The sequence below is a fragment of the Streptomyces sp. NPDC002181 genome (genome assembly GCF_042890485.1).
Classification (GTDB): Bacteria; Actinomycetota; Actinomycetes; order Streptomycetales; family Streptomycetaceae; genus Streptomyces.
Genome location: NZ_JBIASC010000001.1, coordinates 399379 through 1297767, shown reverse-complemented (window position 1 = coordinate 1297767; position 898389 = coordinate 399379). Strand labels below are relative to the sequence as shown.

At 71.9% G+C, this 898389-nt stretch carries 848 protein-coding genes, 6 tRNA genes, 4 pseudogenes and 2 riboswitches (2 of these 860 cut by a window edge); of the genes and pseudogenes, 523 read left to right on the top strand and 335 right to left on the bottom strand.

Annotated elements, in window-relative coordinates:
• Positions 1-1204, top strand: partial view of an acetyl-CoA carboxylase biotin carboxylase subunit family protein gene (locus tag ACFYXV_RS06045; protein ID WP_389382084.1) — the 3' portion only. The gene continues 137 nt to the left of window position 1, outside the view; the window shows 1204 of its 1341 coding nt (coding positions 138-1341); its start codon lies beyond the left edge, outside the window; the stop codon is at positions 1202-1204.
• 70 nt (positions 1205-1274) lie between these two features.
• A complete protein-coding gene (locus ACFYXV_RS06040) occupies positions 1275-2474 on the top strand; it encodes an MFS transporter (protein WP_389382083.1) in 1200 nt (399 codons plus the stop codon).
• A 78-nt stretch (positions 2475-2552) separates the two neighbouring features.
• Here the strand turns inward: ACFYXV_RS06040 and ACFYXV_RS06035 are convergent, their stop codons facing one another.
• Complete coding sequence (locus tag ACFYXV_RS06035; RefSeq protein ID WP_385471765.1) at positions 2553-3734, bottom strand: IS701 family transposase; 1182 nt, start codon at positions 3732-3734, stop codon at positions 2553-2555.
• A 509-nt stretch (positions 3735-4243) separates the two neighbouring features.
• Between ACFYXV_RS06035 and ACFYXV_RS06030 the strand changes: the two genes are divergently transcribed.
• Positions 4244-7189 (top strand): BTAD domain-containing putative transcriptional regulator, encoded by a 2946-nt coding sequence (locus tag ACFYXV_RS06030; protein WP_385471768.1) that lies wholly within the window; start codon positions 4244-4246, stop codon positions 7187-7189.
• A gap of 94 nt (positions 7190-7283) precedes the next feature.
• Here the strand turns inward: ACFYXV_RS06030 and ACFYXV_RS06025 are convergent, their stop codons facing one another.
• The 8 genes from ACFYXV_RS06025 to ACFYXV_RS05990 form a co-directional block, all read right to left on the bottom strand.
• Complete coding sequence (locus ACFYXV_RS06025; protein WP_383349335.1) at positions 7284-7472, bottom strand: hypothetical protein; 189 nt, start codon at positions 7470-7472, stop codon at positions 7284-7286.
• A gap of 212 nt (positions 7473-7684) precedes the next feature.
• Complete coding sequence (locus tag ACFYXV_RS06020; RefSeq protein ID WP_385471771.1) at positions 7685-9298, bottom strand: FAD-dependent monooxygenase; 1614 nt, start codon at positions 9296-9298, stop codon at positions 7685-7687.
• A gap of 16 nt (positions 9299-9314) precedes the next feature.
• Positions 9315-10139, bottom strand: a complete 825-nt coding sequence (locus tag ACFYXV_RS06015) for an arylamine N-acetyltransferase (protein WP_383349341.1) — start codon at positions 10137-10139, stop codon at positions 9315-9317.
• A 73-nt stretch (positions 10140-10212) separates the two neighbouring features.
• Positions 10213-11235, bottom strand: coding sequence for a 3-oxoacyl-ACP synthase III family protein (locus ACFYXV_RS06010; protein WP_383349344.1), 1023 nt, complete (start codon positions 11233-11235; stop codon positions 10213-10215).
• 131 nt (positions 11236-11366) lie between these two features.
• Positions 11367-13268 carry an anthranilate synthase family protein gene (locus tag ACFYXV_RS06005; RefSeq protein WP_389382081.1) on the bottom strand — a complete coding sequence of 634 codons (1902 nt, stop codon included), beginning with the start codon at positions 13266-13268 and terminating at the stop codon, positions 11367-11369.
• Positions 13265-13888 (bottom strand): isochorismatase family protein, encoded by a 624-nt coding sequence (locus ACFYXV_RS06000; protein WP_385471777.1) that lies wholly within the window; start codon positions 13886-13888, stop codon positions 13265-13267. Before ACFYXV_RS06000 ends, ACFYXV_RS06005 begins: the two co-directional genes overlap by 4 nt.
• Positions 13889-13957: 69 nt before the next feature.
• Positions 13958-14728, bottom strand: a complete 771-nt coding sequence (locus ACFYXV_RS05995; protein ID WP_383349353.1) for a 2,3-dihydro-2,3-dihydroxybenzoate dehydrogenase — start codon at positions 14726-14728, stop codon at positions 13958-13960.
• Positions 14729-14747: 19 nt separating this feature from the next.
• Entirely contained in the window at positions 14748-15920 is a 1173-nt protein-coding gene (locus ACFYXV_RS05990) for a 3-deoxy-7-phosphoheptulonate synthase (RefSeq protein ID WP_385471781.1), read from the bottom strand.
• 225 nt (positions 15921-16145) lie between these two features.
• Between ACFYXV_RS05990 and ACFYXV_RS05985 the strand changes: the two genes are divergently transcribed.
• The 9 genes from ACFYXV_RS05985 to ACFYXV_RS05945 all read left to right on the top strand — a co-directional run bounded on the left by ACFYXV_RS05985 (position 16146) and on the right by ACFYXV_RS05945 (position 29414).
• A complete protein-coding gene (locus ACFYXV_RS05985) occupies positions 16146-17126 on the top strand; it encodes an NADPH:quinone reductase (protein WP_389382080.1) in 981 nt (326 codons plus the stop codon).
• Between the two features lie 162 nt (positions 17127-17288).
• Positions 17289-17831: an SRPBCC family protein gene (locus ACFYXV_RS05980; RefSeq protein ID WP_048477423.1), complete on the top strand. Its 543-nt coding sequence runs from the start codon at positions 17289-17291 to the stop codon at positions 17829-17831.
• Positions 17832-17928: 97 nt separating this feature from the next.
• On the top strand, positions 17929-19551 hold the full coding sequence (locus tag ACFYXV_RS05975; RefSeq protein WP_385471787.1) for an AMP-binding protein: 1623 nt from the start codon (positions 17929-17931) through the stop codon (positions 19549-19551).
• Between the two features lie 92 nt (positions 19552-19643).
• Positions 19644-21632: an FAD/NAD(P)-binding protein gene (locus ACFYXV_RS05970; RefSeq protein WP_385471789.1), complete on the top strand. Its 1989-nt coding sequence runs from the start codon at positions 19644-19646 to the stop codon at positions 21630-21632.
• Between the two features lie 17 nt (positions 21633-21649).
• Complete coding sequence (pcaB, locus tag ACFYXV_RS05965) at positions 21650-23059, top strand: 3-carboxy-cis,cis-muconate cycloisomerase (protein ID WP_389382079.1); 1410 nt, start codon at positions 21650-21652, stop codon at positions 23057-23059.
• 23 nt (positions 23060-23082) lie between these two features.
• Positions 23083-24489 carry an MFS transporter gene (locus ACFYXV_RS05960; RefSeq protein ID WP_385471794.1) on the top strand — a complete coding sequence of 469 codons (1407 nt, stop codon included), beginning with the start codon at positions 23083-23085 and terminating at the stop codon, positions 24487-24489.
• Positions 24482-26719, top strand: coding sequence for a molybdopterin oxidoreductase family protein (locus tag ACFYXV_RS05955; RefSeq protein ID WP_389382078.1), 2238 nt, complete (start codon positions 24482-24484; stop codon positions 26717-26719). The genes ACFYXV_RS05960 and ACFYXV_RS05955 overlap by 8 nt, the downstream gene beginning before the upstream one ends.
• Positions 26716-28164: an FAD-dependent oxidoreductase gene (locus ACFYXV_RS05950; RefSeq protein WP_389382077.1), complete on the top strand. Its 1449-nt coding sequence runs from the start codon at positions 26716-26718 to the stop codon at positions 28162-28164. Before ACFYXV_RS05955 ends, ACFYXV_RS05950 begins: the two co-directional genes overlap by 4 nt.
• A gap of 38 nt (positions 28165-28202) precedes the next feature.
• Positions 28203-29414, top strand: coding sequence for an NAD(P)/FAD-dependent oxidoreductase (locus ACFYXV_RS05945; RefSeq protein WP_385471803.1), 1212 nt, complete (start codon positions 28203-28205; stop codon positions 29412-29414).
• Between the two features lie 188 nt (positions 29415-29602).
• On the opposite strand, the gene ACFYXV_RS05940 is transcribed toward ACFYXV_RS05945, so the two are convergent.
• From ACFYXV_RS05940 to ACFYXV_RS05895, 10 genes are all read right to left on the bottom strand, one after another.
• Positions 29603-31063, bottom strand: coding sequence for an MFS transporter (locus ACFYXV_RS05940; RefSeq protein ID WP_385476297.1), 1461 nt, complete (start codon positions 31061-31063; stop codon positions 29603-29605).
• A 96-nt stretch (positions 31064-31159) separates the two neighbouring features.
• On the bottom strand, positions 31160-32740 hold the full coding sequence (locus ACFYXV_RS05935; protein ID WP_383344464.1) for a class I adenylate-forming enzyme family protein: 1581 nt from the start codon (positions 32738-32740) through the stop codon (positions 31160-31162).
• A 200-nt stretch (positions 32741-32940) separates the two neighbouring features.
• The gene (locus ACFYXV_RS05930) at positions 32941-33588 is read right to left on the bottom strand and encodes an NAD(P)H-dependent oxidoreductase (protein ID WP_048477414.1); all 648 of its coding nucleotides are present in this window, start codon (positions 33586-33588) and stop codon (positions 32941-32943) included.
• 31 nt (positions 33589-33619) lie between these two features.
• A complete protein-coding gene (locus ACFYXV_RS05925) occupies positions 33620-34015 on the bottom strand; it encodes a YybH family protein (protein ID WP_383344458.1) in 396 nt (131 codons plus the stop codon).
• A gap of 173 nt (positions 34016-34188) precedes the next feature.
• The gene (locus ACFYXV_RS05920; protein WP_385476300.1) at positions 34189-34992 is read right to left on the bottom strand and encodes an arylamine N-acetyltransferase; all 804 of its coding nucleotides are present in this window, start codon (positions 34990-34992) and stop codon (positions 34189-34191) included.
• Complete coding sequence (locus ACFYXV_RS05915) at positions 34989-35603, bottom strand: NAD(P)H-dependent oxidoreductase (RefSeq protein ID WP_383344452.1); 615 nt, start codon at positions 35601-35603, stop codon at positions 34989-34991. The genes ACFYXV_RS05920 and ACFYXV_RS05915 overlap by 4 nt, the downstream gene beginning before the upstream one ends.
• Positions 35604-35712: 109 nt before the next feature.
• Entirely contained in the window at positions 35713-36996 is a 1284-nt protein-coding gene (locus ACFYXV_RS05910) for an MFS transporter (RefSeq protein ID WP_383502481.1), read from the bottom strand.
• A gap of 74 nt (positions 36997-37070) precedes the next feature.
• Positions 37071-37652 carry an NADPH-dependent FMN reductase gene (locus tag ACFYXV_RS05905; RefSeq protein ID WP_385476303.1) on the bottom strand — a complete coding sequence of 194 codons (582 nt, stop codon included), beginning with the start codon at positions 37650-37652 and terminating at the stop codon, positions 37071-37073.
• 87 nt (positions 37653-37739) lie between these two features.
• Positions 37740-38213: a deaminase gene (locus ACFYXV_RS05900; RefSeq protein ID WP_385476305.1), complete on the bottom strand. Its 474-nt coding sequence runs from the start codon at positions 38211-38213 to the stop codon at positions 37740-37742.
• Positions 38210-38899, bottom strand: coding sequence for a RibD family protein (locus ACFYXV_RS05895; RefSeq protein ID WP_389382076.1), 690 nt, complete (start codon positions 38897-38899; stop codon positions 38210-38212). Before ACFYXV_RS05895 ends, ACFYXV_RS05900 begins: the two co-directional genes overlap by 4 nt.
• 235 nt (positions 38900-39134) lie before the next feature.
• Here ACFYXV_RS05895 and ACFYXV_RS05890 point away from each other — a divergent pair, with 235 nt between their 5' ends.
• The gene (locus tag ACFYXV_RS05890; protein ID WP_389382075.1) at positions 39135-40664 is read left to right on the top strand and encodes an FAD-binding oxidoreductase; all 1530 of its coding nucleotides are present in this window, start codon (positions 39135-39137) and stop codon (positions 40662-40664) included.
• 206 nt (positions 40665-40870) lie between these two features.
• On the opposite strand, the gene ACFYXV_RS05885 is transcribed toward ACFYXV_RS05890, so the two are convergent.
• Positions 40871-41620, bottom strand: coding sequence for a hypothetical protein (locus ACFYXV_RS05885; protein WP_389382074.1), 750 nt, complete (start codon positions 41618-41620; stop codon positions 40871-40873).
• Between the two features lie 473 nt (positions 41621-42093).
• On the bottom strand, positions 42094-42579 hold the full coding sequence (locus ACFYXV_RS05880; RefSeq protein ID WP_385476313.1) for a fibronectin type III domain-containing protein: 486 nt from the start codon (positions 42577-42579) through the stop codon (positions 42094-42096).
• A gap of 139 nt (positions 42580-42718) precedes the next feature.
• Between ACFYXV_RS05880 and ACFYXV_RS05875 the strand changes: the two genes are divergently transcribed.
• Together ACFYXV_RS05875 and ACFYXV_RS05870 are read left to right on the top strand one after the other, a co-directional pair.
• Positions 42719-43015 (top strand): hypothetical protein, encoded by a 297-nt coding sequence (locus ACFYXV_RS05875; RefSeq protein ID WP_389382073.1) that lies wholly within the window; start codon positions 42719-42721, stop codon positions 43013-43015.
• Positions 43016-43407: 392 nt separating this feature from the next.
• Positions 43408-43680, top strand: a complete 273-nt coding sequence (locus tag ACFYXV_RS05870) for a DUF1876 domain-containing protein (RefSeq protein WP_030864490.1) — start codon at positions 43408-43410, stop codon at positions 43678-43680.
• Between the two features lie 134 nt (positions 43681-43814).
• On the opposite strand, the gene argS is transcribed toward ACFYXV_RS05870, so the two are convergent.
• On the bottom strand, positions 43815-45575 hold the full coding sequence (argS, locus tag ACFYXV_RS05865) for an arginine--tRNA ligase (RefSeq protein WP_385476316.1): 1761 nt from the start codon (positions 45573-45575) through the stop codon (positions 43815-43817).
• Positions 45576-45726: 151 nt separating this feature from the next.
• Between argS and ACFYXV_RS05860 the strand changes: the two genes are divergently transcribed.
• Both ACFYXV_RS05860 and lysS read left to right on the top strand, forming a co-directional pair.
• Positions 45727-46269, top strand: coding sequence for a hypothetical protein (locus tag ACFYXV_RS05860; protein WP_385476318.1), 543 nt, complete (start codon positions 45727-45729; stop codon positions 46267-46269).
• Between the two features lie 74 nt (positions 46270-46343).
• Positions 46344-48083 (top strand): lysine--tRNA ligase, encoded by a 1740-nt coding sequence (gene lysS, locus ACFYXV_RS05855; protein WP_385476320.1) that lies wholly within the window; start codon positions 46344-46346, stop codon positions 48081-48083.
• Positions 48084-48186: 103 nt separating this feature from the next.
• Here lysS and ACFYXV_RS05850 read toward each other — a convergent pair whose 3' ends face one another.
• The 3 genes from ACFYXV_RS05850 to ACFYXV_RS05840 all read right to left on the bottom strand — a co-directional run bounded on the left by ACFYXV_RS05850 (position 48187) and on the right by ACFYXV_RS05840 (position 51668).
• The gene (locus tag ACFYXV_RS05850) at positions 48187-49725 is read right to left on the bottom strand and encodes a DUF2637 domain-containing protein (protein ID WP_389382072.1); all 1539 of its coding nucleotides are present in this window, start codon (positions 49723-49725) and stop codon (positions 48187-48189) included.
• A gap of 128 nt (positions 49726-49853) precedes the next feature.
• Complete coding sequence (locus tag ACFYXV_RS05845; RefSeq protein ID WP_385467293.1) at positions 49854-50630, bottom strand: DUF3558 family protein; 777 nt, start codon at positions 50628-50630, stop codon at positions 49854-49856.
• Between the two features lie 189 nt (positions 50631-50819).
• Positions 50820-51668, bottom strand: a complete 849-nt coding sequence (locus ACFYXV_RS05840) for a DUF3558 domain-containing protein (protein ID WP_389382071.1) — start codon at positions 51666-51668, stop codon at positions 50820-50822.
• 175 nt (positions 51669-51843) lie between these two features.
• Between ACFYXV_RS05840 and ACFYXV_RS05835 the strand changes: the two genes are divergently transcribed.
• From ACFYXV_RS05835 to ACFYXV_RS05825, 3 genes are all read left to right on the top strand, one after another.
• Positions 51844-53037, top strand: a complete 1194-nt coding sequence (locus tag ACFYXV_RS05835) for an RtcB family protein (RefSeq protein ID WP_389382070.1) — start codon at positions 51844-51846, stop codon at positions 53035-53037.
• Between the two features lie 181 nt (positions 53038-53218).
• A complete protein-coding gene (locus ACFYXV_RS05830; protein ID WP_389382069.1) occupies positions 53219-54274 on the top strand; it encodes an MBL fold metallo-hydrolase in 1056 nt (351 codons plus the stop codon).
• Positions 54275-54306: 32 nt separating this feature from the next.
• Positions 54307-54987, top strand: coding sequence for a polysaccharide deacetylase family protein (locus ACFYXV_RS05825; RefSeq protein ID WP_389382068.1), 681 nt, complete (start codon positions 54307-54309; stop codon positions 54985-54987).
• A gap of 19 nt (positions 54988-55006) precedes the next feature.
• Here the strand turns inward: ACFYXV_RS05825 and ACFYXV_RS05820 are convergent, their stop codons facing one another.
• Positions 55007-55771: an SDR family NAD(P)-dependent oxidoreductase gene (locus ACFYXV_RS05820; RefSeq protein ID WP_385467308.1), complete on the bottom strand. Its 765-nt coding sequence runs from the start codon at positions 55769-55771 to the stop codon at positions 55007-55009.
• An 89-nt stretch (positions 55772-55860) separates the two neighbouring features.
• Complete coding sequence (locus ACFYXV_RS05815; protein WP_385467311.1) at positions 55861-56196, bottom strand: YnfA family protein; 336 nt, start codon at positions 56194-56196, stop codon at positions 55861-55863.
• A 122-nt stretch (positions 56197-56318) separates the two neighbouring features.
• Here ACFYXV_RS05815 and ACFYXV_RS05810 point away from each other — a divergent pair, with 122 nt between their 5' ends.
• Positions 56319-56825, top strand: coding sequence for a hypothetical protein (locus ACFYXV_RS05810; RefSeq protein WP_385467314.1), 507 nt, complete (start codon positions 56319-56321; stop codon positions 56823-56825).
• A 53-nt stretch (positions 56826-56878) separates the two neighbouring features.
• Here the strand turns inward: ACFYXV_RS05810 and ACFYXV_RS05805 are convergent, their stop codons facing one another.
• Together ACFYXV_RS05805 and ACFYXV_RS05800 are read right to left on the bottom strand one after the other, a co-directional pair.
• Complete coding sequence (locus ACFYXV_RS05805; protein ID WP_389382067.1) at positions 56879-57619, bottom strand: Mut7-C RNAse domain-containing protein; 741 nt, start codon at positions 57617-57619, stop codon at positions 56879-56881.
• Positions 57620-57698: 79 nt separating this feature from the next.
• The gene (locus ACFYXV_RS05800) at positions 57699-58115 is read right to left on the bottom strand and encodes a winged helix-turn-helix transcriptional regulator (protein ID WP_383344396.1); all 417 of its coding nucleotides are present in this window, start codon (positions 58113-58115) and stop codon (positions 57699-57701) included.
• Positions 58116-58281: 166 nt separating this feature from the next.
• On the opposite strand from ACFYXV_RS05800, the gene ACFYXV_RS05795 reads away from it, so the two are divergent.
• Positions 58282-59181 (top strand): NADP-dependent oxidoreductase, encoded by a 900-nt coding sequence (locus ACFYXV_RS05795; RefSeq protein ID WP_389382128.1) that lies wholly within the window; start codon positions 58282-58284, stop codon positions 59179-59181.
• A 52-nt stretch (positions 59182-59233) separates the two neighbouring features.
• Here ACFYXV_RS05795 and ACFYXV_RS05790 read toward each other — a convergent pair whose 3' ends face one another.
• From ACFYXV_RS05790 to ACFYXV_RS05780, 3 genes are all read right to left on the bottom strand, one after another.
• Positions 59234-59827, bottom strand: a complete 594-nt coding sequence (locus ACFYXV_RS05790) for a disulfide bond formation protein B (RefSeq protein WP_385467320.1) — start codon at positions 59825-59827, stop codon at positions 59234-59236.
• Positions 59828-59840: 13 nt separating this feature from the next.
• Complete coding sequence (locus ACFYXV_RS05785; protein WP_383344390.1) at positions 59841-60002, bottom strand: hypothetical protein; 162 nt, start codon at positions 60000-60002, stop codon at positions 59841-59843.
• A gap of 105 nt (positions 60003-60107) precedes the next feature.
• Positions 60108-61223: a TDT family transporter gene (locus ACFYXV_RS05780; protein ID WP_385467323.1), complete on the bottom strand. Its 1116-nt coding sequence runs from the start codon at positions 61221-61223 to the stop codon at positions 60108-60110.
• Positions 61224-61317: 94 nt separating this feature from the next.
• On the opposite strand from ACFYXV_RS05780, the gene ACFYXV_RS05775 reads away from it, so the two are divergent.
• From ACFYXV_RS05775 to ACFYXV_RS05765, 3 genes are all read left to right on the top strand, one after another.
• Positions 61318-62799, top strand: coding sequence for an FAD-binding oxidoreductase (locus ACFYXV_RS05775; protein ID WP_389382066.1), 1482 nt, complete (start codon positions 61318-61320; stop codon positions 62797-62799).
• A gap of 135 nt (positions 62800-62934) precedes the next feature.
• Positions 62935-63948, top strand: coding sequence for a serine hydrolase domain-containing protein (locus ACFYXV_RS05770; RefSeq protein ID WP_389382064.1), 1014 nt, complete (start codon positions 62935-62937; stop codon positions 63946-63948).
• Positions 63949-64175: 227 nt separating this feature from the next.
• Entirely contained in the window at positions 64176-65444 is a 1269-nt protein-coding gene (locus ACFYXV_RS05765; RefSeq protein WP_385467332.1) for an ATP-binding protein, read from the top strand.
• A gap of 45 nt (positions 65445-65489) precedes the next feature.
• On the opposite strand, the gene ACFYXV_RS05760 is transcribed toward ACFYXV_RS05765, so the two are convergent.
• Positions 65490-65756, bottom strand: a complete 267-nt coding sequence (locus ACFYXV_RS05760) for a hypothetical protein (protein ID WP_385467334.1) — start codon at positions 65754-65756, stop codon at positions 65490-65492.
• A 503-nt stretch (positions 65757-66259) separates the two neighbouring features.
• On the opposite strand from ACFYXV_RS05760, the gene ACFYXV_RS05755 reads away from it, so the two are divergent.
• Positions 66260-66757, top strand: a complete 498-nt coding sequence (locus ACFYXV_RS05755) for a DUF5994 family protein (protein ID WP_389382063.1) — start codon at positions 66260-66262, stop codon at positions 66755-66757.
• A 37-nt stretch (positions 66758-66794) separates the two neighbouring features.
• Here the strand turns inward: ACFYXV_RS05755 and ACFYXV_RS05750 are convergent, their stop codons facing one another.
• A complete protein-coding gene (locus tag ACFYXV_RS05750) occupies positions 66795-67232 on the bottom strand; it encodes a hypothetical protein (RefSeq protein ID WP_030161262.1) in 438 nt (145 codons plus the stop codon).
• A gap of 305 nt (positions 67233-67537) precedes the next feature.
• Here ACFYXV_RS05750 and hemL point away from each other — a divergent pair, with 305 nt between their 5' ends.
• From hemL to ACFYXV_RS05710, 8 genes are all read left to right on the top strand, one after another.
• On the top strand, positions 67538-68872 hold the full coding sequence (gene hemL / locus ACFYXV_RS05745) for a glutamate-1-semialdehyde 2,1-aminomutase (RefSeq protein WP_385467340.1): 1335 nt from the start codon (positions 67538-67540) through the stop codon (positions 68870-68872).
• Positions 68869-69543: a histidine phosphatase family protein gene (locus tag ACFYXV_RS05740; protein WP_385467343.1), complete on the top strand. Its 675-nt coding sequence runs from the start codon at positions 68869-68871 to the stop codon at positions 69541-69543. The genes hemL and ACFYXV_RS05740 overlap by 4 nt, the downstream gene beginning before the upstream one ends.
• Before the next feature lie 75 nt (positions 69544-69618).
• On the top strand, positions 69619-70860 hold the full coding sequence (locus ACFYXV_RS05735; RefSeq protein ID WP_385467346.1) for a hypothetical protein: 1242 nt from the start codon (positions 69619-69621) through the stop codon (positions 70858-70860).
• Between the two features lie 66 nt (positions 70861-70926).
• Positions 70927-71520 carry a TlpA family protein disulfide reductase gene (locus ACFYXV_RS05730; protein ID WP_385467349.1) on the top strand — a complete coding sequence of 198 codons (594 nt, stop codon included), beginning with the start codon at positions 70927-70929 and terminating at the stop codon, positions 71518-71520.
• A 76-nt stretch (positions 71521-71596) separates the two neighbouring features.
• The gene (locus ACFYXV_RS05725) at positions 71597-72304 is read left to right on the top strand and encodes a cytochrome c biogenesis CcdA family protein (protein WP_383493184.1); all 708 of its coding nucleotides are present in this window, start codon (positions 71597-71599) and stop codon (positions 72302-72304) included.
• 13 nt (positions 72305-72317) lie between these two features.
• Positions 72318-74033: a cytochrome c biogenesis protein ResB gene (locus ACFYXV_RS05720; RefSeq protein WP_389382062.1), complete on the top strand. Its 1716-nt coding sequence runs from the start codon at positions 72318-72320 to the stop codon at positions 74031-74033.
• On the top strand, positions 74030-75115 hold the full coding sequence (ccsB, locus tag ACFYXV_RS05715; protein ID WP_385467355.1) for a c-type cytochrome biogenesis protein CcsB: 1086 nt from the start codon (positions 74030-74032) through the stop codon (positions 75113-75115). Before ACFYXV_RS05720 ends, ccsB begins: the two co-directional genes overlap by 4 nt.
• 56 nt (positions 75116-75171) lie before the next feature.
• A complete protein-coding gene (locus tag ACFYXV_RS05710) occupies positions 75172-75681 on the top strand; it encodes an SRPBCC domain-containing protein (RefSeq protein ID WP_389382061.1) in 510 nt (169 codons plus the stop codon).
• Here ACFYXV_RS05710 and ACFYXV_RS05705 read toward each other — a convergent pair.
• Entirely contained in the window at positions 75657-76127 is a 471-nt protein-coding gene (locus ACFYXV_RS05705) for a hypothetical protein (protein WP_383344357.1), read from the bottom strand. The genes ACFYXV_RS05710 and ACFYXV_RS05705 overlap by 25 nt on opposite strands.
• A 34-nt stretch (positions 76128-76161) precedes the next feature.
• Between ACFYXV_RS05705 and ACFYXV_RS05700 the strand changes: the two genes are divergently transcribed.
• Positions 76162-76560 (top strand): cupin domain-containing protein, encoded by a 399-nt coding sequence (locus ACFYXV_RS05700; RefSeq protein ID WP_389382060.1) that lies wholly within the window; start codon positions 76162-76164, stop codon positions 76558-76560.
• Positions 76561-76569: 9 nt separating this feature from the next.
• On the opposite strand, the gene ACFYXV_RS05695 is transcribed toward ACFYXV_RS05700, so the two are convergent.
• On the bottom strand, positions 76570-76860 hold the full coding sequence (locus ACFYXV_RS05695) for a PLD nuclease N-terminal domain-containing protein (protein WP_383344348.1): 291 nt from the start codon (positions 76858-76860) through the stop codon (positions 76570-76572).
• 90 nt (positions 76861-76950) lie between these two features.
• Between ACFYXV_RS05695 and ACFYXV_RS05690 the strand changes: the two genes are divergently transcribed.
• The 3 genes from ACFYXV_RS05690 to mqnP are packed head-to-tail and all read left to right on the top strand — an operon-like array spanning position 76951 to position 79801.
• Complete coding sequence (locus ACFYXV_RS05690; protein WP_383344345.1) at positions 76951-78408, top strand: menaquinone biosynthesis decarboxylase; 1458 nt, start codon at positions 76951-76953, stop codon at positions 78406-78408.
• Positions 78405-78881 carry a hypothetical protein gene (locus tag ACFYXV_RS05685; protein WP_389382059.1) on the top strand — a complete coding sequence of 159 codons (477 nt, stop codon included), beginning with the start codon at positions 78405-78407 and terminating at the stop codon, positions 78879-78881. The genes ACFYXV_RS05690 and ACFYXV_RS05685 overlap by 4 nt, the downstream gene beginning before the upstream one ends.
• Positions 78878-79801 (top strand): menaquinone biosynthesis prenyltransferase MqnP, encoded by a 924-nt coding sequence (gene mqnP, locus ACFYXV_RS05680; RefSeq protein ID WP_385467367.1) that lies wholly within the window; start codon positions 78878-78880, stop codon positions 79799-79801. The genes ACFYXV_RS05685 and mqnP overlap by 4 nt, the downstream gene beginning before the upstream one ends.
• Positions 79802-79805: 4 nt before the next feature.
• Here the strand turns inward: mqnP and ACFYXV_RS05675 are convergent, their stop codons facing one another.
• On the bottom strand, positions 79806-80417 hold the full coding sequence (locus tag ACFYXV_RS05675; RefSeq protein WP_389382058.1) for a rhomboid family intramembrane serine protease: 612 nt from the start codon (positions 80415-80417) through the stop codon (positions 79806-79808).
• 77 nt (positions 80418-80494) lie between these two features.
• On the opposite strand from ACFYXV_RS05675, the gene ACFYXV_RS05670 reads away from it, so the two are divergent.
• Positions 80495-81178: a UbiX family flavin prenyltransferase gene (locus ACFYXV_RS05670; RefSeq protein ID WP_385467370.1), complete on the top strand. Its 684-nt coding sequence runs from the start codon at positions 80495-80497 to the stop codon at positions 81176-81178.
• Here ACFYXV_RS05670 and ACFYXV_RS05665 read toward each other — a convergent pair whose 3' ends face one another.
• Positions 81179-81313 (bottom strand): hypothetical protein, encoded by a 135-nt coding sequence (locus tag ACFYXV_RS05665; protein ID WP_383344330.1) that lies wholly within the window; start codon positions 81311-81313, stop codon positions 81179-81181.
• A gap of 138 nt (positions 81314-81451) precedes the next feature.
• Between ACFYXV_RS05665 and ACFYXV_RS05660 the strand changes: the two genes are divergently transcribed.
• From ACFYXV_RS05660 to ACFYXV_RS05640, 5 genes are all read left to right on the top strand, one after another.
• The gene (locus ACFYXV_RS05660) at positions 81452-81907 is read left to right on the top strand and encodes an Lrp/AsnC family transcriptional regulator (RefSeq protein ID WP_030161227.1); all 456 of its coding nucleotides are present in this window, start codon (positions 81452-81454) and stop codon (positions 81905-81907) included.
• Positions 81908-81979: 72 nt separating this feature from the next.
• Positions 81980-83143, top strand: a complete 1164-nt coding sequence (gene mqnE, locus ACFYXV_RS05655) for an aminofutalosine synthase MqnE (RefSeq protein WP_048474516.1) — start codon at positions 81980-81982, stop codon at positions 83141-83143.
• Between the two features lie 94 nt (positions 83144-83237).
• A complete protein-coding gene (locus ACFYXV_RS05650) occupies positions 83238-83762 on the top strand; it encodes a GNAT family N-acetyltransferase (RefSeq protein ID WP_385467375.1) in 525 nt (174 codons plus the stop codon).
• Between the two features lie 158 nt (positions 83763-83920).
• Entirely contained in the window at positions 83921-84187 is a 267-nt protein-coding gene (locus tag ACFYXV_RS05645; RefSeq protein WP_048474625.1) for a DUF4229 domain-containing protein, read from the top strand.
• Positions 84188-84533: 346 nt separating this feature from the next.
• A complete protein-coding gene (locus tag ACFYXV_RS05640; RefSeq protein ID WP_385467378.1) occupies positions 84534-85853 on the top strand; it encodes a dicarboxylate/amino acid:cation symporter in 1320 nt (439 codons plus the stop codon).
• 54 nt (positions 85854-85907) lie between these two features.
• Here the strand turns inward: ACFYXV_RS05640 and ACFYXV_RS05635 are convergent, their stop codons facing one another.
• Positions 85908-86228: a hypothetical protein gene (locus ACFYXV_RS05635; protein ID WP_389382057.1), complete on the bottom strand. Its 321-nt coding sequence runs from the start codon at positions 86226-86228 to the stop codon at positions 85908-85910.
• 137 nt (positions 86229-86365) lie between these two features.
• On the opposite strand from ACFYXV_RS05635, the gene ACFYXV_RS05630 reads away from it, so the two are divergent.
• Positions 86366-86764 carry a peptidoglycan-binding domain-containing protein gene (locus ACFYXV_RS05630; protein ID WP_389382056.1) on the top strand — a complete coding sequence of 133 codons (399 nt, stop codon included), beginning with the start codon at positions 86366-86368 and terminating at the stop codon, positions 86762-86764.
• A 4-nt stretch (positions 86765-86768) separates the two neighbouring features.
• On the opposite strand, the gene ACFYXV_RS05625 is transcribed toward ACFYXV_RS05630, so the two are convergent.
• Complete coding sequence (locus ACFYXV_RS05625; RefSeq protein ID WP_385467385.1) at positions 86769-87017, bottom strand: DUF397 domain-containing protein; 249 nt, start codon at positions 87015-87017, stop codon at positions 86769-86771.
• Positions 87014-87874, bottom strand: a complete 861-nt coding sequence (locus ACFYXV_RS05620) for a helix-turn-helix domain-containing protein (RefSeq protein ID WP_385467388.1) — start codon at positions 87872-87874, stop codon at positions 87014-87016. Before ACFYXV_RS05620 ends, ACFYXV_RS05625 begins: the two co-directional genes overlap by 4 nt.
• Before the next feature lie 155 nt (positions 87875-88029).
• Between ACFYXV_RS05620 and ACFYXV_RS05615 the strand changes: the two genes are divergently transcribed.
• From ACFYXV_RS05615 to ACFYXV_RS05605, 3 genes are all read left to right on the top strand, one after another.
• Positions 88030-88470, top strand: a complete 441-nt coding sequence (locus ACFYXV_RS05615; RefSeq protein ID WP_385467391.1) for an ATP-binding protein — start codon at positions 88030-88032, stop codon at positions 88468-88470.
• 179 nt (positions 88471-88649) lie between these two features.
• Positions 88650-88958: a hypothetical protein gene (locus ACFYXV_RS05610; RefSeq protein ID WP_389382055.1), complete on the top strand. Its 309-nt coding sequence runs from the start codon at positions 88650-88652 to the stop codon at positions 88956-88958.
• A 437-nt stretch (positions 88959-89395) separates the two neighbouring features.
• A complete protein-coding gene (locus ACFYXV_RS05605) occupies positions 89396-90157 on the top strand; it encodes a helix-turn-helix domain-containing protein (protein ID WP_385467397.1) in 762 nt (253 codons plus the stop codon).
• A 90-nt stretch (positions 90158-90247) separates the two neighbouring features.
• Here the strand turns inward: ACFYXV_RS05605 and ACFYXV_RS05600 are convergent, their stop codons facing one another.
• From ACFYXV_RS05600 to ACFYXV_RS05590, 3 genes are all read right to left on the bottom strand, one after another.
• Positions 90248-91303, bottom strand: coding sequence for a hypothetical protein (locus ACFYXV_RS05600; protein ID WP_385467400.1), 1056 nt, complete (start codon positions 91301-91303; stop codon positions 90248-90250).
• A 194-nt stretch (positions 91304-91497) separates the two neighbouring features.
• Positions 91498-92721, bottom strand: a complete 1224-nt coding sequence (locus ACFYXV_RS05595; protein WP_389382054.1) for a serine hydrolase domain-containing protein — start codon at positions 92719-92721, stop codon at positions 91498-91500.
• Between the two features lie 120 nt (positions 92722-92841).
• Positions 92842-94461 carry an ABC-F family ATP-binding cassette domain-containing protein gene (locus tag ACFYXV_RS05590; protein WP_383344292.1) on the bottom strand — a complete coding sequence of 540 codons (1620 nt, stop codon included), beginning with the start codon at positions 94459-94461 and terminating at the stop codon, positions 92842-92844.
• Positions 94462-94670: 209 nt separating this feature from the next.
• Between ACFYXV_RS05590 and ACFYXV_RS05585 the strand changes: the two genes are divergently transcribed.
• Positions 94671-96530: an AMP-dependent synthetase/ligase gene (locus ACFYXV_RS05585; RefSeq protein ID WP_389382126.1), complete on the top strand. Its 1860-nt coding sequence runs from the start codon at positions 94671-94673 to the stop codon at positions 96528-96530.
• Between the two features lie 63 nt (positions 96531-96593).
• Here ACFYXV_RS05585 and ACFYXV_RS05580 read toward each other — a convergent pair whose 3' ends face one another.
• Positions 96594-97022, bottom strand: coding sequence for a heme-binding protein (locus tag ACFYXV_RS05580; protein WP_385467409.1), 429 nt, complete (start codon positions 97020-97022; stop codon positions 96594-96596).
• Between the two features lie 124 nt (positions 97023-97146).
• Between ACFYXV_RS05580 and ACFYXV_RS05575 the strand changes: the two genes are divergently transcribed.
• Complete coding sequence (locus ACFYXV_RS05575) at positions 97147-97578, top strand: MarR family winged helix-turn-helix transcriptional regulator (protein ID WP_385467412.1); 432 nt, start codon at positions 97147-97149, stop codon at positions 97576-97578.
• A 25-nt stretch (positions 97579-97603) separates the two neighbouring features.
• Here ACFYXV_RS05575 and ACFYXV_RS05570 read toward each other — a convergent pair whose 3' ends face one another.
• Positions 97604-98761: a lipase family protein gene (locus ACFYXV_RS05570; RefSeq protein ID WP_389382053.1), complete on the bottom strand. Its 1158-nt coding sequence runs from the start codon at positions 98759-98761 to the stop codon at positions 97604-97606.
• Positions 98762-98971: 210 nt separating this feature from the next.
• Between ACFYXV_RS05570 and ACFYXV_RS05565 the strand changes: the two genes are divergently transcribed.
• Complete coding sequence (locus ACFYXV_RS05565) at positions 98972-101512, top strand: DUF6185 family protein (RefSeq protein ID WP_389382052.1); 2541 nt, start codon at positions 98972-98974, stop codon at positions 101510-101512.
• 28 nt (positions 101513-101540) lie between these two features.
• Here the strand turns inward: ACFYXV_RS05565 and ACFYXV_RS05560 are convergent, their stop codons facing one another.
• Positions 101541-102551, bottom strand: a complete 1011-nt coding sequence (locus tag ACFYXV_RS05560; RefSeq protein ID WP_385467422.1) for an AraC family transcriptional regulator — start codon at positions 102549-102551, stop codon at positions 101541-101543.
• A 147-nt stretch (positions 102552-102698) separates the two neighbouring features.
• Between ACFYXV_RS05560 and ACFYXV_RS05555 the strand changes: the two are divergent.
• Positions 102699-104462, top strand: a pseudogene (locus ACFYXV_RS05555) (AMP-dependent synthetase/ligase).
• Positions 104463-104553: 91 nt separating this feature from the next.
• Positions 104554-105033 carry a hypothetical protein gene (locus tag ACFYXV_RS05550; protein WP_389382051.1) on the top strand — a complete coding sequence of 160 codons (480 nt, stop codon included), beginning with the start codon at positions 104554-104556 and terminating at the stop codon, positions 105031-105033.
• Positions 105034-105062: 29 nt separating this feature from the next.
• On the opposite strand, the gene ACFYXV_RS05545 is transcribed toward ACFYXV_RS05550, so the two are convergent.
• Positions 105063-105536, bottom strand: a complete 474-nt coding sequence (locus ACFYXV_RS05545; protein ID WP_385467430.1) for a carboxymuconolactone decarboxylase family protein — start codon at positions 105534-105536, stop codon at positions 105063-105065.
• Between the two features lie 259 nt (positions 105537-105795).
• Here ACFYXV_RS05545 and ACFYXV_RS05540 point away from each other — a divergent pair, with 259 nt between their 5' ends.
• Positions 105796-106650 (top strand): helix-turn-helix domain-containing protein, encoded by an 855-nt coding sequence (locus ACFYXV_RS05540; RefSeq protein ID WP_385467433.1) that lies wholly within the window; start codon positions 105796-105798, stop codon positions 106648-106650.
• Positions 106651-106694: 44 nt separating this feature from the next.
• Here the strand turns inward: ACFYXV_RS05540 and ACFYXV_RS05535 are convergent, their stop codons facing one another.
• Both ACFYXV_RS05535 and ACFYXV_RS05530 read right to left on the bottom strand, forming a co-directional pair.
• Positions 106695-107171: an SRPBCC domain-containing protein gene (locus ACFYXV_RS05535; protein ID WP_385467436.1), complete on the bottom strand. Its 477-nt coding sequence runs from the start codon at positions 107169-107171 to the stop codon at positions 106695-106697.
• Between the two features lie 59 nt (positions 107172-107230).
• Entirely contained in the window at positions 107231-108025 is a 795-nt protein-coding gene (locus ACFYXV_RS05530) for a thioredoxin domain-containing protein (RefSeq protein WP_389382050.1), read from the bottom strand.
• A gap of 236 nt (positions 108026-108261) precedes the next feature.
• Between ACFYXV_RS05530 and ACFYXV_RS05525 the strand changes: the two genes are divergently transcribed.
• Positions 108262-109950, top strand: a complete 1689-nt coding sequence (locus ACFYXV_RS05525; RefSeq protein ID WP_389382049.1) for a lytic transglycosylase domain-containing protein — start codon at positions 108262-108264, stop codon at positions 109948-109950.
• Between the two features lie 191 nt (positions 109951-110141).
• Here the strand turns inward: ACFYXV_RS05525 and ACFYXV_RS05520 are convergent, their stop codons facing one another.
• On the bottom strand, positions 110142-110345 hold the full coding sequence (locus ACFYXV_RS05520) for a cold-shock protein (protein ID WP_030162033.1): 204 nt from the start codon (positions 110343-110345) through the stop codon (positions 110142-110144).
• A gap of 237 nt (positions 110346-110582) precedes the next feature.
• On the opposite strand from ACFYXV_RS05520, the gene ACFYXV_RS05515 reads away from it, so the two are divergent.
• The 5 genes from ACFYXV_RS05515 (at position 110583) to ACFYXV_RS05495 (ending at position 115705) form a co-directional block, all read left to right on the top strand.
• Positions 110583-111446, top strand: coding sequence for a menaquinone biosynthetic enzyme MqnA/MqnD family protein (locus tag ACFYXV_RS05515; RefSeq protein ID WP_383344259.1), 864 nt, complete (start codon positions 110583-110585; stop codon positions 111444-111446).
• Between the two features lie 233 nt (positions 111447-111679).
• Positions 111680-113464, top strand: a complete 1785-nt coding sequence (locus ACFYXV_RS05510; protein ID WP_389382048.1) for a serine/threonine-protein kinase — start codon at positions 111680-111682, stop codon at positions 113462-113464.
• A 72-nt stretch (positions 113465-113536) separates the two neighbouring features.
• Positions 113537-114736, top strand: coding sequence for a cyclic dehypoxanthinyl futalosine synthase (gene mqnC / locus ACFYXV_RS05505; protein WP_376018699.1), 1200 nt, complete (start codon positions 113537-113539; stop codon positions 114734-114736).
• A 7-nt stretch (positions 114737-114743) separates the two neighbouring features.
• Positions 114744-115388: a hypothetical protein gene (locus ACFYXV_RS05500; protein WP_389382047.1), complete on the top strand. Its 645-nt coding sequence runs from the start codon at positions 114744-114746 to the stop codon at positions 115386-115388.
• A gap of 59 nt (positions 115389-115447) precedes the next feature.
• Complete coding sequence (locus tag ACFYXV_RS05495) at positions 115448-115705, top strand: hypothetical protein (RefSeq protein ID WP_385467454.1); 258 nt, start codon at positions 115448-115450, stop codon at positions 115703-115705.
• Here the strand turns inward: ACFYXV_RS05495 and ACFYXV_RS05490 are convergent.
• Together ACFYXV_RS05490 and ACFYXV_RS05485 are read right to left on the bottom strand one after the other, a co-directional pair.
• Positions 115674-116003: a response regulator transcription factor gene (locus ACFYXV_RS05490; protein ID WP_385467457.1), complete on the bottom strand. Its 330-nt coding sequence runs from the start codon at positions 116001-116003 to the stop codon at positions 115674-115676. The genes ACFYXV_RS05495 and ACFYXV_RS05490 overlap by 32 nt on opposite strands.
• 69 nt (positions 116004-116072) lie before the next feature.
• Complete coding sequence (locus ACFYXV_RS05485) at positions 116073-116999, bottom strand: DUF3152 domain-containing protein (RefSeq protein ID WP_385467459.1); 927 nt, start codon at positions 116997-116999, stop codon at positions 116073-116075.
• A gap of 199 nt (positions 117000-117198) precedes the next feature.
• Between ACFYXV_RS05485 and ACFYXV_RS05480 the strand changes: the two genes are divergently transcribed.
• From ACFYXV_RS05480 to ACFYXV_RS05470, 3 genes are all read left to right on the top strand, one after another.
• A complete protein-coding gene (locus tag ACFYXV_RS05480) occupies positions 117199-117894 on the top strand; it encodes a demethylmenaquinone methyltransferase (protein WP_383344241.1) in 696 nt (231 codons plus the stop codon).
• Positions 117895-117907: 13 nt separating this feature from the next.
• On the top strand, positions 117908-118819 hold the full coding sequence (locus ACFYXV_RS05475) for a glutaminase (RefSeq protein ID WP_389382046.1): 912 nt from the start codon (positions 117908-117910) through the stop codon (positions 118817-118819).
• A 178-nt stretch (positions 118820-118997) separates the two neighbouring features.
• Positions 118998-120140 carry a hypothetical protein gene (locus tag ACFYXV_RS05470; protein WP_389382045.1) on the top strand — a complete coding sequence of 381 codons (1143 nt, stop codon included), beginning with the start codon at positions 118998-119000 and terminating at the stop codon, positions 120138-120140.
• A gap of 59 nt (positions 120141-120199) precedes the next feature.
• Here the strand turns inward: ACFYXV_RS05470 and ACFYXV_RS05465 are convergent, their stop codons facing one another.
• A complete protein-coding gene (locus tag ACFYXV_RS05465; RefSeq protein ID WP_389382044.1) occupies positions 120200-120736 on the bottom strand; it encodes a GNAT family N-acetyltransferase in 537 nt (178 codons plus the stop codon).
• 98 nt (positions 120737-120834) lie between these two features.
• On the opposite strand from ACFYXV_RS05465, the gene ACFYXV_RS05460 reads away from it, so the two are divergent.
• Positions 120835-122118, top strand: coding sequence for a geranylgeranyl reductase family protein (locus ACFYXV_RS05460; protein ID WP_389382043.1), 1284 nt, complete (start codon positions 120835-120837; stop codon positions 122116-122118).
• Positions 122119-122170: 52 nt separating this feature from the next.
• Here ACFYXV_RS05460 and ACFYXV_RS05455 read toward each other — a convergent pair whose 3' ends face one another.
• A complete protein-coding gene (locus ACFYXV_RS05455) occupies positions 122171-122479 on the bottom strand; it encodes a hypothetical protein (protein ID WP_389382042.1) in 309 nt (102 codons plus the stop codon).
• 214 nt (positions 122480-122693) lie between these two features.
• Positions 122694-123533 carry a C40 family peptidase gene (locus ACFYXV_RS05450; RefSeq protein WP_389382041.1) on the bottom strand — a complete coding sequence of 280 codons (840 nt, stop codon included), beginning with the start codon at positions 123531-123533 and terminating at the stop codon, positions 122694-122696.
• Positions 123534-124291: 758 nt separating this feature from the next.
• Here ACFYXV_RS05450 and ACFYXV_RS05445 point away from each other — a divergent pair.
• From ACFYXV_RS05445 to ACFYXV_RS05350, 20 genes are all read left to right on the top strand, one after another.
• The gene (locus ACFYXV_RS05445; protein WP_099890003.1) at positions 124292-124651 is read left to right on the top strand and encodes an NADH-quinone oxidoreductase subunit A; all 360 of its coding nucleotides are present in this window, start codon (positions 124292-124294) and stop codon (positions 124649-124651) included.
• 15 nt (positions 124652-124666) lie between these two features.
• On the top strand, positions 124667-125221 hold the full coding sequence (locus ACFYXV_RS05440) for an NADH-quinone oxidoreductase subunit B family protein (protein WP_030028258.1): 555 nt from the start codon (positions 124667-124669) through the stop codon (positions 125219-125221).
• Entirely contained in the window at positions 125218-125937 is a 720-nt protein-coding gene (locus ACFYXV_RS05435) for an NADH-quinone oxidoreductase subunit C (protein ID WP_385467479.1), read from the top strand. The genes ACFYXV_RS05440 and ACFYXV_RS05435 overlap by 4 nt, the downstream gene beginning before the upstream one ends.
• Positions 125937-127301 (top strand): NADH-quinone oxidoreductase subunit D, encoded by a 1365-nt coding sequence (locus ACFYXV_RS05430; RefSeq protein WP_385467482.1) that lies wholly within the window; start codon positions 125937-125939, stop codon positions 127299-127301. The genes ACFYXV_RS05435 and ACFYXV_RS05430 overlap by 1 nt, the downstream gene beginning before the upstream one ends.
• Positions 127298-128062, top strand: coding sequence for an NADH-quinone oxidoreductase subunit NuoE (nuoE, locus tag ACFYXV_RS05425; RefSeq protein WP_385467485.1), 765 nt, complete (start codon positions 127298-127300; stop codon positions 128060-128062). Before ACFYXV_RS05430 ends, nuoE begins: the two co-directional genes overlap by 4 nt.
• On the top strand, positions 128062-129408 hold the full coding sequence (gene nuoF / locus ACFYXV_RS05420; protein WP_385467488.1) for an NADH-quinone oxidoreductase subunit NuoF: 1347 nt from the start codon (positions 128062-128064) through the stop codon (positions 129406-129408). Before nuoE ends, nuoF begins: the two co-directional genes overlap by 1 nt.
• Entirely contained in the window at positions 129405-131912 is a 2508-nt protein-coding gene (locus ACFYXV_RS05415) for an NADH-quinone oxidoreductase subunit G (protein WP_389382040.1), read from the top strand. The genes nuoF and ACFYXV_RS05415 overlap by 4 nt, the downstream gene beginning before the upstream one ends.
• Positions 131909-133279, top strand: coding sequence for an NADH-quinone oxidoreductase subunit NuoH (gene nuoH, locus ACFYXV_RS05410; protein ID WP_385467494.1), 1371 nt, complete (start codon positions 131909-131911; stop codon positions 133277-133279). Before ACFYXV_RS05415 ends, nuoH begins: the two co-directional genes overlap by 4 nt.
• Positions 133272-133880, top strand: a complete 609-nt coding sequence (gene nuoI, locus ACFYXV_RS05405; RefSeq protein WP_037846403.1) for an NADH-quinone oxidoreductase subunit NuoI — start codon at positions 133272-133274, stop codon at positions 133878-133880. Before nuoH ends, nuoI begins: the two co-directional genes overlap by 8 nt.
• Positions 133877-134686, top strand: a complete 810-nt coding sequence (locus ACFYXV_RS05400; protein ID WP_389382039.1) for an NADH-quinone oxidoreductase subunit J — start codon at positions 133877-133879, stop codon at positions 134684-134686. The genes nuoI and ACFYXV_RS05400 overlap by 4 nt, the downstream gene beginning before the upstream one ends.
• On the top strand, positions 134683-134982 hold the full coding sequence (gene nuoK / locus ACFYXV_RS05395; RefSeq protein ID WP_048474479.1) for an NADH-quinone oxidoreductase subunit NuoK: 300 nt from the start codon (positions 134683-134685) through the stop codon (positions 134980-134982). The genes ACFYXV_RS05400 and nuoK (ACFYXV_RS05395) overlap by 4 nt, the downstream gene beginning before the upstream one ends.
• Before the next feature lie 12 nt (positions 134983-134994).
• Positions 134995-136890, top strand: coding sequence for an NADH-quinone oxidoreductase subunit L (gene nuoL / locus ACFYXV_RS05390; RefSeq protein ID WP_385467502.1), 1896 nt, complete (start codon positions 134995-134997; stop codon positions 136888-136890).
• 1 nt (position 136891) lies between these two features.
• Positions 136892-138484: an NADH-quinone oxidoreductase subunit M gene (locus ACFYXV_RS05385; RefSeq protein WP_389382038.1), complete on the top strand. Its 1593-nt coding sequence runs from the start codon at positions 136892-136894 to the stop codon at positions 138482-138484.
• Positions 138485-138489: 5 nt separating this feature from the next.
• Positions 138490-140136: an NADH-quinone oxidoreductase subunit NuoN gene (gene nuoN, locus ACFYXV_RS05380; protein WP_385467536.1), complete on the top strand. Its 1647-nt coding sequence runs from the start codon at positions 138490-138492 to the stop codon at positions 140134-140136.
• Between the two features lie 132 nt (positions 140137-140268).
• A complete protein-coding gene (locus ACFYXV_RS05375; protein ID WP_389382037.1) occupies positions 140269-140658 on the top strand; it encodes a WXG100 family type VII secretion target in 390 nt (129 codons plus the stop codon).
• Positions 140659-140681: 23 nt separating this feature from the next.
• Complete coding sequence (locus ACFYXV_RS05370) at positions 140682-140987, top strand: WXG100 family type VII secretion target (protein ID WP_134072122.1); 306 nt, start codon at positions 140682-140684, stop codon at positions 140985-140987.
• The gene (locus ACFYXV_RS05365; RefSeq protein ID WP_389382036.1) at positions 140987-142771 is read left to right on the top strand and encodes an RNase A-like domain-containing protein; all 1785 of its coding nucleotides are present in this window, start codon (positions 140987-140989) and stop codon (positions 142769-142771) included. Before ACFYXV_RS05370 ends, ACFYXV_RS05365 begins: the two co-directional genes overlap by 1 nt.
• 17 nt (positions 142772-142788) lie before the next feature.
• Positions 142789-143379, top strand: coding sequence for a hypothetical protein (locus ACFYXV_RS05360; protein WP_389382035.1), 591 nt, complete (start codon positions 142789-142791; stop codon positions 143377-143379).
• 32 nt (positions 143380-143411) lie between these two features.
• Positions 143412-143711, top strand: coding sequence for an RNase A-like domain-containing protein (locus tag ACFYXV_RS05355; protein WP_385467517.1), 300 nt, complete (start codon positions 143412-143414; stop codon positions 143709-143711).
• Positions 143712-143723: 12 nt separating this feature from the next.
• Positions 143724-144380, top strand: a complete 657-nt coding sequence (locus ACFYXV_RS05350; RefSeq protein ID WP_385467520.1) for a contact-dependent growth inhibition system immunity protein — start codon at positions 143724-143726, stop codon at positions 144378-144380.
• Positions 144381-144409: 29 nt separating this feature from the next.
• Here ACFYXV_RS05350 and ACFYXV_RS05345 read toward each other — a convergent pair.
• The 8 genes and pseudogenes from ACFYXV_RS05345 to fahA form a co-directional block, all read right to left on the bottom strand.
• A pseudogene (locus tag ACFYXV_RS05345) lies at positions 144410-145009 on the bottom strand (Uma2 family endonuclease); the annotation flags it as partial.
• A 105-nt stretch (positions 145010-145114) separates the two neighbouring features.
• On the bottom strand, positions 145115-147823 hold the full coding sequence (locus ACFYXV_RS05340; RefSeq protein WP_389382033.1) for a fumarate reductase/succinate dehydrogenase flavoprotein subunit: 2709 nt from the start codon (positions 147821-147823) through the stop codon (positions 145115-145117).
• A gap of 22 nt (positions 147824-147845) precedes the next feature.
• Complete coding sequence (locus ACFYXV_RS05335) at positions 147846-148610, bottom strand: ABC transporter ATP-binding protein (RefSeq protein WP_385472680.1); 765 nt, start codon at positions 148608-148610, stop codon at positions 147846-147848.
• Between the two features lie 83 nt (positions 148611-148693).
• Positions 148694-149530, bottom strand: coding sequence for an ABC transporter permease (locus tag ACFYXV_RS05330; protein ID WP_389382032.1), 837 nt, complete (start codon positions 149528-149530; stop codon positions 148694-148696).
• Positions 149527-150888, bottom strand: coding sequence for an ABC transporter substrate-binding protein (locus ACFYXV_RS05325; protein WP_389382031.1), 1362 nt, complete (start codon positions 150886-150888; stop codon positions 149527-149529). The genes ACFYXV_RS05330 and ACFYXV_RS05325 overlap by 4 nt, the downstream gene beginning before the upstream one ends.
• 14 nt (positions 150889-150902) lie before the next feature.
• On the bottom strand, positions 150903-151130 hold the full coding sequence (locus ACFYXV_RS05320) for a ferredoxin family protein (RefSeq protein ID WP_109778462.1): 228 nt from the start codon (positions 151128-151130) through the stop codon (positions 150903-150905).
• Between the two features lie 40 nt (positions 151131-151170).
• Entirely contained in the window at positions 151171-151941 is a 771-nt protein-coding gene (locus ACFYXV_RS05315; protein ID WP_385472671.1) for a GntR family transcriptional regulator, read from the bottom strand.
• Between the two features lie 151 nt (positions 151942-152092).
• Positions 152093-153331, bottom strand: a complete 1239-nt coding sequence (gene fahA / locus ACFYXV_RS05310; protein WP_389382030.1) for a fumarylacetoacetase — start codon at positions 153329-153331, stop codon at positions 152093-152095.
• 140 nt (positions 153332-153471) lie between these two features.
• Here fahA and ACFYXV_RS05305 point away from each other — a divergent pair, with 140 nt between their 5' ends.
• The gene (locus ACFYXV_RS05305; protein ID WP_385472665.1) at positions 153472-154293 is read left to right on the top strand and encodes an HAD family hydrolase; all 822 of its coding nucleotides are present in this window, start codon (positions 153472-153474) and stop codon (positions 154291-154293) included.
• 53 nt (positions 154294-154346) lie between these two features.
• Here ACFYXV_RS05305 and ACFYXV_RS05300 read toward each other — a convergent pair whose 3' ends face one another.
• Entirely contained in the window at positions 154347-156359 is a 2013-nt protein-coding gene (locus ACFYXV_RS05300) for a CocE/NonD family hydrolase (protein WP_385472662.1), read from the bottom strand.
• Positions 156360-156380: 21 nt separating this feature from the next.
• Positions 156381-157907, bottom strand: a complete 1527-nt coding sequence (locus ACFYXV_RS05295) for a peptide MFS transporter (RefSeq protein ID WP_385472659.1) — start codon at positions 157905-157907, stop codon at positions 156381-156383.
• A 190-nt stretch (positions 157908-158097) separates the two neighbouring features.
• Between ACFYXV_RS05295 and ACFYXV_RS05290 the strand changes: the two genes are divergently transcribed.
• The 4 genes from ACFYXV_RS05290 to ACFYXV_RS05275 all read left to right on the top strand — a co-directional run bounded on the left by ACFYXV_RS05290 (position 158098) and on the right by ACFYXV_RS05275 (position 161252).
• The gene (locus ACFYXV_RS05290; protein WP_383344141.1) at positions 158098-159108 is read left to right on the top strand and encodes a polyprenyl synthetase family protein; all 1011 of its coding nucleotides are present in this window, start codon (positions 158098-158100) and stop codon (positions 159106-159108) included.
• A gap of 236 nt (positions 159109-159344) precedes the next feature.
• Positions 159345-160547 carry an outer membrane lipoprotein carrier protein LolA gene (locus tag ACFYXV_RS05285; RefSeq protein WP_389382029.1) on the top strand — a complete coding sequence of 401 codons (1203 nt, stop codon included), beginning with the start codon at positions 159345-159347 and terminating at the stop codon, positions 160545-160547.
• A gap of 109 nt (positions 160548-160656) precedes the next feature.
• The gene (locus ACFYXV_RS05280) at positions 160657-160860 is read left to right on the top strand and encodes a ribbon-helix-helix domain-containing protein (RefSeq protein WP_225884906.1); all 204 of its coding nucleotides are present in this window, start codon (positions 160657-160659) and stop codon (positions 160858-160860) included.
• A complete protein-coding gene (locus tag ACFYXV_RS05275; protein WP_383344135.1) occupies positions 160857-161252 on the top strand; it encodes a hypothetical protein in 396 nt (131 codons plus the stop codon). Before ACFYXV_RS05280 ends, ACFYXV_RS05275 begins: the two co-directional genes overlap by 4 nt.
• 46 nt (positions 161253-161298) lie before the next feature.
• Here ACFYXV_RS05275 and ACFYXV_RS05270 read toward each other — a convergent pair whose 3' ends face one another.
• The 3 genes from ACFYXV_RS05270 to ACFYXV_RS05260 form a co-directional block, all read right to left on the bottom strand.
• On the bottom strand, positions 161299-162615 hold the full coding sequence (locus tag ACFYXV_RS05270; RefSeq protein ID WP_385472651.1) for a M28 family metallopeptidase: 1317 nt from the start codon (positions 162613-162615) through the stop codon (positions 161299-161301).
• Positions 162616-162828: 213 nt separating this feature from the next.
• Complete coding sequence (gene rarD / locus ACFYXV_RS05265; protein ID WP_389382125.1) at positions 162829-163797, bottom strand: EamA family transporter RarD; 969 nt, start codon at positions 163795-163797, stop codon at positions 162829-162831.
• A 173-nt stretch (positions 163798-163970) separates the two neighbouring features.
• The gene (locus ACFYXV_RS05260; RefSeq protein ID WP_389382028.1) at positions 163971-164825 is read right to left on the bottom strand and encodes an NAD(P)H-binding protein; all 855 of its coding nucleotides are present in this window, start codon (positions 164823-164825) and stop codon (positions 163971-163973) included.
• Positions 164826-164988: 163 nt separating this feature from the next.
• On the opposite strand from ACFYXV_RS05260, the gene ACFYXV_RS05255 reads away from it, so the two are divergent.
• Positions 164989-165327 (top strand): winged helix-turn-helix transcriptional regulator, encoded by a 339-nt coding sequence (locus ACFYXV_RS05255; RefSeq protein WP_389382124.1) that lies wholly within the window; start codon positions 164989-164991, stop codon positions 165325-165327.
• A 35-nt stretch (positions 165328-165362) separates the two neighbouring features.
• Here ACFYXV_RS05255 and ACFYXV_RS05250 read toward each other — a convergent pair whose 3' ends face one another.
• From ACFYXV_RS05250 to ACFYXV_RS05230, 5 genes are all read right to left on the bottom strand, one after another.
• A complete protein-coding gene (locus tag ACFYXV_RS05250; RefSeq protein WP_385472698.1) occupies positions 165363-166421 on the bottom strand; it encodes a 2-oxoacid:ferredoxin oxidoreductase subunit beta in 1059 nt (352 codons plus the stop codon).
• A 1-nt stretch (position 166422) separates the two neighbouring features.
• Positions 166423-168366 (bottom strand): 2-oxoacid:acceptor oxidoreductase subunit alpha, encoded by a 1944-nt coding sequence (locus tag ACFYXV_RS05245; RefSeq protein WP_389382027.1) that lies wholly within the window; start codon positions 168364-168366, stop codon positions 166423-166425.
• A 280-nt stretch (positions 168367-168646) separates the two neighbouring features.
• On the bottom strand, positions 168647-169306 hold the full coding sequence (locus ACFYXV_RS05240) for a LuxR C-terminal-related transcriptional regulator (protein WP_385472695.1): 660 nt from the start codon (positions 169304-169306) through the stop codon (positions 168647-168649).
• Positions 169307-169454: 148 nt separating this feature from the next.
• Positions 169455-170738, bottom strand: coding sequence for a sensor histidine kinase (locus ACFYXV_RS05235; RefSeq protein WP_385472644.1), 1284 nt, complete (start codon positions 170736-170738; stop codon positions 169455-169457).
• 183 nt (positions 170739-170921) lie between these two features.
• Positions 170922-172121 (bottom strand): sensor histidine kinase, encoded by a 1200-nt coding sequence (locus ACFYXV_RS05230; protein WP_389382026.1) that lies wholly within the window; start codon positions 172119-172121, stop codon positions 170922-170924.
• A gap of 148 nt (positions 172122-172269) precedes the next feature.
• On the opposite strand from ACFYXV_RS05230, the gene ACFYXV_RS05225 reads away from it, so the two are divergent.
• The 13 genes from ACFYXV_RS05225 (at position 172270) to ACFYXV_RS05165 (ending at position 184753) form a co-directional block, all read left to right on the top strand.
• A complete protein-coding gene (locus ACFYXV_RS05225) occupies positions 172270-172677 on the top strand; it encodes an NADH-quinone oxidoreductase subunit A (protein ID WP_099889977.1) in 408 nt (135 codons plus the stop codon).
• On the top strand, positions 172668-173270 hold the full coding sequence (locus tag ACFYXV_RS05220) for an NADH-quinone oxidoreductase subunit B family protein (protein WP_366100306.1): 603 nt from the start codon (positions 172668-172670) through the stop codon (positions 173268-173270). The genes ACFYXV_RS05225 and ACFYXV_RS05220 overlap by 10 nt, the downstream gene beginning before the upstream one ends.
• Positions 173267-174463, top strand: coding sequence for an NADH-quinone oxidoreductase subunit C (locus ACFYXV_RS05215; protein WP_389382025.1), 1197 nt, complete (start codon positions 173267-173269; stop codon positions 174461-174463). The genes ACFYXV_RS05220 and ACFYXV_RS05215 overlap by 4 nt, the downstream gene beginning before the upstream one ends.
• Positions 174460-175419: a complex I subunit 1 family protein gene (locus tag ACFYXV_RS05210; RefSeq protein WP_099889974.1), complete on the top strand. Its 960-nt coding sequence runs from the start codon at positions 174460-174462 to the stop codon at positions 175417-175419. Before ACFYXV_RS05215 ends, ACFYXV_RS05210 begins: the two co-directional genes overlap by 4 nt.
• Positions 175416-176042: a NuoI/complex I 23 kDa subunit family protein gene (locus ACFYXV_RS05205; RefSeq protein WP_389382123.1), complete on the top strand. Its 627-nt coding sequence runs from the start codon at positions 175416-175418 to the stop codon at positions 176040-176042. Before ACFYXV_RS05210 ends, ACFYXV_RS05205 begins: the two co-directional genes overlap by 4 nt.
• A 5-nt stretch (positions 176043-176047) precedes the next feature.
• Positions 176048-176644 carry an NADH-quinone oxidoreductase subunit J gene (locus tag ACFYXV_RS05200; protein ID WP_389382122.1) on the top strand — a complete coding sequence of 199 codons (597 nt, stop codon included), beginning with the start codon at positions 176048-176050 and terminating at the stop codon, positions 176642-176644.
• Positions 176644-177009, top strand: coding sequence for an NADH-quinone oxidoreductase subunit NuoK (gene nuoK, locus ACFYXV_RS05195; RefSeq protein ID WP_385472627.1), 366 nt, complete (start codon positions 176644-176646; stop codon positions 177007-177009). The genes ACFYXV_RS05200 and nuoK (ACFYXV_RS05195) overlap by 1 nt, the downstream gene beginning before the upstream one ends.
• A complete protein-coding gene (locus tag ACFYXV_RS05190) occupies positions 177006-179063 on the top strand; it encodes an NADH-quinone oxidoreductase subunit L (protein WP_389382024.1) in 2058 nt (685 codons plus the stop codon). The genes nuoK (ACFYXV_RS05195) and ACFYXV_RS05190 overlap by 4 nt, the downstream gene beginning before the upstream one ends.
• Positions 179064-179101: 38 nt before the next feature.
• On the top strand, positions 179102-180685 hold the full coding sequence (locus ACFYXV_RS05185; RefSeq protein ID WP_389382121.1) for a NuoM family protein: 1584 nt from the start codon (positions 179102-179104) through the stop codon (positions 180683-180685).
• Entirely contained in the window at positions 180682-182247 is a 1566-nt protein-coding gene (locus ACFYXV_RS05180) for an NADH-quinone oxidoreductase subunit N (RefSeq protein WP_389382023.1), read from the top strand. Before ACFYXV_RS05185 ends, ACFYXV_RS05180 begins: the two co-directional genes overlap by 4 nt.
• A 257-nt stretch (positions 182248-182504) precedes the next feature.
• Entirely contained in the window at positions 182505-183368 is an 864-nt protein-coding gene (htpX, locus tag ACFYXV_RS05175; protein ID WP_383340325.1) for a zinc metalloprotease HtpX, read from the top strand.
• A complete protein-coding gene (locus tag ACFYXV_RS05170; RefSeq protein ID WP_383340327.1) occupies positions 183365-183757 on the top strand; it encodes a YccF domain-containing protein in 393 nt (130 codons plus the stop codon). The genes htpX and ACFYXV_RS05170 overlap by 4 nt, the downstream gene beginning before the upstream one ends.
• A 57-nt stretch (positions 183758-183814) precedes the next feature.
• The gene (locus tag ACFYXV_RS05165; protein WP_385472689.1) at positions 183815-184753 is read left to right on the top strand and encodes a glycosyltransferase family 2 protein; all 939 of its coding nucleotides are present in this window, start codon (positions 183815-183817) and stop codon (positions 184751-184753) included.
• 178 nt (positions 184754-184931) lie between these two features.
• On the opposite strand, the gene ACFYXV_RS05160 is transcribed toward ACFYXV_RS05165, so the two are convergent.
• The 3 genes from ACFYXV_RS05160 to ACFYXV_RS05150 all read right to left on the bottom strand — a co-directional run bounded on the left by ACFYXV_RS05160 (position 184932) and on the right by ACFYXV_RS05150 (position 188336).
• The gene (locus tag ACFYXV_RS05160) at positions 184932-186179 is read right to left on the bottom strand and encodes an APC family permease (protein ID WP_385472615.1); all 1248 of its coding nucleotides are present in this window, start codon (positions 186177-186179) and stop codon (positions 184932-184934) included.
• Between the two features lie 19 nt (positions 186180-186198).
• Positions 186199-187626: a SulP family inorganic anion transporter gene (locus ACFYXV_RS05155; RefSeq protein WP_385472611.1), complete on the bottom strand. Its 1428-nt coding sequence runs from the start codon at positions 187624-187626 to the stop codon at positions 186199-186201.
• Positions 187627-187847: 221 nt separating this feature from the next.
• Positions 187848-188336 (bottom strand): YajQ family cyclic di-GMP-binding protein, encoded by a 489-nt coding sequence (locus tag ACFYXV_RS05150; protein ID WP_030163016.1) that lies wholly within the window; start codon positions 188334-188336, stop codon positions 187848-187850.
• 198 nt (positions 188337-188534) lie between these two features.
• Here ACFYXV_RS05150 and ACFYXV_RS05145 point away from each other — a divergent pair.
• Positions 188535-188616: transfer RNA gene (locus ACFYXV_RS05145), tRNA-Tyr, on the top strand.
• 103 nt (positions 188617-188719) lie between these two features.
• Positions 188720-189157: a DUF3574 domain-containing protein gene (locus tag ACFYXV_RS05140; protein ID WP_383499528.1), complete on the top strand. Its 438-nt coding sequence runs from the start codon at positions 188720-188722 to the stop codon at positions 189155-189157.
• A 33-nt stretch (positions 189158-189190) separates the two neighbouring features.
• On the opposite strand, the gene ACFYXV_RS05135 is transcribed toward ACFYXV_RS05140, so the two are convergent.
• Positions 189191-189847 carry an SDR family oxidoreductase gene (locus ACFYXV_RS05135; RefSeq protein ID WP_389382021.1) on the bottom strand — a complete coding sequence of 219 codons (657 nt, stop codon included), beginning with the start codon at positions 189845-189847 and terminating at the stop codon, positions 189191-189193.
• A gap of 67 nt (positions 189848-189914) precedes the next feature.
• Entirely contained in the window at positions 189915-191225 is a 1311-nt protein-coding gene (locus ACFYXV_RS05130) for an amidohydrolase family protein (RefSeq protein WP_385472604.1), read from the bottom strand.
• A 453-nt stretch (positions 191226-191678) separates the two neighbouring features.
• Between ACFYXV_RS05130 and ACFYXV_RS05125 the strand changes: the two genes are divergently transcribed.
• From ACFYXV_RS05125 to ACFYXV_RS05105, 5 genes are all read left to right on the top strand, one after another.
• Positions 191679-191751, top strand: a tRNA-Thr gene (locus ACFYXV_RS05125).
• A gap of 48 nt (positions 191752-191799) precedes the next feature.
• Positions 191800-191872, top strand: a tRNA-Met gene (locus tag ACFYXV_RS05120).
• Between the two features lie 89 nt (positions 191873-191961).
• Positions 191962-192126 (top strand): 50S ribosomal protein L33, encoded by a 165-nt coding sequence (rpmG, locus tag ACFYXV_RS05115; protein WP_007265873.1) that lies wholly within the window; start codon positions 191962-191964, stop codon positions 192124-192126.
• A gap of 140 nt (positions 192127-192266) precedes the next feature.
• Entirely contained in the window at positions 192267-192719 is a 453-nt protein-coding gene (locus ACFYXV_RS05110; RefSeq protein ID WP_266626489.1) for a MaoC family dehydratase N-terminal domain-containing protein, read from the top strand.
• 1 nt (position 192720) lies between these two features.
• Positions 192721-193149, top strand: a complete 429-nt coding sequence (locus ACFYXV_RS05105) for a MaoC family dehydratase (protein ID WP_385472600.1) — start codon at positions 192721-192723, stop codon at positions 193147-193149.
• Between the two features lie 74 nt (positions 193150-193223).
• Here ACFYXV_RS05105 and ACFYXV_RS05100 read toward each other — a convergent pair whose 3' ends face one another.
• Both ACFYXV_RS05100 and ACFYXV_RS05095 read right to left on the bottom strand, forming a co-directional pair.
• Positions 193224-194144 carry an RNA polymerase sigma-70 factor gene (locus ACFYXV_RS05100; RefSeq protein WP_389382020.1) on the bottom strand — a complete coding sequence of 307 codons (921 nt, stop codon included), beginning with the start codon at positions 194142-194144 and terminating at the stop codon, positions 193224-193226.
• The gene (locus ACFYXV_RS05095) at positions 194141-195433 is read right to left on the bottom strand and encodes an NAD(P)/FAD-dependent oxidoreductase (RefSeq protein ID WP_389382019.1); all 1293 of its coding nucleotides are present in this window, start codon (positions 195431-195433) and stop codon (positions 194141-194143) included. Before ACFYXV_RS05095 ends, ACFYXV_RS05100 begins: the two co-directional genes overlap by 4 nt.
• A gap of 204 nt (positions 195434-195637) precedes the next feature.
• Here ACFYXV_RS05095 and ACFYXV_RS05090 point away from each other — a divergent pair, with 204 nt between their 5' ends.
• The 5 genes from ACFYXV_RS05090 to ACFYXV_RS05070 all read left to right on the top strand — a co-directional run bounded on the left by ACFYXV_RS05090 (position 195638) and on the right by ACFYXV_RS05070 (position 199898).
• The gene (locus ACFYXV_RS05090) at positions 195638-196216 is read left to right on the top strand and encodes a TetR/AcrR family transcriptional regulator (RefSeq protein ID WP_383340401.1); all 579 of its coding nucleotides are present in this window, start codon (positions 195638-195640) and stop codon (positions 196214-196216) included.
• A gap of 206 nt (positions 196217-196422) precedes the next feature.
• Positions 196423-197862, top strand: coding sequence for a DHA2 family efflux MFS transporter permease subunit (locus tag ACFYXV_RS05085; RefSeq protein WP_389382120.1), 1440 nt, complete (start codon positions 196423-196425; stop codon positions 197860-197862).
• 69 nt (positions 197863-197931) lie between these two features.
• Positions 197932-198342 (top strand): DUF3291 domain-containing protein, encoded by a 411-nt coding sequence (locus ACFYXV_RS05080; protein ID WP_389382018.1) that lies wholly within the window; start codon positions 197932-197934, stop codon positions 198340-198342.
• Positions 198339-199466, top strand: coding sequence for a UDP-N-acetylmuramate dehydrogenase (locus ACFYXV_RS05075; RefSeq protein WP_389382017.1), 1128 nt, complete (start codon positions 198339-198341; stop codon positions 199464-199466). Before ACFYXV_RS05080 ends, ACFYXV_RS05075 begins: the two co-directional genes overlap by 4 nt.
• Positions 199467-199481: 15 nt before the next feature.
• Positions 199482-199898: a hypothetical protein gene (locus tag ACFYXV_RS05070; protein WP_385472584.1), complete on the top strand. Its 417-nt coding sequence runs from the start codon at positions 199482-199484 to the stop codon at positions 199896-199898.
• Between the two features lie 21 nt (positions 199899-199919).
• Here ACFYXV_RS05070 and ACFYXV_RS05065 read toward each other — a convergent pair whose 3' ends face one another.
• Together ACFYXV_RS05065 and ACFYXV_RS05060 are read right to left on the bottom strand one after the other, a co-directional pair.
• Positions 199920-200939 (bottom strand): adenosine deaminase, encoded by a 1020-nt coding sequence (locus ACFYXV_RS05065; RefSeq protein ID WP_385472581.1) that lies wholly within the window; start codon positions 200937-200939, stop codon positions 199920-199922.
• 132 nt (positions 200940-201071) lie between these two features.
• Entirely contained in the window at positions 201072-202298 is a 1227-nt protein-coding gene (locus ACFYXV_RS05060; protein WP_053687955.1) for a pyridoxal phosphate-dependent aminotransferase, read from the bottom strand.
• A gap of 219 nt (positions 202299-202517) precedes the next feature.
• Here ACFYXV_RS05060 and ACFYXV_RS05055 point away from each other — a divergent pair.
• The 11 genes from ACFYXV_RS05055 to ACFYXV_RS05005 all read left to right on the top strand — a co-directional run bounded on the left by ACFYXV_RS05055 (position 202518) and on the right by ACFYXV_RS05005 (position 216961).
• Positions 202518-202590 (top strand) — tRNA-Trp (locus ACFYXV_RS05055).
• Between the two features lie 105 nt (positions 202591-202695).
• Positions 202696-202977, top strand: coding sequence for a preprotein translocase subunit SecE (gene secE, locus ACFYXV_RS05050; protein ID WP_030154653.1), 282 nt, complete (start codon positions 202696-202698; stop codon positions 202975-202977).
• 84 nt (positions 202978-203061) lie between these two features.
• Positions 203062-204003 carry a transcription termination/antitermination protein NusG gene (gene nusG, locus ACFYXV_RS05045; RefSeq protein WP_389382016.1) on the top strand — a complete coding sequence of 314 codons (942 nt, stop codon included), beginning with the start codon at positions 203062-203064 and terminating at the stop codon, positions 204001-204003.
• Between the two features lie 168 nt (positions 204004-204171).
• The gene (gene rplK / locus ACFYXV_RS05040; RefSeq protein ID WP_030154660.1) at positions 204172-204606 is read left to right on the top strand and encodes a 50S ribosomal protein L11; all 435 of its coding nucleotides are present in this window, start codon (positions 204172-204174) and stop codon (positions 204604-204606) included.
• Positions 204607-204695: 89 nt separating this feature from the next.
• Entirely contained in the window at positions 204696-205424 is a 729-nt protein-coding gene (gene rplA, locus ACFYXV_RS05035) for a 50S ribosomal protein L1 (protein WP_030154662.1), read from the top strand.
• A 192-nt stretch (positions 205425-205616) separates the two neighbouring features.
• A complete protein-coding gene (locus ACFYXV_RS05030; RefSeq protein WP_389382015.1) occupies positions 205617-206591 on the top strand; it encodes a hypothetical protein in 975 nt (324 codons plus the stop codon).
• Between the two features lie 82 nt (positions 206592-206673).
• Positions 206674-207564, top strand: coding sequence for a hypothetical protein (locus tag ACFYXV_RS05025; RefSeq protein ID WP_389382014.1), 891 nt, complete (start codon positions 206674-206676; stop codon positions 207562-207564).
• 284 nt (positions 207565-207848) lie between these two features.
• On the top strand, positions 207849-208379 hold the full coding sequence (gene rplJ, locus ACFYXV_RS05020) for a 50S ribosomal protein L10 (RefSeq protein WP_099889951.1): 531 nt from the start codon (positions 207849-207851) through the stop codon (positions 208377-208379).
• A 111-nt stretch (positions 208380-208490) separates the two neighbouring features.
• Positions 208491-208874 (top strand): 50S ribosomal protein L7/L12, encoded by a 384-nt coding sequence (gene rplL, locus ACFYXV_RS05015; RefSeq protein ID WP_099889950.1) that lies wholly within the window; start codon positions 208491-208493, stop codon positions 208872-208874.
• Between the two features lie 607 nt (positions 208875-209481).
• Positions 209482-212964, top strand: a complete 3483-nt coding sequence (rpoB, locus tag ACFYXV_RS05010; RefSeq protein ID WP_048474780.1) for a DNA-directed RNA polymerase subunit beta — start codon at positions 209482-209484, stop codon at positions 212962-212964.
• 97 nt (positions 212965-213061) lie between these two features.
• Positions 213062-216961, top strand: coding sequence for a DNA-directed RNA polymerase subunit beta' (locus ACFYXV_RS05005; RefSeq protein ID WP_030154672.1), 3900 nt, complete (start codon positions 213062-213064; stop codon positions 216959-216961).
• Positions 216962-217072: 111 nt separating this feature from the next.
• On the opposite strand, the gene ACFYXV_RS05000 is transcribed toward ACFYXV_RS05005, so the two are convergent.
• Positions 217073-219562 carry a YfhO family protein gene (locus tag ACFYXV_RS05000; protein ID WP_389382013.1) on the bottom strand — a complete coding sequence of 830 codons (2490 nt, stop codon included), beginning with the start codon at positions 219560-219562 and terminating at the stop codon, positions 217073-217075.
• 487 nt (positions 219563-220049) lie between these two features.
• Between ACFYXV_RS05000 and rpsL the strand changes: the two genes are divergently transcribed.
• From rpsL to tuf, 4 genes are all read left to right on the top strand, one after another.
• Positions 220050-220421, top strand: coding sequence for a 30S ribosomal protein S12 (rpsL, locus tag ACFYXV_RS04995; RefSeq protein ID WP_007265893.1), 372 nt, complete (start codon positions 220050-220052; stop codon positions 220419-220421).
• 2 nt (positions 220422-220423) lie between these two features.
• Positions 220424-220894 (top strand): 30S ribosomal protein S7, encoded by a 471-nt coding sequence (gene rpsG / locus ACFYXV_RS04990; RefSeq protein ID WP_007265894.1) that lies wholly within the window; start codon positions 220424-220426, stop codon positions 220892-220894.
• A gap of 39 nt (positions 220895-220933) precedes the next feature.
• Positions 220934-223066 carry an elongation factor G gene (gene fusA / locus ACFYXV_RS04985; protein ID WP_385467950.1) on the top strand — a complete coding sequence of 711 codons (2133 nt, stop codon included), beginning with the start codon at positions 220934-220936 and terminating at the stop codon, positions 223064-223066.
• Between the two features lie 148 nt (positions 223067-223214).
• Complete coding sequence (tuf, locus tag ACFYXV_RS04980; RefSeq protein WP_366100273.1) at positions 223215-224408, top strand: elongation factor Tu; 1194 nt, start codon at positions 223215-223217, stop codon at positions 224406-224408.
• A gap of 220 nt (positions 224409-224628) precedes the next feature.
• Here the strand turns inward: tuf and rfbC are convergent, their stop codons facing one another.
• Both rfbC and rfbA read right to left on the bottom strand, forming a co-directional pair.
• Complete coding sequence (gene rfbC, locus ACFYXV_RS04975) at positions 224629-225231, bottom strand: dTDP-4-dehydrorhamnose 3,5-epimerase (protein WP_359172095.1); 603 nt, start codon at positions 225229-225231, stop codon at positions 224629-224631.
• Positions 225228-226103, bottom strand: a complete 876-nt coding sequence (rfbA, locus tag ACFYXV_RS04970; protein WP_359172098.1) for a glucose-1-phosphate thymidylyltransferase RfbA — start codon at positions 226101-226103, stop codon at positions 225228-225230. The genes rfbC and rfbA overlap by 4 nt, the downstream gene beginning before the upstream one ends.
• An 83-nt stretch (positions 226104-226186) precedes the next feature.
• Between rfbA and rfbB the strand changes: the two genes are divergently transcribed.
• From rfbB to glmM, 45 genes are all read left to right on the top strand, one after another.
• The gene (gene rfbB, locus ACFYXV_RS04965; RefSeq protein ID WP_385467955.1) at positions 226187-227164 is read left to right on the top strand and encodes a dTDP-glucose 4,6-dehydratase; all 978 of its coding nucleotides are present in this window, start codon (positions 226187-226189) and stop codon (positions 227162-227164) included.
• Between the two features lie 47 nt (positions 227165-227211).
• Complete coding sequence (rfbD, locus tag ACFYXV_RS04960) at positions 227212-228108, top strand: dTDP-4-dehydrorhamnose reductase (protein WP_389382119.1); 897 nt, start codon at positions 227212-227214, stop codon at positions 228106-228108.
• On the top strand, positions 228105-229436 hold the full coding sequence (locus tag ACFYXV_RS04955; RefSeq protein WP_385467958.1) for a lipopolysaccharide biosynthesis protein: 1332 nt from the start codon (positions 228105-228107) through the stop codon (positions 229434-229436). The genes rfbD and ACFYXV_RS04955 overlap by 4 nt, the downstream gene beginning before the upstream one ends.
• Positions 229437-229510: 74 nt before the next feature.
• Entirely contained in the window at positions 229511-230197 is a 687-nt protein-coding gene (locus ACFYXV_RS04950; RefSeq protein WP_366100269.1) for a glycosyltransferase family 2 protein, read from the top strand.
• Positions 230197-230631 (top strand): DUF2304 domain-containing protein, encoded by a 435-nt coding sequence (locus ACFYXV_RS04945; RefSeq protein WP_385467962.1) that lies wholly within the window; start codon positions 230197-230199, stop codon positions 230629-230631. Before ACFYXV_RS04950 ends, ACFYXV_RS04945 begins: the two co-directional genes overlap by 1 nt.
• Before the next feature lie 6 nt (positions 230632-230637).
• The gene (locus ACFYXV_RS04940) at positions 230638-231543 is read left to right on the top strand and encodes a glycosyltransferase family 2 protein (RefSeq protein ID WP_389382012.1); all 906 of its coding nucleotides are present in this window, start codon (positions 230638-230640) and stop codon (positions 231541-231543) included.
• A 70-nt stretch (positions 231544-231613) separates the two neighbouring features.
• On the top strand, positions 231614-233572 hold the full coding sequence (locus ACFYXV_RS04935) for a hypothetical protein (RefSeq protein ID WP_385467967.1): 1959 nt from the start codon (positions 231614-231616) through the stop codon (positions 233570-233572).
• Positions 233573-233729: 157 nt separating this feature from the next.
• Entirely contained in the window at positions 233730-236375 is a 2646-nt protein-coding gene (locus ACFYXV_RS04930; protein WP_389382011.1) for an N-acetylmuramoyl-L-alanine amidase, read from the top strand.
• Between the two features lie 66 nt (positions 236376-236441).
• A complete protein-coding gene (locus tag ACFYXV_RS04925; protein WP_389382010.1) occupies positions 236442-237572 on the top strand; it encodes a hypothetical protein in 1131 nt (376 codons plus the stop codon).
• 487 nt (positions 237573-238059) lie between these two features.
• Positions 238060-238368, top strand: a complete 309-nt coding sequence (gene rpsJ / locus ACFYXV_RS04920) for a 30S ribosomal protein S10 (RefSeq protein WP_003948644.1) — start codon at positions 238060-238062, stop codon at positions 238366-238368.
• A 14-nt stretch (positions 238369-238382) separates the two neighbouring features.
• Complete coding sequence (rplC, locus tag ACFYXV_RS04915; RefSeq protein ID WP_008739720.1) at positions 238383-239027, top strand: 50S ribosomal protein L3; 645 nt, start codon at positions 238383-238385, stop codon at positions 239025-239027.
• Positions 239028-239032: 5 nt separating this feature from the next.
• A complete protein-coding gene (gene rplD / locus ACFYXV_RS04910) occupies positions 239033-239683 on the top strand; it encodes a 50S ribosomal protein L4 (protein ID WP_030026322.1) in 651 nt (216 codons plus the stop codon).
• Positions 239683-240006, top strand: coding sequence for a 50S ribosomal protein L23 (rplW, locus tag ACFYXV_RS04905; RefSeq protein WP_030154694.1), 324 nt, complete (start codon positions 239683-239685; stop codon positions 240004-240006). Before rplD ends, rplW begins: the two co-directional genes overlap by 1 nt.
• A gap of 39 nt (positions 240007-240045) precedes the next feature.
• Complete coding sequence (gene rplB / locus ACFYXV_RS04900) at positions 240046-240882, top strand: 50S ribosomal protein L2 (RefSeq protein WP_030298213.1); 837 nt, start codon at positions 240046-240048, stop codon at positions 240880-240882.
• A 12-nt stretch (positions 240883-240894) separates the two neighbouring features.
• A complete protein-coding gene (gene rpsS / locus ACFYXV_RS04895) occupies positions 240895-241176 on the top strand; it encodes a 30S ribosomal protein S19 (protein ID WP_030154697.1) in 282 nt (93 codons plus the stop codon).
• A gap of 43 nt (positions 241177-241219) precedes the next feature.
• Complete coding sequence (rplV, locus tag ACFYXV_RS04890; RefSeq protein WP_007265904.1) at positions 241220-241567, top strand: 50S ribosomal protein L22; 348 nt, start codon at positions 241220-241222, stop codon at positions 241565-241567.
• Positions 241567-242406, top strand: a complete 840-nt coding sequence (gene rpsC, locus ACFYXV_RS04885) for a 30S ribosomal protein S3 (protein WP_007265905.1) — start codon at positions 241567-241569, stop codon at positions 242404-242406. The genes rplV and rpsC overlap by 1 nt, the downstream gene beginning before the upstream one ends.
• A 5-nt stretch (positions 242407-242411) precedes the next feature.
• Positions 242412-242831, top strand: coding sequence for a 50S ribosomal protein L16 (gene rplP / locus ACFYXV_RS04880; protein ID WP_030026326.1), 420 nt, complete (start codon positions 242412-242414; stop codon positions 242829-242831).
• Positions 242831-243055 (top strand): 50S ribosomal protein L29, encoded by a 225-nt coding sequence (gene rpmC / locus ACFYXV_RS04875; RefSeq protein WP_008739703.1) that lies wholly within the window; start codon positions 242831-242833, stop codon positions 243053-243055. Before rplP ends, rpmC begins: the two co-directional genes overlap by 1 nt.
• Positions 243055-243336 carry a 30S ribosomal protein S17 gene (gene rpsQ, locus ACFYXV_RS04870; RefSeq protein ID WP_030026328.1) on the top strand — a complete coding sequence of 94 codons (282 nt, stop codon included), beginning with the start codon at positions 243055-243057 and terminating at the stop codon, positions 243334-243336. The genes rpmC and rpsQ overlap by 1 nt, the downstream gene beginning before the upstream one ends.
• 105 nt (positions 243337-243441) lie before the next feature.
• Positions 243442-243810 carry a 50S ribosomal protein L14 gene (rplN, locus tag ACFYXV_RS04865; protein ID WP_003956455.1) on the top strand — a complete coding sequence of 123 codons (369 nt, stop codon included), beginning with the start codon at positions 243442-243444 and terminating at the stop codon, positions 243808-243810.
• 2 nt (positions 243811-243812) lie between these two features.
• Positions 243813-244136, top strand: coding sequence for a 50S ribosomal protein L24 (gene rplX, locus ACFYXV_RS04860; RefSeq protein ID WP_030154701.1), 324 nt, complete (start codon positions 243813-243815; stop codon positions 244134-244136).
• Positions 244136-244687, top strand: a complete 552-nt coding sequence (gene rplE / locus ACFYXV_RS04855; protein WP_030154702.1) for a 50S ribosomal protein L5 — start codon at positions 244136-244138, stop codon at positions 244685-244687. Before rplX ends, rplE begins: the two co-directional genes overlap by 1 nt.
• 5 nt (positions 244688-244692) lie before the next feature.
• Positions 244693-244878, top strand: a complete 186-nt coding sequence (locus ACFYXV_RS04850) for a type Z 30S ribosomal protein S14 (protein ID WP_003956452.1) — start codon at positions 244693-244695, stop codon at positions 244876-244878.
• A gap of 223 nt (positions 244879-245101) precedes the next feature.
• Complete coding sequence (gene rpsH / locus ACFYXV_RS04845; RefSeq protein ID WP_007265911.1) at positions 245102-245500, top strand: 30S ribosomal protein S8; 399 nt, start codon at positions 245102-245104, stop codon at positions 245498-245500.
• A 20-nt stretch (positions 245501-245520) separates the two neighbouring features.
• Positions 245521-246060, top strand: coding sequence for a 50S ribosomal protein L6 (gene rplF / locus ACFYXV_RS04840; RefSeq protein WP_030154703.1), 540 nt, complete (start codon positions 245521-245523; stop codon positions 246058-246060).
• Positions 246061-246062: 2 nt separating this feature from the next.
• Positions 246063-246446 (top strand): 50S ribosomal protein L18, encoded by a 384-nt coding sequence (rplR, locus tag ACFYXV_RS04835; RefSeq protein ID WP_030008471.1) that lies wholly within the window; start codon positions 246063-246065, stop codon positions 246444-246446.
• 45 nt (positions 246447-246491) lie between these two features.
• A complete protein-coding gene (gene rpsE / locus ACFYXV_RS04830; RefSeq protein ID WP_030864431.1) occupies positions 246492-247094 on the top strand; it encodes a 30S ribosomal protein S5 in 603 nt (200 codons plus the stop codon).
• The gene (gene rpmD, locus ACFYXV_RS04825; RefSeq protein ID WP_005313525.1) at positions 247094-247276 is read left to right on the top strand and encodes a 50S ribosomal protein L30; all 183 of its coding nucleotides are present in this window, start codon (positions 247094-247096) and stop codon (positions 247274-247276) included. The genes rpsE and rpmD overlap by 1 nt, the downstream gene beginning before the upstream one ends.
• Positions 247277-247278: 2 nt before the next feature.
• Complete coding sequence (gene rplO, locus ACFYXV_RS04820) at positions 247279-247734, top strand: 50S ribosomal protein L15 (RefSeq protein ID WP_030154704.1); 456 nt, start codon at positions 247279-247281, stop codon at positions 247732-247734.
• Between the two features lie 188 nt (positions 247735-247922).
• On the top strand, positions 247923-249236 hold the full coding sequence (gene secY, locus ACFYXV_RS04815; RefSeq protein ID WP_030154705.1) for a preprotein translocase subunit SecY: 1314 nt from the start codon (positions 247923-247925) through the stop codon (positions 249234-249236).
• Positions 249236-249883: an adenylate kinase gene (locus ACFYXV_RS04810; protein WP_383340480.1), complete on the top strand. Its 648-nt coding sequence runs from the start codon at positions 249236-249238 to the stop codon at positions 249881-249883. Before secY ends, ACFYXV_RS04810 begins: the two co-directional genes overlap by 1 nt.
• Before the next feature lie 93 nt (positions 249884-249976).
• Positions 249977-250813: a type I methionyl aminopeptidase gene (map, locus tag ACFYXV_RS04805; RefSeq protein WP_030154708.1), complete on the top strand. Its 837-nt coding sequence runs from the start codon at positions 249977-249979 to the stop codon at positions 250811-250813.
• Between the two features lie 141 nt (positions 250814-250954).
• Positions 250955-251176, top strand: a complete 222-nt coding sequence (gene infA / locus ACFYXV_RS04800) for a translation initiation factor IF-1 (RefSeq protein ID WP_003956442.1) — start codon at positions 250955-250957, stop codon at positions 251174-251176.
• 73 nt (positions 251177-251249) lie between these two features.
• Positions 251250-251363, top strand: a complete 114-nt coding sequence (gene rpmJ / locus ACFYXV_RS04795) for a 50S ribosomal protein L36 (RefSeq protein WP_003956441.1) — start codon at positions 251250-251252, stop codon at positions 251361-251363.
• A 199-nt stretch (positions 251364-251562) separates the two neighbouring features.
• Positions 251563-251943, top strand: a complete 381-nt coding sequence (gene rpsM, locus ACFYXV_RS04790) for a 30S ribosomal protein S13 (protein WP_007265919.1) — start codon at positions 251563-251565, stop codon at positions 251941-251943.
• Between the two features lie 54 nt (positions 251944-251997).
• Complete coding sequence (rpsK, locus tag ACFYXV_RS04785; protein WP_003956432.1) at positions 251998-252402, top strand: 30S ribosomal protein S11; 405 nt, start codon at positions 251998-252000, stop codon at positions 252400-252402.
• 142 nt (positions 252403-252544) lie between these two features.
• Complete coding sequence (locus tag ACFYXV_RS04780; protein WP_007265920.1) at positions 252545-253567, top strand: DNA-directed RNA polymerase subunit alpha; 1023 nt, start codon at positions 252545-252547, stop codon at positions 253565-253567.
• An 84-nt stretch (positions 253568-253651) separates the two neighbouring features.
• Positions 253652-254119, top strand: a complete 468-nt coding sequence (gene rplQ, locus ACFYXV_RS04775; protein ID WP_030298228.1) for a 50S ribosomal protein L17 — start codon at positions 253652-253654, stop codon at positions 254117-254119.
• 112 nt (positions 254120-254231) lie between these two features.
• Positions 254232-255083 (top strand): tRNA pseudouridine(38-40) synthase TruA, encoded by an 852-nt coding sequence (truA, locus tag ACFYXV_RS04770; protein WP_389382009.1) that lies wholly within the window; start codon positions 254232-254234, stop codon positions 255081-255083.
• Between the two features lie 61 nt (positions 255084-255144).
• A complete protein-coding gene (locus ACFYXV_RS04765) occupies positions 255145-256764 on the top strand; it encodes an ABC-F family ATP-binding cassette domain-containing protein (protein ID WP_385467990.1) in 1620 nt (539 codons plus the stop codon).
• 40 nt (positions 256765-256804) lie between these two features.
• A complete protein-coding gene (locus ACFYXV_RS04760; RefSeq protein ID WP_385835698.1) occupies positions 256805-258088 on the top strand; it encodes a glycosyltransferase family 87 protein in 1284 nt (427 codons plus the stop codon).
• 232 nt (positions 258089-258320) lie between these two features.
• Positions 258321-258764, top strand: a complete 444-nt coding sequence (rplM, locus tag ACFYXV_RS04755; RefSeq protein ID WP_030154717.1) for a 50S ribosomal protein L13 — start codon at positions 258321-258323, stop codon at positions 258762-258764.
• Between the two features lie 42 nt (positions 258765-258806).
• Positions 258807-259322, top strand: a complete 516-nt coding sequence (rpsI, locus tag ACFYXV_RS04750; RefSeq protein ID WP_030154718.1) for a 30S ribosomal protein S9 — start codon at positions 258807-258809, stop codon at positions 259320-259322.
• A 134-nt stretch (positions 259323-259456) separates the two neighbouring features.
• The gene (glmM, locus tag ACFYXV_RS04745) at positions 259457-260815 is read left to right on the top strand and encodes a phosphoglucosamine mutase (RefSeq protein ID WP_383503074.1); all 1359 of its coding nucleotides are present in this window, start codon (positions 259457-259459) and stop codon (positions 260813-260815) included.
• Between the two features lie 69 nt (positions 260816-260884).
• On the opposite strand, the gene ACFYXV_RS04740 is transcribed toward glmM, so the two are convergent.
• Both ACFYXV_RS04740 and coaA read right to left on the bottom strand, forming a co-directional pair.
• Complete coding sequence (locus ACFYXV_RS04740) at positions 260885-261835, bottom strand: DUF389 domain-containing protein (protein WP_385467998.1); 951 nt, start codon at positions 261833-261835, stop codon at positions 260885-260887.
• Between the two features lie 24 nt (positions 261836-261859).
• Positions 261860-262852, bottom strand: coding sequence for a type I pantothenate kinase (gene coaA / locus ACFYXV_RS04735; protein ID WP_385468001.1), 993 nt, complete (start codon positions 262850-262852; stop codon positions 261860-261862).
• A 222-nt stretch (positions 262853-263074) separates the two neighbouring features.
• Here coaA and ACFYXV_RS04730 point away from each other — a divergent pair, with 222 nt between their 5' ends.
• The 8 genes from ACFYXV_RS04730 to ACFYXV_RS04695 all read left to right on the top strand — a co-directional run bounded on the left by ACFYXV_RS04730 (position 263075) and on the right by ACFYXV_RS04695 (position 270983).
• Positions 263075-263845 carry a hypothetical protein gene (locus tag ACFYXV_RS04730; protein ID WP_389382008.1) on the top strand — a complete coding sequence of 257 codons (771 nt, stop codon included), beginning with the start codon at positions 263075-263077 and terminating at the stop codon, positions 263843-263845.
• Between the two features lie 119 nt (positions 263846-263964).
• Positions 263965-265812 (top strand): glutamine--fructose-6-phosphate transaminase (isomerizing), encoded by a 1848-nt coding sequence (glmS, locus tag ACFYXV_RS04725; protein WP_385468007.1) that lies wholly within the window; start codon positions 263965-263967, stop codon positions 265810-265812.
• Positions 265813-265883: 71 nt separating this feature from the next.
• Complete coding sequence (locus ACFYXV_RS04720; protein ID WP_048476529.1) at positions 265884-266255, top strand: holo-ACP synthase; 372 nt, start codon at positions 265884-265886, stop codon at positions 266253-266255.
• A gap of 26 nt (positions 266256-266281) precedes the next feature.
• A complete protein-coding gene (locus ACFYXV_RS04715) occupies positions 266282-267715 on the top strand; it encodes an NAD(P)H-hydrate dehydratase (RefSeq protein WP_385468010.1) in 1434 nt (477 codons plus the stop codon).
• Positions 267716-267804: 89 nt separating this feature from the next.
• Complete coding sequence (alr, locus tag ACFYXV_RS04710; RefSeq protein WP_389382007.1) at positions 267805-268941, top strand: alanine racemase; 1137 nt, start codon at positions 267805-267807, stop codon at positions 268939-268941.
• 18 nt (positions 268942-268959) lie between these two features.
• Complete coding sequence (locus ACFYXV_RS04705; protein WP_385468016.1) at positions 268960-270168, top strand: alpha/beta fold hydrolase; 1209 nt, start codon at positions 268960-268962, stop codon at positions 270166-270168.
• Positions 270104-270664, top strand: a complete 561-nt coding sequence (tsaE, locus tag ACFYXV_RS04700; protein ID WP_385468019.1) for a tRNA (adenosine(37)-N6)-threonylcarbamoyltransferase complex ATPase subunit type 1 TsaE — start codon at positions 270104-270106, stop codon at positions 270662-270664. Before ACFYXV_RS04705 ends, tsaE begins: the two co-directional genes overlap by 65 nt.
• A 142-nt stretch (positions 270665-270806) precedes the next feature.
• Positions 270807-270983 carry a hypothetical protein gene (locus tag ACFYXV_RS04695; protein ID WP_385468022.1) on the top strand — a complete coding sequence of 59 codons (177 nt, stop codon included), beginning with the start codon at positions 270807-270809 and terminating at the stop codon, positions 270981-270983.
• A gap of 46 nt (positions 270984-271029) precedes the next feature.
• On the opposite strand, the gene ACFYXV_RS04690 is transcribed toward ACFYXV_RS04695, so the two are convergent.
• Positions 271030-271590, bottom strand: coding sequence for a hypothetical protein (locus tag ACFYXV_RS04690; protein WP_385468025.1), 561 nt, complete (start codon positions 271588-271590; stop codon positions 271030-271032).
• Between the two features lie 165 nt (positions 271591-271755).
• Between ACFYXV_RS04690 and tsaB the strand changes: the two genes are divergently transcribed.
• The 5 genes from tsaB to ACFYXV_RS04665 all read left to right on the top strand — a co-directional run bounded on the left by tsaB (position 271756) and on the right by ACFYXV_RS04665 (position 275037).
• Positions 271756-272418, top strand: a complete 663-nt coding sequence (gene tsaB, locus ACFYXV_RS04685) for a tRNA (adenosine(37)-N6)-threonylcarbamoyltransferase complex dimerization subunit type 1 TsaB (RefSeq protein WP_383340526.1) — start codon at positions 271756-271758, stop codon at positions 272416-272418.
• 35 nt (positions 272419-272453) lie between these two features.
• On the top strand, positions 272454-272936 hold the full coding sequence (gene rimI, locus ACFYXV_RS04680) for a ribosomal protein S18-alanine N-acetyltransferase (RefSeq protein ID WP_385468089.1): 483 nt from the start codon (positions 272454-272456) through the stop codon (positions 272934-272936).
• Positions 272929-274071: a tRNA (adenosine(37)-N6)-threonylcarbamoyltransferase complex transferase subunit TsaD gene (gene tsaD, locus ACFYXV_RS04675; protein ID WP_389382006.1), complete on the top strand. Its 1143-nt coding sequence runs from the start codon at positions 272929-272931 to the stop codon at positions 274069-274071. Before rimI ends, tsaD begins: the two co-directional genes overlap by 8 nt.
• Positions 274071-274343, top strand: coding sequence for a hypothetical protein (locus tag ACFYXV_RS04670; protein ID WP_385468032.1), 273 nt, complete (start codon positions 274071-274073; stop codon positions 274341-274343). The genes tsaD and ACFYXV_RS04670 overlap by 1 nt, the downstream gene beginning before the upstream one ends.
• 64 nt (positions 274344-274407) lie before the next feature.
• A complete protein-coding gene (locus tag ACFYXV_RS04665) occupies positions 274408-275037 on the top strand; it encodes a hypothetical protein (RefSeq protein WP_383340535.1) in 630 nt (209 codons plus the stop codon).
• Here the strand turns inward: ACFYXV_RS04665 and ACFYXV_RS04660 are convergent.
• The gene (locus ACFYXV_RS04660; RefSeq protein WP_385468035.1) at positions 275024-276202 is read right to left on the bottom strand and encodes a methyltransferase domain-containing protein; all 1179 of its coding nucleotides are present in this window, start codon (positions 276200-276202) and stop codon (positions 275024-275026) included. The genes ACFYXV_RS04665 and ACFYXV_RS04660 overlap by 14 nt on opposite strands.
• A 149-nt stretch (positions 276203-276351) precedes the next feature.
• Here ACFYXV_RS04660 and ACFYXV_RS04655 point away from each other — a divergent pair, with 149 nt between their 5' ends.
• The gene (locus tag ACFYXV_RS04655) at positions 276352-277269 is read left to right on the top strand and encodes a polysaccharide deacetylase family protein (protein ID WP_389382003.1); all 918 of its coding nucleotides are present in this window, start codon (positions 276352-276354) and stop codon (positions 277267-277269) included.
• Between the two features lie 14 nt (positions 277270-277283).
• A complete protein-coding gene (locus ACFYXV_RS04650) occupies positions 277284-278129 on the top strand; it encodes a polysaccharide deacetylase family protein (protein WP_385468038.1) in 846 nt (281 codons plus the stop codon).
• Between the two features lie 41 nt (positions 278130-278170).
• On the opposite strand, the gene ACFYXV_RS04645 is transcribed toward ACFYXV_RS04650, so the two are convergent.
• From ACFYXV_RS04645 to ACFYXV_RS04630, 4 genes are all read right to left on the bottom strand, one after another.
• A complete protein-coding gene (locus tag ACFYXV_RS04645; protein WP_389382002.1) occupies positions 278171-279604 on the bottom strand; it encodes an FtsW/RodA/SpoVE family cell cycle protein in 1434 nt (477 codons plus the stop codon).
• Positions 279592-280833: an LCP family protein gene (locus ACFYXV_RS04640; RefSeq protein ID WP_389382001.1), complete on the bottom strand. Its 1242-nt coding sequence runs from the start codon at positions 280831-280833 to the stop codon at positions 279592-279594. Before ACFYXV_RS04640 ends, ACFYXV_RS04645 begins: the two co-directional genes overlap by 13 nt.
• Before the next feature lie 65 nt (positions 280834-280898).
• The gene (locus tag ACFYXV_RS04635) at positions 280899-282338 is read right to left on the bottom strand and encodes a sensor histidine kinase (protein ID WP_389382000.1); all 1440 of its coding nucleotides are present in this window, start codon (positions 282336-282338) and stop codon (positions 280899-280901) included.
• Positions 282331-283017 (bottom strand): response regulator transcription factor, encoded by a 687-nt coding sequence (locus ACFYXV_RS04630; RefSeq protein ID WP_385468050.1) that lies wholly within the window; start codon positions 283015-283017, stop codon positions 282331-282333. The genes ACFYXV_RS04635 and ACFYXV_RS04630 overlap by 8 nt, the downstream gene beginning before the upstream one ends.
• Positions 283018-283295: 278 nt before the next feature.
• Here ACFYXV_RS04630 and groES point away from each other — a divergent pair, with 278 nt between their 5' ends.
• Together groES and groL are read left to right on the top strand one after the other, a co-directional pair.
• Complete coding sequence (gene groES / locus ACFYXV_RS04625; RefSeq protein ID WP_356215148.1) at positions 283296-283604, top strand: co-chaperone GroES; 309 nt, start codon at positions 283296-283298, stop codon at positions 283602-283604.
• 116 nt (positions 283605-283720) lie between these two features.
• The gene (gene groL, locus ACFYXV_RS04620; RefSeq protein ID WP_385468054.1) at positions 283721-285349 is read left to right on the top strand and encodes a chaperonin GroEL; all 1629 of its coding nucleotides are present in this window, start codon (positions 283721-283723) and stop codon (positions 285347-285349) included.
• A gap of 110 nt (positions 285350-285459) precedes the next feature.
• Here the strand turns inward: groL and ACFYXV_RS04615 are convergent, their stop codons facing one another.
• The 3 genes from ACFYXV_RS04615 to ACFYXV_RS04605 all read right to left on the bottom strand — a co-directional run bounded on the left by ACFYXV_RS04615 (position 285460) and on the right by ACFYXV_RS04605 (position 287826).
• The gene (locus ACFYXV_RS04615) at positions 285460-286149 is read right to left on the bottom strand and encodes an ester cyclase (RefSeq protein WP_385468057.1); all 690 of its coding nucleotides are present in this window, start codon (positions 286147-286149) and stop codon (positions 285460-285462) included.
• A gap of 94 nt (positions 286150-286243) precedes the next feature.
• Positions 286244-287017, bottom strand: a complete 774-nt coding sequence (locus tag ACFYXV_RS04610) for an SDR family NAD(P)-dependent oxidoreductase (protein ID WP_383340565.1) — start codon at positions 287015-287017, stop codon at positions 286244-286246.
• 137 nt (positions 287018-287154) lie between these two features.
• The gene (locus ACFYXV_RS04605; protein WP_385468092.1) at positions 287155-287826 is read right to left on the bottom strand and encodes an MOSC domain-containing protein; all 672 of its coding nucleotides are present in this window, start codon (positions 287824-287826) and stop codon (positions 287155-287157) included.
• Positions 287827-288003: 177 nt separating this feature from the next.
• On the opposite strand from ACFYXV_RS04605, the gene ACFYXV_RS04600 reads away from it, so the two are divergent.
• Positions 288004-288921 carry a LysR family transcriptional regulator gene (locus ACFYXV_RS04600; RefSeq protein WP_385468060.1) on the top strand — a complete coding sequence of 306 codons (918 nt, stop codon included), beginning with the start codon at positions 288004-288006 and terminating at the stop codon, positions 288919-288921.
• Between the two features lie 108 nt (positions 288922-289029).
• Here ACFYXV_RS04600 and ACFYXV_RS04595 read toward each other — a convergent pair whose 3' ends face one another.
• A complete protein-coding gene (locus tag ACFYXV_RS04595) occupies positions 289030-289356 on the bottom strand; it encodes a WhiB family transcriptional regulator (RefSeq protein WP_030864318.1) in 327 nt (108 codons plus the stop codon).
• 379 nt (positions 289357-289735) lie between these two features.
• On the opposite strand from ACFYXV_RS04595, the gene ACFYXV_RS04590 reads away from it, so the two are divergent.
• The 4 genes from ACFYXV_RS04590 (at position 289736) to ACFYXV_RS04575 (ending at position 294367) form a co-directional block, all read left to right on the top strand.
• Entirely contained in the window at positions 289736-290347 is a 612-nt protein-coding gene (locus tag ACFYXV_RS04590) for a response regulator transcription factor (RefSeq protein WP_003948568.1), read from the top strand.
• 489 nt (positions 290348-290836) lie between these two features.
• A complete protein-coding gene (locus tag ACFYXV_RS04585; protein ID WP_030864315.1) occupies positions 290837-291466 on the top strand; it encodes a sigma-70 family RNA polymerase sigma factor in 630 nt (209 codons plus the stop codon).
• Between the two features lie 129 nt (positions 291467-291595).
• Positions 291596-293095: an IMP dehydrogenase gene (guaB, locus tag ACFYXV_RS04580; RefSeq protein ID WP_319727518.1), complete on the top strand. Its 1500-nt coding sequence runs from the start codon at positions 291596-291598 to the stop codon at positions 293093-293095.
• A 147-nt stretch (positions 293096-293242) separates the two neighbouring features.
• Positions 293243-294367, top strand: a complete 1125-nt coding sequence (locus ACFYXV_RS04575; protein WP_383340573.1) for a GuaB3 family IMP dehydrogenase-related protein — start codon at positions 293243-293245, stop codon at positions 294365-294367.
• 80 nt (positions 294368-294447) lie between these two features.
• Here ACFYXV_RS04575 and ACFYXV_RS04570 read toward each other — a convergent pair whose 3' ends face one another.
• Positions 294448-294951: a hypothetical protein gene (locus ACFYXV_RS04570; RefSeq protein WP_389381999.1), complete on the bottom strand. Its 504-nt coding sequence runs from the start codon at positions 294949-294951 to the stop codon at positions 294448-294450.
• A gap of 140 nt (positions 294952-295091) precedes the next feature.
• A complete protein-coding gene (locus tag ACFYXV_RS04565; protein ID WP_385468069.1) occupies positions 295092-296387 on the bottom strand; it encodes a nucleotide sugar dehydrogenase in 1296 nt (431 codons plus the stop codon).
• A gap of 260 nt (positions 296388-296647) precedes the next feature.
• On the opposite strand from ACFYXV_RS04565, the gene ACFYXV_RS04560 reads away from it, so the two are divergent.
• The 7 genes from ACFYXV_RS04560 (at position 296648) to ACFYXV_RS04530 (ending at position 311021) form a co-directional block, all read left to right on the top strand.
• Entirely contained in the window at positions 296648-298354 is a 1707-nt protein-coding gene (locus ACFYXV_RS04560; RefSeq protein ID WP_385468072.1) for a glycerol-3-phosphate dehydrogenase/oxidase, read from the top strand.
• A 134-nt stretch (positions 298355-298488) separates the two neighbouring features.
• Positions 298489-300948 (top strand): serine/threonine-protein kinase, encoded by a 2460-nt coding sequence (locus ACFYXV_RS04555; RefSeq protein WP_389381998.1) that lies wholly within the window; start codon positions 298489-298491, stop codon positions 300946-300948.
• 143 nt (positions 300949-301091) lie between these two features.
• Positions 301092-303815 (top strand): serine/threonine protein kinase, encoded by a 2724-nt coding sequence (locus ACFYXV_RS04550; RefSeq protein ID WP_389381997.1) that lies wholly within the window; start codon positions 301092-301094, stop codon positions 303813-303815.
• 124 nt (positions 303816-303939) lie between these two features.
• Positions 303940-305568: a serine/threonine-protein kinase gene (locus ACFYXV_RS04545; RefSeq protein WP_389381996.1), complete on the top strand. Its 1629-nt coding sequence runs from the start codon at positions 303940-303942 to the stop codon at positions 305566-305568.
• A gap of 93 nt (positions 305569-305661) precedes the next feature.
• Entirely contained in the window at positions 305662-307290 is a 1629-nt protein-coding gene (locus ACFYXV_RS04540; RefSeq protein WP_383498164.1) for a succinic semialdehyde dehydrogenase, read from the top strand.
• Between the two features lie 26 nt (positions 307291-307316).
• The gene (locus tag ACFYXV_RS04535; protein ID WP_385468083.1) at positions 307317-309149 is read left to right on the top strand and encodes a GMC oxidoreductase; all 1833 of its coding nucleotides are present in this window, start codon (positions 307317-307319) and stop codon (positions 309147-309149) included.
• 192 nt (positions 309150-309341) lie between these two features.
• The gene (locus ACFYXV_RS04530) at positions 309342-311021 is read left to right on the top strand and encodes a peptidase (protein WP_389381995.1); all 1680 of its coding nucleotides are present in this window, start codon (positions 309342-309344) and stop codon (positions 311019-311021) included.
• A 305-nt stretch (positions 311022-311326) separates the two neighbouring features.
• Here ACFYXV_RS04530 and ACFYXV_RS04525 read toward each other — a convergent pair whose 3' ends face one another.
• Positions 311327-311587 carry a chorismate mutase gene (locus ACFYXV_RS04525; RefSeq protein ID WP_048478461.1) on the bottom strand — a complete coding sequence of 87 codons (261 nt, stop codon included), beginning with the start codon at positions 311585-311587 and terminating at the stop codon, positions 311327-311329.
• A gap of 316 nt (positions 311588-311903) precedes the next feature.
• Here ACFYXV_RS04525 and guaA point away from each other — a divergent pair, with 316 nt between their 5' ends.
• The 4 genes from guaA to ACFYXV_RS04505 all read left to right on the top strand — a co-directional run bounded on the left by guaA (position 311904) and on the right by ACFYXV_RS04505 (position 316383).
• Complete coding sequence (gene guaA / locus ACFYXV_RS04520; RefSeq protein ID WP_389381994.1) at positions 311904-313496, top strand: glutamine-hydrolyzing GMP synthase; 1593 nt, start codon at positions 311904-311906, stop codon at positions 313494-313496.
• Between the two features lie 123 nt (positions 313497-313619).
• Entirely contained in the window at positions 313620-314411 is a 792-nt protein-coding gene (locus ACFYXV_RS04515) for a class II aldolase/adducin family protein (protein ID WP_389381992.1), read from the top strand.
• A 153-nt stretch (positions 314412-314564) separates the two neighbouring features.
• Complete coding sequence (locus tag ACFYXV_RS04510; RefSeq protein WP_385476270.1) at positions 314565-315815, top strand: hypothetical protein; 1251 nt, start codon at positions 314565-314567, stop codon at positions 315813-315815.
• 103 nt (positions 315816-315918) lie between these two features.
• Positions 315919-316383 (top strand): TQO small subunit DoxD, encoded by a 465-nt coding sequence (locus ACFYXV_RS04505; RefSeq protein WP_389382118.1) that lies wholly within the window; start codon positions 315919-315921, stop codon positions 316381-316383.
• Here ACFYXV_RS04505 and ACFYXV_RS04500 read toward each other — a convergent pair.
• Both ACFYXV_RS04500 and ACFYXV_RS04495 read right to left on the bottom strand, forming a co-directional pair.
• On the bottom strand, positions 316329-316553 hold the full coding sequence (locus ACFYXV_RS04500) for a hypothetical protein (protein ID WP_389381991.1): 225 nt from the start codon (positions 316551-316553) through the stop codon (positions 316329-316331). The genes ACFYXV_RS04505 and ACFYXV_RS04500 overlap by 55 nt on opposite strands.
• Entirely contained in the window at positions 316540-317889 is a 1350-nt protein-coding gene (locus ACFYXV_RS04495; RefSeq protein ID WP_389381990.1) for a PspC domain-containing protein, read from the bottom strand. The genes ACFYXV_RS04500 and ACFYXV_RS04495 overlap by 14 nt, the downstream gene beginning before the upstream one ends.
• 131 nt (positions 317890-318020) lie before the next feature.
• Between ACFYXV_RS04495 and ACFYXV_RS04490 the strand changes: the two genes are divergently transcribed.
• Genes ACFYXV_RS04490 through ACFYXV_RS04480 form a run of 3 tightly spaced genes read left to right on the top strand, consistent with a single transcriptional unit; the run spans position 318021 to position 321190 of the window.
• A complete protein-coding gene (locus ACFYXV_RS04490) occupies positions 318021-319316 on the top strand; it encodes a PspC domain-containing protein (protein ID WP_385476256.1) in 1296 nt (431 codons plus the stop codon).
• A complete protein-coding gene (locus ACFYXV_RS04485; RefSeq protein ID WP_383340625.1) occupies positions 319313-320017 on the top strand; it encodes a LuxR C-terminal-related transcriptional regulator in 705 nt (234 codons plus the stop codon). The genes ACFYXV_RS04490 and ACFYXV_RS04485 overlap by 4 nt, the downstream gene beginning before the upstream one ends.
• Positions 320018-320077: 60 nt before the next feature.
• Entirely contained in the window at positions 320078-321190 is a 1113-nt protein-coding gene (locus ACFYXV_RS04480) for an alpha/beta hydrolase (protein WP_385476254.1), read from the top strand.
• Between the two features lie 18 nt (positions 321191-321208).
• Here the strand turns inward: ACFYXV_RS04480 and ACFYXV_RS04475 are convergent, their stop codons facing one another.
• On the bottom strand, positions 321209-322276 hold the full coding sequence (locus tag ACFYXV_RS04475; protein WP_389381989.1) for an NlpC/P60 family protein: 1068 nt from the start codon (positions 322274-322276) through the stop codon (positions 321209-321211).
• A 148-nt stretch (positions 322277-322424) separates the two neighbouring features.
• Positions 322425-322778, bottom strand: a complete 354-nt coding sequence (locus ACFYXV_RS04470; RefSeq protein WP_383340634.1) for a hypothetical protein — start codon at positions 322776-322778, stop codon at positions 322425-322427.
• A 101-nt stretch (positions 322779-322879) separates the two neighbouring features.
• On the opposite strand from ACFYXV_RS04470, the gene ACFYXV_RS04465 reads away from it, so the two are divergent.
• Together ACFYXV_RS04465 and pcrA are read left to right on the top strand one after the other, a co-directional pair.
• Positions 322880-323227 (top strand): ArsR/SmtB family transcription factor, encoded by a 348-nt coding sequence (locus ACFYXV_RS04465; protein WP_389381988.1) that lies wholly within the window; start codon positions 322880-322882, stop codon positions 323225-323227.
• The gene (pcrA, locus tag ACFYXV_RS04460) at positions 323211-325697 is read left to right on the top strand and encodes a DNA helicase PcrA (RefSeq protein ID WP_385476246.1); all 2487 of its coding nucleotides are present in this window, start codon (positions 323211-323213) and stop codon (positions 325695-325697) included. Before ACFYXV_RS04465 ends, pcrA begins: the two co-directional genes overlap by 17 nt.
• 73 nt (positions 325698-325770) lie before the next feature.
• Here the strand turns inward: pcrA and ACFYXV_RS04455 are convergent, their stop codons facing one another.
• Both ACFYXV_RS04455 and ACFYXV_RS04450 read right to left on the bottom strand, forming a co-directional pair.
• On the bottom strand, positions 325771-327282 hold the full coding sequence (locus ACFYXV_RS04455) for a M23 family metallopeptidase (protein WP_389381987.1): 1512 nt from the start codon (positions 327280-327282) through the stop codon (positions 325771-325773).
• A gap of 222 nt (positions 327283-327504) precedes the next feature.
• Positions 327505-328290, bottom strand: a complete 786-nt coding sequence (locus ACFYXV_RS04450; protein ID WP_385476242.1) for an esterase/lipase family protein — start codon at positions 328288-328290, stop codon at positions 327505-327507.
• Positions 328291-328547: 257 nt separating this feature from the next.
• Between ACFYXV_RS04450 and ACFYXV_RS04445 the strand changes: the two genes are divergently transcribed.
• On the top strand, positions 328548-328949 hold the full coding sequence (locus ACFYXV_RS04445; protein WP_048478446.1) for a cobalamin B12-binding domain-containing protein: 402 nt from the start codon (positions 328548-328550) through the stop codon (positions 328947-328949).
• Positions 328950-329072: 123 nt separating this feature from the next.
• Here ACFYXV_RS04445 and ACFYXV_RS04440 read toward each other — a convergent pair whose 3' ends face one another.
• Positions 329073-330692: a DUF5691 domain-containing protein gene (locus tag ACFYXV_RS04440; RefSeq protein ID WP_389381986.1), complete on the bottom strand. Its 1620-nt coding sequence runs from the start codon at positions 330690-330692 to the stop codon at positions 329073-329075.
• A 224-nt stretch (positions 330693-330916) separates the two neighbouring features.
• Entirely contained in the window at positions 330917-332260 is a 1344-nt protein-coding gene (locus ACFYXV_RS04435; protein ID WP_385477337.1) for an SWIM zinc finger family protein, read from the bottom strand.
• Between the two features lie 134 nt (positions 332261-332394).
• Between ACFYXV_RS04435 and ACFYXV_RS04430 the strand changes: the two genes are divergently transcribed.
• The 5 genes from ACFYXV_RS04430 (at position 332395) to sucD (ending at position 339483) form a co-directional block, all read left to right on the top strand.
• Positions 332395-333501: an AAA family ATPase gene (locus ACFYXV_RS04430; protein ID WP_389381985.1), complete on the top strand. Its 1107-nt coding sequence runs from the start codon at positions 332395-332397 to the stop codon at positions 333499-333501.
• Complete coding sequence (locus tag ACFYXV_RS04425) at positions 333498-335750, top strand: DUF5682 family protein (protein WP_389381984.1); 2253 nt, start codon at positions 333498-333500, stop codon at positions 335748-335750. Before ACFYXV_RS04430 ends, ACFYXV_RS04425 begins: the two co-directional genes overlap by 4 nt.
• An 86-nt stretch (positions 335751-335836) precedes the next feature.
• Positions 335837-337030 (top strand): VWA domain-containing protein, encoded by a 1194-nt coding sequence (locus ACFYXV_RS04420; RefSeq protein WP_389381983.1) that lies wholly within the window; start codon positions 335837-335839, stop codon positions 337028-337030.
• 362 nt (positions 337031-337392) lie between these two features.
• Positions 337393-338571, top strand: a complete 1179-nt coding sequence (gene sucC / locus ACFYXV_RS04415; RefSeq protein ID WP_030290619.1) for an ADP-forming succinate--CoA ligase subunit beta — start codon at positions 337393-337395, stop codon at positions 338569-338571.
• 21 nt (positions 338572-338592) lie between these two features.
• Positions 338593-339483, top strand: a complete 891-nt coding sequence (gene sucD / locus ACFYXV_RS04410) for a succinate--CoA ligase subunit alpha (protein ID WP_030864229.1) — start codon at positions 338593-338595, stop codon at positions 339481-339483.
• 92 nt (positions 339484-339575) lie between these two features.
• Here the strand turns inward: sucD and ACFYXV_RS04405 are convergent, their stop codons facing one another.
• Both ACFYXV_RS04405 and ACFYXV_RS04400 read right to left on the bottom strand, forming a co-directional pair.
• On the bottom strand, positions 339576-340775 hold the full coding sequence (locus tag ACFYXV_RS04405) for a DNA-directed RNA polymerase sigma-70 factor (protein ID WP_389382131.1): 1200 nt from the start codon (positions 340773-340775) through the stop codon (positions 339576-339578).
• 264 nt (positions 340776-341039) lie between these two features.
• Positions 341040-341216 (bottom strand): annotated as a pseudogene (locus ACFYXV_RS04400) (helix-turn-helix domain-containing protein); the annotation flags it as partial.
• A gap of 123 nt (positions 341217-341339) precedes the next feature.
• On the opposite strand from ACFYXV_RS04400, the gene ACFYXV_RS04395 reads away from it, so the two are divergent.
• Positions 341340-342956 carry a DUF6350 family protein gene (locus ACFYXV_RS04395; RefSeq protein WP_389381982.1) on the top strand — a complete coding sequence of 539 codons (1617 nt, stop codon included), beginning with the start codon at positions 341340-341342 and terminating at the stop codon, positions 342954-342956.
• Between the two features lie 49 nt (positions 342957-343005).
• Here the strand turns inward: ACFYXV_RS04395 and ACFYXV_RS04390 are convergent, their stop codons facing one another.
• Positions 343006-343608 carry a hypothetical protein gene (locus ACFYXV_RS04390; protein ID WP_389381980.1) on the bottom strand — a complete coding sequence of 201 codons (603 nt, stop codon included), beginning with the start codon at positions 343606-343608 and terminating at the stop codon, positions 343006-343008.
• Between the two features lie 282 nt (positions 343609-343890).
• On the opposite strand from ACFYXV_RS04390, the gene purN reads away from it, so the two are divergent.
• Both purN and purH read left to right on the top strand, forming a co-directional pair.
• Complete coding sequence (gene purN / locus ACFYXV_RS04385; protein ID WP_389381979.1) at positions 343891-344514, top strand: phosphoribosylglycinamide formyltransferase; 624 nt, start codon at positions 343891-343893, stop codon at positions 344512-344514.
• The gene (gene purH, locus ACFYXV_RS04380) at positions 344511-346100 is read left to right on the top strand and encodes a bifunctional phosphoribosylaminoimidazolecarboxamide formyltransferase/IMP cyclohydrolase (RefSeq protein ID WP_385475337.1); all 1590 of its coding nucleotides are present in this window, start codon (positions 344511-344513) and stop codon (positions 346098-346100) included. Before purN ends, purH begins: the two co-directional genes overlap by 4 nt.
• Positions 346101-346188: 88 nt before the next feature.
• Here purH and ACFYXV_RS04375 read toward each other — a convergent pair whose 3' ends face one another.
• Entirely contained in the window at positions 346189-346875 is a 687-nt protein-coding gene (locus tag ACFYXV_RS04375; protein ID WP_385475335.1) for a hypothetical protein, read from the bottom strand.
• Between the two features lie 292 nt (positions 346876-347167).
• Between ACFYXV_RS04375 and ACFYXV_RS04370 the strand changes: the two genes are divergently transcribed.
• From ACFYXV_RS04370 to ACFYXV_RS04345, 6 genes are all read left to right on the top strand, one after another.
• Complete coding sequence (locus ACFYXV_RS04370) at positions 347168-348031, top strand: bifunctional methylenetetrahydrofolate dehydrogenase/methenyltetrahydrofolate cyclohydrolase (protein ID WP_383340685.1); 864 nt, start codon at positions 347168-347170, stop codon at positions 348029-348031.
• On the top strand, positions 348021-348629 hold the full coding sequence (locus ACFYXV_RS04365) for a DUF3017 domain-containing protein (RefSeq protein ID WP_389381978.1): 609 nt from the start codon (positions 348021-348023) through the stop codon (positions 348627-348629). Before ACFYXV_RS04370 ends, ACFYXV_RS04365 begins: the two co-directional genes overlap by 11 nt.
• A gap of 276 nt (positions 348630-348905) precedes the next feature.
• Positions 348906-349895: a malate dehydrogenase gene (locus tag ACFYXV_RS04360; protein WP_030154844.1), complete on the top strand. Its 990-nt coding sequence runs from the start codon at positions 348906-348908 to the stop codon at positions 349893-349895.
• Positions 349896-350054: 159 nt separating this feature from the next.
• Positions 350055-351821: a hypothetical protein gene (locus ACFYXV_RS04355; protein ID WP_385475330.1), complete on the top strand. Its 1767-nt coding sequence runs from the start codon at positions 350055-350057 to the stop codon at positions 351819-351821.
• Positions 351811-352230: a hypothetical protein gene (locus ACFYXV_RS04350; RefSeq protein ID WP_389381977.1), complete on the top strand. Its 420-nt coding sequence runs from the start codon at positions 351811-351813 to the stop codon at positions 352228-352230. Before ACFYXV_RS04355 ends, ACFYXV_RS04350 begins: the two co-directional genes overlap by 11 nt.
• 3 nt (positions 352231-352233) lie before the next feature.
• The gene (locus ACFYXV_RS04345; RefSeq protein WP_389381976.1) at positions 352234-353055 is read left to right on the top strand and encodes a hypothetical protein; all 822 of its coding nucleotides are present in this window, start codon (positions 352234-352236) and stop codon (positions 353053-353055) included.
• 77 nt (positions 353056-353132) lie between these two features.
• On the opposite strand, the gene ACFYXV_RS04340 is transcribed toward ACFYXV_RS04345, so the two are convergent.
• Complete coding sequence (locus ACFYXV_RS04340) at positions 353133-353636, bottom strand: carboxymuconolactone decarboxylase family protein (RefSeq protein ID WP_385475324.1); 504 nt, start codon at positions 353634-353636, stop codon at positions 353133-353135.
• Between the two features lie 47 nt (positions 353637-353683).
• Between ACFYXV_RS04340 and ACFYXV_RS04335 the strand changes: the two genes are divergently transcribed.
• Entirely contained in the window at positions 353684-355135 is a 1452-nt protein-coding gene (locus ACFYXV_RS04335; RefSeq protein ID WP_385475322.1) for a PLP-dependent aminotransferase family protein, read from the top strand.
• A 44-nt stretch (positions 355136-355179) separates the two neighbouring features.
• Here the strand turns inward: ACFYXV_RS04335 and ACFYXV_RS04330 are convergent, their stop codons facing one another.
• Positions 355180-356031: a hypothetical protein gene (locus tag ACFYXV_RS04330; protein ID WP_389382117.1), complete on the bottom strand. Its 852-nt coding sequence runs from the start codon at positions 356029-356031 to the stop codon at positions 355180-355182.
• Positions 356032-356209: 178 nt separating this feature from the next.
• On the opposite strand from ACFYXV_RS04330, the gene ACFYXV_RS04325 reads away from it, so the two are divergent.
• Together ACFYXV_RS04325 and ACFYXV_RS04320 are read left to right on the top strand one after the other, a co-directional pair.
• Entirely contained in the window at positions 356210-356482 is a 273-nt protein-coding gene (locus tag ACFYXV_RS04325) for a hypothetical protein (RefSeq protein ID WP_385475362.1), read from the top strand.
• Between the two features lie 6 nt (positions 356483-356488).
• The gene (locus ACFYXV_RS04320) at positions 356489-357682 is read left to right on the top strand and encodes a glutathionylspermidine synthase family protein (protein WP_383340709.1); all 1194 of its coding nucleotides are present in this window, start codon (positions 356489-356491) and stop codon (positions 357680-357682) included.
• 46 nt (positions 357683-357728) lie between these two features.
• Here the strand turns inward: ACFYXV_RS04320 and rocD are convergent, their stop codons facing one another.
• Entirely contained in the window at positions 357729-358937 is a 1209-nt protein-coding gene (gene rocD / locus ACFYXV_RS04315) for an ornithine--oxo-acid transaminase (RefSeq protein WP_385477123.1), read from the bottom strand.
• Positions 358938-359095: 158 nt separating this feature from the next.
• Positions 359096-359186: riboswitch (ZMP/ZTP riboswitch) on the top strand.
• Between the two features lie 35 nt (positions 359187-359221).
• Here rocD and glyA point away from each other — a divergent pair.
• The 4 genes from glyA (at position 359222) to ACFYXV_RS04295 (ending at position 363447) form a co-directional block, all read left to right on the top strand.
• Entirely contained in the window at positions 359222-360490 is a 1269-nt protein-coding gene (gene glyA, locus ACFYXV_RS04310; RefSeq protein WP_389381974.1) for a serine hydroxymethyltransferase, read from the top strand.
• A gap of 143 nt (positions 360491-360633) precedes the next feature.
• The gene (gene trpS / locus ACFYXV_RS04305) at positions 360634-361647 is read left to right on the top strand and encodes a tryptophan--tRNA ligase (RefSeq protein ID WP_385477128.1); all 1014 of its coding nucleotides are present in this window, start codon (positions 360634-360636) and stop codon (positions 361645-361647) included.
• A 98-nt stretch (positions 361648-361745) separates the two neighbouring features.
• A complete protein-coding gene (locus ACFYXV_RS04300; protein WP_383341242.1) occupies positions 361746-362366 on the top strand; it encodes a 2'-5' RNA ligase family protein in 621 nt (206 codons plus the stop codon).
• Positions 362367-362532: 166 nt separating this feature from the next.
• Entirely contained in the window at positions 362533-363447 is a 915-nt protein-coding gene (locus tag ACFYXV_RS04295) for a YihY/virulence factor BrkB family protein (RefSeq protein ID WP_385477133.1), read from the top strand.
• Here ACFYXV_RS04295 and ACFYXV_RS04290 read toward each other — a convergent pair.
• Positions 363444-364700, bottom strand: coding sequence for a D-alanyl-D-alanine carboxypeptidase family protein (locus tag ACFYXV_RS04290; protein ID WP_385477135.1), 1257 nt, complete (start codon positions 364698-364700; stop codon positions 363444-363446). The two genes, ACFYXV_RS04295 and ACFYXV_RS04290, sit on opposite strands and share 4 nt — an antisense overlap.
• A gap of 121 nt (positions 364701-364821) precedes the next feature.
• Between ACFYXV_RS04290 and ACFYXV_RS04285 the strand changes: the two genes are divergently transcribed.
• The 3 genes from ACFYXV_RS04285 (at position 364822) to ACFYXV_RS04275 (ending at position 368143) form a co-directional block, all read left to right on the top strand.
• Positions 364822-365082: an SCO4848 family membrane protein gene (locus tag ACFYXV_RS04285; RefSeq protein ID WP_030154873.1), complete on the top strand. Its 261-nt coding sequence runs from the start codon at positions 364822-364824 to the stop codon at positions 365080-365082.
• On the top strand, positions 365079-366440 hold the full coding sequence (locus ACFYXV_RS04280) for a metallophosphoesterase (RefSeq protein ID WP_389381973.1): 1362 nt from the start codon (positions 365079-365081) through the stop codon (positions 366438-366440). The genes ACFYXV_RS04285 and ACFYXV_RS04280 overlap by 4 nt, the downstream gene beginning before the upstream one ends.
• A 140-nt stretch (positions 366441-366580) precedes the next feature.
• The gene (locus tag ACFYXV_RS04275) at positions 366581-368143 is read left to right on the top strand and encodes an ABC transporter substrate-binding protein (RefSeq protein ID WP_385472228.1); all 1563 of its coding nucleotides are present in this window, start codon (positions 366581-366583) and stop codon (positions 368141-368143) included.
• A gap of 4 nt (positions 368144-368147) precedes the next feature.
• On the opposite strand, the gene ACFYXV_RS04270 is transcribed toward ACFYXV_RS04275, so the two are convergent.
• The 4 genes from ACFYXV_RS04270 to ACFYXV_RS04255 form a co-directional block, all read right to left on the bottom strand.
• A complete protein-coding gene (locus ACFYXV_RS04270) occupies positions 368148-368921 on the bottom strand; it encodes a TetR family transcriptional regulator (RefSeq protein ID WP_389381972.1) in 774 nt (257 codons plus the stop codon).
• 11 nt (positions 368922-368932) lie between these two features.
• Positions 368933-369376: a thiol-disulfide oxidoreductase DCC family protein gene (locus tag ACFYXV_RS04265; RefSeq protein WP_389381971.1), complete on the bottom strand. Its 444-nt coding sequence runs from the start codon at positions 369374-369376 to the stop codon at positions 368933-368935.
• 3 nt (positions 369377-369379) lie between these two features.
• On the bottom strand, positions 369380-369784 hold the full coding sequence (locus tag ACFYXV_RS04260) for a hypothetical protein (protein WP_385472237.1): 405 nt from the start codon (positions 369782-369784) through the stop codon (positions 369380-369382).
• A 95-nt stretch (positions 369785-369879) separates the two neighbouring features.
• Complete coding sequence (locus ACFYXV_RS04255; protein WP_389381970.1) at positions 369880-371886, bottom strand: bifunctional metallophosphatase/5'-nucleotidase; 2007 nt, start codon at positions 371884-371886, stop codon at positions 369880-369882.
• A 90-nt stretch (positions 371887-371976) separates the two neighbouring features.
• On the opposite strand from ACFYXV_RS04255, the gene ACFYXV_RS04250 reads away from it, so the two are divergent.
• Both ACFYXV_RS04250 and ACFYXV_RS04245 read left to right on the top strand, forming a co-directional pair.
• Positions 371977-372309 (top strand): hypothetical protein, encoded by a 333-nt coding sequence (locus ACFYXV_RS04250; RefSeq protein WP_389381969.1) that lies wholly within the window; start codon positions 371977-371979, stop codon positions 372307-372309.
• A gap of 1 nt (position 372310) precedes the next feature.
• Positions 372311-374806 carry a DUF4132 domain-containing protein gene (locus ACFYXV_RS04245; RefSeq protein WP_389381968.1) on the top strand — a complete coding sequence of 832 codons (2496 nt, stop codon included), beginning with the start codon at positions 372311-372313 and terminating at the stop codon, positions 374804-374806.
• On the opposite strand, the gene ACFYXV_RS04240 is transcribed toward ACFYXV_RS04245, so the two are convergent.
• The 7 genes from ACFYXV_RS04240 to ACFYXV_RS04210 form a co-directional block, all read right to left on the bottom strand.
• Complete coding sequence (locus ACFYXV_RS04240) at positions 374782-375384, bottom strand: hypothetical protein (protein WP_383341210.1); 603 nt, start codon at positions 375382-375384, stop codon at positions 374782-374784. The genes ACFYXV_RS04245 and ACFYXV_RS04240 overlap by 25 nt on opposite strands.
• Positions 375385-375426: 42 nt before the next feature.
• On the bottom strand, positions 375427-376056 hold the full coding sequence (locus tag ACFYXV_RS04235) for a Uma2 family endonuclease (protein WP_383492016.1): 630 nt from the start codon (positions 376054-376056) through the stop codon (positions 375427-375429).
• Positions 376057-376212: 156 nt separating this feature from the next.
• Entirely contained in the window at positions 376213-376980 is a 768-nt protein-coding gene (locus ACFYXV_RS04230) for a succinate dehydrogenase iron-sulfur subunit (RefSeq protein WP_048474856.1), read from the bottom strand.
• A complete protein-coding gene (gene sdhA, locus ACFYXV_RS04225; RefSeq protein WP_383341204.1) occupies positions 376980-378734 on the bottom strand; it encodes a succinate dehydrogenase flavoprotein subunit in 1755 nt (584 codons plus the stop codon). Before sdhA ends, ACFYXV_RS04230 begins: the two co-directional genes overlap by 1 nt.
• Before the next feature lie 23 nt (positions 378735-378757).
• Positions 378758-379240: a succinate dehydrogenase hydrophobic membrane anchor subunit gene (locus ACFYXV_RS04220; RefSeq protein ID WP_030027687.1), complete on the bottom strand. Its 483-nt coding sequence runs from the start codon at positions 379238-379240 to the stop codon at positions 378758-378760.
• A 5-nt stretch (positions 379241-379245) separates the two neighbouring features.
• Entirely contained in the window at positions 379246-379626 is a 381-nt protein-coding gene (gene sdhC, locus ACFYXV_RS04215; protein WP_078864375.1) for a succinate dehydrogenase, cytochrome b556 subunit, read from the bottom strand.
• Positions 379627-379778: 152 nt separating this feature from the next.
• Positions 379779-380384, bottom strand: coding sequence for a 2-oxo-4-hydroxy-4-carboxy-5-ureidoimidazoline decarboxylase (locus ACFYXV_RS04210; protein WP_389381967.1), 606 nt, complete (start codon positions 380382-380384; stop codon positions 379779-379781).
• Between the two features lie 332 nt (positions 380385-380716).
• On the opposite strand from ACFYXV_RS04210, the gene ACFYXV_RS04205 reads away from it, so the two are divergent.
• Both ACFYXV_RS04205 and ACFYXV_RS04200 read left to right on the top strand, forming a co-directional pair.
• Entirely contained in the window at positions 380717-381460 is a 744-nt protein-coding gene (locus tag ACFYXV_RS04205) for an RNA polymerase sigma factor (protein ID WP_385472344.1), read from the top strand.
• Positions 381460-382527, top strand: a complete 1068-nt coding sequence (locus tag ACFYXV_RS04200) for a hypothetical protein (protein WP_389381966.1) — start codon at positions 381460-381462, stop codon at positions 382525-382527. Before ACFYXV_RS04205 ends, ACFYXV_RS04200 begins: the two co-directional genes overlap by 1 nt.
• A gap of 297 nt (positions 382528-382824) precedes the next feature.
• On the opposite strand, the gene ACFYXV_RS04195 is transcribed toward ACFYXV_RS04200, so the two are convergent.
• On the bottom strand, positions 382825-383703 hold the full coding sequence (locus tag ACFYXV_RS04195; protein WP_389381965.1) for a peptidoglycan-binding protein: 879 nt from the start codon (positions 383701-383703) through the stop codon (positions 382825-382827).
• A 176-nt stretch (positions 383704-383879) separates the two neighbouring features.
• Here ACFYXV_RS04195 and ACFYXV_RS04190 point away from each other — a divergent pair, with 176 nt between their 5' ends.
• On the top strand, positions 383880-385460 hold the full coding sequence (locus ACFYXV_RS04190) for a methylmalonyl-CoA mutase (protein WP_385472261.1): 1581 nt from the start codon (positions 383880-383882) through the stop codon (positions 385458-385460).
• Positions 385461-385504: 44 nt separating this feature from the next.
• Positions 385505-386158, top strand: a complete 654-nt coding sequence (gene leuE, locus ACFYXV_RS04185; RefSeq protein WP_385472264.1) for a leucine efflux protein LeuE — start codon at positions 385505-385507, stop codon at positions 386156-386158.
• 52 nt (positions 386159-386210) lie between these two features.
• Here the strand turns inward: leuE and ACFYXV_RS04180 are convergent, their stop codons facing one another.
• Positions 386211-387575 carry a polysialyltransferase family glycosyltransferase gene (locus tag ACFYXV_RS04180; protein WP_385472267.1) on the bottom strand — a complete coding sequence of 455 codons (1365 nt, stop codon included), beginning with the start codon at positions 387573-387575 and terminating at the stop codon, positions 386211-386213.
• Positions 387575-388552: a glycosyltransferase family 2 protein gene (locus tag ACFYXV_RS04175; RefSeq protein WP_385472269.1), complete on the bottom strand. Its 978-nt coding sequence runs from the start codon at positions 388550-388552 to the stop codon at positions 387575-387577. The genes ACFYXV_RS04180 and ACFYXV_RS04175 overlap by 1 nt, the downstream gene beginning before the upstream one ends.
• A 176-nt stretch (positions 388553-388728) precedes the next feature.
• Here ACFYXV_RS04175 and ACFYXV_RS04170 point away from each other — a divergent pair, with 176 nt between their 5' ends.
• The 11 genes and pseudogenes from ACFYXV_RS04170 to ACFYXV_RS04120 all read left to right on the top strand — a co-directional run bounded on the left by ACFYXV_RS04170 (position 388729) and on the right by ACFYXV_RS04120 (position 401681).
• Positions 388729-390075 carry a DUF6716 putative glycosyltransferase gene (locus ACFYXV_RS04170; RefSeq protein WP_385472272.1) on the top strand — a complete coding sequence of 449 codons (1347 nt, stop codon included), beginning with the start codon at positions 388729-388731 and terminating at the stop codon, positions 390073-390075.
• A pseudogene (locus ACFYXV_RS04165) lies at positions 390072-390767 on the top strand (cytidylyltransferase domain-containing protein); the annotation flags it as partial. The gene ACFYXV_RS04170 and the pseudogene ACFYXV_RS04165, both read left to right, overlap by 4 nt.
• A 47-nt stretch (positions 390768-390814) precedes the next feature.
• Entirely contained in the window at positions 390815-391726 is a 912-nt protein-coding gene (locus ACFYXV_RS04160) for an N-acetylneuraminate synthase family protein (protein ID WP_385472275.1), read from the top strand.
• A 122-nt stretch (positions 391727-391848) separates the two neighbouring features.
• A complete protein-coding gene (locus ACFYXV_RS04155; RefSeq protein WP_389381964.1) occupies positions 391849-393051 on the top strand; it encodes a hypothetical protein in 1203 nt (400 codons plus the stop codon).
• Between the two features lie 137 nt (positions 393052-393188).
• Entirely contained in the window at positions 393189-394433 is a 1245-nt protein-coding gene (locus ACFYXV_RS04150) for an amidohydrolase (protein ID WP_383341290.1), read from the top strand.
• Between the two features lie 229 nt (positions 394434-394662).
• A complete protein-coding gene (locus ACFYXV_RS04145; RefSeq protein ID WP_383341172.1) occupies positions 394663-395730 on the top strand; it encodes a BMP family protein in 1068 nt (355 codons plus the stop codon).
• Positions 395731-395882: 152 nt separating this feature from the next.
• Positions 395883-397553, top strand: coding sequence for an ABC transporter ATP-binding protein (locus ACFYXV_RS04140; RefSeq protein ID WP_383341287.1), 1671 nt, complete (start codon positions 395883-395885; stop codon positions 397551-397553).
• Positions 397550-398665, top strand: a complete 1116-nt coding sequence (locus tag ACFYXV_RS04135; RefSeq protein ID WP_383341169.1) for an ABC transporter permease — start codon at positions 397550-397552, stop codon at positions 398663-398665. The genes ACFYXV_RS04140 and ACFYXV_RS04135 overlap by 4 nt, the downstream gene beginning before the upstream one ends.
• On the top strand, positions 398662-399927 hold the full coding sequence (locus ACFYXV_RS04130; protein ID WP_385472281.1) for an ABC transporter permease: 1266 nt from the start codon (positions 398662-398664) through the stop codon (positions 399925-399927). The genes ACFYXV_RS04135 and ACFYXV_RS04130 overlap by 4 nt, the downstream gene beginning before the upstream one ends.
• Positions 399924-400322: a cytidine deaminase gene (locus ACFYXV_RS04125; RefSeq protein ID WP_385472284.1), complete on the top strand. Its 399-nt coding sequence runs from the start codon at positions 399924-399926 to the stop codon at positions 400320-400322. Before ACFYXV_RS04130 ends, ACFYXV_RS04125 begins: the two co-directional genes overlap by 4 nt.
• A gap of 81 nt (positions 400323-400403) precedes the next feature.
• Entirely contained in the window at positions 400404-401681 is a 1278-nt protein-coding gene (locus tag ACFYXV_RS04120) for a thymidine phosphorylase (RefSeq protein WP_385472287.1), read from the top strand.
• A 66-nt stretch (positions 401682-401747) separates the two neighbouring features.
• Here the strand turns inward: ACFYXV_RS04120 and ACFYXV_RS04115 are convergent, their stop codons facing one another.
• A complete protein-coding gene (locus ACFYXV_RS04115) occupies positions 401748-402323 on the bottom strand; it encodes a ferredoxin (protein ID WP_389381963.1) in 576 nt (191 codons plus the stop codon).
• A 57-nt stretch (positions 402324-402380) separates the two neighbouring features.
• On the opposite strand from ACFYXV_RS04115, the gene ACFYXV_RS04110 reads away from it, so the two are divergent.
• Positions 402381-402716 (top strand): STAS domain-containing protein, encoded by a 336-nt coding sequence (locus ACFYXV_RS04110; protein WP_389381962.1) that lies wholly within the window; start codon positions 402381-402383, stop codon positions 402714-402716.
• Here the strand turns inward: ACFYXV_RS04110 and ACFYXV_RS04105 are convergent.
• The 3 genes from ACFYXV_RS04105 to ACFYXV_RS04095 form a co-directional block, all read right to left on the bottom strand.
• Entirely contained in the window at positions 402603-403616 is a 1014-nt protein-coding gene (locus ACFYXV_RS04105) for a sigma-70 family RNA polymerase sigma factor (protein ID WP_385472296.1), read from the bottom strand. The genes ACFYXV_RS04110 and ACFYXV_RS04105 overlap by 114 nt on opposite strands.
• Before the next feature lie 85 nt (positions 403617-403701).
• Positions 403702-404379: a L,D-transpeptidase family protein gene (locus ACFYXV_RS04100; RefSeq protein WP_385472348.1), complete on the bottom strand. Its 678-nt coding sequence runs from the start codon at positions 404377-404379 to the stop codon at positions 403702-403704.
• 169 nt (positions 404380-404548) lie between these two features.
• Positions 404549-405832 (bottom strand): MFS transporter, encoded by a 1284-nt coding sequence (locus tag ACFYXV_RS04095; RefSeq protein WP_389381961.1) that lies wholly within the window; start codon positions 405830-405832, stop codon positions 404549-404551.
• Between the two features lie 99 nt (positions 405833-405931).
• Between ACFYXV_RS04095 and ACFYXV_RS04090 the strand changes: the two genes are divergently transcribed.
• Complete coding sequence (locus ACFYXV_RS04090) at positions 405932-406936, top strand: LysR family transcriptional regulator (RefSeq protein ID WP_385472301.1); 1005 nt, start codon at positions 405932-405934, stop codon at positions 406934-406936.
• On the opposite strand, the gene ACFYXV_RS04085 is transcribed toward ACFYXV_RS04090, so the two are convergent.
• The gene (locus ACFYXV_RS04085; RefSeq protein ID WP_385472304.1) at positions 406882-407928 is read right to left on the bottom strand and encodes a LuxR C-terminal-related transcriptional regulator; all 1047 of its coding nucleotides are present in this window, start codon (positions 407926-407928) and stop codon (positions 406882-406884) included. The genes ACFYXV_RS04090 and ACFYXV_RS04085 overlap by 55 nt on opposite strands.
• Before the next feature lie 181 nt (positions 407929-408109).
• On the opposite strand from ACFYXV_RS04085, the gene ACFYXV_RS04080 reads away from it, so the two are divergent.
• Together ACFYXV_RS04080 and ACFYXV_RS04075 are read left to right on the top strand one after the other, a co-directional pair.
• The gene (locus ACFYXV_RS04080; protein ID WP_389381960.1) at positions 408110-409360 is read left to right on the top strand and encodes an ATP-grasp domain-containing protein; all 1251 of its coding nucleotides are present in this window, start codon (positions 408110-408112) and stop codon (positions 409358-409360) included.
• Complete coding sequence (locus ACFYXV_RS04075) at positions 409341-410798, top strand: CehA/McbA family metallohydrolase (RefSeq protein ID WP_389381959.1); 1458 nt, start codon at positions 409341-409343, stop codon at positions 410796-410798. Before ACFYXV_RS04080 ends, ACFYXV_RS04075 begins: the two co-directional genes overlap by 20 nt.
• Before the next feature lie 13 nt (positions 410799-410811).
• Here the strand turns inward: ACFYXV_RS04075 and ACFYXV_RS04070 are convergent, their stop codons facing one another.
• A complete protein-coding gene (locus tag ACFYXV_RS04070) occupies positions 410812-411180 on the bottom strand; it encodes a cupin domain-containing protein (protein WP_383341133.1) in 369 nt (122 codons plus the stop codon).
• Positions 411181-411263: 83 nt separating this feature from the next.
• Positions 411264-411995 (bottom strand): alpha/beta hydrolase, encoded by a 732-nt coding sequence (locus tag ACFYXV_RS04065; protein WP_385472313.1) that lies wholly within the window; start codon positions 411993-411995, stop codon positions 411264-411266.
• A gap of 113 nt (positions 411996-412108) precedes the next feature.
• Here ACFYXV_RS04065 and ACFYXV_RS04060 point away from each other — a divergent pair, with 113 nt between their 5' ends.
• The 3 genes from ACFYXV_RS04060 (at position 412109) to ACFYXV_RS04050 (ending at position 414606) form a co-directional block, all read left to right on the top strand.
• Positions 412109-413257, top strand: a complete 1149-nt coding sequence (locus ACFYXV_RS04060; RefSeq protein ID WP_385472316.1) for an adenosine deaminase — start codon at positions 412109-412111, stop codon at positions 413255-413257.
• Between the two features lie 140 nt (positions 413258-413397).
• Positions 413398-413676: a hypothetical protein gene (locus ACFYXV_RS04055; RefSeq protein WP_383341125.1), complete on the top strand. Its 279-nt coding sequence runs from the start codon at positions 413398-413400 to the stop codon at positions 413674-413676.
• A gap of 153 nt (positions 413677-413829) precedes the next feature.
• Positions 413830-414606: a hypothetical protein gene (locus ACFYXV_RS04050; protein ID WP_385472319.1), complete on the top strand. Its 777-nt coding sequence runs from the start codon at positions 413830-413832 to the stop codon at positions 414604-414606.
• A gap of 58 nt (positions 414607-414664) precedes the next feature.
• Here the strand turns inward: ACFYXV_RS04050 and ACFYXV_RS04045 are convergent, their stop codons facing one another.
• The 5 genes from ACFYXV_RS04045 to ACFYXV_RS04025 form a co-directional block, all read right to left on the bottom strand.
• Positions 414665-414865 carry a PspC domain-containing protein gene (locus ACFYXV_RS04045; RefSeq protein WP_385472322.1) on the bottom strand — a complete coding sequence of 67 codons (201 nt, stop codon included), beginning with the start codon at positions 414863-414865 and terminating at the stop codon, positions 414665-414667.
• Positions 414866-414910: 45 nt separating this feature from the next.
• On the bottom strand, positions 414911-415492 hold the full coding sequence (locus ACFYXV_RS04040; protein ID WP_389381958.1) for a VanZ family protein: 582 nt from the start codon (positions 415490-415492) through the stop codon (positions 414911-414913).
• 218 nt (positions 415493-415710) lie between these two features.
• On the bottom strand, positions 415711-416319 hold the full coding sequence (locus ACFYXV_RS04035) for a PH domain-containing protein (RefSeq protein ID WP_389381957.1): 609 nt from the start codon (positions 416317-416319) through the stop codon (positions 415711-415713).
• Positions 416320-416344: 25 nt separating this feature from the next.
• Positions 416345-416977 carry a class F sortase gene (locus ACFYXV_RS04030; RefSeq protein WP_389381956.1) on the bottom strand — a complete coding sequence of 211 codons (633 nt, stop codon included), beginning with the start codon at positions 416975-416977 and terminating at the stop codon, positions 416345-416347.
• Between the two features lie 108 nt (positions 416978-417085).
• Positions 417086-418072, bottom strand: coding sequence for a hypothetical protein (locus ACFYXV_RS04025; protein ID WP_385472332.1), 987 nt, complete (start codon positions 418070-418072; stop codon positions 417086-417088).
• Between the two features lie 298 nt (positions 418073-418370).
• On the opposite strand from ACFYXV_RS04025, the gene deoC reads away from it, so the two are divergent.
• The 3 genes from deoC to ACFYXV_RS04010 are packed head-to-tail and all read left to right on the top strand — an operon-like array spanning position 418371 to position 421670.
• Complete coding sequence (gene deoC, locus ACFYXV_RS04020; RefSeq protein WP_385472351.1) at positions 418371-419333, top strand: deoxyribose-phosphate aldolase; 963 nt, start codon at positions 418371-418373, stop codon at positions 419331-419333.
• A 5-nt stretch (positions 419334-419338) separates the two neighbouring features.
• Positions 419339-420775 carry an aldehyde dehydrogenase family protein gene (locus tag ACFYXV_RS04015; protein ID WP_385472335.1) on the top strand — a complete coding sequence of 479 codons (1437 nt, stop codon included), beginning with the start codon at positions 419339-419341 and terminating at the stop codon, positions 420773-420775.
• Positions 420768-421670: an aldehyde dehydrogenase family protein gene (locus tag ACFYXV_RS04010; RefSeq protein ID WP_385472338.1), complete on the top strand. Its 903-nt coding sequence runs from the start codon at positions 420768-420770 to the stop codon at positions 421668-421670. The genes ACFYXV_RS04015 and ACFYXV_RS04010 overlap by 8 nt, the downstream gene beginning before the upstream one ends.
• Before the next feature lie 133 nt (positions 421671-421803).
• Here the strand turns inward: ACFYXV_RS04010 and ACFYXV_RS04005 are convergent, their stop codons facing one another.
• Complete coding sequence (locus ACFYXV_RS04005) at positions 421804-422154, bottom strand: hypothetical protein (protein WP_385472341.1); 351 nt, start codon at positions 422152-422154, stop codon at positions 421804-421806.
• Between the two features lie 54 nt (positions 422155-422208).
• On the opposite strand from ACFYXV_RS04005, the gene ACFYXV_RS04000 reads away from it, so the two are divergent.
• Positions 422209-422949: a uridine kinase gene (locus ACFYXV_RS04000; protein WP_389382115.1), complete on the top strand. Its 741-nt coding sequence runs from the start codon at positions 422209-422211 to the stop codon at positions 422947-422949.
• 130 nt (positions 422950-423079) lie between these two features.
• Complete coding sequence (locus tag ACFYXV_RS03995; RefSeq protein ID WP_389381955.1) at positions 423080-424063, top strand: IS481 family transposase; 984 nt, start codon at positions 423080-423082, stop codon at positions 424061-424063.
• Here ACFYXV_RS03995 and ACFYXV_RS03990 read toward each other — a convergent pair.
• Both ACFYXV_RS03990 and ACFYXV_RS03985 read right to left on the bottom strand, forming a co-directional pair.
• Positions 424060-425052 (bottom strand): AraC family transcriptional regulator, encoded by a 993-nt coding sequence (locus tag ACFYXV_RS03990; protein ID WP_385477319.1) that lies wholly within the window; start codon positions 425050-425052, stop codon positions 424060-424062. The two genes, ACFYXV_RS03995 and ACFYXV_RS03990, sit on opposite strands and share 4 nt — an antisense overlap.
• 455 nt (positions 425053-425507) lie before the next feature.
• Positions 425508-426218 (bottom strand): SigE family RNA polymerase sigma factor, encoded by a 711-nt coding sequence (locus ACFYXV_RS03985; RefSeq protein ID WP_385477316.1) that lies wholly within the window; start codon positions 426216-426218, stop codon positions 425508-425510.
• A 189-nt stretch (positions 426219-426407) separates the two neighbouring features.
• Here ACFYXV_RS03985 and afsQ1 point away from each other — a divergent pair, with 189 nt between their 5' ends.
• From afsQ1 to ACFYXV_RS03970, 3 genes are read left to right on the top strand one after another with little or no spacing between them, the layout of a single operon-like run.
• Positions 426408-427085, top strand: coding sequence for a two-component system response regulator AfsQ1 (gene afsQ1, locus ACFYXV_RS03980; RefSeq protein WP_361712141.1), 678 nt, complete (start codon positions 426408-426410; stop codon positions 427083-427085).
• Between the two features lie 53 nt (positions 427086-427138).
• Positions 427139-428569: an ATP-binding protein gene (locus tag ACFYXV_RS03975; protein ID WP_383341275.1), complete on the top strand. Its 1431-nt coding sequence runs from the start codon at positions 427139-427141 to the stop codon at positions 428567-428569.
• Positions 428553-429161 carry a hypothetical protein gene (locus ACFYXV_RS03970; RefSeq protein WP_385477311.1) on the top strand — a complete coding sequence of 203 codons (609 nt, stop codon included), beginning with the start codon at positions 428553-428555 and terminating at the stop codon, positions 429159-429161. Before ACFYXV_RS03975 ends, ACFYXV_RS03970 begins: the two co-directional genes overlap by 17 nt.
• Positions 429162-429186: 25 nt before the next feature.
• Here ACFYXV_RS03970 and ACFYXV_RS03965 read toward each other — a convergent pair whose 3' ends face one another.
• From ACFYXV_RS03965 to ACFYXV_RS03950, 4 genes are all read right to left on the bottom strand, one after another.
• Positions 429187-430041 (bottom strand): alpha/beta fold hydrolase, encoded by an 855-nt coding sequence (locus ACFYXV_RS03965; protein ID WP_389381954.1) that lies wholly within the window; start codon positions 430039-430041, stop codon positions 429187-429189.
• A 222-nt stretch (positions 430042-430263) separates the two neighbouring features.
• On the bottom strand, positions 430264-431910 hold the full coding sequence (locus ACFYXV_RS03960) for a phospho-sugar mutase (protein ID WP_385465495.1): 1647 nt from the start codon (positions 431908-431910) through the stop codon (positions 430264-430266).
• Positions 431911-431963: 53 nt separating this feature from the next.
• Positions 431964-432770 (bottom strand): purine-nucleoside phosphorylase, encoded by an 807-nt coding sequence (locus ACFYXV_RS03955; protein ID WP_030865390.1) that lies wholly within the window; start codon positions 432768-432770, stop codon positions 431964-431966.
• A 110-nt stretch (positions 432771-432880) separates the two neighbouring features.
• On the bottom strand, positions 432881-433318 hold the full coding sequence (locus ACFYXV_RS03950; RefSeq protein WP_030865395.1) for a gamma-glutamylcyclotransferase: 438 nt from the start codon (positions 433316-433318) through the stop codon (positions 432881-432883).
• Between the two features lie 184 nt (positions 433319-433502).
• Here ACFYXV_RS03950 and ACFYXV_RS03945 point away from each other — a divergent pair, with 184 nt between their 5' ends.
• Complete coding sequence (locus ACFYXV_RS03945) at positions 433503-434942, top strand: NAD(P)H-quinone dehydrogenase (RefSeq protein ID WP_048475853.1); 1440 nt, start codon at positions 433503-433505, stop codon at positions 434940-434942.
• Between the two features lie 174 nt (positions 434943-435116).
• Positions 435117-436067 carry a DeoR/GlpR family DNA-binding transcription regulator gene (locus ACFYXV_RS03940; protein ID WP_385465256.1) on the top strand — a complete coding sequence of 317 codons (951 nt, stop codon included), beginning with the start codon at positions 435117-435119 and terminating at the stop codon, positions 436065-436067.
• A gap of 114 nt (positions 436068-436181) precedes the next feature.
• Here ACFYXV_RS03940 and ACFYXV_RS03935 read toward each other — a convergent pair whose 3' ends face one another.
• Positions 436182-437945 carry an acetyl/propionyl/methylcrotonyl-CoA carboxylase subunit alpha gene (locus tag ACFYXV_RS03935; protein WP_383341070.1) on the bottom strand — a complete coding sequence of 588 codons (1764 nt, stop codon included), beginning with the start codon at positions 437943-437945 and terminating at the stop codon, positions 436182-436184.
• Between the two features lie 384 nt (positions 437946-438329).
• On the opposite strand from ACFYXV_RS03935, the gene ACFYXV_RS03930 reads away from it, so the two are divergent.
• Entirely contained in the window at positions 438330-438836 is a 507-nt protein-coding gene (locus ACFYXV_RS03930; protein ID WP_389381953.1) for a hypothetical protein, read from the top strand.
• Here ACFYXV_RS03930 and ACFYXV_RS03925 read toward each other — a convergent pair.
• The 4 genes from ACFYXV_RS03925 to ACFYXV_RS03910 form a co-directional block, all read right to left on the bottom strand.
• Positions 438817-439434: a Maf family protein gene (locus ACFYXV_RS03925; protein ID WP_385465263.1), complete on the bottom strand. Its 618-nt coding sequence runs from the start codon at positions 439432-439434 to the stop codon at positions 438817-438819. The genes ACFYXV_RS03930 and ACFYXV_RS03925 overlap by 20 nt on opposite strands.
• Positions 439435-439531: 97 nt before the next feature.
• Entirely contained in the window at positions 439532-439663 is a 132-nt protein-coding gene (gene mmpB, locus ACFYXV_RS03920; RefSeq protein WP_099889787.1) for a morphogenic membrane protein MmpB, read from the bottom strand.
• A 95-nt stretch (positions 439664-439758) separates the two neighbouring features.
• On the bottom strand, positions 439759-439965 hold the full coding sequence (locus ACFYXV_RS03915) for an acyl-CoA carboxylase epsilon subunit (RefSeq protein WP_078864548.1): 207 nt from the start codon (positions 439963-439965) through the stop codon (positions 439759-439761).
• A gap of 22 nt (positions 439966-439987) precedes the next feature.
• Positions 439988-441583, bottom strand: coding sequence for an acyl-CoA carboxylase subunit beta (locus ACFYXV_RS03910; RefSeq protein ID WP_385465267.1), 1596 nt, complete (start codon positions 441581-441583; stop codon positions 439988-439990).
• A 131-nt stretch (positions 441584-441714) separates the two neighbouring features.
• Between ACFYXV_RS03910 and ACFYXV_RS03905 the strand changes: the two genes are divergently transcribed.
• The 5 genes from ACFYXV_RS03905 to hutH all read left to right on the top strand — a co-directional run bounded on the left by ACFYXV_RS03905 (position 441715) and on the right by hutH (position 447558).
• On the top strand, positions 441715-442581 hold the full coding sequence (locus ACFYXV_RS03905; protein ID WP_389381952.1) for a biotin--[acetyl-CoA-carboxylase] ligase: 867 nt from the start codon (positions 441715-441717) through the stop codon (positions 442579-442581).
• 143 nt (positions 442582-442724) lie between these two features.
• Complete coding sequence (locus ACFYXV_RS03900) at positions 442725-443909, top strand: adenylate/guanylate cyclase domain-containing protein (RefSeq protein WP_383341051.1); 1185 nt, start codon at positions 442725-442727, stop codon at positions 443907-443909.
• Between the two features lie 24 nt (positions 443910-443933).
• Entirely contained in the window at positions 443934-444716 is a 783-nt protein-coding gene (locus tag ACFYXV_RS03895; RefSeq protein ID WP_383341048.1) for an enoyl-CoA hydratase/isomerase family protein, read from the top strand.
• Positions 444717-444817: 101 nt separating this feature from the next.
• Positions 444818-445933 carry a diguanylate cyclase domain-containing protein gene (locus ACFYXV_RS03890; protein WP_389381951.1) on the top strand — a complete coding sequence of 372 codons (1116 nt, stop codon included), beginning with the start codon at positions 444818-444820 and terminating at the stop codon, positions 445931-445933.
• 83 nt (positions 445934-446016) lie between these two features.
• Positions 446017-447558: a histidine ammonia-lyase gene (gene hutH / locus ACFYXV_RS03885; RefSeq protein ID WP_383341266.1), complete on the top strand. Its 1542-nt coding sequence runs from the start codon at positions 446017-446019 to the stop codon at positions 447556-447558.
• An 80-nt stretch (positions 447559-447638) separates the two neighbouring features.
• Here the strand turns inward: hutH and ACFYXV_RS03880 are convergent, their stop codons facing one another.
• Positions 447639-448034 (bottom strand): hypothetical protein, encoded by a 396-nt coding sequence (locus ACFYXV_RS03880; RefSeq protein WP_385465278.1) that lies wholly within the window; start codon positions 448032-448034, stop codon positions 447639-447641.
• Positions 448035-448189: 155 nt separating this feature from the next.
• On the opposite strand from ACFYXV_RS03880, the gene ACFYXV_RS03875 reads away from it, so the two are divergent.
• Together ACFYXV_RS03875 and ACFYXV_RS03870 are read left to right on the top strand one after the other, a co-directional pair.
• Entirely contained in the window at positions 448190-448486 is a 297-nt protein-coding gene (locus ACFYXV_RS03875) for a hypothetical protein (RefSeq protein WP_376014492.1), read from the top strand.
• A gap of 146 nt (positions 448487-448632) precedes the next feature.
• On the top strand, positions 448633-449910 hold the full coding sequence (locus tag ACFYXV_RS03870) for an Ig-like domain-containing protein (protein ID WP_385465282.1): 1278 nt from the start codon (positions 448633-448635) through the stop codon (positions 449908-449910).
• A gap of 120 nt (positions 449911-450030) precedes the next feature.
• Here ACFYXV_RS03870 and ACFYXV_RS03865 read toward each other — a convergent pair whose 3' ends face one another.
• Positions 450031-450972: a helix-turn-helix transcriptional regulator gene (locus ACFYXV_RS03865; RefSeq protein WP_389381950.1), complete on the bottom strand. Its 942-nt coding sequence runs from the start codon at positions 450970-450972 to the stop codon at positions 450031-450033.
• Between the two features lie 166 nt (positions 450973-451138).
• On the opposite strand from ACFYXV_RS03865, the gene ACFYXV_RS03860 reads away from it, so the two are divergent.
• Together ACFYXV_RS03860 and ACFYXV_RS03855 are read left to right on the top strand one after the other, a co-directional pair.
• The gene (locus ACFYXV_RS03860) at positions 451139-452221 is read left to right on the top strand and encodes an NAD(P)-dependent alcohol dehydrogenase (RefSeq protein ID WP_389381949.1); all 1083 of its coding nucleotides are present in this window, start codon (positions 451139-451141) and stop codon (positions 452219-452221) included.
• A 114-nt stretch (positions 452222-452335) separates the two neighbouring features.
• Positions 452336-453505 (top strand): acyltransferase family protein, encoded by a 1170-nt coding sequence (locus ACFYXV_RS03855; RefSeq protein ID WP_389381948.1) that lies wholly within the window; start codon positions 452336-452338, stop codon positions 453503-453505.
• Positions 453506-453532: 27 nt separating this feature from the next.
• Here the strand turns inward: ACFYXV_RS03855 and msrA are convergent, their stop codons facing one another.
• The gene (gene msrA / locus ACFYXV_RS03850) at positions 453533-454198 is read right to left on the bottom strand and encodes a peptide-methionine (S)-S-oxide reductase MsrA (protein WP_383341028.1); all 666 of its coding nucleotides are present in this window, start codon (positions 454196-454198) and stop codon (positions 453533-453535) included.
• Between the two features lie 104 nt (positions 454199-454302).
• Positions 454303-455409 carry a hypothetical protein gene (locus ACFYXV_RS03845; protein WP_385465294.1) on the bottom strand — a complete coding sequence of 369 codons (1107 nt, stop codon included), beginning with the start codon at positions 455407-455409 and terminating at the stop codon, positions 454303-454305.
• Positions 455410-455491: 82 nt separating this feature from the next.
• On the opposite strand from ACFYXV_RS03845, the gene ACFYXV_RS03840 reads away from it, so the two are divergent.
• On the top strand, positions 455492-456649 hold the full coding sequence (locus ACFYXV_RS03840; RefSeq protein WP_385465297.1) for a cystathionine gamma-synthase: 1158 nt from the start codon (positions 455492-455494) through the stop codon (positions 456647-456649).
• A gap of 32 nt (positions 456650-456681) precedes the next feature.
• Here ACFYXV_RS03840 and ACFYXV_RS03835 read toward each other — a convergent pair whose 3' ends face one another.
• From ACFYXV_RS03835 to ACFYXV_RS03825, 3 genes are all read right to left on the bottom strand, one after another.
• Entirely contained in the window at positions 456682-456933 is a 252-nt protein-coding gene (locus ACFYXV_RS03835) for a hypothetical protein (protein WP_383341020.1), read from the bottom strand.
• Positions 456930-457358: a sigma factor-like helix-turn-helix DNA-binding protein gene (locus ACFYXV_RS03830; RefSeq protein WP_383341017.1), complete on the bottom strand. Its 429-nt coding sequence runs from the start codon at positions 457356-457358 to the stop codon at positions 456930-456932. Before ACFYXV_RS03830 ends, ACFYXV_RS03835 begins: the two co-directional genes overlap by 4 nt.
• An 82-nt stretch (positions 457359-457440) precedes the next feature.
• A complete protein-coding gene (locus ACFYXV_RS03825) occupies positions 457441-457962 on the bottom strand; it encodes a MarR family winged helix-turn-helix transcriptional regulator (RefSeq protein WP_383341014.1) in 522 nt (173 codons plus the stop codon).
• A 264-nt stretch (positions 457963-458226) separates the two neighbouring features.
• Between ACFYXV_RS03825 and ilvA the strand changes: the two genes are divergently transcribed.
• The 4 genes from ilvA (at position 458227) to ACFYXV_RS03805 (ending at position 461978) form a co-directional block, all read left to right on the top strand.
• On the top strand, positions 458227-459462 hold the full coding sequence (gene ilvA / locus ACFYXV_RS03820; RefSeq protein WP_385465304.1) for a threonine ammonia-lyase: 1236 nt from the start codon (positions 458227-458229) through the stop codon (positions 459460-459462).
• A gap of 92 nt (positions 459463-459554) precedes the next feature.
• Positions 459555-460058, top strand: coding sequence for a hypothetical protein (locus ACFYXV_RS03815; RefSeq protein WP_385465307.1), 504 nt, complete (start codon positions 459555-459557; stop codon positions 460056-460058).
• 85 nt (positions 460059-460143) lie between these two features.
• The gene (locus tag ACFYXV_RS03810; protein WP_385465310.1) at positions 460144-461109 is read left to right on the top strand and encodes an ATP-binding cassette domain-containing protein; all 966 of its coding nucleotides are present in this window, start codon (positions 460144-460146) and stop codon (positions 461107-461109) included.
• The gene (locus tag ACFYXV_RS03805; protein ID WP_385465313.1) at positions 461106-461978 is read left to right on the top strand and encodes an ABC transporter permease; all 873 of its coding nucleotides are present in this window, start codon (positions 461106-461108) and stop codon (positions 461976-461978) included. The genes ACFYXV_RS03810 and ACFYXV_RS03805 overlap by 4 nt, the downstream gene beginning before the upstream one ends.
• 112 nt (positions 461979-462090) lie before the next feature.
• Here the strand turns inward: ACFYXV_RS03805 and greA are convergent, their stop codons facing one another.
• Positions 462091-462588, bottom strand: coding sequence for a transcription elongation factor GreA (gene greA / locus ACFYXV_RS03800; RefSeq protein ID WP_383340999.1), 498 nt, complete (start codon positions 462586-462588; stop codon positions 462091-462093).
• Positions 462589-462724: 136 nt separating this feature from the next.
• Complete coding sequence (locus tag ACFYXV_RS03795) at positions 462725-463153, bottom strand: DUF4307 domain-containing protein (RefSeq protein WP_383492107.1); 429 nt, start codon at positions 463151-463153, stop codon at positions 462725-462727.
• Positions 463154-463274: 121 nt separating this feature from the next.
• Between ACFYXV_RS03795 and mca the strand changes: the two genes are divergently transcribed.
• On the top strand, positions 463275-464156 hold the full coding sequence (gene mca / locus ACFYXV_RS03790) for a mycothiol conjugate amidase Mca (protein WP_385465318.1): 882 nt from the start codon (positions 463275-463277) through the stop codon (positions 464154-464156).
• A 2-nt stretch (positions 464157-464158) separates the two neighbouring features.
• A complete protein-coding gene (locus tag ACFYXV_RS03785; protein ID WP_366100094.1) occupies positions 464159-464392 on the top strand; it encodes a hypothetical protein in 234 nt (77 codons plus the stop codon).
• A gap of 157 nt (positions 464393-464549) precedes the next feature.
• Here the strand turns inward: ACFYXV_RS03785 and ACFYXV_RS03780 are convergent, their stop codons facing one another.
• Positions 464550-467813 carry a tetratricopeptide repeat protein gene (locus tag ACFYXV_RS03780; RefSeq protein ID WP_389381946.1) on the bottom strand — a complete coding sequence of 1088 codons (3264 nt, stop codon included), beginning with the start codon at positions 467811-467813 and terminating at the stop codon, positions 464550-464552.
• Positions 467814-468078: 265 nt separating this feature from the next.
• On the opposite strand from ACFYXV_RS03780, the gene ACFYXV_RS03775 reads away from it, so the two are divergent.
• The 5 genes from ACFYXV_RS03775 to ACFYXV_RS03755 all read left to right on the top strand — a co-directional run bounded on the left by ACFYXV_RS03775 (position 468079) and on the right by ACFYXV_RS03755 (position 477121).
• Positions 468079-470133: a thioredoxin domain-containing protein gene (locus ACFYXV_RS03775; RefSeq protein ID WP_389381945.1), complete on the top strand. Its 2055-nt coding sequence runs from the start codon at positions 468079-468081 to the stop codon at positions 470131-470133.
• Positions 470134-470403: 270 nt separating this feature from the next.
• Positions 470404-471729 carry a glycosyltransferase gene (locus ACFYXV_RS03770; protein WP_389381943.1) on the top strand — a complete coding sequence of 442 codons (1326 nt, stop codon included), beginning with the start codon at positions 470404-470406 and terminating at the stop codon, positions 471727-471729.
• Positions 471726-473435 carry an ArnT family glycosyltransferase gene (locus ACFYXV_RS03765; protein WP_389381942.1) on the top strand — a complete coding sequence of 570 codons (1710 nt, stop codon included), beginning with the start codon at positions 471726-471728 and terminating at the stop codon, positions 473433-473435. Before ACFYXV_RS03770 ends, ACFYXV_RS03765 begins: the two co-directional genes overlap by 4 nt.
• Positions 473436-473441: 6 nt before the next feature.
• Entirely contained in the window at positions 473442-474647 is a 1206-nt protein-coding gene (locus ACFYXV_RS03760; protein ID WP_389381941.1) for a glycosyltransferase, read from the top strand.
• Positions 474648-474697: 50 nt separating this feature from the next.
• Positions 474698-477121, top strand: a complete 2424-nt coding sequence (locus tag ACFYXV_RS03755; protein ID WP_389381940.1) for a galactose oxidase-like domain-containing protein — start codon at positions 474698-474700, stop codon at positions 477119-477121.
• Here ACFYXV_RS03755 and ACFYXV_RS03750 read toward each other — a convergent pair.
• Complete coding sequence (locus ACFYXV_RS03750) at positions 477106-477675, bottom strand: hypothetical protein (protein WP_389381939.1); 570 nt, start codon at positions 477673-477675, stop codon at positions 477106-477108. The two genes, ACFYXV_RS03755 and ACFYXV_RS03750, sit on opposite strands and share 16 nt — an antisense overlap.
• 24 nt (positions 477676-477699) lie before the next feature.
• The gene (locus tag ACFYXV_RS03745) at positions 477700-478377 is read right to left on the bottom strand and encodes a hemolysin III family protein (protein WP_351770162.1); all 678 of its coding nucleotides are present in this window, start codon (positions 478375-478377) and stop codon (positions 477700-477702) included.
• A 210-nt stretch (positions 478378-478587) separates the two neighbouring features.
• Between ACFYXV_RS03745 and ACFYXV_RS03740 the strand changes: the two genes are divergently transcribed.
• The gene (locus ACFYXV_RS03740) at positions 478588-480414 is read left to right on the top strand and encodes a phosphoenolpyruvate carboxykinase (GTP) (RefSeq protein WP_385465343.1); all 1827 of its coding nucleotides are present in this window, start codon (positions 478588-478590) and stop codon (positions 480412-480414) included.
• Between the two features lie 86 nt (positions 480415-480500).
• On the opposite strand, the gene ACFYXV_RS03735 is transcribed toward ACFYXV_RS03740, so the two are convergent.
• From ACFYXV_RS03735 to ACFYXV_RS03720, 4 genes are read right to left on the bottom strand one after another with little or no spacing between them, the layout of a single operon-like run.
• A complete protein-coding gene (locus ACFYXV_RS03735) occupies positions 480501-481136 on the bottom strand; it encodes a hypothetical protein (protein WP_385465345.1) in 636 nt (211 codons plus the stop codon).
• The gene (locus ACFYXV_RS03730; protein ID WP_389381938.1) at positions 481123-482739 is read right to left on the bottom strand and encodes an extracellular solute-binding protein; all 1617 of its coding nucleotides are present in this window, start codon (positions 482737-482739) and stop codon (positions 481123-481125) included. The genes ACFYXV_RS03735 and ACFYXV_RS03730 overlap by 14 nt, the downstream gene beginning before the upstream one ends.
• Positions 482736-483923 carry a toxic anion resistance protein gene (locus ACFYXV_RS03725; protein ID WP_389381937.1) on the bottom strand — a complete coding sequence of 396 codons (1188 nt, stop codon included), beginning with the start codon at positions 483921-483923 and terminating at the stop codon, positions 482736-482738. The genes ACFYXV_RS03730 and ACFYXV_RS03725 overlap by 4 nt, the downstream gene beginning before the upstream one ends.
• 14 nt (positions 483924-483937) lie before the next feature.
• Positions 483938-485014, bottom strand: a complete 1077-nt coding sequence (locus tag ACFYXV_RS03720; RefSeq protein WP_385465354.1) for a hypothetical protein — start codon at positions 485012-485014, stop codon at positions 483938-483940.
• Positions 485015-485157: 143 nt separating this feature from the next.
• Between ACFYXV_RS03720 and ACFYXV_RS03715 the strand changes: the two genes are divergently transcribed.
• Positions 485158-485589 carry a hypothetical protein gene (locus ACFYXV_RS03715; RefSeq protein WP_385465357.1) on the top strand — a complete coding sequence of 144 codons (432 nt, stop codon included), beginning with the start codon at positions 485158-485160 and terminating at the stop codon, positions 485587-485589.
• Between the two features lie 136 nt (positions 485590-485725).
• Here the strand turns inward: ACFYXV_RS03715 and ACFYXV_RS03710 are convergent, their stop codons facing one another.
• Positions 485726-486130, bottom strand: a complete 405-nt coding sequence (locus ACFYXV_RS03710; RefSeq protein ID WP_385465359.1) for a hypothetical protein — start codon at positions 486128-486130, stop codon at positions 485726-485728.
• A gap of 90 nt (positions 486131-486220) precedes the next feature.
• A complete protein-coding gene (locus ACFYXV_RS03705; protein WP_389381934.1) occupies positions 486221-487432 on the bottom strand; it encodes a pyridoxal phosphate-dependent aminotransferase in 1212 nt (403 codons plus the stop codon).
• 362 nt (positions 487433-487794) lie between these two features.
• Between ACFYXV_RS03705 and ACFYXV_RS03700 the strand changes: the two genes are divergently transcribed.
• The gene (locus ACFYXV_RS03700; RefSeq protein ID WP_389381933.1) at positions 487795-488067 is read left to right on the top strand and encodes a hypothetical protein; all 273 of its coding nucleotides are present in this window, start codon (positions 487795-487797) and stop codon (positions 488065-488067) included.
• A gap of 83 nt (positions 488068-488150) precedes the next feature.
• A complete protein-coding gene (locus tag ACFYXV_RS03695) occupies positions 488151-488627 on the top strand; it encodes a macro domain-containing protein (RefSeq protein ID WP_385465365.1) in 477 nt (158 codons plus the stop codon).
• 24 nt (positions 488628-488651) lie between these two features.
• On the opposite strand, the gene ACFYXV_RS03690 is transcribed toward ACFYXV_RS03695, so the two are convergent.
• The 5 genes from ACFYXV_RS03690 to ACFYXV_RS03670 all read right to left on the bottom strand — a co-directional run bounded on the left by ACFYXV_RS03690 (position 488652) and on the right by ACFYXV_RS03670 (position 493608).
• Complete coding sequence (locus tag ACFYXV_RS03690; protein WP_389381932.1) at positions 488652-489098, bottom strand: nitroreductase family deazaflavin-dependent oxidoreductase; 447 nt, start codon at positions 489096-489098, stop codon at positions 488652-488654.
• 224 nt (positions 489099-489322) lie between these two features.
• Complete coding sequence (locus ACFYXV_RS03685) at positions 489323-489508, bottom strand: hypothetical protein (RefSeq protein ID WP_030159484.1); 186 nt, start codon at positions 489506-489508, stop codon at positions 489323-489325.
• A 160-nt stretch (positions 489509-489668) separates the two neighbouring features.
• A complete protein-coding gene (locus ACFYXV_RS03680; RefSeq protein WP_385465371.1) occupies positions 489669-490679 on the bottom strand; it encodes a YdcF family protein in 1011 nt (336 codons plus the stop codon).
• A 58-nt stretch (positions 490680-490737) separates the two neighbouring features.
• Positions 490738-492309: an amidohydrolase family protein gene (locus ACFYXV_RS03675; protein ID WP_389381931.1), complete on the bottom strand. Its 1572-nt coding sequence runs from the start codon at positions 492307-492309 to the stop codon at positions 490738-490740.
• 18 nt (positions 492310-492327) lie between these two features.
• Positions 492328-493608: an amino acid deaminase gene (locus ACFYXV_RS03670; protein ID WP_385465377.1), complete on the bottom strand. Its 1281-nt coding sequence runs from the start codon at positions 493606-493608 to the stop codon at positions 492328-492330.
• A gap of 195 nt (positions 493609-493803) precedes the next feature.
• Between ACFYXV_RS03670 and ACFYXV_RS03665 the strand changes: the two genes are divergently transcribed.
• Both ACFYXV_RS03665 and ACFYXV_RS03660 read left to right on the top strand, forming a co-directional pair.
• Entirely contained in the window at positions 493804-494577 is a 774-nt protein-coding gene (locus ACFYXV_RS03665) for an IclR family transcriptional regulator (RefSeq protein WP_385465380.1), read from the top strand.
• Positions 494574-494984: a RidA family protein gene (locus ACFYXV_RS03660; RefSeq protein ID WP_385465383.1), complete on the top strand. Its 411-nt coding sequence runs from the start codon at positions 494574-494576 to the stop codon at positions 494982-494984. Before ACFYXV_RS03665 ends, ACFYXV_RS03660 begins: the two co-directional genes overlap by 4 nt.
• Positions 494985-495059: 75 nt before the next feature.
• Here ACFYXV_RS03660 and ACFYXV_RS03655 read toward each other — a convergent pair whose 3' ends face one another.
• Together ACFYXV_RS03655 and ACFYXV_RS03650 are read right to left on the bottom strand one after the other, a co-directional pair.
• A complete protein-coding gene (locus tag ACFYXV_RS03655; RefSeq protein ID WP_385465386.1) occupies positions 495060-496397 on the bottom strand; it encodes a M14 family metallopeptidase in 1338 nt (445 codons plus the stop codon).
• Positions 496398-496554: 157 nt separating this feature from the next.
• Complete coding sequence (locus tag ACFYXV_RS03650; protein WP_389381930.1) at positions 496555-498249, bottom strand: chitinase; 1695 nt, start codon at positions 498247-498249, stop codon at positions 496555-496557.
• Between the two features lie 382 nt (positions 498250-498631).
• On the opposite strand from ACFYXV_RS03650, the gene ACFYXV_RS03645 reads away from it, so the two are divergent.
• From ACFYXV_RS03645 to ACFYXV_RS03580, 14 genes are all read left to right on the top strand, one after another.
• Positions 498632-499549: a hypothetical protein gene (locus tag ACFYXV_RS03645; RefSeq protein ID WP_389381929.1), complete on the top strand. Its 918-nt coding sequence runs from the start codon at positions 498632-498634 to the stop codon at positions 499547-499549.
• A gap of 39 nt (positions 499550-499588) precedes the next feature.
• Positions 499589-500290, top strand: coding sequence for a Flp pilus assembly protein CpaB (gene cpaB, locus ACFYXV_RS03640; protein WP_383340909.1), 702 nt, complete (start codon positions 499589-499591; stop codon positions 500288-500290).
• 7 nt (positions 500291-500297) lie between these two features.
• Positions 500298-501575, top strand: coding sequence for a CpaE family protein (locus tag ACFYXV_RS03635; protein WP_389381928.1), 1278 nt, complete (start codon positions 500298-500300; stop codon positions 501573-501575).
• Positions 501576-501578: 3 nt separating this feature from the next.
• A complete protein-coding gene (locus ACFYXV_RS03630) occupies positions 501579-501953 on the top strand; it encodes a TadE/TadG family type IV pilus assembly protein (protein WP_389381926.1) in 375 nt (124 codons plus the stop codon).
• Complete coding sequence (locus tag ACFYXV_RS03625; protein ID WP_389381924.1) at positions 501950-502351, top strand: TadE/TadG family type IV pilus assembly protein; 402 nt, start codon at positions 501950-501952, stop codon at positions 502349-502351. The genes ACFYXV_RS03630 and ACFYXV_RS03625 overlap by 4 nt, the downstream gene beginning before the upstream one ends.
• Positions 502352-502358: 7 nt before the next feature.
• On the top strand, positions 502359-503705 hold the full coding sequence (locus ACFYXV_RS03620; protein ID WP_383340897.1) for a CpaF family protein: 1347 nt from the start codon (positions 502359-502361) through the stop codon (positions 503703-503705).
• Positions 503702-504640 (top strand): type II secretion system F family protein, encoded by a 939-nt coding sequence (locus ACFYXV_RS03615; protein WP_383492177.1) that lies wholly within the window; start codon positions 503702-503704, stop codon positions 504638-504640. The genes ACFYXV_RS03620 and ACFYXV_RS03615 overlap by 4 nt, the downstream gene beginning before the upstream one ends.
• Before the next feature lie 16 nt (positions 504641-504656).
• On the top strand, positions 504657-505550 hold the full coding sequence (locus ACFYXV_RS03610) for a DUF5936 domain-containing protein (RefSeq protein WP_385465405.1): 894 nt from the start codon (positions 504657-504659) through the stop codon (positions 505548-505550).
• A gap of 3 nt (positions 505551-505553) precedes the next feature.
• Complete coding sequence (locus ACFYXV_RS03605) at positions 505554-506759, top strand: sensor histidine kinase (RefSeq protein ID WP_385465408.1); 1206 nt, start codon at positions 505554-505556, stop codon at positions 506757-506759.
• Positions 506756-507442, top strand: a complete 687-nt coding sequence (locus ACFYXV_RS03600) for a response regulator (protein ID WP_385465411.1) — start codon at positions 506756-506758, stop codon at positions 507440-507442. Before ACFYXV_RS03605 ends, ACFYXV_RS03600 begins: the two co-directional genes overlap by 4 nt.
• Before the next feature lie 113 nt (positions 507443-507555).
• Positions 507556-507756: a hypothetical protein gene (locus ACFYXV_RS03595; RefSeq protein WP_389381922.1), complete on the top strand. Its 201-nt coding sequence runs from the start codon at positions 507556-507558 to the stop codon at positions 507754-507756.
• Entirely contained in the window at positions 507753-508394 is a 642-nt protein-coding gene (locus tag ACFYXV_RS03590; RefSeq protein WP_389381921.1) for a pilus assembly protein TadG-related protein, read from the top strand. Before ACFYXV_RS03595 ends, ACFYXV_RS03590 begins: the two co-directional genes overlap by 4 nt.
• A gap of 31 nt (positions 508395-508425) precedes the next feature.
• The gene (locus ACFYXV_RS03585) at positions 508426-509016 is read left to right on the top strand and encodes a hypothetical protein (RefSeq protein WP_389381920.1); all 591 of its coding nucleotides are present in this window, start codon (positions 508426-508428) and stop codon (positions 509014-509016) included.
• A 5-nt stretch (positions 509017-509021) separates the two neighbouring features.
• Positions 509022-509669 carry an OmpA family protein gene (locus tag ACFYXV_RS03580; protein ID WP_389382113.1) on the top strand — a complete coding sequence of 216 codons (648 nt, stop codon included), beginning with the start codon at positions 509022-509024 and terminating at the stop codon, positions 509667-509669.
• Here ACFYXV_RS03580 and ACFYXV_RS03575 read toward each other — a convergent pair.
• A complete protein-coding gene (locus ACFYXV_RS03575) occupies positions 509666-510220 on the bottom strand; it encodes a TetR/AcrR family transcriptional regulator (protein WP_385465425.1) in 555 nt (184 codons plus the stop codon). The two genes, ACFYXV_RS03580 and ACFYXV_RS03575, sit on opposite strands and share 4 nt — an antisense overlap.
• Positions 510221-510327: 107 nt before the next feature.
• Here ACFYXV_RS03575 and ACFYXV_RS03570 point away from each other — a divergent pair, with 107 nt between their 5' ends.
• Both ACFYXV_RS03570 and ACFYXV_RS03565 read left to right on the top strand, forming a co-directional pair.
• Positions 510328-510753, top strand: coding sequence for a nuclear transport factor 2 family protein (locus ACFYXV_RS03570; RefSeq protein WP_389381919.1), 426 nt, complete (start codon positions 510328-510330; stop codon positions 510751-510753).
• Positions 510754-510823: 70 nt separating this feature from the next.
• On the top strand, positions 510824-511663 hold the full coding sequence (locus tag ACFYXV_RS03565) for an alpha/beta fold hydrolase (protein WP_389381918.1): 840 nt from the start codon (positions 510824-510826) through the stop codon (positions 511661-511663).
• An 18-nt stretch (positions 511664-511681) separates the two neighbouring features.
• Here ACFYXV_RS03565 and ACFYXV_RS03560 read toward each other — a convergent pair whose 3' ends face one another.
• Entirely contained in the window at positions 511682-512698 is a 1017-nt protein-coding gene (locus ACFYXV_RS03560) for an SGNH/GDSL hydrolase family protein (RefSeq protein ID WP_385465430.1), read from the bottom strand.
• A gap of 232 nt (positions 512699-512930) precedes the next feature.
• Complete coding sequence (locus tag ACFYXV_RS03555) at positions 512931-513509, bottom strand: TetR/AcrR family transcriptional regulator (protein WP_385465433.1); 579 nt, start codon at positions 513507-513509, stop codon at positions 512931-512933.
• A gap of 117 nt (positions 513510-513626) precedes the next feature.
• Here ACFYXV_RS03555 and ACFYXV_RS03550 point away from each other — a divergent pair, with 117 nt between their 5' ends.
• The 4 genes from ACFYXV_RS03550 to ACFYXV_RS03535 all read left to right on the top strand — a co-directional run bounded on the left by ACFYXV_RS03550 (position 513627) and on the right by ACFYXV_RS03535 (position 517640).
• On the top strand, positions 513627-515219 hold the full coding sequence (locus ACFYXV_RS03550; RefSeq protein WP_389381917.1) for an MDR family MFS transporter: 1593 nt from the start codon (positions 513627-513629) through the stop codon (positions 515217-515219).
• A 336-nt stretch (positions 515220-515555) separates the two neighbouring features.
• On the top strand, positions 515556-516416 hold the full coding sequence (locus ACFYXV_RS03545; protein WP_389381916.1) for a polysaccharide deacetylase family protein: 861 nt from the start codon (positions 515556-515558) through the stop codon (positions 516414-516416).
• 187 nt (positions 516417-516603) lie between these two features.
• On the top strand, positions 516604-516924 hold the full coding sequence (locus tag ACFYXV_RS03540; protein WP_385465438.1) for a nuclear transport factor 2 family protein: 321 nt from the start codon (positions 516604-516606) through the stop codon (positions 516922-516924).
• An 89-nt stretch (positions 516925-517013) separates the two neighbouring features.
• Positions 517014-517640: a hypothetical protein gene (locus tag ACFYXV_RS03535; RefSeq protein ID WP_383340853.1), complete on the top strand. Its 627-nt coding sequence runs from the start codon at positions 517014-517016 to the stop codon at positions 517638-517640.
• A 221-nt stretch (positions 517641-517861) separates the two neighbouring features.
• Here ACFYXV_RS03535 and ACFYXV_RS03530 read toward each other — a convergent pair whose 3' ends face one another.
• The 3 genes from ACFYXV_RS03530 to ACFYXV_RS03520 all read right to left on the bottom strand — a co-directional run bounded on the left by ACFYXV_RS03530 (position 517862) and on the right by ACFYXV_RS03520 (position 520563).
• A complete protein-coding gene (locus ACFYXV_RS03530; RefSeq protein WP_389381915.1) occupies positions 517862-519148 on the bottom strand; it encodes an ABC transporter substrate-binding protein in 1287 nt (428 codons plus the stop codon).
• A 348-nt stretch (positions 519149-519496) separates the two neighbouring features.
• Positions 519497-520114, bottom strand: a complete 618-nt coding sequence (locus ACFYXV_RS03525) for an SMI1/KNR4 family protein (protein ID WP_383340847.1) — start codon at positions 520112-520114, stop codon at positions 519497-519499.
• Between the two features lie 59 nt (positions 520115-520173).
• On the bottom strand, positions 520174-520563 hold the full coding sequence (locus ACFYXV_RS03520; RefSeq protein WP_385465447.1) for a DUF192 domain-containing protein: 390 nt from the start codon (positions 520561-520563) through the stop codon (positions 520174-520176).
• Positions 520564-520647: 84 nt separating this feature from the next.
• Here ACFYXV_RS03520 and ACFYXV_RS03515 point away from each other — a divergent pair, with 84 nt between their 5' ends.
• A complete protein-coding gene (locus ACFYXV_RS03515; RefSeq protein ID WP_389381914.1) occupies positions 520648-521388 on the top strand; it encodes a prepilin peptidase in 741 nt (246 codons plus the stop codon).
• Between the two features lie 131 nt (positions 521389-521519).
• On the opposite strand, the gene mgrA is transcribed toward ACFYXV_RS03515, so the two are convergent.
• Positions 521520-522557 carry an L-glyceraldehyde 3-phosphate reductase gene (gene mgrA, locus ACFYXV_RS03510; RefSeq protein ID WP_383340838.1) on the bottom strand — a complete coding sequence of 346 codons (1038 nt, stop codon included), beginning with the start codon at positions 522555-522557 and terminating at the stop codon, positions 521520-521522.
• Positions 522558-522686: 129 nt separating this feature from the next.
• Between mgrA and ACFYXV_RS03505 the strand changes: the two genes are divergently transcribed.
• From ACFYXV_RS03505 to ACFYXV_RS03485, 5 genes are all read left to right on the top strand, one after another.
• Complete coding sequence (locus tag ACFYXV_RS03505) at positions 522687-523448, top strand: isoprenyl transferase (RefSeq protein WP_099889713.1); 762 nt, start codon at positions 522687-522689, stop codon at positions 523446-523448.
• A gap of 327 nt (positions 523449-523775) precedes the next feature.
• Complete coding sequence (locus ACFYXV_RS03500) at positions 523776-525092, top strand: PhoH family protein (protein ID WP_385465456.1); 1317 nt, start codon at positions 523776-523778, stop codon at positions 525090-525092.
• Positions 525093-525500: 408 nt separating this feature from the next.
• Positions 525501-526217 (top strand): transglycosylase SLT domain-containing protein, encoded by a 717-nt coding sequence (locus tag ACFYXV_RS03495; protein WP_383341260.1) that lies wholly within the window; start codon positions 525501-525503, stop codon positions 526215-526217.
• Between the two features lie 107 nt (positions 526218-526324).
• The gene (locus ACFYXV_RS03490) at positions 526325-527752 is read left to right on the top strand and encodes an AI-2E family transporter (RefSeq protein WP_389381913.1); all 1428 of its coding nucleotides are present in this window, start codon (positions 526325-526327) and stop codon (positions 527750-527752) included.
• Complete coding sequence (locus ACFYXV_RS03485) at positions 527736-528416, top strand: hypothetical protein (protein WP_389381912.1); 681 nt, start codon at positions 527736-527738, stop codon at positions 528414-528416. Before ACFYXV_RS03490 ends, ACFYXV_RS03485 begins: the two co-directional genes overlap by 17 nt.
• Before the next feature lie 83 nt (positions 528417-528499).
• Here the strand turns inward: ACFYXV_RS03485 and ACFYXV_RS03480 are convergent, their stop codons facing one another.
• The 3 genes from ACFYXV_RS03480 to ACFYXV_RS03470 form a co-directional block, all read right to left on the bottom strand.
• Positions 528500-529039, bottom strand: coding sequence for an alkyl hydroperoxide reductase (locus tag ACFYXV_RS03480; RefSeq protein WP_383340823.1), 540 nt, complete (start codon positions 529037-529039; stop codon positions 528500-528502).
• Positions 529040-529042: 3 nt separating this feature from the next.
• Positions 529043-529597 carry a peroxiredoxin gene (locus ACFYXV_RS03475; protein WP_030159560.1) on the bottom strand — a complete coding sequence of 185 codons (555 nt, stop codon included), beginning with the start codon at positions 529595-529597 and terminating at the stop codon, positions 529043-529045.
• A gap of 191 nt (positions 529598-529788) precedes the next feature.
• Positions 529789-530493 (bottom strand): hypothetical protein, encoded by a 705-nt coding sequence (locus ACFYXV_RS03470; protein ID WP_389381911.1) that lies wholly within the window; start codon positions 530491-530493, stop codon positions 529789-529791.
• Between the two features lie 147 nt (positions 530494-530640).
• On the opposite strand from ACFYXV_RS03470, the gene ACFYXV_RS03465 reads away from it, so the two are divergent.
• A complete protein-coding gene (locus ACFYXV_RS03465; RefSeq protein ID WP_385465468.1) occupies positions 530641-531588 on the top strand; it encodes a hydrogen peroxide-inducible genes activator in 948 nt (315 codons plus the stop codon).
• A gap of 51 nt (positions 531589-531639) precedes the next feature.
• Here the strand turns inward: ACFYXV_RS03465 and ACFYXV_RS03460 are convergent, their stop codons facing one another.
• The 3 genes from ACFYXV_RS03460 to ACFYXV_RS03450 are packed head-to-tail and all read right to left on the bottom strand — an operon-like array spanning position 531640 to position 535213.
• Positions 531640-534000 (bottom strand): FtsX-like permease family protein, encoded by a 2361-nt coding sequence (locus ACFYXV_RS03460; protein WP_385465471.1) that lies wholly within the window; start codon positions 533998-534000, stop codon positions 531640-531642.
• Positions 533997-534692, bottom strand: a complete 696-nt coding sequence (locus ACFYXV_RS03455) for an ABC transporter ATP-binding protein (RefSeq protein WP_385465474.1) — start codon at positions 534690-534692, stop codon at positions 533997-533999. The genes ACFYXV_RS03460 and ACFYXV_RS03455 overlap by 4 nt, the downstream gene beginning before the upstream one ends.
• Positions 534689-535213 (bottom strand): PadR family transcriptional regulator, encoded by a 525-nt coding sequence (locus ACFYXV_RS03450; protein ID WP_385465477.1) that lies wholly within the window; start codon positions 535211-535213, stop codon positions 534689-534691. Before ACFYXV_RS03450 ends, ACFYXV_RS03455 begins: the two co-directional genes overlap by 4 nt.
• Positions 535214-535430: 217 nt before the next feature.
• Between ACFYXV_RS03450 and ACFYXV_RS03445 the strand changes: the two genes are divergently transcribed.
• Entirely contained in the window at positions 535431-536966 is a 1536-nt protein-coding gene (locus ACFYXV_RS03445) for a DUF2079 domain-containing protein (protein WP_385465480.1), read from the top strand.
• Between the two features lie 10 nt (positions 536967-536976).
• Here the strand turns inward: ACFYXV_RS03445 and ACFYXV_RS03440 are convergent, their stop codons facing one another.
• On the bottom strand, positions 536977-537246 hold the full coding sequence (locus ACFYXV_RS03440; RefSeq protein ID WP_385465483.1) for a hypothetical protein: 270 nt from the start codon (positions 537244-537246) through the stop codon (positions 536977-536979).
• Positions 537243-538154, bottom strand: coding sequence for an SPFH domain-containing protein (locus ACFYXV_RS03435; protein ID WP_385465486.1), 912 nt, complete (start codon positions 538152-538154; stop codon positions 537243-537245). The genes ACFYXV_RS03440 and ACFYXV_RS03435 overlap by 4 nt, the downstream gene beginning before the upstream one ends.
• Before the next feature lie 231 nt (positions 538155-538385).
• Here ACFYXV_RS03435 and ACFYXV_RS03430 point away from each other — a divergent pair, with 231 nt between their 5' ends.
• A complete protein-coding gene (locus ACFYXV_RS03430) occupies positions 538386-540626 on the top strand; it encodes a transglycosylase domain-containing protein (RefSeq protein ID WP_385465489.1) in 2241 nt (746 codons plus the stop codon).
• Between the two features lie 101 nt (positions 540627-540727).
• Here the strand turns inward: ACFYXV_RS03430 and ACFYXV_RS03425 are convergent, their stop codons facing one another.
• The 4 genes from ACFYXV_RS03425 to ACFYXV_RS03410 form a co-directional block, all read right to left on the bottom strand.
• A complete protein-coding gene (locus tag ACFYXV_RS03425) occupies positions 540728-542191 on the bottom strand; it encodes a catalase (RefSeq protein ID WP_389381910.1) in 1464 nt (487 codons plus the stop codon).
• Positions 542192-542249: 58 nt separating this feature from the next.
• Entirely contained in the window at positions 542250-544637 is a 2388-nt protein-coding gene (locus ACFYXV_RS03420) for a SpoIIE family protein phosphatase (RefSeq protein WP_389381909.1), read from the bottom strand.
• A 252-nt stretch (positions 544638-544889) separates the two neighbouring features.
• Positions 544890-545585, bottom strand: a complete 696-nt coding sequence (locus ACFYXV_RS03415; protein ID WP_385475717.1) for a DUF402 domain-containing protein — start codon at positions 545583-545585, stop codon at positions 544890-544892.
• A 103-nt stretch (positions 545586-545688) separates the two neighbouring features.
• The gene (locus ACFYXV_RS03410) at positions 545689-547092 is read right to left on the bottom strand and encodes a class II fumarate hydratase (protein WP_385475719.1); all 1404 of its coding nucleotides are present in this window, start codon (positions 547090-547092) and stop codon (positions 545689-545691) included.
• 105 nt (positions 547093-547197) lie between these two features.
• On the opposite strand from ACFYXV_RS03410, the gene ACFYXV_RS03405 reads away from it, so the two are divergent.
• A complete protein-coding gene (locus ACFYXV_RS03405; RefSeq protein WP_385475721.1) occupies positions 547198-548733 on the top strand; it encodes a ricin-type beta-trefoil lectin domain protein in 1536 nt (511 codons plus the stop codon).
• 139 nt (positions 548734-548872) lie between these two features.
• Here ACFYXV_RS03405 and ACFYXV_RS03400 read toward each other — a convergent pair whose 3' ends face one another.
• Positions 548873-549634: a glycerophosphodiester phosphodiesterase gene (locus ACFYXV_RS03400; RefSeq protein WP_385475723.1), complete on the bottom strand. Its 762-nt coding sequence runs from the start codon at positions 549632-549634 to the stop codon at positions 548873-548875.
• Positions 549635-549687: 53 nt separating this feature from the next.
• Here ACFYXV_RS03400 and ACFYXV_RS03395 point away from each other — a divergent pair, with 53 nt between their 5' ends.
• Positions 549688-550188 (top strand): hypothetical protein, encoded by a 501-nt coding sequence (locus ACFYXV_RS03395; RefSeq protein ID WP_389381908.1) that lies wholly within the window; start codon positions 549688-549690, stop codon positions 550186-550188.
• Here the strand turns inward: ACFYXV_RS03395 and ACFYXV_RS03390 are convergent.
• Complete coding sequence (locus tag ACFYXV_RS03390) at positions 550185-551852, bottom strand: fumarate hydratase (RefSeq protein WP_389381907.1); 1668 nt, start codon at positions 551850-551852, stop codon at positions 550185-550187. The two genes, ACFYXV_RS03395 and ACFYXV_RS03390, sit on opposite strands and share 4 nt — an antisense overlap.
• A gap of 160 nt (positions 551853-552012) precedes the next feature.
• Here ACFYXV_RS03390 and ACFYXV_RS03385 point away from each other — a divergent pair, with 160 nt between their 5' ends.
• The 3 genes from ACFYXV_RS03385 to ACFYXV_RS03375 all read left to right on the top strand — a co-directional run bounded on the left by ACFYXV_RS03385 (position 552013) and on the right by ACFYXV_RS03375 (position 553947).
• A complete protein-coding gene (locus ACFYXV_RS03385) occupies positions 552013-552690 on the top strand; it encodes a DUF1707 domain-containing protein (RefSeq protein WP_385475729.1) in 678 nt (225 codons plus the stop codon).
• Positions 552691-552759: 69 nt separating this feature from the next.
• Positions 552760-553380: a TIGR03086 family metal-binding protein gene (locus tag ACFYXV_RS03380; RefSeq protein WP_385475731.1), complete on the top strand. Its 621-nt coding sequence runs from the start codon at positions 552760-552762 to the stop codon at positions 553378-553380.
• Positions 553381-553548: 168 nt separating this feature from the next.
• Positions 553549-553947, top strand: coding sequence for a WhiB family transcriptional regulator (locus ACFYXV_RS03375; protein WP_078622249.1), 399 nt, complete (start codon positions 553549-553551; stop codon positions 553945-553947).
• 89 nt (positions 553948-554036) lie between these two features.
• On the opposite strand, the gene glpX is transcribed toward ACFYXV_RS03375, so the two are convergent.
• Positions 554037-555068, bottom strand: a complete 1032-nt coding sequence (gene glpX / locus ACFYXV_RS03370) for a class II fructose-bisphosphatase (RefSeq protein ID WP_385475734.1) — start codon at positions 555066-555068, stop codon at positions 554037-554039.
• 224 nt (positions 555069-555292) lie between these two features.
• On the opposite strand from glpX, the gene ACFYXV_RS03365 reads away from it, so the two are divergent.
• On the top strand, positions 555293-555835 hold the full coding sequence (locus ACFYXV_RS03365; RefSeq protein WP_389382112.1) for a DUF4245 domain-containing protein: 543 nt from the start codon (positions 555293-555295) through the stop codon (positions 555833-555835).
• Positions 555836-555941: 106 nt separating this feature from the next.
• On the opposite strand, the gene ACFYXV_RS03360 is transcribed toward ACFYXV_RS03365, so the two are convergent.
• The 4 genes from ACFYXV_RS03360 to ACFYXV_RS03345 all read right to left on the bottom strand — a co-directional run bounded on the left by ACFYXV_RS03360 (position 555942) and on the right by ACFYXV_RS03345 (position 559708).
• Positions 555942-556532, bottom strand: a complete 591-nt coding sequence (locus ACFYXV_RS03360) for a malonic semialdehyde reductase (RefSeq protein ID WP_389381906.1) — start codon at positions 556530-556532, stop codon at positions 555942-555944.
• Positions 556533-556650: 118 nt separating this feature from the next.
• Positions 556651-556905 (bottom strand): exodeoxyribonuclease VII small subunit, encoded by a 255-nt coding sequence (locus tag ACFYXV_RS03355; RefSeq protein WP_385475738.1) that lies wholly within the window; start codon positions 556903-556905, stop codon positions 556651-556653.
• Positions 556902-558140: an exodeoxyribonuclease VII large subunit gene (gene xseA / locus ACFYXV_RS03350; RefSeq protein ID WP_385475740.1), complete on the bottom strand. Its 1239-nt coding sequence runs from the start codon at positions 558138-558140 to the stop codon at positions 556902-556904. The genes ACFYXV_RS03355 and xseA overlap by 4 nt, the downstream gene beginning before the upstream one ends.
• A gap of 137 nt (positions 558141-558277) precedes the next feature.
• Positions 558278-559708 (bottom strand): APC family permease, encoded by a 1431-nt coding sequence (locus ACFYXV_RS03345; RefSeq protein ID WP_385475742.1) that lies wholly within the window; start codon positions 559706-559708, stop codon positions 558278-558280.
• 86 nt (positions 559709-559794) lie between these two features.
• On the opposite strand from ACFYXV_RS03345, the gene ACFYXV_RS03340 reads away from it, so the two are divergent.
• Both ACFYXV_RS03340 and ppgK read left to right on the top strand, forming a co-directional pair.
• A complete protein-coding gene (locus ACFYXV_RS03340; protein WP_385475744.1) occupies positions 559795-560799 on the top strand; it encodes a 4-hydroxy-3-methylbut-2-enyl diphosphate reductase in 1005 nt (334 codons plus the stop codon).
• Positions 560800-560825: 26 nt separating this feature from the next.
• Complete coding sequence (ppgK, locus tag ACFYXV_RS03335; protein WP_385475746.1) at positions 560826-561581, top strand: polyphosphate--glucose phosphotransferase; 756 nt, start codon at positions 560826-560828, stop codon at positions 561579-561581.
• On the opposite strand, the gene ACFYXV_RS03330 is transcribed toward ppgK, so the two are convergent.
• Positions 561578-562129 (bottom strand): DUF6542 domain-containing protein, encoded by a 552-nt coding sequence (locus tag ACFYXV_RS03330; RefSeq protein WP_389381905.1) that lies wholly within the window; start codon positions 562127-562129, stop codon positions 561578-561580. The two genes, ppgK and ACFYXV_RS03330, sit on opposite strands and share 4 nt — an antisense overlap.
• Before the next feature lie 135 nt (positions 562130-562264).
• On the opposite strand from ACFYXV_RS03330, the gene ychF reads away from it, so the two are divergent.
• Positions 562265-563353 (top strand): redox-regulated ATPase YchF, encoded by a 1089-nt coding sequence (gene ychF / locus ACFYXV_RS03325; protein ID WP_382990815.1) that lies wholly within the window; start codon positions 562265-562267, stop codon positions 563351-563353.
• A 110-nt stretch (positions 563354-563463) separates the two neighbouring features.
• Here the strand turns inward: ychF and ACFYXV_RS03320 are convergent, their stop codons facing one another.
• Entirely contained in the window at positions 563464-564045 is a 582-nt protein-coding gene (locus ACFYXV_RS03320; protein ID WP_389381904.1) for a Uma2 family endonuclease, read from the bottom strand.
• 428 nt (positions 564046-564473) lie between these two features.
• Between ACFYXV_RS03320 and ACFYXV_RS03315 the strand changes: the two genes are divergently transcribed.
• Complete coding sequence (locus tag ACFYXV_RS03315; protein ID WP_389381903.1) at positions 564474-567716, top strand: M36 family metallopeptidase; 3243 nt, start codon at positions 564474-564476, stop codon at positions 567714-567716.
• Positions 567709-568161, top strand: coding sequence for a hypothetical protein (locus ACFYXV_RS03310; protein ID WP_389381902.1), 453 nt, complete (start codon positions 567709-567711; stop codon positions 568159-568161). The genes ACFYXV_RS03315 and ACFYXV_RS03310 overlap by 8 nt, the downstream gene beginning before the upstream one ends.
• A gap of 13 nt (positions 568162-568174) precedes the next feature.
• On the opposite strand, the gene ACFYXV_RS03305 is transcribed toward ACFYXV_RS03310, so the two are convergent.
• Together ACFYXV_RS03305 and ACFYXV_RS03300 are read right to left on the bottom strand one after the other, a co-directional pair.
• The gene (locus tag ACFYXV_RS03305) at positions 568175-568909 is read right to left on the bottom strand and encodes an anti-sigma factor family protein (RefSeq protein WP_385475756.1); all 735 of its coding nucleotides are present in this window, start codon (positions 568907-568909) and stop codon (positions 568175-568177) included.
• The gene (locus ACFYXV_RS03300) at positions 568906-569475 is read right to left on the bottom strand and encodes an RNA polymerase sigma factor (protein WP_385475758.1); all 570 of its coding nucleotides are present in this window, start codon (positions 569473-569475) and stop codon (positions 568906-568908) included. Before ACFYXV_RS03300 ends, ACFYXV_RS03305 begins: the two co-directional genes overlap by 4 nt.
• A 211-nt stretch (positions 569476-569686) precedes the next feature.
• On the opposite strand from ACFYXV_RS03300, the gene ACFYXV_RS03295 reads away from it, so the two are divergent.
• A complete protein-coding gene (locus tag ACFYXV_RS03295; protein WP_389381901.1) occupies positions 569687-571870 on the top strand; it encodes a DEAD/DEAH box helicase in 2184 nt (727 codons plus the stop codon).
• A 186-nt stretch (positions 571871-572056) separates the two neighbouring features.
• Positions 572057-572263, top strand: coding sequence for a hypothetical protein (locus ACFYXV_RS03290; RefSeq protein WP_389381900.1), 207 nt, complete (start codon positions 572057-572059; stop codon positions 572261-572263).
• A gap of 110 nt (positions 572264-572373) precedes the next feature.
• Here ACFYXV_RS03290 and ACFYXV_RS03285 read toward each other — a convergent pair whose 3' ends face one another.
• A complete protein-coding gene (locus tag ACFYXV_RS03285) occupies positions 572374-573372 on the bottom strand; it encodes an SMP-30/gluconolactonase/LRE family protein (RefSeq protein ID WP_385470844.1) in 999 nt (332 codons plus the stop codon).
• An 81-nt stretch (positions 573373-573453) separates the two neighbouring features.
• On the opposite strand from ACFYXV_RS03285, the gene ACFYXV_RS03280 reads away from it, so the two are divergent.
• The 4 genes from ACFYXV_RS03280 (at position 573454) to ACFYXV_RS03265 (ending at position 577169) form a co-directional block, all read left to right on the top strand.
• Entirely contained in the window at positions 573454-573891 is a 438-nt protein-coding gene (locus ACFYXV_RS03280; RefSeq protein ID WP_385470846.1) for a MarR family winged helix-turn-helix transcriptional regulator, read from the top strand.
• A 153-nt stretch (positions 573892-574044) separates the two neighbouring features.
• Entirely contained in the window at positions 574045-575106 is a 1062-nt protein-coding gene (locus tag ACFYXV_RS03275) for an alpha/beta hydrolase (RefSeq protein WP_385470848.1), read from the top strand.
• A 198-nt stretch (positions 575107-575304) separates the two neighbouring features.
• Entirely contained in the window at positions 575305-576375 is a 1071-nt protein-coding gene (locus ACFYXV_RS03270) for an alpha/beta hydrolase (RefSeq protein WP_385470850.1), read from the top strand.
• Entirely contained in the window at positions 576372-577169 is a 798-nt protein-coding gene (locus ACFYXV_RS03265) for a trypsin-like serine peptidase (protein WP_385470852.1), read from the top strand. The genes ACFYXV_RS03270 and ACFYXV_RS03265 overlap by 4 nt, the downstream gene beginning before the upstream one ends.
• A 30-nt stretch (positions 577170-577199) precedes the next feature.
• Here ACFYXV_RS03265 and ACFYXV_RS03260 read toward each other — a convergent pair whose 3' ends face one another.
• The 3 genes from ACFYXV_RS03260 to ACFYXV_RS03250 all read right to left on the bottom strand — a co-directional run bounded on the left by ACFYXV_RS03260 (position 577200) and on the right by ACFYXV_RS03250 (position 580189).
• A complete protein-coding gene (locus tag ACFYXV_RS03260) occupies positions 577200-578138 on the bottom strand; it encodes an EamA family transporter (RefSeq protein WP_385470854.1) in 939 nt (312 codons plus the stop codon).
• Positions 578139-578188: 50 nt separating this feature from the next.
• Positions 578189-578998, bottom strand: coding sequence for an isocitrate lyase/phosphoenolpyruvate mutase family protein (locus ACFYXV_RS03255; protein ID WP_389381899.1), 810 nt, complete (start codon positions 578996-578998; stop codon positions 578189-578191).
• An 81-nt stretch (positions 578999-579079) separates the two neighbouring features.
• Positions 579080-580189, bottom strand: coding sequence for a threonine synthase (locus tag ACFYXV_RS03250; protein WP_389381898.1), 1110 nt, complete (start codon positions 580187-580189; stop codon positions 579080-579082).
• Positions 580190-580427: 238 nt separating this feature from the next.
• Here ACFYXV_RS03250 and ACFYXV_RS03245 point away from each other — a divergent pair, with 238 nt between their 5' ends.
• The 7 genes from ACFYXV_RS03245 (at position 580428) to ACFYXV_RS03215 (ending at position 588587) form a co-directional block, all read left to right on the top strand.
• Complete coding sequence (locus ACFYXV_RS03245; RefSeq protein WP_389381897.1) at positions 580428-582011, top strand: S8 family peptidase; 1584 nt, start codon at positions 580428-580430, stop codon at positions 582009-582011.
• 155 nt (positions 582012-582166) lie between these two features.
• A complete protein-coding gene (locus ACFYXV_RS03240) occupies positions 582167-583297 on the top strand; it encodes a DUF4190 domain-containing protein (RefSeq protein ID WP_389381896.1) in 1131 nt (376 codons plus the stop codon).
• Positions 583298-583420: 123 nt separating this feature from the next.
• On the top strand, positions 583421-584173 hold the full coding sequence (locus ACFYXV_RS03235; RefSeq protein ID WP_385470864.1) for a GntR family transcriptional regulator: 753 nt from the start codon (positions 583421-583423) through the stop codon (positions 584171-584173).
• Positions 584174-584577: 404 nt separating this feature from the next.
• Positions 584578-584763: an SPOR domain-containing protein gene (locus ACFYXV_RS03230; RefSeq protein ID WP_385470866.1), complete on the top strand. Its 186-nt coding sequence runs from the start codon at positions 584578-584580 to the stop codon at positions 584761-584763.
• 28 nt (positions 584764-584791) lie between these two features.
• Positions 584792-585223 carry a (deoxy)nucleoside triphosphate pyrophosphohydrolase gene (locus tag ACFYXV_RS03225; protein WP_389381895.1) on the top strand — a complete coding sequence of 144 codons (432 nt, stop codon included), beginning with the start codon at positions 584792-584794 and terminating at the stop codon, positions 585221-585223.
• A gap of 164 nt (positions 585224-585387) precedes the next feature.
• On the top strand, positions 585388-585816 hold the full coding sequence (locus ACFYXV_RS03220; protein WP_385470870.1) for an ATP-binding protein: 429 nt from the start codon (positions 585388-585390) through the stop codon (positions 585814-585816).
• 212 nt (positions 585817-586028) lie between these two features.
• Positions 586029-588587, top strand: coding sequence for a SpoIIE family protein phosphatase (locus ACFYXV_RS03215; RefSeq protein WP_389382111.1), 2559 nt, complete (start codon positions 586029-586031; stop codon positions 588585-588587).
• A 58-nt stretch (positions 588588-588645) separates the two neighbouring features.
• Here ACFYXV_RS03215 and ACFYXV_RS03210 read toward each other — a convergent pair whose 3' ends face one another.
• The 7 genes from ACFYXV_RS03210 to ACFYXV_RS03180 form a co-directional block, all read right to left on the bottom strand.
• Positions 588646-589362: a PspA/IM30 family protein gene (locus ACFYXV_RS03210; protein ID WP_383340154.1), complete on the bottom strand. Its 717-nt coding sequence runs from the start codon at positions 589360-589362 to the stop codon at positions 588646-588648.
• Between the two features lie 31 nt (positions 589363-589393).
• Complete coding sequence (locus ACFYXV_RS03205) at positions 589394-591544, bottom strand: TPM domain-containing protein (protein ID WP_389381894.1); 2151 nt, start codon at positions 591542-591544, stop codon at positions 589394-589396.
• 65 nt (positions 591545-591609) lie between these two features.
• The gene (locus ACFYXV_RS03200) at positions 591610-594840 is read right to left on the bottom strand and encodes a protein kinase (RefSeq protein ID WP_389381893.1); all 3231 of its coding nucleotides are present in this window, start codon (positions 594838-594840) and stop codon (positions 591610-591612) included.
• Between the two features lie 78 nt (positions 594841-594918).
• Positions 594919-595692 (bottom strand): succinate dehydrogenase/fumarate reductase iron-sulfur subunit, encoded by a 774-nt coding sequence (locus ACFYXV_RS03195; protein ID WP_389381892.1) that lies wholly within the window; start codon positions 595690-595692, stop codon positions 594919-594921.
• Positions 595689-597593: a fumarate reductase/succinate dehydrogenase flavoprotein subunit gene (locus ACFYXV_RS03190; protein ID WP_389381891.1), complete on the bottom strand. Its 1905-nt coding sequence runs from the start codon at positions 597591-597593 to the stop codon at positions 595689-595691. The genes ACFYXV_RS03195 and ACFYXV_RS03190 overlap by 4 nt, the downstream gene beginning before the upstream one ends.
• 1 nt (position 597594) lies before the next feature.
• The gene (locus ACFYXV_RS03185; protein WP_385470880.1) at positions 597595-598416 is read right to left on the bottom strand and encodes a hypothetical protein; all 822 of its coding nucleotides are present in this window, start codon (positions 598414-598416) and stop codon (positions 597595-597597) included.
• Between the two features lie 166 nt (positions 598417-598582).
• Positions 598583-598816 (bottom strand): hypothetical protein, encoded by a 234-nt coding sequence (locus tag ACFYXV_RS03180; RefSeq protein WP_389381890.1) that lies wholly within the window; start codon positions 598814-598816, stop codon positions 598583-598585.
• Between the two features lie 349 nt (positions 598817-599165).
• On the opposite strand from ACFYXV_RS03180, the gene ACFYXV_RS03175 reads away from it, so the two are divergent.
• From ACFYXV_RS03175 to ACFYXV_RS03070, 22 genes are all read left to right on the top strand, one after another.
• Positions 599166-601472, top strand: a complete 2307-nt coding sequence (locus ACFYXV_RS03175) for an ABC transporter family substrate-binding protein (RefSeq protein ID WP_385470884.1) — start codon at positions 599166-599168, stop codon at positions 601470-601472.
• A 329-nt stretch (positions 601473-601801) separates the two neighbouring features.
• Positions 601802-603706 carry a translational GTPase TypA gene (typA, locus tag ACFYXV_RS03170; protein ID WP_383494006.1) on the top strand — a complete coding sequence of 635 codons (1905 nt, stop codon included), beginning with the start codon at positions 601802-601804 and terminating at the stop codon, positions 603704-603706.
• A gap of 434 nt (positions 603707-604140) precedes the next feature.
• Positions 604141-605784, top strand: coding sequence for an ABC transporter substrate-binding protein (locus ACFYXV_RS03165; RefSeq protein WP_385470887.1), 1644 nt, complete (start codon positions 604141-604143; stop codon positions 605782-605784).
• Positions 605785-605964: 180 nt separating this feature from the next.
• Complete coding sequence (locus tag ACFYXV_RS03160; protein WP_383340127.1) at positions 605965-606888, top strand: ABC transporter permease; 924 nt, start codon at positions 605965-605967, stop codon at positions 606886-606888.
• Between the two features lie 29 nt (positions 606889-606917).
• Entirely contained in the window at positions 606918-607847 is a 930-nt protein-coding gene (locus ACFYXV_RS03155) for an ABC transporter permease (protein WP_383340124.1), read from the top strand.
• Between the two features lie 17 nt (positions 607848-607864).
• Positions 607865-608920: an ABC transporter ATP-binding protein gene (locus tag ACFYXV_RS03150; RefSeq protein ID WP_385470889.1), complete on the top strand. Its 1056-nt coding sequence runs from the start codon at positions 607865-607867 to the stop codon at positions 608918-608920.
• Positions 608913-610058 carry an ABC transporter ATP-binding protein gene (locus ACFYXV_RS03145; RefSeq protein ID WP_385470891.1) on the top strand — a complete coding sequence of 382 codons (1146 nt, stop codon included), beginning with the start codon at positions 608913-608915 and terminating at the stop codon, positions 610056-610058. Before ACFYXV_RS03150 ends, ACFYXV_RS03145 begins: the two co-directional genes overlap by 8 nt.
• Positions 610059-610150: 92 nt before the next feature.
• The gene (locus ACFYXV_RS03140; RefSeq protein WP_389381888.1) at positions 610151-611770 is read left to right on the top strand and encodes an ABC transporter substrate-binding protein; all 1620 of its coding nucleotides are present in this window, start codon (positions 610151-610153) and stop codon (positions 611768-611770) included.
• Between the two features lie 67 nt (positions 611771-611837).
• On the top strand, positions 611838-612803 hold the full coding sequence (locus ACFYXV_RS03135) for a GNAT family N-acetyltransferase (protein WP_385470895.1): 966 nt from the start codon (positions 611838-611840) through the stop codon (positions 612801-612803).
• Between the two features lie 107 nt (positions 612804-612910).
• Positions 612911-614539 (top strand): ABC transporter substrate-binding protein, encoded by a 1629-nt coding sequence (locus ACFYXV_RS03130; RefSeq protein WP_385470897.1) that lies wholly within the window; start codon positions 612911-612913, stop codon positions 614537-614539.
• Between the two features lie 30 nt (positions 614540-614569).
• Positions 614570-615493 carry an ABC transporter permease gene (locus ACFYXV_RS03125; protein ID WP_383340106.1) on the top strand — a complete coding sequence of 308 codons (924 nt, stop codon included), beginning with the start codon at positions 614570-614572 and terminating at the stop codon, positions 615491-615493.
• Positions 615486-616493, top strand: a complete 1008-nt coding sequence (locus ACFYXV_RS03120; protein WP_383340103.1) for an ABC transporter permease — start codon at positions 615486-615488, stop codon at positions 616491-616493. The genes ACFYXV_RS03125 and ACFYXV_RS03120 overlap by 8 nt, the downstream gene beginning before the upstream one ends.
• Positions 616494-616505: 12 nt before the next feature.
• Positions 616506-617480, top strand: coding sequence for an ABC transporter ATP-binding protein (locus ACFYXV_RS03115; RefSeq protein WP_383493999.1), 975 nt, complete (start codon positions 616506-616508; stop codon positions 617478-617480).
• Positions 617473-618504, top strand: coding sequence for an ABC transporter ATP-binding protein (locus tag ACFYXV_RS03110; RefSeq protein WP_385470900.1), 1032 nt, complete (start codon positions 617473-617475; stop codon positions 618502-618504). The genes ACFYXV_RS03115 and ACFYXV_RS03110 overlap by 8 nt, the downstream gene beginning before the upstream one ends.
• Before the next feature lie 311 nt (positions 618505-618815).
• On the top strand, positions 618816-619010 hold the full coding sequence (locus tag ACFYXV_RS03105) for a hypothetical protein (RefSeq protein ID WP_030153401.1): 195 nt from the start codon (positions 618816-618818) through the stop codon (positions 619008-619010).
• A 32-nt stretch (positions 619011-619042) separates the two neighbouring features.
• Complete coding sequence (mshB, locus tag ACFYXV_RS03100; RefSeq protein ID WP_385470902.1) at positions 619043-619969, top strand: N-acetyl-1-D-myo-inositol-2-amino-2-deoxy-alpha-D-glucopyranoside deacetylase; 927 nt, start codon at positions 619043-619045, stop codon at positions 619967-619969.
• A complete protein-coding gene (locus ACFYXV_RS03095; protein ID WP_385470904.1) occupies positions 619966-620349 on the top strand; it encodes a DUF6113 family protein in 384 nt (127 codons plus the stop codon). Before mshB ends, ACFYXV_RS03095 begins: the two co-directional genes overlap by 4 nt.
• A 358-nt stretch (positions 620350-620707) precedes the next feature.
• On the top strand, positions 620708-622561 hold the full coding sequence (locus ACFYXV_RS03090) for a hypothetical protein (protein ID WP_389381887.1): 1854 nt from the start codon (positions 620708-620710) through the stop codon (positions 622559-622561).
• A 177-nt stretch (positions 622562-622738) separates the two neighbouring features.
• Complete coding sequence (locus ACFYXV_RS03085) at positions 622739-623695, top strand: ABC transporter ATP-binding protein (RefSeq protein ID WP_385470908.1); 957 nt, start codon at positions 622739-622741, stop codon at positions 623693-623695.
• Positions 623695-624450 carry an ABC transporter permease gene (locus ACFYXV_RS03080; protein ID WP_382993588.1) on the top strand — a complete coding sequence of 252 codons (756 nt, stop codon included), beginning with the start codon at positions 623695-623697 and terminating at the stop codon, positions 624448-624450. Before ACFYXV_RS03085 ends, ACFYXV_RS03080 begins: the two co-directional genes overlap by 1 nt.
• Complete coding sequence (locus ACFYXV_RS03075) at positions 624447-625679, top strand: sensor histidine kinase (protein ID WP_385470911.1); 1233 nt, start codon at positions 624447-624449, stop codon at positions 625677-625679. The genes ACFYXV_RS03080 and ACFYXV_RS03075 overlap by 4 nt, the downstream gene beginning before the upstream one ends.
• Positions 625676-626293 (top strand): DNA-binding response regulator, encoded by a 618-nt coding sequence (locus tag ACFYXV_RS03070; RefSeq protein ID WP_385470913.1) that lies wholly within the window; start codon positions 625676-625678, stop codon positions 626291-626293. Before ACFYXV_RS03075 ends, ACFYXV_RS03070 begins: the two co-directional genes overlap by 4 nt.
• A gap of 35 nt (positions 626294-626328) precedes the next feature.
• Here ACFYXV_RS03070 and ACFYXV_RS03065 read toward each other — a convergent pair whose 3' ends face one another.
• Positions 626329-627120 (bottom strand): transglutaminase-like domain-containing protein, encoded by a 792-nt coding sequence (locus ACFYXV_RS03065; protein WP_389381886.1) that lies wholly within the window; start codon positions 627118-627120, stop codon positions 626329-626331.
• The gene (locus tag ACFYXV_RS03060; RefSeq protein WP_385470917.1) at positions 627117-628115 is read right to left on the bottom strand and encodes a GNAT family N-acetyltransferase; all 999 of its coding nucleotides are present in this window, start codon (positions 628113-628115) and stop codon (positions 627117-627119) included. Before ACFYXV_RS03060 ends, ACFYXV_RS03065 begins: the two co-directional genes overlap by 4 nt.
• 117 nt (positions 628116-628232) lie before the next feature.
• Between ACFYXV_RS03060 and fdxA the strand changes: the two genes are divergently transcribed.
• Both fdxA and dapC read left to right on the top strand, forming a co-directional pair.
• The gene (fdxA, locus tag ACFYXV_RS03055; RefSeq protein WP_048475372.1) at positions 628233-628562 is read left to right on the top strand and encodes a ferredoxin; all 330 of its coding nucleotides are present in this window, start codon (positions 628233-628235) and stop codon (positions 628560-628562) included.
• Positions 628563-628671: 109 nt separating this feature from the next.
• Complete coding sequence (gene dapC, locus ACFYXV_RS03050; RefSeq protein WP_385470919.1) at positions 628672-629769, top strand: succinyldiaminopimelate transaminase; 1098 nt, start codon at positions 628672-628674, stop codon at positions 629767-629769.
• Between the two features lie 81 nt (positions 629770-629850).
• Here the strand turns inward: dapC and ACFYXV_RS03045 are convergent, their stop codons facing one another.
• Positions 629851-630279 (bottom strand): ATP-binding protein, encoded by a 429-nt coding sequence (locus tag ACFYXV_RS03045; protein ID WP_385470921.1) that lies wholly within the window; start codon positions 630277-630279, stop codon positions 629851-629853.
• Positions 630280-630515: 236 nt separating this feature from the next.
• Positions 630516-631412 carry a hypothetical protein gene (locus ACFYXV_RS03040; RefSeq protein WP_385470923.1) on the bottom strand — a complete coding sequence of 299 codons (897 nt, stop codon included), beginning with the start codon at positions 631410-631412 and terminating at the stop codon, positions 630516-630518.
• Positions 631413-631567: 155 nt separating this feature from the next.
• On the opposite strand from ACFYXV_RS03040, the gene dapE reads away from it, so the two are divergent.
• Together dapE and ACFYXV_RS03030 are read left to right on the top strand one after the other, a co-directional pair.
• A complete protein-coding gene (dapE, locus tag ACFYXV_RS03035) occupies positions 631568-632647 on the top strand; it encodes a succinyl-diaminopimelate desuccinylase (RefSeq protein ID WP_383340064.1) in 1080 nt (359 codons plus the stop codon).
• A 64-nt stretch (positions 632648-632711) separates the two neighbouring features.
• Complete coding sequence (locus tag ACFYXV_RS03030; protein WP_048475376.1) at positions 632712-633479, top strand: TIGR00730 family Rossman fold protein; 768 nt, start codon at positions 632712-632714, stop codon at positions 633477-633479.
• 9 nt (positions 633480-633488) lie between these two features.
• Here the strand turns inward: ACFYXV_RS03030 and folP are convergent, their stop codons facing one another.
• Positions 633489-634349, bottom strand: coding sequence for a dihydropteroate synthase (gene folP, locus ACFYXV_RS03025; RefSeq protein WP_385470925.1), 861 nt, complete (start codon positions 634347-634349; stop codon positions 633489-633491).
• Between the two features lie 82 nt (positions 634350-634431).
• Here folP and ACFYXV_RS03020 point away from each other — a divergent pair, with 82 nt between their 5' ends.
• A complete protein-coding gene (locus tag ACFYXV_RS03020; protein WP_383340286.1) occupies positions 634432-634791 on the top strand; it encodes a DivIVA domain-containing protein in 360 nt (119 codons plus the stop codon).
• Positions 634788-635363, top strand: a complete 576-nt coding sequence (locus ACFYXV_RS03015) for a DNA-3-methyladenine glycosylase I (protein WP_383340058.1) — start codon at positions 634788-634790, stop codon at positions 635361-635363. Before ACFYXV_RS03020 ends, ACFYXV_RS03015 begins: the two co-directional genes overlap by 4 nt.
• Before the next feature lie 39 nt (positions 635364-635402).
• Here ACFYXV_RS03015 and ACFYXV_RS03010 read toward each other — a convergent pair whose 3' ends face one another.
• Entirely contained in the window at positions 635403-636206 is an 804-nt protein-coding gene (locus tag ACFYXV_RS03010; RefSeq protein WP_389381885.1) for an enoyl-CoA hydratase/isomerase family protein, read from the bottom strand.
• A 333-nt stretch (positions 636207-636539) separates the two neighbouring features.
• On the opposite strand from ACFYXV_RS03010, the gene ACFYXV_RS03005 reads away from it, so the two are divergent.
• A complete protein-coding gene (locus tag ACFYXV_RS03005) occupies positions 636540-636707 on the top strand; it encodes a DUF3117 domain-containing protein (protein ID WP_003966491.1) in 168 nt (55 codons plus the stop codon).
• A 144-nt stretch (positions 636708-636851) separates the two neighbouring features.
• Positions 636852-637469, top strand: a complete 618-nt coding sequence (locus tag ACFYXV_RS03000) for a hypothetical protein (RefSeq protein WP_389381884.1) — start codon at positions 636852-636854, stop codon at positions 637467-637469.
• Positions 637470-637565: 96 nt separating this feature from the next.
• Here ACFYXV_RS03000 and ACFYXV_RS02995 read toward each other — a convergent pair whose 3' ends face one another.
• Positions 637566-638228, bottom strand: a complete 663-nt coding sequence (locus ACFYXV_RS02995; RefSeq protein WP_385470931.1) for an O-methyltransferase — start codon at positions 638226-638228, stop codon at positions 637566-637568.
• Positions 638229-638444: 216 nt separating this feature from the next.
• Here ACFYXV_RS02995 and sigE point away from each other — a divergent pair, with 216 nt between their 5' ends.
• The 5 genes from sigE to ACFYXV_RS02970 all read left to right on the top strand — a co-directional run bounded on the left by sigE (position 638445) and on the right by ACFYXV_RS02970 (position 642848).
• Positions 638445-639224 carry an RNA polymerase sigma factor SigE gene (sigE, locus tag ACFYXV_RS02990; protein WP_078864465.1) on the top strand — a complete coding sequence of 260 codons (780 nt, stop codon included), beginning with the start codon at positions 638445-638447 and terminating at the stop codon, positions 639222-639224.
• Positions 639221-639886: a zf-HC2 domain-containing protein gene (locus ACFYXV_RS02985; protein ID WP_389381883.1), complete on the top strand. Its 666-nt coding sequence runs from the start codon at positions 639221-639223 to the stop codon at positions 639884-639886. The genes sigE and ACFYXV_RS02985 overlap by 4 nt, the downstream gene beginning before the upstream one ends.
• 129 nt (positions 639887-640015) lie before the next feature.
• Entirely contained in the window at positions 640016-641371 is a 1356-nt protein-coding gene (locus ACFYXV_RS02980; protein WP_389381882.1) for a S1C family serine protease, read from the top strand.
• A 106-nt stretch (positions 641372-641477) separates the two neighbouring features.
• A complete protein-coding gene (locus tag ACFYXV_RS02975; RefSeq protein ID WP_385476624.1) occupies positions 641478-641915 on the top strand; it encodes a sec-independent translocase in 438 nt (145 codons plus the stop codon).
• Between the two features lie 150 nt (positions 641916-642065).
• Positions 642066-642848: a hypothetical protein gene (locus ACFYXV_RS02970; RefSeq protein WP_385476621.1), complete on the top strand. Its 783-nt coding sequence runs from the start codon at positions 642066-642068 to the stop codon at positions 642846-642848.
• 71 nt (positions 642849-642919) lie between these two features.
• Here ACFYXV_RS02970 and ACFYXV_RS02965 read toward each other — a convergent pair whose 3' ends face one another.
• The 3 genes from ACFYXV_RS02965 to ACFYXV_RS02955 form a co-directional block, all read right to left on the bottom strand.
• Positions 642920-644035, bottom strand: a complete 1116-nt coding sequence (locus ACFYXV_RS02965; RefSeq protein WP_383340283.1) for an Mrp/NBP35 family ATP-binding protein — start codon at positions 644033-644035, stop codon at positions 642920-642922.
• 87 nt (positions 644036-644122) lie between these two features.
• Entirely contained in the window at positions 644123-644674 is a 552-nt protein-coding gene (locus ACFYXV_RS02960; RefSeq protein ID WP_385476630.1) for a DUF1003 domain-containing protein, read from the bottom strand.
• 133 nt (positions 644675-644807) lie between these two features.
• Complete coding sequence (locus tag ACFYXV_RS02955) at positions 644808-646079, bottom strand: magnesium transporter MgtE N-terminal domain-containing protein (protein WP_385476618.1); 1272 nt, start codon at positions 646077-646079, stop codon at positions 644808-644810.
• A 193-nt stretch (positions 646080-646272) separates the two neighbouring features.
• Between ACFYXV_RS02955 and ACFYXV_RS02950 the strand changes: the two genes are divergently transcribed.
• Positions 646273-647082, top strand: coding sequence for a hypothetical protein (locus ACFYXV_RS02950; protein WP_389381881.1), 810 nt, complete (start codon positions 646273-646275; stop codon positions 647080-647082).
• A gap of 56 nt (positions 647083-647138) precedes the next feature.
• On the opposite strand, the gene ACFYXV_RS02945 is transcribed toward ACFYXV_RS02950, so the two are convergent.
• On the bottom strand, positions 647139-647648 hold the full coding sequence (locus ACFYXV_RS02945) for a hypothetical protein (protein WP_385476612.1): 510 nt from the start codon (positions 647646-647648) through the stop codon (positions 647139-647141).
• 43 nt (positions 647649-647691) lie between these two features.
• Positions 647692-648807 carry a magnesium and cobalt transport protein CorA gene (locus ACFYXV_RS02940; RefSeq protein WP_383340026.1) on the bottom strand — a complete coding sequence of 372 codons (1116 nt, stop codon included), beginning with the start codon at positions 648805-648807 and terminating at the stop codon, positions 647692-647694.
• Between the two features lie 400 nt (positions 648808-649207).
• Between ACFYXV_RS02940 and ACFYXV_RS02935 the strand changes: the two genes are divergently transcribed.
• The 4 genes from ACFYXV_RS02935 to ACFYXV_RS02920 all read left to right on the top strand — a co-directional run bounded on the left by ACFYXV_RS02935 (position 649208) and on the right by ACFYXV_RS02920 (position 652204).
• A complete protein-coding gene (locus ACFYXV_RS02935) occupies positions 649208-649792 on the top strand; it encodes a suppressor of fused domain protein (RefSeq protein WP_383340023.1) in 585 nt (194 codons plus the stop codon).
• Between the two features lie 75 nt (positions 649793-649867).
• Entirely contained in the window at positions 649868-650509 is a 642-nt protein-coding gene (locus ACFYXV_RS02930) for a DUF6758 family protein (protein WP_389381880.1), read from the top strand.
• A 141-nt stretch (positions 650510-650650) separates the two neighbouring features.
• Entirely contained in the window at positions 650651-651517 is an 867-nt protein-coding gene (locus ACFYXV_RS02925) for a PHP domain-containing protein (protein WP_385476604.1), read from the top strand.
• A gap of 81 nt (positions 651518-651598) precedes the next feature.
• Positions 651599-652204: a MarC family protein gene (locus tag ACFYXV_RS02920; RefSeq protein ID WP_030868293.1), complete on the top strand. Its 606-nt coding sequence runs from the start codon at positions 651599-651601 to the stop codon at positions 652202-652204.
• A gap of 85 nt (positions 652205-652289) precedes the next feature.
• On the opposite strand, the gene ACFYXV_RS02915 is transcribed toward ACFYXV_RS02920, so the two are convergent.
• The 3 genes from ACFYXV_RS02915 to ACFYXV_RS02905 form a co-directional block, all read right to left on the bottom strand.
• Positions 652290-652442: a hypothetical protein gene (locus tag ACFYXV_RS02915; protein WP_166663124.1), complete on the bottom strand. Its 153-nt coding sequence runs from the start codon at positions 652440-652442 to the stop codon at positions 652290-652292.
• Between the two features lie 95 nt (positions 652443-652537).
• A complete protein-coding gene (locus ACFYXV_RS02910) occupies positions 652538-653395 on the bottom strand; it encodes an alpha/beta fold hydrolase (protein ID WP_389381879.1) in 858 nt (285 codons plus the stop codon).
• 128 nt (positions 653396-653523) lie between these two features.
• Entirely contained in the window at positions 653524-655632 is a 2109-nt protein-coding gene (locus ACFYXV_RS02905) for a DEAD/DEAH box helicase (protein ID WP_389381878.1), read from the bottom strand.
• A gap of 492 nt (positions 655633-656124) precedes the next feature.
• Between ACFYXV_RS02905 and ACFYXV_RS02900 the strand changes: the two genes are divergently transcribed.
• Complete coding sequence (locus ACFYXV_RS02900; protein WP_383493946.1) at positions 656125-656883, top strand: ferritin-like fold-containing protein; 759 nt, start codon at positions 656125-656127, stop codon at positions 656881-656883.
• Between the two features lie 178 nt (positions 656884-657061).
• Here ACFYXV_RS02900 and ACFYXV_RS02895 read toward each other — a convergent pair whose 3' ends face one another.
• From ACFYXV_RS02895 to ACFYXV_RS02880, 4 genes are all read right to left on the bottom strand, one after another.
• On the bottom strand, positions 657062-657364 hold the full coding sequence (locus ACFYXV_RS02895) for a hypothetical protein (RefSeq protein WP_385477434.1): 303 nt from the start codon (positions 657362-657364) through the stop codon (positions 657062-657064).
• 132 nt (positions 657365-657496) lie between these two features.
• Positions 657497-657724 carry a DUF3107 domain-containing protein gene (locus ACFYXV_RS02890; RefSeq protein ID WP_048478250.1) on the bottom strand — a complete coding sequence of 76 codons (228 nt, stop codon included), beginning with the start codon at positions 657722-657724 and terminating at the stop codon, positions 657497-657499.
• Between the two features lie 168 nt (positions 657725-657892).
• A complete protein-coding gene (locus ACFYXV_RS02885) occupies positions 657893-658549 on the bottom strand; it encodes a TetR/AcrR family transcriptional regulator (RefSeq protein ID WP_385477430.1) in 657 nt (218 codons plus the stop codon).
• A 136-nt stretch (positions 658550-658685) separates the two neighbouring features.
• On the bottom strand, positions 658686-658901 hold the full coding sequence (locus tag ACFYXV_RS02880; protein ID WP_366099943.1) for a hypothetical protein: 216 nt from the start codon (positions 658899-658901) through the stop codon (positions 658686-658688).
• A 162-nt stretch (positions 658902-659063) separates the two neighbouring features.
• Here ACFYXV_RS02880 and ACFYXV_RS02875 point away from each other — a divergent pair, with 162 nt between their 5' ends.
• The 12 genes from ACFYXV_RS02875 (at position 659064) to moeZ (ending at position 673408) form a co-directional block, all read left to right on the top strand.
• A complete protein-coding gene (locus ACFYXV_RS02875) occupies positions 659064-660080 on the top strand; it encodes an alpha/beta fold hydrolase (protein WP_385477427.1) in 1017 nt (338 codons plus the stop codon).
• A 5-nt stretch (positions 660081-660085) separates the two neighbouring features.
• Complete coding sequence (locus ACFYXV_RS02870; RefSeq protein WP_389381877.1) at positions 660086-661531, top strand: DUF3152 domain-containing protein; 1446 nt, start codon at positions 660086-660088, stop codon at positions 661529-661531.
• 70 nt (positions 661532-661601) lie between these two features.
• Positions 661602-661697: an Ms4533A family Cys-rich leader peptide gene (locus tag ACFYXV_RS02865; RefSeq protein WP_324617065.1), complete on the top strand. Its 96-nt coding sequence runs from the start codon at positions 661602-661604 to the stop codon at positions 661695-661697.
• A gap of 228 nt (positions 661698-661925) precedes the next feature.
• Positions 661926-663659, top strand: a complete 1734-nt coding sequence (locus ACFYXV_RS02860) for an ABC transporter substrate-binding protein (protein WP_389381876.1) — start codon at positions 661926-661928, stop codon at positions 663657-663659.
• Positions 663656-664645: an ABC transporter permease gene (locus ACFYXV_RS02855; protein WP_389381875.1), complete on the top strand. Its 990-nt coding sequence runs from the start codon at positions 663656-663658 to the stop codon at positions 664643-664645. The genes ACFYXV_RS02860 and ACFYXV_RS02855 overlap by 4 nt, the downstream gene beginning before the upstream one ends.
• Positions 664642-665634, top strand: a complete 993-nt coding sequence (locus ACFYXV_RS02850; protein WP_385465026.1) for an ABC transporter permease — start codon at positions 664642-664644, stop codon at positions 665632-665634. The genes ACFYXV_RS02855 and ACFYXV_RS02850 overlap by 4 nt, the downstream gene beginning before the upstream one ends.
• On the top strand, positions 665631-667289 hold the full coding sequence (locus ACFYXV_RS02845) for a dipeptide ABC transporter ATP-binding protein (RefSeq protein WP_389381874.1): 1659 nt from the start codon (positions 665631-665633) through the stop codon (positions 667287-667289). Before ACFYXV_RS02850 ends, ACFYXV_RS02845 begins: the two co-directional genes overlap by 4 nt.
• A 189-nt stretch (positions 667290-667478) precedes the next feature.
• Positions 667479-669305 carry a GT4 family glycosyltransferase PelF gene (pelF, locus tag ACFYXV_RS02840; protein WP_385465228.1) on the top strand — a complete coding sequence of 609 codons (1827 nt, stop codon included), beginning with the start codon at positions 667479-667481 and terminating at the stop codon, positions 669303-669305.
• Positions 669302-670204 (top strand): hypothetical protein, encoded by a 903-nt coding sequence (locus tag ACFYXV_RS02835; RefSeq protein ID WP_389381873.1) that lies wholly within the window; start codon positions 669302-669304, stop codon positions 670202-670204. Before pelF ends, ACFYXV_RS02835 begins: the two co-directional genes overlap by 4 nt.
• A 163-nt stretch (positions 670205-670367) precedes the next feature.
• Positions 670368-671429: an NAD-dependent epimerase/dehydratase family protein gene (locus ACFYXV_RS02830; protein ID WP_389381872.1), complete on the top strand. Its 1062-nt coding sequence runs from the start codon at positions 670368-670370 to the stop codon at positions 671427-671429.
• Positions 671417-672166: a spherulation-specific family 4 protein gene (locus ACFYXV_RS02825; protein ID WP_385465038.1), complete on the top strand. Its 750-nt coding sequence runs from the start codon at positions 671417-671419 to the stop codon at positions 672164-672166. Before ACFYXV_RS02830 ends, ACFYXV_RS02825 begins: the two co-directional genes overlap by 13 nt.
• A gap of 63 nt (positions 672167-672229) precedes the next feature.
• Entirely contained in the window at positions 672230-673408 is a 1179-nt protein-coding gene (gene moeZ, locus ACFYXV_RS02820) for an adenylyltransferase/sulfurtransferase MoeZ (protein WP_383339970.1), read from the top strand.
• Between the two features lie 33 nt (positions 673409-673441).
• Here the strand turns inward: moeZ and ACFYXV_RS02815 are convergent, their stop codons facing one another.
• Positions 673442-675022: an alpha/beta hydrolase gene (locus tag ACFYXV_RS02815; protein ID WP_385465042.1), complete on the bottom strand. Its 1581-nt coding sequence runs from the start codon at positions 675020-675022 to the stop codon at positions 673442-673444.
• Positions 675023-675424: 402 nt separating this feature from the next.
• Between ACFYXV_RS02815 and ACFYXV_RS02810 the strand changes: the two genes are divergently transcribed.
• On the top strand, positions 675425-676030 hold the full coding sequence (locus tag ACFYXV_RS02810) for a YwiC-like family protein (protein WP_389382110.1): 606 nt from the start codon (positions 675425-675427) through the stop codon (positions 676028-676030).
• On the opposite strand, the gene ACFYXV_RS02805 is transcribed toward ACFYXV_RS02810, so the two are convergent.
• Entirely contained in the window at positions 676027-678957 is a 2931-nt protein-coding gene (locus tag ACFYXV_RS02805; RefSeq protein ID WP_389381871.1) for a flippase-like domain-containing protein, read from the bottom strand. The genes ACFYXV_RS02810 and ACFYXV_RS02805 overlap by 4 nt on opposite strands.
• 110 nt (positions 678958-679067) lie before the next feature.
• Between ACFYXV_RS02805 and ACFYXV_RS02800 the strand changes: the two genes are divergently transcribed.
• The 5 genes from ACFYXV_RS02800 (at position 679068) to nudC (ending at position 689081) form a co-directional block, all read left to right on the top strand.
• Positions 679068-679424 (top strand): MGMT family protein, encoded by a 357-nt coding sequence (locus ACFYXV_RS02800; RefSeq protein ID WP_385465234.1) that lies wholly within the window; start codon positions 679068-679070, stop codon positions 679422-679424.
• A 213-nt stretch (positions 679425-679637) separates the two neighbouring features.
• Positions 679638-683045, top strand: a complete 3408-nt coding sequence (locus ACFYXV_RS02795; protein ID WP_389382109.1) for an ATP-dependent helicase — start codon at positions 679638-679640, stop codon at positions 683043-683045.
• A gap of 82 nt (positions 683046-683127) precedes the next feature.
• Complete coding sequence (locus ACFYXV_RS02790; RefSeq protein WP_389381870.1) at positions 683128-686604, top strand: UvrD-helicase domain-containing protein; 3477 nt, start codon at positions 683128-683130, stop codon at positions 686602-686604.
• A 10-nt stretch (positions 686605-686614) separates the two neighbouring features.
• The gene (locus ACFYXV_RS02785; protein ID WP_385465054.1) at positions 686615-688030 is read left to right on the top strand and encodes a dipeptidase; all 1416 of its coding nucleotides are present in this window, start codon (positions 686615-686617) and stop codon (positions 688028-688030) included.
• 109 nt (positions 688031-688139) lie between these two features.
• Positions 688140-689081 carry an NAD(+) diphosphatase gene (gene nudC, locus ACFYXV_RS02780; protein ID WP_383339931.1) on the top strand — a complete coding sequence of 314 codons (942 nt, stop codon included), beginning with the start codon at positions 688140-688142 and terminating at the stop codon, positions 689079-689081.
• Between the two features lie 71 nt (positions 689082-689152).
• Here the strand turns inward: nudC and ACFYXV_RS02775 are convergent, their stop codons facing one another.
• Positions 689153-689413, bottom strand: coding sequence for a mycoredoxin (locus tag ACFYXV_RS02775; RefSeq protein WP_030153502.1), 261 nt, complete (start codon positions 689411-689413; stop codon positions 689153-689155).
• A 200-nt stretch (positions 689414-689613) separates the two neighbouring features.
• Here ACFYXV_RS02775 and ACFYXV_RS02770 point away from each other — a divergent pair, with 200 nt between their 5' ends.
• From ACFYXV_RS02770 to ACFYXV_RS02750, 5 genes are all read left to right on the top strand, one after another.
• Complete coding sequence (locus tag ACFYXV_RS02770; RefSeq protein WP_385465058.1) at positions 689614-691776, top strand: ATP-dependent DNA helicase UvrD2; 2163 nt, start codon at positions 689614-689616, stop codon at positions 691774-691776.
• A 168-nt stretch (positions 691777-691944) separates the two neighbouring features.
• On the top strand, positions 691945-692280 hold the full coding sequence (locus tag ACFYXV_RS02765) for a hypothetical protein (protein WP_099889589.1): 336 nt from the start codon (positions 691945-691947) through the stop codon (positions 692278-692280).
• A 184-nt stretch (positions 692281-692464) separates the two neighbouring features.
• On the top strand, positions 692465-692836 hold the full coding sequence (locus ACFYXV_RS02760; protein ID WP_030153506.1) for a WhiB family transcriptional regulator: 372 nt from the start codon (positions 692465-692467) through the stop codon (positions 692834-692836).
• Positions 692833-693162: a hypothetical protein gene (locus ACFYXV_RS02755; RefSeq protein ID WP_385465062.1), complete on the top strand. Its 330-nt coding sequence runs from the start codon at positions 692833-692835 to the stop codon at positions 693160-693162. The genes ACFYXV_RS02760 and ACFYXV_RS02755 overlap by 4 nt, the downstream gene beginning before the upstream one ends.
• Positions 693163-693284: 122 nt before the next feature.
• Entirely contained in the window at positions 693285-693491 is a 207-nt protein-coding gene (locus tag ACFYXV_RS02750; RefSeq protein WP_383339922.1) for a hypothetical protein, read from the top strand.
• Positions 693492-693513: 22 nt separating this feature from the next.
• On the opposite strand, the gene ACFYXV_RS02745 is transcribed toward ACFYXV_RS02750, so the two are convergent.
• Entirely contained in the window at positions 693514-694842 is a 1329-nt protein-coding gene (locus tag ACFYXV_RS02745; RefSeq protein ID WP_389381869.1) for an ABC1 kinase family protein, read from the bottom strand.
• A 209-nt stretch (positions 694843-695051) separates the two neighbouring features.
• Between ACFYXV_RS02745 and ACFYXV_RS02740 the strand changes: the two genes are divergently transcribed.
• The gene (locus tag ACFYXV_RS02740; RefSeq protein ID WP_389381868.1) at positions 695052-698162 is read left to right on the top strand and encodes a tetratricopeptide repeat protein; all 3111 of its coding nucleotides are present in this window, start codon (positions 695052-695054) and stop codon (positions 698160-698162) included.
• A 5-nt stretch (positions 698163-698167) separates the two neighbouring features.
• On the opposite strand, the gene ACFYXV_RS02735 is transcribed toward ACFYXV_RS02740, so the two are convergent.
• Positions 698168-699274, bottom strand: coding sequence for a ThiF family adenylyltransferase (locus ACFYXV_RS02735; RefSeq protein WP_389381866.1), 1107 nt, complete (start codon positions 699272-699274; stop codon positions 698168-698170).
• 109 nt (positions 699275-699383) lie between these two features.
• Here ACFYXV_RS02735 and ACFYXV_RS02730 point away from each other — a divergent pair, with 109 nt between their 5' ends.
• From ACFYXV_RS02730 to ACFYXV_RS02715, 4 genes are all read left to right on the top strand, one after another.
• Positions 699384-700022: a M48 family metallopeptidase gene (locus ACFYXV_RS02730; RefSeq protein WP_385465078.1), complete on the top strand. Its 639-nt coding sequence runs from the start codon at positions 699384-699386 to the stop codon at positions 700020-700022.
• A gap of 203 nt (positions 700023-700225) precedes the next feature.
• Complete coding sequence (locus ACFYXV_RS02725; protein WP_389381865.1) at positions 700226-701920, top strand: TerD family protein; 1695 nt, start codon at positions 700226-700228, stop codon at positions 701918-701920.
• 29 nt (positions 701921-701949) lie between these two features.
• A complete protein-coding gene (locus tag ACFYXV_RS02720) occupies positions 701950-702630 on the top strand; it encodes an AIM24 family protein (protein WP_383340269.1) in 681 nt (226 codons plus the stop codon).
• Between the two features lie 19 nt (positions 702631-702649).
• Positions 702650-703405, top strand: coding sequence for an AIM24 family protein (locus ACFYXV_RS02715; RefSeq protein ID WP_385465084.1), 756 nt, complete (start codon positions 702650-702652; stop codon positions 703403-703405).
• An 83-nt stretch (positions 703406-703488) separates the two neighbouring features.
• On the opposite strand, the gene ACFYXV_RS02710 is transcribed toward ACFYXV_RS02715, so the two are convergent.
• Both ACFYXV_RS02710 and ACFYXV_RS02705 read right to left on the bottom strand, forming a co-directional pair.
• On the bottom strand, positions 703489-704013 hold the full coding sequence (locus tag ACFYXV_RS02710; protein WP_383339904.1) for an NUDIX hydrolase: 525 nt from the start codon (positions 704011-704013) through the stop codon (positions 703489-703491).
• On the bottom strand, positions 704010-705503 hold the full coding sequence (locus ACFYXV_RS02705; protein WP_389381864.1) for a zinc-dependent metalloprotease: 1494 nt from the start codon (positions 705501-705503) through the stop codon (positions 704010-704012). The genes ACFYXV_RS02710 and ACFYXV_RS02705 overlap by 4 nt, the downstream gene beginning before the upstream one ends.
• Before the next feature lie 192 nt (positions 705504-705695).
• On the opposite strand from ACFYXV_RS02705, the gene ACFYXV_RS02700 reads away from it, so the two are divergent.
• The 4 genes from ACFYXV_RS02700 (at position 705696) to ACFYXV_RS02685 (ending at position 709048) form a co-directional block, all read left to right on the top strand.
• Entirely contained in the window at positions 705696-706850 is a 1155-nt protein-coding gene (locus ACFYXV_RS02700) for an SDR family oxidoreductase (RefSeq protein ID WP_385465093.1), read from the top strand.
• 172 nt (positions 706851-707022) lie between these two features.
• Complete coding sequence (locus ACFYXV_RS02695; RefSeq protein ID WP_385465096.1) at positions 707023-707484, top strand: molybdenum cofactor biosynthesis protein MoaE; 462 nt, start codon at positions 707023-707025, stop codon at positions 707482-707484.
• 157 nt (positions 707485-707641) lie between these two features.
• Complete coding sequence (locus ACFYXV_RS02690; RefSeq protein ID WP_134071404.1) at positions 707642-707839, top strand: hypothetical protein; 198 nt, start codon at positions 707642-707644, stop codon at positions 707837-707839.
• Between the two features lie 117 nt (positions 707840-707956).
• Positions 707957-709048 (top strand): PDZ domain-containing protein, encoded by a 1092-nt coding sequence (locus ACFYXV_RS02685; RefSeq protein WP_385465098.1) that lies wholly within the window; start codon positions 707957-707959, stop codon positions 709046-709048.
• A 79-nt stretch (positions 709049-709127) separates the two neighbouring features.
• On the opposite strand, the gene ACFYXV_RS02680 is transcribed toward ACFYXV_RS02685, so the two are convergent.
• Entirely contained in the window at positions 709128-709703 is a 576-nt protein-coding gene (locus ACFYXV_RS02680) for a PPA1309 family protein (RefSeq protein WP_383339890.1), read from the bottom strand.
• Positions 709704-709846: 143 nt separating this feature from the next.
• Between ACFYXV_RS02680 and ACFYXV_RS02675 the strand changes: the two genes are divergently transcribed.
• From ACFYXV_RS02675 to ACFYXV_RS02660, 4 genes are all read left to right on the top strand, one after another.
• Positions 709847-712723 carry a UPF0182 family protein gene (locus ACFYXV_RS02675; RefSeq protein ID WP_389382108.1) on the top strand — a complete coding sequence of 959 codons (2877 nt, stop codon included), beginning with the start codon at positions 709847-709849 and terminating at the stop codon, positions 712721-712723.
• 46 nt (positions 712724-712769) lie between these two features.
• Positions 712770-712843: transfer RNA gene (locus ACFYXV_RS02670), tRNA-Met, on the top strand.
• 239 nt (positions 712844-713082) lie between these two features.
• Positions 713083-714930, top strand: a complete 1848-nt coding sequence (locus ACFYXV_RS02665; protein ID WP_383339887.1) for a tetratricopeptide repeat protein — start codon at positions 713083-713085, stop codon at positions 714928-714930.
• 86 nt (positions 714931-715016) lie between these two features.
• Positions 715017-715090: transfer RNA gene (locus ACFYXV_RS02660), tRNA-Met, on the top strand.
• A gap of 142 nt (positions 715091-715232) precedes the next feature.
• On the opposite strand, the gene ACFYXV_RS02655 is transcribed toward ACFYXV_RS02660, so the two are convergent.
• On the bottom strand, positions 715233-715649 hold the full coding sequence (locus ACFYXV_RS02655; RefSeq protein ID WP_383339884.1) for a Fur family transcriptional regulator: 417 nt from the start codon (positions 715647-715649) through the stop codon (positions 715233-715235).
• A gap of 131 nt (positions 715650-715780) precedes the next feature.
• Here ACFYXV_RS02655 and ACFYXV_RS02650 point away from each other — a divergent pair, with 131 nt between their 5' ends.
• Complete coding sequence (locus ACFYXV_RS02650) at positions 715781-717250, top strand: catalase (RefSeq protein ID WP_385465243.1); 1470 nt, start codon at positions 715781-715783, stop codon at positions 717248-717250.
• A gap of 58 nt (positions 717251-717308) precedes the next feature.
• Here ACFYXV_RS02650 and ACFYXV_RS02645 read toward each other — a convergent pair whose 3' ends face one another.
• Both ACFYXV_RS02645 and hisN read right to left on the bottom strand, forming a co-directional pair.
• Positions 717309-717704, bottom strand: a complete 396-nt coding sequence (locus ACFYXV_RS02645) for a cyclic nucleotide-binding/CBS domain-containing protein (protein WP_383339881.1) — start codon at positions 717702-717704, stop codon at positions 717309-717311.
• Between the two features lie 146 nt (positions 717705-717850).
• Positions 717851-718657, bottom strand: coding sequence for a histidinol-phosphatase (gene hisN, locus ACFYXV_RS02640; protein WP_385465103.1), 807 nt, complete (start codon positions 718655-718657; stop codon positions 717851-717853).
• 150 nt (positions 718658-718807) lie between these two features.
• Between hisN and ACFYXV_RS02635 the strand changes: the two genes are divergently transcribed.
• Positions 718808-719365 (top strand): TetR/AcrR family transcriptional regulator, encoded by a 558-nt coding sequence (locus tag ACFYXV_RS02635; protein WP_385465106.1) that lies wholly within the window; start codon positions 718808-718810, stop codon positions 719363-719365.
• Here ACFYXV_RS02635 and ACFYXV_RS02630 read toward each other — a convergent pair.
• The 4 genes from ACFYXV_RS02630 to ACFYXV_RS02615 all read right to left on the bottom strand — a co-directional run bounded on the left by ACFYXV_RS02630 (position 719359) and on the right by ACFYXV_RS02615 (position 722960).
• Positions 719359-719682, bottom strand: a complete 324-nt coding sequence (locus ACFYXV_RS02630; RefSeq protein WP_069921864.1) for a multidrug efflux SMR transporter — start codon at positions 719680-719682, stop codon at positions 719359-719361. The genes ACFYXV_RS02635 and ACFYXV_RS02630 overlap by 7 nt on opposite strands.
• A gap of 90 nt (positions 719683-719772) precedes the next feature.
• Complete coding sequence (gene rsgA, locus ACFYXV_RS02625) at positions 719773-720783, bottom strand: ribosome small subunit-dependent GTPase A (RefSeq protein WP_383339872.1); 1011 nt, start codon at positions 720781-720783, stop codon at positions 719773-719775.
• 10 nt (positions 720784-720793) lie between these two features.
• Positions 720794-722143 carry a 3-phosphoshikimate 1-carboxyvinyltransferase gene (aroA, locus tag ACFYXV_RS02620; RefSeq protein WP_385465109.1) on the bottom strand — a complete coding sequence of 450 codons (1350 nt, stop codon included), beginning with the start codon at positions 722141-722143 and terminating at the stop codon, positions 720794-720796.
• A 91-nt stretch (positions 722144-722234) separates the two neighbouring features.
• Positions 722235-722960, bottom strand: a complete 726-nt coding sequence (locus tag ACFYXV_RS02615; protein ID WP_383339866.1) for a M50 family metallopeptidase — start codon at positions 722958-722960, stop codon at positions 722235-722237.
• Between the two features lie 53 nt (positions 722961-723013).
• Here ACFYXV_RS02615 and ACFYXV_RS02610 point away from each other — a divergent pair, with 53 nt between their 5' ends.
• The 8 genes from ACFYXV_RS02610 (at position 723014) to def (ending at position 730805) form a co-directional block, all read left to right on the top strand.
• Positions 723014-723829 carry an SOS response-associated peptidase gene (locus tag ACFYXV_RS02610; protein WP_389381862.1) on the top strand — a complete coding sequence of 272 codons (816 nt, stop codon included), beginning with the start codon at positions 723014-723016 and terminating at the stop codon, positions 723827-723829.
• 72 nt (positions 723830-723901) lie between these two features.
• Complete coding sequence (locus tag ACFYXV_RS02605; RefSeq protein ID WP_385465119.1) at positions 723902-724567, top strand: alpha/beta family hydrolase; 666 nt, start codon at positions 723902-723904, stop codon at positions 724565-724567.
• A gap of 413 nt (positions 724568-724980) precedes the next feature.
• Positions 724981-725625 (top strand): sigma-70 family RNA polymerase sigma factor, encoded by a 645-nt coding sequence (locus tag ACFYXV_RS02600; protein WP_008741505.1) that lies wholly within the window; start codon positions 724981-724983, stop codon positions 725623-725625.
• On the top strand, positions 725622-725924 hold the full coding sequence (rsrA, locus tag ACFYXV_RS02595; RefSeq protein WP_048477498.1) for a mycothiol system anti-sigma-R factor: 303 nt from the start codon (positions 725622-725624) through the stop codon (positions 725922-725924). Before ACFYXV_RS02600 ends, rsrA begins: the two co-directional genes overlap by 4 nt.
• A gap of 152 nt (positions 725925-726076) precedes the next feature.
• Entirely contained in the window at positions 726077-727594 is a 1518-nt protein-coding gene (locus ACFYXV_RS02590) for an HD-GYP domain-containing protein (protein WP_389381861.1), read from the top strand.
• A 20-nt stretch (positions 727595-727614) separates the two neighbouring features.
• The gene (locus tag ACFYXV_RS02585; RefSeq protein ID WP_389381860.1) at positions 727615-728988 is read left to right on the top strand and encodes an HD-GYP domain-containing protein; all 1374 of its coding nucleotides are present in this window, start codon (positions 727615-727617) and stop codon (positions 728986-728988) included.
• Positions 728989-729093: 105 nt separating this feature from the next.
• On the top strand, positions 729094-730104 hold the full coding sequence (locus ACFYXV_RS02580) for a tetratricopeptide repeat protein (protein ID WP_383339851.1): 1011 nt from the start codon (positions 729094-729096) through the stop codon (positions 730102-730104).
• Positions 730105-730169: 65 nt separating this feature from the next.
• The gene (def, locus tag ACFYXV_RS02575) at positions 730170-730805 is read left to right on the top strand and encodes a peptide deformylase (RefSeq protein WP_385465130.1); all 636 of its coding nucleotides are present in this window, start codon (positions 730170-730172) and stop codon (positions 730803-730805) included.
• Here def and ACFYXV_RS02570 read toward each other — a convergent pair.
• The 5 genes from ACFYXV_RS02570 to ACFYXV_RS02550 all read right to left on the bottom strand — a co-directional run bounded on the left by ACFYXV_RS02570 (position 730781) and on the right by ACFYXV_RS02550 (position 736282).
• Positions 730781-731194 (bottom strand): DUF3703 domain-containing protein, encoded by a 414-nt coding sequence (locus tag ACFYXV_RS02570; RefSeq protein ID WP_383339848.1) that lies wholly within the window; start codon positions 731192-731194, stop codon positions 730781-730783. The two genes, def and ACFYXV_RS02570, sit on opposite strands and share 25 nt — an antisense overlap.
• 47 nt (positions 731195-731241) lie before the next feature.
• Positions 731242-731958, bottom strand: a complete 717-nt coding sequence (locus ACFYXV_RS02565) for a helix-turn-helix domain-containing protein (protein WP_383339845.1) — start codon at positions 731956-731958, stop codon at positions 731242-731244.
• Positions 731959-732044: 86 nt separating this feature from the next.
• Positions 732045-733058, bottom strand: a complete 1014-nt coding sequence (locus tag ACFYXV_RS02560) for a ribonucleotide-diphosphate reductase subunit beta (RefSeq protein WP_366099894.1) — start codon at positions 733056-733058, stop codon at positions 732045-732047.
• Complete coding sequence (locus ACFYXV_RS02555; RefSeq protein WP_383339842.1) at positions 733058-735466, bottom strand: ribonucleoside-diphosphate reductase subunit alpha; 2409 nt, start codon at positions 735464-735466, stop codon at positions 733058-733060. Before ACFYXV_RS02555 ends, ACFYXV_RS02560 begins: the two co-directional genes overlap by 1 nt.
• Positions 735467-735605: 139 nt before the next feature.
• Positions 735606-735737, bottom strand: a riboswitch (cobalamin riboswitch).
• A 44-nt stretch (positions 735738-735781) separates the two neighbouring features.
• Positions 735782-736282, bottom strand: coding sequence for a GNAT family N-acetyltransferase (locus ACFYXV_RS02550; RefSeq protein WP_389381859.1), 501 nt, complete (start codon positions 736280-736282; stop codon positions 735782-735784).
• A gap of 78 nt (positions 736283-736360) precedes the next feature.
• On the opposite strand from ACFYXV_RS02550, the gene ACFYXV_RS02545 reads away from it, so the two are divergent.
• Complete coding sequence (locus tag ACFYXV_RS02545) at positions 736361-736945, top strand: Uma2 family endonuclease (RefSeq protein WP_376015549.1); 585 nt, start codon at positions 736361-736363, stop codon at positions 736943-736945.
• A gap of 48 nt (positions 736946-736993) precedes the next feature.
• On the opposite strand, the gene ACFYXV_RS02540 is transcribed toward ACFYXV_RS02545, so the two are convergent.
• The 3 genes from ACFYXV_RS02540 to ACFYXV_RS02530 form a co-directional block, all read right to left on the bottom strand.
• Entirely contained in the window at positions 736994-737191 is a 198-nt protein-coding gene (locus ACFYXV_RS02540; RefSeq protein WP_030153574.1) for a YbdD/YjiX family protein, read from the bottom strand.
• Positions 737188-739341 (bottom strand): carbon starvation CstA family protein, encoded by a 2154-nt coding sequence (locus ACFYXV_RS02535; protein WP_385465141.1) that lies wholly within the window; start codon positions 739339-739341, stop codon positions 737188-737190. The genes ACFYXV_RS02540 and ACFYXV_RS02535 overlap by 4 nt, the downstream gene beginning before the upstream one ends.
• A gap of 207 nt (positions 739342-739548) precedes the next feature.
• Positions 739549-740313, bottom strand: a complete 765-nt coding sequence (locus tag ACFYXV_RS02530) for a GntR family transcriptional regulator (protein ID WP_030153577.1) — start codon at positions 740311-740313, stop codon at positions 739549-739551.
• Positions 740314-740599: 286 nt separating this feature from the next.
• Here ACFYXV_RS02530 and ACFYXV_RS02525 point away from each other — a divergent pair, with 286 nt between their 5' ends.
• The 4 genes from ACFYXV_RS02525 (at position 740600) to ACFYXV_RS02510 (ending at position 745421) form a co-directional block, all read left to right on the top strand.
• Positions 740600-741886, top strand: coding sequence for an extracellular solute-binding protein (locus tag ACFYXV_RS02525; protein ID WP_385465145.1), 1287 nt, complete (start codon positions 740600-740602; stop codon positions 741884-741886).
• Between the two features lie 104 nt (positions 741887-741990).
• A complete protein-coding gene (locus tag ACFYXV_RS02520; protein ID WP_385465148.1) occupies positions 741991-743007 on the top strand; it encodes a carbohydrate ABC transporter permease in 1017 nt (338 codons plus the stop codon).
• A gap of 62 nt (positions 743008-743069) precedes the next feature.
• On the top strand, positions 743070-743906 hold the full coding sequence (locus tag ACFYXV_RS02515) for a carbohydrate ABC transporter permease (RefSeq protein ID WP_383340259.1): 837 nt from the start codon (positions 743070-743072) through the stop codon (positions 743904-743906).
• A 6-nt stretch (positions 743907-743912) separates the two neighbouring features.
• Positions 743913-745421: a glycoside hydrolase family 3 protein gene (locus ACFYXV_RS02510; protein ID WP_389381858.1), complete on the top strand. Its 1509-nt coding sequence runs from the start codon at positions 743913-743915 to the stop codon at positions 745419-745421.
• Between the two features lie 69 nt (positions 745422-745490).
• On the opposite strand, the gene nagB is transcribed toward ACFYXV_RS02510, so the two are convergent.
• Together nagB and ACFYXV_RS02500 are read right to left on the bottom strand one after the other, a co-directional pair.
• Positions 745491-746276 carry a glucosamine-6-phosphate deaminase gene (gene nagB / locus ACFYXV_RS02505; protein ID WP_389381857.1) on the bottom strand — a complete coding sequence of 262 codons (786 nt, stop codon included), beginning with the start codon at positions 746274-746276 and terminating at the stop codon, positions 745491-745493.
• A gap of 201 nt (positions 746277-746477) precedes the next feature.
• Positions 746478-747239, bottom strand: coding sequence for an SDR family NAD(P)-dependent oxidoreductase (locus tag ACFYXV_RS02500; protein WP_385465157.1), 762 nt, complete (start codon positions 747237-747239; stop codon positions 746478-746480).
• Between the two features lie 85 nt (positions 747240-747324).
• On the opposite strand from ACFYXV_RS02500, the gene ACFYXV_RS02495 reads away from it, so the two are divergent.
• Together ACFYXV_RS02495 and ACFYXV_RS02490 are read left to right on the top strand one after the other, a co-directional pair.
• Positions 747325-747918, top strand: coding sequence for a TetR/AcrR family transcriptional regulator (locus ACFYXV_RS02495; RefSeq protein WP_385465160.1), 594 nt, complete (start codon positions 747325-747327; stop codon positions 747916-747918).
• A gap of 384 nt (positions 747919-748302) precedes the next feature.
• A complete protein-coding gene (locus tag ACFYXV_RS02490) occupies positions 748303-749772 on the top strand; it encodes a sensor histidine kinase (protein ID WP_389382107.1) in 1470 nt (489 codons plus the stop codon).
• 169 nt (positions 749773-749941) lie between these two features.
• Here the strand turns inward: ACFYXV_RS02490 and ACFYXV_RS02485 are convergent, their stop codons facing one another.
• Together ACFYXV_RS02485 and ACFYXV_RS02480 are read right to left on the bottom strand one after the other, a co-directional pair.
• Positions 749942-750199 carry a WhiB family transcriptional regulator gene (locus ACFYXV_RS02485; protein WP_004937597.1) on the bottom strand — a complete coding sequence of 86 codons (258 nt, stop codon included), beginning with the start codon at positions 750197-750199 and terminating at the stop codon, positions 749942-749944.
• 322 nt (positions 750200-750521) lie between these two features.
• Positions 750522-751487, bottom strand: a complete 966-nt coding sequence (locus tag ACFYXV_RS02480) for a diacylglycerol/lipid kinase family protein (RefSeq protein WP_383339812.1) — start codon at positions 751485-751487, stop codon at positions 750522-750524.
• Positions 751488-751571: 84 nt separating this feature from the next.
• Between ACFYXV_RS02480 and ACFYXV_RS02475 the strand changes: the two genes are divergently transcribed.
• Positions 751572-752009: a hypothetical protein gene (locus tag ACFYXV_RS02475; protein ID WP_385465163.1), complete on the top strand. Its 438-nt coding sequence runs from the start codon at positions 751572-751574 to the stop codon at positions 752007-752009.
• Between the two features lie 39 nt (positions 752010-752048).
• Here ACFYXV_RS02475 and ACFYXV_RS02470 read toward each other — a convergent pair whose 3' ends face one another.
• The 3 genes from ACFYXV_RS02470 to ACFYXV_RS02460 form a co-directional block, all read right to left on the bottom strand.
• On the bottom strand, positions 752049-753107 hold the full coding sequence (locus tag ACFYXV_RS02470) for an RNA polymerase sigma factor SigF (protein WP_389381856.1): 1059 nt from the start codon (positions 753105-753107) through the stop codon (positions 752049-752051).
• Positions 753104-753517 (bottom strand): anti-sigma regulatory factor, encoded by a 414-nt coding sequence (locus ACFYXV_RS02465; protein WP_030153599.1) that lies wholly within the window; start codon positions 753515-753517, stop codon positions 753104-753106. The genes ACFYXV_RS02470 and ACFYXV_RS02465 overlap by 4 nt, the downstream gene beginning before the upstream one ends.
• 204 nt (positions 753518-753721) lie before the next feature.
• A complete protein-coding gene (locus ACFYXV_RS02460; RefSeq protein ID WP_383340253.1) occupies positions 753722-753982 on the bottom strand; it encodes a UBP-type zinc finger domain-containing protein in 261 nt (86 codons plus the stop codon).
• Between the two features lie 76 nt (positions 753983-754058).
• On the opposite strand from ACFYXV_RS02460, the gene ACFYXV_RS02455 reads away from it, so the two are divergent.
• The gene (locus ACFYXV_RS02455) at positions 754059-755636 is read left to right on the top strand and encodes a Na+/H+ antiporter (protein ID WP_385465169.1); all 1578 of its coding nucleotides are present in this window, start codon (positions 754059-754061) and stop codon (positions 755634-755636) included.
• Between the two features lie 24 nt (positions 755637-755660).
• Here the strand turns inward: ACFYXV_RS02455 and ACFYXV_RS02450 are convergent, their stop codons facing one another.
• The 4 genes from ACFYXV_RS02450 to ACFYXV_RS02435 all read right to left on the bottom strand — a co-directional run bounded on the left by ACFYXV_RS02450 (position 755661) and on the right by ACFYXV_RS02435 (position 759213).
• Entirely contained in the window at positions 755661-756569 is a 909-nt protein-coding gene (locus ACFYXV_RS02450; RefSeq protein WP_389381855.1) for a 1-aminocyclopropane-1-carboxylate deaminase/D-cysteine desulfhydrase, read from the bottom strand.
• A 55-nt stretch (positions 756570-756624) separates the two neighbouring features.
• A complete protein-coding gene (locus ACFYXV_RS02445; protein ID WP_385465195.1) occupies positions 756625-757215 on the bottom strand; it encodes an N-acetylmuramoyl-L-alanine amidase in 591 nt (196 codons plus the stop codon).
• Between the two features lie 152 nt (positions 757216-757367).
• Complete coding sequence (locus ACFYXV_RS02440; RefSeq protein WP_389381854.1) at positions 757368-758579, bottom strand: globin domain-containing protein; 1212 nt, start codon at positions 758577-758579, stop codon at positions 757368-757370.
• A 178-nt stretch (positions 758580-758757) separates the two neighbouring features.
• On the bottom strand, positions 758758-759213 hold the full coding sequence (locus ACFYXV_RS02435) for an RrF2 family transcriptional regulator (protein WP_385465201.1): 456 nt from the start codon (positions 759211-759213) through the stop codon (positions 758758-758760).
• A 237-nt stretch (positions 759214-759450) separates the two neighbouring features.
• Here ACFYXV_RS02435 and ACFYXV_RS02430 point away from each other — a divergent pair, with 237 nt between their 5' ends.
• From ACFYXV_RS02430 to ACFYXV_RS02415, 4 genes are all read left to right on the top strand, one after another.
• Positions 759451-760857, top strand: a complete 1407-nt coding sequence (locus ACFYXV_RS02430; protein ID WP_389381853.1) for a family 2B encapsulin nanocompartment shell protein — start codon at positions 759451-759453, stop codon at positions 760855-760857.
• Between the two features lie 48 nt (positions 760858-760905).
• Complete coding sequence (locus ACFYXV_RS02425) at positions 760906-761967, top strand: family 2 encapsulin nanocompartment cargo protein polyprenyl transferase (protein ID WP_385465207.1); 1062 nt, start codon at positions 760906-760908, stop codon at positions 761965-761967.
• Between the two features lie 136 nt (positions 761968-762103).
• A complete protein-coding gene (locus ACFYXV_RS02420) occupies positions 762104-762727 on the top strand; it encodes a GNAT family N-acetyltransferase (RefSeq protein ID WP_385465210.1) in 624 nt (207 codons plus the stop codon).
• A gap of 124 nt (positions 762728-762851) precedes the next feature.
• Complete coding sequence (locus ACFYXV_RS02415) at positions 762852-763088, top strand: hypothetical protein (protein WP_383339776.1); 237 nt, start codon at positions 762852-762854, stop codon at positions 763086-763088.
• On the opposite strand, the gene snpA is transcribed toward ACFYXV_RS02415, so the two are convergent.
• A complete protein-coding gene (snpA, locus tag ACFYXV_RS02410; protein ID WP_383493296.1) occupies positions 763089-763754 on the bottom strand; it encodes a snapalysin in 666 nt (221 codons plus the stop codon).
• A gap of 207 nt (positions 763755-763961) precedes the next feature.
• Here snpA and ACFYXV_RS02405 point away from each other — a divergent pair, with 207 nt between their 5' ends.
• The 3 genes from ACFYXV_RS02405 (at position 763962) to ACFYXV_RS02395 (ending at position 766889) form a co-directional block, all read left to right on the top strand.
• On the top strand, positions 763962-764894 hold the full coding sequence (locus ACFYXV_RS02405) for a LysR substrate-binding domain-containing protein (protein ID WP_385465214.1): 933 nt from the start codon (positions 763962-763964) through the stop codon (positions 764892-764894).
• Positions 764895-765031: 137 nt separating this feature from the next.
• Complete coding sequence (locus ACFYXV_RS02400; protein ID WP_385465217.1) at positions 765032-765961, top strand: DUF4097 domain-containing protein; 930 nt, start codon at positions 765032-765034, stop codon at positions 765959-765961.
• A 1-nt stretch (position 765962) separates the two neighbouring features.
• Positions 765963-766889, top strand: a complete 927-nt coding sequence (locus ACFYXV_RS02395) for a helix-turn-helix transcriptional regulator (protein ID WP_389381852.1) — start codon at positions 765963-765965, stop codon at positions 766887-766889.
• Positions 766890-766920: 31 nt separating this feature from the next.
• Here the strand turns inward: ACFYXV_RS02395 and ACFYXV_RS02390 are convergent, their stop codons facing one another.
• The 4 genes from ACFYXV_RS02390 to ACFYXV_RS02375 all read right to left on the bottom strand — a co-directional run bounded on the left by ACFYXV_RS02390 (position 766921) and on the right by ACFYXV_RS02375 (position 770374).
• Positions 766921-767487 carry a Clp protease N-terminal domain-containing protein gene (locus tag ACFYXV_RS02390; protein ID WP_385465223.1) on the bottom strand — a complete coding sequence of 189 codons (567 nt, stop codon included), beginning with the start codon at positions 767485-767487 and terminating at the stop codon, positions 766921-766923.
• The gene (locus ACFYXV_RS02385) at positions 767487-767696 is read right to left on the bottom strand and encodes a helix-turn-helix domain-containing protein (protein ID WP_008741547.1); all 210 of its coding nucleotides are present in this window, start codon (positions 767694-767696) and stop codon (positions 767487-767489) included. Before ACFYXV_RS02385 ends, ACFYXV_RS02390 begins: the two co-directional genes overlap by 1 nt.
• Before the next feature lie 58 nt (positions 767697-767754).
• Positions 767755-768717, bottom strand: a complete 963-nt coding sequence (locus ACFYXV_RS02380; RefSeq protein ID WP_389381851.1) for a zinc-binding dehydrogenase — start codon at positions 768715-768717, stop codon at positions 767755-767757.
• Between the two features lie 454 nt (positions 768718-769171).
• Positions 769172-770374: an NADP-dependent malic enzyme gene (locus ACFYXV_RS02375; protein WP_383347444.1), complete on the bottom strand. Its 1203-nt coding sequence runs from the start codon at positions 770372-770374 to the stop codon at positions 769172-769174.
• A gap of 524 nt (positions 770375-770898) precedes the next feature.
• Between ACFYXV_RS02375 and ACFYXV_RS02370 the strand changes: the two genes are divergently transcribed.
• From ACFYXV_RS02370 to ACFYXV_RS02360, 3 genes are read left to right on the top strand one after another with little or no spacing between them, the layout of a single operon-like run.
• Positions 770899-771858, top strand: coding sequence for an ABC transporter substrate-binding protein (locus ACFYXV_RS02370; protein ID WP_389381850.1), 960 nt, complete (start codon positions 770899-770901; stop codon positions 771856-771858).
• Positions 771859-771904: 46 nt separating this feature from the next.
• Positions 771905-772855: an amino acid ABC transporter permease gene (locus ACFYXV_RS02365; RefSeq protein WP_383502872.1), complete on the top strand. Its 951-nt coding sequence runs from the start codon at positions 771905-771907 to the stop codon at positions 772853-772855.
• A complete protein-coding gene (locus tag ACFYXV_RS02360) occupies positions 772852-773619 on the top strand; it encodes an amino acid ABC transporter ATP-binding protein (protein WP_053691788.1) in 768 nt (255 codons plus the stop codon). Before ACFYXV_RS02365 ends, ACFYXV_RS02360 begins: the two co-directional genes overlap by 4 nt.
• A gap of 140 nt (positions 773620-773759) precedes the next feature.
• Here ACFYXV_RS02360 and ACFYXV_RS02355 read toward each other — a convergent pair whose 3' ends face one another.
• Positions 773760-774515 carry a class I SAM-dependent methyltransferase gene (locus tag ACFYXV_RS02355; RefSeq protein ID WP_385477070.1) on the bottom strand — a complete coding sequence of 252 codons (756 nt, stop codon included), beginning with the start codon at positions 774513-774515 and terminating at the stop codon, positions 773760-773762.
• An 82-nt stretch (positions 774516-774597) separates the two neighbouring features.
• Between ACFYXV_RS02355 and ACFYXV_RS02350 the strand changes: the two genes are divergently transcribed.
• Positions 774598-775227 (top strand): CGNR zinc finger domain-containing protein, encoded by a 630-nt coding sequence (locus tag ACFYXV_RS02350; RefSeq protein WP_048475436.1) that lies wholly within the window; start codon positions 774598-774600, stop codon positions 775225-775227.
• Here the strand turns inward: ACFYXV_RS02350 and sodX are convergent.
• Positions 775131-775550: a nickel-type superoxide dismutase maturation protease gene (gene sodX / locus ACFYXV_RS02345; RefSeq protein WP_383347431.1), complete on the bottom strand. Its 420-nt coding sequence runs from the start codon at positions 775548-775550 to the stop codon at positions 775131-775133. The genes ACFYXV_RS02350 and sodX overlap by 97 nt on opposite strands.
• Before the next feature lie 182 nt (positions 775551-775732).
• Between sodX and sodN the strand changes: the two genes are divergently transcribed.
• The gene (gene sodN / locus ACFYXV_RS02340; RefSeq protein WP_008741558.1) at positions 775733-776128 is read left to right on the top strand and encodes a superoxide dismutase, Ni; all 396 of its coding nucleotides are present in this window, start codon (positions 775733-775735) and stop codon (positions 776126-776128) included.
• A gap of 109 nt (positions 776129-776237) precedes the next feature.
• Here sodN and ACFYXV_RS02335 read toward each other — a convergent pair whose 3' ends face one another.
• Complete coding sequence (locus tag ACFYXV_RS02335) at positions 776238-776423, bottom strand: DUF6104 family protein (protein ID WP_030190019.1); 186 nt, start codon at positions 776421-776423, stop codon at positions 776238-776240.
• A 133-nt stretch (positions 776424-776556) separates the two neighbouring features.
• On the opposite strand from ACFYXV_RS02335, the gene ACFYXV_RS02330 reads away from it, so the two are divergent.
• The 7 genes from ACFYXV_RS02330 (at position 776557) to fxsT (ending at position 789150) form a co-directional block, all read left to right on the top strand.
• Entirely contained in the window at positions 776557-778641 is a 2085-nt protein-coding gene (locus tag ACFYXV_RS02330) for a trypsin-like peptidase domain-containing protein (RefSeq protein WP_389381848.1), read from the top strand.
• 25 nt (positions 778642-778666) lie between these two features.
• Positions 778667-779845: an AAA family ATPase gene (locus ACFYXV_RS02325; protein ID WP_389381847.1), complete on the top strand. Its 1179-nt coding sequence runs from the start codon at positions 778667-778669 to the stop codon at positions 779843-779845.
• Between the two features lie 6 nt (positions 779846-779851).
• Entirely contained in the window at positions 779852-783088 is a 3237-nt protein-coding gene (locus ACFYXV_RS02320; protein ID WP_389381846.1) for an SAV_2336 N-terminal domain-related protein, read from the top strand.
• Between the two features lie 60 nt (positions 783089-783148).
• Positions 783149-783343 (top strand): FxSxx-COOH cyclophane-containing RiPP peptide, encoded by a 195-nt coding sequence (fxsA, locus tag ACFYXV_RS02315; protein ID WP_383347419.1) that lies wholly within the window; start codon positions 783149-783151, stop codon positions 783341-783343.
• A 201-nt stretch (positions 783344-783544) separates the two neighbouring features.
• Positions 783545-784825, top strand: a complete 1281-nt coding sequence (locus ACFYXV_RS02310; RefSeq protein ID WP_389381844.1) for an FxsB family cyclophane-forming radical SAM/SPASM peptide maturase — start codon at positions 783545-783547, stop codon at positions 784823-784825.
• A complete protein-coding gene (locus ACFYXV_RS02305) occupies positions 784822-786078 on the top strand; it encodes an HEXXH motif domain-containing protein (RefSeq protein ID WP_389381843.1) in 1257 nt (418 codons plus the stop codon). The genes ACFYXV_RS02310 and ACFYXV_RS02305 overlap by 4 nt, the downstream gene beginning before the upstream one ends.
• 63 nt (positions 786079-786141) lie before the next feature.
• Complete coding sequence (gene fxsT / locus ACFYXV_RS02300) at positions 786142-789150, top strand: FxSxx-COOH system tetratricopeptide repeat protein (RefSeq protein WP_389381842.1); 3009 nt, start codon at positions 786142-786144, stop codon at positions 789148-789150.
• 102 nt (positions 789151-789252) lie between these two features.
• On the opposite strand, the gene ACFYXV_RS02295 is transcribed toward fxsT, so the two are convergent.
• The 3 genes from ACFYXV_RS02295 to ACFYXV_RS02285 all read right to left on the bottom strand — a co-directional run bounded on the left by ACFYXV_RS02295 (position 789253) and on the right by ACFYXV_RS02285 (position 791712).
• Complete coding sequence (locus ACFYXV_RS02295) at positions 789253-789627, bottom strand: hypothetical protein (protein WP_385462204.1); 375 nt, start codon at positions 789625-789627, stop codon at positions 789253-789255.
• Positions 789628-789901: 274 nt separating this feature from the next.
• Positions 789902-790594: a hypothetical protein gene (locus ACFYXV_RS02290; protein WP_389381841.1), complete on the bottom strand. Its 693-nt coding sequence runs from the start codon at positions 790592-790594 to the stop codon at positions 789902-789904.
• A gap of 668 nt (positions 790595-791262) precedes the next feature.
• Positions 791263-791712, bottom strand: a complete 450-nt coding sequence (locus tag ACFYXV_RS02285; protein WP_389381840.1) for a hypothetical protein — start codon at positions 791710-791712, stop codon at positions 791263-791265.
• A gap of 114 nt (positions 791713-791826) precedes the next feature.
• On the opposite strand from ACFYXV_RS02285, the gene ACFYXV_RS02280 reads away from it, so the two are divergent.
• The 3 genes from ACFYXV_RS02280 (at position 791827) to ACFYXV_RS02270 (ending at position 793536) form a co-directional block, all read left to right on the top strand.
• On the top strand, positions 791827-793011 hold the full coding sequence (locus tag ACFYXV_RS02280) for a helix-turn-helix domain-containing protein (protein WP_389381839.1): 1185 nt from the start codon (positions 791827-791829) through the stop codon (positions 793009-793011).
• Between the two features lie 112 nt (positions 793012-793123).
• Positions 793124-793345, top strand: coding sequence for a hypothetical protein (locus tag ACFYXV_RS02275; RefSeq protein WP_389381838.1), 222 nt, complete (start codon positions 793124-793126; stop codon positions 793343-793345).
• Complete coding sequence (locus tag ACFYXV_RS02270) at positions 793345-793536, top strand: hypothetical protein (RefSeq protein ID WP_383500416.1); 192 nt, start codon at positions 793345-793347, stop codon at positions 793534-793536. The genes ACFYXV_RS02275 and ACFYXV_RS02270 overlap by 1 nt, the downstream gene beginning before the upstream one ends.
• A 493-nt stretch (positions 793537-794029) precedes the next feature.
• Here ACFYXV_RS02270 and ACFYXV_RS02265 read toward each other — a convergent pair whose 3' ends face one another.
• The 4 genes from ACFYXV_RS02265 to ACFYXV_RS02250 form a co-directional block, all read right to left on the bottom strand.
• Positions 794030-797917: a multifunctional oxoglutarate decarboxylase/oxoglutarate dehydrogenase thiamine pyrophosphate-binding subunit/dihydrolipoyllysine-residue succinyltransferase subunit gene (locus tag ACFYXV_RS02265; protein ID WP_385462219.1), complete on the bottom strand. Its 3888-nt coding sequence runs from the start codon at positions 797915-797917 to the stop codon at positions 794030-794032.
• Positions 797918-798176: 259 nt separating this feature from the next.
• Positions 798177-799229: an ATP-binding protein gene (locus tag ACFYXV_RS02260; RefSeq protein ID WP_385462332.1), complete on the bottom strand. Its 1053-nt coding sequence runs from the start codon at positions 799227-799229 to the stop codon at positions 798177-798179.
• 65 nt (positions 799230-799294) lie between these two features.
• Positions 799295-800035, bottom strand: coding sequence for a response regulator transcription factor (locus tag ACFYXV_RS02255; protein ID WP_030153642.1), 741 nt, complete (start codon positions 800033-800035; stop codon positions 799295-799297).
• Positions 800036-800261: 226 nt separating this feature from the next.
• A complete protein-coding gene (locus tag ACFYXV_RS02250) occupies positions 800262-802034 on the bottom strand; it encodes a glycoside hydrolase family 3 protein (RefSeq protein ID WP_389381837.1) in 1773 nt (590 codons plus the stop codon).
• A gap of 163 nt (positions 802035-802197) precedes the next feature.
• Here ACFYXV_RS02250 and ACFYXV_RS02245 point away from each other — a divergent pair, with 163 nt between their 5' ends.
• A complete protein-coding gene (locus ACFYXV_RS02245) occupies positions 802198-802854 on the top strand; it encodes a TetR/AcrR family transcriptional regulator (protein ID WP_385462226.1) in 657 nt (218 codons plus the stop codon).
• A 67-nt stretch (positions 802855-802921) separates the two neighbouring features.
• Here ACFYXV_RS02245 and ACFYXV_RS02240 read toward each other — a convergent pair whose 3' ends face one another.
• Positions 802922-803527 (bottom strand): hypothetical protein, encoded by a 606-nt coding sequence (locus ACFYXV_RS02240; RefSeq protein WP_389381836.1) that lies wholly within the window; start codon positions 803525-803527, stop codon positions 802922-802924.
• 91 nt (positions 803528-803618) lie between these two features.
• Positions 803619-803996 carry a hypothetical protein gene (locus ACFYXV_RS02235; protein WP_389381835.1) on the bottom strand — a complete coding sequence of 126 codons (378 nt, stop codon included), beginning with the start codon at positions 803994-803996 and terminating at the stop codon, positions 803619-803621.
• A 426-nt stretch (positions 803997-804422) separates the two neighbouring features.
• Between ACFYXV_RS02235 and ACFYXV_RS02230 the strand changes: the two genes are divergently transcribed.
• The gene (locus ACFYXV_RS02230) at positions 804423-805736 is read left to right on the top strand and encodes a hypothetical protein (protein WP_385462235.1); all 1314 of its coding nucleotides are present in this window, start codon (positions 804423-804425) and stop codon (positions 805734-805736) included.
• Here ACFYXV_RS02230 and ACFYXV_RS02225 read toward each other — a convergent pair.
• Positions 805733-807262, bottom strand: a complete 1530-nt coding sequence (locus ACFYXV_RS02225; RefSeq protein WP_389381834.1) for a hypothetical protein — start codon at positions 807260-807262, stop codon at positions 805733-805735. The two genes, ACFYXV_RS02230 and ACFYXV_RS02225, sit on opposite strands and share 4 nt — an antisense overlap.
• Positions 807259-808347 carry a hypothetical protein gene (locus ACFYXV_RS02220; protein WP_389381833.1) on the bottom strand — a complete coding sequence of 363 codons (1089 nt, stop codon included), beginning with the start codon at positions 808345-808347 and terminating at the stop codon, positions 807259-807261. The genes ACFYXV_RS02225 and ACFYXV_RS02220 overlap by 4 nt, the downstream gene beginning before the upstream one ends.
• A 189-nt stretch (positions 808348-808536) precedes the next feature.
• Between ACFYXV_RS02220 and ACFYXV_RS02215 the strand changes: the two genes are divergently transcribed.
• From ACFYXV_RS02215 to ACFYXV_RS02200, 4 genes are all read left to right on the top strand, one after another.
• Positions 808537-809403 (top strand): sulfurtransferase, encoded by an 867-nt coding sequence (locus tag ACFYXV_RS02215; protein WP_389381832.1) that lies wholly within the window; start codon positions 808537-808539, stop codon positions 809401-809403.
• Positions 809404-809488: 85 nt separating this feature from the next.
• Positions 809489-810241 carry a DUF4097 domain-containing protein gene (locus ACFYXV_RS02210; protein WP_389381831.1) on the top strand — a complete coding sequence of 251 codons (753 nt, stop codon included), beginning with the start codon at positions 809489-809491 and terminating at the stop codon, positions 810239-810241.
• A 227-nt stretch (positions 810242-810468) separates the two neighbouring features.
• On the top strand, positions 810469-812868 hold the full coding sequence (lon, locus tag ACFYXV_RS02205; RefSeq protein WP_389381830.1) for an endopeptidase La: 2400 nt from the start codon (positions 810469-810471) through the stop codon (positions 812866-812868).
• A gap of 152 nt (positions 812869-813020) precedes the next feature.
• Positions 813021-813473, top strand: coding sequence for a MarR family winged helix-turn-helix transcriptional regulator (locus tag ACFYXV_RS02200; RefSeq protein WP_048475449.1), 453 nt, complete (start codon positions 813021-813023; stop codon positions 813471-813473).
• 3 nt (positions 813474-813476) lie between these two features.
• Here the strand turns inward: ACFYXV_RS02200 and ACFYXV_RS02195 are convergent, their stop codons facing one another.
• Positions 813477-814250: a protein phosphatase 2C domain-containing protein gene (locus ACFYXV_RS02195; protein WP_383347357.1), complete on the bottom strand. Its 774-nt coding sequence runs from the start codon at positions 814248-814250 to the stop codon at positions 813477-813479.
• Between the two features lie 471 nt (positions 814251-814721).
• Between ACFYXV_RS02195 and ACFYXV_RS02190 the strand changes: the two genes are divergently transcribed.
• Genes ACFYXV_RS02190 through ACFYXV_RS02170 form a run of 5 tightly spaced genes read left to right on the top strand, consistent with a single transcriptional unit; the run spans position 814722 to position 820842 of the window.
• Entirely contained in the window at positions 814722-817919 is a 3198-nt protein-coding gene (locus ACFYXV_RS02190; protein ID WP_389381829.1) for a nitrate- and nitrite sensing domain-containing protein, read from the top strand.
• Positions 817916-818416, top strand: a complete 501-nt coding sequence (locus ACFYXV_RS02185; protein ID WP_385462255.1) for a roadblock/LC7 domain-containing protein — start codon at positions 817916-817918, stop codon at positions 818414-818416. The genes ACFYXV_RS02190 and ACFYXV_RS02185 overlap by 4 nt, the downstream gene beginning before the upstream one ends.
• Positions 818413-818856: a DUF742 domain-containing protein gene (locus tag ACFYXV_RS02180; RefSeq protein WP_385462258.1), complete on the top strand. Its 444-nt coding sequence runs from the start codon at positions 818413-818415 to the stop codon at positions 818854-818856. Before ACFYXV_RS02185 ends, ACFYXV_RS02180 begins: the two co-directional genes overlap by 4 nt.
• A complete protein-coding gene (locus ACFYXV_RS02175) occupies positions 818837-819472 on the top strand; it encodes an ATP/GTP-binding protein (protein WP_389381828.1) in 636 nt (211 codons plus the stop codon). Before ACFYXV_RS02180 ends, ACFYXV_RS02175 begins: the two co-directional genes overlap by 20 nt.
• Before the next feature lie 47 nt (positions 819473-819519).
• Positions 819520-820842, top strand: a complete 1323-nt coding sequence (locus ACFYXV_RS02170) for a styrene monooxygenase/indole monooxygenase family protein (RefSeq protein WP_389381827.1) — start codon at positions 819520-819522, stop codon at positions 820840-820842.
• On the opposite strand, the gene ACFYXV_RS02165 is transcribed toward ACFYXV_RS02170, so the two are convergent.
• The 5 genes from ACFYXV_RS02165 to ACFYXV_RS02145 form a co-directional block, all read right to left on the bottom strand.
• Positions 820731-822272: an NlpC/P60 family protein gene (locus tag ACFYXV_RS02165; RefSeq protein WP_389381826.1), complete on the bottom strand. Its 1542-nt coding sequence runs from the start codon at positions 822270-822272 to the stop codon at positions 820731-820733. The two genes, ACFYXV_RS02170 and ACFYXV_RS02165, sit on opposite strands and share 112 nt — an antisense overlap.
• 160 nt (positions 822273-822432) lie before the next feature.
• Positions 822433-823431 (bottom strand): helix-turn-helix domain-containing protein, encoded by a 999-nt coding sequence (locus tag ACFYXV_RS02160; protein ID WP_389381825.1) that lies wholly within the window; start codon positions 823429-823431, stop codon positions 822433-822435.
• Positions 823418-823996: a hypothetical protein gene (locus tag ACFYXV_RS02155; RefSeq protein ID WP_389381824.1), complete on the bottom strand. Its 579-nt coding sequence runs from the start codon at positions 823994-823996 to the stop codon at positions 823418-823420. Before ACFYXV_RS02155 ends, ACFYXV_RS02160 begins: the two co-directional genes overlap by 14 nt.
• A 968-nt stretch (positions 823997-824964) precedes the next feature.
• Positions 824965-825312 (bottom strand): hypothetical protein, encoded by a 348-nt coding sequence (locus tag ACFYXV_RS02150; RefSeq protein ID WP_385462274.1) that lies wholly within the window; start codon positions 825310-825312, stop codon positions 824965-824967.
• Complete coding sequence (locus ACFYXV_RS02145; protein WP_385462277.1) at positions 825312-825701, bottom strand: DUF6325 family protein; 390 nt, start codon at positions 825699-825701, stop codon at positions 825312-825314. Before ACFYXV_RS02145 ends, ACFYXV_RS02150 begins: the two co-directional genes overlap by 1 nt.
• Before the next feature lie 95 nt (positions 825702-825796).
• Here ACFYXV_RS02145 and ACFYXV_RS02140 point away from each other — a divergent pair, with 95 nt between their 5' ends.
• Both ACFYXV_RS02140 and ACFYXV_RS02135 read left to right on the top strand, forming a co-directional pair.
• Entirely contained in the window at positions 825797-827167 is a 1371-nt protein-coding gene (locus ACFYXV_RS02140; protein WP_385462280.1) for an FtsW/RodA/SpoVE family cell cycle protein, read from the top strand.
• Positions 827164-828633 (top strand): penicillin-binding transpeptidase domain-containing protein, encoded by a 1470-nt coding sequence (locus ACFYXV_RS02135; protein WP_389381823.1) that lies wholly within the window; start codon positions 827164-827166, stop codon positions 828631-828633. Before ACFYXV_RS02140 ends, ACFYXV_RS02135 begins: the two co-directional genes overlap by 4 nt.
• 9 nt (positions 828634-828642) lie before the next feature.
• Here the strand turns inward: ACFYXV_RS02135 and ACFYXV_RS02130 are convergent, their stop codons facing one another.
• Entirely contained in the window at positions 828643-829773 is a 1131-nt protein-coding gene (locus tag ACFYXV_RS02130; RefSeq protein WP_385462286.1) for a ferritin-like domain-containing protein, read from the bottom strand.
• Positions 829774-829943: 170 nt separating this feature from the next.
• Between ACFYXV_RS02130 and ACFYXV_RS02125 the strand changes: the two genes are divergently transcribed.
• The 3 genes from ACFYXV_RS02125 to ACFYXV_RS02115 are packed head-to-tail and all read left to right on the top strand — an operon-like array spanning position 829944 to position 831920.
• On the top strand, positions 829944-830873 hold the full coding sequence (locus ACFYXV_RS02125) for a diiron oxygenase (RefSeq protein ID WP_385462289.1): 930 nt from the start codon (positions 829944-829946) through the stop codon (positions 830871-830873).
• Positions 830874-830902: 29 nt separating this feature from the next.
• Entirely contained in the window at positions 830903-831619 is a 717-nt protein-coding gene (locus ACFYXV_RS02120; RefSeq protein WP_053689378.1) for a TetR/AcrR family transcriptional regulator, read from the top strand.
• 10 nt (positions 831620-831629) lie between these two features.
• On the top strand, positions 831630-831920 hold the full coding sequence (locus ACFYXV_RS02115; protein WP_389381822.1) for a hypothetical protein: 291 nt from the start codon (positions 831630-831632) through the stop codon (positions 831918-831920).
• 2 nt (positions 831921-831922) lie between these two features.
• On the opposite strand, the gene ACFYXV_RS02110 is transcribed toward ACFYXV_RS02115, so the two are convergent.
• The 3 genes from ACFYXV_RS02110 to ACFYXV_RS02100 all read right to left on the bottom strand — a co-directional run bounded on the left by ACFYXV_RS02110 (position 831923) and on the right by ACFYXV_RS02100 (position 834677).
• Positions 831923-833182, bottom strand: a complete 1260-nt coding sequence (locus ACFYXV_RS02110) for an ATP-binding protein (RefSeq protein WP_389382106.1) — start codon at positions 833180-833182, stop codon at positions 831923-831925.
• 5 nt (positions 833183-833187) lie between these two features.
• The gene (locus ACFYXV_RS02105; RefSeq protein WP_389381820.1) at positions 833188-833964 is read right to left on the bottom strand and encodes a hypothetical protein; all 777 of its coding nucleotides are present in this window, start codon (positions 833962-833964) and stop codon (positions 833188-833190) included.
• A 110-nt stretch (positions 833965-834074) separates the two neighbouring features.
• Positions 834075-834677, bottom strand: a complete 603-nt coding sequence (locus ACFYXV_RS02100; RefSeq protein ID WP_385462298.1) for a hypothetical protein — start codon at positions 834675-834677, stop codon at positions 834075-834077.
• Between the two features lie 182 nt (positions 834678-834859).
• On the opposite strand from ACFYXV_RS02100, the gene ACFYXV_RS02095 reads away from it, so the two are divergent.
• Positions 834860-835723: a nuclease-related domain-containing protein gene (locus ACFYXV_RS02095; RefSeq protein ID WP_385462301.1), complete on the top strand. Its 864-nt coding sequence runs from the start codon at positions 834860-834862 to the stop codon at positions 835721-835723.
• Here the strand turns inward: ACFYXV_RS02095 and ACFYXV_RS02090 are convergent.
• Positions 835720-836679 (bottom strand): GlxA family transcriptional regulator, encoded by a 960-nt coding sequence (locus ACFYXV_RS02090; protein WP_385462304.1) that lies wholly within the window; start codon positions 836677-836679, stop codon positions 835720-835722. The genes ACFYXV_RS02095 and ACFYXV_RS02090 overlap by 4 nt on opposite strands.
• 107 nt (positions 836680-836786) lie before the next feature.
• On the opposite strand from ACFYXV_RS02090, the gene ACFYXV_RS02085 reads away from it, so the two are divergent.
• Positions 836787-837344: a PaaI family thioesterase gene (locus ACFYXV_RS02085; RefSeq protein ID WP_389381819.1), complete on the top strand. Its 558-nt coding sequence runs from the start codon at positions 836787-836789 to the stop codon at positions 837342-837344.
• Between the two features lie 21 nt (positions 837345-837365).
• Here ACFYXV_RS02085 and ACFYXV_RS02080 read toward each other — a convergent pair whose 3' ends face one another.
• The gene (locus ACFYXV_RS02080; RefSeq protein WP_389381818.1) at positions 837366-838457 is read right to left on the bottom strand and encodes a Ku protein; all 1092 of its coding nucleotides are present in this window, start codon (positions 838455-838457) and stop codon (positions 837366-837368) included.
• 31 nt (positions 838458-838488) lie between these two features.
• Here ACFYXV_RS02080 and ligD point away from each other — a divergent pair, with 31 nt between their 5' ends.
• Both ligD and ACFYXV_RS02070 read left to right on the top strand, forming a co-directional pair.
• Positions 838489-839394: a non-homologous end-joining DNA ligase gene (gene ligD, locus ACFYXV_RS02075; RefSeq protein WP_385462313.1), complete on the top strand. Its 906-nt coding sequence runs from the start codon at positions 838489-838491 to the stop codon at positions 839392-839394.
• Entirely contained in the window at positions 839394-840290 is an 897-nt protein-coding gene (locus tag ACFYXV_RS02070) for an ATP-dependent DNA ligase (RefSeq protein WP_385462338.1), read from the top strand. Before ligD ends, ACFYXV_RS02070 begins: the two co-directional genes overlap by 1 nt.
• A 117-nt stretch (positions 840291-840407) precedes the next feature.
• Here ACFYXV_RS02070 and ACFYXV_RS02065 read toward each other — a convergent pair whose 3' ends face one another.
• Complete coding sequence (locus tag ACFYXV_RS02065) at positions 840408-840809, bottom strand: DUF6479 family protein (RefSeq protein ID WP_383350653.1); 402 nt, start codon at positions 840807-840809, stop codon at positions 840408-840410.
• Between the two features lie 132 nt (positions 840810-840941).
• Between ACFYXV_RS02065 and ACFYXV_RS02060 the strand changes: the two genes are divergently transcribed.
• Positions 840942-841268, top strand: coding sequence for a plasmid stabilization protein (locus ACFYXV_RS02060; protein WP_385471374.1), 327 nt, complete (start codon positions 840942-840944; stop codon positions 841266-841268).
• Positions 841269-841275: 7 nt separating this feature from the next.
• Here ACFYXV_RS02060 and ACFYXV_RS02055 read toward each other — a convergent pair whose 3' ends face one another.
• The gene (locus ACFYXV_RS02055; protein ID WP_385471377.1) at positions 841276-842262 is read right to left on the bottom strand and encodes an XdhC family protein; all 987 of its coding nucleotides are present in this window, start codon (positions 842260-842262) and stop codon (positions 841276-841278) included.
• Between the two features lie 249 nt (positions 842263-842511).
• On the opposite strand from ACFYXV_RS02055, the gene ACFYXV_RS02050 reads away from it, so the two are divergent.
• Positions 842512-843819, top strand: coding sequence for a phosphoribosyltransferase family protein (locus tag ACFYXV_RS02050; RefSeq protein ID WP_389381817.1), 1308 nt, complete (start codon positions 842512-842514; stop codon positions 843817-843819).
• A gap of 9 nt (positions 843820-843828) precedes the next feature.
• Here ACFYXV_RS02050 and ACFYXV_RS02045 read toward each other — a convergent pair whose 3' ends face one another.
• From ACFYXV_RS02045 to ACFYXV_RS01940, 22 genes are all read right to left on the bottom strand, one after another.
• Positions 843829-844437: a DNA-binding response regulator gene (locus ACFYXV_RS02045; protein WP_078864650.1), complete on the bottom strand. Its 609-nt coding sequence runs from the start codon at positions 844435-844437 to the stop codon at positions 843829-843831.
• A gap of 98 nt (positions 844438-844535) precedes the next feature.
• Positions 844536-845780 (bottom strand): sensor histidine kinase, encoded by a 1245-nt coding sequence (locus ACFYXV_RS02040; protein ID WP_385471383.1) that lies wholly within the window; start codon positions 845778-845780, stop codon positions 844536-844538.
• Between the two features lie 84 nt (positions 845781-845864).
• Positions 845865-848186 carry a TOMM precursor leader peptide-binding protein gene (locus ACFYXV_RS02035; RefSeq protein WP_385471386.1) on the bottom strand — a complete coding sequence of 774 codons (2322 nt, stop codon included), beginning with the start codon at positions 848184-848186 and terminating at the stop codon, positions 845865-845867.
• A complete protein-coding gene (locus ACFYXV_RS02030; protein ID WP_383350641.1) occupies positions 848183-848380 on the bottom strand; it encodes a hypothetical protein in 198 nt (65 codons plus the stop codon). Before ACFYXV_RS02030 ends, ACFYXV_RS02035 begins: the two co-directional genes overlap by 4 nt.
• Before the next feature lie 150 nt (positions 848381-848530).
• Positions 848531-849733, bottom strand: coding sequence for a cytochrome P450 (locus tag ACFYXV_RS02025; protein ID WP_389381816.1), 1203 nt, complete (start codon positions 849731-849733; stop codon positions 848531-848533).
• 86 nt (positions 849734-849819) lie between these two features.
• Positions 849820-850731: a carboxymuconolactone decarboxylase family protein gene (locus tag ACFYXV_RS02020; RefSeq protein ID WP_385471392.1), complete on the bottom strand. Its 912-nt coding sequence runs from the start codon at positions 850729-850731 to the stop codon at positions 849820-849822.
• Positions 850728-851600 carry a methyltransferase domain-containing protein gene (locus tag ACFYXV_RS02015; protein WP_389381815.1) on the bottom strand — a complete coding sequence of 291 codons (873 nt, stop codon included), beginning with the start codon at positions 851598-851600 and terminating at the stop codon, positions 850728-850730. Before ACFYXV_RS02015 ends, ACFYXV_RS02020 begins: the two co-directional genes overlap by 4 nt.
• Entirely contained in the window at positions 851594-852394 is an 801-nt protein-coding gene (locus ACFYXV_RS02010; RefSeq protein WP_389381814.1) for an alpha/beta fold hydrolase, read from the bottom strand. The genes ACFYXV_RS02015 and ACFYXV_RS02010 overlap by 7 nt, the downstream gene beginning before the upstream one ends.
• Entirely contained in the window at positions 852391-853080 is a 690-nt protein-coding gene (locus tag ACFYXV_RS02005; RefSeq protein ID WP_389381813.1) for a LysR substrate-binding domain-containing protein, read from the bottom strand. The genes ACFYXV_RS02010 and ACFYXV_RS02005 overlap by 4 nt, the downstream gene beginning before the upstream one ends.
• 1 nt (position 853081) lies before the next feature.
• Positions 853082-853825: a DUF6182 family protein gene (locus ACFYXV_RS02000; RefSeq protein ID WP_389381812.1), complete on the bottom strand. Its 744-nt coding sequence runs from the start codon at positions 853823-853825 to the stop codon at positions 853082-853084.
• Positions 853822-854964, bottom strand: coding sequence for a hypothetical protein (locus ACFYXV_RS01995; RefSeq protein ID WP_389381811.1), 1143 nt, complete (start codon positions 854962-854964; stop codon positions 853822-853824). Before ACFYXV_RS01995 ends, ACFYXV_RS02000 begins: the two co-directional genes overlap by 4 nt.
• Positions 854961-856451 (bottom strand): NAD(P)/FAD-dependent oxidoreductase, encoded by a 1491-nt coding sequence (locus ACFYXV_RS01990; protein WP_389381810.1) that lies wholly within the window; start codon positions 856449-856451, stop codon positions 854961-854963. Before ACFYXV_RS01990 ends, ACFYXV_RS01995 begins: the two co-directional genes overlap by 4 nt.
• Before the next feature lie 2 nt (positions 856452-856453).
• The gene (locus tag ACFYXV_RS01985) at positions 856454-857308 is read right to left on the bottom strand and encodes a class I SAM-dependent methyltransferase (protein ID WP_385471412.1); all 855 of its coding nucleotides are present in this window, start codon (positions 857306-857308) and stop codon (positions 856454-856456) included.
• A gap of 75 nt (positions 857309-857383) precedes the next feature.
• Positions 857384-859093: a GH3 auxin-responsive promoter family protein gene (locus ACFYXV_RS01980; protein WP_389381809.1), complete on the bottom strand. Its 1710-nt coding sequence runs from the start codon at positions 859091-859093 to the stop codon at positions 857384-857386.
• Positions 859090-859719, bottom strand: a complete 630-nt coding sequence (locus ACFYXV_RS01975) for a hypothetical protein (RefSeq protein WP_389381808.1) — start codon at positions 859717-859719, stop codon at positions 859090-859092. The genes ACFYXV_RS01980 and ACFYXV_RS01975 overlap by 4 nt, the downstream gene beginning before the upstream one ends.
• A complete protein-coding gene (locus ACFYXV_RS01970; RefSeq protein WP_389381807.1) occupies positions 859716-860486 on the bottom strand; it encodes an HAD family hydrolase in 771 nt (256 codons plus the stop codon). Before ACFYXV_RS01970 ends, ACFYXV_RS01975 begins: the two co-directional genes overlap by 4 nt.
• On the bottom strand, positions 860483-861331 hold the full coding sequence (locus ACFYXV_RS01965) for an AfsA-related hotdog domain-containing protein (protein ID WP_385471424.1): 849 nt from the start codon (positions 861329-861331) through the stop codon (positions 860483-860485). Before ACFYXV_RS01965 ends, ACFYXV_RS01970 begins: the two co-directional genes overlap by 4 nt.
• 41 nt (positions 861332-861372) lie before the next feature.
• Positions 861373-861591 carry a tautomerase family protein gene (locus ACFYXV_RS01960; protein ID WP_366101121.1) on the bottom strand — a complete coding sequence of 73 codons (219 nt, stop codon included), beginning with the start codon at positions 861589-861591 and terminating at the stop codon, positions 861373-861375.
• A gap of 13 nt (positions 861592-861604) precedes the next feature.
• Positions 861605-862444 (bottom strand): hypothetical protein, encoded by an 840-nt coding sequence (locus ACFYXV_RS01955; RefSeq protein ID WP_385471430.1) that lies wholly within the window; start codon positions 862442-862444, stop codon positions 861605-861607.
• The gene (locus ACFYXV_RS01950) at positions 862437-863057 is read right to left on the bottom strand and encodes a hypothetical protein (RefSeq protein ID WP_385471433.1); all 621 of its coding nucleotides are present in this window, start codon (positions 863055-863057) and stop codon (positions 862437-862439) included. Before ACFYXV_RS01950 ends, ACFYXV_RS01955 begins: the two co-directional genes overlap by 8 nt.
• A gap of 134 nt (positions 863058-863191) precedes the next feature.
• On the bottom strand, positions 863192-863434 hold the full coding sequence (locus ACFYXV_RS01945) for an acyl carrier protein (RefSeq protein ID WP_385471436.1): 243 nt from the start codon (positions 863432-863434) through the stop codon (positions 863192-863194).
• 171 nt (positions 863435-863605) lie between these two features.
• A complete protein-coding gene (locus ACFYXV_RS01940; protein WP_389381806.1) occupies positions 863606-864466 on the bottom strand; it encodes a helix-turn-helix transcriptional regulator in 861 nt (286 codons plus the stop codon).
• Between the two features lie 136 nt (positions 864467-864602).
• Here ACFYXV_RS01940 and ACFYXV_RS01935 point away from each other — a divergent pair, with 136 nt between their 5' ends.
• The 4 genes from ACFYXV_RS01935 (at position 864603) to ACFYXV_RS01920 (ending at position 868269) form a co-directional block, all read left to right on the top strand.
• Positions 864603-865406, top strand: coding sequence for a thioesterase II family protein (locus ACFYXV_RS01935; protein ID WP_383350606.1), 804 nt, complete (start codon positions 864603-864605; stop codon positions 865404-865406).
• Between the two features lie 56 nt (positions 865407-865462).
• Positions 865463-866281 carry a helix-turn-helix transcriptional regulator gene (locus ACFYXV_RS01930; RefSeq protein WP_389381805.1) on the top strand — a complete coding sequence of 273 codons (819 nt, stop codon included), beginning with the start codon at positions 865463-865465 and terminating at the stop codon, positions 866279-866281.
• 169 nt (positions 866282-866450) lie between these two features.
• Complete coding sequence (locus ACFYXV_RS01925) at positions 866451-867533, top strand: beta-ketoacyl-ACP synthase III (protein WP_389381804.1); 1083 nt, start codon at positions 866451-866453, stop codon at positions 867531-867533.
• A gap of 97 nt (positions 867534-867630) precedes the next feature.
• The gene (locus tag ACFYXV_RS01920) at positions 867631-868269 is read left to right on the top strand and encodes an NADPH-dependent F420 reductase (RefSeq protein WP_389381802.1); all 639 of its coding nucleotides are present in this window, start codon (positions 867631-867633) and stop codon (positions 868267-868269) included.
• Positions 868270-868345: 76 nt separating this feature from the next.
• Here ACFYXV_RS01920 and ACFYXV_RS01915 read toward each other — a convergent pair whose 3' ends face one another.
• The gene (locus tag ACFYXV_RS01915) at positions 868346-869581 is read right to left on the bottom strand and encodes an acyltransferase family protein (protein ID WP_389381801.1); all 1236 of its coding nucleotides are present in this window, start codon (positions 869579-869581) and stop codon (positions 868346-868348) included.
• Positions 869582-869869: 288 nt separating this feature from the next.
• On the opposite strand from ACFYXV_RS01915, the gene ACFYXV_RS01910 reads away from it, so the two are divergent.
• The 3 genes from ACFYXV_RS01910 (at position 869870) to ACFYXV_RS01900 (ending at position 872540) form a co-directional block, all read left to right on the top strand.
• Positions 869870-871135: an MFS transporter gene (locus ACFYXV_RS01910; RefSeq protein WP_389381800.1), complete on the top strand. Its 1266-nt coding sequence runs from the start codon at positions 869870-869872 to the stop codon at positions 871133-871135.
• Positions 871136-871290: 155 nt separating this feature from the next.
• Entirely contained in the window at positions 871291-871911 is a 621-nt protein-coding gene (locus ACFYXV_RS01905) for an NADH oxidase (RefSeq protein ID WP_366101109.1), read from the top strand.
• A gap of 128 nt (positions 871912-872039) precedes the next feature.
• Positions 872040-872540: a flavin reductase family protein gene (locus tag ACFYXV_RS01900; RefSeq protein ID WP_389381799.1), complete on the top strand. Its 501-nt coding sequence runs from the start codon at positions 872040-872042 to the stop codon at positions 872538-872540.
• 134 nt (positions 872541-872674) lie between these two features.
• On the opposite strand, the gene ACFYXV_RS01895 is transcribed toward ACFYXV_RS01900, so the two are convergent.
• From ACFYXV_RS01895 to ACFYXV_RS01885, 3 genes are all read right to left on the bottom strand, one after another.
• Complete coding sequence (locus tag ACFYXV_RS01895; RefSeq protein WP_385471461.1) at positions 872675-873484, bottom strand: BTAD domain-containing putative transcriptional regulator; 810 nt, start codon at positions 873482-873484, stop codon at positions 872675-872677.
• Positions 873485-873659: 175 nt separating this feature from the next.
• Entirely contained in the window at positions 873660-874646 is a 987-nt protein-coding gene (locus ACFYXV_RS01890; protein ID WP_389381798.1) for an aldo/keto reductase, read from the bottom strand.
• Entirely contained in the window at positions 874643-875752 is a 1110-nt protein-coding gene (locus tag ACFYXV_RS01885; RefSeq protein WP_389381797.1) for an acyl-CoA dehydrogenase family protein, read from the bottom strand. The genes ACFYXV_RS01890 and ACFYXV_RS01885 overlap by 4 nt, the downstream gene beginning before the upstream one ends.
• Before the next feature lie 241 nt (positions 875753-875993).
• On the opposite strand from ACFYXV_RS01885, the gene ACFYXV_RS01880 reads away from it, so the two are divergent.
• Positions 875994-878483: a helicase-associated domain-containing protein gene (locus ACFYXV_RS01880; RefSeq protein ID WP_389381796.1), complete on the top strand. Its 2490-nt coding sequence runs from the start codon at positions 875994-875996 to the stop codon at positions 878481-878483.
• A 438-nt stretch (positions 878484-878921) separates the two neighbouring features.
• Here ACFYXV_RS01880 and ACFYXV_RS01875 read toward each other — a convergent pair whose 3' ends face one another.
• On the bottom strand, positions 878922-879977 hold the full coding sequence (locus tag ACFYXV_RS01875; RefSeq protein ID WP_389381795.1) for a YaaC family protein: 1056 nt from the start codon (positions 879975-879977) through the stop codon (positions 878922-878924).
• Positions 879978-880066: 89 nt separating this feature from the next.
• Here ACFYXV_RS01875 and ACFYXV_RS01870 point away from each other — a divergent pair, with 89 nt between their 5' ends.
• The 4 genes from ACFYXV_RS01870 (at position 880067) to ACFYXV_RS01855 (ending at position 884916) form a co-directional block, all read left to right on the top strand.
• Positions 880067-880642, top strand: a complete 576-nt coding sequence (locus ACFYXV_RS01870) for a hypothetical protein (protein ID WP_389381794.1) — start codon at positions 880067-880069, stop codon at positions 880640-880642.
• A gap of 54 nt (positions 880643-880696) precedes the next feature.
• Complete coding sequence (locus ACFYXV_RS01865) at positions 880697-881830, top strand: IS630 family transposase (RefSeq protein WP_389381793.1); 1134 nt, start codon at positions 880697-880699, stop codon at positions 881828-881830.
• 723 nt (positions 881831-882553) lie between these two features.
• Positions 882554-883960: a helix-turn-helix transcriptional regulator gene (locus tag ACFYXV_RS01860; protein ID WP_389381792.1), complete on the top strand. Its 1407-nt coding sequence runs from the start codon at positions 882554-882556 to the stop codon at positions 883958-883960.
• A gap of 11 nt (positions 883961-883971) precedes the next feature.
• On the top strand, positions 883972-884916 hold the full coding sequence (locus ACFYXV_RS01855; protein WP_389381791.1) for an NAD-dependent epimerase/dehydratase family protein: 945 nt from the start codon (positions 883972-883974) through the stop codon (positions 884914-884916).
• Here the strand turns inward: ACFYXV_RS01855 and ACFYXV_RS01850 are convergent.
• A complete protein-coding gene (locus ACFYXV_RS01850) occupies positions 884910-885341 on the bottom strand; it encodes a GntR family transcriptional regulator (RefSeq protein ID WP_389381790.1) in 432 nt (143 codons plus the stop codon). The genes ACFYXV_RS01855 and ACFYXV_RS01850 overlap by 7 nt on opposite strands.
• A gap of 685 nt (positions 885342-886026) precedes the next feature.
• Between ACFYXV_RS01850 and ACFYXV_RS01845 the strand changes: the two genes are divergently transcribed.
• The 18 genes from ACFYXV_RS01845 to ACFYXV_RS01760 form a co-directional block, all read left to right on the top strand.
• Complete coding sequence (locus ACFYXV_RS01845; RefSeq protein WP_389381789.1) at positions 886027-886299, top strand: DUF6284 family protein; 273 nt, start codon at positions 886027-886029, stop codon at positions 886297-886299.
• Positions 886296-886568 carry a hypothetical protein gene (locus ACFYXV_RS01840; RefSeq protein WP_389381788.1) on the top strand — a complete coding sequence of 91 codons (273 nt, stop codon included), beginning with the start codon at positions 886296-886298 and terminating at the stop codon, positions 886566-886568. The genes ACFYXV_RS01845 and ACFYXV_RS01840 overlap by 4 nt, the downstream gene beginning before the upstream one ends.
• Before the next feature lie 56 nt (positions 886569-886624).
• Positions 886625-887629 carry a hypothetical protein gene (locus tag ACFYXV_RS01835; protein ID WP_389382105.1) on the top strand — a complete coding sequence of 335 codons (1005 nt, stop codon included), beginning with the start codon at positions 886625-886627 and terminating at the stop codon, positions 887627-887629.
• Positions 887626-887955: an RRQRL motif-containing zinc-binding protein gene (locus tag ACFYXV_RS01830; RefSeq protein ID WP_389381787.1), complete on the top strand. Its 330-nt coding sequence runs from the start codon at positions 887626-887628 to the stop codon at positions 887953-887955. The genes ACFYXV_RS01835 and ACFYXV_RS01830 overlap by 4 nt, the downstream gene beginning before the upstream one ends.
• Positions 887956-887981: 26 nt before the next feature.
• On the top strand, positions 887982-888227 hold the full coding sequence (locus tag ACFYXV_RS01825) for a hypothetical protein (protein WP_389381786.1): 246 nt from the start codon (positions 887982-887984) through the stop codon (positions 888225-888227).
• A 37-nt stretch (positions 888228-888264) separates the two neighbouring features.
• Positions 888265-888888, top strand: coding sequence for a hypothetical protein (locus ACFYXV_RS01820; protein ID WP_389381785.1), 624 nt, complete (start codon positions 888265-888267; stop codon positions 888886-888888).
• Between the two features lies 1 nt (position 888889).
• Positions 888890-889105, top strand: coding sequence for a hypothetical protein (locus tag ACFYXV_RS01815; RefSeq protein ID WP_389381784.1), 216 nt, complete (start codon positions 888890-888892; stop codon positions 889103-889105).
• Between the two features lie 637 nt (positions 889106-889742).
• Positions 889743-890213 (top strand): hypothetical protein, encoded by a 471-nt coding sequence (locus tag ACFYXV_RS01810; protein WP_389381783.1) that lies wholly within the window; start codon positions 889743-889745, stop codon positions 890211-890213.
• Between the two features lie 11 nt (positions 890214-890224).
• Positions 890225-890617: a hypothetical protein gene (locus tag ACFYXV_RS01805; protein WP_389381782.1), complete on the top strand. Its 393-nt coding sequence runs from the start codon at positions 890225-890227 to the stop codon at positions 890615-890617.
• Between the two features lie 12 nt (positions 890618-890629).
• Positions 890630-892798, top strand: a complete 2169-nt coding sequence (locus tag ACFYXV_RS01800; RefSeq protein WP_389381781.1) for a hypothetical protein — start codon at positions 890630-890632, stop codon at positions 892796-892798.
• A complete protein-coding gene (locus tag ACFYXV_RS01795) occupies positions 892795-893253 on the top strand; it encodes a hypothetical protein (RefSeq protein ID WP_389381780.1) in 459 nt (152 codons plus the stop codon). The genes ACFYXV_RS01800 and ACFYXV_RS01795 overlap by 4 nt, the downstream gene beginning before the upstream one ends.
• A gap of 17 nt (positions 893254-893270) precedes the next feature.
• Positions 893271-893426 carry a hypothetical protein gene (locus tag ACFYXV_RS01790; RefSeq protein WP_389381779.1) on the top strand — a complete coding sequence of 52 codons (156 nt, stop codon included), beginning with the start codon at positions 893271-893273 and terminating at the stop codon, positions 893424-893426.
• Between the two features lie 109 nt (positions 893427-893535).
• The gene (locus ACFYXV_RS01785) at positions 893536-893706 is read left to right on the top strand and encodes a hypothetical protein (RefSeq protein ID WP_389381778.1); all 171 of its coding nucleotides are present in this window, start codon (positions 893536-893538) and stop codon (positions 893704-893706) included.
• 11 nt (positions 893707-893717) lie between these two features.
• A complete protein-coding gene (locus tag ACFYXV_RS01780; protein ID WP_389381777.1) occupies positions 893718-894395 on the top strand; it encodes a hypothetical protein in 678 nt (225 codons plus the stop codon).
• 87 nt (positions 894396-894482) lie between these two features.
• Positions 894483-895181, top strand: coding sequence for an SAM-dependent methyltransferase (locus tag ACFYXV_RS01775; protein ID WP_389381776.1), 699 nt, complete (start codon positions 894483-894485; stop codon positions 895179-895181).
• A complete protein-coding gene (locus ACFYXV_RS01770; protein ID WP_389381775.1) occupies positions 895178-896065 on the top strand; it encodes a bifunctional DNA primase/polymerase in 888 nt (295 codons plus the stop codon). Before ACFYXV_RS01775 ends, ACFYXV_RS01770 begins: the two co-directional genes overlap by 4 nt.
• A gap of 346 nt (positions 896066-896411) precedes the next feature.
• A complete protein-coding gene (locus ACFYXV_RS01765) occupies positions 896412-897956 on the top strand; it encodes a YfjI family protein (protein WP_389381774.1) in 1545 nt (514 codons plus the stop codon).
• A 311-nt stretch (positions 897957-898267) separates the two neighbouring features.
• Positions 898268-898389: the 5' portion of a helix-turn-helix transcriptional regulator gene (locus ACFYXV_RS01760; RefSeq protein ID WP_389381773.1), read on the top strand. 70 nt of this gene lie beyond the right edge of the window; the window shows 122 of its 192 coding nt (coding positions 1-122); the start codon lies at positions 898268-898270; its stop codon lies off the right edge, out of view.

Genomic DNA, 898389 nt, shown 5'->3' with positions numbered 1-898389 from the left:
CCACATCGCGGCATGGGGCGACCCGGAACCGGTGCGCGCCGACTGGGCCGCACGCGGACTGCGCGGTGAGTTCCTCACCGCCGCCGGCCTCGACGACGCCGTGACCGTGGGCCTCGCCCTCCACGAGCGGTACCCGGTGTCGGGCGTGGTCACCTACTCGGAGCTGCTGCTGCGGCCGCAGGCCGAGCTGGCCGAACGCCTCGGGCTGCCGGGCAACGCGCCCGAGGCGGTGGGCATCGCCCAGTCCAAGTCCCGCCAGCGGCGGGTCTTCGCCGAACAGGGGGTGCCCTCACCTCGGTTCGCGGAGATCCGCGAGGAGGCCGACCTGGCGGAGGCGGCCCGGAGCATCGGGCTCCCCGCCGTCTTCAAGCCCTCGCTCGGCGCCGGCAGCCAGAGCGTGCGGCTGGTCCGCACGTACGGGGAACTCGTCGAGGCGTACCGCGACGGCCGGGCCACCGTCTCGGCCTTCCTCCAGAGCGAGGACGTCTTCCTGCTGGAAGAGCGTCTCGAACTGGAGGCGGACGGAGACAGCGGCTGGGCCGCCTACTGCAGCGTCGAATCACTCCTCGCGGCCGGGGAGCGGCACCACCTGGCCGTCTCCGACCGGATCCGGCTGCGCCACGGTTACGCGGAGGAGGGCGCGTCGATGCCGTCGAGGCTCGGCGCGGCCGACCGGGCGGCCGTCGTCGACTGCGCGGACCGGGCGATCCGGGCCATCGGGCTGACGACGGGGGCCGTGCACACGGAGATCGCGCTGACCCCGCACGGGCCGCGCGTCATCGAGGTCAACGCCCGCGCGGGCGGGCCGATGCCGGTCATGTTCGAGGTCGGCGCAGGGTACGACTACGCCGAGCAGATCGGCCGCAGCGCACTGGGCCTGGCACCGGACGCCGTGCCCGAGTTCACGCGGACGGCGCTGGTGAGGATGGTGCCGATCCCGGCCGGCGAGTGGCTGGTGACCGCGCAGACCCCGGTGGCGGAGCTCATGGCGGCCTTCCCCGAACTGGCCTACGTGAAGCCGCGTTTCGGGATCGGCCAGTCGGCGAGCCGGGACCGGACCCTGCACCTGGCGACGTTCATGCTCGGCGCGCCGACGCCCGCCGGGGCCCTGGAGCTCGCCGGCCGGATCGAGCGGGCCCTCGGCATCGCACTCGAAGAGGCGGCCGGCGCACCGTCCGAGCCCGTCCCGGCCCTGGCCACGTAGCCGTGGACACACACCCCCTGCCCCGCCCGACTCCGCAATCCCGCCTACTCATGACGTGGGGATCGCTCCGATGAAGAAACGCATCTACGCCACTGGACTATCCGACGCCGTCGGACTCGGGATGTACCTGTCCCTGTCCGTCCTCTTCTTCCACAAGGCCGTGGAACTGCCCAACGCCGAGATCGGGCTCGTCCTCGGCATCGCCGGCATCACCTCGCTGCTGGGGGCCATGCCCATCGCGCGGGCCGCCGAGCGCTTCGGCACCCGTACCGTGCTCACCGTCCTGTTCCTGGTCCGGGCCGCCGCCTTCCTGGCGCTGGCCGTGTCCTCCTCCTTCGTCGCCGCCCTGCTCGCCTCGGCGGTCGCGGGGGTGCTGAGCCGGGGCATCAGCCCGCTGATCGAATCGGGGCTCATCGCACGGGCGAGCAACGAGGAGGCGGTCGGGGCCCTCGCCCGGCTCCGGTCGCTGCGCAACGCCGGCATGGCGGCCGGCGCGCTGCCCTCCGGGGCGGCCATCGCGATCGACGAGGCCTGGGCCTACCGGGCGGTGATGGTGCTCTCCGCCGTCCTGTTCATCGGCTGCGCCGCCGTCTGCCGGACCCTCGCCGACGGCGGAAGCCCGGCCGGGGCCGCGCGGGGCGGCCCCTCACGCGGCAGCGTCCTGCGCGACCGGGCCTTCCTGCGCATCACCGTCCTGTACGGGGCCCTGACCATGTCGGCGCTGGTCCTCGGGCTCGGGGTCCCGCTGTGGGTGGTCCAGCAGACGCAGGCTCCCGCCTGGACCGTGACCGTGGTCCAGGTCCTCAACACCGCCGTCGTCGTCGCCCTCCAGGTCCGGATCAGCAAGGGGTCGGACGACTTCCGCACGGCCCGCAGGATGATGCGGCGCGGCGGGCTGCTGTCGGCTCTGGCAGCGGGGGTCGTACCGCTGACGGTGTTCGGCGACGCGACCACGAACCTGGCCCTGGTGGTCGCAGCCGCGCTGCTCTTCTCCCTCGGGGAGCTGTACATCATGTCCGGCGCCACCGGCGCCGCCCTGCTGCACATCCCCGAGGGCCGCAAGACCGGCTACCTCGCCGCCTTCAACCTCGGCTTCGCCGTCACCACCGTCGTGGGACCCCCTCTCATCACCACCTCCGTCGGCTGGGGCGGCTGGGCCTGGCTCGGCTGGGCGGTCTACTTCACCACCGTCGGCCTGGTCGCCACGCGCCTCCCGCAGCCGGCCCCGGCCGCCGGGAAGGCGCCGCAGACCGCGGGAAGCCCCGCGTGAGGCGGGCCGAGGGAGCATGGGAGCGGGCCCCGAACATTCCCCTGTGCTCGGCGTACCGTCATCCTCGGACGACACGCCTCAGCCCATCTGCCGCAGCGGCCGGTTCCGCGACGGACTGTCGGACGAACCCTCGGCCCGAGTGCGGCCAGCGGCGTGGTCGGCGCCGATCGCGACGCTGTGGGCGGCCGAGGCGAGCGTGAGGTGACGGTGCCAGCCCTTGAAGGAGCGGCCGGCGAAGTCGCGCAGACCGGCCCGCTCACCGGTGACGGCGCTGTCGAAGGCCGTCCGCCGGCTGAGCTTGGCCAGCCGCATCAGCCCGTCGAGCGAGGTCGTGGTGAGATCCGTGAGCCACAACTCGCTGGGCGGGCCGTTGCGGTTGGTCCACTCGCCCATCAGCAGCCACTGCTGCGGACCGGCGGGCGAACGGCGCGGCTGCGGCAGCTCGACGCGTATGCCGGCGACCAGGGTGCTGCGCACGACGGGCGTCCCCGATGAGGGGTCCAGCCATTCGACGGGCCGGCGCAGCCCGCGGACGTGCTGGAGCATGTCGGCCAGCGGTATCGGTCCGGCGCCGTACCCGGGCATGGCCGTGTCGGCGACCCGCAGCTGGTCCATGGGACGCATCCGGGCCATGACGGGAACTCCCGCGGCGTGGAAGCGGCTCAGCACGGCGCTGCTGACGAAGTCGCGGGAGGGCAGCACCACCGGGCGGCGCTCCACGTCGCCCCAGGCGAGGACGTCGAGGGCGGAGGCGGTGGCGCACTCGCCCGGCGATTCCTCCTCCACCCAGTCGGGGATGTCGGCCCGGCGGCGCTTCTCCTCGTCCTGGAGCCAGGAAGGGGAGAGGTACAGCCGCCAGTTGACCGGCGCGCTCATCGCCTCCGAGGCCATCCACAGGCCGAAGGAGTGCTGGCCGTGCACGGAGTGCCCCAGCTCGGGGACGAACCGGCGGTCTATGCCCGCCGACTGCTCGCCCGCCTTCTGGATCGGCATGGACTGGACGACCCAGGCCTTGGGCTGGACCGTCTGCTCCACGTGCCGGGCGAGCGCGGCGCGCATCGGGGCCCAGTTCCAGGTGGATTCGCTGATGAAGTGGTGCAGCGACTGCTCGGTGCCCGCTCCGCCGACGACTCCGGCCATGTTGCGGATCGACTTGCGCCCTTCCGCGTAGAGCAGTCCCCGCAGGTACTGCTCACCGCGGGCGCGCTGGTCGCTGCGGCGCAGCGACATGAACAGCTGAGGTGCGAGCTCCGAGATCATCGCTTCGACGATCTGCGCTCTGTGGTCGGCCGTCGTGGTCGACGGTATGGCGGGTGGGGAGTGGGGGGCCTGTGCCGGAGGAGTGGCTACAGGTGCTTGGTAGGCGCTGTGCGCGGCGGCAGGCCGGGTGCCGGAATGGTTCGCCGCGCGCCGCACGGTCCGCCGGCTGGCGCCGAGGCCGAAAGTCTTCATCGCTGCTCCTGAGTCCGAGTCAGGACGCAACTGTGCGAGCAGCCGTTCCCGCTTCGTTCCCTCTTCGCTACCGCTTCCCACCGGAAGCTCTTAGGATCCTGGGGAAGGCTCTTCAGCAGGGGGCATTGAGGGGGATGGGCAAGGAGGCCATGGCGAATTCAGTGGAAAGCCAGGTGCGTTTCAACATTCTTGGACCGCTTGAAGGGTGGATGGCGGGAGAACGGTTAAAGCTCGGCGGGCAAATTTACGAACGAGTTCTTGCCACTCTGCTGCTCGAACCGGGAAATATTGTCCCGGTTGTCCGTCTTGTGGAGGCGGTGTGGGATGAGGAACCTCCGGTAACCGCTTCCCACCAGGTACGCAAGGCCGTCGCCGACCTGCGGCGCCGGATCCCGGGGGGCGGGAAGCTGATCGTCACGGACGGTCCCGGCTACCGCGTACAGGTGGGGGACGAGCAGCTCGACCTGCTCGAATTCAACGGACACATGCAGCAGGCCCGGCGCGCCGTCGCCGTGGGCCAGCCCCAGGAGGCGGCCGACCAGCTGCGCGCCGCCCTGGCCCTGTGGCGCGGCCCGGTGATGTCGGGTGCCGGCGGCTCGGTGGTCGAGGCCGCGGGGGCGGTACTGGAGGAACGCCGGCTGGGGGCGGCCGAGCAGCTCTTCGAACTGCGCCTGGCCCTGGGGGAGGCCGGCGAACTCATCGGAGACCTGCGCACGCTCATCGCACAGCACCCGCTGCGGGAATCGCTGCGCGGCCATCTGATCCTGGCGCTGTACCGCTCCGGCCGGCAGGCCGAGGCGCTCGCCGAGTACGCCAAGGTCCGCGAACTGCTCGTCGAGGAACTGGGCATAGACCCCAGCACGCAGCTCACCAAGTTGTACGAGGACATCCTGCGCGCCTCCCCGGAGCTCGCCGGACCGGCCGCCCGGCCGGTGTCCGTGGCCGGTCCGCCCGCGCCGCAGCCGCCGGAGGCGGCCGCTCCGGACGCCCGACGGCCGGCGCCGTCCGGCGCCGGGAGCGACCGCTTCCCGACCCTCGCCTCCCTGCACGGCGCCCCCTGCACCCTGCCGCCCGGCATTCCCGACTTCACCGGTCGTGAGCGCGAGCTGGCCGAGGTGCTGGAGGCGTGCCGCCAGGACGCGGGAGAAGGGTCCCGGGTCGTCGCGATCGACGGCATGGGCGGCTGCGGCAAGACCTCGCTGGCGGTGCGCACCGCGTACCAGCTGGCCGAGGAGTACCCGGACGGCCAGCTCTACGCCGACCTGCGCGGCTTCACCCCCGGTGAGAAGCCGCAGCGGCCGGCCGCCACCCTCGGCGGTCTGCTGCGCACCCTCGGCGTGCCCGCCGACAGCATTCCCGACGACGAGGCGGGCCTGATCGGCCTGTGGCGGGCCACCCTGACGGGCCGGCGCCTGCTGCTGCTCTTCGACAACGCCCTCGACGCCGGCCAGGTGCTGCCCCTGCTCCCGTCCTCCACCGAGTGCCTGGTGCTGGTCACCAGCCGGGCCCGGCTGCTCGACCTGGACGGCGCGGACTGGATCTCGCTCGGGGTGATGGAGCCGCGGGAGAGCCGGGTGATGCTCGACGAGATCCTCGGAGACAGCCGGGTGGCCAGGGAGCCGGAGGCCGCCGCCGAACTCGCCGACCTGTGCGGCCACCTCCCGCTGGCCCTGCGGCTGGCCGTGGCCCGGCTGCGCAACCGTCCGCGCTGGACCGTGCGCTACCTGGTCGAAAGGCTGGAGGACGAGACCCGCAGGCTGGACGAGCTGAGCGCGGGCGAGCGCAGCGTGGCCGCCACGCTCAGCCTGTCGTACAAGGCCCTGGAACCCGAGCTCCAGGCCGCGTTCTGCCTGCTCGGCCTGCATCCGGGCGGAGAGGTCGACGTCTACTCGGCCGCGGCCCTGCTGGAGACCGGGGTCCGGGACGCGGAGGACATGCTGGAGGACCTCCTCGACATGCACCTGCTGGTGCAGAACGAACCGGGGCGGTACGCCTTCCACGACCTGGTGCGCACGTACGCGCTCTCCCTCGGCGAGGGCAGGGGCGGGCGCGAGGCCCGGGAGGCCGACGGCCGGCTGCTCGCCTACTACACGGCGGCGACCGAGGCCGCGTGCACGCTGCTGTTCCCCAGTCGCCGCAGGATGGACGTGGACGCGCCCGGAACCGCGTACGCGCTGCCGCCGATGCGCCGTGAGGACCGCACCCTGGAGTGGTTCGACCGGGAGTCCGCGGGCGTCCAGACCCTGCTGGCCCGGGGCGGCCACGAGGAGAGCCCGCGCCTGGTGTTCGCCCTGGCACGCAACGCGTCCTTCCACCTGAACCTGCGCGGACGGTTCGCGGAGTTCGAGGCGGTGTGCCGGGCGGGCCTCATCGCGACGCGCGGCATGGGCGATCCCCTGCTGATCTGCCGGGCCCTCAACAACCTCGGGGTGGCGTGCTGGAGGCTCGGCCGCTTCACCGAGGCGGTGGAGGCAGGGGAGGAAGCGCTCGACTGGGCGCGCAAGGCCGGGGGCCTGGACGACGAGGCGGTCTCCCTCGGGCTGCTCGGGCTCGCGCACTACGCGATGGGGAACCTGACGAGCGCGTACGACTACACGACGCAGGCCGTACGGGCCTTCCAGACGGGGGACGTCAAGCGTCTGGCGCAGCAGCAGGCGGAGGACCTCAACACGCTCGGCACGGTGTGCCTGGCACTGGGCCGCCACGACGAGGCGGCCGAAGCCGTCCACCGCGCGATCGAGATCTCCCGGACCCACCCCCACTCGGGCGGGGAGGTCACCGCGTGGACGAGCATGGCCCTGGCCCAGATCGGCAAGGGCGAGTTCGAGGCCGCCCACGTCAGCGTGACGCGGGCGTGGGCGCTGAGCGCCACCGCCGTGGAAGAGCACCTGGTCCTGACCCTCGCGGTCTGGTCGGACGTGAGCGACCGGCTCGGTGACGCCCACCGGGCGCAGGAGCAGGAGGACCGGGCCCTGGAGCTGATCAGTCACAGAACCTCTCCGCAGCGGCGCTCCCGGGTGGACAACATCCTGGCGCTCCGGCACGCCCGCAACGGCCGGCACGAAGAGGCCCTGCGCCTGCACGAGCGGGCGCTCGCCTGTGCCGAGGTGATGGAGTACCGCGTCGAGATGGCCCACGCGCTGGACGGGATGGCGGCCGCGGCCGGGCAGCTCGGCCTGCCGGCCGCCGCCCAGTACCGGGAGCGGGCCGAGATGCTCTTCGAGGCGATGGGGGTGCCGCCCGAGGGGCGGCGCACCCTCTGACCGGAGCGCGGGTGCGCGGTGGTGGTGGTACGGCAAAAGCAGTGGGCCCCGTCCGGTTTCCCGGACGGGGCCCACTGCTTGCGCGGGGGTTGGTTCAGACGCCCGTGGGGGTCGCCGGCGGCGTGGTCGGGGGCGTGGACGGGGCGACGCCCGGGCCCTTGTTGTCGGCCAGTACGGAGTGGCTGGTGCCGTTGGCCTCGTGGTCCTGCTCTACTGCCGCACCCAGGCCCAGGGCGAGGGCGACCGCGAAGATACCGACCAGACCAGCGAGCTTGCCGCGCATTTCGAACCCCTTGTTTGTTTGGAAATCCCGTGTCGCTTTCGACATGACAGAGATTCGCAACGGGGCTTCCTGCTCCAGTCCCTCTCCGTTCCCGCTTGAGCAGGAGCCGGTATGGGAACGGAACGGGAACGGGCAGTCTAACGAGAAAACCGGGGGGCTATCCGGTATTTCATTGGCCGGATATCGCCGTTCGGATATCGGTGGATTGGCGCTCAGGAAAAGGAGAGTCGCAGTTCCGCTTCGAGCCTTCCCAGATCCCGTGCATGGCCGTGAGCGGCGATATGACCGTCCGGCCGGATCAGGTAGTAGCCCGCGGAGCCGCATCCGGCCTGCGCGGCGGCGTCGCGGCGCCGTACCGTCACTTGCCGCAACAGTGGCCATTGCGCCACGATGTGGCCCAATTCCTCTTCCCAGCCCCGGTTCCCGTCCGGGACGACCACCAGATTCCAGCCGTGCGGATCCGCGGCCGGTCCGGAGATCCCGTACGCGAGTGCCAGACGGCGCGGGAAGACCGCTCCCACCTCCAGCACGCCGGGCAGGGAACGCCGTACGCGGCAGCCCGTCCAGCCCGAGGGCTGCTGGGTGTCGCGGGTCGGCGGGTACGAGAGCCGACGGCCGGCCATCACCGGGGCGTAGAACTCCGAGACGATCCCGGTCCGGTCGAGGAGCCGGAAGGCCGCGTCGCGCGCCGCCACGCTGGCCTTGGACTTGAACAGCCAGGCCCGGGTCTGGAAGTCGGTGTCGCGCACGAGCTGCCGGGTGACCTCCGCACGCTCCTCGCCGTAAGAGGAGAGCAGGGAGGAGGGGGACTCGCCCCGGATCACCGAGGCCAGCTTCCAGGCGAGGTTGTGCGCGTCCTGGAGGCCGTTGTTCATGCCCTGCCCGCCGGCCGGGCTGTGCACGTGGGCGGCGTCGCCGGCCAGGAAGACCCGGCCGCGCTGGAATTCGCTCGCCCGCCGGGCGTGAACCCGGAACACGGCCTTCCAAACCGCCTCCTTGATCCGTACGCCGCGCGGCCCGCGCTCGTCGATGACGGCCTGCATCATGGCGGCGTCGACCTCGCCGCCGCCCTGCGGCATGACCGACAGGAAGCGGAAGATGCCGCCCGGGATGGGCACGATCACCAGGGCGCCGTTCGCGGACTGGTAGAAGTGGCACTCGTCCGGAGGGAGATACCCATCAATGCGGGCATCGATGAGCGCGAAGGCCATCTCATAAGTGGATCCCTCGAATCCGACGCCGAGCTGGCCGCGGACGGCGCTGCCGGCACCGTCGGCGCCGACGACGAACGGCACCCGGATCCGCTGCAGCCCCTCGGGGGTCTCCAGCACCGCCGTCACGCCGTCGGTGGCCTCGATCCGGCCGGAGTAGTCCAGTCCGTCCAGGGCCAGCAGCCGCACCCCGCGCTCGATCTTGCCGCCGAGTTCCTGCAGCCGCTCGGTGAGCAGCCGCTCGGTGACGTGCTGGGGCAGGGTGCGGCACGCCAGGTCGTCGGTGAATCCGAAGGAGGCCAGCGGGCGCCGTTCGGAGAAGTAGCTCAGCGTGTTGATCCGTACGGACTCCTCGTCGACCACGCCGCCCAGACCGGTGTCCTCAAGGATGTCGAGGGCGCGCGGCCAGACGGACAGGGCCTTGGGAGTCAGCATGGGTTCGACGGCGCGGTCGATCACGCGGACCCTGATGCCGCGCCGCAGCAGTTCGACGGCGGTCAGCAGTCCGGTGGGGCCGGCCCCGACCACCAGGACGTCCAGGTCGGACGCCCCGGCGGCGGAAACCGCTTCGCCCTCTCTCGTGGGCCGGCTCTCGCCGGCTATCAGGTCAGCCATGGCCTCTGGGACTCTCTCAGTCGGTGCGGACGCCGGTGGTGATGGAGTTCTCCGGCTCGGTGGGCAGGCGGTCGAGGCTGATGCCGAAGTGCGTCTTGTACGCGGCGATGACCTCGGCGTCGTCCTGGAGGACGGTCTTCGAGCGCTGGTCGCCGTCGACGACGTTCAGGTGGCGGCCCTTGAGGGTCACCAGACCGTTCTCGGTGCGGATGGAGCAGAACAGGGCCTGCATGAAAGAGGAGTCGGGCGCCGTGCGGTACCACCACAGCGACGGGGCGTAGTCCTCGATGCGGACCGGGGTCTCGACCACCTGGTACAGCGGGCGGCCGCCGAGCCACAGGTCCACGGTGCCGGGCTTGTCCTCGACGTCCTTGAGCTGGTACTCGCCGTGCGGGTCGCCCTGGACCTCGCGGCTGTTCCAGTCGAGCGGGAAACGGCTGTTGCGGCCGAAGCCGGTGTCGACGAGGTACGCGTTCTCGCCGATGGTCACCTTGAGGGCGAGGTGGCCGAGGAACGGGCCCACGCCCTCCGGCCGGTGCACGCGGCCCGGCAGGATGTCGACCTCGTAGCCCAGGGCCTCCAGCACGAAGCCCAGCGCCGGGTTGACCTCGTAGCAGCCGCCGCCGCGGCTGTCGATCGCGACCTTGTCCACGGACCGCTTGTCCATGTGGATCTCGCGGCCTTCGAGGTGGTAGTCGAGGTTCTCGAACGGGACGGACAGCACGGCGCGTTCGGCCAGGTGCCGCAGCCCGGCGAGGTCGGGCTGCGCCGGGCGGGTGGCGCCGATCCGGGTGAGGTAGGCGTCGACCCGGGCGTCGTCGATCGGGGTTGCGTCCAGCATGGGTTCTCCTTGAAGGGTGTCGCTCTCCGGCGGGGCGGGGAACGCAGGGAGGGGAGGGGTGTGCGGGAGGTGACTACCAGCGGATCAGCGACAGACCGAGGGCCATGCCCCCGCCGAAGCCCGCGAGCAGGACCAGGTCGCCCTCGGCCAGCCGGCCCGAGCGGGCCGCGCGGTCGAGGGTGATCGGGACGGAGGCGGAGCCGGTGTTGCCGTACCTCTCGTACGTGGTCCAGGTGCGGTCGATGCCCACCCCGATTTCCTCGGAGAGGTTTTCCAGCATGCGTCCGTTGGCCTGGTGCGGAACGAAGTGCGCGATATCGGCCGGGGTGAGACCCCGCTCCGAAAGGAATGCGTCGATGGCGGGCGGGACGTTGTCGGCGACGAAATCGCGGACGCCCCGGCCGTTCATGGTGAAGTACTGGAGTCCCTCGGCGAGGATTTCCGGCGTGGCCGGAATGCGGCTGCCGCCGCCGGGAACTTCGATCAGGTGCCGGTCGGCCGCGTAGCTGGCCAGCCGGTTGGCGAGGACGCCGCGGTCCTCCCCGGCCACCGGGCCGAGGACGACGGCGCCGGCGCCGTCACCGAACAGGATCGTGGTGCGCCGGTCCTCGCGATTGAGGATCCGTGAGTAGACGTCCGCCCCGATGACCAGGGCGTAGCCCTCGCCGGAGGAGGCCGCGAGCATGCCCTGAGCCGTGGTCAGGGCGAACAGGAAGCCCGTGCAGACACCGTTGACGTCGAAGGCGGCGGTGCCCTGGTCCGCGCCGAGCTCGTCGGCGACCACGGAAGCGGTCGGCGGCTGCGGCTGGTCGGGGGTGGAGGTCGCGACGACGATGAGGGACAGCTGACGGGCGCGGATGCCGGCACTCTCCAGTGCCGCCCGACCCGCGATCACCGCGAGATCGGATGTTGCCTCATCGGGCTTTGCCCAACGGCGTTCGCGTATTCCCGTCTTGCCGAGTATCCATTCGTGATCGACTCCGGCCGGCGCTCCGACTTCTTCGTTGGAGACGACATGAGCCGGTACGTACGACCCCGTACCGAGCACGCCCACCGAAAAAGCATTGCGCGCACCGTGATTTCCCGTCGTGATCATTTCTACGACTCCTCAACACTGCGTGAAACTCATGGTTCCGTCCCGGGGAAATGCCGACAACGGCGTCCGTGGGACCTTGTCAGGTACGGGGCCGCGGGGCGGTCCGGGAGGCCGGACCGCCCCGCGCCGCGTCAGGCGGCGAGCATCCGCGCGGTCAGCGAGGCCAGGAGCTCCCCGGTGATGCGCGGTCCGTTCTGTGTCAGCACCGACTCGGCGTGGAACTGCATCGAGGCGAAGTGCGGGCCGCGCAGGGCGTGCACCTCCCCGGTTTCCGGATCGCGGCTGATGTCCAGGCGCCCTACGCCCGGGACGACGGCGCTGTCGACCAGGGAGCGGGCGGCGAAGGTGTTGTAGAAACCGACCCGTTCGGGCCGGCCGAAGAAGTCGATCTCCTTCTGGACGCCCTGGTTGGGCTCGTTCCGGCGGACCAGGTCGAAGCCGAGCGCGGTGGACAGCACCTGGTGGCTGAGGCAGACGGCCAGGAAGGGCCGCCGTTCGTCCAGCAGGGTCCGTACCGCCGTGCGCAGGTGGGCGATCTTGGGGTGGGAGCCGTCCCGGGGGTCGCCGGGGCCGGGGCCCATGACCACCAGGTCGTGTCCGTCGAAGGAGTACGGCTCGTCGAAGCGTCGGATCGTCACGTCGAGGCCGATCGAGTCCAGCTGGCGGGCGATCATCGCCGTGAACGTGTCCTCGGCGTCCACCACCAGGACCCGCCGGCCGGCCAGCGCCGGATCGACGGAGGCCCGGTCCTGGTCCTCCTTGAGCCAGTAGCCGGCGATCGTGCGGTTGCGGTCCTCCAGGGCCGCGCGGACGGTGGGGTGGCCGGCGAACCGGGCGGCGGAGCCCTGCGATTCCAGGGCCGCGAGCAGACCGGCGGCCTTGGCGGCGGTCTCGGCCACCTCCGACCAGGGGTCGGAGTGGCGCACGAGGGTGGCACCGACCCCGATGCGCACCTCGCCGCCGGAGCCGATGTCGGCCGTGCGGATCAGGATGGAGGAGTCCAGCGCGTCCCCGCCCTGTTCGTCACGGCCGATCAGCGCCAGTACGCCGCTGTAGTAACCGCGGCCCTGCGGCTCGTACTTGGCGATCACCTGGGCCGCGCTCTCGAGCGGGCTGCCGGTGACGGTCGGGGCGAAGAGGGTCTCGCGCAGTATCTCCTCCGGGGGCCGCGTGCTGCGGCCCTCGATGAAGTACTCGGTGTGGGCGAGGCGGGCCATCTCCTTGAGGTACGGACCGTCGACGCGGGCACCGCCCTCGCAGATCCGGGCCATCATCTTGAGTTCCTCGTCCACCACCATGTAGAGCTCGTCGACCTCCTTGGTGTCGGCGAGGAAGTCCATCACCTCCGGCAGCGAGGGCCCGGCCGCCGGATAGCGGTACGTGCCGCTGATCGGGTTCATGACGGCGGTGCCCTCGCGGAGGCTGACGTGCCGCTCGGGACTGGCGCCGACGAGGGTGCGCTCGCCGGTGTGCACGACGAAGGTCCAGTACGCGCCCGACTCCCGCTGGAGCAGGCGCCGGAAGAGGGTCAGGGCGTGGCCGGTGGAGTACGCGCGGATGCCGGTGGTCCAGGACCGCTTGAGGACGAAGTTGGCGCCCGCGCCCTCGCCGATCTCGTCGGAGATCACCCGGCGCACGGTGTCCGCGTACTCCTCGTCGGAGACGTCGAACTCCCCTCCGTCGAGGTCGATCGGCAGGTCGGGGATCCGGGTGAGGGCCTCGACCAGGGAGATCCGCTCCTGCCCGGTGACGGTCATCGCGACCAGCGGGGTGTCCTCGTCGGGGGCGGCGAAGCCCCGCTCGGAGATCTGCCGGTACGGGATGAGCGCGAGCACCTCGTGCCGGGCGCCGTCCGCCGCGGCCGGGGCGGACGGCGCGGCACCTGACGCACGGAGCTGCGCCAGCGAGTCGACGGTGGCGCTCTCGCCGATGATCACGTCGAGGATTCCGGGGCCGGTGGCCTCGGGGCGGTAGAGAAGGGCGAAGGGTGGTGGATTGGGGCCCAGGACGCGGGCCAGCAGGGGAGAGGTCATCCCGCGATCTCCTTGGCGGTGGTGACGACCGCGCACCGCTTGGACGCGTAGTCGATGGCCAGCCTGTGTTCCAGCTCGCTGAAGTCGCCGGTCGCGTCCGCGACCAGGAAGGTCTGGATGTCGTGGCTGAAGGACTCGATGGCCGTGGTCAGCACGCCGACGTGCGCGTAGACGCCGCAGATGACGAGCTGGTCCCGGCCGGCGGCGCGCATGCGCTCCAGCAGGTCGGTGTTGAAGAAGGCGCTGTAGCGCCACTTGGTGCAGACCCAGTCCTCGGGGCCGGGTGCCAGCGCGGGGACCACCTCGCGGTCCTCGGGCGTCGTACGCATCCCCGGACCCCAGATGTCGGCGAGCAGCCCGCGCTGCTCGGGGGTCATGCCGCCGGGCTGGGCGGTGTAGGCCACGGGGGCGCCGTGGGCCTTGAAGTGCTCGCGCAGCAGTACGGCGTTGTCGGTGAGCTCGGCGCGCAGCGCTTCGGGGAAGGGCGCGAGGAAGTAGCGCTGCATGTCGTGGACGAGCAGTACGGCCCGGTCAGGGTCGAAGGTCCACTGCGGTATGGACGGGGGAATGTCTCCCGCGGTCGGGAGGGGATAGGGCTCGATGGTCGGTATGCCGGCCATGACGGTCCTCTCGGATGTCTGTTCCTCGAAAAGGTTGCGCAGGAGTGGGCGGGGCGGTCGGTGGAGGTCTCACGCGCCGAGCGTGGCTCCGCCGTCCACGGTCAGGACGTGCAGGGTGATGTGCGCCGCCCGGTCGGACAGCAGGAAGATCACGGATTCGGCGATGTCGTTGGTCCGGGCGAGCTTGCCCAGCGGGATGCCGACCTTGAAGGACTCGGGGCTGCCCGCGATGGTCCTCGCGGGGCCCTGCTCGTCCTCCCACATCGAGGCGAGCATCGCCGTGTCGGTGGACCCGGGGGCGACGATGTTGCAGCGGATGTTGTGCTTGGCCACTTCCAGGCCGAGCGTCTTGGTGAGCATGGTCGCGGCGGCCTTGGACGCGCCGTAGGCGCCCATGGCGGTGCGCGGGGTGCCGGACGCGTTCGAGGCGACGGTGACGATGGCCCCGCGGTTGCGGGGGATCATCCGGTTGACGGCGGCGCGGGACAGCCGGAAGACGCCGCTGACGTTGACCTCGAAGGTCTGGAGCCAGTCCTCGTCGCTGAAGTCGCGCACCTCGCCCAGGCGCAGGATCCCCGCCGTGTTGACGAGGAAGTCCAGCTCGCCCAGTTCGGACTCGACCGCGTCGACGACGGCCTCGACCTGCGCGGTGACGGTGACGTCGGCCGGGTGGGCGTGGACGTCCAGCCCGTCGGCGACGAGCTTCTCCACCGATTCCAGGAGCCGTTCGGCGTCCCGGTCGACGGCGGCCACCGTCGCGCCCTCTTCGGCGAGCCTGCGGGCTACGGCAAAGCCGATGCCTCCTGCGGCTCCGGTGACGAGGGCGACCTTGTTCTCCATGTCCAATCTCCCTGCTGGTTCAGGCTCGCCATTGCGTCACCACGGCGTAGGCCTGGTTCGGGTTGAGGCGGGGGTCGCACAGGCTCGTGTACCTGTCTCCGACCGTGTGCAGCTGGTCGTCGCCGGTCGCGCACTCGGTGACGTCGTCCGGGGTGGTCTCCAGGTGGAGTCCGCCCGCGACGCCGCCGCCCTGGGCCACGGCCGCCTGGAAGCCCTGGATCTCCTTGACGACGGTCTCGACGAGACGGGTCTTGTGGCCGCCGGGGGCGGAGAAGGTGTTGCCGTGCATGGGGTCGGTCAGCCAGACCACCGGGTGGCCGGCCTGCCGCACCGCGTCGACGAGCGCGGGCAGGCGCTCGGCGACCAGGTCGGCTCCCATGCGGGCGATCAGGGTGAGGCGGCCGGGCTCGCGCCAGGGGTCGAGGCGCCGGCAGAGCTCGATGAGCTCCTCGGGCTCCATCGACGGTCCCACCTTGCAGGCGACCGGGTTGACGACCCCGGCCAGCATGTCGACGTGGGGGCCGTCGATCTGGCGGGTGCGCTCGCCGATCCACGGGAAGTGGGTCGAGGTCAGCAGCGGGCTGCCCTCCTCGTCCCAGCGCATCATGGGCAGTTCGTAGTCGAGGAGCAGCGCCTCGTGGCTGGTCCACACCGGCGGGCAGATGCCGGAGCGGCGCGCCGGGTCGGTCCAGCCGAGGTGGGCCATGGCCTGCGCGGCGGAGCGGTATCCGGAGAGCAGGCGGAAGGGGTCGGGAAGTCGCTCGGCCAGGCCGGCCTCGGGGCCGTTGACCATGTGCCCGCGGTAGACGGGCAGTTCGACGCCGTCCACGACCTCGGTCGGGCGCGAGCGCGGCTTGGCGAACTGGCCGGCGAGCCGGCCGATCCGCACCACCGGCTTGTGCGTGACCATCTTCAGCGTGCCGGCGAGCATGTCGAGGAGGGCGGACTTGCGGGCGATGTACCCGGCGTCGCACTCCGCCGGGTCCTCGGCGCAGTCGCCCGCCTGGACGATGAAGGCCTCGCCCGCCGCCACCCGCGCGAGGTGGGAGCGCAGGCGGCGGACGTCTCCGGCATTGACCAGCGCGGGACGCTGGGAAAGATCGTCCTTTACTTTGGTCAGGTCGGGGGAATCGGCCCAGTCGGGCTGTTGTAGGGCCGATGCTTTTCTGACGGTGAGTGATGCAGTAACCACAGGAAACTCCCAGGAAATGGGCCCAAGTCTTGCGCATGGGCAGAACTGAGGGGTGGCGGATTATCGATGCTGCTGGGGAATTGGTGTGGCACCCACTGGCCGATAGTCACTCCGTCAGGTGGGGCACCCGCACCTGACGGAACCGTGTCCTGATGGATAAGTCACACTTGATTGAAAAGCGGCAGCGGGTTTCCTGTGGCGGCCGCTGCGAACAGAATCCGGACCATGCATGCCGCCTATATCGAACAGTTGGGTCCCGCAGAGCTCATCCGCTTCGGTGAGCTGCCCGCTCCGCGGCCGGGGCCGTCCGACGTGCTCGTCGAGGTCGACGTCGTCTCCGTCAACCACGTCGACACCTTCGTCCGCTCGGGTGCCTGGCGCACCCCCCTCGACTTCCCCTTCGTGATCGGCCGGGACCTCGTCGGGACCGTGCTGTCCGCCGGCGCCGCGGTCGCGCACCGCTTCGCGCCGGGCGACCGGGTCTGGTGCAACAGCCTCGGGCACGACGGCCGCCAGGGCGCCGCCGCCGAGCAGGCCGTCGTCCCGGCCGAGCGGCTCTACCCGCTGCCCGAGGGGGTGGACCCGGTCGACGCGGTGGCCCTCGCGCACCCCGCCGTCACGGCCTACCTCGCCCTCTTCGACCAGGGCGGCATCACCGCCGGCGACACCGTGCTGGTGCTGGGCGCCGCGGGCAACGTGGGCAGCGCGCTGGTCACGATGGCCGCGCACGCCGGAGCCCGGGTGATCGCCACGTCCTCGCCGCGCGACTTCGACTACGTACGGGAGCTCGGCGCGGCCGAGGTCATCGACTACAACGACCCCGACGTGCCGGCCCGGATCCGCGAGCTCAGCCCGGACGGGGTGGACATCCACGTCGACACCTCGGCCCGCAACGACCTGGAGACCGCGGTCGACCTGCTCGCGAGCCGCGGCCGGATCGTGCTGCTCTCGGGCATGCGCACCCGTCCCGTGCTGCCCGTGGGGCCGCTGTACCTCAAGGACTGTTCGGTGCGCGGCTTCGCGATCTCGCACGCCACCGCGGGCCGGCTGGCGGCCGCGGCCGCCCACGTCAACAAGCTGACGGCGGCCGGGCTGCTGCGGCCGCGCGGCACCGAGGTGCTGCCGCTGTCGGCGGCGGCCGAGGCGCACCGCCTGCTGGACGAGGGCAAGGTGACGGGAAAGCTGGTACTGCGCGCCCGTTCCTGATGTAAAAGTCTGCGGAATAACTGCGAGCGGCGCCGCGGGATCATTATTGCGGCGCCGCTCCGGCATGCCTTTATTTTCCTTGTGCAATACACGGGTAAAAGACCTGATGGACCCGCGATAACAGCCTTGAGTGGCGATTCACGGAGCAGCAGTATTTCGGCCATGACGAACTCCATCATCGACTCGACCCCGCTTTTCGAGGTCCGCGCGGACATTCCCGTCGCGGCCACTGCGCAGGAGATCTACGACGTCGTCAGCGACCTGACCCGGAGCGCCGAGTGGAGCCCGGAATGCATGGGCGGCGAGTGGATTTCCGGTGAACCTTCAACCGTCGGAGCGATTTTCCGCGGCGAGAACCTGCGCGCCGAGGACGTCGTCGGCTGGGCCCCGCTGGTGCGCGGCACCTGGTACACCGAGGCCCGCGTCACGGCGGCCGAGCCCGGCCGCACCTTCCGCTGGATGATGCTGACCCACGCCCAGGAGGACCAGGAGTCCGTCTGGGGCTTCGACATCGAGCCGGCCCAGGAGGGCTCGGTCCTCGTCCACCACTTCCGCATGGGCAAGGCCACGGCCGGCATCCACAAGATCGTCGCCGATCTGGACGAGGTCCAGCGCAAGCAGTTCATCACCGACTGGACCGAGAAGCTCGTCGGGGACCTCGACGCCACCCTCGCCCGCATCCGCGACGTCGTCGAAGGCCGCTGAGCCCGCGTTGCCGCACCCGGACGCCGGCACCGGCTTCCCTCCCGGTGCCGGCCCACTCCCCGTACGTCATCGAAGACACTCTTGAGAGAACGAGGCCATGCTTCTCCAGCGCATAGGAAACAAGGGCATCCGGCTGGGTACGCTCTTCGACCGAGCGGCCGCCCGCACCCCCGCGGGCCTCGTGGTCATGGACCACGACCTGGACATCGCCCCGCAGCTCGGGCGCCGCCCCACCTTCACCGAACTCGCGGACCTGGTCGACGACTTCGCCTCACGGCTGTGGTCGGTCGGCGTACGGCCCAACCACCACGTCGTCGTGCACAAGGCCGACGGCTTCGACATCTCGCTGCTGGCCTGCGCGATCGCCCGCATCGGCGCGATCCCGGCCCTGCTGTCCCCGAAGCTGGACGGCGAGACGGTCGCGACGCTGGTGCGCCGCATCGACCAGCCCTTCCTGATCACCGACCAGGAAAAGCTCGACACCAACCTGCCGGCCGAGATCTTCGACATCACGTCCGGGGTGCTGCTGACCTCGGGCACCTCCGAGAAGGCCGTCGAACTGGCCTCCCTCGCGGGCGTCCCCCGCGTCCAGGCGATCCCGATGCCGCCGGAGCACCCCACCCTGATCACGCACACCTCGGGCACCACCGGCACCCCGAAGCTGGCCGTACACACCGGCCACACCTTCGAGGCCCGCTACCGCCCGCAGGCGACGGTCTTCTCGGCCGTGCCCAAGCGCGAACCGGTCGCGGTCCACGTGTCGTTCGTCCACTCCCGGATGTTCACGGCCATGCCGATCTCGATCCTCCAGGGCCACACCCTGATCGTCCTCAAGGAGGACGACCCGGAGACCGTGGGCGACATCTTCTCCCAGGTCCCGCCCGGCTTCATCGAGGCCCACCCCAACACGTTCCTGCGCTGGGAGGAGCTGGCCGACGACCCCCGCGGGCCCCTCGCCAACGTCAAGTACTTCAGCTCGACCTTCGACGCGATCCACCCGCGCACGGTCAGCATCCTGCTCAAGGCGAGCAAGCGGAAGAACGCGCTCTTCGCCCAGGCCTACGGCCAGAGCGAGGTCGGCCCGATCGCGGCCCGCACCTACACCCGCAAGGGCGGCGCCGACTTCGACGGCCGCTGCGTCGGCTCCCCGTTCCCCGGCATGACCGGCGTCCGCGTCGTCAGCCGTGACGGCAATCCCGTCACCAAGGACAACCCGGGCTTCATCGAGATCAAGTCCGACGGCCGGATCATCACCTACCACTCCGAGCACGAGCGCTGGGAGAAGCAGGTCAACGACGGCTGGTGGCGCATGGGCGACCTCGGCTACCGCACCAAGTGGGGCTGCCTGCACCTGCTCGACCGCGAGGTCGACGAGATCCCGGGCATCGGCTCGACCCTGGAGATCGAGGACAAGCTCTTCACCCGCCTGCACGAGCTCATCGAGGTCATCATCATCCCCGGCCCCGACGGGGTCCCGGTCCCGGTCGTCTGCACCCGCGACGACAAGCCGCTCGACCTGATCGCGTGGAAGTCCGCGGTCATCGGCCTGCCGAAGCTCGCCGCACCGGTCCAGTGGCGTCTGGAGGACGTCCCGCAGACCTCCACCACCAAGATCAAGCGCCTCGAACTCGCCCGACTGGTCGCGGGCGGGGCACAGGACGAGGCCGGCACGGACACCGAAGCCGCAACCGGAACCGAGGTCAAGGCCGACGCCGCCTGAGCGCCCGGTGAAGCCCTCCGCGCCACCGCGCCCGGCCCACCCCGCACAGACCCGGCTCCCACCCTGCATCCCTACCGCATCGGAGATATCGCATGAGCAGCTCGTCCGTTGAGATAGCCGTCGTCGGCGCCGGCCCCCGCGGCCTGTCCGTCGTCGAGCGCCTGGTCGCCAACGAGCGGGAGAACCCCGTTCACGACTCGGTCGCCATCCACGTCGTGGACCCGGCCGCGCCCGGCGCCGGCCAGGTCTGGCGCTCCGGCCAGTCACGCCACCTGCTGATGAACACCGTCGCCTGCCAGATCACCGTCTACACGGACGACAGCTGCAAGATCGACGGTCCGATCGAGCCCGGCCCGACCCTGTTCGAGTGGGCCAAGTCCCTCTCCGTCCTGGGCCAGTTCGGCGACTACGACGAGGGCACCCTCGCCGAGGCCGCGGCCATGGGTCCGGACACCTACCCGACCCGCGCCTTCTACGGCAACTACCTCAGCGAGTGCTTCCAGCGCGTCATCGTCGGCGCCCCCAAGCACGTCACCGTCCACGTCCACCGCTCGCGCGCCGTGGCCATCGCCGACACCCTCGGCATCTCCGGCGGCCCGCAGGGCGTCCGGCTCCAGGACGGCACCCGCCTCAACGACCTCGACGCCATCATCCTGGCCCAGGGTCACGTCCCCGCGCGGCTGACCCCGCGCGAGGCGCGCACCGCATCCCTGGCGCGCATCCACTACCTGACCTACCTGACGCCGGGCAACCCCGCCGACAAGGACCTCGCTGCGATCAAGCCCGGCCAGACGGTGCTCGTCCGCGGCCTGGGGCTGAACTTCTTCGACTACATGGCGCTGTTCAGCCACGGCCGCGGCGGCTCCTTCGTCCGCGACGAGGACGGCAGGCTCACCTACCAGCCGTCCGGGCAGGAGCCCCGGCTGTACGCCTTCTCCCGGCGCGGCATCCCGTACCACGCCCGCGGCGACAACGAGAAGGGCGCGTACGGCCGCTACTTCCCCAAGCTCCTGACCCCGGACTACGTGCGCGCCCTGCGCGAGCGGGCCGCCTCCGGCGGCCGGGTCACCTTCAAGGAAGACCTGTGGCCCTTCATCTCCCTGGAGGTCGAGAGCGTCTACTACGGCGCCCTGCTCGCCGCCAACGGGCAGGCGGAGGAGCGCGAGGCGTTCACCGAGCGCTACCTGGAGACCGAGGACGCCGAGGGCCGCGCCTGGCTGCTCGCCGAGTACGACATCCCCGAAGAGCAGTACTGGAGCTGGGAGAAGCTCTCCGTCCCGTACGGGGACCGGGAGTTCGCCGACCGCGACGACTTCCAGGCCTGGCTGGTGGAGTACCTCGCGGCCGACGTCGCCGCCGCCCGCCAGGGCAACCTCAGCGGCCCGATCAAGTCCGCCCTGGACGTCCTGCGCGACCTGCGCAACGAGGTCCGGCTCGCCGTCGACCACGGCGGCCTCGACGGGGACTCGCACCGCGACGACCTGGAGGGCTGGTACACCCCGCTCAACGGCTTCCTCTCCATCGGCCCCCCGGCCACCCGCATCGAGGAGATGATCGCCCTCATCGAGGCGGGGGTCCTGACCGTCACCGGACCCGGGACCCAGGTCCGCATCGACACCGACACCCAGACGTACGTGGCCGCGTCCACGTCCGTACCGGGACCGCAGATCAAGGCGCAGGTGCTCATCGAGTCCCGGCTGCCCGAGCCCGACCTGCGGCGCACCTCCGACCCGCTGCTCCAGCACCTGCTGGACACCGACCAGGCGAAGCCGTACGTCATCTCGGGCGAGCAGGGCGGCTACCAGACCGGTGGCCTCGCGGTCACCGAGCGCCCGTACCGGCTCATCGACGCCCGGGGCACCGCCCACGCGCGCCGCTTCGCCTACGGGGTGCCGACCGAGTCGGTCCACTGGGTCACGGCGGCCGGCATCCGGCCCGGCGTGGACTCGGTGACGCTCGGCGACTCCGACGCGATCGCCCGGGCCGTCCTGGCCCTGCCGCCGGTCGCGAGCCTGCCCGCGGGGATCCGCGCGGTGGCCGACCAGCAGGCCGACGACACCCTGCCCGGCGTGATCGTATGACCGGCGAGGGCCCTCTGATGGACGCCGGCCTGCTGTCCCCGGTGCGGGCCGGCACCGCGGTCGAGGCGGCCGTCGGCGACCGGGCATGGCTCCAGGCCATGCTCGACGCCGAGGCCGCCCTGGCCCGGGCCCAGGCGAGCCTCGGCACCCTCCCGGGGGAGGCCGCGGCCGTCATCACCGAAGCGGCACAGGCCGAGCGGTTCGACCTGAGGGCCCTCGCGCTCGCCTCGCGGGAGACCGCGAACCCGGTGGTGGGCCTCGTCCAGGCCCTCACCGCGCAGGTCCGCGCCATCGACCCGAAAGCCGCGGACTTCGTCCACCGGGGCTCCACCAGCCAGGACATCTTCGACACCGGCGCCATGCTGGTGGCCGCCAGGGCCCTGCGCCTGATCCGGGCGGACCTCGCCCGGACGGCGCAGGCCCTGGCGGGCCTCGCCAGGACCCACCGCGACACCCTGATGCCGGGCCGCACCCTGGCCCTGCACGCCGTACCCACGACCTTCGGACTCAAGGCCGCCGGCTGGCGCGCCCTCGTCCTCGACGCCGACACCCGCCTGGCCCGCGTCCTGGACGAGGGCCTGCCGGTCTCCCTCGGCGGGGCCGCCGGCACCCTCGCCGGCTACCTCGAATACGCCGACATCGACCGCCCCGACGTGGCGGCCGACACCGAGCACCCCTACCTCGACCGGCTCGTCGACGCCTTCGCCGCCGAGACCGGCCTCGCCCGCCCCGTACTGCCGTGGCACGCGCTGCGCACCCCCTTCGCCGATCTCGCCGCCGCGCTGGCCTTCACCGCCGGAGCCCTCGGCAAGATCGCCGTCGACGTGCAGGCGCTCACCCGGACCGAGGTGGGCGAGGTCGCCGAACCCACCGCCGCCGGCCGCGGCAGCTCCTCGGCCATGCCGCACAAGCGCAACCCGGTGCTCGCCACGCTGATCCGCGCGGCGGCCCTGCAGGTCCCGGTGATCGCCGCCGGACTGACCCAGTGCCTGGTCACCGAGGACGAGCGCGCCGCCGGCGTCTGGCACGCCGAGTGGCAACTGCTGCGCGAATGCCTGCGCCTGGCCGGCGGAGCCGCCCACACCGCTGTCGAACTCGCCGAGGGGCTGGAAGTCCGGCCCGGCCGGATGCGGGAGAACCTCGACCTCACCGGCGGCCAGGTGGTCTCTGAGCGCATCGCGGCCCGCCTCGCCCCGCACCTGGGCAAGGCCGCCGCCAAACAGCTGCTGACCGAGGCCTCGACCACCGCCGCCGCGAGCGGGCGGCCCCTGGCCGCCGTACTCGCCGAGATGCCCGGCCACGGACTCGACGCGGACCACATCGCACGGCTCTGCGACCCGGCCGGGTACAGCGGCGCCGCCGGCGCACTCGTCGACCGCGCACTGGCCGACGTACCGCAGTCCCCACCACCGGGATCAACCGTCTGACAGACAAAGGGAGAAACCAGGTCATGAGTGCCACGCGATCAGCCAAGGGGCGCTGGATCGAGGACTGGGACGCCGAGAACGAACAGTTCTGGGAGCAGGGCGGCAAGCGCATCGCCCGCCGCAACCTCTACCTGTCCGTCATCTCCGAGCACATCGGCTTCTCCGTCTGGAGCATGTGGTCGGTCCTGGTGCTCTTCATGACGCCGGCGATCGGACTCGGCTTCGCGCCCGACGAGAAGTTCCTCCTCGTCGTCACCCCCACGCTCGTCGGCGCCCTCCTGCGCCCCTCGTACAGCTACGCCGTCACCCGCTTCGGCGGCCGCAACTGGACCGTGTTCGCCTCGGCGATCCTGCTGGTACCCGCCGGGCTCACCGTGTTCTTCATCCAGCGCCCCGGCACCCCGCTGTGGGTGTTCCTGCTGATCAGCGCCCTCGGCGGAGTCGGCGGCGGCAACTTCGCCTCCTCGATGACCAACATCACCGGCTTCTTCCCCCGCCGCCACCAGGGCTGGGCCCTCGGCCTCAACGCCGGCGGCGGCAACCTCGGCGTGGCCGCCGTGCAGCTGCTGGGCCTGCTCGTCATCTCCACCGCGGGCGACACCCACCCGGCGTACATCGCCGCCACCTACCTGCCGTTGATCGTGCTCGTCTCGCTCTGCTGCGCCCTGAAGATGGACAACATCGCGACCGTACGGACCGACCCCGGCGCCCAGCGCGAGGCCCTCGCCCAGCGCGACACCTGGCTGATCTCGCTCCTGTACATCGGCACCTTCGGCTCGTTCATCGGCTACGGCTTCGCCTTCGGCCTGGTCCTGCAGACCCAGTTCGGCTCCACCCCGCTCCAGGCGGCCTCGTACACCTTCCTCGGCCCGCTGCTCGGCTCCTTCTCCCGCCCCTTCGGCGGCTGGCTCGCCGACCGCTTCGGCGGCGCCCGCATCACCCTCCTCACCTTCGGCGGCATGGGGCTGGGCACCGGGGTGCTGCTCCTCGCCTCCGCCCGCGACTCCCTGACGATCTTCATCGCCGGATTCACCGCCCTGTTCGTCCTCAGCGGCATCGGCAACGGCTCCACCTACAAGCTGATCCCCGCGGCCTTCACCCGCCAGGCCGAGGCCCGCATCGTCCGCGGTGAGGACGCCACCCGGGCCTTCGCCTCCGCCCGCCGCCTGTCGGGCGCCGCCATCGGCATCTCCGGCGCCATCGGCGCGCTCGGCGGAGTCGCCATCAACCTCGCCTTCCGCGGCGCCTACAGCGGCGGAGCGAGCAACGGCGCCCCCGCCTTCCTGTCCTTCCTCGGCTACTACGCCCTCTGCGCCGCCGTCGTCTGGACGGTGTACGTGCGCCGCGAGCGCGCGGCCGCAGCCGCCCCGGCAGCGCGCGCGCAGCAGACGGTGGCCGCCGCCACCCGCCCGGAGAACGTCCATGTCTGACCGGATACCGTCCGGGGACGCCGCGACCGTACGGACCCACTGCCCGTACTGCGCCCTGCAATGCGGCACCCTGCTGAGCCGCGAGGACCGGTCGGGCGGAGCCGACGTCCAGCCCGACCCGGACTTCCCCGTCAACGGCGGCGGCCTGTGCCAGAAGGGCTGGACCGCCCCCACCCTGCTCACCACCCCCGACCGGATCCGGACCCCGATGGTCCGCGACGCCGGCGGGACCCTGCGCCCCACCGACTGGGACACCGCCCTCGACACCGTGGCCGCCGGCCTCGCCCGGATCCGCGCCGAACACGGCGCCGACGCCGTCGGCGTGTTCGGCGGCGGCGGACTCACCAACGAAAAGGCCTACCTGCTCGGCAAGTTCGCCCGCCTCGCCCTCGGCACCAGCCAGATCGACTACAACGGCCGCTTCTGCATGTCCTCGGCGGCCGCCGCGGGCAACGCCGCCTTCGGCCTGGACCGCGGACTGCCCTTCCCCGTCACCGACCTCGGCGCAGCCGACGTGATCATGCTCGCCGGGGCCAACCCCGGCGAGACGATGCCCCCGCTGATGCGCCACCTGAGCTCCGCCCGGCTGATCGTCATCGACCCGCGCCGCACCCCCACCGCCGCCCGCGCCGCCCTGCACCTCCAGCCCCGCCCCGGCACCGACCTGGCCCTCGCCCTCGGCCTGATGCACATCCTCGTCGTCGACGGCCACACCGACCGGACCTACGTCGACCAGCGCACGGGCGGCTTCGAAGCCGCCTGGAAGCGCGCCGCCTCCTGGTGGCCCGAGCGCGTGGAGAAGGTCACCGGCGTACCCGTCAGCGACATGCGCGAGGCCGTACGGATGCTCGCCGCCGCCCAGCGCGCGTACGTCCTCACCGGACGCGGCGCCGAACAGCACAGCAAGGGCACCGACACCGTCGCCGCCTTCATCAACCTCGCCCTCGCCCTGGGCCTGCCCGGCCGGGAGGGCAGCGGATACGGCTGCCTCACCGGCCAGGGCAACGGCCAGGGCGGCCGCGAGCACGGCCAGAAGGCCGACCAGCTGCCCGGCTACCGGATGATCACCGACCCGGCGGCCCGCGCGCACGTGGCGGGCGTCTGGGGCGTCGACCCCGAGGTCATCCCGGGCCCGGGCCGCAGCGCCTACGAACTCCTCAGCGCCCTCGGCACCGACACCGGCCCGCGCGCCCTGCTCGTCTTCGGCGCCAACCCGGTGGTCTCCGCCCCGCGCGCCGACCGCGTCGCCGAACGCATGGCCTCCCTCGACCTGCTCGTCGTCGCCGACTTCGTGCCCTCCGAGACCGCCCGCATGGCCGACGTGGTGCTGCCCGTCACCCAGTGGGCCGAGGAGGAGGGCACCATGACCAACCTCGAAGGCCGCATCCTGCGCCGGCGCCGACTGCTCGACCCGCCGCCCGGGGCCCGCTCCGACCTCGCCGTCCTGCACGCCCTCGCCACCCGCCTCGGCGACCTCCCCGAGCGCTACCCGGTCGAACCCCGCGCCGTCTTCGAGGAGTTGGGCCGCGCCTCGCGCGGCGGCCCCGCCGACTACTCGGGGATCAGCTACGACCGCCTCGACGCGGGCGAGACCCTGCACTGGCCCTGCCCCGGGACACCCGGCGGCGAGCCCGCCCACCCCGGCACCCCCCGGCTCTTCCTCGACCGCTTCGCCCACCCCGACGGCCGGGCCCGCTTCGCCGAGGTGGAGCACCGCCCGCCCGCCGAGGAGGCGCACGCCGAGCACCCCCTGTACGCCACCACGGGCCGGGTCCTGGCCCAGTACCAGTCCGGAGCGCAGACCCGCCGGGTGCCGCAGCTGGCCGCAGCCGCCCCCGAGGCGCACGTCGAGGTGCATCCCGACACGGCCGCCCGGGCAGGCCTGACCGACGGCGGCCACGCCCGGGTCAGCTCGGCGCGCGGCACCACGCTCGCCCGGGTCCGCCTGGACCCGACCCTGCGCGCCGACACGGTCTTCCTGCCGTTCCACTTCCCGGGCGCCGGACGGGCCAACCTGCTCACCAACGACGCGCTCGACCCGCGCAGCCGCATGCCCGAGTTCAAGGTGTGCGCGGTCCGCATCGAACCGGCGGAACTCGAATTCCCCGAGACGGACGCCGGGAACGACGGCATCGAGGAGGACTTCGAGGACGACGCCGCCGCCATCGTGCCCGCCTCCGCACCCGGCCCCGGCCAGGGCCCCGCACTCCTCCAGGACGCCCGCCCATGACCACGCACTCCACCGCGCCGATCCTCGTCATCGGCAACGGCCCCGCCGCCCACCAGATCCTCGACCGGCTGCGCCACTTCGGCTGCGAGGACCCCGTCACCGTCCTCGGCGCCGAGGACACCCCCGCCTACCACCGGGCGCTGCTCACCTCCGCCCTCGACGGCAGCCTGCCGATCGAGGCCATGGAGCTGCCCCCGCCGCCCGGCGACACCACGATCCGCACCGGCGTCTGCGCCGTCCGCATCGACCGGGTCCGGCGCCGCGTGCACACCGCGGACGGGGACGTCTTCCCGTACGCCCGGCTGATCCTGGCCACCGGCGCCACCCCGCTCCTGCCGGACCTGCCCGGCCTGCGCGCCCCCGACGGCAGCCCCGCCGCCGGGGTCGCCGTCCTGCGCACCCTCGCCGACTGCACCCGGCTCACCGCTCCGGCCGTCGTGGCCGCCCGGACCCCCGTGACCATCCTGGGCGCCGGATCCCTCGGCGTCGAAGCCGCGTTCGCGCTCGCCCTGAAGAACCGGCCCGTCACCCTCGTCCACCCCCGCCCCTGGCCGATGGACCACCTCCTCGACGCGGCCGCGGGGGCCCTCGTACGGGACCGGCTCACCGCCGCCGGCGTCGAACTCGTCGCCGGCAGCCCCGCCACCGCGTACACCCCCGCCACCGCCGGGGCCCCCGGCACCCTCACCCTCGCCGACGGGACCACCCTGCCCGCCGACACCCTGCTGCTGTGCACCGGCGTCCTGCCCGAGACGGGCCTGGCCCGCACCGCCGGACTGGCCGTGCGCACCGGCATCCTCGTCGACGACAGCATGCGCACCGACGACCCGCTGATCCACGCCATCGGCGACTGCGCCGAACACCGCGGCAACCGCGGCGGATCCCTGGCCTCCGGCTGGGCCCAGGCCGAGGCCCTGGCCCGCCACCTGGCCCACGGAGCCCGCGGCGTGGCCCCCGCCCGCCGCGTCCTGCGGCCCCGGATCGCGGGCCCCGGCCTGGTGGTCCTCGGCATGCCGGGCGCCGCCCCGTGCGACGAGACGATCACCCTCAACGACCCGGCGAACGGCCGTTACGCGCGCCTGGAGCTGACCGGCGAGCACATCACCGCCGGGGTCCTGCTCGGTTTCGACCGGGCCATCGCCACCACGACCGAGCTGTACGTCCACGACGCGCCCGTCCCCCGCGACCGGCTCAGCTTCCTCATGGGACGGGCCCCGCGCCTGACCAAGGCCGGCTCCGAAGAGATCACGCCCGAGACCGTCATCTGCCTGTGCAACAACGTCACCCACCAGGACCTCACCCGGGCCTGGCACGCCGGGGCGCAGGGGCTCGCCGAGCTCGCGAGCGCCACCCGCGCGACCACCGGCTGCGGTGGCTGCGCCCGTCAGGTGGAGTCCATCTGCATCTCCCTGGCCTCCCCCACGCCTGCCGCGACCGGCAGTTGACCCGGCGCGGAGGCCCTCACCCCGCAAAGGAAAACCGCATGACCACCCGAACCCTCGTCGTCATCGGACACGGAATGACCGGACACCGGCTCGTCGAGGAGCTCCGCTCCCGGGACCCGGACGGAACCTGGCGGGTGGTGGTCCTCGGAGAGGAGAGACACCCCGCCTACGACCGGGTCAGGCTTTCGTCCGCCCTCGACGACAAGACCCCGGCCGAGCTGAGCCTCGTGAAGGCCCCCCTGTTCGACGACGCCCTGGTGGAGTTCCACACCTCCACCAGGGCCGTCGGCATTGACCGGGCGAACCGCACCGCAGCCCTGGAGGACGGCGGGCGCATCCCCTACGACGCGCTGGTCCTGGCCACCGGATCGGTGCCCTTCGTCCCGCCCGTCCCCGGCCGTGAACTGCCCGGCGTCTGCGTCTACCGCACCCTCGACGACCTCGACGCCATCCGCGAGGCCGCCACCCGCACCACCACTGGCGTGGTGATCGGCGGCGGCCTCCTCGGCCTGGAGGCCGCCAACGGCCTGCGCCTGCTGGGACTTTCCCCGCACGTGGTGGAGATGGCCCCGCGGCTGATGCCCGTCCAGATCGACGAGGGCGGCGGCCGCGTACTCGACCGGCTCGTCACCGGGCTGGGCGTCACCACCCACCTGGGCGTGGCGACCAGCCGGATCGAGGCGGGCGACGACGGCCGCGTGGCCCGCCTGGTCTTCGCGGACGGCACGTCCATCGAGACGGGCCTCGTGGTCTTCTCCGCCGGGGTGCGGCCCCAGGACTCCCTGGCCGGCCCCGCGGAGCTGGCGCGCGGCGAGCGCGGCGGCTTCCTCGTCGACGACCACTGCCGCACCGAGGACCCGCACGTCTGGGCCATCGGCGAGTGCGCGGCCGTCGAGGGCCGCTGCTACGGCCTGGTGGCCCCGGGATACCGGATGGCGGAGGCCGTCGCCTCCCAGCTGCTGGGAGAGGGCCCGTCCCGCTTCCCGGGCGCCGACATGTCCACGAAGCTCAAGCTGATGGGCGTGGACGTCGCCTCCTTCGGCGACGCCCACGCGCAGACCCCGGGCGCGCTGGAGTTCGTACGGGAGTCGGCGGGCGGGCAGGTGTACGCCAAGCTCGTCCTGGACTCGGAGGGCGACAGCCTCCTCGGCGGGATCCTCGCCGGGGACGCGGCCGCCTACCCGCGGCTGCGGTCCCTGCTGGGCCGTGAACTGCCCGATTCCGCAGAGGCCCTGCTCGCCTCCGTCTGAACCGCTTCCCGCCCCGCGCCGCCGGGGGGTGTCCCGGCTCCGGGACACCCCCCGGCGGTCTTTTGCGCCCCCGTACCGCTCCCGGCGCCCCGCCCCCCGGGCCTGCGCAGCGGGGCCCGGGGCACGGCGAAGGCCCCCACCCTGACGGGTGGGGGCCTTCGCCGTGCGGTGCGTGTCGTGCTGCCGGATCAGACTCCGGCGGTCTGTGACTCGCGCTCGGCGGCGGGCGCGGTCTGCGCCTTCTGCTCGGGCTTCTTGAGGCCCAGGGCGATCAGACCGGTGATGACGATGCCGGCCGCGGCGATGAAGACCGCCTTCTGGATGCCGTCGGTGGTGGCGGAGCGCAGTGCCTCACCCGTCTGGCCCTCCAGGCCGGAGTTGGCGATGGCGACGAGGACGGCGAGGCCGACGGCGCCACCGATCTGCTGGGTGGTGGAGGCGACACCGGAGGCGATGCCCTGCTCCTCGGGGGCGACGCCGATGGCGGCGGCACCGAACATCAGGGTGTAGCCGGCGCCCTGGCCGAGGCCCATGATGATCAGGCCGGGGACGAGGGCCCAGTACGAGGCGTCCGTGGCCATGGTGATGCCGACGATCGCGGTGCCGATGACACCGATGACCATGGCGCCGACCATGATGGCGCGGATGCCGTGCTTGGTGGCGAGGCCACCGGCCGTCTGGGCGCCGATGGCGATGGCGACCATCGGGACGAGGAAGGCGACGCCGGTCTCCAGCGGGCTGTAGCCGTGGACGCCCTGGAAGTAGACGGTGAGGAAGTACAGCAGGGTGCCGAAGGTGGCCATGTAGAAGAAGGTCACGCCGACCGCGGTGGTGAGGTTGCGGTTCTTGAAGAGCGTCAGCGGCAGCAGCGGGTCCGAGGACTTCTTCTCGATGACGAAGAAGGCGATGAGCAGGACCACGCCGACGGCGAGGGCGCCGAGGACCTCACCGGAGGCCCAGCCGGACTCGGGACCCTGGACCAGGGCGAAGACGATCGCGGTGATGCCGACCGTGGAGGTCAGGGCGCCCAGCAGGTCGAAGCTGCGGGCGGCGTTGCGGGCGGCGTCCGGCTTGATCAGCGGGAAGGCGAGCAGGGCGGCGATGCCGGCCAGCGGGACGTTGACGTAGAAGACCGACTCCCAGCCGAGGGACTGGGTGAGCACGCCGCCGAGCAGGGAGCCGACGATCATGCCGCTGCCGCCGGCGGTGCCCCAGACGGCGAAGGCGCGGTTGCGCTCCTTGCCCTCCGCGAAGCTGGTGGAGACCAGGGTGAGGGTCGCCGGGAAGAGGAAGGCGCCGCCGATGCCCTGGATCGCGCGGGCGGCGATCAGCACCTCGGGGGTGCCGGCGAGGCCGCCGAGCAGGGAGGAGCCGGCGTAGAGGGCGAGGCCCAGGACGAACATGCGGCGCGGGCCGAACAGGTCGCAGGCACGGCCGCCGAGGAGCAGGAACCCGCCGAAGGCGACGGCGTAGGCGCTGACGACCCACTGCAGGGTCTGGGCGGAGAAGCCGAGGCCGCTGCCGATGTCGGGCAGCGCCACGTAGACGATGTTGTAGTCGATGGAGATGATCAGCTGTGCGAAGGCGAGCAGCGCCAGGGTGAGGCCGAGGTGCTTGCGCCGGCCTTCCTGGTTCTGGGTGGTTGACATGGTGTACAGCTCCCGGGGTCGGGTCGGGGGTCGATGGGTCGTACCTGGTGCGGTGCGATGCGGTGCAGTGCGGTGGAGTCAGGTGGGAGCGCCTGCTCAGGAGGCCAGTTCGTGGGTCACCTGGTCGGCCAGCCGGCGGGCCAGCTCAAGACGCTTGATCTTGGCGGTGGCCGTGCGCGGCAGTTCGCCGAGCTTCATCTGGATGGGGTCGGCCATCGTGGACTGGTCGGCGATGGCGCGCTTCCAGCGGGCCAGGTCCAGGGGTGCGTCGTCCTTGGTGCAGACGACGGGCACGGGCTCCTTCTCGGGGCCCGGCACGATGATGAGCTCGGTGAGCTCGGGCAGCCGGTGCAGGACGGTGTCCTCGACCTCCAGGGTCGAGTGGATCGTCGGGATCTGGTCGACTTCGCGGTCCAGCAGGTGCAGGCAGCCCCACTTGGTGCGGTAGCCGATGTCACCGCCGCGCCACCAGTCGCCGTCGAGCTGCTTCTCGAAGCGCTCGGCCTCGCCGTAGTAGGTCAGGGCGCGGCCCGAGGTCTGGACGTCGATGTAGCCGGGGTTGTCGCGGGAGACGGGCTTGCCGTTGCGGGACACGAGGCGGTACTTGGTGATGCCCGGGGTGGAGTAGCCCTGGCAGCGGCCGTCGGCCTGCATGACGGTCTTGCGGGTGTACGGGCGGCCGACCAGCGGGCCGCACTCGCTCTGGCCGTAGACCTGGAGGAAGACGGGGCTCTTGCGCTCCGAGGCCCGCAGGAACTTGTCCATCGTGCCCGGGTGGATGGCGTCGAAGGTCGAGTTGTAGAAGCGGACCGTCTTGAAGGGCTTGCGCGGGTCGTCGAGGATCGACTCGCACTCCAGGAAGGAGTTCGGGTGCGTCTCGAAGACTCCCGGACGGTACTTGACCATCGCGTCGGCGACCTTCGCCGGCTCGGCGTCGTCCAGGAACACCATCGGCTTGTTGTTCAGCATCATGGACGCGATGCCCGGGTACATCCGCGAGTGGACGTAGGAGACGTGCATCAGGATCGGCTCGCGCTGGCGCAGCAGGCTGACGGGGATGTTCTGCCAGCGGTAGCGGGCACCGATCGAACGGGCGGAGTGCACCACGAGCTTGGGGATGCCGGTCGTGCCCGAGGTGTGGGTCATGATGGCGTGCGAGTCGGGGTGCAGCGTCACCGCCGTGCGCTCGGGGGCGCCGGCCAGGTCGGAGAGCGAGATCGCGCCCTCGACCGGCTCGGTGACCGAGATGACCCGCGCGGTGAGCTCGGCGAGCGGCGAATCGGCCAGCGAGCCGTTCAGCTTCGCGGCGTCCGTCAGCAGCGTCGGTGACGGCAGCCGCTGGAGCAGCGCGTTGATGGTCTCTCCGTCGAGGTGCGCGGAGAGCATCACCGGGACGGCACCGATGCGGGCCGACGCGCACGCGAAGAGGGTGATGTCGAAGTTGTTGGTCTTGTGGATGACGACGTGCTCGCTGGGCCGGATACCACTGGCCCACAGGCGGTTTGCCATCTCGGCGATCAGGTCGGCGAATTGGGCGACCGTCAGGACCTGGCCGACCTCGGGGAGGGCGTCCATGGTGCGGTCGAGCGTGATGGTGTTGGCGCCGAACTGGGCGGCAGCCTCCTCGGCCACCAGGCCGAGGTAGAGCGGCGTCTTGTTCTTGGGAATCCGGAGCATGTGTTCAAGTTCTCACCAAGAATGCCCGGGCCCAATGGCGGTTGTTTGACTGTGTCAGCTCGACGGAATCGAGCCATCGAAATGGCGGGAATTCACTGTGGTGCGCGCGAAAAAAGGCCCGTAGCGGATGCTCCCGCTACGGGCCTTTCCGGTGCCGGTGCGTTGCTGTTCTTGCTGTTCTCGCCGCTTGTGGGCGTGTGTCAGTTCCCCAGGCCCTGCTTGAGCGCCGCGGCGACCTGGAGGGTGCGGACGGTCTGGTAGCCGACCGCCTTGAGGTTGTCCTCGGTCACGTTCTGGGCGAGCAGCCCGGGGACGGCCTGGAGCCCGGAGGTGGCGCTCACGCCGTACGGGTTGCCGTTGCTCGGCGCCACCATGATCGGGTCGGTGACGCCGGGGGGAACGATGATCGCGCCCCAGTGGTAGAAGACGTTCGACAGCGACAGGACGGTCGACTCCTGGCCGCCGTGCTGGGTGCCCGTGGACGTGAACGAGGACATGGCCTTGTTCTTCAGCCCGCCGCGCGCGTGCAGTTCGAAGGTCTGGTCGATGAAGTGCTTGAGCGGGCCGGCCATGGCGCCGTAGCGGCCCGGGGTGCCCCAGATGACCGCGTCGGCCCAGTCGAGGTCGTCCTGCGTGGCGATCTCGACCTCGCGGCTGCTGCCGCCGACGTGCTCCTGGAACGCCTCGGTCCACTCGGCGAAGTTGGGCGCGATGGTGGCTTCCTGGATCTCGGCGACCCGGCGCAGACGCACCTGCGCGCCGGCCTTCTCGGCCGCCTCGGCGGCGGCCACGGCGAGCTTGTGGATGTTTCCGGTGGCCGAGTAGTAGACGATCGCGACGTTGGTCATCGGCTCTTCAATCTCTCTTGTCTTGTGGGAATCAGGGCTTCGCGCTTTCGCGGTCGATTCCCGGCGGGTTGTCGATGGCGTAACGCCAGGAACCGTCCGCACCGCGGCGCACCACATCCGTGGCCGTGCCTTCGTGGAGAACGGAAGTTCCGTCCGGCTTGACGCCCTTGATCAGATAGTCACACAGAAGCAGCGCCAGGTCGTCATATTCGTAGCAGTGGCGCACCGTCAATTTCATCGGAATGCCGAGGGACATGAAGCTGCGCGTCGCGTCGCGCCGGCCCTCGCCCGTGACGACCTCGCCGGGGGTGAGCACGCGTACCGCCCCGGGCTCGAAGAGGCGGTCGATCGCCTCCATGTCGCGGGCGTTGAAGGCGCGCAGGAACGCATTGGGCAGATCGGCCGGTGCCGTGACGGTTGTGGTCATGGTGACTCCTGAGAGGGGGGAAAGGAGGTACCTGGCGGAGGCGGTGGAGGTGGAACCCACACCGTGGGGGGAGCGGGGGGATCCGGCGGTGCGGGTGGGGGGAGGGAGGGCGACGGGGATGCGGGGTGGGGACCCGCGGCCACTCGACGGCGATGCGGGGTGGGGACCCGCGGCTACTCGACGGCGATGCCGGGCGTGCCCTCGGGGCGCACCGGCTCGACGGGCAGCCGGTCCAGCGTCATTCCGAAGTGCTTGTGGTAGGCCTCGAACACCTCGGTGTCGTCGGCGAGGTGCTCCACGGTGAACTCGCCGTGGACCCGCTTGGTCAGCGTGTGGCCCTTCAGCGTGATCCGGCCCTCGACCGTGGGCAGCGAGCAGAACACGTCCTGCATGAACGGCGAGTCCGGACAGGTGCGGAACCACCACAGCGAAGGCCGGAACTCGCCCAGCTCGCGGGCCCGTCCGTCCACCCGGTACATCGGATCGCCGTCCAGGAACAGGTCGAACTCGCCCTGCCGCTCCGGTCCGAAGGCGAAGGCGCCCTGCGGGTCGTACTGCACCGTCTCGGTCCCCAGCAGCAGCGGCCGGCGGGCGTTGCGCCGGAAGCCCACGTCCACCAGGTACGCGGCCCCGTCGACGGTCACGCGCAGCATCAGGTGGCCCAGCGGAGCGCCGAGCCCGCCCGGGCGGTGCACCCGCGCCGAGAGGATCTCCACCTGGAAGCCGAGCGCCTCCAGCAGCAGCCCGAAGGCCGGGTTCACCTCGTAGCAGGCGCCGCCCCGGCCCTGGTGCACGATCTTCTCGACGGCCCGCTCGTCCAGGTGGATCTCCTGGCCGAGGTGGTAGTCGAGGTTTTCGAACGGAACCGTCAGCACGTGCCGTTCGGTCAGCTCGGCCAGCGACGCCAGGTCGGCCTTCGCGGGGCGCGAGGCGCCGATCCGGGCCAGGTACGCCGTGGCGAGCCCGTTGTCGATCACCGCTCGTCCAGGGTCTTGACCACGGAGGCGACCTCAAGCGTACGGCGCGCCTGGAAGGCCGCGGCCTCCAGGTTCTCCTCCGGGACCTGGCCCGGGTTGCCGCCGACCACGGCGGAGGCGCCGTACGGGTTGCCGTTCTTCGGCTTGTACAGCACCGGGTCGGTCGAGCCGGTGGAGACGATCAGCGAACCCCAGTGGGTGATCGCGTTGTGCAGGGCGAGGATCGCGGAGACCTGCCCGCCGTGGGCCGCCGAGCCGGACGCGAAGGCCGAGACAGCCTTGTTCAGCAGCTTGCCCTCGATCGACAGCTTCGACGTGGAGTTGATGAAGTGCATCAGCTGCGGGGCGGCGAGACCGAAGTGCACCGGGGTGCCGATGAGGATGCCGTCCGCCCACTCCAGGTCCGCGAGGGTCACCACGGGGATGTCCTTGGTGGCGTTCTGGAAGTCGGAGGCGCCGTCGCGGCTCGCGGCCTCGCCGTTCGGGGCGATCTCGGCGACCCGCAGCAGGCGGACCTCCGCGCCCTCCTTCTCGGCCGCGGTGGCGGCGGCCTCGGCGAGCTTGTGGGTGGAGCCGGTGGACGAGTAGTAGATGACAGCGATGTTCGTCATGACGAGTTGCACTCCCTTTCGACCGCCCCCGCTCGTTTCCGGTTTTCGACTGCCGGGGCCTTGAGTTGATCCTGCTTGCGTGCCCGGCGCCCCATCGAGGGCGCCGGCTCTAGTCCGTCACGTACGCGGCCCGGCGCCGGCGGCGGCCGGTCACGACCAGCAGCACCACACAGCCGCCCAGCAGCGCGGACATGAACAGCCCGACGCCCCTGACCTCGCCGAACGCCAGCGGGATCTGAGCGCCCACCCCGCCGCCGATGTTGAGCGTGAACCCGTACAGCGCCGTCGCCATGACCCCGTGGGCCACGCCCGAGATGGAGCCGATCTCCTGCACCACGGCGGGGCCGATCGCCGCAAGGCCGAGCATGAACACGAACATCGACCCGGCCAGCCCGGTCGCCGTACCGCCGAACGCACCGGCACCGCAGATGCCCAGCGCCGCCACGGCGAACGCCCCGGCCCCGCGCTTGCGGGCCGGTATCCGGCCCAGCAGCGGGGCCACCAGCACGCCCAGCACCAGGGCGGGGATGGCGGTGGCGCGCAGCGTCAGCATCGCCTGGCCGTCACCGACCAGGGAGGGCGGGCCGTAGAGCTGCACGCTCGTGTAGACGGCGGTCAGGGTGCTGGAGCAGGTGAGCCCGACCACGTACAGCGGCAGCAGCCGCAGCCACATCCGCCGGGTGGCGCCGCGGTCCTCCCGCGAGGCGGGCTCCCCGGAGGCGCCGGCGGCCTTGGCCCGCGCCGGATCCTCCGGCGCCAGCACCCGGCGCAGGATCTGCGCCCCCACCAGCAGCAGCGGCGCGGTCACCCAGAAGGTGCCCCGCCAGCCGACGACGGCGGCCAGCAGCTGGGATTCCACCTGCCCGGCGACGATGGTCCCCGCCATGCACGCGGAGACGATCGTCAGCGCGGTCGGCAGCTTCGCGGCCGGCATGTGCGTGTTCAGGTACGCGTACACCAGCGGTACGTACACGCCGGCGAACAGCCCCTGCCCGGCCCGCAGCGCCAGCCCCGCACCGAAGGAATCCGCCAGCGGCACGCAGGCGGTCGCCACCGCCAGCGCGCTCACCCCGGCCACCAGCACCGTACGGGTGCCGAACCGCCGGGCCAGCGGCCCGGTGAACAGCGATATGAGCGCGTACGTCGCCGCGTACGCGGACGTGGCCCAGGTGGCCGACGCCTGGTCCACCCCCCAGGCCCGCCCGATGTCCGGCAGCAGCGGGATCGCCACGTACAGCTGTCCCACCACCAGCATGCCGAGCAGGGAGATGCCCGTGATCACGCGCCAGACCGACTGCCCCGCCTCGGGCGAGGCGGGGCAGTCGGGTGCGCCGCCGCCCGACGCGGCCCGGGGCGGGGCGGTGGGCCGGGGAGAGGTCGTGCGCGGACTCATCGTTCCTCGTTCCTCCTGGGCTGCGGTGCACCCCGGGAGGGTGGGCCGGGCCGAGCGTGGTGGCGGGTCGGCGATCAGCTGCCGTACGGCTGCTGGGCCTTCTTGTCCTTCAGCGCGGTGCCCCACCACTCCAGGGCGTCCAGGAGGGTCTTGGCCGCGGCCTCCGCCTCGGTCGGGTCGATGAGGTTGCCCTCCTCGTCGAACTGGCCCCAGGGACCGTGGAATCCGACGGTGTCGCGGACCGTCACCGAGTGGGTCTCGGCGAAGATCTGGCGCAGGTGCTCGACGGCGCGCATGCCGCCCGCGAGACCGCCGTAGCCGACGAAACCGACCGGCTTGGCGTGCCACTCGGTGGTGTGCCAGTCGATCAGCGACTTGAGCGAGGCGGGGTAGGAGTGGTTGTACTCGGGGGTGACGACGACGAACGCGTCGGCGGCGGCCAGCCGCGGGGAGACCGCGGACAGCTGGGCCTGGACCTCCAGGTCCGGCGACTGCGACAGCCGGTTCGGCAGGTCGTGCTCGATCAGGTCGATCACGTCGATGTCCAGGCTCTGCCGCTCACGGGCGACACCGGTGAACCAGTTCGCGATGACCGGGCCGAACCGGCCGTCACGGACACTTGCGACGATGACTGCGACGCGGAGCGGCTCAGACATTGAAAAATACCTCCGGATGAGTGCGAGCTAGCGGTGCCCACTGTTTGCGCCACGCGCCGCGCGGACAACGCCGCTGGCACGAGTACGTCAACTTCCCGGGCCCGTCGCCCACAGGTGCGCGTTGACCTCCCGGGCCTCCCCGGCCAGCCGCTCCAGCTCCACCACCTCGATGCCCGCCGCGCGCAGCTCGGCCACACCCGTGCACGCGGCCACGAACAGGGCCGGCTCCCGCCACGCGATGACCACCCGGCGCACCCCGGCCGCGATCACCAGCCGGGCACACGGATCCGGCCGGGAGCGCCGCTCCGAGCAGGGCTCCAGCGTCGAGTAGAGCGTCGCCGTGCGCAGCCGCGCGTCGCCCGGCACCAGCTTGGCCAGCGCCGACTCCTCCGCGTGCACGCTCGGATCGCCCTCGCGGCTGTACCCGTACGCCAGCTCCATCCCGGCGCCGTCCACCAGCACCGCGCCCACCGAGTACGCGCCCGGACTGGGCGGGCACCGGCGCGACAGGGCGATCGCCCGGCGCGTCCACTCCTCGTCCGACAGGTACAGCGGGGTCACAGGGCACGCTCCTTCGGCGCGTAGCGCAGTACGACGGCGTCGCCCGCCACCCGCACGTCCAGCAGTCGCATCCGGGCGGCCGGCCCGCCCGGGAACCGGGCCGCGCCCACCAGCCGCGGCGAGCCCTCCTGGCCGACCAGCAGCGGGGCCACGGCCACCTGGAGCTCGTCCGCCAGGTCGAGGGCGAGCAGCTGCGTGTGCACGGACGTACCGCCTTCCACCATCAGCCGCCCCACACCGCGCGCCGCGAGCAGGTCGAGCACCCGCGCCCAGTCCAGCTCGGGCCCGGTGCTCACCACCTCGGCCAGGCCGCCGAGCACCGCGCGCAGCGGGCCCGCGCTCGCGTCGACGGTGAACACCAGCTTCTCGCCGCCGCAGTGCCAAAAGCGCAGGCCGGGGTCGAGCAGGGGCGAGGCGGTGACGGTGACCTTGAGCGGATCGGCCGGCTCGCCGCGGTCGACGCGGGCGGCCCGGCGCCGCGGATCGCCCACCAGCAGCCGCGGATCGTCCTTCCGCAGTGTGCTCGCGCCCACCAGCAGGGCGTCACACGAGGCGCGTACGGCGTCCACCCGGTCGAAGTCCTCCGGCGAGGACAGCAGCAGCCGGTCGGGGCTCGCGTCGTCGAGCCGCCCGTCCACGCTCATCGCGGCGGACAGCAGGACGTACGGCCTGTGCGCACTGCCCATGCGGACGTCACCCCTCCCTGCACCCCTGCTCGTCGGTCGGGGCGTCACGGTAGGCGGTGCGCCCCGGCCAACTTGCGGGCCGCGGGCCGAGTACGTCAGCTCGGCGCCGGCCGGCCGCCGGGTACTGACGGATTCCGGATGGTCGTGGCGGGAACCGTGCGTTCCTGACCGAGGCTGCACGCACTCGACCGAAAGCCTTGTCCTGCGTGCCAGGACTGAACGGAGTGTGGTTCACGTGCTCAGCAGACGCTCGCTCATACGCGCCGGTGCCAGCGTCGGGGCGGCCGCCGCACTGACCGCCGGAACCGGTGGCCTGATGCTGGCGCAGGCTGCCGGCGCCACCCCGTGGAAGACCCTGCAGGGCCGGCTGTCCGGCCGGCTCGTCCTGCCGAGTGACGCCACGTACGAGACGGCCAAGCAGCTGCAGCTGGCCCAGTACGACGCGATCCACCCGCAGGCCATCGCCTACTGCACCAGCGAGGCCGACGTGGCCGCGTGCATCCGCTTCGCCCAGGACTGGGGCCTCGCCCCCGCGGTGCGCAGCGGCGGCCACAGCCAGGCCGGCTACTCCACCACCCCCGGTCTGGTCATCGACGTCTCCAAGCTCAACCACGTCCGCCCCGGCGACACCGTCCACCTGGGCCCGGGCAGCCAGGGCGTCGACGTCCTCAACTCCCTCTCCCCGTACAACATCCAGGTCGCGGCCGGTACGTGCCCCACCGTCGCGGTCGGCGGCTGGCTCCAGGGCGGCGGCCTCGGCTACGCCACCCGCAAGTTCGGCATGGGCGCCGACCGGCTGGTCTCGGCCCGCGTCGTCCTGGCCAACGGGCGGACCGTACGGGCCTCCGAGACCGAGAACCCGGACCTGTACTGGGGCCTGCGCGGCGGTGGCGGCGGCAACTTCGGTGTCGTGACCGACTTCGAGGTGCAGCCGGTCCAGATCCCCTCGCTCACCACGTACAACCTCAACTTCGCCTGGTCGGACGCCGTACAGGTGATCCTGGCCTGGCAGGACTGGATCGCGACCGCGCCCCGGGAGCTCTCCGCGGAGCTGCTGTTCCTGCTCTCCACGGACGCCCCGCAGGGCACCGAGCCGTACGTCGTCCTCACCGGCGGCTACGCCGGCCCGAAGGCCGACGCCGACCGGGTCCTCGACCAGCTCGTCACGGCCGTCGGCCGGCCCACGACCTCGCGCACGGTCGTCGAAGCGCCCTACCGCGAGGCGATGATGAACGTCTTCGGCTGCGGCACGAAGACCGTCGACCAGTGCCACCGCATCGGCTACTCGCCCGAGGCGCAGCTGACGCGCGACAACTACTCCCTGGGCCGCAACAACTTCTTCGCCCGCGGCTGGACCCGCGCCAACGCCGAGGCGGCCCTCGCGGCCTTCACGGCCGACTTCCGGCCGGGCCAGTTCCGCTTCCTGGGTCTGTTCGCCTACGCGGGCAAGGTCAACGATGTCGCCCCGACGGCCACGGCCTTCGTACACCGCGACTCGCTGTTCAACGCCGGGTACTCGGTGGGCCTGACCAGCCCGAACCTCACGCAGGAGGACAAGGACCGGGGCCAGGCCTGGGTCGACAGGGGCTTCAACACGGTGGAGCCGTACACGGCCTCGCTGCACCAGTCGTACCAGAACTACATGGACCCGGCCCTGACCAACTGGCGCGACGCCTACTACGGCAGGAACTACTCCCGCCTCCGCTCGGTCAAGCGCGCCTACGACCCGAACCGCTTCTTCCGGTTCGCGCAGGGCATCGACTGACACGGCGGCGGAGCGGGGCGGACCGGAACGGGCTCGGACCCCGGCTCCGGCCCGCACCCCGCACCCGGGCCGGGTCAGCGCAACGGCCAGACGTGCGCCGACCCGGCGGGGGTGCCGGACCGCCAGATCCGGGACCAGGCCCGCAACCACCTCGGATTCCTGTCGTCACCCATGCCCGGGAGCGTAGGCACGGGCGGGGCCGGGGTTCACGGAGCGGGAGAGGAATCTGTCACTCCGCGGGGGTGGGGGACCAGTTGCCGCAGCCGGTACCGGTGGAGCCGGAAGGCGGCGTACGCCACGAACGGCACCGTGACCCCGGGCACGACCCACCAGGGAAGCCCGATCAGCAGGGCGGGGACCGCCACGGCGAGGCAGGTGAGCGCCGAGCCGATCAGCAGGGGCATCCCGAGCGAGCGCCAGGTCCACGGCTGCCGCCCGCCGCGCCCGGCGAGCAACGCGATCGCGAAGCCGAGCCCGAGGGCCGCGAGCAGTCCCGCGAAGGTGGCGAGGCCGGCGTCCATCTGGGCGTCGTCGCGGGGCTCGTCGGCGGAGCTCTGCCGGACGTCCTCCTTGGCGACGGTCATGACCCGGCCGCGCCACACGGTGGCGGTCACCTGATCACCGGGCTCCAGCCGCGCGAGCACCGGCCCGGGGTCGCCGAAGAGCACGACGATCTTACGGGCGTCCTGGTTGGAGAGCGTCGCCTCGAACTTGCCGTTCCGGCCCTTCTTGACCACGGTGTGGTCGACGGTGAGCGCGAGGGTGCGGACGCAGTCGTCGGCGGTGTTGCCACAGGGCGCGGCGGAGACGTATGCGTCATGACGACGGACGTCGTCGGGCAGCGCCCCGGTGAAGAGGGTCCAGCTGATCAACGCCGGTATCACCGACAGGACGGCCAACGACGCGCCCGTCCACCGCCCCGGCCCGCTTCCGTATTCGGTGCTGTATCCGGTCACCAAAAGCCTCCCCCGTAAGCATGTTCGCTCCCCACAGCCTCCATGGCCGCGGGTGGGCAGGCAAACACCTTGATCGGGGTGCCGGGGCCTGAGCTGCGGCCGGCCGGGACCGGGATGGGTTCGGGGGTTTCCCGGCAGTCCACTGTCCTTCCGTGTCGGTCCGGGCCGTCAAGGGCGCTCCCTGCGGTCGCGTCGCTGCGCGATGGCCTTCGGCCACCCTTGACCGCCCGGCCCGCCCCGGAATGCCACAAGACTGCCGGGAAGCCCCCGAAGGAACGGTCAGGGGGACAGCCGGGCCCACGGGTGCGTCAGGGATGCGGACCGGGACCTCCCGTTCATCCGCGCCCCATTTCCCGGCACCACCGGCCCCGGCCTGACCGGGAGGCGCATCAGATCGCTACGCGCTCCTCACGTCTCAGCGACCAACGGCCGTCCGGGGCGGGCCTGTGCGGCACGGGGATCGGCAGGGAGGCTCAGGCGCACTCGGACCTTGCGTTCATCGGGGTGAAGTCCGACGCGCCGTTGGCGTTGACCGCCCGTACCTGGAAGCACTGCTTGCCCAGCGGCAGTCCGGTCCAGGCGAAGGACGTGGCGTCCTTCGGAGCGCCCTTGGCCTGCCGGAGAGTGCTGTTGAAGATCTCGAAGTGGGTCTCGTCGGTCGCGGGGTCGGACCATTCCAGGTTCACGCGCGTCGGGTCGGAGGGGTCCCTGGTGGCAACGACGTTCGACGGTTCGGCCGGCCTGCCGAGGCCGATCCCCGTGCTGCCTTCCTGCTTCACGCTGAAGTTCACCCGCGTGTAGTCGTCGGAGCCGACCTCACCGTTCTGTGCGGACATCTGCCAGTTGAACCTGGTGTTCTTGCCGGGCATGACGCCCTGCTGCACTCCCTGAGCCTGTCCGTCCAAGTCGTTGGAGAGGCAGTCCGACCCCTCGAAGAGCTTCAGCGTAGGCGTGGCCACGACCATCTCGTCGGGCCTCAGGTGGAGTTGGACCGTGATTTCGCCCCGGGTCTCGCCACCGGCGCACCCGTTCGCCGTCAACGTGTTGTCCGGCCTGTCGTGACTCAGCCGGACCAGCCTGGTGAAGGGGAAATTCCTCGTGGTCCTGCTCGACCCGAAACTGGGCGCGTCCGACACGGTCAGTGTCCCGGTCATGGTGACGGTGTGCGTACTGGCCGCAGAGGCCGGGGGAGCCGTCCACACACACAACACGGTGACGGGCGCGATCGCCGCCAAAGCCGCAGCACGTCGCATCCTCATCGCCACACCTCGCAATCGCCCGTTCGGGCTCGTGGGGGATGCCTTCATCGTCGCGCCGCCCCACCAGCCCGTCCACCGGACCGCCTTGGACCCGCCCCGGACGGCCGCCGGACGCCATGCCGGGAGAAGCGCGTAGCGATCCGTTGCGCCTCCCGACACGGCCGGGGCCGGTGGTGCCGGGAAATGTGCTGCCGATGGGCAGGAGGTCCCGGTCGGCATCGCTGACGCGGCCGTCCCTGCCCGGTATCCTCCCGGCCGTTCCTTCGGGGGCTTCCCGGCAGTCTTGTGGCGTTCCGGGGCGGGCCGGGCGGTCAAGGGTGGAGCGCAGCGACATCGCGAAGCGACGCGACCGCAGGGAGCGCCCTTGACGGCCCGGACCGACACGGAAGGACAGCGGACTGCCGGGACGCCCCCGGACACTCCACCGACCCCGACAGGCTGGGTCCCGCCCCCCCGAAGCCCCCGCTCGCGCTCCCGGGGCCCCGGGCGCACCCTGGAGGCAGGGTGACCCCCTGGAGGTGATGCACCATGCCCACACTCGTCGGGTGGCACGTGGAGCTCGAATTCACCGAGGAAGGCCACCGCACCAGCGCGGCGGCCATGGTCAGGCTCGGTGACGGCTCCGAGATGAGGGCGCACGGCTACGCCATGCGCCACCCCTCCGACCCGGAGCAGCTGCGGGTCGGGGAAGAGATCGCAGGCGCTCGCGCGCTGATGGATCTCGCGTCCCAGATGTTGCAGAAGGCCCACTCAGAGATCGACGAGGCGACGGGCCGGCACTCCTACCCGATCAGCCACTGATCCACTGAGCGAGGTGGTCCCAACAACTGGGAGTGAGAGCGAGAGAGGCGCACGTGAGGGACTTTCGAGTCCCTCACGTGCGCCTTCACAAGTCCCCGACGGCTACCGCCGCTAGAAGCAGAGCCCCGCGAAGGTCAGAGACGCTCGGGGGTGCGGATGCCCAGGAGGGACATGCCCTTCGAGAGCGTGCGGGCGGTCAGGTCGCACAGGAACAGACGGTTCTCGACCTGCTCCGGGGTGTCGGCCTTGAGGACCGGGCACTCCGCGTAGAACGTCGTGTACAGCGACGCCAGCTGGTACAGGTAAGCCGCCACCTTGTGCGGGGCGTGCTCCTGCGCCGCCTCGGCGACCACCTCGCCGAACTGGTCCAGGTGCAGGCCCAGCGCCCGCTCGGACGGCGTGAGGGCCAACTCCGGGTGGGCGGCCGGCCGAGCGTCCCCGGCCTTGCGCAGGATCGACTGGATACGGGCGTACGCGTACTGGAGGTACACCGAGGTGTCACCCGTCAGCGACACCATCTGGTCGAGGTCGAACTTGTAGTCACGGGCCGCCGAAGTCGACAGGTCCGCGTACTTCACCGCGCCGATGCCGACCTGGGCCGCACGCTCGGCGATCTCGGCCTCGGTGAGGTCCTGCGCCTTCTCGCGCACGACCGAGGCGGCCCGCTCCACCGCCTCGTCCAGCAGGTCCACCAGCCGGACCGTCTCGCCCTCACGGGTCTTGAACGGCTTGCCGTCCTTGCCGAGGACCGTGCCGAAGGCCAGCTGTACGGCCTTCACCTCGTCGTTCAGCCAGCCCGCGCGGCGGGCCGTCTCGAAGACCATCTTGAAGTGGAGCGACTGGCGGGCGTCGACCACGTAGATCAGGGTGTCCGCCTTCAGGTTGCCGACGCGGTCCCGGATCGCCGACAGGTCGGTCGCGGCGTAGCCGAAGCCGCCGTCCGACTTCTGGACGATCAGCGGGGTCGGGTTGCCGTCCGGGCCCTTGTACTCGTCGAAGAACACGCACAGCGCGCCGTTGGAGCGGACGGCGACGCCCGAGTCCTCCAGCAGCTTGCACGTCTCGACCAGCATGTCGTTGTACCCGGACTCGCCGACCACGTCCGGGTCCTGGATGTCCATGTCCAGCTTGTCGAAGACGGAGTAGAAGTAGATCTTCGACTCGTCCACGAACCGCTGCCACATGGCGAGGGTCTGCTCGTCGCCCGCCTGGAGGTCGACGACCCGCGCCCGCGCCCGCGTCTTGAACTCCTCGTCGGAGTCGAAGAGCACGCGCGAGGCCTTGTAGAGGCGGTTCAGGTTGGACATGGCCTCTTCGCCGGAGACCTCCGCCTCCGACTTGTGGTCCAGCTCGTGCGGGTGCTCCAGCAGGTACTGGATGAGCATGCCGAACTGGGTGCCCCAGTCGCCGATGTGGTGGCGACGGACCACCTTCTCGCCCGTGAACTCCAGGATCTCGACCATCGCGGCGCCGATGACGGCGGACCGCAGGTGGCCGACGTGCATCTCCTTCGCGACGTTCGGCTGCGCGTAGTCGATGACCGTCGTGCCGGCCTTCGCGGCGTACGGGACACCGAGGCGGTCGTCGCCGGCGCGGGCGGCGAGGGTCTCGATGATCGCCCGGTCGGAGACGGTGATGTTGAGGAAGCCGGGGCCCGAGACCTCGATGTCCTCGATCAGGTCACCGGAGGCGATGCCCTCGACCACGGTCGTCGCCAGCTCGCGCGGGTTGGCCTTGGCCTTCTTCGCGAGCGCCAGGATGCCGTTGGCCTGGAAGTCGGCCCGGTCGCTTCGTCGCAGCAGCGGGTCGGCGCCACCGGCCTCCGGCAGTGCCGAGGCAAGGGCGTCCGCGACGCGCTGATTGACGGAGGAAGCGAGGGAAGGGACCGAGGCCATGAGCTGCCGTTCCTGTGAGGTCGTGCCTGAAGCTGCACTTGGTTGTTCCGACAAGCCCCGAGTATCCCACGAGGGGGCCGCCCGGAATCCGGGATTTCCCCGTCACTACAGTGCCGGGATGCACAGGACGGACAGGACGGGCAGGACCGCCATGCGTGGCGCAGGGACTCTCCCCGAGGTGGGCCCGCTGGAACTGCGCGCCGTCGGGTCCGCCCGGCTGGCGATCCCCCTGCTGATGATCGGAGCCCCGAGCGTCGGGAGGCTGGTCACCGGGCCCGACGGCCTCGGCCGTCTGCTCGCCGCGGGCTCCTGCGCCCTCATGGCCGTCGTCCTTGTGCTCCTGCTCGTCCGCCACGCCCGGCAGCGTGCCCGGGGAGTCCTGGTCCGGCTGGACTCGTACGGGGTCACCGTCGGCGCCGGGCCCGCCGTGCCGTGGTCCGACCTCAGTGCGGTCCGCAGCGGGAAGCACGGTGCCGTGATCATGGTCCCGCGCCCCGGGGTCGAGCTGCCCGTCGTGCCTCACGGCATGCCCTTCGGCCGGCCCGAGCGCCAAAAGGCCGTGTACACCCGGCGGTACGGCAGCCCCCTCGTGCTGATCCCCGGGACGCTGGACGCCACCGGGCCCCGGATTCTCGCCGCCGTGCGACGGCTCGGAGGCATCCCGGCCACCGGGTCCGAGAGCGCAGCCTCCTGACAGGCAACCTCGGAGGGGCTGCTTCCGTCTGGGAGAATGGCGAGAAGCCAGCATTCGAGATAGAAGGACGTGTCGTGGCTCAGAGCGCCCAGAGCAGCACCGAGACCGACTGGGTCTCCCGTTTCGCGGACGAGGTCATCGCCGAGGCGGAGCGCCGAGCCCCGGGCAAAGCCGTCGTCGTCGCGTCCGGACTCTCCCCCTCCGGCCCGATCCACCTGGGCAACCTCCGCGAGGTCATGACCCCGCACCTGGTCGCGGACGAGATCCGCCGCCGCGGCATCGAGGTCCGCCACGTCCTGTCCTGGGACGACTACGACCGCTACCGCAAGGTCCCGGCCGGCATCCCCGGTGTCGACCCCGAGACCTACGGCCGGTACATCGGCATGCCGCTGACCTCCGTCCCGGCCCCGGCCGGATCGGCGTACGCGACCTGGGCCGAGCACTTCAAGGCCGCCATGGTCGAGGCGCTGGACGAGCTGGGCGTCGAGTACGACCCGATCAGCCAGACCGAGCAGTACACCTCCGGCGCGTACCGCGAGCAGGTCCTGTTCGCGATGAAGCACCGCGGCGACATCGACGCCGTCCTCGACCAGTACCGCACCAAGCAGAAGCCGGGCGGCAAGAAGCCCCAGCAGAAGCAGGTCGACGAGGCCGAGCTGGAGGCCGCCGAGGGCTCCGGCGCGGCCGCCGAGGACGACGGCAGCGCCGGCGAGAGCGGGTACTTCCCGTACAAGCCCTACTGCGGCCAGTGCGGCAAGGACTTCACCAAGGTCACCTCGTACGACGACGAGACGACCGAGATGACCTACCTCTGCACCGAGGACGAGTTCACCGAGACGGTCAAGCTCAGCGAGTTCAACCGCGGCAAGCTGGTCTGGAAGGTCGACTGGCCGATGCGCTGGGCCTTCGAGGGCGTGATCTTCGAGCCCTCGGGCGTCGACCACTCCTCGCCCGGCTCCTCGTTCCAGGTCGGCGGCCAGATCGTGCACATCTTCGGCGGCGAGCAGCCGATCGGACCGATGTACGCGTTCGTCGGCATCAGCGGCATGGCCAAGATGTCCTCGTCGAAGGGCGGGGTCCCGACCCCCGCCGACGCACTGAAGATCATGGAGCCGCAGCTGCTGCGCTGGCTGTACGCGCGCCGCAAGCCCAACCAGTCCTTCAAGATCGCCTTCGACCAGGAGATCCAGCGGCTCTACGACGAGTGGGACAAGCTGGAGGCCAAGGTCGCCGACGGCTCCGTGCTGCCGGCCGACGCCGCCGCGCACACCCGCGCCGTACGCGTCGCCTCGCACGAACTGCCGCGCACCCCGCGGCCGCTGCCGTACCGCACGCTCGCCTCGGTCGTGGACATCACCGCCGGGCACGACGAGCAGACCCTGCGCATCCTGGCCGACCTCGACCCGTCGCAGCCGCTCACCTCGCTGGACGAGGTACGGCCGCGGCTGGACCGCGCCGAGAACTGGATCACCACCCAGGTGCCGGCCGACCAGCGGACGCTGGTGCGCGAGTCCGCCGACACCGAGCTGCTGTCGTCCCTGGACGCCGAAGGCCGCGAATCGCTGCGGCTGCTGGTCGACGGCCTCGACTCGCACTGGTCGCTCGACGGGCTCACCACGCTCGTCTACGGCGTGCCGAAGGTGATGGCGGGGCTGGAGCCCGACGCCAAGCCGACGCCGGAGCTCAAGGTCGCGCAGCGCACCTTCTTCGCGCTGCTGTACCGCCTCCTCGTGACCCGGGAGACCGGTCCGCGCCTGCCCACGCTGCTCCTCGCCGTGGGCGCGGACCGGGTGCGCAAGCTGCTGGCCGCCTGAGCACCTGCCGTTCCACGGGTACGTGAAGGGCCCGCACCCCGAGGGGGTGCGGGCCCTTCCGCTCGGCGCTCGCCGCTCGGCGTCGCCGTTCACGGCACGGGGCTTACGCGATGTGCTCGTTCTCCAGCTCGCGCTGATAGCGCAGCTTCAGGCCCGGCATGAGCTTGCGGATCATCGAGGAGCTGCGCGGGTGGTCGAGACCGTGGCGGTCCGAGAGGTGTATGTCCACCTGCTCCGGGGTCGGGTAGTCGGAGTGCTCGTCGAGGTAGGCGCGGAACACCTCGTACGCGGCCTCGTTGAACTTCACCTGGTCGAAGTCGGCATCGACATCGGCGTCGGCGTCATCGCCAGCGCCATCACCGTCGACGTCGGCGGCGACGGCCGGTACGGGAAGCCGGTCCTGCTGCGCGACGACCTCGTCCGGGCCGGCCGGGGGCATGACCGGAGTCGGCTCCAGGCCCTCGACGTACTGCGGGTTGTACCCGCCCTCGTAGGCGGCCTGCGGAGCCAGCGGGGCCGCGAACCAGGCGCTGTCATGGGCGGCGGGCATCGCCGTCGGGTCCACCGCGAACGCGGGCGGGGTGTGGCCCAGCGGGGTCGCTGCCGTCCCCGCCCCGGGCACCTGGGCGGCAGCCGCAGCCGCAGCCGCCGCCTGCGCCGCACCCGGCCCCGGCTGCCCGGGAATGCCCGCGGCCATGGCGGCCGGGCCGACAGGGCCGGCCGGGCCCCCGACCGCTCCGGCCGGCCCCGGCTGTGCCGGGACCGCCGCGGCCGCACCTGCCGGGCCTGCCCGGCCCGGAACACCCGCGGCCGCGCCGACCGGGCCCGCGTGGCCCGCCGCCTCGCCCACCCGGCCGGCGGACTGCGCCGCCCGGCCCGTCTCCAGCGCCGGAGCCGGTGGTGCCGGGGCCGGGGCGTCCTTCGTGATGGCCGCCGCCGGGGGCAGCAGCAGGGGGTCGATGCCCGCCGCCGCCAGCCCCTCCGGGGCCGTCTGGGCCAGGGGGACGCCGATGCGGGCCAGGCGCAGCGGCATCAGCGCCTCCACCGGGGCCTTGCGCCGCCATGCGCGCCCGTACCGGGCCTGCAGCCGCGCCTGGTAGATCAGCCGGTCCTGCTCCATGCCGACCGCCTGCTCGTACGACCGCAGCTCCCACAGCTTCATCCGGCGCCACAGCTTGAACGTCGGCAGCGGCGACAGCAGCCACCGCGTGATGCGCACGCCCTCCATGTGCCGGTCCGCGGTGATGTCCGCGATCCGGCCCACCGCGTGCCGGGCCGCCTCCACCGTGACCACGAACAGGATCGGGATCACGGCGTGCATGCCCACGCCCAGCGGGTCGGGCCAGGCCGCCGCGCCGTTGAACGCGATCGTCGCCGCGGTCAGCAGCCACGCCGTCTGGCGCAGCAGCGGGAACGGGATCCGTATCCACGTCAGGAGCAGGTCCAGGGCCAGCAGCACGCAGATGCCCATGTCGATGCCGATCGGGAACACCAGCGAGAAGTTCCCGAACCCCTTCTGCAGGGCGAGCGCGCGGACCGCCGCGTACGAACCGGCGAAACCGATCCCCGCGATGACCACGGCTCCTGCGACCACGACGCCGATGAGTATCCGGTGCGTACGAGTCAGCTGCATCGCGGCCACCCGCGATCCCCTCCCCTTGTCGAGCTACGGCAGGCACAGCGTACGGGTGACCGCACAGGTGACTGAATGTCAGCCTCCCATTCGGCGCCGTCCGCGCCGCCCGCCGTGCCTCCCGGACCCGCCGGCGCCTACTGCGCGGAGGGAGATGCCTGCTGCTCAGGCTGCTGCTGAGGGGCCTGCGGCTGGTTGGCGGTGCCGACCGAGGCGACCGCCTCCTTCGCCGCGGCGATCGCATTTTCGAGCAGCTTGGCCTGATCCGGAGCGCCGGCGCCCTCGTACGCCGCACCGTTGTAATCGAGCGTGATCACCACGTTCTGCGTGCGCGCCACGATCGTCGTGTTGAAGAAGTCGACCTCCTTCTTCACGCCGTACACGATCGACGACGCCTGGTCGCCGATCCCGCTCGCCTGCTCGACCTTCACGTTCGTCGCGCCCTCGGTCGCCTTCGCCGCCTCGACCTGCTTGCCCAGCTGGTCCTCGGCGCGCTTGTTCGCGCCGCCCAGCGTGGCGTGCGAGTCGTAGCGGACCAGGGAGATCGACAGCCAGCGGTACTGCGAGCCCTTCAGCCCGTCCTCGTCCAGGCCGTTCCAGGAGCAGCCGGCGCGGGAGGCCAGGTCGTTCGACTTGGTCGCGGTGCCGTTCTTGTCCTTCGCCTCCGGGACGAGGGTCTCGACCGTCTTCGTCTGGATCGCCTTGCACGGGTCGGGCAGCGCCGCGAACGCCGCCTTCTCCAGAGCGGCCGAGGCCTTGCCGCTCGGCTTGGCCGACGAGGACGCGCCGGGCTTCTTGTCGCCGCCCGAAGCGGAGTCCTTGCCCGAGTCGGACGAACAGCCGGCGACGGTGAGGATCACCGGGACGGCTGCGCAGGCGAGAACGCGGGTGAGGCGCGAGGCAGATCGGTGCATGGTTCCTTCAGTCAGTACGTGGTGGGGCGCGTTCCGGGGACGCGGAGCGGGCTCGGGTCGGGCTCGGGTTCGGACTCGGTTCGGGCTCGGTTCGGACTCGGTGGGCGGGCGCGGGACGCGCACAACGGTAGCCCGACCCGGCGCGCGCCTGCTGTGCGCGCCGTCACGCCGAGCCCCGCCCGCCCCCGCTCACTCGTTGAAACGCTCCACGAGCGCCTGCGCCAACTGCCGTGCCTTGTCCTGGGTTTCGGGGCTCGACGGCACCGTTCCGGGCAGTGCGGGCTGTACGACGTACTCGACCGTGACGATGACATTCGAGGTGCGGAACACAATCCGCACGGTCCGCGCCTGCGCCGCGCTCGCGCCCGCGGCGCTCAGCTTGTCCTCGATGTACGCCTCGGTCCCGAGCCCTTCGAGCACCCGGGAGCCGAGCTCGGGCGGCGGTGCGGACGGGTTCGCGGAGGCGCCCGCGGAGGGCGACTGTCCGGCGGCCGGCGGCGCGGAGCCGGGGGCTGGCGGTGCGCTGGAGCCCGTACTCGCGGTGGGGCTCGTGGTCGGGCCGGGGAACGGCAGGTGCGCGTCCGTCAGCCGGCGCACGTACACCTGCCGCGCCTTGTCGTCGTCGCTCATGAGCGTCCGGTCGTACGAGACCACGCGCTCGAAGCCGACCGACAGCAGCCGGGTCTCGTCGGGCGACTGCGCCGTCCATCGGCAGCCGACGTGGCGGTCGCCGTCGTACGAGGTGTCCGCGACCCCGGCGTACAGCTGGGCGCGCTGTGCGTCGGTCAGGCTGTCCCCGCCCGGGAGCATGGCCTTGATGCGCTTTACGTCGACGGCCTTGCAGGGCGCGGGAAGGATGCGGTACTTGCCGGCCGGTGCGGGCGCGGGGCTGCTGTCGCCCGCCTTGGAGTCGGTGTCGGACCCCGCGCCGCCGCCGCTGGTGCACCCGGTCAGGCCGGCCGTGCCGGCCATGAGCGCGGTGAGCATCGCGATGCCCGGCAGGACCCGTCGTCGTTGCCGTACCGCCTTGCGCTGCACGTCCACTGGCCCCCTTCGACCGGCCGGGGCCGCCCGGCGGTCAGGAAAATTGCGTTGCCGCGCTTTGGACGCGGATGAACACAATGTCTATCGCACGCGCTGGTGCCGGCGCCGGTCCCCTGTCCGCTTTGTGGCCAAGGGTGATGTTTTTTCTTATTCGGGGGATTGAAGCCGTATGTCGTATGTAGAGGTGCCGGGAGCGAAGGTCCCGATCCGGATGTGGGCCGACCCGGCGTCGGTCGAGGCGAGCGCGATGCAGCAGCTGCACAACGTCGCCACGCTTCCTTGGATCAAGGGCCTGGCCGTCATGCCGGACGTCCACTACGGCAAGGGCGCCACCGTCGGCTCGGTGATCGCGATGAAGGACGCGGTGTGCCCCGCGGCGGTGGGCGTGGACATCGGCTGCGGCATGTCGGCGGTCAAGACGTCCCTGACGGCGAACGACCTCCCGGGCGACCTGTCCCCCCTCCGCTCGAAGATCGAGCGCGCGATCCCGGTGGGCGCGGGCATGCACCGTGACCCGGTCGACCCGGACCGCTTGTACGGCTTCTCGGGCACGGGGTTCGGGGACCTGTGGGAGCGGTTCGACTACATCGCGGACGCGGTGAAGTTCCGGCGGGACCGGGCGCTGAGGCAAATGGGAAGCCTCGGATCGGGAAATCACTTCTGTGAAGTTTGCGTAGATTCATCCGGTTCGGTGTGGCTCATGCTGCACTCGGGCTCGCGGAACATCGGCAACGAGCTCGCCGACTTCCACATCAACGTGGCCCGCGGCCTTTCGCACAACCAGGGCCTGGTCGACCGGGACCTGGCGGTGTTCCTCGCCGCCACCCCGGAGATGGAGGCCTACCGCAACGACCTCTTCTGGGCCCAGGAGTACGCCAAGTACAACCGGGCCGTGATGATGAGCCTGTTCAAGGAGGTCATCCGCCGCGAGTTCCGCAAGGCGAAGGTCTCCTTCGACCGGGAGATCAGCTGCCACCACAACTACGTGGCGGAGGAGCGGTACGAGGGCATGGACCTGCTGGTCACCCGCAAGGGCGCGATCCGCGCCGGCAGCGGCGACTACGGGATCATCCCCGGCTCCATGGGGACGGGCTCGTACATCGTGAAGGGCCTCGGCAACGGGAAGTCGTTCAACTCGGCGTCGCACGGCGCGGGCCGGAAGATGAGCCGGACGGCCGCGAAGAAGCGGTTCTCGGCGCGTGACCTGGCCGATCAGACCAAGGGCGTCGAGTGCCGCAAGGACTCGGGCGTGGTCGACGAGATCCCGGGCGCGTACAAGTCGATCGAGCAGGTCATCGACCAGCAGACGGACCTCGTCCGGGTCGTGGCCAAGCTCAAGCAGGTCATCTGCATCAAGGGCTGAGCCCCGGGTGCGGTTGTCGGGGGAATGGAAGGGCCCGGACCGATCTCGGTCCGGGCCCTTCCGTGTCCGTGTCGGCCGCCCCGCTCCCGGCCGGCGCTCTCGCGGGGACAGCGGGGTGGGGGCGGCGTAGCTTGAGGGGAGGGGCGTGGCGGGCGGGGGCGGTGAGATCGCGGGAGGTTCCATGGCCGCGCTCGGTGAGTCGATCGGGATCGACGAGCGGACCGTGCTGGTCCTCGGGCAGGAGCTGGACGTCGAGCGCGGGCAGCCGGACGTCGGCAACGCCCTCGTGCACCGGGCCGGCGAGACCCTCGTCTTCGTCGACACCGGCGTCACCGAAGTCTTTCGCGCCGCCCTGCGGGAGGCGGCGGACCGGGTCGGGCCCTGGTCCCGGGTGCTGGTCCTGACCACGCACGGCCATCCCGACCACGTCGGCAACAACGACCTGGCCGATGAGCTGGCCGAGGAGTACGGGGTGCCGGCCGAGCACTGCGTACCCGCTCCCGACCTCGACCAGATGCGTGACCCGGACGCGTACTGGGTGCGGGCCTTCGAGCGCGTCGAAGGGATGGCGCCGCTGCCCGATCCCGCGGTGGCCGGCCCCGCGCTGGTGTCGCTCTTCCGGCCCTACCGGCCCTTCGCCGCCGTCACCCGGACCTACGAGGAGCGCCCGCTGGAGCGGATCCGCGTCGGATCGTCGCGCTTCACCGGCTGGACCTTCGCCGACGGCGCGGTCCGCGTGCTGCGCACCCAGGGCCACTGCGCCGGGCACGTGATCGTGCACCTGAGGGACTGCGGGGTCCTCCACCTGTCCGATGAGGGCAACGGGGCCTGCGGGGCGATGGCCGACGCCGATCAGCTCAAGATCCAGACCGCGCTCGGGGCCGTGGCCCGCCTCTTCGAGGAGGGGGAGGCCGTGCTCCTCACCGACGGGCACACCTTCGCGCTGCGGCGCGGTGCCGAGGCCGCGGTGCCGTTCCTGGACGGGCTGCTGGACCAGGCCGCCGCGCTGCAGTCGGCGGTGCTCGGGGTGACCGGCGCGAGCGGTCCGGTCGTGCCGGGCGAGTTCACCGCCCGGTTCGCGCAGGCCTTCGCCGCAACGGGCGGCGGCGGCGCCAACCCGAACGCGCTGTTCCTCGCGATGATGGCGGTCAACCAGCTCCGCGAGCTCGGGCTGCGCCCGGAATCGGCCGCCCCCGGTGCCCCCTGGTCGCGTGCTCCGCTCCAACCGGGGGATTGACGCGGGGAGTTGGTCTAGACCAAGGTGGGGGCATGTGGAGATCCCGTGTCATCGTGGGCGTGATTGCCGCCGTGGGCCTCGGACTGGGGGTGGCCGGGAGCGCCGTGGCGCGGCCCGTGGGGCTGCCGCCCGTCGTATCGCACGTGCCGACCGCCGAGAAGGTCGTCTTCATCACCATCGACGACGGGTGGGTGCATGACCCGGCCGCCGCGCGGACGCTGATCGACAAGCGGGTTCCCGCCTCGCTGTTCCTGCTGCCCGGGGCGACCTCGTACGACACGCAGTACTTCACCCGGCTCCTCGACGAGGGGCGGGGCACGGTGGAGAACCACACCGTCAACCACCCCGACCTGACCACGCTCGACGCCGCCGGGAAGGACGCCGAGGTCTGCGGGGCGGGGGAGCAGCTCGCGGCGGTGTTCGGGCGGGAGCCGAAGCTGCTGCGGCCGCCGTTCGGGGCGGTGAACGACGAGGTGCGGGCCGCGGCCAAGGCGTGCGGGGTGAAGGCGCTGGTCACGTGGACGTACGACTTCACCACCTGGACCGATGCGCCCGCGCCGGCCCCGCGGCTCCAGGCCGGGGACATCGTGCTGCTGCACTTCACGCCGACACTGGCCGCGGACCTGGACCGGGCCCTGGGGGCGGCGAAGGCCGCCGGGCTGAAGCCGGCGGCCCTCATGCCCGCCCTGAAGAGCGCCGGGCTGGTCCCGTAGGGGCGTACGGCGCGGCCGCCTACAGGTCGCGGTGGACCTTCGTGTTCGAGGCCTGGGCGCGGGGGCGGACCACCAGCAGGTCGATGTTGACGTGGCTGGGGCGGGTCACGGCCCAGGTGATGGTGTCGGCCACGTCGTCGGCGGTCAGGGGGGCCGCCACGCCCGCGTAGACCTTCTCGGCCTTCTCGGCGTCGCCGCGGAAGCGGGTCTTCGCGAACTCCTCGGTCTTCACCATGCCCGGGGCGATCTCGATGACGCGGACCGGCTCGCCGACGATCTCCAGGCGGAGGGTCTCGGCCAGGACGCGGGCCCCGTTCTTGGCGGCGACGTAGCCGGCGCCGCCCTCGTACGTGGCGTGGCCCGCGGTGGAGGACAGGACCACGACCGTGCCGTCGCCGGAGGCGATGAGGGCGGGCAGGAGGGCCTGGGTGAGGTTGAGGGTGCCGATGACGTTGACCTCGTACATCGTCCGCCAGTCGGCCGGGTCGCCGGTGGCGACGGGCTCGGCTCCGATGGCCCCGCCCGCGTTGTTGACGAGCACGTCGCAGCGGTCGAGGGAGGCCGCGAAGGCGTCGACGGCGGGGCGGTCGGTGACGTCGAGCGCGTGGGCGGCGGCGGAGTGGCCGGCCGCCGTCAGCTCGGCGGCGAGGGCCTCGATGCGGTCCTTGCGGCGGGCGGTGAGGACGACGTGGTGGCCGGCGGCGGCGAGCTGCCGGGCGGTGGCCGCGCCGATGCCGCTGCTCGCGCCGGTGATTACGGCGGTCCGGGTGGCGGCGGTGCTCATGTGCGGGCTCCTCGGTCGTTGCGGTCGCTGCGGTCGCTGCAGTCATTCGGTCGTTCGTACGGACGAATACCCGCCAGCATAGGCGGGGCTCAGCGGCCGCGCGGGGCGTACATGATCACCGCCATGCCGGCGAGGCACACGAGGGCGCCCGTGACGTCCCAGCGGTCGGGGCGGTAGCCGTCGGCGACCGCACCCCACACGAGGGAGCCCGCGACGAAGACCCCGCCGTACGCGGCGAGGACGCGGGCGAAATCGCCCTGGGGCTGGAGGGTGGCGACGAAACCGTAGAGGCCGAGGGCGATGACCCCGCCGCCGATCCAGGCCCAGCCCTTGTGTTCGCGCACGCCCTGCCAGACGAGCCAGGCGCCGCCGATCTCCAGGACGGCGGCGAGGGCGAACAGGGCGGCGGAGCGGGCGATCGGCATGGCTCGAAGCGTACGCAGGCGGGCCCCGGGCCCGGGGCGGCGACCGCCGGTTGGGCGAGGGGCGCGCCCTCGTTCGTGTGATGGTCCGACCGGGCGCGGGCGGTGCTGGCTAGCCTGCGCGCGTGGAGGTGGTGGCGGTGCGCCGTGGTGCCGTACGGAGTGTGGTGGTGGCGGGCTTGCTGGTGCTCGGGTTGTCCGGGGCAGCCGGAATGTCCGGGGAGGCGGGGGCTGCCGCCCGACGCGGCCCCGAGGCCGACGTGGCCTACCACGGGCGGGTGTCCCTGTCGCAGGGGCGGCTGCGGGTGTGGGTCGTGCCGCAGAACGAGGGGCCGGCCGCGCTGCCCAACGCGACGCTGCGGGTGCGGCTGTCGGCGGACCTCGCGGACCGGCAGGAGCTGGCGCAGGGCTGTGCGCGGGCCGGGCTGCGCGAGGTGGTGTGCGAGACGGGCGCGCTGCCCCTGCACGGGCGCGGCCGGCACATCGGGCTGGTGCTGGAGCTGAAGGAGCCGGTGCCGGAGGTGGTGGTCCGGATCGACACCTGGTGGAACGGCGGGGCCTCCGACCGCGACGTGTCCAACAACCAGCACGCGGTGCTGGCGCTGGACACGGGCGATTCGTACGCCTTCTGACCTGCTCCGGGGAGCTGCTCCGGGGGCCGTTACGAGGGCCGTTACGAGGGCCGTTACGGGGTGGCCACGCCGCCGAATTCCTCGACGGCCTCGCTGACGATCCGCTCCAGCCGGGCGTGGTGGGCACCGCGCCAGTAGACGCGCTCGCACGCCGCGCACTGCGCGAAGACGTCGTACGAGCGGTGCGTCCCGCTCTCCAGCCGGTCCCCGACGCTGTCCTTGTCGGCCTGGCGCAGCGGCCCGTTGCACGCGGTGCAGCGGGTCCACGGGGTGAGGGCGGGGGCGAACCGGCCCAGTACGTCCCGGAGTTGCTCGTCGGGGTTGTCGCTGTAGACGTACGCCCCGGCGAACAGCTCGCGGCGGCGCAGGAGTCCGCGGTCGCGCGAGAGCAGGACGCGCTGTTCGGCGGCGGAGCGGGTGGCGAGGGCGGGGTCGCCGATGTCCTCGTTCTCGTACGCGGTGTCCACGCCGAGCAGGCGCATGCGGCGGGCGAGCGTGCCGAGATGGACGTCGAGGAGGAAGCGCAGCGGCGCGTCGCCGGGGATGCGCTGGGGGCGGTCGACGCCGAAGACCTCGACGGACTGGCCTGCGCCGGGCACGTACGAGACGGGCACCTCCTGCCCGTCGACGAGGATCCGGCCGACCTCGGTGAGCGGGACGCCGGCCGATTCGACGACGTGGCCGAGGCTGGAGGCGCCGTCGGTGGCGGTCGGTACGCGCTCGGCGCGCCGGCTGGGCGGCGCGAAGAGGCGCAGTTCGGGGGCGAGGGTGAGCTGAATGCCGGGTCCGTTCACGCTGCCAGCATGCCATCGGGGCCGGTCCGGCGCGGCCGAATTACGCGGCCGAAACGCGCGATCGGACCAGGCGGTCGGGTCACGCGGGCGCGGCGGCGCCGTCGTAGGCGGTGCGGTGGGCGTCGACCTCGTCGAAGTGGTTCTCGGCCCACTGCTTCACGGAGGTGAGGAGGCAGGCGAGGCTGGAGCCGAGTCCGGTGAGGCGGTAGTCGACGCGTACGGGGACGGTGGGGGTCACGGTGCGGGTGACGAGGCCGTCGCGTTCGAGGGAGCGCAGGGTCTGGGTGAGCATCTTCTGGCTGACGCCGGGGATCTTGCGGCCGAGGTCGCTGTAGCGCATGGAGTTGTCCTCGGCCCCGGCGAGCGCGGCGACGATGAGGCCGACCCACTTGTCGCTGATGCGGGCCAGGAGCTGGCTGGTGGGGCACTCCTTGAGGAAGGCGTCGTAGGCGTAGCGGGCCTCTTCGCGGCGGGTCGCGGCGGTACGGGTGGCCATCGGGTGCCCCACTTCCGGGTCGGGTACGCACCTGCGAGTACGTACTTACGAAAGGAGAGTACCTCTCCCTAGGTTAGTGCTCAGCAGGAACGAGCGAACGAAACCGACCGAATCGGGGAGACAGACCATGAGCGAGAACGCGCAGACCGTGGAGACCGTGGAGACCATGCGGGCGGCCGTCGTGAACGCCTTCGGCGGGCCGGAGCAGGTGGAGATCGTGCGGGTTCCGGTCCCGCGGCCGGCCGCCGGCCAGGTCCGGATCCGGGTCGCGGCGGCCGGGGTGAACCCGGTGGACGGCGCCGTCCGCGTCGGTGTCTTCGGCGGCGCCGGGACGCGGCTGGGGCTCGGCTGGGACGTGGCGGGCGAGATCGACGAGGTCGGCGCCGGGGTCACCGGCTGGACGGCCGGGCAGCGGGTGGTCGGACTGCACTACGGGCCGGTCAAGCCGCTGGGCACGCACGCCGAGTACGCGGTGCTCGACGCCTCGGCGGTGGCCGCCGCCCCGGCCGGCGTGGACGACGCGGCCGCGGCCGCGCTCCCGCTGAGCGGGCTGACCGCCGCCCGGGCCGTGGGGCTGCTGGGGCTGGCTCCGGGCTCCTCGGTGCTGGTCACCGGAGCCGCGGGCGTGGTCGGCGGGCTCGCGGTGCAGCTCGCCGTACGGGCGGGGCTGGTGGTGACGGCCCTGGCGGGCGAGCCGGACGAGGAGTTCGTACGGTCGCTGGGCGCGGCGGAGTTCGTCCCGCGCGGCTCGGCTCCCGCCGGACCGGTGGACGGGGTCCTGGACGCGGCCGTACTGGGGGAGCCGGCGCTCGGCTTCGTCCGTGACGGCGGGGTCTACGTGGGCCTGCGCCCGCACGCCGGCCCGGCCGCGGAGCGGGGGATCCGGGTGGTGGAGCAGGAGGTCGCGGCCGACGGCGCGCTGCTCGCGGAGCTGGTGGGTCTGGTCGACGAGGGCGCCCTGACCCTGCGGGTCGCGCAGACGGTCCCGCTGGCGGACGCGGTGAAGGCCCACGCCCTCCTGGCGGAGCCGGGCACCCGCGGCCGCCTGGTCCTGACGACCGCCTGACCGGGTGGCCCGCCGATCGGGGGATCAGCGGGCCGCCGGCCCCGGTCCGGGCTCAGCCGAACAGGGCGTATCCGGTGGGGTCGCCGGGCATCTGCCAGGCGAAGCCCTGGAGGAAGAAGCAGGCGACCAGGTTGGTGGCGGCGAAGGCGAGCAGCACCGCCGAGGTCACGCCGGCGGCCCGGCGCAGGGCGGGGGAGGTGAGCCCCGCGTCGAGGGGTTCGGAGCGGGGGGTCAGGAAGAGCGCGGCTCCGGCGGCGACGGCGGCGCCCACGAAGGTGATCAGGGCCCAGGTGTAGAGGTGCAGGCCGAACAGGGCTCCGGCGTAGCCGGGGTCCGGGGGCACGATGTGCATCAGGACCTGGGTGGCGGAGACGGTGCCTCCGGCGAGGGCGGCGACGATGGCCCAGCCCCACCCGGAGGCCCACTGCGCGGCGGTGACGGCGCCCTTGCGGGAGCGGACGATGATCCAGGCCGGGCCCAAGGCGCTGAGCAGGAAGAACATCCGCTGCAGCAGGCACATGGGGCAGGGGTACTCCCAGAGTCCGAACTGGAAGAAGTACGCGCCGGCCAGGGTGGCGCACAGGCCGATGACGTAGGCGTGGGCGAACCACAGGCCCAGCCGGTTCGAGGTGGATGCGGTGTTCACGGGGCTCTTCTCCTCAGAGGGCGATGTGGAAGGCGTGGTCGAGCACGTGGGGGAGGAACGCGATCAGGGAGGCGATCAGCGTTCCCGTCCACAGCGGCACCCGGACCCTGGCCGGCCAGGGCCGCAGCGCTGCCACGACGCACAGGAAGATGAGGAGGAAGAGGAGGGTGTACATGGTGTCCCAGCTTCATCGGGGGGAACTCTTGGCTTGCGGTTCCACCCTCCGCCCGGGGGCTACGCGCCGGTAGCGGCATGTCGGCTATACGCCCATAAGCGCGCTCTATGGCACTGCGGCGGCCGCCCCGGGCTCGGGGGCCGGGACGAACGCGCCCGTCGTCAGGCCCCGTACGGTCAGCGAGGCGGCCGCCGCCCAGGCCGCCAGCAGGCAGGCGTACAGGAACACGGCGAGCCACCGGTAGACGTCGAGGCCGGTGTGCTGGGCCAGCCCCTCCGCACCCGTCACACAGGTGCCCACCGGGAAGGTCAGCGCCCACCAGGTCAGCGAGAACCGCATGCCGAGCCGCCGCGCCCGTACGAGCATCGCGGAGGCGAAGACGAACCAGAGCAGGGCGAACCCCATCACCGGCACCCCGTAGATCACGGCCAGCATCCGGAAGGCCTCCGCGTACGGGGACTGCACCACCCCCGGGGCGGCGTCGGCGAACTTGTTCGCGGCCGTGACCGACTGCCCCAGCGGGCCGAGCACCAGGAAGAGCGTCGGGGTCAGCGCGAGCGGCAGCCGCGGGCCGGTCACCATCCGGCCGAAGACGATGGGCAGCAGCACCAGCGTGGCGAGCATGCTCAGCCCGAACATCGTGTAGCAGCCGAGCAGCAGCGCGCGCTGCCACTGGCCCGGCGGCAGGTGCGGGACCAGCAGCGGGCCGAGCGCGGCGGAGACCATGGGGGCGACGATGGGCAGCAGCCAGACGGGTGAGGCGCTGCCGGGCCGGATCCGGTGGCTCTCGACCATCAGGTACGGGATGGCGACGGCGGCGAGCAGCCCGATCGCCGTTCCGGCGACGAAGAGGACGGCGTCGGCGACCACGGCGGCATGGAGGCCGATGACGTCCTTGCCGACGAGCAGGGTGCCGCCGCCGACGGCGAGCAGGGCCATGGAGAGGCAGCCGTAGAAGGGGGCTACGGCCGGGTCGAGCAGATGGGCCCGGGCCTGGTCGGGGTGGCGGGCCCAGTGCAGGGCGCGGGCGGTGAGCAGGACGGCCAGCATGACGGCGGACAGGGCCCAGAAGACCAGGCTGAAGGTGTGCAGTCCGCGGACGCGCACGGGCAGGGCGACGCCCGCGTTGGCGATGATGGCGGTCCCCATCACGCTGGCGTACCAGTTGGGGCCGAGGTGCCGGATCAGGCCGGCGGGGGGCGGTGGCGGTGGCGCGGCCATGTGCTCACCGTGGCCCGCGGCGGTGACCTCCGCAAACAGGCGCGCGAGCGGTCCACGGCTGGCCCGCGCATCCGCGCGGTGGAAGACTCGTCGCATGGGCGCATCCACTGCGCCGATGGCGTCGCCGGACCCGACACCCGCACCGGGACCCGCACCCGCACCGGGACCCGCACCGCCACCGGTCCGCCTCGACGACCCCGCGTACCACGAGCTGGCGCGCTCCTTCCGGGGCGGTCTGGTGCGGCCCGGGGACGCCCCGTACGAGGAGCGCCGGCGGATCTGGAACGGCGCCGTCGACCGGCATCCCGCCCTGATCGCACCCTGTACCGGTTCGGCCGATGTCGTGGCCGCGCTGAAGTGGGCGGTGGAGGGCGGTGTGCCGGTCGCGGTGCGCAGCGGCGGGCACAGCTTCCCCGGGCATTCGGTCTGTGACGGCGGCCTGGTGATCGACCTGTCGCCGATGAAGGGGATCCGGGTGGACCCCGAGGCCCGTACGGCCCGTGTCGGGGCGGGGGCGCTGCTCGGCGAGCTGGACGCGGCGACGCAGCCGTTCGGGCTGGCGGTGCCCTCGGGGATCGTCACGCACACCGGCGTCGCGGGGCTCACCCTCGGGGGCGGGATCGGCTGGCTGAGCCGCAAGTACGGGCTGAGCGTGGACCAGCTGCTGTCGGTGGACCTGGTCACGGCGGCCGGGGAGCGGCTCACGGCCAGTGCCGCGCGGGAGCCGGAGCTGTTCTGGGGGATGCGCGGGGCGGGCGCGAACTTCGGCATCGTCACGGAGTTCACGTTCCGGCTCAATCCCGTCGGTCCGACCGTGCTCGCCGGGCCGGTGCTGTGGCCGGTTGAGGACTCGCCGCAGGTCATGCGGTTCTACCGGGACTGGATCGCGGACGTGCCGGACGAGCTGACGACGATCGTGATCCACCGCAAGGCCCCGCCGTCGCCGGCGATCCCGCCGGAGCTGCACGGCCGGCCGGTGGTGATGGTCATCGCCTGCTGGGTGGGCGGGCAGGAGGCGGGGGAGGAAGTGATGCGGCCGATGCGGGAGTTCGGGCGGCCGCTGCTGGACCTGTGCCGGCCGAAGCCGTACCTGGCGCACCAGGCGATGTTCGACGCCTCGTTCCCGCACGGCTGGTGGTACTACTTCCGGGGCTGCGGCCTCGACCGGCTCGACGACGGCGCGCTGGACACGATGGCGCTGTACGCGGGGCGGATCGCCTCGCCGCAGAGCGGGTTCCCGCTGTTCCGGCTGGGCGGGGCGGTCGCCCGGGTCGGCGAGGACGACACGGCGGCCGCGGGCCGCTCCCTGGGCCACATGCTCAACATCAACGGGATCCGGGACACGCCCGAGGGCTTCGCCGAGGAGTGCGGGTGGGTCCGGGAGTTCTGGACCGCGATGCAGCCGTACCAGGCGGGCGTCTACGTGAACTTCCTGATGGACGAGGGCGAGCGGCGCATCCGGCTGGCCTACGGCTCGCGGGAGCGGAAGCTGGAGCGGCTGCGCGCGCTGAAGGCCGAGTGGGATCCGGGCAACGTGTTCCGTCTCAACCAGAACATCCTGCCGGCAGGCACGTAGCGGGCAGGCAGCGGCAGGCAGCGGGCACGTGGGCGGCGTCTTGCCGCGATGGCCTCCGGCGCGGCTACGGGCGCTGCCGCGAAGGCATGGTCAGGCTGGGTGGCGGGATCACCATCCAGCGAGCCGGAGGCGTAGATGAACCAGATGGACCAGGCCGCACTGGACGAAGTGCTGCGCGAGATCGTCGCGGACGGCGCCACCCCGGGCGGCGTGGTCGTCTGCGGTACGGCGGACGGCGAGCGGGCCGTCCTGTCGGCCGGGGTCGTCTCCCCGTTCACGGGCCCCGGCATCCCCGACGAGCACACCGTCTACGACATCGCCTCCCTGACGAAGGTCACCGCGACCTGGCCGCTCGTCGGCCGTGCCGTCGACGACGGCCTGCTCGACCTCGACACGCCCGTGCGGGAGTTCCTGCCGCCGATGGACGGTGCGATGCCGAGCGGGGAGGCGACCGTACGGCAGTTGCTCTCGCACACCTCCGGACTGCGGGCCGCAACCCGCTTCGACCTCTACGACCTGACCGCGCGCCCGCTGCACGAGCTGATCTGCCATGAGCTGATGGAGAACCTGCCCGGCGTCCACCGCTACATCAACCGCGGCTACATCCTGCTCGGCCTGGCCCTCGCCCATGTGCACGGGCGGCCGCTGGACGAGCTCGCCGACGGGCTGTGGGCCGAGCTGGGCATGGCCGACACCGCGTACGGCCCGGTCAGGCAGGAGCCGCGCGTCGCGCCGACCGAACGCCAGGAAGGCCACGACCGGCTCTGGGGCGCCGTTCACGACGAGAACGCGGCGATCATGGGCGGCGTCGCCGGGCACGCCGGGGTGTTCGCGCCGGCGGCCGACTTGGCGACGTACGCCGAGCACCTGCTCGCCGGGCGGCAGACCCCGCTCGGGCAGTGGTTCCGGATGAGTCTGGTGCCGCAGGCGGAGATCGAACCGGGTCTGCAGCGGGGGCTGGGCTGGATCCTGGACGAGGGAGGGACGGTGGCCTATCACCTCGGGTTCACCGGTACGAGTCTCCACCTCGCCCCGGCCACCGGCCGGTACGTGGTCATCCTCACGAACGCCGTCCACAACGGCGCCGCCGCGCGCATCCGGATCACACCGCTGCGCGAGCGCGCCCACAAGATCCTCGCGGCGGGCTGACCGGGCTGACCGGGCTGACCGGGCTGACCGGGCTGACCGGGCTGACCGGGCTGAGTCCGGCTGACGGGCGGCGTGGCTTGCAGGATGCTCCCCGGCGACCGGGCACGCCGCACGGCTTCGATGCTCCGCCCTCAACGGCACTGCCGGGGCGCGCACCGTCGCTGCCGCGCGCGCCCCGGCTCGCATCGGCCGATGATGGGAGTACGGCCGAACACGCGGAGCTGACCATGACGGGGTGGCGTGTCAGGGACTACACCCAGGACGATCTCGAATCGGTGCTCCGAGTCGACGCCGAGAGCGGCACGACCGAAGAGCCACCGCTCTTTCCGCTCTCGGACGCCGTGGCGGCCCTCCAGGCCCTCCACCCGGCGGTGGTGGCCACGGCGGACGACGTGGTGGTCGGTGCCGCGGTGAGCAGGGTGGACGGTGACCGGGCGTGGATCTTGCGCATCAGCATGGCGCCCGCCTGGCGGCACAAGGGGCTGGGCAGTGACCTGATCACGGCCTTGGAGCACCGGCTGTTCGCCGGTGGCGTCCGAACGGTGCACGCGGTCCTGCCCGACGGCGAGACCGGTGCCGCCGCCCTGTACAACTGCGGCTTCGGCGCCCGTCCGGGCCTGGTCTTCTTCGAGAAGCGCGGGCGCGTGACCCCTCAGGCGGTCAGCATGCTCGCGTCGCTGGGAGCGGAGCTGCCGCCCGGGGGACTGTGGCAGAAGGCCGCGGGCATGCAGCGGGAGAAGGAGCTCATCGAGCGGCGACTGGTCCTGCCACTGGCCCATCCCGAAATGGCCGCCCAGCACGGGGTGGAGCTGCCGCGGGCGGTGATGCTGTTCGGGCCGCCCGGAACCGGCAAGAGCACGTTCGCGCACGCCATCGCCAGCCGCCTGCAGTGGCCCTTCCTCGAACTGTTTCCCGCCCGGCTGGCCGCCGAGTACGGACTGGCGACCGGGCTGAACCGGCGCTTCGACGAGATCGCCGGGCTCGACCACGTCCTGGTCTTCATCGACGAGGTCGAGGAGATCGCCGGGACCCGCAGCGGCGCGGACGCGACCGCGGTCGGCGTCGTCAACGAACTGCTCAAGGCGATCGTCCGGTTCCGGGGCCAGGACGGACGGCTGCTCGTCTGCGCCACGAACGACGTGACCACGCTCGACTCCGCGTTCCTACGGCACGGCCGTTTCGACTACGTCCTGCCGATCGGCCCCCCGGACCACCGCGCGAGGACCGCGCTGTGGGAGAGCTACCTGGCCCGGGCGGGCGCGCAGGCCGACAGCGCGGCGCTGGCGGACGCCAGCGAGGGGTTCACCCCCGCCGACATCGCCCATGTGGCGCGCACCGTCTCCCAGGTCCAGTTCGAGCACACCTTCGACACCGGGACCCGGGCCCGCCCCACCACCGAGGACTACCTGCGCACGATCGGCGAGACCAGGCCCACGGTCAGCGCGGCCATGGCCCAGGCGTTCGCCCAGCAGACCGAGACGTTCGCCCGCATCTGATCAGTCCTTCGCCCGCCAGGCAGGTGCAGGCGGCGGCCCGTCCTCTCAGATCTCGTCGGAGTGCGCGCCGGTACCGGTCGGGGTCCGGCCGGCGGCCGGCCACGAGCGGGCGGGGCCGGCGGGTGTTGCCGTGTCCACGGTGAGGTGGAGGCGGGTGTTGCCGTCGAGGGCGGGGTGGCTGCGCTGTTCCGCGCCTGCGAAACAGCGGCGGAGCGCCTCCGCGACCGCTCGGGCGGCTTCGGGCGTGTGCGCGATGATCCGGACCTCGGCGTGCCCGAGCGAGGGCAGTGTCTGGGTCTCGATGTACTTCACGTAGGCGTGTTCCCTTTCGGAGTGGGTGAGAGGCCGCCGGAGCCGGCGCTTCGTCCCATCGGCTCGCCGAAGGGGGACATGCAGGCCCCGCCTTCGTCCTTCCAGGTGGCTTCCGGGGTGCGGGAGGGGCGGGCCGGGCGCAGGGCAACAGCGGCCCGCGCAGCGCGGTCGGGGGTCGTGGTCATGTCGCGGACCCGTCCCCGGGCCGTTCGCGAACGGCCCGGTGCAGTGATCGCCGGAAACGACGTCCGCGTGGGAGCGGGTGTGCGAAGTACTCCCGGTCGTTTCACCGTACTCCGGTCAGCGATCCAGGAAGCCGCTTCTGACCAGCTATTTTCCGGCGCAGACGGCGAGAGCGGCGCAGTCGGGTTCCCTCGCCGCACCGGGCGGGTGGGCGGAGTACCGTGAAACGACGGAGACGCTCTGCAGCTCAACAGCCCTTTCGACGCCGCCGCCGGCCGTCGAACGGGGCGGCTCCGCACCGCGAGACAGGCGGAATCATCATGGCCGAATCCGACAACCCCGCCCCTGCGAAACTCCTCCCGGACGCCATCCACCAAGCGGTCAGGCCGGGCGCCGCGCTGCTCCGGCTGGAGACCACGAAGTCCCGCCAAGGGCTCCTGGACGGCGCCTGGTGGCCGCGCTCCAGGGACGTCACGGTCGAGCTGCCCGCACTGATCACGGCACTGACCGCGCACCTCGGGCCCGTCACGCGGGTCGGCCTGGACAGCTCCGCCTGGCAGGACGTCCCGACCCGTCTGGTCATCGACGGCCGGGTCGTGCACCTCGACGCCGACCCCGTCGGCGACGACACCGTCCTCGTCACTCGCGGCCACAACGACCACTTCGTCCTGCTGGTGGTCCCCCCGGACACCACCGCCGACGCCGCGCGCGAAGCGATGGCCCGCGCCGTCCGCGCCGACAACATCACGCAGGCCGCTCAGATCCTCATCGCCACCACACCCGAACCCGAGGACGGCGCCGCCGAGGCGGCGGGCTGACCGTCAGAGGGCCGTCCGCAGTGAGGGAAAGGCGAGTTCAGGGCCAGACCAGGCAGTACGGCTGGTGTCCCGCCTCGTGCAGGCGGTGGCTGAAGTCCTGCCACTCGTGCAGCAGCTGGTAGACGTTGAACGCGTCGCGCGGGCCGCCCCGGTCCGGGACCGTGGACCAGATGAAGGCCGCCGCGCCGACCGATTCCTCGCCGATCCCGCGCAGCGGGTCGACCACCGTCATCGGGAGCTTGACCACCGCGTAGTCGGGGTGGAGGACGACCAGTTCCAGCGGGGGCACCTTGTGCAGGGGTATGCCCTCGATGCCGGTCAGGACCATCGCGGCCACCGTCTCCGGCTTGATCTTGGTGAAGAGGCCGCCCATGCCGAGCTCGTCGCCGCCGAGCTCCTCCGGCCGCATCGTGACCGGGACCCGGGCGGCGGTCGCGCCGTCGGGCGCGCCGAAGTACTTGTACGTCACGCCCATGCCGCGGCCCTTGGGCAGGCCGTCGGGGGACTCCAGCGGTCCCGGTACCGGATCGGCCGCGTCCGCGGCCCGGCGCCGGTGCTTGCCGCGGCGGCGGGCTTCGCGGGCCTCGCGGGCGCGCTGCGGGTCGAGGCCGTCCGTACCCTCGCCCGGTCCACCACCGCGTTGCATATCTCCACCCGACTGGTCTTGCCTGCCCCGGCCCCGCGGCCCCCGCCACGCAGCCTGATCATCATGGCAGTGACCTCCCCCGGGGCGGCGCGGTGAAACGCCCGTCCGCAAGTCAGTCGCGGCCTGATGAGACCATGGCTGGTGTGAGCTACCCGTACCCGTATGAAGCCAAAGTCTCGCAGACTCTCTTTGACCGTGCGTCCCTCGTGACGCCTGGCGGCGTGAACTCTCCGGTGCGCGCGTTCCGCGCCGTGGGCGGAACGCCCAGGTTCATGGTGTCCGGTACCGGTCCGTACCTGACCGATGCCGACGGCCGCGAGTACGTCGACCTGGTCTGCTCGTGGGGACCGATGATTCTCGGCCACGCCCACCCGGCCGTGGTGGAGGCCATCCAGGCCGCCGTCGCCCGCGGCACCTCCTTCGGCACGCCCGGTGAGGGCGAGGTCGCCCTCGCCGAGGAGATCGTCGAGCGCATCGAGCCCGTGGAACAGGTCCGTCTGGTGTCCTCGGGCACCGAGGCGACCATGTCGGCGATCCGCCTCGCGCGCGGCTTCACGGGCCGGGCGAAGGTCGTCAAGTTCGCGGGCTGCTATCACGGCCACGTGGACGCGCTGCTGGCCGCGGCCGGTTCCGGTTTGGCGACTTTCGCGCTGCCGGACACCCCCGGGGTGACGGGCGCGCAGGCCGGCGACACGATCGTGCTGCCGTACAACGACCTCGAAGCGGTACGGGCGGCGTTCGCCGCGCACCCCGGCGAGATCGCCTGCGTGATCACCGAGGCCGCGCCCGGCAACATGGGCGTCGTGACCCCGGCGCCCGGTTTCAACCAGGGTCTGGCGGACCTGTGCCGCGCGGACGGCGCGCTGTACATCTCCGACGAGGTCATGACGGGTTTCCGCACCTCCCGCGCCGGCTGGTACGGCGTCGACGGGGTCAAGCCCGACCTGATGACCTTCGGCAAGGTCATGGGCGGCGGCTTCCCGGCCGCGGCCTTCGGCGGCCGCGCCGACGTGATGGGCCACCTGGCGCCGGTCGGCCCGGTCTACCAGGCGGGCACGCTCTCCGGCAACCCGATCGCCACCGCCGCCGGCCTCGCGCAGCTGCGGCTGCTGGACACGGCCGCGTACGAGAAGGTCGACGCGGTCTCCGCGCAGATCCAGGGCCTGGTCACGGACGCGCTCGCCAAGGAGGGCGTGGCGCACCGGCTGCAGACCGCGTCCAACATGTTCTCCGTCTTCTTCACCGAGGACGAGGTCAAGAACTACGACGACGCCAAGAAGCAGGAGTCCTTCCGCTTCAACGGCTTCTTCCACTCGATGCTGTCGCAGGGCGTCTACCTGCCGCCGTCCGCGTTCGAGTCCTGGTTCGTCTCGACCGCCCACGACGAGCGGGCGGTCGAGCGGATCGCCGCCGCGCTCCCCGCCGCCGCCCGCGCCGCCGCGCAGGCCACCCCGGAGGCCACCGCATGAGCGAGATCACCGTCGTCCACCTGATGCGCCACGGAGAGGTGCACAACCCGGACGGGGTCCTGTACGGGCGCCGCGCCGGCTACCACCTCTCCGAGCTGGGCCGCGAGATGGCCGAGCGCGTCGCGGACCACCTGCAGGGCCGTGACATCACGTACGTCGTCTCCTCCCCGCTGGAGCGGGCGCAGGAGACGGCGGCGCCGGTCGCCAAGGCCCACGGCCTGGTCGTGGCGAGCGACGCGCGGCTGCTGGAGGCGGGGAACGTCTTCGAGGGCAAGACCTTCGGCGTCGGTGACGGCGCGCTGCGCAAGCCCGCCAACTGGAAGCACCTGACGAACCCGTTCAGGCCGTCCTGGGGCGAGCCGTACGTGGAGCAGGTCGTCCGCATGACGAGCGCCATCGAGGCGGCGCGCGACGCGGCGCGCGGCCACGAGGCGGTGGCGGTCAGCCACCAGCTGCCGATCTGGATCGTGCGCAGCTTCGCGGAGAAGCGGCGGCTGTGGCACGACCCGCGGCGCCGGCAGTGCACGCTGGCCTCGCTGACGTCGTTCACGTACGAGGACGACCGGCTGGTGTCGGTGGGCTACAGCGAGCCGGCGCGGGACCTGGTCCCGGCGCACCTGCTCGCGGGTGCGAAGCCCGTGAAGGGCAAGTCCAAGGCGTTCGGCGCTTAAAAAGTAGTACAAGTCGTACGCGAAACGCCGCGGCGGAACTCGACTTCGCTGAAAAGTCCGTTTATGTGACTATTCATGAGCGAAACGACGCGCGACTTCACCCGAAGGGGAGTGCTCGGGCTCGGCGCGGCGGCGGTCGCCGCCGGAGTCGTCGGCTGCGGAGCCGACGACCGCCCGGGCCGCCCCCGCCCCGGCGGTCCCGGCGGCGGTCCCGGCGAGTCCCCGTCCGGGGCGGCCATCCGGCCGATCGGCGACGGCTCCACCGCCGACACCGGCCCGCAGCCCCACCAGCCGGCCAAGCCCGTACCGCTCCAGCCCGGCGAGACGCCACCGCAGTTCGTGGTGTTCAGCTGGGACGGGGCGGGGGAGATCGGCAACGGCCTCTTCCCGCGCTTCCTCAAGCTGGCCAAGGACCACGGCGCGGCCATGACCTTCTTCCTCTCCGGCCTCTACCTCCTGCCCGAGTCGAAGAAGGACCTCTACAAGCCGCCGAACAACCCCGTCGGGGCCTCCGACATCGGCTACCTCAAGGACGAGAACGTCCGCAACACGCTCGACTGCGTGCGCCGGGCCTGGCTCGACGGCCACGAGGTGGGCACCCACTTCAACGGCCACTTCTGCGGCGGCTCCGGTTCCGTGGCCCACTGGACCGCGGACGACTGGCAGAGCGAGATCGACCAGGCCGTGTCGTTCGTCACGGGCTGGCGGACCAACACCGGCTTCACCGACATCGAACCGCTGCCCTTCGACTACGGCAAGGAGCTGGTCGGCGGCCGCACCCCGTGCCTGCTGGGCCAGGACAACCTGCTGCCCGTCGCCCAGAAGCTGGGCTGGCGCTACGACGCCTCCTCGCCCGGCGGCGTCCAGGTGTGGCCGGTGAAGAAGTCGGGCGTCTGGGACCTGCCGCTGCAGTCCATGCCCTTCCCCGGGCACTCCTTCGAAGTGCTGTCGATGGACTACAACATCCTCGCCAACCAGTCGAAGAACACCACCCGCGGCATGCCCTCCAACTACCCTGCCTGGCGCACCCAGGCCACCGCCTCCTACCTCGGCGGCTTCCGGCGGGCGTACGAGACGAACCGCGCGCCGATGTTCATCGGCAACCACTTCGAGGAGTGGAACGGGGGCATCTACATGGATGCCGTCGAGGAAGCCCTCAAGGGCATGTCGGACAAAAAGGACGTACGACTCGTCTCCTTCCGGCAGTTCGCCGACTGGATCGACGTACAGGACCCCAAGCTGCTCGCCAGGCTCCAGGAGCTGGCACCGGGTCAGTCGCCGGCCGGCGGCTGGAACGCGTACCTCTCCGCCGTCTGACCAGCGGCTCCGCGCACCCTCGGGGGGCGGGAAAGATCCGCAAATCGCTCATGCGAAACTTTTCACATGAGAATTGGCCGTGCTCTCCTGCTCACCGCGGTGACCCTCGCGGGCGCTCTGACCCTGTCGGCGTGCGATGACGACGGCAAGCCGAACGGCTCCGCCGGCGGCAACTACGTGACCGGCACCAGTGGCATCTCCACCGTCGCCCAGGGCTCGCGCACCGAGGCCCCCAAGCTGGACGGCGAGACCGTCGACGGCAAGACGCTCGACACCACGTCCCTCAAGGGCAAGGTCGTCGTCCTCAACGTGTGGGGCTCCTGGTGCCCGCCGTGCCGCGCCGAGGCCCCGAACTTCGCGAAGGTGTCGAAGGAGCTCGCGGACGCCGGCAAGGACGTGCAGTTCGTCGGCATCAACACCCGCGACACGAGCAAGCAGAACGCCGCCTCGTTCGAGGAGAACTTCGGGATCACCTACCCGAGCCTCTACGACCCGGACGGCAAGCTGCTGCTCCGCTTCCCCGCCGGCACGCTCAACCCGCAGGCCATCCCCTCCACGATCGTGCTCGACAAGCAGGGCAGGGTCGCCGCCCGCACGCTCGTCGCGATCAGCGATCAGCAGCTGCGCGCCATGATCGACCCCGTGCTCGCGGAGCAGTGACCGAGTGCTCCCCCAGCTCCTCACCCTGGCCGCCGAGCCGACCGGCGTGAACGCGACGGTCCTCGACGGGGCCCTGATGCTGGCACTGCCCATCTCGGTCCTCGCCGGACTCGTCTCCTTCTTCTCGCCCTGCGTGCTCCCGCTGGTCCCCGGCTACCTCTCCTACGTCACCGGCATCAGCGGGGCCGACCTCGCCGAGGCCCGGCGCGGCCGGATGCTGGCCGGAGCGGGCCTGTTCATCCTCGGCTTCACGGCCGTGTTCGTCTCGACCGGCGCGCTCTTCGGGTACTTCGGCGGCACGCTCCAGGCGAACCGGGACATGATCTCCCGCATCCTCGGCGGTCTCGTGATCGTCCTCGGCCTCTTCTTCATGGGCCTGATCCCGGGGCTGACGATGCGGGAGTTCCGCTTCCACAAGAAGCCGGCCGCCGGCCTGATCGGCGCACCGCTGCTCGGCGTGCTGTTCGGTGTCGGCTGGACCCCCTGCATGGGCCCGACCCTCGCCGCCGTCAGCACCCTCTCCCTGGACCAGGCCAGCGCCGGCCGGGGCGCACTGCTGACCGTCGCCTACTGTCTGGGCCTGGGCCTGCCCTTCGTCCTCGCCGCGATCGCCTTCCGCAAGGCGCTCGGTGCATTCGGCTGGGTGAAGCAGCACTATGCGTGGGTGATGCGGATCGGGGGCGGCATGCTGGTCCTGACCGGTCTGCTGCTCGTCACAGGTTTGTGGGCCAGCATCGTCGACGACATGAGGATCTGGACCCAAGGCTTCACGGTGGGGATCTGAGGACTACACGGACATGAGTACGACAGACAAGGCGTCCACCGAGGCGCCGAACCCGTCCGAGGACGCCCCGGACGCAGCAGACAGGGCGGACGCGGCGGCCGGCGCACAGCTGTCCACCGCCCCTGCGGAGGACACCGGCGGCCCCGTCGGCATCGGCGTGATCGGCTGGGTCCGCTGGTTCTGGCGCCAGCTCACCTCCATGCGAGTGGCGCTGATCCTCCTCTTCCTGCTCTCCCTGGGCTCCATCCCCGGCTCGCTCGTCCCGCAGAACCAGGTCGACGCGATGAAGGTGGCCAAGTGGAAGGGCGACCACTCCTTCTGGGTCCCGCTCGCCGAGAAGCTCCAGCTCTTCGACGTCTACAGCTCGGTGTGGTTCTCCGCGATCTACCTGCTGCTGTTCATCTCGCTGATCGGCTGCATCGTCCCGCGCAGCTGGCAGTTCGTCGGCCAGCTCACCGGCCGCCCGCCCGGCGCCCCCCGGCGCCTTGACCGGCTGCCCGCGTACGCGACGTGGCGTACGGAGAAGTCCCCCGAGGAGGTCCTCGCGCAGGCGAAGACCATCCTGGGCGGCCGGCGGTTCCGTACCGAGGCGGGCACGTCCGCCGTCGCCGCCGAGAAGGGCTACCTGCGCGAGGCCGGCAACCTGCTCTTCCACGTCGCCCTGATCGTGATGCTGATCGCGTTCGCCTGGGGCCAGCTGTTCAAGTCCGAGGGCGGCAAGCTCGTCCTGCGCGGCAAGGGCTTCGCGAACACGCTCACCCAGTACGACGACTTCAAGTACGGCAGCTGGTTCGACCCCGACGACCTGTCGCCCTTCTCCTTCACGCTCGACAAGTTCGACGCCACGTACGAGGAGAACGGCCCGCAGAAGGGCACCGCGCGCGACTTCAAGGCGTACGTGACCTTCAGCGACGGCGCGGACGGCACCCCGCAGAAGCGCGAGATCCAGGTCAACAAGCCGATGGAGGTCGACGGCTCCAAGGTCTACCTGCTCGGCCACGGCTACGCGCCGGTCATCTCGGTGACCGACCCGACCGGCAAGGTGATCTACAAGGACGCCGTGCCGATGCTGCCCTTCGACTCGAACCTGAGCTCCTCCGGCGCGGTCAAGGTGCCGGACGGCTACCGGAACACGGACGGCAAGAAGGAGCAGCTCGGCTTCAACGCCATGTTCGTGCCGACCTTCGCCGGCGAGGGCAAGGGCACGATGCTCTCCCAGTTCCCGGACCTGAAGTTCCCGGTCCTCGCGCTCAGCGCCTACCACGGCAGCCTCGGCGTGGACTCGGGCCTGCCGCAGAACGTGTACCAGCTGAACACCTCCAAGATGCAGGAGTACAAGGACCCCGACGGGCAGCTGTTCAAGAAGCGGCTGCTGCCCGGCGAGACCATGGAACTCCCGAACGGCGCGGGCACCGTGAAGTTCGAGGGCATCGAGCGCTGGGCCACCTTCTCGATCACCCGCCAGCCCGGCAGCGGGCTCGCCCTCGGAGGCGCGATCGCCGCGATCGGCGGCCTGGCCGCCTCGCTGTTCATCCAGCGCCGCCGGGTCTGGGTGCGCGCGGTGACCGGCAAGGACGGCGTGACCGTCGTCGAGATGGCGGGCCTCGGCCGCAGTGAGTCGGCCAAGCTCCCCGAGGAGCTGGGGCAGCTCGCCGCCGCCCTCCACCAGCAGGCGCCCACGGCGCCCGACCAACCTGTCAAGGAACCTGTCGAAGGGGAGCGCGGATGACGCCGCTCGCAGCCGAAGTCAACGAGAATTTGGCGCAGATCAGCAATTACCTGGTCTATTCGTCGATGGCGGTCTACATGCTCGCCTTCTTCGCGCACATCGCCGAGTGGACCTTCGGCAGCCGCAGCAAGGTGGGCCGTACGGCCGCGGCGCTGACCGGCGCCAGGGCCGCGGTGGCCGACGCCCCCGCCGTGCAGGTGCGCGGCAAGGGAGGCACGGCGGTCCTCGACAAGCCGAAGGTCGTCACCCGCTCCGCCGCCGGCACCCGCGACGTCCCGGACGGCCCCGGCGCGGCCGGCGGCACCGAGAACGGCGACCTGTACGGCCGGATCGCGGTCTCGCTGACCACCCTGGCCTTCGTCATCGAGGCGGGCGGCGTCGTGACCCGCGCGATGTCCGTGCAGCGGGCCCCCTGGGGCAACATGTACGAGTTCTCGGTGACCTTCTCCACCGTCGCGGTCGGCGCCTACCTGGCGCTCCTGGCGCTGAAGAAGAACGTCCGCTGGCTCGGCCTGATCCTCGTCACCACGGTCCTGCTGGACCTCGGCATCGCCACCACCTGGCTCTACACCGCCAGCGACCAGCTGGTCCCGGCCCTGCACTCGTACTGGCTGTGGATCCACGTCTCCACCGCGATCTTCTGCGGAGCGGTCTTCTACATCGGAGCGGCCGGCGCGGTCCTCTACCTCTTCCGCGACTCCTACGAGAGCCACCTGGAGCAGGGCCGCACGGTGGGGCGCTTCCGCTCCTCGGTGCTGGAGCGCCTGCCCTCGGCGGCCTCGCTCGACAAGTTCTCGTACCGGATCAACGCGGCCGTGTTCCCGCTGTGGACCTTCACCATCGTCGCGGGCGCGATCTGGGCGGGCGACGCCTGGGGCCGCTACTGGGGCTGGGACCCCAAGGAGGTCTGGTCCTTCGTGACCTGGGTGGCGTACGCCTGCTACCTGCACGCCCGCGCCACCGCCGGCTGGAAGGGCCGCAAGGCCGCGTACCTCGCGCTCTTCGCCTTCGCCTGCTGGATCTGGAACTACTACGGCGTGAACATCCTGCTCAGCGGCAAGCACTCGTACGCGGGCGTCTGACGGGCGGGAAGGCGCACCCGCGGGCGCGGTGCCCGCGGGAGTGGGACGCTGGTGGCATGAGGCCGGCACCGGTGAGTCATGCCACCAGTGAGAGCCGCGGCGAGGGCCGCTGGCTGCTGCGCTTCGAGGTCCACGTCCCGAGCGCGTACGAGGCCGTGTGGCCCGCCCTGACCACGGCGGACGGGCTGCGCGGCTGGCTGGCGGCGGCGGACGTACTGGAGCGCAGGCTGGGCGGGGCCGTCACCCTGCACTGGCTGAACGGCGGGTCCATGGTCTCCGGCCACGTCACGGCGTGGGACGTCGAGCGGGTCGTCGAGTACACGGTGGACGGGCACGGCCGGATGCGCTTCCACCTGGAGGCGGTGGGCACGGACTCGACCGTGATCCGCTTCCTCGACGAGCGGGCGGGGACGGACGAGGAGCGCCTCGACTGCCTGGCCGCCTGGCACCACCACTTCGAGCTGCTGGAATCCGCCCTGCAAGGCCATCCGACGGACTGGTCCCGGTGGACCGACGCCCGCTGGGCGCAGCTGCGCGCGTCCTACGGGTCCTTCTCCAGGACGTAGGCGCTGCGGGCGTCCGGATCGCCGTAGAAGAAGTACAGCTCCAGCGTCTGCCGGTGGTCGCGGCGCAGCTCGAAGGTCCACTTGTAGAGGTCGGGCAGGCGCAGGCGCACGTGCTGGCCGTAGTTCCAGCCGGCGCGTTCGCGGCTGATGAGCTTCCAGGTGCCGGTGCCGGAGAGGCGCCAACCGTGGTCGTAGTCCCGCTCCTGCCCGTTGAGGAGGGTGACGGCGGCGCTCCCGTCGGCCCGGAAGACGACCTCGGTGCCGTCGACGCAGCGCCAGGTGCCGACGATCTCGTCGGTACGGGCGTCGTAGACGGCGGGGGTGGAGTGGGCGGCGTGCGGATCGCCGCCGGCCATGGCGAGCAGGGCGGCGACGGCGACCCCGTACGCGAGGAGATTGCGCAGGATCGTGTCGACGACCCGCGGTCCCCCGCTGTTCCTCGGCATCCGCCCATTCTTACAGCCGCCTTGAACGTGTTCAATGCCAGACGGGCCGCAGGGGCGGGAGCTCCCCGTCACCGTTCAGCGTGCCGAGAAGGCCGGTGAGTTCCCGGCGCAGGGCGGCGAGGACGACGCGGGTGCCGAGCTCGGCCTCCAGCTCGTGCAGGACCCGCCCGGCGACGGCGAGGTGCTCCTCCGCGGCCCGGAGCACTCCGTCGACCGCGAACAGGTGTGGACGGTCACCGCGGGCACCGTGCGGGTCACGTCGGCCGGCCGCACGGAGGAGATCGCGGCGGGCCGGACCCTGGTCCTCCCGCCGCACGTACTGCGGCGCGTCCACGCCGTGGAGGCGGCCGAGGCCCACGTGGCGATGCGCTCGGACGCCCTGGTCACGGTCCCGGGAGAAGAGGAGCCCCGCGTCCTGCCCTGGGCCCGGTGACGGGGAACGTCAGTCCTTGTCCTTGTCCTTGTCGCGGTCCTCGTTCAGGGAGCGCAGGAACTCGGGGTTGTCGTCGGGGGCGACCCACTGGGTGCGCCGCGCACGTCCGCCGCCCACCGCGGAGCGCTGCCGGCCCGCGAACAGCCAGACCACCGGTCCGACGATCGAGAACAGCAGGATGATGATCACCCACACCACCTTGGGGAGGTGCTTGACCTCTTCCTCCGGCGTGTTCAGACAGTCGATGAAGGCGTAGATGGTCAGCGCGATGATCAGCAGGAACGGCAGATAGCGCAGCACGGTGTGGGACCGACTCCCCAGCAGTGACGGGGGACCCGCCTCGGGCCCCGGTGACACCCCCAGGCTAGCCGGTGACGGATACTGGCCCCTATGGCTTACGACGATCTCCGCTCGCTGCTCCGGGCTCTGGAGCGAGAGGGCGACCTCAAGCGCATCAAGGCCGAAGTCGACCCGTACCTGGAGATCGGGGAGATCGTCGACAGAGTGAACAAGGCGGGAGGTCCCGCCCTCCTCTTCGAGAACGTCAAGGGCTCGGCGATGCCGCTCGCCATGAACGTCTTCGGGACCGACCGCCGCCTCCTGAAGGCCCTCGGCCTCAAGTCGTACGGCGAGATCAGCGAGAAGATCGGCGGCCTGCTCAAGCCGGAGCTCCCGCAGGGGTTCATCGGCGTGCGCGAGGCCTTCGGCAAGCTGGGCTCGATGGTGCACGTGCCGCCGAAGAAGGTGAAGGGCGAGTCCGCGCCCGTCCAGGAGGTCGTCCTCACCGGCGACGACGTGGACCTGGACCGGCTCCCGGCTCTCTTCACCTGGCCCAAGGACGGCGGGTCCTTCTTCAACCTCGGCCTCACGCACACCAAGCACCCCGAGACCGGCGTGCGCAACCTCGGCCTCTACCGCCTCCAGCGCCACGACAAGCGCACCATCGGCATGCACTGGCAGATCCACAAGGACAGCCGCAACCACTACGCGGTCGCCGCCAAGCGCGGCGAGCGCCTCCCGGTCGCGATCGCCTTCGGCTGCCCGCCGGCCGTGACGTACGCGTCGACCGCGCCGCTGCCCGGCGACATCGACGAGTACCTCTTCGCCGGGTTCGTCGCGGGCAAGCGCATCGAGATGGTCGACTGCAAGACCGTCCCGCTCCAGGTCCCGGCCAACGCCGAGGTCGTCATCGAAGGCTGGCTGGAGCCGGGCGAGATGCTCCCGGAGGGCCCCTTCGGCGACCACACCGGCTTCTACACCCCGCAGGAGCCGTTCCCGGCCCTGAAGATCGACTGCGTGACGATGCGCAAGCGCCCGCTCCTCCAGTCGATCGTCGTCGGCCGCCCGCCCACCGAGGACGGCCCGCTCGGCCGCGCGACGGAGCGTTTCTTCCTCCCCCTCCTCAAGATCATCGTGCCGGACATCGTGGACTACCACCTGCCCGAGTCGGGCGGCTTCCACAACTGCGCGATCGTCTCGATCGACAAGAAGTACCCCAAGCACGCCCAGAAGGTCATGCACGCCATCTGGGGCGCCCACATGATGTCGCTCACCAAGCTGATCATCGTCGTGGACTCCGACTGCGACGTCCACGACCTGCACGAGGTGTCCTGGCGGGCCCTCGGCAACACGGACTACTCCCGCGACCTCACCGTCGTGGAAGGCCCGGTCGACCACCTCGACCACGCCTCGTACCAGCAGTTCTGGGGCGGCAAGGCGGGCATCGACGCGACGAAGAAGCTCCCCGAGGAGGGCTACACCCGCGACGGCGGCTGGCCCGACATGGTGGAGTCCGACCCCGCGACGGCGGCCCTGGTGGACCGCCGCTGGAAGGAGTACGGCCTGTGAGCCCGATTGTCGTGGGGGGTCCCCAGCTCTTCCTGGGCGCCGGCGAGGTCTACGTGGCCCTGCTGCGCCCGGAGATCGACCCGGCGGACCCGGGCGTCCGGCTGGCCGCCGAACAGACGGGCGTCACGCCCGAGGAGTTCGCCGGACCCGGCGACGTCTGGGCGCTGATGTACGAGGACGGCCCGGGCCACGGCGAGTTCGAGCTGCCCGGCGCACGGGACGTCGAGGCGGACGGCTTCGCGGAGCAGCTCCAGGCCGCCCTGGCCTCGGGCGAGCCGTTCACCATCGAGGCCGGGGACTTCCTGCGCATCGACGCCCGCCCGGCGGCCGACGCCTGGCGGCTGACCGCCCGGGTCACCCCGCCCGAGGAAGAGGAGGACGGCGCCGCCGCCCCCCGGACCCTGGAACTGGGCGCGCTCCCGGCGGCGCAACTGCTCGCCGACCTCGAAGACTTCCGGAGAGCACTCGCATGATGACGACCGCCGACGGGGTGATCGGGTCCGGCCCGGCGCCGCAGCCGACCGGCAAGGTGAAGGCGTTCCTGCGGCTCGTCATGATCGAGCACTCGGTCTTCGCGCTGCCCTTCGCCTACATCGCGGCGCTGACGGCCATGTTCCGGCTCGACCGCACCATGCACTGGGCCGAGCTGCTGCTCGTCACCGTCTGCATGGTGGGGCTGCGGACCTTCGCGATGGCCGCGAACCGCATCATCGACCGCGAGATCGACGCCCGGAACCCGCGCACCGCCGGGCGCGAGCTCGTCACGGGCGCCGTATCCGTACGGTCGGCCTGGACGGGGGCCGGCATCGCGCTGGCCGTCTTCCTCGGGTCGGCGGCGCTGCTGAACCCGCTGTGCCTGGCGCTGGCGCCGGTCGCGGTGGTCCCGATGGTCGTGTACCCGTACGGCAAGCGGTTCACGAACTTCCCGCACGCGATCCTGGGCCTCGCCCAGGCGATGGGGCCGGTGGGCGCCTGGCTGGCGGTCACGGGGGAGTGGTCCTGGGACGCGGTGATCCTGGGCCTGGCGGTGGGCGTCTGGATCGGCGGCTTCGACCTGATCTTCGCCTGCCAGGACGTGGCGGCGGACCGCGCGGACGGAGTGAGGTCGGTGCCGGCCCGCTTCGGCGTCCCGGCGGCCCTGTGGGGGGCGCGCGGCGCGCACGTCGTGACCACGGCCCTGCTGGCCTGGTACGCGGTGGCGACGGACGCCGGCCCGTTCTTCTGGGCGGGCCTGGTGATCGTCGTGGCGGCCTTCCTGTACGAGCACACGATCGTGAAGCCGCACGACCTGTCGCGCCTGAACCGCGCCTTCTTCACGGTGAACGGCTTCATCGGCATGGCCCTGTTCGTCTGCGCCCTGGCGGACCTGGTGGCCCGCGGCCTGTCCCTCTAGGACGCTAGGACACGTCGCGGACCGGGGCGGGCGCGGCCGGGCGGCGGTGGAGCACTGCCGTGGCCACGCCGGCCACCAGGCCGATGAGGTGGGCGTACCAGCCGACCCCGGAGTCCGTCGGCAGGACGCCGAGGAGGAAGGTGCCGCCCCAGACCGCGGCGACGGCCAGACCCACCACCGCGTTCAGCGGCTTCCGCTCGACGAAGCCGCGGACCACCACGTAGCCGAACAGGCCGAAGACCAGCCCCGAAGCGCCCGCGCCGAGGGTGTTCGGCGGTGCGACGAGCCAGCAGCCGATGCCGACGGCGAGGGTGATCAGGGCGCTGACGGCGAGGAAGCGCCGTATGCCGCCCAGCGCGGCGATGAAGCCGAGGACCAGCAGCGGGACGCTGTTCGACGCCACATGGCCGAAGCCGAAGTGCAGGAACGGGTGGGCCACGATGCCGATCAGCCGGTCGGGGTCCCGTGGGGATATGCCGTACGCGTCGAGGGCGTGCCCGGTGACCAGGTCGACCAGCTCGATCAGCCACAACAGGGCCACCCAGCCCGCCATCAGTTTCCCGGCCGCCTTGGCACGGTCCGTCCCGCTCCACTCCTGGAGCTGTGCCTCGGTCACGTCCTGATCCCCCCGCCGTCGGTGCTCGGGTCACCTTACTCAGCGTCGTCCGCCGGTGGCCGGATAGTCTCGGAGCTATGACTGACGGCAAACGCACCCCGTGGGTGGTCGGGGTTTCCGGGGCGTCCGGGACGCCGTACGCGGCGGCGGTGATCCGGGGACTGCTGGCGGCGGGGGAGAGCGTGGACCTCGTGGTCAGCCGCGCCTCGCGGCTGACGCTCCTCGACGAGACGGGCATCGCGTTCCGCGACGCGCACTGGCGGGACGATCTCGCCGCCTGGCTGGAACGCGGGGCGGACGGCAAGCCCGCGACCTTCGCACGGCCGGAACTGGACGACGTCCGCCACTGGGGCGCCGGGGACCTGGCCGCCGGGCCGAGCTCGGGCTCGTATCCCGTGAAGGGGATGCTGATCGTGCCGGCGTCCACGGCCTGTGTGGCGGGAGTGGCGCTCGGGCTGTCGAAGGACCTGCTCCAGCGCGTCGCGAGCGTGACGCTCAAGGAGCGGCGCCGGCTGGTGGTCGCGGTGCGGGAGACCCCGCTGAACGGACAGACGCTCAAGCATCTGGTGGCGCTGGACGAGGCGGGCGCAGTGGTGCTGCCCGCCTCTCCGGCGTTCTACGCGGGTGCGACGCACATCCAGGACCTGGTGGATTTCGTCGCGGGGCGGGTGCTCGACGCGGCAGGGGTGCCGCACCGGCTGTACCGCAGGTGGGAGGGGGAGCTCGGTGCGGCTTCCCGCCCCCCGGGAGGCAAGCGGTGACTAGCGCTTCTTGTCGGTGCGCAGCTTGCGGGTCCGGTCGACGCGGCGGGCCGCGGCGGGCTGGTCGGTGCGGGATCGGTTGGCCAGCTCCTGGAGCTGTCGCATGTGCGCGTAGGCCATCTCGATCGTGTGCAAGGTGAACCACTCCTGATGTCGTCAGATCAGCGAGATCATCGCCGATCTGTTGAAAGATTCACAGGGTGTTGACCCTGTGTGCCTTTGATTCTATACGTAAACTTGCGGGATCGCCGAATAATGGAAGGCTCCAGGTATATGGACGCGGTGGATAGGCAGCTCATCCAGGCACTTCGTGAGAACGGACGTGCCTCGTACGCGGAGCTCGGCCGGCTCGTCGGCCTCTCCGGCCCCAGCGTCACCGACCGGATCAACCGGCTCGAATCGGCCGGCGTGATCACCGGCTACCGGGCGACCGTCAACGCGGCCTCGCTCGGCCTCGGCGTCACGGCCCTCATCGGCATCTCCCTCTCCGACGCCGCGGACCACGAGGACGTGGCCCGCCGCCTGCGAGACCTGGCGGAGATCGAGGACTGCTGGTTCATCGCCGGGGACGACTCGTACATGCTCAAGGTCCGCGCGGGCGACGTGGACGGGCTGGAGCGGATCATCCGCAAGCTCTCCAGCACCAAGGGCGTCTCCCGCACCCGTACCACCATCGTGCTCTCCACGAAGTGGGAGAACCGGGTCGGGGACCTGCCCGAAGAGGGCTAAGAGTACGGTTGCGGGGTCGGGCAAGGCAGGCGGCAGGACAGACAGATGGACAACCGAGGAGGCGACCGGCCGATGGACGCTGGGCTCAAGCGTGAGCTGGAGGAGAAGGTCCGTTCCGGCGAGCGGCTGACCCGTGAGGACGGCATCGCCCTCTACGAGTCCGACGACCTGGCCTGGCTGGGCGGCCTCGCCCACGAGGTGCGTACGCGCAAGAACGGTGACGTCGTCCACTTCAACGTCAACCGCCACCTCAACATGACGAACGTGTGCACCGCCTCGTGCGCCTACTGCTCGTTCCAGCGCAAGCCGGGCGAGAAGGACGCGTACACGATGCGCATCGAGGAGGCCGTGCGCCTGGCCAAGGCCATGGAGAACGACAACCTCACCGAGCTGCACATCGTCAACGGCCTGCACCCGAGCCTGCCGTGGCGGTACTACCCGCGCTCGCTCTCCGCGCTGAAGGAGGCGCTGCCGAACGTCTCGCTGAAGGCGTTCACGGCGACCGAGATCCACCACTTCGAGACGATCTCCGGCATGTCGGCCTCCGACATCCTGGACGAGCTGATCGAGGCCGGTCTGGAGTCGCTCACCGGTGGCGGCGCGGAGATCTTCGACTGGGAGGTCCGCCAGCACATCGTGGACCACAAGACCCACTGGGAGGACTGGTCGCGCATCCACCGGCTGGCGCACTCCAAGGGCCTCAAGACCCCGTCGACCATGCTCTACGGGCACATCGAGGAGCCGCGCCACCGCGTGGACCACGTACTGCGGCTGCGCGAGCTCCAGGACGAGACCGGCGGCTTCCAGGTCTTCATCCCGCTGCGCTACCAGCACGACTTCGTGGACATGCAGGACGGCAAGGTCCGCAACAAGCTCCAGGCGCGCACGACGATGGCGACGGGCGCGGAGGCCCTCAAGACCTTCGCCGTCTCCCGGCTGCTGTTCGACAACGTGCCGCACGTGAAGGTCTTCTGGGTCATGCACGGCGTGCAGACCGCCCAGCTGGCCCTCCAGCACGGCGCGGACGACATGGACGGCTCGGTCGTCGAGTACAAGATCACGCACGATGCGGACAACTACGGCACGCCGAACAAGCTCGGCCGTGACGATCTGCTGGAGCTCATCCGCGAGGCCGGCTTCCGCCCGGTCGAGCGCAACACGCGCTACGAGATCATCCGCGAGTACCCCGGCCCGGACGCGGACCTGCGCGAGACCCCGCAGGCGATGCGCGTCTGACGCCGCAGACCTCCCGAAGGCCCTGGTCCCACAAGGACCGGGGCCTTCCGCGTAGCTGCTTGCCGGTGTCGAAAGTAATAGATAATCTCCGTTCATGACCCTTACTTTTACCTTCGATCCGGTTGCCGACCCCGCCTTGGCCGAAGGCGTCGCCGCCCTGTGGGTCGATGCCTCCAACGCGGGCGGCGCGGTCGGCTTCGCGTCCGAGATCACCCTGGACGACGTCCGCCCCGAGGTGGCCAAGCACTTCGCGGCGGTGGCCGAGGGGCGCAACAGCCTGCTCGTCGGGCGCGACGGCGCGGGTCGGGTCGTCGCCTTCGCGTCCATCGCCCGCAACGCGCACGACCTCCAGGCCCACTGGGTCTGGGTCTACACCGTCATGGTCCACCCCGAGCTGCAGGGCCGCGGCGCGGGCCGCGCGCTGATGGCCGCCGTGGAGGAAGCCGCCCGTTCGCTCGACGGCATCGAGGCGGTGCGGCTCGGCTGCCGCGGCGGCCTGGGCCTGGAGCACTTCTACGCGGCCTGCGGCTACAAGGAGGTCGGCCGCGTCCCGGGCGCCATCCGAGTGGCCCCGGGCGACGACCGGGACGACATCACGATGCTGCTGCCGCTGTACTGACCCCCGGCGGATGACGCCGGCGGGTGACCCCGGCGGGTTTGTCCGAACCTGCGCCGTGCTTCACTGGACGGGCACGCAGTCGACCGAGTGCGAGTACCGACGAGAGAGAAGGGGTCACCGTGTCCCTCAAGCCGAGCGCGACGATCCGCTACACCGCGATGCGGCTGGGCATCTTCGTCGGATGCCTCGTCCTGGTCGCCGTCCTGGTCAACGTAGGCTGGGTGCCCGCCGGCCTCGGCGACGCCAACCCCGTCTGGGTCGTGCTGCTCGCCCTCGTGATCTCCGCGCCGCTCTCCTTCGTGCTGCTGCGCAAGCAGCGCGACGAGATGTCCGCGCAGATCTCCGGACGCGTCGCGGGCGCGAAGGAGAAGCTCGCCGCGAACCGCTCCCAGGAGGACGCGGCCGACGACGCCGCCCGCGCGTAAGTTCCCGCGCCCGCGCGAGTTCCCGCGCACGCGTTAGCTGCGTCACACTCCGAATCGCCACGCACCACCCCGAACCGCCCCCGCGCCTGGACTCCCCTGCGCGCCGGGGCGGTTCGGCGTTTTCGCGGTGCGTCCCTGACTCAAAGTGCACCTTTGAGATCCTCAAAGGGAAAGTGTTAGCGTGTTAAACATGTTGACCACAGTTGCGCACGAAATGACCGCGAGCGTCCCGCTCGTGGCGCGCCTGCACGTCGACCTCTGCCGCCGCGTGTCCGCGGCCTGTTGTGGCTGTCGCTGAGCCCACGCCGTTCTTCTTCCCCCCTTCTTTGCGCATCACCACCGGAGTGTGTCCGTGTCCGCGACCCCTCAGGCCCCCGCCAAGGCCTCCTTCAAATTCCCGTTCTGGGCCCAGATCGTCACCGGTCTCGTGCTCGGCGTCCTGTTCGGCTGGCTCGCCCGCAGCCAGGACGTCAGCTGGCTCGCCAAGACCCTTGAGCAGGTCGGCGACATCTTCGTCCAGCTGCTGAAGCTGGCCGTTGCCCCGCTCGTCTTCTTCGCGATCCTGGTGTCGATCACCAACCTGCGGAAGGTGAACAACGCCGCCCGCCTCGCCTCGCGCACGCTGCTCTGGTTCATGATCACCTCGCTGATCGCGGTCGGCATCGGCCTCGCGATCGGCCTGCTGACCAACCCGGGCGCCGGAACCGGCCTCACCCCGCAGGACGGCAAGCTGCCCAAGCGCACCGGCTCCTGGCTCGACTTCCTGACCGGCATCGTGCCTACCGACGTCATCACGCCGTTCACCGAGCTGAACGTGCTCCAGATCGTCTTCATGGCCGCCGTCGCCGGTATCGCCGCCCTCCAGCTCGGCGACAAGGCCCAGCCGATCCTCACCGTCGCCGAGTCGGTCCTGGAGCTCCTCCAGAAGGCCCTGTGGTGGGTCATCCGCCTCGCCCCCATCGGCACCGTCGGCCTGATCGGCACCGCGATCGCCTCGTACGGCTGGGAGCTCATCGGCAAGTACGCGACCTTCACCGCGGACGTGTACATCGGCTCCGCGCTCGTGATGTTCGGCGTCTACCCGCTGCTGCTGGCCACGGTCGCCAAGGTCAACCCCATCCAGTTCTTCAAGGGCGCCTGGCCCGCGATCCAGCTGGCCTTCGTCTCCCGCTCCTCGGTCGGCACGATGCCGGTCACCCAGAAGGTCACCGAGCGCCTCGGCGTCCCGAAGGAGTACGCCTCCTTTGCCGTCCCGTTCGGTGCGACGACGAAGATGGACGGCTGCGCCGCGATCTACCCGGCGCTCGCCGCGATCTTCATCGCGCAGATCTTCGACGTCCAGCTCACGATCACCGACTACCTGCTGATCGCCTTCGTCTCGGTGGTCGGCTCGGCCGCCACGGCCGGCCTGACGGGCGCCACGGTCATGCTGACCCTGACCCTCTCCACCCTGGGCCTGCCCCTGGAGGGCGTCGGCCTGCTGATGGCGATCGACCCGATCCTCGACATGATGCGCACCGCCACCAACGTCGCCGGCCAGGCCCTGGTCCCGGTCGTGGTCGCGGCCCGCGAGGGGATCCTGGACAAGAAGGCCTACGAAACGGCCTCCTCCTCCCCCCTGGACGAGCCGGCCGCCGACCGCACCCCGGTCCCGGTGGCGGCCTGACCGTCCCACCCGCTCGCGGCCCCCGCCCCCACCAGGGCGGGGGCCGCGGTGCGTTCAGCCCAGGGAGGCCCCGCTGAAGTAGGCGATCGCGCCGAGCGCGAGCGGTACGGCGTACCACCAGGGGTTCATCGTCCGGCGGTACACGGGCAGGAGGGAGAGGAGCAGCCCGGCGAAGCTGATGCACAGCGCGAGGCCGGCCATGGTCGCGGCCTCATCGCGCATGTGCCGGTTCCCGGGCGCGATCGGTTCCCCGGCGAGCAGGAGGAAGCAGATGTACGCCGCGGGCAGGTAGACGAGGACCAGCGGGACGCCCAGGACCCACTGGAGGCAGCCCCGGTCCTCGGGCAGGTCGATCGATTCGCGCCCGTAGGTCATCGCACTGCCTTCTTCACGTCGCCGAGCCTGTGCTGGGCCCAGTGTGAGCCGAACGGCATGTGTCTCCCGATGAGCTGCACTTCGGACATGGCTAGAATCTGCTGGTCATGTCCATGCTAATACGGGGATTTCCGCATATGAAGCTTCGCAACACGTGGCAGGCGCTCGCCGGAATCGGGGCCTCGCTGGCCCTGGTCACCGCCTTCTCCGGAACCGCTGAAGCCCGCCCGGGGGCTCCGTGGATCGGCTACGGCTACTCGACCTCTGGACCGGGCGTCAAGTGCGCGCAGATGTTCGCCGGCCTGTACGGGAACGTCGGCCACCCGGTCGCCAAGGACGGCCGATATGGACCGGAGACGCAGGACGCGATCAAGCGGTTCCAGGTCCAGGCCGGTAAGTGGCCGTACTACATCCAGCTGACGGCGGACGGCATCGTCGGTCCGGCCACCGGAAAGGCCATGCTGAAGTTCGCCAAGGAGGACTACAGCCTGGAGCCCGCCGACTACGTGTCCTGCTCCATCGAACTGCCCAGCTGATCCGTCAGCTGCCGCTGGCGTGGGCCACGAACCCGGCCCACGCACCCGGCCCGAAGGTGAGGTGGTCGCGCTGGACGTCCTTGGAATCCCGGACCAGGACCGCGCCGGGGGTGTTGGCCACCTCGACGCAATCGTTGCCGTCACTGCTGTCGCTGTAGCTGCTCTTGGCCCAGGCGACCTCGATGCAGTCCTCCCCGTTGCTGCTGCTGCTGTAGCTGCTCTTGAACCAGTCCAACTCGGCGTGGTGGATCATGTTTCTCCCAGCAGTTCCTCGATGAAGGCTCGCGATTCTCGGGGCGTGAGCGCCTGAGCTCGGATGATGCCATAGCGCAGTTCGAGGATTCGGAGCTGTCGGGGATCAGAGACAGGGCGACCGTAGAACACCCCGTCTGCTCGCCCCACCGCAGAACCATCGGCGAACTTCAGCAGCTCGATCAGCCCTTCCATCCCGGCATGGTCGTCCCGGTCGGTTGGCATCACTTGGAACTCGATGTTCGGCAACTGGACTACCTCCAAGAGGTGTTCGAGTTGTCGGCGCAGCACCATTGTGCCTCCGATCGGACGGCGGAGCGTGACCTCTTCCTGGACAAAGCTGAGTGCCGGGCCGGGGCTACGCTGGAAGATCGACTGACGCGCCATGCGGCCGGAGACCATCCGCTCCATCTCGTCCGGGGTGTAAGCGGGGCGCATCGTGCGGAACAGCGCCCGCGCGTACTCCTCGGTCTGCAACAGGCCGTAGATGTTGTGGTTGTTGTAGGTGCCGATCTCCACGGCCTTGGCCTCCTTCCGCTTCAGGTCGCGGATCCTCTTCGGGTAGCGGACCTGCTCCAGGTCGGCCTTCATGGCTGTGATCTTGCCTCCAGCCCCCAGCACCTCATCCGCGCGATCCAGGTACTCGGGGCGCGGGATCCGCTTCCCCGCCTCGACCTTGCGGACCTGGTCCTCCCCGTACTGGATGGCGGCCCCGAACTCGGCGGCCCGCATGCCGGCCGACTCGCGCCACGCCTTGAGCTGCCGGCCCAGCGCGGCCACCACCGCCACGCCCTGCTCGTCCTCCGGGTCGACGTCCCAGCCGGGTTCTTCCGTACCGTCACTGCTGTCCACGCTCATGCGCGCCCACCTCCGACGAACCGATGTCCTCAGCGCCCCGTACCCGTCGCTTCGGTCCGGACAGCGGTGACAGCCCTGGACAAGCACCGGACAAACAAGGGACGTACAGGCGATGTCCCTTTCCACGGTACGCACGCACGGCCACGCTGAGTGACGTGATTCCTCAACTCGTCGACTTCCACGTCCAGCTGTCCGCGACCCCGCGCGGAGCTCGGCTCGGCCGCATGCTCGCCATCGAACAACTCCGCGCCTGGGGACTCCCCTTCGAGGCGCCGGGGCAGATCATCGCCGAGCTCTCCGCCAACGCGATCACCCACGGGCGCGTGCCGGGGCGGGACTTCAAACTCGCCCTCACCGTAACCCCCGAGACCCTGTTGATCGAGGTGACGGACACCCGGAGCGACCGCATCCCGGAGATCGGCGATGCGGGCCGCGGGCTGCTCCTGGTCGAGGCGCTGGCGGACCGCTGGGGCGTCAGGGAAGGGCCCGCACCCTGGAAGGCGGTGTGGGCCGAGCTGTCGCTCACCCGCGGTCTCCTGAGGCGGTCCGATAATCCGTTGGGCGAGCCGGCGAGCGCTGCTAAGAACGCGGAGTGACTGTGATTGTTTGTGCTGCCTGTGGGTTCGCCCTCACCGGCCCACTGACCGAGCTGCCGGTGTTGCCCGCCCGTCCCGGGGACCGGTGCCTGCCCAAGGCCGACGGATCGCGCCGTGCCACGGCGACCGTGCCGCTCGGCTTCTACGCTCTGGACCCCGAGCCCTGGGGTGCACCTCTCGTGCCCTGTGACGAGCCCCGCCCCGTCTTCGGCGGCGGCCCCTGCGTCGGGGACCCGGACGACGTCGAGGGCTTCTTGGTGTCCGCCGGCACGCGGAACACGGTGGTCCTGCACCCCGACGATGCCCGCGGTCTCCAGGAGGACACCGACTACGCGAGACATGCCAGCGGATGCTGCGGTCTCCACGGCCACGGGGGCATGAACCGCAAGTGCCGCTGCGGCACGCACGTCGGCACCCTCGCCAACGACTGCATCACCGCGTACGAACTGCACCTGGAACCCTCCCGGGTGCGCTTGACCACGGACTGACCCTTCGCCTCGCCCCCGTTCGGCCCGCGCGCCGCTCGGAGGGCGGGCGGTCCACCGAGGTCACGGACGCCAGGGGCGGCCGCATCCCGGAGGTCCGCGATCCGGCGGCTTCCGACGCAAAAGACCAAAGAACCGGGGGAAAGAACCCACCTACCCACCCCACCGGCCCCGCGTTCGCTCGGTCGGGTGAACGAGGCCAACTGGACTGGATTTCGGGTCGGTTGGCGGGCATATGCTCGCCCCGACAACCCCAGAAATGAGACGGCCCCCGACGGGACTGGCATCCCGGCCGAGGGCCTAACCAACCAGGAAGTCGTACCTTCCCCATGGCTCTTGAGCACCCTACCGCGCCCGCATGCACCCCGCCGGGACTTCACCCGCGGACCCCCCGATCCGGCGTAATCCACGTCAACTCGCCGCACGCGAGTCACTTCACGGTGGTCGGTAACCACCTCCTCCAGCACCGCGAACTGTCGGCGACGGCGATCGGGGTCGCGGCGTACATCCAGTCGCTCCCCGAAGGCGCCCCGGTCGGCATCAGGGCCCTCACGGACCACTTCCCGGAGGGCGAGATGCGGATCAGCGCCGCCCTCCGCGAACTGGAGCGCCACGGCTACCTGGAACGCCGGACCGAACGGCTCCCCACGGGCCGCGTCGCAACCCGCACGTACTCGTACAACCGGCCGCTGACCGGCCCGGACGGCCCACCCCCACCGGACCGGGAGCCCGCACCGGACCGGGACCCGGAGCCCACACCGGAGGCGGACCCCTCACCGGCTCCGGAGCCGGATCCCGCACCCGCATCCGAACCACAGACGCAGCCACGGCTGCACGCAGGGGCGGCCGATCTGCTCGCCGGTCTGCGTCAACGCGAGCCCCGCCTCCTGCTGGCCGAGCGGGACGTACAGCGCCTCGCACCCGGCGTAACGGCCTGGCTGGACCGGGGTGCGGATCCGGAAGCCATCGTGCTGGCCCTGACCACGAACCTCCCGGAGTCGATGCGCAGCCCCGCCTCCGTACTGGCCTACCGCCTGAGAGAGCTCCTCCCGCCCCACCTGCCACAAGCCCCGGCCCCGAGGCCGATCAAACGCCCGGACCCCTTCCAGACCTGCGACGGCTGCGACCGAGCCTTCCGCGCCCCCGCCCCCGGCCGCTGCCGCGACTGCCCACCCCCGCCCGCCGTGGGCGTGGCGGCCTAGGTGCACGCTTCCGTACTCGTGATCGGTTACGACCCGCAGGCGATAACCGGTGTGGACGCCTAGGCGGGTGGGCGGGAGTGTTCCGGAGACCTAGCCCTGCCCCTTCTCCTCTCCGTCTTCGAGGCGGGCCGTGAGGAGGTTGGGGTCCCGCACGGCGGTGAAGTAGGCGGCGCTCGTCACGTAGACGGTCTTCTCCTGCTTCTCCTGCTTGTCCGTCCCCTCCTGCTTGTCCGTCTCCTCCTTGGCTTCCTGCTTTTCGAACACCGCCACGGCGGTCGGGCTGGCCAGGCCGTCCGGGGCGGTGAGGACGATGGCGTGGGTGCCGTTCGGGCGCACGAGCGCGAGTTCGTCGTCCCGGCTCAGCGCGGCGAGGACCGTGTCGTCCTTCCCGGTGAAGGCGAAGTCTTCGATGCCGGCGAGTCCGGTCGCCTTGGTCTCGATCGTGCCGGCGATGCCGTCGCGGCGTACGGGAATGCGCAGCAGGGTCTGGCGGTCGGTGTTGGACACCCAGACGGCGCCGTTGTGGACCTTGATGCCGTTGGCGCCGGCCGGGAAGCGGCCGATCTCGGGGAGCGGCTGGAGCGCGGCCCCCGCGGCCCAGATCGTGGCCGTTCCGCCCTTCAGCGGGACGCGCCAGACGAGTCCGCGTGCCGTGTCGGCCACGTAGAACACGCCGAGCTTCTCGTCGAGGGCGAGGCCGTTGGGAAGCGAGTCCTTCGGAAGCTGCGCGATCTGGACGGGCGTGCCGCCGTGCGGCCCGATGCGCCAGATGCCGGTCTCGCTCGTTCCGGTCGCGTAGTTGACGTACAGGGTGCCGTCCTTGGCGCGCACGATCCCCGTCACGACGGCCGAGTGGAAGACGGGGGTGAGCGGGTTCGAGACGGCGGGCAGGACCGAGAGGAGCCGGGAGGACCCGTGTCTGTCGACGCGGACGATCTGCCGGGCGAAGGCCAGGGTCACGTTCGCCGAGCCGTCGGGTTCGAGGGCGATGTTCTCCGGGGTCTCACCGGCGGAGTAGCGGTATGGCGCGACGGCGCGCGGATCGGACAGCTGCGGCTCGCCGGCCGTTGCGGCGGTGGGGACGAGCAGGGTGAAGGCGGCGGCCACGATCGCGGCGGTGGTGGCCAGGCGGGGGAGTCGGGACACGGGGCTCTCCTTGGGCGGCGCGAGGTGCCGGGGAACGCGGCACAAGGAAGAGGTGATGTCGCGTCAGAGCGATCCCCCGGCAGCCACGGCCGGAGGGTCGCCTGCTCGGTTGACGACTTGGGGCCGGTTGGCAGTGAGGCCCGGGGGCCGGGGCCCGGGGCCTGACGGCCTGGGGTTCGCGGCCGCCGGCCGGCTCAGCCGGTGCCCAGGGTGAGCGGGTGGCCGGGTGCGAGTTCCTTCGCGATCCGCTCGGCCACCGTGGAGGCCGAGTTGCCCTCGGGGGAGGAGGGGCCCTTGGTCACGGAGACCGCGATGGACAGGTCCTGTGCCGGGAGGTAGGCCGAGACGGCCGCGTAGCCGGAGAAGGAAGGATTCGTCGCGATCCAGTCGTGGAGCACGAGGACGCCGAAGCCGAAGTGGAGGGCCTCGGTGTTCTTCCGGCAGTACGGGGCCGGGCACTGCTTGGTCGGGGTGCCCAGACCGACCGTGCCGGGGTTCAGCTGGGTGCGGAAGGCCTCCTTCGAGAGGAGGGCTCCGGTGCCGATGCCGCGGGCGGAGGTGGCCAGATCACATATGTCCCCGGTCAGGACCGCGCCCGGGGCGGTGGTCCAGGAGGGGTTCCAGTAGCTCGACTCCTCGTACGTGCCGCGTTCCGAGGTGAAGGCGTGCAGGGCCGGGGCCGGTATCTCGGGGGTCGCGGAGTTCATCGTCTCGCGCAGGCCGAGCGGGTCCAGTACGAGTTCCTGGAGCACCTGGTCGAGCGGCTGGCCGGTGATCTTCTCCAGGGCGGCGCCGAGCAGCTGGAAGTTCTCGTGGGAGTAGCTGAAGCTCGTCCCCGGCTCGTACCAGAGCGGGTGCCTGCTGGTGATGGCCAGGGTTTGTGCCGGGGTCCACTGGCGGAAGGGCTTGGCCTCGATCTCCTTGAGGAACACGGGGTCGGTGACGTAGTCGTGGATGCCGGAGGTGGAACTGCCCAGCATGCGCAGGGTGATCTCGTCGGCGTGGGGGACGTCGGGCAGCCACTTCGAAATGGGGTCGTCGAGGCCGACCTGCCCCTCGTCCACGAGGGCGAGCAGTGCGGTGGCCATGTAGACGATGCCGACCGAGCCGGTACGGAAGTGCATGGCGGGATCGGCGGGGACTCCGGTCATGGAGCTGCCGAGCGCTCCGGTGACGAGGTTCGTCTTGCCCGAGGTGACGCGGAAGACGACCGAGTTGAGCCCGAACTCCCGTTGTGCCGCCCGGGCGATGTCGAGCACGCGGGCCGCCTGGCCCGAGGCCTTCGCCGGATCCGGGGAGCTGACACACCTGCGCGCGGGTTCCGTGACCGCCCCGGCCGGGGCGGTCCCCGCCCCGAGCGGCAGGACCGCGGCGACCAGAGCGGCAGCGCAGACGACCGCCGTCCGAGTACGCGTCACGCCACTCAGTATGAGTCCGTCACCGCCGTCCGGCGCGCCGGAGAGCCGGTGAGCCGGACAGCCGGACGGCCGGTCGGCCGGACGGTCGGCGGGTCGGCGGGTCCGCCCGGCCGTGCGCCCTCAGCGGGCCCGCTGGACCCGGCGTTCGTCCCAGACGGGCTCCGGGGTCTCCCTGACCACACCGTCCGAGCCGAAGACCAGGTAGCGGTCGAAGGAGCGGGCGAACCAGCGGTCGTGCGTCACCGCCAGCACCGTTCCCTCGTACGCCGTCAGCCCTTCCTGGAGCGCTTCGGCCGACTCCAGGTCGAGGTTGTCCGTCGGCTCGTCGAGGAGCAGCGCGGTGGTGCCCGCCAGCTCCAGCAGCAGGATCTGGAAACGGGCCTGCTGGCCGCCCGACAGCTTGTCGAAGGGCTGGTCCCCCTGGCGTTCCAGCTCGTACCGGCGCAGCGCCGACATGGCCCCGCCCCGGTCCTTGGCGTGCTCCGTCCACAGGATGTCGACGAGGGCGCGCCCCGCCAGCTCGGGGTGCGCGTGCGTCTGCGCGAAGTGGCCGGGGACGACCCGCGCGCCCAGCTTCCACGTTCCGGTGTGGGCGACGGCATCGCCCGCCAGCAGCCGCAGGAAGTGGGACTTGCCCGAGCCGTTCGAGCCGAGGACCGCCACCCGCTCCCCGTAGAAGACCTCCAGGGAGAACGGCTTCATCAGGCCCGTGAGCTCCAGGTCCTCGCAGACCACCGCCCGCACGCCCGTCCTGCCGCCCTGCAGTCGCATCCGGATGTCCTGCTTGCGCGGCGGCTCCGGCGGCGGGCCGATCTCCTCGAACTTGCGCAGCCGGGTCTTGGCCGCCTGGTAGCGCGAGGCCATCTCGTCACTGCGCGCCGCGTACTGCTGCATGTCCTGTACGAGCCGCTTCAGCTGCGCGCGCTTCTCGTCCCAGCGCCGGCGCAGCTCGTCGAAGCGCGCGAACCGCTCCTCCCGCGCCTCGGGGAAGCTCGCGAAGCCGCCGCCGTGCACCCACACGTCGGATCCGGCCGGGCCGGGCTCCACCGCGACGATCCGCTGCGCGGCCCGCGCCAGCAGCTCCCGGTCGTGCGAGATGAACAGGACCGTCTTGCGGGTCTCGCGCAGCCGCTCCTCCAGCCACCGCTTGCCCGGGACGTCGAGGTAGTTGTCCGGCTCGTCCAGCAGGAGGACCTCGTCCGGCCCGCGCAGCAGCGCCTCCAGCACGAGCCGCTTCTGCTCGCCGCCCGACAGCGTGCGCACCTCACGGAACTGCGCCCGGTCGTACGGCACACCGAGGGCCGCCGTCGTGCACATGTCCCAGACGGTCTCGGCCTCGTACCCGCGGGCCTCGGCCCAATCGCTGAGCGCCTGCGCGTACTTCAGCTGCGCGGCCTCGTCGTCCACCGTCATGATCAGGTGCTCGGCGGCGTCCACGGCGGCCGCGGCCGCCCGGATCCGCGGCTGCGACACCGACACCAGCAGGTCGCGGACCGTGCGCTCGTCCCGTACGGAGCCGACGAACTGGTGCATGACGCCGACCCCGCCGCTGGAGGTGATCGTTCCGCTGTGCGGCCGGAGTTCCCCCGAGATCAGCCGCAGCAGCGTCGTCTTGCCCGCGCCGTTGGCGCCGACGAGGGCGGCCACCGAACCTTCACCGACTCTGAACGAGACGTCACCGAGCAGCACACGCCCGTCGGGCAGGTAGTACTCCAGGTGCGAGGTTTCGAGGTGTCCCATGGTCCTCAACCCTGCCCCGGGGCGCGGCGGCGGCACAACGCGTTTTCTGCGCACGCGGTGCCCGCGGTGCACGCGGTGCGGGGGGTGTGGAGGAGTGGGGTGGGTTCGTCCAAGGGGTGCGCAGGGGCTGGTCAGAGGGGTTACCCGTGCGTAGATTACCGGCGGTAACTCCGGAGTCGAGCCGAGTCGAGGAGACCGCTTTGGAAGCCGTGCCGCCCCAGCAGGTGCCGCCCGCACTGGTACCGCCCGTGTTGACCGTCGTCGACGGGGTGGTGCGGGAGGCGGCGGTGCCCGCGCTGGCCGGCGTACCGGTGAGCGGATCGCTCGGGGATATCCCGTACCAGAACGCCCGCGAGGCCCCCGGCGAGGTGGTGCTCGCCCGCAAGGAGCGCGACGGCAGCTGGCGCGACGTCACCGCCGCCCAGTTCGCGGCCGAGGTGACGGCCGTGGCCAAGGGTCTGATCGCGGAGGGGCTGCGCGAGGGGGACCGGCTCGCGATCATGGCCCGGACCACGTACGAATGGACCCTGCTGGACTTCGCGGCGTGGGCCGCCGGGCTGGTCACCGTACCGATCTACCCGACCTCCTCCGCGCTCCAGGCCCGCTGGATCATCCAGGACTCCGGGGCGGTGGCCTGCGCCGTCGAGGACACCACGCAGGCCCGCATCATCAGCGCCGAGCGGGCCAACCTGCCCTGGCTGGCGCACCTGTGGGAGTTCGACACGGGCGCGATCGCGCGGCTGGTCAAGGCCGGGGAGGACCTGCCCGACGCCGTCGTGCACGCGCGCCGGTCCGTCCGTACGCCGGACGCCGTGGCCACGCTCATCTACACCTCCGGTACGACGGGACGGCCCAAGGGCTGCGTGATCACGCACGCCAACTTCTTCGCCGAGGCCGACAACGCGGTCGAGCTCCTGCACCCCGTCTTCAAGTCCGCGACCACGGAGGCGGCCTCGACGCTGCTCTTCCTGCCGCTCTCGCACGTGTTCGGGCGGATGGTGGCGGTGGGGTGCATGCGCGCGCGGGTCAGGCTCGGGCACGCGCCGAGCATCCAGACCGAGGAGCTCCTCGCCGACCTCGCCGGGTTCCGGCCGACGTTCCTGCTGGCCATCCCCTACGTACTGGAGAAGGTCTACAACACCGCCCGGGCGACGGCCGAACGGATGGGCCGTGCCTCGTCGTTCGACCGCGCGGCGCGGATCGCCCAGCGGTACGGGGAGATCGTCGAGGGCCGGAGCCCGGGGCTCGGCCTGCGGGCGGCGCGGGCGCTGTACGACCCGCTCGTGTACCGGCGGATCCGGGCGGCGCTGGGCGGGCGCGTGCGCTACGTCCTGAGCGGCGGCTCCCCGCTGGGGCGCCGGCTCGCGGCCTTCTACACGGGCGCCGGGATCGACGTCTTCGAGGGGTACGGACTCACGGAGACGACCGGGGCCAGCACCGTGACCCCGCCGCTGAAACCGCGGCTCGGGACGGTGGGGTGGCCGCTGCCGGGCACCGCGGTGCGGATCGCGGACGACGGGGAGGTGCTGCTGTGGGGGCGGCACGTGTTCGCGGGGTACTGGAACTCGGGGGAGGCGGCGGGCGGCTGGTTCCCGACCGGGGACATAGGGGAGCTGGACGACGAGGGCTACCTGACGATCACCGGCCGCAAGAAGGACCTGATCATCACCTCCGGCGGCAAGAACGTGGCCCCGGCCCCCCTGGAGGACTGGCTGCGCGCCCACCCGCTGGTCGGCCAGTGCATGGTGATCGGCGACAACCGCCCGTACATCACGGCGCTGATCACCCTGGAACCCGAGGGGCTGGCGCATTGGCGGCAGATGCACAAGAAGACGGGCGTGCCGATGCGGGAGCTCGTACGGGACGAGGAGCTGCGGGCGGACTTGCAGCGCGCGGTCGACGAGGCGAACCGCCTGGTCTCGCGCGCGGAGTCGATACGCCGCTTCGCGGTGCTGCCGGTGGAGTTCACGGAGGCGGCCGGACACCTGACGCCGTCCCTGAAACTGAAGCGCGCCAGGATCGCCCGCGAATTCGACCGCGAGATCGACGGCCTGTACCGCAAGCCGTGACCGCGGGGGGCGGGGCGCTGCCCCGGCCCCCGCGGACTCCCCGGCCCGGCGGCTAGCCGGCGGCTAACCGGCGGCGATGACGGCCAGACCCGCTTCGGCGATCTTGACGTCGTCCGACCAGTGGCCGCCCGAGACGCCGATGCCGCCGACCAGCTGGCCGTCCACGACGATCGGGAGGCCGCCGCCGAAGGTGACCAGGCGGTCGATGCCGGTCCGGGCGCCCTGCGCCAGCTGGGCGTCCTTCTCGACGAACTCGTGCCAGTCGGTGGTGCTCAGGCCGAAGGCGGCGGCGGTGTAGGCCTTGTCCTGGGCGATCTGGATCGTCATCAGGCCCGAGCCGTCCATCCGCGCGAAGGCGCTGAGGTGGCCGGACTCGTCGACCACCGCCACGGCGAACCGCAGCTCCGTCTCCCCGGCCGCGGCGAGGGCGGCGTCGACGATGGCGCGGGCGAGGTCGTTGCCGAGGGCGGGGCGGGTGCGGACAGCAGTCATGGCGAGCTCCTTGGGAAAGAAGGGCAGCTTGTTCGTATGCATGCAGCTAACAGCATGCTGATGGCTCTATGCAAGCTGCCTGTTGTCTCGGCGGGAACTGGCGACCGTCTCCTACACTCGGCCCATGCATCACTCCGAGCGACTGCTGATCTCCATCAAGCGGGCCGAGCGCGTGACCCAGGCCGCCAAGGAGGCCGCCGTCCGCGAGGTGGGGATCACCGCCGCCCAGCAGGGCGCGCTCGCCGTGCTCAGCGACAATCCCGGGATCAACGCCGCCGAGCTCGCGCGCAAGCTCTCGGTGACCCCGCAGACGATGAACAGCCTGCTCGGCCGGCTGGAGGCGCGCGGCCTGGTGGCCCGCACCCCGCACCCGATACACGGCACGCTGATCGAGATCCGGATGACCGAGCGCGGCGCCGAGGTATTCGCCCAGGCCGACGCGCTGGTGGCCCGGCTCGACGCCCGCCTCGCCGAGGGCCTCTCCGAGGCCGAGGCGGCCGCCGTCCGCGAGCTCCTCGCACGCATCGTCCGCAACGCCGAGGCCCCGGGTATCTGACCCCCGGGGCCCGGCGCGGGGCTTCTCAGCAGTCGGCGTGCGTCGGGCGGCCCGCGAAGCGGTCGGCGAGCCAGTCGCCGGCCGCGAGGGAGTGGGTGATCACGCCGCTGACGTGCTCACCGACCCAGATGGTCCGCCACTCGACGTTCGCGCCCCTCGCGCACCACTCCGCGCGCAGCTGCCGCCCCACCGCGTACGGGATCAGCTCGTCGCCGAGCGCGTGGTACAGGTGCACGGGCGCGGCCGGAGCCGTCCGGCCCAGCCGGCTCTGGTCCAGCCGGGCCTGCCAGTCCGGCTGTTCCAGCGGATTGCGGGTCGTGAGGTCGGAGATCCGCTTGAAGGATCCCGCGATGGCGTCGATGGCCACGCAGTTCTCCCTCATCCCGGCGACGAGCGCCTTGCCCGCCGGGTTGAGGTACGAGTCGAGCCGCAGCTCCGGGAAGGCCGCGTCCTGCCCGGCCGCCGCCATGAAGACGAGCCCCGAGCCGTACGAACCGTTGTTGAACTCGGCCACCTTCATCAGGTCGGCCGGGACCCCGCCCGTCGCCGTGCCCTTCACGTTCAGCTCGGGGGCGTACGAACCCTGCAGCTCCGCCGCCCAGCTGCCGGCCTGGCCGCCCTGGGAGTAGCCCATGATGCCGACCGGCGTGTCCGCCGGCAGCCCCGCTTCGGGCAGCCGGGTGGCCGCGCGGGCGGCATCGAGCACGGCCCGCCCGGCCGAGGGGCCCACCGTGTACGTGTGCACCCCCGGAGTGCCGAGCCCCTCGTAGTCGGTGACGACCACGGCCCACCCGCGCAGGGTGAGCTGCTGGATGAGGTTGGCCTCCATGGCGGTGCCGTACGGGAGGTTGTTGCTCGGCGCGCAGGAATCGCCCATGCCGACGGTGCCGACGGCGTACGTGACGAGCGGCCGCGGGCCGGTCCGGCCGTCCTGCGGGACGATCACCGTGCCGGAGACGGTGTTCGGGGCGCCGTCGGCGGTGGTGGACCGGTAGTGGATCCTCCAGGCCCTGGTGCCGGTCGGCTGACCGGGCAGCGGATGGAAGGCGGAGGGGGCGACATCGACGACGTCCCCGGCCCGGCCGGCCGCGGCTTCGGCTTCGGCGTCGGTGGCGGACGCCGTGAGGGGGGTCAGCAGTGACAGGGCCAGTGCGGCCACGGCCACGGGGATTCGGAAACGCATGGGCGGCTCTCCCAACGAAACGTTTCGTGCGGGGGGTGGGTGAGGAGAACGTAGTGACCGACCGGTCGGAACGTCGCTGACCGCACAGCTCACCTTTCCTGACCCGCCCTCGCACCCCCGCCCCACGGACTGGCCCGTCGAGGTGAACTTGAGTCGCCTCCGCCGCGCTGCCTGGAGGAACGCGGAGCCGCCGGAGAAGATCCTGGAGCGGTGATCCACCTCAGGCGTCACATGCTGCTCCTGTTGCCCATGCTGATTCTGTACGCGGCAATGGCCGTCTCGACCACCGCCCGGGCCGCTCCCCCTTCTGCGGCGACCTGCACTGCGGACCGGCTCAAGGAAGCACAGATCACCACCACGGCGGAGTTCGTACACCGCGGCAGCAACGTCAGCAAGGTCACCAGCGTCACCGAAATCACCGTCCCCGCAGGATGGGAGCAGGCCCCCCACCTGTTTCTGGACACCCATGCGGCCGACTACCGCAGCGCGCTCCGCTGCCTCCTGGGGAAGGGGGCAGATGCAAAGGAAACGGAAATCAGTAAGGATGACTCCAAATTCTATGACTATGAATGGCGGTTCCAGCCGGTTTCGGTGAGCCGTCAAAAAGAAGGCGTGGTCGTCAGCTATGAGGCGATCGCCTGGGTCCAGGCCCTCGCCGATTTCAAGGTGGGACTTTGGGAGATTTTCCCCAATCGGGACGAGTGGACGATCGAACTGAAACGTCCGCCGAGCCTTGAGAAGGCCAAGTGGGCGAGCGTTCATGTGAAACTGGGTGGGCCGGTCGCCGCATCAGTGGAGCCCCCGACAGCTGATAGTGAAGCGCGCGGGGAACTTCTCTGGAAGAACGCTCGCGAATCTCCCAGAATTGCATTCCGGCCGCCTGCGGCCCAGCTGTGGACTGCCATTGTGCAGACGCGCGGGCAGGATTGGGAGGCGTTGGGTGCCGCCAGCGCGTCCAGTGCGTTCCCGTACATCGCGACAGGGGCTCTTTCCCTCATTGCGGGCCGCCGACTCCGGCGAGGCTTGGGGCGGAATCCGCTACCGCTGGAGAAAAGAGCATTTGCCGGATTGCGTTTTTGGGTGCTGATCCTGGTATTTCTCGGGTTCATCACCTTCATGGGTGATGATCTTTATCGCTTCCTGAGTTCAAAATTCGGTTGGGGGCATGACTATGCGCCGACGGTATCGGTGTTCTCGATCCTGTTCGTCGGCGTGGTTCTGTGTCTCTTCGGCACACTGAGCACACATGTCCGTGTTGCGGTGTGTGTGTTCGCCGGCTGCCTGGTCACCCTCTACGTGTTCGCCGAGCTGTTCGAGTCCGCACTGCTTTCCACGAGCGAGGGCCGGCTTTCTTCTCCGGGTGCACGGCTGGTGGTGATCGCATCGGTGGCACCGATCTTCGTGTGGTTCCTGGGCGTCTTCGCCTGTGGGCAGCGCCTCCTGCTCCTGGACTGGAGGCGGCGGTGGCAGTGGGTGATGATCTGCGTCGCGGCGGTGGTGTCGGGTTTGACGGGGCTCTGGGCGTTCCTCGCGTTCGGCCGTAGTTGGGAGCGCAGGACCTGGCTCACCGACCTCGCGCCGACTGTGCACGACTGGTACAAGCTCGCAACGTACGGCCGGTGGTGGCAGTGGTTCGCGAGCGACTCGTTCCGCGTGCTCGGGGACATCGCCCTCCAGCTGGCGCCACTGGCCCTGGTGGGAGTGTTGCGTGTCTGCAGGGCCGAACAGCGTGAGACCGACTCCTTCACGCCCAATGAGTCCGAAAGGGCCTTCCTGGTCATCTTCTTCGCCGTTATGGTGGTGCCCAATTATGCGACCTACTTCGGATTCTCCGGATATGTCACGACGCTGGTTCTCGGGATTCTCGCTGCGGCGTTCCTGCTGGCTGCCGGTCGGTCCAGGTCTGTCCTGGAGAAACCCGCAGGGAGGGGTGGGCTAGTGGGACAGGTCGTTTTGCGGACCGATCGATCGGAGTTGCTGCGAACAGCGCGCCGGTATAGGGACCTCCAGTCTCGTCTGCACCACCTGAAAGCGGGTCCGTCGGCCGAACAGTCGGGGTCGCGAGAAGCCATCGAGCAAGAAATTGACCAATTGGATCGAGGTTTTCCGGAGGGGGTAAGGGCCGTTGACCTGCCCTTCGCCTTCGGTCCGATGGGATCGTGGTGGGGAAATGCCTGTAGATGTGCGCTAATTAGCAGTCTGATCGGCCTCCCCGCCACAGGGGTGATGTACTGGCTCGACATGGTGAGCGGCCCCTCGTGGAGCCTTGCATCGGAAAACTCCACAGGATTCCTGGCGGTGATGTACGAGATCCTCTACTGGCAGGTGATCTGGGCGAGCGGAGGGTTCTTCCTGGGCGCGTTGTGGCGAGACCTCCTCGGTCGGAACGGCCCGGCGAAGGCCCTCTCCGTCACCGCCGCTTTCGCTGTACCGGTCGGAGTTCACGATGTCATCGCGCAGATGGTCGGCCTGGGCCTCCAGAACACGGTTCCCGCCATTGCCGCGTTCGCGTCGGTGATGACCTTTTCCGGCCTTTCCATGGACGTCCAGACGTTCCGGACCGAACGACGTTATCGCTCTTCCACCTCCAGCCTGTTGATGTACATCTATCGCATGCCCGTCGCCTCGGGGGCATTCCTCCTCGCGCAATTGGTCGCCTTGGTGACGATCTTGAAGTATTTCCAGGAGGGAGGGTCGGTGTGGCTGTTCGACGTGCATGACGTAACCAACAAGTCCACACCTGAAAAATGAGAAATGCTCGCCTGACGCCGATCCCGGCTCAGCTGGTCGATGCGATGCGGTACGCGCCCGGGGTCGTGCCCGTCCAGCGGCGGAACGCGCGGTGGAAGGCCGTGTCCTCCGAGAAGCCGAGACGGGCCGCCAGCTCCGCTATCGGCTCGGTGCCCTCCGCCAGCCCCGCGATCGCGGCGTCCCGCCGGACGTGGTCCTTCAGCTGCTGGAACGAGGTGCCCTCCTGCCGGAGCCGGCGCCGCAGCGTCGCCGGGGACACCGCGAGGCGCGCCGCCACCTCGCCCAGCGCCGGCAGCCGCGGAGAGGCCCGCAACTGCCCTGCCAGAGCCCGGCGTACCTGCTCCGCGACCGTGGTCCCGTACTCCGGCCGCGACAGCAGGTCGAAGGGGGCCCGCCGCAGCATCGCGTCCAGCGCCGCCTCGTCCCGTACGAGCGGTGCGGTCAGCCAGTGCGCGTCGAAGGCGGCCCCCGTGCGGTCCGACCCGAAGCGGACCGGGCAGTCGAACAGGACCTCGTACTCGGCCTCGTGCGGCGGCGCCGGGTAGGCGAACGCCGCGTACCCCAGCGGGATCCGCCGCCCGATCAGCCAGCTGCTCAGCCGGTGCCAGATCGCGAGCACGCACTCGGTCAGGAACCGCTCCTCGTCCCGCGCGAAATCGTTGCGCACCGTGAAACGCGCCTCGCCGCCCGCCACTTCCAGCAGCAGCTCCGGGCCGCCCGGGAACAGGCCGTAGAAGGTGGCCGCGCGCTCCACCGCCGCGCCGAGATCCCGGCAGCCCAGCGAGGCGTGACACATCATCGCGAACGTACCCGGGCGGCTCGGCACCGCCGACAGGCCGAGGAACTCGTCCTGGGTGGTGCGGTACAGCGCCCGGAACAGCCGGGCGAACTGCGCCGGAGTGATCCGCGCCCGGTCGTCCCCGAGCAGCAGCGGCGGGATCTGCGCCTCCTGGAGCAGCGGCACGGTGTCGATGCCGCCGCGCGCCGCCCCCGCGAGCACGGCACGCACGTGGTGCACGGTGATCGTCCGCCTCCCCATGGGACCGACGGTAGCCCGGATGAGCGCTCGGGTCAGGGGTCGTGACGCTTCCGGTCATGTCGCACGGGGGCTTTGGCTGCCTAGCGTCGGTCGGACGTACGCGCGCCGTGCGCCGTACGCCGTACGGACCCCAGGGAGGCGAACGCGATGGACGCTGTGCGACCGGAGACGCTGGCGGTGTTCACGGAGTGGACGGCGGAGCGGTACGGCGGCGAGACCGCCCTGCGCCACCGGGACCCGGACGGGGACGAGGGCGGGGACGGGGACGGGGGCGGGGGCTGGGCCACCGTCACGTACGCCGGACTGCACGAGCGCGTACGGCGCACCGGGCGGGCGCTGATCGGGCTGGGGGTGGGTCCCGGGGAGCGGGTGGCGGTCCTGGCCGAAACCCGCCCGGCATGGACGTACACCCACTTCGGGATCATGGCGGCGGGCGCCGTCCTCGTACCGGTCTACCCCTCGGCCGGGGAGGAGGAGCTGGCCTGGGTCCTCTCGGACGCCTAGGCGGTGGCCGTCGTCTGCGACGACGCGGCGCAGGCGGACCGGGTGGAGGCGCTGCGGGCGAAACTGCCGGCCCTGCGGGCGGTCGTGCGGATGGACGCGCTGGCCGACATGGAAGCGGCCCCGGAGGCGGAACTCCTGGAGCGGGCCCGGCAGGTGACCCCGGAGTCCGACGCGTCGATCATCTACACCTCGGGGACGACGGGCCTGCCGAAGGGGTGCCGTCTCACGCACGGCAACATGGGCGCCATCCAGGACGCGACGCGCCCGCTGATCCACGGCGGACCGGGCGACTCCACGTACCTGTACCTGCCGCTGGCGCACGTGCTGGCCCAGCTGATCCAGTTCACGACCCTGCTGGCGGGCGGGGAGCTGTGCTACTTCGGCGGCCGGATCGAGGACGTGCTCTCCGAGCTGGCCGAGGCGAAGCCCACCCATCTGCCCTCCGTTCCCCGGCTGTTCGAGAAGGTGCACTCGGTGGTGCTCTCGATGGCCGAGTCCCGGGAGGGCGGCGCCGAGAGCTTCCGGGAAGCGGTGCGGATCGGGGTGCTCGCGGCGGAAGGACGGCTCCCGGAGGCCGACCGGCCGGCCTGGGAGGAGGCCGAGAAGAACCTCTATTCGCTGGTCAGGAGTGCCTTCGGGGGCCGGCTGAACCAGGCGGTGACCGGCGCGGCGCCGATCGCCCCGGCGACCATGGACTTCCTGCGGGCCTGCGGGATCACCATCTACGAGGGCTACGGGATGACCGAGACCGCCGGGCTGATCAGCATGAACCACGCGGAAGCCACCCGCCACGGCACGGTCGGCAGGCCCATCGCGGGCTGCGAGGTCCGCATCGCGCAGGACGGAGAGATCCTGGTCCGCGGGCCGATGGTCTTCCCCGGCTACCACGCGAACCCGGACGCGACGGCACGGGCACTGGACGCGGAGGGCTGGCTGCACACCGGGGACCTGGGGGAACTGGACGCCGACGGGTACCTGTCGATCGTCGGCCGCAAGAAGGAGCTGATCATCACCTCGGCGGGGAAGAACATCACCCCGACGGAGGTCGAGTTCGCCGTCCAGCGTTCCCGGTACGTCTCGCGGGCGGTCCTCATCGGCGACCGCCGCCCCCACCCGGTCGCCCTGGTCACCCTGGACGCGGAGGAGATCGGGGCGTGGGCGCGCCGGGAGGGCCTGGAGGCCTTCGACCTGGCCGCGGCAGCGGCCCACCCCGGGGTCCGGGCCCTGGTCGAGGAGGCGGTCGAGGCGGCCAACGCCACGGTCTCCCGCCCGGCCCGCATCCGCGCCTTCCGGATCCTGCCGGAGGACTTCACCATCGAGGCGGGCACCCTGACCCCGACCCTGAAGCTGCGCCGCACGGCGGTGGCGCAGCGCTACGCGGCGGAGATCGACGCGCTGTACGCGTAGCGGTACGGGGCCCGAGGGCGCGGACCGGGGGCGCGGCCCTAGTATGTGCCGCGGTTTCGCTGCCTGAGCAGCGAGGGAGCGGGGGGGGCTCATGACAGGGACCGTTGTGGTGCGCGCGGACGAGCCGGGGCTGGGCCGGTCGGGAACGTGGACCGTGGTCGTGGACGGCGTGGTGGTCGGGCAGGTCGACCAGGGCACCAGCGCACGGTTCCCCGTGGCCGCGGGCACCCACACCGTCCGGGTCGCAGCGAAGGACGGCACCCGCTCCAACACCGTGACGGTGGAGCTGACCGAGGGCCGGGACTCCCGGGTCGTGGCCCAGGGAACCGGAGCGAAGGCCGCCGTCCTGCTTCCGCTCCTCGCGGCCATCACGGTCCCGCCGGTCTACGTGGTCGCCTCCATCGTGCTGATCGGCGTCGTGTTGCGGGTCTGCCCCGGCCTGCTGTTCCGGGTACGGGCCGACGGCGGCACCGCCCACCGGGCGGTGGCCGCAGAGGAGGAGCACACCGGGACCGCCTTGTGGTGGGAGTCGGACCCGGTGCTGGCCAAGCGGTTCCGCAAGGCGGAATGACAAGGGGGCGACCTCGGCCGGCCTCGCTGTCAGCCGAACTGGCCCGGCTGATAGCCGCCCGCCGGCTGGCGGACGAGGACGTTCATCCGGTTGTAGGCGTTGATCAGGGCGATGATGGAGACCAGGGCCACCATCTGGTCCTCGTCGTAGTACTTGGAGGCGTTCGCCCACGCCTCGTCCGTGACCCCGCCCGCCGCGTCGGCGATGCGCGTGCCCTGCTCCGCCAGCTCCAGGGCCGCCCGCTCGGCATCGGTGAAGACCGTGGCCTCACGCCAGGCGGCGACCATGTTGAGGCGCAGGGCGTCCTCTCCGGCGTGCACGGCGTCCTTGTAGTGCATGTCCGTGCAGAAGCCGCAGCCGTTGATCTGGCTGGCCCGCAGCTTCACCAGCTCCTGGGTGGCGTGCGGCAGGGCCGAGTCCGAGATGACCTTGCCCGCCGAGTTGATGTAGCGCGAGAACTTGGCAGCCAGGGCGTTGCCGAAGAAGTCGAGGCGGGCGTCCATCGTGGTCTCCTTGTGTGCCGTGCGGATCGCGGACCGTTCCACAGCAATGACGGAACAACCCCGCCGAATGTGACGGCCGGCCGACACGGCCGGGGGAGGCGCGGCTCACCTGTTCGGCGGGGCGCAGGTTTCGCGGTGCGCGGTCACCGCGGGCCGGTCCCGGGGGGCGCGGCACCCGACTTCATCGGGCACGGAATGTCGGGTCCGGCACGGTGGGCGCCGCCTAGCGTGGTGAGCGCGAAGAGGAAGGACACCGGGCATGCTGGAGCGGCTGAACCAGGCCATGGAGCACATCGAGCGCCACCTCGGCCAGACGATCGAGGTGGACGAGCTGGCGCGCATCGCGGCCACTTCGGAGTACCACCTGCGCCGGATGTTCTCCGCACTGGCGGGCATGCCGCTGTCGGAGTACGTCCGCCGCCGCCGGCTCACCCTCGCGGGTGCCGAAGTGCTGGCGGGGCGCGACACGTTGCTGGACATCGCCGTGCGCCACGGCTACGGCTCGGGCGAGGCGTTCGCCCGTGCGTTCCGCGCCATGCACGGCGTCGGGCCGGGTGAGGCCCGGCGCACGGGCGCCACGCTCAGCTCCCAGTCCCGGATGGCCTTCCGCCTCACCATCGAAGGGAGCAGCAGCATGCGTTATCGCGTCGTGGACAAGCCGGCCTTCACCGTCGCCGGACCCAAGGCCCGTGTGCCCCTGGTTCACGCGGGTCCGAACCAGGCGATCATCGACTTCGTCCGCGGCATCGACCCGCGGACGCTGGAGCGCCTGGAGAAGCTCTCGGACCAGGAGCCGCACGGCATCGTCGCGGTCTGCGACGACCTCGACCCCGGCCGGGCCGAGGGCACCGAGCTCGACTACTACCACGGCGTGATCACGTCCACCGAGGGCTCCCTGGCCGTCCCGGCCGGGACCTGGGCCGTCTTCACCACCTCCGGACCCGCACCGCGGGCCATCCAGGAGCTGTGGCGTGACGTGTTCACCGAATGGTTCCCGTCGAACCCGTACCGCAGCCGTACCGGCCCCGAGATCCTGCGCCTGCGCATGTCACCGGACCACACCGAGGCCGACGCCGAGCTCTGGCTCCCCGTGGAGCCCGAGCGCGTCGCCTGAGGGTCCGGCCCGGCCTCGCCGCGCGGGCCCCGGTCACCGGCCGCCTACTCATCCCCGGTCAGCGCCTCGTCCTGCTGGATCAGCACCTGCTCCCAGGCCGCCGCGTGCCGGTCGCGGGCCGCCTCGTCGTGGAAGCCCGCGTGCGTCAGCCGGACGTGGGTGCCGATCGGGTGGGGGAGGAGTTCGACCGTGACGACGGTCTCGGCGCCCTCCGTGCCGCCCCGGCCCGTCACCCAGGTCAGCTCCACCAGCCGGTTCGGGACCAGGCGCAGGAAGCGCCCGTAGTGCGGGTGCCTGGTGCGGGGGCCCTCCGGTTCGGGTGCGGACTCGGTCTCGAAGAAGAACGGCGCGTTCACCTCGGCCCGCATCAGCACCGAGCCGGGGGCCGCGAACCAGCGGTCGAACTCCTCGGTCCACCCCGCGTACAGGGTGTGCTCGGTGGCGATCATCGACCGCTCGACGGTCAGCTCGTGGGGGCGGTCCGACAGGTCGGGGACGCGGACCGGCTCGATGGTGGTCATGGCATCCCACCGTAGGACCGGCGGAGCCGGATCCGTCCGTGGCGCACCGCCCTTACCCCTCAGGCCTTCCGGTTCTCCGCGACCAGCTTCCGGAACGCCTCCGGCGTGACGGACTCGATCCCCTTGCCGGAGTTGAGCACGAGCTGCTTCCCGTCGATGGACACGTCCGGCGTGCCCTTCTTGCCCTGGTCGTAGAACGCCTGCCCGACCTTCTCCACCCACGGCATGTACGTGAGCTCCTTGACCGCCCGGTCGAAGGCGGGCGTACGCAGCCCCGGTACCCGGTCCGCGAGTTCCAGCAGGGTCGCCGTCGAGCCGAACGTGTCGTCCGATTCCTTCTCGGGATGGTTCGCGAACAGCACCTGGAGGTACTCCATGAACTTCTCGGGGCTTTCGTTCACCGCCGCCCCGAGCGCGTTCAGGGCCCGCTTCGAGCCCTTGCCGCCCAGCGCGCCGTCCAGGAAGGTGGCGAAGTGGTACTCGACCCGGAAGGCGCCCGCGTCCGCGTCCTCCCGGAAGGTCGTGCCGAGGCCGGTCTCCACGCCCGCGCAGTAAGGGCAGCGCGGGTCGAGCCAGACCGACAGGACGTTCTTCGCGTCCGCCTTTCCGTACGGGACGGTGATGCCGTCCCTGCCCGTGGTGTGCGCGGGCTGGACGAACGGCCCGTCGGCGCCGGAGGGCTGGGAGCCGGTGGCGAACACCGCACCCCCCGCCGCGATGGCCAGCACCGCCGCGACCGCTCCGCCGACCAGCAGCCGGCCGCGCAGCCTCGTGCGCCGGGCCGTCTGTTCCCGCTGTGCGCGCAGTCGTTCGCGGGCTTCGCGCCGCCGGTCGTTCCTGGTACTGGTCGCCATGAAACCACCCTAAGGACCCAAGGCGTACCAAACAGTAGGTCTTTGGTGCCTTTCCACCATGGACCAACGTCCTTTGTCCGGACGGCCGTGAGGACCCGGTGAAGCCGAGACGAATGGTGTGTCACATCTGCCCGGGTGGCGGTGAGTCGCGTCCGAATACCTGATAGACAGTGGATATCCACGGCTCGACCCGCCGTCGTATACCTTGTCGGCCGCCTTGGGGGGATCGCCGCACTGTGAAGCCGCTTCACCGTCACCTCGTCAACACCTCGCGCAAGGTCCTGTGCACGGCCGCGCTCGCGGCCAGCCTGACGACCGCCGCGGTGGTGACCAACACGTCCACCGCCGATGCGGGCGAGTCCGAGCCCACCCCGGACAGCCCCCAGGCCACCGACCGAGGCGACGCCCGCCTCGATCTGCCCGACCCGCTCGCCGATCCCGCCGTACCGCCCACCGCGGGCGCGGGTGCCGGTGAGGGGGCCAGCGGCATACCCGCGACCGCCCTCGACGCGTACAAGCGGGCCGAGATCTCCGTGGCCGCCGCGCTCCCCGGCTGCAAGCTGCCCTGGCAGCTGCTCGCCGGCATCGGCCGCGTCGAGTCCGTCCACGCCTCCGGCTACGGGCTCAAGAACGACGGCTACACCGAGAAGCCGATCCGCGGGCCGCGCCTCGACGGCAACGGGTTCGCCGAGATCAAGGACACCGACAAGGGCGAGTTCGACGGGGACGCCGTCTACGACCGCGCCGTCGGCCCGCTCCAGTTCATCCCCTCCACGTGGGCCACCTGGGGCGCCGACGGCAACGGCGACTCCAAGCGCGACCCGAACAACATCTACGACGCGGCGCTGGGCGCGGGCCTCTACCTGTGCGCGGGCGACCGCAACCTCTCGGACCAGGCGCAGCTCGACCGGGCGATCCTCAGCTACAACAACTCCCGCGAGTACGTGAACACGGTGCTCGGGTACATGCACCAGTACCAGAACGGCGCCGCCGGGGTGCCGAACCCGCCGGTCGGCAACTACCCGACGCCGCCCACCTCGACGCTGCCCACGCCGACTCCCACCCCGACGCCGAAGCCCACGCCGACCCCCACCCCGACGCCGAAGCCCACCCCGACCCCCACGCCGAAGCCGGAGGAGCCGAAGCCCACGCCGACGCCGACCCTGGCCAAGCTGGAACTGCTCGGCAGCGCGGAGCTCAAGGCCGAGGCCGGTTCGGCGTTCACGGCGGTCCCGCGGATCAAGGCGGTGCTCAGCGACGGCAAGCCGGCCGCGGCGAAGCCCATCCTGTTCGAGCTCAAGGACGACACCACGGGCTCCACCATCGGCGCCGAGGGCAAGACGTTCCTCGTGGTCGAGACCGACTCCGAGGGCGTCGCGGCGCTGCCCGGCCTGAAGGCCGGTGCCAAGGCGGGCGGGTTCACCCTGCGGGTGGCGGCGTACAACACCGAGGCGCAGCTGACGGTGAGCTTCACCGGTACGGTCACGGCGAAGCCGGCCCCGGTCGCGGACAAGCTGGCCCGGACCGACGACGGCGCGGACAAGCCGCTGGAGGTCGAGGCGGGCAAGGGCCTGAAGGGCCTGGAGTTCACGGCCACGGCCCAGGGCAAGGCCGCCGAGGGTACGCAGGTCACCGCCGGACTCGTCGAGCAGAAGGAGAAGGACGGGCCGTGGGTCCCCGTGGACCCGGCGAAGTCCAAGGGCCCCTGGTTCAAGGACAAGGACGGCAACAAGGTCACGAGCCTGCTCCTGGCCCCGGCCGGTGCCGACGGCAAGATCGCGCTGCCGGAGCTGTTCACCACGGAAGTCGCCCCGGGCACGTACCACCTGCGCCTGATCACGAAGGACAACGTGGTCCTGGTCCTGGACCTGAAGATCACGGCGGCTCCGGCGACGACGCCGCCGACGACGCCGCCGGCTCGGTAAGCCGTCCGGCCCGACCCGCACACGGACCGCCCCCGGTCACCGTCTCGACGGTGACCGGGGGCGGTCGGCGTTTCGGCCCCGACCTCCACCCGGGAGGGAAAAGGCAGGAGCCCCGCCACCTCCGCTCGCACGGAGGAGGCAGGGCTCCTTGGGTACTGCTTATCCAACCGCGATTAGGTTGGCCCAGGCGATTAGGCCGGGGTGACGTTCTCCGCCTGCGGGCCCTTCGGACCCTGCGTGACGTCGAAGTTCACCATCTGGTTCTCCTCAAGGGAGCGGAAGCCAGAGGCGTTGATCGCGGAGTAGTGGACGAAGACATCCGGGCCGCCGCCGTCCTGGGCGATGAAGCCGAAGCCCTTTTCAGCGTTGAACCACTTCACGGTTCCGGTAGCCATGAGCCCTCCTATGGGCCAAAGGGTCGCCCTGCTCCAGAACCTGCTAAGAAGTCTGAAAACTACAAAAGCCTGCGGGTCACATTCTCCGCAGGCCTCGTACTGCAAGGGAAACCAAACTGCAACTTGCGACGAGCCTAGCACGCACCCTGTGGCGGAGACCAGAGGGAAAGATCACGTCACCCGGACGTTTGAGGGCCGCCTGAAGGCTGACGGAGACACGGGGGCTAGTCTCGCGATGTGGACGTCTATCGCAGCCGGCCCCGCGTCGGCCACATTCAGTTCCTGAACTGCCTTCCGCTCTACTGGGGACTGGCCAGAACCGGCACGCTGCTGGACCTGGAGCTGACCAAGGACACCCCCGAGAAGCTCAGTGAGCGCCTCGTCCAGGGGGAGCTCGACATGGGTCCGATCACCCTCGTGGAGTTCCTCCGCAACGCCGACCAGCTCGTCGCGTTCCCCGATCTCGCGGTCGGCTGCGACGGTCCCGTGATGTCCTGCGTGATCGTTTCGCAGGTACCGCTGGAGCAGCTGGACGGAGCGCGCGTCGCCCTCGGTTCGACCTCCCGCACGTCCGTACGCCTCGCCCAGCTGCTGCTTTCCGAGCGGTACGGGGTCGAGCCGGACTACTACACCTGCCCGCCCGACCTGGGGCTGATGATGCAGGAGGCCGACGCCGCCGTACTGATCGGGGACGCCGCGCTCCGCGCCTCGCTGCACGACGCGCCCCGGCTCGGCCTCCACGTGCACGACTTGGGGCTGATGTGGAAGGAGTGGACCGGGCTGCCGTTCGTCTTCGCCGTCTGGGCCGCCCGCAAGGACTACCTCGCCCGCGAACCGGCCGTCGTGCAGAAGGTGCACGAGGCCTTCCTCGACTCCCGCGACCTCTCCCTGGAAGAGGTCGCCAAGGTCGCCGAGCAGGCGGCCCGCTGGGAAGCCTTCGACGCCGATCTCCTGGAGCGGTACTTCACCACGCTCGACTTCCGCTTCGGGCCCGAACAGTTGGCCGGTGTAAGGGAATTCGCCCGTCGCACGGGACCGAGTACCGGCTATGACGCGGATGTCGCGGTGGAGCTGCTGAACGGGGACGGCGTGCGCGTCTGATCATTTCCGATCGGGGCCGCCGGTTCCGGTTCCGGTTCCGGTTCTGGTTCCGGTTCGCTTCGGCGGAAATGCCGTTTCCCGGGAATTCCCCCTCTTTTCGCTTTCCCGTCCACGAGTGGGAATACCTCGCCGCGGCGGGCCGCCCACCCCCTAAGGTGCTCTTGGCCGGTCCGGGACCGGCCGTCAGCGCTCAGTGCTCAGTGCTCAGGCACCGACGGGGGAGGGGGGACGCGATGCAGCCGCTCGAAGCCGGCGAACCGCGGACCATCGGCGCGTACAGGCTGCTCGGCCGGCTCGGCTCGGGCGGCATGGGGCGGGTCTACCTCGGCCGCAGCGCCGGCGGCAGGACCGTCGCCGTCAAGATCGTGCACCCGCACTTCGCCTCCGACGAGGAGTTCCGCGCCCGCTTCCGCCGCGAGGTGGAGGCCGCCCGCCGCGTCGGCGGCGAGTGGACCGCGCCCGTCCTGGACGCCGACCCGGAAGCGGCCGTGCCCTGGGTGGCCACCGGGTACGTGGCGGGCCCCTCGCTCGGCGGCGCCGTGGCCGCGCACGGCCCTCTTCCCGAGGGCTCCGTACGGGCCGTCGGCGAAGGCCTGGCACGCGCCCTGACGGCCGTGCACGGGCTGGGACTGGTCCACCGGGACGTGAAGCCCTCGAACGTGATGCTGACCCTCGACGGCCCCCGGCTGATCGACTTCGGCATCGCCCGGGCCACCGACGGGACGGCCTCGCTGACCTCCACCGGCGTCTCCATCGGCTCCCCCGGCTACATGTCCCCCGAGCAGATCCTCGGCAAGGGGATCACCGGGGCGGCCGACGTCTTCTCCCTCGGCGCCGTGCTCGCGTTCGCGGCCACCGGGCAGCCGCCGTTCACCGGGGACAACTCGGCGACCCTCCTCTACAAGGTGGTCCACGAGCCGCCGGACCTCGACGCCGTCCCGGCCGGCGCGCTGCGCGAGCTGATCGCGGCCTGCCTGGCCAAGGCCGCCGCCGACCGGCCCGCCCCGGCCGGGATCGCGCAGGCGCTCGCCGGCGCCCTGCGCGCCCCCGGCTGGCTTCCCGCGCCGGTGGTGGAGGACGCCAGCCGCGCGGCGATGGCCCTGCTGGACCTGGAGGCCGCTCCGCCGGGCCCCGCGCAGGGATCCGGGCCGGTGCCCTTCGCCGAATCGGCTTCGGGGCCGGTGCCGTTCACGGCCTCCTCGTACGGGGGACCCGCGGTCGGTTTCGGCGCGCCGGACCCCTCGTACGGGAGCGCCGCCGGCTCCGGCGGCTCCGTCCCTTCGTACGGGCCCTACGGGCCGCCGCCCCCGCCGGACGCGGCGCACAGCCCCACCGAGACCGGCGGGGGCGGGGTGCCGCAGCCGCGGACCTCCCCCGACCAGGCGCGCCAGGTCAGCTTCAGTGCGGCCGGGCGGCGCTTCAGCTGCTCGCTGGTGCTCGCGGCGACGGCCGTCCTGGCCGTGCTGTCCGGCGGCGGCCTGTACGGGCTGGGGCTGCTCCCCGGCACCGGCGGCGACGCCGGCGAGCACGCCTCGGGCGACACCGCCGCCCGGCCCCCGGCGACGGCGGCGACCCCGGCTCCGAAGGGCTCCCCGAGCGCCACTCCCTCGGGCACCCCTTCGACCGCCAAACCCTCGACGGCGCCGTCCGGCACCCGGGGCGACGTCCCCAAGGAGCTCACCGGCACCTGGAAGGGCACGGTCACCACCGCCCGCGCGGGGGTCCCCAGCGAGTTCGAGATCACGATCAAGGCCGGCAAGGTCGGCGAGATCGTCGGCCGGGACAAGTCGGTCCTGCCGCTCTTCGGCACCGATTGCAGCGGCGACTGGAAGCTGGCCTCCGCCACCGACCGCTCCCTCGTCCTGGACACGGCGGGCGGCACCAACCCGGCGCCGGGCATCTGCTCCAACGGCTCCGCCGACGAGCGCTTCACCCTGAACGCCGACGGGACGCTCCACTACAAGTCGGGCGACGGACCGGCCGGAAACCCCGAGGGCGACCTGACCCGCATCCCCTGAAAGCCGCCGACGGGCCCTGGCGTAGGCTGGATCGGTCCGTACCTCTTGACACCGCCGAAAGGTGACGCACCGGTGACCGACCAGGCCGCTCTCCAGTCTGTCCTCGACCGTGCCGCCGCAGGGGGCCGGATCACCAAGGAAGAGGCGCTCGACCTCTACCGGCACGCCCCGCTGCACGCGCTCGGCCAGGCCGCCGACGCGGCGCGCCGCCGCCGCTACGCCGGCACCGAGCACATCGCGACGTACATCATCGAGCGCAACATCAACTACACGAACGTGTGCGTCACGGCGTGCAAGTTCTGCGCCTTCTACGCGGCCCCGAAGGACACCAAGAAGGGCTGGTCCCGCGACCTCGACGACATCCTGCGCCGCTGCGCGGAGACCGTCGAGCTCGGCGGCACGCAGATCATGTTCCAGGGCGGACACCACCCGGACTACGGCGTGGAGTACTACGAGGAGCACTTCTCCGCGATCAAGAAGGCGTTCCCGCAGCTGGTCATCCACTCCCTCGGCGCCTCCGAGGTCGACCACATGGCCCGCATCTCGGGCGTCTCCGCGGAGGAGGCCATCAAGCGGATCCACGCGGCGGGCCTCGACTCCTTCGCGGGCGCCGGCGCCGAACTCCTGCCGGAGCGGCCGCGCAAGGCGATCGCCCCGCTGAAGGAGTCCGGCGAGCGCTGGCTGGAGATCATGGAGATCGCCCACGAGCTGGGCGTGGAGTCCACCTCCACCATGCTGATGGGCACCGGAGAGACGAACGCCGAGCGCATCGAGCACATCGCGATGATCCGGGACACGCAGGACCGGACGGGTGGCTTCCGCGCCTTCATCCCGTACACGTACCAGCCCGAGAACAACCACCTCAAGGGCCGCACCCAGGCGACGGTCTTCGAGTACCTGCGCATGATCGCGATCGCGCGGCTCTTCCTCGACAACATCGCCCACATCCAGGGCTCCTGGCTGACCGTGGGCAAGGAAGCGGGCCAGCTCTCGCTGCACTACGGTGCGGACGACCTCGGCTCGATCATGCTGGAGGAGAACGTCGTCTCCTCGGCGGGCGCCAAGCACCGCTCGAACCGCCAGGAGATCATCGACCTGATCCGCAAGGCGGGCCGGGTCCCGGCGCAGCGCGCGACGACGTACGAGCACCTCCTCGTGCACGACGACCCGGCGAACGACCCGGTCGACGACCGCGTGGTCTCGCACATCTCGTCGACGGCGATCGAGGGTGGCACGGCCCACCCCGAGCTGAAGCTCATCTCGACGAACTGACCCACCCGTGCTGACGCTTCACACCGCCGACCTCCTGCTCCCGGGGGCGGGCCGCGCGCCGCTGTCCGGCGGGGCGGTCCTGGTCGAGGGCGACCGGATCGCCCGGGTGGGCCCGTACGAGGAGCTCGCGGCGGGCTGCCCGCACGCGCGGGTCCGGCGCTGGCCCGGGGTGCTGACCCCGGGGCTGCTGGTGCGCGGGGCGGACGAGCTGCTGGAGCGGACGTACTACCCGGACGACCCGTACGAGACCGCCGAACTCGGGGCCGGCCCGATCAGCGGCGCCGAGGCGCTGGCCGCCCTGTCGCCGACGGAGTCCCGCTGGGGCAACAGCGCCCGGCGGGCCACGCAGAAGCTGCTGGCCCGCGGGGTGGTGGCGGTGGCCGGGAGGCTCACGGTCCCGGCGGTCCGCACGGCGGTGGTCCGCTCGGGCCTGACCCTGCTCCCGCCGGCCCCGGCCGCCGGGGAGCCCTCGCTGGACCCCTTCGCGGGCCGCGACGCCGCCGAGGAGGCCTTCCACGGGGCACTCGAAGCGGGCGCCCCGGCCCGCTTCGCGGCCTTCGCCGCGGCCGACGCGGCGCAGCTCCTCGCCCAGGGCTCCACCACCTGCGTGGCCACGGTCATATCCGGCCGCCTCCTCCACCGCCGCCGCTGACGGCCCCGCGCTAGGCGCTGTTAATCTCCGACGGTCATCACACGACCTGGGGGGTCTTCATGAGTCCGGCCGTCTTCCTGCTGGGCCTCGGTACCGTCGCGTTCCTCGGGGGCGGGGCGGTCGCCCTGAACGTCCGGGGATGCGTGGGCAGCCTGGAACGCTGGGCCGCGGGCAACGCGGAGCGGGCGATGCAGGCCCGGGGCGACCTCGGGCAGCCTCAGCTGGTCATGTCCGCCCAGGTCTTCCGCGTCATGGCCACGGTCGTGGCCCTCGGCGGGCTCGTCCTCAGCCTCGGCGGGCTGCTGGCACTCGCCTGAGGGGATCGGCGCCGGGGCGGCCGGGTTCCTGCGAGCCGGCGGATTCGCGGGCCAGTGCGGCCAGGAGGCAGGCCTGGAGGCGGCTGATGCCGCCCAGCTTCGCTCTTATGTTGTGCACGTGGAACTTGACCGTGCTGACGGACAGCTGGAGCTCGACCGCGAGCTCCGCGTTCGAGGCGCCGGTCGCCAGGGACCGGAACACGGCCGACTCCTGCTCGGTGAGCTGGGCCCGCGGCCGTACGTCCTCCCCCGTGCGGGGCGGGAACCAGACGGGGACGCTGTAGCTGACGACGCGCATGGTTTCCACTCCTCGCCCCCGGCCGGTTGTCGAGCGGTCAACTCGCGCGGCCCGTCGGATCTCTCTGCCCTATGGGACGGGTGGTCCCGACAGGTAGGTTCCATTTCCGTCGAACGGCCAGGCATTGGCCTTGCAGCCGAGCAGCCCCTTTATCTGCTGCATCATCGCCGGAGCGGGCTTTCCGGGTCCCGGGCAGGTCTCGTGGTCGTGGCCCAGTTCGTGGCCCACCTCGTGGTTGACGATCAGCGCCCGGTACTCCTCCACGGCCCCCTTGAACTGCGGAGATCCCTCCAGCCAGCGCTTGAGGTTCACCACGACGGTGTGGCCGGCCCGGCAGTTCGTCTCGCCGATCAGCTCCGGGGTGACCACCTCGCACAGCCGGTCGGTGGTCGTGGGTGTGGCGATCTTCACGGTGAAGTCCACCGGCTGGCCGGCCCCGACGAGCTGGAAGCCGTACGCCGGGTCCTTGATCCAGCCGCGGGGGTCCCCGAGGATCTTCTCCACGGACTGGGCGGCGGCGTTCGCGTCGACTCCGCTCCCGTCCTCGACCTCGACGCGCCACTTGCGGGCGGCCCCCTTGCCCTGCGGCTGCCCCGCACGGGAGGAGGCGGCGAAGGTGCCCGGGCCGGACTGGGGCGTCTTGCCCGCGGTCGGTCCGCCCCCCTCGCCGCCCGGCTTCGAGGCATCGTCGGAGGGCTTCCCGGACCCTGCGGATCCCGCGGACCCGGCGGAGGCCGAGGGGGAGGCGGCCGCGGGGTCCTGTCCGGGCGTACCGGAGGCGGTACCGGGCGCACCGGACGCCGGAGCGGCCACGGAGTCCGAGGCGGAGGAGGCGTCGTCCAGCGGCACGACCGCGTAGGCGGTCGCCGCCACGGCGGCCACCGCGGCCGCTGCGAGGAGCGTGCGGTGGAGCCGCTTGCGCCGCTCGGCCCGCTGCTGGGCGCGCCGTCCGCGACGGGAACTTCGACCGTGACCGGTGGTATGGCCTGCCGGCATCGTGGAGCCCTTTGTTCGTGAATATCGTGTTTCGGTGGGCCTTGTTCAGGCCATACCTGTCAGTCAACGCGGACGCGAGTGCTCCGCGTAACTGTCCATCGGGCCAGTTGTGCCCCCGGCGGTGGGGCCCGGGGCCGCCTGCGAGAATGGCCCGGTATCAGCCCACCCGTACCGCACCGCACCTGAGGGGCCAACGCCAGTGACCCGCGCTTCCCTGGACAAGCAGCCGCACGAAGTCGCCTCCATGTTCGACGGTGTGGCGGCGAACTACGATCTCACCAACGACGTCCTCTCCCTCGGGCAGGCCCGTCTGTGGCGCAAGGAGGTCGCCAGGGCGGTCGGTGCGCGCCCCGGGCACAAGGTGCTGGACCTGGCCGCCGGTACCGCGACCTCCTCGCTGCCGTTCGCCGCGACGGGCGCGTACGTCGTCCCCTGCGACTTCTCGCTCGGCATGCTCCGCGAGGGCAAGAAGCGGCACGCCTGGCTGCCGCTGACCGCGGGCGACGCGACGAAGCTGCCGTTCAAGGACGACGTCTTCGACACCGTGACGATCTCCTTCGGACTGCGCAACGTCCAGGACACGGACGCGGCCCTGCGCGAGCTGTACCGGGTGACCAAGCCGGGCGGGCAGGTCGTGATCTGCGAGTTCTCGCAGCCCACGTGGGGCCCCTTCCGGACGGTGTACACGGAGTACCTGATGCGCGCCCTGCCGCCGGTGGCCCGCGCGGTCTCCTCCAACCCCGACGCGTACGTGTACCTCGCCGAGTCGATCCGCGAGTGGCCGGACCAGCCCGCGCTGGCCGGCCTGCTCCAGAAGGCCGGCTGGTCGAAGGTGGCCTGGCGCAACCTGAGCGGCGGCATCGTGGCGCTGCACCGCGGCTCCAAGGCGGAGTAGGGCGTAGCGAGCGGTGGACTACCAGCCCCTCCTGGAGCAGATAGCGGCCGATGTCGCCCCCCTGGTGGGCGGGGGCACGCCGGCCGAATACATCCCCGCGCTCGCCTCCGTGGACCCGGGGCAGTTCGGGATGGCCGTCGCCGATCTCGACGGGAACGTGTACGGGGTGGGGGACTGGCAGGTTCCCTTCTCCGCCCAGTCGATCACGAAGGTCTTCGCGCTGGCGCTGGCGCTGGCCGAGGGCGGCGACAGCCTGTGGGAGCGGGTCGGGCGGGAGCCCTCGGGCAACCCGTTCAACTCCCTGGTGCAGCTGGAGTACGAGAACGGCATTCCGCGCAATCCGTTCATCAACGCGGGCGCGCTGGTGGTCACGGACCGGCTCCAGACGCTGACGGGCGACGCGAGCAGCGAACTGCTCCAGTTCCTCCGGGAGGAGAGCGGGAACCCGGAGCTCGGCTTCGACGCGGAGGTGGCGGCCTCGGAGCACGAGCACGGCGACCGCAACGCCGCGCTGGCGCACTTCATGGCCTCGTACGGGAACATCGACAACCCCGTGCCGGCGCTGCTGGACCACTACTTCTGGCAGTGCTCGATCGAGATGAGCTGCGCCGACCTGGCACGGGCGGCGCGGTTCCTGGCCCGGCACGGGCTGCGGGCCGACGGGTCGCGGCTGCTGACGCGGAGCGAGGCCAAGCAGGTCAACGCGGTGATGCTGACCTGTGGGACGTACGACGCGGCAGGCGAGTTCGCGTACCGCGTCGGCCTCCCCGGAAAGAGCGGCGTGGGCGGCGGGATCGTGGCGGTGGTGCCCGGTGTGTGCACGCTGGCGGTGTGGTCACCGGGCCTGGACCCGCACGGCAACTCGGTCGCGGGTGTGGCCGCCCTGGACCGGTTCACGACGCTGACCGGCCTGTCCGTCTTCTGATCCGGCTCGTGGGAGACGGGCGACCCCTGGATCCACTGCCTCATCGGGCGCACAAAGGGGGTGAATCGCCGGAACGGTCACGTGCATGGTCTCCTCTCGCACCACGTCTCGCCGTGCCTTTGAGTGGTGGTTCGGAACGGCAGGCCGTCCGGGCCCCGGCGAGACGATGGAGCGGAACGTGGAAGAAAAGCCGATGACCCTCATGGACCTCCTGTTCATGTTGAATGGTCAGGCCGACCAGCGGGAATTGTTCGACGCGCTCATCCGGGCGACCCGTTTCCTCCCGGACGGCAGGCACGCGCAGCCGGACGGCAGCGACCCCGGCTCGGTGTACCAGGTGCTGTACCAGGCGCTGCTCACCGAACCCGACGGTGACGCCGCCGCCGAACTCTGCTCCGTCTTCGGCGTCAGCACTCTGGACGCCTGCGCCAACCCCTTCAACTTCTTCGACATCCACGACGACGGCAAGTACCCCTTCCCCATCCAGGGGCTCCCGTACCTGACCCAACTGGTGGGCGATCTGGTGGGCGAAGTCCCCCAGGGCCATGCGTTCCAGCACCTGGACCAGCACGACATCAACGCGACGTTCGTCGCGCCGCGCAAGGGGATCTGGCACCAAGGCGAGTTCCTGCCGGAGGAGACACCCCCGCAGGGGAGCGGCCCCAAGCAGAGGTCCGGGGACAAGCCGACCCGCACGCTCACGCGGGGGAACAACGTGAAGGGCACTTCGAGGCCGTTGATCGTTGGTGCGGGCGCCAACAAGGGCCAGCAGGCACCCGAGCGGACGCGGGACGGGCTCGACGCGGTGGCCGATGACACCATGTGCGCCTTGGCCGCCCCAGGCGTCATCATCAGGGACTTGTGCACCTTCAAGCAATTGAAGGAATCCACCCGAGTGCGGTCGTCCGAGCAGCTGCTGGAGAAGTTCGCCGCCGCGGGGCTGCGGATCCAGACGGACGGCAAACTTCGCCCGGTGATCGCTGTGGAGGGCGCCATCCTCGCCCACAGCACGGACCACAAGAATGCGGTGAAGAAGGCGTACCAACATGAGAGGGACCACAAATCCGACCCGGTCATGGGGCACACGTGCGTGTACATGATCTTCGGTAGCACGCAGGCGGGCGCGGCCGACCAGCTCATCGTCTATCTGGAGCAGAACCACTCCGCGTTTCAGCTGCTGAACGGAGTGGCGACCGAGATAGGTGTGGTGGCGGTGGCCTCGGGCAAGCGGACCGAGCGTCTGACCGAGACCAAGGTGAAGAACGCTGAAGGGTCCATCGCGGTGTGCCGTGACCTCGAAATCAATCTGCCGCGCGTGTAGGCGCGCGCAGAGGCGGTGCGGCGGGCAGGCATCGCCGCACCGCCTCGGCCGCACACCCCCTAGCCCGCGGTCAGCACGAGTTCGTAGCGGAGGCCGTGGCGGACTCCGCCGGGGAGCGGGATGCGGTCCGCCAGGGTCATGCCGAGGCGTTCCGCGACCGCGATCGAGCGCCGGTTCCCGTCGTTGATCATCGCCACCACCCGGTCCAGCCCCGCCGCGCGCACGCGTTCCAGCGTCGCCAGGGCCGCCGCGTACGCGTAGCCCTTGCCCCACGCCGAGCGGCCCAGGCGCCAGCCGATCTCGATCTCGCCGACCGGCCCCCACGCCTTCTCCTGCGGCCACGGCTGGGCGCCCGTGAAGCCGATGACCGCTCCGTCCGCGTCCAGCAGCGTCCACAGGCAGAAGCCGAGCTGTGCGTCGTGCATCCGCTGGCGCGCCGTGAACTCCTCGTACAGGGACAGCTCGGCCGGGCCGCCGAGGAACTCCATCACGTCGGGGTCGTCGAAGACCTCGTGCCAGGCCCGGGCGTCCTCGTCGGTCGGCACGCGCAGCCGGACGGTGGGGAGCGAGGCGGGCGAGGTGGGCGAAGCGGTCATCGGGGCAGCCCTTCGGGTTCGTGATCTCTCTCGCTGCATAGACTGCACATGTCCCGTGCCGTTGGGCACCCCTTATCGAGCCTTCGGGAGACCCCGCAGTGACCGAGCCCCTCTCCGAACACTCCGCGGATGTGATCGTCGTCGGGGCCGGGCCCGCCGGCTCGACCACCGCCTACTACCTCGCCAAGGCCGGGCTCGACGTCCTGCTCCTGGAGAAGACGGCGTTCCCGCGCGAGAAGGTCTGCGGTGACGGACTGACCCCGCGCGCCACCAAGCAGCTGGTGGCGATGGGCATCGACGTCTCCGAAGAGGCCGGCTGGCTCCGCAACAAGGGCCTGCGGATCATCGGCGGCGGCCAGCGCCTCCAGCTGGACTGGCCGGAACTCGCCTCCTTCCCGGACTACGGACTCGTCCGCAAGCGCGACGACTTCGACGAGACGCTGGCCCGCCAGGCCCAGAAGGCCGGCGCCCGCCTGTACGAGCGCTGCAACGTGGGCGAGCCCGTCCGCGACCCGCGCACCGGGCACATCACCGGCGTGCAGGCGAAGCTGGGCGAGGAGAAGATCCCGGTCACCTTCAGCGCCCCGCTCGTCGTGGCCGCCGACGGCAACTCCTCGCGCCTGTCGCTCGCCATGGGGCTGCACCGGCGCGAGGACCGCCCGATGGGCGTGGCCGTCCGTACGTACTTCACCTCGCCCCGGCACGACGACGACTACCTGGAGTCCTGGCTGGAGCTGTGGGACCGGCGCGGTGCGCAGGACCGGCTGCTGCCCGGCTACGGCTGGATCTTCGGCATGGGCGACGGCACGTCCAACGTCGGCCTCGGCATCCTCAACTCCTCCTCCGCCTTCCGGGAGCTGGACTGGCGCGAGGTCCTCAAGGCCTGGTGCGCGTCGATGCCGGAGGACTGGGGCTACACGCCCGAGAACATGACCCAGCCGATCCGCGGCGCGGCCCTGCCGATGGCCTTCAACCGGCAGCCGCACTACACCAAGGGCCTGCTGCTGGTCGGCGACGCGGGCGGGCTCGTCAACCCGTTCAACGGCGAGGGCATCGCGTATGCGATGGAATCGGGCCAGATCGCGGCCGACGTCATCGTGCAGGCGCACGCCCGGGCCACCCCGGCCCAGCGCGAGCTGGCGCTGCACAGCTACCCGAAGGTGCTCAAGGAGACGTACGGCGGCTACTACACGCTGGGCCGCGCCTTCGTGAAGCTGATCGGCAACCCGAAGGTCATGAAGGTCGCAGCGCAGCGCGGCCTGACGCACCCGGTGCTGATGCGCTTCACGCTGAAGATGCTGGCGAACCTGACCGACCCGTCGGGCGGCGACGCCATGGACCGCGTCATCAACGGCCTCTCGAAGGTCGCCCCCAAGGCCTGAGGCCGGGGCGGGTGCCGCGCTAGGGAGCGGGTCGGGCCGGGTTTTCGCCGGTTCAGCCCGCTTCGCCGGTTCGGCCCGCTTCGCCGGTTCGGCCCGCTTCGCCGGCTCCGGGCTCGTACGGTCGCCGGTGCCCCGGGCCGTGGACCGTCCGTACGCACCGGGCCACCAGCACCACGCCCCAGAGCAGCAGGGCGAAGGCAACGGCCCAGCCGAGTCCCAGGATGACGGGATGTCCGGGTTTGTGCCAGGGGCGGGTGGTGTTCAGCAGCCAGCCGCCGACCGCGAGCAGGAAGAGCCCGGCCGCGGCGGGTACGGAGGTGGGGTCGGCGGCGCCGTCCTGCTCCTCGTACGCGTCGGTCATCACGGTCCGCCACCTCCTGGCCTGAATCGGGCGCTTCGCACCGCCATCCTCTCAGGGCGCCGGCGGACGCGGAAAGGGCCGGCACTCCGCCCCCGAGCGGGGGAGTGCCGGCCCTCGGGCCGTACTGAGACGTGCGGAAGCGTGCCGGGACGCGCTGAGAGGGGCTCAGGAGCCCCTGGGGAACCCCAGGCGGACCTCGGGGGCCTCGGCGGGCTCAGAGGACGCGGCGGGCGCCCGTCGGCGGGTCGTAGCTCAGGGAGCGCTCGACGACGCCAGTGCCGGAGTTCTGGGCGCCCACGAACTTGCCGCCGCCGACGTAGATGGCGACGTGGTAGGCGCTGCCGCTGGGGCCCCAGTACAGGATGTCGCCGGGCTGCAGGGCGCTCAGGGAGACCGAACGGCCCCTCGTGGACTGGTCCTGCGACACGCGCGGCAGGGAGATGCCGGCCTGGCGGTAGGCGGCCTGGACGAGGCCGGAGCAGTCGAACGAGCCGTTGGAGCCGGTGCCGCCGGTGACGTACGCCTTGCCGACCTGCGCGCGGGCGTAGTTGACGATCGCGGCGGCGGAGCCGGTCGCCGGGGCGGTGACGGTGCCCGAGCCCAGCTCGGAGTCCGAGTCCGAAGCGGAGGCGTTCTGGAGGCTGTTCCGGGAGGAGCTGCGGTTGGCGCGCTCGGCGTCGGCCTTGCGGTCCGCCTCCTCCTTCGCCTTCTTCTCGGCGTCGGCCTTCTGGGCGTCTTCCTTGGCCTTCTTCGCCTCGGCGGCAGCGCCCGTACGGGCCTGCTCCTCCTGGGTGCGCAGCTCACCGGTGACGGCGGCGGCGGCCGTGTTCTCGGCGGCGGTGGTGACGGCGGAGGAGACGTCGGCGGCCAGGTCCAGGTTCAGGACCGGCATTTCGAGCGTCGTCTCGGTCACGGGCTCGGACGGGGACGCGCTCGCCGTGCCGGCCATCGCCAGGGTGCTGAGGACGCCACCGGCAACTCCGGCGCGGACCGCGAGCTTCGAGGCGCTGCGACGGGGCTTCCGGTGGCTGGGTATGTGAGCGGTGTGGGACATGAGGACAAGCGCTATCAGGGGGTCCGGGTTCCCTTCAAGAAACGTGGTCTGCGCCACAGTTGTTCGCGAACCGGGCTAACCGGGCGCGCCGCGCGTCCTATTGACGCCGTAACGGACGTATCGGACACGCCGTCACAAGGCTGTGATCAAGGGGTTTCCGCAATAAGTCCGAATTGATCCGCGACCTACCATCACTGCGGACAGATGGCCAAGCCCTGTTTCGGAGCCGAGAATTCGGTGTGGCACAGGTCACAGATTCGTCTCACTGTGAGGGCACCGTGGTCCGTCCGTGATCCGACCGTGAACTTCCCGTGGGCGCGGTCGCCCGCGCTCGTGAACGCGCGCACGCACCGGAGGCCGTCCACTCCCGTCCCCGGAGCCTCCCCCGGCCGGGCGACGGCGATTTCCTTTACCGTGCAAGGCTTGATCCTGCAAATTTGCCTGCACCCGCCATCCTTTGATAGGGGCATCGGTCTTCCACCTGCGGTAACGCGGCCGGATGTCACCTTTGGTGATCATGTGGATGCTTCGCGTATGAAGATCACCACCTATCGGACTTGATGATCGTTCGTCAGGTGGTGGAGATCACAAACTCGGTGTTGTTACCCGTGTCGCAGATCACAGAGGAGCGGGCATAAGATGCGCACCAGTCCGGCTTGTGAACTGCCTCACATGAGATCCCGTCGAGTTGGACGATCTTCGCGAGGCGGCCGGCACGGCGGTCCAACGGTCAAGGACGACTGGAAGGAGCGAGGAGCGTGAATGCGTACGCGCCCATCCTCGTGCTCGGCGCCCTCGGCGCAGGGTTTGCGATCTTCTCCGTGGTCATGGCCACGCTGATCGGCCCGAGACGGTACAACCGGGCGAAGCTCGAGGCGTACGAGTGCGGCATCGAGCCGACACCGACGCCGGCCGGCGGCGGTCGCTTCCCCATCAAGTACTACCTGACGGCGATGCTCTTCATCGTCTTCGACATCGAAGTTGTCTTCCTCTACCCCTGGGCCGTCACCTTCGACTCCCTGGGGATCTTCGGGCTCGTCGAGATGCTGCTCTTCGTGCTCACCGTCTTCGTCGCCTACGCCTACGTGTGGCGCCGCGGCGGTCTGGAATGGGACTGAGGGGCTGAATTTCCCATGGGACTGGAAGAGAAGCTGCCGAGCGGCTTTCTGCTGACCACCGTCGAACAGGCCGCGGGCTGGGTGCGCAAGTCATCCGTGTTCCCCGCGACCTTCGGCCTGGCTTGCTGCGCCATCGAGATGATGACCACCGGAGCGGGCCGGTACGACCTGGCCCGCTTCGGCATGGAGGTCTTCCGCGGATCCCCGCGCCAGGCCGATCTGATGATCGTGGCCGGGCGGGTCAGCCAGAAGATGGCGCCGGTGCTGCGGCAGGTGTACGACCAGATGCCCGCTCCCAAATGGGTCATCTCCATGGGGGTTTGCGCATCTTCGGGCGGAATGTTCAATAACTACGCGATTGTCCAGGGCGTCGACCACATCGTCCCGGTGGACATCTACCTCCCCGGCTGCCCGCCGCGCCCCGAGATGCTGATGGACGCGATCCTCAAGCTCCATCAGAAGATCCAGGGCGGAAAGCTCGGCGTGAACCGGGAAGAGGCCGCGCGCGAGGCGGAGGCGGCGGCCCTCAAGGCCCTCCCCACGATCGAGATGAAGGGGCTGCTCCGGTGAGCGAGACCCAAGAGCCGGAGAACGGCAGCAACGTCCCTGCGCCGCGCGGCCAGGGCCCCGAGGTGATCGGCGTCCGCAAGGGCATGTTCGGCGCCCGGAACGGCGGCGACACCAGCGGCTACGGCGGGCTCGTCCGCACCGTGGCCATGCCGGGCGAGAGCCACCGCCCCTACGGCTCCTACTTCGACGAGGTCGTCGACGAGCTCGAAGGGGCGCTGGAGGAGCAGGACCTGCTCCCGCAGAACGCGATCGAGAAGGTCGTCGTCGACCGGGGCGAGCTGACCCTCCACATCGCCCGCGAGCACCTGGTCCGCGTCGCCAAGACCCTCCGCGACGACCCGGCCCTGCGCTTCGAGCTCTGCACCGGCGTCAGCGGGGTGCACTTCCCCGACGACAAGAACCGCGAGCTGCACGCCGTCTACCACCTGCGCTCGATCACCCACGGCCGGGTGGTGCGCCTGGAGGTCACGGCCCCGGACGCGGACCCGCACGTCCCGTCGGTCGTCTCCGTCTACCCGACGAACGACTGGCACGAGCGCGAGGCGTACGACTTCTTCGGCCTGGTCTTCGACGGGCACCCGGCGCTCACGCGGATCATGATGCCGGACGACTGGCAGGGCTTCCCGCAGCGCAAGGACTACCCGCTCGGCGGCATCCCCATCGAGTACAAGGGCGCCCAGATCCCGGCTCCCGACCAGCGGAGGTCGTACAGCTGATGAACGCCCAGAACGCATCGAACAGCGCCTCCTCGGACAACGCCTCCTCGAACGCCGCGGCCTCCCGGGAGACCACCGAAGGCACCGTCTACACCGTCACCGGCGGGGACTGGGACGAGATCGTCCAGTCCGCGGCGAAGGCCGACGACGAGCGGATCGTCGTCAACATGGGCCCGCAGCACCCCTCCACCCACGGTGTGCTCCGGCTGATCCTGGAGATCGACGGCGAGACCGTCACCGAAGCCCGCTGCGGCATCGGCTACCTGCACACCGGCATCGAGAAGAACCTCGAATTCCGGAACTGGACGCAGGGCACCACCTTCGTGACGCGCATGGACTACCTGACGCCGTTCTTCAACGAGACGGCGTACTGCCTCGGCGTCGAGAAGCTCCTCGGCATCACCGACCAGATCCCGGACCGGGCCACCGTCATCCGCGTCCTGCTGATGGAGCTCAACCGGCTCTCCTCGCACCTGGTGTGCATCGCCACCGGCGGCATGGAGCTGGGCGCGACCACGATCATGATCTACGGGTTCCGGGACCGCGAGCTGATCCTCGACATCTTCGAGCTGATCACCGGCCTGCGCATGAACCACGCGTTCGTCCGCCCCGGCGGCCTCGCCCAGGACCTGCCCCCCGGCGCCGTGGACCAGCTGCGCGACTTCCTGGGGACCATGAAGAAGAACCTGCCGGAGTACGACAAGCTCGCCACCGGCAACCCCATCTTCAAGGCCCGCATGCAGGACGTCGGCTACCTCGACCTCACCGGCTGCATGGCGCTCGGCGCCACCGGCCCGATCCTGCGCTCGGCCGGACTGCCGCACGACCTGCGCAAGTCGGACCCGTACTGCGGTTACGAGACCTACGAGTTCGACGTGCCGACCACCGAGAGCTGCGACTCGTACGGGCGGTTCCTGATCCGCCTGGAGGAGATGCGCCAGTCGCTGCGGATCGTCGAGCAGTGCCTGGAACGGCTGGAGCCGGGCCCGGTCATGGTCGCCGACAAGAAGATCGCCTGGCCGGCGCAGCTGGCGATGGGCCCGGACGGCCTCGGCAACTCGCTCGACCACATCAAGAACATCATGGGCACCTCCATGGAGGCCCTCATCCACCACTTCAAGCTGGTGACCGAGGGCTTCCGGGTACCGGCCGGACAGGCCTACGCGGCCGTCGAGTCGCCCAAGGGCGAGCTCGGCGTACACGTCGTCTCCGACGGCGGCACCCGCCCCTACCGGGTCCACTTCCGCGACCCGTCCTTCACCAACCTTCAGGCCATGGCAGCGATGTGCGAGGGCGGCCAGGTCGCCGACGTCATCGTCGCCGTCGCCTCCATCGACCCCGTGATGGGAGGCGTCGACCGATGACAGCCAATCCGACCGGTCAAGGGGTGAGTCTGGGCATGCCCGGGCTTCCGGCCCCCGATTTCCCGGCCGACGTGCGCGCCCGGCTCGAAGCGGACGCGAAGGAGGTCATCGCCCGCTACCCCGACAGCCGGTCCGCGCTGCTGCCGCTGCTGCACCTGACCCAGGCGGAGGAGGGCTTCGTCTCGCGCACCGGCATCCGGTTCTGCGCCGAGGTGCTGGGCCTGACCACCGCCGAGGTCACCGCCGTGGCCACCTTCTACACGATGTACCGGCGCAAGGACTCCGGCGACTACCAGGTCGGGGTCTGCACGAACACCCTGTGCGCGGTCATGGGCGGCGACGCGATCTTCGACGAGCTCAAGGAGCACCTCGGGGTCGGCAACAACGAGACCACCCCCGACGGCAAGGTCACGCTGGAGCACATCGAGTGCAACGCGGCCTGCGACTACGCCCCCGTGGTGATGGTCAACTGGGAGTTCTTCGACAACCAGACCCCCGAGTCCGCCAAGGCCATGGTCGACGACCTGATCGCCGGCCGGCCCGTCGTGCCGACCCGGGGCGCGCCGCTGTGCACGTACAAGGAGACGGCCCGGATCCTGGCCGGCTTCCCCGACGAGCGCGAGGGCGCGGTCGAGGCGAGCGGCGGCGCCGGCCCCGCCTCCCTGATCGGACTGCGCATCGCGCGCGGCGAGACCCCGCAGCTCGGCAAGGTCGTGCACCCGCGTGGTGAGGCTTCTGCTGCCACCGAGGAGGGGGAGTGATGACGGTGACTGCCGAAATGCATGAGAACGGCGCCCCGGAGAAGCTGCTGGCGCCCGTGCTGTCGGCCTTCTGGGACGAGCCGCAGTCGTGGACGCTGGAGACCTACCGGCGGCACGAGGGGTACGAGGGACTTCGCAAGGCGCTCGCGATGACCCCGGACGACCTCATCGCGTACGTGAAGGACTCCGGTCTGCGCGGCCGCGGCGGCGCGGGCTTCCCCACCGGAATGAAGTGGCAGTTCATCCCGCAGGGCGACGGAAAGCCGCACTACCTCGTCGTGAACGCGGACGAGTCGGAGCCGGGAACCTGCAAGGACATCCCCCTCCTCTTCGCCAACCCGCACTCCCTCATCGAGGGAATGATCATCGCCTGCTACGCGATCCGGTCGGAGCACGCCTTCATCTACCTGCGCGGCGAGGTCGTGCCGGTACTGCGGCGCCTGCACGAGGCGGTGCGCGAGGCGTACGAGGCCGGCTACCTCGGCGAGGACGTCCTCGGGAGCGGACTGAAGCTCGACATCACGGTGCACGCGGGAGCGGGCGCGTACATCTGCGGCGAGGAGACGGCACTCCTCGACTCCCTCGAAGGCCGGCGCGGTCAGCCCCGGCTGCGTCCCCCCTTCCCCGCCGTCGAGGGGCTCTACGCGTGCCCCACTGTCGTCAACAACGTCGAATCCATCGCCTCGGTTCCCGCGATCCTGAACCGGGGCAAGGACTGGTTCAAGTCGATGGGCACCGAGAAGTCCCCCGGCTTCACGCTCTACTCGCTCTCCGGGCACGTCGCCGGCCCCGGCCAGTACGAGGCCCCGCTCGGCATCACCCTGCGCCAGCTCCTCGACATGAGCGGCGGGATGCGCCCCGGGCACCGGCTGAAGTTCTGGACCCCGGGCGGCTCCTCCACCCCCATGTTCACGGCCGAGCACCTGGACGTGCCGCTGGACTACGAGGGCGTCGGCGCGGCCGGCTCCATGCTCGGCACCAAGGCGCTCCAGTGCTTCGACGAGACGACCTGCGTGGTGCGGGCCGTCACCCGCTGGACCGAGTTCTACGCCCACGAGTCCTGCGGCAAGTGCACCCCCTGCCGCGAAGGCACCTACTGGCTGGTCCAGTTGCTGCGCGACATCGAGGCCGGCAAGGGCGTCATGTCGGACCTCGACAAGCTGAACGACATCGCCGACAACATCAACGGCAAGTCGTTCTGCGCGCTCGGCGACGGCGCCGCCAGCCCGATCTTCTCCTCGCTCAAGTACTTCCGCGAGGAGTACGAGCAGCACATCACGGGCAAGGGCTGCCCCTTCGACCCCAGGAAGTCGACCCTCTGGGCTGACACGGAGGTGAACGCATGACCGTCACCACTAATGCTCCGACCGGTGGCGGAGAGGCCGCCGTCCCGCCCGAGGACCTGATCTCCCTGACCATCGACGGCATCGAACTGTCGGTGCCCAAGGGGACCCTGGTCATCCGCGCCGCCGAGCAGATCGGCGTCGAGATCCCCCGGTTCTGCGACCACCCCCTCCTCGACCCGGTCGGCGCCTGCCGCCAGTGCATCGTCGAGGTCGAGGGCCAGCGCAAGCCGATGGCCTCCTGCACCATCACCTGCACCGACGGCATGGTCGTCAAGACGCAGCTGACCTCCCCGGTCGCCGAGAAGTCCCAGCGCGGGGTGATGGAGCTGCTGCTCATCAACCACCCGCTGGACTGCCCGGTCTGCGACAAGGGCGGCGAATGCCCGCTGCAGAACCAGGCGATGTCCCACGGACAGAGCGACTCGCGTTTCGAGGGCAAGAAGCGCACCTACGAGAAGCCGGTCCCGATCTCCACGCAGGTGCTGCTGGACCGCGAGCGGTGCGTGCTGTGCGCGCGCTGCACCCGCTTCTCCACGCAGGTCGCGGGCGACCCGATGATCGAGCTCCTGGAGCGCGGCGCGCTCCAGCAGGTCGGCATCGGCGAGGGCGACCCCTTCGAGTCGTACTTCTCCGGCAACACCATCCAGATCTGCCCCGTCGGCGCCCTCACCTCGGCCGCCTACCGGTTCCGCTCCCGCCCGTTCGACCTCGTCTCCTCCCCGAGCGTGTGCGAGCACTGCGCGGGCGGCTGCGCGACCCGGACCGACCACCGCCGCGGCAAGGTGCTGCGCCGGATGGCCGCCGAGGACCCCGAGGTCAACGAGGAGTGGATCTGCGACAAGGGCCGCTTCGGGTTCCGCTACGCGCAGCGCCCCGACCGGCTCACCACCCCGCTGGTGCGCGGCTCGGACGGGGTCCTCGCCCCGGCGAGCTGGCCCGAGGCCCTGGAGGCCGCGGCCGCCGGGCTCGCCGCCGCGCGCGGCCGGGCCGGAGTCCTGACCGGCGGCCGGCTCACCGTCGAGGACGCGTACGCGTACGCCAAGTTCGCCCGCGTCGTCCTCGACACCAACGACATCGACTTCCGGGCCCGGATCCACAGCGCGGAGGAGGCCGAGTTCCTGGCCGCCACCGTCGCCGGCACCGGCAAGGACCTCGACGGGCGGGGCGTGACGTACGCGAAGCTGGAGGCGGCCCCCGCCGTCCTGCTCGCCGGCATCGAGTCCGAGGAGGAGGCCCCCGGGGTCTTCCTGCGGCTGCGCAAGGCCCACCGCAAGCACAAGCAGCGGACCTTCGCCCTCGCCCCGTTCGCCACCCGCGGCCTGGACAAGGCGGGCGGCGCCCTGCTGGCCGCCGCCCCCGGCACCGAGCCCGAGTGGCTCGACGCGCTCGCCTCCCGCACCGGCCTGGAGGCCGGCGGGGCCGAGGCCGCCGAGGCGCTGCGCCAGGCCGGTGCGGTCATCGTCGTCGGCGAGCGCCTCGCCGGCGTGCCGGGCGCGCTGACCGCCGCCGTACGGGCCGCCGCCGCGACCGGCGCGCAGCTCGTGTGGATCCCGCGCCGGGCCGGGGAGCGGGCCGCCGTCGAGGCGGGCGCGCTGCCCTCGCTGCTGCCGGGGGCCCGTCCGGCCACCGATCCGCGGGCCCGCGACGAGGTCGCCACCGCCTGGGGGCTGGACGAACTCCCGCACCGCTACGGCCGCGACACCGGCCAGATCGTCGAGGCCGCAGCGGGCCGCGAGCTCTCCGCCCTGCTGGTCGCGGGCGTCGAGATCGCCGACCTGCCGGACCCGGCCCGGGCGCTGGTCGCCCTCCAGGAGGCCTTCGTGGTCTCGCTGGAACTGCGGCCCGGACAGGTCACCGACCACGCGGACGTGGTCTTCCCGGTCGCGGCCGTCGCCGAGAAGGCCGGTGCGTTCATCAACTGGGAGGGCAGGGTCAGGCCGTTCGAGGCCGCGCTCAAGCCCGACCAGATGACCCGCCGGCTCGCCCCGGCCGACGCCCGCGTCCTGCACATGCTGGCCGACGCGGCCGACCGGCCGATCGCGCTGCCCGACGTACACGCCGTACGCCGGGAGCTCGACGCGCTCGGCCCGTGGGCCGGGGAGCGTGCCGCCGGGCAGTCGGCGGACACCGCGCCACTGCCCCGGCCGGGCGCCGGCGAGGCCGTCCTCGCGGGCCACCGGCTCCTGCTCGACCAGGGCCTGCTCCAGGAGGGCGACGAGGCCCTGGCCGGCACCCGGCACGAGGCCAGCGCCCGGCTGTCGGCCGCCACGGCCGCCGAGACCGGCGTCAAGGACGGCGACGTCCTCGCGGTGACCGGCCCGGTCGGCTCCGCGGAACTCCCGCTGCGGATCACCGAGATGCCCGACCGGGTGGTCTGGCTCCCGCTGAACTCCGCCGGGCACGGCGTCCTCGCCGACACCGGGGCCCACCCGGGCACCCTCGTACGGATCGGCCCGGCGACCCCGGCCGACGGCAGCGGCACCCCCGCGGAGGTGGGCGCGTGAACGCGGTACAGCTCGCGGCCGAGGACCTCTCCCTGTTCGGCAGGGACGTCTGGTGGCTGGTCGTGATCAAGGCGGTGTTCTGCTTCGCCTTCCTGATGGTGACCGTGCTCTTCTCCATCGTGTGGGAGCGCAAGGTCGTCGCCTGGATGCAGCTGCGCATCGGCCCCAACCGGCACGGCCCCTGGGGCATGCTCCAGTCGCTCGCCGACGGCGTGAAGCTGATGCTCAAGGAAGACATCATCGTCAAGCGGGCCGACAAGGTGGTGTACGTCCTGGCCCCGATCATCGCGGCGATCCCGGCCTTCATGGCCATCGCGGTGATCCCGTTCGGCCCGGCGGACGACGAGGTCTCGATCTTCGGCCAGCGCACGACGATGCAGCTCACCGACCTGCCGATCGCGATGCTCTACATCCTCGCGGTCGCCTCGGTCGGCATCTACGGCATCGTCCTGGCCGGCTGGTCCTCGGGCTCGACGTACCCGCTCCTCGGCGGCCTGCGCTCCTGCGCGCAGATGATCTCGTACGAGATCGCGATGGGCGCGGCCTTCGCCTCCGTCTTCCTCTACTCCGGATCGATGTCGACCTCGGCGATCGTGGAGGCGCAGGCGGACCGCTGGTACATCGTGCTGCTGCCGGTCTCCTTCATCATCTACGTCATCACGATGGTCGGCGAGACGAACCGCGCGCCGTTCGACATGCCGGAGTCCGAGGGCGACCTCGTCGGCGGCTTCAACACCGAGTACTCCTCCATCAAGTTCGCGCTGTTCATGCTGGCCGAGTACGTCAACATGGTCACCGTCTCGGCGGTCTCGGTCACCCTCTTCCTGGGCGGCTGGCGGGCCCCGTACCCGATCAGCCACTTCTGGGAGGGCGCGAACCACGGCTGGTGGCCGATGCTCTGGTTCGTCATCAAGGTCCAGCTGCTGCTGTTCTTCTTCATCTGGCTGCGCGGCACGCTGCCCCGCGTCCGCTACGACCAGCTGATGAAGCTCGGCTGGAAGGTCCTGATCCCGGTCTCCGTGGTCTGGCTGATGCTGGTCGCGACCGTCCGTGCGCTGCGCAACGAGAACTACGACTTCTCGGAGATCGTGCTGTACGTCGGCGGCGGGGTCGTCGCGATCCTGCTGCTGTCCTTCGTCGCGGACCTCTTCCGCGACCGGAAGGAGAAGGCCGTCGCCGGGAAGGCCGGCGGGGCCTCGGGGGCCGAGCCCTTCGACCCGCTGGCGGGCGGGTTCCCCGTACCGCCCAAGCCCGGCCAGCACCTGGCACCCGTACCGCGCAGGCGGCCTCGCAGTGAGCGGGAGCTGATTGTCAGTGGCGGGACGAATACTGACAGTGACCGAGAGGAGGGTGCTGAGAATGTCTGACAAGTCTGATGCCGAGCAGGGCGAGAAGTGGCAGAACCCGGTGGCCGGCTTCGGCGTGACCTTCAAGGCCATGTTCAAGAAGCGCCTCACCGAGCAGTACCCCGAGCAGCAGAAGACCACCGCTCCGCGCTTCCACGGACGTCACCAGCTGAACCGGCACCCGGACGGCCTGGAGAAGTGCATCGGCTGCGAGCTGTGCGCCTGGGCCTGCCCCGCCGACGCCATCTACGTGGAGGGCGCGGACAACACCGAGGAGGAGCGCTACTCCCCGGGTGAGCGGTACGGGCGGGTCTACCAGATCAACTACGCCCGCTGCATCCTGTGCGGGCTGTGCATCGAGGCCTGTCCGACGCGGGCGCTGACGATGACGAACGAGTTCGAACTGGCCGACGCCAGCCGCGAATCGCTCATCTACACCAAGGAGCAGCTGCTCGCCGGTCTGACCGAGGGCATGGTGGAGTCCCCGCACTCGATCTTCCCCGGTACCGACGAGCAGGACTACTACCGCGGACTGGTGACCGGGGCGGCCCCCGGGACGGTCCGCCAGGTGGCCGTCTCCAAGGGCGAGACCGCGGCCGGTGCCGAGGAGGTGCAGGCATGAGCGCGCTCGCGGCAGCCACCTCGACCTCCACGGGCGAGGCGGTCCAGTTCTGGGTCCTCGGCACCGTCGCCGTCATCGGCGCGCTGTCGACGATCCTCATGAAGAAGGCCGTGCACAGCGCGCTGAGCCTGGCCGGGACGATGATCATCCTGGCGGTCTTCTACCTCGCCAACGGGGCGTACTTCCTGGGCGTGGTCCAGGTCATCGTCTACACCGGCGCGATCATGATGCTCTTCCTCTTCGTGGTCATGCTCGTCGGCGTCACCGCCGCCGACTCGTTGAAGGAGACCCTCAAGGGGCAGCGCTGGCTGGCCGCCCTGTGCGGGCTCGGCTTCGGCGTCCTGCTGATCGCCGGCATCGCCAACGCCAAGCTCACCCACTTCAACGGGCTCGGCCGGGTCAACTCCGCCGGGCACGTGGAGGGGCTGGCCACGCTGATCTTCACCAAGTACGTGTTCGCCTTCGAGATCACCGGCGCGCTGCTGATCACGGCCGCCGTCGGTGCGATGGTCCTCACCCACCGCGAGCGCACCGAGCGGGCCGCCACCCAGCGCGAGCTCGCCGAGCGGCGCGTGCGCGAGGGCGTCCAGCTCCCGCCGCTGCCCGCGCCCGGCGTCTACGCCCGGCACAACGCGGTGGACGTAGCCGGCCTGCTGCCGGACGGCACCCCGTCCGAGCTGACCGTCAACAAGACGCTGCGCGCCCGCGGCCAGATCCGGGACGTGTCGAGCCAGGCGCTGAACGATCTGAAGGCGCTGGAGCAGGCGTCGGCGGAGCGCCTCGGCCGCGAGGAGGCCTCGAAGTGAATCCGGTCAACTACCTGTACCTGGCCGCCCTGCTGTTCACCATCGGCGCGGCCGGCGTGCTCATCCGCAAGAACGCGATCGTGCTGTTCATGTGCGTCGAGCTGATGCTCAACGCCTGCAACCTCGCCTTCGTCGCCTTCTCCCGGATGCACGGCAACCTCGACGGCCAGATCATCGCCTTCTTCACGATGGTCGTCGCCGCCGCGGAGGTCGTGGTGGGCCTCGCGATCATCGTGTCGATGTTCCGTACCCGCCACTCGGCCTCGGTCGACGACGCCAGCCTGATGAAGCTGTAAGGGGCGCTCACAGTGGAGAATCTGATCGGGCTGCTGATCGCGGCGCCCCTGCTCGGAGCGGCGGTGCTGCTCCTGGGCGGCCGGCGCCTCGACAAGGCCGGGCACTGGCTCGGCACCCTCTTCGCCGCCGCCTCCTTCGGCATCGGCGTTGCCCTGTTCACCGACATGCTGGGCCGCGGGGCAGAGGACCGCACCCTGCACGAGAAGCTGTACACGTGGATCCCCGTCGAGGGCTTCCAGGCGGACGTCGCCTTCCAGCTCGACCAGCTGTCGATGACGTTCGTCCTGCTGATCACCGGGGTCGGCACGCTCATCCACATCTACTCGATCGGGTACATGGAGCACGACGAGCGCCGCCGCCGCTTCTTCGGCTACCTGAACCTGTTCCTCGCGGCGATGCTGCTCCTGGTCCTCGCCGACAACTACCTGCTGCTGTACGTCGGGTGGGAGGGCGTCGGCCTCGCCTCGTACCTGCTCATCGGCTTCTGGCAGCACAAGCCCAGCGCGGCCACCGCCGCGAAGAAGGCCTTCCTGGTCAACCGGGTCGGCGACATGGGCCTGTCGATCGCGATCATGCTGCTGTTCACCACCTTCGGGACCTTCGCCTTCGGCCCGGTGTTCGCCTCCGTGGGGAACGCGACCGAGGGCAAGCTGACGGCGATCGCCCTGATGCTGCTGCTCGCCGCGTGCGGCAAGTCGGCCCAGGTACCGCTCCAGTCCTGGCTCGGGGACGCGATGGAGGGCCCGACCCCGGTCTCGGCCCTGATCCACGCGGCGACGATGGTGACGGCCGGCGTGTACCTGATCGTCCGCTCGGCCGCCGTCTTCAACGGGGCGCCGGACGCCCAGCTGGTGGTCACCGTCGTGGGCGCGGTCACGCTGATCTTCGGTGCGATCGTCGGTTGCGCGAAGGACGACATCAAGAAGGCCCTCGCCGGCTCGACGATGTCGCAGATCGGGTACATGATCCTGGCCGCCGGCCTCGGTCCGATCGGATACGTCTTCGCGATCATGCACCTGGTGACGCACGGCTTCTTCAAGGCCGGCCTCTTCCTCGGCGCGGGTTCCGTGATGCACGGGATGAACGACGAGGTGGACATGCGCAAGTACGGAGGCCTGCGGAAGTTCATGCCGGTCACCTTCGTCACCTTCGGCCTCGGCTACCTGGCGATCATCGGCTTCCCCGGTCTGTCCGGCTTCTTCTCCAAGGACATGATCATCGAGGCGGCCTTCGCCAAGGGCGGCACCCAGGGCTGGATCCTCGGCGGGGTCGCCCTGCTGGGCGCCGGCATCACCGCCTTCTACATGACCCGCGTCATGCTCCTCACCTTCTTCGGAGAGAAGCGCTGGCAGCCGGACGCCAGTGGCCACGAGCCGCACCCGCACGAGTCCCCGAAGTCCATGACGATCCCGATGATCGTCCTGGCGTTCGGGTCGGTGTTCGCCGGAGCGTTCTTCGAGATCGGCGAGCGGTTCCTCAAGTGGCTTGAGCCCGTCACCGGTTACGAGCACGGCGACTCGCCGGTCAGCGCCATGACGGTGACCGCGTCCACCATGGTCGTCCTGGTCGTCGGTGTCGCCATCGCCTGGTCGATGTACGGACGGCGGCCCGTCCCGGTCGTCGCCCCGCGCGGCTCGCTCCTCACGCGGGCGGCCCGGCGGGACCTGTACCAGGACGACTTCAACCACGTCGTGCTGGTGCGCGGCGGGGAGCACCTGACCCGCTCGCTCGTCTACGTCGACCACAGCCTGGTCGACGGGGTGGTCAACGGGACGGCGGCCGCGGTCGGCGGGGCCTCGGGCCGGCTGCGCAAGCTGCAGAACGGCTACGCCCGCAGCTACGCGGTCTCGATGTTCGGGGGCACGGCGATCCTCATCGCCGCGACCCTGCTGATGAGGGCGGTGTGAGATGAGTTTCCCGCTTCTGACGGTGACGGCCGCGGTCCCCGCGGTCGGCGCCGTCCTGACGGCGGCCGTCCCGGCCGCCCGCAGGACCGCCGCCAAGTGGCTGGCGCTGCTCTTCTCGCTGGCGACGCTGGCGCTGGCGGTGCTCGTCGCGGTCCGCTTCGAGCCCGGTGGCGCCCGCTACCAGCTCACCGAATCGCACGCCTGGATCGCCGACTTCGGCGTGCGCTACGAACTGGGCGTCGACGGCATCGGGGTGGCGCTCATCGCGCTCACCGCGCTGCTGATCCCGTTCGTGATCGGGGCCGGCTGGAACGACGCCGATCCCCTGGAGACCCAGTCCACGCGCTGGCGGCCGACACAGGGCTTCTTCGCCCTGATCCTGATGGTCGAGGCGATGGTGATCATCTCCTTCGAGGCCACCGACGTCTTCCTCTTCTACATCTTCTTCGAAGCCATGCTCATCCCGATGTACTTCCTCATCGGCGGCTTCGGGGACCGGGCGCACGCCGGGTCCGATGAGAACGCGGCCGCGCAGCGCTCGTACGCGGCGGTCAAGTTCCTCCTCTACAACCTGGCCGGCGGCCTGATCATGCTGGCCGCCGTCATCGGCCTCTACGTGGTCGCCGGGAACTTCTCGCTCCAGGAGATCACCGCCGCCCGCGCCGCGGGCACGCTCGACATGGCGACCAACACCGAGCGGCTGCTGTTCCTCGGGTTCTTCTTCGCCTTCGCGGTGAAGGCCCCGCTGTGGCCGCTGCACACCTGGCTGCCGAACGCGATGGGCGAGGCCACCGCCCCGGTCGCGGTCCTGATCACCGCGGTCGTCGACAAGGTCGGCACCTTCGCGATGCTCCGCTTCTGCCTCGGGCTGTTCCCCGACGCCAGCAAGTGGGCCACACCGGCGATCCTCGTCCTGGCCCTGATCAGCATCGTCTACGGGGCGCTGGTCGCGGTCGGGCAGCGGGACATCAAGCGCCTGGTCGCGTACGCCTCGATCTCCCACTTCGGGTTCATCATCATGGGCATCTTCGCGATGACCTCCCAGGGGCAGTCGGGCGCGACGCTCTACATGGTCAACCACGGGATCTCGACGGCGGCGCTGATGCTGGTCGCCGGCTTCCTGATCTCGCGCCGCGGCTCCCGGCTCATCGCCGACTACGGCGGCGTGCAGAAGGTGGCCCCGGTGCTGGCCGGCACCTTCCTGATCGGCGGCCTCGCCACCCTGTCGCTGCCGGGCCTCGCGCCCTTCGTCAGCGAATTCCTGGTCCTGGTCGGCACGTTCGTCCGGTACCCGGTCATCGGCATCATCGCCACCATCGGCATCGTGCTGGCCGCGCTCTACACGCTGGTGCTCTACCAGCGCACGATGACCGGCCCCGTGAAGGCCGAGGTCTCCGGGATGCACGACCTGCGCCTGCGCGAGGTGCTGGTGGTCGCCCCGCTGATCGTGCTGCTGATCGGGCTCGGCGTGTACCCGAAGCCGCTCACCCAGATCGTCAACCCGGCGGTGGAGCACACCTTGTCCGACGTCCACGAGAAGGATCCGAAGCCACAGGTGGCCGTCGAGGCCAAGAACGGGGAGGCGGCGAAGTGAGCACCATGGCTGCGGCCCACGGGCTGCTGACCCTGGCGGCCGGGGAACCGGTCGACCGGATCCCGGCCCCGCACATCGAGTACGCGCAGCTCGCGCCCACGCTGATCGTGGTGGGCGCGGCGGTCCTCGGAGTCCTCGTAGAGGCCTTCGTACCGCGCAAGTCCCGCTACTACGTCCAGGTGTTCCTCGCCGTCGCCGCGCTGGCCTCGGCCTTCGCCGCGGTCGTCGGCCTCGCCGCCGGCGGGTACGGCGGCGACAAGGCGCACATCGCGGCGATGGGCGCGGTGGCCGTGGACGGCCCGGCGCTGTTCCTCCAGGGGATCATCCTGCTGTCCGCGATCGTCGCGGTCTTCACCTTCGCCGAGCGGCGCCTGGACCCGGCCGCCCACGGCAACCGGGTGGACTCGTTCGCCGCCCAGGCGGCGTCCGTGCCGGGCAGCGAGAGCGAGAAGGCCGCCGTCAAGGCGGGCTTCACCACCACCGAGGTCTTCCCGCTGGCCCTGTTCGCGGTGTCCGGCATGCTGATCTTCCCGGCGGCCAACGACCTGCTGACGCTGTTCGTGGCCCTGGAGGTCTTCTCCCTCCCGCTGTACCTGCTCTGCGCCGTCGCCCGCCGCCAGCGGCTGATGTCGCAGGAGGCGGCGGTCAAGTACTTCCTGCTCGGCGCCTTCTCCTCGGCCTTCCTGCTCTTCGGCATCGCGCTGGTCTACGGGTACGCCGGCTCCGTCTCGTACGCGGCGATCGCCGACGTGGTCGACGGTACGGTCACCAAGATCGACCCGGCGCTCGCCGACACCATGGGCAACGACGCGCTGCTGCTGATCGGCGGGGCGCTGATCCTGATGGGTCTGCTCTTCAAGGTCGGCGCGGTCCCGTTCCACATGTGGACCCCGGACGTCTACCAGGGCGCCCCGACCCCGGTCACGGGCTTCATGGCGGCGGCGACGAAGGTGGCCGCGTTCGGTGCGCTGCTGCGACTGCTGTACGTGGTCCTGCCGGGCCTGCGGTGGGACTGGCGGCCGGTGATGTGGGGCGTGGCGATCCTGACGATGCTGGCCGGTGCGGTGATCGCGGTGACGCAGACCGACGTGAAGCGGCTGCTGGCGTACTCCTCGATCGCGCACGCGGGCTTCATCCTGGCCGGCGTGATCGCGACCTCGGCGGTGGGCGTCCAGTCCGTCCTCTTCTACCTGGGCGCGTACTCCTTCGTGACGATCGGCGCGTTCGCGGTGGTCACGCTGGTGCGCGACGCGGGAGGCGAGGCGACGCACCTGTCCAAGTGGGCCGGCCTGGGGCGCCGTTCTCCGCTGACGGCGGCGGTGTTCGCCGTGTTCCTGCTGGCCTTCGCCGGCATCCCGCTGACCTCCGGCTTCGCCGGCAAGTTCGCGGTGTTCCGGGCGGCGGCGGAGGGTGGCGCCGGGGTGCTGGTCGTGGTCGGTGTGATCTCGTCCGCGATCGCCGCCTTCTTCTACATCCGGGTGATCGTCCTGATGTTCTTCAGCGAGCCGAAGGCCGACGGCCCGACGGTGGCCGTCCCCTCGCCGCTGACGATGACGACGATCGCGGTGGGCGTGGCGGTGACCCTCGTCCTGGGTGTGGCCCCGCAGTACTTCCTGGACCTGGCGGGCCAGGCGAGCACGTTCGTCCGGTAGCCGCAGGGCGGTTGCGTGCCGATGCAGGGCCCGGTACCCCTCGGGGGTGCCGGGCCCTGCGTCATGTTCCGCTTGTGTGATCATCGGAGTGCGACGGATCGGCAACACGCCAAGCATGACGGGGGTCATGACATGCAGGACGGCGATCTCACGGTCTCTGAGGACGGCCTCACACGGCTCGCCGGCGACCTCGACGAGATGCAACGCCATCTGGACCGCCAGGTCCGGGCCATGGACGCGGTGGTCGACAGGATCGCGGGCGGCTGGCAGGGGCCCACGGCCACGGCGTACCGCTCCCTGCACCGCGGGGTCGCCGAGGACGCCGTCCGGATCCGGCAGGTGCTCGCCCTCCTGGAAGAGGCCACGCGCGCCTCCCGCGACGGCTTCACGGCCCAGGAGCTGGAGGTGCTGGCCGCGTTCAAACGCGTACAGAGCGGGGAGGACGTGTCCGCCGCCGCCGAGGCGCTGACCGTGCCTGACCCGGCGCCGCCCCGCCCGCAGAGCCGCCTCCAGGACATCTGAGAGCACCGAGGATCAGCATCGCCATGTCGGATGAAGACCGGATCACCGTCGATTTCGCCACGCTCCAGCGCCTCTCCGGCGACTTGGAGGACCTCCTGCGCGACCTCAACGAGAAGCTGGACGTGCTGTACGAGCGCGCCAAGAAGGCCGTACTGAGCTGGGACGGCGAGGCCCGTGAGGCCTTCATCGACGAGCTGGACAAGTGGGACCGCTCGGCGCAGGACATCAAGGCCGCGCAGGCCTGGCTCCACGAGGTCGTGGTCAAGGGACACCTCAACTACGCCGCCGCCAACCGTTCGGTGCTCCAGGGCTGGGGAGGCGGCGCCTGATGGCCGGACCGACACCGGGCCCCGCCCCGGCTCCGTCCCCCGGTGGCGGCGGCGTCATCGACGTCAAACCCAAGGACCTCTGGGGAGTCTCCGGCCGGGTCGCCGGGCAGCAGGACCTCCTCATGCGCGGGGCCAACACGCTGCTGGAGGGACTGAAGAAGTACCCGGACGCCGGCGGCGCCGGCAGCCACGCCGAGAAGTTCGCCCAGGCGTACAAGAAGATCGGGAACCTGTGGCTGGAGGTGTGGGGCAAGAGCGTCCTCAGCGTCGGCGGCGTCGCCGTCGGCTTCACCGAGACCGCCAACGCCTACACCAAGGCGGACGCGGCCGCCCACCCCAAGCCCGGACAGACCCCGGAGCAGCGGCCCCGGCCCACGGTCATCGACAAGGCGCCCGTCTTCGCCTCCGTTCCCGACATCAAGTGGGGTGACGACGACGGCGGCGACGACTTCCTGCGCGGGGCGATGGAGGGCATACCGGAGTTCGTCCGGGACATCCTGCAGCCCGTCGCCAAGCACGTCTTCCGGCTCGGCAAGGTGGCCGACGTCCACCCGTTCCCGCAGCAGCACTACCTCAACTCGCACTGCCACAGCTGGATGAACGCAGGGACCTGCGTGACCATGGTGGCGGACAACCTGACGATGACCCTCGGCGCCATCACCAACCACCAGCAGGCCGACTGGGAAGCGGCCATGCGCACGTTCTGCAGCGCGTTGTGGGGCGGCACGGCCTGGGGCCAGTCCCGGCACGGCTACCAGTGGGCGCACACCACCGGCCCGCACGGGGCCAAGGTGGCCACGGGCAGCGAGCCGGTGCTGAGCGTGCTCAACGACACGGCGGCCAAGATCAGCGATCTGCTGCGCGAGTACGCGGAAGCGGCCGTCGAGCTCAACCACGACGTCTCCGAGGAGTACAAGAGGGCTCTCAAGAAGGCCGCCAAGGAGATCCTCGACGATCTGGAGAAGCCCAAGAAGGACCTGAGCGTCAAGAGCGTCATCGGAGCGGTGACCCACGTGGTCGGCAAGGGCGTCGAGCTCATGCTGAGCTTCGACGTCAAGACGGTCCTGAACATGGACACCGCCAAGCTGAACCGCATCGTGGACAAGTACACCGGCATCCTGGACGGCCTCACCACACGGATGGGGGCGCTGGAGGAGCCGCTGCGGGAAGCAGACCTGAGCGCCCCGAAGTTCGAGGCCGGGGTCGCCCGCGCCCACGGGTTCGGGGCCCGCGCGCTGGAGGAGTTCAAGACCACCTCGCAGACCTGGCTGAAGGTCGACTCGGCGACCGGCAAGTACACGCTGGACCTGGCCGCCAACGAGTACATGGCGGACGGCCACACGCTGGACAAGCACGTGGGCAAGACGGACGAGCAACTGGCCCAGCGCCTTCGCGACCAGCAGGCCAACGGTCCGACGGACGCCTGGCCCCACGGCAAACCGAAGCCGAGCGCCTCCTCCGCCTTCCCGGACTACGAGCGCGCGCAGCAGCTCACCCAGCACAACCTCAACCAGAACGCGGCGGCCATCGACGCCTGGATCAAGGGTCCGCCGCCGCCGGCCGAAGGCGATGTCAAGGACTTCAAGGGGACGGCGCCCAATGGCGAGGTCAGCGGCCGCAGCGTCAGCAAGCAGCCGACCGACCCGAACGATCCGCTGTCCGGATACAAGCAGGGCGGACTCAAGGCCCAGGCGCAGGACGTGAAGGGCATCGACACGAGGATCAGGTACGACAGCAGCCGCAATCCTCCGTTCACCGTCATGACGTCCATGCCCAGCAAATGAGAAGGGGTCCTTCGAAGATGTCCACCGACCAGGCGTCCTGGGAAGCGGCGGTACGCCACCTCTACGAGGACGCGTACGCCTTCATCGCCACGGGGCCGCGCACCCAGGAGGACTGGAGGGCCGACGCGCTCGCCGTCATGGAGCGCGCCGTCCCCGACCCGCGCGGCTGGGCCGGGCTGGACGACACCGCGGACGATCCCGAACGGGCGGCCCGGCCGGCCTTCCCCTTCGGCCCGCCCCGGTCGGCCGACCCCTTCCGCCCCCTCACGCCCGCCGATGTCGGGGAACGGCTGCGGGAGATCGACCGTGCGAGCGCCGAGGACCTGCTGCTCGCGCTCACCGACGAAGGCTGCACCCTGCGGAGCCTCGAACGGTTCGCCGAGAGCTCCGACGAGCTGCGGGACCTGGCCCGCACCATCCTGGCCCGCTACGGAGACGCGGTCACCTGCCACACCAACGTCACCGTCGGCGCACCCGGGACCGGCACGCTGGACTTCACGTCCTCCCACTGGAGCTACAGCCCGATGACCTTCTACTGGGAGGACTCCGGGCTGGTCGTCGTCTCCGACACCGAGGTGGGGCTGTTCTGGAACCTCGCCGACCAGTGAGCGCGGCAGGGGCGCTTTGAGAGGATGAAGCCATGCTGACCCGATCCGCCACCTACCCCGACCGGGAGACCGCCCAGTGGGCCACCCAGCAGGTGGTCACCGCCAACGAGCAGGTCATCCACCGCTGGCTCGCCCAGGGGACGCGGGCACGCCTCACCATCGAGGCCTCCTGGCCCTCCCGGGAGGAGCCCGTCGGCCGGGTGCTGCTGGAGGCGATGATGCTCGCCGGCCAGGAGCCCGTCGAGGTCCGGGCGGCCCGCGTCGTCCTGCGGCGCGAGCCCGCGAGCCCGCACGGTTTCGCCGTCCAGACCACCGTCCCGTTCTACCTGTAGAGGCAGCCGAGCGTGTCCATGAAGCCCCTCGAACACGATCGGCGCTACGGCGAGCTCGATCAGGTGATGCGCGCCTATCTCGGGCAGCCCGCAGACGATACGAGCGAACGGCGCAGCCGCGCGCTGGACGCCTATCTGCGCCACACCTGGCACACCCGGCCCTGGTCCGTCGCCGAGGCCGAGCGCCAACTGCGCGAGTACAGCCGCAATCCTCCGGGCCGCCTGCGGATCGGTCTCGGCGAGTTCTACGCCGTCCCCGACACCGGGATGCCGCAGTCCGAGATCGGCGACTGGCTGCTCGTGCTCGCGGACCACCTCAAGCGGAGCATCGAGGAAGGCGAAGTGCCGCCGCCGTCGACCCCGCAGACCCATTGGGAGTGGCACGCCCGGTTCCCGGAGACCGCGCAGCTGCTGGGCGGCTGGTTCTCCCAGGACATCGTCGACGAGTTCCCCGGCCACGAGGCCGCCGTCGCGGACTACGCCGCCACCACGGACCCCCAGCTGACCGCCCGCCTCGTCGGCGAGCTCCACGAACTCCTCGCCCTCCCCCTGGACGAAGCCGACTACGCCCTGGCCGCCGCGGAACTCGGCATGGAGGTCGGCCCGCCCGAGCCCTTCTCGTACGGCGCGTGGTTCCAGTCGGTGGCGATGAGCCTGGCGCACGGCTGATCGAGCGTCTCGGCCCGGCCGCGCCATTCGGCGCGGCGGCGCTTCGGCATGATCCCGGTGAGGTCCAGGTCGATGGGGAACGGGACCGACACCTTGAGGCGGTCGTGGAAGATGCCAGTGGCCACGTACACCTTCGTGGCCGGGTCGAGCTCGTACACGTAAACCACCGCCCGGCCCCCGTTGTTCTCCACCCGCCAGAAGTGCGGGATCCTGGCACGGGCGTACTTGATCGGTTTGGTTTCGCGGTCACGTCCCACCGACTCCGGGGAGACGATTTCGATGGCCAGCCGGACGATCGATGCCGGGAGCCGGATCTGGTCCGGGTCCTCGCTGTCCTCCTCGGCGACGATCACGTCCGGTTCGGGCCTGTTGCGCCTGTCGATGTCGATCGTGAACTCTCTGAGCAACTCAAGTCCCATGGGTACCAAGGGTTCGAGCTGTTGCTCGAAGAACCTCAGGGCGCGCATGTGAAAACGAGTCTGCGGACTCACGAAGACCAGGCTCCCGTCGATCAGCTCCGTGTGCGGAGGCAGGTTGGGAAGCCGGTCAAGGTCGTCACCGGTCCATCCGCCTGCCGGCGGGACCGGCCAGTGGTATCCGGGGCCGGTCCTTTCGGGATCGACGCTCATCGGTAGTGCTCCCATACGGAGAGTCTCGGGAGTGCGTCCAGCCTATCGCCGGAGCTCTTTCCGAGACCGTCCGCACGTGTGAACGGTGCGCTGATGTTGACCCCGTCAGTGGCGAGAGGCATATGCGCGGACATCCGCGTCCGGGTCCGAGGTGGCCGTGGCCAGGGCCGTGCGGGCCTGCGGGTGGGGGCGGTGGGTGCGCAGGGAGAGGACCGCGGCCTTGCGGACGTCGGCGTTGTCGTCCTTCAGGGCCGAGGCCAGGGCGTCCACGGCCGTGGCGGGGTCGGCCGCCGCGAGGGCCGTGGCCGCGCCCGCGCGGACCTGCCACGCCGGGTCGGCCAGGGCCGCGACGGCCGTGGCGGCGTACGGCTCCGGGCAGCCCGTCGCCGCCAGCGCCGCCAGGGCCGCGGCGCGGACCAGCGGGTCCGGGTCCCTGAGGAGCGGGTCCAGCGGGGCCGGCGCCGGGGAGTGGACCGCCGCGAGCCCCTTGGCCACCGCCACCCGGACCTCACGGGCCGGATCGGCGGCGGCCCGCGCGAGTTCCGCGACCGCGTCCACCGAGACCAGCGCCCGTACGGCGTGGATTCGGACCTCCGGGTCGGGGTCCGCGAGCGATCGTGCGTACAGGCCGGCGTCGCCGAGCCGCAGCGCACGCAGGGCTTCGAGCGCTGCCGCCCGCACCGCCGCGTCGGGGACCGGCAGGGCCTCGCGCAGGGCGGCCCCGAGCTCCGGCTCGCCCGGCAGCACCTCCAGCAGCTCCCGCAGCGCGGCCGCGGCGGCGGCCCGTACGGCCGGATCGCCGTCGGCGAGCCGCCCCGCCAGCTCGGGCCCGGTTCCGGCCGGGACGGTCTCCCCGAGCACGGCGACGGCCGCGGCCCGCACGGCGGGATCGGGGTCGCCGAGGTACGGGCGCAGGGCGGCCAGATCCGGCGACTCCTCGGCGAGGCGCAGCAGTTCGAGGATCCGGGGCGAGGGGCCGCCGGCTCCGACCGGGACCGGGACCGCGGCCGCCGGCCCCGCGGCACCGGCCGCCGGGGGCGCCGTGCGCGGGCCCGCCGTGGCCACGCCGACCAGTTCGACCTCGCCCAGGTGGCGGGAGGGGCCGCCCTGCGGGGTGAACTCGGGGACGGGGACCACGTACGGCTCCACCGGCCGGGCCGTGAACTCCATCGCCCCCGAGGCCGACTTGCGCAGGTCCAGGTGGTGCAGCCAGGCCGGGTCGTCGCGCTCCGGGTGGTCGAGCCGCTCGTGGTAGAGGCCCCAGCGGGACTCCGTCCGCGCCAGCGAGGCCCGCGCCGCCATCTCCGCGCAGTCCCGGATGAACGACACCTCCGCGCACCGCATCAGCTCGTGCGCCGTCCGCGCCCCCATCTCCTCGATCTCGCCGCTCATCCGGGCGAAGGCCTCCACGGCCAGGGACAGCTTCGCGCCCGTCTTCGGCGGAGCCACGTAGTCGTTCACGAACCGCCGCAGCTTGTACTCCACCTGCGGCTGCGGGGGCCCGTCCGGCCGGCGCAGCGGCCGATAGACCAACTCGTGCGCCGCCGCCACCTGGTCCGCCGGCAGGGGCCCCTCGTACGCCGTGTACCGCGCCGCGTCCTCGCCCGCCAGGTCGCCGAAGACGAACGCCCCGATCATGTAGTTGTGCGGTACGGAGGCCAGGTCCCCGGCCGCGTACAGCCGCGGCACGGTGGTGCGCGCGTGGTCGTCGACGCGCACGCCCGACGCCGAGTGGCCGCCGCACAGTCCGATCTCCGAGATGTGCATCTCGATGTCGTGCGTGCGGTAGTCGTGGCCGCGACCCTCGTGGAAGGTGCCGCGGGTCGGCCGCTCGGTGGTGTGCAGGATCGATTCGAGCGCCGAGACGGTCTCCTCCGGGAGGTGGCTGAGCTTCAGGTACACCGGCCCCCGGTCCGAGGCGAGTTCGGCCGCGAACTCCGACATCATCTGCCCCGACCAGTAGTCGGAGTCGACGAACCGCTCCCCGTGCCGGTTGACCTGGTAGCCGCCGAAGGGGTTCGCGACGTACGCGCACGCCGGGCCGTTGTAGTCCTTGATCAGCGGGTTGATCTGGAAGCATTCGATCCCGGTGAGGGCCGCGCCCGCGTGGTAGGCCATGGCGTAGCCGTCACCGGCGTTGGTGGGGTTCTCGTACGTCCCGTACAGGTATCCGGAGGCGGGGAGTCCGAGTCGGCCGCAGGGGCCGGTCGCCAGGATCACGGCGCCCGCGCGGACGGTCACGAAGGCACCGGTACGGGTGTTGAAGGCGGCGGCGCCGATGGCCCGGCCGTCCTCGGGCGAGGTGAGGATCCGCACCGGCATCACGCGGTTCTCGATGCGGATCCGCTCGCGCATCTCGCGGCGGCGCAGCTGCCGGTAGAGGACCTTCTTGACGTCCTTGCCCTCGGGCATGGGCAGCACGTACGAACCGGAGCGGTGGACGCGGCGGACGGCGTACTCGCCGTGCTCGTCCTTCTCGAACTTCACCCCGTACGACTCCAGGCGCTGGACCATCGCGAAGCCGCGGGTGGCGGTCTGGCGGACGGTCGACTGGTCGACGACGCCGTCGTTGGCCCGGGTGATCTCGGCGACGTAGTCGTCGGGCTCGGCGCGGCCGGGGACGACCGCGTTGTTGACCCCGTCCATGCCCATGGCGAGGGCGCCGGAGTGGCGCACGTGCGCCTTCTCCAGCAGCAGCACCCGCGCGCCGCGGCCGGCGGCGGTCAGGGCCGCCATGGTGCCGGCGGTGCCGCCGCCGATGACGAGGACGTCGCAGGAGAGTTCCTCGGCGTCGGCGAGTGCGGGGATGTCCATGGTCGGGGTCGTCCTTCGGGGGTCAGAGGGTGGAGAGGATGCGGGTGCGCAGGGCGGAGTGATCGGCGGTCCGCTCGCGCGGGGCCGGTACGTCGAGCACCGTGCCGGTGCCGAGGAGCGCGACGCGGTCGGCGACGAACAGGGCCTCGTCCACGTCGTGGGTGACGAAGACGACGGTCGCGCCGGTACCGGCGAGGACGTCGACCAGGAGGTCCTGCATCCCGGCGCGGGTCTGGGCGTCGAGCGCGCCGAAGGGCTCGTCCATGAGGACGGCGCGGGGGCGCGCGGCGAGGGCGCGGGCCAGCTGGACGCGCTGGCGCTGGCCGCCGGAGAGCTGGTGCGGCAGTTTGAGGGCGTGGTCGGCCAGACCGACGCGGGCCAGCCAGTCGGTGGCGGTGCGGCGCCGCTCGGCGCGGGGTGCGCGGCGGATGAGCAGGGGCAGTTCGACGTTGGCCCGCACGGTGCGCCAGGGGAGGAGGGCGTCCTCCTGGAACACGAGCGCGCGGTCGGCGCCGGGGCGGGTGATCGGGGATCCGTCCTGCGTGACGGTGCCGGCGAGCGGGGGCAGCAGCCCGGCGAGGGTGCGCAGCAGGGTGGACTTCCCGCAGCCGGAGGGCCCGACGACGGCGAGCACCTCGCCGGGCCGGACGGCGAGGTCGAGCCGGTCGAGGACGGCGGGCCCGCCGGCCCGGCCGAGCCGCACGCCGTCCAGGCGGAGGGCGGCGCCGGCGCCGGGGGTTTCGGGGACGGTGGTGGTGGCGGGCGCCGCCGCCGCGGATGCGGACATCGGGGGACCTCCTGTACGTAGTCGAATGCCGGTGCCCGCCGGCTCCGGTCCCGCCGCGCGGGCTTCCTTCCCGCCGCGCCGGGTCAGGGGAGGGCTGGTTCAGCGGAGGCGCGGCCGGGGACCGGTTTCGGGGCGGCGGCCGGTGCGGGCCGCTCGGTGCGGGTCGGGAGCCAGTGCGTGAGGCGGCGGCCCAGGCGTTCCACCGCCGTCGAGGTCAGCCAGCCCAGCGCGCCGATCGTCGCCATGCCGACGAAGACACCCGGGTAGTCCACGACCGTGTAGTCCTGCCAGGTGCGGTAGCCCACCCCGTACTCGCCCGAGATCATCTCCGCCGAGATCACACAGATCCACGACACCCCGATCCCGACCGACAAGCCCCCGAAGATGCCGGGGAGGGAGCCGGGGAGCACCACCGACAGCAGGACGCGCCCCCGCCCCGCGCCCATCGTGAGGGCCGCCTCCTCCCAGACCGGTGACAGCGCGGCCACCGCGTGCCGCGTCGAGACCAGCACCGGGAAGAACGCCGCCGCGCACGTGATGAACACGATCCCCTGCTCGTTCGAGGGGAACAGCAGGATGGCGACGGGGACCAGCGCGATCGCCGGAATCGGGCGCAGGACCTCCAGCACCGGCCCCAGCACGTCCGCCGCCACCCGCGAGCGGGCGATCGCCGTGCCCACCGCCACCCCCAGCACAGCCGCCAGGGCGAAGCCCGACACGATCCGGCGCAGGCTGGAGGACAGGTCCTCCCAGTACGGGGCCGTCGACGCCCGCTCCGCCAGCTTCGACGCCACCTCCGTCACCGTCGGGAACTGCCCGAAGCGGAGCCAGAGTTCCACGTCCAGGGAGGTCAGCAGCTGCCAGGCCAGCAGAGCCGCTCCGAGCGAAGCCAGCCTCAGCAGCCTGCGGCCCGGCGTCACGACGCCAGGCCTTCGGCTTCGGCGAAGCCCACGATCCGCGCCCCGGATCCCGCGTGCTGGTCGACGTACGACTTCGCGCCCGCCGGCGTGACGAAGGCCCGCAGCTCGGCGCCCTGCGCCACCCACACCGCCTTGTCCGCGAACCACGGGGTCCCGGTCACCGCGTCCGGCACGTACGCCGCCCGGACCGCGCCCGCCCCCGCCCCCTTCAGGGCCTTCAGCAGGGCCGCCGGGGTGTCGAACGTCCGCGTGGCCGGCTCGTTCCTCAGCCACAGCTCGGGGCGGGCGGAACCGGCCACCGGGTAAGCCGGGTGGTCCGCCTCCGGTACCGCCCGCTTCAGCGGCGCCGGATCCACGAACGCGTCCACGTCCACGTCCCCGACCAGCTTCGCGTCCTTCAGGACCGGTACGTCCTCCTTCAGAGCCGCCACCAGCTCCGGCCGCAGCGCCGGGTCGAAGGTCGCGATCCCGTTCGCGCCGTTGTACAGGTACACGACCTCCGCCGGCAGCCCCGTCTCCTTCGCCACCGACTCGGCCGCCGCGACCGGTTGCGTCCGCAGGTACTCCGTCGCCTTGCGCTGCGCCCGCAGGAAGTCGTCCAGCACGCCGGCCCGCTGCGCCGCGAACTTCTGCCGCACCGTGACCCCGTGGAACGTCGGCAGGTTCAGCTCGGCCCCGTCGTACAGGGCCTTCGCCTTCCCCTCGTACGCGAGCTGCCCCGGCCAGGCCACGAACTGCGACAGCGCGTCCGCACTGCCCGCCTGGAGGGCCGATGCCCCCACGCTGGGCTGCTGGTTGAGCTTCTGGACGCCGTTCGACGGATCGATCCCGGCGCGCTGGAGGGCCCGTACGAGGGTCCCGTCCGCGGCCGAGCCGACCGAGGTGGACACCTTCTTGCCGCGCAGGTCGGCCAGGGAGGCGTACGGCGCGCCCGGCGCGGTGACGATCGTGTTGAGGCCGCCGCGCAGGTTGTAGCCGGTCACCGAGACGAGCCGGGTCGGCTGCCCCAGCTCCTTGCCGCGCGCCGCGTTGAGCAGGAGCGGGAAATCGCCCATCGAGCCGATGTCCACCTTCCCCGCGGTCATCTGGGCGGTGATGGGCGCGCCCGTGGCGTAGTCCTGCCAGTCGACCTTGTAGGTGACGCCGTCCTGCCGGCCGCGCGCCGCGAGCTCCTGCTCGAAGTAGCCGAGGGAGCGCAGCAGGGTCCCGGCGGTGACGGTGTTGATGGTCTTGGACTGGTAGCCGACGGTCACCGTCACGGTCTTGGGGCCGTCCGCCCCGGACGCGCTCGCGCCGCACCCGCCGGCCAGCGGGGCGAGGAGCAGCAGAGCGGGTGCGAGGGCTCTCGTACGGAGCATCGGAACAGGGCCTTTCACCGGAGCAGGTAGGGCATGTTGACGGTCACCGCGCCCGTGGGGCAGCGGGCGGCGCAGGGGCCGCAGTACCAGCACTCGTCCACGTGCATGTACGCCTTGCCGTCGTCCTCGCGGATGGCGAGCGAGTCGAGCGGGCACATGTCGACGCACAGGGTGCAGCCGTCGATGCACAGGGACTCGTCGATGGTCACGGGCACGTCGCCGCGCTGGGGGACCACAGGCATGGCTGTCTCCAGGAAGGTGGGTACGGCAGGGGGGGGCTGGTCAGAGGGAGCGGTGGAGCAGGCCGCTCATGGTGATCCGGTCGCCGCGGAAGCGGATGAACTCCAGGTCCACGGGCCGGCCGTCGCGCAGATGGGTGAGCCGCTCCAGCATCAGCACGGCGGCCCCGCGCGGTGCCTGCAGCACGGCGGCGGAGTGCGCGTCGGCGTTGACGGCCTCCAGGGTGATCTCGGCGTGGCCGAGCGCCTGCCCGGTCAGGGACTCCAGCAGCCGGAAGACGTCGGTGTTCTCCAGGTCGCAGCCGAGCAGTCCGGCGCCGATGTCGAGGGGGACGTACGTGAGGTCGAGGGAGAGCGGCAGCCCGTTCAGGCGCCGCAGCCGCTCGATGTAGAGCACGTCGGCGTGCTCGGGAAGGCCCAGCCGCCCGGCGACCGGGGCCGGGGCGCGCACCGGGCCGACCGTGCGGACCTCGTTGGTCACCCGGCCGTGCTCGTGGAGGGTCTCGGCCAGGCCCTGGAGGCGGTCGAGGCCGTGCGGGTACTTCTCGCAGACGACGACGGTGCCGACGCCCGGGCGGCGTTCGACGAGCCGCTCGCCGCGCAGCAGGTCGAGGGCCTGGCGGACGGTGTTGCGGCCGGCTCCGTACTCGGCGGCGAGGACGTCCTCCAGCGGGAGGACCCCGCCGGGGTAGCCGCCGGCCAGGATCTGGTGGCGCAGCAGGTCGGCGAGCTGCCGCGCCTGGTCCGCGCGCAGCCGCCGCCGGCGCGCGGCGGCGACCGGGACGGTGTGCTCACGGGTGCGTTCGGCTGGCATGGCACGGAACATACCGACGGCTTCCGGCCAGTGGTGTTGCCGCAGTATTGCGCCACCGCGGGCACTCAGCGGCAGGGCTGTGACCTGGCAAGACGCCGGGGTGGCGGAGAGATCCGCCACCCCGGTGCCATGGTCCGTCCCAAGGGCCGGACTAGCGGGATCCCACAATGCGGCCGGTGACCTCGCCGAGGCCGACGCGGGTGCCCTCCGGGCCCGGCGCCCAGGCGGTGAGGGTGACGGTGTCCCCGTCCTCCAGGAAGGTGCGCTTGCCGTCGGCGAGCTCGATGGCGTCGCGGCCGTTCCACGTCAGCTCGAGCAGAGAGCCGCGCTGGCCGACCTGGGGGCCGCTGACCGTGCCAGAGCCGTAGACGTCGCCGGTGCGCAGGGAGGCGCCGTTGACCGTCATGTGCGCGAGCTGCTGGGCGGCGGTCCAGTACATCGTCGCGAACGGCGGCTGAGCGACCTCCTGCCCGTTGATGGAGACGGTGATGCGCAGGTCGAAGCCGCCGGGCCGGTCGGCCTCCGCGTCGTCGAGGTAGGGCAGGAGGGGGAAGTCGCGGGCGGGCGGGGCGACCCGGGCCGCCTCCAGGGCCTCCAGGGGGGTGACCCAGGCGGAGACGGAGGTGGCGAAGGACTTGCCGAGGAAGGGGCCGAGCGGCACGTACTCCCAGGCCTGGATGTCGCGGGCCGACCAGTCGTTGAGCAGGAACAGCCCGAAGACGTGGTCCTCGAAGTCGGCCAGCGGCACGGGGCGGCCCTGCTCGGACGGGGTGCCGACGACGAAGCCGACCTCCGCCTCGATGTCGAGCTTGACGGACGGCCCGAAGACCGGCGCCGGGTCGGAGGGCGCCTTGCGCTGCCCGGAGGGCCGTACGACGTCCGTCCCCGAGACCACGATCGTCCCGGAGCGGCCGTGGTAACCGATCGGCAGGTGCTTCCAGTTGGGGGTCAGCGCCTCGCCGTCCGGGCGGAAGATGTGGCCCACGTTGGTGGCGTGGTGCTCGCTCGCGTAGAAGTCGACGTAGTCGGCGACCTCGTACGGCAGGTGCAGGGTGACGGCGTCCAGCGGGAAGAGGTGCGCCTCGACCGTCTCGCGGTGGCCCGGGTCGGTCACCCACGCGGTCAGCGCGCGGCGCACGTCGCGCCAGGCGGTGCGGCCGGCGGCGAGCAGCGGGTTGAGCGAGGACTGCCCGAGCAGCGCGGCGTACGGGGAACCGAGCGCGGCCGCGGCCGCCCCCGCGTCGATCACGTGTGCGCCGATGCGCACGCCGATACGACGGCGGGCCGGCCCGTCGCCGGTGGAACCGGCGGTCGAGAAGACGCCGTACGGGAGGTTGTGCGGCCCGAACGGGTCGCCCTCGGGGACATCGAGGGGGCTCTGCTGGGGCATGGGGTACTGCCTCGCTTTCGCTGCGGACCGGGGGTGTCCCGGGGGCTGGTTGATACGTTACGTGGCCAGTGGGGCCGGTGGGAGGCCGGATTGGGGCTCTATTTGTAGGACTTGTCCAAAGGGGTCCGTATCCTTGCGCCGTGACTTCCGCCCCGCCTTCGGCCCCCCCGTTCGCCTTGATCGCCACTGACCTGGACGGGACCCTGCTGCGCGCCGGAGACACCGTCTCCGCCCGCTCGTACGCGGCGCTCGCGACGGCGCGCGCCGCCGGCGCCCAGCACATCATCGTCACCGGACGCCCCGTTCCGCAGGTCCGTCACGTATTGGACGACCTCGGCTACACGGGGCTCGCGGTGTGCGGGCAGGGCGCGCAGGTGTACGACACGGCGGGCGCGCGCCTGCTGCACTCCATCGCGCTGGACCGGGAGCTGGCCGAGGTGGCGCTCGGGAAGATCGAGGCGGAGATCGGCGAGGTCTACGCGGCGGTCAACCAGGAGGGGGTGGACGCCGAGATGCTGATAGGGCCGGGCTACCGCATGTGGCACCCGCACCTGCCGACGGTCCGGGTGCGCGGGCGCGGCGACCTGTGGGCCGCGCCGATCAACAAGGTGCTGCTCCAGCACCCGGAGCTGGACGACGACGAGCTGACGCGGGTGGCGCGCGCGGTGGTCGGGGACCTGGTGAACGTGACGATGGCGGGGGAGCACACGGTGGAGCTCCAGCCGCCGGGCGTCAGCAAGGCGAGCGGGCTCGCGCTGGCGGCGGAGGCGCTGGGCGTCGGCCCGTCGTCGACGATCGCCTTCGGCGACATGCCGAACGACATCCCGATGTTCGCGTGGGCGGCCCACGGGGTGGCGATGGCGAACGCCCACCGCGAGTTGGTGGCGGTGGCCGACGAACTGACCCTCTCCAACGAACAGGACGGCATCGCCGTGGTCCTGGAACGCCTCTACCGCGGCTGAGCGCCGGCCCCACCCCGGTCGGTTCCGGCCGGGCAGGGCCCCCGGCCCTGCCCTCAGCCCGCCGCCCTCGGAAGGCGCCGCTCCCACGTCCGGTGGAACACCACCTCCTCCCCCTCCCGGCACACCACCTCGTTCGAGGTCAAGAACCCGCCCTCGTCGCACCGGACCTCCGACCGCGTCTCCACCCGCGCGTCCCACCCCGACTCCGGCCGGTGCAACCGGATCCGCCACCGCGAGCGCGCCCGCGCCGACAAGGCGTCCGCCGAGTCGATCTCGTACACCTCCTCCGCGTCCTCCCCGTACTCCAGCCCGTCCGGAAACACCCGCGTGCCCCCGTACCGCGGGTCCACCTCCAGCCGCCACCGCCCCCGCGCCACGTCCCGTACGACCAGCCGCTCCGGCCCCGGCTCGTCCAGCGTGGCCGGGTACGACACCCCCAGCGGCTCGGCCTGCTCCGGCGGCCCGAAGCCGACCTCCGCGTCCGCGGCGGCCGCGGCCGCGGAGGTCGCGCGCACCGGCAGCACCACCGAACTCCCCGCCGGATCCACGGTCCACCCCGCCTCCGACCCGGCCCGCGGCCAGATCCACGGCCAGTACGCCGATGACAGCGCGAGCCGGATCCGGTGCCCGGCGGCGAAGCGGTGCCCGATGCCGTTCAGCTCGAACACCACGTCCTCGTACGCGCCCACCGGCCACGGCACCGCCTTGTCCCGCCCCAGCCGCGCCGAGAGGTTCAGCGCTCCCCGCGTCACCAGCGTCGAGGACCCGTCGGGCGCCACGTCGCACAGCCGGGCCACCACCTGCCCGTACGGGACGTCCATCCGCAGCCGGGCCGTCACCTGCGCCCGGCCCAGGACCTCGACCGGCTCGCGCCCCACCGGGAACTCGAAGCAGGCCGACTTCGCGTCCTCCTCCCGCTGGTCCGGCGGGAGGTCCGCGTCGTTGCCGAACGGGAAGAACCGCCCCGCGTCCAGCCCCGTGTGCTGCGGCGAGGCCACGGCCACCGGCGCGCCCTGGAGCGCGTACGTGACCGGGGTGACGGAGGGGGAGGGCCACCCGGCGTCCGCGACCCACCTCCCCGGCAGCACCTCGTACGAGGTCGCCGGCGGATGGGACTCCGAGATCCAGGACCGCAGCAGCGGCTCGTCCATCACCCCGTTCTCCTCGCCCTTCAGCCAGTGGTCCCACCAGCGCAGGGTCTCCTGGAGGAAGCCGATCGCCGGGCCGGGCGGCAGACCCCGGTCCGGATACTGGTGCGACCACGGCCCGATCAGCCCCCGCACCCGGTCGTCCGGCAGGTGGGAGACCAGCCTCAGCACCGTGTCCCGGTACGGGTCGTGCCAGCCGCCCACCGCCAGCACGGCCGCGCCGATCGCCCCGTAGTCCTCGCAGACGCTGCCGTGGCGCCAGTAGTCGTCCCGCGTCTGGTGGGCGAGCCAGGTGTGGATCAGGGGTTCGACGGCTTCCAGCCGCGCCAGCCACTGCTCGCGCCAGCCGTCCCCGGCGAACAGCGGGTCCGGCGGCCGGGCCGCGAAGGCCAGCATGGTCGCCGCCCACGCGTGCATGTCCACGGCCAGCACCGAGCCGCCCATGTAGTGGACGTCGTTGTCGTACCGGTCGTCCGTCGAGCAGACCGTGACGACGGCCTTCAGGGCCTCGGGGGCCAGCGCCGCGATCTGGAGCGAGTTGAACCCGCCCCACGAGATCCCGAACATCCCCACCGACCCCGTGCACCACGGCTGCTCCGCCAGCCACTCCACCACCTTCACCCCGTCGGCCAGTTCCCGCGGGTCGTACTCGTCGCCCGGGTTCCCGCCGCTGCAGCCGTGGCCCCGTACGTCCACCCGGACCGAGGCGTAGCCGTGGCCCGCGTACCAGGGGTGGCGCTGCCAGTCGCGCGGCGCGGTCCAGTCGGTCAGCCGGTACGGCAGGTACTCCAGCAGGGCCGGGACCGGCTCGTCGGTCACGGGCCGCCAGATCCGGGCGTACAGCTCGACGCCGTCGGGCATCGGGATCCGGACATCCTCGTGGGTCGTCCCGTACGGGAACTCGGTACGGATGATCATGCGGAAACCACCACCTGGGCCTCAGTGGACGGGGTGCATCGTGCGGCGCAGCCACGGCGCCAGAGCCATCACGGCCAGCCCCGCCACCACCGCGACCGCTCCGTTGACGCCGAAGTACGCGGGGGCGGACACCTGGCCGTAGACCTTGACCACCTGGGCCTGGATGCCGTTGGCCAGGGCGAGCGAGAGGAACCACAGCGCCATGGTCTGGCTGGCGAAGGCCTTCGGGGCGAGCTTGGTGGTGGCCGACATGCCGGAGGTCTCCAGCAGGACGTCACCGAGACCGAGCAGCAGGTACGAGCCGACGATCCACCAGGCGGCCATCTGGTACGCCTGGCCGCCGTGCCCCGAGGTCGGGATGACCATCAGCAGGAAGGACAGGCCGCCCAGGACCACCCCCATGGCGATCTTGTTGGAGGCGTGCGGCTGGCGGCGGCCCATCCTGGCCCACAGCGCGGCGACGACCGGGGCGAGCGCCACTTCGAACGCGCCGAGCGCGGAGGCGTACCAGCTCGCGGGGAAGTGGAAGCCGAGGATCTCGGTCCGGGCGTTCGTCGACGCGAGCAGCATCATCGTGGAGTAGGCCTGGAAGAGGATGAAGTTGAAGGCGACGGAGGCGAGGAAGAGGACCACGTACGGGCGCAGCCGTCCGCGTTCCTCGCGCGTCACGCGCGGGCTGCGGAACATCACCGCGAAGTAGACGACCGGAGCGATCACCGAGACGAGGGTGAGCAGGTCGACGAAACGGCCCATCGTCAGCCACCCGACGGCGGCCAGAAGAGTGGCGAGGGCGCCCGCGCCGAGGAGTCCGGCGACGATCCACCGGACGGCGCGGCGCATCGCGCCGGGGGCGAGGGGGTACTCGGCCGAGTGCTTTCGCCCGGCCAGATGGCGGCGGCCGAGCACGTACTGGACCAAGCCCGCGGTCATGCCCACGGCGGCGGCGGAGAAGCCCCAGTGCCAGCCCTGGTGCTCGCCGAGCCAGCCGGTGATCAGGGGTCCGGCGAAGGCACCGATGTTGATGGCCATGTAGTACAGGGCGAAGCCGGCGTCGCGCCGGTCGTCGTCCGTCCGGTACAGCTTGCCGACCATGCTGGCCACGTTGGGCTTGAGCAGGCCGGTGCCGGCGCTGATCAGGCCGAGGCCCGTCCAGGTCATGGCGGCCGTCGGCACCGCCATGGCGTAGTGGCCGCAGGCGATCAGGATGCCGCCCCAGAGCACGGCCCGGTACGAACCGAGGATGCGGTCGGCGAGCCACCCGCCGGCGACGGAGACGAGGTAGACCATGGTGCCGTAGGCCGCCGAGACGGAGGCCGCGGTGCCCGGGTCCATCCCGAGGCCGCCGTTCGCCACCGTGTCCGCGAAGTAGAGGACGAGGATGGCCTGCATGCCGAGGAACGAGAAGCGCTCCCAGACCTCCAGTCCGGACAGCGTGGCGAGGCCCCGGGGATGCCCGAGGAAGGCGTGGCCGTCGGAGGGCGGCGGCTGGTCCGCCTCCGGGTCGACCGGCTCCGCCGGCTCCTCTATTGCGGTGTCAGTTCTGGACAAAACGCATTCTCCGGTTGTTTCGGCTCCTCAAGAACATACCGGTACGCATCGGGCAGTGCGCGGGTGGCGACATGACGGCCGCTCTCGGTGATCGAAAACAGACCGGATACGCTGGCTTGAGTGATGGCAGCGACACATCGACAATCCAGGTGATCGTCAGCGTGATCGTCAGCAGACAGGAGTACCCCTCGTGACCGTCGTCGGGCCGTTCGGACTGAGCGTGCGGGACCAGGCTCTTGAGACCGATGTCCAGGCCGGACTGGCCGCCGTCGAGGCGGGTCTGCTGGAGGCCACCAAGAGCGAAGTCCCCTTCATCACCGATGCCGCGCAGCACCTGCTGCGCGCCGGGGGCAAGCGGTTCCGGCCGCTGCTGGTGATGCTCGCCTCCCGATTCGGCGACCCCTACGCGCCCGGCATCGTGCCCGCCGCGGTGGTCGTCGAGCTCACCCACCTGGCGACGCTCTACCACGACGACATCATGGACGAGGCGGACGAGCGTCGGGGCGTGGCCAGCGCCAACGCCCGCTGGGGCAACTCGGTGGCCGTCCTGACGGGTGACTTCCTGTTCGCCCGCGCCTCGCACATCCTGGCCGACCTCGGGCCGGAGGCCGTGCGCATCCAGGCCGAGGCCTTCGAGCGGCTGGTCACCGGCCAGATCCTGGAGACGGCCGGCCCGCGCGACGGTCGCGACCCGGTCGCCCACTACCTCGACGTCATGGCCGGCAAGACCGGCTCGCTGATCGCGGTCTCCGGCCGGTTCGGCGCGCTGATGTCCGGCGCCGACGAATCGGTCGTCGACATCCTGACCCAGTACGGGGAGCGCCTCGGCATCGCCTTCCAGCTCGCCGACGACGTCCTGGACATCGCCTCCGACTCGCACGAGTCCGGCAAGACCCCGGGCACCGACCTGCGCGAGGGCATCCCCACGCTGCCCGTGCTGCGGCTGCGCGAGATGGCGGCGCGGGGCGGCGACCCGGCCGACCTGGAGCTCTTGGACCTCCTCGACGGGGACCTGAGCGACGACGCCCTGCACGCGCAGGTGCTGGCCCGGCTGCGGGTGCACCCCGCGCTGGAGCAGGCCCGTCGCGACACGATCCGCTACGCGCAGGACGCGCGGGCCACGCTGGCGCCGCTGCCGGAGTGCTTCGCGAAGTCGGCGCTCGAAGAGCTCTGCGACGCGGTGGTGCACCGGGCCGGCTAGCGCGTCCGCCTTCAGGCCCGCCCCCCGGGGCTCGGCCGGTACGCCCGGATACGTCCGGGCAGGAGTTTCGGCAGGGGCGAGGGCCCGGCATCCCCTACGGGTCGGGGACGCCGGGCCCTCGCCGTGTCATCCCTGGGGCGTACGCCGAGTTGGCCCCGGGGAGTGACGCCCCGGCCCCCTCCCCTTTGGTCAGATGGAGACACACCAGAACGGGTGACACGGAGGTAGGGGCAGACATGGCAACGAACGCAAAGACCCGCAAGGCCGCCCGGTACGCCGTACCGGTAGCGGTGGCGGGTGTGGCCGCCGCGACCGTGGCGATGGTCCCGGCCTTCGCGAACTCCGGCGGTCCGGACCTGCCGAAGGTGACCGCGCAGCAGCTGATCGAGAAGATCGCCGCCTCCGACGTGCAGCAGCTGTCCGGCAGCGCGAAGATCAGCACCGACCTGGGTCTGCCGAAGCTGGCGAGCGGCCTCCTCGGCGGCGGGGGCGTCTCGGGCGGCTCGGCCAACCCCGAGGACAAGATCGCGCAGCTGGCGAACGGCTCGCACACCGTGCGCGTCGCCGCCGACGGCCCGGACCGTCAGAAGCTCACGTTCGTGGACGGCAAGGACGAGTACAGCCTGATCCACAACGGCGCCGACGTGTGGGGCTACGACAGCAAGGCCAACGAGGTCTGGCACGAGAAGAACCCCGAGGCGGCGGCGGGCAAGGACGAGAAGAAGACGGCCGACCGGCTGGGCGGCGCCTCGCCCCAGCAGCTGGCCCAGGACGTGCTGAAGGCCGCCGGCCCGACCACGGACGTCAGCGTGGGCGAGACCGCGCAGGTGGCCGGCCGGGACGCGTACCAGCTCGTGCTGAAGCCGAAGCAGACCGGAACCACGGTCGGCTCGGTCAAGATCGCGGTGGACGCCAAGAACGGCGTGCCGCTGCGGGTCCAGCTGCTCGCGGCCGAGGGCGGCAAGCCGATCGTCGACGCCGGGTTCACCAAGGTGGACTTCGCCAAGCCCGCCGCCGACACCTTCGCCTTCACCGCGCCCAAGGGCGCCAAGGTGACCGAGGGTGCCGCCGAGGCGGGCAAGGACGGCCACGGCAAGGAGTTCAAGGGTCTGGACTCCTTCCCCGGCCTGGACGCCCTGACCGGCGGCATGGGCGGCAAGGGCGGCGAGACGAAGGTGCTCGGCGAGGGCTGGGCGACGATCGCCCGCATCGACACCGGTGCCGGCAAGAGCCTGAAGGAACTTGAGAACGACAAGGACGCTCCGAAGGAGGCCAAGCAGTTCCTCGACTCCCTCGGCGGCAAGGTCAACGGCACGTTCGGCGAGGGCCGGGTCTTCAAGACCCGCCTGGTCAACGCGTTGATCACGGACGACGGCAAGGTCTACGTCGGCGCGGTCACCAAGGACGCCCTGGTGCGGGCGGCCGACGCCAACAAGTAGTGCCGCAGGCCCGGTAGGGCTGTCCGAAGGGTGGGCGGGGACTGTGTCCCTGCCCACCCTTCGGCCGTTGTCGCCCCGTGTACAGCGCGCCCGCTGTACCGTGAAAAGCATGTCGAGACACGTCACCATCCGCCTGGACGAAGAGTTCCACGAGCGCCTCAAAGCGCGCGCGGCGGCACTGGGGACGACGGTCACCGCGCTGATCACCGAGGTGACGGAACGCGAGCTCGACGAGGACCGGAAGAACTTCCTCTCCGGCATCGAGGAGTTCGCCGACCACTGGGGCTACTTCCAGGAGCGGTTCGGCAATTGAAGATCACCATGGAGTGGGCCTGGACCGCTCTGGCCCACCATCTCCCGTCGGATCCCGCCGTGTGGGATCCCTCCGGGGTGGCCGCCGCGGTCGCCCGGCACCAGAACGACCTCGTCCTGGTGCCCGAACAGCCCGCCCCGGACACCGCGTGGCGGGCCGCCGCGTTTCTGCACACCCTCGCGGTGTGCCCGGCGCTGGAATCGCCGATGAACGAGTTCTACGCGGCCGCCGCCACGCGCTCGTACCTGCGCGTGGCGGGAGCCAGACAGCTGCCCTCGCCGGAGGAACTCGGCGACCTGGTGGAGGCGGCGAAGCTGGGCCGCGCCGACATCGGGACGGTCGCCGAGGAGCTCCGGGCCCTCATACAGGAGCCGCAGACGGCCTCCTCCTAGGGGATGTCGTCGACGTCCCTTCTGGTCGGCGGGGCCCCTTCCCGTCTCAGAAGGTGATCTTCCAGCTGTTGATGTAGCCGGTGTCCTGCGCCGCACCGTCCTTCACCCGGAGGTTCCAGACTCCGTTGGCCACCTCGCTCGACGCGTTGACCGTGTACGACTTGACGAGGTTGTCGGCGCTGCCGCCGCTGCGGTTGTGCAGGTTGTACACGGTGCCGTCGGGGGCGACCAGGTCGACCACCAGGTCACCGATGTACGTGTGCACGATGTTCACGTCCACCTTGGTGGTGGCCGGGGCGTTGCCCGTGACACCGGAGACGGTGATCGGCGAGTTCACCGCGGCACCGGGGGAGTCGGGGACGTTCACGTCCGCCGTGTTCTCGAAGGACTGGCCCGGCGGGACCGGGGTGGCCGCCCCCAGGTTCCAGATCGCGTACGCGATGGCGTCCGAGTTGCGGTCCAGGGCGGTGTCGTTGATGTTTGCCGAGGTGTCGCACGAGGCGTGGTAGCAGCGGTCGAAGGCCTGACCGGAGGTGCCGCCCCACTTCTGCGCCTGCGCCGCCGTCTTGGTGTAGTCGGCGCCGGAGAACAGGCCGCCGACCGGAATGCCCGCGCTCTTGAACGGGGCGTGGTCGGAACGGCCGTCGCCCTCGGTCTCGATCTCCGTCGGGATGCCGACGCCCGCGTAGTAGTTCTTGAAGGTCTGCTCGATGGTCGGGTCGTCGTCGTAGACGAAGTAGCCCGGGTTCGGCGAGCCGATCATGTCGAAGTTCAGGTAGCCGGAGATCTTCGACTTCTCGGCGGCCGGCAGGTTGTTCACGTAGTACTTCGAGCCGATCATGCCGAGCTCCTCGGCGCCCCACCAGCCGAACCGCAGGTGCTTGGTGGGCTGGAGCTGTGCGCGCGAGACGGCCAGCGCCGTCTCCAGGATGGCGGCCGAGCCGGAACCGTTGTCGTTGATGCCGGGGCCGGCGGTCACCGAGTCCAGGTGCGAGCCGGACATCAGCACCGAGTTCGGGTCGCCGCCGGGCCAGTCGGCGATCAGGTTGTAGCCGGTGGCACCGCTGCTGGTGAAGGTCTGCAGGGTGGTGGTGAACCCGGCCGCGTCCAGCTTGGCCTTCACGTAGTCGATCGAGGCCTTGTAGCCGGCGCGGCCGTGGGCCCGGTTGCCGCCGTTGGCGGTGGCTATGGACTGGAGCTGCGCCAGGTGCGCCTTGACGTTGGCGACCGGGATGTCGGGCGGGGTCGGCGCCGCGGTCGCCGCCGTGGGGGCGGCGAGTGCGGCGGGAGCGGTGGAGGCGAACAGGCCGGCGACCGCGATCGCGGTCACGGCGGCGAGACGCCGGGAGACGGACAGGCTCATGTGGGGGACTCCGGGATTCCGTTGGGGATTGAACGGAACGTGCGGGGTGGCGCAATTGAGCGATCGTGCGTCAGTGCGAGCCTGATGTTCAGTGGAAGGGTGACTGCCCGTCAAGACCGCGATTCGGTCAGGGTGGTTCGGTAAACGGACGATCCCCGCTACGGGGGTTCCGTAGCGGGGATCGTGGGGGTATCGGGGGCGCGCGGTGCGGGGTTACGTCGCGGGCTCGGCCGCCGGCTCGGCCGCCGGGGCGGGCACCGGGGCGGCGGCGGTGCGGGCCGCCTCCAGCCGGGCCCGGGTCTTGTGCGCCGTACGCAGCGCGTCCCAGGTCAGCAGCGCCAGCGCGGCCCAGACCAGGGAGAACCCGGCCCAGCGCTCCGGCGGCATCGCCTCGTGGAAGTACACGACGCCGAGCCCGAACTGGAACACCGGGGCCAGGTACTGGAGCAGTCCGAGCGTGGACAGCGGCACCCGGATCGCGGCCGCCCCGAAGAAGACCAGCGGGATCGCGGTGACCAGCCCGGTCGCGGCGAGCAGCGAGGCGTGCCCGAGGCCCTCCGTGGCGAAGGTGGACCTGCCCTGCGCGCCCAGCCACAGCAGGTAGCCGAGGGCGGGCAGGAACAGCAGCGCGGTCTCGGCGGCGAGCGACTCGACCCCGCCCATGTTGAGCTTCTTCTTGATCAGCCCGTACGTGGCGAAGGAGAACGCCAGCACCAGCGAGATCCACGGCGGCCGCCCGTACCCGATGGCGAGCACCAGCACGGCGGCCACGCCGATGCCGACCGCCGCCCACTGCGCCCGGCGCAGCCGCTCGCCGAGGAGGAGCACGCCGATCGCGATGGTGACGAGCGGGTTGATGAAGTACCCGAGGCTGGCCTCGACGACCGCGCCGTTGTTGACGGCCCAGATGTACAGGCCCCAGTTCACGGAGATCACCGACGCGGCCAGCGCGGTCAGGGCCAGCTTGCGGGGCGCGCGGAGCAGGTCCCGTATCCAGGACCAGCGGCGCATGACCAGCAGCAGGATCCCGACCACTCCCAGCGACCACACCATGCGGTTGGCGAGGATCTCGATGGCTCCGGACGGCTTGAGCAGCGGCCAGAACAGGGGGACCAGCCCCCACATCCCGTAGGCGCCGAATCCGTAGAGCAAACCCGTGCGCTGCTCGTTCTCCGCCTTCACGGGGCCCTCCAGTCGTGATTCGGCCAACCTGACGAAGGTAGCGCCGGGGGGACCGGATGTCATGCCCGTTCACAGGAGATACTCATGACACCTCCGGGGCCTTGCGTGGCCGCGGCGGCGCGGACTCGGGCCGCGGCCGGTCCCGCTCGGGCCGCGGCCGGTCCCGCTCGGGCTCAGGCCAGGGCGGAGGCGATCGCGTGGGCCACCGGGGTCGTCGGGCGGCCGATCAGGCGGGACAGGTCCCCGCCGGTGTGGGCCAGGCGGCCGCGCGAGATCGCCGCGTCCACGTCGACGAGGATCGCCGCGAAGCCCTCGGGCACCCCGGCGCCGGTCAGGATCGACAGGTGCGCGTCGGCCGGGACCTCGCTGTACGCGACCTCCTTGCCGGTCTGCGCCGCGACCTCGGCGGCGTACTCCGCCAGGCTCCACGCGGAGTCGCCGGACAGCTCGTACACCTGGTTCAGGTGGCCCTCGCCCGTCAGCACGGCCGCTGCCGCGGCGGCGTAGTCCGCCCGGGCCGCGGAGGCGATCCGGCCCTCGCCCGCGCTGCCCACGACCGCGCCGTGCTCCAGGACGGTGCCCAGCTGACCGGTGTAGTTCTCGTGGTACCAGCCGTTGCGCAGGAACGTGTACGGCAGGCCGGAGTCGAGGACGGCCTGCTCGGTGACCTTGTGCTCGGCGGCCAGGTCGAAGTCGGCCCCGGGGCCGCCGAGGATCCCGGTGTACGCGAGCTGGGCGACGCCGGCGGCCTGCGCGGCCGCGACCACGGCGAGGTGCTGCGGAACCCGGCGGCCGACCTCGTTGCCGGAGATCAGCAGGACGCGGTCGCCGGAGCGGAAGGCGCCGGCCAGGGTCTCGGGGGCGTCGTAGTCGGCGACGCGCACCTCGACCCCGCGGGCGGCCAGGTCGGCGGCCTTCTCCTCGCTGCGGACGACGACGGCGACGCGCTCGGCGGGGACCCGGTTCAGCAGCTCCTCGACGACGAGGCGGCCGAGGGCTCCGGTGGCTCCGGTGACGACGATGCTCATGGTGCGCTCCTTGCGTGGGGCCACGTCTGGGCGTGTGGCCATGTCCGGCTTCGGGGTGTGACACCACCCTAGGGAGAGCGCTAACCTTTCGTAAGTACCCACTTCAAAGTAAGGTACTGGTATGAAGGTGAGCGAGCAGCCGGCCGTGAACGTGAAGGCCCCGATGTGCCCCTCCCGCGGAGTCCTGGAGCACGTCACCAGCCGCTGGGGCGTCCTGGTGCTGGCCGCCCTCGTCGAGCGCTCGTACCGCTTCAGCGAGCTGCGCCGGGAGGTGGGCGGCGTCAGCGAGAAGATGCTGGCCCAGACCCTCCAGACGCTGGAGCGCGACGGGTTCCTGCTGCGCGACGCCAAGCCCGTGATCCCGCCGCGCGTGGACTATTCGCTGACCGCGCTCGGACGCGAGGCCGCCGAGCAGGTGTACGCCCTCGCCCGCTGGACCGAGCGGCGCACCGCCGACGTCCAGGCGGCCCGGGCCGCGTACGACGAGGCCCGGAGCTCCTGAGGAGCTCCGGGCCGTCCGGCCTGCGGGGATGCGGATCAGCCGACGACCGTCCAGGTGTCGCCGCCGGCGAGGAGGGTGCTGAGATCCCCCTTGCCCTTGGCGTCGACGGCGTGGTCGAGCTGCTCGGCCATCAGCGTGTCGTAGACCGGCCGCTCCACGCTGCGGAAGACCCCGATGGGCGTCTGGTGCAGGGTGTCCGGGTCGGCGAGGCGGGAAAGCGCGAAGGCCGTGGTCGGGCCGGCGCTGTGCGCGTCGTGGACCAGGATCCGGGACTCGTTCTCGGGGGTCACGTCCACGACCTCCAGCTCCCCGGTGCCGTGGTCGCGTACGACGCCCTTGTGGCCGTCGGTGCCGAAGCGGATCGGCTGCCCGTGCTCCAGCCGGATCACGGCCTCCTGGGCCTGCGCGTTGTCCTTCAGGACCTCGAAGGCGCCGTCGTTGAAGATGTTGCAGTTCTGGTAGATCTCCACGAGCGCCGTGCCCTGGTGGTCGGCGGCCGCGCGCAGCACCTCGGTCAGGTGCTTGCGGTCCGAGTCCACGGTGCGCGCCACGAACGAGGCCTCGGCGCCGAGGGCCAGCGACACGGGGTTGAAGGGCGCGTCGAGCGAGCCCATCGGGGTGGACTTGGTGATCTTGCCGACCTCGCTGGTCGGCGAGTACTGGCCCTTGGTCAGCCCGTAGATCCGGTTGTTGAACAGCAGGATCTTCAGGTTCACGTTGCGGCGCAGCGCGTGGATCAGGTGGTTCCCGCCGATGGAGAGGGCGTCGCCGTCGCCGGTGACCACCCACACCGACAGGTCCCGGCGGGACGTGGCCAGGCCCGTGGCGATGGCGGGGGCGCGGCCGTGGATCGAGTGCATCCCGTAGGTGTTCATGTAGTACGGGAAACGCGAGGAGCAGCCGATTCCGGAGACGAAGACGATGTTCTCCTTCGCCAGTCCGAGCTCCGGCATGAACCCCTGCACGGCTGCCAGTACCGCGTAGTCACCGCACCCGGGACACCAGCGGACCTCCTGGTCCGACTTGAAGTCCTTCATCGACTGCTTGCCCTCGGCCTTCGGCACGAGGGAGAGCAGATGGGGGGCGTCGGTCACCTCAGTCATTGATGGCCTCCTCGAGAACCTTCGCGAGCTGCTCGGCCTTGAACGGCATTCCGTTGACCTGGGTGTACGACTGGGCGTCGACCAGGTACTTCGCCCGGATCAGGGTGGCGAGCTGCCCGAGGTTCATCTCCGGCACCACTACCTTGTCGTAACGCTTCAGGACCTCCCCGAGATTCCTCGGGAACGGGTTGAGGTGGCGCAGGTGGGCCTGTGCCACGGGGGTGGCGGCGCCCCGCAGGCGGCGGACGGCGGCGGTGATGGGGCCGTACGTGGAGCCCCAGCCCAGGACGAGCGTCCGGGCGCCGTCCGGATCGTCGATCTCCAGGTCGGGGACCAGGATGCCGTCGATCTTGGCCTGGCGGGTGCGGACCATGAAGTCGTGGTTGGCCGGGTCGTACGAGATGTTGCCGGTGCCGTCCTGCTTCTCGATGCCGCCGATGCGGTGCTCAAGCCCCGGCGTGCCCGGGACCGCCCACGGGCGGGCCAGGGTCTGCGGGTCGCGCTTGAAGGGCCAGAAGACCTCGGTGCCGTCCGCGAGCCGCTGGTTCGGCCCGGAGGCGAACTGGACCTTCAGGTCGGGAAGGTCGGCGACGTCCGGGATCCGCCAGGGCTCGGAGCCGTTCGCGAGGTATCCGTCGGAGAGCAGGAACACCGGGGTCCGGTAGGTCAGCGCGATGCGCGCGGCGTCGATGGCGGCGTCGAAGCAGTCCGCCGGGGTCCGGGGCGCCACGATCGGCACCGGGGCCTCGCCGTTGCGCCCGTACATGGCCTGGAGCAGGTCCGCCTGCTCCGTCTTGGTCGGCAGGCCGGTGGACGGGCCGCCGCGCTGGATGTCCACGATCAGCAGCGGCAGCTCAAGGGAGACCGCGAGCCCGATCGTCTCCGACTTGAGCGCGACTCCGGGTCCGGAGGTGGTGGTCACGCCGAGCGCGCCGCCGAAGGCCGCGCCGAGCGCCGCGCCGATGCCCGCGATCTCGTCCTCGGCCTGGAAGGTCCGAACGCCGAAGTTCTTGTGCCGGCTCAGTTCGTGCAGGATGTCCGAGGCCGGGGTGATCGGGTAAGAGCCCAGGTAGAGGGGCAGATCGGCCTGCCGGCTCGCCGTGATCAGCCCGTACGACAGGGCCAGGTTCCCGGAGATGTTGCGGTAGGTGCCCGTCGGGAAGGCGCGGGTCGCCGGGGCCACCTCGTACGAGACCGCGAAGTCCTCGGTCGTCTCGCCGAAGTTCCAGCCGGCCCGGAAGGCCGCCACGTTCGCCTCGGCGATGTCGGGCTTCTTCGCGAACTTCTGCCGCAGGAAGCTCTCCGTGCCCTCGGTGGGCCGGTGGTACATCCAGCTCAGCAGCCCCAGCGCGAACATGTTCTTGCTGCGCTCGGCCTCCTTGCGGGAGAGCCCGAAGCCCTTCAGCGCCTCGACGGTCAGCGTGGTCAGCGGCACCTGGTGGATGTTGTAGGCGCCCAGCGAGCCGTCTTCCAGGGGCGAGGTCTCGTAGCCGACCTTCGCCATCGGGCGCTTGGTGAATTCATCGGTATTGATGATGATCTCGGCGCCGCGCGGGACGTCCGCGATGTTCGCCTTCAGTGCCGCCGGATTCATCGCGACCAGTACGTTCGGGGCGTCGCCCGGCGTCAGGATGTCGTGATCGGCGAAATGCAACTGGAATGACGACACTCCCGGCAGGGTGCCGGCGGGGGCGCGGATCTCGGCCGGGAAGTTCGGCAGAGTGGAGAGGTCGTTCCCGAAGGAGGCCGTCTCCGAGGTGAACCTGTCACCGGTGAGCTGCATGCCGTCACCCGAGTCACCCGCGAAGCGGATGATGACCCGGTCCAGACGGCGTACTTCCTTGCCCCCCGGAGCCGGGGGGGTCCGCTGTTCGCCGACTACGGCACCTTCGGCCCCGTCGGCCTGCTCGGCTGGACTACTGACCTGGCTGGTCACTGAACTGGACCTCCTTCGAGGCGTGGCGTTCCCGTTCCCAAGGTCAACCCTACGTCGGCAGGGATGACCTTCCCGGGGAACGCTCGTATTCCGGACCGTCGTCCGCGGCGGTCTGTCGAGAGAATCCCGTGGGATTGCGCAGGTCCACGGGATTCCGAGAGATTCCGAGATTTCGTGCCGTGCAGAAATAGTGCGAGCCCCGTGCGGCCGGGTGAGGTAACGCCTCACCTGACAGGGTGTCAGTTGATCAAGGTTTTGATCAATGCCCCGGGTCTTCCGGTCAAGACCGCAGGTAGGTGAGAACGGCCAGAACCCGCCGGTGGTCCCCGACGCTGGGCGACAGGCCGAGCTTCATGAAGATGTTGCTGACGTGCTTCTCCACCGCCCCGTCGCTGACCACGAGCTGCTTGGCCACGGCCGAATTGGTCCGCCCCTCGGCCATCAGGCCCAGCACCTCGCGCTCGCGCGGGGTCAGTCCCGCCAGCACGTCCTGCTTCCGGCTGCGGCCGAGCAGCTGCGCGACCACCTCCGGGTCCAGGGCGGTCCCGCCCCGGGCCACGCGCACGACGGCGTCCAGGAACTCGCGCACGTCGGCCACCCGGTCCTTGAGCAGATACCCCACCCCGGTACTGGAACCGGCCAGGAGTTCGGTGGCGTACTGCTCCTCCACGTACTGCGACAGCACGAGCACGCCTATGCCGGGATGCTCGCGCCGCAGCCGTACGGCGGCCCGTACTCCCTCGTCGGTGTGTGTCGGCGGCATCCGTACGTCGGCCACCACCACGTCCGGCAGCGCGTCCTCGGCGGCCAGCTCGGCCACCGTCTTGATCAGGGCTTCCGCGTCCCCGACGCCGGCCACGACGTCATGCCCCCGGTCGGTCAGCAGCCGGGTCAGGCCCTCACGCAGCAGCACTGAATCCTCGGCGATGACCACCCGCACCCTGTCTTCCACGTCCAGCAGCTCCCGAGTCCACGTCGTCCGATGTCCCTGACTCAGCCAAGCATCCCAGCCTGGGGGCCGGATGGAGGCGAGTGGGATCATCGGATGAGACGTACTCGGGAGCCGCCGGGGGGCCGGGGGAAACGGACTAGCGGGAACGCCAGGGGAGCTCGGCGGTCACGGTGGTGCCGTCACCGGCCGGGGAATCCACGACCAGCACCCCGTCCACGGCGTCCAGCCGCTCGGCGAGACCGGCCAGCCCGGTGCCGGAGCCGTCGCCGCGCGCACCGCCGCGGCCGTCGTCCACGACCTGGATCAGCAGCCGGTCCCCGGACTTCCACACGTCCACGCTCGCCGTACGGGCCCCGGAGTGCTTGCTGATGTTCTGGAGCAGCTCCGAGACGGTGAAGTACGCGATCCCCTCGATCGCGGCCGCGGGCCGGTCCGGCAGATCGGCGGACACCCGTACGGGCACCGCGCAGCGGGAGGCCACCGAGGACAGCGCCGCGTCCAGACCGCGGTCGGTCAGCACGGCCGGGTGGATCCCGCGGGCCAGGTCGCGCAGCTCCTGGAGGGCGACCTTCACCTCTCCGTGCGCCTCGTCCACCATGCGGGCGGCGGCCTGCGGGTCCTCGGCCAGCTTCTCCTTCGCCAGTCCGAGATCCATGGCCAGGGCCACCAGGCGGGCCTGCGCCCCGTCGTGCAGATCGCGCTCGATGCGCCGCAGGTCGGCGGCGGCGGTGTCGACGACGACCCCGCGGTCCGACTCCAGCTCGGTGACGCGGTCGTCGAGGCGCGAGGGGCCGAGCAGTCCGGCGATGAGGACGCGGTCGACGGTGGTCAGGGCCCGCACCACCCAGGGCGTGGCCAGGGTGAAGGCCAGTCCGACCAGGCAGGCGAGGGCGATCTCGGCGGGGGAGTCGAGGTAGAAGGTGTAGTCGTCGTTCTGGAAGAGCTGGAGCCCGGGCATGTCCGTGTAGGCCGGGAACACCCAGAACCAGACGGGGTACAGGAGGAACGCCCACCCGTACGCCCAGAACACCAGTGCCAGGGTGAAGGCGAAGACGGCCCAGGGCAGGTGGATCACGGAGTACAGCACGTGCCGCCAGGCACTGCCGCTCTTGAGCAGGGCCCCCATGGTGGCGAGCGCCCCCCGCTTCCGGGCCCGGACGGGCGCCGGCTCGCCGATGTCGACGCCGAGCATGGCCCGCGCCCGGCCCCGCTCGACCCGCCCGAACCCCCGGCACATGGCGAGCACCCCGGCGAGCACCGGGACCCCGAGGAAGGTGACGAGCAGCCCGGCGCCCAGGCTGACGCCGGTGACCGCGAGCGAGAAGTAGAGCACGCTCAGCGGCAGCCCGAGCACGAGATAACCGAACTCCCGCCAGGTCCGCCCCTCCACGGGAGCCCGCAACGCTCGCCCGAAACCCATGACCCGGCCCGCCCTTCCCGTATCTCCCATGACAACCCCCACCCTCGCGCCCGGTCCCCCGGGAAACCATCGGGCGGGTAGGCGTCCCCATGGTGGGGATAACCCCACCACCCCCCGATCCAGCCCGCCTCGACCGCGGCCCCGCCCCGGACGGGGGTCCCGATCAAGGGCCGAGCCGCCGGCTCAGCCGCGCCCGCGCCACGGCAGCTCCGCCGTCACCACCGTCCCCCGGCCCTCGGGGGAGTCGACCACGAACACTCCGTCCACGGCCCGCAGCCGCTCCGCCAGCCCCGCGAGCCCCGATCCGCCGCCCACACCGGCACCGCCCCGCCCGTCGTCCGAGACCCGGATCAGCAGCCGGGCCGGAGCGGGAGAGGCCGCGGCGCTCCGCCAGACCTCCACGCTCGCCCCCCGGGCCCCGGCGTGCTTGCTCACGTTCTGCAGCAGCTCCGACACCGTGAAGTACGCGATCCCCTCGATCGCGGCCGCGGGCCGCTCCTCCAGATCCACCGCCACCTTCACCGGCACCACGCACCGGGAAGCCACCGCCGACAGCGCCGCGTCCAGCCCCCGGTCCGTCAGCACCGCCGGATGGATCCCCCGCGCCAGATCCCGCAGTTCCTGGAGCGCCAGCTTCACTTCCCCGTGCGCCTCGTCGACCATCACCGCCGCCGCGTCCGGATCCTCCAGCAGCTTCTCCTTCGCCAGGCCCAGCCCCATCGCCAGCGCCACCAGCCGCGCCTGCGCCCCGTCGTGCAGGTCCCGCTCGATGCGCCGCAGGTCGGCGGCCGCGGTGTCCACCACCACCCCCCGGTCGGACTCCAGCTCCGCGATGCGCCGCTCCAGCTCGTCCGAGGGCGACAGCAGCCCCCGCACCATCAGCCGGTCCACGTTCGACAGCCAGCGCACCACGTACGGCAGTACGGGCCACAGCACCAGCAGCCCCACCAGCGCCACCGTGAACGTCAGCACCCCCCACGGCAGTCGGACCAGCCCGTACAGCACGGACCGCCAGCCCACCGGGTCCTTCACCCCCGCCCACAGCCAGGGGAAGAACCCGCCGGCCCGCCGCGGTCCGGGCAGCGGGGTCGGCTCCTCCACCCGCACCCCCAGCAGAACGCGCGCCCTCGCCCGCTCCAGCCGTCCCAGCTGGCGGGACCCGAACAGGCCGACCGCGAGCAGCGGAAGCCCGATCGCGGTCACGGAGAGGCCGCCCGCGGTCGCCACCATGGTCACGGTGTAGACGAAACCGACGAGCGCGAGCGGCAGATTGCCCAGCAGATGGACGGTCTCTTTCCACGCCACGGCCCCCAGCGCGGGGCGTACGGGCGGCGGCCGGTCATTGTCGGGACCGGGGTGGGAGGCTTGAATGGGCGCGGTCATGCGGCCCAGCCTGCCAAATCCCGGTCCGCCGCTGCCATGGGGCAGCCGGGCCGCTGTAAACGGGGGATAACCCCACCCTGTGTGGACCAGGCCCTAGACTCCCGTCCGTACCAGATCATCGACAGTGGCCAAGGAGCGAGGAACGGACGTGCCCGACCCAACGGTATCGACCGTAACCGTGCTCGCGGCGGACTATTTCCGGAGTTATTCGGTCGTCGGCCTGCTGGCCGTCCTCGGTGTGCTCTTCGTGGCCGTCGCGTTCGGCGCGGGCCGCCTGCTGAGACCGGTCGTCCCGACCCCCGAGAAGCTGCTGACGTACGAGTGCGGCGTGGACCCCGTCGGCGAGGGCTGGGCGCACACCCAGGTCCGCTACTACGTCTACGCGTTCCTCTACGTCATCTTCGCCGTCGACTCGATCTTCCTCTTCCCGTGGGCGACGGTGTTCGCCGACACCGGCTACGGCGCCACCACGCTCGTGGAGATGTTCATCTTCCTGGGCTTCCTGGCCGTCGGCCTGCTCTACGCGTACAAGAAGGGCGTCCTCGAATGGACGTGACACCGGCCGCGACGCCGGCCGAGCCCCAGCTGCTCCCGGAGCCCAAGCGCCTGGGAGTCCTCTCCCGCCTGGCGCCCGAGCCCATGAAGGTGGTCCTGAACTGGGGCCGCCGCTACAGCCTGTGGGTCTTCAACTTCGGCCTCGCCTGCTGCGCGATCGAGTTCATCGCCGCGTCGATGGCCCGGCACGACTTCATCCGCCTCGGCGTCATCCCCTTCGCGCCGGGCCCGCGCCAGGCGGACCTGATGATCGTCTCCGGCACGGTGACGGACAAGATGGCCCCCGCCGTGAAGCGGCTGTACGAGCAGATGCCGGAGCCGAAGTACGTCATCTCCTTCGGTGCCTGCTCCAACTGCGGCGGCCCGTACTGGGACTCGTACTCGGTGACGAAGGGCGTCGACCAGATCATCCCGGTCGACGTCTACGTCCCCGGCTGCCCGCCGCGCCCGGAGGCGCTGCTCCAGGGCATCCTCAAGCTCCAGGAGAAGATCGCCAGGGAGTCGCTGGCGGACCGCTACGCGACGGGGCCGTCGACCGCCCAGCTCACGAGCGGTCTGATCACCCCGCCGCCCGCCCCGGGGGCCGACGCGTGAACCTCTACGACTCCCTCCCGGACGCGGTGGCGACGATCTTCGGCGCGGAGGCTCTGGCCGACCGCTCCTACGACGTGCTGACGGTGGACGTGCCGGCCGGGAGCTGGATCCCGTCGCTGGAGATCGCCCGGGACAAGCTCGGCTGCACCTACTTCGACTGGCTGAGCGCGGTGGACGAGCCGGGGACGGGCTTCCGCGTCTGCGCCCACGTCGTGTGCCTGGAGAACCACCGCGTACGCCGCCTGCTGCTCCGTACGACGGTCCCGCACTCGGCGCCCTCCCTGCCCTCCGCGGTCGCGGTCTACGCGGGCGCGGAATGGCACGAGCGCGAGACGCACGAGATGTTCGGCGTGGTCTTCACGGACCACCCGCACCTGGTCCCCCTCCTCCTCCCGGAGAACTTCGAAGGCCACCCGCTGCGGAAGGACTTCGTCCTGGCCGCGCGCGTCGCGAAGGCGTGGCCGGGAGCCAAGGAGCCGGGCGAGGCCCATGACCCCAATGCCCCGAAGCGCCGCCAGATGCTCCCGCCGGGCGTCCCGGACCCCAACGACTGGGGCCCCCTGAAGGGCCAGCTCCCGCCGGCCCCGGCCCGCCCGGTCCGGGGCGCCCGCGCGGCGGCCGCAGGCACCGCGGGAGCCGAAGCCCCCGCCCGCCCGGCCCGCCGCACCCGCTCGGTGACGGACGGCTCGACGAGCCAGGCGACCACCCCGGCGGAGCCCGGCGCCGAGGCCGCGCCCCCGCGCCCGGCCCGCCGCACCCGCTCGGTCTCGGAAGGCTCGGCGAGCCAGGCGGTCACCCCGGCCGAGCCGGAGGCCGAGGTCGGGCAGGCCGAGGCCGGGCAGGCCGAGGCCGGGCAGGGCGAGGCCGGGCAGGGCGAGACGGCTCCGAGCCAGGCGATCCGCGGCCGCACGGTGGCGCCGGGCAGGCGCCCCGCGCCCCGCAGCGCGGACGCCCCCTGGCACCACGCCCAGCCCGCCTTCGCCGAACCGGTTCCGGAACCGGAACCGGAGGCCACGCCCGCACCCGCGGCCGAGCCGGAGTCCACGCCCGCACCCGCACCCGCACCCGCGGCCGAGCCTGAGACCAGGCCCGGGGCCGCCCCCCGGCCCGACGCCGAACCGGACCCCGCCCCCGGCGCGGGCCCTGCCGCATCCGAACCCGACGAACCCGAAACCAAGGGAGGCGACGCGTGAACGACGTCCTCGACGTCGCGCTGCGACTCATCGTCGTCTTCGCCGTGTTCCTCGTGCTCCCGCTCGTCGTCGGGCAGACCGAGCACAAGGTCATGGCGCACATGCAGGGCCGCCTCGGCCCCATGTACGCCGGCGGCTTCCACGGCTGGGCCCAGCTCGTCGCCGACGGCGTGAAGTTCGCGCAGAAGGAAGACGTCGTCCCGGCGGGCGCCGACCGCCGCATCTTCCAGCTCGCCCCCGCCGTCGCCCTGCTCCCGTACCTCCTCGTCCTCGTCGCCATCCCCATCGGGCCGGGCGAGGGCGCCGTCGGCCAGGTCATCGACGCCGGGCTGTTCTTCGTCCTCGCCGTCATGGGCGTCGGCGTCCTCGGCTCCCTGATGGCCGGCTGGGCCTCCGCGAACAAGTTCTCCCTGCTCGGAGGCCTGCGCACCGCCGCCCAGCTCCTCGCCTACGAGCTCCCCATGCTGCTCGCCGCCGCCTCCGTCGCCATGGCCGCCGGGACCGTGTCCCTCCCCGGCATCGTCGACGCCTTCCAGTGGTGGTGGCTCCCCTGGCAGATCACCGGCGCGCTCGTCTTCTTCACCGCCGGCCTCGCCGAACTCCAGCGGCCGCCCTTCGACATGCCCGTCGCCGACTCCGAGATCATCTTCGGCGCGTACACCGAGTACACCGGCCTGCGCTTCGCGCTCTTCCTGCTCGCCGAGTACGCCGGCATCGTCGTCCTCTGCGCTCTCACCACCGTCCTCTTCCTCGGCGGCTGGCACGGCCCGGTCGCCGACGGCTGGGTCTGGACCCTGCTCAAGACCGCCGTCCTCGCCTTCGTCGTGATCTGGCTGCGCGTCAGCTACCCGCGCCTGCGCGAGGACCAGCTCCAGAAGCTCGCCTGGACCGCACTCATCCCGCTCGCGCTCGCCCAGATCGCGCTCACCGGCATCGTGAAGGTGGCGATCAGCTGATGCCCATCCCCGGATCCGGCCTCGCCAAGGGCCTCGCCGTCACCCTGCGCACGATGACGAAGCGCGCGCACACCGCCCAGTACCCCGAAGTGCAGCCCGAGCTCCCGCCCCGCACCCGCGGGGTCATCGGCCTGTTCGAGGAGAACTGCACGGTCTGCATGCTGTGCGCCCGCGAGTGCCCCGACTGGTGCATCTACATCGACTCGCACAAGGAGACGGTCCCGGCCGCCGCCCCCGGCGGCCGCGAGCGCAGCCGCAACGTCCTCGACCGCTTCGCCATCGACTTCTCCCTGTGCATGTACTGCGGCATCTGCATCGAGGTGTGCCCCTTCGACGCCCTCTTCTGGTCGCCGGAGTTCGAGTACGCGGAGACGGACATCCTCGAACTCACCCACGAGCGCGACAAGCTGCGCGAGTGGATGTGGACCGTCCCGGCCCCGCCCGCCCTGGACCCGGCCGCGGAGGAGCCCAAGGAGATCGCCGCGGCCCGCAAGGCGGCGGAGAAGGCCGAAGCCGCGGTCGCAGCGGCAGCGGCAGCTGCAGCGGCCGCCGAGGCTGCGGCGCCCTCGACGCCCCCCACGCCCGAGACCGACACCCCCACCACCCCGGAGGCAGACGCGTGAGCGACCTGACCCCCGCGGCCACCACCCTGGCCGCCGCGGCGACGGGCCACGGGTTCCTCTCCCCGACCGGCGTCGAGATCGCGTTCCTCCTCGTCGGCCTCGCCACGCTCGGCGCGGCCGTCGTCACCGTCACCACCAAGCAGCTCGTGCACGCGGCCCTCTGGCTGGTCGTCGCCCTCGGCGGCATCGCCGTCGAGTACCTGCTGCTGACCGCCGAGTTCATCGCCTGGGTCCAGGTCCTGATCTACCTCGGCTCCGTGGTCGTCCTCCTCCTCTTCGGGCTGATGCTCACCAAGGCCCCCATCGGCCGCTCCCCGGACGCCGACTCGAACAACCGCTGGGTGGCCCTCGGCGTCGCCCTCGTCGCGGCCGCCGCCCTCGTGTGGGTCGTCGTCGACGCCTTCCGCACCACGTGGATCGACCTCGACGGACCCGTCCAGGGCTCGACGAAGGTCACCGGCGAGATCCTCTTCCAGCACTGGGTGCTGCCCTTCGAAGCGCTCTCCGTCCTCCTCCTCGCGGCCCTGATCGGCGCCATCGTGCTCTCCCGCAGGGACGCCGCCGCCGGGTCCGAAGACACCACGAAGGGGCAGCAGCGCTGATGCACCTCGCCTACCCCGCCGTGCTCGCGGCGCTCCTCTTCTGCACGGGCCTGTACGGAGTGCTCGCCCGCCGCAACGCCATCCTGGTCCTGATGTCCGTCGAGCTGATGCTCAACGCCGTCAACCTCAACCTGGTGGCCTTCGACGTCTGGCTGCGCGACGCCCTGCACGCCGGCCAGGCCCTCACCCTCTTCACGATCGCCATCGCCGCCGCCGAGATCGGCATCGGCCTCGCGATCGTGCTGATGGTGTACCGCAACCGCGGCACCTCGGACGTAGACCGGCTGCGCGACACCGCAGAAGGCCACGAGCCCGATCCGAACGCCCCGAACGCCCCGAACAACCAGAGCGAGGTCACCGCGTGAGCACCACGACCCTCGCCGTCCTCGTCCCGCTCCTGCCCTTCCTGGGCGCGGTCGCGGGACTGCTGCTCGGCCGCACCGCCCCCGGATTCGTCCGGCCCCTCGCCGTGCTGCCGGCCCTGGCCTCGGCCGTACTGGCCGTGGTCGTCGCCGTCCGCCAGGGCGGCGGCAAGCCGATCGTCGCCTCGACGGAGCTGACCCCGACCGGCTCGGTGCCGATCGACCTCGCGCTCTACCTGAACGGGTTCGCCGTCCTGGTCGCCGTGCTGGTCGGCGTCGTCGCCACCTGCGTACAGCTCTACTCCACCGCGTACCTCCGCGAGGACCCGCGCTACCCCTCGTACGCCGCCCTGGTCTCGCTCTTCACCTCCGCCATGCTGCTCGTCGTCTACTCCGGCGACCTGATGGTGCTGCTGGTCGGCTGGGAGGTCATGGGCATCTGCTCGTACTTCCTCGTCGGCCACTACTGGGAGACCGAGGCGGCCCGCTCCGCCTCCCTCAAGGCCTTCCTCGTCACCAAGCTGGGCGACGTCCCCTTCCTGATCGGCCTGTTCGCGCTCGCCACCGACGCCGGCTCCTTCGAGATCCCCAAGATCCTGGGCACCGTCGCCGCGGGCGGGCTCGACCACCCGACGCTGATCGCGCTGCTGCTGCTCGCCGGAGTCGCGGGCAAGTCCGCGCAGTTCCCGCTGCACACCTGGCTCCCCGACGCCATGGCGGGCCCCACCCCGGTGTCCGCGCTGATCCACGCCGCGACGATGGTCGCCGCCGGTGTCTACTTCGTCGCCCGCCTCCTCCCGGTCTTCGAGGCCTCGCAGGCCGCGATGGTGGTCATGGCCGTCATGGCGGCCGTCACGATGATCGGCTCCGGCCTCGCCGCCCTGGCCCAGGACGACATCAAGCGCGTGCTCGCCTACTCCACGATCGGCCAGCTCGGCTACATGACCGGGGCCCTGGCCGTCGGCGACCGCGGCGCCGCCGTCTTCCACCTCCTGTCCCACGGCGCCTTCAAGGCGCTCCTGTTCCTCGGCGCGGGCGTGATCATCCACGCCGCCGGGACGAACTCCCTGGCCGCCATGTCCCGCATGGACGGCCTGGCCAAGCGCATCCCCGACGCCTTCTGGACCATGACGATCGCGCTGCTCGCGCTCGCCGCGATCCCGCCCTTCGCCGGCTTCTTCTCCAAGGAAGCCGTCCTCGTCGCCGCCGAGCACGCCGCCGGCGGGCACACGGAGGCCGCTCCCAGCGCAGCCGGCTGGCTCGTCCTCGTCGCGGGCGTACTGACCGCCCTGCTCACCGCCGCCTACGCCACCCGGCTGTGGCTGATGGCCTTCCGCGGCCGGGGCACGGCCGCCCCCGACCACGGCAAGGAGCCCGTCGCCATGACCGGCGTGCTGTGGCTGCTCGCGGTCCCGTCCATCGGACTCGGCCTCGCCGCCGGCCCGATCGCCGACTGGTTCGACGGCAACGGGCTCACCCCCACGCCCGTCACCTCCGTCCTCGGCACCGGAGCCGCCGCCGTCGGCGCGGTCCTGACGTACGCCCTGTGGCAGCGGGCCGCCGCCAAGGCCGCCGCGGCTCCCGCCACGGCCGCACCCGCCCCCGGCGCCACCATCGCCGCGGCCGAGCAGCCCGCCGCCGTCGCCGCCACGGTGTCCGCGGCCACCGCCGCGGCCGAATCCGCCGCCGAGACGCCCGAGGTCGCGGAGGTCACCCACGAGCACCCCGCCGTCCCGGCCGGCCCCGCCGCCGACCCCGGCCGGGCGCTGCTCGGGCCCCTGCACCGCCACGCGGCCGACGGCTTCCACCTCGACGCCGTCTACGACCGGCTGTTCGTCCGACCCGTCCGCGCCGCCGCGAGCCTCGTCCGCTTCCTCGACCGCGAGGTCGTGGACACCTACGTCAGCGGCGCGGGCGCCGGCCCCCGGCTGCTCGGCAGCCTCGTACGCCGGGCCCAGACCGGCAACGTGCAGAGCTACCTGAGCGCCCTGCTCGCCGGCGCCGTGGTCCTGGCGATCGCCACCGCCGTCCTCGCCAACGTCAACGCCGGATCGTGAGCCGTGAGTCAGCCGTGATTGATATCAGCCCGTCCGTGATGCAGTTCCTCCTGGCGTTCGTCGTGGCCGCACCGCTCCTCGGCGCCCTCGCGGCCCTCCTGCCCGCCCCGCCCGGACTCAAGGGCAAGAGCCCCGAACAGGCCGTGCTGCGCCACGGAGTGACCGTGACCGGCGTGATCCTCGCCGCGGCCATCGCCCTCGCCCTGGGCTTCGACCACGACGCCCCGGCCCGCTTCCAGGCGACCACGGACATCAGCTGGATCCAGGCGCTGAACGTGCGGATCCACCTCGGCATCGACGGCATCTCGCTCCCCCTCCTCCTGATGACCGCGCTGCTGTTCTTCCTCTGCGCGCTCTACAGCTACTTCAAGCTCCCCGAAGGCCCCTCCCCGAAGGCCTTCGTCGCCCTGCTGCTCGTCCTCGAATCCGGCACCCTCGCGACCTTCGCCGTCCTCGACCTGCTGCTGTTCTTCCTCGCCTTCGAGATGGTCCTCATCCCGATGTACTTCCTCATCGCCCGCTGGGGCGGCGCTCAGAGGCAGGCCGCCGCCTGGAAGTTCATCCTCTACACCCTCCTCGGCTCCGTGGTCATGCTCCTCGGACTGCTGCTCATCGGACTGAACAGCGGCACCTTCGACATGGTGGCACTCGCCTCCGACAACGGCCGCGAACTGACCCACACCACCCAGCTCCTGGCCGTCCTCGCCATCGGGATCGGCCTGGCCGTGAAGACCCCGATGTGGCCGCTGCACAGCTGGCTGCCCGACGCCCACACGGCCGCGCCCACCGTCGGCTCCGTCCTGCTGGCCGGCGTCCTGCTCAAGATGGGCACCTACGGGTTCGTCCGCATCCTGCTGCCCGTCACCCCCGACGGCATGGCCACCTTCGCCCCCTACCTGGGCGCCTTCGCCGCCGTCGGCATCGTCTACGGGTCGCTCGCCTGCCTCTGGCTCGCCCGCAAGGGCAACAAGGGCGACCTCAAGCGCCTCATCGCGTACTCGTCCGTCGGCCACATGGGCTTCGTGCTCCTCGGCATCGCCTCCATGACCCCCACCGGAGTCAACGGCGCGCTGTTCGCGAACATCGCCCACGGCCTGATCACCGGCCTCCTCTTCTTCCTGGTCGGCGCCCTCAAGGACCGTTACGGCACCGCCGACCTCGACACCCTCGCCGGAGCCACCGGCGCCGCCCTCTACGGCCGCGCCCCCCGCCTCGGCGCCTTCCTCGCCTTCGCCGCCGTCGCCTCGCTCGGCCTGCCCGGCCTGGCCGGCTTCTGGGGCGAGATGCTGGCTCTGTTCGGCGCGTTCGAGCCGGCGCAGGGGCTCTCCCGGCCCGCCTTCCTCACGTACACGGCCTTCGGCGCGTTCGGCACCCTGCTCACCGCCGCCTACCTGCTGACCGTCGTACGGCGCGTCTGCATGGGCGACCCCGCGGCCCGGCCGGAGCCCGCACCGGGACCGGCGTCCGGGCCGGCGCTCGAACTCGCCGACATCCAGCGCTACGAGTTCGCCGCCTGGACCCCGCTCGTGGCCCTCACCGTCCTCGCCGGCCTGTGGCCCGCCGTCCTCCTCGGCCTCACCGACCCGGCCGTCCAGAAGCTCCTCGCAGGAGGCAACGCATGACGGCCATGACGGCCATGACGGCCCTGCCCACCACGGCCGCGGCCGCGGCACCGGCCGCCGGGGCCGCGAGCCTCGTCCAGAGCGTCGACTGGCTCGCGATCACCCCGGTGGTCCTGCCCGCCGCCGTCGCCCTGGTCGTCCTGGTCGCCGACCTCTTCGTACCGGAGCGCCGCAAGCCGCTGCTCGGCTGGCTCTCCGTCGTCGGCCTCGCCGCCGCGACCGCCGCCCTGATCCCGCTGCGCGCCGGCGACCGCGCCACCTTCTGCCTCGCCACCGACCCCGGCGCGTGCAGCTACACCGCCGACCACTTCGCGCTCGTCATCCAGTTCCTCGTGCTGGCCGGAGCCCTGGTCACGGCCCTGCTGTCGGTCACCGCGGTCCGCGACGCGCGCATGCCGGCCGGCGAGTACTGGTTCCTGCTGCTGTCCTCCGCGGCGGGAGCCGCCCTGCTGCCCGCCTCCCGCGACCTCGCCACCCTGATCGTCGCCCTCGAAGTCGCCTCGCTGCCGGCCTTCGCGCTCGTCGGCATGCGCCGCGGCGACCGCCTCTCCTCCGAGGCCGCCCTCAAGTTCTTCCTGTCCTCCGTCACCGCCACCGCCGTGTCGCTGATGGGCGTCAGCTTCGTCTACGCCGCCACCGGATCCCTGCACCTCACCCAGGTCGCCGACCGGCTCGAAGACGTCCCCGGGCAGCTCGACACCCTCGCCATGGCCGGCGTCGCGCTCACCCTCGTCGGCTTCGCCTTCAAGACCGCCGCCGTCCCCTTCCACTTCTGGGTCCCGGACACCTACGTCGGCGCGCCGCTGCCCATCGCGGGCTACCTCTCCGTGATCGGCAAGGCCGTCGGCTTCACCGGGCTCATCCTCGTCACGGTGATCGCCTTCCCGGCGTACTCCGAGATCTGGGGCCCGGCCCTCGCCGTCCTCGCCGCGCTCACCATGACGCTCGGCAACGCCGCCGCCGTGCGCCAGCGCGCCGACCGGCAGAACAGCGCGGTCCGGCTCCTCGCCTGGTCCTCCGTCGGCCAGGCCGGCTACCTGCTCGTCCCGATCGCCGCCGCCGCGTACTCCGGCCGCGACCAGATCGGCTCCACCGTCGCGTACGCCCTGATGTACGGCGCCGTGAACCTCGGCGCCTTCGCCGTGGCGGCCCTGGTCGCCCGCACGAAGCCGCAGAACCGCATCAGCGACTACCGCGGCCTGTACGCGCAGCGCCCGGCCGCCGCCCTCGCGCTGGCGTTCTTCCTGCTCTGCCTGGCCGGCCTGCCGCCGGGCCTCATCGGCCTCTTCGCCAAGGTCACCGTCTTCCGCTCGGCCGTCGACGCGGGCCTGGGCTGGCTGGCCGTGGTCATGGCGGTCAACGTCGTCATCGCCCTGTACTACTACCTGCGCTGGACGGCGCTGCTCTTCCGCGCACCCGAGGCCCCCGCCGAAGGCGTCCGTACGAAGGCCCCGTGGCCGGTCTCCGCCGCGATCGCGGTCACGGCCGTCGTCGCCGTGGTGCTCTCGGTCGCCCCGCAGCTGGTCCTGCGCTTCGCGTCGGGCAGCCTGTTCCCGCTGTAGCCCGCCGTGCCCGCCGTACCGCGCGGCCCGCGCGCGGGCACCGCACCGGCAGACCCGTACGCCATGACCCGTACGGCCCAACGGCCGCCGCGGGCCCTCCGTACGCCCGCCGTCCCGGCCTCCCGGGCGGCGGCACCGCCGCGCCCTGGGAACCAGACGCCCTCACCTCGCGTTGAGCGGTGAGGGAGGGTCCACTGGACCGTAGACCCTCAGAACCAGGACGGGGCTCCCCTGCCGCACCATTTGGAGGGCGTACCGTGCACCGCCGGCACAACGGGCTGAAGACCGCCGTACTCCTCGGCGGGCTGTCCGCACTCATCATCGTCATCGGGAGTTTCTTCGGGCGGGGCGGCCTGATCATCGCCGTCCTCGTCGCCCTCGGGACGAACGCGTACGCGTACTGGAACAGCGACAAGCTGGCTCTACGCGCGATGCGCGCCCGTCCCGTCAGCGAGTTCGAGGCCCCGCAGCTCTACCGCATGGTGCGCGAGCTCTCCACGTCCGCGCGCCAGCCCATGCCCCGGCTCTACATCTCGCCGACCGAGGCGCCGAACGCGTTCGCCACCGGCCGCAATCCGCGCAACGCGGCCGTCTGCTGCACCGAGGGGATCCTGCGCATCCTCGACGAGCGCGAGCTGCGCGGGGTCATCGGCCACGAGCTGAGCCACGTCTACAACCGCGACATCCTGATCTCGTCCGTCGCCGGAGCCCTGGCCTCCGTCATCATGTTCCTCGTGAACTTCGCCTGGCTGATCCCCATCGGCCGGTCCAACGACGACGAGGGGCCCGGCATCCTCGGCATGCTGCTGATCATGATCCTGGGCCCGCTGGCGGCCTCCGTGATCCAGCTGGCGATCAGCCGCTCGCGCGAGTACGAGGCGGACGCGTCCGGCGCCCAGCTCACCGGCGACCCGCTCGCCCTGGCCAGTGCCCTGCGCAAGCTGGACGCGGGCGTCAAGCAGCTCCCGCTGCCCCCCGAACCCAGGCTGGAGACCGCGAGCCACATGATGATCGCCAACCCTTTCCGCCCGGGCCAGGGCCTTTCTAAGATGTTCTCGACGCACCCTCCGATGGCCGAGCGCATCGCCCGGCTCGAACAGATGGCAGGACACGGCCGATGAAGACCATCCTCAACGTCATTTGGCTCGTCCTCAGCGGCATCTGGCTGTTCCTGGGCTACTGCCTGGCGGGCGTCCTCCTGTGCATCACGATCATCGGGATCCCGTTCGGCATCGCGGCCTTCCGCATCGCCGTGTACGCCCTGTGGCCCTTCGGCTACACCACGGTGGAGCGTCATGACGCGGGCGCCGGATCCTGCGTCGGCAACGTCCTGTGGCTGGTCCTCGCGGGCTGGTGGCTGGCCCTCGGCCACATCGTCACCGGCATCGCCCTGTGCGTGACGATCATCGGCATCCCGTTCGGCATCGCCAACTTCAAGATGGTCCCGCTGTCCCTGCTCCCGCTGGGCCGTGAGATCGTCCCGACCGACGCGCCGTTCGCGTCCCGGTAGGCGGCAGAGTCAGTGTCGTCCGCGCGTACGGCCACGACCCTCTCGGTCATCGTGCCGATGTACAACGAGGAAGAGGCCCTTCCCGCCCTGGTGGGCCGTCTGCGCCCGGTGCTCGACGACACCGGCGTCCCGTACGAGGTGCTGGCCGTCGACGACGGGAGCACCGACCGGACCGCCGAACTCCTGGAGAAGTTCCGTACGGACTGGCCCGAGCTGCGCATCGTCCGGCTGCGCGGCAACTCCGGCCACCAGGCCGCCCTGCGCGCCGGACTGCACAGCTCCGTCGGGGCGTACGTGGCCAGCATCGACGCCGACCTCCAGGACCCGCCGGAGAAGATCCCGGAGATGCTGGACCTGGCCCGGTCCGAGAGCCTCGACATCGTCTACGGCGTCCGCTCCGACCGCAGCACCGACACCGGCTTCAAGCGCCGCACCGCCGGTGCCTACTACTGGCTGATGCGGCGCATGGTCGGCAAGCAGGTGCCCGCGCAGGCCGGGGACTTCCGGCTGCTCAGCCGCGAGGCGGTGGAGGCCCTCAAGTCCCTGCCGGACCAGCACCAGGTCTACCGGCTGCTGGTGCCGTGGCTCGGTTTCCCGAGCGGGCAGGTGACGTACCGCCGGGGCGAGCGGGTGGCGGGCGAGACCAAGTACCCGCTGAGCAAGATGATCCGCCTCGCCGTGGACGGCATCACCAACTTCTCGGCCGCGCCGCTGCGGCTGGCGACCTGGCTCGGCGTCATCAGCTTCGTCACCTGCTTCGTGATGATCGCCTGGACGCTGGTGGTCTTCCTGCTCGGCAAGACCGTGCCCGGCTGGAGCTCGCTGTTCGTCGCCATGCTGTTCCTGGGCGGTGTGCAGCTGATCTGCGTGGGGCTGCTCGGCGAGTACATCGGCCGGATCTACACCGCGGTGCAGCGCCGTCCCACGTACTTCATCGGATACGACTCGGCGCGCGAGCAGGACATCGGCAAAGGGCCGGGACCCGGCGGGAACTGACGGCGGCTCCGGGGGCGTCGGCGCGGGTCGCCGCAGGTCGGGGCGATTGTCAGTGGCGTGGGTCACGATGGACGCATGACCGGGAACGGGAACGGGAACGAGCAGTTGCTGGAGCAAGTCGCCCGACGTGTACGCGGCTTCGGGCCCGCGGATCCGGAGACGGCCCCCTGGGCGGAGTTCAGATCGCGCGTCTGAGCCGGCCGCGCACCCCGTAGGCGGCCGCGCCCAGTGCCAGTACCGCTGCCCCCGCGAGTGCCGACGCGGCCGGCAGCGCGCAGGCCAGTACGACACAGCCGGACAGCCCGACCGCTGCCACGGCCCGGCCCTTGACACCTGAACCGAGCGTCCACGCGGAAGCGTTCGCGATCGCGTAGTAGGCCAGCACCCCGAAGGACGAGAAGCCGATCGCGCCCCGCAGGTCGGTGGTCGCCGCGAGCACCGCGACCACCGCCCCCACGGCGAGCTCCGCACGGTGGGGCACCCGGTGCCGGGGATGTACGGCGGCCAGCGCGCGGGGCAGGTGGCCGTCCCGGGCCATCGCCAGGGTGGTCCGCGACACCCCGAGCACCAGGGCCAGCAGGGAGCCCAGCGCCGCCAGGGCCGCCCCGACCCGGACCACGGGGGTCAGTCCCGGCACCCCTGCCGCCCGTACCGCGTCGGCCAGCGGGGCCGGCGAAGCCGCCAGGGCCCCGGCGCCCAGCACCGACAGAGCGGCCACCGCCACCGCCGCGTACACGAGCAGCGCGATCCCCAGGGCCACGGGCACCGCCCGCGGGATCGTCCGCTGCGGATCACGCACCTCCTCGCCCAGGGTGGTGATCCGGGCGTACCCCGCGAAGGCGAAGAACAGCAGCCCGGCCGCCTGCAACAGACCGCCGGCACCGGCCCCGCCCAGGCCGCCGAGCCGTCCCGGGTCCGCCGCGCCGGACGTCAGGCACACCACCACGACCCCGGCCAGCACGGCCAGTACCGCCGCCACGATCACCCGGGCGATCCGGGCGGACTTCTGCACGCCGCCGTAGCTCGCGGCGGTCAGCGCCACCACCGCCGCGACGGCCACGGCATGCCGGCGGCCGGGCCACACGTACGCCCCCACCGTGAGCGCCATCGCCGCGCACGAGGCGGTCTTGCCGATGACGAAGCCCCACCCCGCCAGGTACCCCCAGAACGGGCCGAGCCGCTCCCGCCCGTACACGTAGGTCCCCCCGGAAGCCGGATACCGGGCGGCCAGCCGCGCCGAGGAGTGCGCGTTGCAGTAGGCGATCAGGGCCGCCACCGCCAGGGCCGCGAGCAGCGCGCCGCCCGCGGGCCCCGCCGCGCCCGCCGCCGGGGCGAGGGCGGCGAAGATGCCCGCCCCGACCATGGCGCCCAGCCCGACGACGACGGCGTCGGCCACCCCCAGCGTGCGCTTCAGCTCGTTGTCCACGCCGCGGAGGGTAACTCCCCTAGATGACGCCTTCCCGGCCGGTCAGTGGCGTCCGCTTCTGCTCCCAGCCGTGGAGGGCCGTCAGGCAGGCGTGGTCGAGGTGGCGCAGCCCGCTCAGGTCGAGCCGTACGGGGTGGCCGGCGGGCAGGGCGTCCAGCTCGTCCAGCAGCTTCGGCAGCCTCAGGAAGCTGGCGCTCCCCAGGACCTGGACGTGGAGCTCCCCGCCTTCCCAGACCTCCTCGATGTGCACGTGGGAGGTCTCCCAGGCCGCCTTGACCACGGCGAGCCCCAGTCCGACCAGCACGCCTTCGAAGAGGTTGGTGGCCACGACCGCGGCGGCCGTGGCCACCAGCACCACCGCCTCGCCCCGGTGCGTCCGCCACAGGCCGGCGACGGCCCGGGCCGGCAGCAGCTTCCACCCTGCGTGCAGCAGCACCCCGGCCAGGGCGGCGAGGGGCACGATCCGGAGCAGTTGGGGGAGTGCGACGGCGAACAGCAGCAGCCAGCCGCCGTGCATGACCCGGGAGGCCCGGGTGCGGGCCCCGGCCTCGACGTTGGCGGCGCTGCGCACGATCACGGCGGTCATCGGCAGCGCCCCGAGCAGCCCGCAGACGGTGTTGCCGACTCCCTGGGCCATGAGCTCCTGGTCGTATTGGGTCCGCGGCCCGTCGTGCATCCGGTCCACGGCGGCCGCGCTGAACAGGGTCTCGGCGGAGGCGATCAGCGCCAGGGCGATCACGGTGCCGAGGGCCCCGGCGGAGGCCAGCAGCCCGAAGTCCGCCCAGCCGGGCGGGGCGACGGCCCCCAGCACTCCCGTCACGGTCACCTTGTCGACGGGCAGCCCCAGCACCACCGACGCGGCGGTGGCGGCCGCCACCCCGACCAGCGCGCCCGGTACGAGCCGCAGCCGGGCCGGCATCCGGCGCCAGGCCACGAGGATCGCGATGGTCCCGGCCCCGAGCGCCACGGCCGCCCAGTTCGCCTCCGCGGCGAGCGCCGGGACCGCGGCCAGCTTCTCCAGGGTCGCGCCGGGAGCCGGCACGCCGCCCAGGGCGTACAGCTGCCCCGCGATCAGCACGAGCCCGATCCCGGCGAGCATCCCGTGCACGACGGCGACGGAGATCGCCCGGAACCACCGCCCGAGCCGCAGCGCGCCCATGCACAGCTGGAGTACCCCGGCGGCCAGCACCAGGATCCCCAGTGCCCGGGCCCCGTGCGTGTGCACCGCTTCGTAGACGAGCACGGTGAGCCCGGCGGCGGGCCCGCTCACCTGGAGCGAGCTCCCCCGGAACCAGCCGGTGACCAGCCCGCCCACCACCCCGGTCACGATCCCCAGCTCCGCGGGTACACCGGAGGCGACGGCGACCCCCACGCACAGCGGCAGCGCGACGAGCGCGACCACGACGGACGCCCCGAAGTCCTCGCGAAACGTTCCGACTCCGGGCATCCGTGAACCTCCCCTGTCACGCGGCGATGAACACCGCCAGGTTGGCGGGCGCGTGCACGGTTGCCCAAGTGCTCATTGGGGGCTGGTGAGGCGCATGCGCCGCGCACTCCGGGCACATGATCCGCACGCCCCCGAAGCCGGGAGCAGCCCCCGCGAACAGCCGCGGCCCGCCGGTCCGCGAAGGACCGCCGGGCCGCCGGACGGCAGGTGGGAGACCGCGATCAGCGGTAGTTCACGAACTGGATCGCGAAGTCGAGGTCCTTGCCCTTGAGGAGCGCCTGGATGGCCTGCAGGTCGTCACGGCTCTTGGAGCTGACGCGCAGCTCCTCGCCCTGCACCTGGGCCTTGACGCCCTTGGGGCCCTCGTCCCGGATGATCTTGGCGACCTTCTTGGCGTTCTCCTGGGAGATGCCCTCCTCGATCGAGGCGAAGATCTTGTACTCCTTGCCGGACAGCTGCGGCTCGCCGGCGTCGAGCGCCTTCAGCGAGATACCGCGCTTGACCAGCTTGGTCTCGAACACGTCGAGGACGGCCTTGACGCGCTCCTCGGAGTTCGCCTCCATCAGGATCTTCTCGCCGGACCAGGCGATGGTGGCGCCGGTGCCCTTGAAGTCGTAGCGCTGCGAGAGTTCCTTGGCGGCCTGGTTGAGGGCGTTGTCGACCTCCTGCCGCTCGACCTTCGAGACGATGTCGAAACTGGAGTCGGCCATGTGCTGTGGCTCCTTGAAGTCGGCTGTCATTGCCCCGGAGGGCGCGGCCGGACATGCCCGGACCGCTCGGCAAAGCCTAGCCACCGCGCCCGCCCCCGGTGCTGATCAATCCGGTGGCGAAGCACCCCCGAGCATCGGGTATCGTTTACGTCGTTGCCAGGGAGCGCCGCCGAGAGGCGGAAAAATGGCAGCGATCATGGCGGTGTGCCCGAGTGGCCAAAGGGAGCAGACTGTAAATCTGCCGGCTCAGCCTACCCAGGTTCGAACCCTGGCGCCGCCACGCGAGTGAGACCCCCGTTACTGCGGAAACGCAGTGGCGGGGGTTTTCTCGTACGAGCGCCGCCTCGTCCGTATCGTCCGCGTCGCGTGTTCGTTCTCCGGACGTGAACTTCATTTCTGACACGCGCGGGAGGGTCGGCGGCGGCGTGCTGCTCGCCCTCCTCGGAGCCGGGATCCCGGCCCTCGTCGGCGCCGCACTGCACAGCCACGTGGGCCAGCCCTACCAGGAAACCACCCTGTACTTCGGCACCGAGCGCCCCGGCGGCGGGGCTCCCGTCGCGGAGCAGGAGTTCATGGGCTTCCTGGACCGGGAGATCACCCCCGCCTTCCCCGAGGGGCTCACCCTCCTGGACGGGCGCGGCCAGTGGCAGCGGGCCGGCAAGGTCATCCGCGAGACCTCGTACGAGGTGGTGCTGCTCTACCCGGAGAAGGAGGCCGAGGAGCGCAGCGCACGCATCGAGCGGATCCGGCAGGCCTACGAGGACCAGTACCAGCAGGACTCCGTCGGGCGCTCCGACGACAAGGTGACCGCCGAGTTCTGAGCGCCCGTCGACGCGGGGGAGCCCCCGGTGGCCTCAGTTTCCCGCGACGGCCTTGACGGCCACCGCGACGGGGGTCGACCCCTCGACCAGCTCAAGCGTCAGGCCGGCCGTCGCCGAGGTTTCGACCAGCTCCGCCAGCACGGCGGCCACGTCGTCGCGCGGCACCGCCCCGCGGCCCGTCCTCGCCTCCAGCCGCACCTGCCCGCTCCCGGGGTCGTCGGTCAGCGAGCCGGGCCGCAGCACCGTCCACTCCAGGCCCAGCCGGGTCCGTAGGTGGTCGTCCGCCTCGCCCTTCGCCCGCAGGTAGAAGTCGAAGACGTCGTCGCCCCCGTGCTGCGCGTCCGCGCCCATCGAAGAGACCATCAGGAAGCGCCGTACCCCCGCCCGTTCGGCCGCGTCGGCGAACAGCACCGCCGCACCCCGGTCCACGGAGTCCTTGCGCGCCACACCGCTGCCCGGGCCCGCTCCGGCCGCGAACACCGCGACGTGCGCGCCCCGCAGAATGCCCGCCACATGGTCGACCGAAGCCGACTCCAGGTCGCAGAGCACCGGTTCGGCGCCCGCGGCCCGCAGGTCGTCGCCCTGCCCCGGATCGCGGATGATGCCCGCGACCTCGTATCCGCGCGCGGCGAGCAGTTGCTCCAGCCGCAGCGCGATCTGACCGTGTCCACCCGCGATGACGATGCGCATGCCCCGACCGTACGACGAGCCGGGCGCCGCCGCCCGCGAAACCGCCCGCCGCCGGGCCGCCGGACGATCAGGGGCCGGGCTCCGCACGGCCCTGCCGGGGCAGGTCCATGGCCACCGCGACCGCCGAGTCGCAGTACTCCCGTACGGCACTCGTCCGGGCTACCACCCGGCCGCGGTGGATCACGATCCGGCTGTACGCCAGGGACAGCACCCCCGCGATCCGGTCCCCCCGCACGGCCAGCAGCTCCGCCGGGAAGCCGGCCTCCACCCGGACCTCCGGGAGGCCCATCGCCTCCCGGGCGGCGCCGCTGACCGACGCGTAGGCCTCCGGCGCCCGCAGCCCGCCCTGGGAGGCCAGCAGGAAAGCGGCCTCCAGCGGGTCGCCGCGGCCGACCGGGTTGCCGGCGTCCCGCAGCGCCCCGCTGCCGGCCGCGACCCGGACCCCGGCGGCGCGCAGCAGCCGTACGGGCGCCGTGCGCAGGCCGCGGCGCTCCAGGGCCGCGCAGTCGCCCTGGGGCAGGCAGGTGACCCGTACGCCGGCGGCGGCCAGCTGGTCGGCCGCCCGGTGCGCCACGTCCAGCGGGAGCCGTGACAGGCCGCCGCAGGGACCGATCGTCACCCCCGGGCGCAGCCCGCCGGCCATCGCGGCGAGCCGGGCCAGACGGCCGGGATCGTCACCGTCCGTGTGCAGGTCCACCGGGCAGCCGTGCTCGGCGGCGAGTTCCAGGACGGCTTCGAGGAAGCCCGTCGGGTCGGGGTCCAGGTCCGGGCAGCCGCCGATGACGGAGGCGCCCATCTTGACGGCGTCCCGCAGCATGGCGAGTCCGTCGGCGCCGGCCACGCCGGTGAGGAGGCGGGGCACGGCCACGGTGGTCAGGTCGGTGAGCCCGCGCAGCGAGCGGCGGGCCTGGAGCACGGCCTCCATGGGGCCGAGGCCGTGCACGTCGCCGATCCGGACGTGGGAGCGCACGGCCGTGGCGCCGTGCCCCAGCTGGAGGAGTGCGGCCTCGGTGGCCCGGCGCTGCACCTCGTCGGTGCCGTACGTGACGGGCCCCTCGCCGTCGGCGGTCAGGGCGGTGTCCCCGTGGGCGTGCGGCTCGGCGGGGGCGGGCAGCAGCAGGTAGCCGCCGAGGTCCACGCGGGCGAGTGCGGGGGAGGGCAGGCTGCCCGCGGTGCCGACGGCCTGGATCCGGCCGCCGCCGAGCCGGACGTCGACCGTGCGGCCGTCCGTGAGGCGGGCTCCGGAGAGCAGGAGGGTGGTGGACTCGGCGGCGGCCGCGTTCGCGTTGCCGGGCGGGCGCCGGGGCCCTTGGCCGCCGCCCTCACCACGGCCGCCCGGCGGGAAGGGGGACGGCTGCTGCGGCTGGCTGTCGGACATCGCGCTCCTGCGGTGGCTCGGGCGGTTCCTGGGCCGAGTGGCCGCGGCCCGCGGCCCAAGATCACGCAGCGTGCTCAGAGCCTAGGGCGCGGGGCTCCCCGCTTCGGGGAAGAGCGCAATAGTCGTACCGGTGTGTGCCCGCGAGCCGCGGCGCGCGGCCGCGCCCCCGGCCGGCCCCGGGTGCCTCTTCGCCGCGGACGCCGGCTCGCGCGGGCCGCTTCGTACGGAGCGGGGAGCGGGGAGCGGGGAGCGCGGGAGCGGGGAGCGCGGGAGCGGGGGCTCGGGGTGGCGTGCGGGGCCGCCGGGAATGTGAGCCCGGCCACAATCTGCCCCGAAAAGGGCCTCGCGGGCAGCCGGACCTTGATCGGGAAAGCCTTCGCCGCCCCCTCGGAGGCCAGTCGCCGCAAAGGATTTGGGCGATGGGCGGGCAACCGTGTAATGTCTTCATCGCTCGCCCCAATAGCTCAGTCGGTAGAGCGTCTCCATGGTAAGGAGAAGGTCTGCGGTTCGATTCCGCATTGGGGCTCTGGTGAGAGAGGTTCCCCACCCTCGGGTGGGGAGCTGATCACATCAAAGCGGCGTAGCTCAGTCGGTAGAGCAAGCGGCTCATAATCGCTGTGTCACCGGTTCAAGTCCGGTCGCCGCTACCCAAAAGTAGCCGATTGCGGGGTCGGTCTCCCGATCGGCTACTCTTTTATGCGTTCATCCGTCCCATAGTCCGTCAAGGAGCACTCACGTGGCTGCCACCGACGTCCGCCCGAAGATCACGCTGGCCTGCGTGGAGTGCAAGGAGCGGAACTACATCACCAAGAAGAACCGGCGTAACAACCCGGACCGCATGGAGATGAAGAAGCACTGCCCGCGCTGCAACTCGCACACCGCGCACCGCGAGACCCGCTGACCCCAGCGAAGTCTCGAATACAGGCACCGTCATGAGGTCGTCCCCTTTCCCGGGGGGCGGCCTCGTGTCGTTTCCGTGATCGCCGGTCCGTGATCGTTTTCCTCATGTGACCGACTTTTTCCAACAGGAGGTAGGGAGCCATGGCGCTCGACCAGTCCTTCGTGGGGCGGAGCTACCCGCCCACCGATCCGTACGAGGTCGGCCGGGAGAAGATCCGCGAATTCGCGGTGGCGGTGGGGGACGCGAATCCCGTCTACACCGACCCCGAGGCCGCCAAGGCGTTCGGCCACCTGGACGTGATCGCCCCGCCGACTTTTGTGTTCGCGATCACGTTCGCGGCCGCCGGGCAGGTCGTCGAGGACCCCCAGCTGGGTCTGGACTACAGCCGCGTCGTGCACGGCGACCAGAAGTTCGCGTACTCGCGGCCCGTGCGTGCCGGTGACCGGCTGTCGGTGACCTCCACGATCGAGGCCGTGAAGTCGATGGCGGGCAACGACATCATCGACATCCGCGGCGAGGTCCACGACGAGACCGGCGAGCACGTGGTGACGGCGTGGACGAAGCTCGTCTCCCGCGCCCCCGAGGAGGCCTGAGATGACCGCGCAGATCAAGTACGCCGACGTCGAGGTCGGCACCGAGCTGCCGGCGGGCTCCTTCCCGGTGACGCGCGCCTCGCTGGTGCGCTACGCGGGGGCCTCGGGCGACTTCAACCCGATCCACTGGAACGAGAAGTTCGCGCTGGAGGTCGGACTGCCGGACGTGATCGCGCACGGCATGTTCACCATGGCCGAGGCGGTCCGCGTGGTCACCGACTGGGTCGGCGACCCGGGTGCGGTCGTCGAGTACGGGGTCCGCTTCACCAAGCCGGTCGTCGTACCGAACGACGAGACGGGCGCGCTGATCGAGGTCACGGCCAAGGTCGCGGCGAAGCTGGACGACAACCGCGTACGCGTGGACCTGACGGCGATGAGCGCGGGCCAGAAGGTCCTGGGCATGTCCCGGGCCCTGGTGACCCTGGCCTGAGCCGGGCCGGGCATTGGGCCGGGCCGGGCATTGAGCCGGGCGCCGGGCGGGGAGGATCCCGCTCGGCACCCGGCTCAGCGCGTTCCGATGCCGTGGGCGGTTCCCCCGGTGACGGCCCGGAGCTTGTCCGGGTTGGCGACGTTGTGGATCGTGGTGATCCGCCCGTCGGCGTCGAAGTCGAAGGTGACCGTGGAGATCACGCGGTCCGGTGCGCTGAACAGCAGTCCGGGTCCTCCGTTGATCTCGACGAGTTCGGCCCTCATGTCGGCGGGGGCGACGCCCTGGTAGGTGACGCTGCCCATGGCGGCGAACCAGGCGGCCACCGTCTGCGCGCCCAGGACCGGGCGCATGGCCTGGCGGACCTTGCCGCCGCCGTCGGTCCACAGGGTCACGTCCGGGGACAGGACCTCCATCAGCGCGTTGACGTCGCCGCCGGTCGTGGCGGCGAAGAACCGCTCCGTGACCTCCCGCCGGCGCGACCGGTCGGCGGTGAAGCGCGGCCGCCGCGCCCGTACGTGCTCGCGGGCCCGGTGAGCGGCCTGGCGCACCGCCGCCTCGGAGCGTTCCAGCGCCTCCGCGATCTCTGCGTGGCTGAAGTCGAAGACCTCCTTCAGCACGAACACGGCGCGCTCCAGCGGACTGAGCGTCTCCAGTACGACGAGCACGGCCATGGAGACCGATTCGGCGTCCACGACGGTCTCGGCGGTGTCGCCCGTGGTGAGGATGGGCTCGGGGAGCCACGGTCCGACGTAGGTCTCGCGCTGGTGGCGGGCGGACCGCAGCCGGGCCAGCGCCTCGTTCGACACGATCCGCGCCAGGTACGCCTTGGGGTCGGCCACCTGTGAGCGGTCGGTCGCCGACCACTTGATCCAGGTGTCCTGGACCGCGTCCTCCGCGTCGGCCGCCGTGCCCAGGATGCGGTAGGCCACCGTGAACAGCAGGTTCCGGTGCCGGTGGAACACCTGCTGGTCGAGCTCCGTGGACGGGCCGGTCACCGGGGCACCCCGTTCCGGGTGAAGCGGCCGCCGCGCGGCCAGACGGCCCCCGAGGCGGGCATCTTCTTCATGCGGCCGTACGTCGGCCAGGGCGCGGCGCTCACCACCTCTTTGTACCGGGCCGCCGTGCGGCCGGTCAGATGAATGCGCCGCGGACTGTCGTCGGGCCGGGTGAACTGCACCACCGCGTCGTTCCGCCCCAGGCTCACCGGCGTGTGGTAGTAGCCGAAGCGGAACGGCCGGGGCTCCTTGCCCTTCAGCGTGCGGACGATCGACACCGCGGCGTGCACGCCCGTCGGCATGCCGCCCTGACAGGTGCCGTGCATGACGCCGTAGCCCTGCCGGATCGCCGCCGCGTCGCCCACGGCGTACACCTCCGGGTGCGACACCGACCGCAGCGCGGCGTCGGTGAGGACGCGGCCGCGCTCGTCGACGGCCAGTCCGGCGGCGGCCGCCAGCGGCGACACCCGCGTACCGCTGGTCCACAGGACCGCGTCGGCGGGGACGCGCTCGCCCCCGGCCAGCTCGACCGCGCCGGGCAGCACCTTCACCACCTCGACCCCGCCGCGCACGGCCACGCCCAGGCGGCCGAGCGCGGCCCGCAGGTACGCCCCGGCCTTCGGGGTCATCGCGGCGCCGGGTTCCCGCCGCCCCAGCAGGACGACGTTCAGCCCGGGGTGGCGCTCGGCGATCTCCGCGGCGGACTCGACGCCGGTCAGCCCGCTCCCGACGACGACCACCGTCCCGCTGCCGCTGCCGCTGCCGCTGCCGCTGCCGCTGCCGCTGCCGCTGCCGCTGCCGTTGGCGTTGCCGAGCTGCTCCAGCCGGTCGGCCAGGACCGCCGCGTCCTCGGCGCTGTTCAGGGTGTACGCGTGCTCCTCCACGCCCGGCACCGTCGCGAGGTCGGCCACGCTGCCCAGCCCGTAGACCAGCGTGTCGTAGTGCAGGACCCGGTCGTCGTCGATGCGGACCGTCCTCGCGTCCGCGTCCACCGCCGTCACCCAGCCGCGGACGAACCGCGCGCCCGTCCCCTCCAGCAGCTCCGGAACGCTCAGCTCGGCGAGCTGCTGCCCGGTCGCCGTCATGTGGAGCCGCAGCCGCTCGGTGAACCGTTCCTGCGCGTTCACCAGGGTCACTCTCACGTCCTGGCGCCGCCCGACCCGGGCGCCGAGCTGGACGGCCGCGGACATCCCCGCGTACCCCGCCCCCAGGATCAGGACGTGGTGGGTGCCGGTCCCGGCGGCTCCGTCCGCGTCCGCCGGCCGTGTGCTCTTCGGCTGTGCGCTCATCGCTCTCGCCCTTCTCCACTCGCTGTTGACGACCACCAGATGCGAGCGGGCACCCCGTTCGTGACACGGGTCCGATGTGACGCGCGACACGGTGATCCGCGACGTGACGCGATGCGACGTGACGCGATGCGATGTGAGCGATGCGATGCGGCGCGCGTGAGCGAGGGCTTGCCAAGTTAGTGATTGAGTACTAACTTCGTATGCATGGCAAGGATGAGTGCGGACGAGCGGCGCGAGAGCGTCATCCGCGCGGCGATGCACGAGTTCGCCCGCGGTGGTTTTCACGGGACCTCCACCGAGGCGATCGCCAAGCGGGTCGGGGTCTCGCAGCCGTACCTGTTCCGGCTCTTCCCCAACAAGCCGGCCATCTTCCTCGCCGCCGCCGACCGCTGCCTGCGGGAGACCCGCGAGGTGCTCGCCGCGGCCGGTGAGGGGCTGGAGGGCGAGGCGGCCACGCACGCCATGGCGAGCGCGTACGCCCGGCTCATCACCGAGGACCCCGACAAGCTCCAGATGCAGCTCCAGATGTACGTCACCATCGGCGCCGCCGAAGCGGCAGGCGACCACGAGCTCGGCGAACTCGTGCGCAAGGGCTGGATGGAGCTCTGGGACACCGTTCACGTCCCCCTCGGCGCGGACGTGAACGAGACCACGACCTTCATGGCCTACGGAATGCTGATCAACAACCTGGCCGCCATGGGCTTCCCGCCCGGGCACCGGGTCTGGGGGGCCCTGTTTCCCGCCGCCCGCGTCCAGGGCCGGGACGGTCAGCCGGGGGAGTGAGCCCCGGCGGGCCCGGTCCGTCACCCTGTGCGGCGCATTTTCATGGCCGCAAAAGTTAGTCAGTGATAACTAACAACGCACTTCATCACCTTCAGGGGAAAATCGTGAACTCCACGCACGAAGCCGAAGGCGCCAAAGGCGCCCGGGACACCGCGCTCCGCGGCCCCGCCGTCTGGGCGCTCGTCCTCACCTCCGTCGCCGGCTTCATGGCCGCCCTCGACAACCTCGTCGTCACCACCGCCCTCCCCGCCATCCGCACGGATCTCGGCGGCGCGCTGGAGGACCTGGAGTGGACGGTGAACGCGTACACGCTCACCTTCGCCGTGCTCCTCATGTTCGGCGCGGCCCTCGGTGACCGCTTCGGGCGGCGCCGGCTCTTCATGGCCGGCCTCGCGGTGTTCACCGGTGCCTCGGCCGTCGCCGCCCTCTCGCCCGGCATCAACGAGCTCATCGCCGCCCGCGCCGTCCAGGGCGTCGGCGCGGCGGTGATGATGCCGCTCACCCTCACCCTGCTCACCGCCGCCGTCCCGCCCGCCCGCCGCGGCATGGCCCTCGGAATCTTCAGCGCCGTCAGCGGCCTCGCCGTCGCCAGCGGTCCGCTCGTCGGCGGCACCCTCACCGAGCACATCTCCTGGCAGTGGATCTTCTGGCTGAACGTCCCGATCGGGCTGGCCCTGATCCCGCTCGCCCGCCTGAAGCTGGCCGAGTCCACCGCCCCGAACGCCCGGCTCGACATCCCGGGAACCCTCCTCATCAGCGGCGGCCTCTTCGGCATCGTCTACGGCCTCGTCAACGCCAACGCCCACGGCTGGACCAGCGGCCCCGTGCTCACCGGCCTGATTGCCGGAGCCGTGCTCGTCGGCGCTTTCATCGTCCACGGCTTCCGCAACGCCAACCCCATGCTGCCCATGCGCCTCTTCATGAACCGGGGCTTCCTGGGGATCAACATGGCCAGCCTCCTGATGTACCTGGGCATGTTCGGCTCGATCTTCCTGCTCAGCCAGTTCTTCCAGGGCGTCGCCGGCTACTCGCCCACCCAGGCCGGTGTGCGCATGCTCCCCTGGACCGCCATGCCGCTGGTCGTCGCCCCGATCGCGGGCATCCTCTCCGACCGGATCGGCGGCCGCCCCGTCGTCGCCGCCGGGCTCGCGCTGCAGGCCCTCGGCCTCGGCTGGTTCGCGATGATCCTGAGCACCGACGTCTCGTACGCGGCCCAGCTCCCGGCGCTGATCATCAGCGGCATCGGCATGGGCCTGTACTTCGCCCCCGCCTCCAACATCCTGATGTCCACGGTGTCCCCCGCCGACACGGGCAAGGCCTCCGGCGCCAACAACGCGCTGCGCGAGGTCGGCGGCGCCCTCGGCGTCGCGGTCCTGGCCTCGGTCTTCTCCTCCCAGGGCGGCTACGAGTCCCCGCAGGCCTTCACCGACGGGACCGTGCCCGCGCTGTGGATCGGTGCGGCCGGGGTGGCCGTGGCAGCCGCCTTCGCCCTGCTGGTACCGGCCAAGCGCAGCCTCGCGGCCACGGCGCCCGCCGCCGCTGGGAACGCGGCGAAGAACGCCGCCGGCAACCCCGCCGGGAACCCCGTCGGGAACGCCTCCGGCACCGGATACGCGGCCTCCGCCAAGGTCTCCGCGACGGGCTGACCGCCCGCCCCGCCCCTCCCCGCCCGCCCCGCCCCTCCCCGGAACCGCTCGACCGAAGGAGCGCACCCCGTGCCCGACATCCCCTGGCTCACGCCCACCCCGCCCGCCCCCGACGCCGAGGTCCACGTCATGGCCTCCCGCTTCGAGACCAAGACCCTGCTCGGCGCGATCAGGTTCTTCCTCAAGGCGCCCGGCATCATCGGCCAGATCCGCAAGGCCCCCGGCGCCCACGGCGTCGCCCTCCGCGCCCGGATCCCGAGCCGGACCTTCCTCACCCTCTCCGCCTGGGAGGACCCCGGCGCGCTCCACCGCTTCGCCCGCAGCGAGCCGCACCGCTCCAGCTCCCGGGCCGCCGCCGCGTTCATGCGGGAGTCGACCTTCACCTTCTGGACCGTCCCGGCGTCCGCCCTCCCCATCACCTGGGCCGAAGCCGAGCACCGGCTCGCCGAGGAGGCCGCCCGCTCGGGACACGCGGCGTGACACGCGGCGAGACGTACGGTCCGTGGCCCCGCAGGGATGCGAGGGGCACGGACCGTACTCTTGTCCACGTGCAGGAACTCCACGACGCCCCCCTCGCCCCCCTGACCACCTTCCGCCTCGGTGGCCCCGCCACTCGTCTGGTCACCGCGACCACCGACGCCGAGGTGGTCGCAGCCGTCCGCGCCGCGGACGAGAGCGGCACCCCGCTCCTCGTCATCGGCGGCGGCAGCAACCTGGTCATCGGCGACCGCGGCTTCGAGGGCACCGCCCTGCGCATCGCGACCACCGGCTTCCACCTGGACGGGACGCGGCTGGAGCTCGCCGCCGGCGAGAACTGGAGCGACGCCGTCGCCCGCAGCGTCGAGGCGGGCCTGGCCGGCATCGAATGCCTCGCCGGAATCCCCGGCTCCGCCGGTGCCACCCCGATCCAGAACGTCGGGGCGTACGGCCAGGAGGTCTGCGACACGATCACCGAGGTGCTCGCGTACGACCGCATCACCGGCGAGACGGTGACCCTTCCCGCCGCCGAGTGCGCGTTCCGCTACCGCAACAGCACCTTCAAGGACCAGCCCGACCGCTACGTGGTCCTGCGGGTCCGCTTCGCCCTGGAGGACGCGGGCGGCATGTCCGCGCCGATCAAGTACCCCGAGACCGCCCGCGCCCTCGGCGTCGAGGCAGGCGACCGGGTCCCGGCGGCCCGGGCCCGCGAGACCGTACTGCGGCTGCGCGCCGGCAAGGGCATGGTCCTCGACCCCGCCGACCACGACACCTGGTCGGCCGGCTCCTTCTTCCACAACCCGATCCTGAGCGACGAGGCGTACGCCGCCTTCCTCGCCCGCGTCCGGGACCGGCTCGGCGCCGAGACCGCCCCGCCCGCGTACCCCGCCGGCGAAGGCCGTACGAAGACCAGCGCGGCCTGGCTGATCGACAAGGCCGGCTTCACCAAGGGCTACGGCACGGGCCCCGCCCGCATCTCCACCAAGCACACCCTCGCGCTGACCAACCGCGGCCAGGCCACCACCGAGGACCTCCTCACCCTGGCCCGCGAGGTCGTCGCGGGCGTCCACGCGGCCTTCGGCGTCACCCTGGTCAACGAGCCGGTGACGGTCGGCGTCAGCATCTGAGGAGTCCCGGCCGCCATGCTCTGTCCACTGCACGGGGCCGGTACGGACCCCACCCGCCTGGTGGGACGCACGATCAGCAGGATCGTCGCGTCCTGGCACGTCTGCGAGGGCGAACGCTCCGAGGCACCGCTCGACGTCTGGCTGATCGACAGCGAGGGCGAGTCCACCAGGATCAGCACCGGGTCCGACGGGTGCCTCATCGTCGAATGCGCCGCGCCGCACGAGCCGTACGACATGGGGGAGTGGGGCCGCATCGAGGTCGGCGAGGACCTCGGCGACCACCCCTTCCTGCGGCACCTCGGCGACGAGGTGGCGACCGTGGCCGAGTTCGCGGCCCCGCGGACCGGCCGCACGCAGCTGGAGATCGGCTTCCCCGACGGGGACCGGGTCCGGGCCGACTGCTGGGAGGGCGACCTGCGGCTCACGCGGTGAGTCCGGGTCCCGCTGGCCGCCTCAGGTGGCCAGCCAGTGGTCGATCCCGGCCAGCAGCTTGTCCTGCACCTCGCCCGGCGCGGCGCTTGCGCGCACCGACTGGCGGGCCAGCTCGGCGAGCTCCGCGTCCGTGAACGCGTGGTGGCGGCGGGCGATCTCGTACTGCGCCGCCAGCCGGGAGCCGAACAGCAGCGGGTCGTCGGCGCCCAGCGCCATCGGCACCCCGGCCTCGAAGAGCGTGCGCAGCGGGACGTCCTCGGGCCGCTCGTAGACCCCGAGGGCGACGTTCGACGCCGGGCAGACCTCGCAGGTGATCTGCCGGTCCGCGAGCCGCTTCAGCAGCCGCGGGTCCTCGGCGGCCCGTACTCCGTGGCCGATGCGGGAGGCGTGCAGATCGTCCAGGCAGTCGCGTACGGAGGCGGGACCGGTGAGCTCGCCTCCGTGCGGGGCCGCGAGCAGGCCGCCCTCGCGGGCGATGGCGAAGGCCCGGTCGAAATCGCGGGCCATGCCGCGGCGCTCGTCGTTGGAGAGCCCGAAGCCGACGATGCCGCGGTCGGCGTAGCGGACGGCGAGACGGGCCAGGGTGCGGGCGTCGAGCGGGTGCTTCATGCGGTTGGCGGCGATCAGCACCCGCATGCCGAGTCCGGTCTCGCGCGAGGCGGCCTCGACGGCGTCCAGGATGATCTCGACGGCCGGGATCATGCCGCCGAGCAGGGGGGCGTAGGAGGTGGGATCCACCTGGATCTCCAGCCAGCCGCTGCCGTCCCGTACGTCCTCCTCGGCGGCCTCGCGGACCAGCCGGCGGATGTCCTCGGGCTCGCGCAGGCAGGACCGGGCGGCGTCGTACAGCCGCTGGAAGCGGAACCAGCCGCGCTCGTCGGTGGCGCGGAGCCTGGGCGGCTCACCGGCGGTCAGGGCGTCCGGGAGGCGCACGCCGTACTTGTCGGCGAGCTCCAGGAGGGTCGAGGGGCGCATCGACCCGGTGAAGTGCAGGTGGAGGTGGGCTTTCGGCAGAAGCGTGAGATCGCGTACGTGCTCCATCCGGTGATCCTGCCGCACTTGTCACCCGTTCGGCAGCCCGATTCCCTGAACGGGACCTTGCTCGAACGCAAAAACGCCGGTGGGGCGGTACCCGTACGGGTACCGCCCCACCGGCGTTCGCGGAGCCGGACCTCAGGCCTTGGCCTCGGCGAGCAGCTTCTGGATGCGGGACACGCCCTCGACCAGGTCCGCGTCGCCCAGGGCGTACGACAGGCGCAGGTAGCCGGGGGTGCCGAAGGCCTCGCCCGGGACGACCGCGACCTCGGCCTCGTCCAGGATCAGCGCGGCCAGCTCGACGGAGGTCTGCGGGCGCTTGCCGCGGATCTCCTTGCCGAGGAGCTCCTTGACCGACGGGTACGCGTAGAAGGCGCCCTCGGGGGTCGGGCAGAACACGCCGTCGATCTCGTTCAGCATCCGCACGATCAGCTGGCGGCGGCGGTCGAAGGCCGTGCGCATCTCGTGGACGGCGTCCAGGTTGCCGGAGACGGCGGCGAGCGCCGCGACCTGGGCCACGTTGGAGACGTTGGAGGTGGCGTGCGACTGCAGGTTGGTCGCGGCCTTGACCACGTCCTTGGGGCCGATGATCCAGCCCACGCGCCAGCCGGTCATCGCGTACGTCTTGGCCACGCCGTTGACGATGATGCACTTGTCGGCGAGCTCGGGGACGATCGCCGGCAGGGAGACGAACTTGGCCTCGCCGTAGACGAGGTGCTCGTAGATCTCGTCGGTCAGGACCCACAGGCCCTTGTCGGCGGCCCAGCGGCCGATGGCCTCCGCGTCGGCCTCGGAGTACACGGCGCCGGTCGGGTTCGACGGGGAGACGAACAGGACGACCTTGGTGCGCTCGGTGCGGGCGGCTTCGAGCTGCTCGACGGAGACGCGGTAGCCGGTGGTCTCGTCGGCGACGACCTCGACCGGGACACCGCCGGCGAGACGGATCGACTCCGGGTAGGTGGTCCAGTACGGGGCAGGGACGATGACCTCGTCACCCGGGTCCAGGATCGCCGCGAACGCCTCGTAGATCGCCTGCTTGCCGCCGTTGGTCACCAGGACCTGCGACGCGTCCACCTCGTAGCCCGAGTCGCGCAGCGTCTTCGCGGCGATCGCGGTCTTGAGCTCGGGCAGGCCGCCGGCCGGCGTGTAGCGGTGGTACTTGGGGTTGCGGCAGGCCTCGACCGCGGCCTCGACGATGTAGTCGGGGGTCGGGAAGTCGGGCTCGCCGGCGCCGAAGCCGATCACCGGGCGCCCGGCGGCCTTGAGGGCCTTGGCCTTGGCGTCCACGGCGAGGGTGGCGGACTCGGAAATGGCGCCGATACGGGCGGAGACGCGGCGCTCGGCGGAAGGCGTTTCAGAGGTCATGAGGCCAATCGTCCCAGACGCCTCAGAAGCCCGGCACGCTGTTTCAGCGATCGGACGGACCACTCGCGAATGTGCTCGTTCGGATGTCAGGTCCAGGGCTACGTTCGACGTCAGGTCCAGGAACACGTACACTCACCTGTCGTTGGCCCCTGCCGGTCACTCCAGAGCGCGAGCACTCCGTGCACCCGTCTGGATGCGGTAGGTTGGGGGACGCAACAAAGGGTCGTAGCTCAATTGGTAGAGCACTGGTCTCCAAAACCAGCGGTTGGGGGTTCGAGTCCCTCCGGCCCTGCTCCACACTCCTTCTCGGACGTGTGCGCAGGTACGTACTTCGATGCAACGCCGTGCGGCGCAACCGGGCGCGGCTACGGCCACGACCCGGATTCAGGTGAGAGACGTGACGGACGCCCTGGGCTCCATCGACATGCCTGACGCCGAGGACGACACCCGCGAGAAGAAGGCCCGCAAGGGCGGCAAGCGCGGGAAGAAGGGTCCTCTGGGTCGTCTCGCGCTGTTCTACCGCCAGATCATCGCGGAACTCCGCAAGGTCGTCTGGCCGACGCGCAACCAGCTCACGACGTACACCACCGTGGTGATTGTCTTCGTCGTCATCATGATCGGTCTGGTGACCGTGATTGACTATGGGTTCCAGGAAGCCATCAAGTTCGTCTTCGGCTGATCCCCGCGGAGGGCGGCGCCTTGATGGGTGCCGCCCGTTTTCGCATGTTCGACCACCTTTTGTATCCAGGAAGAAGCAGCCACCGTGTCTGACCCGAACCTGAACGCGAGCCACGACTCCGTCGAGTCCGTCGAGGACGAGCTCGACATCGTCGAGGCGGCAGACGCTGTGGACCCGGACGAGGTCGAGCTTGCCGACGCCGAGGCGGGTGTCGCCGCCGAAGAGGCCGCGCTCCACGTCGAGGACGAGGCCGACGAGACCGCGGACGACGCGCAGGCCGGCGAGGACGCCCCCGAGGCCGTCGAGGCCGTCGAGGCCGAGGCCGCGGAGGACGCCGCCGAGGACGCGGACGACGCCGCCGAGACCGAGGACGCGGAGGAGGCCGAGGAGGCCGCCGACGCCGAGCCCGTCGACCCCATCCAGGCCCTGCGCGACGAACTGCGCCTGCTGCCCGGCGAGTGGTACGTGATCCACACCTACGCGGGCTACGAGAAGCGCGTGAAGGCCAACCTGGAGCAGCGCGCCGTCTCGCTGAACGTCGAGGAGTTCATCTACCAGGCCGAGGTGCCCGAGGAAGAGATCGTCCAGATCAAGAACGGCGAGCGCAAGAACGTCCGGCAGAACAAGCTGCCCGGTTACGTTCTCGTCCGCATGGATCTGACGAACGAGTCCTGGGGCGTCGTCCGCAACACCCCCGGTGTCACCGGCTTCGTCGGCAACGCGTACGACCCGTACCCGCTGACGCTGGACGAGATCGTCAAGATGCTCGCCCCGGAGGCGCAGGAGAAGGCCGCCAAGCAGGCCGCCGAGGACGCCGGTCTGCCGGCCCCCGCGGTCAAGCGCACCATCGAGGTCCTGGACTTCGAGGTCGGCGACTCGGTCACCGTCACCGACGGTCCGTTCGCGACGCTGCAGGCGACCATCAACGAGATCAACCCGGACTCGAAGAAGGTCAAGGGCCTCGTCGAGATCTTCGGTCGCGAGACCCCGGTCGAGCTCAGCTTCGACCAGATCCAGAAGAACTGACGATCTTCTGAGCCAACGCTTCCGGACAGGTCAGATCGCCCCGTGAAGGGCGGTCTGACCTGCTCGGTTTTTAGCCCCGCTCCGATACCCGTTATCGTGGTGCGGTATGCCTCCATCCGGATGACCGGATTGGCGGCGAAAAACTCTCACTAGGACCCGGAGAGAGCAATGCCTCCCAAGAAGAAGAAGGTCACGGGGCTTATCAAGCTCCAGATCAAGGCCGGTGCGGCCAACCCGGCTCCGCCGGTCGGCCCCGCGCTCGGTCAGCACGGCGTCAACATCATGGAGTTCTGCAAGGCCTACAACGCCGCGACCGAGTCGCAGCGTGGCATGGTCGTGCCGGTGGAGATCACGGTCTACGAAGACCGCACCTTCACCTTCATCACCAAGACTCCGCCGGCCGCGCGCCTGATCCTCAAGGCCGCGGGCATCGAGAAGGGCTCCGGCGAGCCCCACAAGACCAAGGTCGCCAAGCTCACCGGCGCCCAGGTCCGCGAGATCGCCGAGCTGAAGATGCCCGACCTCAACGCCAACGACGTCGACGCCGCGATGAAGATCATCGCCGGCACCGCGCGCTCGATGGGCGTCACGGTCGAAGGCTGATCCAGCCACCCCCCAGCACCACCAGTGGTAGGACCAAGCGCTGGTCCGCACCACGACTCCATGCCTGAAGCCGAAATACAGGAGCAGAAGTGAAGCGCAGCAAGACTCTCCGCGCTGCGGACGCCAAGGTCGACCGGGAGAAGCTGTACGCCCCGCTCGAGGCCGTCCGTCTCGCCAAGGAGACCTCCACGACCAAGTTCGACGCCACCGTCGAGGTCGCCTTCCGCCTGGGTGTCGACCCGCGCAAGGCCGACCAGATGGTCCGTGGCACCGTGAACCTCCCGCACGGCACCGGTAAGACCGCCCGGGTCCTGGTCTTCGCGACCGGTGACCGTGCTGCGGCCGCGGAAGCCGCCGGCGCCGACATCGTCGGCGACGACGAGCTGATCAACGAGATCGCCAAGGGCAACCGCCTGAACGAGTTCGACGCGGTTGTCGCCACTCCGGACCTCATGGGCAAGGTCGGCCGCCTCGGCCGCGTGCTCGGTCCGCGTGGCCTGATGCCGAACCCGAAGACCGGCACCGTCACCATGGACGTCGCCAAGGCTGTCACCGAGATCAAGGGTGGCAAGATCGAGTTCCGTGTCGACAAGCACTCGAACCTGCACTTCATCATCGGCAAGGTCTCCTTCACCGATGAGCAGCTGGTCGAGAACTACGGTGCGGCCCTGGACGAGATCCTTCGTCTGAAGCCGTCCGCCGCGAAGGGCCGCTACGTCAAGAAGGCCGCCCTGAGCACCACGATGGGCCCCGGCATCCAGCTGGACTCGAACCGCACCCGGAACCTCCTCGTCGAGGAAGACCCGGCCGCTGTCTGAGCTCCGCTGAGCCCCCGGCTCACCTGAGTGGCTGAAACGGGCCCCTCGCCCCCTTCACAGGGCGGCGGGGGGCCCGTTTTCCGTGTTCCGGACCACATGTCCCGAACCGGGCGGTAACCGGCGCGCGAGGACGGGGCGGGGGAACGTAGGGTCGGCGTCGAAGCGAACGATCACACAGGGGTGGGGATCTCTATGTCTGCATACCGCGCTGCGCACCGGAGGAAGGCCGCCGGCGCGACGCTGGCCGCCGTACTGCTCGTGGGCGGGGCCACCGCGTGCGACGACGGCAAGAAGGACGACTCGGGCAAGGCCGCGTCCGCGCCCTCCGCGCGGCCCTCCGCTCCCGCGGCGGGCGGTTCGGCCACCGAGGCCCTCACCGCGGCGTACCAAAAGACCTCGGCCGCCAAGTCGGCCAAGGTCCGCATGACCATGAAGATGTCCGGCGGACTCGGCGGCGAGAGCGTCGAGATGACGGGCGTGCAGGGGTGGGACCCGCAGGTCATGGACATCACCGTGAAGGGCGGCCTCGGCGCCTCCGGCATCGACTCCATGCGCACGATCATGTCGAACGACGTCATGTACATGGAGGTGCCGGCCGGCTCGCCGCTGTCCTCGGCGGCCATGGAGGGCAAGCGCTGGATGAAGATCGACGTGAAGGCCGCCGCGGAGGCCGCCGGGGACGCCGCGGCGCTGAAGCAGCTCGGCGGCATGGGCGGCATGGGCAGCCTGGGCGGGGCGGAGCAGAACCAGGACCCCGCCAAGCAGCTCGGCCTGCTGCTGGCCTCCCCGAACGTGAAGCTCGTCGGCTCCGAGAACGTCGACGGCGCCGACACGCGGCACTACAAGGGCACCCTGAGCCTGGAGGAGATGCTCGCCGCGAACGGGGGCTCCACGGCGCTGCCCGAGGCCGACCGCGGGAAGCTCGCCGAAGCCATGAAGAAGGCCGGCATCAAGGGCTACGACATGGACGTCTGGGTGAACGCGGACGGCTACCCGGCCCGTATGAAGGCCGCCATCGGCACGCCCGAAGGAAACCTCGACCTGGACGCCCACTACTCCGACTACGCCACGACGGCGAACGTCCACACCCCGCCCGAGAACGAGACGCTCGACGTCTTCGCGAAGCTCAAGGAGCTGGGCGCCACCGGCGCCGGGGCCGGGGCCTGAGACCGACCGGCCGCGAGGCCGTACGCACCACCGGCACAACCAGCACAACCAGCACAACCAGCACAACCATGGGGGAGAACCGATGAACACGGCTGTACTGACCCGGGCCGCGGCCGCCGCGGCGGGGGCCGCGCTGCTCGTGGGCGGCCTGACCGCCTGCGGGACCGACAAGGCCGAGGGGAAGACCGACGGCAAGGCCGGGGCCGAGACCAAGGCCCAGACGCCGGCGGACGCGCTGAAGGCGTCCTACACGAAGACGGCGGCCGCCAAGTTCGCCAAGTACGAGATGACCGTCACCTCGGGCAGCGGCAAGGCCGATCAGCTCTCGGGCACGAAGGGCTGGTATCCGTCGGCCACCGGCATCGACGCCAAGGGCGACGGCGCCGACCAGGTCATGATCGGCGACGTGATCTACACCCACTCGGACAAGCCCCTGGAGGGCAAGTCCTGGATGAAGATGAACCTGAACAAGGACGGCAAGTCCCGCGCCCGGTTCAACGACGACCCGGCCGACTACCTGGCCGTGCTCCTCGGCCAGCAGAAGGTGGCGCTGGTCGGCACCGAGCAGATCGACGGCGGGGAGGCCAAGCACTTCAAGGCCTCCCTCACCAACGCCGACCTGCTCGCCGCGGACGAGTCCACCCAGGTGATGGAAGCGGCGAACCGGCAGTACCTCCACGAGGCGCTGAAGGAGTACACGAGCCTGGACGTGGACCTGTGGATCGGCAAGGACGGCCACCCCGTCCGCGTCGACTCGGCGCAGGGCACCAAGGACGGCACCACGAAGGTCTCGGCGAAGTTCTCGGGCTTCGGCACGACCGCTCCGGTCACGGCGCCGCCCGCGGACCAGGTGGCCGACTTCGACGAGGTGATGAAGGGCGTCGACGACAAGCTCAAGGGCGTCGACGAAACGCTGAAGGGGGCCGACCAGACCCTGAAGGACGCGGGGCTGGGCGGTCTCGGCGGCTCCTGATTCCGGGGGAGCGCCCGGGGGTCCCGGGCGCTCCCGAGGCGATTTGCCTCGGGTCGGACGGTTCACGTACTCTTCCGGAGAAGCCAAAGACCGCTGGTCGTTGTCGTGCCCGTCAGGGTACGGCGGCCGAAGGATCCGCCAATTGCGGACGTCCTGCGCAGGTGACCTTGGATTGTTCCCGGAATTTCATTCCGGTTGAGCTACGCCCTGGCGCCTGCGCCGGGGCGTTTCGTATGTCAGCCCCTTCTGAGCGGTCCTCATCACCCGGAAGGAGGCGAACGCATATGCCGACGCCCAACAAGGCTGCATCGGTAGCCGAGCTCAAGGACGCGTTCCAGAGCTCGAACGCCGCCGTGCTGACCGAGTACCGGGGTCTCACCGTCGCGCAGCTCAAGACGCTGCGTCGTTCTCTCGGTGAGAACGCCCAGTACGCCGTGGTGAAGAACACGCTGACCAAGATTGCGGCCAACCAGGCCGGGATCACCGCGCTGGACGAGCACTTCGCTGGTCCGACCGCGGTCGCCTTCATCACCGGTGACCCGGTGGAGTCGGCGAAGAGCCTGCGTGACTTCGCCAAGGAGAACCCGAACCTCATCATCAAGGCGGGTGTCCTTGATGGTAAGGCGCTCACCGCCGATGAGATCAAGAAGCTTGCGGACCTCGAGTCCCGCGAGGTTCTGCTCAGCAAGCTGGCCGGCGCGTTCAAGGGCAAGCAGTCTCAGGCTGCCTCGCTCTTCCAGGCGCTGCCGTCGAAGTTCGTCCGCACTGCGGAAGCGCTTCGCGTCAAGCTCGCCGAGCAGGGCGGTGCCGAGTAATTCGGCTCGCGCACTGATCCACGCCGCCTAGTGCGTGGGTCGTAGCGGGCCGTTACGCCCGCCTCTATAGACATATCGGCACCTGCCGAATTAGTGGAAGGATCGCCCATCATGGCGAAGCTCTCTCAGGACGACCTCCTCGCCCAGTTCGAGGAGATGACCCTCATCGAGCTCTCCGAGTTCGTGAAGGCCTTCGAGGAGAAGTTCGACGTCACCGCCGCCGCGGCCGTCGCCGTTGCCGGTCCGGCCGGTGTCGGCCCCGCCGCCGAGGCCGAGGAGGAGAAGGACGAGTTCGACGTCATCCTCACCGGTGCCGGCGACAAGAAGATCCAGGTCATCAAGGTCGTGCGCGAGCTGACCTCCCTGGGTCTGAAGGAGGCCAAGGACCTCGTCGACGGTGCGCCGAAGCCCGTCCTCGAGAAGGTCGCCAAGGACGCCGCCGAGAAGGCCGCCGAGGCCCTCAAGGGCGCCGGTGCGGCCGTCGAGGTCAAGTAACACCTCTGAGGCCCTCCTGAGGCCTCAACCAAGGGCGATCACCCGTAAGGGTGGTCGCCCTTTGGCGTACCCGCAGTGCCTGACTTGCCCTGGTCTCGTTGGGGAGTAGGGTGATCATCGTTGCCCCGCGGCCGGGTCCTGAGCTGATCCGCACGGAGCAGGGGGCCTTGACGAACGGGACGCGGCGCGCAATTCTCAGTCCCGATGTGGGATCGATCGGATCGGTCCGAGATCCGGTGCACGGATCGAGGATCCGAGGCATGGATCGACTACGAAGAGGGCAGTACTGATACGCGCTCTGTGTGCGAGAGCCACGAGAGCCGCGTGTTGGACGCAGGGTCGCAGGGTTGGTTTCAACGACATGGGGAAGGCCTGTTGCCGGTTTCCGGAAACCTGGTCTGGACATCAGTGAGCCAAGTGGCTACACTGACCCTTTGCGCTGCCTGTTAGCTGCCCCCTGCCCGTCGCCAGGGGCATGCCCACGCTTGAGCACACTTGATCGATACGCCCTGACCAGGTCTTTTCGACCGAATCGGGCGGGCCGTCTTCTGTGTCAGCTGGGACCGGTACGCGCGTAGTGAGTCCGAGCCCTCGGAAGGACCCCCTCTTGGCCGCCTCGCGCAACGCCTCGACCAATACGAACACCGGTGCCAGCACCGCCCCGCTGCGCATCTCCTTTGCAAAGATCAAGGAGCCTCTCGAGGTTCCGAACCTCCTGGCGCTGCAAACCGAGAGCTTTGACTGGCTGCTCGGCAACGCAGCCTGGAAGTCTCGCGTCGAGTCGGCGCTCGAGAGTGGACAGGACGTTCCCACCAAGTCCGGTCTGGAAGAGATCTTCGAGGAGATCTCGCCGATCGAGGACTTCTCCGGTTCCATGTCGCTGACGTTCCGCGACCACCGGTTTGAGCCGGCGAAGAACTCCGTCGACGAGTGCAAGGAGCGCGACTTCACGTACGCGGCGCCGCTCTTCGTCACGGCCGAGTTCACGAACAACGAGACCGGTGAGATCAAGTCTCAGACGGTCTTCATGGGCGACTTCCCGCTCATGACCAACAAGGGCACCTTCGTCATCAACGGCACCGAGCGTGTCGTGGTGTCGCAGCTCGTCCGTTCCCCCGGTGTCTACTTCGACTCCTCCATCGACAAGACGTCCGACAAGGACATCTTCTCCGCCAAGATCATCCCGTCCCGGGGTGCCTGGCTGGAGATGGAGGTCGACAAGCGCGACATGGTCGGTGTCCGCATCGACCGCAAGCGCAAGCAGTCCGTCACCGTCCTCCTGAAGGCTCTCGGCTGGACCACCGAGCAGATCCTCGAAGAGTTCGGCGAGTACGAGTCCATGCGCGCCACCCTGGAGAAGGACCACACCCAGGGCCAGGACGACGCGCTGCTCGACATCTACCGCAAGCTGCGCCCGGGCGAGCCGCCGACCCGCGAGGCCGCTCAGACGCTGCTCGAGAACCTCTACTTCAACCCGAAGCGCTACGACCTCGCCAAGGTCGGCCGCTACAAGGTGAACAAGAAGCTCGGCGCCGACGAGCCGCTGGACGCCGGTGTGCTCACCACCGACGACATCATCGCGACGATCAAGTACCTCGTGAAGCTCCACGCGGGCGAGACCGAGACCACCGGTGAGTCGGGCCGTTCGATCGTCGTCGAGACCGACGACATCGACCACTTCGGCAACCGTCGTCTGCGCAACGTCGGCGAGCTCATCCAGAACCAGGTCCGCACGGGTCTGGCTCGTATGGAGCGCGTCGTCCGCGAGCGCATGACCACGCAGGACGTCGAGGCGATCACGCCGCAGACCCTGATCAACATCCGGCCGGTCGTCGCCTCCATCAAGGAGTTCTTCGGCACCAGCCAGCTGTCGCAGTTCATGGACCAGAACAACCCGCTGTCGGGTCTGACGCACAAGCGTCGTCTCTCGGCTCTGGGTCCCGGTGGTCTGTCCCGTGAGCGGGCCGGCTTCGAGGTCCGTGACGTCCACCCGTCGCACTACGGCCGCATGTGCCCGATCGAGACCCCTGAAGGCCCGAACATCGGTCTGATCGGCTCGCTCGCGTCCTACGGTCGCGTCAACGCGTTCGGTTTCGTCGAGACCCCGTACCGCAAGGTCGTCGACGGTGTCGTCACCGACGAGGTCGACTACCTGACGGCCGACGAGGAAGACCGCTTCGTCATCGCCCAGGCCAACGCCGGCCTGAACGACGAGATGCGCTTCACCGAGAACCGCGTACTGGTCCGCCGTCGTGGCGGCGAGATCGACTACATCGCCGGCGACGACGTCGACTACATGGACGTCTCCCCGCGCCAGATGGTGTCCGTCGCGACCGCGATGATCCCCTTCCTTGAGCACGACGACGCCAACCGCGCCCTCATGGGCGCGAACATGATGCGCCAGGCCGTTCCGCTCATCAAGGCGGAGGCCCCGCTCGTCGGCACCGGCATGGAGTACCGCTGTGCGGTCGACGCCGGCGACTCGATCAAGGCGGAGAAGGACGGTGTCGTCCAGGAGGTCTCGGCCGACTACGTCACCGTCGCCAACGACGACGGCACGTACACCACGTACCGCGTCGCCAAGTTCTCCCGCTCGAACCAGGGCACCTCGGTCAACCAGAAGGTCATCGTCAACGAGGGCGACCGGATCGTCGAGGCCCAGGTCCTCGCCGACGGCCCGGCCACCGAAGAGGGCGAAATGGCCCTCGGCAAGAACCTGCTCGTCGCGTTCATGCCGTGGGAAGGCCACAACTACGAGGACGCGATCATCCTGTCGCAGCGCCTCGTGCAGGACGACGTCCTCTCCTCGATCCACATCGAGGAGCACGAGGTCGACGCCCGTGACACCAAGCTGGGCCCCGAGGAGATCACCCGGGACATCCCGAACGTCTCCGAGGAGGTCCTCGCCGACCTCGACGAGCGCGGCATCATCCGCATCGGTGCGGACGTCGTCGCCGGCGACATCCTCGTCGGCAAGGTCACGCCCAAGGGCGAGACCGAGCTGACCCCCGAGGAGCGCCTGCTCCGCGCGATCTTCGGTGAGAAGGCCCGCGAGGTGCGTGACACCTCGCTCAAGGTCCCTCACGGTGAGATCGGCAAGGTCATCGGTGTCCGCGTCTTCGACCGCGAGGAGGGCGACGAGCTTCCTCCGGGCGTGAACCAGCTGGTCCGCGTCTACGTCGCCCAGAAGCGCAAGATCACCGACGGTGACAAGCTCGCCGGCCGCCACGGCAACAAGGGTGTCATCTCCAAGATCCTTCCGATCGAGGACATGCCCTTCCTTGAGGACGGCACGCCGGTCGACATCATCCTGAACCCGCTGGGTGTCCCGTCCCGAATGAACCCGGGACAGGTCCTGGAGATCCACCTCGGCTGGCTCGCCAGCCGCGGCTGGGACGTCTCCGGCCTCGGCGAGGAGTGGGCCGAGCGACTGAAGGCCATCGGCGCCGACCGCGTCGAGCCCGGCACCAACGTCGCCACCCCGGTGTTCGACGGTGCCCGCGAGGACGAGCTCGCCGGCCTGTTCGAGCACACCATCCCGAACCGCGACGGCGACCGCCTGGTCCTCCCGTCCGGCAAGGCGCGTCTGTTCGACGGCCGCTCCGGCGAGCCGTTCCCGGACCCGATCTCGATCGGGTACATGTACATCCTCAAGCTCCACCACCTGGTCGACGACAAGCTCCACGCGCGGTCGACCGGTCCGTACTCGATGATCACGCAGCAGCCGCTGGGTGGTAAGGCGCAGTTCGGTGGCCAGCGCTTCGGTGAGATGGAGGTGTGGGCGCTTGAGGCTTATGGCGCCGCTTACGCCCTCCAGGAGCTGCTGACCATCAAGTCCGACGACGTCACCGGCCGCGTGAAGGTCTACGAGGCCATCGTCAAGGGCGAGAACATCCCCGAGCCGGGCATTCCCGAGTCCTTCAAGGTGCTCATCAAGGAAATGCAGTCGCTCTGCCTCAACGTGGAGGTGCTGTCCTCGGACGGCATGTCCATCGAGATGCGCGACACCGACGAGGACGTCTTCCGCGCGGCGGAGGAGCTCGGTATCGACCTGTCCCGGCGTGAGCCGAGCAGCGTCGAAGAGGTCTGACGGGCCTGACGGGGGGCTCGCTCAAGAGCCCCCCGTCATCCCCGGGACCGTTCAGACCATGATTGAGACTCGACCCCGAAAGAGGGATTGACGCACAGTGCTCGACGTCAACTTCTTCGACGAGCTGCGGATCGGCCTTGCCACCGCGGACGACATCCGAACCTGGTCGCACGGCGAGGTCAAGAAGCCGGAGACCATCAACTACCGCACCCTCAAGCCCGAGAAGGACGGACTCTTCTGCGAGAAGATCTTCGGTCCGACCCGGGACTGGGAGTGCTACTGCGGCAAGTACAAGCGTGTCCGCTTCAAGGGCATCATCTGTGAGCGCTGTGGCGTCGAGGTCACGCGCGCCAAGGTGCGCCGTGAGCGGATGGGCCACATCGAGCTCGCCGCTCCCGTCACCCACATCTGGTACTTCAAGGGCGTCCCGTCGCGCCTGGGCTACCTGCTGGACCTCGCGCCGAAGGACCTCGAGAAGGTCATCTACTTCGCCGCGTACATGATCACGTTCGTGGACGACGAGCGCCGCACCCGCGACCTCCCGTCGCTGGAGGCCCACGTCTCCGTCGAGCGCCAGCAGATCGAGAACCGCCGTGACGCGGACCTCGAAGGCCGGGCCAAGAAGCTCGAGACCGACCTGGCCGAGCTTGAGGCCGAGGGCGCCAAGGCCGACGTGCGCCGCAAGGTGCGCGAAGGCGCCGAGCGCGAGATGAAGCAGCTCCGTGACCGCGCCCAGCGCGAGATCGACCGTCTGGACGAGGTCTGGAACCGCTTCAAGAACCTCAAGGTCCAGGACCTGGAGGGCGACGAGCTGCTCTACCGCGAGCTGCGCGACCGCTTCGGTACCTACTTCGACGGTTCGATGGGTGCCGCGGCGCTGCAGAAGCGCCTGGAGTCCTTCGACCTGGAGGAGGAGGCCGAGCGCCTCCGCGAGATCATCCGTACCGGCAAGGGCCAGAAGAAGACCCGTGCGCTCAAGCGCCTCAAGGTCGTCTCCGCGTTCCTGCAGACCAGCAACAGCCCCAAGGGCATGGTTCTGGACTGCGTGCCGGTCATCCCGCCGGACCTGCGTCCGATGGTGCAGCTGGACGGTGGCCGCTTCGCGACCTCCGACCTGAACGACCTGTACCGCCGCGTGATCAACCGCAACAACCGTCTGAAGCGCCTTCTCGACCTCGGTGCCCCCGAGATCATCGTGAACAACGAGAAGCGCATGCTCCAGGAGGCCGTGGACGCCCTCTTCGACAACGGTCGTCGCGGTCGCCCGGTGACCGGTCCCGGTAACCGTCCGCTGAAGTCCCTGAGCGACATGCTCAAGGGCAAGCAGGGTCGATTCCGTCAGAACCTCCTCGGCAAGCGCGTGGACTACTCCGCGCGTTCCGTGATCGTCGTCGGCCCGCAGCTGAAGCTGCACCAGTGCGGTCTGCCCAAGGCCATGGCGCTGGAGCTCTTCAAGCCGTTCGTGATGAAGCGCCTGGTCGACCTGAACCACGCGCAGAACATCAAGTCGGCGAAGCGCATGGTCGAGCGCGGCCGCACGGTCGTGTACGACGTGCTCGAAGAGGTCATCGCCGAGCACCCGGTTCTGCTGAACCGTGCGCCCACGCTGCACCGCCTCGGCATCCAGGCCTTCGAGCCCCAGCTGGTCGAAGGCAAGGCCATCCAGATCCACCCGCTCGTCTGCACCGCGTTCAACGCGGACTTCGACGGTGACCAGATGGCCGTGCACCTGCCGCTCTCCGCGGAGGCGCAGGCCGAGGCCCGCATCCTGATGCTGTCCTCGAACAACATCCTCAAGCCGGCCGACGGCCGTCCGGTCACGATGCCGACCCAGGACATGGTCCTCGGTCTGTTCTTCCTGACCACCGACGGTGAGCTCCGTGACACCAAGGGCGAGGGCCGCGCGTTCGGCTCCACGGCCGAGGCGATCATGGCGTTCGACGCCGGCGAGCTCGCGCTGCAGTCGTCCGTCGACATCCGCTTCCCGGTGGGCACCATCCCGCCGCGCGGCTGGGTGCCGCCGGTCGCCGAAGAGGGCGAGCAGGAGTTCCAGCCGGGCGACAGCTTCCGTCTGAAGACCTCGCTGGGCCGCGCGCTCTTCAACGAGCTGCTGCCCGAGGACTACCCGTTCGTCGACTACTCGGTGGGCAAGAAGCAGCTCTCCGAGATCGTCAACGACCTGGCGGAGCGCTACCCCAAGGTCATCGTGGCGGCGACGCTCGACAACCTGAAGGCGGCCGGCTTCCACTGGGCGACCCGTTCGGGCGTCACCGTGGCCATCTCCGACGTCGTCGTGCCCGAGGCCAAGAAGGCCATCGTCGCGGGCTACGAGGCGATGGACGAGAAGGTCCAGAAGCAGTACGAGCGCGGTCTGATCACCAAGGACGAGCGCACGCAGGAGCTCATCGCGATCTGGACCAAGGCGACCAACGAGGTTGCCGAGGCGATGAACGCGAACTTCCCCAAGACGAACCCCATCTTCATGATGGTTGACTCGGGTGCCCGAGGAAACATGATGCAGATGCGACAGATCGCCGGTATGCGTGGTCTGGTGTCGAACGCGAAGAACGAGACCATCCCGCGTCCGATCAAGGCGTCCTTCCGTGAGGGCCTCACCGTTCTGGAGTACTTCATCTCCACGCACGGTGCCCGTAAGGGTCTGGCGGACACCGCCCTGCGTACCGCCGACTCGGGTTACCTGACCCGTCGTCTGGTGGACGTCTCGCAGGACGTGATCATCCGCGAGGAGGACTGCGGCACCGAGCGCGGCCTGAAGCTGAAGATCGCCGTCCGCGGCGAGGACGGCGTGCTGCGCAAGGCCGACGACGTCGAGACGTCCGTCTACGCCCGCATGCTGGCCGAGGACGTCGTCATCGACGGCAAGGTCATCGCGCCTGCCAACGTCGACCTCGGTGACGTCCTGATCGACGCCCTGGTCGCCAACGGCGTCGAGGAGGTCAAGACCCGCTCGGTCCTGACCTGTGAGTCCGCGGTCGGCACCTGTGCCTTCTGCTACGGACGCTCGCTCGCCACCGGCAAGCTGGTCGACATCGGTGAGGCGGTCGGCATCATCGCCGCCCAGTCCATCGGTGAGCCCGGTACCCAGCTGACGATGCGTACCTTCCACACCGGTGGTGTGGCCGGTGACGACATCACGCAGGGTCTGCCGCGTGTCGTCGAGCTCTTCGAGGCCCGTACCCCGAAGGGTGTCGCCCCGATCTCCGAGGCCGCCGGCCGCGTGCGGATCGAGGAGACCGAGAAGACGAAGAAGATCGTCATCACGCCCGACGACGGCAGCGACGAGACGGCGTTCCCGATCTCGAAGCGCGCCAAGGTCATCGTGCACGAGGGCGACCACGTCGAGGTGGGCCAGAAGCTCACCGCGGGTGCCACCAACCCGCACGACGTGCTGCGCATCCTCGGCCAGCGTGCCGTCCAGGTCCACCTGGTCGGCGAAGTCCAGAAGGTCTACAACTCGCAGGGCGTGTCGATCCACGACAAGCACATCGAGATCATCATCCGGCAGATGCTCCGCCGCGTGACGATCATCGAGTCCGGCGACGCGGAGCTCCTGCCGGGCGAGCTCGTCGAGCGCTCGAAGTTCGAGACCGAGAACCGTCGTGTGGTCACCGAGGGCGGTCACCCCGCCTCCGGCCGTCCGCAGCTGATGGGTATCACCAAGGCCTCGCTGGCGACGGAATCCTGGCTGTCGGCCGCCTCCTTCCAGGAGACGACCCGAGTCCTGACGGATGCGGCGATCAACGCCAAGTCCGACAGCCTCATCGGCCTCAAGGAGAACGTCATCATCGGTAAGCTCATCCCGGCCGGTACGGGCCTCGCCCGCTACCGCAACATCCGGGTCGAGCCCACCGAGGAAGCGAAGGCCGCGATGTACTCGGCCGTCGGCTACGACGACATCGACTACTCGCCCTTCGGCACGGGCTCCGGCCAGGCCGTCCCGCTGGAGGACTACGACTACGGCCCGTACAACGGCTGACAGCTCGTATGAAGGAAGCCCCCCGCCGCTCCGAGAGGAGCGGCGGGGGGCTTCTTCGTGTTCCGGGCCCGGGGGCTCCGCCGGGGGACCCGGGTCCCCCGGCGGACGCGGTCAGGCCCGCCGGCGGCGGCGGAGGGCGGTGAGGGTTACCGAGGTGAGGGTCAGGAGGGCCAGGGCGGCCGCGGCGAGGCCGGGGGCGAGGCCCTTCGGGGTGAAGGTGCAGGAGACCTTGTCGGTGCCCGCGGGGACGTCCGTGGCCACCAGGCCGTGGAAGTCCTTCACCGGCGCCGTGCACTGCCAGCCCGGGACGTCGGTCATCGCGAAGACCGCGGTGCCCGTGGCGCCCTTCGGGAGGGTGGCCTCGATGGAGTGGCCGCCCGTGGTGACCTTCGTGGCACCGGTGGACCTCAGGGAGGCGATCGCCCCGTCCAGGGCGGCGCGGTCCAGGCAGCCGACGGGGTGCTCGCCGGCCGTCGCGTCCTTGGTGCGGGTCGACACCGCGACCTCGACCGTGCCGGTCGCGGGGACCTCGCCGAGCTTCACCACGCCCGTCATCCGGTCTTCCAGCGGGCGCGGAGCACCGGCGAAGTCGAGGGTGCCGTAGAGCTCGGGGGAGAACCAGTACGCCTCGGAGCCCGGGGCGCACCGGGCCGTGTACGTCTGCCGCGTCGCCGTGCCGCCGCGCGTCGTCGTCGGGACCTGGTAGACCGTGGCGCCGAGGACGTTCTCCTGGCGGGCGTAGACGCTGTCCGCCGGGTTGGGGGAGGCGTAGGGCCCGGTGCGGACGGTCACCAGGGGAGGGGCCGCGAAGCGGGTGGACGTCCAGCTGTCCGGAGCGGCCCCCGGACGGACCCGGGCCCCGATCGAGAAGATCGCGTCGAGCACCGGGCTGTCGGCGCCGAAGAAGGTGCGGCCGTCGTTCTTGAAGCCGTAGCCGAGGGGCTCCAGGGCGCGGTACGTGGCCTCCGGCAGGTAGCTGCTGTAGTACTGCGGGCCCTCCGCGCGCAGCGCCAGGGCGTCGTTGTAGGCGCTCTGCGGCGCGCCGGAGTCGGTCCGGTACTCGGGCCAGCCGTCCACCTGCCGGACGGCGTCGAAGTGCGCGCCGATCGACTTGTTCGAGGTGGCGACCGGCTTCGCCCAGCGTTCGCGGGCGCGGCGGGAGTCCGCGCTCGCGGCCGCCACCGCGGACTCCGCGAAGACGACGCCGACCATGAGGACCGCGGCCACCGGGATCAGGTACCGCCGCTTCTCGCCCAGGGAGAGGAGGACGAGGGCCAGCAGCGAGACGCCCCCGCCCACCAGCACCGCGGGCCAGGTCCAGCCGCCGAAGTCGTTGGCCTTGCGCAGGACGAAGGTGGCCGCCACCAGCAGGGCGGCCGCCGATGCCACGTGCGGCGGGCGCGGGCGGTGGGCCAGGGCCAGCCAGGCCAGGACCACCACCATGCCGCTGAAGACGAAGGTCTCGCGGTACGGGTTGCCGTTCGGCACCGCCAGACCGTGCCACACGTACTGGGTCGGCGGGAACTGGAACGAGGCCGCGACGAGCAGCGTCGCCGCCGCCCACACGAGGCGGGTGCGGCGCGCGATGGCGGCGTTGAACAGGAACGATCCGGCGAGGATCAGGCCCAGGGAGGCCACGTACAGCCGCGGCCGGCCGCCCCACAGGTGCGTGGCCGGGAGCATCCCGGCCAGGAACAGCTCGATCCGTACGGGCTCGAAGGCCCCGGCCTGGGTGGGCTGGGCGGAGCCGCTGGAGAGGAAGGACGGCAGCAGCAGCGGCAGGGTCAGCAGGATGCCGGTTCCGGCGGCCGTCGCCGCCCGCCACACGGCGCGCAGCCTCTGCCGGCCGGTCATGTCCCGGGTGGCCAGGCGGATGGCGAGCAGCACGCAGGCGGCCATCGTGGCCATCATCGCGGTGTAGAAGTTGCCGAACCACGCGAGCGCGACGAACAGGGCCACGCCCGGCCAGCGGCGCTCCTCCAGGCACCACTCGACGGCGATGCCGAGCAGGGGGAGCGCGACCAGGCCCCACAGCCACATCGGGATGTACGAGGCGTCGCTGAGCGCCCAGCCGCACAGCCCGTAGCAGGCTCCGAGGACCCCGCGCTGCCACCAGGGGCCGGGGTGCAGCTTGCCGAGGTAGACCGTCATGACGGCGGCGGCCGCGCCCATCGTCACGGGGGTGATCGCGAAAACGGCGAGGTCGACGTGGTCGCGCGGGACCAGGACGGCCAGCCAGGAGAACGGGTTGCCGAGGTACGTGTGGTAGTCGGACAGGAACTGCTGGCCGAAGCCGCCGCGCCAGGTGAACAGCACGTCCCCGGCGGCCTGCCCGTGGACGAGGTCCCACAGCGCGCGGTGGAAGGGCACGTACTGGTTGGCCTGGTCGTTGATGGCCCGGCCGGTGTTGCCGAAGGGGAAGGTGCCCCGGGCGGCCCAGGCCGAGCAGAACGCGGCCGAGGTGATCAGGAACGCCAGCAGGGGCCCGTACAGGCGGTCGCGCAGGCGGGCGGGTACGAGGCCGAGCCACGGGGGCCGGTGGCGGGGTGCCGGAACGAGCGGACGGTCCGTCGCCGTCGTCTCCGAGGTGACCGTCCGCAATGTCCCGCTCCCTGAGTGCTCGTGGATGCCCGTGGATGCCCGTGGATGTCCGTGGGCGGCCGGTGGGTGCCTGTGGATGCCCGTACCGTTTCGGGACGAATCCAGTGGATCGGCTGGGGCAGTTTAGTTCGCCGGGGCGGCCGCCTCGTCCCGAGCCACTTAGCACGCCTTTACCACATGCGCGAGTCGGGAGGGCCACACGGGGGTCTCGCCCAAGCGGCGCATGACCGGCGGTGATGTCGGGCCGGTCCCGCGCGGGCCTTTGTTTTGACCGGATGGGATGCGGTGGGTACGCTCAGACCTTGTGCCTGGGGTGTGCCTGGGCTCCCGTGCGTGTCCATCAACCGCATGAGAGCCGGATCGGCCGCCGCGATCCATGCGTTTCCGTGCTTGCGCGGAGTCCCGCCGGATCCGACACACCCGACCGCGTGGGTCGGCAAAGTTCCAGGTTAGCTTCACTACACGGCACACAGAAACCGGAGAAGTAGTGCCTACGATCCAGCAGCTGGTCCGGAAGGGCCGGCAGGACAAGGTCGAGAAGACGAAGACCCCCGCGCTTGAGGCTTCGCCCCAGCGTCGTGGTGTCTGCACGCGTGTGTTCACGACCACCCCGAAGAAGCCGAACTCGGCGCTCCGTAAGGTCGCGCGTGTGCGTCTGACCTCCGGCATCGAGGTCACCGCTTACATTCCGGGTGAGGGACACAACCTGCAGGAGCACTCGATCGTGCTCGTGCGTGGTGGCCGTGTGAAGGACCTGCCGGGTGTTCGTTACAAGATCATCCGCGGTGCGCTTGACACCCAGGCTGTCAAGAACCGCAAGCAGGCCCGCAGCCGCTACGGCGCCAAGAAGGAGAAGTAAGAATGCCTCGTAAGGGCCCCGCCCCGAAGCGCCCGGTCATCATCGACCCGGTCTACGCATCTCCTCTGGTGACGTCGCTCATCAACAAGATCCTCCTGAACGGCAAGCGCTCCACCGCCGAGCGCATCGTTTACGGCGCCATGGAAGGCCTCCGCGAGAAGACCGGCAACGACCCGGTCATCACGCTGAAGCGCGCGCTGGAGAACGTCAAGCCGTCGCTTGAGGTCAAGTCCCGCCGTGTCGGTGGCGCGACCTACCAGGTCCCCGTCGAGGTCAAGCCGGGTCGCCAGTCGACCCTGGCCCTCCGCTGGCTCGTGGGTTACTCCCGCGCCCGTCGTGAGAAGACCATGACCGAGCGCCTCATGAACGAGCTGCTCGACGCCTCCAACGGTCTTGGCGCTGCCGTCAAGAAGCGCGAGGACACGCACAAGATGGCCGAGTCCAACAAGGCCTTCGCGCACTACCGCTGGTAGTCCCACCCCACATCGAGACCGAGAGAAGACCGAAGCCTTATGGCTACCACTTCGCTTGACCTGGCCAAGGTGCGCAACATCGGCATCATGGCCCACATCGACGCGGGCAAGACGACCACCACCGAGCGCATCCTGTTCTACACCGGTGTGTCGTACAAGATCGGTGAGGTCCACGACGGCGCTGCCACGATGGACTGGATGGAGCAGGAGCAGGAGCGTGGTATCACCATCACGTCTGCCGCTACGACCTGCCACTGGCCGCTCGAAGATGTTGACCACACCATCAACATCATCGACACCCCGGGTCACGTCGACTTCACCGTCGAGGTGGAGCGTTCGCTCCGCGTCCTCGACGGCGCCGTCACCGTCTTCGACGGTGTGGCCGGCGTGGAGCCGCAGTCCGAGACCGTTTGGCGTCAGGCGGACCGCTACGGCGTGCCGCGCATCTGCTTCGTCAACAAGCTCGACCGCACCGGCGCCGAGTTCCACCGCTGCGTCGACATGATCAAGGACCGCCTCGGTGCGGTTCCGATCGTCATGCAGCTCCCCATCGGTGCCGAGATGGACTTCCAGGGCGTTGTCGACCTGGTCACCATGAAGGCGTTCGTCTGGTCCGCCGAGGCGACCAAGGGCGAGATGTACGACATCGTCGACATCCCGGCCACGCACACCGAGGCCGCTGAAGAGTGGCGCGGCAAGCTGGTCGAGACCGTCGCCGAGAACGACGACGAGATCATGGAGCTCTTCCTGAACGGCGACGAGCCGTCCGTGGAGCAGCTGCACGCCGCCGTCCGTCGCATCATCCTCGGCTCCGGCAAGGGCAAGGGCGAGCCCACGATCACCGCGGTGTTCTGTGGCACGGCGTTCAAGAACAAGGGCGTTCAGCCCCTGCTCGACGCCGTCGTCCGCTACCTCCCGTCGCCGCTGGACATCGAGGCCATCGAGGGCCACGACGTCCGCGACGCCGAGGTGGTCGTGAAGCGCAAGCCGTCCGACGAGGAGCCCCTCGCGGCGCTGGCGTTCAAGATCATGAGCGACCCGCACCTCGGCAAGCTCACCTTCGTCCGGGTTTACTCGGGCCGCCTGGAGGCCGGCACCTCGGTGCTGAACTCCGTCAAGGGCAAGAAGGAGCGCATCGGCAAGATCTACCGCATGCACGCCAACAAGCGTGAAGAGATCGCCGCGGTGGGCGCCGGTGACATCGTCGCCGTCATGGGCCTGAAGCAGACCACCACCGGTGAGACGCTGTGTGACGACAAGCAGCCCGTGATCCTGGAGTCCATGGACTTCCCGGCTCCGGTCATCCAGGTCGCCATCGAGCCCAAGTCCAAGGGTGACCAGGAGAAGCTGGGTGTCGCCATCCAGCGCCTGGCGGAGGAGGACCCCTCCTTCCACGTTCACTCGGACGAGGAGACGGGCCAGACCATCCTCGGCGGTATGGGCGAGCTGCACCTTGAGGTGCTGGTCGACCGTATGAAGCGCGAGTTCAAGGTCGAGGCCAACGTCGGCAAGCCGCAGGTCGCCTACCGCGAGACCATCCGCGGGACCGTGGAGCGTCACGACTACACCCACAAGAAGCAGACCGGTGGTACCGGTCAGTTCGCCAAGGTGCAGATCGCGATCGAGCCGATCACCGAGACCGACGGTCCGGCGTACGAGTTCGTGAACAAGGTCACCGGTGGCCGCGTGCCGAAGGAGTACATCCCTTCGGTCGACGCCGGTGCGCAGGAGGCCATGCAGTTCGGCATCCTGGCCGGCTACGAGATGACGGGCGTCCGCGTCACGCTTCTCGACGGTGGCTACCACGAGGTCGACTCCTCCGAGCTCGCGTTCAAGATCGCCGGTTCGCAGGCCTTCAAGGAGGCCGCGCGCAAGGCGTCCCCCGTGCTCATGGAGCCGATGATGGCCGTCGAGGTCACCACCCCTGAGGACTACATGGGTGACGTCATCGGTGACATCAACTCCCGCCGTGGCCAGATCCAGGCCATGGAGGAGCGTCACGGTGCTCGTGTCGTGAAGGGCCTCGTGCCCCTTTCGGAGATGTTCGGCTACGTCGGAGACCTCCGCAGCAAGACCTCGGGTCGCGCCAGCTACTCGATGCAGTTCGACTCCTACGCCGAGGTTCCCCGGAACGTCGCCGAGGAGATCATCGCGAAGGCCAAGGGCGAGTAACTCTTCCGAGTACACGCTTTAGGCTTGTCACCGGAGCCTCTGGGGCAACAGGAGTAATCCTCCGTTGCCCCGGAGGGACCGGCTTTCCAGCAAAGATCACCTGGCGCCGATGAGTAAGGCGTACAGAACCACTCTCCAGGAGGACCCCGTGGCGAAGGCGAAGTTCGAGCGGACTAAGCCGCACGTCAACATCGGCACCATCGGTCACATTGACCACGGTAAGACGACCCTCACGGCCGCCATTACCAAGGTGCTGCACGACGCGTACCCGGACCTGAACGAGGCCTCGGCCTTCGACCAGATCGACAAGGCTCCTGAGGAGCGCCAGCGCGGTATCACCATCTCCATCGCGCACGTCGAGTACCAGACCGAGGCGCGTCACTACGCCCACGTCGACTGCCCGGGTCACGCTGACTACATCAAGAACATGATCACCGGTGCCGCGCAGATGGACGGCGCCATCCTCGTGGTCGCCGCCACCGACGGCCCGATGCCGCAGACCAAGGAGCACGTGCTCCTGGCCCGCCAGGTCGGCGTTCCGTACATCGTCGTCGCCCTGAACAAGGCCGACATGGTGGACGACGAGGAGATCCTGGAGCTCGTCGAGCTCGAGGTCCGTGAGCTGCTCTCCGAGTACGAGTTCCCGGGCGACGACCTGCCGGTCGTCCGCGTCTCCGCGCTGAAGGCCCTTGAGGGCGACAAGGAGTGGGGCGAGAAGCTCCTCGGCCTCATGTCCGCCGTCGACGAGGCCATCCCGACCCCGCCGCGTGACACCGAGAAGCCGTTCCTCATGCCCGTCGAGGACGTCTTCACGATCACCGGTCGCGGTACGGTCGTCACCGGCCGTATCGAGCGTGGTGTCCTGAAGGTCAACGAGACCGTCGACATCATCGGCATCAAGGAAGCCAAGACCACCACCACGGTCACCGGCATCGAGATGTTCCGCAAGCTGCTCGACGAGGGCCAGGCCGGTGAGAACGTCGGTCTGCTCCTCCGTGGCATCAAGCGCGAGGACGTCGAGCGCGGCCAGGTCATCATCAAGCCCGGTTCGGTCACGCCGCACACCGAGTTCGAGGCCCAGGCCTACATCCTGTCGAAGGACGAGGGTGGCCGTCACACCCCGTTCTTCAACAACTACCGCCCGCAGTTCTACTTCCGTACCACGGACGTCACGGGTGTCGTCACCCTGCCGGCCGGCACGGAGATGGTCATGCCGGGCGACAACACCGAGATGACGGTCGCGCTGATCCAGCCGGTCGCCATGGAGGAGGGCCTGAAGTTCGCCATCCGTGAGGGTGGTCGTACGGTCGGCGCCGGCCAGGTCATCAAGATCACGAAGTAATTCGTGCTCTGACCTGGTAGCTCGTGCGAACGGGCACCATGTTTGACAGGAGGGCCCCTTCCCCACCGCCTCGGCGGCGGGGAAGGGGCCCTTCGTCGTACGGGCACGGGCGTGCGGGACGTACGGGCGCGGGCCTGCGGGCGCGGGCCTACCCGCGTACGGAAGAGGGCCGCACCCCGATCGCGGGGTGCGGCCCTCTCTCGTGTCCTGCGGGGAGGCGTCAGCCGGTCACGCGCAGGGACTCGGTGAACTCCTTGCAGACGGCGTAGTCCGGCAGCAGGCCCGACTCGATCGCCTCGGCCAGCGTCGGTGCGGCCTCGTCGCGGGCGGACAGCAGCGGGACCTCAGCCGGCCACTCGATGCCCAGGTCCGCGTCGAGCGGGTGGACGGAGTGCTCGCCGGTCGGGTTGTACGTCTCCGAGCAGAGGTACGACAGCGTGGCGTCGTCGCTCAGCGCGCAGAACCCGTGGCCCAGCCCCTCCGGGATGTAGACGGCGCGCCGGTCCACGTCGTCCAGGCGGACGCCCTCCCAGCGGCCGAAGGTCGGGGAGCCGACCCGCAGGTCCACGATGACGTCGAGGACGGCGCCGCGTACGCAGCTCACGTACTTGGCCTGGCCGCGCGGGACGTCGGCGAAGTGGATGCCGCGGACCACGCCGCGCGAGGACACCGAGAGGTTCGCCTGCGCCAGGTTCAGCGGGTGCCCGACGACCTCGGACAGCTTGTCGAAGCGGTACCACTCGGTGAACAGGCCGCGCGGGTCGCCGTGCAGCTGCGGGGTGATCTCGTACGCGCCCTCTATCGAGAGCTGGCGGAACTTCACCGGGAGGACTCCTCGTCGAGCAGGGCGATCAGGTAGTCGCCGTAGCCGCTCTTGAGCAGCGGCCGGGCCAGTTCGCGCAGCTGCGCGGAGTCGATCAGGCCGGCCCGCCAGGCCGCCTCCTCGATGCAACCGATCTTGAAGCCCTGGCGCTCCTCGATCACGCGGACGAACTCCGAGGCCTGGACCATGGAGACGAAGGTCCCGGTGTCCAGCCAGGCGGTGCCGCGGTCGAGAATGGTGACATTCAGCTCACCGGCCTGGAGGTACGCGTCGTTGACCGCGGTGATCTCCAGTTCGCCGCGCGCGCTGGGCTTCAGGTTCCGGGCTATCTCGACGACGCGGTTGTCGTAGAAGTACAGACCGGGCACCGCGTAACGGGACTTGGGCTTGACCGGCTTCTCCTCGATGGAGATGGCCTGGCCGTTCTCGTCGAACTCGACCACGCCGTACGCGGTCGGGTCGGCCACCGGGTACGCGAACACCCGGCCGCCCTTGGAGTCGGTGTGCTCCGCCAGGCGCGTGCCGAGGCCGCTGCCGTGGAAGATGTTGTCGCCGAGGATCAGGGCGACGGACTCGTCGCCGATGAAGTCGGCGCCGAGCACGAACGCCTGGGCGATGCCCTCGGGGCGCTCCTGGACCGCGTACTCCAGCCGGATGCCGAACTGGGAGCCGTCGCCGAGCAGTCGCTCGAACTGCGCACGGTCCTCCGGCGTGGTGATGACGAGAATCTCGCTGATTCCGGCCATGACCAGGGTGGAGAGCGGGTAGTAGATCATCGGCTTGTCGAAGACGGGGAGCAGCTGCTTCGAGACTGCCCGGGTCAGCGGCCAGAGTCGGGATCCGGTGCCACCGGCCAAGAGAATTCCACGCATGGGCACAACCCTATGCGAGAGCGCGGGGGGCGCCGCGGCCCGGGCCCGGCGGGTGGTGTACTAGCGGCTAGACTCTTCGTATTATGCGCATCCTTGTGACCGGCGGCGCCGGCTTCATCGGTTCAGAATTCGTTCGCCAGCAGCTCGGTGCAGACGCATCGGCCCAGATCACGGTCTTCGACAAGCTGACCTACTCGGGCGTCGAGGCCAACCTCGCCCCGGTCGCCGACCACTCCGGTTACAAGTTCGTCAAGGGCGACATCTGCGACGCCGAGGCCGTCGACCAGGTGATGCCCGGGCACGACGTGGTGGTGCACTTCGCCGCCGAGTCCCACGTGGACCGCTCGATCGCCGGTGCCGGCCCGTTCGTGATGACCAACGTCGTGGGCACGCAGGTGCTGCTCGACGCCGCCCGCAAGCACGGCGTCGGCCGCTTCGTCCACATCTCCACCGACGAGGTGTACGGCTCGATCACCGAGGGCTCCTGGACCGAGGAGTGGCCGCTGGTGCCGAACTCCCCGTACTCCGCCTCCAAGGCCTCGTCCGACCTGCTGGCCCTGGCCTACGCGCGGACGCACGGCATGGACGTCGTCGTCACGCGCTGCTCCAACAACTACGGGCACTACCAGTTCCCGGAGAAGGTCATCCCGCTGTTCGTCTCGAACCTGATGGACGGCAAGAAGGTCCCGCTGTACGGCAACGGCGGCAACGTCCGCGACTGGCTGCACGTCTCCGACCACTGCCGCGGCATCGACCTGGCGATGCGCAAGGGCCGCGCCGGCGAGGTCTACAACATCGGCGGCGGCACCGAGCTCACCAACAAGGAGCTCACCGGCGTCCTGCTGGAGGCCGCGGGCCTGGGCTGGGACATGGTCGAGCACGTCGAGGACCGCAAGGGCCACGACCTGCGCTACTCCATCGACATCAGCAAGATCGGCGCCGAGCTCGGCTACGCCCCGCAGGTCACCTTCGAGGACGGCATCAAGGCCACCATCGAGTGGTACCGCGAGAACCGTGCCTGGTGGGAGCCGCTCAAGGTGAAGGCGGCCCTGCAGAAGTGAGCACCAACTCGCTCGCCGGGCGCTGGCTCGTCACCGGTGCCGCCGGAATGCTCGGCCAGGACGTCCTGGCCGAGCTGAAGTCCGCCGGCATCGAGGCCGTGGGCCTGGGCCGCGCCGACCTCGACATCACCGACCCCGCCGCGGTCCGCGCGGCGGTCGAGGGCGTCACCGTGGTCGTGAACTGCGCCGCCTGGACCGACGTGGACGGCGCCGAGACCGCCGAGGACGCCGCGACCGCCGTCAACGGCACCGGTGTGCGGGTCCTCGCCGAGGCCTGCGCCGAGGCGCACGTACGCCTGCTGCACGTCTCCACCGACTACGTGCTCCCCGGCGACGCCGCGGAGCCGTACCGCGAGGACGCCGCGACCGGCCCGCTCAACGCGTACGGGCGCTCCAAGCTGGTCGGCGAGCGGGCCGTGGCCGAACTGCTGCCGCAGGACGGCTACATCGTCCGCACCGCCTGGCTGTACGGCGAGCACGGCCCGAACTTCGTCGCCACCATGCTCAAGCTGGCCGCCCAGCGCGAGACCCTCGACGTCGTCGACGACCAGCACGGCCAGCCCACCTGGTCCCGCGCGCTGGCCCGCCGGCTCGTCGAGCTCGGCCTGGCCGCGCTCAAGGGCCGGGCGATGGGCGGGATCTACCACGGCACCGCGAGCGGCCGCACCACCTGGATGGGGCTCGCCCGCGAGACGTACCGGCTGAGCGGACTCGACCCCGAGCGGATCAGGCCGACCACCTCCGAGGCGTTCGTCCGCCCGGCCGCCCGCCCCGCGTTCAGCGTGCTCGGGCACGACGCCTGGGAGGAGGCGGCGGGCCTGGCCCCGCTCGCCGACTGGCGCGAGCAGCTCGCCCAGGCCCTGGCCACCCCCGCGTTCGGCGCTCTGGCCGCGGCCGCCAGGAAGCACGCCGAGGACAGCGCGGCGAACGGCAGTACGGGATGAAGTCCCTGCTGAGCAGGCTCACCGCGGCGCTGCCGCCGGGCACCGTCGCGGTGGCCGGCGGCACTGTCGTGCTCGGTGCGGCCTCGTACGTCCACCTGGGCGTGGCCGGCCACAGCCTGTCCACCGACGCCATGGCCAACGTCTCGGTGCTGTGGACGATCGTCATGGCGCTGGGCCTCGGCATCTTCTTCCCCATCGAGCAGGAGCTCACCCGGATCGTCGCCGCCCGCGTGGTGCACGGCCAGGGCGCGGCCCCCGTGCTGCGCCGGGCCACGCTGCTGACCTCCGGCATCCTCGGCGCGACCCTGCTCGTCCTCGCGCTGGGCGCGGGCCCGATCGCGGACCTGCTGTTCCGCGGCGACCGCGGTCTGGTCGCGGCTCTCGGCGGCGCGTTCACCGGCATGGCCGTCTGCTACCTGACCCGCGGGGTGCTGGCCGGCCTCGGCCGGTTCGGCGCGTACGGTACGCAGCTCGCCGTCGACGGCGGGCTGCGCATCGCCCTCGCCTTCGGCTGCGCGCTCGCCGGACTGCACTCGGCGCTCGCCTTCAGCCTGGTCCTGGCCGTCGCGCCGATCGCCGCGACGCTGGTCACCCTGCCGGCGCTGCTGCGCGCCGTGGAGCCCGGCGAGGAGATCGCCTGGCGGGAACTGACCGCCGGACTCGGCCTGCTGATCTGCTCGACCCTGCTGTCCCAGGTCGTCGTCAACGCCGCGGTGATGAGCACGAAGCTGCTCGCCCCCACCGACAGCGTGCTGATCGCGGCGCTGCTCAACGCGCTGGTCCTGGCCCGGGTGCCGCTGTTCGTCTTCGGCTCCCTCCAGGCCTCCCTGCTCGGCGGGCTGACCGCCGCCTTCACCGCCGGAGACCGGGCGGCGTTCTCCGCGATGCTGCGCCGGATCGGCGTGGTCGTCGGAGCGCTCGGCCTGCTCGGGGGAGTGCCCGCGACCGTGCTCGGCCCCTGGCTGATCAAGGTCCTGTTCGACGCCGGACCCGTACTGGGCTGTCTCGACTTCTTCCTTTTGTCCGCCGGCACCGTGGCGTACATGTTCGCGATGGTCCTCGGTCAGGCGCTGATGGTATTCAAGCGGCACAACCTGCAACTGCTCTGCTGGGCCGCCGGCACCGTCGTCCTGATCGGTGTCACCTTCGCACCGGGCGAAGTGGCCCTGCGCGTCATCCTGGCCTACGCTCTCGGATCCCTCGCCACCGTGCTCGGTATGCTGGCGGTGCTGAGGCTGAGGTTCCCCGGAGCGGCTCCGGGCGCGACCGAAGGACCCGGGCACAAGGTCGCCGCAAGCCCACTGGGCGCCGGAGCGGTCGGAGAGTGACCATGCCGGCTTCCCGTTCCGACGTCCCACCGATCACCGCGCACGCGCACGTGCCACATTCCGCTGGAGCTACCGTGTCCCAATACGACGACGTCTGGCTGGTCATCCCGGCCTACAACGAGGGCCAGGTGATCGCCGATGTGGTCGAGGGAGCGCGCAAGACCTTCCCGAACATAGTCGTCGTCGACGACGGCAGCTCCGACAACTCGGCCGAGCACATCGCGACGACCGGCGCCCACCTGGTGCGCCACCCCGTCAACCTCGGCCAGGGCGCAGCCCTCCAGACCGGCCTCAAGTACGCCCTCTCGCAGCCCGGCGCCCGGTACTTCGCGACCTTCGACGCGGACGGCCAGCACCAGACGCCCGACGTCGAGAAGATGGTCCGGGTACTGCGCGACGACGAGGCCGACGTGGTCCTCGGCTCGCGCTTCATCGAGCAGAACGGCCAAGTGCCGTGGATCAAGCGCGTGGTGCTGCGTACGGCCGCGTCGGTCAGCCCGACCGCCCGCAAGCTGAAGCTCACCGACTCGCACAACGGTCTGCGCGTGCTCAGCCGCAAGGCCGCCGAGCAGCTGAACATCACCATGAACGGCATGGCGCACGCGTCGGAGATCGTCGGCTTCCTGGCCGGGTCCGGCCTGCGCGTCACCGAGGTCCCGGTGGACATCCTCTACACCGAGTACTCGCGCGCCAAGGGTCAGTCCCTGATCAACGGCGTCAACATCATCTTTGACATCACGATGCGGGAGCGAAGCCGCTGATGAAGTACTTCTGGATCCAGCTGCTGCTCATCGCGGGCTCGGTGTCGATGGCCCTCATGTTCATACGGACGTGGGGCCAGGCGAAGAACCGCGCCTGGAAGCGCATCGCGTTCTCCGTGTTCGTCATCGTCAACGTGTACGCGGTGCTCCGCCCCACGGACGTGACGTGGGTGGCGCACCAGCTCGGCGTCGGCCGCGGCACCGACCTCGTGCTGTACGTCATGGTGCTGGCGATGGGCTTCCTGACCCTCAACACCTTCCTGCGCTTCCGCTCGTTGGAGAAGAAGCTCACGGACCTGGCCCGTACGGTGGCCCTGGCCGAGGGCGCCCGCCACAACGACTCGCGTCTGGGCGGCGCCCCCGCCGTCGTCGCGGCCGAGGCCGTGGCCGAGCCGAAGCCCGAGCCCGCCGACTCCGACTCCGTGAAGGCCTGACGTCCCGTGGTGACCTTCGACTTCATGCTCCCCTACTACGGGGACGTGCGGCTGATGCAGGACGCCGTCCGCAGCGTCCTGGCCCAGACGGACCCGGACTTCCGCCTCGTCGTCGTCGACGACGGCAAGGAGCCGGACGTCCCGGGCTGGTTCGAGGCCCTCGGCGACGAGCGGGTGCACTACACCCGCAACGAGCGGAACCTCGGCATCACGAAGAACTTCCAGAAGTGCGTGCGGCTCTCGGAGGCCGACCACGTCGTCATCATGGGCTGCGACGACCTGCTCCACCCGCACTACCTGGAGACCGTCCGCGCCCTCATAGCCGACAACCCGGGCATCGGCATGGTCCAGCCCGGCGTCGAGGTCATCGACGGTTCCGGGCAGATCGCCTACGGGCTCGCCGACCAGACCAAGCGGCGGCTGTACGCACCGCAGGTCAAGGGGCGGCGCCTGATGGGCGGCGAGGAGCTGGCCACCAGCGTGCTGCGCGGGAACTGGCTCTACTTCCCGTCGATCGCGTGGCGCGGCGAGGCCCTGCGCGGGGTCAACTTCCGCGACGAGTACTCCGTGATCCAGGACCTGGCCCTGGTGGTCGACCTCCTCGAACGCGGCGAGCAGATGGTGATCGACGAGTCCACCACGGTCTTCCAGTACCGCCGCCACGCGGTCAGCGAGTCCTCGGTACAGGCCTTCTCCGGCACCCGTTTCACCGAGGCCGAGCGGTACTTCTCCGCCGTGGCCGACCGGATGGACGCCCGGGGCTGGCCCAAGGCCGCGCGGGCGGCCCGCTTCCACAGCGCCTCCCGCTTCCACGCCATCACGATGCTCCCGGGCGCGCTGCTCCGCGGCCACCGCGAGGGCGTCCGTACGCTCGCCAAGCACGCGTTCACCGCAGGCCAGCGCGCGGACTGACCCGGAGCACCCCAGACAGCGGCCGGCGGGCCCCGCCCCGCGGTGACACCCGCGACGGAATTGGACTGAGATGACACACCTGGCCCCCGAGGTCGTCGGAACGTCCGGCACGGCGCACAGCCGGACCGGTACCGGGACCCCGGACGCCGGACCGGTCTCCTCCCCTTCGGCGGCCCGCCGCCCCTGGACGTCACGGCGCCGGGTGCTCGCGGTCGCCGAGGGGGTCGTCAGCCTCACGGCGGCCCTCGGCTACATGCTGCTGAGCCGGCGCATCGACGTGAACCCGGTCGTGCGCCTCGGCCAGGTCAGCGGCCTCGCCACCCTCCAGACGTACGCCGCGCTCATCGGCCTGCCGCTGCTCGGTCTGCTCCTCTACACCGCCCACCGGGGTGCGGCCCGGCGCCACCAGCTGGTCAAGCGCATGGTCTGCGCCGCCCTGGCGGGCCTGGCCACCGGGGTGATCGCGGGCGGCATCGTCGTCGCGCTGCACGGCACGCCCCATCCGCTCGGCGGCCAGGAGGGCGACCCGGGCGTCCTGATCGACATGGCCAACTCGTTCCTGCACCACGAGGGGATGTCGGGCATCTACCCGCCCGCCTTCCCGGCCCTGATGGCCCTCTGGGCGAAGATCCGCTACAACGGCCGCGGCGAGACCGGCTTCGCCCTGCACGACCTCCAGATCTTCTTCACCGCCGTGGCCGGCCCGATGGCCTACCTGGCCTGGCGGATACTGCTGCGGCCCTTCTGGGCGCTGCTGATCGCGGTCCCGGCCGCCGTGCTGTTCCTGGACCCGATCCGCCCGTACAGCCACATCGTCATGATCGTGCTGCTGCCGCTGCTCGGCTACTGGCTGCGCGAGATGCGCCTGGCGGGCCGGCGGGGGACGCGGCACCTCCTGGTGCGCGGGCTCGTCCTCGGCGTGACCTTCGGCGCGCTGTTCCTCTGGTACTCCGGCTGGTACATCTGGGCCGCGCCGGGCGCACTGGTGGCCGCGCTGTTCTTCTTCCCGTGGCGCCAGGGCGCGGCGACGGTCAAGAAGGCGGGCCTCTACATAGGGGTCACGCTGCTGGCGGCCGGAGTCGTCGGCGCCCCGCTGCTCTACCAGATGGCCCGGCTGGGTGCGGACAACCCCGACCGCTACGCCTTCCTGGCCGTGTACGCGGACCCCGGGTACGTCCTCGGCTGGGTCTCGGACCGGTCCGGGACCCTCACGTACCAGACCTGGCCGGTGGCCGGGGAGATGGCGGGGCAGAGCGGGTTCGCCCTGCTGCTGCTGTTCGGGGTGGGGCTCGGCCTCGGCCTCGGGATGCGCAACATCATGGTGCGCACGGCGGCGGCCGTGCTGGCCGGCGCCTGGCTCGCCCGGTTCTGGTTCGCCGGGCACATGGCCCAGGACAAGGCCGTCCAGCTCTACCCCCGCACCACGTGGATCATCATGTACTGCCTGATGATCCTGGCCGTGCTCGGCATGATGGCCGTGGTCAACCGGGGCTCCGGGTGGATCGAGCGCACGCTCCGCCCGAGGGGCGCCGCCCCGGCTTCCGCTTCCGACTCCGCTTCCGGTTCCGTTTCCGGTTCCGCTTCCCCGGCCGCGTCCGGGGCCGGGCTCGCCCGGGTCGTTCCGCCGCGGGTGGTCCGCCAGCTCGCCGCGGGCATGGTGTGCGTGGTCGCCCTGTTCGCGGCCATGGGCGCCTCCTGGTCGGTCAACCGGTACATGCCCTCGTCCGACGTGGACACGATGGGCATCGACGCGTACCGCGCGCACGAGATCAAGCAGCGGGACGGCAGCTGCCCGCGCTTCTCGCCCCGCGCGAACTGCTGGGACATCGAGAAGGACGACTGGAAGCCCGGTCCCATCCAGAACTTCATCTGGTGCGCCGGCATCGTGGCCGACGACTGGCCCGCCGTCTGCGGGATGGAGGCGCCCAAGCGCGTGCGCTCGCGGGCGGACATCGAGCGGGACGCCGAGGCCGACCGCCTGGCCCGCAAGGAAGCGGCCCAGAAGGAGAAGGACGCCCCCAAGAGGTGACGGCGCGGCGGACCGGTCGCCCCGGGCCGCCGTTCCGGCGTTCCTTGACGCACCCGACGGTACGGACTGTCAGAACCGACCAGTAGCATCCGCCCCAACAGTCGTGTCACATGCGCACGAGCCACAGGGGTGGGGAACACAAGTGAAACTGAGTCGTGTGCGCGGTACCGCTCTGGCGGCCGCGCTCGGCGCCGCAGCAGTGCTGGGCGTTCAGGGAATGGCCGGGGGAGCCGAACTGACGGCCGCCCCGGGGGGTGAGGGAGCGGCGAAGGCGTACAGCGCCGACGCCAAGGAGATCGGACCGGTCGAGGGCGAGCTGCACAAGCTGGCCCTCCAGCCCAAGGGCGCCGGCGAGGCCGTGCTCTCCCGGCAGGAAACGCAGCCCTTCGGCCTGCTGGGCGTGTCCTGGACGGACCCCGCGGCCGAGATGAAGGGCACCATCGAGGCCCGCTCCCGCGACGCCAAGACCGGCGCGTGGTCGAAGTGGATCGCCCTCGACCCGGTGAAGCCCGGGATGGACGGCGTACGGCCCGGCGCGCACGGCTCGACCGAGCCCGTCTGGGTCGGCGCGTCGAACGGCGCCGAGGTGCGCGTCAGCGGCGGCGGCGCACTGCCCGCCGGGCTGGAGCTGAACCTGGTGGACCCGGGCGGCTCGGCCGCCTCGGCGAAGCAGGGCGGCCAGAAGAAGAACGCCGCCCAGAAGAGCGGCGCCGCACGGACCGGCACCCTGAACGCGGCCCCGGCCGCCTCCGCCGCCACCACGGTCGACCCGGGACCGGCCTCCACCGCGCCCCAGCCGGCCGTGGTCTCGCGCGCCGCGTGGGGAGCCGACGAATCGCTGAACGACGAGGGCCCGCTCTACCAGACCAGCGGCAAGATCAAGGCGGTCTTCGTCCACCACACCGCCGACACCCAGCCGTACGACTGCTCGCAGTCCGCGGCGATCGTCCGCGGCATCCACGTCTACCACGTGAAGACCAACGGCTGGCGCGACCTCGGCTACAACTTCCTCGTCGACAAGTGCGGCACGATCTTCGAGGGCCGCCAGGGCGGCATCGACCAGGCGATCATCGGCGCGCACACGTACGGCTGGAACACCGACACGGAGGGCATCGCCGTCCTCGGTGACTACAACGCCGGCGGCGCTTCGGCGGCCGCCCAGGACGCCATCTCCCGTATCGCGGCCTACAAGCTGGGCCAGTACGACGGCGACATGAACGGCACGACCACGCTGACCGCGGGCGCCGCGCAGACCAACTTCTTCGGCACCGCGTTCGAGGTCGGCAAGCAGTACCAGTTCAAGACGGTGTCGGGCCACCGGGACGGCTTCAACACCGAGTGCCCGGGCAACCAGCTCTACGCCCAGCTCGGGTCCCTGCGCACCTCCGGCCCCGCCGCGCAGCTGAAGGTGGGCACCGTCAACGGCGTGCCCGTCCAGCCGGGCGTCGACGCCGCGTCCGACGGCGTCCTGACCGTCGGCTGGTCGACCAGCACGGCCAGCGACCGCATCGGTTCGTTCGAGGTCCTCGTCGACGGCGTCCCGGCGGCCACGGTCTCCGGCACGGCCCGTACGGCGACCTCGATCGTCACCAGCGGCACCCACCAGGTCCAGGTCAAGGCGAACGCGGTCAACGGCAAGACCTCCACCACCCTGCCCGTCAAGGTCGTCTCGGAGGTGAAGCCGGCGAAGTTCACCCCGGTCACCCCGAAGCGCCTGATGGACACGCGCTCGGGCCTCGGCGGCGTGCCGCAGGCGAAGGTCGGCGCGGGCGGCACCGTGACGCTGCCCGTGGCCGGTACGAACGGGGTCCCGGCCGCCGGTGTGACCGCCGTGGTCCTGAACGTGACCGCGACCAACCCCACCGAGCCGAGCTTCGTGTCCGTGTTCCCCAGCGGTACGACGCGGACGAGCGCCTCGAACCTGAACTTCACCCCCGGGCAGACGATCCCGAACCTGGTGGTCGTCCCGGTGGTGGACGGGAAGGTCAGTTTCTTCAACAACCAGGGCACCGTGGACCTGATCGCGGACATCACGGGCTACTTCACCTCGGCCGGTGACGGCGCGACGCACACCAACATCGGTCCGAAGCGGCTGATGGACACGCGCTCGGGCCTGGGCGTCCCGCAGGGCAAGATCGGTGCGGGCGGGGTCGTGACCCTGCCGGTGGCCGGTACGAACGGGATCCCGGCGACGGGCGTGACCGCGGTGGTCCTGAACGTGACGGCGACCAACCCGACGGAGCCGAGCTTCGTGTCGGTCTACCCGAGCGGTACGACGCGGACGAGCGCCTCGAACCTGAACTTCACCCCCGGCCTGACCATCCCGAACCTGGTCGTGGTCCCGGTGGTGGACGGGAAGGTCAGCTTCTTCAACAACCAGGGCACCGTGGACCTGATCGCGGACATCACGGGCTACTTCACCTCGGCCGGTGACGGCGCCTCGCACACGAACATCGGCCCGAAGCGGCTGATGGACACCCGTGCCGGCCTGGGCGTGCCGCAGGCGAAGATCGGTGCGGGCGGCACCGTGACGCTCCAGGTGGCCGGTACCAACGGGATCCCGGCGACGGGCGTGACCGCCGTGGTCCTGAACGTGACGGCGACCAACCCGACGGAGCCGAGCTTCGTGTCGGTGTACCCGAGCGGTACGACGCGGACGAGCGCCTCGAACCTGAACTTCACCCCCGGGCAGACGATCCCGAACCTGGTGGTCGTCCCGGTGGTGGACGGGAAGGTCAGTTTCTTCAACAACCAGGGCACCGTGGACCTGATCGCGGACATCACGGGTTACTTCAGCAAGTAGCAGCAACGTTTCGGCGGGCCCCCAGGACGCGGTCCTGGGGGCCCGTGGACTTTTCAGGGGCGGGACATGGCGAACAACAACAACAACGACGACAGACCGGCGGTCTCCGACGAGGAGTGGGCCCGGTTCATGGAGCAGGCGCGGACGGGCGCGGGCGAGGCCCCGCAGGAGCCCTCCGCCCGGGCGCGCATGGTCACCGCCCGGCTGCGCGCCGAGTCCGCCGAGCCGCCCGGCTGGCGCACCGGTCCTGCCTGGCAGGAGATGCAGGGGCGGGGGAGGGGCAAGCGGCGGCTCAAGGCCGCTGCGGCGGTGGTCTTCATCGCCGCCCTCGCGCTGATCGCCGTACGCCCGGAGCTGGTCATCGACCGGGTCACCGGCAAGGCCGGGCGCGAGGAGAAGGCCCGTGAGCCGCTGCCGGCCGAGACCGCGAGGCCCAGTGCCCCGCCCTCGGCCGTCGACCCGGACCGGCCGACCCTCAAGGAGCCCTTCAAGGGCTCCCCGGCCCTCCAGTGGGCCGACGGGGCGGCCGGGATCGAGCTCCCGGAGGCGCAGGCCGTCGGCGGCATGAGCAGGGAACAGGTCACGGAGGCGCTGGAGAAGGCCAAGCAGTTCCTGGTCTCGGCCAACCTGGACCCGGCGACCCTGCGCGGGGAGCGGCCCGCGGCGGCGCTGGAACTGCTCGACCCGAAGCTCAAGGACGAGCTCGACCGCATCGAGGGCACGCTGACGGCTCCGACGAAGGAGAACGACCCGCTGCACCTGTTCACCCGGGTCAAGCCGGCCGAGCTGAAGCCCGTGGGCGACGTGGTCAAGGTCCGCGGCCGCATGTGGGTGGAGCCCGGCAAGGAGGCCGGCCAGGCCAACGTGCTGGCCGACGTCACCTTCGTCCACCCGTTCGTGAAGGCGAAGCCCGGCTCCGACGAGGTGGCGCGCTCCATCGTGCGGCGCGAGGTCACCTTCTCGATCGCCGACCCGCGCAAGTGGCAGGCCACCGCCGGAAAGCTCTGGCTGGAGCGGTACGACGTCGACCTCGCCAACAGCGCGTGCGACGTGTACGACGGGTACCTGCACCCCACGTTCTCCGACGACGCGCGGACCGGCCCCGCGCCCTCCGGCACGCCCGTGGACCCGTACGACCGGAGCAAGAGCATCGACTCCGGGGTGCCGGAGGGCTGCGGGACCCTGTCGCGCACCTGAGGCCCGTGGGACGGCCCGGGCGGACCCCAAGCGGGGCCCGGGCCGTTCCGCCGCGTGGCGCGGTTTGACCACTCACCGGGGAGGGGTATTCTCTTCGGCCCGATTGGCGCAGTACGTGTCTTGTATGGCAGACTACTCAAGTTGCTCGGCTGAGTGCCGATGCTGCGCGCCTCCCGCCGGGAGGACCGGAAGCGAGTCCCACAGTACTCGTCGCCTTTATCTGCCTTTCGGGGCAGCAATGGGGCGGACGTACGGGAATCTTCTGGGAAGCGTCAGCACGGTGCCTGCCAGGCGCTCGGTGGGTGTTTCTCCCCCGAACCGCGGTCCTGGGACCGCACCCCCTTGGACGAGGGAATTTCCGTATGGGAATTTTCTGTAGAGGGAGTGCGACACGCCCGACCGCGTGGGTCGGAGAGAAGCGGCGGAGAGATCCACAGCCGACCGAGGGCCAGAGCGTTTCCACAACAGACAGGACTACGGAGTAGCCATGGCGGGACAGAAGATCCGCATCCGGCTCAAGGCCTACGACCACGAGGTCATCGACTCCTCGGCGAAGAAGATCGTCGAGACGGTGACCCGCACTGGTGCGTCGGTCGCAGGCCCGGTGCCGCTGCCCACTGAGAAGAACGTGTACTGCGTCATCAAGTCGCCGCACAAGTACAAGGACTCGCGCGAGCACTTCGAGATGCGCACGCACAAGCGCCTGATCGACATCCTCGACCCGACGCCCAAGACCGTTGACTCGCTGATGCGCCTGGACCTTCCGGCCGGCGTTGACATCGAGATCAAGCTCTGAGAGGCGTCGAGAAGATGGCAAAGCAGATCAAGGGCGTCCTGGGCGAGAAGCTCGGCATGACCCAGGTCTGGGACGAGAACAACCGTGTCGTCCCGGTGACCGTCGTCAAGGCCGGGCCCTGCGTCGTTACCCAGGTCCGTACGAACGACATCGACGGCTACGAGTCGGTCCAGATCGCCTTCGGCGAGATCGACCCGCGCAAGGTGAACAAGCCCCTCAAGGGCCACTTCGCCAAGGCCGACGTGACCCCCCGCCGCCACCTGGTGGAGCTCCGCACCTCCGACGCCAGCGAGTACACGCTCGGCCAGGAGATCACCGCCCAGGTGTTCGAGTCCGGCGTCAAGGTTGACGTCACGGGCAACAGCAAGGGCAAGGGCTTCGCCGGTGTCATGAAGCGGCACAACTTCCGGGGCCTCGGCGCCGGTCACGGTGTGCAGCGCAAGCACCGCTCCCCCGGTTCGATCGGTGGCTGCGCCACCCCTGGGCGTGTCTTCAAGGGCATGCGCATGGCTGGTCGTATGGGCAACGAGCGCGTCACCACCCAGAACCTGACCATCCACGCGGTAGACGCGGAGAAGGGTCTGCTCCTCATCAAGGGCGCAGTCCCCGGTCCGAACGGCGGCCTCGTCCTGGTCCGTACCGCGGCCAAGGGGGCTTGAGGTTAATGAGCACCATTGACATCCTTTCGCCGGCAGGCGACAAGGCCGGTACCGTCGAGCTCCCCGCGGAGATCTTCGACGCGAAGACCAGCGTTCCGCTGATCCACCAGGTCGTCGTCGCTCAGCTGGCTGCTGCCCGTCAGGGCACGCACAAGACGAAGACCCGTGGCGAAGTCCGTGGTGGTGGCAAGAAGCCTTACCGCCAGAAGGGCACCGGCCGCGCCCGTCAGGGTTCGACCCGCGCTCCGCAGTTCGCCGGCGGTGGCGTCGTCCACGGCCCGCAGCCGCGTGACTACTCGCAGCGGACCCCCAAGAAGATGAAGGTCGCCGCCCTCCGCGGTGCCCTGTCGGACCGTGCGCGTCACTCCCGCATCCACGTCGTCACCGGCGTGGTCGAGGGTGCTGCCTCCACGAAGGCCGCCAAGACGCTGTTCGGCAAGATCTCGGAGCGCAAGAACCTGCTCCTGGTCGTCGAGCGTGCCGACGAGGCCGCGTGGCTGTCCGCCCGCAACCTGCCCCAGGTTCACATCCTGGAGCCGGGCCAGCTGAACACGTACGACGTGATCGTCTCTGACGACGTGGTCTTCACCCAGGCCGCGCTTGAGTCCTTCGTGTCTGGCCCCAAGGCCGACGAGACCGAAGGGAGCGACGCCTGATGTCCGAGGCGACCGTTACCAGCAAGACCTTCACTGACCCGCGCGACCTGCTGATCAAGCCGGTTGTCTCGGAGAAGAGCTACGCGCTGCTGGACGAGAACAAGTACACGTTCATCGTCGCGCCCGGCTCCAACAAGACCCAGATCAAGCAGGCCGTCGAGGCGGTCTTCGGGGTCAAGGTCACCGGGGTCAACACGATCAACCGTCAGGGTAAGCGCAAGCGCACCAAGACCGGTTTCGGCAAGCGCGCTGACACCAAGCGCGCCATCGTGACCCTCGCTGAGGGCGACCGAATCGACATCTTCGGCGGCCAGGCCTCCTAACGGAGGTCTAGTCGTCCGGAATCGGACGAGGACTGAGAAATGGGTATCCGCAAGTACAAGCCGACGACCCCGGGCCGTCGTGGCTCCAGCGTCGCCGACTTTGTCGAGATCACGCGGTCCACGCCGGAGAAGTCGCTGGTTCGCCCGCTGCACAGCAAGGGCGGCCGTAACAACACCGGTCGGATCACCGTTCGCCACCAGGGTGGCGGACACAAGCGCGCCTACCGCGTGATCGACTTCCGTCGTCACGACAAGGACGGCGTGCCGGCCAAGGTCGCGCACATCGAGTACGACCCCAACCGCACCGCGCGCATCGCGCTCCTGCACTACGCGGACGGCGAGAAGCGCTACATCATCGCTCCCCGCGGTCTGTCCCAGGGCGACCGGATTGAGAACGGCCCCACGGCCGACATCAAGCCCGGCAACAACCTGGCCCTCCGCAACATCCCGGTCGGTACCACGATCCACGCGATCGAGCTCCGTCCCGGTGGTGGCGCCAAGTTCGCCCGTTCCGCGGGTGCCTCCGTGCAGCTGCTGGCGAAGGAGGGCACGATGGCCCACCTTCGTATGCCGTCCGGTGAGATCCGCCTGGTCGACGCGCGCTGCCGCGCGACGGTCGGCGAGGTCGGCAACGCCGAGCAGTCGAACATCAACTGGGGCAAGGCCGGCCGCATGCGCTGGAAGGGCGTTCGCCCCTCCGTCCGCGGTGTCGCGATGAACCCGGTTGACCACCCGCACGGTGGTGGTGAGGGCAAGACCAGCGGTGGTCGCCACCCGGTCTCCCCGTGGGGTCAGAAGGAGGGTCGTACTCGCTCGCCGAAGAAGGCTTCGAGCAAGTACATCGTCCGCCGCCGCAAGACGAACAAGAAGCGCTAGGAGCGGGTTTAGATGCCGCGCAGTCTCAAGAAGGGACCCTTCGTCGACGGACACCTCGTTAAGAAGGTGGACGCTCAGAACGAAGCTGGTACCAAGAACGTCATCAAGACCTGGTCCCGTCGCTCGATGATCATCCCGGCCATGCTGGGTCACACCATCGCGGTGCACAACGGCAAGACCCACGTCCCGGTGTTCGTCACCGAGTCGATGGTCGGCCACAAGCTCGGCGAGTTCTCGCCGACTCGCACCTTCCGCGGCCACGTCAAGGACGACCGGAAGTCGAAGCGCCGCTAAAGGCGGGGTGGTAACGACTATGACTTACACCGAAGGGACAACCATGGAAGCCAGGGCCCAGGCGCGGTACATCCGCGTCACGCCCATGAAGGCCCGCCGCGTGGTGGACCTTATCCGTGGCATGGATGCCACGGAGGCTCAGGCGGTCCTGCGTTTCGCCCCGCAGGCCGCGAGCGTGCCGGTCGGCAAGGTGCTGGACAGCGCCATTGCCAACGCCGCACACAACTACAACCACCCGGACGCCTCCACGCTGGTCATCAGCGAGGCGTACGTGGACGAGGGCCCGACCCTGAAGCGGTTCCGTCCGCGTGCCCAGGGCCGTGCCTACCGGATCCGCAAGCGGACCAGCCACATCACCGTGGTCGTCAGCAGCAAGGAAGGTTCCCGGTAATGGGCCAGAAGGTAAACCCGCACGGGTTCCGGCTCGGCATCACCACCGACTTCAAGTCGCGTTGGTACGCCGACAAGCTGTACAAGGACTACGTCAAGGAAGACGTCGCCATCCGTCGGATGATGACGTCCGGCATGGAGCGCGCCGGCATCTCGAAGGTTGAGATCGAGCGCACCCGTGACCGCGTGCGTGTGGACATCCACACCGCTCGTCCGGGCATCGTCATCGGCCGCCGTGGCGCCGAGGCCGACCGCATCCGCGGTGACCTCGAGAAGCTCACGGGCAAGCAGGTCCAGCTGAACATCCTCGAGGTCAAGAACCCCGAGCTCGACGCTCAGCTGGTTGCCCAGGCCGTTGCCGAGCAGCTCTCCTCCCGCGTCTCCTTCCGTCGTGCCATGCGCAAGAGCATGCAGGGCACGATGAAGGCCGGCGCCAAGGGCATCAAGATCCAGTGTGGCGGTCGCCTCGGCGGCGCCGAGATGTCCCGCTCCGAGTTCTACCGCGAGGGTCGTGTGCCGCTGCACACGCTGCGCGCGAACGTGGACTACGGCTTCTTCGAGGCCAAGACCACCTTCGGCCGTATCGGTGTGAAGGTCTGGATCTACAAGGGCGACGTCAAGAACATCGCCGAGGTTCGCGCCGAGAACGCTGCGGCCCGTGCGGGTAACCGCCCGGCCCGTGGTGCCGGCGCTGGCGACCGTCCCGCCGGCCGTGGTGGCCGTGGTGGCGAGCGCGGCGGCCGTGGTGGCCGCAAGCCGCAGCAGGCTGCTGGTGCCGAGGCCCCCAAGGCCGACGCTCCCGCCGCCGCTCCGGCTGAGAGCACCGGAACGGAGGCCTGACCGACATGCTGATCCCTCGTAGGGTCAAGCACCGCAAGCAGCACCACCCGAAGCGCCGCGGTATGGCCAAGGGCGGTACTGAGGTCTCGTTCGGCGAGTACGGCATCCAGGCGCTTACCCCCGCCTACGTGACGAACCGCCAGATCGAGGCGGCTCGTATCGCGATGACCCGTCACATCAAGCGTGGCGGCAAGGTCTGGATCAACATCTACCCGGACCGTCCGCTGACGAAGAAGCCGGCCGAAACCCGCATGGGTTCCGGTAAGGGTTCTCCCGAGTGGTGGATCGCGAACGTGCACCCGGGCCGGGTCATGTTCGAGCTGTCCTACCCGAACGAGAAGATTGCTCGTGAGGCGCTCACCCGCGCTGCTCACAAGCTTCCGATGAAGTGCCGGATTGTTCGGCGCGAGGCAGGTGAGTCGTGATGGCGACGGGAACCAAGGCGTCCGAGCTGCGTGAGCTCGGCAACGAGGAGCTCGTTGGCAAGCTGCGCGAGGCCAAGGAGGAGCTGTTCAAGCTCCGCTTCCAGGCGGCCACGGGTCAGCTGGAGAACAACGGCCGGCTCAAGTCCGTCCGTAAGGACATCGCTCGCATCTACACCCTGATGCACGAGCGTGAGCTCGGTATCGAGACGGTGGAGAGCGCCTGATGAGCGAGAAGAACGTGACTGAGACGAACGAGCGCGGCTTCCGCAAGACCCGTGAGGGTCTCGTCGTCAGCGACAAGATGGACAAGACCGTCGTCGTCGCCGTCGAGGACCGCGTCAAGCACGCGCTGTACGGCAAGGTCATCCGCCGTACGAACAAGCTCAAGGCTCACGACGAGCAGAACGCTGCTGGCGTCGGCGACCGCGTCCTCATCATGGAGACGCGTCCGCTGTCGGCGAGCAAGCGCTGGCGCATCGTCGAGATCCTCGAGAAGGCCAAGTAAGCATCTGAGGGGTTTCCCTCGGATTCGTTCCGCCAGGCTCGGTGGGGGCCTCGCTCCTCGGAGTGAAGCCCCCGCCGGGAACCGGCAGACAAACAGGAGATAGACGTGATCCAGCAGGAGTCGCGACTGCGTGTCGCCGACAACACTGGTGCCAAGGAGATCCTTTGCATCCGTGTTCTCGGTGGCTCCGGTCGCCGCTACGCGGGCATCGGTGACGTCATCGTCGCCACCGTCAAGGACGCGATCCCCGGTGGCAACGTGAAGAAGGGTGACGTCGTCAAGGCGGTCATCGTTCGCACCGTCAAGGAGCGCCGCCGCCAGGACGGCTCGTACATCCGCTTCGACGAGAACGCCGCTGTCATTCTCAAGAACGACGGCGACCCTCGTGGCACCCGTATCTTCGGCCCCGTGGGCCGTGAGCTGCGCGAGAAGAAGTTCATGAAGATCATCTCGCTCGCGCCGGAGGTGCTGTAAGCATGAAGATCAAGAAGGGCGACCTGGTCCAGGTCATCACCGGTAAGGACAAGGGCAAGCAGGGCAAGGTCATCGCGGCCATGCCCAGCGAGAACCGCGTCCTCGTCGAGGGTGTCAACCGGGTCAAGAAGCACACCAAGGCCGGTCAGACCGCTGGTGGTTCGCAGGCCGGTGGCATCGTGATCACCGAAGCGCCGATCCACGTCAGCAACGTTCAGCTGGTTGTGGAGAAGGACGGCCAGAAGGTCGTCACCCGCGTCGGTTTCCGCTTCGACGACGAGGGCAACAAGATCCGCGTTGCCAAGCGGACGGGTGAGGACATCTGATGGCTACCACTCCGCGTCTCAAGACGAAGTACCGCGAGGACATCGCGGGCAAGCTGCGTGAGGAGTTCTCGTACGAGAACGTCATGCAGATCCCCGGCCTCGTGAAGATCGTGGTCAACATGGGTGTGGGCGACGCCGCCCGCGACTCCAAGCTGATCGACGGCGCCATCCGCGACCTGACGACGATCACCGGTCAGAAGCCGGCCGTCACGAAGGCCCGCAAGTCCATCGCGCAGTTCAAGCTGCGTGAGGGTCAGCCGATCGGCTGCCACGTCACCCTCCGTGGTGACCGCATGTGGGAGTTCCTGGACCGTACGCTGTCGCTCGCGCTGCCGCGTATCCGTGACTTCCGTGGTCTGTCGCCGAAGCAGTTCGACGGCCGTGGCAACTACACCTTCGGTCTCACGGAGCAGGTCATGTTCCACGAGATCGACCAGGACAAGATCGACCGTACCCGGGGTATGGACATCACCGTGGTCACCACGGCGACCAACGACGCTGAGGGCCGCGCGCTCCTTCGTCACCTCGGCTTCCCCTTCAAGGAGGCGTAAGCGAGATGGCGAAGAAGGCTCTCATCGCGAAGGCTGCCCGCAAGCCCAAGTTCGGTGTGCGTGCGTACACCCGCTGCCAGCGCTGCGGTCGTCCCCACTCCGTGTACCGCAAGTTCGGCCTGTGCCGCGTCTGCCTTCGTGAGATGGCTCACCGTGGCGAGCTGCCGGGCGTGACCAAGAGCTCCTGGTAATTCGCCCTCGTCCGAAAGGACTTGGGGAGTACCAGGCACTCTCGGTAAGCATCTGGTCGGTGGGTGCCCTGCTCCGCATGCCGTAGGCTTGTGGGGTTGGGCGTCCGCCGTCCATAACGACTTACTACGCCGTAGGTCCCCGCACCGCACCCGTCCCGCCACTGAGCGGGGAGAGGGATGGCGCATACAGGAAACCCCGGCGAGAGAGGCCGAAGGCCACTTCATGACCATGACTGACCCGATCGCAGACATGCTGACCCGTCTGCGTAACGCTAACTCGGCGTACCACGACACTGTCGTGATGCCGCACAGCAAGATCAAGTCGCACATCGCGGAGATCCTCAAGCAGGAGGGTTTCATCACCGGCTGGAAGGTCGAGGACGCCGAGGTCGGCAAGAACCTCGTCCTCGAGCTGAAGTTCGGGCCGAACCGTGAGCGCTCCATCGCGGGCATCAAGCGGATCTCGAAGCCCGGTCTGCGCGTGTACGCAAAGTCCACCAACCTGCCGAAGGTGCTCGGCGGCCTGGGCGTGGCGATCATCTCCACGTCCCACGGTCTGCTCACCGGCCAGCAGGCAGGCAAGAAGGGCGTAGGTGGGGAAGTCCTCGCCTACGTCTGGTAGTCGGGAACGGAGGAAAAGCAATGTCGCGAATCGGCAAGCTCCCCATCCAGGTTCCCGCCGGTGTGGACGTCACCATCGATGGCCGCACGGTCGCGGTGAAGGGCCCCAAGGGTCTCCTCTCGCACACCGTCGCCGCGCCGATCGAGATCGTCAAGGGTGAGGACGGCGTTCTGAACGTCACCCGCCCGAACGACGAGCGTCAGAACAAGGCCCTGCACGGCCTGTCCCGCACGCTGGTGGCGAACATGATCACCGGTGTGACCACGGGATACGTCAAGGCTCTCGAGATCAGCGGTGTCGGTTACCGCGTCGCCGCGAAGGGCTCCGCTCTGGAGTTCCAGCTTGGTTACAGCCACCCGATCCTGATCGAGGCGCCCGAGGGCATCTCCTTCAAGGTCGAGTCGCCCACCAAGTTCTCGGTCGAGGGCATCGACAAGCAGAAGGTCGGCGAGGTCGCCGCCAACATCCGCAAGCTGCGGAAGCCCGACCCGTACAAGGCCAAGGGTGTCAAGTACGCCGGCGAGGTCATCCGCCGCAAGGTCGGAAAGGCTGGTAAGTAGCCATGGCATACGGTGTGAAGATCGCCAAGGGCGACGCGTACAAGCGCGCTGCCAAGGCTCGCCGCCACATCCGCATCCGCAAGAACGTCTCGGGTACGGCGGAGCGTCCGCGCCTCGTCGTGACGCGTTCCAACCGCAACATCGTTGCTCAGGTCATCGACGACCTCCAGGGTCACACCCTGGCGTCCGCGTCGACCCTGGACGCTTCGATCCGCGGTGGCGAAGGCGACAAGAGCTCGCAGGCCCAGGCTGTCGGCGCGCTCGTCGCCGAGCGTGCCAAGGCCGCGGGTGTCGAGACCGTCGTGTTCGACCGCGGTGGCAACCGATACGCCGGGCGCATTGCCGCTCTGGCTGACGCCGCCCGCGAAGCCGGGCTGAAGTTCTAAGCCCCGGTTCCGGGACTCACGGACGTAACAGAGAGAGGTAATCCAATGGCTGGACCCCAGCGCCGCGGAAGCGGTGCCGGTGGCGGCGAGCGGCGGGACCGGAAGGGTCGCGACGGTGGCCCTGCCGCCGAGAAGACCGCTTACGTTGAGCGCGTTGTCGCGATCAACCGCGTCGCCAAGGTTGTCAAGGGTGGTCGCCGCTTCAGCTTCACCGCGCTGGTCGTGGTGGGCGACGGTGACGGCACTGTAGGTGTCGGTTACGGCAAGGCCAAGGAAGTTCCCGCGGCCATCGCCAAGGGTGTCGAGGAAGCCAAGAAGAACTTCTTCAAGGTTCCGCGCATCCAGGGCACCATCCCGCACCCGATCCAGGGCGAGAAGGCGGCCGGCGTTGTCCTGCTGAAGCCTGCTTCCCCCGGTACCGGTGTTATCGCCGGTGGCCCGGTGCGCGCCGTTCTGGAGTGCGCCGGCGTTCACGACATCCTGTCGAAGTCGCTCGGCTCCGACAACGCGATCAACATCGTGCACGCGACCGTGGCGGCCCTCAAGGGCCTGCAGCGTCCCGAGGAGATCGCGGCTCGCCGCGGTCTGCCCCTTGAGGACGTCGCCCCCGCGGCTCTCCTTCGTGCGCGTGCTGGGGCGGGTGTCTAATGGCCCGCCTCAAGATCACGCAGACGAAGTCGTACATCGGCAGCAAGCAGAACCACCGCGACACGCTGCGTTCGCTCGGGCTCAAGCGCCTGAACGACGTGGTCGTCAAGGAGGACCGCCCCGAGTTCCGCGGAATGGTTCACACCGTCCGCCACCTCGTGACGGTTGAGGAGGTTGACTAATCATGGCTGAGAACAGCCCGCTGAAGGCCCACAACCTCCGTCCCGCCCCCGGCGCCAAGACCGCGAAGACCCGTGTCGGTCGTGGTGAGGCGTCGAAGGGTAAGACGGCCGGTCGTGGTACGAAGGGCCAGAAGGCCCGTTACCAGATCCCGCAGCGCTTCGAGGGTGGGCAGATGCCCCTCCACATGCGTCTGCCGAAGCTCAAGGGCTTCAAGAACCCGTTCCGCACCGAGTTCCAGGTTGTCAACCTGGACAAGCTCGGCGCTCTCTACCCCGAGGGTGGAGAGGTCACGGTGGCCGACCTGGTCGCCAAGGGCGCGGTGCGCAAGAACAGCCTCGTCAAGGTCCTGGGCCAGGGCGAGATCTCCGTGGCGCTGACGGTTTCGGTTGACGCCGTTTCCGCCTCCGCCAAGGAGAAGATCGCCGCTGCCGGCGGCACCGTCACCGAGCTCGTCTAAGACGAACTTTGTGACAAATAGCGAGTAAAACCCGACCGGGGATGCCTCACATATGGGGCATCCCCGGTTGGTCGTTCCACGGGGGGCGCAGTCGCCGGTAAGGTGGCCTGCACCTTTGCTTGTACGTATTCGTCGATCCCTCAGACCGTCACCTCTGACGCAGTAGCGCGGGGGTCGCAGGAGGCACCGTGCTCACCGCGTTCGCCCGGGCGTTCAAGACGCCCGACCTGCGCAAGAAGCTGCTCTTCACGCTCGGCATCATCGTGCTGTTCCGGCTCGGGTCCCACATCCCGGTACCCGGCGTGAGCTACAAGAACGTTCAGATCTGTGTCGACCAGGCCGGGAGCAGCAACAGCCTCTTCGGTCTCGTCAACATGTTCAGCGGCGGTGCGCTGCTGCAGATCACGATCTTCGCGCTCGGCATCATGCCGTACATCACGGCGAGCATCATCCTGCAGCTGCTGACCGTGGTCATCCCGAAGCTGGAGAACCTCAAAAAAGAGGGTCAGTCCGGCACGGCGAAGATCACTCAGTACACGCGCTATCTGACGGTCGCACTCGCGATCCTGCAGGGCACCGGCCTCGTGGCCACCGCCCGCACTGGTGCCCTGTTCCAGGGTTGCCAGGTCGCCAGCCAGATCGTCCCGAACCGGTCGATCTTCACCACCATCGTCATGGTCATCACCATGACCGCGGGTACCTGTGTCGTCATGTGGCTCGGTGAGCTCGTGACCGACCGCGGCATCGGCAACGGCATGTCGATCCTGATGTTCATCTCCATCGCCGCCGGCTTCATCGGCGCCCTGTGGCAGATCAAGCTCCAGGGCAAGATCGCCGACGGCTGGGTCGAGTTCGGCGTGGTCATCCTCGTCGGCCTGGCCATGGTCGCGCTCGTGGTCTTCGTCGAGCAGGCGCAGCGTCGGATTCCGGTCCAGTACGCGAAGCGCATGATCGGCCGCCGCGCGTACGGGGGCACCTCGACCTACATCCCGCTCAAGGTGAACCAGGCCGGTGTCATCCCGGTCATCTTCGCCTCGTCGCTCCTGTACATCCCGGCGCTGATCGTGCAGTTCAGCGGCTCGACCGCCGGCTGGGCCACCTGGATCCAGAAGCACTTCGTCAAGGGCGACCACCCGTACTACATCGCGGCCTACTTCCTCCTGATCGTCTTCTTCGCGTTCTTCTACGTGGCGATTTCTTTCAACCCCGAGGAAGTTGCAGACAACATGAAGAAGTATGGTGGGTTCATCCCGGGTATCCGTGCCGGCCGACCCACCGCCGAGTACCTGAGCTACGTGCTCAACCGGATCACCTGGCCGGGGTCGCTGTACCTGGGTCTCATCGCTCTTGTGCCGACGATGGCGTTGGCCGGCTTCGGAGCGAACCAGAACTTCCCGTTCGGCGGGACGAGCATCCTCATCATCGTGGGTGTGGGTCTGGAAACCGTGAAGCAGATCGAGAGCCAGCTCCAGCAGCGCAATTACGAAGGGTTCCTCCGCTGATGCGAATCGTCCTCGTCGGACCGCCCGGTGCGGGCAAGGGAACGCAGGCCGCGTTCCTTGCGAAGAACCTGTCGATCCCGCACATCTCCACGGGCGACCTCTTCCGGGCCAACATCAGCCAGAACACCGAGCTGGGCCAGCGCGCGAAGGCGTTCATGGACGCCGGTGACCTCGTCCCCGACGAGATCACCATCGGCATGGCCAAGGACCGGATGGAACAGCCGGACGCCGTGAACGGCTTCCTGCTGGACGGCTTCCCGCGCAACGTCTCCCAGGCGGAGGCGCTGGACGAGATGCTGCAGGCCGCGAGCATGAAGCTGGACGCCGTCCTCGACCTGGAGGTCGAGGAGGACGAGGTCGTCAAGCGCATCGCCGGCCGCCGGATCTGCCGCAACGACTCCGCGCACGTCTTCCACGTCGTGTACGCGGCGCCGAAGGCCGAGGGAGTCTGCGACACCTGCGGCGGCGAGCTCTATCAGCGCGACGACGACTCCGAGGCGACCGTGCGCAACCGGCTTGAGGTCTACCACACGCAGACCGAGCCGATCATCGACTACTACAAGGCCCAGGGCCTGCTGGTGACCATCCCCGCCCTCGGTGAGGTCGCGGACGTCACGCAGCGTGCGATGGACGCCCTCAAGAAGTAGTTTCCCCCGCTGTGCAGGTACGGCCGCGATGTCCCCAGGGCATCGCGGCCGTACTGTTGAGAAGACCCGAACCGAAGGTGGAAGGCCCCGTCCATGGTGCAGATCAAGACCCCCGAGCAGATCGCGAAGATGCGCGAGGCAGGGCTGGTCGTCGCCGCGATCCACGCGGCGACCCGTGAGGCGGCCGTGCCGGGCGCCACGACGCGGGATCTGGACATGGTGGCCCGCAAGGTCATCGCGGATGCCGGGGCCAAGTCGAACTTCCTCGGCTACGGCGGCTTCCCCGCGACGATCTGCACGTCCGTGAACGAGGTCGTCGTCCACGGCATCCCCGACGACAAGACGGTCCTCAAGGACGGCGACGTCATCTCCATCGACGCCGGCGCGATCGTCGACGGCTGGCACGGCGACGCGGCGTACACGGCCTTCGTGGGCACGGGGCACGCTCCGGAGCTGATCGAGCTCTCCCGGGTGACCGAGGAGTCGATGTGGGCCGGCATCGCCGCGATGAAGCTCGGCAACCGCCTCGTGGACATCTCCAAGGCGATCGAGGGCTACATCCGCCGCCAGCCGCGGCCGGCCACGGGCAAGTACGGGATCATCGAGGACTACGGCGGCCACGGCATCGGGTCCGAGATGCACATGGACCCGCACCTGCTGAACTACGTCTCCCGCAAGCGGGGCAAGGGCATCAAGCTGGTCCCGGGCGTGTGCCTGGCGATCGAGCCCATGGTCTCCCTGGGCACCCCCCAGACGGAGGTCCTGGCGGACGACTGGACGGTCATCACCACCGACGGCACCTGGTCCTCGCACTGGGAGCACTCCATCGCCCTGACCGAGGCGGGCCCCATCGTCCTGACGAGCCCGGACTGCGGCAAGGCCAAGCTGGCGGAGTACGGCGTGACCACTGCGCCGGATCCCCTTGGTTAATGATCTACGCTGTAGGGCAAACTTTCCGGATTCGTCTTTCTGGGTGCCCTGACGTAGACTGACTCGTCGGCTCCTTTGCACCCGCATGTCCTCATGCGAAGGCGGGGAGCTGATCAAGGTAGCCGATTCGAAGGGCGAAGCGTGGCCAAGAAGCAAGGTGCCATCGAAATCGAGGGCACCGTGATCGAGTCCCTCCCGAACGCGATGTTCAAGGTGGAACTGCAGAACGGTCACAAGGTCCTCGCGCACATCAGCGGCAAGATGCGTATGCACTACATCCGCATCCTCCCGGATGACCGGGTCGTTGTGGAGCTGTCTCCGTACGACCTGACGCGTGGCCGGATCGTCTACCGATACAAGTAGATCTTGTCTTCACTCCTGCCTGGGCGCACGTCCCGGCACGGGTGGTGGCACTGACCCGGAGAACCTCACCAACATGAAGGTCAAGCCGAGCGTCAAGAAGATCTGCGACAAGTGCAAGGTGATCCGCCGTCACGGTCGGGTCATGGTCATCTGCGACAACCTGCGCCACAAGCAGCGCCAGGGCTGACGCACGCCGACCGACCTGCACTACGCAGTTCTTCGCGCGACGTAAGAAAACGTACATACGCAGAGCCCGCCCAGCCCTGAGAGGGGCCGGCGGCACCTCCGGCGGGGGCCGGGGACCCGGACGTACCACCACCCATCAGGTGTGGTCGGCGGTCGGGAGTGGTTCTGCGGAAGACCCCCGAACACACAGGAGCCATTGAATGGCACGCGTTTCCGGTGTTGACATCCCGCGCGAAAAGCGCGTGGAGATCGCACTCACCTACGTCTTCGGTATCGGGCGCACCCGGTCCAAGGAGATCCTCGCCTCCACCGGCGTGAACCCGAACACCCGCGTTCGTGACCTGGCCGAAGAGGACCTCGTCAAGATCCGCGAGTACGTGGACGCCAACCTCCGTACCGAGGGTGACCTCCGCCGCGAGATCCAGGGCGACATCCGCCGCAAGATCGAGATCCAGTGCTACCAGGGTATCCGCCACCGTCGCGGCCTCCCGGTGCACGGCCAGCGCACCAGCACGAACGCGCGTACCCGCAAGGGCCCGCGTCGCGCGATCGCCGGTAAGAAGAAGCCGGGCAAGAAGTAGTCCTGTTCAGCGGTCTTGCGCTGTAGGACCGACCACCTCCCGTAGGAGATTTAGATGCCCCCCAAGGGTCGTCAGGGCGCTGCCAAGAAGGTGCGCCGCAAGGAAAAGAAGAACGTCGCTCACGGGCACGCCCACATCAAGAGCACGTTCAACAACACGATCGTCTCGATCACGGACCCCTCGGGCAACGTGATCTCCTGGGCCTCCGCCGGCCACGTCGGCTTCAAGGGCTCGCGCAAGTCCACCCCCTTCGCCGCGCAGATGGCCGCCGAGTCGGCCGCCCGCCGCGCGCAGGAGCACGGCATGCGCAAGGTCGACGTCTTCGTCAAGGGTCCGGGCTCCGGCCGCGAGACCGCGATCCGCTCCCTCCAGGCCACCGGCCTTGAGGTCGGCTCGATCCAGGACGTCACCCCCACCCCGCACAACGGCTGCCGTCCGCCGAAGCGCCGCCGCGTCTGACGCAGCGGGCGCACCTGTGCGTCTTTGAGTGTCCGGGCGGTCCGTTCTCCTGCGGGAGGACGTACCGCCCGTACCCTTGCTGTACCTGGCTTTACCCGTCGGGCGTCAAATAGTGGGCGTCCACGACTGAAGGAACACAGACATGCTTATCGCTCAGCGTCCTTCGCTGACCGAAGAGGTCGTCGACGAGTACCGCTCGCGGTTCGTGATCGAGCCGCTGGAGCCGGGCTTCGGCTACACCCTCGGCAACTCGCTGCGCCGCACGCTCCTGTCCTCGATCCCGGGTGCCGCTGTCACCAGCATCCGCGTGGACGGCGTCCTGCACGAGTTCACCACCGTGCCCGGTGTCAAGGAAGACGTCACCGACATCATCCTCAACATCAAGCAGCTGGTCGTCTCCTCGGAGCACGACGAGCCGGTCGTGATGTACCTGCGCAAGCAGGGTCCCGGCCTGGTCACCGCTGCCGACATCGCGCCCCCGGCCGGTGTCGAGGTGCACAACCCGGACCTCGTCCTCGCCACGCTCAACGGCAAGGGCAAGCTGGAGATGGAGCTGACCGTCGAGCGCGGTCGCGGCTACGTCTCCGCCGTCCAGAACAAGCAGCTGGGCCAGGAGATCGGCCGCATCCCGGTCGACTCCATCTACAGCCCGGTCCTCAAGGTCACCTACAAGGTCGAGGCGACCCGAGTCGAGCAGCGCACCGACTTCGACAAGCTCATCGTCGACGTCGAGACCAAGCAGGCCATGCGCCCGCGCGACGCCATGGCGTCCGCCGGCAAGACCCTGGTCGAGCTGTTCGGTCTGGCGCGCGAGCTCAACATCGACGCCGAGGGCATCGACATGGGCCCGTCCCCGACGGACGCCGCCCTGGCCGCCGACCTGGCGCTGCCGATCGAGGAGCTGGAGCTCACCGTTCGGTCGTACAACTGCCTCAAGCGCGAGGGCATCCACTCCGTGGGTGAGCTCGTCGCCCGCTCCGAGGCCGACCTGCTCGACATCCGCAACTTCGGTGCGAAGTCGATCGACGAGGTCAAGGCGAAGCTGGCCGGCATGGGCCTGGCCCTCAAGGACAGCCCGCCCGGATTCGACCCGACCGCCGCCGCCGACGCCTTCGGTGCCGACGACGACGCGGACGCCGGTTTCGTCGAGACCGAGCAGTACTAAGAAAAGACTTTCCCGGGGCGGCCGCCCCGGGGGAACTGACACCGGTACCTGACACGGCCGGTGCAGATATGAAGGAGTAACACCATGCCGCGTCCCGCAAAGGGTGCCCGTCTGGGCGGCTCCGCCGCACACGAGAAGCACCTCCTCGCGAACCTCGCGAAGGCGCTCTTCGAGCACGGCCGCATCACCACCACCGAGGCCAAGGCCCGCCGCCTGCGTCCCTACGCCGAGCGTCTGGTCACCAAGGCCAAGAAGGGCGACATCCACAACCGTCGCCTGGTGCTGCAGACGATCACGGACAAGAGCATCGTGCACACGCTGTTCACCGAGATCGCCCCGCGCTACGAGAACCGCCCCGGTGGTTACACGCGCATCACCAAGATCGGCAACCGTCGTGGCGACAACGCCCCGATGGCCGTGATCGAGCTGGTCGAGGCCCTCACGGTCGCCCAGCAGGCCACTGGTGAGGCCGAGGCCGCCACCAAGCGCGCCGCGAAGGACGCCGAGGCCGTGGCCGAGGCTCCCGCCGCCGAGGAGACCAAGGAGGCCTGATCCCGCTCCGGGATCGAGCTTGCTTGATCGGCTCTGAACGGGCCCGCCCCTTCCCGGGGCGGGCCCGTTCTGCGTTTTCCGACGTTCTTGAGCTTCTGAGAGGATCGGTCACGTGAGTGACGAGGTGGAGCCCGGGCACGTCCGGGTACGGCTGGACCTGTCGTACGACGGCAAGGACTTCTCCGGCTGGGCGAAGCAGCGCGTGCTGCGGACCGTCCAGGGCGAGCTGGAGTCGGCCCTGCAGACCGTGATGCGGCTGCCGGACCCGGTCGAGCTGACCGTGGCCGGGCGGACCGACGCCGGGGTGCACGCGCGCGGGCAGGTCGCGCAGTTCGACGTGCGCGACGAGGTGTGGGCCGAGCACCACGACAAGCTGCTGCGCCGCCTCGCCGGCCGGCTGCCGCACGACGTACGGGTGTGGAGGGCGGCCGAGGCCCCCGAGGGCTTCAACGCGCGGTTCTCCGCCATCTGGCGCCGCTACGCCTACCGCGTCGGCGACCACCAGGGCGGCGTCGACCCGCTGCGCCGCGGGCACGTGCTGTGGCACCAGTGGCCGCTCGACGTGGACGCCATGAACGAGGCCGCCGCCGCGCTGCTCGGCGAGCACGATTTCGCCGCGTACTGCAAGAAGCGCGAGGGCGCCACGACCATCCGCACCCTCCAGCAGCTCGGCTGGGAGCGGGGCGAGGACGGGATCGTCACCGCGACCGTGCGCGCCGACGCCTTCTGCCACAACATGGTCCGTTCGCTGGTCGGCGCCCTGCTGCACGTCGGGGACGGACACCGGCCGACCGACTGGCCGGGGAAGGTCCTGCGGGCCGCCGTACGGGACTCCTCGGTGCACGTCGTGAAGCCGCACGGGCTCACGCTGGAGGAGGTCGGCTACCCGGCGGACGAGCTGCTGGCCGCCCGCAGCAAGGAGGCCCGCAACCTGCGCACCCTCCCGGGCGTCGGCTGCTGCTGATCCGCCGCGGGGCGGGGAACCCGTTTGGGCGGATCGGCGCCGGGCCTGGACAATGCCCGGCATGGGACATCTCGAAGCCAGCCACCTGGAGTACTACCTTCCCGACGGGCGGGTCCTGCTCCCCGACGTCTCCTTCCGCGTGGGGGAGGGGTCGGTCGTCGCCCTCGTCGGGGCGAACGGCGCCGGCAAGTCCACCCTGCTGAAGCTGATCTCCGGCGACCTCCAGCCGCACGGCGGCGGGACCACCGTCAGCGGCGGCCTCGGAGTGATGTCGCAGTTCGTGGGCTCCGTACGGGACGAGACGACCGTACGGGACCTGCTGGTCTCGGTGGCCCAGCCCCGGCTCCGCGAGGCCGCGAAGGCCGTGGACCACGCCGAGCACCTGATCATGACGGTGGACGACGAGTCCGCGCAGATGGCGTACGCGCAGGCGCTGAGCGACTGGGCCGACGTCCAGGGCTACGAGGCGGAGACCCTGTGGGACGTCTGCACCATGGCCGCGCTGGCGGTCCCGTACGACCAGGCGCAGTTCCGCGAGGTGCGCACGCTGTCGGGCGGTGAGCAGAAGCGGCTCGTGCTGGAGGCGCTGCTGCGCGGGCCGGACGAGGTGCTGCTGCTCGACGAGCCGGACAACTACCTGGACGTTCCCGGCAAGCGGTGGCTGGAGGAGCAGCTCAAGGCGACCCGAAAGACCGTGCTCTTCGTCTCCCACGACCGGGAGCTGCTGTCCCGGGCCGCCGAGAAGATCATCAGCCTGGAGCCGAGCCCCACGGGCACGGACGTGTGGGTGCACGGCTCGGGCTTCGACACCTACCACGACGCCCGCAAGGAGCGCTTCGCGCGCTTCGAGGAGCTCAAGCGGCGCTGGGACGAGGAGCACGCCCGGCTGAAGGCGCTGGTCCTGCGGCTGCGCAACCAGGCGGCGAGCAGCCCCGACATGGCCTCGCGCTACCGGGCGATGCAGACGCGCTTCCAGAAGTTCGAGGAGGCCGGCCCGCCGCCGGAACCGCCGCGCGAGCAGGACATCAAGATGCGCCTGAAGGGCGGCCGGACCGGCGTGCGCGCGCTGACCGTGGAGAACCTCGAACTCACCGGCCTGATGAAGCCGTTCTCGCTGGAGGTCTTCTACGGGGAGCGCGTCGCGGTGCTCGGCTCGAACGGCTCCGGGAAGTCGCACTTCCTGCGGCTGCTGGCCGGCGAGGACGTCAGGCACACGGGTGATTTCAAGCTGGGTGCCCGGGTGGTCGCCGGTCACTTCGCGCAGACGCACGCCCACCCCGAGCTGTTCGGCCGCACGCTCGTCGACATCCTGTGGACGGAGGCCGCGAAGCCGCTCGGCCCCGCCATGGCCGTCCTGCGCCGGTACGAGCTGGAGCGCCAGGGGGAGCAGCCGTTCGAGCGGCTGTCGGGCGGCCAGCAGGCGCGTTTCCAGATCCTGCTGCTGGAGCTGGCGGGCACCACGGCGCTGCTGCTGGACGAGCCGACGGACAACCTGGACCTGGAATCCGCGGAGGCCCTCCAGGACGGCCTGGAGTCGTACGAGGGCACTGTGCTCTGCGTCACGCACGACCGGTGGTTCGCGCGGACATTTGACCGTTTCCTGGTCTTCGGTTCCGACGGTGTTGTGCGAGAGACTCAGGAACCCGTTTGGGACGAACGTAGGGTCGAGCGCAAGCGCTAGGGGGAGACCGCCCCCTCGGTCGGAGTGAGGGGGAGGCGTCGTGGGCCTGTGGCCTGGCATCTGGCTCATGAGGCGGGAGAAGCAGGGCTTCGGCGACCGGTTGCTCGACTGGCTGCTGCGGCCCGCGTCCCGGCCCTGGCGGCTGCTCTCGCTCGCGGTGGTCCTGGGGGTCTGCGTCTCCACGAGCCTGCGGGAGAACTGGGGCTCCGACAACGCCTTCGTGGTCAAGGCGGCGCGAACGCTGCTGGCCGGCGGGTCGCCGTACGAGGACAAGCGCTTCCTCTACCTGCCCAGCGCGGTCCTGATGGCCGTCCCCGAGGCGCTGCTGCCGACGGCGGTGCTGCGCTGGATCCTGCCGGTGGCGATGTCCGGGCTGCTGGGCATCGGGTGGCTGGCCGCGCTGCGGATGTTCTCGGTACCGCTGCGCTCGCGCTTCGCGGTCGTCGGGTTCCCGGCGCTGGCCCTGGCCTACAAGCCGTACGTGAACCTCGTGCTGATCGGCAACTGGACGGCGATCTCGGCCGCCGCGCTGCCGGTGGCGCTGCTGCTCGCGCACCGGCGGTCCTGGGCGGCCGCCGGGCTGGTGGTGGGGCTGGCCATCGCCTGCAAGCCCATGCTGGTGCCGATCGGGCTGGTCTTCGTACTGGCCCGGCAGTGGCGGGGGCTGGCCGCCGCCGTGCTGGTGCCGCTCGGGATGTCGGTGCTCGGGGCGCTGATGATGCCCAGTCCGACGCTGTTCTTCACCAAGACCCTGCCGTTCCTGCTCCAGGGGCAGGACGCGTACGCGCTGCCGTGGGACGCCTCTCCCATAGCGGTGCTGCCGCGGCTGGGGGTGCCGGAGCCGGTGGCGGTGCTGGTGGCCTTCGCGGGGGCCGGGGCGGGTCTGTGGGCCGCCTGGACGCGGTGGCGGCGCACGGCGCAGGAGACGGACGGGGGAGAGCTGCGGCTCGTGGAGACGGCCTGCATGGTGATGCTCACCGCATTCCTGGTCTCGCGGCCGTCCTTCGACCACTACCTGCTGGTGGTGCTCCCGCTGCTGCTGGCCTCGGCGGTGCGGCCGGGGTCGATGCCGCGCTCGCCCTGGTTCTGGCTGGCCCTGACGCCCCAGGTGGCGCTCCTCCCGTGGCCCTCCGAGCTGGCCCACAAGAGGCGCGCCTTCAAGGACTGCGCCACCTTGTGCGGGCTGGCGATCCTGCTGGTGCGTCGTGCGCTGCGCTCCGGTCGGGTTACTCTTGGGCAAGTAACAACTGCGGGGTCCCCATCCAGGACCGAACCGGAGTGCGCCGCGACGCCAGCAGAATCGGCATCGCGGACCGCGTTTTGACCCGTATGGGTCTGCTTGGGTATCCTGCTGGTTTGTTATGCGTATTGGCTTTCTCATTCTCACGTGAAAGGGCCTTGCGCCGGTCCACCGGACCGATGACCAGCGGTTCACACGGGTTGCGTCCCTGATGTGAACGAGGGCTGTCGTGATCGTCCGTGGTGACCCTGTCAGGACCTTCCCGCGGGGGCTTGCGCCCTTGGGATACCACCACTGAAGAAGCGAAGGCATACGCGTGCGTACGTTCAGCCCCAAGCCCGGCGACATCTCGCGCCAGTGGCTCGTCATCGACGCCCAGGACGTTGTCCTCGGCCGTCTGGCGACCCAGGCCGCCGCCCTCCTGCGCGGCAAGCACAAGCCGACCTATGCGCCTCACATGGACATGGGCGACTTCGTCGTCATCATCAACGCCGACAAGGTTCACCTGTCCGGCAACAAGGCGTCCCAGAAGATGGCGTACCGCCACTCCGGCTTCCCGGGCGGTCTCCGCTCCGTGCGCTACGACGACCTCCTGGCGAACAACCCGGAGAAGGCCGTCGAGAAGGCCGTCAAGGGCATGCTCCCCAAGAACACCCTGGGCCGTCAGATGCTCTCGAAGCTGAAGGTCTACTCGGGCGACCAGCACCCGCACGCTGCCCAGCAGCCGGTGCCGTTCGAGATCACCCAGGTCGCGCAGTAGTTCCGGCCACCCCCTAAGACGTAGAAAATTCTGAGGAGCATCGTGGCCGAGACCACCGCCGAGACCCCCGTCGAAGAGTTCGAGGGCGTCGAGGAGTACACCACCGAGTCTGAGGTCGTCGTCGAGGGCGACTACACCTCCGAGTCCCTTGCCGGCCGCTTCGGCGACCCGCAGCCGGCCGCCGGCCTGGGCCGTCGCAAGAACGCCATCGCCCGCGTCCGGATCGTTCCGGGCACCGGCAAGTGGAAGATCAACGGTCGCACCCTTGAGGACTACTTCCCCAACAAGGTGCACCAGCAGGAAGTCAACGAGCCGTTCAAGCTCCTTGAGCTCGACGGTCGCTACGACATCATCGCCCGCATCGCGGGTGGCGGCGTCTCCGGCCAGGCCGGCGCCCTGCGCCTCGGCGTGGCCCGTGCCCTGAACGAGGCCGACGTCGACAACAACCGCCCGGCGCTGAAGAAGGCCGGCTTCCTTTCCCGCGACGACCGTGCGGTCGAGCGCAAGAAGGCCGGTCTTAAGAAGGCCCGTAAGGCTCCGCAGTACAGCAAGCGTTAATCTGCGCCTGCTGTTCAGCAACAAACCGCCCCGGCAGCACTCTCCGTGCTGCCGGGGCGGTTCGTTTACCGCCACAAGCGGCAAATACATGTCACAAGCGGTCACAAACGAAGCGTGAACTCGGGAGGACAACAGTGGGACAACTCTTCGGGACGGACGGTGTACGCGGCGTCGCCAACGCGGATCTGACGGCTGAGCTCGCGCTCGGTCTCTCCGTGGCAGCTGCCCACGTACTCGCCGAGGCGGGCACCTTCGCGGGCCACCGCGCGACCGCGGTCGTCGGCCGCGACCCGCGCGCGTCCGGCGAATTCCTGGAGGCGGCGGTCGTCGCGGGCCTCGCGAGCGCGGGCGTGGACGTCCTGCGCGTCGGTGTGCTGCCCACCCCGGCGGTGGCGTATCTCACCGGTGCGCTGGGTGCCGACCTCGGCGTGATGCTCTCCGCCAGCCACAACGCGATGCCCGACAACGGCATCAAGTTCTTCGCCCGCGGCGGCCACAAGCTCGCCGACGAGCTGGAGGACCGCATCGAGTCCGTCTACGAGGAGCACCGCACCGGCGCCCCGTGGGACCGGCCCACCGGCTCCGGCGTCGGCCGCGTCTCCGACTACGACGAGGGCTTCGACAAGTACGTCGCCCACCTCATCGGCGTCCTCCCGAACCGCATCGAGGGCCTCAAGATCGTCCTGGACGAGGCGCACGGCGCGGCCGCCCGCGTCTCGCCCGAGGCCTTCACCCGGGCGGGTGCCGAGGTGATCACCATCGGCGCCGAGCCCGACGGCCTCAACATCAACGACGGCTGCGGCTCCACCCACCTGGAACTCCTCAAGCAGGCCGTGGTCGAGCACGGCGCCGACTTCGGCATCGCGCACGACGGCGACGCGGACCGCTGCCTCGCGGTCGACGCCGCCGGCGCCGAGATCGACGGCGACCAGATCCTCGCGGTGCTGGCCCTGGCCATGCGCGAGGCCGGCCAGCTGCGCGGCAACACCGTCGTCGGCACCGTGATGTCCAACCTCGGCTTCAAGCTGGCCATGGAGGGCGAGGGCATCGAGGTCGTGCAGACCGGCGTCGGCGACCGGTACGTGCTGGAGTCGATGAAGGAGCACGGCTACGCGCTCGGCGGCGAGCAGTCGGGCCACGTGATCATCCTCGACCACGCCACGACCGGCGACGGCACGCTGACCGGCCTGATGCTGGCGGCGCGCGTCGCGGCCACGGGCCGCTCGCTCGCCGAGCTCGCGGGCGTCATGCGGCGGCTGCCGCAGGTGCTGATCAACGTTCCCGACGTGGACAAGTCCCGGGTGACGACCTCCGGCGAACTGGCCGCTGCCGTCGCCGACGCCGAGCGGGAGCTGGGCACCACCGGGCGGGTGCTGCTCCGTCCGTCGGGCACCGAGCCGCTGGTGCGGGTGATGGTCGAGGCCGCCGACATCGAGCAGGCCCGCGCGGTCGCCGGCCGGCTGGCGGACGCCGTGAAGTCGGCGCTCGGATAGTCCTGTCCCACCCGATCGGCCCCGCCCCCCATTGCTCCGGGGGCGGGGCCGACGGCGTTCCGGGGCCGTTCAGGTGGTCGTGGGGCGGCGGGACCAGCGGCCGCGCTGGGTCCGCCACAGCGCCTTCTGCCCGTACAGGGTCAGGACGCCGGCCAGCATGATCCCGCCCAGGTTGATCAGCAGCTGCTCGACCGATCCCCACATCTGGGCGAGGTACCCGTAGCTGAGGGCCACGGCGGCGTTCGCACCGGCCGGGACGGTGGTCACGGAGATGGCCACGCCGACCAGCGCCCCCGACTTGGCGGAGGTCAGGGACAGTACGCCCGCCATGCCGGCGAGCACCGACACCACGAAGGACAGCGGGTCCGGCTGCCAGATGAAGCCGGTGTTCGGGCGGGGCCGATCCAGCATCTCCGCGTGGAACTGCCCGATCGCGTCCATCCCCAGGCTGAACACGGTGGTGGCGATGATCGCCGAGGCGAAGCCGATCAGCAGTGCGCCCAGGGAGCGCAGGGCGTGCCGCGGCTCGCGCTGCACTACCGCGGTGCAGACGCCCGCGAGCGGACCGAACTCGGGGCCGACCGCCATCGCGCCCACGATCAGGACGGCGTTGTCCAGCACCACGCCGCAGGCCGCGATCATGGTCGCGAGGATCATGAACGCGGCGTACGTGATGCTGAGCGTGGACTCCTCGTGGGTGACCTCGGTCAGCTGCTCCCACAGCACCGCGTCGGCCGCCTCGCCCGGGGCCTCCTCCGCGGCCGCCTGGGCCCGCTGCGACAGGACGAGGTCGATGTTCTCGACGGCGATCGAGCCGTCCCGCTCGATGCCCAGCTCCCGCAGCTCGCGCAGCAGCTCGTCCCCCGCCTCCCGGGCGACGTCGCACAGCACCAGGTCGCCGCGGGGCTCGCGGGCGGCGCCCGGCAGTACGACCAGATGGGTGGTGCCGACCATCGACTCGATGGCCGAGACCACGGCGTCGGTCCGGTCGCCCGGCGTGATCAACCGCAGGTGCAGCATGGCCGCACCCTAGTGGCGAAAGGGTCAGAGCTTGCGGAGGCTGAGCTTCTGGACCTTGTGGTCCGGGCCCTTGCGGACGACGAGCGTGGCGCGGCCGCGGGTCGGGGCCACGTTCTCCAGGAGGTTCGGCTTGTTGATCGTGCGCCACATGGTCTGCGCGTACTCCAAGGCCTCCTCCTCGGAGACCTGGGTGTACTTGCGGAAGTAGGAGAACGGGTTCTGGAACGCGGTCTCGCGCAGCTTGCGGAACCGGTTGAGGTACCAGCGCTCGATGTCCTCGGGCCGGGCGTCCACGTACACGCTGAAGTCGAAGTAGTCGGCGAGCGCGACGCGCGTACGGCCGTCCGTGCCGGGCAGGGCGGGCTGGAGGACGTTGAGCCCCTCGACGATCAGGATGTCGGGGCGGCGCACGACGAGCTGCTCGCCGGGGACGATGTCGTAGATCAGGTGCGAGTAGACCGGGGCGCTGACCTCGTCCTTGCCCGCTTTGATGTCCGCGACGAAGCGGGTGAGCGCGCGGCGGTCGTACGACTCCGGGAAGCCCTTGCGGGCGGTCAGCCCGCGCCGCCGGAGCTCCTTCATGGGATAGAGGAAGCCGTCGGTGGTGACCAGCTCGACGCGGGGGTGCTCCGGCCAGCGGGCGAGCAGGGCCTGGAGCAGACGGGCCACGGTGGACTTGCCGACGGCTACGGAGCCGGCGACCCCTATGACGAAGGGGGTGCCCTGCTGGGCGCCGTGGCCGTTGCCGGCGTCGCCGAGGAAGGTGTTGAGGGTGCCGCGGAGGTTGCTCGTGGCGCCGACGTAGAGGTTGAGGAGGCGGGAGAGCGGGAGGTAGACGTCCCGGACCTCGTCGAGGTCGATGACGTCGCCCAGGCCGCGCAGCCGCTCGACCTCCTCGGCCGTGAGGGGGAGCGGGGTCCGCTCGCGCAGCGCGCTCCACTCGTCGCGGGTGAGGTCGACGTACGGGGAGACCTCGGCCCGGCGGTGGGGTCGCTCGGGGCGGTCGGGGCGCTCCATCGCGCTCTCCGGCGGCGTGCTTCGTGGCGGCGAAGTGATCACACCCCATTGTCGTGGCTCGGGGGCGGTTGTGGGTGGTGGGGTCGGTCACGTGGCGGGCGGCGCTGTCTCGGGGGGATATCACCTCGGTCACGATGGGTCCCGTGCCGGAAATGCCGGATCTTGTGTCGGTGGCGACCGGTAGTTTGCTGTGCGTAATCGTTTTCCATGGGGGGATTTTCCGTGCGCAACACCATCGTCCGCCGTTCCGTCGTGGCTGCGTCCGCGTTCTCGCTGGCGCTGCTGGCCACCGCATGCGGCTCGGACAAGTCGACCGACAAGAAGGACGAGCCGAAGGCGGGCTCGTCCTCCGCTCCGGCCGCGCCCGCGGTCAAGGGCAAGACGGATGCCGAGGTCAAGGCGCTCCTCGTCACCCAGGCGGACCTGCCTGACCAGATCGTCTCCGCTGACGAAGCCGCGCAGGCCGTCGACGAAGGGGCCGGAGCCACGGTCGACAAGGCCGAGTGCAAGGTGCTGATGCAGGCCCAGTTCGGCCAGAAAGTGGGCGCCCCGACCGGTGTGGGCCTCACGGTGGCCAAGGACAAGCTGAAGGAGCCCGCTGCCGACGCCTCGCCCGAGGAAAAGCTGAAGGCGGGACTGGAGGCGATCGGCTCCACCCAGACGCTGGTCAATCTCGGCTCCTACGACGGCAAGGGCGCCGAGGAGGCGTTCGCCGCTGTCAAGACGGCCGCCACGGCCTGCTCCGGCGGCTACACGGTCACCAATGGCGGTGAGAATACGAAGTTCCTCGACGTCAAGCCGGGTTCCGCCGTCACTGCCGGGGACGAGGCTGCGGCCTTCACCCTGACCATGGACCTGGACGACGGCGACAAGACCACCACTCACTTCGTGGTCGTACGCAAGGGCAACACGCTGTCCTCTTTCTCCGCCTTGGGCGTGGTGGCGAAGCAGCCCAAGACCGTGATCGACACCCAGGTCAAGAAGCTCGGCTGACGACCCGTCCGTACGGGCCTCGAACAACGTCAATCCCGCTCCGGCGCATTCGCCGGGGCGGGTTTTTCGTCTTGTTCAGGTACGGGGCAGGCGGCCGACCACGGCGTACGCTGCGCCGTATGTGCGGAATTGTGGGTTACGTGGGAGCGCAGTCGGCGCTCGATGTGGTCATCGCCGGACTCAAGCGGCTGGAGTACCGCGGCTACGACTCGGCGGGCGTCGCCGTGCTGGCCGACGGGGGGCTCGTCGCCGCCAAGAAGGCCGGAAAACTGGTCAATCTGGAGAAGGAGCTGGTCGGGCATCCACTGCCGGCCGGATCCACGGGACTCGGGCACACCCGCTGGGCCACCCATGGCGGGCCCACCGACGTCAACGCCCATCCGCACCTCGACAACGCGGGCAAGGTGGCCGTCGTCCACAACGGCATCATCGAGAACTTCGCCGCCCTGCGCGCCGAACTCGCCGAGCGCGGGCACCGGCTGGAGTCCGAGACGGACACCGAGGTCGTGGCCCACCTGCTGGCCGAGCGGTTCGAGGCCGGCGGGGACCTCGCGGAGGCCATGCGGCAGGTGTGCCGGCGGCTGGAGGGCGCGTTCACGCTGGTCGCGGTGCACGCCGACGCGCCGGACGTGGTGGTCGGGGCCCGCCGGAACTCCCCCCTCGTGGTGGGCGTGGGGGAGGGGGAGAACTTCCTCGCCTCGGACGTGGCCGCGTTCATCGCCCACACCCGGTCCGCGATCGAGCTGGGGCAGGACCAGGTCGTCGAGCTCCGCCGCGACGGGGTCACGGTGACCGACTTCGCGGGTGCGCCCGCGTCGGTGCGGGCCTACCACGTGGACTGGGACGCCTCCGCGGCCGAGAAGGGGGGATACGACTACTTCATGCTCAAGGAGATCGCCGAGCAGCCGAAGGCCGTCGCCGACACCCTCCTGGGCAGGATCGACGCGAGCGGTTCGCTGAGCCTGGACGAGGTGCGCATCCCCGTCTCGGTGCTCAGGGAGGTGGACAAGGTCGTGATCGTGGCGTGCGGTACGGCGTACCACGCGGGCATGATCGCGAAGCTGGCCATCGAGCACTGGACCCGCATCCCGTGCGAGACGGAGCTGGCCAGCGAGTTCCGCTACCGCGACCCGATCCTGGACCAGCGGACGCTCGTGGTCGCGATCTCGCAGAGCGGCGAGACCATGGACACCCTGATGGCGCTGCGGCACGCGCGCGAACAGGGGGCCAGGGTGCTGGCCATCTGCAATACGAACGGGTCGACGATCCCGCGCGAATCGGACGCCGTGCTGTACACGCACGCCGGTCCGGAGGTGGCCGTCGCCTCGACCAAGGCGTTCCTGACGCAGCTGGTGGCCTGCTACCTGGTCGCGCTGTACCTCGGGCAGGTGCGGGGTACCAAGTGGGGCGACGAGATCGAGTCGGTGATCCGCGAGCTGTCCGACATCGCCGGGGCCGTGGACACCGTACTGGAGACGATGGAGCCGGTCCGGGAGCTGGCGCGCTCGCTCGCGGACAAGGACACCGTGCTCTTCCTCGGCCGGCACGTCGGCTACCCGGTGGCGCTGGAGGGCGCGCTCAAGCTCAAGGAGCTGGCGTACATGCACGCCGAGGGCTTCGCGGCGGGCGAGCTCAAGCACGGCCCGATCGCGCTGATCGAGCAGGACCTGCCGGTGGTGGTGGTCGTGCCGTCGCCGCGCGGACGCTCCGTGCTGCACGACAAGATCGTGTCGAACATCCAGGAGATCCGGGCGCGCGGGGCGCGGACCATCGTGATCGCGGAGGAGGGGGACCACGCGGTCGTCCCCTACGCCGACCACCTGATCCGGATCCCGGCGACGCCCACGCTGCTCCAGCCCCTGGTGGCGACGGTGCCGCTGCAAGTCTTCGCGTGCGAGCTGGCCACGGCCCGCGGGAACGAGGTGGACCAGCCGCGCAACCTCGCGAAGTCCGTGACGGTGGAGTGAGCGGAGCGGACGGAGCCGGTCGCGGACAATGGGGCTCAGTCGTAACCGTGGAGTGAGCGAAGCGAGTTGGCCTGGTGATTATCGGAGTGGGAATCGACGTGGCCGAGATCGAGCGGTTCGGTGAGTCGCTCCGGCGGACACCGCAACTGGCGCAGCGGCTCTTCGTCGACTCCGAGTTGACGCTGCCGAGCGGCGAGCGGCGCGGGACCGCCTCGCTCGCCGCCCGGTTCGCGGCCAAGGAGGCCCTCGCCAAGGCGCTCGGCGCGCCCGGCGGGATGCTGTGGACGGACGCCGAGGTGTATGTCGAGGAGACCGGGCAGCCGCGGGTGCGGGTCTCGGGGACGGTCGAGGCCAGGGCGGTGGCGCTGGGCGTGAAGTCCTGGCACATCTCCCTGAGCCACGACGCGGGCATCGCCTCGGCGGTGGTGATCGCCGAGGGCTGAGCCCCCTTTTCGGGCAGGCTGGTCCCATGCGTACTGCTTACAGCGTGGAGACCGTACGGGCCGCCGAGCGCGAGCTGATGGCCCGGCTGCCCGAAGGTGCCCTGATGCAGCGGGCGGCGGCCGGGCTGGCCGCCGTCTGCGCCGGACTGCTGGGCCGGGTGTACGGGGCGCGCGTCGTGCTGCTCGTCGGGCCCGGGGACAACGGCGGCGACGCCCTGTACGCGGGCGCCCGCCTCGCCCGGCGCGGCGCCGGGGTGACGGCCGTGCCGGCGGATCCGGAGCGGGTGCACGCGGGCGGGCTGCGGGCGCTGCTGGCCGCCGGGGGCCGCCTCGCGCGGGCCGTGCCCGGCCGGGCCGACCTCGTACTGGACGGGCTCGTCGGCATCGGCGGCCGCGGCGGGCTCCGGCCGGCGGCCGCGGCGCTGGTGGAGCGGATCCCGGCCGGCGCCCCCGTCGTGGCGGTGGACCTGCCGAGCGGGGTCGACGCGGACACCGGCGAGGTGGCCGGGGCGGCCGTCCGCGCCGATGTCACCGTGACCTTCGGGGCGTACAAGCCGGGACTGCTCATCGACCCGGGGGCCTCGCGCACCGGCGCGCTGCGCCTGGTGGACATCGGGCTGTCGCTGCCGGACCCGGACGCCGAGGCCCTCCAGCACGCCGACGTCGCGCGGTTGCTGCCGGCTCCGGCGGCGTCGAGCGACAAGTACCGGCGGGGCGTGGTGGGCGTCCTCGCCGGATCCGCGCAGTACCCGGGCGCGGCGGTGCTCGCCGTCGCGGGGGCGCTGCGCGGCGGGGCGGGCGCCGTGCGCTACGTCGGCCCGGCGGCGGACGCCGTGCTGGCGCGGTACCCGGAGACGCTGATCGGGCGGGGCCGGGTGCAGGCGTGGGTGGTCGGTCCGGGGCTCGGCGAGGGCCGGGCGGCTGAGGTGGCCGAGGCGCTGGCGGACCCGGTGCCGGTGCTGGTGGACGCGGACGGGCTGCGCGGGCTGGACCCGGAGGTGCTGCGGGCCCGCCCGGCCGAGACCCTGCTGACCCCGCACGCGGGGGAGGCCGCGGCGCTGCTCGGTACCTCCCGGGAGGCGGTGGAGGCGGCCCGGCTGTCGTCCGTACGGAGCCTGGCGGCCCGGTACGGGGCGACGGCCCTGCTGAAGGGGTCGACGACGCTGGTGGCGCGCCCCGGAGGCGGCCCGGTGCGGGTCAACCCGACGGGAACCGCGTGGCTGGCGACCGCGGGCAGCGGCGACGTGCTGTCCGGTCTGGCCGGATCCCTGCTCGCCTCGGGCCTGGCGGCGCCGGACGCCGCGTCGGTGGCGGCGTACGTGCACGGCCTCGCGGGGCGGCGGGCGGCCGCCGGAGCACCGCTCCTGGCCCAGCAGATCGCGGAGTTCCTCCCGGAGGCCTGGCGGGACGTCCGCGAGGAGGCCCACCACGGCACCGGCCACGCGGGCCACCGCCTTTGATACGTCATCAGGGGTGAATATCATCCAATATGTCGCCGTATGAACGGCGGTCGCACAGGCCACGGCCTCGCTCTGAGAGACTGGGGGCGATGAACGAGACACCGACGCGCGTGTACGCCGAGATCGATCTTGACGCCGTACGGGCGAACGTACGCGCCCTGCGCGCGCGGGCACCCCGGGCCGAGCTGATGGCCGTCGTCAAGGCGGACGCCTATGGCCACGGAGCGGTCCGGTGCGCCCGGGCGGCCCAGGACGCCGGTGCCACCTGGCTCGGAACCGCCACCCCCGAGGAGGCGCTCGCCCTGCGCGCCGCCGGGATCGCCGGGCCGATCCTGTGCTGGCTGTGGACCCCCGGCGGGCCCTGGCAGGCGGCCGTCGAGGCCGACCTGGACATCTCCGTCAGCGGCGTCTGGGCCCTCGATGAGGTGCGCAAGGCCGCGCTCGCCGCCGGCCGCACCGCCAGGGTCCAGCTCAAGGCCGACACCGGCCTCGGCCGGGGCGGCTGCCAGCCCGCCGACTGGACCGAGCTCGTCGGTGCGGCCGTCGCCGCCCAGGCCGAGGGCACCGTCAAGATCACCGGTGTCTGGTCCCACTTCGCCTGCGCCGACGAACCCGGTCACCCCTCCATCCCGCTCCAGCTGGCGGCCTTCCGCGACATGCTGGCGTACGCCGAGAAGGAGGGCGTGGAGCCCGAGGTCCGGCACATCGCCAACTCGCCCGCGACCCTGACCCTGCCCGAGAGCCACTTCGACCTCGTGCGCTGCGGCCTCGCCGTCTACGGGGTCTCCCCGGCCCCCGAGCTCGGTACCGCCCGGGAGCTGGGCCTGCGGCCCGCCATGACCCTGAAGGCCTCCGTCGCACTGGTCAAGACCGTGCCCGCCGGCCACGGGGTGAGCTACGGGCACCACTACGTCACCGAGGCCGAGACGAACCTCGCCCTCATCCCCGCCGGGTACGCGGACGGCATCCCCCGGCACGCCTCCGGGACCGGCCCCGTCTCGGTCGGCGGCAAGATCCGCCGCGTGGCCGGCCGCGTGGCCATGGACCAGTTCGTCGTCGACCTGGGCGCCGACCTGGTACGCGCCGGGGACGAGGCGGTCCTCTTCGGCCCGGGCGAGCACGGCGAGCCCACGGCCGAGGACTGGGCTCAAGCGGCGCACACGATCGCCTATGAGATCGTCACCCGTATCGGGGTGCGCGTTCCCCGGGTCTACCTGGGCGGCTGAGGGCTGAGTGAGGACGGCGTGGACGCGGTGAGCGAGAACTGGCGCAAGGCGGGGTGGGCCGGCGCCGCGATCGGCGTGATAGCCGCGGGCGCGGCCGCCGGCGTCGCGGTCGAGCGGATCACGGTCGGGCGCGGCATGCGGCGCAAGGCGCGCCTCGCGCTCGACGCCACCGGCAACTACGGCTCCCTGCGCGGGACCCCGGCCGCCTGCTACGCCGAGGACGGGACCGAGCTCTACTACGAGGTCGACGAGCCGCCCGAGGGCCCCAAGAAGCGGACCCGGCTGCGCCGCAAGGACGCGGCCGCGCCGACCGTCGTGTTCTGCCACGGCTACTGCCTCGCCCAGGACTCCTGGCACTTCCAGCGCTCCGCCCTGCGCGGACTGGTCCGCTCCGTGTACTGGGACCAGCGCAGCCACGGCCGCAGCGCGCGCGGGTTCGCCCAGGCCGACGGCGAGCGCGTGACCATCGACCAGCTCGGCCGCGACCTGCGGACCGTCATCGAGGCCGCCGCGCCCGAGGGGCCGCTGGTCCTGGTGGGCCACTCGATGGGCGGCATGACGATCATGGCGCTGGCGGAGCAGTTCCCCGAGCTGATCCGCGACCGGGTGATCGGCGTCGCCCTGGTCGGCACCTCCAGCGGCCACCTCGACCAGGTGACGTACGGACTTCCCGCGGTCGGCATGGGCGCCGTGCGCCGGATCCTGCCGCCGGTGCTCAAGGCGCTCGGCTCGCAGGTGGAGCTGGTCGAGAAGGGCCGCAGGGCCACCGCCGACCTCTTCGCCGGCATGATCAAGATGTACTCGTTCGGCGCCCCCCGCGAGGTGGACCCGGGTGTCGCGCGCTTCGCCGAGCGGCTCATCGAGGCCACCCCGATCGACGTGGTCGCCGAGTTCTACCCGGCCTTCCAGATCCACGACAAGAGCGCCGCCCTCCAGCGGTTCGCCGACATCCCCGTGACCGTCATCGCGGGCGATCGCGACATGGTCACCCCCGCCGCGCACAGCCAGGCCATCAAGGACGCGCTGCCGGCCGCCGAGCTCGTGGTCCTGGAGTCCGCCGGCCACCTGATGATGCTGGAGTACCCCGACACGGTGACCGGTCTGCTCACCGACCTGCTGGCGCGCACCGGCGCCGTGCCCGCAGCGACTAACGTTGGCGGGCATGGAAGAAGTACCGCTGGAAGCGCCGCGAGCACCGCTCAGTCAGACTCCGCAGCAGGGAGCTGAGGCGGCCGCCGCCGAGGCGCGCATCACCGTCGACTCGCCCGAGGCCATGCAGCAGCTGGGCCGCACCCTCGCCGGCCTGCTCCGCCCGGGCGACCTCGTCCTGCTGACCGGGGAGCTCGGCGCGGGCAAGACCACGCTGACCCGGGGCCTGGGCGAGGGGCTGGGCGTACGGGGAGCCGTGACCTCGCCGACCTTCGTGATCGCCCGGGTCCACCCCTCGCTGAGCGGCGGGCCGGCGCTGGTCCACGTGGACGCGTACCGCCTCGGCGGAGGGCTGGACGAGATGGAGGACCTGGACCTCGACGTCTCGCTGCCCGAGTCCGTGGTCGTCGTGGAGTGGGGCGACGGCAAGGTCGAGGAGCTCTCCGATGACCGGCTGCACGTGGTGATCGCGCGGGCGGTCGGCCACGAGGAGGTCATGGACGACGTACGGGAGGTCTCGGTGCGCGGGATCGGGGCGCGCTGGTCCGCGCCGGGCGCGCTGGCCGCGCTGTAGCCGGTTCTCGGGGCGGCGTCCCGGAAAACGTACCGACAACTCGTCGGCAAGATATTGCGCCGATCGAGTCCGGCGTGGTCACATGGTACAGAGGGCTGGTTAGGTTTGCCTAAGTACGGGCCGGCCCAGGCCAGGAGGAGCCATGTCCGCAGCAGGAGTGCAGCGCGACCCGCGCCCGTCCGTCGTGTCCATGGGGGCGCTGCTCGCCGCGGGCGCGGCCGCCACCGCCGTCTCGACGCCACCCGTGCGCGAGCCCGCGCCCGGGCCCGACGCGGTGGACGTACGCGAACAGGCCGCCCCGGAGTCCGAGGCGGCCTGAGGGCCTTTGCGTATTAGCCCGTGCGGGTGAATCCGCGGCGGGCCGTTCAGGGGAGGACGACGACCTTCGAGTTGATCGTCGCGAAGGCCCACATGGCGTCGCCGTCGGCCCGCGTCATCCGGATGCCGCCGGTCTTCTTGCCCTGGTCGGGCTCCGGCATCTCGCCGTCCACCCGGGAGCTGAACCCGACCACGACCCCGTCCGCCGTGGCGAACCGCACGACGTGCTCGATCGGCACCCCGTCCGAGCCGGTGACCGCGCCCGAGCGCGAGTTCACCAGGTACGTGCCCGGCTTCGGGTGCGCCGTACTGGGCTTGACCGGGAACGACTTCGGTTCCTGGCCGTTCTCGCCGACCAGCCACACCCGCTTCTGGCCCACCGAGTACACGACGCGCGAGCCCGTGCCCGACCCGTCCGGCACGGCCACCGGCTTCGCCGGGTCGGCCGCGTGCGCGGAGGGCGCGGGGGAGGGGGCCGCGGGCTGCTGCGCCGAAGCCTTCGGGGGGTGCGCCGGCGCGGTCGCGGAGGCCTGGTAACCGAGGAAGCCGACGGCGGCGATCGCCACCACGGTGAGCCCGGCCACGATTCCCGAGCTGCTGCGTGCCACCTTGCTCCACCTCTCCCGTGCTTCCCCTGTGCCGGGATGCGCCTGCCGGGGGGCTTGCGCGCGCCCCGGCCCGTACCTCGGCCGATACCTGGGTCGAAGGTAGCAGCAGGGGTGCCCCGCGACCGGCCGCGAGGGCCCGGGCCCCCGGAGTCGTAGGCTGTTCGCGTGCTCTTGCTCGCTGTAGATACCGCCACGCCCGCCGTCACCGTCGCCCTGCACGACGGCGAGTCCGTCCTCGCCGAGTCGAACCAGGTCGACGCCCGCCGCCACGGGGAGCTCCTGCTGCCCTCCGTCGACAAGGTCCTCGCGGAGGCCGGGCTGAAGCTCGACGCCCTCACCGGCATCGTCGTCGGCGTCGGCCCCGGCCCCTACACCGGGCTGCGCGTCGGCCTGGTCACGGCCTCCACCTTCGCCACCGTGCTCGGCATCCCCGTGCACGGCCTGTGCACCCTCGACGGGCTCGCGTACGCCGCGGGCGCCGCCGGGATCGAGGGCCCCTTCACCGTCGCCACCGACGCGCGGCGCAAGGAGGTCTACTGGGCCCGGTACGAGGACCCGCGCACCCGCGTCGGCGAACCCGCCGTGGACCGCCCGGCCGACATCGCCGAGCGGGTCGCCGGGGTGCCCGCGGTGGGCCAGGGCGCGCTGCTGTACCCGGAGGTCTTCACCGACGCACGGGCCCCCGAGCACCAGAGCGCCGCCGCGCTCGCCTCCCTGGCCGTGGAACGGCTGGCGGCCGGGGAGGAGTTCCTTCCGCCGACGCCGCTCTACCTGCGCCGGCCGGACGCGCAGGTGCCCAAGAACTACAAGGTGGTCACCCCGCAGTGACGGCACCGACGGCAGCGACAGCGGTCCTGCGCGAGATGCGCTGGTGGGACATCGAGCCGGTGCTGGAGCTGGAGCACGAGCTGTTCCCCGAGGACGCCTGGTCCGCGGGCATGTTCTGGTCCGAGCTCGCCCACGCCCGCGGCCCGCACGCCACCCGCCGCTACGTGGTGGCCCAGGACCCCGGATCCGGCCGTCTCGTCGGCTACGCCGGGCTGGCCGCCGCCGGTGACCTCGCCGACGTACAGACCATCGCGGCCGCGCGCGACCAGTGGGGGACCGGGCTCGGAGCCCGCCTCCTCACCGACCTGCTGCGCGCCGCCACCGCGTTCGAGTGCGCCGAGGTGCTCCTGGAGGTACGGGTGGACAACACCCGGGCCCAGAAGCTCTACGAGCGCTTCGGCTTCGAGCCGATCGGCTTCCGGCGGGGCTACTACCAGCCCGGCAACGTGGACGCCCTCGTGATGCGCCTGACCGACCCCGCACAAGCGACGACTGAAAGCACTGAGAGCAATGGCTGACGAACCGCTCGTCCTCGGCATCGAGACCTCCTGCGACGAGACCGGCGTCGGCGTGGTCCGCGGCACGACCCTGCTGGCCGACGCGATCGCCTCCAGCGTGGACGAGCACGCCCGCTTCGGCGGCGTCGTGCCCGAGGTGGCCTCACGGGCCCACCTGGAGGCGATGGTCCCCACCATCGAGCGCGCCCTGAAGGAGGCCGGGGTCAGCGCCCGCGACCTCGACGGCATCGCCGTCACGGCGGGCCCCGGCCTGGCGGGGGCCCTGCTGGTGGGCGTCTCCGCCGCGAAGGCGTACGCGTACGCGCTCGGCAAGCCGCTGTACGGCGTGAACCACCTGGCCTCGCACATCTGCGTGGACCAGCTGGAGCACGGGCCGCTGCCGGAGCCGACCATGGCCCTGCTGGTGTCCGGCGGGCACTCCTCGCTGCTGCTGGCCCCGGACATCACCTCGGACGTACGGCCGCTGGGCGCGACCATCGACGACGCGGCGGGCGAGGCCTTCGACAAGATCGCGCGCGTGCTGCAGCTGGGCTTCCCCGGCGGCCCGGTCATCGACCGGCTCGCCCGGGAGGGAGACCCGAAGGCCATCAACTTCCCGCGCGGGCTGACGGGGCCGCGCGACGCGGCGTACGACTTCTCCTTCTCCGGGCTCAAGACGGCCGTCGCCCGCTGGATCGAGGCGAAGCGGAACGCGGGCGAGGAGGTGCCGGTGCGCGACGTGGCGGCGTCCTTCCAGGAGGCCGTGGTGGACGTGCTGACCCGCAAGGCGATCCGCGCCTGCAAGGACGAGGGCGTGGATCACCTGATGATCGGCGGCGGTGTGGCGGCCAATTCCCGGCTGCGCTCGCTGGCGCAGGAGCGCTGCGACGACGCGGGGATCATCCTGCGGGTGCCGCGGCCGAAGCTGTGCACGGACAACGGCGCGATGGTGGCGGCGCTGGGCGCGGAGATGGTCAAGCGGAACCGGCCGGCCTCGGACTGGGACCTCTCGGCGGACTCCTCGCTGCCGGTGACGGACCCGCACGTGCCGGGTACCGCCGATGCCCACGCCCACACCCACGCCCACACCCACTCGCACTCGCACGGTCACGACCACGACCACGTGCACGAGTTGAGCAAGGACAACCTCTACTGATGAGCACCGTCGCGCTGATGTGGGAGGCCCGGGCCGCCGCCGGCCGGGGCAACGAGCTGCTGGAGTGGGCCCGTTCGCAGGTGCTGGAGCGCGAGCCCGTGCGCCGTGAGCTGCTGCGGGCCCCGCAGGAGCGGGTGTTGGTCGTCACCTGGTGGGAGGCGGCCGAGGGAGTCTCGGCGCAGCTGCCCGAACTCCCGGAGCCCGCAGCGGACTTGATCACCCGTCCGGTGCACCGCTGGCGGTTCGAGTCCGTGGAGACCAGCGGAACCTGACATACGGGGCGGTCTCCAGCGACTCGTGAGCGGGACTCGGCCCGCTGCCGTTATCGTCATGAGCATGCCTCGTCGTGACCTGCCGCCTCCCCCGCCTCCGGCCCACTTGCGCGACTGGCTGGACGAGAACGCCGTACGCGCCGACCGCGCCCGCTTCCTCAAGGACCTGGGCCGGCGCAGCCTGGGCCTGGGGCGGCTGCTGCTGCTCTGGGCCGTCGCCGCCGTCTTCGCGCTCGGCTGGTCCTTCGTCGCGATGGCCCTGATCTCCTTCGAGACGCCGGGGGACCCGCTCTCGTACCTCTTCGGCCTGATCTTCGGCCTGCTCGGCGCGGGCGTGCTGATCCCGGCGGCGTTCTGGTTCGCCCGGGGCGCCCGGCGCGACCGGCTGGTCCACCAGCTGCTGTGCGCCTGGGCCGAGTCGGACCGGGACCCGGCCGCCGACGCGCGGGTCCGCGCCCCCGGGCTGAGCCTGACCTGGCTGCTGGCCTCCTTCGCGATGGGCGCGCTGGGGCTGTACGTGACCTTCGGGTCGGCGGCGTCGGCCCGCCCGGGCGTCACCACGTACGGGGAGGTCACGTACTACATGGGCCTCGGCATGATCCTGTGGATCACCGGCCTGCTGGGCCTCGGCAAGGCGGGCGCGCACTACCGGTGGGCGGTGCGCGCCTTCCGCGGCGGTGCTACGGCGCGCTGACGGGAGCGCCGATCAGCATCGACGGGGCGCCCGCGACCCGGGTCAGGAAGACGGTCGCGGAGTGCGGCCCCTGCGGCTTGACCTTCTTGCGCAGCTCCTCGGGCTCGATGGCCGACCCGCGCTTCTTCACGGTCAGGATGCCGACACCGCGCTCGCGCAGCAGGGCCTTCAGCTTCTTGAGGCCGAAGGGCAGCACGTCGGTGATCTCGTACGCGGTGGCGTACGGGGTCGCGTGCAGCGCGTCGGCGGTGACGTACGCGATGGTCGGGTCGATGAGCCGGCCGCCCAGCTGCTCGGCGACCTCGGCCACGAGGTGGGCGCGGATCACGGCGCCGTCGGGTTCGTAGAGGTAGCGGCCGACCGCCCCGGCCCCGGGATCGGGCAGCGGATCGGTGGTGTGCAGGCTGCGCGGGCCGGGCAGCAGGGTGGCGCGTACGGTGCCGGGCGCGGTCCCGAACCACAGCACGGCCTCCTTCACGTCCCCCTGGTCCGAGATCCACTCGGCCTCGGCCTCCGGCGGCACGGCCTCGTGCGGGATCCCGGGGGCGACCTTGACGGCCGCGTACTTGGCCGTACGGGCGGCCTCGACGGCCCACGACAGCGGCGGCGAGTAGCTCTCGGGGTCGAAGATCCGGCCCCGGCCCCCGCGCCGGGCCGGGTCGAGGAAGACGGCGTCGTACCCGGAGGTGTCCACCTCCGTCACGTCCGCCTCGACGACCTCGATGAGCTCGGCCAGCCCCAGGGCCTCGGCGTTGGCGCGGGCGACGGCGACGGTCAGCGGGTCGCGGTCGACGGCCAGGACGCGGATGCCGGCCCGGGCCAGGGCGAGGGCGTCGCCGCCGATGCCGCAGCACAGGTCGGCGACGCTGCGCACGCCGAGCTCCGCGAGCCGTTCGGCGCGGTACGAGGCCACCGGGGCGCGGGTGGCCATCTCGCCGCCGCCGGGCGTGAAGTACATCCGGAACGCGTCCTCGGCACCGAACTTCGCCACCGCGCGCTGCCGCAGCCGGGCCTGCCCGAGCGCTGCGGAGACCAGCGCGGCCGGGTGCTCGCGGCGCAGCCGGGTGGCGACGGCGAGCTCCTGCGCCGGGTCGTGGTCGCGGAGGGAGTCGAGGAGGGCGCGGCCCTCGGGGGCGAGGAGCGCGGCGAAGTCTTCGGGGGTCACGCCTCCATTGTCGGCTCCCCGGCGGGCGGGGGTGCGTGTGGGCCGGTCGGAGGAACGTGGCGGCCCGGCGCGAGGTGTCGTCCGGGAAGCGCGCGTGTCGGATGCCAGGATGCGCTGCTATGCAGCTAGTCGGACAAAAGGAACATAAGATGCTTCATGGTCACCGGTCCGCGGCGGGTCCGCGCGGCCGCGTCGGGGTGGCACTGGCCGCACTGCTGGTCGCCGCCCTCGGAACGGGATGCGGCTCGGCCGCCGACACCGCGCCCGCCCGCAAGGGCGGCAAGGCCGCGGACGCACCCGCGGGCGCGGCGGGCGCGGTCGCGAACCCGGCCGAGCAGCAGAAGGCCGCCCAGCAGGCCGTGATCGCCGCGGCGAAGCGGTGGAAACTGGCCAAGCCGCCGCTGGCCGCCCCGCCCGCCCCGAAGACGAAGCCGGAGATCACCACCCGCGAGGGCTTCGAGGTCGAGGGCCAGGACGAGCTCCCGCCCGTCTTCACCACCGTCCCCACGGAGGACAAGGTCGTCTTCCTGACGATCGACGACGGCGCGGAGAAGGACCCCGAGTTCCTGAAGATGATGCAGGAGCTGAAGATCCCGTACACGGCGTTCCTCAGCGACTACCTCGTCCGCGACAACTACCCCTACTTCAAGCAGATGCAGGCCGCCGGCGTCTCGCTGAACAACCACACGCTGAACCACCGCTACATGCCGGCGCTCTCGTACGAGGAGCAGCACGAGGAGATCTGCGGGCAGCAGGACACCATCCAGAAGCAGTTCGGCAAGCGGCCGACACTCTTCCGGCCGCCGTACGGCAACTACAACCAGGACACCCTGCGCGCGGCGAAGTCCTGCGGCATCAAGGCGGTCCCGCTGTGGAACGCGGAGGCCTTCGTGAACCGCATGGACTGGCGGGAATGGGACCGCGACCTCCACCCTGGAGACATCATCCTGACCCATTTCCGGGGGCGGGAAGACTGGAAGGGCACCATGCCTGACATGATCCGTCATGTCATGAAGACCGTCACGGACAAGGGGTACGCCGTGGCCCGCCTGGAGGACTACTTGTGAGGTACGCGCGCCGGTTGACAGTCGCAACGCTGGCGGCCGGCGCGCTCGCGCTGTCCCTGACGGGGTGCGGGGACAGCGCTGCCCCGGTCGAGAGACTGGGTACCGGAACACCGAAGGCGGCGCAGCCGACGACGACCGCGCCGCCGTCCCCGTCGGGCGTGCCGGGGGACGAGGCCTACAAGAAGTGGGGCCTGAAGTCCCCCCTGGAGTTCGCCCCGAAGCCGGCGCAGAAGCCCGCGCTGGCCCCGGCGGACCCGGGCCGGGCCAAGGTGGTGGACCGAATACCCGTCCCGCCCACCGACAAGGTCGTCTTCCTGACCTTCGACGACGGCGCGGAGAAGGACCCCGAGTTCCTGAAGATGGCGGCCGACCTCAAGCTGCCGATCAGCATGTTCCTGACGGACAACATCGCCTCGTCGGACTACGGGCACTTCGAGAAGCTCCGCGACAACGGCTCCGGCAGCACGATCAACAACCACACGCTGACGCACCCGAACCTCCGGACCCTGCCCTTCGCGGCGCAGAAGAAGGAGATATGCGGCCAGCAGGAGCACCTGGAGAAGCGCTTCGGCGCCAAGCCGGTCCGCTTCCGCCCGCCGTACGGCAACTACAACGACGACACCCTCAAGGCTGCCTCCGAATGCGGCATCTCGCAGGTGGTCCTGTGGCGCGTGTCGATGCAGATCAACAACTTCCAGTACGCCGAGGGCTCCGCCCTCAAGCCGGGCGACATCATCCTGGCCCACTTCCGCGGCCCCTCCGAACTCAAGGGCTCGACGGAAATCCAGATGACGACCCGCATGCTCCAGCGCATACAGGAGCAGGGCTACCGCATAGGCCGCCTGGAGGACTACCTCTGACCCGCTGACCCTCTGACCCGCTGACCCGTCAGCCGACGCGCCTACCGCTGGTCCCCGCCCGGCAGCGCGTTCTCGGGGTGCGGAGATACGGCCATCGGAGTGATCGTCGTTTCCACCGGGCCCCGGGCGTCCGCCTCGCGTTGGCGTTCCGCGCTGTCGCTGATGCGCAGGAGGAGGGCGATCATGATCCAGTTGGCCAGGAGGGACGAGCCGCCCTTCGCGAGGAACGGCAGCGCCTTGCCCGTCAGCGGGATCAGGCCCGTCACACCGCCCGCCACCACGAAGACCTGGAGCGCCAGCGCCGCCGACAGGCCCACCGCCAGGAGCTTCCCGAACGGGTCCCGGGCGCCCAGCGCCATCCGCAGCCCCCGCTGGACCAGCACCGCGTACAGGAGCAGCACCGCCATGACCCCGGCCAGGCCGAGCTCCTCGCCCACCGTGGTCAGGATGAAGTCGCTGCGCCCCGCGAAGCCGATCAGCTCCGGGTGCCCCATCCCCAGCCCCGTGCCGGACATGCCGCCGGTGCCGAAGCTGAACAGCGCCTGCGCGGACTGGTCGGAGATGACGCCCGGCGGCCGCTCCTTCCAGTAGTACGAGAGCGGCTCCAGCCACGCCGCCACGCGCCCCTTGACGTGCGGCTCGGTCGAACCCACCACGAAGGCCCCGACCCCCGCCATGAGCAGGCCCGTCACGATCCAGCTCGTGCGCTCGGTGGCGACGTAGAGCATCACCACGAACACACCGAAGAAGATCAGCGACGTGCCCAGGTCCCGCTCGAAGACCAGCACCAGCAGCGACACGATCCACACCGTGATGATCGGCCCGAGCTGCCGCATCGGCGGCAGCCGCATCCCCAGGAACTTCCGTCCCGTCAGGGCCAGCGAATCGCGGTGGATGACCAGATAGCCCGCGAAGAAGATCGCGATCATGATCTTCACGAACTCGCCCGGCTGGAGCGAGAACCCGAACAGGATGATCCAGCGCTTCGCGCCGTACGTGTCCGCACCGAAGAACGCCGGTGCGATCAGCAGCACCAGCGCGACCACCATCGTGATGTAGATGAACCGCTGGAGCAGCCGGTGGTCGCGCAGCAGCGCCACCACCGCGAGGCAGGCCGCCACGCCGATCACCGTCCACAGCAGCTGCCCCGGCGCGTTCGCGTCGCCGCCGTACCGCGCGATGTACGACTGGTCCAGCCGGTGCAGCAGCACCAGCCCCAGCCCCGACAGCAGCATGGCGACCGGGAAGATGAGCGGATCCGCGTACGCCGCGAACCGGCGCACGCCCAGGTGCCCCACCAGCGCCAGCAGCGTCATGCTGATCGTGAAGCCGGTCAGGTTGGCGGGCAGCTTGCCGTTCATCGCCAGACCGGCGCTCGCGTGCCCGAAGACGGTGAGGGCGACGACGAAGACGAGGAGCAGCGCCTCGGTACGGCGGCGCGCGCCGGCCGTCGTCAGCGGTCTCAGTCCACGCACGGGATGCCGCCACCGTCGAGGGCGGGGGCGGGGTCGCCCGCGCCCGTCGAGGGGGTGGAGGCCGGTCCCGGTGATGCCCCCGGAGACGCCTGCGGTGCTTCGCTCGGGCCCGCGCCCGGGCTCGGAGCGGACGCGGAGGCGGAAGCCCCTGGTCCGATCTGCTCGGCAATGAGGCGCTTTATCTTCATATCGTCTACGACGTTTATGTCCTCCCCATGGTTCCTTCCGAACCGCTCCACGGGCAGTGTCGTGAAGGCCACTTTCCCGCCGGACAGGTTCTTCGCCTGCTTCACGAACGACAGCAGGTCCCAGCCCGCGTCCGTCACGACGTCCTGTTTCGCGGCGTCGATCAGCTTCATCAGCTTGACCGGATCGGTGAAGGTCCCGGCCGAGTCCAGCTTCTGCGTGGCCCCCGCCAGGAAGGCCTGCTGCCGTTTCGTCCGGTCCAGATCGCCCATGTCCAGGCCGTGCCGCTGCCGTACGAAGGCCAGGGACTGCTGCCCGTTCAGGGTCTGGCGGCCCGCCGGGAAGTCGGCGCCCGAGTACGTGTCCCGCACCGGCCGCTTCAGGCACACCGGTACGCCGCCCAGCGCGTCCGCCAGGTGGTAGAAACCGGCCAGGTTGAGTTCGGCGAAGTGATCGACCGGGACGCCCAGGAAGCCGCGCACCGTCTCGATCTGCGCCTTGCGGCCGGCTTCCCGCCCCTCGCGCTCCAGCTGCCGCCGGTCCTTGACCCCCCGGGCCGAGAGCCGCTCCTCCTCCTTGGCCTTCGCCAGCCCGTACGCCTTCTTGATCTTGTCCTTTCCCAGGCCGCCGGCCAGCTCGACGAAGTCGTCGCGCGGGACCGAGAAGGCCTTCGCCCGGCTGCCGTCACCGGGGACGTGGAGCAGGATCAGCGTGTTCGCGTTGTAGCCGCCGATGTCCGAGCTGCCGGCGTGCAGTTTGTCGAGGACCTCCGGCGGCAGCTCCTCGCCGTTCTGGTCGCGGCGGCTGTCCAGGCCCATCAGCAGGATGTTGGTGTCGCCGTACTTCGACTTCTCGGCGCCCTCCAGGGCCTTGGAGCTGTTGATGCTGCCGGCGAGGTCCCGGTACGCGTACCAGGCGCCGGCGGCGGCCGTGACCGCCAGCGCGCAGACGGCCACGAGCAGGGTGCGGGCGATGCGCCGGGGACGGCGCCCCCGGCGGGGCCGGCGGTCGGGGTGGCTGGTCTTCCTCCGGTGCGCGCTCATGCCAGTCGATGGTGGGGGAGGGGCGCTGAAGGAATCCTGAGAGACCTGAAGGGGCCTTCAGGCCTTCAGGCCTTCGGGCGTTCAGGACCCGGCGACCGGGCCGGCGCGCGCGGTCCGCCGACCGGTACGCGCAGGACGAAGCGGATGCCGCGCCCGCCGCCCGCCCGGGACGGCAGCGCACGCGCCTCGCCGCCGTGCGCCCGGGCCGTCTCGCGGACGATGGCCAGGCCGAGGCCCGTACCGCCGCCCGCGCGCCCGCGGTCCGGGTCCAGACGGACGAAGCGCTCGAAGACCCGGTCGCGGTCCGCCGCCGGGATGCCGGGGCCGTCGTCCTCGACCTCCAGCACCGCCCAGCCGCCGCCCGCCGGGTCCGGGTCCGCGGGCTCGGCGGCCGCCCGTACGACGACCCCCGTACGGGCGTGCCGCAGCGCGTTGTCCACCAGGTTGGCCAGCGCCCGCTCCAGCCGCGCCGGATCCCCGGCCGCCGGTACGGGAGCCCGCGCGTCCAGCCGCAGCGGAACCCGGGGGTCCGGGCGCCGGGCCAGGTCCTCCGCGGCCAGCAGCGCCAGGTCCACCGGCTCGGTCCGGGGTACGGGGCCGCCGTCGAGCCGGGCGAGCAGCAGCAGGTCCGAGGCGATGCGCTGCAGCCGTTCGGTATCGGCCAGCGCGGCCGCCACCGACTCCCGGTCCGGGCGCTCCTGGGCCAGCGCCACCTCCAGCCGGGACCGGACGGCGGCCAGCGGATTGCGCAGCTCGTGCGAGGCATCGGCGGTGAACTGCCGCTGCCGGGCGTCGGACCGCTCCAGCCGGTCGAGCGTGTCGTTGACGGTCCGGGCCAGCTCGGCGATCTCGTCCGCCCCGCCGGGGTCCGGAACCCGGCGGTCCAGCTCGCTGGCGGTGACCGCCGCGAGCCCGGTGCGGATCGCGGTGACCGGGCGCAGGGCGTGCCCCGTCACCCACCGGGCGAGGGCCGCCGCGAAGCCGATCAGCGGGGGCGCGCCGGCCAGCAGGCCGAGGGCGATGGCGCGGGTCGCGTCGTCCACGTCGCCGAGCACGGTGACGGCGTACACCTCGTGCCCGCCCGGTGCTTCGACCGCGACGACCGCGCGCCGTTCCGCACCGGGGTGCGCGGGCGGGAGGACGGCGGAGCGGGAGTCCTCGCCGGAGGCGTTGGGCGGCGGCGGGCGCAGGCCGCCGAGGTCGGGGGCGTCGGCGAGGTCCCCGGTGGAGGCGACGGTCCGCCCCTGCGCGTCCCGTACGAGGACCAGGTCGACCCCGCTCTCGGGCGCGGGCAGCCGCCCGCCGGGGAAGGCGTGGCCGTCGAGCTGGGCGGCGACCTTGCGGGCGGCCAGCTCGGTGCGGCCGGTGGTGTTGTCGAGGAGGTTGGCCCGCAGCAGGGTGTACAGCCACAGCCCGCCGGCGCCGAGCACGGCGGCCATGGCGAGGGCGGCGGCCAGCGCGGCGCGGCGCCGGAGCGGGCCCGGGCTCGTCCTGGCCTCAGCCACCGTCGGCGGCCATGCGGTAGCCGGTGCCGTGGACGGTGAGGATCGAGCGGCGGCCGAAGGGGGCGTCGATCTTCTTGCGCAGCGAGGAGACGTACACCTCGACGATGTTCGGGTCGATGGCGTGCGGGGCGTCCCAGACCTGGTCGAGGATGTCCTGCTTGGCGACGGCCCGGCCGGGCTGCTCCATGAGGCAGGCCAGGACGCCGAGCTCGCGGGCGGTGAGCTCGATGTCGTGCGGCCCGCGGCGGCAGCGGCGGCCGGCGGGGTCGAGGACGAGGTCGCCGGCCTGGAGGGTGGAGCGGGGGCCGGCGGTGCCGGCCGCCGCCCGCCGGGCGAGGGCGCGCAGGCGGGCGGACAGGACGACGAACGAGAACGGCTTGGTGAGGTAGTCGTCGGCCCCGCAGTCCAGGCCCTCGGCCTCGTCGTACTCGCCGTCCTTGGCGGTCAGCATGAGGACGGGCGTCGGGTCGCCGTCGGCCCGCAGACGGGCGCAGATCTCGTACCCGCTGAGGCCGGGGAGCATCAGGTCGAGCAGGACGGCGTCGTACGGGCCGGTGCGGGCGAGGTCCAGCCCGCGGTGGCCGTCGTGGGCGAGGTCGACCCAGTGTCCGTCGGCGGAGAGGCCGCGCCGCAGTGACTCGGCGAGGCCCTCTTCGTCTTCGACCACGAGAATGCGCACCCCCCAACCCTCACATACCGCCCACTCTGCCCGCGGGGCCGGGCCGTGAGGGGGCGCCGCGGGGCCCGGGGGAGCACCCCCGATCCGGACGACCCGGCGGAGCGTGTTGGCACTCCGCTTGACCGAGTGCTAATCGCCGGAATAGTCTCGCACCTGGCACTCACCCCCGGTGAGTGCCAACACAGCGACGGGCAGGTCCGGCACCCGCGACGACGGATCCACCTGGTCGCCACTCAGACAGTTAGCCCCGTGAGATCTCCGAAGGGGGAGGTCGGATCGTGACGACCACCAGCTCCAAGGTTGCCATCAAGCCGCTTGAGGACCGCATCGTGGTCCAGCCGCTCGACGCCGAGCAGACCACGGCTTCCGGCCTGGTCATCCCGGACACCGCGAAGGAGAAGCCCCAGGAGGGCGTCGTCCTCGCCGTGGGCCCGGGCCGCTTCGAGGACGGCCAGCGTCTCCCGCTGGACGTCAGCGTCGGCGACGTCGTGCTGTACAGCAAGTACGGCGGCACCGAAGTGAAGTACAGCGGCGAGGAGTACCTCGTCCTCTCGGCTCGCGACGTGCTCGCGATCGTCGAGAAGTAATTCACCGAAGTACCGAGCATTGCTTTGAGCTGCGCCCCTGGTCACCCCGCTGATTGCCGGGCGGCAAGGGGCGCAGTTCGTTAAACCCGAGTTTTCGAGAGGGCTGAACCGCTCCCATGGCGAAGATCCTGAAGTTCGACGAGGACGCCCGTCGCGCCCTCGAGCGCGGCGTCAACAAGCTGGCCGACACGGTGAAGGTGACGATCGGCCCCAAGGGCCGCAACGTCGTCATCGACAAGAAGTTCGGCGCCCCCACCATCACCAACGACGGTGTCACCATCGCTCGCGAGGTCGAGCTGGACGACCCGTACGAGAACCTGGGCGCGCAGCTCGTGAAGGAGGTGGCGACCAAGACCAACGACATCGCGGGCGACGGCACCACCACCGCCACCGTGCTGGCCCAGGCGCTGGTCCGCGAGGGTCTGCGCAACGTCGCCGCCGGCGCCTCCCCGGCCGCCCTGAAGAAGGGCATCGACGCCGCGGTCAAGGCCGTGTCCGAGGAGCTCCTCGCGACCGCCCGTCCGATCGAGGACAAGTCCGACATCGCCGCCGTGGCCGCGCTCTCCGCGCAGGACCAGCAGGTCGGCGAGCTCATCGCCGAGGCGATGGACAAGGTCGGCAAGGACGGTGTCATCACCGTCGAGGAGTCCAACGCCTTCGGCCTGGAGCTGGAGTTCACCGAGGGCATGGCCTTCGACAAGGGCTACCTCTCCCCGTACATGGTCACCGACCAGGAGCGTATGGAGGCCGTCCTCGACGACCCGTACATCCTGATCAACCAGGGCAAGATCTCCTCCATCCAGGACCTCCTGCCGCTGCTGGAGAAGGTCATCCAGGCCGGCGCCTCGAAGCCGCTGCTGATCATCGCCGAGGACGTCGAGGGCGAGGCGCTCTCCACCCTCGTCGTCAACAAGATCCGCGGCACCTTCAACGCGGTCGCCGTCAAGGCCCCCGGCTTCGGTGACCGCCGCAAGGCGATGCTCCAGGACATGGCCACCCTCACCGGTGCCACCGTCATCGCCGAGGAGGTCGGCCTCAAGCTCGACCAGGCCGGTCTGGACGTCCTCGGTTCCGCGCGCCGCGTGACCATCTCCAAGGACGACACGACCATCGTCGACGGTGGCGGCAGCCACGACGAGGTCCTCGGCCGCGTCAACCAGATCAAGGCCGAGATCGAGTCCACCGACTCGGACTGGGACCGCGAGAAGCTGCAGGAGCGCCTGGCGAAGCTCGCCGGCGGCGTCTGCGTCATCAAGGTCGGCGCCGCCACCGAGGTGGAGCTCAAGGAGAAGAAGCACCGCCTTGAGGACGCCATCTCGGCGACCCGCGCCGCGGTCGAGGAGGGCATCGTCTCCGGCGGTGGCTCCGCGCTCGTCCACGCCGTGAAGGTGCTGGAGGGCAACCTGGGCCTGTCCGGCGACGAGGCCACGGGTGTCGCGGTCGTCCGCCGCGCCGCCGTCGAGCCGCTGCGCTGGATCGCCGAGAACGCCGGTCTTGAGGGTTACGTCATCACCTCCAAGGTCGCCGAGCTCGACAAGGGCCAGGGCTTCAACGCCGCCACCGGCGAGTACGGCGACCTGGTCAAGGCCGGCGTCATCGACCCGGTCAAGGTCACCCGCTCCGCGCTGGAGAACGCCGCTTCCATCGCCTCCCTGCTGCTCACGACCGAGACCCTGGTCGTCGAGAAGCCGGCCGAGGAAGAGGCCGACGCCGGTCACGGCCACGGTCACGGCCACAGCCACTGATCGCGCCCCACACAGGGAAGGCCCCGTTCCGCATCTGCGGAACGGGGCCTTCCCCGTTGCCCGGGTGCCGTGGGCCCGGAGGGCGGGGCGGGCGGGCGGGGCGGGCGGGGCTACATCGCTCCCAGGTCCCTCATCAGGCGCATGGCGTCGTAGTGCCACCAGCCTTCCTTGATCATTCCGTCCTCGCACCGGAAGACCGTCGTGCCGGTCATGGTGCAGTTCTTGCCGGTCGGGGCGATCCCCATGAACTCGCCCTTGTGCGTGCCGCTGAAGGTCCACATCGTGGTGACGTAGTCCTCCTGCGCCATCTGCGCGTCCAGGGTGAAGGCGAAGTCGAAGGCGCCGCGCCACATCCGCACGTCCTCGCGGATGCCGTCGCGGCCGGACTTGGCCTCGGGCCGGCTGATGTCGTGGTCCAGGTAGTCCGGCGCGAAGATCTCGTCCACGACGGACATGTCGCCCTTCATCGCGACCTCTTCGAACATGCGGCTCGCGAGCAGGGTGTTGAGGTGCTCGTCGCGGACGACGTCCAGGTTGGTGAACCGGGGCATCCCGTCGCAGAGGGCCATCATCTCCTGGAACATCGTGTCCGTCTCGGGGAGGTGAGAGTTCTTCATGGCCGCTTCGTACGACGGGAATTCGACGACGTCGACGAAGTGGGTGTCGGATTCCCGGTCCCTGCCCACCACGGTGTGGGACACGGTGCGCCTGCCCTTCGTCTTCTCCAGGTACCGGTCGATGACCTCGTTGACCGCTTCGGGTCTGCTGGTCTCGTAATCGACTATCTGTACGAATGTCATGGCGTACTCCCGCGCTGGAAGGAACACGTCCAGTTTAGGGAGAATTCACCCGTTCAGCCGGTTTCGAGGCCGTCCTGCTCCGCAGCCGCCCGGACTACTGCGGGCCGTACTTGCGGCCCGTGCGCGAGGACACCCCGCCCAGCAGCCCGCGCGGCGTCAGCTTCACCAGGCCCATCAGCGCCTTGTACCGCGGATCCGGGATCGAGACCGTCTTGCCGCGTGCCAGATCGTCCAGGGCCGCCGCCACCAGCTTGTCCGCGTCCAGCCACATCCAGTTGGGGATGTTGTCCGTGCCCATGCCGGCGCGCTGGTGGAACTCGGTGCGCACGAAACCGGGGCACAGCGCCATCAGCCGTACGCCCGATCCGGACAGGTCCCGTGCCGCGCCCTGCGTGAACTGCACGACCCAGGCCTTGCTCGCCCCGTACGTACCGCGCGGTACGAACGCCGCCACCGAGGCCACGTTGACGACGCCGCCCCGGCCCCGCGAGCGCATCGACTCGGTGGCCGCCGAGGTCAGCCGCAGGACGGCCTCGACGTGCACCTTGAGCATGGTCAGCTCGTCGGCCATGGAGACTTCGAGGTAGCGGCCCTTGTTGCCGAAGCCCGCGTTGTTGACCAGCAGGTCCACCGGGTGCGTACGGTCGCCGAGGCGGCGCTCGACGGCGGCGATGCCCTCGTCGGTGGACAGGTCGGCCGTCAGCACCTCGGCCTCGATGCCGTGCCGGTCGTGCAGCTCGGTGGCCTGCTCGCCGAGCCGCGACGCATCGCGGGCCACCAGCACGAGGTTGTGGCCCTGGGCGGCGAGCCGCCGGGCGAATGCGGCGCCGATGCCCGCCGTGGATCCCGTAATCAACGCAGTCGTCATAGGCGCAACCTAGCCGTCCACGGCGACAGCTCAAGGGGAGCCCGCCGGGCGGTACCCCTTCGTGATCGTCGGCGCCGTCACCGTCGCTTCCCGCTGCGGAACCGCTACTTCCGGCTACGAAAACCCCTGCTCCCGCCCTACTGCCCGTACTTCTCCACGTGGGCCAGGGCCATCTCGTGCCACTGCGGAGCCATCGCCGCGCCCGCCGCCCGCGTGCGCGCGAGCAGCGACCGGTCGGTGGTGAAGGCGCGGAACCAGAGCTCCACCGTCACGTCGTGGTCCGGCCGGTGCACGATCTCGACGCGGTCGCCGGGGGAGACCGGACCCTCCCGGACCACGCGCAGGTACGCACCCGGCCGCGCGGCCTGCGTGAACCGCTTGACCCAGCCCCGCTCGCCGAGGGCGCCCTGGAAGGTGCGGCACGGGATGCGGGCCGAGGCCACTTCGAGGACGAGCCCGCCGGAGCCGACCCGCCAGCGCTCGCCGAGCCGTGCGCCCGTCAGGTCCATGCCGGTGGTGGTGAGGTTCTCGCCGAAGAGCCCGGCGGGCAGCTCGCGGCCCAGCTCGGCCTCCCACCAGTCGAGGTCCTCGCGCGCGTAGGCGTAGACCGCCTGGTGGTCCCCGCCGTGGTGGCGCAGGTCGCAGACGGCGTCCCCCGTGAGACCGCTGCCGCCGGTCCCCTTGGGCCCGGGGGCGAACACGTCGACCGGGCCGGGGACGGGCTTCTTGCCGATGCCGGTCAGCCCGCCCTCCGCGTCGGTGTGGTCGACGGCCGTCGCCCGGCCGAGGTTCACGGAGACGACGCGCAGGGGGGACGCGGGGGCGCCGGAAGCGCCGGGGGCATCGGAAGCGCTGGAGGCATCGGACGTGCCGCGGGCATCGGAGGCGTCGGAAGTGGAGGGTGGCATGGCGCCACGGTAGCCGAGCCCCTCAAAGAAGCGCGAGAGTATTCGTGCCCGGCCCAAAGCTGGGCTTATGCTCGAAGGATGATCGAGGCACGACATCTCCGGGTGCTGCGCGCCGTCGCCGGCACCGGGTCCTTCTCCGCCGCCGCCCGCGAGCTCGGCTGCACCCAGCCCGCCGTCTCCCAGCAGATGAAGGCGCTGGAGCAGTCGGCCGGCACCCCGCTGCTCGTCCGCGCCGGCCGCGAGATGCGGCTGACCCAGGCCGGAACGGCCCTGGTCCGGCACGCCGCCGGAATCCTCGCCGGGCTGACCGCCGCGGAGGAGGAGGTCGCGGCCATCGCCGGGCTGCGCGCGGGCCGGGTCCGGCTGGTGTCCTTCCCCAGCGGCAGCTCGACGCTGGTGCCCACCGCGCTGGCCGCGATGCGCGCAGAGCACCCCGGTACCCGGATCTCGCTGGTCGAGGCGGAGCCGCCGCGGTCGGTGGAGATGCTGCGCGAGGGGGACTGCGATCTCGCGCTGGCCTTCCGGTACGGCTCGGCCTCCCCCTCCGCCGGCGGCCCGGCCGCCGAGGGCGAATGGGAGGACCTCGTGGTGCGGCCGCTGCTCACGGACCGGCTCGTCGGCCTGGTTCCCGAAGGGCACCGGCTGGCGGGGGCCGAGCGGGTGGGCATGGCCGAACTGGCCGACGAGCCCTGGATCGCGGGCTGTCCGCGCTGCCGCCGCCATCTGGTGGAGGTGTGCGAGGAGGTGGGCTTCACCCCGCGCATCGACTTCGCGACCGACGACTACCCGGCCGTGGTCGGCCTGGTCGGCGCCGGGCTGGGCGTCGCCGTACTGCCGGAGCTGGCGGTGGAGTCGGTCCGGGCCAAGGGCGTGAGCACCGTGGCCGTGGAACCCGCGGTGGAGCGGGAGGTCGTGGCGCTGACCCTGCCCGACCTGGCGCGCGTACCGGCCGTGGCGGCGACCCTGGCCGAACTGGAGCGGGCCGCCACGCGTTGACCGTACGGCGGTACGGCCAATCGCGTGACGTTCCGGGCCGGTTCGGGTTCGTTCCGATCGGGGCGCAGGTTGGGGAAACGTTCCTTCGTACGTTTCGGCGAACCGCGGTCAGTGGGGCGGCAGGGGGCCGATCGTGCTCGACGCGGGGATCAGGCGATGGCGTGCGCGTCCCATCAGTTCTTCGCGCTCGTCCTCGGTGAGACCGCCCCACACCCCGTAGGGCTCGCGGACGGCCAGTGCGTGCGCGGCGCATTCGGAGCGCACCGGGCATCTCATGCAGACCTCTTTAGCCGAGGCCTCGCGCGCGCTCCTCGCCGCGCCCCGCTCGCCTTCCGGGTGGAAGAAGAGGGAGCTGTCGACTCCTCGGCAGGCTGCCAGCAGCTGCCAGTCCCAGAGGTCGGCGTTCGGTCCGGGGAGGCGGGAGAAATCTGCCATGGGTAGTCCTCTTGGTGCCGGTACTGAGACGGATACGGTCCAAGTCTCCACACCTACTGTCGTAGTAGATGTAAATATGACTCATTGGGAATCTAGCCTCAGACACGTGCCAAACGGAAGAAAAGCCGCCAAATAGGGCATAGCTCCAGATGGACGACACGCGGAGAGTGGCACCCGCGCCGTATTCGCTTCCTCACGTAGAGTGCCGAAGGTGTCCGTCCGACCCGTAACTCTTTCGAGTGACCATCGTTGAGAGTGCGAAGGCGGTTGAACGAACAAGTTCCCGGACAGGTGTCCGAGAGCATCGACCGCACAGGTGACGATACGTACCAGCCTGGAGGCTCAAGGTGACGCGCATCAGCAGCTGCGGAGGGCGGTCATGACTTCCGTCCTCGTCTGCGACGACTCCCCGCTTGCCCGAGAGGCGCTCCGTCGCGCGGTTGCCACCGTGCCCGGCGTCGAGCGTGTGACGACGGCTGCCAACGGCGAGGAAGTCCTCCGCCGCTGGGGTGCCGACCGCTCCGACCTGATTCTGATGGATGTACGGATGCCGGGGCTGGGCGGTGTGGAGACGGTGCGCCGGCTGCTCTCGGCCGATCCGGGCGCCCGCATCATCATGCTGACGGTCGCCGAGGACCTGGACGGGGTGGCCCTCGCGGTCGCCGCCGGCGCCCGGGGCTATCTGCACAAGGACGCCTCGCGCGCCGAACTGCGGGCCACGGTCACCCAGGCGCTCGCCGACCCGACCTGGCGACTGGCCCCGCGCCGGCTCCGCTCGGCCGAGATGGGCGCCGCGCCCACGCTCACCGCGCGCGAGATCCAGGTGCTGGAGGGCATGAGCCACGGCCGGTCCAACGCGGAGATCGGGCGCGAGCTCTTCCTCTCCGAGGACACGGTCAAGACGCACGCCCGCCGGCTGTTCAAGAAGCTGGGCGCCTCGGACCGGGCGCACGCCGTGGCGCTCGGGTTCCGCTGGGGCCTGGTCCGCTGACCGCGAGCCCGCAGGCCGGAGGCTGAGAGCGGTCCCGTCCGCCACCGGCGGGCGGGGCGGCCCGTCGCGCAGCCGGCCGCGTGCCGGTGCGCACGCCGCTCCCCGCACCCGTCGGAGGGCCGGCCGCAGGGCCGGCCGGCGTCGCTCCGGCACCGGTCGCCCCCGGCCGCCCCGGCGGTCTCCGGCCGTCCCCGCGCGACGCGTCGCGTGCCGGGCGCGCCGCCCGTCGTGTTCTCGTCCGTTCCGGTCCCGCCGTACCCGGTGCGCACCCGGGGATGGGCGGGGCACAATCGGGGAACGTGTCGCTTCGCGCGCGATGCCGCATGCTTGAGGTGTGGCGCATTTTCTGGGATGGGGCCTCGGGGAGTATCCGGTCGAGCGGGAGGGGAGGGCGCGGTGACGAGCTCAGGCGCACCCGCTCATAACGCTTCGACGCACAACACGGGCCGTGGCGGCGCGAACGCTCCGGCGCCAAGGCACCATGGAGTGATGCGCGACGACGAGGCCCAGGGGTCACCCACGGCCACAGGCTCCACCGGCGCCGCCAAAAGCGGCAGCGCCGGGGCCGTCAGCGCGCTCGTACGCCGAGCGGTCGAGGGTGACGAGCAGGCGACGCACGATCTGCTCGCCTTCGTGCACCCGCTGGCCATCCGCTACTGCAGGACCCGGCTCTCGCGGCTCCCGGGCGACGCCCGCCACTTCGTGGAGGACCTCGCGCAGGAGGTCTGCGTCGCCGTCCTGATGGCGCTGCCGCGCTACCGGGACACGGGCCGGCCCTTCGAGGCCTTCGTCTTCGCCATCGCCGCGCACAAGGTCGCCGACCTCCAGCGCGCGGCCATGCGGCATCCGGGCAGCACGGCCGTGCCCTCCGACGAGATGCCGGAGCGGCCGGACGACTCGCTGGGTCCGGAGGAGCGGGCGCTGCTGAGCAGCGACGCGGCCTGGGCCAAGAAGCTGCTGGCCAACCTCCCGGAGAACCAGCGCGAGCTCCTCGTACTGCGGGTGGCGGTCGGCCTGACGGCCGAGGAGACCGGGCAGATGCTCGGGATGTCCCCCGGCGCGGTGCGGGTGGCACAGCACCGCGCGCTCAGCCGGCTGCGCGCGCTCGCGGAGCAGTGACGGCCCGAATCGCCGCAAGGCTCGTAGGAACAGACGAAACTTCTCCTTGACCTTGGTCGTGGAATGAGACGCGTCGGGATCCCGTTAGCATGGACATCCGCGCTGAGCAAGACCATTTGGGAAGGTGTCATGACCGCCGACGGAGTGCCCGACAAATTCGCCACGCTCGGACTGACCTACGACGACGTGCTGCTGCTGCCGGGCGCGTCGGACATGTCGCCTGACGCGATCGACACCTCCTCCCTCATCTCCCGCAACGTCCGCGTGAACGTGCCGCTGCTGTCCGCCGCCATGGACAAGGTCACCGAGGCCCGCATGGCCATCGCGATGGCCCGCCAGGGCGGCGTCGGCGTACTGCACCGCAACCTCTCGATCGCCGACCAGGCCAACCAGGTCGACCTGGTCAAGCGCTCCGAGTCCGGCATGGTCACCGACCCGATCACGGTCCACCCGGACGCGACGCTGGGCGAGGCCGACCAGCTGTGCGCGAAGTTCCGCATCTCCGGCGTCCCCGTCACCGACGCGGCCGGCAAGCTGCTCGGCATCGTCACCAACCGCGACATGGCCTTCGAGTCGGACCGCAGCCGCCAGGTGCGCGAGGTCATGACCCCGATGCCGCTGGTCACGGGCAAGGTCGGCATCTCCGGCGTGGACGCCATGGAGCTGCTGCGCCGCCACAAGATCGAGAAGCTGCCGCTGGTCGACGACGCGGGCATCCTCAAGGGCCTCATCACGGTCAAGGACTTCGTCAAGGCCGAGAAGTACCCGAACGCCGCCAAGGACAAGGACGGCCGCCTCCTGGTCGGCGCCGCGGTCGGCGTCGCCGGCGACGCGTACGACCGCGCCCAGGCGCTGATCGAGGCGGGCGCCGACTTCATCGTCGTCGACACCGCCCACGGCCACTCGCGCCTGGTCGGCGACATGGTCGCCAAGATCAAGTCGAACTCCACCGTCGACGTCATCGGCGGCAACGTCGCCACCCGCGACGGCGCCCAGGCGCTGATCGACGCCGGCTGCGACGGCATCAAGGTCGGCGTCGGCCCGGGCTCCATCTGCACCACCCGCGTCGTCGCCGGCATCGGCGTCCCGCAGGTCACCGCCATCTACGAGGCCTCCCTCGCGGCGAAGGCGGCCGGCGTCCCGGTCATCGGCGACGGCGGCCTCCAGTACTCCGGCGACATCGCCAAGGCGCTCGTCGCGGGCGCCGACACGGTGATGCTCGGCTCGCTCCTCGCGGGCTGCGAGGAGTCCCCGGGCGAGCTGCTCTTCATCAACGGCAAGCAGTTCAAGTCGTACCGCGGCATGGGCTCGCTCGGCGCGATGCAGTCCCGCGGCGACCAGCGCTCCTTCTCCAAGGACCGCTACTTCCAGGAGGGCGTGGGCGGCGACGACAAGCTCATCCCCGAGGGCATCGAGGGCCAGGTCCCCTACCGCGGCCCGCTCTCCGCGGTCGTGCACCAGCTCGTGGGCGGCCTGCGCCAGTCGATGTTCTACGTCGGCGGCCGCACGGTGCCCGAGCTCCAGGACCGCGGCCGCTTCGTCCGCATCACCTCGGCGGGCCTCAAGGAGAGCCACCCGCACGACATCCAGATGACGGTCGAGGCGCCGAACTACAGCCGCAAGGGCTGAACCGGCAGCGCCCGAAGGGGGCGGGTCCATCCGGACCCGCCCCCTTCGCCGTGCCCGGGCCGTGCGTCCGTACAGCGGTCACCGGAACGCGGGGCGCCGGGGTTCGGGGATACTGGACGGGCAGACCCAGAGGAAAGGCCACCACACGTGACTGAGATCGAGATCGGGCGCGGCAAGCGCGGCCGCAGGGCGTACGCGTTCGACGACATCGCCATCGTCCCGAGCCGGCGTACGCGGGACCCGAAGGAGGTCTCGATCGCCTGGCAGATCGACGCCTACCGCTTCGAGCTCCCGTTCCTGGCCGCCCCCATGGACTCGGTCGTCTCCCCGCAGACCGCCATCCGCATCGGCGAGCTCGGCGGCCTCGGCGTGCTGAACCTCGAAGGCCTGTGGACCCGGTACGAGGACCCGCAGCCGCTGCTCGACGAGATCACGGAGCTGGACGAGGAGTCCGCCACCCGCCGTCTCCAGGAGATCTACTCCGCCCCGATCCAGGCGGACCTGATCCGGCAGCGCATCAAGGAGGTCCGCGACTCCGGTGTCGTCACCGCCGCCGCGCTCTCCCCGCAGCGCACCGCCGAGTTCTCCAAGGCCGTCGTCGACGCCGGCGTGGACATCTTCGTGATCCGCGGCACCACCGTGTCGGCGGAGCACGTCTCCGGCGCCGCCGAACCGCTGAACCTGAAGCAGTTCATCTACGAGCTCGACGTCCCGGTCATCGTCGGCGGCTGCGCCACGTACACCGCGGCCCTGCACCTGATGCGCACCGGCGCGGCGGGCGTCCTGGTCGGCTTCGGCGGCGGCGCCGCGCACACCACGCGCAACGTGCTCGGCATCCAGGTCCCGATGGCCACCGCCGTCGCGGACGTGGCCGCGGCCCGCCGCGACTACATGGACGAGTCCGGCGGCCGCTACGTGCACGTCATCGCCGACGGCGGCGTGGGCTGGTCCGGCGACCTCCCCAAGGCCGTCGCCTGCGGCGCCGACGCCGTGATGATGGGCTCCCCGCTGGCCCGTGCCACCGACGCGCCCGGCAAGGGCCACCACTGGGGCATGGAGGCCGTCCACGAGGACGTGCCGCGCGGCAAGAAGGTCGACCTGGGTACGGTCGGCACCACCGAGGAGATCCTCACCGGCCCGTCGCACACCCCGGACGGCTCGATGAACCTCTTCGGCGCCCTGCGCCGCTCGATGGCCACCACGGGCTACAGCGAGCTCAAGGAGTTCCAGCGGGTCGAGGTCACGATCGCGGACTCGCAGCACAGCCGCTGACCCGTACGCCGTACGTACGCCGAAGGGCCGGCTCCCCGGAGGGGGAGCCGGCCCTTCGGCGTCGTCCGCCGGGCGGAGCGTCAGTCGCTGGCCTTCTTCGCGGCGCCGAAGGCCACGAAGCCGCCGATGGCGAGGAAGACGTAGTCCATCGCGTCCGCGCTCTCCTGCCAGATGTCGTTCAGACCGCCGACACCCGCCTTGTCGAGGACCTCGCCGAGGCCGACGTTGCCGTAGTCGGCCAGGGCCAGCGCGATGAAGAACAGCTGGCCGAGGTAGACGGCGCCGAGGGAGAGGACCGCGCCGACCACGGGGAGCAGCGGGTTCTTGCCGCCGGCCTTGCCGGCGGCGAAGCCGATCAGCAGACCGACGCCGACCGCGGCGTAGCCGACCTGGCGGTCGATCGCGTTCATGATCCCGCCGTACGCGGCGGCCGCGATCAGGGCGGCGACCACGGCCGCGGCGATGCCCAGGCCGATGTTGCCGGTGCGGGCGGGCTCGGCGGGGTACGGGACGGCGGCGGCCGGGATCGCGGAGCCGGCGGCGGCGTCGGACTCGGGCGCGGGCGGCTGGATGTGCTGGCTCATGGTGGAAATCCCCCCCAGGGATTCGGGCATACGGGTGTCCCCGGAGGTCGGCCGAGGGCGTATGGATGAGATAAGTCGCCGCAGGCTAGCAGGCGGCTCCGACATCCGCTGACGCCTTTTCCGGATGCGGTCCGCCCCGGTCAGAGCCGGTGTGCCGCCCCCGCCGGGCTGGCCCCTCGGGTGTCCAGCAGCAACTGCGCCTTCACCGCGAGGCCTTGGAGGTCGTACGTGCGGTGGTGCTGGAGCAGGATCGTCAGGTCGGCGTTCGCGGCGGCCTCGTACAACGATTCGGCACGGGGTACCGGCCGGTCCCTGACGCGCCATCCGGCGACGAACGGGTCGTGGTAGCTGACCAGCGCCCCGAGGTCGATCAGGCGGCTGGCGATCTCGCGGGCCGGCGAGCCCTCCTGGTCGGCGAGGTCGGGCTTGTACGTGACGCCGAGCAGCAGGACGCGGGCGCCGCGGGCCGATTTCCCGTGCTCGTTCAGCAGGGTGGCGGAGCGCTGGATGACGTACTGGGGCATCCGGCCGTTGATCTCCTGCGCCAGGCCGACCATGCGCAGGGGGTGGCCCGGGGTGCGGGTGGTGTGGGGGAGGTAGTTGGGGTCGAGGGGGACGCTGCGGCCGCCGACCCCCGGGCCGGGCCGGAAGGCCTGGAACCCGTACGGCTTGGTCTCGGCGCAGCGGATGACGTCCCAGAGGTCGACGCCGAGGTCGTGGCAGAGCACCGCCATCTCGTTCATGAGGGCGATGTTGACGTGGCGGTAGTTCGTCTCGAGGAGCTGGACCGTCTCCGCCTCGCGCAGACCGCGGGCCCGGACCACCTTCTCGGTGAGGCGGGCGTAGAAGGCGTGCGCGGACTCGGTGCAGGCGGGGGTGAGGCCGCCGATCACCTTGGGGGTGTTGGCGATCCCGTGCGTCCGGTTGCCGGGGTCGAGCCGGCTGGGGGAGTAGGCGAGGTGGAAGTCCCGGCCGGCGCGCAGTCCGGAGCCGGATTCCAGGATGGGGCGCAGGTAGTCCTCGGTGACGCCCGGGTGGGCCGCGGATTCGAGGATGACGGTGGTGTGCGGGCGCAGCCGGGCGGCGAGCGTGCGCCCCGCCTCGCCGACGGCGGAGAGGTCGAGCGCGCGGTCGGCGCCGAGTTGGGTGGGGGCGCAGATGACGGCGGTGCGGACCCGGCCGAGTTCGGCGGGGTTGTTGGTGATCCGGAAGCCGGCGGCCGACATGCGGCGGATCTCGGCGGCGGTGAGGGTGGAGTCGGTGGCGCCGGCGGTGGCCGCGGTCCCGGCGGGGCCCGTGACTCCGGCGGGTCCTGCGGCTGCGGATGTCGCCGGACCGCTGTCGTAGCCGACCGTCTCGATTCCGGCGGCGACGGCCGCCTGGGCCAGCGGGAGGCCGAGGTGGCCGAGTCCGATGACGGCGAGATCTGCGGGCATGGGGTGCCGTCCCTTCCCTGGCATGCATGAGGGGGCTGGGTGCGCAAGCCCTGTGGACCGTGCAGGTGGAGTGTGGAGCTGGCGCGATGTCAGACTAGGCGTATATATGACCGATGTGTCGTATTACGGGGTGATGGTCACTGTTGTGTTGTCCACAGGCGGTGGCTGATGTCGGTGCGGCGGGTCAGAATCGTGAGCGGGGGATGTGAGCGGGGTCACCCGCACCGAGCCGGGGCGACCCGCACCAACGGGAGGCAGCCGTGAGGACAGCGACACTGGGGCCGGTCCAGCGCGAAGAGGCACTCGCCCGGATGGCCGAGCGGGAACTGGACGTGCTGGTCGTGGGCGCGGGCGTGGTCGGCGCGGGCACCGCGCTCGACGCGGCGACCAGAGGCCTCTCGACGGGGCTGGTGGAGGCCAGGGACTGGGCGTCCGGCACCTCCAGCCGGTCCAGCAAGCTCATCCACGGCGGCCTGCGCTATCTGGAGATGCTCGACTTCGCTCTCGTACGGGAGGCCCTCAAGGAACGCGGCCTGCTGCTGGAGCGGCTGGCTCCGCACCTGGTGAAGCCCGTGCCGTTCCTGTACCCGCTCCAGCACAAGGGCTGGGAGCGGTTCTACGCCGGATCGGGCGTCGCGCTGTACGACGCGATGTCCGTCTCCAGCGGGCACGGGCGGGGGCTCCCGGTGCACCGCCACCTGTCGCGCAAGCGCGCCCTGCGGGTGGCTCCGGCGCTGCGCAAGGACGCGCTGGTGGGGGCGCTGCAGTACTACGACGCCCAGATGGACGACGCGCGGTACGTGGCGACGCTGGTGCGCACGGCGGCCGTGTACGGGGCGCAGTGCGCCAACCGGGCGCGGGTGGTCGGATTCCTGCGGGAGGGCGAGCGGGTCGTCGGGGCACGCGTGCAGGACGTGGAGGGCGGCGGGGAGTACGAGATCCGCGCGCGCCAGATCGTGAACGCGACCGGAGTGTGGACGGACGACACGCAGGCGCTGATCGGGGAGCGCGGGCAGTTCCACGTCCGGGCGTCGAAGGGCATCCATCTGGTCGTACCGAAGGACCGGATCCACTCCTCGACGGGGCTGATCCTGCGGACGGAGAAGTCCGTACTGTTCGTCATCCCGTGGGGCCGCAGCTGGATCGTGGGCACGACCGACACGGACTGGGACCTGGACAAGGCGCATCCGGCGGCGTCGAGCGCGGACATCGACTACCTGCTGGAGCACGTGAACTCGGTGCTGGCGGTGCCGCTGACGCGGGACGACGTGCAGGGCGTGTACGCGGGCCTGCGGCCGCTGCTGGCCGGGGAGTCGGACGCGACGAGCAAGCTCTCGCGCGAGCACACGGTGGCGCATCCCGTGCCCGGGCTGGTGGTGGTGGCGGGCGGCAAGTACACGACGTACCGGGTGATGGCGAAGGACGCGGTCGACGAGGCGGTGCACGGGCTGGACCAGCGGGTCGCGGAGTGCGTGACGGAGGACGTGCCGCTGGTGGGGGCGGAGGGGTACCGGGCGCTGTGGAACGGGCGGGTCGGGATCGCGGCCCGGACGGGTCTTCACGTGGTGCGGGTGGAGCACCTGTTGAACCGGTACGGCTCGATGACGGACGAACTGCTGGACCTGATCGCGGCGGACCCCGGTCTGGGGCAGCCGCTGGGCGGCGCGGACGACTACCTGCGGGCGGAGGTGGTGTACGCGGCTTCGCACGAGGGGGCGCGGCATCTGGACGACGTGCTGACGCGGCGGACGCGGATCTCGATCGAGACGTTCGACCGGGGCACGCGGTCGGCGCGGGAGTGCGCGGAGCTGATGGCTCCGGTTCTGGGGTGGGACAAGCAGCAGATCGAGAAGGAAGTGGAACACTACGAGAAGCGGGTACAGGCGGAACGGGAATCGCAGCGGCAGCCGGACGATCAGACGGCGGACGCGGCGCGGCTGGGGGCGCCCGACATCGTTCCGTTGTAACTCCGGGATGCGCAGGGGGGAACCGCAGACCCGGGGCGCCCGTCCGTTGCGGAGTGAGGAACAATGAGGGTTCTGCCGGGGCGGGTTACCGGGGATCCCCGGGGCAGCAGGCGGCACGATCGCAGAGGGGACGCATGTCGAAGCCGGAGCACACCGAGTCGCCTGCGGCGAAGCAGGAAGCTACGCGTGCCGAGTCGCCTGCGGCGAAGCGGGACCTGAGCGTGGCCGGGGCGGAGCCGGAGGCTGCGAACACCGACGCGTCGCCCGCGGCCGGCGCCGCCGAGGGAGGCGGGTCCGCACGGGAAGCGGCGAGGGCCGCCGCGCCCGAGGACGCGAAGCCGGACCTGGCCAAGCCCGCGGCCGGCAGAGCCGGTGGTGCCTCCCGAGGCGCCGACTCCGCCGACCGGGCCGCGGCGGAGCCGGAGCCCGCGGCGAACGCCGAGGAGAAGCCGGCCGACGAGAAGCCTGTGGAAGGCAAGAAGGCCGACGAGAAGAAGGCCGACGAGAAGCCTGTCGAAGACAAGAAGGCCGACGAGAAGCCGGTTGAAGACAAGAAGGCCGGCACGGTGAATCCCGTCGTCGAGAAGGCCGATGCGGTTGCCGCCGCCGTCAAGGCGGCCGCCGCCAAGGCCGCCGAGGGCGGGCACGACGAGGGCCGGCTGCTCGCGCGTCGCTACCGGCTGCGCGAAGTGCTCGGCAAGGGCGGCATGGGTACCGTCTGGCGCGCCGAGGACGAGACCCTCGGCCGCACGGTCGCCGTCAAGGAACTCCGCTTCAGCACAGGCGTCGACGAAGACGAGAAGCGCCGCCTCATCACCCGTACGCTCCGCGAGGCCAAGGCCATTGCGCGGATCCGCAGCGGCGGCGCCGTCACCGTCTTCGACGTCGTCGACGAGGACGGCCGCCCGTGGATCGTCATGGAGCTCATCGAGGGCCCCTCGCTCGCCGAGTTCATCCGTGAGAACGGCCCGCTGACCCCCCATCGCGCGGCCGAGGTCGGCCTTGCCATCCTCGACGTGCTCCGCGCCGCGCACGGCCAGGGCATCCTGCACCGGGACGTGAAGCCCTCCAACGTCCTCATCGCGCGCACCGGCCGCGTCGTCCTCACCGACTTCGGCATCGCCCAGGTCGAGGGCGACCCCTCCGTCACCTCCACCGGCATGCTCGTCGGCGCCCCCTCGTACATCTCCCCCGAGCGCGCCCGCGGCCAGAAGCCCGGCCCGCCGGCCGACATGTGGTCCCTCGGCGGACTGCTGTACGCCGCCGTCGAAGGCGTGCCCCCGTACGACAAGGGCTCCGCGCTCGCCACCCTCACCGCCGTCATGACCGAGCCGGTGGAACCGCCCAAGAACGCGGGCCCGCTGACCGAGGTCATCTACGGCCTGCTGGCCAAGGACCCGGCCCGCCGCCTCGACGACGAGCGCGCGCGGGCGATGCTTACCGCCGTCGTCAACGCGCCGGAGCCGGTGGCCGCCCCCGTCCTCGCCCCCGCCGTCGAGGAGACCCGCCAGATCTCGCTCGCCGACGCCAAGGAGGCCGCGGCCAAGGCCACTGCCGAGAAGGCCGCGGAGAAGGCGGCCGAGAAGGCGGAGAAGGCGGAGAAGAAGGAGCGCGAACGGCTGGAGCGCGAGCAGCGCGACCGGGCCCGCGCGGCGCTGAAGGCGACCCGCAAGGCCGCGGCCGCCGCGGCCGCCGCGGCGGCGACCACGGCGGCCTCGGCGGCCGAGTCCCCGGCCCCCGCGCCGGCGCCGAGCAGGCCCTCGCCGGTCGCGGCCCCGCTCACCGACGTCATGTCCCGCCGCACCATCGCCCTCGCGATAGCCGGTGTGGTCGTCGCGCTCGCCGTGATCGGTTCGCTCATCGCGTACGCGTTCAGCGGTGACGACCCGAAGGACAAGAAGGAAGAGGGCAAGGGCGGTCCGGGTACGGCGGTGTCCGGCAGCCCCAGCCCCGGCTCTTCGGCGAAGACCGGCGAGACCAGCGCCACCTCGGGCAAGGGCGGCACCGGGACCGGGAGCGCCAACGGCGGTGCCGGCAGCCAGCCGAGCCAGGGGCAGTCCCCGGGCGGTCAGCAGGGCCAGAGCCAGGGCCAGGGTCAGGGGCAGGGCTCCACTACGGGCGGTCCCGGAGCCGGACTCCCCGACGGCTACGCGAAGGTGACGGACCCCGGGTTCCACTTCTCGATGGCCATGCCGTCGGGCTTCAAGGTGACGGGCATAGCCGGCGAGAACTCCGGCGCGATATACAGCCGCGACGGCGGCTTCCCGCGCATCCAGGTCGACTACACCGCCAGCCCCGGCAGCGACGCCCGCGCCGCGTGGGCCGAGGCGGTCGCCGGAACGGCGAGCTCCAGCACCAACTACCGCACGATCCGCATCGACGCGACGGAGTACAACGGCTATCCGACCGTCGCGGACTGGGAGTTCGAGCGGGAACAGAAGGGCATGAAGGTCCGCGTGCTCAACCGCGGTTTCAGGGTGGACGCCAAGCACGGCTACGCCATCATGATCAGCTGCCCGGCGGACCAGTGGGACGCCCCTGAGTGCACGACGATGCGCAACACGGCCTTCCAGACGTTCCAGCCGCTGGGCTGAACCCCTCCTCCGCCCTGCCCGAACTCCGCCCCGGCACGGTCGGGTGACGAGCCTTCGCAGCCTCGGGACGCGGGCGCCCTGCGCGACGTATCGTGGCAGTGGGGCCATGGGGGACGTGCGCCCCGGCACTCGGGGGAGGCGAAGTGGAGGACTACGCGGGCCGGATCCTGGCCGGCCGCTACCGTCTGCCGCTTCCGCCGTCGGACGAGTACGAGCTCGTCGAGACCCGGGCCTTCGACACGCGCAGTGGGCAGGAAGTCCTGGTCCGGCAGGTGCCGTTGCCGGAGATCGTGGACGCCGAACTGCTGGACGGGGACGCGCCGGCCGCCGGCGGGCCACGGCCCGCAGCTGCGGCCGGGCGCCGGGCGGTGGGGGATCTGCCGGCCGTGCGCCGGGCGATCGCGGCGGCGCAGGCGGCCGCGTCCGTGCCGGACCATCCCCGGCTGGACCAGGTCTTCGACGTGTTCGCCGAGGGCGGGTCGCTGTGGATAGTGAGCGAGCTGGTGCCGGCGCGCCCGCTGGCGGCGCTGATCGCCGATGAACCGCTGAGCCCGTACCGGGCGGCGGAGGTCGCGGCGGACGTGCTGACCGCGTTGCGGGTGCTCCACGCGCACGGCTGGACACACCGGAACATCACGGTCCGGACCGTGTTGATATGCGATGACGGCCGGGTCGTCCTGACGGGCCTGGCGGCGGGCGCCGCGGAGGACGCCCTGTGCGGCTACGACCCGATCCCCGCGGAGTCCGAGCCTCCCGCTGCCGGGGCCTGGGACACCCCGCCTCCACCGGCCAAGGGCTGGGCCGCGGGACCGAGTTCCGGTGGTGGTCCGGGCCGGAGCGCGGAGCCCGCCGCTCCGCCCGGCGCGGGCCCGGTCGTACGGGGCGGGCCGGCGGGCGACGGCGCGGACGGCGACTCGGGCGCGGGCGGTTATGCGCCGCTCGTGGCGCCGGGGTACGACACCGGGCCGCGGTACTCCGACCACATCACCCCCCTGGCGGCGGGGGAGCGGCCCGACCTCAAGGCCGCCGCCCGCGCCGGGGCCATCGCCGCGTACCGGGCGGGGGCGCAGGCGGCCGCCGCGCGGGTCACCGAGCAGCGCAAGGGGGGCTCCGAGCCCGCGCCGGAGCCCAGGCCGCAGGGGTCGAAGCTCCCGCAGGGCTACTCGTACCCGTACGGGGGCCCGGACGGCGACGGCCGTACGAACGCGCCGTGGCACGGAGCCACCCCGCGCCGGCAGGCAGCGCTTCCGCCCGCCGGGCCGGCGCAGCCCGGGCAGGAGCAGGAGCCGAAGCCGGAGCAGGAGCCGGAGCCGGAGCCGGTGCGGGAGCCGGCGGCGGAGCCCGGATCGCGGCCCGACCCCGCGCCGGCGCGTACCGCGCTGCCCGCCCAACTCGCCCTGCCCGAGGGCTACCGCCAGGCCGAAGCCCCCGATCCGGCCGCCCACCTCCGCCCGGGCCTGCCCGGGCAGCCGGCGCCCCGGCCGTACGGCGGGGAGGGCCCGAGCATGGCTTCGTACCTGCCCTCCGCCGAGCCCGGCCGGCCCGAGCCGAACGGCCCCTACGGCTCGGACACGGGCGCGTACCCGCTTCCGGGGCAGCCGGAGGCCCGGCCCCTGCCGGGGCGGACCCTCCCCGCCCAGGCCGCTCAGCCCACCCCGCCGGCTCAGCCCACCCCGCCCGCTCAGGGCGCCGACGCGAGTTGGGGCGGCCTCCGGGGGCTGGGGGCCGAGCGGGCCCGGCTGACCCGGATGGCCGTCGTCGGGGCCGTCACCGAGCGGTGGGCCCCCGAGCAGGCCGGGTCCGTCACCGGGCCCTGGCAGCTGGCCGCGCCCATCGGGCCCGCCACCGACCTGTGGGGGCTCGGCGCACTGCTCTACCGCGCCGTCCAGGGGCACGCCCCGTACCCCGAGGACAACGTCACCGAACTGGTCGACATGGTCTGCGCCGAGTCCCCGGCCTTCGCCGAGGAGTGCGGCCCGCTGCGCCCCATCGTGGAGTCGCTGCTGCGCCAGGACCCCACCGAGCGCCCCGACTTCGAGGAACTCCGCGGCTGGCTGCGCTCGCTCGTCCGCTCCGCCCCCGAGCCGGACGGAGGCCTCGCCGCGCTCCCGCTGCCGGACCCGGCGCGGCTGCCCGTGGTGCGCCGTCGCGGCGACCTGCACGGCCGCCACCGCAACCCCGCCGCCTCCCGCAAGCCCCGGTCCCTCGGCCGGAGCCTGCTCCTCGGCGTCCTGGTCCTGCTCGCCGGGGCCGTCGCCTACGCCCTCTTCTTCCTGCCCGGGGAGTCCGGACAGCAGCCCGCCGCCGCCTCCAGGCCCCCCGCACGGGGCCCGTCCACCTCGCCCCCGGCATCCGCGAAGGAATCGCCGAAGGAGACGCCGAAGCCCTCGGCCGCCCAGACCCCCGCCGCCTCCGCCCCGCCCGGCTACACCACCCAACAGGACCCCGAGCACTTCGAGATCGCCGTACCGGGCGGGTGGGAGCGGCGCGGGATGAACGAGGCGGGGCAGGTGAGGTACACCGACGGGGAGTACGTCCTGACCGTCGTCCCCGGCCGGGACAAGGTCGAGGGCAATCCCGACCCGGCGACGTACCAGAAGGACAAGGAGCCGGAGCTGGCCCCGTACCGGTCCTCCACGTGGGCCAGCGGCGGCGACGTCAAGACCACCAAGGTCGGCAACCAGCTCCGCGTCACCGGCCGGTACACCTGGATCGACGGCAACGGCCGCAGCGTCGTCGCCCGCAATTTCGTCGTCGCGCTCGGCGGCAGCTACCACGTCGTCATGGTGACCGGGCCACAGGACGGTGAAGGCAAGGTCACCGAGGTCTTCGAAAAGGCCACGGGGAGTTACAAATCGGGTGGCTGAGGCGGACTGACGGTGACTCAGTACGGCGATTGCGTCACAGTGCAGCCGGAACCGAGGCTTCACGGTTCCAGGAGCCCCGAGCGCTCCGTAATCTGGCCCGAAGTGCACAGAGTGGCGGGGTTTCGTGGAACAGCAGACAGGTGCGGGTGCGGTGCTCGCAGGCCGGTACCGGCTCGTGGAGCCCATCGGCAGCGGCGGCATGGGCAAGGTGTGGCGCGCACATGACGAGCTGCTGCACAGGACCGTCGCCGTCAAGGAACTGACGGCGGGTCTGTACGTGGCCCAGGCCGATCGGGAGGTGCTGCACGCCCGCACCCAGAAGGAAGCCCGGGCCGCGGCCCGGATCCAGCACCCGGCGGTCGTGGTGGTCCACGACGTACTGGAGCACGACGACCGGCCGTGGATCGTCATGGAGTACATCGACGGGCCCTCCCTCGCGGACGCGGCCAAGGCGGCCGGCCGGATCGAGCCCGCCGAGGCGGCCCGGATCGGCCTCCACGTCCTGGGCGCGCTGCGCGCGGCGCACGCGGTCGGCGTCCTGCACCGGGACGTCAAGCCCGGCAACGTGCTGCTCGCGAAGGACGGGCGGGTCCTGCTCACGGACTTCGGGATCGCCGCGATCGAGGGCGACTCCTCCATCACGCGGACCGGCGAGATCGTCGGCTCCATCGACTACCTGGCGCCGGAGCGGGTCACCGGCGGCACCCCCGGCACCTCCTCCGACCTGTGGTCGCTGGGCGCGACCCTGTACACGGCGGTCGAGGCGCGCTCGCCCTTCCGCCGCACCTCGCCCATCTCCAGCCTCCAGGCCGTCGTCAACGACGAGCCGCCGGCGCTGCGCCAGGCGGGCGCGCTGGGCCCGGTCATCACGGCCCTGCTGCGCAAGGACCCCGGGGAGCGGCCCTCGGCGCAGGAGACCGAGCGGATGCTGATCGAGGCCATGGAGGGCCGCCAGCCCAAGGCCGCGCAGGCCTACGTGCCCACGCGCGCGGTGACTCCGGAGGAGCTGGCAGACGCCGCCGAGGAGGCGGCGCCGCAGGCACCCGCCCAGGCCCCCGCCCCGGCCCCCGACCAGGTCCGTACCGCCGCCCTGCCGGAACAGCCCGGCCCCGCCCCCGCGGCCCCGGGCGGCGGGTGGATCAAGCGGGCCGCCGCCATCGCCCTCGTGGCGGCGCTGGTCGGCGGCGGCGCGGTCTTCGGCGTACTGAAGTTCACCGGGGACGACGCGGGAGGCGGCGGCTCCGACAAGAACGCGAGCGCCCCCGACCGGCAGGACGGGGCCGCCGAGGCCGCCCCGCCCGCGGGCTACACCAAGGTCGTCGACCCCCTGGCCGGCTTCACGCTGTTCGTCCCGGACGGCTGGACGCGCAAGGCGAACGGCGACCAGATCGACTACACCCCGGACGACGGGAAGCACTTCATCCGCATCGCCTCCGACCCCACCCCGGACTACCGGGACCCGTACGCGCACCTGCTCGACCTGGAGACGCAGGTGGCGAAGCGGATGGACTACAAGAAGGTGCGGCTGAACCAGAACACCTTCCGGGACAGCACCCGGGCCGCGCTCTGGGAGTTCACCTACACGGAGAGGCAGACCCACCCGGGTCCGCGCCGTGCCAAGGAGCAGATGTACATCGCCCCGGACGGCACCGAGTACGCGGTCTACATCTCCGGCCCGACCTCCGACTGGGCCACGACCGAGCAGCAGTTCGACGTGGCGCTCAGCGGCTGGAAGCCGCCCGCGAAGCCCTGATCCCGTCATCCTGCCAGCGATCGCTGGCAGAAAAGGCAAAATCCGGTTACCGACGGGTACCCAAAGGCCTCCGGGCGGAATACGCTCACCGCCATGACGGACTCGCAGGCCCCGGCCCCCCTCCGCAGCGCACCGCAGCCCACCAATCCGGTCGCCCCCGCCCCGGCCGGTGCCCGTACCGCCGCCGACGTGGTGACCCCCGACCTGGTCACCCGGCTCACCCGCGGAGTGATCGGCTCCGGCCGGACCGCCAACCACACCCCCTTCACCGGGGCGAAGCTGGCGGACCTGCCCGAGGCCACCCCCGAGGACGTGGCCGAGGCCTTCGACCGGGCCCGCGCCGCCCAGGGCGCCTGGGCCGCCGTGCCCGTGCGCAAGCGGGCCGCCGTACTGCTCCGCTTCCACGACCTGGTCCTGGCCCGCCAGGCCGAGGTGCTCGACCTCATCCAGCTGGAGACCGGCAAGGCCCGCCTGCACGCGCACGAGGAGGTGCAGGCGGTCGCCGTCGCCGCCCGCCACTACGGCAGGAAGGCGCCCTCGTACCTGCGCCCCAAGGGCCACACGGGCGCCATCCCCACCCTCACCAAGGTCACCGAGCTGCGCCAGCCGCGCGGGGTCGTCGGTCAGATCGCCCCCTGGAACTACCCGCTCGAACTCTCCGTCGGCGACGCGCTGCCCGCCTTCGTGGCGGGCAACGCCCTCGTCATGAAGCCCGACACCGAGACCGCGCTGACCGCCCTGTGGGCCCGCGACCTGCTGATCGAGGCCGGACTGCCCGCCGAGGTCTTCCAGATCGTCCTCGGCGAGGGGCCCGTCGTCGGCCCCGAGGTGGTCCGGCACGCCGACTACGTCTCCTTCACCGGCTCCACCCGCACCGGCCGCGAGGTCGCCCGGGGCGCGGCCGCCCGCCTGGTCGGGGTCACCCTCGAACTCGGCGGCAAGAACGCCATGCTCGTCCTCGCCGACGCCGACGTCGAGAAGGCGGCCGCGGGCGCCGTCCGCGCCTGCTTCTCCTCCGCGGGCCAGCTCTGCATCTCCATCGAGCGGCTGTACGTCCACGCCTCGGTCGCCGACGCCTTCGTCGAGCGCTTCGCCGCCCGTACGAAGGCCATGCGGCTCGGCGCCTCCCTCGCGTACGGCGCCGACATGGGCTCGCTGGTCGGCGAGCGGCAGTTGGAGACCGTGCAGCGGCACGTCGACGAGGCCGTCGCCAAGGGCGCCACCCTGGTCGCGGGCGGCGCCGCCCGCCCCGACATCGGCCCGCTCTTCTACGAGCCCACCATCCTCGACGGGGTCGAGGCGCCGATGGCGGTCTGCGGCGAGGAGACCTTCGGGCCGGTCGTCTCGATCTACCGGTTCACCGACGAGGACGAGGCGATCGCGCAGGCCAACTCCACCGCGTACGGGCTCAACTCCAGCGTCTGGACCAAGGACGCCCGCCGCGGCCACGCCGTGGCCGCCCGCCTGCGCACCGGCACCGTCAACATCAACGAGGGCTACGCCCCCGCCTACGGCAGCGCGCAGGCGCCCATGGGCGGCATGAAGGACTCCGGCCTCGGCCGCCGGCACGGCTCCGAGGGCATCCTCAAGTACACCGAGGCCCAGACCGTCGCCCACCAGCGGCTGCTGCCGATGGCGCCCTCGCTGGGCATGGACGACGAGAAGTACGCGGCGTTCATGACCCGCAGCCTCAAGGTCATGAAGACGCTCCGATTCCGTTAGGCACCACTGCTCGGGGAGGCACCGCAGTGTCGGACAACACCGGCGAGAACGCGTACGAGAACGGCAGCGAGCACGCGTACGACTACGACGTGATCGTCATCGGATCGGGCTTCGGAGGGTCGGTCTCGGCACTGCGGCTCACCGAGAAGGGCTACCGGGTCGGCGTCCTGGAGGCGGGGCGCCGCTTCACCCGCGAGACCCTGCCGAAGAACAGCTGGGACCTGCGGAACTACCTGTGGGCCCCGGCCCTCGGGCTGTACGGGATCCAGCGGATCCACCTGCTCGGCAACGTGATGGTGCTCGCGGGCGCCGGGGTGGGCGGCGGCTCGCTCAACTACGCCAACACCCTGTACGTGCCGCCCACCGCCTTCTTCGAGGACCGGCAGTGGGCGTCGATCACCGACTGGCGCGAGGAACTCGCCCCGTACTACGACCAGGCCAAGCGGATGCTCGGCGTACGCCTGAACCCCACGATGACCCCCTCCGACGTCCACCTGAAGGCCGCCGCCGAGAAGATGGGCGTCGGGGACTCCTTCCACATGGCCCCGGTCGGCGTCTTCTTCGGCGACGGCGCGGACGCCGAGACCGGGGGAGGCCGCACGGCCCGTCCCGGCGAGGAGGTCCCCGATCCCTACTTCGGCGGCGCCGGCCCCTCCCGCAAGGCCTGCACCGAGTGCGGCGAGTGCATGACCGGCTGCCGGCACGGCGCGAAGAACACCCTGAACGAGAACTACCTCCACCTCGCCGAGCGCGCCGGAGCCGTCATCCACCCGATGACCACCGTCACCGCGCTCGCCGAGCACCCCGAGGGCGGATACCGCATCCGCACCGTCCCCACCGACGCCCGCCGCCGGGGCGCCGCCAAGGAGCTGCGGGCCCGGTACGTGGTCGTCGCGGCGGGCACGTACGGCACCCAGACCCTGCTGCACACCATGAAGGACAACGGGCTGCTCCCGCGCGTCTCGGACCGGCTCGGCGAGCTGACCCGGACCAACTCCGAGGGCATCGTGGGCGCGCAGACCGACGACCGGCGCTACCGCAGGCGGCACGGGCCGGGCCCCGGCGAGGAGCAGCGGGCCGACTTCACCCGGGGCGTCGCGATCACCTCGTCCGTGCACCCCGACGCCGACACCCACATCGAGCCCGTCCGCTACGGCAAGGGCTCCAACGCCATGGGGTTCATGACCGTCCTCCAGGTGCCGTACGGCAGGCACCGGGTACGGGCCTGGTTCGCCCGGACGGCCAGGCACCCGGTGCAGCTGGCGCGCTCGCTCTCCAACCGGCGCTGGTCGGAGCGGACGATCATCGGGCTCGTCATGCAGTCGCTGGACAACTCGCTGACGACGTACCGCAGGCCCGGCGGCCTCGGCAAGGGGCTGCTCACCGCCCGCCAGGGGCACGGCGCCCCGAACCCGGTGCAGATCAAGGAGGCCACCGAGGCGGCGACCCTGCTGGCCGAGGAGATCAACGGCTTCCCCGGCAGCAACATCGGAGAGCTGATGGGCACCCCGCTGACCGCGCACTTCCTCGGCGGCTGCCCGATCGGCGCCTCCGCGCAGGAGGGCGTGGTGGACCCGTACCACCGGCTGTACGGGCACCCGGGCATCTCCGTGGTGGACGGCTCGGCGGTCTCCGCGAACCTCGGGGTCAACCCGTCGCTGACGATCACGGCGCAGGCGGAGCGGGCGATGTCGTACTGGCCGAACAAGGGCGAGCAGGACCCGCGGCCGGAGCAGGGGGCGGCGTACGCCCGCCTGGCCGCGGTGGAACCGGCCCGTCCGGCGGTCCCGAAGGAGGCCTTCGGCGCGCTGCGGCTGCCGCTGCTGCTGCCGGTGCCGGAGGTCCCGAAGAAGGTCTGACACGTGGTCCGGCACGTGGTCCGGCACGTGGTCCGGCACGTGTCGCGGCGTCGGGTTCTGCGCTCCCCCTCCGAGCGCAGAACCCGACGCCGTGTACATAAGTGACAGGTGATCAGTCCGGATGGTTGCATGTGATGCCCGTCACCCGCCGAACGGGGCAACCGGGGCCCCTGCTCGACGGTCTCGATCTTCATGGACAAGCGCATCTCCCTTTTGGCCGCTACGGGTTTGGCGGCGCTGAGCCTCGGCGCGGCCGCCCCCGCGCTCGCCGCGGAACGGGCCTTCCCGCTCGTCGGCCCCTCCGCCCTCGTGCTCCAGCCGCATCCGGACACGGGCGGCTCGAAGGAGCGCGGCCTGCACTACGAGCTGGACTACGTGGGCCCCGGGAACAGCTTCCCGGGCGAGTTCACGGTCACCGTCGACCTGACCAAGGCCGCCGGCGTGGCCTCGGTCCGGCCGGACCCGGCCAAGCCCAGGCCGAACTGCACGGTGAGCGCCACCGCCATCGTCTGCAAGCAGCAGGGCCTGTCGGTCGGGGGCGCCGCCAACGCCAATGGCGTCGACCTGCTGGTCTCCGCCGCCAAGGACGCCAAGAACGGTGCGAGCGGCGAGATCGCGGTCACCGGCCGGGCGGAGGGCGCGAGCGTCACGCCGGTCACCACCAAGCTGACCGTCGGCGGCCCCGACCTGTACATGGGGGAGCTGCGGCTGGAGTCCGAGGTGACGGCCGGCGAGCAGCAGGACCTCCCGCTGGCCTTCGCCAACCGGGGGACGCTGCCCGCCAGGTCGGTCGCACTGGAGCTGGACGCCTCGGCGGGCCTGGAGCCGGCGGAGACGTACGACAACTGCCGGCCGCAGGGCCGCGGCGGCAGGGGCGCCACCACGGTCTGCCTCGTCGAGGGCGAGTTCCTGCCGGGCGAGTCCTACCGGCTCGCCCCCGAGACCCCGCTCCACCTCAAGACCACCGAGCGGGCCTACCAGGACGGGCTGCGGTACGCGGTCGTCCCCGACCCGGCGCCGGACAAGGGCGCGAACCAGAGCCGCCCTGCCACCGGCAAGCAGCTGAAGCTGGTCAAGGCCCCCGCCGCGGTGCCGCTCACCGGTTCCGCCGCGGCCGCGGGCCACGCCGAGAACACCGACCTCAACCCCGGTGACAACGAGCGAAGCCTCGAATTCACGGCCAAGGGCGCCCGGGCCGACTTCGAGGCGGTCACCGCCTCGCCCTCCGGCAAGGTGGGCGACACGGTCGCGGCCGAGCTCGGCTTCCGCAACAAGGGCCCGGCGGTGATCAGCCACCTGCGCTCGGGCCAGAGCGTGGCCCGTACCGACATCGTCGTGCCGGCCGGGGTGCAGGTCACGGACGCGCCCCTGAACTGCCGCGCGGTCAACGCCGACGGCAGCGACCGTACGGACCGGCTGGGCGCCCCGCGCTACTTCTGCGACGGCGGGCTGTTCGCGGACGCCCCCGGTACGTACACCGGCCGGTTCACGATGAAGATCGAGAAGGCCGTGGCGGACGCCAAGGGCTCGGTCACCGTCGGCGAGCCGGTGGCGGGCGGCACCAAGCCGCTCTCCTTCGACCCGGTCGCGGGCAACGCCAAGGCCGCGTTCACGGTCGAGGTCAAGGGCGGTGCGGGCCCGAGCCCGTCCGGCTCGGCCTCCGCGTCGCCGTCCCCGTCGGCCTCCGCCTCCGCCTCGGCTTCGGCCTCGGCCTCGCCGGGCACGTCCGCGACCGCCACCGGCGCCGCGGGTGGCAACCTGGCCTCGACCGGCAGCTCCGTCGGCCCGATCGCGCTGGGCGCGCTGGGTGCGGTGGCCGTCGGCGGCGCGCTGTTCGCGGGGGTGCGCCGCCGCTCGGGCGGGCACGCGTAGCCGGCGGGAACACCGCAAACGGCGCGAAAGCACAGAACGGCCGGCCAGGGGCGTCCCCCGGGCCGGCCGTCCTTTTCGGGGTGACCGGGCTGCTGTCCCCTGCCGTCCGGTCACGCGAAGGAGCGAGGTCCCACGACGCACCTCCCGACGGGCCGTACGTCTCATCGCTCCCGAAGAGCCACGCGTGGTGCTGCGGTCCCGCGCCTGGCTGACGCGGCCATCCACACCAACGAAGCCCCTCGGGGCCGGTCACGGTCCGGACGGGTGACGAACACGCGTAAGGCGGTCCGGACGCGGAACGGACCTCAGACCCGGCCGCGGCACAGCTCCAGCAGGGTCATCGCGAGAGTGGTCCCCGGCTTGCCGAGCGCGTCGCTCCAGTGCGCGAGCACCTCCATCTCGCGCGAGAGGTGCACCCGCCGGCCGCCCGAGGTGATCCGGGCCTCCTGGATGACGGTCGAGACGGCCATCCGCTCCTGGATCAGCCCGATGATCCGGTCGTCGATGGCGTCGATCCGCTCGCGGGACTCGGCGATCAGCTGCGCGGGGGTGGTGGTCACGGTCATCTTCTTACTCCTGTGGATTGCGGCGACAGGAGCGGAAACGCCAGAGCGCCCCGGTCCTGTCGGACCGGGGCGCTCTGGGAAGTCAGCGGCTCAAGCGAGCATCACGCGGACCCATGGCGACCGGACCGGCCGGTGCCATAGGTAAAGAGGAAGCTCAGCTGCTTGCGCACGGACAGGATTATGGCCCTCCGCCCCCTCCCGGGCCAACCCGGCCCGGATCGTGAGACGTGTGCCTCGGATGGTGCGACAAATCGGCGGCCTGCGCCACCGGTAGAATCGACAAAACAGCCACCCTCTTCCGCCGGAAGGCCGCCCCGTGCCAGAAGCACCCTCCGCCGCCCACGACAGCGCCCCGGACACGGTTCTCGTCGTCGACTTCGGCGCCCAGTACGCCCAGCTCATCGCCCGCCGCGTCCGCGAGGCACGGGTCTACAGCGAGATCGTCCCCAGCACGATGCCGGTGGCCGAGATGCTCGCCAAGGACCCGAAGGCGATCATCCTCTCCGGCGGCCCGTCCTCCGTGTACGAGGAGGGTGCTCCGCGCCTGGACGACGCCGACGCCCTCTTCGGCTCCGGCGTCCCCGTCTTCGGCATGTGCTACGGCTTCCAGCTGATGGCGACCACCCTCGGCGGCACCGTCGACAACACCGGCGCCCGCGAGTACGGCCGTACGCCGCTCGCCGTCTCCAAGGCCGGCTCCACCCTCTTCGAGGGCACCCCCGAGAACCAGTCGGTGTGGATGTCCCACGGCGACGCCTGCTCCGCCGCCCCCGAGGGCTTCACCGTCACCGCGTCGACGAACGTCGTCCCGGTCGCGGCCTTCGAGAACGACGAGAAGAAGCTGTACGGCGTGCAGTACCACCCCGAGGTGATGCACTCCACGCACGGCCAGCAGGTGCTGGAGCACTTCCTCTACCGCGGCGCCGGCCTGGAACCCACCTGGACCACCGGCAACATCGTCGAGGAGCAGATCGCGGCCATCCGCGAGCAGGTCGGCGACAAGCGCGCCATCTGCGGCCTGTCCGGCGGCGTGGACTCCGCGGTCGCCGCGGCCCTCGTCCAGAAGGCCATCGGCTCCCAGCTGACCTGCGTCTACGTCGACCACGGCCTGATGCGCAAGGGTGAGACCGAGCAGGTCGAGAAGGACTTCGTCGCCGCCACCGGCGTGCAGCTGAAGGTCGTCGACGCCCAGGAGCGCTTCCTGACCGCGCTGGCCGGGGTCTCCGACCCGGAGACCAAGCGGAAGATCATCGGCCGCGAGTTCATCCGCGTCTTCGAGCAGGCCCAGCTGGAGATCCTCCAGGAGGACGGCCCCGCGGTCGCCTTCCTGGTCCAGGGCACCCTGTACCCGGACGTGGTGGAGTCCGGCGGCGGCACCGGCACCGCCAACATCAAGTCCCACCACAACGTGGGCGGCCTGCCCGACGACATCGAGTTCGAGCTCGTCGAGCCGCTGCGCCAGCTGTTCAAGGACGAGGTCCGGATGGTCGGCCAGGAGCTCGGCCTGCCCGACGAGATCGTCCAGCGCCAGCCCTTCCCGGGTCCCGGCCTCGGCATCCGCATCGTCGGCGAGGTCACCAAGGAGCGCCTGGACCTGCTCCGCGAGGCCGACGCCATCGCCCGCCACGAGCTGACCGCGGCCGGCCTGGACCGCGAGATCTGGCAGTGCCCGGTCGTCCTGCTCGCGGACGTCCGCAGCGTCGGCGTCCAGGGCGACGGCCGCACCTACGGCCACCCGATCGTGCTGCGCCCCGTCTCCTCCGAGGACGCGATGACCGCGGACTGGACGCGCATGCCGTACGAGGTGCTCGCGCGGATCTCCACCCGCATCACCAACGAGGTGCCGGACGTGAACCGCGTCGTCCTCGACTGCACGAGCAAGCCCCCGGGCACCATCGAGTGGGAGTAGTCCCCACCCTTTGCGCGCACGTGGCCGAAGCCGCCGTTCTCCCCGGGGAGCGGCGGCTTCGCCGCGTGTATGGCCACTTGGCGCGGCCGCCGGTACCTTGCGCGGCGAGCCGAAGGAGGGGTCATGCCGGATCAGCCCGTACCCGGACCGGTGCCCGCGCGCACCCCGGCGCCCGCGCCCGTACCGGTGGACCGGCTGCGGTTCGCACTGCCGCCCGTCCACACCGACCCGGCCGGGGAGCGCGCGTACCGCAAGGAGCGGCTTGCCGGGGCGCTGCGGCTGTTCGGCCGCCTCGGGTACGAGGACGGGGTCGCCGGGCACATCACGGTGCGGGACCCGGAGTTCGCGGACTGCCACTGGGTGAACCCGTTCGGGCGGGCCCTGTCCGCACTCGGCGCCGACGACCTGCTGCTCGTCGACGGGGACGGGCGCGTGCGCCGGGGCGAGCGCCGGGTCAACGAGCTGGCCTTCGCCGTGCACGCCGCCGTGCACCGGGCCCGGCCCGACGCGGTGGCGGTGGTGCACGCGCACGCCCCGTACGGCAGGGCGCTGGCCGCGCTCGGCGAACTGCTCGCCCCCCTCAGCGAGGAAGCCTGCGCCTTCTACGAGGACCACGCGCTCCTGGACGGGTTCGCCGGGCCCGAGGACAGCGGGCGCATCGCCCGCGCCCTGGGCCCGTACAAGGCGCTGGTCCTTCGCAACCGCGGGATGCTGACGGTCGGCGACTCCGTGGACGCCGCGGCCTGGTGGTTCATCGCGGCGGAGCGCGCGGCGCAGGTGCAGCTGATCGCGCGGGCCGCCGGCAAGCCGGTGCCCGTCGACCACCGCACCGCGCTCGCCGCGCGGGCGCGTTTCGGCACGGATCTCGCCGCCTGGGTCAGCTACCAGCCGCTCTGGCAGGGCGTCGAGCCCTGAAACCACGGGGCGGGGCGGCTGGCGTCAACATCATGAACGGTTAATCACCTGCTCTGACATCGTGCGCAATCCGGAGCACTGCCGCAGTGGTGCACAATTCGCTGGCATTGCACCGTAGTTCAGAGAGGCGGCACGCACGTGGCTGTCCAAGAGATGTCCCGAAGCACCCACGGCGGCGCCTGCACCTGCGACGACTGCCCACACGGCGCGCAGGAGGGGCACCGGCGCGCCGTCGCCGCGTTCACCGAGAAGCGGGACGAGTTCGCCGCCGGCCAGGGGCTGCCGGCCGCGGTGGCACGATCCGCAGGAGCCTCCCGGCAGTGGGTCTCCGACGAGCTGACGCTGTCGGCCCGCACGGTCGCCGACCGGGGGCGGGAGGCCGGCAACTCCTGGCTGTACCTGTTCTCGCGGCGGGCCGTCCTCGCCGTGTGGATCGCCGCCGGTGTGCTGCTGCTGGTACAGGTCGGCACCGCGCTCGGCACCGGCTGGTCCACCGCCCGCACGGCAGGACTGCTCGCGGCGGTGGCCCTGGCCGGGCTGCTCACGGTCGCCGCCCGCCCCCAGTCGCTGCGCGGCGGGCTCCTCGCCCCGCTGGTCGGCGAGGACAACCGGCTGTCCACCTCGAAGGCCGTGCCGAGCGCCTGGGTGGTGCTGACGGCGTTCGCCGCGCTGCTGCCCGCGCTGCGGCTGGCCGCCTCGCCGCCGGGACCGCAGCGCCAGGCCCTGTACGCGGGGCTGGCGCTCGGGCGGGCGCTGCCGCTGCTGTCGGTGGTCGCGCTGACCTCGGCCGTGGCGGTGCTGGTGCGCCGGGTGGTCGCCGTAAGGATCCTGGGCCAGCGGATGCAGAAGCTGCCGGCGGACCGGCCGCGCGGGGTGGACCTGCTGACGGACGACGCGGGCCGAGGCAGCTTCCCGGACGCGCAGTACGTGCTGGTCTCCACGGTGGTGCTGGCCTTCGCGGCGGTGTCGATGGCCCGGTTCCCGGACCGGCTGCCGCGGCTGCCGTGGGCGCTGGCCATGCTGGTGGCCCTGTCGGCGGCGGTCTACCTCGCGGCGAAGTACGCGGAGGTGACCCGCCCGCTGATCCTGTCGGTGGTCCGCAGACGGGAGCCGGGCGACCTCGACGCGGCCATCCGGCCGGGCGACGACATCGAGATCCGCGGGGTGGGCTTCGTGCCACCCGGGGCGCAGACCCCGGAGATGCTGGCCCGGCTGGTCGTACGCGTCGGGGCGGTGCACGTCCACGTGCCCCTGGTGCCGGTCGCGGGCGGGTTCACGAACCCCTCGGACTCGGCGCTGACGGTGCCGGTCCCGGCGGAAGTGGAACCCGGGCGCATCGAGGTCCAGGTGGTGACGGCCGCCGGGGTGGAATCCAACCGCTGCACCATCGACGTGGCCGAGTGAGACGGGGTACACATGGGACGTGACCCGAACTGACGTCCCTTCCGCCGACCCGTCCGGCCCTTCCGGTCCCGCCGGTCCTTCCGGCAGATCCGGCCCTTCCGGAGTGCGGGAACGGGCCGCCCGGTACGCCCTGCTGCCGCTGCGGATCTTCCTCGGCGTGACCTTCGTCTACGCGGGCCTGGACAAGCTGACCGACCCCGCGTTCCTGTCCGCCTCCGGCACCGGCTCCATCGGCGAGCTGATGCACGGCGTGCGCGACACCGCCGCGATCCCCGCCCTGGTGGACTGGGCGCTGCACTCGCCCGCCGGGTTCGGGACGGCGCTGGCCGTCGGCGAGCTCCTGGTGGGCCTGGGGACCCTCGCCGGACTGCTGACCCGGATCGCGGCCACCGGCGGAGCGCTGATCTCGCTCAGCCTGTGGCTCACGGTGTCCTGGCAGGTCACCCCGTACTACTACGGCAACGACCTGGTCTACCTGATGGCCTGGATCCCGATGATCCTGGCCGGAGCGCCCTATCTCTCGCTGGACTCGCTGCTCCGGTCGCGCCGGTCCCGCCGGATCGCGTAGGCCACGATCCCCACCAGCGCGGCCAGACACAGCCCGCCCATGGTCATCGGGATGACCAGGAACCAGGGCAGGTCCGCCTCCCCGGTCGCGTCGAGCAGGTACAGCACGCCCGCCGTCACCAGGATCAGGCCGGCCAGCAGCCGTCCGGGCTGGAACTCATGACGCGGCACGGGCCACCTCCACCTGTCCGAAACCTGCGCTCAGGTCCAGCTCGATCGTTCCCCCGGCCTCGGTGCCGGCGGAGGGCTTCAAGGTCGCCCGCTGGGTTTCCCCACCGCTCTTGACCCGTACGTCCTGGCTGGTCTCCCCGGGCATGTGGATGTCGCCCAGCTTCACCGACACGTCGGCCTGCGCGGTGACCTCGCGGGGCACGATCACCTTGAGCCGGCCGGCCTCCAGGGAGGCGCGGACGGACAGCGTGGTGCCCTTCGGCACGTCCAGCCGGCTCAGGTCCAGCGTGGCCAGCCCGGTGCCCGCCGCGTAGACCGGTCTGACGTCGGCCACGGCGGCCGGCCGCCATTCCACGGACTTCCAGTCGGTGCCGATCTCGCGCGGCAGCGCCGAGGCTCCGGCCAGCAGCCCGGCCGTGATCACCGCCAGCAGGATCGTGCCGAAACCGGTGCGGCCCCTGAGCGAGCTGACCGCCAGACCCAGCCCGAACACGGCGAGCGCCGAGGCCAGACCGATCTGCAGTGCGTGCGAGAGGGTGCTGCCCTGCCAGACCGCGGCGGTGGCGCCGCCCCCGGCCAGCAGGGCCAGGACGAACACCCGGCCGCCGATGCCGCCGCGCGGGACCTTCGGGGCCGCGGCCCGGCCGGGGTCCTCGGCCCGGCCGATGTTCCGTGCGGCGTTGGCGTCGGCCGAGTCGTCCGGCCCCCACAGGTATCCGGTGGATCCCACCGGGCCGGTGGTGCCGTCCTTGACCAGCGGGTCCCGCCACCAGGACGGGCTGCCGGGCACGGGCGGCGCCTGGGTCTCCGGCGGGGCGGGGGCCGGACGGTGCGCCGCCTGCGGCTCGGCCTCGGGGGCGGCGGTCTTGCGGCGGCGCTGAGACCAGTACCCGGCCCCGCCGAGGGCCAGGATCACCAGGACGGAGAACACCGCCAGCCCGCCGTTGTCCAGCATCGACAGGAACAGCGCGCAGCCGACCAGGGCCGCGAACACCGCCGCCAGGGTGGCCCCCTCGACCCGGCCGGTCAGCAGCTTCTTCGCCTCGCTGTCCTCCTCGCCCTCGACCGGCAGCAGCAGCCAGGCGAAGCCGTAGAAGATGAGGCCGACCCCGCCGGTGACCGCGAGGACGCCGAGCACGATCCGGAAGATCACCGGGTCCAGGTCGAAGTACCGGCCGAGGCCGCCGCACACGCCCGCGAGGACCTTGTCACGCTTGGCGCGGCGCAGCGGCGGCCGCTCGGCGGCGCGGTCTGCGGGCCGGTCTGCGGGCCGGTCGCCGGGCGGCGGCGCCGCGGTGGCACCGGCCGGCGAAGGCGGGGAGTCGTGCTTGGTCATGGCTCCATGGTGACAACCCGCCGCACCCCGCGGCACCGGGACCGACCCTGGCACAACCCTGATATCCCCCCGACGGAACTGGGGGGCCGCCCTGATGTCCCGTACGCCGCCCGCGTGTGACCATCAATGGCATGCCCGTCTCCACCGCCCCCCGTCCCCCGCACACGACCGAAGCCGACGAACCGCCGCAGCGCAAGCTCTACCGCAGCGCCGACGGCCGGATGCTCGGCGGTGTCGCGCGCGGTCTCGCCGGGCACCTCGGGCTGCCGGTCGTCTGGGTCCGGCTCGCCTTCCTCGGCCTGTTCATGTGGGGCGACGGGCTGGGCGTGCTGCTCTACGCCGCGTTCTGGGTGTTCGTACCCCTGGGGGTCGGCGGCCGCACCGGCCACCGCTCCTTCTTCGAGACCCTCCCCGACGGCACCCGCCGCCTGCGCAAACCCGACCGAGGGCAGCTCACCGCCCTCATCGCCCTGTGCATCGGCGCCGGCATCTTCATCTCCAAGGTCCAGCTCGGCGGCACCTCCGGCCGGTACGTGTGGCCGACGCTGCTGGTCGGCGCCGGCGTGGTCCTCGTCTGGCGCCAGGCCGACAACGCCCGGCGCGCCCACTGGGGCGCCGCCGCCGGGCGCAACGCGCGCCTGCTCCAGATCGCCCGCGGGTTCGCGGGGGTCGCCCTGGTCGGCGTCGGCCTGACCGTCTTCATCGTCGTACGCGGCTCGGCGGCCCAGCTCGGCAACGTGCTGACCGCCGCCCTCGCCGTCCTCGTCGGCATAGCCCTGCTCGCCGGACCCTGGCTGATCCGGATGACCCAGGACCTCTCCGAGGAGCGCCTGATGCGCATCCGCGCCCAGGAGCGCGCCGAGGTCGCCGCCCACGTGCACGATTCGGTGCTGCACACCCTGACCCTGATCCAGCGCAACGCGGAGGACGTCGGCGAGGTCCGCCGACTGGCCCGCGCGCAGGAGCGGGAGCTGCGGAACTGGCTGTACAAACCGGAGGGCACCGGCAAGGAGGAGGCCGAGGAGCCCACCACCCTCGCGGAGGCCGTCAAGAAGACGGCCGCCGAGGTGGAGGACCACCACGGAGTCCCGATCGAGGTCGTCGTCGTCGGTGACTGCCCGCTCGACGAGAGGCTCGGCGCACAGGTCCAGGCCGCGCGCGAGGCGATGGTCAACGCCGCCAAGTACGGTGGCGACGGCGGGCCGGTGCAGGTGTACGCCGAGGTGGAGGGGCAGACCGTGTTCGTGTCCGTACGGGACCGGGGGCCGGGCTTCGACATCGACGCGGTACCGGACGACCGCATGGGCGTACGAGAATCGATCATCGGCCGGATGCAGCGCAACGGCGGGACCGCACGGCTGCGGTCCGCGCCCGACGGCGGCACGGAAGTCGAGCTGGAAATGGAGAGGGCGGCGAACGCAGCATGACCGAAGAGACGACCGGCAGCACGACCGGCGCGCCGGTGGGCAGGCACGTCCGGGTGGTGCTCGTCGACGACCACCGGATGTTCCGCACGGGAGTGCAGGCCGAGATCGGCGAGACCGGCCGGACCGGGGTCGAGGTCGTCGGCGAGGCGGCCGATGTCGACCAGGCCGTCACCGTCATCACCGCCACCCGGCCCGAGGTGGTCCTGCTCGACGTGCACCTGCCCGGCGGCGGCGGGGTCGAGGTGCTGCGGCGCTGCGCCCCGCTGATGGCGGCCGCCGAGAACCCGGTGCGGTTCCTGGCCCTGTCGGTGTCGGATGCCGCGGAGGACGTCATCGGGGTCATCCGGGGCGGCGCCCGCGGGTACGTCACCAAGACCATCACCGGAACCGACCTGGTGAACTCGGTCTTCCGGGTGCAGGAGGGCGACGCGGTGTTCTCGCCGCGGCTGGCGGGCTTCGTGCTCGACGCCTTCGCCTCGACGGACGCGCCGCCGGTCGACGAGGACCTGGACCGCCTCACCCAGCGCGAGCGCGAGGTGCTCCGGCTGATCGCGCGCGGGTACGCGTACAAGGAGATCGCCAAGCAGCTCTTCATCTCCGTGAAGACCGTGGAATCGCACGTCTCGGCGGTACTCAGGAAGCTCCAGCTCTCCAACCGGCACGAGCTGACCCGCTGGGCGACGGCCCGCCGCCTGGTGTGACCGACGCCGCAGGGGGCGGGGGCAACCGCGCGGCGGCGCGGCGCCCTCTTGGGTGGCGTGATGAGCTTGACGGGGTTTCCCCTGTTCGCGACGGCGATCGCCCTCACGGCGATCGCCGTTCTCCTGCCGCTGGCCGTGTGGAGCAAGGTGCGCGGCCCCGCCGTCGTACGCGTGTCGACCCGGGCCCTGATGGTGGTGTTCGCCCAGGTGACCGCCGTCGCGCTGGTGTTCATCTCGGTGAACCGCGAGGAGAACTTCTACGCGTCCTGGGGTGACCTGCTGGGCACCGGCAAGTACGTCACGGCCGCCCCCGACCTCGGCGCGGACGGTCTCGGCGGCAAGAAGGCCGCGGAGGTCAAGGCCGAGCCGAAGGTGCTCCAGGACTTCCAGCCGGTCGAGGGCCTCGGCGGCCGGGTCAAGAAGACCGAGCTCAACGGCAAGATCTCCGGGGTCAAGGGCGACGTCATGGTGTGGCTCCCGCCGCAGTACGACGACCCGGCGTTCAAGAACAAGAAGTTCCCGGTGGTCGAGCTGATCCCGGGCATACCGGGGACGGGCAAGTCCTGGTTCCAGGGGCTCAAGGCGGCCGAGGTGCTGGAGCCGCTGATGAAGAGCGGCAAGGTGCAGCCGTTCATCCTGGTCTCGCCGCGCGCCATGCTGCTGGGCAACGGCGACACCGGATGCGCGAACATCCCGGGCAAGGTGAACGCGGACAGCTGGTTCAGCGTCGACGTCCGCAAGATGGTCACCGACAACTTCCGTGCCTCCGACGAGGCCCGCACCTGGGGCGTGGCCGGCTATTCGGCGGGCGCGTACTGCGCCGCCAAGCTGGCGATCCTGCACCCCGACCGCTACAGCGCGGCCGTATCCCTCTCCGGCTACAACGACCCGGGCCAGGAGCCCACCTCGCTGGTCGCCCAGGACCCCGAGATGCGGCGGACCCACAACCTGAAGGCCCTGCTCAAGGCCGCGCCCGCGCCGCCGGCGGTCTCGCTGTGGATGTCGGGCGCCGAGCAGGACGGCTACCTGTCCGGCACGGACCTCAAGGCCATCGCGCAGAACCCGACCACCGTGCACGCGGAGAAGGTCACCGGCGGACACAACCTCGACTCGTGGTCGAAGCAGCTCCCCGCGGTGTTCGCCTGGCTGACCACGCAGGTCAAGGCGCCGTAGGGCGCTCGCGCCGCCCTCTCACGCAGGGCGGGCGGCCCCCGCCCACGGCATCGAGTCGATCGGGGCCAGGCGGACCGTCGACCCGGGGCGCGGGGCGTGGATCATCTGGCCGTTGCCGACGTACAGGCCGACGTGGGTGACCCCGGAGTAGAAGAACACCAGGTCACCGGGGGCCAGCTGATCGCGGGAGACCCGCTGTCCGGCGTTGATCTGGGTGTAGGTGGTCCGGGGGAGGGAGACCCCGGCCGAGCGCCAGGCCGCCTGGGTCAGGCCCGAGCAGTCGAACGAGCCCGGCCCCGTCGCGCCCCACACGTACGGCTTGCCGATCGCCCCGTACGCGAACGCCACCGCGCGGGCTGCCCGCGAACCGTCCGCGGGCGCCGGCGGGGCCGTGGCCGTGGCTGTGGCCGTGGCCGGCGCACCGGCCGGGGCCGCACCGCCCGACTGGGCCTCGTACGCGGCCCGCTCCTCGGCCGTGAGCTTGGCCAGCAGCCGCTTCGCGGTGTCGAGCTTGCCCTCGACGGCGGCCTTGTACTCGGCGAGTTCGCCCTCGCGGGCGCGCAGGTCGGCGAGCCGGCCGCCGGCCCGGTCCCTGAGCTGCGCGACCTCGTCGAGCTGCCGTCGTACGGACGCCACCTCGGCGGCGCTGCGGTCGCCGGTCCGGGTGAGGAACGAGGCCTGGTCCAGGTAGTCCTGGGGATCGGCGGCCAGCGCCAGCCGCATGGCCGGCCCCAGTCCGCCGGTGCGGTACTGGCCGGCGGCGAGGGACCCGAGCGCCCGGCGGGCGGTGTTCAGCCGGTCGGTCTTGCGAGCGGTCTCGTCGCGCAGTGCGTCCAGCGCGCGCTGGGCCTCGTCTGCCTGCTCCTTCGCCCCGTTGTACCGCTCGGCGCTCTCCTCGGCCTCCTCGTAGAGCCGGTCCACCTCCGCCTTCACCTGGGAGGGCGTCTGCTGGGGATCGGCCTGCGAGGTGCCTTCGAAGGCGGTGGCGGTGGCAGCGCCCGCGAGGGCGAGCGTCGCTGCGGTCCGCACGGTTCCGCGGGAGAGCGGATGGAGCGGGCGCTGCCTGGGCTTTCGGTGACTGGCCACGAGGGCCTCACGTCCTTCCTCGCTCGGGAGCTCGGTGCTTGGAGGAGGACGCTAGACCGGAAGGTAACGGTCGGGTGACGAGATGATCGCAAGTGCCCCGACGTGAACTGATGTGGCCGGATGTGGCTGTTGTGGTTCGCTGTCGGGATCAGTGCCAGAGGACGGCGATGAAGATATTGACCACGGTCAGCCCGCCGACCGCGCCGAACAGCGCCTTGTCCACGTGCTCCTCGTCCCGCTTCACGTAGACGAGCGCCAGGATCACGAAGAGGACGGCGAGCTTCACGCCGATCTTGATGTTGTTGACGTGGCCGCCGTCCATCTCGCGGAAGCCGACCAGCAGGACGCCGGTGACGAGCATCGTCAGCGCGCCGTGCAGCATCGCGGGCACGAAGCGGGCGGTGCCGGCGCTCATCGCCTTCATCTGCGTGAGGAAACCGCCCAGCAGGGAGGCGATGCCGATGATGTGCAGGCCCACGAAGACACTGATGAGTACGTCCATGGCGCCGAGCCTACGGGGGCTCCCGATCGGCCCGGGATGCGGGTCACGAGGTCTTCGCAGGACCCGGCCGGGTCCGTACGAGATCTGCGTACAGTGAGGGCATGCCTGCCGCTGCCGAGCCGACCCGTCCTTGCGCCGAGGACCTCGACCTGGCCGAGGTGCTCGCCGCCCTGGGGCACCCCGTCCGCCTCGACATCGTCCGCAAGCTGGCCTCCGGCGAGCGGACGTTCTGCGGCGAAGTAGTGCCTGACCTGCCCCGATCCAGCGTCACGCACCACCTCAAGACGCTCCGCGAGAGCGGGCTGATCAGCCGGCGCCCGCAAGGCCGCAAGCTCTACCTCGTGCTGCGCCGCGACGATCTGGAGCGGTGCTTCCCCGGTCTCCTGGAACTCGTGCTGGCGTGTCGGTCCCGCCCCCTAGACTCGGAATGCGATGAGCAGCCTCTTTGACGACAGTTTCCTGGCGGACCTCACCCCCTCCGACGAGGTCCCCCCGCCGCCCGAGGATCACCCCGCGCCGGAGGAAGGCGCGGACGATCTCTTCGGGGGTCACTTCGACGTGCCCATGAGCGGTGACGCGTACTACCGGGACGGCGCCCCCAAGCCCGTCATCGATCCGGCGACCCTCCTGGACGGGCTGAACGAGCAGCAGGCCGCGGCCGTCGTGCACGCCGGCTCCCCGCTGCTCATCGTGGCCGGCGCCGGCTCCGGCAAGACCCGGGTGCTGACCCACCGCATCGGCCACCTGCTGGCCGCGCGGAACGTCCACCCCGGCCAGATCCTGGCGATCACCTTCACCAACAAGGCCGCCGGCGAGATGAAGGAGCGCGTGGAGGGCCTGGTCGGCCCGCGCGCCAATGCCATGTGGGTGTCCACCTTCCACAGTGCCTGCGTGCGCATCCTGCGCCGCGAGTCCAAGCGCCTCGGTTTCACCTCGTCCTTCTCGATCTACGACGCGGCCGACTCGAAGCGACTGATGGCGCTCGTCTGCCGTGACCTGGACCTGGACCCGAAGAAGTTCCCGCCCAAGGCCTTCAACGCCAAGATCTCGAACCTGAAGAACGAGCTGATCGACGAGGACGCCTTCGCCGGGCAGGCCGCCGACGGGTTCGAGAAGACGCTCGCCCAGGCGTACGCGATGTACCAGGGGCGGCTGCGCGAGGCCAACGCGCTCGACTTCGACGACATCATCATGACGACCGTCCACCTGCTCCAGGCGTTCCCGGACGTCGCCGAGCACTACCGGCGGCGCTTCCGGCACGTGCTGGTGGACGAGTACCAGGACACCAACCACGCCCAGTACACGCTGGTGCGCGAGCTCGTCGGCACCGGCTACCCGGACCTGCCGCCGGCCGAGCTCTGCGTGGTGGGTGACGCCGACCAGTCGATCTACGCCTTCCGCGGCGCGACCATCCGCAACATCCTCCAGTTCGAGGAGGACTACAAGGACGCGACGACGATCCTGCTGGAGCAGAACTACCGCTCCACGCAGACGATCCTGTCCGCCGCCAACGCGGTCATCGAGCGCAACGAGAACCGCCGCGCCAAGAACCTGTGGACCCAGGCCGGCACCGGTGCGGTCATCACCGGCTACGTCGCGGACACCGAGCACGACGAGGCGCAGTTCGTCGCCGACGAGATCGACCGGCTGACGGACGCCGGGGACGCCAAGGCCGGGGACGTCGCGATCTTCTACCGGACGAACGCGCAGTCGCGCGTGTTCGAGGAGATCTTCATCCGCGTCGGACTCCCGTACAAGGTCGTCGGCGGCGTCCGCTTCTACGAGCGCAAGGAGGTCCGCGACGTCCTCGCGTACCTGCGCGTGCTCGCGAACCCCGAGGACAACGTCCCGCTCCGCCGCATCCTGAACGTGCCCAAGCGCGGTATCGGCGAGCGCGCCGAGGCGATGATCGACGCCCTCGCGATGCGCGAGAAGATCACCTTCCCGCAGGCGCTGCGGCGCGTGGACGAGGCGTTCGGCATGGCGGCGCGCTCCACCAACGCGGTGAAGCGGTTCAACGTGCTGATGGAGGAGCTCCGCACGATCGTCGACTCGGGCGCGGGCCCGGCGGTCGTGCTGGAGGCGGTGCTGGAGCGTACGGGCTACCTCGCCGAGCTCCAGGCCTCGACCGACCCGCAGGACGAGACGCGCATCGAGAACCTCCAGGAGCTCGCGGCCGTGGCCCTGGAGTTCGAGCAGGCCCGCGGCGAGGAGAACCCGGGAACGCTCGCGGAGTTCCTGGAGCAGGTCGCGCTCGTCGCGGACTCCGACCAGATCCCCGACGAGGACGAGGACGGTTCGGGCGTCATCACGCTGATGACCCTGCACACCGCCAAGGGCCTCGAATTCCCGGTGGTCTTCCTGACCGGCATGGAGGACGGGGTCTTCCCGCACATGCGGGCCCTGGGCCAGACCAAGGAGCTGGAGGAGGAGCGCCGCCTCGCGTACGTCGGCATCACGCGTGCGCGCGAGCGGCTGTACCTGACCCGTTCGTCGATGCGCAGCGCGTGGGGCACCCCCTCGTACAACCCGCCTTCGCGGTTCCTGGAGGAGATCCCGGGCGAGTACCTGCAGTGGAAGCGGACGGGAGCGGCGCAGAAGCCCGCGGGCCCGATGCGCGGCTCCTCGTACGGGTCCTCCGGTTCGGGCGGCTCCAAGGCCACGTTCGGGACCTCGCCGGAGGCGTTCCTTTCCTCGTCGCGCACGAAGTCGGGCCCGTCCGGGTTCGCGACGCGCCGGGCCGCCGACAAGCCGGTCATCGCGCTGGCGGTCGGGGACCGGGTCACGCACGACCAGTTCGGGCTGGGCACGGTCATGGAGGTCAGGGGCGCCGGCGCGGACGCGCAGGCCACCGTCGACTTCGGGGACGACAAGCCGAAGCGCCTGCTGCTGCGCTACGCGCCGGTGCAGAAGCTCTGACGGGAGCCTTGAGGGGGAACGCGCGGGGCCCGGGAATCGCTTCCCGGGCCCCGCGCGTCGTGTACGTACTGATCTAGGTCGGGTCCAGACCGTGGCTGCGCAGCCACGGCAGGGGGTCGATCGCCGCGCCGCCGCCGGGCCGGACCTCGAAGTGGAGGTGCGGGCCGGTGGAGTTGCCGGAGTTGCCGGAGTAGGCGATGACGTCGCCCGCCTTGACCTTGCCGGACCGGATCTTGGTGCTGCTGAGGTGGCAGTACCAGGTCTCGGTGCCGTCGGGCGAGGTGACTATGGCCATGTTTCCGTACGCGCTGTTCCACTGCGTGCGCACGGTGCCGTCGGTGGCGGACATGACCGGAGTGCCGTACGAGACCGGGAAGTCGATGCCGGTGTGCACGGACATCCACATGCCGCCCGCCTGGCCGAAGCTGGCGCTGAGGCCGTGCTGTTCGACCGGGATCGCGAACTTGGGGCGGGCCGCTTCCTTCGCCGCCTCCTCCTCCGCCTTCCGCTTCTTCTCGTCTTCCTGGCGCTGGCGCAGGTCGATGCGCTCCTGCGTGCGGCTCGCGCGGTCCGCGAAGTCGCCCGCGTCGGCGCTGAGCGCCGTGAGCTGGGTGTCGAGCTTGTTGTTCGCCGCGACGGGCTTCACCGAGGCCGGGTCGGGCGCGGCCATGGTGGTGGTGTCCGCGGTGGGCTTGTCCGTGCCGGTGAGTCCGCCGACGGAGGCGGCCGCGACCCCGGCGACTCCCATCACGCAGGCGGAGGGAACGGCCACGGTCAGCAGGGCGGAACGCTTCGCCGGGCTGCGGCGGCGGGAGGCGGCGGCCGCCGAGGGCGCCGCCTTCGGCTTGGCGCCGGCGCGGCGCGAGGCGCGGGGCTCCGACGCGGTGTCCGGGGTGTCCGGGGTGACCGGCATGGACTGGGTGGGCAGGTCGTGCACGGGTTCGGCCGCGAGGTCGAGTTGGACTTCGAGGTCGAGGTCGAGGCCGAGGTCGTGCGCGTAGTCCGGCGGGGTGCTTTCGGCGCTCTCCGTGTCGAGGACTTCGAAGACCGCGGTCTCGCTGTAGACGGCGGCGGCCGGCGCCTCGTACGCGTAGTCCGACTGCTGCTGGTACTCGTACTGCTGGTGGTCGTACGAGAAGGTCTGGGTCTGCTGCTCGTGCTGCGGGACCGTGTTCCAGGCGGTGGCGTCGTACGCGCCGGTCTCGGTGCCCGTGGTGCCGTAACCCGGCATGGCCCACTGCCCGGTCTGCTCGTAGCCGAGGGCCGTGGCCTGGTAGTCGGCGGCGGCGCCGCCCTGCTGGTTCCAGGCACTCGCGTCCCACTGCCCGGTTCCGGCGTCCTCAAGGACGCCGCCCTGGGCGGGGATCGTCGACAGGTAGCCGCCGTCCTGCGCGTAACCGTCCTGCGCGGACCAGGCGGTGGCGTCGTGGGTGCCGGTCTCGTACGAGGGGTAGGCAGAGGCGTAGTCATACCCCTGGCCCTGCGTTTCGTAGGAAACATAGGACGAGTCACCAGCGAAAGTGGTGTTGGAAAGGCCGTCGTACCCGGAATCGGAGTACAGGCCCGACGAGGGGCGGTCGTTCACCAACTTCTCTTTCGCCTCGGCAGTGGGGGGCCTGGGTGGCCAGGGAACCGGAGGTTCCTTGGGGAGAGCAGTGGCGTGACTGTACCCGCCGGTTACTGGCAACGACAATCTTCCAGGGGTTCTGAGCTTTGCGGAACCGGGCATTCGGCCGTCTTTCGGTCGCGGCAAGGCCGAGCCTTGGCCTTGAGTTCGAAATCCGTTCGAGTTCGGGTGGGTTGGTGTTCACGCGACGGAAGCGGTGTCCCCGAGGTTCGTGAGGGCGGCCGGACCGGGGCCGTCGAGCGCGCGCCGGACCGCCGACATGACGGCGGGATGCGCGGGCAGGGCGAGGTGCCCGATGCCGGTGACCTGCACGTTCTCCGCGTGGAGGTCCGGGTGGTCGATACGGGCCGTCTCGGTCGGGTCCATCAGCTCGTCGAACTCGCTCCAGAACGCGACGCATCGGGTCCGGCAGCCGGGCGCGGGCGCGCGCAGCTCGGCCATCACCTCGGAGTCCGGGCGCATCTGCCGGACCAGCGGGTGCGCGTCCATGAAGGGGGCGACCCGCGTACCGGAATGCGGAGTGCCGAGCGTGACGAGCGTGCGGACGCGGGCATCGCCACCGAGGCGCTGGACGTAGTACCGCCCGACCAGACCGCCCAGGCTGTGCCCGACCAGGTCCACCCGCTCCTGCCCGGTGCGCTCGCAGAGCTCCTCGACGCGCCGGGCGAGGTGGCGGGCGGTGACGCGCAGGTCGAGGGTGAAGGGGGAGTAGTTGTACGTCTCCACGTGCCGCAGGCCGTCCGCGGCGAGGGTGCGGCGCAGCAGGACGAAGACGGACCGGTTGTCGCTGAACCCGTGCAGCAGGAGCACGGGCGGCCGTCCGAGGCCTTTCCTGCGTGCCCCCGTGGGCTTCTCGGACCGGATCCCGGTCGGGTAGAGCAGCAGGTGGCCGCCGAGGACCACCGCCTCCAGCACCCCCGCCCGCAGTGCGGCCCCGGAAACGGGTACGGGTATGGACACCCCCATCGACGGCCCCCCTCAGCCTTCCGGGACGGCGTCTCCGGTGCGCCTCTGGAATGCGCCTCCGGGAAGGGCCTGTGGGCCGCGGCCGGCCGCGTCACCGTGCCGTGCGGCTGTCGGTACGGTGACGCGGCGCCCCCGGTGCGGCTCCCCTGGCGGTGAATCAACGCCGTCCCACGTGTGATTTCCCCCTCGTGGTTGACCGTGAAACGGGGGTGTGCGCGATGCTGTACTTAACGTTCGTTCACTCGGGAGGCAGTGCGATGGGTGTGACCGGTCCGATCCGTGTGGTGGTGGCCAAGCCGGGTCTCGACGGCCACGACCGCGGGGCCAAGGTGATCGCGCGTGCGCTGCGGGACGCGGGCATGGAGGTCATCTACACGGGCCTCCACCAGACCCCCGAGCAGATCGTGGACACCGCCATTCAGGAAGACGCCGACGCGATCGGCCTCTCGATCCTCTCGGGCGCCCACAACACGCTGTTCGCGCGCGTCCTGGAACTCCTCAAGGAGCGTGAGGCGGAGGACATCAAGGTCTTCGGCGGCGGCATCATCCCGGAGGACGACATCGCCCCCCTGAAGGCCAAGGGCGTGGCCGAGATCTTCACCCCGGGCGCCACGACCACCTCGATCGTCGACTGGGTCCGCGCCCACGTCCGCCAGTAGCTCCGACGTCTCCGACGTCTCCGACGGCGCCGGACGGTGGCGCCGGGGGCTGTCCGCACGGTCGTGCGGACAACCCTGCGGGCCACCGTCGAACCGGCTCCCGCGGGCCGGTCCCGCGGGCGCCTAGGACGCTCCGGCGGGGGCGAGTTCCGACAGCATCGCGGCGCGCAGGCGCAGGGTGGCGACCAGGCGCTGGAAGGCCTCGGCCCAGTACGCGGCCGCGCCGGAGGAGGCGTGCGCCGGATCGGCGAAACCGGCACCCCGCGCCACCACCGCCTCCAGCCGCTCCGCCTCCGCCGGATCCAGGCACCGCTCGGCCAGGCCCATCACCCCGCTGAAGCTCCACGGGTAGCTGCCCGCCTCCCGCGCGGCATCCAGCGCGTCCACGACCGCCCGCCCCAGCGTCCCGGCCCACGGGACCAGGCACACCCCGAGCAGCTGGAAGGCTTCCGAAAGGCCGTGGGCCCGTATGAACTCCGAGACCCACTGGGCCCGTTCCCCGTCCGGCAGGACGGACAGCAGCTTCGCCCGCTCCGCGAGCGAGGCCGTGCCGGGGGCCGTCGCGGGCGGCGCAGACGCCGCGCCGAGCAGCGCCTTCGCCCACCGCGGATCACGCTGGCGCACCGCCGCCCGGCACCACGCCGCGTGCAGTTCCTCCCGCCAGCTCTCGCCCCCGGCCACCGGCAGGGCCACGATCTCGGCCGGGCCGAGTCCCCCGAACCGCTCGCGCCAGCAGGACAGCGGCGCCGCCTCCACGAGCTGACCCAGCCACCATGCCCGTTCCCCGCGCCCGGCGGGCGGCCGTTCGACCACTCCGTCGCGGAGCATCCCCGCATCGCACGCGGCCGGCGGAACCACCCCGTCCGGCCCCACGCACGCCAGTGCCCGCTCGGCCATCCGCCCGGCCAGCGCCGAGTCCGGCAGCGCCGACAGCAGCTCGGCCGCCGTCGCCCGGACGTTGCGGCTCCGGTCGCCCAGGGCCGCCTCCAGGAAGGGCTCGTCCCCTCCCGTCAGACCCACCCGCAGCGAGTCGAGGAACATCAGCCGGTCCTCGGCCCGTTCGGTGGCCCAGGTCGTCGTCAGCAGCCGCGTCGCAGCCGCCGGCTCGTGGGCCCGTACGGCGCCGAGGAGGGCGACGCGCTCCGCGAACAGCCCCTCCTGCCACAGCCGTTCCACCCCGGCCCGGTCCTCCGGATCGGGCGGTTCACCGGCACCGCCCGCCCCGCCGCGCAGGGCGAACCGCCAGTCCGGATTCAGCCGGGCCAGCCACAGCCCCCGCGCTCCGGCCAGGGCCAGGGCGGGGGCGCGCAGGTCCGTACGGGCGCGGGCCGCGTCCAGCAGCGCGGGCACCAGCGCGTGCGGCGCCCGGTACCCGTGCCGGCCGGCTGCGGCCAGCCACTGCGGCAGCAGCTCCGTGAGGTCCGGGGCCGCCCCGCGCCGCCCGCCGCCGCTGCCCGCGCCGGTCCGGCCGGCCAGCAGCTGCGCGAGCCGCCGCCGGGCGGCCTCGGGCGGAGCCGGCCGCGGATCCCGCGGTGCGGGATCCGGCCGCGGCCCCGCCTCGGCGGGCCGCAGCCCGGCCCGCCGCCGTACGGTCCGCACCGCGGCCGCGTCGAGCAGCGCCCCCGGACTCGCCTTGCGCCGACCGGTCCCCAGCAGCGCGAGCCCGACCAGCTCCTCCCAGTCCCCGTCCCCGTCGCCGAGGCCCGCGCTCACGCCCCCGGCCGTCGTTCCCGTCGTGGTCACCGTGCCCCTCCCTCTCGTCGTGCAGTGCTCCGGTCCCGCCCCCTCCGCGGGACCGGAGCCGCTTTCGTGCCCCGTCGGCCGACCCTTCAGCTTGCGTGGTTGTCGTTCACAAAAGCCCCCCGGCTTCATCGTTCGTGCACGTCGGCGCCCCCGCGCCAACGCTCCCTCCCCCAAGGGGAGTCCGGCTGCCCAGAGCCGGGCCCCCGCGAGGCCCCCCGGCCCCGTCACCCCAGGGCGACCGGTTCGGGGCAGCCCGGATGCCACGCCGTCAACGGTGTGAATCCGCGGTGTCCGCATTCGCCGAACACCGTGACCGGGCCGCCGCCCGAGAGCGCGGCCAGCTGCCACAGCCCGGACCGCGACCCGCTGCCGGCGGCAGCGGGCGTGACCGGCAGCGCGGAGGTGCCCTCCGCGTCCGCCAGCTGCCAGCCCGGTTCCCCCGGTATCGGGATCACCGGGCCCAGCACCACCGGCCACGCGTCGAGCCACGGGTCCTCCCGCAGCGCCGCCCCGTAGGCCTCCAGTGCCGCCCCCGTACCGACCCCGGCCGGGACCCGGTCCGGTGCGGCCGCCGCGGACCTCTCCCCGAGATCCGCGCGCAGCCCCGCCGTACCGGGCCGGAAGCGGGCTTCCGCCTCCACCACCAGCCCCACGGGCAGTGACAGGGCCGGAGGCCGCCCCGGCGGTCCGAAGTCCAGTACCAGGGCCGGGCGCCCGCTCCCCAGCCCCCGCAGCCACGTCCGGCGGGTGGTGAGCCTGCCGTCCGGTGCCACCGAGTCGTACTGGGCCAGCACCAGCCAGCGGTCCCGTACGACCTCCCCCTCCGCGGCGGCACCCGGTAGCCCCACCCTGCTCCGGACCGTCGCGGCGAGCGGCTCCGGCAGACCCGCCAGACCGAGCCAACCCCGGTTCAGCAGGTGCAGCAGCGCGCCCTCCTCCAGCATCCGGGCGGGCCATCCGGGACCGCAACTGGGTATCGTCCCCAACTCCCGGACCCGCGCCGCCAGTCCCGGCGCCTGGGCGTCGACCATCCGCGCGGCGGTCTCCTCCCAGGGCCCGTACCCGGCCTGCTGCTGGCCGGCCAGGCCGCCGCGCAGCACGTCCTCCAGCCGCTGCTCCAGCTCGGTGACCCCCGCGCCGATCCGGGCCGCCCTCCGCTCGGCCCGGCGTCTCGCCCCCTCCTCGTCCGCCGGTCCGCCCGCCGCGGCCGCCGGGCGCGCGGCCCTCGCCGCCCGCTCCGCCGACCACCCGGCCGCCCAGTCCGGCACCTCGCCGTCCTCGCCGAACCCCTGCGCCGACCAGAGCAGCAGCAGCCCGAGCGCGTGCTTGCACGGGAACTTCCGGCTCGGACAAGAGCACTTGTACGCCGGGCCCCCCACGTCCACGACGGTCCGGTACGGCGTGCCGCCGCTGCCCTTGCACAATCCCCACACCAAACCGGAAGCGGAACCTCCGGTCTGCGACCACGGACCCGCCTCGCCCAGCTTGGCCCCCGCCTTGCGTGACGCATCGTCAGAAGCCAGAGCCAGTACCTGTTCCGCCGTCCGGCGGACCCCCTGCCCAGTCATGTGTCCCACCGTAGAGACCCCCACTGACAATTGCTCTGACCTGCAACGACGCTACGGGGGAGGGGTGTTGTCAGTGGCGTGGTGCACGGTTGTTCCAGCAGTCGGGAACGGCTGCCGAGCATTGGAGGGGGACCATGACCATGCCCGAGAACGACAGGGGCGCGGACGCGCTGCGACCGCATGCCGAGGACGCCTTCGCGGAGGAACTGAAAGCCCTCGCGGCCGCCGACGACAGGCCCCGCCCCACGCGCTGGAAGCTCTCCCCGTGGGCCGTCGCGACCTACCTCCTCGGCGGCACGCTCGCCGACGGCACGGTCATCACGCCCAAGTACGTCGGCCCGCGCCGCATCGTCGAGGTCGCCGTCACCACCCTCGCCACCGATCGCGCCCTGCTCCTGCTCGGCGTCCCCGGCACCGCCAAGACCTGGGTGTCCGAGCACCTGGCCGCCGCCGTAAGCGGCGACTCCACCCTCCTCGTCCAGGGCACCGCCGGCACCCCCGAGGAGGCCATCCGGTACGGCTGGAACTACGCCCGCCTCCTCGCCCACGGGCCCGGCCGCGAAGCCCTCGTGCCGAGCCCCGTCATGCGCGCCATGGCCGACGGCCGGGTCGTCCGCGTCGAGGAGCTCACGCGCATCCCGGCCGACGTCCAGGACGGCCTCATCACCGTCCTGTCCGAGAAGACCCTCCCGATACCGGAGCTCGGCCAGGAGGTGCAGGCCGTACGCGGCTTCAACCTCATCGCCACCGCCAACGACCGCGACCGCGGGGTCAACGAGCTCTCCAGCGCGCTGCGCCGCCGCTTCAACACCGTCGTGCTGCCGCTGCCCGCCACCGCCGACGCCGAGGTCGACATCGTCGCCCGCCGCGTCGACCAGATGGGCCGCGCCCTCGCCCTGCCGGCCGTGCCCGAGGGCCTGGAGGAGATCCGCCGCGTCGTCACGGTCTTCCGCGAGCTGCGCGACGGGATCACCGCCGACGGCCGTACGAAGGTGAAGTCGCCCAGCGGCACGCTGTCCACGGCCGAGGCCATATCGGTCGTCACCGGAGGTCTCGCGCTCGCGGCCCACTTCGGGGACGGCGTCCTGCGCCCCTCCGACGTGGCCGCCGGGATCCTCGGCGCCGTGGTCCGCGATCCGGCGGCCGACCAGCTGGTCTGGCAGGAGTACCTGGAGGCCGTGGTGCGCGAGCGGGACGGCTGGAAGGACTTCTACCGCGCCTGCCGGGAGGTGACGGCATGAGCGGGCCGCCCGCCGCGCGGCGGGGGCCCCTGCTGCTGGGAGTACGGCACCACGGTCCGGGCTCGGCCCGCGCCGTGCGGGCCGCCCTCGACGCGGCCCGGCCGGCGGCCGTGCTGATCGAGGGACCGCCGGAGGGCGACGCGCTGCTGCCGCTGGCCGCCGATCCCGGGATGCGGCCGCCCGTCGCCCTGCTCGCGCACGCCGCCGGCGATCCGGGCAGGGCCGCGTTCTGGCCGCTGGCCGCGTTCTCGCCGGAGTGGGCCGCCATCCGCTGGGCCCAGGAGCAGGAGGTGCCGGTCCCGGTCCGCTTCATCGACCTCCCCGCCGCGCACACGCTGGCGGCGCAGAGCGGCGGCGGCCCGGACGAGGCCGGGTCCGTACGGCCGGATCCCCTGGCGGTGCTGGCCGAGACCGCCGGGTACGACGACCCCGAGCGCTGGTGGGAGGACGTGGTCGAACACCGCGGCGACGGAGCGGCGGACCCGCTCGGCGCGTTCGCGGCGCTCGGGGAGGCCATGGGAGCGCTGCGCGAGGCGTACGGGGACGGCGGCCAGGCGCGGGACCGGGTGCGCGAGGCGTACATGAGGCAGCGGATGCGGGCCGCCCGCCGGGAGTTCGGCGACGGGTACGCGGTGGTGTGCGGGGCCTGGCACGTGCCGGCGCTGAGCGAGCGGACCACGGCCGCCGCGGACAGGGCGCTGTTGACCGGGCTGCCCAAGGTCAAGGTGGAGACGGCCTGGGTCCCCTGGACCCACCGGCGGCTCGCCCGGGCCGGCGGGTACGGCGCGGGCATCACCTCGCCCGGCTGGTACGCGCACCTGTTCGCGGCGCGGGACCGGCCGGTGGAGCGGTGGCTGACGAAGGTGGCCGGACTCCTCCGGGAGGAGGACCGGCAGGTCTCCTCGGCGCACGTCATCGAGGCGGTCCGGCTGGCCGGGACGCTGGCCGCGATGCGGGGCAGACCGCTGGCCGGGCTGACGGAGACCCTGGAGGCGGTCAGGGCGGTGATGTGCGACGGCTCCGACGTGCCGCTCGCCCTGATCGAGGACCGCCTGGTCATCGGCGACGTGCTCGGCGAAGTCCCCGACGGGGCGCCCGCGGTCCCTCTGCAACGGGACCTGACCCGGCAGCAGCGCTCGCTGCGGCTGAGGGCCGAGGCCCGGGAGCGCGAGCTGGAGCTCGACCTGCGCAAGGACACGGACGCGGCGAAGTCGCTGCTGCTGCACCGGCTGCGGCTGCTCGGCATCGGCTGGGGCACCCCGGCCGCCTCGCGGGGGAGTACGGGGACCTTTCGCGAGACGTGGCGGCTGCGCTGGGAGCCGGAGCTGTCGGTGCGCGTCGCCGAGGCCGGGATCTGGGGCACGACGGTCGTGGCGGCCGCCACGGCGAAGGCCGAGTCGGACGCGGCGGGGGCGGGGGAGCTCGGCGAGGTGACGGCGCTGGCCGAGCGGTGCCTGCTGGCCGGGCTGTCGCAGGCACTGCCCGCCGTACTGCGGGCCCTCGCGGACCGGGCGGCTCTGGACACCGACGTGGCCCGGCTGGCCAAGGCCCTCCCGGCGCTGGCCCATTCCCTGCGGTACGGGGACGTACGGGGAACGGACGCGTCGGCGCTGACCGCCGTCGCGGGCGGGCTCGCGGAGCGGATCTGCGTGGCGCTGCCGCCGGCGTGCGCGGCGGGTCTGGACGCGGAGGCGGCGGCGGAGCTGCGGGGGCACGTGGACGCCGTACACGGCGCGATCGGCCTCCTGGCCGAGGAGGGGCCGGGGGAACGCTGGTCGGCGGTGCTGCGGGTGCTGGCGGGCCGGGACAGGGTGCCGGGGCTCATCCGCGGCCGGGCGGCCCGGCTGCTGCTGGACGAGGGACGGCTGTCGGCGGAGGAGACGGCACGGCTGATGGGCCTGGCCCTGTCCCCGGCGGCGCCGCCGCCCGACGCGGCGGGCTGGATCGAGGGCTTCGCGGCGGACGGCACGCTGCTGGTCCACGACGAGCGGCTGCTGGCACTGATCGACACCTGGCTGGCCGGGGTCCCGGAGAGCGCCTTCACGGACGTGCTGCCGCTGCTGCGGCGGACGTTCGGGGCGTACGAGCCGGGGGTCAAGCGGAGTCTGGGCGAGCTGGTCCGCCGGGGCCGTTCGCGCGGGGCGGCCCCGGGCGGTGCCCCGGCGGGCTTCGCCCCCGTCCTGGACCCGGCCCGCGCGGACGCGGTCCTGCCGGTCCTCGGCCTCCTCCTCGCCGGCCCGCCGGCATGACCGCCGGCATGACCGCCGACCGGTCCGCCGCCGGGGGGCGGACCGGTCGGCGCCGGACACGACAAGCAGGGGAAGGAGACGGGGAGATGGCCGGTACGGGGAGCGCGGCGGCGGGAGACGCCTCCGCGCAGGAGCGGCTGCGGAGATGGCGGATGGTGCTCGGAGGGGAGGAGGACGGAACCGGGTGCGCCCTGGCCGGGCGGGACGCCGGGATGGACGCCGCGCTCTCGGCGCTCTACGGGAGGAACGGGAGGGATGGGCGCAATGGGCGGGGCGGAAGGGATGGGAGAGACGGCGAGCGCAGCGCGGGGCTCGGCGGCTCCGCGCCGCACGTGGCCCGCTGGCTCGGGGACATCCGTACGTACTTCCCCAGCCCGGTCGTCCAGGTCATGCAGCGGGACGCCATCGAGCGCCTCGGCCTCGCCTCCCTCCTCCTGGAGCCCGAGATGCTGGAGGCCGTCGAGCCCGACGTCCACCTCGTCGGGACCCTCCTCTCCCTCCACAAGGCCATGCCCGAGACCACCCGTGAAACGGCCCGGGCCGTCGTCCGCAAGGTGGTCGGGCAGCTGGAGGCGCGGCTCGCCTCCCGCACCCGGGCCACCCTCGCCGGGGCCCTCGACCGCTCGGCCCGCACCAGCCGCCCCCGCCACGCGGACATCGACTGGAACCGGACCATCCGGGCGAATCTGAAGAACTACCTGCCGGAGCACGGCACCGTCGTTCCCGAGCGGCTCATCGGATACGGACGCGCCGCCCGGTCGGTGAGGAAAGAGGTGGTCCTCTGCGTCGACCAGTCCGGCTCGATGGCGGCCTCCGTCGTCCACGCCTCCGTCTTCGGCGCGGTGCTCGCCTCGATGCGCGCGATCGCGACCCGGCTCGTCGTCTTCGACACCGCCGTCGTGGACCTGACGGATCAGCTGGAAGATCCGGTCGACGTCCTCTTCGGCACGCAGCTCGGCGGCGGCACCGACATCAACCGCGCCCTGGCCTACTGCCAGTCCAGGATCACCCGTCCCGCCGACACCGTCGTGGTCCTCATCAGTGATCTCTACGAGGGCGGCATACGCGACGGGATGCTGGCCCGCGTCGCGGCGATGAAGGCGTCCGGCACCGAGTTCGTGGCCCTGCTCGCCCTGTCCGACGAAGGGGCTCCCGCATACGACCGCGAGCACGCCGCAGCCCTTGCGGCGCTTGGGGTCCCGGCCTTCGCCTGCACCCCCGACCTGTTCCCGGAGGTGATGGCCGCGGCCCTGGAGAAGCGCCCCCTGCCCATCCCCTGACCGTCCCCCGGCCGACCTGCGGATCCCCTTCCGCCGGGTCCCGCACCCGGCCCCGCCGGGCGGTCGCGATCCCTCCCGCGGCGGGGCCGCGGGAGGCCCGCGCCGCCCGCCGCCGCACCTGGCGGATCGCACGAACATCCAGCTCAACCGTGAGGGGATCTGTGACAGGTATCACCGCTCAGGTGTGATCTGCGATTTAGGGACCCACGTCCCACGGGGATAACCTGCGGGACGGACATGCCGCGTCCACGGTCACCGTGTGCGCCTCCCTAGTGACAGCGCCGTCACGTTGCCCTCCGCGGCACGCCCACGCAGACAACCGCGAATCACTGCGAATCTTTGAAGACAAGGGACGGACGCGCGTGGACCTGTTCGAGTACCAGGCGAGGGACCTCTTCGCCAAGCACGGTGTACCGGTGCTGGCCGGTGAAGTCATCGACACGCCTGAGGCGGCTCGCGAGGCCACCGAGCGGCTGGGCGGCAAGTCGGTCGTCAAGGCGCAGGTGAAGGTCGGCGGCCGCGGCAAGGCCGGCGGCGTCAAGCTCGCCGCCACCCCGGACGAGGCCGTCGCCCGCGCGACGGACATCCTGGGCATGGACATCAAGGGCCACACGGTCCACAAGGTGATGATCGCCGAGACCGCTCCCGAGATCCTCGAGGAGTACTACGTCTCGTACCTGCTGGACCGTACCAACCGCACCTTCCTGGCCATGGCCTCGGTCGCGGGCGGCATGGACATCGAGCAGGTCGCCGAGGAGACCCCGGAGAAGCTCGCCAAGGTCCCGGTGAACGCCAACGAGGGCGTGACCATCGAGAAGGCCCGCGAGATCGTCGCCCTGGCGCAGTTCCCGGCCGAGGTCGCCGAGAAGGTCGCCGAGGTCCTCGTGACCCTGTGGGCCACCTTCATCGCCGAGGACGCGCTCCTCGTCGAGGTCAACCCGCTCGCGAAGGTCGCCTCCGGCGACGTCATCGCGCTCGACGGCAAGGTCTCGCTCGACGAGAACGCCGAGTTCCGCCAGCCGGGCCACGAGGAGTTCGTGGACCACGCCGCCGCGAACCCGCTTGAGGCCGCCGCCAAGGCGAAGAACCTCAACTACGTGAAGCTCGACGGCGAGGTCGGCATCATCGGCAACGGCGCGGGTCTCGTCATGAGCACCCTCGACGTCGTCGCCTACGCCGGTGAGAACCACGGCGGCGTCAAGCCCGCCAACTTCCTGGACATCGGCGGTGGCGCCTCCGCCGCCGTCATGGCCAACGGTCTCGAGATCATCCTCGGCGACCCGGACGTCAAGTCCGTCTTCGTCAACGTCTTCGGTGGCATCACCGCCTGCGACGAGGTCGCCAACGGCATCGTCCAGGCGCTGGCCCTGCTGGAGGAGAAGGGCGAGGCGGTCACCAAGCCGCTCGTCGTCCGCCTCGACGGCAACAACGCCGAGCTGGGTCGCAAGATCCTCTCGGACGCCAACCACCCGCTGGTCCAGCGCGTGGACACCATGGACGGCGCGGCCGACAAGGCCGCCGAGCTCGCGGCTGCGAAGTAAGGGCAGAGGTCACAGACTCACATGGCTATCTTCCTCAACAAGGACAGCAAGGTCATCGTCCAGGGCATGACCGGTGCCACGGGCATGAAGCACACCAAGCTGATGCTGGCTGACGGCACCAACATCGTCGGCGGCGTGAACCCGCGCAAGGCCGGCACCACCGTCGACTTCGACGGCACCGAGGTCCCGGTCTTCGGCTCCGTCGCCGAGGCGATGAAGGAGACGGGCGCCAACGTCTCCGTCCTCTTCGTCCCGCCGGCCTTCGCCAAGGCCGCCGTGGTCGAGGCGATCGACGCCGAGATCCCGCTGGCCGTCGTCATCACCGAGGGCATCGCGGTGCACGACTCCGCCGCCTTCTGGGCGTACGCGACCGCCAAGGGCAACAAGACCCGCATCATCGGCCCGAACTGCCCGGGTCTGATCACCCCCGGCCAGTCCAACGCCGGCATCATCCCGGGCGACATCACCAAGCCCGGCAAGATCGGTCTCGTGTCCAAGTCCGGCACGCTGACCTACCAGATGATGTACGAGCTCCGTGACATCGGCTTCACCTCCGCCGTCGGCATCGGTGGCGACCCGGTCATCGGCACCACGCACATCGACGCCCTGGAGGCCTTCGAGGCCGACCCGGAGACCGAGCTGATCGTCATGATCGGCGAGATCGGCGGCGACGCCGAGGAGCGTGCGGCGGACTTCATCGCGAAGAACGTCACCAAGCCGGTCGTCGGCTACGTCGCGGGCTTCACCGCCCCCGAGGGCAAGACCATGGGCCACGCCGGCGCCATCGTCTCCGGCTCCTCCGGCACCGCGCAGGCCAAGAAGGAGGCCCTTGAGGCCGCCGGCGTCAAGGTCGGCAAGACGCCGACCGAGACGGCCAAGCTCGCGCGCGAGATCCTGAACGCCGCGAAGTAACGCTTGCCGCTGCCGTACGTGTGATCGCGTACGGCCGTACGGGCGTGGCCCGCATCCCCGAGTGGGGTGCGGGCCACGCCCGTTTCCGTCGGCTATTCGAGGCTGGGCGCGATCCGCTCGGGCCGGTGCGCGGGATGCGCGCGGAGCCTTTCGCGCAGCTGCCGGGTCTCGTCGGTGAGCCGCTGGGGGCCGGCGAGCGGGGGGACCCCGGAGACGCTCGCCCCGGGCGCGATGGGCGGCTCGTACTGGCGGGGCGCGGTGGCGGTGGTGTACGCGGTCGCCACGGCGATCACGGCCGTCAGGCCGAGGAACACGCGGGTCCAGCGCGTGGCGCGGTACTCCGCGGCCATCCGTACGGTGGCCGCCGGGCGGGGCTCCAGCGGAACGGCCGGAACGACCGCGCCGAGCCGCTCGCGCAGCATGGCCGACTGCTTCTCGGGGGGCGCGGCGGCCAGCTCCGGGATGCGGTCGGCGAGGGTGGCGTGCGCGTGCAGGAGCCGGTTGCCGGTGGTGGGAGTGGTGGCCTCGGTCTCGGCGGCCGTGTCGGGGAGGTCGAGGCCGACGCCGTCGTAGAGCAGGACGGTACGGCGGTGGGCCGGCGGGAGCGCCAGCATCGCGTCCATCAGGATCCGGTCGGCGGGGGCGGCCGGGGCCTTGTCGGGGTGCTTGTGGGCGCGGCGGAACCCGTGCCAGGGGGAGAGGGCGTACTCGTACGCCGCCGCGCGCACCCAGCCGACGGGGTCGGGATCGGCGGCCACCTCGGGCCACCGCGCCCAGGCGAGCTGGAAGGCCCGCTCGACGGCCTCGTGCGCGAGCCCGCGGCGCCCGGTGAGCAGGTACGCCTGCCGCGCCAGTGCCGGGGCGGCGTACTGGTACAGCGCATCGAACACGGCCCCGGGCCCGGGCGGCCGAGGCGCCCGCGGAGCGGCGGTCGCGTCCGTGTCAGGGGCGGGCGCGGGCCCGTCGGGGAGGCCGCCGGTACCGGCGGTGGTGGCTCCGGCGGGGGCGGGCTCCGCCACGGGTACGGAGCTGCCGCGTCCGGGCGTGCCGATGGCCCGGGCGGTGGCCTGGACGGTGAACCCCGCCTCGTGGCGGGGCAGGGCGGTGGGCGGCTCCGCCGCACGCCCGGCCGCGACCGGCGGCCGGGTCCGCTCCTCGTGCCCGGTCATCCCGAAGGGCCGCATGACCCCCGGCACGCGCGGCGCGAGGCCGTCGGCCGCTCCGGCGGTGCCCGCCTCCGCCGAAGGGGGCACGGAGCCCCGGGCCGCGGGGGCGGCGGCGGGGGCGGCCACGGGGGCCGCAGGGGCTTCAGAGCCCGCAGGGGCCGCAGAGCCCGCAGAGGCCGCAGGGGCCATAGGGGCCGCAGGGGCCGCAGGGGCCGCAGGGGCCGCAGGGGCCGCAGGGGCCTCAGGGGCCTCAGGGGCCTCAGGCGCCGCCGGGGCGTCCGCCGGCGCCGTGGCGGGCGCGCCGGCGGCCGGCCCCGCAGGCGCGGGGCCCCCCGGGCTCGCGGCACCCGGTGCCTCCGCTGCCGGTGCCAGGGACCTCAGGAACGCGGCGTACGCCTCGCGCTTGCGCCCCCGGGGGCTGGTGCGGTCCGATTCCCAGGAGCGGACCGTGCTGGCCCTGACGCCCACCGCCGTCGCGACGGCCTCGTACGACAGGCCGGCCGCTTCGCGCAGTCTGCGGCGTTCCTTGGGCGAGGGGAGCCTCGGCTCCTCGACGCTCTCTGTCATGCCACACTCCCCGCGACCTGCCGGCAGCCCTGGGCGTAAAAGTACATAAAACGTATATTGAGCGACACCACGGACATTCGCCTGTTACCCGCCCATAGCGCGTGTCGTTGGCACCATGGCGGGGTGACCCAAGTGACCGAACGCGAGACCCCGTTGCAAGCGGCCCCCCGGGCCGCCGCCGGGCGGCGCCGTTCGCCGGCTGCCGCCGCCTGCGTGCTGGGCGGGGCCGTCGCCGCCGGGCTGGGGCTCGGCTTCCTCGCCGTGCTCGTCATCGTGCTCTGGATCAGCTCCCCCTACCCCGACAGCGGCCCCGGCGGCGCCCTGCACCTGGCCGCCGGGCTCTGGCTGCTCGCCCACGGGACCGAGCTCGTCCGCTACGAGACCCTCTCCGGGGTGCCCGCCCCCGTCGGCGTGACCCCGCTGCTGCTCGTCGCGCTGCCCGCCCTGCTCATGCGCCGCGCGGCGCGGCTCGGCAGTGCCTCCGGCGACGGCGGGGAGGCGGACGAGGTGCTGCCCGCCTCCGCCGTCTTCTCCGCCGTGACCTGCGGATACCTCTCCGTCGGATCCCTGGCGACCGTGTACGCGGCCGCCGGTCCGATCCCCGCCGACCCGCTCAGCGCCGCCTGGCACGTCCCGCTCGTCGCCGTACTCGCCGCCGCGGGCGGGGTCTGGTCGGCCAAGGGGCGCCCGGTCGGCCCGCTGCCGCACTGGGTTCCGGGGACCGTACGCCGGGCCGCCGCCCGCCCCCGCTACGCCCTCGCGCTGCGCGCCGGGGCCGCCGGGGCGCTTGTCCTGCTGGGCGGGGGCGCGCTGATCGTCGGGGCCTCCCTCGCCTGGCACGCCGCCGAGGTCCAGGCCTCCTTCCTGGCGCTGACCGGGGTCTGGTCCGGCCGCTTCGCGGTCCTGCTCCTCGCGGTCGCCCTGCTCCCGAACGCGGTGGTCTGGGGCGCCGCCTACGCCCTCGGCCCCGGCTTCGCCCTCGGCGCCGGAGCCACCGCGACCCCGCTCGGCTTCGCCGGATCGCCCGCGCTCCCGAGGTTCCCGCTGCTGGCGGCGCTGCCCCCGGAGGGACCCGGGACCCTGCTGACCTGTGCGACCACCGGTGTGCCGCTGCTGGCCGGGCTGACGGTCGGGTGGTTCGCCGTACGCCGGGCGCGTGAAGTCTCGTACAGGGAGACCGCCCTGACGGCGGCTCTGGGCGCCCTGGTCTGCGGGCTGCTGCTGGCCGGGCTCGCGGCCGCCGCCTCGGGGCCGCTCGGCTCGCGGGACCTGGCCGGCTTCGGCCCGGTGTGGTGGGCGGTCGGCGCGGCGGCCCTCGCCTGGACCCTGCTCCCGGCGGTGCCGGTGGCGGTGGCGGTGCACTCCTGGCGGACCCGGCCCGCCCGGCAGGCGGACGGCCTCGCCGCGGACTCCGACGACGAGTGGCACGACAGCGGCGTACGGGAACTGCGCTGGGAGGCCCTGCGCCGGGCGGCCGGCACCCTGGTCCCGGACCTGACCCCCCAGGACCTGCCCCAGGAACCGCCCCGGGCCACGCTGCCCGCCGCCGAGCCGGCGCCCGCGGCCGAGCCGGCGGCGGCCGCGCCCAAACCGGCCCGCCGGCTCACCGTCGTGACGGGCCTTCATCTGGACCTGACGCCGGTTCCGATCCCGGCGGAGCCGGCCGACGCGCCGCCCCGGCCCCTCGTACCGCCCGTGGCCGGCGCCCGCGTACTGCCCCGCCGCAAGCCCCCGGCCTGAGGCCCGGGCCTGAGGCCCGGGCCCCGAAGGCCGGCCGCCACGGCGACGGCTACTGCTGCACCTTCAGGATCTTGCCCAGCACGTTGTCCGGCAGCAGGTTGTTGCACTGGAGTTCCGCCGACTTGGTGAGGGCGTCCTCACGGCATACGTAGAAGTCCTTGTACGCCAGCTGCAGGCCGTACGAGCTCAGCGCCAGCAGGATCGCCAGCGAGGCCGTGACCAGCCCGCCGATCGCCGCCGTCCGCTGCGGGCGCGCCGCCGGACCGAGGGCCGCAAGGCCCCCCTGGGGAGCGGGGCCGCTCACTCCGTCCACGGCGGCGGCGCCCTCCACCGGCTTCCCGCGCAGCCCGCTGATCCCCCAGTACAGGGCGAGGGCGCCGAGCAGCAGCCCCATCGACGGGATCCCGAAGATCCCGAAGAAGAAGCCCCACATGCCGGCCAGCAGCGCGTACCGTGCGCGCCGCTGGACCGGGTCCGTCGGGTCCCAGCGCACCGGCCCGCCGGGACCGGAGCCGGGGTCCTCGTCCGGGCCGCCGCCGTTGCCGTCGCCGTTGCCGCGACGCGGCTGCCACGGCTGGTCGGGGCGGCCTTCCGGGGGAGCCGCGAAGGGGTTGTCGTCGGTGGAGGAGTCGGGCTGGCGGCGATCCGGCATCGAGTGCGTTACTTCCCCTGTGTCGTGGACGTCCGTGGACGTCGCGGGTCTCGCGAGCGGCGTGCGTCGAAGGGCTGTTGACGTGCGGCACGGTGCTGCGCGCCGCGCCGTTTGCGGCTTGTATGCCAGACGCTACCCCTCGCCCGTCCCCCCGTCCCTCGGGGGCCGTGCGGTGTGCCGGTATCGTTGCAGGCGGTCGGCGGCTTCGTAGGGTCACCCGTATTTGGGGGAGCCCCGCATTCGTCTGATCACACAAGTTGTTCCCCGCAGAAAGGGCCTCCCATGGCCGCCTCCCGCCTGGTCGTGCTGGTCTCCGGTTCCGGCACCAACCTCCAGGCCCTGCTCGACGCCATCGACGCCCATCCCGGCGGAGCCGAGGGCTTCGGTGCCGAAGTCGTCGCCGTGGGGGCCGACCGCGAGGGCATCGCCGGCCTGGAGCGGGCCGAGAAGGCCGGGATCCCCACCTTCGTGTGCCCGGTCAAGGCGTACGCGACCCGCGAGGAGTGGGACGCCGCCCTCACCGAGGCGACCGCCGCCCACGCGCCGGACCTCGTCGTGTCCGCCGGGTTCATGAAGATCGTCGGGGCCTCGTTCATCGGCCGCTTCGGCGGCCGCTTCGTCAACACGCACCCCGCCCTCCTCCCCGCCTTCCCGGGCGCCCACGGAGTAAGGGACGCGCTGGCCTACGGCGCGAAGGTCACCGGCTGCACGGTCCACTTCGTGGACGCCGGCGTGGACACCGGTCCGATCATCGCCCAGGGTGTGGTCGAGGTCCGGGACGGGGAAGACGAAGCCGCTCTGCACGAGCGCATCAAGGAAGTCGAGCGCCAGCTGCTCGTCGACGTCGTGGGGCGCCTGGCCCGGCACGGCTACCGCATTGAGGGACGAAAGGTAACAATCCAGTGACCGCCGTAGAGAGCAGCACCACCTCGTCGAGCTCGTCGAAGCGACCGATCCGGCGCGCGCTCGTCAGTGTCTACGACAAGACGGGACTGGAGGAGCTGGCCCGCGGCCTGCACGAGGCGGGCGTCGCGCTCGTCTCGACCGGCTCCACCGCCTCCAAGATCGCCGCGGCCGGCGTGCCCGTCACCAAGGTCGAGGAGCTCACCGGCTTCCCCGAGTGCCTGGACGGCCGGGTCAAGACCCTGCACCCGCGCGTGCACGCGGGCATCCTCGCCGACCTGCGTCTGGAGGACCACCGGAGCCAGCTCGCCGAGCTCGGCATCGAGCCCTTCGACCTGGTGATCGTCAACCTCTACCCGTTCCGGGAGACCGTCGCCTCCGGCGCCACCCCCGACGAGTGCGTCGAGCAGATCGACATCGGCGGCCCGTCCATGGTCCGCGCCGCCGCCAAGAACCACCCGTCGGTCGCCGTCGTCACCAGCCCCGCCCGCTACGCCGACGTCCTCGCCGCGGCCCAGGGCGGCGGCTTCGACCTCACCGCCCGCAAGCGGCTGGCCGCCGAGGCCTTCCAGCACACCGCCGCGTACGACGTCGCCGTGGCCTCCTGGTTCACGAACGCGTACGCCCCGGAGCCGGAGGCCGTGCTCCCCGAGTTCCTGGCCGGCGCGTGGGACCGCAAGTCCACCCTCCGCTACGGCGAGAACCCGCACCAGGCCGCCGCCCTCTACACGGACGGTCAGCCGGGCGGGCTCGCCAACGCCGAGCAGCTGCACGGCAAGGAGATGTCCTTCAACAACTACGTGGACACCGAGGCCGCCCGCCGCGCCGCGTACGACCACGACGAGCCCTGCGTCGCGATCATCAAGCACGCCAACCCGTGCGGCATCGCCGTCGGCGCGGACGTGGCCGCCGCGCACCGCAAGGCGCACGCCTGCGACCCGCTGTCGGCCTTCGGCGGCGTCATCGCCGTCAACCGCCCGGTGACCGTCGAGCTCGCCGAGCAGGTCGCGGAGATCTTCACCGAGGTCATCGCCGCGCCCTCGTACGAGGACGGCGCGGTCGAGATCCTGGCCAAGAAGAAGAACATCCGCGTCCTCAAGGTCGAGGGCACCCCGCACCAGCCGGGCGACCTGAAGCCGATCTCGGGCGGCGCGCTGCTCCAGCAGAGCGACCTCTTCCAGGCCGAGGGCGACGACCCGGCGAACTGGACCCTCGCCACCGGCGACGCCCTCTCCCCGGCGGAGCTCGCCGAGCTCGCCTTCGCGTGGAAGGCCTGCCGGGCCGTCAAGTCCAACGCGATCCTTCTCGCGAAGGACGGCGCCTCGGTCGGCGTGGGCATGGGCCAGGTCAACCGCGTCGACTCGGCGAAGCTGGCCGTCGAGCGGGCGGGCGCCGAGCGCGCGCAGGGCTCGTACGCCGCCTCCGACGCCTTCTTCCCGTTCCCGGACGGGCTGGAGATCCTGACCGAGGCCGGCATCAAGGCCGTGGTCCAGCCGGGCGGTTCGGTCCGTGACGAGCAGGTCGTCGAGGCCGCGAAGGCGGCCGGCGTGACCATGTACTTCACCGGGACCCGGCACTTCTTCCACTGAGCCGGACCGCCGCGGCGGACCCCGGGCACGGCGAAGGCCGCCACCCCTCGCGGGTGGCGGCCTTCGCCGTACGGCCGAACACGGTGTCCTAGTACTGGGGGCGGCGGAAGTACGCGCCGGCGGCCGAGTTGGCCAGGCCGACGAGGACCCACAGGGCCAGGCCGAGCTGGATCAGGGCCAGGATCAGCGAGAACGCGATGGCCCCCGCCGCCGCGTCGCTGCTGAGCGCCACGAGGTTGAGGATCAGGCTGGCCCCGGAGAAGAGGGTCATCAGCGAGCCGTAGATGACACCGGAGACCCGGACCCCGCCGCGGCCCTTGCCCAGCTTGGCGGCGGTCAGGATCGGCCACAGCGCGAGGGCCAGCGCCAGGATTCCGGCGCCGACGATCACCCCGCCCGCGAGCGCACCCGCGTCGCTGGCGGAGGAGCTGTAGTCCGAGGAGCCGGAGGAGAACGCCGAGGCGAACAGCGCCCCGCCGAGGAGGACGATGATGCCGCCCAGGGCCTGGAGGCCGCCGACGATGAACAGGATGACGCGGGCGGCCTTGACCCCGCCCGGCATGGGCATCTGGGCGCCCGCGTAGCCGCCGGGTCCCGCCGGGTACGCCTGGTTCGGGTAGCCGTAGCCGGGCTGGGCCTGCTGCTGCGGGTAGGCGTAGCCGCCCTGCGGCGGGACGCCCTGCGGGGCCTGCTGCGGGTAGCCGTAGCCGGGCTGGCCCTGGGGGGCCGGCGGCTGCTGCTGCCCGTACGGGTTGTTCGGGTCGCCGTAGCTCATCTTGGGGTGTTCCTCCGTGGAAGTGCGGGGACGCACGGCACGCACGGAGGAATCACTGCGTTTGCGGTCCGCCCCCCGGCACTGCCCGCGGCACTCATTGCCGTCATCGTGGTCCGATCGGGCCGGAGTTGTCCAGCCGCGGCGCAACCGGACGGTCACTTGTTGTGCAAGTGCAATGAACGGGTCAAGCCCGTGACAAAGCGCTCGGCGGAGTCCGGGCGCAGCGCCCGCCGAGGGCCCCACCGGGCCCCGCGACTGGAAGCGAAGCCGCTCCATCCGGGAGGATGGGTCCATGACCGCCCAGATTCTCGATGGCAAGGCCACCGCCGCCGCGATCAAGTCCGAACTGACCGCCCGCGTGGCGGCGCTCAAGGCCCGGGGCATCACGCCCGGCCTCGGCACCCTGCTGGTCGGCGACGACCCGGGCAGCCGCTGGTACGTCAACGGCAAGCACAAGGACTGCGCCGAGGTCGGCATCGCGTCCATCCAGCGCGAACTGCCCGCGACGGCCACCCAGGAGGACATCGAGGCGGTCGTACGGGAGCTCAACGAGAACCCCGAGTGCACCGGCTACATCGTCCAACTCCCGCTCCCCAAGGGCATCGACACCAACCGGGTCCTGGAGCTGATGGACCCGGCCAAGGACGCCGACGGCCTGCACCCGATGTCGCTCGGGCGGCTGGTGCTGAACGAGCCGGGCCCGCTGCCCTGCACCCCGTACGGGATCGTCCGGCTGCTGCGCCACCACGGCATCGAGATCAACGGCGCGCACGTGGTGCTCCTCGGCCGCGGGGTCACGGTCGGCCGCTCCATGGGGCTGCTGCTGACCCGCAAGTCGGAGAACGCGACCGTCACCCTGTGCCACACCGGTACGCGCGACCTGGCGGCCCAGCTGCGCCAGGCGGACATCGTCGTCGCGGCCGCGGGCGTCCCGCACCTGGTCAAGCCGGAGGACGTGAAGCCGGGCGCGGCCGTGCTGGACGTGGGCGTCAGCCGGGACGAGAACGGCAAGATCGTCGGTGACGTGCACCCGGGCGTCGCCGAGGTGGCCGGCTGGATCTCCCCGAACCCGGGCGGTGTCGGCCCGATGACGCGGGCGCAGCTGCTCGTGAACGTCGTCGAGGCGGCGGAACGGACGTCGACCAGTGCGGGCTGACCACGAAGCGGAGGCGACCGGCGCGGAGTCCGGCCCGGGGCCGACGGCCGGTCCCGGGGCCGGTGCCCCCGGCGCCGGCCGCGGTCCCGGAGCCGTCGGACCTGACGCCGTCGGACCTGACGCCGTCCGATCTGACGCGGTCGGACCTGACACGGTCGCCCAGGAGACGGTCGCCCGGGGCGCCGTCGTCCCCGACGCCGCCGCCTCCGACGGCGCGAGGTCGCGCCGCTTCCCCTCCGTCACCAAGGACACCGCCCGCCCCGAGGGCCACGGCCGGGCCGCGTCCGGCGACGCCCTCGCGGCGCGCCAGTGGCCGATGCTCAGCGTGCTCGGCGCGACGGCTGCCGGACTGCTCCTGACCGCTCTGGGCCACCCCCGGATCGGCTGCCTCGTCATCGGCGTGGCGCTGATCGCGGCCTCCGTGCTGCGGCGCGTACTGCCGCAGGTGGGGATGCTCGCGGTGCGCTCCCGCTTCACGGACATGGTCACGTACGGGCTGCTGGGCGTGGCGATCACGCTGCTCGCGCTGGTGATGGAGCCCGATCCGCTGCTGCGCATCCCGTTCCTGGAGAGCGCGGTCCGCTTCACCGTCCGCTGAGGCCGCCCGCCGGGGTACGGGTACCTGACGTACTCGGCCCCACTCGTACACCCGTCCGGCGGTGTCCGACGGTCGAAAAGCGGGGGGAACCGGGCCTCCGCGCCTTCGAACTCCCGGTCCGTGTGCCATGCACCACACGGACCGGGGGATTGGGCCGCCGGAAGGTCGGATAGCCTGACGCCGGATGTCTCTTCACGTCAAGATTCGCAGGGGAGCGGCGTCCGCCAGCACATGGGGCAGCGACGCCCCACCGCCAGCTGTCTAACGGAGAAGGCCATGACCCGCACTCCCGTGAATGTCACCGTCACCGGCGCCGCCGGCCAGATCGGTTACGCGCTGCTCTTCCGCATCGCGTCCGGCCACCTGCTCGGCGCGGACGTGCCGGTCAAGCTCCGCCTCCTGGAGATCCCCCAGGGCATGAAGGCCGCCGAGGGCACCGCCATGGAGCTCGACGACTGCGCCTTCCCGCTGCTGAAGGGCATCGACATCTTCGACGACCCGAACGCGGGCTTCGAGGGTGCGAACGTCGCCCTGCTCGTGGGCGCCCGCCCGCGCACCAAGGGCATGGAGCGCGGCGACCTGCTCTCCGCGAACGGCGGCATCTTCAAGCCGCAGGGCAAGGCCATCAACGACCACGCCGCGGACGACATCAAGGTCCTCGTCGTCGGCAACCCGGCCAACACCAACGCGCTCATCGCGCAGGCCGCGGCCCCGGACGTACCGGCCGAGCGCTTCACCGCGATGACCCGCCTCGACCACAACCGCGCGATCTCGCAGCTGGCCGCCAAGACCGGTGCCGCCGTCTCCGACATCAAGCGCCTCACCATCTGGGGCAACCACTCGGCGACCCAGTACCCGGACATCTTCCACGCGGAGATCGCCGGCAAGAACGCCGCCGAGGTCGTCAGCGACGAGCTGTGGCTCGCCGACACCTTCATCCCGACCGTCGCCAAGCGCGGCGCCGCGATCATCGAGGCCCGTGGCGCGTCCTCGGCCGCCTCCGCCGCGAACGCCGCCATCGACCACGTCCACACGTGGGTCAACGGCACCGCCGCGGGCGACTGGACCTCCATGGGCATCCCGTCGGACGGCTCCTACGGCGTCCCGGAGGGCATCATCTCCTCCTTCCCCGTCACCACCAAGGACGGCAAGTACGAGATCGTCCAGGGCCTGGACATCAACGAGTTCTCCCGTGCGCGCATCGACGCGTCCGTGGCGGAGCTCGTCGAGGAGCGCGACGCGGTCCGCGAGCTCGGCCTGATCTGATCCGGTCCGGTCCGCCGGTCCCGGCACCGGGACCGGCCGATCCGATCCCGCACCACCCGAAAGCCCCGGCTCGCACGCCGGGGCTTTTTGGCGTGAAGCGCCCTGTTCCGCGCATCCCGTGCGCCGTACGGTTGCCCTCCTCCCGAGCGAGGAGCACCCGTGAGCGGCACACCCGACGGCAGGGCCCCCGTGGACCCGACGGCGACAGAGGCGGGACGCCTGCTGTGCGCCGGCACCTACCTCGACCCCGCCTACCGCGACCGGGTGATCGAGGAGCTGTACGTCCACGAGGAACGGTTCCCCGCGCCCTCCTACGGGTTCGACGCCTCCCGCGTCCTGGCCCACGCCCTGCGCGCCCTGCGCACCGAAGTGGCCTGGTCGGCGGCGATCGTCGGGGTGTGGGCCCTCGGCCTCTTCCTCACCCGCTCGTTCTTCGTCTTCCTGCTCGTCCCGGCGCTGCTGCTCAGCGGGGCCGGCCGGATCAAGAAGCGCCGCGAGCGGACCGGTCGCGGCGGCCGGTTCTTCGAGTGGATCCTGCGCGGCTGCGCCGCCTTCCTCCTCGGCCGGATCCTGTGGGGCGTGCTCCGCGGCTTCACGAACGACGAGAGCGGCTTCACGGCCGAAATGGTCGGGCGGGGCAACCCCGACCTGAGCCATCTCGGCCAGTACCTGGGGCACGTCATGGAGACGAACCCGCTCGGCATCTTCATGGAGGTGCCCAGGATCGGCCAGTACTACGGGGAGGCCTACTCCTGGACGGTCGCGCTGATCGCCGTGCTGGTCACGGTGCTCGTCTACTTCCAGCGCGGGCACTTCGCGCAGACCATCGACTCCAAGCTCGGCCGCGCGCACTACGCGGACTGGGAGGCCGATCCGGTCGGGGGCCCGCGCTTCCACCGGGCCCAGGACCGGATCCTGCGCATGCAGCACGCGCAGGTGGTCCTGTACGACGTCGACAACCCGTTCTGCGGCGCCGGCCAGGCCCGTCTGCCGTGGCAGCTGACGGTGGAGCTGCGCCCGCGCGCCGGAGCGGGGGCCCGCCGCCTCGACAACGCGGGGATCATCGAGCGGATCCGGCCGAGGCTGGAGGCCCTGCGGATCCCCTCGCCGGGCGGCTCCGAGGCGGCGGAGGCGAGCGTGCTGGACCGGCTGCGCGAGCTGGTCATCGACGAGTGCGTGTTCCTGCCGGCGGCCGGACTGCCCGACGTGGACGCGGTCGACGTGTCCGCGGAGGCCTTCGCCGAGCACCGGGCCGCGGCGGTCGAGGAGGGCGGGGAGCGGCGCCGGCACTTCCTGCGCGTGCGGATCGGCGGCTGGGACGAGAACCTCGTCATCACCGTGTTCATCCGGGTCCACACGCAGGGCGGCATGCTGATGCTGGAGGTCGCCCCGCACGTGCTGCTGCCGGTGCGGCCCGATTTCCAGCGGGCCGACGACATCGCCCGGCGCCACCGCCGCAACACCCCCTTCGCCAAGGTGCTGCTGGCGCTCAGCAACGCCCCCGGCTCGCTCGGCGTGGCCGTCGCCACCCTGGCCGGGGCCTGCCGGGTCCCGTGGCGGCTGGCGACCGCCGGACACGGCGTCGCGTACGCGGCGGGACCGGCCGCGTCCGTACGCGAACTCGGCGCACAGCAGGATCTCTCGCTGTTCCAGCTGATGGACATGGACCGGTACGTGAAGACGATCCAGGAGCGCATCGTCGGCGGGGTGACCCAGGCACTGCACGACGCGGGCTGGCACACCGAGGAGTTCGCCGAGCGCGCGGTCACCGTCGCGGACGGCGGGGTGTTCATCCAGTCGGTGAACAACAGCGCGTTCGGCATCAACGGGGTCAGCCACAACAGCACGGTGAACCAGGGCAAGGACAAGGCGGACCGGAAGGACGGGCGCGTGCGCGCGGGCAAGGAGAGAAGAAGTGGCCAGTAGCGGCGGCGGAGGCGGCGGCGAAGGCGCCGGGCTGCCCCCGGTGCGGATCGGCGACGTCCGGGGCAGCGCCTTCAGCATCGGCGGCAAGGACGTCAGCAACAGCACGGTCAACCACGGGGGTACGGGGGCGGGGGCGGACGCGGGTGCCGCCGGGCCGGGCGCGCAGGAGCTGCTGGAGGCCGTACGAGACCTCCGCGCGGCCCTCGTACGCCTGCCCCGGAGTGACGGAAGGGCCGCCCTGGACGCCGAACTGGACGAGGCGGCGGGCGAGTTGGAGTCGGGGGGCGAGGAGGTCCGGCCGGGCCTGCCCGCCCGGCTGCGCGGGGCGCTGGAGCGGTGGGCCCCGCTGGTGGACTCGGTGAGCGCGGCCACCGCGCTGGCCGCCCTGCTGACCTCGTTCGGGGGGTGATCCGTGGCCCAGGGGAGCGGCCCCGCCCGCTGGAACCCGCAGTCGCAGCAGTGGGAGCGCCGGGGGGATCCGCAGCGGCAGGGCGGGCGGGGGAGACCGGAGTCCGGGCCCGGGCCCGGGCAGCCGGACCTTCCGCCGAAGCCCGCCTACCCGCCGGGCAGCGAGCCGCCGGCTACCGGGCTGCCGGCCGGCGAGCCGCCGGCTACCGACCCGCCGAACCCGTGGGCCGCTCCGGCCGACCCGGCGCCCCGCGAGGTCCCGCCCGAGCGGCGCGCCCCGCGCCGGTGGCGGCTCCGGCTGGGCATCGCGATCGGCGTCGCCGTGGCCGTGGGCGGGGCCGCCTGGGGCGCCTCGTACCTGACGGGGGACTCGGCGAAGGTGCCCCACGGGTACAAGGTGCTGCGCAGCGCCGGATCGGGGTTCCGGGTCGCGGTCCCGGACGACTGGCAGCTCAGCACGTCCGAGAGCGGGGGCGCGGTCGGCACGGTGTTCCGCCCCGAGCAGGGCCGGGGCAGCCTGCTCCAGGTCTTCCCGGTCACCGGCGGCTCCGACAACGCGTGCGAGGTCCTGGTCGAGGGCACCAAGGAGCTCAGCTCCCGGGACGGCTACCGGCGGCTCTCGCTCGGCGCGAAGGACACCACCGGCTGCGAGATCGTGTACGAGATTCCCGACGGGGAGACGAACGGGACCGCGCACGCCATCGGGCGGCTGACCGTCGCTTCCGACGGCAGCCGCTGGGTGCTCATGGGCTTCGCCCCGGTCGCCGAGGCCAAGGCCGTCCGCACGCGCATGGCGGCGGCCCTGGGCTCGTTCCGGCCGGACTGACACGTTCCGGCCGGACTGGCGCCAACAGGCGCTAACAAGCGCCAACAAGCGCCAACAGGCGCGAACGGGCGTCGGGCCTACTTGAACATGCCCGGCGTGTAATGGCCCGGGACCATGCGCGTGGTGACCGCGAAGCGGTTCCAGACGTTGATCGTCGCGATGATGGCGATCAGGTGGGAGAGCTCCTTCTCCCCGAAGTGCTTCGCGGCCTTCGCGTACACCTCGTCGGGAACGAATCCCTCGGTCAGGACGGTCACGGCCTCGGTCAGTTCGAGCGCGGCCACTTCCTTCTCGGTGTAGAAGTGGCGCGACTCCTCCAGCGCGGTGAGCTGGACGATCCGCTCGACGGTCTCGCCGCCGGCGATGGCGTCCTTGGTGTGCATGTCCAGGCAGAACGCGCAGTGGTTGAGCTGCGAGGCGCGGATCTTGACCAGCTCGACCAGGGCCGGGTCCAGGCCCTTCCTCGCGGCCATCTCCAGGCCGACGATCGCCTTGTAGACCTCGGGTGCGTGCTTGGCCCAGCCCATGCGGGGGGTGTGCTCGGATGCGTGTGCGGTGGTGTCTTCGTACGTGGTGGTCATGTGTCCAACTTTAAGAAGCAGGCGGCCCGCCCGTATGGTCCATATCCATGACGGATCCTTGGGCCATTTCCGATGACGAGGCGGCGGAAGCGGGCGGCGATCCGGGTTCCGGTTTCGGTGCTGACCTGCATCTGGACCTCTCCGCCGGGCGCGGTCTGCGCGCCGGGCTGGTCGAGGCGCTGCGCGAGGCGGCGCGCAGCGGGCGACTCGCGCCCGGGACCCGGCTGCCCTCCTCGCGCACGTTCGCCGCGGACCTCGGGATCGCGCGGAACACGGTCGCGGAGGCGTACGCCGAGCTCGTCGCCGAGGGCTGGCTGACGGCCCGCCAGGGCTCGGGCACCCGGGTCGCGCAGCGGGCCCGGCCGCTGCGGCCCGCGGGCTCCGCCCGGGTCCGCCACCCCGCGCCGCGGCGGCACTCGTACAGCCTGGTGCCCGGCACCCCGGACCTGGGCGCCTTCCCGCGCGCCGCCTGGCTGACCGCGGCCCGGCGGGCGCTGGCGCAGGCGCCGAACGAGGCCTTCGGGTACGCGGTCGACGCGCGCGGCCGGGTGGAGCTGAGGGAGGCGCTCGCCGGGTACCTGGCGCGGGCGCGCGGGGTGTACGCGGACCCGGAGCGGATCGTGCTGTGCGCGGGGTTCGCGCACGCGCTGATGCTGCTGGCGGGGGTGTTGCGGACGCGCCGGGTCCGGGACGTGGTGGTGGAGGGGTACGGCCTCCACCACCACCGGGAGTCGCTGGCGCAGGCGGGGCTGCGGACCCGGCCGCTGGCGGTGGACGACGCGGGCGCGCGGACACAGGACCTGGCGGGGGCGTTGGGCGCGGGCGCCGGAGCGGTGCTGCTGACGCCGGCGCACCAGTTCCCCACCGGGGCGGCGCTGACCCCCGCCCGCCGGGCGGCGGCGGTCGACTGGGCCCGCAGCACCGGCGCGCTGATCGTGGAAGACGACTACGACGGGGAGTTCCGCTACGACGGCCAGTCGGTGGGCGCGTTGCAGGGACTGGACCCGGACCGGGTCGTCTACCTCGGTACGGCGAGCAAGTCGCTGGCCCCGGGGCTGCGGATGGGGTGGATGGTGGTACCGCCGGGGCTGCTGGACGAGGTCGTCGCGGCGAAGGGGCGGACCGACTGGACGTCGAGCGCGGTGGACCAGCTGACGCTGGCGGAGTTCATCAAGTCCGGGGCGTACGACCGGCACGTGCGCGGTATGCGGCTGCGGTACCGGCGGCGCCGGGACGAGCTGGTCGCGGCCGTCTCCGGCCGGGTGGCGGTGTCGGGCATCGCGGCGGGGCTGCACGCGGTGCTGGACCTCCCGGCGGGGACCGAGGCCGCGGCCCTGCGGTCCGCGGCCTGGCAGGACCTCGCGGTGGTGCCGCTGTCCTTCTTCGCCCACCCGGACGCCCGGCTCCCCCGGCGGGAGGCCCTGGTGGTCGGCTACGGCACTCCGCCGACGAGCGCGTGGTCGGCGACGCTGACGGCCCTGCTCGCCGCACTGCCGTAGCGGTCCGGCGCCGCCCGCGCGGCCCTGCCCTGGCCGGCCCGCCCTCAGGCCGTCTCCGGCTCCGTCTCGGTCTCGGTCTCGGTCTCCGGGGGTTCTCCGAAGCGGGCCAGGGCCAGGGCTCCGGCCACCGCGACCGCGAAGCCGAGGACCGCGAGCCAGGTCAGGCCCTCGCGGGTGCGGTCGCCGAGCCAGACCACGCCCACCACCGCCGGGCCGATCGTCTCGCCGATCACCATGCCCGCCGTCGCCACCGTCACCGAGCCGCGCTGGAGCGCCGAGGTCAGCAGCAGGAACGCCGCGCCCCCGCCCAGCAGCAGGGCGTACAGCGCCGGGTTCGCGAACATCGCGAGCGAGACGTCGTCGATGAGGCGGACCGCCACCTCCACCACCCCGAACCCCGTCCCCGAGGCGAGGCCCAGGACCAGCGCCCGCGACCGGTCCGGGAGCCCGCCCGCCAACGCCCCCACCACCAGCACCAGCCCCGCCACCACCAGCAGCCCCCACTTCAGCGCGGACGAGCCCGTTCCCGAGCCCTCCTCGCCCGAGGCCAGCGCCAGCATGGCCAGCCCCGCGCACACCACCCCCACCGCGCCCCACTCGGCGCCGCTCAGCCGTACGTGCAGCAGCCGCGCCGAGACCACCGCCGTCACCGCGAGGCTCGCGGCCAGCGCCGCGCCCACCGTGTAGATCGGGATGTGCCGCAGCGCCACGATCTGCAGGACGAACCCGGCCGCGTCCAGCCCCAGGCCCGCCACGTACCGCCACTGCCGGGCCGCCCGCAGCAGGAGCGCCGCGTCCACCCCGGACCCCGTCCCCGGCTCCGCCGCCCGCGCGGCCATCGCCTGGAGCACCGAAGCCGTACCGAAACAGACCGCCGCACCGAGCGCGCAAACCATCCCAAGGAGCACGAATCGACTCTAGATGATGGAGGTCGTGCGGGGGTTTCGGCGGCCGGATTCCATCGGTTCGCCGCCCCGTTCTAGTCTGTCCGCCATGGACGACAGCAGTACGGGCAGCAGAACGACCACGACCCCCGCCGCCACCGGCGCCCCCACCGGCACCGCCCGCCGACGGATGCGCTCCGGCGGCGTCGCCCTCGGCGGCATGGGCCTGCTCGCCGCCGCCCTCGTGGCCTGCGGCAGCAGCAACGAGCCCGACAAGCGCTGCGCGGACCGCGTCACCCTGGAGAAGCTGAACACCAAGGAGTGCAAGAGCGGCGGCCGCGGCTCGTACTACTACGGCGGCTCCAGCGCGAGCAACAACCGTGTCAGCGGCGGCAGCTTCGACAAGTCCGCCGTCACCCGAGGCGGCATCGGCGGCAGCCACAAGAGCTCCTCGGGCGGCTGATCCAGCGTGCGGCGCCACACCATCGAGCCCCGCCCCGACTGGCAGAAGACCGTCGAGGAGCAGGGGCTGATCTATCCCCTCACCCGCTACCCCGACGACTCCCTGCGGCCCTACTGGGACGAGAGCGCGTACTACTCCTTCACCCTCCCCGAGGTGGAGGCGCTGGAGAACGTCGTCGAGGAGCTGCACGCCATGTGCCTGGCCGCGGCCGCGCACATCGTCGAGCACGACCGCTTCGCGGACCTCGGCATCACCGACCCGAAGCTGGCCGCGCTGATCGCCGAGTCCTGGCGCCGGCGCGCCGAACAGCCCTCCCTCTACGGCCGGTTCGACCTGCGCTACGACGGATCCGGCGAGCCGGCCAAGATGCTGGAGTACAACGCCGACACCCCCACCTCCCTCGTGGAGGCGGCCAGTCCGCAGTGGTTCTGGATGGAGGAGCGCTTCCCCGGCGCCGACCAGTGGAACTCCCTCCACGAGCGGCTCGTCGAGGCCTGGCGCCGCCAGGCGGAACTGCTGCCGCCCGGCCCGGTGCACTTCGCGCACTCCGAGACGGACGAGCTCGGCGAGGACCTGATGACGGTCGCCTACCTCCAGGAGACCGCCGAGCAGGCGGGCCTGGAGACCCGGGAGCTGTCCGTCGAACAGATCGGCTGGGACAGCCTGTCGGGCCGGTTCGTCGACCAGGGGCTCGGCTTCATCCGCAGCTGCTTCAAGCTCTACCCGTGGGAATGGCTGGCCACCGACCCCTTCGGCCCGCAGGTCCTCGGCACTTACGACCACGGCGGCGGCTCCGGGACCACCACCTGGATCGAGCCGTTGTGGAAGATGCTGCTGTCGAACAAGGCACTGCTGGCGATCCTGTGGGAGCTCTTCCCGGAGCACCCGAACCTGCTGCCCGCCTACCTGGACGGCCCGCGCGAGCTCGCCGGGACCACCGGGTACGCGGCGAAGCCGCTGCTGGGCCGCGAGGGCGCCGGGGTCACCCTGCACCCGGCGGGCGGCGGCGAGCCGTTCACTCCGGAGGAGGGGGAGTCGTACGTCTTCCAGGGCCTGGCCCCGCTCCCCGACTTCGACGGCAACCGCGTGGTGCTCGGCGCCTGGGTCGTCGAGGAGGAGGCCGCGGGCCTGGGCATCCGGGAATCGGCGGGCCCGGTCACGGACGAGTACGCCCGCTTCCTCCCGCACGTCATCCTGTAGCGCCGTCGCGGGCGCGGCCGGAGCGGCCGCACCCGCGACGGAGGGGTCAGCCCGCGGCCAGGACCTCGCGCAGCTGGTCCAGGCCCCAGTCCAGGTCCTCCTTGGAGATCACCAGCGGGGGCGCGATGCGGATCGTCGACCCGTGCGTGTCCTTGACCAGCACGCCCCGCTCCATCAGCGCCTCGGAGATCTGCCGGCCCGTGCCGTGCGCCGGGTCGATGTCCACGCCCGCCCACAGTCCCCGCCCGCGTACGGCGGTCACCGCGCCCCCGCCGACCAGCAGGTTCAGCTCCCGGTGCAGGTGGTCACCGAGCTCGGCGGCGTGCTGCTGGTGCTCGCCGGAGCGCAGCATCGCGATCACCTCCAGGGCGACCGCGCAGGCCAGCGGGTTGCCGCCGAAGGTGGAGCCGTGCTCGCCGGGCCGGAACACCCCGAGCACGTCCCGGTCGGCGACGACGGCCGAGACCGGGACCACGCCGCCGCCCAGCGCCTTGCCGAGGATGTACACGTCCGGCACGACGTCCTCGTGCTCGCACGCGAAGGTCCTGCCGGTCCGGCCCAGCCCCGACTGGATCTCGTCCGCCATGAACAGCACGTTCCGCTCGCGCGTGAGCTCCCGTACGCCCTGCAGGTAGCCGGGCGGCGGCACGAGCACCCCGGCCTCGCCCTGGATCGGCTCCAGCAGCACGGCCACGGTGTTCGCCGTGACGGCCGCCGCCAGCGCGGTCAGGTCCCCGTACGGGACGATCTCGAACCCCGGGGTGTAGGGCCCGTAGTGGTCGCGCGCCTCGTGGTCCGTCGAGAAGCTCACGATGGTCGTCGTACGGCCGTGGAAGTTGTTGGCCGCGACCACGATCTTGGCCTGGCCGTCCGGCACGCCCTTGACCTCGTATCCCCACTTGCGGGCGGTCTTCACCGCCGTCTCCACGGCCTCCGCGCCCGTGTTCATCGGCAGCACCGTCTCCTTGCCGCACAGGGCGGCGAGTTCGCGGCAGAAATCGGCGAACCGGTCGTGGTGGAAGGCCCGCGAGGTGAGCGTGACCCGTTCCAGCTGCGCCTTGGCCGCATCGATCAGACGGCGGTTGCCGTGGCCGAAGTTGAGCGCCGAGTAGCCCGCGAGCATGTCCAGGAACCGGCGGCCCTCCACGTCGGTCATCCACGCGCCTTCCGCGGACGCCACGACGACGGGCAGCGGGTGGTAGTTGTGCGCGCTGTGCGCCTCGGCGGAGCGCAGGGCTTCAGCAGTTGTCGACACGGGGTCTCCGATCGTCGGTGCGGGCGGGTTGGACGTGACGAGGGCGATGGAGGCGACGGGGGTGGCGTCACCTGCGTCACGTCACCTTGTATACGGCTATACGTCGCTCGTATACCGGACGGGGAAACCTTTCTTGTGGACCGCCCGCTAAGGTGGGCGGTACGCACGGCGACTGGCGTACGGAGAACCAACTCCGGGGGAGTCGTGCGCGCACGACCGCATACAGGGCCGCTCGCCTGGGCCTCGCGGGGACGAGATCTGACATCGACCCCGGAGGAGCCGCCATGAGCGCGAGCCGCCACCCCGCCCTGACCGCAGTCGACCCCGAGCTGGCGTCCTTCGTCGCCGCCGAGGAAACCCTGCAGGCGCAGACCCTGCGCCTGATCCCCAGCGAGAACTACGTGTCCGCCGCCGTGCTCGAAGCCTCGGGCACCGTGCTGCAGAACAAGTACAGCGAGGGCTACCCGGGCCGCCGCTACTACGAGGGCCAGCAGAACATCGACCGCGTCGAGGCGCTGGCCGTCGAGCGGGCCAAGGGCCTGTTCGGGGTGGACCACGCCAACGTCCAGCCGTACTCCGGCTCCCCGGCGAACCTCGCCGTGTACCTGGCCTTCGCGAAGCCGGGCGACACGGTGATGGGCATGGCCCTGCCGATGGGCGGCCACCTGACGCACGGCTGGGGGGTCTCGGCGACGGGGTCCTGGTTCCGGGGCGTGCAGTACGGGGTGTCCGCCGGGACCGGCCTGATCGACTACGACGCCGTGCGCGAGCTCGCGCTGGCGGAGCGGCCGAAGATCATCTTCTGTGGCGGTACGGCGCTGCCGCGCACGATCGACTTCGAGGCGTTCTCCTCGATCGCCCGGGAGGCGGGCTCGGTCCTCGTCGCCGACGTGGCGCACATCGCCGGCCTGATCGCGGGCGGGGCGCACCCCTCGCCGGTCGGGCACGTGGACGTGGTCTCCACGACCACGCACAAGACGCTGCGCGGGCCGCGGGGCGCGATGCTGATGTGCAGGGAGGAGCACGCGAAGGCCATCGACAAGGCGGTCTTCCCGGGCCTCCAGGGCGGCCCGCACAACCAGACGACGGCGGGCATCGCGGTGGCCCTGCACGAGGCGGCCCAGCCCTCGTTCGTGACGTACGCGCACGCGGTGGTCGCCAACGCCAAGGCGCTGGCGGCGGCGCTGCTGGACCGGGGCTTCGACCTGGTGTCGGGCGGTACGGACAACCACCTGATCCTCATGGACCTCACCTCGCGGGGGGTGCCGGGCAAGGTGGCGGCCAAGGCGCTGGACCGGGCGGGGATCGTCGTGAACTACAACACCGTCCCCTTCGACCCCCGCAAGCCGTTCGACCCGTCGGGCATCCGCATCGGCACGCCGTCGCTGACCTCGCGGGGCCTGGGAACGGAGCACATGCCGGTGGTGGCGGAGTGGATCTCCCGGGCGGTCGACGCCGCCGCGAAGTCGGACGAGCCGGCCCTCGCCGCGATCCGCGCGGAGGTCGCCGACCTCATGGCGGCCCACCCCGCCCCGGGCCTCCCGCTCGCCTGACCGGCCCCCTCCCCGGGGCTTGGGGGGTGTCCGGAGGATCATGGCCTGGCCCGGCCATGATCCGCCGGACACCCCCCTGGGCCCCGGAGGGTTTCCGGACGGGTGCGGACCGGTGGGGCCGCCGTACCTGAGAGAATGAAGCCATGGCTTCTGATCGTCCTCGCGCGCTCTCCGGCATCCAGCCCACCTCCGGCTCGTTCCACCTCGGGAACTACCTCGGAGCCATCCGCCAGTACGTCGCCCTCCAGGAGACGCACGACGCGTTCTACATGGTCGTCGACCTGCACGCGATCACCATGCCGCAGGATCCGAAGGATCTGCGCGCCAATACCCGCCTCTCCGCGGCCCAGCTGCTCGCCGCCGGCCTCGACCCGGACCGCTGCACGCTCTTCATCCAGAGCCACGTCCCCGAGCACGCGCAGCTCGGCTGGGTCATGAACTGCATCACCGGCTTCGGCGAGGCCAGCCGGATGACCCAGTTCAAGGACAAGTCCGCCAAGGGCGGCGTCAACAGCGCCAGCGTCGGCCTCTTCACGTACCCGATCCTCCAGGTCGCCGACATCCTGCTCTACCAGGCGAACGCCGTCCCGGTCGGCGAGGACCAGCGCCAGCACATCGAGCTGACGCGCGACCTGGCCGAGCGCTTCAACCAGCGCTACGGCCAGACCTTCACGGTCCCGGCCGCGCACATCGTCAAGGAGGTCGCGAAGATCTACGACCTCCAGGACCCCTCGATCAAGATGTCGAAGTCCGCGTCCTCCCCCAAGGGCCTGATCAACCTCCTCGACGAGCCCAAGGTCACCGAGAAGAAGATCAAGAGCGCGGTCACCGACACCGAGGCCGTGATCCGTTTCGACACCGAGAACAAGCCCGGCGTCAGCAACCTGCTCACGATCTACTCCACCCTCACGGGGGAGTCCGTCACGGACCTCGAAGCCCGCTACGAGGGCAAGGGCTACGGCGCGCTCAAGACGGACCTGGCCGGCGTGATGGTCGATTTCGTCACACCGTTCAAGCAGCGCACCCAGGAGTACCTGGACGACCCGGAGACCCTGGATTCCATCCTGGCCAAGGGCGCGGAGAAGGCCCGCGCGGTCGCCGCCGAGACCCTGGCGCAGGCCTACGACCGCCTCGGTCTGGTGCCCGCCAAGCACTGAGGCCCGGAGGCCCTGGCAATCCGGGGGGTGCTGGCCCCACACTGGGTCGGCAGGACCCGTACGCAACCCGTACACACCAGACGACGGAGGAGACATACGTGGGGACCGTAACGCTCGGCGTTTCGATCGCGGTCCCGGAGCCGTACGGCAGCCGGCTGCAGCAGCTGCGCGCCGGCTTCGGGGACGCTGCCGCGCACGGCATCCCCACGCATGTCACCCTCGTCCCGCCCACCGAGGTGGAGGCGGACCGGCTGCCGGAGATCAGGGCCCACCTGGCCGAGGTCGCGGCCGCCTTCGGCCCCTTCGGGATGCGGCTGGAGGGGACGGGAACCTTCCGCCCGGTCTCGCCGGTCGTCTTCGTCCAGGTCGTCGAAGGCGGTACGGGCTGCACCCGGCTCCAGGGCCTGGTCCGCGACCCGGACGGGCCGCTCAGCCGGGAGCTGGCGTTCCCGTACCACCCGCACGTCACGGTCGCCCACGGGATCTCCGAGGAGGCGATGGACCTGGCGTTCGCCACCCTCGCCGACTACGCGGCGCAGTGGACCTGCACCGGTTTCGCGCTCTACGAGCAGGGCTCGGACGGGGTCTGGCGCAAGCTGCGCGAATACCCTTTCGGCACGGGCCCGATCGCCGGGGTCCCGGCGCAGTCGGGCTCACCGGTCGATGAGGCGGCGCCGGCCGCCGGGGCCGCGGGCGACAGCGGCGCACGGCGTTCCTGACGCAGCGGCCTGAGGGTCTTGCGGACGTGGAAGCGGAGCGTACGTAGGACCAGAGTGGGGAATGAACAGCCCGTCGGAAGCACTTCGCGAAAAGTCACAATCGACGACCGTAGCGCCCAAACCCGGCAATCCCGGCTATTTCCGTCCCCTCATTTACCGTGACCCCATGGACTGGCTGACGAAACTCCCGGTGATCGGCCCGCTGGCGGTCCGCCTCATGCGGACCCATGCCTGGCGCGCCTACGAACGCCTCGACCGGGTCCACTGGAGCCGCCTCGCCTCCGCGATCACCTTCATCAGCTTCCTCGCGCTCTTCCCGCTGATCACCGTCGCCGCCGCCATCGGCGCGGCGCTGCTCAGCCAGGAGCAGCTGGACCGGCTCCAGAAGAACCTCGCCGAGCAGGTCCCCGGCATCTCCGACCAGCTCGACATCAACGGCCTCGTCGCCAACGCGGGCACGATCGGCCTCGTCGCCGGCGCCCTGCTGCTCGTCACCGGCATCGGGTGGGTCGGCTCGATGCGGGACTGCCTGCGCGCGGTGTGGGAGAAGGACGACGAGGACCTGGGGAACCCCGTCCTCCGCAAGTGCAAGGACGCGCTCGTCCTCGTCGGCCTCGGCGGCGTGGGCCTGGCCTCGGCGGCCGCCTCGATCCTCGGCTCCAGCGCGGTCGGCAAGTTCGGCGGCTGGCTGGGCGTACCGCAGCACGGCGCGGGCGGCGCGCTGCTGCGCGCCGGAGCCTTCCTCGTCGGCGTCCTCGCCGCCTTCCTGATCCTGCTGTACGTGCTGACCCTGCTGCCCGGCGTCGAACCGCCGCGCCGCAGCCTCGTCCAGGCCGCCCTCCTCGGCGCGGCCGGGTTCGAACTGCTGAAACTGCTGCTCAGCGGCTATATGCGCGGGGTCGCCGCGAAGAGCATGTACGGGGCCTTCGGCGTGCCGGTCGCCCTGCTGATCTGGATCAACCTGATGGCGAAGCTGCTGCTGTACTGCTCCGCCTGGACGGCCACCCGCGCCGGCGCGGACGGCGAGGGGGCGCAGACTCCCCCGACGCCGGACACCCGGCACGCCGGGCACACCCCCTAGGACACCGGGTCGCCGCCGCCCGCCCGGCGGCCGCGCGGGCCCCGCGGCCAGCGCCGGTTGACCGCGTACGCCCCGCCCGCGATCACGGCCAGCGCCCCGCCCGCGACCCCGAGCGCGGTGCCCACACCGCCGCCCGCGCCCTCACCGGCCGCCGACGGGTTGCGCTCGTGCGACTGGGCGGGGGAGCCGACCGAGGAGGTGTCCGCGCTCTTCGGCGGGACCAGCTCGCCCACCGGCTTGACCTTGCCGATGGCCGCGAAGCCCCAGTCGAAGAGGTCGGCGGTCTCTTCGTAGACCGAGTTCAGCCCGCCCGAGGCCGGGTTCATCACCGTCACCAGCAGCTTCTTGCCACCCTGCTGCGCCGCGCCGGTGAAGGTCGACCCGGCCATGGTCGTGTTGCCGTTCTTCACCCCCGCGATGCCCTTGTACGGGGAGAGCCCGCCGGAGCCCGTCATCAGCCGGTTGGTGTTCTGGATCTCGAAGTACTCCCGCGGCTTCCCGGGCTCCTGGCGCCCCGGAAACTTCGCCTCCGCCGTTCCGCAGTACTCCCGGAAGTCCTGCTTCTGCAGGCCGGAGCGGGCGATGAGGGTGAGGTCGTACGCGCTCGACACCTGCTCCGGTGCGTCGTACCCGTCCGGGGAGACCACGTGCGTGTCGAGGGCCTGGAGCTCCTCGGCGTGCGCCTGCATGTCCTTGACGGTCTTGTCGATGCCGCCGTTCATGGCGGCCAGCACGTGCACGGCGTCGTTCCCGGACCGCAGGAACACCCCGAGCCACAGATCGTGCACCGAGTACTCGTGGTCCTCCTTGACCCCGACCAGGCTGGAGCCGACGCCGACGCCCTCCATCTCCTGCTCGGTCACCTTGTGGACCTGGTCCTTGGGGAGGCCGGGCAGCACCGTGTCCGCGAAGAGCATCTTCAGGGTGGACGCCGGGGGCAGCCGCCAGTGCGCGTTGTTGGCGGCCAGCACCTCGCCCGTGTCGGCGTCGGCCACGATCCACGAACGCCCCGTCAGACTCGTCGGCAGGGCAGGGGCGCCCGAGAGTGGGTTCACCTGCACCCCCGGCTTGCCGAGAAGGGACCCGCCGACCGTGGACATCGACGCCGGCGGCGCGGCGGCGGCAGGCGCCTTGGGCGGCTGCGCCTTCCCGTCCGAGGGCGGGGCGGGCGCGGCGTGCGCGGGCACCACGAGCATCGCGGGGACCAGCAGGCCGGCGGAAAGGACCGTCAGTGCAGTCTTCTTTGCAGACACGCAGGTGAAAGTACATCCATATCGGCGCTCTGCCGTCAGGGACCGGCCAACGCGGCCGAACCACCGCCGGGACAGCCCACCCCGACGCGTCCGTCCTGGGGACCAAACCGATACTGGGGGCATGAAACTCAGCCGCGCCGTCTCCTGGTTCCTGCTCGCCTTCGGAGTGTGGAGCTGGTTCATCTGGGCAACTTTCGTCCGGAACCTGTGGAAGGACGCCAGTGGTCTGGCATTCGACGCGGCGGGCGAGCCGACGGCCTACTTCTGGGTACACCTTCTCCTGGCCATCGCCTCCTTTCTCCTGGGGACGGCCGTTGGTGTGATCGGGTTGCGCGGCGTCCTCGCGCTGCGGCGTGAATCACGCCGGGGTCCGGACGCATGAGGATCGTGCTCTTCGCGGGAATCGGGCTGGCGGTACTGGCCCTGCTGGTCCTGGTCCACCGCTGGCTGTGGGTCCGCCTGGTCCGCGACACGACGCGCCCGCGCGCCGCGGCGCGCCGCATCGGCACCGTCCTGGCCTTCGCACTGCCGCTCCTCTCCCTGGCCGCCCTCACCACGGGGCGCGCCGGCGCCCCCTTCTGGCTCCAACAGTCGGTGGCCTGGCCCGGTTACATGTGGCTGGCGGTGCTGCTGTACCTGAGCCTGGCGATGCTGGTCGCGGAACCGGTGCGCGCGCTCCTGCTGAGGCGCCGGCGGTCCCCCCGGGGCGGCGAGGGGGCGGGTCCGGGGGCGGAGCCCCCGCATCCCTCCGAGGTCCGGGGCGAACACCCGGGGGACGGCGGAAGGGCGGGCCGGGGGCCGGCCCCGCAGGGCACCGGCACCGGCACCGGCACCGACCTGGCCGCCCCGGCCCGCCCGGCGCGGGCCGCCGACGGAGCGGCCGCGGCGCCCGGGTCGGCGCCGGCCCCCGGCGGAGCCACCCGCCGCCAGTTCGTCGCACGGGCGGTCGGCGGCGCCGCCGCCCTCGCCGCGACCGCCACCGTCGCCCAGGGCACGTACGGAGTCCTCCGCGGCCCCCGCGTCAAGCGCGTCCAGGTCCCCCTGGCCAAACTCCCCCGCGCCGCCCACGGCTTCCGCATCGCCGTCGTCAGCGACATCCACCTCGGCCCCGTCCTCGGCCGGGCCCACACCACGCGCATCGTCGAGACGATCAACCGGACGCAGCCCGACCTCATCGCCGTGGTCGGCGACCTCGTGGACGGCAGCGTCCACGACCTCGGCCCCGCCGCGGAGCCGCTCCGCGGGCTCCGCGCCCGCCACGGCTCGTACTTCGTCACCGGCAACCACGAGTACTTCTCCGGTGCACAGCAGTGGGTCGACCACGTCCGCGAGCTCGGCCTCACGCCCCTGGAGAACGCGCGCCGCCCCCTCCCGTACTTCGACCTCGCCGGGGTCAACGACGTGGCGGGCGAGACGGAGGGCCACGGTCCGGACTTCACGGCCGCCCTTGGCGACCGCGACCCGGCCCGTGCCGCCGTGCTCATGGCGCACCAGCCGATCGTCATTCACGACGCCGTCCGCCACGGCGTCGACCTCCAGCTCTCGGGCCACACCCACGGCGGCCAGCTCTGGCCCGGCAACTACCTCGCCGAGCTCGCCAACCCCACCGTCGCCGGGCTGGAGCGCTACGGCGACACCCAGCTCTACGTCTCGCGCGGCGCGGGCGCCTGGGGGCCGCCGGTCCGGGTCGGTGCCCCGTCCGACATCACCGTCGTCGAACTCGCCTCATACCAGGCGTGACCGGGCGCAACCGGCAACGACCCGCCGTGAATCGGCCTTCCCGGGGCTGAATTTCCATGATGGGATGACCGTTAATCGGACATGGGGATCCGATCAGCGAGTCAAACCATGGCATTTTCATGGGTGGGGTGGGGTCAAGGGTGAAGTCTGTCCGCTCGAAGGTCATCGCGGCGGGGCTGGTGATCGGCGTCGCCGGTGTCGGCGCCTGGCAGCTGCTTCCGGAGGAGGGCCGGGGCAGCGGGACCGCCCTGCGGGTCGGGACGAGCGACGTGGTCTCGTCCCTCGACCCCGCCGGGGCGTACGACGCGGGCTCCTGGGCCCTCTTCAGCAACGTCTACCAGTCCCTGCTGACCATCAAGTCCGGCTCCGACACCCCGGTCCCGGACGCGGCCTCCGCCTGCAAGTTCACCGGCACGCAGCTCACCACGTACCAGTGCGAGCTCCGCCCCGACCTGAAGTTCTCGAACGGGCGCGCCGTCACCGCCGAGGACGTCAAGCACTCCTTCGACCGGATCAAGGCGATCAACTCCGACCAGGGGCCGGCGCCGCTCTTCAACACCCTCCAGTCGGTCAAGGCGGACGGCCGCACCGTCACCTTCACGCTCTCCGCGCCCGACGCCACCTTCCCCTTCAAGATCGCGACGGGCGCCGCCTCGATCGTCGACAAGGAGAAGTACCCGGCGAAGGCCCTCCGCGAGGACGGCAAGGTCGACGGCTCCGGCCCCTTCACCCTCGGCGCGTACCAGGCCGGCACCAGCGCCGAGCTCAAGCCGAACAAGACCTACCGCGGCCAGTCCAAGCAGCCCGCCAAGACGGCCGTCACCGTCCGGTACTACAAGGACTCGGCTCAGCTCAGCCAGGCCTGGGCCGGCCACCAGGTCGAGGTCGCCCACCGCGACATGCCGCCGGAGGTGCTCGCGGGCCTCAACCCGGGCATGGAGGACACCAAGTACCAGGCCTCCGGCGGCTCCGAGATCCGCAGCCTGGTCTTCAACGTCCGCCCCGGCTCCACGGCCGCGCCGCTCGCCGTGCGCCAGGCGATCGCCGCCGTCATCGACCGCTCCAAGCTGGCCGGCGAGGTCCACCGCTCCACGGTGACCCCGCTCTACTCCCTCGTCCCGGCCGGCATCTCCTCGCACATCAACCCGTTCTTCGACGCCTACCCGGCGCCCAGCGCCGCCACCGCGAAGAAGCTGCTCAAGGACGCCGGGATCACCGCCCCGGTCTCCCTCACCCTCGGTGTGAACACGCGCGGCCCGAACGCCGCCGAGGCCGACGAGATGGCGAAGCAGCTCACGGCCACCGGGCTCTTCCAGATCAAGATCAAGGCCGTCGAGCAGTGGGCCGATTTCCAGAAGGCCTACGCGGCCGGCGAGTTCGACGCCTACACCATCGGCTGGATCCCCGACTTCCCGGACGCGGACAACTTCCTCGCCCCGCTCGTCGGCGCCGACTCCAGCATGAACAACGGCTTCTCGGACAAGGCCATCGACGCCCTCGTCACCCGGACCCAGTCCTTCTCGGACCGGGGCCAGGCCGCCGCCGACTTCCGCGAGCTCCAGAAGCTGGTCGCCCAGCAGATCCCGATGCTGCCGATCTGGCAGAAGAAGGACTACGTGATGTCCCGCGAGTCCGTCTCCGGCACCCAGTACCTCTCCGACGGCACCGGGGTCTGGCGCCTGTGGGAGCTCAACTGGCTGTAGCCGCTCAGTCGGTGTCGGCGTCGGCGCCCGCGCCCGCGCCGGCCGTGGGGTCGAAGTCGGCATCCGGGTCGGATGCCCGCTTCTTCCTCGACACCGCCGTCTGCGCCATCCCCGGCAGGAAGTCGGCGAACAGCTCGTGGACCTCGCGCACCAGCGGGCGCAGCACCCGGAACCGGGCCAGGACGATGCCCCGCGTCGTCAGCTGCGCGCCGCGCTCCGCGAGCCGCCGCGTCTTCTCGCTGTTCGGGGACCGGTCGAAGACCCAGTACAGGACGAGCCCCATCTGCGAGAGCCACATCAGCTCCGGCAGTACGTCGGCCAGTTCGGCCGGCACCTTCGTCTTCGCGCCGGCCAGCACCTCGCGGTGCATGTCGATGGCCTGCTTGCGCGCCGGCTCCGACTCCGGGGAGAAGGGGCTGAGCGGGCTCTCCGGGTCCGCCGCGTTCTTGAAGAACTGGGAGGCGAACTCGTGGTAGGGCGCCGCGATGTCCAGCCAGCTCGTCAGCACGCCCGCGAGCCGCTTCTGCAGATCGGTCTCGCTGTCCAGGATGGGCCGGACCGCCGCCAGGTGCGCGGCGCCGATCCGGTCGTAGAACCCCTGGACCAGGTGTTCCTTCGAGGCGAAGTAGTAGTAGGCGTTGCCGACCGAGACCCCTGCCTCCTTGGCGATGGCCCGCATGGTCGTCTTGTCGAAGCCGCGCTCCTGGAAGAGACGGAGCGCGGTTTCGAGGATGAGCGTGCGGGTCTGCTCGCTCTTGGGAGCCTTCTGATCAGTCACGGTGTACGAGCCTATCGGGGTGCGGCGCAGTGGTCGTCACAGGCCGGTGCCTCCTGCTCCGCTTCGCCCTCCGCGCCGGGCCCGGTCCGTACGGCCTGGCGCCATGCGGAGGCCGTGTACATGGCCGCCCGGGCGAAGGGCCGGCCCGCCGCGGTGGCGAGCCAGTTCGCCTTCGGCCGGTGCTCCGCCAGTGCCCACAGGCACACGATGAAGGCGTCGGTCCCGGTCCACACCTGCCCCGCGTCCCCGATGACGGTGATCTCGCGGAGCGTGGAGGCGTGGTCGAGGCCGGGGAAGTTCCCCCGCGCCGCGAAGGACCCGGCCGGGATCAGCCGGAGCGGCACCAGCCAGCGCTGACCGAGGAGCCAGTGCCGGATGTGGACGCAGAGCGGGCAGTCGGCGTCGTACAGCACCGTCAGGTGCCGGGTCGGCTGCGCCGTCGTGGCGGTGGTCACCGTTCAGGCCCCGGCCGGAGCGGTCCAGCCCTGCGGGGCGACCGGCGGGGTCTGCTGGCGCTCCATGATCCCGCGGCGGCGCATCTTGTTGAGCACCCAGACGTTGCCGAGGTGCATGACGCCGAGGACGAGCAGGACGACGCCGAGCTTGACCGAGAGGGCTTCGAAGAGCTGGCGGGCCGAGTCGATTCCGGCGTCCGAGCGCAGGTAGAGGGTCACGAAGCCGATGTTGACGAGGTAGAACCCCACCACCAGGAGGTGGTTCACGGCCTCCGCGAGCTTCTCGTTCCCGTGCAGGACGTCGGCGATGAAGATGCGGCCGTTGCGGCTGAGCGTACGGGCGACCCAGACGGTCAGTCCGATGCTGATGAGCAGGTAGATGACGTATGCGACGACGGTGAGGTCCATTGCCTCTGCCCCCTTGAACGTGTTCAACTCGTTGGCAGGACTGACTGTAGACCTCTTTTTGAACAGGTTCAAGCTCTCTCTGTGCCGCTCCGGCCTCAGCAGGGCGGGCGGGGTTCCTCCCTCTGCGTGCGGAGGCGGTCCGCGGACAGGATCGCGGCCTCCGCGCGGGGCAGCGGGGTGCCGTCGGGGTACAGGAGCGGGCCGCGTTCCAGGGTGATGCCGGTGTCGGCGCCGCGGCGGGTGGTGTTCGCGGCCGTCACCCGGTTCAGCGGCGCCGGCGTGAGCGTCCCGGTCTCGCGGACGTACGCGACGAAGCTCTCGAAGTCGCGCTGGTGGCGGTACGGGGCCTGGAAGTCGCCCAGCGCGCCGTAGCCGTCGTTCGCCAGGAAGGTGTACGAGGGCGAGGCCAGGCGGTAGGAGCGGGTGACATCGAGCGCCACGCCGTCGATGAAGACGTCGGCCGGGTCCACGCGGTCGCCGATCCGGCCCAGGGCGTCGAAGCTGTAGCGGACGTTCCCGGACACGGCCAGCGGGGCGAAGAGCAGTTCACCGCCGGCCGCGGTCGTCCACTGCTGCTCCAGCGCGTCGTGGATCCGCTGCCCGCTCACCGTCGCGCTGACGATCGGGTCGCCGAAGCCGACCGCCCTCCAGGCGCGCCCGAAGGTGACGGCGCCGCCCGAGGCCGCGTCCCGTACGAGGTCACCCGCGACCACGGTCACGCCCACGCGGGGCGCCGTCGCGACCAGGGCCAGCTGGGCCGGGACGTCGGGGTGGACGTTGGCGTCGTTCTCGGGGTCGGCCGGCCGGCTGCCCGCCCACAGCGCCCAGTCGGCGGCGAGGTCGCCCATCGTGCTCTCGCCCGCGGCGTTGCGCGTACGCAGGAACGAGCCGGTCTGCGTCCCGATCCGCGCGGTGTCGCGCGCCGCGGCCTGGCCGGCCCAGTAGTCGACGACCTCCTTGAGCGCGGGGTCGGGGGTGACGTCGCGGGTGTTGGGGTGGTTCGTGGACACCGTCAGCTCGCGGACCACCTTGCCGGTGGCCGGGTCGAGGCGGAGGTTGATCTCGTTGATCAGCTGGCCGTAGCAGCCGGCCTCGACGAAGGGGCGGGGGACTCCGTCCGGGTCCGGCAGCATCATGTTGAACCGGGTGTGCCAGTGGCCGGTGACGATGGCGTCGATGTCGGGGGAGACGCGCAGCGCCAGGTCGAGGGCGGGGCCGGAGGGGTCGGTTCCGCTGTTGAAGTCGGCGCCGGCGACGGCTCCGTCGTGCATGCTCAGGATGATCGCGTTCACGCCCTGGGCCTTGAGCTCGGCCGCGTACCGGTCGGCGGTGGCGACCTCGGCGAGGGTGGCGAGGCCCGGCTGGTAGGAGCAGGGGAAGGACTCGGCGCCGAGGGCGGTGAGGTGGATGAACCCGATGCGCAGCTCCTGCCCGGCGGCCGTCCGTACCGTCTCGATGTTGTACGCGGGCAGGACGGTGCCGCCCTCGCCGCCCGCCCGGACCACGTTGGCGCTGTGGAAGCGGAAGCCGGCGCCGTGGAAGCGGGCGCCGGAGGAGTCGGTGAAGGTGGCGTCGCGCCCCTCGACGGGGAAGGCGATCCCCTGCTCCATGTGCCGTTGGAGGAAGGCCGGGGACTTGTCGAACTCGTGGTTCCCGGCGGTCGCGAAGTCGAGCCCCATGCGGTTGAGGGCCTCGATGGTGGGCTCGTCGGCGAAGGCCGCGGCGTCGAACTCCCAGCCGGAGAAGGCGTCGCCGGGGGTGAAGAAGAACGAGTTGGCGCGCCCGGAGCGGAGGCGGGCGAGGTGGGCGGCCATGTGGGCCACGCCCCCGACGGTGTAGGTCAGTCCTCCGTTCCCGCTGATGGTGGCGTTGGTGCCGGGGGCGGCCTGGAGGTAGCCGTGCAGGTCGGTGATGTTGAGGAGCTGGACGTCGACGTATTCGACGGCGGAGGCGGCGTCGCGCGCGTGGTCGGTGGCGTGGGCGGGGAGGCCGGTGGCGAAGGTGGCCGCGGCGGTCCCGAGGGCGGTGAGGAAACTCCGTCGCCCGAGATGAGGTGAACTCCGGTCAGGACGGTGGGTCGTGGAGTGCGAGTGCCTCGTCACGGGGGCATGTTCCCGCGCCCGGCACCCCCTGTCGACACAACCCGCCGTCCGCCGGGGGCGCTGTCAGAGGCGGGTCCTAGGCTTTCGGGCATGGGAATGGTGACGTTTGTCGACGAGACGGCCTCCGGCGGCCGGGCCGCCGGCTGGGAGTTCGAGCTGGCCGAGGAGCGGCTCGCGCTGCGCGAGTTGATCCGGCGGCGGGTGTTCCAGGAGGTGGCCGAGCGGCGCGCCGCCGGTCTGGTCAAGCTGCCCGAACAGCCCGACGCCGAGCAGCAGGCCGAGCGCGCGCTCACCGCCTTCCGGCGCAACGGGTTCCTGGTGCTCGTCGGGGACCGTCAGGTCACCGATCTCGACGAGGTCCTCGACCTGCCGCTCGGCACCGAGGTCACCTTCCTGAAGCTCGTCGCCCTGGTGGGCGGCTGACATGGCGACCCGCAACCACGTCCCGGCCGCGTACCGCGCCCTGGAGGAGGAGAACGCGCCGGAGCTCGCCACCGCACTGCTGAAGGCCGCCCTCCAGTTCAGCGGCCACTGGCAGAACAACAAGAACGCGGCGGCCCTCCTCGCCGCCGTGAAGGCCCGTCCCGCCGGGTTCCGGCAGCGGCTCGTGGACGCGCTCGCCGAGACCCTTTCCGCTCTCGCCGACGACTCCCCGGCCCGGGTGAACGTCCTGGCCGTCGCCTCCGCCGTCGGGCGGGGCCTGGCCTGGGCCGAACCGCTGACGGCCGCACGGCGCGAGATGCTGGACGAGATCGGCCGCAAGGGCGACGCCCACTACCACGGCTGGGTGCCGGAGCTGGTCGGCGCCGAGCTCGCCGAGGGCCGTACGGTCCCGCCGGCCGTGGTCGCCTGCGTGCGCCGCAGCGCCCTGTCCACCTACTCCTACCAGCCGGTCATCGCGCTCGCGGCCGCCTTGACCGAGCCCGTGCTCAACGTCGGCGAGGCCTGGGCGGACCGGGCCATGGCGGACGGGGAGCGCTGGCACGCCCTCCTCGCGCACGCGGTGACCGCCACGGCCGCCAAGCCCGGCGGCAAGTGGGAGAAGACCGGCCGGTCCCTGATCGCGGAGGCCGCGAAGGAGACCGGGGAGGACGAGGTGCGCGAGCGGCTGCTCGGCTGGTTCCGGCTCGTCGGCGCGCCCCGCACCCTCGCGCTCGACGAGGAGCGGTTCGGGCCGGACCCGAACGAGACGTACGACCCCTACAACGCCAACGCCCTGCGCGGCCTGGCCTGGGTGCTGTCCTTCCTGCCCCCGCACCCCGACACCGCGCGGGTGCTCGGCGCGCTCGCCGAGACCGCGCTGCGCAAGGTCCCGGGCCTCGGCCCGCGGGGCCCCAAGGTGGCCAACGCCTGCGTCACCGCCCTCTCCCGCATCGACGGCGAAGCCGCCCTCGCCGAGCTGGCCCGGCTGGCCACCCGTGTGACGTTCAAGGGCACCCTCAAGATGCTGGACTCGGCCCTGGAGGCGCGGGCCGCCGCGCTCGGGCTCGGCCGCGAGGAGATCGAGGAGCTCGCGGTGCCGGCGTACGGACTCACCGCCGTGGGCCGCGCCGAGCACGCCCTGGGCGAGACCGCCGCCCTCGTGGAGGTCCGCGGCACCAAGGCGCTGCTCTCCTGGCGCAGCGCCGCCGGCAAGGCGGTCAAGAGCGTCCCCGCCGCCGTGCGCCGCGACCACCCCGAGGAGCTCAAGGAGCTCAAGGCGGCCGTCAAGGACATCGACAAGATGCTCGGGGCGCAGGCCGAGCGGCTGGACCGGCAGTTCCTCGCCCGCCGCACCTGGCCCTACGGGAAGTGGCGCGAGCGGTACGTCGACCACCCCCTGGTCGGGACCCTGGCCCGGCGCCTGCTCTGGGTCGTGGACGACACCCCGGTCGGCTTCGCCGACGGCGAGCTGCGCACCCTCGCCGGCACCCCGGTCACCGAGGGCGCCCAGGTGACCCTGTGGCATCCCGTCGACCGCGAGCCGGCCGAGGTGGCGGCCTGGCGGGACTGGCTGGAGCGGCACGGCATCACCCAGCCGTTCAAGCAGGCCCACCGCGAGGTGTACCCGCTGACCGACGCCGAGGTCCGCACCGGCACGTACTCCAACCGCTTCGCCGCGCACTACCTGCGCCAGCACCAGTTCCACTCGCTGGCCGCCGTCCGCGGCTGGCGCAACCAGCTGCGCCTCGCCGTCGACGACACCGCCCCGCCCGCCGTGCGCGAGCTGCCGCAATGGGGGCTGCGCGCCGAGTACTGGATCGAGGGGGACAGCGGGGACGGGGCCTACGAGGACATCACCGACTCGGGCAGCTTCCTGCGGCTGCGCACCGACCAGGTCCGCTTCTATCCGATCGGCGCCCCCCAGAACACGGCGCACGCCTGCGGCGGCGAGTACACGATGTGGCTGCGGGGCGGCGAGGCGCCGGTCGACCCCGTGCCGCTCGCGGAGGTCCCCGCGCTGGTGCTCAGCGAAGTCCTGCGCGATGTCGACCTGTTCGTCGGGGTGGCCAGCGTCGGCAACGACCCGACGTGGCAGGACGGCGGCCCCGGGGGCCGCTTCCACGACTACTGGAACGCGTACGGGTTCGGCGAGCTGAGCCAGACCGCCGAGACCCGCCGGCTGCTGCTGGAGCGGCTGGTCCCGAGGCTCGCCATCGCCGACCGGTGCCGGATCGAGGGCCGGTTCCTGCACGTACGGGGCGAGCTGCGCGCGTACCGGATCCACCTCGGGTCGGGGAACATCCTCATGGACCCGGGCGACCAGTACCTGTGCATCGTCCCGGCGGGGCGCTCCGCCTCCGGGCCGGAGACCGGGTACCTGCCGTTCGAGGGGGACCGGACGCTCGCGCTGATCCTCAGCAAGGCGATGATGCTGGCGGCCGACACCGGCATCACCGACCCGACGATCACCCGTCAGATACTGAGGGAGCGGGCGTAGTTGATCTGGTTCATGACCCAGTGGTAGGTGCTCGCGTCGACGGCCGGGATCATCGTGGAGTGGTGTCGGCCGCCGCTCGTGACCGTGACCTGGATGTAGCCCGTGGTGGTCTTCTCCTTCATGAGGAGGAAGAGCAGACCGAGCAGGCAGAACAGGAAGAAGATGACGGCGAGCACGATGGCGTGCGCCGGGATCTTCGTCTCGGTGCGGGAGAGGTCCGAGGCGTTCCACATGGCGCCCCTGAGCGGCATCGGTCCCGAGGGGGTCATGATCTGGTCCCCGGCGATGGTGATGTCGCCGAGGGCGAACCCGGACCCGCCGCCGTACGTCTGGGGCTGCACGGGCGGCATCATCGGGGGCTGCCCGGGAGCCGGCATGCCGGCGCCGCCCATGGTCGGCTGGTATCCGGGCGCGGCCGGAGTGTCCTGCGGGTATCCGTAGCCCGGCGCGGGCGGCGTGGCCGGGTACCCGTACCCGGGGGTCCCCGGCGTCGCCGGATACCCCTGCGGATAGCCATAACCGGGGCCGCCCGGAGCCCCGTTGTCGCCTGAGTACGGATTCGGCTTCTGCTCGCTCATGCGCTCGATCTTTCCACAGCCACCCCCGCCCGAGTACCCCGGTCAGGACTTGCCGTCGTCCGCGCTCTCGGGCTTGTTCCCCGCCGCCGCGAGGACTGCGGCCACGTCCAGGGTCACCTTGGCGCCGATCGAGTCGGGCAGGGTGACGAGCTCGCCGGGGGCGTGGACGCGGTGGGTGGCGTACTCGTCCGGGGCGGGATCGGTGAGGACGTGCAGGCGGTTGTGGCGCCGGTCGACGATCACGTAAACGGGGACCTTGGCGTTGGCGTAGGCCCGGACTTTCGTCCGCAGGTCGGCCTGGTAGTTGCTGGAGGTGACCTCCAAGACCAGGTGGAAGGCGACGGGCTCGTAGCAGTTGTTCTCGACGTGATGTGCGGTGATGTCGGCGTCGACCACTGAAAGATCCGGAATGGCATAGCCCTCGCGGCCGTCGGGCAGCCAGAGACCGACCCCTTGAAGCACTGCTGTGCCGTCGCCGTGCAGGCCCGCTGTGATGAAGGGGAGCATAAGGCTGGTCAGAGCGCTCGCGTGGGCGGAGTCCGGGGGTGGCGTCACGAGAATGTGTCCTTCGATGATCTCGACGCGGTAGCCGGGGTTCCGCTCCATGAGCGCATTGGCCGCATCGAGCAGTGGCCATGTGCCGGTGGGGTGCTCGGCGGGTGCTGCGGACATCACGTGCCTCCCGTGGGCTGCTGTCGAGAGCATCATCGTAGGACGGGAACCGGGTCGGCCGCCGGATACGAACCGCTCACCCGAACGGGCGAGGGCCCCGCCCCCGGTCGGAAACCGGAGAGCGGGGCCCTCGTACGAGCGCGGACGCGCCGGGAATCAGAAGCGGCGCGTGATCAGCGCGCGCTTGACTTCCTGGATCGCCTTCGTGACCTCGATGCCGCGGGGGCACGCGTCGGTGCAGTTGAAGGTCGTGCGGCAGCGCCACACGCCGTCCTTGTCGTTCAGGATCTCCAGCCGCTGCTCTCCGGCCTCGTCGCGCGAGTCGAAGATGAAGCGGTGCGCGTTGACGATCGCCGCCGGGCCGAAGTACTGCCCGTCGTTCCAGAACACCGGGCACGACGAGGTGCACGCCGCGCACAGGATGCACTTGGTGGTGTCGTCGAACCGCTCGCGGTCCTCCGCCGACTGCAGGCGCTCACGCGTCGGCTCGTTCCCCTTGGTGACGAGGAACGGCATGACGTCGCGGTACGCCTGGAAGAAGGGCTCCATGTCGACGACGAGGTCCTTCATCACCGTGAGGCCCTTGATGGCCTCGACGGTGATCGGCTTCTCCGGGTTGATGTCCTTGATCAGCGTCTTGCAGGCGAGCCTGTTCTTGCCGTTGATCCGCATCGCGTCGGAGCCGCAGATGCCGTGCGCGCACGAGCGGCGGAAGGTCAGCGTGCCGTCGAGGTCCCACTTGATCTTGTGGAGACCGTCGAGCACGCGCTCCTTCGGGTCGATCTCGATCTGGAAGTCCTGCCACTGCGCCTCGTCCGAGATCTCGGGGTTGAAGCGGCGGATCCGGAAGGTGACCGTGATGTACGGGGAGGCCGCTGCCGCCTCTTCCATCTTGTCCGTCTTGGACAGGGTCGGGGTAGCCATCAGTACTTACGCTCCATCGGCTGGTAGCGGGTCGTCACGACCGGCTTGTAGTCGAGCCGGACCGAGTCCGAGCCGTCGGCTCCGACCTCGCGGTACGCCATGGTGTGGCGCATGAAGTTGACGTCGTCGCGGTTCGGGTAGTCCTCGCGGTAGTGACCGCCGCGGGACTCCTTGCGCGCGAGCGCGGACACGGCCATGACCTCGGCCAGGTCGAGCAGGTTGCCCAGCTCGATGGCCTCCAGCAGGTCCGTGTTGAAGCGCTTGCCCTTGTCCTGGACGGACACGTTCTTGTAGCGCTCGCGCAGCTCCGCGATCTTCTCGACCGCGGTCTTGATGGTCTGCTCCGTACGGAAGACCATCACGCACGCGTCCATCGTCTCCTGGAGCTCCAGGCGCAGGTCGGCGACCCGCTCCTTGCCCGTGGAGTTGCGCAGGTGCTCGACCTGGTCGATGACCTGCTGCGCCGGGTTCTCGGGGAGCTCGACGTAGTCGTTCTCCTGCGAGTACTTGGCCGCGGCGATGCCGGAGCGCTTGCCGAACACGTTGATGTCCAGCAGCGAGTTGGTGCCGAGGCGGTTGGCGCCGTGCACGGAGACGCAGGCGACCTCGCCGGCCGCGTACAGGCCCGGGACGACGGTGGTGTTGTCGCTGAGGACCTCACCCTCGACGTTCGTCGGGATGCCGCCCATCGCGTAGTGCGCGGTGGGCTGGATCGGGATCGGGTCCGTGTACGGCTCGATGCCCAGGTACGTGCGCGCGAACTCGGTGATGTCCGGGAGCTTCGCGTCGAGCTGCTCCGGCGGCAGGTGCGTCAGGTCCAGGTACACGTGGTCACCGGCCGGACCGCAGCCGCGGCCCTCGCGGATCTCGGTGTAGATGGAGCGCGAGACGACGTCACGGGACGCGAGGTCCTTCATGACCGGCGCGTACTTCTCCATGAAGCGCTCGCCGTCCTTGTTGCGGAGGATGCCGCCCTCACCGCGGGCGCCCTCCGTCAGCAGGATGCCCATGCGCCAGATGCCCGTCGGGTGGAACTGGAAGAACTCCATGTCCTCCAGCGGCAGGCCGCGGCGGTAGCAGGCCGCCTGGCCGTCACCCGTGAGGGTGTGCGCGTTGGAGGTCACCTTGAAGAACTTGCCGGTGCCGCCGGAGGCGTAGATGACGGCCTTCGCCTGGAACACGTGGATCTCGCCGGTGGCGAGCTCGTACGCGACCACACCGGCCGACTTCTTGACGCCGTCCTCCTCGACGAGGAGCTGGTCCAGGACGTAGAACTCGTTGAAGAACTCCACGCCCTCCTTGACGCAGTTCTGGTACAGCGTCTGGAGGATCATGTGACCGGTGCGGTCCGCGGCGTAGCAGGACCGGCGGACCGGCGCCTCGCCGTGGTTGCGCGAGTGGCCGCCGAAGCGGCGCTGGTCGATGGTGCCGTCCGGGGTGCGGTTGAACGGCAGGCCCATCTTCTCCAGGTCGAGGACGGCGTCGATGGCCTCCTTCGCCAGGATCTCGGCGGCGTCCTGGTCGACCAGGTAGTCACCGCCCTTGACCGTGTCGAAGGTGTGCCACTCCCAGTTGTCCTCCTCCACGTTCGCCAGCGCGGCGGCCATGCCGCCCTGCGCGGCGCCCGTGTGGGAGCGGGTGGGGTAGAGCTTCGTCAGCACGGCGGTGCGGCTGCGCTTCGTCGACTCGATGGCGGCGCGCATGCCGGCACCACCTGCGCCGACGATGACGGTGTCGTACTTGTGGATCTTCATCTTTTTCGCCTCAGCCCCGTTGCCTAGCGGATGTTCGGGTCGAAGGTGAAGATCACCAGCGTGCCCAGAAGGATGGTGAACACCGTGGCGGTGTAGAGCAGGCCCTTCAGCCACAGCCGCGTGTTGGCGCGCTCCGCGTAGTCGTTGATGACGGTACGCAGACCGTTGGCGCCGTGCAGCATGGCCAGCCACAGCATCAGCAGGTCCCAGACCTGCCAGAACGGGGACGCCCAGCGGCCGGCCACGAAGGCGAAGCCGATCTTGGAGACGCCGCCGTCCAGCACCAGCTGGATCAGGAGGTGGCCGATGACGAGGACGACGAGCACGATGCCCGAGAGGCGCATGAACAGCCAGGCGGCCATCTCGAAGTTGCCGCGGGTCGAGCGCGGCGTCTTGCCCGTGCGCTTGCGCGGGGCCTCGATGTACGGCGCCGGGTTGTCGACGTCGTAGAGGCTTACGCCCTCCACGTCGCCGATGGCCTTGGCGGAAGAAGTGTCAGAAGACATGAGTGTCACTTCCCGAACAGTTCGGCAGCTGCGTGGCCCAGGACGGGGTACAGGGCCCCGATCATCAGGATGATCCAGACGATCACGACGCCCCAGAGCATCTGCTTCTGGAGACGGGGGCCCTTGGACCAGAAGTCCACGGCGATCACACGGAGACCGTTCAGCGCGTGGAACAGGATGGCGGCGACGAGGCCGTACTCCAGCAGCGCGACGATCGGAGTCTTGTAGGTAGCCACGACATCGTCGTACGCCTCGGGGGAGACGCGGACGAGAGCGGTGTCGAGGACGTGTACGAACAGGAAGAAGAAGATGAGGACGCCGGTGACTCGATGAGCCACCCAGGACCACATTCCTTCCCGGCCGCGGTACAACGTTCCAGCCGGCACGGAAAACCCTCCGGAAGCGGGGCGGGGGCCAGCCGGCTTCTTTGTCGGTCGGGCCCGGCCGGGTACGGTCCTCCGGCCCCGGACATCGTAGCGACGCTTTGTCGGTTCCCTTGCGCCGGGTCCATCGGTGTGATCAAACAGGCACGGACGGACTATCCCACAGGGGCGAATAGCCCTGAATCCTCGGCGTTTACCCCGTCCTGGGAGGTCAGCCAATGTGTCAGGTCGGCGAGCCGCACCTGGGCGAGGCGGCGCAGCTCGTCCGCCGAGATCGACCGCTCCTCGTCGGTCTCCAGCTCCATCCGCCGCCGGATCGCCGCGAGCAGCTGGTCCGCCTGCTCCTCCGGCGGGTGTCCGTCCAGGCAGATGACGAAGACGTGGCCGAAGTTGCGCTCGTACTCGGCGTGCGCGGCGTCCAGCGCCAGGAGCGCGGCGTAGGAGGCTCCGTGGTCCAGCTCCACCGGGACCTCCGAGGCCAGCGCCTCGCTGAGGTCCGCCTGGGAGAGGTCGTACGAGGCCTCGTCGGCGGCGGCCAGCAGCGCGCCCGGATCCGGGTACGGTCGGTGGGCGGCCACCCGCTGCGCCCAGCGCCGGCTCCCGCAGCAGTGCAGCAGCGCGGCCACGGCGGCTTCGGGGGAGAGGGCGTTGAACCGCGCCAGTCCGGAGCCGGTGGAGGGATCGGAGCAGCCGCGGGCCTGTGCCGGAAGGTGGCTGGACAGCGGGGGGCTCCTCGGGGCGTGGCGCGGGTGTACCGCCACGCTAGCGACGCGGGGCCGGGTGTGTCGTACCGATCCGAGGTTTTCACCCGGAAGTGAGCCGAAAGGATGACGGGCGTGGCGCGTGAACGGCCCGATGGGGGAGGAGGAAGACGACCGAGGCCGCCACCCCCCACAGGAGAGGCCCCGGTCGCCGTCCGTACGGACTCGTGCGACAAGCCCGTACCCCTGTCAGCGCCGCGAGTGCGTTTTGTGTCACACCCCGCTTCGCGCACGATTGGTTGCTCCCCGTACAACTCGTGGACGAAGGTACTTGAAAGCCGTAACGTGCTGATTTGCGCCACAGGTACAGGACAGTGAAACGGTTGGGGACTTTGCTGGGGGACGACGCGGAGCTGACCGCCGCGGTGCTCGCGGCACAGGGCGGCGACGAGAGCGCGTTCCGGTCTGTGTACCGCGCCGTGCACCCGCGCCTGCTCGGTTACGTACGCACGCTCGTCGGAGACGGCGACGCGGAGGACGTGACCTCGGAAGCATGGCTGCAGATCGCCCGCGACCTCGACTCCTTCACCGGTGACGCCGACCGCTTCCGCGGCTGGGCCGCCCGCATCGGCCGCAACCGTGCGCTGGACCACATCCGCATGCGCGGACGCCGTCCCGCCATCGGCGGCGACGAGACCGAGCTGACCGCGCGCGCCGCCGACAGCGACACCGCCGGCGAGGCGATGGAGGCACTGTCGACCGGCCGGACCATGGCGCTGATCGCCCAGCTCCCGCAGGACCAGGCCGAGGCCGTGGTGCTCCGCGTCGTCGTCGGTCTCGACGCGAAGACCGCGGCCGAGACCCTGGGCAAGCGGCCCGGGGCCGTGCGCACGGCGGCCCATCGGGGCCTGAAGAAACTGGCCGAGCTGCTCTGCGCGGAGGGCGGGTTCGCGCCGGAGTCGGAAACCGGCTCGGATCCGGCGGGCCCGGTCGGCCATAATGCCGGTGGCCAGGCGAGGGACGGCGGGGGCGGGAGGGATCTCGACGCCGTGCCCGCTCAGCGCGGCAGGGGCGGTGGTCTCGTACAGCAAACCGGTGTGACGCATTCACGTTGGCGGACGCAGAAGGACATGTGATGGCCGACGAGCGCAACAGGTGGCTGGACAAGGCCGCGGCGGAACGAGTGCTGCGCGGCGACCCGGCCGCACCTGGCGGCGACCCGGGCGCCCGCGAAGCGGAAGCACGGCTTCGGACCGCCCTCGAACTGCTGGCCGCGCCGCGGCCGTGCACCGGGACGGAACTGCCCGGCGAGGCCGCCGCGGTGGCCGCCTTCCGCGCGGCGCGCGGCGGGGCCGAGGCCCCGGCGGCGTCCGGCACATCCGCACTCTCCGGAACTTCCGGGACTTCCGGGATGTTCGGGATGGCCGCACCGGCCGGCGGTGACACCTCTCCCCTCGTGGAGCTCGGACAGATCCGGCCCCTCGCCGTCCCCGCGTCCCCGGCCCGGCGCGGCCGCCCGGTGCGCTTCGGGCTCGTCGCCGCGCTGGCGAGCGTCGCCGTCGGCGGCCTGGCGGTCGCCGCGGGGGCCGGCCTGCTGGACCGGGGCACGCACGACTCGGCGGGTCCCGTACCGGCGGTTTCCCTCAGCGCGGACGAGAACCCGACGCCGCCCGGCGGCACCGGGGGCCCGACCCCCGGCCCGCAGCTGCGGCCCACCCCCTTCCGGGGCACCGACGGCGTGCCGCCCACCCCGGGCGGCGGGCCGACGACCGGCGGACCGGACTCCGGCGCGTTGCAGGGATTCGGTACCGGGACGGTGGCGGGCCCCGACGCCGCGTCCGGCGGCGGCGCCGACAGGAACGGCCGGGACGGCAAGACCGCGAAGGACGGCAAGGACGCGCTCGCGGGCGGGACCGCCCCGCTGAAGGACGCGGACCGGCAGACCCGCCTCAAGGCGGTCGACCTGTGCGAGGCCTACCGCTCGGGGGAGATGACCTCGGACCGCCGCGACAAGCTTTCGAAGCTGGCGAAGGGCCTCGCGCGCATCCCGCACTTCTGCGAGGAACTGCTCGACGGGCCGGACAGGAGCACCACCCCGACCGTGCCGCGCGGTTCGGACATCGGGGGCGACGTGCTCAAGGCCCCGACGCTCGTCCCGGCCAGCCCGGGGATCTCGGCGCCCGCCCGCCTGCCGTCGCGCTGAGGGCCCGAAGGCCCCGAGGGCGATTTCCGGCCACCTTTCGGGTGGTCCGTACGAGCGCACCGGGAAGGCTCCGGGCGACGTCACGAGCGGGCTGTAACACTTTTCGAACCTGCGGCGCAGTACATATCGAGCCGACTGGTCATCGGCCGCGCATGAGCCGGGGTTCCCCCCGTACCCCTGGGCTCTGCGCACCCGGCGCGGGCGGGGTTCGTTCCCCCGGCCCTGCCCGCGCCCTTTACTTCACAGACCGGATCACCGGGGACACCGGGATCACCGGCACCGCCCGGCCATCGGGGATCACCAGTAGACGACGACCTTGTCGCCGACCTGCACCTGCTCGAACAGCGATGCCAGCTTCCCCTTGTCCCGGACGTTCACGCAGCCGTGCGAGGCGCCGGCGTAACCGCGGGCCGCGAAGTCGGCGGAGTAGTGCACCGCCTGGCCCTGGCTGAAGAACATCGAGTACGGCATCGGCGTGTGGTAGATCGTCGACGTCCAGTCCTTGGCCTTCCACTCCACCTTGAACTGGCCCTCACGGGTCGGAGTGTTCTCGGAGCCGAAGCGGACGTCCATCGTGGAGACGATCTTGCCGTCGATCATCCAGGCGAGCGTGCGGCTCTCCTTGCTGATGCACATGACGCGGCCCGTCATGCAGCGCGGGTCCGGCGCGTCGACCTCGTTGACGGTCGGCGGGCGCAGCTCGTCGGCGGTGGGCTTCTTGCTGACGCTCTGGATCTTCTTCCAGGTGGCGTCGTCGACCGCGCCGGAGGCCGTCAGGCCGTTCTTCGTCTGGAAGGACTTGACCGCGGCGGTCGTCTTCGAGCCGTAGAAGCCGGTCGGCGCGACCGTCATGTACTTGAGCTGCTTCAGGCGGGCCTGGAGCTCGCGGATCTGCTCGCTCTCGTCGCCGTTCGCCATGATGGCCTTGACGGCCGGCGACGCGGAGGCGGACGCGGACGGCGAGGCCGACTGCGAGGCGGACGGCGAGGGCGAGGCGTCGGCGGGCTTGTTGTCGGTCGACGGTGAGGTTTCGGGGGTGGAACCCGCCGCGGACGCGGACGGAACCTTGGAAGCGGAGCCGGCGGGCTCCGTCTTCTGGGGCCCGCAGGCGGTCGCGGCGAGCGCGACGGCGGTGGCCACCCCGAGCGTGCGGATTATGACTCTCTGGCGAAGCATTGCAGTCCCCCGATTTCTACGTCGTGTATGTAGGTGATGCCTGGCGGGCGTGGACAGTTGCAGACGATCCAGGGATGTTGCGCCATTGTGACCAGCGGCCGTCAGACGACAGCCGGAGCCGCCGCGGGGAGTTGTATCAGCCCCGAGCCCATTTGCTCCATGGAGGGTTTGGTCACATGGCCAGTACCGAGAGCGGGAATCCCATCGAACCCGTCTATGGGCCGGGGGATCTGACGGGGTGGGATCCCGAGGTCAAACTGGGAGAACCAGGGGCGTATCCGTACACAAGAGGTGTTTACCCGACCATGTACACCGGCAAGCCGTGGACGATGCGGCAGTACGCCGGGTTCGGCACGGCGGCCGAGTCCAACGCCCGGTACCGGCAGCTCATCGCGGGCGGCGGCACCGGACTGTCGGTCGCCTTCGACCTGCCGACGCAGATGGGGCACGACTCCGACGCGCCCCTCGCGCACGGGGAGGTCGGCAAGGTCGGCGTAGCCGTCGACTCCGTCGACGACATGCGGGTGCTCTTCGACGGGATCCCGCTCGACCGGGTCTCCACGTCCATGACGATCAACGCCCCGGCGGCGCTCCTCCTCCTCATGTACCAGCTGGTCGCCGAGGAGCACGGGATCGAGGGCGCGCAGCTGACCGGGACCGTGCAGAACGACGTGCTCAAGGAGTACATCGCGCGCGGCACCTACATCTTCCCGCCCGGGCCCTCGCTGCGGCTGACCGCCGACACCTTCCGCTACTGCAAGGCGGAGATCCCCCGCTGGAACACCATTTCCATCTCCGGCTACCACATGGCCGAGGCCGGGGCCTCGCCCGCGCAGGAGATCGCCTTCACGCTGGCCGACGGCATCGCCTACGTACGGACCGCGCTGGCGGCCGGGATGGAGGTCGACGAGTTCGCCCCGCGGCTGTCCTTCTTCTTCGTCGCCCGGACCACCCTGCTGGAGGAGGTGGCGAAGTTCCGGGCCGCCCGCCGGATCTGGGCCCGCGTCATGCGCGAGGAGTTCGGGGCCCGGAACCCGAAGTCGCTCATGCTGCGCTTCCACACCCAGACGGCCGGGGTCCAGCTGACGGCGCAGCAGCCCGAACTCAATCTCGTGCGGGTGGCCGTGCAGGCACTGGGAGCGGTGCTGGGCGGCACCCAGTCGCTGCACACCAACTCCTTCGACGAGGCGATCGCCCTGCCGACGGAGAAATCGGCGCGCCTCGCCCTGCGCACCCAGCAGGTGCTCGCGTACGAGACGGACGTACCGCACACCGTCGACCCCTTCGCCGGCTCGTACGCCGTGGAGCGGATGACGGACGAGGTCGAGGAGGCCGCGCTCGCGCTGATGCGGCGGGTCGAGGACCTCGGCGGGGCGGTGGCCGCGATCGAGGCCGGCTTCCAGAAGGGGGAGATCGAGCGCAACGCGTACCGCATCGCGCGCGAGACGGACGGCGGCGAGCGCGTGGTGGTCGGGGTCAACCGCTTCGTGCTGGATCAGGAGGAGCGGTACGAGCCGCTGCGCGTCGACCCGGAGATCGAGGACCGGCAGCGTGCGGCGCTGGCGGCGCTGCGCGCGGAGCGCGACGGCGAGGCGGTGGCGGCGGCGCTGGCCGCCCTGCGCGAGGCGGCGGCCGGCACGGCGAACGTGCTCCATCCCATGAAGGAGGCCCTGCGCGCCCGGGCCACGGTGGGCGAGGTCTGCAACGCGCTGCGGGAGGTCTGGGGAACGTACGAACCGACGGATTCCACATGGTGAAATGACGGCGACGACAGGTGCGTCCTCATGGGACACTCCTGCTCATGCTGGGTGTCACCGATCTGCCGACCTATCTCGTCGGACTCATACTGATCATTTTGCTGCCGGGGCCGAACTCGCTGTACGTGCTCTCGGTCGCCGCGCGCCGCGGGGTGCGGACCGGGTACAAGGCCGCCGCCGGGGTGTTCACCGGCGACGCCGTGCTCATGGTGCTCGCCGCGGCCGGGGCCGGGGCGCTGCTCCAGGCCAGTCCGGTGGCCTTCGGCATCGTCAAGGTGCTCGGCGCCGGGTACCTGACCTGGCTCGCCGTCGGGATGATGCGCGGGGCGTGGGCGCTGTGGCGCTCTCGGGCCGAGCGCGAGGAGCGGGACGAGGCGCCGGCCGGGGCCGAGGGCGCCGAGGCGGAGCGGCCGTACCGGCGGGCGCTGCTGATCAGCCTGTTCAACCCCAAGGCGATCCTGTTCCTCGTCTCCTTCTTCGTGCAGTTCGTGGACCCCGCGTACGCCTACCCGGCGCTCTCGTTCCTGCTGCTCGGCACGCTGCTCCAGCTCGGCAGCTTCCTGTACCTGACGCTGCTGATCTTCGGCGGGACCCGGCTGTCCGCCGCCTTCCGCCGCCGCAGGCGGCTGTCGGCCGGGGCCACCTCGGCGGCGGGCGTGCTGTTCCTCGGCTTCGCGGCGAAGCTGGCCGTGGGCTAGAGCCTCCCGGTCCTGCCCCTCGGATCGGCTCGGGGCCCGCCGGGGCCCGCCGTCACCGCGTGCGGGCCGCGCGCAGCCGCTTCAGCCGGCGGACCACGCGGCGGACGGCCGGGCTGTTCGGCAGGAAGGACAGCTGGGCCGGGATGCCTCCGGGCAGCCCGAGCGTGGTCAGCCGGCGGCGCTTGAAGTAGCGCCAGGTCCGGTCGTCCAGGTGCGCGGCCAGGTACCGCTCGGCCTCGGCGCGGCGCGGGGCGAGGATCTGCGGCTGCATGGTGAACCCGACCGCGGTGAGCAGCCCGGTCAGCCGGTCCCGGTTCTCTTCGGGGCCGGGCGCGGTCCAGCCGGCGACGGCCCCGGCGTCCGCGAGGGCGGGCAGAGCCGCGTCCACGATCGTCAGCGGGATCCGGTTGCTGTTCTGGTACGGGGCGAGGCGGGCCAGTATGGCCTCGGTCCCGGTGCGCGCGACGGGCAGCCCGTACAGGGTGGCGGCGGTCAGCAGCCCGGTGGAGAAGCAGCCGACGACCAGCGCCGGGCGCAGCCGCTGGTAGAGGGTCTCGGCCAGGACCGGGGTGGCCATGACGGTGAGCCGGGCGCCGAGCCGTTCGGCCTCGGCCTCGGCGCGCCGCGAGTAGGCGGCGGGGGCGCTGGGGTGCGGTTTGAAGACCAGCTCGCGGTGGCCGAGGGCGCAGGCGCCCCGGACCATCTCCACGTGGAGCTCCTCCTCTTCCTGCGGGGAGAGCAGTTCGAGCGCGGAGAGGTACTGGCCCAGGAGCAGCGCCGGGGCCTCGCCGACCTCGTCCAGCTCGGGCCCGTACGAGGGCAGCTCGGCGAGCACCTTCAGGAACTCGGGGGCCGGGACCAGCTCCGGCGGCACGTCGAACTCGGTGAGCAGCAGCGGCTCCAGACCCGGCACCAGGTCCAGGTGCAGGACGCGGCGCACGCGCATGCCGAGCTGCGGGTCGAGGCGGAAGCGGGTGGGTCCGTAGCTCATCAGCCCGTCGGCGTAGACGTCGACGGCGGCGCCGGGGAACAGCGTGCACAGCGTCCGGGCGGGCGGGACCTGGATCGACTCCACGATGATCTCGACGCGGTCCTCGCCCAGTCCCCAGACCGCCCGGAGCTGGCGCTCCCAGAGCGGGACGTCCTCGGGGCGCGGGGCCCAGACGCTCGGGTGCTGGGGGGCGATGGCGGCGTTCCAGTCGAGGACGTCGTCGAAGCGGGTGCCGAGCGCGGAGAAGCCCGGCATGTCGGCGAGGCCGGGGGAGACCTCGGCGGTGAGGGCGTGATTGCTGGTCAGCAGGATGCGGCGGCGGGCCGGGGGGAAGCATCCCGCGTCGATGCCGGCGGCGAGCGTGGCCATCCCGTAGAGGGTGGAGGCGAGGAAGATCTGTGTGCAGGGGGTGTGGTGAGTCGCCATCAGAGCGCGGCTCCCGCTCGTGCGGGACGGCGGCGCAGGCGGCGCAGGACTCCGGCGCGGTCGGCGTCCATAGAGTTCAGAGCCCCGTCGAGCACGTCCTGGGGCATGCGTCCGAGCGCGGCCGTGCTCATCGAACGGAGTTTCTTGGCCACGGCCGGTTCGTACCTCTCGATGGTCCCGATATGGTGCGCGATAATTGCACAATATGTTCGGACGGCTTTCGGGAGCAGAAGATCACTTTCCCGGTCTTCCGCCGTATCGGCCAGAACCTGGTCGAAAGCCTTGATGAAATCGAGCTGGCGCTCGTCCTTGATCTGCGTGAGCGAAGTGGCGACCCCGCGCCGGTAGAAGATCCCCGGCAGCCCGATCGCCGCGAACGAATCGGCCCCCCGGTGCAGCCGCCAGATCCACGGCCGGTCCTCCGCCGTGCGCAGCCCGTCGGTGAAGTGCAGCAGTCCGCGGTCCAGCAGCCGCCGGTGGTACATCCCGGCCCAGGCGTACGGATAGTCGACCGAGGTGGCCCGCGAGGAGGGCAGGATCCCGGCGCGCGGATCGCCGACGACCAGCTGCGGACCGTAGGGGACGCGCTGCACGCTGCGGGTGCGGCCGGTCACCTGGACATGGTCGTTGCGGACGAAATCGCAGCTCAGAGCCTCTATGACGGCCAGGGTGCGAGCCAAGTGGCCGGGCGCCAGCCAGTCGTCGCCGTCCAGGAACGTGACGTACTCGCCGCGCGCCGCGTCCAGGCCGGTGTTCCGGGCGGTGGCCAGGCCGCCGTTCCGTTCGTGTCTGAGGAGCACCGCCCCCGGCAGCTCGCGCGCCGCCCGCTCCAGGAGTTCGGGCGTGCCGTCCGTCGAGCGGTCGTCGACGAGCAGGAACTCGAAATCGTCCCGGGCGTTCAGTTCGAGGCTTTTCAGGGCATCCGGTGCGTATGTCTGCACGTTGTAGAACGGCACGACAACAGAGAGCTTGAGCACCCGCGAGACATTAAGGCGTTGGCCGGCATTCACCATGGCCCGTACGCGGATTCCATGTGAACGAAGCGGGGCGGGCGCGTTAACCGGTGCGGTTTCGCATGACGTAGACGGGTTGTTAACCCGCTGTTGTGCGTTCGTTGGGCCGATCACCGAAATTGCGGAATAGCTTCTGCCGGGTGCCAGCCAGTAATCGCGCAGCATCTCGTAGTCATCCCCGGACTGCCCTCCGCGTCGCCGTACTCGCCGATTCCGATACGCGATGGAAATGGGGCGCACTCACCGCCCGCCGCCTGTCGGAAGAACCGCACCTCACCGGATTCCTGCTCCGCGGCCGGGCCACCCCGACCGCGCGCCAGCTCGGCGAGGTGGGCGTCCGGGCGGACCGGCTCACCGAGGTGACGTGCGCACAGTTCCTCGCGGAGGCCGGGCGCGAGAAGTACGACGTCGTCGTCCTCGCCCTCGTCGGCGGAGCCGTCCAGGCCGTCCTGCACGGGATCCGCGCGCTGTGGCCCGAGGAGGCCGAGCGCCCCGTGCTCGTCACCGGGTACGTGGGCGTCGTATACGAGAAGCTCGCCGACGGCCTGCTGCTGCGCCACGGCGCCGACCTCGTCCTCGCCAACTCCCGCTACGACGCGGGACGCTTCCGCGCGGTCTACGAGGGCGTCGGCGCGGACGCCGGCGCCGTCACGGAGACCGCACTGCCCTTCCTCGGCGGAGCGGCGTACGAGAAGGCCGGCAGCCGCGCCCACACCGTCGTCTTCGCCGTCCAGCCGTCCGTCCCCGAGAGCCGCGCCGACCGCGCCTACCTGCTGGAACGGGCCGCGGGGCACGCCCGGAAGCACCCCGGGCGCGAGGTGCTGATCAAGCTGCGCAGCCGTCCGGGGGAGCACACCACCCACCTGGAGGAGCAGCCGTACCAGCGGCTCGCCGAGCGGATCCCGGGCGGACTGCCCCCCAACTGCCGCCTGGTGTACGGGAACATGGGCGAGGTCCTGGACGGTACGGACCTGCTGGTCACCGTCTCCTCCACGGCCGCGCTGGAGTCGCTGCACCGCGGGATCCCGACGGCGGTCCTCACCGACCTCGGCATCCGCGAGGCGCTCGGCAACCACCACTTCCTCGGCTCGGGCTGCCTGGCCTCCTGGGACCAGCTCGACGCGGGCCTGCTGCCGCAGGGCGATCCGGACTGGCTGGCCGACCAGGGCGTGACGGGCGCCTCCGGCGCCGGTGACCCCTTCGCCGCCGCGCGCGAGCGGCTCGCACACCTGCTGGACCTCCCGGTGCTCCCCGCCGTCGCCCCCTACTACACGCAGGTCACCGCACCCCGGTACCTGCCCGGGATCCTCGCCCGCCACCACCTCGCCCCCGACGGCAGCCCGCTGCCCGGTGCCGTCCGCGAGAGCGAGGGGGAGTCCCGGCTGCGCCGCTGGCTCCGCTCGCACCTGCGCGACGCCGCCCGGGGGGCGTACCGGCACGGAGTCCAGCGCGTGGCCCCGATGATCCGCCGGATGGGGGAGCTGTGAGCGCCCCCGCCGGCCCCCGCGTCCTGGCCGTGATCCCGGCCCGCGGCGGCTCCAAGGGAGTCCCGGGCAAGAACCTCGCCGAAGTGGCCGGGGTCCCGCTCGTCGTACGGGCCGTCCGGGCCTGCCGGGGCGCGGCCACCGTCACCGACGTCGTGGTCTCCACCGACGCCGACCCCATCGCCGAAGCCGCCCGCGCCGCCGGGGCCGACGCGATCCGCCGCCCCGCGGCGATCTCCGGGGACACCGCGAGCAGCGAGGCCGCCGTCCTGCACGCGCTCGACGCCTTCGAGGAACTGCACTCCCTCACCGTGGACGTCGTCCTCCTCGTCCAGTGCACCAGCCCCTTCCTGACCTCCTCCGACGTCGAGTCGGTCGCCGCCGCCGTCGCCACCGGCGCGGCCGACTCGGCCCTGACCGTCGCCCCGTTCCACGGCTTCCTCTGGCGTGAGGCGGCCGACGGCGCCGGGGGGACCGGCGTCAACCACGACAAGGCCGTCCGCCCCCGCCGCCAGGACCGCCCCCAGGACCTGCTGGAGACCGGAGCCGCCTACGCCATGGACGCCGCCGGCTTCCGCGGCGCGCGGCACCGCTTCTTCGGGCGCACCCTCCCCGTCGCCACCGACCCCGCACGGGTCCTGGAGATCGACGACCCGCACGACCTGGCGCGCGCCCGCCTCCTCGCCCCCCTCTTCACCTCCCCTCAGCACCCCCACGCACCGAACGAAGGACCTCAGCTGCCATGACCGTCGACACCCCCAACTCCCGCCTGCGCACCTTCGGCTCGCGCACCGCCGGCCCCGGCCGCCCCGTGTACGTCGTCGGTGAGATCGGCATCAACCACAACGGCGACCTCGGCAACGCGTTCGCCCTCATCGACGCCGCCGCCGAAGCGGGGTGCGACGCCGTGAAGTTCCAGAAGCGCACCCCCGAGATCTGCACCCCGCGCGACCAGTGGGACATCGAGCGCGACACCCCCTGGGGCCGGATGACGTACATCGACTACCGCCACCGCGTCGAGTTCGGCGAGGCCGAGTACCGCTCCATCGACGAGTACTGCGCCAAGCGCGGCATCGACTGGTTCGCCTCCCCGTGGGACACCGAGGCCGTCGCCTTCCTGGAGAAGTTCGACGTCCCCGCCCACAAGGTGGCCTCCGCCTCCCTCACCGACGACGAGCTGCTGCGCGCCCTGCGCGCCACCGGCCGCACCGTCGTCCTCTCCACCGGCATGTCCACCCCGAAGCAGATCCGCCACGCGGTGGAGGTGCTCGGCAGCGACAACATCCTGCTCTGCCACGCCACGTCCACCTACCCGGCCAAGGCCGAGGAGCTCAACCTGCGGGTGATCAACACCCTGCAGGAGGAGTACCCGAACGTGCCGATCGGCTACTCGGGCCACGAGACGGGCCTGCAGACCACCCTGGCGGCCGTCGCCCTCGGCGCCACCTTCGTCGAGCGGCACATCACCCTCGACCGCGCCATGTGGGGCTCCGACCAGGCCGCCTCCGTGGAACCCGGCGGCCTGGCCCGTCTGGTCCGCGACATCCGCACCATCGAGACCGCCCTCGGCGACGGCGTCAAGCGCGTCTACGCATCCGAGCTCGGCCCCATGAAGAAGCTCCGCCGGGTCCAGGGCGAGCTCGCCTCGGTCTGACCCTCCCGCCGGTCCGGGCCGCGGTCCCGCCCCGCGGCCCGTCGCGCATCTCCGTCCGGTGTCCGTCCGGCCGGTGTCCGTCCGGTACGACGTCCCGCCCCCGCCCTGACGAGGAGTACGTGGTGACCCCCTCCGCCTCCACCCTGGCTTTCGTCGAGAGTCCGGTCCAGCTCCTGAACGTCCTGGAGTGGGCGCACGCCGAAGCAGCGTCCGCACCGGGCCGCGCCCCGCTGCTCGGCGGCGTCCCGGCCCAGCCCAGCCGAGCCGGCGCCCGCGGCCCGGCCGAGGCCGGCGAGGACGCGGCAGCCCCGGTCCACGCCCCCGTCCGCTCGGCGGGGGCGGGCTCCTGGCTGCGGATCGTCGTACTGCCGCCCACCGACCCCATGTCCCGCGGCCAGCTGCGCCGGATGGCGGGCCTGGCCCGGGACGAGGGGTACGAGGTCGCCTGGCAGGAGGCCCGCGGCGGCCGGCTCGCCCCGCTCAAGGCGCTGGCCGCGCTCGCCAAGGACGTCCGCGCGGCCCGCCGCGTCGTCGTCGGCGACCCCTTCTCCCGGTACGTGCAGCTCCTGCTCACCCTCGTCCGGGCCGAGGAGCTCGTGGTGGTCGACGACGGCACCGCGACCATGGAGTTCGTCGCCCAGACCGCCCGCGGCGAGCGCCTCGTCCGCTGGCACCGCGTCGGCGGGGGCGGTCTGCCCGGCCGGGTCCGCGAGCTCGCGTACGCGCCGGTCTCGGCCACCGCCCGGCGCCGCTTCACCCCGGCCGCGGGCGCCGGCCGCCGCGTCGAGGTGTTCAGCTCGATGCCCGTCACCGTCCACGGCGGGATGACCCTGCGGGTCAACGAGTTCGCCTGGACCCGCTCCCGGTTCGGCCCGCCGCGCCTGACGAAGGGGACCGACCTCGTCGGCACCTCCCTGGTGGAGACCGGGGTCGTCGACCCGGCCCGCTACCTGGACGCCGTGCGCGCCCTGACCCTGGAGCACGGCGCCACCCGCTACTTCGCGCACCGCCGCGAATCCGCGGAGAAGCTGCGCACGCTCAGCGAGGCGACCGGGCTGGAGATCGTCCGCCCGGACCTGCCGCTGGAGCTGATCGCCCGGCGCGGACCGGTCGGCCGTACGATCGTCAGCTTTCCGTCCACGGTCGTCCACACGCTGCCCTACGCACTGACCGGAACCGGTGTGACCGTCGCCGTATGCGACGTCGAGGCGGCCTGGCTCACCGGCTCCGCCTCGCCGCGCGCCCGCAGCTTCCTCGCCGGGGTCACCGAGACCGCCCGTGATGTGCACAGACTCCCCGCCCAGACCGCTTCTGCGGCCGGATGAGCGCGCGAGTTTACCCCCGGGTGCATCACGTCATGCGTCCAGAGGTCTGGTTTTTTTCCCCTAACGGCATGAACTTTTGGTGATCCACAGCCAGTTGGGCCATTCGTGCGCCTACCCTTCAACGGGTGAACCAGTTGATGTCCCGCGAGTCCCAGACCGCCCTGCCCGGCACGCCTGACCGGCCCGAGCTGCCCGGCAAGATTCCGGACCACCTGCGTGCCGAACTGATCGAGTTCCGCCGGGACTTGCACATGCACCCCGAGCTAGGACACCAGGAGTTCCGCACCACGGCGGCGATCAAGGCCCGGCTGGAGAAAGCGGGACTGCGGCCCCGCGTACTGAAGTCCGGAACCGGCCTGGTCTGTGACGTGGGCACCTGGGACGGGGGCCGGCCGATGCTGGCCCTGCGCGCGGACATCGACGCCCTGCCCATTCCGGACGCCAAGACGCACGCGGCGTACCGCTCGACCTTCCCCGACCGCGCCCACGCCTGCGGTCACGACGTGCACACCGCCGTCGTCCTCGGCGCCGGCCTGGTCCTCGCCGACCTCGACCGGCAGGGCCTGCTGCCCCGCCCGGTGCGGCTGCTGTTCCAGCCCGCCGAGGAGGTGCTCCCCGGCGGTGCCACCGACGCCATCGCCTCCGGGGTCCTGGACGGCGTGGGCCGGATCATCGCGGTGCACTGCGATCCGCGGGTCGACGCCGGGAAGATCGGGCTGCGCACCGGCCCCATCACCTCCGCCTGCGACCGGCTGGAGATCGCCCTCGCCGGCCCCGGCGGGCACACCGCCCGCCCGCACCTGACCACCGATCTGGTGACGGCCGCCGCCCGGGTCGCCGTCGACCTGCCGGCCGTGCTGTCGCGCCGGATGGACGCCCGCTCGGGCATGTCGATCACCTGGGGCCGGATCGAGGCCGGGCACGCCTGCAACGTCATCCCGATGCACGCCGAGCTGTCCGGGACGATCCGCTGCCTGGACATCAACGCCTGGCACGAGGCGCCCGACCAGATCCACGCGGCGATCGACGAGATCGCCGGGATGCACCGGGCCAAGTCGGAGATCACGTACGTGCGGGGCGTGCCGCCGGTCGTCAACGACCCGGTGGTGACCGAGCTGCTGCGCGAGGCGATGGCGGCCCGGCTCGGCAAGGAGTCGATCGAGGACACCGAGCAGAGCCTGGGCGGCGAGGACTTCTCCTGGTACCTGGAGCACGTGCCCGGGGCCATGGCCCGGCTCGGCGTGCACACCCCGGGCGCGAGCGCCAAGCGGGACCTGCACCGGGGCGATTTCGACGTGGACGAGTCCGCGATCGGGGTCGGCGTGGAGTTCTTCACGGCCGCGGCCCTGCTCGACGGGCGCCGCAGCAGGCCGGCCGGGTAGCGCGCGGGCAAAAATTTGTACAACATCTGAGCGCCTCCCGTCACAGGTGTCCAGCCCTTGGTACACAAGGGCTGGACACCCGTGCAGTTACCAATCGGTCACTGTCCGATTCGCGACGATCCGATAACGACTCATGAACGGCCCTTTAACTGACATCTACGCGCGTTACGATCGCCGCGAAACCAGCGCCGGTCGTGGCGCTTCGGTCAGGTTTTGAAGGAGCCTCCCCTTGCGCCGGATCACCAGGATCGCCACCGTGGGCATCGCGTCCGCGGCGCTGGCCCTCTCGGCCACCGCCTGTGGCGGAAAGAAGTCTTCCGACTCCACCGCGTCCTCTTCGGAGTCGGCCGGTTCGTCGGCGAAGTCCGCAGCCATCGCCTATGACATCGGCGGCCGCGGCGACCAGTCGTTCAACGACGCCGCCTTCGCGGGCCTGGAGAAGGCCGAGAAGGACCTGAAGGTCAAGGGCGCCGAGGCGGAGCCCACCGAGGGCGAGAGCGAGGCGGACAAGGTCCAGCGCCTCACCGAGCTCGCGCGCAAGGGCAACAACCCGGTCATCGGCGTCGGCTTCGCCTACGCCCCGGCCATCAAGAAGGTCGCCGAGAAGTTCCCGAAGACCACCTTCGGCCTCATCGACGACACCTCGGTGACCGCTCCGAACATCGCGAACCTGGTCTTCAACGAGGAGCAGGGCTCCTACCTGGCCGGCGTCGCCGCCGCCAAGGCCTCGAAGACCGGCACGGTCGGCTTCATCGGCGGTGTCGAGGTTCCGCTGATCAAGAAGTTCGAGGCGGGCTTCACCCAGGGCGTCAAGGACACCAACCCCAACGCCAAGGTGCTGTCGGCCTACCTGACGCAGCCGCCGGACTTCTCGGGCTTCGCCAAGCCCGACCTCGGCAAGGCCGCCGCCAAGGGCCAGCTCGACAACGGCGCCGACGTGATCTACTCCGCGGCCGGTCTCGCCGGTTCGGGTGCGATCGAGGCCACCGCCAACGCGGGCAAGTGGGCCATCGGCGTCGACTCCGACCAGTACAACCAGGCCGGTCTGTCGAAGTACAAGGACAAGATCCTGACCTCGGTCACCAAGGACGTCCCGGACGCGGTCTACAACCTGATCAAGTCGGTCGAGGACGGCAAGCCGCAGACCGGTGAGATCCGTTACGGCCTGGACAAGGACGGCGTCGGCCTGGCCGACTCCAACCCCGCGTACAAGCAGATGGCGGACGTCACCGCCGCGGTGGAGAAGGCCAAGGCCGACATCATCGCGAAGAAGATCACCGTCAAGACCGCCCCGTAAGGCCGTCTCTGACTTGCAGTAGTGGTCTCCGGGGTCCGGGAAGCGGTCTCTACCGCTCCCGGACCCCGAGCCGTGTTCTGTGATCTTGTGGCCACTTGGCCGCAAGTTTTCACTTTCGACAGTGCTACGCGCGTAGAGGCATCGTGGACGCGATACCTTCTCTCCCCCGCCCTGTCCCCCCTGCCAACTTGGCTTTCCAGCTCCTTCCGCGCCAAGGAGAGTGCGTCATCAACGCGTCCAGCCCCCCTCTCGCCGTAGAACTGAACGGCATTACCAAGCGTTTCCCCGGCGTCGTCGCCAACAAGGACATCGCGATCAGCGTCCGCAAGGGCACGGTCCACGCCCTCATCGGTGAGAACGGCGCCGGCAAGTCGACCCTGATGAAGATCCTCTACGGCATGCAGAAGCCGGACGAGGGCACCATCGCCGTCGACGGGGAGCAGGTCTCCTTCTCCAGCCCCGGCGACGCCATCGCCCGCGGCATCGGCATGGTGCACCAGCACTTCATGCTGGCCGACAACCTCACCGTCCTGGAGAACGTCGTCCTCGGCGGCGAGAAGCTCCACGGCATCGGCGCCAAGGCCCGCAAGAAGATCGTGGAGATCTCGGACGCCTACGGCCTGGGCGTGCGCCCCGACGCCCTCGTCGAGGACCTCGGTGTCGCCGACCGCCAGCGCGTGGAGATCCTCAAGGTCCTCTACCGCGGTGCCCGCACCCTCATCCTCGACGAGCCCACCGCGGTGCTCGTACCGCAGGAAGTGGACGCACTCTTCGACAACCTGCGCGAGCTCAAGGCCGAGGGCCTGACCGTCATCTTCATCTCGCACAAGCTGGGCGAGGTGCTGAAGGTCGCCGATGACATCACCGTCATCCGCCGCGGCACCACCGTCGGCACCGCCGACCCGAAGACCGCCACCACCAAGCAGCTCGCCGAGCTGATGGTCGGCAGCGAGCTGCCCACGCCCGAGACCCGCGAGTCGACGGTCACGGACGTCGCGATGCTCAAGGTGCAGGACCTGCGCCTGGCCGCCACCGACCCGGACGGCGTCGTCCGCGAGGTGCTCGCCGGCATCGACTTCACCATCCACAAGGGCGAGGTCCTCGGCATCGCCGGTGTGGAGGGCAACGGCCAGACGGAGCTCATCGAGGCCCTCATGGGCATGACGCTCCCGGACGGCGGCGTCATCACCCTGGACGGCAAGGACATCTCCACCACGCCGACGCGGGCGCGCCGCGAGGGCGGCATCGGCTACATCCCCGAGGACCGCCACCGCCACGCCCTGCTGCTGGAGTCCCCGCTCTGGGAGAACCGCATCCTCGGTCACGTCACCGAGGCGCCCAACTCCAAGCGCGGCATCCTCGACCCGAAGGCCGCCCGCAAGGACACCGAGCGGATCGTGCGCGAGTACGACGTCCGCACCCCCGGCATCGAGGTCACCGCGGCCTCCCTCTCCGGCGGCAACCAGCAGAAGCTGATCGTCGGCCGCGAGATGAGCCACAACCCGAAGTTCCTCATCGCCGCCCACCCCACCCGCGGTGTGGACGTCGGCGCGCAGGCGCAGATCTGGGACGCCATCCGCGAGGCCCGTCGCGAGGGCCTCGCCGTGCTCCTGATCTCCGCGGACCTGGACGAGCTGATCGGCCTGTCCGACACCCTGCGCGTGATCTACCGCGGCCGCCTGGTCGCGGACGCCGACCCGGCGACCATCACGCCCGAGGAGCTCGGCACCGCCATGACGGGCGCCGCCCGCGGGCACCTGGAAGCCAACGACAACCCTTCCGCCGCTGCCGACGGTGACACGACGGAGGACGAGGCCCGATGAAGAAATTCGACAAGGACCGGCTGCTCCTCGCGGCCGCCGGACCCGCGCTCGCCCTGGTCAGCGCCTTCGTGCTGACCATGATCGTGCTGGCCGCCTCGGGCGTGGACCCGATCGACCCGCTGCGGATCATGATCGACCAGGCCAGTTACGAGGACGTCCAGGTCCTGATCGTCAACCAGGCCGGCATCTACTACCTGGCAGCCCTGGCCGTGGCCATCGGCTTCCGGATGAACCTCTTCAACATCGGCGTCGACGGCCAGTACCGCCTCGCGGCGATGATCTCGGCCGTGGTCGGCGCGGCGGTCACGCTGCCCGGCCCGCTGCACATCCTGCTGATCGTGCTCGTCGCCATGGCGACCGGCGCCTTCTGGGCCGGCATCGCGGGCATCCTGAAGGCCCGCCGCGGCGTGAGCGAGGTCGTCTCCACGATCATGCTCAACGCCATCGCGACCTCCGTGATCGCGTGGCTGCTGCTGCCGAAGAACCTCGGCGTCCAGCCGGCCGGCTCGAACGACCTGACCACCGGCGACATCCCGGACTCCGGCTGGTTCCCGGCGCTGTCCCTGTCCGGCGGCGACATCTACGGGTTCACCTTCGTCGCCTTCGCGCTCGGCATCGTCTACTGGTTCGTGCTCAACCGCACCCGCTTCGGCTTCGACCTGCGCGCCTCCGGCGCCAGCGAGTCCGCCGCGCAGGCCTCCGGTGTGGAGCCCAAGAAGATGATCATGACCGCGATGCTCATCTCGGGCGCGGTCGCCGGTCTGACGGGCATGCCGCTGCTGCTCGGCGAGTCCCACACATACAACCTCTCCTTCCCCCTGGGCATCGGGTTCACCGGCATCACGGTCGCGCTGCTCGGCCGCAACAACCCGGTCGGCATCCTCTTCTCCGCCTTCCTGATCGCCTTCATCGACAAGTCCTCGGCCGGCCTCGACCAGAACGGCTACGCCAAGGAAATCGGCACGATCATGCAGGGCCTGATCGTCATCGCCGTCGTCGTCAGCTACGAGCTCGTCCGCCGCTACGGCATCCGCCGCCAGCAGCAGAAGGTCGGCGAAGAGCTGGCCGCCGGCCACGCCCTCAAGACCGACAACAAGGAGGTCGCGGCGTGAGCACCAGCACCGTTTCCGCGACGAGCGCCGCGCCCAAGAAGGGCGGAGGCCGCCGCAAGCTCACCCTCCCGTGGATCCTGCTGATGATCGCGGGCGGCCTCGCCCTGATCTCCCTGGCCCGGGTCATCTCCGGAGCCAACGACCTGACCTCCGTCGGCCAGGTCTCCGGCGCCCTCCAGCTCGCCGTGCCGATCGGCCTCGCGGGCCTCGGCGGCCTGTGGGCCGAGCGCGCGGGCGTGGTCAACATCGGCCTCGAAGGCATGATGATCCTGGGCACCTGGTTCGGTGCCTGGGCCGGCTACCAGTGGGGTCCGTGGACCGGTGTCCTCATGGGCATCGTCGGCGGCGCCCTCGGCGGCCTGCTGCACGCGATCATCACGGTCACCTTCAACGTGAACCACATCGTCTCCGGTGTGGCGGTCAACATCCTGGCCGTCGGCTTCACCCAGTACCTGTCGAACTTCACCTTCGACAAGGCCCCGGGCGGCTCCTCGAAGCAGTCCCCGCGCATCGACCCGATCACCGAGATCACGATCCCAGGGCTGTCCGACTGGATGGCGACGCTCCAGGCCAAGCACTGGTTCCTGATCTCGGACCTCGCCGGTGTGATCGGCGGCCTGGTCACCAACCTGTCGCTGCTGACGGTCGTGGCGGTGCTGCTGGTCCCCGCCACCTGGTGGGTGCTGTGGCGGACCTCCTTCGGTCTGCGCCTGCGCTCCTGCGGTGAGAACCCGGTCGCCGCCGAGTCCCTCGGCGTCAACGTCTACAAGTACAAGTACATCGCCGTGGTCGTCTCCGGCGCGATGGCCGGCCTCGGCGGCGCGTTCCTCGCGATCGTCTCCACCGGCATCTACCAGGAGGGCCAGACCGGCGGCCGCGGCTACATCGGTCTCGCCGCGATGATCTTCGGTAACTGGATGCCGGGCGGCATGGCCCTCGGCTCGGGCCTGTTCGGCTTCACGTACAGCCTCCGCCTGCGCGGCGGCGCCGAGAACGTCCACGCGATGCTGCTGCTCCTCGCGATCCTGCTCGTGATCGTCCTCGTGTGGCAGCTGTACAAGAAGAAGTACGTCCAGGGCGCGATCGCGGCGGCCTGCGCGGCCGGCCTGTTCCTCTGGTACGCGCTGACCGACGCAGTCCCGAGCCAGTTCGTGGACGCCGCCCCGTACGTCACCACGCTCCTGGTGCTCGCGCTCTCCGCGCAGCGGCTGCGGATGCCGAAGGCGGACGGGTTGCCGTACCGCAAGGGCCAGGGCAAGTGACGACGGCGATCCACCCCGACTGGGAGGCCCTGCGCGAGGCCGCCCGGGACGCCATGTCCCGGGCGTACGCCCCCTACTCGGACTTCCGGGTCGGGGTGGCGGCCCTCGTGGACGACGGCCGGATCGTCGTCGGCTGCAACGTGGAGAACGCCAGCTACGGGCTCAGCCTGTGTGCCGAGTGCGGGCTGGTCTCCTCCCTCCAGGCCACCGGCGGAGGCCGCCTGACGCACTTCACCTGCGTCGACGGCAAGGGCGACATCCTCGTCCCGTGCGGCCGCTGCCGTCAGCTGCTCTTCGAGTTCGGCGGACCGGAACTGCTGGTGGAGACCCCGAAGGGGGTCCTTCCGCTGGCCGAGATGCTGCCGCAGGCCTTCGGGCCGGACCACCTCGGATAGCCGTGCCGACGGCCCTTCGCCCCTGCCGGGCGAGGGGCCGTTCCCACTCCCTCTCTCTATGCGCGTAGAAGGAAGCACCACATGGACGTCATCTCCGTCATCCGTACGAAGCGGGACCGCGGCGAGCTGAGCCCCGAGCAGATCGACTGGGTCATCGACGCGTACACGCGCGGTGTCGTCGCCGACGAGCAGATGTCGGCGCTGGCGATGGCCATCCTGCTCAACGGCATGAACCGCGCCGAGATCAAGCGCTGGACCGCCGCGATGATCGCCTCGGGCGAGCGGATGAACTTCGACTCCCTGTCCCGCCCCACCGCCGACAAGCACTCCACCGGCGGCGTCGGCGACAAGATCACCCTGCCGCTCGCCCCGCTCGTCGCCGCCTGCGGCGCGGCCGTACCGCAGCTCTCGGGCCGCGGCCTCGGCCACACCGGCGGCACGCTGGACAAGCTGGAGTCCATCCCCGGCTGGCGTGCGCTGCTCTCCAACGAGGAGATGCTGCACGTCCTGGACACCACGGGCGCGGTCATCTGCGCGGCGGGCGACGGCCTGGCCCCCGCCGACAAGAAGCTCTACGCGCTGCGCGACGTGACCGGAACCGTCGAGGCCATTCCGCTCATCGCCTCCTCGATCATGTCGAAGAAGATCGCCGAGGGCACCGGCTCGCTCGTCCTCGACGTCAAGGTCGGCACCGGCGCCTTCATGAAGAACATCGAGGACGCGCGTGAGCTCGCCTCGACGATGGTCGCCCTCGGCACGGACAGCGGCGTCAAGACGATCGCCCTGCTCACCGACATGTCCACCCCGCTCGGCCTGACGGCCGGCAACGCGCTGGAGATCCGCGAGTCGGTCGAGGTCCTCGCCGGCGGCGGCCCCTCCGACGTCGTCGAGCTGACCATCGCCCTGGCCAAGGAGATGCTGGACGCGGCGGGCATCAAGGACGCCGACCCGGCCAAGGCCCTCGCGGACGGCTCCGCGATGGACGTCTGGCGCCGGATGATCTCCGCCCAGGGCGGCGACCCGGACGCGGCCCTGCCGGTCGCCCGCGAGCAGCACGTGGTCACCGCCCCGTCCTCGGGCGTCCTGACCCGCCTCGACGCGTACGGCGTCGGCGTCGGCGCCTGGCGCCTGGGCGCCGGCCGCGCGCGCAAGGAGGACCCGGTGCAGGCGGGCGCGGGCATCGAGCTCCACGCCAAGCCGGGCGACACGGTCGTCGCCGGCCAGCCGCTGATGACCCTGCACACGGACACCCCGGAGAAGTTCGAGTACGCCCTGGCCTCCCTGGAAGGCACGTACGACATCGCCCCGGCCGGCACGGCGTTCTCCGCCACGCCGATCGTCCTGGACCGCATCGCCTGACCTGCGGCCCCTCCCACGCGTCGGCGCGGCTCCCCGTCCGGAGCCGCGCCGGCGTTCTTCTGCGGCTCAGAGACGGGGCAGGGCCTCGCCGGGCGCCGGCTCCCGCCGCAGGTCCAGCCAGAACAGGTAGCCGCGCAGGTAGGACTCCAGCCCGTCGTCGATGTACGCCACGAAGTCCCGGTGGCCGTCGGCGGCGTCGTGGTAGTGCGGCACGTACATCGGGTTCTCCGTGTAGGAGGACCACTCCGCGGCCGCGGCCACCGCCCACTCCCGCACCCGCGCGCGCTCCCGCCACCACGCGCGGACGCCCTCGACGGTCCAGTGGTCGTCGCCGTCCCAGGCGTAGTTGTTGTACAGCTCCCAGCCGGCGGCGGTCACGAGGGCCTCGGTCTCCCGTTCGTTCACCGGCTGGCGGAAGACGAACTCGTGGACTTCGTCGAAGGCGACGTGGCCGGGTGCGTGGTCCCGTCCGAACTGCATGCAGTCGGTGTCGGCCCCGTAGAACGGTCCCGGGACGTTGCGCCAGTTCCGGTCGGCCCACTCGCCCTGGAAGACGGGAGTGCCGAAGGTGGCGTACGGCGAGCCTTCGAGCGAGAGGAGGCGGCGGGCCGTGGGCATGGGATCCCAGTAAGGCGTGATCACCGGGCCCATTCTGTGCGGTGACCGATGAGTTCGGTAAGGCCCGCAGGTCAACCCCTTGTGGAGATCACCAGACTCGCGCTGCCCGGACCCGGCCCGACCGCGCGGGACGCCGCCCTGCTGTGCGCCCGCCTGGCCCGGCTGTACGAAGACGGGGCCGCGGCCGTGGAGTGCGACGTCTCCGCCGTCACCGCGCCGGACCTCGCCACCGTCGAGGCCCTGGCCCGGCTGAGGCTCGCCGCGCGGGGGCGGCCGCTGCGGGTGACCGGGGCCTCGCCCGCGCTACGCGCCCTGCTGCACCTCGCCGGACTCCTCCAGCTGCTCGGGGAGGCCGAAGAGGGGGAACCAGCGTGCGGTGTCCAGGAAGGCGTTCAGCCCGGTGATCCGCCCCTCTGAGACCTCCAGGACCTGAAGGGCCCAGGGGGTCCAGCCCGGGGCCCCGTCCTCCCGGGGCCGGTACTGGCCGAAGGCCGGCAGGCCGTTCGCCGTGGTCGGGACGAGGCGGGAGCCCTTGCAGCCGATGCCCTGGTTCAGATGCCAGGCGGCGATGTCCTCGCGGCCCTGGAGCCACAGGTCGAACGGCGGCATCGACAGCACCGCGTCCTCGTGCAGCAGAGTGGTCAGCCGGGAGATGTCGTACGCCTCGAAGGCGGAGAGGTACTGCTCCAGCAGCTTCACCTGCTCCGCGTCCAGCGGGTCCGCCGTCTCGCTCTCGCGCATCCGGGTCGCCGAGAGGGTCGCGCGGGCCCGCTGGAGGGCGCTGTTCACCGAGGCCACCGTCGTGTCCAGCAGCGTCGCGACCTCGTCCGCCTTCCACGCCAGCACCTCGCGCAGGATCAGCACCGCCCGCTGCTTCGCCGGCAGGTGCTGGAGCGCCGCCACGAACGCCAGCCGTACGGACTCCCTGGCCAGCGCCATCTCGGCCGGATCGGCCGTCTGCGGCAGCACCCGCCCGTCCGGCACCGGCTCCAGCCACGTCACCTCCGGCCGCTCGTTGAGCACGGCCGAGGCCTGGTGCTGCGGGGCGCTGAGGTCCATCGGACGGGCCCGCTTCTTCCCCGCGCTCAGCAGGTCGAGGCAGACGTTCGTGGCGATCCGGTACAGCCACGAGCGCAGCGAGGACCGGCCCTGGAACTTGTCGAAGCCGCGCCAGGCGCGGACGTACGTGTCCTGCACCGCGTCCTCGGCGTCGAAGGAGGAGCCGAGCATGCGATAGCAGTAGCCGGTGAGCTCGACCCGGTAGCGGTCCATCGCCGCGTCCAGGTCGGATTCGATACTCGTGGCGACGTCACTCATGGCTGTCTTCCCCCAGTAGGTCCGATATCCCGAAGCTACCGGAGGGGTCCGACAACGGCAGCCGGGCGGCGCTGCCGGGCCCCGGCTACGTACCGGGCTTGCGCCCGTAGACGTACACGTCGTCCCCCTTGGCCAGCAGGTTCCAGTACGCCTTCGCGTCCGCGAGCCGCATGTTCACGCAGCCGCCCGAGCCCGGCGGGTTCCACATGCTCTTCTCCACCGAGTGGAAGGCGATCCCGCCGTCGAAGAACTGCGCGTACGGCATCGACACGTCGTAGATCGTCGACCAGTGGTCGATGCTGCGGTAGTAGATCCGCTTCAGGCCGGTCCGGGTCTCGGTGCCGTCCTTCCCGGTGCGCACCGGGACCGGTCCGTACTTCAGGGCGGCCCCGTCCTGGACCCAGCTGAGCTGGCGGGTCAGGTCGACGCAGGCGATCCGGCCCAGGTTCACCGGGCACTTCCCGTCCTTGTTCGGGTTCGTGCCCGCCGCCCGCTGCGCCAGCATCGTGCTCATCGTCTGCCAGGTGAGCGACCCGGCGTACCCCGCGGTCGGGGTGATCCCGTGCTTCGCCTGGAACGCCTTGATCGCCTGGCAGTCGGCCGCGGACTGCACCCCGTCGGCCGGCCGTCCCAGGAACTGCTCCACCTGCCGCTGGTACGGCCCCGTCGTCACGTTGCACGAGCCGGCGGCCCGCGCCGTTCCGCCACCGCCGGCCACCAGCGGGACCGCGAGCGCAACCGCCCCGCAGACCACCGCCGCCACTCGCCGTCCCGTACGCGTCCGCGTGGATTTCACGTCGTACTCCCTCCCACCCCCTCATGCCTTCCCGGCGGGGAGGGGCAACGCGCCGGAGCCCGGGGCGGCTTGCGCCTCCGGGCTCCGTAATTCCGCTCGTACCGATGCCGTATGCACCGATCCGGCCGCGGCCGTATCAGCGTGCGGCTGCCAGCGATCCGAGGCGCCGCTGCGCACGTGCCGCGTGCGATCCGTACAGGGTGATCGACACGACGCCGAGCACGGCCAGCAGCGCGATGCCCACCGTCGCCGCCCAGCCCGCCGAGTGGTAGGCGAGCGCGCCCAGCGTGCCGCCCGCGCTGGAGCCGAGGTAGTACGCCGACTGGTACAGCGCCGAAGCCTGCGCGCGGCCCGAGGTCGCCGTCCGGCTCACCGCGGCCGACGCCACCGCATGGCCCGCGAAGAAGCCGGCGGTGATCAGCACCAGCCCGACCAGGATCGCGGCCAGCGAGTCCGCCAGCGACAGCAGCAGGCCCAGCGCGGTCGTGGTCACCGCCAGGTACAGCGCCCCGCGCCGCCCCGTCCGGGCCACCAGCTGTCCGGCGGCCGCCGAGGAGACCGTACCGACCAGGTAGATCAGGAAGATCGACCCGATGACCCCCTGCCCGAGGGAGAACGGCTCGTCCACCAGCCGGTAGCCGATGACGGTGTACACGGCCCCGAAGACGGTCATGAACAGCGCGCCGATCCCGTACAGGCGCAGCAGCAGCGGATCCCGCAGGTGCCCGCCGACCGTACGGCCCACCGCGCGCGGGTTCAGCGAGGCCGGGCGGAAGAACCGGGCCCGGGGGAGCAGCACGAGGAAGGCCGCCGCGCAGGCCAGCGCCATGACGCCGACGGCCAGCAGCCCGCCGCGCCAGCCCCAGGCCTGGGCCGCCCAGCCGGTGACGAGGCGGCCGCTCATGCCGCCGATGGAGTTGCCCGCCACGAACAGGCCGATCGCACCCACCAGCGCCTTCGGCTTGACCTCCTCCGCCAGGTACGCCATCGCGGAGGCCGGGATGCCGGCGATCGCCGCGCCCTGGACGGCGCGCAGCACCACCAGCCACTCCAGGTTCGGCGCGAACGGCACGAGGAGGCCGACGCCGACGGCGACCAGCATGGAGACGGTCATCATCCGGGTCCGCCCGAAGCGCTCCGAGAGCGCGCTGAGCGGCAGGACGAAGAGGGCGAGGGCGCCGGTGGCCGCGGACACGGTCCAGCTGGCCTGACCGGCCGTCACCCCGAACCCGTCGGAGATCGCGGGCAGCAGCGCCTGGGTGGAGTAGAGGAGGGCGAACGTCGCGAGTCCGGCGGCGAAGAGCGCGAGGCTCATCCGGCGGTAGCCGGGGCGGCCGGGGGCGTGGGCTTCCGGTGCGGCGGGAGACGACGGGGTGGAGGCACCCGTGGTGACGGGTGCCCCGGTATGAACGGGAGGCATGCGAAAACCGTAGACCCGCCCCGTTTCATGCGTCCAATGCACAGAATCGCGATAATCGATCCACTGACGCATGAGTGCAGCTCAGAAGGGTGCCTGTCCATGAACCGTTACGAAGAAGACATGGCGGTGACAGGTTTGCTGGCCCCGCGGCTGGCGTACTTCGCCGCCGTCGCCCGCCACGAGCACGTCACCCGCGCCGCGCACGAGCTGGGCGTCCCGCAGTCCACCCTGTCCCGGGCCATGGTCCGGCTCGAACAGGACCTCGGCGTCACGCTGTTCGCCCGCACGGGCCGTACCGTCGCCCTCACCACGGCCGGCCGGACCTTCCTCGCCTCGGCCGAGCGGGCCCTCGCCGAGATCGCCCGCGCCGCCGAGTCGGTGCAGCTGGACGCCGATCCGGCCCTCGGCAAGGTGGCGTTCGGCTTCCTGCACACCCTGGGCCCCGAGACCGTACCCGGGCTGATCCGCGCCTTTCGCGCCGACCATCCGCGCGTGCGCTTCTCGCTGGTGCAGAACTACGGCGAGGCCATGCTGGAGAAGCTGCGGGCCGGCGAGCTCGACCTCTGCCTGACCTCACCCTTGCCGGACGCCCCCGACCTGGTCGCCCGCCGCCTCGACGAGCAGCGGCTGCGCCTGGTCGTCCCCGACGACCACCGCCTGGCCGCGCGCAAGCGCATCCGCCTCGCCGAGGCCGCCGAGGAAACCTTCGTCACCCTGGAAGCCGGCTACGGCCTGCGCCGCATCACCGACGACCTGTGCGCGGAGGCCGGGTTCACCCCCCGGGTCGCCTTCGAGGGCGAAGAGGCCGAGACCCTGCGCGGCCTGGTCGCGGCGGGCCTCGGCGTGGCCCTGCTGCCACCCCCGGCCGTGCCCCGCCCCGGCGTGGTCGAGCTGACGGTGACGGCCCCCCGCGCGGTCCGCGAGATCGGCGTGGCCTGGCTCGACGGCCACCCCGACACCCGGCCGGTGGCCGAGTTCAAGCGCTTCCTCCTCTCCCGCCGCGGCCGCCTCATCCCCGAGCTCCACGGCGGGCACCCCGGGCTCCCCGGTCAGGATCCGGCGCCGTCCGCGGGAGCGGGCGGGGCCGCGGGGGAGAGCAGATAACCGGCCTGGAAGCGGGACTTGGCGCCCACCGCCCGCATGATCTCCGCGATGTGGCGCTGGCAGGTGCGCTCCGACATGCCCAGCCGCCGGGCGATCACCTTGTCCTCCAGGCCCTCCGCCAGCAGTCGGACGATCAGCTGCCGCAGCTCGTCCGAGAGCGAGCGCGCCGCGTCGGGACCCACCGTCGTCGGGAACGGCTCGGCCGCCATCCACGCCCGCTCGAACGCCGACACCATGAAGTGCACCACCGTCGGCTCCCGCACCACCAGCGCCGCCCCGGCCCGGTCCGGCACGGACATCACCCCCGTGCGCCCGTCGAAGACCAGCATCCGCATCAGCCCGTCGCCCAGCGTCCGCACCTGGGCGCCCAGCGCCGTCACCCGCTCCACGTACGCCGCCGTCGGCCGCGAATAGCGCGCCGTGTGCTGGTAGAGCGTGCGCATCCGCACCCCGCGCGCCAGCAGCGACTCGTCCCGCCCGATCGCCTCCTCCAGCGTCTCCACCGCCCGGCCCCCGCCCGGCTGCGAGGTCAGCAGCTCCTGCCCGCACCCGGCGACCAGCTCCGCGATCAGCCCGCGCACCGCCCCCAGATCGGTGACCAGCTCCAGCACCGCGAGGCCCGATCCGTTGCGCTCCAGGTGCGCCGTCCCCGCCTCGTAGGCCGGCACCAGCGCCTCCAGCTGCCCGCGCAGCCGGTCCATCTCGTCGTGGGTCTCCCGTACGAGCAGGGCCAGCGGGGCCAGCGCCCGGGCCGCCGCCGCCCGCGGCGCGACCGCGCTCCACCGCTCCGGGCCGCTGCCGGGGGCCCGCTGGAGCAGGTGCGCGGCCGCCAGTTCGGTGATCGCCGCCCCCGCCCGCGCCCCGAGGTCCGCGGTCGCCTCCTCCTCGGCGAACGAGTGCCGCTCCACGGCGTACGCGTACAGCCGCCGGGCGGCGCGGCTCAGGCCGCCTCCGGACGGCGCGTCGGCTTCGTGGGCTGGCACAGCGGGCATATGCGTATTCGTCCCGGCTTGCGGATGTTTATAAACCCCTCGTGTTCCCGCAAGGCGGCAAGACGACGCTTCGATTCGGCGCACGGGCATATGCCCGACCGGCACAGTGGTCACACCGGGTGAAGGGGGAAGCGCGGTGACGGGGGAGCGGGAGCGGGTACGGAGGACCGGGCGGGGGCCCATGGCGGTCCTGCTGAACCCGTGCCCCGCCATGGTGGCCGCCGCCCGAAGGGCGGGTGCGCGCACCGTGGTGGTCGCGCCGGGTCCGCCGGTGCCATCCGACCGTGAGGGGGCGGAGCGGCGGGTACCGGCGGACTGGCGCGACCACGGCCACCTGGTGACCGCCCTCGGCCGGCTGGACGCCGTCCGCCGCGGCCGCGCCCGCGTCTTCGGCTTCGACCCCGCCGCAGCGCTCGCCGCCGCCCGCGCCAACGAGGCCCTGGGCCTGCCCGGCACCCCCGCCGCGGCCGTCGCCGCCCTCATGGACAAGGCCGTCCTGCGCGCCCGCTCCAACGCGTTACACGCCGTCAGGCCCGTCTCCTTCGTCCGCTGCGGGCGCGCCGCGCTGATCCCCTTCCTCGCCGCCCTCATCGGCTTCCCCTGCGTGGTCAAACCCCGCGCGGGCGTCCTCGGCGAGGGCGTACGGCTGCTGGCCGGCCCGGCCGAAGCGGAGGCCGCCGTCCGCGACTACCCCCGGATCACCGACCTCCTCGTCGAGGAGTACCTGGAGGGCCCCGAGCTCGCCGTCCAGGCCCTGTCCCGCGGGGGCCGCCACCGGGTCCTCGGCTGGGCCCGCCGGATTCCGGGGCCGGGGGCCGCCGCCACCACCGCCACCGGGCACGAGCTGCCCGTCGCGCTCCCCGCCGAGGCCGCAGCGGCCGTACGCGCCCTCGTGCGAGGGGTCCTCGACCTCGCGGGACACCGCGACGGGCCCTCCCACACCGAGCTCGTCCTCACCCCGTACGGCCCCCGCCTCATCGAGGCGCACGCCCACCCCGGCGCCGAGGAGCTCGTCGCGCTGCTGCGGCTCGCCCACGGCACCGACGTGCTCGCCCTCGCCGTCGCCGCCGGACTGGGACTGCCCGAACCGGTGCTCCACCCGCGCGCCGCGCACGCCGGACTGCGGTACGTGGACTTCCCGCCCGGCACCCGCGTCGAGCGGGCACGCCCCAACCTGGCCGCCGCCCGCGCCGTGCCCGGGGTGTTCCGGGTGGGGCTCCAGGTGCCGCCGGGGGCGACGGTGCACGGGCCCCCGACCGGCTCGCTGCACCACGCCCACGTCCTGGCCACCGCCCCGACGGCGGACTCCCTGGGCCGCGCCCTGGACCGGGCCGCGGCCCTGCTCGACGGCCGACCGGGACCCCTCACCCCGGATTCACACGGGATTCACGTACCACCCCCACCGTGGGGTCATGGCCCTCACCCGACGTGAAGTTCTGGCGACCGGAGTGTCCGGCGCCGCCGCGGTCACCACCCCGCACCCGTCCGCGCCCTCGCCGGACACCCGCGTCCTCACCGGCACGATCCCGCCGGGCGCCCCCGACTTCGTCGAGATACCCCTCGACGTACCGCGCGGCGTACGCGAGTTACGCGTGTCGTACACGTACGGCAGGCCGCCCGTACCGCCCGGCACCCCCGGCAACGCCCTCGACATCGGCATCTTCGACGAGCGCGGCACCGCCCTCGGCGGCCGCGGTTTCCGCGGCTGGTCCGGCGGCGCCCGCGGCGAGTTCTTCCTCCGCGCCGACGACGCTACCCCCGGCTACCTGCCCGGCCCGATAGGCCCCGGCCGCTGGCACGTCCTGCTCGGCCCCTACACCGTCGCCCCGCAGGGACTCCCGTACGAGATCACCGCACGCTTCACCTTCGGCGAGCCGGGCCGCACGCCCCGCCCCGTCTACCCGCCCCAGCGCGCCCGGGGCCGCGGCCGCGCCTGGTACCGCGGCGACTGCCACATCCACTCGGTCCACTCCGACGGGCGGCGCACCCCCGCCGAGATAGCCGCCCTCGCCCGCGAGGCCGGCCTGGACTTCATCAACTCCTCGGAGCACAACACCCACAGCGCGCACGCCGCCTGGGCCGGCGCTCTCTCACCCGAACTGCTGATCATGACCGGCGAGGAGATCACCACCCGCACCGGCCACGTCCTGGCCGTCGGCACCGACCCGGGCACCTTCGTCGACTGGCGCTACCGGGCGCGCGAGAACCGCTTCGGCCGGTTCGCCCGTACGATCCGGGGCGCGGGCGGCCTGGTCGTACCGGCCCATCCGCACGCCACCTGCATCGGCTGCGCCTGGAAGTTCGGCTTCGGCGAGGCCGACGCCGTGGAGGTGTGGAACGGGCCCTGGACCCCGGACGACGAGGTCTCCCTGGCCTCCTGGGACGCCACCCTGCGCGGCGCCGACGGCGAGCGGTGGCTGCCGGCCGTGGCGAACAGCGACCACCACCGCGACCCGGACCGGATCGGCGGCCCGCAGACCGTGGTCCTGGCCGAGGACCTGACGCGGGAGGCGGTCCTGGCGGGCATGCGGGCCGGGCGGTCCTACGGAGCGGAGTCCTCGCAGGTCTCGGTGGCCTTCGAGGCGGTGGGCCCGCGCGGGGAGCACGCGGGCATCGGGGAGCGGCTGCGGGTGGCCCCGGACGCGGACGTGGCCGTCCGGCTCACGGTCACGGGCGCCCCCGGCTGCGAGCTGAGACTGGTCACCGACCAGGGCCTGGCCCTGACCTCGGCGGACGCCGCCCTGGAATGGCGCACCACGCCGGCCCGCTCGGCCTACGTACGGGCCGAGGTCCGCCACCCCGCCACGCTCCCGGCGCTGCCGGGCGCCCTGGCGGCTTTCACGAACCCGGTCTGGCTGCCGGCGGGGTGAGGACGGCAGGGGGTCAGGAGGCCGGCTTCGCGTACTGGCCGAAGCCGGTCCAGTCGACCGCCACGCACTGCTCGTCGCCGACGACCCAGGCGTCGTGCCCGGGCTCGATCTGCATGAAATCGCCGGGACCGTACTCCTCGCTGGCCCCGTCGTCCATGACCACCTTCATCCGGCCGCTCACCACGTAGCCCGTGTGCGCGGCCTCGCAGCTGTCCGTGCCCGCCAGCGGCTTGATGTGCTCGGACCAGCGCCAGCCGGGCTCGAAGACCGCGCGGCCGACACCTCCGCGGTCCGTCTGGATGAGGTCGAGCCTGCCCTTGCCGTCCGCGAACGGACGGGTCTCGTCCGCCTGGTCGAAGTTCCTGCGCACGATCGCGGCCATGCCGAATCGCCTCCCGCGGAGAAGCGCCCCGAGTCCACTCCTCACTTTACGCTCGGCCCTTCACGCCCGGCCGGTCCGGCGTCTCATCCCCGCAGCGAACGTCCGAACCCCGTCGCGAGCGGCATCCGCAGCCCCAGCGGCGGCGGCGCCGCCAGCGCGTCCGTCACCGGCCGCGAGAACCGTCCCGAGAACATCGCCCCCAGGACGAAATCCACGGACAGCGCGACGACTTCCGCCTGGTGCTCGCGCAGCCGGTGCCCGTCCGAGTGCACCTCGAACCGGCAGGTGGAACGGTTCGCCTTCTTCGCCTGGGCCGCCAGCCGAAACGATGCCTCCGGGTCGCTGTGCGCGTCGTTCGTCCCGTGCACGATCAGCACCTGCCGTCCCGACAGCTGTTTCACCGGTTCCGGGGATTCCGGGGAGACCACCTCACCCAGGGAAGGGGCGAGGGCCAGCACCGAGTTGACGGCCTCGTGGCCCGCCGCCCGCAGCGCCGCCCGACCGCCCGCGTCGTACCCGGCGAGGCACACCGGCACGTCCCCGTACCTGCGGACCACCTCGTCGGCCGCCCACCGGGCGTCGTCCTCCCGGCAGGCACCCTTGCCGTGCAGCACGGTGTGCGTGACCAGCCCGTCCGCCCCGCCCGCCCGGACCAGCGCCCGCGCCAGCGGACGCACCGGACCGGGGGACAATCTGGACGTGCCGGGGAGTAAGAGGACGACCCCGTTGACCGTGTTGCCTTCTGAGACCGAGCCGTTCGCGCCGGCCGCCCGCCCCAGGCGGGCCCCGCGCGCCGGCGGCGCATGCTGTGCCATGGCGGAACAGTCTCAGACTGACAGGTGTACGCGACCCGTCCGTACGGTCTCTGTTACGTATCGACCCCTGTCGCCGACGCGTTGCTCTACGCGCGTAGGAGTAGAGTGCCCGGATGACGAGCGAGACCCCCAACCTGCCGACCCCGGACCAGATCCGCCGCTCCCCGAAGGTGCTGCTCCACGACCACCTCGACGGTGGCCTGCGCCCCGGGACCATCATCGAGCTGGCCCGGGAGGCCGGCTACGAGAACCTTCCCGAGACCGACGCCGACAAGCTCGGCATCTGGTTCCGCGAAGCCGCCGACTCCGGCTCCCTTCCGCGCTACCTGGAGACGTTCGCGCACACGTGCGCCGTCATGCAGACGAAGGCGGCCCTGTTCCGCGTCGCCGCCGAGTGCGCCGAGGACCTGGCCGAGGACGGCGTCGTGTACGCCGAGATCCGCTACGCCCCCGAGCAGCACCTGGAAGCCGGCCTGACCCTCGAAGAGGTCGTCGAGGCGGTGAATGACGGCTTCCGCGAGGGCGAGCGCCGCGCGAAGGCCAACGGCCACCGCATCCGCGTCGGCGCCCTGCTCACCGCGATGCGCCACGCTGCCCGCGCGCTGGAGATCGCGGAGCTGGCCAACCGCTACCGCGACAACGGGGTGGTCGGCTTCGACATCGCCGGCGCCGAGGCCGGGTTCCCTCCCACCCGCCACCTGGACGCGTTCGAGTATCTCAAGCGCGAGAACAACCACTTCACGATCCACGCGGGCGAGGCCTTCGGCCTGCCGTCGATCTGGCAGGCCCTGCAGTGGTGCGGCGCCGACCGCCTCGGTCACGGCGTGAAGATCATCGACGACATCGAGGTCGCCGCCGACGGCTCCGTGAAGCTGGGCCGGCTGGCCTCGTACGTCCGGGACAAGCGCATCCCCCTGGAGATGTGCCCCACCTCGAACCTGCAGACCGCCGCGGCCGCCTCGTACGCCGAGCACCCGATCGGGCTGCTGCGCAAGCTGCACTTCAGGCTGACGGTCAACACCGACAACCGCCTGATGAGCGGCACCAGCATGAGCCGCGAGTTCGAGCACCTCGTCGACACCTTCGGCTACACGCTCGACGACATGCAGTGGTTCACCGTCAATGCGATGAAGTCCGCGTTCATTCCTTTCGATGAACGACTGGCCATGATCAATGAGGTCATCAAGCCCGGTTACGCCGAGCTGAAGTCGGAATGGCTGTTCCAGCAGACCGCCTCGACCAGCGGTTCTGTCCTGGCCTAGGCCAGGGCGTGACAGACCGAAAGCGCCCGGGAGGAGCAATTCCCGGGCGCTTTCTCGTATTTACGTATGTTTGCGGGCCGGGGTTTGAAGTGACTAGTTTGCGGAGCCGCTCAATTCCCCGTCGCAAGGACTAAATCTTCATGAAGAAGTCAGCTGCCAAGACCCTCGGTGCCGCCGCCCTCGGCGCCGCCTTCGTCGCCGCCGCCGCGGGTTCCGCCTCGGCCGCCGTGCCCGCGATCGGCCTCTCCGACGCGCTGGGCACCGTGACCGGCGCCGCCCAGGGCCTCACGAGCCAGCAGCAGGTGAGCCCCGAGGGTGGCCAGCAGCAGAGCGACCCGGCCGCCCCGCTCAACGACCTCACCAACGCGGTCGCCCCGACCCTCGGCGGCCTGCCCATCGGCGCGCTCGGCGGAAGCTGATCCCCGTCTGATCGGTCCGCGGATCCGTCCGCGGATTTTCGTACGCGCTCGCACGTGGCGCACGCCGGTTCGATCGGGTGTGTGCCACGTCGTGGCGTGTGCCACGATCACCACCAACTGCCCGCCGACGCACGGGGTATGAGGTCATCGGTCATGCGCTTGAAGGCACGAGTCACGGTCGGAGCGGCCACCGCCGCCCTGCTTCCCGCCCTCCTCCTGGGGGCCGTGGGGTGCAGCAGCAACAAGGACGCCGCCCCCGCGGCGGGCAAGACGCCCGACCCCAAGGGCTCCGCCCCCTCGGGCTCCGCCGCCGCGTCCCCGGGCTCCGCCCCGAGCGGCGCTGCCGCGCCGAAGGCCGGGGCGACCAAGCTGGAGCGCTCCGCACTCGAACAGGGCGATCTGCCCGGCTACCAGGTCTCGGCACAGGGCAAGAATCCGAACGCCCCCGACGGGCAGCCGCAGGCCGACCGCAAGGCCTGCCAGCCCCTGGCCGACATCATGGGCGACAAGCCGGACCCGGCCGCCCGCGAGACCGTCAACCGCGGCATCGGATCCCAGAAGCAGGTCGGACTCGCCGTCTCCGCCTCCGTCAGCTCCTACGCCGAGAGCGACGCCAAGGCGCTCCTCGCCCGCCTCAAGAGCGCCGTCGGCGCCTGCGGTACGGGCTTCACCGCCACGGTCGACAAGCAGAGCGGCAGCTACCGCGAGGTACGGGCCGCCGAGTACAAGACGGCCGGCGACGAGACCGTCAGCTGGACCACCACCGCGGCCGCCCAGGGCGTCTCGGCCCAGGTCCACGTGGTCGTCGTCCGCCAGGGCGCCACCGTCGTACGCCTGATGGCCCTCAATGTCGCCGGAGGCCAGCAGAAGGTGCTGGTCCCGCAAGAGGTGGCGGACAAGCAACTGGAGAAGGTCCGCGGCGCGAGCTGACGACCCGGCCCGAAGGCAGGGCTGACGAACCGGGGTCTCCGCCTCCGCCTCGGCCGCTTTACCAGGCGTTGGCGGCGGACTTCTCGTTCGGCAGGAGCAGCCACAGCGCCAGGTAGATCAGGAACTGCGGACCGGGCAGCAGGCACGAGACGACGAATATCAGGCGCATCGTGTTCGCGGATATCCCGAAGCGACGCGCCAGTCCGGCGCAGACGCCGCCGATCCAGCGACCGTCACGGGGGCGGACAATGGCGCTCATGGGTTCTCCTCTGGGGCTTTCGGCGGGAGGTTTTCCCGCGATGCCTCAATACTCCCGCGGCACCGCTGACAAGACGTCGCTCCAGGGGCCGAGTCCGACCCTGGGAATTCTCGGGGTGGACCCCTGAGGGGACTGCTCGCAGCGCCGCGCGCGCCGCAGCCGCGCACGCAGCGCCGGTACGACGGCCGCGTGCGCGAGGACGACGCCCAGCCCGTTCAGCAGCACCGAGTCCACGTCGACCACCTGCCCGGGAACGCCGCTCTGGAGCATCTCGATGAGGAGCGAGGCCAGCACGCCCGCGGCGGCGGTCCGGGCCAGCGAGGACCACGCGGCCAGCGGCGACGGAGCCAGGTTCCCGTTGGCCAGGGGCAGCAGCACTCCGAGCGGGGCCAGCAGCGCCAGGCTCTCGCCGATCCGCCGGGCCGCTTCCAGCGGTCCGTACGAGAGGTCCGCCCGGATCCCCTCCAGCGGGGTCAGATTGGCCGCGGCGGCCCAGGGCACGTCCAGGGGCCGCAGAGTGAGCCAGCCGACGAGGAGGAGGTGGGCGACCAGCAGCCCTCCGCCCAGGAGTCGGAGCCGGAGGTGAATGGCGGTGGCGGCACTGCGGCCGACCTCGTTGCGCTGCACATGTGCGAGGACGCAGGCCCCGGTGGCCGCGGTTCCGGTCGGATCCTGTGAGCGGGCTCGCAACGGGTTCCGCAGCGCGTTGCGCAACGGGTTCCGCAGCGGGTTGCGCACCGGCCTCGCAGGGGCGGCGCGCCGGGTTCGCAGGGGCCGCGCACCGGGTTCGCGCCGGGTTCGCGCCGGGCCGTCCGGGGCCGGCGCGCTCCGCGTACGGGCCGGTGTCAGAGGACGGCGAAGAGCACGACCAGGAACACGGCGCCGAGGACCGCGGGAGCGAGGATCTCGTACGACCACCGCACGCGCACGACGCCCTGGGCACCGGCCCGCGAGGCACCGCGCTCGGCCAGCTCCCGCAGTTCGTCGATCGCCTGGTCGGCCTGGGCCCGCCGCGCCTCGCCGGAGCCGGCCGCCCCGGCCCCGCCCGCGTCCCTGGCGCTCTGCCGGTTCGCCTTCTTCCGGTCGCGCAGCGAGACGGGGATGGACCACAGCTGGTACTTCGACCCGTCGGCCAGCACCTCCGCCGAGTACCCGGCGCGCACCACGTCCACGGCGCCCCACGGCAGCTCGATGACCCGGAAGGGGTTGCGCACGCGCATCCGGTCGGCGTTGGCGAAGACGGCCGGACGGATGGTGAACGCCACGGTCAGCGGTACGGCGACCAAGGCGATCGCCGCCGCGAACCACGGGGCGTTCCCCGCCCCCCGCACGAGCGCGTCCCCGCACAGCCACGCGATGAGCGCGAGCAGCAGGACCCCGGTGACCACGGCCATGGGGGAGCGGTAGACCCGGTCGTCGTACGCCGGTTCCTCAGGGGGTTGCTGGCTGCTCATGAGGCCGATTCTGCCTCACGTCATCTCAGCCGACGAGATCGGCGTACACGATGATGTTGTCCGGGCGGTGCCCGTCGGTGATCTCGCCGCCGCAGGTGACCAGCCGCAGCTCGGGGCGCGCGGTGTTCCCGTACACCTTGGCGGTCGGGAAGCTCCTCTTGTCCACCTGCTCCAGCGCGCGCACCCGGAAGACGGCGGAGCGGCCGTCGGCCCGGGAGACGGTGATCTCGTCACCGGGGTGGATCTTCGCCACGTCGCGCAGGACGGCCGGGCCGCGCGCGGTGTCGAAGTGCCCGATGAGCACGGCCGGTCCGGTCTCGCCCGGGGTGACGCCCTTGGTGTACCAGCCGATCCGGTCCCCGTCCGCGACGGACGGCACCTCGACGGCGCCGTCCGCGGCCAGCCCCAGCTTCAGCAGCGGGCCCGTGTCCACCCCGGCCGCGGGGATCCGTACCCGTACGGGCTCGGAGGCGGGCATCGGGGCTGCGGGCGCGGCCGGGGCCGCCGGTTCGGGCGCGGCCGTCGCCGGGGCCGTGGCGATGCGGGGCGCGGGCGGGAGCGCCGGGGCATCCGCCGCGCCCGCGCAGCCGGCCAGGGCGGCGAGGGCGAGCGGAGCGAGCAGCGCGGCGGCGAGAGGGGTGCGCAGGCGGCGGGCCATGGGGATGCTCCGGGGAAACGGGCCCGGCGGGCCACCGTGGAGGCGGCCCGCCGGAAGGGGAACGGGAAGGGCTGGGGGCTGGAGGGCTGCGGGGTGCCGGGGAGGTGCTCAGACGCGGTTGCGGGAGGCGCGGCGACCGCGGGCCATCAGGGCAACACCGAGCCCGGCGAAGATCGCGACGAGACCCGCGCCGGCGGCCACGGTGGTGCTGTCGTCGGTGTCCTCGGCGGCGAGCTCGGCCCCGGCGGCCACGCCGCCCTGCGGCACGACCACGGTCTGCGCCCCGACCTGCGGCTTCACCTCGGAGACCGGCCGGGCGTTCACCGTGACGGTCGGCGTGGGCTTCGGCGCGGGCTTGTCGGTGGCCCGGTCCTCCTTGACCTCGTAGTTCGGCTTGCAGCCCTTGGGCAGCGCCGGGAAGGAGGTCCGGCCGAGCGGGGTGCCGCCGCCCTGGGTCTTCCACTCGAAGCCGGGCGCGGCACCGCTCGGGTTCACGATGCGGGCGATGATCCCGGCCGACTCGGGCAGTGCCGGGAAGCCGCGGTCCAGGAGCCGCCAGACGGTGTCCTCGCCGGCGCCCCACAGCTCGGCCCGCGGGCCGTCGGGCGACATGTACAGCTTGGCGCTCATGCCGGCGCCGATGTTCTGCGACTTCACGGCCGAGCAGACCTGGCCGGCCTTGCCCTCGGGCAGCGGGTAGGACTTGGCGACGCCCTTCGTGGTGACCACGAGCACCGGGGCGGCCGTCTCCGCCTTGGTGAGCTCGAAGGAGGCCCCGTACGCCTCGGCGGTGGTCTGTCCGCGGGTGAGCAGGCCCACCACGTGCAGCATGTAGTTGTCGCCCGGCTTCCACTGGTCGCCGACGTAGCGGATCCAGGCCTCCGGGCCCTCGGCCTCGTTGCGCAGCACCGCGACCATCCCGTTGCCCACGTAGACCGCCCGGCCCTCGTAGCGCCCGTTGCCGTCGGAGGACGCGACCGCCTGGGTCGACGGCACCGGCTGGGGGGCGGTCGCGGCGATCGCGGTCGCGGCCGGCGCGAGGAGGGCCCCGGCGAGGGCGGCGGTGACGATCGAGGTGCGGAGGGCGGAACGCATAACGACTCCTTGAAGCACGTGTCGCGGGAAGGTGGGAGAGTCGCATGCCGCGTTTTCTCTTTCGGGGCTTTCGTCCGGTGAGGTCTGGCGGGCTGCTGAAGAGAAATTTACGTTTCTTGTTCGACTGGACCATGAGGTTCCCGTCTTCGCCATGTAACAGGAAAAGTGGAGGTCAGCGGTCCGCAGGCCGGGCCGACCGGTGATCCCCGCCGCGCCCGGATGTGTCCGGGTCCGCACATATGTGCGCCGGCGGGGGGTGACAGGCCGCTACGCGCGTAGATATGCTCATCTGGTGACCATGCCCACCACCCTCTCCGCATTCGCTGACGTGACGACGTCCGACAGCGCGCTGCGCCGCTTCCTGCACGGGCTGCCCGGCGTAGACGCCGTCGGCCTGGAGGCCCGCGCGGCCGCGCTCGGTACCCGTTCGATCAAGACCACGGCCAAGGCGTACGCCATTGACCTGGCCATTTCCATGATCGACCTGACCACGCTTGAGGGTGCGGACACCCCGGGCAAGGTCCGAGCGCTCTCCGCCAAGGCCGTCAACCCCGACCCGACCGACCGCAGCACGCCCATGACCGCCGCGGTCTGCGTGTACCCCGACATGGTGGCCACCGCCAAGGCCGCCCTGAACGGCGCCGACGTCAAGGTGGCCTCCGTCGCGACGGCCTTCCCGGCCGGCCGCGCCGCGCTGCCCGTCAAGCTCGCCGACACCCGTGACGCCGTCGCCGCCGGCGCCGACGAGATCGACATGGTCATCGACCGTGGCGCCTTCCTCGCCGGCCGCTACCTGGACACGTACGAGCTGATCAAGGCCGTCAAGGAGGCGTGCGTACGCCCCGACGGCACCGCCGCCCGCCTCAAGGTCATCTTCGAGACCGGCGAGCTGTCGACGTACGACAACATCCGCCGGGCCTCCTGGATCGGCATGCTCGCGGGCGCCGACTTCATCAAGACCTCCACCGGCAAGGTCGGCGTCAACGCCACCCCCGCCAACACGCTGCTGATGCTCGAAGCCGTCCGCGACTTCAAGGAGCAGACTGGAATCCAGATCGGCGTGAAGCCGGCCGGCGGCATCCGGACCACCAAGGACGCCATCAAGTTCCTGGTCCTGGTCAACGAGACCGTGGGCGAGGACTGGCTGTCCAACCACTGGTTCCGCTTCGGCGCCTCCAGCCTGCTCAACGACCTGTTGATGCAGCGCCAGAAGCTGAGCACCGGCCGTTACTCCGGTCCCGACTACGTGACGGTGGACTGATCACCATGGCATCCCTTTTCGAGTACGCACCGGCCCCCGAGTCGCGTTCCGTCGTCGACATCGCCCCCTCGTACGGGCTCTTCATCGACGGCGAGTTCACCGACGCCGCCGACGGCAAGGTCTTCAAGACCGTCTCCCCGTCGTCCGAGGAGGTCCTCTCCGAGGTCGCCCAGGCCGGCGCCGCCGACGTGGACCGCGCCGTCAAGGCCGCCCGCAAGGCCTTCGTGACCTGGTCCGCGCTGCCCGGCTCCGAGCGCGCCAAGTACCTCTTCCGCATCGCCCGGATCATCCAGGAGCGCAGCCGCGAGCTGGCCGTCCTGGAGACCCTGGACAACGGCAAGCCGATCAAGGAGACCCGCGACGCGGACCTCCCGCTCGTCGCCGCGCACTTCTTCTACTACGCGGGCTGGGCCGACAAGCTCGACCACGCGGGCTACGGCGCGAACCCGCGCCCGCTCGGCGTGGCCGGCCAGGTCATCCCGTGGAACTTCCCGCTGCTGATGCTGGCGTGGAAGATCGCCCCGGCGCTCGCCACCGGCAACACCGTCGTCCTCAAGCCCGCCGAGACGACCCCGCTCACCGCGCTGTTCTTCGCGGACATCTGCCGCCAGGCGGGCCTGCCCAAGGGCGTCGTCAACATCCTCCCGGGTTACGGGGACGCGGGCGCGGCCCTCGTCGAGCACCCGGACGTCAACAAGGTCGCCTTCACCGGCTCGACCGCGGTCGGCAAGGCCATCGCCCGCCAGATCGCCGGTACGGACAAGAAGGTCACCCTGGAGCTGGGCGGCAAGGGCGCCAACATCGTCTTCGACGACGCCCCCATCGACCAGGCCGTCGAGGGCATCGTCAACGGGATCTTCTTCAACCAGGGCCAGGTCTGCTGCGCGGGCTCGCGCCTGCTGGTCCAGGAGTCGATCCACGACGAGCTGCTGGACTCCCTCAAGCGCCGCCTGTCCACCCTGCGCCTGGGCGACCCGCTCGACAAGAACACCGACATCGGCGCGATCAACTCCGCCGAGCAGCTGGCCCGGATCACCGCGCTCGCCGAGACCGGCGAGGCCGAGGGCGCCGAGCGCTGGTCCCCGGCGTGCGAGCTGCCGTCCTCCGGCTACTGGTTCGCCCCGACGCTCTTCACGAACGTCACCCAGGCGCACACCGTCGCCCGCGACGAGATCTTCGGCCCGGTGCTGTCCGTGCTGACGTTCCGTACGCCCGACGAGGCCGTCGCCAAGGCCAACAACAGCCAGTACGGCCTGTCCGCCGGCATCTGGACGGAGAAGGGCTCGCGCATCCTCGCGGTCGCGAACAAGCTCCGCGCCGGCGTCGTCTGGGCCAACACGTTCAACAAGTTCGACCCGACCTCGCCCTTCGGCGGCTACAAGGAGTCGGGCTTCGGCCGCGAGGGCGGCCGCCACGGCCTGGAGGGCTACCTCGATGTCTGATCAGTCAGCGGCGTCCCGCCTGCATGTCTTCAAGACCTACAAGCTGTACGTCGGGGGCAAGTTCCCCCGCTCCGAGAGCGGCCGGGTGTACGAGGTGAGCGACTCCAAGGGCAAGTGGCTGGCCAACGCCCCGCTGTCCTCCCGCAAGGACGCGCGTGACGCGGTCGTCGCCGCCCGCAAGGCCTTCGGCGGCTGGTCGGGCGCGACCGCGTACAACCGCGGGCAGATCCTCTACCGCATCGCCGAGATGCTGGAGGGCCGCCGCGAGCAGTTCGTCCGCGAGGTCGGCGAGGCCGAGGGCCTGTCGAAGTCGAAGGCGGCCGCGGTCGTCGACGCGGCCATCGACCGCTGGGTCTGGTACGCGGGCTGGACCGACAAGATCGGCCAGATCGTGGGCGGGGCCAACCCGGTCGCGGGCCCGTTCTTCAACCTCTCCACCCCGGAGCCGACGGGCGTCGTCACGGTCGTCGCCCCGCAGGACTCCTCGTTCCTGGGCCTGATCTCGGTGATCGCCCCCGTCATCGCGACGGGCAACACGGCCGTCGTGATCACCTCGGAGAAGTCCCCGCTCCCCGCCCTCTCCCTGGGCGAGGTGCTGGCCACCTCCGACCTGCCGGGCGGCGTCGTCAACATCCTTTCCGGCAAGGCCGCCGAGATGGGCCCGCACCTGGCGTCCCACCAGGACGTCAACGCGATCGACCTGGCGGGCGCGGACGCCGCGCTGGCCAAGGAGCTCGAGATCGCCGCGGCCGACAACCTCAAGCGCGTCCTGCGTCCACAGCCTGTGGACGACTGGAGCGCCGACCCGGGCACGTCGCGCATGACGGCGTTCCTGGAGACGAAGACGGTCTGGCACCCGACGGGTTCGCTGGGCTCGGGCGGATCCTCGTACTGAGCGGTCCCCCTCGAAAACCGGCCCCGGCAGCGTCCCCCGTGCTGCCGGGGCCTTTTCGCGCCCCGGCGACCCTGTGCCCCGGCGACCCTGTGCCCCGTCGACCCTGAGCCCCGGCGCCGCCGCGGTGCCCCGGTTACGGCTGCTTCGGCGCCAGCGGGCCGAGCAGCGAGGACGCGGCCGCCCCGGGCAGCTCGCCGACGGACGGACCCTGCGTCAGGATCCCCGTGACCGCGGTGGTGCCCACCGCCGGGAAGTCGGCGACCTTGGTGGCGACGCCGTTGTCGAGCGGGTCCACGCCGGTGTGGGCCAGCGGGTTCACCTTGAGGTTCGCGATGGGGTCGGTGACCCCCGCGAGGGCCGCCGGGACGGAGAGTTCGCCGGCCTGCGCACCGCCGGCGGCCATGGCCAGGGCCGCCCCGGCCATGGAGAGCGTGATGCCTGCGGAGCGCAGCGTGGAGCTGCCGGGAGCTGCGTGACGTGCCATGGGGATCCCGCCTGAGGTCGTAGTCGCGTGCGCACGCAGCGTAGTCGAGGTGTGATCCTGGATACCAACCGGGTACCGGAGGCATCCCCTGCGCGGGGGAATGGTTCACACTTGTGTTCCGTGAGCTCCTCCTCTCCTTTGCCTACGCGTGTCGTCCTGCTGACCGGCCCCTCGGGGTCCGGCAAGTCCAGGCTGGCCGCCCGTTCCGGGCTGCCGGTGCTGCGTCTCGACGACTTCTACAAGGAGGCGGACGACCCCAGCCTCCCGCTGGTCGAGGGCAGTTCCGACATCGACTGGGACTCCCCGCTCTCGTGGGACGCCGACGCGGCGGTCGCCGCGATCGTGGACCTCTGCGCGGGCGGCCGTACGGAGGTGCCGGTGTACTCCATCGCCACCTCCTCCCGTACGGGTACGGAGACGCTGGACATCTCCCGCACCCCGCTGTTCATCGCGGAGGGGATCTTCGCGGCCGACATCGTGGCCCGGTGCCAGGAGATGGGGCTGCTGGCGGACGCGATCTGTCTGCGCGGCCGTCCCTCGACGACGTTCCGGCGCAGGCTCGCGCGGGACCTGCGCGAGGGACGCAAGTCGCTGCCGTTCCTGCTGCGCAGGGGCTGGCGGCTGATGCGGGCGGAGCGGGGCATCGTGGCCCGGCACACCGCCCTCGGCGCCCACGCCTGCGCCCGGGACGAGGCGCTCGGCCGCCTGGCCGCCTGCGCGGCCGGCCGCCACCGAGCCGTTGACCGGATCGCGGAAGGACACGCCGGGCCGGAGCGCGTCCCCCGCCTGGCCTAGGGGGCCGGCCGACCGCGGCGCCTAGGTGTATTGATCACGAGCGTTGTTAACGCCGACGGGGTCTTGATCATGGCGAAGACCTCCGGTGTGGTGGAGGTGTCTAGGCTCCACACCACGCACGGAGGTCTTCGTGTCCCACCGTAATGCCCGGTTGACCGTTCACGGCAGGCGGATCCTGGTCGAACGCGTCCAGGCCGGCCGTCCCGTGGCCCACGTCGCGGCCGAGATAGGGATATCCAGGCCCACCGCCCACAAGTGGGTCCGCCGGTGGCGGGCCGAGGGCGAGGCCGGCCTGCACGACCGGCCGAGCAGGCCGCACACGACCCCGCACCGCACCCCGGCTGACATCGAGGCCCGGGTCTGTGGCCTGCGCAGAGCCCGCAAGCTCGGCCCCGCACGGATCGGACCGGTCCTGGGCGTGCCCGCCTCGACGGTCCACCGGATCCTGGCCCGGCACGGCCTGAACCGCCTGGCCTTCCTGGACCGGCCCACCGGCCAGGCCATCCGACGCTACGAACGCGCCCGGCCCGGTGAACTGGTCCATGTCGACATCAAGAAGCTCGGCAACATCCCCAACGGCGGCGGCCACAAGGTCATGGACCGCCGCACCGCGATGGACAACAAACTCGCCACCACCAGCCGGCGCAAGAGCTGCCATCCGGTGATCGGCTACTCCTTCGTCCACTCAGCCGTCGACGACCACTCCCGCCTTGCCTACAGCGAGGTCCTGCCCGACGAACGCCAGCACACCGCCATCGGCTTCTGGCAGCGGGCACAGGCGTTCTTCACCGCCCACGGCATCACCGTCGAACGCGTCCTGACCGACAACGGCGCCTGCTACAAATCCAAGCGGTTCACCCAGGCCCTGACCGCGGCCGGCATCACCCACAAGAAGATCCGGCCCTACCGGCCGCAAACAAACGGCAAGGTCGAACGCTTCAACCGCACCCTCCTGAACGAATGGGCCTACCTACGGCCCTACCACTCCAATCACGAGCGGACAGCGGCCCTGGCAGACTTCCTCCACACCTACAACCACCACCGCTGCCACACCGCACTCGGCGGACACCCACCCATCAGCCGAATCAACAACCCTGCGGGTCAATACACCTAGGCCGTCTCGGCCAGGCCTTCCGCCCGGGCCTGCCCGCGGAAGGCCGCGGGCGGCAGGCCGTAGGCCTCGCGGAACGCCCGGCTGAACGCGGACGCGTGCCGGAAGCCCCGCCGGGCGCCGATGACGTGCACGGGCACCTCCCGGTGCAGCGGGTCCGCCAGGTCCTGGCGCGCCCGCGCGAGCCGCTGGCTCTGAAGGAAGGCCGCGACCGTCGCCCCGTCCCCCTCCTGCCGGAACACCTGGTGGAGATAGCTGACGGAGATGTGGTGGGCGGCGGCGATCGCGGGGACGTCCAGCAGCGGATCGTCGGCGTTGTCCCGGATGAAGGCCATCACGCGGAGCGCCAGGGCGCGCCGGTGCGTCTCCGGGGTCAAGGACCGGTCCGCTTCGAGGACGCCGGCGAAGAGCGAGGCGACGAGATCGGCCAGTACGCCGCTCAGGCGCGGGCCCTCGGCCGGCCGGTAGGACCGGCTGTCCTTGGTCACCTGGTCGAGGAAGGTGGCCAGCAGGGCCCCCATTCCCTCCCGGGCCGAGATGCGCTTGCCGATGACCCGGCCGGCGGTGTGCGGGGGCAGCGGCAGCAGCGCCTTGGGCACCTCGACCCCGATGATCTCGACGGAATGCGGGCCGGTACTGATCTCGAACGGCCGTGACGTGTCACTGGTGTGGATGTCGTACACACCGTGCACCACGGTGTCCTTGCCCAGCGTCACCGCTCCCGCCCCGCGTTTGATCAGCGAGAGGTGGAACGCCTCGGGGTCCGACCTCGCTATCAGCTTCGGTGTGCGCAGCCAGGTCAGGGGATGGCATTCCATCGGATAGACCGTGATCCCGCCGAGCGAGATGACGCGCTGGTTCACCCAGAAGTCGGCAGAGTGCTCACTGAGCATCTCCATGGGCGCATGCGTCTCCGACATCAGGGCCCGCCAGCTCTCGAAACGGTCGGCGGGCGCTAGTTCCGCGCTGCGGAACGTTCTCTCGGGCAGCATGATCACGGGTTTACACCGGCCGTGGCGGCCGCGCAACAGGTTCCGGGGCCCCGGGGCGGGGGCGGCGGGGCGACTCTGCGTCAAGGCACTGTGCACGCCAGGTCAATGCGCGGTGCTCCGGCGATTGGCAGAGTGGGCGCCGAAGGGTCGGTGAGGCCGGGAAACCGGAGCCCCCGCCGACGACAGGGGGCCTCTCGCGGTCCCGGCACTGAGCTGACGCCGCCCGAGGACGGGGGTTTCGGGCGGCGTCAGCCCAGTGCCGGGCCCAGGCCGTCCAGGCTTTCTCGTCCCGACCGACGGCCACTGCCGCATCGGACGTACGAGAAGGCGGGACCATGCGGACCCCCGGCCGCGTGATCCCGCCTTCTCCCCCCGCAGGCCCCCGTCCCACCCCCGTAGGACGGCCCCCCTGGCCCATGGTCTGTGGTGTGCCGCGTTCCGCGGCCCCGCGCCGCTTACGCGACGAGCTCCTCGAAGGACTCCGCCTCGTCGCGGCCGAAGCTCAGCACCTCGTCGTCCCGCAGCCGCCGCAGCGAGCGCCAGATGCTCGACTTCACCGTGCCGACGCTGATGCCGAGGATCTCGGCGATCTCCGGGTCCGTGCGGCCCTCGTAGTACCGCAGCACCAGCATCGTGCGCTGGGGCTCCGGAATGCGGGCCAGCGCCTGCCACAGCACCGCGCGCAGCTCCGTGCCCCGCATCGCGTCCGTGTCGGAGGCCGTCTCCGGCAGCTCCTCCGTCGGGTACTCGTTGAGCTTGCGCCGGCGCCACGCGCTGATGTGCAGGTTGGTCATCGTGCGGCGCAGGTACCCGCCGACGGCGGCCTTGTCGCTGATCCGGTCCCAGGCGCGGTACGTGGAGAACAGCGCGCTCTGGAGCAGGTCCTCGGCTTCGTAACGGTCACCGGTCAGGTGGAAGGCCGTCGCGTAGAGGGCGGCGCGCCGCTCCTGCACGTACGCCGTGAACTCGGCCTCCGAGGTGGCGGAGAGTTCGGGCGCGGGCTGCACCGGGACGGCGGAGGCGGTCTGGTACGTGTTCGCGTCGATGGCCACCGTGTGCGCCGGCCGCGGACGGGCGACCGTCACCGAACGGACACCTGCCCGGCGGTTCACATCGTGCAGCCGCGTGACAACCGCGCTGGTGGTGGTGCTGTGCAGCGTGTTCATCTCGCGCCCCCCGTCGTGGAGTCTGCTTCGGATCCTGCTCGGTTTCGTTGGTAGAAGACTGCCCGGCCGACTTAACCGGGGTGTCCGCCGACTGTCACAGGCCTGTCACAGCGACTCCGGCGGGGCCGCCGTGCGATCGCTTGGACCCGACGGTCGAACTCCGAACGGTCGATGGGACAGAATGAGCCCGTGCCTTTCCTGTTGCTGATCGAGGACGACGACGCCATCCGCACGGCCCTCGAACTCTCCCTGTCTCGCCAGGGCCACCGTGTGGCCACTGCGGCGACGGGCGAGGACGGCCTGAAACTGCTGCGCGAGCAGCGGCCGGACCTGATCGTGCTGGACGTCATGCTGCCCGGGATCGACGGCTTCGAGGTGTGCCGGCGGATCCGCCGCACCGACCAGCTGCCGATCATCCTGCTGACCGCCCGAAGCGACGACATCGATGTCGTCGTGGGTCTGGAGTCCGGGGCCGACGACTACGTCGTCAAGCCCGTCCAGGGCCGGGTGCTCGACGCCCGGATCCGGGCCGTCCTGCGCCGCGGGGAACGGGAGGCCAGCGACTCCGCCACGTTCGGCTCGCTGGTCATCGACCGGGCCGCGATGACGGTCACCAAGAACGGCGAGGACCTCCAGCTCACGCCGACCGAGCTGCGGCTGCTCCTGGAGCTCAGCCGCCGGCCCGGCCAGGCGCTCTCGCGCCAGCAGCTGCTGCGCCTCGTCTGGGAGCACGACTACCTCGGCGACTCCCGGCTCGTGGACGCCTGCGTGCAGCGGCTGCGCGCCAAGGTCGAGGAAGTGCCCTCCTCGCCCACCCTCATCCGGACCGTGCGTGGTGTCGGCTACCGGCTGGACTCGCCGCAGTGATCAAAGCCCTGTTCGCGGGCCGGCGCTGGACCAGCCTGCGGCTGCGGCTCCTGATGGTGTTCTCCCTGGTCGCGCTGGTGGCCGCGGTCTCCGCGTCCGGCATCGCGTACTGGCTCAACCGCGAGGCCGTGCTCACCCGTACCCAGGACGCGGCCCTCGGCGACTTCCGCCAGGAGATGCAGAACCGGGCCGCGGCGCTGCCCGCCGACCCGACGCCCGAGGAGATGCAGCGCACCGCCGAGCTGATGGCGGGCAGCAGCCCCGGCTACAGCGTGCTGCTGGTCGACGAACGCAAGGACGGCCGCAAGGTGTTCGGCGCGGCCGGCCCCGACTCCTTCGGGCTGGACGACGTACCCGGCTCGCTCCAGCGCGCGGTGAACGACCGGCAGAAGGCGACGGCCGCGAACGACTCCGAGTACCACGTGTACTGGCAGCGGACGAAGCCGCGCGGCAATCCGTACCTGGTCGGCGGCACGCGGATCGTGGGCGGCGGGCCCACCGGCTACATGTACAAGTCCCTGGCGCAGGAGCGGGACGACCTGAACGCGCTCGGCTGGTCGCTGACCATCGCGACGGGCCTCGCGCTGCTCGGGTCCGCGCTGCTGGCCCAGGCGGCGGCCCGGACCGTGCTCAAGCCGGTGCAGCGGCTGGGCGACGCGGCGCGGCGGCTCGGCGAGGGCGAGCTGGACCACCGGCTCGACGTGTCGGGTACGGACGAACTGGCCGACCTCTCCCACACGTTCAACAAGACGGCGGAGGCGCTGGAGAAGAAGGTCGCCGACATGAGCGCCCGCGAGGAGGCCAGCCGGCGCTTCGTCGCGGACATGTCCCACGAGCTGCGCACTCCGCTGACGGCGCTGACGGCGGTCGCCGAGGTGCTGGAGGAGGAGGTCGAGTACCTCGATCCGATGATCGCCCCGGCGGTGGGCCTGGTGGTCAGCGAGACCCGGCGGCTGAACATCCTGGTGGAGAACCTGATGGAGGTCACCCGCTTCGACGCGGGGACGGCCAAGCTGGTCCTGGACGACGTGGACGTCGCCGACCAGGTCACGGCCTGCATCGACGCGCGGGCCTGGCTCGACGCGGTCGAACTGGACGCGGAGCGGGGCATCGTGGCGCGGCTCGACCCGCGCCGGCTCGACGTCATCCTGGCCAATCTGATCGGCAACGCGCTCAAGCACGGCGGCTCGCCGGTGCGGGTGTCGGTGGTCGTCGAGGGCGAGTGGCTGGTGATCGCGGTCCAGGACAACGGGCCGGGCATTCCGGAGGAGGTGCTGCCGCACGTCTTCGACCGGTTCTACAAGGCGAGCGCCTCGCGGCCGAAGTCGGACGGCAGCGGGCTGGGCCTGTCGATCGCCGTGGAGAACGCGCACATCCACGGGGGCGAGATCACCGCGGCCAACGGGCCGCAGGGCGGCGCGCTGTTCACGCTGCGGCTGCCGGTGGACGTGGGAAAGGTGATCGCCGGTGAAGCGGACGCGTAGGGCCGGGGCGGTGCTCCTCGTACTGCTGACCTCGGCGTGCGGGATCAGGGCGACGACGGTACCGGTGGACGTCGGCGCGGCGCCCTCGCGGGTGTCGTGCGATACGCCGCAGCCGCAGACCGAGGTGCAGGGCTTCCGCGCCACGGTGGAGCTGGTGTGCGGATCGCAGCTGGTCGGCGTGGAGCGGGTGGTGCCCGTACCGGAGAAGAAGCCGGTACGGGAGCCCGTGGCGCTGGCCGCCGAGGCGCTGCTGGAGGCGCTGGAGCGGGAGCCGTCGGCGCAGGAGCGGGACGCGGGGTTCACGACCGGGGTGCCGGGCGGGCTGACGGTCGCGCCGGCGCGTGCCGGGGACCCGGCGGGGACGATACGCATCAGCCGCAAGCCGGAGGACCTGCCGCCGGTGGCGCTGTCGCAGGTGGTGTGCACGCTGGCCGGCAGCGAGGCCGTCTCGGCGGGCCCGGGCCCGGTGGTCCTGGGCGGCCCGGACTCGGACCCGCCGCGCGCCTGGGAGTGCACGGAAGCGGTCCGCTCCCGCCCCGAGTCGGTCCCGACCCTGGGCGAACTGGTCCGCCCGACCCCGCAGCCTTCCTGAAGCGGGGCGGCGCGGCCGCCGCGGGCTAGCCCGGCAGTGCCGCGAGTTCGCCCAGGAGGCGGGCCGCCGGTGCCGGGTCGACCAGCCACTTCAGGTGGCTGCCTTCGAGGGTGCGGACGTCGTACGGGTTGTCCGGCGTCAGCGCGTTGCCCTCGCGGATCAGGCGGTCCTGCAGGGCGAGCGGCAGGCTCGTGTCGCCGGCCAGGCGGACGTAGGTCTTCGGGATGCCGCCCCAGGTCCCGGCCCGCGCCCGGTCGGCGGAGGTGCCGACGTCCAGGTTCTCGTCGGGCTGGAACGTATTGAGGAGGGCCAGGAACTCCTCGTCGGTGCCGTCGGCGAGGAAGGCGGCCTTGAAGGCCGCGAGGGCGTCCGGGTCCGCGGTGCGGAAGTTGAAGCGGAGCAGACCGAGTTCGCCCGGGTTCCCGGCCAGCGCCAGGGCCAGGGAAGCGGTGTCGACCGAGGCCATCTCCGGCTCGGCGTAGTAGTCGCCGGCGTCGAGATCGACGGGGCACCAGGCCGAGACGTACACGATGCGGTCGATCAGATCGGGCCGCGCGTTGGCCGCGGCCGTTGCCGTCATGCCGCCGCGGCTGTGGGAGACGAGGATCACCGGCCCGTTCCGCTTGGCCCGTTCGAGGATCCCTATCAGGTGCGCGGCGTTGTCGGCGAGGGTGACGCCCTTGATCGCGCCGGGCACCGCGGCGAGTCCCGCCGGGTCCTGTGGGGTCTGGTAGGCGCGCGTGTAGGTCGCCCCGAAACCGTGGCCGGGCAGGTCGACGGCGACCGAACGGTGTCCGAGGAGGCCGAGTTCGGCCTGCAGGGGTGCGAAGGCGAAGGAGTTGGAGAAGGCTCCGTGGACGAGTACGAATGTCGGCTGCATGCGGCCAACCTAATGATCACCGGCAAGGGGTGGCAATGATCATGGTTCGCTCACACGGCCCGCGCCCGCCCGACGACGCCGACGACCCCCCGGGCCGGAGCTCGGGGGGCCGTCGGCGGGGGTCCGGGCTCCGCCGCTGCACCTGACGGACGGAGTCCGGAGCAGCGGCGCGAAGCCGGGGAGGCCCCCAGGGGCCGTGCCGCGTGAGCGGCGCGTGGCGGATCAGATGCCGGCGGCCGCCGACAGGTCCTTCTTGATCGCGTCCAGGATCTCCTGCCCGCGGCTGCGGGCCGGGGCGAGGTCCGGGGCGTCCGCCACCGGGACCACGACCTCCAGGTAGCACTTCAGCTTCGGCTCCGTGCCGGACGGGCGCACGATCACCCGGGCCTTGTAGTCGCCCTCCAGGTGGTAGCGCAGGCCGTCCGTCGGCGGCAGCGTCGCCGTGCCCAGGGTCAGGTCCTCCGCGGAGGAGACCCGCAGGCCCGCCAGCGACACCGGCGGCTCCGCCCGCAGCGCGGCCATCGCGTCGGCGATGACCGAGAGGTCCTCCACGCGGACCGACAGCTGGTCGGTGTGGTGCAGGCCGTGCTCGATCGCCAGGTCGTCCAGCAGGTCGCTCAGCGTACGGCCCTGCTCCTTGAGCTCCGAGGCCAGCTCCGCCACCAGCAGGGCGGCCGTGATGCCGTCCTTGTCGCGGACGCCCTCGGGGTCCACGCAGTAGCCGAGCGCCTCCTCGTAGCCGTACCGCAGGCCCTCGACGCGGGCGATCCACTTGAAGCCCGTCAGGGTCTCCTCGTAGCCGACGCCCGCCGCCTCCGCGATCCGCCCCAGGAGGGAGGAGGAGACGATGGACTCGGCGAAGACGCCCGTCGCGCCCTTGTGGACCAGGTGGGCCGCCAGGAGCGCGCCGACCTCGTCGCCGCGGAGCATCCGCCAGCCGTCCGCGGTGGGGACGGCCACCGCGCACCGGTCGGCGTCCGGGTCGTTCGCGATCACGATGTCGGGCTGGACCTCGGCGGCCTTGGCGAAGGCCAGGTCCATCGCGCCCGGCTCCTCCGGGTTGGGGAAGGCCACCGTCGGGAAGGCCGGGTCCGGCTCCGCCTGCTCGGCGACCAGCACCGGCTCCGGGAAGCCGGCCCGGGCGAAGGCCGCCAGGACGACGTCCTTGCCGACGCCGTGCATGGCCGTGTAGACGGTCCGCACGCCCCGGGGGGAGCCGGGGGTCAGGACGGCGTCCGTACGGGCCAGGTAGGCCGCCAGGACCTCGTCGCCGAGGTCCTGCCAGCCGGACTCCGGACGGGGGACGGAGGCGAGGGTCTCGACGCGTCCGATCTCCGCCGCGATCTCGACGTCCGCCGGGGAGACGATCTGCGAGCCGTCGCCGAGGTAGACCTTGTAGCCGTTGTCCCGGGGCGGGTTGTGGCTCGCGGTCACCTCGACGCCGGCGACGGCACCCAGGTGCCGTATGGCGTACGCGAGGACCGGCGTCGGCAGCGGTCGGGGCAGGACGGCCGCGCGCAGGCCGGCGCCGGTCATCACGGCGGCGGTGTCGCGGGCGAAGTCCGCGGACTTGTACCGCGCGTCGTAGCCGACGACGACCAGGCCGCCGGCGTGGCCCTGGGCCTTCAGGTAGGCCGCGAGGCCCGCCGCCGCCCGGATGACCACGGAGCGGTTCATCCGCATCGGGCCGGCGCCGATCTCACCGCGCAGTCCGGCCGTGCCGAACTGCAGGGTGCCGGAGAACCGGTCCGCGAGCTCGGCGGTGTCCCCGGCCTCGACGATCGCGGCGAGCTCGGCCGCCGTCTCCGGGTCCGGGTCCTCCGCCAGCCAGGCGCGCGCCCGGGTGATCAGGTCGTCCTGTTCCTGCACTGCCACTGCTTCCGCCTTGTCTCTCGTACGGTGCCGATGCCTCGGGTGCCGGCTCAGATGCGGGCGAGGACCTGCGTCAGCAGCTTGCCCATGCGCGAGGCCGAGTCACGGCCGGCCTGGAGCACCTCTTCGTGGTTGAGCGGCTCGCCGGAGATGCCCGCCGCCAGGTTGGTGACCAGCGAGATGCCGAGCACCTCGGCGCCGGCCTCACGGGCGGCGATGGCCTCCAGCACGGTGGACATGCCGACCAGGTCGGCGCCCATGACGCGGATCATGTTGATCTCGGCCGGGGTCTCGTAGTGCGGGCCGGGGAACTGGACGTAGACGCCCTCTTCGAGGGTCTCGTCGATCTCCTTGCACATCGCGCGCAGGCGCGGCGAGTACAGGTCGGTCAGGTCCACGAAGTTCGCGCCGACGATCGGCGAGGTGGCCGTCAGGTTGAGGTGGTCGCTGATCAGGACGGGCTGGCCGGGCTTCATGCCCTCGCGCAGGCCGCCGCAGCCGTTGGTCAGGACGACGGTCTTGCAGCCGGCGGCGACGGCGGTGCGCACGCCGTGGGCGACGGCGGCGACGCCGCGGCCCTCGTAGTAGTGGGTCCGGCCGAGGAAGACCAGGGCGCGCTTGTCGCCGATCTTGTACGAGCGGATCTTGCCGCCGTGGCCCTCGACGGCGGCGGGCGGGAAGCCCGGCAGCTCGGTGACGGGGAACTCGGCCTCGGGGGCGCCCAGCGCCTCTGCGGCGGGGGCCCAGCCGGAGCCCATGACGAGGGCGACATCGTGGGATTCGGCGCCGGTCAGCTCACGCAGGCGGGCGGCTGCGGCGGTGGCGTCGGCGAAGGGGTCGGTAACAGATGCGTTCACGCAGACGAGCGTAACCGAGCATTGCCTACGCGCGTAGATGGCACAGCTCACGGTGTTCGGATCGTTGCCTTGTCGTTTCCGCCGAAATGCCCCCGGCGCTTCACATCCGCTTAACAGGGGCGCTTGCGCAGTTCCATCACGTAGTCGTGCGGGGCGCCGGCGGATTCGGCCGCGTCGGCGATCTCGCCCAGGTAGCGCGCCGAGGGCAGGCCGCCCTCGTACCCGTTCAGCACGTAGCACCACGCCGGCTCCTCGCCGTCCAGCGTGTGGACGCGGATCCGCATCCGGCGGTAGATGTCGAGCCCGACGCCCTCCCACCGGTCCATGGAGTCCTCGTCCAGCGGCGCGATGTCGTACAGGGCGACGAAGACCTGGTGGCGGGGTGCTTCGACGATCGTCGCGAGCGCGCCCTCCCAGCCCATCTGCTCCCCGCCGAAGGTCAGCCGCCAGTCGTTGATCCAGCCCGTGCCGCGCAGCGGCGAATGCGGAGCGCGGCGCGTCATCAGCCGCGGGTCGAGGTTGCCGGCGTACGCGGCGTAGAGCGACATGAGGTCGAGGGTACGGGAGGGGCGGGGCGGGCCGCGTGCCCGGCCGCCCTCACGGATGGCCGGACCGGGGGAGAAGCACCTTGAAGCGTGCGGGACAATGGGGCACGGAATGCATCCCCCGGGGAGACCCCGGAAGCCCCGGCCGGGGCGGCAGCCGGCCGGGTAGACGTGAGGCGGAGTTTTCGTGACCCGGATCGTGATCATCGGCGGCGGACCCGGCGGGTATGAGGCGGCCCTCGTGGGGGCCCAGCTCGGCGCGGAGGTGACCGTCGTCGACTGCGACGGCCTCGGTGGCGCGTCCGTCCTCACCGACTGCGTGCCCTCCAAGACCCTCATCGCGACCGCCGAGGTCATGACGACCTTCGACTCGTCGTACGAGGAGCTCGGCATCGTCGTCGCCGACGACACCCCGCACATCGAGCAGGCCGCGCGCGTCGTCGGCGTCGACCTCGGCAAGGTGAACCGGCGCGTCAAGCGCCTCGCGCTCGCCCAGTCGCACGACATCACCGCCTCCGTCACCCGGGCCGGCGCCCGCGTCGTACGGGGCCGCGGCAAGCTCGGCGGCCCGCAGGGGATCGACGGCACGCGCGACGTCATCGTCACCGCCGCCGACGGCACCGAGACGATCCTGACGGCCGACGCCGTGCTGATCGCGACCGGCGGCCACCCCCGCGAGATCCCGGACGCGATGCCCGACGGCGAGCGGATCCTGAACTGGACCCAGGTCTACGACCTCGACGAGCTCCCCGAGGAGCTCATCGTGGTCGGCTCCGGCGTCACCGGCGCCGAGTTCGCCGGTGCCTACCAGGCCCTCGGATCCCGGGTCACGCTGATCTCCTCGCGCGACCGCGTGCTGCCCGGCGAGGACCCGGACGCGGCGGCCGTGCTGGAGGACGTCTTCCGGCGCCGCGGCATGAACGTCGTCGGCCGCTCGCGCGCCGAGTCCGCCAAGCGGGTCGGCGACCGCGTCGAGGTCACGCTGTCGGACGGCCGGGTCATCACCGGCACGCACTGCCTGATGGCGGTCGGCGCGATCCCGAACACCAAGGACATGAACCTGGAGGAGTCCGGGGTCCGGCTCAAGGAGTCGGGGCACATCTGGACCGACAAGGTCTCCCGCACCTCCGCGCCCGGCGTGTACGCGGCCGGCGACGTGACCGGGATCTTCGCGCTGGCCTCCGTCGCCGCCATGCAGGGCCGCATCGCGATGTACCACTTCCTCGGCGACGCGGTGGCCCCGCTGAACCTGAAGACGGTCTCGTCCAACGTGTTCACCGACCCGGAGATCGCCACTGTCGGTTACACCCAGGCCGACGTGGACTCCGGCAAGATCGACGCCCGTGTCGTGAAGTTGCCCCTGCTGCGCAACGCGCGGGCCAAGATGCAGGGCATCCGGGACGGGTTCGTGAAGCTGTTCTGCCGTCCGGGCACGGGAATCGTGGTCGGCGGCGTGGTGGTCTCCCCGCGGGCGAGCGAGCTGATCCACCCGATCTCGATCGCAGTCGACAACAACCTGACCGTCGAGCAGATCGCAAACGCGTTCACGGTGTACCCCTCGCTGTCGGGATCGATCGCCGAGGTCGCGCGGCAGCTGCACACGCGCAAGGCCGCCGGCGAGGTCTGAGAACGGCAACCGCCCCAGGTCGAAGGGGACTTGGGGCGGCCCCCGCGGGGGTGGAGTGACGTTCACTCAACCGACCCGCCGCGTATACCACTAGTCGCCCTGTTTTATGGACAACTTCGGTATTCCGGCGCAAGGAGCTGAAACAAGACGGTCGTTGGGGTTACTGTCAGTTTCGTGTTCGCTGCAGAACGTCGTCAATTGATTCTCGAAATGGTGCGGGCCAACGGAGCGGTGTCGCTCCGCGAGCTCGCCCGCGTCGTCCAGACCTCCGAAGTGACCGTACGGCGGGACGTGCGGGCGCTGGAGGCCGAAGGACTCCTCGACCGCCGACATGGCGGTGCGGTCTTGCCGGGCGGTTTCACGCGTGAGTCCGGATTTCCGCAAAAGTCCCATCTCGCGACGGCGGAGAAGACCGCCATCGCCGACGTGGCGGCCGGTCTCGTCGAAGAAGGCGAGGCCGTCGTCGTCGGCGCGGGCACCACGACCCAGGAGCTGGCCCGCCGGCTCGCCCGGGTGCCCGGACTGACCGTCGTCACCAACTCGCTGCTGGTCGCCCAGGCCCTGGCGCACGCCAACCGGGTGGAGGTGGTGATGACGGGCGGCACCCTCCGCGGCTCCAACTACGCGCTGGTCGGCAGCGGGGCGGAGCAGTCCCTCCAGGGGCTGCGGGTCTCCCGGGCCTTCCTGTCCGGCAGCGGCCTGACCGCGGAACGCGGCCTGTCCACGTCCAACATGCTGTCGGCGAGCGTGGACCGGGCCCTGGTCCAGGCGGCGGCGGAGGTGGTGGTCCTCGCGGACCACACGAAGCTGGGCACCGACACCATGTTCCAGACGGTGCCGACGGACGTGATGACCCGTCTGGTCACGGACGAGCCCCCGCCGCACGACGACCGCGCGGCGACGGAACTCCAGGCCCTCGCGGACCAGGGCGTCCAGATCACCATCGCCGGGGCCGTGGCCCCCGGCGGTACGGGAGACGGCATGGCGGGCCGCCGCCCGCGCCGGGAGTCCCCGCTGCCGGTCCAGCGCCGCGGCGCCCACCAACTCCGCAGCACGGGCCCCCTCCCGGACCCCCAGCCGGCCGACCGCGAACGGGCGAGGGTGGCGGACCTGCGGCGGCGGTGAGGAGCCGGACCGCGCAGCCCGGCACCTGGTGGTCGCCGGGAGCCGCGCATGAGACCGGCCCCCAGGACCCGGAAGGGTTCTGGGGGCCGGTTCCGTTCCGTGCCGCCTGCGGGGTCAGTCCTTGATCTCGCAGATCGTGGCGCCCGAGGTGAGGCTGGCGCCGACCTCGGCGGTCAGGCCCACGATGGTGCCGGAGCGGTGCGCGTTCAGCGGCTGCTCCATCTTCATGGCCTCCAGGACGACCACCAGGTCGCCCTCGTTGACCTGCTGGCCCTCTTCGACCGCGACCTTGACGATCGTGCCCTGCATCGGCGAGGCGAGCGTGTCGCCCGAGGCGGCCGGGCCGGACTTCTTCGCCGCGCGGCGCTTCGGCTTCGCGCCGCCCGCCGCCGCCGTACGGGCCAGCGTCATGCCCAGCGAGGACGGGAGGGAGACCTCCAGGCGCTTGCCGCCGACCTCGACGACGACCGTCTCGCGGCCGGGCTCGTCCTCGGTGTCCTCGGCCGCCGGGGCGGCGAACGCGGGGATGTCGTTGACGAACTCGGTCTCGATCCACCGGGTGTAGACGGTGAACGGGCTGCCGTCCTTCGGGGCGAAGGCGGGGTCCACGACGACCGCACGGTGGAACGGGATGGCCGTGGCCATGCCCTCCACCTCGAACTCGGCCAGGGCGCGCGCCGCACGCTGGAGGGCCTGCTCGCGGGTGGCACCCGTGACGATCAGCTTGGCCAGGAGCGAGTCCCAGGCCGGGCCGATGACCGAGCCGGACTCGACGCCCGTGTCCAGGCGGACGCCCGGGCCGGTGGGCGCGGCGAACTTGGTGACGGTGCCCGGGGCCGGCAGGAAGCCGCGGCCCGGGTCCTCGCCGTTGATGCGGAACTCGATGGAGTGGCCGCGCAGGACCGGGTCGCCGTAGCCGAGCTCCTCGCCGTCGGCGATGCGGAACATCTCGCGGACCAGGTCGATGCCGGAGACCTCTTCGGTGACCGGGTGCTCGACCTGGAGGCGGGTGTTGACCTCCAGGAAGGAGATCAGGCCGTCGGCGGAGACCAGGAACTCCACCGTGCCCGCGCCGACGTAGCCGGCCTCCTTCAGGATGGCCTTCGACGCCGCGTACAGCTCGGCGTTCTGAGCCTCCGACAGGAACGGCGCGGGGGCTTCCTCGACCAGCTTCTGGTGGCGGCGCTGGAGCGAGCAGTCGCGGGTGGAGACGACGACCACGTTGCCGTGGGAGTCGGCCAGGCACTGCGTCTCGACGTGGCGCGGCTTGTCGAGGTAGCGCTCGACGAAGCACTCGCCGCGGCCGAAGGCGGCGACCGCCTCGCGGACGGCCGAGTCGTAGAGCTCCGGCACCTCTTCGAGGGTGCGGGCGACCTTCAGGCCGCGGCCGCCGCCGCCGAAGGCGGCCTTGATCGCGATCGGCAGGCCGTGCTCCCGGGCGAACGCGACGACCTCGTCGGCCCCGGAGACCGGGTCCGGCGTGCCCGCGACGAGCGGGGCGCCGGCGCGCTGGGCGATGTGACGGGCGGCCACCTTGTCGCCGAGGTCGCGGATGGCCTGCGGCGGCGGGCCGATCCAGGTCAGGCCGGCGTCGAGCACGGCCTGGGCGAACTCCGCGTTCTCGGAGAGGAAGCCGTATCCGGGATGGATGGCGTCCGCGCCGGAATCGGCTGCGGCCTGCAGGACCTTGGAGATGTCCAAGTAGCTCGCGGCCGGGGTGTCACCGCCCAACGCGAACGCTTCGTCGGCCGCGCGGACATGCAGAGCGTCCCGGTCCGGATCGGCGTAGACGGCTACGCTTGCGATTCCGGCATCCCGGCAGGCCCGAGCAACGCGGACAGCGATTTCGCCACGGTTGGCGATGAGCACCTTGCGCACGATGGCTCCCTCCTTGAAACAAGCTGAGTTTAGGGACAGCCCACACGGCGTTTCGACCCTTCCCTAGAGGTGACCTTGCCCACACGGAGTGTGATTCGAGTCTGCCTCGACCGAGAAAGCCCTTGTGGCGCCCCAGGTCAGGGGGATCCCCGACTGCACAGTAACCCCGTCACCCGTCCGAGGTCTCTGTTCGCCCGGTCAGCGGGCCCCCGTGATTCTTTGTCGAGTCCCTACGAACGTCCCACACATTCTTTGCGTGATCGCCGGAGAGGGCGCCCCGCGTAACGAAGCCGCCCGGACCCCTTGTCCGTACGTTTACCCGTTAGTAGCCTCCAGGGCGTCGAACAGGCTTGTGGTCGGCCGGCGGGGGAGGGGTGTGTCGTCGTGGGCGTCGTACTGCGCAGATTCGTTGCCGGAGCGGCCGCGATCGTGCTCGTGGCCGAGGCGGCGGTGCTGGTCCTCGTCCACGTCGTCCTGGGCAAGACAACCCGCAACCAGTCGATGTCGATAGCCGGCATGGACCCGGATGTCATGTCGACGGCCACGTACGCGATGGGGGCGGGCATCGGCGCGTTCCTGCTCCTGTGCGCCGTACTCCTCGCCGTGGCGGCCGTACGCGACCGCGCGCCCGGCACCTTCGCCCGCGTCGTGCTCGTCACCGCCGCCGTCACCCACGGGGTGCTCGGCGCCCTCGCCGTCGGACTGGTCGGCTGGGGCGCCTTCGCGGTGACGATGGTGATCCTGTGCCTGCTGGTGCTGACCCTGATGCTCTACGCGGCCCAGGGCGCCGCCGGGGCGCCTTCTGCGGCCGCCTCGGGCGGGCAGTGCGCTGCGGGCCCCCAGGACGCCCCGCCGCCGCCCTACGGGGAGCTCAAGCCCACAAATCCGTGATCGACACGCCCAGTTCGGCCAGCAGGGAGCGCAGCAGCGGCATCGACAGCCCGATGACGTTCCCGTGGTCCCCGTCGATGCCCTCGATGAACGGCGCCGACAGTCCGTCCAGGGTGAAGGCGCCCGCCACGTGCAGCGGCTCGCCGCTCGCCACGTACGCGGCCACCTCGGCGTCCGATGGTTCGCCGAAGCGGACCGTCGTGGAGGCCGTGGCCGAAACCTGACGGCCGGTCGCCGTGTCGATCACGCAGTGCCCGGTGCGCAGCACGCCGGCCCGCCCGCGCATCGACGTCCAGCGGGCGGTGGCCTCGGCGGCGTCCGCCGGCTTGCCGAGCGCCTCGCCGTCCAGCTCCAGCACCGAGTCGCAGCCGATCACCAGGGCGCCCGCCGCCTCGTCCAGGGCCGCCACGACCCCCGCCTTGGCCTCGGCCAGCGCCAGGGCCAGCTCGGCCGGGGAATCCGCGCTGAGCGCGTCCTCGTCGAAGTGGCTGACGATCACGTGCGGGGCCAGCCCGGCCTGGCGCAGCAGGTTGAGCCGGGCGGGCGAGGCGGAGGCGAGGACGAGGGCGTGGGCGGGGGCCTGGGCAGCAGCAGTCATGCCCGCCATCGTAGGCGCGGCTCCCGCTGGGGACGCCCCTGCGGGCGCCTCCTGAAGGCGCCCCTCCGGACGCACCTCCGGACGCCCGTTCGGCCGGCTAGAAACCCACCCCCAGCACGTACACGACCACCAGCATCGCGAGGACGACCACGACGGTCATCCGCCGGACCATCGCCTGCGCGTCGCGCATGTCCTTGGGCGGCTCGTTCTTCGGGTCTGACCAGAGCATGCCCCGATCCTGGCCCCGCCGACCGGTGCGGCGCCTGAGTACGGGTACTCAGGCGCCACAGTCCGTTCACGTCATCTTCACGACCGGACCGACGCCTATCCGGGCCAGTACGTACGGGCCCACGCGCGCGGCCCCGGCTGCGGCATCGTCCGCCGCGCCACCCGGGCCGGCGCCGACCACTCGTCCGCCACCCTCGCAGCGCCCGACGGTGCCGATGCCAGCACCGCCGCGCGCGCTTGGACCACCGCCAGTGCGGCGGCCAGCTCCTCGGGCGTCGGATTCCCCTTGACGACCTTGATCACCACGGGACTGCCTCCCAGCGTCCTAGAGGGGGATGTTTCCGTGCTTCTTCGGGGGCAGCGACTCGCGCTTGGTGCGCAGCTGCCGCAGCCCCTTGACCACGTGCGCCCGGGTCTCCGACGGCATGGTCACCGCGTCCACGTACCCGCGCTCGGCGGCCGTGTACGGGTTCAGCAGCGTGTCCTCGTACTCGGCGATGAGACGGGCCCGCGTCTCCTCGGCGTTGCCGGCCTCCTCCGCCTCGGCGATGGCCCGCCGGTGCAGGATGTTGACCGCGCCCTGCGCGCCCATGACGGCGATCTGCGCGGTCGGCCAGGCCAGGTTCAGGTCCGCGCCGAGGTGCTTGGAGCCCATGACGTCGTACGCGCCGCCGAACGCCTTGCGGGTGATGACGGTGATCAGGGGGACGGTGGCCTCGGCGTAGGCGTAGATCAGCTTCGCGCCGCGCCGGATGATTCCGTTGTACTCCTGGTCCGTGCCCGGCAGGAAGCCCGGGACGTCCACGAACGTCAGCACCGGGACGTTGAAGGCGTCGCAGGTCCGCACGAAGCGGGCGGCCTTCTCGGAGGCGTCGATGTCCAGGCAGCCGGCGAACTGCATCGGCTGGTTGGCGACGATGCCCACCGGGTGCCCCTCGACGCGGCCGAAGCCGGTGAGGATGTTCGGCGCGAACAGCGACTGCGTCTCCAGGAACTCCGCGTCGTCGAGCACGTGCTCGATCACGGTGTGCATGTCGTACGGCTGGTTCGCGCTGTCCGGGATCAGTACGTCGAGCTCGCGGTCGGTGTCGCTGACCTCGGTGTCCGCCTCCTCGGGGAAGGCGGGCGGCTCGGAAAGGTTGTTCGAGGGCAGGTACGCGAGCAGGGACTTGACGTACTCGATGGCGTCCTTCTCGTCCCCGGCCATGTGGTGGGCGACGCCCGAGGTGGAGTTGTGGGTGCGGGCGCCGCCGAGCTCCTCGAAGCCCACGTCCTCGCCGGTGACCGTCTTGATGACGTCCGGGCCGGTGATGAACATGTGTGAGGTCTGATCGACCATCACGGTGAAGTCGGTGATGGCGGGGGAGTACACGGCCCCGCCGGCGCACGGGCCCACGATCAGGCTGATCTGCGGGATGACGCCGGAGGCGTGGACGTTGCGGCGGAAGATCTCGCCGTACATGCCCAGCGCGCTGACGCCCTCCTGGATGCGGGCGCCGCCGGAGTCGTTGATGCCGACGAGCGGGCATCCGGTCTTGAGGGCGAAGTCCATGACCTTCATGATCTTCTGCCCGTAGACCTCGCCGAGGGCTCCGCCGAACACGGTGAAGTCCTGGGAGAACACGGCGACCGGGCGGCCGTCCACCGTGCCGTAGCCGGTGACGACTCCGTCGCCGTAGGGACGGGTCTTCTCCAGCCCGAAGGCGGTCGACCGGTGCCGGGCGAACTCGTCGAGCTCGACGAAGGACCCCTCGTCCAGCAGCAGGGCGACCCGCTCACGCGCCGTCAGCTTCCCCTTGGCGTGCTGCTTCTCCACCGCGCGCGCGGACCCGGCGTGAGTGGCTTCGTCGATGCGGCGCTGCAGGTCCGCGATCTTGCCCGCGGTCGTGTGCGTGTCGATCGGCTCTGAGGGTTGTGACATCGGGGTCGCGGCTCCCTGTGTGGTGTCAACTGCCTGGTCAATTGATTGACTACTGCTGGCTACTGGTGCGTAGCGTATCGGCGGGCATGGCGCTCGGCAGTGCGGCGTTTGACACACCTAATCTGGCTTGCATGACGCCATCAGATGCATCAGGTGCGGCTTCCGCCGGCCGTTGGTCGAGCCTTGAGCGGCCTCCCTTGGGCGCAGCCGCGCTGGAGCGGGCCCTCGTCAGCGACGGGGGGCTGTGGACCTCGGTCGAGGTGGTCGCCTCCACCGGGTCCACCAACACGGATCTTGCCGCCCGGGCCGCGCGGCTGCCCGAGGGGGCCGTGCTCGTCGCGGAGGAGCAGACCGCCGGGCGCGGCCGGCTCGACCGGAGCTGGGTGGCCCCGCCGCGGTCGGGGCTGTTCTTCTCGGTCCTGCTCAAGCCGGGCGACTCCGTACCGCAGGAGCGGTGGGGCTGGCTGACCCTGCTGGCCGGGGTGGCCGCCGCGGGCGGGCTGTCGCGGGCCGCCGGAGTGGACACGGCACTCAAGTGGCCCAACGACCTGCTCCTCACCGTGAACGGCGAGGAGCGCAAGACCGGCGGCATCCTCGCCGAGCGGGTGGGCGACGGGGTCGTGATCGGGATCGGGCTCAACGTGACCCTGACGGAGGACGAGCTGCCGGTGCCCGAGGCCGGGTCGCTGATCCTGGCCAAGGCCGCCGTGACGGACCGGGAGCCCCTGCTGAAGGCCGTACTGCGCTCCCTGGAGCAGTGGTACGGGGACTGGCGGGCCGCGGGCGGCGACCCGGCCGCCAGCGGGCTCCAGGAGGCGTACGCGGCGGACTGCGTGACCCTGGGCCGGCACGTACGGGCCGACCTGCCCGGCGGGCGCACGCTCACCGGGACGGCCGAAGCGGTCGACGCGGACGGGCGGCTCGTCGTCCGGACGGCCGAGGACGAGCACGAGGCCGTGGGGGCCGGGGACGTCGTCCATCTGCGGTCGGTGCGGTAGCCGGCCCGCTCCCCACTCCCCGCGGCCGGGGAGTGGGGAGTGAGCTACGGCACACCTGCCGTATGGTTTAGGCGATCCCGGTCCTCCCGGTGATCACCCGGTTCGGCAGGGCAGTGCGCACGGCAATGGACAGGAGGCGGCCCTTGACGGTCGACGACTCTACGTCCGGCGCGTCCGCCTCCCGGACCGGCGGTCCGGGACCGTCCGGCCCGGGATCCTCCGGTCCCGGCACCCCGATCGGACGCGACCAGCACACTCCCCTCCACGAGGTGGACCACACCGCCCAGCCGACGGCGGACCCGCTCGCCATCCGGCTGGAGCAGCTGATCCTGGGCGCGGAGCGGCGCTACACCCCGTTCCAGGCGGCCCGCAGCGCCGGGGTCTCGATGGAGCTCGCCTCCCGCTTCTGGCGGGCCATGGGCTTCGCGGACATCGGCCAGGCCAAGGCGCTGACGGAGGCCGACGTACTGGCCCTGCGCCGCCTCGCCGGCCTGGTCGAGGCCGGGCTGCTCAGCGAGCCGATGGCCGTGCAGGTGGCGCGGTCCACCGGGCAGACCACCGCCCGGCTGGCGGAATGGCAGATCGACTCCTTCCTGGAGGGCCTGACGGAGCCGCCGGAGCCGGGGATGACCCGTACGGAGGTCACGTACCCGCTGGTCGAGCTGCTCCTGCCGGAACTGGAGGAGTTCCTCGTCTACGTGTGGCGCCGCCAGCTGGCGGCGGCCACCGGACGCGTGGTGCAGGTGGCGGACGACGAGGAGATGGTCGACCGGCGGCTCGCGGTGGGCTTCGCGGACCTGGTCGGCTTCACGCGCCTGACGCGGCGGCTGGAGGAGGAGGAGCTCGGCGAGCTCGTCGAGTCCTTCGAGACGACCTCGGCGGACCTGGTGGCCGCGCACGGCGGCCGGCTGATCAAGACGCTCGGCGACGAGGTGCTGTACTGCGCCGACGACGCGGCGACGGCGGCCGAGATCGCGCTGCGGCTGATCGAGACGATGGAAGCGGACGCCCAGATGCCGGAGCTGCGCGTCGGCATGGCGTTCGGGACGGTGACGACCCGGATGGGCGACGTCTTCGGCACCACCGTGAACCTGGCCTCGCGGCTGACCTCGATAGCGCCGAAGGACGCGGTGCTCGTCGACGGTGCGATGGCGAAGGAACTGGGCCGGACGGGCGCCGCTCCCGTCTCCGAGAAGGAGGCCGAGGCGGAGGAGGGCGGCGGTGCGTACCGCTTCGCGCTCCAGCCGATGTGGCAGCGGCCGGTGCGCGGACTGGGGGTCGTGGAGCCCTGGTCGCTGACGCGGCGGAAGCCTAAGATCCCCGGGTAACGTTCGTTAACCGGGAGGGTCTCTGTGTCTGAGTTCGTGGCTGTGCGCCGGCATGACGACGGGGTCGCGGAGCTGGTCCTGGACCGGCCCAAGGCGATGAACGCCGTCTCGACGGAGATGGCGCGGGCCATCGGCGACGCGTGCGCGGAGCTCGCGGCGGACGCCTCGGTGCGGGTGGTCGTGCTGTCGTCGGCGGTGGAACGGGCGTTCTGCGTCGGGGCCGACCTCAAGGAGCGCAACTCGCTCTCGGACGCGGAGCTGGTGCGGCAGCGGCCGACCACGCGGGGCGCTTACGGGGGCGTGCTGGAGCTGCCGATGCCGACGGTCGCGGCGGTGCACGGCTTCGCGCTGGGCGGCGGTTTCGAGCTGGCGCTGGCGTGCGATGTGATCGTGGCGGACGAGACGGCGGTGGTCGGCCTGCCGGAGGTCTCCGTGGGCGTGATCCCGGGCGGCGGCGGCACCCAGCTGCTGCCCAGGCGCGTCGGCGCGGCGCGGGCGGCGGAGCTGATCTTCACGGCGCGGCGGGTGGAGGCGGCGGAGGCGCTGTCGCTGGGCCTGGTCGACTCGGTGGTCGCGGCGGGTACGGACCGGGCGGAGGCGCTGGCGCTGGCGGCCCGGATGGCGGCGAACTCCCCGGTGGGCCTGCGGGCGGCGAAGCGGGCCCTGCGCCTGGGCCACGGGATGGACCTGGCGGCGGGCCTGGAGATCGAGGACGCGGCCTGGCGGACGGTGGCCTTCTCGGGCGACCGAGCGGAGGGCGTGGCGGCGTTCAACGAGAAGCGCCGCCCGAACTGGCCGGGGTACTGAGACCCGCCTTCCGCGGATCGGTGCCGGGCCCGGGGGTGTCGGGCCGGGGGTGTCGGAGGCCCGGCCCCGACAAATCTGGCAAAACTCCCTAACCTGGGGTGATGGGAGTCGACGGGCGGCTGCGAGCCGTCGTGGGCCTGGCGCAGGCCATGGCCGCCGCGTGCGCGCCGCGGGACAGCGTACGGGCGGCGGCCCGCGGGGCCCGGCTCGCGATGGACGGCTCGTTCGCCGCGATCTCCGCCTGGGAGCGCGAGCGGGGGCGGCTGCGCGTGCTGGTCAACGAGGGCGGGCTGCGCGACGGGGAGGAGGAGTTTCCCGAGGACGAGTCCTACCCCGTCCACGACTTTCCGGAGATCACCGAGTTCCTGCACGAGCGCTGGGCCGGGGGCGGCGGCCCGCACGCCTGGGTGGAGGCGGCGGGCGGCGGGCGCCCCGGGCGGCGCGGCGAGGCCCTGCGCCGCCGCGGCCGCGGGACCTGCGTCGTGGCGCCCATCGTGCTCAGCGGCCGCGCCTGGGGCGAGCTGTACGTGGCCCGGGACGAGGGCCTGCCCGACTTCGACGAGGACGACGCCGAGTTCGCGACCGTCCTGGCGGCCGTCGTGGCGGCCGGCCTCGCGCAGAACGAGCGGCTGGAGGAGGCCCGCCGCCTCGCCTTCACCGACCCGCTGACCGGCCTCGCCAACCGCCGCGCCGTCGACATACGGCTCGACGAGGCCCTGGAGGAGCACCGGCGCGCCGCCGTCGTGGTCAGCCTGGTCGTCTGCGACCTGAACGGGCTCAAGAAGGTCAACGACACCCTCGGCCACGCCATGGGCGACCGGCTGCTGGAACGGTTCGGCTCCGTGCTCAGCCTCTGCGGGGCGATGCTGCCCGGCGCCCTCGTCGCCCGCCTCGGCGGCGACGAGTTCTGCCTGGTCAGCGTCGGGCCCCCGGCCGACGAGGTGGTGCGGGTCACCGAGGAGCTGTGCCTGCGCGCCGCCGAGCTGGAGCTCGGGGAGGGCGTGGCCTGCGGGGTGGCCTCCACCGGGGATCCGATCGGGCCCGTGAAGTCCTCCCGGCGGCTGTTCCGGCTGGCCGACGCGGCGCAGTACAAGGCCAAGGCCGCCCGCTCCCCGAAGCCCGTCGTCGCCGGCCGGGACACCGCCGTCGTCCGGCTGGCCGACGCCGCCCAGCAGGAGGCGGCCGGTGAACGGCGCCGCTTCCGGGGCCGCGCGTGAGCCGGGCGCGGAGGCGTAAGGGTCCCTCCCGAAAGTCGCTAGTGACATGAAGCGATTCAGTCCGTAGGGTGCTGAATATGGATATGCACACTGTCGTGGTGGGGACGTCCGGGACCACCGCCGAGGACGTCATCGCCGTCGCCCGCGGCAACGCGCGGATCGAGCTGTCCGGCGAGGCGCTCGCCGCCCTCGCCCGCGCCCGCGAGATCGTCGACGCCCTCGCCGCCAAGCCCGAACCCGTCTACGGGGTGTCCACCGGCTTCGGCGCCCTCGCCTCCCGGCACATCAGCCCCGAGCTGCGCGCCCAGCTCCAGCGCAACATCGTCCGCTCGCACGCCGCCGGCATGGGCCCGCGCGTCGAGCGGGAGGTCGTGCGCGCCCTGATGTTCCTGCGCCTGAAGACCGTCGCCTCCGGTCACACCGGCGTCCGTCCGTCCGTCGCGCAGACCATGGCCGACGTACTCAACGCGGGCATCACGCCCGTCGTCCACGAGTACGGCTCGCTCGGCTGCTCCGGCGACCTCGCGCCGCTCTCGCACTGCGCGCTCACCCTGATGGGCGAAGGCGACGCCGAGGGTCCGGACGGGGTCGTGCGCCCCGCCGGCGAGCTGCTCGCCGAGGCCGGGATCGAGCCCGTCGAGCTCAAGGAGAAGGAGGGCCTCGCCCTCCTCAACGGCACCGACGGCATGCTCGGCATGCTGGTCATGGCCCTCGCCGACCTCGACAAGCTCTACAAGTCCGCCGACATCACCGCCGCGCTGACCCTGGAGGCGCTGCTCGGCACCGAGAAGGTGCTCGCCCCCGAGCTGCACGCCATCCGCCCGCACCCGGGCCAGGGAGCCTCCGCCGCGAACATGGCCGCCGTCCTGAAGGGCTCCGGGCTCACCGGGCACTTCCAGGAGGAGTCCGCCCCGCGCGTGCAGGACGCGTACTCGGTGCGCTGCGCCCCGCAGGTGGCCGGCGCCGGCCGCGACACCATGGCGCACGCGGCCCTCGTCGCCTCGCGCGAGCTGGCCTCCGCCGTCGACAACCCGGTGGTGCTGCCCGACGGGCGCGTGGAGTCCAACGGCAACTTCCACGGCGCGCCGGTGGCGTACGTCCTGGACTTCCTGGCGATCGCGGCGGCCGACCTCGGTTCCATCGCCGAGCGCCGCACCGACCGGCTGCTCGACAAGAACCGCTCGCACGGGCTGCCGCCGTTCCTGGCGGACGACGCCGGTGTCGACTCCGGTCTGATGATCGCGCAGTACACGCAGGCCGCCCTGGTCAGCGAGATGAAGCGGCTGGCCGTGCCGGCCTCGGCCGACTCGATCCCGTCCTCCGCCATGCAGGAGGACCACGTCTCGATGGGCTGGTCGGCCGCGCGCAAGCTGCGCACCGCCGTCGACAACCTGACCCGGATCATCGCGATCGAGATGTACGCGGCCACCCGCGCCATCGAGCTGCGGCACGGGCTCACCCCCGCTCCGGCGAGCCGGGCGGCCATCGCGGCGGCCCGGGCGGCCGGTGTGGAGGGTCCCGGGCCGGATCGTTTCCTCGCCCCCGACCTGGCCGCGGCCGACGCGTTCGTCCGCGCCGGCGGCCTCGTCGCGGCGGTGGAGCCGGTGACGGGCCCGCTCGCCTAGCGATCGGCCGTACAGGTGCCGCGAAGGGCCGCTCCGGGAGACTCCCCGGGGCGGCCCTTCGGCGTCGGCCCGTACGGGGGCTACGCCTGCGAGCGGCGTACGGAGAAGGTGACGAACCCGGCCCCGAGACCCAGGCAGAGCGTGCCGCCCAACAGGTACGGGGTGGTGTCGATCCCGCCGGTGTCGGCGAGGCCCAGCGGAACCTGGCCGGCGCTCTGCGCGGTGTCGCCGGAGCCGTCCGGGGAACCGGAGACCAGCGCGGTCACCGCACCGGATCCCGCCGTGTTCGCGGACTCCGGCGCGGCGGAACCCGAACCCGAACCGGAACTGGAACCGGAACCGGAGGACGGGGTGGACGTGGAGGAACCGGAGTCCGTGGACCCCGGTGCGGTGGCGCCGGCCGAGGGGACGAACCACAGGGCGGCGAGGAGGGTGGTCGCTCCGAGAGCGGTGAGCAGCGGACGACGTGCGGACACGGTGCGATCCCCCTTGCGGACGCAGCGAATTGGCCGTGTGCGGTGATGCTACGGACAAGGGCGGGTCGCGGGAAAGTCGGGGCTGCCGCGGGCTTAGTCTCCGTCGTATGAACCCTTCTGACACATCACGATACGTCCGTCTTCGAGTTGATTTGGTGCTGGAGGTACCCGACGCCGAGGCGCTCACCGGCGCCGCGCTCGCACACATCGAGGCCGACGAGTTCATGCCGGACGAGGAGCGCGGTCACGCCGAATCGGCCGTACGGGAAGACGAATCGGAGGCGCTCGCATACCTCGTCGACCCCACTGACCTGGTCGCGGACATCCCGGGGGTGGAGCTCGCGCAGGCCTCCTGGAGCAGTGAGCCCGTCGAATACGACCCCGAGTCGATGGAGTGGGACCTGGGCGAGGAAGATGGGGAGTACGACGAAGAGACGACCGACAACGCCTGACCGTGTGGTTGCCCACATTCAAACGTGATGTGGAACCGTCCGGGCCTGAAACGCGTTGACTGGTGCGAGGCAGGGGGCGTGTCTCCCTGCCTTGATCGGAGCACCACCCGGCGGTGACCGGGGGAAGCTCGGGGGTTCTGGCAACGATGGAGTGGCGTGTGAGGACGGACAGGAAGCGGCGGAGAAGGTCCCTGGTGGCCATATCCGCCGTACTCGGTGGCGTGCTGGTGCTCTCGGCCTGCGGCGGTGGCGACGACGACGGCAAGGCCAAGGGCGGCGACGCGAGCAGCAGCAAGTCCCAGTCGGACGTGGACGCGGCCGCGGCCAAGGACGCCTCCAAGGCCAAGATCACGATCGCGACGAAGGACGGCGCGACCAACGTCGGCCTGAACGACGCCGCCAACGTCGCCGTCACCGAGGGAACCCTCACGGCGGTCGAGCTGAAGACCTCCGAGGGCACGGCCGTGGCGGGCAAGATGGCCGCCGACGGCAAGAGCTGGAAGCCGGAAGCCCCGCTGAAGCGCTCCACGAAGTACGCCCTGTCGGCCACCGCCAAGGACGAGGGCGGCAAGGAGGCGCACGAGAACGTGTCCTTCACCACCGTCTCCCCGGAGAACAGCTTCGTCGGCTCGTTCATACCGGATGACGGCCAGACCGTCGGCGTGGGCATGCCGGTCTCGATCACCTTCAGCAAGCCGATCAAGGACAAGAAGGCGGTCCAGTCGAAGATCACGGTCTCGTCCAGCAGCGGCCAGGAGGTCGTCGGGCACTGGTTCAGCGAGCAGCGCCTGGACTTCCGCCCCGAGCAGTACTGGCAGGCCGGCTCCACCGTCACGCTGAAGCTGGCGCTGGAAGGGGTGCAGGGCGCCCCCGGCGTACAGGGCGTGCAGAACCGGACCGCCACCTTCAAGATCGGCCGCAGCCAGGTCTCGACGGTCGACGCGAAGACGAAGAAGATGACCGTCACCCGCGACGGCGCGGTCCTCAAGACCATCCCGATCTCGGCGGGCTCTCCGGAGAACCCGACCTACAACGGCCAGATGGTCATCTCCGAGAAGTTCAAGGAGACCCGGATGGACGGCTCCACCGTCGGCTTCAAGAACAGCGAGGGCAAGGGCGAGTACGACATCAAGGACGTCCCGCACGCGATGCGGCTGTCCCAGTCGGGCACCTTCATCCACGGCAACTACTGGGGACCGGACTCGGTCTTCGGCAGCGCGAACACGAGCCACGGCTGTGTCGGTCTGAACGACGCGCAGGGTGCCAACGACCCCAGCCAGCCCGCGGCCTGGTTCTACGACAACTCGCTCATCGGTGACGTGGTCACGGTGGTCAACTCGCCGGACAAGACCATCAAGCCGGAGAACGGCCTCAACGGCTGGAACATGAGCTGGGCGGACTGGAAGGCCGGCGCGGCCTCCTGACCCCCGGTCCCCGCCGAACGGCCCCGGCCGGACGGCGTGAGAGAACGGTTTCGACCGAACCCCGCTGATGGCGGGGAGCCCCCGGAAACGGCGGGGCTCCCCGCCATCCGCGTATCCGGCTCAGGCCGTCGCCCCGCCGGCGGACGGAGCGGCCGGCGAAGGAGCGCCGGGGCCGGAAGGAGCCGACGGAACGGCGGGGGCGGCAGGGGCCGAGGGGGCCGACCAGGAAGCCAGCATCCGCAGCGCGTCCTCGGACGGGGAGCCCGGCGCCGCGTGGTAGGTGACCAGGACCTGCGCCGAGTCGCCCGGCAGCGCCAGCGTCTCGAAAGACAGCGACAGCTCGCCGACCAGCGGGTGCCGGAGCTTCTTCACGCCGTGCGTCTTGTTGTCCGCCAGCGTGTGCGCCGCCCACAGCCGCCGGAACTCCTCGTTCTTCACCGACAACTCCCCGACCAGCGCCGACAGCTGCTCGTCGTCCGGGTGCTCGCCCGCGTACATGCGCAGACTGCTCACGACCCGGCACGCCAGGCAGTCCCACTCCGTGTACAGCTCCGCCGCGGCCGGGTCCAGGAACACGAGCCGCACCAGGTTGCGCTCCTGCGGCGGCAGTACGCCGAAGTCCCCGAACACCGCCGCGGCCAGCCGGTTCCACCCGATGACGTCCTGCCGCCGCCCCAGGAGGTAAGCGGGCACCCCGTCCATCGCGTCCATCAGCGTCCGCAGCTCCGGGCGCACGTGCTCCGCCCGGTACTGCTTCGCCCGCTGCCTGCGGGGCCTGGGACGGGCCAGGTGGGTCAGGTGGGCCGTCTCCGTACCGTCCAGGCGCAGCGCGCGGGCGATCGCGTCGAGCACCTCCGCGGACACGTTCTGCCCGTGCCCCTGTTCGAGCCGCGTGTAGTACGCCACCGACACGCCCGCCAGCTGCGCCAGCTCCTCGCGCCGCAGCCCCGGTACGCGGCGGTGGCGCCCGTAGTCCGGCAGGCCGACGTCCGAGGGACGCAGCCGCGCACGGCGGGAGCGGAGGAACTCGCCCAGTTCGGCACGCTGATCAAGCTGGTCCATGACGCCAGTATCGCCGGGCGGCCGCCGCGCCGGGGCCGTGTTCCTGACCCCGCCAGGGATAGGACCACCGGTCGTAGGCAGGACAGGGGCGTGGCTGCCGGCGGCCGGACCGGGGATCGTTCGGTGCACGCAGACCGTTTGCCGCAGCGTTCGAGGAGTCCCCACCATGTCCGTCAAGAATGTGGAAGCCGTCAGGAACGCGGAAGCCGTCACCCGGGTCGCCGCCTACGCGGCCCCCGCGGCGAAGGCCCCGCTGGAGCGCACCACCGTGCCGCGCCGCCCCGTCGGCGAGCACGACGTCCTCATCGAGATCAAGTACGCCGGCATCTGCCACTCCGACATCCACCAGGTCCGCGACGGCTGGGGCGAGGGCATCTACCCGATGGTCCCGGGCCACGAGATCGCGGGTGTCGTCGCCGAAGTCGGTTCGGGCGTCACGAGGTTCGCGGTCGGCGACCACGTGGGCGTCGGCTGCTTCGTCGACTCCTGCCGGGAGTGCGAGTACTGCCTGCGCGGGCAGGAGCAGTACTGCGTCAAGGGCATGACCGGCACGTACAACGCCCGCGACAAGCAGGGCGAGCCCACGTACGGCGGCTACTCCACGCACCTCGTCGTCGACGAGAACTACACCGTCCGCATCCCCGACGGGCTGTCCCTCGACGTCGCGGCCCCGCTGCTGTGCGCGGGGATCACCCTGTACTCCCCGCTGAAGCACTGGCAGGCGGGCCCCGGCAAGAAGGTCGCGATCGTCGGCCTCGGCGGGCTCGGCCACATGGGAGTGAAGATCGCGGCGGCCCTCGGCGCCGAGGTGACCGTCCTGTCGCAGTCGCTGCGCAAGCGGGAGGACGGCCTGCGGCTGGGCGCCTCGCACTACTACGCCACGAGCGACCAGGCCACCTTCGAGGAGCTGGCCGGCACCTTCGACCTGGTCGTCTCGACCGTCTCCGCCCCGCTCGGCCTCGACGCGTACCTGGGCCTGCTGAAGGTCGACGGCGCGCTGGTGAACGTCGGAGCCCCGGAGGAGCCGGTCGAGCTGAACCTGTTCTCGGTCATCCAGGGCCGCAAGACCCTGGCCGGTTCGATGATCGGCGGCATCGCCGAGACGCAGGAGATGCTGGACTTCTGCGCGGAGCACGGCCTGGGCTCGGAGATCGAGCTGATCCCCGCGTCCGGGATCAACGCCGCCTACGACCGGGTCCTGGCCAGCGACGTCCGCTACCGGTTCGTGATCGACGCCTCGACGATCTGACGGGCGGGCGGGCCCCGGTGTGGGCGGGGGTACGGGCCACGGCTACGATCGCGTGGCTCCACAGCCCCCCGCCGTACCGGTGTCGCGAACACCCCGGGAATTCTCAGAGGTGTCATGTCCGACCGGGTCGTTCTCAGCGGGGAACGTGTTCCCGAGCCCGTCGCGGCTCCGCGGACGAGCCCCGACCGGCCGCGCCCGAAGGCCGCCGGGGCCCCCTCCGCGCGAGCCCCGCGCATCGCCGTGCTCGACGGGCTGCGGCTGCTCGCGGCCCTGTCGGTGGTGCTGTTCCACTACCTGGCCGGCTCGGGGACGATTCCCTGGCAGGGGACGGCGGTCGCGCTGTTCCCCACGCTGCACAAGGCCGCCGAGTTCGGCTGGCTCGGCGTGGTCTTCTTCTTCATGATCAGCGGCTTCGTCATCTGCATGTCCGGCTGGGGCAAGTCCCTCCAGCAGTTCTGGCACGGCCGGATCCTGAGGCTGTTCCCGCTCTACTGGGCGGCGGTCCTGCTCTCCTCGGCGGCGGCCCGGCTGGGCCCGCACACTCCGGGAGAGCCGAAGGTCACCGTCGGCCAGATGCTCACCAACCTCACGATGCTGCACGAGCCCCTCGGCGTGAACAGCGTCGACAACGTCTACTGGACGCTCTGGATCGAGCTGCGCTTCTACCTGATCTTCTCGCTGGTCGTCCTGCTGGGCGCCGGCCACCGCCGGGTCGCGAACTTCTGCTGGATCTGGGCGCTGGGCTCGGTCCTGGTGCCGGCGTCGGGCATCCCGCTGCTGGAGCAGCTCCTGGTACCCCGGTGGGCGCCGTTCTTCATCGCGGGGATCGCCTTCTACCTGGTCCGGCGGGCGGGCAGGTTCGAGGGCGAGACCCTGGGCATCCTGGCCCTGTCCTGGCTGCTGATGCAGCACCGGCTCCCGGCGATCATGCAGGGCGAGGGGCACGGCATCAACTGGAAGGTCTGCCTGGCCGCGATCACCGCGATGTACCTGGTGATGGGCCTGATCGCGGTCGGAAAGCTGGACCGCGTCCAGTGGCGCTGGCTGCCGGTCGCGGGCGCGATCTCGTACCCGCTGTACCTCGTGCACCAGTCGCTGGGCGTACGGGTCATCTGGCGCTGGAACGAGCAGTGGGGCCCGTGGCCGACCCTGCTCGGGGTCATCGCGGGCGCGGTGCTGATCGCCTGGCTGCTGCACCGCCTCGTCGAGCGGCCCCTGGTCCCGGTGCTGCGCCGCCTGATGGCTCCGCAGCCCGATCGCGCGCGCCGGTCCTCCGCCGTCTAGCCGGCGGAGGACCGTGCCGGGGGAGGGTCAGCCGTTGGCCCTGGCCACGCCGATCGGGCAGCTGACGCCCGTGCCGCCGATGCCGCAGTAGCCGTCCGGGTTCTTGTCCAGGTACTGCTGGTGGTAGGCCTCGGCCGGCCAGAAGGGGCGCTCCGCCGCCGGGAGGACCGCCGTCGTGATCTCGCCGTACCCGGACGAGGTCAGGACCTGCTGGTACGCGGTGCGGGAGGCCTCGGCCTCCGCCTGCTGGGCCTCGGAGTGGGTGTAGATCGCCGAGCGGTACTGGGTGCCGACGTCATTGCCCTGGCGGAAGCCCTGGGTGGGGTTGTGCGACTCCCAGAACAGCTTCAGGAGGGTGGCGTACGAGACCTGTGCCGGGTCGAAGACCACCCGCACGACCTCGGTGTGGCCGGTCTGGCCCGAGCACACCTCGTCGTACGTCGGGTTCTCGGTGAACCCGCCCTGGTAGCCGGCCAGCGTGGTCCACACCCCCGGGGTCTGCCAGAACTTGCGCTCCGCGCCCCAGAAACAGCCCAGGCCGAAGTCCGCGACCTCCAGGCCCGCCGGGTACGGGCCGGCGAGCGGGTTGCCGAGGACGGTGTGCCGGTCCGGGAGCGAGAACTGCGCTGTCGCGCGGCCCGGCAGGGCCTCCTCGCGGGTGGGGAGCTCGGGCGTGCGGCGGTACGAGAACATGATTCCCTCCTAGTGGTGCTCCCTTCAACGGGCGAGGGCGGACGGGGATTCCCCCCTGGCCCGTCCCCGCCCACCGCGTCAGACTTCCGTCATTTCTTTCCGCGTCAGTGCGGGAGGGTCGCCGGGGAGCCGCCGTTGGCCTCGTAGCCGGCCACCGCCAGGGCGCGGAACACCGCGTACTGGGCCGCCGGGTCGGGGGAGACCGACCACGGGAGGGCGCCCACGCAGCCGTCGATGTGGCGGATCTGCTCCATCGCCTCCGCCCAGCGCTCCATCGGCACCAGGAACGACAGCAGCATGTGCCGCACGTGCGCCAGCATCGGGTCGTCCTGGCGGGCGGTGTGCACCGCGTACAGCGCGCCCTCCACGGCGCGGGTCACCACCGCGCCCCGCCAGTAGTTCGTCAGCACGACGTCCGGCACGTGCTCGTACACCGCGAACAGCGGCAGCGCCGCCAGCAGCGAGCCCCGGGGGGCGCGGGCCGCCGCCGCGTGCGCGAAGGCGTCCGCCTTCTCCCGCGAGCCGTGCCACTTCTCGCACCAGTAGTGCAGCGCCGCCAGGTGCGCGCCCATGTGCGCCGGGGCCACGTCGATGACCTTCGCCCACAGGGCGTCGAACTCCGCCTCCGAGTACCCCAGCGCCCGCGCCACGGCCAGCTCGGTGATGAACGGGACCGGGTCGCCCGGCGCCAGCAGCGCCGCCTTGCCGCACGCCTCGCGGGCCTCCTCCAGGATGATCCGGTGGTCCGTGGAGCCCACGCCGCCCGAATGCCGCCACGCCTGCTGCACCAGCAGCTCCGCGTGCACCTGCGCGCCGCCCGCGTCCTTCTCCGCCTCCAGCCGCCACGCCTTCAGCCAGCGCGCGCCGACCCCCGGCTCCGCGACCAGCTCCAGCGCCGCGGCCCCGCCGAAGGCCTGGACCCGCTGCCAGCGCAGCTCGCCCTCCTTCGGGGTGCCGGCCAGCAGCTGGGAGGCCGCCTGCCACCGGCCGGTGCGCTGTACGGCGTCCAGGGCGTCCATCAGGTCCTCGTCGGGACCCGGCACCCGGATGTCCAGGTGCTCCTGGCGGGCGAAACCGTAGTTCTCGGGGTCGGCCGCGTCAGGGCTGTCCGGCGCGACCAGGCGCAGGCTCCCGCCCCGCCTGCGCCGTATGTACGGGCTGAAGGCGGCCACGAGCAGGCCGAGCGCGATCAGGAACCACAGAATCTCCATGCCCCCCAGCGAACCAGACGCACCTGCGCGAAGGCCAATGCCCCACCCCGCCCTCCGGTCCGGCACCCCATAAGCTCTGCCCATGAGCGACGACAGCCACGAGCACCAGAGCTTCGAGACCCGCGCGATCCACGCGGGCAACACGGCGGACCCGCAGACCGGCGCGGTCGTGCCCCCGATCTACCAGGTGTCCACGTACAAGCAGGACGGCGTGGGCGGACTGCGCGGCGGCTACGAGTACAGCCGCAGCGCGAACCCGACCCGCACCGCCCTGGAGGAGAACCTCGCGGCGCTGGAGGGCGGCCGGCGCGGCCTCGCCTTCGCGTCCGGGCTCGCCGCCGAGGACTGCCTCCTGCGTACGCTGCTCTCCCCGGGCGACCACGTGGTCATCCCGAACGACGCGTACGGCGGCACCTTCCGCCTCTTCGCGAAGGTCGTCTCCCGCTGGGGCGTGGAGTGGTCGGTGGCCGACACCTCCGACGCGGAGTCCGTACGGGCCGCCCTGACCCCGAAGACCAAGGTCATCTGGGTCGAGACCCCGTCCAACCCGCTGCTCGGCATCACCGACATCGCCGTCGTCGCCGACATCGCGCGGTCGGCCGGCGCCAAGCTGGTCGTGGACAACACCTTCGCCTCGCCCTACCTCCAGCAGCCCCTCGCGCTCGGCGCCGACGTGGTCGTGCACTCGCTGACCAAGTACATGGGCGGCCACTCCGACGTGGTCGGCGGCGCGCTGGTGACCGCCGACGCGGCGCTCGGCGAGGAGCTGGCCTACCACCAGAACGCGATGGGCGCCGTGGCCGGCCCCTTCGACTCCTGGGTCGTGCTGCGCGGCATCAAGACGCTGGCCGTCCGCATGGACCGCCACGCGGAGAACGCGCAGAAGATCGTGGAGGTGCTGACGCGCCACCCGAAGGTCACCAAGGTCCTCTACCCGGGCCTGGCCGAGCACCCGGGCCACGAGATCGCCGCCAAGCAGATGCGCAACTTCGGCGGCATGATCTCCTTCCAGGTCGCCGGCGGCGAGGAGGAGGCGGTCGCGGTCTGCGGCCGCACCAAGATCTTCACCCTGGCCGAGTCCCTCGGCGGCGTCGAGTCCCTCATCGAGCACCCGGGCCGCATGACCCACGCCTCGGTGGCCGGCTCGGCCCTGGAGGTCCCGGCGGACCTGATCCGCGTCTCGGTCGGCATCGAGAACGCCGACGACCTGATCGCGGACCTGACCCAGGCCCTCGGCTAGTCGGCCGTGCGGCGAGAGCCGCCGGGCGGTGGCTACCAGCCCTGCAGGGGCGGGGACACACCGCTCGGCGGCACCTCCCACGGCCGGGTCAGCGAGGCCCACACCGCGAAGGCCACGGCCGCCGCGGCGAGCAGGGTCCAGCCGGCCCTGCGCAGGACCCGCCGGCGGCGCAGCAGCCGGTCCCCGCGGGCCGCGGCGCTCGCCGCCAGCCCGGCCGGGACCACCGGGCGCGGACCTTCCAGCAGCCGCCTGACCTGGTCTTCCTTGCGGTCGTAGGTGCTCACGCCGCCTCCTGGGAGCGCACTGCGGCCACCCCCCGGGCGCACAGCGCCCGCACCCGCTCCACCGGCAGCCCCAGCTGGGCGGCCGTGACCTCCTCGGCGACGCCCTCGTACACGCGCAGCACCAGCACGAGCCGCTCCAGCGGGCCGAGCGGTGCGAGGAGCCCCGTACCGCCGTGGTGGCGCCAGCCGGTGCGCGCGAAGGCGGCGCACAGCTCCTGGCGGGTGTGGTCGTACGGGTCGTCGCGGCGGACCCGGCGCCACTGCGCGTACGTACGGGCCAGCGCGCCCGCGAGCAGCCTGCGGGCGGCGGCGGGCTCGTCCTGCGGTTCGGCGGTCAGCAGGACGGCGACGTGCAGGAGCCGCCCCGCCGCACCCGCGACGTAGGCCTCGAACTCCGCGTAGGTGCCCGGCCGGTGGACGTCCACAGGCCACATAGTGCGGGCAGCGGGACCGCCCGGCCAAGAGGTCGGACGGACTCCGGATCGGGCCGGCGGACCGCCCCGGACCTCAGGAGGCGGGGCCCGCCTCCGAAGCGGCGCCCATCAGCTCCGACAGCGAGCCGTTGAACCGGGTCAGCAGTCCGGTGAACGACTCGCGCTCCTCCTCGGACCACTCCTCGGTCACCCGGGCCATCAGCTCGCGGCGCGAGGAGCGGACCTCCTCCAGCCGCGCGAGCCCGCGCGGGGAGAGCGCGAGGACCACGGCCCGCCCGTCCTCCGGGTGCGAGGTGCGCTTGACCAGGCCGCTGTCGACGAGCGGGGCGACCTGGCGGGTGACGGTGGAGGAGTCGATGCCCATGCCGCCGGCGAGTGCCTTGACGCCCATCGGGCCTTCGAGGTCGAGCCGGTTCAGCAGCAGGTACGCGGCGCGGTCCATCGAGTTGCGGGCCTGGCCGACCCCGCCCAGGCGGGTCTGCTCGGCGCGCCGGGCGAAGACGGCCACCTGGTGCTGGAGCGCGTCGAGGAGCCCGGCTTCGGCGGACGCCTCGGCCGCCGTGGGCAGGTCGGAATTGGCCGGGTTGGAGGGCATGGCCGTGAGCTCTCTTCGCGTGGGGCCGACAAGGTTGGGGGACAGAGTACGCGGCCGTGGGGCGGCCCGTACGCCTCGTACGAGAACTGATACGGGCGGTACGGACCAAGGCGGCGGACCCGTCCCGGATGGCGTGATTTCGCCCCCTGTGGGCCCCCGGAGCCCTGCCCCCGTGACATCCGCAGCCCCGGGCGGGCACCCGGTCCGAAGGGCCCGGCTCCGCCGCCCCCGGCCGGTACCGGTGGGGGCTGCGAGACTGGCGGCATGAACTACCGCGTGCCCGTGCCCGTTCCGCAGGTCATCCTCGACGACGTCCGCGGGGCCCAGAAGATGCTCTCCGGCGTCGCCCGGGTCACGCCGATGGAGAACAGCCGGCACCTGAGCGCCCTCACGGGCTCCCCGGTCCACTTCAAGTGCGAGAACCTCCAGCGGACCGGCTCCTTCAAGCTGCGCGGCGCGTACGTGCGCATCGCCGGCCTGCGCCCCGAGCAGCGGGCCGCCGGCGTGGTCGCGGCCAGTGCCGGCAACCACGCGCAGGGCGTGGCCCTGGCCTCCTCCCTCCTCGGCGTCCGCTCGACGGTGTTCATGCCGGTCGGGGCGCCGCTGCCGAAGGTGGCGGCGACGCGGGAGTACGGGGCCGAGGTGCGGATGCACGGGCAGGTCGTCGACGAGACCCTGGCGGCGGCCCAGGAGTACGCGGACCGCACCGGGGCGGTGTTCATCCACCCGTTCGACCACCGCGACATCATCGCGGGCCAGGGCACGGTCGGCCTGGAGATCCTGGAGCAGTGCCCGGAGGTGCGGACGATCCTCGTCGGGATCGGGGGCGGCGGCCTCGCGGCGGGCATCGCTGTCGCCGTGAAGGCCCTGCGGCCCGACGTGAAGGTCATCGGCGTCCAGGCGGAGGGCGCGGCCGCCTACCCGCCCTCGCTGCGGGTCGGGCACCCGGTCTCGATCGACAACCCGGTCACCATGGCCGACGGGATCAAGGTCGGCCGCCCCGGGGACATCCCGTTCCACATCATCGGCGAACTGCTCGACGGCGTCCGCACGGTTTCCGAGGACGCCCTCTCCAGCGCCCTGCTGCTCTGCCTGGAGCGCGCCAAGCTGGTGGTCGAGCCGGCCGGGTGCAGCCCCGTGGCCGCCCTGCTGAGCCGTCCCGAGCTGTACGCGGGCGGCGGCCCCGTGGTCGCGGTCCTGTCCGGCGGGAACATCGACCCGCTGCTGCTCCAGAGGATCCTGCGCCACGGCATGGCGGCGGCGGGCCGCTACCTGTCGCTGCGGCTGCGCGTCGCGGACCGGCCGGGGGCGCTGGCCGGGCTCCTGGCGGTGCTGTCGACGGTGGATGCGAACGTGCTGGACGTGAGCCACGTACGGACCGACCCGCGGCTGGGGCTCACGGAGGTGGAGGTCGAACTGCACCTGGAGACCAAGGGCCCGGAGCACTGCGCCGAGGTCGCGCGCTCCCTCCACGGTGCCGGATACGCGGTGATCGGCTAGGTCTTGTCCCCTTCGGTGGTGACACAGGGGTGCGGAATCCGGCCGTTTGTGTGAGACTCCCGGCCACGTTCACATGGGGTGGGAGTCTCTCGGTGCACATTCGCGTCAGACCGCAAACGGCGGCCGTCATCGCTCTGGCCGCGTCGGCGGCCCTCGTCCTCGCGGGCTGTTCCTCTTCCGAGGGATCCGGCAAGGAGGGGGCGCCGAAGGCGGCCGCGTCCTCCGCCGCGCAGCCCGCGGCCAAGGGCGCCGAAGCGCCGGTCAGCCGGGACACCGTGGACCAGGAGGTCCGCTCGGCGCTGCGCGCCGCGGGCCTGGACCCCGAGAAGGGGAAGGGCTCGGGCGACGCCGACAACACGAAGAACGCGAGCCAGGTCGACTGGACCGCGGTCGTGAACACGCAGCAGGTGGAGGGCGCCCTGCCGAAGATCGCCGAGCACCTCAAGCACCTCGGCTGGCGGGAGACGGCGCCGAACAGCTACGAGCAGACGGACTGGGTGCTGCTGGTCGGCAGCGTGAAGCAGTCGACCACCGTGTCCCTGAAGTCGAACGAGAGCCTCCTCACCGTGAACGTCACGTACCTCGGCGCGGGCTGACGCCCGGGCGGTCCTTGACCCGCGCCCATAGGATTTGCCTGGGAAGCACCGGTTCACTGGCTCGCTACATCCAGGGGGAATCCCTATGCCGGGCGCCATTTACGCCGAAGGCCTGGTCAAGACCTTCGGCGAGGTACGGGCACTGGACGGCGTGGACCTCGATGTCCCCGAGGGCACCGTGCTGGGCCTGCTCGGCCCCAACGGCGCCGGCAAGACCACGGCCGTCCGCGTCCTGACCACCCTCCTGCGGCCCGACAGCGGCAAGGCGGTGGTCGCCGGGATCGACGTCCTCAGGCATCCCAACGAAGTCCGCCGCGCCATCGGCCTCTCGGGCCAGTTCGCGGCCGTGGACGAGTACCTGACCGGCCGCGAGAACCTCCGGATGGTCGGCCGGCTGTACCAGATGACGGGCAAGGCGGCGAAGGCCCGGGCCGGCGAACTGCTGGAGCGCTTCAACCTCGCCGACGCCGCCGACCGCACCGCGAAGACGTACTCCGGCGGCATGCGCAGGCGCCTGGACCTCGCGGCGGCACTCGTCGTCCGGCCGCCCGTGATGTTCATGGACGAGCCGACCACCGGCCTCGACCCGCGCAACCGCCAGCAGCTCTGGGACGTCATCCAGGAGCTGGTGGCCGGGGGCACCACCCTGCTGCTCACCACCCAGTACCTGGAGGAGGCCGACCACCTCGCCCACGACATCTGCGTGGTCGACCAGGGCAAGGTCATCGCCCGCGGCACCTCCGACCAGCTCAAGGCCCAGACCGGAGGCGAGCGCGTCGAGGTCGTCGTCCACGAGCGCGGGCACATGGCCGACGCCCGCGCCGTGCTGGCCGGCTTCGGCGAGGGCGAGACCACCGTCGAGCAGCACACCCGCAAGCTGACCGTCCCGGTCAGCGGCGGCGCCAGGCTGCTCGCCGAGGTCATCCGCGAGCTGGACTCGCGCGGCATCGAGATCGACGACATCGCCCTGCGCCGGCCCACCCTCGACGACGTGTTCATCTCCCTCACCGGTCACACGGCCGCCCTGAACGACGAGGAGGCGCAGAAATGACCCCCACCTCCCCGCCCCCCACCTCCCCGACCCCGCGGCTCGCGGCACCCCGACCCCGCGGCGGCATCGCCCAGGGCGTCAACGACTCCCTGGTCATCGCCAAACGGAACCTGATCCGGATGTCCCGGATCCCCGAAGTGATCATTTTCGGGCTCATCCAGCCGGTCATGTTCGTCGTGCTCTTCAGCTACGTCTTCGGCGGCTCGATCAGCGTGGACGGCAACACCTCGCCCGCCGCCTACCGCGAGTTCCTGATGGCCGGCATCTTCGCCCAGACCGTCACCTTCGCCACCGCCGGCGCGGGCGCGGGCATCGCGGACGACATGCACAAGGGCCTGATCGACCGCTTCCGCTCGCTGCCCATGGCCCGCGGCGCGGTCCTGACCGGCCGCACGCTGGCCGACCTCGTCCAGACCACCCTCACGCTGGTGGTCCTGGCCGTCGTCGCCCTGCTCGTCGGCTGGCGCACCCACACGAGCGCCGGCGAGGTGCTGGCCGGGTTCGCGCTGCTGCTCCTGCTCGGTTACGCGTTCTCCTGGATCGGCGCGCTGATCGGCCTGTCGGTGCGCACCCCGGAGGCGGCCACCTCGGGCGGGCTGATCTGGCTCTTCCCGCTGACGTTCATCTCGAACGCCTTCGTCCCCTCCGAGAACATGCCGGCCTTCCTGCGGACCATCGCGGAGTGGAACCCGTTCAGCGCCACCGTCCAGGCGGCCCGGCAGCTGTTCGGCAACTTCCCGCCGGGATACGAGGCACCCGCGGCCTGGCCCATGCAGCACCCGGTCACCGCGTCGATCCTGTGGTCGGTGCTGATCGTCGTGGTCTTCCGGACCCTGTCGGTCCGCAAGTACCGCTCGGCGAGCGCGTAGACCGTCCGGCCGTCGGCCGCCCTGCCGTCCACGCCCCGGTGCCCGGACACGGGACACGGGAAAGCCCCCGCCGGATCCGTCCGGCGGGGGCTTTCGAGTACGCGTGGGGTGATCAGCCGTTGAAGGGCTTGACGTCGAGGATCTTGACGGTGGCCTTCTTGCCGTTCGGCAGCTCGTACTCGGCGTTCTCGCCGATCTTCTTGCCCATCACGCCCGTGCCCAGCGGGGACTGCGGGGAGTAGGTCTCGAAGTCCGAGGAGGCGTACTCGCGCGAGGCGAGCAGGAAGGACATGGTGTCGTCCTCGTCGCCGTCGAAGGCGATGGTGACGACCGTGCCGGGCGCGACCTCGCCGTCGGAGGCGGGTGCGGTGCCGACCTTGGCGTTCTCCAGGAGCTGCGTCAGCTGGCGGACGCGGAGCTCCTGCTTGCCCTGCTCCTCCTTGGCTGCGTGGTAACCGCCGTTCTCACGCAGGTCGCCCTCCTCGCGGGCGGCTGCGATCTTGGTGGCGATCTCCGTGCGTGCGGGACCAGAGAGGTAGTCCAGCTCTGCCTTCAGCTGGTCGTACGCCGCCTGGGTCAGCCAGGTGACGCTCTCGCTCGTCTGGGTCACGGGTGCTCCTCGTCGGTACAGGGGACTACTTGTCCGCCAGCGGCGGGCGAAACCACGAGCCTAACAATTCGGGAAGAAAAGGGGGAGGACACCATGTGTATCAAGTGTGTCATCGGGCCCGTGAGCAGGGAAGAGATCAGCCTGCCGTCGGCGTGGTGCCCTGGCCCGCGGCCTGGCAGCCCACCAGTTCGATCATCGTGGCCCGGCCGGTGGTCTTCAGCGAGAGCATCTCGTCCACGCGCGAGCTCTTCTGCCCGAAGGTGAAGTCCGCGCGGCCCACCTCGGCGTGCTCCTCGTTCTGGGAGCTGAGGGTGCACACCCCGGTGACCCCGGCGTCCTTGCGCACCTCCAGGTGCACCTTCACCTCGGTGTCCGAGACCACCTGGAACTTGATCACCTCGGCGCTGACGCTCTGGCCCGCGACGTAGTCCCAGCCGATCCACCCGACCAGGGCCAGCAGCCCGACGCCCAGCACCGAACCGACGATCTTGAGCTTGCGGTCCGCACGCTCGTCCGCCGACCGGCCGTAGCGGCCCTCGGGCAGCCCCTCGCGCACCGCGCTCATTGATCGTTCCTTTCGGGAGTGCAGCACTCCGGATTCCCGGGGGCAGCCCCGGAATTTTTCCACCCCCCGATTCGGTCACTATAGGAGGCGAACGCCCTGACGACTCAAAGAGGATCCTGTCTTGACCGAGCAGCTTCGACTGATGGCCGTCCATGCCCACCCCGACGACGAGTCGAGCAAGGGCGCGGCCACCATGGCCAAGTACGTGTCCGAGGGGGTTCCCGTCCTGGTGGTGACCTGCACGGGGGGTGAGCGCGGCTCGATCCTGAACCCCAAGCTCCAGGGCGACAAGTACATCGAGGAGAACATCCACGAGGTCCGCGCCAAGGAGATGGACGAGGCGCGCCAGATCCTCGGCATCGATCAGGAGTGGCTGGGCTACGTCGACTCCGGCCTGCCCGAGGGCGACCCGCTGCCCCCGCTGCCCGAGGGCTGCTTCGCCCTGGAGGACGTGGACGAGGCGGCCGGCCGCCTGGTGAAGAAGATCCGCGCCTTCCGGCCGCAGGTCATCACCACGTACGACGAGAACGGCGGCTACCCGCACCCCGACCACATCATGACCCACAAGATCTCGATGGTGGCCTTCGAGGGCGCCGCGGACACCGCGAAGTACCCGGAGGCCGAGTTCGGCCCGGCCTACCAGCCGCAGAAGCTCTACTACAACCAGGGCTTCAACAAGCCGCGCACCATCGCCCTGCACGAGGCGCTGCTCTCGCGCGGCATGGAGTCCCCGTACGGGGAGTGGCTGGAGCGCTGGAAGGAGTTCGAGCGCAAGGAGCGGACCCTGACCACGCACGTGCCCTGCGCCGACTTCTTCGAGATCCGTGACAAGGCGCTCATCGCGCACGCCACGCAGATCGACCCGGACGGCGGCTGGTTCCGCGTCCCGATGGAGATCCAGAAGGAGGTCTGGCCCACGGAGGAGTACGAGCTCGCGAAGTCGCTCGTCGACACTTCCCTCCCCGAGTCCGACCTCTTCGAGGGCATCCGGGAGAATGCGTAGCCATGAGCGCTACGCAGGCAGCACTGACCGAGCTCCTTCCGCTGGCGGGGGACACCTTCGACAAGAACAAGGTGACCCCCGGCGTCCTGGGCTTCATCGTGTTCGCGGCCCTCGCCCTGGCGGTGTGGGGCCTGATGAAGTCGATGAGCCGGCACATGGGCCGGGTCGACTTCAAGGAGGCCCCGGAGGCCGGGGCGGCGTCCGCCGCCGCACCCGCCGCCGACCGGGCTCCGTAGTCACGCGGGAGCCGGTTCCCCGGCGGTGAACCGCCGCCCTCCCGTCACGTTCGCGAGGGAGGGGCGGCGCTCGCGCGCCCGCGGCCGGGCCCCGCGGCCGGCAGACCGTCGTCCCGGTGTCGGCCGCCCCCCTCGCGGGGCGGTGCGGCCCACCCGGTCACGCCACCGGCGGGGCCGGTGGCATGGGGACGCCCATGATCTCCCGCGAGTGCAGGTTCGGGACCAGCCCGAGCCGCCACGCCTGCCAGCCCTCCGCCGGGTCCACCCCGCGCCCCAGCACCACCGCGTAGGTGTCCAGGCCGTCCTCCAGGCGACCGTCCCGCATCGTGTGCGGAGCCGCGGCCAGCCGGGCCAGCTCCGCCCGGGCCTCCTCGACGCCCGCGCCCGGGAGCGCGTACGGCAGCAGCGTGCAGCGCAGGAAACGGGCCCAGTCCTCCCCGCGCCGGTCCCCGTACGAGATGAACAGCCGGGCCGCCTCCTCGCACAGGCCCAGCGCCTGCGCCACCCGGCCGTTGCCCGCGTCGACCACCGCCAGCTCCAGGCAGGTCCAGGCCTCCCCGTGCGCCAGCCCGATCCGCCGGAAGTCCGCCCGCGCGTCCATCAGCAGCTGCCGGGCGAACCCGGAGTTGCGCAGGTTCCCCGTCTGAGCCGCCCGCTGGTCGCGCGTGACCCGGCCCGAGTGGTGGCGGGCGTGCGCCAGCCCGTACACGTCCCGCATCCGCGAGAACATCGTGCGGGCCCGCTCCAGCTCCCGTACCGACTGGTCGCGCTCGCCGCCCTCCTCCAGCGCCTGCCCGAGGTAGTACAGCGTCCACGCCTCGCCGCGCGCGTCCTCCTGCTCCCGGTGGCTGGCCAGCGCCTCGCGCAGCCGCTCCACCGCCGGGCCCGGGTCCCCGTCGACGACCCGGGCGCGGCCCAGCTGGGTCAGCGCCCAGGCCTGGCCGCGCTCGTCGCGCGTGCGCCCGTACAGGTCGAGGGCGAGCTTCAGCTCCGCCTCCGCCCCCGGGACGTCGCCCAGCCGCAGGTACACCTGCCCCAGCTGGAAGTGCGCCCACGCCTCACCGTGCACGCTCTCGTTCTCCCGGTGCAGGGCCAGCGACCGCTCCAGCAGCTGCACCGCCTCCGCCAGGTGCGCGCGGTCCCGCTCCACCGCCGCGAGGGCGTGCAGGGCCCACGCGCGGTCGCCGGCCAGCTCGTCCGGCTCCTGGAGCACCAGCGCCTCGCGGATGCGGGCGGCGGCCTCCGGGAGCTGGCCCTGGTGGTGCAGGGTGATGCCGAGCGAGATGAGGGCCATGCCCGCGCCGGCGTCCTGGTGGGCCTCCCGGTACTGGTCGACCACCGAGGTCAGCGTGGTCCGGGCCTTGTCCAGCTCGCCGAGCTGGCGGGCCGCGATGCCGGTGCGCCACTGCACGGAGCGGACCAGACGCCCCTCGCCGGGACCGCCCTGGCGGGCCGCCTCGACGGCGAGGGTGAGCTCGTTGATCTCGCCGAGGCGGTACAGGTCCCCGCGCAGCAGGCAGAAGTCGCAGAGCGCGCCGAGCAGGTCCAGTACGGCCTGCTGGTCCACGTCCTGCGAGTGCCGCAGCGCGGCCGTGATGAAGCTCGACTCGTCGTCCAGCCAGCGCAGCGCCGCGTCGAGCGAGGCGAAGCCGTGCCCCCCGAAGTGGTGGGCGCGGGTCGACATCTTCCCGTCGACCATCCGGATCACCGCGTCGGCGAGCTGCGCGTAATTGCGGATCAGCCGGCCGTGCGCCGCCGAGGACTCGGCCCGGTCCTCGTCCGCCGCGAGCCGCGCCGCCGCGTACGAGCGCACGGCGTCGTGCATGCGGTACCGCTCCCCGCGCACGTGGTCCAGCAGGCCCGCCTGCGCCAGCTCGCGCAGCAGCAGTCCGGCCGTCGCCATGTCGGCGTCGATCAGCGCCGCCGCAGCCGAGGGCCCGAGCGAGGCCCGCCCGGCGAGGGTGAGGCGCCGCAGCAGCCGCCGCCGCTCCTCGGGCAGCCGTACGTAGGCGAGCGCGAGGGCGCCGTCGAGGGCGTCGGCGGCGCCCCGGCCGGGCGGGGCCTGTGGGGTCGGCGGGGCGGGCGGGGCCTCTGCGGCCGGCGCGGCCAGCGGGGCCAGTACGCGCAGGGCCAGCGGGAGCCCGCCGCCGAGCGCGAGCAGCCCGCCCACCGCCTCCTCACCGTACGGGGCCGTCCCGGCAGCCTCGGCCCCGGCGCGCACCAGCTCCGCGCCCTCCGCCTCCGCGAGCCGCTCCACCGGCAGCTGGTGCACCCACGCCGACAGGCCGGGCAGCTCCAGCGGTTCCCGGGACGTCACCAGCACCAGGCTCTCCGACCGCTCGGGCACCAGCGTCCGCACCTGCTCCGCGTCCACCGCGTCGTCCAGCAGCACCGTGACGGGCAGCCCCTGGAGGTGCTGGTGGTACAGCTCGCCCAGGCGCCGTACCTGCTGGTCCGCCGAGGCCCCCTCGCGGAACAGCAGCTGCTCGCGCGGGGCGCCGAGCCGGTTCAGCAGGTGCAGCAGCGCCTCCCGGAGCGGCAGCGGCGCCTCCCCGCTGAGCGAGCCGCCCCGCAGGTCCACCACGCAGGCCCCGCGGAACTGGTCGCGCAGCGCGTCCGCCGCCCGCAGGGCGAGGGCCGTGCGGCCCACGCCCGGCTCGCCGTGCAGCACCACGACCACCGGGCGGGTCTCCGTACTGGCCCGGGCCGCCTGCACCCATTGCGCTATCCGGGTCAGCTCCGCCCGACGGCCGGTGAACGCGGCCGTCGTCTGCGGGAGTTGGCCGAAGGACTGCTCCAGAACGCTGCGCCGGCGGGCCTCCGCGCTGCGGTCGGTCCCGCGCAGCTGGGGAGCGGCGGTCCGGGAGGGCTGCCGGGGCACCCGCGCCGAGGCGGCCACCGCGCGCTGCTGCTCCAGGAACGGGCGTATCCCGCGCACCTCAAGCGCCGTCAGCCACTGGAGCCTCAGCTGCTCCGGCCCGCCGGGCTGCCCGCGCACCCCGGCCCGCCGGTTCGCGGCGGGCAGGTGCAGGGCGGTCACCTTGGCGACCGTGGCCACCGCCCCGGCGATGCCGGTGACGGCGCCGGCCGCCAGCGCCGTGCCCGCCCCCACGCCGAGGGACAGGTCCGCCCCGACGGCCGCGGCCGCCGCAACGGCCGTCACGAGCAGCGCCGTTGAGGTGTTGCCGCGGCGGAAGGCCTCGCCGAGGGACTCGTCCCCGGCCGCCGCCTCGTCCAGGGCCCGTACGTACGCCTCGTACTCCTCGGCGGCGCTCGCGGCGAGCGCGTCCAGCGCCTCCAGCCCGCGCGCCGTGAGCGCCGCCCTGTCGGCCGGCGTACCGGCTCCGGCCCCCCGCCGGGCCTCCTCGTCCACGGCCCGCTCCAGCAGTCGCTCGGCCTCGCCGCGATGGCTTTCCCGCATCGGCAATCCCCCTCAAGAGAGCTCCGGCAACGTGCCCCAAGTGTCCGCCGGGACTGCCGCGAGCGCGAGGGAATCTGAGCTAGATCAGAGGGAGTTGCCCCAACTCCCCCCGCTCCCGCGCATATATGTGCCTTCCGCCCCGCGGACGGAGCCTCCGGCCTACGCGGCGTGATCGCGGGCGCGGGCCCGGCGCCCGCGCGACGTGCCGCGGGCACGCCGTCCCCCGATCCCGGCGGCGTCCCGCCCGGTACGCGAGGATGGGGCCATGCCGAACCGCCTCGCTCACGAGACCTCGCCGTACCTGCTGCAGCACGCGGACAATCCCGTCGACTGGTGGCCCTGGTCGCCGGAGGCCTTCGCGGAGGCCCGGGAGCGGGGGGTGCCCGTGCTGCTCAGCGTCGGGTACAGCAGCTGCCACTGGTGCCATGTCATGGCGCACGAGTCCTTCGAGGACGAGCTGGCCGCCGCCTACATGAACGAGCACTTCGTCAACATCAAGGTGGACCGCGAGGAGCGGCCCGACGTCGACGCCGTCTACATGGAGGCCGTCCAGGCCGCCACCGGGCAGGGCGGCTGGCCCATGACCGTGTTCCTGACCCCGGACGCGGAACCCTTCTACTTCGGCACCTACTTCCCGCCCGAGCCCCGGCACGGGATGCCCTCCTTCATGGAGATCCTCGAAGGCGTGCGGACCGCCTGGGTCGGGCGGCCCGAGGAGGTGGCCGAGGTCGCGCAGCGGATCGTACGGGACCTCGCCGGGCGGCAGTTGGACTACGGCAAGGCCGGGACGCCCGGCCCCGAGGAGCTGGCCCAGGCGCTGCTCGGGCTGACCCGCGATTACGACGCCGTCCACGGCGGCTTCGGCGGGGCGCCCAAGTTCCCGCCGTCCATGGTGCTGGAGTTCCTGCTGCGCCACCACGCGCGCACCGGGGGCGAGGGGGCCCTGCAGATGGCCGCCGACACCTGTGAGGCGATGGCCCGCGGCGGGATCTACGACCAGCTGGGCGGCGGGTTCGCCCGGTACTCCGTCGACCGGGAATGGGTTGTTCCGCATTTCGAGAAGATGCTCTACGACAACGCGCTGCTGTGCCGGGTCTACGCGCACCTGTGGCGGGCCACGGGCAGCGGCCTCGCGCGGCGCGTCGCCCTGGAGACCGCCGACTTCATGGTGCGCGAGCTGCGCACCACCGAGGGCGGCTTCGCCTCCGCGCTCGACGCCGACAGCGAGGACCCGCAGACCGGTGCCCACGTCGAGGGCGCGTACTACGCCTGGACCCCGGCCCAGCTGGCCGAGGTGCTCGGCGCGGACGACGCGGCGCTCGCCGCCGCCTGCTTCGGGGTGACGGACGAGGGAACCTTCGAGCACGGCAAGTCCGTACTCCGGCTGCCGCAGGACGGGCCCGTCGTGGACGCCGAAGTGATCGACGGCATCCGCCGGAGGCTGCTCGCGGCGCGCGCCGAGCGGCCCGCGCCCGGCCGCGACGACAAGGTGGTCGCCGCCTGGAACGGCCTGGCGATCGCGGCGCTGGCCGAGTGCGGGGCGTTCTTCGACCGGCCGGACCTCGTCGAGCGGGCCACCGAGGCCGCGGACCTCCTGGTCCGCGTGCACATGGACGGTCGCGCCCGGCTGGCCCGGACCAGCAAGGACGGCCGCGTAGGCGCCAACGCCGGAGTCCTGGAGGACTACGGCGACGTCGCCGACGGCTTCCTCGCGCTGGCGGCCGTGACCGGCGAGGGGGTGTGGCTGGAGTTCGCGGGCTTCCTCGTCGACCTCGTCCTGGACCGGTTCACCGCCGAGGACGGCTCCCTCTACGACACCGCGCACGACGCCGAGCGGCTCATCCGCCGCCCCCAGGACCCGACCGACACCGCGGCCCCCTCCGGCTGGACTGCCGCGGCCGGCGCGCTCCTCTCGTACGCCGCGCACACCGGCTCCGAGGCGCACCGTACGGCGGCCGAGCGGGCCCTCGGGGTCGTGCACGCGCTGGGTCCGCGCGTCCCGCGCTTCATCGGGCACGGGCTCGCGGTCGCGGAGGCGCTGCTCGACGGTCCGCGCGAGGTGGCCGTGGTGGGCCACCCGGAGGATCCGGCGCTGACCGCGCTGCACCGGACGGCGTTGCTGGGGACGGCTCCCGGGGCGGTGGTGGCGGTCGGGCTGCCGCGGGCGGCCGACGGCAGCGGGGGCGAGTTCCCCCTCCTGGCCGAGCGCACACTCGTGCACGACCTTCCGACGGCGTATGTGTGTCGACATTTCGTCTGCGCGCGGCCTACGACGGATCCGGTCGAGCTGGCGGACCAGTTGGGTGCGGTACATCCCTGAATCCACCGGAGTGGCGTCAATTCCGGTTGCTGGTCCGAGAGTTCGGAAACCCGCTTTTTATCCCCGCGGCTCCTGAGTGTCATTTTCGCTGCCTACTCTCGTGTCTGCGGACGCACTGGGGAGCCGCTGGGCGGGCGCACCGGGGGGTGCGTCCGAGGGGGAAGCAGGGGGAGCGGGGGAGCGGGGGGCTGGGGGAAGCAGGGGTGGGCGGGCCGGGGGGCCCGCCCTGATCCCCTGGGGGGTTTGCCGATTGCCGCAGGGTGTCGCGGCATGTCTGTGGGGGACGTTTTGTACACCTCTGTCGTCATATCCATCATTTCGTTTGCGCTGTTCTGGATGGCCGCCTTCACGCTGTGGTGGCAGATGCACGCGTGGCGCACGCCGGAGACGCTCGCCTCGACCCGGTTCGACCGCCCGGACGGCGAGGGCCGGCTGGCCTTCTCGCTGCTGCTCCCGGCCCGGCACGAACAGGCGGTCCTGCGCCACACGATCGAGCGACTGCTCGAATCGAGCCACGGCGACTACGAGATCATCGTCATCGTCGGACACGACGACCCGGAGACCGCCGCCGTCGCCGAGGCCGCGGTCGCGCGGGCGCCGGAGCGCGTACGGGTCGTCGTCGACCACCACGAGGCCAAGAACAAGCCGAAGGCCCTCAACACCGCCCTTCCGCACTGCCGGGGCGACATCGTCGGGGTCTTCGACGCCGAGGACCAGGTCCACCCCGAACTGCTCGCCCACGTCGACCACGCCTTCCGCTCCACCGCGGCAGACGTGGTCCAGGGCGGGGTCCAGCTCATCGACTTCCACTCCTCCTGGTACAGCCTGCGCAACTGCCTGGAGTACTTCTTCTGGTTCCGCTCCCGGCTGCACCTGCACGCCGAGAAGGGGTTCATCCCGCTCGGCGGCAACACCGTCTTCGTACGGACCGAGGTGCTCCGCGAGGCCGGCGGCTGGGACCAGAACTGCCTCGCCGAGGACTGCGACCTGGGCGTACGGCTCTCCTCGGTCGGCAAGAAGGTGGTCGTCGCGTACGACAGCGACATGGTCACCCGCGAGGAGACGCCGGGCTCGCTGCTGAGCCTGCTCAAGCAGCGCACCCGCTGGAACCAGGGCTTCCTCCAGGTCTACCGGAAGAAGGACTGGCAGCGGCTGCCCGGCCGCGGCCAGCGCTGGCTCGCCCGCTACACGCTGATGACCCCGTTCATGCAGGCGGCGTCCGGGGTGATCATCCCGCTCAACTTCGCCGTCGCGGTCCTGCTCGACGTGCCCGTCGGCATCGCGATCATCACCTTCCTCCCCATGATCACGGCGATGGTGACGTTCGTCTTCGAGATCGTCGGCCTCCACGACTTCGGCCGCCAGTACGGCCTGCGCGTCCGCTTCGTGCACTACCTCAAGCTCGTCGTCGGAGGCCCGTTCTACCAGGTGATGCTGGCGGGCGCCGCGATCCGGGCGGTCTGGCGCGAGCAGCGCGGCCGCAACGAATGGGAGCTGACCAGCCACACCGGCGCCCACCTCGCTCCGATCAGCGCCACCGCCGCGGTCGCCACCGCCGGCGCGTCCACCGCGATCCGAGAGGACGGCCGCCAGTGACCGCTACCCTGCCCACGGCCACCGATCCCCAGCCCGGCACCGCAACGGCCACCGCAACGGCCACCGCCACCGCCACCGCCACCGCACCTCTGATCCCGCAGCAGCGGACGCGTCCCGGCGGGCTCGGGGTCCGGCCGCCCGCCCCGGCCCACCCCCTCGTCCGCTTCCGCTCCTCCCGTCCCGACCTGCTGCTCTGCGGGGCCGTCCTGCTCGCGATCGTCCTCGTCCAGGGCTGGAACATCACGAACTTCCCGACCCTGAGCGACGACGAGGGCACCTACCTCGCCCAGGCGTGGGCCGTCCAGCAGGGCGACGGCCTCGCGCACTACACGTACTGGTACGACCATCCGCCGCTCGGCTGGATACAGATCGCGGGGCTGACGTACCTGCCCTCGCTCCTCGTGCCCGACTGGATGACCGTCGCGCCGATGCGCTTCTCGATGCTCGCCGTCTCGGCCGCGAGCGCGGTGCTGATCTACGTCCTCGCCCGCAGGCTCTGGCTGCCGCGCTGGGCGGCCGGCCTCGCGATGGCCCTCTTCGGGCTCTCCCCGCTCTCCGTCGTGCTCCAGCGGGAGATCTTCCTCGACAACCTCGCCGTGATGTGGATGCTGCTGGCCTTCTGCCTGGCCGCGTCCCCCAGCCGCCACCTGTGGCACCACTTCGGATCGGGGCTCGCGGCCGCCACCGCCGTCCTGACCAAGGAGACGATGCTGGTGGTGCTGCCGGCGCTGCTGGTGACCATGTGGCGCCACAGCCACCGCGACACCCGCAAGTTCGCCGTCACCGGGGCCATCACCGCCTGCGCGCTCATCGGGCTCTCGTACCCCCTGTACGCGCTGCTCAACAGCGAACTGCTGCCCGGCGCCGGGCACGTCTCGCTGATCGACGGCATCACGTACCAGATGAGCCGCCCGGGCTCGGGCTTCCTCCTGACCCCCGGCTCCGGTTCGAACGGCGTGCTCCGGTCCTGGCTGTACTACGACACCGTCCTGCCGCTCGGCGGGCTGGCCGGGGCGCTCCTGCTGCTCGCCACCCCCAAGTGGTCGGTCACCGCCCGCGCGCTCGCCGGACCGGCGCTCGCCGCCGTGATCCTCGCGGCCGTCGCGATGAGGCCCTCCGGCTACCTGCCCGCGATGTACGTGATCCAGGCGCTGCCGTTCCTCGCGCTGGTCCTCGCCGGGGGCGCGGCCAGCGTCACGCACGCCGTGCTGCGACGCCGCCGGGCGCCGGGGGAGCACCGGGTGCGCAGGTACGCGCGCCGCGCGCTGATCGGCGTACTCGCCCTGGCCGCCGCGGTGTACGTCCTGCCGCGCTGGTACGAGGGCAACCGCACCGCGCTCACGGCCGACGCCAACGCCCCGTACCGGCAGGCCGCCGCCTGGCTCGGCCGGGAGGTCCCCGACCCCGGGCACGCCAGGGTCCTCGTCGACGACGCGCTCTGGCTGGACGCCGTGCACCGCGGTTTCGAGCCCGGGCTCGGCGCCATCTGGTTCTACAAGGCCGACCTCGACCCCGCCGTCACCAAGACCCTGCCGCGCGGCTGGCGCGACATCGACTACGTGGTCTCCTCGCCCACCGTCCGCCGGGACGCGGCGGACCTGCCCAACGTGAAGGCCGCGCTGGAGCATTCGACGGCGGTGGCCGTCTTCGGCTCCGGCGAGGACCGCATCGAGATCCGCAGGACCGACCGAGCCGACGGGAGCTGATCCGCCATGAGCGAGGACCTGTGGACCCCGCATGCCCCGAGTGATCCGGAAGTCTCCGTTCCGGGAGGGCGGCAGGAGGAGGGCGAGCTCGCGGCGGGCAGCGTCACCCTCATCATCCCGACCTTCAACGAGGCGGGGAACATCGGCGAGTTGCTGAGCCGACTCGCCGGCTCGCTCCCTGCCCGTCTGCCCTGCGCGGTGCTGTTCGTGGACGACTCCACGGACGAGACCCCGGCCGTCATCGAGAAGGCCGCCCTCGAACTGCCCTTCCCGGTCTCCGTCCTGCACCGCGAGCGGCCGGCCGGGGGCCTGGGCGGCGCCGTCGTCGAAGGCCTGAAGCGGGCGGACACCGACTGGATCGTCGTCATGGACGCCGACCTCCAGCACCCGCCCCACCTGGTGCCCGAGCTCGTCGGAGAGGGCGAGCGCACCGGCGCCGACCTGGTCGTCGCCTCCCGCTACCTCCCCGGCGGCAGCCGGGCCGGGCTCGCCGGGAACTTCCGCGTCGCCGTCTCGCGCGGCGCGACCTGGCTGGCCAAGGGGCTCTTCCCCCGCGCCCTGCGCGGGATCAGCGACCCGATGAGCGGATTCTTCGCCATGCGCCGCCCCTTGGTCACAGCGGACGCCCTCAAACCCCTCGGCTACAAGATCCTGCTGGAACTGGCGGTGCGCTGCCGGCCGGCCAAGGTCGCCGAGGTGCCCTTCGTCTTCCAGGACCGCTACGCGGGCGAGTCCAAGTCCGGGGCGCGCGAAGGGCTGCGCTTCCTCACCCACCTCGCCGCCCTGCGCTCCGCGACCCCGCTGGCCCGGATGGTCGGCTTCGGGCTGATCGGGCTCTCCGGCTTCGTCCCGAACCTGTTCGCGCTGTGGCTGCTCACGCACGCAGGGGTGCACTACCTGCCGGCCGAGATCGCCGCCAACCAGGCCGGGGTGCTCTGGAACTTCGTCCTCATCGAGACCCTGCTCTTCCGCGACCGGCGCCGGCACCGCCACTGGGGGGACCGGGTCGGCCGCTTCGCCCTGCTGGCCAATGCCGATCTCCTGCTGCGGATCCCGCTGATCGCCCTGTTCGTCGCCCGCCTCGGCATGGGGGTGCTGCCCGCCACGGCCCTGGCCCTGGTCACCACCTTCGTCCTGCGGTTCGCCGCCACCGAGGCCCTCGTGTACCTGCCGCGCAGGACCCGTACCGATCGCGGCGGCAGCGGGAGCTGAGTTCCGCAGAGCCGCCGTACGGAACAGAACAGAACAGAAGGGAACCGTCCATGCCAGCGAACATCCGGCGGAAGGCCGGGCGGCGCGCCGCCCTGGCCGCCGTCGGGGCGATGACCGCGGGCCTGCTGCTCACCGCACCGCAGCAGGCCACGGCCGGACCGCCCAATCTGCTCACCAACTCCGGATTCGAGACCGTCGGCGCACCCGGCGAGGACATGCCCTCCTGCTGGGAGAAGTCCGGCTGGGGCGACAACGACTTCACCTTCGCCACCGTCGCCGACGCGCACAGCGGCTCGAAAGCCATGAAGGTCTCGCTGACCCGCCGCCTCAGCGGCGACCGCAAGGCGCTCGTCACCGAGAACACCACCTGCGCGCCCGGCGTCGTACCGGGCAGGCAGTACGACCTCTCCGCCTGGTACAAGTCGAACACCCCGGACGTGTCCGTGACCGTGTTCCGCCACGACACCACCGCGGGCTGGCAGTACTGGACCGACCTCCAGAACCCGCCGGTCAGCGCCGGCTGGGCGCGCACGGAGGTCCGTACGCCCGCCGTCCCGCCCGGCACCGACAAGATCACGTGGGGGCTCTCGGTCTACGGGGTGGGCACGCTCACCACCGACGACTACGCACTGGAGGAGGTGGGCGCGGCCCCGCCGCAGCCGGGCTGCACGGGCACGCCCGACGAGTGCGCCAAGGGCAAGTGGGAGGTGATCCCGGCCAAGAACCCGGTGCGTTCGATGCACGCCGTGGTCCTGAAGAACGGCAAGGTGCTGCTGATCGCGGGCTCGGGCAACGACATCGCGCAGTTCAACGCGGGCACGTTCACCTCGGCCGTGTACGACCCGGCGAACGGGTCCTTCAAGACGGTCCCGACGCCGGTGGACATGTTCTGCTCGGGGCACGTGCAGCTCTCGGACGGCCGCGTGCTCGTGATGAGCGGCAACAAGGGCTACCCGTCGGCCGACGGCAAGATCGGCTACCAGGGGCTGAAGGACAGTTACGTCTTCGACCCGGCGACCGAGGCGTACACGAAGACCAACGATCTCAACGGCGGGCACTGGTACCCCTCGGCGACGATCCTCGGCAACGGCGACGTGATCTCCTTCGGCGGCCTGAAGGAGGACTCGACCGGCAACGTCACCGCGGAGAGGTTCTCGGCGGCGCAGAACAAGTGGCTGCCGATGAACCAGGTCAACCAGACCTGGTCCTACTGGGGCCTGTACCCGTCGATGATCCTGATGCAGGACGGGCGGCTCTTCTACTCCGGCAGCCACACCTTCGGCAACGGCACGCAGGGCAGCGGCGCGTCGATCTACGACTACGGCGCGAACACGATCACGGACGTGCCCGGGCTGCGCAAGAAGGACGAGCGTGACGAGTCGGCGAGCGTGCTGCTGCCGCCCGCCCAGGACCAGCGGGTCCTGACGGTCGGCGGCGGCAACAACGAGTCGAACCCGGCGGCCAACCGCCTCACCGAGCTCATCGACCTCAAGGCGCCGAGCCCCGCGTACACCGCCGGCCCCGACCTGCCGCAGGGCCTGGTCGACGTGGGCGGCGTCAAGCGGGCGCAGACCGGGGCCGAGGGCAAGATGTACGTGTCGGCCGTACTGCTGCCGGACGGCAAGGTGCTGGAGACCGGCGGCGGGCTGCACGACCGGGCCGATCCGGTGTTCGAGGCCTCGTTCTTCGACCCGGTGACCAACACCTACAAGGCCGGACTGCCGGCCGACCCGATCCCGCGGACGTACCACTCGGGCGCGTTCCTGCTGCCCGACGGCCGGGTCATGGCGGTCGGCGACAACCCCGGCAACGGCACGTACAACGACAACGTGTCGATCTACACCCCGCCGTACCTCTTCAAGGGCGCGCGCCCGAAGCTCACGTCGGTCATCGACACGCAGTGGGTGTACGGGGACACGCAGCGGATCACCGTCGACCGGCCGATCGCCAAGGCGGAGCTGATCCGCCCGGCGGCGGTCACGCACTCCTCGGACCCGAACCAGCGGTACGTGGACCTGCCGTTGTCGGTGGTCGACGCCACCACCGTCGACCTCAACGTCACCAGCAACCCGAACCTGGCCCCGCCCGGCTGGTACATGCTCTTCGGCGTCGACGCGAACGGCGTTCCGTCGGTGGCGACCTGGGTGCACCTGGGCGGCGCCTCGGCGCTCGCGGCCACGGACGAGGCCCCCTCCCCGCACGTCCACGACTTCGCGGACGCGCCGCAGGCGGCCCCGAAGCAGAACCCCGGGAAGCGGGACTCGGCGCCGGTCGCCCCGACCGCGGCGGGCTGCGACCGGCACTACGGCACGCCGAGCCAGTGCGTGCCGACGAGGTTCCCGGCGGAGGTGAAGGAGACGACGAAGGCCCGCTGCGACTGGCTGGCCTCCCACCAGTACCCGAAGCGCATGAAGGTCAACGGCAGCGACCCGCTGCGCCTGGACCCGGACGGCGACGGCTACGCCTGCACGTAGGCGCCGCCCGGGCGCCGAGGAGCCCCGCCGCCGACCGCGACGGGGCTCCGCCTCAGCTCCCCCGCGACGAGGACCGCGCCGGCGGCGACGGCGAGGAAGACCGCCGGGGTGGCCAGCATGACGACCGTGTCGGCGGTCAGGGCGCTCTCGTACTGGCTGCGGGACACCTCGACGGTCTCGCGGACGCCCCGGTGCGTGTCGAAGGCGTAGTAGCGGCCGTCCCGGATCTCGGGGTCCTGGAGGTTCGCCGACCACGCGATGGACAGGAAGGACAGTGCGAACCCGCCGCCGACCAGGACCACCAGCGCGGCCCGTACCGCGGCGGGCAGGCACAGGAGCGCGAGCCATGTGGTGGCCTTGGTGGCCCGGGCCCGCACCAGGCGCACCTGGCCGGCGAGGAAGAGCGGGAACAGGCAGGCGATCCCCACGAGGACCAGCGTGTGCGCGCCCGGCACCGCGGTGATCCCCGGCAGTGCCGTCACCATCGCGACAGTGAGCATGCTCACGCTCAGCCCGCCGGCAACCGCCGCGTGCAGCTTGAAAGTCCACCCCATCCGGTCAGCTTCGCACGGGCGGGCTCAGTGCTGGTAGGCGGCTAGCGAGATGCCGACGTAGTGCGCCACGAAGGCGGCCAGGGTCAGCGAGTGGAACACCTCGTGGAACCCGAAGAAGCGGGGGGAGGGGTTCGGGCGCTTGATCCCGTAGATCACACCGCCCGCGCTGTAGAGGAGTCCGCCGACGATCACCAGGACCAGGACGGCGATGCCGCCGGTGCGCAGGAAGTCGGGAAGGAAGAAGACCGCCGCCCAGCCCATCGCTATGTAGCAGGGGGTGTACAGCCAGCGGGGGGCGCCGACCCAGAAGACCCGGAACGCTATGCCGGCCGCGGCCGCGATCCACACCGCCCACAGGAGCGTCCGTCCGGTGGAGGGCGGGAGCAGGAGAACCGTCAGCGGGGTATAGGTCCCTGCGATGATCAGAAAAATGTTGGCGTGGTCCAGACGCCGCAAGATCGCCTCGCCCCGCGGTCCCCAGGTGCCGCGGTGGTACACGGCGCTGACGCCGAACAGCAGGCAGGCCGTGAGGATGTACACCCCGCACGCCACCCGCGCCCGCGTCGACTCGGTGAAGGCCATCAGCACCAGGCCCGCGACGACCACGGCGGGGAACATCCCGGTGTGCAGCCAGCCGCGCATCAGCGGCTTGGCCTCCGGTGCGGCCGGAGCGGCGGCGGCGTCAGAAGTCATGGCCGCCATGCTACCTACGGGTCCGTAGGTTTCCGTTAGTGCGCTTTACGGAAGATTGACGGGAGTGGCGATGCTCACGTGAGAAGCCCCCTGGACATATGCGCACACGCACCGGATGATCAGATGAGTGCGGTCGGCACCGGATGAGCGGAGCGCGAAGCATCCGGGTCGCAGCCCCCACGGGGCAAACACCAAACAACCCCTCTTCAAGGAGCAATCGTGGCGCGCGAGAACGCGGCTCCCCTTTCCCTCCCGACGACCCACCAGGAGCTGATCTCCTGGGTGGACGAGATCGCAGCGATCACCGAGCCGGACCAGGTCGTCTGGTGCGACGGCTCCGAGGCCGAGTACGAGCGCCTGTGCGCGGAGCTCGTCGCCAAGGGCACGTTCAAGAAGCTGGACGAGGGCAAGCGACCCAACTCGTACTACGCCGCCTCCGACCCGTCCGACGTCGCGCGCGTCGAGGACCGGACCTTCATCTGCTCCGAGAAGGAGGAGGACGCGGGCCCGACCAACCACTGGAAGGCCCCCGCCGAGATGCGGGAGATCTTCGCCGGGCAGGAAGGTATCTTCCGCGGCTCCATGAAGGGCCGGACGATGTACGTCGTCCCCTTCTGCATGGGCCCCCTCGGCTCCGAGCTCTCCGCGATCGGCGTCGAGATCACCGACTCCGCCTACGTCGCCGTCGCCATGCGCACCATGACCCGCATGGGCAAGCCCGTCCTCGACGAGCTCGGCACCGACGGGTTCTTCGTCAAGGCCGTCCACACCCTCGGCGCTCCGCTCGCCGAGGGCCAGGCCGACGTGCCGTGGCCCTGCAACACCACCAAGTACATCTCGCACTTCCCGGAGACCCGCGAGATCTGGTCCTTCGGATCGGGCTACGGCGGCAACGCCCTGCTCGGCAAGAAGTGCTACGCCCTGCGCATCGCGTCCGTCATGGCCCGCGACGAGGGCTGGCTCGCCGAGCACATGCTGATCCTCAAGCTCACCCCGCCGCAGGGCGAGGCGAAGTACGTCGCCGCCGCGTTCCCGAGCGCCTGCGGCAAGACGAACCTGGCCATGCTGGAGCCCACGATCCCCGGCTGGACGGTCGAGACCATCGGCGACGACATCGCCTGGATGCGCTTCGGCGAGGACGGCCGCCTGTACGCGATCAACCCCGAGGCCGGTTTCTTCGGCGTCGCCCCCGGCACCGGCGAGCACACCAACGCCAACGCCATGAAGACGATGTACGCCAACACCGTCTTCACCAACGTCGCGCTCACCCCGGACGGCTCCGACGTCTGGTGGGAGGGCATGACCGAAGAGGCGCCCGCGCACCTCATCGACTGGAAGGGCAACGCCTGGACCCCGGAGTCCGAGAGCCCGGCGGCCCACCCCAACGCCCGCTTCGCCGTCCCGGCCTCCCAGTGCCCGACGATCGCCCCCGAGTGGGAGGACCCCAAGGGCGTCCCGGTCTCCGCGATCCTCTTCGGCGGCCGCCGCGCCTCCGCGGTCCCGCTGGTCACCGAGTCCTTCGACTGGAACCACGGCGTCTTCATCGGCTCGAACATCGCCTCCGAGAAGACCGCCGCCGCCGAGGGCAAGGTCGGCGAGCTGCGCCGCGACCCGTTCGCCATGCTGCCGTTCTGCGGCTACAACATGGGCGACTACATGGGCCACTGGGTCGACGTGGCCAAGGGCAAGGACCAGTCCAAGCTCCCGAAGATCTACTACGTGAACTGGTTCCGCAAGAACGACGCGGGCAAGTTCGTCTGGCCCGGCTTCGGCGAGAACAGCCGCGTCCTGAAGTGGATCGTCGAGCGCCTCGAAGGCAAGGCCGCCGGCGTGGAGACCCCCATCGGCATCCTGCCGACCAAGGACTCCCTCGACCTGGACGGCCTGGACCTCCCCGAGGCGGACCTGGACTTCCTGCTCACCGTCGACAAGGAGGTCTGGCGCGACGAGGCCTCCCTGGTCCCGGAGCACCTGAACACCTACGGCGACCACACTCCCAAGGAGCTGTGGGACCAGTACCACGCGCTCGTCGAGCGCCTGGGCTGAAAGACCTGTCCGGAGGCGACTCCGGGCACCTGAGTGTGGGAGCCCCCGACCAAGCGGTTCCCACCGCAGCACCGACCGGATCCCTGTCAGGAGTGTTGTCCGCGCTCCTCCAGGTAGGTCGTGTGCGTCTGCTGACGGCGGGCCTCTGCTTCGCGGAGGTCCGCCGTCAGGCGTTCCGCCTCCTCGTACAGCAGCGAGAGCTGCCGCTCCAGGTGGCGCTCCGGAGACTCCCCGCCCGGGGTGAGCCGGGTCCACCAGCGGGTGCGGTTGTAGGTGTCCACGCACTCCGGCACGTCCAGCTCGATCGCCCGCGACAGCGCGTGCACCGATTCCGGGTCGGCTGCCAGCACACCGGCCACCCACCCCGGCTCCAGCAGCGCCCCGTACAGGTCCATCAGCTCCCCGAGCCGGCCGTCGGCCGGATCCGGCAGGTCCACCTCGGCCACGTACTCCCGCAGCCGCCCGAACCGCTCCCGTATGTCGTTCAGCTGCTCGGTGGGGCCCCCGGGCGGCGGCGGGGCCGGCCGCTCAGGCGGGGCGATCAGCGCGCCCGCGCCGTACAGCCCGGCCACGACCACCGGCCAGTACGTGCCCGCCGCCCCGGTGACGGTCAGGCCCAGCCCTACCACCCCGCAGGCACTGCCGGCCAGGTTCTTCTTCGACTCCGCGTACGTGAGGAGACGCGCGCCGAGCGCTCTCGCGAGGGATCTACTGGTAGCCACGGATCTCCTCGAAGGCTCCGTCCAGCGAACCGTTGCCACTGGTGGCGTCGAAGAGCCGTCCGCCGGTCAGTTCGGCGATGTGGGCGAGCTCCTTGCGGTCCGAGTCCCCGAACAGCACCGCGAAGACCGGCGTGTGCTTCTGTGCGTCCGGCAGCCCGGCGTAGAAGGAGTCGAAGTCCTTCGCCTTGTCGCCGCTCTGCCCGTCCGTCATCAGCACGATCGAGGTGAACGCGTCGGCGTTGCCCTTGCCCAGGTGCTCGTACGCGGCCTTCAGGCTGCCGTACACCGCCGTACCCCCCTCCGGCTGGAGCGACTTCACGTCATTGCGGATCGCGTCCAGCGCGGGCCCCGGATTGCCCGGCTCGACCACGTGCGTCAGCACCTTCTTCACCTTGTCGCCGAACGGCAGGAGCGTCACCTCCTCGCGGTCCCGGAACCGCTGCCCGGTCCCCGAATCGCCCGTCCCCGTCAGCTCGGTGAGCGCCGAGCGCAGCCGCCCGATGCGGCCGTCCTCCTCCATCGAGCCCGAGGTGTCCAGCACGTACACCGTCCGCGAGGGCCGGCGCAGCTCGTTCTCGTACGAGGCCAGCAGCCCGTCCGCGACCGGGCGGGTGCCCGGGAACGGCAGCTCGCGCCGCTTGTCCGCGTTCAGCCCGGCCGCCGGCTGCACCCCGGCCGCGACCGGCCGGCGGAAGGTCTTCTCGGTGATCGCCTTCTGCGCCTCGGCCCCGCTCAGGTAGTCGGTCAGCGCCCGCCCCGACTCGCGGGCCCCGGTCGGGGCCGAGGTCAGCAGGGTCAGCGGGTAGTGCGCGGTGACCACCCCGTCGCGCGGCCGGATCACGGTCAGGTCCGTCTTCGCGTCCCGGTTCATGGACAGCAGCACGGACTCGTAGTTCACCAGCGCGTCCACGTCCCCGCGCTTGGCGTACGCCGTGGCCAGCCAGCCGGAGGAGCCCGAGGTCAGCTTCTGCCCGGCGAAGAACTCCTTCAGCTTGGGCTGCGCCGCCTTCACGTCCGCGTCGGTCAGCGCCGCCTGCGCGCCCGACAGCCCGGAGGCCACCGAGATCAGGGCGGAGAAACCGGAGTTGGAGCGCACCGGGTCGGTCATCCCGTACGTCAGCTTCCCGGCGGCGACCGCCTCGTGCACCGCCGACCAGGTCACCTCCTCCGGCTTCCAGCCGAGCCGGGCCAGCGCGTCCGCCCGTACGCCCAGCGCGACCGGCGAGGACATCACCGGCGTCTCGCTGCTGAGCTTCCCGGCGGCCTCCGGACGCAGCCGCAGATAGTCGTTCGAGGACAGCCAGATGGCGTCGTACTTGCCGTCGGCCTTCCCCGAGGCCACCTGCTCGGCCGCGTCCAGGGTTCCCGACCAGGTGAGCTCGACGCTGACCCCCGTGGCGGCCTTCGCCGCCTTCAGCACCGGCTCCATGTCGGCCAGTTCGCTGGAGGCCAGCACGCGCAGCTTGCCCTCCTGGTACGTCGACCGGGTCGGCTTCGCCGGATCCGGAGAGCCGGAGTCGCAGGCCGAGGCCCCCAGCAGGGTCGCGGCGAGCGCGACCGCCGCTGCCAGTCTTCTGCGCACCGACGCGCTGCGAACGCTCATCGCTCCCCACCCTCCAGCACACCGGAGACGCGCGTACGGGCCAGATGGGCCGAGGCGGTCCGGAGCTCCCCGGTCAGGGACTCGACGGTGGCGGCCATGTTCTCGGTCGCCTGCGCCTTGAACGTGTCGATCGCGTCCAGCGTCTCGTAGATCTGCGCGAACGCCGTGCGCAGCGTCTCCGCGCCCACCGCCGGATCGGCCGCGATCCGCTGGATCTCGCCGCTCTGCGTGGACAGCATGTCCGCATTGCCGCGGATCAGGTCCTCGGTCGTGCCCTTCAGGGCGTTGACCTGCTCGATCACCTTGCGCTGGCTGTCGAGGGCCGAGGCCAGCATCACGGCGATCCGCAGCGCGGACACGGTGGTGGTGGCGGCCCGGTCGACGCCCTTGATCAGCTCGTCGTTGTTGCGCCGGACCACGTCCATCGCCAGATAGCCCTGCGCGCACACCGCGAGCTGGGTCAGCAGGTCCTGGTGCTTCTGCCGGACCGGGAAGAGCAGGTCGGCGCGCATCACGTCGGCCGCCTGCGGATCCGTGTGGCCGGTCTCGGTGATCCGCTCCTCCACGGCCGTGTCCAGGGCCTCGGTGAGGACGGCGTACTCCTGGAGCTTGCCCATGGTCTCCCACAGGCGGGCCCGCTCGGTGTGCAGGGCGGCGTTGTCGCGGCGCAGCTCGTCCTGGCCGCCGCGCAGCGAGCCCACGATGCCGTTCAGTGTGGCCTGCGAGGAGGCGTACCTGGCCACGTGGTCGCGGAACCGGTTGCCGCCCGGCAGCTTCGCGAGCAGCCTGCGGGCCCCCTTGGCGGGCGTGTCCCGCGGGTCGAGGTCCTCGACGGTGCGGCGCAGTTCGACCAGGGAGCCCGCGACGCGGGCCTGGGCGTCGCCGCCCCCGTCGGAGCCGAGCGAGCGTACGGCCCGGTCCAGCATCCGGTTGGACTGCTGGGCGGCGCTGCGGATGTCGCCGGCGCCGAGTCCGGAAATCTCCCCGATCCGGCTCGCGAACTCGGGGGAGCGGGTGTCGACCCCGGCGAGCGAGCCGACGTACTCCCCGGCCCGGCGGGCCATCTCCTCGCGCACCCCGTCCTGGAGCGGGACGAGGCCCGAGGCCTGCTCCCGCTTGACGGGGGCGACGGGCTCGGGGGCGGTGAGGACGAGCGGGCTCTCCTCGGGTGGTGTCAGAGTCATGTGAGGTGTCCCCCCTAGCCCTTGGCGCGCGCGGCAAGCGCCATGAGGATCTTGACGGTCGGTGCGCTGACCTGGCGGATGCCGGTCAGCTCCGGGTTGAGGTACGCGGCGTGCGAGGCGGTGGCCGCGGTGAACTCGGGCACGCCGTTCTGCGGCCGGAACCCGTGCCGGACGGCCAGCTCGCGCAGTTTCGGGTCGTTGGCGAGGAGGGAGCCGAGCTCCTTGGCGTTCTCGCTGATCGGCACGAAGGTGTGCGGGGAGTTGACGGTGGTGTCCGGGTAGAGCACGACCATCTCGCCCGGAGCCTGCTTCTGCTGGAGCAGCGAGGCCACCTGGGACTCGTACGCCAGGATGAGCGGCTCGCCGCTGCCGGAGATGAAGGCCCGGAACGGGTCGTCGGTGCTCGGCTCCAGCGCGCCCTGGACGCGGATCAGCTTCTGCATCAGGGGCGCGGTGCGGTCGATCCCGGCGTCGTCGGAGACCACCGTCTTGTCATTGGCGACGTTGGAGGTGGCGGCCAGGAACAGCGCCCCGGAGTTGGAGGTCGTCGGATCGGTGGTCTTGATGAACACCGTGCCGGTCAGCTCGGCGAAGGCGGCGGAGCCGGAGAGCTGCTGCCATTTGCGGTCCTCGGAGGCCGCCTTGAGGTAGGGGCCCATCAGGAGGGTCCCCGAGTTCTTTCCGTTCGTCGTGGCGAGGCCGTTGTCGACGAGCACCTTGGCGGCGTTGGAGCGGGCGATGACCACGAGCGGGGAGAAGAACGGCTTGGTGGTCTGGGCCCCCTTGACGCCGGCCGCGGCCTCGATCTCCGGTGCGGGCTCGCTGCTGCTGGGGAAGGCGAAGTCGAACTCCTTGAGGGCGAGTTGGTCCATCGCCCAGGAGCCGGACGTTTCGGTCTTCACGGTGTAGCCCTTGTCGGCAAGGGCTTTGACGACGTCAGGGTCCCGGAAGTATTCGGACTTCTCGGATCCGATGACGCCCTTCACGGTCTTCGTTGCCGTGGCCGGCTTGTCCTTTCCTCCGGCGAGCGCGACGACGATCACGCCGCCGAGGAGGAGGACCGCCAGTGCGATTCCCAGGATGCGTCTCACGGGTGCAGCGTGCTCGCGGAAACCCACATTCCGCGTCAAGTTGAATGAACGTCAGGTGTCCAGGCGGTCCCACTTCGAAATGCTGTGTGGATCGGCCGGTGCTGGCAGGCGGGGCGGCGGGCCGGGAGGATCGTCCCATGGGCGTGAGCGCGTTGAAGTGGCAGGGCTGGGCGGTGGGACTGACGGTGCTGGCCGGCCTGCTGGTGTTCGCCCCGCTGGGCCTGTACGTGTGGGCCAGCGGAGAGCCGGGCGCGGCGCCGCCGCGGCCGGCGGTGGAGGACGTACGGGTCACCGGCTGCCGGATCGATCCCGGGAGCCGCCGCGTGGTGGCGACGGTGGAGGTCTCGGGCCGCCCCGAGGGCCCGGGCGCCTATCTGGTCACGGTCGAGTTCCGCGAGCGCGCCACGGCGGACCCGGCCGCCGCCCGCGCACCCCAGGCCCTGGTGAAACTCCCGAACGTGGTCCCGGCCGCCACGGAGCACGCGGAGGCGCTGGGCCCGATCTGGCCGGCGGCGGCGACGCCTTGGTGCGGGATCGCGGCGGCGGAGTTCCAGCCCGGCCCCGCCGGCGCGTGAGGCGCGGGGTCCGGGGCGGCACGGCCCCCGGGAACGGCGGAAGGGCGGGGCGGGGCGGGGAAGAGGACCCCGAACCCCGCCCGGCCGGGGGCATGGCACCCGGTCCGGAGCCTCCGCGGCCCCGGACCGGGGCCGATCAGTGGCTGCCGGCCAGGCTCAGCGCGGCGGCGTGCGCGTCCATCCGCTCGGCGGCGAGGATCGCGACGGTGGTGTCGGCGCGGGACGCGGCGACGACCAGCGCCCGCCCGGCCAGGTCGTGGGCCCGCTGGTGCACGGCGGCGAGCTCGCCGGCATCCGCGGTGCCGGCGCGGGCCGCCCGCGCCGGCTCGGCGCCCCGCAGTCGCGTCACCTGCGCGGCGATCCGCGCGGCGGCGCCGTCGAGGCCGAGCTCGTCGGTGACGGCGAGCAGGGCCGCCAGGTGCCCGGCCAGCTGGGTGTCCAGCGCCTCGGCGCGGCTGCTGTGCGGGTATCCCGCGTGGTTGTCGGAGTGGTGGCCGCCCACGCGGTGGACGACCGGCTTCGTGCGGATCGGCTCGTACATGAGGAGGCCTCCTGCGTGGTCAGGAGGCCATCCTACATTGGATCCGTTCTAAAGTTGTCCTTGATCCGGAGATGAGTGCCGGCGGGCCCGCTACGGCTGGCCGTACCCGTCCAGGAACTTCCCGATCCGGGTCACCGCGTCCGCCAGGTCCTTGGCGTTCGGCAGGGTCACGATGCGGAAGTGGTCGGGCTCGGGCCAGTTGAAGCCCGTACCGTGCACGACCATGATCTTCTCGGACCGCAGCAGGTCGAGGACCATCTGGCGGTCGTCCTTGATCTTGTAGACGGCCGGATCCAGCTTCGGGAAGAGGTACAGCGCCCCCTTCGGCTTCACGCAGGTGATGCCGGGGATCTGCGTCAGCAGCTCGTACGCCGTGTCGCGCTGCTCCAGCAGCCGCCCGCCCGGCAGGACCAGGTCGTTGATCGACTGCCGGCCGCCGAGGGCGGTCGCGACGGCGTGCTGCGAGGGCATGTTCGCGCACAGCCGCATGTTGGCCAGGATCGTCAGGCCCTCGATGTACGACGAGGCGTGCTTCTTGGGGCCGCAGACCGCCATCCAGCCGGCCCGGTAGCCGGCGACGCGGTAGTTCTTGGAGAGCCCGTTGAACGTGAGCGTGAGCAGGTCGGGCGCGATGGCGGCGGTGTTCGTGTGCGTGGCGCCGTCGTAGAGGATCCGGTCGTAGATCTCGTCCGAGCAGACGATCAGGTTGTGGCGGCGCGCGATGTCGGTGAGTCCGCGCAGCATCTCGTCGTCGTAGACGGCGCCCGTCGGGTTGTTCGGGTTGATGATCACGATCGCGCGGGTGCGGTCGGTGACCTTGCGCTCGATGTCGGCGAGGTCCGGCATCCAGTCGGACTGCTCGTCGCATCGGTAGTGCACGGCGGTGCCGCCGGCCAGGCTGACGGAGGCGGTCCACAGCGGGTAGTCCGGCGCCGGGACCAGCACCTCGTCGCCGTCGTCGAGCAGCGCCTGCATCGACATCTGGATCAGCTCGGAGACGCCGTTGCCGAGGTAGATGTCCTCGACGTCCAGCTCGATGCCCTTGGTCTGGTAGTGCTGCATGACCGCGCGGCGCGCGGAGAGCAGCCCCTTCGCGTCCCCGTACCCGTGGGCGTTGCCCAGGTTGCGGAGCATGTCCTCAAGGATCTCCGGCGGGCACTCGAAGCCGAAGGCCGCGGGGTTGCCGGTGTTCAGCTTGAGGATGCGATGACCTGCTGCTTCGAGCCGCATGGCCTCTTCGAGCACGGGCCCGCGGATCTCGTAGCAGACGTTGGCGAGTTTCGTTGACTGGATCACCTGCATGACGGGAGCTTACGGGCCGGGCCGCCGCCGCGCCGAGGTATTCCGGACAGGAGTGGGGGAGGGATATGTCCCGTTTCGCATGATGGGACGGTGGTGGCCCGGTCCGCCCTTGGAAACGGCGGGCACCGACCCGCTGCGACCTGCGGAATGGGTGAATCCGGGCGGCGCCGGATCCGCGGTGTTGCACTCGTCACGTCGGGGGGTGCGCACGGGGGGTGCCACGGGGTGCGTACGGGGCCTGAGTACGGGCATGAGTACGCGCACTCATGCGCCGTGGCGCCGCCGCGGCGCAGGCTTGCCCGGACGGCAGGCCGGAGGCGCGGGAAGGCGGGGGCACAGCGGTGGAATTCATGGTCGGTGACATGGCGATCAGCACGGTGGGCACGGACGGGGACGACCGGGCGATCGAGTTCCTGGTCGCACCGCGGCGCGTGGAGGGCGCCGAGGCGGGCGAAGCCGGTGCGGGCGGCGAGGGTGCCGGGGGAGTCGAGGAGGTCGAGGAGGCGCATTTCGCGATCCACCGCGAGCACGGCCAGGGCTGGGAGGGCGCCCGGCTGACCATCGACCCCCTGTCGGGCAGCGTTCCGATCGCGGCGGTGGAATGGGCGATGGAATTCGCCCGCGAATACCTGTAGCCGCCGGACGCCCGGTCCCACCGACAACGGCACCGTTGTCAGTGGCCGCCCGTAGGGTCGCGGGCGGGGGAAAGGGGCGGGACATGGAGCAGCTTCGGATCATCGCGGGGGACGCGACGGGCCCGCAGGCCAAGGGGCCGAAGATCATCGCGCACGTCTGCAACGACATCGGCGGCTGGGGGAAGGGCTTCGTACTGGCGCTCTCGAAGCGCTGGCCCGGGCCCGAGAAGGATTTCCGGGCCTGGCACCGGGGCCGCAGCGGCAACGACTTCGGCCTCGGCGCGGTCCGGCTGGTCCAGGTGCGCCCGGACACGTGGGTGGCCAACATGGTCGCCCAGCGGGGCATACGCACGGGCAGCGGCGGCCCGCCCATCCGCTACGACGCGCTGGCGCGCTGCCTGGCGGCGCTGGGCGGGCACGCGCTCGCGCTCGACGCCTCGGTCCACATGCCCCGCATCGGCTGCGGTCTCGCCGGGGGCAAGTGGTCCCGCGTCGAGCCGCTGGTCACCGAGGCCCTGTGCGCCCGGGGCGTGGCCGTCACCGTCTACGACCACGCCTGATCACGGGCCCGGACGCCGCCGGGGCTACGGGGTGATGATCACCAGGGGGATCTCGCGGGGGGAGGCGGACGCCTGGTAGTCGTCGAAGAGGGGCCACAGGGCCGTCATCGCCGGCCAGTACATCTCGCGGTCCACGGCGCACGCCGTGCGGGCCGTGGCCTGGAAGACGGCCGCACCGACCTGGAGGCGGACCTCCGGGTGGGCGGTCAGGTTCCGGTACCAGGCCGGGTGCTCCGCGGCGCCCCAGTCGGCGGCGAGCACGACGTGGCGGCCCGCGTCCTCCACGTAGATCAGCGGGGTCCGGGCGGTCCGGCCCGTGGCGCGGTCGAGCGTGGTGAGCAGGAGCGTGGGGACCCCGTGCCACAGGTGGCCGTCGAGCCCGCCGGTGGTCACGTAGTCCCGCACGTGGTCCCGTTCGCGGCTCCGGCGCGGGTCGGTGGGGTGGTCCCAGTCGATGGTGATCGTCTGCATGGCGGCGCCTCCGAAATCAGACCCCCCGCGCGGCTTAACGATCCTTCACCGATTCCGGATGCGGCCGAGGCGCGCCCGTACTTCGGCAGGCGCCACGGGTGCGTGGTCGGGCCGAAGCGATCGCCGCCGCGGCCCTCGCGGCTCCGGCCCGGGAACACCGCCCCCGGCCCGGGGCCACCAGCAGCTTCCTGCGTGTCACCGTCCCGCCAGGGGGCCGTCCGCCCCTAGGGCAGGTAGCGCTCGATGACCTGCGGACCCTCCTTCTCGATCAGCTGGCGCGCCTTTTCGAGCCGCTCCGGAGTCGGCTCCATGCCTTGCACCATCACGAGGTCTTCGGGGTCGTACGGCCGTTCCCCGCCGCTGAAGAGCTTGGCCGGCCGATTGGGCTGCTGGCCCGATTCACTGTCCATCGGGATACCTCCTCGGAAATGCCCCCGGTTTCCATGCCACCGGTCCCCTCATCCTCCGGCGACATCGCCATGAACGCACATCGGGCTCGTACCCACGGCGGGACGAGCACGGCCTCCGGCCCCCGGGGACACCTCCGATCGCCGCCCAGGAGGTGTCGTCCTAGGCCGAGGCGACGGCCGCCAGGGCCGTCACGGCCGTTATCCCGGCGCAGATGCTCAGGTTCACGGTCCTGTGCTCCCAGAACACCGCGACGAACTCGCGCAGCGTGGCGCTCGGCCAGAAGTACGTGGCCGTCGGGGAGCCGAGCACCTGGCCGTTGACCCCGGCCGTGCGGGCCGTCATCGCGGCGCGGAAGGCGTGGAAGTTGTTGGTGACGACCACGCACCGGTAGCCGGGGTCCGCACCGGCCATGATCGTCCGGCTGAAGGCGAGGTTCTCCCTCGTCGTGGTCGAGCGGTCCTCCAGCCGTATCCGCTCCTCCGCGACGCCCCGCGCGATCAGCCAGTCGGCCATCGCCCGCGCCTCCGAGAGCTTCTCGTCCGTGCCCTGCCCGCCCGAGACCAGCAGCACCGGGATCCGGCCGCCCCGGGCCTCCTGGGCGGCGTGGATCTGCCGGCCCTTCTCCAGCCGGGACGCCAGCAGCGGGGACACCCGCTCCCCGCAGATGAGCCCGGAGCCCAGCACCACCACGTAGTCGACGTCGCCGCGCACCGTGATCCGCCCGTAGAGGAAGGCGTAGGCGAGGAAGCAGAGGAAGAGGAAGGAGACGTAGCCGACGAGCATGACCAGCCCCGCCACCAGCGTGTCCGCGACCCGGTTGCCCCGCCCCGCCACCCCGAGGACCAGCGCGATCAGCGCGAAGATCCCCAGGCCCGCCCCCATGGAGAGCATGTTGGTCGGACTGCGCCCCTCCTTGCGGAGCATCGTCAGACCGTTGCGGATCAGGTAGCCGCCGAGGACGAGCGTGCCGAGCGTCGGCACGACCAGCACCAGCAGCACGGCGATCGCGTCCAGCGGTGACGGCAGTTCAGGTATCCGCAGCAGCAGGCCGATCGACCCGAACATGAGGGTGAGGCCCAGGAGGACCGCGTTGCGGAAGCGCCGGCGGTCCTCCCGCACGCTCACGCAGAAGAGGACGAAGAAGAGCGCGGCGGGGACAAAGGCGAGCATGCCGCCCATCGTAGGCGGACGGCCCGCACCCCCCTCCGGCCCGGACCCGCGGCGGCGTTCAGCGGCCCCGGTGGGGGGTCCTGCGGACCGAACGCCCCGCCAGGACCTCCGTCCTGTGCCCGTCCCGCATCACGAACCGGCCGTCGATCAGCACGTGCGGGATGCCGCTCGGCAGGACGCGCGGGTTCTCGTACGTCGACCCGGCCGCGACCGTGTCCGCATCGAACAGCACGAGATCGGCCCGGTACCCGGCCCGCACCAACCCCCGGTCCGCCAGCCGCAGCCGGGCCGCCGGACGGCCCGCCAGATGGGCCACGCACTCCTCCAGCGAGAGCACCCCGAGCTCGCGCACGTAGTGGCCCAGGTAGTGCGGGAAGGTCCCGTACGCCCGCGGATGCGGTTTCGCGCCCTGGAGGATGCCGTCGGAGCCGCCGGTGTGGACGGGATGCCGCATGATCGCCCGGACGTTCTCCTCGTGGCCGACGTGCTGGAGGACCGTCGGCCCCAGCCGGTCCGCCAGCAGCAGCCGCCGGGCGCTCTCCCAGTCCCGCAGGCGCGTGCCCACGTACGACCCGTGCGCCGGGTCCGCCGTCCCCGCGATCTCGATCGTCGCCCAGTCGACGGGGACGCCGTGGCAGCCGTCCGCCCCGGTCACCTCCAGCGCGTGCCGGATCCGCTGCGACTCGGCGTCGTCGCGCAGCCGGGCGAGCACGGCCCGCGGTCCTCCCTCGTTCGCCCAACTCGGCAGCAGCGCCACCAGGGTGGTGCAGCCGGGGGTGTACGGGTAGGAGTCGAGGCTGATGTCGGCCCCGGCGGCGAGGGCCTCGTCGAGGAGGGCCAGCAGCTCCCCGGCCCGGCCCTCGTTCTCCGCGAAGTTCATGGTGGCGTGCGCCAGGTGCAGCGCGCATCCGGCCTCCCGGGCCAGCCCGACCATTTCCGCGTACGCGGCCAGGGCGCCGCGCCCGTACGAGCGGTGGTGCGGGCAGTAGTAGCCGCCGTACGAGCCCACCACCCGGCACAGCTCCGTCAGTTCGGCGCCGGACGCGTACATGCCGGGGGTGTACGTGAGCCCGGACGACATGCCGACCGCGCCCTGCGCGAGGCCCTCGGCGACGAGGGTGCGCATCCGGTCGAGTTCGGCGGGGCTCGCGGGGCGGTCCTCCCAGCCGAGGGCGTACGCGCGGACGGTGCCCTGCGGGACGAGGTAGGCGGCGTTGACGGCGATGCCGGTGCGGTCGAGCCGGTCCAGGTACCCGCCCACGTCCCGCCAGTCGAACGCGATGTCCTCGCCCGCGCCGTTCCAGCCGGTGATGGCCGCCCGGACCTCGGCGAGCGTGCGGTCGTCGACCGGCGCGTACGAGAGCCCGTCCTGGCCGAGGACTTCGAGGGTCACGCCCTGCGCCGCCTTGGCGCTGTGGTCCGGATCGCGCAGCAGGGCGAGGTCGCTGTGCGCGTGCATGTCGACGAAGCCGGGCGCCAGGACGAGCCCGTGCGCGTCGACGGTGTGCCGGCCGCCGGAGCGGATCCGGCCGATCTCGGCGATCCGGCCCTCGTGGACCCCCACGTCGGCGGTGTACGAGGGCCCGCCCGTGCCGTCGACGACGCGGGCCCCGCGGATGACCAGGTCCACCGGCTCGGCCCGACCCGCCTAGAAGAAGGTGCGGACGTAGTCGGTGACCGTTCCGTCCGCCTCCACCACCGGGATCAGCGGCCACTTCTCGAAGATCGTGCACGGGTGGGACATCCCGAGCGCCACCCAGTCGCCGACCCGCACGTCCCCTTCCGCTTCGGTCTCCAGCCAGGCGTGCTGGTCGGACAGCTTGACCACGCGGACCCCGGCGGCCGGGCGCTCCTCGCCGGTCAGCGCGTCGCGCACCAGCTCGGCCTCGGGCAGTCCGAGGTCGTACGCGATGTCGCGCTTGCCGGCGTTGACGAAGGCCTGCGTGGGGGAGGGGCGGGAGACGACCTGCGTCCACAGCCGGAAGGCGGGGCGCAGGCCGCCCTCCTCCGGGACCCGGTTGAAGGGGGTGAGGCGGGTGTACCAGCCGTGGTCGTGGGAGACGTACGCACCGGAGCGCAGCAGCTTGAGCACCGGCCGGGAGAGCTCCGGGAGCCCGCCGAACACGTCGGCGACGGCGTCGAACCAGGCGGAGCCGCCGGCGCTGACGACGATCTCGTCGAGATCGGCGGCGAAGCGCCCGGCCCGGTCGAACTCGACGGCCAGTCCCGTGAGCCGGCGCAGGTACGCGTGCACGGACTCCGGGTCGGCGCCGGGGACCTCGGCCTCGTACCCGGCGATGCCGACCAGGCGCAGGGTGGCCGCCCCGGCCACGGCGTCGGCGACGGCCCGGCAGTCCTCGTCGGTCCGCGCGCCGGTGCGGGCGCCCTCGCCGGCCCCGAGCTCGACGACGACGTCGACGACCTGGGAGCGCCCCCGCAGGGCCCGGTCCATGAGCTCGACCCCGCGGACCGAGTCGACGTAGCAGACGAAGCGGAAGCCGGGGTCGGCGGCGAGCTCGTCCGCCACCCAGTGCAGCGCCGCCGGGTCGACGAGCTCGTTGGCGAGGAAGATCCGCCGGATGCCGAAGGCGCGGTAGACGCGGGCCTGGTGGGGGACGGCGGCGGTGATGCCCCAGGCGCCGTGCTCCAGCTGGCGCTCGAAGAGCTGCGGGGCCATGCAGGTCTTGCCGTGCGGGGCGAAGGCGAGGCCGTGGCGGGCGGCGTACGCGCCGAGGGCGGTGAGGTTGTGCTCCAGCGCCTCGGCGTCGAGGGTCAGGACCGGGGTGGTGAACCCGCCGGCGTACAGGTTCCGCTTCTCGGCGGCCAGCTGCCCGACGGTGAGGCCCGCCCGCCCGGCGTCGGGCGGCAGCCCCTTGAACCGGTGGTCGAGCGGTTCGTCGGCGAGCCGTCGGACTGCGTCGCTGCCCATGCGGATTCCTCCTCGTGTTGCACCTGCTGCAACACCCGTTGCGTGTTGTGCCGCTTGCTGTCTAGCATCCTGCGTACGAGGGGTCAACGGCCGGCCTCGTGCACCGGTTCCGGACGGCCGGGGCGGCGGTGACGGCCGGGACGGCCGCTGAGGCCGGGACGGCCGTGGGACGGCGGCGGCACGGGAGGAGACGGCGTGAGCCAGTCGGTGGAGCGGGCGCTGCGGATCCTGCCGCTGCTCGCGCGGGGTCCGGCGGGACTCGGCGAGGTCGCCGAGGAGCTCGGCGTGCACAAGAGCACCGCGCTGCGCCTCCTGCGCACCCTGCACGAGCACGGCTTCGTCTACCGCCAGCCCGACGGCCGCCACCGCCTGGGCGCCCAGCTCTTCGCGCTCGCCGCCGAAGCCGTGGAGAACCTCGACGTCCGCACCGTCGCCCACCCCCACCTCGTCGAGCTCAACCGCCTCACCGGCCACACCGTGCACCTCGCCCTCCACCAGGACGACGAGGTCGTGTACATCGACAAGGTCGAGAGCCGCTACCCCGTCCGCATGTACTCCCGCATCGGCCGGCCCGTCCCCCTCACCGTCGCCGCCGTGGCGAAGCTGCTGCTCGCCGACCTCCCCGAGGCCGAGCGGCGGGCCCTCGCCGAGCGCATCGAATACCCCCGCCACACCGCCCGCTCCACCCCGGACGCGCAGGCCTTCCTGCGCGAGCTGGCCCTCGTACGGGAACAGGGCTGGGCGGCCGACCTCGGCGGGCACGAGGAGTCGGTCAACTGCCTCGGCGCGCCCGTGCGCGGACCGGACGGGCGGGCCGTCGCGGCGCTGTCCGTCTCCGCGCCCAGCGTCGTCGTCAGCGCCGAGGGACTCCTCGAACTGCTCCCCCTGGTCCGGCGCACCGCCGAGACCATCAGCCGGGAGTACTCCGGCTCCCCGCTCGCCCCACACCACGACGAGGACACCCCGTGACCGAGAAGACCGCCATCACCCCCGACACCCACACCACCCCGCCGGCCCGCTTCTCGCACGGCGTGCGCAAGGGGAACATCCTCCAGGTCGCCGGCCAGGTCGGCTTCCTCCCGCACGTGGACGGCCAGGCGCCCACCCCCGCCGGCCCGACCCTGCGCGAGCAGACCCTCCAGACGCTGGAGAACGTCCGCTCCGTACTGGAGGCCGGCGGCGCGGGCTGGGACGACGTGATGATGATCCGCGTCTACCTGACCGACACCGGCCACTTCGCCGAGATGAACGAGCTCTACGACGCCTACTTCGAGCAGCAGGGCCTGAAGGAGGCCCCGGCCGCCCGCACCACGGTCTACGTGGGCCTGCCCGCCGGCCTCCTCGTCGAGATCGACGCGCTCGCCGTCCTCGGATGAGGCGGCGGGCACGGCGAGGGGCGCCCCCCTGGCGGTGAGGCGCCCCGGCTCACGGGCCCGGCCCGTGCCGTCGGCTCACGTGCAGTACTGCGCCTGCTTCCCGATCGAGCGGTACATGCAGTCCGCGTTCTCCAGCAGTTGGAGCACGGCGTCGCGGTTGCGCGCCGTCTCCCGCTCGATCACCTCGTCCGGCGGGTAGAAGCCGCCCCCGCTGCCGGACTCGGACGGGTACATCTCGAAGGTGTACGTGAAGATCTTCTGGTTGCCCCACAGCCAGTCGTCGATCGTCCCGTCCGTGATGTACAGGTCGCTCGACTGCTCCGGCGTGTAGCCGTTGCTGCGGGCCATGCTCGTGCCGATGGTCTTGTAGACGGCGAGGTCGTCCGCCGTCAGGCCCGGCGCGGTGTCGTTGTACGTCCACCCGAACGGCCACAGCACCAGCTGGCTGTACGTGTGGAAGTCGATCGAGGCGGTGATCTGCTGCTTGCCGCCGATCACGCGGCTGCGCACGAAGTCCGCGACCACCTTCACCTCGGGGGACGACTCGCCGGCCGCCCCGCGGTAGGTCTCGGAGCTCTTGCTGCTGCTGGAGCCGCCGCAGCAGCCCCACTTGTAGTCCCAGTTGCGGTTCAGGTCGGTGCCGACGTACGAGGAGCCGGAATTCGGCTGCCGGTTCTTGCGCCAGGAGCGGTACGAGCCGGTCGCGATGTCGTACTCGCCGCCGTCCGGGTTGAGGTCCGGCACGACCCAGATCTCGCGGCCGTTGACCATGTCGGTGATCCGCGAGTCGGTGCCGTACTTGGAGCCGAACTCCTTGAGCAGGTAGAGCGCCATCTCGACGGTCAGGTGCTCGCGGGCGTGCTGGTGGTGCGTGAAGAGCACCTCGGGCTCGTTCTCGTCGGTGGCGACGTTGTCGCTGATCTTGATGGCGACGATGTCCCGGCCCTGGTACGACTTCCCGATCACCTTCTTGCTCATGATCGAGGGGTACTGCGCGATGCGCTGGTCGATCTCCGCGCTGGCCTCGGCGTAGTTGTGGTACATCGAGTCCTTGGACGGGAAGTCCATCGGGCTCGCCGCGACGCCCCGCTCGGAGCGGTCCGGCGGCCCGGGCAGCGCGGTCAGCTTGTAGCCGAGTGCGCGCAGCTCCCTGGCCTGCATGGGGTCGGCGCTGACGACGACCGAGCGGGCGTCGACCTCGTCGATCGAGACGCCCGTACGGAGCAGGGCCGTGCGCTCGGCGGCGGTGGCCGGGCCCTTGACCTCGTACTGGACGATCGCCTCGTCCTGCGTGGCCGTCGAGGGGGTCGGGGGCGGGGCCGCCGTCGCGCTCATGCCGTAGGCGGGCGCACCGAGCGCGAGAGCGAGCAGGGCCGCCGTGACGGCGGCCCTGCCTCGTGTGTGGAGCCGCATGCGTTCTCCTGGGTGGGAGTGTGGGGGTAGCCGTGCGGACGCGCACAGCGTGCTCTCATGGCATGTCCCGGTCAAGGACTTCATTCCGGCCAGATCCGCCGGGCGGGCGGCCCGGCGGACGGCCGTCCGCCGGGACGGCCACCCCCACACGTACCGCCTACGGCAGGGCGTGAACCTTCGGACCCACCGAGTTGGACCAAGCGCCACCCGCCTTGGCGTCCCAGTTGGTCGACCAGGTCATCGCCCCGCGCAGCCCCGGGTAGGTCCGCGACGGCTTGAAGGTGCCGCAGTTCGTGCCCCTGGCCAGGCAGTCCAGGGCGTTGTTCACGACGGTCGGGGAGACGTACCCGCTGCCCGCGCCGCTCGGCGAGGCCGGTACGCCGATGCCCACCTGCGAGGGGTCGAGCCCGCCCTCCAGCTGGATGCAGGCCAGTGCGGTGAGGAAGTCCACCGAGCCCTGCGAGTAGACCTTGCCGTCGCAGCCGAGCATCGAGCCGCTGTTGTAGTACTGCATGTTGACGACGGTCAGGATGTCCTTGATGTTCAGCGCCGTCTTGAAGTAGCCGCCCGCCGCCGACTGCATGTCGATCGTCTGCGGGGCCATCGTGATGACGAGCGAGGAGCCGGCCTTGGCGGACAGCGAGCGCAGCGCCTGCGTCATGTAGGTCGGGTTGAGGCCGTTCTCCAGGTCGATGTCGATCCCGCCGAAGCCGTACTCCTGCATCAGCGCGTACGCCGAATTCGCCAGGTTGTTCGCGGAGGCGGAGTCGTTGACCGAGATGGTGCCCTTCTCGCCGCCGACGGAGAGGACGACGGACTTGCCGGCCGCCTTCTTCGCCGCGATGTCGGCCTTGAACTGCGCGACCGTGTAGCCGCCGAGGCCCGCCGAGTCGAGGTTGAAGGCGATGGCCCCGGGCGTGGTCGTGGCGTCGGCGAAGGAGACCGCGATGATGTCGTACTGGGACGGGACGTCGGAGATCTTCTGGACGGTCGCGCCGTTGTTGAAGTTCTGCCAGTAGCCCGTCAGGGCGTGCCTGGGCACCGAGGGGTTCGGGTTCGGGTTGCCGCCGCCGGTCGTCGTGCCGGTCACCGCCGCCGACTTCGGGCCCTCGCCGGCCGCGTTGTACGCGCTCACCTGGAAGGAGTACGAGGTGGCCGCGGCGAGCCCGGTGATCTGGGCGGGGGATCCGGTCACGGTCGTGACGCGGACGCCGTCCTGATAGACGTGGTAGCCGGTCGCTCCGCCGACCGCGTTCCACGAAAGGGTGAGCCCGTTCGCGCTCTGGCCGGAAACGGCGCTCCCGCCCGGGGCGCCGGGGACGGACGGGCCCGGGTCGGTGCCGCCGCCCCCGTCCGGGCCGAAGACGCTGAAGTCGTCGACGACGTAGGCCGGCTGCCCGTACCAGCCGTGCGTCCACACGGTGACCTGGGTGGTGTTCGCGCCCGTCGTGAAGGTGGTGGAGAGCTGCTGCCAGCCGCCGCCCGAGCCGGGGGTCCAGGTGGACACGTCCTGCGTGCCGGTACCGGTCACGCCGAGGTAGACGTACGAGCCCTGCACCTGCTCGCTGAGCGTGTACGTCGAGTTCGGCTTGACCGTGACGGTCTGGCTGCACTGCGCGCTGTCCTGGCCCGCCGGGGTGGCCTTGAGGGCGGCCGCCCCGCCGTGGACTGGTGAGGAGACGACGGCCCCGCTCCCGGAGGTGCAGGTCCAGTTCGCCAGACCGGACTCGTAGCCTCCGTTGCGGACGACGTTGACGTCGGCGGCCTGCGCGGTGCCGGCGGCGAGGGCGGTCAGCCCGCCTGCGGTCAGGGTGGCGGCGCCCAGCAGGGCGAGCGAGCGTATGCGGTTCACGTGGTCTCCGTGGGGGGAGAAGGGGATGTGAAGGGGGAGGTGGAACAGGTGAACGAACGCGCCCGGGGCCCTGGGTGGGGGAGGCCCGATGGGAACGTCACGGCGTGGGCCCCAAGTTGGTCCAGACCAATCTTCCTGTCAAGGCTCTTTGCAATGTGGCTTGAATTGATCGGCCGTCCGATCCCGGATGTCCGGGTTTCCCGCCACCTGTGACCGGGGCCGCCGGCACGGGAATCACCAAGGCCCTGCCCCGCCAGGGACGACGCGGATATGGTGCTGGGGCAAGGGGGAAGGACGCCGATCGTTTGCGGTCGCGCAGGGGTGCGCGTACGTGACGTCGGCGCCGACGTATGGGGCGTACGGGGTGAACAGGGGGATTCGCGTGCCGACCGCCATTGCCGTCACCAGCGCCGATCTGGTGCTTCCGGCCCCCGACCGGCACACACCGCCGGCCGTCGTCCTGCACCCGCCCGGACAGCTCGACCTCGCGGGGGCTCTCGCCGAGACGAGCGCCCTGCTGGAGCGCCACGGCCACCTCGTGGCCGTCGTGCCGCCCTGGCTGCCGACCGCGACCGTCCAGCGGCTGCACACCGTACGGGCCATCCTGGAGACCGACCGGATCGCCCTCCTCGACGTCGATCTGCCCCCGCTGGCCACCGCCCTGCTGGTACGTCAGCTGCGCCAGCTCAGCGTCTGCGACTTCAGTCCCGGGATCATCGCCTCCGCGGCCCGGCTGCTGTCCCACTACATCCACGCCGGGGCGCTCCTGGGATCGGTCGCCAAACTGGACCGGGTCCCGGTGAGCCTCAAGGCGCACGCCCGCTCCTGGTCGCCGAGCGCCCAGTTCGCCGTACTGGCCCACCCGACCCCGCACCTGGCCAGGCTGACCGGCTCCGGCGGGGGCGGTGCGCACGCCGGGGGCTCCGCGCTGCCGCCCGGCCCGGCGTACGCCACCCACCTGACCTTCGCGCGCGGCCAGCTCTCCTCCGACTGGGTCACGGCCGAACTCGCCCCCGCCTGGCGGGTCCAGGGCGTGATGGAGAACCCGCTCCCCGCCGACTCCCCCGCGTGGTGGGCCACGGCGAAGCTGGTCGAGTTCGCCGCCGCCATCCCGGACCCCTCCGTGCTCTACCAGCTGGTCGCCTCCGTCCGCCGCGAGCAGTGCCACTGGTGCGGCCTCGAACTGATCGGCGACCGCTGCGGCTTCTGCGCCGCTCCCCTGGCCGCCCCGCCGCCGGCCGGGACCGGGGAGCACGCGACACCGCCGGCCTTCGCCGGCGCCCCCAGACCAAGACACTGACCGGCTGACCGATCGAAGAACGGCGAGGTAGTACGGCCCATGAACTCACGCCAGCGCCGCGGCGTCATCCTGCTGCTCCTGTCGGCCCTGTGCGCCCTCGCGGCGTTCGGCGGGGTCCTCGTGGTGATCGGCGACGTCAATTCCAAGGTCGGGGCCGAGGTCACCGCCTACCGCGCCAAGGGCGACATCCCGCCGTACAGCCCGCTGTCGGCGGGACAGTTCGAGGAAGTCTCCATCCCCAAGCGCTGGCTGTCCGACACCGCCGTCACCGACCTCGGCCGGCTCAAGGACAAGATCGCGCTCACCACCCTGCGCAAGGGCTCGCTGCTCCAGTCGGACATGTTCGTCGACAAACCGCAGCTCCAGCCCGGGGAGCAGGAGATCGCGATCATGATCGACGCGTCGACGGGCGTGGCCGGCAAGATCTACTCGGGCGCCAAGGTCAACATCATCGCCACCTTCAAGGGGGCCAAGGAGTCCGATCCCTCCCGCTCGGTGATCATCGTGGCCAACGCCCGCGTCCTGAACGTCGGCAGACTCACCGCCCTCGACAAGGACAGCGACAAGAAGGGCCCCGCCGAGGCGGTCCCGATCACCTTCGCCCTGAACACCAAGGACACCCAGCGCGTCGCGTACGCCGAGTCCTTCGCGGAGCACGTGCGCCTGGCCCTGGTGGCCCCCGGCACCGACTCCGCGCCCGGCCCGGGCGACCGCACGTACACCCTCGACGGGGACAAGTGAGGCCCGGATGACCACCCGAATCCTCCCCGCGGCCGCCGACCCGGACGCCGCCCGCGCCATCTCCACCCTCCTCAGCCAGCTCCCGGCCGCCGAGCCGGGCGCCCCGGTCCCCGACTCCACCACCCTGCTCGACACGCTGGGGCGGCTGGCCGCCGAGTCCATCGACGAACTGCCCGAGGTCGTCCTCGTACACGAGCGGATCGGGCCGGTGCCCGCACTCGACCTCATCCGCGAGGTCGCCCTCCGCTTCCCGGCCGTGGGCGTGGTGCTGGTCTCCTCGGACGCCGGGCCGGCGGTGTTCTCCGCCGCCATGGACTCGGGCGCCCGCGGGGTGATCGGGCTGCCGCTCGCCTACGAGGAGCTCGCCGCCCGCGTCCAGGCCGCCGCCCAGTGGTCCGTGGGCGTACGCCGCCACCTGGGCCGGGGAGCCGACGTGTTCACGGGCCCCGGCGGCAAGGTGGTCACGGTCGCCGGGGCCAAGGGCGGCGTCGGCACCACCTTCACCGCCGTGCAGTTCGCGCTGGCCGCGGCCGCCTCGGGGCGGCGTACGGCCCTGGTCGACATGGACCTCCAGGCCGGCGACGTCGGCTCCTACCTCGACGTGCAGTTCCGGCGCTCCATCGCCGACCTCGCCGGGATCCACGACATCTCCCCCCGGGTGCTCCAGGACGCGGTGTACGAGGACCGGACCGGGCTCGCACTGCTGCTGGCCCCCGCGGAGGGCGAGCGGGGCGAGGAGGTCGACGAGCGCGCCGCCCGGCACATCGTCGCCGCCCTGCGCGGCCGGTACGAGCTCGTCGTCATCGACTGCGGCTCCCAGGTGACCGGCGCGAACGCGGCGGCCGTGGAGACGGCGGACGTGGCCGTCCTGGTCACCACCCCCGACGTGGTCTCCGTACGGGCGGCCAAGCGGCTGGTGCGGATGTGGGAGCGGCTCCAGGTGCGCAAGGCCGAGGACACCGCGATGGTGGTCAACCGCTGGAGCAAGCACACGGAGATCCAGCCCTCCCTGATCGAGAAGATCACGAAGACCCGGGCCACCCGGACCCCGGTGCCCGCGGCCTTCAAGGAGCTCCAGGCGGTGGTGGACGCCGGCCGGGTGCAGGACCTCGACAACCGCTCCAGCGTCAAGCAGGCGCTGTGGACGCTCGCGGGCGAACTGGGCCTGCTGGTTTCCCCGTCCGGGGAACAGCCCGAGGCCGCCGCCGCGGGAGCCCCGGGCGCCGCCCTGGCCATACGGGCCGCGGGCCCGGTGGCGCGGCTGCGCCGGGGCCGGGAGGGCTGACGGATGCCCGCGCGCGGACCCGTACGGGCCGCCCGGCGCGACCGCGGCCAGGTGGCGGTCGAGTTCGTCGGCATGGTGCCCCTGATCCTGCTGCTCGTGGCGGCGGTGTGGGAGTGCGTACTGATCGGGTACGCGTTCTCCCTGGCGGGCAACGCGGCGGACGAGGCGGCCCGGGTGGGCGCGGTGCACGGGGACGGGGCGTGCACGGACGCGGCGGGCCGGCACATCGGGGGTGCCTGGCGCATGAAGGTGATCTGCGGGGAGTCGGGGGACGTCTACAAGGCGACCGTGCAGCTCAACCTCCCGGTCTTCTTCCCCGGCCTGGACATCGGCATGCCGATCACGGGCGAGGGCGGCTCCGCGAAGGAGGACGAGTGAAGCGGTACCGAGACCGGATACGGGACGTGGACGGCGGCCGGGACCGTGACCGGGGCCGTGACCGGGGCCAAGTGGCCCTGGAGTACATCGGCTTCGTCCCGATCCTGCTGTTCGTCGCGCTCTGCGGGATCCAGCTCGGCTGGGCGGGCTACGTCCACCAGCAGGCCGAGACCGCCGCGCGCACCGCCGCACGGGTGGAGGCCCGCAACCCGGGTGCGGGGTCGGCGGCGGGGACGGCGGCCATCAGCTCCGGCCTGGACCCGACGGTCCACGTGGCCTCGAACTCCGACGCGGTCACCGTGAAGGTCAGCATCCCGATCAAGTCCATCGTGCCGGGCTTCTCCATCGACCCGGCCACGGCCACGGCCGTCATGCCCAACGACGATCCGAAGGGGTGAGCGCACCATGAGCCTGCGTTCCCGCGTCAACACCCCCGACGACCGGCACAGTCCGCGCGAGGACGGCCGGCTGGTCTCCGCGTACCGCGCGAAGCTGCTGGAGGAGATCGACCTCGCCGAGATGTCGGCGCTCGCGCCCGCCGAGCGCCGCGCCCGGCTGGAGCGCGTACTCGGGCACATCATCAGCCGCGAGGGCCCGGTCCTGTCCACCGTCGAGCGGGCGCAGCTGATCCGCAGGGTCGTGGACGAGGCGCTCGGCCTCGGCGTGCTCGAACCGCTCCTCGAAGACGCCTCGATCTCCGAGATCATGGTCAACGGACCGGACCAGATCTTCGTCGAGCGCGCCGGCCGGGTCGAACAGCTGCCGCTGCGCTTCGCCTCCAACGAACAGCTGATGCAGACCATCGAGCGCATCGTCTCCACCGTCAACCGGCGCGTGGACGAGGCCAATCCGATGGTCGACGCCCGCCTGCCCAGCGGCGAGCGCGTCAACGTGATCATCCCGCCGCTCTCCCTGACCGGCGCCACCCTCACGATCCGCCGCTTCCCGCGCGCCTTCACCCTGCACGAGATGATCGGCCTCGGCTCACTGGACGAGCAGATGCTCCTGCTGCTGTCCGGGCTGGTCCAGGCGAAGATGAACGTCATCGTGTCCGGGGCCACCGGCACCGGCAAGACCACGCTCCTCAACGCCCTCTCCGGGCTGATCCCGGAGGGCGAGCGGATCATCACCATCGAGGACTCGGCCGAGCTCCAGCTCCAGCAGGCCCACGTCATCCGCCTCGAATCCCGTCCGGCGAACGTGGAGGGCAAGGGCCGCATCACCATTCGCGACCTCGTACGCAACTCCCTGCGCATGCGCCCCGACCGCATCATCGTCGGCGAGGTCCGCGGCGGCGAGACCCTCGACATGCTCCAGGCGATGTCCACCGGCCACGACGGCTCCCTGGCCACCGTCCACGCGAACAGCGCCGAGGACGCGCTCATGCGCCTGCAGACCCTGGCCTCCATGTCCGAGGTGGAGGTCCCCTTCGAGGCCCTCCAGGACCAGATCAACAGCGCCGTGAACGTGGTCGTCCAACTGACCCGCTTCGGCGACGGCTCACGCCGCCTCACCGAGATCGCCATCCTCGACTCGCACGGGCGCGAACCCTTCCGGATCACCACCGTCTGCCGGTTCGCCGCCCAGCCGATGGGCGCCGACGGCCGCGTCCACGGGTACTTCGAGTACTACCCGCTGCCGCGCCGGATCGCCGACCGCCTCTACATGAACAACCAGCCGATCCCCCAGGCCTTCGGGGTCGCCATGTCCGACGACCAGCTCGCCACCCGCATCACCCGGACCGCCCTGTGAACCCACTGATCCTCCTCACCCTCGGCGTCACCCTGCTGGCCTGCGTCCTCGTGGTCGCGGGAGTCCAGGCGTACGCCGCCGGCCGCGCCCAGCGCGCCGCTCTCGTCGAACGCCTCGCCGCCGACGGCGCACCGGAGCCGACGGGCCGCCGGCGCCGCTTCCCCGGCGTGGACCGGCGGCTGCGCCGGACCGCACTCGGCAAACGGATCGAGCTGAAGCTTGCCGTGACCGGCCTGGACCTCACCCCCGGCGAGTTCTTCGTCTACGTGCTGATGTCGGTGGCCGGGGTGTGGCTCGTCGCGGCCAGCTTCCTGGCCCCGTTCTTCGGCCCGGTGGCCGGCTTGATCGGCCTGTGGGCGGCCGACGCCTACCTCAACTGGCAGCGGGCCCGGCGCAGTGAGCGCTTCATCAACCAGCTGCCCGAGCTCGCCCGCATCCTCGCCAACGCCACCCAGGCCGGGCTGGCCCTGCGTACGGCCATCGCCATAGCGGCGGAGGAGCTGGAGGCCCCGGCGGGCGAGGAGCTCTCGCGGGTCGCCGACCGCCTCGCCGTCGGCCACTCCATCGACGAGGCACTGGGCGAGATCGCCGAACGGCTGCCCTCGCGGGAACTGGTCGTACTGGTCTCGACGCTGGTGCTGTCCGCGCGGGCGGGCGGCGCGATCGTCGGCAGCCTGCGCAACCTGACCGTGACGCTGGAACAGCGCAAGGAGACGCGGCGCGAGGTCCGCACCCAGCTCTCCCAGGTGACCGTGACGGCCTACCTGGTACCGGTGATCGGGCTCGGCTCGCTGCTGCTCGTGAACACGATGATGCCGGGCGCGCTGGACCGGATGACCGGCGCGTTCTTCGGCCAGACGGCCGTGCTGGTGGCCATCGGGCTCTTCACGCTGGGCTTCGTCCTGATCCGCCGGCTCTCGAAGATCGACGTGTGAGGGGGCGACGACGCACATGACGGCTCTGCTGCTCGCCGTACTGCTGGGGATCTCGGTCCTCGGCGTCTTCCACGGCATCCGCCTCTACCGCGCCGAGGTCAAACTGCCCAGCGACCTCGCGCTCGCCCTGGAGGTCGGCGCCACCCGTACGACCGCCGTCGGATCGGCCGTCGACCGCCTCGGCATCCGCTGGGCGCCGCTCGTCCTGCGCCTGATGGGCCCGGCCCGGGTCGCCCGCAAGCGCCGCCAGATCGACCTGGCGGGCAATCCGGCGGGCCTGACCATAGACCGGTACGCGGCGCGCCGCGCGGTGTACGGGTTCCTCGGCGCGCTCGGCGCGTTCTCCATGCTGATCAACGGGCAGCTCGTACCGGCCCTGCTGATGGTCGCGTTCGGCCTCTTCTGGATCGAGGTCGGCCTGTGGTCGGCGATCCGGGTGCGGCGCGACCACATCGAGCGGACGCTGCCCGACTTCCTCGACGTGCTCGCGGTCGTCGTCAGCGCCGGGCTCGGCTTCCGGCAGGCGCTGGAGCGGGTGGCGGCCAAGTACGAAGGCCCCTGGTCCGACGAGATCCGGATCACCCTGCAACAGATGGACATGGGCGTCAGCCGCCGCCAGGCCTTCGACGAGCTGCGCAGGCGCAACGACTCCGAGCAGGTGGCGCAGTTCGTCACCGCACTGCTCCAGGGCGAGGAGCTGGGCTCGCCGATCGTGGACACGCTGATCGCGATCGCCGAGGACATGCGCCGCACCGACGCCCAGAACGCCCGCCGGCGGGCGGCCCGCGCCGTCCCGAAGGCCACGTTCGCGGTGACCATGTTCATGCTGCCCGGGACGCTGATCCTGCTGGTGTGCGGCTTCGTGTACGGCGCGGACGTGGACTTCGGCGCACTGCTCGGGGGCGGGTGAACCATGGCGGTCCTCCACATCCCCCTCGCCGGGCCGGCCCTAGGCGCAAGGACGGCGGAGGGGGAGCCCTCCCCGGCGCTCCAGTCCAACGCGCTCCAGGCGCTCTGCCGCCGGGTGTTCGCGTTCCGGATGGTGATGATCGGACTGGGCGCGCCCCTGGCGCTGGGGCGCACGGCGGGCGGCGGGCCGGCGTACCTCGTCGGCGGCGCGATCCTGCTCACCTTCATGCTCTCGTACGTGCTCTTCCGCGACTGGGAGCGCTTCGGGCCGCTGCTGCTGCGCCACCGCTGGCTGCTGGCCCCGGACCTGGCGTGCTGCGGGCTGCTGCTGGTCACGGCCCGGCCCGAGTCGCCGCTCGGCTTCGCCGTGCTCTGCACCCCGCTGCTGGCCGGGCTGGTCTGCGGGTGGCGCGGCTCGGCGGTGTACGCGGCCCTGTCGGCGGTGGCCGTGGCCGCCGTGGCCGGGGGGCTGACGCTGCCGGCGCTGTGCCTGCTGGCGGGCGCGGCCGGAGCCTCGCTCCGGGACCTCCTCTTCCGCTTCGGCGCGGCCGGCCAGGCCCTCACGGAGGCGCGGGCCCGGCTGGCCGTGGCCGAGGCGGTACGGGCCGAACGGGACCACCTGGCCCGCGAGATGCACGACTCGGTGGCGAAGACCCTGCACGGCCTGGCCCTGGCGGCGGACGCCCTGGCCCGCACCACGGACCCGGCCGCCGTGCGCCGCCAGGCGGCCTTCCTCTCCGGCGCGGCCCGCACGGCGGCGGCGGAATCCCGGGCCCTGCTGACGGACCTGCGCCGGGAACCGGAGGGGACCCCGGCCCCGCTGGCGGCCGAACTCCGCCGCCTGGTCGGCACGGACGCGGAGCTGCACGTGCGGGGCGCCATCCCGGAGCCGTCGGCCGCGGTGGCCCACCACATCCTGTCGATCACCGCGGAGGCCCTGGAGAACGCCCGCCGCCACGCGGAGGCCTCGCGGGTGACGGTCACGGCGGCGGCCGGCGCGACGGACCTCACCGTGACCATCGAGGACGACGGCCGCGGCCTCCCCCCGGACGCCCGGCTCTCCCGGGGCCGCTACGGGCTGCTCGGCATGGCGGAACGCGCGCGGGCGATGGGCGCCCGGCTGACGATCGAGGCCCGGCGGCCCGGCCCCGGGACGGTGGTGGCCCTGCACCTCCCGCTCGCGGGCCCTGCGGGGGAGGCGGGCCCGTGACCGCGCTCCGCGTCCTGATCGCAGACGACAACCCGGTCGTACGGGCGGGCCTGGCGTCCCTCCTGGCGACGGCGCGGGACATGGAGGTGGTGGCCCAGGCCTCGGACGGCCGCGAGGCCCTGAGCCTGACCCGCAGGCACGCCCCGGACGTGATCCTGCTGGACGTGCGCATGCCGGGCGTCGACGGCATCTCGGCGCTGCCGCACCTCGTACAGCTGGCGCCCGTACTGATGCTGACGTACAGCCAGGAGTCGGAGGTCGTCCGCGAAGCGCTCCTGCTGGGCGCGGGCGGCTACCTGGTCCACGGCGAGTTCACGCCGGAAGACCTGGTCCGGGCGGTCCGGGACGTCCGCGAGGGCCGGGCCCACTTCACGACGACGGCGGCGAGCGCACTCCTCGCGGAACTCCGAACCTCTTCGCAACCGCAACGAAGTGTGGCACGCTCTCCTGAGAGACTGCACAACTCGGTTCTCTTCGGCCTGAGTTCGAGGGAGGCAGAGATCATGGACCTCATCGCGTCCGGGATGAGCAACCAGCAGATCGCCGCCACCTGCTTCATCAGCGAGAAGACGGTGAAGAACCACATCAACCGCATCTTCGCGAAGCTCCAGAGCACGAGCCGCAGCGAGGCCATAGCCCGCTGGCTGGGAACCGCGCGTCCAGGGGTGAGCGGCCATGGGTAGACGGAGTGCGCAGTGGGTCCGTAATTGGGCCCCGGGACCCTTGGTTATCACCGGTGACTCCCCGTACGGTCCGCAAACCAACAGCGTCGTCACCGGCCCGGGAGGAAACCCCCATGTTGCAGAACACCCTGGCGAGGATGCGGAACCGCTACGGAACCAAGACCACCCAGGACCGAGGCCAGACGGCCTTCGAATACCTGGGCATCATCCTGGTGGTGGTGGTCATCATCGGCGCAATCGTCGGCACGGGCATCGGCCAGGACATCACGACCAAGATCAAGGATCAGATCACCTCCATCACAGCAGGCAAGTGATCGGGCGCCGACTCGACGACCGCGGGCAAGCTTTCCCTATCTACATCGTGGTGGTGGCGGGTCTGCTCTTCGCGGCGCTCGCCTTCTTCGCCGTAGGGATGGCAGGCGCCACTCGCAGCAATGCGCAGGGTGCTGCCGACGCGGCGGCGCTGGCGGCCGCCCGCGATACAAGGGACAGCCTCTTCTCGGGACTTGACCTGGTCAGCCTAAAACCAGCTGACTGGGAGGACGTAGTCAGCGGTGAACTCCTCAAGGTGGACGGAGCCTGTGCGAAGGCTGCTGCCTTCGCCAGCCTGAACGACGCGGATGTGGAGTGTGAGCCGGCCCTTCCAAGGTTCACAGTCAGCGTCACCACCCGCGGCACAGTAGGCGATTCAGTCGTTCCGGGTGCCAGCGGAACGAAAGGCAAAGCCAAGGCGACGGCCCTGATCGAGCCGCGATGCACGCTGCGATCGGCGCCCGCTCCCGGCCAGACGCCCACGCCGGCACCCACAGCGACGCCGAGCCCGTCACCTTCACCTGGGGTGGGCAGCGTCACCTTCGTGTGCAAGGGCAAGACGCGCACGTTGGACCCCTCGAATCCAGGTCCGTTGTCCCAGCTGACGAGAGCCCTCTTCAGTGTGCGACTGGTCGACTGACAGCGAACTTACAGATAAGGAAACGGCGTAGATGAGCATGCAGCACATGGTGAAGGCCCGCAGGGGAGCGGCCGTAGTGCTTGCGGCGGCCTTGGCCCTCGTGCTGACTGGGTGCGGAGGTGGCGGCGACGACAGTAAGTCGAAGACGCCGGAGAAGTCGTCCGCGGCTCAGTCTGGAGGTGGTGCATCGACGCCTGCTCCCAGCGCGGCGCAGTCGTCCGAGCCCACCCAGGTGCTCGCAACGGTGAACGGGGAGGGCGGCATCACCATGGTGATCAACTCCGCCGCTCGCGATGCGGGTGGCTTCCTCACCGTCATCGGTCAGATCAAGAACTCGACAGAGAAGGACTTCACCGGCACCGCCCCTTGGCGAGGCAACGAACTCACCACAGGCGGCGAGTCCGTTGCTGGCGCCACACTGGTCGACAAGGCAGGCAAGAAGCGGTACTACGTCCTGCGGGACACGGACGGCAGGTGTCTTTGCACCACAGGCGTGTCTCGCGTGAAGGGCGGAGCGACCATCCCGTTCTTCGCGCAGTTTCCTGCCCCGCCTGCCAGCGCCACGGAGGTCGACTTCAGCCTCCCCACCTTCGCAACGGCCACCATCAAAATCTCCGGGTGACCCCCATGAATAAACGCCACCGCGTCTCCGCATCCACAGTCGTCGTCGGCCTCGTGATCGCCGGGGCCCACTTCATCGGCGCGACCAGCGCCCACGCCGACGGGGTCAAGCCCTCCGTGCCCCCCGGCACCGAGCCGTCCGCCTCGGCGCCCGTGCCCATCGATTCGAGCTCGCCCGGCCTGAAGATCCCCCAGGGTGGGACCCTGGCTCCGGTCAAGGTGCTGGACATCGCCGAGGTCGTCGAGGACCTCGGTGGGGAGCAGCGGCGGCAGGAGACCAATCAGACCGTCATGATGGCCCTCCAGTCGGAGGTGCTCTTCCCCGAGAACAGCGCCGTCTTCAACGCCCAGGCCGCCGCGCGGATACAGGCCATCGCCAACGAGATCAACACGCAGAAGGCGACCCGCGTCCGGGTCTTCGGGTTCACCGACGACCAGGGCAGCTACGAGCACGGCAAGGAACTCTCCAAGCAGCGCGCCGACGCCGTCCAGGCCGAGCTCGCCAAGACCGTCACCAGCCCCGGCGTCATCTATGACGTGCGCGGCTACAGCGAGGACTACCCGATCGCCGACAACGGCACCGAGGAAGGCCGCAAGAAGAACCGCCGGGTCGAGATCACCTTCCCCCGCACCACCCCCGCCGGCGGCAACTAGGCCGTGGCCGGCCCGCCCCCGGCCCGCATCAGCGTGGCCGCCGCTGCGGCCGCCCGGTGGGCCGGGTCCGGGCCGGGGGTCAGGGCGGCCACCGCCGTGGCGCCCTCGACCAGGATCAGTAGCTGGTCCGCGAGGTCCTCGCGCCCGGGCCCGGCGGCCTCCGCCAGCAGTTCCCGCAGCTCCGCCTTGTGGCGGTGTACGACGTCCAGCACCGCGGCGGGGCCGGTGCCCAGCTCCCCGTACGCGTTCAGGAACGCGCAGCCCCGGAAGTCCGGCTCCGAGAACCACGCGGCCAGCCACGCGAAGACCGCCCCGACCGGATCGCCGGCCTCCGCCACGGCGCCCCGCAGGCTGGCCGTCCACCGCCGGTCGCGGCGGTCGAGGTAGGCCGCGACCAGGGCCTCCTTGGCCGGGAAGACCTTGTAGAGCCGCTTGAGCGGCACGCCCGACTCCGTGCGGATGCGGTCCATGCCGACGGCCTGGATGCCCTCGGCGTAGAACAGCGCCTCCGCCGTGTCCAGCAGCCGGGTCCGGGCCTCTTCGTCGTCCATGAAGGCAGCGTAGCCCAGGATCGCTTGCATTGAGAACGACCGTTCTCTATCGTCCTCCCTCGTGGAGAACGATCGTTCTCAGAGGCTCTCCCACCGAGGTGACCGTCATGACCGATGCCCCCGCCGTGCGCCCGCCCCTGCCGCCCTTCACCGAGGAATCCGCCCGCGCCAAGGTCCAGGCCGCCGAGGACGCCTGGAACAGCCGCGACCCCGAGCGCGTGGCCCTCGCGTACACCGAGGACTCGTTCTGGCGTAACCGCGACCGCTTCCTCAGCGGCCGCGAGGAGATCCGCGAGTTCCTCGCCGAGAAGTGGGAGCGCGAGCTCGACTACCGGCTCCGCAAGGAGCTGTGGGCGTACACCGGCAACCGCATCTCCGTCCGCTTCGAGTACGAGTGGCACGACGCGTCCGGCCAGTGGTGGCGCAGCCACGGAAACGAGCAGTGGGAGTTCGACGGCAACGGGCTGATGCGCCGCCGCGAGGCAAGCATCAACGACATTCCGATCGCCCCCGAGGACCGCCGCCTCACCTGACAGGTGTGCCGTCCGGCGCCCCGAGGTATGTGTCTGCCCGATCGCTCACCCCCCTGTGAGGAGACTCGGCATGGCGGCACGGGCTCGGGTGAACGGCCTGGACCTCTACTACGAGATCGTGGGCGAGGGAGACCCTCTGGTCCTCGTCCACGGCTCGTGGGTCGACCACGAGACCTGGCAGCGCGTCGTCCCCCGCCTCGCGCGATCGTTCCGTGTCCTGGTCTACGACCGCCGTGGCCACAGCCGCAGCGAGCGGCCGCCGGGCCAAGGCAGCCGGCGCCAGGACGAGGACGACCTCGCGTCGCTCATCGAGCTCCTCGGCGCCCCGGCCCACGTGGCCGCGAACTCCTTCGGGGCCTCCACCGCCCTCGGCCTCGCCGCCCGCCGCCCCGAGCTGCTGCGCAGCCTGACCGCGCACGAGCCCCCGCTCATGGGCGTCGTGGGCGACGGGGACCAGGAGCTCCGCCCGGTGCTCCGGGCCATGGAGGCCGCCCTCGACGGCGTCCTCGCGGCCCTGCGGGCCGGCGAGGACCGGGCCGGTGCGCAGCGGTTCGTGGACGAGGTCGTCATCGGACCGGGCGGCTGGGAGCGGCTGCCGGAGCGGTACCGCGCCACGCTCACCGCCAACGCGCCCACCTTCGCGGACGAACACGGCGACCCCGACTGGGCCCGCCTCGACCTCGCCCGCCTCGCCGGCTTCCCGGGCCCCGCGCTGCTGACCTTCGGCAGCGAGAGCCCGCCCTGGTTCCCGGTGATCGTCGGCAAGCTCGCGGCCGCGCTCGGCGGCCGGGCGCGGATGCGGACACTGGCGGGCGACGGTCACGTCCCCCACCTCACCCACCCGGACCGCTACGCCGACGACCTCACGGAGTTCATCGGGTCGAGTCGCGGTGCAGACCCCTGCGGATAGTCCCGTCGCCTCGGAAGGTCATCTCCTGGCGGCCCCCAGTCCGGTCAGGGCCCGGGTGACCAGGTCGGTCTGGTGGTTGGTGCCGGAGAGGTTGGGGTGGAGTGCCGTGCAGGCCTCCCCCGCGGCGGGGATTCTGCGGCAGAGGCCGGACGGCGGGTCGGTCTGGGTGCCGGGGCCGGTGAGGTCGTCCTTGAGCCCGTACATCCACCGCTGGTCCGGGGTCGCGCAGACGCCGTGCCCGGTGCTGGAGGCGTACGTGTCCACGTAGACGGCGCCGGCGAGTTGGGCCTGGGTGCGCAGGACGGTGTTGACCCGGCGCTCCAAGGCGTCGAGGAAGGGCATGTCCGCCTTGGTGACGGTGCCGAGCTGGCGCCAGGAACCGAAGGAGCAGCCGCTGCTGTCCGCGACGACGGCCGGGTATCCGACGACCGCCACCTTGGCGTGCGGGGCGCGGGTCCGGACGTCCTTGAGGGTGGTCGCGAGGTCCGCTTCCAGGGCGGTGAATCCGGCGTCCAGCCGGCTGCGGCCGGGGCCGCGGGTGTAGTGGGTGGAACAGGGGCTGCCGGTCCCGAAGGAGGCGATGCCCTGCTCGATGCATCGCGTGAGGACCTCGACGAAGCCGACGGAGTTGCCGCCGATCCCGAGCGTGACGAGATCGGTGGCGGCGGTGACGGCCTCGATCTGGGCCGGGCGGGGCGCCCAGCCGCCCTTGGGAGGGACGGACGGGGGTCCGGTGAGCTTGGTCTGCGGCTCCAGGACGCCCGCTCTGACCTCGGCGGCGGAACAAGTGACATCGGTCAGGCGGACGTTGAGACGGCGGGCGGTCTGCTGCGGATAGCTGAGGGTGGAGCGGCCGCAGCCGTCGTCGGCGGCCCAGGGCCGCACGAAGGCACCGGCGCTGTACGAGTCGCCCAGGGCGGTGTAGTCGAGGGGGGCCCGGGCGGAGCCGCCGGCGGCGGAAGAAGAAGGGGACAGGGTGGCGGCCAGAGCGGTGAGCGTGACGGCTGCGGTGGTTGCGGTGGCTGCGATGCGCATGGTCCGGCCCTTCGGGTGATGCGCCGGCCCGGGCGGCCGGGCGCATCACCCAAAGTAGCCGATTTGGCTACGGAGAGTAGTCATCCGTGGCCCAAACCCCCGGATCGGGTGATTGCACGTCAGGCGTGCTCCCCGTCAACGCGCCACGCGAGCGGAGGGCGGGTGCGGGCGGGTGCGGGCGGGTGCGGGCGGGCGCGGACCGGCGCGGACGGTCGCGGACGGGCCTCCGCCCTCACGACGCCCGGTGGGCCTGGGTGATGAGGTCCGTCGCGACCTCCAGGGCCGCCTGCCGGGTCTCCTCCGGGTTGCCCTCCACGTGCTGGAGGAACATCATCCCGGCGTGCAGGGTGAAGAGCGCGCTCACGCACCGCACCTGGTCCGCCAGCGGCCCGTCCTCCGTCCGCAACAGCTCCACCAGCGTGAACAGCCGGCGCTTCACGGTCTCGCCGATGCTCAGCTCCCGCATCGTCGCCTGGTTCTCCTGCATGAAGCGGTACAGCGGCGCGCCCGCCGCCATCGCCTCGCTGTAGCGGCGCAGCACCTCGCGCTTCATCTCCAGCGTCCGCGGCTGCCGCTCCGCCCAGTCGATCAGCTCGTCGATCGGCCTGGTCAGGTCCTCGAAGACGCTGATGATGATGTCTTCCTTGGTCTTGAAGTGGTAGTACAGCGCCGCCTTCGTGACGTCCAGCCGCTCCGCGATCTCGCGCAGCGACGTCTTCTCGTACCCCTGCTCGGCGAAGAGCTCCAGCGCGACGTCCTGGATGCGCTGGCGCGTATTGCCGCGGCGCGCCTGCGGACTGCTACTGGACATGGCTCTCCCAAACTACTTACTTGACGCCCGGCTAGTGACGGGTCTACCTTCCCCAGTGTAGTGAACTAGCCGGGCGGCAAGTAAGGGTCCGGAGCGCATGGGTAAACGGGGAGTGACATGGCTGAAAACATAAACGCGGCGGAGATCTCCGAGGGGGTGAAGCCGCGCAGCGTCCGTGTCGTCCTCATGGCACTCATGATCGCAATGCTCCTCGCCATGCTCGACAACATGATCATCGGTACCGCGATGCCGACGATCGTCGGCGAGCTCGGCGGCCTGGAGCACCTCTCCTGGGTGGTCACCGCGTACACGCTGGCCACCGCCGCATCCACCCCCATCTGGGGGAAGATCGGCGACATGTACGGGCGGAAGGGTTCCTTCCTCACCTCCATCGTGATCTTCCTGATCGGCTCCGCGCTCAGCGGCATGGCCCAGGACATGGCCCAGCTGATCGGCTTCCGCGCCGTCCAGGGCCTCGGTGCCGGCGGTCTGATGGTCGGCGTCATGGCGATCATCGGTGACCTGATCCCGCCCCGCGAGCGCGGCAAGTACCAGGGCATGATGGCCGGCGTGATGGCCCTCGCCATGATCGGCGGCCCGCTGGTCGGCGGCACCATCACCGACCACCTCGGCTGGCGCTGGTCCTTCTACATCAACCTGCCGCTCGGCGCCGTCGCCCTCGCGATGGTCACCGCCGTCCTGCACCTGCCGAAGAAGACCGGGGCCCAGCGGCCGAAGATCGACTACCTGGGCGCGGCCCTCCTGACCGTCGCCATCACCTCGACCGTGCTCGTCACGACCTGGGGCGGCACCGAGTACGCGTGGGCCTCCGGCCAGATCATCGGCCTGATCGTCGTCGGCGTCGTGTCGATCGCGGCCTTCCTCTACGCCGAGACCAAGGCCGCCGAGCCGGTCATGCCGCTGCACATCTTCCGCAGCCGCAACTTCACGCTCATGTCGGTCATCGGCTTCCTCGTCGGCTTCGCGATGTTCGGCGGCGTGCTCTACCTGCCGCTGTTCCAGCAGTCGGTCCAGGGCGCCTCCGCCACCAACTCCGGCCTGCTGCTCCTGCCGATGCTGCTCTCGATGATGGTCGTCTCGCTGATCGCGGGCCGGGTCACCACCAGCAGCGGCAAGTACAAGGTCTTCCCGATCGCGGGCGGCGCGCTCATGGTCGTGGGGCTCTTCCTGCTCGCGCAGATGGACACCGAGACCACCCGCCTGATGTCCGGCGTCTACATGGCCATCCTCGGCGCGGGCCTCGGCTTCCTGATGCAGATCACCATGCTGGTCGCGCAGAACAGCGTGGACATGAAGGACATGGGCGTCGCGTCCTCCTCGGCCACCCTCTTCCGTACGCTCGGCGGCTCGTTCGGCGTGGCCCTCATGGGCTCGCTGTTCACCAGCCAGGTCACCCAGACCATGACCGACCGCCTCGGTCCGGGCGCCGCCACCGCCGCGGGCTCCGCCCAGCTCGACGCGGCCAGCCTGGCCAAGCTGGAGCCGACGATCCGCGAGGCCTACCAGCACGCGGTCGCCGCCGGTACGCACTCGGCGTTCCTCCTCGGTGCGGGCGTCGCCGTACTGGGCTTCGTGGCCGCCTGGTTCGTCAAGGAGGTCCCGCTGCGGGGCGCGGGTCCGGCCAAGGACGGCAACGCGGCCGACGGCAGCGGGGCGCAGGCTCCGGCGGCGGAGTCCCTCGCCCACTGACCCCAGGCACCCTCCGAACCCCGGCAGCCTCACGGTTTCCTCGGTTCACTTGGTTCACTCGGTTCACCAGCCCGGCCCCGGCGGATTTCCGCCGGGGCCGGGTTTTTTCACGGGCCGGAGCCGTTGTGTGCGGGGTGGATGAGTACGCGTGGTGCGGGGGAGGTTGATCTGGTTCCGTCCTGTTTCAGGTGGGGTCCAAATCGGGATGATCGATGACCAAGGTCCTATTAGCTGGATTTTATGGCGGAATTGGCGGGAACCCGTCTGCCTCACGGGTCGTCATGGAGAGGAGAGCGCAGACACACGCGGACGGGGAGGGGACGGTCCATGGGCTTCATGACGCGCGCGAACGGGCAGGGCATCCGGGGCGGGGCGGTCGTCGTGGCGGCGGCCGCCGCGGTGGCCGGGACGGTGTGGGGAGTGGCGACCTTCGTGGGGCCGGGCCAGGCCACCGGGCAGCGGCCGGCGCACGAGAACGCGTCACGCCGGAGCGAAACACCCGCCACCCCCGCCACCCCCGACGACGGTGCGAAGGGCGGTGCCCAGGGCGCGGGCGGCGCACCCCGGTCCGGTGTACCCGAGGGCATAGCCCACGCCTCCGAGAGCGGAGGCAACGCCGTCAACATCACCATCGACGACGGCCCGGACCCCCAGTGGACCCCCAAGGTCCTCGCCGTGCTGAAGAAGTACGAGGTCAAGGCGACGTTCTGCATGATCGGACCACAGGCCAAGGCCCACCCCGACCTCGTCAAGAGCGTCGTCGCCGCCGGCCACCGGCTCTGCGACCACACCATGAACCACGACACGGGCATGGGCAAGAAGCCCGTCGCCTACCAGGAGCAGCAGATCCTGGACGCGAAGAAGATGATCGAGGACGCGGCGGGCGGCGGTGCCAAGGTGGAGTACTACCGCGCCCCCGGCGGCGCGTTCACCCCCGACAGCCGCCGCATCGCCGCCGCGAACGGCATGCGCCCGCTCGGCTGGAACGTCGACACCAAGGACTTCGGGAAGCCGGGCGTCGCCGCCATCGTCAAGGCGGTCAAGAGCGAGATCGGCAACGGCCCGACCGTCCTCTTCCACGACGGCGGCGGCAACCGCGCCCAGACCGTCGAGGCACTCGACCAGGTGCTGGCCTGGCTGAAGGACCAGGGCCGTCCCACCGGGTTCCCCGTCCGCACCGCCCCGGACGGCTCCTGACACGCCGTCCGGCGGCGAACGGGTGAAGGTCGCCGCCCCGCCGCCGTCCGCGGTGTTCCCTGGTCGCGCACACAGCCCGCCCGTACGCCGCGCGGCGGCCCGTACGACGCCGCACGCCCGCCCGCGCGGCGACTCGTACGACGCCACGCGGCGGCTCGTACGACCGCCCAGGACCCAGGAGACCCCCGTGATCGCGCCGAACCAGCTGACCGACCCCACCGTCCGCGCCTTCGTCACCGCCGTCAACGCCGGCGACCAGAGCGCCTTCTCCGCCCTCCTCACCCCCAGCGCCACGATGTCCGACGACGGTTCGGACCGCGACGTCGCCCAGTGGGCCGAGAAGGAGATCTGGTCCGCCAACGGGCACATGGACGTCGTGAGCGAGTCGGACGGCGGCCTCGCCCTCATCGTCGACTACCGCAACGACACCTGGGGCGAGATGCGCACCGCCTGGCGGTTCGTCACCGACAGCGGCCGCATCGGCCGCTTCGAGACCGGCCAGGCCTGAGCGGCCCCCGCCGCCCGCACGCCCGTCCCGTACGGGTGAAAGCGCGCCCGGGCTCGTTCCGGCCCCCGCCGGCCCCCGTTGGACCGGGCATGAAGCGCACCCGCACCGCAGCCATCGCCCTCGCCGCCGCCGCGGCGGCCCTCGCCCCCGCTCTCGGCCAGGCCGCCGCCACCGCCGCCGACGGCTCGTACCTCCAGGACCCGGCCGGCGGCGAGAAGACGATGAAATCGCAGTGGACCAAGGACGAGATGCACAAGGTGGAGGGGCAGCTCCGCTTCTACCCCGGAGTGCAGTACAAGACGGTGACCCGCCCCGGCCCCTCGGGCGCCCCGGACTACGAGCGGAAGGTCGCCGACCCCAAGACCCTGGCCTGGCAGCCCTCGTTCGACTTCGGCTGGACGGTGTCGGACTCGACGCTGGTGAAGAAGGCGGTGACCACGAAGGACGGCAAGCACCCGATCGTCGTGCACGCCGTACTGCGCCGCGCCTCGGACCGTGCCAAGGCGGTCGAGGTGCACCAGGAGCTGGCCAACCGGCCGGCGACGGGGCGCGCCAAGGTCCCGGGAGGAAAGCGGATCGCATGCGACACCGGCGAGTACACGGTGGAGTGGTCGGTCACGCGCTCGGGCTACGGGACGCTCACGGGAACGCTGCGCTGGGACTCCAGCTGTGAGCAGTACCGGACGGCGTTCTCGACGGAGAACGGCAAGGTCTGATCCGGAGGCGAGGGGGGGGGAGGGGGGAACGGGGGAACGGGAAGGACAGCGAAGGGAGAAGAAGGAAAGGGCCGGCCGCCCCGCGAGCACCTTGTGGGTGGTCGGCGGCGACTGGTCCGCGGCCTTGGATCAAGAGCCGTTGCAGCCATTCTGTCGCATGGGATGGGGTGCGGCAGGGTCGAAAGTCCTGTGTCGGACGGGATGTTCGGCGTTTTCCACGGTCAGTGCTTCGTCTTGCGCGCCTCGTTCGCCGTGGCGGCGATCTCCTCCAGCACCGTCTTCGGGTCGCCGTTCGGCTCCACGGCCCGCCCGATGTTGCGCTTGATCGTGTCGCTGACCGTCACCCACGACGGGTCGTTCACCGGGTACAACTGCGCGCCGCGCAGGGCGGTCAGGAAGAACTGGTCGTTGCTGTCCAGGCCGGCGCCCGAAGGGTTGCGGGAGGCCGAGACGGTCGACGGCAGCAGGTGGTAGCGGCCCGCGAAGTCCGACAGGTTCTTGTCCTCGTAGATGAAGTCGAGGAACTTGCCGATCTCCGCGCGCTTGCCGTGCTGCTTGAACGCCATCATCCAGTCGGCGACGCCCACGGCCGGCGGGCTCTCCCCGGAGCCGAGGCTGTCCGCGACCGGCATGGGGACGGTGCGCACGTCGATGCCCTTGGCGCGCGCCTCGTGCAGGAGCTGCGGGTAGCCGTTCAGCATGCCGACCTCGCCGCGCGTGAACGCGGCGAAGGCGTCGGCGCGGTTGAGCCGGGACGGCGGAACGGGTCCGGTCAGGCCGGGGCCGACCAGATTGTCCTTGAGCCAGCGGAAGGTCTGGATGTTCTGGTCCGAGGCCAGGTTGTAGTTGCCGCTGCTGTCGGAGTAGCCGCCTCCGTTGCTGAGCTCCCAGATCATCGCCTCGGCATGCGCCTCCTCCGGGCCCAGGGGGAGCGCGTACGGGTACTTGACGCCCTTCTCCTTGAGCGCCTTGGCGGCGGACTTCAGGTCGGACCAGGTCTTGGGCTCGCTGACGCCGGCCTGTTTGAAGAGGCCCTGGTTGTAGAAGAGGAGCCGGCTGCTCGCCACCCAGGGCAGGCCGTAGAGGGTGTTGCCGACCGAGCCGGCCTCGGCCAGCGGCTGGAGGAAGTTGGCCTCGGCGGTGACCGAGAGCAGTTCGTCCGCGGAATAGAGCTTGTCCTGCGCCGCGAAGTCCGAGTAAGAGCCCATGAGGGCCATGTCCGGCGCATTGCCGGCCTTGACCATACGGGAGACCTCGCGGTCGATGTCCGCCCAGGGCAGGAGTTGGACCTGAACCTTGATACCGGGGTTGGCGTTGGTGAAATCCTCCGTCACCTTGTCCCAGAAGGCTTTGGAACTGGTGGCCTGGGTGTCCCCGTATTCCGCGGCGACCAGACGGAGCGTACCGCTGTCACCTGCACTGTTGTCTGAATCGCCGCATCCGGACAGTGGGATCAGCAGACCGAGCACGACTGCGGTCGCACGCGGGCCGAAGATTCTTCGTTGCACGGGTGTATTCCCCTGAATTTCTTTTGAGTCCCGTTACTACTTATGAGTTGCTCCGGGCTGGGGTGTCCGTCCGTGGCCCGTTGGCCGGAATTCTCTCCTGTGTGGGGGCGGTTGGTTCCATTGGGGCGGAACTTGTGGTCAATGCTCCAAGTGCGGCTTTTCCGGCTGGTGTTTTCCGATATGTGATCAACAAATCGGACGCGCGTAGACATGCCGAATCGCCCGATTCCGGCCCATTGGGCCGCTGGAACGGGTGAGGGGTCCGGATCAGGTCAGGGAGCCGGCCGGAGCCGGAGCCGGAGCCAGATCCGGAGTCAGATCCGGAGCCGGCGCCTTCGGTCGGGGCCGTCAGTCGGCGAAGTCGCCCGCGTACGGGTCGGGCTCGCCCGTCTCGGGGTTGCGTCCCTCCTGCCAGCGCCGCTGGGCCTTGCGCCAGTGCACGAAGCTGAGGTGGCCGCCGTCCCAGAAGGTGATGCTGACCGGGCTCACGTCGAACTCGTCGGAGCAGAGCCGGTACAGGAACTCCGCCATGCCGTACGGATACACGGCGAAGGCGTCGGCGGTGTGCCGGCCGGCCACCAGGACCGGCCAGCGGTCCGGATCGGGGTCGGTCGTGAGCCAGCAGAGGATGTCGGAGCCGCCCGTGACGCCCCACGCGATGATCGACTCGGGGTCGACGCCGAAGGCGGCCCGGCCGCCCTCCGCCTCCCAGAGCTGGCGGGCGTTGGCGGTCTCCTCGGCCATCTCGGCCGGGTCCCACTGGAGGCCGGGCTTGGGGAGCGGAAGGAGGATGCTGGCCTCGCCGTTGATGGAGCCGGCGCCGAAGCGGCCCATGAAGGCGACGAAGTCGGCCGGGAACCGGGTGCGCCAGGTGGCCTCGGCCGCCGGCCAGTCGACGTCCTCGTCGGCGCCGTGCGTCGCCGGCATGATCTGCTCCAGCGCCTTGATCCGCGCGTTCTCCGTCATGCCGCTCCCCTGAGACCCCAGCTCAACCGCCCCAACCTACCGCCGTCCCCGCGCGGCGCCTAGCCGCCGCTGAGACGGCGGTAGGGCGTGCGGCCGGCCGTCAGCCCCTCGACGTGCAACAGGGAGCCGACCCGCAGGCCCCAGGCGGCCATGGCGCCCGCCTCGGCCTCCAGGACGTGCCGGGAGCGGAGCCGGGGCAGGCCCAGGCGGTTCGGCGCCATGGTGGCCAGGGCGATGACGCGCAGGCGGCGGTCGAGGTACGCCACGTCGATCGCGAACCGCATCCGGAACGTGTGCACGCTCCCGGCCGGGGTCAGGAGCAGGGCTGCGCCGGGGATGCCGTCGCGGCCGAGGAGCCCGCGGGTGCGGGCCCGGTAGGAGGCCGCGATCTCCAGGGGCACCGCCGGCAGGTCCGGCCCGAGCCGGAGAAGGCCTTCGCTGGTGGTCATGGCGGCAGGGTAGAGCCGGCGGCGTGGGGACGGTTAGGCCCCCGGGCCCATGCGGGTGCCGGAGCCTGCGCCTACCGTCGGCGGATGGGCCTGCTCGTGATCACCGCCGCGGCGGTCGCCTACGGCGTGGCCGCGGGGCTGCTGCTGCCGCGGGCGGCGTACCGGCTGTCGGTCGAACCGGATGCCCGGTGGCGCGACCGGTGCCCCGAAGGCCACCCCGTTCCCGGCTGGCTGGGCCTGCCCCGCTGCCGGGCCGGCGGGGCCGGGCCCGCCGCCCACCGCTACGGCGCGCCGCTCACCTGGACCGCCGCCCTCACCGGAGTGCTGTGCGGGGTACTGGGAGGAGCCGTCGGGGCGCGGCCCGAAGCGGTGGTGTTCGTGGCCGCGGCGCCGGTACTGCTCCTGCTGGGCCTCGTGGACCTCGCCGTACAGCGGCTGCCCGACGTGCTGACCCTGCCCCTGGCCGCGGCCCTCGCCCTCGGACTCGGGGGAGCCGCGCTGCTGCCCGGCGCCGCGGGGTCCTGGACGGGGGCGCTGGCCGGCGGGGGCGTGCTCGCGGGGGCGTACCTCCTGCTCTTCCTCGTCAACCCCGCCGGCATGGGCTTCGGCGACGTCAAGCTGGCGCTCGCCCTCGGGGTCACTCTTGGGTGGTACGGCTGGGGGGTATGGGCCGCCGGAGCCTTCCTCGGGTTCCTCTACGGCGCCCTGTACGGGCTCGCCCTTGTGCTGCGGGGCTCCGCGGGCCGCCGGACGGCGTTCCCGTTCGGCCCCTTCATGGCCGCCGGAGCACTCACCGGAGTGCTGCTGGGCGGTTTCGGAGCGTAATCATCTTGCGCCGATGCACGCATCAGGCTTTACGAAGGGTTATGGTGGAACCCCCCCCTCGGGCCGGTCCGTATCCCCCCCACGGACCGGCCCGTTTTTTGTTTCCACCACCCCACGCCCAAAAGCGCAGGTCAGCCGCGCTGGGCCCAGATGTTGGTGCCGGGGGTGGACACCGCGAAGGAGTCGATCTCCTTCAACTCCTCCTCGGAGAGCGGCGCACCGCCCAGTGCGGCCACGTTCTGCTCCAGCTGGGAGACGCTCGAAGCGCCGATCAGGGCCGAGGTCATCCGCTCGTCCCGGAGCACCCAGTTCAGTGCCAGCTGCGCCAGCGACTGCCCGCGGCGCACCGCGATCTCGTTCAGACCGGCCAGGCGGCGCACCACGTCCTGCGACAGCAGGTCCGGGTTCAGGGACTTGCCCGCTGCCGCCCGGGAGTCCTCCGGGATGCCCTTCAGGTACTTGCCGGTCAGCAGCCCCTGCGCGAGCGGGGCGAAGGAGATGCAGCCCATGCCGGCCTCCTCCAGGGTGTCCAGCAGCCCGTCCTCCTCCGTCCAGCGGTTGATCATGGAGTAAGAGGGCTGGTGGATGAGCGGGCGGACGCCCATCTCGCGCAGGATCCGCGCGGCCTCGGCCGTCTGGGCGGCCGTGTAGGAGGACACGCCCACGTACAGCGCCTTGCCCTGCTGGACCGCGGACGCGAGCGCGCCCATGGTCTCCTCCAGCGGGGTCTCCGGGTCGAAGCGGTGCGAGTAGAAGATGTCGACGTAGTCCACGCCCATCCGCTTCAGCGAGGCGTCGAGCGAGCTCATCAGGTACTTGCGGCTGCCCCACTCGCCGTAGGGCCCCTCGTGCATGAAGTAGCCGGCCTTGGTGGAGAGGATCAGCTGGTCGCGGTAGGAGGCGAAGTCCTGCGCGAAGATCTTCCCGAAGTTGAGCTCGGCCGAGCCGGGGGGCGGGCCGTAGTTGTTCGCCAGGTCGAAGTGGGTGACACCGAGGTCGAAGGCCCGGCGAAGGATCGCCCGCTGGGACTCCAGGGACTTGTCGTCGCCGAAGTTGTGCCAGAGGCCGAGGGAGATGGCGGGGAGCTTGAGGCCGCTGTGGCCGGTGCGTCGGTACTCCATGGAGTCGTAGCGCGAGGGCTCTGCCCGATAGGGATTGTTATCAGTCACGTTGTCCTCCCTATCACGGACTTGTGACAGACCGAGTTGGGTACCCGATCCCGGCGCGCAGTAATGTGGCGGACTCGGGGGAGGGACCGCAATTCGCACGGGGGCATTGCACGGAGGGGCTGGAAGATCGTGAAGCTGCGCGACCTGGTGTACAGGCTCTACGCACGCCGGGTGGAAGGCCGCCTCGACCATGACGCGTCGCCCAAGCACATCGGCGTGATCCTGGACGGGAACAGGCGCTGGGCGAAGGCGTCCGGAGGCACGACGGAGCAGGGCCACCAGGCGGGGGCCGACAAGATCTCCGAGATGCTGGGCTGGTGCACCGAGACGGACGTCGAGGTCGTCACCCTGTGGATGCTGTCCACGGACAACCTGGACCGGCCGGAGGTCGAGCTCCGCCCGCTGCTCAACATCATCGAGAACACCGTCCGGGGCCTGGCCTCGGACGGCCGCTGGCGCGTCCACCACGTGGGCAACCTCGACATCCTCCCCGCGCAGACCCAGTCCGTGCTCAAGGAGGCCGAGCAGGCCACCCACGACGTGGACGGGATACTGGTCAACGTCGCCGTCGGCTACGGCGGCCGCCAGGAGATCGCCGACGCGGTCCGCTCGCTGCTGCTGGAGCACGCGGAGAAGGGCACCTCCTTCGAGGAGCTCGCCGAGATCCTCGACATCGACCACATCGCCGAGCACCTCTACACGCGCGGCCAGCCCGACCCGGACCTCGTGATCCGCACCAGCGGTGAGCAGCGGCTGTCCGGATTCATGCTGTGGCAGAGCGCCCACTCCGAGTACTACTTCTGCGAAGTGTTCTGGCCCGCCTTCCGCAAGGTCGACTTCCTCCGGGCCCTGCGCGATTACGCCGCCCGCCACCGGCGCTACGGAGCCTGACGGCCGGGCGGGCTGACGCCCCCTCGGCCCCGGCCGCCCCTTCCGCCCCTGCCGCAGGGCCTTCACCTGGGATTCACCGAGCGTCCGTCATATGCCATGGCATGGCCGGGCCTGATCGGGGAATATCCCTTTCAGGTCGATGCCCGATCCACGGGTGTCGAGTCTCAGCGGGCGACATGGGGTCGTCCGCCCGGGAGGCCCTTTGCACCAGGACGCACGTGCGGTTCGCACGGACGGAGTGGGAGGGCCGGAAATCGGCCCCGCAGGGGTGCCGATGACCGGTCCGGTCTTCATGGCCCGACCTCTTCCGAGGGGGTACGTCCTTCCGTGGTGACCAGCACAAAGCGCCGCCTGCCCGACAGGCGGACCTACGTCCTCGACACCAGCGTCCTGCTGGCAGACCCCAACGCGATCTCGCGCTTCGACGAGCACGAGGTCGTGCTCCCGATCGTGGTGATCACCGAGCTGGAGGCAAAGAGGCACCATCCCGAACTCGGCTACTTCGCCCGTCAGGCCCTTCGCCTGCTCGACGACTTCCGGGTTCGCTACGGTCGCCTCGACGCCCCCATCCCGTTGGGCGATCTCGGCGGCACCCTCCGTGTCGAGCTCAACCACTCCGACCCCGGCGTCCTGCCGGCCGGCTTCCGGCTGGGGGACAACGACTCGCGGATCCTCGCGGTCGCCCGCAACCTCCAGGCCGAGGGCTACGACGTCACGGTCGTCTCGAAGGATCTCCCGCTGCGCATCAAGGCCTCCTCCGTGGGGCTGCTCGCCGAGGAGTACCGGGCGGAACTCGCGATCACCGATGCCGGCTGGACCGGCATGAGCGAGCTCGCGCTGTCCGGGGAGCAGATCGACCTGCTCTACTCCGAGGAGCGGCTGTACGTACCGGAGGCCGCCGAACTGCCCGTGCACACCGGACTGGTCCTCCAGTCCGAGCGGGGCAAGGCCCTGGGCCGGGTCACTCCGGACGGCAACGTGAGGCTCGTACGGGGCGACCGCGAGGCCTTCGGACTGCACGGCCGCAGCGCCGAGCAGCGCATCGCCCTGGACCTCCTGCTCGACCCGGAGATCGGCATCCTCTCCATGGGCGGCCGGGCCGGCACCGGAAAGTCGGCGCTGGCGCTGTGCGCGGGCCTGGAGGCGGTACTGGAGCGCAGGCAGCACCAGAAGGTGATGGTCTTCCGGCCGCTGTACGCGGTGGGCGGCCAGGACCTCGGCTACCTGCCCGGCGACGCCGGCGAGAAGATGAGCCCCTGGGCGCAGGCGGTCTTCGACACCCTCTCGGCGGTTGCCGGGCGCGAGGTCATCGAGGAGGTGCTGAACCGCGGGATGCTGGAGGTCCTGCCGCTCACGCACATCCGCGGGCGCTCGCTGCACGACGCCTTCGTGATCGTGGACGAGGCGCAGTCGCTGGAGCGCAATGTCCTTCTGACCGTTCTGTCCCGGATCGGTGCGAATTCGCGGGTCGTTCTGACCCATGATGTCGCCCAGCGGGACAACCTGCGGGTCGGCCGGTACGACGGAGTGGTCGCCGTCGTTGAGAAGCTGAAGGGGCATCCGCTCTTCGCGCACATCACGCTCAACCGCTCCGAGCGTTCCCCGATCGCCGCTCTGGTGACCGAGATGCTCGAATCGCTGTAGCCGCACACGGGGGCAAAAACCCCATAGCGGGAAAGCGAGTTGGCGCCGCCCGGCAAAGGCCCGAGAGCCTAGCCGGGCGGCGTCGTGCTGCACAGCCCTTTGAAGAAACCAACGGCAACATGCCAGGTGTGACCTTTCACACGCAACGGAGAATTGCCTTGCGGTGTGGGGGTCCGGCAGAGTCTGTTTTCCGTCAGGCCCCGCATACGGCACACCTGCATCTCCCGTTGCTACGACGGGAGGTGCGCGCAGCACCACAACTCCAGAGTCGTTCGCCGTATGTCGCCCGAGTCATCACGCGGCAGCACCCGCAAGGGAGTTGTCCACGGGCCCGCGCCTCCAGTGATCACAGCTCCACGGAGGCCAGTGTCGAGGGGCACTATTGCGCCCGCCCGGTCACTGCGGACGCTGCTGGAAGGACACCGTGTGAGCCGGATCTCGGTCCGGGGATTCGCAGTGGCTTCGGCCACCGCAGTCACCACCGTTGGCGCAGTCGTGGGCGTTGCCACTGGCGACCCCGCCTCGAACGATCTCGAGACCACCGCGTCCGGGGCGACCCTCCTCACCGACATTCCGGTCGGCGAGCAGGCGCAGGTCCAGAGCGCGTCCCTGACGCAGCAGGCCGACGCCATCGCCCAGGGCGCGGACACCGACGCCAAGCGTGTCGCCGAGGAAGCCGCCCGCATCCAGGCCGCCGAGGACGCCAAGTCCAAGAAGGCCGAGGCGCAGAAGGCCGCCGACGAGAAGGCGAAGAAGGACCGCGAGGAGAAGGAGCAGATCGCCTCCCGCTCCGCGGCGCGCAGCGCCGGCGACTTCGCCGTCCAGAGCTCCTACACGGTCGCCCAGGTCAAGGAGATCGCCCGGCAGATCGTCCCGGCCGGTCAGTTCCAGTGCTTCTCGAACATCATCAACGAGGAGTCCACCTGGAACTACAAGGCCGTGAACTCGTCCTCGGGCGCGTACGGTCTGGTCCAGGCGCTCCCCGGCTCGAAGATGTCCTCGGTCGCCGACGACTGGCGCACCAACCCGGCCACCCAGATCCAGTGGGGCCTCAACTACATGAACGAGCGCTACCACAGCCCTTGTGCCGCCTGGAGCTTCCACCAGTCCAACGGCTGGTACTAGAGCCCGCCTCCGCTCAACCTCGAAGAGCCCCGCACCGTCCTACGGTGCGGGGCTCCTCGCGTGTACGGTCTTTCGAGGTGCGTACACGGGCGGGGGAAGGGAAAGACATGGCGAAGAGGGCAGGCTGGCTCGGCCGGCTCGGGAACAGGCTCAACCGCGTGGAGGCACGGCTCCAGGCGCGGCGGGCCGAGGTCGAGGCGGAGAGCATCGGCGCGGTCCCGGCCAAGGCTTCCGGCGCTGCCCGTTCGGGCGAGGGCGCGGGCGCGGGCTCCGGCGCGGTGACGCCGGCGGATCCGGCGTCCGAGACGCACGCCGAGCACCCCGGCCACCCGGGCCACCCCGGCCACCCGGGCCACACCCCGCACCCGCCGGTGCTGCGCGGGCGTCCCGATCCGGTGAGCGTCGTCCCGTGGGGCATGAGGGTCGCCGCCGAGGTCAGCTGGCGGCTCCTGCTGCTCGCGGGGATGCTCTGGGTCGTCATGAAGGTGATCAGCGAAGTCCGCCTGGTCGTCCTGGCCTTCGCCGCCGCCCTGCTCGTCACCGCGCTGCTCCAGCCCTTCGTGGTCCGGCTGCGCCGCCTCGGCCTGCCGCGCGGACTCGCCACGGCCGTCACCGCGATCCTCGGGTTCGTGGTCATCGGGCTGGTCGGCTGGTTCGTGGTCTGGCAGGTCATGGAGAACCTCGACGACCTCTCCAACCGGGTCCGCGAGGGGATCAACGAGCTCAAGACCTGGGCGCTGGACAGTCCGTTCCACGTGACCGAGAAGCAGATCAACGACATCGCGAAGAACCTCAGCGAGACGATCGGCACCAACACCGAGCAGATCACCTCCGCCGGTCTCCAGGGCGTGACGGTGCTCGTCGAGGTGCTCACCGGCATCCTGCTCGCGATGTTCTCGACGCTCTTCCTGCTCTACGACGGCAAGCGCATCTGGACCTGGGTCCTCGGCCTGGTCCCCGCCACCGCCCGCCCCGGCGTCGCGGGCGCCGGTCCGCGCGCCTGGCGCACGCTGACGGCTTACGTGCGCGGCACCGTGCTCGTCGCGCTGATCGACGCCATCTTCATCGGCCTCGGCCTCTACTTCCTCAAGGTGCCGATGGCGGTGCCGCTGGCCGTCTTCATCTTCCTGTTCGCGTTCATCCCGCTCGTCGGCGCGGTGGTCTCCGGCGCCCTCGCGGTGGTCGTCGCCCTGGTGACCCAGGGGCCGTGGACCGCGCTGATGACGCTGGCCGTCGTGCTGGCCGTGCAGCAGATCGAGGGGCACGTGCTCCAGCCGTTCATCCTGGGCCGGGCGGTACGGGTGCACCCGCTCGCGGTGGTGCTGTCCGTGGCCGCGGGCGGCATGGTCGCGGGCATCGGCGGGGCGGTGGTCGCGGTCCCGCTGGTCGCCGTCACCAACACGGTCGTGGTCTACCTGAGGGCCTACTCCCGGGACCAGCTCCTGCACGGCGCCGCCGCCATCGGCCCGGGTCCGCACGGCTCGACGGCGGTCGAGCAGGCCGCCCGGGAGGCCGGACGTGATCAGCGAGCCTGAGCTCGACGGGGAGCGGGAGAGCGGCCGGCCGGCCACGGCCGCCGAGGAGCCCGTCACCCCGCGCGAGCGCCCGCGGGGGCCGCGCAGGGGCTGGTTATGGGCCCTCGGCGGGGCCGTACTGGCCTCGGCCGTCTGGGCCGGCGCCCTGGTGGTGCAGGATCGTTTCACCGCCGCACCGCGCATCTCCTACCGGCATGCCGAGGACTTGTGCGCGGTGAAGCTGACCGCCGTGTCCGCGGCCACGGCGCAGCTCACGGAGCCCTTCGCGGCTCACGGTGAGCACCCCGCGCTCGACTGGGCGTACTGCCGGCACGGCGCGCCGTACGAAGAAGACCGCCTGGTGTACGTGGCCGAGGTGTCGGTCCAGCTGCACAGGAGGACCGATCCCGGCATCGAGTTCGGCACGGACCCCGTCGGCCTCGAGAGTTTCGGGGGCATGGCCAGTTCGGGCGGCGAGGTGGACCAGGTCCCCGGGCTCGGCGAGCGGGCGCTGCTCACCCGGCGGGTCGGCGGCTCACGGCTCCAAGTACTGGACGGGGGCGCCGTCTTCAGCCTCACCGTCCAGTGGTACGGCGGGCAGAACGTCCCGGACCCGGACGACGACGCCGTCCACGCGGCGATGATCGAGGACATGCGCGCCCTGATGACGAGCCTGCACAAGTGAACGACAGGGCCCCCGCCGCCGGGAACGGCAGCGGGGGCCCTGGAGCTCGTACGGCGGTCCGTACCGTGCCCGCGAAGGGGGTACTACTCGGCGGCGAGGGCGGCCTCGGAGTCGAGGGTGACCGCGACGGCCTGGATCACCGAGGCGACCTTGAAGGCCTCCTGGATGGTCTCGCGGTCGACGCCGGCCTTGCGCAGGACCTGCTCGTGCGAGTCCAGGCACTGGCCGCAGCCGTTGATCGCGGAGACGGCGAGCGACCACAGCTCGAAGTCGATCTTCTCCACGCCCGGGTTGCCGATGACGTTCATCCGCAGACCGGCCCGCAGCGTGCCGTACTCCGGGTCGGAGAGCAGGTGGCGGGTGCGGTAGAAGACGTTGTTCATCGCCATGATCGCGGCGGCGGACTTGGCGGCGGTGTACGCCTCCGGCGACAGGGCCGCCTTCGCCTCCGGCTCCAGCTCACGCAGGACGCGAGGGGAGCGGGCCGCGATCGCGCAGGACAGGACGGTGCCCCACAGCTGCTGCTGCGAGAGCTTGTCCTGGTTGCCGATGACCGAGCCGAGGTTCAGCTTCAGGTCCTTGGCGAAGTCCGGTATGGCGGACTTCAGGGAGTCGAGGGACATCCGTCACTCACCGGCCAGCAGCGCGCCGGCGTCCAGGGTGCCCTCGCCCTTGTTCCAGTTGCAGGGGCACAGCTCGTCGGTCTGCAGGGCGTCGAGGACCCGCAGGACCTCCTTGGGGTTACGGCCCACGGAACCGGCGGTCACCATCGTGAACTGGATCTCGTTGTTCTGGTCGACGATGAACACGGCGCGCTGCGCGAAGCCGTCCTCGCCCTGCACGCCACAGGCCTGCATGAGCTCGTGCTTGGAGTCGGCCAGCATCGGGAAGGGCAGGTCACGCAGGTCGGCGTGGTCCTTGCGCCAGGCGTGGTGGACGAACTCGGAGTCGCCGGAGACGCCGAGGATCTGGGCGTCGCGGTCCTGGAACTCCTCGTTCAGCTTGCCGAAGGCGGCGATCTCGGTCGGGCAGACGAAGGTGAAGTCCTTCGGCCAGAAGAACACCACGCGCCACTTGCCCTCGTAGGTCTTGTGGTCGATCTGGGCGAACTCGCTGCCGGCTTCGAGCGAGACGCAAGCGGTCAGATCGTAGGTGGGGAACTTGTCACCGACAGTGAGCACGTGCTCTCCTTGCGAGATGGGAAAGTAGTCCCTTTTGGGGCTTTCCCTGAGGGGTTGGACGTGTCTCACATGCTGGCACAAGCAGCATTGATCGCGGAAATCACCAGCAGTGGTCGCGGTGATCAGGCTTCCCTATCAATGCCCCGGTAGAGACAGAATGCGACGGAGAGCGATCGGTTCCGCCACAGCTTTCAGCAGAACCGTGCCGACGCCTTCGCGGCGCCCACGTGGTATCCGCGGAGCCATTCGGCTCCGGACGGGACGTTCTTGGGCGGGGTGCTCTCGCAGGTCGCCTTCGCCCGGTCGTAGCCGAACTTGTAGCCCTTGTCGTACTGGGACATGCCCTTCTTGCCGCCCGTCGTGCCGCCGCAGAACCTCTTGGCGGCCAGGGCGGCGCCCTTGTCGTAGCCCTCCTGCCAGTTCGGATCGACCTGGTTCAGGGTCCGCGGCTGCTGGGCGCCGCAGCTGTCCTTGATCGTCTGGAACCCCTTCCGGAAGCCCGCGTCGTACTGGGCCTTCGCGTCCTTGCCCGTGTCCGTGCCAGTGCCCGTGCCCGAACCGTCCTTCACGGGGTCCGCCCCTCCCGTGCAGGCGACGCCCCCGACCGTGTAGTGGCCCGCGGTCAGTTCGACGATCCGGACCCTGCCGTCATCGGTCACCTGGTAGGACGGGTCGCTGTAGCCGTTGTCGCCCTTCACCGCGACCGAGGTGTTCGCGGGGAACCCCTCGCCGAAGACCGACCATTTGTTGGCCTTCGGGGTGTAGGCGCTCTCGGAGGCCTTGCACGTGCCGGCCGCGGGCGCAGCCGCGGGCCGGGCCGAGGCCATCGGACCGAGGACCAGCGGTGAGGCCGCCAGCGGGGCCAGAAGGGCGATCCGAAGGAACTTGTTCCGCATGTCTGCCTCCCGGGCGAAGGCCATGGCCGGGCCTCTCCTGCCCTACCTCCACTCTCACGCACCCCGGGGCGCCCCGCAGCGCACGGCCCCTCCGGGGCAAAGCCCCCCGGGGCTAGTGTGGAGGCGGGTGATCGGAGGTACCTGTCAGTGGCCGTCGGCAACAGGGGAGCGAAGCAGGCGACGCTCGCGCAGCTGCGCGCGTTCGCCGCGGTCGCCGAGCACCTGCACTTCCGGGACGCCGCCGCGGCGATCGGCATGAGCCAGCCCGCGCTCTCGGGCGCCGTCTCCGCGCTGGAGGAGGCCCTCGGCGTCCAGCTGCTGGAGCGCACCACCCGCAAGGTGCTGCTCTCCCCGGCGGGAGAGCGGATCGCGGCCCGGGCCAAGGCGGTCCTCGACGCCATGGGCGGGCTGCTGGAGGAGGCCGAGGCCGTACGGGCCCCCTTCACCGGGATCCTGCGGCTCGGGGTGATCCCCACGGTGGCCCCGTACCTGCTGCCGACCGTGCTCGGGCTGTTCCACCGCCGCTACCCCCGGATGGACCTCCAGGTGCACGAGGAGCAGACCTCCTCGCTGCTGGACGGGCTCGCCGGCGGGCGCCTCGACCTGCTGCTGCTCGCGGTGCCGCTCGGCGTCCCGGGCGTCACCGAACTTCCGGTCTTCGACGAGGACTTCGTCCTCCTCGCCCCCAGGGAACACCCGCTCGCCGGGCGTCGCGACATCCCGCGCGAGGAACTGCGGGGCCTGCGGCTGCTGCTGCTCGACGAGGGCCACTGCCTGCGCGACCAGGCCCTGGACATCTGCCGCGAGGCCGGCCGGCCCGAGGGGGCGGCCGTCACCACGACCGCCGCCGGGCTGTCCACCCTCGTACAACTGGTCGCGGGCGGGCTGGGCGTGACCCTGCTGCCCCGCACCGCGCTGCGGCTGGAGACCGCCCGCAACGAGTACCTGGCCACCGGGTACTTCGCCGAGCCCGCGCCCTCGCGGAGGATCGCGCTGGCCATGCGGACGGGAACGGCCCGGCAGGAGGAGTTCAGGGCCATCGCGGGCGCCCTGCGCGAAGCCGTACGCCCGCTCCCGGTGTGGCCGGCCGAGTAGGGCGGCCCCGCCGGGGCGGGCGTACGCGTACGGACCCGCGCGCTCTCGGGGCTACTCCGTGCGCAGCCCGTCCGGGCGCATCAGCCGCAGCAGCGGCGGCAGGCTGAGCAGGGTCACCACGACGGCCACCCCCGCGCCCACGCCGATCATCGAGAGGACCGAGCCCCAGTCCACGCGCACCGGCACGACGGCCATCCGCATCAGCACGGTGCCCAGGGTCAGCCCGATCACGGTGGCGAGGCCCAGGCCCAGGCCGATCGGGATGGCGGTCTGCCACAGCACCGACAGGCTGAGCGTGGAGCGCTTCGTACCGAAGGCGACCAGGGCGGCCAGCACCTTCCTGCGGTCCCGCAACTGCTCCAGCTGGGAGACCAGCAGACTCGCGCCGATCAGCACCAGCACGCAGGCGGCGCCGGCGAACAGGCCGGTCCGGACGGAGGCGAAGCGGTCGTCGACGGAGGTCGGCTGCAGGGTCATGGGAACGGCCAGCGGGTCGGCCTTGTACGACGCGGTCCGCACTCGCTCGATCGCGTCCGGCACCTTCGGGTCGACCTTGACGTAGATCTGCGAGAACTGGAAGTCGCCGATGCCCTGGGGGGCGGCCGCGGGGGTGACGAGCAGACCGCTGCGCAGCCTGCCGTCCGGGTCCTTGCGCGGGGCCACCGTCGGTGCGTCCGACGGCACGGTCCACGGGACGGGCGGCGGGCCGTCGTTGCCGCGGACGTTCCCGGCGAACAGCCTGTCGCCCGCCTTGGCGGCGCCGTCCGCGAGCCGGTCGGGGTCCGTGGAGCCGGGCAGGACGAACACGTCGCCGTCCCGGCAGCCGGGCAGGGCGCCCAGTTCGGCGAGGGCGGCGCAGCTTCCGATGGTGATCTCGACCCCCCGGCCCTTGCCCGCCGGGGTCGGCGCGGCCGAGGTGGAGCGCAGCGGAAGGACCTGGGTGACTCCGCCGGCGGCGGCGATCCCGCCCGCGAGGGCCTCGGTCCGCGCGGGGTCGTTGCCGCGGGTCAGGATCGAGACCGAGGCCCGCGCCGGATCCTGGCCGGTCAGCCTGGTGTACGAGGCCGAGGTGGCGGCGAAGAGCATCTGCAGGGCTATCGCGCCGGCCACGGCCACGGCGATGCCGTTGACCAGGCGCGCGCCCGTGCCGCCGGCCACCTGGAGCCGCCGGACGGCCAGCTGCCAGGAGACGGGTCCGGCGCTGCCGAGCCGGCCGACGGATCGTTCCAGCACCCAGGGCAGCAGGGTGGTGACGCCGATCAGCAGCAGGACCACGCCGGCGGAGACCTGGTACGTGTTGAACCGGCCGCTGTCCTTGCCGCGGCCGATCATCGGCACGAGCAGGCCGACACCGGCGAGCGGGAGCAGCAGGCGCCACCAGATGCGGCGCCGGCGCGGGGTGGCCGTACGGACCACGCCGAGCGGTTCGATGACCACGCCGCGCAGGGCGAACAGGGTCACGGCGACGGCCGCGGCCGGCACGGCCACGGCGACGAGGGCGGCCGGCCAGGGGGCCGGGCTCAGGTCGGAGGGGAAGACGCTGCGCTGGTACAGGGTGATGGCCGGGGCGAGCTGCCGGGCGATCAGGAAGAAGCCCGTGCCGAGGACCAGGCCGACCAGGGATCCGGCGAACGCCTCGCCCGCCGCGATCCGGCGGACCGTGCGGGCGTCGGCGCCGACCAGCCGCAGGGCGGCCAGCCGGCGGTCGCGGCGGTCGCCGCCGAAGCGGACGGCGGCCGCGATGAACACGGCGACCGGCATCAGCAGGGCGACGAAGACCAGCACCACGAGGAGCGCGAGGACGGGGTCGAGGGGCGGCTTGTCCCACTCGTCGCCGAACTCGGTGACGCGGTGGACGTACGGGCCGGTCTCGGGGTCGGCGGCCCACTGGGCGAGCCGGTCACTGCCCTCGTAGAAGTACAGGTCGCCGGGGCCGACCAGGCCCGCGTCGCCGATGACCGAGACGATCCGCCCGTCGAGGCGTTCGCGCAGGAGCTTGCCCTCGGAAGTCTTCATCAGCTCGTCGAGGGCGGGGGAGACGGCCAGTTCACCCGGCCCGGGGTACCTCTTCAGGCCGGGCGGCAGCGGGGCGGAGGCGCCCTCGGGCTGCACGAGCAGCCCGTCGACCCCGTACGAGCGGTACGTCTGGTCGGCGTCGGCGGTGAGCACGGTGGCGGGGCCGGGCCGGCCGGCATCGCGGGAGCTGTCCACCATGCGCGCCAGGCCGCGCTCCTCGCGGGCGGCGAGGGCGCTCGGCACCGCGCTGGTGATCAGCAGCAGCGCGACGCCGAGGCCGACGCCCAGGCCCGTGAGGAGGGTGCGGGTCCAGCCCTCGCGGCCGCCGCCGAAGGCGAAGCGCGCGCCGAGGCCGAGGTCGCGGGCCCAGACCCGCAGGATGCCCTGGCCACTCATATGGCGCGCTCCATGTCGCGGGACCTGCCGTCGCGCACGACGATCTCGCGGTCGGAGTAGGCGGCCACGCGGGTCTCGTGCGTGACGAGGACGACGGCGGCGTTCGCGGACCGGGCGGCCTCGGTCAGCAGCTGCATGACGAGCTCGCCGTTGAGGGAGTCGAGGGCGCCGGTCGGCTCGTCCGCGAAGAGGACCCGCGGGCCGGTGACGAGGGCGCGGGCGACGGCGACGCGCTGGCCCTGGCCGCCGGAGACCTCGCCGGGGCGCTTGCGGCCGAGCTCGGCGACCTCCAGGCGGGCCATCCACTCCAGGGCGGTGCGCTCGGCCTGCTTGCGCTTCACACCGGTCAGCCGCAGGGGCAGCGCGACGTTCTCCACGCAGGTCAGTTCGGGGACGAGCTGGCCGAACTGGAACACGAAGCCGAACTCGCCGCGGCGCAGGGCGCTGCGCTCGGCGTCGTTCATGGCGGACAGCTCGCGCCCTGCGTACGTGACGGTGCCGGAGTCGGGCGGGACGATCCCCGCGAGGCAGTGCAGGAGCGTCGACTTGCCGGATCCGGAGGGGCCCATGACGGCGACGACCTCGCCGGGGTGGATGGAGAAGTCCGCGCCGTCGAGCGCGGCGGTGGAGCCGTACGTCTTGCGCAGGCCGGTGGCGCAGAGCAGGGTGCCGGCCGGGGGCGTCGTACTCATCGGCCCACCTCCCGGGCGAGCTGGTCGAGGCGGGCGGCGGTCAGTTCCAGCCACCGCAGGTCGGCTTCGAGGTGGAACAGGGCGTGGTCGCAGACCAGCTGGTCGGCGAGGTCGCCCTTGCGCTTGCGCTGGGTCAGGATGCGCATGAGCCGCAGGTGTTCGGCCCGCTGGGTGTCCAGCAGGTCCGCGGCGCCGCGGCCGGTGAGCAGGGCGAGGACGACCTTGGTGTAGAGGGTCGACTGGAGGTACGGCTCGGGCTTCTCGGGCTGGGCGAGCCAGCTGTCGACGTCGGTGATGCCGGCGTCGGTGATGGCGTAGCGCTTGCGGTCGGGACCGCCGCCGCTCTCTATCCCCTCGACCTCGACGAGGCCGTTCTTCAGGAGGCGGGACATGGTCGAGTAGACCTGCCCGTAGGCGAGCGGCTTGTCGTGGCCGAACTTTTCGTCGAAGGCGCGCTTGAGGTCGTAACCGTGGCGCGGACCGGCCTCAAGGAGGCCCAGGAGCGTGTGACCGATGGACATGCCGAGGACTATACATCGAGTGTATACGTTCGATGTATACCCGAGGTGTAGAGGTGACTTTCGGCCTGCCGTGGCGGCCATTCGTAGGGACTTTCGCCCCGAGCGCGACGGTTCGGAGCCGGGCCCGGGGGCGGCTGGCACTTTGAGCACGAACGGCGAAGGGCCGGCCGACGGCCCCGTTCCCGGAAGGCTCCCGGAAGCTCCCGAAAGGCGCGCCATGCACGCACCCCCCACCGACGTCACCGCGCTCCCGCCCCAGCAGTCGGGCTCGCCCGCACGGACGGCCGGGCGGCCGTCCGCCGATTCCCCCGGGCAGGGCGCGGGCCCCGCCTGGTGGATGTGGGCCATGGCCTCGGGGCTGTTCCTCGTCTACATGCTGCTGTCGCTGCGCACCCACGAGCGGCTGCTGTCGCACAGCTTCGACCTGGCGATCTTCGAGCAGGCCGTCCGCTCGTACGCCGAGGGCCACCTGCCCGTATCCGAGGTGAAGGGGCCGGACTTCCCCGTCCTCGGGGACCACTTCTCACCCGTACTCGCCCTGCTGGCACCCCTGTACTGGCTGTGGCCGTCGGCGCGGACCCTGCTGGTGGCGCAGGCGGGGCTGGTCGCCGTCAGCGTCCTGCCGCTGGCCCAGTGGGCGCGCCGGTCGCTCGGCTCCACCGCCGCCGTGGTGCTCGGGCTCTGCTACGGGCTCTCCTGGGGCATCGCGAACGGGGTCGGGTTCGACTTCCACGAGTGGGCCTTCGCCGTCCCGCTCCTCGCGTGCGCGCTGGCCGCGCTCGGCGAGGGGCGGCTGCGCGCCGCCGCCTGCTGGGCGCTGCCGCTGGTGCTGGTCAAGGAGGACATGGGGCTCACGGTGGCGGTGATCGGTCTGCTCATCGCGTGGCGCGGCGGCGGGGAGGGCGGCCTGCGCGGCAACTGGCGCGGCAACTGGCGCGGGCGCCGGCTCGGGATCGCGGTCGCCGCGGCCGGCCTGGTGTGGACGCTGCTGGCGGTGCTGGTCGTGCTGCCGGCGCTCAGCCCGAGCGGCTCGTACTTCTACGCCTCGTTCCTGGGCGGCTCCGGCGGCGGGGCGGGCGGCGGCCCGGGCTCCGGCTTCGGGGAGGTGCTGCGCAAGGCAACGATCGGACTCGTCACCCCCGAGACCAAGGTGACGACGCTGGTGCTGGTGCTGGCGCCGACCCTGTTCCTCGCGCTGCGCTCACCGCTGGTCCTGGTCGCCGTGCCCACGCTGGTGTGGCGGGGCGTCTCGGACTACACGGCCCACTGGGGGACCGGCTACCACTACTCGCTCACCCTGATGCCGATCGTCTTCGCCGCCTTCGCCGACGCCCTGGGGCGGCGCGGTACCACGGGCGCCGGCCTGCGCCGCTACCTGGCGGGGGCGGCCGGGGTCTGCGCGCTGCTGCTGCCGGTGTACTCCCTGGCGCAGTTGGCGTACCCGGAGACCTGGCGGGCCGATCCGCGGATCGCGGCGGCGCACCGGGTGATGGGCCGGATCCCGGACGGGGCCACGGTGCAGGCCTCGGACGGGCTGGTGCCGCACCTCGCCGACCGCACGAGCGTCAGCCTCTACGGCTGGCCGGCCAGCCGCCCGGAGCCGCAGTGGATCGTGGTGGACACGCAGGTGCCGCAGCAGCGGCGCTGGCCGCTGTCCGCGATCGACGAGTCCCTCGCCCTCGCCGGGGCCAAGGCGAACGGGTACCGGCTGGTGGCCCAGGAGGACGGGTTCGTCCTCCTGGGCCGCTCCTGAAACGCATCGTCTAGGGGGTGTCGCGGGGGCGGCCGCGGGGCGGGATCGGTGCCGCCCCGCCCGGGAGGCGGCCGGCCTCGGCCAGGGCCCGCCGCAGCAGGAACTCGATCTGCGCGTTGGCGCTGCGCAGTTCCTCGCCCGCCCAGCGCGCGAGGGCGTCGTACACCTGCGGATCGAGCCGCAGCAGCACCTGCTTGCGCGCCTGCCGGCCGGCCCGCGCGGCCGGCCGCTCCCGGCCCTCGCCCGCCTGCGGGTCCTCGGGCTCGCCGGCGGGGCTCACTGGTAGAGCGTGCCCGTGTTGACGACCGGCTGGGCGGCCCGGTCGCCGCACAGGACCACCATCAGGTTCGACACCATGGCGGCCTTGCGCTCCGGGTCCAGGTCCACGATGTCCTGCTCCGCCAGCCGGGTCAGGGCCAGTTCGACCATGCCCACCGCCCCTTCCACGATCTGCTTGCGGGCCGCCACGACCGCGCCGGCCTGCTGGCGCTGGAGCATCGCGGAGGCGATCTCGGGAGCGTACGCGAGATGCGTGAACCGGGACTCTATGATCCGCACACCGGCCGCCTCCACCCGGGCGTGCAGTTCGAGGGCCAGCTTCTCGGTGATCTCCTCGGCGTTGCCGCGCAGCGAGAGCCCGCCCTCTTCGTGGGCGTCGTACGGGTACTCGATCGCGATGTGCCGCACCGCCGCCTCGGTCTGGGTCTCGACGAACTGCGTGAAGTCCTCCACCTCGAACGTCGCCCGCGCGGTGTCCTCGACCCGCCACACCACGACGGCCGCGAGCTCGATCGGGTTGCCGTAGGCGTCGTTGACCTTCAGGACGGCCGTCTCGTGGTTGCGGACCCGGGTGGAGATCTTCTCGCGCGAGGTCAGCGGGTTGACCCAGCGCAGGCCGTCCGTGCGGATCGTCCCCCGGTACCGGCCGAAGAGCTGGACCACCCGGGCCTCGCCCGGAGCCACCATGTTCAGCCCGCCCATCGCGATGGCCGAGGCGGGGATGAGGAGGACGCCGAGCACGATCAGGGCCACGTGCGCCGCCGAGGCGTCCGAGGCCGCGCCCAGGGCGATCAGTCCGGCACCGGCCAGCACCCCCAACAGCCCCAGGAGCAGGGCCAGTCCACCTCCCACGCTGCGTGCCGTGAACTCCCGTACGTCTCCTGTCACAGCAGCCGTCTTTGTCATCATCTGCCCCCATTCGCGTGGTCGCGGCCCGTCGAACCGCTTAGCAAAGTGATATCACTTTTTGGCGCCGCCGCAACCCTACGGGCTTGGTGCGCGTCGGTTCCCTTGGGTGTGGGTGCTGATTCTCACGTCCGAATTGACCGGTATTGGCCTCGGTTGGCCAACCTTTGTCACAACCTGCGGTGTTAGCTTTCTGAGCTGACGTCGGGGGGGTAATCGAGCGGAGCGGGAGCGATGGGCCGAGCAGAAGCGCGTAAGGCGCAGCAGCGCAGTGCGCGACGGGCGCCGCGCGGGCGCGCCACCGGGAAGGGGCGCGCCGGGAAGCGGACCGGCATACGCCGCTTCTTCACATGGAAGAAGATCCTCGGGGCCTTCTTCGGGATCATCCTGCTCGGCATGGGCGCACTCGTCGCCCTCTACTTCTACGTGGACGAGCCCGACCCGAACGCCGACGCCCTGACGCAGAGCAACGTCTACAAGTACTCCGACGGCTCGATCATGGCGCGCGACGGCAAGATGAACCGCGAGATCGTGCCGATCAGCCGGGTGCCCAAGGAAGTCCAGACCGGCTTCATCGCGATCGAGAACAAGACCTTCTACAAGGACCAGGGCGTCGACTTCATCGGCATCGCCCGCGGCCTGTTCAACACGGCCACCGGCAAGGGCAAGGCCGGCGGTTCGACGATCACCCAGCAGTACGTCAAGAACTTCTACCTGAACCAGGACCAGACGGCGACCCGCAAGCTCAAGGAGCTGGTGATCTCGCTCAAGGTCGACCAGCGCATGGAGAAGGACGACATCCTCGCCGGGTACCTGAACACCAGCTACTTCGGTCGCGGCGCGTACGGCATCCAGGCGGCCGCCCAGGCCTACTACGGCGTCGACGTCGACAAGCTGACCCTGGAGCAGGGCGCGTACCTCGCCGCCGTCCTCCAGGCGCCCAGCGACTACGACCTGGCGACCGCGGGCCCGAACGGCACGCGCCTGGTCAAGATCCGCTTCAACGGCGTGCTCGACAACATGGTCGAGATGAAGGCGCTCGACCCGGAGAAGCGCAAGCAGCTCCAGCTCCCGATGCCGATCAAGCCCAAGGCCGCCCCCGGCATGGAGGGCCAGAAGGGCTACCTGAAGCAGGCCGCGGACGCGGAACTGCGCAGGCAGACCGGCATGACCAGCCAGGAGCTCCAGGCCGGCGGCTGGGAGATCACCCTCAACATCGACCCCAAGAAGCAGGCCGCGCTGGAGAAGGCCGTCCAGGACGAGCTGGAGGACAAGCTCAACCGCAAGGACCGGCCCGTCGACGCGAGCGTGCAGGCCGGCGCCACCTCCGTGGACCCGAAGACCGGCGCGGTCGTCGCGATGTACGGCGGCACCGGGCTCTCCGACCACTGGGCGAGCAACGCGCTGCGCCAGGACTTCCAGCCGGGCTCGACCTTCAAGCCGGTCGTGCTCGCCTCCGCGCTGGAGAACAAGTCCACGACGCACGACGGCAAGCCGATCACGCCGAACGCGCTCTACGACGGCACCAGCAAGCGCCCGGTCGTCGGCAGCGACACCCCGTTCGCCCCGCAGAACCAGGACAACGCGAACTACGGCGACCCGTTCCTCACCGTCCAGGCCGCCACCAACTCCTCGGTGAACTCGGTGTACGCCCAGATGATCGTGGACGTGGGCCCGCCGAAGGTGAAGAAGACGGCGCTGCAGCTCGGCATGAAGGACCGCGACGGCTGGCCGGCCGACAAGCCGGCCATGTCGCTCGGCACCATGAGCGCCAACACCCTGGAGATGGCCGGGGTCTACGCCTCCTTCGACAACCACGGCAAGAAGGTCACCCCGACCGTCATCAAGAGCGCCAAGCACGCCGGCCGCGCGTTCAACCCCGTCGAGTCCGTCGGCGGCCAGGCCGTCACCCGCGAGACCGCCGACACGGTGACCAAGGTGCTCACCGGCGTCGTCCAGGACGGTTCCGGCAAGGCCGTCAGGAGCTCCGCCTACGAGGCCGCCGGCAAGACCGGTACCACCGAGTCCAACGTGGCCGCCTGGTTCACCGCGTACACGCCGGAGCTCGTCACCGTCGTCGCGATGTTCGGCGAGGAGCCCGGAACGGCCAAGCAGGTCACCCTGACCGGTACCGCCGGCGGTGGCCGAGCGGGTGGTTCCAGCTTCCCGGCCGAGATCTGGAAGGCGTACACGCTGGCCGCGCTCAAGGGCGTGGACACCGGTGAGTTCGACCTCTCCGAGGCGAAGATGGGCGCCTCGCAGGCGCCGAGCCGCAGCAGCTCCCCGTCCTCGTCGAGCTCCTCCTCCGCCAACACGCCGTCGGCGCCGGTCTCGCCGTCGCAGAACAGCCCGGACCCCGGCAAGAGCTCGCCGAACCCGACCAAGAGCACGACGAAGAGCCCGGACCCGACCAAGAGCCCGGACCCGACGAAGAGCCCGGACCCGACCAAGAGCCCGCCGATCACGATCCCGTAGCGCGCTCCCACGGACCCGGACACGCACCGCCGCCCCGCAGCATCCACGCTGCGGGGCGGCGGTGTCTCCCGCGCCCGGGCCGGCGCGCCGGCTCCTCGGCGTCAGCCCCGGAGCGCCGCGGCGACCCGGTCGCCGAGCGCCTTGTCCACGTTGCGCCAGTACTGCACCGCGCGCTCCAGCACCGGGGCGCTCACCCCGTCCTCCAGGTGCCCGGCGATGTTCGAGACGAGGCGCTCGCGGGCCGCGTCGTCCAGCACCTGCCGGACCATCGTGCCCGCCTGCCCCCAGTCGTCGTCCTCGCGGCGCAGCGAGTACGCCTCGCGCACCATCTCGCCCGCCGCCGTCGCCCAGCCGGCCGGTTCACCGAAGCGCCCGGTGTCGGCCGCCGGGCCGCCGTACGAGTTCGGCGCGTACGGGCGGGCCGCCGCCGAGGCCTCGAACCGCATCGCGCCGTCCTTCGCGTACGAGGCGACCTGCGAGCGGGGCCGGTTCGGCGGCAGCTGTGCGTAGTTCGTCCCGATCCGGTAGCGGTGCGTGTCCGGGTACGAGAACAGCCGGCCCAGCAGCATCTTGTCCGGCGAGGGGCCGATGCCCGGCACGAGGCTGGAGGGCTCGAACGCGGCCTGCTCGATGTGGATGAAGTAGTCCTCGGGGTTGCGGTCCAGGGTCATCCGGCCGACCTCGATCAGGGGGTGGTCGCCGTGCGGCCAGACCTTGGTCAGGTCGAAGGGGTTGAACCGGTAGTCCGCGGCGTCCTCGAAGGGCATGACCTGGACGTACATCGTCCAGCTCGGCGACTCGCCGCCCGCGATCGACTCGTACAGGTCGCGGCGGTGGAGGTCCGGGTCCTCGCCCGCGATCCGGTCGGCGTCGGCCTGGGTGAGGAACTCGATGCCCTGGTCGGTCTTCATGTGGTACTTGACCCAGAACTTCTCGCCGCCGCCGTTGACCCACAGGTAGGTGTGCGAGCCGTAGCCGTTCATGTGCCGGTACGAGCGCGGGATGCCCCGGTCGCCCATCAGCCACGTCACCATGTGCGCCGACTCGGGGGACAGGGTCCAGAAGTCCCACTGCATGTCGTGGTCGCGCAGCCCGTTGTCGGGCCGGCGCTTCTGCGAGCGGATGAAGTCCTGGAACTTGCTCGCGTCGCGCACGAAGAAGACCGGCGTGTTGTTGCCGACCAGATCGTAATTGCCCTGCTCCGTGTAGAACTTCAGGGCGAATCCGCGCGGGTCCCGCCAGGTGTCGGGGGAGCCCTGCTCGCCCGCGACCGTGGAGAAACGGGCCAGCATCCCGGTCCGCCGGCCCGGCTGGAACAGGTCCGCCTTGGTGAACTGGCTGACGTCGTTGGTGACCTGGAAGACGCCGTACGCTCCCGAGCCCTTGGCGTGCACCACCCGCTCGGGGACCCGTTCCCGGTTGAACTGGGCCATCTTCTCGACCAGGTAGTGGTCCTGGAGCAGGACCGGGCCGTCGGGGCCGAGGGTGAGCGAGTGCTCGTCGCTCTCCACCGGGATCCCGGCGTGGTCCGTCGTGTACGGGTTCTTCTGCGCGTCCTGGGTCACGAGGGTCCTCCCGCGGGCTCGACGAATCCCCCCTGGCTCTCCTCGCGCGCCTACCCAGTCAACGCCGATCATGCGCCCCCGGCAACGCGAGCTCGAACCAGACCACCTTTCCGCTGCTCAGCCGGGTCGCACCCCAGCGGCGGGCCATCCGGTTGACGAGGAACAGCCCGCGGCCGCCCTCGTCGGTCTCCCGCGCCCGGCGCTGGCGCGGCAGCTGCGGGGAGTCGTCGCCGACCTCGCAGCGCAGCACGTCCGTCCGCAGCAGGCGCAGGGTCACGGGCCGCTCGGCGTACCGCACGGCGTTCGTGACCACCTCGCTGACCAGCAGCTCCAGCGAGTCCTGGAGCTCCTCCAGACCCCACCGGGTCAGGGCGCGGCGGGCGAACCGGCGGGCCCGCCCCGGAGCGGTCTCCTCCGGGTCCAGGAACCAGTACGCGACGTCACTGGGCGCGATCCCGTCGAAACGGGCCGCGAGCAGCGCGATGTCGTCGTCCCGGTCGCCCGGGCCGAGCATGTCGAGGACGTCGTCGCAGAGCGCCTCCAGCGGCGGCGGATGGTCCAGGCCGGTCAGCTGGGCGGTGGTGGCCAGGCGCTCGCGCAGCTGCTCGATGCCGGTCCACACGTCGCGCAGCCGGGACTCCACCAGGCCGTCCGTGTACAGCAGCAGGGTGGCCCCGGCGGGCGCGTCCAGCTCCACGGCCTCGAAGTCCACGCCGCCGACGCCGATGGGGGCGCCGGGGGGTACGCGGAGCACCTCGGCGCGACCGCCCAGGTGCAGGAGCACGGGCGGCGGGTGGCCGGCGTTGGCGATGGTGATCCGGTGCGAGACCGGGTCGTAGACCGCGTACAGGCAGGTGGCCATCCGGTCGGAGCCGAGGCGCTGCGCCTGCTCGTCCAGGTGGTGCAGGACCTCGGCGGGCGGCAGGTCCAGCTGTGCCAGGGTCTGGGCGGTGGTGCGGAGCTGGCCCATGATCGCGGCGGAGGTCATGGAGTGGCCCATGACGTCGCCGACGACGAGCGCGACGCGGCTGCCCGGCAGCGGTATCGCGTCGTACCAGTCGCCGCCGACCCGGGCCGTCTCGGCGGCGGGCAGGTAGCGGGAGGCGAGCCGGACCCCGGTGGGCTGGGGGAGGCTGTCGGGCAGCATCGTGCGCTGGAGCTCGTCGGCGATGTACGCCTCGCGGCCGTACAGGACCGCCTTGTCGATGCCGAGCGCGGTGTGCGTGGCCAGCTGGGCGGCGACCAGGAGGTCGTTCTGCTCGAAGGCGGGCCGCTCCGGGCTGCGCAGGAACACCGCCGAGCCGATGACGCGGCGGCGGCCGCGCAGCGGCGCGAGGATGGCCCGCTGGCCGCGCGGTACGGGGTGCTCCGAGCCGAGCAGCTCCGGCAGCGCGTCCTTGGCCCCGGCGGCGGACCCGAAGACGGGCCGTACGCCGCGCAGGACCTCGGCGAGGGCCCCGCCGGGGCGGATCTCGCAGAGCTCCGCCGCGGGCAGGTCGCCCTGCGGGCCGACCAGCGGCAGCTGGCTGAAATCGAGCTCGCCCGCGGCCCCCGCGGCCGCGGCGCCCTCGGCTCCCGTCAGGTCGTCGATCGGCCGGAGCCGGTCGGTGCGGCGCAGCCTTAAAACGACCGGTCCGACGGGGCGCTCGTCGCCGACCGGCAGGGGGTCGCGCAGGTAGACGAGGATGGCGTCCGAGAAGGTGGGCACGGTGGCCCGGCACAGGCCGAGGACGATCTCGTCGAGGTCGATGCCGCGGGCGATCCGCCGGGTCGCGGCGCCGACGAACCGCAGCCGGTCGCCTTCGCGCCGGGCCACCCCGCCGTCGGGCCCGGGCCCGGCCGCGGCGGCCGCGCCGTCGACGCCACCGGCGCCCTGGATTCCGTACGCCGCCGCGGCGTCCGCACCGTCCTGGCCGCCGTACGCCGGCCCGGCGTCCGCGCCGGGGCGCCCCGTGGACGCGGCCGCGGCCACGGCTTCGGCCGGGGTCTCGCGGGGGCGGGAGGCGCCCGGTATCGCCGCCGGGAGGCCCTCGGACCCGCCGCGGGCCCCGCGGGCCCGTCCGGCGGACCCGTCGGCCGGGTCCTCGCCGTGGGCGGCCGCCGCGTGCGCGGCGGCCCGCGCGGCCTCCCCGTCGCGGCCGCGGCGGCCGGCCGAGCCCTGGGCCGCCGTACCGCGTGCGCGGCCGCGTGCCGGGCGGGGCGTGCCGTCCTGGGGGGTCGCGGGTACGCCCTCGCCGCGTGGGCGCGGGACGTCCGAGCGGACCGGGTCGTCGCCGGGCGCGGCCGAGCCGCGTACGGCCTCGGCCGCGGGGACGGGGGCCTTGCCGTGGCCCGGCTCGTCCGCACGGCCGCCGGAAGGTGCAGGCATGCCGGGGCCGCCCGGCGCCGGTGTCGCGGCGGCCGCGGCAGGCTGCGGGCCCTCCTGCGAGGTGGGGTACTCCGTCACGCGTGGAATTCCGTCCGTTTGCGCTCGATGTGCGCTGCACTCAACTCGGTCAGTCGCGGTATACCCGCTCAGCGGCGGGGACACCACCGCCCCGCGGTTCCGCGTCCCGCTCGTTACCTCTCGCTCTGTTGACCTCCGGTCAAGTCCCGCGTACGGCACGACATTTACGGATTCGGTGCCCCGTTCCCCTCCCGCGCGCGACCCTTGCGGAGGGAGATCTTACGGTTGAACCCCGGGGGCGCATCAAGGGTCTCATGAGGTCATATGCGCCGGAGTGCGGTCCCAGTCCTCGGGCAGGGCCGGAACACCCCACGCCGGATCCGGCCGCCAGTCCTGCCAGCCGTCCGAGAACGGCGGCCCCCAGGCCTTGATCACGTCCACCGCCTCCCGCCCCGCTGCCTGCACCCGGCGGGCCTGTTCAGCGTCCATCAGACCGGACCGCTGGGCCTGCGCGAACTCGTCCTCGTCCCGCCACTTCCACGTACGGTCCGGGTAGACGGAGATGTCCAGGAAGTGGTCCACCGAGTCCACCCCGCCGGACCACCTGGTCCGCGGCTCTTCGAGGTTGACGTACCAGCTCTTGAACCGCCAGCCGTGGTCCCAGAACAGCCACACCGACCACGGGTCCGCGGGCCGGGCGAGCTTGAGCACGCCGGCGCCGAACCAGCGCGACCTCGCGGTGGTGCGCGGCGCGGTGTACCGGGTGGCGAGCGGCTCCTCGTGGACGGGGGTGCCGTCGGACAGCACCGGCTTGACGCATTCGGTGCCGGGGGCCATCCACACCGCCAGCAGGTCGGCGGTGTCCTGCACCACCGTCACCGGGCGGCAGATGTGGACCGCGCCCTTCAGGTCCGGGGCGTGGTCGCGGTAGCGCCACAGGACCTGCTCGCCCGGCCGCCAGCGGGTGCCCTGCGCGTCGCCGCCCCCGCGGCCTCCGGTACCTGTCATGCGCAGATCTTAGGGCGGGGGCCCCTGCGCCCGCTGCGGTGCAGGTCACGGAGGTGCGCGGGGACGGGAAACGACCGGATCCGGCCCCTGGGGAGAAACGTTTTCAGGGCCGCGTCATGCGCAGGACGTCGAGGGCCTCGTCCAGCTGTTCCAGCGTCAGGTCGCCCCGGTCCACGTACCCGCCCTCCAGTACGACCTCTCTGATCGTCTTCCGTTCGGCGAGGGACTTCTTGGCGACCTTGGCCGCCTCCTCGTAGCCGATGTACCGGTTCAGCGGGGTCACCACGGAAGGGGAGGACTCGGCGAACTCCCTGGCCCGGGCCGCGTTCGCGGTGATCCCGTCGACCGTGCGGTCGGCCAGCAGGCGGCTCGCGTTGCCGAGCAGCCGGATCGATTCCAGCAGGTTTCTGGCCATCACCGGGAGCATCACATTGAGCTCGAAATTGCCGGCCGCGCCCGCGACGGCGACGGTCGTGTCGTTCCCGGTCACCTGTGCGGCGACCATCAGTACGGCTTCCGGGACCACCGGATTGACCTTCCCCGGCATGATCGAGGAGCCCGGCTGGAGGTCGGGGAGATTGATTTCGGCCAATCCCGTGCGCGGTCCCGAGGCCATCCAGCGCAGATCGTTGGAGATCTTGGTCAGGGACACGGCGATCGTGCGGAGCACCCCCGAGGTCTCCACCAGCGCGTCCCGCGCGCCCTGGGCCTCGAAGTGGTTGCGGGCCTCGGTCAGCGGCAGCCCGGTCGCGGCGGCCACTTCGGCGATCACGGCGGCGGAGAATCCGGGCGGGGTGTTGATCCCGGTGCCCACGGCGGTCCCGCCCAGCGGCAGTTCGGCCAGCCTCGGCAGGGCCGCGCGCAGCCGCTCGACGCCGTAGCGCACCTGGGCGGCGTATCCGCCGAACTCCTGGCCCAGGGTCACCGGGGTGGCGTCCATCAGGTGGGTGCGGCCCGCCTTGACCACCTCGGCGAACTCGGCCGCCTTGCGCTCCAGGGCGGCGGCGAGGTGCTCCAGGGCCGGGATCAGCTCGCGGGTGACGGCGGCGGTCGCGGCGATGTGGATGGACGAGGGGAACACGTCGTTGGAGCTCTGCGAGGCGTTGACGTGGTCGTTGGGGTGGACCTCGCGGCCGAGCCGCTCGCCGGCCAGGGTGGCGATGACCTCGTTGGCGTTCATGTTGGACGAGGTCCCGGACCCGGTCTGGAACACGTCGACCGGGAAGTGCTCGTCCCAGCGGCCCTCGGCCACCTCGGAGGCGGCGGAGCGGATCGCGTCGGCGATGTCCTCGTCCACCACGCCCAGTTTGGCGTTGACCGCGGCGGCCGCGGCCTTGACGAGGGCGAGGGCCTCGATGTGGGCGCGCTCCAGGCGCTGTCCGGAGACGGGGAAGTTCTCCACCGCGCGCTGGGTCTGGGCCCGCCACTTGGCGTGCGCGGGGACCCGTACCTCGCCCATCGAGTCGTGCTCGATCCGGTGGGCGACCTGATTCTGATCGTCGGTCATGTTCATTGCCTCCTCAAAAAGTTGAGCAATTGTCTTGTTCGAAGTGTTCCCAAGTCCCCTACCGGCCAGTAAATACCGTGGGTAACACCGACAGGGGAGACGTTCATGACACGTGTACGTACGAGACCCGGGCTCAGGTCTACCGTCGCGGCGGCCGCGGCGATCGCGGCCGTCCTCGGGGGCGTCACCGCCATCACCCCCATGGCCCAGGCAGCCACTTCCACCGCGTCCGGCGCGGCAGCCGCCCCGCTCTCGCCCGAGCTGGAGGCCATCCGCGCGGCGGAGGCCGTCAAGATCTACGGCGACCCGGCGATCCGCCCGCTGAACGAGCGCAAGACCGGCCTGATCTCGCTCGGCGACAGCGAGATTTCGGGCGAGGGCGTGGGCAACTACGATCCGGCCACCAACACCCCGAACAACCAGTGCCACCGCTCGCCGGACTCCGCCATCCACCGCACCGGCATCCCGGCCGACCTGACCTTCAACGTCGCCTGCTCCGGCGGCTACACCGGCAACATCCGGATCGGCGGCAGCAAGCAGTACGCCGACGAGCTGGTGCAGAGCGACAGCCTGGCCGTCAAGGCGCGCAACACGAAGATCAAGATGGTGCTGCTGGTCGCCGGCGCCAACGACGACCTCCAGTTCGGCCCGGTCATGACCGACTGCGTGACCCGGTGGGTGCTCAGCCAGGGCACCTGCGAGCCCAAGTACGGACCGGGCTGGCAGGCGCGCGTGGACGGCCTGAAGCCCAAGGTGGAGGCGACGGTCGCCGACCTCAAGACGGTCATGCGCGACGCGGGTTACGCGGACTCCGACTACAAGCTCGTCGTGATGGGCTACCCGAGCCCCATCGGCCCCGACTTCTACGACAACCCGAACTTCCCCGGCAAGCTGCCCGGAGGCTGCGCCGGCTACGACTCCGACGCCGCCTGGGGCCGCAACTACGCGGTGCCCACCTTCGAGAAGGGCATGCGCGCGGCGGCGCTGGCCTCGGGGGCCACGTACCTGGACAACTCGCGCCTCTTCCAGGGCCACGAGGTGTGCATGGAGGACACCTGGGCCCGGGGCCTCTACCTGGACCTCGGGGACCACTTCCCGTGGGACGAGAACACCGCCCGCCAGTCCTTCCACCCCAACTACCGGGGCCACGGCGCGTTCGCGTCCTGCCTGACCCAGCTCTACGACTCGGGCCTGCGCGAGGCCTCCTGCGCCGACCCGGCGAGCACGGGCACGCCCGTACTCCAGGCCGGGGCGTGGGACTCCCTCTACGCGCCGCTGAAGAACCAGGCGACCGGCAACTGCCTCGACTCCAACGGCGGCTCCAGCGCCAACGAGACCAAGGTCATCGGCTGGGACTGCCACGGCGGCCGCAATCAGGGCTGGTGGTACGACTCCGCACGGAAGTCCGTCCACGTCGAACTCACCCACGACCGCTGCCTGGACGCCCCGGGCGCCAACTACGGCGCCGGTACGGGCCTGATCATCTGGAACTGCCACGGCGGCGCGAACCAGCAATGGGTCCGCGACGGCGCCACCCTGCGGCCGGCGGCCGCCCCGGGCATGTGCCTGACCGTGGCCGCCGCCCACGAGCAGCTGCGCCTGCAGACCTGCAACGGCGCGGCGACCCAGCGCTTCGCGTAACCCGCCCCGCACCACCCGCACCCCCCACACCCGGTCGGCCACGCCGGCCGGGTGTCCGCCCCCGGCTCCCGGCTGCCGGCACCGGCTCCTGGCCCCGGCTCCCGGCACCGGCTGCCGGAGCTCCGCAACGGCTCCCGGCTCACAACCGGCGCAGATGCTCCCGCACCTCGCGCGGCCGATTGGTGATCAAGGTATCCACACCCAGCCGCACGCACAGCTCGACGTCCTCCGGCTCGTCGACCGTCCAGACGCGCACGCGCAGCCCCTTGGCCTTCAGCCGCGCCACCAGCCCCGGATCCTTGCGCAGCAGGTCGATACCGGGACCGGCGTGCCCGGCGAAGGGCGGCCTCGGCGGCCGCACCGCCCGCTCGATGAGGTACACGGCGGGCAGCCCGGGGGCCAGCCGGTTCAGCCTGACCAGGGCGTTGCGGGAGAAGCTCATCACCTCGACGCGGCCGTCGGAGCCGTCGGCGAGCCCGTGCTCCTTGAGGACCCGTACGAGCTCGGCCTCCAGCCTGCCCCCGGCGCGGGTCGGGTGCTTCGTCTCGACGGCCAGCCCGACGGGCCGGTCGGCGGCCAGTGCCTCCTTCAGCAGGTCCTCGAAGAGCAGGACCTGAGCCCCGCGGTGCGCCTCGCCCTTCCAGCCGCCGAAGTCGAGCCCGGCCAGCTCCTCGTACGTCATGGCGGAGACGACCCCGCGCCCGTCGGAGGTCCGCTCCACCCGCCGGTCGTGCACGCACACGAGCCGCCCGTCGGCACTCAGCCGTACGTCGCACTCCAGCGCGTCGGCGCCGTCGTCGATGGCCTGCCGGTAAGCGGCCAGGGTGTGCTCGGGATGCTCATGGGAAGCCCCCCGATGAGCGATGACCCGCACGTCGCGGGCGGTGGCGAGTGAACTCATGCCCCAGACGTTATCCGCATGCGGCGACCGCCCCGGTACAGCATGCTGCACCGATGGCCGAACACCATATGACGTTCCACTGCACACCGTGCCCGTCCTGCCGGGACGAGTCCTGGCAGCGCATCGCCGACGGCCGCCTGCGCTGGGAGTGGCAGCACTACTGCCCGGTGTCCGGGACGCAGGCGTGCGAGGGTGGCTGGGGACCGGCTCCGCACCACATCCGCGAGGAGATCGTGGCGCGCGAGGGGACGGTGCGCCTGGAGGCCGGCGGCCCGCACGGCGTTCCCCTCAAGCGCCTCCGCGAGCTGATGGCCCTTTCGCTCCCGCAGCTCGTCCACGCCCGCACCCACGGCTTCGAGGCCACCCCGGTCGAGGCGGTCCTACTGCGCGCAGCGCTCGGCCGTGTGCCGGTAGACCGCGACCGCATCCACGGACCCCTGCCGGAGGGTCGGGTTTCCGTTACCGGAAACCGCCCGGCGGGGTGGGACGGCCGGGACGGCGAGAGCCCCCGGCCGGGGGCCAGGGGCTCTGTGCGGGGCGGCCGGGGCGGTTAGGCCAGGCCCGGGCCGCGGACCGGGATGTGGGTGAACGTGGGTTCCGGGGCGGGGTTCTGGAAGAAGTCGTTGCCCTTGTCGTCCACGACGATGAACGCCGGGAAGTCCTCGACCTCGATCTTCCAGACCGCCTCCATGCCGAGCTCCTCGTACTCCAGGACCTCGACCTTCTTGATGCAGTCCTGGGCCAGGCGCGCCGCCGGGCCGCCGATCGAGCCGAGGTAGAAGCCGCCGTGCGCGGCGCACGCGTCCGTCACCTGCTGCGAGCGGTTGCCCTTGGCCAGCATGACCTTCGAGCCGCCCGCCGCCTGGAACTGTTCGACGTACGAGTCCATGCGGCCGGCCGTCGTCGGGCCGAAGGAGCCCGAGGCGTAGCCCTCGGGGGTCTTCGCCGGGCCGGCGTAGTAGACCGGGTGGTCCTTCAGGTACTGCGGCATCTCCGCGCCCGAGTCCAGCAGCTCCTTGATCTTGGCGTGCGCGATGTCGCGCGCCACGACCAGCGGGCCGGTCAGGGACAGGCGGGTCTTCACCGGGTGCTCGGTGAGCGTGGCGAGGATGTCGTCCATCGGCTGGTTCAGGTCGATCGACACCACGTCGGCCGACTCGTCCAGGTGCTCGTCCGTCGTCTCCGGGAGGAAGCGGGCCGGGTCGCGCTCCAGCTGCTCCAGGAAGACGCCCTCCGCGGTGATCTTCGCGGTGGCCTGGCGGTCCGCCGAGCAGGAGACGGCGATGGCCACCGGCAGCGACGCGCCGTGGCGCGGCAGGCGGACGACGCGGACGTCGTGGCAGAAGTACTTGCCGCCGAACTGCGCGCCGATGCCGATCTTCTGCGTCAGCTCGAAGACCTGCTGTTCGAGCGCTTCGTCGCGGAAGCCGTGGCCCAGCTCGGAGCCCTCGCGCGGCAGCTCGTCGAGGTAGTGGGCCGAGGCGTACTTCGCGGTCTTGAGCGCGTGCTCCGCCGACGTGCCGCCGACCACGATCGCCAGGTGGTACGGCGGGCAGGCCGCGGTGCCCAGCGAACGGATCTTCTCCTCCAGGAACTTCATCATGGAGGCCTCGTTGAGGACCGCCTTCGTCTCCTGGTAGAGGAAGGACTTGTTGGCCGAGCCGCCGCCCTTGGCCATGAAGAGGAACTTGTACGCGCCGCCGTCCGTCGCGTACAGCTCGATCTGCGCGGGCAGGTTCGAGCCGGTGTTCTTCTCCTCCCACATGGTGAGGGGGGCCATCTGCGAGTAGCGCAGGTTCAGGCGCGTGTACGCGTCGTAGATGCCGCGCGACAGGGCCTTCTCGTCGGAGCCCTCCGTCAGCACGTTCTGGCCGCGCTTGCCCATCACGATCGCCGTGCCCGTGTCCTGGCACATGGGCAGGACGCCGGCCGCCGCGATGTTCGCGTTCTTGAGGAGGTCGAGGGCGACGAACTTGTCGTTCGACGAGGCCTCGGGGTCGTCGATGATCCGGCGCAGCTGTGCGAGGTGCGCGGGGCGCAGGAAGTGCTGGATGTCGTGGATCGCCTCTTCGGCGAGCTTGCGCAGCGCCTCGGGCTCGACCTTGAGGAACGTACGGCCGTCGGCCTCGAACGTCGACACGCCCTCCGAGGTCACCAGACGGTAGGGGGTGGTGTCCTCGCCCAGGGGCAGCAGGTCGGTGTACGCAAACTCTGGCATGACGGCAGTCATTCCTCACTCGGCAGACGGCGCTGGCGACCATTTGGCAGCGCTGCCGTCCAGCGTAGGACCTCCGTCCCCGGCCGTGTCTGTGAGGTAAGGCTCACTGTCAACTGCCGAGGACTATCGCGATCTATCGCGTATCGCTATGCTGGCTGACGTGGACCTGGAAAAGAAGCCTGTCGCGCCTGCCGCCGCCCCCGCCGGACTGCGGGCCTCCGACGCCGATCGCGACCGGATCGCGCACATCCTGGCCGATGCCCTCGCCGAGGGCCGGCTGACCGCCGACGAGCACTCCGAGCGGCTGGATTCGCTGTACGCCGTGAAGACCGTGGGGGAGCTGGAGGTTCTCGTACGGGACCTTCCGGCACCCGGCGGCCCCGCCGCCGCGCCCGCGTACGGGGTGCACCCGGCCCCGGCTCCCGCCGCCGGCCAGGCCCCCGTCTCGGAGACCGTGGTCGCCGTGTGCAGCAGCTCCACCCGCAAGGGCCGCTGGCGGCCCGGCGCGCACACCCGCGTGGTCTCCGTCCTCGGCGACGTCACCATCGACCTCACCGAGGCCGTCTTCGAGCAGCAGGTCACCGAGATCGACGTGACGAGCGTGCTCGGGAACGTCGAGATCACGGTCCCGGAGAACGTGACGCTCCGCGGCTACGGCAGCGGGATCCTCGGCAACTTCGAGGTGCACGGCGAGGGCCGCGCCGAGGGCATCGACCCCGCCGCGCCGGTGGTGATCATCCGCGGCTTCGCCCTGCTGGGCAACATCGAGGCCCGGCCCAAGCTGGGCGCCCGCCTCGTCGACCTGGCGCTCAAGCTGCGCAAGCGGCTCCAGGGGTAGCCCTCCCGGCACGTGGGAACTGCCGTGGGATCCGGCCTACTTGGCCTGGTCCGACCCTAGGATCGGCCCATGACCGCATCCAAGTGGGACCTGCTCGATCACGCGCACGCGGTGCTGCGCTCCGTCGTCGACGGAGTGCCCGCCGACGGCTGGGACCGCCCGACGCCGTGCGAACGGTGGAATGTCGGCCAAGTGCTGCAGCACGCGGCCGGCGACCAGCTCGGCTACGCCGCCCGCCTCACCGGCGGTCCGGGTCCGGCCGAGGATCCCTTCGCGCCCTCCGGCGTCCTGGCCGCCGCCCCCGCGCAGCTGCTGGCGCCGGCCCTCGACGCCGCGGCGGAGGCGTTCGCCGGCGTCGCGCCGGGTACGGCGGAGGTCGCCGTACCGCTGCCCCCGTTCACCGTCCCCGCCGAGATCGCGGTCGGTGCGGCCGCGCTCGACGCCGCCGTCCACGCCTGGGACATCGCCGTCGCCACCGGCCTGCCCTCCCCGCTGACCCCGGCCCTCGCCGCGGCCCTGCGCCCGGCGGCGGAGGCCCTCGCGGAGCCCCTGCGCGGGTTCGCGTACGGCCCGGCGCTGCTGCCGGCGCCCGATGCCGCCGCCGACCCGGTCGCGGCGCTGCTCGCGTACCTCGGCCGCCGGCCCGACTGGACGCCGCCGGACGCGCGTGGGGGCGACCGTCAGGAATGAGCCCGCGCGCGGGCGTGCGCGGGCGCGCGACGACGTGCGCAGCCGTCGCGTTTCGGTCGAAGTTCGGCGGGGCGGCGCCCCCGGTCCACGCAGTGCTTAGGGGCGCGCACAGCGGGTAGGGACAGGTGCATCGTCTCTCGCTTGCGTATACGTCGTCAGGAGTAGGCCGTGCCGCATCCGCCGCATCAGTCCCTGCAGGTAGCCGCCGTACCGAGCCTTCAGGCGCGTCCGGCCGCAGTACCGAAGCCACGGGTGCCGGCGAGGGAAGACGACGGCCCATGGCACGCGGAGGCGGTGTGCCGCCGGGACGAGGCGGGGCTGTTCTTCGCCCCCTCCAAGGAGCCCACGGCGGCCCGGCTCTCCCGCGAGGAGGCCGCGAAGAGGGTCTGCGCGCGCTGCCCCGTGATGGTCGCCTGCCGCGAGCACGCACTGCTCCAGCCCGAGCCGTACGGGGTGTGGGGCGGGCTCACCGCGGCCGAGCGCCGCGTGGTGCTGGCCCGCCGCAGGCGCCGCGCGGCGGAACTGCGCCAAGCGCCGGGGGCCGGGCCGATAGCCGCCGCGGGCTGAGCCCCGTACGTACGAGAGCGAGAGGGGCACCCACCGCCGCACGCGGTGGGTGCCCCTCTCGCCGTACCTGCTGCCCTGTTCGCAGGCTCCTACTGGGCGCGGTCGAAGTCGATCGCGCTGTACGCGCGCAGCTTCGACAGCCGGTGGGTCGAGTCGATCTGCCGGATCGTGCCCGACTTCGAGCGCATGACCAGCGAGGACGTGGTCGCGGTCTCCGAGCGGTAGTGGACGCCGCGCAGCAGCTCGCCGTCCGTGATGCCGGTGGCGACGAAGAACACGTTGTCGCCGGAGACCAGGTCGTCGGTGTGCAGGACCCGGTCCAGGTCGTGGCCCGCGTCGATGGCCTTCTGGCGTTCGGCCTCGTCCTTGGGCCACAGCTTGCCCTGGATCGTGCCGCCGAGGCACTTGATGGCGCAGGCCGAGATGATGCCCTCGGGGGTGCCGCCGATGCCGAGGAGCAGGTCCACGCCGGTGCCCTCGCGCACCGCCATGACCGAGCCCGCGACGTCGCCGTCCGAGATGAACTTGATCCGGGCGCCCGTCTCGCGGATCTCCTTGACGATGCCCTCGTGGCGCGGGCGGTCCAGGATGATCACGGTGACGTCTTCCACGGCCATGTTCTTGGCCTTGGCGACGCGGCGGATGTTGACCGAGACCGGCGCGTTGATGTCGACGAAGTCGGCGGCCTCGGGGCCGGTGACCAGCTTCTCCATGTAGAAGACCGCGGACGGGTCGAACATGGCGCCGCGGTCGGCGGCGGCCAGCACGGCGATGGCGTTCGGCATGCCCTTGGCGTTCAGGGTGGTGCCGTCGATCGGGTCGACCGCGATGTCGACCTCGGCGCCGGTGCCGTCGCCGACCCGCTCGCCGTTGAACAGCATCGGGGCTTCGTCCTTCTCGCCCTCGCCGATGACGACGACGCCGTTCATCGAGACGGTGGAGATCAGGGTCCGCATCGCGTTGACCGCGGCGCCGTCGGCGCCGAGCTTGTCGCCGCGCCCGACCCACCGGCCCGCGGCCATGGCGGCGGCCTCGGTCACCCGGACGAGTTCCAGGGCGAGGTTGCGGTCGGGGGCCTCCGGAGAGACTTCGAGCTGGGGCGGCAGGTTGTGCTCGGTCATCGGAGCGCACCTTTCTGTACGGCGACGGCCGGGAAGTGAGGGTGCTGGAACTCTATCGGTACGTCGACAAATTGAGCAGACCGGGTCACGTATGAGCGGAATATCGGTCAGGCGTTTGGCGTGAGCGGACATCTTGCGCGCCGGCCGGCGGACCCGGGCGGGCGCCGCGCCGACCCCGGCGGAGATCACTCCCGGTCATGGGGGACGATGGTGGCGTGGCAGGTATGAAGGGCAAGCAGACGGTCTGGGACATGGTCCGGTCGCTGGCGGTGATCGGTGTCGTCGTCGCGGGGATCTACATCTTCGTCCCGCATGACGAGAAGTCCGATCCGACACACGTGGTCGACTACCGGGTGGAGACGATCACCGCCCGGCGCGCGGCGCCGTATCCGGTGGCGGTGCCCGTGGGGCTCCCCGCGGAGTGGCGCGCGACCTCGGTGACGTACGACCGCAAGGCGGCGAACGCCTGGCACCTGGGCTTCCTGGACCCGAAGGGCCAGTACGTCGCGATCGAGCAGTCGAGCGACGCCTCGGCCAAGCACCTGACCTCCGTCACCCAGAAGGCGAAGCCCACCGGGCAGACGCAGCAGATCGGCGACCTGACCTGGGAGCGCTGGGAGGGCGAGAAGTACGACGCCCTCGTCCGGCAGGAGCAGGGTTACGCCACGGCCGTGACCGGCACGGCCTCCTTCGAGGACCTGGGCGCGATGGCGGCGGCGCTGGAGTTCAAGCAGGAGACCCAGCAGGCGCCGAAGCAGGGCGCGTAGCGGTGATGTGAGCCGGCGGTACGTACGCGGAAGGCCGCCCCCCGGATGTCGGGGGGCGGCCTTTCCGCGTACGTGTCCGGACTCGGAGCCGGGCGCGGGCTCAGTCTCAGACGGTGGTGATGACCTCGTCGAAGCTCAGGCGCGGGGAGCGGTCGAACCAGGCGTCATCGCCCGGCTTGCCGATGTTGACGACCATGATCGGGGTGTGGTCGGCGTCCAGGAACTCCTTCTGGATGCCGGCGAGGTCGGCGCCGGTCATCGGGCCCGCGGCCAGGCCGGCGGCGCGAACGCCCACGATGAAGTACGCGGCCTGGAGGGCGCCGTTCACCAGCGCGGACTGCTCACGCACCGGGCGCTCGGAGAAGAACATGTCCTTGGCCGGCGGGAAGTGCGGCAGCAGGCGCGGCAGCTCCTCGTGGAACTCGTTGTCCGCGGAGAGGATCGCGACGAGCGGCGCGGCGGCGGTCTTGGCCTGGTTGCCCTCGGCCATGTGCTTCACCAGGCGCTCGCGGGCCTCGGGGGAACGGACCAGGGTGATGCGCAGCGGGGTGCCGTTGAAGGCGGTGGGGCCGAACTTCACCAGGTCGTAGATCGCCTGGACCTGCTCCTCGGTCACCGGCTCGTCGGAGAACGAGTTGGCGGTGCGGGCCTCGCGGAACAGCAGGTCCTGGGCGGCGGAGTCGAGAACGAGAGACATCGGAAAGCCTTCTTCCATACATGCGGAGGTGAAGCGATGCCCCGACTGTAAGCCGAAAGTTGTAGAACTTTCAACTAAATCTGCTGGAGGATGACTCACATCACGTTTGGCGGGCTGCTCAGGCGTCCCGCCCGTCGCCCTCCCCGCCCCCTCCGGGCCCGTCGGCCCCCGCCTCCCGGGCCGCCAGCGCCGAGTCGAGCCGGGCGCGTGCGCCTTCCAGCCAGCGCCTGCAGACCTGCGCGAGCTCCTCGCCGCGCTCCCAGAGCGCGAGCGAGTCCTCCAGGGAGGTCCCGCCGGCCTCCAGCTTGCGGACGACCTCGATGAGCTCGTCCCTGGCCTGCTCGTACCCCAACGAGGTATCGGTTTCCGTCATTCCCGTCCCGCCTTGTGTGTGTCGTCCATCGAATCCACCCGTACGGAGAACTCGCCCTCCGCGACCCGCGCCCGCAGCACCTCGTCCCCCGAGACCTCCTCCGGCGAGCGCACCACGTGCCCGTCCGCCCGCTGGAGCACGGCGTACCCCCGCTCCAGCGTCGCCGCCGGAGACAGCGCCACCACCCGGGCCAGGGTGTGCGCCAGCTCCGAATCCGCGCGGTCCAGCAGGTGCCCCAGGGTCCGCCGGCTGCGCCCCAGCAGGGCCTCCAGCTCCGCCTCGCGCGTCTCCACCATCCGCTGGGGATGGACGAAGACCGGCCGGGCCAGCGCGTGCGCGAGCCCCCGCTCCTCCCGGTCGAGCAGAGCGCGCACCGCCCGCAGCCCACGGCCCTGGAGCTGGCGCACCCGCTCCAGCTCCTCGCCCACGTCCGGGACCACCTTCTTCGCGGCGTCCGTGGGCGTGGAGGCCCGCAGGTCCGCGACGAGGTCCAGAAGCGGGGAGTCCGGCTCGTGCCCGATCGCCGACACCACGGGCGTACGGGCCGCCGCGACGGTCCGCACGACCTCCTCGTCGGAGAAAGGCAGCAGGTCCTCGACGCTGCCGCCGCCGCGGGCCACGATGATCACGTCGACCTCGTCCAGGGCGTCGAGCTCCTTGACCGCCCGGATCACCTGGGGCACCGCGTTCACCCCCTGGACCGCCACGTTCCGCACCTCGAAGCGGACCGCCGGCCAGCGCCGCCGGGCGTTCTCCAGTACGTCCCGCTCGGCCGCCGAGGCCCGTCCGACCACCAGCCCGATCAGCTGCGGCAGGAACGGCAGCGGCTTCTTGCGGTCCAGCGCGAAGAGCCCCTCCGAGGCGAGGGAGCGCTTGAGCTTCTCCAGCCGGGCGAGCAGCTCGCCGATGCCGACGGGCCGTATCTCCGTGGCCCGCAGCGAGAGCTGCCCGCGCGGGGCGTACCACTCCGGCTTGGCCAGGACGACGACCCGCGCGCCCTCCGTCACCGCGTCCGCGACCTCGTCGAAGACCTGGCGGAAGCAGGTGACGCTGAGCGAGATGTCGTGCGAGGGATCGCGCAGCGTCAGGAAGACCACCCCCGCCCCCGGCCGCCGCGAGAGCTGCGTGATCTGCCCCTCCACCCACACCTGGCCCAGCCGGTCGATCCAGCCCCCGATGAGCCGGGACACCTTGCCGACCGGCAGCGGCGCGTCAGCCGACGTATTCAGACCCATGTGCGCAGGCTATCCGCCCGCGCCGACAGCCACACTGACAGCGCCTCAGGGGCCGGTGACGGTGTCGGGATCCGGTCGGTCCTGAGGCGCCGGGATCCGTCCGGCCCGCACCGCCGGGCTCCGCCCCGGCTCTCGGATCAGCTTGCGGACGCACCCCCGGCCCCGGTCTCGCCCCCGCCCCCGGCCTCGCCCCGGCCCCCGGTCTCGCCCCCGCCCCCGTCCCGGCGCGTGCCCTGGACCGCGAGGACCGCCAGCCCCGCCGCCAGCCAGACCGCGCCCACCACCTGCGCCGTCCAGGCCGCCTCCACGATCACCGCGACCGTCACGGCCGCCCCCAGCACCGGCAGCAGCAGGTGCTTCCACCAGACCGGGGCCCCCGCCCCGCGCTTGACCACGAACCAGCCGACCACCGAGGCGTGCAGCAGCGTGAACGCCACCAGCGCGCCCACGTCGACCACCGAGACCAGCTGGTCCAGCCCGTCGTCGCGCCGCGCCGCCCACACCGCCGCGACCAGCGTGATCGTCGCCGCCACCAGCAGGGCCGGCCGCGGCGTCCCGTCCGAGGTGCGCGCGAGCACCCCCGGCAGCCGGCGCTCGCGGGCCATCGCGAACACCAGCCGGCCCGCCGCCGCCTGCCCGGCCAGCGCCGCGAAGGCCGCTCCGATCGCCTTGCTGACCGCGACCAGATCGTGCAGCCAGGTCCCGACCGAGGACTCCACCGCGGTGTAGAAGGCCGGTCCCTGCTGGGCCGGATCGGCCGCCAGCTGCGCCGAGGACACCGGCATCAGCAGCGCCGCGAGGTAGCTCTGCACGAAGAAGAGCACCCCGGCCAGCGCCAGGCAGAACAGCACCGCCCGCGCCACCCGCTCCGAGCCCCCCGTCACCTCCTCCGCGAACGAGGCGATCGCGTCGAAGCCGAGGTACGAGAGGACCGCCACCGACACCGCGCCCAGCACGGCCGACAGGGAGAAGCCCAGAGACCCGTCCCCGGTCAGCGGCGACAGCCAGCCGCGCTGCGACCCGTCCCGGACCAGGACCGTCACCGCGGACACCACGAACACCAGCAGTACCGCGATCTCCATGGCCAGCACGGCGAAACCCACGCGCGCGGCCGCCCGCACGCCCCACAGGTTCAGCGCGGTGGTCACCACCACGGCCAGCGCCGTCCACACCCACCGCGACACCTCGGGGACGAGGGCGTTCATCGCGATCCCGGAGAAGAGGTACGCCACCGCCGGGATCAGCAGGTAGTCGAGCATCGCCATCCAGCCCGCGATCAGCCCGGCGCCCTCGCCGAGCCCCTTGCGGGCGTACGTGAAGACCGAGCCGGCCTGCGGGGCCACCTGGACCATCTGCGCGTAACTGAAGGCCGTGAAGGCCATCGCTACCGTCGCGCAGAGGTAGACGAGCGCGACGGCGCCGTGCGATGTGGCGTCGAGGGTGCCGAAGACCCCGACCGGGGCCATCGGGGCGATGAAGAGGAGCCCGTACACGACCAGGTCGCGGAATCCGAGGCTCCGCCGGAGGGCCGCCTTCGGCGCCGTACCGGGATCCGTCACGGACGCCATCATTCCTCCGAGGGGCGGTCGGCTCGTACGTTCGACCCAGTCTGTGCCGAATGGGCGACGCCCGGCCTCCTGGAGACCCCCGTACGATGGACCGCATGACTGCTGCCGCCCCTGTTCCCGCTTCCCGACGCGTCCTGCTCGCCGCCCCGCGCGGCTACTGCGCGGGCGTGGACCGAGCCGTGATCGCCGTCGAGAAGGCCCTTGAGCAGTACGGCGCGCCGGTCTACGTCCGCCACGAGATCGTGCACAACAAGTACGTCGTGCAGACCCTGGAGAAGAAGGGCGCCATCTTCGTCGAGCGGACGGAGGAGGTGCCCGAGGGCTCGATCGTGATGTTCTCCGCGCACGGCGTGGCACCGGTGGTGCACGAGGAGGCGGCGCGCGGCAAGCTGGCGACGATCGACGCGACCTGCCCGCTGGTCACCAAGGTGCACAAGGAAGCGATCCGCTACGCGAACGAGGACTTCGACATCCTCCTCATCGGCCACGAGGGCCACGAGGAGGTCATCGGCACCTCGGGCGAGGCCCCGGACCACATCACGATCGTCGACGGCCCGCACGACGTGGAGAAGGTCAACGTCCGCGACGAGTCCAAGGTCGTCTGGCTGTCGCAGACCACGCTCTCGGTCGACGAGACGATGGAGACGGTCGACGCGCTCAAGACCAAGTTCCCGCTGCTGGTCTCGCCGCCGAGCGACGACATCTGCTACGCCACCTCCAACCGCCAGGCGGCGGTGAAGGTGATGGGCGCCGACTCCGACCTCGTCATCGTCGTCGGCTCCAAGAACTCCTCGAACTCCATCCGCCTCGTCGAGGTGGCCAAGGACGCGGGCGCGCGCGCCGCGTACCTCGTGGACTTCGCGAGCGAGATCGACGAGGCCTGGCTGGAGGGTGTCACCACGGTCGGGCTGACCTCGGGCGCCTCGGTGCCGGAGGTGCTGGTCGAGGAGGTCCTGGAGTGGCTGGCCGCCCGCGGCTACGCCGACGTGGAGATCGTCAAGACGGCGGAGGAGTCCATCACCTTCTCCCTGCCGAAGGAGCTGCGCCGCGACCTGCGCGCCGAAGCGGCCTCGCTGGTCGCCGAGAAGTAGCCCGTTTCGTTTCGTACGGTGATTCCATGCAGATCTTCGGTGTGGACATCGGCGGTTCCGGGATCAAGGGTGCTCCCGCGGACCTGGACCGCGGCGAGCTGGCGCAGGAGCGCCACAAGGTACTGACACCGCAGCCGGCCACCCCCGACGGGGTGGCCGGCTGTGTCGTCGAGGTGGTGCGCCACTTCGACTGGGACGGTCCGGTGGGGGTGACGTTCCCGGGGGTGGTCACCGGCGGGGTCACCCGTACGGCGGCCAACATGGACAAGGGCTGGATCGGCGTCGACACGGCCACCCTGCTCTCGCAGCGGCTCGGGGGGCAGCCCGTCACGGTGCTCAACGACGCGGACGCGGCCGGGATCGCGGAGATGACGTACGGCGCGGGCAAGGGCCGCGGCGGGACGGTGATCATGCTGACGCTGGGCACGGGCATCGGCAGCGCGCTGTTCACGGACGGCCGGCTCGTGCCGAACACGGAGCTCGGCCACCTGGAGCTGAAGGGCCACGACGCGGAGAAGAAGGCGTCGGTGAAGGCCAAGGAGGACGGGGACCTGACCTGGGAGCGCTGGGCGCACCGGGTGCAGCGGTACCTGGAGCACGTGGAGATGCTCTTCTCCCCGGACCTCTTCATCATCGGCGGCGGCGTCAGCCGCAAGCCGGAGAAGTTCCTTCCGCTGATCGAGGACGTACGGGCCGAGATCGTGCCGGCGAAGCTCCAGAACAACGCGGGGATCGTGGGCGCGGCGATGGCGGCGCGGGGGTCGGCGGGCGACGCCCCCTAGACGGCCCGGCGGGGGAGCCGGCGCCGGGAGATCAGCACGGCCTTCCGCACGACGACGATCAGTGCGGAGACGAGGGTCCCCCCGTACAGCCAGCCCGCGTGCAGCGACAGGGCGGACACGATGCCCATGACCTCCGCGCCGAAGCCGCCCGAGCCGCCGGAGATCGGCCAGACTCCGGCGGCGAAGGCGATCGGCGCGGAGATCGGCGCGGTGATCAGGTCGGCGGGGCGCACCCAGAGGGCGGTGGCGGCCGCGACGGGCAGGAAGAGCAGCCCGTACGCGAGCAGCGAGCCGCCGAACAGCAGCCAGGCGATCCCGCCGGCCAGGGTCATCGCGACGCAGGCGAACAGGCCGCCGCCGAGCCCGGTCAGCCGGGGCCGGGGCATCCGCACCCGTACCCGCACCCGCCCGGCCGGCGCGGGCCGGGGCCGGCCGCCGCCGCCCTGGGCGGGCACGCCGCCGATGGGCGGGGCCGGGCGCCGCGGCTGCTGCCGCTCCGGCTGCTGTCGCTGCGGGTGATCCACCGAACGCGTCTTGTAGTGCTCCACCCCACCAAGCTAGGCGGGCCGAGCGCGGTATCGGTGTGGGGACACGCGTACAACGACTGCCACTCATCGGAAAGTAAACTGTCCGGTGGCCCACTCCCGGGCCGCCGCCCCCTCCAGCTACGGGAAGTCGCCAACGTGTCGCTCACGATCGGAATCGTCGGCCTGCCGAATGTCGGCAAGTCGACCCTTTTCAACGCCCTGACCAAGAACGACGTGCTGGCGGCCAACTACCCGTTCGCCACCATCGAGCCGAACGTCGGCGTCGTCGGCGTCCCGGACCCGCGCCTGGCGGTCCTCGCCGGCATCTTCGGCTCGCAGCGCGTCCTCCCCGCGACGGTCGACTTCGTCGACATCGCGGGCATCGTGCGCGGCGCCTCGGAGGGTGAGGGCCTGGGCAACAAGTTCCTCGCGAACATCCGCGAGTCGGACGCGATCTGCCAGGTCATCCGTGCCTTCAAGGACGAGAACGTCGTGCACGTCGACGGCAAGGTCTCGCCGAAGGACGACATCGAGACGATCAACACCGAGCTGATCCTCGCCGACCTGCAGTCCATCGAGAAGGCGGTGCCGCGCCTGACGAAGGAGTCCCGCCTCCAGAAGGACAAGGTCGCGGTCCTGGCGGCGGTCGAGAAGGCCCAGAAGATCCTCGAAGCGGGCGACACCCTCTTCTCGCACGGCATCACGAAGGGCACGGAGCAGGGCGACCTGCTGCACGAGCTGCACCTGCTGACCACGAAGCCGTTCCTCTACGTGTTCAACGTGGACGAGGACGAGCTGACGGACGACGCCTTCAAGGCGGAGCAGTCGGCCCTCGTCGCCCCGGCCGAGGCGATCTTCCTGAACGCCAAGCTGGAGCAGGACCTCTCGGAGCTGGACGACGAGGAGGCGCTGGAGCTCCTCCAGTCGGTCGGCCAGGAGGAGCCGGGTCTGGCCACCCTCGGCCGCGTCGGCTTCGCCACGCTGGGCCTGCAGACCTACCTGACGGCCGGCCCGAAGGAAACCCGCGCCTGGACGATCAAGCAGGGCGCCACGGCCCCCGAGGCGGCCGGCGTGATCCACACCGACTTCCAGCGCGGCTTCATCAAGGCCGAGGTCATCTCCTTCGCGGACCTGGTCGAGTGCGGCTCGGTCCCCGAAGCCCGCGCCAAGGGCAAGGCCCGCATGGAGGGCAAGGACTACGTCATGCAGGACGGCGACGTGGTCGAATTCCGCTTCAACGTGTAGTCGTCCTTGTGCTGCACGTTAGATAATTCCGTCAAATGTGCAGGTCGGAAGGGGTTGGGCTCTGGCGAGTCCGACCCCTTCTGCATTCCCGTGCTGCTTGGTGCTGAATTTCAGCTGCTTCGGGGCGGTGTGAGCTTGTCGAGGTCCAGGCTGACCTTGAAGGGCACCGGGCGTTGGAGGGTGCCCCGGAAGATCCCGGCGGGGGCGTAGGAACCGGTGGGTTCGTCGAGCTCGTAGACGTGGACGACGGGTGCTCCGTCCTCCTCCTCGATGCACCAGCAGTGCGGGATGCCGGCCTCCGCGTACTTGCGGAGCTTTACCGTGCGATCGCGATGGGCGGATTCGGGAGAGACCACCTCGATGACGAGCTGGACGTCCTCGGGAGCGAACCAGGTGCGGTCACCGTCGAAGTCGGCCGTGGTCACCAGCAGGTCCGGTTCGGGACGGTTGCGCGGGTCGAGTTTGATGGTCATCTCGCGGCCGACCCTGGTGTCCGAGGGCACCTGCTCCATGAGCGCAACCGTGAGCATGGTGACGAGGTGGCCGTGCCACCACCTCTGTGGCGACATCATGAAGACGAGGGCTCCGTCGATCAGCTCGGTGTGGCGGGGTGCCTCGGGGAGGCGGTCGAGGTCCTCCGCGAACCAGCCTTCCGCGCGCGGCGGGCGCATCCAGTCGGGCAGTCCGGTCATGGCTTCACGGTAGCGGCTGCGGCCCGGACTGAGGGGCGAACGGACTCGGCGAGCGGAGCCTCGGCGACTTACGGTCGTAGCCGAAGCCGGCGGGTGTGGCGGCCTCAGGCTCGGCACGCCGGCCGGGCCGCAGCGCTCCGGAGGAAGACTGCCCGGGCGCAGCCGCCTCGTCAGGGCCCGCGCGGACGATCCGTTCCTCACCGGCGTTCGCGAACGCCCGCTGGTCCGGGGGTGCGGGGGTGCCGGCCGCCCCGGAGCCGGGCGTTCCGGAGTGTGGGCGCGGTTCGGAGGTGCGCGCAAACGGAGTTCGGCGGTATGGGCGGGCGGCGGGGCTCGTTGACGGGTGGATCTTGGTGAGTAGCGTCACGGAGCGCACGCGGTCTCGACAGCAGACCCGGGGGAGCGTGGGCGCTCGGGAGGCTCAGGCCGTGACCAGATGGCGATTCCGCACGCGGTTGTGGACCGCGGTGACCACCACCGGCCTGTTGCTGGCCCTGGCTCCCGGACTGGCCGCCGCCGCCCCGCCGGGTGCCGCGGATCCGGCCGATCCGACCGTACGGCGTGACCCCGCCACCGGCCACGCCCGGATGATCTTCAACTCCGGCGGGTACTTGACCCCTCCCTCCAAGCGGGCCCCCGAGCACGTCGCGCTCGCCTACGTACGCGATCACCGGGGGGAGTTCGGGCTCACCGCCCGGCAGGCCGAGCAGCTCGTCGTCGTCTCCTCCTACCCCACCAAGCACAACGGGGCCCGCCAGGTGACGATCGGCCAGAGCATCGACGGCATGCGCGTCCACGGCGGACTCCTGACCGCCACCGTCGACAAGCGCGGCCGCCTCGTGATCCTCGGCGGCGCCGTCGTCACCGCCGAGCCCGCCGGCACCGTCGAGTTGACGGCCCAGCAGGCCCTCGACGAGGCGGCCGGGGCGCAGGGCGCTCGGCCCCAGCACGCGCTGACCGGCACCGACAACCGCGACAAGGGCCGGCAGAAGTTCAAGAACGTCTACGCCAAGCGCCTCACGAAGCCCAACGACGTCACCGCCGAGCTCGTCTGGTTCCCCACCGACTCCGGTCGTGAGCTGCGCCCCGCCTGGCTCACCGACATCGAGGTCTCCGGCACCTCCTGGTACGAGACGGTGGTCGACGCCGCCGACGGCCGGGTCCTCAGCCGCGAGAGCCGCTACCACCACGCCGGCCCCGAAGGCACCGTCTTCACCGCGCAGCACCCGGACATCAGCGGCGCCACCCGTACCGTCACGCCGTTCACCGGCCGTGACGGCTCCTGGGTCGCGGACCGGCTGACGCAGGGCAACAACGCCAACGCCTACCGGGACGAGGACGGCGACAACACGGTCCCGGACACCGGGAACGACGCGCTGCGCCCGCAGTCCCCGGCGAGCGGAGATCCGAACCACCAGCACTTCGACTACGCGTTCAACGACACCTGGCGCACCAACGCCGGGGCCACGCAGGCCAACCTCGACGCCGACGTCAACCCGGTCATCACGCAGCTCTTCTACTACACCAACGTGATGCACGACTACCTCTACGACCTCGGGTTCGACGAGGCGTCGCGCAACTTCCAGGTGGACAACTTCGGCCGCGGCGGCTCGGGCGGCGATCCCGTCCTGGCCGAGGCGCAGGACGGCTGGGACCTCGGCTGCCTCGACGACGCTACGCCGCCGAACAAGATCCGCTGCGTGAACAACGCCAACTTCGGCACCCCCGGGGACGGCACCAGCCCGCGCATGCAGATGTACATGTGGCAGCCGCCGGGCCGGCCGTACCGCGACGGCTCGCTCGACGGCGACGTCATCGCGCACGAGTACGGACACGGAGTCTCCAACCGCCTCGTCGGCGGCGGCAATCTCGGCGGCGGCCCCCAGACCGGCGCCCTCGGGGAGGGCTGGAGCGACACGATCTCCTTCCTCAAGTGGGGCGACGCCACGGTCGGCGAGTACGTCACCGGCAACACCGCCACCGGCATCCGCTCGCAGGCGTACGACACGTCCACCGAGAAGTGGGGCACCTTCAACCCGGCCCGCGGCGTGCACCGCAACGGCGAGATCTGGGCCGCGACGGTGTACGACGTCCGCGAGGCGAAGGGCGTCGCGTTCACGCAGCAGCTCGTCATCGACGGCATGAAGAACACCGTCAGCAAGCCGAGCTACCTCGACGCGCGCGACGGCATCCTGGCCGCCGACATGACCAACGACGCGGGCGCGAACCAGTGCCTCCTGTGGCGGGTCTTCGCCGGCCGCGGCATGGGCGCGAACGCCGCGTCGAGCGCCGACCAGAACACCGTGACCGCCGACGAGACCGTCCCGGCCGCCTGCCTGCCGACCGCGAAGGCGGGCGGCCCGTACACGGCGACGGAGGGTACGGACATCACGCTCGGCGCGGCCGGTTCCACCAAGGGGACCGCGCCCTCAGCCGGGAACCCGGTCACCTACGCCTGGGACCTCGACCACGACGGGCAGTACGACGACGCCACCGGGGTCACCGCCACCTTCAGCGCGGTGGGCCGGGACGGCGTGTCCACCGTCGGGCTGAAGGTGACCGACACCGCCGGCAACACCGACACCGACTCGACGACGGTCACCGTCGCGAACGCCGCACCGGTCGTGACGCTCCAGCCGGTCACCCCGGCCGGGGAGAACAGCCCCGTCGCCCTCACGGGCGAGATCAGCGACCCGGGCTGGCTCGACCCGCTGACCGCCACCGTCGACTGGAAGGACGGCTCGGGCCCGCAGGAGCTCACCGGCACCCTGGAGAACGACCGCCCGGACGCGACGCTGACCTTCACCGCGGAGCACACCTACGGGGACGACGGGACCTTCCCGGTCGAGGTCTGCGGCAGCGACGACGACACGCGCACCTGCCGGACGGTCGACGCGGTCGTCAACAACATCACCCCGACCGCGTCGGTTTCCGGCGAGGGGCAGACGACCTTCAACGGGCAGAAGGCCTTCCTCGCCCACGCCGGCACCCCGATCGCCGTCAAGGGCACCTCGACCGACCCGGGCAGCGACGACCTGACGCTGAACTGGCTGTGGGGCGACGGTGCCTCGGACAGCCTGGTCTCCCTCGTGAACCCGCCGGCCACCGACCCGGACCCGAGCCCCTCGGTCCGGCCGCGCGACGTGACGCAGACGAAGTCGCACGCGTACCCGGCCGCCTGCCTGTCCACGCTGACGTTCGCGAGCACGGACGACGACGGCGGCTCCGCCTCCGACACGGCCTCCGTCATCACCACCGGCAACACGAAGTGGGCGCACGACCAGGCCTACTGGATGAAGGAGTTCGGCGGTCCTTCGCCGAGGCACTTCACGGCGGCGCAGCGGGCCTGCCTGCTCGGCATCGCCTCGTTCATGAGCGCGGTGTACGGGCCGCTGACCGATGCCCAGGCGTACGCGATCCTCGGCTCGGGCTCCCCGCAGCCGAGGCCGCTGGTCTCCCAGCAGCTGCTCGCGGCGTGGCTCAACTTCGCGAACGGGGCGTACGACCTGTCCACGCCCGTCGACACCGATGGCGACGGGCTGAAGGACTCGACCTTCGGGGCGGCCGTGGCCCGGGCCGAGGCGGTCCACAACAACCCGGCGTCGACGCGGAACCAGCTGCTGAGCCAGGTCGACGTCCTGCTGCGCTTCAACGTGCGCGACGGTGGCTGACCGCCGCCTGGTGTGCCTCGCCGCCCTCGCCCTCGCCTTCACGGGGTGCGGGGGCGGCGAGGTGCCTCCGCCGCAGAAGAACGAGCACGGGTCGGGCGGCTCGGGTGATCCGGAGGGCGGTACGAGTGCCACGGCGGGCGGTACGAATGCCACGGCGGCCGGTACGCGGCCCCCGGCGCAGGGCCGCGTACTGACCGGGGCCGACGACGGCTTCGCGGGGCGGCTCACGGTCGGGCAGACGGCCCGCCTGCGCCTGCCCCTCCCGGAAGGCGGTGCGGAACCCGCCGCCGAGGGCGATGCGGTCCTGCTGATCCCCGTCGGCAACGTGACGGGCACGGGCCACCGCGAATGGGAGCTCCGCGCGGTCCACCCGGGCACCACCCGCATCACCGTCCCCCGCCCCGGCGCCGCCTCCCCGGCCACCCTCACCCTCACGGTCACCTGAGACGGGCCGATGGTCAGGCCGACGAGGCGAAGCGGGCCGAGGCGAGGACGGAGCCCTCCGGTGTGAGGAGGCGGGCGCCGGCGAGGGTGGTGGCGTTCACGTCGGTCGTCGCGACCCAGTAGCCGTATCCGTCCTTGAGCGAGAACGTGCCGAGGCGGGTCATCGTGCCGTCGGTGTGGTCGAGGACGCAGCTGATCTCGGGCATCGGCTTCTCCAGGTCCACCGACATGTACACCCAGCCCTTCGCGCCCGGGTGGGCGAAGACCCGGCCCACCTCCCGGCCGTCCGTGATCAGCGGGGCCTGGAGCAGCTGGGAGCTCGCGCTGGCCGTCGGGGCGGCGGGCGCCATGGCCTGCTCGATCGCGGTGCCCGCCGCCCAGCCGCCGAAGCCGCAGGCCACGGCGAGGGCCGCCGCCACGGCCGCGACCCGGGGCCGCAGCAGCCACCGCCGCGCCGGAGCCCGGGCCGCGGCCGGGGCCGGGTCCACAGCAGGGGCCGGGGCGGGGGCCGGTGCGGGCGGCGGCTGGAAGCCGGCCGTGACCCGGCTCTCGAAGCCGACCGGGGGTTCCGTCCCGGGCACCAGGCCGAGCAGGTCGTCGCCGACCAGCGCCAGCTGCTCGATGTGCTCCCGGCAGCCGGGGCAGTGGTCCAGGTGGGCGACCGCACGGGCGCGCTCCCGGGCCGGAAGGATGCCCAGCGCCAGCTCGGCGTCGAGTTCCCTCAGCTGCTCGCAGGTCATCTCGCTCATCGCCGGCTCTCCTCGCTCCCCAGGGTCCTGCGGAGCTTGTGCATCGCCGTCCGGATCCGCGTCTTCGCCGTCCCCAGCGGGACCTGCTCCATGTCGGCGATCTGCTGCGCGGTCAATCCGTAGATGCCCGCCATCACCAGGGCGCGCGCCTGTTCCCGGGGCAGGGCCGCGACCGCCGCCCGCACCCCGGCCGAGGTCTCGGCCGCCACGGCGTGCTGCTCGGGGGTCCGCGTCACGATGTCGAGGAGGGCGTCCAAGTCCTCCGGGGCGACCGGATTGGCCCGGCGGGCCCGGACGGCGTCGATCGCCAGGTGGTGCGCGATCGCCGTCAGCCAGGTTCGTACCGACCCGCGGCGCGAGTCGTACACCTGTGCGTGCTTCCACGCCCGCTCGAACGTCTGCTGCGCGATGTCCTCCGCGAGCTGGGCGTCGCCCACGACGGCGATGGCCACGCCGAAGACCGTGCGCTGGAAGCGGCGGACGAACGCGACGGCGATCTCGGGATCGCCCGTCGCCAGGCCCGACAGCAACGCTTCATCCGGCGCACGCCCGAGCGGGAGGCCCATTCTCTGCACGTCACTGGATACGTTCGGCCTCCCCGAATGGATTGATTCGGGTTCGTGCGGAAACACCCCATCATTGTGCTCCTGTCCCCGTTCGCGCTCCCGTCCACGGGCTCCCGGCCCGAGGACGGGGGTCGTGGGGGACCCCGCCGGCGGCGGTAGGTTGCGTGCAGTCGTTACCCGGCGCGGTCGGGAGCAGTCGGGGGTGAGGGGCATGCGGCGCAAGGCGGCGGTCGAGGTGATCGGCGCGGGCGAGCGGCTGCACGCGGCGGCCGGCGCGCTGCTGGCGGACCACCGGCGGGCCGTCGAGGCCGTACGGGAGGCCTGGACTCCGATCCACGCGGACCTGGCCCGCTCCGAGCTGCGGCGGATCCCCGTCGACCGGCTGGCCCACGTCACCGAGGGCCGGCTGCGGGCGGCCGCGGTGGCCGCCGTCGAGGCGGCCGGGTTCGACACCGTGCAGCGCGTACTGGACGCCGGGCGCCACCGGCTGCGCCAGATCCCCGGGGTCGGGCAGCAGAGCGCCGACCAGGCACTCGGTGCCGCCCGGCAGCTGGCCGAAGCCGCCGGGGAGACCGTCGCCGTCCACCTCGACGTGGACCGTCCGGAGCCCCGTACCACCGCCCTGGTCGCCGCCCTGCACCCGCTCGTCGAAGCCGGCCCCGACGCCCGCCGCGCCGCCCGGGCGGCCGAGGCCCTCGACGCCGGGCTCGGGCCGCTGCTCGCCGCCGCCGGGCCCGCCGCCGGGCGGCTGCGCCGGTGGCTGGCGGGGCGCGAGCGGCGCGAGCGGGCGCTCGCCGCGCTCGCCGAGATCGGCCGTCGGACGGAGCGCGCCGCCGCCGACGGGGTGCCCGCCCTGCTGGCGCAGGCCTCGGTGGACCTCCTGCGCGTCCCCGCCGACGAGACGGCCGCCTGGGTCGACTTCGAGCTGCGCTCCGCCGAGTACCACGGCCTGCTCGCGGAGATCACCGAACCCTCCGGCGGCGGCGCGGACCCCGCCGCCGCCCGAGGGTTCCTGCCCGAGGCGCTGGCCGAACGGGTCCTCGCTCAGGCGCTCGACGACACGTACCGCCGGGTCTCGCTGCGCGGGTACCAGTCCTTCGGTGCCCGCTTCGCCCTCGCCCAGCGGCGGGTGATCCTCGGCGACGAGATGGGACTGGGCAAGACGATCCAGGCACTCGCCGCCCTCGCGCACCTGGCGGCCCAGGGGCACCGCCACTTCCTCGTGGTCTGCCCGGCCGGCGTCCTCGTCAACTGGACCCGCGAGATCGAGGCGCGCAGCACCCTGCGCGCGGTCGCCCTCCACGGCCCCGGCCGGCACGACGCCTTCGCGGACTGGCGCGGGGAGGGCGGGGTGGCGGTGACCACCTTCCAGGCGCTGACCGGGTTCCCCGAACTCGCCGCCGGGGAGCTGGGGATGTTCGTGGTGGACGAGGCCCACCTCGTCAAGAACCCGCAGGCCCGGCGCTCCCTCGCGGTGGCCGCCTGGGCCGCGCGCTGTGCGTACGTCCTCTTCCTCACCGGCACTCCGATGGAGAACCGGGTCTCCGAGTTCCGCAGTCTCGTACGGATCCTGCGGCCCGAGGCGGCCTCGGGGATCGGCGAGGTCGACACGGTGGCCGGGTCCAGGGCCTTCCGCAGGGCGGTGGCCCCCGCGTACCTGCGGCGCAACCAGCGCGACGTACTGGCCGAGCTGCCCGGGCTCCAGTGGACCGACGAGTGGGAGGAGCTGAGCGCGGCCGACCGGGAGGCCTACCGGGCTGCGGTGCAGGCCGGCAATTTCATGGCGATGCGCCGGGCCGCGTACGCGAGGCCGGAGGAGTCGGCGAAGCTGGCGCGGCTGCTCGAGCTGGTGGCGGAGGCCGCCGCCAACGGGCTCAAGGTCGTGGTGTTCTCCGCGTTCCGCGAGGTGCTCGCGGTGGTCGAGGAGGCGCTCGGCAGGCCGGCGCGGGAGGGGGGCGGCCGCCTCTTCGGGCCGATCTCGGGGAGCGTGCCGCCCGCCCGCCGCCAGCGGCTCGTGGACGGGTTCGTCGCGGCGGCCGGGCACGCGGTGCTGCTCGCGCAGATCGAGGCGGGCGGCATCGGGATCAACCTCCAGGCCGCCTCCGTGGTGATCCTGTGCGAGCCGCAGGTCAAGCCGACCATGGAGCAGCAGGCCGTGGCCCGCGCGCACCGGATGGGCCAGGTGCGCGCGGTACGGGTGCACCGGCTGCTCGCCACGGACGGGGTGGACCAGCGGATGCTGGAGGTGCTGGACCGCAAGGCGCGGCTCTTCGACGCGTACGCCCGGCGCAGCGTGGTGGCGGAGTCGGCGCCCGAGGCGGTCGACGTCTCGGACACCTCGCTGGCACGGCGCATCGTCGAGGACGAACAGGCCCGCCTGGGCGCGCTCGGCTGACAGGGCAGGGGCAGGGGCAGCGGCAGCGGCAGGGGCTGGGACACGGGCCTGTCCGAGGGGTCGCGGCACCGCCTCGCACCCAGGGCCGGGTTCACCCGAATGGCCCACCGTGGCGTGCCACCCACATGGGTGAAGATCAAGCTGGCTAGTGCCCCAATCGAGGCAATTGCGTGAAAGGGGAACCACATGCGCATTCGAAGAATCCTCGCCGCTGTGATCGCCACGGCAGCCTTCGCCGGACTCGGCCTCGCAGGTGCCGCCACCGCCACCGCCGCCGCACAGGGCACGGCGTCCTACGTCACCCCTTCCGAGTGCAAGCAGGGCGGCGGAACGGCCGATCTGACGGACAACGTCTGCAAGGGCGGTACGCACAACGGGGAGACGATCGACTGACGCCCCCCCACGAGGCGCCCCGCAGCCGCTCGCCGCGCGCCGCGGGGCGCTCCCGCGGCGCCCGGACAGGGAGTCCTCGCAGGGACTGCTCCGGCCCGCCGCCGGGCGGCTCAGAGGCCGCGCACCGAGGCGATCGTGAACGCGGTCGGCGTGCCCTCGCCCATCGGGCCCCCCTTGTCGAACTGGGACCGGACCACCAGCGTGCGGCCCGGGGTGTGGCTCAGGGTGGTCGGGATCTGCAGCGACGGGTCCGTGATCGTCCGGGTCAGCCGGGCCCGGGTGCCGTCCGGGCTGACCTGCCACCGGGTCAGGGTGTTCGTGGTGTTGTGGGCCACCCTCAGGGTGCCGTCCGGTGCGAGGTCCAGGCCGTCGGCGTGGACGAGGTCGCCGCCCCGCAGCTCGACGCGGGACATCGCGCCGGTGCGCAGGTCGATGCGGTGGAGGTCGCCCGCGGTCATGTCGACGGCCAGCAGGTAGCGGCCCGCCGGGTCCGAAACGATGCCGTTGAGGGCGAAGGTGCCCGCCGGGGACGGGGTGAGCCGGCCCTTCAGGTCGTACGCGGGGATCAGCGGGCCCGAGCCGGCCGCGAGCTGGGCCGGGGTGACCCGGTAGATCACCGAGCGCACGCTGTCCGTCAGGTACGCGGTGCCGTCCGGGGTGATGGTCAGGTCGTTGACGAAGAGCGCGCCCTCCCCGGCGACCTCGAAGTGGGCCAGGCGGCGGCCGGACCCGGTGTCGTACACGGCGACCCCGGAGGTGGAGTCGGTCACCCACAGACGCCCGCGGGCGTCGACGCGCAGGCCGTTCGCCGTGTGGCGGCCGTCGGTGCCGGCCGGCAGGAAGACCTCGGCGGTGCGCGCACCGGGGCGGGCCCGGTAGACGGTGCCGTCCGCGTACGAGCCGACGTACACGGTGCGGTCACGCGGGTCGGTGGCTATGCCCTCGGGGTAGACCTTCCGGCCGGGGAGGGTGAAGGCCGTGGAAACACGGCCGTCGGGGACGGACGCGGCGGCGGCCGGATGGGCCTGCGCCGCCGGGATCGCGCCCAGCGTGAGCGCCGTGGCCGTGGCCAGGGTCAGAAGGGTCGCGGGCAGGAGCTTCTTCAGCACAGCAGGTGTCCTCTTCCGTATGGATGAACACGAAGATAAGTTAGAGCTCTAATGCATGCAAGGGCCTTAGGATGCATGGTCATGACCTCCATGCCTCCCGAGGAGCGCATCGGCTCGCACGTCAAGCGCGCCGAACAGGCGCTCCTCGCGGCCAAGAACGCCGCGCTCAAGCCCGCGGCAGTAACGGTTCCGCAGTACGCCGCGCTGCTCTGGCTCTCCGAGAAGCCGGGGATCTCCGCCGCCGCCCTCGCCCGGCTGTGCGGGGTGACGCCGCCGACGATGAACACCGTGCTGAAGAACCTCCAGGAGCGCGCGCTCATCGAGCGCACCCCGCACGAATGGCACCGCAACGTGCTGGAGACCCGGCTGACGGAGGAGGGACGGGCCGTGATGGAGCTCGCCGACGCCGGCGCCGTACGCGTGGAGCGGGCGCTCGCCGCCGCGTTCTCGGCGGAGGAGCGGGAGCAGCTCATCAGCCTGCTCGGGCGGTGCGCCGAGGTCCTCGACGCCCAGAGGTGAGCCGCGGTCCGCCGCGGCGGACCGCGCCCCGTCACCCATCACCCATCAGGCCCAGGGAAACACCCCGCCGTTCTGTCCCGACCGGGACGGCGACGACCGTTCGGAGCGAAGTTCGTGCACCAGTCCCCGCCCGCCAGGCGCTCACGTCGCGCGATGTGGATATCCGTCGCGGTGGCCCTCGCGCTCCTGCTCGGGGGAGCCGGCTTCGCCGCCCGGAAGCTCGAATGGTTCTCCGGCAACGGTGGTTCCGTGAGCTTCGGCAAGGCCCCCGCCCCGGCTCCCGCCTCCTCCGCTCCCGAGGCGGCCGGATCCTCCCCGGGCGCGCCCTCGCCCTCCGCCGCGCCGGCCGGAGATCCGGACGTGCTGCTGCCGACCGGCCCGCGGTCCGACTTCAGGCAGACCGCCGAGCTGGACGACGGCACGGTCATCGCGAAGACCCGTCTCGCGGGCGCGAAGTCGGGCTTCGAGGGTGACGTCTGGGTCTGGACGCCGAAGGAGTACGGCGAGGCGAAGTACGAGAAGAGCGCCTTCCCGGTGCTCATCGCCCTGCCCGGCGGCAACGGCTTCCCGAGCAACTACTGGTCCGACCGCAGCCTCGGCCTCCAGAAGGCCATCGGCGAGGGCGTCCGGGCCGGCACCAGCCTGCCGTTCATCGTGATCATGCCGGTGCTCAACCCGGACAGCAAGTACTACTACGACGGTGCGGACATCCCCGGCCGGCCCAAGATGGGCACGTGGATCGCCGAGGACGTCCCGGCCTTCACCAGGGCCAACTTCCGCACGTACAAGTCCCGGGACGGCTGGGCCTTCATGGGCTCCTCCTCCGGCGCCTTCGTCGGCATGAAGACCGTGCTCCAGTATCCGGACCGCTTCAAGGCGGTGATCGCCAGCGGCGGCGAGATCGTTCCCGACTCCCCGCTCTGGAAGGGCCACCAGGCGGAGATGGACGCGAACAACCCCGAGAAGCTCGCGCAGAAGCTGATCGACGCGGGCGGTCCCGACGTCTACATCAACTTCCAGGTCGGCACCAAGGAGACCGGGAAGGAGCGGATGGCCGGATTCCAGCAGGCGTACGGCAAGGGCCCGGTCAAGACCACCATCCGCGACATCCAGAACGGCGAGCACAACGGCTGGCACTACGTCCGGGGCATGAAGGAGGGCTCCCTGGAGTGGATCAGCAAGGTCCTGAAGGCCCCGCAGCCCGCCACCGGCTGACCAGCCCGTATGCACGGAGCCGCAGAGCGGCGTGGCACGGACCACGTCCCGCCGGTCCCAGGCAACCCATCCGATCGTTGACACCTCTGTAAGGGGTGAAGGGGGACCGATCGGTCCGACCCGCGCTCTTCGGGAGCGCCGGAGAAGGAACGGGACAAATCCGTGCAGCATGACCAGCTTCAGGGTGATGGCGACCTCATGACCGAGGAAGGCCCGCAGACCACGGGCCGCCGCCGTCCCAAGCGCCTGCGCAGGCTTCTGATCAGCGGTGCGCTGGCTCTCACGCTCGCCGCCGGGGGCGGCGCCGCAGCGTACAAGTACAAGCTCTTCTCGGACATAGGAGATCCGGTCTCGTTCGACAAGGTCCAGGAGTCGGCGGCCGCGGCCGAGGAGATCCGGCCCGGGGTGAGCATGCCGACCGGCCCGAAGGCCTCGTTCGTCCGGACGTACCGGATGCCCGACGGCACGCAGATCGGCCGGACGACCCTGACCGGCGCGAAGTCCGGGTTCACCGGTGACGTGTGGGTGTGGGTCCCCAAGCAGTACGACGACCCGAAGTACGCCAAGAGCGCCTTTCCGGTGCTGATCTCCCTGCCCGGCGGCCGCGGGTACCCCACGAACTACTGGGGCACGGGGCCCGGCCTCGGCCTCGAGAAGGCCGTGAGCGACGGGGCGAAGGCGGGCACCAGCCTGCCCTTCATCCTGATCATGCCGGTGCACAACGCGGACACCAAGCACCACTTCGACGCCTCCGACATCCCCGGTGAGCCCAAGATGGGCACCTGGATGGCCGAGGACATCCCGGATTTCACGCGGGCCAATTTCCGCACCTTCACCTCCCGGGACGGCTGGGCCTTCATGGGCTCCTCCGCGGGCGGATTCGGCGCGTTCAAGCACGTCCTGAAGTACCCCGACCGCTTCAAGGCGGCCATCGCGAGCGGGGTCGACATCGTCCCCGATTCCCCGTTGTGGAAGGGGAACACGCAGGCCATGGACGAGAACAACCCGGAGAAGCTCGCCGAGAAGCTGATCAAGGAGGGCGGGCCGGACGTCTACATCAACTTCCAGATCGGCACCAAGGAGACCGGCCGCGAGAAGGCCGAGAAGTTCATGAAGGAGTACGGGAAGGGTCCCGTGCACACCACGCTCCAGGTGATCCAGGATGGTGAGCACAATGGGAAGTCGTACGTCCGCGGTATGAGGGAGGGCGCTCTGGAGTGGATCAGCAAGGTCATGCTGGCACCGACACCCGACCCCGCCGTGCGATGAAAGCCGTCGTCCGGGGCGCCTTCGCGGCTGCCGTCGCCACCGTGGCGGCGGCCCTGGCCGTCGGCTTCGTCAAGGCGACGGACGAGGACCTGCACGCCGTCCACGCCTTTCCCGGCGTCGGCGTGCTCATGGCGAACGGCGAGCACTGGTGCACGGCGAGCGTCGTCGACAGCCCCAAGGGCACCGTCGTCGCCACCGCCGCGCACTGCGTGGCCCCGGCGGGCGAGGGCGGCGTGCCCGGAGCGCTGGCGCACGACGGCAGGGCCATCGGCGAGCTCTCCTTCGCCCCCGCCTTCACCGGCGAGGGCGGGGGCCGCCAGCCCCTCGGGGTGTGGAAGGTCCGCGCGGTGCACGTGGACGAGCGCTGGACCAAATGGGGCGAGGACACCGCCGATTTCGCCTTCCTCAGCATTGCGCCGGACGAGGACGGCCGTACCGTCCAGCAGGCGGTCGGCGGCGCCGACGAGGCCCCCAAACCCGACTGGACCTCCGGGTACGAGCGCGAGGTGACGGTCGTCGGCTATCCGGAGTCGGACCGCAACCCGCAGAACAAGCCGGTCTCCTGCACCACCCAGACCAGCCACGACCAGGAGGACCCCGCGATGCTCTACATCGGCTGCGCGGGATTCTGGTCGGGCACCAGCGGAAGCCCCTGGATCGCGGACCGCGGCGGCCCGGGGAACCCGGGACGGCTGATCGGGGTGCTCAGCGGCGGCGACACGGACGTGGACTCCACGGCCGCGCTGTTCGACGAGAAGGCGAAGGCGCTGTACGAGCGGGCCGCGCGGGACTGAGAGCGCCCCCGCCGGGAATCCGGTGGCCGGTCACTGCCTGCGCTCGGTGCTGACGATCACGCACACCGCCGCCACGACGATCGCGCCGCCGGCGAGGATCGGCGCGGTCAGCGCCTCGTCCAGGATCAGCGCCCCCAGCGCGACCGCCACGACCGGGTTGACGTACGCGTACGTGGCCACCAGCGACAGCGGCGCCGATTGCAGCAGCCACGCGTACGCCGTGAACGCGACCACCGAGCCGAAGACGACGAGGTACCCCAGCGCCAGCCAGGAGGCGGTGGAGTACGCGGCCCAGTCCAGCGAGCGGTGCTCACCGCGCACCAGGCCGGCGATGATCCCGCCGGCCCCGCCCGCGAGCATCTGGTAGCCGCTGCCCGTGAACGGGTTGTCCGGCAGCGACAGCTTCGATGCGGAGAACGAGCCCAGCGACCACAGCACGGACGCCACGACCACCAGCACCACACCGGAGAGCCGCACCTCGCCGCTGATCCCCGGGACGGTCAGCACCGCGAGCCCGCCGAACCCCAGCAGCACGCCGCCGAGGGTGCGCAGCGGCGGCCGGTCACCGGTGGCGGCTCTCAGCACCACCAGCCACATCGGTACCGCGGCGATCAGCAGCGCGGCCAGGCCGGACGGCACCGAGGTCTCGGCGAGGACGACGAGGCCGTTCCCGCCGAGGAGCAGCAGCAGGCCCACCACCGCCGCGGAGCCGACCTGCCCGCGGGTGGCCCGGAGCGCGCCCGGCCCGTACCGCCAGACGACGAGGCCGAGCAGCAGCAGGCCGGCCGCGATGAAGCGGGCTCCGGCGGACAGGAACGGCGGCATGGTCTGGACGACGATCCGGATGGCCAGGTACGTCGATCCCCAGACCACGTAGACCAGGCCGAGCGCGGTCCAGACGGCGCCGGTGATCGCGCGCGGCGCGGATTCCGGTGCCGTCGTGCTCCCGGAGGACTGCGAAGTGCGCATGACGGGATCCTAGGTTCGTTGCCGCGTACACGCTTCCCGGTGCGGGCGCCTCAGCCCTTGAGCAGCGCGTTCAGCTCGCCGTACGGGAGACCCCCGTCGAGCGCGGAGTACGTGCCGCCCGCGATCAGCTCCTCGGCGGCGCGGCGGACCACGTCGTACGCGGCCGACGCGACGCCGGAGCCGAGGCTGACGCGGGCGACGCCGAGGGAGCCGAGCTCGGCGACGGCCGGGGCCCCGGGGCCGGCGAGGAGGTTGAGCGGGGCGTCGATGCCCTTCACCAGCTCGGTGACGGTGGCCGGGTCGACGACTCCGGGGACGAAGATGCCGGAGGCGCCCGCGCGCAGGCAGGCGGCGGCGCGGGAGAGCGTCTCGTCGAGGCGGTTCGCCTCCTCGCCGAGGCCGAAGAGGAAGGTGTCGATGCGGGCGTTGATGAACAGCGGCACCCCGGCGGCGTCGGCGGCGGCCCGGGCCGCCGCCACGCGCTCGGCGTGGTCGGCGGGGGCCCGCGTGCCGTCCTCGATGTTGATGCCGACCGCGCCGGCTTCGAGGACCCCGGTGACGGTCTCGGCGACCCCGGCCGGGTCGGCGCCGAAGCCGCCCTCGATGTCCGCGGTCACCGGGACGGAGACGGCCGCGGCCACCCGGGCGATGAGGTCGAGGGCGCGGTCCCGGCTCAGGGCGTCCCCGTCCGGCGTGCCGAGGGTCCAGGCGACCCCGGCGCTGGTGGTGGCGACGGCGGGGGCGCCGGCGGCCTCGACGAGGCGGGCGCTGAGGACGTCCCAGGCGTTGGCCAGGGCCAGCGGCGCGGCGGGGGTGTGGAGGGCGGCGAAACGGCGGGCGAGATCAACGGTGGTGGTCATCGGCCCAGTTCATCAGAGTGCGCACGACTCGGGCTGGCGATTTTCCGACGTGTATCCGGACCGCCGCGGCGCCGCCGCGCCCTACACGGGACCGGCCTTCAGTCCCGCCCCGCACAGGGGGAGGACCGCCGTGCGCCCCTGGAGGGGGTCGGCGGGGGCCAGGGGGCCCACCGCCGCCCAGCAGGCGGCGGCCGTCGGCTCCACGAAGAGCCCGCGCCCCGCCAGGTCCCGCCGGGCCGCGCGCAGCGCGGTGTCCGGGACGGTGAGGAAGGTGCCGCCGGACCTGCGCACCGCCGCCAGGATCTGGCGGGCCCGCGGCGGGGCCGGGATCGCGATCCCCTCGGCCAGGGTGGGCCGCTGTTCCACCGGGGCGGCGTCCTCGGCCCCCGCGGCGAAGGCCGCGGCCAGCGGGGACACCGCCTCCGCCTGGACCGCGATCAGCGCCGGCGGCTTCACTCCGCGCCGGGCCAGTTCCTCCACCGCCAGCGCCGCCCCCAGCAGCAGGGTGCCGTTGCCGACGGGGAGGACGAGGGCCTCGGGGAGGCGGCCGCCGAGCTCCTCCCACACCTCGTACACGTACGTCTTGGTCCCGTGCAGGAAGTACGGGTTGAAGACGTGGCTCGCGTAGAAGACCCCGGGGAGATCGGCGGCCTCCCGGGCCGCCGCCGCCGTGGCCTCGCGGCCGCCCGGCACGACGCGGACCGCCGCCCCGTGCGCGCGCATCTGCTCCGTCTTCTTCTCCGAGGTGCCCTCGGGCACGAAAACTTCACATGACAGCCCGGCCCGCGCGCAGTACGCCGCCACGGCCGTCCCCGCGTTGCCGCTGCTGTCCGCGACCACCCGCCGCGGAGCCAGCCGCCGGGCCAGTTCCGCCAGCATCACGGCCCCCCGGTCCTTGAACGACAGGGTCGGCATCAGGAAGTCCAGCTTGGCGTGAACGCGCTCCGCGAGCGGGACCAGCGGGGTGTTCCCCTCCGACAGCGTCACGGAGAACGCCCCCGGCAGCGGGAGCGCGGAGGCGAACCGCCAGAGCGAGTTGGGCCCGGAGGCCGGTTCGAGCGGACTGGCCGGATCCGGTGTGAAGTCGAGATCCCAGGGTCCGCCGCACAGCGGGCAGCACCAGGGAGCCGTCCGGGCATCCGCGCGCGTGGCGTCCTCGGGACAGACGTAACCGGGCAGTGCGTGCGTCATGTGCGGAGCGCCTTTGCTCGTTCATGGCCGTTGTATGGCACGGATGTTAAGCGTTCGTTGCCCTCTTGTGGGACTGCGAGAGCGTGGGTCAACCTTTCGGCAGCGGCAGCCGGCGGAACATGGGTGTCATTGTCATGGGCATGCCCATTTGTGGGTGTGTCCGCAGTCCATGGGCCCGAGAACCCACGGGCCCGCCGTGCGTCCGCTCTTCATGCCACCGACGAGGAGGACCCCCCACATGTCCGCGATACGCCACACGCGCCGGAGGATCGCCGGCCTCGGCGCGACCGCCGTCGCCGCCCTCGCGCTCGGCGCCGCCGCCGCGTTACCCGCCTCCGCCGCCGACGCGGGCCCCCAGGGCGTCATCGAGAACGCCGGAGCCCCCGGCGCGGTCGCCGAGAGCTACATCGTGACCCTGGAGGACTCGGCCGCCCGCTCCACCGCCGACAGCGGCAAGGCCGTCGCCCGGCGCTACGGCGCCACCATCGGGCGCACCTACAGCGCCGCCCTGAACGGCTACTCCGTCAAGGTCTCCGAGGCGCAGGCCAGGAAGCTCGCCGCCGACCCCGCGGTCAAGTCCGTCGTGCAGAACCGCACGTTCACAGTCGACGAGGCCCAGGGAACCCAGCCCAGCCCGCCGTCCTGGGGTCTGGACCGCATCGACCAGCGCCCGCTGCCGCTCGACAGCAGCTACACCTACCCGGACAAGGCCGGCGAGGGCGTCACCGCCTACATCATCGACACCGGTGTCCGCATCAGCCACACGGAGTTCGGCGGCCGCGCCTCCTACGGCTTCGACGCCATCGACAACGACAACACCGCCCAGGACGGCCACGGCCACGGCACGCACGTCGCCGGCACCGTCGCGGGCAACTCGTACGGGGTGGCCAAGAAGGCCAAGATCGTCGGCGTCCGCGTCCTCGACAACAACGGTTCCGGCACGACGGAGCAGGTCGTCGCCGGCATCGACTGGGTGACCCAGCACGCCGTCAAGCCGGCCGTGGCGAACATGTCGCTCGGCGGCGGCGCCGACTCCGCGCTCGACACCGCCGTCCGCAACTCCATAGCCTCCGGCATCACGTACGGCGTCGCCGCGGGCAACGAGTCCACGGACGCGAGCTCCAAGTCCCCGGCGCGCGTCGCCGAGGCCATCACGGTCGGCGCCACCACGAGCACCGACGCCAAGGCCGGCTACTCCAACTACGGCTCCATCCTCGACATCTTCGCCCCCGGCTCCTCCATCACCTCCTCGTGGGGCACCGGCGACACCGCCACGAACACCATCTCGGGCACCTCGATGGCCACGCCGCACGTCGTGGGCGCGGCCGCGCTGTACCTCTCGCAGAACCCGGCGAGCACCCCGGCGCAGGTCTCCGCGGCCCTGGTGGCGGCGGCCACCCCGAACGTGGTGACCGGTCCGGGCTCCGGCTCGCCGAACCGCCTGCTGTACGTGGGCGGCGGCACCACCCCGCCGAACCCGGGCAAGCGCTTCGAGAACACCGCCGACTACGCGGTCAACGACAACGCGACCGTCGAGTCGCCGGTCACCGTCAGCGGGGTCGCGGGCAACGCCCCGGCGACGCTGAGCGTCTCGGTCGACATCAAGCACACGTACATCGGTGACCTGAAGGTCGACCTGGTCGCCCCCGACGGCTCGGTCTACAACCTGCACAACCGCAGCGGCGGCAGTGCGGACAACATCGTCAAGACGTACACCGTCAACGCCTCCTCGGAGGTCGCGAACGGGGTGTGGAAGCTGCGCGTGAACGACAACGCGAACGCCGACACCGGCAAGATCGACGCCTGGGCGCTGCAGTTCTGAGGCACTTCCGAGGCACTTCCGACGCGCGTGCGAGGCACGTGTGACGCACGTGTGACGCACGGGAACTGCGGGGGCGACCGTTACGGCGGCCGCCCCCGCTGCGTACTATTTCGCGCATTCGTTCGCGCACCACCCGTGATGGAGCCCCTCGCCCCGTGAGCACCCCGCCGCCGCCCTCCTGGCCCCCTCCGCCCGCGCAGCAGGCGGACGCGGAGCCGGCGCTGAACGGCCTGGCGCTCGCGTCGCTGCCCGTCGGGCTGTTGTGCCTGCCGCCGCTCGGCATCGTCTTCGGGATCGTGGCCCTCGTCCAGATCGCCCGGAAGGGGGAGCGGGGCAAGGCGCTCGCGATCACGGGCCTGGCGGTGTCGCTCGCGATGACCGCGGCCCTGGTCCTCGTCACCGCCCGGGCGGCGGACGGGCTCTTCGGCCGGCTGGAGACCGCCTCGCGGTACGAGGAGGCCGAGGGCGAGCTGACCGCCATGGACGAGATGCGCAGGGGCGACTGCTTCAACGTCCCCGGCGGGGACCTGCTCGCCGAGCGCCCGTTCATCTACAAGATCGCGTGCGTCGAGCCGCACGAGGGGGAGGTCACCTCCTCCACCCGGCTCGCCCACGGAGCCTTCCCCGGTGAGTCCGAGCTGAGGCGGTTCGCCGTGGACGCCTGCTGGAAGGCCCAGGACGCGTACGCGATGGACACGTGGGCGCTGCCCTCGTACGCGGAGACGTTCTACTTCGTGCCCTCGCGCGAGTCCTGGAGCGGCGGCGACCGCCGGTTGCTCTGCGTCATCGGCACGGCGGAGCAGGAGCACCGGGGCAGTCTGCGCAAGGACTCCACGATGCTGACGCCGGAACAAGTGGCTTTCCTGCGCGTGATGAACGAGGCCGACCTGGCGCTGGGCGGCCAGCCGGAGGGGGAGATCGACGAGGAGCTCCCGCGGTACCGGGAGTGGGCCGGCGCGGTGGACCGCTCGCTGGGCGTGGAGGCGGGGCTGCTGGACGGGGTGCGGGAGCGGCCGGAGCTGGCCGGGCCGGGCGCGGCACGGCTCAAGGAGGTCGAAGCGGCGCGCACGGGGTGGCAGCGGGCGGCGCGGGCGGAGAAGCCGGCGGAGTTCCAGACCGCGTGGGACGAGGCCTCGGCCGCGCTGTCCGTGGAGACGGAGCGGGCGCTGCGCGGGGCGTACGGGCTGGCGACGACGGTGCCGGAGTGGCTGGCGGGCCAGTCGGACGGCTCGGACGGGGACCCGGAGGACTCGGACGAGTCGGCCGTCGAGGATAGCGCGCCGTAACGCGGGGTAACCGGTTTCAGTGACCTGGCTTCATCACTTCGGGTGAAACTCTGGCCCTTGCTTGCGGGGGACAACCGTCGGTTGCCAGGGTGTAGCTGTCTGTCAAGCTGATGGGAGTGGCCAGTGACTTTCGGTGAGCAGCCGGCCTATCTGCGCGTCGCCGGGGATCTGCGACGGAAGATCGTCGATGGGTCCCTGCCCCCGCACGCCCGGCTCCCCTCGCAGGCCCGGATCCGCGAGGAGTACGGGGTCTCCGACACCGTGGCGCTGGAGGCGCGCAAGGTCCTCATGGCGGAGGGGCTGGTCGAGGGCCGGTCCGGGTCGGGTACGTACGTGCGGGAGCAGCCGGTGCCGAGGCGGGTCTCCCGCTCCGGGTATCGCACGGGCGGGGCGTCGACCCCGTTCCGGCAGGAGCAGGCCGAGGCGGGCGCGCGCGGCACGTGGGAGTCCGGCAGCGAGCAGACGGCCGCGCCGGCGGAGATCGCCAAGCGGCTCGGCATCGAGCCGGGCGAGCGGGTGATGCGCACGCGGTACGTGTTCCGCGACGCGGGGGAGGCGATGATGCTGTCGACCTCCTGGGAGCCCCTCGCCGTCACCGGCCGGACCCCGGTGATGCTGCCGGAGGAGGGGCCGCTCGGCGGCTCGGGGGTGGTGGACCGGATGGCCGCCATCGACGTCGTCGTGGACAACGTGGTGGAGGAGGTCGGGGCGCGGCCGGGCCTGGCCGAGGAGAACATGCTGCTGGGCGGGGTCCCGGGCCATGTGGTCCTGGTGATCGGCCGGACGTACTTCGCGTCCGGTCTGGCGGTCGAGACCGCCGACGTGGTGGTTCCGGCGGACCGCTACCGCCTCGCCTACCACCTGCCGGTCCGTTAGCCGCGCACCGGCACTCCCCGGCGGCCCCGGCCCCGGGGAGTGCCGGTGCGTGACGGGTCGTCATGGACCCGGCGGATTTCGGCGCGATCGTGATCGCCCCTGCCGCGCCGGTCCTCGGCTTCTGCGCGCCGTGCGCCCTCTGCGCCGGGCGCCGCCCCCGTTTCCGCGCCCCCCCGGAGGCCGGACTCCCTCTCGTTCCGTGCCTGTTGACCGTGCGGTTCGTCCCGCGGTGCGCCGTGTTCGAACCGGCGCGCATGGCCCGCTCGTACGCATGGCCGGATGCGTACGCCTGTGAGGTACCTCTTCGTAAAAAACCGTATCCGCTCCGTAAAGGTCGGGCGTAAGCTCGGGCATATGCGCAATGCGGTTTCCCGGGCGGATACATCGGCGGAGGGTGAAACGCGATGAACGACAGCGGTGCCCTGCTCCCATGGCTGGTCATACGTGAGGACGACAACGGCAACCGCTACCGGGTGGGTCGCTACCCCACCCGGTCCGAGGCCCAGAAGGTCGTCGACAGCCTCGAAGGCAGGGGTCACAAGCAGCTCTACTGGGTCGAGCGGATCGGCCAGACGGCCACGACGAACTGAGCATCCGCGTTGGCATAGGCTCCGCCCCATGACGGTACGAGTGGTCGTGGGCGGAGCCCTTTGTCATGAGGGGCGCCTGCTGGCCGCCCGCCGCAGCGCGCCCCCCGAGGTGGCCGGGCGCTGGGAGCTGCCCGGAGGCAAGACCGAGCCGGGCGAGTCCGTACCCGAGGCGCTCGTACGCGAACTGCGCGAGGAGCTCGGCGTGGAGACCGAGCCGCTGGAGCGGATCCTGGGGGAGTGGCAGATCAGGCCCGGGCTCGTCCTGCACGTGTGGACCGCGCGGCTGCTGTCCGGTGAGCCCGCGCCGCTGGAGGACCACGACGAGCTGCGCTGGCTCGCGCCGGAGGAGCTGGACTCCGTGGACTGGCTCGACCAGGACCGGCCGGCCGTCGCCGAGGCGGGCCGCCGGCTGCGCGACGGGCGCGGGGAACGGCACGCCAGGTCGCACGGGGGCGCGTGACGCGCGTGCGCTGGGCCGTCTGCGCCACAGTGCGCCGGTGCGTGAGGGATCGGGTGGTACGACGCCCTGAATATCGGGTATGTCGCTATTAGTCCCAATCGTGTACTGCCCCCACGTGGCTCTGTCCCTGCGGAATCGGACTGGGGCCGTTGCCGGCCCGGGAAGTGATCCGCGTGATCGACACAGACGGTGAATGCGCCGAGTGGGCCTTCCCCGCAGAGCCCGGCGCCGTCCGCACCGCCCGCCACGCCGTGCGCGGCACGCTGAGTTCCTGGGGCCTCGACTCCGTCGGCGATGTCACCGTCCTGCTGGTCAGCGAGTTGGTCACCAACTCGCTGCGGTACGCCTCCGGCCCCATCGGAGTCCGGCTGGTGCGGCAGAATTCGGCCAGCGAAAGTCCCGCGGGGGGCGCCGCGCTATTGGTGGAGGTGTCCGATCCGCTTCCGGATCCGCCCCGAGAACGGGTCGCGCACGCGGAGGACGAAGGCGGCAGGGGGCTGCATCTGGTCGCCGCCTCGGCGCAGCGCTGGGGGACCCGGCACGGGAACTCGGGCAAGACCGTGTGGTTCGAGTTGGCACTTCCTGGTGAGTAACAAGGTGACGGATGGCCGACGATCACGGGGCATGGCTCGAAATAGCCGGAACCGTTTTGTGATCGTGAACGCCGTGCCGTGCGGGGCCGTGGTGCTGAATACTTCGGTCATGGCCGGTCCGGTTGCGGTGAGCTGGAGGGGACGGTCGCGTGAGCGAGATACCTGCGCAGGCACATCAGGCCCGCGTGCCCGGGGAGACGTGGAACGACTCCTTGTGGCACAGCAGCCCGCCTGGCTCGATATATGACTACATAAAGGTCGCCTCCTTTTCCATCGGATCCGACGGGCTCATCGACCAGTGGAGCCTGCGCGCCGAGGAGCTGTTCGGGCTGACCGCGGCCCAGGCCGTGGGCCGGGACCCGGTGGACGCCTTCATGCCGCCCGAGCTGCGCGCCGGCGGCCACCGCAGAATGGCCGAGATCCTCGACGGCAAGGAATGGACCGGCCTCGTCCCGTTCCGCATCCCCGGCGGGGACGGCGCGCACGGCGTAGCCGAGATCTATGTGATGCCCACCCAGACCGAGACCGCCGAACGGGCCGCGCTCTGCGTCGTCGTCGACGTACGCGCGCTGCGCCGCATCGAATCCGACCTTGCCGCTTCGCAGGCCATATTCGGCCAATCTCCTTTCGGCTTCCTGCTCTTCGGCACGGACCTCACCGTGCAGCGCGCCAACCGCCGCTTCGCGACCGTGTTCGGCGGCGCCGCCGAGGAACACCGCGGCCGCACCGTCCACGACTACCTCCCGGCCCAGGAGGCCGACCGGATGACCGAGGCCCTGCGCCGGGTCCTGGAGACCGGTGACTCCGTCACCGACCTGCGGATCACAGGCTCCGCCCCAGGCAGCCGGGAGAACCGCCACTGGTCCATCAACCTCTACCGCGTCCACGGCGGCACCGGCCGGCCCATCGGCGTCGCGGGCCTGGGCACCGACGTCACCCGACGCCACCTCGCCGCCCGCGAGGCCGCCGGGGTACGGCGCAATCTCGCCCTGCTCAACGAGGCCGGGCACCGCATCGGGAACTCCCTCGACCTGGAGACCACCGCCCGCGAACTGCTCGACGTGACCGTCCCGGGCTTCTGCGACCTCGCCGCCGTCGACCTCTACCAGGGGCTGCTGCTCGGCGACGACGACCGGCCCGCCCGGCCGCACGGGCCCGGCGTACCCCCGCTGCCGCAGGGGCGCGGACCGGGCCGGGCGCCCTCGCCCCCGCTGCGGCGGGTCGCCTTCGCCTCGGCCGTCTCGGACGGTCCGCTGTCGGATCCTGGATCGGGGGTCTCCGTGGGCGAGGTCCACCGCTATCCGGCGGCCTCGCCGGGGGCGCTGGCCCTGCGGACCGCGCGGCCCCGGCTGATCGAGAGCGGCGCGGCGGACGACCTCGTCCAGTCGACGCTCGTCGTGCCGATGGTCGCGCACGACACGGTGGTGGGGCTCGCCCGGTTCTCCCGCACGAAGGGCAGCGAGCCCTTCGGGGAACGGGACCGTGCGGTGGCCGTCGAACTCGCCGCCCGCGCCGCCGTCTGCATCGACAACGCGCGCCTGTACCGGCGCGAGCACGAGCGGGCGCTGATACTCCAGCGCAGCCTGCTGCCGCCCGGCGACCCCGAGGCGGCCGGCCTGGACATCGCCTGCCGGTACCTGCCCGGCAACGCGGCCACCGAGGTCGGCGGGGACTGGTTCGACGTCATCGAGCTGCCCGGGCACCGCACGGCGCTGGTCGTCGGCGACGTGATGGGCCGCGGGCTGCGGGCCGCCGTCGCGATGGGCGAACTGCGCACCGCCGTACGGACCCTGGCCCTGCTGGACCTGGAGCCGGCCGAGGTGCTGACCGCGCTCGACGAGATCGCCCGCGGGCTCGGCGCGCCCGGCGGCGCCCAGCAGGCCTCCCGGGCGGCCCTGCACTCGCGGGACGCCGACCGCTCGGAGGTGTACCTCGCGACCTGCGTGTACGCGGTCTACGACCCGGTGACCCGGCGCTGCACCATCGCCAACGCCGGCCACATGCCGCCGGTTCTGGTGGAACCGGCCGAACCGGGGGCCCCGCCGCGGCCCGCGCTGCTGCTGGAGGTGCCGACCGGGATGCCGCTCGGGGTGGGCGGGGAGCCGTTCGAGGAGGTGGAGGTGGACCTTCCGGAGGGCGCGCTGCTGGCCCTGTACACGGACGGACTGGTCGAATCGCGCGACCACCCGCTGGAGGAGGGGCTGCGCGGGCTGCGCGACGCGCTCGCCGATCCGGTGCGGCCGCTGGAGGACGTCTGCGACCACGTGCTGAACACCCTGGACACGCGGCACGGCGAGGACGACATCGCGCTGCTGATGGCGCGCGTGCAGGGGCTGCCGATGGACGCCGTCGGGGACTGGCAGCTGCCGCGTGAGGCCCGCTCGGTGGGCCGGGCGCGGGAGCTCGCGCGGACGAAGCTGCCGGCGTGGGGTCTGGAGGGGCTGCTGGACACCACCGAACTGCTGGTCAGTGAGCTCGTGACCAACGCCCTGAGGTACGGCGAGGGTGAGATCCGGCTGCGGCTGCTGCTGGACCGGACGCTGGTGTGCGAGGTCTGGGACGGCAACCTGGTCCAGCCGCGGCGGCGGCGGGCGCGCGACACCGACGAGGGAGGCCGGGGCCTGCAACTGGTCGGCCTGCTGTCGGCGGGCTGGGGCACCCGGCGGACCCACCGGGGCAAGACGGTGTGGTTCGAGCTGCCGTTGCCCGGCGGCGCGGCGGAGTCCGTCGCGGAGCTGTCCGCGGAGCAGCTGCTGAGCATGTACGGCTGACCGCCCCGGACGGGTCCGGGGGCTCCGCCCCCGGACCTCCGCCGCGCGGCGCGAACGGCTACGCCGCCCGGCCCTTCAGCGCCGCCAAACGGGCCTCGATCTCGGCGGACTTGTCGAGGTCGTCCAGGGCCTCGAACTGGGCGTCCAGGGAGGAAGCCGCCAGTTCCTGCCGGCCCATGGCCCTGGCCTCCTCCCTGCGGACCTTGTCCTCGAAGCGGGCGATGTCGCTCGTCGGGTCCATCACGTCGATGTTCTTCACCGCGTCCATCATCGTGTTCTGCGCCTGGGCGGTCCTGGCCCGCGCCACCAGCTCGTCGCGCTTCGCCGTCAGCTCCGTCAGCTTGTCCTTCATCGCGTCCAGCCCGGACTTGAGCTTGTCCACGACCTCCGTCTGGGAGGCGATCGTCGGCTCCGCCGTCCTCGCCTCCTTCTCCGACCGGAGCTGGCGGCCCAGGGCCACCTTCGCCAGGTTGTCGAACCTGTCGGCCTCCGCCACCGAACCCGCCGCCCGCAGCTCGTCCGCCTTCCGGCTCGCCGCCAGTGCCTTCCCGCCCCACTCCGCGGCCGCGTCCAGGTCCTCCTTGTGGTCCGCCTCCAGCATCCGCAGGTTGCCGATGGTGGTGGCGACCGCCTGCTCCGCCTCCGCGATGTTGTTCGTGTAGTCGCGGATCAGCTGGTCCAGCATCTTCTGCGGGTCCTCCGCCTGGTCGAGCAGCGCGTTGATGTTGGCCTTCGCGAGCTGGGTGACGCGGCCGAGGATGGTCTGCTTGCTCATCGGTGCCCTTTCGAGGATCGGGAAGAGTGGGTCAAAAACGCCCGCCGCCGCCCATCCGGCCGCGGGTGCCCCCGCCGCCGAACGAGCCCGGGCCCGGCCCCCCGCCGCCGAACCCGCCGCCCCCGAAGCCGCCCCCGCCGCCCCCGAACCCGCCGCCGCCCCGGCCCCGGCCGCCGCCCAGGATCTCGCCCAGGATGATCCCGCCGAGTACCGCGCCGCCCATGCCCCCGCGCTGCTGCCGCTGCCCGCCGTACGGGTTCTCGTACGCCCGTACGTCCTGCTCGGCCAACTCCTGCGCCTGCCGCGCCAGCCCGTCCGCCTGCTGCGCCTGCGCCAGCGCGCCCGCCGGGTCCGACCCCGCCAGAGCCTGCGACCGCTCCAGCCGCCGCCGCGCCTCCGCCAGCCGCGTCCGGGCCTGACTGCCCACCGCTCCACGGCTGGTGGTGATGTAGTCCGTCGCCGCGCCGATCGCGCTGCGCGCCGAGAGCGTCGCCTGGTCCAGCAGCGCGGCCGCCCGCTGCCGGCCGCTCTCCCGCTCGCGCGCCCCGGCCAGCGCCTCGTCGAGGACGGCGTCGGCCTCCTCCACCCGGCGCAGGGCGTCGATCGGGTCGTACCGGCCGGCCGCCTGCCCCCGCCGTACGTCGGCCAGGACCGCCTCCGCCCGGCCGATCCGGCCCCGCAGGTCCGCCGTCGAGGTCCCCTCCGCGGTGCCGGTCAGCAGCCCGCGCGCGTCGGCGAGGTCGGTGTCGGTCTCCGTGAGCGCCCCGGGCAGCTTCCCGGCCGCCTCCGCCAGCTCCTGCGCCCGCCGCTCCACCGCGTCGACGAGCGTGGCCGCCTGGTCCACCGCGCCCTCGGCGGCCCGTACGTGCACGGCCGCCCTTCCGTTGTCCCCGCCGTCGACCGCCGCCCGGGCCTCGCCGAGGCTGGTCGTCGCGAACAGCAGCCGGTCCTTGGCCTGCTCGGCGTTGGAGGCAACCGGTGCCGACGCCGAGTCCGCGTAGCGCCCCGCCAGCGCCGTCAGCGTCGCCTCGGCCGTCGTCGTACGGCCCGTCAGGGCGCGGAAGTGCGCCTCCACCGTGGCCAGCGCCTGCGGGGCGTTCTTCTCCAGGTCCCGCAGCCGGTCGAAGTCCGCCGACTCGGCGTCGAGGCGCCGGTTCGCCTCGGTGCACCGGGCCACGATCTCGTCGAGCATCCGCCGCCGCGTCGGATCGTCCTCCGGGTACGCGTCGTCGAGCTGCTGGCGCAGCCGGAACGCGGCCGTCAGCTCGCTCTGCGCGAAGGCCAGCGCCGCGGTGAAGGTGCCCACCGCCGCCTCGCCGAACTGCGCGGTGGCGAACCCCAGCTCCTCGTTGCTCGTACGGATCGCGTCGTCGGTCTCCACCAGCAGGGCCTTGGCCTTGGCGTCGAGTTCGGGCAGCGGGAGCGCGGTCGTGGTCGCGGGCTGCTCACCCCACCCGGTGGTCCGGGAGCCGCCCCCCGTGCCGCCCTTGCGCCTGCGGCGGGTGTACGCGTACGCCCCGAGGGCGCCGGCCGCGCCGACGACGGCCACCGGGAGCACGTAGTCCCCGGCGCCGCCGCCCTCGTCCGCGCCGCCGCCGGGGTCCGCCACGCCGGGGGTGACGGCCGGCTCCGGTACGGGCTTCCCGGAGAGCACGGCCCCGTACCCGTCGGCGGCGCCGATCGCGGCTCCCGCCCAGTCGTTCTGCCGGAGCGCGGGCTCGATGGCGACGCGGGCGACGTCCGCGAGCTGCGCCTCGGTGAAACCGGAGTCGACATCGGCCGAATAGGCGTACTGGCGCGCCCCGGTCGCCACCGCCAGCAGTACGTCGTCCTGGCCGAGGCCGTTCTTCTGCGCGGTGGCGTCCGCCCAGCTCTGCGCGGAACGCCCGGAGAAATCGTGCACGTACGTCACGAAGAGCTGGATCCGGTGACCGGCGTACAGCTTCTCCAGCGCGGCGGTGACGGCGGCCGTCCGGTCGCCGAGGGCGCCCACGCGGTCGGTGATCTGCCCCTGCCGCGACAGCGTGACCGGATCCTCCGCCCGGGCGGGAGGCGCCCCGGCCAGCCCCGCCACCCCCCAGCCGCCGAGCCCGAGCAGCCCGGCGGCCAGGACGAGCCCGGCCCGTGCGGATATCCCGGCGGTGGTGCGTCGCTTCGTCCTGCTCCTGCTCCTGGGCGGCATCACATTTGGGAGGGTATGGGGGCTCGTGACCCCTCGCACCCGGAGCGCCCGCCCCCCGGACGGCCCTACGGCAGGTCGTACGCCGCCAGCTCCGGACGGGAGAGGGCGAGCCGGTCGCCGACCAGCAGGGTGTCCCCGTCGGCGAGCCCCGGATGCTCCCACTGGCGGCGCGGCTTGCCCGTCGCCGGATCCAGCACCGCCACGAACGGGCCCGACTCCCTGCCCAGCAGCCCGCGCCGGCCACCGCGGGCGGCCTTCACGTACAGCCCGCCCGGCCGCAGGCCCAGCAGCTCGAAGGCGCCGCCCGCCCCCTCGCCCCGGAACACGGTCCGCTGCCAGCGCACCACCCCCGTCCGCGCGTCGAGCGCGAACACCAGGGCTCCCTGGAGAGGCCGGTGAGCCGCGGCGTACACCGTGCCGCCCTCGACCAGCGGCCGCCCCGCCGGGGCTCCGAGGGCGAACCGCCACAGTCCGCGTCCGGTCTCGCGGTCCAGGGCGTGCAGGTGCTTGCCGTCCACCAGGTGCAGCGGCTGCGCGCCGGGCACCGGCCCCATGGGATCCGAACTCCGCATCCAACCCCACAGCGCCCGCCCGTTCGCCGGATCCAGTGCGCGGAACCACAGGCTGTCCGCCTCGAGCAGGCACCCGCCGACCGTCTCCAGGGACCGGGACCCCAGCAGGGATTGCTCCCACGCCACCTCGCCCGTCGTCGCCCGCAGGGCGGTCAGCCCGTTCCCCGCCCGGTGCACCAGCAGCGGACCGGTGCTGCGCAGCACACCCGCGTTCCGCTCCGGCAGGTCCCGCCACCAGCGCACCCGCCCGTCGCGGGGCTCCCGCGCCACGACCCGTACGCCCGGCTCGTCGTCCCCGCGCAGGGTGACGTACACCGTCGCGGCGTCCGCCACGCAGGACACCCGCACCGGACCGGTCCCGGGCAGCGGCGGCGCGGCCGCGCCCTCGTCGGCATGGGCGGTCCAGCGCTGCGCGCCCACGTCGGCCCGTACGCAGCCCACTTCGGCCCCCGACCGCCACACCAGGGCGTCCCCGGCGCGGTGCAGGGCGTCCGGGCGGCGGCCGGCGTGACGCCACCGGCGCCCGTCCGCGTCGGCCGGCCGCGGGGACCGGGCCTGCTCGGTGAGCTTGGTCAGTGCGGGCGGGGGAGGGCTCCCGGCACCGGCCGCCGCCTCCGGCAGCCAGGGCGTACCCACCGCGGCCACGCAGTCCCGGGCGATCAGCGCGAGGGCACGCGCCCGGTCCGCCGGTTCGGGCAGGGCGCGGGCCCGCTCCGCGCGCTCGCGGGCTCCCGCCGGCCCCAGCGCGGGCCGGGCGGCCAGGGCCACCCGCTCCCTGGCCGCCGCGAGCACGGCGAGGGCGTGGTCGGCCTTCTCGTCACCGGCCGTCTCGGGACGGCTGCGCAACAGGGCGCCGGCCCTGGTGCGCAGCCGCTCCGCCTGTACGTGGCCGCCGGCGCTCTCGTGGTGGGCCGCCTCCTCGCGCAGCCAGGCGGCCCGCTCCTCCAGCACCTCGGGGACGACGGCGTCCGCCTGCTGCAGGGCCCGGGCCCCGCCCGCCGGATCCCAGGCCTCGGCGCGGTCCTCGGCCACCTGGCACAGCGCCAGCAGCCGGGCCCCGGCGGAGCCGATCCGCTCGCTCAGGCGCAGGGCGGTCGCCAGGTCCCGCGGGGCGACGGCCAGCACCGTGTCGTACGTGGCCGCCGCGCGCTGGCCCGGATCCTGGATCCGGGCCAGCCTGCTCTCGGCCTCCTCGGGATGCGCCGCCACGAGGGCCGCTTCGATCCGGGCGCGGAGCCCGCCGGGGGCCGGGCGTCCGCTGAGGTGGTGTCCGGCGATCTGGGAGGCCTGCTCGGGGGCCAGCTTGACGAGTTCCTCCGCCAGCGCGCGCAGCGGGGCCTCCCGGTCCGGGCCGAACACCGTGAACAGCGCCTGCTGCGCGTCGGTCAGCAGCCGCCGGGCCCGTGCGGGGGCGTGCGGGGCCGTCTCCCGGGCCAGCGCCGTGAGCAGCCGGGCCACCCGGGCCCCGTCGCCCCGGCCCTCGGCCCACGCCGCGCTCTCGGCTCCGGCGAGCAGCGAGGCCGCGAGCCCGGCGTCGAAGCGGGCCGCGGCGTCGGCGGCGACGGCCGGCACTTCGACGCGGGCGTCGTCGGGGCCCCGCAGCTCCTCCAGCGCGGCCTCCGCCTCGGTCAGCAGCCCCCGTACGAACTCCCGTACCCCGGACCCGGCGTCCACGGCGTCCGACTCCACGGCGTCCGACTCCACGGCAACGCCCACCCCGGAGCCCAGCTCCGCCCCGGCCCACCGATCAGCGGTCCCGGTCCCGTTGCCGGTCCCGTTCCCCGCCCCGTTCCCCGCTCCCGGCTCCGGCCAGGTCCCCGCCGGCCCCCCGCCGGACGGGACCCGCGACCGCCCGGCGGCCCCCGGTTCCGCCGGGCCGTGGCGGACCGGGGGCCCGGTCAGTTCGCGGCCCAGCCCCCGCAGGGCCTTGCCCACCGCCTCCGCCGACTCCGGCCGCTCCGCCGGGTCCTTCGCCAGCAGGGCCAGCACCAGCCGGTCGAGCTCCACCGGAACCGGAGTCCCCGCCTCGCGCAGCGGGAGCGGCGCCTCCGCGCAGTGCCGGTGCATCAGCACGTACGGCGACTCGGTCTGCCCGAACGGCGGCGCCCCGCTCACCAGCGCGTACAGCACGCACCCCAGCGCGTACAGATCGCACCGCGCGTCCACCCGCTCGCCCCGCCACTGCTCCGGCGCCATGTACGGGGGAGTCCCGATGATCCGGCCCGTGACCGTCCAGGCCGCCGTCGCGTCCGCGGAGTGCGCGATGCCGAAGTCGCATATCTTGATCCGCCGGCCCGGCAGCAGGAAGAGGTTCCCCGGCTTCAGGTCGCGGTGGACCACCGACTGTCCGTGCGCGACGGCCAGTGCCTCGGCCGTCTGCGCGGCCAGGTCCACCGCGAGGTCCACCGGCAGGGCGCCGTCCCGTGCCAGCGTCCTGGCCAGGTCCTCGCCGGAGAGGAGCTCCATGACGATGAACAGCCGCCCGTCCTGGCGCCCCACGTCGTGCACCACGGTGATCCCGGGGTGCTGGAGCCGTGCCCCGATCGTGGCCTCGCGTCTGAACCGCGCGACCACCTCCTCGTTCATGACCGCGTCCAGCAGTACCTTGACCGCCACCGACCGGTCCAGCTCCAGGTCGTGGCCGCGCCACACCTCGCCCATGCCGCCCGCGCCGAGCCGCTGGTCCAGCCGGTACCGGCCGGCCAGTTCATCCCCCACCCGCACCGCAAAGCCCCCTGACATCACGTCATGCGACGTTTTCCCAGGGGGCATTGTGTCGTGCGAAGTGAACGGCAGGGGGTGCTACGTGTCAGCGCGCCTGCGGATCTTGTTGCCCAGCCACACCAGCGGGTCGTACTTGCGGTCCACCGCCCGCTCCTTCAGCGGGATCAGCGCGTTGTCGGTGATCTTGATGCCCTCCGGGCAGACCTCCGTGCAGCACTTGGTGATGTTGCAGTAGCCGAGCCCGTGCTCCTCCTGCGCCGTGCGCTTGCGGTCCAGGCCCGCCTCGGCCGCCGCGTCCAGCGGGTGCATGTCCAGCTCCGCCACCCGCATCAGGAAGCGCGGGCCGGCGAAGGCGGTCTTGTTCTCCTCGTGGTCGCGCACCACGTGGCAGGTGTCCTGGCACAGGAAGCACTCGATGCACTTGCGGAACTCCTGCGAGCGGTCCACGTCCACCTGCTGCATCCGGTACGCGCCGGGAGCCACCCCCTGCGGGGGCACGAAGGCCGGGACCTCGCGCGCCTTCTCGTAGTTGAAGGACACGTTCGTCACCAGGTCGCGGACCACCGGGAAGGCGCGCAGCGGCGTGACCGTGATGGTCTCGGACCGTTCGAAGGTGGACATGCGCGTCATGCACATCAGCCGCGGCCTGCCGTTGATCTCCGCGCTGCACGAACCGCACTTTCCCGCCTTGCAGTTCCACCGCACCGCGAGGTCCGAGGCCTGGGTGGCCTGGAGCCGGTGGACGATGTCCAGGACGACCTCGCCGTCGTTCACCTCGACGGTGAAGTCCCGCAGTTCCCCGCCTTCCGCGTCACCGCGCCAGATCCGGAAGCTCGCGTCGTACGTACTCATTCGTACAGCTCCTCTTCGGCGAGGTACTTGACCAGCTCTTCCTTCTCGAAGAGCGCGAGCAGGTCGGGGCGGACGGGTTCGGTACGGGTGCGTTCGAGCACGATGCGGTCGGCCGCCGGGTCCCCGGGCGCCGGCTCGACCGGACGGCACAGCAGGTTCACCGGGCGCCAGGAGCGCTCCATCGCCGGGCAGTCCTCCCGGGTGTGCCCGCCGCGGCTCTCGGTGCGCTCCAGGGCCGCGCGGGCCACGCACTCGCTGACCAGCAGCATGTTGCGCAGGTCCAGGGCCAGGTGCCAGCCGGGGTTGAACTGCCGGTGGCCCTCGACCCCGGCCCGGGCCGCCCGCGCGCGCAGACCCGCGAGCTTCTCCAGGGCCTCGGCCATCTCGCCCTCGCGGCGGATGATCCCGACCAGGTCGTTCATGGTCGTCTGGAGCTCCTGGTGGAGCGTGTACGGGTTCTCCGCGCCCTCGGCGGCGTGGAACGGGGCCAGCGCCTCCGTCGCGGCCGCGTCGATCTCCGCCTGGGAGACCGCGGGGGGCGCCCCGGCGAGGCCGTCGGCGTACTCGGCCGCGTGCAGCCCGGCCCGCCGGCCGAACACGAGCAGGTCGGACAGGGAGTTCCCGCCGAGCCGGTTCGAGCCGTGCATGCCGCCCGCGACCTCGCCGGCCGCGAACAGGCCCGGGACCCCGACGGTGGCGGCGGTGTCGGAGTCCACCGCGATCCCGCCCATCACGTAGTGGCAGGTCGGGCCGACCTCCATCGGCTCGGCGGTGATGTCCACGTCCGCCAGCTCCTTGAACTGGTGGTACATGGAAGGAAGGCGGCGGCGGATCCGCTCCGCCGGCATCCGGGTGGACACGTCGAGGAACACCCCGCCGTGCGGGGAGCCGCGGCCCGCCTTGACCTCGGAGTTGATGGCCCGGGCGACCTCGTCGCGGGGGAGCAGTTCGGGCGGGCGCCGGTTGTGGTCCGGGTCCTCGTACCAGCGGTCGCCCTCGTCCTCGGTCTCCGCGTACTTCTCCTTGAAGACGTCCGGGACGTAGTCGAACATGAACCGCTTGCCCTCGCTGTTGCGCAGTACCCCGCCGTCACCGCGCACCGACTCGGTGACGAGGATGCCCTTGACGGAGGGGGGCCAGACCATGCCGGTCGGGTGGAACTGCACGAACTCCATGTTCAGCAGGGGTGCCCCGGCGAGCAGGGCCAGCGCGTGGCCGTCGCCCGTGTACTCCCAGGAGTTGGACGTCGTCTTGAAGGACTTGCCGATCCCGCCCGTGGCCAGGACCACCGCGGGGGCCTCCAGGACGAAGAACCGGCCGGACTCGCGTTCGTAGCAGAAGGTCCCCGAGACCTTCTGCCCGTCCTTCAGGACCCTCGTGACCGTGCACTCCTGGAAGACCTTGAGCCGGGACTCGTAGTCGCCGGACTCCTTGAAGTCCTCCTGCTGGAGCTGGACGATCTTCTGCTGGAGGGTGCGGATCAGCTCCAGGCCGGTCCGGTCGCCCACGTGTGCGAGGCGCGGGTACTCGTGGCCGCCGAAGTTGCGCTGGGAGATCTTCCCGTCGGGCGTGCGGTCGAAGAGCGCGCCCCAGGTCTCCAGCTCCCAGACCCGGTCGGGAGCCTCCTTCGCGTGGAGCTCGGCCATCCGCCACTGGTTCAGGAACTTGCCCCCGCGCATGGTGTCGCGGAAGTGCACCTGCCAGTTGTCCCCCTCGTTGACGTTGCCCATGGAGGCGGCGATCCCGCCCTCCGCCATCACCGTATGGGCCTTGCCGAACAGGGACTTGCAGATCACGGCCGTGCGCTTGCCCCGTTCGCGCGCCTCGATCGCGGCCCGCAGCCCGGCGCCGCCCGCGCCGACCACGACCACGTCCCACTGCTGCCGGTCGACTTGAGCCATGTCAGAAGAACCTCGGATCGTTGAAGGCGCCGCTCGCCAGCAGGTACACGTAGAAGTCGCACAGGGCCACGCTGATCAGCGAGGCCCAGGCCAGCTGCATGTGGCGGGTGTTGAGCCGGCTGATCCAGCCCCACATCCGGTAGCGCACCGGGTGCTTGGAGAAGTGCCGCAGGCGGCCGCCCATGATGTGCCGGCAGGAGTGGCAGGACAGGGTGTAGGCCCAGATCAGCGCGATGTTGACGAGGAACAGCAGCGTCCCGAGGCCCATGTGGCCCCACTCGTACCGGTCGTTTCGGAACGTCAGCACCGTGTCGTACGTGAGGATGCCCGCGACCGGCAGCGCCGCGTAGAAGAAGTACCGGTGCAGGTTCTGGAGGATCAGCGGGAAGCGCGTCTCACCGGTGTACTTCGCGTGCGGCTCGGCGACGGCGCAGGCGGGCGGAGAGGCCCAGAAGCCGCGGTAGTACGCCTTGCGGTAGTAGTAGCAGGTCAGCCGGAAGCCGAGCGGGAAGACCAGGATCAGCAGGGCGGGGGACAGGCCCCACCAGCTGCCGAACAGGTCCAGGTTCGGGCCGCCGCGCATCTCCCGGCAGTTCTCCGCGAGACACGGGGAGTAGAACGGGGAGACGTACGGGGCCGCGTAGTAGTCGGCGTTCGCGAAGGCCCGCCACGTCGAGTAGACGATGAAGGCGAGCAGCCCGGCCGCGGTGACGGCGGGGGCCAGCCACCACCGGTCGGTGCGCAGGTGCCGGCCGGCGATCGCGGCCCGGGAGGCGTCGTGGACACCGGTCAGCTGCCGGGGTGGTTCCGTGCCTGTGGCCAAAGGGGACTCCGGGTGGAGTGATGAGGGGTGACCCACGAGGCCCGGCCGCGGACGGCCGGGCCGGGTGGGGCGCTGGGGTGTGCGGGGTTGCGCGGGTACGGGAGCCGCGGGTCCGGGCGGGTGGTGCACGTGCCCGGGCGCGCGGGTCCGCGGGTGCGGGTGCCGGTCAGGGCGCCCGGCGGCCGCGGGCGCCGAGACCCTCGTCGTCGGCGTCCTTCCACAGCGAGCTGTCGTACGGGGTGTCCGGGACCGGGACCATCCCCTCCTGCCGGCGTGGGGTGCGCGGGGCGGCAGGATCCTTCCGGGCCGCGTCCTCGACGTCTCGCTCCAGCCGTTCCACCGAGCGGACCAGCTCGTTCAGATTGCGTCGTACGGCGGTCAAATCGTCTTGCAGGGACATGACTTGCCCTCACTTCCGCTGGTTGCGGTGGCAACGCTCATGTGCGCCTGCGAGTGTCGCGCCTCCCGTCCCCGGTTGTGAAGGGACGTGCACCGATTGCGGGCGCGCAGGCGCGATCTGTGCGCCCCTCCCCGCTCCCGGTCCGATCCCTCTTCCGAGGGAGCCCCCGCCCGCGGCGCAAGCCGGATTGGTCCGCACGGGTGGGGTTCGCGGCGTGGCGAGGGTCGGCTGCGAGAGGTGCGGCGGGCGGTGGATTTCAGTGTGTTGCGGCACCCAGTGTGATCAGCTCCATATACCGCCAAACGTGATCAAGCCGCCCCTTTCGCGTCCCGCCCCGGAGGTACCACCCATGTCCCAGAGAAGGCGCAGGTCCTTGGCGCTGCTGACCTCGGGAGTCCTCGCACTGCCGCTGCTCGCGGGCTGCGGCTCTGGTGACGACGAGGGCGGCCCGGTGGCCGCCGGACAGGACATCGCGGCGACGGCCCGCGACAAGGTCGCCGACGGCGGTGTGCTGCGCTGGGCCGTGGACTCCCTGCCGGACACCCTGAACACCTTCCAGGCCGATGCGGACGCCACGACCACGCGGATCGCCGGGGCGGTGCTGCCGCAGCTGTTCGTCCTCGACGACAAGGGCCGGCCGGTCGCCAACCCGGACTACCTGGAGAAGGCCGAGGTCGTCGAGCGCGAGCCCAAGCAGGTCGTCCTGTACAAGCTGAACCAGCAGGCGGTGTGGAGCGACGGCCGCGAGATCGGCGCCGCCGACTTCGTGGCCCAGTGGCGGGCCCTGAACGGCAAGGACTCGGCGTACTGGACGGCGCGCAACGCCGGCTACGACCGGATCGAGAAGATCGAGCGGGGCAAGACCGACCTGGAGGTCAAGGTCACCTTCGCCAAGCCGTACACCGACTGGCGCTCGCTGTTCTCCCCGCTCTACCCCAAGCAGGTCACCGGCACCCCGGACGCCTTCAACGAGGGCGCCCGCGGCACCCTCAAGGTCACCGCGGGGCCCTTCAACCTCGGCGCCGTCGACAAGAAGACCGGCACCGTCGCCCTGACCCGCAGCGCCCGCTGGTGGGGCCGGCCGGCCAAGCTGGACTCGCTGGTCCTGACCGCCGTGCCGCGGGCCCAGCGCCCGGCCGCGCTGGCCGCCGGCAAGGTGGACCTGGCGGAGATCGACCGGGCGGGCGCCGACCGCATCGCGATGGCCCACCGGGACGCGGAGCGCTCCCCGGGCGCGGGCGGGGCCGCGGCGCACGGTCCGGGCGCGGCGGTGACCCCGGCGCAGGCCACGCTCTCGTGGGCGACCGCGTACGGCACCGACGAGGGCAAGGCGGCGGCGGAGCGCGAGACCCGGGCGCAGAACGCCGAGGCGGCCAAGGCGTACGCGGACGAGCAGTCGGCCCTGCGGACCTTCACCGTCCGCAAGTCCCTGGAGCCCGCCTACACGCAGCTCGCCATGAACGGGGCCTCCGGCCCGCTGACCGACGAGCGGGTCCGCCGGGCGGTGGCCCGGGCCCTGGACCGCAAGGAATTGGCCGAGATCGTACTGAAGCCCCTTGGCCTGCCGGCGAAGCCCGTCGGCAGCCACGTGGCCCTGGCCGGGCAGCGGGCGTACGCCGACAACAGCGAGGCGCTCGGCGGCAAGGACCTCCACGCGGCCCAGGCCCTGCTCGCGGACGCGGGCTGGCGCCGGGGCGGCAAGCTCACCGAGCCGGCGGGCGCGAAGGCCGGTTCCGAGGCGGAGGAGGGCCAGGACGACTCGAAGACCCCGTCGGGCCCGGGCACCGGCAACGACGGCCTGTACATCGTGGGCGAGACCGACGGGCGCAACGGGGACGCCCTGGACCGGGGCCTCCCGGTGGTGGAGTCCGCGATCAAGACGGGTGGGGAAACGTCTCCCCAGGGCGTGCGGGGCGAGCGGATCGACCCCTCGGGCCAGGAGGGGGAGGCCGGCGCGGCCGCCGATCCGGACGCCGTGGACGACGCGAAGCGCGGACCGGCCCGCGACGGCGAGGCCCCCGGCCCCGGCAAGGCCAGCGGCTCCCCGGCGCCGGCCCCGGCCAAGCAGGTCCGTACCTCCGGGAACATGCTCGCCAAGGACGGCAAGGCCCTCAACCTGCGCTTCGTCCTCCCGGCCGGCCCCGGCTCCGAGGCCCTGCGCACGGTCGGCGAGCGGATCGCGCAGATGCTCAAGAAGGTCGGCGTGAACACCGAGGTGACCAAGGTCGCCGACGAGAGCTTCTTCAAGGACCACGTCGCCTCGGGCCAGTACGACCTGGCGCTCTACTCCTGGCCCGCGACGGCCTACCCGGCCACCGACGCCCGCCCGATCTTCGCGAAGCCGGAGCCGGCCGCCGACGGCTCGCTCCTCGTCGAACAGAACTACACCCGCGTCGGCACCGACCACATCGACCAGCTCTTCGACCAGGCGCTCGGCGAGCTGGACGAGGAGGCCTCGCGCGAGCTGATGCGCAAGGCGGACGCCCGGATCTGGGCCGCCGCCGGCTCCATCCCGCTCTACCAGCGCCCCGAGCTGGTGGCCGCCAAGCCGAACCTGGCCAACGCCGGCGCCTTCGGCCTCGGCACCCCCCGCTTCCAGGACATCGGCTGGAAGAAGCCGCAGGCCGCCAAGGAAGAACCGAAGAAGAAGAAGTGACAAAACGGGGCCGGACAGGTTGAGGTTCGGCTCCCAAGCTCAGATGTGACTCAAGTCGCTTGCCCGCCGGACCTCCGGCGGGCAAGGTCGTCGCGTACCCATTGACCACGCCCGTTGACCCGCAGTGATACCCGCAGCAACCACGGCCGGGACCCCCCACCCCGCACCCGGCCCTGCTCAGCCTTCCGGCCTCTTGACAGACCCCCCGGCGGGCGGTTCCCGCCACGCGACGTACGATGGGGTAAGGCCGTGGCAGGTTTTCCGCCCGGTCGAGGCGCGCGTGCCGGACCGTACGCGCCGCCATCCACGATCCCGGGAGAAGCGCCGAAGTGCCCACGCGCCACGACATCCGTAACGTCGCCATCGTCGCCCACGTCGACCATGGCAAGACGACCATCGTCGATGCCATGCTCAAGCAGGCCGGTGCCTTCGCCGCCCACCAGCACCTCGACGACCGCATGATGGACTCGAACGACCTGGAGCGTGAGAAGGGCATCACGATCCTCGCCAAGAACACGGCGGTGAAGTATCACCCCAAGGACGGCGGGGCCCCGATCACGATCAACATCATCGACACCCCCGGCCACGCCGACTTCGGTGGCGAGGTCGAGCGCGGTCTGTCGATGGTGGACGCCGTCGTCCTGCTGGTGGACGCCTCCGAGGGTCCGCTGCCCCAGACCCGCTTCGTCCTGCGCAAGGCCCTGCAGGCGAACATGCCGGTCATCCTCTGCATCAACAAGACGGACCGCCCGGACTCCCGGATCGACGAGGTCGTCAACGACACGTACGACCTCTTCCTGGACCTGGACGCCACCGAGGACCAGATCGAGTTCCCGATCGTCTACGCCTGCGGCCGTGACGGCATCGCCTCGCTGACCAAGCCGGAGGACGGCACCGTCCCCGCGGACAGCGACAGCCTGGAGCCGTTCTTCTCCACCATCCTGGAGCACGTCCCCGCCCCGGTGTACGACGACGAGGCCCCCCTCCAGGCCCACGTCACCAACCTGGACGCCGACAACTTCCTCGGCCGCATCGCGCTGCTCCGCGTCGAGCAGGGCGAGCTGCGCAAGGGCCAGACCGTCACCTGGATCAAGCGTGACGGCACCCAGTCGAACGTCCGCATCACCGAGCTGATGATGACCGAGGCGCTCACCCGCAAGCCGGCCGAGATGGCGGGCCCGGGTGACATCTGTGCGGTCGCCGGCATCCCGGACATCATGATCGGCGAGACCCTGGCCGACCCGGAGAACCCGATCGCGCTTCCGCTGATCTCGGTGGACGAGCCGGCCATCTCCATGACCATCGGTACGAACACCTCCCCGATGGTCGGCCGCGGCGGCAGCGGCAAGGGCGCGGACGCCAAGTCCGCGGTCAAGGACCGCAAGGTCACCGCCCGCCAGGTCAAGGACCGCCTCGACCGCGAGCTCATCGGCAACGTCTCCCTCCGCGTGCTCGACACCGAGCGCCCGGACGCCTGGGAGGTCCAGGGCCGCGGTGAGCTCGCGCTCGCCATCCTGGTCGAGCAGATGCGCCGCGAGGGCTTCGAGCTGACCATCGGCAAGCCGCAGGTCGTCACGCAGGAGATCGACGGCAAGACGCACGAGCCGGTCGAGCGCATGACGGTCGACGTCCCCGAGGAGCACATGGGCGCCGTCACGCAGCTCATGGGCGTCCGCAAGGGCCGTATGGACAACATGTCGAACCACGGCTCCGGCTGGGTCCGCATGGAGTTCGTCGTCCCGTCGCGCGGCCTCATCGGCTTCCGTACGGAGTTCCTGACCAACACCCGCGGTACGGGCATCGCCCACTCGATCCACGAGGGCCACGAGCCGTGGTTCGGCCAGCTGGTCACCCGCAACAACGGCTCCCTGGTCGCCGACCGCGCCGGTTCGGTCACGCCGTTCGCGATGATCAACCTGCAGGAGCGCGGCGTCCTGTTCACCGAGCCGGGCACCGAGGTGTACGAGGGCATGATCGTCGGCGAGAACTCGCGCTCCGACGACATGGACGTGAACATCACCAAGGAGAAGAAGCTCACGAACATGCGTGCGGCTTCCGCGGACAACACGGAGAACGTGGTGCCGCCGCGCAAGCTCTCCCTGGAGCAGTCCCTGGAGTTCTGCCGCGACGACGAGTGCGTCGAGGTGACCCCGGAGGCCGTCCGCATCCGCAAGGTCGTCCTGGACCAGAAGGAGCGCTCGCGCACCGCGTCGCGCGCCAAGTCCGCGAAGTAGCGGCCCCGTTCCGGACACGTTCCGGGCTGGCTGAAAGCCGCGCATGATCGACAGCCCGTCCCCTCACGGCTTCCGTGGGGGGACGGGCTGCGGGCTTTTGTCAAGCGGTTTGTGACGTTCATGTGTCCGCATACCGGCTATGGCTGTTCGAAAGAAGAACCAACCGTCCGTTTCGCACGTGTCTGTCTCCTATCCGTTTGTCCGTATTTCGGGTTTTCGCCATGCGGTGATGTTGTGAAAACGAGACCACTTAAGTGTGGTTTACAGCCTGGGTGTCCCTGAGGATGGCTCCATTGAGCTCGGGTCAATGGGTCACACGCTGTGGGGAGCGTCGACTCACGAGCACACACGACGGGACCGGATTTCGCTGTCAGGGGTGTCAGCGGGGGACGGCCCATCACTATCGACAGTGACTCCTGAGGAGGCAATTACCCATGCGCGGAGCAACGAGCGCCAAGTGGGTCGTGGGTGCCGTCATCGTGGCAATGGCTGCCACGGCGTGCGGCGGTGGCGACGACAGCAAGGACAGTGCGGGCAAGGGCGGCGGTACGTTCCGTCTCGGTATCACCGAGCCCACCGCGATCGACCCGTACAACGCCCAGGAGTCCGAGGGCGCTCTCGTCGCGCACAACCTCTTCACCGGCCTGTACAGCGCCACTCCGGACGGCAAGCTGAAGCCGGAGCTCGCCGAGTCGGTCCAGACGAGCGACGACGGCAAGACCTGGACCTTCAAGATCAAGTCCGGCACCAAGTTCTCGAACGGCGAGGTCGTCGACGCCGAGGCCTTCATCCGCGGCTGGACCCGTGTGGTCGCCAAGGAGTCCGCCTCCGACGTCGCGTACCCGTTCGACGGCATCAACGGCTACAAGGAGCTCAACGGTGGCACCGCCACCACCTTCGCCGGTCTGAGCGCCCCGGACGCCAACACCCTCAAGGTCGAGCTCTCCGCGGCCGACTTCGAGTTCGACAAGAAGACGGTCCACCAGGCCTTCAGCCCGGTCCCGAAGGCCGCCGGCCCCGCCAGCAACAAGGCGTACAACGACGCGCCGATCGGCAACGGCCCCTTCAAGATGGAGGGTTCGTGGCAGCACAACAAGTCCATCACCCTCGTCCGTAACGACGACTACGGCTTCGAGAAGGCCAAGCTCGACAAGGTCGAGATCTCGATCCTGAACGCGGCCAACGGCGCCACCCTGGAGTACCAGGGCTTCCAGTCGGGCCAGTTCGACTGGGCGCGCATGCCCACGCCGCAGCAGTCGGTGGCGAAGGCCAAGTACGAGCCGAAGAAGCAGTGGATCGAGGCGGACACCAGCGGTATCAACTACCTGGTGGCCTTCAACGAGACCGCGCCGCTGAACAACCCCGACGCGCGCAAGGCGATCTCGTACGCGATCGACCGCGACGCCATCGCCAAGGGTGTCTTCCAGGGTCTGCAGAAGCCCGCGACCTCCATCCTCCCGCCCTCCTTCGCGGACACCTACCAGGACGGTGTCTGCACCACCTGCGTCAAGCAGGACAAGGACAAGGCCAAGGAGTTCGCGGCCAAGGGCGGCCTGAAGCCGGGCACCGTCCTCGACTTCGGCTACAACACCGGTGGTGGCCACGAAGAGTGGGTCCAGGCCGTTGCCCAGCAGCTGAAGGACGTCCTCGGCCTTGAGGTCAAGCTGAACGGCAAGCCGTTCAAGGAGGCCCTGGCCCAGCAGCAGGCGAAGGGCACCGCGGGTCTGTGGCGCTCGGCGTGGGGCGCGGACTACCCGACCCCGGACAACTTCCTGTTCCCGCTGCTCGACTCGGGTTCGATCAACCCGGACGAGTCGGGCAAGGCCCTCGGTGACAACCGCGGCCGTTACAACAACCCGAAGTTCGACGAGCTGATCACCCAGGCTCGTGGCACCAAGGACCCGGCGGCGCGCGCCAAGCTCTACCAGGAGGCCGAGAAGCTCGCGGTCGACACGGAGCAGGCCGTCATCCCGCTGTGGAAGCGCACCCAGTACCGCCTCGCGGCCACGGACAAGTTCACCAACGTGAAGATGGACTTCTTCGAGGACCCGAACCTCGCTGAGATCGCAGCCAAGTAGCAGCCTCCTCAACATCAGGTAGGCGAAGGCCGTGGGGGTCCGAGTTACTTCTTCGGTCCCCACGGCCTTCGCTCAGTCCCGGGCGCACCCCTCTTCGTTGTCGATCCGCGCCCGGATGCGGCCAATCTCCCGATCGGATGATGCCGCCAACCCCCACGCTCAGTATGTGAAGGAGGCATCGTGGGAAGATATGTGATCCGGCGGCTCGGACAGATGGTTGTCGTTCTCTTCGGTGCGACGGTTATTCTCTTCTGCTGTCTTTTCGTGCTCCCCGGCGACCCCGTGGGCTCGCTCGGCGGTGACAAGGCCCGTGACCCGGCTGTCGTGGAACAGCTGCGGGAGCGCTACGGCCTCAACGACCCGCTCCCCGTCCAGTACGGGAACTTCGTCAAGAACCTCGCGCAGGGCGACCTCGGTGAGGACTACACCCAGCGCCGGCCGGTGACGGAGGTCCTCGGACCGAAGCTCGTCAACACCGCGCAGCTCGCTCTGGCCGCCATCGTCCTGGACATCGCGATCGGCCTGCTGGCCGGCCTGATCGCCGCTCTGTTCAGATACTCGTTCTGGGACGTGCTCATCACGCTCCTGACCACGATGGCCGTCGGCTTCCCGTCCTTCGTGATCGGCATGGTGCTCCAGAAGGTCTTCGTGATCCAGCTCGAATGGGTCCCGCTGATCTCCGACGGCACGATGAAGTCGCTGATCCTGCCCGCCTTCACGCTGGCGATCCTCGACGCGGCCCTCGTGGCCCGGCTCATGCGCGGCACGATGCTCGAAGTGCTGCGCGCCGACTACGTCAAGACGGCCGTCGCCAAGGGTCTGCCGCGGCGGACCGTGCTGGTCAAGCACGTCATGCGCAACTCGATCATCCCGGTCGTCACGTACCTGGGTATCTCCTTCGGCTCGCTGCTCGGTGGCGCCCTGATCACCGAGGCGATCTTCAACTGGGACGGCATCGGGCTCGCCCTGGTGCAGGCGGTGCAGCAGCAGAACAACCCGATCATCATCGGCGTCGTGAGCTTCGGCGTCGGCGTGTTCGTTCTGCTCAACCTCCTCGTCGACCTCTTGTACGCGGTCCTCGACCCGCGCATCCGCCTCGCCTGATCCCAGGCAGCCCGTTCTAGGAGTTACCCATGACCGAGCTCACCAAGAGCACATCGGTGGCGGGGGACGCGACCGCACCGGCGAAGGGCGCGAACGCGGAGGCCGAACCGGCCATCGCCCGCGTGACCCAGTGGGGCGAGATCCGCCACCGCTTCCTCGCCAACAAGCTGGCCGTCGTCGGCCTCGGCCTCGTCCTGCTGCTCTTCCTCACCGCGCTCTTCGCCCCGCTGATCGCGCCGCACGACCCGTACGCGCAGGACCTGACCAACACCCTGCAGGACCCGGGCAGCGGCCACCTGCTCGGAACCGACGCGCTCGGCCGCGACCAGCTGTCCCGCATCATCTACGGCAGCCGCATCGCCGTGGTGATCGGTCTGGCGTCGATCTTCCTGGCGTGCCTCATCGGCATCGTCATCGGCGCCCTGTCCGGCTACTTCGGCCGTGCGACCGACTCGGTGCTGATGCGCATCGCGGACGTCTTCTTCGCCTTCCCGCTGCTGATCGGTGCCATCGTCATCATCATCGTGATGGGCCGGGGCATCATGCCGGTGATCATCTCGCTGGCGATCTTCTCCTGGCCGACGGTCTCCCGTCTGCTGCGCAGCTCGATCCTGTCGGTCCGCGAGGCCGACTACGTGCTGGCCGCCCGCGCCCTCGGCGCGGACACCCGCCGGATCATCGTGCGGCACATCATCCCCAACTCCATCGCCGCAGTGATGGCCTACGCCGCGTTCAGCGTCGGCGGCGCCATCGTGGCCGAGGCCTCGCTGTCCTTCCTGGGCGTGGGTGTCAGCCCGGAGGTCCCGGAGTGGGGCAACATGCTCGCCGCCGCCAAGGACTTCATGGGCGTCAAGGACTTCCTGTGGACCTACCCCAGCATCGCGATCGTGCTGACGGTCCTTGGCTTCGTATTCGTCGGTGACGGGCTCCGCGACGCCCTCGACCCGAAGCTGCGCTAGAAGGGCGGCACCACCACATGACTACTTCAAGCATCACCGCAGAAGTGCCCCGCCAGAGGGGCGGGGACGCCGAGGCGCCCGTACTCGAAGTGCGCGACCTGCACGTCGAGTTCGCGACCCGCGAAGGCGTGGTCAAGGCCGTCAACGGCGTCAACTACAGCGTCTCTTCAGGCGAGACGCTGGCCGTGCTCGGCGAGTCCGGCTCGGGCAAGTCCGTGACCGCGCAGGCGATCATGGGCATTCTGGACTCGCCCCCCGGGCGGGTCTCCAAGGGAGAGATCCTCTTCCGCGGCGAGGACATCCTCAAGCTTCCGGAGAGCGAGCGGCGCAAGCTGCGCGGTCCCAAGATGGCGATGATCTTCCAGGACGCGCTCTCCGCGCTGAACCCGGTCTACTCCGTCGGCAACCAGCTGGGCGAGATGTTCCGCGTCCACCAGGGCATGTCGAAGAAGGACGCCAAGGCCAAGGCCATCGAGCTCATGGACCGGGTGAAGATCCCCGCGGCCAAGAGCCGGGTCAACGACTACCCGCACCAGTTCTCCGGCGGTATGCGCCAGCGCATCATGATCGCGATGGCGCTCGCCCTGGAGCCCGACCTGATCATCGCGGACGAGCCCACCACGGCGCTCGACGTGACGGTCCAGGCCCAGGTCATGGACCTGCTAGCGGACCTGCAGCGCGAGTACAACATGGGTCTGATCCTGATCACCCACGACCTCGGCGTCGTCGCCGACGTCGCGGACAAGATCGCCGTGATGTACGCGGGCCGCATCGTCGAGCAGGCCCCGGTCCACGAGCTGTACAAGCGCCCCGCGCACCCGTACACGCGGGGACTGCTGGACTCGATCCCGCGCCTGGACCAGAAGGGCCAGGAGCTGTACGCGATCAAGGGTCTGCCGCCCAACCTGCTGAAGGCCCCCTCCGGCTGCGCCTTCAACCCGCGCTGCCCCAAGGCGCAGGACATCTGCCGCACCGAGGTCCCGGCCCTGCTGCCGGTGACCGAGCAGGACGGAACCGAGCTGGCCGGCCGCGGCAGCGCCTGCCACTTCCGCGAGGAGCAGCTCCATGGCTGAGTTCGACAAGAAGGATGACGCCGTGGACGCGACACCCGGTATCAGCGAGGTCGACGTCGTCAAGGCGGCGTCCGAGACGGCGGCCGTGGCCGCCATCGAGGCGCCCGTCGACCGCGGCGAGCCGATCCTGCAGGTGCGCAACCTGGTCAAGCACTTCCCGCTGACCCAGGGCATCCTGTTCAAGAAGCAGATCGGCGCCGTCCGCGCCGTCGACGGGGTCTCCTTCGACCTGCACCAGGGCGAGACCCTGGGCATCGTCGGCGAGTCCGGCTGCGGCAAGTCGACCGTCGCCAAGCTGCTGATGCTGCTGGAGACGGCGACGTCCGGCGAGGTCTTCTACAAGGGCCAGGACATCACCAAGCTGTCCGGCAAGGCCCTCAAGGCCGTCCGCCGCAACATCCAGATGGTGTTCCAGGACCCGTACACCTCGCTGAACCCGCGCATGACGGTCGGCGACATCATCGGGGAGCCGTTCGAGATCCACCCCGAGGTGGCTCCGAAGGGCGACCGGCGCCGCAAGGTCCAGGAGCTCCTGGACGTGGTGGGCCTGAACCCGGAGTACATCAACCGGTACCCGCACCAGTTCTCCGGCGGCCAGCGCCAGCGCATCGGCATCGCCCGCGGCCTCGCCCTCCAGCCGGAGATCATCATCTGCGACGAGCCGGTGTCCGCGCTCGACGTGTCGGTGCAGGCGCAGGTCATCAACCTGATGGCGAAGCTGCAGGACGAGTTCAACCTGTCCTACATCTTCATCGCGCACGACCTCTCGATCGTCCGGCACATCTCGGACCGCGTGGGCGTCATGTACCTGGGCCGGATGGCGGAGATCGGCAGCGACGAGCAGATCTACGAACACCCGACCCACCCGTACACCCAGGCGCTGCTGTCGGCCGTTCCGGTCCCGGACCCGGCCGCCCGCGAGGGCCGCGAGCGGATCATCCTCACCGGTGACGTCCCCTCCCCGGCCAACCCGCCCTCGGGCTGCCGCTTCCGCACCCGCTGCTGGAAGGCCGAGGAGCGCTGCTCCACGGAGGAGCCGCTGCTGGCGATCCCGACGCGCTTCCAGGGCGTCAACACCCCGGCCGCGCACGAGTCGGCGTGCCACTTCGCGGAGGAGAAGGCCGTCCTGGCCATCTGATCCCCCGGAAGACCGGACGGGGCCCAGCCGATCCCGGCTGGGCCCCGTCCGTTTTCCGCCCCATAGACGGTGAGTCCGAGGAGGCAGTACCCATGCGCGCAGCGAGCGCCCAGTGGATCGGCGGTGCCGTCGTGGTGGCGATGGCCGCCACGGCGTGCGGCGCCGGCGAGGACGCGCAGACCGCCAGGACCGGCGGGCACATCACCGTCGTGCTCGGCGAGCCGAGGCACGGGCTCGTGGGGCAGGAGACCGCCGAGACCGAGGGCGCCGAGGTCCTGCACGCGCTCTTCACCGGCCTGGTCACGTACGACACGAAGACCAGCGAGCCGAAGCTGGCGATCGCCGAGTCCGTCGACTCCGCGGACTCGAAGACCTGGACGATCAGGATCAAGGACGGGTTCACGTTCCACAACGGCGAGAAGGTCGACGCACAGTCCTTCGTCCGTGCCTGGAACTGGGGTGCCAACCAGGAGAACACCGCCGAGGCGATGGGCTTCTTCTCGAAGATCGAGGGCTCGGAGGAGCTGGCGCCGGGCAAGGGCAGGACGCCCACCGCCAAGGAGCTGCGGGGTCTGCGGGTCATCGACGACAGGACCTTCACCGTCACCCTGAAGGCACCGTTCTCCCAGTTCCGGACCATGCTGGGGTACGACGCCTTCTATCCGCTGCCCAAGGCGTTCGAGGCGGACCCGAAGGGGTTCGGCCAGGCCCCGATCGGAAACGGCCCGTTCCGGATGGACGGCACCTGGGAGCACGACAAGCAGATCAAGGTCAAGAAGTACGACAAGTACCCGGCCGAGGGCCGCGCCAAGCTGGACTCCGTGACCTTCAAGATCTACGACAACCTGGACGCCGCCTACGGCGACCTGCACAAGAACGCCGTGCAGATCACCGACAAGCTGCCGGTCTCCGCGCTCGACACCGTCTCGGAGGAGTTCGGCGACCGCTACATCTACAAGCCGGAGGCGTCCGTCGGCTACATCGGCCTCCCGCTGGAGACCAACCCCGAGGCCTTCGGCAAGGCCGAGATCCGCAAGGCGATCTCGATGGCCATCGACCGGGACGCCATCTGCAAGAAGATCTTCCGGGGGACCCGCAAGCCCGCCGACGACTTCATCAGCCCGATCGTGCCCGGCTACCGCCGGGGCGCCCTGGGTGAGGCCGGCATGTACGACCCGATCAGGGCGAAGGCGCTGTTCGAGCAGGCCGGCGGCATCCCCGGCAACAAGCTGGAACTCGGCTACAACGACGACGGCGGCCACAAGGAGTGGATCGAGGCCGTCGCCGCGCAGTTGCGGGCGAACCTCGGCCTCGACGTCACCGTGAAGCCGTTCCAGAGCGCCGGAGCCCTGGTCGACGACGTGAAGTCCGGGAAGTTCAAGGGGGCCTTCCGCATGGGCTGGGCCATGGACTACCCGGCGGCGGAGAACTACCTGCGCCCGGTCTTCTCGAAGGAGGCCATCGCGAACGGCTCCAACTTCGGCCGCTACGGGAGCGACGCGTTCGAGTCCGTCCTCGCCGCGGCCGACCGGGCGACCGACCCGGCCGAGAGCCTGACGCTCTACCAGCAGGCCGACGACATCGTGATCAGGGACCTCCCGTACATCCCTGTCTTCACCTACATGTCCGCCGTGGCCTACTCCAAGACCGTGAAGAACGTCGGCGTGGACGCCCAGGGACGCATGGACCTGGCACACGTCGAACTCAACTGACGCTCCGGCGGAGGGCCGCGCCGGAAAGGAGTTGCGGGGGCCCGACCGGCGAGCGGAGAGTGAGCGGATGACCGCGACACCGTACGACCGCCGGGGCCGGAGCACGCTGACCGTACGGTCCGCGGGGCCCGGGGACGCGTCCGACATCTGCGCCCTCCTCAACGCCGTCGACGTCCTGGAGATCGGCAGGCCCGAGACCGACCTCGCCGCCGTCGAGGCCGACCTCCACCACCCCGACATCGACCTGGCCAAGGACTCCTGGCTGGCCTTCGAGGGCGGCCGGCTCGTGGCCTGGGCCCAAGTGTGGACCGACTCCGGGCCCGGCAGGGTCGACGCCGACCACTACGTGCTGCCCGGTCACCGCGCCGCCGCCGTCCGGCTGCTGGAGCTGATGGAGACCCGGGCCCGCGAGCTCGCCGCCGGGGCTCCGGGCGCCGTCATGCGGCTCCAGCTCAACACGAAGCCCGTGCTCGACCGCGACGTGCTGCCCGGCCGCGGCTACCGCACCGTACGCCGCTACCACGTGATGACCCGGTCCCTGTCCCCGGCGGCCGACCCGCCGCCCGCCGCGCCCGAGGGGCTCGTCCTGCGCGACTGCGCCGGCGACGAGGCCGACCGCCGCCGGGTCCACGCCCTCGTCGAGGAGACCTTCGCCGCCCACTTCGGCCATGTGGACCGCCCGTACGAGGCCTGGCTCGACCACCTCGACGCCCGCGGCCTCGACTGGTCGCTGGTCTGGATCGCGAGCCTGCCGGGATCCGGGGACGCGGGCGTCCTGCTGACCCGCGACGACCGCACCAGCATGGCCTGGGTGAACCACCTCGGCGTCCGCGCCGACCTGCGCGGCCGGGGCATCGGCGGCCACCTCCTGCGCCACGCCTTCGCCACGTACGCGGCCCGCGGCCGGGACACCGTCGGCCTCGGCGTCGATACCCGCAACGAAACCGGGGCGCTCGCGCTCTACGAGGCCCACGGCATGAGCCGGCACTACGCGGTGGACACCTGGGAGCTGAGTTTGCACTCGCGCGGGTGACAGGCGCGGGACGCGAGGGTGCAATCGGTCCAACCAGGAGTGTTACGGCCCCCACATAGGGTGACATTGGGCCCTAAGTGAGTCTTGGGAGCCATAGGAGGCACTCCATGCGCGGAGCCACCCACGCCAAGTGGGCCGCATGTGCGGTTGCCGTCGCCCTCGCGGCGACGGCCTGCGGCGGTAGCGACAGCGGCGGGGGCGGCGGTGGCGCGGGAGTCGTCAGCTCCTCCTGGGGTGACCCGCAGAACCCGCTGGAGCCGGCCAACACCAACGAGGTGCAGGGCGGCAAGGTCCTCGACATGATCTTCCGGGGCCTCAAGCGGTACGACCCGAAGACCGGCGAGGCCAAGAACATGCTCGCCGAGAAGATCGAGACGACCGACAGCCAGAACTTCACCATCACGCTGAAGGACGGCTGGAAGTTCAGCAACGACGAGCCGGTCACCGCGCAGTCCTTCGTGGACGCCTGGAACTACGGCGCGGACGTGCGCAACAAGCAGAACAACTCGCCGTTCTTCTCCGACATCGTCGGCTACGAGGCCCTCCACCCCGCCTCCGGAGAGCCCAAGGCCAAGACGATGTCCGGGCTGGTCGTCAAGGACCCCAAGACCTTCACCGTCGCCTTGAAGAACAAGTTCTCCACCTGGCCCGAGACCCTCGGCTACCAGGCCTTCTCCCCGCTGCCCAAGGCCTTCTTCACCGACCACGCCGGCTGGCTGAACAAGCCGATCGGCAACGGCCCGTACACGGTGGACTCGTACACCAAGGGCACCGGCATGAAGCTGCGCACCTGGGACGGCTACCCGGGCGAGGACAAGGCGCTGAACAGCGGGGTCGACCTCAAGGTCTACACCGACAACAACACCGCCTACACGGACCTGATCTCAGGAAACCTCGACCTCGTCGACGACGTCCCCGCCCAGCAGCTGAAGAACGTCAAGAACGACCTCGGCGACCGGTACATCAACCAGCCGGCCCTCATCATCCAGACCCTCACCTTCCCGCTGTACGACCCGCAGTGGGGCAAGGAGGGCATGGAGAACGTCCGCCGCGGCATCTCGATGGCCATCAACCGCGACGAGATCACCAAGCAGATCTTCCGCGAGACTCGCACTCCGGCCAAGGACTGGACCTCCCCGGCCCTCGGCGAGAAGGGCGGCTTCAGCGCCACGCTCTGCGGCGACGCCTGCAAGTACGACCCGGCCGCGGCCAAGAAGCTCATCCAGGACGCCGGCGGGCTCCCCGGCGGCAAGGTCACCCTGACCTCCAACGTGGACACCGGCTCGCACCGCGACTGGATGGACGCCGTCTGCAACAGCATCAACAACGCGATCGGCGAAGGCCCGGTCTGCACGGTCAACCCGATCGGCACCTTCGCCGACTTCCGCAACCAGCAGAGCTCCTTCAAGCTGACCGGCCCCTTCCGCTCCGGCTGGCAGGCCGACTACCCGCTCATCCAGAACTTCCTCCAGCCGCTCTACTACACCGGCGCCTCCTCCAACTACGGGAAGTTCAGCAACCCGGAGTTCGACAAGCTCGTCGACGAGGCCAACCAGGAGAGCGACGCGGCCAAGGCCATCGGCAAGTTCCAGGACGCCGAGAAGATCCTCGTCACGCAGATGCCCTCCATCCCGCTCTGGTACCAGAACGGCAGCGCGGGCTACGCCGAGCGGCTCTCCGACGTGGCGCTCAACCAGTTCAGCGTCCCCGTCTACAACGAGATCAAGGTCAGCTGACCCCCTGTCGGATCGATCCTGGAGCAGTCCATGGGACGGTATGTGATCCGGCGGCTGCTCCAGATGATCCCGGTGTTCATCGGCAGCACGTTCCTGATCTTCTTCATGGTGTACGCGCTCGGCGACCCCGTCGCCGCCCTCTTCGGCGACAAGGCGCCCGACCCCGCCACCGCCGCGCGCATCCGCAAGGACCTCTACCTCGACCGGCCCCTGTGGGAGCAGTACCTGCACTACATGGGCCAGATCTTCCAGGGCGACTTCGGCACGGCCTTCAACGGGCAGCCCGTCACCGAGCTGATGGCCTCGGCCTTCCCCGTCACCCTGCGCCTGACGATCGTCGCGATCTTCTTCGAGATCGTCATCGGCATCACCCTCGGCGTGGTCAGCGGCCTGCGCCGGGGCAAGTCCGTCGACACCACGGTGCTGGTGCTCACGCTCGTCGTGATCTCCGTTCCGACGTTCGTGACGGGCTATCTGCTCCAGTACCTCTTCGGCGTCAAATGGGGCTGGGTCAGGCCCACCGTCTCCCCGGACGCCCCCTTCAACGAGCTGATCCTGCCCGGCATCGTCCTCGCGCTGGTCTCGCTCGCCTACGTCACCCGGCTCTCGCGCACCTCCATCGCCGAGAACGTGAAGGCGGACTACGTGCGCACCGCCGTCGCCAAGGGCCTGCCGCGCCGCCGGGTCGTCACCCGCCACCTGCTGCGCAACTCGCTCATCCCCGTCGTCACCTTCATCGGCACCGACATCGGCGCCCTGATGGGCGGCGCCATCGTCACCGAGCGGATCTTCAACATCCACGGCGTCGGATACCAGCTCTACCAGGGCATCCTGCGCAACAACTCCCCGACGGTGGTCGGCTTCGTGACCATTCTCGTCATCGTGTTCCTGCTGGCGAACCTGCTCGTCGACCTGCTCTACGCGGTCCTGGACCCGAGGATCCGTTATGCCTGAGCGCAGCGAGCCCCTCTACGACCCATTGGAACCCGGAAAGGGAGAGGCCATCGCCCCCACCGGCCAGGGCGGGCCCATGGATCTGGCGCTGGACGAGGCCGAGAGCCTGGAGAAGGCGCTGGGCGACCAGCCGCCCGGGCCCGGCCCGCAGGAGAAGGCCCGCTCCCTGTGGTCCGACGCCTGGCACCAGCTGCGCCGCAACCCCGTCTTCATCATCTCCTCGCTGATGATCCTGTTCCTGGTGATCATCGCGATCTGGCCGCAGCTCATCGCGAGCGGCGACCCGCTCCAGTGCGACCTGTCCAAGTCCCAGCAGGGCTCCTCGCCCGGACACCCCTTCGGCTACGACACCCAGGGCTGCGACGTCTACACCCGCACCGTCTACGGAGCCCGCGCCTCCATCACCGTCGGCGTCTGCGCCACCCTCGGCGCCGCCCTGCTCGGCTCGGTCCTCGGCGGGCTCGCCGGGTTCTTCGGCGGCTGGGGCGACTCGCTGCTCTCCCGGGTCGCCGACATCTTCTTCGGCATCCCCGTCGTCCTCGGCGGCCTCGTCTTCCTCTCGGTGGTCACCAGCACCACCGTCTGGCCGGTCGTCGGCTTCATCGTGCTCCTCGGCTGGCCGCAGATCGCCCGCATCGGCCGCGGCTCCGTCATCACCGCCAAACAGAACGACTACGTCCAGGCCGCCCGGGCGCTCGGCGCGGGCAACGGCCGGATGCTGCTGCGCCACGTCGCGCCCAACGCGATCGCGCCCGTCATCGTCGTCGCCACGATCGCGCTCGGCACGTACATCGCCCTGGAGGCCACCCTGTCCTTCCTCGGGGTCGGCCTGCGTCCGCCCACGGTCTCCTGGGGCATCGACATCTCCAACGCGGCCTCGCAGATCCGCAACGCCCCCCACATGCTGCTCTGGCCGGCGGGCGCGCTGAGCCTGACGGTGCTCGCGTTCATCATGCTCGGCGACGCGGTGCGCGACGCCCTCGACCCCAAACTGCGCTGAGGAGTGGGCACCATGCTGCTCGAAGTCCGCGACCTCCATGTGGAGTTCCGTACGCGGGACGGAGTCGCCAAGGCCGTCAACGGCGTCAACTACTCGGTGGACGAGGGCGAGACGCTCGCCGTGCTCGGCGAGTCCGGCTCGGGCAAATCGGTGACCGCCCAGGCCGTGATGGGCATCCTCGACGTCCCGCCGGGCCGGATCGCGGGCGGCGAGATCCTCTTCAAGGGCAAGGACCTGCTCAAGATGAAGGAGGAGGAGCGGCGGAAGGTCCGGGGCGCCGACATGGCGATGATCTTCCAGGACGCCCTGTCCTCCCTGAACCCGGTGCTCAGCGTGGGCGCGCAGCTCGGCGAGATGTACGAGGTCCACCGCGGGATGTCCCGCAAGGCCGCCAAGGCCAAGGCCGTCGAGCTGATGGACCGGGTGAAGATCCCGGCGGCCCGGGAGCGGGTGGGGGACTACCCGCACCAGTTCTCGGGCGGCATGCGCCAGCGCATCATGATCGCGATGGCGCTGGCCCTGGAGCCCTCCCTCATCATCGCGGACGAGCCGACGACGGCCCTCGACGTCACCGTCCAGGCGCAGGTGATGGACCTGCTCGCCGAGCTCCAGCGGGAGCTCAACATGGGGCTGATCCTCATCACCCACGACCTGGGCGTGGTCGCCGACGTCGCCGACAAGATCGCCGTCATGTACGCGGGCCGGATCGTCGAGGCGGCCCCCGTCCACGAGATCTACGCCGCGCCCGCGCATCCGTACACCCGGGGCCTGCTCGACTCCATCCCGCGCCTCGATCAGAAGGGCCAGGAGCTGTACGCCATCAAGGGGCTGCCGCCGAACCTGCTGGCCATCCCGCCCGGCTGCGCCTTCAACCCGCGCTGCCCGATGGCGCGGGCGGTCTGCCGCACCGACGTCCCGCCGCTCGCGCAGGTGGGACCGGACCGTGCCAGCGCGTGCTTCTTCTGGAAGGAGTGCCTCGGTGGCTGAGACCATCCTGGAGGTCAAGGACCTCGTCAAGCACTACCCGCTGACCCGGGGAATCCTCTTCAAGAAGCAGGTCGGCGCGGTCAAGGCCGTCGACGGGGTCTCCTTCGGCCTCGCCCGCGGCGAGACGCTCGGCATCGTCGGCGAGTCCGGCTGCGGCAAGTCCACCGTCGCCAAGATGCTGGTCAACCTGGAACGCCCGACGGCCGGTGCGATCTCGTACAAGGGCGAGGACATCACCAAGCTGTCCGGGCGGGCGCTGAAGGCCGTCCGCCGCAACATCCAGATGGTGTTCCAGGACCCGTACACCTCGCTGAACCCGCGCATGACGGTCGGCGACATCATCGGGGAGCCGTACGACATCCACCCCGAGGTGGCCCCCAAGGGCGACCGGCGCCGCAAGGTCCAGGAGCTCCTGGACGTGGTGGGCCTGAACCCGGAGTACATCAACCGGTACCCGCACCAGTTCTCCGGCGGCCAGCGCCAGCGCATCGGCATCGCCCGAGGCCTCGCCCTGCGGCCGGAGGTGATCGTGGCGGACGAGCCGGTGTCCGCACTCGACGTCTCCGTCCAGGCCCAGGTGATCAACCTGCTGGAGCGGCTCCAGAACGAGTTCGACCTGTCGTACGTGTTCATCGCGCACGACCTCTCGATCGTGCGGCACATCTCCGACCGGGTCGGCGTGATGTACCTGGGCCGGGTCGTGGAGATCGGCACCGACACCCAGATCTACGACCACCCCACCCACCCGTACACCCAGGCCCTGCTGTCCGCCGTACCCGTGCCGGACCCGCGGGCGCGCGCCCACCGCGAGCGGATCATCCTGACCGGCGACGTGCCCTCGCCGGCCAATCCGCCGTCCGGCTGCCCGTTCCGCACCCGCTGCTGGAAGGCGCAGCAGCGCTGCACGGACGAGGTCCCGTTGCTCGCCGTTCCGGAGGTGTTCGCCTCCGGCCCGGCGGCCCATCCGTCGGCCTGTCACTTCGCAGGCGAAATCCGGCCACCCCGCGCGGATTCGCTCCGTTAGGGTCGCCTTCCCGCCAACCCGGTTTACGTGCGGGCAACTTGACCGTATCTGTCCCGAGATCTGGGGCGGGCACCCTGGGCCGGGTGCGGCCGTGCGGGTGCCGACAGCCGGCCGGGGAGGCGTACGGCCTTCCCGGCCGGCCTCCCCCGTGACCCTGCGCATGCGCGGCGTGCGCCCCTCGTGCTGCCGGAATTCGATCGATGCGCTGGTACGGATAGTTATGATCCGTAGCGCACGGTGGGTATGTACTCCGCCGAGCACTGAGTACGAGTACGCGTACCGATGTCCGCTCGACGTGGAGGTGAAACGCCGTGGCACTCTCGATCTCGGCCGTGGTGCTGCTGGCGATCGTCGTCTTCCTGCTGGTCCGCCGGTCGGGCCTGAAGGCGGGCCACGCCGCCGTCTGTGTGCTCCTCGGGTTCTATCTGGCGAGTTCGACCATCGCGCCGACCCTCAGCCAGCTGACCACGAACGTGGCCAGCATGATCAGCGGCCTCAAGCTGTAGGACGCCCGCCGCTTGATCGTAGGCTTGGCCCCATGAACGGTCTTCCCGCCCGTCGGCTGCTCCTCGTGCACGCGCACCCGGACGACGAGTCGATCAACAACGGCGTCACCATGGCCAAGTACGCGGCCGAGGGTGCCCTCGTCACGCTCGTGACCTGCACCCTGGGCGAGGAGGGCGAGGTCATCCCGCCCGGCCTCGCCCACCTGGCGCCCGACCGCGACGACGCCCTGGGCCCCCACCGCGTCGGCGAGCTCGCCGACGCCATGGCGGAACTCGGCGTCACCGACCACCGGTTCCTCGGCGGCCCCGGCCGCTTCCGGGACTCCGGGATGATGGGTGCCGAGCAGAACCGCCGGCCCGGTTCCTTCTGGTCCACCGACGTGGACGAGGCCGCGGCGCACCTCGTCGGGGTCATCAGAGAGGTCCGCCCGCAAGTGCTCGTCACCTACGACCCGGACGGCGGGTACGGGCACCCCGACCACATCCAGGCCCACCGCGTCGCGATGCGCGGCGCCGAGCTGGCCGCGGAGCCCACGTACCGCCGGGACCTCGGCGATCCGTGGCGGATCGGGAAGATCTACTGGAACCGGGTGCCGCGCTCGGTGGTCGAGGAGGGCTTCGCCCGGCTGAAGGCGGCCGGCGCCGAGACCCCCTTCCCGGGGGTCGCCTCGCCGGACGACGTGCCCGGCGTCGTCGCCGACGAGCGGATCACCGCCGAGATCGGCGACGAGGGGGCCGGGGCCCACGGGGCCGGGGCCGACGGGGCGTTCGTGGCGGCCAAGGCGGCCGCGATGCGCGCCCACGCCACCCAGATCGCCGTGGACGGGCCCTTCTTCGCCCTCTCCAACGACCTCGCGCAACCGCTGTTCGCCCGCGAGTACTACGAACTGGTCGCGGGCCGGCCGGGAGCTCCGGCGGGCACGCGCGAGCACGACCTGTTCGCGGGGGTGGACGCATGAGCGCCTCGCTGACCCCCGGGCGGATCGCCACGCTGCTCGCCCTGTTGGCCGCCGGCCTGCTCACCGGCGCGGCCGGCTGGCTCGTCGTGGACCTGTGGTTCCCCGCCGGGCTGCTGCTGGGACTGCTGGCGCTCCTCGGGCTGTTCCTCGGCGGCAGGATCGCCGTCGGGACCGGTCTCGGCGTGGGCGCGGGGGCGCTCGGCTGGTTCCTCGCGTACGTGGTGCTCGGCGTGCCGCGCCCCGAGGGGGACTTCCTGCTCGGTTCGTCCGGAATCGGCATGTACGCCTACCTTTTGGGTGGGACGGTACTGGCTGTGATGTGCGCCACGCTCCGAGGCCCGTTCGAGGGGCCGGTTTCGGCCGCGCGGTCCGGCAAGTGACGTGCCGTTGAACTCGGTCGAGGTGTGCGTTCACGGGGGTTGGGCGGGCGCCCGCGACCTGCTCGGAGAGGGCGCGAGGGGGTTGAAGAGGAACCCCTGATTCCTCTAGGACAGTTGCGCGAGGGCCCCGGCCAGTATGGTGGTCGGGCCGCCGAGCTGCCCGCGCACGGCACGCGGGCGGCGGAGCCAACCGGGAGAACCTGCCTTGAGTCGTGAAACCGACAGTTCGTCCTCCGGGCCCCAAGGGCTCGGTGGAGCCGCCTACCCCTCGGGTACACCGCCGTATGGAACCGGCCGGAACCCGTCCTTGCCTGTGCCGCCCGGGCCTGGTGCGGCGACAGCCTCGGAGGAGAACCCTGTGACCTCGAACCCGTCCACGCCCGACACCGACGGGCCGAAGACCGAGACCACCCTGACGACCCGGATCCGGATCAACATCCCGGGTTCGCGGCCGATCCCGCCGGTGGTCGTACGCAAGCCGGTGGCGGCGGCCGCCGACGCGGAGCCGGAGGCCGAGGCCGCCGCCGAGCAGCCCGCGGCGGAGCCCGCGCCCGCCGCCGAGCCCGAGGAGGCGACCAGCAACTGGTTCGCCCCGCGCAAGTCGGCCGCCCCCGCGCCCGCCCCGGCCCCGGCGCTGCCGACCCGTACCCCGGCCGCGGGCGGTCCCGCGCCCGCGCTGCCCACCCGTACGCCGGCCGGGCCCGGCCCCGTGCCGCCCGGCCCCGGTCCCGGCCCCGGCTTCGCGCCCGGCGGCCCGGCCGGCCCCGGTCCCCGTACGGGCGCCCCGGCGGGCCCCGGCTTCGACGCGCGCCGCCCGGGCTTCGCCCCGGGCACGGCCCCCGCGCCCGCTCCGGCGGGCCCCGGCTACGGCCCGGGCCCCGGTCACGGCCCGGGCCCCGGTCACGAGGCGCCGCCCGCCCCCCGGATGCCCGGCGGCCCCGGAGTCGGCACGCCCCTGGGCCACTCCGGCTACGCGGACATCGACGCGGGACCCGTCACCGAGGCGTTCCCCGCGTACGGCGGCCCGGTCGCCACCGGGGCCCCCGCGGGCCCCACCGGCGGCCCCGCCCTCGGCTCCGTCCCCGTCGGCGGCCCGCGCGGCGACCAGGTCCCCGGCTGGCCCGGACCCGAGCTGGACGATCCGCTCCCGCCGATCCCCTCCCCGGGCGGTCCGGGCCCGCGCCCGGCCCCCGTCCCGACGCCGGTCCCCGCTCCGGCGGCGGCCGCCCCCGCGCGCCCGAAGCCGGCCTCCATGACGCCGACCAAGGTCAAGAAGGGCCGCTCCAAGCTGGTCCTCGTCGGCAGCGGCCTCATCGCCCTGCTCGGCGTGGCCTACGGCGCCGGGCTGCTGCTCAACCACTCGGACGTCCCCAAGGGCACCACCGTCATGGGCGTCGACATCAGCGGCAGCCGCGACGAGGCGGTCGGCAAGCTCCAGACGGCCTTCGGCAACCGCGCCGCCTCCCCGCTCACGCTCAGCGTCGGCGGCAAGCAGGTCGAACTCAAGCCCGAGAAGGCGGGCCTGAGCCTGGACGCCCAGACCACCGTGCGCAACGCGGCGGGCAGCGACTACAACCCCGTCACGGTCATCGGCTCGCTCCTCGGCAAGGAGCGCATCGCGGAAGCCGAGTTGCCGGTCGACGGGGAGAAGCTCCAGGTCGCGCTCCAGGAGCTGGCCGGCACCGCCGGAACCGGCACCGAGGGCACCATCACCTTCGACACGGGCAAGGCCGTCGCGGTCCCCGGCAAGCCCGGCACCACCCTGGACGCGGGCGCCTCCGCCGAGCTGGTCAAGAAGGCCTTCCGCGAGCTGGTCGCCACCGGCAAGACCGCCCCGCTCGAACTCCCGGTCACCACCAAGAACCCTGCCGTCGACCAGGCGGAACTGGACCGGGCCATGAAGGAGTTCGCCGAGCCCGCGATGTCCGGAGTGGCCATCGTCAAGGCGGGCGGCAAGTCCCTCCCCTTCGGCCCCAAGTCCCTGCCCAAGATCCTCAGCATGCAGGTCGTGGACGGGCACCTGACCGAGAAGTACGACCTGGAAGCGCTCAAGGCGACATACGGGAACACCTTCGACGGCGTCCTCATCATGCGCGGCACGGGCGAGAAGACGGCCGTCACCCCGCAGGACGTCGTCGGCGCCCTGCGCCAGGCGCTGCGCGGCAAGACCACGGCCGAGCGGACCGCCACGATCAACACCAACGGCAGCTGACGACCGCCGCCGGCGACCGTTGCCGGGAGCCCCCGTCCCGTTCCGGGCGGGGGCTCCCGCACGTCCGCGGCCGGGCCCGCCGCCGGGGCCGTCATGCCGTAGGCATGACATCTGTCATCCACCGTTCACGACGGCGGACACTGCCGCGCACACCCCCGTACGGGGGAATCTTCAGTCATGACGACGACGACCCCGGCGCACACCGCCGCCGCGCAGGACACCGGCCCCGGCGCCGGCCCCGTGGTGGCCTTCCGAAACGTGACCAAGAGCTACGGCGCGGTCCGCGCGGTCGACGGCCTCTCCCTCGAACTCCACCCCGGCGAGACCGTCGCGCTGCTCGGCCCCAACGGTGCCGGCAAGTCCTCCACCCTCGACCTCCTGCTGGGCCTGCGCCCCGCCGACTCCGGCACCGTCCGGCTCTTCGGCACCACGCCCCGCGAGGCCATCGCGGCCGGGCGGGTCGGCGCGATGCTCCAGAGCGGCGGCCTGATGGAGGACGTCACCGTACGGGAGATCGTCGCCCTCGGCTGCGCCCTGCACCCCCGCCGCCACCCGGTCGAGGAGGTGCTCCGCCGCGCCGGCATCAGCGAGATCGCCGACCGCATGGTCAACAAGCTCTCCGGCGGCCAGGAGCAGCGCGTCCGCTTCGCCCTCGCCACCGCCGGCCACAACGACCTGATCGTCCTGGACGAGCCGACCACCGGCATGGACGTCACCTCCCGCCAGGCCTTCTGGGCCACGATGCGGGAGCAGGCCGCCCAGGGCCGCACGGTCCTGTTCGCCACCCACTACCTGGAAGAGGCCGACGCGATCGCCGACCGCGTCCTGGTCCTCAACAAGGGCAGGCTGCTCGCCGACGGCACCGCCGCCGAGATCAAGGCGAGGGCCGGCGCCCGCCGGATCGCCTTCGACCTGGCCGCGGACGCCCCGGTGGACGAGACGGCGTTGCGCGCCCTGCCGTGCCTGACCTCGTACGAGCGCCGCGGCGACACGGTCCGGCTCCAGTCGCGCGACGCCGACGCCACCGTCCACGCCGTGTACGCGCTGGGGCTCTACCCCCGGAACCTGGAAGTCGCCGGGCTGGGCCTGGAGCAGGCCTTCATCGCCCTCACCGAGGCCGAGGAGGCCAAGTAATGCCGACCACCGGAACCCTCCAGCTCATCAAGCTGGAGATCAGCCGCGCCCTGCGCAACAAGAAGTACCTGTTCTTCACCGTCCTCTACCCGGCCGCGCTGTTCCTGATGCTCGGCGGCACCCTGAGCGGCACCACGAAGGTCATGGGCACCGAACTGACCATGCCGGCCTTCTACATGGTCGCGATGGCCTCCTTCGGCGCGCTGACCGCCGTCCTGATGGGCAACAGCGAGCGCATCGCCAAGGAGCGCGAGAAGGGCTGGGTCCGCCAGCTGCGGCTGACCGCCCTGCCCGGCCGCGGCTACGTCCTCGGCAAGACCGCCAGCGCCGGCGTGCTCTCGCTGCCCGCCATCCTCGTCGTGTTCGCGGTCGCCGCCGTCGTCAAGGGCGTGCGCTTCGACGCCTGGCAGTGGCTCGCCCTGACCGGTTCCATCTGGGCGGGCAGCCTGGTCTTCGCCGCCCTCGGCGTGGCGATCGGCTACCTGGCGAGCGGGGACACCGTCCGCCCGATCACGATGCTGTTCTACTTCGGCCTGTCGATCCTCGGCGGCCTGTGGATGCCGACCGCGAACTTCCCGCAGTGGCTGCAGGACATCTGCGAGTGGCTGCCGACCCGTGCCTACGCGGGCCTCGGCCAGGCCATCGAGCTCGGGGGCGCACCCCACCTGAAGGACGTGGCGATCCTGGCGGTCTACTTCGTACTCTTCACCGGTGCCGCCGCCTGGCTGTACCGCAAGGACTCGCTGAAGGCGTGACGGGTGTGACGAGCGTGATGGGTGCGACGGGGGCGACCGGTGGTACCGGCGCGGCGGCGCCGACGACCGAGACCGGCCTGCTGGGAACGAAGGGCGGCCCCCGGGTCGGGCTCCGCCCCGAGAACCGCCGGCAGAAGCTGGTGAAGTCGCTGTGGATCAGCGTCTGGCTGTTCTACCTCAGCGCCCCCGTCACCGACCTGGTCAGCGGCGGACACAGCCTCGGAGCCCGGCTGCTCGGCGGCCTGGGCCTGGTGGCCTTCGTCGCCTGGTACCTGGTCCTGGTCTTCCGCACCGCCCGGCAGACCGAGACGCGGCACGTGCTGCTCTCGGTGGCGGTCCTCTCCGCGCAGGCCACGATCCTCTCGCTCAGCCTGGGACGCGAATGGCTCGTCCTCTTCGTGTACGTGGCGATCGCCTCCGGCGCCGCGCTGCCGGGGGAGATCTCCCGGTTCACGGTGCCCGGCGCCACCGCCCTGCTCGCGCTGACCGCCTTCGCGGTGCCGGGCGGCGAGGAGTACCTGGCCGGGCTGCTGATCCCGGCCCTGATGGGCGGGTTCGCGATGGTCGGCATCCGCGCGATGATCCGCACGACGATGGAACTGCGCGAGGCGCGGGCCACGGTGGCGCAGCTCGCCGCGAACGAGGAACGGCTGAGGATGGCCCGGGACCTGCACGACCTCCTCGGCCACTCGCTGTCCCTGATCACGCTCAAGAGCGAGCTGGCGGGGCGGATGCTGCCGGACCACCCCGAGCAGGCCGCCCAGCAGGTGGCGGACATCGAACAGGTCAGCCGGCAGGCGCTGGTCGACGTACGGGAGGCCGTGAGCGGCTACCGGAGGCCGACCCTGCCGGGCGAACTGGCGGGCGCCCGCACCGCGCTGACGGCGGCCGGCGTGGCCGCGGACCTCCCGCCGGAACCGGTGGAGGACCTCCCCGAGGAAGTGGAATCGGCGCTGGCCTGGTCGCTGCGCGAGGCGGTGACGAACGTGGTCCGGCACAGCGGTGCGCAGCGGTGCACCGTCCGCCTGGAGGTCCTCCAGACCCTGGCCGGACGGATCGTCGAGCTGTCCGTCGCCGACGACGGCGGTGGCGGAACGGCGGTGGCGGGCAACGGCCTGACGGGTCTCACGGAACGCCTGGAGGCGGTGGGCGGAACCCTGTCGGCAGGATCCGCGGGCAAGAAGGGCTTCCGCCTGCTGGCCCGCGTCCCCCTAGGATCGGGATCATGACCACACGCCCCATCCGGATCCTCCTGGCGGAGGACCAGTCCATGGTCCGGGAAGCCCTCGCGGCCCTCCTCGGACTGGAGCCGGACATCGAGGTGCTGGCCCAAGTCGCCCGCGGCGACGAGGTGGTGCCGGCGGCCCGGGAACACGACGTGAACGTCGCGCTGCTCGACATCGAGATGCCGGGCATGACGGGCATCGAGGCGGCGGCGGCCCTGCGCACCGCGGTACCGGACCTCAAGATCGTCGTCCTGACCACCTTCGGCCGCCCCGGGTACCTGCGCGGGGCGATGGAGGCGGGGGCCTCGGCGTTCCTGGTGAAGGACGCCCCGGCCGCCCAACTGGCCGCCGCGGTGCGCAAGGTCCTGGCGGGCGAGCGCGTCATCGACCCCACCCTGGCGGCGGCGGCCCTCGCGGAGGGCGCGAACCCGCTGACGGACCGCGAGCGGGAGGTCCTGCGCGCGGCCGAGGACGGAGCCACGAACGCCGAACTCGCGGCCCGTCTCCACCTCTCCCAGGGCACGATCCGCAACTACCTCTCGACGGCCATCCAGAAGCTGGCCGCCCGCAACCGCGCGGAAGCCATACGCGTGGCCCGCGAGAAGGGCTGGCTGTAGCCGGTCCGGCCCCGCCGTGACCCGAAGGACGCTCCCTAGTTCAGCAGTGCGCGAGCCGACAGGGCCTCGCCCCGGATCCGGGCGGCGGCCGGCGGATCGATCGCGTCGACCACCTGCGCGTAGGACTCCATCTCGGCGGCGCCGGAGGCGAACTGCCCCCGCTCCACCAGGAGCTTCGCCCGCTCGTACCGCAGCGACGCCGGATGCGAGGGCAGCAGCAGCGACAGTTCCAGCGCCCACAGCGCCACTCCGGAGTGCTCCGGCCGGGCCGAGGCCCACGCCCTGATGTTGTTCAGGATCCGCAGCACGATGTCCAGCGTCCGCGCGGGCGTCCGCGGCTCGGCCGCCTGCTCCGCCGGCCCGGCCCCCAGCGAGGCACCCCCGGCGAACGGGTCCACGACGAGGCCCTCCTCCGGATCCCCGAACCCCACCACGAAGTGGCCCGGCAGCCCCAGCCCGTACACCGGCGCGCCCGCGCGCCGCGCGACCTCCAGCCAGACGACGGACAGGAGGATCGGCAGGCCCCGGCGCCGCCGCAGCACCTCGTGCAGCAGCGAGGACGCCAGCCGGTCGTAGTCCGCGTTGGTGCCGTGGAAGCCCATCCGGCCGCCCAGCAGCTCGGTCACCGCCGAGGCCCACGCCCTCCCGCCGCGCAGCCCGTACGGCAGCATCCCCGCCAGCCGGTCCAGCTCGATCTGCGCCCAGTCCATGGCCCGTTCGTCCAGCTCCGGGTCCGCCTCCGCGGCCAGCAGCAGGCACAGCAGTGCCAGGTCCGGACGCTCCGAGCGGGCCTCCTCCGCGAACCGCGCCCGCGACTGCGCGCTCATCGCGCCGCCCCCGCCCGGAACCGGAAGTGGTGGTACGCGTGGTGCGTCGCGAAGCCCAGCCCCTCGTACAGCGCCAGCGCCCCCGCGTTGTCCGCCTCCACCTGGAGCCACGCCGCCGACGCGCCCTCCTCCAGCGCCCGCCCGGCCAGTACCGCCATCACCGCGGTGCCCAGCCCTGCGCGCCGGTGCTCCGGATCCACCTCGACCGCCGCGAAGCCGGCCCACCGGCCGTCCACCACCAGCCGCCCGATCGCGCGCCCGGGCAGCGTCGCGAACCACACCGACGGCCCCGCCACCAGCACCCGCCGGGCCGCCTCCGGGTCCTTGACCCGCCCGTACATCCCGAGCCACTCCTCGTCCGGGACCCGGCTCAGCCGTACCCCGGAGGCGGTCGCACCGGTGTCCACGTCCGCGACCGGCGCCAGCGCGGCGATCCGCACCTGCGCCGACACCTCGTTCACCCAGCCCCGGCGCTCCAGCTCCGCGCCCAGCAGCTCCTGCGTGCCGACGGCGCCCGTCGCCGTCTGCACGTACGCCGGAAGTTCACGTTCCGCGTACCAGGCCGTCACTCGCGCGAGTGCTTCGTCCAGGGGGAGCCCCGGGTCGCCGAGCGGCAGTACGGAGTTGGCCCGCCGGGTGAAGCCGGCGGCCGCGCGCAGCGTCCACTCGCCCAGGGGCTCGCTCTCCAGCGGCTGCCAGGCCCGTGCGCCGACCCGCGCCAGCTCCTCGAAAGAGGCCGCGGGACCCCGCCGCCGGGCCGGCGCCGGGGGCACGATCTTGCCCGCCACCAGCGACGATTCCGAGATGTGGACGATCTCACCGCTCTTTCGTGTGATCGTCAGCACACCTTGGTCCCAGGATGTGAGAACCCCTACCGTGTCCATGAAGGACGGTGATCCGCTCGACCCGCCCTCCACCCGTCGTACAGAGACTCGTTTACCCACGTCAGCCGGGGTGATACGGATCTCCAGCAGCCCACCGGCAGTGATTTCCACAGCTCTGTCCGCCCCTCCTGTTCGGATCGTGCCCGGGAACGGAGATACTAGGCGTGGGCATCGACGACGCCGCGCTCCCGCGCGATATGGAAAGCCCTACCGAGGAGGAACGAGAGCGTGACCTACGTCATCGCGGAGCCTTGTGTCGACGTCAAGGACAAGGCATGCATCGAAGAGTGCCCCGTCGACTGCATCTACGAGGGCCAGCGGTCCTTGTACATCCACCCGGACGAGTGCGTCGACTGTGGTGCGTGTGAGCCGGTCTGCCCGGTCGAGGCCATCTTCTACGAGGACGACACTCCGGAAGAGTGGAAGGACTACTACAAGGCGAACGTCGAGTTCTTCGACGAGCTCGGTTCGCCCGGTGGTGCCTCCAAGCTGGGCCTGATCGAGCGCGATCACCCCTTCGTCGCGGCGCTTCCGGCGGACATCAACCCGAGTCACTGACGACGGTCGTACCCCCAGAACCGCCCCTCGGTCCCGTACGGCCCCCGTGCCGCGCGGGACCGAGCCGTTTTGCCCGTACAGCCGGCACCAGCAGAGAGCAGAGAACACCGTGGCCGCAGTATCCGCACGTCTTCCCGCCTTCCCCTGGGACAAGCTGGAGCCGTACAAGAAGACGGCGGCGGCCCACCCGGACGGCATCGTCGACCTGTCCGTCGGCACTCCCGTCGACCCGGTCCCGCAGCTGGTCCGGGACGCCCTCGTCGCGGCCGCCGACTCCCCGGGCTACCCCACGGTGTGGGGCACCGTCGCGCTGCGCGACGCGATCACCGGCTGGCTGAAGGGCCGCCTCGGCGCGAGCGCCGCCACGCACCGCAACGTCCTGCCGGTCGTCGGCTCCAAGGAGCTGGTGGCCTGGCTGCCGACCCAGCTGGGCCTGGGCGCCGGGGACAAGGTGGCGTACCCCCGGCTCGCGTACCCCACCTACGAGGTGGGCGCGCGGCTGTGCGGCGCCGAGGCGGTCGTCTATGACGACCCCGCGGACCTCGACCCGGCCGGCGTGAAGCTGCTGTGGCTCAACTCGCCGTCCAACCCCACCGGGAAGGTCATCCCGAAGGAAGACCTGGTGCGGATCGTGGCCTGGGCGCGCGAGCACGGGATCCTGCTCTTCAGCGACGAGTGCTACCTGGAGCTGGGCTGGGAGGCCGAGCCCGTCTCCGTCCTGCACGACGACGTCTGCGGCGGCTCGTACGAGGGCATCGTCGCCGTCCACTCCCTCTCGAAGCGCTCCAACCTGGCCGGCTACCGGGCGGCGTTCATCGCCGGTGACGCCGAGGTGCTCGGCGAGCTGCTGGAGATCCGCAAGCACGGCGGCATGATGACCCCGGCGCCGGTACAGGCGGCCACGGTCGCCGCGCTCGGCGACGACGCGCACGTCGAGGAGCAGCGCGGGCGCTACGCGGCGCGGCGCGAGGCGCTGCGCACGGCGCTGGAGGCCCACGGCTTCCGCGTCGAGCACAGCGAGGCCAGCCTGTACCTGTGGGTGACCCGGGACGAGGCGTGCTGGGACACGGTCGCCCACCTCGCCGAGCTGGGCATCCTGGTCGCGCCGGGCGACTTCTACGGTGAGGCGGGCGCGGAGTTCGTCCGCGTCGCCTTCACGGCGACGGACGAGCGCGTCGAAGCGGCGGTCAAGCGCCTCGCCGCCTGACCCGCGGCGGAACCGGTGAACGGCCCGAGGGGCCGGGAGTTCGTGCTCCCGGCCCCTCGGTGTTCCTGCGCGTGCGGCGGGTCAGCCGCCCAGCGGGAGGCCGGCCAGCGGCAGCCCCTGGGTGGGGAGCGTGTTGGTCAGGCCGCCGGTCGGGAGGGCGTCGGTCGGCAGGCCGCCGGTCGGCAGCGAGCCGGTGGGCAGGGTGTCGGTCGGCAGGCCCTTGGCCGCCGGAAGCCCGCCGAGCAGGCCGGTCGCGGCGTCGGTGACCCCGGCGGGCGCGCTCGGCACGGCCTTCGCGGCGGTGTCCGTCGCGCCGGCGGCGGCCGCCTCACCGGTGCCGACCACGTCGCCCGCGGGACCGGCGGCGTCCGGGCTGGTGAGCGCGCCCAGCTGCGGCACGGACCCCAGGTCCGCGGCGCTGGCCGCGCCGGCCGCACCGACCACGGGAGCTGCCCCGGCTGCGAGCAGCAGCGCGGTACGGGCGATCCGGCGGGTCAGGGGGAGGGACATGATGCTCCTAAGCGGTAGCGGCTGAGTACGCCGTGTACAACCGCTCGGGGGGCGGGTGGAGTTGCGGAGACCCCGGGTAAAGGATCGGTAACGCATCGTTTAATCGGCCTGCGGTACAAGCTCATCGGATGCGCGCCGACCAGGGGTTCCGCCCTCCTGGAGGCGGATCGGGCCGCGACCCGGTCACCCCCGCACGGGGGACGCCTCGTACGGGCGAGCCCATGGCCGGGGCGGCGTCACTGGGCGACGAAGATCCGTACCGAGCCGTCCTCCGCCCGGTGCGGATCGGGAGCCCCGGCCTTGCCCTGCGGACCGGCCGGGCCGAGCCGCTGCCACTCGCCCCGGGCCTGGCCGGCCACCCAGCTCCCCGGGCCGTACGAGACCCGCACGACTGCCATCCCGCGCGAGTTGGCCACCGCCCAGCCCGCCATCACCTTGCTGCCCCGCGCCGCGGAGGCGCCGCCGTCCTTCTTCTCGACGAAGGTCACCTCGGCCTCCTTGACCTTCCCGGCCGCGTCCTGCGTACGGCGCGGCTCCGCCGGAGCGGTGTGCGTCTTGCTCTTGGCGAAGATCCGGGTGAGCTCCGTGCGCACCTTCTCCGGATCGCCCGGCGCGGTCGGCGCGGGCCCCCCGCACGTCAGCTCGCCGTCCCCGGCGAAGGCCGCCGCGATGACGACCGCTTCCGACTCGTGCTTCGCGTACGCCTCGGGGTAGCCGCTGCGCTGGACCTCCTGCGCGGCCTCCGTCAGCGGGAGATCGGCGTATCCCTTGACCTGTACGAGGTGGTCGTAGAACTTCCCGGCCGAATACACCGGGTCCATGATCTGCTCCTCCGTGCCCCAGCCCATCGAGGTCCGCTGCTGGAAGAGCCCCAGTGAATCCCGGTCGCCGTGGGGGAGGTTGCGCAGCCCCGACTCCTGCATCGCGGTCGCCAGCGCGATGGTCAGGGCCCGGTCCGGCAGGCCCTTGGCCACGCCGACCGCGGCTATCGTCGCCGCGTTGCCCGCCTGCTCCGGGGTCATGTCGACCCCCAGGGGATTCGTCCGCACACTGGCCGTGCAGTGCGGCGCCCCACCACCGCCGTTCGTCGTGTTGTACTGCACGGCGAAGTAGCCGATCAGTGCGAGCAGCACCAACACACCGGCGCACGTGAGCAGCGGCCGGCGTCGGCGACGGGGACGGGGGGGATCGTTCCGGGTCACGGCGCCCACCGTACTTGAGCCATGCGACGCGTCCACCGGCCGGACGTGAGAGCTTCGCCGCAGTCCTGGGCGCTAGGGTCGGGGCCATGTCCGAATCCGAGCTGGACCTCACCCTGGACGCCGCCGAGCTGACCGCCCGGCTCGTCGACATCCCGTCCGTGAGCGGCGACGAAAAGGTCCTCGCCGACCTGGTGGAGCACGCGCTGCGGGCCCTGCCGCACCTCACGGTCGACCGGTACGGCAACAACGTCGTGGCGCGCACGGACCTCGGCAGGGCCGAGCGCGTCGTCCTCGCGGGCCACCTCGACACCGTGCCGATCGCCGACAACGTCCCGTCCCGCCTGGACGAGAACGACGTCCTGTGGGGCTGCGGAACGACCGACATGAAGTCCGGCGTCGCCGTGCAGCTGCGCATCGCCGCGACCGTGCCCGAGCCCAACCGCGACCTCACCTTCGTCTTCTACGACCAGGAGGAGGTCGCCGCCGACCTCAACGGCCTGGGCAAGGTCGCCGAGGCCCACCCCGACTGGCTGACCGGTGACTTCGCGGTCCTGCTGGAGCCGTCGAACGCCGAGGTCGAGGGAGGCTGCCAGGGCACCCTGCGCGTCCTGCTCCGCACGACCGGGGAGCGCGCCCACTCCGCGCGCAGCTGGATGGGCTCCAACGCCATCCACGCGGCGGCCCCGATTCTCGCCAGACTCGCGGCGTACGAGCCGCGCAAGCCGGTGATCGACGGCCTGGAGTACCACGAGGGCCTGAACGCGGTCCGCGTCGAGGGCGGCGTCGCCAACAACGTCATCCCCGACGCCTGCACGGTGACGGTGAACTTCCGCTTCGCCCCGGACCGCAGCATGGACGAGGCGGTCGCCCACGTCCGCGAGGTCTTCGCGGACTGCGGCGTCGACGAGTTCGTGATCGACGACTTCTCGGGCGGCGCCCTCCCCGGCCTCTCCCACCCCGCCGCGGCGGCGTTCATGGAGGCGGTGGGCGGCCGCGCCATGCCCAAGTTCGGCTGGACGGACGTCTCGCGCTTCAGCGCGCTCGGCGTCCCGGCGGTCAACTACGGCCCGGGCGACGCCCTGCTGGCCCACAAGGTCGACGAGCGCGTGGAAACGAAGGCCATCCTCCACTGCGAAGAACGACTCCGTGCCTGGCTGACCTCCTGAATTCCGCTTCTCGTCACCTTTGTGCGCCTAATCTGATCCAACGATCAGCAGGAGGGAGCACATCATGGGCAACTCCAGCACTTCCGACGGATCCGCTCGTCGGCGGCCCGAGGAGCAGCAGCTCGGGCCCGTGCTGCGCAGGCGGAGCCAGGTGCAGGCGGGCAGTACGACGGACCAGCGGCTGCTGGATTCCGCCGGTCCCTCCGAGTGGGTGCACACCGATCCCTGGCGGGTCCTGCGCATCCAGTCGGAGTTCATCGAGGGCTTCGGCACGCTGGCGGAGCTGCCGCCGGCGATCAGCGTGTTCGGCTCGGCCCGCACGCCCGCCGGCTCGCCGGAGTACGAGGCCGGCGTGCGGATCGGCGGCGCGCTGGTCGAGGCGGGCTTCGCGGTGATCACGGGCGGCGGCCCGGGCGCGATGGAAGCGGCCAACAAGGGCGCCCGGGAGGCGAACGGGATCTCCGTGGGCCTGGGCATCGAGCTGCCGTTCGAGCAGGGGCTCAACCAGCACGTGGACCTCGGGCTGAACTTCCGGTACTTCTTCGTCCGCAAGACGATGTTCGTGAAGTACAGCCAGGGCTTCGTGGTCCTGCCGGGCGGACTCGGCACGCTGGACGAGCTGTTCGAGGCGCTGACCCTCGTCCAGACCCAGAAGATCACCCGGTTCCCGATCGTGCTGTTCGGATCGGAGTACTGGTCCGGTCTGGTCGACTGGCTGAAGAACACGGTGATCGCGCAGGGCAAGGCCTCGGAGCGCGACCTCTACCTCTTCCACGTCACGGACGACGTGGACGAGGCGATCGCGCTGGTCACCAAGGAAGTCGGCAAGTAGCCGCAGCCGTCACGCGAGCCCCCGGCGGGCCACCGCCGGGGGCCGGTGCCCCTGGATGGTGCGGACCATGTCCAGGATCTGCTTCGTCTCCGCGACCTCGTGCACGCGGTAGACCTGGGCGCCGAGCCAGGCGGAGACCGCCGTCGTGGCCAGGGTGCCCAGCAGGCGCTCCTTGACCGGCTTGTCGAGGGTCTCGCCGACGAAGTCCTTGTTGGACAGCGAGACCAGCACCGGCCAGCCGGTGTCCGTCATCTCGCCCAGGCGGCGGGTGGCCTCCAGCGAGTGGCGGGTGTTCTTCCCGAAGTCGTGGCCCGGGTCGATCATGATCGCGTCCCGGCGGACGCCCAGTGCGGCGGCGCGTTCGGCCAGCCCCACCGTGACCCGCAGGATGTCCTCCATCACGTCCTCGTACGCGATCCGGTGCGGCCGGGTGCGCGGCTCGACCCCGCCCGCATGGGTGCAGACCAGGCCGGCGCCGTGCCGGGCCGCGACCTCGGCCAGCTTCGGGTCCACCCCGCCCCAGGCGTCGTTCAGGACATCGGCCCCGGCCTCGCAGACGGCCTCGCCGACCTCGTGCCGCCAGGTGTCGACACTGATCACCACGTCCGGGTGGCGGCGCCGCACCTCGGCCACGAAGCCGACCGTGCGGCGGGCCTCCTCGGCCGCGTCCACGTGCTCGCCCGGGCCCGCCTTGACCCCGCCGATGTCGATGATCGCGGCCCCCTCGGCGACCGCCTGCTCGACCCGGTCCAGCGCGGGCGCGTCGCGGAACGTCGCGCCCTGGTCGTAGAAGGAGTCCGGAGTCCGGTTCACGATGGCCATGATCACCGGCTCGTGGGTGTCGAACTCGCGCCTGCCCAGTCGCAGCATCCCGTTCTTTCCTCCTCCGGCGGCCCTCGCGCCTCGCTGCGACCTTAACCTGGTGGCCGGTGGCCCGATGTCTCTCAGGGAGTTGCTCGTGTTCTGGTTCTTGCTGATCGCGCTGGTCGTGGTCGTCGCGGCGGTGACCCTGGCCGTGGTGGGCGGTGGTTCCGAGGCCGTACTGCCGGAGGCGGAGCCGGACCGGGTGGCCGACGCGCTGCCGGAGAGCCGCCCGGTCGTACGGGCCGACATCGACGCGCTGCGCCTGCCCGTCGCGCCGCGCGGCTACCGGATGGCCGAGGTGGACGACGTACTGGAGCGGCTCGCGGCGGAGCTCTCCGAGCGGGACGCGCGGATCGCGGAGCTCACGGCGGCGGCCGCGCACGGCCGCGCGCAGGCTCCGGCCGCGGCGGTCGACCTGCACAAGGACGCCCCGCAGGAGGGACGGTGACGGCGGTCGCGGGTCCGGACGGCGGTCTGCGCTGCCCCTGGGCGCTGGCCACCGAGGACTACATCGCCTACCACGACACGGAATGGGGCCGCGCGGTCCACGGGGACGACGCCCTGTACGAGCGGCTGTGCCTGGAGGCCTTCCAGTCGGGTCTGTCCTGGCTGACGATCCTGCGCCGGCGGGAGGGCTTCCGCACGGCCTTCTCGGGTTTCGTGATCGCCGAGGTCGCGGAATTCGGGCCGGCCGACGCGGAGCGGCTGCTCGCCGACGAGGGGATCATCCGCAACCGGGCCAAGATCGAGGCCACGCTCGCCAACGCGAAGGTGCTGGCGCAGTGGGAGCCGGGCGAACTGGACGAGTTGATCTGGTCGCACGCGCCCGAGCCGGGCCGCCCGGCACCGGCGACGATCTCCGAGGTGCCGGCGGTGACGCCCGAGTCCACGGCCCTGTCCAAGGCCCTGAAGAAGGCCGGGATCCGCTTCGTCGGGCCCACGACCGCCTATGCGCTGATGCAGGCCTGCGGGCTGGTCAACGACCACCTGGCCGCCTGCGCCGCCCGCGACCCCGCCTGAGGCGGGGGAGGGCGGCGCGCGGGCGGCCGGGCGGCGGACTCAGCGGCCCAGGTACCTCGGGGGCTGCTTCGCGAGGAAGGCCTGGACGGCGATCGAGTGGTCCTCGGAGGCGCCCGCGCGGGCCTGCAGGGTGTCCTCGTGGTCCAGGGCCTCGGACAGCGAGTGCGAGGTCCCGTACGCCAGGGACTCCTTCAGGGCCGCGTAGGCCACCGTCGGGCCCTGCGCCAGGGTGCGGGCCACCGCCTCGGCCTCCGCGTGCAGGGAGTCCGAGGGGACCAGCCGGTTCACGATGCCGAGCTCGTACGCCTCCTGCGCCTTCACCGAGCGGGGGAAGAGCAGCAGATCGGAGGCGCGGGAGGCGCCGATCAGGCGGGGGAGGGTCCAGGAGACGCCCGAGTCGGCGGTCAGCGCCACCCCCGCGAAGGAGGTGTTGAAGGAGGCCGTGTCGGCGACGACCCGGAAGTCCGCCGCCAGCGCGAAGCCGAAGCCCGCCCCGGCCGCCACGCCGTTGACGCCCGCCACGACCGGCTTGGGCATCCCGGTCAGGGCGCGCACGATCGGGTTGTAGTGCTCCGTGACCGTGTTCATGGTCAGGGAGGAACCGGTCTCGCGGTCCGCCGCCAGGTTCCCGATGTGCTCCTTGAGGTCCTGGCCGACGCAGAACGCCCGGTTGCCGGCCGCCGTCAGCAGCACCGCGCGGACGGCCGGATCGGCGGCCGCCGCCAGGGCCGCGTCGCGCAGCGCGACCTTGGCCTCGGTGTTCATCGCGTTCATGGCGTCGGGACGGTTGATCGTGATCTTCGCGAGTCCGTCGGTCACTTCGTAGAGCACGCTGTCGGCCATGGCAGGGGGTCCCCCTTCGTCGCGGGCTTGGCTACCGGCCGGTACCGGCCGGTGCAAGGGCCAGCATGGCGGACCGGGCCGCTCCGGGGCATGTGATGTGCGTCAAAGAAAGCGGAGGGCGGACGCCGGGTGCGACGGCGAAGTATCGCAGGCACGTCCCCGAAATGAGTGGTTTTGGCCGAGCGCGTTGCGCAAGCGTTCCCTGCCGATGTTGGTCATCGGGTCCTGACATGCGGGATAATGGCCAGGAAGCAATGTGTTCGATGCCGGGTTCCAGGCGCCTGAATGGGGCCGTCGGCTGACGATGAGCTGGTTTCAGGAAGGGGAACGAGCATGGCGGCCATGAAGCCGCGGACGGGCGACGGCCCGCTCGAGGTCACCAAGGAGGGGCGGGGCATCGTCATGCGCGTACCGCTCGAGGGCGGCGGTCGGCTCGTCGTCGAGCTGACTCCGGACGAGGCGGACGCCCTGGGTGACGCCCTGAAGAAGGTCGTCGGCTAACCCGTCGGCAGCACCGCAGTACCCGTATTCTCTGCGCCGCCCCGGCCGCTCACCAGCGGTCGGGGCGGCGTTGCGTCATGTCCGGGTCCGGGCCGGACCTCGCCCCGTCCCCGGACCGAACCCCTGCGCCCCGCGGAGCCCGCCGTGACCTTCTCCCCGCCCGCGCCGCCGGCCTTCGCCGACTGCACCCCCCGCCAGAAGGCCGCCCGCCTCGTCTCCGACGGGCTCGCGCCGGCGAACATGGCGGTCGCCCTGCTGCTGCTCGTCGGATGGCACGGCAGCGCGTCGTGGACCGGTCTCGGCTGGGGCCTGCTCGCCGCCCTGTTCTGCGGCGCGGCGCCGATCGCGATCGTTGCCGTCGGCGTCCGGCGGGGTGCGCTGACCGACCAGCACATACGGGTGCGCCGGCAGCGGATCCTCCCGATGGCCCTGAGCCTGCTCTGCGTGGTCGCGGGGGTCGCCCTGCTGCGCGGCCTCGGCGCCCCCGCGCAGGTGTTCGCGCTCGTCGTCGCGATGCTCGTCGGCCTCGTGTCGTCCCTGCTGGTGACGGTCGGCTGGCAGATATCGATCCACATGTCGGTGGCCGGGGGCACCGTGATGATCCTGCTGCTCGTCTTCGGGCCGCGGATGCTCCCGGCGGCCCTGGTCGCCGCCGCCGTCGCCTGGTCCCGGCTGGTCCTGCGGGCGCACACCCCGGCGCAGCTCCTGGCCGGCACGGCGCTGGGCGGTACGTCGGCCCTCACCTTCCTGCTGCTGAGCTGAGCTGAGCTGAGCTGAGCCGGGCTGAGCTGAGCCGGGCTGAGCTGAGCTGAGCCGGGCCGACGCGCGCGGGGCCCTGCCGAACCGTACGCGGATCCGTCAGCGCCGGACCGCGCAGAGCAGGCCGTCGCCCACCGGGAGCAGGGCCGCCTCCAGCGCCGGGCTCTCGCGGACGCTGCGCAGCAGCTCCCGTACGCGCAGCACCTCGGTCTGCTGGGCCGCCCCGTCGACGGTGCGGCCCTCCGAGAAGACCCCCTCGAAGCAGACGAGCCCGCCGGGGCGCAGCAGGCGCAACGATTCGGCGAGGTAGTCGAGGGACTCGGAGGGGTCCCCGTCGCAGAAGACGAGGTCGTACCCGCCGTCGGCGAGCCGGGGGAGCACGTCGAGCGCGCGGCCGGGGATGAACCGGGCGCGGTTGCCCGCGAAGCCGGCGGCGCGGAAGGCCTGGCGGGCGAAGGCCTGCCGGTCGGCCTCGGGGTCCACGGTGGTCAGCACCCCGTCGGGGCGCATGCCGTGGAGGAGGTGGATGCCGGAGACGCCGGTGCCGGTGCCGATCTCGGCCACCGCCTTGGCGTCCGCGGTGGCGGCGAGCAGGCGCAGCGCGGCCCCGGTGCCCGGGGAGACGGAGCGAAGGCCCGCTTCCCTGGCCCGGTCGCGGGCCCACCGCAGAGCGTCGTCCTCGGCGACAAACGCGTCGGCGAACGCCCAGCTCGTCTGCCGGTTGCCGGTAATGACCCTCTCCTGTCCCCATAGTTGGCGCAACGGTGACTGTATCCGCTGACGTCGGGAACCCGCAGATGGGACCGGGCGTTGGAGAAAACGGCGGCGGACTGAACCAGCGAGGCGAAAAGGGGCGTATGGGCGGGCCGCGGCCGGGATAGATGGGGCGGCAGCGGGCAGATCGACGGTCCGGCCCCTCGCGGGCACGTGCAAAGTTACTGCAAAAACGCTTATCCGGAGCTGACGGGAGGGGTGGCTATGGTAGGGACTCCACTGGACACCACCAGAGCCGATAGGGGAGGTGCGGCTGCGCCTGTGGATCGTGGAGGCGTATTCAGACGCCTCTTCTGGTCGGCGGGTGAGCCGAAATCCGTGACCGACATTGCTGACCGCTTCCACACCGCTGCCACCGCAACCACCGCGACCTTTGCCGCCGATGCGGGCACCCAGGCGTGGACCCCTCCTTCATGGGAGGAGATCGTCAGCACGCACAGTGCGCGGGTCTACCGCCTCGCCTACCGTCTGACGGGCAACCAGCACGACGCCGAGGACCTCACGCAGGAGGTCTTCGTCCGCGTCTTCCGTTCGCTGTCCACCTACACGCCGGGCACGTTCGAGGGCTGGCTGCACCGGATCACCACCAACCTGTTCCTCGACATGGTCCGCCGCAAGCAGCGGATCCGCTTCGACGCCCTCGCCGACGACGCCGCCGAGCGGCTGCCGAGCCGTGAGCCGTCCCCGCAGCAGGTCCTGCACGACACCCACTTCGACGCGGACGTGCAGCAGGCGCTGGACACCCTCGCGCCCGAGTTCCGTGCGGCCGTGGTCCTGTGCGACATCGAGGGTCTGTCGTACGAGGAGATCGCCGCGACGCTGGGCGTGAAGCTCGGCACCGTGCGCAGCCGTATCCACCGGGGCCGCTCGCACCTGCGCAAGGCGCTCAAGCACCGGTCCCCCGAGGCCCGGGCCGAGCAGCGGGCACTGGCGGGAGCGGCGGTGGGCGCGCCGGGCGCCGGGGGAGAGGGCGGAACCGAGTGAGCGGAGTCAGTCCCTCTCCTGCCGAACAGCACCTGGGTGACCGCCTCGCCGCCCTGGTCGACGGGGAACTGAGCCATGACGCGCGCGAGCGGGTCCTGGCGCATCTGGCCACGTGCGCCAAGTGCAAGGCCGAGGCCGATGCACAGCGCCGCCTGAAGAGCATGTTCGTCGAGAGCGCGCCGCCGCCGCTGTCGGCCGGGCTGCTGGCCCGGTTGCAGGGGCTGCCGGGTGGCGGTTCCGACGGGCCGCCGGGACCTTCCTCCGGTCCGCCCGCTCCGCCGGGCGCGGAGCTCTTCGGGTACGTGGCTCCGGCCGCGCCGCAGCAGGGCTTCCGCATCCACGAGGTGGGCCGGCCGCGGCGCCGTTTCGCGTTCGTGGCGGCCGGGGCCGTCTCGCTGGCCGCGATCGCGCTGGGCGGCTCGCTCCCGGCCGACTCCCTGGAGCCGACCGTACGGGGCGAGGCCCCTGCATCGCGCCCGGGCCCGGCGGTGTCGGTGACGGACGCGGTGGTCCGCGACCGTGCTCCAGGCCCAGGCCCAGGCCCCGGCCCCGGTCCCGGTCCTGGTCCCGGCCCCGGTTTCGTGGCGGGCCCGCGCCCCACGGCTCCCCTTCCCCCGGTCCATCCCTCCATCTCGCCCCGCCCGGTCTCGCTGACCCGCTGAGGCACGGGGACCGGGGGCGGAGCCCCCGGTCGGCGCGGGACCTGGTTGAATCTGCGGCAGATGCGCCGCCCGGCGGTGCTACAGGTACCCTCCCCCAGCTCCGCCGGGGGGACCCCCAGGGGAGCGCCCATGGCCGACCAGCAGCAGTCCGACACGGCCCCGAAGTGGTGGAGTCGCCCCGCCGCCCCGCAGGCGGAACCGGAAGCAGAACCGGAGGCGGGCTCCACCGCGGCGGCCCCGGGCGCCGGACCCGCACCCTCGCAGCCGGATCCGGATCCGGCGGCCGAGTCCGCGTCCCCGGAGCCCGGGGCCGCCGCGGTGCCCCGGTACGACCCCTGGGGCGAGCAGCCGCTCCAGGTCGCCGACCGGGGCAAGGCCGCCGGCGGCGGGCACCTCGTACGGATGCGGCACGCCCTCGCGCTCGGGCTCGGCATAGCCCTGCTCGCCGGAGGCGTCGGCGGGTGGCTCGGCGTGCTCGCCGAGCGGCAGAGCAGCACGCGCCTCGAACTCCCCCAGGCGGGAGTCGAGAGCAAGAACCGCGCCCCCGAGAGCGTGGCCGGGATCGCCGCCACCGCCCTGCCCGGCGTCGTCACCCTCCACGTGCGCGGCAGCGCCGGCAGCGGAACCGGAACCGGGTTCGTGCTCGACGGTCAGGGCCACATCCTCACCAACAACCACGTCGTCTCCGACGCCAAGGACATAACGGTCACCTTCAGCACCGGCGAGAGCGTCACCGCCGAGCTGGTCGGCCGCGACAGCGGCTACGACCTGGCCGTGGTCAAGGTCGACGGCGTACGGGGCCTTCAGCCGCTCTCCCTCGGGAACTCCGAGAACGTGAAGGTCGGCGACCCGGTCGTGGCCATCGGCGCGCCCTTCGACCTCTCCAACACCGTCACCGCCGGCATCATCAGCGCCACCGGCCGGCCCATCACCGCCGGCGGGGACAAGGGCGACGGCAGCGACATCAGCTACGTCGACGCCCTCCAGACCGACGCCCCCATCAACCCCGGAAACTCCGGCGGCCCGCTCCTTGACGCCAAGGCCCGCGTGATCGGCATCAACAGCGCCATCCGGGGTGCCGACAAGGGAGATTCCGACAAGCAGAGCGGCAGCATCGGGCTCGGCTTCGCCATCCCCGTCAACCAGGGCAAGCGCGTCGCCGAAGAGCTGATCCGCACCGGCCGCGCCACCCACCCCGTCATCGGCGTCACCCTCGACATGGAGTACACCGGCGACGGGGCCCGCGTCGGGACCAAGGGCGAGGGCGGCAAGCCCGCCGTCACCCCCGACGGACCCGGGGCCAAGGCCGGAATCCAGGGCGGCGACGTGATCACCAAGGTGGACGGCGTACGGGTGCACGGCGGCGACGAGCTCGTCATCAAGATCCGCGCCCACCGCCCCGGCGACCCCCTCACGCTGACGGTCCTGCGCGACGGCCGGGAGCGCACCCTGCAACTGGTCCTCGGTTCGGCGAACGGATCATGACCGGCAGGAGAATCCCGGGCCGATGCCGCACCGATGTATGGGCCCGCCGACAAGGCCGGGTACCGTGTGTCGTGGCCCGAAGTGAAAAGAGCCGAGGAGCGGCAAGGTGTTCAACGACATAGGCGCACTCGAGCTGGTCACGATCGTGGTGCTCGCCATCCTCATCTTCGGTCCGGACAAGCTCCCCAAGGTGATCCAGGACGTCACCGGGGTCATCCGGAAGATCCGCGCGTTCTCCGACAGCGCGAAGCAGGACATCCGCTCCGAACTCGGCCCCGAGTTCAAGGACTTCGAGTTCGAGGACCTGAACCCGAAGACGTTCCTGCGCAAGCAGCTGGGCGAGAACGAGGACCTGAAGGAGATCCGCAGCAGCTTCGATCTCCGCAAGGAGCTGAACGACGTCACCGACGCCGTGAACAGCCGTGAGGCGGACTCCGCCCCGGCCGCCTCCGCCGCGCCCGCCTCCACCGGCCCGGACCTGCTGAAGAAGCCCGCCGCCCCGGCCGCCGAGCAGCGCACCCCGTACGACGCCGACGCCACCTGAGACACCCCTCGTATCGAGCCTTCCGGGCGATTCGGGGTCCGGTGGCTATCCTCCATGAGTCCGGACCCAGGACGCCCCAGGGTGGGGGTCCCCCCGACGACATGTGGGGGAGGGCGCGTTCCGGACCCCACGGAACGAGAGGCCGCATCGATGGAGACGACGAGCAGTAGCCGGGTAGGGGTGCAGCCCGCCGAGGCGCCCGCTCCCGCTGCCGCACCTGCTGCGCCGGCCGCGCAGCCGCAACCCGCGCCGGCCGAAACGGCCGCCGCATCCCCGCAGCCGGAGCCCGCGCAGCAGGAGCCCCCGCAGTCCGAGGAGGCCGCCGCGCCCCTCCCGGCGGCCCGCCGGGCCGTGGAGGGCTACCTGCGGGCCGAATTCCCCTGGTACGGGCTGGACGGGGCCTTCACCGGCCCGCGCTGGCTCATGCAGGTGGGCACCGGTGCCGACGGCACCGTCGAGCACGGTTCCACCGGCCACGGCGACGAGCCCTCCGCGCGCGGCGAGCTGGCCACCGGTGAGAAGGAGCGCTTCGCGGTGGTCGTCACCGTCGCGAGCAACCCGCTGCGCCGCAGCAGCGACGGCACCGGCGTCCTGGAGGCCACCTCGGTCTCCTCGGCGGCCTGGCTGGCCGGCTCGGGGCTGCTGGCGTACAGCTGGCCGGGCCAGATGGACCACACCCTGCGCGACGACTGGCTGGACCAGCAGACCGAGGCCGCCTGGGAGCTCGCCGACGACCTCGCGGGCCCTGACTGGTCGACGCTGTCGCTGCCGGTCGACGGGGAGCCGACGCAGTTCCACTACCGCGAGTCGGAGTTCGGCTGGGTCCTGGCCGGGTCGACCAAGGGCGGCGTGCACGTGGGCGCCTACGGGCGCGGGATGAGCGCGTACGGGCTCGGCTTCTCGGTGATCGCGGATCTGGCCGCGTACGAGTAGTCCGGGTACGGGAAAGGGCACCGCCGGCCGGCGGTGCCCTCCTCGTGTCCGGCGATCGGAACGCGCGGCGATCAGAACTTGTTGCGCGGGGTGATGCCCAGCGACATGCCGGCCAGGCCGCGGGAGCGGCCGCCCAGCTTGCCCGCGATGGAGCGCAGCGCCGCGCCGGCCGGGGAGTCGGGGTCCGAGAGGACGACCGGCTTGCCCTCGTCGCCGCCCTCGCGCAGCCGTACGTCGATCGGGATGGAGCCGAGCACCGGCACCGTCGCGCCGACCGTCTTCGTCAGGCCGTCGGCGACCTTCTGGCCGCCGCCCGAGCCGAACACGTCGACCATCTCGTCGCAGTGCGGGCACGGCAGCCCGGACATGTTCTCGACGACGCCGACGATCTTCTGGTGCGTCTGCACCGCGATCGAGCCGGCCCGCTCCGCGACCTCGGCCGCCGCCTGCTGCGGGGTGGTCACGACCAGGATCTCCGCGTTCGGCACCAGCTGGGCCACCGAGATGGCGATGTCGCCCGTACCCGGCGGGAGGTCCAGCAGCAGTACGTCCAGGTCGCCCCAGAACACGTCCGCCAGGAACTGCTGGAGCGCCCGGTGGAGCATCGGACCGCGCCACACCACCGGCGCGTTGCCCGGGGTGAACATGCCGATCGAGATGACCTTCACACCGTTGGCCGACGGCGGCATGATCATGTTCTCGACCTGGGTCGGGCGGCCTTCCACGCCCAGCATGCGCGGCACGCTGTGGCCGTAGATGTCCGCGTCGACGACGCCGACCTTCAGCCCGTCCGCGGCCATGGCCGCGGCCAGGTTCACCGTCACAGACGACTTGCCGACGCCGCCCTTGCCGGAGGCCACCGCGTAGACGCGGGTCAGCGAGCCCGGCTTGGCGAAGGGGACCTCGCGCTCGGCGGTGCCGCCGCGCAGGGTGGCCGCCAGGTCCTTGCGCTGCTCGTCGCTCATCACGTCCAGCGTGACCGCGACCGAGGTGACGCCCGCGACCCGCTCGACGGCCTCGGTGACGTTCTTGGTGATCGTCTCGCGCATGGGACAGCCCGACACCGTGAGGTAGACCGTGACCGCGACCTCGCCGCCGTCACCGATCTCCACCGATTTGACCATGCCGAGCTCGGTGATCGGCCGGTGGATCTCGGGGTCGTTCACCGTCGCCAGCGCGTCGAGGATCGCGTCCTGCTCAGGCACGGCGGCGGAGCTTGTGTCGGTAGCCATGTCCCGATGGTACGGCTCGGTAGCCCGCCGCAGGAAAGGCCGCTAGCGGTCGCCTTCGTCACTCTCGAGCGGGAATAGCCGCCGCTCGTCCATCTCCTTGATCAGGTCCTGGAACTCCGACCGGATCCAGTCGCGGGTCGCGACCTCGCCCAGGCCCATCCGCAGCGCCGCGATCTCCCGGGTCAGGTACTCGGTGTCGGCGATGGAGCGCTCGTTCTGCTTGCGGTCCTGCTCCAGGTTGACGCGGTCGCGGTCGTCCTGCCGGTTCTGCGCGAGCAGGATCAGCGGGGCCGCGTACGAGGCCTGCAGCGACAGCATCAGCGTCAGGAAGATGAACGGGTACTCGTCGAAGCGCAGGTGCGTGGGCGCGAAGATGTTCCACAGCACCCAGACGATGATCACCAGCGTCATGTAGACGATGAACCGGCCCGTGCCGAGGAAGCGCGCCACCCGCTCCGACAGCCGCCCGAAGGCCTCCGGGTCGTAGACCGGAAGCACCCGCCGCCGGTCCGCCCGGGGCTGGTCCAGGCGCACCCGCGGCGAGCGGCTCAGCGCGGTCGACCCGGTCGTGGAAGCGGTCGCCTTGGACCGCAGCCGCTCGGCGGACTCTTCCTCCCGGCCCGTGAGTCCCTGCTCGCGCGCGTACTCCCGGGCGTGCTCGCGCGCCAGCTCGCGCCGTACGCGGATCTGCTCGCGGCGCCGTTCGCGCGACGGCTCGCCCTTGCGCTCACTGCCCACCGGAGACCTCCTCGGAGTGGAAGTCCGTCTCCCGCCAGTCGTCCGGCAGCAGGTGGTCCAGTACGTCGTCCACGGTCACCGCGCCCAGCAGCGAGCCGCTCTCGTCCACCACCGGCACCGCCACCATGTTGTACGCGGCGAGATGGGTCGTCACCTGGGGCAGCGAGGCGTCCGGACGCAGCGGCGGCAGGTCCGTGTCCACGATCGAGCTCACCAGGGTGAACGGGGGGTCCCGCAGCAGCCGCTGGAAGTGCACCGTCCCCAGGTACTTGCCCGTGGGCGTCTCGTCCGGCGGCCGGCACACGTACACCTGCGCGGCCAGCGCCGGCGACAGGTCCGCCTGCCGTACGCGGGCCAGCGCGTCGGCGACCGTCGCGTCGGGCCGCAGCACGATCGGCTCCGTCGTCATCAGACCGCCCGCGGTGTTCTCCTCGTACGACAGGAGGCGGCGCACGTCGGCCGCGTCGTCCGGCTGCATCAGCGTCAGCAGCCGCTCCTTGTCGTCCTCCGGGAGCTCCGAGAGCAGGTCGGCCGCGTCGTCGGGGTCCATCGCCTCCAGGACGTCGGCGGCGCGCTCCTCCTTCAGCTTGCCGAGGATCTCCACCTGCTCGTCCTCGGGGAGCTCCTCCATGACGTCCGCGAGCCGGTCGTCGTCGAGGGCGCTGGCCACCTCGGCGCGCCGCTTCGGCGTCAGGTGGTGCAGTACGTTCGCCACGTCGGCCGGGCGCATCTGCTCGAAGGTGGCCACCAGGTTCTCGGCGCCCTGGCCCTCCTCCTCCAGCGAGAAGCCGGTCACCGCCGACCACTCCACGGTCAGGGTCTCGCCCCGCCGGCGCAGCGCGCCGCTCTTGCCCTTGCGCACGAAGATCCGGTCGATCTCCCAGTCGCGGCGGGCCGGCAGCTGCTGGATGGCCACGTCCAGGACGGTGACCTCCTCGCCCGTGGCGCCCAGCGTCACCCGGCGGTCCAGCAGTTCACCGAGGACCAGGCGCTCGGTGGGCCGCTGCTCGAAGCGCCGCATGTTGACGACCCCGGTGGTGATGACCTGTCCGGACTCCACGCCCGTCACCCGGGTCATCGGCAGGAAGATCCGGCGCCGGCTGACCACCTCTACCACCAGGCCCAGCAGCCGCGGCGGACGCCCGCCGACGCGGAGCATCGCGACGAGGTCGCGGACGCGGCCGACCTGGTCGCCGTTGGGGTCGAAGACGGGCACACCCGACAGATGCGAGACGAAGATCCGCGGGGCGCCACCAGCCATGCGAGCGCCTCCTAGAGCGTCGGTCCTCAGTCCTGCCGCCCCTCAGGCTAGCCCGTGCCGCGGGAGAGCGTCCTGGTGGGGCGGCCGCCCGTGGGTACGGGCGGACCACCCGCCCGGCACCGGAGCTACGGGCGGGTACGCTGCCTGCTGCTCCACGACGTACGACGACACGCACGACGAGAGGTACCTGCCCGTGACCGCCCACCTCCCCGCCGTTCGGCTGCGCCGGGCGGCCTTCGTCGGTGTCCTGTTCGCGGGCCTTGCCGTCACCGGCACGGGTTGCGGCGCGGACCCGGACGAGGGCACCAACGGGGTCGGCAAGCTCTCCGCCGACCAGATCGAGGACAAGGCGAAGGCCGCGGCCGGCGCCGCCGACTCGGTCCACCTGTCCGGCACGCTGGTCAGCGGCGGCAAGTCCTTCACGCTCGACATGCGGCTCAAGAAGGACGGCGGCTCCGGCCAGGTGAAGTCGCAGGAGGACACCTTCCAGGTGCTGCGGGTCGGGGAGCAGCTCTACCTCAAGGCGAGCGCCGCGTTCTGGGGGAAGTCGGACTCGGCCGGCAAGCTGGGCGACAAGTACGTGAAGGTCCCCGAGAGCGACCCCACGTACAAGCAGTTCCGCGGCTTCACCGACATGCACGTGCTGCTCGACGGACTGCTCGGACTCGACGGCAAGCTGACCAAGCAGGACGACTACACCAAGGTCGGCCACACCCCGGCGGTGCTGGTCACGGCCGACAAGGGCAAGGGCGGCAAGCTGTCGGTCTCGCTGGAGGGCACCCCGTACCCGCTGCGCCTGGAGCGGGCCGGCGGGGCCGGGCACGTCGAGCTCGCGGAGTGGGGCAAGGCCTTCCCGCTGGAGGCGCCCGCGCAGGACCAGACCGTCGACTACGGGACCCAGATGCCGACGACGAAGGACTCGGGCTCGGGCTCCGGCTCCGGCCCGTCGCCGAGCCCGAGCCCGGGCAAGGGCTCCGGGCAGGGCTCGAACCCGACGAAGTAGCGGGAAGCAGCGGTACGAGGAGACCCGCGGCCGCGGGGCCTCCCGAGGGTGTCCGCCTAGGCCGCCTTCTTCCGCTTGAGCAGCAGCTTCGGCAGGCCGGCCGGGATCGGCCGGCGGGTCACGGCCGGGGAGCCCAGCGGGGTCGCGGCCAGCGATCCTCCGGGCAGGTCGGTGCTCGCCGCCACCGGCTCCAGCCGCAGCAGCCGGCACTCGCGCGCCCACCGTTCGGTCATCTCCTCCGAGTCGGGCGCGTTCAGGCGCTTGCCCTTCAGCTCGGCCACCGCGGCTTCCCACTCCTCGCCCCGGGGCGCGAGCTCCCGTACGGCCGCGGTCCAGGCGACCAGCCGGCCGCCCTTGTCCTTGCTGCGCACGGTCACCTCGGCGGCCCCGCCGTCCGCGAGCCCCGGGAACGGCTGCTCCCCGGGCCCGTCGCCCAGCACGTGGGCCGCGCCGTCCACCCAGGCGTGCCACAGGGCCCGGTCGGCCCCGGAGCCGCGGACCCAGATCAGGCCGGACTTCTTGGTGGCCTCCTCGACGAGGGCCAGGTCGAGCGTGCTGAGAGTCATGCGCAACAGAGTAGGGGGTGGGCGCCGGCCCTCTCGAGGGTGTCTAGAGCCAGCCGTGGCGGCGCAGTGCGCGGTGGATGGTGAAGCAGGATCCGGCGATCGCGGCCATCACCATCGGGTAGCCGTAGCGCCAGTGGAGCTCGGGCATGTGCTCGAAGTTCATCCCGTAGACCCCGCAGATCATCGTCGGGACGGCGATGATCGCCGCCCACGAGGTGATCTTGCGCATGTCCTCGTTCTGGGCGACCGTCGCCTGCGCGAGGTTGGCCTGGAGGATCGAGTTCAGCAGCTCGTCGAAGCCGATGACCTGCTCGTGCACCCGCGCCAGGTGGTCGGCGACGTCGCGGAAGTACTTCTGGATGTCCGGGTCCACCAGCCGCATCGGACGCTCGCTCAGCAGCTCCATCGGCCGCAGCAGCGGGGAGACCGCCCGCTTGAACTCCAGCACCTCGCGCTTGAGCTGGTAGATGCGTCCCGCGTCGCCGCCACGCGCACTGCCCTTGGCGGGCGCGGCGAACACCGCGTTCTCCACCTCGTCGATGTCGTCCTGGACGGCCGCCGCGACCGCGATGTACCCGTCGACCACGTGGTCGGCGATGGAGTGCAGGACGGCCGAGGGGCCTTTGGCCAGCAGCTCGGGGTCGTCCTGGAGGCGGTGGCGCAGGGACCGCAGGGAGCCCTGGCCGCCGTGCCGGACCGTGATCACGAAGTCGGGGCCGGTGAAGCACATCACCTCGCCGGTCTCCACCACCTCGCTGGTGGCGGTCAGTTCGGCGTGGTCCACGTAGTGGATCGTCTTGAAGACGGTGAAGAGCGTGTCGTCGTAGCGCTCCAGCTTCGGCCGCTGGTGCGCGTGCACCGCGTCCTCCACGGCGAGCGGGTGCAGGCCGAACGTGGCGGCGATCCCCGCGAACTCCGCCTCGGTCGGCTCGTGCAGGCCGATCCAGGCGAACCCGCCGCTCTCACGGACCCGGGCCATCGCCTCACGGGGGGTCAGACAGGCCGCTCCCAGGGCGCGTCGGCCGTCGCGGTACACGGCGCAGTCGACGACCGCGCTGCTCGCGGACGGGTCGCGGGTGGCGTCGTAGCCGGGCTGGGACGGGGTGGACCTGCGCAGGGCCGGACGTACGGCGGCACGCAGGTAGGGCAGCATCGACATGGCAGGCTCCTTCGCACGCACGGCTGCGGACCGTACGGGTGGGAGGTCCCTTCCGGATGGCAACGGCCGCGGCAGGCGGACAGGCCCGGGGCGGACGGAAGGAACAGGACGGGAGGACAAAGTTCCGCCGTCGCTCTTCTACTGATCAGATGATCAAACGGGCGGAAACGCGTCCGTGATGCCCGTACAGGGAGTGGAAGAGCGGTTGGTACTGCACGATCGACTTCGATCCATTGCAGCCCCACCTCCTCCGGCCGGTCCTCCGTGGAGGACGTCCTGTCGTCGGCTGCCCCGAAACAGCTCTTCAAGAGTGTGGCCCCGACCAGCGGTCAACATTATCAGCCGACGGATGGTCAAGACCCGCCCTTTACCCGCCTCATACGAGTTCTATGCTCGGTTCATGGCACAAATTCTGGCTCTCGTCGAAGCCCGGCTGCGCAGCGCGCTCGGCGAACCCGACGCCCGCGCCGCCGTCACCTTCCTCGGCACCGACCGCATCGAGGTCCTCCGCTTCACCGAGGGGGACCTCGTGCGGTACGCGACCCTCGGCATGTCCGCGCAACCGATGACCGACCCGACCGCCGTGGTCGCCGACCCGCTGCGCGGACCGCGCGCCGAGCTCGTGCTGACCGTACGGGCGGGACTCGCGCCCACCGACAAGGTGCTGCGGCCGCTCGCGGTGCTGGGCGCCGCGCCGCAGGTGGAGGGGCTCGTCGTGGCCTCCGGCGCCTCGCTCGACGTGGGCGAGCCGCTGTGGGACGGGGCGCCGTTCACCTCCGTGCTCGTCGCGGAACCGGGCGGGCTGGTGGAGGACCTGGAACTCGACGAGCCCATGGACCCGGTGCACTTCCTCCCCCTCCTGCCGATGACGGCGAACGAGGCCGCCTGGAAGCGGGTGCACGGCGCGGCGGCGCTCCAGGAGCGCTGGCTGTCGCACGGCACCGATCTGCGGGATCCTCTTCGCAGCGCGGTGCCGCTGGACTGAGACACGCGGACCGGGGCATCCGGACGGGTGATCGTGTCTTGACGGGGCGCCGGGCGGGGAGGAGCGTGGCTTCTTATGAGGGGCGAACCAACATGCCCGAAGTGCGGTGGCCGGGTCAGGGCGCCCGGACTCTTCTCCGACTCGTGGCAGTGCGCGGTGCATTGCACGGTGCACCCCCTGCAGCCCGTCATCCCGCCGAGCGTCGAAGGCCTGGGCGTGGTGGTGCACCGGGCGAAGGTGCCGGTGTGGATGCCGTGGCCGCTGCCGGTGGGGTGGCTGTTCACCGGGGTGGCGGCGGCCGGTGACGACCGCAGCGGGGGCAGGGCGACGGCGGTGGCCTGCTCGGGGCCCGGACCGCTCGGCGGGATCGGCGAGCTGCTGCTGGTCGCGGAGGAGTTGGGAGTCGGCCTCGGCGCGCGGTACGCGGGGATCGACGGACCCGACCCCGGCCCGTACATCGACGTCTCCACGCCGCCGCACGTCAAGGTCGTGGCGGCGGGCCGCCCGACACCGCTGTGGCACGTCAAGGGAGCCCCGGACGACCGGGCCGTGTTCGCGGGCGAGGCGCGCGGGTTGTGGCTGTGGGCCGTGGTCTGGCCGGAGCAGTCGGGTCTGCTGATGTACGACGAGCTGGTGCTGACGGACCTGCGGGACGCGGGCGCCGAGGTCGAACTGCTGCCGTGCGGTGCGCTGAGCCCGCGCGTCCTCGGCCCGTAGGAGCCCTTGTAGGAGCCCCCGTAGGAGCCGGTGCCGGTCCCCGGCGGGGCCCGCCGGGGACCGCCGGCGGCGTGGCGCCCGGACGGCGGGCGGTACCCTGGGGTGTCCCCCCGTACCCGCGAGACCCCTGGAGCACCGGCCGTGCGCATCGATCTGCACGCCCACTCCACGGCCTCCGACGGGACCGACACCCCGGCAGAGCTGGTCCTGGGCGCGGCCGCCGCCGGGCTCGACGTGGTCGCGCTGACCGACCACGACACCGTCGGGGGATACGCCGAAGCCCTCGCCGCGCTGCCGCACGGGCTCACCCTCGTCACCGGCATGGAGCTCTCCTGCCGGCTCGACGGCATCGGGATGCACCTGCTCGCGTACCTCTTCGACCCCGAGGAGCCCGAGCTCGCCCGCGAGCGGGAGCTCGTCCGCGACGACCGCACCCCGCGCGCCCAGGCCATGATCGGCAAGCTCCGGGAGCTCGGCGTCGACGTCACCTGGGAGCAGGTCTCCCGGATCGCGGGCAGCGGCTCGGTCGGGCGGCCGCACATCGCGACCGCGCTCGTCGAGCTGGGCGTCGTCCCCACCGTGTCCGACGCGTTCACACCGGACTGGATCGCCGACGGCGGCCGCGCGCACGCCGAGAAGCACGAGCTCGACCCCTTCGACGCGGTCCGCCTGGTCAAGGCGGCGGGCGGGGTCACCGTCTTCGCCCACCCCGCCGCCGTCAAGCGGGGCCGGTGCGTCCCCGAGTCCGCGATAGCCGAGCTCGCGTCCGCCGGCCTGGACGGGATCGAGGTGGACCACATGGACCACGACACCGGCACCCGCGCGCGGCTGCGCGCCCTGGCCGGCGACCTCGGACTCCTCACGACCGGGTCCAGCGACTACCACGGCAGCCGCAAGACGTGCCGCCTCGGGGAGTACACGACCGACCCCGAGATCTACGGCGAGATCACGCGCCGCGCGACGGGGGCCTTCCCCGTTCCGGGCGCCGGCGGAGCGACCGGCGCCTGACGCGCCGCCCGGCGCGCCCGCGCGCCGACCCGCCCCTTCTTCCTTTCTTCGAAACACCCCTCTCTCCTGCAAGGCATCACTGTGTTCGACTTCGCCGTCTTCGGATCCCTATTTCTCACGCTTTTTGTGATTATGGACCCCCCGGGGATCACACCGATCTTCCTCGCCCTGACCTCGGGCCGACCCGCCAAGGTGCAGCGCCGCATGGCCTGGCAGGCCGTCTGCGTGGCCTTCGGCGTCATCGCCGTCTTCGGCATCTGCGGCCAGCAGATCCTGGACTACCTGCACGTCTCCGTCCCCGCGCTGATGATCGCGGGCGGCCTGCTGCTCCTGCTCATCGCGCTCGACCTGCTCACCGGCAAGAACGACGAGCCCAAGCAGACCAAGGACGTGAACGTCGCCCTCGTGCCGCTCGGCATGCCGCTGCTCGCCGGTCCCGGTGCGATCGTCTCCGTCATCCTCGCCGTGCAGAAGGCGGACGGGGCCGCCGCGCAGGTCTCGGTCTGGCTGGCGATCGTCGCCATGCACCTCGTGCTGTGGACGGCCATGCGCTACTCGCTGGTGATCATCCGGGTCATCAAGGACGGCGGCGTCGTCCTCGTGACGCGCCTCGCCGGCATGATGCTCTCCGCGATCGCCGTCCAGCAGATCATCAACGGCGTGCTCCAGGTCATCCACACGGCCTGACCCGGGCGCCGGCCCGGCCGCGGGTACGCGAACGCCCCCGCACCGATGTGGTGCGGGGGCGTTCGACGTGTGTGGTGCGGAGGTGTCAGGAGGACGCACTCTCGGCCGGTCGGATCAGAATGCGCTGGCCTACGGCGGCCGCCTGCTGCACGATCCGGTTGACGGAGGCCGCGTCCACGACGGTGCTGTCCACGGCGGATCCGTCGACGTCGTCCAGGCGCAGAATCTCGAAGCGCATGTGCTTCTCCCTTCGTCAGTGTTCTCCTTGCACTGTTCCAACGAAGTGTAAGAGGCAAACATTCCCTACGCTAAGGAAATTTTTTCACTCGCTAACTAACCATGCGGGTGGGAGTCCCAGAATGAGGCCAGTGCACCAGCCGTGACCTGCGGATTTTCCGCATTGGGGGAGTGCTCCGCGCCCGCCACGACCACCCGGGCCGCACCCAGCCGTTCTGTCATCTCGTCCATCAACGGGACCGGCCACGCGTAGTCGACCTCGCCGGACAGCACCAGCTTCGGCAGCTCCACGGCGCTCAGCGCGTCCACCCGGTCGGGCTCGGAGACCAGGATCCGGCCGGTGGCGATCAGCTGCTCCGGCACCGTGGCCAGCCACCGCCCGCGCAGGAACTCCGCGAGCTCGGGGGCGTCGGGCACCGCGTCCTCGGGGTCGAAGGAGCGCATCGCCGTCCAGACGCCCTGCATGTCCTCGCGCATCGCCTCCAGCGCGGCGACCAGCAGCTTCGTACGCTCCCGCTGGTCCTCGGCGATCGCGGCCGGCCCGCTGCTCATCAGGGTCAGGGAGGCGAAGGGCGCCGCGTCGCGCAGTACGGCCGCCCGCGCGATCAGGCCGCCCAGCGAATGGCCGACCAGGTGGACCGGCCCCCCGTCCACGGCGGCGGCCTGGGCGAGCACGTCCCGCGCCAGCTCCTCCAGCGCGTACGCCGGCTCCTCGCGCGGACCGGGGCTCTCGTGCTGCCCGCGCCCGTCGACCGCGACCACCCGGTAGCCGGCGGCGGCCAGCGGCTCCAAGAGGCCGATGAAGTCCTCCTTGCTGCCCGTGAAGCCGGGGACCAGCAGGGCGGTGCCGCGGACCGGCTCGCCGGCCTCGTGCACGGCGAACTCACCGCGGTCGGTGGACAGGAGGTGCGCGCGGGCACCGGCGGGCAGGGTGAGGCGGGGCGGCTTGCTCATGGGCCAGAGGCTACCGGCCCGGGGTTACCGGCGCGTAGGGGTGGTGTGCGCGGCCCGGACCGGCCCGGACACGCCGGTGGCCCGGCCCCCTCGGAAGGGGACCGGGCCACCGGACGGCGCGCGGGCGATCAGGCCTCCGTGGTCTCCACGGCGGGAGCGGCGGCCTTGCGGGTCCGGGTGCGCTTCGGCTTCGCGGGGGCCTCCTCGGCCACCGCGACGGCCTCGGCGACCGGAGCCTCGACCGCGGCGGCGGCCTTGCGGGTCCGGGTGCGCTTCGGCTTGGCCGGGGCCTCCTCGGCCACGGCGACGGCCTCGGCGACCGGAGCGGCCGCCGCGACCTTGCGGGTCCGGGTGGCGGGGGCGCGACGCGCCTTCACCGGGGGCTCCACGAGCGGGGCCACCTGGAAGTCCGGCTCCGGGGCCGCGTCGACGACCTTGCGGGCACGGGTCCGGCGGGCCTTGACCACGACCTCCTCGGCCGGAGCCTCCGCGATCGGGGTCACCTGGGCGAGGACGGGCTTCTGGGTCGGCACCCGGCGGGCACGGACCGGCTCGGTCTTGACGGGCTCGGTCTTGACGGGCTCCGCCTTGACCGGCTCGGCCGGCGGGGCCTGCTCGAAGGCCGGCTCCGCGAAGACCGCGGCGGCCGCGACCTTGCGGGTACGCGTCCGGCGGGCCTTGACCGGGGCCTCCTCGGCCGGAGCCTCCGCGACCGGGAAGACGGCGACGGGGGCGGCCTCGACGACCGGGGCGACGACGGCGACCGGGGCCTGCTCGGCCACGGCGGCGGCCGCGGCGGCAGCCGTGGTCACCGAGCGCGTCCGGCGGCGGCGCGGCTTGCGCGCCTCGTCGCCGGCCGGGGCCTCGGTGGCCTCGGGGGCCTCGGACACCGGGGTCACGGCGGCGGTCTCGGCGCCGAGCTCGGTACCGCCCCGCGTACGGCGGCGCTGGCGCGGGGTGCGCGTACGGGCGGCACGCTCCTCGACCGGGGCCGCGGCGGCGGCCGGACCGCGGTCACCGCGACCGCCACGGCCACCGCGGCCGCCGGTCTCGCCCAGGTCCTCCAGCTCCTCGGCCTTCAGGCCGGCCCGCACGCGCTCGGCGCGCGGCAGGATGCCCTTGGTGCCGGCCGGGATGTGCAGCTCCTCGAACAGGTGCGGCGACGTGGAGTACGTCTCGACCGGGTCGTGGAAGTCCAGCTCCAGAGCCTTGTTGATCAGCTGCCAGCGCGGGATGTCGTCCCAGTCGACCAGCGTGACGGCGGTGCCCTTGTTGCCCGCGCGGCCGGTGCGGCCCACACGGTGCAGGAAGGTCTTCTCGTCCTCGGGCGTCTGGTAATTGATGACGTGGGTGACGCCCTCGACGTCGATGCCGCGCGCGGCGACGTCGGTGCACACCAGCACGTCGACCTTGCCGTTGCGGAACGCGCGCAGCGCCTGCTCGCGCGCGCCCTGGCCCAGGTCGCCGTGGACGGCGCCGGACGCGAAGCCGCGCTTCTCCAGCTGCTCGGCGATGTCGGCCGCCGTGCGCTTCGTACGGCAGAAGATCATGGCCAGCCCGCGGCCCTCGGCCTGCAGGATGCGGGAGACGAGCTCCGGCTTGTCCATGTTGTGCGCACGGAAGACGTGCTGCTTGATGTTGGCGACGGTGACGCCCTCGCCCTCGGGCGAGGTGGCGCGGATGTGCGTCGGCTGCGTCATGTACCGGCGGGCCAGTCCGATGACCGCACCCGGCATGGTCGCCGAGAACAGCATCGTCTGGCGCTTGGCCGGGAGGTAGTTGATGATCTTCTCGACGTCGGGCAGGAAGCCCAGGTCGAGCATCTCGTCGGCCTCGTCCAGGACGAGGGCCTTGACGTGCGACAGGTCCAGCTTGCGCTGGCCGGCCAGGTCGAGCAGGCGGCCCGGGGTGCCGACGATCACGTCGACGCCCTTCTTGAGCGCCTCGACCTGCGGCTCGTACGCGCGGCCGCCGTATATGGCGAGGACGCGGACGTTGCGGACCTTGCCCGCGGTCAGCAGGTCGTTCGTGACCTGGGTGCACAGCTCGCGCGTCGGGACGACGACGAGGGCCTGGGGGGCGTCGGTGAGCTGCTCGGGCGTGGCCCGGCCGGCCTCGACGTCCGCGGGGACGACGACCCGCTCCAGCAGGGGAAGGCCGAAACCGAGCGTCTTGCCGGTACCGGTCTTGGCCTGGCCGATGACGTCCGTGCCGGAAAGGGCGACGGGGAGGGTCATCTCCTGGATCGGGAAGGGGGACACAATGCCGACGGCCTCAAGGGCTTCGGCCGTCTCGGGAAAGATCCCGAGGTCTCGGAACGTAGTCAGGGTGCTGCCTCTTCTGTGAGACGCGGCGCGAGGCGGCGAGGGGGGTCGTACCGTGCCGGGCTTGCAGTACTGCGCCCACCCGGGTTCGGGGGAGCCGTGCGAAGCTGCGCGGGACCACTGGCCTTCGCTCAAGCGCTCATGCCGCTGAGGGGGCCCCTCGTGGAGAAGCGGTACGCATGTACGTACGCATCACGCCGAGGGCGGTCGGGTGGAGCCGATCGGGCCACCGACCGGGCATCCTCATTCGGATGGCCCGCCGAGTATCCGGCAGGCGCAATACCACTGTACCCCGGAATCGCGCAGGTGTGTCGGGTGAATTCACCTGGTAGTCGCGTTTAGGCGGACCACCGGTGACCTGACGCGGTGCCTTGAGCGGGGTTCCGGCGGGCTATTGTGCGGAGCATGTCGACCGTTGAAAACGCCTCGCCCTCCGACGACAGCGCCGCCGCCGAGGCGACCGGGATCGCTGCCCAGGACTGGGCGACCGCCTCCGCCTCGCCGCAGTACCGGGCCGCCGTCGTGGACCTGCTGGGAGCGCTCGCGTACGGAGAGCTCGCCGCCTTCGAGCGCCTGGCGGAGGACGCGAAGCTCGCGCCCACCCTCGACGACAAGGCCGAGCTCGCGAAGATGGCCTCCGCGGAGTTCCACCACTTCGAGCGGCTGCGCGACCGCCTCGCCGCGATCGACGCCGAGCCGACCGCCGCCATGGAGCCCTTTGCCAAGGGCGTCGACGACTTCCACCGCCAGACCGCGCCCTCGGACTGGCTTGAGGGGCTGGTCAAGGCCTACGTCGGCGACTCGATCGCCAGCGACTTCTACCGCGAGGTCGCCACCCACCTGGACAAGGACACCCGCGCCCTCGTCGTGAGCGTGCTCGACGACACCGGCCACGGCGGCTTCGCCGTCGAGAAGGTGCGCGCCGCCATCGAGGCCGACCCGCGCTGCGGCGGCCGGCTCGCGCTGTGGGCCCGCCGGCTGATGGGCGAGGCGCTCTCGCAGGCCCAGCGCGTGGTCGCCGAGCGCGACGCGCTCTCCACGATGCTGGTGGGCGGCGTGGACGGGATGGCTGCCGGCTTCGACCTGGCGGCCGTCGGCGAGATGTTCACCCGGATCACCAAGGCGCACACCAAGCGCATGGCCGCCCTGGGCCTCGCCGCCTGATCCGGTCCCTGTCCGTACCTCGTACGTCGGCCCCGGCGCGGAATCCCGCGCCGGGGCCGACGTACGAGGTGGCCGACGTACGAGGTGGCCGACGTACGAGGTGGCCGACGTACGAGGTGGCCGACGTACGAGGTGACTGACTGCGGACGGATCTCGATCAGGTCAGTCGGAGGAGCGGTCAGCCCTGCGACGGGAGTGAAAACGGAGCCCGGCGCGATGAGAGCCGGCGCCCGGTCGCGGGGCGCAGCAGCAGCGACAGCACCACTGCGGAGACCAGCACCGAGCCGACCAGGGTCGCGAAGAGGGTGTTGTGTCCCGGCCCGAGCGCGAACTGCGTCAGCCAGGCCCCGAACAGCGCCCCCAGCACCCCGCTGACCAGCACCATCCTCGGGGAGGGCAGCCGCTGAGCCAGCGCTCGCAGGGCCGCTCCGGCAAGGGCGAGGCCCAGGAGGGCGGAGCCGAGCACTTCCAACAGCAGCATGGGGGTCTCCCGCAGGTCAGGGGCAAACCGGGTCACTGCGGTCCTACCCGAAGCGGAGGAAAGGGAAACGGCCCGGTGGAATCAACCACCGGGCCGTTTCACCCAGTTCTGCCGAATGCCGGTCGCGATGCGTCAGAGCGCGCCGAAACCGACCTTGCGCACGCTCGGCTCGCCCAGGTCGACGTAGGACAGGCGGTCGGCCGGCACCAGGACCTTGCGGCCCTTGTTGTCGGTGAGGCTCAGCAGCGGCTCCGAACCGGTCAGCGCGGCGGTGACGACACGCTCCAGCTCCTCGGCGCTCAAGTCGCTCTCCAGCACGATCTCCCGGGGTGCGTGCTGCACGCCGATCTTGACCTCCACGGCTTTGTCCCTCCGATGGTCGGTTGTGCGCGATCAGCCGCGCCGTACCCGGTCCACATTAGCCCGGAGAGGCGACCCGGATGCGGCGCTCCGGACACGCTCGCAGCGAACACCGGCCCCGGCCGCCCCCGGCCGCCCCGTCGGGCCCGGCCGATCAGCTCTGCCTGGTCAGGCCAGCGGGGCCTGGCCGCCCTCCGTGCCGTGCAGCGGGAATCCGGCGATGCCGCGCCAGGCCAGCGAGGTCAGCAGGCCCACCGCCGTGTCGCGGGCGACCGGGCTCTCGCTGGAGAGCCAGTACCGGGCCACGACCTGCGAGACCCCGCCCAGGCCCACGGCCAGCAGCATCGACTCGTCCTTGGACAGGCCGGTGTCCTCGGCGATGACGTCGGAGATGGCCTCGGCGCACTGGAGCGAGACGCGGTCGACGCGCTCGCGCACCGCCGGCTCGTTCGTCAGGTCGGACTCGAAGACCAGCCGGAACGCGCCGCCCTCGTCCTCCACGTACGCGAAGTAGGCGTCCATGGTCGCGGCCACGCGCAGCTTGTTGTCCGTCGTCGACGCGAGCGCCGTGCGCACGGCGAGCAGCAGGGCCTCGCAGTGCTGGTCCAGCAGCGCCAGGTAGAGGTCGAGCTTGCCCGGGAAGTGCTGGTACAGCACAGGCTTGCTGACGCCGGCCCGCTCGGCGATGTCGTCCATCGCCGCCGCGTGGTAACCCTGCGCGACGAAGACTTCCTGGGCCGCGCCCAGGAGCTGATTGCGTCGGGCTCGGCGCGGCAGTCGCGTGCCCCGGGGACGCGCTGCCTCCGTCTGCTCGATGGCTGTCACGCCGCCTCCCACTTTCTCTAAGAACACAGTGCGCTCTGCGCCGCGCGGCCATCGTACTTTTCGGTAACCGAATCTGGAGGGTCCAAGCCGAGTTTTCTCGCTTGACGGACCGCCCGGTACCGCCCGGAGACGCTGGTCAGCGGTAGTCGTCCTCGTCCAGGGTCACCACCCGCGCCTGCTCGGCGGCGTCCCCGTCCGCGGCCTCGCCGCGGTCCACCCCGGTGACCCGGTCGTCGTCGTCCGGCTGCAACTCGGCCAGCTGTTCCGCCGCATCGGCCTCGGGCGCCTCGGCGTCGAGGGTCTCCGGGAAGCGCTCCTGGAAGGTTTCCGGCTCTGCGGGGTCGACGGTCATGTGGCTCCCCTTCTTCCCTCGCCCCTCGTGGGCCTGCCGTATCTGTGGCCTGCCTCATCTATGAGCGTAGGAGGATCGCGAATACCCCGCTACGTGGATCCCCATGCGTCTGTGACGCCGAACACAAGAGTCCGGACGTGATCGTCTCGTAACATTGGCCGCATGTCCTCGACCGAGCTGCCGGGTGTGCGATCCGCATCCGAAGCGTCCCCCCAGGTGGGAGCCGTCCACGTCGCCGAGGGGGAGCAGCTGCGCACCGTGGCGCTGCCCGGGCTGGAGCTCACCGTCCGGTCCCGGCCCCCGCTGCGCGCGGGCCTGCCCCCCGCACTGTTCGTCCACGGACTCGGCGGTTCGTCGACGAACTGGACGGACCTCATGGCACAGCTGGAGGACAGCGTCGACGGCGAGGCCGTCGACCTGCCCGGCTTCGGCTGGTCCCCGCCGCCCGCCGACCGGGACTACTCGGTCACGGCGCTGGCCCGCGCGGTCATCCGGCACCTCGACGCCGCCGGCCGCGGCCCCGTCCACCTCTTCGGGAACTCCCTCGGCGGCGCCGTCTCCACCCGCGTCGCGGCCGTCCGCCCCGACCTGGTGCGCACGCTCACCCTGATCTCGCCCGCCCTGCCCGAGCTGCGCGTGCAGAGGTCGGCCGTGCCGACCGCCCTGCTCGCCGTACCCGGGATGGCCTCGCTCGTCGTCCGGCTCACCCGCGGGCTGAGCGCCGAGGAGCGCACCCGCGGGGTGACGGCCCTCTGTTACGGGGACCCCTCGCGGGTGACACCGGAGGGCTTCGCGCACGCCGTCGCGGAGATGGAGCGGCGGATGGCCCTGCCGTACTTCTGGGAGGCGATGACCCGCTCCTCGCGCGGCATCGTCGACGCGTACACCCTCGGCGGGCAGCACGGACTGTGGCGCCAGGCGCAGCGGGTGCTCGCCCCGACCCTGCTGGTCTACGGTGGCCGGGACCAACTGGTCTCGTACCGTATGGCGCAGAAGGCGGCGGCCTCCTTCCGGGGTTCGCGGCTGCTGACCCTGCCGCAGGCGGGGCACGTGGCGATGATGGAGTACCCCGACGTGGTGGCGCAGGCCTTCCGGGAGCTGCTGCACGACACCGGTCCGGCCGCGCGCGACACGCCGGACACCCTTGACATCCGAGATACCGAAGACGGCAGAGGCTGAGGACCGTGGGACGACATAGTCGCAAGGGGCCCGCTCCGGCCCCCGCCCCTGTCAGCCCGGCTCCGGAGACGGAGCCCGCGGCGGCGTTCCCGTACGAGGAGCGCTCCCTCTTCGAGGAGCGCCGCCCCTCCCGGGAACGCACGTCGTACGAGGAGCCCCCGTCGTACGAGGAGCCCCCGTCGTACGAGGAGCACCGGCCTTACGGGGAGCAGTGGCCCTCCGGCGGGTACCCCGCGTACCCCGCGTACGAGGAGCCCCGCGGCGGCCACCCCGAGCAGCACGAGCCCGGCGGCGCCTGGGGCGCGGAGTCCGACGCGGTGTACGGGGACTGGCGCGGCGTTCCGCGGCCGAGGCGTTCCGCCGCCGCCGTGCCGGACACCGACACCCCGGCCTTCGGCACCCCCGCGGTCGGCTTCCCGCGGGTGACCCTCCCGCAGCCGGCGGCCGCCGACCCCCTGACCTCCACCGGCCCGCGCCGCCGGGTGCCCGGGCCGCGCACGCCGATGACGGCGGCCGCCGCGGCCCCTGCCGCCCCCGTCGCACCGGCCGCGCCCGCAGCCCCTGCCGCGCCCGCCACCCCCACCGCCCCCGCCGAGGAGCCGCCGGCCTCCGGGCGCGGGCGGAAGGTCCGCACGTACGCCGGGATGGCCGCGGCGGCCGTGACCACCGCGCTCGCCGTCGTCGTCGCCGTGCAGATGGCCGGCGACGGGGACAGCGGATCCTCCGCCACCGCGAGCGCCGCCGGCGGCGCCCAGAAGCGCGCCGAGCCCGGCAAGTCCGCCGCCTCGCGCTCCGACGGCCGGGGGACCCCGGCCGCGTCCGCCGCTCCGGCCGCGCCCGCGGTGGAGCTGTCGTACGAGCAGAAGATGGCCCAGCAGTACCCCATCGACGAGAAGCTGAAGGGCTCCGGCGCCTTCGACACCGTCCCCGGGGTGGCTCCGGCGCCCGGCAAGGGGAAGAAGGTCCGCTACCGGGTCGACGTGGAGCAGGGGCTCGGGCTGGACGCGCAGCTGTTCGCCGAGGCCGTCCACCGCACCCTCAACGACGACCGCAGCTGGGGCCACGGCGGGACGAAGACCTTCGAGCGGGTGCCGGGCGGCGAGGCCGACTTCGTCATCACGCTGGCCAGCCCCGGCACCACCGGCGTGTGGTGCGCCAAGTCCGATCTGGACACCACCGTCGACAACGTCAGCTGCGACTCCGCCTCCACGGACCGGGTCATGATCAACGCGTTCCGCTGGGCACAGGGCTCGACGACGTACGGCGCGGACCAGATGTTCGCGTACCGGCAGATGCTCATCAACCACGAGGTCGGCCACCGGCTCGGGCACGGGCACGTGAACTGCCAGACCCCGGGCGCGCTCGCGCCGATCATGCAGCAGCAGACGAAGTCCCTCGACATCGGCGGAATCCAGTGCAAGCCCAACCCATGGGTGTTCCCCGGGAATTGACCGGCGGGAGGCGGTGAACGGCGGAACATCGCGTTGACAACTTGTCCGATGATCGGTAATTGTTCTCCGCATGTCGCACCGCCACACCACCATCGCGAGCGCCGCCATTGAGCTGGCGCTGCTCGGTGTGACCGCGCACAGCGTGGCCGACATCCTCTGTCGCTGACGCGTACCCGATCGCGCCGCGACTTCTCCTTCTTCCTTCCTTCGCCGCGCCCGGGTGCATCCATGCCCGCAGGTGCGGCTTTCTCGTTCCACCCGCATGCGGCCGCTCACCGGCCGCCGCTGCCGGTTTCCGACTGCTGACCGCTGCCCCTCGCGTGGCCTTTCTTCCCTTTTGTCCGGCTCCTGAAGCCGGGCGATCCACGATTCACGCCGAGAGGTCCCCTTTCCCATGCTCCGTCAGTCCCAGACATCGCGCCGTGTGGCCGCGGTCGCCGTCAGCCTCGTCCTGGCCGGGGGCGCCGCGGCGTGCGGGCCCAAGGGCGCGGCGGACCGGTCCGGCGCCACGTCCGGCGCCGCCGGCGGCGCCCCGCAGAAGGGCGGCACCCTGTCCGTCCTCAACTCCGAGCCGCAGAGCGACTTCGACCCGGCCCGCCTCTACACCTCCGGCGGCGGCAACGTCCCCTCGCTGGTCTTCCGGACGCTCACCACCCGCAACCGCGAGGACGGGGCCGCCGGCACCAAGGTCGTGCCCGACCTGGCCACCGACACCGGCAGGCCCAACGCCGACGCCACCGAGTGGACGTACACGCTCAAGGACGGGCTGACGTACGAGGACGGCACCCCGATCACCACCGCCGACATCAAGTACGGCATCGAGCGGTCCTTCGCCGCCGAGCTGTCGGGCGGCGCCCCGTACCTGCGGGACTGGCTGGTCGGCGGGGAGAGCTACGAGGGCCCGTACAAGGACGGCGGCAAGGGGCTCGACTCGATCCTCGTGCCCGACGCGAAGACGATCACCTTCAAACTGCGCAAGCCCGAGGGCGAGTTCCCCTTCGTGGCGACCCAGACGCAGTTCGCGCCCGTCCCCAAGGCCAAGGACACCGGGGTGAAGTACGAGGAGCACCCCGTCTCCTCCGGCCCGTACAAGGTCGTCAAGAACGAGAACGACGGCGAGCACCTCACCCTGGAGCGCAACGAGAACTGGGACCCGAAGACCGACGAGGAGCGCAAGGCCTACCCGGACCGCATCGACGTCCGCTCCGGGCTCGACGCCGCGGTCATCAACCAGCGGCTGTCCACCAGCTCGGGCGCCGACGCGGCGGCGATCACCACCGACACCAACCTCGGGCCCGCCGAACTCGCGCAGATCGGCAGCAACAAGGAGCTGGAGGGACGCGTCGGCACCGGCCACTTCGGTTACGTCAACTACCTCGCCTTCAACCCGAAGGCGGCCCCCTTCGACAACCCGAAGGTGCGCCAGGCCATCTCCTACGCGATCAACCGCACCAGCGTCGTCAACGCGGCCGGCGGCTCAGCCCTCGCCGAGCCGGCCACCACCTTCCTGCCCGAGCAGAAGGCCTTCGGCCACACCCCGTACGACCACTTCCCGGCGGGCAAGGCGGGCGACCCGGCCAAGGCGAGGGAGCTGCTGAAGGAAGCCGGCTTCCCGGACGGGCTGAGCATCACCCTGACGCACTCCACCGCGCAGAACCGGCAGACCAGCCCCGAGGTCGCGACCGCCGTCCAGCAGGCGCTCGCCGCCGCCGGGATCACCGTCAAGCTGGAGGGCCTGGAGAACAACGCCTTCAACGAGAAGCGCTGGGACGCCAAGAACACCCCCGGCTTCTTCCTCTCCCGCTGGGGCGCCGACTGGCCCTCCGGCGGCCCCTTCCTCGCGCCGATCTTCGACGGCCGGCAGATCGTCACCAACGGCACCAACTACAACCACGCCCAGCTCAACGACCCGGCCGTCAACGCCGAGATCGACGAGATCGCCAAGCTGACCGACCTCGCCGAGGCGGGCAAGCGCTGGGGCGCGCTCGACAAGAAGATCGGTGAGCAGGCCCTCGACGTGCCGCTCTTCCACCCGGTCTACAAGCGGCTGGTCGGCAAGGACGTCAAGAACGTCGTCATCAGCGACTGGACCGGTGTCCTCGACATCTCGCAGGTCTCCGTCAAGTGACCGTCACCCTGCGGCAGCCTGCCGCGCCGTCCGCGTCCGGGGCCCGCGCCCCGGGCGCGGGCGCCGCGCGCCAGGTCTGGCGGCGGCTGCGCCGGCGGCCCTCGGCCGCCACGGCCGCCGCCGTCCTCGCGCTCCTCGTACTCCTCGCCCTCGCGGCGCCCCTCCTCGCCGCTCTGGCCGGCCAGGACCCGAACGCGTACCACGACGAGCTCGTGGACTCGGCGCGCGGCGGCGTCCCGCTCGGTTCCCTCGGCGGGATCTCCGCCGACCACTGGCTCGGCGTCGAACCCGGCACCGGCCGCGACCTGTTCGTCCGGCTGCTGTACGGGGCCCGGATCTCCCTGCTCGTCGCGCTCGGCGCCACCGCCGTGCAGATCCTCCTCGGGATCGCCGCCGGACTGGCCGCCGCCCTCGGCAACCGCTTCGTCGGACACCTCGTCGGCCGGCTCACCGACGTGATGATCGCCCTGCCGGCGCTGGTGTTCGCCATCGCGCTCACCGCCGTCGTACCGGCCGACTTCCCGCGCCCGCTGCTGCTGATCCTGGTCATCGGCCTGCTGGGCTGGGGGTCGACGGCCCGGATGGTCCGGGCCCAGACCCTGGCCCTGCGCGAACTGGACTTCGTGGCCGCCGCCCGGCTCTCCGGGAACGGCACCCTGCGGATCGCCCGCCGCGAGCTGCTGCCCGCACTGGCCGCGCCCCTCATCACCTACTCCGCGATCCTGGTCCCGGCCGACATCGTCGCCGAGGCCTCGCTGTCCTTCCTCGGCGTCGGCGTGAAACCGCCCACCCCCTCGTGGGGGCAGATGCTGTCCGGCGCCCAGACCTGGTTCCGCGCCGACCCCGCCTACGTCCTGCTCCCCGCCGGACTGCTCTTCGTCACCGTGCTCGCCTTCACCGTGCTCGGCGACGCGGTCCGCACGGCCCTCGACCCGCGCGAAGGCTCCCGCCTGCGGATCGGCACCGGAAAGGAGCACGCGCGATGACCCGCTTCGTGCTGAACCGGGCCGGCGGCGCACTCCTCGTGCTGCTCGCCCTGTCCGTCACCGTGTACGTCCTCTTCTACGTCGCCCCCGGCGACCCCGCCCGGCTCGCCTGCGGGGAACGCTGCAACCCGGTCCAGGTCGCCCAGGTGCGCGAGCAGCTCGGACTGAACGACCCGGTGGCCCTCCAGTACCTGCACTTCCTCCAGGGGCTGTTCACCGGCCGCGACTACTCCGGCGGCGCCGGCCTGGTGCTGCACTGCGACGCGCCCTGCCTCGGATTCTCGTACCAGAACGACCGGCAGGTCACCGAACTGCTGCTGGACCGGCTGCCGGCCACCCTGTCGCTGGCCCTCGGCGCCCTGGTGATCTGGCTCGTCGTCGGCGTCGGGACCGGACTGCTGTCCGCGCTGCGCCGCGGCGGCATCACGGAGCGGGTCCTGACCGCGCTGACCCTGGGCGCGACCGGAACCCCCGTGTTCGTCCTCGGACTGCTGCTGCTCATGGCGGTGTGCGCGTACCTGCAATGGCTGCCGTTCCCGACGTACGTGCCCCTGGGCGAGGACCCCGAACAGTGGGCCTGGAACCTGCTGCTGCCGTGGATCACGCTCGGTGTCTTCGAGAGCGCCAAGTACGCCAGGCTCACCCGCAGTTCCACCCTGGAGACGCTCGCCGAGGACCACATCCGCACCTTCCGCGCCTACGGGGTGGGGGAGCGGGCCGTCATCACCCGGCACGCCGTCCGCGGAGCGGTCGCCCCGGTGATCGCGCTCAGCGCCGTGGACTTCGGCACGATGATCGGAGGCGCGGTGCTCACCGAGTCGCTGTTCGGGATACCCGGGCTCGGCAAGACCCTGATCGACGGCGTACGGGTCGTGGACCTGCCGGTGGTCGTCGGCGTCGTCCTGGCCATCGGCGCGGCCGTGGTCGTCGCGGGCGCCGTGGCCGACCTGCTGTACGCCCTCGCGGACCGAAGGGTGGCCCTGGCATGAGCGAGCTGCTGGTGGAGGTCACCGATCTCACGGTCGACTTCCCCGTCGGAGAGACCGGGACGTCCGTACGCGCCGTCGACCAGGTCTCCTTCACTCTGGAACCGGGCGCCGCGCTGGGCATCGTCGGCGAGTCCGGAAGCGGCAAGTCCACCGTCGCCGCGGCCCTCCTCGGACTGCACCGCGGGACCGGGGCCCGGCTCGGCGGCTCGGTCCGGGTCGGCGGCACCGACGTCGGCGCGGCCTCCGCCGCCGAACTGCGCGCGCTGCGCGGGGGCACCGCCGCCATGGTCTTCCAGGACCCGCTCAGCTCCCTCGACCCCTACTACGCCGTCGGCGACCAGATCGCCGAGGTGTACCGGGTCCACGCGGACGCCTCGCGGCGCGCCGCGCGGGCCCGGGCGGTCGAGGTGCTGGACCGGGTGGGCATCCCCGACGCGGTGCGCCGCGCGCGGGCGAGGCCGCACGAGTTCAGCGGCGGCATGCGCCAGCGCGCGCTGATCGCCATGGCGCTGGCGTGCGAACCCCGGCTGCTGATCGCCGACGAGCCGACCACCGCCCTCGACGTCACCGTGCAGGCCCAGATCCTGGAGCTGCTGCACGGGCTGCGCGAGGAACGCGGGCTCGCCCTGCTGCTGGTCACGCACGACGTCGGCGTGGCGGCGCACAGCGTGGAGGAGCTGCTGGTCATGCGGGACGGCGCCGCCGTGGAACGCGGCCCCGCGGGGCAGGTCCTGACCGCGCCCTCGGACCCGTACACCCGGGGCCTGCTGGCGGCGGTGCCCAGGCTCGACACCCCCCGGCCGCCGCGCGGCCCCGCCCCGGTGGCGGGCGCCGACGCGGGCGTGCCCGTCGTCGAAGCCGTCTCGCTGCGGCGGGAGTTCGGGCGCGGCAAGCGGCGCGTCGCCGCCGTCGGCGGGGTCTCGCTCTCCGTACGGGCGGGGGAGACGCTGGGCATCGTGGGGGAGAGCGGCAGCGGCAAGAGCACCCTCGGGCGGATGCTCGTGGGACTGCTGGAGCCCGGCTCCGGACAGGTCCGCCACGACGGCCGGGCGACCGCGGGCGTGGTCCCCGGAGTCCAGATGGTGTTCCAGGACCCGGCGTCCTCCCTCAACCCTCGCCGTTCCATCGGGGAATCCATCGCCGACCCGCTGCGCGCGGCGGGGGAGCGCGACGAGGCCGCGATCCGGGCCCGGGTCGGGGAACTCCTGGTCCGCGTGGGCCTGGAGGCCGGGCACCACGACCGCTACCCGCACGAGTTCAGCGGCGGCCAGCGCCAGCGCGTCGGCATCGCCCGGGCCCTGGCGCCGCGGCCGCGGCTGATCGTCTGCGACGAGCCCGTCTCCGCTCTCGACGTGACCACGCAGGCGCAGGTCACGGCCCTGCTGGCCGAGCTGCAGCGGGAGCTCGGGATCGCGCTGGTCTTCATCGCGCACGACCTCGCCGTGGTCCGCCAGGTCAGCGACCGGGTCGCCGTCATGCGGGGCGGCCTGGTCGTCGAGGAGGGCCCGGTCGACGAGGTGTACGACCGTCCCCGGCACGCGTACACCCGGCAACTGCTCGCCGCCGTACCGGCTCTGGGAGGCGTGGGGGGAGACACAGGGGGTACCGGGGGCGCCGTGGGCAGCAGAGGCGCCGTGGGCAGCGGGGGCGCCTGAGGCACGAGGGCCGCAGGCCCTTTCTAGCGCGCTCGAACGCGGACCGTGGGCGAAAGTTACGACTCTTCACCCCTTCCGGTGGCGCGACGGACAACCGTCCGTCGCGTCATCGGCATATCCGCTTGAGTTTCCCGCGGCGGGTCACCGGACCACGGCGACCGCCTGAACGGGAGATCGGGGGTGCCACTCGTGCGGATCGGACTGCTCACGGAAGGTGGTTATCCGTATGCGACGGGAGAAGCACGGCTGTGGTGCGACCGGCTGGTCCGCGGACTGCCGCAGCACGAGTTCGAGCTGTACGCGCTGAGCCGCAGCGCCGAGCAGGAGGAGCGCGGCCGGGTCGTCCTCCCCGAGCACGTCACCCGCGTCTGGACCGCCCCGCTCTGGGCTCCGGCGGACGACGGGCGCACGTACTCCCGGCGCGAGCGCCGGCGCTTCGCGGACAGCTTCAAGGAACTGGTCCGCGGGATCTGCGCGGGCGAGCCGGATCCCGAGTCCTTCGCCTCCGGCCTGTACGGACTGGCCGAACTCGCCCGGGAGCAGGGCGGGATGTACGCGGCCCTGCGCTCCGAGACCGCGGTGCGGGCGGTGGAGTCCGGCTGCCGGGCGCCCGGCGCGCGCCGCTCCGTACAGCGCGCCCAGGTGGCCGACCTGCTGGACTTCGTCGACGAACTGGAGCGGCTGCTGCGGCCGCTGTCCCTCGACTGGTACGAGGACCTGCGCGAGGTGGACGTCTGCCACGCGGCGGCGGGCGGGATCGCCGCGCTCCCCGGCCTGCTGGCCAAACGCTTCTTCGGGGTCCCGCTGCTGGTCACGGAGTACGGGGTCCAGCTCCGCGCCCACTACCTGGAGCACGCGGCGGAACCGGCCGCGGCACCGGCGCCGACCGGCGGGACCGCGGCCCGCGGCGGACCCGGGGCGGCTCCGCGGCCCGCCGTACGGGCCCTGCTGGCGGCGTTCCACATGCGGCTGGCCACCGAGATCTACGCCGAAGCCGATCTCCTCACCCCCGGGAACGCGCACGCCCGGCGCTGGCAGGAGCGCTGCGGCGCCACCCGCGACCGGCTGCGGACGGTGTACCCGGGCATGGAGGCGGACCGATTCGCCACCGTCGGCGAGGACCCCGACCGCGGGGACCCCGACACCCTGGTCTGGGTCGGCCGGATAGAGCCCGCCAAGGACCTGATCGCGCTGCTGCACGCTTTCGCCGAGGTGCGCCGGGCCGCGCCGGAGACCCGGCTTCGGATCTTCGCGACCGCAGTGGTCCCCGGCTACCTCGCCGACTGCCGCTCGCTCGCCGCGCAGCTCTTCCCCGACGAGGCCGCCGACGCCGTCACGGTCGGGGAGAACCCGGTCGCCTTCGAGGAGATCGGCGGCCCCGAGGCCCCCACGCCGGCGCACGCGTACGGCTCCGGGCGGGTGGTCGTGCTGTCCTCCGTGATCGAGGGGTTCCCGATCACGCTGGCGGAGGCGATGCTCTGCGGCCGGGCCACCGTCTCCACCGACGTCGGGGCCGTGTGCGAGGTCATCGGCGGTACGGGGCTGGTCGTTCCGCCGCGCAACCCGCGGGCACTGGCCGACGCGTGCTTGTCGCTGCTGCGCGATCCGGAGCGGGCGCACCGGCTGGGCGCGGCCGCCCGGGCGCGGGCCCTGGAGCTGTTCACCGTCGAGCAGAACGTGGCCGCCTTCCGGGAGATCTACCTCCAGCTGCTGGCCCGCGGACCGGCGCGGGTGGAGGGCGGGGTCCCGTTCGAACAGCCTCTGGAGGCCCGGGTTCCGGGGCACTGGACGAGTCCTTCGTGGGCGGAGCCGGGGGCGGTTCCCGCTTCCGGGCCGGGGCCCGGGGGTGGTGCCGGCACTGGTGCCGGTGCTGGTGCTGGTGCCGGTGCCGCCAAGGTCCCGGCGCCCGGCGCGGCTCCCGCGAGTACCCCGGGTGCTCCGAGTACCCCGCTTGCTCCGGGTACCCCGGGTACCCCGAGCACGACCACCACCACGGCCACGGAGGCGACCGTATGACCCTGGACGAAGCCGCCCCCGTCGCCCCGGCCGCGGCCCCGCGCCGCAGGGCCGCCGGGGACCCCGTCAAGACGCTGCTGCACCGCCACCGGGCGCTCTGCGAGCGGGCCGTGGACCCGCTGGAGATCGCCGCCGGGCTGGAGGTGCAGGGCATCACCGACCGCACCGCCGCGCGCTTCCGGCACCGGGACGTGTTCTCGCTCGCCGAGGAGCTGTACGCCCGCACCCCGCGCGGGGACGAGCCGGCCGCGCCCTCCGCCGCCCGCCCCCGCGACGCCCGCGCCTTACGGGGCTTCGGCTACGCCGTGCTCCCCGGCGCCCTCGCGCTCGGGGCGGCCGCCGCCGGGGTGCCGTTCGCCGGGCCCGCCGCCGTGCTCGTCACCGTCGCCGCCCTGATGTGGCCCTCCAGGCCCGGGAGGGCCGCCGCCGGCCGGTTCCCGTACGCCGTGCTGCTGATCGCCGCGGCCGCCGTGGGCTGGGCGGTGTACCGCCACGGCATCCCGCTCGGGGCCGCCCTCGCCCTGGCCGCGGCCCCCGGGCACCTGGCCGGCGCCGTGTTCGCCGCCCGCGCCCGCAGCCGGCTCGCCGGGAGCCGGGCCCTGGAGGACTTCGCCGACCGGGCCAGGCCGCTGCTCGTCACGGCCGTCCTGGCCTTCGGAGCGGCCGCCGCGGGGGCGGCCGCGCTGGCGGGGACCCCGCTCGGCGTCGCCGTACCGCTCGCCGTACTGCTGTTCCTGACCCGCCTGCTGCTCGGGCACGGGGCTCCGCGCGGGCCCGTCGCCGCGGCCCTGGCCCTCGCCCTGGTCCCGACCCCGCTGGCGGTTTCCGCCGCCGCGGCGGGGCTCCTCGTACACGCCGTCCTCGTGCTGTCCCGGGCGTCCGCGCACGCCCGGCCCTGAGCCCGGCCGGCCCCTGCCCGCCAGCCTCCGCCCTTCGGAGCGGTCGCCCGAGGCGCCGCACCCGCCCCCCTATCCCCTGCCCCCCCTTACCCCCGACCCCCCCCGCCCATCGACCAAGGAGACACAGGATGACCGGCCAGCCAACCAACCAAGGGGCCGCGCGATGAGGGTGCTGCTGATCGGAGCCAATGGATACCTCGGCCGCTACGTCGCCGACCGGCTGCTCGCCGACCCCGCCGTCCAGCTCACCGCGCTCGGCCGCGGCGACGACGCGGACGTCCGCTTCGACCTCGCCACCGGCAGCCCCGGCGCCCTCACCCGGTTCCTGGACGCCGTCCACCCCGGCGTCGTCATCAACTGCGCCGGGGCCACCCGCGGCGGGGCCCGGGAGCTGACCCGGCACAACACCGTCGCCGTGGCCACCATCTGCGAATCCCTGCGCCGCAGCGGCTGCGGGGCCCGGCTCGTGCAGCTGGGCTGCGCCGCCGAGTACGGGCCCAGCCAGCCCGGATCGTCCACGGCCGAGGACGCCGTGCCGAGACCGGGCGGGCCGTACGGCGTCAGCAAGCTGGCCGCCACCGAGCTGGTGCTCGGTTCGGGACTGGACGCGGTCGTCCTGCGGATCTTCTCGCCCGTCGGGCCCGGCACCCCCGCCGGATCCCCGCTCGGCCGGCTCGCCGAGGCCATGCGCCGCGCGATGCAGAACGGGGACGGCGAGCTCAAGCTCAGCGGTCTCGGCGTCCAGCGCGACTTCGTGGACGTACGGGACGTGGCGCGGGCCGTGCACGCCGCCTCGCTCTCCGCCGCCCAGGGCGTCGTCAACATCGGCACCGGGCGGGCGGTCCGGCTGCGCGACGCGGCGGCGGTGCTGGCCCGGGTCGCCGGATACGGAGGCGCCCTCCACGAGCTGGACGTACCCCAGCAGGGCCAGCACGGTCAGGGGCACGGCCACGGTCCGGGCCACGGCCTCGGCGCCGGGCACGGCCACGGCCACCAGGCCGGCGGCCGGCCGGGGCTCGCCGCCATCGGCTCCCCGCGCTCCGAGGCGACGGCCGAGCAGCTCGCCGGCGGCGCCGTGACGCCCCCGTACCCCTACCCGGACGGCTGTGGCGCCTGGCAGCAGGCCGACGTGCGCACGGCCCGCGACCGGCTGGGCTGGCGGCCCCGGATCGGCCTGGAGGAATCCCTCGCGGACATCTGGATGGAGGCGGCGTGCCGCATCTGACGACCGCGGCCACGGCGAGCGCCGCGACCGAGGCCGGCCGCCTCGGCCTCGGCGTCCCCGGGTACGCGCACCCGCTGCTCGCGCCGGTCGAGTGGGCCGAGCTGACCCGGCCCGGGACCCCGTTGCACTGGACGGTGCTCAACGTCACGGACGGGCCGGGCGGCCGGCCCGACCCGCACTGCACGGAGGCCGCGGGCAAGCTCCGGGAGGCCGGCCGGGCCGTGCTCGGCCATCTCGCGATGCGAGACGGCTCCCGCTCCTTCGGTGAGCTGGTCTCCGACGCCCACCGGTTCCTCGACTGGTACCGGGTCGGCGGCTTCTACCTGGCCGGGGCCCCGGCGGACCGGGCCGAGCTGGCCGCGGTGCGCCGGGTCGTCGACACCCTCCGCGGCCTCGGCGAGGACCTGCGCATCGTGCTGGGACACGGCACGCACCCGTACGAGGGCTACGCGGAGGCCGCCGACCAACTGGTCACCTTCTCCGGGGCATGGGCGGACTACCGCTGGTCCCAGGTGGCGGAGTGGACCGCCGAGCACCCGCCCGAGCGCTTCTGCCACCTGGTCCACGGAGTACCGCGCTCGCACCTGGAGGAGGCGGTGCGGATCGCCCGCTGGCAGGGCGCCGGCACGATCTGGTTCACCGACCGCGGCGACGCCGGAGGCCGCGATCCGTGGGCCTCGATGCCCGCGTACTGGGACGAAATCGTCTCGCAGATCGGACCGGGTGTCTCGGAATGAAGAAGGGCGTGGCAGTGTTACGGGAAGAACCACCGTTACGACGTAACCATCTACGGAGTCCCCGTGTCGCTGCCACCCCTGGTCGAGCCAGCTGCTGAGCTCACCGTTGACGAGGTCCGTCGGTACTCCCGCCACCTGATCATCCCGGATGTCGGGATGGACGGCCAGAAGCGCCTGAAGAACGCCAAGGTGCTGGCCGTGGGCGCGGGCGGCCTCGGCTCGCCCGCCCTCATGTACCTGGCCGCGGCCGGTGTCGGCACGCTGGGCATCGTGGAGTTCGACGAGGTCGACGAGTCGAACCTCCAGCGCCAGATCATCCACAGCCAGTCGGACATCGGCCGTTCCAAGGCCGAGTCCGCGCGGGACAGCGTGCTGGGCATCAACCCGTACGTGAACGTGGTCCTTCACGAAGAGCGGCTCGAAGCCGAGAACGTGATGGAGATCTTCAGCCAGTACGACCTCATCGTCGACGGCACGGACAACTTCGCCACGCGCTACCTCGTGAACGACGCCTGCGTCCTGCTGAACAAGCCGTACGTGTGGGGCTCGATCTACCGCTTCGACGGCCAGGCCTCGGTCTTCTGGTCCGAGCACGGGCCGTGCTACCGCTGCCTGTACCCGGAGCCCCCGCCGCCGGGCATGGTCCCGAGCTGCGCCGAGGGCGGCGTGCTGGGCGTGCTCTGCGCGTCCATCGGGTCGATCCAGGTGACGGAGGCCATCAAGGTCCTCACCGGCGTCGGCGAGCCGCTGGTCGGCCGCCTGATGATCTACGACGCCCTGGAGATGCAGTACCGGCAGGTCAAGGTCCGCAAGGACCCCGACTGCGCGGTGTGCGGTCCGAACGCGACGGTCACCGAGCTCATCGACTACGAGGCCTTCTGCGGCGTCGTGTCGGAAGAGGCCCAGGAGGCGGCGCTCGGCTCCACGATCACTCCGAAGCAGCTCAAGGAGTGGATCGACAGCGACGAGCCGATCGAGATCATCGACGTCCGCGAGAAGAACGAGTACGAGATCGTCTCGATCCCCGGCGCGAAGCTGATCCCCAAGGGCGAGTTCCTGATGGGCACCGCCCTCCAGGACCTCCCGCAGGACAAGCGCATCGTCTTGCACTGCAAGACGGGTGTCCGCAGTGCGGAAGTCCTCGCGGTCCTGAAGTCCGCAGGCTTCGCGGACGCCGTCCACGTCGGCGGCGGCGTGATCGGCTGGGTCCACCAGATCGAGCCCGAGAAGCCGGTCTACTAGGCCGGTCAGCCAGGCTTGAGCGGCCCCGGGCCCTCACCCCGCAGCCGGGGTGGGGGCCTCCTCGCTCGGCGCGGCCTTGGTGCAGACGGTGTCGGCGGGGGGCACCTTCCCGTCCAGCAGGTAGCTGTTCACCGCGGCCTGCACGCACTTGTCGCCGCTGTTGTAGGCGCCGTGCCCCTCGCCCTTGTACGTGAGCTCCACGCCGACGCCGGGACCGAGCCGCTCCACCATCTTGCGGGCGCCCTCGTACGGGGTGGCGGGGTCGCCGGTGTTGCCGATCACCAGGATGGGAGCCGACCCGGGGGCGGAGACGTCCGGGGTCTCCCAGGCGCCCGGGACGGGCCAGTCGGTGCAGCTCATCATCGCCCAGCCGAGGAAGTCCCCGAAGACGGGGGAGGCCGCACGGAAGGCGGGCAGCTTCGCCTTCGTCTGCGCCAGCGTGTACCGGCCCTTGGAGTCGGCGCAGTTGATCGCCGTGTTGGCCGCTCCGATGTTGCTGTAACGGCCTTGCTGGTCGCGGCCGTTGAGCGCGTCGGACAGTGCCATCAGCAGCTGCCCCTGCCCGCCCTCGGCCTCGTCGAGCCCCTGCTCCAGCAGCGGCCACAGCTCCTGGGAGTACAGGGCCTGGGCGATGCCGTTCGTGGCGGAGGAATCGGTGAGCATCCGGCCGCCGATGCCGGGGATGGGCTTGGCGGCCAGGCTCTTCTGGAGCTTGATGATGTTGTCCTCGATCTCCTTGGCGGTGCTGCCCTGGAGCCGGCACTCGTCGCCCCGGTTCACGCAGTCCTGCGCGAAGTTGCCGAGGGCGAGCTGGAACCCCTTGGCCTGGCCGAGCGCGCCCTCCTCGGAGTTCTGCGTCGGATCGACGACGGCGTCGAAGACGGCCCGCCCGACGTTCTTGGGGAAGAGGTGGGCGTAGACCCCGCCGAGCTCGGTGCCGTAGGAGATCCCGAAGTAGTTCAGCTTCTCGTCGCCGAGGGCCTGGCGGATCCGGTCGAGGTCGCGGGCGGCGTTCTCGGTGCCGACATAGGGCAGCAGGTGCCCGGACTTGTCCTTGCAGGCGTTCTTGTACTTCTCCAGGTTCCCGATGAACGCCTTCTCCTGCGCGGGCGTCTCGGGCGAGGAGTCCTGCGCGTAGTAGGCGTCGAGCTGCTTGTCGTCCTCGCACAGGACGGGGGCGCTGCGCCCCACGCCGCGCGGGTCGAAGCTCACGAGGTCGTACCGCTCCCGCAGGGCCTCGTACTCCTTGGCGGCGCCGGGCAGCGTGCTGATACCGGATCCGCCGGGGCCGCCGAAGTTGAACACGAGCGAGCCGAGCCGGTTGTTCTTGTCCCGGGCCTTGGCCCGGATCAGCGCGAGGGGGATCGTCTCGCCCTCGGGCTTGGCGTAGTCGAGGGGGACGTGGAGCGTGGCGCACTCCCAGTCCTTGGGCGGCGCCTGCCCGCCGCCTTCGGCGACGTCCGGAGCCTCGCACTCCCCCCACTTCAGGGGCGCCGCCCCCGGAGTCCCGCCGGCCTTGGGCTTGCCCTCACCGCTGTCGGAACAGCCGCCGGTCCCGGCCAGCCCGAGAGCGACGACGACGGCCACGGCACCCCGCACCAAGTTTCGACCCATGCCCCCATCCTGCGACCCCCACCCCCACCCCGCCCCCGCGCTGACCCATTCGGGTCGCCGGGCGCCGAGCGGCCCGGCAGGGCTCGGGACGGCCTCGCAAGGGTTCGCCGCGCCGCCGTCGGGGGCGGGTGAGGAGGTGGTGGGCCGCCTTGCGGGCCGTGGCCACGCAGGCGGCCACCCCCACGCCCTCGTACGCCGCCCCGCAGACCGCGAGGCCCGGCGCGGTGGCGGGCCTCGGCCATCCAGTGGGCGTCCGGGGTCCGGGTCACGGGGACGTTCGAGCCCCACATCACGAGGTAGGCGGCGTCCCACCAGTCGCCGGACTCGGGGACGTCCGTCTGGTCGCCGAACACCTGCGGGGACCCTGCTCGCCCCCCCCGTCCGGGGTGGGCGCACGCGGCGCTGTTCGCGGCCTGGCTGTTCGGGTACGCCGCCGTCTTCCACGGGCAGCAGTGGCTGCGGCTGCGCCGGGTGGTCCGCCGCCGGCCGGACGCGGCGGCGCGGTACGTGTGCCCGGCGCTGGTCCTCGGGGCCGCCTGCGCCGCGCTCGGCACACCGCTGGCGGTGGCGCACCCGTGGCTGGTGCTCGCGGCCGCCGCGGCGGCGCCCTTCCTCGCGGTGAACACCTGGTACGCGTGGCGCGGCCGCGAGCGGGCACTGGCCAACGGCCTGGTGGCGGTGGTCCCGGCATGCGGGATGCTGCTGGTCGCCGCGGGGCTGGGCGGGATGCCCGCCGCGTCGGCCTGGCGCCCGGCACTGGCCTGCCTGCTGTACTTCGCGGGCACGGTGCCGTACGTGAAGACGATGATCCGGGAGCGGAACTCCCCGGCGTACCGGCGGGGTTCGGTGGCCTGCCACGCGGCCGCGCCGGCTGCGGCCGCCTGCCTCTCGCCCTGGCTGGCGATCCCCTTCGCGGTCTACCTGGCCCGGGCGGCCGCCCTCCCGGACCGGGCCCTGAGGCCCCCGGTGGTGGGTGCGATCGAGATCGCCTGCTCGACCCCGCCCTAGATGGCCTCTTTCCGGGTCAGGTAGTTGAAGGACAGCCAGCCCGGCAGGACCGGCAGCCAGAACGTCATCAGGCGGAACAGGAGCACCGCCGAGATGGCGACCTCCTTCTCCAGCCCCGCCGCGATCAGACCCAGCGTCAGCGTGGTCTCCACCGCGCCGATGCCGCCCGGCGTCGGCGCGGCCGAGCCCAGCGCGTTGCCCGCCAGGAACACCACCGCGATGCTCGCGTAGCTGATGGCCTGGCCGCCGCCGAACGCCCGGATCGAGGCGTCCAGGCACATCACGAAGCAGCCGGTCAGCAGCAGCATGCCGCCGATGCCCGTCATCAGCTTCTGGGGCCGCTGGAGCACGTCCAGCATGCGCGGCACCACACCGGCGAACAGCGCCCGCACCCGCGTCGCCACGAACTTCCGCAGGAACGGCACCGCCGTCACCACCAGCACCAGCACCGCCACCGTCAGCAGACCGGCGATGACCGTACGGGACGGCGTCATCTCCGGGGTCTTCTCGGTGCCGGTCAGATAGCCGAAGGCCAGCAGCAGCAGGACGTGGCTCGCCAGACCGAACAGCTGCGAGGCGCCCACGCTCGCCACCGCCAGCCCCGGCCGGATCCCGGCCCGCTGGAGGAACCGCGTGTTCAGGGCGACACCGCCGACCGCCGCCGGCGCCACCAGCTTCACGAACGACCCCGCGACCTGCGCCACCACCGTCCGCAGGAACGACACCCGCTCCGGCACGAAGCCCAGCAGGCTCATCGCCGCCGCGAAGTAGGTCAGCGCCGAGAAGGCCAGCGCGGCCCCCACCCAGCCCCACTGCGCCTCGCCGACGACCGTCGCGAAATCCACGTGGGCCAGCTGCGTGAGCAGGAAGTAGGCGCCGAACGCGCCCGCGATGAACGACACCAGGGTGCGCGGGCGGATCCGCTCCAGCCGGGCCGGCTCCACCGGCGCCTGCGGGCGGATCAGCAGCACCTGCTGGCGGATCTGGCTCAGCAGATCCTCCTCGCGGGCCCCGTCCAGGGCATCGTCCAGCGCCTTCTTCTCGGCCTTCTTCTCCGCGGCCGTGGCCGCCGCCGACTTGGCCCCGGCCTTGCCGGACTTCCCCGCGCCCCGGTCCGGCTTCGCCTCCTCCGCGGCCGCCTCGCGCGCCGCCTTCGCCGCCCGCGAGGACTCCAGTACGGCCTCCCGCTGCCGGTCGGCCCGCTCCCGGGCCAGCCTGCGCAGCGTGGCCCGCGTGGAGCGGCTCAGCGCGATCGGCTGGAGCAGCGGCAGGCAGTCCGCCACCGCGTCGGGGCCGAGCACCGACACCGCCGAGGCCACCGACCGCTCCGCGCCGATCCGCAGGCCGAGCGTGGTCAGCAGCTGCGCGATGTCCATGCGCAGCACCAGGTCCCCGGCCGCGATCTCGCCGCCGCGCAGGTCGGTGAGGACGACATTGCCGGAACGATCCACCACGAGGGCGTCGCCGGTCAGCCGCCGGTGGGCGATCCGCCGCGACTGGAGGGCACGCACCTGTTTCCACGTGCTGCGGGTCAGGTCGTCGGTGATCTCCTCGTCGCACAGCGCGTCGAGGGGCCGGCCGTCCAGGTGCTCGTACACGAGCATCACGGCGTCCGGACCGAGCTCGGAGGTGGCGATCAGCTTCGGCGCGTTCGCCCCGGCCGCGATGGCCGCGTACGCGAGGAGCGCCTCCTGCTCCAGCGCCTGGCGCAGCGACTGGAGGCTGCGCCGCGTCGTGATGCCGCGCAGGGTGAGCCGGCGCCAGACCCGGTAGAAGAACCCGTGCGCCTGCTGCTCGCGGTCGACGACGGTGACGTCGAGCGGCGGGCCGTCCTCCAGGGTGACGTGGTAGCGCCGGCCGCGGTCGCTGACCTCCGAGGCGTCGGCCCCGTCCGGGTGCTCCGCGCGCATGGCGCTGACCGGCTTGAAGCCGACGCGGCGCAGGCCGGCGAGGAGCGTCTGCCCGGTGGGGCGGACGTTCGGCGAGCCGACGGCGTACAGGGTTCCGTACGCGACGCTCCAGCCGATCAGCACGGTCAGCATGATCGAGAACGGGGTGGTGTACCCGCTGACCAGCATCGCGAAGGCGTCCAGCAGCAGGACCACCCACAGCGCGACCCGCCAGCGGGGCCGGCGGGTCATGCCGACGGCGGTCATGTACGCGATGACCGGCGCGAGGTAGCCGTGCACCGGGTCGGTGAGGGGGCCGCCGACCGTGGTCTGACGGGTGAGGGCCTCCTGGATGGTGCCGGAGGCGGCCTGGGAGACCCACAGGTCGGTGGCCAGGGTGACGCCGTGCGCCAGGACGGCGGCGAGCACGCCGTCGGCGATGCGCAGCCCGTCCCGTTTGATCAGCCGTTCGATGGCGAAGGCCACGGGGACGAGCAGCACGGCGATGCTGGACACCAGCCCGGCGACCTTGATCAGCAGATCGGGAGCGGCGCCGGTGCCCTGGGAGATGTCGGCTTCGAGGCCTGCGGTGGTGCGGTGGGCGAAGGCGGCGATGGCGAGGACGACGGCGATGCCGAGGACGCCGACGAGCAGGCGCACGAGGTCGGAGGGGCGGTGCACGCGGGCGGCGAGCAGAGGCTCGTCGACCTCGACCTGGTCGGCGGACGCGGAGGCGCGCCCGTGCGGCCCGTCGGCCTCGGCCTCGGCCTTGGACTCGGACTCGGACTCGGCCGAGGGTCCCCGCCGGGGCGTGCCCGCGGCCGCGGACCCGGCCCGCGCCCGGGGCTCGCCGGTGGCCCCGGCCCGGGCTCCGGTCCCGGGTTCGGTCCCCGGCTCGGGCTCGGGTGCGCCCCCGGCCCCGGGCGTGGTCCCGGGGTACGGGTCTGGGCGCGTGCCGTCGTCCTCAGCCGCGCCGTCCGGAGGGCTCACACCCTGCTCCTTCGTCGTCACTTCCGTCTCTTCTTGATCACGTATCACCAGTCACCGCCCGGAAGATGGTGGCACGGACCGACGTGCGGGCGGGGCATCAGGGTGCGTGCCGGTACGGAAGGAAACCTTCCGGGAACCGGTCCGTGATGTACGGCACCATGGGCGGAATGAGCGAAGAGCTGCCCGAGTACGCGGAGCGGGTGCTGGAGGCGGCCGAGCGGATTCCGCCCGGCCGGGTGATGACGTACGGGGACGTCGCCGAATGGCTCGGCGAGGGCGGACCGCGCCAAGTCGGGCGCGTGATGGCCCTGTACGGGGGAGCCGTGCCCTGGTGGCGCGTGGTCCGGGCGGACGGCCGGCCGCTGCCCGGCAGCGAGGTCCGGGCCCTGGAGCACTACCGCGCGGAGGCCACTCCGCTGCGCCTGACCGCCGGTGGCGAGGCCCGGCTGAACATGCCGCGGGCGCGCTGGGACGGGCGGGAGCAGCGCGCCGCACGGGACGAGGGTCACATCTGACAGCTTCGGCCATGCGGGGCCGGGGCGGGCGGCCCTGCGCCCGTACGGGCGACGGCCCGGGGCCCCCGAGCCGCGACCTCGGGGAACTGCGCCGGACACGGCGGTTGCCGTAGCGTTGCCTCTTCGGCTTCGGCAGGCGCGGCGGTGACCGCGGCATCCGCGGCGGCCGCAGCAACCGCAGACACACCAGGACCTGGACCGGCACCCCACGTGATCACCTCTCCATCCGACCGCTCCGAGCGGCGGCGTACGCGGACCCCCGACGCGTACCGCCTCGTGCGCACCGGGCCGCAGCGGGTGGATCCCCCTGTTCTGGACGCAGCGCAGCGGGCGGTGGTTGAACACACCGGCGGCCCGCTTCTCGTGCTGGCCGGACCCGGAACCGGGAAGACGACCACGCTGGTCGAGGCGGCCGCGGCCCGGGTCGAGGCCGGGACCGACCCGGCCCGGATCCTCATCCTCACCTTCAGCCGCAAGGCGGCGGTGGAACTGCGCGACCGGGCCGCCCTGCGGCTCGGCGGGGCGCGCGCCCCGCAGGCCACCACCTTCCACTCCTTCTGCTACGGACTGGTCCGCGCCCACCAGGACACCGACCTGTTCGCGGATCCGCTGCGGCTGCTGTCGGGCCCGGAGCAGGACGTGATGGTCCGCACCCTCCTGGACGGCCAGCGCCGGATCCGCTCCATCCGCTGGCCGGACGACCTGCGGGCCGCGCTCACCACGCGCGGCTTCGCGGACGAGGTCCGCGCGGTGCTCGCCCGCGCGCGCGAGCTGGGCCTCGGCCCGGCGGCGCTGGACGCGTTCGCGACCCGGCTGGGCCGCCCGGACTGGAAGGCGGCGGCGGCCTTCCTGTCGGAGTACCTCGACGTCCTGGACATGCAGGGCACGCTGGACTACGCGGAGCTCGTCCACCGGGCCGTCCTGCTCGCGGAGCGCACCCCGTCCCTCTCCCTGTCCTACGACGTGATCTACGTGGACGAGTACCAGGACACGGACGCCTCCCAGCTGCGGCTGCTGCGGGCCCTGGCCGGACCGGCGGGCACGCTGGTCGCCTTCGGCGATCCCGACCAGTCGATCTACGCCTTCCGCGGCGCCGACATCAACAACATCCTGGACTTCGAGAGCTCCTTCCCCGGCGCGGCGGTGCGGGCCCTGACCGTCGGCCGCCGCTCGGGGGCGAACCTCCTGGCGGCCACCCGGCTGCTGACCACCCGCATGCCGGTCCCGCGCCTGCCCGCGGCGGCGGTCCGCGCGCACCGCGGGCTGACCCCCGTGCGCGAGGGCGGCGGGGTCGAGGTGTTCACGTACCCCACGGCCGGGGCCGAGCTGGACAACATCGCCGACATCCTGCGCCGCGCCCACCTGGAGGACGGCGTGCCGTGGCAGGACATGGCCGTCCTGGTCCGCTCCGGCGGCCGTACCCTCCCGGCGATGCGCCGCGCCCTGATCTCGGCGGGGGTCCCGGCGGAGACGGACGGCACGGACACCCCGCTGCGCCACGAACCGGCGACGGGCCCCCTCCTGACCGCCCTGCGCACCGCCGCCACCCCGGCCGGGGCGGCCGCCGAGGAGACGGCCCCGGCCGCCGAGGACGTGGAGGCGGAGGTTCGGGAGGCCGAGGACCCGGAGGCCGAGCCCACGTCCGAGCCCGTGTCCGAGCCCGTGTCCGGATCCGCGTCCGAGCACGTGTCCGGACCCGCGTCCGAGCCCGCGTCCGAGCCCGCCGCGGGCGACCGGCACGACGCGGGGTGGATCGGCGTCGAGGCGGCGCTCACGCTGCTCGGCTCGCCGCTCGGCGGCATGGACGCCGCGGACCTGCGCCGCCTCGGGCGGGCCCTGCGCGACGAGGAGCGGGCCGCCGGCATCAAGGTGCCGGCCCCCTCCGACGTCCTGCTCGCCCGCGCCCTCGCCGAGCCCGAACGGCTCACCGCCCACGACCCCGCCTACGCCCGCGGGGCGCAGCGCCTCGGGCTGCTCCTGCGCAAGGCCCGCGAGCTCCTCCAGGGCGGCGGCACCGCCGAAGAGGCCCTGTGGACCCTGTGGGACGGCACCTCCTGGCCCGACCGCCTGGAACGCCGGGCCCGCCGCGGCGGCGCGGCCGGCCGCAACGCCGACCGCGACCTCGACGCCGTCTGCGCGCTCTTCGACACCGCCGCACGCGCCGAGGACCGCACCGGCGGCCGCGGCGCCCTCAACTTCCTCGAACAGCTCGAAGCGGAGGACATCGCCGGGGACACCCTGACCGGCAAGGCCACCCGCACCGAAGCCGTCCGCCTCATGACCGCCCACCGCTCCAAGGGCCTGGAGTGGCGCCTCGTCGTCGTCGCCGGCGTTCAGGAAGGGCTCTGGCCCGACCTGCGCCGCCGCGGCTCCCTCCTCGAAGCCGACCGCATCGGCCGGGACGGCCTCGCCGAACCCCTCACCCCCGGCGCACTCCTGGCGGAGGAGCGCAGGCTCTTCTACGTCGCCGCCACCCGCGCCCGCGACCGCCTCGTCGTCACCGCCGTCAAGGCCCCCGCCGAGGACGGCGACCAGCCCTCCCGCTTCCTCACCGAGCTCGGGGTCACCCCGAAGGACGTCACCGGCCGCCCCCGCCGCCCCCTCGCCGTCCCCGCGCTCGTCGCCGAACTGCGCGCCACGACCGTCGACCCCGACGCCTCGCCCGCGCTCCGCGAGGCCGCCGCCCGCCGCCTCGCCCGCCTCGCCTCGCTCACCGACGAGGACGACCGCCCGCTGGTCCCCGCCGCGCACCCGCAGCGCTGGTGGGGGCTGTACGAGCCCACCCGCAGCAGCGTCCCGCTCCGCGACCGCGAGCGGCCCGTCGCCCTCTCCGGCTCCGCCCTGGACCAGCTCGCCAACACCTGCTCCCTCCAGTGGTTCCTCGGCCGCGAGGTCAAGGCCGACGCCCCCTCCACCGCCGCCCAGGGCTTCGGCAACGTCGTCCACGTCCTCGCCGACGAGGTCGCCTCCGGCCGCACCCCCGCCGACCTCGCCGTCCTGATGGAGCGCCTCGACTCCGTCTGGGACGCCCTCGCCTTCGACGCCCCCTGGAAATCCCGCCAGGAGAAGGACAACGCCCGCGCCGCCCTGGAGCGCTTCCTGCGCTGGCACACCACCGACCGCGGCGGCCGGGAGGCCGTGGCCACCGAGCACGACTTCGACGTCACCCTCGAAGCGGGCGAGTACGCCGTCCGCATCCGCGGCTCCATGGACCGCGTCGAGGCCGACCCGCAGGGCCGTGCGTACGTCGTCGACTTCAAGACCGGCAAGGGCGCCCCGACGAAGGACGAGGTCGCCCGGCACCCCCAGCTCGCCGTGTACCAGCTCGCCGTACGCGAAGGAGCCGTCGACGAGGTCTTCGACGGGGTGCGCCCCGAGGCGGGCGGCGCCGAACTGGTGCAGCTGCGCCAGGGCGCTGCCCAGCGGGACGGCGGGGACGCGGTGCCCAGGATCCAGGCGCAGCAGCCGCCGGACGGCGCATGGGTCGGCGACCTCCTCGCCACCGCGGCCGGCCGGGTCCTGGACGAGCGCTTCGCGCCCGCCACCGGCAAGCACTGCGACCACTGTTCCTTCCGCAGTGCGTGCAGCGCCCGCCCGGAGGGCCGCCAGACGGTGGAGTGAACCGTTCCGCTCACTGGTCGGCGACCGACCGGCCGGTGAGACGGCGTCCGGGAGTGTCGGTGGGTCGGGCTAGCCTCTTCACGTGTCCGCGCGTCCGTCCGTCCTCACCGACCCCGAGCAGCTCAAGGAGCTCCTCGGCATCCCCTTCACGCCCGAACAGCTGGCCTGCATCACCGCCCCCGCCGCCCCCCAGGTCATCGTGGCCGGCGCCGGCTCCGGCAAGACCACCGTCATGGCCGCCCGCGTCGTCTGGCTGGTGGGCACCGGAGCGGTCGCCCCCGAGCAGGTCCTCGGCCTGACCTTCACCAACAAGGCGGCCGCCGAGCTCGCCGAGCGCGTACGAAAGGCCCTCGCGCGGGCCGGCATCACGGATCCGGACCCTTCGCCGGCCGATCCCGACGCGGCCGGCGGCGAGCCGCGCATCTCCACGTACCACGCCTTCGCCGGGCAGCTCCTGAAGGACCACGGCCTGCGCATCGGCCTGGAGCCCAGCGCCCGCCTCCTCGCCGACGCCACCCGCTTCCAGCTGGCCGCGCGCGTGCTCCGCGAGGCCCCGGGCCCGTACCCGGCGCTCACCAAATCCGTCCCCGACCTGGTCAGCGACCTGCTCGCGCTCGACGGAGAGCTCTCCGAGCACCTGGTCACCCCGGAGGCGCTGCGCGCGTACGACACGGAGCTCCTCGACGTCCTCGCGGGCACGAAGCTCACCAACGAAGACCTGCGCAAGGTCCCCGAGGCCGTGCGCGGCCGCCTCGAACTGCTGGAGCTGACCGAGCGCTACCGCACCGCCAAACGCTCCCGCGACCTGCTCGACTTCAGCGATCAGATAGCCCTCTGCGCGCAGCTCGCCACCACCCGGCCCGAGGTGGGGGAGCTACTGCGCGAGGAGTTCAAGGTGGTCCTGCTCGACGAGTACCAGGACACCTCCGTGGCCCAGCGGCTGCTGCTGTCCGGCCTGTTCGGCGGCGGCAGCGGGCACGCGGTGACCGCCGTCGGCGACCCCTGCCAGGCGATCTACGGCTGGCGCGGCGCGTCCGTGGCCAACCTGGACGACTTCCCCGAGCACTTCCCGCACGCCGACGGACGCCCGGCGACCCGGTTCTCGCTGAGCGAGAACCGGCGCAGCGGCGGCCGCCTCCTCGACCTGGCCAACGAGCTGGCCGCGCCGCTGCGCTCGATGCACGAGGGCGTCGAGGCGCTGCGCGCGGCGCCGGGGGAGGAGCGGGCCGGCTCCGTCCGCTGCGCGCTGCTGGACACGCACGCCGAGGAGCTGGAGTGGCTCGCGGACTCGGTCGCGCACCTGGTCCGTACGGGGACGGAGCCGCGCGAGATCGCGGTGCTGTGCCGCTCGGCCCGGGACTTCGCGCAGATCCAGGCCGTCCTGGTGGCCCGGGACGTGCCGGTGGAGGTCGTCGGGCTGTCCGGGCTGCTGCACCTGCCGGAGGTCGCGGACCTGGTCGCGGTCTGCGAGGTGCTCCAGGACCCGGGCGCCAACGCCTCGCTGGTCCGGCTGCTGATCGGCCCGCGCTGGCGGATCGGCGCGCGCGACCTGGCCCTGCTGGGGCGCCGGGCGCGGCAGCTGATCGGCCGTGCGCCGGGCGAAGTGGATCCCGACGAGCGCCTCGCGGCGGCGGTGGAGGGCGTGGACCCGGCGGAGGTCGTCTCGCTGGCGGACGCGCTGGAGACGTTCCTGGACGGATCCTCGGCCGCCTCGGACGACCTCCCGTTCTCCGCCGAGGCACGGGTCCGCTTCGCGCACCTGGCCCAGGAGCTGCGAGACCTGCGGCGCTCGCTCGCGGACCCGCTGATGGACGTACTGCACCGGGTGCTGGCCGCGACCGGCCTGGAGGTGGAGCTGTCGGCTTCGCCGCACGCGCTGGCGGCCCGGCGCCGCGAATCGCTCTCCGGATTCCTGGACGTGGCGGCCGGCTTCGCCTCCCTGGACGGCGAGGCGTCCCTGCTGGCCTTCCTCGGCTTCCTGCGCACGGCCGTCCAGTACGAGAAGGGCCTGGACCACGCCCTGCCCGGCGGGGAGAACACGGTGAAGGTGCTCACCGCCCACAAGTCCAAGGGGCTGGAGTGGGACGTGGTGGTGGTCCCGGACCTGTGCGCGGGCTCCTTCCCGAAGGAGAGGGCGCCGGAGCCGTGGACCTCGTACGCGAAGGTCCTGCCGTACGCCCTGCGCGGCGACGCGGCCACCCTTCCGCAGGGCCCCGCGTGGACCTCGGCGGGCCTGAAGGCCTTCAAGTCCTCCCTGAAGGAGCACAAGGCGGTCGAGGAACTCCGCCTGGGCTACGTGACCTTCACCCGGCCGCGCTCGCTGCTCCTGGCCTCGGGGCACTGGTGGGGCCCGACGCAGAAGAAGCGCCGGGGCCCTTCGCCGTTCCTGTCCTCCCTCCACGACCACTGCGCGGCGGGCAACGGGGAGATCGAAGCCTGGGCACAGGAACCGGACCCCGACGCGGAGAACCCGTCCCTCGCCACGGAGTCCACCCCGGACCGGTCCTGGCCCCTCCCCCTGGACCCGGAGTCCCTGAGACTGCGCCGGGAGGCGGCGGCCCTGGTCGAAGCGCACCTGGCCGCTCCCGGGCCGGCCCCGGCCCCGGAGGCCCACCTCTGGCCCCCGCACTGCGAGGACCCGTCGTACGCCGAGGAGCCGGACGGCGGCGACCTCTGGGCGGCGGACGCGGCGACCGTCCCGCACCCCCGCAGCGGCGAGGGCCTCCGGGCCGAGGAGCCCTGGGCCGAAGACCCGTGGGGCGAAGACCCGTGGCCCGAGGACCCCTGGGCCGAGGAGGGCGAGCCCGGTCCGACGGCCGGAGCGCTCCGGGCCGGCCCCACCCCCGAGGAGGCCCGGGCCATCGCGTCCTGGGACCGGGACCTCGACGCCCTGGAGGGCGAGCTGCGGCGCACCCGCGTCGCGGTGCGCGACGTGGAGCTGCCGCCCGCCCTCTCCGCCAGCCAGCTCCTGCGCCTCGCCGCCGACGAGCAGGGCTTCGCCCGCGACCTCGCCCGCCCGATGCCGAAGCCCCCGCAACCCGCGGCGCGCCAGGGCACGCGCTTCCACGCCTGGGTCGAGTCCCGCTTCGACGAGCTCCCGCTGCCGCTCCTCGACGTCCTCGACCCCGCGACCGAGCTGCCCGGCTCCGACCAGGACATCGTCGACGAGGCCGACCTCGACTCCCTCAAGGCCGCCTTCGAGCGCAGCGAGTACGCCGACCGCACCCCGTACCGGATGGAGGCGCCCGTCCAGCTCACCCTCGCCGGCCGCGTCATCCGCGGCCGGATCGACGCCGTGTACCGGAACGAGGACGGCTCGTACGAGATCGTCGACTGGAAGACCGGCCGCACCACCGAAGCCGATCCGCTCCAGCTCGCCGTGTACCGCCTGGCCTGGGCGGAAGCCACCGGCACGCCCCTCGACCGGGTCGCCGCCGCCTTCCTCCACGTCCGCAGCGGCCGCGTGATCCGCCCCCGCGGCCTCCCCGGCCGCGACCGTCTTGAGCGGATCCTCCAAGGCAAAACGGACACGGACAGTGACCGGCACCCCGACAGTTAGGCTCGTGGGCATGAGCGAAACCCCGGCGGACAGCGTCGTCCGCACCGTCCGCACGTACATCGACACCCACCGCGCCGCCTTCCTCGAAGACCTCGCCGAGTGGCTGCGCATCCCCTCCGTCTCGGCCCAGCCCGAGCACGCGGACGACGTACGCCGCAGCGCCGAGTGGCTCGCCGCCAAGCTCAAGGAGACCGGCTTCCCGGTCACGGAGGTCTGGCCGACCGCCGGCGCGCCCGCCGTCTTCGCCGAGTGGCCGAGCGCGGAGCCGGACGCCCCGACCGTCCTCGTCTACGGTCACCACGACGTGCAGCCCGCCGCCGTCGCCGACGGCTGGCACACCGACCCCTTCGAGCCCGTGATCCGGGACGGCCGCATGTACGCGCGCGGCGCCGCCGACGACAAGGGCCAGGTCTTCTTCCACACCCTCGGGGTACGGGCCCACCTCGCCGCCACCGGCGCCGAGGCCCCGGCCGTCCACCTCAAGCTGCTCATCGAGGGCGAGGAGGAGTCCGGCTCGCCGAACTTCCGGGCCCTCGTCGAGCGCGAGGCGCGGCGCCTCGCCGCCGACGTCGTGATCGTCTCCGACACCGGCATGTGGTCCGAGACCACCCCCACCGTCTGCACCGGCATGCGGGGCGTCGCCGACTGCGAGATCGACCTGCACGGACCCGACCAGGACATCCACTCGGGCGCCTTCGGCGGGGCCGTGCCCAATCCGGCCACCGTCGCCGCCCGCCTGGTCGCGGCGCTGCACGACGCCGACGAGCGGGTCACGATCCCCGGTTTCTACGACAACATCGCCGAGCTGACGGACGAGGAGCGGGCGCTGATCGCCGAGCTGCCGTTCGACGAGGGCGAATGGCTGCGCACGGCCAAATCGCACGCGGCCGCCGGCGAGAAGGGCTACTCCACCCTGGAGCGGGTCTGGGCCCGCCCGACCGCCGAGGTCAACGGCATCGGCGGCGGCTACCAGGGCCCCGGCGGCAAGACCATCGTGCCCGCCTCCGCCCACCTGAAGCTGTCGTTCCGCCTGGTGTCCGGGCAGGATCCGTACGAGGTCGAGGCGGCCGTCCGGGACTGGGTGGCGGCGCAGGTCCCGGACGGGATCCGGCACTCCGTCGTCTTCGGCGCCCCCACCCGGCCCTGCCTGACCCCGCTGGACCACCCGGCGCTGCAGTCGGTCGTACGGGCCATGGGCCGGGCGTTCGGCGAGAAGGTCCGCTTCACCCGCGAGGGCGGCTCCGGACCGGCGGCCGACCTCCAGGACGTACTGGAGGCGCCCGTCCTGTTCCTCGGCATCTCCGTGCCGTCCGACGGCTGGCACTCGCCCAACGAGAAGGTCGAGCTGGACCTGCTCCTCAAGGGAGTCGAGACGGCCGCCTACCTGTGGGGCGACCTGGCCGCCTCCCGCGGGAAGCCCGCCTGACGCACGCAGCGGCGCCGCGCACCGGCACCACGCACCACGCACCAAACACCACGCACCACGCACCACACGTACCGAGTCACCGAGCCTGCCTGTCCCACCACCGGGGGAGTTGGAAGTACCTGTGAGCACCCATACCGAGCACCCGATCTCGCTCGCCGCGCCCAGCGGAATCGACCGGGCCGCGCACCACCGCCTCGACGAGGCCTGGCTCGCGGCCGCCTGGAGCCACCCGACGACCCGCGTCTTCGTGGTCTCCGGCGGCCAGGTCCTGATCGACGACACCCCCGACGGCGGGACCGGCATCGTCATGACCCCGGCCTTCGAGGCCCCGGTCACCGAGACGCACCGCTACTTCCTGGGCACCGACGACGACGGCGTACGGTACTTCGCGCTCCAGAAGGACTCCCTGCCCGGCCGCATGGACCAGTCGGCCCGCCCGGCCGGCCTGCGCGAGGCCGGACTGCTGCTGTCCCCGCGCGACGCCGGGCTGATGGTGCACGCCGTGGCCCTGGAGAACTGGCAGCGGATGCACCGCTTCTGCTCGCGCTGCGGCGAGCGCACCGTGGTCGCGGCCGCCGGGCACATCCGCCGCTGCCCGGGCTGCGGCGCCGAGCACTACCCGCGCACCGATCCGGCGGTGATCATGCTGGTCACCGACGAACACGACCGTGCGCTGCTGGGCCGCCAGGTCCACTGGCCGGAGGGCCGCTTCTCGACGCTCGCCGGGTTCGTGGAGCCGGGCGAGTCGATCGAACAGTCGGTCGTGCGCGAGGTGTGGGAGGAGGCGGGCATCAGGGTCGGCGAGGTCGAGTACGTCGCCAGCCAGCCCTGGCCGTTCCCGTACAGCCTGATGCTCGGCTTCACGGCGCGCGCCACGACCACCGAGATCACCGTCGACGGCGAGGAGATCCAGGAGGCCCGCTGGTTCTCCCGCGAGGAACTGCGCGCCGCGTTCGAATCGGGCGAGATGGTGCCCCCGTCGGGGATCTCCATCGCGGCCCGGCTGGTCGAGCGCTGGTACGGGGAGCCGCTGCCGCGCCCGGTCGCGTAAGGCTTCTCACACGCGGAAGGCCCCCGCCGCGGCGGGGGCCTTTCTGTTCACGCGGTGCGCCGGCGGGCGGCTCAGACGGCGAGGGCCTGCTTGACCTGGGCCAGGCTCGGGTTCGTCATGACCGACTCGGCGCCGGCGGCGGACTTCACGAGCACGGTCGGGACCGTCTGGTTGCCGCCGTTCGCCTTCTCGACGAACGCCGCGGACTCCGGGTCCAGCTCGATGTTGATCTCGTTGTACGCGATGCCTTCCCGGTCCAGCTGGGTCTTCAGCCGGCGGCAGTAGCCGCACCAGGTCGTGCTGTACATCGTGACGGAACCCGTGTCCTGCATGCTGCGCTCTCCTCTGTGGGGTCTGGGTGGTCCGAGTACTCGAACGTACGGGACCCCGGGGCCATTCCCGTACCCGCGGCGGGGCCGGGGCGCCCGAGTACGTCACCTGCGCCGCGTACGTCAAGTACGTCCATACGACGATCACGCGCACCTGTGGACGGCTTTCCCTTCCGTCCCTGGAGACCTGGCAGCATGGCGGGGTGACATCAGCAACGCACCTCACCTCCTTCCCCGCCGGCGCGGAATCGGCCGACGCGGTGCTCCTGGGCCTGGACCCGGAGCAGCGCGAGGTCGCGACGACCCTGCGCGGGCCGGTGTGCGTGCTGGCGGGCGCGGGCACGGGCAAGACCCGGGCGATCACCCACCGGATCGCCTACGGGGTCCGCTCCGGCCAGCTGATGCCGGCCAGCGTGCTGGCCGTCACCTTCACCAACCGCGCAGCCGGCGAGATGCGCGGCCGCCTGCGCTCCCTCGGCGCGGGCGGGGTGCAGGCGCGTACCTTCCACTCCGCCGCCCTGCGCCAGCTCCAGTACTTCTGGCCCAGGGCGATCGGCGGCGAGGTGCCCCGGCTCCTGGAGCGCAAGATCCAGTTCGTCGCCGAGGCCGGCGCCCGCTGCCGCATCCGCCTCGACCGGGGCGAGCTGCGCGATGTCACCGGCGAGATCGAATGGGCGAAGGTCACCCAGACCGTGCCCTCCGACTACCCGGCGGCCGCCCTGAAGGCGGGGCGCGAAGCCCCCCGGGACATGGCGGAGATCGCCCAGATCTACGGGACGTACGAACAGCTCAAGCGCGACCGCGGAATGATCGACTTCGAGGACGTGCTGCTGCTCACGGTCGGAATCCTCCAGGACCGCCACGACATCGCCGAGCAGATCCGCACCCAGTACCAGCACTTCGTGGTGGACGAGTACCAGGACGTCAGCCCGCTCCAGCAGCGGCTGCTCGACCTGTGGCTCGGCGAGCGCGACAGCCTCTGCGTCGTCGGCGACGCCAGCCAGACCATCTACTCCTTCACCGGAGCCACCCCGGACCACCTGCTGAACTTCCGCACCCGCTATCCGCAGGCCACCCTGGTCAAGCTGGTCCGCGACTACCGCTCCACCCCCCAGGTGGTCCACCTCGCCAACGGGCTCCTCGCCCAGGCCAAGGGCCGCGCCGCCGAGCACCGCCTGGAGCTGCTCTCCCAGCGCGAGCCCGGCCCCGACCCGGTCTACGCCGAGTACCCGGACGAGCCCGCCGAGGCCGAGGGCGTCGCCCTGCGCATCCGGGACCTGATCGCGGCGGGCGTCCCGGCCGGCGAGATCGCCGTGCTCTACCGCATCAACGCCCAGTCCGAGGTCTACGAGCAGGCCCTCGCCGACGCCGGCGTCCCGTACCAGCTGCGCGGCGCCGAGCGCTTCTTCGAGCGCGCCGAGGTGCAGAAGGCGATCCTCGCCCTGCGCGGCGCCGCCCGCTCCGGGGGCAACGACCCGCTGCTCGACGACGTCGTCGAGCTCGGATCCCAGGTCCGGGCGGTGCTCAGCTCCACCGGCTGGACCACCGAGCCGCCGGCCGGGTCCGGGGCCGTCCGCGACCAGTGGGAGTCGGTGGCCGCCCTGGTCCGCCTCGCGGAGGACTTCGCCCGCGGCCGGCCGGGCGCCACCCTGGCGGACCTGACCGTCGAGCTGGACGAGCGCAGGGCCGCCCAGCACGCCCCCACCGTGCAGGGCGTCACCCTCGCCTCGCTGCACGCCGCCAAGGGCCTGGAGTGGGACGCCGTGTTCCTGGCCGGGCTCACCGACGGCATGCTGCCGATCACGTACGCCAAGACCGACGAGCAGGTGGAGGAGGAGCGCCGGCTGCTCTATGTCGGCGTCACGCGGGCGCGGCTGCACCTGACGCTCTCCTGGGCCCTCTCGCGGGCTCCGGGCGGCCGGGCCTCCCGACGCCCCAGCCGTTTCCTGAACGGCCTGCGGCCGGGCTCTGCGGCCCCGGGAAGCCGGCCGGGCGCCCCGGCCGAGAGGGGGGCCCGCAAGCGGCACCGCGGGCCGACGCTGTGCCGGGTCTGCGGCAAGACCCTGACCGAGGCCGGCGAGCTGAAACTGATGCGGTGCGAGGACTGCCCGTCCGACATGGACGAAGGCCTCTACGAGCGGCTGCGGGAGTGGCGCGCGGGGCAGGCGCAGGAGCAGGGACTGCCCGCGTACTGCGTGTTCACGGACAAGACGCTCGTGGCGATCGCCGAGGCCCAGCCGTCCGAGGAGGGCGAGCTCTCGATGATCTCTGGAGTCGGCCGCCGCAAGCTCGACCGGTACGGAGCCGATGTCCTGGCCATCTGTGCAGGTCAGGAGCCTGGGGCCGCGGATGCCGGCGACGCGTAGAAACTCGTCGGAAAAATAGTTTGCACATGCCCGGCGAATCCCCATAGGTTCTTAGCAACGGAAACGGTGGCTTCTCCGAAGCTCCGGATCCGTGCTGTACTTATCCGAATACGTATGGGACAGGCCCCCGGGCCACCGTCCCCGAGACGCCGAGAGGAGGCGAGACCAGTGACCAGCTTCATCACCACCACCAAAATGACCGATCGCTCGGTCGCCGCTTCCTGCACGCTCGGCTCCTCCTCGCTCCTCCCGCTCCTGGGTACCGGTCTGTCCGCGATTTCCGCTGACAGCCGCGCCCTGCTGGCCGCGCCCTCCGCGCTCCTGGCGAGCGAGCGGAATGAGCGACCGACCCAGGCATCGGTGGCAGTAGTGGAAGCCCAGGCGCATGGCGCCTATGGCTTCGCTGCCGCAGCCGGTGCCGGAGTCCAGACGAAGCAGACGAAGCAGCAGCACCACCTGATGTGGGCCTTCCGCGGGCTCGAACCCTGGAGTGATCCAGCCTGATCCGAGATCAGGCCGGCGCCTTCAGGGCCGCGGAACCCCAACCGGGATCCGCGGCCCTTCTGTTTGTCCCCGACCAGGGGACGACGGCACGAAGGAGCCTCGGGACTGGCAAGACCAGGTACCAGCCGCCCCCGGCCGAACCCGGCCGGAACGACTAGCCAACCAAGACGAGGAAGAAAACACCGTGCAACTCGAAGCGCACGCCCCGTCCGTACCGCAGACCCAGACGATCTCCCCGCCCGCAGTCCCGGAGGACTCCACCTTGACTCCCCTCACCGCGCTGACCGCGCTCGACGACGCCATCGAGAACCTCGGCGTACCCGTCGCCTGCCGCACCTACGACCCCGAGGTCTTCTTCGCCGAGTCCCCGGCGGACGTCGAGTACGCGAAGTCCCTTTGCGCCACCTGCCCGCTGGTCGAGGCCTGCCTCGCCGGTGCTCTGGAGCGCCGCGAGCCCTGGGGTGTCTGGGGTGGCGAGCTCTTCGTCCAGGGCGTCGTCGTAGCCCGGAAGCGGCCCCGCGGCCGTCCGCGCAAGAACCCGGTTGTCGCGGCATGACCGCCATCGGAACCATCGACCGCCCCGTGACGCACGACCCCTTGAAGCAGGCCCTCATGACCGCCCACACGACGAGCGAGCAGCCGCACGGCTCCGCCCACGCAGACTTCATCACCGCCGGCGCGATCACCTCGCGTCAGAACAGGACCCGAGAAATGCAACTCATCCCAGAAGCCCTGGCCCGTGCCCATATGAGCGACCGCATGCGCGAGGCCGACGCCGAGCGTCGCGCCGTGCGCCTGGTCGCCGCCCGCCGCATGCAGCGGCGAGCCGAGCGCGTCTCGCTGCGCGCCCGGCGGGCCCTCGCCATGGCCGTCATGCAGTAAGCAACCGCTGAACCGCCGCTGACCTGCGGCGCGGCAGCGTACGGGGGGACCGGTCCGAACGGACCGGTCCCCCCGGTGCGTTGCGGAGGGCTCTGCACCCCTCGCGGGGATATCGTCTGGAGGTGGACCAGCCCAATCCCCACTCCGCCCCGTCGGGCCCCGAGGCGCAGCCCGCCGTCTGCGCGCGCTGCGGCAAGCAGGCCCCCGACGGCGCCCCGCCCACCTGGACCTGCTCGGTGGAGAACGGGACCAGACAGTACTTCTGCGTCGACTGCGCGCGAGCCAACCTCAGGGCGATCGAGGGCCGCCTCGACTCGTCCTGGTGGTGACCGCGCCACCCGGCCTGCGCGCTCACTCGTCGGGCAGGAACCCCGGGAGCCAGGACTCCAGTTCCTCCCGCAGCCGCACCGTCGCGCCCAGCTGGCAGAGCACCCCGATGGTGCTCAGCGTCACCCGGTGGATCAGCAGGTACGAGGGCGGCAGATTGATCTGCCGGCCCAACTGGTGCGCGGGGGAGCGGGGATCGGCGATGCGCGCCGCCTGACCGCGCAGCCACGGCCGCGTGAAGGTGAACTCCTCCGCCTGGGCCGGTTCGATGATGGGCAGCAGATAGTCCAGCACCGCCTCCGGATCCAGTTCGATGGACTCCCTCACGAACCCCTCGGCGCACAAGTGCCCGTAGATCCCCTCGGCATCACCCTCCAGCGTCATCCGCAGGGAGGTGCCGATCGGCTTGGGCCAGCCGCCGGGCAGCCGGTCGACGGTGCCGAAGTCCAGCACGCCCAGCCGCATCCGGCCGTCCGCCCCCGCCAGCAGGCGGAAGTTGCCCGGATGGGGATCGGCGTGGAGCAGGCCGGTGCGCGCGGGCCCCGAGAAGAGGAACCGGGCCAGCAGCTGGCCGGCGCGGTCGCGCTCCTCCTGGGTGCCGTCCGCTATCACCTCCGACAGCGGGGTCCCCTCCATCCACTCGGTCACCAGCACCTGGTCGCCCTGGTGCACGACGTCCGGTACGACCACGTCCTCGTCACCGTCGAACGCGTCCGCGTGGGTCCGCTGGGCCTCCGCCTCCAGCTCGTAGTCCAGCTCCTCCGAGACCCGGTCGCGCAACTCCTTGATCAGCGGCTTGACGTCCATGCCCGGAATCAGCGGCCCCAGCAGCCCCGCGAACCGCCCCAGTTGTTTCAAGTCCGACAGCAGCGCCTCGCCGGCTCCCGGGTACTGGACCTTCACCGCGACCTGGCGGCCGTCGTGCCACACCGCCCGGTGCACCTGCCCGATCGAGGCCGCCGCGGCCGGCTTGTCCTCGAACTCCTCGAACAGGTCCCGCCAGTCGGCCCCCAGCCGCTCGGCCAGCACCTGGTGAACCGTCTGCGCGGGCAGCGGCGGGGCCGCCTCCTGGAGCTTGGTCAGCGCGGCCCGGTACGGCCCGGCGACCTCCTCGGGCAGGGCCGACTCGAAGACCGAGAGCGCCTGCCCGAACTTCATGGCACCGCCCTTCAGCTCCCCGAGGGTGCGGAACAGCTGCTCGGCGGTGCGCTGCTGGAGCTCGCGCGCCACGATCTCCGCCGACTTGCCCCCGATCCGCTTCCCCAGCCCCCAGGTGACCCGGCCCGCGAAGCCGAGCGGCAGCGCGGCCAGCTTGACGGTACGGGTGACCGCCTTCCGGGGAAGATCAGACATGCGCCCCTCCAATTCCCAGACAGCTGTGCCGCAAGCGGCGGTGCAGGATGACCCCTCGGCCAACCGCATCCTGTCATGGCGTCCCCGCCCCGCCCCGACCGAGGCGCCCGCTCGTCAGGTGGCGGGAATCCGGCCCTTGCCGGACAGCAACCGCCCCCATGGGACAGCATGGCCGGACAGCGGATCGCTTGGTGGGGAAAGGGCTGTGCATGGCAGGGCGGGGGCCTTCGAGGCAGGAACTGATCCGGCGGCGGCGTTCCACCGCCTTCATCGGACGGCAAGGCGAGGTCACGGCCTTCCGGGACGCCCTCACACAGTCCCCGGACGAGGCGGCGCAGTTCCTGTTCCACATCCGCGGCCCGGCCGGCGTCGGCAAGTCCACCCTGGTACGCCAGCTGGAGACGATCGCCCGTGAAGGGCAGGCCGTCACCGCGTACGTCGACGAGTCGGTCGCGGACGTCATCGAGACGATGGAGGTCGTCAGCGCGCAGTTCTCCCAGCAGGGCGTGGCGCTGAAGGGCTTCGACAAGCTGCTGGCCACCTATCGGCAGCGCCGTCACGAGGCGGACGTCGGGATGGCGACGGCCGCCGGCGGTGCCGACGCGGCGGCCGGCAGCGCCCCGTCGCCCTCGCCGTCCAGCATGATCGCCTCGCAGCTGGGCCTGGTCGGGCTCGGCATGCTTCCGGGTGTGGGCGCCTTCACCGGTGCGGTCGACCCGAACCAGGTCGCGGCCGGCGCGGACCGGGTGAAGGCCCTCCTCAGCACCCGACTGCGCAGTCACGGCGACGTCGAGCTGGTGATGTCCCCGTTGGACGTCTTGACCCCGGTGTTCCTGGAAGAGCTCGGGGAAGCGGCCCGCAAGCATCCGTGGATCACGCTGTTCTTCGACACCTACGAGCGCACCGGCCCCCTGCTGGACACCTGGTTGCGCGACGTGCTGGTCAGCGACCGCTACGGGGAGCTCCCGGCGAACGTGCTGGTCGTCCTGGCCGGCCAGTCGGGGCTGGCGGCCCGCTGCTGGGAGGACTGGTACGACCTGGTCACGGACTGGCCGCTGGAGGTGTTCACGGAAGCCGAGGCACGCCGGCTCCTCGCGGGGAAGGGCGTGACGGACGAGCGCGTCGTCGAGGTGATCCTCCAGCTGTCCGGACGGCTTCCGGTCCTGGTCTCCACGCTGGGTGAAACGCAGCCCGGCAGCGTGGAGGAGATCGGAGACCCCAGCGGAACCGCCGTCGAGCGCTTCCTCAAGTGGGAGGCCGACCCGGCCCGCCGGGCTGCCGCCCTGGCCTGTGCGTTCCCGCAGGAACTGGACGAGGACGTGTACCGGGCGGCGGTCGAGGAGGAGGCCGCCGAGCTGTTCGGCTGGCTGAGGTCGATGCCCTTCGTCACCGAGCGGTCCGGCCACTGCCGCTATCACGAGGTGGTCCGCAGTGCGATGCTGCGGCTGCGGCGCAGGCAGTCCCCGGTCGGCTGGGAGCGGCTGCACACCCGGCTGGCCGACGCCTTCCGGGTGCGGCGGGAACGTCTGGAGGAGGCCGTCACCCCGGCCGACGGCTGGTGGTCCGACGAGAGCTGGCGGGCACACCGCCTCCAGGAGACCTACCACCGCCTGTGCGCCGACCCGCGAGCCGCCCTCCCGGCCGCGCTGCGGGAGCTCGTCGACGCGTACGACCACGGCATCACCACCCTCCACCGCTGGGTCCAGGTCTGGATCCAGGCCGGCCGGGACACACAGGGCACCGAACTCACCGACTGGGGCGGGAGCCTTCGCACGGCCTCGGAGCAGCGCGACCCCGGCATCGCCACCCTGACGCTCCTGCTGTCGCGGGGCGCCCTCGACACCACGGGCCAGGCCTTCGCCCTGACCCTGCGCGGCCGGGACCACCGCAACGCCGAGCGGTACCCGCAGGCCCTGGCCGACTACGCACGGGCGCTCGCCCTCGACCCCGGGGCGGAGCGCGCCCACTACGGCCGGGGCCGAACCCACGAGCTCACCGAGCGCTTCGAGGAGGCGATCGAGGACTACACCCGCGCCATCGCGCTCGACCCCGAATACATTTGGAGCATCAGCAACCGAGGGGTCTGCCACCGCGCCATCGGGCAGTACGAGGAGGCGCTGGCCGACTTCGAGCGTGTCCTCGATCTCAACCCGGACGCCCACTGGACACTCACCCACCGCGGGGTGCTCCACCGCCTCACCGCACGCCACGACGAGGCCATCGCCGATTTCGAGCGCGCCGTCGAGATCAAGCCGGACAGTGCCTGGGCCCTCGCGAATCTCGGATTCGTGCTCAACACCAGGGGCCTGAACGAGGAGGCGCTGACCGCCCTCGACCAAGCGGTCGGATGCTCCCCGGACTACGCCTGGGCCCGCCTGATCAGGGGGCGCAGCCTCCGGAGCCTCGCACGGTACGAGGAGGCGCTGGCCGACTTCACCCGCGCCGCGGAGCTGAAGCCCGAGGACCCCGTGGCGCTCGCCGGGCTGGGCGAGGTCCTCCGGCTGACGGAGCGGTACCAGGAGGCACTGGACGCGTTCGACGGCGCCCTCGAACTCAGGACGAACTACCCCTGGGCGCTCGCCAGCCGGGGTGAGACCCACGCCGCGATGGAGCAGTACGAGCGGGCGCTGGAGGACTTCGACCGGGCCATCGAGCTCAGTCCGGACTACCAGTGGGCCTTCACGCGCCGGGGACGGGTACTCGAAGCGCTCGCCAGGCACGAGGAGGCCCTGGCCGACTACACCCGCGCCCTGGCCCTCGGATCCGACGAGGCCTGGGTCTTCGGCGAGCGGGGTGACGCCTTTCGCATGCTGGGGCGGTTCGAGGAGGCGCTGGGCGACTACGACCGCGCCGATGAGCTCCAGTCCGACAGCGTCGTGATCCTGGTGCGCCGCGGTGTCGTCCGACGGCTGTTCGGCCGGTACGAGGAGGCGTTGGCCTGCCTCACCCGCGCGATCGCACTCGAACCCGACGACGCCTGGGCGCACTACGAGACCGCCGTGGTGCTGCACGCGCTGCACCGCCCGGATCGGGACCGGTACCTGGACCGGGTGGTCGAGCTGCTGGGCCCGGGGAGCCCGGACGCCCCTCCCCGGTGCCCCGCGGACATCGGCAATCTCCTCCTCGCCCAGTGCGTCCGGCTTCACTGGGCCGAGGCCCGGCGCCACCTCGCGGACTTCATGGACCGCGACCCGTCCAGGGGCACGGTGCACGAACTGCTCATGGCCCTGCGCAGCCTGACCCCGGTGATCGCGTCGGCCGGGCCCAGGATCGAGGAGTTGTGCCGCGCGCTGGAGGAGCGGACCGGCCCGCCCTCGTAGGAGCCTCATGACGGCACCGCCTCCTCCGTCGGGACGCGGGCCGCCGCGCACGGGCAGCCGGGGTGGGGCCGCACCGGGGTCCGCTCCCAGTGCAGGTGCGGGAGGGCGGCTTCCCAGCGTGAGGCCGTGGACGCGGGCAGCTCGCCGTCGAGGAAGGACAGGGCGTGGGCCGCGGCCAGCCCCGCCACCGCCGTGGCCAGCCCCACATCGCAGGCCGCCGCGGTGCGGCGGCGGTGCGCCGAGCGCCATTGCACCAGCATCCGGGGCCAGGCGGGATCCGCCTCGACCCGGTCGCGTTCCATGCAGCCCGCGCACGCCGTGGCCCCGGGCAGCACCAGCGGCCCCACCAGCCCGGTGCCCTCCAGCACCCCGGCGTACAGATGAGGGGTGCCGGCGGCGACCCAGTCGGCCGCGGTGCCCGGATCCGGCGCCCACGCCTGGAGGCCGTCCCGGGGCGCGACCACCACCAGGGACACCCCCGGCTCGGGCCCCTCGTACTCCGCCGTCCGCGGCGGGCGCCCGGGGGCCGACGCGCGGACCAGTCCCGCCGCGGCCTCCGCACGCAGCCGGCCCACGCTGTCCGGGCCGAGCCCGCCCGGTGCCACGTCCGCCGGCTCCACCCGGCCGCCGTCGAGCACCTCCACCCGGCCCACGCCCGCAGCCGCCAGGACCCCGGCGATCACTCCGCCCACCCGGCCGCTCCCGCGCACCTGGACCCGTATGGCCCGCCGGGCCGCGACCCCCCGTAGATCACCGCCGGGCTCGCGGTGCACCAGCGACAGCGAACCGAGATCCGGCCCGAGCCGCTCCAGGACCTCCGCCCGCTTGCGCACGGCCTGGGCCCGCGGACCGCCCGCCGTGGCGTCGTCCAGCAGCCCGGCCGCCGCCAGCCGCCGGACCAGGGCGTCCACCTGCCCCTCCGGCAGCCCCACCGCCACCGCCTCGGCGCGCAGCAGCTCCATCCCCCGCGTCCCGTCGATCCGGTCGATCAGCGATCCCGTCGCCGTGTCCACCGGTCCGAGCACCACCGCGTGCGCGGGCGTCACCCCGAACTGAACCGTCTGCAGATCCCGCCAGGCCCTCGCCAGCGCCGGCTTCACCTTCGGATACATGGCTTCCCCCTCGTACGAACCCCGCCTCGTTCCCGTCCTCAGCAGAGTGCCCTCCCGCCCCCTCCCATGCGTGCATTTGTCCACAGCCAAGGGTTATTAGGCATATGAGATGAAGAAAAGGGGTGCCTCGTGTGCCGCCTTCGCATCCATCACGTCCGAACCGCGGAGCGGGGGGACTTCGGCCAGGCGAGCGGGTACGGTCTTGGGCGTGTCCGCCGACCCCCAGCAGCGCGCCGTCGAAGTCCGCCGGAGCGCGCGCCGCCGCAGGACCGTATCCGCCTACCGCGAGGGTGACCGTACGGTCGTCCTCATCCCTGCCCGGATGTCCGAGGCCGAGGAGCGGCGCTGGGTGGGGGTCATGCTCGACAAGCTGGCCGCCCAGGAGAGCAAGCGCACCCTCGGGGACGCGGAGCTCACCGAACGCGCCGAGCGTCTGTCCGGCCAGTACTTCGGCGCCCGTGCCCGCCCCCGCTCGGTGCGCTGGGTCACCAACCAGAACACCCGCTGGGGCTCCTGCACCCCCGCCGAAGGCAGCATCAGGCTCTCCCACCGCCTCCAGGGAATGCCGGAGTACGTCGTCGACTACGTGCTGCTCCACGAGCTGGCCCACCTGCTCGTCCCCGGCCACGGCCCCCGCTTCTGGGAACTGCTGGAGGCCTACCCGCGCACCGAACGGGCCCGCGGCTACCTGGAGGGAGTGGTCGCCGCGGAGCGCCTCCCCAAGGTCCCCGCGGCCCGCGAGGAGTGACCCGCCGGGCCCCCTGCTGCCGCCCGGCCCCGGCCGCCCGCTCCACCCCGCCCGACGCGCCCCGCTCCGCCCGACGCGCCCCGCTCCGCCCGGTCCGCGCCCCGCTATGTACCGGGTCGGTACCGACTTGGCCGGATGTCGGCGGATGCGGCTAGCCTGAGCGGCACGCAAATCACTGTCGGGATGGGGGACGGTCGTTACGTATGGCCAGGGAATTCCAACGCGGTCACAAGGCCAGGATCAGCGATCTGACGGCAGGCACGGATCTGTACGTGGGCGTGCAGATCGCCGGGCCCGGACTCGCCTTCGACATCAGCTGCTTCGGCCTTGACGCCGACGAGAAGCTGTCGGACGACCGGTACTTCGTCTTCTACAACCAGCCGAAGTCGCCGGAGGAGTCGATCCAGCAGCTCGGCGCGCAGGCGGGCGACACCGAGTCCTTCCGGGTGACGCTGGACCGCGTCCCGGCGGGCATCCACAAACTGTCCTTCACCGCCACCATCGACGGCGACGGACAGATGTCGCAGATCGGACCGGGCTACATCCGGATCGTGGCCGGCGGCGAGGAAGTCGTCCGGTATTCCTTCACGGGCGCGGAGTTCAGCACCGAGCGCGCGGTCATGCTCGGCGACTTCTACCTCAAGGACGTGTGGCGCTTCGCCGCGGTCGGCCAGGGCTTCGACGGCGGACTCGCCGCGCTGCTGAAGAACTTCGGCGGCGAGGTCGCCGAGGAGGACGAGCAGCAGGCCCCGCAGCAGCCGCAGGCGGCCGCCCAGGCCCAGGCCGGCGCCGCGCCGGGATTCGCCCCGCCGCCGCAGGGCGCCGCCCCGGCGCCGTCGTTCGGCGCGCCGGTCCAGGCCCCGCAGGCCCCGCAGGCGCCGTACGTTCCGCAGCCCGCGCCCGCCCCGGCCCCCGCGCCCGCCCCGCAGTACCAGCAGCCCGCCCCGCCCGCCCCGGTGCACTCGGCCCCGACCATGGTCGGCCCGATCGCCACCCCGCCGGCCCCCGCGCCGTACGGCCAGCCGCCGCACGCCCCGCAGCCGCCCGGCCCGCCCTCCTACGGCCAGCAGCCGCAGCCCTCGTACGGCCAGGTGCCCGGCTACGGCGGCCAGGTGCCGCCCCCCGCCCCGGCCCCCGCGCCCTACGGCCAGGTCCCCGGCCAGCAGCCGCCCCCGTACGGCCAGCAGATGCCCGGCCAGCAGCCCGGCTACGGCCAGGGCGCCCCGCAGGCCGCCGGCGCCGGCCTCGCCGCCGCCCTCCAGCCGTACAAGGAAGTCCCCACCGGCACCCGCTGGACCGCGCAGAACCAGCAGCTCATGCGCGTCGACCTCTCCATGGGCGGCCAGCCCGTCCTCGCCCGCCAGGGCAGCATGGTCCTCTACCAGGGCAAGGTCGACTTCAGCTACAAGGGCGCCGGCTTCGCCGGCCGCATCGTCGGCAACGCCACCGGCCAGGAGATGCAGCTGATGCGCTGCAGCGGCCGCGGCCAGGTCTTCCTCGCCGAGAACGGCGCCCACCTGCACGCCATCGAGCTCCAGGGCGACGGGATCTGCGTCTCCGCCGAGAGCGTCCTCGCCTTCGACGAGTCCCTCCAGCACGAGGTCCGCCGCATCGAGGGCCACGGCATCCCCGGCGGAGCCCTGTTCACCATGCTGTTCCAGGGCTCCGGCACCGTGATCGTCAAGACGCACGGCACGCCCGTGGTCCTGCCCGTCACCCCGACCACCTTCGCCGACAGCAACGCCATCGTCGCGTGGTCGGCGGCCTCCCAGGTGATCGTCTCCAGCCAGGTCCGGCTGCGGCGCAACGCCTACCCCGGCCACAGCGGGGAGACCGTGAACCTCCAGTTCCGCGGCGCTCCCGGCAACTTCATCGTCGTCCAGCCGTACGAGGTCTGAGGGAGCCCCACATGAATGCCATGAACGCAATGAACCAGCAGCTCGCGGGCTACGCCCCCACCCCCGTCACGGCCCGCATGGAGAACCACGGCAGGGCCATGCTCAAGGTCGCCATGCAGAGCGGCCAGGACCTCTTCGCGCGCACCGGGTCGATGGTCGCGTACGAGGGCTTCGTCCAGTACGAGCCCAACCCGCCGGCCCTGCGCCAGATGGCCTCCCAGTGGCTCACCGGCGAAGGCGCCCCGCTGATGAAGTGCACCGGCGACGGCCTGCTCTACCTCGCCGACTACGGCGCCGACGTCGTCGTCATCAACCTCAACAACGACGCGCTGTCGGTCAACGGCACCAACCTGCTCGCCTTCGACGCCCACCTCCAGTGGGGCGTCGAGCGGGTCAAGGGCATGGCGAAGTTCGCCGGCCAGGGCCTGTTCAACGTGCAGATCTCGGGCACCGGCTGGGTCGCCATCACCTCCCGCGGCACCCCGATCGTGGTGGACTGCGGCCGCGGCGACGACGAGACGTACGTCGACCCCGACGCGCTCGTCGCCTGGTCCCCGAACCTCAAGGTGAAGGGCAAGCGCAGCTTCAAGGCCTCGTCGATGATCGGCCGGGGCAGCGGGGAGGCCTACCAGATGGCCTTCTCCGGCCAGGGCATCGTCGTCGTACAGCCCAGCGAGGACAGCACCGACCGGCTCCGGACCCGGGGCTGAGGGGGAGCGGACACACATCATGCAGAGCTCACTTTTCGGCCACGCCGAGCAGCAGTCCCAGGAGCGGTACGCCGTCCAGAACCCGCAGCTGCTGCGGGTCACCCTGGCCGGCTCCGACGACGTCCTCGCCCGCAAGGGCGCCATGGTCGCCTACCAGGGGATCATCGACTTCGACGGCGAGTACCAGAGCACCACGCAGCGCACCGCCCGCGCCCGCACCGGCGAGGGCCTCGACCTGATGCGCTGCTCCGGGCAGGGCACGGTCTACTTCGCCAACCTCGCCCAGTACGTCCACGTCGTCGACGTGGACCAGGACGGCCTCACCGTCGACAGCAGCTACGTGCTGGCCATGGATTCCACCCTGCACACCGAGGCCATCGCGGTGGACAGCCAGTACGGGATCTCCGGCTCCGGCAAGTACCAGCTCAACATCACCGGCCGCGGCAAGGTCGCGCTGATGACCTCCGGGCAGCCGCTGATGATGCAGGTCACGCCCGACAAGTACGTCAACGCCGACGCCGACGCGATCGTCGCCTGGTCCACCTCGCTGCGCGTGCAGATGCAGGCCCAGACGCACTCCTCCGGCGTCTGGCGGCGCCGCGGCAACACCGGCGAGGGCTGGGAGCTCAGCTTCCTCGGCACCGGCTTCGCGCTGGTGCAGCCCAGCGAGGTGCTGCCGCCGCAGAACGCCCAGCTCGGTCAGGGCATGGCCGCGCAGTACGGGATGGGCCAGCAGGGCGTCCACGCCCAGAACCAGAACAACGCCTGGAACTAGCGAGGACCAGCGCGCCCGTCAGCACGGGGAAGGGGCGGCTCCGCGGGATGCGGGGCCGCCCCTTCCGGGCTGTCGGGCGGGTGTCAGAGCCGCGCCCGGGTCGCCTCCATCAGCCGTACGACCGAGGTGTCGGCCGCCGCCGCCACCTCCTCGTACGCGAACCAGCGCAGGTCCAGCGACTCCTCGCTGATCTCCGCCACCGCGTCGGCCGGGGCCAGCGCCGCGTACTGCACGTCCAGGTGCCAGTTGCACGGCGCCGGGATCGGGTGCCGGTCCAGCCGTACGGGGCCGCCCGGGAGCAGGGTCAGCCCGGAGGCGATGCCCGACTCCTCGACGGCCTCGCGCAGCGCGGCGCCCGCGAGGGTGGTGTCCTCGGGCTCGCAGTGGCCGCCCATCTGGAGCCAGATGCCGAGCTTCTTGTGCAGGGTCAGCAGGACGCGCCCGCCCACCGGGTCGATGACCAGGGCGCTGCCGGTGACGTGCCCGGCCTGGCAGGGCTTGTACATCCCGTCCGGGTGGGCGGCCAGGTGTTCCAGATAGAGATCGCGCAGCTCGGGCTGGTCCTCGTACCGCTTGAGGACCAGCACCGCGTCGTCGTAGAGGCTCACTTCTTCGTGTCACCCTCGCCGTCGGAGTCGGAGTCGGAGTCGGAGTCGGATGCGGAGCCGGTGCCGCCCTGCGGCCCCTGCTCGCCCTGCTCACCCTGTGCGCCCTGTTCGCGCTTCTGCGCCGCCTCGCCGAGCATCTTGTCGATCTCGGAGAAGTCCAGCTGCTCGCGGTGGACGAACCCGTCCGGGTCGTCCAGGTCGGAGGCCGTCGGCAGCATGTCCGGGTGCTCCCACAGCCCGTCGCGGCCGTCCACACCGCGCGCGTCGGTCAGCGAGGCCCACAGCCGCGAGGCGTCCCGCAGCCGGCGCGGGCGCAGCTCCAGCCCGACCAGCGTCGCGAAGGTCTGCTCTCCCGGGCCGCCCGAGGCGCGCCGCCGGCGCATGGTCTCGCGCATGGCGTCCGCAGAGGACAGCCGGGGCTTGGCCGCCTCGTGCACGACCGCGTCCACCCAGCCCTCGACCAGCGCGAGCGCCGTCTCCAGGCGGGCCAGGGCGGCCTTCTGCTCGGGGGTGTCCTGCGGCTGGAACATGCCGCCCTGCAGGGCCTCCTGCAGCTGCTCCGGGTTGGTCGGGTCGAGCTGGCCGACCACGTCCTCCAGCTTCGAGGTGTCGACCTTGATGCCGCGCGCGTACCCCTCGACCGCGCCGAACAGGTGCGAGCGCAGCCACGGCACGTGTGCGAAGAGCCGGGCGTGGGCCGCCTCGCGCAGGGCCAGGTACAGCCGCACCTCGTCGGCGGGGACGCTCAGGTCCTTGCCGAAGGCCTCGATGTTCAGCGGCAGCAGGGCGGCCTTGCCCGCCGGGCCCAGCGGCAGCCCGATGTCGGTGGAGCCCACGACCTCGCCCGCGAGGGTGCCCACGGCCTGGCCGATCTGCTGGCCGAACATGGCCCCGCCCATGGAGCGCATCATCCCGAGCAGCGGGCCCGCCATGGCCTGCATCTCCTCGGGCAGCACGCCGCCCATGGCGGCGCCCACGCGCTCGGCCACCGGGTCCACGAGCTCCTTCCACACCGGGAGGGTCGCCTCGACCCACTCGGCGCGGCTCCACGCGACGGCCGTGGTGGCGCCGGAGGGCAGCGAGGTCACCCCGTCCAGCCAGTGGTCGGCGAGGCGCACGGCCTCCTCGACGGCGGACTTCTCGGCGATGCCGACGCTGGAGTCCTTCACGCCGTCCGCCGTGCCCTGCGCGACGGTCTGGCGGGCGATGTCCTTGGCCATGTCCCAGTTCACGGGACCGCCCTCGTAACTGAGCATCTGGCCGAGCTGCTGGAAGGCCGCGCCCAGGTCGTTCGGGTTCATCGAGCCGAACATCGCCGCGAACGGGTTGTCCGCGCCGCCGGGGCCGCCGGCTCCGCCCGGCAGGCCCATGCCGGGGAACCCGAACGGATTCGGGCCGCCCTGACCGCCCTGATTGCCCTTCTTCTTGCCTTCGTCGCCGTTCTCCGGCTCCTCCGGCGGAAGGCCGAATCCGAATGGGGTGTCGCTCACGGGTTTCCTCGGCTCGTAGGGCCGCCGGCGGGAGCCGACGGGAAATGGTCCGACAACACCACCCAGCGTAGACACCGGACCCGCTTCCGGGCTCGGTGCTCCGCCGACTCCTGGGCTGCGGCAGGATGGACATCACCTGGTGGGTACGCGTCACGGCGCGTCCCTACTGAAGACAACCGCTGGAGACGCCTGGTGAGTTCCCCAGATCCACAGGTTCACGCGCCGCACGACGCCGAAAACCGCCCTGAGCACGGCGAGAGCGCCCACGGCGTTCGCCGGCCGCGAAACCAGGGCGCACGAGGCCCGGTGATCGCCGTGACCGGCGCCGCTTCCGGGGTCGGGGCGGCCCTGGTCGCCCGGCTGGCCGCATCCGACGAGGTCAAGCAGGTCGTGGCGATCGACGAGCGGCGCGGCGAGTGCGCGGCCGCGCAGTGGCACGTCCTCGACGTACGGGACCCCGCGATCGCCGAGAGACTGCGCGGGGCCGACGTGGTCGTCCACCTGGCGCTGGACCTCGACCTGGAGACGGATCCGGCGGCCCGTACGGCGTACAACGTGCGCGGGACCCAGACCGTGCTGACGGCGGCAGCGGCGGCCGGGGTGCACCGGGTCGTGCTGTGCACGTCCTCGATGGTCTACGGGGCGCTGCCGGACAACGACATCCCGCTGTCGGAGGACTCCGAGCTGCGGGCCACGGCCGAGGCGACGGGCGTCGGCGACCTGCTGGAGATCGAGCGGCTGGGCCGCCGGGCCCCGCGCGCCCACCCGGGCCTGAACGTGACGGTGGTCCGCCCCGCGGTGCTCGTGGGCGGTACGGACACGGCACTGACCCGGTACTTCGAGTCCCCGCGCCTGCTGGTGGTGGCCGGATCCCGGCCCACCTGGCAGTTCTGCCACGTGGAGGACCTGGTCAGCGCGCTGGAGTACGCCGCCCTGGAGAAGGTCGAGGGCGAGCTCGCGGTGGGCTGCGAGGGCTGGCTGGAGCAGGAGGAGGTCGAGGAGCTGAGCGGCATCCGCCGCATGGAGCTCCCGTCGGCCGTCGCGCTCGGCGCGGCGGCGCGACTGCACCGGATCGGCCTGACGCCGTCCCCGGCGGGCGACCTCGCGTACACGATGCACCCGTGGGTGGTCAGCGTCAGCGTGCTGCACGCGGCGGGCTGGCGGCCGCGCTGGACCAACGAGGAGGTGCTGGCCGAGCTCCTCCAGGAGGTCGCGGGCCGGCACACGGTCGCGGGGCGCCGGCTGGGCCGCAAGGACGCCACCGCCGCGGGTGCGGCGGGCGCCACGGTCGCCCTGCTGGGCGCGGCGGCAGTGGTCCGCGCGGCCCGTCGCCGACGCGGGCTCTGACCCGCCCAGACCCTCCGGCAGCCCTTCCGGCAGCCCTTCCGGCAGTGCCTCCGGCCGCCCGCTCCGGCGGCCGGAGGGCCGCAGGTCCTGTAGGAGGCTCCATACGCGTGGACCGTACAGCCGGTCGAATCGGCTATACCGCGATGTGAGACCCGTGGTGCACGATGGCTGCATGGCACCGCACTTCGACCACCCCGGCGAGCAGGCCGCTCCGGACCCGATCCGGCTGCTCGGAATCCGTGAGACCCCGCTCTCGATAGACGAGGTCTTCAAGGCCGTCGGCGACGACGCCACGGGCGGCACCACGCTCTTCGTCGGCACGGTGCGCAACCACGACGGCGGGGCCGACGTCGACGGGCTCGGCTACTCCTGCCACCCGACGGCCGAGGCCGAGATGCGCCGCATCGCCGAGCGGGTGATCGCCAAGTACCCGGTCCGCGCCCTGGCCGCGGTCCACCGCATCGGCGACCTGTCCGTCGGCGACCTGGCGGTGGTCGTCGCCGTGTCCTGCCCGCACCGAGGCGAGGCCTTCGAGGCCTGCCGGATGCTGATCGACGACCTGAAGCACGAGGTCCCGATCTGGAAGCACCAGACCTTTTCCGACGGCACGGAGGAGTGGGTCGGCGCCTGCTGAGGTGCGGGCGGACCCCCGCGCGCGAGGTGGGTGGGGCGAACGGGTACTGTCCCACCCGTTCGGCCGCGCAACACGCCCTCGATTTGCGTAACCCCCTCCCGGGCACGAGCGTTGAAGCCACCAACGACACGTACTTTCGGGGCAGGGAGGCACGTCCATGGCGTCACTGGCGTGGTTGCTGATTCCGCTGTTCGCCGCCATCGGAGCGGCGATATGGGGCAGCTGGGCGGCTCGCGACCGCACCCAAGGTGACATATCCGAACTCGCGGGATACGCGAGGTTCCGTGAAGCCATGGACAAGGCCGATCAGACCAGGGCGAAGGCAGCGGCCCATTCCGGTTCCGACGCGGTGTGACGCGTCCCGGACGAGGCCCCCTGAGTGTCCCCGGAATCCGCTGAGAGTTCCGCGCGGCGCCCCCGTACGGACCGGCCCCGGCGGCCGCCCGTCAGGACCGTCCCGTACTGTCGATCCATGCCACGCCGCACTGCGACGATGCTCGCCTCCACCCTCATGCTGTTCGCGCTGCTCTGCGCAGGGGTGTTCATCAAGGTCCCGTACTCGGAAATGAGCCCGGGCCCGACGGTGAACACGCTCGGCGATTCGCGCGGCGAGCCCGTCATCAGCATCGCGGACCACAAGACGTACCCGGCCAGTGGGCACCTCAACATGACGACGGTCCGCGTCACCGGCGCCGACTACGACATGAACCTGCTGGAAGCGGTCTACGGCTGGCTGTCGGACGACAACATCGTCGTCCCGCACGAGAACCTCTACCCGGACGGGAAGACGGAGGAGCAGTCCACCCAGGAGAACGCGGAGGAGTTCAGCCAGTCGCAGGAGAGCGCCAAGGTGGCCGCCCTCAAGCAGCTGGGCACGCCGGGCGTCACCACCCGCGTCGTGGTCTCCACCGTGGTCAAGGGCAGCCCCGCCGAGGGCAAGCTGCACGCCGGTGACGTGATCCGCGCCGTGGACGGCAGCCCGGTCAACGCCCCCGAGGACGTGGCCAAGCTGGTCACCAAGCGCAAGGCCGGCGAGCAGGTCGAGTTCACCATCGTGCCCGCCGCGGAGGCGGCCGAGGCCGAGAAGGCGCACCGCGAGCCCACCGGCTCGTCCAAGGTCGTGCTCACCACCGCCAAGGCGGAGGGCGACGGGCACGCCATCGTCGGCATCCGGGCGGGCACCGACCACACCTTCCCGTTCGCGATCGACATCAAGCTGGCCGACATCGGGGGCCCGAGCGCCGGGCTGATGTTCGCCCTCGGCATCGTCGACAAGCTCACCCCCGGCGATCTGACCGGCGGCAAGTTCGTCGCGGGCACCGGCACCATCGACGACGCGGGCAAGGTCGGCCCCATCGGCGGCATCCAGATGAAGACGATCGGCGCCCGCAAGGCCGGCGCCGAGTACTTCCTGACGCCCGCCGAGAACTGCGGCTCCGCCTCCGAGCACGTCCCCGACGGCCTGACCCTCGTGAAGGTCTCGACGATCGACGACGCGACGAAGGCGCTGGAGAAGATCCGCAAGGGGGACACGGCCGGGCTGCCGCAGTGCGGCAAGCCCTGACCGGTACGACGCGTCGTACCGGTACGACCGCCACGACCGGCAGCCGCCCCGGCTCCCCGTCCCCGCCCCCCGTCCCCGCTCAGTCCAGGAAGGTCGCGGCCAGCGCCTCGGCCAGGCCCGGGACCAGGCTCGCGCCGGTCAGCACCTCGGTGGAGGAGTCCTTCTCGCGCAGCCGCACCGCGGACTCCCGCGAGCCGTCGCGCAGCACGCCCACGGTCAGGCGCACCTCCTGCCGGTCCGGGTGCGCGGCGACCCACTTGGCCAGCTGCTTGTCGCTGAGGCCCTCCGGTACGGAGGCCTCCGCGGACGGCGGCAGCATGAGCCGCTCCACCGTCAGCGCGCAGCCCGCGATCGACTCGGGCCAGGCGATGGTTCCCAGGAACTTGTCCAGCGGCGTGCCCTTCGGCACCTCGTCCTGCTCGATCGGGGTCAGCTGGCTCTTGCCCGCGTCGTCCTGGTCCTGGCCGAGCTGGCCCGCGAGGCGCGGCTCGGACTTGCGCAGCCTGGCGGTGTCGACGAGCGCGAACAGCCGGGCGGGCTTGTCCCAGCCGAGGGAGGAGGCGTACTCGTCGATCTCTAGGACGGCACGCGTCAGGGGGGTGGCGGCCATCGGCGTGCCGCCCGGGGAAGGCGAAAGGTTGGACATGGACAACATCCTGCCTCCTTTCCGCCCGATAACGGGAACTGACTAAAGCCTCAGTAAGTTGCATGAGTGGGCCCTACCATCGGGGGCCCAGCTTTTGAAATGTCCAGCCACGACACTCAGCGACTTTCGAGGTGCGCACCTTGGCTTTCCAGATGCCGGACCGCGGCGGAGGCCCCTCCGGGCCACGGATGAGAGTCGGCCGCCCCTCCCGGCGCGCCCGGACTCTTCTGATGACCTTGGGCGTACTGGCCGTCCTGGCCATGGCGTTCATCATGTTCGCGGGCTTCTGGACGGACTGGCTCTGGTTCCGCTCCGTGAAGTACTCCACCGTCTTCACCACCACCCTGTGGACCAAGATCGGCCTCTTCGCCGTCTTCGGGCTGCTGATGGCCGGTGCCGTCGGGCTGAACATCTGGCTGGCGTACCGGCTGCGGCCGCCGCTGTCCGCGATGTCGATGGAGCAGCAGAGCCTCGACCGCTACCGGATGAGCGTCGCCCCGTACAAGCGGTGGCTGCTCTTCGGGATCGCGGCGCTCGTGGGCATGATCGCGGGCGCCTCGGCGGCGGGCCAGTGGAAGACCTGGCTGATGTACGTGAACGGGGTGCCCTTCGGGCAGAAGGACCCCCAGTTCCACCTGGACGTCTCGTTCTACACCTTCGACCTGCCCTGGTACCGCTTCCTGCTCGGCTTCGGCTTCGCCGCCGTCGTCCTCTCGGTGATCGCCGCGGTCGTCGTCCACTACCTGTACGGCGGACTGCGCGTGACGAGCCCGGGCGCCCGGGCCACCGCCGCCGCGACCGGTCACCTGTCGGTGCTGCTCGGCCTCTTCGTGACGCTGAAGGCGATCGCGTACTGGCTCGACCGGTACGGCCTCGCCGTGAAGTCCAGCGACTTCAAGGCCGCGGACAACTGGACTGGCCTGCGCTACGTCGACGCGAACGCCTACCTGCCGGCGAAGACGATCCTCGTCGCCATCGCCGCCATCTGCGCCGTGCTCTTCTTCGCGACGCTGTGGCGCCGCACCTGGCAGCTGCCGGTCATCGGCTTCGGCCTCATGGTCCTCTCGGCGATCCTGATCGGCGGGCTCTACCCGGCGATCGTGCAGAAGTTCCAGGTCCAGCCCAACGAGCAGGCCAAGGAATCGCCGTACGTCGAGAAGAACATCAAGGCGACGCGCGACGCCTACGGGATCGACCAGGCGGACGTCAAGGACTACCCGGGCGTCCCGCAGACCGAGGACAAGACCAAGCTGCGCGAGGCGGCCAACACCACCGCCAGCGTCCGCCTCCTCGACCCGAACATCGTCTCCCCGGCCTTCCAGCAGCTCCAGCAGGTCAAGGGCTACTACGCCTTCCCGTCCACGCTCGCCGTGGACCGGTACAGCGGCCAGGACACGGTCATCGGGCTGCGCGAGCTGAACATCGGCGGCATCCCGAAGAACAACTGGATCAACGACCACTTCAAGTACACGCACGGCTACGGCGTGGTCGCGGCCAAGGGGACCACCGTCAAGGACGGCGCCCCCGACTTCACCCAGTCCGACCTGCCCTCCAAGGGCATGTTCGGGACGGACTTCGAGCAGCGCATCTACTACGGCGAGCAGACGAAGCAGTACTCCATCGTCGGCGGTCCGCAGAAGGAGCTCGACTACTCGGACGACAAGGGCGAGAAGGAGACGAGCTACAAGGGCGACTCCGGCGTCAACCTCGACAACCCGGTCAACCGGGCGGCGTACGCGCTCGCGTTCAGCGAGCCGCAGATCCTTTACTCCGGAGCCATCGGCGACGGCTCCCGGATCCTCTACCACCGCACGCCCAAGGAGCGCGTCGAGGCCGTCGCCCCGTGGCTGACCATCGACGGCGCCCCGTACCCGGCGGTCGTCGACGGCCGGATCAAGTGGATCGTCGACGCGTACACGACGACCAACGGCTACCCGTACGCCTCGCGGACCACCCTGGGCCAGAGCACCGCGGACTCCCTCACCAACAGCCAGCGGGCCGTGGTGGCGCAGGAGAACCAGGTCAACTACATCCGCAACTCGGTCAAGGCCACCGTCGACGCGTACGACGGAACGGTCAACCTGTACCAGTGGGACACCGAGGACCCGGTCCTCAAGACCTGGATGAAGGCGTTCCCGGGGACGGTCAAGCCCAAGAGCGACATCTCCAAGCCGCTCATGGACCACCTGCGCTACCCGCAGGACCTCTTCAAGGTCCAGCGCGAGCTGCTCACCCGGTACCACGTGACCGACCCGCAGACCTTCCTCAGCGGCAGTGAGGCCTGGGCCGTCCCGGACGACCCGACGACCAAGGCCGGCACGGCGGTCCCGCCGTACTACCTGTCGATGAAGATGCCGGGCCAGAAGGAGAAGGACCAGGTCTTCTCGCTCACGACGACGTTCACACCGAACGAGCGGGACAACCTGAGCGCCTTCATGGCGGTCAACGCCGATCCGGGCACCCCGGACTACGGCAAGATCAGAATCCTGAAGCTGCCGACCAGCAAGCCGGTCGACGGCCCCAAGCAGGTCCAGAGCAAGTTCCAGTCGGAGCCGAAGATCGCCGAGTCGATCAGGCTGCTGCGCGGCGGTGACTCCGAGGTGGAGTACGGCAACCTGCTCGCGGTGCCGCTCGACGGCGGAATGCTGTACGTGGAGCCGGTGTACGTGCGCAGCTCGGGGCTGAAGTACCCGCTGCTGCGCAAGGTGCTGGTGACGTACGGGAACCAGACGGCGTTCGAGGACAGCCTGGACAAGGCGCTCAACGTGGTCTTCGGGGCGGAGGCGCCGACGGTGCCGACGACTCCGGTGACCCCGCCGGGCGAGGGCACCACCACGCCCCCGACCTCCGAGAACCCGACGGTCAAGTCGGCCCTCGACGATGCGAAGAAGGCGATCGAGGCGGCCGAGAAGGCCCGTCAGGCCGGCGACTGGGCGGCCTTCGGCAAGGCGCAGGACGACATCAAGGCGGCTCTGCAGCGGGCGATCGACGCGGAGGCGAAGCCGGCGGCCCCGAGTCCCGGGGGATGAGCCGGTAATGGCTCGGTCCCGCGTCGTGATACTGTGGTTTCACCGACGCGGGGTGGAGCAGCTCGGTAGCTCGCTGGGCTCATAACCCAGAGGTCGCAGGTTCAAATCCTGTCCCCGCTACTGAAGACGAAGGCCCGGATCCATGGGATCCGGGCCTTCGTCATGTCCTGGCCCATCGGGGCGTTCGTCGTGTCCAGGGGGACACGCGGGGGCCATGAGGTAGCTGAGACGGGTGAGTTGGGGTGGGGGCGTGTTTGACTTATCTCTCTGTGGGCATGTCGACAAAACGCTGTAGTGACCCTCACAGGCTGCGACATACCAGGTGTACGCGGGTAGCAGGTGATGCGACGATGGGATTTATGGGGGACAGGTCAACTCTGCTGGAGACAGGGCGGTTTGTGAGGGCGGAAGTCGAATCGGGCGCAGAGGCCAACGAGGAGGCTCCGGTCGTTAACGCGCAGACCGCACTGACCGATGCGGATTTCGCGGAGGAAATGTTCGCCGAGACGGACCCGGCGAGCGACACCGAGCTGGAAGCACGGCACCGGGTCGCGGCCGACCGGGGCGACCCGGGCGCGATGAGCGTGCTCGGTGCGCTGCTGCTGCGCCGCGGCGACCTGGCCGGCGCCGAGCCGTACCTGCGCGGCGCCACCGCGGAAGGGGACCGCGCCGCCGCGAACAACCTCGGCGTACTCCTGCTCCAGCGCGGCTACCCCGACGAGGCCGCCGGCTGGTGGCGGGTCGCCGCCGTGGCCGGATCCGCACCCGCCGCCCATGCCCTGGGCCGCCACTTCCGCGAGCGCGGGGACGAGCCCGCCGCCGAGTACTGGCTGCGCCAGGCGGCGGAATCCGGCCATGCCCTGGGCGCGTACGGGCTCGCCGACCTGCTGGAGCACCGCGGCGACAAGGGCGTCGAGCGCTGGCTGCGCCAGGCCGCCGAGCAGGGGCACCGCGAGGCCGCCTACCGGCTGGCCCGGCACCTGCGCAAGGGCGACCCCACCGAGGCCGAGCAGTGGTACCGGCAGGCCGCCGCGCGCGGGCACCGGCGCGCCGCGCTGCACCTGGGCGCCCTCCTGGAGGCGCGCGGGGAGCTCAAGGAGGCCGGGCGCTGGTACCTGACCTCCGCCAAGCAGGGCGAAGCGCGCGCCGCGTGCGCGCTCGGCTTCCTGCTGCGCGACGCGGGCGACGAGGAGAGCGCCGTCGCGTGGTGGAACCGGGCCGCGCAGGACGGCGACGGCAACGCCGCCAACGCGCTGGGCGCCCTGCACGCCGCGCGCGGCGAGACCCAGACCGCGGAGAAGTGGTACCGCACCGCCATGGACGCGGGCGACCAGAACGGGGCGTACAACCTTGCTTTGCTGTGCGCCGCACAGGAGCGGACCGCGCAGGCCGAGCAGTGGTACCGGCGGGCGGCCTACGCGGGCCACCGCGAGGCGGCCAACGCCCTCGCGATCATGCTGCTCCAGGTCGGCGACGCGGCGGGCGCCGAGCCGTGGTTCTCGAAGGCGGCCGAGGCGGGCAGCGTGGACGCCGCGTTCAACCTCGGGATCCTGTTCGCGAGCCGCGACGAGGACCGCACGGCGCTGAAGTGGTACGAGCGGGCCGCGTCGGCCGGCCACACGGACGCGGCGCTCCAGGTCGGCATCGCACTGGTGCGCGACGGCGAGGACCGGGCGGCCGAGCGGCACCTGCGCTGCGCCGCGGGCGGTGGCAGCGCGGAGGCGGCGTTCCGCCTGGCCGCGCTGCTGGAATCGCTGGCTCCGCCGCCGGAGCCGGTGGCGCTGGGCGAGCCGGTGGGCGGCGCCCCGAAGACCGAGAGCGAGGAGTGGTACGAGCGGGCCGCCGAGCTGGGGCACCGTCGCGCCCAGGTGCGGGTCGGGATGCTGGCCGCCGCGCGGGGTGATCTCGCCGTGGCGGCGCGGTGGTACCGGGAGGCGGCCGAGGCCGGTTCCCGGAACGGGGCGTTCAACCTCGGCCTGCTGCTGGCGCGCGAGGGGAACGAGCCGGAGGCCGCGCTGTGGTGGACCCGTGCCGCGGTGGCCGGCCACGGCCGGGCGGCGCTGCGCCTGGGCCTGCTCGCCGCGCGCCACGGGGACCTGGCGGAGGGGCAGAAGTGGTGCGTGCGGGCCATGGAACTGGGCCCGGCGGAGGTCTCCGAGCGTGCGGCCCGGCTCCGCGAGGCCCTGGCGGAGGAGCTCTCCGCCTGACGGCGTACGGCGTGCGGCTCCCCTGAGCCGGAACGTTAAGCGATTTGCATCCATCGGGTGGCGTCACGTAAAGTCGTGTTTACCGACGCGGGGTGGAGCAGCTCGGTAGCTCGCTGGGCTCATAACCCAGAGGTCGCAGGTTCAAATCCTGTCCCCGCTACTGAAGGCTGAAGGCCCGGATCCTCTGGATCCGGGCCTTCAGTCGTTTCGCGGCTCACCTTTCACGTTTCGCGGCTCATGGCTGACGGCAAAGGAGAAGGGCCCGGGAGCGCTGCTCCCGGGCCCTTCTCCCTCTTCGTTCGTCAAGCCCCCGCGCAGGACGGGCACAGCCCGCGGTACGTCACTTCGACCGCCGAGACCACGAAGCCGAAGCGCTCCGCGTCCGGCAGGTCGGCCATCGGATTGCCCGCCGGGTGCACGTCGCGGATCGCCCCGCACTGCGCGCACACCAGGTGCTGGTGGGGCTTGTGCGCGTTCGGGTCGTACCGCTTGGCCCGGCGGTCCGTGGCGACCTCCAGGACCTCGCCGAGGGACACCAGCTCGCCCAGGGTGTTGTAGACGGTGGCGCGCGAGATCTCGGGCAGCTTGGCCACCGCGCGCGCGTGCACCTCGTCGGCCGTCAGGTGAACGTGGTCACCGTCGAGCACCTCGGCCACGACGCGCCGCTGTGCGGTCATGCGCCATCCGCGTCCGCGAAGTCGTTCCAGCAGGTCACTCATGGACACCAGCCTAACAGCGAGGGATTCGGTGTAACTCCCGAACCAGTGCGGACTTGGAACCTTACTTGACCTAGACAAAGTCCATTGTAGGATCGAGTGCAGCAAGGGCCAAGGACAGGCACATGGCAGGAATGACGCAGGAGGCGCACGTGACGCAGGGACCGCTCACCACGGAGGCCGGGGCTCCGGTCGCCGACAACCAGAACAGCGAGACGGCCGGCGTCGGTGGTCCCGTCCTGGTCCAGGACCAGCTGCTCCTGGAGAAGCTGGCCCACTTCAACCGCGAGCGCATCCCGGAGCGCGTGGTGCACGCCCGCGGCGCCGGCGCGTACGGCACCTTCACGCTCACGCGCGACGTCTCGCAGTGGACCCGCGCGAAGTTCCTGTCCGAGGTCGGCAAGCAGACCGAAACGTTCCTGCGCTTCTCCACCGTCGCGGGCAACCTCGGCGCGGCCGACGCGGTGCGCGACCCCCGCGGCTGGGCGCTGAAGTTCTACACCGAAGAGGGCAACTACGACCTCGTCGGCAACAACACCCCGGTGTTCTTCATCAAGGACGCCATCAAGTTCCCGGACTTCATCCACACCCAGAAGCGCGACCCGTACACCGGCTCGCAGGAAGCGGACAACGTCTGGGACTTCTGGGGGCTGTCGCCCGAGTCCACCCACCAGGTGACCTGGCTGTTCGGCGACCGCGGCATCCCCGCGTCCTACCGCCACATGAACGGCTACGGCTCGCACACGTTCCAGTGGAACAACGAGGCCGGCGAGGTCTTCTGGGTCAAGTACCACTTCAAGACCGACCAGGGCATCAAGAACCTCACCCAGGCCGAGGCCAACAAGCTCGCCGGCGAGGACCCCGACTCGCACCAGCGCGACCTGCGCGAGTCCATCGAGCGCGGCGACTTCCCGACCTGGACCGTGCAGGTCCAGATCATGCCCGCGGCCGACGCGGCCCAGTACCGCTTCAACCCGTTCGACCTCACCAAGGTGTGGCCGCACGAGGACTACCCGCCGATCGAGATCGGCAAGCTGGAGCTCAACCGCAACCCGGAGAACGTCTTCGCCGAGGTCGAGCAGTCCATCTTCAGCCCGGCCCACTTCGTCCCCGGCATCGGTCCGTCCCCGGACAAGATGCTCCAGGGCCGTCTCTTCGCGTACGGCGACGCCCACCGCTACCGCGTCGGCATCAACGCCGACCACCTGCCGGTGAACCGCCCGCACGCCACCGAGGCGCGCACCAACTCCCGTGACGGCTTCCTCTACGACGGCCGCCACAAGGGCGCGAGGAACTACGAGCCGAACAGCTTCGGCGGCCCCTTCCAGACGGACCGCCCGCTGTGGCAGTCCGTCCCGGTCACCGGCGGCACGGGCAACCACGCCGCCCCGGTCCACTCCGAGGACACCGACTTCGTCCAGGCGGGCGACCTGTACCGCCTGATGTCCGAGGACGAGCGGGCCCGTCTGATCGAGAACCTGTCCGGCTTCATCGCCAAGGTCTCCCGTGACGACATAGCCGAGCGTGCGATCGACAACTTCCGCCAGGCGGACAGCGACTTCGGCAAGCGGCTCGAAGCCGCGGTCCAGGCCCTTCGCGGCTGACCCGACCCGCTCACCGAGAGTTGAAGGGCCGGACCCCCCGGGGTCCGGCCCTCCGGCTTTACGCCGGTACGGTGCTGCGCCGGGCCGGGACCCAGCAGCGGATCACGTCGCGCACGGACACGATGCCGACGGGGCCGCCGTCCTCCAGCACGATCAGATGGCGGAAGCCCCCGCGGACCATTGCCTCGGCGGCCTCCTGGACGGTGGCCTGCGGGGTGCAGAACACCACGTTGTTGGTGGTGTGCGCGCCCACGAACTCCCGGTCGGGATCGTGGCCCGCGCCGATGGAGTTGAGGATGTCGCGTTCGGTCAGGATGCCGATGCCGCTGTGGTCGGGATCGAGGACGACTGCTGCGCCGACCCGGCGGCCGGACATCAGGCAGGCCGCCTGCCGGAGGGTGTGGGCGGGTCCGAGGGTGAGGATCACGGTGCTCATGGCGTCGCGGACGAGCATGAAAGGAGCCACCTCCTGGGGAGAGTCCTCCGCGCACTTAGAGAAGGTCTTCACAAGCGCACAAGCGGAGGAGTCTCAGATTCCCACGGGTACGGAGGGTCATCAAGGGGGCGCACCCGGTCGTCCGGGTGCAGGGCCCGAACGGCTCAGGCGCGCGGGCGCAGAAGCCCCAGCATCTCCTCGTGCAACAGTCCGTTCGAGGCGGCGGCGTTCCCGCCGTGCACGCCCTCCACGCCGTCCAGGCTCGTGAACCGGCCACCCGCCTCCTGGACCACGACCGCGATGGCCGCCATGTCCCACAGGTTCAGCTCCGGCTCGGCGCACAGGTCCAGCGAGCCCTCCGCGACCATCATGTACGGCCAGAAGTCGCCGTAGCCGCGGGTGCGCCAGCACTGCCGGGTCAGGTCCAGGAACCCGGCGAGCCGGCCCTGCTCCTCCCAGCCGCTCAGCGAGGAGTACGCGAACGACGCGTCACCGAGGGCGGCCACCTTCGAGACGCCGAGCGGTACGGGCGCACCGCCCAGCGCACCGCCGGCGTACGCGCCCCCGCCCTGCGCCGCCCACCAGCGGCGGCCCAGCGCCGGCGCCGAAACCACGCCGACCACGGGCCGGAAGACCCCGTCGGAGCCCTCCTCCATCAGCGAGATCAGCGTCGCCCACACGGGGACGCCACGCACGTAGTTCTTCGTGCCGTCGATCGGGTCCACCACCCAGCGGCGCGGGCCGCTGCCCTGGAGCCCGTACTCCTCGCCCAGGATGGCGTCGGCGGGCCGCGCGGCCTCGATCCCGGCCCGGACGATCTCCTCGGCGGCCTTGTCCGCCTCGCTCACCGGGGTCATGTCCGGCTTCGTCTCGACCAACAGGTCGAGGGCGCGGAACCGCTGCATCGTGGCGGCGTCCGCCGCGTCGGCGAGTTCGAGGGCGAGGCGGAGGTCATCGTCATACTCGGGCATGCCCGAACAGTATCGGGACCGCCCGGAGGCGGCGAACGGCGTCCACGGTGCGACCCGCGGGCGCCCTTGACAGGATCTGTCGGTCCGTCAACTCTGGCGGGGGAGCCGAGCGGGGAATCGGAGCGGGGGAAGTCGAGCGGGGAGGCGCGCATGCCGGCAGCCCGGGAGTCCTTGCTGGAGGCGGCGGGAGCGGCGCTCTTGGCGCGCCCCTGGCCATCGGTGCGGATGGTCGACGTGGCCGCCACCGCCGGGGTCTCCCGGCAGACCCTCTACAACGAGTTCGGCGGCAAGGCGGGCCTGGGCCGTGCCCTGGTGCGCCGCGAGGCCGACTGGTACCTCGAAGGGGTGGACCGGGTGCTGCGCTCCCCGGCCGCGAGCGCCGAGCGCCTCGCCTCGGTCGCGGAGTGGACCGTACGGGCCGCCCGCGCGCGGCCCCTCGTACGGGCCCTGCTGACGGGGTGCTGGGACGGGAACTTACCGGTGCCGCCCGGGCAGGGAGTGCGCCCCGGAGTGCCGGCCCCCGGGCCCGGGGAGCTGGCCCGGGCCGTCCGCGACCGGGCCTCGGCCACGCTCAGCCCGGGGGAGGGGGCGCAGCACTGCGAGCTCGCCGTACGCCTGGCCCTCTCGTACGTGATAGCGCCGGGCGAGGAGGCGGGACTCGGGGAGCTGATGCGGCTGCTGCGCCTGCTCGCCGCGCCCGCTCAGTGAGCCGAACCGGAGAGCTGGAGGCCGATGACGCCCAGGATGACCAGCGAGATCGAGACGAGTTTGAGCGTCGAGACGAGGTCGCCGAGGAAGACCATGCCGTAGATGGCCGTTCCGGCGGCCCCGATGCCCGTCCACACCGCGTAGGCCGGGCCCACGTCGAGCTTCTTCAGCGCCAGGGTCAGCAGGCCGAAGCTGCCGAGGGCGAAGCAGGCGAAGGCGACCGTCGGCCACAGGCGGGTGAACCCGTGCGAGAGCTTGAGGCAGACCGCGAAGCCGGTCTCCAGGATTCCGGCGACGACCACCAGCAGCCAGGCCATGGCGAATGCCTCCCGCGTCAGGTGACGTCGTGTCACGTGGTGCGATTATGCATTTACCAGACCTGGTGCACGGCAAACCCCGCCGGACGATCAGTCTCCTTCGCGGCGTTCGCGGGTCTGCAGGAGCCGCCGCAGCGAGTACAGGCGCGCCGGATCCGCGTGGCCGTCCTCCACCCACTTGTCGAGCGCGCAGTCCTGCTCGTCGTGGCTGCAGGCCCGCGGGCAGTCCTCCGTACCGGGGACGAGGTCCGGGAAGGCCAGGATCACCCGGGACGGGTCCACGTGGTGCAGGCCGAAGGAGCGCACGCCCGGGGTGTCGATGACCCAGCCGTCACCGTCCGGCAGCGGCAGCGCGAGCGCCGAGGTGGTGGTGTGCCGGCCGCGGCCGGTCACGGCGTTGACGTGCCCGGTGGCGCGCTGGCGGCCCTCGGCGACCAGCGAGTTCACCAAGGTGGTCTTGCCGACGCCGGAGTGGCCGACGAAGGCGGTGATCCGGCCGTTCAGGCGCTCGCGGACCCGGTCGGCGGCGTCGCCCGTCGCCAGCTCCTCGCGGTTGGTCACCACGTAGTTCAGGCCGAAGGTGGAGTAGATCTCCAGGATCTTGTCCGCGGAGGTCAGGTCCGACTTCGTGAGCACCAGCAGGGGCTCCAGCCCGGCGTCGTACGCGGCCACCAGACAGCGGTCGATCATCCGGGGCCGCGGCTCCGGGTCGGCCAGCGCCGTGACGATCGCCAGCTGGTCCGCGTTGGCGACGACCACCCGCTCGTACGGATCGTCGTCGTCCGCGGTGCGCCGCAGGACGGACTTGCGCTCCTCGATCCGCACGATCCGCGCGAGGGTGTCCTTCTTGCCGGTCAGATCCCCGACGATCCAGACGCGGTCACCGACCACCGCCGCCTTGCGGCCCAGCTCGCGGGCCTTCATCGCGTGGATGGTGCGGCCGTCGACCAGGCAGGTCAGCCGGCCGCGGTCGACCGTCAGGACGAAGCCCTCGGCCGCGTCCTCGTGCTTGGGCCGGATGGTGGTCCGGGGCCGGTTGCCCTTGGGGTTGGGCCGCTGGCGGATGTCGTCTTCGTCGGTGTGCTTGCCGTACCTGCGCATGACGGGGGCCCTACGCTCCCGCTACTCGCGTCGTCCGGCCGAGCATGTCGGCCCACATCTTCGGGAAGTCCGGCAGGGTCTTCGCGGTCGTCGCCACGTTCTCGATCCGCACGCCCTCCACCGCCAGGCCGATCACCGCGCCGGCGGTGGCCATCCGGTGGTCGTCGTAGGTGTGGAACACCCCGCCGTGCAGCGGACGCGGGCGGATGTGCAGGCCGTCGGCGGTCTCGGTGACGTCGCCGCCCAGCTCGTTGATCTCCTTGGTGAGCGCCGCCAGCCGGTCCGTCTCGTGCAGCCGCAGGTGCGCCACCCCGCGCAGGGTGGACGGGGAGTCGGCCAGCGCCGCGACGGCCGCGATGCCGGGGGTGAGCTCGCCGACCTCGCCCAGGTCCACGTCGATGCCGTGGATCTTGCCGCTTCCGGTGAAGACCAGGCCCGCGTCGGTCAGCTCGCAGGAGCCGCCCATCTCCGTGAAGATCCGGCGCAGTTCGTCGCCGGGCTGCGTGGTGCGGCGCGGCCAGTCGGGGATGGTGACCGTACCGCCCGTGATCAGCGCGGCGGCCAGGAACGGCTGCGCGTTCGACAGGTCCGGCTCCACGATCACGTCACGGCCCAGCAGCGCGCTCGGCGCCACCCGCCACACGTTCGGCTCGCCGCCGGCCTCGGGGGTGTCGACCTGGGCGCCCGCCGCGCGCAGCATCTCCACCGTCATCCGGATGTGCGGCATCGACGGCAGCGTGGTGCCGGTGTGCCGGACCTCGACGCCCTGGTTGAAGCGCGGGCCCGACAGCAGCAGGGCCGAGACGAACTGCGAGGAGTTGGACGCGTCGATCTCGACGACACCGCCCTCCAGCGCCCCGCCGCCCTGGACGGTCAGCGGCAGCGCGCCCCGGCCGTCGTCGTCGATCCGGGCGCCGAGGGTGCGCAGGGCGCTGATGACCTGGCCGAGCGGGCGCTCGTAGGAGCGCGGGTCGCCGTCGAAGCGGATGTCGCCGGAGGCCAGGGTGGCGACGGGCGGCAGGAAGCGCATGACCGTGCCCGCGTTGCCGACGTCGACGGTGGCCGGGCCGTGCAGGGCGGCCGGGATGACGCGCCAGGCCTCGCCGCCGGCACCGTCGCCGGAGCTGGAGGAGGCGGTCTCCTCGATGCCGACGCCGAGCGCGCGCAGGGCGTCCGACATCAGCTGGGAGTCGCGCGAGCGCAGCGGGCGGCGCACCCAGCCCGGCTCGGCGGCGAGCGCCGCGAGGACGAGGGCGCGGTTGGTGACCGACTTCGACCCGGGCACGGTGACGGTGGCGTGGACGGTGCCGTCGGCGAGCGGAGCGGGCCAGAGGGCGGGGAGCGCGGGGGTCTCGGTCATGGCCACCACTTTAGTGGCTCGCCCCGGCCCCGGATCTTGATCGCTCGCTGGTCTCGGAGGTTGGACGCGACGGTCGGCCGCGGGGCGTGCCTCAGAGGTCGAGGAGCCAGCGTCCGCCGCCGATGAGCGAGCACAGCGCGACGGCGTGGAAGAGGAGCAGCCAGGCCACCGGGTGGACGTGGGTGAGGCGCCCCAGCTGGTCCGCGTCGGAATCCGGCGCCCCGCCGCCCCGTCGCTTGGCACCCAGCTCGAAGACCGGCCGCACCCCGCCCAGCAGCAGGAACCACACCACCAGGTACGCGAAGACCGCCTGGACCTCGGCCGGGGCCAGCCAGGAGACCAGTACGAACGCGGCGCCCGACAGCACCACCGTCAGGGCGCCGTACGCGTTGCGGATCATCACCAGCATCGCCAGCAGCAGGGCGGTCGCCGCCCACAGCAGCAGCGTGATCCGGTGGGCCGACAGCAGCGCGGCCCCGCCGAGCCCGAGCAGTGAGGGAGCCGTGTACCCGGCCGCCGCGGTCAGGATCATCCCGAGCCCGGTCGGCTTGCCGCGGCTGACGGTGACCCCGCTGGTGTCGGAGTGCAGCCGGATCCCGTCGAGGCGCCGCCCGGTCAGCAGCGCCAGCAGCCCGTGGCCGCCCTCGTGGGCGATGGTCACGGCGTTGCGCGACAGCCGCCACAGCGGGCGCGGGCCCACGGCGGCCAGGGCGACCACGCCCGTCACGATCACCAGCCACAGGGCCGGCGGGGTCTGTATGCCCGTGAGCCGGTCCCACAGGCCGGCGGTCGCGGTGCTGTCCGGGGAGCTGTTCATGGAGTGGCGGACTCCTTGCGGTGGTGGGCGGGTGGGATGGCAGTCTGGCAGCCATGTGCGGACGGTATGCAGCGAGTCGTAAGCCGGAAGACCTGGTGGAGGCCTTCGGCATCGAGAAGTGGGAGCCCGAGGAGACCCTGGCCCCCGACTGGAACGTGGCTCCGACCAAGGAGGTCCACGTCGTCCTCGACCGTCCCGTGAAAGACGCTCCGGACCCGCGTCCGGTTCGTCAGCTGCGCACGGTGAAGTGGGGGCTCGTCCCCTCCTGGGCCAAGAACCCCGACGGCGCCGCCCGGATGATCAACGCTCGGTCCGAGACCGTGGCCGAGAAGCCCTCCTTCCGCCGCCCCTTCGCACAGCGCCGCTGCATCGTCCCCGCCGACGGCTACTACGAGTGGGTCACCGCCCACGACGAGCGGCAGCTGGAGGTCGAGGGCAAGAAGAAGCGGGCCCGCAAGCAGCCCTACTTCGTGCTCCCCGCCGACGGCTCCGTCTTCGCCATGGCCGGGATGTACGAGTTCTGGCGCGACCCGACGCTGCCCGCCGACCACCCGCGCGCCTGGTGGGCGACCTGCTCGGTGATCACCGCCGAGGCCGAGACCGGACCGCTGGGCGTGGCCCCCGCCGAGGGGCCGGCGTCCCTGGCCGAGATCCACCCCCGGATGCCGCTGATGCTGACCCCGGACCGCTGGGACGCCTGGCTGGACCCGGCCCGGACCGACACCGGCGAACTCCAGGCCCTGCTCGCGCCGCCGCCCGGCGGGCTGATGCGCGCGTACCCGGTGTCCACCGCCGTCAGCAACGTGCGCAACAACGGGCCGGAGCTGCTCCACGAGCTGGCCGCGCCCGAGGAGGCCACGCTCTTCTAGGCCGTGATCCGAAAGGCACGGCCCAGCCCGGGCTCGCGCCCGCCCCGCCGCGTCCCGGGCAGGATGGACGCCATGACCACGCGTACGCGCACCGAGAGCGTCGACACACCGGCGGGCGAGGCCCGCATCACCTGGCACCCCGTCCCCGCCCGTACGGCGGCCCGCCTCGTGCTGGCCGTCGGCCACGGCGCCGGCGGAGGGATCGAGGCCCGCGACCTCCGGGCGCTGGCCGCCGCCCTGCCCGGGCACGGGGTCACCGTGGCGCTGGTCGAGCAGCCGTGGCGGGTCGCGGGGAAGAAGGTGGCCGCCGCGCCCAAGGTGCTGGACGAGGGCTGGCGGGGCCTGTGGCCGGCGCTGGCGAAGCCCGGGCTGCCCGTGGTGGCGGGCGGCCGCAGCGCCGGGGCGAGGGTGGCCTGCCGGACCGCCGCCGAGCTGGGAGCCGCCGGGGTGCTGGCCCTGGCGTTCCCGCTGCACCCGCCGGGCCGCCCGGAGAAGTCCCGGGCCGAGGAGCTCACCGGGGCCGGGCGGCCCGCCCTGGTGGTCCAGGGCGGGCGGGACCCGTTCGGGCGGCCGCAGGAGTTCCCGGCGCCGGCCGCGCAGGAGCCGTACGAGCTGGTGGAGGTCCCGCACGCCGATCACGGCTTCGCCGTGCCGAAGAAGGCGGACCTGACGCAGGACGAGGCCCTCGCGGTGATCACCGGGGCCGTCACCGCCTGGCTCGCCGCGCTTCCCCTCTGACCTCGACCCTCTGACCCCTGACCCCTGACCCCTGACCCCTGACCCTCTGGTCCTCGGCCCCCGGACGCCCCGGGACCCCGGACGGACGCGTCCGGGGACTGAGACGATCCCGCGGTGATCCGTATCACATGGCGGCCGCGCACCTGACAGAGGCCGGAGCCCCGGGCCCCGCCCGGGAATGCGGGGCCCGACCCTTCTGTTGTGCGGGATGTCAGAACGCACGGGATCAGTCGGAGGAGAGGGAGCGCATGACCCAGGTCATCAGCCAGCACCGTCCGCAGGCGGAAGGCCTGGACTGGACGGTCCTGCCCGCGCCCAAGCGCCGCCCGCTTCAGGCGGCGGAGGGCCGGGATGGTCGACTATTCTCCGATTCGAGCGGATCCGCTTTCGGAGCCGTCACGCAGTCGGAGGAGGTGGGTCCTGTCGCTGGGACCGACGAAGGCCACGCGGAGGAGACGACCCCGGAGCGCAACGCGCGCTTCGAGAGGGACGCCCTCGGCTACCTCGACCAGATGTACTCGGCCGCGCTGCGCATGACGCGCAATCCGGCCGACGCCGAGGACCTGGTCCAGGAGACGTATGCGAAGGCATACGCGTCCTTCCACCAGTTCCGCGAGGGCACCAATCTCAAGGCGTGGCTCTACCGCATTCTGACCAACACGTTCATCAACTCCTACCGCAAGAAGCAGCGTGAACCGCAGCGCAGCGCGGCCGAGGAGATCGAGGACTGGCAGCTGGCGCGCGCCGAGTCGCACATGTCGACGGGCCTTCGCTCCGCCGAATCGCAGGCGCTCGACCACCTGCCCGATTCCGATGTGAAGGAAGCGCTCCAGGCCATTCCGGAGGAGTTCCGCATCGCGGTCTATCTTGCCGACGTAGAGGGCTTTGCGTACAAGGAGATCGCGGACATCATGGGTACACCCATCGGTACGGTCATGTCGCGACTGCACCGTGGCCGCCGTCAACTCCGCGGAATGCTGGAGGACTATGCCCGTGAGCGCGGGCTCGTCCCCGCGGGCGCGGGAGAGTCGAACGACCTGAAAGGCTCGGGCTCATGAGCTGCGGAGAGCCGCACGAGACGGATTGCTCTGAGGTCCTGGACCACCTGTACGAGTTCCTGGACCACGAGATGCCGGACAGCGATTGCACGAAGTTCGAGACGCACTTCGGCGAATGCAATCCCTGCCTGGAGAAGTACGGCCTGGAGCAGGCCGTCAAGAAGCTGGTGAAGCGCTGCTGCGGTTCGGACGACGTGCCGACCGACCTGCGCTCGAAGGTCATGGGACGGATCGAGCTGATCCGTTCCGGCCAGGCCGTCCCCGAGCACGACGTGACCGCGGACCCCGCCACCGGCTGATCGAACAACCGCCCCTGGAAGCCGAATCGTTCACTCGAAGGTGCTAATCCGGGGGCGCTCGTACGGCGCAATAGGAAAATGTGGCCCCCTGTGGAAGGGGGCCCCACTTATTCTCCCCAAACGGTGTGCACGGCACAGGGGAGGAGAGCGCCATGCGGGTACGTCCGCCGCCGGCCCGGCCCTTCCTGCTGTGGGCCGTCGTCCTGTGCGCCGCCCTCGCGGCATGCGCCGCGTCCGCCCCGGCCTTCGCCGCGGCATCCGGTACGCCCTGGCCCGCCGTCGGGGTGCTCGCCTTCCTCTACCTCGGCTGCGAACTGGTCCGGATCTGCCCGCTGCCGGGCATCCGCGTCCCCGAGGGCATCGGCTCCTTCTTCCCCGTGCTCCTCGCCGCCGTCTTCCTGCTGCCCCCGGCCGCCGCCGCGCTCGTCGCGCTGCCCGGCGGGTTCGCCCAGGCGGTGGCCGGGCGGCCCGTCCGGATCCGCCGCGTGTGGCACGCGGCGCAGCAGGCCGTCGCCGCCTGGGCCGCCGCGCGGACGTTCGGGCTGCTGGGCGGACCGGGCGCGCTGGGCGGAAGCCCCTCCGGCGGGACCGGGGTGCCGGTGCCCGGCCCGCTCGCGGACTTCCCCTACGCGCTGCTGCCCGCGGCGGCCGCGGCCTGCGCCTTCTGCCTCGTACTGGCCGCCCTCGACGGAGCCGTCCTGGCCGCCGCCGAACGCCGGCCCCTGCGCACGGCATGGCGCGGGCCGCTCACCCGGTCCCTGGTCCCGCACTGCGTACACGGCCTCGCGGGGCTGATGATGGCCGTCCTGTGGCGCAGCCCGTACGGTCTCCCGGCCGCGCTGCTCGTCCTGCTGCCGATGTACATCTCCTGCCGGGTGTTCGCCCAGTACCAGCGTGAACGGGCCGCCCACCAGGCCACGATCCGGGCGCTCGTCCAGGCCGTCGAGCTCAAGGACCGCTACACGCGCGGCCACGGCGAGCGCGTCGGCCAGGCCTCCGCGATGATCGCCCGCGAGCTGGGCATGGACGCGGACCGGCTCGAAGTCGTGCGCATCGCCGGGATCCTGCACGACATCGGCAAGATCGGCGTCCCGACCCGGCTGCTGCGCAAGGACGGCCCGCTGACCCCGGAGGAGCGCCGGGTCATCGAGCTGCATCCCGAGTACGGGCACGAGATGGTGCGCGGCATCGGCTTCCTGGGCGAGGCGCGGTCCGCGATCCTGCACCACCACGAGCGGGTCGACGGCTCCGGGTACCCGTACGGGCTGACCGGCGAGCAGATCCCGGTGCCGGCCCGGGTGGTGGCGGTGGCCGACGCCTTCGACGCGATGACCTCGACCCGCTCCTACAGCCGGGCCCGGCCGGTGCCGGTGGCCCTCGCCGAGCTGGAGCGGTGCGCCGGGGCCCACTTCGACCCGGTGATGGTGCGCGCGCTGGTCGAGGCGATCGGCCGGGACGGCTGGCACCCGGTGGTCACCGCGGACGAGGACGACCTCCAGGTGATCCCGGCCGGATCCGCCCCCGGCCGGGCGGCGGCGGCGCCCGCCGCGGCGGCCCCGGAGCACGGCGGCCCCGCCCTGTCCGGGCTGCCGGTGCAGGGCGCCCGGGCCCGCGTACGGACCGTGGACCCGCCCGGCGGCCGGGACCCGGACGGCGGGGCCGGGGCGTGAGGGGCGCGGCATTGCGGGGCGTGGTGGTCGGGGGGGTGCGCGGTGCGGCCGTGGCCCTCGCGCTGGCCGGGCTCGGGCACACCCTGTGGAACGGCCTCGTCGAGCCCGGCACCGCCCTGGCCTTCGGCGCCCTGATCGCCTGCGGGGAGCTCGCCCGCCGCGACACCCGGGGCGCGCGTGACATCAGGGGTGCGCATGACACCAGGGGCGCGCGTGACACCAGGGCCGCGCAGGACGCCGGCGAGGCGCGGGAGGCCGGGGACGCGCAAGGAGGTCGCGACACCCGGGCCGCCGCGCCCGACGACCGCCAGCCCGCCCCGCTCGCCTCCGCCGGCGCCCTCGCGTACGCGCTGCTCGGCCCGGACGCCGCCGCGCCCACCCACCACGGGGTGCTCCAGATCGTCACGGTCGTCGTGGCCGCCGCCCTCGCCGGGATCGTCCCGCACATCGCCCGCGGCCGCGCCCCCACCGCCGACCACCTGGCCCGCCGGGTCCTCACCGTCGCCTTCGCCGCCGCCTGCTTCCAGCCCCTCTACAACTCCGGCCGGCTGGAGCAGGGGATCGGGCAGGGCCCGTACCTCGTCCTCTACCTGCTCCTCCTGCTCGGGCTCACCGCCCTGTGCGACGCCGTGCTCGCCGCCGCCCTGGCCGCCGCGCGCACGGGCTGGCCGTACGGGCCCCTGCTCCGCGACGAGCTGCGCGCCCAGCTCGGCATCGGCTCGGCGATCTGCGCCACCGGGGTCGCCATGGCCCTCGGCGTGGCCGTCGCCGGCCTGTGGGCGCTGCCCGTCTTCTGCGTGCCGCTGCTGCTCACCCAGCTGTCCTTCCACCGGATCGCCGCCATCCGCACCACCTACCGCCAGACGATCACCTCCCTGGCCCGGGCCACCGAGATCGCCGGGTACACGCGCCCGGGGCACTCCCGCCGGGTCGCCGTGCTGAGCTGCGCCGTGGGCCGGGAGCTGGGCCTGTCGGAGCGGGAGCTCACGGTGCTGGAGTACGCGGCCCTCATGCACGACATCGGCCAGCTCTCCCTGGTCGACCCGGTCCGGGCCGGGGCCACCGCCGGGCTGCCGCCCGCCGAGGCCCGCCGGATCGCCGCGCTCGGCGGGGAGGTGGCCCGCCAGAGCGGGGTGCCCGCCGAGGTGGCCGTCATCGTGGAGCGGCAGGCCGACCCGTACCGGGAGCAGCCGGCCCTGGCGCGCATCGTCAGGGCGGTCAACGCCTACGAGGACCTGCTGGGCGGGACCCGTCACCCGGGCGGCCCCCTCGCGGCCCTGGAGCAGCTGCGGCTGGGTACCGGACGCGATTACCAGCCAGAGGTGGTGGAGTGTCTCGCGAGGGTTCTGGCCAGGGGCGGACGTGACAGAGTTGTTCCCGTCCCACCTGGGTAACCCATGGGTAATGAGCGGCCGTCCGAGTGGGCATGGTTGGATGCCAGTAGGAGTGTCCGTGAGGGTGTCCGCAAGGCTGCACCGTTGGACCGGCAGGCGGGAATCGTGAGGATCTTCGGGAAGGTACGGCATCGGCCCTCCGCCTCGTGGCGGCAGGCCACCGACCGCGCGTTCACGCTGATCGGCGACGGGCGGTACGAGGACGCGGGCGCGCTGCTCACCAGAGCCGCCGACCTGGAGCCCTGGCTGTCCGAGTCCTGGTTCAACCTGGCCCTGCTGCACAAGTTCCGGCACGACTGGGAGCAGGCGCGGGCCGCCGGGCTGCGCGCCGTGGCCCTGCTGGACCGCGAGACCGGCGCCCCGGACTGGTGGAACGTCGGGATCGCCGCGACCGCGCTCCAGGACTGGCCGCTGGCCCGCCGGGCCTGGCAGGCCTACGGGCTGAAGGTGCCCGGGGACCCGCACGGCTCGGGCACGCACCCCGCGAAGGGCAGCGGCGAACCGGTCGGCATGGAGCTCGGCAGCGCCGCCGTACGGCTGTCCCCGGAAGGGGAGGCCGAGGTGGTCTGGGGCCGCAGGCTGGACCCGGCCCGCATGGAGGTCCTGTCGATCCCGCTGCCCTCCTCGGGGCGGCGCTGGGGCGAGGTCGTCCTGCACGACGGGGTCCCGCACGGCGAGCGGGTCACCGCGGCCGGCCCCTCCTACCCGGTCTTCGACGAGATCGAGCTGTGGGCCCCCTCGCCGGTGCCGACCTGGGTGGTGCTGCTGGAGGCGGGCACCGAGGAGGACCGCGACGCGCTGGAGCAGCTGGCCTCGGACGCGGGCTTCGCCGCCGAGGACTGGTCGTCCTCGGTGCGGCTGCTGTGCCGGACCTGCTCGGAGAGCGTGATGCCGAGCGGTGAGGGCGACGGGGAGCACCTGGACCCGCACGACCACAGCGAACCGGGACACCCCGGCCCGCTGGGCCACCGTACGAACGGCTCCGGCCCGCTCTGGGTGCCCGAACGCGAATGCGGGATCGCGGCACCGCCCGGACTGGTGCGCGGACTGCTCGACGGCTGGGTCGCGGACAGCCCGGACACCCGTGAATGGCGGGATCTCGAAGAGGTCTGCTGACCCGGCACCGTAGGCTGTACCGGCACATCGTGAACGGGTGGACTTACGGAAGGCGTACGGCGGACATGGCGCAGCAGGAGAACGAGGTCGTCGAGATCGTCAACGACGGGTACGTCGTGGACACCGAGGACTGTGAGGCGCGCGAGCTCGCCCACCGCGAGCGCGGCACCGCCCGCCCGATCACGGTGGTCGGCAACCCCGTCCTGCACCGCGAGTGCAAGGACGTCACCGAGTTCGGCGACGAACTGGCGCAGCTGATCGACGACATGTTCGCCAGCCAGAAGGCCGCCGAGGGCGTGGGCCTGGCCGCGAACCAGATCGGCGTGGACGCCAAGGTCTTCGTCTACGACTGCCCGGACGACGACGGCGCGCGCCACACCGGTGTCGTGGTCAACCCGAAGCCGGTGGAGCTGCCCGCCGGCTCCCGCGTGCTCGACGACTCCAACGAGGGCTGCCTGTCGGTCCCGACCGCGTACGCTTCGCTGGCCCGCCCCGACTACGCCGAGGTGACCGGCCAGGACGCCCAGGGAAACCCGATCAAGGTGCGGGGCACGGGCTACTTCGCGCGCTGCCTCCAGCACGAGACGGACCACCTGTACGGGTACCTGTACATCGACCGCCTCTCGAAGCGCGACCGCAAGGACGCCCTCCGCCAGATGGAAGAGGGCACCCCCCGCTACGAGACGGTCCCCAACGCCTGATCCCGGCTGCGCCCCAGCAGCACCCGCAGGTCCTCGGGCAGGGGCATCGGCGTGAGCAGTCCCGCCGCCGTACGGCCGGTGTTGCCGTGCGGCACGCGCCCGCTCACCGAACCGGCCCCCGCCACCAGGATCCGCACCACCTGTCCCACCGTCTCCGCCCGGTCCCGGCAGCGCAGCGCGAGCCGGAACATGTGCCAGTGGGCACGGGTGTGGGGCCAGGCCCACGCCTGGGAGATGATGTGCGCCCGCTCCAGGGCGTCCCACATGGCGGCGGTGTCGGGCGCGCAGTCGCGGGCCCGCTCCAACTCGGCCTCGAAGGCCGCGCGCACGGGGGCCGGCATGGCCTTCGGCGTGCACGCGGCGATGCAGATCTTCAGTGCGTTCCTCATGCGTCCACGATGCGGCCGAGGGGCCCGGCGCGGCTTGAACGAACCTGCTACATCCACTGGATGGTGCGGGTGAAGTCCGACGGCGGGATCCCGAACATCCGCCGCCACACCCGGCTGAAGTGCGCCCCGTCGGCGAAGCCCGCGCCGTGCGCCGCGTCCGTCAGGGAGTGCCCCCGGGAGGCGAGTTCGGCGGCCCGCATCAGCCGCAGCCACAGGACGTACGGGCGGAACGGCAGGCCCAGCTCCGCCCGGAACAGGTGCGCGAGGCGGCTCTCCGACAGGCAGGCCACCTCGGCCGCCTGGGACAGCCGTACGCCGTCCCGCCCGGGCAGCCACGCCAGCACCCGCGCCAGCCCCGGATGCGGCGCCGCGTCCGGCAGCGGGCCACCGGGGAGCAGGGAGTCCAGCGCGCAGGCCGCCTCGAAGGGGTCGGCGGGCAGGGACCCGGCGGCCGGTACGAGGCCGCCCGCGTCCCCCGCCTCCGCCGCGAGCCGGCGCCCGGCGGAGGACAGCGGATCGTAGTGCAGCACCACCCCGCGCGCGGTGCCGGCCAGTACGGAATGCCGTACCCCGGCGGGGATCACGTACGCCCGGCACCGCACGGGTTCCCCGTCCGGCCCGGCCATCAGCAGCCCGTCCCCGTCCAGCGCGGCGATGACCTGTACGGAGTGGTGCGCGTGCGCCGTCGCGGACCCGACGGCGCCCCCGTACACCAGGCCCCCCGGCCGCAGCCGGGCCCGCCCGGCCCACCCGGTCACGGACATGACGAAGCGCCCCCGCCCCGGACCCCGGTCACCCGAGTCGATCTCCCCATGGGCGGGGACGCTATCAAGCCGCCGGACCGGCGGACCTAGAAGTCCTCGTCCAGGTCGACGGTGCCCTCGACCGCGACCTGGTAGGCCGACGGGCGGCGCTCGAAGAAGTTCGTCAGCTCCTGGACGCCCTGCAGCTCCATGAAGGAGAACGGGTTCTGCGAGCCGTACACCGCCGGGAAGCCGAGGCGGACCAGGCGCTGGTCCGCGACGCACTCCAGGTACTCGCGCATCGACTCGGTGTTCATGCCCGGCAGGCCGTCACCGCACAGGTCGCGGCCGAACTGGAGCTCGGCCTCCACGGCCTCCTTCAGCATGTCCGTGACCTGCTGCTGGAGCGCGTCGTCGAAGAGCTCGGGCTCCTCCTTGCGGACGGTGTCCACGACCTCGAACGCGAAGTTCATGTGCATGGTCTCGTCGCGGAACACCCAGTTGGTGCCGGTGGCCAGACCGTGCAGCAGACCGCGCGAGCGGAACCAGTACACGTAGGCGAAGGCGCCGTAGAAGAACAGGCCCTCGATGCACGCCGCGAAGCAGATCAGGTTCAGCAGGAAGCGACGGCGGTCGGCCTGCGTCTCCAGCCGGTCCAGCTTCTCGACCTCGTTGATCCACTTGAAGCAGAACTGCGCCTTCTCGCGGATCGACGGGATCTCCTCGACGGCGTCGAAGGCGGCCGCGCGGTCGTCCGGGTCGGGCAGGTAGGTGTCGAGCAGCGTCAGATAGAACTGGACGTGCACGGCCTCCTCGAACAGCTGGCGCGACAGGTACAGGCGCGCCTCCGGGGAGTTGATGTGCTTGTAGAGCGTCAGCACCAGGTTGTTCGAGACGATCGAGTCGCCCGTCGCGAAGAACGCGACCAGGCGGCCGATCATGTGCTGCTCGGCGGGCGTCAGCTTCGCCAGGTCGGCGACGTCCGAGTGGAGGTCGACCTCCTCGACGGTCCAGGTGTTCTTGATCGCGTCCCGGTAGCGCTCGTAGAAGTCCGGGTAGCGCATCGGGCGGAGCGTGAGCTCGAAGCCCGGGTCCAGGAGGTTCTTGTCGGTGGAGCTCATTACTGGCAGGCCTCGCAGGACTCGGGGTTCTCAAGGGAGCAGGCCAGCGCTTCCGCGGCCGCGGCCTCGGCGGCGGCGTCGGCCAGGGGGAGCGCTGCGGGGGTGGCCGCCTGGGCGGCACGGGCGATCTTCGTCGCCGGGCGCGAGCGCAGGTAGTACGTGGTCTTCAGACCCTGCTTCCAGGCGTACGCGTACATCGAGGACAGCTTCCCGATGGTCGGCGTCTCCAGGAACAGGTTCAGCGACTGCGACTGGTCGAGGTACGGCGTACGGGCCGCCGCCATGTCGATCAGACCGCGCTGCGGGATCTCCCACGCCGTGCGGTACAGCTCGCGCACCTCGGCCGGGATCCAGCCGAAGCCCTGGACGGAGCCGGAGGAGTCGCGCAGCGCCTCGCGGGTCTGCGCGTCCCACACGCCGAGCTTCTTCAGCTCCTCCACCAGGTAGCCGTTGACCTGGAGGAACTCGCCCGACAGGGTCTCGCGCTTGAAGAGGTTGGAGACCTGCGGCTCGATGCACTCGTACACGCCGGCGATCGAGGCGATCGTCGCGGTCGGCGCGATGGCCAGCAGCAGCGAGTTGCGCATGCCGGACTTCGCGACGCGGGCGCGCAGGGCGTCCCAGCGCTCGGGCCAGTTCAGCTCGACGTCGTAGTGGTCGGGGTGCAGGACGCCGCGGGCGGTGCGGGTCTGCTCCCAGGCCGGGAGCGGGCCGCTGCGCTCGGCGAGGTCGCAGGAGGCCTCGTACGCGGCCAGCATGATGCGCTCGGAGAGCTTGGTGGACAGCGCCTTCGCCTCGGGGGAGTCGAACGGCAGCTTCAGCTTGAAGAAGACGTCCTGGAGGCCCATCGCTCCCAGGCCCACCGGACGCCAGCGGGCGTTGGAGCGGCCGGCCTGCTCGGTCGGGTAGAAGTTGATGTCCACGACGCGGTCGAGGAAGGTGACGGCCGTACGGACGGTCTCGTCCAGCCGCTCCCAGTCGATCTCGCCGGTCTCGGTGAGGACGAACGCGCCCAGGTTGACCGAGCCCAGGTTGCAGACCGCCGTCTCGCCGTCGTTGGTGACCTCGATGATCTCGGTGCACAGGTTCGAGGAGTGGACGACGGTGCCCGGCTCGGCGGTCTGGTTCGCCGTGCGGTTGGAGGCGTCCTTGAAGGTCATCCAGCCCTGGCCGGTCTGCGCGAGGGTGCGCATCATCCGGCCGTACAGGTCGCGGGCGGGCATGGTCTTGCGGGCCAGGCCGTCCGCCTCGGCCTTGCGGTAGGCGGCGTCGAACTCGTCGCCCCACAGGTCGACCAGCTCGGGCACGTCGGCCGGGGAGAACAGCGACCAGTCGGCGTCCGCGTTGACGCGGCGCATGAACTCGTCCGGCACCCAGTGCGCCAGGTTCAGGTTGTGCGTGCGGCGCTGGTCCTCGCCGGTGTTGTCGCGGAGCTCCAGGAACTCCTCGATGTCCGCGTGCCAGGTCTCCAGGTAGACGGCGGCGGCGCCCTTGCGGCGGCCGCCCTGGTTCACGGCGGCGACGGAGGCGTCGAGGGTCTTCAGGAACGGCACGATGCCGTTGGAGTGGCCGTTCGTACCGCGGATCAGCGAACCGCGGGCGCGGATGCGCGAGTACGAGAGGCCGATGCCGCCGGCGTGCTTCGACAGACGCGCGACCTGGTGGTACCGGTCGTAGATCGAGTCGAGCTCGTCCAGCGGGGAGTCCAGCAGGTAGCAGGAGGACATCTGCGGGTGCCGGGTGCCGGAGTTGAAGAGCGTGGGGGAGGACGGCAGGTAGTCGAGGCGGCTCATCAGCCGGTAGAGCGAGGCCACTTCCTCGACGGCCTGGACGGTGTCGTTCTCGGCGAGGCCGCAGGCCACGCGCAGCATGAAGTGCTGCGGGGTCTCGACGACCTGGCGGGTGATCGGGTGGCGCAGCAGGTAGCGGCTGTGCAGGGTGCGCAGGCCGAAGAAGCCGAAGCGGTCGTCGGCGCCCTCGGCGAGCGTGTGCTCGACCAGCGCGTCCAGGCGGTTCGCGTGCAGCGCCACGAACGCGGCGGTGCGGTCCGCGATGAGGCCCTCGCGGTGGCCGACCGCGACGGAGGCGGAGAAGGAGGTGGCCCCCTGGCCGGCGGCTTCCTCGGCGACGGCCAGCGTCAGCAGCCGGGCGGCGAGCCGGGAGTACGCCGGGTCCTCGGAGATGAGACCGGCGGCGGCCTCCGTGGCCAGAGCGCGCAGCTCGGCCTCGTCGGCGGCGGCGCTGCGTCCGCGCAGCGCGGCGGCGGCGACCCGGCCGGGGTCAGTGTCGGGGAGGTCGGCCGTCAGCTCGGTGAGGGTCCGCAGCAGCGCGGCCCCAGGTCCCCCGGTCTCGATTCCGGTGTCGGACGGGTCGGACTCGGCGCGCGGTGCGGAAGGCGCGATGGTCACGGGGGGAGCTCTCCCTCGCTCGGCTCCGGGACACCTGCGGCGTCGGCGCGAGCGGGCGCGCGCGGGCAGGGCAAGGCAGCACCGCGCGGCGTCCACCGGCCCAACCGCGAGGCCCGGACGTATCGACACCCGGTTCGGTCGAGCCGGGCGCACTGTCGGCAGGTCATCGGACTTGCGGTGACACCAATGGGTGTACTTCATACCGTTGCGGGACAGTTCCGGATTCGCACCGGATTCCCCTGCGACGACAGCGAGCATGAGCATACATGTGGGGGCCCCCTCCTGCGCGACCCCCTAGATGTTGTGTCGGCGTGGCTACAGTTCGAGACCGTACGTGCGCAGAGGGAGGCCGGGGACGGGCTCCCAGTCCCGTTCCGGCGAGCGCACGAAACCGAGCCGTCCGTAGATCCGGTGGGCGCCGGTCATGTCGTCCGTGGTGGACAGCACGAGGCGCCGTACGCCCTCGACGGCCCGGGCGCGGTCGATGCAGGCCCGCACCAGAGCCTCCCCGGCGCCCCGCCCGCGGCCCTCCCGAGCGACGGCCAGCATCCGGAACTCGGCCTCGCCGGGTCCGGCGATGTCGCACAGCGGGCTCCCGGGCGCGGCGAAGGCCACCCCGCCGAGGAGCCGGCCCTCGCCCGTCGCGGCGACGAGTATCACCCCGTCGGCGGCGCGCCCGGCCACGTCGCGCAGCCGCACGAGGTACGGATCGTCCTCGCCGAACGTCAGCAGCCCGTCCCCGAGGTAGGCCTGCGCGGTGATCTCCCCGAGCGTCCCGTACTCCGCCGCCAGCGCTTCCCTGATCACGATGTCCATGCGGTCGAGTGTGCCGGACGGCTGTCGGTGCCCGGCGCTATCGTCGAAGACAGCACCGTCGAGGAAGGCGAGCGAGGCATGACCGTGATGACAGACCGGCCCCACATGCTGACCGAGGACTTCGAAGCCGTGGCGCGCATAGCGGCCCGCGAGAGGGAGGGGACGCGGCTGGAGTTCATCGACGGGGTTATCAGGAGCAAGGCCATGCCGGACGGCGATCACCAGACGATCATCGAGTGGCTCACGCGGATCTGCATGCAGTACCGGCCGGAGCTCTGGCTGCACGGGGGACAGGGGATCAAGGCCGAGGCGTACCGGGGAGGGCGGGCCATCCCGGACGCGGTGCTGGCGCCTTCCAAGGCATTCGCCGGGCAGGGCGACTGGGTCGACCCCGACCCGATCCTCATGGCCGTCGAGGTGACCTCGTGGGATTCGGACACCCACCGGCGGGACCACGTCGAGAAGCCCCGCGCCTACGCGGAGACGGGCATTCCCGTCTACCTGCTGATCGACCGGGCCAAGTGCGAGATCTCCGTCTACAGCCAGCCCAACGGCCGACGGTACGAGAGCACCCACATCGTGGCGTACGGGAAGGACGTCGAGCTCCCCGAGCCCGTCGGCATCACCCTCCAGACCGAGGTCCTCAAGGACTGGGTGCGCTGAGGATGCCGAAGGGCCCCGCCGATTCGGCGGGGCCCTTCACGTACGTGCTCAGCAGCAGCGGAAGCCCTCGCGGGGGTCCGCCTCGCGGGAGTCCGTACGGGCGCGTTCGAAGGCGCGGCGGGTCATGACCTCCGCGTCCGGGTCGTGCGTACGGGCGTGGGCGACGTAGCGGTCGTACGCCGCCTCGCCCGAGAACTCCCGTACGAAGAACCGCGCCTTCGCCAGCGCCGCGCGGACCCCGCTCACGCCACCGGCTCCTTCGCGCGGCCGCCGCCCGAGTCCAGGCCGGCGGCGGCGAGCTCCGCCCGCTCCTCGGGCGTCGCGATGAGCCCGGCCGGGGCGATGATCTTCGACTCGGTCCACGGGACCTCGGACAGCCTGACCGCCTCCGGGCTCCCGACCGCCTTCAGGCAGGTCCGCGCCGCGTCCAGCAGCACGATGACGATCAGGATCGCGAACAGCGCCGACAGCGCGCCGTCGACCGTCGCGTTGGTGACGATCGTGTGCATCTCGCCCATGTTCTTGGCGGGCGGCAGGACCTTCCCGGCGTCGATCCCGGTCTGGTACTTGTCGCGCTGCGCGAAGAAGCCGACCTTGACGTCCTCGGAGAACACCTTCTGCCAGCTCGCGGTCAGCGTGACGGCCACGTCCCAGGCCAGCGGGACCCCGGTCACCCAGGCCCACTTGAGCCGGCCGGACTTGACCAGCAGCGTGGTGCAGACGGCCAGTGCCACCGCGGCGAGGAGCTGGTTCGCGATCCCGAAGAGCGGGAACAGCTGGTTGATGCCGCCCAGCGGGTCCTTGATGCCGACCCACAGGAAGTAGCCCCAGCCGCCCACGACCACCGCGCTGGCCAGCCACACGCCGGGCTTCCAGCTCACGTCCTTGAAGGGCTTGTGCACGTTGCCGAGGGTGTCCTGGAGCATGAAGCGGCCGACCCGGGTGCCCGCGTCGAGGGTGGTCAGGATGAACAGTGCCTCGAACATGATCGCGAAGTGGTACCAGAACGCCTTCAGCCCGGCGCCTCCGACAACGGAGGAGAAGATCTCCGACATTCCGAGTGCGAACGTCGGCGCCCCGCCCGTACGGGACAGCAGGCTGGTTTCCTCGACGTCCTTCGCGGCCTGCGCGAGGAACTCGGGCGAGATGGCGAAGCCGAAGTTCGTCACGGCCTGCGAGGCGGTCTCGACCGTGGTGCCGACGACGCCGGCGGGGGAGTTGACCGCGAAGAAGAGGCCGGGCTCGATGATGCAGGCCGCGATGATCGCCATGACGGCGACGAAGGACTCGGTCAGCATCGCGCCGTAGCCGATGACCCGGACCTGGGTCTCCTTCTGGATCATCTTGGGGGTGGTGCCCGAGGAGACCAGCGCGTGGAAGCCGGACAGGGCCCCGCACGCGATCGTGATGAAGACGAACGGGAACATCGACCCGGCGAACACCGGCCCGTCCCCGCGGGCGGCGAAATCGGTGACCGCGGGCATCTTCAGGGTGGGCATGGCGACGACCACGCCGATGGCGAGCAGGGCGATGGTGCCCACCTTCATGAAGGTGGAGAGGTAGTCGCGGGGCGCGAGGAGCATCCACACCGGCAGCACCGAGGCGATGAACCCGTACGCCACCATCCACAGGACCAGCGTCTCCTTCTCCAGCGTGAAGGTGCTCGCCAGTGAGGAATCGGCGACCCAGCCGCCCGCCACGATGGCGAGCAGCAGCAGCGCCACGCCGATGACGGAGATCTCGGTGACCCGGCCCGGGCGCAGGACGCGCAGGTAGAAGCCCATGAAGAGGGCGATCGGGATGGTCATGCCGATGGAGAACACGCCCCAGGGGGAGTGCGCCAGCGCGTTGACGATGACCAGGGCGAGCACGGCCAGCAGGATGATCATGATGGCGAACACGGCGACCAGGGCGGCGGCTCCGCCGACCGGGCCGATCTCGTCGCGGGCCATCTGGCCGAGGGAGCGCCCGTCGCGGCGGGTGGAGAAGAAGAGGGTGACCATGTCCTGGACGGCGCCCGCGAAGATGACGCCCGCGACGATCCAGATGGTGCCCGGCAGGTAGCCCATCTGGGCGGCGAGCACGGGGCCGACCAGAGGGCCGGCGCCGGCCACGGCGGCGAAGTGGTGGCCGAACAGCACGCGGCGGTCGGTGGGGTGGAAGTCGACACCGTTGTCAAGGCGTTCGGCCGGGGTGGCCCGCGTCTTGTCCACCTTCAGGACCCGGTCGGCGATGAACCGCGCGTAGAAGCGGTAGCCGATGGCGTACGAGCCCAGTGCGGCGGCGAGCAGCCAGGCGGCCGAGATCTCCTCGCCGCGCGAGAGGGCGAGGATGCCCCAGCCGAGGGCCCCGACGAGGGCGACGAGCACCCAGACGGCGACGGACTTCGGGCTCATGCCCCCTGGCGCGCCACTGCCCGGTGCGGAAGGCGAGTCCGCGGCCGTGCCCGGACTCGCCGTGTTCCGTTCTGTACCAGTTGCTTCCGGTTCCGGCATGATCCTCGTCCCCTCGTTGATCATCTGCGTAAAGGCAGGGAATCTACGGGGGCGCGCCCGGTGAACGTAAGCCCCCGTCCGTATAGCGGAACGAGAGTCAACTACGAATCAGACGGCGGGGCGCTGGAGTCGGGCGACGAACTTGTAACGATCGCCGCGGTACACCGAGCGGACCCACTCCACCGGTTCGCCGTCGGCGTCGAGGGAGTGGCGGGAGAGCATCAGCATCGGCAGGCCGACGTCGGTGCCCAGCAGGCCCGCCTCGCGCGGGGTGGCCAGGGAGGTCTCGATCGTCTCCTCGGCCTCGGCGAGCCGTACGTCGTACACCTCGGCCAGCGCCGTGTAGAGGGAGGTGTACTTCGCCAGCGACCGGCGCAGCGCCGGGAAGCGCTTGGCCGACAGGTGGGTGGTCTCGATGGCCATCGGCTCGCCGCTGGCGAGGCGCAGTCGCTCGATGCGCAGCACCCGGCCGCCCGTGGCGATCTTGAGGAGCCCGGCCAGGGTGTCGTCGGCCGTCACGTAGCCGATGTCCAGGAGTTGGGAGGTGGGCTCCAGACCCTGCGCCCGCATGTCCTCCGTGTACGAGGACAGTTGGAGCGGCTGCGAGACCTTCGGTTTCGCGACAAAGGTGCCTTTGCCCTGAATGCGCTCCAGCCGGCCCTCGACGACGAGCTCCTGGAGAGCCTGGCGCACGGTGGTGCGGGAGGTGTCGAATTCGGCCGCGAGCGTGCGCTCCGGCGGCACCGGCGTGCCCGGGGGCAGTGTTTCGGTCATGTCGAGCAAGTGCCGCTTGAGTCGGTAGTACTTGGGCACCCGCGCCGTGCGAGTGGCCGCCCCGCCTTCCGGCTCGGTGGTCGCCCCTTCGGTGGACATCGCCGCCCGCCTTCCCGACTCCAGTTTCGCTGCCGTCACCGGCTCCTCCGATATGTGCGGTCACATCGTGACACGGGTGGGAGGACAGGCCTCCTCCCTCCCCCAGGTGTCGGTCCGGTAACGGACCGATCACCCGCTCATTAGACCCTTGACACCCCTAAAGGTCTAGGCCAAGCTCCGGTTACTGGTCTACACCAATATGAATCAGATCCCGGCCCCACGGGCAGTACTTGGTACGTCACCGCGGCGGGCGAGGGAAGTGCAGAGCATCCCTGAGGAGGGTGGCGTGAAGCGCAAGCTCATCGCGGCGGTCGGAGTCGCGGGCATGGTGATCGGCCTCGCGGCGTGCGGTGGCAACGACGGCGACGACAAGGGCAAGACCGACGCCGGCGGCGCCAAGGAGATCACCGTCTGGGTGATGGACGGCTCCGCGCCCAAGGCGTGGATCGACGCGGTCAACGCCGAGTTCTCGGCCAAGCACCCGGGTGTCACCGTAAAGGTCGAAGAGCAGCAGTGGAAGGGCATTCAGGAGAAGGTGACCACCGCCCTCTCCGAGAACACCCCGCCGGACGTCCTCGAACTCGGCAACACCCAGACCGCGGGCTACGCCGTCACCGGCGGCCTCGCCGACCTGACCAAGGACAAGGCCAAGCTCGGGTCCGACGCCTGGCAGAAGAGCATGCTCGCCTCGGCCGAGTACGACGGCAAGCTCTACTCCGCCCCCTGGTACGCGGCCAACCGCGTCGTCGTGTACGACAAGAAGGCCTTCGCCAAGGCCGGCGTCACCCCGCCGACCACCCGCGACGAGTGGGTCGCCGGCCTCGACAAGCTCAAGGCCGCGGACCCCGCCTCGCAGCCCATCTACCTCCCCGGCCAGAGCTGGTACGTCCTCGCCGGCTTCATCTGGGACGAGGGCGGCGAACTCGCCGTCAAGGACGGCGACAAGTGGAAGGGCGGCCTCGGCACCCCCCAGGCCGCGTCCGCGATGGAGTTCTACAAGAAGCTCCAGGCGTACTCCACCGCCCCCAAGGACAAGGACGAGGCCACCCCGCAGCAGTCCACCGACGTCGTTCCCAAGGGCGGCGTCGCCTCCTGGATCGGTCTCGGCTGGGAGGCCGGCGGTGCGGAGAAGGCCCTGAAGGACGCGGGCAAGGAAGCCGACTTCGGCTACTTCCCGATCCCGGGCAAGACGGCCGACAAGCCGGGCACCGTCTTCCTCGGCGGCTCGAACCTCGCCGTGGCCGAGCGCTCCAAGAACAAGGAGCTCGCCAAGGAGTGGCTGGCGCTGGCCGCCGGCAAGGACCAGATGACGAAGTACGCCGCCGAGACCAAGGGCGCGCTGCTCCCCAACCAGGCCGGCGCGAACTTCACCCCGGCCGCGGGCTCCTTCGCCGAGGCCATGGGCAAGGGCGGCGTCAACGGCCGCATCACCCCGGTCACCCCGGGCTGGGCGAACGTCGAGACCGAGCCCAACCCGCTCAAGGAGTTCATGACCAAGGTCCTGAAGGGTGAGGACGCCGCCAAGGCGGGCGCGGACGCGGACAAGGAAATCGCGAGCCGCATCAACAAGTAGCACGTAGCACCGGGGGTGCGGCCGGCGCCCACGCGCCCGCCGCACCCCCGGTCGCGCATTGACCGACCTGTGCGACGCCCGACCGCAGCCGAGGTAACCAAGACATGACCGTGCACTCCCAGGGAGCGGTGACCGCTCCACAGGACGCACCACCGAAGTCCGCCGGAGGGCAGCTGACGCCGCCCACGACCAAGGGGGCCGGTCCGTCGGCTCCGCGCCGGGGCAGAAAGCCGCTTCCCGCGGGCTGGCTGCCGTACCTCCTGATCGGGCCCGCGGTCCTCAGCCTGGCCACACTGCTGCTGTACCCGCTCGCCAAGAACGTGATCCTGTCGTTCCAGAAGGTCGACAAGATCGAGTTCATCCAGCGGAAGGCACCCTTCAACGGGGTCGAGAACTACACGCAGCTGCTGGGCGACGCGCACTTCTGGACCGTCGTCGTCCGCACCTTCGCCTTCACCGCCGCCAACGTCGCACTGATCATGCTGATCGGCAGCCTCGTCGGCATCCTGCTGAACCGCCTCGGCACGTGGATGCGCCTGGTCCTGTCGATGGCGCTGGTCATGGCCTGGGCCATGCCGATCGTCGCGTCCGTCACCGTCTTCCAGTGGCTGTTCGACGAGCAGTTCGGCGTCATGAACTGGGTCATGCGCACCCTCGGCTTCTCCGGCTACGAGCAGCACAACTGGTTCGAGTCCGGCCTCTCCACCCTGACGATCGTCACGGTCCTGGTGGTCTGGGGCTCCGTCCCCTTCGTCGCCCTCAACATGTACGCCGGCCTGACCACCGTCAGCGGCGAGCTGTACGAGGCCGCGCGGATGGACGGCGCGAACGGCTGGCAGACCTTCTGGCAGGTCGTCTTCCCCAACCTCAAGCCGTTCTTCACCGTCACCACGTTCCTTGAGGTGATCTGGGTCTTCAAGGCCTTCACCCAGGTGTACGCGATGAACCGCGGCGGCCCCGACCGCGCCTCCGAGACCCTGCCCGTCTTCGCCTTCGTCGAGGGCCAGAGCCAGGGCCACTACGCCCTCGCGGCAGCGATCTCCGTCCTGACGATCGTGATGCTCGTGATCGTCATGTCCTTCTACTTCCGCCTGATCCTGAAGCAGGAGGAGGAGCAGTGAGCACCACCACCGCCCCGAAGCCCGCACCTGCCGCGCCGACCTCCGCCAAGCCCGCGCAGCGGCTGCGCAAGCGCCGCCCGCTGCGCCCCGCCGCGGTGGCGAAGAACCTGGGCGCGCTCGTCGTGGCCGTGGTCTTCGTCTTCCCGGTCTACTGGATGTTCTCGTCGGCGCTCAAGCCGTCCGGGCAGATCCTCTCCAAGGATCCCGTCTTCGTCTTCACCCCGACGCTGGACAACTTCACCAAGGCCACCGGCGTCGACCTGTTCTGGACGTACGTCACGAACAGCCTGGTCGTCACCGTCGGCGCCGTGGCCCTGGCCCTCGTCGTCGCCCTCGCCGCGAGCTTCGCCATCGCCCGGATGAAGTTCAAGGGCCGCAAGGGCCTCGTACTCGGCGTGATGATGGCGCAGATGGCCCCGTGGGAGGTCATGGTCATCGCGATGTACATGATCGCCCGCGACGCCGAGATGCTGAACAGCCTCCCGCTGCTGACCGCGATCTACTTCGTGATGGTCCTGCCCTTCACCATCTGGACCCTGCGCGGCTTCATCGCCGCGGTCCCGGTGACGCTGGAGGAGGCCGCCCAGATCGACGGCTGCACCCGCGGCCAGGCCTTCCGCAAGGTGATCTTCCCGCTGCTGGCCCCCGGCCTGATGTCCACCTCGCTCTTCGGCTTCATCACCGCCTGGAACGAGTTCGCGATGGTCCTGATCCTCAACAAGGACAAGACCGCCCAGACGCTGCCCCTGTGGCTGACCCAGTTCCAGACGGCCTTCGGCAACGACTGGGGCGCCACCATGGCCGCGTCCTCGCTGTTCGCGGTCCCGGTCCTGGTGATCTTCGTCTTCCTCCAGCGCAAGGCCGTCGGCGGCATGACCGCCGGCGCCGTGAAGGGATAACGCCACATGACCGTCCTTGCGCACGGCGTGACCTCGTCCGACGCGAACGACGAGCTGACCCGCGACGCCCTCGCGGTCCTCCAGCCCGGCTTCGAGGGCACCACCGCCCCCGCCTGGCTGTTGCGCCAGATCGGCCGGGGGCTCACCGCAGTCGGCCTCTTCGGCCGCAACATCGCCTCGCCCGCGCAGCTCGCCGCGCTCACCGCGCAGCTGCGGGCCGAGCGCGACGACGTCCTCGTCGCGATCGACGAGGAGGGCGGCGACGTGACCCGCCTGGAGGTCCGGGCCGGCTCGTCCTTCCCCGGCAACCTGGCCCTCGGCGCGGTGGACGACACCGGCCTCACCCGTGACGTCGCCCGCGAGCTGGGGCGCCGCCTCGCGGAGTGCGGGGTCAACCTCAACTGGGCCCCGTCCGCCGACGTCAACTCCAATCCCGACAACCCGGTCATCGGCGTACGGTCCTTCGGCGCCGACACCCACCTCGCCGCCCGGCACACCGCCGCCTACGTCGAGGGCCTCCAGGCCGCCGGCGTCGCCGCCTGCACCAAGCACTTCCCGGGCCACGGCGACACCAACGTCGACTCGCACCACGCGCTGCCGCGCATCGACGCCGACCTGGACACGCTGGCCGCCCGCGAACTGGTGCCGTTCAAGGCGGCCATCGAGGCCGGCACGAAGGCCGTGATGAGCGCGCACATCCTCGTGCCCGCCCTGGACCCGACCCGGCCGGCCACGCTCAGCCCGCAGATCCTGACCGGGCTGCTGCGCAAGGAGCTCGGCTACGAGGGCCTGATCGTCACCGACGGCATGGAGATGAACGCCATCGCCGGGACGTACGGAATCGAGCGCGGCTCGGTGCTCGCCATCGCGGCCGGCGCCGACGCGATCTGCGTCGGCGGCGGGCTCGCCGACGAGGACACCGTGCTGCGGCTGCAGGGCGCGCTGGTCTCGGCCGTACGGGAGGGCGCCCTCCCGGCGGAGCGGCTCGCCGACGCCGCCGCCCGGGTACGGGCGCTGGCCGCATGGACCCGGCAGGCCCGGGCCGCCGCCGCGCCGGGCGCGCAGCAGGAGGGGAGCGCGCCCGGCATCGGCCTGGCGGCGGCCCGCCGAGCGCTGGTCGTCACGGGCACGGCCGCGCCCGTGACCGCCCCGTACGTCGCCACGCTCGCCCCCGTCGCGAACATCGCGGTGGGCGACGAGACCCCGTGGGGCGTGGCGGCGGAACTGGCCGCGCTGGTGCCGGGCACCGCCTCGGGCGTCTACGCGGAGGGCGCCGCGGCCGGGGACGTCCTGGCGGCGGCGGGCGGGCGCACGGTGGTCGCGGTGGTCCGCGACGAGCACCGCCACCCGTGGATGGCGCGGGTCCTCGACACCCTGATCGCGTCCCGCCCGGACACGGTGGTGGTGGAGATGGGCGTCCCCCGGGCCGCCCCCCGGGGAGCCCTCCACATCGCCACGCACGGAGCCTCCCGCGTCTGCGGCACCGCGGCGGCGGAGATCATCGCGGGGGCGTGACCCCGGGTACGGAAGAAGGGCCGGGCCCCCGCAAGGGGGCCCGGCCCTTCACGCGTGGCGCGGCGCCGCCTAAAGCCCCTGCCACGCGGGCTTGTTGGCGTAGGTGTGGCGGAAGTAGTCCGCCAGCTTGAGCTTCGAGGCCGCCGCCTCGTCCACGACGACGGTCGCGTGCCGGTGCAACTGGAGTGCGGACGCCGGGACCAGCGCCGACAGCGGGCCCTCGACCGTCTGCGCGACGGCCTCCGCCTTGCCCTCGCCCGTCGCGAGCAGCACCAGGTGCCGGGCGTCGAGGATCGTCCCGATCCCCTGCGTGATGACGTGGTGCGGGACCTGGTCGATGTCGTTGTCGAAGAAGCGCGCGTTGTCGATCCGCGTCTGCTCCGTCAGCGTCTTGATCCGGGTGCGCGACGCCAGCGAGGAGCAGGGCTCGTTGAAGCCGATGTGCCCGTCCGTGCCGATGCCGAGCAGCTGGAGGTCCACACCGCCCGCCCCGGCCAGCGCGCGGTCATAGGCCTCGCACGCGGCCACGATGTCCTCGGCGGAGCCGTCCGGGCCCATGAAGGACGCCTCCGACAGGCCCAGCGGCTCCACGACCTCGCGCAGCACGACGGCGCGGTAGGACTCCGGGTGCCCGGCCGGCAGGCCGACGTACTCGTCGAGCTGGCAGATCCGCGCCTCGGAGGTGTCGACCTCCCCGGCCTTCACCTTGGCGGCCAGGGCCTCGTAGACGGGCAGCGGGGTAGAGCCGGTCGCCACGCCGAGCAGGGCGTCGGGCTTGCGGCGGACCAGGGCGGCCATGGCCTCCGCGATGAGCTCGCCGCCTGCCTTGGCGTCCGGGACGATGACAACTTCCACGCGGGGCCTGCCGATCTGGAGTGTGACGATGTGGTATAGACCAATCTAGCAGAGGAGGGCCGCCTCCGGCCGGTCCTCGCACACTCCCGTTCGCTTCCGTTCGCTTCCGTTCTTCCGCCCTTCCCATCGTCGGCCTCCGTGCCGGGACGTGCAGCCCGGCCCCGCCCGGAGGCCGCGGAACGCGGAGGAGGGGGTCGCGGCTCAGACCAGCGACATCTGGAGGCCGCCCGTCGCGTCCAGGTGCTGGCCCGTCACCCAGCGGGCGTCCGCCGAGGCCAGGAAGGCCACCACGTCGGCGACTTCCTCGGCCGTGCCCACCCGTCCGAAGACGGAGCGGGAGGCCGCGTGCGCCCGCGCCGCAGGGTCCGCCAGCCAGCCCGCGCTGAGCTCGGTGTCGGTGACCCCGGGGCCCACCGAGTTCACGGTGATCCCGCGCGGGGCCAGCTCGGCGGCCAGCGAGCGGGTCAGCGCGTTCACGGCGCCCTTGGCCGCGATGGTGGCCAGGATCGCCGGCAGGGCGATCTCCGGGGTGCCGGTGACGTTCACGATCCTGCCCCCGTCCCGCAGCCGCTCCAGCCCGTGCTTGATCACGAAGAAGGGCGCCTTCGCGTTGAGCGCGTGGACGCGGTCGTACGTCTCCTCGTCGGTGTCCGCGATCCCGGCGAAGGTGGCCGCGCCCGCGTTGTTGACCAGGATGTCCACCCCGTCGGTGTGCAGCGGGTGCTCCGCGTACGCCGCCCACAGCGCCCGCGCGTCGCCCGGGACCCCGAGCTCGGCCCCGATCGCGAACGCCCGGCCGCCCGCCGCCCCGATCGCCGCGACCGTCTCCTCCGCCGCCGCCCCGTGGCGTCCGTAGTGCACGGCGACCAGCGCCCCGTCCCGGGCCAGCCGCCGCGCCACCGCCCGCCCGATCCCCCGGCTGCCGCCCGTGACCAGTGCCGTCTTCCCCTTGAGCACGCCCATGACGCGCCCCCCTTCAGCATTCGCTAGTGGTCGCTACAGAAAGGGACCGTACCAGATTCCGTAACGCCCGCTATAGAATCTCTCCATGGTGACCGGACAGCGCGGCAGGCCCCGCTCCTTCGACCGCGACGCGGCCCTCGACAAGGCCATGGCGGCCTTCTGGGAGCGCGGCTACGAGGCGACCTCGATCTCCGACCTGACCGCCTCGCTCGGCATCGGCGCGCCCAGCCTCTACGCGGCCTTCGGCGACAAGCGCAAGCTCTTCGACGAGGTCGTGGCGGTCTACGGCGGCCGGTACACCGATTTCGCGCGCGCCGCCCTGGCCGAGGAGCCCACCGCCGGGGCGGGGCTGCGGCGCGTCCTGCGCGAGGCGGCCGAGATCTACACCGACCCGGCCCATCCGCCGGGCTGCCTGGTGATCAGCGCGGCCGTGAACACCACCTCGCGGGAGGTCGCGGAGGCCCTGCGTGAGCGCCGTGACGCCAACCTGGAGATGTTCGAGCGCAGGATCCGGGCCGACGTGGCCGCCGGCGCCCTGCCCGCCGGTACGGACGCGCACGCGCTGGCCCGCTACGCGCTGGCGGTGCTCATCGGGATGTCCCAGCAGTCGCGCGACGGCGCGAGCCGGGAAGAACTGGAAGCGGTGGCGGAACTGGCGATGGGGGCCTGGCCGCGGTAAGGGGGAAAGAGTCCCCGGAATCCGGCGGCGGAATCCGCATTCCTCTGGGCCACGGTGCCGGGTCGGGACCCTCAACCCGTCCGGCACCGTAGCCCGGAGTACTTACGGCCGGCGGGTGTGCGGTTCCCGGCGGCCGGTGGGAGGAGCCTGCGCGGTCAGGGCAGAGCGCGCGGCTTACCTCGATCCGTCCTCCTGTGCGGGGAGGGCGGAAGCATAAGGCAATTGTGGACTAGACCAATCTGTTCTGTCCATCCAATGGCGGGCTCTGTGATCCCGTCACTTCATCCAACAGTACGCGGCCCGAGTGCCTCCTGGATACTCCTGAGTAGTGGCCGTGGGGAAAGTCATGGCCCATACCCGGGGTACGCTCGGCCCGTGCCCTCCATGAACGACCTCGTACGCCAGCACACCGCTCTCAGTGAAACCGACCTGGAGTGGCTCCACCTGCTGGTCTCGGAGTGGCAGCTGCTCTCCGACCTCTCCTTCGCGGACCTCGTGCTGTGGGTCCCCACCCTCGACGGCACCCGGTACGTCTCGGTCGCGCAGATGCGCCCCAACACCGGCCCCACCTCGTACCAGGACGACATGGTCGGCCACCTGGTTCCGCGCGGCCGGCGCCCGCTGCTCGACGCCGCGCTCGACGAGGGCCGGATCGTGCGCGAGGGGGACCCGGAGTGGCGCGAGGAGGTGCCGGTGCGCGTGGAGTCGATCCCGGTGCGCCGCGAGGGCCGGGTACTCGGAGTGATCGCCCGGAACACCAACCTGCTCACTGTGCGTACACCGAGCCGGCTGGAGCTCACCTACCTCCAGTCCGCCTCCGACCTGGCCCAGATGATCGCGGCCGGCTCCTTCCCGTTCCCCGGCCAGCAGGTCGACATGGACGCCTCGCCCCGCGCCGGCGACGGCCTGATGCGCCTCGACGCCGACGGCGTGGTCACGTACGCCTCCCCGAACGCGCTGTCCGCGTACCACCGGCTCGGCCTCGCCGCCGACCTCGTCGGCCAGCACCTGGGTACGACCACCTCCGAACTCGCCCCCACCCGCGGCCCCGTGGACGAGGCCATCGTCAAGCTGGCCAGCGGCTGGGCCCCGCGCGAGACCGAGGTCGAGGGCAACGGCGGGGTCATCCAGCTGCGCGCCATCCCGCTCAAGCCCAAGGGCGTCCGCATCGGCTCCCTCGTCCTGTGCCGGGACGTCACGGAACTGCGCCGTCGCGAACGCGAATTGATCACCAAGGACGCGACCATCCGGGAGATCCACCACCGGGTGAAGAACAACCTCCAGACCGTGGCGGCACTCCTGCGGCTGCAGGCCCGCCGGATGGATTCCGAGGGTGGCCGCGAGGCGCTCAACGAGGCCGTGCGCCGGGTGGGGTCGATCGCGATCGTGCACGAGACGCTCTCTCAGAACCTGGACGAGCGCGTCGAGTTCGACGAGATCGCCGACCGGGTGATCGCGATGGTCGCCGAGATCTCGCCCGGCAAGGTGCAGTGCCGGCGCACCGGCCGGTTCGGGATCCTGGACGCGGAGGTCGCCACCCCGCTGTCGATGGTGCTGACGGAGATCCTCCAGAACGCCCTGGAGCACGCCTTCACCCAGGGGGAGGGCGGCCGGGTCGAGGTCTCCGCGACCCGCACCGGCTCCGGCCGCGCCGACGGCCGGCTGCTGATCACGGTGTTCGACGACGGCTGCGGTCTGCCCGAGGGCTTCGACCCGCAGCGCGCCGGGAACCTCGGACTCCAGATCGTCCGGACCCTGGTCGAGGGCGAGCTCGGCGGCACGTTCGACATGCTCCGGGCCGAACCGCGCGGCACCAAGGTCGTCCTCGACATCCCGGCCAGCCCGCAGAAATAACGATCGTTCGGTCACTGAACGTGATGTGCTCCGGGCGGGCCCGACGAGGTCCGTCACGGACAGCACTGAGCCCCGGACCGAAAACTTCTCGGTCCGGGGCTCAAGAGCACGTTGCTGAGCGCTGGTGTGGTGTTGCTACGCGCTGCGGCTCGAGGCTCGAAAGTCGATGTCAGGCGGTGGCGTTACGCGCCCGATTGCGAGCGGCGCGGCGCTTCATCGCGCGGCGCTCGTCCTCGCTGAGACCGCCCCAGACGCCGGAGTCCTGACCGGACTCAAGCGCCCACTGCAGGCACTGCTCCATGACGGGGCAGCGGCGGCAGACGGCCTTGGCTTCCTCGATCTGCAGCAGCGCAGGACCGGTGTTGCCGATGGGGAAGAAGAGTTCCGGGTCTTCCTCGCGGCAAACGGCGTTGTGACGCCAGTCCATGGCTGCTCCATCTCCTTGTATTGCGGGCAGGTTGCTTGTGAATGTGAACGCTTTCACGAATCCCCCCGTGAGGGAAGGGCGACCGCCCAGTTTCCTGGAAGGTCAGTCAGGGACTCGTGGAGGGGTTCTGGCGGTCTGTGTGGGTGCCGGGTTCTGCGGGCTGTCCCGATCGCCATGAAGAGATTCGCAAACCTCGGACGGGGATACAACCCCTTCCGGAAAGTTTTTTTTGATTCGTCGGTGTCTACTAGGTCACAGCCCTACATCGTGAGGGTGGACCGGCGTGTAAACGTTCGAGTGAAAGGACTTTAGGCCCTTCCACTCACACAATCACACGCAGTGCCCGGCGTACGCCTGTGAACCGAACGCTGGTGCGCAGACCGAGGTGGTCTCCGTCCATCTGGAACGGAAGTGGAACCTTCGAATGCAAGGTGAAGTCCGTCAGATCGTGCAGAGACACCGCATGCTTGCCGCGCGGACCCCGCTCAGGAGTCGAGGTCAGGAGCTGTGTGGCGTAGCGGGCGACGGCCGGAGTTGACAAACGGTTGAGTGCCAATACGTCAAGCGCAGTATCGAACGACGCCTCCGGTGAGGCGTAAATCGGACGATTCCCCAGATACGTCCAGGGCGAGGTGTTGCAGACTATCGACAGCACCAGGTCCGTCACGGGATCCGCGCCGGGACGCTCCAGCGTCACCGCGCCGCGGCGCCGGTTCGGCTCGTCCCAGAACTGGCGCATCAGCTGTCGTACATAGAGGGCGTGCGTCGAACGCTTGCCGCGCTCCCGCTGCTGCTCGACCCGGCCCACCACCCCCGCGTCGAAACCGAAGCCCGCGCAGAACGTGAACCAGCGCGCCGGAACCGACTCGTCCTCCGTGCCCGGCGTGCCGGCCGCCAGCCCCAGCCCCACCGTCCGCTCGCGCTGCTCGCGCAGTGCGTCGAGCAGGGCGCCGGTCGCCTCGACCGCGTCGTTCGGCAGTCCGAGCGCGCGGGCGAAGACATTGGTCGAACCGCCGGGGACCACCGCGAGCCGGGGCAGCCGATCCGGATCCGGCCCGTTGTGCAGCAGTCCGTTGACCACCTCGTTGACCGTGCCGTCGCCGCCGAGCGCCACGACGAGGTCGATGCCGTGCTCGGCCGCCCGGCGGCCCAGGTCCCGGGCGTGCCCGCGGTACTCGGTGGTCACCGCCTCCAGCTTCATCTCGCTGGCCAGGGCGTGGGTCAGGACGTCGCGCGTGCGCGCACTGGTGGTCGTTGCTGCTGGGTTGGCCACGAGAAGTGCACGCATGACCGCCAGCCTACCGACCCGTACGGACGCCGCCCATACTGCCCGTCCCGTACCGGGCCGCGCGGGCGCGGCTACCCTGCTGGGGTGAGTACGAAGCCCGCCCCCGCCCCCGCCCAGCCGACCGCCCCGCTGCCCGGACGGCTCACCGCCGCCGCCGCGCTGACCGCCCTGGAGGGCCTGGCGCTGGCCGGCCTCGGGGCGTACCTGCTGTTCGTGGGCATCGCCGGCGACGCCGACTCCCCGCAGCAGGCCGAGACCGGCGGGATCACCCTGCTCGTGCTCGCGGCGCTGCCGCTGATCGCGGCCCGCGGGCTGCGGCAGGGCCGCCGCTGGAGCCGTGGGCCGGCGCTGATCACCCAGCTGATGGCGCTGCCGGTGGCGTGGACCCTGTACTCCACGGGCGGGGCGATGATCGCCGCCGCCGTGGCGCTGGCCGTGGCCGCGGTGGCCGTCGTGGCCCTGCTGGTGAACCCGACGGCGACCGAGGCGCTGGGAATCGGGCCCGGCGAGCAGACCCGATAGCCCGTACTGCGGTCCGTACCGCTGTCCCCGCTGCTGTCCCTACTCCTCGACGAGGAGCTTCTCGCGGAGCTGGGCCAGGGTGCGGGCCAGCAGGCGCGAGACGTGCATCTGGGAGATTCCGACCTCCTGCGCGATCTGCGACTGGGTCATGTTGCCGAAGAAGCGCAGCAGCAGGATCCGCTTCTCCCGCGGGGGCAGCCCCTCCAGGAGCGGCTTGAGCGACTCGCGGTACTCGACCCCTTCCAGGGCCTCGTCCTCCGCGCCCAGGGTGTCCGCCACCGCCGGCGACTCGTCGTCGGTGTCGGGGACGTCGAGGGAGAGCGTGCTGTAGGCATTGGCCGATTCCAGCCCCTCCAGCACCTCCTCCTCGGAGATCCCGAGCCGTTCCGCGAGCTCGTGGACGGTGGGGGAGCGGCCGTGCTGCTGGGACAGTTCGGCCGTGGCCGTGGTCAGCGAGAGCCGCAGTTCCTGCAGGCGCCGCGGCACGCGCACCGCCCAGCCCTTGTCGCGGAAGTGCCGCTTGATCTCGCCGACGACGGTGGGCGTCGCGTAGGTGGAGAACTCGACCCCGCGGTCCGGGTCGAAGCGGTCCACCGATTTGATCAGGCCGATGGTGGCGACCTGAGTCAGGTCGTCCAGCGGCTCACCGCGGTTGCGGAACCGCCGGGCGAGGTGCTCGACCAGCGGCAGGTGCATCCGTACGAGCCGGTTGCGCAGCTCCGCCTTCTCCACCGAGCCGTCGGGCAGCGCCCGCAGCTCGATGAACAGGGCCCGCGCGCCGCTGCGGTCGCGCGGATCGGGCAGCACCGGGGGCACCGGCAGCAGCGGCGGCTCCGCCTCCGCCTGTGCCCCCACCGGTTCCGGTTCCGTGTCCGGGGCCGTGGCAGCGGCCCCGGGTGGCTGTGAAACGTGTGGTTCTTCGTGCTGGTTCTCGCTCATAGGGCCCGCCCGTCGCTCCGCCGAGTCCAAAAAGCCGTCTTCCGCATCCGCGTCAGCCGGGTGCGGCCGGGCGTGGTGCTGCTCCGGGATGCCGCCGTCGACCTCGTGCCGTACCCGGGGCCGATCCCCGCCCCGCACCGGGATCTCCCCGCCGTTCACGCCGGGCCTGGACCCGCGCCGCGCTGTTTGTAGAGGCTGATGCTCACCGTCCGGTCCTCCTCGACCGTGGACTCGACCTTGCCGGCCAGGGCCGACAGGACGGTCCAGGCGAACGTGTCGCGCTCCGGCGCACGTCCGTCCGTGGTCGGTGCGGAGACCGTCACCTCCAGCGAGTCGTCGACCAACCGGAACACGCAGCTGAGGACGGAGCCGGGCACGGCCTGTTGGAGCAGGATCGCGCAGGCCTCGTCCACCGCGATGCGGAGGTCCTCGATCTCGTCGAGGGTGAAGTCCAAACGTGCGGCGAGGCCGGCCGTGGCCGTTCGCAGCACCGACAGGTAGGCACCCGCAGCGGGCAGCCGGACTTCCACGAAGTCCTGGGTCCCGGGCTCGCCTGCGATCTGGGACACCCTCACCTCCAAGGTGGTACGAGCTCTGTTCGCCGGTGACGCTATCGCGATCCGGGCGATCGTGTCGCGGCACCCCTCATGGCACCCGTTTCAGGCACCCCCGCCTACGGCCAGTGACTGATGGTATGCCCTTGGGTACGCACAGTGGCTAGGGGTCTGCGGGCCCAAATCGGGGGAACCGGCGGAGGGTTGACCTACCCCTCCTCAGACGATCGAACCGTCGACATAACACCACCGCCAGGTCTCGCCCGGCTCGAAGCTCCGCATGACCGGATGACCGGTGCTCTGGTGGTGCGCGGTGGCGTGCCGGTGCGGCGAGGAATCGCAGCATGCCACGTACCCGCACTCCAGGCACATGCGCAACTGCACCGGATGGCTGCCGAGGGCAAGACATTCAGAGCATGTCAGGGCAGAGGGGACGGGCTCGGGGCGCGTCAGTTCGGGAACGTGGGTGCACTCGCTCATGATGGCCAGCGTACTGACGTACGGGCGCCGCAGGACGACATGGCGATCAGCCACGACGAGCGAGGGTGGATCTTCGATGGAGGTATTGCCGCTGGTGGCGCTGGTGGCGGGCAGCGCGATCGTGGCCGGGGCCGCCCGCTGGACCCGGGTGTCCGCGCCGCTGCTGCTGGTCGCCGCCGGCCTGATGGCCTCGTACGTCCCGGGCGTGCCCTCGTACGCCCTCGACCCGCACATCGTGCTGCCGCTGCTGCTGCCGCCGCTGCTGTACACGGCCGCGGTGGACAGCTCGTACCTGGACCTGCGCGCGAACATGCGGCCCGTGGCGATGCTCTCGGTCGGGTACGTGCTCTTCGCGACGGTCGCCGTCGGGTACGTGGCGTACCTGGCGGTGCCGGGGCTGACGCTGCCGGTGGCGCTGGTGCTGGGCGCGGTGATCGCGCCGCCCGACGCGGTGGCGGCGACGGCGATCGCCCGCAAGCTGGGGCTGCCGAACCGGATCACGACCATCCTCCAGGGCGAGTCCCTGGTCAACGACGCCACCGCGATCACCGCGTACAAGGTGGCGCTGGCGGCGGCGGTCGGGGTGAGCGCCGGCTGGGCGGGCGGCATCGCGGAGTTCCTGCTGGCCTCGGTGGGCGGCGTGGGCGTGGGCCTGGTGCTGATGGTGCCGATCCACCACCTGCGCAAGCGGCTGCGGGAGCCGCTGCTGCAGAACACCCTGTCGCTGCTGATCCCCTTCGTGGCGTACGCGGCGGCCGAGCGCGTGCACGCCTCGGGCGTGCTCGCGGTGGTCGTGGTCGCCCTGTACCTCGGGCACCGGAACTGGCAGGTCGACTTCGCGACCCGGCTCCAGGAGGAGGCGGTGTGGCGGATGATCGCCTTCATCCTGGAGTCGGTGGTCTTCGCGCTGATCGGCCTCCAGCTGCCGGTCGTGCTGAAGGGGCTCGGGGAGTACGAGGGCTGGCACGCGGCGACGTACGCGGTCATCGTGTTCGTGGCGGTGGTGGTGGCCCGCTTCGTGTGGGTGTTCCCGGCGACCTTCCTGCCGCGGCTCTCGGACCGCATCCGCGAGCGGGAACCGGACACCAACTGGAAGTCGCCGGTGATCGTGGGCTGGGCCGGGATGCGGGGGGTGGTCTCGCTGGCGATCGCGTTCTCGGTGCCGATCAGCGTGCCGCACCGCAACCTGATCCTCTTCCTGACCTTCACGACGGTGATCGGCACGCTGGTGGTGCAGGGGCTGACGCTGCCGCCGCTGATCCGGCTGCTGCGGCTGCCGCCCCGGGACGTGCAGGCGGAGACGCTGGCCGAGGCCCAGGCCCAGAGCGAGGCCTCGCGCGCGGCGGAGGACCGCCTGGCGGAGCTGCTGGCGGAGCCGGAGAACGCGCTGGCGCCGCCGCTGGCGGAGCGGCTGCGCACGGTCATGGAGCGGCGGCGCAACGCGGTCTGGGAGCGGCTGGGGGAGGTCAACGCGGTCACCGGCGAATCGGCGGACGACGTCTACCGGCGCCTGGCGCGGGAGATGATCGCGTCCGAACGGGAGGTCTTCGTGACCCTGCGCGACCAGCGCCGCATCGACGACGAAATGCTCCGGACCCTGCTGCGCAGACTGGACCTGGAGGAGGCGGCGGCGTACCGCGAGGACGCGGCCTGACTCCCCGGGCGGGGGCGCCGCCGCTCAGGGGCGGCCGGTGACGACGGCGGTCACGGACGTGCCCGCAGGGAACGCCCCCGACTCCGTGAGCGCCGCCAGGGCCCACAGCAGCTTGGCCACGTAGATCCGCTCGACGGCGAACCCGTGCCGCTCCTCGAAATCGGCGGCGAAGGCCTCCAGCCGCGCGGGCACCCGCGCGTACCCGCCGTGGTGGAACCCCTCGGCCAGGCTCCACGCCCCGGCCGGCCCACCGAACGCCGCCTCCTGGAGGGAACGTATCTCCGCGCCCAGGAACTCACCCGCCAGTACGGGAACCCCCAGCGCCCGCTGCCCCGGGCCGAGCCCCGCCGCCAGCCCGGCCAGCGTTCCGCCCGTACCGCATGCCACGGCGACCACGTCCGACACGCCCCGCAGCTCGCGCCCGAGCCCGGCGCACCCCTCCAGCGCGAGCGCGTTGCTCCCGCCTTCGGGGACGACGTACGAGGCCCCGGCCCCGGCCGCCGCCAGCAGCCGTGCCCGCTCCCGCGGTTCGGCCTTGCGCCGGTACTCCGAACGCGTGACGAAGCACAGCCGCATCCCGTCCGCCGCGCACCGCGCCAGCGAATCGTTGAGCGGCCGGTCCGCGAGCTCGTCGCCCCGGACGATGCCCACGGTCGGCATCCCCAGCAGGCGCCCGGCCACCGCCGTGGCCCGCAGGTGGTTGGAGTACGCCCCGCCGAAGGTCACGACCCCGGGGAATCCCCCCTCGACGGCGGCCCGCAGGTTCGGCGCGAGCTTGCGCCACTTGTTCCCGGGCAACTCGGGGTGGACCAGGTCGTCCCGCTTCACGAGCAGCCGCACCCCGTGCCGCCCGAACCGCTCGTCAGAAACCTCCACCACCGGCGAAGCCGGCCGGGGCTGGAGGAGGACACCGAGGTCAGGGGAGCGGTTCACCCGCCCATTGTCCGCCGCGCGCCCCCGGCCGGGAGGCGGGGGCCAGGCGGTCCTCCTATTTGAGGCGCTCGCCGACCCGGGCGCGGAAGGCGTCCATCGTGAAGCCCTTCGGGTCGATCTTGCCCGGCTGCCATTCCCGGTGGCCGATCACCGAGCGCTCGGTCCAGCCGTGCGCCCGGCACAGGGCCGCCGCCGCGCGGGCCATGGCGTCCAGCTGGACCTCCGGCCAGGGGTCGTGGCCGTCGCCGAGGTTCTCGCACTCGAAGCCGTAGAAGTGCCGGTTGCCGTCGGTGTCCGCGTGGCGGTCCGGCGGCAGCCGCTTCTCCGCGATCACCGCCGCCAGGACGTCGGAGTCGCCCGCCCCGGCATGGTTGGCGCGGCCGTAGCCGACCAGGTGGACCCGGCCGTCCTTGGTGATCACGCCGTGGCAGAGCGGGCCGGGGAGGGCCGCGTCGCCGTCGCGGCACAGTTCCACGGTGAACTTCGTGCCGTGCGTGACGGTGTGGTGGATCATCACCCCGTTCACCGGGCCCCACGGGCCCTTGTGGTTGCGGTTGTGGGTGCGCCAGGCGCCGACCTCGACGACGGTCAGACCCTCGTTCCGCAGTGCGCCGATGAACCGGTCCGCGGACATGGGTGCGGACATGGCCGCCTCCTCTCCGGGTGCGCGGTGGTCACCTTTCGTGTCCACCTCGTTGCTCTCCGGTGTAGTGGAGGCGGTCCTTCCGGGCTAGTTCCTTCGTACAGTGAGCGAGCCGATCCGGACACTCGTCCCGGCCGGCCCACCCGCCTCGGGAGTTACACGGAAGCCGGGCCGGAGGCCTCCGCCGAGGCCAGCCACAGGTCCGGGCCGAACACCTCGTAGTGGATGTCCGCGGCCGGTACGCCCCGGGCGAGCAGCTGCGCGCGTACGGACCGCATGAAGGGGAGCGGCCCGCACAGGTACGCCGTCGTTCCCGGGGCCACCGTCACGTCCGCCAGGTCGAGGCGGCCCTCGCCGTCGCCCGGCTCGGCGGCGGCCTCGTACCAGAAGCGGGCCGAGCCGTCGGCGAGCTTGTGGGTCAGGGCCCGGTGGTCGGCCCGCAGCGCGTGGTCGGCGGGCGAGCGGTCGGCGTGCAGGACGGTCACCGGGGCGGTGTGGCCGGTGTCGGCGAGGTGTTCCAGCATCGACAGCATCGGGGTGCAGCCGATCCCGGCCGAGGCGAGCAGGACCGGCGCGGCGGAGTCCCGCAGGACGAGGTCGCCGTACGGGGCCGAGACCCGCAGGGCGTCCCCGGTCGCGATCCGGGCGTGCAGGTGGTTCGACACCTCGCCGTCGGGGCCCTCTCCGCGGACCCGCTTGACGGTGATCGAGCGGACCGGGGAGCCGGGTGCGCCGGAGAGGCTGTACTGGCGTATCTGCCGGGCCCCGTCGGCCAGTTCCACCTGGACCGAGACGTACTGGCCGGGCTTGAAGGAGGGGGCCGGGGCGCCGTCGGCCGGGGTCAGGTGGAAGGTGGTGCAGTCCGCGGTCTCCTCGACGCGGGCGGCGACCGTCCAGGTGCGCCAGACGTCGCCGGCCAGGACCTGCTGCCCGGCGTAGAGCCGCTCCTCAAGGGCGATCAGGGCGTTGGCCATCAGCCAGTAGACCTCGTCCCAGGCCTCGGCCACCTCCGGGGTGACGGCCTCGCCGAGGATCTCGGCGATCGCCGCGAAGAGGTGCCGGTGGACCACCTGGTACTGCTCGCGCGTGACGCCGAGCGAGGCGTGCTTGTGCGCGATGCGCTCCAGCATCACGTCGGGGCGGGTGTCCGGGCGGGCGACGAGGTGGGTCGCGAAGGCGGCGATGGAGCCGGCGAGGGCCTGCTTCTGGAGGCCGGCGTTCTGGTTGCCGCGGTTGAACAGGTCCCGCAGGAGCTCCGGGTGGGCCGCGAACAGCTTCTCGTAGAAGAGGTCCGCGATGTCGCCGATGGCCGCGCCGACGGCGGGCAGGGTGGCGCGTACGGTCTCGGTCGACTTCTCGGACAGCATGGGGGCTCCTCTTCGCGTGCACATCGACTAATAGGTATTTGGGATGCTTATTTTTGGGTGCGGGCGCGCCCGGGTACACCCGTTCGGGCCGTTGATGTCAGGTGGTGCGAACCGGCCACCGGCCGGCCGGCAGGGCCGACCGGCAGAAGCGGCCGGCCGGGGCGGCCGGTCCCGGCGCTCAGGGGCTCGGGGTCCGCCCCGGCGGCCCGCCCGAGATGCCCAGCAGCAGCGGGCCGGTCGGTGCCGCGACGAGGTCGTTCACCGTGAGCGGGTCCAGCGCGGCGAAGAACGCCTCCTGGGCCCGGCGCAGCGCGCCCCGCAGGACGCACGCCCCGCGCAGCGGGCAGGGGGTGGTGCCCTCGCAGTCCACGACGTCGCCCGCGCCCTCCAGCTCGCGGACCACCCCGCCCACCGAGGCGGCCCGCCCGGAGGCGGTCAGGGCGAGCCCGCCGCCGCGGCCGCGCCGCGCCTCGACCAGGCCGAGGTGCTGGAGCCGGGCGACCACCTTCGCCGTGTGCGTGTACGGAACCTCCATGGTCGCCGCCACGTCGCGCGTGGTCGGGAGGTCCGCGTCCGCGACGGCCAGGCGCATCAGGACGCGCAGCGCCAGGTCGGTGAATCGGGTCAGCCGCATGCCGCCACCCTAGAAAACTAACATCTGACATGCAAGTTAAAGTCGGCCCGCGCCCGCCCCGGAATGCCGGGTGGCCGGAACCGGCGGGGTGGAAGCGGGCTCGCGCGAAGGAGGTGAACTCCAAAGAGTGCCCACACCCGGACGGAGTAGTCCCACCCTTTTGTGTAATGGTCCCACCACGTTCCGCACTGGAAGGCTGCATCCCGCAGATCCATGGAGTGATCGAAAGGGATACACATGTCGGTCCAGGCAGGTTCCGAATCCGAGGTCCAGGCACCGCAGAGGAGTCTTGCGACCGCGGCCGCGCGGAACTTGGCAACCACGACCAAGTCCGCGCCGCAGATGCAGGAGATCACCTCCCGGTGGCTCCTGAAGATGCTCCCGTGGGTCTCCGTGCAGGGCGGCACGTACCGGGTCAACCGGCGGCTGAGCTACTCGGTCGGCGACGGACGCGTGGAGTTCATCAAGACCGGGACCCAGGTCCAGGTCATCCCGGCCGAGCTCGGCGAACTGCCGCTGCTGCGCACCTACGAGGACCAGGACGTGCTCACCGAGCTCGCCCAGCGGTGCCGGCAGGTCGACTTCGAGGCCGGGCAGGAGCTGACCTCCTTCGGCAGCGCCTCCGACAACGTGTTCCTGCTGGCGCACGGCCGCATCGAGCAGATCGGCCCCGGCCCGTACGGCGACGACGCCGTCCTGCGGACCGTCGCCGACGGCGCCTACTTCGGCGAGGACTCCCTCGTCGACGAGGAGGCGATCTGGGAGTACACCGCCCGCGCCGTCACCTCCGGCACCGCGCTCGTCCTGTCCCGCCAGGACTTCCAGCTGCTCGCCGACCGCGTCGACTCGCTGCGCGCGCACGTGGAGGCCCAGCGCGCCCTGCCCGCCCAGCGCTCCAACCAGTACGGCGAGGCCGCGATCGACCTCTCCGCCGGCCACCACGGCGAGGCCGTCCTGCCCGGCACCTTCGTGGACTACGAGGCCAGGCCGCGCGAGTACGAGCTCTCCATTGCACAAACGGTCCTGCGGGTGCACACGCGCGTCGCCGACCTCTACAACCAGCCGATGAACCAGACCGAGCAGCAGTTGCGGCTCACGGTCGAGGCGCTGCGCGAGCGCCAGGAGCACGAGATGCTCAACAACCCGGAGTTCGGCCTGCTCCACAACGCCGACTACGACCAGCGCATCCAGCCGCACGACGGCGGCCCCACCCCCGACGACATGGACCAGCTGCTCAGCATGCGGCGCGGCTCCGACATGTTCCTCGCCCACCCCAAGGCCATCGCCGCCTTCGGCCGCGAGTGCAACAAGCGCGGCCTGGTCCCGGAGACGATCGACGTCGGCGGCACCCGGATGACGACCTGGCGGGGCGTCCCGATCTTCCCGTGCAACAAGATCCCGATCAGCGACGCCCGGACGACGTCCATCCTCTGCATGCGCACCGGCGAGGACGAGTCCGGCGTCATCGGCCTCCACCAGCCCGGCATCCCGGACGAGATCGAGCCGAGCATGTCGGTGCGCTTCATGGGGATCAGCGAGCAGGCGATCATCTCGTACCTGGTGACCGCCTACTTCTCGGCGGCGGTCCTGGTGCCGGACGCGCTCGGCATCCTGGAGAACGTCGAGATCGCCCGCTGGCGCTGAACGGCCGGCCGAACGGGACCACCGGGGATCGGGGATCGGGGACACGCCATGGGTACCACTGAGGCGATCACGACCGGCGAGGGGCACGAGGCCGCGGCCCTGCTGGAGCGGACAAGGGAAACGGTCAACCCGGAACTGCGCCGTGCGGTCGAGAGCCTGCCCGGCTCGATGCGGCGCGTGGCGATGTACCACTTCGGCTGGGAGCGGGCGGACGGCACCCCGGACGCCGGCAACGGGGGCAAGGCCATCCGGCCCGCCCTCGTGCTCGCCGCGGCCCGGGCCCTGCGGGGCGGCCGGGACGGGGACGAGAAGGAGGCCGAGGGCGTCGTACGGGCGGCGACGGCCGTCGAGCTGGCGCACAACTTCACGCTGCTGCACGACGACGTCATCGACAAGGACGCCAAACGCCGGGGCAGACCCACCGCCTGGACCGTGTTCGGGATACCGGACGCGATCATCACCGGCGACGCGATGATGGCGCTCGCGACGCGGATGCTGGCGCAGGATCCGCACCCCGCCTCGGCGGCGGCCTCGGCGCGGCTCGCGGCCTGCGTCATCGAGCTGTGCGCCGGCCAGCAGGCCGACTGCGCGTTCGAGCAGCGCCCGCACGTCTCCCTCGACGAGTGCCTGACCATGGCGACGGCCAAGACCGGGGCCCTGCTGGGCTGCGCCTGCGCGCTCGGGGCGCTCTACGCGGGTGCCGGGCCGGACGAGGTCGACGCGATGGACGCGTTCGGGCGGGAGGCCGGGCTGGCCTTCCAGCTGATCGACGACCTGATCGGCATCTGGGGGGACCCGGGGCACACCGGCAAGCCCGCCGGGGCCGATCTGATCGCCCGCAAGAAGTCCCTCCCGGTCGTGGCCGCCCTTACCTCGGGCACCGCGGCCGGCGAGGAGCTGGCGGCCCTGTACGCCGGCCCCATGGCCGGGGACGACGTACGCAGGGCCGCCGAGGCGGTGGACCGGGCCGGCGGGCGCGACTGGGCGCAGGCCCATGCCGCGGACCGGATGGGCCGGGCGGTGCAGCTGCTGTCCCGGGCCGTGCCGGACCTGGGGGCGGCCGGCGGGCTGCTGGCGCTGGCGGAGTTCGTGACGCGGCGTACGAGGTGAGGGCGTAGCGGGCCGCCGCGCCGCGCGCGCAAGCCCTGTTCCGGCACCTCATGGTGCCGGAACAGGGCTTTCCGCGGCTCCGGGCCAACTCTAGGATCGCTCGCGGTAGTTGAGACGCGAGCGAAGGGTGTGACCAGTGGCGCTGGAGATACGTCGGGCCGACCAGTCGGACCGGGACGCGGTGGCCCGCCTCCTCGACGAGGCCTTCCGCACCGACCCCGTGAGCAGCTGGGTCTTCCCGGATCCGGCGCACCGGGCCGCGGTGCACGTCAAGTTCCTGGGCGTCTTCGTGGACGTGGCACTGGAGGAGGGCCGGATCGACTACGCGGTGGACGGCTCGGCGGCCGCCCTGTGGCTGCGCGTCCCGGCGGGGGATCCGGAGGGGGACCAGGAGGGGGGAGCCTCCGAGGACGACGTGCCGGCGCGGATGCGGGAGGCCGCCGACCCCGACAACGAGCGGTGCGAGCTGGTGGGCCGGCTGACCGGCGAGGTCCACCCCACCGCCGAGGAGCACGAGTACCTCCTGATGATCGCGGTCGCCCCGGACCGCCAGGGCGAGGGCCTCGGTACGGAGCTGATGCGTCCGGTGCTGGAGCGCTGCGACCGCGAGGGCGTGCCGGCCTATCTGGAGGCGAGCAGCGAACGCAGCAGGGGGCTGTACGAGCGGCTCGGCTGGACGTGCACGGGCGAGGCGGTGCGGCTGCCGCAGGGCCCGCTGATGTGGCCGATGTGGCGCAAGCCGCAGGGGACGGCGGCGTAAGGACCGCGAGCGCGCACGCGCGGTACCGCCGCGATCGCGGTACGTCGCCGGGCGCCGGGGGACCGGTGGGGACCGCCGGGCGCCGGGGACCGCCGGACGCGCGGAACCGGCCTACCGTGGAGGTATGGCCGGTGAACAGCGTCAAACGCAGGATCGGCGCCACCCGCAGCCGCACGAGGTGGTGGCCCCGCAGGCCGGGCACGATCAGCTCGCGTGCCCGGTCTGCGGTCGCTCCGTCGACACCCTCGTACGGCGGCGCAAGGCGCTCGGGATCTTCATCCCGGAGTGGGTTCCGGGTCCCTGCGGGAACCCGGACTGCCCGGAGTACGAAGCAGAGGTGGCCAAACTGCCAGAGCTCTGACTATCCCTTCGTCCCCAGGCCCGACGCGGCCAGCCCGTTGACCCACAGCTGGTTCACGCGGGAGCGCTCGGCGCTGTTCGGGTACGGGTTCTGGCAGGAGGTGCCGGGGCCGCCGCCCGACATCAGCTCGGAGCAGGGCCCCGAGTAGTGGTCCGGCAGGCCGAGCACGTGTCCGGTCTCGTGCGCGGTCACCCGGGTGGAGTTGTACTGCTGGTTCTGCCGGTAGTCGAGGAAGATGTAGCCCCGGCCGTGGCCGTCCGTGCTCGCGTACGAACCGCGCGAGTCGTTGCCCTCGTAGTACGAGAAGTTCCCGCCGGAGGAGACCTCCTGGAGCTTCACGTTCGAGACCGAGCTGTTCCATATCTGGGTGGAGCTGGCTATCTGGCTGCGGAAGCTGGGCGCGTTGCGCGTGTTGTACGTGACGGTCACCGCGAGGACGCCCGGGTTGGCGGCGCGCTGCTCGGCGACCGAGCGCTGCACGGCCTCGAAGAAGGCGCGGTTCGCGTCCTGGTTCTCCTGCGAGCGCTCGTACGCCGAGTAGCTCGCGGAGTTGCCGACGGGAGCGGGGGCGGCGCTGGCGGTGGGGACGGCGCCGAGCGCGGCGGCGAAGCCGAGGCCGATGCCGGCGGCCAGGACGGCCTTTCGGGACGTACGGGAGTGGCGCATGTGGGGGGCTCCTACTCATCCGGTGCGGGGGGTGGGTCGTTCGGTACCGGAGTCTGCGGGAGCGGGAGCGGCCGGCGGATGATGTCAGCCACCGATAGCGCAGCCCTATCGGGAAGATTTCGGAAGGTCAACTTCCGTGAGAATGGCGGGATTCGATGGGGTATCAGTGGCTGGTGCGGTCCGCTGGGACCGGCCTACCCTCGGGTCATGGAGCTTGAGGTGAGGCACCTGCGCGCACTGTGCGCCATTGCCGACGCCGGCAGTCTGCACAAGGCCGCGCGGCAGCTCGGCGTGAGCCAGCCCTCCCTGACGACCCAGCTGCGCCGCATCGAACGCGCCCTGGACGGCGAACTGTTCCTGCGTGAGCGCACCGGCTGCCGGCCCACCCCCTTCGGCCGCACCGTGCTCGGCCGGGCCCGGCCGCTGCTGGCCGAGATGGCCGCGCTCGTCGCCGAGGCCAGGGCGCTGGCGCGCGGGCCGCGGCTGAGGATCGGCTCCACCGCCAGCCGCGCGATACCCGGGTGGCTGCGCCGGATCCACCGCAGGATGCCGGACACCGAGACCTCGCTGGTGGTGGACGTCTCGGCCAACGCCCTGCTGCGGATGGTGGCTTCGGGCCAGCTGGACGTCGCCTTCGTCCACGAGGTGGAGGGCAGCCCGCTGTGGATGCCCGCGGGGCTGGAACTGCGGGTCCTGATGGAGCGGGAGCCGCAGTTCGTGTCGATGTCCCGGGACCATCCGGCGGCGCGCCGGCCGGTGGTCGAGTTACAGGACCTGGCGGCCGACCGGTGGACGGTCGACCCCTCCGTGGACGGCGAATGGGACGGCCTGCGCCGCGTGTTCGCCGGGGCCGGGCTGGACCCGCCCGTCCTGCACGCCGACTACCACACCGCCACCTCGCTCATCGTCTCCGGCGAGGCGGTGGCCCCCTGCCAGCCGACGTCGGGGCCGCGCGACGACATGGCGATCCGCCCGCTGTCCGGCGACCCCCTGGCGGTCCGGCTGCTGCTGGCCTCCCGCCCGGGCGCGCACGCCGAGGTCTTCGAGGACCTCCGCGCCGCCTACCGCGAGGCCGCCCTGCGCACACCCCCGTACCGCGCCTGGCTCCACCACCACGAAAGCCCCCTCCTGGCCGCGTAGGGACCGCCGCCGACTCGCGACACAACGCGACTGCCCGCCGAGATGAGGCTTGACTTCGGCGTGCCGCGATATATCGTGTTCATCACAGACGCGATATGTTGCGTCCCGTGCCCGTACGCCGAGGAGGCTCAAGCACCATGGCAGAGCAGAAGACGTGGTCGATCGCCGAACCGCAGAAGCTCACCTTCGAGGAGCCGGTGACCGAGCTCCGCGTCCGCGTCGTCGGCGGCACGGTGAACGTCGTCGCCGACGAGGGTCCGGCCCGGCTGGAGGTGACCGCCCTCGACGGGCCGCCGCTGTACGTCGTGCAGGACGGCGCCACCCTCACCGTCTCCTACGAGGACCTCCCCTGGAACGGCGCCCAGGGCTTCAAGGAATGGTTCGAGGCCAAGCCCTGGAAGTCCTGGTCCCGCACGGGGCTGGGCCGCAAGGCCTGGGAGCGCAGCGCCACCGTGACCCTGACCGTTCCCGCCGCCACCCGCGTGCAGCTCGCGGCCGTCAGCGCCGCCGCGGTCGTCTCCGGCATCGCCGCCGACACCGACGTCCACGGGGTCTCCGGCGACGTCACGCTGGTCGGCCTGTCCGGCAAGGTCGGCGCGAACACCGTGTCCGGCGGCGTCGAGGCCCAGTCCCTCACCGGAAAGCTCGGCTTCCACTCCGTCTCCGGCGGCCTGACCGTCGTCGACGGCGCCGGCGGCAGCGTACGGGCCGACTCGGTCAGCGGCGACATGCTCGTCGACCTCGCCCCCGACCCGGCCGCCCCGCTTCCGGTGGACATCTCCCTGAACTCCGTCTCCGGGCAGGTGGCGATCCGCCTCCCGCACCCGGCCGACGCCCGCGTGGAGGCCAACACCACCACCGGCAGCCTCTCCAACGCCTTCGAGGACCTGGTCGTCTCCGGCAACTTCGCCGCCAAGCACATCACCGGCACGCTCGGCTCCGGTGCCGGCACGCTGCGGGCCACCACCGTCTCGGGTTCCATCGCCCTGCTGCGCCGCCCGGCCGCCGACGCCGCGGCCGACGAAGGCTCCGCCGCCCCGCTCGCGCTCGACAAGAAGGTGCTCTGACATGCCGCCCGTCTTCGCCCACGGCCGCCTCCGCCTCTACCTGCTCAAGCTGCTGGACGAGGCCCCGCGGCACGGGTACGAGGTGATCCGCCTGCTGGAGGAGCGCTTCCAGGGCCTGTACGCGCCCTCCGCGGGCACGGTGTACCCCCGGCTGGCCAAGCTGGAGGCCGAGGGTCTGGTCACGTACGCCACCGAAGGCGGGCGCAAGGTGTACTCCATCACCGAGGCGGGCCGTGCCGAACTGGCCGACCGCGGCGGTGAGCTCGCCGACCTGGAGCTGGAGATCCGCGACTCCGTCTCCGAACTGGCCGCCGAGATCCGCGACGACGTACGGGGCGCCGCCGGCGCGCTGCGGCGCGAGATGCGGGCCGCGGCCTCGGCCTCGGCGACCCCGGTCGAGGACGCGTCCTGGGCGGCGGCCAAGGAGGAGCTGCGCAAGGCGAAGCAGGAGTGGAAGGAGCAGGCGCGCCGGGCGAAGGACGAGAGCCGCCGGGCCCGCGAGGAGGCGCAAGCGGCCCGCCGCCAGGCCAAGGAGGCGCAGGATCGGGCGCGCGAGGAGGTCATGCGGATCGCGAGCCAGTTCCAGGAGCAGTTCGCGAAGTCCGGCGGGATGCTGGGCAATCTGGCCGGCAGCTGGCTCGGCGGCACCGCCACCGGCACCGCCACCGGTACGAGCTCCGGCACCGGGACCGGCAAGGACACCCCGGCCGCCGCCCCCTCGGCCGCCGCCGACCCGCGCTGGGCCGAGGACCTCGCCCCCACCGGCGACCCGGCCCGGGACCTGGACCGGCTGCTGGACCGCTTCCGTGACGACGTGCGCGACGCGGCCCGCGACCACGGGGTCACCCCGGCCAAGCTGGCCGAGGCCCGCGCCCACCTCGCGGCGGCCGCGGACCGCCTCGCCGAGACGCTCAGGCCCCGCCGGTAGCCCCTCGCGATACGTCGCGAGCCGTCAGCCGTCAGCCGTCAGCCGTCAGCGCCGCTTCCGCCGCCGCGTACGTGACGCCGTGGTCCGCCAGGACCTCGGCGGCCGTGCCCGGGAGCGAGAGCAGGGCCAGCAGCAGGTGCAGGGTGGCGATGTGGCCGTCGTGGCGGCCCAGCGAGATGCGCAGGGACTTCTCCAGGGTCTTCTTCGCTCCCTGGGCGAAGGGGACGTGCCGGCTCACCGGCTCCGCGCGGCCCAGCGCCGAGCGGAGCGAGGAGCCCAGGGTCCGCCGCCGCGGGGCCGCAGCGGCCAGTACGCCCTCGCCGTGGGCCTCCTCGACCCGGGAGACGATGGCGGTCAGGTCGATGCCGAGGCCCGCGAGGGCCTCCTCGTCCGCCCGGGACATGCCGCCCCTGCGGCGGGCCGCGGCGAGGTCCGCCGTCATCGCGGCGCGGTCCACGCCCAGCGGGTCCAACGCTCCCCGGCCCAGCAGGGCGAGCAGCAGGTGCTCCTCGGTGACGGTGGCGGCCCCTGTCCCGCGGGCCTCGGTCACGGCGGCCACCACGGTGTCCCGGGCGTCCCGCGTGAAGCGCTCGAACATCAGACCCTCCCGTGCTTCTTGTGTACGGCCTGCCGGCTGACGCCCAGCTCGGCCGCGATCTCCTGCCAGGACCACCCCTGCGCACGGGCGCTGCGCACCTGTACGGCCTCCAGCTGCTCCAGCAGCCTGCGGAGGGCGGCCACGGCACGCAGGCCCACGCGCGGATCACGGTCACCGGCCCGCTCGGCGAGATCGGTCGCTTCTGTCATGCCCGTCAATGTAGGTTGACAGGCATGAGGGTGTCAACCATTGTTGACGGCCCGGCGCCTACACCGTCAGGACGATCTTTCCGAACAGGTCGCCCGCCTCCAGCTTCTCGAAGCCCTCGCGCGCCCGGTCCAGCGGCAGGACCTCGTCGATCACCGGCCGCACCCCGGTGGCCGCGCAGAACGCCAGCAGGTCCTCCAGCTCGTCCTTCGACCCCATCGTGGAGCCGGCCACCTTGAGCTCCAGGAAGAAGATCCGCGTCAGCTCGGCGTGCGCCGGCCGGTCCCCGCTCGTGGCGCCCGAGATGACCAGGGTGCCGCCGGGGCGCAGTGATTTGACCGAGTGCGACCAAGTGGCGGCGCCGACCGTCTCGATCACCGCGTCCACCCGCTGCGGGAGCCGCGCACCGGGCTCGTAGGCCTCCACCGCGCCCAGCTCCACCGCCCGCTTGCGCTTGGCCTCGTCCCGGCTGGTGGCGAAGACCCGCAGGCCCGCCGCCTTGCCGAGGACGATCGCGGCGGTGGCGACGCCGCCGCCCGCGCCCTGCACCAGTACCGAGTCGCCCGGGCGCACGCCCGCGTTGGTGAACAGCATCCGGTACGCCGTCAGCCAGGCCGTCGGCAGGCAGGCGGCCTCTTCGAACGACAGCTCGGCGGGCTTGCGCAGCACGTTCCAGGCGGGGACGGTCACCTGCTCGGCGAAAGTGCCCTGGTACCGCTCGGTCAGGATCGAGCGCGGCTCGTCGGGGCCGACGCCGTGGCCGCTCTGGCCGATCACGGAGTGCAGGACGACCTCGTTGCCGTCCTGGTCGGTGCCGGCGGCGTCGCAGCCGAGGATCATCGGGAGTTTGTCCTCGCCGAGGCCGACCCCGCGCAGCGACCACAGGTCGTGGTGGTTGAGGGAGGCGGCCTTGACGTTCACGGTCACCCAGCCGGGGCGGGCCTCGGGGGCCGGGCGCTCGCCCAGCACGAGGCCGCTCAGCGGCTGGTCACGGTCGATTCGGGCGGCGTAGGCAGCGAACATGCCGCGACGCTACCGCTCGGTAGCGCCTCGGGCCAGACCCGCCGGGTCCGTGGCGGTGAGGCCTTCGTCGCATGTCGCCCGGACGGATCGGCGGCCGCGGGCGGGAACCGTGCGGGGGTGCTCCGGCGTCCAGATCAGACCGTCCGGTAGTCGAACGGAATCATTCGTTGCCTGCTCAACTAACCGCGCCACGTGCGGTCTTGTGCTTCCGGGGGGCGAAAGCGGAACGTCGGGATCAAGCCTCGGGGGGCGGTAATATTCACGCCATGCCGCCCGGCTCGCCATGAGCCTGCCGCTTTGTGGCCGCATTCTCATTGACGGAGCGTCAGCTCCGTCGGGGCGCCGGGGCGGGGCATCCCCTCCCGGCTCGGGGGTGGGGAGGGTGTGCCCAACAGAAAGAGGGGCCCGGCCGGATGTGCATCCGGCCGGGCCCCTCTTCGCGTACCGCTGCCGGTCAGGCCAGGCGGGCCACGCCGTCGGCCTTGGCCGCCGCCGCGACCGCGGCCGCGACGGCCTCGGCGACGCGCGCGTCGAACGGAGACGGGATCACGTAGTCGGCGGCGAGCTCGTCACCCACGACGCCGGCGATGGCGTCGGCGGCGGCGATCTTCATGCCCTCGGTGATGCGGCTGGCGCGGACCTTCAGGGCGCCCGCGAAGATGCCCGGGAACGCCAGCACGTTGTTGATCTGGTTCGGGAAGTCGCTGCGGCCCGTGGCCACGACCGCCGCGTACTTGTGCGCGACGTCCGGGTGGACCTCCGGGTTCGGGTTGGCCATGGCGAAGACGAAGGCGTTCTTCGCCATCGAGGCCACCGCCTCCTCCGGCACGGTGCCGCCGGAGACGCCGATGAACACGTCGGCGCCGTTGAGGGCCGCTTCCAGGGAGCCGGTCTGGCCGGTCTTGTTCGTCAGGCCCGCGATCTCCGCCTTGACGTCCGTCAGGTCGGAGCGGTCGGCGGAGACGACGCCCTTGCGGTCGGTGACGCAGACGTCGCCGATGCCCGCGTCCACGAGGATCTTGGCGATGGCGATGCCCGCCGCGCCCGCGCCCGAGATCACGGCGCGCAGGTCGCCGAGCGTGCGCCCGGTCAGCTTCGCGGCGTTGCGCAGGGCGGCCAGGGTCACGATCGCCGTGCCGTGCTGGTCGTCGTGGAAGATCGGGATGTCCAGGGCTTCCTGGAGCCGGCGCTCGATCTCGAAGCAGCGGGGGGCGGAGATGTCCTCCAGGTTCACCCCGCCGAAGGACGGCGCCAGACGGATGACCGTCTCGACGATCTCGTCCGCGTCCTTGGTCGCGAGCGCGATCGGCACCGCGTCCACACCGCCGAACTGCTTGAACAGGATGGCCTTGCCCTCCATCACGGGGAGGGAGGCCTCGGGACCGATGTCACCGAGTCCGAGCACGGCCGTACCGTCGGTGACGACGGCGACCACGTTGGACTTCCAGGTGTACTCGTTCACCAGCTCGGGCTGCTCCGCGATGGCGCTGCAGACCTTCGCCACGCCCGGCGTGTACGCGAGGGACAGGTCGTCCTTGTTCTGGACCGGCACCGTGGCCTGGATGGCCATCTTGCCGCCCCGGTGCAGCGCGAACACCGCGTCCGGGTTGTTGTCCGTCGCGCTGTCGCTGCGAGGATTGACGATCTCCGCTGCCACTTTCTTGGCCCCTTAGGTCTTTGAATCGTTGAGGGTGACCACACCTGGTTAAGGGGTGGGCGGGCACCGCGTCCGTACTCCGCATCGACGGTTGGACCGTCTCCGCGAAGGGGAGGTTCGTACGCGCGGGCGCGCCGCACGCGCGCCCTGAGCCCCGGATGAGGGGTGTAAGGATCCGTTGTACCCGAAGAACGCTCACCCAGACGAGTCGATTCCTGCTCGACTGTAGACCTCTTGTCCTGTTTTCGGCGAAAGGTCCAAACGTCTCTGTCCAATGGACGAGACGGACCGCAAATACTCCGTCAAAAAGGCCAGGTCACAGCTGTTCCTCCGGCCGCGAACCCCCCATTCCGCAGGCCTGTTGGGTACCACGGCCCACCCGTTATCCGATTTTGACCTGACGAACTGCCTGAATGCGTCAGTCCGAATGGCAAGATGCCGTAATCACACGAGGTCGCGACACTCGAAGGTGCGTGCTCGACCCGTTCTCGGATGCTCCCCCAGCCTGCCGGAGGAACCAGCTCATGACCGCAAGCACCACCCGTCGTACGACCGCCGCCCGGTCCCGGATCGCCGCGGTCGGCGCGATCGCGGTCGCCGGCGCCCTGATCCTCACCGGTTGCGGCGACCAGACGGAGAAGGGCTCCTCCGCGGCCCCCTCCGGCGGCACCTCGAAGGACAGCAGCGCCCCGCTCTTCTCGGCCCTGCCGAAGAAGATCCAGGACGCCGGTGTCATCAAGATCGGTACGGACTCCGCCTACGCCCCGATGGAATTCGTCGAGGGTGGCAAGATCGTCGGTGTCGACCCCGACATCGCCGAGGCGCTCGGCAAGCAGCTCGGCGTGAAGATGCAGTTCACCGCGGGCACCTTCGACGGCCTGATCACCTCGATCTACACCGGCCGCGAAGACGCGATCATGTCGTCGATCACCGACAACAAGCAGCGCCAGGAGGGCCTGGACGACAAGGGCCAGAAGATCGGCAAGGGGATCGACTTCGTCGACTACTTCTCCTCCGGCCTCTCGCTCCTCGTCAAGAAGGGCAACCCCGAGGGCATCAAGTCCCTGGACGACCTCTGCGGCAAGACCGTGGCCGTCCAGCGCGGCACGACCTACGAGGACGAGTTCAAGAAGCAGGCCGAGAAGTGCGGTGACAAGAAGCTCACCATCCAGGCCTTCGACACCGACGCCGAGGCGCAGACCCGCGTCAAGGCCGGCGGCGCCGTCGCCGACCTGAACGACTACCCGGTCGCCGCCTACACGGTGAAGACCTCCGGTGGCGGCAACGACTTCGAGATCGCCGGCCAGCAGAGCGGCGTCGGCTTCTTCGGCATCGGCGTGAGCAAGGAGAACACCCAGCTCCGCGACGCCCTCAAGCAGGCCCTCGACGCCGCGATCAAGGACGGCTCCTACGCCAAGGCGCTGGAGAAGTGGAACGTGCAGGACAGCGCCGTCAAGTCCGCGACGGTCAACGCCGGTCAGTAAGTCCCGCGAAGTCCCTCGCTCCACGCTCCACTGAAGGGCAGTCATTGTGACTGACAAGATCGAAAAGGGTCCGGCCGAGAACCCGCCGGCCGGACCCGGCGCCTCGGGCCTCCCGTACGAGGCCATCAAGGCAATCCCGGTGCGGCACTACGGCCGCTGGGTCAGCGGCGTGATCGTGGTCGCGCTGCTCGGCTGGCTCGTCTACGCGTTCGCCAACGGCAACGTCATCTGGGCCACGGTCCGCGACAAGCTGTTCGACCCGGCGGTCCTGAGCGGTCTCGGCAACACCGTGATCATCAGCGTCTCGGCCATGGCGCTGGGCCTCGTGCTCGGCATCCTCTTCGCCGTGATGCGGCTCTCGAAGAACCCGGTGACGGGCGCCGTCTCCTGGCTCTACATCTGGTTCTTCCGCGGTACCCCGGTGTACGTGCAGCTGCTGGTGTGGTTCAACCTGTCGCTGATCTTCCAGTACATCAACCTGGGTCCGATCTACAAGAACGAGACCGTCGACGTCATGACCCCGTTCATGGTCGCCCTCCTGGGCCTCGGCCTGAACGAGGGCGCGTACATGGCGGAGATCGTCCGGGCCGGCATCCAGTCGGTCGACGAGGGCCAGACCGAGGCCGCCCACGCGCTCGGCATGCCGCAGACGAAGACCATGCGCCGGATCGTGCTCCCGCAGGCGATGCGCGTGATCATCCCGCCGACCGGCAACGAGTTCATCAACATGCTGAAGACCTCCTCCCTGGTCTCGGCGGTGCAGTACACGGAACTCCTGCGGGCTTCGTCGAACATCGGCAACACGGCCGGTGCCATCATGGAGATGCTGTTCGTGGCCTCCTTCTGGTACCTGGCCCTGACCAGTGTGTTCAGCGTCGGCCAGTACTACCTGGAGCGCCGCTTCGCCCGTGGTTCCACGCGGAACCTGCCGCCGACGCCGTTCCAGCGTCTGAAGGCCAACCTGAACATGTTCCGCCGTACGGAGGTCGCGCGATGACCGCTCAGCCGATGGTCAAGGCCGAGGGCGTCCACAAGTCGTACGGCGCCGCCCACATCCTGCGCGGCATCGACCTCGAAGTCGCCCCCCGCGAGGTCTTCTGCCTGGTCGGCCCGTCCGGCTCCGGCAAGTCGACCTTCCTGCGGTGCATCAACCACCTGGAGCGCATCAACTCCGGACGCCTCTCGGTGGACGGCCAGCTGGTCGGGTACAAGCAGAAGGGCGACAAGCTCTACGAGCTGAAGGACTCCGAGGTCGCGGCCCAGCGCCGCGAGATCGGCATGGTCTTCCAGCGCTTCAACCTCTTCCCGCACATGACGGCCATAGAGAACGTCATGGAAGCCCCCGTCATGGTCAAGGGCGAGAGCAAGGCCGTGGCGCGCGAGCGCGCGGTGCGCCTGCTGGACCGCGTGGGCCTGGGCGACAAGGGCGGGAACTACCCCTCCCAGCTCTCCGGCGGCCAGCAGCAGCGCGTGGCGATCGCCCGCGCGCTCGCCATGGAGCCGAAGCTGATGCTCTTCGACGAGCCCACCTCGGCGCTCGACCCGGAGCTCGTCGGCGACGTCCTCGACGTCATGCGGGACCTGGCCGAGTCGGGCATGACCATGATCGTGGTCACCCACGAGATGGGCTTCGCCCGCGAGGTCGGCGACAACCTCGTCTTCATGGACGGCGGCGTCGTGGTCGAGTCGGGCCACCCGCGCGAGGTGCTCGGCAACCCGCAGCACGACCGCACGAAGGCGTTCCTGTCCAAGGTGCTGTAGACCGGGACCGGCGGACGAGAGGGGCGGTACGGGATTCCCGTACCGCCCCTCTGGCATGCGCCGTATGCGCCGCACGCGGCGGTGTCGGGCACGGCAGGCCGCGGAAAGTTCTCACTTTCCTACAAGGGTCCCGCGGAGCCCTACTTCAGACCCAGGACCAGCGCGTCCGAGGGCGAGCGCCAGACCGTCCGGGCCTCCGCGAAGCCCGCCCCGCGCAGGGTCCGCTCGTGCCAGGCGGCGTCGGGGGTGTCCCCGTCGGCGTGCTCGCCGTAGATCTCGTAGCGGCGCTTCGTCGGCTCGGCCAGCACCGGGTCGGCGGCCGCGAGGGCCCACCAGTCGGCCCAGTCCAGCGCGCCGGCCGCGCGGGCCCGGTCCATCGCGGCGTGCCGGTGGGCGCGCTCGGCGGCGTTCAGGCGGGGGGTCGCCGCGTCGGGCATGTGGTCGGCGTTCATGAAGACCCCGCCCTCGCGCAGCAGCGGGGAGAGCTGCCCGTACAGGACGCCGAGCTGCGGGGAATGCAGCCAGTGCAGGGCGGTGGCCGTCAGGACGGCGTCGTAGGCGTGGTGCGGGAGGGCCGAGGTCCAGTCGGGGTCTTTGAGGTCCGCCGTGACGAACGTGACGCGGTCGTCGCCGGCGAAGTGGCCCCGGGCGATGGTCAACAGCGCGGGGTCGAGGTCGACACCCGTACTGGTGGCGTCCGGGAACCGCTGGAGGACGCGGTCCGTAATACTTCCCGTACCGCACGCCAGATCCAGTACCCGGGGGGTGGGTCCCACCAGTGCCTCGACCATGTCCAGCATCACCCGGAACCGCTCCTCGCGGTCGGGCATGTACCACTCCTGCTGCCGGTCCCAGCTCTCCTGCCAGGCCTGCCAGTCGGTCGTGGTCTCCGCCATCGTTCGCCCTCCAGTCGTAATACCCTCGAAGAAGTATCAGCCGTTACTTCGAGACCCTAAACCGCATCCGTAAGGACTACAAGTGGAACTGGCCCATTACTCGGACTATGCCGTGCGCCTGGTCAACACCGAGGAGCCGGCCCGCAACAAGGACGCCCTCACCTCGGTCGACGCCGTGCGCGCCCTCTTCGGCGCCAGTACCCAGATGGCCCGCAGGGTCACCGACACCGACGTGACCCGCTTCCGCAACGTCCGGGGCCGGCTGCGCGCCGTCTTCGAGGCCGCCGACGGCGGCGACCACGTCCTCGCCGTCGACCTCCTGAACTCCCTGCTCATGGAGTTCCCGGTCAGCCCGCAGGTCTCCGGTCACCAGTACCTCGACGACGAGGGCCGCCCCGACTGGCACATCCACCTCGCCGACCATCCCTCGAACGCCTCCGCCGGCTACGCCGCGATCGCGTCCTTCGGCCTGGCCTTCCACCTCACCGAGCACGGCCCCGACCGCCTCGGCCTGTGCCAGGCCGCGCCCTGCCGCAACGCCTACCTGGACACCTCCACCAACCGCTCCCGGCGCTACTGCTCCGACCGCTGCGCCACCCGGGCCAACGTGGCCGCCTACCGGGCCCGCAAACGGCTGGAAGCCGAGGCGTCCGGCCACAGCGGCCGCAGCGCCGACACCGCCCAGGACAGCCGCGCCCTCAGCGAACTCTGATCCGCCGCGCGCGGCCGGAAGCGCAGCACCGCCGTCGCCAGCACCAGCTCCTCGGGCACCGTCCCGTAGTCGGTGCTGTCGCCGGTCTCGTTGTACGGGTTGTCCCCGAGCACCCACCAGCCCCCCGGCCGCCGCTCCACCGCCCGCTTGACCACCAGCAGGTCCTGCTGGAACGGGTGCCGCAGCACCACCACGTCACCCGGGCGCACCCCCGCCCCGTACCGCACCACCAGCCGGTCCCCGTGCAGCAGCGTCGGCACCATCGAGGGCCCTGCCACCTCCAGTACCTCGAACGCCATCCGAGAGTGCCTTCTCTGCGCCATACCCGGCCTCCTCGCCCGCTCTCGCCTCACTGCGCATGCTGCCGCAGCCTCCCGTACATTCGCTCACCGGTGCGGACGCCACCCTGGACTTTTGTCCCAAGCCCACGGGGCCGCTCGCGAAATCCCCTGTGCCACGGAGTAATCTCCCCCTTGAGAAGACGATCACGAGGAGGACAAACTCCATGCTTTCCCGCCTCTTCGCCCCCAAGGCGAAGGTCTCCGCCCACTGCGATCTTCCGTGCGGCGTGTACGACCCTGCCCAGGCCCGCATCGAGGCCGAGTCCGTCAAGGCCGTCCAGGAGAAGTACCAGGCCAACGAGGACGCCGACTTCCGCGCGCGCGCCATCACCATCAAGGAGCAGCGCGCCGAGCTCGCCAAGCACCACGTCTCGGTGCTCTGGAGCGACTACTTCAAGCCCCCGCACTTCGAGAAGTACCCGCAGCTGCACACCCTGGTCAACGACACCCTGAAGGCCCTCTCGGCCGCCAAGGCGTCGAACGACCCGGCGACCGGCCAGAAGGCCCTCGAACTCATCGCCGAGATCGACCGCATCTTCTGGGAGACCAAGGCCGCCTGATCCAGGCCCTGCCCACGCACGGCGAAGGGGCCCGACCGGTGACGGTCGGGCCCCTTCGCCGTGCCGCGTGCGCAGCGGGCGGAACGTGCAGCGTGCGCAGCCGGCGGACCTACTCCTCGTCCTCGTCCTCGTCGTCCAGGCGGGCGAGCCAGGTGGCCAGGCGTTCCACCGGGACCTCGAAGTCCGGGTTCAGGTCGACGAAGGTGCGGAGCTGCTCGGCGAGCCACTCGAAGGTGACCTCCTCCTCGCCGCGCCGCTTCTCCAGCTCCTCGATGCCGCGATCGGTGAAGTACAAGTCGGGCTCCGTGCCGTGATGAAGGTGTACAGGGGGTGTTTCCCGCCAGGATAATCCGCATACCCGGCGAGACCTCCCCTCTTGCGCAACCCGGCGCTAGCCTGGACGGCCTCCACACCTGAGGGGGCAGGGGATGCAGGACGGGCGCACGGGCGGCACCGCGCGCGCCTTCGAGCTCCTCGAACCCCTCGTCCAGGCGGCCACCGTGCGCGTCCACGCGGCCCCGGACGGGTATGCACCCCATGGGACCGGTCCCACCTGGGGGAGCGGGTTCTTCATCGCCCCGGGCTGGGTCCTGACGTGCGCGCACGTCGTCGGTGAAGGGGGTGCGGCGGTGCGTCTCGTGGGGCGTGAGCTCGGCATCACCTTCTCCTCCGGCGCCGACGGCGCCACCGGCACCGTCACCGGCCGCGTCGAGTGCGTCCTGCCCGAGCGGCTGGAGGAGCGCCGCCCCGCCCGCCGCGCCCTGTGGGACCTGCCCGACCTGGCGCTGGTCCGCGTCCTCGCCCCGATCACCCACGCCTGCGTACGCCTGACCGACCGCGGCAGACCGCGCCTCGACGAGGTCGCCTACTTCGGCTGCACCGAGGACCTCGGCGTCCCCGAGATCACCGGCCGCACCACCCGGCTGCGCGGCACGGCCGCCGGCGGCGCCGCCCTGCGCCTCGGCGACGACGACGAGATCGAGCCCGGCATGTCCGGCGGCCCGGTGGTGGACCTGGCCCGGGGCGAGGTCGTCGGCGTGGTCAAGGCCCGCCGCAGCGGCGGTGGCGGCGGACTCGCCGTGTCCGTCGTGCAGTTACGGACCCTGCCGCTGGCCGCCACTGGCCAGGTCGGGCTCTACCGCCGCGTCATGCAGGCCCACGACCTGTACCACTACGACCAGCACCTCAGCGATCGGGGCAGCCGCCGCACCTGGACCGACGTCCGCGACGAACTCCCGGCGCGCGAGGACCCGTACGAGGGCCGCAGACGGCTCACCGCCGCCGAGCGCACCACCCTGTGCGGGCTGCTCGCCGAACTGCCCCCGCCCCGCTCCTCCGAGGACGTACGGGCCCTGGTCGAGGCGGCCCGCGGCGAGGAGCCGGACCCCGGACTGCCCGCCCCGCTCAGCTGGCGCGACGGGCTCGGCATGCTGCACGACCCGCCGGGCGGCGCCGGCGAGGCCGCCGCGATGCTGCGGTACGCGACCGACGTCAGCGTCGCCGACCACCGCGAGCCACCCGCCCCCGGCGCCGACGAGGAGCTGTGGGACTGGGTGCGGGCCACCGCCGAACGGCTGTGGCGGCCCTTGCGGCGGGAGCTCGGAGAACGGCACGAACGGGGCCTCGCACACCGCGACCGGCGCCGCCGCGACCGCTCCGACCGCCACCCCCACGGGCACACCCGGCCGTCCGGCACCCTGCCCCAGGGCCCGTCCGTACTGCTGGAGGCCTGGGCGCACGGCTGGGAGGACGTCTACGACTGGCGCGTCTCGGTGCTCTACGGCCCCGCCCACCCGGGCCGGGTGACCCCGGTGGACTCGGGCGTACGGGCCACCCGCGCCGGTCTCGCCGAAGCACTGCGGGCCCCGCTCGCCGAGGCCTTCCGGCGCTGCGACACCCACGAGGCGGCGGCCCTCCTCGAAGTCGCGGTGGCGCCCGAGCTGTTCGGACTGCCCGTGGACACCTGGACGGTGGCCGGGCGCACCCCGCTGGGCGTCCAGCGGCCGGTCGTGTTCCGCTACCCGGCCGCGACCGGCGGCGCGATCCCGAACGACGACGAGGCCGACCACCGCCGGGCCGACCGCTGGACCCGCGTCCAGGCCGGCCCGCCGGCCGACGAGCGGGCCGACTGCGACCGCGGCCGCCCCAGGACCCCGGCGCCGGAATGGCTCGACGCGCTGCCGGACAACACCGTCCCCGTGCACTGCCGGGCCGCCGAAGCGGAACCCACCCGCGGCTCCCTGTACGGGATCCGCGACGCCGGATACGGGGTGGCCGTCACCCGGCGGCCCCCGGACGACCCGGCGGCCGACTGCGCGCCGTTCCACCGCGGACTGCGCGAGGAGCTGACGGAGGCGGCGCGGGGAGCGCCGCTGCCGGTCCGGCTCCAGGCACTGCGGGCACGCGCGCACGGGGCCGACCCCGACGCGTACTGGGCGGACGGGATGGCCCTCGTATGGGACGACCCGGCCCGCGCGCTGCCCGAAGACGAGCCGCTGCAGGGCGACCTGTGACGGGCGGGAGGGGGAGGGAGCAGGCGTGAACGAGGAATGGCTCATCTACCGGGGGGTCGGCGAACCCCACGACGGGATCGAGGCCCTGCCCGATCCGCCGCCGTGGCGGGATTTCGACGGCGGCCCCGTCGGCGAGCCCGGCGGACCGGCGGACACGGCCGACGGCAACGTCGCACGCCGCCTCGGCGCGCACCGGCAGGCCGCCGAACTGCACCGGCCCGAACCGGAGGAGCTGGAGGCCATCAACGCGGCCCTGTACCTGCGCAGGCCGCTGCTGGTGACCGGCTACCCGGGGACCGGGAAGTCCACCCTCGCGCACGCCGTCGCCCACGAGCTGAAACTCGGCCGGGTGCTGCGCTGGCCCGTGGTCTCGCGGACGGTGCTCCAGGAGGGGCTGTACCGCTACGACGCCATCGCCCGGCTCCAGGACGTGCAGATCGCCGCGAGCGGCGGCCTGCCGGGCGGCCCGCCGGGCGCCGGACCGGGCGGGCCGCCCGGCGCGGGACCCGGCGCGGGATCCGGCGCGGGACCCGGCGCGGGACCCGGCGCGGGATCCGGCGCGGGATCCGGCGCGGGATCCGGCGCGGGATCCGGCGCGGGATCCGGCCCCGGCACGCCCCCCGGCTCCGGTCGGGCCCCCGGCATCGGCAAGTACATCCGCCTCGGCCCCCTCGGGACGGCCCTGCTGCCCACCGAGCGCCCCCGCGTCCTGCTCATCGACGAGCTCGACAAGAGCGACATCGACCTGCCCAACGACCTCCTGAACGTCCTGGAGGAGGGCGAGTTCGCCCTCCCCGAGCTCGAACGCGTCGCCGACACCGAGCCCGAGGTGCAGGTGCTCACCGACGACGGGGCGAAGGTCACCGTCCGCGGCGGCCGCGTGCGCTGCCGGGCCTTCCCCTTCATCATCCTGACCAGCAACGGCGAACGGGACTTCCCCGCCGCCCTGCTGCGCCGCTGCATCCAGCTCAAGCTGGGCCAGCCCGGGGAGAAACGGCTCGCCACCATGGTCCGCGCGCACCTCGGCGAGGAGGCCGCCCAGCTCGGGGCCGACCTGATCCGGGAGTTCCTCAGCCGCTCCCAGTCCGAACTCGTCGCCGCCGACCAGCTGCTGAACGCCATCTACCTCACCCACTACGCCGCTCCGCCCACCCGGGAGGACCTCGCCGACCTGCTCATCCAGCGCCTCGACCGCCCGAGGTGAGCGCCCGTGCATCCCGAATGGCCGGCCATTCCCGCCTCCGCGGGCAGATGCGCGCAGGCGCCGCCCGTCCCCGCCGCCCTGCGCGACCTCGCCGGGCTGCTGCGCGCCGCCGGGCTCGACCCCACCGCCGAGGAGCTCGCCGACGCGCTGTGGCTGGCCGGGCGGATCGGCCCGGCCGGCCCGGCCGGCCCCGAACGGGGGCGCCCCGCCCCGCCCCGTCGGACGCGGGCCCCGGGCGGGGCGGCTCCGGCCGAGGAGGAGGCCGTACCGTCCGAGCCCGATCCGGAGGATCCGGTCCGGCTCTACGCCTCCCGGGTCCTGGGGGCGGTCGCCGAGGAGGCGGCCGGGTTCCCGGGCGGCGCCGGAGTGCCCGTACGGGTCCCCGGTGCGGCCGCGCTGCCCCGGATCCTGGAGATCCAGCGGGCCCTGCGCGCCCTCCAGCGGCACCGCCCGCCCGGCCCGCCCACCCGCCTGGTCCTCGACGAACCGGCCACCGCCGAGGCCAGCGCCCGGGCGCTCGGGCTGGTCATCCCCGTACTGCGGCCCGAGAGCCGGCGCGAGGCGACCATACGGCTCGTCATGGACGCCTCCCCGTCGATGGCCGTCTGGCACGACATGTTCGAGGAACTGCGCTCCGTCTGCGAGCGGCTCGGCGCCTTCCGCGACGTACAGGTGCACTACCTGCACCGGCTCGGCGACGGCCGCGCCGCCGTCGGGCGCGGAGCCGGCCCCGGCACCCGGCTGCGCTCCGGGGACCAGCTGCGCGACCCCACCGGGCGGGCGCTGACCATGGTCGTCTCCGACTGCGCCGGCCCGCTCTGGCGCGAGGGCGAGGCCCAGCGGCTGCTGCACCGCTGGGCCGAATGCACCCCCTGCGTGGTCGTCCAGCCGCTGCCGCAGCGCCTGTGGAGCCGCAGCTGGCTGCCGACCGAGCGGGGCGTGCTCACCCGCGCCGAGGGCGGCTCCGGGAAGCTGCGGTTCCGCCCCGACCGGCCGGCCCGCCCCGGGCGGTACACCGGCGGGCTCACCGTCCCCGTCCTGCCGCCCAGCGCCATCGCCCTCGGCTCCTGGGCCCGCCTCGTCGCCGGGCTCGGCACCGGGCCCGTCCCCGCCGAGGTGGGCCGCGTCCTCGCCGACCACCCGGCCGCGCCCCTGCCGCCGCCGCGCGCCGTGCGGCCGCCGCGCGAGCTGGTGCGCCGCTTCCGGGCCTCCGCCTCGCCGAGCGCCGTCCAGCTCGCCGTGTACCTGTCGGCGGCGCCGCTGACCCTGCCCGTGATGGCCCTCGTACAGCGCACGATGCTGCCCGACTCGGAGCCCTCGGACCTGGCGGAGGTGCTGCTCAGCGGGCTGCTGCGGCGCGGCCAGGCCGCCGGCCAGTGGTACGAGTTCGTGCCCGGCGTCCAGGACGTGCTGCTGGGGCCGCTCGGCCGGGACGAGGCCGCGCTGGTGCTCAAGCACTGCTCCGAGTACGTTCTCGCGCACTTCGGGCGGGGCGTACGGAACTTCCCCGCGCTGGCCGTCTCCCAGCTCACCGGCGCACCGGTGGCCGAGGAGGGCGGCGAGGAGCGGGTCCCGGCCGGGCGGCTCCCGCAGGCCTTCGCCGAGGTCTCGGCCCGCGTCGTACGGCGCTACCTGCCCGGGCCGCCCGTCGGGGACCCCGGCGTCCCCGAGCCCGTCGTACCGCCGCCCGGGCGGGCCTGGGCGGTGCGCACGGCACGCGACCGGCTCGACGCCCACGACCGCCAGGGCGGGGAGGGCGGCCCGCGCGGACTGTACGAGGCCGTCGCCGTACTGCGCCGGGCGATCGCCGCACCCCCCGGACCCGGGGACGTGCCCGGCGAGGCGGAGTGCGAGCTGGCCGCCGTACTGCTGCGGCTGTGGGCCGGACAGCGGGACCCCGAACTGCTCGCGGAGGCCGAGCGGGCGGTGGCCGGCCTCGCCGCCCCGCCCGCGCGGGCCGTACTCGGCCGGATCCTGTACGAGCGGGCCCTGGCCGCCGAGCCGGACCCCGAGCTGCTGGCCGCGGCCGAACGGGAGTTCGCGGCCGTCGGCGGCGACCCCGACCCCGGGCTGGACCCGCGGCTGCGCCTGGACTGCGTGGTGCGGCGGGCGCAGACCCTGGTCCGCCTCGGCGAGCTCCGCGAGGACACGGGCGCGCTGCGCGAGGCGCGCTCCGCGCTGGAGGCGGTGACCGGGGCCGCCGCCGGGGACCCGGCGGTGCGGCCCGCCCTCGGCCGGGTCCTGCTCGCCCTGCTGCCCCGCACCCCCGACCCGGCGGAGCGCACGGCGCTGGCCGGGCAGGCCGCCGAGCACCTGGCGGCCGGGCTGGCCGCCTCCCTGGCCGCCGCGCGGGCCTCCTCGCAGGCCCCGGAGTCCTCGGGGGCGGCGGCCGCCCGCGTACGGGTGGAGCTGGCCGCGGCCCTGCGGTACCTGCCGGGGCGGCTGGAGGAGGCGGCCGCCCAGCTCGACCTGGCCCTGGCCGAGGCGGCCGCGGACGCGGAGCTGCGGCTGGCCGCCCTGGTGTGCCTGGCCCGGGTGCACCGCGCGCGCTCCGCCAGGGACGCGGAGCCCGCGGCCCTGGAGGACGCGGCCGAGGCGTACGGCCGGGCCCGCCGGCTGATCCCGCGCGACGCGCAGGCGTACGGGGAGCTGCTGCCCGAGTGGGGTGACGTACTGCTGGACCGGGCGCGGGCCGCGGACGGGCGGCGGTTCACCTCGGCGGCCGTACGGGTGCTGCGCGACAGCCGGGCGGCGGTCCCGCAGTCCGACCCGCGCTCGGCGCAGCGGCTGGTGCGGCTGGCGGAGGGGCTGCGGCTGCGGCACGCGTACGAGGGGGACGTGGTGGACCTGCGGGAGGCGGAGTACCTGCTGGAACTCGCCGTACGGCAGAGCCGCACCCCCCTGGAGCAGGCCCGCGCCTGGCGCGAGCACGGCGACGTCCAGCAGGAGATCCACGCGCACACCCGGGCGCCGGACCGCCTCGACCGGGCGGCCGACTCCTACCGGCGGGCCTGGCGCAGCGCGCTGGCCGCGGACCGGGAGGACCGGCGCGAGGTGGCGGTGGAACTGGCGGCGAGGGTACAGGAGTTGAGGGGGGAAGTGCTGGAACGGCTGGCGCGGCCCCGGGCGGCGCTGGACGCGTACCGCTCGGCGCTGGAGCTGTGGACCCGGCTGGGGGATCCGGCCGCCGACCGGCGGGAGGCCCTGGGATCCCGGGTCCGCACCCTGGAGGCGGGGCTGTGACCCCGCCCGCCGGGTAAGGGAGCATCGGACATCGCCACTCAACGGGGGGACGGGCAGCCCATGGTGACTCGGCAGCAGGAAGCGGAAACGGCGGGCTCCGCCTGCCCGGGGCGGTTGCCGGACCTCTCGGGGTTCGATCTGGCCGCACTGCGCGGGATCGACCACCCCGTGCTGGCCCCGGTCATCGAGGGCATGGTGGAGCGGGTCACGCACCCCGCCGAGATCCTCAACGCCTTCGACTCCGGAGTGGCCTGAGGGCGCGGGTGCGGGTGGGGGCGCGGGGGCGGGGAGCGGCGGCGGGCGGCGGCGCCGGGCGGCGGCGCCCGCGGGCGGCGCCCCCTCACGCACCGCAGTCCCAAGGCCACGCAGCGCACTCACAGTTGACCCGTTTCCGCCGTTAGCCGGTGCCGTACGCCGGGCAGGGATGGACCGTCCGCGGCACGGGAGGTGCAGGCGATGAGGCAGACCGACACGAGCGACGCCGTGCTGCCCTCCTTGGGGAACCACCTGGTCCACGCCCCGTGGCCGTACGCCCGGCTCGACGTGCCCGCACTCCGCGCGGCGGGCCACCGGCCGCATCCGGTGCGGCAGTTCGTGCTCAAGACCCGCAGCCGCTGCAACCTCGCCTGCACCTACTGCTACGTGTACGAGATGGCCGACCAGGGCTGGCGCGGCCAGCCCGCCGCCATGTCACCGGCCACCACCGCCCGCGCCGCCTCCCGCATCGCCGAGCACGCCGCCGCCCACGACCTCACCCGCGTCGACCTGGTCCTGCACGGCGGCGAACCCCTGCTCACCGCCCCCGCCGAACTGGCCGCGCCCGTCGACGCCGTACGGGCCGCCCTCGCCCGCACCTCGCCGCGGACCCGGGTCACCGCCACCGTCCAGACCAACGGCACCCTGCTCACCCGCGGCCGGATCGGCGCCCTCGCCGCCGCCGGGATACGGGTCGGCGTGAGCCTCGACGGCGGGCTGCCCGCACACAACGCCCGCCGGGTGGACCGCAGCGGCCGCCCGGGGTTCGGGGCCGCCGCGCGGGGGCTGCGCCTGCTCGCCCGGCACCCCGAGAGCTACGCCGGGGTGCTCTGCGTCGTCGATCTCGCCCAGGACCCGGTGGAGACGTACGAGTCCCTCCTCGCCTTCGCCCCGCCGGTGATCGGGCTGCTGCTCCCGCTGGCCAACTGGAGCACCCCGCCGCCCGGCCACCGGCCGCCCCGCACCCCGTACGCAGACTGGCTCGTCGCCGTCTTCGAACGCTGGTGGCACGACGCGGTGCTGCGGACCCGGATCCGGATCTTCGAGGAGATCATCGCCCTGCTGCTCGGACTGCCCGCCGCCACCGAGAGCCTCGGCCTCGCCCCCGCCGCCACCGCCGTGATCGAGACCGACGGGGGCATCGAGCAGGCGGATTCGCTCAAATCCGCCTACGAGGGAGCCGCCGCCACGGGGATGACGGTGGAGAGCCACGGTTTCGACGCCTTCCTCGACCACCCCGGGCTCGCCGCCCGCCAGCTGGGGCGGGAGGCGCTGGCCGAAGGCTGCCGGGCCTGTGAGCTCGTCGAGGTCTGCGGCGGCGGCCACTACCCGCACCGCTACCGCGCCGCGGAGGGGTTCCGGCAGCCCTCCGTGTACTGCGCCGACCTCCAGGTCCTCATCCGCCACGTCGCGGCCGCCCTCCAGCGGGCGGCGGACCAAGCCGTGCCGGGCCGCTCGCCCTTACGGGCGGCCGCCTCATGACCGGTTCCCTGACCGGGTTCACCGTCACCTCCGCCACCCTGGGCGCCCTCGCCTCCACCGAGCCCTCGGCCGACGGCAGCCGCCTGGTCCGGGACATCCGCCGCTCCAAGCGGCTCGTCCTGCTGCGCGGGGTCCTCGACGCCGCCCCCGGCGGCCGGGCCGGGGAGGCCGCCGACCACTGGGCCCTGCTGGAAGAGGCCGAACGGCACGACCCCGAGGCCGTCCGCGACGTACTGCACTACCCGGCCACGGGGGTCTGGGCCGAGGAGACCCTGCGCCGGCTGCACGCCCCGTACGGGCCCCCCGCCGACCTCGGCCACCTCGGGGCGCTCGCCGTCGCCGCGGCCCTGCGCTCCGGGATCACCTTCAAAGCCACGCTCCGGCCGGTCCAGGGCCGCCTCGTCCTGCCCACCCTCGGACTGCTGCGCCCCGCCCGGCCCGGGCCGCTCGCCCTCACCGAGGGCTGCTGGGACCCCGACGACCCCGCCGCCCTCCTCCTGCACGCCCTGCCCGGCGGCCGTACCGCCCTCGACGACCTCGACCCGTACCGGGCCCCCGGACCCGCCCACCCCGGGCCCGTCCGCCCCGCCCGCCGGCTCACCCCCAAGGGCCACAAGCGCTGGGACACCCAGTGGTCCGGTGCGCTCACGCTGCTCGACCGCTACGACACCGCCCGCGCCGAGGAGATCGGCCTGCTGCTGCGCTCCGTGGTCCCGCTGGGCGGCGGCTCCCGCTCCAGCGGCGCCACCCTGCCCGCGGCCGCCGGGTCCGTCCTCGCCCGTACGCAGGCCCCGCCCGCGCTGGCCGCCACCCTCGTCCACGAGGTCCAGCACGGCAAGCTCACCGCCCTCGCCGACGTCCTGACCCTGCACACCGCCGACCGCACCCCCCGGCACTGGGCCCCCTGGCGCGGCGATCCCCGCCCGCTGGAGGGGCTCCTGCACGGGGCATACGCCCACCTGGCCCTGGCCGGGTACTGGCAGCGCGCCGCCCTCTACGGCGCGCGCGGCGCCTGGGCCCAGCACGCCCGGATCCGCGCCCAGGTCGCAGCCGTCCTCCCCGCGCTCCACCGGCATCCACAACTGACCGCCGCAGGAAGGGAATTCACGGCCGGCATGGCCCTCGCCGAACGGTCCATGGACGATCTGCCGCCGCCCGGGGACCAGCACGCCGTGGCCCGCCGCGCCGTCGACCGCGAGCGCCGCGCCTGGTGCGCCCAGCACCCCGAACTCGCCCCGTTCGCAGAGGGCTGACGGACCGTCCGCTGCGGTACCTTTCAAGCCCGTCCACCGCCCGGATGCCAGGGAGACGGCCGCATGACCACGGGACTCCGCCAGGACCGAGACCGCGACGCAGCCACGCGGCCGCAGCGCTTCGTCATCAGCTTCGCCGGGTTCAACCGGCCCTGGGCCGTGTGGATCGCCCACCGCCTGGAGGAGCACGGCCACCGCGTCGCCCTCGCACGCTGGGACCCGCAGTCCACCCCCGGCCTGGCCCCGGCCCTCGACGACCTGGCCCGCAGCGGCAGCCGGGTCCTGCTCATCCTCAGCGAGCGCTACTTCTCCGCCGCAGCCCACACCGACGAGGAGTGGAACACCGCCCTGCGCACGGTCACCGACAGCCACCCCGACCGGTTCGCGGCCGTCTGCCTCACCGACGCGCCGCTGCCCAGCGCCGTGGCCGTACTGGAGAAGACCGACCTGTGGGGCCTGGACGCGTACGAGGCCGAGTACCGGGTGCTGCGCCGGCTGGAGCTGCCCACCGACCGGATCGGCGCCGAGACCGGCCGCCGCGGCCCCCGCTTCCCCAACGACCCGCCCGAGATCTGGGGCCGCGTCCCGCGCCGCAACCCGCGCTTCACCGGGCGCAACGACGTCATCGGCCGGCTGCGCGCCGCCCTCGCGGACGCCCCGCCCGGCGCCTCGACCGTCACCCTGCTCGGGCTGTCCGGGGTGGGCAAGACGCAGGTCGCCACCGAGTACGCGTACCGCTTCGCCTCCGAATACGACGTGGTGTGGTGGGTCCCCGCCGAGGACCGGCCCACCCTGCGCGAGCGGCTCGCCGACCTCGCGCCGGCGATGGGCCTGCCGCGCGGCGCCGGCAGCTACGGCGAGCAGATCCGGGCCGTCCTGGAGGCGCTGCGCCGCGGATCCCCGTACAACCGCTGGCTGGTGGTCTTCGACGGCTGCGACAACCCCGACGACCTCATCGACCTGCTGCCCTCGGGCGCGGGCGACGTCATCATCACCTCCCGCAACCGCGAATGGGCCTCCCGGCACACCAGCCTCCTCGAAGTCCCCCTGTACGCGCGGCCCGAGTCGGTCACCTTCATCCGCCGCCGGGCCCGCCGGCTCACCGGCGAGGAGGCCGACCAGCTCGCCGAGGCCCTGGAGGACTACCCCCTCGCCCTCGACCAGACCGCCGGCTGGCTCGCCGACTCCCCGCTGACGGTCGGCGACTACCTGGCGCTGCTCCGGCGCAGACTGGACTCCCGGGAGGCCGTCACCGTCTCCGACGACTACCCGGTGCCCTTCCCCACCGCCCTCGCGATACTGCTGAACAACGTCCGGGAGAACTTTCCCGACGCGCTCTCCCTGCTGCGGCTGTTCGTGTTCTTCGCGCCCGGGCCGGTGCCGCTGCGGCTGCTGCGCGAGTTCCCCGCAGACGACGTGCCCGAGCAGCTCGCCGGGCTGATCAACGACCAGATCCGGTGGAACGCCGCCCTCAACAAGCTCGTGCAGTTCTCCGTCGTCCGCCTCGAATACTCCGACCTGTCGGTGGAGGAGGGCGGCGGCGGGCTGGAGACCGTCCAGCTGCACCGCATGGTGCACGGGATCGTCCGCGAGGACCTCTCCGAGGAGGAGGCCGAACCGCTCTCGCGCGCCGTCCGGCAGGTCCTCGCCGCCGCGGACCCGGGCCGCCCCTCCGACTCCCGGCTGTGGCCGCGCTACGCCGAGCTGATCCCGCACCTGGAGAGCTCCGGCGTACTGACCAGCAGCAACCCGCGGATCCAGGCCTTCCTGCTGCACTGCCTGCGCTACCTGATCCTCGCGGGGGAGTACCGCACCTGCCTGCGGCTCGCCGAGCGGACCGACGCGGTGTGGCGCGCGATGCTCGGCGACGACCACGACCAGGTCCGCGAGCTGAGCTACCACTACGGCGGCGCCCTGCGGATGCTCGGGCACTTCAAGCGCGCCGAGACCCTCGCCAAATCGGTCGCCGACCGGCTGCTGGCCGAGCGGGGCGACCGGGACCTGGAAACCCTGCGCGCCACGAGCACGTACGCCGGTGTACTGCTCAGCACGGCCAAGTTCGACCAGGCGCGCGAGCTGCTGGAGCACGCCTTCGCCCGCTACCGCGAGCTGCTCGGCGAGGACGACTCCACGACCCTGAACGCCGAGAACAACGTCGCCGTCGCGCTGCGGCTGCTGGGCCGCTACCAGGAGGCCTACGACGCCGACCTCGACACCCTGCGCCGGCGCGAACGGGTGCTGCGCGTACGGCACATCGCCACCCTGTCCTCGGGGATCGGCTGCGCCATGGGACTGCGCCTGATGGGCCGCTACCGCGAAGCACTCGCCCGCCAGGAACAGGGCCTCAAGCTCAACACCCAGGTCCTCGGCCTCAACCACCCCCAGACCCTGCGCGCCGAACACAACCTCGGCATGTGCCTGCGCCGCTCCGGCGACATCCCCGGCGCCGGGACCCGGCTGCGCAGCGTCCTGGAGCGCTCGACCCGGGTGTTCGGCGCGGAGTTCCCCTGGACCCTGATGGTGGCCTCGGACTACGCGACGTACCTGCGGGAGTACGGGGACATCGGCGAGGCCCGCCGGATCTCGGAGGAGGTCGTACGGGGCTACCAGACGCAGCTGGGCCTGGCCCACCCGTACAGCATCGGCACGGTCGGCAACCTGGGTCTGGTACTGCGCGCCCAGGGCGAACGGGTCGAGGCCCTCAACCTGTCGGAGCAGGCCCTGGTCGGCATGAGGGGCGCGGTCGGCGACCGCCACCCGTGGACCCTGGGCTGCGCCCTGAACGCCACCGGCCACCGCAACATCACGGGACACTTCGAGGACGCGGTGTCCCTGAGCCGGGAAACCCTGCGGGGCTGCGAGGGGATCCTGGGCCCGGACCACCCGATGACCCTGAGCGCGCAGATCGCCCTGGCGGCGGACCTCCGCTCGGTCCGCGAGGACGCGGAGGCGGGCAAACACGAGGAAGCGGGCCTGAAGGCCCTGACCCGCACCCTGGGCCCCCAGCACGTCCACACGGTCTCGGCCCGCCAGCAGAACCGCCCGTACTGGGACTTCGAACCGCAGCCGTAGGGCGGGGGACGTGGCGGCGGGCGCGGTGTGTCCGTCCGGCGCCCGGCCCCGTGGCGGCAGTGGCCATGGGACCGGGCGCGGGCGGGACTCAGTCGGCGGCGGTCACTTGAGCATGATGCTGGCGCCGAAGATGTTGCCGACCTCCGCGCATTCCTTGACGTTGGCACGGCTGAAGTAGGGCGTGCTGGCGGTACCGCTCAGCCCCTTGGCGGTCGAGGAGCACCACCAGTTGCTCGCCCCCTTGTACTCCACCTTGTACACCTCGCTCTTGCCTGCGGCTATGTTCCCCGAGCACTTCGTCGCGACGTCCGTGTGGACGCAGATGTTGGCGATGGTCGCCGAGAAGTTGCTGAGGCGGAAGGCGGCGACCGGTGCGGCCTGGCTCGCGGGTGCGGTCACGATCATTGCGGCGCCGACGGCCGCCACCATCCCGGCGACCGTTGCCAGCCGGGTGCTCCGCTTGACGGTTCGAGACATTTTTCCTCCAGTTGTGGCAATTCGATGATGACGCTGCTGCGTCAGGTGAATGGGATGTCCTGTCGGCGCCTGTCGGCGCCTGTCGGCGCCTGTCGGCGCCTGTCGGCGCCTGTCGGCGCCTGTCGGCGCCTGTCGGCGCCTGTCGGCGCCTGTCGGCGCCTGTCGGCGCGTGACCGGAGCGTCGGCGGAGCTCTGGCCAACCGGCGCGTCGATCTGTGAATCCCCGAGGCGAATGCGTGCAGTTCCGGATGCCGTAACCGGTCGGGGGCAGTCGTCAGACCGCGCACCGGTGTTCTTCGGCCTGCCGCGCGATCGCGCTGCGCTCCCGGCGCGCCGCGTCCGCCTCCTCGCGTACCGCGTCGAGCCGCTCCTCCAGCTGGGCGACCCGCTCGCGGTAGCGCTCCAGCTCGGTGCGTACGAACGCCGCGTCCGCCACCTGCTGCGCGGCCTCCTCGCGGATCTTGTCCGCCTCTTCCTCGAACCGGTGCTTGGCCACGTCCAGTTGGGCGACGGCCATGTCCGCGGCCTCCTCCGCCAGCGCGGTGCGCTGTTCGGCGTCGAGGGTCCGCTGGGCCGCGGCCTGGGTCACGGCCCGGATGCGCTCCTCGGCGGCGGCCGAGTCCGTGATGAGGGCCAGTTCCTCGATGTAGCCCGGCAGGTCCGCGGCCAGCCGGGAGACGAGCGCCACGAGGTCGGCGCGAGGGCCGGACCCGTCCGGGCCCTCCGTCGTCCGCCCGACGGGAGGCGCGTCCGCGGCGGGCGCCGTCCCGGCTGCCTCCTTGGCCTCGGCCGCCTGACGCTTCTCGTCCTTGCGCTGCTGCCGCTTGGCCCGGAACTTGCGGAACGCGCCGAGCGCGTTGTGGTCGGGGTGGGCGCAGTACCGGGGCTCGGGGTTGCCGGGCGTCGGCGCCTCGGGGTGGTTGGGGCACTCCGGGTAGGCGCACAGGGGAAGCGTCTCGACCGTCATTGTTCCGCCTTTTCACGAAATATCGGGCTTCCCCGAGCCGAACCGGTATCCGGCACACGGCTCGCGCCGACCGGTCGCACTCGGGGATGTACGAACACGCTAGAGGCAGTAGGGGAGTTGTGGGCGCTTCAGGAGGGTGCGTCAGAAATCGGTAAGATCATCGGTTGAACCCGCACGCACCGGCGGCACCCTGTCGGCCCGCATCAGGGAGGGTTGGGGGTTTCCCGTCAGTCCCATCGTCCTTCCGGTGCGGGCCGGCCCGTCAAGGGCGCTCCCTGCGGTCGCGTCGCTCCGCGATGGCCTACGGCCACCCTTGACCGACCGCCCCACCCCGGAAAGACAAGGACTGCCGGGAACCCCCCAAAAGAACGGCACGGGGCGGAGAGCCAGGACCGGGCACATCAGGGACCCCCACCCGGGCCGGTGGTCGGTCGCCCTCTGCCCGGGCCCGTAGACGTGCGGTTCGGGGTCGGCGGGGGCTCCACCCACACGCAACAGCGACCAGCAGCCCATCGGGAGCCACTGATCGCGTCAGATCGCTACGCGCTCCCCGTGAACGGCGTCCGACGCCGGTCGGGGCTGAGCGCCCAGCGGTGCGTGAGACTGCGGACAGAACGTCAGCCGCTGCGGCAAGGGAAGATACGAGTGCCGGGTCCTGACGAGGGCCTTCAGGCTGGACGGCAGGCTTCGCAGGTGTGGCTGTCGATCGCCGCGACCAGGGCGTGAGCCGCCGCCCGCACCGCCGGATCCTCGCCAGTGGCCAGTGCGCTCGCAGTGCCCCTGCCGTTGAGTACGGCTTGGTGAGCTGCGCGCTGCACTTCGATCTGTGGAGGATTGCCGTGTTCGAGGATCGCCTGCAGAAGTTCGATCACTCCGGGCCGGCTGGTGACTGAATCGGTCACGGCGACATCCCACAGGAACGGGACCGCCGCCACGGTCGCGTCGAAGACGGCCACCTCACCCAGCCACAAACCGAGATCACTCAGTGCGTCGAGGCTCGTCCTGGCATCGCCCCACGCCACCCGTGACAGACGACTCGGAACATCTTGTGCGGATCCGTAGGAGTGCGTCAGCTCGCGCCACGGAACGCGACTTATGCCTTTGAGGATCGTCCCCATCAAGCACTCCCGTTCTGACGGTTGTTACCGCAGTCTCTCAGCCCTTGGGCCGAGAGGGGGGATTCCGTCGTGTGCCGGTACCGTTTCAAGTGTCGAGTCCGAACGGGAGCCAGCATGCACTCTCTACCGAACGACCACACCGGCGCGCGCATGAAGCGCCTGCGCCTGGAACGCCACCTCACGCAGCAGGCCGTATCGGATCTGGCCCAGGTCCCCTACAGCACCTACACCAAGACCGAACAGGGCGTCATCCCGGCCAGCCCGCACCTGATCGCCGCAGTGGCCCGAGCCCTTCGGGTGTCCGTCGACACCATCACCGGACAGCCGTACGCCACCGAACTCCGTGCTGATGAGCTGGACATCCTCATCCGGCCAATCCGCGAGGCCCTCGATGTGTACGACCTCGGCGCCGACCCGGACATCACCCCGCGAGTGCATCAACTCCTCACCGACGACTCCGAGGCCCTCCTCGTCGCGGTCCGGGCAGGAGAGATCAAGCAGACTGCCGGCCGGCTCCCCGCACTCATCCAGGAGGCCACCACGGCCGCTCATGCGGCGCCGGGCCGGGACCGCTGGCTGCTGCTGGCCAGCCTGTACCGCACCGCCTACGACGTCGCCACCAAGCTCGGCTACTACGACCTCGCCGCGCTTGCCCTGGCCCGTATGGACTGGGCGGCCGAGCGTGGCTCCGACGCGGTGTTCGGCGGCATGTACCGGTACATGCGCGCGCTCACCTACCTCAGGGACGGCGAGTACCGGACCGGGGAGCGCCTGGTGGACCTCGGACTGCGCACCCTGGCGCAGGCGGACCCGTCCCGCGAACGGGAGGTCGTCACCGGGCAGCTGCACCTCGGCGCCGCGGTCATGGCCGGCCGGTCGAAGGACGGAGGCCGCGCTGAGGGGCACCTCGCCGAAGCGGAGCGGATCGCCGCCGGTACGGGTGAGGCGGTCAGCACGCACTGGCTGGCATTCGGGCCGACGAACGTTGCCGTGCACCGGGTCAGCGTGCTCGCCGAGCTCGACGAGTACGGGCGGGCCGCGCAGGCGGGCCGGAGCGTGACGATGCCGGCCGACTGGCCCAAGTCCCGTCGGTCGCACCACTACGCGGAGGTGGCCCGTGCACAGATGTGGACCGGCGACCTCGACGGGTCGTTCCAGAACTTGCTGAGGGCGAGAAAGTCCGCACCGCAACAGGCCCGCTATCACCAGACGGTCCGCGAGACCTACGCGGGCCTGGAGGCGGCCCGCCGTCAACTACCCGACTCCTTCCTGTCGTACGGGTCCTGGCTGGGCGCATAGCGCTCCGTGAGTCCTTGGCCCCGACTATCAATATGTCGTGATAGTCGGGGCCCTGCCGTTCTCCCACACTCGTCTCACCACCCGCGGACGAGGCAGGGAGCGAGAGCCCGTGATGCATGAAGCAGTACCCCGGCCCTTCGAGGACGTCCCTCATGCGCTGCTCCACCAGCGGGTGAGGGACATCGCGTCCGGTGTCGAAGGGGTGCTCATGGCGGTGGTTCGGGAGGATGTCTCCGACACTCCGAACCGTGAGCGCTGGGTGAGGCTGGCGTATGTCCGGGGGCCGTCCGGGCGGGAGATCTCCACGGCCGTCGCCAACATCGAGGCCGTCTGATGGAGGCCGCCGACCTGTTCCCGCGGTTGCCGGTGCCTCCGGACTCCTGCGCCGAGTGCGCCGCTCTCGTCGCCGCCCGCTTCCAGGCCCACGTGGACCGTGACCGCTCGCGCGTCAGCGACATGAACGTCCTGATCATGCGGCACCACCCCGAACTGCGCGTGCGTCGCCAGACAGGCTCAGCCTTGTAGCGATCTGTCGCGGCTTGTGTCCAGCCACAGCCGGTCGACGGACGCCGTTGGCGAGGAGCGCGTAGCGATCTGGTGCGATCAGCGGCTCCCGATGGGCTGCTGGTCGCTGTTTCGTGTGGGTGCAGCCGGGCCAGACCCGGGTGGGGCTCTCTGATGTGCCCGGTCCTGGCTCTCCGCCCCGTGCCGTTCTTTTGGGGGGTTCTCGGCAGTCCTTGTCTTTCCGGGGTGGGGCGGTCGGTCAAGGGTGGCCGTAGGCCATCGCGGAGCGACGCGACCGCAGGGAGCGCCCTTGACGGGCCGTCCCGCACCGGAAGGACGATGGGACTGACGGGAAACCCCCAACCCTCCCTGATGCGGACCGACAGGGTGCCGCCCCTCCCGCCGCAGCCCGCCTCCCCCCTCCCCCCGCCCCCGCCCGCCACAGCCGGAAGGCCCGGCACCCCTCGGGGGGCCGGGCCTTCCTTCCTTGCCTTTGTTCGGGTCAGCTCAGCGGTTACGCCTCGAAGACCTCGTTCAGCAGGAGCTGCTGCTCCGCCTGGTGGCGCTTCGCCGAGCCCACCGCCGGGGAGGAGCCGTGCGGGCGCGAGATGCGCCGCAGGCGCTCGCCCGCCGGGACGTCCGCGCCGACCGCCAGGTCGAGGTGGTCGATCAGGTTGAGGGCGATGAAGGGCCACGCGCCCTGGTTCGCCGGCTCCTCCTGCGCCCAGATGTACTTCGCCGCGTTCGGGAACTTGGCGATCTCCGCCTGGATCTCGGCACCCGCCAGCGGGTACAGCCGCTCGATGCGGATGATCGCGGTGTCCGTGATGCCGCGCTTCTCCCGCTCGGCCTCCAGGTCGTAGTAGACCTTGCCCGCGCAGAAGACGACCTTGCGGACCGCGTTCGGGTCCACCGTCGAGTCGCCGATGACCGGACGGAACGAACCGTTCGTGAACTCCTCCGCCTTCGACGCCGCCGCCTTCAGACGCAGCATCGACTTCGGGGTGAAGACGATGAGCGGCTTGTGGTGCGGGTTGTGGACCTGCCAGCGCAGCAGGTGGAAGTAGTTCGACGGCAGGGTCGGCATGGCGACCGTCATGTTGTCCTGCGCGCACATCTGGAGGAAGCGCTCGGGACGCGCGGACGAGTGGTCCGGGCCCTGGCCCTCGTAGCCGTGCGGGAGGAGGAGGGTGACGCCGCTGGTCTGGCCCCACTTCTGCTCCGCCGAGGAGATGAACTCGTCGACGACGGTCTGCGCGCCGTTGACGAAGTCACCGAACTGGGCCTCCCAGAGGACCAGCGCGTCCGGGCGGGCCAGCGAGTAGCCGTACTCGAAGCCCATGGCCGCGTACTCGGAGAGCAGCGAGTCGTAGACGTTGTAGCGGGCCTGCTCGTCCGACAGGTACTGCAGCGGGGTGTAGTCCTCGCCGGTCTCCCGGTCGATGAGGACCGCGTGGCGCTGGCCGAACGTACCGCGGCGGGAGTCCTGGCCGGACAGGCGGACCGGGGTGCCCTCCATCAGCAGCGAGCCGAAGGCGAGGGTCTCGCCCATGCCCCAGTCGATGGTGCCGTCGTCGATCATCGCGGCACGGCGCTGCAGCTGCGGCAGCAGACGCGGGTGCACGGTGACGTGGTCCGGGATGTTGACCTGGGACTCGGCGATCCGCTTGACGACGTCCTGCGAGATGGCGGTGTTGACCGTGACCGGGAACTCCTGCGCGGTCTGCGCGGGCGGCACCGGGGCGCCGGCGGGCTGCGTGGCGGCCTCGCGGACCTCCGCGAAGACCTTCTCCAGCTGGCCCTGGAAGTCCTGGAGCGCCTGCTCCGCCTCTTCCAGCGTGATGTCGCCGCGACCGATGAGGGACTCGGTGTACAGCTTGCGCACCGAGCGCTTCTTGTCGATCAGGTCGTACATCAGCGGCTGCGTGAACGCCGGGTTGTCCGACTCGTTGTGACCGCGGCGGCGGTAGCAGATGAGGTCGATCACGACGTCCTTGTTGAACGCCTGGCGGAACTCGAAGGCGAGCCGCGCGATGCGGACCACGGCCTCCGGGTCGTCGCCGTTCACGTGGAAGATCGGCGCCTCGATCATGCGGGCCACGTCGGTCGCGTACATCGAGGAACGCGAGGACTCCGGGGCGGCGGTGAAGCCGACCTGGTTGTTGATGACGACGTGGACGGTGCCGCCGGTGCGGTAGCCGCGCAGCTGCGACATGTTCAGGGTCTCGGCGACGACACCCTGGCCGGCGAAGGCCGCGTCACCGTGCAGGGCGACGGGCAGGACGGTGAAGTCCGTGCCGCCCTTGTTGATGACGTCCTGCTTGGCGCGGACGACGCCCTCCAGGACCGGGTCCACCGCCTCCAGGTGCGAGGGGTTGGCGACGAGCGAGACCTTGATCTGCTCCCCGTCCAGGCCCGTGAAGGTGCCCTCGGCGCCCAGGTGGTACTTGACGTCACCGGAGCCGTGCATGGACTTCGGGTCGAGGTTGCCCTCGAACTCGCGGAAGATCTGCGCGTACGACTTGCCGACGATGTTCGCGAGCACGTTCAGGCGGCCGCGGTGGGCCATGCCGATCGCGACCTCGTCGAGGCGGGCCTCGGCGGCCGAGTCGATGACGGCGTCGAGCAGCGGGATGACGGACTCGCCGCCCTCCAGCGAGAAGCGCTTCTGGCCGACGTACTTCGTCTGCAGGAAGGTCTCGAAGGCCTCCGCCGCGTTCAGGCGGCGCAGGATGCGCAGCTGCTCCTCGCGCTCCGGCTTGGAGTGCGGGCGCTCGATGCGGTCCTGGATCCAGCGGCGCTGCTTCGGGTCCTGGATGTGCATGAACTCGACGCCGGTGGTGCGGCAGTACGAGTCGCGCAGGACGCCGAGGATGTCGCGGAGCTTCATCATCGACTTGCCGGAGAAGCCGCCGACCGCGAACTCGCGCTCCAGGTCCCACAGGGTGAGGCCGTGCTCGGTGATGTCGAGGTCGGGGTGCTTGCGCTGCTTGTACTCCAGCGGGTCGGTGTCGGCCATGACGTGGCCGCGGACCCGGTAGGAGTGGATCAGCTCGAAGACGCGGGCGGCCTTCGTGACGTCGTCGTCGTGCGAGGCGTCGATGTCCCGGAGCCAGCGGACGGGCTCGTACGGGATGCGCAGCGCCTCGAAGACGTCGTCGTAGAAGCCGCTCTCGCCGAGCAGCATGTTCGCGACGATGCGCAGGAACTCGCCGGAGGCCGCGCCCTGGATGACCCGGTGGTCGTAGGTCGAGGTCAGGGTCATGACCTTGGAGATGCCCAGCTTGTTCAGGGTGTCCTGCGAGGTGCCCTGGAACTCGGCGGGGTAGTCCATGGAGCCGACGCCCATGATGACCGACTGTCCGGGCATCAGGCGGGGCACGGAGTGGACGGTGCCCAGGCCGCCGGGGTTGGTCAGCGAGACGGTGACGCCGGTGAAGTCGTCCATCGTCAGCTTGCCGACGCGGGCGCGGCGGACGATGTCCTCGTACGCCTGCCAGAACTCGAAGAAGTTGAGGGTCTCGGCCTTCTTGATGCCGGCGACGACGAGCTGGCGGTCGCCGTTCGGCTTCACCAGGTCGATCGCGAGGCCGAAGTTCACGTGCTCCGGCTTGACCAGGGTGGGCTTGCCGTCCTTCTCCGCGAAGGAGTAGTTCATCGACGGCATGGCCTTGATGGCCTGCACCATCGCGTAGCCGATCAGGTGCGTGAAGGAGATCTTCCCGCCCCGGGCGCGCTTCAGGTGGTTGTTGATGACGATGCGGTTGTCGAACAGCAGCTTCACCGGGACGGCGCGGACGGACGTGGCCGTCGGGACGTCGAGGGAGGCGTTCATGTTCTTGGCCACGGCGGCCGCCGGGCCGCGGAGCGTCACCAGCTCGGGGCCCGCGGGGGCCTCGGCGGCGGGCGCGGCCTTCTGGGCGGCGGCGGGGGCGGCGGCGGCCGGAGCCGGGGCCTGAGGGGCTGCGGCGGCCGGTGCGGCGGCCTGGGCCTGGGAGGTGACAGTCACAGCAGGGGCACCAGAGGGGGTGGCAGGAGCAGGGGCAGGAGCTGACACAGGCCTGGGCGCGGCGGCAGGAGAGGGCGCGGCGGCGCTCGCCGCCCCCGTGGCGGCGGCGTCGGAGACCTGAGGGGCGACGGCGGCGGCGGCCTGTGCGGAGGCGCCGTCCGTCGTCGGGGACTTCCTGGGCTCGTCCGGCTTCACCGGAGAAGCAGCGCCCCCCGGGTTGTAGTCGGCGAAGAAGTCCCACCAGGCCCGGTCGACCGAATTCGGGTCCTGGAGGTACTGCTGATAGATCTCGTCGACGAGCCACTCGTTGGCACCGAAGCCTGAGGCAGGGTTCTTCCCGCCCTCTGCTGCTTCGGTCGTGGTGCTCGGGTTACTGGGGGACTGTGGCGACACGGCGGCAACCGCCCTCTTCCGCTTCACAAGGTATGGACAGCGGGAATAAAGGCTACGCCTCCCTGGCCGGTGCATGCAGACCGGGCGGGAGATACGTCATGTAGGTCACACCGAACGGCGGGTTTCGCCGGTCTGAATGGCGGGAAACCAGCCTGGTTCGGGTAGGGGGCAGCGTGGTTGCGGCCCCCATGGCTTCGCACCCCTGACGGACCCCGGGCACGTGTGGCCGAGATCATGTCCTACGCACTCGAACCCTACGTCAATGTGACGCCGGGGAGCTGCCCGGAAGCGTGACGAGGATGCGGCACCCGCGTGACGATTCGGCCACCCCGATATGCCCTCCGTGCAGGCCCACGGCCCAGCGGGCGATCGCCAGCCCCAGTCCGGTGCCCCCGTCGCCGCCGTTCGCGCTGCCCCGGTTGAACCGCTCGAAGACCCGGTGCCGCTCGGCCTCCGGGATCCCGGGCCCCTCGTCCCGCACCTCCAGCGCCAGGCTCCCGGGCGCTTCGCCCTCCCGGGCCCGGACGGTGACCCGGCCGTGCGGCGGGCTGTGCTTGACCGCGTTGTCGATCAGGTTCGCCACCACCTGGTGCAGGCGCTCGGCGTCCGCGTACGCCGTCAGCTCGGGCGGGAACACGTCCAGGTGCAGGTGCACGTCGTTGCGGGTGTGCCCGCCCGAGCCGGAGGACAGGCCCGGCCGGCCGGCCGCGGCGAGGCCCGATTCCTTCAGCACGCCCGACAGGTACGGCCACACCTCGAAGCGGCGGGCCTTGAGCGGCACCACCCCGTTGTCCACCCGGGACAGGTCCAGCAGGGTCTCCACGAGCCGGCCCAGGCGCTCGGTCTGCTTCAGCATCGTGCGCATGGTCTCGGGATCGGCGGCCGAGACCCCGTCCACCACGTTCTCCAGCACCGCCCGCAGTGCCGCGATCGGCGTGCGCAGCTCGTGCGAGACGTTGGCGACCAGCTCCTTGCGGTGCCGGTCCACCGCCTCCAGGTCGTCCGCCATCAGGTTGATCGTGGAGGCCAGGTCGCCCAGCTCGTCGCGGCGCCCGGCCCCGCGCACCCGGCGGGTGTAGTCCCCGTCGGATATCGACCGGGCCACCGTGGTCATCTCGTCCAGCGGCGCCGTCAGGCTGTGCGCCACGAACTGGGTGATCAGCATCGAGGCGATCACGGAGAAGACCGTGATGAACCGGAACTCGGTGCTGGTGCGCACCGCCACCATCAAGAGGCCCGTGGTGATGAAGACCGAGACCACGACGAGCGTGCCCAGCTTGGTCTTGATCGAGAACGGGGAGAAGGGCCGCAGGCCCCCGGTGCGAGCACCGGCTCCACCGGATCGGCTGACGCCGCGCCCCCGATCGCGCCCGTTGCTCACGCCTGCGCCGGGGTCTCCAGGGCGTACCCGACGCCATGGACCGTACGGATCCGCTCCGCCCCGATCTTGCGGCGCAGGGCCTTGATGTGGCTGTCGACCGTACGGGTCCCGGACGCGTCGGCCCAGTCCCACACCTCGGCGAGCAGCTGCTCCCGGGAGAGCACCGCCCGCGGGGTCCCGGCCAGGCAGACCAGCAGGTCGAACTCGGTCGGCGTCAGGTGCACGTCCTCGGCCTGCACCCGGACGCGCCGCTGCGCGTGGTCGATCTCCAGGTCGCCCAGGCGCAGGGTGGCCCCGCGCGGGGCGGTGGCGGCCAGGGTGGCCCGCTCCACGCGCCGCAGCAGTACGTGGACCCGCGCCGCGAGCTCGCGCATGGAGAACGGCTTCGTCATGTAGTCGTCCGCGCCGACCCCGAGCCCGACCAGCATGTCGGTCTCGTCGTCCCGCGCGGTGAGCATCAGCACCGGCACCGGACGCTGCGCCTGGACGCGGCGGCAGACCTCCAGGCCGTCGAAGCCGGGCAGCATCACGTCGAGGACCAGCAGCTCGGGCTGCCAGCTCTCGGCCGCCGCCACGGCGGCCGGTCCGTCGAATGCGGCCTGCACCTGGAAGCCCTCGGCGCGCAGCCGGGCCGCGATCGCGTCGGCGATCGTGCGATCGTCCTCGACCACGAGCACGCGCCGCTGAGCGCCTGGGGTGGCCGCGGCTCCGCCGTGGGTGGTGTGTGTCTGTTCCATGTCCCGCCCCTGAAGATCCGCGTGGTAGGGGTGCAGCGTAGAGGAGGCACCGGCCTGCGGCTATGCGGGGTTCGGACAGGGAAACGTGCGGAACCTGGGGTTCCGATTACGGCGGGAATGCGGATATGGGAGGTGATGCCGGGTGGCCGTCCCCCCACTGAACGGCCACCCGGTGCGCGGTGATCATCAGCCACCGCGCGCATGTGACGACCTTTTTGTCGACCCCCTACAGGGACAGGCCGTGCCCGTACGGGAACACAGGGTCGACCGTGTCGTTCGGCACGTCCGGCCGTGAAGCCTCCACCGCGGCCATCGACCGCGGCAGCTCGAAGGGCAGCCGCCCCCGTGCGGCCGTGCGGCCGAAGGCCACGTCCAGCAGGGCCGCGTCCTCGGCGCCGTAGTCCGCGATCAGCGCCGCCGCCCGCTCGGCGATCTCCGGGATCACCGCCGCCCGCTCCAGGTTGATGCAGACCAGGGTGGGTACGCGGGACAGGAGCGCCAGGATCCGCGAGAGCTCCGGCTCCGGGAAGGCCAGCGACCCCGAGTGGAAGAACGACTCGAAGAGGTTCTCCCGCGGCTCGTACGGGGTGCGCAGCCGCAGCACCGCCAGGTCCGCCGCCCCCGGGTCCGGCACGACCTCGCCGTAGCCGGCCGCGACCGCCCCGTCCACGCCCTCCACGTACAGCTTCGGGGTCCCGGGGACCGGCAGGAGGCCGCCGGGGTTGGTGAGCACCGTGAGCGAGCGGCGCTGGGCCGCCGCGCCCGCGGCCGCGAAATCGGCCCGGCCGACGGTCTCCGCCGCCGCGTCCGGGTCCACGTACGGGTTCTCGAACAGGCCGAGGACGAACTTCTCGCGCAGCAGCCGCGCCACCGACGCGTCGATCCGGGCCTGCGGGATCCGGCCCGAGCGCACCAGCTCCACGATCACCTCGGGACACTGCTCCCCGCCGAACTGGTCCGCTCCGGCGTCCAGCGCGCGGGCCGCCCGCTCGGCGACGCTCAGGTGCTCCACGCCCCAGGCCCGCGCCGGATGGGTCTCGCCGAAGATCGAGGAGTCGTTGAGCAGCCCCCAGTCGGTGCAGACGATCCCGTCGAAGCCCAGCTCCTCCCGGAGCAGCCCCGTGACCACGCCCTTGTTGAACCCGAAGCCGACCTCCTCCCAGTCCGTGCCGATCGGCTGGCCGTAGTACGGCATCATCTGCGCGCAGCCCGCGGCGATCGCCGCCTTGAACGGCTCCAGGTGGTGCTCGCGCATCCCGCCCGGGTAGACCTGCTCCTTGCCGTGGGCGAAGTGCGGGTCCTCGCCGTCCTTCTGCGGGCCGCCGCCGGGGAAGTGCTTGACCATCGCCGAGACGGACTCCGGTCCGAGCTCCGGGCCCTGCAGGCCCCGTACGTACGCCCTCACCAGCTCGGCGGTGAGCCGCGCGTCGGAGCCGAACGTGCCGGTCTGGCGGGCCCAGCGGGGTTCGGTGGCCAGGTCGATCTGCGGGTGCAGGGCGACGCGGAAGCCCACGGCCAGGTACTCGCGGCGGACGGTGTCCGCGAAGCGGAAGACCAGCTCGGGGTCGCCGATCGCGGCCAGGCCCAGCGCCTCCGGCCAGGCGGAGAAGGCGCCGGAGTTGAAGGAGGCGCCGACGTTGTCGGTGAAGGCGTGGCGCGGGTCGGTCGAGAGGGTGACCGGGATGCCGAGGCGGGTGGCCGCGGCCATCTCCTGCACCGCGTTCTGCCACTGCGCCATCTCGCGGGCGCCGTAGGTGCCGAGCAGGTTGAAGTGGCTGATGTGCCGGTCCCCGATCAGCTCGGGGGTGGTGAACGGGAGCATCGAACCGTCGGTCTCGGTGACCGGGGTGCCGTCCGGATTCATCATCAGCATGGAGTGGAAGAGCTGGCCGGCCTTCTCCTCCGGCGTCATCCGGGAGAGCAGGTCCGCCACGCGCTCGTCCACGGGGAGGGCGGCGTCCTTGTACGGGGGGATGGCGGCGGGGGGCGTGGCGTTCATCGGCGTACGGCTCCTGGGTGCGGTGCGGTGCGGTGCGGTGCGGCGGTTCCGGGGAGGGTGCGCACCACCGTAAGCGCGAAAACCTTGCACCCACTAGGTTTTGGAAAAGTGAGCTGGATCACCCCTTCCGGGGTCCGCGACGGCACCGCCTAGGGTGGTCCGCATGGCACAGCACAAGGAGGCGGCCGCCCCGAAGGCCGCCGGCCGCGGCACCTACGCGGTGGGCGACGCCCGCCGCCGCAAGATCCTCGACACCGCGGTGGAGCACTTCGCGCAGTGGGGCTTCAACGCCTCCTCGCTCGCCCGCATCGCCCAGGACTGCGGCATCACCCAGGGCGGGCTCCTGCACCACTTCCGCGGCAAGGAGGACCTGCTGCTGTCGGTGCTTGCGCGGAGCGAGCAGCACGACGTGGAGCGGCTGTTCAGCGAGCCGGCGCAGTCCGTCGCCGCGTACTACGCGACCGTCGTCGCCCTGGCCGCGGACAACGCCCGCAGGCCCGGCCTCGTACGGATGTACAACACGCTCGTCGGCGAGTCCGGAAACCCCGGCCACCCGGCGCACGGCTACTTCACGCAGCGCTACGCCCGGGTGCTCGCCCACAACGTCCGGCTGCTGGAGACGGGCGTGGCGCGGGGCGAACTGCGTCCCGCCACCGACTGCGAGGCGGTCGCCCGCGAGACCCTCGCCGTGATGGACGGCCTCCAGATCCAATGGGTCCTGGCCCCCGGGGCCGTGGACATGCCGGCCCTGCTGCACGCGTACCTGGACCGGCAACTGCGCGGGATCTCGACGTCGGGCACGGGCCTGCCGGCGGCCTGAGCGGCCGGGGGCGGCCGGGGCGGTGGGCAAGGGCGCGCCGGCGGGCCGACCGGACCGGCCGCGCGCGTCAGTGCGGTACGGCGTCCGCCGCGTCGCCTTCCTTGAACGGCAGCCCGTTCGGGTAGCCCGCTTCCTTCAGGCACACCGCCACGAACTGCTGCTGGGCCTCGGCCGTCGCCCCCGCGGGGGCCTTGGCCACACAGGCGGCCTTGACGGCGTTGAACCGGCGGATCTCCCGCGCCTGCTGCGCGTCCTCCCGCGGCGCGGGCGGAGGCTGCGCGGGCGGGGGCTGCGCGGGCGGGACCGGGTTCGCGGGTACCGGCACGAGCGGAGGGCACTTGGACTGCTTGAGGGCGGCGTCGTACGCCTCGCCGTAGCCGTCGACGTACCCGTGGCGGTAGCGGTTCTGGGGATCGCCGTAGTCCAGGGAGGGCTTGGGCTTGCACTTGAGGCCGACCGGCCAGCCGGCGGCGTACCCGGCGCGGCAGCCGTCCCAGTACGGGTCGGCCTTGGTGAGGCAGGTGAACGTCGGAGCGGCCGCCGCCGACGGGCCCCGGGCGGGTGGCGCCGCGGCCTGAGCGACACCGCCCCCCGCCCCGATCACCTGGGACAGCGCGAGTGCGGCGAGGATCGGCAGCGTGCGCGCGACGGGGTTCGGACGTCTGCGATACATGGGCCGCGACCTTTCTCGGGGGAGCCCCCCTCGGCGGACCTCTGTTGCGGTGGTCGCTCCTCTTTCAGTCAACGGCCGGGCCCGGGCGTAGTCAACGCGACGGGTCGGCCTCGAACGGGGGCAGTTCGGCCAGCACGCCGCGCAGGGCCGGGGTCAGGGAATCCTGGGCCACCGTGACCTCGTAGCCGCCGTGCACGAAGGTGTAGACGAACCCGTCGAACACCGCCGGGCCGCCCGTCGGGAACCTCGGCAGGCGCGCGAGGTCCGCCTGGGCGAGCGCCGTGCGCAGCCTCGCCTCCCGGTCCGCCGGCAGCTTCCCGGTGCCCGCCGGGTTCAGCCGGCGGTCCAGCCGGGTCCACGAGCCGTCGCCCTTGACCGCCAACGTGGCCGCCTTCCCGGCGTAGCCGCCGGTGCGGGTGACGGTGACCAGGCGCTCCAGCGCCGAGGAGGGCCCGGGGGAGACGGGCACGGAGGAGGCGCTCGGGGCGCCGGACGGCTTCCCCGGCGCGGGGTCCGTCGCCCCTGGGGACGCGGGCCCGGAAGACGGCTGCGCCGGAGCGGAGGCCGACGGCGGAGCCGACGCCGCACCGCTGCCGCCACCGCCCGCCGGGGGACTCCCGGACGGCTTGTCCGAGCCGCCGCCCCCCGAACCGCACCCCGCCAGGAGAACCGCACCCAGCAGTACCGCCGCGACCGCTCGCAAGGTGCGCACACGACCACCCCCAAAGGTTTTCGGACCGATCCCCGAGTATGGAGTCGGCACCACCCGCACGGACAGCACCAGGAGGACGACATCCGCCGCCGCATCGCCGCCTGGCGCTGGCTTCCGCCGCTGCTCGCCGTCCTGCTCGGCCTCTGGGGCCTGGAGCGCGCCGGCGCGGACGGCCGCGGCAGCATGTGGCGCGACGAGTCCGTCACCTGGCAGGTCGCGCACCGGGCGCCCGGCTCGATCGCGGAGCTGCTCGGCCGGGTCGACGCCGTCCACGGGCTGTACTACCTGCTGATGCGCGCGGTGTTCCTGGTCTGGGACGGCGGGGGAGCCGGGCCGGGCGGCGGGCCGGGTGCGGCCGGCCTGTGGGCGCTGCGCCTGCCCTCCGTCGCCGCCACCGCCCTCGCCGCCGCCGGGGTGGCCGCCGTCGCGCACCGGCTCGCCGGGGAGCGGGCGGCGCTGTGGTCCGGCGCGGCCTACGCCGTGCTGCCGCCCGTGCAGATGTACGCCCAGGAGGGCCGCTCGTACGCCCTCGTCGCGGCCGCCGTGGTGTGGGCGACGTACCTGATGCTGCGCGAGCGCTGGATCGCGTACTCCGCGGTGCTGGTGCTCGGCTGCTGGCTGCACGAGTTCGCCGTACTGGCCCTCCTCGCGCACGGGGTCACCGCCCGGCGCTCCCGCGGCTGGCGGTGGAGCGCCGCCGCGGTGGTGGCCCTGCTGCTGCCGCTGGCCGCGGTGAGCGCCCGGCAGGCGGAGCAGCAGCTGGGCTGGCTCGGCCGGCCGAGCTGGCGGGACTGGGCGGCGTACGCGGTGGTGGCGGCGGTCTCGCTGCTGCTCGCGCGGAGCCCGGCGCTGCCGCGGGAGCTGGTCCGGGTCGCCCTGCCGCTGGTCTTGCTGCCGCCCGGCCTGCTGATGGCGGTCTCCCTCGTCCACCCCTGGTACGTGGACCGGTACGTGCTCTACGCGCTCGCCGGCCTCGCCCTGCTCGCCGGGGCCCGGCTGGCGGCGGCCCGGGGGTGGTGGCCGTGGGTGCTGGTGGGCGCCCTGCTGGTGCCGTTCGGGTGGTGGTCGGTATGGCTGCGCACCCCCGAGAGCCGCAAGGACGACGTGCTCGCGGTGGCCGCGACCGTACGGGAACGGGCGCGGCCGGGAGACGCCGTGCTGTTCATGCCCTCGCGGCGGCGCGAGTGGCTGCTCTCCTCGCCGCGGCTGTACGGGAGCCTGCGCGACCTGGCCCTGGACCGCACCCCGGGGGCCTCGCACAGCCTCCAGGGAACGGAGCTCCCGCCCGCCGAGATCCGGACCCGCCTGGCGGACGCCCCCCGGGTCGTGGCCCTCCTGGACCCGGCGGACCAGCCGCTGGACCCGTACCCCCGCGAGGCGGTCAAACGCCAGACGCTGGCCTCGCACTTCGAGCTGTGCTCGGTGGACGAGGTCCGGGGCGCCCGGATCGCCCTCTACGCGCGGCCGGGCCACTGCGGTCGCGACGACACCCCCTAGCGAAGTCTGTCCTGGTAGCGGGCGTGTGGACCGGCGAACGGTTCGACGTAGTCCTGCTGGTGCGCCGGGTTCAGCTCGGTCGTGTCGGGTCCGAGCAGGAACGGCTTGCCGTGGTCGGTCAGGGTGAACGCGCTGCGTTCGCCGGTCGGCAGGGTGACCGTCACGTCCACCGTCATGCCGTAGGTGGCCTGGGTGGGCGCGACGACGGCGCCGATGCCGAAGGTGCCCCGGCCGTCCGTGCCCGCCTTGCCGAAGGCGAACAGCTCGTCCACGGCGAGCGGCATCGACAGGCCCACGCCCCGCTCGGGGCGCCAGCTCGGGTCGTACTTCAGCGAGCCGCTGGGGAAGGGGCCCAGCGCGTGCAGGGTGTTGGGGAACAGGTGCCGCTCGATGCCGATCATGTCGATGGGGGCGACCGGCTTCACGCCGTCGCGCGCGCAGGAGTAGCGGTAGCGCTGCGCGGCGTCGAGACGGACGCTCTCCAGCCGCACCGACGCGTTCAGGACCGCTCCCTCCGTGAGGGGAGGGCCGCTGATCACGAGCTGGAGCTGGTGGTCGCCGGCCGGAACTCCGCCGGCGCGCAGCACCGAGTCGTACATGCGGCCACAGGCCACCTCGCCGAGCCGCGCTTCGCCCCCGACGGCGGCCGGCGGGTCCTGCGGGGCATCGGACTCGGCCTCCCAGTGGTCGGGCTGCGGCACGAGGGCGGCGGCGACGGAGACGCCGGCCTGGGGAGGCTGCGGGTCGCCGAAGGCCCGGGACAGCGGGCGGGGGATCTGGAAGTCCCGGTCGGCGGAGGTCGACAGCGCGGCCGCCGGCGGTGCCAGGGTGAAGGGGCGGCCGTCGTCGTCCACCCGTACGGTGACCTGCCTGCCGCTCTCCTCCACGTCCAGTTCCAGCCACCAGGAGCAGGCGCAGGTGGTCGTCGTGACGGTGACCAGCCCCGTGGCCGTACCGCCGGCCCGGACCGGAAGCGGGGCCTCCTTGCGGATGCCGGCGTGGTCCAGGGAGAGGCGGACCGGCTGCACGGGCTTGCCGCGGGCCACGGTGACGGCCGCCAGCCGTTCCTCCCGCCCCCGTCCGGCGCAGCCGACGTCGTCGCCGCGCGGCACGGATATCGCGGGCCCCTTGACCACGCGCACCCCGCGGACCACGGCCGCCCGGGAGGGGGAGGCCCCGACGGAGTACGCGAGGGTGACCTGCCCGCGGGGTACGGCTCGGGCAGCGGTGGCCCACCGGAACAACGGGACGCAGCCCAGCACGCCGCGCATCAGCTCGGCGGGCGGCTTTCGGCCGGGCTGGGGGAGGGTGGCGCTCCAGGGGCCGCCGTCGCCGGCGACGTCCAGGAGCGGTGCGCCCGTCGCGTACAGGCCGTGCCGGCCGGGACCGTCCGGGGCGGGGAACAGCGCACGCAGGAGCGCGACGGTGAGGGCGGAGCACAGGACGAGGACGAGGACGGAGGCCGCCGCGGTGACGGCGGAACGGCGCCGGCCCCCCGGCCGGCGGCTCGCCGCGTCGGCGCTCATCCCGCTTCTCCCGGTGCGACCCACTTGGTGCCGTTGCAGCGGAATGCCCGGTTCAACGTGTCGGTCCCCTGGGCCAGGACGAACGGACGTCCCGCCGTGTCCACGAGCAGGTGCTGCTGACGGCTCCCCTGCGTGTAGGCGACGTCGAGCACGAACTCGTAGGCGACGGCCGCCGGACCCGTCGCGGTGCCCGCCTCGACGGCGACGTCGAAGTAGGCCGGATCCCCCTGGGCCGCCACCTGGACCTTGGAGCTCGGATACTGCGCCTGCGGCTGCCCTTCGGCACCCTGCTCCATGGCGGGCTGCCGGGGGCGGGACAGATCGAGGGTCACCCGGCTGACTTCACCGACTCCCTGGGGCCCGCCGCAGCGGTAGAGCGGGCCGGCGGGCACGGGGTGCGTGCGTTCGATGCGGGCCCGGACGGAGGTGATGGTGGCGGGCGTGCGGGTGAGGTTCGTGAGGATCAGCCGGATCCTCATCATGCCCGCGTCGACCCCGCCCTCGGCGACGATCTGCGCCAGGGAGTCCTGGGCATCGCCCATGAGGAGCGGTTCCTTCTCGTACGTGGAGCCCGGCGCGGCCCGTACGAGGTGGTGGTCGTTGAGCAGGTCCCACCAGACCTCGGATGCGGCCGTGATCCGCGGGGCACCGGGCGGTGGCTCGCTCGCGGACCAGATGTCGAGGTACGCCGAGACGACCGCGGCGACGACCGCGCTGAGCGCCACTCCGGCGGCGGCGAGCGCGAAGGTCCGCAGCTGTCCGCGCACCCGGGTGCCGAGTCGGCGGCCTTCGGAGTCCGGCTCCGGCTCCGGCTCCTGATCCGGCTCTTCGGGCGGGGTGGCGGGCGCGGCTTCGGGCTGGTCGTCGGCTTCCGCGTCCGGTTCGGCCTCCGCGTCGCTTTCGGGTTCGGCATCGGGTTCGGCTTCGGCGTCGGGTTCGGCGTCGGGTTCGGCTTCCGCGTCGGATTCCGATCCGGCCTGTTCCGTCCGCTCGTGCGGCTCCACCGGTCCGCCGTCGGATGCCGCCCCGACGGGGCGCGCGGACCCGGCCGCCGGTTCGTGCTGCTCGCTGGTCGTCTCCGTCACGGCTCCCCCAAGCCTTGGCCCCGGCTCCCCGGGGACCGCCATGGTGCGGTACCCGGGGCCCGGAGCAGAGACGAAATACGGCCAACTACCTCATGGGCAAGGTGCCTTGCCGGAGCGCCGCGACTTCGTAGGAGGATGTGCGTGACGGGCCGCCACGTCTTCGGCCCGCCGACCGTCCGGAGGTGCCGCATGACCACGATCCGCCCGCCCGCAGAGGCCCCCGCCCGGCCCGGGCCGCCGCCCGGCCCGCTGGTCGGCGTGGACTGGCTGGCCGGCCGGCTCGGCGAGCCGGGGCTCGTCGTGTTCGACGCCTCCGTGGGCGCCCACCGCGGCGCCGGCCGGCGGATCCCGGGGGCGCGCCCCTTCGACCTCGACGGCGACCTGTCCGACCACGGCGCCCCCGCCCCGCACACCATGCCCGCGGCCGCCGCGTTCGAGGAGGCGCTGCGCGCGCTCGGTGTCGACGACACGAGCACGGTCGTCGTCTACGACGGCGCCGGCCTCTACTCCAGCGCACGGGCCTGGTGGATGCTGCGCGCCATGGGCTTCGACCGGGCGGCCGTCCTGGACGGCGGGCTGCCCGCCTGGACCGCCGCCGGACTGCCCGTCGCGGAGGGCGGACCCGCGTACGAGGGCCCGCCCGGCTCCTTCACGGCCCGGCCGCGGCCGGGGCTGCTGGTGGACTTCGCCGCCGTCGGGGCGGCCCTCGCCGATCCGGGGGCGCTCGTACTGGACGCCCGTACGCGCGAACGCTTCACCGGCACGGCCCCCGAGCCGCGGCCGGGGCTGCGCGGGGGCCACATGCCCGGCGCGGTGAACCTGCCGTTCGGGGACCTCCAGCGCGGCGGCCTGATGCGGCCGGCCGGGGAACTCCGCGAGGTGTTCGCGGCGTTGACCGGTGACCGGGAACGGCTCTACTTCAGCTGCGGCTCGGGCGTGACGGCCTGCGTCCTCGCTCTGGGCGCCACCCTCGCGGGCCGCTCCTCCCTGGCGGTCTACGACGGCTCCTGGACGGACTGGGCCGGCCGCCCCGAACTCCCGGCCGCCACGGGCTGACGGCTCGGACCGGGGGCTGGCCCCACCCCGGGCAGGGGTACGACCCCCATCGAAAGAGGGCGGCCCGGACACCACACTCGAACGCATGCCTTCCCACATCACGTCATTGCGCTTCAGCCGGACGGTGGTCGTCCTCATGACCGCCGGACTGCTGCTCTACGGCTGCTCCTTCGAGGACACCGGGCAGCGGACGGCCACGGCCGACGAGACGGTGGCCGAGGCCGTCAGCGCGGTCGAGGTGAAGGAGGCCCGGAGCGGCTCCGTCGAGGTGACCCCCGGCACGGGCCCGGGGGTCACGGTCCGGCGGACCGTCCACTACCGCGGCGGCGCCGAGCCGAAGCCGGGCCGGCGGATGTCGCAAGGCGTCCTCACCCTCACGGACGGGTGCACGGACTCCTGCCGCGTCGACTACCGCCTGGAGGTCCCGGCCTCGGCCACGGTGACGCTGGCGAGCGGCAGCGGCCGCATTTCGGTGAGGGGGGTGGCGGGGGCGGACCTCTCGTCCTCCTCCGGCGACGTCAGCGCCGACCGCATCGCCGGCCCCCTGAAGGTCCGTACCTCGTCGGGGTCGGTCACCGCCACCGCCCTGACCGCCCCGGAGGCGGACCTCCGCACCTCCTCGGGCGACGCCCGCGTGGCGTTCACGAGCCCGCCGGCCAGGGTGACGGCGCAATCCCGCTCGGGCGACATCACCCTGAGCGTCCCCCGGGCCCCGTACGACATCACCGCGGCCACCACCTCGGGCACCCGCGACACCCTCCCCACCACTTCCGGTGCCCCGTCCCGCCTCTCGGTCCGCACCTCCTCGGGCGACATCCGCATCCGGCCGGCGGGCTGACCCCGCGCCGCCCGCCGCCGGCCGCCCGCCGCCCGCCGCCCGCCGCCGGCGCCGTCGGCGTCGTGCGAGGTCGGCGCCGGGTTCCGGGTGGAGAGGCCGGGCGCGCACCGGGTGTGGCGACGGGGGTGCTCCGGGTGTTCGCCGGGGGCGAACGGTGGTTGGGGAACATTGGGGGGCGCACATGCATTGAGTCGGCATAGCTCAACTTCACTGCCGGAGGGAAGATCATGGCTTCGACGTCCGTAACGCTCACTCTGCCCGTGCTGCCGCTCGACGACGAGGTCGTGCTGCCTGGGATGGTCGTTCCGCTGGACCTGTCCGACGCCGAGGTGCGGGGGGCCGTCGAGGCCGCCCAGGCGGCGGTCCGCAGCGGGAAGCCCCGGGTGCTGCTCGTGCCGCGGGTCGACGGGAAGTACGCCGGCACCGGTGTGCTCGGGACCGTCGAGCAGGTGGGGCGGCTCTCCGACGGGGACCCCGGCGCGCTCATCCGCGGTGTCGGCCGCGTCAGGATCGGAGCCGGCACCACCGGGCCCGGGGCCGCGCTCTGGGTCGAGGGCGAGAGCGTCGACGAGCGGCTGCCCGACCCGCTGCCCGGGTCCGTCACCGAGCTCGTCAAGGAGTACAAGGCACTCGCCACCAGCTGGCTCAAGAAGCGCGGAGCCTGGCAGGTCGTGGACCGGGTCCAGCAGATCGAAGGGGTGTCCGCGCTCGCCGACAACTCCGGGTACTCGCCGTTCCTGACGGTCGCCCAGAAGGTCGAGCTGCTGGAGACCGCCGACCCCGTCGCCCGCCTCAAGCTGGCCATCAGCTGGCTGCGCGACCACCTCGCCGAGCAGGACGTCGCCGAGTCCATCGCCAAGGACGTCCAGGACGGCGTCGAGAAGCAGCAGCGCGAGTTCCTGCTGCGCCGTCAGCTGGAGGCCGTCCGCAAGGAACTGCGCGAGCTGAACGGCGAGAAGGACGGCGAGGAGTCCGACGACTACCGGGCCCGGGTCGAGGGCGCCGACCTGCCCGAGAACGTACGGGAGGCCGCGCTCAAGGAGGTCGACAAGCTGGAGCGCTCCAGTGACCAGTCACCCGAGGGCTCCTGGATCCGCACCTGGCTCGACACCGTCCTCGAACTGCCCTGGAACGAGCGGACCGAGGACGAGTACGACATCCGCGGCGCCCGCGCCGTCCTCGACGCCGAGCACGCCGGGCTGAGCGACGTCAAGGACCGCATCACCGAGTACCTCGCCGTGCGCAAGCGGCGCAGCGAGCGCGGCATGGGCGTCATCGGAGGCCGCCGCGGCGGCGCCGTCCTGGCCCTCGTCGGGCCGCCCGGCGTCGGCAAGACCTCCCTCGGGGAGTCCGTCGCGCACGCCATGGGCCGCAAGTTCGTCCGCGTCGCCCTCGGCGGCGTCCGCGACGAGGCCGAGATCCGCGGCCACCGCCGCACGTACGTCGGCGCCCTGCCCGGCCGGATCGTACGGGCCATCAAGGAAGCCGGGTCCATGAACCCGGTCGTCCTGCTCGACGAGATCGACAAGGTCGGGTCGGACTTCCGCGGGGACCCGGCGGCCGCGCTGCTGGAGGTCCTGGACCCCGCCCAGAACCACACCTTCCGGGACCACTACCTGGAAGTGGAGCTGGACCTCAGCGACGTGGTGTTCCTGGCCACCGCCAACGTCCTGGAAGCCATCCCCGAGGCGCTCGCCGACCGCATGGAGCTCGTGCGCCTCGACGGATACACCGAGGACGAGAAGGTCGTCATCGCCCGGGACCACCTGCTGCCCCGCCAGCTGGAGCGCGCCGGCCTCGGCGCCGAAGAGGTGGTGCTGGAGGAGGACGCCCTGCGCAGGCTGGCAGGGGAGTACACCCGCGAGGCGGGCGTGCGCACCCTGGAGCGGTCCATCGCGCGACTGCTGCGCAAGGTGGCCTCCCAGCACGAGCTGGGGGAGCGGGAGCTGCCGCTGCGCATCGGCGCCGACGACCTGCGCGGGCTCATCGGACGCCCGCACCACGTCCCGGAGTCCGCGCAGGACCCCGCCGAGCGGCGCACCGCCGTGCCCGGGGTGGCCACCGGACTCGCCGTCACCGGCGCGGGCGGCGACGTCCTGTTCGTCGAGGCCTCGCTGGCCGACCCCGAGACCGGGGCCGCCGGACTCACCCTCACCGGCCAGCTCGGCGACGTGATGAAGGAGTCGGCGCAGATCGCGCTCAGCTTCCTGCGCTCGCACGGCGCGGAGCTGGAGCTACCGGTCGCCGACCTGAAGGACCGGGGCGTGCACATCCACTTCCCGGCGGGCGCGGTGCCGAAGGACGGCCCGAGCGCGGGCATCACGATGACCACGGCCCTCGCCTCGCTGCTCTCCGGGCGGCAGGTGCGCACGGACGTGGCCATGACCGGCGAGGTCTCCCTCACCGGGCGCGTCCTGCCCATCGGCGGGGTCAAGCAGAAGCTGCTGGCCGCGCACCGGGCCGGCCTGACCACCGTGATCATCCCGAAGCGGAACGAGGCCGACCTGGACGACGTCCCGTCCGAGGTGCTGGAGGGACTGGAGGTCCACCCGGTGACGGACGTGCGCCAGGTACTGGAACTGGCCCTCAGTCAGGCGGAGGCCGTGGCGGTGCCCGCGGCCGCCTGACCGGTCCCTCTCGCGACGGTGAAGCCGGCCCCCGGGACCCACGTGGTCCCGGGGGCCGGCTTCACCGCCCTTCTCCCCGGAAGGCCGGTGCGGCGGGGTCCCGGGGCGGGCGGCGGGGCGCTGCGAAATACTGGTGCCTCAGGACACCACCGATGGGAGCGGACGTGCACGGAAGCGAAGACCAGGAGTTCCTTGCCCTGGAGCGGGAGCTGTCCGTCTTCCTCCGGCGTGCCAGGGCCTCGTCCGGGGAGATGGCCCGCGCGCTCCACCCCGAGCTGGAGCCGGCGGCGTACGGGCTGCTCGTGCGGCTGGAGGCGGCGGGCCGGCAGCGGGCCACCGAGCTCGCCGCCTACTTCGGCGTCGGCAAGGCCACCATGAGCCGCCAGCTGCGGGCCCTGGAGCTGCTGGGGCTGGTGGCGCGCGAACCGGACCCGGCCGACGGCCGGGCCTTCCTGGTCGGCCTCACGGACGAGGGCCGGGAGCGGTTCCTGCGCGTACGGGGGGCCAGGCGCGAGCAGTACATGCGCAAGCTCGCCGACTGGGACCGCGGGGAAGTGGCCGAACTCGCCCGGCTCCTGCACCAGCTGAACCAGGGAGCGGAGTAGCCGCTACAGCTCCGCGTACGCCGCCGAGGCGTCGTCGTGGCGCTTGCCGCGCCCGTGCGCGCGGGCCGGGTCCGACTCCAGGGTGCGGACCCGGGCGATCAGGGACTGCGCGCCCTCCTTGCGGAGCACCGCCAGGCACTGCGCCCAGTCGCCCTCCCCGAACGTGTCCGTCCACCGGCTCGCCCCGTCGGTGAGCGCCGCCAGCGCCCGGACCCGCCCCCGCGGGGTACGTCCCGTCACCGCCCGCGCCGCGACCTCCGGGTCCGCCGCCGCCGTGAAGAAGCCGCCCTCCGCGTTGCGCAGCGCGTCGGCCGAGGCGGCCGTCCGCAGCAGCTCGCGCGGGATCCGGTCCAGCCGGTCGTCGAGCACCGCCGTGACCTCGCCGCCGGGCGCTTCGAGGAGCAGTACGGAATCCGAGAGCACGAGGTGCTCCACGTAGGCCTCGTCCCACCGCGCCATCACCACGGTGGCCTGCGGGGTCCGCACGTGAGAAAGGTCACAGGTTTCGCGGTGCGCGTCGGCGGTGTCGCGGATGGACTGCGCCAGGATCCGGCCCAGCGGCATGTCCCGCCGCGATCCGGACAGTTCGGTCAATCGGCCCCCGAGCCGGGCCGCGAACCAGGGCACGCCGTGCGAACACCCCACCTCGCCGCTCGGCGGGGTGACCCCGTCCAGGGCGACCAGGACTCCGCCGCCCGTGGCGGGCATCGCCGCCGATAGCCAGTCCTCGTTGGGGCGTTCCGGGTGGCCGGGGGCCGAGGCGAGGTCGATGCGCATGCGGACATCCTGCCCGCCCTCCGCCGCCCGGCGGGCCGCGCCGGTCCAAAAAGTCCGTACCAATCGGGGGTTCTTCGCGCGCACCCCGTCCACCCGCCCGGAACGGCCCGGGGCGGCCCCGCCGGGGATGTGGGCGGGCATAGTGCCAAAGCCCTCGCCGATCTTTCAACCACCCGTCCATGACGGAGCTCCGAAGGCGCACCGCCGAGTTGGTCGCCAACTCATCCGTGATGTTCACTCGTTCGAGTGGCCGGGTGGGCGATGTCAGGCTCTCTCCCCAACACACTGCAAAGGTCTGAGGCGGTACGAGGGGGCAGGGGGCGTTTACTTGTTGACCGGCCGTTACCTCGGCCACACGAGTAGACGAGCACGAGCACACGTACAGGATTGCGAGCACCGGTGCAGAAGAAGCGGTCTCGGAAGAACGGCACCGCCACCGACGGACCCGCCCCCGCAGGACGCCCCGTCCGCGTGCGCAGCAGGCTCGTCATCGGCGTCGCCGTCGCCGGCCTCACCGTCCTCGCGGCCGGTGCCCCGGCCGTGGTCTCCGCGACGCGGGAGCTGAACGACTCCCAGCAGCTGGTCACGCTCGCCGAGCGGACCCAGCACACCCTCACCCTCGCGCACCTCCTCGGCGACGAGCGCGACGCCGTCGTCGAGTACGTGGCCAAGGGCCGCCCCGGCGCCCAGGCCAAGGGCCCCGTCCAGGAGCGCACCGCGCTCACCGACCGCCAGCTCGCCGAGGTCCGCAACGAGGCCGACGAGGCGCTCGCCCTCGCCCTCGGCCGCGTCCAGGCCGTCCGCGCCGAGGCCGTCGACGGGAAGGGCACCGCCCTCGCCGCCCACCAGGCCTACGCGGGCGTCATCGCGGAACTCCTCGCGCCCGGTGACCTGCTCGCCGAGCGGACCCCGCCGCGCGCCGTCGCCGCCCTCGCCACCACCCGCCCGCTGGCCCCCCTCGGCCAGGCCGTCGAACAGGCCTCGGCCACCCGCGGACTGCTGCTCGCCGCGCTGGCCGTCCCCCGCGGCGAGCAGTCCTCCAACACGGCCGCCGTGGACGAACTGACCACCGCCGCCCAGCGGGCCCGCGTACGGGAACAGGCCGCGCTCGACGACTTCAACCGGGTCGCGCGCCCCGACGTACGCCAGAGCCTCGCCGCCACCGTCACCGGACCCGACGTCAAGACGGCCGACGACTACCTCAAGCGGCTCACCGAGCGGCCCACGCTGTCCACGGCCGACCGCCGCCTCGACGGCGCGACCGTCGCCCCCTCGCTCACCGCCCGCATCGACCGCATGCGCTCCGTCGAGGCCACCCTCGCCGGACAGCGGGCCACCGCGCTCGCCACCCTGCGCGACGACGACGTGACCCGCCTGGAGATGCTGGTCGCGGCCCTCGGCCTGCTGTTCCTGGTGGCCATCGGCTTCGCGACGGCCGTCGCGCGCTCGCTGACCCGTCCGCTGTCCGTACTGCGCCGCGGCGCGGCCCGGCTGGCGACCCCGGAGGGATCGGTGGAGCCGGTCCGCTTCACCGGCCGCAACGACGAGTTCGCCGAGGTCGTGCGCCACCTCAACGCGGTCCGCGACCAGACGGTGTCCCTGCACACCCGCATCGCCGGCCTCGACGCCGACGGGCGCCGGCTCATCGGCCGCAACGAGGCCCTTTCCGCGGCCCGCGAGGCACTGGAGCGGGAACTGGCCGCGAGCCGCGAGGCGCTGGAGCTGGAGCTGACGGAGCTGCGTGCGGGGCTGGAGGAGCACCGCCGCATCATGTCGACGACCTCGGTCTCGCTCTCGCTGCGCACGCTGGGACTGGTGGAGCGCCAGCTCCAGGTCATCGAGGAGCTGGAGTCCAAGGAGCAGGACCCGGACCGGCTGGCGACCCTGTTCAAGCTGGACCACCTGGCGACGGTCATGCGCCGCCACAACGAGAACCTGCTGGTCCTGGCCGGCCAGGAACACGGCCACGGCGCCGGTGCCGCGCCGGTCCCGCTGGTGGACGTGGCGCGGGCGGCGGTCAGCGAGATCGAGCGCTACGAGCGCGTCGACCTGGCGGCCCTGCCGCCGTTCACGCAGGTCGCCGGGCACGCGGCCGACGACATCTCGCACGTGCTCGCCGAACTGCTGGAGAACGCGACGACGTTCTCGCCGCCCGAGGCCAAGGTCCGGGTCTCCGGATGGCTGCTCGACTCGGGCGACGTGGTGCTCTCCGTCGTGGACGAGGGCATCGGGATCACCGGCGACCGGCTGGAGGCGCTGAACGCCCGCCTGGCCACGCCGGAGGCCTACGACGAGGAGCCGGAGTCCGAACACGGCCTGGGCCTCGGCCTGTACGTGGCGGGCCGCCTCGCGGCCCGGCACGGGGTCACGGCCGAGCTGCGGCCCGGGCGGCACGCGGGCACGGAGGCCCTCGTGGTCGTCCCGGCCACGCTGCTGCCGACGACGCCGCCCAGGTCGCCGGTGCACACCTACGCGAACCCGGCGCCGGGCGTGCCGGAGCTGCGGCTGCCGGGTGTGATCGCGGAGGCGAACGAGAACACGATCCCGGGCCGGAGACTGCCCCAGGACCCGGCGGTGGAACGGGAAGCCGAGGCTTCGGCACAGGCCGCCCCGGCGGCCCTCGCCGCCGCCCCTGCCGAGCGCTTCCGGGACCCGGGCCCGGAGGCGGACGCGGAGCTCCTGCGGGGCATGGAGTGGGACCCGGAGCTGCCGGACACGGACTTCGCCGCCGACGCGGCCGCGGAGGGCTCTTCGGCCCCGGCTCCCGACGAGACTCCAGGTCACGGCCCGGACGCGCCCGCCGACGCCGGTGCGGCCCCGGCCCCGGAGCCGGAGGCGGCCCCGGAGCCGGACGCCGACGTCACGGCGGACGCGGCAGAGGACGGGGAAGCCTCCCCCGGTCCGGACACCACTGCGGAGGCCGGTGCGGACCTGGCCGGTCTCGGCCCGGATCTGGCCGGTGGGCTGGAGCCGGACGCGCGGGAGTACTCCCCGGCCGGAGACGGGCAGCTGCCGCCCGCCGACCAGGTGTTCACCGCCGGGCACGGCTTCGGGGAGCCCGCCGAGGAGCTGCTGGCCCGGGTGGTGCCGGACGCCGCTCCGCCGGCCGAGCCGGAGCTGCCGCCCGCCGACCAGGTGTTCACCGCGGCCGGGAGCACCGAACAGGCCCCGGGGGAGAGCGATCCCGGTGAAGAGCTCCTCGCGCGCGTCGTCCCCGACGCGGGACCGGAGGCCTTCGCGGCGCCCGGCCCCGACCCGGCGTCCCCCGAACCGCTGCCTGACGCCGGCCCGCGGGCCGACGTACCGGAAGCAGGCCTGCCGCTGCCCGGGCAGTCCGCCACCGCCGTCGCCCCCGACGGCCCGGCGGAGAACCACCGGCACGCACCCGACGAGGCCGACTGGGTCCCCCGCCAGGGGAGCCACCCCGACGCCGGACCGGAGACGGCGGCCGTCACCGGCAAGGGGCTGCCCAAGCGGACCCCGCGCACGGTGGCCGCGCCCCGCCCCGAGGCGGTACGGCCCCAGCCGCCGCGCCGGGTCGACGCGGAGGAGCTGCGCCGCCGGCTCGGCGGCTTCTACCAGGGGACGCGGGACGGACGGCGCGTCGTGGCCGCCGAGCTCGCACAGGACACCGACCAGGGGGACACCGCACAGGAGGCACGCACATGACCGCGCCCAGTACGTACGGACTGAGCACCCAGGCCCGCAACCTGCAGTGGCTGCTGACCGACCTGGTCGAGGAGGTGCCCGGCGTCAACTCCGTCGCCGTCGTGTCCTCGGACGGGCTCCTGCTGCTGTCCTCCGACCCCGGGGGAGCGGCCGCAGGCGCGGCCGCCGCCTCCGGCGAGGGCCCCGCGCGCACCAAGGGCCCGCGCGGCGCCTCCGCCGACCTGGCCACGATCGTCTCCGGCCTCGGCAGCCTCACCACGGGCGCCGCCGAGCTCATGGAGGGCGGGGCGGTCAAGCAGACGATGGTGGCGATGGAGCACGGCTCCGTCTTCGTCATGGCCATCAGCGACGGCTCGCTGCTCGGCGTGCACGCCGCCCCCGACTGCGACATGAGCGTGGTGGCGTACCACATGGCCCTGTTCGTGGGCCGGGCCGGCCACGTACTGACCCCCGAAGTCCGCAGCGAGCTGCGCCAGTCGATGGAGAAGACCCCGTGAGGAGTACGGCCCCGGCGTCAGGTGAGCCGGCTCCGGCGTCGGGTGGGGCGTCCGCCTCCGACCACCTGCCGATACGCGGAGCCGGCCGCCGGCCCGCCCGCGTCCGCCCGTACTCCGTCACGGGCGGCCGCACCCGCTTCGCACAGATCCTGCACGTGGAGACGTTCGTCGCCGCCTGCGACACCCGGGCGTCGGAGCCGCAGCGGCCCGAGCCCGAGGACCGCATGCCCGAGATGCCGGCCATAGTCGAGGTCTGCCGCCGCATGCGCACCATCGCCGAGATATCCGCGTTGCTGAAGCTGCCGCTGGGGGTGGTCCGCGTCCTGGTCAGCGACCTCGCCGACCAGGGACGGATACGCGTCTACGGGACCGGGCACGGCCCCGGCCGCCCCGAACGCGCGCTGCTGGAAAGGGTGCTCAGTGGTCTTCGCAGTCTCTGACCCGCCCGCCTACGCCCAGGCCCTGGCGGACGAGCCCGTCCAGCCCTGGCAGTACGACCGCTCCCGCGCCCCCGTCGCCGTCAAGGTGCTGGTCGCGGGCGGCTTCGGGGTCGGCAAGACCACCTTCGTGTCCTCCGTCTCCGAGATCACCCCGCTGCGCACCGAGGCGGTGATGACCCAGGCGAGCGCCCCGACGGACGACCTGTCCGGCACCCCGGACAAGAGCACCACCACCGTCGCGATGGACTTCGGCCGCGTCACCCTCGCCGACGACCTCGTGCTGTACGTGTACGGGACCCCGGGCCAGGAGCGGTTCTGGTTCATGTGGGACGACTTGGTGCGCGGCGCCATCGGCGGCATCGTCCTGGCCGACACGCGCCGGCTGCGCGACTGCTTCCCGGCACTCGACTACTTCGAGAGCTGCGGGCTCCCGTACGCCGTCGCGGTGAACCACTTCGAGGGTTCGCACGCGTACGAACCGCAGGACGTGCGGGAGGCGCTGACCATCGGGCCGCACGTGCCGGTGGTGGTCATGGACGCGCGGCGCCGGGACACCGTCGTCGAGTCCCTGGTGACGCTGGTGGGCCACGCGCTCGACGAGACCCCGGAAACCTAGAACCGCCGCAGAACTGTTGAACCGGACACCCGAATCGAGAACGTGAGATGCGCAAGATACTCGTCGTGGGGGCCGGCCAGTCGGGCCTCCAGCTCGCCCTCGGCCTCCAGGCGAAGGGGTACGAGGTCACCCTCATGTCCAACCGGACCGCGGACGAGATCCGCACCGGACGGGTCATGTCCACGCAGGTCATGTTCGACTCGGCGCTGCGGCACGAACGCGACCTCTCCCTGAACTTCTGGGAGCGGCAGGCCCCGCGGATCGAGGGCCTCGGCTTCTCGGTGGCGGCCGGGGACGGTTCGCGCCCCATCGACTGGCTCGGCCGCCTCAAGGGGTACGCGCAGTCCGTCGACCAGCGCGTGAAGATGGCGGGCTGGCTCGACGTCTTCACGCAGCGCGGCGGACAGCTGGTCGTCCACGGCGCGTCCGTCGCCGACCTGGACTTCTTCTCCCGTGCGTACGACCTGGTGCTGGTCGCGGCGGGCAAGGGCGAACTGGTGTCGCTGTTCGGGCGGGACGCGGCCCGCTCCCCGTACGAAGCGCCGCAGCGCACGCTGGCCGTCTCGTACGTGCACGGGCTGGAGCCGCGCCCCGAGCACCCGGGGACGGAAGCGGTGCGCTGCAATCTGGTCCGGGGCGTGGGCGAGCTGTTCGTCATGCCGACGCTGACGACGTCGGGACGGGCGGACGTGCTGTTCTGGGAGGGCGTTCCGGGCGGCCCGCTGGACGCCTTCAGGGGCGTGCGGGAACCGGGCGAGCACCTGGCGCTGACGCTGGAGCTGATGAGGACGTTCACGCCCTGGGAGTACGCGCGGGCGGCGAAGGCGGAGCTGACGGACGCGGGCGCGGTGCTGGCCGGGCGGTACCCGCCGGTCGTCCGCAACCCGATCGGGCGGCTGCCGGGCGGCGGGGTGGTGCTGGGGGTCGCGGACGTGGTCGTCGCGAACGACCCGATCACCAGCCAGGGCTCGAACGCGGCGGCGAAGTGCGCGGCCTCGTACCTGTCGTCGATCCTGATGCACGGGGACAAGCCGTTCGACGAGGCGTGGATGAAGGCGACGTTCGACCGGTACTGGTTCACGACGGGCAAGCCGGTGACCGAGTGGACGAACGCGATGCTGGGCGGCCTGCCGGAGCACGTACGGAAGCTGATCGGCGCGGCCGGGCGGTTCCAGGCGGTGGCGGATCGATTCGCCAACGGCTTCGACCAGCCGGCCGACTTCGACGGGTACTTCTACGACGCGCAGGACGTGGAGGACTACTTGGCGGAGGTCGCGGAGGCCGAGGAAGCCGCGGAGCTCGCGGAAGGCGCGGACGGCGCGGAGGGCGCGCGGGTCCCGGGGCTCGCCGGGGCTTCGGCGGCCGAATAGCCGGTGTCGTCGCCGGCCCCTTCGCCGGGAAGCGGCGGAGCGGTGAACTCGGCGAGCGGGGCCGCGTCGGGGTCGGGCCGTACGGCGCCGAGCAGAGGGTTCGCGGCGATGGGGGACACCTTGACCCTCGCGCCGGGTCGCGGGGCCTGGATCACCTTGCCGTCGCCGACGTACAGGGCCACGTGGGTGGCGGTGGGGAAGTAGACCACCAGGTCGCCGGGGCGCAGTTCGTCCAGGGGCACCTTGGGGAGCTGCGCCCACTGCTCCTGGCTGGTCCGGGGGATGGCGCGGCCGGCGTGCGCCCAGGCCTGCGAGGTGAGCCCGGAGCAGTCGAAGGACCCGGGGCCCTCGGCTCCCCAGACGTACGGTTTGCCGAGCTGCTCGGTGGCGTAGGTCAGGGCGGCGCCGCCGGCGGCCGTGGGCGTACGGGGGGTGGCGGCGAGCCGGCCGGACGCCAGCAGCTCGCGCTGCGCGGTGGCGGTGTTGGCGGCCTCGCGGGAGCCGAGCCGGGTGAGCTGGTCGGGGGTGAGCGAGGCGAGGACCCGCTCGACCTGCTTGAGCTTGAGGTCGACCTGCTGCTTGTCCCGCTTGCGCCGGGCGGTCAGGGTCTGCCGGGCGTCGAGGGACGTGCGGGCGGCGCCGGCGAGGAGGTCGGCGCGGCGCTCGGTGCGGGTGAGGCGGGCCAGCACCCCGGCCCGGCGGGCGCCCTCGCGGGCGGCGATCCGCCGCTGGTCCTGGGCGGCCTGGGGGTCGCCGGTGAGCAGCATGCGGGCGTACGGGGAGATGCCGCCGGCGCCCTGGTACTGGGCCCGGGCCACCCGGCCGGCGGCGGCCTTCTCGGCGCCGAGGGCGGTACGGGCCTTCGCGAGCTCGGTGCTGAGCCGGCGCTCCTCGTCCTGCCCCTCCTTGAGTGCGACTTCGGTGGCCTTGTACCCCTCGGCGGCGGCTTCCGCCTCCCGGTAGAGCCTCTGCAGCCGGGCGAGCAACTCCCCCACGCCGAGGCCCTGGAGCGCCTCGGCCCCACCGTCCGGCGCGACGCCGTCCTGCGCCCCGCCCTCCGGCGCGACGCCGTCCTGCGCGGCGGAGCCGTCCGCCAAGCCGCCGCCCGCCGCGTCGCCGGGACTTCCCGGGCCGGGGTCCTGCGGGGTGGGTGCCGAGCCGGCCTGCGGGGCGGAGCCGACGACGGCATGGCCGGCCAGCCGGTCGGCGGCACTTGGTGCGCCCGGACTGCGGTGCGGGGTGGCGGCCGTCGGGGCGTGCCGGGCGGCCGCCATCGGGGTCTGCCGGGCGGCGGCCTCCGCCGTCGCGCGGGTCTGCGGGGTCGTGGCGGCGGCCGGCTCCGAGAGGAAGCCGGGCAGGGATCCGGCGTGGGTGACGGGGAGCGGCGCGGCCGACACGAACAGGGCGGCGATACAGGCGGTACGGAGCACGCGGCGTGACAATGTGATCACCTCCAGGCGGCCGATGCTGCCACGCCCGGTATGACAAATCCCCCACCAGGGGCGGCCGGTTCCCCACGCCCACCCGTCCGGCCCAGCGGGAGCGGGACGGGCCTCCACCCGTGGGTGGAGGCCCGTCCTCAGTGCCGGTTCACCTGTCCCACACCTTCGTGCTGATCGAGCGCACGATCACCGGGATGAGCGTGGTGAACGCTATGCCCACCGCGGTCCCCGTACTGATGGACTGCGTGGCGGTGAAGGTGAGCAGCCCGACGCTCACCCCGACGACGACGCCGAGGAGGAGCAGCCACACCAGGCGCACGATGGACACGAGCCGGTCCGGTGTCTCCGCGGACACCGGCGCAGCCGCGGGGGGCGGCGACGGACGGTGCCTCAGGGCGGCGATCTTGATACGGGTCACCGTGTGGTGCCAGATCAAGGTGCGCTCCTCCTCGACTCCGCAGATGGTGAGGAAGATGTGCAGGAACTCCGTGGTGGGGAGGTCCTTGCCGTTGAGGACGGCGGTGAACGTCGCGGCCGAGATCTGGTAGATCCGGCCGCTGCGCTTCTCCAGCGTGGCGATGGTCAGCCCCTTGTCGGCGACCAGTTCGCGCATGACGGACAGCACGTCCTGCGCGGTGGTGCACAGCGCCAGCGCGGTGTGGACGCGGTCCACGGTGGGGCTCGTGACCCGCTGCAGCTCGTCGCGGGGGTGGGTCTCGACGAACTGCTGCACGAGGGCGAGGAGGCCGTCCGCGGGTGCCGGGAAGGGCGAGGGGGCCTCGGTGACTGCGTCCGTGTCGGCACTGGCGGAGGTGTCGGCGTCGCCCTCGGCCGTGTCGCCGGCGGACCCGACGTCCTCGCGCGCCTTCCTCCCGGCTTCGCTCGCCAGGGCCCAGCGGTGGATCCGGCGCCAGGAGCGCAGGTCTCCGCTGTAGCCGCAGCCGCGTACGAACGCCTCGACCACCTCCCACTTCGGGGCGCGCTGCCCCGACGCGGCCAGGGACAGGGCCGCGGCGGAGTAGTGCGAGGTCGAGGCCAGCTCGCGGTAGGTGAGGTTGCTGCGGCGGCGGAGCGCCCGCAGTTCGCGGGCGAGCTCCGCCACCTCCATCAGCGCCTCGGGCGGGATCTCCTTCTCAGGCCTCGCCACCGGACCCCGTCACCTCCCGGCCGGGGCGGGCACGGCCGTGGGCGCGCCGAACGAACTTCTGGGCGCCGCGGTGCAGGTGCCGGTGACCGGCGTGCCGGGGCGCGGCCGGAGCGGCGCGGGGCAGCGGGAGCGCGGCCGGTACGGTGCCGGCCGGTGCCGGGGGGTGGGCGCAGCGGGCGTGGCGCCGCCCGGCACGCCCGGGCCGGCGGGCCTGCCCGATGGCGGGGACGGGCGAGCCGGTCGCCCCCGGGGCGGCGGACCGCGTGCCGGACGGGGTGGTGGCGTCCCGCCCGGCGCCTCCGGCGGGGCGGTGCGGCCCGGACTCGGGAGTGTGCTCGGGGGTGTCGGTCCCGGACGTGTCGGCGGGGTCCTCGGCCTCGGCGGACGCCCACTGCTTGAGGAGGTCGCCGACGGTGGCGCTGACGAGGACGCCGACCGAGACGGAGGTGTCGGGGTCGCATCCCATGAAGTGGGCGGTGGTTCCGGCGGCTGTGCCGGCACCGTTGGCCACGGCTGCGGCGATCGCCAGCCGGCGCCTGCGAGGGGAACGGGGGGTCCTAGGCATCTCAACTCCTAGACGGCGGTCATGGACCGCAGGGGTACGAACGAGGGCGCCCCGCCTGTCTGCGGAGCGCCCTCGCCCGCCCCTGCGCGGAGGGGTTCCGTGCAGGGGCGTAACTCGGCCTGAGTGCTTGTGTATTCAGTTAGGGCGGGCGGTGGCCGGCCGGATCGGGAGCTCCAACTCCCCCGGCGGAGGAAGGGGATCCTCCGGGCTTTTGCGCGCGTACATCAGTCTGCCCTATGCGTCCCTCCGCATGGATACGCCACCGCACCGCCAAGCCGCTTCGTGCGTTTGTGAACAACCCGTTCCGCCGCGACACTCCGAGTGGTCCTCACGCCGCGATCAGCAGGAGTCTGGTAAAGCGGCCCGAGCCGCCGGGCGCCCTCCCGGAGGGGCCGCAGCGCCAGGCGAGTGAGAAGAAGCCCAAAGAATTGACCATGGAGGCGGCCTTCACACGGAAGATCCCGCAGGTCAGAGGTATTGTTTAATTGTTGCGATTCTTCAGGCTTGCGCACGGACCTGTCCGTCAGGCCCCGATTCGCACCCAAAACCCCCCGGTGGCACGCCACCATGGGGACGCGGTTCAGCTCCAACTGGCCGCGTTCAAGAGGCATCTCATGGCCTGAGTGCATCTTGGCGCCCCCCTGCGCGAGCAGGGGGGCGGAAAATCCTGCGGCAGACATCCCTTGTGCGAAAAGCCGTTCCGCCCGGTTCGTCCTGGAACATCCCCGCGGAAGGGTCATCTGTGAACAACCCGCAGCCCGCCTCTCACACAAGGCGACACATGTGATCGACCTCACCCGGACCGGGCGCGAGCGTCGGCCTGCCGGAGTCGTACTGCAGTCCGGAAATCGAGCACTTGCTCGCATCCCGGCCGCCGGACTTCGCCCTCCGTAGGGCAGTGCCCAAAGCCCTGCCGCCGGACCGCGCTCCATCGGGTCGGCGGGCGTCCCCCGCCCGGCGCCGGCCGGTCAGGGCCGGAGGAGGCGGGCCTTCGCCTCCTTGAACTCCTGGGGGGTGAGCAGGCCCTCCCGGGCCAGGTTCGCCAGCTGCGCCAGTTCCGCGGCCAGCCCCTGTCGCGGGGGCTCCGCGTCCGGGCGGGCGGTGCCGCTCCGGGCCTCCGGGGTCTTCGCCCCGGCCGACTCGGGGTCGGCCTTCGCCCCGGCCGCATCGGACTCCGGTCCGGCCTTCGCCCGCCCGGGCGCACCGGCTGCCGGGGCCGCGCCCCCCGCGGCCCGGGACAGCAGTCCCTGGAGGAGGGGGTGGCCCGTGGGGCGGTCGGCCGGTTCCACTCGCGTGCCGATCGGGCGGATGAACATCAGGCCGCCTCCGTCCGCTCCGGCGGGATCCGGACCGAGCCTGCGATCCGGCCGCCCGCCGCCCGTACCGCGATCGCCGCGTCCTCGGCCCACACGTGCTCCACGAGCAGCAGCAGCGCGCAGCTGCCGTGTTCGAGGAGGCCGGCCGACTCCGCGACGTCCTCCGCTCCGATCAGCCGCGCGGCCTCCCGGTGCCGCAGCAGTCCCTGGAGCTCCATGAACGCGTCGAACTCCGCCGCCAGCACCTCGCCCCCCGCCGTCTTCGTGACCACGAGCCCGTCGATCAGCCGTACGACCCCCGCCTTGCGCAGCCCCATCACGGCCTCGACCGCGGGTACCCGCAGCTGCTCCTCCGGGAAGGCCAGGACGATGAATTCCACTGGTCCCATGTCTCGCCGCTCCCACTCGTGACCGATTCTGACTACTCCTCGGCACTCTATGACATAAGCGGACATACCATCCGTCCGCTTGCTACGTTTCCGATATGACCGCTCTGACGGCAGAGGTGGCGGAGCCCGCGCCGCCCCCGCGCCCCGACGGCTCCGCGTCCACGCGCAGAGGCGTCGAGCTGACGCTCCTCGCCGGAGCCGTCCTCATCTGCGTCCTCGGCCACCACTACGTCGCCCTCGCCACCACCGGCCGCACCCCCGAGCCCGCAGGCCGCTACGCCGCCGGGCTCGCCGGAGCGGCCCTGCTCGCGCACCTCGCCGTCCGCTTCCGCGCCCCGTACGCCGATCCGCTCGTCCTCCCCATCGCCGTACTGCTCAACGGCCTCGGCCTGGTCCTGATCCAGCGCCTCGACGCGACCACCCCCGCCCACCTCACCGCCGGTGACCAAGTGCGCTGGTCGGCGCTGGGCGTGGCACTCTTCGTGCTCGTCGTGGTCCTGCTGCGCGACCACCGCGTGCTCCAGAGGTACGCGTACGTCTCCGTGGCCGCCGCACTCGCGCTGATGCTCGTCCCCGTGTTCTTCCCAGCAGTCAACGGCGCCCACATCTGGATCCGGTTCGCCGGACTCTCCTTCCAGCCCGGCGAGTTCGCCAAGATCCTGCTCGCCGTCTTCTTCGCCGCCTACCTGGCAGCCAACCGCACCGCCCTCGCCCTCACCGGGCGGCGCCTGTTCTGGAAGCTGCGCCTCCTGCCCGGCCGGGTGCTCGGGCCGATCCTCGCGATCTGGCTGCTCAGCGTCGGACTGCTGGTCCTGGAAAGGGACCTGGGGACCTCGCTGCTCTTCTTCGGGCTGTTCGTGATCATGCTGTTCACCGCCACCGGCCGGATCGGGTGGATCGCGATCGGGCTGCTGCTCGCCGCCGTCGGCGCGTACGCGGTCGGGACCTTCGAGCCGCACGTGCACAGCCGCGTCGAGGACTGGCTGAATCCTTTCGCCTCCATCGACAGGGGCGAGGGCCCCGGCCAGCTCGCCCAGTCCCTCTTCGCCTTCGCCGCAGGCGGACTCCTCGGCTCCGGGCTCGGCCACGGCCAGTCCTTCCTCATCGGCTTCGCCGCCAAGTCGGACTTCATCCTCGCCACGGCCGGCGAGGAGCTGGGCCTCGTCGGGATCACCGCGATCCTGCTGCTCTACGGACTCCTGGTCCACCGGGGTTTCCGCGCCGGGCTGGCACTGCGCGACCCCTTCGGGCGCCTGCTCGCCACCGGGCTCGCCTCGATCGTCGCGCTCCAGGTGTTCGTCATCGCCGGGGGAGTCACGGGGCTGATCCCGCTCACCGGCATGGCCATGCCCTTCCTCGCCCAGGGCGGCTCCTCCGTCGTCACCAACTGGGTCATCGTCGCGCTGCTCGTCCGGCTCGGCGACAGCGCCCGCAGGCCGCGTCCCCCCGAGGAGGCCCCCGCGTGATCCGCTACATCCGCTGGTGCGCCTGGTTCTGCGCCCTGCTGTTCACCGCCCTGCTCGTCAACGTGGCCCGCGTGCAGGTCTGGGAGGCCGCCGCGTACGGGGCGAACCCGGCCAACAAGCGGCCCGCCATCGAGCGCTACGCCGAGCCCCGCGGGGACATCCTGGTCGACGGCCGGCCCGTCACCGGATCCCGGGACAGCGGGCAACTGCTGCGCTACGAGCGGACGTACGCGAACGGCCCGCTCTACGCACCGGTCACCGGGTTCTCCTCGCAGACCTACGGGACCAGCCTGCTGGAGCGCGCCGAGGACGCGATCCTCGCCGGCACCGATCCGGGGCTCTCCGCCTTCCCGCTCTGGTACGACCTGGCCCGCGGCCGCCCGTCCGGGGGGAACGCGGAGACGACCGTACGGGCCGGCGCGCAGCGGGCGGCGTACGCCGGGCTCGCGGGCCGGCGCGGCGCCGCGGTCGCCCTGGAGCCCGCCACCGGGCGGATCCTCGCGCTGGTCAGCAGTCCCTCGTACGATCCGGCGGCGCTCTCCGGCACCGGCGGGCCCGTCAAGGCGGCCTGGGCCCGGCTGAACGCGGACCCCGCCCGGCCGATGCTGAACCGGGCGCTGCGCGAGACGTACCCGCCCGGCTCCACCTTCAAGATCGTGACGGCGGCCGCGGCCCTGGACACGGGCGTGGTCGACGATGTGGACGCCCCCACGCAGACCCCCGACCCCTACCCGCTGCCCGGCACCAGCACCCTGCTGCCGAACGCGGGCAGCGGCTGCCAGGACGCCTCGATGGCCGAGGCGGTGCAGTGGTCCTGCAACACGGTGATGGCGAAGATCGGGGTGCGGGTCGGGCTGCGCGCGATGGTGGACGCGGCGCGCCGGTTCGGCTTCAACGGGGAGGGGCTGCGGGTGCCGGCCTGGGTGTCCCGGTCGAACTTCGACACCGACATGAGCCCGGACCAGCTGGCGCTCTCCTCGATCGGGCAGTTCAACACGCGGGCCACGCCGCTGCAGATGGCGATGGTGGCGGCGGCGGTCGCGAACGGCGGCGAGCTCGACTCCCCGTACCTGGTCGAGCGGACCACCCAGGACGACGGGGACCAGGTCCGGCGCGGGGGGCAGCACGGCCTGGGCCGGGCGATGAGCCCGGCGACGGCGCTGCGGCTGCAGGAGATGATGGTGGCGGTGGTGGAGAACGGGACCGGGCGCAATGCCGCGATCCCGGGCGCGGTGGTGGGCGGCAAGACCGGCACCGCCCAGCACGGGGTGGGGAACGCGGGGACCCCGTACGCCTGGTTCATCGGCTGGGCCAAGGCGCAGGACGCTCCGCTGCCGGGGGTGGCGGTGGCGGTGGTCGTCGAGGACGCCGAGGCGCGCCGCGGGGACATCAGCGGAAACGGCGCGGCGGCCCCGATCGCCCGGGCGGTGATGGAGGCCGCGCTCGCCGCACCGGCGAAGCGCTGAGGGATCCTCCTACGCGGGATCCGCCCCCTCGGCGATCGCGGCCCCGACCTCCGCCACCCGGTCCGCCTCCTCCGCCGCGAAGCGTTCGCGGTCCAGTACCTCGGCGATCTCCTCGTCCTGGCTCATCAGCAGGTCCAGGTTCGAGTCGCCCATCTCGAAGACGCCCATGTCCAGGTACGCCTTCTGGAGCCGCTCGCCCCACAGCCCGATGTCCTTCACGCACGGCACGATCCGGCTGAACAGCAGCTTCCGGAACAGGTGCAGGAACTCCGACTGCTCGGTGAACTCCTCGGCCTCCTTGCGCGGGATGCCGAAGTTCTCCAGCACCTCCACCCCGCGCAGCCGGTCCCGCATCAGGTGGCAGCCCTCGATCACGAACTCCTCGCGCTCGCGCAGCTCGGCGTCCGTCAACTGCTTGTAGTAGTCGCGCAGCGCCATCCGTCCGAAGGCCACGTGCCGGGCCTCGTCCTGCATCACGTACGCCAGGATCTGCTTCGGCAGCGGCTTGTCGGTCGTGTCGCGGATCATCCCGAAGGCCGCCAGCGCCAGCCCCTCGATGAGCACCTGCATGCCCAGGTACGGCATGTCCCAGCGGGAGTCGCGCAGGGTGTCGCCGAGCAGCGCCCGGAGGTTGTCGTTGATCGGGTAGAGCATCCCGACCTTCTCGTGCAGGAAACGGCCGAAGACCTCGGCGTGCCGGGCCTCGTCCATCGTCTGGGTCGCGGAGTAGAACTTCGCGTCCAGGTCCGGCACGGATTCCACGATCCGCGCCGCGCACACCATCGCGCCCTGCTCACCGTGGAGGAACTGGCTGAAGTTCCAGGCGGTGTAGTGCCGGCGCAGCTCGCCCTTGTCCTTCTCGGTGAGCTTGGACCAGTGCCGGGTGCCGTACAGGGTCAGCGCCTCGTCCGGGGTGCCGAGCGGGTTGTACGGGTCCACCTCCAGCTCCCAGTCGATGCGCTTGGCGCCGTCCCACTGCTTGTCCTTGCCCTTCTGGTAGAGGGCGAGGAGCCGCTCGCGGCCCGAGCCGTTCTCCTGGCCGACGAACATGGCTTCCCAGCTGAAGCGCGCCGCGCCGGAGGCCGGAACCTCCCAGGCCTTCGCGCCCGGGTCCTTGGTGTAGAGCTCGTGCGTCGACACTGACGCCCCCTCGGCTCGTGTACTTCCGTACAGGACTGGATGGTTGGCAGCGTCACACGTTGGTAGACGCGGGGTCAACAAGTCGTGCGCAGGGGATTGACGGTCTTGCTGACAAGCAGTCTCATAAGTACTGACCGCCGGTAACCCGATGAGCGAGGTATCCGAAAGCCATGACGACCGTGACCGATCGAGGCGCGCTGCAGGACGCGCTCGGCCTCCTCAAGGACCGCGAAGAGATCGCCGCGCGACTGCTCGAATCCTCGGCCAAGCACTCCTTCGACCCCGACAGGGAACTCGACTGGGACGCCCCGCCCATCGACGGCAAGTACTACTGGCCGCCCGAGCTGCTCTCCCTCTACGACACCCCGCTGTGGAAGAAGATGGGCGAGGAGCAGCGCATCGACCTCTCCCGCCACGAGGCGGCGGCCCTCGGCTCGCTCGGCATCTGGTTCGAGATCATCCTGATGCAGCTGATGGTCCGGCACATCTACGACAAGTCCCTGACCAGCAATCACGTCCGCTACGCACTCACCGAGATAGCCGACGAGTGCCGCCACTCCATGATGTTCGCCCGCATGATCCAGAAGGCCGGCGCCCCCGCCTACCCGGTCTCCCGCACCAACCACAACCTCGCCCGGATCCTCAAGACCGTCTCCACCACCCCCGGTTCCTTCGCCTGCACCCTCCTCGGCGAGGAGATCCTCGACTGGATGCAGCGCCTCACCTTCCCGGACGAGCGCATCCAGCCCCTCGTGCGCGGGGTCACCCGCATCCACGTCATCGAGGAGGCCCGGCACGTCCGCTACGCCCGCGAGGAGTTGCGCCGCCAGATGCTGACCGCCCCGCGCTGGGAGCAGGAGCTGACCCGCGTCAGCTGCGGCCAGGCGGCCCGCGTCTTCTCGCTGGCCTTCGTCAACCCGAAGGTCTACGAGAACATCGGCCTCGACCGGCGCGAAGCCCTCGCCCAGGTCCAGGCGAGCGGCCACCGGCGCGAGGTCATGCAGACGGGCGCCAAGCGGCTCACGGACTTCCTCGACGACATCGGCGTCCTGCGCGGTGTCGGCCGCAGGCTCTGGAAGAGCTCGGGACTCCTCGCCTGAACCGGCTGTTTCGGGGCTACCCTGCGGGCATGACGACCGTACGCGCGTACCGCAGGCTGAGCGTCGAGGAGCGGCGGGCCCAGCTCCTCGACGCCGCCTTGTCGCTGTTCGCGCACCGGGCCCCGGAGGAGGTCTCGCTCGACGACGTCGCCGAGGCGGCGGGCGTCTCGCGGCCCCTGGTCTACCGCTACTTCCCGGGCGGCAAGCAGCAGCTGTACGAGGCCGCCCTGCGCTCGGCGGCCGACCTGCTGGAGCAGTGCTTCGCCGAACCCCAGGCCGGACCGCTCACCCAGCGGCTCTCCCGCGCGCTGGACCGCTACCTGGCCTTCGTCGACGAGCACGACGCCGGCTTCTCGGCCCTCCTCCAGGGCGGAAGCGTCGTCGAGACCTCCCGTACGACGGCCACGGTGGACGGCATCCGCCGGGCCGCCGCCCAGCAGATCCTCTACCACCTGGCCGTCCCGGCCCCCGGCCCGCGGCTGCGGATGATGGTCCGCACCTGGATCACCGCGGTCGAGGCCGCCTCCCTGATCTGGATCGACGAGGGCAAGCAGCCGGAGGTCTCGGCCCTGCGCGACTGGCTGGTCGACCAGTTCATAGCCCTCCTGACGGCGACCGCCGCCACCGACCCGGAAACGGCCGCCGCGGCGCGCGCCGCGCTGGCCCTGGAATCGGCGGACGGCCCGGTCGGGGTCCTGGCCCGCCGTGTGATCCCGGTGGTCTCCGAGGCCGCCCACCTGCTGTGACACTGGTGGGGTGAGAAGCGAACGCACGCCCTTCGAGGGCGGTCCGATGGACGGGCGGGTCCTGCCGATCCTCCTCGGCCCGACCGGCCACCCGCCGAAGTGGTACGAGATCCCGGTCCCGGCGGCCGACGGCGGCCCCCCGACGGTCCTGCTGTACGAGCGGGTCCCGTCGGGCTATTCGAAGCGGCTGCACCTCCAGAAGGGCTGGAAGTACACGTACACCCCCTCCGGCCGGAAGCCCAAGCTCCGCTGGCCCTGGACGAAGACGAAGCCGACCCCGCAGGGGGAGGGCGCTCCGTAGCGCTAGACGGTGTCCGGCGCGGGTCCGGGGAGGGTCAGGACGGCCAGCGCCCCGCCGCCGGGCGCGGCCCGGAACTCCAGCCGCGCGCCGATCACCTCCGCCTGGCCCAGCGCGATGGTCAGGCCGAGCCCGTGGCCCTTGCCCGTGCCCACACCGGTGGTCCGGAACCGCTGCGGGCCGTGCGCCACCAGGTACTCCGGGAACCCGTCGCCGTGGTCCCGTACGGTCACCACCGGGCCGTCCACCGCCAGCACCACCGGCTCCCGCCCGTGCTTGTGCGCGTTGGCGACCAGGTTCCCCAGCACCCGCTCCAGCCTGCGCCGGTCCGTCTCCACGTGCGCGTCCCGGACGACCACCACCTCCGTCCCCGTACCGGAGGCCCGCACCACCCGCCGCGCGAGGCGCCCCAGCTGGTGCAGGTCCGTCTCCACCACCTCGCGCCCCGAGTCCAGGCGCGAGATCTCCAGCAGGTCCTCGGTCAGCCCGCGCATGGTGCGCACCCGCTCCCGGACCATCTGGGTCGCCCGCCCCTCCGGCAGCAGTTCCGACGCCGCCTGCAGGCCCGTCAGCGGAGTGCGCAGCTCGTGGGCGACGTCCGCCGTGAACCGCTGCTCGCTCAGCAGCTTCGCCTGCAGGGTTCCGGCCATGGTGTCGAGCGCTCCGGCCACGGTCGCCACCTCGTCCTGGTGGCGCGCGGGGTCGTTGGTGCGCGGATCGTCCACGCGCGCGTCCAGGTCGCCCCGCGTGATCCGCCGGGCCACGCTCGCCGTCTGGTGCAGCCGCCGCGTCACCCGGGTCACCGCGAAGGCGCCCACGAGCAGCGTCCCGCCGATGGCGAGCACGGACGAGCCGATGATGGCGTTGTCCAGGCCGTTGATGGTCCGCGCGCTCTGCGAGTAGTCCACGGTCGCGGCCAGCACCTTGCCGTCCGCCGGGGCCGCCGCCCACATCGTCGGCCGGCCCCGGTACTCGGCCACCATCGTGGCGCGCTGACCGGACAGGGCCAGCGCCCGCAGCCGCGGGGGCAGTCCCGCCGGGTCGATGCCCGTGCCGGGCCGCAGCGCCTCGCCGGCCTCGTAGTCGCGGGAGACGTCCTGCAGCCGCTCCAGGGCCTTGTCCCGCGCGGCGGCGACGGTCTGCCGGGTGACCTGCACGTGCACCAGCGCGCCGAGCACGGCCGCGAGCGAGCAGCACATGACGACGATGAACAGTCCGGACTTCCAGGTCAGCGTCGCCGTCCAGGAGGGCAGCCGGCGCCGCAGCCACCTCACGGGGCCGCCTCGGCGGACGGCGTCGGCGGGGCCGACGGGGCGGGGCCCTGCGCCCTGCCCGGCAGCCGTACGATCTGCTCGCGCGTCGGCAGCATCGTCCGCTGCTTCTCGTCCCAGGACCACGCGGTGATCAGCTCGTAGCCCGGATGACCGCTCGGCACCCGCAGGACCACGTCCCGCCCGGCCAGGTCCACGGCGACGACGGTCTGCGTCGTCGCCATGATCCGGTTGAGGCGCCCGTCCGGATCCGCCGTGTAGGCCCGTACGGACATCATCCGGTCCGGCAGCTCGATGCCGACGACGAGCTCGTCGCGGCCGTTGCCCGTCAGGTCCCGGTAGTACGGGGCCAGTACCGGGCAGGTCCCGGGCGACTGCCCCGCCTTCCCGCACCCCTTGATCGCGGCGACGGTCTCCGGGGGCATCCCGTCCGGCCCGACCTCGGTGTTCGGGTGGGCGGCGAGCTCCGCGCGGACGAGGGCCACCGGGTCGACCTCGTGCACGTTCTGGTTCGTCACGGGCGCCAGCCCCCGCACGTACTCCGGCGGCGCGCCCCCGGGATCGGCGGGCGGTACGGAGGCCCCCCGGTGCGAGGGCCACAGGTGGACGGGCCCGCTCGCGGTCGGGGTCGCACCGGCGGCCACCAGCCCGCCGGTGTCACCGCACCCCGCGAGCAGGGGCAGCAGCGGGAGCAGCGGGAAGGCGAGCAGCGCGGCGCGGGACCGGTGCCGCGGGCGGGCCCGGGAGGCGGCGACCGGGAAGGTCAACGTACGCACGGCCGGCTCGGCCTCCTCTCCACGGGTACCACGCCTCATTATCGGCGAGCGAATCTTAACCTTATGCGGAGATATGACCGGTTCGGGACGATCTTGAGCGGCCTCGCGGCTCAGCCCCCGGTCCGGCCCCGGCGCAGCATGGCGAAGCCGAGCCCGGCCGCGCCCACGGCCGCGATCCCGCCGCCCGCGGCGAGCAGCAGGACGCCGTCGCCCGGCCCGTCGGCCAGCGTGTCCAGGGTTCCGCCGGCGAACGTGCGGGCGTGCCCGGCCGAGGCCTGCACGACCCGGCCGTCGCGGACCCCGGTCTTGTACCCGTCGGAGACCGCCGTGGCGGTGCGGCCGGCCGCGGCGCCCGTCTCGCCGACCCAGGAGGAGAGCCGTCCGTCGGGCTGGAGCGCCGCGTGCAGCGGGCCGGAACCGCCGAAGCCGGCCAGGCCGTCGCGGCTGGTCAGGGTGGCCGCCCTGGCGCCCTCGGCGGTCAGGATGTCCGCCTGGAAGCCGCCCGCGGCGACCCGGTAGACGTTCGCCCTGGAGGCGCCGTCCGCGAGGGCGAGGCTCTTGACCAGGGTCCGGGGCGCACCCGCCGAGCGCGCCGCCGAAGCGGCGGGCACCCCCTCGGCGAGGGCGGCGGCGGCGGGCAGCGCGAGGAGGGTTCCGGCGCAGGCGGTCACTGCGGCGGCTCGTACGAGAGTGCGGCGGTCGACGGTGCTCACGGGAAGTCCTTCGGTCCGGTCCAGGTGCGACAAACCTAGGAGTCCGCTGTGTCAGTACCGCGATGAGCATGTAACAGGCACCCGGCGGAGTTCCGTAGAAGCTGTTACACGGCCGAGAACTCCGCCGGGGGATTGCCGGGAGCCGTCCGGGCTGCTCCCATGTACGGCGGGGGGTGAGGTCCATGCGTGGACTCAAGGTGCTTCCGAGCGGCCGCCCCGGCCGCGGCCGGCTCTACGTCAACCTGCCCGACGGCCAGGCGGTGGCCTGGTACGACCGGCAGACCAACCGGATCAGCGTGCTCGCCGACCAGCACCGCGAAGCGGTCGTGGCGGCGTTGCGCCCGTACATCGCCGGCCCGTTCACGGTCGGTCCGCCGCCGGTGCCCTCACCGGCCGACCTGCGCAGACTCGCCCTCCCGCCGGACGAGGACCTGGCCCCGAACCGCCCCGGCGAACCCCTGCTGGGCGAACTGGAACACGGCTCGGCGGGCACCCGGAGCCGGCACCGGCTCCGCCAGGACCTGACGGCCCAGCAGCGCATGGGCGACCTCCTCGACTCCCTGGAACCGGAGGGCTGGCGGGTCCTGCACGGCGTCCCGCTCCCGGGCCTCGGCCGCATCGACCACCTGCTCATGGGTCCGGCGGGGATCTTCTGCGTCCGCACGCTCCCGGGGCGCAGGCAGCGCGCGGCGATCGGGGACCTGCTGCTGACGGTGGGCCGCACCGAGCCGCGCCCGGACCCGCGCTGGATACGCCGGGCGGCCGCGGCGGCCACCCGGGCTCTCGCGGCCCCGGTGCTGCCGGCCCTGGCCCTCGTCGACGCCTCGCGCGTCGAGGTGGCCCCGACGGTCCGCGACATCCGCGTCCTGGAGCCGGCGACGGCCGCGGCGCACCTCGCGTCCGCCCCGGCCACCCTCAAACCCCCGGACGTCGAAGCCCTGTTCACCCAGGCCCGCGACACCCGCTCCTGGCTCCCGCCCCTCCCGCACCGGCCCCGCCCGCGGTCGCGATCGTTCACCGGCCGGCGGCCCGGGAAGACCTCCTAAGGGCGCAGCGCGCGGGGCCCCTTGCCGAGGCGGCGGCGCAGCAGGGCCCGCAGGGCGCCCGGGCTCTCGTAGCCGACCCGGCGGGCCACCGCCGCCAGCGGCAGGCCGGTGGTGCGCAGGAGGTGCTCCGCCTGCTCCACCCGCAGGTCCTGCACCAGCCGGATCGGCGGGCAGCCGAGCGTACGGGCGACCGTGCGCTGGAGGGTGCGTTCGCTGACTCCGAGGTCGCGGGCCGCCTCGGCGATGGACAGCGGCTCCGCGATGCGGGCCCGTACCCATTGCTCGAAGGCGGCCACCAGCGGATCGTGCCGGGCCAGGGCGCTGGGGATGGCGTACGCGGCCTGCGAGGCCCGGTCGTCGACCACGAGGTAGTGCCGCACGAGGTCGGCGAGGGCGGGGCTGCGCATCCCCACGATCGCCAGCGCGAGGTCGAGGTGGCTGAACGCGGCCCCGGCGGTGGTGATCCCGTCCGAGGTGGTGACCATCCGCGTCTCGTCCACGACGACCTCGCGGTAGCGCTCACGGAAAACCGGGGCCAGCCACCAACTGGTGGTGGCCCGGCGGCCGTCCAGCACCCCGGACTCGGCGAGCAGGAACGTTCCGGTGCAGGACGTGGCGAGGGGGGTCCGGCGTTCACGGGCCTCGGAGAGCAGCCGGCGTGCGGTGCGGTGCCCGGCGGAGGACACCGTCTCCACCAGAGCCTCGGGGCGGCGCTCCATGAGGGCGGGAACGACGAGGAGGTCGGCGTCCTCGGCGGTGCGCGCGGGCTCGGTGTCGATCCGGTGGCCCAGGCCGGTGCGGACCGTGCGCCGGACGCCGACGGTACGGATGTCGAAGGCGGGCGGCGGGGCACCCGGCAGCCGGCCGCGCAGGGCATTGGCCGTGTGCAGGACGTCGAGGACGGCCGAGACGCCGGAGTCGAACACCCCGTCGAGGACCAGCACTGCGGTTTTCACCCGGCAACCCTAGCGGGCGGGAGGCGGGTGCGGTGCTGTCGGAATCGGTGTGCAAGGTGCCGGATCCGTCACTCCCGCGGCGCGCGGGGCGCGCCTAGGCTCGGCTCATGACCACGCCCCGGACCACCCCGCACACCGGCACCGGCACCGCCGCTCCCGCACCTGCTCCCGCGCCCGCCGACCGCTCCCGCACCCACACCTGGCACTCGCGCCCCGAGCCCACCCCGGAGATCCTGGGCATGAGCGGCCTGGAGATCCTCCGGGCCTGCCTCAAGGGCGACCTTCCCGAGGCTTCGATCATGAGCACGCTGGGCTTCCGGCTGGCGGAGGCCGAGGAGGGCTCCGTCGTCTTCGAGGGGGATCCGGGCGACCACCTCCTCAACCCGATGGGGACGGTGCACGGGGGGTTCCTCGCCACGCTCCTCGACTCGGCGCTCGGCTCGGCCGTGATGACCCGGCTCCCGGCGGGCACCACGTACACGACCGTGCAGCTGGGGGTGCACATGATCCGCCCGGTGCTGGCGCGGACGCCCACGCTGCGGTGCGAGGGCACGGCCCTGCACGTGGGGCGGACCACCGCGACGGCCGAGGCCCGGGTGATCGGCGCCGAGGACGGCAAGCTGTACGCGCACGCCACGACCACCTGCGTGATCCTGCGGCCCTGACCGGCCTCCCCCGGCGGTCCCTCAGGCCGAAGCCCGCTTGCGCGGCGCCGCCTTCTTCGCCGCGGCGGCGGTCTTCTTGGCCGAGGCCGCCTTCGACGTGGACTTGGCGGTGGACTTCGTCGCCGTCGACTTGGTCGCCCCGGCCGCCGTCGACCTGGCCGGGGCCGGCTTGGCCGCGGTGGACTTGGCCGCGGTGGACTTCGCCGACGCGGACTTCCCCGTACCGGCGGCCGTCTTCTTCGCCGCGGACGTGGACTTCTTCCCGCCCACCGTTTTCGGCGCCGCCGCCGTCTTCCGGCGGATCGGGGTGACCTGCGCCTCCGTCGCCTCCCCCCGCGAGGCCTTCGCCGCGTTCACGCTCTTCTCCAGCGCCGCCATCAGGTCGATGACCTTCCCTCCGGCCGGCTCCACCTCGGCCTCCGCCGGAGGTTCGAACGCACCCTGCGACTTCGCCGAGACCATCGCCTCCACGGCCTCCCGGTACTCGTCCGTCAGGGAGTCCATCTCCACCTCGCCCAACGTCGCCATCAGCGCGTCCGCCAGGTCCAGCTCGGCCTCCCGCACCGACACCTTCCCCTCCGGAGCCACCCCCTCCGGCACCCGGATCTCGTCCGGCCACAGCAGCCCGTGCATCGCGATCACGTCGTCGACCACCCGCAGCATGCCCAGCCGCTCCCGCCCCCGCAGCGCGTACTTGGCGATGGCGACCTTCCGGCTCCGCTTCAGCGCCTCCCGCAGCAGCGTGTACGGCTTCGCCGCCGTCGGCCCGTTCGCCGCGAGGTAGTACGCGGCGTCCATCTGCAGCGGATCGATCTCGTCCGCCGGTACGAACGACACGATCTCGATCGTCTTCGCCGTGGCGATCGGCAGCTGCGCCAGGTCCTCGTCCGTGATCGGGATGATCGACCCGTCCGCCTCCTCGTACCCCTTGCCGATCTCGGCGGTGGCCACCTCCTCGCCGTCCAGCTCGCACACCTTGCGGTAGCGGATCCGTCCGCCGTCGCCCAGGTGGATCTGGCGAAAGGAGATCGAGTGGCTCTCTGTGGCGTTCACCAGCTTGATCGGAATGCTGACCAAGCCGAAGGAGATCGCCCCGTTCCAGATGGATCGCACGGTTCCTCCCGATTCATGGCAGTCTCATCGTATGACGCCGATCACCATGGTGGAGGGGCGTCGCATCCCGCTCTCCAACCTCGACAAGGTCCTGTACCCCGAGACCGGTTTCACCAAGGGCGAGGTGCTGCACTACTACGCCACCGTCGCGCCCTCGCTGCTGGCCCACATCCACGACCGGCCGGTGTCGTTCCTGCGCTATCCCGACGGCCCGGACGGGCAGCTCTTCTTCACGAAGAACCCGCCGCCCGGCACCCCCGACTGGGTGAGGACCACCCCCGTGCCCCGCTCCGAGGACCTCTCCGCCGAACAGGTGGTCATCGCGGACCTGGCCTCCCTCATGTGGGCCGCCAACCTCGTCGTCGAGTTCCACACCCCCCAGTGGCCGGCCGGCGGCCCGGCCCTCGCCGACCGGCTGATCATCGACCTCGACCCGGGTGCCCCCGCCACCGCCGTCGAGTGCTGTGCCGTCGCGCTGTGGATGCGCGAACGCCTGGCCGCCGACGGCCTGGAGACGTACGCCAAGACCTCCGGCTCCAAGGGCGTGCACCTGGCCGCGGCCCTGGAACCGACCCCGTCCGACCGGGTGTCGGCGTACGCGAAGGGCCTGGCCCAGGAGGCCGAACGCGCTCTCCCCGACCTCGCCCTGCACCGCATGGCCAAGGCCCTGCGCCCCGGCAAGGTCTTCGTCGACCACAGCCAGAACGCCGCCGCCAAGACCACCGCCGCCCCCTACACGCTGCGCGCGCGGGCCCGGCCCACGGTCTCCGCACCCGTCTCCTGGGAGGAGGTCGCGGCCTGCCGCACCCCCGCCGACCTGGTCTTCCTCGCCGACGACATCCCGCCGAGGCTGGAGCGCGACGGGGACCTCTTCGCCCCGCTGACCGACCCCGGCCGCGCCCGCCGGCTGCCCGCACCCCCCGGGGGCCGGCCGTGATCCGCGTCGCGCTCGCCGCCACCGTACGCACCCTCCCGCGCGGGGCCGGCCTGGCGTACGAGCCGAAGTTCGACGGCCACCGCCTGGTCATCGTGCGCACCGCCGAGGAGGTGGTGCTCCAGGCGAGATCCGGCCGCATCGTGACCGCGGCCTTCCCCGATCTGGCGGCCGCGGCCCGGCGGTTGCCCGCCGAGACCGTCCTCGACGGCGAGGTGGTGATCTGGCACGCCGGCCGCACCGACTTCGCGCTCGTCCAGCGCCGGGCGGCGGCGGCCTCGGCCGCGCGGGCCGCCGTGCTCGCCCAGAGCCTGCCGGCCTCGTACGCGGCCTTCGACGTGCTCGAACTGGCCGGGCTGGACGTGCGCGGGCGCACGTACGAGCGCCGCCGGGCGCTCCTGGTCGACCTGCTGCTCCCGCTGGGCCCGCCGCTGCAACCGGTCCCGATGACGACCGACCCGGAGCTGGCCGCCACGTGGTACGAGACCCTGCCCGCCAGCGGTATCGAGGGCCTGGTGGTCAAACGGCTGGACCAGACGTACCCGGCGGGCCGGCGCGGCTGGCAGAAGCTGCGGCACACGGAGGTCCGGGACGCGGCGGTGGTCGGGTACACCGGCACCCCGCGCCGCCCGCTCGCCCTGGTCCTCGTCCTGCCGGTCGGGGACGAGACCCCGCTGGTGTCGAGCCCGCTGACGGCCGCGCTGCGCGCGGAGGTGGCGGCGGAGGTGGCGGAGCGCGACGGCCCCGCCCGTACCCCGGCCGGGGCCACGGTCACCGCGATCGGGCTCGGCGAGGTGCCCTACCGCCCGCTCGATCCGCCGCTGACGGCCGAGGTCCGCCACCCCTCGACGGCCCGGCACCCGCCGCCCGAGGTGCTGCGGCTGCGGACGGAACCCTGACACCCCGCGACCCGCGCCGTGGCGCGGGTCGCGGGGTGTCAGGGTCGCGGGGTGTCAGGGTCGCGGGGTGTCAGGGTCGCGGGGTGTCAGGGCGGCCGGTCAGACGGTCAGGGGGCGTCAGGCGTTCCCGGTCGGCTTGTAGGCCGGCGGCTCGCCGTGCGGGGGCTGCTGGGGCCCCGGGTACTGGGGCGGGTTGCGGTACCCGGCCTCCCGCTCGGCCCGGGCCTCTTCCTGATGGCTGTTCGTGGTGGAGCCGAAGTTCCCGTAGCCCTGCATCTCGTGCGGGCGCAGGCCGCCTTCGGGGATCCCCACGCCCTCGCGCTCCTCGCGGACCTCGTAGACCGCGCCCCCGTTCGGCAGGTGGGGCTGGCTCTCGGGGGTCGGCGGCGGCGGCTCCTTGGCCCTGACCCGCTGGCCGAGCTTGAAGGCGCCCAGCAGGAAGCCGACCACGATGATCCCGACGACCAGGAACCAGGCGATGCTGCTCAGGGTCTGGTCCAGACTCAAGGTCATGTCCATACGCACTATTTTCCCGCATCAATGCCTGTTTCACCCTGAATGCGGGGAGATCCTCTGATCAGCGGACCATGCGACTACCGCACCGGATCGAGGGCAGGTGCAACGGCGACCCGCCCCGGAAGGAGCCCGAAAATGCCCCGCGGATCTTCACCCAAACGAGAACGCCAGTACGAGCACATCAAGGAGAGCGCCGAGGAGCGCGGCGAATCCGAGGAGCGGGCCAAGGAGATCGCCGCCCGGACCGTCAACAAGGAACGGGCCCGGGCCGGCGAGTCCGCGACCGCGAGCAGGCTGTCCCTGGACGACATGTCCTCCGGGCGGCGCGGCGGCCTGCACTCCCATTCGGGAGCGCAGGGGCCGACGTACGAACAGCTCTACGCGGAGGCCAGGCGCCGCAACATCCACGGCCGCTCCGACATGAACAAGACGCAGCTCAAGCGCGCCCTCGGCGACAGCTGAGCAGGCCCTAGCGCAGCGGCCCGTCCGAATCCCGCAGCGCCCGGACCTCGTACCCCCCGAGCACGGCCAGGATCTCCGCGCAGATCGCCAGCGCCGTCTCCGGAGGCGTCCGGGCGCCCAGGTCCAGGCCGATCGGCCCGTGCACCCGCGCCATCTGCGCCTCGGAGACCCCCGAGGCCAGCAGCTCCGCGCGGCGCCGCGACGTGGTCTTGCGGGAGCCGAGGGCGCCGACGTACGGGATGCCCAGCGCGAGCGCGCCGCGCACCGTCGGCACGTCGAACTCCGGATCGTGGCTCAGCATGACCAGGCAGGCGGCGTCCCGGCGGGCCTCCAGCAGCTTCCCGGCCTCGGCGACGGAACCGACGAGCCCCGCCCCCCAGCCCAGCAGCAGGGCCTGCGCCTCGATGATCTCGGCGAGCTCGCCGCCCCCGCCGATGACCACGTACGGGGCGGACGGGTACGCCTCCACGAACACCAGACCGCGCTCCCCGTACAGCGCGTCCCGGCCGGGCCGGCGCGTGGCCAGCAGCTCGCCGGCCCGCCGCTCGGCGTCGTCGGCCGGCGCGTCGACGGCCCGCACCACCTCGCTCACCGCGTGCTCGGCCCGTTCGTCGAGCCGGGTCACGAGCGCCACGCCCACACCCTCGCCGAGCAGCTCCCACCACGCGGCGGGCACGGCCGACAGCGGCTGGAGCAGGATCTCGGCCCGCCCGCCGCAGGTCAGCTTCGCCGCCACGGCGTCGTCCGCCCCCACCGATACCTCGCACACCCGCGCGGTGGCCCCGGAGGCGGCGGCCGCGGCCGCCGCCTCCGCCACCAGCTCGGCGTCGAAGACCCCCCGGTACAGGGCCCCGACGCACTCCCCGCGCGCGTCCACGAGCAGGGCCCCCGCCGGGTCCCGCGGCCCGAACCCCTGCTCGGCCACCGGCCGGGCCAGGAACGCGGTCCGCCCCTCGGCCGCCCACTGCCGCGCCGTCTCCACCAGCTCACGCATCGCGCCGCCCCATCCTCATCGTCAGAGCCCGCCCCAAAGCACCAGGTCAGCGGCGCGGGCGGGGCCTCACGGCCAACCTACGCACGCTCCCCACCCCTACCCATCCCCCAAAACCCACAGACCCGGACCCACCTCCCTCGTACAGACCACCGGACCGGCCGCCGCACCCGAGTTGCACGCGGGCGCCGGGGGGCGTTGTTTCGAAGTACGGCAGAGAACGTCGGGGGCGACCCTTGGGGATGACCCGCAATGCTCTTCACGGACCGCGACGACGCAGGTCGAAGACTCGGCACGGAGCTCGCGAGGTACGCGGAGGACCGTCCCGTGGTGCTGGGGCTGCCGCGCGGCGGGGTCCCGGTGGCCTTCCACGTGGCCCACGCCCTCGGCGCCCCGCTCGACGTGATCGTCGTCCGCAAGCTGGGGGTCCCGCACCAGCCCGAGCTGGCGTTCGGCGCGATCGGCGAGGGCGGGGTACGCGTGATCAGCGAGGACATCGTCCGCCGCGGGCGGCTCGCCCCGCGGGACATCGCCGCCGTCGAGGAGGCGGAGCAGGCGGAGCTGGCCCGCCGGGCCGCCCGCTACCGCGCGGGCCGGCCGCAGGAGGATCTGCACGGCCGGACGGTGATCGTGGTGGACGACGGCATCGCGACCGGCGCCACGGCGGCCGCCGCCTGCCAGGTCGTACGGGCGCAGGGCGCGGCCCGGATCGTGATGGCCGCCCCGGTGGCCCCGCCGGACGCGCTGGCCCGGGTGGGCGCGGTGGCCGACGAGGTGGTCTGCCTGGGCTCGCCGCCGGGGTTCTCCTCGGTCGGCCAGTGGTACCGGGACTTCTCCCAGACTCCGGACGAGGAGGTCGTCTCCCTGCTCGCCCAGTCGCCGCGGCGGCCGGCCCCGGCCGAGCAGTCGGGGGTGGAGGTGGAGGTGGGCGTCGAGGCGGCGGGTCTGCGCCTGCCCGGCGACCTCACCCTCCCGCCGGGTGCGAGCGCGGTGGTCGTGTTCGCGCACGGCTCGGGCAGCAGCCGGCGCAGCCCCCGCAACCGCCGGGTGGCCGCGGACCTGAACCGGGCCGGTCTGGGCACGCTGTTGTTCGACCTGCTCACCCCGGCCGAGGAGGCCGACCGCTCGAACGTCTTCGACATCGACGCCCTGGCTGCCCGACTCGCCGCCGCCACGGCCTGGCTGGGCACCCGGACCCCGGCCCCGCCGGCCTACTTCGGCGCCTCCACGGGGGCGGCCGCCGCCCTGGCGGCCGCGGCCGAGCCCGACTCCCCGGTCTACGCGGTGGTCTCCCGCGGCGGCCGCCCGGACCTGGCCGGTTCCCGCCTCGCCGCGGTCCGCGCGCCCACGCTCCTGATCGTCGGCTCGCAGGACCACCAGGTCCTCGCCCTCAACCGCGAGGCCCGGGCCCGGCTGCGCTGCGAGAGCCGCCTGGAGACCGTGGAGGGCGCCACCCACCTCTTCGAGGAGCCCGGAGCCCTCCACCAGGTGTCCGCCCTCGCCCGGCACTGGTTCACCACCCACCGCCCGCCCCCCGGGGGCCCTGCGGCAGCGCGGTGAACCCGGGGCTCAGACCAGCCAGCCCGCGTCGCGGGCGATGCGGATCGCGTCCACGCGGTTGCGGGCCTTCAGCTTCATCACCACGGTGGTCAGGTAGTTGCGCACGGTCCCGGTGGACAGGTGGAGCTCCCCGGCGATCTCGGCGGCCTCCGAGCCCTGCGCCGCCATGCGCAGCACCTCGGTCTCGCGGTCGGTCAGCGGGCTCTCCAGCCCGTTCCACGCGGCGACGGCCAGCTTGGAGTCGATGACCCGGTGCCCGGCGACCACCCGGCGGATGGCACTGGCCAGTTCCTTGGGGGAGTCGTCCTTGAGGAGGTAGCCGGAGACCTGGGCCGCCAGGGCCCGGCGCAGCGTGCCGGGGCGGCCGAGACTGGTGAGCATCAGCGTCCGGCACTCCGGGAGCTGCTCGTGGATCTGCATCGCCGCGCTCAGCCCGTCGAGCCCGGGGAGGTCGATGTCGATGATCGCGATGTCGGGCCGGACGGCGAGGGCGGCGGCCAGGATCTCGTCCCCGCGCGACAGCTCGCTGACGACCTCCAGGTCGTCCTCCAGGTCCAGCAGGGCGACGAGCGCGCCGCGCACCATGTGCATGTCCTCGGCCAGCAGGATCCTGATCACCGTGACGAGCCCCCCGTCCGCGCGGTCGATCTTGTACTTGTGATCATAGCAACCAGCGTGTCCCGGCGGCCGGTTCACGACCGTCGCGGGCGGTCACCTCAGGCGACGAGCCACGAGCGCTCGCCCTCCGCCGCCTCGTCTGACTCTTCGAGATCGGGGTCGACGTCCCCGTGGGCCGGAACCCGCGCCACCAGCCGGAACAGGCTGCCGGGACCCCGGTCGACCGTCAGTTCACCGCCCACCGCCCGCAGTCGCAGCCCCAGGTTCCCCAGGCCGCTGCCACTGTGCGGCGAGGTGTCGCGGTAGCCCTCGGTGACGCCGTCGTTGGTGACCGACAGGGTCATGAGGCCGTCCTCCTCGATGGCGGTGATCTCGCAGTGCACGGCCCTGCTGTGGCGCAGCACGTTGGTGACGGCCTCCCGCAGGACGGTGGCGAGCACCGTGTCCACGGGCGAACTGACCTCTCCCATGCGGATGTCGGTCACCGCGTCGACCTCGGCGGCGCCCAGCACCGACTTGGCCGAGGCGATCTCCTCCTCCAGGGACATGTCCCGGTACCCGCTCGCCACCCGCCGCACGTCGGCCAGCGACTGGCGGGAGATGGCCAGCACGTCCTCGATCTCGTCCATGGCCCGGGCCGGGTGCGCCGGGATCAGGCGGTGGATGAGCTCGCCCTTGAGCTGGATCGCGGAGAGGCTGTACCCCAGCAGGTCGTGCAGGTCCCGGGCGAAGCGCAGCCGTTCGCGGGTGACCGCGGCGCGGGTGAGTTCGCCGCGGCTCTCGTGCAGGACGCGGACCAGCTCGGACAGCCGGGTCAGACCGAAGGTGACCAGCCCGGTCAGCAAGGTGGTCTGCACCAGGTAGACGCTGTCGACGGCGGGCCGCCCTTCCAGCAGCGGCGGCACCAGCATGCTGACGCCCACGAACCCGTACAGGATCCAGCCCGGGCGCGGGGGCAGGAGCAGCAGGAGGGAGCCGGCGAGGAAGCCGGCCATGGCGCCCCACTGCGACTTCAGGGCGATGAGCGGCAGGTAGGTGAAGGCGGCCTGCGCGCCGAGGGTCAGCGCCCGGTGGCCGGTCGGCACGCGCTGCGTGCTCGTCCGGGAGTGCAGGAGCTGGAGGGCGAAGACCGCGCCCAGGCAGCCGAAGGCGGCGGCCAGGGCGAGCCCTTCGACTCCGGCGCTGAGGATGTTCAGGGCGGTGATGCCCACGTAGCAGAGGAGTGCGGCGATGAGGATGACCTGGGCCATCCGGGGTGCGGGTAAGTCCCGGCTCCGTCGCAGAATGCCCTCGACCAGGACCGCCTCCGACGGTCCTTCCGAGGACTTGAGGCGGCCAGGCATGTCAATCCCCCTTAAGCGTTCCTCTGTTACACGCCAGATGTGAGCATAGGGGAGGGGCGTGAACCGGGGGCGGGAATCGATCGCTCATACGAACAGTGGGACCGGGTTGAGCTGGTCGTACGGTGTGGGTTCGGCCAGCCGGCCGAGGCGCACGGGGACGTCGAAGAGGCGGCCGGAGCCGTACCGCGCCCAGAAGTGGCGCAGTCCCGGTACGACCACTTTCGTCACGGGAAGTCCGAGGTCAGGTCGGCTCTGGTCGAGTACGAGAAGGTCCAGTCCTTTGCTCCGGACCAGCTCGGTGATCATGTGCACGTCGTCGAGCAGATCGGTGCCCGCTGCCGTGGGCCAGTGGTCCGGCGTACGGGTCTGCGCCATCGGATCGGCCGCCAGATATGGCTGGTTGGCGATGGTGGCCCCCTGCCACCACGACAGGGGCTCAGGGTCGGTGATCCGGTATCCGCCGCCGTCCCCGCGCGCTTCGCCGACGGCGGGCAGCAGCTGCCCCAGCTCCGACAGGGCCCGGCACAGCGCCACCCGGGGGTCGAAGTGCGCGCCGAACCCGAAGAGCACGTCCTCGGCGGGCTTGTCGGTCCGCCGCGACAGCGCCGCGATCACCGGGATCCCCAGGTCGGAGGTGAGGTCGAGCGCCCACACCTCCCGGTTCGCGCGGCGCAGCCCGTGGCGCGTCCGCTCGACCCACTCGTCCTCGAAGGAGCCCAGGTCCACCCCGGGCTGACGGGTGCGGTTGTACCACCACAGGGCGACCGCGTCCCGCTCCACCAGCTCCAGGAAGCCCTGGACCAGCGCGTCCTCGGGACTGCTGCCCGCGGCGTTGCCGTTGGAGTCGGCCCACGGCCCGCCCGCCGCGGGGTCCCCGGCGCCGTCCGCACCCCGCCCGAAGTAGAGCATCGACGTGGGGAGCAGCCGCTGGACGCCGCCGGTCAGCGACCACACCGGGGTCCACTCGGTCGGCCGGGTCTCGTCGAACGGCTCCGGTACGTGGTGGAAGCGGGAGTGCCGCGCGTTCCACAGCTCCCGCTCCGCGAACTGGCGGGGGCTGTACAGCTGGCAGTCGTTGGGGTGGACGGCCGCACCGCCCAGGCCGCGCAGGGAGTCGCGGACCACCGGCTCGTCGCCGTGCCGGGTGCCGCTGTAGCGCTCGACCGCCTCGCACAGCGCGCTCGTACGAGCCTCCTCGGCGGTACGGCCCTTGCCGCCGCTGAGTGCGCGCAGGCCCGAGCTGAGGCCGGCGAAGGACGCCGACTCCATCGCCAGGTTGTGCCCGGAGGTGTACGCGTGGACGAAGTCCGGGGCGCCCGGGGCCTGCCGGATCTCCTTGACCACCCCGGTCACCGGGTCCACCAGGTGTCCGTACCTGCGCAGCATCTGAGCCGGGGTCAGGGCGCGGTCCCCGCCCCCGGTCGCGGCGGCCTTGGGCCGCGACACGGGGACGAAGGGGGCGCCGGCCCGGCGGGCCACCAGGCCGGGGTCCCCGCAGGCCGCGCACTGCGGGAGCCGGTCCACCGGGTGGCCGGAGGTGCGCAGGCGCAGCGTGTCGAAGGTGCGGATGTGGCCCTGTTCGGGCTGGCGCAGCCCGGCCAGCCACTTGGCGGCCTCCAGGACGGCGAGGTTCACGGCGAGCGCCGTCCCGGCCGCCAGCCCGGCGGCCGGCCGCGGCACGGGGCCGGCCAGGCCGAGCGCGCGCCGTACGGGCACCTCGGAGTGGCGGTGGCCGCGCAGCCGCACGGCCAGGCAGTGCCAGCAGGGGCCGGAGCCGGGCCGGAAGAACGGGCCCACCCAGGGGTCCGTCCCGCACAGCTTGGCCGGCAGCCAGGGCCGGCCCCCGGCGCGCTGGCGGGCGTCCACCGCGGCCAGCCCGGGGGAGAGGTAGTCCTCGCACAGGACGAGGACCAGATCGGCCGCGCCGGGGTCCGCGACGACCGCGATCCCCGACTCCCGGCAGGCCTCGGCCACCGGCCCCGGATCCAGCCCGGGCAGCGCCTCGACGGCGACGGCGGCCCGGGCCAGCCCGGCGGCGGCCACACCGCCGTCGAGCCCGGCGAGATCCCAGTACGCCTCGGCCCCGGCCTCCGCCGCCGGGGTGGTGGAGCGGATCAACCCGGCATCCGCCAGGGAGCGGAGGGCGGCCTCGGCGTCCTCGGCGCCCAGGACCCGCGCGGCCTCCTGCCGGACCGCCCCCGCGGTCCGGGTCCCGTCGAGCAGCGGGACGAGGACCTCCGCCCCGCTCCCGCCCAGGGCGGTCACCCCGCGCCGGGACACCAGGTAGGCGGCGTCGCCGGGGACGACGGTGGGCCGCAGATGGGACTTGAAGCCCACCAGAGCCTCGGCGGCGGCCGGCGGAGCCGAAAGCGGCCCGGCCGGCCGGCCGCGCTCGGCAGCGCTCATGCTCCCGCCCGTCCGGCGATCGGCGCCGACGGCCCCGTGACCTGCGTCCGGCTGCAGACGGTGAACAGGGCGTACGCGGTGTCCGGCAGGGCGTCGAGGTTCTCGATCACCAGGCCCGGACGCGCGGAGCGGACGGGCATCGGTGCGGATCCGGTGCTGGGGCTGATACGGGCGTTGGCCGAAAGGCTGGTCATGGCGGTGGAGTTCCCTCTGCGTCGTCGTGGCGCGGGTCGGTCCGTTCACAGACGATTCTGCGAGGATCCGGTGAGCGCGGGACAGTGCCCCGGTCACCAGCGCGAGGTGAAGTTTTCACATGGTGCGGCGCCGCCCTCGGGCCCGAACGCTCAGGCCCGCCAGCGGACGGGCAGCTTCCGCGGGCCGCGGATCAGCAGACCCGTGCGCCACACGAGGTCACGGGGGTCGGCGTCCAGGAAGAGGGCCGGGCAGCGCGCGAGGAGCGCGGTGACGGCCGTACGGGCCTGGAGGCGGGCCAGCGGTGCGCCCAGGCAGTAGTGGATGCCGTGGCCGAAGGCGATGTGCCCGCCGGTCGGCCGGCGGATGTCGAAGCGGTCCGGGTCGGGGAACCGCGCGGGGTCCCGGTCGGCGTCGGCGAGCGCGATCAGCACCAGTTCGCCGCCGCCGGGGATCGTGGCGCCCGCTATCTCCACGGGCCCGGTGGTGAACCGGTACGTGGTGGTCTCGACCGGCCCCTCGTACCGCAGCATCTCCTCCACGGCGCTGTCGATGAGCGAGGGGTCGGCGCGCAGCGCGGCGAGCTGGCCGGGGTGGCGCAGCAGCGCGAGGACGCCCGTGGCGATCAGCTGGACGGTGGTCTCGAAGCCCGTGACGAGCAGGAGCCAGGCCATGCCGATGAGTTCGTCGGGGGAGAGCCGGCCGCCGTCCTCGTCGGTGGCGCGGATGAGGGCGCTCATCAGATCGGCCCGGGGCCGCTCGCGCATCCCGTCCACCAGGCCGGCGAGGTAGCGCGTCATCGCCGCCGTGGCCGCCGTCCTGGTCTCGCGGTCCGGGCTGCTCAGGGCCTGTTCGGCCCAGTCGCGGAAGGCGGCGCGGTCGAGGGAGGGCACGCCGAGCAGTTCACAGATGACGCCCATGGCCAGCGGGAACGCGAGGGCCTCGACGAGGTCCGCCGACCCGGCCGGCCGGGCGAGCATGGCGTCGAGGAGCTCGCCGGTGAGGGCCCGCACCCTCGGGGCGAGCACCTCGACGCGGCGCGGGGTGAACTCCCCGGCCACCAGCTTGCGCAGCCGCGTGTGGTCGGGCGGGTTCGAGCTCAGCAGGTTCTCGCCCGCGGAGAGCCGCGCGAGCGGCAGCGAGGGCGAGGCGTCCCGCCAGGACTTGGAGAGGGAGGGCTCGGTGAGCGCGGTGCGGCAGGCCTCGTAGCCGACCACGAGCCAGGCCCGCGCCCCCTCCGGCACGCGGACGCGGTGCACCGGGCCGCGGGCGCGCAGCGCCGCGTACACCGGATGCGGGTTCCTGGTGAATTCCTCGCCCAGCGCCCCGAAGTCCGCGGCGATGTCCGTTCCCACGGATCGACCCTCCTGTCGTCGTCGTGCCGTCGTGCCGTCGTGCCGTCGTGCCGTCGTGCCGTCGTGTCCCGTGCCGTCGGCTCGTCTCAGAGCGCGTGGACGTCCCGCTCCTCGAACACCTCCCGGGCCACGCCGATCGCGTTCAGCGCCCGCGGGAACCCGGCGTACGGCACCACGTGGATCAGCGTCTCCACGACCTGCGCCGGGCTCAGGCCGACGTTGAGGGCGGCCCCGATGTGCACGCGCAGCTGGGGTGCGACGTCGCCGAAGGCCGTCAGGGCGGCGACGGTGACGAGCTGGCGGCGCCGCGGTGAGAGCCACGGCCGGTGGTAGACGTCGCCGAAGGTGAACTCGACGATGAACCGCCCCAGGTCCGGGGCGATGTCCCCGAGCGACTCGATGACCTCCAGCCCGTGGTGCCCGTCGATCTCCACCAGCTTCTCGGTCCCGCGCAGGTAGCGGTCGCGCGGATCCTTCATGACCGGCGGCCGGAAGGTGACGCCCCGGTCCGCGAAGACCTTCCGGGCGACGCCGACCGCGTTCAGCGCCCGGGGGAACCCCATGAACGGGACGATGTGGATCAGGGCCTCGACGACCTCCTGCGGCCGCACGCCGACGTGCAGCGCCGCGTCGATGTGGAAGTCCAGCTGCGGGGCGGCGTCCCCCTGCGCGGCGAGCGCGGCGACCGTGGACAGCTCCCGCTCGCACAGATCGAGCCCCGCGCGGGAGTAGACGTCCCCGTACGCGAACTCGACGACGAAACGGCCCAGGTCCGGGGCGATGTCCCGCAGCGACTCGATCACGGCCGCCCCGCGCCGGCCCGAGGTCTCGTGCAGGACGGCCAGCCCGCGCTCGTAACGGGAGCCGGCGCCGGAGGTGGCCGCGGCCGCCACCGGTGCCGGGCCCAGCAGGCCCTCGGCCAGGCCGATGCCGACGAGGGCGCCCCCGGTGAGGGTGGCGCGGCGCGTCATCTCGGCGGTGCTCCGTGCGTCGTTCATGGTGTCTCGTCTCCATCCATCGATGCGAACGGCACCGTGCCGATCGCGATGACGTTGCCCTCGCTGACGTATCCGTCCGGGTCGCGCAGCGGGCCGGACGGATCGTCGGGGTCGAGGAAGGGGGCCCAGTTCCCCGGAATGCCCTCGTCCCTCGCCTGCCGGGCGAAGTGCGCGCACGCGTTCGCGTAGAACCGGAGGGCGGCCGGGGTGAGCGGAGCGTGGTGCTCCATGAGGATCGTGTGCTGCCGTACGGCGGTCAGGCCGGCCGCCCGAAGCCATCGGTACAGGTCACGGCCGCGCAGCAGCTGGCGGGCATAACCGGGGGATGCGGCGGACGCCCGGAGGAAATCGGTGATGAGGAACGGGTCCGCCGGACGGACCGTGCTCAGCGAACCGTCGACGTCCTTGACCGCCACGAGTCCGCCGGGCCGGGTGACCCGGCGCAGCTCCGCCAGCGCCCCCGCCAGCTCCGCGTCGTCCAGGTACTGCGTCGTGTTCGAACACCAGACGGCGTCGAACATGCCGTCCGCGTACGGCAGGTCGAGCAGGCCCGCCCGCCGCACCACCAGAGGCGGGGCGTCCGGCCGGTCCCGCAGCCGCCCGGCCGCGCGCTCCACGTTCTCCGCGGCCAGGTCGACGGCCGAGATCCGGCCCGAGGGGCCGACGAGTTCGGCGATCCGGGGCAGGAACGCGCCGCTGCCGCAGCCCGCGTCCAGCACGTGCCAGCCGGGCCGGATGCCGACCCCGTCCAGGGCGTCCAGGTAGTCGGCGGAGCAGGCCTCGAAGTGCGGGTCGACGATCTCCTCGTGGGTGAACGGCAGTCCGGTGGACGTCGTGTACCCCCACCCCGCGTGGCCGGCCGTCAGCACGCCGCCGCCTCCGCCCCTGCCCGTACGGCGGCCCCCGCGGCCGTGGTCCGCGCCTGCGCGAGCAGGTCCGCGAGGATCTCCGCCGTCGCCTCCGGTGCCTCCAGGGGAGCGAGGTGGCCGACCCCGGGAAGGACGGCGAGCCGGCCGTGACGCAGCGCCCCGGCCGTCGCGCAGGCCTCGTCGAGGGAGACGAGCCCGTCCTCGGCGCCGATGACCACCACCGCGGGGACCTCCATCGCCCGCAGGGCGGCCGTGGAGTCCGTACGGGCCGCGATGGCCCGCTGGGCCCAGGCGACCGAGCGGGGACGGGCCGCCAGCGCCAGGTCGGTGACCCGCGCCGGCAGGTCCGGCCGCCGGGCCCGGGTGGTGGCGCCCAGCAGGGAGGGGGTGGTCGCGGTGACGAGCCCGGGGCGCGCCGAGTCGTCGAGGACCGCCTCGGCGAAGCGCAGGCGCCCTGCGGCCGCCTCCGCGCCGTCGGCCGTGCTCCGGGCCGCCAGCAGGGCCAGCGCGCGGACGCGGTCCGGGTGGCGGCGCAGGAAGGCCATCGCCACGTAGCCGCCCATGGAGCAGCCGGCGAGGGCGACTTCGCCGGCGCCCTGCCGGTCGAGTTCGCGGGCCAGGGCGTCGGCCACGAGATCGAGCGAGGGGGAGCCGTGGGGGAGCGGCGCGGAACCGAAACCGCACAGGTCGGGGGTGAGGACCTGCCGGCCCCGGGCGCGCAGCGCCGCGGCCGTCCCGTCCCACATGGACGAGTCGAGGGGCAGGGCGTGCAGCAGGACGAGGGGGAGGCTCATCGCAGCGCCGCCCGCTGCGCGTCCTCGACGAACCGCCGTACGTGCTCCGGGGGTTCGGTCTCCCGCAGCCAGGCGAAGGCGACCGGAGAGGGCGGCAGGTCGTGCACCGGGACGACCTTGATGTCCGGCGGGACCACCGCGTCCAGGGAACGGAAGGAGAGGTGGATCGCGTACGTGCTCCGCAGCAGCCGCGCCATCGCGGTCAGCGTGGTCATGGCGTGGATCCGGCGGATCGGCCGGCCCAGCGGGGTCCGCGGCGGCACCACCAGGTCCCAGACGTGCGCCGGGAAGTCGCCGGGGCACCGGAAGCCCCCGTACTCCGCGACCTCCTCGACCGACACGGAGGCGCGTCCGGCCAGCGGGTGGTGGGCCCCGACGAGGACGGCCCGCCCGTCGAAGCCGACCGGGCGGCTCACGGCGAGGTCCGGCTCCAGCGGGTCGTACTTGACGATCATGAGGTCCGCTTCTCCGGCCCGCAGCGGGGCGAAGGGCTCGGTGACCTCGTACGGGACGTACTCCACGGACTCCGGGGCGTGGCCGGCGGCCGCGACGAGGCGGGCGGCGAGGTGCGTGGAGCCGTGGACGCCCAGGCGGACGGTGCGGGTGGCGGTGGCGGTGGCGGTGGCGGTGGCGGTGGCAGTGGCAGTGCTGCCGGTGTCGGCGGTGGTGGCGGTGGGGGCGGGCATTTCAGACCTCCGTGGTCAGTCCGGCACAGGCCTGGAGTTCTTCCGGGCGGTGGACATCGGTGTCGACGCGCAACATGGCGAGCCGGGCGCCCAGACCGGTCAGACGCGGTACGAACCGCAGCGTCAAGCGGTCCCCGTGACCGATCAGCCCGTCCAGGACGGCCTCGGCGAGCAGGTGGTTGAGGTGCACGAGCGCCTCGGTGACCGACACCCTGGCGGTGGCGACGTACAGCTCGCGGCACACCGGCGTCCGGGTGCCCGGCCGGCCGGGCACGGTCACGGTGGCCGGCCGCTGCGCGGTCAGCTCGTGCGCGGCCTCGAAGGCCTTGAGCAGCCGGCGCAGCGTGGCCGTCCGGGCGCCGGGCGCGGGTCCCGCCCAGGCCGCCGAGCCGTCGGCCGCGATGTGGTCGAAGGCGAACCGCTCGCGCAGGTTGGACGGGCTGCCGGCCAGGTAGACGGTACGGGTGAACGAGCGCCGCCACGCCTCCCGTTGCCCGGGAGCCAGCCCGAGGGCGAAGGCACAGGTCTCGCGCACCCACCCGGGCAGGTCGAGCCGGCCGATGACGGCCACGGCCAGCACCTCCTCGGACGGGGCGGTGCGGGCGCCGTGGAGCCCGGCCCGGACGGCGCGCAGCGCCTGGGCGCTGGACAGGTCGAGCCCGTCCGCCAGCTCGGGCCGGGCGGAGCGGACGCGGTCCGCGGCCGACTGGAGCAGGGCCGCGGAGGACAGGGGGAAGGGACTCACAGGAACACCGCCGACAGGAGTTCGGGATCGGGAGCGGGACGGCCCTTGCCCAGGAGGGAGCAGGCCAGCCGGTAGGGGTCGACGTACGCGTGGCCGCGCCGGTGCCGCTCCAGCGCCCCGGGCAGGTCGCCCGCGGGGGTCGCGGACCCCGAGCGCCTCAGCAGCCGGGCGGCCACGGTCAGGCAGTGGCGCAGGAGGTCGTGGCGGAAGGACTGCTGCTGGCCCGGGCCGAGGGTCGCGATGAAGTACAGCCGCATGCCGAGCCGCAGCGCGTCGTCGCCGTGGCCGTCCGCGCCCTCGCAGACCTCGGCCGAGGCCCGCAGCAGCGCGCCGGCCGTGTGGCCGCGCCAGCCGCCGTGCCGGGCCGATGTGATCTTGCCTTCGATGGGCACCCGGCCGATGGGCACCCGGCGCACCGGCGGTCCGAGGCTGGTCAGCACCCGGTGCAGCAGCCGGTAGTCCGCGTCGAGTTCGCGGTCGTGCAGCAGGACCACCTCGTCGTACCAGGGCACCAGCGGCAGCAGCTCGCGCAGGGCGCAGGCCAGGTAGTTGGGGCGGCCGTCGGCCGTGACGATGCGGCGCAGCGGCATTCCGTGGCGGGTCAGGTCCAGGTAGACGGGGCCCCCGCAGTGCCGCTGGTCGAGGACCAGGCCCACGGCGGCGAGCCGTTCGACCATCTCCTCCAGTGCGAGCCCGGGCGGCTGGTGCTCCCGCAGGCCGGGGTCGTGCATGCCGAGCCGTTCGTAGTGCCCGGCCCACAGCCCCAGCATCCGCTCGCTCACCGGATGCACCCAGCCGTCGTGCTCGACGGCGTCCCGGTAGGGCCGCAGGACGCCGGCGCCCTGGCGCGGCTCCTCGGAGCGGTGGCGGACGTACAGCTCCCCGATCTCCTCCTCGGAGAGCTGCGCGTAGTCCGTCTCGCCGCGGGTGCGGTCGAGGTACTCCCAGAAGCCGACGGTCTGTTCGGTGACGTGGTAGGTGGTGTGGCTGTAGCGGTAGTCCACCGCGGCGAGCGGGGCGGTGGCCCGGAACATCACGTCCGTCCACAGCAGGCCCTTGAGGTGGCTGGGGGTCAGCGGTTTGGTGGGGGTGACCGTGACCGGTGCCAGCAGGACGTTCTTGCGGGTCGGCACGTTCATCCTCCCTTCCGGTCGGGGGCGTGGGCGGCGATCGCCCGGCGCAGTGCGGCGTACGAGGGCGGGCGGGGGGCGGCGGGTACGGGGGCGTCCGGCGCGGCCGCCCGTACGCGGGCCGGGAACCCGGGGTCGGCGAACACCTCGCGGGGGGTGGCGAGGCTCGCCCCGATCCGGGTGATGCCCCGCCATACGGCGCGGTCGGTGGCCGCCGCCGCGAGCGCGGCGGCCAGGAGCGGCCCGGGCACGGGCGGTACGGGATCGGGCGGCACGGGCGCAGGCTGTGCGGGCGCAGGCCGTACGGGCTCGGGGACCGGCGGCTCTCCGGCGGCCGCCCGCCACCGCTCGGCCCGTGACCGGGAGTCGAGGACCCCCTGCTCGTACCAGGGGCGCAGCAACCGGTCGGCGAGCTCCGCGGCCGCCAGGCCCAACCGCTCGTCCGCCACGGGGTGTTCCCCGATCAGGTCGGCGAGCCGGAAGGCGTGCGCGAGGGCGAGGGACAGGCCCCGGCCGAACATCGGATCGGTGACGCAGGCCGCGTCCCCGGCCCGCAGCAGCCCGGCCACCGGACGCTGCCGGCCGGGCCCGGCGCCGCGCAGGATGTTGGGCGGCATGGCGATGGCCCGGACCGGGCCGAGCGGATGCGCCGCGCGCTCGTCGACCCAGGGAGCCAGGTACGGGGAGAGGCGGCAGGCGGCGGTGAAGGCGGCGGGCGTGCGCAGGGCGGCCATGGCGCGGTCGCCGGGCAGGGCGCCGAAGGTGACGGCGAAGACCTCGTTGTCCGCCGGGTGCAGGACGGCGGAGTAGTGGTCCCAGACGCCGCCGGCCGCGTTGGCGCGGTTGAGCGGGCCCGGCGGCGGGCCGTAGGGGTCGCGCAGCCGGTAGAAGCGTCCGAAGGCGTGCAGCCGGCTGGGGCCGGTCAGGTCGGCCGCCGCGGGTACGCCCGCCGCGGCCAGCCAGGACCGGGACGCGGACCTGCGGCCGGAGGCGTCCACCACGAGGCGGGCGGGGATCCGCTCGCCCCCGTCCGTGACGACGCCCGTCACGCGCGGGCCCGGCGCGGTCAGCACGCCCGTGACCGCGGTGCGGTGGCTGACGGTCACGCAGGGCAGGGCCGAGGCGGCCCGGTGCAGTACGAGGTCCAGGACGGACCGGCGGACGAGCAGCGTGACGAGGTCCTCGTCCCCCGGCTCCGCGGGGCCCGGCGGAGCCGCGGCGGTGAGGTCGGCGAGCCGGGCCCCCTCCGCCAGCGCCGCTTCGAGCACGGCCGGTGCGCGGGTGCGCAGCGTGCGGACGCCGAGCGCGTTCAGGATGTGGTCGTGCCCCGCCTGGGGCACGCCGGGCCGCTCCCACAGCCCGGCGCTCTTGACGAGCGGCCCCTGCGGCGGCGGTCCGCCCCGCTCCAGGACCCGCACCCGGTGGCCGCGCGCGCCGAGCGCCAGGGCCAGGGCGAGGCCGGCGGTGCCGCCCCCCGCGATCACGGTGCTCGCCATGGTCAGCGACGCCGGCCGTGCACGAAGAACACCCGCCGCACGTCCTTCACCCCGCGCGGCGGCACCGGGTCCGGCCACCGCCCGAAGTCGGCCTCGGGCTCGCCCGGCTGGACGGCCCGTACGTCGAACCCGTACCGCTCGAACAGGACTTCCGGCTCGTCGGTGCCGAACACCCACGGGCACCCCCAGCCCGCGAACACGTCCAGCAGGCCGCGCATGTGGGGCAGGGTCAGGGCGGCGCTGTTGACGATGTCGGCGGCGATGCGGCTGCCGGGTGCGGAGATGGCGGCGACCCGCTCCAGCATCCGGTGCGCGTCGGCCTCGGGGATGTAGTACAGCAGCCCCTCCAGCAGCCACGCCGAGGGGACGGCGGGGTCGTAGCCGGAGGCGAGGAGGCGTTCCTCCCAGTCGTCGGCGGTGAGGTCGACGGCGACCGTACGGTGGTCGACCCGGGGCTCCACCGCCCCCAGCCGCCCGGCCTTGAAGGCGAGCACCGCCGGGCGGTCGACCTCGAAGTACCGGATGTGCCCGGGCCACGGGAGCCGGTAGGCGCGCGAGTCCATGCCGGCCGGGGCCAGCACGAGCTGGGTCGTGGCCGGGTCCTGGGCCGCCTCCTGGAGCAGGTCGTCGAAGAAGCGGGTGCGGATGGCGTTGTAGTCGGGGGTGCTGGGCAGGGTCCGCGGCCGGTCGGGCGGGAACGTCGCCGCCCGGATCTCGGCGAGCAGCTCCGGACCGGCCTCGCCGACGAGTGCGGCGGCGTACGGGTCCTCGTACAGCCGGTCCTCGCGGCGGGTCTCTGCCGCGCGCAGGGCGGCGGTGAGCAGGGCGGTCCGTTCGACGGGACTGAGCACGGGCATGGGTGGCTCCTTGTACGGGGGTGCGGGTGCCGGACGGCCGACGGGGGTGGCGGCCGGGGGCGGCTGGGGCGGGGGTCAGGCGAGCGGGACCCGGGTCAGGCGCTCCCAGAGGGCGTCGTCCTGCCGGAAGAGGCGGTCCTTGACCTGGGTCGGGCGGATACCGGCGCCGACCGCCTCGTGCCAGTCGCGGTCGAACGCCTGCGCGTCCAGCAGGCGTACGGAGGGCGCGCCCAGCCGGCCGGCCGCCCGGGCCCCCGCGTACCCGGCGGACCGCTCCGCGAGGCAGCGGTCCAGGTCGGCGGTGAAACGTACGGTCTCGGCCTCGTGCCAGGGGGTGCGCGGGGCGATCGCGAAGACGTAGTGCGCGGGTCCGGGCTGCGCGGGACCGGGATGCGCGGGACCGGCCGCCGGTTCGACCCGGCAGGCCACGTTGCGCAGGGCCAGTCCGCCGCAGGACAGGGCCGAGTGCAGGGCCCGGACCACCTCCGCGTCCCGCAGCCGCTCGCCGGCCGCGTCGGAGCGCCCGCCGCGGCCCGCGTACTCCAGCCGCGGGACCCCGCCGGACACGTCCACGACGCGGACCACGTCGCCGACCGCGTACCGGTACAGCCCGCCCACGTGGCTGAAGATGACGTGGTAGTCCCGGCCGGCTTCGAGCTCGTGCGGGAGCAGCGTGGCGGAGTCCGGGGCCAGATCCCGATCGGCCGGTACGAACTCGTACACCGAAGCCGAGGCGACGAGGCTGCCGGCCGAGGCGTGCCGGTCCAGCGCCACTCCGACCGGGCCCTCCGAGGCCGCGACCGGCGCCGGGAGCACGGTGACCCCGGATCCGAACTCCTCCCGCAGCGCGGGCAGGTACAGCGAGGCCACCCCGGTCGTCCAGCAGAAGATCGCACGCAGCCGGGGCCACACCTGCGCGGGCCGTACGGTGCCGAAGTACTCCGCGAGGTGTTCGAGCTCGGCGGCCCGCCCGGGGTCCGGCGCCCGGTGCGGCAGACCGCCGAGGGTGCCGTCCCGGACCTCCTTCACGATCCGCGGCCACCACAGGTTGAGCTGGTACGGGACGGCGGCGACCATCGCCGGATTGATGCCGATCAGCGCGCGCAGATCGCTCTGCACCGCCAGCCGCAGCCGCAGGTACGCCCGCTCCAGGTGGTCGCCGGGCTCGGTCGGCACGGGCAGCGCCGCCCACGGGGCGCCCGTACCGGGTTCGGCCGAGAGGGGTTCGCCGAAGCGGGCGCCGAAGTCCACCTGGCTGGCGCCCGCATGGGGCCTGCCGTCGCCCGTGGTGGGCGGGGCGCTCAGCGGGTCGTGCTTGAGGTTGAGGACGGCGTCGGGCCGCTCCAGCACCTCGGGGAAGTGCTCGATCAGCGGGGCCCAGGCCGCGAGGTAGAACGGCATGAAGGTGGTCCGCATGAAGCGCGGGGTGACCGGCACCTTCTTGTGCGCCCCGGTGCTGCCGCTGCTGGTGAAGTAGACGGCGGGGGCGTCGGCCGACAGCAGGTTCCGCTCCCCGGCGGCCGTCCGCTCGATGAGGTCGGCGTGGTCGGCGTAGTCGCGTACGGGGACGGCCTCGCGGAAGTCGTCCACGGTGAGCACGCGGCCGAGGCCGTGCCGCCTGCCGAACCGGGTGGAGGCGTTGAAGCCCACCAGGTCGGTGAGGACGCGCTGCTGCGCGCCGCGCAGATCGGCGTGGTCGGCGGCCAGCCGCTCGCGCGCCGCGAACACGCGCTCGCGGTAGCGGCCGGTGTGGCCGGGGGTGTGCCAGACGGATGCGGTGTTCACGAGGTCAGCACCTCCCGTACGGCCTCGGCCGCCCGGCCGGCGTCGGGCTGCTCCGCCAGCATCGTGACCGGAACCTCCCGCACCTCCTCCAGCATCAGCTTGCGCAGGTTCCGCTGGTAGCGCTCGAACTCCGCCCAGCTGCCCTCCTCCCCGTCGTACTCCAGGGAGTTGAGCCGCGCGCCGTCCCCCCTGCGGCGCCACGCGGACTCGGGCGAGACGTCGAGGAAGACCACCCCGCTCGGCTGGGGGAAGGAACGCCACCAGGAGTACATCGCGCGGTCCCGGACCCCGGCCATCCGGCACTTCGCCAGGATCTTGTAGTAGTACGAGTCCACCAGCACCGGTACGCGCGGGTCCGCCTCCCGCACCTGGTCCCTGAGGTGGACCACGGCGGTCTGCAGCACGCTGGCCAGGAAGTCCGCGGAGTAGGCGGCGCCGAGCCCCGGCAGCAGGTGCTCGTGGACGTCCCGGCGCAGCCGGGTGATCAGGGCGTGCTCGGGGGCGACGAAGGCGCTGTCCGTCGAGACCATCCGCCACTCGGGCAGTTTCGACACCAGGCGGGCCATGGCCGAGGACTTGCCGGCGCCGTCGGGACCGAGCAGCACGTGGAACCGGGGCCCGGTCATCGCGTCGCGGTGGTCTCGGGGCGGCGGGCCGCCAGGTGCGCCCGCAGCTCGGGGTCCTCTCCCACGGCCACCGGATGCCCCACGAGTTCGAGCATCGGCAGGTCGGAGAGGTGGTCCCCGTACGCGAAGCAGTCGCGCGGGTCGATGCCGGGCCGCGCCGCCAGGTGGGCGAGGACCGCGGCGCGCTTGCCCTCGCCGATCACCGGGGTGGCGACCTCGCCGGTGTAGCGGCCGTCCTCGGTCAGCGGACGGGTGCACAGCACCGTTTCCGCGCCGATCTCGCGCGCCAGCGGTTCCAGGAGCGGGGGGAACGAGCCGGAGACCAGGACCAGGGGCGCCCCGGCCGCCCGGTGTTCGCGCAGGGCCCGGCGCGTGGAGTCGATGTAGAAGCCCCGGGTGGAGGTGGTGCGTTCGGAGAACCAGTCCTGCGCCAGCCGTGTGATCGTCTCCACGGACTCGCCCGTGTAGTGGCTGTAGTAGAGGCGGTTGATGTCGGAGCGGGGGGCGCCGCCGGCGGCCCGGCGGCCGATCACCGCCCGGATCCGCTCGTACTCCTCCTCCCCGGCCGCGCCGTGCCGGCGCACCAGCTGGTAGTGGAGGAAGTCGAACATGCTCTTGACGGTGATCAGCGTCTCGTCGACGTCGCTGAAGACGATGTAGGGCCGGTCCGTCCCGGACGGGAAGGGGTCCGTCCCGGACGACGGGTCCGCCCCGGACAGGGACGCGCGGACGTACTCGGCCATGTAGGCCGGCAGGTGGTCGGTCATGACGTACGGACCTCCGCTCGGGCCGGGGCCGGGGCCTGCGCGGCGGCCGCCGCCGTGGCCAGCGCCACCCCGTCCTGGAGGGACCGCTGGGCCGCCCGCGTCTCCTTGGCGTGGGAGACCTGGGTGTCGAAGGCGGTGAAGCGGACCTCCATGCCCGCGGTCTCCGACCCGCCCTGGCTCACGGAGAGTTCGCAGTGGAAGGTCATCCGGGTGCGGTGCGGGGTGCGGTGGGCGAGGACGCGGCAGCGCACCACCGCGGGGAGCGGGAAGAGGAAGTTGCGGTACCGGGTCGCGAAGGAGTCGATGACGAAGTAGCTGCTCCCGACCGCCTCGGGCGGGAGGTAGAACTGCTCGGCGACCGCTATGAACATCTGCCGGCCGGCCTCGGTGGCCAGCATCCCCTGCATGTGCTGTCCCGTGAGGTGGTCGGACATCACCTCGTTGTCGCCGTCGACCAGCAGGTCCGCCTCGTACCAGTCGTCGCCGACCGGACGCGGCTGCGAGATCAGCACGTTCTCGGGGCGGTGCTTGTGGGCGATCTCCCGGCCGGCGCGGCTGTGCAGCGCCTGGTCGTCGATGACGACCAGGTCCGTCAGCCCGCGCCGGGCCAGGGTGTCGCGTACGTACTGCACGTCGAACAGGGAGACGCCCTGCCCCACGCTCACGCGGACCCCGTCGGCGGCGCTCTCGGGGAACGCCCCGTTCCTGATCAGACGGGCCAGCTGCGAGACGGTGAACACGCCTTCGTGGTGGGCGAACTCGGCGAACACGTCGCCCACGAGGAACAGCGTGCCGGGCTTGGCACCGGTGGCCTGGGACGACTCATGGGACATGGGCACGGACATGTGTTTCGACCTTTCCTGTTCGGGTGGTGGTGGGGGTCACGTCATTCGGTGAGGCGCCGGCTCAGCACCGGGAACTCCGGGTCGCTGCCCAGGGCGCCGCCCTCGGTCCAGCGGTTGCGCGGCACCTCCCGGATGTAGACCGTGATCTTGTCCAGGGGTGCTCCGGTGACCTTCCTGACGGTCCGGGTCAGCTCTTCCATGAGCTCCCGGCTCTGGGCGTCGTCCTGGCCGTCCCAGGTGGTGACGGAGATGATGGGCATGGGAGGGGGCCTCTCAGGTCGAGGTGCGCAGGTCCCCGAAGGACGGGCCGCGCAGTTTCAGGTGGGCGTGGATGTCCCCGCCGAGGCCGAACTCCCCGATGGCGCCGCCGTAGCTGCGCTGGTAGCTCATCCACAGCACGACGACGTTGATGATCCGGTTGGCGCCGGGCAGCTCCGGGTCCGGGAACGGGTCCGGCATCGTGGCGTGGTAGCGGCCGGAACCCTCCGCGTCCGTGGTGAAGACGTTCGGCACCCCGAGCGGGCCCGGCCGGGTGGGGCCGGCCGGATCCAGGTCGCGGGCGCGCAGCGACATCACCGTGTAGACGCTGTTCGGCACGAGGCGGGAGAAGTCGAAGTCGAAGGCCGCGGACCGGCCGTCGGGGGTGACGGCCACCTCCAGGGTTCCGCTCGCCTCCATCCACCGGCCGAAGGTCACCGGCTCGGTGACCTTCGGCCCGTCCTGCGGGCGCAGGTCCGGTATCGGCACCTCGTGGAAGGCGTGGCTCGGGCGGCGGACCCGGTCGGCGGACGGCAGCTGCTCCGGCGCGAACACCATCGGGTAGTTGTTGCACGGCAGGGGCAGCGGCAGGGTGTGCAGGACGACGTCCCGGTCCGCCCCGCCGGGGTCGGCGTCCAGCTCGCGCACCACCGCGTAGGGGGCGAGGCGGCCGAACTCGGGAACCGGGCCGGCCGGCGAGACCACGGCCGCGCCCCACTCGGGCGCGGCCCCGCCGTCGGCGGTGGGCCGGTTGATCATGCCCACCACGAGGAAGTTGCCGTCGCCGTCCATGACCTCGCTCGGCGGGTACAGCGGACCCTGGGTGGTGAGGGAGAGCTCGTACTTCTCAGACATCGGCGCGCTTGTAGACGCGGGTGTAGAGACCGCTCTCGCCGCCCACGATGTAGCGGTCGCCCGCCTGGCGGACGATCTCCTGGTACTCCGGCGAGGTGAAGACGGCCTGGTACGCGGCCGGTTCGACCTCGAAGCCGGACACGAACATCACGCCCGGCTGCGAGCTGATCAGCGAGTGGTAGGCGAGGAAGGTCTGCACCTCGTCCGCGCGCCGGACCACGTCGAAGATGGTGTTCTCGCGCCATTCGCGGTACGCGGCGTACTCGCGCGGCTTCACCTCGATGTAGCGCAGCTGCACGTACGGCGTCTGCGGCAGCGGGTCGGCGGTGTCCTTCGGTGCCTCGACGAACTCCAGCAGGTGGCGCCGGAAGTCCGTGACGAGGTCGTCGGACACGGCCTCCCAGAGCCGCTTCCAGCCCGCGTTCAGGCCGTCCAGCTCGGAGAGGTCCTTGACCGGCGTGATCTCCAGGACGTTGCCGTCGTCCTCGCTGACGTACAGGGCACGGCCCGGCACCGGCTCCTTCAGGTGGAGCCGGCTCCACTCGGCGAGGACCTGGTCCAGCCGGCCCGGGGCCACGGCGACTTCATTGAGGACGAGCAGGGTGGAAGACATGGGTGTGCCCTTTCGTGAATACGTGAATACGCGATGCGCGAATGCGCGATGCGCGAATGCGCGATGCGTGAATGCGCGATGCGTGAATGAGGGAGTTCGGGAAGTGCGGTGGGGGGAGTGGGCGGGGCGACGCGTCAGGCGACGGTCACGCCCTTGGACGCGATCACCGCGGCCGCCTCCGCCACGGTCTGCTCGGGTACGAGTTCACCCATCTCGATCTCGACGCCGAAGGTCTTCTGCAACCGCAGCGCCAGCTCTTCCAGCAGCAGCGAGTCGATCTCCATCGCCTCGAACGTGGTGTCCGGCGTGACATCCGCCGTCGGCACGTCCAGTTCGCCCAGGACCACGACTATCCGGCTGACGATCGAAACATCCATGAGAATCCTCCGTGAATCACTTGGAACGCCGACTTTCGCGTTGCGGGATCGGAGCTGGTGAATTCAGCGGATCGAATGCCCTCCGCGTCCCACGGATTCATCATGGGATCCGGGAACGGGCGGAGGAAGTGTCTCCTGATCATGGTGGTGAGAACACCACCGGCACGGGAATCAGGCGGCCTCGGCATGGCAGCCGACCGCTTCGCGCGGGCGCTCCGCCGATTCCGCCCCGGGCCGGGCGACATACAGCGTCAGCAAGGATTCGGGGCTCTCGGGCACGCTCATCACCACACGGTCGAAAACCCGCACCCCGGCCCGGGGCAGCGCGATCTTGCGCCGGCTCTGATTGGGGCCGACCACCTCGTGACAGTCCCACAGCGTGGCGAAGCGCGGGCTGCGCTCGCTCAGCCGCTCGGCGATCCGGCCGAACTCCCGGTCCTCCGGGAACCGGGCCGACTGCGCCCGGAACTGGGCGACCAGACCGCGCCCCACCTCGTCCGCCTCCGGGTACTTCTCGCGCGTCGACGGCTCGGTGAAGAACTTCAGCACGCAGTTGTCCCCGCGGGCCTCGATGCGGAACAGGGAGCGGGCCGAACGGCTGGCCAATTCGATGCGCCCGTACCGGTCGGTGATGTACGCCGGATTGCGCGACCACCCCTCGACGAGCGCGTTCATCCGCGCGTACTCGCTGTCCCACCGGCGGCCCGCCGTCGGCTGCGGAGGATTGTGGCCGGCCAGCCGGTAGAAGTACGTGCGTTCCGTCTCCCCGAGCCGCAGCGCGTTGCTGACCGCGTTCACGATTCCCTCGGAGACGTTGATGTCCCGCCCCTGTTCGAGCCAGGTGTACCAGGACACCCCGACCCCGGCCAGCGCCGCGACCTCCTCGCGCCGCAGCCCCGGCGTACGTCTGCGCTCCACGTTCACCAGACCGACTTCCTCCGGCGTGATCTGCTCCCTGCGCGCCCGCAGGAAATGCCGCAGTCGCGTCCGCCGTAAAAGCCCCGATACCGCAGGGGAAGCAGTCGTCTGCATTCCTCGACCTCTTTCTCTTTCCGACTGAAGAAAACTTCGGTGCGGTGCGCCCGCCGGGCGGGCCCACCGGTGGTGGTGCCACCACCCCGTTCGACAGACACTCCCTCCCGCCGGAATTCCCCGCCACACTGGCGGCATGTTCCACACAGCGGCGAACATCCCGGCTGCCACGGCGGCGGGTACGGCGGAAAGCGCCCCGGCGAAGAACGGATCGACCCGGCTGCGCCTGTTCTGCTTCCATCACGCGGGCGGCAGCGCCTGGTCCTTCTCGGGCTGGGGGCAGTGGCTCGGCCGCGGGGTGGAGGTGGTGCCGGTGTCCATGCCCCCCAGGTCGGTGCCCGCGGCCGGCGTCCCCGGTGCCGTCAGCACGATGGACGACCTCGTACGCGAGGTGACAAGTCAGCTGACCCCCTTCCTCGACGAGCCCTACGCCTTCTACGGACACAGCATGGGAGCGCTGGTCTCCTACGGCGTGGCGCAGCGGCACATCGCCGCGGGCCGGCGCCCGCCCGCCGCATTCGTGGCCGGGGCCCACCGCGCGCCGCACGTCCAGGCTGCGCCCGACCTGACCGTAGGGCTATCGGATCGAGCCTCCCTAGAGCTGATGCTGGGCCTGGGTGGAGCCGGAAGGCTGTTGCGGGAGAATCCCGTACGGATGCGGACCGTCGTGGCACGCCTCCGCGAGGACCTGCGGATATGCGGTACCTACCGGCATCCCGAGGCCGGCCACCGGCCGCTGCCCTGCCCGGTCCACGTACTGCTCGGCCGCCGCGACCCGCTGGTCCCGGCGGCGGACGCCCAGGCGTGGCGCGCGCACACCAGCGCGGGGTTCTCGCTGCGCACCCTCCCGGGGGGCCACTTCTTCAACCGGGAGCACAAGGACCTGTTCTTCGCGGAGTTGGGCCGCATCCTCGGCTCGGTCGAAAACCGCACCGTGTGATTCCCGCCGCTGACACCGCGTGGTGGTGTGACCTACCTTCGGGCGGTATGGACGCCATGCCGTTAGGGACCGACCGTACGAAGAAGAAGCGCACCGAGCTGGCGCACTTCCTGCGGAGCCGCCGGGCCGCACTCTCCCCCGAGGACGTCGGACTGGCGACGGCCGCCCGGCGCGCCCGCGTGGGGCTGCGCCGAGAGGAGGTCGCGGTCCTCGCCGGGGTGAGCGCGTCGTGGTACGCCTGGCTGGAACAGGGCCGCCCCATCAAGGTCTCGGACGGGATACTCGACGCGATCAGCCGCGCCCTGCGCTTCGACGAACGGGAGCGGGTGCACCTGTACCGGCTCGCGGACGCCAACCCCCCGCTGCCGCTGGTGTCCGCGGACCTCCCCGATTCCGGCCTGTTCCAACGGATGGTCGACACCCAGCTGTTGGGACCCTCCTGCGTCATCGACCGGTACTGGGACGTCCTCGCGGTCAACGAAGGGGCCGCCGAGGTGCTGCGCCTGGGCCGCGAGGGCAATGACAACTTCCTGACCAGCCTTTTCTCCGGATCCCACGGTGAGCGGTACCTGAACCGGCCCCGGCTGGCCCGCCGTATGACCGCCCGCTTCCGACTGCAGTCCTCGTACGGCGCCGACGATCCGCGGTACGAGGAGATCGCCGGCGAACTGGCCGGGAGCGACCCGCGCTTCGCCGAGCTGTGGGAGCGCCACGAGGTCGAGGAGTTCGCGCCGGTGACCGTCGAGGTGGACCACCCCCGCGAGGGGCGGGTCTCCTTCGTGCTCTTCACCATGGACCTGGACGAGGCCGCCCGCACCCGGCTCCTGGTGTACCTGCCGCCGGGCGCCGCCGGGCCGGTGTCGGCCTGGTCGTAGCCGTGGGCGGCCGCCGCCAGGGTGGTGGTCCCACCACCACCGGCGGCACGGTCTGGATGGGTTCCGGGCGCCGCCGCAGAATCGTCGGGTGGCCCGCCCCCGCGTGGAGAGCGGCCCGTTCCACCGTGCCCGGCAGCGGCGTCCCGCACCGGCGACTATGGAGGCCCCCTTGACTCATGCCACCGATGCCACCGATGCCGGCGGTGCCGGCGACGCCCCCCGCGCCACCGGTGCGCCGGGCCGCGGCCGGACGGCGGTCCTCACCGGGCTCGGGACGTTCGTCCCGCCCCGCGTCGTGACCAACGAGGAGCTGTCCCGGACCATGGACACCTCGGACGAGTGGATCCGCACCCGTACGGGCATCACCCGGCGGCACTGGGCCGACCCGGGGACCGCCACCGGCGACCTCGCCGTGGCGGCGGGCGAGCGGGCGCTGAAGTCGGCCGGCTCTGCGGAGATCGACCTGGTGGTGCTCGCCACGACCACCCCGGACCACCCGTGCCCGGCGACGGCTCCCGAAGTCGCCTCCCGGCTGGGCCTGCGGGACGTGGCGGCGTACGACGTGGCCGCGGTGTGCAGCGGCTTCGTCTACGGGCTCGCGTCCGCGGCCGGAGCCATCGCCGCGGGCATCGCGGAGCGCGTACTCGTCATCGGCGCGGAGACGTACTCGACGATCCTCAACCCGGAGGACCGCACCACGTCGGTGATCTTCGGTGACGGCGCCGGAGCCGTGGTGCTGCGGGCCGGCGACCCCACCGAGCCCGGAGCACTGCTCGGGTACGACCTGGGCAGCGACGGCTCGCTGAAGGACCTGATCATCGTCCCGGGCGGCGGCTCCCGGCAGCGGTCGGCCGCGGCCGGTTCCCCCGAACCGGACCCGGCCGACGCGTACTTCACCATGCAGGGCAAGTCGGTGTTCCGGCACGCGGTGACCCGTATGGCGGCCTCCTCGCAGGCCATGCTCGACCGCGCGGGCTGGGCCGCGGACTCGGTGGACTGGTTCGTGGGCCACCAGGCGAACGTACGGATCCTGCACGCCGTCGCCGACCAGCTCGGCATGGCCCGGCAGCGCACGGTCGTCAACCTCGACCGCGTCGGCAACACCTCGGCCGCCTCCATCCCGCTGGCCCTGGCCGACGCCGTGGCCGGCGGTCAGGTCACCCCGGGCGACCGGGTGCTGATGAGCGCCTTCGGCGGTGGCGTGACCTGGGGTTCGACCGCTCTGGTCTGGCCCGACGTCACCGCGTACTGAACAACCGACCCCCCGAACCAACCCCCTGAGTCGGCCGCCGGTCACCGTGACCGGCGGCCGACTTCGTACGTACGGACACGGAAGCGAGGAGATCCCCATGAGCACGGACATGAACATCGGCATCCTGGGCGCGGGCAACATCGGCGGCCCGCTCGGCCGGCACTGGGCGGCGGCCGGGCACCGCGTGACGTTCGGCTCCCGGGACCCGGGCCGGCTCGGATCCCTCGTGGAACCGCTGGGCGAACGGGCGCGCGCCGCGACGTACGCGGACGCGGCCGGGGCGAGCGACGTCGTCCTGCTGTCCGTCCCGCACCCGGCCCTCGACGGACTGCTGCGGCAGCTGGCGGGCCCGTTGGCCGGAAAGACCGTGATCGACGCGACCAGCCCGATCGGGCTCTCGGACGACGGGCTCTTCGTCTCGGTGCTCGGACCGGGCGTCACCCAGGGGAGCTGGACCGCCGGGCGCCTCCCCGACAGCGCCGTCACCCGCGCGTTCTGCCATTTCCCCGACGAGCTGCTGTGGTCGCGCGGTACGCGGCAGCCGCACTTCTGGGGCATGGGCACCGCGGCCGACGATCCCGGGGCCCGGGAGGTCACGGAAACCCTGGTGCGCGACGCCGGCTTCGTACCGGTCCCTCTCGGCGGGCTGGAGGAGTCTGCCGCCCTCGATCCCGGCGGGGCGCTCTTCGGCCACGTCTCCACTCCGGCGGGCCTGCGGGCCGCGGCCGGCCTCTGACGCGGGAAACGGGACCGCCCGCCCCCCGGCTCGGGCCGGAAGGGGCGGGCGGTCCCTCTCGCGTGCGTACCGGCGGTCAGGCGGCGGGGGAGGAGCCGACCTTCTCGCCGGCGCCGCGGGCTTCGAGGGGCAGGGAGGCGGCGACGGCCGCAGGAGTGGCCGGCGCCGGCGTCCTCTCCGGGTTCCCCCGCCTCCTCGCGCCCTTCGGGTTCGACCAGCGCCGGGTGATCGGCCGCTCGACCAGGGTGTACAGCGCCCATGAGGCCAGGATCGCGACGCCCATGGCCAGCACCATCAGCCCGACGGCCGCCGGATTCGAGTACGCGTGGCTGCCGAGCAGCTTCCACACCGCGACCATCACCGTGTAGTGCACCAGGTAGAAGGCGAAGGAGATGTCGCCGAGCCAGACCATCGCGCGGTTGCGGAAGAGCGTGAACCGGCCCTCGTCGTCCGCGATGGCGCCGGCCGCGATGAGCAGGGCGGCGGGGATGACGCAGACCGCGCGCGTCGAGTAGATCGGCGGGGTGAAGTAGCCGAGGACGAAGGCGGCGGCGAGCAGGACGCCCGACCAGACCATGCCGATGTTGCGCCAGCGGCCCGCCATCACCGAACGGGCCACGAGAATGCCCAGGGCGAAGTCCAGCACCCGGGGCAGCGGCAGGATGTAGGAGAAGAAGTACTGGTTGACCGAGGTGTCGGGCTCGGTGGCCATCATCGCGCCGGCCGGCACCAGCAGGGTCGAGAGCAGCGGGGTCGCGATGATGCCGGCGACGACGGCGACGACCCACGAGTTGAGCCGGCGGGCCGGGATCTTCTTGATCCAGTGGAGCAGGACGGGGAAGAGGAGGTAGAAGACCGCCTCCACGCCCAGGGACCAGCCGGCCGGGTTCACGCCGAAGTTGATCGCGAAGTCCGGGTACCAGACCTGCACCATGAACAAGTTGAGCAGCCCGATCGTCATGTCCGTGATGGGCGCCGCGAACACCAGCATGGCCAGTGCCCAGACGATGACGTAGTTCGGGACGATCTTGAGGAAGCGCCGCCGCCAGAAGCGCGGCGCGGTGTCGGTGTCCCGGGCCGACCAGGTCAGCACGAAGCCGCTGAGCACGAAGAAGAACGTGACGCCGAGGGCGCCGGCGTGGGCCACGGCGTCGTAGTACGTGGTGACGGCCGAGGCACTGCTCAGCCAGGGGACGCCCAAGAAGCCCAGGAGTGCCGCGTGGTACAGGAACACCACGAAGGCAGCGGGAAAGCGCAACCCGGTCAGCGTGTCGAGGCGGGTCACCCGGGTACGCATTCTGTCCGTCGACACGATGCTGCTCCTTCAGAAGAGGGATCTGGGAAAGACGCCAGGAAAGCTACCCGAGTCGCGGCCCAATTGCCGGGGCGTACTTATCCGGTTGGTGCCACCACCAGGGGTCGCAGGCACTTCCTCCGCACGTGCGGGCGCGAGAGGATTTCACCGGCGGAACCCTCCGCTTTTGAAATCCGGGCGTCATCACGTGGCGCAATTTCTCGCCTCGCGCACACTCCGCGCACACTCCGCGCGCATTCCCTCGCGCGCATTCCCTCGCACACATTCCTCGACCCGGGAGCAGCCATGCCCACCAGCGTGAAGAGCCAGAGCAGTACGACGTCCCCGGCGACGGCCCCTCCGGGCCCTGCGGCCGCCGCCCCGCCGGGCTCGCCGGGCTCGCCCTGGCGGTCCTGGCTGGCCGTCATCGGACTGGCCCTCGGCGTCTTCTCCTTCGTCACCACCGAGACCCTGCCCATCGGGCTGCTCCCCTCCATCGCCGAGGGCACCGGGGTCTCGCAGGGTTCGGCTGGCTTCCTCGTCACCGGCTTCGCGGTGCTCGCCGCCGTGACGGCCGCGCCCCTGACCGCGCTCACCGGCCGCGTGGACCGCAAATGGCTGCTGGTCGGCCTCATGGTCCTCTACGTCGCCGGAAACTTCATGGCCGCCGCGGTCTCCGGCTACGCGCTGCTGCTGACCGCCCGCCTCATCGTGGCCCTGGCGCACGGGGTGTTCTGGTCCGTCGCCGTCTCGATCGCCGTACGGCTGGTCCCCGAGCGGCACGCCGTCCGCGCGACCTCGGTCGTCCTCGGCGGCATCTCCCTCGCCTCCGTCGCCGGCACCCCGCTCGGCACCGCCGTCGGCCAGTCCGCCGGCTGGCACGCGGCCTTCGTGTGCGTCGGCTTCCTCGGCTTCCTCGTCCTGGGGGCGAGCCTGCTGTTCATGCCCGCCCTGCCCGCGAAGGGCAGCGGCAGCCTGGCCGCGCTGCGGCACGTACTGCGCCACCGTCCGCTGCGCGTCGCCGTCGGCGTCACCGCACTGATCATGAGCGGCCACTTCCTCGCGTTCACGTACGTGGCCCCCTTCCTGGAGGAGGTCACCGGCGTCCGGCCCTCCCTCGTCGGCGCACTGCTGCTGGTCTTCGGCGCGGCCGGGCTGGCCGGGAACTTCGCGGCGGGCGCCGTCGTCGGCCGGGCCCTGCGCACGAGCATCATCGGCTGCACGGGCCTGCTGGCCGTCGTCATGGGGGTGATGTACGCGGGCGGGGCGAGCGGGCCGCTCGTCATCACGATGCTGGTGTGCTGGGGCGTGCTCTACGCAGCGCTCCCGGTCGCCCTGCAGACCTGGGTCATGCGGCTCGTGCCCGAGGAGAGCGAGGCCGCCTCCTCGCTCTACGTCGCCGCCTTCAACGGGGCCATCGGCGTGGGCTCGTTCATCGGCGGCCTGATCATCGACTCCAACGGGCCGCGCCTGGCCATGATCGTCGCCGGTGCGTTCGCGCTCGCCGCGATGCTGACCACGGCCGTCTTCGGCCGGACCGGGGACGGGACGCCGCAGCGCGCCGGGTCCTGACCGGCGCGAGTCCACGTATCCCGACGCGGCCCGTGTGACGGGCCCTCAGGGGCGGCATGAGGAATTCATGGTGGCCGTATGGCGCACGACCTGTCGTCAGGCTCGGGCGCGCGGCCATACTCGTGAAACCCTCCGCCCGGCTAGAGAGGTGCAACATGCGGTATACGACCGGGGGTGTCCAGACCTTCCATCTCTGGTCGCTGTCCGAGGACGTGATCGTCGATCAGGGGGCCGGCGGGGACGTCCTCCTCCTCACCAGCCGCTGGGGCGAGGACCGGCTCGACCGGCCCAGCCCGGCGGTGCGCGAGGTCCTGCGGAGGATGGAGCTCGGGCCGGTCCTGCTGGCCAATGCCCTGAGCGGGCCCGAGGACCAGTGCCCCTTCACGCTGCCGGCGCTCAGCAAGCTGTCGCACCTCGTGGTGCGCACCCTCGGGGTGGACGACCTGAAAGGGCCGCTGCTGTCCGTGGTCCCGCTGTCCTCGGCGGCTTCGTTCGTCCTGATCCGGCCGGCCGGCGAGCGACGGGTGTGCCTGCCCCGGCACGTGGCGTTCACCGTGCCGGAGTCGGGTACCGGATGCGTCCTGGAGTCCGACCGCTCCCCGCACCGCGTCGTCCTGCACCGGCAGGAGGCGGCGTGGGTGGCGATGACGCTCGCCTGGCCGACCACGCTCACCGCGGTGTCGGCCGCCCTGCCGCTGCCGCCGCAGGTGACCGAGGACATCGTCGGCTACCTGGCGGCCGCGGGCCTGGTCACGTCCGTGGACGAGCCCGCGTAGCGGCGGCGCCGCTCAAGGGAGGCTTGGGTTCCGGCCGAGCCCCCGTCCAGATGGTTTCAAGCCACGTGACCGATAGTGCGGCGCATGCAGCGGGAACGTCCCGTGCCTGACTCGACGGAGTGGACACCATGCTGGACGCGGACACCTTCCGTAAGGTTTTCGGTTCCTTTGCGACCCCTGTCGCGATCGTCACCGCGCTCGGCGCGGACGGCGAGCCGGCCGGCTTCACCTGCAACGCCTTCTCCGCCGTGTCGGCGGCCCCGCCCCTGGTCCTGCTGTGCGCGGGAAAGGGCTCCAGGACCCTGCCCGCGATCCTCGCCTCCCGGGCGTTCGCGATGAACTTCGTGGCCCACCGGGGCCGGGACACGGCCCTGGCCTTCGCCGGGAAGACGGAGCGCAAGTTCGAGGGCGTGGCCTGGCGCGGAGGCCTGGCGGGGGTTCCCGTACTGACCGAGGACGCGGTGGCGTACGCCGGCTGCAGGCTCGTGCAGACCGTGGAGGCGGGGGACCACCTGCTGCTGATCGGGCGGATCGAGGAGAGCGAGACCTTCGGCGGCCCGGCCGCCCTGTACCGGCAGGGCGAGTTCGGCAGGTGGGAACCGGACCGCCGGCTGGCCGTGCAGCACTGAGCGCTCGCGACCGGAGCAACGGCGAAGCTCCTGGCGGACACGGTGTCCGCCAGGAGCTTCGTCGTTCGCGCGGTGCGCGGCGTACGGCGTACGGCGCACGGCGGCGCCGTCCCGAGGGGTTCGCGGGGCACGGCCTACGCGGAGAGCGCGTGCAAGGTGGCCGAGGGGACCTGGAGGCCGGTGTCGTTGGCCAGGATGGCCTGGTGCAGCCGCTGGAGCCGTGGCGACGGTTCGACCCCCAGCTCCTTGATGAGCGCGTGGCGCAGCGCCTGGAAGGCGTCGAGCGCGCGCCAGGGGTGCCCGGCCCGGTACAGGGCGGTCATCAGCTGGGCGGACAGGGTCTCGTGCAGCGGCTGTTGGCTCACGAGCATGCGCAGCTCGCCGAGGATCTCCGCGTGCCGGCCGAGGCTGAGGTCGGCTTCGAGGCGCATCTCCAGCGCCCAGTCGCGTTCCTCCTGCATGCCGATCACCTCCGTGCTGAGGACCTCGCCGACCGGGACGTCGATCAAGGCCGGTCCGCGCCACAGGTCCAGGGCGCGGCCGAGCTGCTCCGACGCCTTCGCGGGGTCGTTCTCGGCCATCGTCCGGCCGCCGAGGCGCACCAGCTGCTGGAACGCCGACAGGTCGAGGGAGAACTCCTCGGGAGCGAGCCGGTAGCCCCCGTAACAGGTCGCCAGTACGTCCTTGGCGTTCCGGCCGGATTGCTGCTGCACGCCGGCCTGCGTGAGTTTCCGGCGTAATTGGAGGATGTAGGTCTGGAGCGTGGTGGCCGCACTGCGGGGAATGGCATTGCCCCACAATTCGGCCATCAGCGTTTCCACTTGTACGACACGTCCCGCGCGGATGGCGAGCAGCGCGAGGATCTGGCGGGGTTTTCCGGCGGTTGGTGCGATGGACGTGCCGTGCATACGGGCTTCGAGCGGTCCGAGAACTCCGAATTCCATGGATTCAGCATCGCAGCCGCCTTGAGCGGGCGGCCAGTGACGAAGGCACGAGCGGACATGAAATTCTCATACGCCTCCGCCCGCCTGCTGACGGGCGGCAGGCGGGCGGAGGGGGGAGGGGGCGGAGGCGGGCGGAGGGGGCGGAGGGGGCGGAGGGGGAACCGGCCCCGTCGGCTCAGCCGTTGACGAAGGTGAGCCCGGTCGGGTCGTAGCGGGTGCCCGCGATCTCCTCGGGCGGCGCCGCGGCCTCGATCGCGGCGAGGTCCCCGGGCGACAGCTCGACGGCCAGGGCCGCGAGGTTCTCCTCCAGGTAGCGCTGCCGGCGAGTGCCCGGGATCGGCACCACGTCCCCGCCCCGGTGCTGCACCCAGGCCAGGGCCAGCTGCCCGGCGGTGACCCCCTTCGCCGCCGCGAGCTCGTCCAGCTTCGCGACGATCGCCAGGTTCCGTTCGCGGTTGCCGTCGGCGAAGCGCGGGTGCCCGCGCCGTACGTCGGTCTCCGCCAGCTTCTCCACCGAGCCGTACCGGCCGGTCAGGAACCCGCGCCCGAGCGGGGCGTACGGGACCACGCCGACGCCGAGCTCGCGGCAGACCGGGACGATCTCCGCCTCCACGTCCCGGGACCACAGCGACCACTCGCTCTGCAGCGCGGCGATCGGGTGCACCGCGTGCGCCCGCCGGATGGTTCCCGCACCGGCCTCGGACAGGCCGAGGTGGCGCACCTTCCCGGCCCGTACCAGCTCGGCCATGGCGCCGACGGTCTCCTCGATCGGGACCCGCGGATCGACCCGGTGCTGGTAGTAGAGGTCGATGTGGTCGACCCCGAGCCGGCGCAGCGAGGCCTCGCAGGCCTGCCGTACGTAGGCGGCGTCGCCCCGTACGAGGGTGGGCTCGCCGAGCCGGTTCGCGAAGCCGAACTTCGTGGCCAGCGCGACCTCGTCGCGGCGCCCGGCGACGGCCCGCCCGATGAGCTCCTCGTTGTGGCCGCTGCCGTAGAAGTCGGCGGTGTCGAGCAGGGTCACCCCGAGGTCGAGGGCGCGGTGCAGGGTCGCGACCGACTCGGCGTCGTCGGTGGCGCCGTAGCCGTGGCTCATGCCCATGCAGCCCAGGCCCTGCGCGGAAACGGCCAGTTCACCCAGGAACCTGGTCGGAACACCGGTCATGCTGCTGCCTCCAGGGCAAAGGGACGGGACGCGAAGAGAACGGCGGCCGGGTCGAAGGTCAGGGCGATGTGGGTGGCGATGGAATTGACGTCGCGCCAGGCCCGCTCCAGCGGACTCCCGGCGCTCTGCCCGGACGTACCGGCAGCGGCGAACATCCGGTTGACGGCGCCGACGAGCAGCTCGGTGGACAGCGCGTAGTCGCGGACGTTGCGCGCGATCTCCGCCTCGGTGATCAGGGCGCCCCGGTCGGCGACGTGCGCCGCCCGCTCCAGCAGCAGCGCGGCGGCGTCGATCTCGCCGGAGCTGCGGGCCAGGACGGCCTCGTACGTACCGAGGGAGGGCCCGGGACCCCCCGCCTTGCCGGCGCCGCGCGCGAGCCGCCGGGCGGTGTCGCCGGTCCACAGCCGGAGGGCGCCGCGGGCGGCGCCGAGGGCGGAGGGCGCGCACGACAGCCCGTTCACGGCCTGGATCGGCACGGCGGGCCCGTCGAACAGCCGCTGCCGGTCCACGCTCCGCGACTCGGGCACGAACACGTCGTCGACGACGACCGTGTTGCTCCCGGTACCCCGCATCCCGGACGCGCTCCAGGTGTCCTTGACGGCGTAGGCCCCGCGCGGCAAGGCGAACAACCGCGCGCCGCCTTGCCCGGGAAGCACGGCACAGACCACCACCCAGTCGGAGAAGTCGACTCCGCTGACGCAGGCCCAGCTCCCGGACACGCGCCACCCACCGGGCGCCGCCACGGCCTTCCCGGCGGGCGAGAGCGACCCGACGACGAACGCGTCGGCCCCGCCCGCCCACACCTCGGCCTGTCCCTGCACCGGCAGAAAGGCGGCCACCCGGGCCAGACTGGACGCGACGGAAGCACACCAGGCGGCAGCGGCACACCCCTCGGCGACGACGGCCACGGCGCGGGCGAACTCACTGAAGCCGCCCTCCGCCCCGCCGAACCCGACGGGCACGAAATGCCGGGCGAACCCGCTCTCCAGCACACCCGCCACCACATCGGGAGTAAGCCGCCGCTGCTCCTCGGCATCGGCGGCCCGCCGCCGCGCCGACTCCCTCAACTCCCCGGCCCGCTCGACGAGCCCGGTCCCCGTAACCATCCTGCCTCCCCAAAAACCACCGACAAGCGGCCCGGACCATCCCACACCCCTCTCAACCCCAACTCGCGTCCGCCTAGAGCCCCCGGCCGCCGCGGCGACGGGCGCGGAGGTGGCTGCGGTGACGGCCGCGGAGGCGGCTGCGGTGACGGCCGCCGAGGCGGCTGCGGGGCGGTGCCCCGTTGCGGTGTCGATGCGGCAGGTTCACCCCCGCGGGGTGACCGGACAGGGCTGGCCTGGCCGGGTGAACGCGCGTACCACCCTGGTGGAATGGCTGGGCACCCTGGATGCCGAGCGGCTGACGGCCTTGCTGGAGGAGCGGGATCTGCCGCTCGCCGCCGAGTACCGGGAGATCACCACCCTCCGCGACCTCGCCGAACACCTGCTCACCGACGCGTCGGTGTGCCACGGCCTGATGGCGGGCACCGCCGGAGAACTGGAATTGCTCGCCTCCGTCGCCGCCCTCGCCCTGGAGCGACACGGCCCCGTGGCCGGTGACGAAGCCGAGGACGGCCCTCGGTATCCCTGGCAACAGCGCAGGCCCGTCGTCGCGGTGGAGCCCGGGGACCGACTGGTGCCCGAGCGGGACGTACTGGCCTGGTTCGAGCCGGGGCAGGAGCGGCTGCGGGCGGAGCACACGCTCGCCCGACTGCGCGAGCGCGCGCTGTTGCTCCCCACGCCCGAGGGGAAGCTGGCGCTGCCGCCGCTGTTGCACGTCAGGGCCGCCGGGTTCGACGGCTACGGGCGCACCGCCGACCGGCTGCTGACGTACGCCTACAACGCCCCCGAGATCAAGCGGATCGCAGCGAAACTCTTCGGCGAGGGCCCGGCCCGTACCCGCGACCGGGCTCAGGAGCTGATCACCGCCCTGCTCGCCGATCCGGCGCGGGTGCGGGCACTGGTGGCGGACGCCCCGGCCCGCGTCCGGGAGCTGCTGGACCACCTGGTGCCCGGCCCGCCGCAGCTGCGCACGCACTGCTTCGTCAGCCGGTACGGGGCGCAGTACGCCTCCCCCGACTCCAAGTACGTCTTCCGGGAGGGCGGCAGCGGAGACCAGGGAACCGACTGGCTGGCCGAGCGCGGACTGCTGGTCCCCGTCGGTCCCGACCTGGTGGAGCTTCCCTACGAGATCGCCCGCGCGCTCCGCGACGGGGGCACGGCCCCCCGCCCCCGGCTGGAACCGGAGCCGTTCACCGCCACCGCGCCGCTGCCGCCCGGCTGGGAGGGCGAGGGGGGTACGGCCGCGGCGGCGGCCGCCTGGCGGGCCGAACTGGCCCTTCGGGCGCTGGCCGCCGAGCCGGTCGCGATCCGCAAGTCGGGCGGGATCGCCGTACGGGACACGCGGCGGCTGGCCAAGGCGGCCGGGGCCGACGAGGCGGACACCCGGCTGTGGCTGGACCTCGCGGTGAACGCAGGCCTGGCCGCGCCCCTGGCCGCACCCCCGGGCGGCGGACCGGCCTCCGTTCCCCGCGGCCGCCACGACTCCAAGAGCCCCAAGCCGTCCGCCCGGCTGCTGCCGAGCGACCGCTATGACGCCTGGGCCGCCGCCCCGGCGGCGGGCAAGCTGCTGCCGCTGCTGGCCGCCTGGGCCGTGGTCCCCGCGGTTCTCAGCCACTGGCCGGACCCGGACGAGACCCCGGTCGCGCTCGTCAGCCCGCAGGACCAGGACGCCGTGACCCTGCGCACCGGGATCCTGCGGGCGCTCGCCGTCCTGCCCGACGGACACGGGTTGACCGGGAACGCGCGGGGATACACCGAACTGCTGTCCCTGGCCGCGTGGTTCCAGCCGGCCCTGCGCGGCCACTTGACCGCCGACGGAACCGGAGAGCTGACCGGCCTGGACGGAGTGCTCGACCGCATGGCGGCCACCCTGACGGAGGCGGCCCTGCTCGGAGTGGTGGCCCACGGCGCCCTCACCCCCCTCGGGCGGGCCCTGTGCCGGCTGCTGGACGCGGGAGCCGCACACCACTACCCGGCAGTACCCGGCGCGGGCGCCGACCCCGCCGCCCGCGGCTGCGAGGGGCTGGGCGAGGACCTCGCCCACCGCCCCGCCCTGGCCCAGGCGGTGACCACCCTCCGCGAGGCCCTGTACGCGACGCTGCCCGAACCCAGCGGCACCGCCCGCTTCCAGAGCGACCTGACCGCCACCGTGACGGGGGCGCCCGTACCCGCCCTGGCCGATCTCCTCTCCGCGGTCGGCGACATCGAGTCCGAGGGGCACGCGGTGGTCTGGCGGATCAGGGCAACCTCCGTACGCCGGGCCCTGGACTCGGGCTGGGACGCAGAGGAACTCCTCGACCGCCTCAAAGCGGCGAGCGAGCGCAATGCGCCGCTCCCGCAACCACTGGCCTACACGATCAAGGACACGGCCCGCACCCACGGACGACTCAAGGTCGTCCGCTCCGCCTGCTGCATCCGCTCGGACGACCCCGGACTGATCGCCGAAGTGGCCCGGGCCCGTGGCCTGGCCGGTCTCCGCCTGCGCCGGATCGCCCCGACCGTCCTGATCTCCACGGCCCCGCCGGAGCAGACCCTCGCCGTCCTCCGCGCGGCCGGCTACGCCCCCACCCAGGAGGCCGAAACCGGCACCACCGTCCTCGACCGCGCCCCCACCGACCGCGCCCCGAACCCCCTGCCCACCCTGGACCAGGCCCACGCGGGCCACTCGGAACAGACCGGAGGCGCCCCCGCGAGCGCCCGCCTACTGGCCGCCACCCTCACCGCGGACAGCTAGGAGACGCACCACCACCCAGGGAACCGGGGCGGGCGCCGCAGGCCTGACGCACGGGCAGCCGCAGGCGCCGGCCACCCGCTTGAGCAGCCACCCGCGGCCGACGGCTTCGAAGTCCCGCGCGGGGGACCGGAGGACAAGAACCTCCCGCACCCTGCGCGGAAGAAGAGGGCGCAGCCCACATGGGCCGTGTGTCCTGCGGCACGAAACAAGAAAACCCCCGACGCGCATCTCTGCGTCAGGGGTTTCTCTGGCACTTCCTGCGAAGTGCCCCCGGCAGGATTCGAACCTGCGCACACGGCTCCGGAGGGCACGCCAAGGGGCTGCCAGATATGCCAGCTGACCTGCAGCTTCTTTCTCAGTCAACAATGTCCGGGCTGATCTCTATCGCGTACCGTGCGCGGAGTGCCGAGGGAAGGTCACCAGTCGACGCCGGCGAGTCTAGGTCGTCACCTCGTCGATAGCGGCGAGGATCAGCTCAGGCACCGCGGCAAGGGCGCTGTCCAGGAGGTACTCGATCGCTACAGCGTCCTTGCTGCGGTTCACGTCGATCTGTGCGGTCCACTGGCCTGGCTGATAGCGGGCAAGCATCGATAGCGTGTAGAGCACCGCCCACCATGCCAGCAGAGGGTGGAGCTCGCGGTCGTCGCCGCCAAATAGCGCGTGGATCACGCGGGTGGGTCCTGAGAGGCTTCGCCCCTTCCATGGTGCGATGTCCTCGAACCGGCTCTCGGCGGCCTCCTCTCCGCCTGCTACGTCCCATACCAGGCGGCAGCCGATCGTACCTTGCATCGAATCCCAGCTCTCCGGCCCACTATCGGGGATGGCGCCAATCGATCGAAAGCGGTACCCCTTCAATGACGGATAGTCGGCGAGCCACGCGCTCACGGCCTGCTCACGATCCTGCGGATTCGTATGCTCTTGAAGGTTTCCAGGCAATCCGGACACCATCGCCTGCAACGTATCGGCGTCTACCTGATGCGTCTCTCTGGTAACTGAGAGTTGCGGACGGGCTGTCGCTTGCAAGGGCCAGAGACTTACTTCCGAGATCGACGCCCACACCTCCGCAAGACGAGCTTCGCTAGGTAGCGATCGCGATCCGAGCATCGCCGCAACTTGCGTGAACGACTGAGTTCCGGGTGCGCCCTTGTCTTTGATGGTGACCGAGCCCAGGTCTGGCTGGTCCATATTGGCTGCGACGATCCCGTGGCCGCTTAGACGGTATTTGTCAGCGGGAACGGGAGCACAGGCTGCGATGGCCCTACCTGCCTGGCTCAGGCCGTAGAAAAGCACAAGTGGCCTGGACGCCGGTCCAACCGAGGCGGCTGCGGTGAAGAGTTGCTCCGACTGCTCCAGTGCTGCGCTGAACAGCTTCTGGCGCGGGCCCTTGCTCGCGTAGCCCGGCGGGTACGGACGGAGCTCTCGTAGCGCCCTCCATACTGCCGCTGTCGCGGGGAACGTCTGATCACGGTACGTGGGATACGGTCTGCGAACCATTGCCCCATGTTGCCAGTGACGATGATCGCAGCCGAGCGATTCTTCAAAACCAGATGATGTAGCTTCGGCGCGTCCGTAGCATGCACGGCATGGCGCCTGACACGCCCGCTCCGCAGCGGGACCCTTTCCTCGAAGCCGTGGGCCGTGTGACAGTGGCGGGCGCGCTACTCGACAAGCATCTACATAACCTGCTGGGCAGTATCGCTCTTGAGCCCACGCTCCTCGTCTACGCGAACGCCGACGGAACAGCTCGCCTCATCGAACTGTGCGAGCTGGCTCTCACGGTGGGTTACGTCGCTCCTGAAGACGTTCCTCCTATCAAAGAGTGCCTTGTGCGTGCACGGGAACTGAAGAATCGGCGCAACAAGATCGTGCATTCCATTTTCGTCAGGACAGAGGATGGCCCAGCTCTGTCTGCGATGATGCCGTTGCGCAAGCAGCTGGGTGCATCCGTCACCGCGATCACCATTCCTGAGATGGAAGAGATCGCGATGCAGATTGAACGTCTGTGCAGCGACATTTTTGTTGCTGGATGGAACGCAACCTCGACGCGGAGCGGGATGACCCGCCTTCCGCAGCCTGCTGCACGCAGTTCTGAGGGAACCACTGACGATCAGTCGGGTGACCCGCCGCTAGTGCCGCATCAGGCAACGTTCGCCCTGTGATGATGTGTCGGCTGGTTGCTGCGGGAGGTGGCGTGGTGCGGTCAGAATGATCACGTGGCTGAACGTGTGCGGGTGCGTGAGATCGATGACGACGAGGGCAGGCGGCTGCTGCGGATCATCCGCAGGGGCACCGGGTCGGTGGTGACCTGGCGGCGGGCCCAGATGGTGCTGCTGTCCGCGCAGGGCATGCCAGTGGCGAGGATCGCCGAGGTGTCGTTCACCAGCGACGACCGTGTCCGCGATGTGATCCACAACTTCAACACGGACGGCTTCGACTCGCTGTACCCGAAGTACAAGGGCGGACGGCCGAAGACGTTCACGCTGCCTGAACGCCGCGAGATCAAGAAGATCGCCAAGTCCAAGCCCACCGAGCACGACCTGCCGTTCTCGACCTGGAGTCTGACGAAACTGGCGGACTTCCTGGTCGCCGAGGGGGTGGTCGACGACATCAGCCACGAGGGCCTGCGCATCCTGCTCCGCGAGGAAGGCGTCTCCTTTCAACGCCTGAAGACCTGGAAGACCTCACGCGACCCGGACTACGCGGCCAAGAAGGCCCGAGTCGAACACCTCTACGCCATCGCCGACGGCGAGGTCACACCCGAGGACGGCGAGCCCGAAGTCATCTTCTGCATGGACGAGTTCGGCCCCCTCAACCTGATGCCCCACGCCGGACGGCAGTGGGCCGAACGCGGAGGCAAGCACAAGGACCCCGCCCGCGAACCACGCCGACGGCGCCGGGCGACCTACAACCGCTACGGCGGAGTGCGCCACCTGTTCGCCGCGCTCGACCTGGCCAAGGACAAGCTCTACGGCCACATCAAGCCGGTCAAGAGGCGGACACAGTTCCTGGAATTCTGCCGCTACCTGCGCAGCCTCTACCCGCGAGAGGTCCGCATCGCGATCATCAGCGACAACTTCTCCCCGCACCTGACCACCAAGCGATGCCAGCGCGTCGGCACCTGGGCCGCGGCGAACAACGTCGAGATGGCCTACACCCCCACCAACAGCTCCTGGCTCAACCGCATCGAGGCCCAATTCACCGCCCTGCGCTACTTCACCCTCGACGGCACCGACCACGCCGACCACAAAGAACAGGGCAGCATGATCCGCCGCTACATCATCTGGCGAAACCGCCACGCCGACGACCGACGCCTACGCGCCGTCGTCGACAGGGCGAACGTTGCCTGATACGGCACTAGCCCAGTCCTCCGCCCCTTAGCTCACATCCTGCCTGCAGTTGACCGCGCCCGCTCGGCTCGCCTGAGCCGACGGCAGGTGGGATAGAGCTGCCCGCCTCAACCTCACGCAGCCGGCAGTCGAGAAGGCGCCCCGTCCATCCCAGATTCGGAGAGCCCCCGTCGGAGACGCGTCGGTGATGGGCATGTGCCAGCGGGCTGGATGCGGCTCGGAGACATACCTTGGGCCTGTCCCGGCAGGAGGGGCGGCCGTCGACCCAGCGGTCCGACGGCAAGCTCGTCGCCCGAACGGAGCTGGGAGAGCGGCCCTGCGGAGCGGAGTGCAACCGGGTGCCTGATGAGGTAGGGAGCCCCTCTCCGCGGACCCAGACGGTCTCGAACTGCCCCGATCTGCCGTGTGTCCATGAACCCGTGAGCGGCATCGCAGCCAACTGTTCGACCTGGCGCGTAGTTCTGCCAGCTAGGGTCGTTGTCCTCCCTATGAAGGGATAAGAAGCTCATGACCGTTGCATCGACCGTGCCAGCGCTGTGCGCGAGGTGCGGAACGAAGCTGAGCCGTGGTAACACCGACACCGTGTGCAGTCCCTGTCGCCGCAGCGTCGGTCCCGGGGACTCGCGTAGCCCCGGCCGCGCTGTATCGGCTGCTACTTCGCCGCATTGGCTTTCTGGCGATATCGAGCGGAGTGCGCCTCCGGACGGATCGAACCTGGCAGATGTGCTCAAGGCGTATCGAGCACTCCACAAGCTCAAGCAGCAGGATCTCGCCGACTTGCTCGGCTACGACCAGTCGTACGTGTCCTTACTCGAACGCGGCAAGCGGACTATCCGGGACATGGTCGAGCTTCGCCGGCTTGCTCACGCGCTGGCGCTGCCCGAAGACGAGCTGGGCCTGCTCCCGCCCGCCGATGCCGCGGTGACGGTCGGAGCGGTCACCGGTCGCCCGGGCGAGCGGAGTCCGCTCGCTGCTGTGGACGATCAGCGGCGTTGGCGTATGACGCGCCGCGAGCTCAATCGCCACCGGGCTGACCTTACGCAGGCTGCGGCTCGCCTCTACCCGGACGTCTCCCGTGCAGGAAACAGCCCGGTGCTGACTCGTGACTCGTGGATGTGGCCCGAGCCGGTCGACTTCGCGGACGTAGAACTGGCCTGGCTGACGCAGACCAGTCCGCCGGAGATCAGCGGGCGAGAGGTGGAAGCAGAGGGAGTTCGGCCGCTCGCACCGCACGGCGCCAAGTTCGATCGCTACACCCAGGCAATTCGGATGATCGACCGGCCGTCGCTGTTCGTGAACCGGCCGAGTTTCCGTCTGCTCGACGTGGGGCGAACGGAAGGCCGGCCCAAGCTGTCGTTCGGCTACACGACCTACTTCGACATGGCTGACATCTGCGAGGGCGTGGCGCACGAGCTGGCGAGCGCTTGGCTGAAGACGGGCAGCGACGCGGCGTGGATCGGTGAGCCAAGTTGGGCTGAACTTCCGTTCCGGACGCTCGTCGGAGACCCGTTCGACCTGGCCCATAGGGCGTTGCTGCCATCCATTGACACCCTGACCATTCGGCTTGGACCCGATGGGGCGTCCTTTCCGCTACACCACCGGTCTGCGAGCAACGTTGCTCTGGCAGGAGGGACGTACCACGTGATGCCGGCCGGGGTGTTCCAGCCGTCTTCGGTCATGCCCTGGGACCAGGCGAACGACTTCAACCTCTGGCGCAACGTCCTGCGCGAGTACGCCGAGGAGTTCCTCGGGGACCCGGAGGCCGACGGCAGTAGTGGGGAGCCGATCGACTACGACGGAACGGAGCCCTTCCGTACGCTCAACCAAGCTCGGCACGAGGGCAAAGTGCGCCCGTACTGTTTCGGGATCGGTCTGGACCCCCTCACGCTTGCAGGCGAGATCCTGAGCGTGGTGGTCATCGAGGCGGAGGTGTACGACTCAGTCTTCTCTGGCATGGTGTCCCGGAACTCCGAGGGTTCCGTCGTGGCAGGCAACGCCAACGGGAGTGGCGCGGGCATCGAGTTCACCGAGTCCAACGTCCGGCGTCTGCTGGACAATGAACCCCTGGCGTCCGCGGCCGCCGCGTGCCTGGACCTGGCGTGGCAGCACCGCGGGCTCATCCTGGGCTGAGAGGCAGATCAGTGCGCGTACTTGTGACCGGTGCGTACGGGTTCGTGGGCAATGCGGTCGTGCGACGGCTCGCCGAGGCGGGCCACGACACCGTGGCGCTCACCCATCGGCCGGCGGACGTCCCTGTACCGGAGCTGCCGGTGTCCCACGTGTTCCGAGGCGACATCCGAGACGGGGACGCCCTCAGGGAAGCCCTTGAGGGCGTCCAGGGCGTGTGCCACCTAGCCGCTCTCACGCGGGTCCGGGAGTCCTTCGAACGCCCGGAGGAGTACGAAGCCGTCAACGCCGGCGGCACGGTGACCTTGCTCGATGCCCTGGCCGCCGCGCCTACGGGCTCACAGGCACCGACAGTTGTCCTCGGCTCGACTGCTGCGGTTTACGGAGCACCCGAGCATCAGCCCATCGGCGAGGACACCGTTCCTGCTCCGAGCAACCCGTACGGCACGTCGAAGCTGGCCGCCGATAGGGCGCTGCAGGCTCGCGCGGAGACAGGCGCGATCAAGGCGGTAAGCCTTCGGTGCTTCAACATCTCGGGTGCCGTCAGTGGAGTGGGTGATGCGGACGAGAGCCGCATCATCCCGAAGGCCGTGGCGGTGGCAGCCGGCCGCTACCCGCAGCTCGAAATGAACGGCGACGGCGACGCTGTCCGGGACTTTGTGCACGTTGACGACCTGGCGCGCGCGTACGTGATGGCGCTTGAGGCCAACACCTCCGCTTCCTACCGGATCTACAACGTGGGTGCCACCCCGGCAAGCATGCGGGAGATCGTGGCCACGGTGGAACGGGTTACGGGCAGGGGCGTGCCTGTGCTGCACCGCCCCCCGCAGCCCGAGCCGCCGCGGCTGGTGGCCGACGTTTCCAGGATCACCGCTGATCTGGGGTGGAAGCCGGAGCGCTCCAGCCTTGAGCAGCTGGTGAGCGACGCGTGGTCTGTCGTGTCTGCCGACAGTCACTGAGACTTGGTCAAGCGGTCCTTGACGCTCGCGGGCAGATCGGCGAATGCCGCCTGCCAGCGGTCAAGGGCCGCTTCGCTGTGCGCGGTACCGGCTCCGCCCTTTCCTAGAGTCTCGCGTAGGGCTGCTTCAACCTCCATGCCTGCCTGCAGTAGCGGCAGGGCCCAATCCGCGGCACCGCGCGAGTGATCTGCGAGGCGGGGCGGGAACTGGGCAAAGACCCCTTTGCCTTGGTGGCCGACCACGTATCCCTCGGCCCGCAGGAGAGAGACGGCGTTCTTCACGACGGTGCTTGAGGCGCCGGAGCTTGTGATCAGATCCTGTGCTGACGGCAGGGGAGAACCGTCCGGGATCTCGCCGCTGCGAATGCGATCCCGCAGGTCATCGGCCAGCTGAAGGTATGCCGGCTGCCCTCGAAACTCTGTCACGGGGAGAGTCCTCCAGTCGGGGATGTCGTACTTAGTACACCAGTCTCCCCGTAATCCATTCCCCGTGGGCAGGGCGAGCCACTTGCCAACATGGTGCACTAGGTGCACCATGTTGGGCAGGGAGCGGCGCTGGCGTGCCGAGCCTCGTATGACAAGCCGTCATTCGATTGCGGAGCTCTGCGCGGAGAGGCTTGTCAATAAGCAGGGCCGCCACGGAAACGGCGGCTCAATCGCTGAAGAACCACTCATGAGGGGCCTTCTTTGGGCTGCTCTGAGCTGCGCAAATGCTCGACCACCAACTCAACAGCGTGATCCACCGCAGCATGACGGCCGTGACCGCACCGGCCGAGGCGAGTGGAGACCAGCCGACCGAGAACGGGCCCGTGTCACAACCGAGCCCAACACCCCGTAGGGGGACACGCCATCGGCTCTAAAGATCCGCACGGCCAGACATTGGCTGCGACGACTTCCGGGGACTCGGACCGCCCCCAGAACGAGTGGCGCCGTGCGAAGCCCAGTCCGACTCTCACCAATGACCACGGTCCTCGACGCCCGACTCTGCACTCCGGGCGTCGGCGGCCGTGGCTGTTCGTGGAATCGAGCAGCCGCTTCAACGAAGTGCGGCCCCGGTGCTGGAACACCGGGGCCGCTGCGAGCCGTCCACCTGCTAGGGAGAACACGACTCATGAAGCACATCATTGCACTTCAGAACCTCGCTGCCCCGTGGTCCGACGGCTTGGAGCCGACGGACGCGGAGCTGAATGCGATCGAGGCCGAGATGCCCGTGGTGCTGGCCGAGGTGGAGTTGCTGGACGCGCTGATCGTCCTGCTGGACCGGCCGGCGTCGGAGTTCGACGGCCGCCGGATCCGCCGGGCCCACCACCGGGTGTTGGCCGCCCGCCGGGACGCGGCCAACCGCGCCGCCGCCGGTGCGCAGGTCTCGGGGGACGCGGCATGAATGAGCGCACCGAAGCGGCTCACGCCGACCTGCTGGACGCGATCGTGGAGGCGCTGCACCTGCCGCTGCCGTCGATCGCCGATGAGGACGAGCGGCTCTACTACCGGCTGCTGGAGCGCCGGGCCTTGGCCGTGCGGATCATCGTCGCAACGAACCGCGCCGTTAGCCGGGACCCGCGGCTGGCCGCAGACGCGATCCGTACGCGGACCGCCGAGGAGCCCGTCACCTACGCCGTGTTCGAGGCCGAGAAGGACGGGGGCGAGTGGTGAGCGGCCGCCCGCTGACCGGAATCCAGAGGGCTGTCCTCGGTCTTGCGTTCGCCCCGATGCTCGCCACGGGCGCGGCCGGCGGCTACGGCACCTACTCCAACATCAAAGGCGCCTACAACTCCGGTACCGCACTCGGCGCGGTCGCCGCGGGCGAGGGTGCGACCGCGGTCCTGGCGCTGGTGTTGCTGGGGCTGACGATGCTGGGGCAGTCCTCCCCGGCCGTGGTCCGCGCCGGATTGTGGGCCTTGCCGGCCGCCGCGTCGGCTATGTCCGCCGTCGCCGCCCCCGATGGGCCGCGCACTGTGATCTACGCGATCACCCCGCTGGGCATGTCGGTCTCGGCCGAGGGCATGGCCTTCCTGGCCCGGCGGATCGTGGTGCATGTCGACGGCCGGGACGCTGAGGCCGAAGCGCGGGCGGCGGCCGTGGTCCAGGCTCTCGCCTATCACCGTGCCCGCGCCGCGAACCACCCCGACAAGAAGATCCGCAAGCGGTCGGACCGGGCGTCGTGGCGCCTGGCCCGCAAGGTCGGCTCCGCTGACACCACGCTCGGGGCGCGGCTGCTGGACGTCCAGCGGGAGCGGATCACCACTGGCGCGGACGTCGCCCTCGGCGACATGTTCGCGATCACCGTCACACCCCCCATCGCCCCCGTCACGGCAGGGCGTGACGCCGTCACGGCGGCCGTGACTCCCGCCCTCCCCTCGGTACCCGAACCGGGTGCCGGGGAGGGGGCCGTCACGGGTGGGCGTGACGGGGAAGACACGCAGGTCAACGACTCGCTGACCGGTCTAGACGGGGAGGGCGTCACACCCGCCGTCACGCCCGTGACCCTCGACCAGCTCGCGGCCATCGCCGGGGTCTCCACGCCGCTGATCGGTGAGCCGCTGACCGACGAACAGATCGTGGTCGTCCTCAGGTTCCTGCGGTACTCCGACGACCCGCCCTTGTCCTACCGGCAGAGTGCCGCAGCGTTCCGCGAGTCCGGATTCACCGGCGGCGAAGCCCGCATCCGGGGCGCCTGGGCCACCCTCATGGCCCAGGAAGAGAGCCCCCGGTGACCACCGTCTACCGGTGGCGCCTTGCCCCCGACGGGCTCGCCACCCGCCGACAGCTCCGTGCCCTCGGCCTGCGTCCCGGCGGACAGGACGTCGCCGCGCAGGTCGAGCGGCCCCGCCGCCGGCGCGGCCCGCTGGTCGCCTACCTGTACCGGATCGACCTGGCCCGCCCGGTGCGGCCGATGACCGTCCGCCGGGCCGCGGCCCTGGCGAAGGCGAACGCGGCCCGCCGCTGGTGCCCGGCCTGTCGCCGGGATGCCGGGTACGTGATCCCGGCCTCGCTCGGCATGTGCATCCCCTGCGCGGACACTCCGCGCCTCCCCGCCTGAACACACCGATTCTTCAAGGAGTTTCAGTGACCTCCCAGACCTCTCCCTCCACCGCCGCCACGCAGGCCGCCTCGCAGGGCTCCCACGCGTGGGTGCTGACGCTGGAGCTGCCCGGGCGGGGGATGACCACGCAGTACGGGACATGGACCCCGCCCAACGGCGCCACCCGCTACGACGTGTTCGTCGCGCTCCGGGGCCACATCGTCGGCCAGCACCCGGAGATGGCCTCCGCCAACACGATCTTCTTCAGCCTGGAGCCCAACCAGCTCTAGCTCCTGCGCGGCCCAAGCCCTGGAAGGAGGAGCCGCCATGTCCGGTATCGACTGGGACGAGGAGTTCACCCGCATGAACACCGAAGCCCCTGAGAAGCCCAGCACGTCGTCCAAGTTCTCCGCCACGATCGGCAAGGTCGGCGGGGTCCGCCGCAACACCGCCGCGCTCGCCGTGTGCGGCACGATCGCCGTCCTCGCGGTGTGCGGCACGGTCGTGGCCGTCACCAGCATGCAGGGCGAACAGGCCGCCCAGGACCGCGCGCAGGCCAAGGAGAAGGCCGCGAACACCCTGGTCGAGGCGCAGGCCGACAAGGAGCGGGCGCAGACCGAGGAAGCCGCGGCCAAGACCCTCTACGAGCGGGGAATGACCGTCTACCAGGAGTGCATGAAGGTCCGCGCGGCGGCCGTCGCGAAGGCCGCCTCCTGGGAGGTCTCGAAGATCCCCTCCTGCGCCGCCCCGACCCTCGGCGGCGGTACGGCCCCCAAGGCCGAGGAAGAGCCCAGCGACGCCGGCGGCTCCCTCACCTCCAGCCCCTGGCTGTGGGTGGCTGTTGTCGGCGGCGGTGGCCTGTTCGCCTACAAGAAGCTCTCCGCACCCTCCGGTTCCGGTGCGGTCACCCCCGCGAACGACAAGGGATTCACCTTCGAGAAGGGTGCCTAAAATGACGCTCCAGTTCTTCGCCCTGGCCCTTTTTTGCTGGGCCCTGTTCTTCACCTTCAAGAAGACCAAGGGAAAGCAGATGGCGATCTGCCTGATGCTGATCGTCTCCGGCATCTTCCTGCCGTACACGCCGTTCAGTGACGAGATCCGCAGCACCCTCGAATCCGTCTTCAACACGGCGAACACCACGGTCAACAACATCGGCACGTCACGCTGAGCGACCAGTCGTGCCGGTTACCGGTTACCGGTTACAGCCCGCAGACGTTCGGTTCTGAGCGCCCGGGGAGCCCGAACCGGCGTCCGCAGGGCCTGTAACCGGTAACCGGTAACCGCCGTCAACTACACAGTGTCACCTAGGGAGGGTCGTGGAACTCCTCGTTCTCCTCGCCATCACCTACCTCGTCGGCGTCGACAACACTCACGGAAAATACGAGAAGGCGGGAATCAAGAAGCCCCCGCCGAAACCGAAAGCCAAATGGTCGCCGACCAGGGCGCCGGACACCTTCCGAAACGCCGCCTACAACGCCGCCGCGAAAACGCATTACGGGTTGCTGGCTGGTGCGCATTGGGCTGGGGGGCTTCGGGATGGGTGGCGTTCCGCCTATCTGAAGAAGCCGGGTACTAAGCCTTCCGGTTCGCCTTCCGCCCAGCCTGCGCCGGGGCCCTCCGAACCCACCGCGGGGACCACCGTGCCGCCGAAGCCCACGATGCCGCCCAAGCCGACCACGCCCCCGACACCGCCGCCCACTCCGCCTGCGGCCCCGCCTCCGGCGGGGCCGACGATCCCTCCGCCTGGCACGATCCCGCAGCCCCGCACCGTCAAGCTCCCCAACCAGATCAGGACGGACCCCGCGATGCAGCCCAACCCGCCCGTTCCGCACACCGCGACCGTGGACGCCAACGGCGTCCACGTCACCACGGCCGCCGGGAAGACCCGCACCTACAGCGGCGGTGAGGTCATGACCCTGACCCAGGTCATCGACCTCGCCGAAGGCGCGGCCACCCTGTGCCAGACCAGCGCCGAGAAGTGCCTGGAGCTCGTCGACGAGTCCGCAGAGCTGGCCGCGGACTGTGACGTCCTGATCGCCGACATCACGGACAAGGGCGTCGGCGACAACCTGATCGGCAAGTGCGAGTACCTCAAGGAGCAGCTCGACCTCCAGGCCGCCGCCGCCCAGAAGTTGCACGACCAGATCCAGGGCGGCGAGGAAGCGTGCCGGACCGCGTCCGCGAACGCCGAGGTCCGCCACGGCCAGATCTTCCGGGCCGTCGCGGACTCCCCGCTGACCAAGCCCGCCGAACGCGACTTCTACAACGCCCGATAGGGGAGGCCCGCATGTCTGCCACCGAGAACCTGAAGGACGCCGCGACCTACGCGGCCCTGCGCACCAAGCTCGCCTGGCTCACCCACCAGGTCCACGCCCACGCCGACACCGTCACCCAGCTCGCCTCCGACATCGACGAGACGGCGGAGCAGATGCAGGACGCCGCCGAGACGATGAAGGCGCTGGCCGTGGACGACGCCACCACGGCCGAGTTCGCGGACGCGGCGCTGACCATGACCGGCGCCAAGGACGCCGCCGGCGCCTACACGGCCGCCGCGGACAGTGCGGCCGCGGCCGCCGGCGACGCGGAGACCATCACGGAGTCCGACCACGGCGGCATTGCCGACGCGGTGGACGCGTCCCCGGTCGAGATGGCCGAAGCCGCCTTCTACGCCCAGCAGTAAGGAGGCCGGACCATGGGGCCGACCCGAGCACAGTTCATCCAGTACGCGCCCGCCGCCCTCGCCCTGGCATCCGTGTCCGGCGGCCCCTGGTCCGCCCTCGCTGCAGGAGCGGCGGGAGTGGGGGCGTGGGCCGTCAGCGCCTCCGCCCCCGTCCTGCGCTCCCTGATCGCCTGCGGGATCACGGCCACCGGCTGCGGCATCGCCGCTCACCAGGTCCTGGCGAGCGGACTGGATCCGCTGTTCGCCCTCGGGCTGGCGGTGCCAGCCGGTGCGGCCGTCCTGGCGCACCACCGCAACACTGGCGGCGGACTGTCCGCGCTCCCGGCCACGACCACGGCCGCGGCGGGGCAGAGTTCGCAGGCTCAGCTCATCACCGCGTGGTGGACGGAGTTCATCTGCGGTCCCACCCAGACTGAGGGCCGCAAGCTCATCCACCCCGGGGCCCGCCTCGCGCACCTCGCGATCGAGGCCGGGGACGACCACATGTCGTTCACCGGGATCATCACCCTGCCCCAGGGCCAGCAGGTGAGGGTGAAGGCAGCGGACATCGCCTCCGTGTACCAGATCCCCGTCTCCCAGGTGGAGATGGGCGACCCCAAGCACTACGCGCCGAACGCGCTGCCCGTCACCGTCCACCTGAAGAAGGCAGCCCAGCAGCCGCAGATCGCTGCCGGCGGAGCGCCCACGACGGCCGAGGAGCTGTGGGCCGCGCACGTTGCCGTCCCGGAAGGGGCGATGCCTGGCACCACCCTGACCCTGACCCGCTACGACGGGCCCCTGGACTGGGAGGGGATCGCTACCCGAGACCGGAAGGCCATCGGGACCGTCAACCTCCAGGACCTCGCCGGGAACCTGGACCTGGAGACGATCCAGATCGCTCTGGCCCCGGCTGACAAGCCCTCGCAGATGGGGGTGCGCGTGATGAAGGAGCACGCGCTGATGCACGGCACCATGCTCTCCTCGGTCGTCGACGAGCTGGCCATGGACTCCCGCGGCTACATCCGCCTGGGCACCTACATCGACGCCCGCGCAGCCCTGGTCCCCCTGGCCCAGCCCGGTTCCGGCGCCCGCCACCTCTACCTCGTGGGCGGGTCCCGCTCGGGGAAGTCCGGGTGCCTGGAACAGGTCCTGCTGTCCGCCCACCGGTCCGGCATCGCGGTGATCCTGGCTTCCCCGCAGGCTGGGACCATCGCAGGAGCCGCGCTGGCCGCGTACTGCGGGGACGGTCTGGACGAGGCGATGGGCGCGTTGCGGCTGGCGTACGCGCTGATGCTCGACCGCGAGGCCCGCTACCGCTCTCCGGCCTTCCCCTTCACCGACCCGCTGATCCTGATCGTGATCGACGAAGCGCACATGCTGCTGTCGGTCTCCTCCCCGTACCACGCGGAGGCCAAGGCGATCGTGGAGCAGCTCACCCGCCGGTCCCTCAAGCGGGGGATCGGCGTGGTCCTGGCCACCCAGACCCCTCTGGCCGAAGACCTCGGGAACTCCACGGTCATCCGCTCGCAGCTCCTGATCGGCGGCGGCGCGGTGTTCCTGCGCTGCGCCAGGGGCCAGGGCTCCCTCGTCGGGGCGAACTCGGTCGAGGGCGCGGAGGGCATCGACCTGTCGATGATCCCCTCCTCCTGGCCCGGCCAGTACGCCAAGGTCGCCGACCGCGACATGAGCAGCGGCCTGGACACGGCGGCCGCCGCCGGTCCCGAGGACGGCACCTTTGGCCTCGGCTACCTCCTCACCCCCGGATCGCAGGCCGTCCAGTTCCGCTCCCTGCACCTGGACGTCCCGCCCGCCTCCCTCACCGGAGACACGACTCCCGTCGCCATTGAGAACTGCCAGGCCTGGCACCACCGGGAAGCGATCACGCGCACCCCGATGGTCGACCAGCGCGGCAAGAACCTGATCGGCAGCCTCACCGACCTCCTCACCAAGGCTCACCAGGGCCAGACCCTTCCCCAGCAGCGGGCTCAGACCGACCCCGCCGGCCCCACGGCTGCCCCGGACGGACAGGAGCTGATCAAGCCGCGAATCCTCGAACTCCTCCGGGAGGAGTCCATCCCCATGACCGCCGAGACCATCGCCCGAAAGCTCGGCACGACAGCGAAGAACGTCAAGCCGCGCCTGTCCGAGCTGAAGAAGCGAGACGAGATCACCAACGAGAACGGCCTGTGGAGGGCAGCATGACCACCCGCACCGAAACCCACTTCGCCCCTGTCGACCAGGACCTGTACGCCAAGGCGTTCCAGCTCCTCGACCCCACCCCGGAACCCGTCGCCATCGCGGCCGATACCAGCCCCGCGCCGGTCTCCGTCATCCTCGCCGCCGTGCCGGTGCACCGGCCGGGCCCGGTCGAGGAGACCCTCAGCGACGCGCTCGCCTTCCTTGACACCCACGGCTGGGCCAAGTACCGCCTGATCCACCCCGAGGGCGCCCGCTGCTCCATCGGCGCACTGCGCGCAGCGGCCGGTAGTCGCAACGCCGCTTACCGGGACGCCGGAAGGCTCCTCCTGGACGAAGCCCGCCGCCAGCACGGCCAGCACTGGGAGGCGATCCCGGCCTGGAACGACGCCCACACCGGACCGCAGGTCCGCAGCGTGTGGGAGGCCGCCATCCAGCGCGCCCACCACGCGAACATCTGACCCGGCGGGAGCCACCTTTGTCGTTCTCGTTCACCGACCCCAAACCGGACCACGATCGCTCTTTCTCCTTCACCGAGCCGACGGACGTGAAGGAGCAGTTGCAGGCGATCGCCGACATGGCGTACGAAATCCTCCGCCTCGTCGCCGAGGTCCGCAGGCAGATCAACAACTGAACGCCCGCTCAGACACAACGAGGGCGGCCCCAATTCACCAGAGTCCGGGCCGCCCTCACCCATGTCCGGACGTGCCACCGGCACCTTCAACAACCGCTGAAAGGCCCGTGTGAACCAGCCTCTGCCCGAGCGCATCGCCGACGCGCTCGCGTTGCTCACCGGGCAGCGCACCGTTGGCTGCCCGCACCCCGGATGCCGAGTGTCCATCGGCTACCGCCACGTCACCCCCGACGAGGCGAAGCGGCTGACCAGCCTGGCCACCGACCACACCCGCCACTGAGGAGGAAATTCATGACCGCAACCCGCACCACGGTCCCGTGGTTTGAGACTCTGACCGACAGCGTGTACGCCCTGGGCGCCGCGGCCCGCGAAGCACAGCGTGCCTACCACGCCGCCCGCATCACCGCCGCCCACTACGACCTCGACCGGCTCAAGCACGTCGACGGGGAGCTCACCGTGTCCGGCCGGCCGAGCAGCGTGCCGTTCCGGCCCCACGACAACGCCCTGTTCGTCATCGGGGACGTCCACCGCAAGCAGGCGGACCGGCTGCGCCGCTTGTACGCCCAGACCGGCCAGGGCTACGCCTACGGTGCCACCTGGGCCATCCGGCAGGTCCTGGCCGGTCAGCGGCCGCCGGTGGTGGAGCTGGGCCGCAGCGATCAGGGGTTCTACATCCTGCCGAGCGAGGCCTACCCGAGCACGGAGGCGTTCGAGGGACTGGGCCGGTGGAGCGGCAAGGCCGACTTCGACCGCGCCCTGGGCGAGATGCAGCGCTGCGAGGCGGCCGCTGAATACGCGGCCGACCTGGACCAGGAGCACTACCTCGCCGACCACGAGGCGTCCGCGATGCACGACGCCTACCGCGTGGCCGAGGACCTTCCCGACGCCATGCACGCCTACGGCCGAAACGCCGAGACCGCGCTGCGCTTCGCCCTGCTGGAGCCGCGCCACAAGCACGGGCGCAGCTAGATACGCCGAGGGCGGCCCCCTCTCACGCCAATGAAGCGGGGCCGCCCTCGTCAACCAGCACATCCAACTGAACTGGAGGACTCCAGCATGACCCACACCGCCGACATCCGGCGAGACCACACCGCCTGGCGTCCCTTACTCCTGGACGCCTTCTGCTGCCAGGGCGGTGCCGGCATGGGCTACCACCAGACCGGGTTCGAGGTGACCGGCGTCGACAAGGACGCCCAGCCCCGCTACCCGCTCGGCTTCCACCAGGGCGACGCCATCGACTTCATCCGGGAGTTCGGCGCCGGCTTCAGCTTCATCTCGGCCTCGCCCCCGTGCCAGCACGACACCGACTGCCAGCGCATCCAAGGCAACAACCACCCCGACCTCATCGGCCCCACCCGCGAGGCGCTGAACGCCACGGGTCGCCCGTGGGTGATGGAGAACGTCCGAGGCGCCGCCCACAAGCTCCGTCAGCCGGTGATGCTCTGCGGGGCCATGTTCGGCCTGCGGACCTACCGGCATCGGTACTTCGAGACCGGCGGCGGCTTCACCCTCACCCAGCACGAGCACCCCGCCCACATCGCCCCGCAAGCCAAGATGGGCCGCCCCGTCCCCGAGGGCTGGTATGGCCAGTACGTCGGCAACTTCTCCGGCGTCGACCAGGCCCGCCAGGTCATGGGTGTCCCCTGGATGAACCGCGACGGCATCCGGGAGTGCATCCCGCCCGCCTACGCCCAGTGGATCGGCGCACAGGCCCTGGCCCACCTTGCCGCCCTCGCCTCGGCGGTGGCCGCATGAACGACATGCTGTCCGCGGCGCTTGCCACGGCCGCCCGGGGCTGGCCCGTCTTCCCGCTCCGCCCCGGCGCCAAGAACCCTGCCCTGCACCGCGACGACCACTGCCCCCGAACCGGCCCCTGCGCGGGCGGGCACGTGAAGTGGGAGCAGCGCGCCACCACCGACGCGGCCGTTATCGCCCGGTGCTGGAGCCACAAGCCGTACAACATCGGCCTGGCCACCGGCCCGGCCGGGCTGGTCGTGGTCGACCTCGACATGCCCAAGGAGAACTGCAGTCAGGACGCGCCTGGCGGCGCGGACAACCTGTTGGCGCTCTGCGAGCGCGCCGGGCAGCCCGTCCCGGCCACCCTCACCGTGCGGACTCCCTCCGGCGGGACCCACCTGTACTTCACCGCCCCCGACGGGATCCGGCTGGGCAACACGGCGGGCAGGCTGGCCCCGCTCATCGACACCCGCGCCCACGGCGGCTACGTCGTCGCCCCCGGCAGCACCACACCGGCCGGAAGGTACGAGGTCACCGACCCGTCCCCGGCCGTCGAACTCGCGGCCTGGCTCCTGGCGCTGCTCCAGCCTCCCGCCCCGCGCCCGATGCCCCTGAGGATGCCGGGCGCGGTCCGCGGCAAAAGCGCGGCGCGGGCTGCACTGCACGCCGAGTGCGAGGCCGTCCGCCAGGCACCCGCGCAGCAGGCGAACAACACGCTCAACCGCAGCGCCTTCAAGGTGGGGCGGTTCGTCGCGTGGGGCGACCTCCCCCGGCAGGAGGTCGAGGAGGCCTTCCAAGCGGCAGGGGAGGACCGCGGACTCACCGTGGCCGAGTGCCGCGCCACGATCCGCTCCGCCCTCGACAGCTCCGCCCGCACGGTCCGCGCCCGGGAGACGGCATGAGCGCCCAGATTCCGCTCCCCTTGGAAGGCCTGCCCCCCGCCCCTGGCGGTCCCAGCCCCGCCAAGCCGGCCCCGGCCCGGGACGGCCGTGGTGCGCCGAGGGTCGTCGCCGAAGGCGTCCCTTCATCTGTTCGCCCTGACCCGCACGCCGACGGCAGGCGCCGGCCGGTGGCGTGGCTGCACATCGTGGCCCCGCCCTCCTACGGGGCGGCCCCGAGCGTCCGCTCCTGGTGCTCCTGTGGGCGCGACCTCTTCGCCGCCGGACGTGCCCGCGCCCTGGCGCTGATCGCGGACCACGAAGAGCACCGCACGTCTTGCTCCCGCCTCACTCAGCGAAGGGAAGCCGCATGAGTACGTACGACCCTGAGCTGTGGGAAGGGTTCGACGAGATGACCCCGGAGGACATCACCGGGCGACGCGGGTGGGACGAGCCCGTCCCCCTCAACCCCCGCGGGCAGCTTCCCACCTTCCCCGTGGACGCTCTGCCGGACTGGCTGGCCGCCATGACGGCCGGAGTCGCGGAGGAGACGCAGACACCCGTCGACCTCGCCGGGTGCCTCGCTCTCGCCGTCGTCGGCACCGCGGCCGGCGGACGCCTCACCGTGAACGTGCGCGGGCAATGGAGTGAGCCGGTCAACCTCTACACCGCCGTTGCCCTGCCGCCCGGCAACCGCAAGAGCGCCGTGTTCGGCCTCATGACCAAGCCCCTCCTCGCCGCCGAGAAAGCCCTGATCGAACTCACCGCGCCTCAGCGGACCGAGGCTGCTGCCTCCGCGCGCATCGCGAAGGCGGCCGCTGAGAGGGCCGAGAAGCTGGCAGCCAATGCCGAAGCCGACAAGCTGGCCGGCCTGACCGCCCAGGCCATCTCCCTCACCGAGGCCGCCGAGCGGGCTGTCGTCCCGGTCGAGCCGCAGCTCGTCGCCGACGACATCACCGCCGAGAGCCTGACCACCCTCCTCGCCCAGCAGGACGGGCGGATCTCGATCCTGTCCCCTGAGGGCGAGATCTTCGAGATCATCGCCGGACGCTACTCCGGCGTCCCGAACATGGGGATCTTCCTCAAGGGCCACGCCGGCGACATGGCCCGCGTCAACCGCCAGGCCCGAGACCCCCAGTACATCGAGAACCCCGCCATCACCATGGGCCTCGCCATCCAGCCGGAAGTCCTCGACGCCATCGGCCAGATCAAGGGCGCCGACGGACGCGGCCTGCTCGCCCGCTTCCTCTACTCCAAGCCTGAGTCTCTCGTCGGCTACCGCAACCTCACCCCCGAACTCCTCGACCCTGACACTGCCGGCGCCTACGCCCAGAACCTCGGCCGTCTGGCTCTGACCCTGGCGGGCTGGACCGAGACCGCCGAACTCACCCTCACCCCTCAGGCGGACGCAGTCCTGCTCGCCTACCAGCGCGTCACCGAATCCCGCCTGCGCAAGGACGGGAGCCTTGCGCCGATCGTGAACTGGGCCAGCAAGCGCGACGGCGCCGTCGCCCGCATCGCCGGGCTCCTCCACCTCGCCGCCCACCCCGAGGACGCTTGGACCCGGCCGATCACTGCCGAGACCATGGCCGCGGCCACTCGGCTCGGGGACTACTTCACCGCTCACGCCCTCGACGTCTTCAACGCCATGAAGGCCGACCCCGCCCAGGAGGCCGCCCACACGGTCCTGACCCACCTGCGCGAGACCCGCACCGCCGCCTTCACCAAACGCGACCTCTTCCGTGCGATGCCCCGCAGCGAGTTCCCCGCCATGGGCGACCTCGACCCCGCCCTGGACCTCCTGGAGGAACACGGCTGGGTCCGCCAGCAGCCCCCGCCGCCCCGCACCACGCGCGGCGGCCGGCCGCCCTCCCCCCGCTACGAGACCCACCCCCGCACCACCCGCGCCGCCTGAAAACCCCCAACCCGCTGACAGAACTGACAGAACCTCCCGACCAGCACTGTGACCTGCGGAAACTTGCGTTTTCGGAGCTCTGACAAAACCTCCGGAAACTCTGACAGAACTCAAAAAACCTCGCCGCGGGCGAGACGTCGGGTCTGAGAGAACCGAGGTTTTCGAGGTTCTGTCAGAGTTTTTTGAGGTTTTGTCACGCGGCCCGAACCACCAAAAGCCGCAGGTCAGGGGCCATGCGGCGAGGTTCTGTCAGTTCTGTCAGTCCTTCCGGGGGTTTCTGACCCCCTCCAACACCTTGAAGGAGCCTCGGCGTGGCCAAGCCGCGTGACGAAATGCTGAGCATCGACGAAGTGATCGAAGAACTCGCCGTACCGCGTTCTACCTTCTACCGCTGGCGCCAGTGCCGGAAGGCGCCGAGATCCATCAAGCTCCC

Excerpts from the sequence above, each read along its gene's own strand:
- ACFYXV_RS06040 (WP_389382083.1), top strand. The coding sequence starts at position 1,275 with ATGAAGAAACGCATCTACGCCACTGGACTATCCGACGCCGTCGGACTC.
- ACFYXV_RS06035 (WP_385471765.1), bottom strand. The coding sequence starts at position 3,734 with ATGATCTCGGAGCTCGCACCTCAGCTGTTCATGTCGCTGCGCCGCAGC.
- ACFYXV_RS06025 (WP_383349335.1), bottom strand. The coding sequence starts at position 7,472 with ATGCGCGGCAAGCTCGCTGGTCTGGTCGGTATCTTCGCGGTCGCCCTC.
- ACFYXV_RS06020 (WP_385471771.1), bottom strand. The coding sequence starts at position 9,298 with ATGGCTGACCTGATAGCCGGCGAGAGCCGGCCCACGAGAGAGGGCGAA.
- ACFYXV_RS06015 (WP_383349341.1), bottom strand. The coding sequence starts at position 10,139 with ATGCTGGACGCAACCCCGATCGACGACGCCCGGGTCGACGCCTACCTC.
- ACFYXV_RS06010 (WP_383349344.1), bottom strand. The coding sequence starts at position 11,235 with ATGATCACGACGGGAAATCACGGTGCGCGCAATGCTTTTTCGGTGGGC.
- ACFYXV_RS06005 (WP_389382081.1), bottom strand. The coding sequence starts at position 13,268 with ATGACCTCTCCCCTGCTGGCCCGCGTCCTGGGCCCCAATCCACCACCC.
- ACFYXV_RS06000 (WP_385471777.1), bottom strand. The coding sequence starts at position 13,888 with ATGGCCGGCATACCGACCATCGAGCCCTATCCCCTCCCGACCGCGGGA.
- ACFYXV_RS05995 (WP_383349353.1), bottom strand. The coding sequence starts at position 14,728 with ATGGAGAACAAGGTCGCCCTCGTCACCGGAGCCGCAGGAGGCATCGGC.
- ACFYXV_RS05985 (WP_389382080.1), top strand. The coding sequence starts at position 16,146 with ATGCATGCCGCCTATATCGAACAGTTGGGTCCCGCAGAGCTCATCCGC.
- ACFYXV_RS05980 (WP_048477423.1), top strand. The coding sequence starts at position 17,289 with ATGACGAACTCCATCATCGACTCGACCCCGCTTTTCGAGGTCCGCGCG.
- ACFYXV_RS05975 (WP_385471787.1), top strand. The coding sequence starts at position 17,929 with ATGCTTCTCCAGCGCATAGGAAACAAGGGCATCCGGCTGGGTACGCTC.
- ACFYXV_RS05970 (WP_385471789.1), top strand. The coding sequence starts at position 19,644 with ATGAGCAGCTCGTCCGTTGAGATAGCCGTCGTCGGCGCCGGCCCCCGC.
- pcaB (WP_389382079.1), top strand. The coding sequence starts at position 21,650 with ATGGACGCCGGCCTGCTGTCCCCGGTGCGGGCCGGCACCGCGGTCGAG.
- ACFYXV_RS05960 (WP_385471794.1), top strand. The coding sequence starts at position 23,083 with ATGAGTGCCACGCGATCAGCCAAGGGGCGCTGGATCGAGGACTGGGAC.
- ACFYXV_RS05955 (WP_389382078.1), top strand. The coding sequence starts at position 24,482 with ATGTCTGACCGGATACCGTCCGGGGACGCCGCGACCGTACGGACCCAC.
- ACFYXV_RS05950 (WP_389382077.1), top strand. The coding sequence starts at position 26,716 with ATGACCACGCACTCCACCGCGCCGATCCTCGTCATCGGCAACGGCCCC.
- ACFYXV_RS05945 (WP_385471803.1), top strand. The coding sequence starts at position 28,203 with ATGACCACCCGAACCCTCGTCGTCATCGGACACGGAATGACCGGACAC.
- ACFYXV_RS05940 (WP_385476297.1), bottom strand. The coding sequence starts at position 31,063 with ATGTCAACCACCCAGAACCAGGAAGGCCGGCGCAAGCACCTCGGCCTC.
- ACFYXV_RS05935 (WP_383344464.1), bottom strand. The coding sequence starts at position 32,740 with ATGCTCCGGATTCCCAAGAACAAGACGCCGCTCTACCTCGGCCTGGTG.
- ACFYXV_RS05930 (WP_048477414.1), bottom strand. The coding sequence starts at position 33,588 with ATGACCAACGTCGCGATCGTCTACTACTCGGCCACCGGAAACATCCAC.
- ACFYXV_RS05925 (WP_383344458.1), bottom strand. The coding sequence starts at position 34,015 with ATGACCACAACCGTCACGGCACCGGCCGATCTGCCCAATGCGTTCCTG.
- ACFYXV_RS05915 (WP_383344452.1), bottom strand. The coding sequence starts at position 35,603 with ATGACGAACATCGCTGTCATCTACTACTCGTCCACCGGCTCCACCCAC.
- ACFYXV_RS05910 (WP_383502481.1), bottom strand. The coding sequence starts at position 36,996 with ATGAGTCCGCGCACGACCTCTCCCCGGCCCACCGCCCCGCCCCGGGCC.
- ACFYXV_RS05905 (WP_385476303.1), bottom strand. The coding sequence starts at position 37,652 with ATGTCTGAGCCGCTCCGCGTCGCAGTCATCGTCGCAAGTGTCCGTGAC.
- ACFYXV_RS05895 (WP_389382076.1), bottom strand. The coding sequence starts at position 38,899 with ATGGGCAGTGCGCACAGGCCGTACGTCCTGCTGTCCGCCGCGATGAGC.
- ACFYXV_RS05870 (WP_030864490.1), top strand. The coding sequence starts at position 43,408 with ATGCCCACACTCGTCGGGTGGCACGTGGAGCTCGAATTCACCGAGGAA.
- argS (WP_385476316.1), bottom strand. The coding sequence starts at position 45,575 with ATGGCCTCGGTCCCTTCCCTCGCTTCCTCCGTCAATCAGCGCGTCGCG.
- ACFYXV_RS05860 (WP_385476318.1), top strand. The coding sequence starts at position 45,727 with ATGCGTGGCGCAGGGACTCTCCCCGAGGTGGGCCCGCTGGAACTGCGC.
- ACFYXV_RS05845 (WP_385467293.1), bottom strand. The coding sequence starts at position 50,630 with ATGCACCGATCTGCCTCGCGCCTCACCCGCGTTCTCGCCTGCGCAGCC.
- ACFYXV_RS05835 (WP_389382070.1), top strand. The coding sequence starts at position 51,844 with ATGTCGTATGTAGAGGTGCCGGGAGCGAAGGTCCCGATCCGGATGTGG.
- ACFYXV_RS05830 (WP_389382069.1), top strand. The coding sequence starts at position 53,219 with ATGGCCGCGCTCGGTGAGTCGATCGGGATCGACGAGCGGACCGTGCTG.
- ACFYXV_RS05825 (WP_389382068.1), top strand. The coding sequence starts at position 54,307 with ATGTGGAGATCCCGTGTCATCGTGGGCGTGATTGCCGCCGTGGGCCTC.
- ACFYXV_RS05820 (WP_385467308.1), bottom strand. The coding sequence starts at position 55,771 with ATGAGCACCGCCGCCACCCGGACCGCCGTAATCACCGGCGCGAGCAGC.
- ACFYXV_RS05815 (WP_385467311.1), bottom strand. The coding sequence starts at position 56,196 with ATGCCGATCGCCCGCTCCGCCGCCCTGTTCGCCCTCGCCGCCGTCCTG.
- ACFYXV_RS05800 (WP_383344396.1), bottom strand. The coding sequence starts at position 58,115 with ATGGCCACCCGTACCGCCGCGACCCGCCGCGAAGAGGCCCGCTACGCC.
- ACFYXV_RS05795 (WP_389382128.1), top strand. The coding sequence starts at position 58,282 with ATGCGGGCGGCCGTCGTGAACGCCTTCGGCGGGCCGGAGCAGGTGGAG.
- ACFYXV_RS05785 (WP_383344390.1), bottom strand. The coding sequence starts at position 60,002 with ATGTACACCCTCCTCTTCCTCCTCATCTTCCTGTGCGTCGTGGCAGCG.
- ACFYXV_RS05780 (WP_385467323.1), bottom strand. The coding sequence starts at position 61,223 with ATGGCCGCGCCACCGCCACCGCCCCCCGCCGGCCTGATCCGGCACCTC.
- ACFYXV_RS05775 (WP_389382066.1), top strand. The coding sequence starts at position 61,318 with ATGGGCGCATCCACTGCGCCGATGGCGTCGCCGGACCCGACACCCGCA.
- ACFYXV_RS05770 (WP_389382064.1), top strand. The coding sequence starts at position 62,935 with ATGAACCAGATGGACCAGGCCGCACTGGACGAAGTGCTGCGCGAGATC.
- ACFYXV_RS05765 (WP_385467332.1), top strand. The coding sequence starts at position 64,176 with ATGACGGGGTGGCGTGTCAGGGACTACACCCAGGACGATCTCGAATCG.
- ACFYXV_RS05755 (WP_389382063.1), top strand. The coding sequence starts at position 66,260 with ATGGCCGAATCCGACAACCCCGCCCCTGCGAAACTCCTCCCGGACGCC.
- ACFYXV_RS05750 (WP_030161262.1), bottom strand. The coding sequence starts at position 67,232 with ATGGGCGTGACGTACAAGTACTTCGGCGCGCCCGACGGCGCGACCGCC.
- hemL (WP_385467340.1), top strand. The coding sequence starts at position 67,538 with ATGGCTGGTGTGAGCTACCCGTACCCGTATGAAGCCAAAGTCTCGCAG.
- ACFYXV_RS05740 (WP_385467343.1), top strand. The coding sequence starts at position 68,869 with ATGAGCGAGATCACCGTCGTCCACCTGATGCGCCACGGAGAGGTGCAC.
- ACFYXV_RS05735 (WP_385467346.1), top strand. The coding sequence starts at position 69,619 with ATGAGCGAAACGACGCGCGACTTCACCCGAAGGGGAGTGCTCGGGCTC.
- ACFYXV_RS05730 (WP_385467349.1), top strand. The coding sequence starts at position 70,927 with ATGAGAATTGGCCGTGCTCTCCTGCTCACCGCGGTGACCCTCGCGGGC.
- ACFYXV_RS05725 (WP_383493184.1), top strand. The coding sequence starts at position 71,597 with ATGCTGGCACTGCCCATCTCGGTCCTCGCCGGACTCGTCTCCTTCTTC.
- ACFYXV_RS05720 (WP_389382062.1), top strand. The coding sequence starts at position 72,318 with ATGAGTACGACAGACAAGGCGTCCACCGAGGCGCCGAACCCGTCCGAG.
- ccsB (WP_385467355.1), top strand. The coding sequence starts at position 74,030 with ATGACGCCGCTCGCAGCCGAAGTCAACGAGAATTTGGCGCAGATCAGC.
- ACFYXV_RS05710 (WP_389382061.1), top strand. The coding sequence starts at position 75,172 with ATGAGGCCGGCACCGGTGAGTCATGCCACCAGTGAGAGCCGCGGCGAG.
- ACFYXV_RS05705 (WP_383344357.1), bottom strand. The coding sequence starts at position 76,127 with ATGCCGAGGAACAGCGGGGGACCGCGGGTCGTCGACACGATCCTGCGC.
- ACFYXV_RS05700 (WP_389382060.1), top strand. The coding sequence starts at position 76,162 with ATGCCAGACGGGCCGCAGGGGCGGGAGCTCCCCGTCACCGTTCAGCGT.
- ACFYXV_RS05690 (WP_383344345.1), top strand. The coding sequence starts at position 76,951 with ATGGCTTACGACGATCTCCGCTCGCTGCTCCGGGCTCTGGAGCGAGAG.
- mqnP (WP_385467367.1), top strand. The coding sequence starts at position 78,878 with ATGATGACGACCGCCGACGGGGTGATCGGGTCCGGCCCGGCGCCGCAG.
- ACFYXV_RS05670 (WP_385467370.1), top strand. The coding sequence starts at position 80,495 with ATGACTGACGGCAAACGCACCCCGTGGGTGGTCGGGGTTTCCGGGGCG.
- ACFYXV_RS05660 (WP_030161227.1), top strand. The coding sequence starts at position 81,452 with ATGGACGCGGTGGATAGGCAGCTCATCCAGGCACTTCGTGAGAACGGA.
- mqnE (WP_048474516.1), top strand. The coding sequence starts at position 81,980 with ATGGACGCTGGGCTCAAGCGTGAGCTGGAGGAGAAGGTCCGTTCCGGC.
- ACFYXV_RS05650 (WP_385467375.1), top strand. The coding sequence starts at position 83,238 with ATGACCCTTACTTTTACCTTCGATCCGGTTGCCGACCCCGCCTTGGCC.
- ACFYXV_RS05645 (WP_048474625.1), top strand. The coding sequence starts at position 83,921 with ATGCGGCTGGGCATCTTCGTCGGATGCCTCGTCCTGGTCGCCGTCCTG.
- ACFYXV_RS05635 (WP_389382057.1), bottom strand. The coding sequence starts at position 86,228 with ATGACCTACGGGCGCGAATCGATCGACCTGCCCGAGGACCGGGGCTGC.
- ACFYXV_RS05630 (WP_389382056.1), top strand. The coding sequence starts at position 86,366 with ATGAAGCTTCGCAACACGTGGCAGGCGCTCGCCGGAATCGGGGCCTCG.
- ACFYXV_RS05625 (WP_385467385.1), bottom strand. The coding sequence starts at position 87,017 with ATGATCCACCACGCCGAGTTGGACTGGTTCAAGAGCAGCTACAGCAGC.
- ACFYXV_RS05620 (WP_385467388.1), bottom strand. The coding sequence starts at position 87,874 with ATGAGCGTGGACAGCAGTGACGGTACGGAAGAACCCGGCTGGGACGTC.
- ACFYXV_RS05590 (WP_383344292.1), bottom strand. The coding sequence starts at position 94,461 with ATGGGACACCTCGAAACCTCGCACCTGGAGTACTACCTGCCCGACGGG.
- ACFYXV_RS05580 (WP_385467409.1), bottom strand. The coding sequence starts at position 97,022 with ATGACTGCTGTCCGCACCCGCCCCGCCCTCGGCAACGACCTCGCCCGC.
- ACFYXV_RS05575 (WP_385467412.1), top strand. The coding sequence starts at position 97,147 with ATGCATCACTCCGAGCGACTGCTGATCTCCATCAAGCGGGCCGAGCGC.
- ACFYXV_RS05570 (WP_389382053.1), bottom strand. The coding sequence starts at position 98,761 with ATGCGTTTCCGAATCCCCGTGGCCGTGGCCGCACTGGCCCTGTCACTG.
- ACFYXV_RS05560 (WP_385467422.1), bottom strand. The coding sequence starts at position 102,551 with ATGGGGAGGCGGACGATCACCGTGCACCACGTGCGTGCCGTGCTCGCG.
- ACFYXV_RS05550 (WP_389382051.1), top strand. The coding sequence starts at position 104,554 with ATGACAGGGACCGTTGTGGTGCGCGCGGACGAGCCGGGGCTGGGCCGG.
- ACFYXV_RS05545 (WP_385467430.1), bottom strand. The coding sequence starts at position 105,536 with ATGGACGCCCGCCTCGACTTCTTCGGCAACGCCCTGGCTGCCAAGTTC.
- ACFYXV_RS05540 (WP_385467433.1), top strand. The coding sequence starts at position 105,796 with ATGCTGGAGCGGCTGAACCAGGCCATGGAGCACATCGAGCGCCACCTC.
- ACFYXV_RS05535 (WP_385467436.1), bottom strand. The coding sequence starts at position 107,171 with ATGACCACCATCGAGCCGGTCCGCGTCCCCGACCTGTCGGACCGCCCC.
- ACFYXV_RS05530 (WP_389382050.1), bottom strand. The coding sequence starts at position 108,025 with ATGGCGACCAGTACCAGGAACGACCGGCGGCGCGAAGCCCGCGAACGA.
- ACFYXV_RS05520 (WP_030162033.1), bottom strand. The coding sequence starts at position 110,345 with ATGGCTACCGGAACCGTGAAGTGGTTCAACGCTGAAAAGGGCTTCGGC.
- ACFYXV_RS05510 (WP_389382048.1), top strand. The coding sequence starts at position 111,680 with ATGCAGCCGCTCGAAGCCGGCGAACCGCGGACCATCGGCGCGTACAGG.
- ACFYXV_RS05495 (WP_385467454.1), top strand. The coding sequence starts at position 115,448 with ATGAGTCCGGCCGTCTTCCTGCTGGGCCTCGGTACCGTCGCGTTCCTC.
- ACFYXV_RS05490 (WP_385467457.1), bottom strand. The coding sequence starts at position 116,003 with ATGCGCGTCGTCAGCTACAGCGTCCCCGTCTGGTTCCCGCCCCGCACG.
- ACFYXV_RS05485 (WP_385467459.1), bottom strand. The coding sequence starts at position 116,999 with ATGCCGGCAGGCCATACCACCGGTCACGGTCGAAGTTCCCGTCGCGGA.
- ACFYXV_RS05465 (WP_389382044.1), bottom strand. The coding sequence starts at position 120,736 with ATGACCGCTTCGCCCACCTCGCCCGCCTCGCTCCCCACCGTCCGGCTG.
- ACFYXV_RS05455 (WP_389382042.1), bottom strand. The coding sequence starts at position 122,479 with ATGACCGACGCGTACGAGGAGCAGGACGGCGCCGCCGACCCCACCTCC.
- ACFYXV_RS05450 (WP_389382041.1), bottom strand. The coding sequence starts at position 123,533 with ATGTCCCACACCGCTCACATACCCAGCCACCGGAAGCCCCGTCGCAGC.
- ACFYXV_RS05440 (WP_030028258.1), top strand. The coding sequence starts at position 124,667 with ATGGGACTGGAAGAGAAGCTGCCGAGCGGCTTTCTGCTGACCACCGTC.
- ACFYXV_RS05430 (WP_385467482.1), top strand. The coding sequence starts at position 125,937 with ATGAACGCCCAGAACGCATCGAACAGCGCCTCCTCGGACAACGCCTCC.
- nuoE (WP_385467485.1), top strand. The coding sequence starts at position 127,298 with ATGACAGCCAATCCGACCGGTCAAGGGGTGAGTCTGGGCATGCCCGGG.
- nuoF (WP_385467488.1), top strand. The coding sequence starts at position 128,062 with ATGACGGTGACTGCCGAAATGCATGAGAACGGCGCCCCGGAGAAGCTG.
- ACFYXV_RS05415 (WP_389382040.1), top strand. The coding sequence starts at position 129,405 with ATGACCGTCACCACTAATGCTCCGACCGGTGGCGGAGAGGCCGCCGTC.
- nuoI (WP_037846403.1), top strand. The coding sequence starts at position 133,272 with ATGTCTGACAAGTCTGATGCCGAGCAGGGCGAGAAGTGGCAGAACCCG.
- ACFYXV_RS05400 (WP_389382039.1), top strand. The coding sequence starts at position 133,877 with ATGAGCGCGCTCGCGGCAGCCACCTCGACCTCCACGGGCGAGGCGGTC.
- ACFYXV_RS05385 (WP_389382038.1), top strand. The coding sequence starts at position 136,892 with ATGAGTTTCCCGCTTCTGACGGTGACGGCCGCGGTCCCCGCGGTCGGC.
- nuoN (WP_385467536.1), top strand. The coding sequence starts at position 138,490 with ATGGCTGCGGCCCACGGGCTGCTGACCCTGGCGGCCGGGGAACCGGTC.
- ACFYXV_RS05375 (WP_389382037.1), top strand. The coding sequence starts at position 140,269 with ATGCAGGACGGCGATCTCACGGTCTCTGAGGACGGCCTCACACGGCTC.
- ACFYXV_RS05370 (WP_134072122.1), top strand. The coding sequence starts at position 140,682 with ATGTCGGATGAAGACCGGATCACCGTCGATTTCGCCACGCTCCAGCGC.
- ACFYXV_RS05365 (WP_389382036.1), top strand. The coding sequence starts at position 140,987 with ATGGCCGGACCGACACCGGGCCCCGCCCCGGCTCCGTCCCCCGGTGGC.
- ACFYXV_RS05360 (WP_389382035.1), top strand. The coding sequence starts at position 142,789 with ATGTCCACCGACCAGGCGTCCTGGGAAGCGGCGGTACGCCACCTCTAC.
- ACFYXV_RS05355 (WP_385467517.1), top strand. The coding sequence starts at position 143,412 with ATGCTGACCCGATCCGCCACCTACCCCGACCGGGAGACCGCCCAGTGG.
- ACFYXV_RS05340 (WP_389382033.1), bottom strand. The coding sequence starts at position 147,823 with ATGGACATCCCCGCACTCGCCGACGCCGAGGAACTCTCCTGCGACGTC.
- ACFYXV_RS05335 (WP_385472680.1), bottom strand. The coding sequence starts at position 148,610 with ATGTCCGCATCCGCGGCGGCGGCGCCCGCCACCACCACCGTCCCCGAA.
- ACFYXV_RS05325 (WP_389382031.1), bottom strand. The coding sequence starts at position 150,888 with ATGCTCCGTACGAGAGCCCTCGCACCCGCTCTGCTGCTCCTCGCCCCG.
- ACFYXV_RS05320 (WP_109778462.1), bottom strand. The coding sequence starts at position 151,130 with ATGCCTGTGGTCCCCCAGCGCGGCGACGTGCCCGTGACCATCGACGAG.
- ACFYXV_RS05315 (WP_385472671.1), bottom strand. The coding sequence starts at position 151,941 with ATGCCAGCCGAACGCACCCGTGAGCACACCGTCCCGGTCGCCGCCGCG.
- fahA (WP_389382030.1), bottom strand. The coding sequence starts at position 153,331 with ATGCCCCAGCAGAGCCCCCTCGATGTCCCCGAGGGCGACCCGTTCGGG.
- ACFYXV_RS05300 (WP_385472662.1), bottom strand. The coding sequence starts at position 156,359 with ATGATCATCCGTACCGAGTTCCCGTACGGGACGACCCACGAGGATGTC.
- ACFYXV_RS05285 (WP_389382029.1), top strand. The coding sequence starts at position 159,345 with ATGGCAACGAACGCAAAGACCCGCAAGGCCGCCCGGTACGCCGTACCG.
- ACFYXV_RS05280 (WP_225884906.1), top strand. The coding sequence starts at position 160,657 with ATGTCGAGACACGTCACCATCCGCCTGGACGAAGAGTTCCACGAGCGC.
- ACFYXV_RS05270 (WP_385472651.1), bottom strand. The coding sequence starts at position 162,615 with ATGAGCCTGTCCGTCTCCCGGCGTCTCGCCGCCGTGACCGCGATCGCG.
- ACFYXV_RS05260 (WP_389382028.1), bottom strand. The coding sequence starts at position 164,825 with ATGAGCATCGTCGTCACCGGAGCCACCGGAGCCCTCGGCCGCCTCGTC.
- ACFYXV_RS05255 (WP_389382124.1), top strand. The coding sequence starts at position 164,989 with ATGTGCCCCTCCCGCGGAGTCCTGGAGCACGTCACCAGCCGCTGGGGC.
- ACFYXV_RS05235 (WP_385472644.1), bottom strand. The coding sequence starts at position 170,738 with ATGGGTTTCGGGCGAGCGTTGCGGGCTCCCGTGGAGGGGCGGACCTGG.
- ACFYXV_RS05230 (WP_389382026.1), bottom strand. The coding sequence starts at position 172,121 with ATGACCGCGCCCATTCAAGCCTCCCACCCCGGTCCCGACAATGACCGG.
- ACFYXV_RS05220 (WP_366100306.1), top strand. The coding sequence starts at position 172,668 with ATGGACGTGACACCGGCCGCGACGCCGGCCGAGCCCCAGCTGCTCCCG.
- nuoK (WP_385472627.1), top strand. The coding sequence starts at position 176,644 with ATGCACCTCGCCTACCCCGCCGTGCTCGCGGCGCTCCTCTTCTGCACG.
- ACFYXV_RS05185 (WP_389382121.1), top strand. The coding sequence starts at position 179,102 with ATGCAGTTCCTCCTGGCGTTCGTCGTGGCCGCACCGCTCCTCGGCGCC.
- ACFYXV_RS05180 (WP_389382023.1), top strand. The coding sequence starts at position 180,682 with ATGACGGCCATGACGGCCATGACGGCCCTGCCCACCACGGCCGCGGCC.
- ACFYXV_RS05170 (WP_383340327.1), top strand. The coding sequence starts at position 183,365 with ATGAAGACCATCCTCAACGTCATTTGGCTCGTCCTCAGCGGCATCTGG.
- ACFYXV_RS05165 (WP_385472689.1), top strand. The coding sequence starts at position 183,815 with ATGTACAACGAGGAAGAGGCCCTTCCCGCCCTGGTGGGCCGTCTGCGC.
- ACFYXV_RS05155 (WP_385472611.1), bottom strand. The coding sequence starts at position 187,626 with ATGCCCGGAGTCGGAACGTTTCGCGAGGACTTCGGGGCGTCCGTCGTG.
- ACFYXV_RS05150 (WP_030163016.1), bottom strand. The coding sequence starts at position 188,336 with ATGGCCGACTCCAGTTTCGACATCGTCTCGAAGGTCGAGCGGCAGGAG.
- ACFYXV_RS05135 (WP_389382021.1), bottom strand. The coding sequence starts at position 189,847 with ATGCGCATCGTCATCGCGGGTGGACACGGTCAGATCGCGCTGCGGCTG.
- ACFYXV_RS05130 (WP_385472604.1), bottom strand. The coding sequence starts at position 191,225 with ATGTCCGACAGCCAGCCGCAGCAGCCGTCCCCCTTCCCGCCGGGCGGC.
- ACFYXV_RS05110 (WP_266626489.1), top strand. The coding sequence starts at position 192,267 with ATGGCGCTCGACCAGTCCTTCGTGGGGCGGAGCTACCCGCCCACCGAT.
- ACFYXV_RS05105 (WP_385472600.1), top strand. The coding sequence starts at position 192,721 with ATGACCGCGCAGATCAAGTACGCCGACGTCGAGGTCGGCACCGAGCTG.
- ACFYXV_RS05095 (WP_389382019.1), bottom strand. The coding sequence starts at position 195,433 with ATGAGCGCACAGCCGAAGAGCACACGGCCGGCGGACGCGGACGGAGCC.
- ACFYXV_RS05090 (WP_383340401.1), top strand. The coding sequence starts at position 195,638 with ATGGCAAGGATGAGTGCGGACGAGCGGCGCGAGAGCGTCATCCGCGCG.
- ACFYXV_RS05085 (WP_389382120.1), top strand. The coding sequence starts at position 196,423 with ATGGCCGCCCTCGACAACCTCGTCGTCACCACCGCCCTCCCCGCCATC.
- ACFYXV_RS05070 (WP_385472584.1), top strand. The coding sequence starts at position 199,482 with ATGCTCTGTCCACTGCACGGGGCCGGTACGGACCCCACCCGCCTGGTG.
- ACFYXV_RS05065 (WP_385472581.1), bottom strand. The coding sequence starts at position 200,939 with ATGGAGCACGTACGCGATCTCACGCTTCTGCCGAAAGCCCACCTCCAC.
- ACFYXV_RS05060 (WP_053687955.1), bottom strand. The coding sequence starts at position 202,298 with ATGACCTCTGAAACGCCTTCCGCCGAGCGCCGCGTCTCCGCCCGTATC.
- rplK (WP_030154660.1), top strand. The coding sequence starts at position 204,172 with ATGCCTCCCAAGAAGAAGAAGGTCACGGGGCTTATCAAGCTCCAGATC.
- ACFYXV_RS05030 (WP_389382015.1), top strand. The coding sequence starts at position 205,617 with ATGTCTGCATACCGCGCTGCGCACCGGAGGAAGGCCGCCGGCGCGACG.
- ACFYXV_RS05025 (WP_389382014.1), top strand. The coding sequence starts at position 206,674 with ATGAACACGGCTGTACTGACCCGGGCCGCGGCCGCCGCGGCGGGGGCC.
- rplJ (WP_099889951.1), top strand. The coding sequence starts at position 207,849 with ATGCCGACGCCCAACAAGGCTGCATCGGTAGCCGAGCTCAAGGACGCG.
- rplL (WP_099889950.1), top strand. The coding sequence starts at position 208,491 with ATGGCGAAGCTCTCTCAGGACGACCTCCTCGCCCAGTTCGAGGAGATG.
- rpsG (WP_007265894.1), top strand. The coding sequence starts at position 220,424 with ATGCCTCGTAAGGGCCCCGCCCCGAAGCGCCCGGTCATCATCGACCCG.
- fusA (WP_385467950.1), top strand. The coding sequence starts at position 220,934 with ATGGCTACCACTTCGCTTGACCTGGCCAAGGTGCGCAACATCGGCATC.
- rfbA (WP_359172098.1), bottom strand. The coding sequence starts at position 226,103 with ATGCGTGGAATTCTCTTGGCCGGTGGCACCGGATCCCGACTCTGGCCG.
- rfbB (WP_385467955.1), top strand. The coding sequence starts at position 226,187 with ATGCGCATCCTTGTGACCGGCGGCGCCGGCTTCATCGGTTCAGAATTC.
- rfbD (WP_389382119.1), top strand. The coding sequence starts at position 227,212 with ATGCTCGGCCAGGACGTCCTGGCCGAGCTGAAGTCCGCCGGCATCGAG.
- ACFYXV_RS04955 (WP_385467958.1), top strand. The coding sequence starts at position 228,105 with ATGAAGTCCCTGCTGAGCAGGCTCACCGCGGCGCTGCCGCCGGGCACC.
- ACFYXV_RS04945 (WP_385467962.1), top strand. The coding sequence starts at position 230,197 with ATGAAGTACTTCTGGATCCAGCTGCTGCTCATCGCGGGCTCGGTGTCG.
- ACFYXV_RS04935 (WP_385467967.1), top strand. The coding sequence starts at position 231,614 with ATGACACACCTGGCCCCCGAGGTCGTCGGAACGTCCGGCACGGCGCAC.
- ACFYXV_RS04925 (WP_389382010.1), top strand. The coding sequence starts at position 236,442 with ATGGCGAACAACAACAACAACGACGACAGACCGGCGGTCTCCGACGAG.
- rpsJ (WP_003948644.1), top strand. The coding sequence starts at position 238,060 with ATGGCGGGACAGAAGATCCGCATCCGGCTCAAGGCCTACGACCACGAG.
- rplC (WP_008739720.1), top strand. The coding sequence starts at position 238,383 with ATGGCAAAGCAGATCAAGGGCGTCCTGGGCGAGAAGCTCGGCATGACC.
- rplD (WP_030026322.1), top strand. The coding sequence starts at position 239,033 with ATGAGCACCATTGACATCCTTTCGCCGGCAGGCGACAAGGCCGGTACC.
- rplW (WP_030154694.1), top strand. The coding sequence starts at position 239,683 with ATGTCCGAGGCGACCGTTACCAGCAAGACCTTCACTGACCCGCGCGAC.
- rplB (WP_030298213.1), top strand. The coding sequence starts at position 240,046 with ATGGGTATCCGCAAGTACAAGCCGACGACCCCGGGCCGTCGTGGCTCC.
- rpsS (WP_030154697.1), top strand. The coding sequence starts at position 240,895 with ATGCCGCGCAGTCTCAAGAAGGGACCCTTCGTCGACGGACACCTCGTT.
- rplV (WP_007265904.1), top strand. The coding sequence starts at position 241,220 with ATGGAAGCCAGGGCCCAGGCGCGGTACATCCGCGTCACGCCCATGAAG.
- rpsC (WP_007265905.1), top strand. The coding sequence starts at position 241,567 with ATGGGCCAGAAGGTAAACCCGCACGGGTTCCGGCTCGGCATCACCACC.
- rplP (WP_030026326.1), top strand. The coding sequence starts at position 242,412 with ATGCTGATCCCTCGTAGGGTCAAGCACCGCAAGCAGCACCACCCGAAG.
- rpmC (WP_008739703.1), top strand. The coding sequence starts at position 242,831 with ATGGCGACGGGAACCAAGGCGTCCGAGCTGCGTGAGCTCGGCAACGAG.
- rpsQ (WP_030026328.1), top strand. The coding sequence starts at position 243,055 with ATGAGCGAGAAGAACGTGACTGAGACGAACGAGCGCGGCTTCCGCAAG.
- rplX (WP_030154701.1), top strand. The coding sequence starts at position 243,813 with ATGAAGATCAAGAAGGGCGACCTGGTCCAGGTCATCACCGGTAAGGAC.
- rplE (WP_030154702.1), top strand. The coding sequence starts at position 244,136 with ATGGCTACCACTCCGCGTCTCAAGACGAAGTACCGCGAGGACATCGCG.
- ACFYXV_RS04850 (WP_003956452.1), top strand. The coding sequence starts at position 244,693 with ATGGCGAAGAAGGCTCTCATCGCGAAGGCTGCCCGCAAGCCCAAGTTC.
- rpsH (WP_007265911.1), top strand. The coding sequence starts at position 245,102 with ATGACCATGACTGACCCGATCGCAGACATGCTGACCCGTCTGCGTAAC.
- rplF (WP_030154703.1), top strand. The coding sequence starts at position 245,521 with ATGTCGCGAATCGGCAAGCTCCCCATCCAGGTTCCCGCCGGTGTGGAC.
- rplR (WP_030008471.1), top strand. The coding sequence starts at position 246,063 with ATGGCATACGGTGTGAAGATCGCCAAGGGCGACGCGTACAAGCGCGCT.
- rpsE (WP_030864431.1), top strand. The coding sequence starts at position 246,492 with ATGGCTGGACCCCAGCGCCGCGGAAGCGGTGCCGGTGGCGGCGAGCGG.
- rpmD (WP_005313525.1), top strand. The coding sequence starts at position 247,094 with ATGGCCCGCCTCAAGATCACGCAGACGAAGTCGTACATCGGCAGCAAG.
- rplO (WP_030154704.1), top strand. The coding sequence starts at position 247,279 with ATGGCTGAGAACAGCCCGCTGAAGGCCCACAACCTCCGTCCCGCCCCC.
- ACFYXV_RS04810 (WP_383340480.1), top strand. The coding sequence starts at position 249,236 with ATGCGAATCGTCCTCGTCGGACCGCCCGGTGCGGGCAAGGGAACGCAG.
- map (WP_030154708.1), top strand. The coding sequence starts at position 249,977 with ATGGTGCAGATCAAGACCCCCGAGCAGATCGCGAAGATGCGCGAGGCA.
- rpmJ (WP_003956441.1), top strand. The coding sequence starts at position 251,250 with ATGAAGGTCAAGCCGAGCGTCAAGAAGATCTGCGACAAGTGCAAGGTG.
- rpsM (WP_007265919.1), top strand. The coding sequence starts at position 251,563 with ATGGCACGCGTTTCCGGTGTTGACATCCCGCGCGAAAAGCGCGTGGAG.
- rpsK (WP_003956432.1), top strand. The coding sequence starts at position 251,998 with ATGCCCCCCAAGGGTCGTCAGGGCGCTGCCAAGAAGGTGCGCCGCAAG.
- ACFYXV_RS04780 (WP_007265920.1), top strand. The coding sequence starts at position 252,545 with ATGCTTATCGCTCAGCGTCCTTCGCTGACCGAAGAGGTCGTCGACGAG.
- rplQ (WP_030298228.1), top strand. The coding sequence starts at position 253,652 with ATGCCGCGTCCCGCAAAGGGTGCCCGTCTGGGCGGCTCCGCCGCACAC.
- ACFYXV_RS04765 (WP_385467990.1), top strand. The coding sequence starts at position 255,145 with ATGGGACATCTCGAAGCCAGCCACCTGGAGTACTACCTTCCCGACGGG.
- ACFYXV_RS04740 (WP_385467998.1), bottom strand. The coding sequence starts at position 261,835 with ATGCTGCACCTGCGGTTGATCACGCCGGGCGACCGGACCGACGCCGTG.
- coaA (WP_385468001.1), bottom strand. The coding sequence starts at position 262,852 with ATGGAGCGCCCCGACCGCCCCGAGCGACCCCACCGCCGGGCCGAGGTC.
- glmS (WP_385468007.1), top strand. The coding sequence starts at position 263,965 with ATGTGCGGAATTGTGGGTTACGTGGGAGCGCAGTCGGCGCTCGATGTG.
- ACFYXV_RS04715 (WP_385468010.1), top strand. The coding sequence starts at position 266,282 with ATGCGTACTGCTTACAGCGTGGAGACCGTACGGGCCGCCGAGCGCGAG.
- alr (WP_389382007.1), top strand. The coding sequence starts at position 267,805 with ATGAACGAGACACCGACGCGCGTGTACGCCGAGATCGATCTTGACGCC.
- tsaE (WP_385468019.1), top strand. The coding sequence starts at position 270,104 with ATGGAAGAAGTACCGCTGGAAGCGCCGCGAGCACCGCTCAGTCAGACT.
- ACFYXV_RS04695 (WP_385468022.1), top strand. The coding sequence starts at position 270,807 with ATGTCCGCAGCAGGAGTGCAGCGCGACCCGCGCCCGTCCGTCGTGTCC.
- rimI (WP_385468089.1), top strand. The coding sequence starts at position 272,454 with ATGCGCTGGTGGGACATCGAGCCGGTGCTGGAGCTGGAGCACGAGCTG.
- tsaD (WP_389382006.1), top strand. The coding sequence starts at position 272,929 with ATGGCTGACGAACCGCTCGTCCTCGGCATCGAGACCTCCTGCGACGAG.
- ACFYXV_RS04670 (WP_385468032.1), top strand. The coding sequence starts at position 274,071 with ATGAGCACCGTCGCGCTGATGTGGGAGGCCCGGGCCGCCGCCGGCCGG.
- ACFYXV_RS04665 (WP_383340535.1), top strand. The coding sequence starts at position 274,408 with ATGCCTCGTCGTGACCTGCCGCCTCCCCCGCCTCCGGCCCACTTGCGC.
- ACFYXV_RS04655 (WP_389382003.1), top strand. The coding sequence starts at position 276,352 with ATGCTTCATGGTCACCGGTCCGCGGCGGGTCCGCGCGGCCGCGTCGGG.
- ACFYXV_RS04640 (WP_389382001.1), bottom strand. The coding sequence starts at position 280,833 with ATGAGCGCGCACCGGAGGAAGACCAGCCACCCCGACCGCCGGCCCCGC.
- groL (WP_385468054.1), top strand. The coding sequence starts at position 283,721 with ATGGCGAAGATCCTGAAGTTCGACGAGGACGCCCGTCGCGCCCTCGAG.
- ACFYXV_RS04615 (WP_385468057.1), bottom strand. The coding sequence starts at position 286,149 with ATGACATTCGTACAGATAGTCGATTACGAGACCAGCAGACCCGAAGCG.
- ACFYXV_RS04610 (WP_383340565.1), bottom strand. The coding sequence starts at position 287,017 with ATGACGACTGCGTTGATTACGGGATCCACGGCGGGCATCGGCGCCGCA.
- ACFYXV_RS04600 (WP_385468060.1), top strand. The coding sequence starts at position 288,004 with ATGATCGAGGCACGACATCTCCGGGTGCTGCGCGCCGTCGCCGGCACC.
- ACFYXV_RS04595 (WP_030864318.1), bottom strand. The coding sequence starts at position 289,356 with ATGGCAGATTTCTCCCGCCTCCCCGGACCGAACGCCGACCTCTGGGAC.
- ACFYXV_RS04590 (WP_003948568.1), top strand. The coding sequence starts at position 289,736 with ATGACTTCCGTCCTCGTCTGCGACGACTCCCCGCTTGCCCGAGAGGCG.
- ACFYXV_RS04585 (WP_030864315.1), top strand. The coding sequence starts at position 290,837 with ATGCGCGACGACGAGGCCCAGGGGTCACCCACGGCCACAGGCTCCACC.
- guaB (WP_319727518.1), top strand. The coding sequence starts at position 291,596 with ATGACCGCCGACGGAGTGCCCGACAAATTCGCCACGCTCGGACTGACC.
- ACFYXV_RS04570 (WP_389381999.1), bottom strand. The coding sequence starts at position 294,951 with ATGAGCCAGCACATCCAGCCGCCCGCGCCCGAGTCCGACGCCGCCGCC.
- ACFYXV_RS04565 (WP_385468069.1), bottom strand. The coding sequence starts at position 296,387 with ATGCCCGCAGATCTCGCCGTCATCGGACTCGGCCACCTCGGCCTCCCG.
- ACFYXV_RS04555 (WP_389381998.1), top strand. The coding sequence starts at position 298,489 with ATGTCGAAGCCGGAGCACACCGAGTCGCCTGCGGCGAAGCAGGAAGCT.
- ACFYXV_RS04540 (WP_383498164.1), top strand. The coding sequence starts at position 305,662 with ATGACGGACTCGCAGGCCCCGGCCCCCCTCCGCAGCGCACCGCAGCCC.
- ACFYXV_RS04530 (WP_389381995.1), top strand. The coding sequence starts at position 309,342 with ATGGACAAGCGCATCTCCCTTTTGGCCGCTACGGGTTTGGCGGCGCTG.
- ACFYXV_RS04525 (WP_048478461.1), bottom strand. The coding sequence starts at position 311,587 with ATGACCGTGACCACCACCCCCGCGCAGCTGATCGCCGAGTCCCGCGAG.
- ACFYXV_RS04515 (WP_389381992.1), top strand. The coding sequence starts at position 313,620 with ATGCCGGATCAGCCCGTACCCGGACCGGTGCCCGCGCGCACCCCGGCG.
- ACFYXV_RS04510 (WP_385476270.1), top strand. The coding sequence starts at position 314,565 with ATGTCCCGAAGCACCCACGGCGGCGCCTGCACCTGCGACGACTGCCCA.
- ACFYXV_RS04495 (WP_389381990.1), bottom strand. The coding sequence starts at position 317,889 with ATGACCAAGCACGACTCCCCGCCTTCGCCGGCCGGTGCCACCGCGGCG.
- ACFYXV_RS04490 (WP_385476256.1), top strand. The coding sequence starts at position 318,021 with ATGCCCGTCTCCACCGCCCCCCGTCCCCCGCACACGACCGAAGCCGAC.
- ACFYXV_RS04485 (WP_383340625.1), top strand. The coding sequence starts at position 319,313 with ATGACCGAAGAGACGACCGGCAGCACGACCGGCGCGCCGGTGGGCAGG.
- ACFYXV_RS04480 (WP_385476254.1), top strand. The coding sequence starts at position 320,078 with ATGAGCTTGACGGGGTTTCCCCTGTTCGCGACGGCGATCGCCCTCACG.
- ACFYXV_RS04470 (WP_383340634.1), bottom strand. The coding sequence starts at position 322,778 with ATGGACGTACTCATCAGTGTCTTCGTGGGCCTGCACATCATCGGCATC.
- ACFYXV_RS04465 (WP_389381988.1), top strand. The coding sequence starts at position 322,880 with ATGCCTGCCGCTGCCGAGCCGACCCGTCCTTGCGCCGAGGACCTCGAC.
- pcrA (WP_385476246.1), top strand. The coding sequence starts at position 323,211 with ATGAGCAGCCTCTTTGACGACAGTTTCCTGGCGGACCTCACCCCCTCC.
- ACFYXV_RS04450 (WP_385476242.1), bottom strand. The coding sequence starts at position 328,290 with ATGGGGGTGTCCATACCCGTACCCGTTTCCGGGGCCGCACTGCGGGCG.
- ACFYXV_RS04445 (WP_048478446.1), top strand. The coding sequence starts at position 328,548 with ATGGGTGTGACCGGTCCGATCCGTGTGGTGGTGGCCAAGCCGGGTCTC.
- ACFYXV_RS04435 (WP_385477337.1), bottom strand. The coding sequence starts at position 332,260 with ATGACTGGGCAGGGGGTCCGCCGGACGGCGGAACAGGTACTGGCTCTG.
- ACFYXV_RS04430 (WP_389381985.1), top strand. The coding sequence starts at position 332,395 with ATGACCATGCCCGAGAACGACAGGGGCGCGGACGCGCTGCGACCGCAT.
- ACFYXV_RS04425 (WP_389381984.1), top strand. The coding sequence starts at position 333,498 with ATGAGCGGGCCGCCCGCCGCGCGGCGGGGGCCCCTGCTGCTGGGAGTA.
- ACFYXV_RS04420 (WP_389381983.1), top strand. The coding sequence starts at position 335,837 with ATGGCCGGTACGGGGAGCGCGGCGGCGGGAGACGCCTCCGCGCAGGAG.
- sucD (WP_030864229.1), top strand. The coding sequence starts at position 338,593 with ATGGCTATCTTCCTCAACAAGGACAGCAAGGTCATCGTCCAGGGCATG.
- ACFYXV_RS04390 (WP_389381980.1), bottom strand. The coding sequence starts at position 343,608 with ATGCCGGATCGCCGCCAGCCCGACTCCTCCACCGACGACAACCCCTTC.
- purN (WP_389381979.1), top strand. The coding sequence starts at position 343,891 with ATGGCCGCCTCCCGCCTGGTCGTGCTGGTCTCCGGTTCCGGCACCAAC.
- ACFYXV_RS04375 (WP_385475335.1), bottom strand. The coding sequence starts at position 346,875 with ATGAGCTACGGCGACCCGAACAACCCGTACGGGCAGCAGCAGCCGCCG.
- ACFYXV_RS04370 (WP_383340685.1), top strand. The coding sequence starts at position 347,168 with ATGACCGCCCAGATTCTCGATGGCAAGGCCACCGCCGCCGCGATCAAG.
- ACFYXV_RS04360 (WP_030154844.1), top strand. The coding sequence starts at position 348,906 with ATGACCCGCACTCCCGTGAATGTCACCGTCACCGGCGCCGCCGGCCAG.
- ACFYXV_RS04340 (WP_385475324.1), bottom strand. The coding sequence starts at position 353,636 with ATGACCACCACGTACGAAGACACCACCGCACACGCATCCGAGCACACC.
- ACFYXV_RS04335 (WP_385475322.1), top strand. The coding sequence starts at position 353,684 with ATGACGGATCCTTGGGCCATTTCCGATGACGAGGCGGCGGAAGCGGGC.
- ACFYXV_RS04330 (WP_389382117.1), bottom strand. The coding sequence starts at position 356,031 with ATGGTTTGCGCGCTCGGTGCGGCGGTCTGTTTCGGTACGGCTTCGGTG.
- ACFYXV_RS04325 (WP_385475362.1), top strand. The coding sequence starts at position 356,210 with ATGCGCTCCGGCGGCGTCGCCCTCGGCGGCATGGGCCTGCTCGCCGCC.
- glyA (WP_389381974.1), top strand. The coding sequence starts at position 359,222 with ATGAGCGCGAGCCGCCACCCCGCCCTGACCGCAGTCGACCCCGAGCTG.
- trpS (WP_385477128.1), top strand. The coding sequence starts at position 360,634 with ATGGCTTCTGATCGTCCTCGCGCGCTCTCCGGCATCCAGCCCACCTCC.
- ACFYXV_RS04295 (WP_385477133.1), top strand. The coding sequence starts at position 362,533 with ATGGACTGGCTGACGAAACTCCCGGTGATCGGCCCGCTGGCGGTCCGC.
- ACFYXV_RS04285 (WP_030154873.1), top strand. The coding sequence starts at position 364,822 with ATGAAACTCAGCCGCGCCGTCTCCTGGTTCCTGCTCGCCTTCGGAGTG.
- ACFYXV_RS04280 (WP_389381973.1), top strand. The coding sequence starts at position 365,079 with ATGAGGATCGTGCTCTTCGCGGGAATCGGGCTGGCGGTACTGGCCCTG.
- ACFYXV_RS04260 (WP_385472237.1), bottom strand. The coding sequence starts at position 369,784 with ATGGACCTCACCGTCGTCGCATACGTCATCTACCTGCTCATCAGCATC.
- ACFYXV_RS04250 (WP_389381969.1), top strand. The coding sequence starts at position 371,977 with ATGGGAATGGTGACGTTTGTCGACGAGACGGCCTCCGGCGGCCGGGCC.
- ACFYXV_RS04245 (WP_389381968.1), top strand. The coding sequence starts at position 372,311 with ATGGCGACCCGCAACCACGTCCCGGCCGCGTACCGCGCCCTGGAGGAG.
- ACFYXV_RS04240 (WP_383341210.1), bottom strand. The coding sequence starts at position 375,384 with ATGAGCGAGCAGAAGCCGAATCCGTACTCAGGCGACAACGGGGCTCCG.
- ACFYXV_RS04235 (WP_383492016.1), bottom strand. The coding sequence starts at position 376,056 with ATGTCCGCAGCACCCGCCGAGCACCCCACCGGCACATGGCCACTGCTC.
- ACFYXV_RS04230 (WP_048474856.1), bottom strand. The coding sequence starts at position 376,980 with ATGGCTACCCCGACCCTGTCCAAGACGGACAAGATGGAAGAGGCGGCA.
- sdhA (WP_383341204.1), bottom strand. The coding sequence starts at position 378,734 with ATGAAGATCCACAAGTACGACACCGTCATCGTCGGCGCAGGTGGTGCC.
- ACFYXV_RS04220 (WP_030027687.1), bottom strand. The coding sequence starts at position 379,240 with ATGTCTTCTGACACTTCTTCCGCCAAGGCCATCGGCGACGTGGAGGGC.
- ACFYXV_RS04200 (WP_389381966.1), top strand. The coding sequence starts at position 381,460 with ATGGCCGACGAGCGCAACAGGTGGCTGGACAAGGCCGCGGCGGAACGA.
- ACFYXV_RS04195 (WP_389381965.1), bottom strand. The coding sequence starts at position 383,703 with ATGCTTCGCCAGAGAGTCATAATCCGCACGCTCGGGGTGGCCACCGCC.
- ACFYXV_RS04190 (WP_385472261.1), top strand. The coding sequence starts at position 383,880 with ATGGCCAGTACCGAGAGCGGGAATCCCATCGAACCCGTCTATGGGCCG.
- leuE (WP_385472264.1), top strand. The coding sequence starts at position 385,505 with ATGCTGGGTGTCACCGATCTGCCGACCTATCTCGTCGGACTCATACTG.
- ACFYXV_RS04180 (WP_385472267.1), bottom strand. The coding sequence starts at position 387,575 with ATGGCGACTCACCACACCCCCTGCACACAGATCTTCCTCGCCTCCACC.
- ACFYXV_RS04160 (WP_385472275.1), top strand. The coding sequence starts at position 390,815 with ATGACCGTCGACACCCCCAACTCCCGCCTGCGCACCTTCGGCTCGCGC.
- ACFYXV_RS04150 (WP_383341290.1), top strand. The coding sequence starts at position 393,189 with ATGTCCCGCGAGTCCCAGACCGCCCTGCCCGGCACGCCTGACCGGCCC.
- ACFYXV_RS04135 (WP_383341169.1), top strand. The coding sequence starts at position 397,550 with ATGAAGAAATTCGACAAGGACCGGCTGCTCCTCGCGGCCGCCGGACCC.
- ACFYXV_RS04120 (WP_385472287.1), top strand. The coding sequence starts at position 400,404 with ATGGACGTCATCTCCGTCATCCGTACGAAGCGGGACCGCGGCGAGCTG.
- ACFYXV_RS04105 (WP_385472296.1), bottom strand. The coding sequence starts at position 403,616 with ATGAGTGACGTCGCCACGAGTATCGAATCCGACCTGGACGCGGCGATG.
- ACFYXV_RS04095 (WP_389381961.1), bottom strand. The coding sequence starts at position 405,832 with ATGCCTCCCGTTCATACCGGGGCACCCGTCACCACGGGTGCCTCCACC.
- ACFYXV_RS04090 (WP_385472301.1), top strand. The coding sequence starts at position 405,932 with ATGAACCGTTACGAAGAAGACATGGCGGTGACAGGTTTGCTGGCCCCG.
- ACFYXV_RS04085 (WP_385472304.1), bottom strand. The coding sequence starts at position 407,928 with ATGCCCGCTGTGCCAGCCCACGAAGCCGACGCGCCGTCCGGAGGCGGC.
- ACFYXV_RS04080 (WP_389381960.1), top strand. The coding sequence starts at position 408,110 with ATGGCGGTCCTGCTGAACCCGTGCCCCGCCATGGTGGCCGCCGCCCGA.
- ACFYXV_RS04075 (WP_389381959.1), top strand. The coding sequence starts at position 409,341 with ATGGCCCTCACCCGACGTGAAGTTCTGGCGACCGGAGTGTCCGGCGCC.
- ACFYXV_RS04070 (WP_383341133.1), bottom strand. The coding sequence starts at position 411,180 with ATGGCCGCGATCGTGCGCAGGAACTTCGACCAGGCGGACGAGACCCGT.
- ACFYXV_RS04065 (WP_385472313.1), bottom strand. The coding sequence starts at position 411,995 with ATGGCACAGCATGCGCCGCCGGCGCGCGGGGCCCGCCTGGGGCGGGCG.
- ACFYXV_RS04060 (WP_385472316.1), top strand. The coding sequence starts at position 412,109 with ATGACGAGCGAGACCCCCAACCTGCCGACCCCGGACCAGATCCGCCGC.
- ACFYXV_RS04055 (WP_383341125.1), top strand. The coding sequence starts at position 413,398 with ATGAAGAAGTCAGCTGCCAAGACCCTCGGTGCCGCCGCCCTCGGCGCC.
- ACFYXV_RS04050 (WP_385472319.1), top strand. The coding sequence starts at position 413,830 with ATGCGCTTGAAGGCACGAGTCACGGTCGGAGCGGCCACCGCCGCCCTG.
- ACFYXV_RS04045 (WP_385472322.1), bottom strand. The coding sequence starts at position 414,865 with ATGAGCGCCATTGTCCGCCCCCGTGACGGTCGCTGGATCGGCGGCGTC.
- ACFYXV_RS04035 (WP_389381957.1), bottom strand. The coding sequence starts at position 416,319 with ATGAGCAGCCAGCAACCCCCTGAGGAACCGGCGTACGACGACCGGGTC.
- ACFYXV_RS04030 (WP_389381956.1), bottom strand. The coding sequence starts at position 416,977 with ATGGCCCGCCGCCTGCGCACCCCTCTCGCCGCCGCGCTGCTCGCTCCG.
- ACFYXV_RS04025 (WP_385472332.1), bottom strand. The coding sequence starts at position 418,072 with ATGCGTTCCGCCCTCCGCACCTCGATCGTCACCGCCGCCCTCGCCGGG.
- deoC (WP_385472351.1), top strand. The coding sequence starts at position 418,371 with ATGCCCACCACCCTCTCCGCATTCGCTGACGTGACGACGTCCGACAGC.
- ACFYXV_RS04015 (WP_385472335.1), top strand. The coding sequence starts at position 419,339 with ATGGCATCCCTTTTCGAGTACGCACCGGCCCCCGAGTCGCGTTCCGTC.
- ACFYXV_RS04010 (WP_385472338.1), top strand. The coding sequence starts at position 420,768 with ATGTCTGATCAGTCAGCGGCGTCCCGCCTGCATGTCTTCAAGACCTAC.
- ACFYXV_RS04005 (WP_385472341.1), bottom strand. The coding sequence starts at position 422,154 with ATGGCACGTCACGCAGCTCCCGGCAGCTCCACGCTGCGCTCCGCAGGC.
- ACFYXV_RS03990 (WP_385477319.1), bottom strand. The coding sequence starts at position 425,052 with ATGCTGCCCGAGAGAACGTTCCGCAGCGCGGAACTAGCGCCCGCCGAC.
- ACFYXV_RS03985 (WP_385477316.1), bottom strand. The coding sequence starts at position 426,218 with ATGAACACGCTGCACAGCACCACCACCAGCGCGGTTGTCACGCGGCTG.
- ACFYXV_RS03975 (WP_383341275.1), top strand. The coding sequence starts at position 427,139 with ATGGTGTTCTCCCTGGTCGCGCTGGTGGCCGCGGTCTCCGCGTCCGGC.
- ACFYXV_RS03965 (WP_389381954.1), bottom strand. The coding sequence starts at position 430,041 with ATGCAGCCGACATTCGTACTCGTCCACGGAGCCTTCTCCAACTCCTTC.
- ACFYXV_RS03950 (WP_030865395.1), bottom strand. The coding sequence starts at position 433,318 with ATGTCGCTCTACGCCGCGTACGCCGGCAACCTCGACCCGCGGCTGATG.
- ACFYXV_RS03925 (WP_385465263.1), bottom strand. The coding sequence starts at position 439,434 with ATGACTGCTGCTGCCCAGGCCCCCGCCCACGCCCTCGTCCTCGCCTCC.
- mmpB (WP_099889787.1), bottom strand. The coding sequence starts at position 439,663 with ATGCTCTGGTCAGACCCGAAGAACGAGCCGCCCAAGGACATGCGCGAC.
- ACFYXV_RS03910 (WP_385465267.1), bottom strand. The coding sequence starts at position 441,583 with ATGTCACAACCCTCAGAGCCGATCGACACGCACACGACCGCGGGCAAG.
- ACFYXV_RS03905 (WP_389381952.1), top strand. The coding sequence starts at position 441,715 with ATGACGCCATCAGATGCATCAGGTGCGGCTTCCGCCGGCCGTTGGTCG.
- ACFYXV_RS03890 (WP_389381951.1), top strand. The coding sequence starts at position 444,818 with ATGGGAGTCGACGGGCGGCTGCGAGCCGTCGTGGGCCTGGCGCAGGCC.
- hutH (WP_383341266.1), top strand. The coding sequence starts at position 446,017 with ATGCACACTGTCGTGGTGGGGACGTCCGGGACCACCGCCGAGGACGTC.
- ACFYXV_RS03870 (WP_385465282.1), top strand. The coding sequence starts at position 448,633 with ATGGAGTGGCGTGTGAGGACGGACAGGAAGCGGCGGAGAAGGTCCCTG.
- ACFYXV_RS03865 (WP_389381950.1), bottom strand. The coding sequence starts at position 450,972 with ATGGACCAGCTTGATCAGCGTGCCGAACTGGGCGAGTTCCTCCGCTCC.
- ACFYXV_RS03860 (WP_389381949.1), top strand. The coding sequence starts at position 451,139 with ATGTCCGTCAAGAATGTGGAAGCCGTCAGGAACGCGGAAGCCGTCACC.
- ACFYXV_RS03855 (WP_389381948.1), top strand. The coding sequence starts at position 452,336 with ATGTCCGACCGGGTCGTTCTCAGCGGGGAACGTGTTCCCGAGCCCGTC.
- msrA (WP_383341028.1), bottom strand. The coding sequence starts at position 454,198 with ATGTTCTCGTACCGCCGCACGCCCGAGCTCCCCACCCGCGAGGAGGCC.
- ACFYXV_RS03845 (WP_385465294.1), bottom strand. The coding sequence starts at position 455,409 with ATGGAGATTCTGTGGTTCCTGATCGCGCTCGGCCTGCTCGTGGCCGCC.
- ACFYXV_RS03840 (WP_385465297.1), top strand. The coding sequence starts at position 455,492 with ATGAGCGACGACAGCCACGAGCACCAGAGCTTCGAGACCCGCGCGATC.
- ACFYXV_RS03825 (WP_383341014.1), bottom strand. The coding sequence starts at position 457,962 with ATGCCCTCCAACCCGGCCAATTCCGACCTGCCCACGGCGGCCGAGGCG.
- ilvA (WP_385465304.1), top strand. The coding sequence starts at position 458,227 with ATGAACTACCGCGTGCCCGTGCCCGTTCCGCAGGTCATCCTCGACGAC.
- ACFYXV_RS03810 (WP_385465310.1), top strand. The coding sequence starts at position 460,144 with ATGCCGGGCGCCATTTACGCCGAAGGCCTGGTCAAGACCTTCGGCGAG.
- ACFYXV_RS03805 (WP_385465313.1), top strand. The coding sequence starts at position 461,106 with ATGACCCCCACCTCCCCGCCCCCCACCTCCCCGACCCCGCGGCTCGCG.
- ACFYXV_RS03795 (WP_383492107.1), bottom strand. The coding sequence starts at position 463,153 with ATGAGCGCGGTGCGCGAGGGGCTGCCCGAGGGCCGCTACGGCCGGTCG.
- ACFYXV_RS03785 (WP_366100094.1), top strand. The coding sequence starts at position 464,159 with ATGAGCGCTACGCAGGCAGCACTGACCGAGCTCCTTCCGCTGGCGGGG.
- ACFYXV_RS03780 (WP_389381946.1), bottom strand. The coding sequence starts at position 467,813 with ATGCGGGAAAGCCATCGCGGCGAGGCCGAGCGACTGCTGGAGCGGGCC.
- ACFYXV_RS03775 (WP_389381945.1), top strand. The coding sequence starts at position 468,079 with ATGCCGAACCGCCTCGCTCACGAGACCTCGCCGTACCTGCTGCAGCAC.
- ACFYXV_RS03770 (WP_389381943.1), top strand. The coding sequence starts at position 470,404 with ATGTCTGTGGGGGACGTTTTGTACACCTCTGTCGTCATATCCATCATT.
- ACFYXV_RS03760 (WP_389381941.1), top strand. The coding sequence starts at position 473,442 with ATGAGCGAGGACCTGTGGACCCCGCATGCCCCGAGTGATCCGGAAGTC.
- ACFYXV_RS03755 (WP_389381940.1), top strand. The coding sequence starts at position 474,698 with ATGCCAGCGAACATCCGGCGGAAGGCCGGGCGGCGCGCCGCCCTGGCC.
- ACFYXV_RS03750 (WP_389381939.1), bottom strand. The coding sequence starts at position 477,675 with ATGGGGTGGACTTTCAAGCTGCACGCGGCGGTTGCCGGCGGGCTGAGC.
- ACFYXV_RS03745 (WP_351770162.1), bottom strand. The coding sequence starts at position 478,377 with ATGGCGGCCATGACTTCTGACGCCGCCGCCGCTCCGGCCGCACCGGAG.
- ACFYXV_RS03730 (WP_389381938.1), bottom strand. The coding sequence starts at position 482,739 with ATGAGCGTTCGCAGCGCGTCGGTGCGCAGAAGACTGGCAGCGGCGGTC.
- ACFYXV_RS03725 (WP_389381937.1), bottom strand. The coding sequence starts at position 483,923 with ATGACTCTGACACCACCCGAGGAGAGCCCGCTCGTCCTCACCGCCCCC.
- ACFYXV_RS03710 (WP_385465359.1), bottom strand. The coding sequence starts at position 486,130 with ATGTACGAGCCGATCCGCACGAAGCCGGTCGTCCACCGCGTGGGCGGC.
- ACFYXV_RS03705 (WP_389381934.1), bottom strand. The coding sequence starts at position 487,432 with ATGCAGGTGATCCAGTCAACGAAACTCGCCAACGTCTGCTACGAGATC.
- ACFYXV_RS03700 (WP_389381933.1), top strand. The coding sequence starts at position 487,795 with ATGGCGATCAGCACGGTGGGCACGGACGGGGACGACCGGGCGATCGAG.
- ACFYXV_RS03695 (WP_385465365.1), top strand. The coding sequence starts at position 488,151 with ATGGAGCAGCTTCGGATCATCGCGGGGGACGCGACGGGCCCGCAGGCC.
- ACFYXV_RS03690 (WP_389381932.1), bottom strand. The coding sequence starts at position 489,098 with ATGCAGACGATCACCATCGACTGGGACCACCCCACCGACCCGCGCCGG.
- ACFYXV_RS03685 (WP_030159484.1), bottom strand. The coding sequence starts at position 489,508 with ATGGACAGTGAATCGGGCCAGCAGCCCAATCGGCCGGCCAAGCTCTTC.
- ACFYXV_RS03680 (WP_385465371.1), bottom strand. The coding sequence starts at position 490,679 with ATGCTCGCCTTTGTCCCCGCCGCGCTCTTCTTCGTCCTCTTCTGCGTG.
- ACFYXV_RS03670 (WP_385465377.1), bottom strand. The coding sequence starts at position 493,608 with ATGGGCAGCGACGCAGTCCGACGGCTCGCCGACGAACCGCTCGACCAC.
- ACFYXV_RS03655 (WP_385465386.1), bottom strand. The coding sequence starts at position 496,397 with ATGCGGCTCCACACACGAGGCAGGGCCGCCGTCACGGCGGCCCTGCTC.
- cpaB (WP_383340909.1), top strand. The coding sequence starts at position 499,589 with ATGAACTCACGCCAGCGCCGCGGCGTCATCCTGCTGCTCCTGTCGGCC.
- ACFYXV_RS03635 (WP_389381928.1), top strand. The coding sequence starts at position 500,298 with ATGACCACCCGAATCCTCCCCGCGGCCGCCGACCCGGACGCCGCCCGC.
- ACFYXV_RS03630 (WP_389381926.1), top strand. The coding sequence starts at position 501,579 with ATGCCCGCGCGCGGACCCGTACGGGCCGCCCGGCGCGACCGCGGCCAG.
- ACFYXV_RS03620 (WP_383340897.1), top strand. The coding sequence starts at position 502,359 with ATGAGCCTGCGTTCCCGCGTCAACACCCCCGACGACCGGCACAGTCCG.
- ACFYXV_RS03610 (WP_385465405.1), top strand. The coding sequence starts at position 504,657 with ATGACGGCTCTGCTGCTCGCCGTACTGCTGGGGATCTCGGTCCTCGGC.
- ACFYXV_RS03605 (WP_385465408.1), top strand. The coding sequence starts at position 505,554 with ATGGCGGTCCTCCACATCCCCCTCGCCGGGCCGGCCCTAGGCGCAAGG.
- ACFYXV_RS03595 (WP_389381922.1), top strand. The coding sequence starts at position 507,556 with ATGTTGCAGAACACCCTGGCGAGGATGCGGAACCGCTACGGAACCAAG.
- ACFYXV_RS03585 (WP_389381920.1), top strand. The coding sequence starts at position 508,426 with ATGAGCATGCAGCACATGGTGAAGGCCCGCAGGGGAGCGGCCGTAGTG.
- ACFYXV_RS03580 (WP_389382113.1), top strand. The coding sequence starts at position 509,022 with ATGAATAAACGCCACCGCGTCTCCGCATCCACAGTCGTCGTCGGCCTC.
- ACFYXV_RS03575 (WP_385465425.1), bottom strand. The coding sequence starts at position 510,220 with ATGGACGACGAAGAGGCCCGGACCCGGCTGCTGGACACGGCGGAGGCG.
- ACFYXV_RS03570 (WP_389381919.1), top strand. The coding sequence starts at position 510,328 with ATGACCGATGCCCCCGCCGTGCGCCCGCCCCTGCCGCCCTTCACCGAG.
- ACFYXV_RS03565 (WP_389381918.1), top strand. The coding sequence starts at position 510,824 with ATGGCGGCACGGGCTCGGGTGAACGGCCTGGACCTCTACTACGAGATC.
- ACFYXV_RS03560 (WP_385465430.1), bottom strand. The coding sequence starts at position 512,698 with ATGCGCATCGCAGCCACCGCAACCACCGCAGCCGTCACGCTCACCGCT.
- ACFYXV_RS03555 (WP_385465433.1), bottom strand. The coding sequence starts at position 513,509 with ATGTCCAGTAGCAGTCCGCAGGCGCGCCGCGGCAATACGCGCCAGCGC.
- ACFYXV_RS03550 (WP_389381917.1), top strand. The coding sequence starts at position 513,627 with ATGGCTGAAAACATAAACGCGGCGGAGATCTCCGAGGGGGTGAAGCCG.
- ACFYXV_RS03545 (WP_389381916.1), top strand. The coding sequence starts at position 515,556 with ATGACGCGCGCGAACGGGCAGGGCATCCGGGGCGGGGCGGTCGTCGTG.
- ACFYXV_RS03535 (WP_383340853.1), top strand. The coding sequence starts at position 517,014 with ATGAAGCGCACCCGCACCGCAGCCATCGCCCTCGCCGCCGCCGCGGCG.
- ACFYXV_RS03525 (WP_383340847.1), bottom strand. The coding sequence starts at position 520,114 with ATGACGGAGAACGCGCGGATCAAGGCGCTGGAGCAGATCATGCCGGCG.
- ACFYXV_RS03520 (WP_385465447.1), bottom strand. The coding sequence starts at position 520,563 with ATGACCACCAGCGAAGGCCTTCTCCGGCTCGGGCCGGACCTGCCGGCG.
- ACFYXV_RS03515 (WP_389381914.1), top strand. The coding sequence starts at position 520,648 with ATGGGCCTGCTCGTGATCACCGCCGCGGCGGTCGCCTACGGCGTGGCC.
- ACFYXV_RS03490 (WP_389381913.1), top strand. The coding sequence starts at position 526,325 with ATGGCGAAGAGGGCAGGCTGGCTCGGCCGGCTCGGGAACAGGCTCAAC.
- ACFYXV_RS03480 (WP_383340823.1), bottom strand. The coding sequence starts at position 529,039 with ATGTCCCTCGACTCCCTGAAGTCCGCCATACCGGACTTCGCCAAGGAC.
- ACFYXV_RS03470 (WP_389381911.1), bottom strand. The coding sequence starts at position 530,493 with ATGCGGAACAAGTTCCTTCGGATCGCCCTTCTGGCCCCGCTGGCGGCC.
- ACFYXV_RS03460 (WP_385465471.1), bottom strand. The coding sequence starts at position 534,000 with ATGAGTGGCCAGGGCATCCTGCGGGTCTGGGCCCGCGACCTCGGCCTC.
- ACFYXV_RS03455 (WP_385465474.1), bottom strand. The coding sequence starts at position 534,692 with ATGAGTACGACGCCCCCGGCCGGCACCCTGCTCTGCGCCACCGGCCTG.
- ACFYXV_RS03450 (WP_385465477.1), bottom strand. The coding sequence starts at position 535,213 with ATGTCCATCGGTCACACGCTCCTGGGCCTCCTTGAGGCCGGTCCGCGC.
- ACFYXV_RS03445 (WP_385465480.1), top strand. The coding sequence starts at position 535,431 with ATGCACGCACCCCCCACCGACGTCACCGCGCTCCCGCCCCAGCAGTCG.
- ACFYXV_RS03435 (WP_385465486.1), bottom strand. The coding sequence starts at position 538,154 with ATGATGACAAAGACGGCTGCTGTGACAGGAGACGTACGGGAGTTCACG.
- ACFYXV_RS03430 (WP_385465489.1), top strand. The coding sequence starts at position 538,386 with ATGGGCCGAGCAGAAGCGCGTAAGGCGCAGCAGCGCAGTGCGCGACGG.
- ACFYXV_RS03415 (WP_385475717.1), bottom strand. The coding sequence starts at position 545,585 with ATGACAGGTACCGGAGGCCGCGGGGGCGGCGACGCGCAGGGCACCCGC.
- ACFYXV_RS03410 (WP_385475719.1), bottom strand. The coding sequence starts at position 547,092 with ATGACCGACGATCAGAATCAGGTCGCCCACCGGATCGAGCACGACTCG.
- ACFYXV_RS03405 (WP_385475721.1), top strand. The coding sequence starts at position 547,198 with ATGACACGTGTACGTACGAGACCCGGGCTCAGGTCTACCGTCGCGGCG.
- ACFYXV_RS03400 (WP_385475723.1), bottom strand. The coding sequence starts at position 549,634 with ATGAGTTCACTCGCCACCGCCCGCGACGTGCGGGTCATCGCTCATCGG.
- ACFYXV_RS03395 (WP_389381908.1), top strand. The coding sequence starts at position 549,688 with ATGGCCGAACACCATATGACGTTCCACTGCACACCGTGCCCGTCCTGC.
- ACFYXV_RS03390 (WP_389381907.1), bottom strand. The coding sequence starts at position 551,852 with ATGCCAGAGTTTGCGTACACCGACCTGCTGCCCCTGGGCGAGGACACC.
- ACFYXV_RS03380 (WP_385475731.1), top strand. The coding sequence starts at position 552,760 with ATGACCGCATCCAAGTGGGACCTGCTCGATCACGCGCACGCGGTGCTG.
- glpX (WP_385475734.1), bottom strand. The coding sequence starts at position 555,068 with ATGACCGAGCACAACCTGCCGCCCCAGCTCGAAGTCTCTCCGGAGGCC.
- ACFYXV_RS03365 (WP_389382112.1), top strand. The coding sequence starts at position 555,293 with ATGAAGGGCAAGCAGACGGTCTGGGACATGGTCCGGTCGCTGGCGGTG.
- ACFYXV_RS03360 (WP_389381906.1), bottom strand. The coding sequence starts at position 556,532 with ATGTCTCTCGTTCTCGACTCCGCCGCCCAGGACCTGCTGTTCCGCGAG.
- ACFYXV_RS03355 (WP_385475738.1), bottom strand. The coding sequence starts at position 556,905 with ATGACGGAAACCGATACCTCGTTGGGGTACGAGCAGGCCAGGGACGAG.
- xseA (WP_385475740.1), bottom strand. The coding sequence starts at position 558,140 with ATGGGTCTGAATACGTCGGCTGACGCGCCGCTGCCGGTCGGCAAGGTG.
- ACFYXV_RS03345 (WP_385475742.1), bottom strand. The coding sequence starts at position 559,708 with ATGGCGTCCGTGACGGATCCCGGTACGGCGCCGAAGGCGGCCCTCCGG.
- ACFYXV_RS03340 (WP_385475744.1), top strand. The coding sequence starts at position 559,795 with ATGGACCGCATGACTGCTGCCGCCCCTGTTCCCGCTTCCCGACGCGTC.
- ppgK (WP_385475746.1), top strand. The coding sequence starts at position 560,826 with ATGCAGATCTTCGGTGTGGACATCGGCGGTTCCGGGATCAAGGGTGCT.
- ACFYXV_RS03320 (WP_389381904.1), bottom strand. The coding sequence starts at position 564,045 with ATGACCGGACTGCCCGACTGGATGCGCCCGCCGCGCGCGGAAGGCTGG.
- ACFYXV_RS03305 (WP_385475756.1), bottom strand. The coding sequence starts at position 568,909 with ATGAGCGAGATGACCTGCGAGCAGCTGAGGGAACTCGACGCCGAGCTG.
- ACFYXV_RS03300 (WP_385475758.1), bottom strand. The coding sequence starts at position 569,475 with ATGGGCCTCCCGCTCGGGCGTGCGCCGGATGAAGCGTTGCTGTCGGGC.
- ACFYXV_RS03295 (WP_389381901.1), top strand. The coding sequence starts at position 569,687 with ATGCGGCGCAAGGCGGCGGTCGAGGTGATCGGCGCGGGCGAGCGGCTG.
- ACFYXV_RS03290 (WP_389381900.1), top strand. The coding sequence starts at position 572,057 with ATGCGCATTCGAAGAATCCTCGCCGCTGTGATCGCCACGGCAGCCTTC.
- ACFYXV_RS03280 (WP_385470846.1), top strand. The coding sequence starts at position 573,454 with ATGACCTCCATGCCTCCCGAGGAGCGCATCGGCTCGCACGTCAAGCGC.
- ACFYXV_RS03275 (WP_385470848.1), top strand. The coding sequence starts at position 574,045 with ATGTGGATATCCGTCGCGGTGGCCCTCGCGCTCCTGCTCGGGGGAGCC.
- ACFYXV_RS03270 (WP_385470850.1), top strand. The coding sequence starts at position 575,305 with ATGACCGAGGAAGGCCCGCAGACCACGGGCCGCCGCCGTCCCAAGCGC.
- ACFYXV_RS03265 (WP_385470852.1), top strand. The coding sequence starts at position 576,372 with ATGAAAGCCGTCGTCCGGGGCGCCTTCGCGGCTGCCGTCGCCACCGTG.
- ACFYXV_RS03260 (WP_385470854.1), bottom strand. The coding sequence starts at position 578,138 with ATGCGCACTTCGCAGTCCTCCGGGAGCACGACGGCACCGGAATCCGCG.
- ACFYXV_RS03255 (WP_389381899.1), bottom strand. The coding sequence starts at position 578,998 with ATGACCACCACCGTTGATCTCGCCCGCCGTTTCGCCGCCCTCCACACC.
- ACFYXV_RS03250 (WP_389381898.1), bottom strand. The coding sequence starts at position 580,189 with ATGACGCACGCACTGCCCGGTTACGTCTGTCCCGAGGACGCCACGCGC.
- ACFYXV_RS03245 (WP_389381897.1), top strand. The coding sequence starts at position 580,428 with ATGTCCGCGATACGCCACACGCGCCGGAGGATCGCCGGCCTCGGCGCG.
- ACFYXV_RS03230 (WP_385470866.1), top strand. The coding sequence starts at position 584,578 with ATGAACGACAGCGGTGCCCTGCTCCCATGGCTGGTCATACGTGAGGAC.
- ACFYXV_RS03225 (WP_389381895.1), top strand. The coding sequence starts at position 584,792 with ATGACGGTACGAGTGGTCGTGGGCGGAGCCCTTTGTCATGAGGGGCGC.
- ACFYXV_RS03210 (WP_383340154.1), bottom strand. The coding sequence starts at position 589,362 with ATGAGCAAGCAGACCATCCTCGGCCGCGTCACCCAGCTCGCGAAGGCC.
- ACFYXV_RS03205 (WP_389381894.1), bottom strand. The coding sequence starts at position 591,544 with ATGCCGCCCAGGAGCAGGAGCAGGACGAAGCGACGCACCACCGCCGGG.
- ACFYXV_RS03195 (WP_389381892.1), bottom strand. The coding sequence starts at position 595,692 with ATGAGTACGTACGACGCGAGCTTCCGGATCTGGCGCGGTGACGCGGAA.
- ACFYXV_RS03190 (WP_389381891.1), bottom strand. The coding sequence starts at position 597,593 with ATGGCTCAAGTCGACCGGCAGCAGTGGGACGTGGTCGTGGTCGGCGCG.
- ACFYXV_RS03180 (WP_389381890.1), bottom strand. The coding sequence starts at position 598,816 with ATGTCCCTGCAAGACGATTTGACCGCCGTACGACGCAATCTGAACGAG.
- ACFYXV_RS03175 (WP_385470884.1), top strand. The coding sequence starts at position 599,166 with ATGTCCCAGAGAAGGCGCAGGTCCTTGGCGCTGCTGACCTCGGGAGTC.
- ACFYXV_RS03165 (WP_385470887.1), top strand. The coding sequence starts at position 604,141 with ATGCGCGGAGCAACGAGCGCCAAGTGGGTCGTGGGTGCCGTCATCGTG.
- ACFYXV_RS03155 (WP_383340124.1), top strand. The coding sequence starts at position 606,918 with ATGACCGAGCTCACCAAGAGCACATCGGTGGCGGGGGACGCGACCGCA.
- ACFYXV_RS03150 (WP_385470889.1), top strand. The coding sequence starts at position 607,865 with ATGACTACTTCAAGCATCACCGCAGAAGTGCCCCGCCAGAGGGGCGGG.
- ACFYXV_RS03145 (WP_385470891.1), top strand. The coding sequence starts at position 608,913 with ATGGCTGAGTTCGACAAGAAGGATGACGCCGTGGACGCGACACCCGGT.
- ACFYXV_RS03140 (WP_389381888.1), top strand. The coding sequence starts at position 610,151 with ATGCGCGCAGCGAGCGCCCAGTGGATCGGCGGTGCCGTCGTGGTGGCG.
- ACFYXV_RS03135 (WP_385470895.1), top strand. The coding sequence starts at position 611,838 with ATGACCGCGACACCGTACGACCGCCGGGGCCGGAGCACGCTGACCGTA.
- ACFYXV_RS03130 (WP_385470897.1), top strand. The coding sequence starts at position 612,911 with ATGCGCGGAGCCACCCACGCCAAGTGGGCCGCATGTGCGGTTGCCGTC.
- ACFYXV_RS03125 (WP_383340106.1), top strand. The coding sequence starts at position 614,570 with ATGGGACGGTATGTGATCCGGCGGCTGCTCCAGATGATCCCGGTGTTC.
- ACFYXV_RS03120 (WP_383340103.1), top strand. The coding sequence starts at position 615,486 with ATGCCTGAGCGCAGCGAGCCCCTCTACGACCCATTGGAACCCGGAAAG.
- ACFYXV_RS03115 (WP_383493999.1), top strand. The coding sequence starts at position 616,506 with ATGCTGCTCGAAGTCCGCGACCTCCATGTGGAGTTCCGTACGCGGGAC.
- mshB (WP_385470902.1), top strand. The coding sequence starts at position 619,043 with ATGAACGGTCTTCCCGCCCGTCGGCTGCTCCTCGTGCACGCGCACCCG.
- ACFYXV_RS03095 (WP_385470904.1), top strand. The coding sequence starts at position 619,966 with ATGAGCGCCTCGCTGACCCCCGGGCGGATCGCCACGCTGCTCGCCCTG.
- ACFYXV_RS03085 (WP_385470908.1), top strand. The coding sequence starts at position 622,739 with ATGACGACGACGACCCCGGCGCACACCGCCGCCGCGCAGGACACCGGC.
- ACFYXV_RS03080 (WP_382993588.1), top strand. The coding sequence starts at position 623,695 with ATGCCGACCACCGGAACCCTCCAGCTCATCAAGCTGGAGATCAGCCGC.
- ACFYXV_RS03070 (WP_385470913.1), top strand. The coding sequence starts at position 625,676 with ATGACCACACGCCCCATCCGGATCCTCCTGGCGGAGGACCAGTCCATG.
- ACFYXV_RS03065 (WP_389381886.1), bottom strand. The coding sequence starts at position 627,120 with ATGAGCGCGCAGTCGCGGGCGCGGTTCGCGGAGGAGGCCCGCTCGGAG.
- ACFYXV_RS03045 (WP_385470921.1), bottom strand. The coding sequence starts at position 630,279 with ATGTCCCTCCCCCTGACCCGCCGGATCGCCCGTACCGCGCTGCTGCTC.
- dapE (WP_383340064.1), top strand. The coding sequence starts at position 631,568 with ATGTCCGAATCCGAGCTGGACCTCACCCTGGACGCCGCCGAGCTGACC.
- ACFYXV_RS03030 (WP_048475376.1), top strand. The coding sequence starts at position 632,712 with ATGGGCAACTCCAGCACTTCCGACGGATCCGCTCGTCGGCGGCCCGAG.
- folP (WP_385470925.1), bottom strand. The coding sequence starts at position 634,349 with ATGCTGCGACTGGGCAGGCGCGAGTTCGACACCCACGAGCCGGTGATC.
- ACFYXV_RS03010 (WP_389381885.1), bottom strand. The coding sequence starts at position 636,206 with ATGGCCGACAGCGTGCTCTACGAAGTGACCGACGGACTCGCGAAGATC.
- ACFYXV_RS03005 (WP_003966491.1), top strand. The coding sequence starts at position 636,540 with ATGGCGGCCATGAAGCCGCGGACGGGCGACGGCCCGCTCGAGGTCACC.
- sigE (WP_078864465.1), top strand. The coding sequence starts at position 638,445 with ATGGTAGGGACTCCACTGGACACCACCAGAGCCGATAGGGGAGGTGCG.
- ACFYXV_RS02980 (WP_389381882.1), top strand. The coding sequence starts at position 640,016 with ATGGCCGACCAGCAGCAGTCCGACACGGCCCCGAAGTGGTGGAGTCGC.
- ACFYXV_RS02970 (WP_385476621.1), top strand. The coding sequence starts at position 642,066 with ATGGAGACGACGAGCAGTAGCCGGGTAGGGGTGCAGCCCGCCGAGGCG.
- ACFYXV_RS02955 (WP_385476618.1), bottom strand. The coding sequence starts at position 646,079 with ATGGCTGGTGGCGCCCCGCGGATCTTCGTCTCGCATCTGTCGGGTGTG.
- ACFYXV_RS02945 (WP_385476612.1), bottom strand. The coding sequence starts at position 647,648 with ATGACTCTCAGCACGCTCGACCTGGCCCTCGTCGAGGAGGCCACCAAG.
- ACFYXV_RS02940 (WP_383340026.1), bottom strand. The coding sequence starts at position 648,807 with ATGTCGATGCTGCCCTACCTGCGTGCCGCCGTACGTCCGGCCCTGCGC.
- ACFYXV_RS02935 (WP_383340023.1), top strand. The coding sequence starts at position 649,208 with ATGGCACAAATTCTGGCTCTCGTCGAAGCCCGGCTGCGCAGCGCGCTC.
- ACFYXV_RS02930 (WP_389381880.1), top strand. The coding sequence starts at position 649,868 with ATGAGGGGCGAACCAACATGCCCGAAGTGCGGTGGCCGGGTCAGGGCG.
- ACFYXV_RS02915 (WP_166663124.1), bottom strand. The coding sequence starts at position 652,442 with ATGCGCTTCGAGATTCTGCGCCTGGACGACGTCGACGGATCCGCCGTG.
- ACFYXV_RS02910 (WP_389381879.1), bottom strand. The coding sequence starts at position 653,395 with ATGAGCAAGCCGCCCCGCCTCACCCTGCCCGCCGGTGCCCGCGCGCAC.
- ACFYXV_RS02905 (WP_389381878.1), bottom strand. The coding sequence starts at position 655,632 with ATGACCCTCCCCGTCGCCCTTTCCGGCACGGACGTCATCGGCCAGGCC.
- ACFYXV_RS02900 (WP_383493946.1), top strand. The coding sequence starts at position 656,125 with ATGTCGACCGTTGAAAACGCCTCGCCCTCCGACGACAGCGCCGCCGCC.
- ACFYXV_RS02895 (WP_385477434.1), bottom strand. The coding sequence starts at position 657,364 with ATGCTGCTGTTGGAAGTGCTCGGCTCCGCCCTCCTGGGCCTCGCCCTT.
- ACFYXV_RS02880 (WP_366099943.1), bottom strand. The coding sequence starts at position 658,901 with ATGACCGTCGACCCCGCAGAGCCGGAAACCTTCCAGGAGCGCTTCCCG.
- ACFYXV_RS02875 (WP_385477427.1), top strand. The coding sequence starts at position 659,064 with ATGTCCTCGACCGAGCTGCCGGGTGTGCGATCCGCATCCGAAGCGTCC.
- ACFYXV_RS02865 (WP_324617065.1), top strand. The coding sequence starts at position 661,602 with ATGTCGCACCGCCACACCACCATCGCGAGCGCCGCCATTGAGCTGGCG.
- ACFYXV_RS02860 (WP_389381876.1), top strand. The coding sequence starts at position 661,926 with ATGCTCCGTCAGTCCCAGACATCGCGCCGTGTGGCCGCGGTCGCCGTC.
- ACFYXV_RS02850 (WP_385465026.1), top strand. The coding sequence starts at position 664,642 with ATGACCCGCTTCGTGCTGAACCGGGCCGGCGGCGCACTCCTCGTGCTG.
- ACFYXV_RS02845 (WP_389381874.1), top strand. The coding sequence starts at position 665,631 with ATGAGCGAGCTGCTGGTGGAGGTCACCGATCTCACGGTCGACTTCCCC.
- ACFYXV_RS02835 (WP_389381873.1), top strand. The coding sequence starts at position 669,302 with ATGACCCTGGACGAAGCCGCCCCCGTCGCCCCGGCCGCGGCCCCGCGC.
- ACFYXV_RS02830 (WP_389381872.1), top strand. The coding sequence starts at position 670,368 with ATGAGGGTGCTGCTGATCGGAGCCAATGGATACCTCGGCCGCTACGTC.
- ACFYXV_RS02815 (WP_385465042.1), bottom strand. The coding sequence starts at position 675,022 with ATGGGTCGAAACTTGGTGCGGGGTGCCGTGGCCGTCGTCGTCGCTCTC.
- ACFYXV_RS02800 (WP_385465234.1), top strand. The coding sequence starts at position 679,068 with ATGGGCGGAATGAGCGAAGAGCTGCCCGAGTACGCGGAGCGGGTGCTG.
- ACFYXV_RS02785 (WP_385465054.1), top strand. The coding sequence starts at position 686,615 with ATGAGCGAAACCCCGGCGGACAGCGTCGTCCGCACCGTCCGCACGTAC.
- ACFYXV_RS02775 (WP_030153502.1), bottom strand. The coding sequence starts at position 689,413 with ATGCAGGACACGGGTTCCGTCACGATGTACAGCACGACCTGGTGCGGC.
- ACFYXV_RS02755 (WP_385465062.1), top strand. The coding sequence starts at position 692,833 with ATGACCGCCATCGGAACCATCGACCGCCCCGTGACGCACGACCCCTTG.
- ACFYXV_RS02745 (WP_389381869.1), bottom strand. The coding sequence starts at position 694,842 with ATGTCTGATCTTCCCCGGAAGGCGGTCACCCGTACCGTCAAGCTGGCC.
- ACFYXV_RS02740 (WP_389381868.1), top strand. The coding sequence starts at position 695,052 with ATGGCAGGGCGGGGGCCTTCGAGGCAGGAACTGATCCGGCGGCGGCGT.
- ACFYXV_RS02735 (WP_389381866.1), bottom strand. The coding sequence starts at position 699,274 with ATGTATCCGAAGGTGAAGCCGGCGCTGGCGAGGGCCTGGCGGGATCTG.
- ACFYXV_RS02730 (WP_385465078.1), top strand. The coding sequence starts at position 699,384 with ATGAAGAAAAGGGGTGCCTCGTGTGCCGCCTTCGCATCCATCACGTCC.
- ACFYXV_RS02725 (WP_389381865.1), top strand. The coding sequence starts at position 700,226 with ATGGCCAGGGAATTCCAACGCGGTCACAAGGCCAGGATCAGCGATCTG.
- ACFYXV_RS02720 (WP_383340269.1), top strand. The coding sequence starts at position 701,950 with ATGAACCAGCAGCTCGCGGGCTACGCCCCCACCCCCGTCACGGCCCGC.
- ACFYXV_RS02715 (WP_385465084.1), top strand. The coding sequence starts at position 702,650 with ATGCAGAGCTCACTTTTCGGCCACGCCGAGCAGCAGTCCCAGGAGCGG.
- ACFYXV_RS02695 (WP_385465096.1), top strand. The coding sequence starts at position 707,023 with ATGGCACCGCACTTCGACCACCCCGGCGAGCAGGCCGCTCCGGACCCG.
- ACFYXV_RS02690 (WP_134071404.1), top strand. The coding sequence starts at position 707,642 with ATGGCGTCACTGGCGTGGTTGCTGATTCCGCTGTTCGCCGCCATCGGA.
- ACFYXV_RS02685 (WP_385465098.1), top strand. The coding sequence starts at position 707,957 with ATGCCACGCCGCACTGCGACGATGCTCGCCTCCACCCTCATGCTGTTC.
- ACFYXV_RS02680 (WP_383339890.1), bottom strand. The coding sequence starts at position 709,703 with ATGTTGTCCATGTCCAACCTTTCGCCTTCCCCGGGCGGCACGCCGATG.
- ACFYXV_RS02675 (WP_389382108.1), top strand. The coding sequence starts at position 709,847 with ATGCCGGACCGCGGCGGAGGCCCCTCCGGGCCACGGATGAGAGTCGGC.
- ACFYXV_RS02665 (WP_383339887.1), top strand. The coding sequence starts at position 713,083 with ATGGGGGACAGGTCAACTCTGCTGGAGACAGGGCGGTTTGTGAGGGCG.
- ACFYXV_RS02655 (WP_383339884.1), bottom strand. The coding sequence starts at position 715,649 with ATGAGTGACCTGCTGGAACGACTTCGCGGACGCGGATGGCGCATGACC.
- ACFYXV_RS02650 (WP_385465243.1), top strand. The coding sequence starts at position 715,781 with ATGACGCAGGAGGCGCACGTGACGCAGGGACCGCTCACCACGGAGGCC.
- ACFYXV_RS02645 (WP_383339881.1), bottom strand. The coding sequence starts at position 717,704 with ATGCTCGTCCGCGACGCCATGAGCACCGTGATCCTCACCCTCGGACCC.
- hisN (WP_385465103.1), bottom strand. The coding sequence starts at position 718,657 with ATGCCCGAGTATGACGATGACCTCCGCCTCGCCCTCGAACTCGCCGAC.
- ACFYXV_RS02635 (WP_385465106.1), top strand. The coding sequence starts at position 718,808 with ATGCCGGCAGCCCGGGAGTCCTTGCTGGAGGCGGCGGGAGCGGCGCTC.
- ACFYXV_RS02630 (WP_069921864.1), bottom strand. The coding sequence starts at position 719,682 with ATGGCCTGGCTGCTGGTGGTCGTCGCCGGAATCCTGGAGACCGGCTTC.
- rsgA (WP_383339872.1), bottom strand. The coding sequence starts at position 720,783 with ATGCGCAGGTACGGCAAGCACACCGACGAAGACGACATCCGCCAGCGG.
- aroA (WP_385465109.1), bottom strand. The coding sequence starts at position 722,143 with ATGACCGAGACCCCCGCGCTCCCCGCCCTCTGGCCCGCTCCGCTCGCC.
- ACFYXV_RS02615 (WP_383339866.1), bottom strand. The coding sequence starts at position 722,960 with ATGAACAGCTCCCCGGACAGCACCGCGACCGCCGGCCTGTGGGACCGG.
- ACFYXV_RS02610 (WP_389381862.1), top strand. The coding sequence starts at position 723,014 with ATGTGCGGACGGTATGCAGCGAGTCGTAAGCCGGAAGACCTGGTGGAG.
- ACFYXV_RS02605 (WP_385465119.1), top strand. The coding sequence starts at position 723,902 with ATGACCACGCGTACGCGCACCGAGAGCGTCGACACACCGGCGGGCGAG.
- rsrA (WP_048477498.1), top strand. The coding sequence starts at position 725,622 with ATGAGCTGCGGAGAGCCGCACGAGACGGATTGCTCTGAGGTCCTGGAC.
- ACFYXV_RS02590 (WP_389381861.1), top strand. The coding sequence starts at position 726,077 with ATGCGGGTACGTCCGCCGCCGGCCCGGCCCTTCCTGCTGTGGGCCGTC.
- def (WP_385465130.1), top strand. The coding sequence starts at position 730,170 with ATGGCGCAGCAGGAGAACGAGGTCGTCGAGATCGTCAACGACGGGTAC.
- ACFYXV_RS02570 (WP_383339848.1), bottom strand. The coding sequence starts at position 731,194 with ATGAGGAACGCACTGAAGATCTGCATCGCCGCGTGCACGCCGAAGGCC.
- ACFYXV_RS02565 (WP_383339845.1), bottom strand. The coding sequence starts at position 731,958 with ATGTCCGTGACCGGGTGGGCCGGGCGGGCCCGGCTGCGGCCGGGGGGC.
- ACFYXV_RS02560 (WP_366099894.1), bottom strand. The coding sequence starts at position 733,058 with ATGAGCTCCACCGACAAGAACCTCCTGGACCCGGGCTTCGAGCTCACG.
- ACFYXV_RS02550 (WP_389381859.1), bottom strand. The coding sequence starts at position 736,282 with ATGGACATCGTGATCAGGGAAGCGCTGGCGGCGGAGTACGGGACGCTC.
- ACFYXV_RS02545 (WP_376015549.1), top strand. The coding sequence starts at position 736,361 with ATGACCGTGATGACAGACCGGCCCCACATGCTGACCGAGGACTTCGAA.
- ACFYXV_RS02535 (WP_385465141.1), bottom strand. The coding sequence starts at position 739,341 with ATGAGCCCGAAGTCCGTCGCCGTCTGGGTGCTCGTCGCCCTCGTCGGG.
- ACFYXV_RS02530 (WP_030153577.1), bottom strand. The coding sequence starts at position 740,313 with ATGTCCACCGAAGGGGCGACCACCGAGCCGGAAGGCGGGGCGGCCACT.
- ACFYXV_RS02520 (WP_385465148.1), top strand. The coding sequence starts at position 741,991 with ATGACCGTGCACTCCCAGGGAGCGGTGACCGCTCCACAGGACGCACCA.
- ACFYXV_RS02510 (WP_389381858.1), top strand. The coding sequence starts at position 743,913 with ATGACCGTCCTTGCGCACGGCGTGACCTCGTCCGACGCGAACGACGAG.
- ACFYXV_RS02500 (WP_385465157.1), bottom strand. The coding sequence starts at position 747,239 with ATGGGCGTGCTCAAGGGGAAGACGGCACTGGTCACGGGCGGCAGCCGG.
- ACFYXV_RS02495 (WP_385465160.1), top strand. The coding sequence starts at position 747,325 with ATGGTGACCGGACAGCGCGGCAGGCCCCGCTCCTTCGACCGCGACGCG.
- ACFYXV_RS02490 (WP_389382107.1), top strand. The coding sequence starts at position 748,303 with ATGAACGACCTCGTACGCCAGCACACCGCTCTCAGTGAAACCGACCTG.
- ACFYXV_RS02485 (WP_004937597.1), bottom strand. The coding sequence starts at position 750,199 with ATGGACTGGCGTCACAACGCCGTTTGCCGCGAGGAAGACCCGGAACTC.
- ACFYXV_RS02480 (WP_383339812.1), bottom strand. The coding sequence starts at position 751,487 with ATGCGTGCACTTCTCGTGGCCAACCCAGCAGCAACGACCACCAGTGCG.
- ACFYXV_RS02460 (WP_383340253.1), bottom strand. The coding sequence starts at position 753,982 with ATGAGCGAGTGCACCCACGTTCCCGAACTGACGCGCCCCGAGCCCGTC.
- ACFYXV_RS02455 (WP_385465169.1), top strand. The coding sequence starts at position 754,059 with ATGGAGGTATTGCCGCTGGTGGCGCTGGTGGCGGGCAGCGCGATCGTG.
- ACFYXV_RS02445 (WP_385465195.1), bottom strand. The coding sequence starts at position 757,215 with ATGTCCGCACCCATGTCCGCGGACCGGTTCATCGGCGCACTGCGGAAC.
- ACFYXV_RS02440 (WP_389381854.1), bottom strand. The coding sequence starts at position 758,579 with ATGCTGTCCGAGAAGTCGACCGAGACCGTACGCGCCACCCTGCCCGCC.
- ACFYXV_RS02435 (WP_385465201.1), bottom strand. The coding sequence starts at position 759,213 with ATGCGGCTGACCCGATTCACCGACCTGGCGCTGCGCGTCCTGATGCGC.
- ACFYXV_RS02430 (WP_389381853.1), top strand. The coding sequence starts at position 759,451 with ATGTCGGTCCAGGCAGGTTCCGAATCCGAGGTCCAGGCACCGCAGAGG.
- ACFYXV_RS02425 (WP_385465207.1), top strand. The coding sequence starts at position 760,906 with ATGGGTACCACTGAGGCGATCACGACCGGCGAGGGGCACGAGGCCGCG.
- ACFYXV_RS02415 (WP_383339776.1), top strand. The coding sequence starts at position 762,852 with ATGGCCGGTGAACAGCGTCAAACGCAGGATCGGCGCCACCCGCAGCCG.
- snpA (WP_383493296.1), bottom strand. The coding sequence starts at position 763,754 with ATGCGCCACTCCCGTACGTCCCGAAAGGCCGTCCTGGCCGCCGGCATC.
- ACFYXV_RS02405 (WP_385465214.1), top strand. The coding sequence starts at position 763,962 with ATGGAGCTTGAGGTGAGGCACCTGCGCGCACTGTGCGCCATTGCCGAC.
- ACFYXV_RS02400 (WP_385465217.1), top strand. The coding sequence starts at position 765,032 with ATGGCAGAGCAGAAGACGTGGTCGATCGCCGAACCGCAGAAGCTCACC.
- ACFYXV_RS02395 (WP_389381852.1), top strand. The coding sequence starts at position 765,963 with ATGCCGCCCGTCTTCGCCCACGGCCGCCTCCGCCTCTACCTGCTCAAG.
- ACFYXV_RS02390 (WP_385465223.1), bottom strand. The coding sequence starts at position 767,487 with ATGTTCGAGCGCTTCACGCGGGACGCCCGGGACACCGTGGTGGCCGCC.
- ACFYXV_RS02385 (WP_008741547.1), bottom strand. The coding sequence starts at position 767,696 with ATGACAGAAGCGACCGATCTCGCCGAGCGGGCCGGTGACCGTGATCCG.
- ACFYXV_RS02380 (WP_389381851.1), bottom strand. The coding sequence starts at position 768,717 with ATGTTCGCTGCCTACGCCGCCCGAATCGACCGTGACCAGCCGCTGAGC.
- ACFYXV_RS02370 (WP_389381850.1), top strand. The coding sequence starts at position 770,899 with ATGACCGCAAGCACCACCCGTCGTACGACCGCCGCCCGGTCCCGGATC.
- ACFYXV_RS02360 (WP_053691788.1), top strand. The coding sequence starts at position 772,852 with ATGACCGCTCAGCCGATGGTCAAGGCCGAGGGCGTCCACAAGTCGTAC.
- ACFYXV_RS02355 (WP_385477070.1), bottom strand. The coding sequence starts at position 774,515 with ATGGCGGAGACCACGACCGACTGGCAGGCCTGGCAGGAGAGCTGGGAC.
- sodX (WP_383347431.1), bottom strand. The coding sequence starts at position 775,550 with ATGGCGCAGAGAAGGCACTCTCGGATGGCGTTCGAGGTACTGGAGGTG.
- sodN (WP_008741558.1), top strand. The coding sequence starts at position 775,733 with ATGCTTTCCCGCCTCTTCGCCCCCAAGGCGAAGGTCTCCGCCCACTGC.
- ACFYXV_RS02330 (WP_389381848.1), top strand. The coding sequence starts at position 776,557 with ATGCAGGACGGGCGCACGGGCGGCACCGCGCGCGCCTTCGAGCTCCTC.
- fxsA (WP_383347419.1), top strand. The coding sequence starts at position 783,149 with ATGGTGACTCGGCAGCAGGAAGCGGAAACGGCGGGCTCCGCCTGCCCG.
- ACFYXV_RS02310 (WP_389381844.1), top strand. The coding sequence starts at position 783,545 with ATGAGGCAGACCGACACGAGCGACGCCGTGCTGCCCTCCTTGGGGAAC.
- ACFYXV_RS02305 (WP_389381843.1), top strand. The coding sequence starts at position 784,822 with ATGACCGGTTCCCTGACCGGGTTCACCGTCACCTCCGCCACCCTGGGC.
- fxsT (WP_389381842.1), top strand. The coding sequence starts at position 786,142 with ATGACCACGGGACTCCGCCAGGACCGAGACCGCGACGCAGCCACGCGG.
- ACFYXV_RS02295 (WP_385462204.1), bottom strand. The coding sequence starts at position 789,627 with ATGTCTCGAACCGTCAAGCGGAGCACCCGGCTGGCAACGGTCGCCGGG.
- ACFYXV_RS02290 (WP_389381841.1), bottom strand. The coding sequence starts at position 790,594 with ATGACGGTCGAGACGCTTCCCCTGTGCGCCTACCCGGAGTGCCCCAAC.
- ACFYXV_RS02285 (WP_389381840.1), bottom strand. The coding sequence starts at position 791,712 with ATGGGGACGATCCTCAAAGGCATAAGTCGCGTTCCGTGGCGCGAGCTG.
- ACFYXV_RS02280 (WP_389381839.1), top strand. The coding sequence starts at position 791,827 with ATGCACTCTCTACCGAACGACCACACCGGCGCGCGCATGAAGCGCCTG.
- ACFYXV_RS02275 (WP_389381838.1), top strand. The coding sequence starts at position 793,124 with ATGCATGAAGCAGTACCCCGGCCCTTCGAGGACGTCCCTCATGCGCTG.
- ACFYXV_RS02270 (WP_383500416.1), top strand. The coding sequence starts at position 793,345 with ATGGAGGCCGCCGACCTGTTCCCGCGGTTGCCGGTGCCTCCGGACTCC.
- ACFYXV_RS02255 (WP_030153642.1), bottom strand. The coding sequence starts at position 800,035 with ATGGAACAGACACACACCACCCACGGCGGAGCCGCGGCCACCCCAGGC.
- ACFYXV_RS02250 (WP_389381837.1), bottom strand. The coding sequence starts at position 802,034 with ATGAACGCCACGCCCCCCGCCGCCATCCCCCCGTACAAGGACGCCGCC.
- ACFYXV_RS02245 (WP_385462226.1), top strand. The coding sequence starts at position 802,198 with ATGGCACAGCACAAGGAGGCGGCCGCCCCGAAGGCCGCCGGCCGCGGC.
- ACFYXV_RS02240 (WP_389381836.1), bottom strand. The coding sequence starts at position 803,527 with ATGTATCGCAGACGTCCGAACCCCGTCGCGCGCACGCTGCCGATCCTC.
- ACFYXV_RS02230 (WP_385462235.1), top strand. The coding sequence starts at position 804,423 with ATGTGGCGCGACGAGTCCGTCACCTGGCAGGTCGCGCACCGGGCGCCC.
- ACFYXV_RS02225 (WP_389381834.1), bottom strand. The coding sequence starts at position 807,262 with ATGAGCGCCGACGCGGCGAGCCGCCGGCCGGGGGGCCGGCGCCGTTCC.
- ACFYXV_RS02215 (WP_389381832.1), top strand. The coding sequence starts at position 808,537 with ATGACCACGATCCGCCCGCCCGCAGAGGCCCCCGCCCGGCCCGGGCCG.
- ACFYXV_RS02210 (WP_389381831.1), top strand. The coding sequence starts at position 809,489 with ATGCCTTCCCACATCACGTCATTGCGCTTCAGCCGGACGGTGGTCGTC.
- lon (WP_389381830.1), top strand. The coding sequence starts at position 810,469 with ATGGCTTCGACGTCCGTAACGCTCACTCTGCCCGTGCTGCCGCTCGAC.
- ACFYXV_RS02200 (WP_048475449.1), top strand. The coding sequence starts at position 813,021 with ATGGGAGCGGACGTGCACGGAAGCGAAGACCAGGAGTTCCTTGCCCTG.
- ACFYXV_RS02195 (WP_383347357.1), bottom strand. The coding sequence starts at position 814,250 with ATGCGCATCGACCTCGCCTCGGCCCCCGGCCACCCGGAACGCCCCAAC.
- ACFYXV_RS02185 (WP_385462255.1), top strand. The coding sequence starts at position 817,916 with ATGACCGCGCCCAGTACGTACGGACTGAGCACCCAGGCCCGCAACCTG.
- ACFYXV_RS02170 (WP_389381827.1), top strand. The coding sequence starts at position 819,520 with ATGCGCAAGATACTCGTCGTGGGGGCCGGCCAGTCGGGCCTCCAGCTC.
- ACFYXV_RS02155 (WP_389381824.1), bottom strand. The coding sequence starts at position 823,996 with ATGCCTAGGACCCCCCGTTCCCCTCGCAGGCGCCGGCTGGCGATCGCC.
- ACFYXV_RS02150 (WP_385462274.1), bottom strand. The coding sequence starts at position 825,312 with ATGTTCATCCGCCCGATCGGCACGCGAGTGGAACCGGCCGACCGCCCC.
- ACFYXV_RS02145 (WP_385462277.1), bottom strand. The coding sequence starts at position 825,701 with ATGGGACCAGTGGAATTCATCGTCCTGGCCTTCCCGGAGGAGCAGCTG.
- ACFYXV_RS02140 (WP_385462280.1), top strand. The coding sequence starts at position 825,797 with ATGACCGCTCTGACGGCAGAGGTGGCGGAGCCCGCGCCGCCCCCGCGC.
- ACFYXV_RS02125 (WP_385462289.1), top strand. The coding sequence starts at position 829,944 with ATGACGACCGTGACCGATCGAGGCGCGCTGCAGGACGCGCTCGGCCTC.
- ACFYXV_RS02120 (WP_053689378.1), top strand. The coding sequence starts at position 830,903 with ATGACGACCGTACGCGCGTACCGCAGGCTGAGCGTCGAGGAGCGGCGG.
- ACFYXV_RS02095 (WP_385462301.1), top strand. The coding sequence starts at position 834,860 with ATGCGTGGACTCAAGGTGCTTCCGAGCGGCCGCCCCGGCCGCGGCCGG.
- ACFYXV_RS02085 (WP_389381819.1), top strand. The coding sequence starts at position 836,787 with ATGACCACGCCCCGGACCACCCCGCACACCGGCACCGGCACCGCCGCT.
- ligD (WP_385462313.1), top strand. The coding sequence starts at position 838,489 with ATGACGCCGATCACCATGGTGGAGGGGCGTCGCATCCCGCTCTCCAAC.
- ACFYXV_RS02065 (WP_383350653.1), bottom strand. The coding sequence starts at position 840,809 with ATGGACATGACCTTGAGTCTGGACCAGACCCTGAGCAGCATCGCCTGG.
- ACFYXV_RS02060 (WP_385471374.1), top strand. The coding sequence starts at position 840,942 with ATGCCCCGCGGATCTTCACCCAAACGAGAACGCCAGTACGAGCACATC.
- ACFYXV_RS02055 (WP_385471377.1), bottom strand. The coding sequence starts at position 842,262 with ATGCGTGAGCTGGTGGAGACGGCGCGGCAGTGGGCGGCCGAGGGGCGG.
- ACFYXV_RS02050 (WP_389381817.1), top strand. The coding sequence starts at position 842,512 with ATGCTCTTCACGGACCGCGACGACGCAGGTCGAAGACTCGGCACGGAG.
- ACFYXV_RS02040 (WP_385471383.1), bottom strand. The coding sequence starts at position 845,780 with ATGCCTGGCCGCCTCAAGTCCTCGGAAGGACCGTCGGAGGCGGTCCTG.
- ACFYXV_RS02035 (WP_385471386.1), bottom strand. The coding sequence starts at position 848,186 with ATGAGCGCTGCCGAGCGCGGCCGGCCGGCCGGGCCGCTTTCGGCTCCG.
- ACFYXV_RS02030 (WP_383350641.1), bottom strand. The coding sequence starts at position 848,380 with ATGACCAGCCTTTCGGCCAACGCCCGTATCAGCCCCAGCACCGGATCC.
- ACFYXV_RS02020 (WP_385471392.1), bottom strand. The coding sequence starts at position 850,731 with ATGAACGACGCACGGAGCACCGCCGAGATGACGCGCCGCGCCACCCTC.
- ACFYXV_RS02010 (WP_389381814.1), bottom strand. The coding sequence starts at position 852,394 with ATGAGCCTCCCCCTCGTCCTGCTGCACGCCCTGCCCCTCGACTCGTCC.
- ACFYXV_RS02005 (WP_389381813.1), bottom strand. The coding sequence starts at position 853,080 with ATGCCCGCCCCCACCGCCACCACCGCCGACACCGGCAGCACTGCCACT.
- ACFYXV_RS01995 (WP_389381811.1), bottom strand. The coding sequence starts at position 854,964 with ATGAACGTGCCGACCCGCAAGAACGTCCTGCTGGCACCGGTCACGGTC.
- ACFYXV_RS01990 (WP_389381810.1), bottom strand. The coding sequence starts at position 856,451 with ATGGCGAGCACCGTGATCGCGGGGGGCGGCACCGCCGGCCTCGCCCTG.
- ACFYXV_RS01985 (WP_385471412.1), bottom strand. The coding sequence starts at position 857,308 with ATGCCCGTGCTCAGTCCCGTCGAACGGACCGCCCTGCTCACCGCCGCC.
- ACFYXV_RS01975 (WP_389381808.1), bottom strand. The coding sequence starts at position 859,719 with ATGACCGGGCCCCGGTTCCACGTGCTGCTCGGTCCCGACGGCGCCGGC.
- ACFYXV_RS01970 (WP_389381807.1), bottom strand. The coding sequence starts at position 860,486 with ATGACCGACCACCTGCCGGCCTACATGGCCGAGTACGTCCGCGCGTCC.
- ACFYXV_RS01965 (WP_385471424.1), bottom strand. The coding sequence starts at position 861,331 with ATGTCCGTGCCCATGTCCCATGAGTCGTCCCAGGCCACCGGTGCCAAG.
- ACFYXV_RS01960 (WP_366101121.1), bottom strand. The coding sequence starts at position 861,591 with ATGCCCATCATCTCCGTCACCACCTGGGACGGCCAGGACGACGCCCAG.
- ACFYXV_RS01955 (WP_385471430.1), bottom strand. The coding sequence starts at position 862,444 with ATGTCTGAGAAGTACGAGCTCTCCCTCACCACCCAGGGTCCGCTGTAC.
- ACFYXV_RS01950 (WP_385471433.1), bottom strand. The coding sequence starts at position 863,057 with ATGTCTTCCACCCTGCTCGTCCTCAATGAAGTCGCCGTGGCCCCGGGC.
- ACFYXV_RS01945 (WP_385471436.1), bottom strand. The coding sequence starts at position 863,434 with ATGGATGTTTCGATCGTCAGCCGGATAGTCGTGGTCCTGGGCGAACTG.
- ACFYXV_RS01940 (WP_389381806.1), bottom strand. The coding sequence starts at position 864,466 with ATGCAGACGACTGCTTCCCCTGCGGTATCGGGGCTTTTACGGCGGACG.
- ACFYXV_RS01935 (WP_383350606.1), top strand. The coding sequence starts at position 864,603 with ATGTTCCACACAGCGGCGAACATCCCGGCTGCCACGGCGGCGGGTACG.
- ACFYXV_RS01930 (WP_389381805.1), top strand. The coding sequence starts at position 865,463 with ATGCCGTTAGGGACCGACCGTACGAAGAAGAAGCGCACCGAGCTGGCG.
- ACFYXV_RS01920 (WP_389381802.1), top strand. The coding sequence starts at position 867,631 with ATGAGCACGGACATGAACATCGGCATCCTGGGCGCGGGCAACATCGGC.
- ACFYXV_RS01910 (WP_389381800.1), top strand. The coding sequence starts at position 869,870 with ATGCCCACCAGCGTGAAGAGCCAGAGCAGTACGACGTCCCCGGCGACG.
- ACFYXV_RS01905 (WP_366101109.1), top strand. The coding sequence starts at position 871,291 with ATGCGGTATACGACCGGGGGTGTCCAGACCTTCCATCTCTGGTCGCTG.
- ACFYXV_RS01900 (WP_389381799.1), top strand. The coding sequence starts at position 872,040 with ATGCTGGACGCGGACACCTTCCGTAAGGTTTTCGGTTCCTTTGCGACC.
- ACFYXV_RS01895 (WP_385471461.1), bottom strand. The coding sequence starts at position 873,484 with ATGGAATTCGGAGTTCTCGGACCGCTCGAAGCCCGTATGCACGGCACG.
- ACFYXV_RS01890 (WP_389381798.1), bottom strand. The coding sequence starts at position 874,646 with ATGACCGGTGTTCCGACCAGGTTCCTGGGTGAACTGGCCGTTTCCGCG.
- ACFYXV_RS01885 (WP_389381797.1), bottom strand. The coding sequence starts at position 875,752 with ATGGTTACGGGGACCGGGCTCGTCGAGCGGGCCGGGGAGTTGAGGGAG.
- ACFYXV_RS01875 (WP_389381795.1), bottom strand. The coding sequence starts at position 879,977 with ATGGTTCGCAGACCGTATCCCACGTACCGTGATCAGACGTTCCCCGCG.
- ACFYXV_RS01870 (WP_389381794.1), top strand. The coding sequence starts at position 880,067 with ATGGCGCCTGACACGCCCGCTCCGCAGCGGGACCCTTTCCTCGAAGCC.
- ACFYXV_RS01845 (WP_389381789.1), top strand. The coding sequence starts at position 886,027 with ATGAAGCACATCATTGCACTTCAGAACCTCGCTGCCCCGTGGTCCGAC.
- ACFYXV_RS01840 (WP_389381788.1), top strand. The coding sequence starts at position 886,296 with ATGAATGAGCGCACCGAAGCGGCTCACGCCGACCTGCTGGACGCGATC.
- ACFYXV_RS01835 (WP_389382105.1), top strand. The coding sequence starts at position 886,625 with ATGCTCGCCACGGGCGCGGCCGGCGGCTACGGCACCTACTCCAACATC.
- ACFYXV_RS01820 (WP_389381785.1), top strand. The coding sequence starts at position 888,265 with ATGTCCGGTATCGACTGGGACGAGGAGTTCACCCGCATGAACACCGAA.
- ACFYXV_RS01815 (WP_389381784.1), top strand. The coding sequence starts at position 888,890 with ATGACGCTCCAGTTCTTCGCCCTGGCCCTTTTTTGCTGGGCCCTGTTC.
- ACFYXV_RS01810 (WP_389381783.1), top strand. The coding sequence starts at position 889,743 with ATGCAGCCCAACCCGCCCGTTCCGCACACCGCGACCGTGGACGCCAAC.
- ACFYXV_RS01805 (WP_389381782.1), top strand. The coding sequence starts at position 890,225 with ATGTCTGCCACCGAGAACCTGAAGGACGCCGCGACCTACGCGGCCCTG.
- ACFYXV_RS01800 (WP_389381781.1), top strand. The coding sequence starts at position 890,630 with ATGGGGCCGACCCGAGCACAGTTCATCCAGTACGCGCCCGCCGCCCTC.
- ACFYXV_RS01795 (WP_389381780.1), top strand. The coding sequence starts at position 892,795 with ATGACCACCCGCACCGAAACCCACTTCGCCCCTGTCGACCAGGACCTG.
- ACFYXV_RS01780 (WP_389381777.1), top strand. The coding sequence starts at position 893,718 with ATGACCGCAACCCGCACCACGGTCCCGTGGTTTGAGACTCTGACCGAC.
- ACFYXV_RS01775 (WP_389381776.1), top strand. The coding sequence starts at position 894,483 with ATGACCCACACCGCCGACATCCGGCGAGACCACACCGCCTGGCGTCCC.
- ACFYXV_RS01770 (WP_389381775.1), top strand. The coding sequence starts at position 895,178 with ATGAACGACATGCTGTCCGCGGCGCTTGCCACGGCCGCCCGGGGCTGG.
- ACFYXV_RS01765 (WP_389381774.1), top strand. The coding sequence starts at position 896,412 with ATGAGTACGTACGACCCTGAGCTGTGGGAAGGGTTCGACGAGATGACC.